The sequence below is a fragment of the Shouchella oshimensis genome (genome assembly GCF_004375095.1).
Lineage (GTDB): Bacteria > Bacillota > Bacilli > Bacillales > Bacillaceae_D > Shouchella > Shouchella oshimensis.
Genome location: NZ_SNUX01000001.1, coordinates 460,059 through 1,137,339 on the forward strand (window position 1 = coordinate 460,059; position 677,281 = coordinate 1,137,339).

Annotated in this window: 709 protein-coding genes, 14 tRNA genes, 1 other RNA gene, 4 pseudogenes, 5 riboswitches and 8 other annotated features (1 of these 741 running past the window's edge); of the genes and pseudogenes, 162 read left to right on the plus strand and 566 right to left on the minus strand. The window is 39.7% G+C overall.

Annotated features, from left to right (window positions below):
* On the plus strand, positions 1-293 hold the 3' end of the coding sequence (locus E2L03_RS02335; protein ID WP_055735816.1) for a nucleotidyltransferase. It extends 928 nt beyond the left edge of the window; 293 of the gene's 1,221 nt are visible here — the last part of the coding sequence; its start codon lies beyond the left edge, outside the window; the stop codon is at positions 291-293.
* A gap of 23 nt (positions 294-316) precedes the next feature.
* On the opposite strand, the gene E2L03_RS02340 is transcribed toward E2L03_RS02335, so the two are convergent.
* Together E2L03_RS02340 and E2L03_RS02345 are read right to left on the minus strand one after the other, a co-directional pair.
* Positions 317-1,339 carry a SepM family pheromone-processing serine protease gene (locus tag E2L03_RS02340; protein WP_038481000.1) on the minus strand — a complete coding sequence of 341 codons (1,023 nt, stop codon included), beginning with the start codon at positions 1,337-1,339 and terminating at the stop codon, positions 317-319.
* Positions 1,340-1,342: 3 nt separating this feature from the next.
* A complete protein-coding gene (locus E2L03_RS02345; RefSeq protein WP_038481003.1) occupies positions 1,343-2,125 on the minus strand; it encodes a patatin-like phospholipase family protein in 783 nt (260 codons plus the stop codon).
* Positions 2,126-2,256: 131 nt separating this feature from the next.
* Between E2L03_RS02345 and ylbJ the strand changes: the two genes are divergently transcribed.
* Complete coding sequence (gene ylbJ / locus E2L03_RS02350) at positions 2,257-3,480, plus strand: dipicolinic acid transporter SpoVV (RefSeq protein WP_124742251.1); 1,224 nt, start codon at positions 2,257-2,259, stop codon at positions 3,478-3,480.
* Here ylbJ and coaD read toward each other — a convergent pair.
* The gene (coaD, locus tag E2L03_RS02355) at positions 3,470-3,955 is read right to left on the minus strand and encodes a pantetheine-phosphate adenylyltransferase (RefSeq protein WP_038481009.1); all 486 of its coding nucleotides are present in this window, start codon (positions 3,953-3,955) and stop codon (positions 3,470-3,472) included. The two genes, ylbJ and coaD, sit on opposite strands and share 11 nt — an antisense overlap.
* On the minus strand, positions 3,939-4,514 hold the full coding sequence (gene rsmD / locus E2L03_RS02360; RefSeq protein ID WP_095150416.1) for a 16S rRNA (guanine(966)-N(2))-methyltransferase RsmD: 576 nt from the start codon (positions 4,512-4,514) through the stop codon (positions 3,939-3,941). Before rsmD ends, coaD begins: the two co-directional genes overlap by 17 nt.
* 270 nt (positions 4,515-4,784) lie before the next feature.
* Here rsmD and E2L03_RS02365 point away from each other — a divergent pair, with 270 nt between their 5' ends.
* A complete protein-coding gene (locus tag E2L03_RS02365) occupies positions 4,785-5,156 on the plus strand; it encodes a DUF7147 family protein (protein WP_038481015.1) in 372 nt (123 codons plus the stop codon).
* Between the two features lie 25 nt (positions 5,157-5,181).
* Here E2L03_RS02365 and E2L03_RS02370 read toward each other — a convergent pair whose 3' ends face one another.
* Both E2L03_RS02370 and E2L03_RS02375 read right to left on the minus strand, forming a co-directional pair.
* The gene (locus E2L03_RS02370) at positions 5,182-5,460 is read right to left on the minus strand and encodes a YlbG family protein (protein WP_038481018.1); all 279 of its coding nucleotides are present in this window, start codon (positions 5,458-5,460) and stop codon (positions 5,182-5,184) included.
* A gap of 82 nt (positions 5,461-5,542) precedes the next feature.
* Entirely contained in the window at positions 5,543-5,983 is a 441-nt protein-coding gene (locus E2L03_RS02375) for a YlbF/YmcA family competence regulator (RefSeq protein ID WP_038481020.1), read from the minus strand.
* Positions 5,984-6,104: 121 nt separating this feature from the next.
* On the opposite strand from E2L03_RS02375, the gene E2L03_RS02380 reads away from it, so the two are divergent.
* A complete protein-coding gene (locus E2L03_RS02380) occupies positions 6,105-6,860 on the plus strand; it encodes an ATP-grasp domain-containing protein (protein ID WP_134258525.1) in 756 nt (251 codons plus the stop codon).
* A 4-nt stretch (positions 6,861-6,864) separates the two neighbouring features.
* Here the strand turns inward: E2L03_RS02380 and E2L03_RS02385 are convergent, their stop codons facing one another.
* Entirely contained in the window at positions 6,865-7,131 is a 267-nt protein-coding gene (locus E2L03_RS02385; RefSeq protein ID WP_038481027.1) for a YlbE-like family protein, read from the minus strand.
* 9 nt (positions 7,132-7,140) lie between these two features.
* Complete coding sequence (locus E2L03_RS02390) at positions 7,141-7,611, minus strand: YlbD family protein (RefSeq protein ID WP_038481030.1); 471 nt, start codon at positions 7,609-7,611, stop codon at positions 7,141-7,143.
* A gap of 134 nt (positions 7,612-7,745) precedes the next feature.
* On the opposite strand from E2L03_RS02390, the gene E2L03_RS02395 reads away from it, so the two are divergent.
* The gene (locus E2L03_RS02395; protein WP_236702366.1) at positions 7,746-8,240 is read left to right on the plus strand and encodes a PaaI family thioesterase; all 495 of its coding nucleotides are present in this window, start codon (positions 7,746-7,748) and stop codon (positions 8,238-8,240) included.
* A 61-nt stretch (positions 8,241-8,301) separates the two neighbouring features.
* Here E2L03_RS02395 and E2L03_RS02400 read toward each other — a convergent pair whose 3' ends face one another.
* On the minus strand, positions 8,302-9,387 hold the full coding sequence (locus tag E2L03_RS02400; protein ID WP_095150417.1) for a CAP domain-containing protein: 1,086 nt from the start codon (positions 9,385-9,387) through the stop codon (positions 8,302-8,304).
* A 178-nt stretch (positions 9,388-9,565) separates the two neighbouring features.
* On the opposite strand from E2L03_RS02400, the gene E2L03_RS02405 reads away from it, so the two are divergent.
* Complete coding sequence (locus E2L03_RS02405) at positions 9,566-9,919, plus strand: YugN family protein (RefSeq protein ID WP_038481033.1); 354 nt, start codon at positions 9,566-9,568, stop codon at positions 9,917-9,919.
* A 54-nt stretch (positions 9,920-9,973) separates the two neighbouring features.
* On the opposite strand, the gene E2L03_RS02410 is transcribed toward E2L03_RS02405, so the two are convergent.
* From E2L03_RS02410 to coxB, 6 genes are all read right to left on the minus strand, one after another.
* Complete coding sequence (locus E2L03_RS02410; protein WP_055735809.1) at positions 9,974-10,453, minus strand: TcaA NTF2-like domain-containing protein; 480 nt, start codon at positions 10,451-10,453, stop codon at positions 9,974-9,976.
* A 64-nt stretch (positions 10,454-10,517) separates the two neighbouring features.
* Positions 10,518-11,063 carry a DUF420 domain-containing protein gene (locus tag E2L03_RS02415; RefSeq protein WP_038481039.1) on the minus strand — a complete coding sequence of 182 codons (546 nt, stop codon included), beginning with the start codon at positions 11,061-11,063 and terminating at the stop codon, positions 10,518-10,520.
* A 224-nt stretch (positions 11,064-11,287) separates the two neighbouring features.
* Positions 11,288-11,635 carry a cytochrome C oxidase subunit IV family protein gene (locus tag E2L03_RS02420; RefSeq protein ID WP_038481042.1) on the minus strand — a complete coding sequence of 116 codons (348 nt, stop codon included), beginning with the start codon at positions 11,633-11,635 and terminating at the stop codon, positions 11,288-11,290.
* 1 nt (position 11,636) lies between these two features.
* Positions 11,637-12,260: a cytochrome c oxidase subunit 3 gene (locus tag E2L03_RS02425; protein ID WP_038481045.1), complete on the minus strand. Its 624-nt coding sequence runs from the start codon at positions 12,258-12,260 to the stop codon at positions 11,637-11,639.
* A 1-nt stretch (position 12,261) separates the two neighbouring features.
* Positions 12,262-14,136 (minus strand): cytochrome c oxidase subunit I, encoded by a 1,875-nt coding sequence (ctaD, locus tag E2L03_RS02430; protein WP_038481047.1) that lies wholly within the window; start codon positions 14,134-14,136, stop codon positions 12,262-12,264.
* A 29-nt stretch (positions 14,137-14,165) separates the two neighbouring features.
* A complete protein-coding gene (gene coxB / locus E2L03_RS02435; RefSeq protein ID WP_038481050.1) occupies positions 14,166-15,200 on the minus strand; it encodes a cytochrome c oxidase subunit II in 1,035 nt (344 codons plus the stop codon).
* A gap of 363 nt (positions 15,201-15,563) precedes the next feature.
* On the opposite strand from coxB, the gene E2L03_RS02440 reads away from it, so the two are divergent.
* Entirely contained in the window at positions 15,564-16,478 is a 915-nt protein-coding gene (locus E2L03_RS02440) for a COX15/CtaA family protein (protein ID WP_309546695.1), read from the plus strand.
* Between the two features lie 37 nt (positions 16,479-16,515).
* Here E2L03_RS02440 and pyc read toward each other — a convergent pair whose 3' ends face one another.
* A complete protein-coding gene (pyc, locus tag E2L03_RS02445) occupies positions 16,516-19,962 on the minus strand; it encodes a pyruvate carboxylase (RefSeq protein ID WP_134258526.1) in 3,447 nt (1,148 codons plus the stop codon).
* Between the two features lie 119 nt (positions 19,963-20,081).
* Positions 20,082-20,360 carry an Fpa/YlaN family protein gene (locus E2L03_RS02450; protein ID WP_035398491.1) on the minus strand — a complete coding sequence of 93 codons (279 nt, stop codon included), beginning with the start codon at positions 20,358-20,360 and terminating at the stop codon, positions 20,082-20,084.
* 161 nt (positions 20,361-20,521) lie between these two features.
* Here E2L03_RS02450 and E2L03_RS02455 point away from each other — a divergent pair, with 161 nt between their 5' ends.
* On the plus strand, positions 20,522-21,034 hold the full coding sequence (locus tag E2L03_RS02455) for a hypothetical protein (RefSeq protein ID WP_055735808.1): 513 nt from the start codon (positions 20,522-20,524) through the stop codon (positions 21,032-21,034).
* Here E2L03_RS02455 and E2L03_RS02460 read toward each other — a convergent pair.
* Positions 21,031-22,350: a PhoH family protein gene (locus E2L03_RS02460; protein ID WP_038485804.1), complete on the minus strand. Its 1,320-nt coding sequence runs from the start codon at positions 22,348-22,350 to the stop codon at positions 21,031-21,033. The genes E2L03_RS02455 and E2L03_RS02460 overlap by 4 nt on opposite strands.
* A gap of 217 nt (positions 22,351-22,567) precedes the next feature.
* On the opposite strand from E2L03_RS02460, the gene E2L03_RS02465 reads away from it, so the two are divergent.
* Positions 22,568-22,771, plus strand: coding sequence for a YlaI family protein (locus E2L03_RS02465; protein WP_060703933.1), 204 nt, complete (start codon positions 22,568-22,570; stop codon positions 22,769-22,771).
* On the opposite strand, the gene E2L03_RS02470 is transcribed toward E2L03_RS02465, so the two are convergent.
* Complete coding sequence (locus E2L03_RS02470; RefSeq protein WP_038481058.1) at positions 22,768-23,118, minus strand: YlaH-like family protein; 351 nt, start codon at positions 23,116-23,118, stop codon at positions 22,768-22,770. The two genes, E2L03_RS02465 and E2L03_RS02470, sit on opposite strands and share 4 nt — an antisense overlap.
* 23 nt (positions 23,119-23,141) lie before the next feature.
* Entirely contained in the window at positions 23,142-24,980 is a 1,839-nt protein-coding gene (gene typA, locus E2L03_RS02475) for a translational GTPase TypA (RefSeq protein WP_038481061.1), read from the minus strand.
* Positions 24,981-25,174: 194 nt separating this feature from the next.
* Between typA and E2L03_RS02480 the strand changes: the two genes are divergently transcribed.
* The gene (locus E2L03_RS02480; protein WP_038481064.1) at positions 25,175-25,357 is read left to right on the plus strand and encodes a DUF5325 family protein; all 183 of its coding nucleotides are present in this window, start codon (positions 25,175-25,177) and stop codon (positions 25,355-25,357) included.
* 20 nt (positions 25,358-25,377) lie between these two features.
* Here the strand turns inward: E2L03_RS02480 and E2L03_RS02485 are convergent, their stop codons facing one another.
* From E2L03_RS02485 to E2L03_RS02495, 3 genes are all read right to left on the minus strand, one after another.
* Positions 25,378-26,277, minus strand: a complete 900-nt coding sequence (locus tag E2L03_RS02485; protein WP_038481067.1) for an NAD(P)-dependent oxidoreductase — start codon at positions 26,275-26,277, stop codon at positions 25,378-25,380.
* On the minus strand, positions 26,274-27,071 hold the full coding sequence (locus E2L03_RS02490) for an inositol monophosphatase family protein (RefSeq protein ID WP_134258527.1): 798 nt from the start codon (positions 27,069-27,071) through the stop codon (positions 26,274-26,276). The genes E2L03_RS02485 and E2L03_RS02490 overlap by 4 nt, the downstream gene beginning before the upstream one ends.
* Positions 27,072-27,180: 109 nt before the next feature.
* Complete coding sequence (locus tag E2L03_RS02495) at positions 27,181-27,369, minus strand: YkzI domain-containing protein (RefSeq protein ID WP_055735805.1); 189 nt, start codon at positions 27,367-27,369, stop codon at positions 27,181-27,183.
* Between the two features lie 161 nt (positions 27,370-27,530).
* Here E2L03_RS02495 and E2L03_RS02500 point away from each other — a divergent pair, with 161 nt between their 5' ends.
* On the plus strand, positions 27,531-28,157 hold the full coding sequence (locus tag E2L03_RS02500; protein ID WP_134258528.1) for a DUF1054 domain-containing protein: 627 nt from the start codon (positions 27,531-27,533) through the stop codon (positions 28,155-28,157).
* A gap of 376 nt (positions 28,158-28,533) precedes the next feature.
* On the opposite strand, the gene E2L03_RS02505 is transcribed toward E2L03_RS02500, so the two are convergent.
* Positions 28,534-28,791, minus strand: coding sequence for a UPF0223 family protein (locus E2L03_RS02505; protein ID WP_038481079.1), 258 nt, complete (start codon positions 28,789-28,791; stop codon positions 28,534-28,536).
* A 118-nt stretch (positions 28,792-28,909) separates the two neighbouring features.
* Between E2L03_RS02505 and E2L03_RS02510 the strand changes: the two genes are divergently transcribed.
* Positions 28,910-30,382, plus strand: coding sequence for an aminotransferase class I/II-fold pyridoxal phosphate-dependent enzyme (locus tag E2L03_RS02510; RefSeq protein ID WP_038485807.1), 1,473 nt, complete (start codon positions 28,910-28,912; stop codon positions 30,380-30,382).
* Between the two features lie 40 nt (positions 30,383-30,422).
* On the opposite strand, the gene E2L03_RS02515 is transcribed toward E2L03_RS02510, so the two are convergent.
* Together E2L03_RS02515 and E2L03_RS02520 are read right to left on the minus strand one after the other, a co-directional pair.
* Entirely contained in the window at positions 30,423-30,560 is a 138-nt protein-coding gene (locus E2L03_RS02515) for a GapA-binding peptide SR1P (protein ID WP_124742257.1), read from the minus strand.
* Between the two features lie 255 nt (positions 30,561-30,815).
* A complete protein-coding gene (locus tag E2L03_RS02520; protein WP_038481083.1) occupies positions 30,816-31,643 on the minus strand; it encodes a polysaccharide deacetylase family protein in 828 nt (275 codons plus the stop codon).
* Positions 31,644-31,913: 270 nt separating this feature from the next.
* Between E2L03_RS02520 and E2L03_RS02525 the strand changes: the two genes are divergently transcribed.
* Positions 31,914-33,563 carry a glycine betaine uptake BCCT transporter gene (locus E2L03_RS02525; protein WP_038481086.1) on the plus strand — a complete coding sequence of 550 codons (1,650 nt, stop codon included), beginning with the start codon at positions 31,914-31,916 and terminating at the stop codon, positions 33,561-33,563.
* Between the two features lie 193 nt (positions 33,564-33,756).
* Positions 33,757-34,143: a hypothetical protein gene (locus tag E2L03_RS02530; RefSeq protein WP_134258529.1), complete on the plus strand. Its 387-nt coding sequence runs from the start codon at positions 33,757-33,759 to the stop codon at positions 34,141-34,143.
* A 39-nt stretch (positions 34,144-34,182) separates the two neighbouring features.
* On the opposite strand, the gene opp4C is transcribed toward E2L03_RS02530, so the two are convergent.
* The 10 genes from opp4C to E2L03_RS02580 form a co-directional block, all read right to left on the minus strand.
* The gene (gene opp4C / locus E2L03_RS02535; protein WP_038481091.1) at positions 34,183-35,094 is read right to left on the minus strand and encodes an oligopeptide ABC transporter permease; all 912 of its coding nucleotides are present in this window, start codon (positions 35,092-35,094) and stop codon (positions 34,183-34,185) included.
* 12 nt (positions 35,095-35,106) lie between these two features.
* Positions 35,107-36,072, minus strand: a complete 966-nt coding sequence (locus E2L03_RS02540; protein WP_038481094.1) for an ABC transporter permease — start codon at positions 36,070-36,072, stop codon at positions 35,107-35,109.
* 72 nt (positions 36,073-36,144) lie between these two features.
* The gene (locus E2L03_RS02545) at positions 36,145-37,893 is read right to left on the minus strand and encodes a peptide-binding protein (protein ID WP_038481097.1); all 1,749 of its coding nucleotides are present in this window, start codon (positions 37,891-37,893) and stop codon (positions 36,145-36,147) included.
* Positions 37,894-37,972: 79 nt separating this feature from the next.
* Complete coding sequence (locus tag E2L03_RS02550) at positions 37,973-38,956, minus strand: ABC transporter ATP-binding protein (RefSeq protein ID WP_134258530.1); 984 nt, start codon at positions 38,954-38,956, stop codon at positions 37,973-37,975.
* Positions 38,953-39,972 (minus strand): ABC transporter ATP-binding protein, encoded by a 1,020-nt coding sequence (locus E2L03_RS02555; protein ID WP_038481103.1) that lies wholly within the window; start codon positions 39,970-39,972, stop codon positions 38,953-38,955. Before E2L03_RS02555 ends, E2L03_RS02550 begins: the two co-directional genes overlap by 4 nt.
* Before the next feature lie 156 nt (positions 39,973-40,128).
* A complete protein-coding gene (gene lpdA / locus E2L03_RS02560; RefSeq protein WP_038481106.1) occupies positions 40,129-41,535 on the minus strand; it encodes a dihydrolipoyl dehydrogenase in 1,407 nt (468 codons plus the stop codon).
* A gap of 3 nt (positions 41,536-41,538) precedes the next feature.
* Entirely contained in the window at positions 41,539-42,825 is a 1,287-nt protein-coding gene (locus E2L03_RS02565) for a dihydrolipoamide acetyltransferase family protein (RefSeq protein ID WP_134258531.1), read from the minus strand.
* A 96-nt stretch (positions 42,826-42,921) separates the two neighbouring features.
* On the minus strand, positions 42,922-43,899 hold the full coding sequence (locus tag E2L03_RS02570) for an alpha-ketoacid dehydrogenase subunit beta (RefSeq protein ID WP_055735799.1): 978 nt from the start codon (positions 43,897-43,899) through the stop codon (positions 42,922-42,924).
* A 3-nt stretch (positions 43,900-43,902) separates the two neighbouring features.
* The gene (gene pdhA / locus E2L03_RS02575; RefSeq protein WP_055735798.1) at positions 43,903-44,988 is read right to left on the minus strand and encodes a pyruvate dehydrogenase (acetyl-transferring) E1 component subunit alpha; all 1,086 of its coding nucleotides are present in this window, start codon (positions 44,986-44,988) and stop codon (positions 43,903-43,905) included.
* Positions 44,989-45,493: 505 nt separating this feature from the next.
* Positions 45,494-46,144: a YkyA family protein gene (locus tag E2L03_RS02580; RefSeq protein ID WP_051667557.1), complete on the minus strand. Its 651-nt coding sequence runs from the start codon at positions 46,142-46,144 to the stop codon at positions 45,494-45,496.
* A gap of 290 nt (positions 46,145-46,434) precedes the next feature.
* Here E2L03_RS02580 and E2L03_RS20950 point away from each other — a divergent pair.
* From E2L03_RS20950 to E2L03_RS02605, 5 genes and pseudogenes are all read left to right on the plus strand, one after another.
* Positions 46,435-46,506, plus strand: a pseudogene (locus tag E2L03_RS20950) (YjcZ family sporulation protein); the annotation flags it as partial.
* Between the two features lie 165 nt (positions 46,507-46,671).
* Positions 46,672-47,223 carry a peptide deformylase gene (def, locus tag E2L03_RS02590; protein WP_124742261.1) on the plus strand — a complete coding sequence of 184 codons (552 nt, stop codon included), beginning with the start codon at positions 46,672-46,674 and terminating at the stop codon, positions 47,221-47,223.
* 285 nt (positions 47,224-47,508) lie between these two features.
* The gene (locus E2L03_RS02595; protein WP_038481124.1) at positions 47,509-47,718 is read left to right on the plus strand and encodes a DNA-directed RNA polymerase subunit epsilon; all 210 of its coding nucleotides are present in this window, start codon (positions 47,509-47,511) and stop codon (positions 47,716-47,718) included.
* Entirely contained in the window at positions 47,719-49,386 is a 1,668-nt protein-coding gene (rnjA, locus tag E2L03_RS02600) for a ribonuclease J1 (protein WP_038481126.1), read from the plus strand.
* A 140-nt stretch (positions 49,387-49,526) separates the two neighbouring features.
* Entirely contained in the window at positions 49,527-50,306 is a 780-nt protein-coding gene (locus E2L03_RS02605; protein WP_055735796.1) for a mechanosensitive ion channel family protein, read from the plus strand.
* Positions 50,307-50,342: 36 nt separating this feature from the next.
* Here E2L03_RS02605 and E2L03_RS02610 read toward each other — a convergent pair whose 3' ends face one another.
* From E2L03_RS02610 to E2L03_RS20190, 8 genes are all read right to left on the minus strand, one after another.
* Entirely contained in the window at positions 50,343-50,594 is a 252-nt protein-coding gene (locus tag E2L03_RS02610) for a YkuS family protein (RefSeq protein WP_095150422.1), read from the minus strand.
* Between the two features lie 63 nt (positions 50,595-50,657).
* On the minus strand, positions 50,658-51,782 hold the full coding sequence (locus E2L03_RS02615; RefSeq protein ID WP_124742262.1) for an N-acetyldiaminopimelate deacetylase: 1,125 nt from the start codon (positions 51,780-51,782) through the stop codon (positions 50,658-50,660).
* Positions 51,779-52,987: an aspartate aminotransferase family protein gene (locus E2L03_RS02620; RefSeq protein WP_134258532.1), complete on the minus strand. Its 1,209-nt coding sequence runs from the start codon at positions 52,985-52,987 to the stop codon at positions 51,779-51,781. The genes E2L03_RS02615 and E2L03_RS02620 overlap by 4 nt, the downstream gene beginning before the upstream one ends.
* 59 nt (positions 52,988-53,046) lie before the next feature.
* Positions 53,047-53,766: a 2,3,4,5-tetrahydropyridine-2,6-dicarboxylate N-acetyltransferase gene (gene dapD, locus E2L03_RS02625; RefSeq protein ID WP_038481171.1), complete on the minus strand. Its 720-nt coding sequence runs from the start codon at positions 53,764-53,766 to the stop codon at positions 53,047-53,049.
* A 63-nt stretch (positions 53,767-53,829) separates the two neighbouring features.
* Positions 53,830-54,726 carry an AEC family transporter gene (locus E2L03_RS02630; RefSeq protein ID WP_134258533.1) on the minus strand — a complete coding sequence of 299 codons (897 nt, stop codon included), beginning with the start codon at positions 54,724-54,726 and terminating at the stop codon, positions 53,830-53,832.
* Between the two features lie 45 nt (positions 54,727-54,771).
* Positions 54,772-55,794, minus strand: a complete 1,023-nt coding sequence (locus E2L03_RS02635) for an HD-GYP domain-containing protein (RefSeq protein ID WP_166740171.1) — start codon at positions 55,792-55,794, stop codon at positions 54,772-54,774.
* A gap of 107 nt (positions 55,795-55,901) precedes the next feature.
* A complete protein-coding gene (locus E2L03_RS02640; RefSeq protein ID WP_124742265.1) occupies positions 55,902-57,002 on the minus strand; it encodes a mechanosensitive ion channel family protein in 1,101 nt (366 codons plus the stop codon).
* A gap of 58 nt (positions 57,003-57,060) precedes the next feature.
* Complete coding sequence (locus E2L03_RS20190; protein WP_158318529.1) at positions 57,061-57,237, minus strand: hypothetical protein; 177 nt, start codon at positions 57,235-57,237, stop codon at positions 57,061-57,063.
* 191 nt (positions 57,238-57,428) lie between these two features.
* On the opposite strand from E2L03_RS20190, the gene E2L03_RS02645 reads away from it, so the two are divergent.
* Both E2L03_RS02645 and ytvI read left to right on the plus strand, forming a co-directional pair.
* Positions 57,429-58,004 (plus strand): copper resistance CopC family protein, encoded by a 576-nt coding sequence (locus E2L03_RS02645; protein ID WP_038481193.1) that lies wholly within the window; start codon positions 57,429-57,431, stop codon positions 58,002-58,004.
* Between the two features lie 321 nt (positions 58,005-58,325).
* Positions 58,326-59,420: a sporulation integral membrane protein YtvI gene (gene ytvI / locus E2L03_RS02650; RefSeq protein ID WP_055735788.1), complete on the plus strand. Its 1,095-nt coding sequence runs from the start codon at positions 58,326-58,328 to the stop codon at positions 59,418-59,420.
* A gap of 41 nt (positions 59,421-59,461) precedes the next feature.
* Here the strand turns inward: ytvI and E2L03_RS02655 are convergent, their stop codons facing one another.
* Positions 59,462-60,106 (minus strand): SDR family oxidoreductase, encoded by a 645-nt coding sequence (locus E2L03_RS02655; protein WP_038485816.1) that lies wholly within the window; start codon positions 60,104-60,106, stop codon positions 59,462-59,464.
* Positions 60,107-60,225: 119 nt separating this feature from the next.
* Positions 60,226-60,297: transfer RNA gene (locus tag E2L03_RS02660), tRNA-Val, on the minus strand.
* A gap of 152 nt (positions 60,298-60,449) precedes the next feature.
* Between E2L03_RS02660 and E2L03_RS02665 the strand changes: the two genes are divergently transcribed.
* A complete protein-coding gene (locus E2L03_RS02665) occupies positions 60,450-61,001 on the plus strand; it encodes a GNAT family N-acetyltransferase (protein ID WP_038481195.1) in 552 nt (183 codons plus the stop codon).
* A gap of 30 nt (positions 61,002-61,031) precedes the next feature.
* On the opposite strand, the gene copZ is transcribed toward E2L03_RS02665, so the two are convergent.
* Positions 61,032-61,241 (minus strand): copper chaperone CopZ, encoded by a 210-nt coding sequence (gene copZ / locus E2L03_RS02670; protein ID WP_055735786.1) that lies wholly within the window; start codon positions 61,239-61,241, stop codon positions 61,032-61,034.
* A gap of 21 nt (positions 61,242-61,262) precedes the next feature.
* Entirely contained in the window at positions 61,263-61,547 is a 285-nt protein-coding gene (locus E2L03_RS02675) for a metal-sensing transcriptional repressor (protein WP_035395847.1), read from the minus strand.
* Positions 61,548-61,715: 168 nt separating this feature from the next.
* Here E2L03_RS02675 and E2L03_RS02680 point away from each other — a divergent pair, with 168 nt between their 5' ends.
* Positions 61,716-62,489, plus strand: a complete 774-nt coding sequence (locus E2L03_RS02680) for a Cof-type HAD-IIB family hydrolase (RefSeq protein WP_095150427.1) — start codon at positions 61,716-61,718, stop codon at positions 62,487-62,489.
* Between the two features lie 95 nt (positions 62,490-62,584).
* Here E2L03_RS02680 and E2L03_RS02685 read toward each other — a convergent pair.
* From E2L03_RS02685 to E2L03_RS02725, 9 genes are all read right to left on the minus strand, one after another.
* Positions 62,585-62,657 (minus strand) — tRNA-Arg (locus E2L03_RS02685).
* Positions 62,658-62,723: 66 nt separating this feature from the next.
* On the minus strand, positions 62,724-63,089 hold the full coding sequence (locus E2L03_RS02690) for a hypothetical protein (RefSeq protein WP_038481207.1): 366 nt from the start codon (positions 63,087-63,089) through the stop codon (positions 62,724-62,726).
* Positions 63,090-63,234: 145 nt separating this feature from the next.
* The gene (locus E2L03_RS02695) at positions 63,235-63,663 is read right to left on the minus strand and encodes a BrxA/BrxB family bacilliredoxin (RefSeq protein WP_038481210.1); all 429 of its coding nucleotides are present in this window, start codon (positions 63,661-63,663) and stop codon (positions 63,235-63,237) included.
* A gap of 65 nt (positions 63,664-63,728) precedes the next feature.
* A complete protein-coding gene (locus E2L03_RS02700) occupies positions 63,729-64,997 on the minus strand; it encodes a dihydrolipoamide acetyltransferase family protein (RefSeq protein WP_437183213.1) in 1,269 nt (422 codons plus the stop codon).
* 10 nt (positions 64,998-65,007) lie between these two features.
* The gene (locus tag E2L03_RS02705; RefSeq protein WP_038481216.1) at positions 65,008-65,991 is read right to left on the minus strand and encodes an alpha-ketoacid dehydrogenase subunit beta; all 984 of its coding nucleotides are present in this window, start codon (positions 65,989-65,991) and stop codon (positions 65,008-65,010) included.
* Positions 65,991-66,992 (minus strand): thiamine pyrophosphate-dependent dehydrogenase E1 component subunit alpha, encoded by a 1,002-nt coding sequence (locus tag E2L03_RS02710; protein ID WP_038481219.1) that lies wholly within the window; start codon positions 66,990-66,992, stop codon positions 65,991-65,993. Before E2L03_RS02710 ends, E2L03_RS02705 begins: the two co-directional genes overlap by 1 nt.
* 16 nt (positions 66,993-67,008) lie before the next feature.
* Positions 67,009-68,430, minus strand: a complete 1,422-nt coding sequence (lpdA, locus tag E2L03_RS02715) for a dihydrolipoyl dehydrogenase (RefSeq protein WP_134258536.1) — start codon at positions 68,428-68,430, stop codon at positions 67,009-67,011.
* 15 nt (positions 68,431-68,445) lie between these two features.
* Positions 68,446-69,543, minus strand: coding sequence for a Glu/Leu/Phe/Val family dehydrogenase (locus tag E2L03_RS02720; protein WP_134258537.1), 1,098 nt, complete (start codon positions 69,541-69,543; stop codon positions 68,446-68,448).
* 154 nt (positions 69,544-69,697) lie between these two features.
* On the minus strand, positions 69,698-71,671 hold the full coding sequence (locus E2L03_RS02725; RefSeq protein ID WP_134258538.1) for a sigma-54 interaction domain-containing protein: 1,974 nt from the start codon (positions 71,669-71,671) through the stop codon (positions 69,698-69,700).
* A gap of 155 nt (positions 71,672-71,826) precedes the next feature.
* On the opposite strand from E2L03_RS02725, the gene E2L03_RS02730 reads away from it, so the two are divergent.
* Entirely contained in the window at positions 71,827-72,078 is a 252-nt protein-coding gene (locus E2L03_RS02730; protein ID WP_038481229.1) for a DUF2627 domain-containing protein, read from the plus strand.
* Positions 72,079-72,108: 30 nt separating this feature from the next.
* Here E2L03_RS02730 and E2L03_RS02735 read toward each other — a convergent pair whose 3' ends face one another.
* The 24 genes from E2L03_RS02735 to E2L03_RS02850 all read right to left on the minus strand — a co-directional run bounded on the left by E2L03_RS02735 (position 72,109) and on the right by E2L03_RS02850 (position 92,252).
* Positions 72,109-72,864 carry a hypothetical protein gene (locus E2L03_RS02735; protein ID WP_038481232.1) on the minus strand — a complete coding sequence of 252 codons (756 nt, stop codon included), beginning with the start codon at positions 72,862-72,864 and terminating at the stop codon, positions 72,109-72,111.
* Positions 72,865-73,041: 177 nt separating this feature from the next.
* Positions 73,042-73,833, minus strand: coding sequence for a sporulation transcription factor Spo0A (spo0A, locus tag E2L03_RS02740; protein ID WP_038481235.1), 792 nt, complete (start codon positions 73,831-73,833; stop codon positions 73,042-73,044).
* A gap of 268 nt (positions 73,834-74,101) precedes the next feature.
* Entirely contained in the window at positions 74,102-75,397 is a 1,296-nt protein-coding gene (gene spoIVB / locus E2L03_RS02745; RefSeq protein ID WP_318270541.1) for a SpoIVB peptidase, read from the minus strand.
* A 116-nt stretch (positions 75,398-75,513) separates the two neighbouring features.
* Positions 75,514-77,193: a DNA repair protein RecN gene (recN, locus tag E2L03_RS02750; RefSeq protein ID WP_055736364.1), complete on the minus strand. Its 1,680-nt coding sequence runs from the start codon at positions 77,191-77,193 to the stop codon at positions 75,514-75,516.
* 18 nt (positions 77,194-77,211) lie between these two features.
* The gene (ahrC, locus tag E2L03_RS02755; RefSeq protein WP_035395786.1) at positions 77,212-77,661 is read right to left on the minus strand and encodes a transcriptional regulator AhrC/ArgR; all 450 of its coding nucleotides are present in this window, start codon (positions 77,659-77,661) and stop codon (positions 77,212-77,214) included.
* 192 nt (positions 77,662-77,853) lie between these two features.
* Complete coding sequence (locus E2L03_RS02760) at positions 77,854-78,663, minus strand: TlyA family RNA methyltransferase (RefSeq protein WP_038481245.1); 810 nt, start codon at positions 78,661-78,663, stop codon at positions 77,854-77,856.
* Between the two features lie 6 nt (positions 78,664-78,669).
* Positions 78,670-80,556, minus strand: coding sequence for a 1-deoxy-D-xylulose-5-phosphate synthase (gene dxs / locus E2L03_RS02765; protein ID WP_134258539.1), 1,887 nt, complete (start codon positions 80,554-80,556; stop codon positions 78,670-78,672).
* Between the two features lie 158 nt (positions 80,557-80,714).
* Positions 80,715-81,599: a polyprenyl synthetase family protein gene (locus E2L03_RS02770; protein WP_038481251.1), complete on the minus strand. Its 885-nt coding sequence runs from the start codon at positions 81,597-81,599 to the stop codon at positions 80,715-80,717.
* Positions 81,596-81,799 (minus strand): exodeoxyribonuclease VII small subunit, encoded by a 204-nt coding sequence (gene xseB / locus E2L03_RS02775; RefSeq protein ID WP_051667748.1) that lies wholly within the window; start codon positions 81,797-81,799, stop codon positions 81,596-81,598. Before xseB ends, E2L03_RS02770 begins: the two co-directional genes overlap by 4 nt.
* Before the next feature lie 19 nt (positions 81,800-81,818).
* Positions 81,819-83,186, minus strand: a complete 1,368-nt coding sequence (xseA, locus tag E2L03_RS02780) for an exodeoxyribonuclease VII large subunit (protein ID WP_051667559.1) — start codon at positions 83,184-83,186, stop codon at positions 81,819-81,821.
* 36 nt (positions 83,187-83,222) lie between these two features.
* The gene (gene nusB, locus E2L03_RS02785) at positions 83,223-83,627 is read right to left on the minus strand and encodes a transcription antitermination factor NusB (protein WP_038481253.1); all 405 of its coding nucleotides are present in this window, start codon (positions 83,625-83,627) and stop codon (positions 83,223-83,225) included.
* Positions 83,628-83,744: 117 nt separating this feature from the next.
* Positions 83,745-84,149 carry a lipid-modulating alkaline shock protein YqhY gene (locus tag E2L03_RS02790; RefSeq protein WP_038481256.1) on the minus strand — a complete coding sequence of 135 codons (405 nt, stop codon included), beginning with the start codon at positions 84,147-84,149 and terminating at the stop codon, positions 83,745-83,747.
* A gap of 14 nt (positions 84,150-84,163) precedes the next feature.
* The gene (gene accC / locus E2L03_RS02795; RefSeq protein ID WP_055736360.1) at positions 84,164-85,525 is read right to left on the minus strand and encodes an acetyl-CoA carboxylase biotin carboxylase subunit; all 1,362 of its coding nucleotides are present in this window, start codon (positions 85,523-85,525) and stop codon (positions 84,164-84,166) included.
* A gap of 19 nt (positions 85,526-85,544) precedes the next feature.
* Positions 85,545-86,024, minus strand: a complete 480-nt coding sequence (gene accB, locus E2L03_RS02800; protein WP_055736359.1) for an acetyl-CoA carboxylase biotin carboxyl carrier protein — start codon at positions 86,022-86,024, stop codon at positions 85,545-85,547.
* A gap of 131 nt (positions 86,025-86,155) precedes the next feature.
* Positions 86,156-86,503 carry a hypothetical protein gene (locus E2L03_RS02805; RefSeq protein WP_038481265.1) on the minus strand — a complete coding sequence of 116 codons (348 nt, stop codon included), beginning with the start codon at positions 86,501-86,503 and terminating at the stop codon, positions 86,156-86,158.
* Positions 86,504-86,614: 111 nt separating this feature from the next.
* A complete protein-coding gene (locus E2L03_RS02810) occupies positions 86,615-87,157 on the minus strand; it encodes a SpoIIIAH-like family protein (RefSeq protein ID WP_134258540.1) in 543 nt (180 codons plus the stop codon).
* A 2-nt stretch (positions 87,158-87,159) separates the two neighbouring features.
* Entirely contained in the window at positions 87,160-87,810 is a 651-nt protein-coding gene (spoIIIAG, locus tag E2L03_RS02815; RefSeq protein ID WP_166740172.1) for a stage III sporulation protein AG, read from the minus strand.
* Complete coding sequence (gene spoIIIAF / locus E2L03_RS02820; protein WP_038481271.1) at positions 87,798-88,415, minus strand: stage III sporulation protein AF; 618 nt, start codon at positions 88,413-88,415, stop codon at positions 87,798-87,800. The genes spoIIIAG and spoIIIAF overlap by 13 nt, the downstream gene beginning before the upstream one ends.
* 13 nt (positions 88,416-88,428) lie before the next feature.
* Complete coding sequence (spoIIIAE, locus tag E2L03_RS02825) at positions 88,429-89,616, minus strand: stage III sporulation protein AE (protein WP_055736356.1); 1,188 nt, start codon at positions 89,614-89,616, stop codon at positions 88,429-88,431.
* A gap of 15 nt (positions 89,617-89,631) precedes the next feature.
* Positions 89,632-90,021, minus strand: a complete 390-nt coding sequence (gene spoIIIAD / locus E2L03_RS02830) for a stage III sporulation protein AD (RefSeq protein WP_038481278.1) — start codon at positions 90,019-90,021, stop codon at positions 89,632-89,634.
* 18 nt (positions 90,022-90,039) lie between these two features.
* A complete protein-coding gene (gene spoIIIAC / locus E2L03_RS02835) occupies positions 90,040-90,246 on the minus strand; it encodes a stage III sporulation protein AC (RefSeq protein ID WP_038481281.1) in 207 nt (68 codons plus the stop codon).
* Positions 90,247-90,272: 26 nt separating this feature from the next.
* A complete protein-coding gene (gene spoIIIAB, locus E2L03_RS02840) occupies positions 90,273-90,785 on the minus strand; it encodes a stage III sporulation protein SpoIIIAB (protein ID WP_038481284.1) in 513 nt (170 codons plus the stop codon).
* Entirely contained in the window at positions 90,782-91,684 is a 903-nt protein-coding gene (gene spoIIIAA, locus E2L03_RS02845; RefSeq protein WP_038481287.1) for a stage III sporulation protein AA, read from the minus strand. Before spoIIIAA ends, spoIIIAB begins: the two co-directional genes overlap by 4 nt.
* A gap of 121 nt (positions 91,685-91,805) precedes the next feature.
* Positions 91,806-92,252 carry a hypothetical protein gene (locus tag E2L03_RS02850; RefSeq protein WP_055736353.1) on the minus strand — a complete coding sequence of 149 codons (447 nt, stop codon included), beginning with the start codon at positions 92,250-92,252 and terminating at the stop codon, positions 91,806-91,808.
* A gap of 175 nt (positions 92,253-92,427) precedes the next feature.
* Between E2L03_RS02850 and E2L03_RS02855 the strand changes: the two genes are divergently transcribed.
* Positions 92,428-92,955, plus strand: coding sequence for a shikimate kinase (locus tag E2L03_RS02855; protein WP_236702398.1), 528 nt, complete (start codon positions 92,428-92,430; stop codon positions 92,953-92,955).
* 49 nt (positions 92,956-93,004) lie between these two features.
* Here the strand turns inward: E2L03_RS02855 and efp are convergent, their stop codons facing one another.
* The 3 genes from efp to E2L03_RS02870 all read right to left on the minus strand — a co-directional run bounded on the left by efp (position 93,005) and on the right by E2L03_RS02870 (position 95,273).
* A complete protein-coding gene (gene efp, locus E2L03_RS02860) occupies positions 93,005-93,562 on the minus strand; it encodes an elongation factor P (protein WP_035395740.1) in 558 nt (185 codons plus the stop codon).
* Positions 93,563-93,650: 88 nt separating this feature from the next.
* The gene (locus E2L03_RS02865) at positions 93,651-94,715 is read right to left on the minus strand and encodes a M24 family metallopeptidase (protein WP_134258541.1); all 1,065 of its coding nucleotides are present in this window, start codon (positions 94,713-94,715) and stop codon (positions 93,651-93,653) included.
* A 48-nt stretch (positions 94,716-94,763) separates the two neighbouring features.
* Complete coding sequence (locus tag E2L03_RS02870) at positions 94,764-95,273, minus strand: YqhR family membrane protein (protein ID WP_134258542.1); 510 nt, start codon at positions 95,271-95,273, stop codon at positions 94,764-94,766.
* 197 nt (positions 95,274-95,470) lie between these two features.
* Between E2L03_RS02870 and E2L03_RS02875 the strand changes: the two genes are divergently transcribed.
* Positions 95,471-95,854, plus strand: coding sequence for a hypothetical protein (locus E2L03_RS02875; RefSeq protein ID WP_038481298.1), 384 nt, complete (start codon positions 95,471-95,473; stop codon positions 95,852-95,854).
* Between the two features lie 18 nt (positions 95,855-95,872).
* On the opposite strand, the gene E2L03_RS02880 is transcribed toward E2L03_RS02875, so the two are convergent.
* From E2L03_RS02880 to splB, 3 genes are all read right to left on the minus strand, one after another.
* Complete coding sequence (locus E2L03_RS02880) at positions 95,873-96,769, minus strand: patatin-like phospholipase family protein (RefSeq protein ID WP_055736350.1); 897 nt, start codon at positions 96,767-96,769, stop codon at positions 95,873-95,875.
* A gap of 119 nt (positions 96,770-96,888) precedes the next feature.
* A complete protein-coding gene (mntR, locus tag E2L03_RS02885; RefSeq protein ID WP_038481304.1) occupies positions 96,889-97,314 on the minus strand; it encodes a transcriptional regulator MntR in 426 nt (141 codons plus the stop codon).
* A 78-nt stretch (positions 97,315-97,392) separates the two neighbouring features.
* Entirely contained in the window at positions 97,393-98,418 is a 1,026-nt protein-coding gene (splB, locus tag E2L03_RS02890) for a spore photoproduct lyase (RefSeq protein WP_038481307.1), read from the minus strand.
* A gap of 67 nt (positions 98,419-98,485) precedes the next feature.
* Here splB and dat point away from each other — a divergent pair, with 67 nt between their 5' ends.
* Positions 98,486-99,415, plus strand: coding sequence for a D-amino-acid transaminase (dat, locus tag E2L03_RS02895; RefSeq protein WP_367613681.1), 930 nt, complete (start codon positions 98,486-98,488; stop codon positions 99,413-99,415).
* Here the strand turns inward: dat and helD are convergent.
* Both helD and E2L03_RS02905 read right to left on the minus strand, forming a co-directional pair.
* Positions 99,412-101,715 (minus strand): RNA polymerase recycling motor HelD, encoded by a 2,304-nt coding sequence (helD, locus tag E2L03_RS02900; RefSeq protein ID WP_134258543.1) that lies wholly within the window; start codon positions 101,713-101,715, stop codon positions 99,412-99,414. The two genes, dat and helD, sit on opposite strands and share 4 nt — an antisense overlap.
* Before the next feature lie 78 nt (positions 101,716-101,793).
* A complete protein-coding gene (locus E2L03_RS02905; RefSeq protein WP_134258720.1) occupies positions 101,794-102,573 on the minus strand; it encodes an octanoyltransferase LipM in 780 nt (259 codons plus the stop codon).
* A 169-nt stretch (positions 102,574-102,742) separates the two neighbouring features.
* Between E2L03_RS02905 and E2L03_RS02910 the strand changes: the two genes are divergently transcribed.
* Entirely contained in the window at positions 102,743-103,129 is a 387-nt protein-coding gene (locus tag E2L03_RS02910; protein WP_035395727.1) for a rhodanese-like domain-containing protein, read from the plus strand.
* Between the two features lie 46 nt (positions 103,130-103,175).
* Here E2L03_RS02910 and gcvPB read toward each other — a convergent pair whose 3' ends face one another.
* From gcvPB to gcvT, 3 genes are read right to left on the minus strand one after another with little or no spacing between them, the layout of a single operon-like run.
* On the minus strand, positions 103,176-104,660 hold the full coding sequence (gcvPB, locus tag E2L03_RS02915; protein WP_124742281.1) for an aminomethyl-transferring glycine dehydrogenase subunit GcvPB: 1,485 nt from the start codon (positions 104,658-104,660) through the stop codon (positions 103,176-103,178).
* The gene (gene gcvPA, locus E2L03_RS02920) at positions 104,657-106,003 is read right to left on the minus strand and encodes an aminomethyl-transferring glycine dehydrogenase subunit GcvPA (protein WP_276324709.1); all 1,347 of its coding nucleotides are present in this window, start codon (positions 106,001-106,003) and stop codon (positions 104,657-104,659) included. The genes gcvPB and gcvPA overlap by 4 nt, the downstream gene beginning before the upstream one ends.
* A gap of 20 nt (positions 106,004-106,023) precedes the next feature.
* A complete protein-coding gene (gene gcvT / locus E2L03_RS02925) occupies positions 106,024-107,118 on the minus strand; it encodes a glycine cleavage system aminomethyltransferase GcvT (RefSeq protein WP_134258544.1) in 1,095 nt (364 codons plus the stop codon).
* 156 nt (positions 107,119-107,274) lie between these two features.
* Positions 107,275-107,370: riboswitch (glycine riboswitch) on the minus strand.
* Between the two features lie 158 nt (positions 107,371-107,528).
* On the opposite strand from gcvT, the gene E2L03_RS02930 reads away from it, so the two are divergent.
* Both E2L03_RS02930 and E2L03_RS02935 read left to right on the plus strand, forming a co-directional pair.
* Complete coding sequence (locus E2L03_RS02930; protein ID WP_038481322.1) at positions 107,529-109,205, plus strand: DEAD/DEAH box helicase; 1,677 nt, start codon at positions 107,529-107,531, stop codon at positions 109,203-109,205.
* Complete coding sequence (locus tag E2L03_RS02935; RefSeq protein WP_038481325.1) at positions 109,192-109,992, plus strand: YqhG family protein; 801 nt, start codon at positions 109,192-109,194, stop codon at positions 109,990-109,992. The genes E2L03_RS02930 and E2L03_RS02935 overlap by 14 nt, the downstream gene beginning before the upstream one ends.
* Before the next feature lie 39 nt (positions 109,993-110,031).
* Here the strand turns inward: E2L03_RS02935 and E2L03_RS02940 are convergent, their stop codons facing one another.
* On the minus strand, positions 110,032-110,217 hold the full coding sequence (locus E2L03_RS02940; protein WP_038481328.1) for a DUF2759 family protein: 186 nt from the start codon (positions 110,215-110,217) through the stop codon (positions 110,032-110,034).
* A 125-nt stretch (positions 110,218-110,342) separates the two neighbouring features.
* Between E2L03_RS02940 and E2L03_RS02945 the strand changes: the two genes are divergently transcribed.
* The gene (locus E2L03_RS02945; protein WP_038481330.1) at positions 110,343-110,975 is read left to right on the plus strand and encodes an MBL fold metallo-hydrolase; all 633 of its coding nucleotides are present in this window, start codon (positions 110,343-110,345) and stop codon (positions 110,973-110,975) included.
* 50 nt (positions 110,976-111,025) lie between these two features.
* Here the strand turns inward: E2L03_RS02945 and E2L03_RS02950 are convergent, their stop codons facing one another.
* From E2L03_RS02950 to comGC, 7 genes are all read right to left on the minus strand, one after another.
* Positions 111,026-111,268, minus strand: coding sequence for a DUF2626 domain-containing protein (locus E2L03_RS02950; RefSeq protein ID WP_038485837.1), 243 nt, complete (start codon positions 111,266-111,268; stop codon positions 111,026-111,028).
* Between the two features lie 72 nt (positions 111,269-111,340).
* Positions 111,341-111,526: a YqzE family protein gene (locus E2L03_RS02955; protein ID WP_134258545.1), complete on the minus strand. Its 186-nt coding sequence runs from the start codon at positions 111,524-111,526 to the stop codon at positions 111,341-111,343.
* Positions 111,527-111,571: 45 nt separating this feature from the next.
* The gene (locus tag E2L03_RS02960; RefSeq protein WP_038481336.1) at positions 111,572-111,934 is read right to left on the minus strand and encodes a hypothetical protein; all 363 of its coding nucleotides are present in this window, start codon (positions 111,932-111,934) and stop codon (positions 111,572-111,574) included.
* The gene (locus E2L03_RS02965; RefSeq protein ID WP_055736345.1) at positions 111,912-112,373 is read right to left on the minus strand and encodes a hypothetical protein; all 462 of its coding nucleotides are present in this window, start codon (positions 112,371-112,373) and stop codon (positions 111,912-111,914) included. Before E2L03_RS02965 ends, E2L03_RS02960 begins: the two co-directional genes overlap by 23 nt.
* Positions 112,354-112,644, minus strand: a complete 291-nt coding sequence (locus E2L03_RS02970) for a hypothetical protein (RefSeq protein WP_134258546.1) — start codon at positions 112,642-112,644, stop codon at positions 112,354-112,356. The genes E2L03_RS02965 and E2L03_RS02970 overlap by 20 nt, the downstream gene beginning before the upstream one ends.
* Positions 112,625-113,050, minus strand: coding sequence for a competence type IV pilus minor pilin ComGD (gene comGD / locus E2L03_RS02975; RefSeq protein WP_160319288.1), 426 nt, complete (start codon positions 113,048-113,050; stop codon positions 112,625-112,627). The genes E2L03_RS02970 and comGD overlap by 20 nt, the downstream gene beginning before the upstream one ends.
* Positions 113,037-113,348: a competence type IV pilus major pilin ComGC gene (gene comGC, locus E2L03_RS02980; protein WP_134258547.1), complete on the minus strand. Its 312-nt coding sequence runs from the start codon at positions 113,346-113,348 to the stop codon at positions 113,037-113,039. Before comGC ends, comGD begins: the two co-directional genes overlap by 14 nt.
* 162 nt (positions 113,349-113,510) lie before the next feature.
* Here comGC and yidD point away from each other — a divergent pair, with 162 nt between their 5' ends.
* Positions 113,511-113,753 (plus strand): membrane protein insertion efficiency factor YidD, encoded by a 243-nt coding sequence (gene yidD / locus E2L03_RS02985; protein WP_038481351.1) that lies wholly within the window; start codon positions 113,511-113,513, stop codon positions 113,751-113,753.
* A gap of 23 nt (positions 113,754-113,776) precedes the next feature.
* Here yidD and E2L03_RS02990 read toward each other — a convergent pair.
* The 12 genes from E2L03_RS02990 to hlpB all read right to left on the minus strand — a co-directional run bounded on the left by E2L03_RS02990 (position 113,777) and on the right by hlpB (position 117,223).
* Positions 113,777-113,859, minus strand: a tRNA-Leu gene (locus E2L03_RS02990).
* A gap of 7 nt (positions 113,860-113,866) precedes the next feature.
* Positions 113,867-113,957, minus strand: a tRNA-Ser gene (locus E2L03_RS02995).
* A 15-nt stretch (positions 113,958-113,972) separates the two neighbouring features.
* A tRNA-Ile gene (locus E2L03_RS03000) sits at positions 113,973-114,046 on the minus strand.
* Positions 114,047-114,067: 21 nt separating this feature from the next.
* Positions 114,068-114,138, minus strand: a tRNA-Gly gene (locus E2L03_RS03005).
* Positions 114,139-114,159: 21 nt separating this feature from the next.
* Positions 114,160-114,231: transfer RNA gene (locus E2L03_RS03010), tRNA-Gly, on the minus strand.
* A gap of 7 nt (positions 114,232-114,238) precedes the next feature.
* Positions 114,239-114,313: transfer RNA gene (locus tag E2L03_RS03015), tRNA-Gln, on the minus strand.
* Between the two features lie 4 nt (positions 114,314-114,317).
* Positions 114,318-114,394: transfer RNA gene (locus E2L03_RS03020), tRNA-Met, on the minus strand.
* A 51-nt stretch (positions 114,395-114,445) separates the two neighbouring features.
* A tRNA-Ser gene (locus tag E2L03_RS03025) sits at positions 114,446-114,538 on the minus strand.
* 8 nt (positions 114,539-114,546) lie between these two features.
* Positions 114,547-114,619: transfer RNA gene (locus E2L03_RS03030), tRNA-Ala, on the minus strand.
* Between the two features lie 158 nt (positions 114,620-114,777).
* On the minus strand, positions 114,778-115,794 hold the full coding sequence (comGB, locus tag E2L03_RS03035; protein ID WP_208394327.1) for a competence type IV pilus assembly protein ComGB: 1,017 nt from the start codon (positions 115,792-115,794) through the stop codon (positions 114,778-114,780).
* A 24-nt stretch (positions 115,795-115,818) separates the two neighbouring features.
* Complete coding sequence (locus E2L03_RS03040) at positions 115,819-116,817, minus strand: ATPase, T2SS/T4P/T4SS family (RefSeq protein WP_095150444.1); 999 nt, start codon at positions 116,815-116,817, stop codon at positions 115,819-115,821.
* Between the two features lie 61 nt (positions 116,818-116,878).
* On the minus strand, positions 116,879-117,223 hold the full coding sequence (hlpB, locus tag E2L03_RS03045) for an HNH nuclease-like protein HlpB (RefSeq protein WP_084167629.1): 345 nt from the start codon (positions 117,221-117,223) through the stop codon (positions 116,879-116,881).
* A gap of 30 nt (positions 117,224-117,253) precedes the next feature.
* Here hlpB and E2L03_RS03050 point away from each other — a divergent pair, with 30 nt between their 5' ends.
* Together E2L03_RS03050 and E2L03_RS03055 are read left to right on the plus strand one after the other, a co-directional pair.
* A complete protein-coding gene (locus tag E2L03_RS03050; protein ID WP_134258549.1) occupies positions 117,254-119,542 on the plus strand; it encodes an ATP-dependent helicase in 2,289 nt (762 codons plus the stop codon).
* Between the two features lie 80 nt (positions 119,543-119,622).
* A complete protein-coding gene (locus E2L03_RS03055; RefSeq protein ID WP_134258550.1) occupies positions 119,623-121,005 on the plus strand; it encodes a glycosyltransferase in 1,383 nt (460 codons plus the stop codon).
* On the opposite strand, the gene E2L03_RS03060 is transcribed toward E2L03_RS03055, so the two are convergent.
* Both E2L03_RS03060 and E2L03_RS03065 read right to left on the minus strand, forming a co-directional pair.
* A complete protein-coding gene (locus E2L03_RS03060) occupies positions 120,979-122,067 on the minus strand; it encodes a glycosyltransferase (protein ID WP_134258551.1) in 1,089 nt (362 codons plus the stop codon). The two genes, E2L03_RS03055 and E2L03_RS03060, sit on opposite strands and share 27 nt — an antisense overlap.
* A 23-nt stretch (positions 122,068-122,090) precedes the next feature.
* The gene (locus E2L03_RS03065) at positions 122,091-123,728 is read right to left on the minus strand and encodes a glycosyltransferase family 2 protein (protein ID WP_134258552.1); all 1,638 of its coding nucleotides are present in this window, start codon (positions 123,726-123,728) and stop codon (positions 122,091-122,093) included.
* A gap of 88 nt (positions 123,729-123,816) precedes the next feature.
* Between E2L03_RS03065 and E2L03_RS03070 the strand changes: the two genes are divergently transcribed.
* Complete coding sequence (locus tag E2L03_RS03070; protein WP_095150448.1) at positions 123,817-124,245, plus strand: hypothetical protein; 429 nt, start codon at positions 123,817-123,819, stop codon at positions 124,243-124,245.
* Here the strand turns inward: E2L03_RS03070 and E2L03_RS03075 are convergent.
* Entirely contained in the window at positions 124,234-125,190 is a 957-nt protein-coding gene (locus E2L03_RS03075; protein WP_134258553.1) for an NAD-dependent epimerase/dehydratase family protein, read from the minus strand. The two genes, E2L03_RS03070 and E2L03_RS03075, sit on opposite strands and share 12 nt — an antisense overlap.
* A gap of 9 nt (positions 125,191-125,199) precedes the next feature.
* A complete protein-coding gene (locus E2L03_RS03080; protein ID WP_124742290.1) occupies positions 125,200-126,453 on the minus strand; it encodes a nucleotide sugar dehydrogenase in 1,254 nt (417 codons plus the stop codon).
* A 513-nt stretch (positions 126,454-126,966) separates the two neighbouring features.
* Between E2L03_RS03080 and E2L03_RS03085 the strand changes: the two genes are divergently transcribed.
* The 3 genes from E2L03_RS03085 to E2L03_RS03095 all read left to right on the plus strand — a co-directional run bounded on the left by E2L03_RS03085 (position 126,967) and on the right by E2L03_RS03095 (position 129,475).
* Positions 126,967-127,668, plus strand: a complete 702-nt coding sequence (locus tag E2L03_RS03085; protein ID WP_134258554.1) for a BMQ_0737 family morphogenetic spore coat protein — start codon at positions 126,967-126,969, stop codon at positions 127,666-127,668.
* A gap of 155 nt (positions 127,669-127,823) precedes the next feature.
* Positions 127,824-128,537: a hypothetical protein gene (locus E2L03_RS03090; protein ID WP_166740173.1), complete on the plus strand. Its 714-nt coding sequence runs from the start codon at positions 127,824-127,826 to the stop codon at positions 128,535-128,537.
* The gene (locus E2L03_RS03095; protein WP_038481383.1) at positions 128,534-129,475 is read left to right on the plus strand and encodes a CgeB family protein; all 942 of its coding nucleotides are present in this window, start codon (positions 128,534-128,536) and stop codon (positions 129,473-129,475) included. Before E2L03_RS03090 ends, E2L03_RS03095 begins: the two co-directional genes overlap by 4 nt.
* Here E2L03_RS03095 and E2L03_RS03100 read toward each other — a convergent pair.
* The 7 genes from E2L03_RS03100 to E2L03_RS03130 form a co-directional block, all read right to left on the minus strand.
* Positions 129,463-130,524, minus strand: a complete 1,062-nt coding sequence (locus E2L03_RS03100; protein ID WP_134258555.1) for a glycosyltransferase — start codon at positions 130,522-130,524, stop codon at positions 129,463-129,465. The two genes, E2L03_RS03095 and E2L03_RS03100, sit on opposite strands and share 13 nt — an antisense overlap.
* A gap of 3 nt (positions 130,525-130,527) precedes the next feature.
* Positions 130,528-130,854, minus strand: a complete 327-nt coding sequence (locus E2L03_RS03105) for a DUF1360 domain-containing protein (RefSeq protein ID WP_038481389.1) — start codon at positions 130,852-130,854, stop codon at positions 130,528-130,530.
* A 106-nt stretch (positions 130,855-130,960) separates the two neighbouring features.
* Positions 130,961-131,740 (minus strand): enoyl-ACP reductase FabI, encoded by a 780-nt coding sequence (fabI, locus tag E2L03_RS03110; RefSeq protein WP_038481392.1) that lies wholly within the window; start codon positions 131,738-131,740, stop codon positions 130,961-130,963.
* A 54-nt stretch (positions 131,741-131,794) separates the two neighbouring features.
* Entirely contained in the window at positions 131,795-132,736 is a 942-nt protein-coding gene (locus tag E2L03_RS03115; RefSeq protein ID WP_078440086.1) for an RluA family pseudouridine synthase, read from the minus strand.
* The gene (locus E2L03_RS03120) at positions 132,729-133,529 is read right to left on the minus strand and encodes an NAD kinase (RefSeq protein WP_038481394.1); all 801 of its coding nucleotides are present in this window, start codon (positions 133,527-133,529) and stop codon (positions 132,729-132,731) included. Before E2L03_RS03120 ends, E2L03_RS03115 begins: the two co-directional genes overlap by 8 nt.
* A 16-nt stretch (positions 133,530-133,545) precedes the next feature.
* The gene (locus E2L03_RS03125; protein WP_038481397.1) at positions 133,546-134,169 is read right to left on the minus strand and encodes a GTP pyrophosphokinase; all 624 of its coding nucleotides are present in this window, start codon (positions 134,167-134,169) and stop codon (positions 133,546-133,548) included.
* A gap of 21 nt (positions 134,170-134,190) precedes the next feature.
* A complete protein-coding gene (locus tag E2L03_RS03130; RefSeq protein WP_055736330.1) occupies positions 134,191-134,568 on the minus strand; it encodes a UPF0738 family protein in 378 nt (125 codons plus the stop codon).
* Positions 134,569-134,667: 99 nt separating this feature from the next.
* Between E2L03_RS03130 and E2L03_RS03135 the strand changes: the two genes are divergently transcribed.
* On the plus strand, positions 134,668-135,246 hold the full coding sequence (locus E2L03_RS03135) for a CYTH domain-containing protein (RefSeq protein ID WP_124742291.1): 579 nt from the start codon (positions 134,668-134,670) through the stop codon (positions 135,244-135,246).
* A 51-nt stretch (positions 135,247-135,297) separates the two neighbouring features.
* Here the strand turns inward: E2L03_RS03135 and E2L03_RS03140 are convergent, their stop codons facing one another.
* A complete protein-coding gene (locus tag E2L03_RS03140; protein ID WP_236702397.1) occupies positions 135,298-135,927 on the minus strand; it encodes a lytic transglycosylase domain-containing protein in 630 nt (209 codons plus the stop codon).
* Between the two features lie 168 nt (positions 135,928-136,095).
* Between E2L03_RS03140 and E2L03_RS03145 the strand changes: the two genes are divergently transcribed.
* The 3 genes from E2L03_RS03145 to E2L03_RS03155 all read left to right on the plus strand — a co-directional run bounded on the left by E2L03_RS03145 (position 136,096) and on the right by E2L03_RS03155 (position 137,743).
* Positions 136,096-136,491 carry a globin domain-containing protein gene (locus tag E2L03_RS03145; protein WP_038481403.1) on the plus strand — a complete coding sequence of 132 codons (396 nt, stop codon included), beginning with the start codon at positions 136,096-136,098 and terminating at the stop codon, positions 136,489-136,491.
* A gap of 17 nt (positions 136,492-136,508) precedes the next feature.
* Positions 136,509-137,402 (plus strand): ClpXP adapter SpxH family protein, encoded by an 894-nt coding sequence (locus E2L03_RS03150; RefSeq protein WP_038481406.1) that lies wholly within the window; start codon positions 136,509-136,511, stop codon positions 137,400-137,402.
* Between the two features lie 155 nt (positions 137,403-137,557).
* Positions 137,558-137,743: a hypothetical protein gene (locus E2L03_RS03155; RefSeq protein WP_124742292.1), complete on the plus strand. Its 186-nt coding sequence runs from the start codon at positions 137,558-137,560 to the stop codon at positions 137,741-137,743.
* Between the two features lie 5 nt (positions 137,744-137,748).
* On the opposite strand, the gene pepF is transcribed toward E2L03_RS03155, so the two are convergent.
* The 9 genes from pepF to trhA form a co-directional block, all read right to left on the minus strand.
* Positions 137,749-139,554, minus strand: coding sequence for an oligoendopeptidase F (pepF, locus tag E2L03_RS03160; protein WP_134258556.1), 1,806 nt, complete (start codon positions 139,552-139,554; stop codon positions 137,749-137,751).
* Between the two features lie 58 nt (positions 139,555-139,612).
* Entirely contained in the window at positions 139,613-140,842 is a 1,230-nt protein-coding gene (locus tag E2L03_RS03165; RefSeq protein ID WP_134258557.1) for a competence protein CoiA, read from the minus strand.
* A gap of 49 nt (positions 140,843-140,891) precedes the next feature.
* Entirely contained in the window at positions 140,892-141,521 is a 630-nt protein-coding gene (gene mecA / locus E2L03_RS03170) for an adaptor protein MecA (RefSeq protein ID WP_038481418.1), read from the minus strand.
* A 192-nt stretch (positions 141,522-141,713) separates the two neighbouring features.
* The gene (spxA, locus tag E2L03_RS03175; RefSeq protein ID WP_035397066.1) at positions 141,714-142,109 is read right to left on the minus strand and encodes a transcriptional regulator SpxA; all 396 of its coding nucleotides are present in this window, start codon (positions 142,107-142,109) and stop codon (positions 141,714-141,716) included.
* 336 nt (positions 142,110-142,445) lie between these two features.
* Positions 142,446-142,583, minus strand: coding sequence for a hypothetical protein (locus E2L03_RS20195; protein ID WP_158318532.1), 138 nt, complete (start codon positions 142,581-142,583; stop codon positions 142,446-142,448).
* A gap of 15 nt (positions 142,584-142,598) precedes the next feature.
* Positions 142,599-143,168, minus strand: coding sequence for a GNAT family N-acetyltransferase (locus tag E2L03_RS03180; RefSeq protein ID WP_038481421.1), 570 nt, complete (start codon positions 143,166-143,168; stop codon positions 142,599-142,601).
* 158 nt (positions 143,169-143,326) lie between these two features.
* Positions 143,327-144,556, minus strand: a complete 1,230-nt coding sequence (locus tag E2L03_RS03185) for a putative glycoside hydrolase (protein WP_241741917.1) — start codon at positions 144,554-144,556, stop codon at positions 143,327-143,329.
* A 25-nt stretch (positions 144,557-144,581) separates the two neighbouring features.
* Positions 144,582-144,806, minus strand: a complete 225-nt coding sequence (locus E2L03_RS03190) for an excisionase family DNA-binding protein (RefSeq protein WP_038481427.1) — start codon at positions 144,804-144,806, stop codon at positions 144,582-144,584.
* Between the two features lie 241 nt (positions 144,807-145,047).
* Positions 145,048-145,701 carry a PAQR family membrane homeostasis protein TrhA gene (trhA, locus tag E2L03_RS03195; RefSeq protein ID WP_038481430.1) on the minus strand — a complete coding sequence of 218 codons (654 nt, stop codon included), beginning with the start codon at positions 145,699-145,701 and terminating at the stop codon, positions 145,048-145,050.
* Positions 145,702-145,782: 81 nt separating this feature from the next.
* Here trhA and E2L03_RS03200 point away from each other — a divergent pair, with 81 nt between their 5' ends.
* Positions 145,783-146,298: an HD domain-containing protein gene (locus E2L03_RS03200; RefSeq protein ID WP_038481433.1), complete on the plus strand. Its 516-nt coding sequence runs from the start codon at positions 145,783-145,785 to the stop codon at positions 146,296-146,298.
* A 6-nt stretch (positions 146,299-146,304) separates the two neighbouring features.
* Here E2L03_RS03200 and E2L03_RS03205 read toward each other — a convergent pair whose 3' ends face one another.
* A complete protein-coding gene (locus tag E2L03_RS03205; RefSeq protein ID WP_134258558.1) occupies positions 146,305-146,820 on the minus strand; it encodes a TlpA disulfide reductase family protein in 516 nt (171 codons plus the stop codon).
* Positions 146,821-146,852: 32 nt separating this feature from the next.
* Here E2L03_RS03205 and E2L03_RS20200 point away from each other — a divergent pair, with 32 nt between their 5' ends.
* Together E2L03_RS20200 and trpS are read left to right on the plus strand one after the other, a co-directional pair.
* Complete coding sequence (locus E2L03_RS20200; protein ID WP_160319287.1) at positions 146,853-147,014, plus strand: hypothetical protein; 162 nt, start codon at positions 146,853-146,855, stop codon at positions 147,012-147,014.
* Between the two features lie 106 nt (positions 147,015-147,120).
* Positions 147,121-148,110: a tryptophan--tRNA ligase gene (gene trpS, locus E2L03_RS03210; protein ID WP_038481436.1), complete on the plus strand. Its 990-nt coding sequence runs from the start codon at positions 147,121-147,123 to the stop codon at positions 148,108-148,110.
* Between the two features lie 99 nt (positions 148,111-148,209).
* Here trpS and E2L03_RS03215 read toward each other — a convergent pair whose 3' ends face one another.
* The 3 genes from E2L03_RS03215 to E2L03_RS03225 form a co-directional block, all read right to left on the minus strand.
* Positions 148,210-148,686, minus strand: coding sequence for a MarR family winged helix-turn-helix transcriptional regulator (locus E2L03_RS03215; RefSeq protein ID WP_038481438.1), 477 nt, complete (start codon positions 148,684-148,686; stop codon positions 148,210-148,212).
* A gap of 275 nt (positions 148,687-148,961) precedes the next feature.
* Positions 148,962-149,708 carry a YjbA family protein gene (locus E2L03_RS03220; protein ID WP_038481441.1) on the minus strand — a complete coding sequence of 249 codons (747 nt, stop codon included), beginning with the start codon at positions 149,706-149,708 and terminating at the stop codon, positions 148,962-148,964.
* Between the two features lie 41 nt (positions 149,709-149,749).
* The gene (locus E2L03_RS03225) at positions 149,750-150,589 is read right to left on the minus strand and encodes a DUF2268 domain-containing putative Zn-dependent protease (protein WP_051667567.1); all 840 of its coding nucleotides are present in this window, start codon (positions 150,587-150,589) and stop codon (positions 149,750-149,752) included.
* Positions 150,590-150,754: 165 nt separating this feature from the next.
* Here E2L03_RS03225 and coaA point away from each other — a divergent pair, with 165 nt between their 5' ends.
* Positions 150,755-151,705: a type I pantothenate kinase gene (gene coaA, locus E2L03_RS03230; protein WP_051667568.1), complete on the plus strand. Its 951-nt coding sequence runs from the start codon at positions 150,755-150,757 to the stop codon at positions 151,703-151,705.
* Positions 151,706-151,748: 43 nt separating this feature from the next.
* On the opposite strand, the gene E2L03_RS03235 is transcribed toward coaA, so the two are convergent.
* Positions 151,749-152,402, minus strand: a complete 654-nt coding sequence (locus E2L03_RS03235; RefSeq protein ID WP_078440085.1) for a YkwD family sporulation-associated protein — start codon at positions 152,400-152,402, stop codon at positions 151,749-151,751.
* Between the two features lie 378 nt (positions 152,403-152,780).
* On the opposite strand from E2L03_RS03235, the gene E2L03_RS03240 reads away from it, so the two are divergent.
* The 3 genes from E2L03_RS03240 to E2L03_RS03250 all read left to right on the plus strand — a co-directional run bounded on the left by E2L03_RS03240 (position 152,781) and on the right by E2L03_RS03250 (position 156,420).
* Positions 152,781-153,374 carry a cell wall hydrolase gene (locus E2L03_RS03240; RefSeq protein ID WP_038481444.1) on the plus strand — a complete coding sequence of 198 codons (594 nt, stop codon included), beginning with the start codon at positions 152,781-152,783 and terminating at the stop codon, positions 153,372-153,374.
* Positions 153,375-153,455: 81 nt separating this feature from the next.
* Positions 153,456-153,878 (plus strand): hypothetical protein, encoded by a 423-nt coding sequence (locus E2L03_RS03245; RefSeq protein ID WP_095150458.1) that lies wholly within the window; start codon positions 153,456-153,458, stop codon positions 153,876-153,878.
* A gap of 79 nt (positions 153,879-153,957) precedes the next feature.
* Complete coding sequence (locus E2L03_RS03250; protein ID WP_134258559.1) at positions 153,958-156,420, plus strand: CBS domain-containing protein; 2,463 nt, start codon at positions 153,958-153,960, stop codon at positions 156,418-156,420.
* 18 nt (positions 156,421-156,438) lie between these two features.
* On the opposite strand, the gene fabF is transcribed toward E2L03_RS03250, so the two are convergent.
* The 4 genes from fabF to E2L03_RS03270 all read right to left on the minus strand — a co-directional run bounded on the left by fabF (position 156,439) and on the right by E2L03_RS03270 (position 159,267).
* Positions 156,439-157,680, minus strand: coding sequence for a beta-ketoacyl-ACP synthase II (gene fabF, locus E2L03_RS03255; protein WP_038481453.1), 1,242 nt, complete (start codon positions 157,678-157,680; stop codon positions 156,439-156,441).
* 44 nt (positions 157,681-157,724) lie between these two features.
* Positions 157,725-158,660 (minus strand): beta-ketoacyl-ACP synthase III, encoded by a 936-nt coding sequence (locus E2L03_RS03260; protein WP_134258560.1) that lies wholly within the window; start codon positions 158,658-158,660, stop codon positions 157,725-157,727.
* 110 nt (positions 158,661-158,770) lie between these two features.
* Entirely contained in the window at positions 158,771-159,082 is a 312-nt protein-coding gene (locus tag E2L03_RS03265; RefSeq protein ID WP_038481460.1) for a hypothetical protein, read from the minus strand.
* The gene (locus E2L03_RS03270) at positions 159,079-159,267 is read right to left on the minus strand and encodes a ComZ family protein (RefSeq protein WP_055736318.1); all 189 of its coding nucleotides are present in this window, start codon (positions 159,265-159,267) and stop codon (positions 159,079-159,081) included. The genes E2L03_RS03265 and E2L03_RS03270 overlap by 4 nt, the downstream gene beginning before the upstream one ends.
* 148 nt (positions 159,268-159,415) lie before the next feature.
* Here E2L03_RS03270 and E2L03_RS03275 point away from each other — a divergent pair, with 148 nt between their 5' ends.
* A complete protein-coding gene (locus E2L03_RS03275) occupies positions 159,416-161,020 on the plus strand; it encodes a peptide chain release factor 3 (RefSeq protein ID WP_084167481.1) in 1,605 nt (534 codons plus the stop codon).
* A 26-nt stretch (positions 161,021-161,046) separates the two neighbouring features.
* Here E2L03_RS03275 and E2L03_RS03280 read toward each other — a convergent pair whose 3' ends face one another.
* The 14 genes from E2L03_RS03280 to ctaG all read right to left on the minus strand — a co-directional run bounded on the left by E2L03_RS03280 (position 161,047) and on the right by ctaG (position 175,520).
* Positions 161,047-161,790 carry an STAS domain-containing protein gene (locus tag E2L03_RS03280; protein WP_134258561.1) on the minus strand — a complete coding sequence of 248 codons (744 nt, stop codon included), beginning with the start codon at positions 161,788-161,790 and terminating at the stop codon, positions 161,047-161,049.
* A complete protein-coding gene (locus E2L03_RS03285; protein ID WP_038481469.1) occupies positions 161,777-162,436 on the minus strand; it encodes a cobalamin B12-binding domain-containing protein in 660 nt (219 codons plus the stop codon). The genes E2L03_RS03280 and E2L03_RS03285 overlap by 14 nt, the downstream gene beginning before the upstream one ends.
* Before the next feature lie 101 nt (positions 162,437-162,537).
* Entirely contained in the window at positions 162,538-163,206 is a 669-nt protein-coding gene (locus E2L03_RS03290) for an NAD-dependent epimerase/dehydratase family protein (RefSeq protein WP_166740174.1), read from the minus strand.
* A 32-nt stretch (positions 163,207-163,238) separates the two neighbouring features.
* A complete protein-coding gene (locus E2L03_RS03295) occupies positions 163,239-163,895 on the minus strand; it encodes an alpha/beta fold hydrolase (protein WP_134258563.1) in 657 nt (218 codons plus the stop codon).
* A 152-nt stretch (positions 163,896-164,047) separates the two neighbouring features.
* Positions 164,048-164,227 (minus strand): YjzC family protein, encoded by a 180-nt coding sequence (locus E2L03_RS03300; RefSeq protein ID WP_035395400.1) that lies wholly within the window; start codon positions 164,225-164,227, stop codon positions 164,048-164,050.
* A 41-nt stretch (positions 164,228-164,268) separates the two neighbouring features.
* Positions 164,269-165,219, minus strand: a complete 951-nt coding sequence (gene argF / locus E2L03_RS03305; protein ID WP_124742303.1) for an ornithine carbamoyltransferase — start codon at positions 165,217-165,219, stop codon at positions 164,269-164,271.
* Positions 165,195-168,356, minus strand: a complete 3,162-nt coding sequence (gene carB, locus E2L03_RS03310; RefSeq protein WP_134258564.1) for a carbamoyl-phosphate synthase (glutamine-hydrolyzing) large subunit — start codon at positions 168,354-168,356, stop codon at positions 165,195-165,197. Before carB ends, argF begins: the two co-directional genes overlap by 25 nt.
* Positions 168,349-169,425, minus strand: coding sequence for a carbamoyl phosphate synthase small subunit (locus E2L03_RS03315; protein ID WP_038481484.1), 1,077 nt, complete (start codon positions 169,423-169,425; stop codon positions 168,349-168,351). The genes carB and E2L03_RS03315 overlap by 8 nt, the downstream gene beginning before the upstream one ends.
* A gap of 75 nt (positions 169,426-169,500) precedes the next feature.
* Entirely contained in the window at positions 169,501-170,652 is a 1,152-nt protein-coding gene (gene argD, locus E2L03_RS03320) for an acetylornithine transaminase (RefSeq protein ID WP_206698894.1), read from the minus strand.
* A 15-nt stretch (positions 170,653-170,667) separates the two neighbouring features.
* A complete protein-coding gene (gene argB / locus E2L03_RS03325; RefSeq protein WP_158318534.1) occupies positions 170,668-171,432 on the minus strand; it encodes an acetylglutamate kinase in 765 nt (254 codons plus the stop codon).
* A gap of 13 nt (positions 171,433-171,445) precedes the next feature.
* Entirely contained in the window at positions 171,446-172,675 is a 1,230-nt protein-coding gene (gene argJ, locus E2L03_RS03330) for a bifunctional glutamate N-acetyltransferase/amino-acid acetyltransferase ArgJ (protein ID WP_124742307.1), read from the minus strand.
* 13 nt (positions 172,676-172,688) lie between these two features.
* Positions 172,689-173,726, minus strand: coding sequence for an N-acetyl-gamma-glutamyl-phosphate reductase (gene argC / locus E2L03_RS03335; protein ID WP_095150463.1), 1,038 nt, complete (start codon positions 173,724-173,726; stop codon positions 172,689-172,691).
* Positions 173,727-174,017: 291 nt separating this feature from the next.
* Positions 174,018-174,614: an SCO family protein gene (locus tag E2L03_RS03340; protein WP_236702396.1), complete on the minus strand. Its 597-nt coding sequence runs from the start codon at positions 174,612-174,614 to the stop codon at positions 174,018-174,020.
* A gap of 18 nt (positions 174,615-174,632) precedes the next feature.
* A complete protein-coding gene (gene ctaG, locus E2L03_RS03345; RefSeq protein ID WP_055736309.1) occupies positions 174,633-175,520 on the minus strand; it encodes a cytochrome c oxidase assembly factor CtaG in 888 nt (295 codons plus the stop codon).
* A 117-nt stretch (positions 175,521-175,637) separates the two neighbouring features.
* Between ctaG and E2L03_RS03350 the strand changes: the two genes are divergently transcribed.
* The 6 genes from E2L03_RS03350 to E2L03_RS20205 all read left to right on the plus strand — a co-directional run bounded on the left by E2L03_RS03350 (position 175,638) and on the right by E2L03_RS20205 (position 182,135).
* The gene (locus tag E2L03_RS03350) at positions 175,638-176,450 is read left to right on the plus strand and encodes a Cof-type HAD-IIB family hydrolase (protein WP_038481497.1); all 813 of its coding nucleotides are present in this window, start codon (positions 175,638-175,640) and stop codon (positions 176,448-176,450) included.
* Positions 176,451-176,472: 22 nt separating this feature from the next.
* Positions 176,473-176,928: a GNAT family N-acetyltransferase gene (locus tag E2L03_RS03355; protein ID WP_038481500.1), complete on the plus strand. Its 456-nt coding sequence runs from the start codon at positions 176,473-176,475 to the stop codon at positions 176,926-176,928.
* Between the two features lie 118 nt (positions 176,929-177,046).
* Positions 177,047-177,652 carry a YkzI domain-containing protein gene (locus E2L03_RS03360; protein ID WP_038481503.1) on the plus strand — a complete coding sequence of 202 codons (606 nt, stop codon included), beginning with the start codon at positions 177,047-177,049 and terminating at the stop codon, positions 177,650-177,652.
* A 135-nt stretch (positions 177,653-177,787) separates the two neighbouring features.
* Entirely contained in the window at positions 177,788-179,041 is a 1,254-nt protein-coding gene (locus tag E2L03_RS03365; protein ID WP_038481506.1) for a hypothetical protein, read from the plus strand.
* The gene (locus tag E2L03_RS03370) at positions 179,013-181,976 is read left to right on the plus strand and encodes a DEAD/DEAH box helicase (protein WP_134258565.1); all 2,964 of its coding nucleotides are present in this window, start codon (positions 179,013-179,015) and stop codon (positions 181,974-181,976) included. The genes E2L03_RS03365 and E2L03_RS03370 overlap by 29 nt, the downstream gene beginning before the upstream one ends.
* Before the next feature lie 15 nt (positions 181,977-181,991).
* Complete coding sequence (locus E2L03_RS20205; protein WP_158318535.1) at positions 181,992-182,135, plus strand: hypothetical protein; 144 nt, start codon at positions 181,992-181,994, stop codon at positions 182,133-182,135.
* A gap of 29 nt (positions 182,136-182,164) precedes the next feature.
* Here E2L03_RS20205 and E2L03_RS03375 read toward each other — a convergent pair whose 3' ends face one another.
* The 9 genes from E2L03_RS03375 to E2L03_RS03415 all read right to left on the minus strand — a co-directional run bounded on the left by E2L03_RS03375 (position 182,165) and on the right by E2L03_RS03415 (position 188,608).
* The gene (locus E2L03_RS03375; protein ID WP_055736306.1) at positions 182,165-182,665 is read right to left on the minus strand and encodes a BsuPI-related putative proteinase inhibitor; all 501 of its coding nucleotides are present in this window, start codon (positions 182,663-182,665) and stop codon (positions 182,165-182,167) included.
* 14 nt (positions 182,666-182,679) lie between these two features.
* The gene (locus tag E2L03_RS03380) at positions 182,680-183,501 is read right to left on the minus strand and encodes a YitT family protein (protein ID WP_055736305.1); all 822 of its coding nucleotides are present in this window, start codon (positions 183,499-183,501) and stop codon (positions 182,680-182,682) included.
* Positions 183,491-184,273: an alpha/beta fold hydrolase gene (locus E2L03_RS03385; protein WP_166740175.1), complete on the minus strand. Its 783-nt coding sequence runs from the start codon at positions 184,271-184,273 to the stop codon at positions 183,491-183,493. Before E2L03_RS03385 ends, E2L03_RS03380 begins: the two co-directional genes overlap by 11 nt.
* A 53-nt stretch (positions 184,274-184,326) precedes the next feature.
* Positions 184,327-184,587 (minus strand): YbyB family protein, encoded by a 261-nt coding sequence (locus tag E2L03_RS03390; protein ID WP_038481518.1) that lies wholly within the window; start codon positions 184,585-184,587, stop codon positions 184,327-184,329.
* Between the two features lie 114 nt (positions 184,588-184,701).
* Positions 184,702-185,079: a rhodanese-like domain-containing protein gene (locus E2L03_RS03395; protein ID WP_038481521.1), complete on the minus strand. Its 378-nt coding sequence runs from the start codon at positions 185,077-185,079 to the stop codon at positions 184,702-184,704.
* Positions 185,080-185,099: 20 nt separating this feature from the next.
* Positions 185,100-185,648 carry a hypothetical protein gene (locus E2L03_RS03400; protein WP_038481524.1) on the minus strand — a complete coding sequence of 183 codons (549 nt, stop codon included), beginning with the start codon at positions 185,646-185,648 and terminating at the stop codon, positions 185,100-185,102.
* 114 nt (positions 185,649-185,762) lie between these two features.
* Positions 185,763-187,205, minus strand: coding sequence for an acyl-CoA carboxylase subunit beta (locus tag E2L03_RS03405; protein WP_176463653.1), 1,443 nt, complete (start codon positions 187,203-187,205; stop codon positions 185,763-185,765).
* Between the two features lie 62 nt (positions 187,206-187,267).
* Positions 187,268-188,110 carry a dimethylarginine dimethylaminohydrolase family protein gene (locus tag E2L03_RS03410; RefSeq protein WP_055736301.1) on the minus strand — a complete coding sequence of 281 codons (843 nt, stop codon included), beginning with the start codon at positions 188,108-188,110 and terminating at the stop codon, positions 187,268-187,270.
* 201 nt (positions 188,111-188,311) lie between these two features.
* Positions 188,312-188,608 carry an IDEAL domain-containing protein gene (locus E2L03_RS03415; RefSeq protein ID WP_038481532.1) on the minus strand — a complete coding sequence of 99 codons (297 nt, stop codon included), beginning with the start codon at positions 188,606-188,608 and terminating at the stop codon, positions 188,312-188,314.
* A 156-nt stretch (positions 188,609-188,764) separates the two neighbouring features.
* Here E2L03_RS03415 and asnB point away from each other — a divergent pair, with 156 nt between their 5' ends.
* Positions 188,765-190,648 carry an asparagine synthase (glutamine-hydrolyzing) gene (gene asnB / locus E2L03_RS03420; protein ID WP_134258567.1) on the plus strand — a complete coding sequence of 628 codons (1,884 nt, stop codon included), beginning with the start codon at positions 188,765-188,767 and terminating at the stop codon, positions 190,646-190,648.
* A gap of 51 nt (positions 190,649-190,699) precedes the next feature.
* Here the strand turns inward: asnB and E2L03_RS03425 are convergent, their stop codons facing one another.
* The 12 genes from E2L03_RS03425 to E2L03_RS03480 form a co-directional block, all read right to left on the minus strand.
* Complete coding sequence (locus E2L03_RS03425; RefSeq protein WP_134258568.1) at positions 190,700-191,146, minus strand: chemotaxis protein CheW; 447 nt, start codon at positions 191,144-191,146, stop codon at positions 190,700-190,702.
* Complete coding sequence (locus E2L03_RS03430) at positions 191,136-193,094, minus strand: chemotaxis protein CheA (RefSeq protein WP_134258569.1); 1,959 nt, start codon at positions 193,092-193,094, stop codon at positions 191,136-191,138. Before E2L03_RS03430 ends, E2L03_RS03425 begins: the two co-directional genes overlap by 11 nt.
* A gap of 168 nt (positions 193,095-193,262) precedes the next feature.
* Complete coding sequence (locus E2L03_RS03435; RefSeq protein ID WP_038481538.1) at positions 193,263-193,631, minus strand: hypothetical protein; 369 nt, start codon at positions 193,629-193,631, stop codon at positions 193,263-193,265.
* 81 nt (positions 193,632-193,712) lie between these two features.
* Positions 193,713-194,360 (minus strand): phosphate signaling complex protein PhoU, encoded by a 648-nt coding sequence (gene phoU, locus E2L03_RS03440; RefSeq protein WP_038481541.1) that lies wholly within the window; start codon positions 194,358-194,360, stop codon positions 193,713-193,715.
* A 12-nt stretch (positions 194,361-194,372) separates the two neighbouring features.
* Positions 194,373-195,149: a phosphate ABC transporter ATP-binding protein PstB gene (gene pstB, locus E2L03_RS03445; protein WP_055736297.1), complete on the minus strand. Its 777-nt coding sequence runs from the start codon at positions 195,147-195,149 to the stop codon at positions 194,373-194,375.
* A 14-nt stretch (positions 195,150-195,163) separates the two neighbouring features.
* A complete protein-coding gene (pstB, locus tag E2L03_RS03450; RefSeq protein WP_038481547.1) occupies positions 195,164-195,967 on the minus strand; it encodes a phosphate ABC transporter ATP-binding protein PstB in 804 nt (267 codons plus the stop codon).
* 10 nt (positions 195,968-195,977) lie between these two features.
* Positions 195,978-196,865 carry a phosphate ABC transporter permease PstA gene (gene pstA / locus E2L03_RS03455; protein WP_055736296.1) on the minus strand — a complete coding sequence of 296 codons (888 nt, stop codon included), beginning with the start codon at positions 196,863-196,865 and terminating at the stop codon, positions 195,978-195,980.
* The gene (gene pstC, locus E2L03_RS03460) at positions 196,862-197,791 is read right to left on the minus strand and encodes a phosphate ABC transporter permease subunit PstC (protein WP_055736295.1); all 930 of its coding nucleotides are present in this window, start codon (positions 197,789-197,791) and stop codon (positions 196,862-196,864) included. Before pstC ends, pstA begins: the two co-directional genes overlap by 4 nt.
* A 91-nt stretch (positions 197,792-197,882) precedes the next feature.
* Positions 197,883-198,809, minus strand: a complete 927-nt coding sequence (locus E2L03_RS03465) for a phosphate ABC transporter substrate-binding protein (protein WP_095150469.1) — start codon at positions 198,807-198,809, stop codon at positions 197,883-197,885.
* 221 nt (positions 198,810-199,030) lie between these two features.
* Positions 199,031-199,504, minus strand: coding sequence for a DinB family protein (locus tag E2L03_RS03470; RefSeq protein ID WP_038481559.1), 474 nt, complete (start codon positions 199,502-199,504; stop codon positions 199,031-199,033).
* Positions 199,505-199,575: 71 nt separating this feature from the next.
* Positions 199,576-201,039, minus strand: coding sequence for an amidase family protein (locus E2L03_RS03475; RefSeq protein WP_134258570.1), 1,464 nt, complete (start codon positions 201,037-201,039; stop codon positions 199,576-199,578).
* Between the two features lie 45 nt (positions 201,040-201,084).
* On the minus strand, positions 201,085-201,777 hold the full coding sequence (locus E2L03_RS03480) for a gamma-glutamyl-gamma-aminobutyrate hydrolase family protein (RefSeq protein WP_038481565.1): 693 nt from the start codon (positions 201,775-201,777) through the stop codon (positions 201,085-201,087).
* Positions 201,778-201,907: 130 nt separating this feature from the next.
* On the opposite strand from E2L03_RS03480, the gene E2L03_RS03485 reads away from it, so the two are divergent.
* Both E2L03_RS03485 and E2L03_RS03490 read left to right on the plus strand, forming a co-directional pair.
* Positions 201,908-203,023 (plus strand): NAD(P)/FAD-dependent oxidoreductase, encoded by a 1,116-nt coding sequence (locus tag E2L03_RS03485; protein WP_134258571.1) that lies wholly within the window; start codon positions 201,908-201,910, stop codon positions 203,021-203,023.
* Between the two features lie 75 nt (positions 203,024-203,098).
* Positions 203,099-203,542, plus strand: coding sequence for a DUF4385 domain-containing protein (locus tag E2L03_RS03490; RefSeq protein ID WP_038481570.1), 444 nt, complete (start codon positions 203,099-203,101; stop codon positions 203,540-203,542).
* Between the two features lies 1 nt (position 203,543).
* Here E2L03_RS03490 and E2L03_RS03495 read toward each other — a convergent pair whose 3' ends face one another.
* The 10 genes from E2L03_RS03495 to E2L03_RS03535 all read right to left on the minus strand — a co-directional run bounded on the left by E2L03_RS03495 (position 203,544) and on the right by E2L03_RS03535 (position 210,221).
* Complete coding sequence (locus E2L03_RS03495; protein WP_134258572.1) at positions 203,544-204,167, minus strand: uracil-DNA glycosylase; 624 nt, start codon at positions 204,165-204,167, stop codon at positions 203,544-203,546.
* Positions 204,168-204,172: 5 nt separating this feature from the next.
* Positions 204,173-204,307 (minus strand): hypothetical protein, encoded by a 135-nt coding sequence (locus E2L03_RS20805; protein ID WP_269083167.1) that lies wholly within the window; start codon positions 204,305-204,307, stop codon positions 204,173-204,175.
* A 26-nt stretch (positions 204,308-204,333) separates the two neighbouring features.
* Positions 204,334-205,482, minus strand: a complete 1,149-nt coding sequence (locus E2L03_RS03500; RefSeq protein WP_134258573.1) for an amidohydrolase — start codon at positions 205,480-205,482, stop codon at positions 204,334-204,336.
* A gap of 57 nt (positions 205,483-205,539) precedes the next feature.
* Positions 205,540-205,827, minus strand: a complete 288-nt coding sequence (locus tag E2L03_RS03505) for an AbrB/MazE/SpoVT family DNA-binding domain-containing protein (protein WP_038481581.1) — start codon at positions 205,825-205,827, stop codon at positions 205,540-205,542.
* Positions 205,828-206,035: 208 nt separating this feature from the next.
* On the minus strand, positions 206,036-206,314 hold the full coding sequence (gene rpmA, locus E2L03_RS03510; protein ID WP_038481584.1) for a 50S ribosomal protein L27: 279 nt from the start codon (positions 206,312-206,314) through the stop codon (positions 206,036-206,038).
* Positions 206,315-206,318: 4 nt separating this feature from the next.
* Positions 206,319-206,660, minus strand: a complete 342-nt coding sequence (locus tag E2L03_RS03515) for a ribosomal-processing cysteine protease Prp (protein ID WP_055736287.1) — start codon at positions 206,658-206,660, stop codon at positions 206,319-206,321.
* Between the two features lie 5 nt (positions 206,661-206,665).
* Positions 206,666-206,974 (minus strand): 50S ribosomal protein L21, encoded by a 309-nt coding sequence (gene rplU, locus E2L03_RS03520; protein ID WP_038481589.1) that lies wholly within the window; start codon positions 206,972-206,974, stop codon positions 206,666-206,668.
* Between the two features lie 12 nt (positions 206,975-206,986).
* Positions 206,987-207,060: a sequence feature (ribosomal protein L21 leader region), on the minus strand.
* Positions 207,061-207,115: 55 nt separating this feature from the next.
* Positions 207,116-208,582, minus strand: coding sequence for an Rne/Rng family ribonuclease (locus E2L03_RS03525; RefSeq protein ID WP_166740176.1), 1,467 nt, complete (start codon positions 208,580-208,582; stop codon positions 207,116-207,118).
* 87 nt (positions 208,583-208,669) lie between these two features.
* Positions 208,670-209,509, minus strand: coding sequence for a M50 family metallopeptidase (locus E2L03_RS03530; protein ID WP_166740177.1), 840 nt, complete (start codon positions 209,507-209,509; stop codon positions 208,670-208,672).
* Positions 209,502-210,221 carry a peptidoglycan DD-metalloendopeptidase family protein gene (locus tag E2L03_RS03535; protein ID WP_055736284.1) on the minus strand — a complete coding sequence of 240 codons (720 nt, stop codon included), beginning with the start codon at positions 210,219-210,221 and terminating at the stop codon, positions 209,502-209,504. The genes E2L03_RS03530 and E2L03_RS03535 overlap by 8 nt, the downstream gene beginning before the upstream one ends.
* A gap of 119 nt (positions 210,222-210,340) precedes the next feature.
* Here E2L03_RS03535 and E2L03_RS03540 point away from each other — a divergent pair, with 119 nt between their 5' ends.
* Positions 210,341-211,258: an aldo/keto reductase gene (locus E2L03_RS03540; protein ID WP_055736283.1), complete on the plus strand. Its 918-nt coding sequence runs from the start codon at positions 210,341-210,343 to the stop codon at positions 211,256-211,258.
* 32 nt (positions 211,259-211,290) lie between these two features.
* Here the strand turns inward: E2L03_RS03540 and E2L03_RS03545 are convergent, their stop codons facing one another.
* Positions 211,291-211,824: a biotin transporter BioY gene (locus tag E2L03_RS03545; protein ID WP_095150475.1), complete on the minus strand. Its 534-nt coding sequence runs from the start codon at positions 211,822-211,824 to the stop codon at positions 211,291-211,293.
* Positions 211,825-211,977: 153 nt separating this feature from the next.
* Between E2L03_RS03545 and E2L03_RS03550 the strand changes: the two genes are divergently transcribed.
* A complete protein-coding gene (locus tag E2L03_RS03550; RefSeq protein WP_051667574.1) occupies positions 211,978-212,433 on the plus strand; it encodes a cyclic pyranopterin monophosphate synthase MoaC in 456 nt (151 codons plus the stop codon).
* Between the two features lie 137 nt (positions 212,434-212,570).
* Here E2L03_RS03550 and minD read toward each other — a convergent pair whose 3' ends face one another.
* From minD to E2L03_RS03610, 12 genes are all read right to left on the minus strand, one after another.
* On the minus strand, positions 212,571-213,368 hold the full coding sequence (gene minD / locus E2L03_RS03555; protein ID WP_038481604.1) for a septum site-determining protein MinD: 798 nt from the start codon (positions 213,366-213,368) through the stop codon (positions 212,571-212,573).
* 32 nt (positions 213,369-213,400) lie between these two features.
* Positions 213,401-214,087 (minus strand): septum site-determining protein MinC, encoded by a 687-nt coding sequence (gene minC / locus E2L03_RS03560; protein WP_038481608.1) that lies wholly within the window; start codon positions 214,085-214,087, stop codon positions 213,401-213,403.
* 66 nt (positions 214,088-214,153) lie between these two features.
* Positions 214,154-214,678 carry a rod shape-determining protein MreD gene (mreD, locus tag E2L03_RS03565; protein WP_038481611.1) on the minus strand — a complete coding sequence of 175 codons (525 nt, stop codon included), beginning with the start codon at positions 214,676-214,678 and terminating at the stop codon, positions 214,154-214,156.
* Entirely contained in the window at positions 214,675-215,577 is a 903-nt protein-coding gene (gene mreC, locus E2L03_RS03570; protein ID WP_038481614.1) for a rod shape-determining protein MreC, read from the minus strand. Before mreC ends, mreD begins: the two co-directional genes overlap by 4 nt.
* Before the next feature lie 11 nt (positions 215,578-215,588).
* Positions 215,589-216,620, minus strand: a complete 1,032-nt coding sequence (locus E2L03_RS03575; RefSeq protein WP_035395468.1) for a rod shape-determining protein — start codon at positions 216,618-216,620, stop codon at positions 215,589-215,591.
* A gap of 242 nt (positions 216,621-216,862) precedes the next feature.
* Positions 216,863-217,552, minus strand: a complete 690-nt coding sequence (gene radC, locus E2L03_RS03580) for a RadC family protein (protein ID WP_038481619.1) — start codon at positions 217,550-217,552, stop codon at positions 216,863-216,865.
* Between the two features lie 17 nt (positions 217,553-217,569).
* Positions 217,570-218,148, minus strand: coding sequence for a Maf family protein (locus E2L03_RS03585; protein WP_124742320.1), 579 nt, complete (start codon positions 218,146-218,148; stop codon positions 217,570-217,572).
* 203 nt (positions 218,149-218,351) lie between these two features.
* Entirely contained in the window at positions 218,352-220,295 is a 1,944-nt protein-coding gene (locus E2L03_RS03590; protein WP_134258577.1) for a S9 family peptidase, read from the minus strand.
* Positions 220,296-220,385: 90 nt separating this feature from the next.
* Complete coding sequence (locus E2L03_RS03595) at positions 220,386-221,456, minus strand: hypothetical protein (protein WP_134258578.1); 1,071 nt, start codon at positions 221,454-221,456, stop codon at positions 220,386-220,388.
* Positions 221,457-221,501: 45 nt separating this feature from the next.
* On the minus strand, positions 221,502-222,239 hold the full coding sequence (locus tag E2L03_RS03600; protein WP_095150479.1) for a prepilin peptidase: 738 nt from the start codon (positions 222,237-222,239) through the stop codon (positions 221,502-221,504).
* A gap of 183 nt (positions 222,240-222,422) precedes the next feature.
* On the minus strand, positions 222,423-223,703 hold the full coding sequence (locus E2L03_RS03605; protein WP_095150480.1) for a bifunctional folylpolyglutamate synthase/dihydrofolate synthase: 1,281 nt from the start codon (positions 223,701-223,703) through the stop codon (positions 222,423-222,425).
* 58 nt (positions 223,704-223,761) lie between these two features.
* Positions 223,762-226,404 carry a valine--tRNA ligase gene (locus tag E2L03_RS03610; RefSeq protein WP_134258579.1) on the minus strand — a complete coding sequence of 881 codons (2,643 nt, stop codon included), beginning with the start codon at positions 226,402-226,404 and terminating at the stop codon, positions 223,762-223,764.
* A 48-nt stretch (positions 226,405-226,452) separates the two neighbouring features.
* Positions 226,453-226,674 (minus strand) — a binding site (T-box leader).
* A gap of 155 nt (positions 226,675-226,829) precedes the next feature.
* Between E2L03_RS03610 and E2L03_RS03615 the strand changes: the two genes are divergently transcribed.
* Positions 226,830-227,042, plus strand: a complete 213-nt coding sequence (locus E2L03_RS03615; RefSeq protein ID WP_038481637.1) for a YszA family small membrane protein — start codon at positions 226,830-226,832, stop codon at positions 227,040-227,042.
* A 12-nt stretch (positions 227,043-227,054) separates the two neighbouring features.
* Here the strand turns inward: E2L03_RS03615 and E2L03_RS03620 are convergent, their stop codons facing one another.
* The 23 genes from E2L03_RS03620 to ilvD form a co-directional block, all read right to left on the minus strand.
* Positions 227,055-227,741 (minus strand): hypothetical protein, encoded by a 687-nt coding sequence (locus E2L03_RS03620; RefSeq protein ID WP_095150482.1) that lies wholly within the window; start codon positions 227,739-227,741, stop codon positions 227,055-227,057.
* A gap of 138 nt (positions 227,742-227,879) precedes the next feature.
* Positions 227,880-228,884 carry a spore coat protein YsxE gene (gene ysxE / locus E2L03_RS03625; protein WP_038481643.1) on the minus strand — a complete coding sequence of 335 codons (1,005 nt, stop codon included), beginning with the start codon at positions 228,882-228,884 and terminating at the stop codon, positions 227,880-227,882.
* The gene (locus E2L03_RS03630) at positions 228,881-229,759 is read right to left on the minus strand and encodes a hypothetical protein (protein ID WP_134258580.1); all 879 of its coding nucleotides are present in this window, start codon (positions 229,757-229,759) and stop codon (positions 228,881-228,883) included. The genes ysxE and E2L03_RS03630 overlap by 4 nt, the downstream gene beginning before the upstream one ends.
* 10 nt (positions 229,760-229,769) lie before the next feature.
* Positions 229,770-230,852, minus strand: coding sequence for a stage VI sporulation protein D (gene spoVID / locus E2L03_RS03635; protein ID WP_051667575.1), 1,083 nt, complete (start codon positions 230,850-230,852; stop codon positions 229,770-229,772).
* A 141-nt stretch (positions 230,853-230,993) separates the two neighbouring features.
* On the minus strand, positions 230,994-232,286 hold the full coding sequence (gene hemL / locus E2L03_RS03640) for a glutamate-1-semialdehyde 2,1-aminomutase (RefSeq protein WP_055736273.1): 1,293 nt from the start codon (positions 232,284-232,286) through the stop codon (positions 230,994-230,996).
* 2 nt (positions 232,287-232,288) lie between these two features.
* Positions 232,289-233,281 carry a porphobilinogen synthase gene (gene hemB / locus E2L03_RS03645; protein WP_055736272.1) on the minus strand — a complete coding sequence of 331 codons (993 nt, stop codon included), beginning with the start codon at positions 233,279-233,281 and terminating at the stop codon, positions 232,289-232,291.
* A complete protein-coding gene (locus tag E2L03_RS03650; RefSeq protein WP_134258581.1) occupies positions 233,265-234,017 on the minus strand; it encodes a uroporphyrinogen-III synthase in 753 nt (250 codons plus the stop codon). Before E2L03_RS03650 ends, hemB begins: the two co-directional genes overlap by 17 nt.
* Positions 234,017-234,946, minus strand: coding sequence for a hydroxymethylbilane synthase (gene hemC, locus E2L03_RS03655; protein WP_055736270.1), 930 nt, complete (start codon positions 234,944-234,946; stop codon positions 234,017-234,019). Before hemC ends, E2L03_RS03650 begins: the two co-directional genes overlap by 1 nt.
* Positions 234,947-235,136: 190 nt before the next feature.
* Positions 235,137-236,510 carry a glutamyl-tRNA reductase gene (hemA, locus tag E2L03_RS03660; protein WP_055736269.1) on the minus strand — a complete coding sequence of 458 codons (1,374 nt, stop codon included), beginning with the start codon at positions 236,508-236,510 and terminating at the stop codon, positions 235,137-235,139.
* Between the two features lie 162 nt (positions 236,511-236,672).
* On the minus strand, positions 236,673-237,272 hold the full coding sequence (gene yihA / locus E2L03_RS03665; RefSeq protein WP_038481663.1) for a ribosome biogenesis GTP-binding protein YihA/YsxC: 600 nt from the start codon (positions 237,270-237,272) through the stop codon (positions 236,673-236,675).
* Entirely contained in the window at positions 237,269-239,602 is a 2,334-nt protein-coding gene (gene lon, locus E2L03_RS03670) for an endopeptidase La (RefSeq protein WP_038481666.1), read from the minus strand. Before lon ends, yihA begins: the two co-directional genes overlap by 4 nt.
* A 198-nt stretch (positions 239,603-239,800) precedes the next feature.
* Entirely contained in the window at positions 239,801-241,471 is a 1,671-nt protein-coding gene (gene lonB, locus E2L03_RS03675; protein WP_055736267.1) for an ATP-dependent protease LonB, read from the minus strand.
* 140 nt (positions 241,472-241,611) lie between these two features.
* Positions 241,612-242,883: an ATP-dependent protease ATP-binding subunit ClpX gene (gene clpX, locus E2L03_RS03680; RefSeq protein ID WP_035395947.1), complete on the minus strand. Its 1,272-nt coding sequence runs from the start codon at positions 242,881-242,883 to the stop codon at positions 241,612-241,614.
* 315 nt (positions 242,884-243,198) lie between these two features.
* Complete coding sequence (gene tig, locus E2L03_RS03685; protein WP_134258582.1) at positions 243,199-244,497, minus strand: trigger factor; 1,299 nt, start codon at positions 244,495-244,497, stop codon at positions 243,199-243,201.
* A 157-nt stretch (positions 244,498-244,654) separates the two neighbouring features.
* Positions 244,655-245,710 (minus strand): hypothetical protein, encoded by a 1,056-nt coding sequence (locus E2L03_RS03690; RefSeq protein ID WP_134258583.1) that lies wholly within the window; start codon positions 245,708-245,710, stop codon positions 244,655-244,657.
* 207 nt (positions 245,711-245,917) lie between these two features.
* Positions 245,918-246,505, minus strand: coding sequence for a 3-isopropylmalate dehydratase small subunit (leuD, locus tag E2L03_RS03695; protein WP_038481679.1), 588 nt, complete (start codon positions 246,503-246,505; stop codon positions 245,918-245,920).
* Positions 246,502-247,917, minus strand: a complete 1,416-nt coding sequence (gene leuC / locus E2L03_RS03700; RefSeq protein WP_038481682.1) for a 3-isopropylmalate dehydratase large subunit — start codon at positions 247,915-247,917, stop codon at positions 246,502-246,504. Before leuC ends, leuD begins: the two co-directional genes overlap by 4 nt.
* An 11-nt stretch (positions 247,918-247,928) precedes the next feature.
* Positions 247,929-249,011: a 3-isopropylmalate dehydrogenase gene (leuB, locus tag E2L03_RS03705; protein ID WP_095150486.1), complete on the minus strand. Its 1,083-nt coding sequence runs from the start codon at positions 249,009-249,011 to the stop codon at positions 247,929-247,931.
* Between the two features lie 11 nt (positions 249,012-249,022).
* Positions 249,023-250,561 carry a 2-isopropylmalate synthase gene (locus E2L03_RS03710; protein ID WP_038481688.1) on the minus strand — a complete coding sequence of 513 codons (1,539 nt, stop codon included), beginning with the start codon at positions 250,559-250,561 and terminating at the stop codon, positions 249,023-249,025.
* Positions 250,548-251,576, minus strand: coding sequence for a ketol-acid reductoisomerase (gene ilvC, locus E2L03_RS03715; protein ID WP_038481691.1), 1,029 nt, complete (start codon positions 251,574-251,576; stop codon positions 250,548-250,550). The genes E2L03_RS03710 and ilvC overlap by 14 nt, the downstream gene beginning before the upstream one ends.
* A gap of 19 nt (positions 251,577-251,595) precedes the next feature.
* Entirely contained in the window at positions 251,596-252,114 is a 519-nt protein-coding gene (ilvN, locus tag E2L03_RS03720) for an acetolactate synthase small subunit (protein WP_038481695.1), read from the minus strand.
* On the minus strand, positions 252,111-253,850 hold the full coding sequence (ilvB, locus tag E2L03_RS03725; protein WP_055736264.1) for a biosynthetic-type acetolactate synthase large subunit: 1,740 nt from the start codon (positions 253,848-253,850) through the stop codon (positions 252,111-252,113). The genes ilvN and ilvB overlap by 4 nt, the downstream gene beginning before the upstream one ends.
* 71 nt (positions 253,851-253,921) lie before the next feature.
* Positions 253,922-254,146 (minus strand) — a binding site (T-box leader).
* A 3-nt stretch (positions 254,147-254,149) separates the two neighbouring features.
* Positions 254,150-255,814 (minus strand): dihydroxy-acid dehydratase, encoded by a 1,665-nt coding sequence (gene ilvD, locus E2L03_RS03730; protein ID WP_134258584.1) that lies wholly within the window; start codon positions 255,812-255,814, stop codon positions 254,150-254,152.
* A 269-nt stretch (positions 255,815-256,083) separates the two neighbouring features.
* Here ilvD and E2L03_RS03735 point away from each other — a divergent pair, with 269 nt between their 5' ends.
* From E2L03_RS03735 to E2L03_RS03745, 3 genes are all read left to right on the plus strand, one after another.
* Complete coding sequence (locus E2L03_RS03735; RefSeq protein WP_124742328.1) at positions 256,084-256,494, plus strand: hypothetical protein; 411 nt, start codon at positions 256,084-256,086, stop codon at positions 256,492-256,494.
* 84 nt (positions 256,495-256,578) lie between these two features.
* Positions 256,579-257,133: a CatB-related O-acetyltransferase gene (locus E2L03_RS20810; RefSeq protein ID WP_038481704.1), complete on the plus strand. Its 555-nt coding sequence runs from the start codon at positions 256,579-256,581 to the stop codon at positions 257,131-257,133.
* Positions 257,134-257,143: 10 nt separating this feature from the next.
* Positions 257,144-257,812 (plus strand): glycosyltransferase family protein, encoded by a 669-nt coding sequence (locus E2L03_RS03745; RefSeq protein ID WP_038485896.1) that lies wholly within the window; start codon positions 257,144-257,146, stop codon positions 257,810-257,812.
* Positions 257,813-257,905: 93 nt separating this feature from the next.
* Here E2L03_RS03745 and E2L03_RS03750 read toward each other — a convergent pair.
* The 12 genes from E2L03_RS03750 to E2L03_RS03805 form a co-directional block, all read right to left on the minus strand.
* A tRNA-Arg gene (locus E2L03_RS03750) sits at positions 257,906-257,979 on the minus strand.
* 2 nt (positions 257,980-257,981) lie between these two features.
* Positions 257,982-258,055: transfer RNA gene (locus E2L03_RS03755), tRNA-Gly, on the minus strand.
* Between the two features lie 150 nt (positions 258,056-258,205).
* Positions 258,206-258,709, minus strand: a complete 504-nt coding sequence (locus E2L03_RS03760; RefSeq protein WP_038481707.1) for a metallophosphoesterase family protein — start codon at positions 258,707-258,709, stop codon at positions 258,206-258,208.
* Between the two features lie 2 nt (positions 258,710-258,711).
* Positions 258,712-259,299 carry an XTP/dITP diphosphatase gene (locus tag E2L03_RS03765; RefSeq protein ID WP_038481710.1) on the minus strand — a complete coding sequence of 196 codons (588 nt, stop codon included), beginning with the start codon at positions 259,297-259,299 and terminating at the stop codon, positions 258,712-258,714.
* Positions 259,300-259,318: 19 nt separating this feature from the next.
* Positions 259,319-260,035 carry a ribonuclease PH gene (rph, locus tag E2L03_RS03770; protein ID WP_038481713.1) on the minus strand — a complete coding sequence of 239 codons (717 nt, stop codon included), beginning with the start codon at positions 260,033-260,035 and terminating at the stop codon, positions 259,319-259,321.
* 97 nt (positions 260,036-260,132) lie between these two features.
* Positions 260,133-261,266 carry a GerMN domain-containing protein gene (locus E2L03_RS03775; protein WP_134258585.1) on the minus strand — a complete coding sequence of 378 codons (1,134 nt, stop codon included), beginning with the start codon at positions 261,264-261,266 and terminating at the stop codon, positions 260,133-260,135.
* Between the two features lie 133 nt (positions 261,267-261,399).
* The gene (gene trhO, locus E2L03_RS03780; protein ID WP_038481719.1) at positions 261,400-262,368 is read right to left on the minus strand and encodes an oxygen-dependent tRNA uridine(34) hydroxylase TrhO; all 969 of its coding nucleotides are present in this window, start codon (positions 262,366-262,368) and stop codon (positions 261,400-261,402) included.
* Between the two features lie 185 nt (positions 262,369-262,553).
* On the minus strand, positions 262,554-262,793 hold the full coding sequence (fdxA, locus tag E2L03_RS03785) for a 4Fe-4S ferredoxin (RefSeq protein ID WP_035398139.1): 240 nt from the start codon (positions 262,791-262,793) through the stop codon (positions 262,554-262,556).
* Between the two features lie 131 nt (positions 262,794-262,924).
* On the minus strand, positions 262,925-263,743 hold the full coding sequence (racE, locus tag E2L03_RS03790; RefSeq protein ID WP_134258586.1) for a glutamate racemase: 819 nt from the start codon (positions 263,741-263,743) through the stop codon (positions 262,925-262,927).
* 38 nt (positions 263,744-263,781) lie between these two features.
* Positions 263,782-264,246: a MarR family winged helix-turn-helix transcriptional regulator gene (locus E2L03_RS03795; RefSeq protein WP_038481725.1), complete on the minus strand. Its 465-nt coding sequence runs from the start codon at positions 264,244-264,246 to the stop codon at positions 263,782-263,784.
* 221 nt (positions 264,247-264,467) lie between these two features.
* Positions 264,468-266,183, minus strand: coding sequence for a phosphoenolpyruvate--protein phosphotransferase (gene ptsP / locus E2L03_RS03800; RefSeq protein WP_038481728.1), 1,716 nt, complete (start codon positions 266,181-266,183; stop codon positions 264,468-264,470).
* On the minus strand, positions 266,183-266,446 hold the full coding sequence (locus E2L03_RS03805) for a phosphocarrier protein HPr (RefSeq protein WP_035398136.1): 264 nt from the start codon (positions 266,444-266,446) through the stop codon (positions 266,183-266,185). Before E2L03_RS03805 ends, ptsP begins: the two co-directional genes overlap by 1 nt.
* Before the next feature lie 371 nt (positions 266,447-266,817).
* On the opposite strand from E2L03_RS03805, the gene E2L03_RS03810 reads away from it, so the two are divergent.
* Positions 266,818-267,042 carry a helix-turn-helix domain-containing protein gene (locus E2L03_RS03810; protein WP_035398135.1) on the plus strand — a complete coding sequence of 75 codons (225 nt, stop codon included), beginning with the start codon at positions 266,818-266,820 and terminating at the stop codon, positions 267,040-267,042.
* Between the two features lie 23 nt (positions 267,043-267,065).
* On the opposite strand, the gene E2L03_RS03815 is transcribed toward E2L03_RS03810, so the two are convergent.
* The 4 genes from E2L03_RS03815 to E2L03_RS03830 are packed head-to-tail and all read right to left on the minus strand — an operon-like array spanning position 267,066 to position 270,715.
* On the minus strand, positions 267,066-267,503 hold the full coding sequence (locus E2L03_RS03815) for an acyl-CoA thioesterase (RefSeq protein ID WP_055736254.1): 438 nt from the start codon (positions 267,501-267,503) through the stop codon (positions 267,066-267,068).
* 57 nt (positions 267,504-267,560) lie between these two features.
* Positions 267,561-268,310, minus strand: coding sequence for a succinate dehydrogenase iron-sulfur subunit (sdhB, locus tag E2L03_RS03820; RefSeq protein ID WP_038481734.1), 750 nt, complete (start codon positions 268,308-268,310; stop codon positions 267,561-267,563).
* Entirely contained in the window at positions 268,307-270,073 is a 1,767-nt protein-coding gene (sdhA, locus tag E2L03_RS03825; RefSeq protein WP_038481737.1) for a succinate dehydrogenase flavoprotein subunit, read from the minus strand. Before sdhA ends, sdhB begins: the two co-directional genes overlap by 4 nt.
* A gap of 33 nt (positions 270,074-270,106) precedes the next feature.
* Positions 270,107-270,715 carry a succinate dehydrogenase cytochrome b558 subunit gene (locus tag E2L03_RS03830; protein ID WP_038481741.1) on the minus strand — a complete coding sequence of 203 codons (609 nt, stop codon included), beginning with the start codon at positions 270,713-270,715 and terminating at the stop codon, positions 270,107-270,109.
* 295 nt (positions 270,716-271,010) lie between these two features.
* Between E2L03_RS03830 and E2L03_RS03835 the strand changes: the two genes are divergently transcribed.
* Entirely contained in the window at positions 271,011-271,433 is a 423-nt protein-coding gene (locus E2L03_RS03835; RefSeq protein WP_236702394.1) for a YslB family protein, read from the plus strand.
* An 18-nt stretch (positions 271,434-271,451) separates the two neighbouring features.
* Here E2L03_RS03835 and uvrC read toward each other — a convergent pair whose 3' ends face one another.
* The 15 genes from uvrC to E2L03_RS03910 all read right to left on the minus strand — a co-directional run bounded on the left by uvrC (position 271,452) and on the right by E2L03_RS03910 (position 289,207).
* Positions 271,452-273,227 (minus strand): excinuclease ABC subunit UvrC, encoded by a 1,776-nt coding sequence (uvrC, locus tag E2L03_RS03840; protein WP_134258587.1) that lies wholly within the window; start codon positions 273,225-273,227, stop codon positions 271,452-271,454.
* A gap of 58 nt (positions 273,228-273,285) precedes the next feature.
* Positions 273,286-273,600, minus strand: a complete 315-nt coding sequence (trxA, locus tag E2L03_RS03845) for a thioredoxin (protein WP_035397723.1) — start codon at positions 273,598-273,600, stop codon at positions 273,286-273,288.
* Positions 273,601-273,762: 162 nt separating this feature from the next.
* Positions 273,763-274,728, minus strand: a complete 966-nt coding sequence (locus tag E2L03_RS03850) for an electron transfer flavoprotein subunit alpha/FixB family protein (RefSeq protein ID WP_124742333.1) — start codon at positions 274,726-274,728, stop codon at positions 273,763-273,765.
* Between the two features lie 14 nt (positions 274,729-274,742).
* On the minus strand, positions 274,743-275,513 hold the full coding sequence (locus E2L03_RS03855) for an electron transfer flavoprotein subunit beta/FixA family protein (RefSeq protein ID WP_095150494.1): 771 nt from the start codon (positions 275,511-275,513) through the stop codon (positions 274,743-274,745).
* 17 nt (positions 275,514-275,530) lie between these two features.
* Positions 275,531-276,301, minus strand: a complete 771-nt coding sequence (locus tag E2L03_RS03860) for an enoyl-CoA hydratase (protein WP_055736251.1) — start codon at positions 276,299-276,301, stop codon at positions 275,531-275,533.
* A 5-nt stretch (positions 276,302-276,306) separates the two neighbouring features.
* Positions 276,307-276,906: a fatty acid metabolism transcriptional regulator FadR gene (gene fadR, locus E2L03_RS03865; RefSeq protein ID WP_038481756.1), complete on the minus strand. Its 600-nt coding sequence runs from the start codon at positions 276,904-276,906 to the stop codon at positions 276,307-276,309.
* A gap of 124 nt (positions 276,907-277,030) precedes the next feature.
* Complete coding sequence (locus tag E2L03_RS03870; protein WP_124742334.1) at positions 277,031-278,731, minus strand: long-chain-fatty-acid--CoA ligase; 1,701 nt, start codon at positions 278,729-278,731, stop codon at positions 277,031-277,033.
* Between the two features lie 310 nt (positions 278,732-279,041).
* On the minus strand, positions 279,042-279,452 hold the full coding sequence (locus tag E2L03_RS03875) for a DUF350 domain-containing protein (RefSeq protein ID WP_038481759.1): 411 nt from the start codon (positions 279,450-279,452) through the stop codon (positions 279,042-279,044).
* Between the two features lie 12 nt (positions 279,453-279,464).
* Positions 279,465-281,828, minus strand: coding sequence for an endonuclease MutS2 (locus tag E2L03_RS03880; protein ID WP_134258588.1), 2,364 nt, complete (start codon positions 281,826-281,828; stop codon positions 279,465-279,467).
* A 2-nt stretch (positions 281,829-281,830) separates the two neighbouring features.
* On the minus strand, positions 281,831-283,558 hold the full coding sequence (gene polX, locus E2L03_RS03885) for a DNA polymerase/3'-5' exonuclease PolX (RefSeq protein WP_134258589.1): 1,728 nt from the start codon (positions 283,556-283,558) through the stop codon (positions 281,831-281,833).
* Positions 283,559-283,606: 48 nt separating this feature from the next.
* Positions 283,607-284,146 (minus strand): CvpA family protein, encoded by a 540-nt coding sequence (locus E2L03_RS03890; protein WP_038481770.1) that lies wholly within the window; start codon positions 284,144-284,146, stop codon positions 283,607-283,609.
* A gap of 1 nt (position 284,147) precedes the next feature.
* Positions 284,148-284,384 carry a cell division protein ZapA gene (zapA, locus tag E2L03_RS03895; RefSeq protein ID WP_038481773.1) on the minus strand — a complete coding sequence of 79 codons (237 nt, stop codon included), beginning with the start codon at positions 284,382-284,384 and terminating at the stop codon, positions 284,148-284,150.
* A gap of 287 nt (positions 284,385-284,671) precedes the next feature.
* A complete protein-coding gene (gene pheT / locus E2L03_RS03900; protein WP_134258590.1) occupies positions 284,672-287,098 on the minus strand; it encodes a phenylalanine--tRNA ligase subunit beta in 2,427 nt (808 codons plus the stop codon).
* Positions 287,099-287,113: 15 nt separating this feature from the next.
* Positions 287,114-288,148: a phenylalanine--tRNA ligase subunit alpha gene (gene pheS, locus E2L03_RS03905; protein WP_095150500.1), complete on the minus strand. Its 1,035-nt coding sequence runs from the start codon at positions 288,146-288,148 to the stop codon at positions 287,114-287,116.
* Positions 288,149-288,202: 54 nt separating this feature from the next.
* Positions 288,203-288,413 (minus strand) — a binding site (T-box leader).
* 50 nt (positions 288,414-288,463) lie between these two features.
* Entirely contained in the window at positions 288,464-289,207 is a 744-nt protein-coding gene (locus E2L03_RS03910; protein ID WP_055736244.1) for a TrmH family RNA methyltransferase, read from the minus strand.
* 115 nt (positions 289,208-289,322) lie between these two features.
* Here E2L03_RS03910 and sspI point away from each other — a divergent pair, with 115 nt between their 5' ends.
* Positions 289,323-289,529, plus strand: a complete 207-nt coding sequence (gene sspI / locus E2L03_RS03915; protein WP_035397702.1) for a small acid-soluble spore protein SspI — start codon at positions 289,323-289,325, stop codon at positions 289,527-289,529.
* 281 nt (positions 289,530-289,810) lie between these two features.
* Here sspI and E2L03_RS03920 read toward each other — a convergent pair whose 3' ends face one another.
* Both E2L03_RS03920 and E2L03_RS03925 read right to left on the minus strand, forming a co-directional pair.
* Complete coding sequence (locus tag E2L03_RS03920) at positions 289,811-290,095, minus strand: hypothetical protein (protein WP_124742340.1); 285 nt, start codon at positions 290,093-290,095, stop codon at positions 289,811-289,813.
* 17 nt (positions 290,096-290,112) lie between these two features.
* Positions 290,113-291,183, minus strand: a complete 1,071-nt coding sequence (locus E2L03_RS03925; protein ID WP_496196925.1) for a M42 family metallopeptidase — start codon at positions 291,181-291,183, stop codon at positions 290,113-290,115.
* Positions 291,184-291,356: 173 nt separating this feature from the next.
* Here E2L03_RS03925 and E2L03_RS03930 point away from each other — a divergent pair, with 173 nt between their 5' ends.
* Entirely contained in the window at positions 291,357-291,764 is a 408-nt protein-coding gene (locus tag E2L03_RS03930; RefSeq protein WP_134258591.1) for a sigma-w pathway protein ysdB, read from the plus strand.
* A 49-nt stretch (positions 291,765-291,813) separates the two neighbouring features.
* On the opposite strand, the gene E2L03_RS03935 is transcribed toward E2L03_RS03930, so the two are convergent.
* The 12 genes from E2L03_RS03935 to E2L03_RS03990 all read right to left on the minus strand — a co-directional run bounded on the left by E2L03_RS03935 (position 291,814) and on the right by E2L03_RS03990 (position 300,710).
* The gene (locus E2L03_RS03935) at positions 291,814-293,340 is read right to left on the minus strand and encodes a solute symporter family protein (protein WP_038481791.1); all 1,527 of its coding nucleotides are present in this window, start codon (positions 293,338-293,340) and stop codon (positions 291,814-291,816) included.
* Entirely contained in the window at positions 293,337-293,663 is a 327-nt protein-coding gene (locus E2L03_RS03940; RefSeq protein WP_038481794.1) for a DUF485 domain-containing protein, read from the minus strand. Before E2L03_RS03940 ends, E2L03_RS03935 begins: the two co-directional genes overlap by 4 nt.
* A 187-nt stretch (positions 293,664-293,850) precedes the next feature.
* On the minus strand, positions 293,851-294,435 hold the full coding sequence (locus tag E2L03_RS03945) for a TVP38/TMEM64 family protein (RefSeq protein ID WP_038481797.1): 585 nt from the start codon (positions 294,433-294,435) through the stop codon (positions 293,851-293,853).
* Positions 294,436-294,464: 29 nt separating this feature from the next.
* Complete coding sequence (locus E2L03_RS03950) at positions 294,465-294,722, minus strand: DUF1294 domain-containing protein (protein ID WP_038481800.1); 258 nt, start codon at positions 294,720-294,722, stop codon at positions 294,465-294,467.
* Positions 294,723-294,778: 56 nt separating this feature from the next.
* A complete protein-coding gene (gene rplT, locus E2L03_RS03955; RefSeq protein ID WP_038481803.1) occupies positions 294,779-295,138 on the minus strand; it encodes a 50S ribosomal protein L20 in 360 nt (119 codons plus the stop codon).
* 32 nt (positions 295,139-295,170) lie between these two features.
* Positions 295,171-295,374: a 50S ribosomal protein L35 gene (gene rpmI, locus E2L03_RS03960; protein WP_035397685.1), complete on the minus strand. Its 204-nt coding sequence runs from the start codon at positions 295,372-295,374 to the stop codon at positions 295,171-295,173.
* A 38-nt stretch (positions 295,375-295,412) separates the two neighbouring features.
* A complete protein-coding gene (gene infC, locus E2L03_RS03965; RefSeq protein WP_038481806.1) occupies positions 295,413-295,916 on the minus strand; it encodes a translation initiation factor IF-3 in 504 nt (167 codons plus the stop codon).
* Positions 295,917-295,982: 66 nt separating this feature from the next.
* Positions 295,983-296,106 (minus strand) — a sequence feature (ribosomal protein L20 leader region).
* Between the two features lie 60 nt (positions 296,107-296,166).
* Entirely contained in the window at positions 296,167-297,360 is a 1,194-nt protein-coding gene (locus E2L03_RS03970) for an ABC transporter permease (RefSeq protein ID WP_038481810.1), read from the minus strand.
* Between the two features lie 24 nt (positions 297,361-297,384).
* The gene (locus tag E2L03_RS03975) at positions 297,385-298,056 is read right to left on the minus strand and encodes an ABC transporter ATP-binding protein (protein ID WP_038481813.1); all 672 of its coding nucleotides are present in this window, start codon (positions 298,054-298,056) and stop codon (positions 297,385-297,387) included.
* A complete protein-coding gene (locus E2L03_RS03980; protein WP_134258592.1) occupies positions 298,053-299,411 on the minus strand; it encodes an efflux RND transporter periplasmic adaptor subunit in 1,359 nt (452 codons plus the stop codon). Before E2L03_RS03980 ends, E2L03_RS03975 begins: the two co-directional genes overlap by 4 nt.
* A 1-nt stretch (position 299,412) precedes the next feature.
* On the minus strand, positions 299,413-300,135 hold the full coding sequence (locus E2L03_RS03985) for a YIP1 family protein (RefSeq protein ID WP_038481818.1): 723 nt from the start codon (positions 300,133-300,135) through the stop codon (positions 299,413-299,415).
* Between the two features lie 191 nt (positions 300,136-300,326).
* Positions 300,327-300,710 carry an OsmC family protein gene (locus E2L03_RS03990; protein ID WP_241741914.1) on the minus strand — a complete coding sequence of 128 codons (384 nt, stop codon included), beginning with the start codon at positions 300,708-300,710 and terminating at the stop codon, positions 300,327-300,329.
* 119 nt (positions 300,711-300,829) lie between these two features.
* Between E2L03_RS03990 and E2L03_RS03995 the strand changes: the two genes are divergently transcribed.
* A complete protein-coding gene (locus E2L03_RS03995) occupies positions 300,830-301,366 on the plus strand; it encodes a GrpB family protein (protein WP_134258593.1) in 537 nt (178 codons plus the stop codon).
* Positions 301,363-301,680 (plus strand): cupin domain-containing protein, encoded by a 318-nt coding sequence (locus E2L03_RS04000; RefSeq protein WP_055736240.1) that lies wholly within the window; start codon positions 301,363-301,365, stop codon positions 301,678-301,680. The genes E2L03_RS03995 and E2L03_RS04000 overlap by 4 nt, the downstream gene beginning before the upstream one ends.
* An 83-nt stretch (positions 301,681-301,763) precedes the next feature.
* On the opposite strand, the gene thrS is transcribed toward E2L03_RS04000, so the two are convergent.
* The 16 genes from thrS to E2L03_RS04080 all read right to left on the minus strand — a co-directional run bounded on the left by thrS (position 301,764) and on the right by E2L03_RS04080 (position 319,732).
* On the minus strand, positions 301,764-303,683 hold the full coding sequence (thrS, locus tag E2L03_RS04005) for a threonine--tRNA ligase (RefSeq protein WP_134258594.1): 1,920 nt from the start codon (positions 303,681-303,683) through the stop codon (positions 301,764-301,766).
* A gap of 59 nt (positions 303,684-303,742) precedes the next feature.
* Positions 303,743-303,947, minus strand: a binding site (T-box leader).
* A 59-nt stretch (positions 303,948-304,006) separates the two neighbouring features.
* A complete protein-coding gene (gene ytxC, locus E2L03_RS04010) occupies positions 304,007-304,867 on the minus strand; it encodes a sporulation protein YtxC (RefSeq protein WP_134258595.1) in 861 nt (286 codons plus the stop codon).
* A 154-nt stretch (positions 304,868-305,021) separates the two neighbouring features.
* Positions 305,022-306,134 (minus strand): cyclic dehypoxanthinyl futalosine synthase, encoded by a 1,113-nt coding sequence (gene mqnC, locus E2L03_RS04015; protein WP_038481833.1) that lies wholly within the window; start codon positions 306,132-306,134, stop codon positions 305,022-305,024.
* A 283-nt stretch (positions 306,135-306,417) separates the two neighbouring features.
* Positions 306,418-307,344: a primosomal protein DnaI gene (gene dnaI, locus E2L03_RS04020; RefSeq protein ID WP_095150510.1), complete on the minus strand. Its 927-nt coding sequence runs from the start codon at positions 307,342-307,344 to the stop codon at positions 306,418-306,420.
* Positions 307,345-308,760, minus strand: coding sequence for a replication initiation and membrane attachment family protein (locus E2L03_RS04025; protein WP_166740178.1), 1,416 nt, complete (start codon positions 308,758-308,760; stop codon positions 307,345-307,347).
* Positions 308,761-308,814: 54 nt separating this feature from the next.
* Positions 308,815-309,270 carry a transcriptional regulator NrdR gene (gene nrdR, locus E2L03_RS04030; protein ID WP_038481841.1) on the minus strand — a complete coding sequence of 152 codons (456 nt, stop codon included), beginning with the start codon at positions 309,268-309,270 and terminating at the stop codon, positions 308,815-308,817.
* A 75-nt stretch (positions 309,271-309,345) separates the two neighbouring features.
* Positions 309,346-309,747: a hypothetical protein gene (locus E2L03_RS04035; RefSeq protein WP_051667754.1), complete on the minus strand. Its 402-nt coding sequence runs from the start codon at positions 309,745-309,747 to the stop codon at positions 309,346-309,348.
* A gap of 145 nt (positions 309,748-309,892) precedes the next feature.
* Positions 309,893-310,285, minus strand: coding sequence for an adenosylmethionine decarboxylase (speD, locus tag E2L03_RS04040; RefSeq protein ID WP_035393973.1), 393 nt, complete (start codon positions 310,283-310,285; stop codon positions 309,893-309,895).
* A 206-nt stretch (positions 310,286-310,491) separates the two neighbouring features.
* On the minus strand, positions 310,492-311,523 hold the full coding sequence (locus E2L03_RS04045) for a glyceraldehyde-3-phosphate dehydrogenase (protein ID WP_038481846.1): 1,032 nt from the start codon (positions 311,521-311,523) through the stop codon (positions 310,492-310,494).
* A 219-nt stretch (positions 311,524-311,742) separates the two neighbouring features.
* Complete coding sequence (coaE, locus tag E2L03_RS04050) at positions 311,743-312,336, minus strand: dephospho-CoA kinase (RefSeq protein WP_134258596.1); 594 nt, start codon at positions 312,334-312,336, stop codon at positions 311,743-311,745.
* A gap of 15 nt (positions 312,337-312,351) precedes the next feature.
* A complete protein-coding gene (gene ytaF, locus E2L03_RS04055; protein WP_078440077.1) occupies positions 312,352-312,975 on the minus strand; it encodes a sporulation membrane protein YtaF in 624 nt (207 codons plus the stop codon).
* A 58-nt stretch (positions 312,976-313,033) separates the two neighbouring features.
* The gene (gene mutM, locus E2L03_RS04060) at positions 313,034-313,858 is read right to left on the minus strand and encodes a DNA-formamidopyrimidine glycosylase (RefSeq protein ID WP_038481853.1); all 825 of its coding nucleotides are present in this window, start codon (positions 313,856-313,858) and stop codon (positions 313,034-313,036) included.
* Positions 313,859-313,873: 15 nt separating this feature from the next.
* A complete protein-coding gene (polA, locus tag E2L03_RS04065; RefSeq protein WP_134258597.1) occupies positions 313,874-316,501 on the minus strand; it encodes a DNA polymerase I in 2,628 nt (875 codons plus the stop codon).
* 218 nt (positions 316,502-316,719) lie between these two features.
* On the minus strand, positions 316,720-318,483 hold the full coding sequence (pnpS, locus tag E2L03_RS04070) for a two-component system histidine kinase PnpS (RefSeq protein ID WP_124742348.1): 1,764 nt from the start codon (positions 318,481-318,483) through the stop codon (positions 316,720-316,722).
* Positions 318,476-319,195 carry a response regulator transcription factor gene (locus E2L03_RS04075; RefSeq protein WP_038481863.1) on the minus strand — a complete coding sequence of 240 codons (720 nt, stop codon included), beginning with the start codon at positions 319,193-319,195 and terminating at the stop codon, positions 318,476-318,478. Before E2L03_RS04075 ends, pnpS begins: the two co-directional genes overlap by 8 nt.
* A gap of 93 nt (positions 319,196-319,288) precedes the next feature.
* On the minus strand, positions 319,289-319,732 hold the full coding sequence (locus E2L03_RS04080) for an Lrp/AsnC family transcriptional regulator (protein WP_134258598.1): 444 nt from the start codon (positions 319,730-319,732) through the stop codon (positions 319,289-319,291).
* Positions 319,733-319,881: 149 nt separating this feature from the next.
* Between E2L03_RS04080 and E2L03_RS04085 the strand changes: the two genes are divergently transcribed.
* Complete coding sequence (locus E2L03_RS04085) at positions 319,882-320,496, plus strand: YitT family protein (RefSeq protein WP_134258599.1); 615 nt, start codon at positions 319,882-319,884, stop codon at positions 320,494-320,496.
* 38 nt (positions 320,497-320,534) lie between these two features.
* Here the strand turns inward: E2L03_RS04085 and mdh are convergent, their stop codons facing one another.
* From mdh to E2L03_RS04140, 11 genes are all read right to left on the minus strand, one after another.
* Entirely contained in the window at positions 320,535-321,479 is a 945-nt protein-coding gene (gene mdh, locus E2L03_RS04090) for a malate dehydrogenase (protein ID WP_038481872.1), read from the minus strand.
* A gap of 42 nt (positions 321,480-321,521) precedes the next feature.
* Positions 321,522-322,787: an NADP-dependent isocitrate dehydrogenase gene (gene icd / locus E2L03_RS04095; protein ID WP_124742349.1), complete on the minus strand. Its 1,266-nt coding sequence runs from the start codon at positions 322,785-322,787 to the stop codon at positions 321,522-321,524.
* Positions 322,788-322,853: 66 nt separating this feature from the next.
* Positions 322,854-323,969 (minus strand): citrate synthase, encoded by a 1,116-nt coding sequence (gene citZ / locus E2L03_RS04100; RefSeq protein WP_055736231.1) that lies wholly within the window; start codon positions 323,967-323,969, stop codon positions 322,854-322,856.
* A gap of 324 nt (positions 323,970-324,293) precedes the next feature.
* On the minus strand, positions 324,294-324,707 hold the full coding sequence (locus E2L03_RS04105) for an FxsA family protein (RefSeq protein WP_243839500.1): 414 nt from the start codon (positions 324,705-324,707) through the stop codon (positions 324,294-324,296).
* A gap of 39 nt (positions 324,708-324,746) precedes the next feature.
* Positions 324,747-326,501 carry a pyruvate kinase gene (pyk, locus tag E2L03_RS04110; RefSeq protein WP_038481882.1) on the minus strand — a complete coding sequence of 585 codons (1,755 nt, stop codon included), beginning with the start codon at positions 326,499-326,501 and terminating at the stop codon, positions 324,747-324,749.
* A gap of 21 nt (positions 326,502-326,522) precedes the next feature.
* Positions 326,523-327,482 carry a 6-phosphofructokinase gene (pfkA, locus tag E2L03_RS04115; RefSeq protein ID WP_038481885.1) on the minus strand — a complete coding sequence of 320 codons (960 nt, stop codon included), beginning with the start codon at positions 327,480-327,482 and terminating at the stop codon, positions 326,523-326,525.
* Positions 327,483-327,624: 142 nt separating this feature from the next.
* On the minus strand, positions 327,625-328,602 hold the full coding sequence (locus E2L03_RS04120; RefSeq protein WP_095150514.1) for an acetyl-CoA carboxylase carboxyltransferase subunit alpha: 978 nt from the start codon (positions 328,600-328,602) through the stop codon (positions 327,625-327,627).
* Between the two features lie 15 nt (positions 328,603-328,617).
* Complete coding sequence (gene accD / locus E2L03_RS04125; protein ID WP_038481891.1) at positions 328,618-329,463, minus strand: acetyl-CoA carboxylase, carboxyltransferase subunit beta; 846 nt, start codon at positions 329,461-329,463, stop codon at positions 328,618-328,620.
* A gap of 23 nt (positions 329,464-329,486) precedes the next feature.
* Positions 329,487-330,146, minus strand: coding sequence for a FadR/GntR family transcriptional regulator (locus tag E2L03_RS04130; RefSeq protein ID WP_038481894.1), 660 nt, complete (start codon positions 330,144-330,146; stop codon positions 329,487-329,489).
* A gap of 9 nt (positions 330,147-330,155) precedes the next feature.
* Positions 330,156-331,358: an NADP-dependent malic enzyme gene (gene ystJ, locus E2L03_RS04135; RefSeq protein WP_095151166.1), complete on the minus strand. Its 1,203-nt coding sequence runs from the start codon at positions 331,356-331,358 to the stop codon at positions 330,156-330,158.
* Between the two features lie 136 nt (positions 331,359-331,494).
* Positions 331,495-334,764, minus strand: coding sequence for a DNA polymerase III subunit alpha (locus tag E2L03_RS04140; RefSeq protein WP_166740179.1), 3,270 nt, complete (start codon positions 334,762-334,764; stop codon positions 331,495-331,497).
* Positions 334,765-334,887: 123 nt separating this feature from the next.
* On the opposite strand from E2L03_RS04140, the gene E2L03_RS04145 reads away from it, so the two are divergent.
* On the plus strand, positions 334,888-335,223 hold the full coding sequence (locus tag E2L03_RS04145; protein WP_038481900.1) for a YtrH family sporulation protein: 336 nt from the start codon (positions 334,888-334,890) through the stop codon (positions 335,221-335,223).
* Entirely contained in the window at positions 335,223-335,741 is a 519-nt protein-coding gene (gene ytrI / locus E2L03_RS04150; protein WP_038481903.1) for a sporulation membrane protein YtrI, read from the plus strand. Before E2L03_RS04145 ends, ytrI begins: the two co-directional genes overlap by 1 nt.
* 4 nt (positions 335,742-335,745) lie before the next feature.
* Here the strand turns inward: ytrI and E2L03_RS04155 are convergent, their stop codons facing one another.
* On the minus strand, positions 335,746-336,675 hold the full coding sequence (locus E2L03_RS04155; RefSeq protein ID WP_038481906.1) for a DHH family phosphoesterase: 930 nt from the start codon (positions 336,673-336,675) through the stop codon (positions 335,746-335,748).
* Positions 336,676-336,762: 87 nt separating this feature from the next.
* Here E2L03_RS04155 and E2L03_RS04160 point away from each other — a divergent pair, with 87 nt between their 5' ends.
* Entirely contained in the window at positions 336,763-337,047 is a 285-nt protein-coding gene (locus E2L03_RS04160) for a YtpI family protein (RefSeq protein WP_038481909.1), read from the plus strand.
* A gap of 27 nt (positions 337,048-337,074) precedes the next feature.
* Here E2L03_RS04160 and E2L03_RS04165 read toward each other — a convergent pair whose 3' ends face one another.
* From E2L03_RS04165 to E2L03_RS04175, 3 genes are all read right to left on the minus strand, one after another.
* Positions 337,075-338,385 (minus strand): DRTGG domain-containing protein, encoded by a 1,311-nt coding sequence (locus E2L03_RS04165; protein ID WP_038481912.1) that lies wholly within the window; start codon positions 338,383-338,385, stop codon positions 337,075-337,077.
* A 69-nt stretch (positions 338,386-338,454) separates the two neighbouring features.
* On the minus strand, positions 338,455-338,694 hold the full coding sequence (locus E2L03_RS04170; protein ID WP_038481915.1) for a hypothetical protein: 240 nt from the start codon (positions 338,692-338,694) through the stop codon (positions 338,455-338,457).
* Between the two features lie 99 nt (positions 338,695-338,793).
* Entirely contained in the window at positions 338,794-339,480 is a 687-nt protein-coding gene (locus E2L03_RS04175; protein WP_038481918.1) for a metal-dependent hydrolase, read from the minus strand.
* Positions 339,481-339,593: 113 nt separating this feature from the next.
* On the opposite strand from E2L03_RS04175, the gene E2L03_RS04180 reads away from it, so the two are divergent.
* Complete coding sequence (locus E2L03_RS04180) at positions 339,594-340,706, plus strand: aminopeptidase P family protein (protein ID WP_134258601.1); 1,113 nt, start codon at positions 339,594-339,596, stop codon at positions 340,704-340,706.
* A 33-nt stretch (positions 340,707-340,739) separates the two neighbouring features.
* Here the strand turns inward: E2L03_RS04180 and E2L03_RS04185 are convergent, their stop codons facing one another.
* The 19 genes from E2L03_RS04185 to ezrA all read right to left on the minus strand — a co-directional run bounded on the left by E2L03_RS04185 (position 340,740) and on the right by ezrA (position 359,352).
* Entirely contained in the window at positions 340,740-341,117 is a 378-nt protein-coding gene (locus E2L03_RS04185; protein WP_038481924.1) for a hypothetical protein, read from the minus strand.
* 47 nt (positions 341,118-341,164) lie between these two features.
* Positions 341,165-341,917: an SDR family oxidoreductase gene (locus E2L03_RS04190; protein ID WP_243839506.1), complete on the minus strand. Its 753-nt coding sequence runs from the start codon at positions 341,915-341,917 to the stop codon at positions 341,165-341,167.
* Positions 341,918-342,088: 171 nt separating this feature from the next.
* Entirely contained in the window at positions 342,089-342,235 is a 147-nt protein-coding gene (locus tag E2L03_RS20210; protein ID WP_158318537.1) for a hypothetical protein, read from the minus strand.
* A 91-nt stretch (positions 342,236-342,326) separates the two neighbouring features.
* On the minus strand, positions 342,327-343,706 hold the full coding sequence (gene argH, locus E2L03_RS04195) for an argininosuccinate lyase (RefSeq protein ID WP_134258602.1): 1,380 nt from the start codon (positions 343,704-343,706) through the stop codon (positions 342,327-342,329).
* Positions 343,703-344,914 (minus strand): argininosuccinate synthase, encoded by a 1,212-nt coding sequence (locus tag E2L03_RS04200; RefSeq protein WP_038481934.1) that lies wholly within the window; start codon positions 344,912-344,914, stop codon positions 343,703-343,705. The genes argH and E2L03_RS04200 overlap by 4 nt, the downstream gene beginning before the upstream one ends.
* Positions 344,915-345,149: 235 nt before the next feature.
* A complete protein-coding gene (locus E2L03_RS04205; RefSeq protein WP_134258603.1) occupies positions 345,150-345,911 on the minus strand; it encodes an EcsC family protein in 762 nt (253 codons plus the stop codon).
* A gap of 5 nt (positions 345,912-345,916) precedes the next feature.
* Positions 345,917-346,822 (minus strand): 3'-5' exoribonuclease YhaM family protein, encoded by a 906-nt coding sequence (locus tag E2L03_RS04210; RefSeq protein ID WP_243839501.1) that lies wholly within the window; start codon positions 346,820-346,822, stop codon positions 345,917-345,919.
* A gap of 181 nt (positions 346,823-347,003) precedes the next feature.
* Complete coding sequence (locus tag E2L03_RS04215) at positions 347,004-348,188, minus strand: acetate kinase (RefSeq protein ID WP_038481943.1); 1,185 nt, start codon at positions 348,186-348,188, stop codon at positions 347,004-347,006.
* A gap of 178 nt (positions 348,189-348,366) precedes the next feature.
* Positions 348,367-349,353, minus strand: coding sequence for a class I SAM-dependent methyltransferase (locus tag E2L03_RS04220; RefSeq protein ID WP_055736220.1), 987 nt, complete (start codon positions 349,351-349,353; stop codon positions 348,367-348,369).
* A gap of 291 nt (positions 349,354-349,644) precedes the next feature.
* Positions 349,645-350,145: a thiol peroxidase gene (gene tpx, locus E2L03_RS04225; protein WP_055736219.1), complete on the minus strand. Its 501-nt coding sequence runs from the start codon at positions 350,143-350,145 to the stop codon at positions 349,645-349,647.
* 118 nt (positions 350,146-350,263) lie between these two features.
* Complete coding sequence (ytfJ, locus tag E2L03_RS04230; RefSeq protein WP_038481952.1) at positions 350,264-350,710, minus strand: GerW family sporulation protein; 447 nt, start codon at positions 350,708-350,710, stop codon at positions 350,264-350,266.
* A gap of 15 nt (positions 350,711-350,725) precedes the next feature.
* On the minus strand, positions 350,726-351,400 hold the full coding sequence (locus E2L03_RS04235; RefSeq protein WP_038481955.1) for a DUF2953 domain-containing protein: 675 nt from the start codon (positions 351,398-351,400) through the stop codon (positions 350,726-350,728).
* A gap of 58 nt (positions 351,401-351,458) precedes the next feature.
* On the minus strand, positions 351,459-352,001 hold the full coding sequence (locus E2L03_RS04240) for an RDD family protein (protein WP_241741910.1): 543 nt from the start codon (positions 351,999-352,001) through the stop codon (positions 351,459-351,461).
* Positions 352,002-352,012: 11 nt separating this feature from the next.
* Entirely contained in the window at positions 352,013-352,975 is a 963-nt protein-coding gene (gene sppA, locus E2L03_RS04245; RefSeq protein ID WP_051667579.1) for a signal peptide peptidase SppA, read from the minus strand.
* A complete protein-coding gene (locus tag E2L03_RS04250) occupies positions 352,972-354,558 on the minus strand; it encodes an amidohydrolase (RefSeq protein WP_134258605.1) in 1,587 nt (528 codons plus the stop codon). The genes sppA and E2L03_RS04250 overlap by 4 nt, the downstream gene beginning before the upstream one ends.
* Before the next feature lie 96 nt (positions 354,559-354,654).
* The gene (locus tag E2L03_RS04255) at positions 354,655-354,855 is read right to left on the minus strand and encodes an alpha/beta-type small acid-soluble spore protein (protein WP_038481964.1); all 201 of its coding nucleotides are present in this window, start codon (positions 354,853-354,855) and stop codon (positions 354,655-354,657) included.
* 76 nt (positions 354,856-354,931) lie between these two features.
* Complete coding sequence (gene thiI / locus E2L03_RS04260) at positions 354,932-356,137, minus strand: tRNA uracil 4-sulfurtransferase ThiI (protein ID WP_134258606.1); 1,206 nt, start codon at positions 356,135-356,137, stop codon at positions 354,932-354,934.
* A complete protein-coding gene (locus E2L03_RS04265) occupies positions 356,137-357,267 on the minus strand; it encodes a cysteine desulfurase family protein (RefSeq protein WP_134258607.1) in 1,131 nt (376 codons plus the stop codon). Before E2L03_RS04265 ends, thiI begins: the two co-directional genes overlap by 1 nt.
* Positions 357,268-357,624: 357 nt before the next feature.
* A complete protein-coding gene (gene ezrA, locus E2L03_RS04270; protein ID WP_084167495.1) occupies positions 357,625-359,352 on the minus strand; it encodes a septation ring formation regulator EzrA in 1,728 nt (575 codons plus the stop codon).
* Positions 359,353-359,512: 160 nt separating this feature from the next.
* Between ezrA and hisJ the strand changes: the two genes are divergently transcribed.
* Complete coding sequence (gene hisJ / locus E2L03_RS04275) at positions 359,513-360,307, plus strand: histidinol-phosphatase HisJ (RefSeq protein WP_134258608.1); 795 nt, start codon at positions 359,513-359,515, stop codon at positions 360,305-360,307.
* Here hisJ and refZ read toward each other — a convergent pair.
* Positions 360,297-360,929, minus strand: coding sequence for a forespore capture DNA-binding protein RefZ (gene refZ / locus E2L03_RS04280; protein ID WP_038481976.1), 633 nt, complete (start codon positions 360,927-360,929; stop codon positions 360,297-360,299). The two genes, hisJ and refZ, sit on opposite strands and share 11 nt — an antisense overlap.
* A 166-nt stretch (positions 360,930-361,095) precedes the next feature.
* On the opposite strand from refZ, the gene E2L03_RS04285 reads away from it, so the two are divergent.
* Positions 361,096-361,593 carry a free L-methionine (R)-S-oxide reductase MsrC gene (locus E2L03_RS04285; protein ID WP_038481979.1) on the plus strand — a complete coding sequence of 166 codons (498 nt, stop codon included), beginning with the start codon at positions 361,096-361,098 and terminating at the stop codon, positions 361,591-361,593.
* A gap of 211 nt (positions 361,594-361,804) precedes the next feature.
* Entirely contained in the window at positions 361,805-362,407 is a 603-nt protein-coding gene (gene rpsD / locus E2L03_RS04290; RefSeq protein ID WP_035393914.1) for a 30S ribosomal protein S4, read from the plus strand.
* Between the two features lie 67 nt (positions 362,408-362,474).
* Here rpsD and tyrS read toward each other — a convergent pair whose 3' ends face one another.
* Positions 362,475-363,719 (minus strand): tyrosine--tRNA ligase, encoded by a 1,245-nt coding sequence (tyrS, locus tag E2L03_RS04295; RefSeq protein ID WP_055736211.1) that lies wholly within the window; start codon positions 363,717-363,719, stop codon positions 362,475-362,477.
* 44 nt (positions 363,720-363,763) lie between these two features.
* Positions 363,764-363,973 (minus strand) — a binding site (T-box leader).
* Between the two features lie 104 nt (positions 363,974-364,077).
* On the opposite strand from tyrS, the gene E2L03_RS04300 reads away from it, so the two are divergent.
* On the plus strand, positions 364,078-366,567 hold the full coding sequence (locus E2L03_RS04300) for a transglycosylase domain-containing protein (RefSeq protein ID WP_197196501.1): 2,490 nt from the start codon (positions 364,078-364,080) through the stop codon (positions 366,565-366,567).
* Positions 366,568-366,610: 43 nt separating this feature from the next.
* Here E2L03_RS04300 and acsA read toward each other — a convergent pair whose 3' ends face one another.
* Complete coding sequence (acsA, locus tag E2L03_RS04305; RefSeq protein WP_134258609.1) at positions 366,611-368,320, minus strand: acetate--CoA ligase; 1,710 nt, start codon at positions 368,318-368,320, stop codon at positions 366,611-366,613.
* Between the two features lie 186 nt (positions 368,321-368,506).
* On the opposite strand from acsA, the gene E2L03_RS04310 reads away from it, so the two are divergent.
* From E2L03_RS04310 to E2L03_RS04320, 3 genes are read left to right on the plus strand one after another with little or no spacing between them, the layout of a single operon-like run.
* Entirely contained in the window at positions 368,507-369,139 is a 633-nt protein-coding gene (locus E2L03_RS04310) for a GNAT family N-acetyltransferase (RefSeq protein WP_055736210.1), read from the plus strand.
* A 47-nt stretch (positions 369,140-369,186) separates the two neighbouring features.
* The gene (locus tag E2L03_RS04315) at positions 369,187-369,840 is read left to right on the plus strand and encodes an acetoin utilization AcuB family protein (protein WP_038481993.1); all 654 of its coding nucleotides are present in this window, start codon (positions 369,187-369,189) and stop codon (positions 369,838-369,840) included.
* On the plus strand, positions 369,837-371,003 hold the full coding sequence (locus E2L03_RS04320) for an acetoin utilization protein AcuC (protein ID WP_134258610.1): 1,167 nt from the start codon (positions 369,837-369,839) through the stop codon (positions 371,001-371,003). The genes E2L03_RS04315 and E2L03_RS04320 overlap by 4 nt, the downstream gene beginning before the upstream one ends.
* A 26-nt stretch (positions 371,004-371,029) precedes the next feature.
* Here the strand turns inward: E2L03_RS04320 and ccpA are convergent, their stop codons facing one another.
* From ccpA to E2L03_RS04370, 10 genes are all read right to left on the minus strand, one after another.
* Positions 371,030-372,028: a catabolite control protein A gene (gene ccpA / locus E2L03_RS04325; RefSeq protein ID WP_095150527.1), complete on the minus strand. Its 999-nt coding sequence runs from the start codon at positions 372,026-372,028 to the stop codon at positions 371,030-371,032.
* Between the two features lie 327 nt (positions 372,029-372,355).
* The gene (locus tag E2L03_RS04330; RefSeq protein ID WP_038482002.1) at positions 372,356-373,447 is read right to left on the minus strand and encodes a bifunctional 3-deoxy-7-phosphoheptulonate synthase/chorismate mutase; all 1,092 of its coding nucleotides are present in this window, start codon (positions 373,445-373,447) and stop codon (positions 372,356-372,358) included.
* Between the two features lie 159 nt (positions 373,448-373,606).
* Positions 373,607-374,050, minus strand: coding sequence for a YtxH domain-containing protein (locus tag E2L03_RS04335; protein WP_038482005.1), 444 nt, complete (start codon positions 374,048-374,050; stop codon positions 373,607-373,609).
* 1 nt (position 374,051) lies between these two features.
* Entirely contained in the window at positions 374,052-374,498 is a 447-nt protein-coding gene (locus tag E2L03_RS04340) for a DUF948 domain-containing protein (RefSeq protein ID WP_134258611.1), read from the minus strand.
* A 203-nt stretch (positions 374,499-374,701) separates the two neighbouring features.
* Positions 374,702-376,009 (minus strand): UDP-N-acetylmuramate--L-alanine ligase, encoded by a 1,308-nt coding sequence (murC, locus tag E2L03_RS04345; protein ID WP_038482009.1) that lies wholly within the window; start codon positions 376,007-376,009, stop codon positions 374,702-374,704.
* Positions 376,010-376,178: 169 nt separating this feature from the next.
* A complete protein-coding gene (locus E2L03_RS04350; RefSeq protein WP_134258612.1) occupies positions 376,179-378,584 on the minus strand; it encodes a DNA translocase FtsK in 2,406 nt (801 codons plus the stop codon).
* A gap of 61 nt (positions 378,585-378,645) precedes the next feature.
* The gene (gene ytpR, locus E2L03_RS04355; protein ID WP_134258613.1) at positions 378,646-379,248 is read right to left on the minus strand and encodes a YtpR family tRNA-binding protein; all 603 of its coding nucleotides are present in this window, start codon (positions 379,246-379,248) and stop codon (positions 378,646-378,648) included.
* A 64-nt stretch (positions 379,249-379,312) separates the two neighbouring features.
* A complete protein-coding gene (locus E2L03_RS04360) occupies positions 379,313-380,113 on the minus strand; it encodes a DUF1444 domain-containing protein (protein ID WP_038482018.1) in 801 nt (266 codons plus the stop codon).
* Between the two features lie 75 nt (positions 380,114-380,188).
* Positions 380,189-380,515 carry a thioredoxin family protein gene (locus E2L03_RS04365; protein WP_038482021.1) on the minus strand — a complete coding sequence of 109 codons (327 nt, stop codon included), beginning with the start codon at positions 380,513-380,515 and terminating at the stop codon, positions 380,189-380,191.
* A 9-nt stretch (positions 380,516-380,524) separates the two neighbouring features.
* Complete coding sequence (locus E2L03_RS04370) at positions 380,525-381,541, minus strand: PTS sugar transporter subunit IIC (RefSeq protein ID WP_038482023.1); 1,017 nt, start codon at positions 381,539-381,541, stop codon at positions 380,525-380,527.
* A gap of 139 nt (positions 381,542-381,680) precedes the next feature.
* Between E2L03_RS04370 and E2L03_RS04375 the strand changes: the two genes are divergently transcribed.
* A complete protein-coding gene (locus E2L03_RS04375; RefSeq protein WP_038482026.1) occupies positions 381,681-382,127 on the plus strand; it encodes a YtoQ family protein in 447 nt (148 codons plus the stop codon).
* Positions 382,128-382,168: 41 nt separating this feature from the next.
* On the opposite strand, the gene E2L03_RS04380 is transcribed toward E2L03_RS04375, so the two are convergent.
* Positions 382,169-382,663: a DUF84 family protein gene (locus E2L03_RS04380; RefSeq protein WP_206698891.1), complete on the minus strand. Its 495-nt coding sequence runs from the start codon at positions 382,661-382,663 to the stop codon at positions 382,169-382,171.
* The gene (locus E2L03_RS04385; RefSeq protein WP_038482030.1) at positions 382,660-383,733 is read right to left on the minus strand and encodes a M42 family metallopeptidase; all 1,074 of its coding nucleotides are present in this window, start codon (positions 383,731-383,733) and stop codon (positions 382,660-382,662) included. The genes E2L03_RS04380 and E2L03_RS04385 overlap by 4 nt, the downstream gene beginning before the upstream one ends.
* A 247-nt stretch (positions 383,734-383,980) precedes the next feature.
* Between E2L03_RS04385 and E2L03_RS04390 the strand changes: the two genes are divergently transcribed.
* Positions 383,981-384,283 (plus strand): hypothetical protein, encoded by a 303-nt coding sequence (locus E2L03_RS04390; protein ID WP_134258614.1) that lies wholly within the window; start codon positions 383,981-383,983, stop codon positions 384,281-384,283.
* Between the two features lie 35 nt (positions 384,284-384,318).
* Here the strand turns inward: E2L03_RS04390 and trmB are convergent, their stop codons facing one another.
* Positions 384,319-384,954, minus strand: a complete 636-nt coding sequence (gene trmB, locus E2L03_RS04395) for a tRNA (guanosine(46)-N7)-methyltransferase TrmB (RefSeq protein ID WP_038482036.1) — start codon at positions 384,952-384,954, stop codon at positions 384,319-384,321.
* A 74-nt stretch (positions 384,955-385,028) separates the two neighbouring features.
* On the opposite strand from trmB, the gene E2L03_RS04400 reads away from it, so the two are divergent.
* Positions 385,029-385,265 carry a YtzH-like family protein gene (locus E2L03_RS04400; RefSeq protein ID WP_038482039.1) on the plus strand — a complete coding sequence of 79 codons (237 nt, stop codon included), beginning with the start codon at positions 385,029-385,031 and terminating at the stop codon, positions 385,263-385,265.
* A 47-nt stretch (positions 385,266-385,312) separates the two neighbouring features.
* Here E2L03_RS04400 and E2L03_RS04405 read toward each other — a convergent pair whose 3' ends face one another.
* Positions 385,313-386,107, minus strand: a complete 795-nt coding sequence (locus tag E2L03_RS04405; RefSeq protein ID WP_038482041.1) for a phosphotransferase family protein — start codon at positions 386,105-386,107, stop codon at positions 385,313-385,315.
* A 364-nt stretch (positions 386,108-386,471) separates the two neighbouring features.
* On the opposite strand from E2L03_RS04405, the gene purU reads away from it, so the two are divergent.
* The gene (purU, locus tag E2L03_RS04410; RefSeq protein WP_095150532.1) at positions 386,472-387,335 is read left to right on the plus strand and encodes a formyltetrahydrofolate deformylase; all 864 of its coding nucleotides are present in this window, start codon (positions 386,472-386,474) and stop codon (positions 387,333-387,335) included.
* Positions 387,336-387,380: 45 nt separating this feature from the next.
* On the opposite strand, the gene E2L03_RS04415 is transcribed toward purU, so the two are convergent.
* Positions 387,381-388,103, minus strand: coding sequence for an SDR family NAD(P)-dependent oxidoreductase (locus tag E2L03_RS04415; protein WP_095150533.1), 723 nt, complete (start codon positions 388,101-388,103; stop codon positions 387,381-387,383).
* A 91-nt stretch (positions 388,104-388,194) separates the two neighbouring features.
* A complete protein-coding gene (locus E2L03_RS04420) occupies positions 388,195-388,479 on the minus strand; it encodes a type II toxin-antitoxin system HicB family antitoxin (protein WP_166740180.1) in 285 nt (94 codons plus the stop codon).
* Between the two features lie 314 nt (positions 388,480-388,793).
* Between E2L03_RS04420 and cysK the strand changes: the two genes are divergently transcribed.
* Both cysK and E2L03_RS04430 read left to right on the plus strand, forming a co-directional pair.
* Positions 388,794-389,729 carry a cysteine synthase A gene (cysK, locus tag E2L03_RS04425; RefSeq protein WP_134258615.1) on the plus strand — a complete coding sequence of 312 codons (936 nt, stop codon included), beginning with the start codon at positions 388,794-388,796 and terminating at the stop codon, positions 389,727-389,729.
* Between the two features lie 334 nt (positions 389,730-390,063).
* A complete protein-coding gene (locus tag E2L03_RS04430) occupies positions 390,064-390,282 on the plus strand; it encodes a DeoR family transcriptional regulator (protein WP_038482055.1) in 219 nt (72 codons plus the stop codon).
* A 15-nt stretch (positions 390,283-390,297) separates the two neighbouring features.
* Here the strand turns inward: E2L03_RS04430 and E2L03_RS04435 are convergent, their stop codons facing one another.
* From E2L03_RS04435 to E2L03_RS04465, 7 genes are all read right to left on the minus strand, one after another.
* Entirely contained in the window at positions 390,298-391,023 is a 726-nt protein-coding gene (locus E2L03_RS04435) for a pseudouridine synthase (RefSeq protein ID WP_134258616.1), read from the minus strand.
* Positions 391,024-391,073: 50 nt separating this feature from the next.
* On the minus strand, positions 391,074-392,234 hold the full coding sequence (gene rodA, locus E2L03_RS04440) for a rod shape-determining protein RodA (RefSeq protein ID WP_134258617.1): 1,161 nt from the start codon (positions 392,232-392,234) through the stop codon (positions 391,074-391,076).
* Positions 392,235-392,254: 20 nt separating this feature from the next.
* Complete coding sequence (gene ftsW / locus E2L03_RS04445) at positions 392,255-393,397, minus strand: putative lipid II flippase FtsW (protein WP_055736194.1); 1,143 nt, start codon at positions 393,395-393,397, stop codon at positions 392,255-392,257.
* 178 nt (positions 393,398-393,575) lie between these two features.
* Complete coding sequence (locus E2L03_RS04450; RefSeq protein ID WP_134258618.1) at positions 393,576-395,189, minus strand: putative polysaccharide biosynthesis protein; 1,614 nt, start codon at positions 395,187-395,189, stop codon at positions 393,576-393,578.
* A 153-nt stretch (positions 395,190-395,342) separates the two neighbouring features.
* A complete protein-coding gene (locus tag E2L03_RS04455; protein WP_134258619.1) occupies positions 395,343-396,212 on the minus strand; it encodes an SMP-30/gluconolactonase/LRE family protein in 870 nt (289 codons plus the stop codon).
* Positions 396,209-396,610, minus strand: coding sequence for a secondary thiamine-phosphate synthase enzyme YjbQ (locus E2L03_RS04460; protein WP_095150539.1), 402 nt, complete (start codon positions 396,608-396,610; stop codon positions 396,209-396,211). The genes E2L03_RS04455 and E2L03_RS04460 overlap by 4 nt, the downstream gene beginning before the upstream one ends.
* Positions 396,611-396,789: 179 nt before the next feature.
* Entirely contained in the window at positions 396,790-397,971 is a 1,182-nt protein-coding gene (locus E2L03_RS04465) for a M20 metallopeptidase family protein (protein WP_134258620.1), read from the minus strand.
* A 136-nt stretch (positions 397,972-398,107) separates the two neighbouring features.
* Between E2L03_RS04465 and E2L03_RS04470 the strand changes: the two genes are divergently transcribed.
* Positions 398,108-399,370: a BaiN/RdsA family NAD(P)/FAD-dependent oxidoreductase gene (locus E2L03_RS04470; protein WP_038482075.1), complete on the plus strand. Its 1,263-nt coding sequence runs from the start codon at positions 398,108-398,110 to the stop codon at positions 399,368-399,370.
* Positions 399,371-399,405: 35 nt separating this feature from the next.
* Here the strand turns inward: E2L03_RS04470 and leuS are convergent, their stop codons facing one another.
* The gene (leuS, locus tag E2L03_RS04475; RefSeq protein ID WP_124742371.1) at positions 399,406-401,820 is read right to left on the minus strand and encodes a leucine--tRNA ligase; all 2,415 of its coding nucleotides are present in this window, start codon (positions 401,818-401,820) and stop codon (positions 399,406-399,408) included.
* 53 nt (positions 401,821-401,873) lie between these two features.
* Positions 401,874-402,091 (minus strand) — a binding site (T-box leader).
* Between the two features lie 73 nt (positions 402,092-402,164).
* Positions 402,165-403,364: an MDR family MFS transporter gene (locus E2L03_RS04480; RefSeq protein ID WP_038482081.1), complete on the minus strand. Its 1,200-nt coding sequence runs from the start codon at positions 403,362-403,364 to the stop codon at positions 402,165-402,167.
* A 153-nt stretch (positions 403,365-403,517) separates the two neighbouring features.
* Here E2L03_RS04480 and mnmL point away from each other — a divergent pair, with 153 nt between their 5' ends.
* The 3 genes from mnmL to E2L03_RS04495 are packed head-to-tail and all read left to right on the plus strand — an operon-like array spanning position 403,518 to position 405,619.
* A complete protein-coding gene (mnmL, locus tag E2L03_RS04485) occupies positions 403,518-404,468 on the plus strand; it encodes a tRNA modification radical SAM protein MnmL/YtqA (protein WP_134258621.1) in 951 nt (316 codons plus the stop codon).
* Entirely contained in the window at positions 404,465-405,037 is a 573-nt protein-coding gene (mnmM, locus tag E2L03_RS04490; protein ID WP_095150544.1) for a tRNA 5-(aminomethyl)-2-thiouridylate-methyltransferase MnmM, read from the plus strand. Before mnmL ends, mnmM begins: the two co-directional genes overlap by 4 nt.
* Before the next feature lie 15 nt (positions 405,038-405,052).
* A complete protein-coding gene (locus E2L03_RS04495; protein ID WP_038482090.1) occupies positions 405,053-405,619 on the plus strand; it encodes a beta-class carbonic anhydrase in 567 nt (188 codons plus the stop codon).
* Here E2L03_RS04495 and brfA read toward each other — a convergent pair.
* Together brfA and E2L03_RS04505 are read right to left on the minus strand one after the other, a co-directional pair.
* Positions 405,584-405,805, minus strand: coding sequence for a ribosome rescue factor BrfA (gene brfA / locus E2L03_RS04500; protein ID WP_038482093.1), 222 nt, complete (start codon positions 405,803-405,805; stop codon positions 405,584-405,586). The genes E2L03_RS04495 and brfA overlap by 36 nt on opposite strands.
* A gap of 52 nt (positions 405,806-405,857) precedes the next feature.
* Positions 405,858-406,640: an alpha/beta hydrolase gene (locus E2L03_RS04505; RefSeq protein ID WP_038482096.1), complete on the minus strand. Its 783-nt coding sequence runs from the start codon at positions 406,638-406,640 to the stop codon at positions 405,858-405,860.
* Between the two features lie 89 nt (positions 406,641-406,729).
* Here E2L03_RS04505 and E2L03_RS04510 point away from each other — a divergent pair, with 89 nt between their 5' ends.
* Positions 406,730-407,242, plus strand: coding sequence for a gamma carbonic anhydrase (locus E2L03_RS04510; RefSeq protein WP_038482099.1), 513 nt, complete (start codon positions 406,730-406,732; stop codon positions 407,240-407,242).
* 69 nt (positions 407,243-407,311) lie between these two features.
* Here the strand turns inward: E2L03_RS04510 and metK are convergent, their stop codons facing one another.
* Positions 407,312-408,511 carry a methionine adenosyltransferase gene (metK, locus tag E2L03_RS04515; protein WP_055736184.1) on the minus strand — a complete coding sequence of 400 codons (1,200 nt, stop codon included), beginning with the start codon at positions 408,509-408,511 and terminating at the stop codon, positions 407,312-407,314.
* A gap of 229 nt (positions 408,512-408,740) precedes the next feature.
* Positions 408,741-408,846: riboswitch (SAM riboswitch) on the minus strand.
* A 352-nt stretch (positions 408,847-409,198) separates the two neighbouring features.
* Between metK and pckA the strand changes: the two genes are divergently transcribed.
* Positions 409,199-410,779, plus strand: coding sequence for a phosphoenolpyruvate carboxykinase (ATP) (pckA, locus tag E2L03_RS04520; RefSeq protein WP_038482105.1), 1,581 nt, complete (start codon positions 409,199-409,201; stop codon positions 410,777-410,779).
* Between the two features lie 16 nt (positions 410,780-410,795).
* On the opposite strand, the gene E2L03_RS04525 is transcribed toward pckA, so the two are convergent.
* On the minus strand, positions 410,796-411,581 hold the full coding sequence (locus E2L03_RS04525; RefSeq protein ID WP_038482108.1) for an alpha/beta hydrolase family protein: 786 nt from the start codon (positions 411,579-411,581) through the stop codon (positions 410,796-410,798).
* 106 nt (positions 411,582-411,687) lie between these two features.
* Between E2L03_RS04525 and E2L03_RS04530 the strand changes: the two genes are divergently transcribed.
* Genes E2L03_RS04530 through E2L03_RS04540 form a run of 3 tightly spaced genes read left to right on the plus strand, consistent with a single transcriptional unit; the run spans position 411,688 to position 414,223 of the window.
* The gene (locus E2L03_RS04530) at positions 411,688-412,674 is read left to right on the plus strand and encodes an ABC transporter substrate-binding protein (protein ID WP_134258622.1); all 987 of its coding nucleotides are present in this window, start codon (positions 411,688-411,690) and stop codon (positions 412,672-412,674) included.
* A 12-nt stretch (positions 412,675-412,686) separates the two neighbouring features.
* Positions 412,687-413,439, plus strand: coding sequence for an ABC transporter ATP-binding protein (locus tag E2L03_RS04535; RefSeq protein ID WP_134258623.1), 753 nt, complete (start codon positions 412,687-412,689; stop codon positions 413,437-413,439).
* A complete protein-coding gene (locus E2L03_RS04540; protein ID WP_055737455.1) occupies positions 413,426-414,223 on the plus strand; it encodes an ABC transporter permease in 798 nt (265 codons plus the stop codon). Before E2L03_RS04535 ends, E2L03_RS04540 begins: the two co-directional genes overlap by 14 nt.
* A 42-nt stretch (positions 414,224-414,265) precedes the next feature.
* Here the strand turns inward: E2L03_RS04540 and ytkD are convergent, their stop codons facing one another.
* The 5 genes from ytkD to E2L03_RS04565 form a co-directional block, all read right to left on the minus strand.
* Entirely contained in the window at positions 414,266-414,745 is a 480-nt protein-coding gene (gene ytkD / locus E2L03_RS04545; RefSeq protein WP_038482120.1) for an RNA deprotection pyrophosphohydrolase, read from the minus strand.
* Between the two features lie 65 nt (positions 414,746-414,810).
* Positions 414,811-416,022, minus strand: coding sequence for an MFS transporter (locus tag E2L03_RS04550; protein ID WP_437183214.1), 1,212 nt, complete (start codon positions 416,020-416,022; stop codon positions 414,811-414,813).
* Positions 416,023-416,131: 109 nt separating this feature from the next.
* A complete protein-coding gene (locus E2L03_RS04555) occupies positions 416,132-416,623 on the minus strand; it encodes a YwpF-like family protein (RefSeq protein ID WP_134258624.1) in 492 nt (163 codons plus the stop codon).
* Positions 416,624-416,643: 20 nt separating this feature from the next.
* A complete protein-coding gene (locus E2L03_RS04560; protein ID WP_134258625.1) occupies positions 416,644-416,823 on the minus strand; it encodes a hypothetical protein in 180 nt (59 codons plus the stop codon).
* Positions 416,824-416,878: 55 nt separating this feature from the next.
* Positions 416,879-418,051, minus strand: coding sequence for a MalY/PatB family protein (locus E2L03_RS04565; protein WP_134258626.1), 1,173 nt, complete (start codon positions 418,049-418,051; stop codon positions 416,879-416,881).
* A 148-nt stretch (positions 418,052-418,199) separates the two neighbouring features.
* Between E2L03_RS04565 and E2L03_RS04570 the strand changes: the two genes are divergently transcribed.
* Positions 418,200-418,832, plus strand: coding sequence for a deoxynucleoside kinase (locus tag E2L03_RS04570; RefSeq protein ID WP_038482128.1), 633 nt, complete (start codon positions 418,200-418,202; stop codon positions 418,830-418,832).
* A complete protein-coding gene (locus tag E2L03_RS04575; protein ID WP_038482131.1) occupies positions 418,825-419,454 on the plus strand; it encodes a deoxynucleoside kinase in 630 nt (209 codons plus the stop codon). Before E2L03_RS04570 ends, E2L03_RS04575 begins: the two co-directional genes overlap by 8 nt.
* Before the next feature lies 1 nt (position 419,455).
* On the opposite strand, the gene E2L03_RS04580 is transcribed toward E2L03_RS04575, so the two are convergent.
* The 6 genes from E2L03_RS04580 to E2L03_RS04605 form a co-directional block, all read right to left on the minus strand.
* Positions 419,456-420,061, minus strand: a complete 606-nt coding sequence (locus E2L03_RS04580; protein ID WP_134258627.1) for a restriction endonuclease — start codon at positions 420,059-420,061, stop codon at positions 419,456-419,458.
* Between the two features lie 116 nt (positions 420,062-420,177).
* Complete coding sequence (locus E2L03_RS04585) at positions 420,178-421,152, minus strand: siderophore ABC transporter substrate-binding protein (RefSeq protein ID WP_134258628.1); 975 nt, start codon at positions 421,150-421,152, stop codon at positions 420,178-420,180.
* Between the two features lie 101 nt (positions 421,153-421,253).
* Positions 421,254-422,069, minus strand: coding sequence for an iron ABC transporter ATP-binding protein (locus E2L03_RS04590; RefSeq protein WP_051667583.1), 816 nt, complete (start codon positions 422,067-422,069; stop codon positions 421,254-421,256).
* Entirely contained in the window at positions 422,066-423,019 is a 954-nt protein-coding gene (locus tag E2L03_RS04595) for an iron chelate uptake ABC transporter family permease subunit (RefSeq protein ID WP_134258629.1), read from the minus strand. Before E2L03_RS04595 ends, E2L03_RS04590 begins: the two co-directional genes overlap by 4 nt.
* The gene (locus tag E2L03_RS04600) at positions 423,009-423,962 is read right to left on the minus strand and encodes an ABC transporter permease (protein WP_055737459.1); all 954 of its coding nucleotides are present in this window, start codon (positions 423,960-423,962) and stop codon (positions 423,009-423,011) included. The genes E2L03_RS04595 and E2L03_RS04600 overlap by 11 nt, the downstream gene beginning before the upstream one ends.
* A gap of 172 nt (positions 423,963-424,134) precedes the next feature.
* Positions 424,135-424,770 (minus strand): phosphatase PAP2 family protein, encoded by a 636-nt coding sequence (locus E2L03_RS04605; RefSeq protein ID WP_124742382.1) that lies wholly within the window; start codon positions 424,768-424,770, stop codon positions 424,135-424,137.
* 132 nt (positions 424,771-424,902) lie between these two features.
* Here E2L03_RS04605 and E2L03_RS04610 point away from each other — a divergent pair, with 132 nt between their 5' ends.
* Entirely contained in the window at positions 424,903-425,049 is a 147-nt protein-coding gene (locus tag E2L03_RS04610; protein WP_078440069.1) for a Fur-regulated basic protein FbpA, read from the plus strand.
* Positions 425,050-425,057: 8 nt separating this feature from the next.
* Here E2L03_RS04610 and E2L03_RS04615 read toward each other — a convergent pair whose 3' ends face one another.
* From E2L03_RS04615 to cyoE, 4 genes are all read right to left on the minus strand, one after another.
* Positions 425,058-425,552 carry a small multi-drug export protein gene (locus tag E2L03_RS04615; protein ID WP_038482145.1) on the minus strand — a complete coding sequence of 165 codons (495 nt, stop codon included), beginning with the start codon at positions 425,550-425,552 and terminating at the stop codon, positions 425,058-425,060.
* A gap of 198 nt (positions 425,553-425,750) precedes the next feature.
* The gene (locus E2L03_RS04620; RefSeq protein WP_038482148.1) at positions 425,751-426,122 is read right to left on the minus strand and encodes a DUF1516 family protein; all 372 of its coding nucleotides are present in this window, start codon (positions 426,120-426,122) and stop codon (positions 425,751-425,753) included.
* Positions 426,123-426,191: 69 nt separating this feature from the next.
* Entirely contained in the window at positions 426,192-426,686 is a 495-nt protein-coding gene (locus tag E2L03_RS04625) for a CcdC family protein (RefSeq protein WP_038482152.1), read from the minus strand.
* Positions 426,687-426,769: 83 nt separating this feature from the next.
* Entirely contained in the window at positions 426,770-427,696 is a 927-nt protein-coding gene (cyoE, locus tag E2L03_RS04630) for a heme o synthase (protein ID WP_236702473.1), read from the minus strand.
* A gap of 309 nt (positions 427,697-428,005) precedes the next feature.
* Between cyoE and E2L03_RS04635 the strand changes: the two genes are divergently transcribed.
* Complete coding sequence (locus E2L03_RS04635) at positions 428,006-428,938, plus strand: manganese-dependent inorganic pyrophosphatase (protein WP_134258630.1); 933 nt, start codon at positions 428,006-428,008, stop codon at positions 428,936-428,938.
* 28 nt (positions 428,939-428,966) lie between these two features.
* Here the strand turns inward: E2L03_RS04635 and E2L03_RS04640 are convergent, their stop codons facing one another.
* The 19 genes from E2L03_RS04640 to E2L03_RS04725 form a co-directional block, all read right to left on the minus strand.
* The gene (locus E2L03_RS04640) at positions 428,967-430,154 is read right to left on the minus strand and encodes a Ger(x)C family spore germination protein (protein ID WP_095150553.1); all 1,188 of its coding nucleotides are present in this window, start codon (positions 430,152-430,154) and stop codon (positions 428,967-428,969) included.
* A gap of 1 nt (position 430,155) precedes the next feature.
* Complete coding sequence (locus E2L03_RS04645; RefSeq protein ID WP_051667585.1) at positions 430,156-431,601, minus strand: spore germination protein; 1,446 nt, start codon at positions 431,599-431,601, stop codon at positions 430,156-430,158.
* Entirely contained in the window at positions 431,585-432,688 is a 1,104-nt protein-coding gene (locus tag E2L03_RS04650; protein WP_051667586.1) for an endospore germination permease, read from the minus strand. Before E2L03_RS04650 ends, E2L03_RS04645 begins: the two co-directional genes overlap by 17 nt.
* Positions 432,689-432,793: 105 nt before the next feature.
* Positions 432,794-434,161, minus strand: a complete 1,368-nt coding sequence (locus tag E2L03_RS04655; RefSeq protein ID WP_038482162.1) for a GntP family permease — start codon at positions 434,159-434,161, stop codon at positions 432,794-432,796.
* Between the two features lie 85 nt (positions 434,162-434,246).
* Positions 434,247-435,245: a 4-hydroxythreonine-4-phosphate dehydrogenase PdxA gene (gene pdxA, locus E2L03_RS04660; protein WP_038482164.1), complete on the minus strand. Its 999-nt coding sequence runs from the start codon at positions 435,243-435,245 to the stop codon at positions 434,247-434,249.
* Entirely contained in the window at positions 435,245-436,543 is a 1,299-nt protein-coding gene (locus E2L03_RS04665) for a four-carbon acid sugar kinase family protein (RefSeq protein ID WP_134258631.1), read from the minus strand. Before E2L03_RS04665 ends, pdxA begins: the two co-directional genes overlap by 1 nt.
* 20 nt (positions 436,544-436,563) lie before the next feature.
* A complete protein-coding gene (locus E2L03_RS04670; protein ID WP_134258632.1) occupies positions 436,564-437,325 on the minus strand; it encodes a DeoR/GlpR family DNA-binding transcription regulator in 762 nt (253 codons plus the stop codon).
* Between the two features lie 460 nt (positions 437,326-437,785).
* Positions 437,786-437,858: transfer RNA gene (locus E2L03_RS04675), tRNA-Ala, on the minus strand.
* A 200-nt stretch (positions 437,859-438,058) separates the two neighbouring features.
* Complete coding sequence (locus tag E2L03_RS04680; protein WP_038482319.1) at positions 438,059-439,363, minus strand: TRAP transporter large permease; 1,305 nt, start codon at positions 439,361-439,363, stop codon at positions 438,059-438,061.
* 13 nt (positions 439,364-439,376) lie between these two features.
* Complete coding sequence (locus E2L03_RS04685; RefSeq protein ID WP_051667598.1) at positions 439,377-439,910, minus strand: TRAP transporter small permease; 534 nt, start codon at positions 439,908-439,910, stop codon at positions 439,377-439,379.
* 29 nt (positions 439,911-439,939) lie between these two features.
* Positions 439,940-440,941 carry a TRAP transporter substrate-binding protein gene (locus E2L03_RS04690; RefSeq protein WP_134258633.1) on the minus strand — a complete coding sequence of 334 codons (1,002 nt, stop codon included), beginning with the start codon at positions 440,939-440,941 and terminating at the stop codon, positions 439,940-439,942.
* A 388-nt stretch (positions 440,942-441,329) separates the two neighbouring features.
* Positions 441,330-442,427 carry a Gfo/Idh/MocA family protein gene (locus E2L03_RS04695; RefSeq protein WP_038482322.1) on the minus strand — a complete coding sequence of 366 codons (1,098 nt, stop codon included), beginning with the start codon at positions 442,425-442,427 and terminating at the stop codon, positions 441,330-441,332.
* Positions 442,428-442,466: 39 nt separating this feature from the next.
* A complete protein-coding gene (locus tag E2L03_RS04700; protein WP_134258634.1) occupies positions 442,467-443,627 on the minus strand; it encodes a Gfo/Idh/MocA family protein in 1,161 nt (386 codons plus the stop codon).
* Positions 443,628-443,786: 159 nt separating this feature from the next.
* Positions 443,787-444,470 carry a GntR family transcriptional regulator gene (locus E2L03_RS04705; protein WP_038482327.1) on the minus strand — a complete coding sequence of 228 codons (684 nt, stop codon included), beginning with the start codon at positions 444,468-444,470 and terminating at the stop codon, positions 443,787-443,789.
* Positions 444,471-444,645: 175 nt separating this feature from the next.
* On the minus strand, positions 444,646-444,807 hold the full coding sequence (locus tag E2L03_RS20215; RefSeq protein ID WP_166740182.1) for a hypothetical protein: 162 nt from the start codon (positions 444,805-444,807) through the stop codon (positions 444,646-444,648).
* Positions 444,808-444,868: 61 nt separating this feature from the next.
* Positions 444,869-445,285: a YugN-like family protein gene (locus E2L03_RS04710; RefSeq protein ID WP_055737470.1), complete on the minus strand. Its 417-nt coding sequence runs from the start codon at positions 445,283-445,285 to the stop codon at positions 444,869-444,871.
* Positions 445,286-445,383: 98 nt separating this feature from the next.
* Positions 445,384-446,730, minus strand: a complete 1,347-nt coding sequence (locus E2L03_RS04715; RefSeq protein ID WP_038482332.1) for a glucose-6-phosphate isomerase — start codon at positions 446,728-446,730, stop codon at positions 445,384-445,386.
* Positions 446,731-446,796: 66 nt separating this feature from the next.
* On the minus strand, positions 446,797-447,900 hold the full coding sequence (gene ddlA / locus E2L03_RS04720) for a D-alanine--D-alanine ligase (protein ID WP_055737472.1): 1,104 nt from the start codon (positions 447,898-447,900) through the stop codon (positions 446,797-446,799).
* 108 nt (positions 447,901-448,008) lie between these two features.
* Positions 448,009-449,172 carry an iron-containing alcohol dehydrogenase gene (locus E2L03_RS04725; RefSeq protein WP_038482338.1) on the minus strand — a complete coding sequence of 388 codons (1,164 nt, stop codon included), beginning with the start codon at positions 449,170-449,172 and terminating at the stop codon, positions 448,009-448,011.
* A gap of 171 nt (positions 449,173-449,343) precedes the next feature.
* On the opposite strand from E2L03_RS04725, the gene E2L03_RS04730 reads away from it, so the two are divergent.
* Entirely contained in the window at positions 449,344-449,577 is a 234-nt protein-coding gene (locus tag E2L03_RS04730; RefSeq protein WP_038482341.1) for a DUF378 domain-containing protein, read from the plus strand.
* A 29-nt stretch (positions 449,578-449,606) separates the two neighbouring features.
* Here the strand turns inward: E2L03_RS04730 and yugI are convergent, their stop codons facing one another.
* The 5 genes from yugI to E2L03_RS04755 form a co-directional block, all read right to left on the minus strand.
* Positions 449,607-450,020, minus strand: coding sequence for a S1 domain-containing post-transcriptional regulator GSP13 (gene yugI, locus E2L03_RS04735; protein WP_035397581.1), 414 nt, complete (start codon positions 450,018-450,020; stop codon positions 449,607-449,609).
* Between the two features lie 79 nt (positions 450,021-450,099).
* Positions 450,100-451,233, minus strand: a complete 1,134-nt coding sequence (locus tag E2L03_RS04740) for a DEAD/DEAH box helicase (protein WP_134258635.1) — start codon at positions 451,231-451,233, stop codon at positions 450,100-450,102.
* A gap of 14 nt (positions 451,234-451,247) precedes the next feature.
* A complete protein-coding gene (gene thiM / locus E2L03_RS04745) occupies positions 451,248-452,027 on the minus strand; it encodes a hydroxyethylthiazole kinase (protein WP_134258636.1) in 780 nt (259 codons plus the stop codon).
* A 27-nt stretch (positions 452,028-452,054) separates the two neighbouring features.
* Positions 452,055-453,248 carry an aminotransferase gene (locus tag E2L03_RS04750; RefSeq protein ID WP_055737474.1) on the minus strand — a complete coding sequence of 398 codons (1,194 nt, stop codon included), beginning with the start codon at positions 453,246-453,248 and terminating at the stop codon, positions 452,055-452,057.
* The gene (locus tag E2L03_RS04755; RefSeq protein WP_038482354.1) at positions 453,248-453,745 is read right to left on the minus strand and encodes an Lrp/AsnC family transcriptional regulator; all 498 of its coding nucleotides are present in this window, start codon (positions 453,743-453,745) and stop codon (positions 453,248-453,250) included. The genes E2L03_RS04750 and E2L03_RS04755 overlap by 1 nt, the downstream gene beginning before the upstream one ends.
* 129 nt (positions 453,746-453,874) lie before the next feature.
* Here E2L03_RS04755 and E2L03_RS04760 point away from each other — a divergent pair, with 129 nt between their 5' ends.
* Complete coding sequence (locus E2L03_RS04760) at positions 453,875-454,423, plus strand: cysteine hydrolase family protein (protein ID WP_038482357.1); 549 nt, start codon at positions 453,875-453,877, stop codon at positions 454,421-454,423.
* A gap of 53 nt (positions 454,424-454,476) precedes the next feature.
* Here the strand turns inward: E2L03_RS04760 and E2L03_RS04765 are convergent, their stop codons facing one another.
* Positions 454,477-454,947, minus strand: coding sequence for an S-ribosylhomocysteine lyase (locus E2L03_RS04765; protein WP_038482360.1), 471 nt, complete (start codon positions 454,945-454,947; stop codon positions 454,477-454,479).
* 121 nt (positions 454,948-455,068) lie between these two features.
* Between E2L03_RS04765 and E2L03_RS04770 the strand changes: the two genes are divergently transcribed.
* Both E2L03_RS04770 and E2L03_RS04775 read left to right on the plus strand, forming a co-directional pair.
* On the plus strand, positions 455,069-455,893 hold the full coding sequence (locus tag E2L03_RS04770) for a YihY/virulence factor BrkB family protein (RefSeq protein WP_055737476.1): 825 nt from the start codon (positions 455,069-455,071) through the stop codon (positions 455,891-455,893).
* 70 nt (positions 455,894-455,963) lie between these two features.
* The gene (locus E2L03_RS04775; protein WP_035397595.1) at positions 455,964-456,236 is read left to right on the plus strand and encodes a non-specific DNA-binding protein Hbs; all 273 of its coding nucleotides are present in this window, start codon (positions 455,964-455,966) and stop codon (positions 456,234-456,236) included.
* A 34-nt stretch (positions 456,237-456,270) separates the two neighbouring features.
* On the opposite strand, the gene E2L03_RS04780 is transcribed toward E2L03_RS04775, so the two are convergent.
* The 3 genes from E2L03_RS04780 to E2L03_RS04790 all read right to left on the minus strand — a co-directional run bounded on the left by E2L03_RS04780 (position 456,271) and on the right by E2L03_RS04790 (position 459,620).
* Positions 456,271-457,596, minus strand: a complete 1,326-nt coding sequence (locus E2L03_RS04780) for a Na+/H+ antiporter family protein (RefSeq protein ID WP_095150565.1) — start codon at positions 457,594-457,596, stop codon at positions 456,271-456,273.
* A gap of 122 nt (positions 457,597-457,718) precedes the next feature.
* On the minus strand, positions 457,719-458,000 hold the full coding sequence (locus E2L03_RS04785; RefSeq protein WP_038482368.1) for a hypothetical protein: 282 nt from the start codon (positions 457,998-458,000) through the stop codon (positions 457,719-457,721).
* 135 nt (positions 458,001-458,135) lie between these two features.
* Positions 458,136-459,620: a leucyl aminopeptidase gene (locus E2L03_RS04790; protein ID WP_134258637.1), complete on the minus strand. Its 1,485-nt coding sequence runs from the start codon at positions 459,618-459,620 to the stop codon at positions 458,136-458,138.
* Positions 459,621-459,759: 139 nt separating this feature from the next.
* On the opposite strand from E2L03_RS04790, the gene E2L03_RS04795 reads away from it, so the two are divergent.
* A complete protein-coding gene (locus E2L03_RS04795) occupies positions 459,760-460,233 on the plus strand; it encodes a divergent PAP2 family protein (protein WP_038482374.1) in 474 nt (157 codons plus the stop codon).
* Positions 460,234-460,264: 31 nt separating this feature from the next.
* Here E2L03_RS04795 and E2L03_RS04800 read toward each other — a convergent pair whose 3' ends face one another.
* The 3 genes from E2L03_RS04800 to E2L03_RS04810 form a co-directional block, all read right to left on the minus strand.
* Positions 460,265-460,888, minus strand: a complete 624-nt coding sequence (locus tag E2L03_RS04800; RefSeq protein WP_038482377.1) for a 3D domain-containing protein — start codon at positions 460,886-460,888, stop codon at positions 460,265-460,267.
* A gap of 87 nt (positions 460,889-460,975) precedes the next feature.
* On the minus strand, positions 460,976-461,302 hold the full coding sequence (locus E2L03_RS04805) for a YuiB family protein (RefSeq protein WP_055737479.1): 327 nt from the start codon (positions 461,300-461,302) through the stop codon (positions 460,976-460,978).
* Positions 461,303-461,423: 121 nt separating this feature from the next.
* A complete protein-coding gene (locus E2L03_RS04810) occupies positions 461,424-462,626 on the minus strand; it encodes an NAD(P)/FAD-dependent oxidoreductase (RefSeq protein WP_038482382.1) in 1,203 nt (400 codons plus the stop codon).
* Positions 462,627-462,876: 250 nt separating this feature from the next.
* Between E2L03_RS04810 and E2L03_RS04815 the strand changes: the two genes are divergently transcribed.
* Positions 462,877-463,872 (plus strand): NAD(P)/FAD-dependent oxidoreductase, encoded by a 996-nt coding sequence (locus E2L03_RS04815; protein WP_038482385.1) that lies wholly within the window; start codon positions 462,877-462,879, stop codon positions 463,870-463,872.
* A gap of 34 nt (positions 463,873-463,906) precedes the next feature.
* On the opposite strand, the gene E2L03_RS04820 is transcribed toward E2L03_RS04815, so the two are convergent.
* The 4 genes from E2L03_RS04820 to E2L03_RS04835 are packed head-to-tail and all read right to left on the minus strand — an operon-like array spanning position 463,907 to position 469,308.
* Positions 463,907-465,037, minus strand: a complete 1,131-nt coding sequence (locus E2L03_RS04820) for a mannitol-1-phosphate 5-dehydrogenase (protein ID WP_038482388.1) — start codon at positions 465,035-465,037, stop codon at positions 463,907-463,909.
* Entirely contained in the window at positions 465,037-465,468 is a 432-nt protein-coding gene (locus E2L03_RS04825; RefSeq protein WP_038482391.1) for a PTS mannitol transporter subunit IIA, read from the minus strand. Before E2L03_RS04825 ends, E2L03_RS04820 begins: the two co-directional genes overlap by 1 nt.
* Positions 465,465-467,531 (minus strand): BglG family transcription antiterminator, encoded by a 2,067-nt coding sequence (locus E2L03_RS04830; RefSeq protein WP_166740183.1) that lies wholly within the window; start codon positions 467,529-467,531, stop codon positions 465,465-465,467. The genes E2L03_RS04825 and E2L03_RS04830 overlap by 4 nt, the downstream gene beginning before the upstream one ends.
* Positions 467,532-467,586: 55 nt before the next feature.
* Positions 467,587-469,308, minus strand: coding sequence for a PTS mannitol transporter subunit IIBC (locus E2L03_RS04835; RefSeq protein WP_038482398.1), 1,722 nt, complete (start codon positions 469,306-469,308; stop codon positions 467,587-467,589).
* 211 nt (positions 469,309-469,519) lie between these two features.
* Here E2L03_RS04835 and E2L03_RS04840 point away from each other — a divergent pair, with 211 nt between their 5' ends.
* Together E2L03_RS04840 and E2L03_RS04845 are read left to right on the plus strand one after the other, a co-directional pair.
* Complete coding sequence (locus E2L03_RS04840) at positions 469,520-470,347, plus strand: transporter substrate-binding domain-containing protein (RefSeq protein ID WP_038482401.1); 828 nt, start codon at positions 469,520-469,522, stop codon at positions 470,345-470,347.
* A gap of 18 nt (positions 470,348-470,365) precedes the next feature.
* Complete coding sequence (locus E2L03_RS04845; RefSeq protein ID WP_124742397.1) at positions 470,366-471,040, plus strand: amino acid ABC transporter permease; 675 nt, start codon at positions 470,366-470,368, stop codon at positions 471,038-471,040.
* 185 nt (positions 471,041-471,225) lie between these two features.
* Here E2L03_RS04845 and E2L03_RS04850 read toward each other — a convergent pair whose 3' ends face one another.
* Both E2L03_RS04850 and E2L03_RS04855 read right to left on the minus strand, forming a co-directional pair.
* Complete coding sequence (locus tag E2L03_RS04850) at positions 471,226-471,579, minus strand: HesB/IscA family protein (protein WP_035398272.1); 354 nt, start codon at positions 471,577-471,579, stop codon at positions 471,226-471,228.
* Between the two features lie 63 nt (positions 471,580-471,642).
* On the minus strand, positions 471,643-471,813 hold the full coding sequence (locus tag E2L03_RS04855) for a Spo0E family sporulation regulatory protein-aspartic acid phosphatase (RefSeq protein WP_078440065.1): 171 nt from the start codon (positions 471,811-471,813) through the stop codon (positions 471,643-471,645).
* Positions 471,814-472,026: 213 nt separating this feature from the next.
* On the opposite strand from E2L03_RS04855, the gene mqnE reads away from it, so the two are divergent.
* Positions 472,027-473,121 carry an aminofutalosine synthase MqnE gene (mqnE, locus tag E2L03_RS04860; protein WP_038482408.1) on the plus strand — a complete coding sequence of 365 codons (1,095 nt, stop codon included), beginning with the start codon at positions 472,027-472,029 and terminating at the stop codon, positions 473,119-473,121.
* Between the two features lie 39 nt (positions 473,122-473,160).
* Here mqnE and dapF read toward each other — a convergent pair whose 3' ends face one another.
* From dapF to E2L03_RS04875, 3 genes are read right to left on the minus strand one after another with little or no spacing between them, the layout of a single operon-like run.
* Positions 473,161-474,012 (minus strand): diaminopimelate epimerase, encoded by an 852-nt coding sequence (gene dapF / locus E2L03_RS04865; RefSeq protein ID WP_038482411.1) that lies wholly within the window; start codon positions 474,010-474,012, stop codon positions 473,161-473,163.
* Between the two features lie 7 nt (positions 474,013-474,019).
* The gene (locus E2L03_RS04870; RefSeq protein ID WP_134258639.1) at positions 474,020-474,259 is read right to left on the minus strand and encodes a hypothetical protein; all 240 of its coding nucleotides are present in this window, start codon (positions 474,257-474,259) and stop codon (positions 474,020-474,022) included.
* 44 nt (positions 474,260-474,303) lie between these two features.
* Positions 474,304-474,528 carry a YuzB family protein gene (locus tag E2L03_RS04875; protein ID WP_038485985.1) on the minus strand — a complete coding sequence of 75 codons (225 nt, stop codon included), beginning with the start codon at positions 474,526-474,528 and terminating at the stop codon, positions 474,304-474,306.
* A 213-nt stretch (positions 474,529-474,741) separates the two neighbouring features.
* On the opposite strand from E2L03_RS04875, the pseudogene E2L03_RS20815 reads away from it, so the two are divergent.
* A pseudogene (locus E2L03_RS20815) lies at positions 474,742-474,906 on the plus strand (TetR/AcrR family transcriptional regulator); the annotation flags it as partial.
* A 393-nt stretch (positions 474,907-475,299) separates the two neighbouring features.
* Positions 475,300-476,367, plus strand: a complete 1,068-nt coding sequence (locus E2L03_RS04880; protein WP_038485988.1) for an NAD(P)/FAD-dependent oxidoreductase — start codon at positions 475,300-475,302, stop codon at positions 476,365-476,367.
* A 40-nt stretch (positions 476,368-476,407) separates the two neighbouring features.
* On the opposite strand, the gene E2L03_RS04885 is transcribed toward E2L03_RS04880, so the two are convergent.
* Complete coding sequence (locus E2L03_RS04885; RefSeq protein ID WP_038482417.1) at positions 476,408-476,740, minus strand: YuzD family protein; 333 nt, start codon at positions 476,738-476,740, stop codon at positions 476,408-476,410.
* 230 nt (positions 476,741-476,970) lie between these two features.
* Here E2L03_RS04885 and E2L03_RS04890 point away from each other — a divergent pair, with 230 nt between their 5' ends.
* Complete coding sequence (locus E2L03_RS04890) at positions 476,971-477,210, plus strand: NifU family protein (protein WP_035398283.1); 240 nt, start codon at positions 476,971-476,973, stop codon at positions 477,208-477,210.
* Positions 477,211-477,312: 102 nt separating this feature from the next.
* Positions 477,313-477,531: a hypothetical protein gene (locus E2L03_RS04895; RefSeq protein ID WP_095150572.1), complete on the plus strand. Its 219-nt coding sequence runs from the start codon at positions 477,313-477,315 to the stop codon at positions 477,529-477,531.
* A gap of 45 nt (positions 477,532-477,576) precedes the next feature.
* Here the strand turns inward: E2L03_RS04895 and E2L03_RS04900 are convergent, their stop codons facing one another.
* The 4 genes from E2L03_RS04900 to yutH form a co-directional block, all read right to left on the minus strand.
* Entirely contained in the window at positions 477,577-477,798 is a 222-nt protein-coding gene (locus E2L03_RS04900; RefSeq protein WP_038482423.1) for a transcriptional regulator SplA domain-containing protein, read from the minus strand.
* Between the two features lie 45 nt (positions 477,799-477,843).
* Positions 477,844-478,734: a homoserine kinase gene (thrB, locus tag E2L03_RS04905; RefSeq protein ID WP_134258640.1), complete on the minus strand. Its 891-nt coding sequence runs from the start codon at positions 478,732-478,734 to the stop codon at positions 477,844-477,846.
* Between the two features lie 2 nt (positions 478,735-478,736).
* On the minus strand, positions 478,737-479,798 hold the full coding sequence (thrC, locus tag E2L03_RS04910) for a threonine synthase (protein ID WP_134258724.1): 1,062 nt from the start codon (positions 479,796-479,798) through the stop codon (positions 478,737-478,739).
* Positions 479,799-479,923: 125 nt separating this feature from the next.
* On the minus strand, positions 479,924-480,970 hold the full coding sequence (gene yutH, locus E2L03_RS04915) for a spore coat putative kinase YutH (RefSeq protein ID WP_166740185.1): 1,047 nt from the start codon (positions 480,968-480,970) through the stop codon (positions 479,924-479,926).
* A 117-nt stretch (positions 480,971-481,087) separates the two neighbouring features.
* Between yutH and E2L03_RS04920 the strand changes: the two genes are divergently transcribed.
* Positions 481,088-481,570 (plus strand): phosphatidylglycerophosphatase A family protein, encoded by a 483-nt coding sequence (locus tag E2L03_RS04920; protein ID WP_095150575.1) that lies wholly within the window; start codon positions 481,088-481,090, stop codon positions 481,568-481,570.
* A gap of 75 nt (positions 481,571-481,645) precedes the next feature.
* On the opposite strand, the gene E2L03_RS04925 is transcribed toward E2L03_RS04920, so the two are convergent.
* Together E2L03_RS04925 and E2L03_RS04930 are read right to left on the minus strand one after the other, a co-directional pair.
* Positions 481,646-482,410, minus strand: coding sequence for a TIGR01457 family HAD-type hydrolase (locus E2L03_RS04925; protein WP_134258641.1), 765 nt, complete (start codon positions 482,408-482,410; stop codon positions 481,646-481,648).
* A gap of 2 nt (positions 482,411-482,412) precedes the next feature.
* Positions 482,413-482,865 carry a DUF86 domain-containing protein gene (locus tag E2L03_RS04930; RefSeq protein WP_206698889.1) on the minus strand — a complete coding sequence of 151 codons (453 nt, stop codon included), beginning with the start codon at positions 482,863-482,865 and terminating at the stop codon, positions 482,413-482,415.
* Between the two features lie 64 nt (positions 482,866-482,929).
* Between E2L03_RS04930 and E2L03_RS04935 the strand changes: the two genes are divergently transcribed.
* Positions 482,930-483,175 carry a hypothetical protein gene (locus E2L03_RS04935; RefSeq protein WP_038482437.1) on the plus strand — a complete coding sequence of 82 codons (246 nt, stop codon included), beginning with the start codon at positions 482,930-482,932 and terminating at the stop codon, positions 483,173-483,175.
* A gap of 38 nt (positions 483,176-483,213) precedes the next feature.
* On the opposite strand, the gene E2L03_RS04940 is transcribed toward E2L03_RS04935, so the two are convergent.
* Positions 483,214-483,489 carry a YutD family protein gene (locus E2L03_RS04940; RefSeq protein ID WP_038482440.1) on the minus strand — a complete coding sequence of 92 codons (276 nt, stop codon included), beginning with the start codon at positions 483,487-483,489 and terminating at the stop codon, positions 483,214-483,216.
* 170 nt (positions 483,490-483,659) lie between these two features.
* Between E2L03_RS04940 and E2L03_RS04945 the strand changes: the two genes are divergently transcribed.
* Positions 483,660-484,265: a YhcN/YlaJ family sporulation lipoprotein gene (locus tag E2L03_RS04945; RefSeq protein ID WP_055737488.1), complete on the plus strand. Its 606-nt coding sequence runs from the start codon at positions 483,660-483,662 to the stop codon at positions 484,263-484,265.
* 39 nt (positions 484,266-484,304) lie between these two features.
* Here the strand turns inward: E2L03_RS04945 and lipA are convergent, their stop codons facing one another.
* Entirely contained in the window at positions 484,305-485,231 is a 927-nt protein-coding gene (gene lipA, locus E2L03_RS04950; protein WP_038482443.1) for a lipoyl synthase, read from the minus strand.
* 174 nt (positions 485,232-485,405) lie between these two features.
* Between lipA and E2L03_RS04955 the strand changes: the two genes are divergently transcribed.
* Positions 485,406-486,401 (plus strand): M23 family metallopeptidase, encoded by a 996-nt coding sequence (locus E2L03_RS04955; RefSeq protein WP_038482446.1) that lies wholly within the window; start codon positions 485,406-485,408, stop codon positions 486,399-486,401.
* Between the two features lie 30 nt (positions 486,402-486,431).
* On the opposite strand, the gene E2L03_RS04960 is transcribed toward E2L03_RS04955, so the two are convergent.
* The 27 genes from E2L03_RS04960 to E2L03_RS05085 form a co-directional block, all read right to left on the minus strand.
* Positions 486,432-488,051 carry a Na+/H+ antiporter NhaC family protein gene (locus E2L03_RS04960; RefSeq protein ID WP_367613683.1) on the minus strand — a complete coding sequence of 540 codons (1,620 nt, stop codon included), beginning with the start codon at positions 488,049-488,051 and terminating at the stop codon, positions 486,432-486,434.
* Between the two features lie 84 nt (positions 488,052-488,135).
* Positions 488,136-488,308: riboswitch (Lysine riboswitch) on the minus strand.
* Positions 488,309-488,391: 83 nt separating this feature from the next.
* Entirely contained in the window at positions 488,392-489,138 is a 747-nt protein-coding gene (gene yunB / locus E2L03_RS04965; RefSeq protein ID WP_166740186.1) for a sporulation protein YunB, read from the minus strand.
* A gap of 61 nt (positions 489,139-489,199) precedes the next feature.
* Complete coding sequence (locus E2L03_RS04970) at positions 489,200-489,682, minus strand: dihydrofolate reductase (protein WP_134258643.1); 483 nt, start codon at positions 489,680-489,682, stop codon at positions 489,200-489,202.
* Positions 489,679-490,473: a thymidylate synthase gene (locus E2L03_RS04975; protein WP_134258726.1), complete on the minus strand. Its 795-nt coding sequence runs from the start codon at positions 490,471-490,473 to the stop codon at positions 489,679-489,681. Before E2L03_RS04975 ends, E2L03_RS04970 begins: the two co-directional genes overlap by 4 nt.
* A 16-nt stretch (positions 490,474-490,489) precedes the next feature.
* Positions 490,490-490,801 (minus strand): YunC family protein, encoded by a 312-nt coding sequence (locus E2L03_RS04980; RefSeq protein ID WP_038482457.1) that lies wholly within the window; start codon positions 490,799-490,801, stop codon positions 490,490-490,492.
* Between the two features lie 38 nt (positions 490,802-490,839).
* Positions 490,840-492,198 carry a bifunctional metallophosphatase/5'-nucleotidase gene (locus E2L03_RS04985; protein ID WP_367613685.1) on the minus strand — a complete coding sequence of 453 codons (1,359 nt, stop codon included), beginning with the start codon at positions 492,196-492,198 and terminating at the stop codon, positions 490,840-490,842.
* A 25-nt stretch (positions 492,199-492,223) separates the two neighbouring features.
* Complete coding sequence (locus tag E2L03_RS04990) at positions 492,224-493,042, minus strand: sulfite exporter TauE/SafE family protein (protein ID WP_038482463.1); 819 nt, start codon at positions 493,040-493,042, stop codon at positions 492,224-492,226.
* Positions 493,043-493,060: 18 nt separating this feature from the next.
* Positions 493,061-493,906: a DUF72 domain-containing protein gene (locus tag E2L03_RS04995; protein ID WP_038482466.1), complete on the minus strand. Its 846-nt coding sequence runs from the start codon at positions 493,904-493,906 to the stop codon at positions 493,061-493,063.
* A 172-nt stretch (positions 493,907-494,078) separates the two neighbouring features.
* The gene (gene sufB, locus E2L03_RS05000) at positions 494,079-495,476 is read right to left on the minus strand and encodes a Fe-S cluster assembly protein SufB (protein ID WP_035398621.1); all 1,398 of its coding nucleotides are present in this window, start codon (positions 495,474-495,476) and stop codon (positions 494,079-494,081) included.
* 19 nt (positions 495,477-495,495) lie between these two features.
* Positions 495,496-495,939 carry a Fe-S cluster assembly sulfur transfer protein SufU gene (sufU, locus tag E2L03_RS05005; RefSeq protein WP_038482469.1) on the minus strand — a complete coding sequence of 148 codons (444 nt, stop codon included), beginning with the start codon at positions 495,937-495,939 and terminating at the stop codon, positions 495,496-495,498.
* Entirely contained in the window at positions 495,926-497,149 is a 1,224-nt protein-coding gene (locus E2L03_RS05010) for a cysteine desulfurase (RefSeq protein WP_134258645.1), read from the minus strand. The genes sufU and E2L03_RS05010 overlap by 14 nt, the downstream gene beginning before the upstream one ends.
* The gene (sufD, locus tag E2L03_RS05015; protein WP_038482475.1) at positions 497,146-498,456 is read right to left on the minus strand and encodes a Fe-S cluster assembly protein SufD; all 1,311 of its coding nucleotides are present in this window, start codon (positions 498,454-498,456) and stop codon (positions 497,146-497,148) included. The genes E2L03_RS05010 and sufD overlap by 4 nt, the downstream gene beginning before the upstream one ends.
* A 50-nt stretch (positions 498,457-498,506) precedes the next feature.
* Positions 498,507-499,298 carry a Fe-S cluster assembly ATPase SufC gene (sufC, locus tag E2L03_RS05020; protein WP_038482479.1) on the minus strand — a complete coding sequence of 264 codons (792 nt, stop codon included), beginning with the start codon at positions 499,296-499,298 and terminating at the stop codon, positions 498,507-498,509.
* A 198-nt stretch (positions 499,299-499,496) separates the two neighbouring features.
* Positions 499,497-499,673 (minus strand): YuzK family famiily protein, encoded by a 177-nt coding sequence (locus tag E2L03_RS20225; RefSeq protein WP_166740187.1) that lies wholly within the window; start codon positions 499,671-499,673, stop codon positions 499,497-499,499.
* 188 nt (positions 499,674-499,861) lie between these two features.
* Positions 499,862-500,227: a carboxymuconolactone decarboxylase family protein gene (locus E2L03_RS05025; RefSeq protein WP_038482481.1), complete on the minus strand. Its 366-nt coding sequence runs from the start codon at positions 500,225-500,227 to the stop codon at positions 499,862-499,864.
* 63 nt (positions 500,228-500,290) lie between these two features.
* Positions 500,291-501,190 (minus strand): ABC transporter substrate-binding protein, encoded by a 900-nt coding sequence (locus E2L03_RS05030; RefSeq protein ID WP_038482484.1) that lies wholly within the window; start codon positions 501,188-501,190, stop codon positions 500,291-500,293.
* A complete protein-coding gene (locus E2L03_RS05035; protein WP_367613684.1) occupies positions 501,187-501,726 on the minus strand; it encodes a cobalamin adenosyltransferase family protein in 540 nt (179 codons plus the stop codon). Before E2L03_RS05035 ends, E2L03_RS05030 begins: the two co-directional genes overlap by 4 nt.
* 252 nt (positions 501,727-501,978) lie before the next feature.
* Entirely contained in the window at positions 501,979-502,824 is an 846-nt protein-coding gene (locus tag E2L03_RS05040; RefSeq protein ID WP_038482488.1) for a MetQ/NlpA family ABC transporter substrate-binding protein, read from the minus strand.
* An 18-nt stretch (positions 502,825-502,842) separates the two neighbouring features.
* Positions 502,843-503,511, minus strand: a complete 669-nt coding sequence (locus E2L03_RS05045; RefSeq protein ID WP_038482491.1) for a methionine ABC transporter permease — start codon at positions 503,509-503,511, stop codon at positions 502,843-502,845.
* Complete coding sequence (locus E2L03_RS05050; RefSeq protein WP_038482494.1) at positions 503,504-504,526, minus strand: methionine ABC transporter ATP-binding protein; 1,023 nt, start codon at positions 504,524-504,526, stop codon at positions 503,504-503,506. Before E2L03_RS05050 ends, E2L03_RS05045 begins: the two co-directional genes overlap by 8 nt.
* A gap of 62 nt (positions 504,527-504,588) precedes the next feature.
* Positions 504,589-504,696, minus strand: a riboswitch (SAM riboswitch).
* Between the two features lie 68 nt (positions 504,697-504,764).
* Positions 504,765-506,039, minus strand: a complete 1,275-nt coding sequence (locus E2L03_RS05055; protein ID WP_134258647.1) for an MFS transporter — start codon at positions 506,037-506,039, stop codon at positions 504,765-504,767.
* 74 nt (positions 506,040-506,113) lie between these two features.
* The gene (locus E2L03_RS05060) at positions 506,114-506,335 is read right to left on the minus strand and encodes a DUF2553 family protein (protein WP_038482497.1); all 222 of its coding nucleotides are present in this window, start codon (positions 506,333-506,335) and stop codon (positions 506,114-506,116) included.
* 105 nt (positions 506,336-506,440) lie between these two features.
* Entirely contained in the window at positions 506,441-506,830 is a 390-nt protein-coding gene (gene gcvH / locus E2L03_RS05065; protein WP_038482500.1) for a glycine cleavage system protein GcvH, read from the minus strand.
* 84 nt (positions 506,831-506,914) lie between these two features.
* Positions 506,915-507,271, minus strand: a complete 357-nt coding sequence (locus E2L03_RS05070) for an arsenate reductase family protein (protein WP_055737502.1) — start codon at positions 507,269-507,271, stop codon at positions 506,915-506,917.
* Positions 507,272-507,431: 160 nt separating this feature from the next.
* The gene (locus E2L03_RS05075; protein WP_134258648.1) at positions 507,432-509,216 is read right to left on the minus strand and encodes an acyl-CoA dehydrogenase FadE; all 1,785 of its coding nucleotides are present in this window, start codon (positions 509,214-509,216) and stop codon (positions 507,432-507,434) included.
* A 21-nt stretch (positions 509,217-509,237) separates the two neighbouring features.
* Positions 509,238-510,416: an acetyl-CoA C-acetyltransferase gene (locus tag E2L03_RS05080; RefSeq protein ID WP_134258649.1), complete on the minus strand. Its 1,179-nt coding sequence runs from the start codon at positions 510,414-510,416 to the stop codon at positions 509,238-509,240.
* Between the two features lie 12 nt (positions 510,417-510,428).
* Positions 510,429-512,798, minus strand: a complete 2,370-nt coding sequence (locus E2L03_RS05085) for a 3-hydroxyacyl-CoA dehydrogenase/enoyl-CoA hydratase family protein (protein WP_134258650.1) — start codon at positions 512,796-512,798, stop codon at positions 510,429-510,431.
* Between the two features lie 214 nt (positions 512,799-513,012).
* Here E2L03_RS05085 and E2L03_RS05090 point away from each other — a divergent pair, with 214 nt between their 5' ends.
* Both E2L03_RS05090 and E2L03_RS05095 read left to right on the plus strand, forming a co-directional pair.
* Positions 513,013-513,288, plus strand: coding sequence for a YvdQ family spore coat protein (locus E2L03_RS05090; RefSeq protein ID WP_055737505.1), 276 nt, complete (start codon positions 513,013-513,015; stop codon positions 513,286-513,288).
* Positions 513,289-513,300: 12 nt separating this feature from the next.
* Positions 513,301-513,624: a spore coat protein gene (locus E2L03_RS05095; protein ID WP_038482518.1), complete on the plus strand. Its 324-nt coding sequence runs from the start codon at positions 513,301-513,303 to the stop codon at positions 513,622-513,624.
* An 86-nt stretch (positions 513,625-513,710) separates the two neighbouring features.
* Here E2L03_RS05095 and E2L03_RS05100 read toward each other — a convergent pair whose 3' ends face one another.
* The 15 genes and pseudogenes from E2L03_RS05100 to E2L03_RS05170 all read right to left on the minus strand — a co-directional run.
* Positions 513,711-515,744: a catalase gene (locus tag E2L03_RS05100; RefSeq protein WP_134258651.1), complete on the minus strand. Its 2,034-nt coding sequence runs from the start codon at positions 515,742-515,744 to the stop codon at positions 513,711-513,713.
* Between the two features lie 88 nt (positions 515,745-515,832).
* Positions 515,833-516,498 carry a glycosyltransferase family protein gene (locus tag E2L03_RS05105; RefSeq protein WP_038482524.1) on the minus strand — a complete coding sequence of 222 codons (666 nt, stop codon included), beginning with the start codon at positions 516,496-516,498 and terminating at the stop codon, positions 515,833-515,835.
* A 73-nt stretch (positions 516,499-516,571) separates the two neighbouring features.
* A complete protein-coding gene (locus E2L03_RS05110) occupies positions 516,572-517,861 on the minus strand; it encodes an aspartate aminotransferase family protein (RefSeq protein WP_134258652.1) in 1,290 nt (429 codons plus the stop codon).
* 15 nt (positions 517,862-517,876) lie between these two features.
* A complete protein-coding gene (locus E2L03_RS05115; protein WP_134258653.1) occupies positions 517,877-519,265 on the minus strand; it encodes a YjiH family protein in 1,389 nt (462 codons plus the stop codon).
* Between the two features lie 74 nt (positions 519,266-519,339).
* The gene (locus E2L03_RS05120; protein WP_134258654.1) at positions 519,340-519,900 is read right to left on the minus strand and encodes a histidine phosphatase family protein; all 561 of its coding nucleotides are present in this window, start codon (positions 519,898-519,900) and stop codon (positions 519,340-519,342) included.
* A gap of 90 nt (positions 519,901-519,990) precedes the next feature.
* Positions 519,991-520,344, minus strand: a transfer-messenger RNA (tmRNA) gene (gene ssrA, locus E2L03_RS05125).
* A 78-nt stretch (positions 520,345-520,422) separates the two neighbouring features.
* The gene (smpB, locus tag E2L03_RS05130) at positions 520,423-520,890 is read right to left on the minus strand and encodes an SsrA-binding protein SmpB (RefSeq protein WP_035394583.1); all 468 of its coding nucleotides are present in this window, start codon (positions 520,888-520,890) and stop codon (positions 520,423-520,425) included.
* A gap of 33 nt (positions 520,891-520,923) precedes the next feature.
* On the minus strand, positions 520,924-521,337 hold the full coding sequence (locus tag E2L03_RS05135) for a DoxX family protein (RefSeq protein ID WP_134258655.1): 414 nt from the start codon (positions 521,335-521,337) through the stop codon (positions 520,924-520,926).
* Between the two features lie 109 nt (positions 521,338-521,446).
* A complete protein-coding gene (rnr, locus tag E2L03_RS05140; RefSeq protein ID WP_038482541.1) occupies positions 521,447-523,786 on the minus strand; it encodes a ribonuclease R in 2,340 nt (779 codons plus the stop codon).
* Positions 523,787-523,811: 25 nt separating this feature from the next.
* On the minus strand, positions 523,812-524,558 hold the full coding sequence (locus E2L03_RS05145; RefSeq protein WP_134258656.1) for an alpha/beta hydrolase: 747 nt from the start codon (positions 524,556-524,558) through the stop codon (positions 523,812-523,814).
* Complete coding sequence (locus E2L03_RS05150) at positions 524,555-525,277, minus strand: alpha/beta hydrolase (RefSeq protein WP_243839502.1); 723 nt, start codon at positions 525,275-525,277, stop codon at positions 524,555-524,557. Before E2L03_RS05150 ends, E2L03_RS05145 begins: the two co-directional genes overlap by 4 nt.
* Before the next feature lie 11 nt (positions 525,278-525,288).
* Positions 525,289-526,245: an LLM class flavin-dependent oxidoreductase gene (locus tag E2L03_RS05155; RefSeq protein ID WP_134258657.1), complete on the minus strand. Its 957-nt coding sequence runs from the start codon at positions 526,243-526,245 to the stop codon at positions 525,289-525,291.
* Positions 526,246-526,342: 97 nt separating this feature from the next.
* Entirely contained in the window at positions 526,343-526,573 is a 231-nt protein-coding gene (gene secG, locus E2L03_RS05160) for a preprotein translocase subunit SecG (protein ID WP_035394589.1), read from the minus strand.
* Positions 526,574-526,639: 66 nt separating this feature from the next.
* Entirely contained in the window at positions 526,640-527,086 is a 447-nt protein-coding gene (locus E2L03_RS05165) for a hypothetical protein (protein WP_208394330.1), read from the minus strand.
* Positions 527,079-527,663, minus strand: a pseudogene (locus tag E2L03_RS05170) (UbiX family flavin prenyltransferase); the annotation flags it as partial. The pseudogene E2L03_RS05170 and the gene E2L03_RS05165, both read right to left, overlap by 8 nt.
* A gap of 67 nt (positions 527,664-527,730) precedes the next feature.
* On the opposite strand from E2L03_RS05170, the gene E2L03_RS20230 reads away from it, so the two are divergent.
* A complete protein-coding gene (locus tag E2L03_RS20230) occupies positions 527,731-527,886 on the plus strand; it encodes a hypothetical protein (RefSeq protein WP_166740188.1) in 156 nt (51 codons plus the stop codon).
* A 14-nt stretch (positions 527,887-527,900) separates the two neighbouring features.
* On the opposite strand, the gene E2L03_RS05175 is transcribed toward E2L03_RS20230, so the two are convergent.
* The 9 genes from E2L03_RS05175 to rpoN form a co-directional block, all read right to left on the minus strand.
* Positions 527,901-529,154, minus strand: a complete 1,254-nt coding sequence (locus E2L03_RS05175) for a phage baseplate protein (RefSeq protein ID WP_134258658.1) — start codon at positions 529,152-529,154, stop codon at positions 527,901-527,903.
* A 183-nt stretch (positions 529,155-529,337) separates the two neighbouring features.
* On the minus strand, positions 529,338-530,627 hold the full coding sequence (gene eno / locus E2L03_RS05180; protein ID WP_134258659.1) for a phosphopyruvate hydratase: 1,290 nt from the start codon (positions 530,625-530,627) through the stop codon (positions 529,338-529,340).
* Positions 530,628-530,655: 28 nt separating this feature from the next.
* Positions 530,656-532,188, minus strand: a complete 1,533-nt coding sequence (gene gpmI / locus E2L03_RS05185) for a 2,3-bisphosphoglycerate-independent phosphoglycerate mutase (protein ID WP_055737517.1) — start codon at positions 532,186-532,188, stop codon at positions 530,656-530,658.
* A complete protein-coding gene (gene tpiA / locus E2L03_RS05190; RefSeq protein WP_055737518.1) occupies positions 532,185-532,940 on the minus strand; it encodes a triose-phosphate isomerase in 756 nt (251 codons plus the stop codon). The genes gpmI and tpiA overlap by 4 nt, the downstream gene beginning before the upstream one ends.
* 24 nt (positions 532,941-532,964) lie before the next feature.
* A complete protein-coding gene (locus E2L03_RS05195; protein WP_038482571.1) occupies positions 532,965-534,149 on the minus strand; it encodes a phosphoglycerate kinase in 1,185 nt (394 codons plus the stop codon).
* Between the two features lie 84 nt (positions 534,150-534,233).
* Positions 534,234-535,241: a type I glyceraldehyde-3-phosphate dehydrogenase gene (gene gap / locus E2L03_RS05200; RefSeq protein ID WP_035394596.1), complete on the minus strand. Its 1,008-nt coding sequence runs from the start codon at positions 535,239-535,241 to the stop codon at positions 534,234-534,236.
* Between the two features lie 46 nt (positions 535,242-535,287).
* Positions 535,288-536,337 carry a sugar-binding transcriptional regulator gene (locus E2L03_RS05205; RefSeq protein WP_206698887.1) on the minus strand — a complete coding sequence of 350 codons (1,050 nt, stop codon included), beginning with the start codon at positions 536,335-536,337 and terminating at the stop codon, positions 535,288-535,290.
* 99 nt (positions 536,338-536,436) lie between these two features.
* Positions 536,437-536,685, minus strand: coding sequence for a glutaredoxin family protein (locus tag E2L03_RS05210; protein ID WP_038482574.1), 249 nt, complete (start codon positions 536,683-536,685; stop codon positions 536,437-536,439).
* Positions 536,685-538,001: an RNA polymerase factor sigma-54 gene (gene rpoN / locus E2L03_RS05215; protein ID WP_134258660.1), complete on the minus strand. Its 1,317-nt coding sequence runs from the start codon at positions 537,999-538,001 to the stop codon at positions 536,685-536,687. The genes E2L03_RS05210 and rpoN overlap by 1 nt, the downstream gene beginning before the upstream one ends.
* 250 nt (positions 538,002-538,251) lie before the next feature.
* Between rpoN and clpP the strand changes: the two are divergent.
* Positions 538,252-538,845 (plus strand): annotated as a pseudogene (gene clpP / locus E2L03_RS05220) (ATP-dependent Clp endopeptidase proteolytic subunit ClpP); the annotation flags it as partial.
* Positions 538,846-538,887: 42 nt separating this feature from the next.
* Here the strand turns inward: clpP and E2L03_RS05225 are convergent.
* The 26 genes from E2L03_RS05225 to uvrB all read right to left on the minus strand — a co-directional run bounded on the left by E2L03_RS05225 (position 538,888) and on the right by uvrB (position 562,572).
* Positions 538,888-539,298 (minus strand): DUF4870 domain-containing protein, encoded by a 411-nt coding sequence (locus E2L03_RS05225; protein ID WP_243839503.1) that lies wholly within the window; start codon positions 539,296-539,298, stop codon positions 538,888-538,890.
* A 32-nt stretch (positions 539,299-539,330) separates the two neighbouring features.
* Positions 539,331-539,588, minus strand: a complete 258-nt coding sequence (locus E2L03_RS05230; RefSeq protein ID WP_038482583.1) for an HPr family phosphocarrier protein — start codon at positions 539,586-539,588, stop codon at positions 539,331-539,333.
* Between the two features lie 31 nt (positions 539,589-539,619).
* On the minus strand, positions 539,620-540,570 hold the full coding sequence (gene whiA, locus E2L03_RS05235; protein ID WP_134258661.1) for a DNA-binding protein WhiA: 951 nt from the start codon (positions 540,568-540,570) through the stop codon (positions 539,620-539,622).
* A gap of 48 nt (positions 540,571-540,618) precedes the next feature.
* The gene (locus tag E2L03_RS05240; RefSeq protein WP_038482589.1) at positions 540,619-541,572 is read right to left on the minus strand and encodes a gluconeogenesis morphogenetic factor MgfK; all 954 of its coding nucleotides are present in this window, start codon (positions 541,570-541,572) and stop codon (positions 540,619-540,621) included.
* Entirely contained in the window at positions 541,569-542,459 is an 891-nt protein-coding gene (rapZ, locus tag E2L03_RS05245) for an RNase adapter RapZ (RefSeq protein ID WP_095150596.1), read from the minus strand. The genes E2L03_RS05240 and rapZ overlap by 4 nt, the downstream gene beginning before the upstream one ends.
* 13 nt (positions 542,460-542,472) lie before the next feature.
* Positions 542,473-542,946, minus strand: a complete 474-nt coding sequence (locus E2L03_RS05250) for an NUDIX hydrolase (protein WP_307188696.1) — start codon at positions 542,944-542,946, stop codon at positions 542,473-542,475.
* Between the two features lie 205 nt (positions 542,947-543,151).
* Positions 543,152-544,105: a thioredoxin-disulfide reductase gene (trxB, locus tag E2L03_RS05255; protein ID WP_134258662.1), complete on the minus strand. Its 954-nt coding sequence runs from the start codon at positions 544,103-544,105 to the stop codon at positions 543,152-543,154.
* 110 nt (positions 544,106-544,215) lie between these two features.
* Positions 544,216-545,295, minus strand: coding sequence for a tetratricopeptide repeat protein (locus E2L03_RS05260; RefSeq protein WP_124742417.1), 1,080 nt, complete (start codon positions 545,293-545,295; stop codon positions 544,216-544,218).
* 130 nt (positions 545,296-545,425) lie between these two features.
* Positions 545,426-546,040 carry a bifunctional phosphoribosyl-AMP cyclohydrolase/phosphoribosyl-ATP diphosphatase HisIE gene (gene hisIE, locus E2L03_RS05265; protein ID WP_134258663.1) on the minus strand — a complete coding sequence of 205 codons (615 nt, stop codon included), beginning with the start codon at positions 546,038-546,040 and terminating at the stop codon, positions 545,426-545,428.
* Positions 546,037-546,795 (minus strand): imidazole glycerol phosphate synthase subunit HisF, encoded by a 759-nt coding sequence (gene hisF / locus E2L03_RS05270; protein ID WP_038482603.1) that lies wholly within the window; start codon positions 546,793-546,795, stop codon positions 546,037-546,039. Before hisF ends, hisIE begins: the two co-directional genes overlap by 4 nt.
* Complete coding sequence (gene hisA / locus E2L03_RS05275) at positions 546,785-547,525, minus strand: 1-(5-phosphoribosyl)-5-[(5-phosphoribosylamino)methylideneamino]imidazole-4-carboxamide isomerase (RefSeq protein ID WP_038482606.1); 741 nt, start codon at positions 547,523-547,525, stop codon at positions 546,785-546,787. Before hisA ends, hisF begins: the two co-directional genes overlap by 11 nt.
* Complete coding sequence (gene hisH / locus E2L03_RS05280) at positions 547,526-548,158, minus strand: imidazole glycerol phosphate synthase subunit HisH (RefSeq protein WP_124742420.1); 633 nt, start codon at positions 548,156-548,158, stop codon at positions 547,526-547,528.
* Complete coding sequence (gene hisB, locus E2L03_RS05285) at positions 548,158-548,745, minus strand: imidazoleglycerol-phosphate dehydratase HisB (RefSeq protein ID WP_038482612.1); 588 nt, start codon at positions 548,743-548,745, stop codon at positions 548,158-548,160. Before hisB ends, hisH begins: the two co-directional genes overlap by 1 nt.
* Positions 548,742-550,025, minus strand: coding sequence for a histidinol dehydrogenase (gene hisD, locus E2L03_RS05290; protein ID WP_124742421.1), 1,284 nt, complete (start codon positions 550,023-550,025; stop codon positions 548,742-548,744). The genes hisB and hisD overlap by 4 nt, the downstream gene beginning before the upstream one ends.
* An 11-nt stretch (positions 550,026-550,036) precedes the next feature.
* Complete coding sequence (gene hisG, locus E2L03_RS05295) at positions 550,037-550,657, minus strand: ATP phosphoribosyltransferase (RefSeq protein WP_038482617.1); 621 nt, start codon at positions 550,655-550,657, stop codon at positions 550,037-550,039.
* A 4-nt stretch (positions 550,658-550,661) separates the two neighbouring features.
* Positions 550,662-551,897: an ATP phosphoribosyltransferase regulatory subunit gene (locus E2L03_RS05300; protein WP_318270567.1), complete on the minus strand. Its 1,236-nt coding sequence runs from the start codon at positions 551,895-551,897 to the stop codon at positions 550,662-550,664.
* 66 nt (positions 551,898-551,963) lie between these two features.
* On the minus strand, positions 551,964-552,452 hold the full coding sequence (locus tag E2L03_RS05305) for an acyltransferase (RefSeq protein WP_134258664.1): 489 nt from the start codon (positions 552,450-552,452) through the stop codon (positions 551,964-551,966).
* On the minus strand, positions 552,449-553,090 hold the full coding sequence (gene ppaX / locus E2L03_RS05310; protein WP_134258665.1) for a pyrophosphatase PpaX: 642 nt from the start codon (positions 553,088-553,090) through the stop codon (positions 552,449-552,451). Before ppaX ends, E2L03_RS05305 begins: the two co-directional genes overlap by 4 nt.
* Entirely contained in the window at positions 553,080-554,036 is a 957-nt protein-coding gene (locus tag E2L03_RS05315) for a nucleoside recognition domain-containing protein (RefSeq protein WP_095150600.1), read from the minus strand. The genes ppaX and E2L03_RS05315 overlap by 11 nt, the downstream gene beginning before the upstream one ends.
* A gap of 14 nt (positions 554,037-554,050) precedes the next feature.
* Positions 554,051-554,884, minus strand: a complete 834-nt coding sequence (gene lgt, locus E2L03_RS05320) for a prolipoprotein diacylglyceryl transferase (protein ID WP_276324715.1) — start codon at positions 554,882-554,884, stop codon at positions 554,051-554,053.
* Between the two features lie 26 nt (positions 554,885-554,910).
* On the minus strand, positions 554,911-555,846 hold the full coding sequence (gene hprK, locus E2L03_RS05325) for an HPr(Ser) kinase/phosphatase (RefSeq protein ID WP_038482632.1): 936 nt from the start codon (positions 555,844-555,846) through the stop codon (positions 554,911-554,913).
* 152 nt (positions 555,847-555,998) lie between these two features.
* Positions 555,999-556,343, minus strand: a complete 345-nt coding sequence (locus E2L03_RS05330) for a phage holin family protein (RefSeq protein ID WP_038482635.1) — start codon at positions 556,341-556,343, stop codon at positions 555,999-556,001.
* A 16-nt stretch (positions 556,344-556,359) separates the two neighbouring features.
* Positions 556,360-556,545: a PspC domain-containing protein gene (locus tag E2L03_RS05335; RefSeq protein ID WP_038482637.1), complete on the minus strand. Its 186-nt coding sequence runs from the start codon at positions 556,543-556,545 to the stop codon at positions 556,360-556,362.
* Positions 556,546-556,574: 29 nt separating this feature from the next.
* Positions 556,575-557,642 carry a DUF4097 family beta strand repeat-containing protein gene (locus tag E2L03_RS05340; RefSeq protein WP_124742425.1) on the minus strand — a complete coding sequence of 356 codons (1,068 nt, stop codon included), beginning with the start codon at positions 557,640-557,642 and terminating at the stop codon, positions 556,575-556,577.
* 81 nt (positions 557,643-557,723) lie between these two features.
* Positions 557,724-560,585, minus strand: a complete 2,862-nt coding sequence (gene uvrA, locus E2L03_RS05345) for an excinuclease ABC subunit UvrA (protein ID WP_124742426.1) — start codon at positions 560,583-560,585, stop codon at positions 557,724-557,726.
* A gap of 4 nt (positions 560,586-560,589) precedes the next feature.
* On the minus strand, positions 560,590-562,572 hold the full coding sequence (gene uvrB / locus E2L03_RS05350) for an excinuclease ABC subunit UvrB (RefSeq protein WP_038482646.1): 1,983 nt from the start codon (positions 562,570-562,572) through the stop codon (positions 560,590-560,592).
* Positions 562,573-562,848: 276 nt separating this feature from the next.
* A riboswitch (FMN riboswitch) is annotated at positions 562,849-562,975 on the plus strand.
* A gap of 112 nt (positions 562,976-563,087) precedes the next feature.
* On the opposite strand from uvrB, the gene E2L03_RS05355 reads away from it, so the two are divergent.
* Entirely contained in the window at positions 563,088-564,068 is a 981-nt protein-coding gene (locus tag E2L03_RS05355; protein WP_236702479.1) for a DMT family transporter, read from the plus strand.
* Between the two features lie 49 nt (positions 564,069-564,117).
* Here the strand turns inward: E2L03_RS05355 and E2L03_RS05360 are convergent, their stop codons facing one another.
* From E2L03_RS05360 to E2L03_RS05405, 10 genes are all read right to left on the minus strand, one after another.
* Positions 564,118-565,287 (minus strand): PDZ domain-containing protein, encoded by a 1,170-nt coding sequence (locus tag E2L03_RS05360; RefSeq protein ID WP_055737533.1) that lies wholly within the window; start codon positions 565,285-565,287, stop codon positions 564,118-564,120.
* A gap of 84 nt (positions 565,288-565,371) precedes the next feature.
* Entirely contained in the window at positions 565,372-566,838 is a 1,467-nt protein-coding gene (locus E2L03_RS05365) for a S41 family peptidase (RefSeq protein WP_134258666.1), read from the minus strand.
* A gap of 151 nt (positions 566,839-566,989) precedes the next feature.
* Complete coding sequence (locus E2L03_RS05370) at positions 566,990-568,402, minus strand: murein hydrolase activator EnvC family protein (protein ID WP_038482655.1); 1,413 nt, start codon at positions 568,400-568,402, stop codon at positions 566,990-566,992.
* 29 nt (positions 568,403-568,431) lie between these two features.
* Positions 568,432-569,322, minus strand: a complete 891-nt coding sequence (gene ftsX, locus E2L03_RS05375) for a permease-like cell division protein FtsX (protein ID WP_134258667.1) — start codon at positions 569,320-569,322, stop codon at positions 568,432-568,434.
* Positions 569,312-570,004 carry a cell division ATP-binding protein FtsE gene (gene ftsE, locus E2L03_RS05380; protein WP_038482661.1) on the minus strand — a complete coding sequence of 231 codons (693 nt, stop codon included), beginning with the start codon at positions 570,002-570,004 and terminating at the stop codon, positions 569,312-569,314. The genes ftsX and ftsE overlap by 11 nt, the downstream gene beginning before the upstream one ends.
* A 275-nt stretch (positions 570,005-570,279) precedes the next feature.
* Positions 570,280-570,603, minus strand: coding sequence for a c-type cytochrome (locus E2L03_RS05385; RefSeq protein WP_134258668.1), 324 nt, complete (start codon positions 570,601-570,603; stop codon positions 570,280-570,282).
* Positions 570,604-570,766: 163 nt separating this feature from the next.
* A protein-coding gene (gene prfB, locus E2L03_RS05390) for a peptide chain release factor 2 (RefSeq protein WP_180316749.1) occupies positions 570,767-571,874 on the minus strand; the annotation gives its coding sequence in 2 pieces (ribosomal slippage) (positions 570,767-571,801 and positions 571,803-571,874; 1,107 coding nt in all).
* Between the two features lie 26 nt (positions 571,875-571,900).
* Complete coding sequence (secA, locus tag E2L03_RS05395; RefSeq protein ID WP_134258670.1) at positions 571,901-574,423, minus strand: preprotein translocase subunit SecA; 2,523 nt, start codon at positions 574,421-574,423, stop codon at positions 571,901-571,903.
* 151 nt (positions 574,424-574,574) lie between these two features.
* Positions 574,575-575,141: a ribosome hibernation-promoting factor, HPF/YfiA family gene (gene hpf, locus E2L03_RS05400; protein ID WP_035394645.1), complete on the minus strand. Its 567-nt coding sequence runs from the start codon at positions 575,139-575,141 to the stop codon at positions 574,575-574,577.
* A gap of 158 nt (positions 575,142-575,299) precedes the next feature.
* Positions 575,300-575,497 carry a cold shock domain-containing protein gene (locus E2L03_RS05405; protein WP_011247912.1) on the minus strand — a complete coding sequence of 66 codons (198 nt, stop codon included), beginning with the start codon at positions 575,495-575,497 and terminating at the stop codon, positions 575,300-575,302.
* 606 nt (positions 575,498-576,103) lie between these two features.
* On the opposite strand from E2L03_RS05405, the gene E2L03_RS05410 reads away from it, so the two are divergent.
* Positions 576,104-576,946 carry a DUF6612 family protein gene (locus E2L03_RS05410; protein WP_038482665.1) on the plus strand — a complete coding sequence of 281 codons (843 nt, stop codon included), beginning with the start codon at positions 576,104-576,106 and terminating at the stop codon, positions 576,944-576,946.
* Positions 576,947-577,014: 68 nt separating this feature from the next.
* Here the strand turns inward: E2L03_RS05410 and E2L03_RS05415 are convergent, their stop codons facing one another.
* The 17 genes from E2L03_RS05415 to E2L03_RS05490 form a co-directional block, all read right to left on the minus strand.
* On the minus strand, positions 577,015-577,359 hold the full coding sequence (locus E2L03_RS05415) for a flagellar protein FliT (RefSeq protein WP_055737537.1): 345 nt from the start codon (positions 577,357-577,359) through the stop codon (positions 577,015-577,017).
* Positions 577,359-577,748, minus strand: coding sequence for a flagellar export chaperone FliS (gene fliS, locus E2L03_RS05420; RefSeq protein ID WP_055737538.1), 390 nt, complete (start codon positions 577,746-577,748; stop codon positions 577,359-577,361). The genes E2L03_RS05415 and fliS overlap by 1 nt, the downstream gene beginning before the upstream one ends.
* 12 nt (positions 577,749-577,760) lie before the next feature.
* Positions 577,761-579,521 carry a flagellar filament capping protein FliD gene (gene fliD / locus E2L03_RS05425; RefSeq protein WP_134258671.1) on the minus strand — a complete coding sequence of 587 codons (1,761 nt, stop codon included), beginning with the start codon at positions 579,519-579,521 and terminating at the stop codon, positions 577,761-577,763.
* A gap of 15 nt (positions 579,522-579,536) precedes the next feature.
* Positions 579,537-579,839: a flagellar protein FlaG gene (locus E2L03_RS05430; protein WP_038482669.1), complete on the minus strand. Its 303-nt coding sequence runs from the start codon at positions 579,837-579,839 to the stop codon at positions 579,537-579,539.
* Positions 579,840-579,875: 36 nt separating this feature from the next.
* The gene (csrA, locus tag E2L03_RS05435; RefSeq protein WP_038482672.1) at positions 579,876-580,109 is read right to left on the minus strand and encodes a carbon storage regulator CsrA; all 234 of its coding nucleotides are present in this window, start codon (positions 580,107-580,109) and stop codon (positions 579,876-579,878) included.
* The gene (gene fliW / locus E2L03_RS05440; RefSeq protein ID WP_055737539.1) at positions 580,110-580,541 is read right to left on the minus strand and encodes a flagellar assembly protein FliW; all 432 of its coding nucleotides are present in this window, start codon (positions 580,539-580,541) and stop codon (positions 580,110-580,112) included.
* Positions 580,542-580,550: 9 nt separating this feature from the next.
* Positions 580,551-581,615: a flagellar hook-associated protein FlgL gene (gene flgL, locus E2L03_RS05445; RefSeq protein WP_078440059.1), complete on the minus strand. Its 1,065-nt coding sequence runs from the start codon at positions 581,613-581,615 to the stop codon at positions 580,551-580,553.
* A gap of 9 nt (positions 581,616-581,624) precedes the next feature.
* Positions 581,625-582,974 (minus strand): flagellar hook-associated protein FlgK, encoded by a 1,350-nt coding sequence (gene flgK, locus E2L03_RS05450; RefSeq protein ID WP_134258672.1) that lies wholly within the window; start codon positions 582,972-582,974, stop codon positions 581,625-581,627.
* Positions 582,975-582,985: 11 nt separating this feature from the next.
* On the minus strand, positions 582,986-583,381 hold the full coding sequence (locus E2L03_RS05455; protein ID WP_038482684.1) for a flagellar protein FlgN: 396 nt from the start codon (positions 583,379-583,381) through the stop codon (positions 582,986-582,988).
* On the minus strand, positions 583,378-583,641 hold the full coding sequence (locus E2L03_RS05460; protein WP_134258673.1) for a flagellar biosynthesis anti-sigma factor FlgM: 264 nt from the start codon (positions 583,639-583,641) through the stop codon (positions 583,378-583,380). The genes E2L03_RS05455 and E2L03_RS05460 overlap by 4 nt, the downstream gene beginning before the upstream one ends.
* Positions 583,642-583,657: 16 nt before the next feature.
* Positions 583,658-584,080 carry a hypothetical protein gene (locus tag E2L03_RS05465; protein WP_038482687.1) on the minus strand — a complete coding sequence of 141 codons (423 nt, stop codon included), beginning with the start codon at positions 584,078-584,080 and terminating at the stop codon, positions 583,658-583,660.
* Between the two features lie 10 nt (positions 584,081-584,090).
* Positions 584,091-584,543 (minus strand): ComF family protein, encoded by a 453-nt coding sequence (locus tag E2L03_RS20235; protein WP_166740189.1) that lies wholly within the window; start codon positions 584,541-584,543, stop codon positions 584,091-584,093.
* Between the two features lie 50 nt (positions 584,544-584,593).
* Entirely contained in the window at positions 584,594-584,716 is a 123-nt protein-coding gene (locus E2L03_RS20820) for a hypothetical protein (RefSeq protein WP_276338627.1), read from the minus strand.
* Positions 584,717-584,797: 81 nt separating this feature from the next.
* Complete coding sequence (locus tag E2L03_RS05475; RefSeq protein ID WP_166740190.1) at positions 584,798-586,153, minus strand: ATP-dependent helicase ComFA; 1,356 nt, start codon at positions 586,151-586,153, stop codon at positions 584,798-584,800.
* A gap of 22 nt (positions 586,154-586,175) precedes the next feature.
* The gene (locus E2L03_RS05480; RefSeq protein ID WP_038486030.1) at positions 586,176-587,015 is read right to left on the minus strand and encodes a fatty acid kinase binding subunit FakB; all 840 of its coding nucleotides are present in this window, start codon (positions 587,013-587,015) and stop codon (positions 586,176-586,178) included.
* Between the two features lie 113 nt (positions 587,016-587,128).
* Complete coding sequence (locus E2L03_RS05485) at positions 587,129-587,836, minus strand: response regulator transcription factor (protein WP_078440058.1); 708 nt, start codon at positions 587,834-587,836, stop codon at positions 587,129-587,131.
* Between the two features lie 31 nt (positions 587,837-587,867).
* Positions 587,868-588,998 carry a sensor histidine kinase gene (locus E2L03_RS05490; RefSeq protein ID WP_038482695.1) on the minus strand — a complete coding sequence of 377 codons (1,131 nt, stop codon included), beginning with the start codon at positions 588,996-588,998 and terminating at the stop codon, positions 587,868-587,870.
* Between the two features lie 248 nt (positions 588,999-589,246).
* Here E2L03_RS05490 and E2L03_RS05495 point away from each other — a divergent pair, with 248 nt between their 5' ends.
* Positions 589,247-589,879, plus strand: coding sequence for a YigZ family protein (locus tag E2L03_RS05495; RefSeq protein WP_038482698.1), 633 nt, complete (start codon positions 589,247-589,249; stop codon positions 589,877-589,879).
* On the opposite strand, the gene E2L03_RS05500 is transcribed toward E2L03_RS05495, so the two are convergent.
* Positions 589,858-590,475, minus strand: coding sequence for a pyroglutamyl-peptidase I (locus E2L03_RS05500; RefSeq protein ID WP_134258675.1), 618 nt, complete (start codon positions 590,473-590,475; stop codon positions 589,858-589,860). The two genes, E2L03_RS05495 and E2L03_RS05500, sit on opposite strands and share 22 nt — an antisense overlap.
* 76 nt (positions 590,476-590,551) lie before the next feature.
* Between E2L03_RS05500 and E2L03_RS05505 the strand changes: the two genes are divergently transcribed.
* Complete coding sequence (locus E2L03_RS05505) at positions 590,552-591,154, plus strand: trimeric intracellular cation channel family protein (protein WP_038482704.1); 603 nt, start codon at positions 590,552-590,554, stop codon at positions 591,152-591,154.
* 45 nt (positions 591,155-591,199) lie between these two features.
* On the opposite strand, the gene E2L03_RS05510 is transcribed toward E2L03_RS05505, so the two are convergent.
* Genes E2L03_RS05510 through E2L03_RS05535 form a run of 6 tightly spaced genes read right to left on the minus strand, consistent with a single transcriptional unit; the run spans position 591,200 to position 597,377 of the window.
* A complete protein-coding gene (locus E2L03_RS05510; protein WP_134258676.1) occupies positions 591,200-593,035 on the minus strand; it encodes an oligopeptide ABC transporter substrate-binding protein in 1,836 nt (611 codons plus the stop codon).
* Between the two features lie 14 nt (positions 593,036-593,049).
* On the minus strand, positions 593,050-593,961 hold the full coding sequence (locus E2L03_RS05515) for an ABC transporter permease (protein ID WP_038482709.1): 912 nt from the start codon (positions 593,959-593,961) through the stop codon (positions 593,050-593,052).
* A gap of 17 nt (positions 593,962-593,978) precedes the next feature.
* Complete coding sequence (opp4B, locus tag E2L03_RS05520) at positions 593,979-594,941, minus strand: oligopeptide ABC transporter permease (protein ID WP_038482711.1); 963 nt, start codon at positions 594,939-594,941, stop codon at positions 593,979-593,981.
* Between the two features lie 2 nt (positions 594,942-594,943).
* Positions 594,944-595,870, minus strand: a complete 927-nt coding sequence (locus tag E2L03_RS05525) for an ABC transporter ATP-binding protein (protein ID WP_038482714.1) — start codon at positions 595,868-595,870, stop codon at positions 594,944-594,946.
* Positions 595,851-596,873, minus strand: coding sequence for an ABC transporter ATP-binding protein (locus E2L03_RS05530; protein WP_038482717.1), 1,023 nt, complete (start codon positions 596,871-596,873; stop codon positions 595,851-595,853). Before E2L03_RS05530 ends, E2L03_RS05525 begins: the two co-directional genes overlap by 20 nt.
* Positions 596,874-596,918: 45 nt before the next feature.
* A complete protein-coding gene (locus E2L03_RS05535) occupies positions 596,919-597,377 on the minus strand; it encodes an Lrp/AsnC family transcriptional regulator (RefSeq protein WP_134258677.1) in 459 nt (152 codons plus the stop codon).
* Positions 597,378-597,823: 446 nt separating this feature from the next.
* Between E2L03_RS05535 and E2L03_RS05540 the strand changes: the two genes are divergently transcribed.
* Positions 597,824-598,846, plus strand: coding sequence for an LCP family protein (locus tag E2L03_RS05540; protein ID WP_134258678.1), 1,023 nt, complete (start codon positions 597,824-597,826; stop codon positions 598,844-598,846).
* Between the two features lie 206 nt (positions 598,847-599,052).
* On the plus strand, positions 599,053-603,150 hold the full coding sequence (locus E2L03_RS05545) for an SH3 domain-containing protein (protein WP_134258679.1): 4,098 nt from the start codon (positions 599,053-599,055) through the stop codon (positions 603,148-603,150).
* A 167-nt stretch (positions 603,151-603,317) separates the two neighbouring features.
* Here the strand turns inward: E2L03_RS05545 and E2L03_RS05550 are convergent, their stop codons facing one another.
* The 7 genes from E2L03_RS05550 to E2L03_RS05580 all read right to left on the minus strand — a co-directional run bounded on the left by E2L03_RS05550 (position 603,318) and on the right by E2L03_RS05580 (position 612,537).
* Positions 603,318-604,859, minus strand: a complete 1,542-nt coding sequence (locus tag E2L03_RS05550) for a glycosyltransferase (RefSeq protein WP_166740191.1) — start codon at positions 604,857-604,859, stop codon at positions 603,318-603,320.
* A 10-nt stretch (positions 604,860-604,869) separates the two neighbouring features.
* Positions 604,870-607,389, minus strand: a complete 2,520-nt coding sequence (locus E2L03_RS05555) for a glycosyltransferase (protein ID WP_166740192.1) — start codon at positions 607,387-607,389, stop codon at positions 604,870-604,872.
* Positions 607,390-607,463: 74 nt separating this feature from the next.
* Positions 607,464-607,853, minus strand: a complete 390-nt coding sequence (tagD, locus tag E2L03_RS05560; protein ID WP_134258682.1) for a glycerol-3-phosphate cytidylyltransferase — start codon at positions 607,851-607,853, stop codon at positions 607,464-607,466.
* Positions 607,854-607,956: 103 nt separating this feature from the next.
* A complete protein-coding gene (locus E2L03_RS05565; RefSeq protein WP_134258683.1) occupies positions 607,957-608,721 on the minus strand; it encodes a CDP-alcohol phosphatidyltransferase family protein in 765 nt (254 codons plus the stop codon).
* A 3-nt stretch (positions 608,722-608,724) separates the two neighbouring features.
* The gene (locus tag E2L03_RS05570; protein ID WP_243839504.1) at positions 608,725-609,894 is read right to left on the minus strand and encodes a CDP-glycerol glycerophosphotransferase family protein; all 1,170 of its coding nucleotides are present in this window, start codon (positions 609,892-609,894) and stop codon (positions 608,725-608,727) included.
* Between the two features lie 80 nt (positions 609,895-609,974).
* On the minus strand, positions 609,975-611,351 hold the full coding sequence (locus E2L03_RS05575) for a sugar transferase (RefSeq protein WP_038482743.1): 1,377 nt from the start codon (positions 611,349-611,351) through the stop codon (positions 609,975-609,977).
* Between the two features lie 160 nt (positions 611,352-611,511).
* Complete coding sequence (locus tag E2L03_RS05580) at positions 611,512-612,537, minus strand: glycosyltransferase family 2 protein (protein ID WP_134258685.1); 1,026 nt, start codon at positions 612,535-612,537, stop codon at positions 611,512-611,514.
* A gap of 129 nt (positions 612,538-612,666) precedes the next feature.
* Between E2L03_RS05580 and E2L03_RS05585 the strand changes: the two genes are divergently transcribed.
* From E2L03_RS05585 to E2L03_RS05620, 8 genes are all read left to right on the plus strand, one after another.
* Complete coding sequence (locus tag E2L03_RS05585) at positions 612,667-613,446, plus strand: SGNH/GDSL hydrolase family protein (protein ID WP_134258686.1); 780 nt, start codon at positions 612,667-612,669, stop codon at positions 613,444-613,446.
* A 259-nt stretch (positions 613,447-613,705) separates the two neighbouring features.
* Positions 613,706-614,098 carry a class Ib ribonucleoside-diphosphate reductase assembly flavoprotein NrdI gene (nrdI, locus tag E2L03_RS05590; RefSeq protein WP_038482752.1) on the plus strand — a complete coding sequence of 131 codons (393 nt, stop codon included), beginning with the start codon at positions 613,706-613,708 and terminating at the stop codon, positions 614,096-614,098.
* On the plus strand, positions 614,019-616,163 hold the full coding sequence (nrdE, locus tag E2L03_RS05595) for a class 1b ribonucleoside-diphosphate reductase subunit alpha (protein ID WP_134258687.1): 2,145 nt from the start codon (positions 614,019-614,021) through the stop codon (positions 616,161-616,163). The genes nrdI and nrdE overlap by 80 nt, the downstream gene beginning before the upstream one ends.
* Positions 616,164-616,200: 37 nt before the next feature.
* Positions 616,201-617,184 (plus strand): class 1b ribonucleoside-diphosphate reductase subunit beta, encoded by a 984-nt coding sequence (nrdF, locus tag E2L03_RS05600; RefSeq protein WP_134258688.1) that lies wholly within the window; start codon positions 616,201-616,203, stop codon positions 617,182-617,184.
* A 115-nt stretch (positions 617,185-617,299) separates the two neighbouring features.
* Entirely contained in the window at positions 617,300-617,923 is a 624-nt protein-coding gene (locus tag E2L03_RS05605; protein ID WP_055736468.1) for a hypothetical protein, read from the plus strand.
* Positions 617,924-617,965: 42 nt separating this feature from the next.
* Complete coding sequence (locus tag E2L03_RS05610; RefSeq protein ID WP_038482763.1) at positions 617,966-618,157, plus strand: SE1832 family protein; 192 nt, start codon at positions 617,966-617,968, stop codon at positions 618,155-618,157.
* 123 nt (positions 618,158-618,280) lie between these two features.
* Positions 618,281-619,573 carry a glycoside hydrolase family 18 protein gene (locus E2L03_RS05615; RefSeq protein ID WP_095150624.1) on the plus strand — a complete coding sequence of 431 codons (1,293 nt, stop codon included), beginning with the start codon at positions 618,281-618,283 and terminating at the stop codon, positions 619,571-619,573.
* A 153-nt stretch (positions 619,574-619,726) separates the two neighbouring features.
* Positions 619,727-620,479: an SDR family oxidoreductase gene (locus E2L03_RS05620; RefSeq protein ID WP_134258689.1), complete on the plus strand. Its 753-nt coding sequence runs from the start codon at positions 619,727-619,729 to the stop codon at positions 620,477-620,479.
* 476 nt (positions 620,480-620,955) lie between these two features.
* Here the strand turns inward: E2L03_RS05620 and E2L03_RS05625 are convergent, their stop codons facing one another.
* Positions 620,956-621,789, minus strand: a complete 834-nt coding sequence (locus E2L03_RS05625; RefSeq protein ID WP_038482775.1) for an NYN domain-containing protein — start codon at positions 621,787-621,789, stop codon at positions 620,956-620,958.
* A 311-nt stretch (positions 621,790-622,100) separates the two neighbouring features.
* Here E2L03_RS05625 and E2L03_RS05630 point away from each other — a divergent pair, with 311 nt between their 5' ends.
* The 4 genes from E2L03_RS05630 to E2L03_RS05645 are packed head-to-tail and all read left to right on the plus strand — an operon-like array spanning position 622,101 to position 625,162.
* A complete protein-coding gene (locus E2L03_RS05630; protein ID WP_038482778.1) occupies positions 622,101-622,925 on the plus strand; it encodes a hypothetical protein in 825 nt (274 codons plus the stop codon).
* A 47-nt stretch (positions 622,926-622,972) separates the two neighbouring features.
* Positions 622,973-624,076: a hypothetical protein gene (locus E2L03_RS05635; RefSeq protein ID WP_166740194.1), complete on the plus strand. Its 1,104-nt coding sequence runs from the start codon at positions 622,973-622,975 to the stop codon at positions 624,074-624,076.
* 17 nt (positions 624,077-624,093) lie between these two features.
* Entirely contained in the window at positions 624,094-624,480 is a 387-nt protein-coding gene (locus tag E2L03_RS05640; protein ID WP_038482784.1) for a GntR family transcriptional regulator, read from the plus strand.
* Positions 624,467-625,162 (plus strand): ATP-binding cassette domain-containing protein, encoded by a 696-nt coding sequence (locus tag E2L03_RS05645; protein WP_038482786.1) that lies wholly within the window; start codon positions 624,467-624,469, stop codon positions 625,160-625,162. Before E2L03_RS05640 ends, E2L03_RS05645 begins: the two co-directional genes overlap by 14 nt.
* A 4-nt stretch (positions 625,163-625,166) precedes the next feature.
* Here the strand turns inward: E2L03_RS05645 and E2L03_RS05650 are convergent, their stop codons facing one another.
* Positions 625,167-625,931 (minus strand): MBL fold metallo-hydrolase, encoded by a 765-nt coding sequence (locus tag E2L03_RS05650; protein WP_134258690.1) that lies wholly within the window; start codon positions 625,929-625,931, stop codon positions 625,167-625,169.
* 100 nt (positions 625,932-626,031) lie between these two features.
* Between E2L03_RS05650 and E2L03_RS05655 the strand changes: the two genes are divergently transcribed.
* Positions 626,032-626,535, plus strand: coding sequence for an Rrf2 family transcriptional regulator (locus E2L03_RS05655; protein ID WP_134258691.1), 504 nt, complete (start codon positions 626,032-626,034; stop codon positions 626,533-626,535).
* Positions 626,536-626,552: 17 nt separating this feature from the next.
* Positions 626,553-627,398, plus strand: a complete 846-nt coding sequence (locus E2L03_RS05660; RefSeq protein ID WP_241741904.1) for a metallophosphoesterase — start codon at positions 626,553-626,555, stop codon at positions 627,396-627,398.
* 44 nt (positions 627,399-627,442) lie between these two features.
* Here the strand turns inward: E2L03_RS05660 and E2L03_RS05665 are convergent, their stop codons facing one another.
* The 5 genes from E2L03_RS05665 to E2L03_RS05685 all read right to left on the minus strand — a co-directional run bounded on the left by E2L03_RS05665 (position 627,443) and on the right by E2L03_RS05685 (position 632,044).
* Positions 627,443-628,084: a type 1 glutamine amidotransferase domain-containing protein gene (locus tag E2L03_RS05665; protein WP_038486041.1), complete on the minus strand. Its 642-nt coding sequence runs from the start codon at positions 628,082-628,084 to the stop codon at positions 627,443-627,445.
* Positions 628,085-628,267: 183 nt separating this feature from the next.
* The gene (yidA, locus tag E2L03_RS05670) at positions 628,268-629,077 is read right to left on the minus strand and encodes a sugar-phosphatase (RefSeq protein WP_095150627.1); all 810 of its coding nucleotides are present in this window, start codon (positions 629,075-629,077) and stop codon (positions 628,268-628,270) included.
* Between the two features lie 32 nt (positions 629,078-629,109).
* On the minus strand, positions 629,110-630,048 hold the full coding sequence (locus E2L03_RS05675) for a ribose-phosphate diphosphokinase (RefSeq protein ID WP_038486043.1): 939 nt from the start codon (positions 630,046-630,048) through the stop codon (positions 629,110-629,112).
* Between the two features lie 125 nt (positions 630,049-630,173).
* Positions 630,174-631,271 carry a Gfo/Idh/MocA family protein gene (locus E2L03_RS05680; RefSeq protein ID WP_134258693.1) on the minus strand — a complete coding sequence of 366 codons (1,098 nt, stop codon included), beginning with the start codon at positions 631,269-631,271 and terminating at the stop codon, positions 630,174-630,176.
* A 143-nt stretch (positions 631,272-631,414) separates the two neighbouring features.
* Positions 631,415-632,044 (minus strand): D-Ala-D-Ala carboxypeptidase family metallohydrolase, encoded by a 630-nt coding sequence (locus E2L03_RS05685; protein WP_134258694.1) that lies wholly within the window; start codon positions 632,042-632,044, stop codon positions 631,415-631,417.
* Positions 632,045-632,196: 152 nt separating this feature from the next.
* On the opposite strand from E2L03_RS05685, the gene E2L03_RS05690 reads away from it, so the two are divergent.
* Positions 632,197-632,526 carry an SCP2 sterol-binding domain-containing protein gene (locus E2L03_RS05690; RefSeq protein ID WP_134258695.1) on the plus strand — a complete coding sequence of 110 codons (330 nt, stop codon included), beginning with the start codon at positions 632,197-632,199 and terminating at the stop codon, positions 632,524-632,526.
* Positions 632,527-632,577: 51 nt separating this feature from the next.
* Here E2L03_RS05690 and E2L03_RS05695 read toward each other — a convergent pair whose 3' ends face one another.
* Together E2L03_RS05695 and E2L03_RS05700 are read right to left on the minus strand one after the other, a co-directional pair.
* Entirely contained in the window at positions 632,578-632,760 is a 183-nt protein-coding gene (locus E2L03_RS05695) for a CsbD family protein (protein ID WP_038482807.1), read from the minus strand.
* Positions 632,761-632,823: 63 nt separating this feature from the next.
* The gene (locus E2L03_RS05700) at positions 632,824-633,786 is read right to left on the minus strand and encodes a Gfo/Idh/MocA family protein (RefSeq protein WP_134258696.1); all 963 of its coding nucleotides are present in this window, start codon (positions 633,784-633,786) and stop codon (positions 632,824-632,826) included.
* A 166-nt stretch (positions 633,787-633,952) separates the two neighbouring features.
* On the opposite strand from E2L03_RS05700, the gene E2L03_RS05705 reads away from it, so the two are divergent.
* The 4 genes from E2L03_RS05705 (at position 633,953) to E2L03_RS05720 (ending at position 638,406) form a co-directional block, all read left to right on the plus strand.
* Positions 633,953-634,201: a YuzB family protein gene (locus E2L03_RS05705; RefSeq protein WP_134258697.1), complete on the plus strand. Its 249-nt coding sequence runs from the start codon at positions 633,953-633,955 to the stop codon at positions 634,199-634,201.
* Between the two features lie 132 nt (positions 634,202-634,333).
* Positions 634,334-636,082: a LytS/YhcK type 5TM receptor domain-containing protein gene (locus E2L03_RS05710; protein WP_095150630.1), complete on the plus strand. Its 1,749-nt coding sequence runs from the start codon at positions 634,334-634,336 to the stop codon at positions 636,080-636,082.
* Complete coding sequence (locus tag E2L03_RS05715; RefSeq protein ID WP_051667610.1) at positions 636,082-636,816, plus strand: LytR/AlgR family response regulator transcription factor; 735 nt, start codon at positions 636,082-636,084, stop codon at positions 636,814-636,816. Before E2L03_RS05710 ends, E2L03_RS05715 begins: the two co-directional genes overlap by 1 nt.
* A gap of 138 nt (positions 636,817-636,954) precedes the next feature.
* Positions 636,955-638,406 carry a carbon starvation CstA family protein gene (locus tag E2L03_RS05720; RefSeq protein ID WP_124742456.1) on the plus strand — a complete coding sequence of 484 codons (1,452 nt, stop codon included), beginning with the start codon at positions 636,955-636,957 and terminating at the stop codon, positions 638,404-638,406.
* A gap of 32 nt (positions 638,407-638,438) precedes the next feature.
* Here the strand turns inward: E2L03_RS05720 and E2L03_RS05725 are convergent, their stop codons facing one another.
* From E2L03_RS05725 to E2L03_RS05750, 6 genes are all read right to left on the minus strand, one after another.
* A complete protein-coding gene (locus E2L03_RS05725; protein ID WP_241741901.1) occupies positions 638,439-640,094 on the minus strand; it encodes an alpha-keto acid decarboxylase family protein in 1,656 nt (551 codons plus the stop codon).
* Positions 640,095-640,946: 852 nt separating this feature from the next.
* Positions 640,947-642,494: a glutamine-hydrolyzing GMP synthase gene (guaA, locus tag E2L03_RS05730; RefSeq protein ID WP_038482826.1), complete on the minus strand. Its 1,548-nt coding sequence runs from the start codon at positions 642,492-642,494 to the stop codon at positions 640,947-640,949.
* 205 nt (positions 642,495-642,699) lie between these two features.
* Positions 642,700-644,880 (minus strand): transglutaminase TgpA family protein, encoded by a 2,181-nt coding sequence (locus E2L03_RS05735; protein WP_166740195.1) that lies wholly within the window; start codon positions 644,878-644,880, stop codon positions 642,700-642,702.
* Entirely contained in the window at positions 644,870-646,054 is a 1,185-nt protein-coding gene (locus E2L03_RS05740; protein WP_038482832.1) for a DUF58 domain-containing protein, read from the minus strand. The genes E2L03_RS05735 and E2L03_RS05740 overlap by 11 nt, the downstream gene beginning before the upstream one ends.
* Positions 646,051-647,019, minus strand: coding sequence for an AAA family ATPase (locus E2L03_RS05745; RefSeq protein ID WP_038482835.1), 969 nt, complete (start codon positions 647,017-647,019; stop codon positions 646,051-646,053). Before E2L03_RS05745 ends, E2L03_RS05740 begins: the two co-directional genes overlap by 4 nt.
* A 240-nt stretch (positions 647,020-647,259) precedes the next feature.
* Complete coding sequence (locus E2L03_RS05750) at positions 647,260-647,817, minus strand: thioredoxin family protein (RefSeq protein WP_038482838.1); 558 nt, start codon at positions 647,815-647,817, stop codon at positions 647,260-647,262.
* A 160-nt stretch (positions 647,818-647,977) separates the two neighbouring features.
* Here E2L03_RS05750 and E2L03_RS05755 point away from each other — a divergent pair, with 160 nt between their 5' ends.
* A complete protein-coding gene (locus E2L03_RS05755) occupies positions 647,978-648,925 on the plus strand; it encodes a metallophosphoesterase (RefSeq protein ID WP_055736486.1) in 948 nt (315 codons plus the stop codon).
* Between the two features lie 83 nt (positions 648,926-649,008).
* On the plus strand, positions 649,009-649,254 hold the full coding sequence (locus E2L03_RS05760; protein ID WP_051667612.1) for a hypothetical protein: 246 nt from the start codon (positions 649,009-649,011) through the stop codon (positions 649,252-649,254).
* A gap of 34 nt (positions 649,255-649,288) precedes the next feature.
* Here the strand turns inward: E2L03_RS05760 and E2L03_RS05765 are convergent, their stop codons facing one another.
* From E2L03_RS05765 to E2L03_RS05800, 8 genes are all read right to left on the minus strand, one after another.
* A complete protein-coding gene (locus tag E2L03_RS05765) occupies positions 649,289-649,540 on the minus strand; it encodes a hypothetical protein (RefSeq protein ID WP_236702404.1) in 252 nt (83 codons plus the stop codon).
* Between the two features lie 71 nt (positions 649,541-649,611).
* Positions 649,612-651,597, minus strand: a complete 1,986-nt coding sequence (locus tag E2L03_RS05770; RefSeq protein WP_134258700.1) for a penicillin-binding transpeptidase domain-containing protein — start codon at positions 651,595-651,597, stop codon at positions 649,612-649,614.
* Positions 651,598-651,781: 184 nt separating this feature from the next.
* Positions 651,782-652,357, minus strand: a complete 576-nt coding sequence (locus E2L03_RS05775) for a nitroreductase family protein (RefSeq protein ID WP_051667614.1) — start codon at positions 652,355-652,357, stop codon at positions 651,782-651,784.
* Between the two features lie 130 nt (positions 652,358-652,487).
* Positions 652,488-653,279 carry an ectoine/hydroxyectoine ABC transporter ATP-binding protein EhuA gene (gene ehuA / locus E2L03_RS05780; RefSeq protein WP_038482848.1) on the minus strand — a complete coding sequence of 264 codons (792 nt, stop codon included), beginning with the start codon at positions 653,277-653,279 and terminating at the stop codon, positions 652,488-652,490.
* Entirely contained in the window at positions 653,276-653,959 is a 684-nt protein-coding gene (ehuD, locus tag E2L03_RS05785; RefSeq protein WP_038482851.1) for an ectoine/hydroxyectoine ABC transporter permease subunit EhuD, read from the minus strand. Before ehuD ends, ehuA begins: the two co-directional genes overlap by 4 nt.
* The gene (gene ehuC, locus E2L03_RS05790) at positions 653,956-654,627 is read right to left on the minus strand and encodes an ectoine/hydroxyectoine ABC transporter permease subunit EhuC (RefSeq protein ID WP_038482854.1); all 672 of its coding nucleotides are present in this window, start codon (positions 654,625-654,627) and stop codon (positions 653,956-653,958) included. Before ehuC ends, ehuD begins: the two co-directional genes overlap by 4 nt.
* Positions 654,628-654,705: 78 nt before the next feature.
* A complete protein-coding gene (gene ehuB, locus E2L03_RS05795) occupies positions 654,706-655,560 on the minus strand; it encodes an ectoine/hydroxyectoine ABC transporter substrate-binding protein EhuB (protein ID WP_038482857.1) in 855 nt (284 codons plus the stop codon).
* 325 nt (positions 655,561-655,885) lie between these two features.
* Entirely contained in the window at positions 655,886-656,683 is a 798-nt protein-coding gene (locus tag E2L03_RS05800; RefSeq protein ID WP_134258701.1) for a DUF6612 family protein, read from the minus strand.
* Positions 656,684-656,918: 235 nt separating this feature from the next.
* Here E2L03_RS05800 and E2L03_RS05805 point away from each other — a divergent pair, with 235 nt between their 5' ends.
* The 6 genes from E2L03_RS05805 (at position 656,919) to E2L03_RS05825 (ending at position 662,051) form a co-directional block, all read left to right on the plus strand.
* On the plus strand, positions 656,919-657,875 hold the full coding sequence (locus E2L03_RS05805; protein WP_134258702.1) for a glycosyltransferase family 2 protein: 957 nt from the start codon (positions 656,919-656,921) through the stop codon (positions 657,873-657,875).
* Positions 657,859-658,278 carry a GtrA family protein gene (locus E2L03_RS05810; RefSeq protein WP_051667615.1) on the plus strand — a complete coding sequence of 140 codons (420 nt, stop codon included), beginning with the start codon at positions 657,859-657,861 and terminating at the stop codon, positions 658,276-658,278. Before E2L03_RS05805 ends, E2L03_RS05810 begins: the two co-directional genes overlap by 17 nt.
* On the plus strand, positions 658,268-660,853 hold the full coding sequence (locus E2L03_RS05815) for a YfhO family protein (protein WP_166740196.1): 2,586 nt from the start codon (positions 658,268-658,270) through the stop codon (positions 660,851-660,853). The genes E2L03_RS05810 and E2L03_RS05815 overlap by 11 nt, the downstream gene beginning before the upstream one ends.
* A 123-nt stretch (positions 660,854-660,976) precedes the next feature.
* On the plus strand, positions 660,977-661,141 hold the full coding sequence (locus E2L03_RS20240) for a hypothetical protein (RefSeq protein ID WP_158318542.1): 165 nt from the start codon (positions 660,977-660,979) through the stop codon (positions 661,139-661,141).
* 91 nt (positions 661,142-661,232) lie between these two features.
* Entirely contained in the window at positions 661,233-661,412 is a 180-nt protein-coding gene (locus tag E2L03_RS05820; protein WP_038482870.1) for a hypothetical protein, read from the plus strand.
* Between the two features lie 99 nt (positions 661,413-661,511).
* Positions 661,512-662,051 carry a ferritin-like domain-containing protein gene (locus E2L03_RS05825; protein ID WP_038482873.1) on the plus strand — a complete coding sequence of 180 codons (540 nt, stop codon included), beginning with the start codon at positions 661,512-661,514 and terminating at the stop codon, positions 662,049-662,051.
* Positions 662,052-662,066: 15 nt separating this feature from the next.
* Here the strand turns inward: E2L03_RS05825 and fdhD are convergent, their stop codons facing one another.
* Genes fdhD through fdhF form a run of 3 tightly spaced genes read right to left on the minus strand, consistent with a single transcriptional unit; the run spans position 662,067 to position 666,470 of the window.
* Positions 662,067-662,873 carry a formate dehydrogenase accessory sulfurtransferase FdhD gene (gene fdhD / locus E2L03_RS05830; RefSeq protein ID WP_055736493.1) on the minus strand — a complete coding sequence of 269 codons (807 nt, stop codon included), beginning with the start codon at positions 662,871-662,873 and terminating at the stop codon, positions 662,067-662,069.
* 2 nt (positions 662,874-662,875) lie between these two features.
* Positions 662,876-663,523 carry a helical membrane plugin domain-containing protein gene (locus E2L03_RS05835; protein ID WP_134258704.1) on the minus strand — a complete coding sequence of 216 codons (648 nt, stop codon included), beginning with the start codon at positions 663,521-663,523 and terminating at the stop codon, positions 662,876-662,878.
* Positions 663,516-666,470, minus strand: a complete 2,955-nt coding sequence (gene fdhF, locus E2L03_RS05840; RefSeq protein WP_124742465.1) for a formate dehydrogenase subunit alpha — start codon at positions 666,468-666,470, stop codon at positions 663,516-663,518. Before fdhF ends, E2L03_RS05835 begins: the two co-directional genes overlap by 8 nt.
* A gap of 161 nt (positions 666,471-666,631) precedes the next feature.
* On the opposite strand from fdhF, the gene E2L03_RS05845 reads away from it, so the two are divergent.
* Entirely contained in the window at positions 666,632-667,441 is an 810-nt protein-coding gene (locus tag E2L03_RS05845) for a formate/nitrite transporter family protein (protein ID WP_038482884.1), read from the plus strand.
* A 16-nt stretch (positions 667,442-667,457) separates the two neighbouring features.
* On the opposite strand, the gene moaD is transcribed toward E2L03_RS05845, so the two are convergent.
* The 5 genes from moaD to moaA are packed head-to-tail and all read right to left on the minus strand — an operon-like array spanning position 667,458 to position 670,910.
* The gene (gene moaD, locus E2L03_RS05850; protein ID WP_134258705.1) at positions 667,458-667,697 is read right to left on the minus strand and encodes a molybdopterin converting factor subunit 1; all 240 of its coding nucleotides are present in this window, start codon (positions 667,695-667,697) and stop codon (positions 667,458-667,460) included.
* Complete coding sequence (locus tag E2L03_RS05855) at positions 667,694-668,140, minus strand: molybdenum cofactor biosynthesis protein MoaE (protein WP_038482890.1); 447 nt, start codon at positions 668,138-668,140, stop codon at positions 667,694-667,696. The genes moaD and E2L03_RS05855 overlap by 4 nt, the downstream gene beginning before the upstream one ends.
* Complete coding sequence (gene mobB, locus E2L03_RS05860; RefSeq protein WP_095150644.1) at positions 668,128-668,646, minus strand: molybdopterin-guanine dinucleotide biosynthesis protein B; 519 nt, start codon at positions 668,644-668,646, stop codon at positions 668,128-668,130. The genes E2L03_RS05855 and mobB overlap by 13 nt, the downstream gene beginning before the upstream one ends.
* Positions 668,622-669,893 (minus strand): molybdopterin molybdotransferase MoeA, encoded by a 1,272-nt coding sequence (locus E2L03_RS05865; RefSeq protein ID WP_134258706.1) that lies wholly within the window; start codon positions 669,891-669,893, stop codon positions 668,622-668,624. The genes mobB and E2L03_RS05865 overlap by 25 nt, the downstream gene beginning before the upstream one ends.
* A gap of 3 nt (positions 669,894-669,896) precedes the next feature.
* A complete protein-coding gene (gene moaA / locus E2L03_RS05870; protein WP_134258707.1) occupies positions 669,897-670,910 on the minus strand; it encodes a GTP 3',8-cyclase MoaA in 1,014 nt (337 codons plus the stop codon).
* Between the two features lie 97 nt (positions 670,911-671,007).
* Here moaA and E2L03_RS05875 point away from each other — a divergent pair, with 97 nt between their 5' ends.
* Genes E2L03_RS05875 through moaC form a run of 3 tightly spaced genes read left to right on the plus strand, consistent with a single transcriptional unit; the run spans position 671,008 to position 672,573 of the window.
* Entirely contained in the window at positions 671,008-671,496 is a 489-nt protein-coding gene (locus E2L03_RS05875) for a MogA/MoaB family molybdenum cofactor biosynthesis protein (protein WP_038482901.1), read from the plus strand.
* Positions 671,493-672,059: a molybdenum cofactor guanylyltransferase gene (locus E2L03_RS05880; RefSeq protein WP_134258708.1), complete on the plus strand. Its 567-nt coding sequence runs from the start codon at positions 671,493-671,495 to the stop codon at positions 672,057-672,059. The genes E2L03_RS05875 and E2L03_RS05880 overlap by 4 nt, the downstream gene beginning before the upstream one ends.
* Position 672,060: 1 nt before the next feature.
* Complete coding sequence (gene moaC, locus E2L03_RS05885) at positions 672,061-672,573, plus strand: cyclic pyranopterin monophosphate synthase MoaC (protein ID WP_038482907.1); 513 nt, start codon at positions 672,061-672,063, stop codon at positions 672,571-672,573.
* On the opposite strand, the gene E2L03_RS05890 is transcribed toward moaC, so the two are convergent.
* Positions 672,574-674,013: a 4-hydroxyphenylacetate 3-hydroxylase family protein gene (locus E2L03_RS05890; RefSeq protein ID WP_038482910.1), complete on the minus strand. Its 1,440-nt coding sequence runs from the start codon at positions 674,011-674,013 to the stop codon at positions 672,574-672,576.
* 156 nt (positions 674,014-674,169) lie between these two features.
* On the opposite strand from E2L03_RS05890, the gene E2L03_RS05895 reads away from it, so the two are divergent.
* Together E2L03_RS05895 and E2L03_RS05900 are read left to right on the plus strand one after the other, a co-directional pair.
* The gene (locus E2L03_RS05895) at positions 674,170-674,988 is read left to right on the plus strand and encodes an alpha/beta fold hydrolase (protein ID WP_038482914.1); all 819 of its coding nucleotides are present in this window, start codon (positions 674,170-674,172) and stop codon (positions 674,986-674,988) included.
* Positions 674,989-675,130: 142 nt separating this feature from the next.
* Positions 675,131-675,805 carry a queuosine precursor transporter gene (locus E2L03_RS05900; RefSeq protein WP_038482917.1) on the plus strand — a complete coding sequence of 225 codons (675 nt, stop codon included), beginning with the start codon at positions 675,131-675,133 and terminating at the stop codon, positions 675,803-675,805.
* Between the two features lie 27 nt (positions 675,806-675,832).
* On the opposite strand, the gene E2L03_RS05905 is transcribed toward E2L03_RS05900, so the two are convergent.
* Positions 675,833-676,186: a hypothetical protein gene (locus E2L03_RS05905; protein ID WP_055736504.1), complete on the minus strand. Its 354-nt coding sequence runs from the start codon at positions 676,184-676,186 to the stop codon at positions 675,833-675,835.
* 256 nt (positions 676,187-676,442) lie between these two features.
* Complete coding sequence (locus E2L03_RS20245) at positions 676,443-676,592, minus strand: hypothetical protein (protein ID WP_166740197.1); 150 nt, start codon at positions 676,590-676,592, stop codon at positions 676,443-676,445.
* Between the last annotated feature and the right edge of the window lie 689 nt (positions 676,593-677,281).

Sequence of the window (677,281 nt, forward strand, 5' to 3'; positions counted from 1 at the left end):
TATTAACAAACACAACGAAAGAAGAAATGGCTACAGTTCGGAGTGGTCAGGAGAATCATTATATTCGTTTGCTCGGTATGAGCGAAACAGGAAAAAGCTATTTGAATCAAAATAAAAAGTCATTCGCCTTTCCAATTGTGACACGAGAATCCGAACTAAAGCAGTTTGGCGCATTAGCCTCATTAGACCAACGAGCAACAGCCTGTTATTGGTTAACAAAACCAGGTGCTCTTCATTCTGAGGCGATGAAGCAAGAATTTCAAGTCACGCCTCTTTTATTAAAAAACAGCTAGCATCTTCATGCTAGCTGTTTTCCTTAATCATTCTGCAACGTCTCAAGAAAGGCTATTGCCTCTTCAAAAGTTTCGATCGGAACGATTTCCATATCTGTATTGATTGACTCAGCCGCTGCTCGTGCCTCTTCGTAGTTGTTTCCATTTTTCGGAACCAAGAAATAATCAGCACCCGCACGATCAGAAGCAACTACTTTCTGATTTGCTCCTCCGATTGCACCGACTTCTCCGTCCTCATTAATCGTACCCGTTCCAGCAATTTGTAATCCACTCGTTAAATCAATTTCTTCTAGCTGACTATAGATTTCTAACGCAAATATTAAACCCGCTGACGGTCCACCAATAGCACCTGCAGCAATGTCTACTTCTGGTGAAAACGTCGCTGTCCGAACAGTCTCCACAGAGACGCCAACGCCAACACGTTCATCACCTAAGTTTAGCTCATCAGGAAAAGTCGAAAAAGCTAAATTTTTCATCAGTATTTCATCATCCCGTTCAAATGTCATCGTAACAATGTCGCCATCAGAGTAAGCAGCTAGTAAGTCTATAAGCGCTTCACTTGTGCCTACTTCTTCCCCATCGACATGGGTAATAACGTCACCTGGTTCTAGTTGATCAGCTGCTGACATCCCCTCTGTTGTGCCAACGACATAGACACCAGAATAGTCAATCTGCACATCTCCCTTGTTCGATGCACGAAACGCAGCAATTTTTGCATCGTCCTGTGAATGTGCCATTAACAGTTGCTGTCTCTGATTGTATTCTTCGTCCGTCATTCCTGAAGGAGCTGGATTTAACGACCGAAATTCACTAAACAACGACCAGAATAGTAATGCCGGAGTCGCTTTTGCACTCCGAACCGTCGTTAACATAAACGTTCCTTCATCGTCTTTTATTCCGCCTTCAACTGTCACCATCTCTTCAACAGGTTCTGCCATTCCAGGTTGACTATAATAGTAAGGAAGCTCAAAACGAACAATCAAGAAGAATACAATAATTAAAACGACCCATTTAATCCATGGAAACGACTTTCGTTTTTGTTCCATTCTTTACCTCCATTGTTTCATTCTTTCTAAGATGTCGGGTAGAAGTTCTCGACATGCTCGTTCACCTTGTTCGATTAATCGTTCGGTTTCCGAAAAATCGAGAGGGGACGAGTGTTTGATAATTGGTCGAACCATAACATCTCCCTGTTCTTTTTGTTTACGTGCTAATTCTCTACCCATTATGTCCATCGTTTGCATGACAATTTCATGAATAGAAGGAGATTGTAAATGTGAACGAAAAAAAGATACATCCACACCAAGAACAATGTCGGCTCCCATTTCACGGACAACGGATACAGGCACTCTTTCTACAACGCCTCCATCTACAAGAAGCTGATCTCCCCATTTTACCGGAACGAAAATGCCTGGAATAGACATACTCGCACGAATCGCTCTTGCCACATCTCCAGTATCGATGACCACTCTATTGCCTGTTAACAAATCTGTGGCAACGACTCGGACTTCTTTATGTAGTTGATGAAAGTGCATCTTTTTTGCTAAGAGTCGCACGAGACTTTCAATTCGATCGCCAGCGATTAAGCCTTGGCGTGATACGGTAAAATCTAAATAAAACTTATTTTTAAATAACCTTGCAAAGCGTTCCATATGTTCAATTGAATGACCAACTCCGTACATAGTAGCAACAAGAGCCCCCATACTGCTTCCTGCCAAGTAGTCCACTTTAATCCCTGCATCTTCCAACGCACGAAGGACGCCGATATGGGCAAACCCACGTGCTCCACCAGAGCCTAAAGCAAGTCCAATTTTAGGGCGTTTTGCTTCCAAAAAAGCTCCTCCTTTACTTGTAAACGAACACGTATATACGTTTTAATCTTATGGTCTAAACCTAAGTGTTATGCGTATATTTAAAAGGACATGCTTTTATCTACTAGTTATTATAAAGGAGTCCTGAACACATGCTTGAAGCGCGACAATCATCTCAACTAAAATCAGCATTATTTGCAATAGCAACCATTGTTTTCGCTTCATCTCTCGTGTTTTTCCCTAAAGAAGCGCTGGAGGCCTCGACAAGAGGGTTAGACATGTGGTGGAATGTTGTCTTTCCTTCTTTATTACCATTTTTTATCGTTTCTGAGCTTTTAATTGGCTTTGGTGTTGTCGCTTTCTTAGGCGTGCTTCTTGAGCCACTCATGCGTCCTCTTTTTAAAGTTCCGGGTATTGGTGGATTTGTTTGGGCTATGGGTCTTGCTAGCGGAAATCCAGCTGGCGCGAAACTAGCTGTTCAGATGCGAAAACTTGGGAAGATCTCACAAATTGAAGGTGAACGTCTAGCTGGCTTTACTAACTCGTCAAATCCATTATTTATTTTCGGCGCAATCGCTGTCGGTTTTTTTCATAACCCAGCTTTAGGCATGATCTTGGCACTCGCTCATTATATTGGCAACATCGTCGTCGGCTTTCTATTTCGTTTTCATGGTAAAAACATGAAAGAAGTGCCCCTCACCCGGGGACCATCATCACTAAAAATCATTGACGCTTTCTCCGCGATGCACCAAGAGCGACTAAAGGATGGTCGTACGTTTGGCAAACTAATTGGTGATGCTGTTCGCTCTTCCATTGAAACCTTACTTTTAATAGGCGGCTTTATTATTTTATTTTCTGTATTAAATCAGCTACTAAGCCTTCTTGGTATACTTTCGCTAATTGCTGCTAGTATTAGTATGTGTTTTGCCTTCATTGGCCTTTCACCAGAACTGGCATATCCATTTATTTCTGGTTTATTTGAAATTACTATAGGTGCTCAAATGATTAGTCAAACAACTGAAGCGAGCTTCTTATCACAACTCATCGTTGTTTCCTTTATTCTCGGATTTGGTGGTTTTTCGATTCAAGCACAGGTAGCAAGCATCTTAGCAGAGTCAGATATTCGCTTTCGTCCTTTTCTCTTGGCTCGTTTTCTTCAAGGATTAACAGCGGCTTGCCTTGTTATTCCTCTGTACTATCTTTTTTATGAGCCGCTAACAGATGAAGTGAGCAGTGGTGGCGTGCGTATCCCAGCCTCCATCGAACAAGGATGGCACTATTTTCTTCATGTCTCACCTTACATCACATTTAGTTTTCTTTGTTTGTTTATTTTACTAAAAACCATGCATCTAAGAAGAAATTCGTTTAGCCGTTAACGGTATACGCTTTTTTTAGTGCTTGTGCAACTGGTTCTGGTACGAGACTCGATACGTCACTACCATAACTTGCAGCTTCTTTCACAATGCTTGAGCTTACATAGCTATATTCCGGCTTTGTCATGAAAAAAAGTGTATCTACTTCTGGAACAATCGTTTTATTCATAGCTGCAATGTTTTCTTCATAATCATAATCCGTACTAGAACGTAATCCTCTTATAATAGCCGAAGCACCATTCGTTTTTGCATATTCAACGAGTAAACCTGTAAATGGTTCCACTACAATATTTGGAATGTGCGCCGTCGCTTGTTTTAAAAGAGCGACTCGCTCTTCTAGTGAAAAAAGCGGACTCTTTTTATTATTGACAGAAACAACAATGATTAACTCATCAAACTGATTAGCAGCTCGCTCAAATAAATCAACATGGCCATTCGTCACCGGATCAAAACTACCTGAGCTAACAGCTCGCCTCATAGTCATTCACCCTTTCATAAATTGTTATTTTCGTCTCTCCATATTGCTCTGTTCGAATGATTTGAAGCGTTGGAAAAGAGGCTAGTTCACTTGATGAAGCTGTTTCACATACAATGAGCCCACCTTCTTCGAGTACCCCACTTGCATCAATTTTTGCCAGCGCTTCTTTTATGTACAACTCCGCTTTTGCGTAAGGCGGATCAATAAGCAATAATTGAAACGTTTCCCCTTTACTTATTAATGCTTGGAGGCCCCTTAAACTATCATTTTTAAACACAGATGCTCGCTCATTTAAGTTTGTATGGCTTAGATTTTGACGTATCGTTTGAATAGCTGGATGTTGAGCTTCAATAAACACACACCGATCCATACCACGACTCAAGGCTTCAATTCCTAAAGCACCGCTTCCGGCAAACAAATCAAGTGCTTGTCCTCCATCAAAATACGGACCAATCATATTAAAGATCGACTCTTTCACTTTATCTGTTGTCGGTCTTGTCTGTTTCCCTGGAACTGGTTTCAACCTTAACCCACCTTGTTGACCAGAAATCACTCTCATATTCTCACCTTACCCTATCAATTAATGAATACATGTATAAAGCACGCAGCTAGCGTACATACTAAGTCTAGCAACACAGTACGTGTTGCGACAACCGCGGAGAAGACTTACATTTCCCCATAAGATCTTCCTCCGGTTTCTCCTCTCCCATTGCCATGTGAGATCATGGCAAGGCATTCTTCTTTATGAAGAATGCCTTTTTTTATCGACACACATCAAAAGTCATGATATGATGCAATCGATTCTTTCAGAAGGAAGTAGGAAAAACAAATGAACCAACGCGTTATAAAATTAGGCAATGGTTACGCGGATTTTTTTGAATTAATGGAACTTGCTGTAACCAATCAATCTCGTTTGATCGCTTGCTTCCAATTAGAAACATTAGATGACAGGATCTCACTTGGCATCGTTTTAAAACCTGCTAAGCACCCTTCTACGTTTATGCCGATCTACCTTTGCCTAGAGGGCTTTAAACGTGATAGTAAAAGAGTACACCAATTTCAAGAGTTTGCAAATCAAGAAGGTCATACGCTACATACTGTTGCGGTGAAGCCTTTGAATCTTTTCTATGATGATGAGCAGTATGCTCGCTATCTAATCGGCTTGCTTCGTTCTCAACGAGTCCTTCCACCGATGGGGTAAAAAATAAACCAGACGAGCGTCTGGTTTAAATGCCTAACTTATAATCGTATTCTTTTGCTTTATCTGGTTTAGCATCTTCAAACTCTGTATTCACAAACGGACGCATGGACGGCTTCACATCGGTTACAAAATGAAACGATTGTAGTTTATTTGTAATGTCATCTACTTTTGCTTGGTCGCAATAGAACACAACATATTTCATTTTTTTTGATACATATTGGACATGACCAAAGCGCCGTAACTGCCTTGCATATTTTAGTGATGTAAGCCAAACAACAATCCCTTGACGACTTGGACTTATCATTTTTTTATACCCCTCTTTTAAAGTTCATCCAACCTTATTTTACCACAATTTTCTTTTTTTATGCAAAAAGAATGTAGCTGCGTTAGCCGCAACTACATCCACCACCAGAACCACAGCCACCACTACAAGACATCGAGTCAAAGAATGGATTTCCAGTTGGTACTTTTATAGATGGCGAAACCATAGACGCTAAGACACCACTTAATTCATTTAGTAAGTCTTCAAGCTCGGTCTCTGCTTTTTTAAATTGAACGACAGATTCGTCCCGATCAAGCTCTCTTTTAGCCATTCGAATATCCGCTGAAACAGTCTTAAAATCAGGGTGGTACTTACCAAACCGCTGTACTTCCTCATGAGAAACTTTCAAGGTTGTAAACCGTTCAATCTTATATTGTGCTTCTTTATCTTGATTAAGGCGATCACGCGCTTCAATATACTGGGAGAACAGTTCTGATTGAAGAATAATAGAAGCCAGTTCATCAGAAGCATTTAAAAGTTCTACCGTATCTAATGTTGCAATCACAGCTGCACCTCCTCCACTTTATTGTATCATGGGTATTTAGTAAATCGAAAGGTTTTTTTCTAATTGACAAGAACGATCAACTTCCCTATAATTCTTTCGACACATACTGGAGGAAGCTTACATGAATCTTATTACTTTCAACCCTTTCCGCACGATAGGGATACCTGGCATCGATTATGTGAAGCCAGAAAATATGTTTAAAGAGCAAAGCCGGATTGAGCAAGCCGACCTATGTTTATTTCCAGAAAATTGGCAAGTGAATAGCCTTGTTTATGGGTTGAAAAAAAGGATTTTTCCAAGCATCGAGAGCATACACCTCGGCTACAACAAAATTGAAATGACAAGGGCTATGTGGACGGTTTGTCCTGACCATGTTCCATATACAGTCATTCTAGGCTCTAGCCCAAAAACCATCCAAGATGTTCTTGAAACATTTCCATTTCCTTTCGTAGCAAAAACAACCCGTTCTTCGATGGGAAGAGGCGTATTCCTCATTCAAAATGAAGTGGACTTCCATGCTTACGCTACCAACCATGACGTTCTGTATGTACAGGAATACATCGAATCACACCGAGATTTACGTCTTTGTTTAATTGGTAATAAAGTTGTAAACAGTTATTGGCGAGAAAGCAGCGGTTTTAAGAACAATGTAGCTCAAGGGGGCGTCATGACTTTTACAGATATTCCGCAAGCAGCCATTACGCTTGTGGAAGAGGTAGCAAGCCGTCTTTCTCTTGATCACGTTGGCTTTGATGTCATTGAACGAAATGGACAGTATTATATACTCGAATTCAATACATTGTTCGGCAATCAAGGCTTTCTTGCACAGGGCATTCGCGTAGAGGATTTCATTTTTGACCACTTAAAAAGTCTGTAACGAATTAATTCGTTACAGACTGTACAGTTTCGGACACCGTATTCGAGCCCATCTTAATCATTTCCATTAACATTACCATCATGCTAACGTTATTCTGCATTCTTTCTACCCGCTGAGGGAATGTTTTCCCATAAAAATAATTCGATTCTTTTTCCATTTCCGCTAAACGCTCTGGATTTCGAGATAAATGCCGATACCATTCTGGATGATACCGCATGAACTCACGGATCTTTTGATCTTGCATCATTTTTGCGCGAATGTCTGCTCTCATAACAACTCCTTAATCTCGTCGAAACGAAAACGGGGAGTCACTTTCTGATCGACGAGTAGGTTCTTGAGGTTTTTGGAACGTTTGCATTAAGTTCTGTACATTCCCAAGTACAGAGCTAAATTGCGTTAAATGGGATTGCAAATCTTGCACATTCATCTTTTTCACTAACCCCATTAGTTGCCCAAGAAATTCTCCTGTCCCCACTGAACTTGCCTCTTCACTTGTATCACTAGTAGATTGATTTGCTTCAACACGCTCTTGTTCTTCTTGCTGACTCTCTGCTACATGCTCTTGCTGAACGTCTTCTGTATACAAGAATGGCTGCCATTGCTCATGCTCTTCTCCTAATATCGACCATTCTTCATAGATGTCTTGCAACGTACGCTTGCCATCCTTCACTTCAGTTACTAAACCAGGATGGTTTTTCACAAAGACTTTAAACTCCCGAACTGAAGGATGCAGATTGGTCGGATTCGTCATCTGTTTCATCCCCTTAATTAGACTTCTGTATGATTAGTGTATACAACAGTCTGGTCCAATGTTCATGTTTTTTTGCTATTTAATCGTGACTTTTGATAAACTAAGACATGTGCGTAATCTAAGGAAGTGAAAAGGTGAAAACAGTGACAGTAGAAGAAAAGATCCAAGCATTTTTGAACGAAGCATCTCCAGAGGAAAAAAACGTTTTTGAACAAGTTGTTGATGGTTTTATTGCCAAACAACAAAAACAACAATTAACTTATCTATCGGGTATCACACAAGCAGAAGCATCGACTCCTTCAAAGGATACATTCTCCATCCGTGTTCCCATCACACCATTAATCCATAACCCTTTATCAATTGTTCACGGCGGTATGACGGCCACACTACTTGACTCTACAATGGGTGGTGCCGCTATGCAATCGTTACCGGATCATTTAACAGCTGTAACGTCCCAATTAAATATTCATTATATGCGACCTGGTGTTGGCGAGTACCTTGAATGTTTTGCAACAGTTGTTCATTCCGGTAAACAATTGATTGTTGTAGAAGGAAACGCCTATAACAATGAGAAGAAACTAATTGCCAAAGCAACGGGGACATTTTTCGTGATCCCGCTAAACAAATAAACGAGCTTTCTACAGATGCAATAAAAAAACGTCTTAGCGAAACCCTAAGACGTTTTTTTCATTAACCTTCAAATAAGAAGTTCTGAGTGTAATAGGCGTGGTGGACACCGACACCGAGATGAGTAAATTTTTCATGAAGCAGTACAATACGATGGCTATCACTGTTTAACCACCCTTCTACTGCTGCTATTCCGTCTACGTAGTTATAGGCGATATTTTCACCAGCATCCGTAAACAAAACGCTTCCTGCATGAAAGCGATCAGATAATGTACCAAATGTGGGTGACACGTGATCAAAATAATCATCCTTATACATATCCTTACTATGATCCAATGCAACTTTTGCTACCTCGTCAGACCAAACAAATGGTTCTAATTCAAACTTTTTGCGAATTGTGTTCGTGAGCTCAAAAATTTGTTTCTCATTCGCCTTGTCTACTGCTGCAAGTTCGGAAGAGTCTAACACTTGTTTTTCCGGTAACTCATTCGTATACCCAAATGAATAAGGTTGTTGGCTTAAAAGCACTTCATTTGATAGAAGACGAACGCTTGAAAGCTGATTTGTATGCACATCCATATAGAACTGTACCCAATAGTCACCAATCTGTGCTAGAGGACGCATCTTCATATCTTGCTCAGATAGTTGAAACGTATACAGTCCTTGCTCCATTTCCAATGGTATCCGATCTTCAAACAAAAACATTCGATTCAATGCTTCATAGCTATGTTGCTGCTCACCTAAAAAGCGCTGGATCGGAGCACCATTAGCTACAACGGTAGTCACGTTTCCATCTTCAACACCAACAGTTAAATACCCATCGTCAATCGAATTATATACCCATGTATGATAGCCAAATGCAGATGGATCAATGCGGTTTGGCTCGCCTAACCACTCTAAAAGATCTTCCTCACTAGCTCCCATAAGTAAACCAATGTGCTGATTAAATGGAAGATCTGTTTCCTCCACGACTTCATCATCCGTTAGTAAAGCAGGTGTTACCCGCGCCGCGTAGTCCATATGCAAGGACGGTTGCTTTGTTGTAAGAAACTGACCAGCTACCGGCTCTGGAGGAATTTGCCTGTAGTAATAAATGAGGATCACCAACATAACCGTTAAAACCATTAAAAGACTAAGACGCTTATTCATATCCACTGCTCCCTCCTATTCTATCGTATGTTCCTATGCTAGCTATGCATTCACCTTATTCAACTAAACCTTTCACTGTTTGAACAGACCTTCTGAAAAAGTCTGTTTAAACGTTGCATAAGAAAGCGTTTCATACTATGATTAAGAAGTGTGAAACAGCAGTTAAGGAGGAATACTTTTGAAATTCACCGAAACAGGACTAGAAAATCATCAAATTAAATTTACACTTGTACATGACTCAGCAGAATCAGTTGGCTTCGTCCACGCCGATCAATGGGATTACGAGCGCGCTATGTTTGACTACAAAATGGTGCATCACGAAGGCACATTTTACTTGCGAGTTCCCGTTTATGCCGTAAAAGGCGATATTCCTGCTCAATCCACTATCGTTCAAATTATGACTCCTATTCTAGGAAAGCATTATTATCCACATGGTGTTGAATACGAAGGGGAAACATACCCAGATGCAATTGTAGAGAAATCGAAGAAAAAGCTAGAACTATTAGCGCAACGAATTGAAAACGAACTATAAAAAGAGCTGTCCATTGTGACGGCTCTTTTATTAATAGAATCGACTTCCTTCGTTTTAATATCTTTCTTCATTTACGTTAATAATGGTGTAAAGTCGGTATGTACCGTCTGAACCTTCAACTGTATGAAAGCGAACCTCCCGCTCTATATCTTCCACCGCATCTCCAGTCACCACACGTACATGCTCATGTGCTTCGACAAAGTAATCGCCTTCTTCTGGGTCATACCATACATCGTGAACATCTAGCGAAATGAGCTCCTTTTGTGCATTGCTTTTTTGTAAATCATCCTTTAATCGATGAAGTGCATGATAGAAAGATGTATTCGGTATCAAAAAATCATTTTCTAGACGCTCTGTTTGATTTTCGTTAATGGCAAGCAGCATCTCCGCTTTATAATCATGCACAAAAGTGGATAGCTTTTCAATCACTTCTTCATCGGTAACTTCTTCCAACTGTTCCGGTTCATTGTATCCACATGCCGCTAATACAATAAATAGAAGGAACATTGGAAGCGTTCGAATAAGTGTCCGCACAACAAACCCTTCCTGTTCGCCTGTCCTTCATTAGTATACAAAAATCCTAAAAAAAGAGGAACCTTTAATAGTAAGGTGAAATCAAGATGTAAACTAATACACCTGTAAAGCTTACGTAAAGCCAAATTGGCATTGTCCATCGTGCAATCTTTTTATGGCGCGCATTTTCGCCATTCCATGCTCTTGCAACACTTGTCAATGCAAGCGGCACAATGACAGCTGCTAACACAATATGTGTAATTAAAATGAAATAATAAAAATACTTAATGAAGCCATCAGCACCAAACGCCGTTGATTCTGCTAAAAAGTGGTGCGCTACATAGGTAAAGAGAAAGAAAGTAGTAGTCACAAATGCTGCATAGATAAACCGTTTATGGATGCGTACCTTTCCTTTTATAATGGCAATCAATGCACCTACTAAAAAAAGAAACGTAAATGTATTAAAAATGGCATTCATAAGCGGAAGAATGGTGACATCAAAAGCATCAAATCCCTCTACACCCGGTAATCCTGCTAGAATGCCAATCGCACCAATAAGCACGACAGAAATAATAATAATAGCAGGCTTGTAATTTCGTTTTTTTATTGGTTTATTAAAACCGTTGTCCATCCTTGTCACTCCTTAAACGTTCATCTGTTTCTACTAGTAGTATACTACATAAGAAACCCATCCTACACTAACCCTAGTATTTACAATCTAGTGAACATTAAACATAGACAAATCTTCTTGTCAAACTGTCACATTTAAAGATACGTTTTCAGGCGCAAAAAGAAAAACGAGTATGGCGTAACCTCCATACCCGCTTTCCTTTAACCGTGCATCCTTTTTACTCTCTAGTATTTTACAACACCAATTAGCAACATTAACGCAACAATGGTCGGCATTGTAACAAATATACCAGTGATCATAAAGACAGTTGCCCAAGCATGATCTTTATCTTTCATATGCATAAAAAACAGTAGCTGTAAAAGCAATTGAACGATCGCAAGAATTAAAATGAACGGCACCGCAAAATTATTTGGTACTAAGTCAGCACCTACAGCAACAAACGCGAGAACTGTTAAAAATAAAAGTAAGATAAACACAACAAATTGTTTCTTAATATCTCGCTTCATCTCACGTTTTTCAGCTTCCGTAAGTGAACTCTTTTCAAACGGTTTGCTTAAGTGGTCATCAGCCATATTAATAACCTCCTGCTCCCATTAAGTAAACGACCGTAAAGATGAATACCCACACGACGTCAATAAAGTGCCAGTAAAGACTTGCCACATAAAATTTAGGCGCATTTGTCAACGTAATCCCTTTGCCCCAATTGCGGATAATAAGCAAAGTGATCCAGCAAAGACCAAATAATACGTGAGCCCCGTGAAGACCAACAAGTGTGTAGAAAGCAGATGAGAAAGCACTTGTAGTAAAGCCAAATTCATAATCATGGACATAGTGCTGGAACTCATAAATCTCTAAACCTAAGAATACTAAACCAAGAAGGACTGTGATAATCATCCACGTCATCATTTTCTTAAATTGGTTTTTCTTCATCGCAAACATTGCCATGACACTGGTCATCGAACTTGTTAAAAGAATCATTGTCATAATAAAAACAAGTGGTAATGTAAAGAGTTCATCAGAAGCTGGACCGCTTCCAACACCGTTTCGTAATCCTAAATACGTTCCAAAAAAAGTGGCAAACATGATGGTTTCTCCACCAAGAAAGAACCAAAAGCCTAAAAATTTATTTTTCCCTTCAAGGGTAGCTCGCTCCGGATGAGACGGTAAGCCTTTTGTTGTATCGACTGCACCAGCCATATTATTTGCCACCTCCTAGCTTTTTAAGATCAGCTTTAACTACGCTCTTTGGAATATGATAGCCATGATCATCTTTCAATGAACGCATTGCCATGCCACCGAATGTTAACAAGCCACCAAGAGCAACAACAATCCATGGACTCACAATCGGCTCAGACATCTCTAGCATAATTAAACCAAAGCCTAGGAAATATAAACCAATTGAAATGATAACAGGTAGAATAGAACCATTCGGCATATGAATGTCATCAACTGGTTCAGCCGGTTTCATTGTGCCATCTCCGTGTACTTTCTCGTAAAACAATGGATCAAGTGAACGGATTTGTGGCGTTTGAGCAAAGTTATATTCTGGAACAGGTGTTGGTGTTGCCCATTCCAACGTACGTGCATCCCATGGATCATTGATCCCAATAACGCGCTCACCTTTAATCGCTGAGTAAACGATGTTAATAACAAGTACAATGACTGCAGCAGACATAAAGAATGTTCCAATTGTACTAATCATGTTGAATTCATCAAGACCTTGACCGCCTAAATAGGTATAAACTCGGCGAGGCATTCCCATTAAGCCAAGGAAATGTTGAACAAAGAATGTTAAATGGAAGCCAATCGTGAAAAGAATAAAGAACACGATTCCTAATTTTTCATTTAACTTATGGTTAAACATCTTCGGATACCAGTAAAATAATCCAGCAAACAGTGCTAACACAATTCCGCCGACAATAATGTAGTGGAAATGCGCTACAACAAAGTACGTATCATGGTACAAGTAATCTACGGGTGCCATTGCTAGCATAACCCCTGTTACTCCTCCAAGAACGAACGTTGGAACAAACGAAGAAGCAAATAACATTGCCGTATTAAACGTAATTTTTCCGCCCCACATTGTAAAAAGCCAGTTAAAGATCTTAATACCTGTTGGTACAGCAATCGTCATTGTCGCAATCGCAAAGATAGAGTTGGCTACTGGGCCAATTCCTACTGTAAACATATGGTGAGCCCATACCATGAATCCAAGAAAGGCAATAATCATTGTGGCAAAGACCATTGCAGTATATCCGAACAAACGCTTTCTTGAGAATGCTGGAATAACCTCTGATATAATTCCAAATGCAGGTAAAACAAGAATATATACTTCTGGGTGACCAAAAATCCAGAAAATATGTTGCCAAATGACCACGTTTCCTCCTGCTGCCGGGTTAAAGAACTGGGCATCGAAAATCCGCTCTAACATAAGAAGCGCAAGTCCTGCCGCAAGTGGCGTAAATGCAAAGAGAATAAGTGTTGAAGTCACAAATGATGTCCACACAAAAAGAGGTAAGCGCATCATCGTCATTCCTGGCGCACGCATATTAATGATTGTCACTAAGAAGTTAATAGCTGAAATTAATGTACCAATACCAGAAACCTGTAAACCAAGTACATAAAAATCAAGACCAAGCTGTTCTTCATTTAACGATAAAGGAACATAAGCAGTCCATCCTGCATCTGGGCCTCCACCAAAAAACCAGCTTGTTGATAGTAATAAACCACCTGATAAGAATATCCAAAACCCTAATGCATTGACGAATGGAAACGCAACATCTCGAGCACCGATTTGAAGCGGAATCACAAAGTTCATAAATGCAAATAAGAGCGGGGTGGCTGCGAGGAACAACATTATCGTTCCGTGCATTGTAATAAATTCGTTAAACGTTTGCCCGGTTAAAAAGCTATTCTCAGGCATGATAAGCTGAATTCGCATAAAAACAGCCATCAAACCGGCTTTTAAGAAGAAAAGCGTCCCGGCAATCAAGTACATGATGCCGAGCTTTTTATGGTCAACCGTTGTTAGCCAGTCCCAAATGACGCCTTTTTCTTTTTTATAACTAGCCAATCAAGACCCTCCTTTACCCAATCTTCCTTTTAATAATCCGAATCTGTTGGACGCACTTGTAATGAACGTAAGTACGCAATTAAATCTTCCATGTCATCATCACTAATGTCATGTGGTGGCATGTTGTTACCTTGTTTTAACTCTTCAGGGTTTCGAATCCAATTCGCAAGTTCTTCATCGTTATCGATGTCGTACACGCCTGCAAATTTTTGACGATCGCCAAAGTTTGTTAAGGTTGGACCCGTTGCCATACCTTCTCCACCGATTGCATGACAATTAATACATGCATTTTCTTGGAATACTTCATAACCCGCTTCAGCGTTTGCAGCTGTTTCTTCAGCTTCAACGGCAAGCATATCGTCTACCCATTGGTCGTACTCATCACGCTCAAGGGCAATAACTTTGAAATCCATAAGCGCGTGGGAAGGTCCACATAATTCTGCACATTTCCCTAAATAGACACCTGGTTCTTCTGCTTGTAGCCATAAAGCATTTGACACACCAGGGATGTTGTCAATTTTGCCGCCTAGCGCAGGCACCCAAAAAGAATGGATAACATCTTCTGCATTAAGCTCAAATACAACACGCTCTCCAACAGGAATATATACTTCTTGGCCTGCTGTAAAGCCTTCCTCGTAATCAAACTGCCACCAGTACTGGTGACCAGTCACGTTTATGTATACTGCATCTTCGTGTTCAGCTGGATCAGCATCAACATGGAATTCAAACGTTCCTGTTACGGTTGGAATAAATAAAATAATGAGCAATAGTACAGGAATAACAGTCCATGTAATTTCCATTGCTGTATTTCCGTGAACTTGCTTCGGTAGTTCATCATCGCCTTCTTTGCGGCGGAACTTCACGACGATAATGAAGAATATGGCAAACACGATCACTGATACAAGTGTCATAATCACTAATGACAAGATCATGTTGTCATAGATCCATTGTGCCGCTTCTCCCTTTGGATCAAGCGCAGTCAAGTTCTCTTCACCAAGACAGCCTGATAAAAAAACAAGCACTAGAGCTGCAGGTGTTAAGCGCCACAGTAGGTTTTTTAACATGTTCGATTCCCTCTCTTTCTATGTAGTTGTCTTGGTCTTTTCAAACAGCGGCGTGAATGATAAAATGGCTAGTCCGTCTATGAAACTCGAAAACGGATACAACCCTTCTTAAGCTTGACGGAATATGAGGATAAGTCATCACACATATTCTTACATTCTCCCACATATTCGATTATAACCGAAAATGTGGGCGGTTTCATCAAATTCCTTTTGTTCACATGATTTTCACATTTACAATCTTCAAAAATTGTTCGCAGCTGAAAAATTGACTTTACCCTGTACGTTTTCTTATCATGGAGAAAGTACATTATAAGACCCAATACTAACTTTATCATACTTTTTAACAAGTTTATAGAAGGAATGGTGAAACGATTGCATAAAGGACTAAAAAGATTTGGCGTATTCACCTCACTAGGTGTTCTCCTTGTTCTCATCCAAGGAGCAGTTGTAACAAATACGGGCTCTGGCGAGGGATGTGGTCAAACGTGGCCGCTTTGTTTTGGTCAAGTTATACCACTTGATCCACCACCAGAAACGGTTATTGAATTCTCTCATCGCCTAATTGCAGGAATTGTAGGGATGCTCGTTATTATCATGGCTATTTGGTCATGGCGGACACTAAAGCATTTATCGGAAACGAAATTTCTAGCAATTATTTCTGTTTTTATGATTATTTTTCAAGGTTTACTTGGAGCAGGCGCTGTTGTATTCGGTCAATCTGACCTCATTATGGCACTGCACTTTGGGTTTTCAGCTCTCTCTTTTGCATCTGTCGTCTTATTAACAAGACTTGCATTTGAAGACAGCAACCCTAAAAGACATTATGTACCAATTGTTTCTAAGTCATACAAATGGTTCGTTATTGGTACAACGATTTATTCGTATCTTGCCATTTATACTGGGGCCTACGTCAAGCACCGAGATGCAACCCTTGCTTGTTCTGGTTTTCCACTTTGTAATGGAGAGCTGATTCCCAGTGTCTTCCACGATGCAATTGCTGTGCAACTGTTACACCGAGCTGCCGCAATGATCCTTGTCACTTTACTTCTTATCTTATTTGTTTGGACATTGAAAGCTTATAAAAAACAATCCGTCCTAGTTTTCTGTTCGGTACTCACGATTATTCTCGTTGCTGGACAAGCCGCTTCCGGGATTGCTGTTGTCTTTACCCAAAATTCAACACTGACGATTGGCATTTTCCATGCGCTTTTAATTTCCCTTCTCTTTACTGTACTTTGTTACATGGTCATGCTTGTCAACCGACATAAGCAGAGCTAAAAAAGCCGCCCTTAGGCGGCTTTTTTGCTTAATAGGATTATTCGATTTCAATTAAAAGATCGCCAGTAGAAATGGCTTCACCATCTCTAGCATGAACCTTTGTTACTACTCCATTTTTAGCAGCTTGAACGGTTGTTTCCATTTTCATTGCTTCGGTAATCATAAGATGATCGCCTTTTTTCACTTCATCCCCTTCAGAAACGAGTGCTTTCACAACGGTGCCAGGCATTGATGCACCAATATGATTTACATTGTTTTTCTCAGCCTTAGGTCGCAATACCGCATCTGACTTAATGTCTAAATCCAGAATGTTGACTTCACGAGGTTGACCATTTAACTCAAAGTAAACAATTCTTGTGCCATCTCGCTGTGGGTCAGAAATAGAGATTAATTTTACGATTAACGTTTTTCCTTGTTCAATTTCAATCTCCACTTCTTCTCCGAGGTGTAACCCGTAGAAGAAGGTTGGCGTATCAAGCACAGACACATCCCCAAACCGTTCACTAAACTCTTCATACTCTTTGAATACTTTTGGATACAGCAAATATGATAGAACGTCATGACTGGTCACTTGACGATCAAGCTCTTTAAACAGCTGCTCGCCTACTTCTTTAAAATCAACAGGCGCAAGTGCTGCACCAGGACGTCCTTCAATCGGGGTTTTACCTTTTAGTATAATTCGTTGAAGTTCCTCTGGGAAGCCTTGATATGGTTTACCAAGCTGGCCTTGGAAGAACTCGACTACTGAATCAGGAAAATCTAAGCTTGCCCCTTTTTCATAAAGATCTTCTTCTGTCAGCTCATTTTGTACCATATAAAGAGCCATGTCCCCTACAACTTTAGAAGAAGGTGTTACTTTCACAATGTCACCGAACATGTCGTTTACTGTGCGGTACATTTTCTTCACTTCATTCCATTTCTCATACAATCCTACCGCTTTTGCTTGCTGCTGTAAATTACTGTATTGACCACCAGGCATTTCATGTTCATACACCTCTGTATGTGGTGCATTCATACCGCTTTCAAACCCTCTATAAAACTTACGTGTATCATACCAAAATTGATCCAGCTTCTCATATGTCTCAATATTCATTTTCGGCTGACGATCCGTTCCAGCAAGGGCATAATAAAGGCTGTTTGCACTTGGTTGAGATGTTAAACCTGCCATTGAACTAACAGCAACGTCAACAATGTCCACACCTGCTTCTACTGCACGGGCATATGAGAATACACCGTTACCGCTTGTATCATGCATATGGAGATGAATTGGAATATCAATGGTCGCTTTTAACTCACTAACAAGCTGGTACGCCGCTTCGGGTTTTAACAACCCTGCCATATCTTTAATCGCCAAGATATGAGCACCTGATGCTTCGAGTTCTTTCGCCATCTTTTTATAGTAAGGTAAATCGTATTTAGTTTTATTTTTGTCTAAAATATCTCCTGTGTAGCACACTGCTACTTCTGCTACTTTCCCACTTTCACGAACCGCTTCTATTGCTGGTTTCATTGCTTCAACCCAGTTCAAGCTATCAAAGATACGGAATACGTCAATTCCTGCTTCAGCTGATTTTTGAACAAAATCATATACTACATTATCTGGGTAGCTCGTGTATCCAACTGCATTGGAAGCACGAAGCAACATTTGAAATAAGATGTTTGGCGCTTTGTCCCTTAACACGAGCAGTCGCTCCCAAGGGTTTTCATGTAAGAAGCGCATTGCTACATCAAAAGTAGCACCGCCCCACATTTCAAGTGAGAATAAATCAGGTAAAAGATGAGCAGTTGGCTCTGCTACTTTCTTCAAGTCATGCGTTCGCACACGAGTAGCCAGTAAAGATTGATGTGCATCTCGGAATGTTGTATCGGTTAATAGAACGTCTTTCTGTTCATTGACCCACTTAATCAATCCTTCAGGTCCTTTTTCATCCAATAGCTGCTTGGTTCCTGGCTTCACTTCGTCAAGACGATTATAGGCAGGCAAGACCGGCGCATCAAACAGCGGCTTTTCTCCTTTTTGTAAGCCTGGATACCCGTTCACAACTGTTTCTCCAATAAAAGACAGCATTTTCGTTCCACGGTCTTTAACCTTTGGAAAGACAAATAATTCTGGTGTTTGGTCGATAAAGCCTGTATTGTATTCCCCGTTTAAAAACTTCTTATGGGTCACAACATTCTCTAAAAAGGCTATATTCGTTTTAATGCCGCGGATACGGAATTCACGAAGATTACGTACCATTTTTAACGCAGCATCTTCAAACGTCAATGCCCACGTAGACACTTTTACAAGTAAGGAATCATAGTGCGGACTGATAACTGCACCTTGGAAGCCATTCCCTGCATCTAAACGTACACCAAAACCACCACTAGAACGATACGCATTAATTCGTCCTGTATCTGGCATAAACCCATTAGCTGGATCTTCTGTTGTTACCCGTGATTGAATTGCATACCCGAATAAATGAATATCCTTTTGTGCCGGGATATTGATCTCTTTTTCATGTAATTTATACCCTGCTGTTATCTTTAGCTGAGATTGGACAATATCGATTCCTGTTACCATTTCCGTAATCGTATGCTCAACTTGTACACGAGGATTTACTTCAATGAAATAAAACGCCCCATCGTCCGTCACAAGGAATTCTACCGTTCCCGCGTTCACGTACTGGATGTTTTCCATCAGCTCAACTGCCGCTTGGCAAATATTCGTTCGTACTTCATCCGTTAACGACACACTCGGTGCGATTTCCACTACTTTTTGATGCCGACGCTGTACGGAGCAATCTCTTTCATGTAAATGAACAATATTGCCATACTTGTCCGCTAAGATTTGAACTTCAATATGTTTAGGACGCTCGACAAACTTCTCTACATACACTTCGTCGTTCCCGAAAGCCGATTTAGCTTCTGATTTTGCCCGATCATATGCTTCTTTTAATTCTTCTTCAGCGCGAACAATTCGCATTCCTCGACCACCGCCGCCTAAAGAGGCTTTAATAATAAACGGATACCCATGGTCTGCTGCAAAAGATTTCACTTCATCTAAGTCATTAACCGGTCCATCACTACCAGGAATAACAGGTAAGCCAGCTTTAAGAGCTTGTTCTCTTGCTTGAATCTTGTCACCAAACATCTCTAAGTGTTCCAGCTCTGGACCCACGAATAAAATACCTTCTTCTTTACAACGTCTGGCGAATTCAATATTCTCTGACAAAAAGCCATAGCCTGGATGAATGGCATCAACATCATTTGCTTTAGCGGTCGCAATAATATCTTCAATATCTAAATATGCATCAATTGGCTTTTTTCCTTTACCAACTAAGTACGCTTCATCTGCTTTATAACGATGAAAAGCTCCTGTGTCTTCTTTCGAATAAATGGCAACCGTGCGAATGTTTAATTCTGAACATGCTCGAAAAATACGAATAGCAATCTCTCCACGGTTCGCTACAAGAACTTTCTTAATTGTATGTAATCCATTCATCTCCTTATTCCCTCTCTCCATTTTTTCTCTTTACTTTGACTGATTTCTCTAAATTTCGCAACTAATATGCACAAATTTGATTTCAGAAAAACCGGGCGCATCTGCGTCCCGGTTTTATGTTACTTTAGAGAAGAATCATGAAGTAAAGCTAGTTTTCGTTCTAACTCACTCAAAATTCCCTTCCCTTTTTCTTCTTCAACAAGCCCAAGTCGAATGGCAAAATCAATTTCCCTTGATAAACCAAACATTCTTGTATCTAAAACCTCTTCGTAGAGGGGGCATTGCGGCATTGTCAAGTTTTCAAGCTGAACCTCAATTAGTTGACGGATTTTTTCCGCATCCTCTTGAAGTAAACTATATGCTTTTTCACTTTGGCTTGTCACAGCATGTAACGTCAAATTATCCCCTCCTCGTCTGAGTTCATATCCTACTTCCCATAGTATAGGTGTTTGACGGAAAATGCAATCATTTTCATTGTACGAGATAAGTTTCCAATCGTGACAAATGTCGAATGAAGGCGTATACTTTTCTCTATCGTACATAGTTTTGGAGGGATTCCATGCAAGAATTTGTGTTTTTCATTTCTGGTAAAGTAAAGAAACCACTTACTATCGATCCTACCGTTTGGATTTTTGATGAACGAAAGATTGATTTAACAACATTCTTTGAATCAAATTTGCAGCTAGAAGAAGAAAATGATTTAATTCATTATACTCAAAAGATCTCTCAACAATTTGATAAGGAAATGCTTGAAGGGTCAGAGCCACCTAATCCAAATCGAGATTCGAACCGCATTAAATATAATCGTCAAGAATTAATAAACGGTTCTTTTGGAATGCCTTTACGTTCATTCATTCGTAATGCCGCTCCTTATGAGGATGCACAATCCATTGTCGTTGAAACTACGGAAAATCAACACGTAACACTTCCAATAGAGAAAGCTGATTATTTAATTGCTGCATTCTCGGATAATGGTAAGCCTCTACATAAAGATGGACCTGTACACCTTTATGTAGCTGACGGCGTTAGTCAAACAGCGATTAAACGCGTAAAGCAGCTATCATTCATTTAAAGTAAATCGGCTGCAAGCTGTGCAAGTGCTGAGCGCTCACCTTTTACTAGCTTTATATGACCGCTCAGCGCTTCATTTTTAAACGTCTCTACTGCGTATGTTAAACCATTTGTATATTCATCAAGATACGGATGATCGATTTGTTGAGGATCTCCCATTAATACAACTTTGCTTCGTTCTCCTACACGAGTCAGTATGGTTTTCACTTCATGCTTTGTTAAATTTTGAGCTTCATCAATAATAATGTATTGATCGGGTATGCTTCTTCCTCTAATATACGTTAATGCTTCCACTTGGATAGAGCCAAGGCCAGCAAGAATGCGATCAAGCTCTCCAGGCTTTTTCGTATCAAACAAAAACTCTAGATTATCATAGATTGGTTGCATCCATGGTTTTAACTTCTCTTCTTTTTCTCCGGGTAAATACCCAATGTCTTTTCCTAGAGGCACGATCGGTCTTGCAACAACCAGCTTTTTATAAAGATGCAAATCTTCCGTTTGTAAGAGCCCAGCCGCTAGTGATAGTAACGTTTTGCCTGTACCCGCTTTTCCTACTAATGTGACAAGTGGCAAGTCATTTCGTAACAACAATTCGAAAGCCATTTTCTGCTGTGCATTTCGTGGCTTTATCCCCCATATGTGTTCATGCTCACCAATTAACGGTTTAATTTTTTTACCAAGTAAATCGACTTTACCAATTGCGGAACTAGAAGCTTGTGAATAATCCTTTAAAATGACAAATTGATTCGGATAAAGATGCTCTACCTCTAATTTGTCCACTGCAATTTCACCGTCTTTATAAAAAGCCGTAATCACAGCTTGATTTGTATAGCAATCCTTGTAGCCGCTATATCCTTCGTCACTTTCGATCACCCGATCATTTAGGAAATCTTCCGTTAACAAATCAAACGAATCTGCTTTTACCCGTACAAGAGCATCTTTGCTTACAAGAACGACATCTCGTCCGTTCGCTTTTTCCTTTTCTTCATTTTGTAAATTAAGTGCAACCGCAATAATACGGTTATCATTAGTCATATCTGCAAAGACATGCTTTAAATGTTGGAAGGAACGATGATTTAGTTCAACTCGAACTGTTCCTCCTTCGTGTAGCTTTACTCCTTTATGAAGCTTACCTCCTTCTCTTAATTGGTCAACTATACGAGCAATCATTCGTGCATTTCGACCAACCTCATCCATATTTTTCTTTTTTGAATCCACTTCTTCTAGCACAATTGCCGGAATAATAACCTCATGAGGCTGAAACTGATAGATCGAATAAGGGTCTTGTAACAATACATTCGTATCAAGAACATACATTTTCTTGGCATTAGTCAAAAAAACGCCTCCTAAGTAAGTGCGTTATATATTTGCCTTTCAGTAGAAGCAAGCTTCCTCTCTACTTAATCGTATGAAAAAAGCGCACAACTTAGACGAAGGATTATTGATTATTGTAGGAGTTTCTTTTTGCTCTATTATTCGATACACTAGATGTACCATATGGGTAAAGTGAGGTGTCTGTCTTTAAGACGACAAAATGAAAGTACAATGCGTAATATGCGACTGTATTGAAGATATTGATGACTATAGTGTCATTGCCAAAAAACTCCGTAACCGACCAATTCATACGTACATGTGTAGCAGCTGCCAACAACGGATTGCAAAACGAACAGATGAACGTAAAGCTACCGGCAGTTTCTCCGTTCCACATACACAAAAAGAAGAGAGCGATTGGCCTTAACCAACGCTCCCTCCATTTTCTTCTGATCTCGCTTTTTCTTTTCGGTGCATAAACAAACGAAATCGATAAATACCAAGCACAAGTGCTGAAATGGCTAAAACCGCCATTATTGGTGCCCCAAAGACAAATTCCAAAAACCATAACCCAAAGCTTCCAATGATCAGCATGACATAAACGACAATCATTTTAAGAACAGGTAGTTTTCGCGCAAACCCTAAATTAAAAACAAGAACTGTGAGCAACGTCGTAGCGATAAATGCGACAAAGCCAATCCACGGTTGCTCATAGGTAGCCTGCATAAGCCAAGATAGGTTTTCAACAGGTACCATCTCTTCACCGTTTCGCATAATCCTGCCCCCCTTCGTTCATCTTAAGATTTCGAAGCTAGCTTACGACGTTTTTCTTCTCTTTCACGCTCTGATTTATTTAAAATTTTCTTCCGCAAGCGAATGGATTCAGGCGTCATTTCACAATACTCATCGTCATTTAAATATTCCAATGCTTCTTCAAGAGTTAATATTCTTGGACGTTTCATTGTAACCGTCTGATCTTTCGTTGCTGAACGAACGTTCGTTTGTTGCTTCATTTTTGTAATATTAACCGTTAAATCATTTTCTCGGGTATGCTCTCCGACGATCATACCTTCATAAATTTCTGTACCAGCGTCAAGGAAAATCGTTCCTCGATCTTCAACACCCATAATACCGTATTGAGTTGCTTTCCCTGTTTCCATTGAGACAAGCACACCTTGACGACGACCACCAACGTGACCAGCAACCATTGGCTGATACGAATCAAAGGAATGGTTAATAATACCATATCCGCGTGTTTGTGTTAAAAATTCCGTTGTATAACCGATTAACCCACGAGCAGGAACTAAGAAGTCCAATCGTACTTGTCCTGTTCCAGTGTTTGTCATGTTAACAAGTTCACCTTTACGCTCACCAATTGATTGCATCACCGCACCTTGGTACTCTTCCGGTACATCAATTTGGACACGTTCAACAGGCTCACTTCGAACCCCATCAATGTCCCGAATGATAACTTCTGGTTTAGACACTTGAAGCTCGTACCCTTCACGACGCATATTTTCAATAAGAATGGACAAGTGAAGTTCGCCACGACCAGAAACCACCCATACATCTGGTGAATCTGTGTCTTCAACACGCAAGCTTACATCTGTTTCTAATTCAGATTTAAGACGCTCTTCTAGCTTACGACTCGTCACGAATTTACCTTCTCTTCCTGCAAAAGGCGAGTTATTGACTAAGAAGGTCATTTGCAATGTTGGTTCATCAATTCTAAGGGTAGGAAGAGCATCTTGATGGTCAATCGGACAAACCGTTTCACCAACGTTAATTTCTTCCATTCCAGAGACAGCAATAAGATCGCCAGCTTTTGCTTCCTCAATTTCCACTCGCTTTAACCCGAGGAAACCAAATAATTTGGTTACACGGAAATGTTTAACCGAACCATCAAGTTTCATTAACGCCACTTGTTCGCCGACTTTCATTGTTCCTCTAAAAATTCGTCCAATTCCGATACGACCTACATAGTCGTTGTAGTCTAGTAACGTAATTTGGAATTGAAGTGGCTCATCGCTATTATCAACCGGCGCAGGAATTGACTCGATAATCGTATTAAACAAGTCTTTCATTGAATCCTCTTGTTTATCAGGCGTTAAAGAAGATGTTCCATTAATGGCTGATGCGTACACCACCGGAAAATCAAGCTGATCTTCATCTGCACCTAAATCAATAAATAAGTCAACCACTTCATCTACCACCTCAGCTGCTCTCGCTGCCGGACGGTCAATTTTGTTTACAACGACAATAGGCGTTAACTTTTGCTCAAGCGCTTTTTTCAGAACAAAGCGAGTTTGAGGCATACAGCCTTCATACGCGTCAACGACGAGCAATACACCGTCAACCATTTTCATAATACGCTCAACTTCACCGCCAAAATCAGCGTGACCAGGCGTATCCATAATATTTATGCGCTTATCCGCGTAGTTGATCGCGGTATTCTTTGCTAAAATGGTAATGCCTCGCTCTTTTTCCAAAGCATTTGAATCCATCGCGCGCTCTTGAACAGTTTCGTGCTGCTGGAATGTGCCAGATTGTTTTAACAATTCGTCAACCAAGGTTGTTTTTCCGTGGTCAACGTGAGCGATAATCGCAATATTTCTTATATCTTCACGTACATTCATTCTATTCTCTCCTTTATTTCCTCCATAGAGATGTTCAACTGTCTAAGTATAGCATAAAGTTGTTTCAGTTCCTATTTTATTTCAAAAACAGCTTCCCACGAAAAAATGTTTCCCATTTTGTCACACGTAACCCTTTCCCTCGTAGTGAGAAAGCGGTACACTATTTAATAGTGAATAGAGGGGGTAAGACGATTTTGAATAAAGAAAATGTGATATTCCTAACACTATCCATTATAACGGTATTGTGTATTATGGGGATTGGCGTCGCTGTTGCGGAACGTAGTCTTCTAATTGCTGTTGTCTCAATCGTTGGAATCGTTGTCTCCATGGGACTTGGATTTGGATTAAGAAAAAAAAACGTGAATAGCCAAAATTAAAATGTAAAAAAGGAGAGCCATTAATGGTTCTCCTTTGTTCGTCTTTTTACAATACTGTTGGTCGCTTCTTCCAAAGGACGAATAATAGCACTCACATCCTGATGGCCGTATTTTTCTTTTGCATGAGCGACTTTTTCCGCTCCTACTTTCACAACATCAAGGGGCATATTAAGCTCTTCAGCTAGTCCTAAAGCTAGTTTAATATCTTTATCTAACAAATTAATGGAGAATCTGGCATCGAAGTTCCGATCCAAAATGGCATCAACGGCCCAATCCATACTTTTTGAAAACCCAGCACTTCGCTTAATAACGTCATACGCAATAGCAGGGTCTACTCCTGCTTTTTCAGCCATTACATAACATTCTGCTAATGCCGACTGGTGCACACCTATTAACATATTGTTTAATAGCTTTACAGTTGTTCCACTTCCGACTTGACCTACCCGAATGATATACTCACCAAACGCTGTTAGAACTTGTTGTACCGCTGGAAACACTTCTTCATCGCACCCACACATAATGGTTAATGTACCAGCTTCGGCTCCCATTGGTCCTCCACTAATTGGTGCATCGACGAAGGCCGTTCCCTTCTTAGCGCTTTCTTGATAGCACCACTCGTTTGTAGCAGGATTGACAGTTGAATGGTCAATAATGACTTTGCCTCTTGAAGCACCAGCAAGCAGACCCATTTCCCCATCGTAAACGTCTTTTATTGAATCAGGTGTTGGTAAACAAGTCATTACAACATCAACGGTTTCTATTAATGCTTTAGGCGTTTCTTTTTCGAACGCTCCAAAAGCAAGAGCTGTTTCAATCGGTCCTCTACTTCGACTAACCACATACGTTTCATAACCTGCTTCAACAAGGTGTCTAGCCATCGGTAGCCCCATCGTACCAAGTCCAATAAACCCTACCTTCATTGCGATCCCTCCTGCAACTGCTGAACGACGATTTCATGTAATTGTTTCTTTGCAGCGATTACCGTACCTTTCTCAAGAAATGAAAGATCTTCATTCGTAAATCGAGTCGCTTTACAGCCAGCTTGTTCTAACAGTACCGCCCCACCTGCATAATCCCAAGGTGATAGATTAAAGCTTATATAAGCGTCCATGCGATCAACTGCAACATACGCCATTTCAAGAGCAGCCGAACCGTAGGATCTTGTGCCACGACATTTTTGTGCTAGCTGCACTAATTCCGGTTGATAGGGTCGATCTTCAAGTAGCCAATTTGAATTTACGCCAAGTATAGCTTCGTGAAGCGGCCTCTCTGTTTGTTTCGTCACTTTCTTCTCATTTACAAACAAACCCTCTTCATCATTTGCGTGAAATAACTCCCCTTTCATCACATCGTAAACGATTCCAATCTTGCCTACACCGTTTTCGTATATACCGATCGAAATGGCAAAATTCTGCTTCTGATGCACGAAATTCATCGTCCCGTCAATGGGGTCGACAATCCAAACGATTCCTTCTAAATCCTCAATACCCTCGCTTACCCCTTCTTCTCCAAGAAAACGATGGTCAGGAAACGTACTTGTAATTTGGTTATACAAAAATGCTTCTGTCGATTTATCAACATCGGTTACAAGATCATCAGGATTTGATTTTGTCTTAATTTGAAAGGATCCTTCTAATGCTTCTTTAATGGACTCTCCAGCTTCTATAACCCACTCTTTTGCGTACTGTTCAATTTCTTTCCACGTTGGTTGCATCTTGACCTCCTACATGCTTCATTCCTCTTTATTATCGCACAAACAAATTTGAATACAAAGTTCTGTACCTTCAAAAAAAGAAAAAGTACAAAAATGTACTTTTTCTTTACTATTCTTGAAGACTTAGCCATTCTTGTCTAAATTCATTTAACAATGCTTTACTATGAGTAATCCTGTCACTATCTTCCGCCACTAGTGCATCATATAAGGTCATTAATTGATAATCAATTTCAAGGCGCAAGACGGACAAACGATTTTCAGGTTCAAATGAATGAAAGGACGGAAGAACTTGTTTCATCTGCGACTCTCCTTTTGTACTCAAGGTACATGTTTTTAATTTTCAGATATTATAACATAAAACAGGGGTATCGACTAGTCATTTCTTAAATCTCTGGCAATTGATCTTTCATAAAAAATTCGCTAAGCTTACGGTAAAGAAAAAAAAAGGAGCTTTTTCTCATGACAAAAGTTGGTTTTTCTACTGAAGATTTTAATACATTTACGATAGAAGGGCTAGAACCACGTATGGAGGCTATTCGCTCTTCAATTCAGCCAAAATTTCAGCTTATCGGCGAAGAACTTCGGTTGTATGTAGAATCGTTGCTTAATCAAGATATGCATCTGCACATCGCTCAACATGCAAGACGGACAACAAATCCACCAAAAGATACTTGGTTAGCTATTGCAGCAAACAAACGTGGCTACAAAAAACACCCTCATTTTCAAGTTGGTTTATTTGACGACCATCTCTTTGTATGGCTGGCTTATATTTATGAACTACCAGGTAAACAGGACATTGCAAAGCTCTTTCTTGAAAACGAACACGACATTAAAGAGACTGTTCCCGATTCATATATGGTGTCTCTTGACCATACAAAGAAACAAGCTGAACCATTTCAAACCCTTGATCTTACCGCTTCACTTGAACGCTTTCGAGACGTAAAAAAAGCAGAGTGGCTCGTGGGACGTCATTTCTCTGCTTCTGACCCCCTTGTTCAAGATGGTGAAGCTCTTATGACTGAATTAAAACGCACTGTTCAAACACTCGTTCCTCTGTACAAGCTATCGTACACTGCTCTTCAATAAGGTATTTGTTCATTTAAAGGATAGCATATTAAAGAGGCTGGGACATAACGAAAAGTAGTATTTGAAAAGACGAATAGTCTAAAATATGCTGAGTAGCACCGCTACAGGAGAATCCTTCGCTTTCCGGGGACACGGCCTCAGCCTCCTCCCTGGAAAACCGCCACTCCAGAGTCTTCAGACACGTGCTGATCCCTCAGGAGTCTTCGGATTCTCCTTTCGCTCATGTTCTTATTTAACAAACGACGAACGTTCCTATTTTCAGGAATGTTCGTCATTTTGGTCTGTCTATCTACTTTTGTCCCAGCCTCTTTCTTCAAAGCTAATTCACACTATATTGTTTTCTAAAAAGTTGTTGTCCACTAATTAGCGGAATCATTTAAGCTTGAATCTTGCCCTCTTGCTCATTTGCCTGCTTAACTACTTTGTAGCAGGACAAGTTTAATTGCTCGTCTACATCTTTAAATAATTGTTTCTCTTCTGCTTTTGATGGGACAACATGCTTGAAAGCTCGATAAGCACTTTTAAGCACACTAGCGTCAACACCCTTTTCTTGCGTTTGTGCAATAAGGTCAAAAAACTCCGCTACTACAACAATCTCTTCTTGACTCCACTCATAACGAATTGGAATATTCATTCTTTCTCACCCTTTCAATTTTTAATAGGCAAATCTGCATTCATTTGCTATACTCTTCTTGTTTGCGTAAATCAAAAACGCATACGTGCATAAGAAATGAGGTGTTCGTTTCATGGAACTGAACCAACAAAAAACGCCATTATTCACAGGGCTTAAACAATATGCAAGCAAAAATCCAACGCCATTTCACATTCCAGGTCATAAAAAGGGTCACGGAATGGATCCTTCTTATCGAGAATTTATAGGGGAAAATGCATTGTCAATTGATTTAATTAATATTGCACCTCTAGATGATCTCCATCATCCACATGGCTTTATCCATGAAGCTCAGCAGCTCGCTGCACATGCTTTCGGTGCAGATTATACCTTTTTTTCTGTCCAAGGCACAAGTGGTGCAATTATGACAATGATCATGAGCGTTTGTAAACCAGGTGACAAAATTATTGTTCCCCGTAACGTTCATAAATCCATCATGTCTGCCATTATTTTCTCTGGAGCGCTTCCAATATTCGTTCACCCAGTAATTGATCGAGCTCATGGAATAGCTCATGGCGTGACGACTACATCCATTCAACGGGCAATTGATGCTCACCCGGACGCTAAAGCCGTTCTTGTTATAAATCCAACCTACTATGGGTTTGCATGTGATTTAAAAGAGATTGTCACTATTGCCCATGCCGCAGCGATCCCTGTTCTTGTCGATGAAGCACATGGGGTTCACACTCATTTCTCTAAAGAACTACCCATTAGTGCTATGGAAGCAGGCGCTGATATGGCAGCAACGAGCGTTCATAAACTTGGGGGATCCTTGACACAAAGTTCGGTTTTAAATGTTAAATCTGGACTTGTCTCTGTCGATCATACCACTGCCATTATGAGCATGTTAACGACCACGTCGACATCGTATATTTTGCTTGCCTCACTCGATGCTGCTCGAAAGCATTTAGCAACAGAAGGGGAAAAAGAACTAAAGCGCGTCATAGCTTTAGCTCATTCTGCTCGTAAACAATTAAATGAAATAAATGGACTTCATTGCATTGGGGAAGAGTGTTTAACCTCTTCCGCTACATTCGCCCATGACCCTACTAAGCTGTTCATTTCGTTAAATGAACTTTCAATTAGTGGTTACGAAGCAGAAGTATGGCTAAGAGACCGTTACGGTATTGAGGTAGAACTATCCGATTTATATAATATTCTCTGCATTATTACCCTAGGCGATGATCAATCGAAAATTGATTTATTACTAACAGCTATGACCGAACTTGCTGCGTCATTTCGACAAACAGACAAACAATCCATTTCGTTGTCTGTAAAAGTTCCAGATATTCCAACGCTCGCCATTTCACCACGAGATGCCTTCTATTCACAAACGGAATTTGTTTCATTTGATCAATCAGCTGGGCGCATTATTGCCGAATTTATTATGGTTTATCCACCTGGAATTCCTATACTGAGTCCAGGAGAATTAATTACGCAAGAAAACTTAGAGTACGTAAAAGAAAATATGGAAGCAGGATTGCCTGTACAAGGTCCAGAAGATCAAACCCTTGCTTTTCTAAAGGTCATTAAGGAGCAGTCTGCTATCCAATAAAAAAACAACGTAGCTTTGAGCTACGTTGTTTTTTGTTGGTTTATTTTTGAGACGAAGAAGGTTTTGCGGATTTTGATTCACAATGCGTACAGTTCGATACAGAATAAAGACGGCTCACTTTCTCTCCCTCAAAGTGCCCTAGTGCCTGACTGCAAACTTGACAAATAAATGTTCCCACAATACATCCTCCTCATGAATTGTAATCGCTTACGTCTTTGTACTTCTATAATAGTATGTATTATTATAGTCGTCAAGGGGTAATTAGTGTGACATAATCATTTTAAAATGTTAACATATTTATAGTTTTAATAGCATACAGTTAACGTTTAAGCATTGTGTTGAACAAGGCATACTTTTTCATTTGGTAAGCAGCTTGTCGTTAGACGTTTAACAAAAAACGATCACTACTTAAAAGTAGTGATCGTCTTTATGTTTATTTCAATTGCGCTGGATTAAGAAGTCCATACCCTTTATCACGTAAGCCATTCACTATCTCTTCAAGACCTTCATTTGTCCACTCACGGTCATGCATTAATAGATTACCCCCATTGCCTAGCTCTGGCGCATTTACCATAATATCTGCAATCGATTCTGCCGTCATATAGTTACTGTCCCAATCATACCCATACGTCCAGTTCATTAAGGTCATGCCTTCTTCTTCAACGATCTCTTTTGTAAAATCAGTATTCACCCCAAATGGCGCTCGGAAAAATCTTGGTCGTTCTCCAATGATTTCTTCTATCCGATCATTTAAGCCAACGATTTCTTCTCTTTGCTGCTCTTCTGAAATCTCACCTAGATTCGGGTGGGACATAGTATGGTTGCCAATTTCAAAGCCCATCTCATGAATTTGTACCAATTGCTCCGCTTTTTCATCTGTATTAATAAAATGGCCATTTACAAAGAAAATTGCGGGAGCATCTAACTCTTTCAACGTTTCCGCCATTTCTACTCCATGTTTATCTGGTGCATCATCAATTGTTAACAAAACAACTTCTGGGTCTGCTTCGGTTCCTTCAATCGGTTCAACCGTCCACATAGCTGGATTAATTTCATAATCAATTTCAACTTCTTCTCTCTCAGGCTCCTCATCTAAAGCCTCGTTTTCTTCTTCATCTTCCTGAACGTCATCAACTGTTTCGTTATCTTCTGTTTGTTCAGGTTCATCTGCATCGGTAGTTTCAGATGAGCCTTCCTCATTTGAACCACAAGCTGAAAGTGCCATTAGACTTACAGCAGGTATCAAAAGCCATTTCTTCATTTCATAGACCCCTCTCAACAATATCTTGTCTCATCGTAACATTTTCTTCCTTATTTCGACAGCATAAAAAGGGGAAAGACCAATATTCATCAAATCGTCAAATGCATAAAATAATTTTCTTCTCCTATACTAAAAAGGCGTTTATGACTTGCTGTGGTAGGGTACTAATAATTGTTGTTACAATCGAGGCGACTGGCACATTGAAAAAATGTATGCTATGATTTTGTCTTGCTTAAAAATGAAATTTCTTTGGAAAGGTAGACAATCACTATGAAGCAAACAACGTCCGTATTTTATATTTCAGTCATTGTTGCACTTGCATTCATTTTTTGGGGTGTTGTTTTTCCAGAAAATATGCTAAATGTAACCGAAAGAATTCAAGGATTTATATCAACCGAACTAGGATGGTTTTACTTACTTTCAGCAACCTTCTACGTAGCTGTCGGTATTTATTTAATCGTAAGCCCATTTGGTAGTATTCGCTTAGGGAAGCCTGATGAGAAACCAGAATATACATATTTAACTTGGTTCGCATTTTTATTTACTGCTGGTATGGGAATCGGTCTTGTCTTCTGGGGTTCCGCAGAGCCATTATCTCATTATTTCACACCTGCCTCTGCCGACCCAGCTACACAGCAAGCCGCAGCAGAAGCGATGCGCTATTCTATATTTCACTGGGGAATTCATCCTTGGGCCATATATGCTGTTGTCGCGTTAACACTTGCTTACTTTCAATATCGAAAAGATGAACCGGCACTCTTTAGCTCAACCTTTCGTCCTTTAATTGGACATCGCGTTACTGGTCCAATCGGAAAAACCATTGACGTATTTGTCGTTTTTGCAACGATCTTTGGAACAGCTACATCTTTAGGGTTTGGAGCTGCACAAATTACTGCTGGTCTTATTTATTTATTCCCATCTTTAGAATCGATCAACTACAATTTGTTTCAAATTGTCGTGATTGTCATAGTTACCATTCTCTTCTCCATTTCAGCTATGACCGGTATTGATAAAGGGATTCGCATCTTAAGTAATCTGAATGTACGTCTTGCCATTCTATTGATGGCTTTTGTACTTCTACTTGGACCAACTAGCTATATTATGGGCGTATTTACACAAGGTATTGGAAGCTACGTGCAAAACTTCTTTGGTATGAGCTTCAGTATGGATGTTTATGATCCAGACTCTTCTTGGGTACAAGACTGGACGCTATTTTACTGGGCTTGGTGGATTTCTTGGTCACCATTTGTTGGAGCGTTTATTGCGCGTGTATCTCGTGGACGAACCATTCGCGAATTCGTTATTGGCGTTATAGCCTTGCCTTCACTGTTTGGGGCATTTTGGTTTAGCGTATTCGGCGGCTCAAGCATCTACTTTGAGAATCGTGGTGGCGGTCTCTATGAACAAATGGACGCAGGCGGAACGGAAATGGCTCTATTTGCTTTACTTGAACAATTTCCACTCACCTTCTTCGTTGCGTTAATTACTGTTTTATTGATTGCATCCTTCTTTATTACATCTGCTGACTCAGCAACGGTTGTACTAGGCATGCAAACAACAGGAGGTAATTTAAATCCTCCAAATGCTGTAAAATTAATTTGGGGTCTTATTATTGCTGGTACAGCTGGCGTACTCCTCGTAACAAGTGAAGAAGGTTTAGATGCTTTACAAACAGCATCCATTATCGGGGCGTTTCCATTTGCAATTATTATCATTCTCATGATTGTTTCGCTCTTTAAGGAACTACGAAATGAAAAAGAAACGTTGAACGTGAACCGAGAACGATTACGCCAAGAACGTCTTGCGCTTCGTAATGATCGTGAGCGAGTTAAACGTGAACAGCAGCTATTAAAAAAAGAACGTCGTCGTCTACAAAAAAACAATGAAGAGATGGAATCAAACAAGAAAAAGAAAAACTAACTTTGGAATTTGGAATCGTGGTCGTCTTACAAGATCTTTCTTGATCTGTAAGGCGGCTTTTTTATGTGTTGAACGTAAGCTTTGCCTCCCCTCCTTAACAAAACCGTAAAAAGATTAATAAATGGACGTTTTTTTCCTATAAATGGTGGGTAAAGAGTACAAATGGAAATTATTGATAAAGGAGTCTGTCAGAATGAAGACACATCACCTCTTATTCGTTGTCTTGTTTAGCGCGATCATCCTTGTATTTATTTTGACATCGACTTCTTTTCTAACAACTGGAAAATCCCATTCCATTGGGCATGATGACATCACCCTTATTTTGTTTTCTGATACAGATGAACTATCTAAAGAACGTACTTATTATCATGCTATTCAATATTCACAAGAAAATGAAGCGTTTTCTTTTCAAGAGCTTATTTTTAAAGAATCTACGGATATGCGCCCTATCTCTTATTACAATATTGAACATTTTCCAAGCTTACTTATTTATAAAGGAGAAGAGGAACTACTCCGAATATCAGGAAAGCAAGAATTTGAACAGCTCGTTCTCACTATTACCAACGCCGTGACAAATTAAAAAGATAAGTGTGGGCACTTATCTTTTTAATACAATGGCTTATGCTTTTGAGTCAAACGCATCCCGTAACCCATCACCAATGAAATTAATGGCAAGTACGGTAAACAAGATACACAAACCCGGAGGTAACCATGCTTCCGGATTATTACGCAACAATCGAACGCTCTGCGCTTCAGTTAACATATTTCCCCACGTTGGTGTTGGTTGTGGTATACCAAATCCAATAAAGCTTAAAGCAGATTCAGCTACGATCATTGTGGCCATAATAATGGTAGCACTCACAATAATTGGACCAACCGCATTTGGCAAGAAATGCTTACGAATAATTCGAGCATCGGAACAACCTATGCTTCTAGCACTTAATACGTATTCTTTCTCTCGAATTGACATAAACGTCCCTCGCAAAATACGACAGATTTGCGGCCAAGAAGTAATAGCGATAACCATTATAAAGATTGGGACTGTTGTTCGCTCAAGAATAGCCACGATCGTCATAAACAATAAAATAAACGGGAAAATCAACACAATATCCGTCATACGCATGATAAGAGAATCTACTTTTCCCCCATAATAACCTGCAATTGATCCTAGCGTTCCCCCAATAAGAACAGTAAATAACATCGCAAAAAATCCTACCGTAAGGGAAATTCTTGCTCCATATACTAGTCTAGAAAAATTATCTCGACCTGACCCGTCGGTTCCCAACCAATTCTCGCTATCCGCTCTTGCTTCAATTTTTGTTAATTGTGAAGCAGTTGGATCATGAGTAGCAATGACATCTGCAAAAATAGCAATGACAATCATTATACTTAAAAACACAATGCCTACGATTGCTAATTTATTTTTTCGGAAACGGCGGAAGGCAAGCCTTGTTGGACTCACACTTTTCTCCTCAGTTACATTCGGTAGTGTAGGGGCAATGTCAGGTGTTTCGTTTAATCTCGGTTCCATTCTTCACTCACCTCAATCAAGTCGAATACGTGGGTCAATGACCGCATAAAAAATATCCGCCAATAAATTTCCTATTAAAACAGATAACCCAATGAGTAAATTCACTGCCATAATAACAGGATAATCTCGATTAGACATACCAGACAGGAACAAGGTCCCTATACCAGGATAATTAAATACGGTTTCAACGATAAACGCACCACTTAGCAGCATGCCAATTTCCATTCCAAGCAAAGTGACAATTGGTATCATCGCATTTCGTAACGTATGCTTGTACAAAACAGAATTTGCCCCAATCCCTTTTGCACGTGCTGTACGGATAAAGTCACTTCCCTTTATATCGAGCATTTCCGATCTCATATACCGCATAAAGATTGCCGTACTTGAGAGTCCAAGTGTAACACCAGGTAAGACAAGGTGTTGAATTCGACTAATAAATGCTTCAAAACCTGTTAAACCTGGTGAACCAATCGATCCTTGGGTTGGAAACCATCCAAGTCCAAATGAAAATACATAGATCGCTAATAACCCTGCAAAAAAGTTTGGCGTTGCTAATCCTACAAACGCAAATGAAGTAGCCGCGTAGTCTAATACAGAGTATTTTTTTCTTGCTGAATAAATTCCGATTGGGACCGAGACGATTAAGGTTACAAATAAGGCAAAAGCGCCTAAATAAAACGTATTTCCCAATCGCTGTGAAATTAATTCGCTAACGGAACGCCCTGTGAAATGGGTTGACATCCCTAAATCACCAGTTACCGCTCTTCTTAGCCAATTCCAGTATTGAATATGTATCGGATCATTTAATCCTAATGCAGCTCGCCGTTCCTCAATTACTTCTCGTGGTGTATTGGGATCAATGGCTTCCCCACTTAAAGCATCTCCAGGCGCCAAATAGGCAAACAAGAAAACAATGACAGTAAGAAAAAAAACCATTGGGATAAATTGTATTATGCGCCTTAAAATATATTTGAGCACGTAGGCCACCTCTTTTTAAACCAAAATGAAAGAAAGTTGAAGCAGCTTAGTAAAGCTGCTTCACTCCATAACCTATTCTGAAAGATACCATTCGTGGGTATCGTCTTTAAATGTGAACGGCTTAATAGTTAGGCCTTGAACACGGTTATTAAAAACATGGATTTCACTTTCAGCGTAAAGTGGCACCGTATATGCGTTATCGATATAAAGCTGAGCCCACTCTCCATATTTTTCACGTCTAAATTCTTGATTATCAAATGCTAATTCAGGATCAACCGCTTCTTCTAATAGTTCTTCCTGTGCTTCATCATAGAAACGAGAATAGTTATAGCCTGCTGTTCCACCATTGATTGGCCATGGATCTGGGTCACCTGATGAGAGAGACCAGCCTGCCAAGAACAAATCTAAGTCATTATCATTTTGTTCAATGAGGTCAAAATGTGCTGGCGCTTCACGTGGTGTATTTAAGTTTACTTGAATACCGACCGCTTCTAATTGTTCCTTAATGACTGGCGCTACCTGTTCCCGAACCGGGTTTCCAACTGGATAATCCACATTAATAACAAGATCGTTTCCATCTGGATCTTCTACAAAACCATCACCGTCTACATCTTCGTAGCCAGCATCAGCTAGTTTTTGTTCTGCTAGCTCTGGGTCATATGCTAGCCCTTCAACAGCATCTGGGTTATACGCCCATGAAGCTTCAGGGAACGGCGCATCTAACACTTCACCATGTCCACGTAAAAATCCATCTACAAAGGATTGACGATCAATAGCATGCACAATCGCTTGTCTAAATTCAACATCTTGAAGCTTTTCATTTGGTTCCCAACTATCACGATCCGTTAAACGATCATTCGGTCCATGATTCACTTTAAATCCAAGGTACTGGTAACCAAGTTGTGGTTGTTCTTCAATTGTTAATGAATCGTTTCCTTCAATTGTTGCAACATCAGCTGCCGGGAAGTCTCTTGGAACGTAATCAAGTTCCCCTTGTTCAAGCATTCCAGCTGCTACAGAAGCTGAAACAATATTCCACGTAATAGAGTCTAGTTTAGGTGCACCTAGGTAGTAATCTTCATTAGCTGTTAATACATACTGCTCATTCTCTAAAGCTTCAGTTAATTGGAATGGACCTGTTCCAATAATTTCACCAGGGTTGATAGAAGCACTATGAGAAGCCATATCTCCAACTTCCACATCGGCAAACACATGCTCAGGAAGAATCGCCATCGCTGTATCTGCTAATGCTTTCACGCTAGGTGTATCGAAGATAAATTTAACAGTGTACTCATCAATTTTCTCTACTCCAGGAAACGTATCTGCATCACCACTTACATACTCCTCGTAGCCAGTAAGTGTATTAACGTAGTTTTGTCTAATTCCTCCAGCACCCGCATAATCTGGATCAGCCATAGCGGTAAAGGTAAACACAACGTCATCTGCAGTAAAATCTTCTCCATCATGCCACTTTACATCTTCGCGTAAATAATAGGTCAATTCTGTATTGTCATCGCTAAATTCCCAGTCTTCCGCTAACTCCGGTATAAATTCAAATTCTTCATTTTGCTGTACAAGGCTTTCATGGGTAATGTCTAATATATGAGCATCGTATAAGGACGTATAAAAAATGGGGTTAAATAAGTTATCAGGTGGTGAAAACATGGCTAAATTAACATTTCCACCCTCGACTTCCCCTGCGTCTCCGCCATCGCTTCCCCCGTCATCTGTACCAGTATCTGTATCTCCCCCATTACAAGCGACGAGTGCTGTGGCAAACACAGCTGTTGCTAAAAATGTGTAAAACGGCTTCTTTTTCATTCATCTTCCCCCTATTTTTTCATTCACCTGCTGGTAAGACATTCATATGTAGAAGCCTCACCCCCTTAAAAAGTTCAATTTATTCGCTTTTTTCTGTATACAAGTGACAAGCAACAAAATGTTCTGGTTTGTATTCAACTAAATCCGGTCTTTCTTGTTTGCAACGATCATGTACGTGTGGACATCTCGTATGAAATGCACAGCCTACAGGCGGATTTGCAGGACTTGGCAATTCACCTGTTAACGTAATTTTTTGCTTCTTTTGCGTAACGTCTGTGGATGGTACAGCTGAAATTAATGCTTCCGTGTACGGATGCAACTTCCCTTCATACAGATCTTTTTTTGTAGCCACTTCAACAATACGACCTAGATACATAACGGCCACTCTCGTACTAATATGCTTTACGACACTTAAGTCATGAGCGATAAATATATATGTAAGCTTAAATTCATCTTGTAAGTCTTTCATTAAATTTAATACTTGCGATTGTATAGATACATCTAAGGCAGAAACAGGTTCATCTCCGATAATGAGGCTAGGTTTTGTACTTAATGCTCTTGCAATTCCAATACGCTGCCGCTGACCCCCAGAAAATTCATGTGGGTATTTATCGTATGACTGTTTTGGAAGACCAACCGTTTCGAGTAATTCTTCTGCTCTTTTTTGTCGCTCCGCTTTTGTTGCAACTGTTTTATGTACTAAAAGCGGTTCCTCAATTAATTCACCTATGCTCATTCTAGGATTTAGTGAAGCATACGGATCTTGAAACACCATTTGCATATCTCGGCGAAACGGTCTTAATTTTCGATTTGAGATACCTGAAATTTTCTCTCCCTTGTAAAAAACATCACCGTTGGTTTGATTTTGAAGTTGTAAAAGGATTCTACCTAATGTTGATTTACCTGAACCTGACTCACCAACAATACCAAGGGATTCACCTTCGTAAATTTTTAGAGAAATTCCATCTACTGCCTTTATATGTCCAACGGTTCGTTTTATGACACCTTGTTTGATCGGAAAGTACATTTGTATGTCTTTCGCTTCTATTAGGACATCCTTCATGAATGAACCTCTCTCTCCTGAAGACGTTGTTCGTTAGGCGTTAATGAACCTTCTTGATACATAAGACAGCGAACTTTACGTGCCCCTTCGGTCTTAACTAATTCCGGCAAAACGTCGTTGCAGACATCGGTTGCATAATCGCACCTTGATGCGAATCGACATCCAGAAGGAAATTGATGAGCTGGTGGAACCATCCCTCTTATCGCCTCTAAACGTTCCTTATCGTCCTCTAAATTTGGCATACTTTTTAACAGACCTTGAGTATAAGGGTGACTTGGGCTTGTAAACAATTCATAAGCAGGAGCCTCTTCCACAATTTGTCCTCCGTACATTACAAGTACCCGATCCGCTGTTTCCGCTACGACTCCTAGATCATGGGTAATTAATAGAATAGAAGATTGAAACTCATTTTTCACTTTAATCATGAGATCTAAAATCTGCTGTTGAATGGTTACATCTAAAGCAGTTGTAGGCTCGTCTGCAATTAATAGCTTTGGGTTACAAGACATAGCCATAGCGATCATGACACGCTGTCTCATTCCCCCAGAAAGTTGATGTGGGAATTCTGTTAAGCTTTCTTCAGCTCTGCTAAAACCAACAAGCTTTAATAATTCAATTGCACGTTTTTTCGCCTGATTCTTCGACACATTCGTATGCTTTCGGATTGTTTCAATAATCTGATTTCCGACTGAGAACACAGGGTTTAATGAGGTCATTGGCTCTTGAAAAATCATCGCAATGTCTTTCCCACGAAACTTGTCTAGTTTTTTAGCAGACAACGTATTTAAGTCAGTACCATTTAACGTAATGGCGCCTGTCACTTTTCCCGGTGAGTCTACTAAACCCATAATGGACATGGACGTCATACTTTTTCCACTACCGGACTCTCCTACTAAAGCGACAACTTCATTCTGGTCAATGTGGAAGCTAACGTCATCTACAGCTTTAACGAGACGATGCTTGTTCACTTGAAAATAGGTCTTAACATTCTTCAGCTCTAGTAACGGCTTTCCCATCTGTACCTCCGTTAATTTAATTTGCTAATTTTTTGATAATTATAGCACATATTAACCGTTTGCCAATCTTTTTTTGAAAGGATTTCTTACATTATTTTTTTGACACGTAAAAAACCCCTTATTATGATCGAAATCACATAAGGGGTAATGAATGTATTACATTGTGTGTATTGGTGTTCCAAGGGCTACTTCCGCTGTTTCCATAGTAATCTCCCCAAGAGAAGGGTGAGCATGAATGGTAAGAGCAATATCTTCAGCAGTCATACCAGCTTCAATCGCAAGACCTACTTCAGCAATCATATCTGAAGCATTTGGACCTGCAATTTGAGCACCGATAACTAAGCCATCTTCTTTACGTGTTACAAGCTTCATGAAGCCTTCTGTGTCATTAAGAGACAACGCACGGCCGTTTGCTGCAAATGGGAATTTCGCCGCTTTTGCATCATAACCAGCTTCTTTTGCTTCTGCTTCTGTATAACCAACTGTTGCAAGCTCTGGTTCAGAAAAACATACTGCTGGAATAGCAAGATAGTCAATTTCAGACGCTTCCCCGCTAATCGCTTCAGCTGCAATTTTTGCTTCATAAGATGCTTTATGTGCAAGCGCTGGACCAGGAACGATATCACCAATCGCATAAATGTTTTTCACATTTGTACGACATTGCTTGTCAATCTTAACAAGTCCACGATCAGTCATTTCAACGCCGATTCCTTCGAGACCAAGTTCGTCTGTATTCGGTGTACGACCAACTGTAACAAGAACATAATCAGCTTCAATAACCGTCTCTTCACCTTTTACTTCTGCTGTTACTTTTACGCCTTTATCTGTTTCTTCCACGCCTTTAGCCATTGCTTCTGTGTGGAATGTTACATGATTGGCTTTTAATTTCTTTTCAACTAGTTTCGCCATTTGTTTTTCAAAGCCAGGCAAGATTTGTTTGGATCCTTCAAGTACAGTAATTTCGGTACCTAGGTTAGCATATGCACCTGTAAGCTCAATACCGATATACCCGCCACCAATGACAACCATTTTCTTTGGTACTTCTTTTAATGCAAGAGCACCAGTTGAATTGATTACACGGTCTGTGTACTTAAATGATGGGATTTCAATTGGACGAGAACCTGTTGCAATAATACAGTTTTTAAACTTGTATGTGCTTGAGTTCTTTTCATCCATAATTTTAACGGAATCTTCTCCAGAAAAATAAGCTTCTCCACGGATGATTTCCACTTTATTACCTTTTAAAAGTCCTTCCACGCCTCCTGTTAATTTCTTAACAACAGAACCTTTCCACTCTTGGACTTTATCGAAGTTCACTGTTACCTTCTCAGCAACAATTCCCATGTCTTCAGAAGATTTTGCTTGGTGTGCACGATGTCCTGCTTGAATTAATGCTTTTGAAGGAATACATCCAACGTTTAAACAAGCGCCACCCATGCTGTCTTTTTCTACAATAGTTACTTTCTGTCCAAGCTGCGCTGCGCGAATTGCCGCAACGTAGCCTCCTGGACCAGAACCGATTACGAGCGTATCTACTTCTTGTGCGAAATCTCCTACAACCATGTCTTACCCCTCCATCAATAGTAATTGTGGGTCATTAAGCAATCGCTTAATCTGATTTAAAGCGCTTTGTGCCGTTACACCATCAATTAAACGGTGATCGTAGCTAATTGATAGTGATAACATTGTACCCACAACAATTTCGCCATCTTTTACAACTGGCTTCTCTTCAATTCGACCAATCCCAAGAATCATTACTTCTGGGTGGTTAATTACTGGTGTGAACCATTGTCCACTTGCAGAACCAAGGTTTGAAATCGTTGCAGATCCACCTTGCATTTCCGCACTTGAAAGCTTTCCATCACGGGCTTTTACTGCTAGCTCATTAATTTCATCTGCCAATTGGAAGATTGATTTACGGTCTGCGTCTTTAACAACTGGAACAACTAAACCTTGCTCAGTGTCTGCCGCGATTCCGATGTTAAAGTACTTTTTGTAAACAATTTCGCCTGCTTCGTCATCAATAGATGCATTAAGTGCAGGGTACTTACGAATGGCTGATGTTAATGCTTTTACAACGTAAGGAAGATACGTTAATTTCGTACCTTGATCTGCTGCAACTTGCTTGTACTGCTTACGATGAGCAACAAGTGCTGTTACATCAATTTCATCAAGGTGCGTTACGTGAGGTGCTGTCTGTTTTGACTTCACCATTGCTTTTGCAATTGCTTTACGGATCCCTTTAAGCGGTACACGTTCTTCAAGTTGTTCGCTAGAAGCAGCAGGTGCAGATGTTGATGGTTTCGCTGATTTTTCTTCACGTTGATCTGCTGATGAAGTTGTTTCATCGCTTTGATCACCAGATAAGAATGCATCAATGTCTTCTTTTACAACACGTCCATTTTTCCCTGAACCTTTAACGCTTGAAATGGAAACACTTTTTTCACGTGCATACTTACGTACCGATGGCATTGCAATAACACGGGCACCATCGCTTGATTCTGAATCAGCTGATTCAGAAGCTTTTTCTTCTGTTTTCTCAGTCGATGCTGCTTCCGATTTTTCTTCTTTAGCAGACTCATCGCTTCCGCTTTCTTCCTCGCCATCATCTTCAGAACCGTCATCAATGACTAAAATAACGTCTCCAACATAGCTGGTTGTACCTTCGTCTACTTTTACCTCAAGTACTTTACCATCAACTGGCGATGGCAGTTCCACTACAGATTTGTCGTTTTGCACTTCAAGAAGAATATCATCCTCTTTAACTTCGTCGCCTTCTTTAACAAACCATTTTACAATTTCGCCTTCATGGATTCCTTCGCCCACTTCTGGCAGTTTATATTTATAAGCCACGGCTAAGCGCCTCCTTCATTATAACTCGAATTTAATCTCTATAAAAGAAAGAACGACCTAGTTTTCGACTAGCTTCGTTTCTTTCTTAAAATTTTCTTAGAAGTTTATTACTTCTTTTGCTTTTTCTACAATAATAGCTGGGTTCGGTAACCAAGCATCTTCAACTGCAGCGAATGGATAAACCGTATCAGGTGATGTTACACGAAGAACAGGTGCTTCTAAAGAAAGAATCGCACGCTCAGTAATTTCAGCAACGATTTGTGACGCGATTCCAGCTTGTTTTTGCGCTTCTTGTATAACAATTGCGCGGTTTGTTTTTTCAACAGAAGCAATAACCGTCTCAACATCGAATGGGGCAACTGTCATTAAGTCAATGACTTCTGCTTCAATGCCTTCTTCAGCAAGCTCTTCAGCAGCTTTCATTGAAGCTTGTACCATTGCGCCGTAAGCGATCATTGTAATATCTTTTCCTTCACGCTTAATGTCTGCTTTTCCAAGCTCAATCGTGTATTCTTCTTCAGGTACGTCTTGACGGAATGAACGATACAATTTCATATGCTCAAGGAATACAACAGGATCGTTATCACGAATCGCTGAAATTAATAACCCTTTTGCATCGTATGGATTAGAAGGAATAACTACTTTTAAACCTGGTGTTTGCGCCATTAATCCTTCTAAAGAATCAGCGTGCATCTCAGGTGTTTTTACGCCTCCACCAAATGGTGAACGTACAGTAACAGGCATGGTTTGCTTGTTACCTGAACGATAGCGCCAACGAGACATTTGACCAGCAATAGAATCAAATACTTCAAACACGAATCCAAAGAATTGAATTTCCATAACCGGACGGTGTCCAGTAAGTGCAAGACCAATTGCTAATCCACCAATACCAGACTCTGCTAATGGTGTATCAAACACACGATCTTCACCGAATTCTTTTTGTAAACCTTCTGTTACACGGAAAACGCCGCCGTTTTGACCGACATCTTCACCAAAAACGAGTACATCTTCATTTTTGTTAAGCTCATTACGCATGGCATCCGTAATCGCTTGTGCCATTGTCCAATTACCCATGGGTTACTTCGACTCCTTTGCCGTATACTCTTCCAATTGTTCACGAATGTTTACTGGAGGGTTTTCAAACATAAAGCCTAGCAAGTCTGTAACGTTTTGCTTAGGTGTTTTATCTGCATCTTTAATTGCTTGTTTGATGTCCTCTTTCGCTTGTTCAACGACTTCGTTTTCTTTCTCTTCACTCCAAAGCTTTTTGCCTTCAAGGAATTTACGGAAACGAATAAGTGGATCTTTTTTCGCCCATTCATCATCTTCTTCTGATGTACGGTAGCGAGTTGGATCATCACCAGCCATTGTATGAGCACCATAACGGTACGTAAGTGTTTCAATAAGTGTCGGACCTTCGCCAGCTAGCGCACGTTTACGAGCATCAAGAGTGGCTTTATAAACAGCCAATACGTCCATTCCGTCAACTTGAATGCCTTCAATTCCAGCTGCTACAGCTTTTTGAGCGATTGTTCTCGCTGCTGATTGCTTTTCAACTGGTACAGAAATAGCAAAACGGTTGTTTTGAACGATGAATACTGCAGGCGCATTGTACGCACCAGCAAAGTTAATTCCTTCATAGAAATCACCTTGAGATGCTCCACCGTCACCTGTATACGTAATCGCAATGTTTTCTTTCTTTTTACGCTTTAGTCCAAGAGCTACACCGGCTGTTTGGATGATTTGTGCACCAATGATGATTTGAGGAACAACAATATTTAATCCGTCAGGGAATTGGCTTCCTCCAAAATGTCCACGAGACCATAGAAACGCTTGATGTAAAGGTAAACCGTGGAATACAATTTGTGGAATATCGCGATAACCAGGTAAAATCCAATCTTCTTGCTCTAAAGCAAAGTGTGAACCAAGTTGAGATGCCTCTTGTCCAGCCGTCGGCGCATAGAATCCTAAGCGTCCTTGTCTGTTAAGGGAAATCGCACGCTGATCCCAAATACGCGTATAAACCATACGGCGCATAATTTCTTGTAGTTGTTCGTCGCTTAAATCAGGCATTTCTGATTCATTTACGACTTCTCCTTCTTCGTTAAGAATCTGGAAGGTCTCAAATTGTTCTTCAACTTGATCAATTGTCTTTGTACTCAATTTGTTCACCAATCCTTTCAATAGTTAAAAGCGGTATGTGAAGTCTTGCTTGTATACGTTTTTCATTTGAAAAATGCACTGTTAGCATGCCCAATCCTAATGAATACATAACCGCAATAAGTCGTTGTTAAACCAGACAACTGTTTTAGCACTAATCACGCGGTCATCTGTTACAATGAATTGTAATTACTAGTAGTACAACTTCTTACTGATTGTTAGTCTACATGAAGAGCATAATGATCGTCAATCCTTTTGCTTACATATTCCTTACGTTATTCACTAACAATCTTTGGAAACGTTTCATATTTAATGTGTTATAGTATACATTTAATCTGGACTAATACAGTTTTAACACTACCTATTTCGGTGGTTGGAGTAGGTCACTACATGTAAACGCCATCATTTTGAAATCACTAGAAAGGCCTTTGTTCTATATAAAAACACCCTCCTCCATTTCCACTTTTTAAAGTGTGTTTTGAGAGAGGGTGTACAAGTAAGCCTACACTTATTCAAACCGTACTTCTAAATCAGACGCTTCATAAAAAGCTCGCTTTGCATCATTATAAGCCGTTGTATGTTCATTGAATTGTTCTGTGGCTTCACGACGCTCTTCATACTTTTGGTTTGTTTCTTCAATATGAGCTGTCAGAGTTTCAGCGTCTAACTCTTCGTCTTTTAACATTTCATAAAGCTGTTCATCCAAGTTCAACGATTCTTCATAAATAGTATGTAGGTCTTGATAACTGGCATAACGATTGTCCATCGCTTCTTGAACATCGTTTGCTAAGTTAAGTAAATTTTCATCTTCAAGCTCTGAAAAATCAGCTACAGCATTCTCAAACACATTGTATCCTTCTTCAATGCTTTCTTGTTCATTTGCAAGTAACTCTCGTCTCTCACCTACAGAAGCAATAGCTTCATCTGCTAAGCGAACGATTTCATCATAAGCATCCATGTCCAAATCAACAATTTGTGAATACAGCTCAGCTTCATGTTCTTCCGCATCCATCATCGGCTGTTGTTGCTCATCAAATCCTTCGTTTTCTATTTCAGCGGCCTCTTCTAATGAACTATGAATCGACTCGGTTGCTGTTTGTCCACAGGCTACTAAAAACAAGCTTGAAAATGCCACGGTCGCTATAAACCTTTTCGACAAAAACTTCTCCTCCTTCGAGCTTTCTCAACTCTTTTTTCTCTTCTCTCACAATATCTAACAATAGATCATTTGGCAAGCTTTTACTATTATAAAAAAAGATATAGGCATTTATCCAAACACTTTTTTCTTTCTTGCATAGGATGTGGATATAAATCGCCTAGTGGCGGTTATTAAAGGAGGAACTTTAAATGAGTTATGGAGAAAAGTACGGATATAACTATGGTTACGATCAATGCTGTGAGCCTTATGGGTATGGTTACGGTTATGGGCACCATTGTGGAGGTGGCGGTGGAAAAGGATTTGCGTTAATCGTTGTTCTTTTCATCCTTCTAATTATTGTTGGCGCATCTTGGTTCTCTGGTGGTATAGAGGAAGGTCCAGACTGTGGCGGTTATCAAGGTCCTGGCCCTGGTCCAAAAAAATAATCAAAAAAAGCGACGCGAGTTGTTCGTGTCGCTTTTTTCTGCTTGCACATCGGATTATTTATCCTTAAACTATTGAAAGATAAGTAAAGGAGTGAGATCCATATGATCACAATGAAAGATGTGGTTCGTGAGGGACATCCTGTGTTAAGGAAAGTGGCAGAGCCTGTAGAAACCCCATTAAGTCAAGAAGATAGAGAAACATTGCTTTCCATGCTTGAGTTTTTAAAAAATAGTCAAGACCCTGAAACCGCAGAAACATACGATTTACGCCCTGGTGTTGGTCTTGCGGCTCCACAAATCGGTGTTTCAAAACGATTATTTGCTGTACATGCAACAGATGAAAACGACAAGCTCTATAGCCTTGGCATCGCCAATCCTAAAGTCATTAGCCATTCTGTAGAACAAAATCAGTTGGATAGCGGTGAAGGGTGCCTCTCTGTTGACCGTGAAGTAGAAGGGGTTGTGCCAAGACATGCTCGATTAACCGTAAAAGGCATCGATCATAATAACGAAGAGGTTACATTACGCTTACGTGGTTATATTGCTATCGTCTTTCAACATGAGCTTGATCACTTAGATGGGATCATGTTCTATGATCGAATTGAAGGGCTTGAAGATAAATACAAGCAGCCGCTTCCTGGCTTCGCTCTTTAATTTCCAATAACCCCCTCGTGTTTATTTTGTTTGGCAACACACACTAGGAACAAAATAACGAGAGAGGGGGTTTTTCTTTTGTTAAAAAAGTGGCGTGAAAAACTCTTAAAACGGTGCAAAGATCTTTTGCCAAAGTCTTTATTTCTTGATGTGTAATCCAACTTAATTGTGGAAAGACTTGAAGCCATCCGGTATTATTTATACGGGTTGGCTTTTTGGCATTTCTAAAAAGCGTTATTTCCGATATAATAGATAAACAATGGTATTAAAAGGAGAGGTTTAATCATGATCTTTAAAGTGTTTTTTCAAGAAAATTATACACAGGCGCCGGTAAGAGAGCGCACAAATTCTCTATATATTGAGGCTGAAAGTGTAAGTGATGTTCGGGCTAAATTAATCGAACACCCTTACAATATCGAATACATTACACCGCTCACAGGCTCGTTTTTAGAATATGAACAGCAACGTGACGGTTATAAGGTTGTGAATGGATAAATGAAACAAGTAAAGAACAATCAAACCGCTGTATTTGCTCTCGGGGGTATGGGTGAGATTGGGAAAAATACATACGGTGTTCAGTTCCAAGATGAAATCATTCTTATTGACGCAGGCATTATGTTTCCAGAAGATGATTTACTTGGCATCGACTATGTCATCCCAGACTATACGTACCTCGTGAAAAACAAAGATAAAATTAAAGGCTTATTTATTACCCATGGTCACGAAGATCATATTGGTGGCATCCCTTATTTATTAAGAGAGCTAAATATTGACGTATATGGTGGAAAGCTTGCACTTGGACTGTTAAAAGGAAAGTTAGAAGAGCATGGTTTACTTCGAAATGCGAAGCTGCATCCAATAGCGGAAGACCAAGTTGTGAAGTTTACGAAAACCGCCGTCTCTTTTTTCCGGACAACCCATAGTATTCCTGAGTCTTATGGAATTGTAGTAAAAACCCCTCCAGGAAATGTTGTTCATACTGGAGACTTTAAGTTTGACTTTACACCTGTAGGAGAACCAGCTAATTTAACTAAGATGGCTAAAATCGGCGAAGAAGGCGTCCTTTGCCTATTGTCCGATAGTACTAATAGTGAAATTCCAGACTTCACCATGTCTGAACGAAAAGTTGGTGATAGCATCAACAATATTTTCCGCAAAGTCGATGGTCGAGTCATTTTTGCTACTTTCGCTTCCAATATCCATCGATTGCAGCAAGTCATCGAGGCGGCAGTTGCGAATAACCGTAAAGTTTGTGTGTTCGGTCGTTCCATGGATTCAGCTATAGCAATTGGACAAGAGCTAGGACATATTGTCGCACCAAAAGGAACATTTATTGAGCACTCTCAATTAAATAAGCTTCCTGATAACCAAGTAACGATTCTATGTACCGGTAGTCAAGGAGAGCCAATGGCTGCTTTGTCTCGTATAGCATTTGGTACTCATCGTCAAATTCAGATTATCCCTGGTGATACGGTTGTCTTTTCAAGCTCTCCAATTCCTGGAAATACATTATCTGTCGGTAAAATTATTAATCAACTTTATCGAGCTGGTGCAAATGTTATTCATGGACCACTTAACGATATTCATACGTCTGGCCACGGTGGACAAGAAGAGCAAAAGTTAATGCTTCGCTTAATGAAGCCGCAATATTTCTTACCGATACATGGCGAATACCGGATGTTAAAAACCCATAATAAGCTGGCGCAAGCTTGTGGAGTACCAGCCGATAATTGCTTTATTATGGACAATGGCGACGTCTTAGCTCTTCATCCAAATGAAGCTGGTGTTGTTGGAAAAATTCCTTCTGGTTCTGTTTATGTGGATGGAAACGGCATTGGTGATATTGGGAACATTGTTTTACGTGACCGCCGAATTTTATCTGAAGAGGGTCTCGTCATTGTAGTCGTTAGTTTGGATATGAAGGAATATAAAGTGACTGCAGGGCCTGACTTAATATCTAGAGGCTTCGTTTATATGCGGGAGTCTGGGGACTTAATTCATGAAGCTCAAAAATTACTTACTGCTCACTTGCATCAAGTAATGGAACGGAAAACAAACCAATGGTCTGAAATTAAAAATGAGATTTCGGACTTACTAGGACCTTTCTTATACGAAAGAACAAAAAGGAAGCCAATGATCCTTCCGATTATTATGGAAGTGTAATAACAAGCTTGTCCCATTAAAGTTTAAAAAACAACTTTAATAGGATGAGCTTTTTTTGTAGTCAGTACAGTACCCTTTTGAGAAATTCCGTCAAATATGATACGCTCTACTTTGCAACGAAAAAGGAAAGGGATGAACGTATGTTTGAAAACCTGAATGATTGGCTTTATCATCCAATCACGCAAACACTATGGCAAGTTCTATTTGCCATTATTATTTATTTTATTGTTCGATCAGTTGGTAAAAACATTATTAAAAAGGTATTTGATAAAAAACAATCGAAACAAGTGTCGAAAGCACGATTGCAAACACTTGAGAAATTGCTTCTAAATGTATTTTCATACGTGCTGTTCTTCATCATCGCTTTTAATATACTTGATACTCTAGGCTTTAACTTAGGACCCGTTCTTGCTGCAGCTGGTGTTGTAGGTCTAGCAATTGGTTTCGGTGCTCAAGGGTTAGTAAGTGACGTGGTAACTGGTTTCTTCTTGCTGTTAGAAAGACAGCTAGAGGTTGGAGACTATGTTACGGCAGGTGGTGTTGATGGAATTGTAGAAGAGCTTGGGTTTCGCACAACGATGATTCGAGGCTTTGACGGCACACTGCATTATTTGCCAAATCGCAACATTACAAATGTAGACAATCATTCACGCGGGAATATGCGTGCCCTTGTTGATTTAACGATTCCATCAGGCGAACAAACCGATACTTCCATAAAAAAAGTTCAAGCAGCCATTCAGTCTTTTGACCACCCTGCTTTAGTGACAAAGCCTGAAGTGATTGGCGTTGAAACAAATGACCTATCTACTACTGTTATACGAGTCATTGCGAAAACGGAGAGTATGCAACAATGGGCTGTTGAACGCGAATTACGTAAAGTCATTCGTGCTTATTTTGAAACACAAGAAAACGATGCTTAAAAAAGAGTCTACCGACATCTACGGTAGACTCTTTTGTTATTTGTTTTGATTTGCTAATACTTGTTCTACCCGCTCGCTTACTTCTTGAGCAGTTAAACCATCTGCTGAAACGATACTTTCTTGCCCTTGAGGACTCACCCCTGCTACATCTGCATCTCGACCGGAAACAATACAACAGTCGCAATCACTTGTCTCCGTATTCTGTTGCATATGAACAACATCATGTCCTCGTGATTGAAGCTCATTTTCAATATCCGTTAATCCAGTTTGAATTCCGATTCTAGCCATTCTCATGACCTCCTTTTATCAATCGTTACGCAATCTAGTTTGCAACGATCAAAAGGAAATTATTCATCCTTCTTGTTTCTGGTTAAAAAACGAACACATATGTTTAACGGCTATTCCAATTGCTTCTTCATGTGGATTTAGCCTGGCATCATGAAGACCAAAAGAGCTATCAACCCCTAGCCAAAACATGAGCCCTGGATAGGCTTTAAGGAAGTAACCAAAGTCCTCTCCAGTCATTGCTTCTTTCGCATGTACAAACTGAATGCCCGGCTGATCTTCACTAAAATCGATAAAAGCTTGTGTTAGCGCTGTATCATTGTTCACTTCACAATAATTCGATCCATAATCAATGGTCGCTTCGCAAGAAAAGCCAACTTCAATACCCTTAACGAGGGCTTCAATGCGTTGTTTTACTTTCTTCATGGCTACCATTGACAATGTTCGAATGGTTCCTTCCACTCTCGCTCCACTAGCTATCACATTTTGCTTTGTTCCACCATTTATTACGCCAATAGTAACAACAGCCGAATCAAGGGGATCAACATTTCTCGAAACAATCGATTGCAATTGCGTCACAAAATGAGCGGCAGCTACAACCATGTCATTTGCTGTATGCGGGTAAGCAGCATGACCCCCTTTTCCTTTAAAGTCAATAAAGAGCTCTGATGTGTTGGCAAACAGTAGACCTGCCTTCGTAGAAATTGTTCCAACTGGTAAGTTCGGATCAATATGAAGAGCGTACATCTCTTCCGGCTTCCACTTATCTAATACTCCTGATTCGAGCATTGGTTTTGCTCCACCCGGGCCTTCTTCAGCTGGTTGAAAGACGAACAGCAGCGAAGTTGGTGGTTCATTTTCACTAAAATAATCGAGCATCCCTAGAGCGATTGTCATGTGAAGATCATGACCACAGGCATGCATGGCTCCCTCATGAAGTGAGCGGTAAGGAAGGTTCGTTTCTTCTTGAACTGGTAATCCATCCATATCTGCTCGATAAGCAATGGTGTAAGGGGACTTTCCGTCGACTTTTACAATAACGCCTGTGCGCCACTTCGTTACAGTTAACCGCTCTTGGTTTAACGTTCCGACTGTGTCTAAAATCAACGCTTGTGTTTTGTATTCTTCAAATCCAATCTCAGGAATTTGGTGGAATTTACGTCTTAGTTGGATAAGTGCTTCATGATTCATACGTTCAGCTCCTGCTCCACCTCTTGCAACACGCTCGTGAAATGCGAAATAAACAGATCGACTTCTTCATTTGTTACGACCAAGGGTGGTAATAAGCGTATAATTGTTCCTTGTGTAAGGTCAACAAGCACACCTTTTTCAATCATACGTTGTTGAATAAACGCTGCTTGCTTCGGTGTTCCTTTAGTTGGCAGACCTATCATCATCCCACGGCCTCGGAAATGGTCTAAAATATCCGGGAATTGTGCTTGTACGTCAGCTAATCCTTTTTGTAATTGCTCCGAGCGAAGACGACTAGTATGAAGTAACCCTTCTTCAAGCAAATCTAATACCGTTAATCCTAACGCACAGCTTAAAGGAGACGGTGCGAAGGTTGTTCCATGATCACCAGGTGCAAATAAGTGGGTTAAGTGTGGGCTGACAATCATTCCACCTAGTGGCAGGCCGCCACCAATCCCTTTTGCAAATAAAATAACGTCCGGCTGAACATCAGCCTGCATGTAGGCAAATAACGTTCCTGTTCGCCCCATCCCTGTTTGAATTTCATCCATACAAAAAAGAACATGATGGTCTGCGCACAACTGCGATACAGTTTGCATATATTCGTGGGATAATGGGACGACACCACCAGAACCCAATACTGGTTCCATTACGACAGCGGCTGGTTTCTTTTGAACAAGAATGTCTTCTAACCCTTTTGCATCTTCAGGCTCCACTTCATACACAGGTAGGTCATGTAACGGAAAATCTTGATAAACACCTTCTTGCCTCGTTAACTTCATCGCCCCGAGAGTCCGTCCATGAAAGCTCCGTTTTAAAACAACAACGCCTTTTCTAGAGAAATTATGCTGTTTGCTCCATTTATGGATGAGCTTAATCACAGCCTCTGTCGCCTCTGCGCCAGAATTTGCAAAAAAGACTTTCCCTCCAATTGTCCTTTCTGCCAATTTCTCGGCCAGCTCTACAGCAGGCTTATTCACGTATAGGTTGGAAATATGTAGAAACTTGCTTCCTTGTGCTTGAAGTGTTTTCAAAATAGCAGGATGTGAATGACCCACTACATTAACCGCTAGACCTGTTATGAAATCTAAGTAGTGACGACCTTCTTCATCAATTAAAAAACTTCCTTTTCCCTCGTTAATGACAAGAGGGAGTCGGCGATACGTTCTCATTAATGCTTGTTCATCTCTTTTTAGCCAATCCATGACAAAGACTCCTTTTTATGAAAACAGCTTTGCCTCAAAGGCAAAGCTGGATTATCTAATTAATCTTCATTTAAACGACGAAGCTCTTGCTTAATTTCTGTTTTTCCTTTTGTTTTTTCGTCGATTTCCTTAATCACTTTTGCTGGTGTACCAGCAACCACTGTATTGGCTGGAACATCCTCTGTTACAATTGCACCTGCAGCAACAACAGCTCCTTCTCCAACACGTACACCTTCAAGAATAACCGCATTTGCACCAACAACGACCCCATCTTCCACAATAACCGGGGAAGCGGATGGTGGTTCAATAACACCAGCTAATACAGAGCCTGCGCCGATGTGACAGTTCTTCCCTACCGTTGCACGTCCACCAAGTACAGCATTCATATCAATCATTGTTCCTTCACCAATAACAGCACCAATATTAATACTTGCGCCCATCATGATGACAGCACCTTTGCCAATCTCTACTTGATCGCGAATAATAGCACCTGGTTCAATACGCGCTTCAATTCCTTTCAAGTCAAGAAGCGGGATCGCTGAGTAACGTCGGTCATTTTCCACAACGTAATCTTCAATACTAGCTTCATTCTCTTTTAAAACTGGCTCAATAGCGGCCCAATCTCCAAAAATAACCCCAGTATTGTCATTAAAGAACGTTTGTACTTCTTCAGCAAATGAAAGTTTTTCAAGCTGTCCCTTAATATGTATTTTTACAGGTGTTTTCTTCTCTGCTTTTGAAATAAATTGAATAATTTCGTTTGCATCCATCATGTTCATCTGTATAACCTCCTTATGTCACTGTTCATTATGATAAAGTGTGTTTCGAAAAAATGCAATGGACTAGCCTAAGATCCATAGAATAAATGTAATGGAAAACAAACTAAATAAGGTAGTAATGAGTGTAATTGTTGATACTAACTTAGGTCTTGCATCAAATCGAACCGCGTACATAACAATTGTCGCCGCACTTGGCATGGCAGCCGCAACAATAAATACATTTCGAAGCATATCATCTATTGGTAAAACTAACGTTATCCCATAAGCGATGACTGGCGAGATTATCATACGTAGAAACACACCAACACCAATTTTTTCCCATTCAAACTGCTTCCACTCAATCATGGCTAGCTGCATTCCAAGTATGAGCATGACAACTGGAATCGCTGCTTCAGCAACTAAATCAATTGATGCAAACAGTTGTGCAGGAAACGGAACCGAAAAAACATTTAAGCTAAGGGCAAGAACTGTCGCATACGTCGCAGGCATTTTTAGGATGGCTTTAATGGCTACTGCGATCGTTGCTTTCCCTCTAGCTGCATAGTAAACACCGAAACTATTCATTATGATAGACTGCAAAACCATGAAGGAAATGGCAAGTTCAAAAGCAGTCTCACCGTAAGCGAATAAAATAATAGGTGTTCCATAGTTACCAACATTCATAAAGGCTGTCGATAATATCATTCCGCTTTCATCTTCAATCGATAATGATCTCGTTTTTGCATACACTTTTGCAAGAATAATTAAGGTAACCATTAAAGTAATCGAAAATATAACCATATAAAAGTAGTCCATATTTAGAGGAGATGTATAAAATGTTCGAAAGACGAGACACGGTGTTAATATGTAAATAGCAACACTTGATACAGAACGTATATCAAGCATAAACGCACGCTGAAGTAAAAACCCTGCTCCAAAAATACAAAATACAGGTAATACGACTTGAAAAAATAGTGTCACTTAGGTCAACCTTTCTTCTTACAAAACAATGAAGCGTTTAGTAAATTAATGAATAAACAACGTATAATCTTTTGCTAAATCCACTTTCTTAACAGCTTGACCGTGCCGCTCAGCGATGCCTTGAGGAATCATCGTCACAATCGGACGGTGGGGTAACCCTTTATTTTGAGCAACTACGACGCCATAATTTCCGTTCGATAAACGTACCTGACTTCCGGTTGGAAAAAACGTCACACACATCATAAAAGCACTTAAACACAATGAGCTGTATCGCTTAGGAGCAAATGCCAGCATAAATTCTAGCGCCTTTGCAAAACTCATTAATGGTTTCTTTTTCCTCTGATTTGTCAATCGATCAAACACATTTGCAATGGCAATTGTCTGTGTTAATTCATGGAGGAAGTTCGCTTTAATTCCCCGTGGATAACCACTACCATCAAGGGATTCATGATGACTAAGAGCAACAATGGAAGCTAAAGGGTCTAGATTTCTTTGCGTTTGCAAATAGTTGTATCCTCGCCAAGTATGATCATTTCCTAATGCTTCATTTTCTTCATTATAATTCTCTGAAACGACTTTTCCAATATCATGAAGCAAGGCTGCTCGAACCACTCGCTTTAATGGCTCCTCATTTAACCCATTTTCCATGCCTATTGCGGTAGAGAGAAAAGCAACTGTTAAAGAGTGCTGATAAAGGCTTTCATCTTTCCTATTTAGCAACGCTAACGAGTCTTGCATTTCGGTTTGCTGAAGTACGAGCGTGAAGATTTCTTTCAGTTTAGCGTTCCAGATAAGTGATTTCTCTTCAACTAGTAGGTTTTGATTCGACATATAGAAACGAGTATGTGCGCAAAAGACTGTCTCCTCTGCACTCTGCTGCGATAGTGGGACCAACAATGGCAATGTATCAATACCAAACTGCTTTAACCGTTTTAAATGAACGGTCGTTAAAGAAACCCCTTTTTTTAAAAGGACTTGTCCATCCAAGGAAAAAATCTCTTCACCTAACAATGATCCTGGCATGACATCTTTTAGACGAACGTATTTCGTTTCTAATCCAACTACCATACACATCCCCCCTTCATTCGTTAACGCTTTCATTAAGTATAACTAAGGAACGATGATTTAGGAAGTACGTTAGTTAGGAAAAACCTTGCACATCTATGCAAGGTTCGTTAACTTTCTGCTTTTTCCAACTGATGTTGTTCATGTTCATGGGCGTCAAAGACAACAATAGGCTTTAGTACCGACACACCTTCTTTTGATAGTATATCGAGTATCTCATAGTTAATCTCTTCTTTCACTTCATGCCATTCTGACCAAGCAACCGTTTTTGTGAAATAGTAAATAAAAATGTTATAGCTTGATTCACCAAATTCATCAAAATAGATCATCACTGTGTCCGTTACAACTCCTGGATGACTAATGACAAGCTTGCGAATTTCTTGAACCGAGTGCTCTAAATCCGTTCGCGTTGTTTCTTGACCAACACCAATTGAATAATTAACTCGTCGCATATTCATTTCGGACCAATTCGTTATCGCCTCATTCGACAATGTTTTATTTGGTACAACCACAACAGCATCTGCAAACGTACGGATCTTCGTACTTCTAAATGTAATATCTTCTACCGTCCCTTCTACAGAAGCAGAAGATATCCAGTCGCCTTTTTTAAACGGCTTTTCCGTAATGATGACAATCCCACCAAAGAAATTGGCAACCGTTTCCTGAGCCGCTAATGCAAATGCTAATCCACCTAACCCAAGACCAGCAACAAAACCATTGACATCGACATCAAAGCTAGAGAGTACGGTAACAAAAGTGAGAGCAATGACGACAAAACGAAGAATATTTGAAATAAAGGGCAGCAACATATGGTCATCGCTTAATTGCAGCTTATTCTTTGTATACGCCATAAACGTGCCGTGAGTCGAAACGTAGTTGTACAACCCCCATCCCCCAAGAATGATTAAACTGGCATTAAAAAAGTTTTGAAGGGCTGTAATTTCAGAAAATTTGACGCCGTAATAGACTAGCGCTACACGGGCACCAATAATAACAAAAAGAAAACGAAGTGGTTTTTCATATGACAGCAACAGTTGAGTAAGAAGTGTTGCGTGTGTTTTACGGGAAAGCCCTAAAATTAATTTAAACAGATACGAAATAAAAATCTTTCGAAATACGAGAAACAAACTAAAAATCCCTATAGTAATTAATAACTTCATCCACGGAAATTCCACAAAAAAACTAACAATTGAATCCCAAATCGTGCTCATGGTCCAACTCCTCTTACAAACAATCTACCCGTATTCTAGCATGGCGAAATGGTTTAGGCTATTGTAAAAGAATGCGAAATAAACGACCCAGTTTGGATTTTTGATTAATGGTGTAAAATGTCGGTCGATTGTTCACATAGGCAACAGGCTTTGATGAAAGTGGAATAATGCGCATCATTACCACTCCTACAAACGCTATAATAAAAATAAAAACATCCACTTTGCGAATAAGCATTCTCGTGTATTCCTCCACTTTTTTTGTTAGTATGCAACAGGATCTGAGCAATTATTTGAGTACCCATGATTTTGATTAATAGAAGCTGTCTATACTAATAATCGTGACAATTTTGTAGACAGGGAAAGACTTCATCAAAAGCACACAATTTATTGATACAATACAAGAGAATATGAATTGGAGGGTTACAAATGAAACGAGGTTTAACAAGTTTTTTGCTTTTCCTTACACTTATGCTCGCATTGCCGAATTTGGCTCACGCTCATTCGCACCAAGAATCGTCTTCACCAGCAGAAAATGAAGAAGTAACAGCACCTTTAGATGAAATAACCGTTACGTTTGATTCAGGTATCGCTAGTGGGAATATGACGGTTACAAACAATACAACAGGTGAAGAAGTGGAGCCTGACTCAATCGACGTAGAATCAACGGTTATGATCGCATCTTTCAATGAACCACTTCCAAACGGGGAATACGTTGTTTATTGGGAAAACATTGGTGATGATACCCACCATATCGATGGCGAGTTCACTTTTGTAGTCAACGTTGAAGAAGAAGCCGAGGAAGAGTCAACTGTAGAAGAAGACATGACTGAGGAAGAATCAACTGAGGAGGCAACTGAGCAAGAAACAGATTTGGAGCAAGATCAAGCTGAAACAGAAACAGCAGAATCAGGATCTGCCGTTTTATGGATTTCCATCATTCTAGCGATTCTATTTATTGGCGGTCTAATTGGATTTGTTGTATCACGAAAGAAAAAGAACTAGAGTAAGGAATGAAAGAAGTCACTGATGTGGCTTCTTTTTTACTTCATTTTACTTCATTGATATGGTTTAAGTGCGCTCCTTATGAGCAACCCCGGTTTATGTTGTCAGAAACTAAAGCAACCGATCACTAGAGCAAGGAAAAAATGTTTAAAATCAAGAAGTTTTCGTTTTGAGATTAGACACTTTCAGCTATAATAGTAGTAAGTGCTTGTTTTTCAACACATTTCATTTGATGACTACAGATAGCCCCTTTACAAATGTTTATGCTCGGCTACATTAAAATAACGTGTTGTGTTGTATTAAAGGAGGTTGTCTTACATTATGCTTAACCGCACCGTTTTAAAGAAGCTCTTCATTGTTATACTCATTGTTGCAGCGGTGCTTTTTGTTTACTTTAATTTCTCGGCTTTTATGCCTATTCTGTTAGCTTTATTAACGGCAATGATTTTCGAACCGTTTGTTAAATTCTTGAAACGTAAGTTGAAAAGTGAGCGTCGACTGCTACCTGTAACGATTGTCTTCCTCTCGTTTCTACTGATTTCAGGTTTAATCTTGTATGTTTCAGTAAGGTATTTAGTGGAATCGATTTATAGCTGGTCATTGCAAGTGCCTCAATACGCATTTGAAGTACAGCAGTTTGCAGATGAAATGATTGAAGGATTTCAAAACACTCTAGAAAGTATCCCTCAGGGAACAGCCATTATTGCTGAATTAGAGCGATTGTCGACTACAATGGTCGATGCTGTTCTTGGAATTACGGCGACTGTTATCACAACGGTTGCTTCGTGGTTGCAATCTATACCTAATTTACTCTTTGTTGCGTTAATTTACGTGATTACCTTGTTTTTATTTAGTCTAGATTTACCTCGTCTACTAAATAACACCTTTAATTTATTTAAAGACGAAACATCACAAAAGCTTCGATTTGTTTTTCAACGAATGGGGAAAGTGTTTTTAGGTTATTGGAAAGCACAGTTTATTTTAAGCGTAGGCGTTTTTATTGTTTGCTACATTAGCTTACTTTTTATTGCCCCTGGACCAGCACTTATTATGTCCATTCTTATCTGGGTTGTCGATATTATCCCCTTATACGTTGGACCAGCACTTATCCTTGTTCCATGGGGACTAGTGGCAATGATACTAGGAAACACAGCTCAAGGTATTCAGCTCATTATCCTTGCACTCGTTCTACTCATTATCCGCAGGATTATTGAACCAAAAGTATTAGGTGACTCCATTGGTTTAAATGCTTTACCAACTGTGTTATCGATGTATTTCGGCTTTGTTTTCTTTAATGTAATTGGTTTGATTCTCGGTCCTTTTGTCTACATAGCGATTCGTTCAGCAAAAGAAGCTGGCTTATTTCAATTAACCGTTGAAAAAGCACCTATACCGAACAACAAACAATCTCCTTAAAAAAAGCGTAACGAATGCACCATTCGTTACGCTTTTTTATACTAAAGATTTGTTAATGCTTCTTCAATGGTTTCATTTCCGCTCGTTAAGTCAAACGATTGATTAATCGTACGCTCATCTTCAAGACAAGCCATAATAACATTGGCAACATCTTCTCGCGGAATATCTCCGCGATCCAATTCAGCGCTTATCTTCACTTTGCCGCTTCCCTCATCATTTGTAAGGCCACCTGGTCTGATAATCGTATAGTGTAAACCACTTTTTCTGAGCCACTCATCTGCATAATGTTTAGCGGCGCTGTAGTATGGGGCTTTCGACATCCAATTATTGCGATCATGTACGCCAATTGCACTGACGATAATATAGCGGTTAACATTGGCTTGTTTCGCCGCTTCCATTGACTTAATAGCGCCATCAAAATCAATCATCATTGTCTTATCGGCCCCTGTATGACCACCAGAGCCAGCTGTAAAAATAACCGTGTCCACATTTTCCATTAAGGAAGCTAACTCCTCTACCGTCCCTTCAAGGTTTCCGATAACAGCATGTATCCCTAAGTCTTGGTAATTTTCCTGCTGTTCCGTTTTTCGGACCATTGCAATTGGCGTGTGTTCTGTATGCTTTTCTACTTTCTGAACGATATGCCGACCAATTTGCCCATTTGCACCTATAATTAGTACATTCATTTTATTCATCCTCTCCTCTTTTTCACTCTTTTCACTATACCCTAGTCTAAAATGAGAAAAACATGGAGGAAACAGAAAGCAAACAAAAAAACACCGCATAGTTAAGCGGTGTTCCAAGATGCGCTGTACAAGATTTGAACTTGTGACCCCTTGCCTGTCAAGCAAGTGCTCTCCCACTGAGCTAACAGCGCATACTATTATGTAGAACCAACAAGATATATCTTAGCAAATATTTCTTAAACCGTCAATCATTTTTTCGTGCATTTACTAGCGCAATTATTGTGCAAATAGGTCGTTTTCATGCTAAAATACGAGTATTATGATAGAGAGATGGTGAACGCTGTTGGAATCCGAAAGTTTTAGTACCCCTCGACTAATATTACGTGAGTTAACGCTAGAAGACGCAGCATCGCTCTTACCAATTTGGTCTGACATTCGTGTCACAAGGTACATGAAAATTGAACGATTAACAACGGAAGAGGAAGCTCAGCAATTAATTCAATTATTAAAAAGCCAAATTAAAGCTGGACAATCCTCGCGATACGCAATTATTTTAAAAGACACTAATGCCATTATTGGTACATGTGGTTTTGAGAGTTTTCAAACAGAACATCATAGCGCTACAATTAGTTATGAATTAGGTAAACGTTACTGGGGAAAAGGATACGCTTCGGAAGCACTATGGGAAATTATTGAAGACGGCTTCCAACGACGTCATATACATCGGATTGAAGCTCGCATTGAACCTGAAAATGACCGTTCTATCCATGCTTTACATAAACTAGGGTTTATGCATGAAGGCCGTTTAAGGGGTGCACTAAAAAAAGGAGATAAATTTGTGGATCAGCTTATTTTCTCCATCTTAGCTGAAGAATTTGAATCATCCTTACGATAATAAAACGTGCGCGAAAAGATCGCGCACGTTTTATTGCTGTTCAATGTCGTATCCCTGATCTTCAATTTCCTGTTCAATCTCTGAGATGCTTACTACGTCGCTATTATAGCGAACAGTCACTTCATGTTTTTCTAACAATACATCTACTTTTTCTACACCGGTTAACCCACCAACAGCTGATTCAATTGCTTGAACACAATGTTGACAAGACATACCGCTTACCTTTACTTTCTGTTCCATGTTGAACAGCTCCTTTGAGATTTACTTTGAAAACCGACTAATCACGTCCATCAGCTCTGAGATCGCTTCATCTCCATTTCCATTTTTAACAGCATCTGCTACACAATGTCTTGAATGATCTTCTAGCATTGTCATACTCACTTTTCTCAACGCTGCTTGAATTGCAGATAACTGGATGAGCACATCCACACAATATCGGTCTTCTTCGACCATTTTTTGAATCCCACGTACTTGTCCTTCTATTCGTTTCAGTCGATTGGTCAACGACGTTTTATCATCATGATGTCTGTGTGTTTTCTGTTCCATTTGCTGCTCGTTCAACCGTGTCACCCCACTTTCTTTTAGTATACAAGAACAACTATTGATTGTAAAAGCAACGACCTCTCTTATTGACACAATGGATCCAATACGATATGTTTTGTTGGTAAATGTCTTACATTAGAGAGATAAAATTTAGATATTGGGAGTGGAAATATGGAGAAGGCAACGGTTTTTTTTGATATTGATGGGACTCTTTTAGATGAAAACAAAGAATTACCTGTATCAACTAAAGAATCGATTAAACAGTTGCAAGGGGATGGACACGATGTGGCGATTGCAACTGGAAGGGCTCCTTATTTTTTCAAAGAGCTAAGAGAAGAGTTACAGATTGATTCTTATATTTGTTTTAACGGCCAATACGTTGTTTATAAAGGTGAGGTCATTTATCAAGACACATTAAACCCAACAACATTTAGTCGCTTTGAGCGCTATGCTACTTCGGTTAATCATCCGCTCATTTTTATGTCAGCTGAAAAATATACAGCAAACCATGCTGAACATCCCTATATACTTGAAAGTATCCATTCATTAAAATTAGACTTACCTTCGTATAACCCGAACTATTACGAGCAAAGCAACCTGCACCAAGCGCTACTCTTTTGTAAACCTACGGAAGAAGAACAGTATCGGGAACGGTTTCCTGACTTTAAATTCGTACGCTGGCATCCTCTTTCAGTAGACGTACTACCTGCTAACGGTTCGAAAGCCCTCGGCATTTCGAAATTTATTGCCCATGCAGGAATTGATTTAAAAGATGTGTATGCATTTGGCGATCAACTAAATGACCTTGAGATGCTGTCTTATGTTGAGCACGGGGTAGCGATGGGTAATGCGCCACAAGAGGTGCAAGCACAAGCACGCTACATTACAAAGCACGTGAATGAAGACGGGATTAAGCACGGTCTTTCTCTTGTGGGATTGTTATAAGCTTTAACGTTCTCCCTACAAAAGAAAAAAGAGCAATCAGCAGATTGCTCTTTTTTTCTTAGTTACAGTATGTATTATCGGCAGTTTACTTTCAACGCGCCTAGCAGGATTCGAACCCACAACGCGAGAACCGGAATCTCGTGTGATATCCCCTTTCACCATAGGCGCCAACGACACGTATAAATATACTTGAATAAGAGGGAGTTGTCAATAAAAATCTCCCTCCACTTATCGTCACGTTGACTGTTGGTTGCTTTCACCTTCAGCAAACATGACTTTAAAGCGCTCATTAATGTCTTCTTCTTTATAACCAGCTTGTCCTAAACGAACACCGAAGTTCTTCGCATAAAGCTGTAATCGCTGAGACATTTTCTTATATTTCTTCGCTTCTTGATTTGAGGCTTCGCTTGCACGACCATCGGCATTTGAAATAATGTTCTCAACAACAAATAACGCCTTCCATAGCGTTTCTTCGTCCATTCCTTGATGAATCGTACTTAATTCATCTACTACTTCTTTATAAAACTGCTGAAACTCTTTAAAGGTAATATCTTCTTCCATATTTAAATAATGTTGGATTTTATCGTATTGCGCTTGCATGTTTTTGACCTCCTTTATTCTCCGTTATTATACCATAGGAGTGATGAGCGTGCGACAGTATGTCGGATCGATTGCCATCGAAAACCCACACAAAAAAAGCTTACTTTAAGAGGAACTTCATCCTCCTAAACTAAGCTTTTCATTTTTATTTACAGTATTCATCAAATGCTTGTTCAAGCTTTTGTACAACTTGTATTGGTTCGTGACCTTCGATTTCGTGGCGTTCCACCATCATTTTAATTTCTCCATCTTTTAAAAGGGCAAACGACGGAGATGAAGGACCATATCCTTTGAAGTATTCTCTCGCTTTAGCCGTTGCTTCCTTATCTTGACCAGCAAATACAGTCACAAAGCGATCTGGTGTTGCTTCATAGTTTTTCATATATGCCGCCGCCGGACGAGCAATCCCGCCAGCACAACCACATACTGAATTAACCATTACAAGTGTTGTCCCTTTTTCAGTAAGCGTCTGGTCAACATCTTCAACAGTTTGGAGCTGCGTGTAGCCAGCTTGTATCATATCATTTCTTGCATCTTGTACGACATCATTCATGAAAAAATTAAATTGTTGCATGAAATCACCCTCCTCCCTATTATTTTAGGGGAAACGAAACGAATGCACAAGTTTAAAAACTTCCGTTAATAAACAGATGTCGTTTCGTTAATAGCTTCAAGCTTTGTTTTAATAGCTTGTAAAAATTTCCCGCAAATCAGTCCGTCAAGAACACGGTGATCAAGAGAAAGACAAAGGTTCACCATGTGACGAATGGCAATGACCTCTCCTACTTCTGTATCCAGAACAACTGGTCGTTTAACAATCGATTCCACTGAAAGTATCGCCGCTTGTGGGGTATTAATGATTGGTTGAGACAGAATGGAACCAAATGACCCTGTATTGTTAATGGTAAATGTTCCACCTGTCATATCATCGCTTTTTAACTGACCTGTTCGGACTTTAGTAGCCAGTTCATTTGTGCGCTTCGCTAATCCTTTAACAGTTAATTCATCTGCATGTTTAATAACAGGAACATACAAAGCATCTTCAGTCGCTACTGCCATCGAAAGATGAATGTCTTTTTTACGAATGATCGCGTCACCTACCCACTGGGCATTGACTTCTGGAAATTCTTTTAGCGCTTCGACACAGGCTTTCATGAAGAATGGCAAGTATGTTAAGCTGAAACCCTCTTTTTCTTTAAAGGAGTCTTTTAACCCTTGTCGGACTTTAACTAGATTCGTCACGTCCACTTCAATCATCGTCCATGCATGAGGCGCTTCTGTTTTGCTTTTTACCATATTTGTTGCGATCGCTTTACGAACACCTGAAACAGGAATGCGCTCATCATCAGCAGATGCTACACTGGACGATGGGGTATCAGTGGATTTTATACCGTGTTTTTCCACAGAAACTTTGCTTCCATCTCCTTGCTGAGGATTTGCCACTCCATTTTGTGTACGGTAAGCTTCAACATCTTTTCTCGTAATACGGCCACCTTTTCCAGAACCGGTTATGTCTGCTAAATCAATACCATAATCTTGTGACAAGCGTAAAACAGCTGGTGAATAACGTTGACGCTGGTCTGTTGTTTTTTCTTCGGTTGTCTCTACGTTTGGTTGAACATCGGCTTCATTCGGTGTTTCAGAAGGCTTCTCTTCTTGGCTACTTCCCTCTTCTTCAATCGAACATATTGCTGTTCCAACGGAGACCGTATCTTCTTCTTTAACAAGTAACGCTTGTATCGTACCTGTATAGGAAGAAGGAATCTCGGCGCTCACTTTATCTGTCATGACTTCAGCTATCGGTTCATATTTCGTTACTTTATCACCAGGCGCTACGAGCCATTTGCTAATCGTTCCTTCTGTTACACTCTCACCTAGCTGAGGCATCGTCATGTTCGTTGCCATCATATTCCTCCTTCTAAAACTCCGCCAGATCGCGGATGGCTTTTTCAACTTTATCAGGATTAATCATAAATTCTTTTTCTAACGTAGGCGCATACGGCATTGCAGGTACATCAGGTCCAGCAAGACGCTTAATAGGTGCATCAAGATCGAATAAGCAATGCTCTGCAATAATTGCACTCACTTCACTAATAATACTGCCTTCTTTATTATCTTCTGTGATTAATAAAACTTTCCCTGTTTTTCTAGCCGCTTCAATAATACCGTCTTGATCAAGTGGATAAACGGTTCTTAAATCAAGAACATGGGTTTGAATGCCTTCTTTCTCCAAGCGCTCCGCTGCTTGTAAAGCAAAGTGGACGGCAAGACCATAGGTAATGACCGTTACATCGTCTCCTTCACGTTTTACATCTGCCTTGCCAATAGGGAGCGTATAGTCTTCATCCGGGACTTCGCCTTTAATTAATCGATACGCTCGTTTATGTTCAAAGAAAAGAACGGGATCATCAGAACGAATGGCCGCTTTTAGAAGGCCTTTCACATCGTATGGCGTTGATGGCATAACAATCTTTAGCCCCGGTGTATTTGCAAACATCGCTTCAACGCTTTGTGAATGATAAAGGGCTCCATGGATACCACCCCCGTAAGGAGCTCGGATCGTAATCGGACACGTCCAATCATTGTTTGTGCGGTAGCGAATTTTAGCAGCCTCAGACACAATTTGATTTACAGCTGGCATAATAAAATCAGCAAACTGCATCTCAGCAACAGGTCGCATCCCATACATAGCAGCACCAATTCCTACGCCTGCAATTGCCGACTCAGCTAGCGGGGTATCAATCACTCTCTCCTCACCGAATTGGTCATACAAGCCTGCTGTTGCACGAAACACGCCGCCTCTCTTACCAACGTCTTCACCTAAAACAAAGACACGTTGATCTCGCTCCATCTCTTCATGTAAAGCCTTCGTTACAGCTTCAATATATGATAATACTGCCATTAGTTGCCCTCCTCACTATAAACATGCAAATACATGGTGCTTGGATCTGCGTATGCTGCTGCTTCTGCATATTCTGTTGCTTCATTTACAAGCTGTTTTACCTCTGCTTCCATTTCCTCAAGCACCTGATCAGTTAACAAACTAGCTTCTTGTAAATAAACGGCATACGTGTGAAGGGGGTCCTTTTCTTTTGCTTCTGCTACTTCTTCCCTTGAGCGATAGGCGCGATCATCATCGTCACTTGAATGAGGAGTAAGACGATAAGAGACTGTCTCAATTAAAGATGGACCAGCCCCAGCTCTTGCACGATCAGCCGCTTCCTTTACAGCTTCGTAAACAGCAAGAGGGTCGTTTCCATCTACCGTTACCCCTGGCATTCCGTAACCAATTGCCCGGTCCGACACTTTCTCACAGGCAAGCTGCTTTTCAATTGGAACACTTATTGCGTATTTATTATTCTCACACATAAAAATAACAGGGAGCTTGTGAACGCCGGCAAAGTTCGCTCCTTCGTGGAAATCACCTTGGTTGGAAGAGCCTTCTCCAAAAGTAGTAAACGTAACAAAATCTTTCTTTTCTAGTCGACCACCTAGTGCTACGCCAACGGCATGTGGCACTTGTGTCGTTACTGGAGAAGAGCCTGTTACAATTCGATTATTTTTTTGTCCAAAATGACCAGGCATTTGACGGCCAGCTGAATTTGGATCTTCTTCTTTTGCGAAACCTGAAAGCATTAAATCTTTTGCAGTCATACCAAATGTTAACACAACCCCCATATCTCGATAATAAGGGAGCACATAGTCTTTGTCTCGGTCAAGTGCAAAGGCCGCGCCTACTTGCGCCGCTTCCTGGCCCTGACAGGAAATAACGAATGGAATTTTCCCTGCTCGATTTAATAACCACATTCGCTCATCAATTCGTCTAGCAAGCAACATAGTGCGATAGATATCAACTGCTTGCGCATCCGTTAACCCTAATTGTTCATGTTTGTTTTTTGTCATTCAAATATCCCTCCCATTACATGTGAATAGCACGTTTATCAATTAATAGAGCCGCCTCACCGATTGCTTCTGACATTGTCGGATGGGGGTGAATCATCTCACCTAATTCGATATGAGCAGCATCAACGTATTTTGCAAGAGCCGCTTCACTAATTAAATCCGTTGCATGCGAGCCAATTATATGAACGCCTAAAACATCATTTGTTTTCTCATCTGAAATGACTTTCACAAACCCTTCTTCTTCTCCTTGAACAAGCGCTTTACCAACTGCGGCAAATGGAAAGGTACCTACTTTCACTGAATGATGTTGTGCTTTTGCTTCCTCTTCTGTCAAGCCTACTTGTGCAGCCTCTGGAAAACTATAAATACAAGATGGGACCATTGTTTTGTTTATAGGGTCTACCTTTTCACGGGTCATGTGAGCTACGGCGATTAACCCTTCGTGTGTTGCAACGTGAGCGAGCTGCAAGCCGCCAATGCAATCGCCAATGGCATAGATATGCGATTCTTTCGTTTGACCGTATTCATTCACCTTTATGTAACCGCTTTCTAAATCAATTTCTGTGTTTTCTAAGCCAATGCCTCGAACATTCGCCGTTCTTCCAATGGATACCATTAACTTGTCAACATGAAATGGAATTGCTTCTTCTTTTGTTTGTACACTCACTTTTACTCCGTGATCCTCCACAGCAATTGAAGATTCATCAATTGTAGCGTTCGTATAAATGGCCACGCCTCTTTTTTGAAGCTGTTTCATCATTTCCTTGGAAATATCACGATCGGCTGTTGGTATAATACGACTTCCTGCTTCGACAATCGTTACTTTTACACCAAAGTCAATGAGCATGGATGCCCATTCTACTCCAATAACGCCCCCACCTACAATGACGATCGAAGAAGGTAATGCGTTAAACTGAAGTGCCTCTTCTGAGCTAATAACCGTTTCCCCATTAAACGGGGTATTCGGTAACGATCGTGGAGAAGAACCTGTTGCTAGTATGACATTTGAGCCTATTAACATTTCATTTTCTCCATCGCCTAAGTCAACTGAGACTGTTCCTGGCGTTGGTGAAAAAATAGACGGTCCTAGCAATGTCCCTCTTCCTTTATATACATCAATTTTTCCTTTTTTCATTAATCCTTTTACACCATTAGCTAAACGGTCAACAATAGTTTGCTTTCGGTTTTGTACTTGTGTGAAATCTAGTTCTGGTTCGCCAATTGACACACCATAGTGACTAGCTTCTTTTGCTAACCGAAAGACTTCTGCACTTCTAAGCAATGCTTTACTTGGAATACACCCTTTATGTAAACAAGTTCCACCTAGGGATTGCTCTTCTACTAGGGCCGTTTTCAACCCTGATTGTGAAGCACGGATGGCGGCAGCATAGCCACCAGTACCGCCACCCACTATTACGAGATCATAATTCTCTGCCATGATAGTCCGCCTCCATTACTTTTTGCGAGAAAGAATATGGTGCTCATTTTGCAAAAATGTTCCTCTTGCGTAACGCATCCGTTCAATTCGTTCTTCTGCCATTTTATCCGCAGCCTGTGAAGTAGGGATTCGCTTTGTATGAGCAATTTCAAATACACGAGAAACATTATCATAAATGCCTTCTACTTTTTTAAATGCTCGATCTCGGTTGTACCCATTTAATTCATCCGCCACATTAATCACGCCACCTGCATTAATAACATAATCAGGGGCATAGGCAATGCCCATATCTTGCAAAATTTGACCATGACGCTCTTCTTTTAATTGATTGTTAGCCGCACCAGCGATCACTTTAGCCGTTAATTTCGCAAGCGTTTCATCATTAATTACGCCACCTAATGCACATGGAGCAAAAATATCACAGTCTTGCTCATAAATATCATCAGGGTCTACTGCTTTTGCCCCAAATTCGGAAACCGCTCGTTTAACAGACGGTTTGTAAATATCTGTAACAATAAGTTGAGCGCCTTCTTCATGCAGATATTTACATAAGTGATAAGCAACATTACCGACACCTTGCACCGCAATCGTTTTACCTGCTAAATCTTCCGAGCCTAGTCCTGCTTTAGCCGCAGCTTTCATCCCAACATAAACACCATAAGCTGTGACTGGTGATGGGTTTCCTGAAGCACCAAAAGCAGGAGAAATACCTGTAACATAATCGGTCTCATCGTGAATAATATCCATATCTTCAACGGTCGTGCCTACGTCTTCTGCAGTAATATAGCGTCCGTTTAATCCTTGAATATAGCGACCAAATGCTCGAAACATTTCTGGATTTTTATCTGTGCGAGCATCACCAATGATTACTGCTTTACCTCCGCCGAGGTTCAAGCCAGCTGCCGCATTTTTATATGTCATCCCTCTTGAAAGACGTAAGACATCTTCAAAGGCATCCTCTTCTGATTGATAATTCCACATTCTTGTACCGCCAAGTGCAGGTCCTAGCGTTGTATCATGAATCGCTATAATTGCTTTTAACCCTGACGTTTGATCTTGACAAACAACAAGTTGTTCGTAATCTTTTTCTACCATTTTTGTAAATAAATTCATTTTAAATCCCCCTATAAGAATTCTGGCTCGTCTTCACTAGTCACATCTATGCTACATGCAAAAACAATGCCAACTGCTAATCTTAAGGAAATAGGCTAATGTCACCCTTCGCTTGCAAAATCTTGCACTCCCCTGAAATATTTTGCATGCAAATTCATTCAATCCCATATTTCTCTAATTTATAGTAAAGCGATCGGACAGAAATACCGAGGCGTTTTGCCGCTTCTGTTTTAACATAATCAACATGAGCTAACGTCTCTAAAAGAAACCCACGCTCTTGCTCCGCTAAAAACTGCTCTAGCTTTTCTGGCTTAGTACGATCTACTTTAGGTGCACTTCCTGGTTTTAGCATACTTATATCTGCATGTGCAACAAAATCGATTTCTGTTTCACCTAAGTTTTTGTATATCATTTCTCTTGCCAATACATTTTCTAACTCCCGAATATTACCAGGCCATGTATACTGTTGAAGCTGAGCCAGTGCATATTCCGACAAGTTTCTAATATTGCGTCCATAATCTTCGTTTATCTTTTCAATAAGCCGCAAAGCAAGTATAGGTATGTCTTCAATTCTTTCCCTCAATGGTGGAATATAAATTGGCAATGTATTTAAACGATAATAAAGATCTTCTCTAAACCGTTTTGTTGACATAAATAATTGTAAGTCCACATTTGTGGCTGCAATGACCCGGGCTTTAATTTTAATTGGTTTTGTTCCACCAACTCGAACCACTTCACTTTCTTGAAGAACACGCAATAATTTTGCTTGTGTTTGTAACGACATTTCGCCTACTTCATCAAGAAAGATACTTCCTTCTCCAGCTTCTTCAAATAACCCCTTTTTTCCTGTACGTAAGGCTCCAGAAAAAGCACCTTGTTCGTAACCGAATAGCTCACTTTCAAGAAGTGTTTCTGTCAACGCTGCGCAGTTCACTCGTACAAACGGTTGGTGACGACGTTCACTTTCATAATGGATCGCATGTGCGAATAATTCTTTTCCAGTACCCGTTTCGCCTAATAGCAAAATAGGTAAGGCCGTATTCGCTCCTAATTTCCCTTGAGCAATGGCGTGCTGGATCCCACTGGATTGCCCTAGTATATCTTGAAACGTGTAATGGGATTCAAGACTGGCAATTTTCTTTTTTGCTTGCTTTAATTCACCCATAAGGGAATTTAATTCAGATACATCATGGATAACGCCTATACTTCCTTTTAATTTCTTGTCTACCATAATAGGTGCAACATTTACTATTACGTCTCGTTTCGCTGGACCTAACTTTAACCGCGCCCCTCGCACGGGTCGCTGAGTTTGCAAGACTTGCATATGAATGCTTTCGCCCTCTGAAATGTCCGTTGTTGCTGGTTTACCAATAACTTGTTCTTCCGTTAAACCAGTAATTTTCTTGTAAGCTGGATTTATAAGAAGACCGACGCCATACTCGTCAACAACCGATATTGCATCATTAGAGGAATTAATGATGGCTTCCAGCATTTCTCTCATTCGATTAAGATCTGTAATTTGCTCAGCCATTTGCCTTGCTTCTGTGACATCTTTAAAGACGGCAATTGCACCTGTAATGTTTCCTTTTGTACTTAACGGCATACGAGTGGTCACGATTTTCGTCCCGTTTGTAAATGTTTGAAGCTGATTGTATTCTGGCTGCTGGCGTTCAATCACACGTGGTAAACCACTTGTTGGCAGTAAGGATTGAATGGCCTGACCAACACTTTCCTGCCGGTTCACATCAGCCATTTCAGCCGCTGCATCGTTTAAATACATGACCCTGTAGTCTGCTTTGACAATAATCACGCCATCATCAATCGAGTCAATTGCTTTTTGCATGAGAGATTGTTTCGAGAACTCAGCACTAATGACTGCCCACACTTCTTCATATGACCAAACATTGTCTTCTGTTTTATCTATCTTTGTATGCCTTTGAATGATTGTAAAATCGTATTGCTTACATGACTGTTCATCCACTAAATCTATATTGTGCTCTGCTGCAAAATCGCTTATTTTAGCTGTTTTGCTATGTATGGCGGCAACAGTAAACATAGGCAGATGCATTAGACATCGTAATAAAGGAAATGCATCAGGACCATCATCAATAAACAGAATCGTATTCATTCTCGCACCTCTGACATTTTTAGTAGTTGGTCATAAATGCTACTGCCATTTATTTTAGTATCGTACAATTAACGATCTTATGCAAGATTAAACTTGTCCATAATGGTTTTTTTGGTCTACAATAGATGTGAAATACGTACAAGAAAGGATGTTCCATGGGCAGAGTAATTGCTTTATTCCTCATTCTCATCCCAATAGTTGGCGCTGGGTATGGTATCAAATTAATGCGTGATGCATTTTTCCTTGTTGAACTATTTCCTTATCCTACTTTATGGATACAATTTTTTGCTGGCTTACTTTTCTTCCTTATTGGATTAGGATTGATGGCAGGATTTATATTCCATAGAGACAAAAAACGTGGCAAAGTAGCAGAAACGTTTTTTAAGAAAGATGATCAACAGCTGTGAGGAGAGCGAATACTTCAGCTGTTGTTTATTTTATTCTGTTGTACCTATTCTTTTAGCCCATTGACAATATGCTCCTTGTAGCACAGGCCAAAAGAAGAATAGAACAATACTTATACAAGCTAATAAAAGGAATAGCAACTGCCCTGATGTTTCTGGAACCGTTACAGTCCATAATGCAAGGGATGCACCAAGAATAAGTGAGCCATTGATACCGTAAACAGCTTGGCCTTCTACTTCTAAAACAATTATGATGTAAAAAATTGTTGTAACATACAAAATGTCTATAAATGTAGGGATCGCCATAAAAAAACAACTAATGATCAGTAACAGTAAATAGTAGATCGTTAATCTAAGCGATACTTTGTTTGCCATATAGCTTGAAAGAGGGAACAACATAAAGCAAGCCGTATTGATACTGAACGCTTTTATATTTCCCATAGACAAAAGATAAGAGAAGAAAACAAGTAAGACGACATAACAGCAAATAATTCCAGTTTGATTCATCATTTGCTTCGTTTTTTTCTGCTGTTTTTTTAACTGGCTTAAATCAAGATAAAAACCAACAGCCCAAGTTAAAAAAATGTACGCAACCGCCAAATATGAAAAATAGAGATGAGTTCCCGTTAATAACGAGCTAAGTGCTACATAACTATATAAAAGAAAGCTCCCGAGACTAAATGGGATGAAAGTATGCTGAGCGTTTTTTTTGCTCCATTGTACATCTTTAAAACCGTACATTAAGGCAACAGCAATAAACGGAAGTGATAAAAATAAGGAAGAAATCATGGAACGATCACTTGCTTCCGATTATTCTCTAAAGGATGTATTGCTTTCTTAAAACGTTTAGTTTCTACATTCATTTCAATCCTCTCCCTTTCCTTTTTCTTAGTATTTGGAGAAGGATTGAATCCATACAAAAAAGCGTGTAAATGATCAGATCATTTCACGCTTTTTTTAAAACAATTAGCTTACTTTATGTTCGATTCGAAGTTTATCCGCAACCATAGCAATAAATTCAGAATTCGTAGGTTTTGCTTTAGTGTGACTAACAGTGTAACCAAACAAGTTTGAAATTGAATCAATATTGCCTCTGCTCCAAGCTACTTCAATGGCATGACGAATGGCTCTTTCAACCCGACTAGCCGTTGTATTAAACTTTTTTGCAATGTCAGGGTAAAGCACTTTCGTAATTGAGCCAAGAAGCTCAATATCTTTATATACCATTGTAATGGCTTCTCTTAAATACATGTATCCTTTAATATGTGCAGGAACACCAATTTCGTGAATAATGCTTGTAATGCTCGCATCTAAATTAATTTGCTTACTTTCTTTCCTAGGTGCTGATGCAAACGACATAGACGTTGTTTTTGGTATACGAACCTGTTGTTTTCCTGCAATTTCACGGATTTTTTCCATTAATGCTTCCATGTCAAATGGCTTGAGTACATAGTAAGCAGCTCCAAAGTCTACAGCTCGCTTCGTCACATCTTCTTGACCAAAAGCCGTTAACATGACAATTTGGGGTCTATTGCTTTTTTGACTAAGGCGCTCTAAAACAGCTAATCCATCTAAGTGGGGCATGATAATATCTAACAGTAATACATCTGGTTCTTTTTCTTCAACCAAGCTTAAGCATTCCTGTCCATTAAATGCCGTTCCAGCTACTTCCATATCTGGTTGCGCACCTATATACTCACTCAATAAATGCACTAATTCTCTGTTATCATCAGCGATACAAACGTTAATTTGACTCATTATGTTTTCCCCCAGTTCCTTTTGTTGTATGTAACCGATTCGACAAAGATGCAGACAATCCTTTTAAATAAATCATTTAGATTTTAATTATAGGAAATCCTACGTTTTTCTTGTAAATCTTCTTCTTTTCGACAGATTTTCAATCGTACTTTCTTTTTAATATACCATATCCTTAAAAGGGATGTGACGATTCTTGAGGATTTCTTCACGGTGATTTGGTCTTATAAATGTAAGTAAGAAAAACAAAAGCACCAAGCTAAGCAGAGAATTAACTCGCTTGCGCTTGGTGTTTTACTAATCCTGTATGAATTCCAGATTCCTCTAGCATCCAGCTAATATGACATCCGTATCCAGAAGTAGGATCGTTTACAAACACATGAGTGACTGCTCCAACAATTTTATCCCCTTGTATAATTGGACTACCGCTCATGCCTTGAACAATGCCACCTGTCTTTTCTAACAACCGTTTGTCTGTAACCTTTATAATCATTCCCTTGGTTGCCGGGCTTTCTTGTGGCGTGCTTGAAACAATTTCTATATCAAATTGTTCAACTTCTTCTCCATCTAATACCGTTAATATTTTTGCAGGGCCTTCCTTTACTTCTGAAGCCGTAGAAATCGGTAATGGTTGGTCATAGACGTTATTTTTTAATTGAACCGTCTCATTTAATGTTCCATAAATTCCTAATGCGCTGTTTTTATGAATGGTTCCTAAAATTTCACGATCTTTCGATATACTAGCAAGCTTTTCACCAGGTTCTCCATTAATACCTCTGGAAATGGAGGTAACCGATGACCGTAATAACTGCCCATTTAATACAGAAACTGGCTTCTTTGTATCAATATCCGATATAACATGACCAAGTGCGCCGTATCGCTTACTCTCTGGTTCATAGAAAGTCATCGTGCCCACACCCGCAGCGGAGTCACGAATGTATAAACCAAGACGATACAGATGATCCCCTTTTGCTTTTTCTGGCTTTAGTACAGTCGTTATTTCTTTTTCCCCACGTAATACTTTCACTTTTAATTCCTGATTTTCTTCTCCTGCATGCTGAACTTGTTTAGACACTTCGCTCATTGTATGCATTTTTTCTCCATTAATGTTTGTAATCATATCCCCGACTTCAATTCCTGCAAATTCCCCTGGGGATCTTTGTCCTGATTTTGTGTCTATTTTATGATGACCAACAACTAAAACGCCTTCTGTGTTTAATTTGACTCCAATGGATTGTCCGCCTGGTACCACTTTTATTTCTGGTAAAACAGATACATCAATTTTTTTTGCAGGCCAATTTCCATTTTGCAAAGTCACATTTGTATGACCTGACTTTATTCCTTGAAGAATCGTTTGACTTTCCATTTGCTCTACTTCTATGTGCGAATTTCCCTCAATAGCAAAGCCGTTCGCTTCAATTGCTGTCTCGCTTCCCTCAAATAGAACAATGGATGTGGGAATGTCTATAAACTGTTTAAATTGTGGATTAAATCCCAAAAAAAGTAGACAAACTAAAAACAAGACCCCAATAACATACCGTACACCCTCTTTTAGCAACCTTTTCACTCCTCACTCCCAACCTACACCTCCATGCTGGCTGTACTATTAATGTTGCCTTCACACGGACGAAATATAACTGTAAATAAAAGAAAAAAGCCACCTAATCAAGGTCGCTTTTCCAGTTATCCTTTTTTGTGGGTTGCCAGTTCAAGCAGTTCTTTAGCATTTTCCTTCGTAATCTCAGTCACTTCAAACCCAGACAACATTCTTGCAAGTTCGTTTGTTTTTTCGTCGTCATTTAATTGAATGACGTCTGTTTTCACTCGTCCTTCAATGGTTTCTTTTCGTATAAATAAGTGGTGATCCGCCATAGCTGCTACTTGAGGTAGGTGCGTAATACATAACACTTGTGAACCCTCTGATATACGGTACATTTTTTCAGCAATCGCTTGCGCCACTCGACCGCTCACACCTGTATCCACTTCATCAAAAATAACAGATGTAATCTGTTGAGAAGCAGAGAAAATGGTCTTAAGGGCAAGCATGATACGTGAGATTTCTCCACCTGATGCCACTTTTACAAGAGACTTTAATGGTTCCCCTTCATTTGTGGAAATTAAAAACTCTGCTTGATCTTGACCATTTTTATAGAATGTTTCGCCTGTTTCAAGCTGAACGTTAAAGGATGCTTTTTCCATATACAACTGGCTTAACTCGATCATCAGTGAAGATTCAAGCTTTTTTGCTAACCGTTTACGAATATCTGTTAATGCTTCACCTTCGATGGTTAAATCTTCAATAATGGCGTTCCTTGTGTCTTGAAGCTCTTCTAAATGAATGTCCTTATTTTCCATTTCTTCCAACTCTTGCTCGATGGCTTCTGCATATGCTAACACATCGGCTATAGACTCACCATATTTACGTTTTACTTTTTCAATTTCTGCCAGGCGATTTTCTACATCCTCTAATACTGTTGGATTAAAATCAACTTGATCCAAAGCTTCTCGAATCGAGTAGGATGCTTCCTCGATGAGGTAATAGCTTGATGACACTTGTTCATAAAGTGGTTGTAAATCTGTATCAATGCTTGCTGCTGTTTCCAAATGACTTAGCATACCACTTAAATAATCAAGACCCTTATCTTCTCCATAAAGATGCTCATAGCTTCTTGTTAGCGCTTCGTACAATTTTTCACTATTAGCAAGCTTATTACGGTTTTTTTGGAGTTGTTCATCTTCGCCAATTTGTGCATTTGTCTTGGAGATTTCACCTAGTTGATACGTATATAAATCGGTCTTTTGTGCAATTTCCTGAGCATTTTGATCAAGCTCGTTAATGCGCTTCATTGTGGTTTGAAGCTTATTGAAAAGCTTACGGTATTCATGTAGCGCTTTTTTTATAGCATCCCCACCAAACTGATCTAATAATCCTAAATGTTCATCAGCTCTCATTAGAGACTGGTGCTCATGCTGACCGTGAATATCAACAAGAGCTTGTCCAATTTCGCGTAGGGTTCCAATCGTCATGAGCTTTCCATTTATGCGGCAAATGCTTTTACCTGTATGAGTAATTTCCCGTCTCATAATGAGCATATCATCTTCAACATCGATGCCTAAGGATTCCAACTTAGCTTCTAGTTGATGCCCTTCTTCCATTACAAACAAGCCTTCAATCTCCGCTTTCTTCTCACCGTGGCGAACAAACTCAGCTGAGCCTCTTCCACCTAAAAGCAAGCCAATAGCATCAATAATAATCGACTTTCCAGCACCAGTCTCTCCCGTGAGAACAGTTAACCCTTTCTCAAATGGAATGGTAAGGGAAGAAATGATTGCAAAATTTTTAACGGTTAATTCCATTAGCATAGTAGATTGCCCACCTCATTAAAGCATATTTAAAAATCGTTCCGTGACGGTTTCGCCATTTTTTTCTGTCCGACAAATAATGAGAATGGTATCATCTCCACATATCGTTCCCATTAGTTCTGGCCAGTCTAAATTATCAATGAGAACAGCAATTGCATTCGCATTACCAGGCATTGCTTTCATCACGACTAAGTTTCCAGACTGATCAATGCTTATAAAGCTATCGGTTAATATACGCTTAAGCTTTTGCTGAGGATTAAACTTTTGATCAGCAGGTAAGCTATATTTATAGCGGCCGTCCTGCATAGGAACCTTCACTAAATGTAGTTCTTTAATATCTCTTGACACAGTTGCTTGCGTCACATTGTAACCATCACTTCTTAATTGATCAACTAAATCATCCTGTGTCTCAATTTCTTTATTTGTAATAATTTCTCTTATTTTTATATGGCGTTGTCCTTTAGTCATGCCATCACCTTACCTTTTAACAAATTGATTATGGTTCAGTCTCATCTATTATCTACGGTTTACTTGTTTTGAGCAAGATTTCAAAGCAGAACAGTTTGATTAAGCTGTAAAAGAACCCTCTTTTGCAAGCAAGAAAAAGGTCATCATTGTGTCCATTTCAACGCTAGTATAAAAGAGGGTATCTCTCGTTATTTACTTTCGAAGAGCTTGCGCTGCTTCTACAATGTGCTCAATTGTTTCTGTAGTCAATTCTACGTGTTCCGTTTGTTTTTTTAGATGAAGTAAAAATTCAATGTTGCCGTCCCCACCTGTAATGGGTGAATAATCAAGTGCAAGAGAACTAAAGCCAAGCTCATGAGCAGCTGTTAGAACGGAATGAATAACATGCTTATGCACAAGAGGATCTCGCACAATGCCCTTCTTTCCGACGTGTTCCCTTCCTGCTTCAAATTGCGGTTTCACTAGCGCTATAACATCGCCACCATCGGCAAGAATGGAGAACAACGGCGGTAAAATCAACCTCAAAGAAATAAACGAAACATCAATTGAAGCAAATTCTGGCTGAGCTTTGGCAAAATCGTCTTTGGTTGCGTAGCGGAAATTCATTCGTTCCATGACTGTTACACGTTCATCCTGCCTAATTTTCCAAGCCAATTGATTGTAACCAACATCCACAGCATACATGGCTTTTGCATGGTTTTGGAGTGCACAGTCTGTGAAACCTCCAGTTGATGAGCCAATATCTAAACCTACCTTGTTTGCTAGCTCTAAGGAAAAGACGTCAATCGCTTTTTCTAATTTTAAGCCTCCGCGGCTAACGTATTTAAGAGTATCTCCTTTAATACGTAAAGGAACGTCTCTGTCTACTTTTAAGCCCGGTTTATCTAAGCGCTCATGCTCACTGTAAACAAGTCCAGCCATAATACTTCGCTTTGCTTTTTCTCTTGTGTCAGCTAAGCCCCGCTCAACTAATAAGACGTCGAGCCTTTCTTTTTTTCCCATTTGTCATTATGCTCTTTTCTTTTTTTGTGGTAGTTCTGACAGAAGAACATCCGCTATCCGCTCAGGCGTCAAACCAATTTCTTCATATAATTCTTTAACACTACCGTGTTCTATAAACCAATCTGGTACACCAAGTCGTTTGATCGATGCTTGAAGGCCATGATCATTATAAAATTCCATTACAGCACTTCCGAAGCCACCTTGAAGGATCGCTTCTTCTACAGTCAAAATCGGTAACTCTTCTTCAGCGATTGTACGGAGCATCTCTTCATCAAGTGGTTTTACTGAATTCGCATTAACCAATCGAACATTATAACCTTGGGCCGTCATGTTTTCAATTGCTTTTTCAGCCACTGGAATCATCGTTCCAAAAGTAAGAATGACCGCATCTGTACCTTCGTTTAACACTTCCCACTTGCCAATTGGGAGCTGCTTTAATTGTGCGTCCATTTTTACGCCAGTTCCATTCCCTCTAGGATAGCGAACGGCGATTGGTCCATCATCATATTTTATCGCTGTATACAGCATATGTTGAAGTTCATTTTCATTTCTAGGATTTAAAATAACCATATTTGGTAACGCTCTTAAGAAGGAGATATCAAACACACCTTGGTGGGTTTCTCCATCTGCTCCAACAAGACCTGCTCGGTCAATTGCTATAAGCACATTCAAATTTTGACGACAAATATCATGAACAACTTGATCATATCCACGTTGCAGGAATGTTGAATAGACAGCAAATACTGGCTTCATGCCTTGTGTAGCAAGACCAGCTGACATTGTTGCTGCATGCTGCTCAGCAATGCCGACATCAATCATTCTTTCTGGAAATTCCTGTGCGAATAAATCAAGTTTTGATCCACCTGGCATTGCTGGAGTAACAGCAACGACACGCTCATCTTCACGAGCAATGGTTTTTAATGTATTTGCAAATACGCTAGGGTAACTTGGAGGCCCGGATTTTTTGACCATTTCACCGTTTTCAATTTTATATGGTCCTGTTCCATGCCAAGCACCTGTTGCGTCATCTTCTGCGGGCTTGTAGCCTTTCCCTTTTTTCGTGACAACATGAACAAGTACCGGTCCACTTACTTTCTTTGCATAATTTAAATTGTTTTTTAAATCGTCTAAATCATGACCGTCAACTGGACCTAAATACGTAAAGCCCATCTCTTCAAAAAAGATTCCTGATACAACCATGTATTTAAGGCTATCCTTTAATCGCTCCGCTGTATCAGCAAGCTTTCCACCAAATGCAGGAATTTTTCTTACTAACCATTCCAAATCGTCCTTCGCTCGCTGATACTTTCCAGCTGTACGTAGTTTTCCGAGAATATGATGCAGCGCACCAACATTTGGTGCAATCGACATCTCATTGTCGTTTAAAATAACAATTAAGTTCTTTTGTTCATGCCCAATGTGGTTCAGCGCTTCTAATGCCATTCCGCCAGTTAGAGCACCATCGCCAATGATGGCAACCACACTTTCATCGGTACCTTTTAGGTCCCTTGCTGTCGCCATACCCATTGCGCCAGATAATGATGTAGAGCTATGTCCTGTTTCCCAAACATCATGTTCGCTTTCATTTCGCTTCGGAAATCCGCAAAGTCCTTTATATTGACGCATTGTGTCAAACTGGCTTGCTCGTCCAGTTAGAATTTTATGAACATACGCCTGGTGTCCTACATCCCACAAGAACTTGTCTCTCGGTGAATCAAATAATTGGTGAAGGACTAGCGTCAATTCAACCACACCTAAATTTGGTCCAATATGACCACCATTTACAGATAGTTTTTCAATCAAAAACTGGCGAATATCTGTTGCTAACTGTTCAAGTTGTTTATTCGTATAATGTTTAAGGAAGCTGGGATCTTGTATTTCTTCAAGGTTCATAAACGAAACCTCCATTTACTCTTCATTTTTTATCTTTATCTCGTTATGACAATGTACGTCTAGTATAACAAAAACAAGCCTACCTAGAACAGTAATACCCTGTATTGTGAACCATACACCATTCTCATAAAAAAAACCAGCCAAACGGTGCTGGTTCCTTAACGATCCCGATTAACAATATACGTTGCCATATCTTCAAGAAGTGTGTTTCTTAATCCAAGTTCATTTAATGACTGTAATGCTTGATCGTAATGACTCGCTAGCATTGCCTTTGCTCCGTCCAGCCCTAAGATACCAGGATACGTACTTTTGTCGTTATGTACATCGCTGCCGACTGGCTTCCCAATCGCTTCTACGCTGCCTTCAAGATCAAGAATGTCATCTTTAATTTGGAACAGCAAACCAATTTCTTTCCCAAAAGCACGTAATTTCCTTTGATCCTCTGGTGTGGTTCCAGCAATAACTGCCCCTGCTTCAACAGCGAAAGCGAGAAGCTCACCAGTTTTACGATTGTGAATAGATGCAAGTTCATTTACACCGAGTAGTTTCCCCTCTGCTAACATATCGGCAAGCTGCCCACCGACCATACCTTTTGCACCAGCGGCTTCACTAAAAAGGGAAATAAGGTGTAACTTTGTTTCAGCGCTAACGTGAGTGATTTGCGAGAGAAGGTAGAAGCTATGTGTTAAGAGGGCATCACCTGCTAATATCGCGGTTGCTTCGCCAAACACTTTATGATTGGTTGGTTTTCCACGTCTGAGATCATCGTCATCCATTGCTGGTAAATCATCATGAATTAGTGAATAAGTATGAATCATTTCTAGCGCACAAGCTACTTCAAGCCCATCCTTTATCGGAAACTTATATGCATCTAACACAGCCATAAGAAGTACTGGACGCACTCGCTTTCCGCCAGCCTCTATGGAGTAGAGCATCGCTTCTTTTAACCGACTTTCTGTATTTATGGTACGAATGAATTCGGGTAACTCACGTTCAATTAATTGCTTGGTTTCGTGAAGGAACAATTCAAATGTGCGGCTCACTCCTGCTCCTCCTTTTGGACGTTCAGCTCTAGTATTTCACCATCTTCAGTCATAATTTGGTCGAGCTGCTCTTCTATTGAAACTAATTTATCGTGACAAGTTTTTGATAAACCAATGCCTTTTTTGTAAAGGTCAATAGCTTTTTCTAGTGCAACATCCCCTTGTTCGAGCCCCTCAACAATTTCCTCTAGCTGTTTCATCGCTTCTTCAAACGGAATATCATTCTTTTGATTGTCCACTTTGATCAACTCCTTCGTGTATGATCTCTTTAATCACGCCTGTTGCTCGTCCATCTTTAAAAAGAAGGCGAACGTCATGGTTCTCTTTTAGCTCATCTACTGATTTTACGAGCTTATTTTCAGCTTCATTATAAACGAGAGAATAACCGCGGTTCATAATTTTTAACGGACTAAGCAATTCAAGTTGCGCAAGAAGAGACGTCAACTGGTTTCGCTTAACCGTCACTTGCTTGTTTAACGCTTGACCTAATCGATGATCCAACACGTTCAACTCTTTCTTCTTTAAAACAGCTGCTGTTTCTGGATGATGGCGTAATAGGCGGTGTTGTATGGATGTATATGAAGATCGTTTTTCTTTTGCAAACCGCTGCATTTCTCGATTCATCCGCTCGACAGCTTGGTCCAACTGCTGTTCCTTTTGCTCAACGAGCTGCCTTGGGTAACGAAAAGCATAAGAGCGCTTCGCATATTGAAGTTGCGCTCGCTTCTTTTCTGCCATTTGCCTCATGGCTCTTACCATCCGTTGCTTGTAATGATCTACTTGCCGTAATTGTTCACGAACATCAGGTACAGCAAACTCTGCTGCTGCTGTAGGTGTAGGCGCCCGTAAATCCGCTACGAAATCACTAATGGTATAATCTGTTTCGTGGCCTACTGCCGAAATAACCGGTATAGTCGATGAACCAATGGCTCTCGCAACCCGTTCTTCATTAAAAGCCCACAGCTCCTCCATTGATCCCCCGCCTCTTCCTACAATAATGAGGTCAAAAAGAGCTGCTTGATTGGCTTGCACTAACGCCCGTTCAATCGAATCAATTGCTAAATGACCTTGAACAGCAACCGGAAAAAGCGTTACGCGAATGTTTGGCATTCTCCGTTTTAACGTCGTCATAATATCACGTATGACGGCACCTGTTTGTGACGTAATCACAGCAATATGCCTTGGATAAGACGGTAAAGGCTTTTTACGCTCAGCAGCAAACAAACCCTCTTGTTCTAGTTGTTTTTTCAAGCGCTCGAAGGCAACGTGCAAGCTTCCTATTCCATCTGGTTGCATTTCTTTAGCGTAGAATTGATATTGCCCGTAAGGTTCATAAACATTGACCTCGCCTCTTATGAGCACTTTCATTCCATTTTCAGGAATAAAACGTAAATGTTGATTATAGCCAGCGAACATGACAGACTGCATTCGCGCATTTGCATCTTTAACGGTAAAATACAGATGTCCTCTAGAATGACGCTTTACGTTCGAAAGCTCGCCACGAATCCACACTTCCATTAATTGTGTATCATTCTCAATTAACCGCTTAATGTAACGAGTCGCTTCACTAACGGACCATGCTTCCATAATAGCCCTCCTTCCGCCTTCACTTCTGCTGAAACATTATCGATCTTTTAAGGCTGTTTCATATGCGCCTGATAGTACGCCATTCATAAAACGGCCTGATTCTTGTCCGCCAAAAGCTTTTGCAAGCTCAATGGCTTCATTTAATGAAATGTTCTTTTCTATGTCATCTATATAAAGCATTTCATATAAAGCCATTCGTACAATTGAACGGTCAACATGGCCAAGTCGATCAATGGTATAGCCTTTTAAATTCTGACTAATAAAGTGATCAAGCTGTTCTTTATATGTTAACGTTCCTTTTACTAGATCTAAAAAGAATTCGTTTGATTCCTCTTCCTCAGTGAGCGTGCTCTCGATTGCTTGATCAACTGTTAGTGTTGACACTAAACTAAGCTGATAAAGAACTTGGACGGCTCGAAGTCTTGCCACACGTCTATTCATAGTAAACTCCTTTATTCTTAATCCTGTTCATTATAACGTAAAATCTTGTCTAGGTAAAAACGCAAAGAAAGAGAATCGACCATGGTCAATTCTCTTCTCCATATCATCGTCTTACGTTTATTCAACTTCTTCTTCAACAGAGGCATTTGGTGTATCAAAATAGACGCCTACTACATGAACATTTATTTCTGTTAATTGAATGGCAGTCATAGTCTCAAGGGCTTGTTGGATATTTAATTGAATCAACTTTGCCACTTCTGGAACAGATGCTCCGTACGAAATAACGATAGATACATCCACAATAATGCCTTGTTCTGTTAAATCAACTTTAACGCCTTTACCGTGATTTTTGCGACCTAATCGCTCGGCCACATCCGCAGCGAAATTACCTCGAAGTGCTGCCACACCTTCAATCTCTTGTGTAGCAATTCCCGCAATGACTTCAATCACTTCTGGTGAAATTTCAACTTTTCCTAAACCACTTTTTTCTTCATCTAATTCAAGTAATTGATGATCTTCCATTATACACAGCTCCTTTACGATTGTTTAGTAGGTATGACTTCATAGTCTTCAATAAATTTCGTATTGAAATCGCCAGAAACAAACTTTTCATGGTTAAACAAATGTAAATGAAATGGAATCGTTGTATCCACGCCATCAATTTCAAATTCTTCAAGCGCCCGCTTCATCTTTGCAATGGCTTCGTCTCTTGTTTCACCGTGTGTAATCACTTTTGCAATCATGGAGTCATAAAATGGGCTAATGCGATAGCCAGGATACGCTGCTGAATCGACTCTTACACCAAAGCCACCAGGAGCAAGATAATCTTGAATCGTACCAGGTGATGGCATGAAGTTTTTAAGCGGATTTTCAGCGTTAATGCGGCATTCAATTGACCAACCGTTAAACGTAACATCTTCTTGTTTAACAGTAAGTTTTTCATTGTTGGCAATTCGAATTTGTTCTTTCACCAAGTCAATCCCTGTCACCATTTCTGTCACAGGGTGCTCTACTTGAATACGCGTATTCATTTCCATGAAATAATAACTACCTGTATGATGATCAAAAATAAATTCAACCGTTCCAGCACCTGAATATTCAACCGCTTTCGCAGCAGCCACTGCTGCCGCTCCCATCTCTGCTCGTTTTTCAGGCGTAATCGCTGGAGATGGTGTTTCCTCAACTAACTTTTGAAGTCTTCTTTGAATCGAGCAATCACGTTCACCTAAGTGAATGGTATTCCCGAAATTATCAGCTAATACTTGAATTTCTACATGTCGGAAATCTTCTATATATTTTTCTAAATAAACGCCTGGATTCCCAAAAGCTGTGGCCGCTTCTTGCTGTGTTACGGCAATCCCCGATTTTAACTCTTTTTCATCACGGGCAACTCGGATACCTTTACCGCCTCCGCCTGCCGTTGCTTTAATAATGACTGGATAGCCTATTTCCTCAACAACTTGTTGTGCATCGTCAAATGACTCAATGAGTCCTTCTGAACCAGGCACGACTGGAACTCCAGCAGCTTTCATTGTCTCTCTTGCTACATCTTTTGTTCCCATTTTGCTAATGGCTGATGGGCTTGGACCGATGAATGTAATGTTACAATCTCCACATATCTCTGCAAAATTGGCATTCTCCGATAAAAAGCCATAACCTGGATGAATGGCGTCTGTTTCAGTTAATGTCGCAACACTCATTAAGTTGGTAAAGTTTAAGTAGCTTTTCGCTGACGCTGTTGGCCCGATACAAAAGGCTTCATCTGCTAACTGAACGTGCAATGCATCCGCATCTGCTTCTGAAAACACTGCTACTGTTTCAATTCCGAGCTCTTTGCAAGCTCGAATAATACGTACCGCTATTTCTCCTCTATTTGCAATCAATACTCGTTTTATCATAACTTGTCCTCGCCCCTAGCTATTGACGTTCAACAACCATTAACGGCTGCCCGTATTCTACTAGTTCTCCATTTTCAGCAACAATCTCGACAATCTTTCCTTTTGCTTCAGACACAATTGGATTCATTAACTTCATTGCTTCAACGATACAAACAACCGTATCTTCATTAACAGTATCGCCTTCTTTTACATATGGATCTGCGTCTGGTGAAGGAGCTGCGTAAAACGTTCCAACCATTGGAGACGTAACGGTAACTAAATTTTTGTTCTCTTGAACAGGCTCGGCAGCTGGCTCTGTTTTTGGAGCTTCTTGCACTTGTGTAGGTGCTTGATTCGTAGTTGTAACTGGCGCAACTGCTTGTACAGCTTGTTCACTTACCTGTGTCGCTACTTGCTTTTTTAATGATAACTTTACATTCTCTTGTTCTAGCTCAAGCTCATTAACGGAAGATTGATGTAAGGCATCTATTAGGGTTTTAATTTCTTCTACTTTTAACACAATAAACAACTCCTTATGATTGACAATTCTTCTTAGAACGTTACATTACTTTATAGACTTCTCGATAAAAGCCTAGATTCCTCTATGTATGCTTCTGTTTAAAAACAAAGAGGAAAGAGGGTTTCCCCTCTTTACTCAGCTGATTCTGTTGGATTTGATACCTCTGTTTTATATTGGCGAAACACAGGAAACTCAGACAGATTATCAGGTATTTTCCCATTTTCTAGCAAAATAATCTTGACGACGTTTTTATTTCTCGCCATATGAAACTTATCACCATACTCATTTTCTTGGGTATACTGCTTTAAGTTTGTATAGTCTTCTTCTTGAATGGAGACACGAAACGAGTCGCCATCCTCGTCTTGAACTTCTTCAGAAAAGCCTACTTCAAATTCAACGATTTGTATATGATCGTTTTTTATGTTTCTTGTTTGCTCAAGGACAGCCTTTGCCCCTTCTGTTAATTCGGACCAATCCATTACAATCTCTCCTTGTTTCATTCTACATTGCTGTATTATACCATGGGTGAGGATGGATTGCATTCTGAATCTAAAAAGAGGACTTGAATTGCTTCAAGCCCTCTGTTCCGATTATTCTCCGTGCTTTACATAAACTTGGTCTTGATCGCTTAAACTTAACTCTTCACGTGCAAGTGACATAATGGCTAACGCTTCCGTTTTTGAAAGAGCGTCTGCTTCAACCAATATTTCAATTTTATTCTCTCCAGTTTGAACAAGTGCATCTGAGTAGCCAATTTCCTTAATTAATTCCTCTAATTGTTCTTCTACATCTGTCACAGCTAGTACTTCTAGTGCACGATCATTTGCGGCAACTTTTTCTTCTGCTGTTGTTTCTGAACTTGCAGCTTCACGACTAACTTCTTCTGCTTCTTTTAGACGAACTTCTTCGCGCTTTAAACGAGCCTCCGTCATTGTATCGCTGCCAGATACTTGGCTTAACAACTCCTCATTTGCATCTTCTTCGTTCATCCCGTCCAATACTTGTTCAGCTTCGTCTAGTATATTGTTTGACGTTGCTTCCTCACCAGAACCATTTAGCACATAGTACGTTCCTAATACGAGCATTAGAGATAACATTGTTAGTAGCCACACTGTTTGTTTTTTCAAGACCATTCTTATTCCTCCTCGATTTTTCTAGGTAATACCGATACGCGATGGGGAGCAACATCCAATAAGCGTGTAACCGCTTCTACAACAAATGCTTTTACTTGAATGTTTTCCACCCCTTCAGCCACAACAAGAACGCCTGCAACGGAAGGTTTCTCGGTTGAACTAACTAAAGGCTCTTCTTTGTCGCCATTACGGATAATGACAACAGACTCTTCTTCTTGAACATCTTCTACTTGGCGTGTCCCACCTTCTCGATCGGTTTCTGAAGTTGTTTGTTTACCTGTGCGCACATTCTTTTCATAAACATGTCGTTCAGATTCCGCTAGATTAACGGTTACGGAAACGGCATTTACGCCAACAATTTCCGTTAATAGATCTCTTAACTCGTTTTCGTAGCGCATTTCATAATCTTCCATTGAATTCCTCTCAGCTTCTTTAGCAAATACTGGTGTTGCGTCCTCTTCTTCTGGGGCAACAGCGGGGAGATCCTCTTGTGCTGGTTGATACAGTTGACCTAAAAGCATGAAGAATACGCCTATACCGCCTAAGAGCAACAGATACCTGGGCGAAATGTTCCGTTTTTTTTTATCCGGCTGCTTCGGTAACCATTTCTTAAACCAGTCTGTATCTTTTGCTTCATTATTCAATTCACCCATCCCCCTTCCTCTTTTAGCGTTATGACTGAACTCGGCACTCCCCAAATATCCGCTAACATCGAAATCACATCTTCTTCCTTATAAGAAACCGCATCTTCCTTAGGTTCGGTTTCACCAATCGTAATAGACACTGGCTTTACCTCATCTGTCTGAGATGTGCTTGTACGTTCTTCTTCTTGATAAGGAACAACAACTACTTCAATTTGTGTGAATTCTCCTTTGTTATCTTGAATGATGGAAAGGTCCGTGACCATGACGTCTTCGTCCTTTTTTAAGTCTTCATTTGCTTGGTCTTTTAATTGGACAGCCACTTGTTCAGATGTATATGCATCAAAGAACCGTTCTATATCTTTTTTTTGCGAATTTATTTCTTCTTCTACATTTATTCCTTCTGAAGTTGTTTGCTGTATGACTTCATTTAGCCATTCATCTGGGTCTTCATAAAATATGTTCAGAACAGGTTGAAGCAAAAAAAGGAGCAACAGCAAGCTCATCGTTATTTTTACGTAATTCTTTAAATTTGTATTCGGTAACACCATTTCCAATACAACAGCGAGAAGAATAATAATAACAATCGATGTTATCCATTCGTTTATATACGTCATGCCATCCCCTCTTTCATCGCATCATAAAGGCAATATTACTGGCGGCCACCATAATTGTGATTGCTAAGAAAAACATAAAGCCGATTAACGCCATTGCAGCGAATATATAGAGAACAGCTTTTCCTATAATCGCTAAACAATCAATGATGGCACCATTTCCTAGAGGCTGTAACACAGCAGCTGATAATTGAAAAATTAATGCAATAGAAAGCACTTTTAAAGCAGGGAATGCACAAATCGCCAACAGCATAACTAAACCGCTCATGCCGATTGTATTTTTTAATAATAAAGAAGCACTCATAACCGTGTCTGTTGCATCTGTAAACATTCGTCCAACAACCGGAATGAAGTTGCCTGCAATAAATTTTGCAGCTCGGAGTGTTAGCCCATCTGCAGCAGCTGCTGTTGTGCCTTGAACAGATACAGCGCCTAAGAAAACCGTCATAAAGACGCCAAGCAAGCCTAGCGACAATATTCGAAAAAGATTTGCTAAGCGCGTCACTTTATAGTCATCTGTAAACGTACTCACGATTCCCAGAACAGCGGAGATAAACAACATTGGTAGCACGAATGTTTTGACTAAAATACCACTCGTATGCACTAAAAAAATGATAACCGGGTGAAATAGAGCTGAACTAGATAGCCCCCCCAAAGATGCCATTAGTGCGAGTAACATCGGTAAGAGCGCAATCGAAAAGTGAATCATTGCGTCAATCGCTTCTATGGCATAGGTCATCGCACTATGAAAGCCATTCATTGCAATCATACACAGTACGAGCAACGTAACTGCGTAAGCGGTTTTGCTTACCGTATGCTGCTCAAAAGCGCTTTGAAACGACTGTAAAATATAAGAGAAGATTGTTAAAAGCAAGATCATACCAAGCAACTTCCCATTTAAAACCAGTTCATGAAGCAAATATTTAATGAAGCCGATAAACCACTCTTTTAAATCAAATGTTTTTTCACCGGTTAAAAAGTCAGTAAGTGAGCCTTTCTGACTCTCTGGTAAAAAACCGCCGTATTCATCAACGATTTCATTCCAGAATACTTGTACCTCATCCATTTTCAAAATAGTGATTTGTTCCTCTACTAAGTCATGGAGGGCTTGTGTTGGATCCTCTTCTTCTGCAGAAACCGTTTCAACATGAAAGGCGATAAATAGCATAAGCAAGGTGGCAACGAAAGCAATCTTACCTTTCATTTATGCTTGTCCTCCTTACGATGGGAGTAGAGCGAGTATCATTTCAATCACCGCTTTAATGATTGGAATCGCAAGGACAAGAATAAAAATTTTCCCTGCTAATTCAATTTTACTCGCTATAGCTGCTTGACCAGCGTCCCTAGAAATTTGAGCACCAAATTCTGCAATATAGGCGATCCCAATTATTTTTAAAATCGTTTGTAAATAGACTGTGTGGATATTCGCTTGTACAGCCAAATCGTTAATTAACTGAATGACACTAGCTATTTCATCGAGTAAAAATAAGAAAATGAGAGAGCCAACAAACAACGTTAGCAAAAAAGCAAAAATTGGCTTTTGCTCTTTCACAATTAAAGCTAAGAACGTGGCGATAAGACCTAAACCAACAATTTGCACAATTTCAATCGCCGATCCCCTCCACTTCTAAGCTTGGAATAAGAAAACACTTCTTATTTTTTGAAATAAATCATCTACAATCGTTGCCACCATATAAAGAACAACCACAAATCCAATTAATGTCACCCAATGGGCCCAGTCTTCTTTCCCCATTTGTTTAAGTACTGTATGCAGCATCGCTACAATAATGCCGATTCCTGCTATTTGAAAAATGGTATTTACATCATAGGCCACGTTACCGTTCCTCCTTTTCCCTTGCCCTACATCATTAAAATGACAATGAATAAACCTGCTAACACCCCTAATGTTTTGTACATTTTTTCATACCTTGCTTGAATGACTCTTGCTTCTTCTTCATCTCTTTCTAAGTGAGTTTGCGTTAATTTCAACTGCTTTTGCTGATGATTTCTATCCATTGTCCCGATGGTCGCACCAAATTGTAGTAAGACTTCCTTCTCTTTTTCTTTCAAAGAAAGAGATTTCCAAGTATCCTCAATGGCCGCTTCCCATGCTTTATTAGCAGTGGCTTTCCGTTCGGTTAACCTTAGTGAAAAGGATTTAAATAACGCGGCAACAGGTCCATTTAGCTGTTTGGAAATATTAATGGATGCCTTTGCCAAAGGTGTTTGTCCATATACAATCTCTGCTTCAAGAGATTGCAGCGCAGACCGCAACTGTCGAATGTGTTGCGGACGCTCTTGAAGAAGCCGTGCCTGATAAAAGCCGTACAAAGTCGTACAGCAGATAATTAGAAGCGCCCCTAGCCATCTCATCGTGGTTCTACCAATGTAGGAATGCGTATTTTGCTAATAACGCCTGGATAGGGTGTTCTGCCAACTTCAATAACTCGATCAAATGCTTGTTCTTTCAGTAGTTGTTTAAAGATTGGTCGTTTCGCTATCTCTTCAAATGAAAATCCATGAGCAGTTGCCATAATCACAACACCAGCATGTCTCGCTTCAAGAATGGCTTGAGCATCTTCTTCTCTTCCGATTTCATCGACGATCATCACTTGAGGAGACATCGAGCGAATCATCATCATCATGCCTTCTGCTTTGGGGCATCCATCTAATACATCTGTTCGAGTACCTAAGTCATGTTGGGGCGTACCGTTCATGCAACCAGCTATTTCGGATCGTTCATCAACAACTGCTACTTTACTCGCTGGAATGGATGGTGTTCCTGTACTCACGTTTCTCGCCAGATCACGTAACAATGTAGTTTTTCCTGTTTGCGGTGCGCCAATAATTAATGTATTGCGCCAGCCATTTTTTCCGTCATAAAGCTCGGAAACAAGCTTATTTGAAACACCTATCTTTTGTTTCGCAACTCGAATATTAAATGATCGAATGGGACGAATCGTTTTGACTTTTCCATTCTCTAAAATCGTTTTTCCAGCTAACCCTACTCGATGCCCACCTTCAATTGTGATATAGCCTTTTTGAAGTTCCTCTTCAAATGCGTATAAAGAGTAAGAACTAAGTTGATTAAGGAACATGCTTGCATCATCTTCTGTGAAAGAAGTGGGGGAAAATAAGGTGATATTGGAAAACAAGCATTCAACTGGCTGGTTAATACGTAAGCGAATCTCTTCTATACTTTTGTTTGTTTTTATCGCTTTTGTTACATAAGCCTCCACGTGTTGAGGCAGCAAGTTCAGAATTGGCTGCATTTGCTTCTACCTCTCTTACTTGGATTTTCTAGACATAGAACGCTTAGCACGTTTTGTATTACGTTATGTAAAAGTAGACAAGTTCAGAACCAACTACACAACAAAAAAACGATCTCCTACATTAGGAAACCGTTTTTTCATCTAGCTCTGTATACAGCATTTGCTGAAGTGGAAGCAAACGCTTGAGTAATTTACGCTGCTGAATAACTTGACCGTCACCTCTTAGGTGAACGAGGTGTTCAGGAAGCTGAATATGGGTACAGTAGCGAACATGATCTCTTACGAACATTTGAATGATCGAATGGTGAGCGTCTGTTCCTTCTGTTGTAATAAGCGTAATTGAAGGTTGATGATCGCTCTTTAGCCCACGAAACAGGCGTTTCAAATGTAAATAAGGGGACTTTTTAGCGGGAATGATAAACACTAAATGCGTCCCATTGTTTTGATTAAGATCATGAACAGACATCGTTTCAAGAGAATAAACACTGATAAAGGGATAGGTCATTTGTAAATAAGCTGTTAAACCATCTGCTTTTTTAGATTGACCGTTAATAATGGCTACCTTCATTTAAACACCCCTTATTCTTATTAATTTAATCGGAATTAAGATACTACTAGTGTACGCCATTCAAACAGAGATTGCAACATTGTTTTCAAATAATTTGTTCAGCACTACTCTTTATTTCTTGCTATACTGAGACATAATGTATAAAAGTGAGTGTTGATTAGTGAAAAATTTGCCTTTGATTGAAAGAAATATCGTCCTCGTTGGATTTATGGGTGTAGGAAAAACAACGGTTGGACGCTTACTTGCTCAAAAGCTTTATCGTGATTTCATTGATATTGATGCAGAAATTGAACATGCACAAGGTATGTCTATCCCCAATTTGTTTCGGAAGCACGGAGAGCCCTTTTTTCGAGAAATTGAAAAAGAACACGTACTTCAAGCTAGTGCATCAAGAATGAAAGTCATTTCCCTAGGCGGCGGTGCCTTTACACAAAAAGCCATTCGCGACTACTGTTTACAACATTGCCTAGTTATCTTTTTAGATATTCGTTTTGATTCTTGGAAAGAGCGTATTCATATGCTCACTGGTAATCGCCCCATTTTAAAAGGAAAGTCAGTAGAAGAATTAGAAGAGCTTTACACATCAAGACAACAAGCCTATGCGTTAAACCATTCACAAATGACAACAGATTCATTAACAGCTGATGAAATTGCAAGCTATTTAAAAGAGTCATTAATTACTGCATATGAGTTAGAAAAGTAAAAGCCGCCGCAATCATGACGATTGCGATGGCTTTTCTTTTTCAACCCTACTACGCTCTAGATACGTAAGAAGAGTTTCTCGTATCGATAATCAGTTTATCTCCTTGGTTTACAAAGAAAGGTACTTGAACGGTTAGGCCCGTTTCCACTGTAGCAGGCTTTGTTCCACCTGAAGCTGTATCACCTTTAATTCCCGGTTCTGTTTCAGTCACTTCTAACGTCACAGTGTTAGGCACTTCCACGCCTAGAGTTTCACTTGCAAATGTAATCACATGCACTTCCATATTTTCTTTTAAGAACTTCAGTTCATGCTCAATTTGTTTCGTCGGAAGCTCTAATTGCTCATACGTTTCATTATCCATAAACGTATGCATGTCGCCACTTTCATACAAGTACTGCATACGACGATTTTCAATGTGCGCTTTCGCTACTTTTTCTCCTGCGCGAAACGTTCGTTCTTGAACAGCACCAGTACGTAAGTTACGTAATTTCGAACGTACAAACGCAGCTCCTTTACCTGGTTTTACGTGTTGAAACTCCATTACTTGCCAGATGCCATTATCTACTTCAATCGTTAAACCCGTTTTAAAATCATTAACTGATATCATTCTATGTCCTCCATTTATACACTCTTATTCCCACTAGTTACTATACCACAGCTTCACGAGTGTGTCTTCGCCTTTTCAGATTCCTTTTTTATAGGATAATCAGTTCTTTTGAGGAATAATTCAACCGTTCATTTCCTGTTTCTGTAATTAAAATATCATCTTCAATTCGTGTACCACCAACGCCAGGAATATAAATTCCAGGTTCTACCGTAACGACCATACCTGGCTTTAATGTCACATCTGATGCCATTGATAAACCAGGCGCTTCATGCACTTCCATTCCTAAACCATGTCCTGTAGAATGCCCGAAATAGTCTCCATAGCCTTTTTCCTTAATATAATCACGAGTGAGCGCATCAGCTTCTTTGCCAGTCATTCCTGGTTTGATGCCATCAATCCCAAGTTGCTGTGCCACACGAACCGTTTCGTAAATGGTTTTCAACTCATCGGATATCGTACCAACGGCGAGGGTACGTGTAATATCAGAACAGTATCCTTCATAATAAGCGCCAAAATCCAACGTAACCAGTTCGCCACTCTCAATCGTTTTTTCAGAGGCAACACCATGTGGTAAAGCAGATCGTACACCTGAAGCGACAATAATATCAAAAGATGACGAGACAGCACCTTGTTTGCGCATAAAAAACTCGAGTTCGTTCGAAACGTCTATTTCTTTAACACCTGGTTTAATAAATGTTTGAATATGCGCGTACGCTTTTTCAGCAATATCAGCTGCTTTTTTCATCGTTTGAATCTCTTCAGGTGTTTTAATAAGGCGGAGGGGCTCTACCATTTGATTTATTGCAACAAGAGTTGTTCCTGTTAACGTTTGCTCCAATTGTTCGTATTCTGCATATGTAAGTTTTGTTTTTTCAAATCCTAATTTTTTGATGCCTAAAGAACGAACTTGATCGGCAATTTCGTTCATGAGCGAGCCAGCTTGTTTTACAATTTGAAAGCCGTGCACTTGTTCTTCCGCTTGTTCCACATATCGAAAATCAGTGATGAATTGTGCATCTGATTCAGTGAATAGCACCGCACCTGCTGTACCTGTAAATCCAGTAACATAACGACGATTAATCGGACTCATGATTAAAAACCCATCCAGGTCATGGTTCCGTAATTTTTTTTGCAAGGACTGAATAATAGTCATGCGATTCCCTCATTTCTAAATGGTTAATAAGAGAATTGTAGCACAACTTCATTCAGCTTTAAATGAATCTTCCTTTGACATCGGTTCATTTTGTTCAGCGTACTCATAAGAAATCGAATAGCCAATGAATAATCCATACAAAATAAAGAGGCAGAGCGTTGTCACGATCGTATTCAACGAATAGCTTTGAACAGGTTTAAGATCAACAATAAACGGGTTAAGTATATAAAATACAATGACCCAAAGCAACATACCAAATCCTACACCAGGCCACATACTGTTCAATTTTTGTAACGTCCACTTGTAGAAAAAGGCAATGCCAATCGAGAGAATGGCAATAACAGCAATGCCAACGAGTTGACCAGTGTGTCCTAATTTCCAGTCTCCTAAAGCCCACGGTAACAAGACAAAAGACGGTCCTACTTCTGTTAAATGAAAATAGTAGCTACTATAGCCTATGAACGACCATATTAAACCGCCAAAAAAACCAATAAGGATAACCTTCACTGGAAAGCCCATTTGTTTCGTATCAATGATTTCGTGATCTATTTTATTCATACAATCCACACCTCCACTAGTAGGGTGTCCTAAAAAAACCAAAAACATGACTTTTTTTAACAGGATCTCTTCTAATTTTTAAAAAAACTGTCGAAATAGAAATTCATCATGCACTTGATTGCGTTGTGTCATTCACTTTATACTAGATATAGAAGAACGTGATCGATTGTTCATGTCCATTTAGGAAGGGGATTGTTATGAAGAAACTCTTTATGATTTTAGTGCCGATTATTTGTTTACTGGCTTTTATTCAAATTCTTTCAAACATTCCTTACTTTTTAAGCGCCATTGGGGGTATGGCTCTTTTTGCTGGTATCATTTATCTAGGTTACCGATTCTACTTATCTAAACGCTATGGCGTTCCTTTTAAAGGTCGTACATCAAAAGGACCGAACCGATCACAAATACGAAAAGCACAGCGAACAAGCACCGTAAAACCTCAAACAAAAAAACCATTCTCTCCTTCTGTTAAACAAAGAGAATTAAATCAGAAGCAATTAAAAAAGGTTCCAAAGCGTCGATCTTCTCCTCATTTAACAGTTATCGAAGGAAAGAATACGAAAAAAAAGAAAAAAGCATAAGGATGCTTTTTTCTTTTTTTATCCGCTCCAGCTAGTTAAAAATTGTGCCGTTTTCTCCTTCCCTAATAAAATCATCTTCTGTTTTTCGTCATCAGTTAAATCAAAATCTGTTGCTTTAATGTGTTCTACCGGTATAAATACAATATTACGTGCATGATCCTGACTTATGTGACGTGCATCATGCGCATGGGTCATTGTTTCAAAAATCGCTTTATACAAATCAAAAGCATTGTGCACTTGATTAACAGGTCGTTCCCCTTCTTTAGGAGCTAATTGAAAGCCAATAACTGGTCTTCTATAACCACCTCGAACACCATCTTTAAAGATCCATATCGGAAAATTACTTAATAAACCACCATCTACAATATAGGACGGCTTGTTCCCTACGGCTTGATTTTTTAATTTAACTGGTTCAAAAAAATAAGGAATACTACAACTCATTCGTACGGCTGTTGCCACACTAAACCGGTTAGGGTCTAAACCGTACTTTGGTAAATCATCTGGAATGACAACCATTTGACCTCTCGTCACATCTGACACAACGATTCGTAATGAACTTGGGGCAAGGTCATTAAACGTTCTGACTCCTTTTTGTTCTAAGCGTTCTCTAATCCACTCTTCTAATTTATCCCCTTTATAGAGACCCATCCGGAAATAAAGGTTTACCCATTTTGTAAGTTTGAATGGTATTAACCGAAATCGCTCATCTCGGAATGTTGCTACATCTAATGAATTTAACATTGTAAAAATATCTTTACTAGAAAAACCTGCCATTAAAAAAGCCGCAACAATTGAACCAGCACTTGTACCAGCTATACGCTCAAACAAGAGTCCTCTTCTTTCCGCTTCCTCAATGGCGCCAACGAAGGAAAAAGCTTTTACCCCACCACCAGCAAAGACAGCATCGACCTTCAATACGATCCCCCCTCTTACTTTAACTGTATGAACAAAAGGGGTTGACTCATTTCTTATCAACGAAAAAACAAAAAAGATGCATGGGTCTTGTTACCCCTTGCATCTATTTAAAAACCGTATTAATCAGCTTGATCGTTTCGCTTCTGAATATCCCTTAATGTCTCCAGTCTACTTTCCTTTTCTTGAAAGTATTGAACTAAATCACCGATTCGATCAATGGCATCCCAGCTAATATGATGTTCAATCCCTTCAACATCTTGATAAATATGATCTTCATTCACACCAATTATTTTCATAAAATCTTCTAGCAATTCATGTCGGTATACTAACCGCTTTCCGATTTTATTACCTTTTGCTGTTAGTATCAAACCTCTATATCGTTCATAAACAAGATAGTCGCTTTTGTCTAGCTTTTGTACCATTTTCGTTACCGAAGAAGGGTGGACTTCAAGTGCTTCTGCAATATCAGATACACGGGCATAGCCTTTTTCTTCAATCAACATATAAATACGTTCTAAATAATCTTCCATGCTCGGTGTTGGCATAGAATCCCCCCAATCCAAAGCGGACATAAATCCATTCAATCTTATCTTACTATAAAATGGGAGGAAGAACCAAGGAGATTACGTGAAGTATTCAATTTTTGCTTGTGGGAAAAAGCGATCAATGTAGTCGGTTAGCGTATTGCGCAGCTCTCCAGCTTGCTCATCTTGGTAAACATACTTCCCTCTACCGTAGCGTCCCCACTTGTATTTACGCTCTTCCTCTTCCATTTCAAGCTTTGATTTTGGGTAGCGTTTCTGAATAATACGCTTGGCTGTTTTTGTAAATCGATGCTGGATCATTTCGAACGTTAAATCTTTTTTTGCATAAGCAGGTAAAATCGCTTCTAGTCGCTCAAACAATTCAAGATAACCTTCTTCCCATCCTTCATGCCAAATAATTGGCGCAACGATAAACCCTAATGGGTAGTCAGCTTTCGCTACTTTTCCAGCTGCTTCAATACGTTCTAGGAAAGAAGACGTTCCCGGCTCGAAGTATTTAATGACATGTGCCGCATTAACGCTAAAACGAAATCGAGTATTTCCATTATGCTTGGCGTCAAGTAAATGGTCGACATGATGATATTTTGTAACAAACCGTAAACGAGCGTGATCGCGCTCACCCATAAATTCAATCGTCTTCTTTAGAGAATGGGTTAAATGATCGATCCCAACAATATCCGATGTACAAGCCGCTTCAAACCGAGTTGCTTCAGGCGCTCGTTCTTTAATATATCGATCGGCGGATTCATATATATCTTCAAGGTTTACATATGTGCGAATGTATGGCTTATCCCCAAGAGTTGTCTGTAAATAACAGTAATGACAGTGTCCCATACAGCCAGTTGCTAAAGGAATCGCATATTCCGCTGATGGCTTCGATGTATCAAATTTTAACGTTTTACGAACACCAATAACGAGTGTTGATTTCGCGTTTCGGTATTTTTGATTATCATTTTTACCTGGAATGTTCCGCACTTGATTGTGAGAGGTGGTTTCTCTAATTTCAACTCCCTCATTTTTAAACTTTTCATATAGCTGTTTTCCTAACGGATAGTCAAGAGCACGTGGCTCAATATATACTAGCTGAGGATAAAAGGGTCTCACGCTCAACTTCCTTTCCTTCTTTGATACTACTATCGTGCTTAAAAATAAAGATTTCATACAAAGCTTTTTGAACGTTATTGACAAATTGTTAAGGATTACGGAAAATAATAAGGAAAATACGATAAAAAGCGAGGGCATCTTAATGACATACGTTCTCTATAACGATTCAATTCTTGATGAAAATGACGTGGCAATTTCTTATAAAGATCGCGGCTATCATTTTGGGGATGGCGTCTATGAAGTCATTCGCGTTTATAATGGCCACTACTTCACTCTTGATGAACATCTAACTCGACTATACGAAAGTGCAAAAAAGATCGAATTAGAGATTCCTCATTCGTTTGAAGGGTTCAAAACGCTGCTACACGATTATAAAGAAACAGTAAAAACGGAAAACGGCTCGATTTATGTGCAAATTACCCGAGGCGCTAGTGACCGCAATCATTTGTATACGAAAGAAGAAAAGCCGGTCATACTTGGCTTTGAGGTAAAAGGAAAAAGTGTGGAAACTAAGCAAGAAGAAGGTGTTGCTGCTTATGTAACAGAGGATGTACGCTGGCTTCGATGTGATATTAAGTCTTTGAATTTACTTGGAAATGTTATGGCTAAACGAAAAGCATTTGATCATGATTGTGAGGAAGCTATTCTTTATCGTGAATCGGGTGTAACAGAGGGATCATCATCCAATTTATTTTTAATTAATAATGAGACTATATATACCCATCCAGCTAACAATCTTATTTTAAATGGCATTACACGACAAGAGATTTTAACGATTGCAAAAGAACTCGGCATTGGGGTTATTGAAGAACCATTCCCTAAAGAAGTCCTCCTTCACGCAGATGAAGCGTTTATTTCAAGCACTTCACTTGAAATCGTGCCTGTCCATACGTTTAAAGGCGATATTGAAGCAACGATGTCTGTGGGAACGGTAACGAAAAAACTTCAGCAAGCATTCAAAGAACGTGTACAAAAGAAAACAAACGCATCCGTTTAGGATAGCGTTTGTTTGGTGTAGGCAGACTCGTGAATTTTCTGCAAAAAACGGGAAGGCGCTCCAACAGTGAACAGTGCAAGCTCATGCATCGCTCGTGTACATGCTGTGTATAAATGAAATCGTTCTTGCTCCGTATGAAATCGCTGGTCCGACGCATTAAAAACAAGGACTGAATCAAATTCTATTCCTTTTGCTAAATAAATTGGTAACACAACAATTCCCGTATCATATTCGTGATGATCCTCTGTCACAAGCTGAATCGTTAGCCATTCACTTAACGTTGCATGGGCTTTTTTCGCTTCTTCAGCTGTTTTTGTTAAGATAGCAATCGTTTGATACCCTTCGTCTTGATACGCCTCAATAAACTCTACCATTGGTTTAATCACCGTAACTTGATTGGCTGCCTCGATGATGGTCGGCTGTTTTCCGTCTCGGTCGAACGGCTCCACTTTCTTCGGTTCAGGCAAAAGCTCACGGCTAAACGACATAATTGGCTTTGTTGATCGATAACTTTTTTTAAATTCGATGTACGTTGATTCTTTAGGCAGACCTACTCCAGCTAATAATTCCGCGGCGGTACCGGTCTGATGATTTAAGGATTGGGAATAGTCACCAACAATTGTAAAACGGGCACGAGGATATAACATTTGCAAATACATTAATTGAAATGACGAATAATCTTGCGCTTCATCAATAAATACATGTTTAATTGATCGATCTACTTGCAAGCCTTTTAATTGGTCTAACAAGTATAAATAAGGGGTGGCGTCCTCATATGGCATTCGTCCCTTGCTTAACTCGTGAACGGTGAACAAAGCTACTTGCGAAAACCCCTCAACCTTCCCATGGCGGCTTGATAGAAGAAATTGTTGATACATTCCATCAATATCTAAAAACGAAAACGACCGCACTAATCGCTGTAATGGCTTAAAGGCTGCTTTAGTAATCCGCTTTGCTAGCAGCTTCTCTTGTTGCTCCTCAAGATCAAACGTATCACTATTTAATTGCTTTCCGTCTACTTGATGGTACGTCTGCATTAAAGTCTCATTATCGGCAAGCTCTCGTTCTTGTTCCACCCAATCACTTGATCGTTCTTTTCCTTCTTGCTTAGCAAGCTCCTTTAACAACCATTCAGCCGTAAGCTTTAAGCGGTTTTGAAGTGTAATAGAATGGTCTAAGCAGTAAAAATACGTTTGAATATCTGTTTTTTTCACAATCGTACTGCCTTTAAAGCGTAGGTCTTTAAACAAAACACCGTCGATTTCAAGTTCAGCTAAATAATCGTCTAGACAATGTTTAAACAAAGGGCTCGATTTCAACTCAATACTACGCTTCCGTGTACGATAGCGTTCCGTTTGTTCATTTGAAAGCATATACTCCAACTGTTCAAAGTGGTTCTCCACATCAAATTTTTTCCCTAACCGTTTGTATAAATAGCCTTTTAACGTTTGCTGAGTCATGTTCTCTTCACCTAGTTCAGGAAGCACAGTTGAAACATAGTTTGAAAACAACTCATTTGGAGAAAACAATATCAATTGTTGCGCATCCAACTGCTCTCGGTGTCGAAACAATAAATAAGCTGCTCGCTGCATAGCAACAGACGTTTTCCCACTACCCGCTACTCCTTGCACAATTAAAAAGCGATTTCTTTCATTTCGAATCGCTTTATTTTGTTCTTTTTGAATCGTAGATACAATGGTTTTCATGGAAGTGGATGCCTGATCACTTAGCGCTTCTTTGAGTCGTTCATCTCCAATCGCTAGAGAGGTATCAAACATTGCCTTTAACTGCCCCCTGCGAAACACATATTGACGCTTCCCAACTAATTCAGCCTCTATTTCACCTTCAGGCGCATTGTAGGAAATCGGCCCAATTTCTGCGTCATAATACACGCTTGAGATGGGGGCTCGCCAGTCATAGATCAGAAACTCTTCTTCCGCTTCATCCATTAATGAAGCTAACCCTATATAGATAGGCTCCTCTTGCTTCTGTCCCTCCTCCTTTAAATCAATTCGTCCAAAATAAGGAGCATTAGCGAGTCTACGTAGCGTTTTCATTTGCTTTTTCATGACATCGCTACTACGCTCTCGCTCATGTAAAAGCTCTGCTTGCTGACGGATACTCGAAATGGTTTCTTCTGCATCCTCCGTATTGGAAAAATTCATTGTTACGTTATCCCAAAAGGTTTCTTTTATTTCTTTTTCATCTTCGTGCACACCTTCAAGCTGTTGCTTTAATAGCGTTTGTTTTGTACGAATAAAGGCATGAATAAATGCCGCACGTTCATATTCATAATGCAAAAAAACACGTCCCTCCAGCGAACTCCATTTAACCGTATCGTTTATAGTAGCACAAACGATTTTTCCACATCAAGGTTTTCATCTCCTATAGTTCCACTCATCGCTTTCATATCGTTCTTTTGCAAGCTGTTGGACTTCCTTTTCTTCCTTCGCTGTTAACGTATAAGGTTCAAGGATTATGTCTAGCCCTTTTTCAAATCCATTTTTAAATGCATGAACGGCTTCTTGCATAGAAACAGGTTTTTCCCTTAACTCATTAATGGCTACAGCTTTCTTTAAGAACTGCTGCTGCATTCGTTCTCGCAATCGCTCCGAGCGATAATGAAACAAATCGAACAGCTTGTCGACGTCAAAATCGAATACGATTGAGCCATGCTGTAAAATGACCCCTTTTTGTCTCGTTTGTGCGCTTCCTGCAATTTTTCTACCTTCTACAACAAGTTCATACCAAGAGGGTGCATCAAAACAAACAGAAGAACGAGGTTTTTTTAACGCGTCTTTTTCTTGCTTACTTTCAGGAACAGAAAAGTAAGCAGAGAGACCCAACTCTTTAAATCCCTCAAGTAAACCGGTAGAAATAACACGGTACGCTTCTGTTACAGATGCAGGCATAGCAGGATGATGCTCTGAGACAATAACACTATACGTTAATTCATGTTCGTGAAGAACGCCTCTTCCTCCAGTCGGACGACGTACAAATCCTAACTTGTTTTCTTTTACTTTTTCCAGGTTAATTTCTTTTTCTACCTGTTGAAAGTAGCCAACAGATAAAGTCGCTGGATTCCAACCATAGAAACGAATGGTTGGAGGAATGGTACCATTACTATGCCAATTTAATAACGCTTCATCTAACGCCATATTGTATGAGGGTGCTTTGTTTCCGGAATAAATGAATCTCCAAATTTCAGTCAACTAAATCGCTTCCTTCTTGTTGTTGAATTCGTTTTGCATACTTACGATTGAAAAACCTACGTCCTATCGATATAATAAAGACAGATGAAACATTGAAGGGGAGTTCGCTAGAATTATGGAATTACAGACGATTATTCTTATTGTGCTTACAGTTGCATTACTTACATTTATCGTTGTTCGGTTACGTACACCAAACTATTTAAAAACACTATCTCAAGATGAGTTTATTAAAGGCTACCGAAAAGCGCAACTTATAGATGTTCGTGAGACACGTGAATTTGACGGAGGTCATATCTTAGGCGCACGAAATATTCCAATGTCTCAGCTTCGTCAGCGTCAAAATGAAATTCGCAAAGATCAACCGGTATATATTTACTGTCAATCAGGTGCACGAAGCAAACAAGCAGCAAAACTGATTAAAAAGAAACGTGGAGCCGAAGATATATCTCATCTAAAAGGCGGCTTTCGAAAGTGGACAGGTAAAGTAAAAAAGAAAAAATAAAGCGAAAAGCAGCTGTTATGCACAGCTGCTTTTTCTTCATTTCTTACTACGAATGCACCGTTTCTCCATGACGTTCATATTTTAAAATCGGTTTTCTCGCTGCCAACGTTTCATCTAGTCGGCTCACTACTGTATGGTGTGGCGCTTCTTGAACCACTTCTGGTGTTTTTTCAGCTTCCACTGCAATTTGAATCATGGCGTCTATAAATGCATCAAGAGTTTCTTTTGACTCTGTCTCTGTCGGCTCAATCATCATACACTCTTCAACATTTAACGGGAAGTAAATAGTTGGAGGATGGTAGCCAAAATCAAGCAATCGTTTCGCTATATCAAGCGTACGAACACCCAGCTTCTTTTGACGTCTTCCAGAGAGCACAAACTCATGTTTACAGTGCTGTGTATATGGTAAATCGTAATAAGGTGCCAATCGTCTCATCATATAGTTCGCGTTTAATACTGCGTATTCAGATACGAGTCTTAATCCTTCTGCCCCCATTGTGCGAATATACGTATATGCACGTAAATTAATGCCGTAGTTTCCATAGTAAGGCTTCACACGGCCAATAGACTGTGGACGTTGGTAATCGAATTCATATTGATCTGCTTTTTTCACTAAAACTGGTTTTGGTAAAAATGGCAACAAGTCTTTCTTTACACCAACAGGGCCTGAACCTGGTCCGCCGCCTCCATGAGGACCAGTAAATGTTTTATGCAAATTTAAGTGAACAACGTCAAAACCCATATCCCCTGGACGAGTAATGCCTAAAATCGCATTTGAATTAGCACCATCATAATAAAGCTTCCCACCCGCTTCATGAATAATGGAAGCCATTTCAACGATATCAGCTTCAAACAATCCAAGTGTATTTGGGTTTGTAAGCATTAACGCTGCCGTTTCTTCATTGACAACTTCACGTAAATGATCTAAATCAACAAGACCAATCTCATTTGTTCGAACTGTTACCGAATCAAATCCTGCTACTGTTGCTGATGCCGGATTTGTACCGTGAGCAGAGTCAGGTACAATCACTTTCGTCCGCTTAAAGTCTCCATTTGCTTCATGATATGCACGAATCATCATGAGTCCTGTCCACTCACCATGAGCACCAGCTGCTGGTTGAAGGGTGACTTCATCCATACCTGTAATTTCTGCAAGTGATGTTTGTAGCTGATACAACATCTTAAGAGAACCTTGGACTTGATACGCAGGCTGGTAAGGGTGTACGTTGCTTAGTCCTGATATTCTCGCTACATCTTCGTTCACTTTTGGATTGTATTTCATGGTGCATGAGCCTAGTGGGTAGAAACCTGAATCTACACCATGGTTTCGTCTTGATAAAGCAGTATAGTGCCTCATAATTTGTAATTCAGATACTTGAGGTAACTCTGGCTCCCGCTCACGCAAAAACTCTTCAGGAATAAGGGAACTTATGTCTTCTTCTATAATATCGAGTTCTGGTAAACTATGTCCGAGTCGCCCTTCTTTGCTTTCTTCAAAGATTAGCGCCATTCCTCCGTTTTGTACTGTCATGCGAACGCCCCCAGTTCTTTTGCAAAGTGATCCAACTCTTCTTTTGAACGTAACTCTGTCACACAAATGAGCATTTGGTTTTCACGGCTTTCATCAACTTCTGCTAAATTAAATCCACCAATAATTCCTTTTTTAAAAAGCGCTTTGTTAACGAGTTCAACTGATTGATTCAGTTCAACGACAAATTCATTGAATGTTGCTCCATACGCTTGAATAGTGACTCCTTGTTGCTGGAGCTGTTTCTTTAAATAGTTTGTTTTTTGTACATTTTGTGTGGCCATTTCTTTTACGCCTTTTTTCCCAATAGCCGTCATTGCTACAGAGGCAGCTAACGCATTTAATGCTTGATTCGAACAAATATTTGACGTTGCTTTATCACGACGAATGTGCTGTTCACGGGCTTGCAACGTTAACACAAAGCCTCGATGGCCGTTTTCATCAACCGTTTGACCAACTAGACGTCCTGGCACTTTACGCATTAATTTTTTTGTTGTAGCAAAATAACCACAATGCGGACCACCAAATTGAGTCGGAATACCAAATGGTTGGGCATCTCCAATGACAATATCTGCCCCGAATTCACCAGGAGGTCTTAATAAACCAAGGGCAAGAGGGTTACTTGAAACAACAAATTGGGCTTTTGTTGAATGAGTGATTTCCTCAATAGCGGCTAGCGGCTCTAAGCTTCCAAAGAAATTCGGGTGTTGAACAATGACACAAGCAACATCATGATCATGAAGCTGTTTTAACGCTTCTACATCCGTTACACCGTCTTTTGTTTCAATTTCTTTCACTTCTAAGTTTTGTCCATACGCGTTTGTTCGTAGTACGTCTCTTGCTTCTGGGTGAACCGATTTTGATACAAGAATCGTTTTCTTTTTTGTATGCCCTGCTGATAACATCGCCGCTTCTGCTAAAGCGGTTGGCCCATCATACATAGATGAATTGGCTAAATCCATACCTGTTAGCTCACAAATCATCGTTTGAAATTCAAAAATTGCTTGTAGTTCACCTTGCGAAATTTCTGGTTGATAAGGCGTATACGCTGTGTAAAATTCTGATCGAGAAATCACATGATCAACAATTGAAGGAATATAATGTTCATAAACACCTGCACCTAAGTACGAAGGAAATTCTTTAATGGATGTATTCTCTTTAGCCAGTTGCTGAAAAAATGATAGCAACTCTGGCTCTTTTAATGCTCGTTCAATTGCTAATGTTCGATTAAAACGTGTATCCCCAGGTATGTCTGATAACAATTCTTCAATTGATTGAACACCAATTGCTTGTAGCATATCTTGTTTATCTTCTTCAGTCATTGGTAGATAACGATGTACTTCCACTCAAAATTCCTCCCTTTATCTTAAACACTGCGTTTATAAAATGGCGTTTTCACTACTTTAGCTAGAATGTTTTTACCACGAATATGAACGGTTACTTCAGTATCTAATGCGGAAAAGTCGGCATCTAGTAAGACGAGTCCAACATTTTTTCCTAAAGTCGGTGATTGTGTTCCAGACGTTACAACCCCGATCTTCTTATCCTCTTTATAGACCTCATAACCATGTCTAGGTATACCTCTTCCAATCATTTCAATTCCAACTAGTTTCCGAGTTGGGCCTTCCGTTTTTTGCGCTTTTAATGCCTTTTGACCGATAAACGGAGTCGCTTTATCTACTTTAACTGCAAAACCGATGCCAGCTTCAATTGGGGAAATTTCACGATTCAGTTCTTGACCGTATAGTGCCAATTTCGCTTCAAATCGTAAAGTATCTCTTGCCCCTAATCCACACGGAAGCAGACCGAACGGTTCTCCTGCTTTTAAAATCTTGTTCCAAAGCCCAGGTGCATCAGTGTGAGAAACATACAGTTCAAAACCGTCTTCTCCTGTATAGCCTGTTCTTGAAAGAAAGGTCGGTACCCCTCCAAGGGATACACCTTCTCGGAAACGAAATGGTTTGATGTTCGTAATCGTCGTTTCTGTGAGTGTTTGTAAAATGTTCACCGCTTTAGGCCCTTGAACAGCGAGTAGCGCCGTTTCTTTCGACACGTTGTTCAAGCTTACATCCCCTTGAATGTGCTCTTGAATCCAAGCAATATCCGACTCAATATTAGCAGCATTCAGAACAAGTACATACGCATCCTCCGAGCGACGATAAACGATTAAATCATCTACCGTCCCCCCGCTTTCTGTGCACATTGCATGGTACTGGGCCTGACCATCTTCCATCTTTGAAAGATCATTTGTCAAAAGTCTTTGTAAATTACTTAGCGCATCTGGTCCCTCTACTTCTAATTCACCCATGTGTGATACATCAAATAGTCCAGCTGACCCGCGAACCGCAAAGTGCTCTGCTTTAATTCCACTAAACGAAACGGGCATTTCCCAACCACCAAAATCAACTGTTTTTGCAAGATTTTGATATTCTTCAAATAAAGGTGTTCGTTGTAACGTCATATGTACCCCTCCTCTAAGTTCTTGACCGATAAAAAAAGGACAAAGCAAACACAACGGTGTTTGCTCTGTCCTTTGAACCAGAAAGTTTCATTCAGATGGTTCTTAGTCTGAATTGTCTTCGTAGGTGGCTTGCTCATCAAGCGCTCTCCAGAGATGCGTCCAGTAAAAGTCTTTTTTGCCTGAGAGATTCACATATGTTTGCTCCTTCGGCGCTATGCTTATGAATCACATAGTCTCTCCCTTTACTATCATCCGCTTTATTCAATTCGCTTATCGTTTAAAAAGCTGGAATTCGTCCATACTAAAAAGAGTCTGTTAACACTTTTAATCCTACCAACGGACAAATAAATAAGCAACAGATTTTTCGCAAATTCAGCATATTTTTTCTTAATATAAAGGATGTGAACCCGTTGGATATTAACATTAATTTCGATAAAGACTGGAATGTTCGGTTTTTAGAGAAGATCGATCAAGATGGTCCTTGGTCAGACTTTGAAACCTATAAACTTGCTTTTGAAGCGCAGCAACATTTACAAATACCAGAATTTAGCGGACTTGTGGCACCACGATACCTCCCGCAGCTTGAGCCTTATCAACACCAAATTGAAGCGGCAGAAACCGTTATTGAAGAGATGCATGGAAAAGCCATTCTTGCTGACGAAGTAGGATTAGGTAAGACTATTGAAGCAGGCCTTGTTTTAAAGGAATACATGATCCGTGGTCTAGTGAAGAAAGCCCTTATTTTAGTACCTGCTTCCCTTGTTTCTCAGTGGGCAAATGAGCTTAATTCAAAGTTCTTTATTCCAGCTATTCCACAAAAAAAAGCATATGTGTGGGAACAATGCGATGTAGTTGTTGCCTCCATTGATACAGCTAAACGGGCACCCCACCGTGACATTGTCTTAGATCAACCATATGACATGGTCATTATTGATGAAGCACATAAATTAAAAAATCCTAAAACAAAAAACTATGAATTTATCCGATTGCTAAAAAAGAAGTACTGTTTGCTTTTAACAGCGACTCCTGTTCAAAACAAGCTTGAGGAAATCTTTAATTTAGTTTCCTTGCTTAAGCCTGGACATCTAGGGAACATTGAAAGTTTTGATAAAGCCTTTCGCTCTGATAAACGGTCAGCTAAAAATGATGAACAACTGCGTTCCCTTGTTCAAAAAGTAATGGTACGTAACAGACGCGAGGATACAGGTATTGAATGGACAAAGCGCGTTGTTCAAACAATCCCTATTGATTTTAGTGCGAGTGAACGCCAGTTCTATGAAAAACTAGAACAAAGTAAAGGGGCACTGAATCACTTTACTTTACTAACCTTAAAGCGAGAATTGTGCTCAAGTCGAGAAGCGGTGTTTATGACGTTAAAAAATACGATTGAAAAAGCCCAAGAAAATGGAAATGACCCTAGTTATGCAGTCAACCTTCTAAACGAAGCGGCTACAATTGAGGGCCATGCGAAAGCAGAAAAAGCGTTAGAGCTAATTAAAACAATAAAGGATAAAGTCATCATTTTTACAGAGTATCGTGCAACACAACTCTATTTGCAATGGTTTTTTAAACAACATCACATTACATCTGTACCATTTCGAGGGGGATTTAAACGTGGAAAAAAAGATTGGATGCGTGAGCTCTTTAAAAACCATGCTCAAGTATTAATTGCAACTGAAGCAGGTGGGGAAGGGATTAACTTGCAATTTTGTCACCACATTATTAACTATGACCTTCCATGGAATCCGATGCGTATTGAACAACGAATTGGACGCTTGCATCGCTTAGGGCAGCAACATGATGTACAAATTTATAATTTCGCTGTTCAAGATACTGTTGAACAGAAAATATTAGACTTGTTATACGATAAAATTCATTTATTTGAATCTGTTATCGGTCAACTAGATGATATTCTTGCCAAGATTGAACTACCGAATTTAGATGAACATGTCAATAATATTATTGAACACTCTTCCTCAGACGGTGAAATGAAAATCAAATTCGATCACCTCGCTGCCGTGATTAACGAAGCTCAAGAAGAATTAAAGTCAGAAAACGAGGAGAAAGAGGACCATGAATCAGCTTGATATTCACAGCTATTTGAAGCGCTATTTTCTTACACATGATAGTACGCTAGTGGAAGAATCCCCGGCTCATTTAACGGTTAAACTATCCATTAAACTCGATAAAGCTCTAATGAACCGTCCTTTTTATTGGCATTACCAAGAGAAAATCGGTTCTGAACCGAATCCGATGACAATCACGCTCATTACAGATCAAAATCGTTGTCCAGAAGACCTTCAAGGAGAAGTTATTCATTTCGGTTCCCCCCGTTTATCTCAGATTTTTGATTCGGCTAATGAGCTCGGTTCTTTTATACGCATGTACGAAACGAAGTCAAACGTTACAGCAGGCTCGCACCCTCTGCACCCTTGGCTTTCCATCAATGCTAAGCTGTCGTTTCAGTGTGATCGAAAAAAGGACATTCTTCTGTCACTCGGTCTAAATTTAATTCACGGACAAATCGTTCCTCAATTTTTTGAAAAGGTGCAGCAGCTTACTTTAACGCCTAAAATTCCTGATTATTGCTTTACTCTTTCTCCCCTTATTAAGGTAGAGTCTGGCATCACGCGACTTCAAAAAGTGATGAAAACGTATATTGAAAACGAACCAACGGAGTGGGCATTAGCGGCTAAGAAGCGTTGGACTTATGACGAAGCCTTATTGGAATCCTTTTATGAAGGCATAGAAGATAAGCCAGACAGTTACTTTGCTGAAAAAGAAGCATTACGGGAGCGGTATGAGCCTCATATTAACATTTCGATTGTAAATGGAGGCATTTTTTACCTCCATCAACAACTGTTCCAACATTAAAAACCAAGCTACTTATGCAGCTTGGTTTTTATTTTCACCCTATTCTAATGGAACTCCTCCACCACGAACAATATAGGCATAGATTGTTGCGATTGAAAAGAAACCAAAAACAAGTACAGATACTCCACTAAAGCCTACCGCAAAAAAGTTTTTTCGCTTTAAACTAACGATGGCACCTGCAAAAGAAAAAATTGCTACTAATAATGCTAAACCTGCAAAAACCATGTGCTTTTCCTCCAGTATGTATTTGATTTTATTGTACTCGTTTTCATAGCGTTTGTCGAGGGCTCTTCTTTTCCTAATAAGGAGTGCTATGATACACTTTACTTCATAAGTAAAGGAGGTTTCATATGTTTAAACAAATCCCATTAGGTCCCATTCAAACGAATGCTTACGTACTGTATAACGACGATAAAGAAGCCGTCATCTTCGACCCAGGCGGGGATGCTGAAGCACTTATAACTTGGTTGAAACGTGAACAGCTTACGCCACTTGCGATCTTACTCACACATGCACACTTTGACCACATTGGTGCGGTAGATGCGGTTCGAGACACCTTTTCCATACCTGTATACTTACATACGAAAGAACGCCATTGGTTAGAGGACCCTGCCCTAAATGGTTCCTCACGCCTGACAGGACGGCCAATAACAACTGCGAAGCCTGCAGATCATTTACTTACAAACGAGAAGTCATTAACAATAGGCACCTTTACGTTTTCTGTTTTCCACACACCTGGACACTCACCTGGAAGTGTCTCCTATTATTATCAAAAAGAAGCCGTTTTATTTTCAGGTGATGTTTTATTCCAGCAAAGTATCGGTCGTACAGATCTTCGTGGAGGCGACCACACTTTATTATTAGCAAGCATTCATAATAAGATACTACCTTTACCCGAACGAACAATTGTTGCATCTGGGCATGGCCCTCTTACGACAATCGGTCAAGAAATGGATCACAACCCGTTTCTCACAGGGTATTAAAAGAAACCGCTGCTTACTCACGTTAAGCGGCGGTTTACTGTATGTATATATTAGTGCCCAAAGCTCGGTACATTGATAAAAAGAGCGTAGTATGTAAAACCTACAAAAAACACCGTACAATAGCCTGCAAAAATATACACATATACACGTTCAGACAGCTTTAGGTAGCCAAGCGCAATTAAAATAAATGTTTGCGCAAAAAACAGGAGAGACATATTATACATATTGCCAATGTAAAATAAAACTGCAAAAATTCCTGTCCAAAAACCTAGGCCTCGATACATGCGATCCATCATGTCTACCCCTCCTCTTCTTAAACGGCTGTCCTACCCATTATATACGAGAATATGATTTTTTGTAAATGCTTACTTCCGTTTAAGCTGCCTTTTCAAGACTGAAAGTGCAAATGGGGCCATGCCAAATGCCCAATGAGAAAGAGGATCTCGTTCCTTCTTCTTTTGCTCACGTTTTTCCGTACGCTCCGATTTCGGTTGATCGATTTTTTTTACGGCTTCCTGGGTTGCAAATTTTAATAAATCTTGGAAAGACATATTCTCACCTCCCCTTTAGTCTTCCCAAGATCCTTTAATCGTATGCTAGTCCCCTTCTTTATAATGAAGCATCTCACCTGATGGACTTACTGTAAAGGTAGCGACTCGTTCTTTCCCATTACGAAGCGTTGCTTTGAGCTTATACGTACCTTCACTGTCTTCTAAGCGCTCTCCTAAAACATCTCCAATTGGAAGTCGTATAAAAAAATCATGTTCATGGTTCGTCACCGCTTTTTGAACGCCGATGTGCAGTAAATTTTCAAGGTGCATAAGATTTTTTTGGTTGTGTAAATAAGCTTGTTCACGGTGATAATAGTCCACTTGCCATAAAAGATAAAGTGTTAGCAGAAGCAGAAAAAAGAGGGTTGGCAAAAAGACCATCCCCTCATCTGAATGTTTGATAAGCATGCACCCACTCTTTCGTCGAAACAAACAGCCTTTCAAACTGTTGACCCGTTTCAAGTGTAATGGAACAATGTAGCTGCCCATAAAACTGGTGATCAGATAACGGCGGTGCGCAATGAAAAGTGGCTACATCGTCTAATAAGATCACTAAACCTTTTTTATCTTTAAAGCGCTGTATTCTTGACTCCATCCTTAACTCATACGAAATGACTGCACCATCAATAATGATTTCTAATGCTTGATTCTGCCACCTTATCATGTCCGCTTCTTTAACGTCTTGATTAATATGATTTAAAAAGCGAATCACATCACCATTGCTATAGTGAACATCCGTCTGGATGAGCAGAAAAAGGTTGGTGAATAGCAAAATGATAAAGCTAACGATACTTAAACCAATTAACTGTTCAACGTACGTAAATCCTTCATGGTTGTGCCAACGCATAGACACATAGCCATTCTTGTTTTTTTACATAGCCTTTTGCACACCTCTCTACAATGGCCTTATCTTCAGTTGGGAGCCAACCTTCTGTATGCGGTAATTGTAAGCGTTTCTCTTCTAGCTCGTATAGGAGCGTTAATTCCTCGACAACAGCTTGCCGCTTCTCCATTATCCATAAACAAGTTGGCAACAGCGTAAGACCCATTATACTTACGAGCAGGAGTGCAGCAATAGCATCCATCAAGATAAATCCTTCATTGTTGCCGATAAACAATATGCCCCTTTCCGATTTGGACTGTAAATCGTACGTGAAAATGTTCCGTACGTACATCCCAAGAGCCTGACTTACGCGGATGTCCATTCGCCAAAAAAGAGACATCCTCTAGCTTGATCGTCACAGGTTCAATTTCTACATTAGTTGGATAGACAACACGACGCTTTTCTTTTTGATCGACAAATAAAATGAGGGTATTGTCTTCAAAACGTACAGTTGCCACTTTCCCTTCTGTCATTGCTACATGTTGTGCATACACTAGATCATGCTTAAATTGTTCAATGGTTTGTTTTTGGATCGTCTTGTCTTGTGATTGGAAATAGAATATAGGAAGGGATAGAAATAGTGAAAGTAAAAGGAGTGTAAAAAGTAATTCGATGAGCGTGAAACCTTCATTCGTTTTCAATAACAACTTGTCTTCCATTTAAAACTAGTTTTTTGCCAGATGCACAGGTAATGTGATCAACATACTTTTCAGCTACTAACACATCTAGAGAAGCAGGAAGGTTTCCATGCTCCACTTCATATGCACCAACTTGAGTTTGGACGAGCTTCTTCGTGGCATCACAGCTTTTTCCACCAGCCATATCTGTGTTCTTACTCATATTCGGAAGTGCGATAAGTAGCAATACAGAAATAATCATTAAGACAACAAGCATTTCAATTAATGTAAATCCTTCGTCTTTCTTCATTGCTTTTTTCATAGATCACCTCATCATTCGTGTACGTATGAATCCTTTTCCTCCTTTCTTTTAAACTTATGAACTTAATTAGACAAAAACTTCCATACTCCTGCTAAATTTTCAACTTTTTTTATTCAGGAATTTGTTATACTAAAAGGGAGCTTGTACGAGAGGATTTTCTATGTGAAATTTATTTTATTACGTTTAATTCGATTTTATCGCAACTATATCTCTGTTGCACTGCCACCTAGATGTCGATTTTATCCTACCTGTTCTCAATATGGGTTAACTGCTATTGAACAACATGGTGCAATCAAAGGAAGCTACTTAACCATTAAACGGTTATTAAAATGCCATCCTTTTCATCCAGGTGGATTTGATGAAGTACCGGTTCCTAAAATCAAGAAAAAAGACAACGACAGTTAGCTGTCGTTGTCTTTTTTCTTATATGCGGGTGAAGGGACTTGAACCCCCACGTCATAAAGACACTAGATCCTAAGTCTAGCGCGTCTGCCAATTCCGCCACACCCGCGCATTAATGGCGGAGAAGGAGGGATTTGAACCCTCGCGCCGCTTACACGACCTACACCCTTAGCAGGGGCGCCCCTTCAGCCACTTGGGTACTTCTCCGTAATCTATAAGGGATGGGCCTGAGTGGACTCGAACCACCGACCTCACGCTTATCAGGCGTGCGCTCTAACCAGCTGAGCTACAGGCCCCTTTTGTTCACAAAATAAAAAAGCGGGTGATGAGAATCGAACTCACATCATCAGCTTGGAAGGCTGAGGTTTTACCACTAAACTACACCCGCATGGTAATATTATTATAAAAGAGCGGAAGACGAGATTCGAACTCGCGACCCCCACCTTGGCAAGGTGGTGTTCTACCACTGAACTACTTCCGCATATAAATGGCTGGGCTACCTGGGATCGAACCAGGGAATGACGGAATCAAAATCCGTTGCCTTACCGCTTGGCTATAGCCCAAAATTGGTTGCGGGGGGCGGATTTGAACCACCGACCTTCGGGTTATGAGCCCGACGAGCTACCAGACTGCTCCACCCCGCGTCGTTATCATGCATTTGGACAATGCTTATTCAGAAAGGAATAAACTAAATATGGCGGAGGAAGAGGGATTCGAACCCCCGCGGGCTTTAACACCCCTGTCGGTTTTCAAGACCGATCCCTTCAGCCGGACTTGGGTATTCCTCCGTATAAAGTGGAGCCTAGCGGGATCGAACCGCTGACCTCCTGCGTGCAAAGCAGGCGCTCTCCCAGCTGAGCTAAGGCCCCATAAAGTTAATCTTATGTAAGTCGTACGCAATTACCTTAGCGACATTTAATAATATAGCATATTAAAATGATGAGCACAAGACTTTATTAAAAAATTTTTTTGGAAACTCTTTCGTCTCTTTATTTTACCTATTAAAGAAACCTCATGCAAGTTTCTCCTACATGAGATTAAACATTTCATACATTGGCAGCATGATAATTAAAAATAAAAAGAATATAAAACTACCGATAAAAAGAAATAATAGCGGCTGTATAGCCTGCAATCCTCTTTCTATTTTTTGGTCAAGTTCTTCAAGTATCCAATTACTAAAAAATTGCAAATCAGACGCTAATGTACCTGTTCGACTTCCATTCTCAACGATAATGCGTAGTTCGTGCAAATAATATGGCTGTGTTTCTAAATAAGCGGAAAGGCTATAGCCTTCCTTTAAATAATGATTCATTTGATTCGCTTCATCTTTGAAAAAAGGCATGTATGATTGTTTCTCAAAAATAAAAATGGCTTCATGAATTGACATCCCAGTTTGTAACAGTTTTCCTAGTTGCAATGAGAAGTAAAATGTAATGATTTGTTTGAGCATTGCGTTAGTTGGCTTCCATTTTAATAACAAACGTACTTTTTCATGTGGCGTTTTATTTTGCAGATGTCTTCTAACAACAGCGTACACCATCATGGTAAAAATAAGGAGGCCAGCTAAAAAAATTGGAAGGTTTGATAAGAAAGCAAAGAAATAATTAATAAATGGTGGAATTGTTTGATTCATCGTTAAAAACAGTGACTGAAAATGAGGGACAATATAGAGATTTAATAAAACGAGGGCGACGATAGCTCCAAATAGTAAAATGAGGGGATAACGTATTAATTTCTGAAGTTGTAGACTCGTTTTTAACCGTTTTTGATAAAGCTTACTTGCTTCTATTAACCCTTCTGCAACCTTCCCCTGCTCTTCATAAAAGAAAATATACGATTGAACATCAATAGGAAGGTCCATATCGTTTAAGCTTGAAGAAAGAGGTTCTCCATTTGTTAACTTTTGCTCTATGAGTTGAATGATGCGTTGTGTTTCTGTTGTTGACTGAACAGATAAAAAAGTTAGAGCCTGTTCGGTACTATATCCACATTGCAATAGTTCTCCTAATTTCTTAATAAAGGAGATTTTCATTAATTTTGTCATACGTTTACGTTTTTTTATCATCAGCTACCTCATCCGACTTAAACGAACGCATGTCTCATCATCAATCATACCTATCGCCCAAGCTTTTTTTGTGACGGTTAAAAACGGAGCTTGAAGCTGCACTCCATCCATGGCATCCTTTAACTCCTTTCCTATTAGCCAGTCAAACATAGCGATTCGATTGCCTCCCTCCTTTTGTGTAACAAGCTTTTGATAAAGAATCGCTTGGATACAAGAAAGACTACTCTCAATCCCTAAATCCTTTAATCTTTCCAACGTTGAAAATGAATTTGTCACATGAAGGCTAGCAATCACAACATGACCAGTATTGGCTGCTTGGACAGCTATAGCGGCAGTTATTGGATCTCGAATCTCACCAATAACAATAATATCTGGATCATGCCTTAAAATAGCCCGTAACGCATGTTCAAAAGATAGGCCACCCCTTGTCTGAATTTCTACTTGGGTCATGCCTTCGATCCGATGTTCAATAGGATCTTCTACAGAAATAATTCGATAGCGTTGTTTTTCAATAAGTTGCTTGATGATGGAATAGATGGTTGTGGTTTTCCCTGAACCTGTTGAACCGGTTATTAGAACTAAGCCAGGTGTCGCATGTAATAGCTGTTTAAAATAATGTTTGTCTTTTTTGAAAGGAGAAAGCGTTTGTAGTGGTTGGAGGCTCGCGCTGTTCAAAATCCGAATGGCGATACTTTCAAGAGGGGCTGTAGGAAGAGTTGAAATTCTCATTGCAATAGACGTTTTGTTCCATTTGTATTCAAATGCCTTACTCTGTGAGTGCCGTCGTTCACTAATGTCCATTCCAACAACGTATTTAAGATGATTCGAAAGTTTTTGAGATTCTTCAATATGAATACGTTGAACAAATGTCAATTTGCCTGTTAATCGATAATAGACGTAATAGCCGTCGTTGCTAGGACTAAGGTGAACATCCGACGCTCCTGCTTTTAGTGCCTGTATAAGTAGCGCATCACTAATAAACATATTTGTCTGTATATCCATTCTAAACTCCTTTCTGCTGTAGTGCTTTATTTATTCAACAGTTCTTTCTTCAATCCCTGCTTCACCTTCTTTTTTTTCGATGTCTTGCTGTTTTTGTTTTTGGGATGGTTTCTGCTGGTTGTTTTCGAATCCACTTTAGGAACTTTCTTAGTTTCTCATCTTGTTTTAAATGAAGAATCGTTGTTAAGCGTGAAGCGAGTTCTTTATTTGTATAAAGCGCATGGATTTGTTTATGGCAAGGAATACAAAGATTCGCTGTTTCTGCAAACGTCCCTCCTTCATCCTTTGGTAGTAAATGGTGAATGGTTGTAGCGACATTTTCTCGCTCACACAATTCACAGCAGCCGCGTTTCTTAATCACCCTTATCTCCTCCTTTATCTTTATATTGAAGTCTACCCTTTTCATTGGTACGATAAAAGCTTGAAAGGAGCTCTCATGCATACGGCACGATATATGAATCAAACCATTACTATAAACACACTTGAACGATCTGAGTGGAATAAACTGTACTTAGCTAGTAAGCAAGGTAAACTGACTTGCATTCACTGTGAAGTTCCTTTACGCATGGCATTATCCATTCACGAAAAACCGAGCTTTATTCACCCTGATCCAATAGATGAAGCTTGTTATACAGAGACTAATTCAACGATGTCTGTTCAGAAAGTCCAATCACAACCAAGAGAGTTTTCAGGCTTTCGTTTACCAACAAATAGTCAGATTGAAAAGGAACCAACAAAAGAAACTAAGTGGAAAGAGCCAGAACCTTTAGTGGTCCGTCATCGCTTTCAGGAGCCGAAACCATTGAATAGTCAGTTCGATCCTTACCGCCGCTCTCTTGAAGGTACATCGCTCTCGTTTAATGAAGAGCAGTGGCGTAGCATAAAAAAAACAGACGGTCCTTTGCTTATTCTTGCAGGAGCAGGTAGCGGAAAAACACGTGTCATAACAGCAAGAGCTGCGTATATGATAACAGAGCTTGGCATTCCGCTTAACCGCATAGCTCTTGTTACCTTTACATCGAAAGCAGCACAAGAAATGAAAGAACGAATGCTGCTTTATCCTGGTATTACGAAGGAAATGGGTGAACGACTGCTTATTCGGACGTTTCATAGCTTGTTTTTACAAATGCTTAAACACCATCAAAGCGAGCAATGGCACCACTCACGATTAATTCAATCTCCTCATTATCTTGTGAAACAAATAGGCATGACACTTGGACTTGATGAAAATGAATTTGCATACGATTCAGCAGTGACACAAATTAGTTTTTGGAAGAATCATATGATCGCTCCTGAACAGGTAAAAACGAAAACCGCTTTTGAGGAAAAAGTCAAAACGCTTTACCAAGAATACGAACAACAAAAGCAGGTTCAGCACTATTATGATTTTGACGACATTTTATTAGGTTGTTTAGCCCTTTTACAAGAGAACCCAGCGTTACTAGAAAAATACCAAGAACGATTTTCTTACCTATCTGTTGACGAATTTCAAGATATTAATTTACTTCAATTTGAAATCGTACGTTTGCTTTCTCAAAAGAACGATAACCTTTGTGTCGTTGGTGATGACGACCAATCCATCTATGCCTTTCGTGGAAGTGATCCATCCTTTATCCAGTCGTTTCAATCGTATTATCCATCAGCAATGATTGTGACGCTAGAAGATAATTACCGTTCAACTCATGAAATTATTGGGACCGCCAATACCGTTATACAAAAAAACCAACAACGATTATCCAAAACCTTACGAGCTCAAGTTACAAAGGTGGACAACACACCAACAATCTTTTATCCCTATAATGAGGAAGAAGAAGCATCCATCATTGTTGAAGAGATTACCTCTACTTTGGCAACTGGTCAATCTATTGAGCAAATTGCCGTTCTTTTTCGCACTAGCGCTGGTGCTCGTGCGCTAACAGAGCGTCTCATTGAAGCTGATATTCCCTTTCAGTTAGATCAAACTGCAGGGACGTTTTATGATAAGCCCATTGTTCAGAAAGCACTTGCTTTTTTAAGACTTGCTCTTTATGAGGATCATGATGAAGCGGCTCCTTATGCTTTACAAGCTTTATTCTTAAAACAAGACAAGCACCTTGAATTAATCGCTATTAAACAAAAACGAGCTTGTACATTATTAGAAGCATTCCCTTTTTTAACAGGTACCCAACCGTTCCAAAGAAAAAAATTGCAACAGCTACCAAGGTTATGTAAAAACTTAACGACTCTCTCTCCTATTCAAGCGCTTGAAAGTATTGAGCAAGACATTGGTTTCAAAGATACACTAAAGAAACAAGCCCAAGAAGGAAATCAGCTCGACAAAGGAAGCGATTCATTCCGACAATTAAAAGCATTGGCAAGGCAACACGACACTGTAGCTTCCTTTCTCCATTATATTGACTGTATGACGGTTAAGATAAAAGATCACAAATACCGCCCCCGCTCTCCCGGTGTCCAATTATTAACAATTCATCGCGCAAAAGGGTTAGAGTTTGAACATGTCTTTATAATCGGCTGTGTGGATCGTTCTCTTCCTCACGATTACGCCTTAGATGCTTTGAAAGAAGGAGATGAAGCACCTTTACAAGAAGAACGCCGCTTGTTGTATGTAGCAATGACACGAGCAAAATCACGTCTCTATCTTTCTTCTCCTCTTTATTATTTCGAGAATAGAAGCTTTACGTCTCGTTTTCTGCTTCCTGTATTAAAAAACCGCTCACAATCGTGAGCGGTTTTTTCCTTTGGACTAGTACAACCTTCCCTCCTCATAAATTGATAAAGGAGAAAAAATGAAGGGTAGGGAATAAGATGAAGCGACAAACTAGCATTATTATATTAACGTACAATCAGTGGTCTTTAACGAAGCTGTGCTTAGATAGTTTGTTTGAGCACACTGATCAGTCTATGATTGAAATAATCGTAATTGATAATGGATCCACTGACGAAACGAAAAGCCATTTAGAAAAAGAAGAACGAATTACATTTATTGCAAATGACCATAATAAAGGATTTGCAGGAGCATGCAACCAAGGTGCCGCCCTAGCAAAAGGAAACGAGCTACTCTTTCTAAACAATGATACTATTGTTACCTCACAATGGCTCACTCGTATGCAACAAACACTTGACTCGGACCGCCATATTGATTTAGTTGGACCGGTTAGCAACTACGTGAGTGGAGAACAGCTAATTCAAGATCCATATCATTCTCTTGAAGACATTGATGCGTACGCTAAGAAAAGACACGACCTATACGATAATCAAAAGAAATACGTCATGCGGCTAGTTGGCTTTTGTCTACTTGTCCGCAAAGCAGTATTTGATCAAATTGGTGGATTTGATGAACAGTTTGCCATTGGCTCCTTCGAAGATGATGATTTTTGTTTACGCGCTATTCAATCTGGATCTCGTTTAGCGATTGCCCTTGATGCCCATGTGCATCACCACGGTCATGCTACGTTTACTGGTAGCCCAGAAATTAATTTTAATCAAACTTACGCAGAAAATTACGCACGCTATGTAAAAAAATGGGGCACCGACCTCTCTTATTTTATGCATGGCAGACCAGAACTTGTTCAAGTTGTTCCTCAAGACGCAAAGCGTATTTTAGATATTGGATGCGGTGCAGGCGCAACAGGGCTGCAGTTACTAAATCGTCAGCAATGTCAACTCGTTGGCGTAGAAGGAAATGAAAAGATGGCACAGATTGCTCGTAGTTACTATGAGTCAGTCTATACCATCAACATTGATGAAACAATCCCGCCACTGAAAGCAGAATCCTTTGACGTACTTCTATTTGCCGACGTTTTAGAACATTTAAAGGACCCTTGGAAAACGGTTCAAGCATACAGCAAGTTTCTAAAGAAAGACGGAGCTATTATTGCGAGTATCCCAAATATTGCACATGCTGAAGCATTAGTCCCACTTTTAACAGGTCGATTTGATTATCGTGATGCTGGTATATTAGATCGCACTCATTTACGCTTCTTCACACCACAAACATTATACACACTGTTTCCGACTGACCAATTCTCGATCCGTCAACAATTTTCCACACACATTCCTGTCGATGCTAAAATAAGTACATTTTTTCACGAGGTTAGTTTACTAGGTAAAAAATTTGATTTAGAGTTAAATGGTTTGTCAGACTTAATCAAAACCTATCAATCAGTCGTTTTGTTTAAGAAGCTGTAGTTGTTCTTTAAAATAAGAACGGTTGTATTCGATTCGACTGTCATTTGGAAGAAACGTTGCTGCCTGTTCATTGTGCTCATTTGCTTTTTCTGTAAACCCAAGCTTGTCGTAACATACCGCTAATTGAAGATTTGGTATCCATGTTTCACATGCGACATTTTGGAAGTAAGCATTCTCTTCTTTATTGCGTATCGCCATTTCATACCAAAATACAGCCTCTGAAAATGCTTGCTTCTCCATAAAGGAGTGACCAATACGACAGCACGTTTCTGGTTTTGGTTTACCATATTCTAATGCTCGAAATGTCCAATCCTTTGCTACTTTCGGCAAGCCTAGGTTGATATAGCAATCAGCTAATTTGTTACAGGAACGAATGAGGTCTTCTGACCACCCTTTATCCGTTTTAATGAACTTCAAATAATACTCAACAGCATCTTCAAACCGACGATGATCTGTTAACTCATTCGCGTAATACAGCAAGTCTCTTGGCGTAAACGCTTGCCCTGATGCTTTCATTCCTTCATATATATCGAGGTTGCGCGTTAAATCATGACCATCATCAGCAGATAAATGGGTGACAGCAATATCACTATGATGCAATTCTCCGAACACTTCTAAATATTCATGAACAGCACCATGCCAAACGAAGCCCCGTTCTTTCTTTACAATTCGAAATCGTCTTATGCTTGATGTAACGCCACCATTCCCATCAAAAGCTAAATGATAATCCATTGATACAGCGTCAACCTTTTCGTCCAGTGTAGACTTTAACTCCTTAAGCTTGTGACGATCCTCTTCTTTTAAAATGTCATCTGCATCTAGCCACATAATGTATGGTTTCGTGGCATAAGAGAACGCTTTGTTTCGAGCTTTAGCAAAGTGGTTTACCCAAGTAAAGTCATACACTTTATCTGTAAACGAAGCAGCAATCTCTTTCGTACGATCAGTAGAACCTGTATCAAGAATAATCACTTCATCTACAACCTCTTTCACACTCGTTAAACAGCGCTCTAACACAGCCTCTTCATTCTTTACAATTAAACATAAACTGATTTCAATCATCCGAAACACCTCCACAGCCCATTTTATGTGTCAGCGTGTTGTGATGTGCCTGTATACACATAAGCTAAAGATGGCTCCCATCGGTCTATCTTAAGGCCACTTTTTTCAACAGTTAAATTTGGGAGGAGCTCGCGCCTTCTCCCCTCATCACTAAAGCCACCTCGAACGGTAGTTTTTGAAAATAAGTAACGAAAGCCAAGAAGCAAATCATGCATTAGTTCATCCTCACATTTATCAAGAAATGGCTGTACATTTACCGCTGGTCCAGCAACCATTGGTATGTTTTCAAGTAAGAGATCCATTTGCATCGTTTCAGGTGTACCAATTTGTTTTGCCTTATTTTTCGGCAAAAGAAACGGCGGCAGTAGTAAGCTCGCTAGCTCTACACTTGCTGTTTGATTTAACATGGTCACTAACCGCTGTCCAGAAAAAAATACCGGCATATCTTCGAGTGACGTAAACAACTTCTCTTGGTCATTGTAAATAAGCGCACTTGGGTGAGCAATTGCTTGTTCAACAAACTGAGCAACATGGTAAATGGTCAAAGGGATAAAACCGTGGTGAAAGAGACAATAATCCCCTCTCGAAAGTCGCTGACCCAGTTCAAATGCTGGTCCCAATTTTTTTATTTGTCGGAGTCGGAGATAAGGTTGTTTCATTTGCTCTAACTGCCAGCATAGTACCGAGCATTCTCCTGCAACGACTGGAATAACTTCTACCGTTTCGTTGCGCTGTAATTGAGCAATCGTCGTAATGAGTGAAGCGTCGTAATGATCATCAATATAGACGACAAAAGAGACGGGCTTTTTCGGTTGGTCTTCCCACCACGCCTCTCTACATTGTTCAAGCTCTTGCTCATCCCACACTACTTGTGTGTCTACAAGATCAAGATCACCGTGATGAACAATGTAATGAAGGGCTTCTAACGTATCCCCTTGCATGCGTTGCATCGCAGTAGAAAGCTGACTGTTTCCTTGTGCTACATGATTCTTTCGAGGTTTATTCATTTTCAAAACATCAATGGTACAAGGGACCGTTATGTTCTTTGTTTTTTGTAACGCCATACTGTTGGCAAGCATTGGATTCACAAGTGCGGAAACGCCTATCTCTTGAAGTACATGATGGCTCATTGCATGTGGGATGGTTAATAGATTTTCTGCTCGAAGGTCTTCTCTTCCTTGAATATGATTTAAAAAGTAACGTCCTGCTGAGATCGTATCTGCTTTATCGAAATGGGTAATCCAATCTATGGAATTGAGACTCACATCTTCCCCATTTTCAATTGCCACGATAAAGGGGACATATTGCTCCGCCTTTATAACAATATCTGCATCTGTAAACAAATAAATATCTGCATTTGCTGCTTCTGCCCCAATTGCTCGACCTACATCATTCCCTAATGGATAATGAAATTGGATGACGGTAGCCCCTTTTTCACTGGCAACAGAAGCCGTCTGATCCTTTGAGCCATTAACAATGACAATCAGTTCATCAGGGTTGAGCCGATTAATTTCATCAAGCACTGCACCTAACGTATCTTCTTCATTCATAGCCGGTACAATAACGGCTAATCGATACTCATGATTCCGCTGCACTGGCAGTTTTTGTTGGGAAGACTTTTTCTTAATACGGTTTTGATTTTTGCGTTGAAAATATTGCATTTCCCTTCTCCCTTTCTCTTTTTTGCATCATGAATCGCCTCTTTCGTACATAGGATGGTAGAAATGCCAGCTGAGAGGACTGAGTAAAATGACACAATCCACTTCACGGCTAACACCCGTACAGCTTCATCAACGCCTCATTCATGCAGAATCAGAAATTGTCCGCTTAAATAAAGAACTCGAACGTTATAAAAATGATTATCACTACAACATGATTGATGAATTGCTTGCAGAAAATAAAGAGCTTCTTGACGAGTGTTCACGATTAAAGGAACAAGCGCCAATGAACGAGAATCAGTCGCAAAAAACAAGCAGTCAAACGGAAAGCATGGAATCGACAGCAACAGTAGAAAAGAAACAGGATGAGCAAAAGGATGAACAACAGCCGTCTCAATCACATGATGAATCCGTCTTCTTTTCAAGCAAAGCCAATTTACCTAATCAACCAGACTCCCTTGAAGACAACAGTCAAGCTAGTTGGTTCACTCGAAGTATAAAAGCGAGATCAAAGAAATAAGCGATAATAATGAATGGTTTCTTTTAGCCCATCCACTAAAGAAACAGAGGCAAAATGACGAAGTATCTTTTCCATCTTATCTGTATAAGGTACACGTTTTTTCATATCTTCAAAGCCACTTTGATATACCTTCTCATATGGAACAAGCTGAATATCTGATTGGCTATTAGTAAGTTGAACGATAGACTGTGCAAGTTGTAAAATCGATATTTCTTTGGAAGACCCTATGTTAATCACTTCACCATTACAATAATCGTCTATTGCACGGCTAGTTGCCTCCACTGTATCTTTCACATATGTGAAACATCTTGTTTGCTTTCCATCGCCATGAACATAAAGGGGCTCATTTCGTAAAGCAGCCGAAATAAAAATGGGAATGACCCCTCCATATAAACCAGACTTTGCCCTCGGACCATACGCATTAAAGTAACGCAAAATCGTTACCGGCAATCCTTTCTTTCCAGCAGCCAAAAACATGTGCTCCTCTAACGCTTTAACTGTTGCATAACACCAACGATGAGTACTTGTTGCTCCTACTAACCGATCTCCATCTTCCCTATAGGGTAGGTCCTCACTTTTTCCGTACACTTCAGAAGTTGATGCAAACACCACTTTCGTTTTCGATTTGATCGCTTTCTCTAGCACGACTTGTGCAGGTATTAAATTTCCTGTGATGATTTCATCTGGTTCCTCTACACAGCGTCGCACACTTAGTGAAGCAGCCAAATGAAACACCACGTCAGCCCACTTCACCCAGTGCTCAGTAACATCAGCATCTTCTACCCGGCTATTTATAAAAAAAAACCGTGTTGAGCGTGCAAATTCCTCTACTAAATCATCATCTCGCACTTGGTCCATGGCGCATACTGTGTGTCCTTCCTGAAGTAGTTTTTCTGTTAAATGAGAACCAATAAACCCCAGTCCTCCTGTGACCAATATGTTCATACGCCCCTCCTATAATTTGTGAATATGTGGCCCTTCGACATTCAGACATTGTTTTGTATCAAAAATGGATTTACTATGCTGAACAATCATGTCGTAGTCAAGATCATCGTGATCGGTCAGGAAAATAACTAGATCAAAGGCAGATAACGTGTCTTTCGCGATCGTAATAGATTGATACGGTTGATCACATAAAGTGTAAACTGGTATGAACGGATCGTGGTAAGCCAAATGAGCGCCTGCTTGAATAAGCCGCTCCGCCACTACAATTGATTTAGACTCTCTCGTATCCCTTATATTCTTTTTGTAAGAAAGACCAATTAATAAGATAGACGCGTCTTCCACAGAGTGAAGCAAGGAGCGAATCCGCTTGATAATATAATCCGGCTGTTCATCATTAACTACTTTAGCTAAATCAATAAACCGTGTTGTTGCTCCAGCTTGATTGACTTTCCATTTAAAATAAAGGGGATCAACTGGGATACAATGCCCCCCTATACCTGGGCCCGGGCGGTACGCGGAAGACCCATATGGCTTCGTATCAGCAGCAACTAAGACTTCTTCAACGTCGATATCTAATTCATAACAGGCCCGTGCCATTTCATTAACAAACGATAGATTAATAAACCGCTGAGTATTTTCAAACATTTTTACTGCCTCTGCCACTCTTGTTGAACTAACAGGAACGAGCTCTTTAAATACGGTTTCATAAACACGTTTCACTTTCTGCAAGCATTCAGAAGTCATTCCACTAATTATTTTTGGGACATCTGTTAAATGAAATTGTTTATTACCTGGATCGATTCGCTCTGGTGAATAACCAACAAAAAACGTTTTTCCAACAAGAAATCCTTCTCTTTCAATAATAGGAACGATAATTTCTTCTGTTGTTCCCGGGAACGTAGAACTTTCTAATATAAGAAGCTGTCCTTGTTGCAAATGTGGCGCTAATTGTTTTAAAGCGGTTTGTACATAACACAAATTAGGGGTTCCCGTACTTGCTAATGGTGTAGGAACACATAATACAATTACCGTCGCCTGTTGTGCCTCTTCACACCGAACTGTTGCGGTAAAGGAGCGGTTCATTAATGCCGTAATGGTTTCATCTTCAATTTCGTTTATATACGAGCGATGTTGGTGTAAGTCATCTACTTTCCCTTGATCATGATCAATTCCAATGACGTGATGCCCTCTCAGACTACATTCAATCGCTAAAGGTAGCCCAACATACCCTAAGCCAACAATGGCTATCTTCTGTTTCTCCATGTCACACAAACCTCTCTTATTTGTCTTTCTGTACATTTGCCTAATGCGTTACACTATTCACCGTAAAAGCAAAATGTTCAGTAAAGCCGTTTTTTCAGCAAAAAAACTTTTATGAAAGAGCACGAACAAACCGGTGAACGGAGAGCTTACAACCTAAATAAGAAGCAAAAAACCGTTTATCTCTATAGAATAGAAACAAACGGTTTTTCTCATTAAGGTCTTTTTTTACCACAACAGCCGGTATTATGTTTTTTATCGGTAGCCGGCTTCGCAACTGGTTTCTTTGTCACGAAATAACCATGAGGATTCTTTTTGTACTGCATTGCAACCTCTCCTTATATAGAAATGAACGCCTTCTATTCTATGCAAAGATAAGAAAGTTTGTTTAAGGTTTAAAAATAAGCGCACATATTTAGACAACAGTCATACTATACAGTAGTCCGAACGCCTTTAGTTGCTTTGTTAGTATTAACAATTGCCTACTAACGGTTAAAATTAAAAGGAGGTCCCTCCATGAGTCACGATCATGAAAAACACAATGTTTGCATTAGTGTCCCTAAGGTCTTCGATTGGGTGACACGTCAAGTTGATTTACCAACACTTAGCTTTAGAGAGCCTGAACTTTCAACGCTCTTCCCTGATTGCACAGGTCCAACACCGGGACCAGGCTCGCTATGCGCTTTACTACAGGCATTCCCGAATTATCAAACGGTTTGCCGTGTGTTAGAAAATTCTCTTCTAACAAACGAAGTAACAAATCCATTTGGCCGCACAGAAGTTGAGGTTATATTACCGAATGGTGAAGAAGTTTGCTTAGAGAAAGTAAAAGTATTAGCAAAAGGATTAATTGAGGTTGATCTTTTAGATGAGCTTGGGAACCTAATCTGTACCTCAGATCCAATTGATTTTGCAACGATTCAAACGTTCTATCTTTGTGCTCCTGAAGGCACATCTGTAGATGCATTTATTTCTGCAGGTCAGTGTGACGCGGAAGTTGTTTGTGATGCAAACTTCTCCCAACTCGATATTTCATTCTCATTCTGCTTAGATGTTCATGTTTTTGCTGATGTTCGCTTAGAAATTGAAGCAGCTTACTGTAAGCCAAGACATGAATTCCCAGTATCTGATGTCATTTGCAGCGAGAACAAATTTCCACCTCAATGCCCAGTTGTTTTCCCTGGTAAAGGGTTCGGAAAGAAAACGTCTGTTAACTAAACAAGCGTAGGTCGCACTCGTATAGTGCGGCTTTTTTCTGTTTTTTACGTTCTAAGAGTAGATGCACAGCTTTTTCTTCTTATTTTCGAAACTGTCTCATAGACTGTACCAAGGGAAATCAAAAAAGTGAGGCGGTTTACGTGACGGAAGAACGAATGAATACGTTAGATAAAAAAATCATTCAACTGAATCAAAAAATTCTTCACTACCGTTCTGAGGTAGTAAAACAAGATCGATTATTAACAGATCAACGTAAACGGATCCATGATCAAGATACGGTCATTGAAGAATTAACACTTCGTCTAGAGGAATTAGCAAATGACCCGGCTGTTTCGGAAGTAGATTCTGCATCAAAAGTAGAAATCACTCCTTCTTTAGAGGAAAAGGACATTCAAGTAGACTCGTTTTTTACGTATGCAATAATGGCTCCATATGAAACAAATGAAGAGGAGCCCTTCGTCATTAAAGGGCACATGATTATTGAAAACCGTGGAGCATCAGCTTTAAATAACCCCGTCATTTGTTTAAGCTTTAATAAACCCGAGCTCGCAAATTTATCTGGTAGAATTGAACGTTCAAAGAACAATCTACAGCACTACTCAGTATCTCGTGAAGGCGTAACCGATACATGGAAATTTGTTGAGGAGCAAGCAGATAGGCATGCAAAACAAACAGGGCAATTCTGGCTCAGCCCTCCTATTGACACTATTCCAGCACGGTCATCTATCACATTTTCTGACTTTGAAGTGGTCATACCAGCAGTTAAAAAAAACACTTCCCTTTCTTTACAAATTACCGGCTTTGTATATGGAGCCGATTTGACTGAAGGGAAAGCATCTTTAAATACGATTGCTTTAACGGTATCATGAATGTTTTATTACTTACATCTCCTTCGGGAGGAGTCTATCATTTTTTTGAACATGCACTAAAAAAAGGGTTAACGGCATTTGCTACTGTTTACACCCAATCATACATTGCCTGTAATAGTCAGTCGTTGGTTCGGTATTGTCGACAAAACCAGATCAATTGGATCATCACATTTAATGGTTATTTTTTTTCAGCTAAAGATAAAGCGCTTTTTCATGCAAATAAGCTCCCTCCGTTAGCAGTTTGGTTAACAGAAGAGCCTTACCACACCACTTCATCACTAGATGTTCTCACATTCGCTACAGTAGCGTGGTCTGTTGAATCTGGGTCCACTGCATTTTACAAGGAACGTTCTACACCTATTTCTGTCAGCTATGTGCCTCTTGGCTACGATGATCAATCGTTTTATCCTGCAAAGGGTAACGACACTCCACAATATGACCTTGCGTTTGTCGGCTATCCATATGAAAGTCGAATAATGTGGTTAAAGCAAATTGAAGAGCACTTTTCTTTAAAGGTAGCCGTTGTCGGTCCTTGGCAGAAAGATGACCTGCCCTCAAAATTCGACCACATTGCCACTTGGTTACCACCTGAAAAGGTAGGCACCCTCTATCGTCAATCGCGTATTGTTTTAAATAGTTATCGAAGTGGGAGCAAAGAAATCGAAGCGAAAAGTATAAACAATCGTACATTTGAAATTGCTGCTACTGCAACCTGCCAGCTTAGTGAATATCGAAGCGGGATTCGAGATTTCTTTTCAGCAGCGGAAATTGCTACGTTTACAAATCAAGAAACCTTACGGACACAACTTCAAGAACTGGTAGAAAACGATGACGTTCGTAATCAGTACGCTCTTTTAAGTTATAAAAGGGTATCAGAGCATACGTTTTCACACCGAGCTCAGCAACTTTATAAAGAGCTTAACTCTTACTCTTCGTAAGAATTAAGCTCTTCTTTTGATAAGCATTGTTTTTTTAACTGATCATAAAGTGCGACTCCTGAGATTTCATCTACGAGCCACCCTCTCCCCATGGTTTTAACCGCTTCGGCTTGTGCACCTAAATTGAAAGTAAGAACTGGATAACCTAACGTCATTGCCTCATGTGTAGTAAAGGAAAAGGTTTCTGGAACGACAGACGGAATACAGATTACATCAATTTGATCTTTTCGTAACATTTCTTCTAAATTGTCGCCATTATAAGGGCCACGCTCTACTATTTTTCTTCGTTGCTTTAATGTTAAAGCGAGATCCCCATAAGAATAGAGCGCTAACGGAAGGGGAGCTTGCTCAAGATGATCTAATAGTTGAGCTACTACAACCTCTCCCTTATGTAAGAAGACGTTACCAAGAAAACCAAGCCTGAGTTCCTTATGGTTCTGCTGATTATGCTTTCGAATCACGCTTTGTTTCAAATGGGATAGTGAGTGAGGAGTAACGGTAATGTGTATATCAGGAAAATAGGCTAGATACATCTCTTTTGTAGAGACGCTTGGTGCAACAATGGCAGCTGCTTCTTTATAGAGGGTGTAGTAAAAATTTCTCCATTTATCGACTGTAAAAGAAGCACCTCCTGCTTTAATCAAAATAGGCCTGTTTGATGTTTCTGTTACGCAGCCCTCGCAGACCGAACTATCTTTTTCCATCTCACAATAGCGCTGTTTATGATTGATAAAAAAAACATTTGGACAAACCCCAAAAAAATCATGAAGATAGACGGTATATGGACAATCAAGGGTACGCAACAGTAGCTTCATGTCGCCAAGTGAAAACCCCCATAAATGGTGTAGCTCAATTTTTTTAATGGTCAGCTTTTTTAATCGGTTCATAAGCGCATAAATGGATGAATAGATCTCCTTTTTTCTATTGTTCCATACAAGCCAGAACTGGCGTGCCGTTGTAAAGCATTCAATCGTCTTGCCATTCAATCGTGTTTGGATATACTGACTGACGCCCCCGCCACCGTTATGATGTACAAGAAGAGTGTACATGAATTACATCCTTCTTGAGACGGACTCAACGAAAGCAGCTCCATATGCAATGCTGAGACAAAGGAAAATCGGAAAAAAGACGCTTGGTAGGAACCAAAAACCAATAAAAAAGAATACGGCTACCCATACACTCGTGCACCAATAACACGATAGCAAAGAGCCAATAAATTTACGTACACCTTTCCCTTTCGGATAGGCGTACAAGGTTCCATCTTCTTCTTTTAACTGAATAAAAGGGTTGCGAAACCATTCCATAATGTCGTCCGTTACGAAGAGTCTTGTCATTCTTGCTGTTGCTAATATTAAAATCAACCATTCAAACCACGTCATTTCCCACTCCTCCTCTTCTTTATGCATATGAATAAAGAAAAGAAGATATGAAAACAGGGCTTGTGTAAAAGAAAAAAGCGACCAATCACTTCGGTCGCTTTAAAGATTAAACAAGAGATAGTGTGCTATAACCGCCATCTACGTGAATGATTTCCCCTGTAATGCCACGAGATAGATCGCTAGCAAGAAACAGAGCTGTGTCTCCAACCTCTTCCTGTGTCGTCGTTTTACGTAATGGTGCTTTTTCTTCAATTTCTCTTAAAACATCATTAAAACCGCCAATTCCTTTTGCAGCAAGAGTACGAATCGGTCCAGCTGAAATAGCATTCACACGAATACCGTCTTTTCCTAAATCATTTGCTAAATATTTTACACTTGCATCAAGTGCCGCTTTCGCTACGCCCATCACATTGTAATTTTTCACAACACGCTCGCCACCTAAGTACGTTAACGTCATGACGCTTCCACCTTCTGTCATAAGCGGACGCGCAGCCTTACAAACAGCCGTTAATGAATATGCACTAATATTTTGAGCCAATAGATAGCCATCACGGGTAACGTTTAAATACTCCCCTTCTAATTCTTCTTTATTGGCGAAAGCAATACAGTGCGCAACACCAGAAATGGTTCCAACTTGTTCTTTAATGTCGTTAAACGTTGCATCAATTTCTTCGTCACTTGAAATATCACAAGGAAGAACAAGATGCTCTCCTTCAAGGGATTCAGCTAATGTCTTTACATTTTTTTCTAATCGTTCCCCTGCGTATGTAAATACGAGCTTTGCTCCTGCTTCATCTAGCGATCGCGCAATTGCCCATGCAATGCTTCGCTTATTCGCCACACCCATTACTACATATGTACGTCCAGTCAAATCAATTGATTTCATCTGTAAATCCTCCATTTTTTATTATCAGGTACTAATAGTTTATCACATTATTTATCAGTCAACTAGCATAGAAGGTAAAAAATCTTGATTCGCATCGTCTATCGTCATATCAGCGCAACGGTTCTTCCAATCTTTAGGGAGGGCACTTTTTATCACATACCTTTCTCCAGTTAGAGGTTGTGTAAATGCTAGCTGATAGCAATGCAACGCTTGATGAGTAAAAAACTGCTGATCACCACCATATAAGCCATCTCCTAGAAGGGGCAAGCCAATCGACTGAAGGTGCACACGTATTTGATGTGTTCTTCCTGTTTGCAATTCAAGCTGAAGGAGGCTTTCTTTCCCATTGCTGGCCAATCGTCTGTAATAGGTAAGAGCTGGCTTGCCATCAGCCCTTACTTCTCTTTCGATAATGCTTGAGGCTTTGCGACCTATTGGTGCGTTTATCAGCCCTTCTAATGTCGATACACCCGTGACTAATGCTGTATAATAGCGCTTTAATTCGCCTTGTTGCTGTGCTTTAGAAAGAAGATCGTGAGCATAGCGATGTTTCGCAATCATTAGTAAACCACTCGTTCCACGATCTAATCGATTAACCGCATGAAAAGTTGCAGCAATGTCTTGTTCTTGATAATAGTTCAACACCGCATTCGCTAATGTATGATCTGGATGATCATGGGAAGGAATCGTTGCCACCAGAGCCGGTTTTTCTACTACGAGAAGGTCTGTATCTTCATAGTGAATGGTGAGAGCCATTTTCTGTGGCTTTAAAGATGAACTTACTTGCTCAATAGGAAGACGTATTCGCACGTGATCCCCTTCGTTCACATTTGCTCTAACGGTGACTGGCTCATCGTTCAGATAGATCTCACCACCTTGAAATTTTATCGCAGACAGTAACCGTTTGGAGAGCTGCTTTTCTTCACGTAAAAAAGCGCGCAGTGAGAGATTTGCCTCACTTTGACTAACGCGCCAGTTTAATTCCTTTTTATTCACTGATGAACGACTCCTTCACTCGCTTCCAAAACGGAAACGGACGAAAGCGTGCAAAACGGACTTTTTCTTCCGCTACTCGACATTGAACAGTGTCAACGTTTTCTTCATAATTTGGCACATTAAAATGATCAATCGTTACTTGAACAGATACATCATTTAACAATTTCAATAAGCACGTATGGTGCTGAGGCAACACAAGTGGGGAACCTAACGTACGATAAACGCGATTGTTAATTGAAGCCATTTCAGATAGCTGAATCGATGCTAAGGATGGATGCAAAATAGCACCACCTAACGCTTTATTATATGCTGTGCTTCCTGAAGGCGTTGACATACAGAGGCCGTCTCCTCTAAATGTTTCAAATACCTCGCCTTTTATTTCGACGTTACATACTAGAGATCCTTCTGAACTTTTAATCGTTGATTCATTTAACGCTAAGTAGCGCCTTGAAGCTCGTCCATCTCGATATCGTATCACCACTTCTAATAAAGGGTACTCAACAATTTGATAAGGCGTTTTAATAATATGTGTGACTAGGTGGTCAGCCTCTTCTGGTACCCAGTCTGCATAAAAACCAAGATGCCCTGTATGTATACCTACAAAAGCAGTTTCTTCTAATCGGTGTGCATATAAATGAAACGCTTCAAGTAATGTGCCATCTCCACCTACAGTAATAACAATATCCGGTTCTTCATGATCAAGAAGTAAATCTGCTTTAAGTAACTTTTTTTTCATTGACTCACATAATTCATTCGAAAGGTTATCCCCCCTCGAAGCAACTGAGAACTTCACGCCATTAGCCTCCTGCCTATCCTCTATTTTGGCGTTGTTTTGCGGTAATGATCCGCTGCGCCTCTTGAACTTCATCCCGTATAATTGACATTTCCTCATCTAGCCAAAATGCAGCTTCAGACGCTCGTTGCAATCGCATGTTAATATCATCAGGGATCTCTCCACTGTATTTATAGCGTAATGAGTGCTCAATCGTTGCCCAAAAGTTCATCGACATTGTTCGAATTTGCAATTCGACAATGACATTTTCTCTACCCTTAATCGTATGAACAGGATACTGGAGCATCATGTGGTAGGAACGATACCCACTTGGTTTCTTTTCTTTTATATAATCACGTTCAGAGACGATGACAAAATCCGTTCGAGATCGGATTAAATCAATCACCTTATCAATATCTTCTACAAATTGGGTGACAATTCGAACACCGCCAATATCTTGCATCTCCCCTAAACGGTTAAGAGGGATTTGCTTTCGCTCTGCTTTATTTAAGATGCTAGAAATTGGTTTTACTCGGCCAGTAACAAATTCAATCGGTGTATGGAGAGATGTTTTTTGATATTGCTCGCGAATTCCCTTTAGTTTCACTTTTAACTCGTCTACCGCTTGTTTATAAGGAGTTAAGAAAGAATCCCAATCCATTTTTCATCACCTGCTTTTTCGCTATTCAAACACTGACTTCACTGCCAGTTCAAATGCTTCTCCATAATTTCCATTCCCTTGTATATTTTCTAACAAAAAAGCCATTTCATCATTGAACTGTGCTAATGTCAAACGAGTACTTTCATTCAGTTTCAAATAAAAGGTTGTGTCGCTTTCATAACCTCTCTTCAAATCAGGCCAAACATGTTCATCAAACCGTATACCATGGAAGCCTGTATGATCTTCAATAATATACAAAAATGCAAATTCATCAGAGTCCACTAAAATCCGCTCGCCATCCTTTAAGTCATTGGCACTACGATCGCTTACCTCCTGATCTAAATAGACCGTTGTTACGTCGTCCCCTACCTCAATTGATTGTACATGTAAATATTCCATATGACCCCTCCAACTTGCCTCTTTTTCCGATTATATCTTATCATAAATAAGAGCTAAAACACACATGATGAGTGTAAGCAACGAAAGGAGAGGTGAATAATGACAACAGAAATGGAATATGAAGCAAAATCTCTTCTGACAAAAGAAGAATACGAGCAATTCCAATACGTACTCGGCGAGAAAAAACCAATTACTCAGCAGAACGAGTATTTCGATACAGATTCATTTCATTTAAAACATGAAAAAGCTGCATTACGCATTCGAACGAAAGAAGGAAAAGTTGTTTTAACGTTAAAACAACAAACAGATGAAGGAATGGTGGAAACCCATCAACAATTAAAAGAAGCGGATCATGCTTTATTACGTTCAGGGACATTGCCTGAAGGGTCTGTAAAAAAAGCTATACAATCTCTCCTTCCAAATCAGACCTCTTTTTATCCATATGGTCAGTTGATCACACACCGAATTACGTATCCATATAAAGACGGGTTGCTTTGTCTTGATCACAGTGAGTACAATCATCAAGAAGATTATGAAATTGAATATGAAGGTACCTCGATGACTCAAGCAGTTGAAGTACTAACAGAACTGTTAACGCAACAGCAAATAACGTGTAAACCTGCCGCTAATAAAGTTGCTCGCTTCTTTTCAACCTCTCCGCACTTCACCGATAACTGAATCGTACGTAACAAAAGGAACCAAGCGCACGAAACGTTTGGTTCCTTGTTGTTAGGCTTGCTGGTACGTATTCATTACTTTCGGTACATACGCTTGGGTTTCTTTAAATGGCGGTATTCCGTTGTATTTATCAACGTTCCCTGGACCCGCATTATAGGCAGCTAGCGCCAGAGATACATTCCCGTTGTAACGGTTAAGCATGTCTTTTATATAACGGACGCCGCCTCGAATATTTTGTTCCGGATCAAATATAGATGTCACACCAAGCCCTCTTGCAGTTCCAGGCATAAGCTGCATCAATCCACTCGCGCCAGCAGAACTTACCGCTTTTTCATTAAAATTTGACTCGTGCTTGATGATCGCCATTGTCAGTTTTGGATCTACTTGATATTCATTCGAAATCCGTTCAATGAGAGGCATATAGGCTTGCGCGTTTGCAGAAAAAGAAGTACCGTTTGTCGATGAAGAGGAAGCACTTTGTGTAGGCACCTGCTCTAACTGTTGATTAAATAATGGCATTAAAAAAGGTAACGATAAAGAAGAAGATTGCGCAGAAGATGTTTGCTGCATCGCCGTCGCCAAAAACGTGCTAAAATCAGTTTGATCCGTGGTTACGGTTGGAACTGTGCTCGTATTTATGCGATCATAGCCTTGTGCTAGCGGCCAAAAATGAATAGTCAATCTTGTTCACCTACTTTTCACGAACATTTTCTTCTATTGTACAGGGAACTCCAAAATTAGACAATATGATTACCCTTTTTACTCGTTCTAAAACACATGATTTGCCCAACTGGATAAACGTTGCTACAATAGATATATGGTATTGATTTAAAAGGAGCGAGGGTAACCGTGCCTGACCAAAACAAAACTAGCCCTTATGCTTTAATGGGTGGAGACGCAACACTAGATCCTCTCGTTGAAGCTTTTTATGGCTACGTAAAAAACCATAGTGATTTAACTCATTTATTTCCTGACGATTTAACAGAAACAAAAGATAAGCAGAAAAAATTCTTAACGCAATTTTTTGGTGGTCCACAAGCATATACAGAGGAATACGGTCATCCGCGACTGAGGGCCCGTCACATGCCTTTTGTCATTAGTCCTGTACAAGCGGACGCATGGCTTGCTTGCATGGAAAAAGCGATGGACGACGTGCATTTATCAGGTGAAATTCGTGAATTTATGATGCAGCGACTTACATTAACCGCCCATCATATGGTGAATCACGCATCCGCACCAAGGTAAAAGAAAGGAGTTGTACCATGAACCTTAAACGTCATTCCTTTGAAGAGTGTAATCAAGAAATGGGTATTTGTGGCATCTCCGATTCACGTGAGCAATTGCCATTAAAAAAGCCGATTGAAATTTATTTCTTCATCGATCCACTTTGCCATGATTGTTGGACAATTGAACCGATTATAAAAAAGTTTCAAATTGAATATGGTCATTACTTTAAAGTAAGAATTCTTTTAGCAGGGAAATTATCGTATTGGAACGCTTTTAATCGCTCTTTAAAAAAGAAAAACAAACAAGAAACACAACTGGATCCAACGATGTGTTGTGCAGGTAAAGTCGAATTAAACAAAATGGATATTAATCCATACAATGCCTATATCGCAGTAAAAGCAGCAGAACTTCAAGGACCTCATGCTGGTCTTCGCTTCCTAAGAAAACTACGAGAAGCATTGTTTCTACGAAAATGCAACGTGACAGATGAAGCTATTTTAAAGCAATGTTCTAAAGAAGCTGGACTTGATGTCGATATCTTTTTAGATGACCTGCATTCTAAGACTGCTACAAAAGCCTTGCAATGTGATATTCAGACCACATCAGAAATGGATGTTGAATCTGTACCAAGTCTCGTTTTTTTTAACGGCAACTCTGAAGAAGCCGGTATAAAAATTTCTGGTCATTACCCTTATCACATATATGTGCAGCTATTAGAAGACATGTTAGGTTTTACCCCTGAGCGAGCATCCCATCCAAACTTGGAGGCATTCCTTTGTCATTATGGATTTTTAGCAACCTCAGAAATTGCTACTGTTCTTGATAAATCGCCTGAAGAGGTCGAACGTTCATTAAAGTCGTTAATGCTTCAGCAAAAAGTAGAGGCGGTCCCGTTCAAATATGGAACTTTTTGGAAATGGATTGCATAAGAAAAGCTACGTATCTTTGACTAGATACGTAGCTTTTTTATATTGCAAAGAGAATGTGACATGCAAAGTCTATCTTAACGTATAATGAAAGTAGAATGCAAGTATTTCTTTATGAACTTTTGCTATTTCTCGTTTCACAAAGGAGCGTCGATCCATTGAAAAAAAGCATGTTCTTCCTTCGTTTGTTGCTGTTGTTTGGTGCATTTGGGCTATACTTAATGAGTTTGTTGCATTTATTTCCCATCTGGATTGCCACACCGTTATTGTTTGGCGCCAGCTACTTTCTCTTTAGGCCAAATCAAAAGAAACACCGGTTTAAAGGCTATCGATCACGGGGTTAAGATGATTATTCGGCAAGCAATTCCTCAAGCTCATTCAACGTGTCTTCAAATCGTTTCATCGTTACCTGTACAGGTTCTTTTGATGTCATATCAACACCAGCTTTTTTCAGAAGCTCAATCGGAAAATCGGTCATGCCAGATTGTAAAAACGTAATAAAACGGTCAGCTGCAGGCTTTCCTTCTTTGTGAATGGCATCTGATAAAGCGACAGCAGCACTATAACCGGTTGCATATTGATACACATAATAGTTCATAAAGAAGTGAGGGATTCGTGCCCATTCATAGGCGATGGCGTCATCTGTAATCACATCAGGCCCATAATACTTCTCATTTAACTCTTTATACGCTTTTGCTAGTGCGTCTTTTGTAATGGCCTGACCTTTTTCATGATGCTTATGAAGAAAATGCTCAAATTCAGCAAACATTGTTTGACGAAAAACAGTTGTTCTCATCCCATCTAATAATTGATTCAGTAGGTAGATTCTCTTCTGCTTTGTTGTTTCCTTTTTCATTAAATAATCGTGTAGCATCAGCTCATTTAGCGTTGATGCTACTTCTGCTAGAAAAATAGTGTAACGACCATACACCGGAGGCTGATTCTCTCGAGTAAAATAGCTGTGAACACTATGACCAAACTCATGTGTAAGAGTCGACAAACTCGTATACGTGTCCTGCCAATTCATTAAGATGAACGGCTTTGTTCCATAGCTGCCTCCACTATAAGCACCACTATCTTTCCCTTTATTTTCATATAAATCAACCCATCGCTCGTTAAGCCCTTTTTGGACTATGTCTACATATTCATCTCCAAGAGGTGCAAGGGATGAAAGCATCGTTTCTTTTGCCTCTTCATAGGTGAAAGGTAATTGAACATCTTGTACAATTGGTGTGTATAAATCGTACATATGTAATGTTTCTAGCTTTAATAAGCGTTTTCTAAGGCGCATATAACGGTGTAAAAGAGGCAAGTTCTTTTCAACCTTTTCAACTAGCTGGTCATACACACGTTCTGGGATATACGTTTCATCGAGGGCTGCTGCCCTTGCTGAATCATAGCCTCTCATCGTCGCTTCAAACTGTTTTGCTTTTACTTCCCCACTTAAAATGGACGCAATTGTATGACTAAATTGCTCATATGAAGCATAGTAAGACTCGTATACTTGTTTTCGGATAAATCGATTTGGCTGCGCCATAAGCGTTATAAATCTACCTGGTGTTACCGTGATGTCTTCTCCCTTTTCATCTTTGACCGTCTTAAACGTCATATCTGCATTTGTTAGGAGGGAGTAGGTTTTTCTAGAAGCTGCAAAGGGTTCTTGTAATCGGGATAGTAACGCTTCTTCTTTCTCCGACAAAATATGATCTTTTCGATGATGGATGAATGCAATGTACTGCTTGTATTTCTGCAACGGCTTGTATGATTGTAAAAACTGCGCTAATTCCGATTCACTCATTTGTAAGATCTCTGGTTGCACAAAAGCCGTTTTATCATTGAAATCTACGTACAGCTGTGATCCTTTTTCGCTGCGCTCTTGTAAAACCGAGTTTGTTGTGTCAACATCACTACTATGACGAGCATAGACTAAGATCTTTGTAGCCTCTACTTCCAAATCATAGTACGCTTCTAAAACTTGAAACACTGTGCTTGCTGAAGATACTACTTTCCCTTTATACTTTTGAAACCCCTCCACTTGTGTACGCAACTCTCTACAAGCGTCTTCCCATTGTTCGGGTGTACTATAAATTGATTCCAAGTCCCAAGTTGACTCTTCCGGAACTTCTTCTCGTCTTACTACTTTTTCTTCTGCCATTCCGCGTACCTCCTTCTGTATCGTTTTTTCATTATAACAAGTATTTAGAACAATAGCATCACGACAAATACATCTCTCTTTTTTTATTTTGTTCTGACCATTTTTGTACTAAAATCGTTTCACTATCAGGCGTTTCTTTTGCCGAATAGACTCGTTTACATACGAGAGGTGAATCAGGTAGTTTTTCCAAATAACGAAAGGAAATGAGAAGCTCCAAGTATTGTACAACTAACGTTGGAACAACCCTTTTGTAGGAGCATTGAGCACGCAGCCCCCATTGAAAGTGTTTACCTAAGGTAGTCAATCGTTGGTTGATAGTCGTAAAGGAGAAAGGCTTCTGGAGGGGAAAATGTTCTAAAAGATCAAATATGAAGAAGGTTTGCCATACGTGAGGAGGCGCTGCCACATATACTTGAGCCGGTAATGTCCATCCAATTAATGAAGGGATGCGATCTAACCGCATTTGTTGGTAATAAGGAAGAAGGAAGGGATAACTGAGCATCATTTGTGTAGCTGCTTTTTGACGGTATCGTACGTATTCACTATTTAATGAGGTTGCAGGTCGCCAGGGAGGTGAGAATAAGCGTTGAGGAGTTAGTTGATTTATTCTGATAAAATCACAATTAGCAAGGATAAGATTCCCATGTAAACTGAACACATTGGATAGAAAGCAAAACACCTTTTGAATGGGGTCAAAATAATAGAGGTATCGACTGTGGTTGTATAGATAAATGGCATAAAATTCAAATTCCTGCAGTAGAAATTGAGCAGCATGTTTTCGCTTTAATCGCTGTGCACCAAGTATCCAGAGCGGCACAATATTTAACGATCGGTAGGCATTGTTACGAGTAATCATATCTTCTGTACTTATAGTAGAACATTGATATTCAATTGCAATACCTTTTTTGGCTGTTTGGACGTGAATATCTGGACGTTGTTTTGTTTGCGGTAAGTAATGTTCCATTGATGTTTTTGGGAAGGTGTGCAAGAAGAAAGCGTGGAGGATTTCTTTTCCTTTTTGGTGAAGAAGGGATTCATTCGTCGAGCTCCCCTTAGATGTGGATAATGTACGATGAGCAAAGTGCCATCGACGTTTTGCTCCTAGCCGCAAGACAACTTCTTGCTTACAGCTTTGACAAAAGAACGCCTCTTCTAGCCTTTTTTTTACCCAGTATTGTCTTGAATGCGAATCATGAATGTGCACTAGAACACCTTTTTGATTTTTCGCCGTATACAAACTACCTCTCCTTTCTTTCTTAATAAAAGATATTCTCGTTATCGTTTTCATAATCCTCCTTTCATCACAAAAAAAAAGAAACGTCTGTTGACGTTCCTTTTTAAAACGCTTGCTTTATGATACTCAATCCATTTGTCACAGCAATTTCTTTTCCGTACTCTTTTAGCCTATGAATCGTCAATTCTGACTCGTAGCCAAACTCTAACATACGACTTAATAAATTGTCTTGTTCATCTTCTGTATAATGATCGTTATTAAAGTGGATGTGCAAATAGTAACGACCTTCGTAATGATATAGGCTATTCGCCAAAAACTCAGGCTGCACGGAATGACTTAGAGAAATAACATCTTCGAATTCTCTAAAACCGATAATAATCTCAAGTTGATCGTATTGTGAGTCCACTTGCTTATTTAATTCGTCTAGCTCCGTGTTCTCTTCCTCGATCTCTTCTTCTTTAACCGGAATCTCGAGCTTCATATTTCCATCAGAAATTTGGCCACGTGTCACGAGAATTTCTAAGCCTTTATCGTGTGCATGGACTTGAATCCATAGAGGACCATCAAGCTCAAAGTCATCACGATCACTTGCTTCATTCATCATGTCATAAAAGAGTTCTTCTCCTCGTTCACGATTATACCAGATCTCTTCACGCTCGAAACCACGTTCCTCAATATCTTTATAGGTAATAAAAAATCGAATTGTTGTATCGTTTACGCGTTCAATCTCCATTCTCGCTCCCCCTCCTAACGGATTATGGTTGTCACACTCAAGAAGTGAGCAGATCCTCTATTTCTATTGTATGATAGATCAGAAAAAAATGAAATGAATCTGCATGCTTTCGGCGAGATTATTGATTTATAATTCTCTCTTATTGAGAGAAGAAAGTCAAGAAAAAAACCTTCTGTATCCAACAGAAGGTCATTAATTTACAAGACGTTGTGCTTCTTGAAGTTGGAATGTACGAACTTTTCGTGGCAAAAAGCGACGAATTTCCGCATCATTATACCCTACTTGAAGACGCTTCTCATCAAATATAATCGGTCTACGTAATAATCCAGGATTATCACTAATAATTGTAAATAACTTTTGTAGCGGCAAAGATTCCAGTTCAACATCAAGCTCTTGAAAAACTTTCGAGCGTGTTGAAATGATCTCATCTGTACCGTCTTCAGTCATACGAACGACATGTTTTACTTCTTCTACAGAGAGTGGTGCTGCAAAAATATTCCGCTCTTCAAATGGAATATCATGCTCTTCTAACCATGCTTTTGCTTTTCTACAAGATGTACAACTAGGGGATGTTAGTAGTGTGACCATCTTATTGAATCTCTCCTTTACATCATTATCAATTGGACTTCTATTTGCATTCGTTCACTTAATCACATTCTTATTATACAATTTTGTCTAATAGTTGTATAGTGTTGAACCGTAAAACTTATACAAAGATTAAACAAAAAGTATGTGAAAGACTACAACTAATTATATAATTACCCCGATTTGTTTTTGTTTAAACCTATTTTTTCTTTTATTTATTGCTTTCACGCATAAAAGTAGGAGGGTTTTTAATTCTAATCGTTACAGTTTAATCTAAAAACAACATAACGCTCTCTATATGACAACTGTCATATAAAGAGCGTTACTCGCTTACCTATTTTAAGCACTACATTTTTTCGATTGTGGATACGGGTGGTCATTTAGACGACGTTTTCGAAACTTGCCAAAACGCTTCCGCAATAAATCTTCCCAAATTCGTCGTTTCTTTTTATTTTTTTGCTTTTTTTTCTTTTGCACACAAACACCACCTTTTCAAGAAGGTTTCACAGGTTTGCTTTCTTCCTCATACGTTAATACTTTGTTAACGGGCTCATAGGATTCACCATATAAATGTTTATCTTTATACGTATGAATCGTTTCGTACGTGTGTTTCATTTGTTCATAAATTGTATTCTCATCGTCGTTCTCTGGTGACCAAAAAAGAATTTCTAATTCATTGACTTCATTCGTCGCTAGAGAACGCCGACGATAGCCGATTGATTTAGCATGAGTAAAACCTTCTCGTTTATAGAACCGCTGTCTTTTTTTTGTATCTGTGTCTTCATAATCAACAGGTTCTACTTCTAGTATAATCGGCTTTTTCTTATTTTTCAATTGGTCCAATAATTTTTTCCCTAAACCTGCTCCTCTCGCATTGCTTGAAACAAACAGATAATCGACAAACACAAATTCGTCTGTTTCCACGTACATGAGTACATGTTGATCACTCTCGTCTTTGTGATAAATATCACCTTTCTCTTTTAACAAAAGTTTCATATGCTCTTCCGATTTCATTTCCTCAATAGGAAAATACTCTGCAAGTTTATCATACCAAGTTTTCATGACACATTTCCTCCTTTTTATTGCTACTATACCGTCATTTCACCAATTACAAACCTACTCTCTTGTAGTATTTCCTGACGAGTCGATCTTATGAATACGTTCCCCCTTTTAAAAAAGGTTGTTTAACTCGGTCTACACCAAGTTAAACAACCTCTTCTTTATGGATTCACGTAATTAACGCCTTCTGTATACGAGTTACTTGCATTCCAAAGTAAAAATTCATGAATATCATTGTCATGAAGTGCTTTAATCTGTGCTTCAACTTCATTTACACCATAATTTATATAGTTTCCAGACCCTAAATAACTGGCTGTAAAATCTTGTAGCCAAGGTCTTTGAACAGGCTTTTCATCACCTAACTCAGCTAGCACATCGTTTTCTAATTGAGAGTACTCATCCATTACTTCATATGGATACAAATCTGGCTTATCAATATCACCAATGGAAAACGGTCCCCAGTGGCTCGGGTACGGCATTGATGAAATAACGTCAACATTCTTAGAGATTTTCACGAAATCTTGTCCTACATTTTCTTCAAAACCACGCGCTGCAGCACCGAAGATATCAACAGATACATCTACACCAAAAGGCTGTAATTCTTCTCGGGCATAGCCAACAAAATCTGCAACTGCGTCAATTCGACTTTCAACAGTAGCTCCATCACCTTCATCATAGTTCCCTAAACCATACTCTAAACTGTCAGAACGGCCTAAGAAACCTTCTGGGAAGCGAACATAGTCAAACTGAATGTCTTTAAAGCCCATTTTCGCAGCTTCTTTTGCCACTTCTACATTGTAATCCCATACTTCTTCTAAAAATGGATTGACAAACGCATCACCATTTCGGTTTTTCCATAACTGACCATTGCTTTCTCTAAAAGAAAGCTCAGGCTTTAAGTCAGCAAGAACTGAGTCTTTAAACACAACAATTCGCGCAATAGGATATATATCATTCTCTTCTAAAACCGACATCATTGCAGCAGGATCATCAATATAGTTTTTTGCAATATCGTAAAATGGAGAATCCTCTTCAGGCATATACGTAATGTTTCCAGTATCATCCTTTATGTCAATGACCATTGAATTAATATCTGTCTCATTTACAAAATCAACAAGTGTATTTAATCTTGAGCCTCCTGCAGAATGAGCAGTTAAAAAGATCCCTCTTACGCCGTCTTCAGGATAATCAAACTGATAGCCAGATTGATAGACAAATCGAGCAGATGACGAAGGAATTTCGAACGTTTTGCTTTCACTTGTTACCTTTTGCGAATGCATTAATGCCACACCTGAATCTGCTTTTGCCTCTGTCGTTGCCATTAAAAACAATGCAGACCCAAGTGCACCTGCACCGATCGTAAAACAAGTTCGTTTTAAAAAATTATTCATACCTACACTCCTTAGTTTTTAAAAGCTAATCTTCATCTTTAGCATCCCAATCTTCTTCTAACTCTAGTTCTTTCAAAAGCTGCTTTCGTTTCTGCTCTAACCGATCTTTATGCAGCGCAAATTGTTCCTTGTTAAAAAGCCAGCGATTTCCGTCGTAAACACCTTTTATGTTTCCTAAATGAAGCTGTTCTTTTATGTACGATTCAGTAAGTCCTAAATAGGTGGATAACTGCTCTAACGTAATATACAAATTACGAGCCTCCTCGACATAAAGTATAACGTTCTTAGTTGATTTATGCCATCAAAAAGGCAGAAAAAATTCTAATTTTTTTCAAGAACCTTCCTTTTTTCCCAACATGAACTTTTCAAAATAAAGCATAGCTCATGATCTTAAATACCGCCGCTTTTCGCAACTTATTTTTCATTGTTTCCATTAAAAAAAGCGCGTTTGACAATAAAGCAATACGTCAATAGCGCTTTTAAATTTTCTTCTATTCTAATCCCACTGGCAAAACATGATGAAGAATTAAAAAGAAATGGAAGACGGAACCGGCTATCACAAATAGGTGCCATACCGCGTGGTGATAAGGAAACCCTCTCCACATATAAAAGACAGTACCAACTGAATAAAAAATACCGCCGATGAGTAAATACCAAATACCTGTAGTTGAAAGTGAGTGAAAAATCGGACCGATTGCAAGCAATGCAAGCCATCCCATCAGTAAATAAATCATTGTTGAAATGAACAAGAATTTTTTAACAAAAAAGATTTTAAAAATCACGCCACCAATTGCAAAGCCCCATGCAATTCCAAATAACGTCCATCCTAAGCCGCCGCCTACTAAAATAAGGGCAATGGGCGTATATGTTCCTGCAATGAACACATAAATGGCTGCATGATCCATTATTTCAAAGACATCTTTTGCTTTGCCAGGTGGAAAGCTATGAACCATTGTTGAAGAACTATATAGGAGCAACATACTTGCCCCGTAAATGGTAAATGTCACAACATGCCAAGCATTTCCATACAAGCTCGAATAGACAATGAGCAATGTGAGGGCAGCAATACTAAGCAGTGTACCAACACCATGTGTAATGGCATTTGCAATTTCTTCTCGTTTTGTAAAAATATGCGTCTCCGCCAACTAAACCTCTCCTTTACAAACGCTTTAAACCATTATAGCATAGGTAATTAAAACTGCATATTGCTTGGAAGGAGTGAAAAGATGAGAGATGTTACATTAACTCAAGTCTTTGACCATCGTATTACACAAAAATACATTAATCGTTCAGGTATGGCTCATGCTATTCGTGTCGCGTATCACGCGTATGCCTTAGCCATTAATCATAAAGTAGACGTTGATTTAGCTACTAAAGCAGCATTCTTGCATGATATTGGCCATTACACCTGGTATAAAAATGGTAAATGGGACTATTCACTTTATAAAGCGTACGACATCCATCCTATTAAAGGTGCTGAACGTGCCCATAAATTATTAATTCGACTTGGTGAACATCCTAAAAAAGCAAAAGAAATTGCCATTGCTATCCTGCTTCACACCGATTCACATTTACCTCCAAGTCAATTATCGTTAACTCCGCTGCAACAAATAGTGGCCCAAGCAGATACCCTTGACGAAGAACCAGGAGGCGATCATCATTATCGTTCTATTACGATGGAACGCGCCCGTAGCCTTCTTCAAGACCTTGATGTGCAAATTGATGCTTTACTGAACGAGTAGATATTCCTACTGTTCACTTATAGATAAAAATTCTTCTTTAGTAATTGGACCATTTATCCGTTGAGTAATGACTCCATTTTGGTTAATAACAATGGTTGTAGGTACACCAAAAATTTGAAATTCCTTTTGCAAGGAACCGTTATGGTCCAAAAGCGGATCAAAAGTAGCGCCATACTGTTGCAAAAATGGCGTTAACTCTTTTACGCTTTTTTCCGAGCTAGTTAAATTTATAGGGATAAATTGGCTCTTTGATTGCTCCTTTATCTGATTACTTAAGCTAACAATTGCAGGCATTTCTTCTTGACATGGATAACACCAAGTCGCAAAAAAATGAATCACCGTTTTATTGTTTGCACCAATTTCATAGTGGATTGTCTCTCCATTCAGTGTCGTTCCACTAAAGGGTGCCAACACTTGGTCCATATGAGGACCTTGTTCCTGAGCCTTTACAGTTCCACCTGAACCTGTAACAAGAAGTAGACCAATTAGCCATAGTACACCAACCCATTTTCCTTGCTTCATTCTATCCCTCTTTCTCTTAAGGAGCTTTTTTTATGAATATCTTACATGTGTATCAGTTAGTCGCTGTTCTTGCTTTCTTACTATTTGTTTTCTTTTTTCAAGATATACCTTTTTCTCTACTTTGGTTTTCGCTGTTACTTGCACTAAACATTTGCCTCTTTATTTTGCGCAAGAAAAAGAATAAGCATGATTAATGGAAATCAGCCATCACAAACCTGGAGCAATCAGAGTAGGTCCAGTTGCAATTATAGAAAATCTGAATTAGGATAATTTAGGAGTAGACGAACAGGAGTGAACGTTATGCAAACAGTGTTTTCAGGAATTCAGCCGAGCGGTATTTTAACTCTCGGAAATTATTTAGGTGCATTAAAGCACTTTTCTTCTATGCAACATGACTATGACAGTTATTTTTGCATCGTAGACCAACATGCCATTACAGTCCCACAAGAGCGGTTAAAGTTAAGACAACAAATTAGAAGTCTTGCGGCCCTCTATCTTGCATCAGGAATTGATCCTACAAAAGCGACGTTGTTCATTCAATCAGAAGTACCTGCCCACGCTCAGCTTGGCTGGATGATGCAATGTTTATCTTACATTGGTGAACTTGAACGAATGACACAATTTAAAGACAAATCAGCAGGAAAAGATGGTGTTTCATCTGCATTACTTACATATCCACCTTTAATGGCTGCAGACATTTTACTTTATCAAACAACAATTGTTCCTGTTGGAGAAGATCAAAAACAGCACCTAGAGCTTGCTCGTAACTTAGCAGAACGTTTTAATAACAAATATGGAGAAGTATTTACAATTCCAGAGGTTCAGATCCCTAAAGTCGGTGCGCGTATTATGTCACTAAATGATCCGACTAAGAAGATGAGTAAATCAAACCCACAGCCCAAAAGCTATATTTCTTTATTAGATGAACCTAAAACGATTGAAAAGAAGCTAAAGAGTGCTGTTACCGATTCAGATGGAACGATTCGTTTCGATCCAGAAAACAAACCTGCAGTATCAAATCTGCTCTCCATTTTTTCTTTATGTACAGACGAAAGTATTCCATCACTTGAAGAACGTTACCGCGACTCAGGCTACGGTCCATTTAAATCAGACCTTGCTGAAGCAGTTATTCACACCCTAGAACCAGTTCAAAAACGCTATTATGATTTAATTAACTCTAGTGAGTTGGATGACATTCTTGATGCTGGTGCAGAGAAAGCTGCAAAAAAAGCCAACAAGACTTTAAAAAAAGCGGAAAACGCAATCGGCCTTGGGCGAAAAAAAAGGTAAGTAACTATCCCCTCAAAAATCAGTTGAGGGGGTGTTTTTGTGATGGTTAAAAAACACATAAAAACGCCTTCTAATCGAAAGCGTTCTGTGTCGTTCTATCTATTTTTCAAGCGAGCGTTTATGTTCGCTAATTTTAACCGAAGTATATTGGCGTAATCTTTCTCGAATTTTGTTCATTAATTGATAAAACTGTGCCACTTCTTGTGCCTCAAAATCTGAAAATAATGCAGTAAAGTAAGTATGTACCTCTTCCTGATACGCCTTCATTTTCGCTTTTCCCTCTTCTGAGAAATGAACATATTTTAAGCGGCTATCTTTGTCACTCTCTTTAAATTGAATTAAATTTTTTTGTTGTAACTTTTTTAATCGATTGGATACTGCGCTTTTATGAGTCCGTTGGTATTCTGCAATTTCTTTTGATGTTAGTGGTCCTGTTAAATCAATGATAATAAGTACAGCAAGCTGTTCAGGAGAAAGATCCCTGAATTCATGGGTAAGCTCTTCTTCAATTATTTGATGGCCATAAAAAAATACATCTTTAAAGACATCCATAGCTTCTAAAAGCGTATTTTTCAAGTCACCACATCCTTTTATGTCTCCATTTTTAACACGATGAAAAAAAGGCTTCCGACTATGGAACCCTTCTTTTTCGTTTAATAACCGTTTTGCTTTTTTAATACTTTACCAACGAAAAATGATAATCCGAGTGTACCGACTAATAAAACAACTGAAAAGATTTGCATGACTAAATAGGCCATATCGTTTGTATCCAACCGACTTCCCCTCCTTCTTACTTATTATTATTATAAGAGAAAGCCGATTTGATGTAAATAAAACGCTTTAGAAAAGATTTACTTTACTCGTTCTGGATGCTCAAGTTCCCACAGTTTTTCAAAAAACGTATGGCCCTTCACCATGCCCTTACATAACTGATAGTGTTCATTAGACCAACCAGCACCTACACCATCTAATAAATAGGCCCAGACTTCTTCCCGTTCCTTATTTTTCAATTGTTCATAGGCATTTGGGTCCCATTCTGTACACCAATAAATTAATTCAGCATCAGAAGCAGTCGTATATAGTTGATCCAATACCATAAACAATAACTGTTTTAATTGACGTTCACTTCTTGTTAAGCCTTGTAGGTCATTTGGACTTAAAGAGAGTAAGTGATATTCTTTTTCAGGCAGAGGGACCGATAATTCATAATATTGAACTTCTTGATCGTTTAGTGCATCGTAGACAAGTTGTTCCTGCCTTGGTGTTAATCGGCTCTTTCGTATCGGTGTTTTATAACCCATTGTATCAACTGCTAAAATCCTTGTTCCATCCGTTACAATAAAACAATAGTCTAACTGAATACGAGACATGTTTTTTCTTAAATAGCTTTTTTGATGTACAGCATCTAACAAGTTCTGTGGTAAATCGAGCAATTGATTTTCGATATAAGTAAAAAGATCCTTACTTGCACGAATTAATTTCACTTGATCCAATACTTCCACACGATCTTCACTTCGCCACTCATGGAACTCGCACACATTATAGCCATTTTCTTCACCTTCGAACCAGTTAACCCAGACATCACGCATCATCACCATACTTCTTCCTCCTCGCTAGTATGTTCTTGATCTCAGTATGGTCAGGGCTTATTGTTCTTAAACCCATCTTCTATAGATCCGTAGCGATAGATTTTTTCTGCAGGTGTTGTAAGAAGCGCGGTTGTTTCTTCGTTTAAAAGAGAGGCGGCTTGATGACACAATTGATAGCCAAGATAGTAACCGAGCATATGAGGTATATTCTTTTTGGCATTTCCGTATAAAAGGTCTTTATACCGTCTTCTACCCATTAATTGGAGCTTTTTAGGACTAATGATGTCTGCCCATTTATCGTTCCACGTCTTATCATATAATGACGTCCACGGTGCCAAATACCCTTCTCCTAACCACTCCTTTACAGCTAGCTCTGCCAACCCTTCCATTACCATCGATTCCAATAATGTAATCGTTTCTTCATTCTCTTTTGTATGAGACAACCTGCAAACATGATGATATTCATGGATTAAAAGGGCAAAAAGATCGTTTGCTTCTATGGTTTCAGACACGATTAAAACAATTCCATTTTCAAAACTAAGACCCATCATACCTTTCACATCGGTCTGCCTATTCTTTAAATGCTCATTGGCAAGTAAAAGATATATCGGAACATTTGGTCCTTTCCAAGCCTCTTTTAGTTCTAAAAACTTCTCTTGCAAAAATACCCAATAGTTTTTTGTGATAAATAGAGAAAGCGCATCTGTGTCACCTAGTGTAAATAACCCTACTTTTTCCAAATACGTAGCCAACTCCGTATCCGTTCCAAACTGAAAAAGCGGCTGTAACGGCTGAATAAATAATCGTTGAAACGCTAATTCTTCATCTTTTTGATTATGAACATGCTTTAAAAACAATTCACCCCACTTATTTGTGCGAATAACAGCCATCTTCTCCCCCTTATGCTTTCTTACGACTCTCGGTGAATAACTCTCCTGTATAAAAAAGACGCTTTCATTTACACTATGCAAGAAAGACTCCGATCTTGATTATCCGATCTGACCATGCTACGCTTCTGATACACATGTTAAGAATTGGCCTTAAAGGAGATCCATATGACAACGGATGAGCTGACAAAAACACTAGATGCTTTTACACGGTTAACTCGAAAAGAGTGGGCCAGCTTGAATAAAGGATTGCGTTCAAATCTAACGGAACAAGAGCGAAAAGAAATAGAAGGAATTTATGAAACGATATCTGCTTCTGAAGTAAACGATGTGTATATGCCATTATCTGAATTACTTTATAAACGGATGTATCATAATGTAAAACTACATCAAGATATGAATGAATTTTTACAAAGAAGCCGCAAACGGGTTCCCTTTATAATTGGAATTGCTGGAAGCGTCTCTGTTGGGAAGAGCACCACGGCTCGTTTAATTCAAGCACTTGCGAAAAGGTGGCCAAATCAACCAACTGTCTCGCTTGTGACAACCGATGGCTTTTTATATCCAAATGAGGTTCTAGAAGAAAGAGGTTTGATGAAGCGAAAAGGGTTTCCTGAAAGTTACGATATTCGACGCCTCATCTCATTCTTAACTGAACTTAAATCTGGGGTCAATGAAGTTGAAGCGCCTGTCTATTCCCACCTAACATACAATATAGAAGCAGCTCAAACGCAGAAAATTGTACAACCTGATGTTGTCATTGTTGAAGGAATTAATGTGTTGCAAGTAAACCGCAAAGGAAAACGAATGCCACCTTTATTCGTCTCTGATTTTTTTGATTACAGTATTTATGTAGATGCTGATGAGGAAGACATCATTTCTTGGTATGTGGAACGATTTCATTTATTAAGAAATACAGCGTTTCAAGACCCAAGCTCATATTTTCATCGCTATAAAAACTTAGACGATAAAGAAGCAACCGAAATGGCCAAATCGATCTGGCATTCCATTAACGGTGTAAACCTTGAGAAGAATATTAAGCCAACTCGATTGCGCGCAGACTTAATCTTAACAAAAGGGAAGCAGCATCGGGTCGAACACATACAACTTCGAAAATAAAAAATACCTTGTTCCGATAAAACGGAACAAGGTATTTTTGTCGTTAACCTTTAAACAATTGAACGAACATTTTCCCATAAGGACCGCCATCAACAATGCCGATTCCAACTTCTGAATAATTGCTACTTAAAATGTTTTCTCTGTGACCTTGAGAGTTCATTAATGCTGTATGAGCTTGCTCAACCGTTTGGTTCCCTGCCAAGTTCTCACCAGCTGTTTGGTATGTAATACCAAAGTGGTCCATCATTTGAAAAGGAGAACCATAAGTAGGTGATTCATGAGCAAAATAATTGTTGTCAATCATATCTTGAGCTTTCACACGAGCCACTTCTGTTAACTCTTGATCTATTTCAAGTGGAGCTAAGCCACTTTCAGCGCGTGCTGAATTAACTAGATCAACCATTTGCTGTTCTTCTTCACTAACATCGCTTGCTTCAGCAGCCTCTTCGCTTGCATCTGACTCTTCTTCTACTACATCCGTCTCTGACTCTGGCGTCTCTTCTTCTACTTCAGGTTGTTGCCAATCTTCTGTAGACCAATTGATTTCACCATATGCTGGAGCTGATGAAAAACAATCACCATTCCATTGTATTGGTGCCGTGTTATATTGATGACCTGTTGACGCCTCTGCACGGTCAACGTGGTTCAATCCTAAAGTAAGTGTTGCTACGAATGTTGCAATCGCAAGTTTCTTCATCCCAGTATCCTCCTAAAATAGATCAAATTGCGTTGCCCAATCTCTTGAGCACATGGCAATCCTAGCATAGCTTTTTTTTTTAGACGATGGAAAAATGTTCATGTGTATCCATGTTAAAATGCTTTGTAATAGTGGATTGGATGCGATTATACAAGTCATGTTGGCTAACAACTTTTCTATTTCAAACTGGAAATTACGTCTATAATGTTATGAAGCTGTAATCTTTGTTTTATCTGTTACATACTTGTCATATTTAGTGCAGCCTTATTGCAAACGTGTTTCCAAACTTTTGGAAAACATTCCTAGGTGCAACGGCTTGTTTTTTTGATAAAGTGATTACGTGCGTTTTTACTAAACATTTTAGGAGTGAACCATGTTATGTTTAAAAAAGTAACTCTTTCATTCATAGCCTTTTTTGGCATTAGTCTGTTTTCTTCTGCTTCAATAGAAGGAAAAACTGTTAAGCATCCTGTACAAAATGGAGAATCTCTCTATACAATAAGTGAACGATATGGCGTATCACAAGCTTCTATCCAACGAATAAATCAGTTGAAAACGAATCAGCTTGAAGCCGGAACGACGTTAACCATTCCTACAGCCATCACTGCTTCCGATCGTGAGTGGATGGCAAAACTTGTTTATGCTGAAGCAAGAGGAGAATCTTATGAAGGAAAAGTGGCGGTCGCTACCGTCTTACTCAACCGCCTTGACCATCCAGAATATCCTGATTCCATGTATAATGTCATTCATCAAGTAACACCATCAGGTCACTATGCGTTTTCTCCGGTATTAGATGGTGCCATTCATAACGATGCCGATGAAGAATCACGTCAAGCAGTAAATGAAGCCATTGCTTATCGTGGGCTAGGTCAACAATCTCTTTATTTCTATAATCCAACTACCGCAACTAGTGGTTGGGTCGCTACTAGAGAGCAAACAATTGTTATTGGTAATCATGTCTTTGCTAAATAAATAGATAAAAACACATTGTTTGCAAAAACAATGTGTTTTTTTCATAGATATGGGTATGGATAATTAAGAGAGGTGATGACATTGAAGACCATTACACGTTATGATCGAATGGTGACAGGTGCCCTAAGTAGCCGCTTTGAACCACAAGGGGTTGAAACCGTTAAGCGTATCCCAAAATCAAGCCCTACATTACCAACAGCAAGGTCCGTTTCTGAAAACGATATTTATAGTTATGGCTTTGCTTTTTATAGAAAAGAAGCAAAAAGCCCTTCGACTCGAACCAATTCGCTGCCAAATGAATCCCTTCATATTTTAAAAAATCACTACACCTTTAACACGCTTTATCATAAAATCAAACCGCTCATCCACTCCTTATCAACAAGCACATTGGAGAGCCATCAACGTGACATAGAAGTTCTTACAGCTCATTTTCACCGTTTCAATAAAACATCAAACTTGACACCCTATATTCAAGATGGTTTTATTATCGACTCTTACCGATAAGAACGGCGGCTAAAACCGCTGTTTTTTTGTTATACTAATAGGACAAGTGACTCGCCTATGGCATGAAAGGAGTGCTAATATGAAGCTCATCGTTAGCCATATGAATCTCGATTTTGACGGGCTCGCCTCGTTGGTTGCTGCACATAAATTAGATCCTAAAGCTGTTGTAGCGCTCCCTCCTAGTCTAGGAGAGCGAGTAAAGCAATTTTTACATTTGTACACTCGTTCCTTTGAGTGGTTCACGTATAAACAGATTGACTGGAATAACGTCAGGGCCATTACATACGTCGACTGCTCAACAGATGAGCGAGCTGGGATTGCCTCTTTTTTATCTCTAAATGAGATTGAGCGTTCTTATATTGACCACCATCAAACCGAAGCTACTGGTGCAAATATTACATTGTTACTCCAACCAATTATTCAGAACGGAATAAAGATCACGCCTGTAGAAGCAACGTTATTTGGTTTAGGCTTATATAGTGATACAAATCGACTTACAAATGAAACTGTTACGATTGCCGATTTAGAAGCGGCAGCTTTTTTACATGTAAATGGAATGAATTTAAAGGTCATTCATGAATTTTTGCAGGCACACGTCGGTGAACATCCTTTGTTTGAGACCCTTTTTAACGCTGTGGATATTCAAACGATTGCAGAAAAGCGTATTGTCTTTTCCACTTGTATAGCCGATCAGTATATCGGCGATATCGCAGCAGTAGTAGAAGAAATTCATAGCTTGTATGCACCAGACGCAACCATTGTTCTTTGCCAACTGCATCATCACACGTATATGATTGCGCGAGCTACGAGTGCAGATGTACCCATTCAAATTGTTGCGCAACAGTTAGGTGGAAATGGACATGACTATGCCGCTTCTGCCATTTGTCGGAATGAGCCACTCGCTAAAGCATATGCAACTGTACACCGTATGCTCACAACGTGCATACAAGTAAAAATCCCTATCCGTTCTATTATGCATTGGCCAGTTCTAGCCTTTTCCGCTACTTCTACTGCAGCCGAAGTATTTCGTAGCAGCAAGGACTCATCGTATAAAGGATTTCCTGTTGTGAATGATAACAATCAAGTTATTGGAATGCTGACAGCTGCAAAGCTAAAACAGGCGATCGATTTAAACGGTGGCATTGAATTAGTGTCATCCATCATGTCTAAAAAAGTGCATACATTAAAAGCAACAGACTCAATTGAACAAGGCAAAAAAATGATGGTAGAAAATGTAATTGGTCGCATTCCCATTTGTAAGAACGACGGAACATTAGAAGGAATCATAACTCGTAGCTCGATTATTTCGAACCAATTTAACCATTCGGCTCACTACAGCGCTAGTGAACTCACTCGCTATTTCGGGGTGAAACCCTTTGCTTTTTTGCAGAAAATAGGGGAGCTCGCTGATGAAAGAAATGTACAGGTGTTTATCGTTGGAGGTATTGTGCGTGATCTTATTCTAAACCGTCCTTCAAAGGATATTGATTTAGTTGTAGAAGGAGATGCCATTTCGTTTGCCACTACTTTGGCCACACATTTTGGAGGAGAGGTACAACAGCACAATCATTTTTTAACTGCCACATGGATTTTTCAAAACGTTTCAATTGATTTTGTAACAGCAAGAAAGGAACACTATCGTAAACCTGGTGCCCTTCCAGACGTGCAACCAGCTCGTATAAATGATGATTTAGCTCGTCGTGATTTCGCCATTAACGCAATTGCTATTTCACTTAATGCGTCTCGTTTTGGTGATATTTTAGATCCGTTTCAAGGACGTCAACAGATTCAAACAAAGACTATTTCCATTTTGCACCCATTAAGCTTTATAGAAGATCCCACACGCTTGTTTCGAGCACTTCGCTTTGCAAAAAGACTTGACTTTCAGTTAAGCAACGAAACAAAAGAACAGGCAAAATCAATGGGAAATGCTCTTAAGACGATTAGTAAGCAACGGGTTTATCATGAACTGGAGCTAAGTCAACGAGAAAGCCAGCTTCCTTGGTTGTTTCATGCACTTTCTGAATACCCAGTTTGGGAGACTTTAATTGGTGCAGAGATGAGTGAATACGCGTATACACATATTCAACAGTTGTTTCGCGCAAATGTAAGCGAGTCAATTTTTTTGGCTATTGCCGCCATTGCTTACCAGCGCCATTCGTTAACGGCACTGCACGCATTCGCATTAACCAAATTATCGAAGAAGCTTCTAGCCGATATTCAACTTATTGAGCAACACCAAGATGAAACCTCTCTTGACGACTTACATGGCTACCTTTATTCAGTAAAAAGAGATGCCCTTTTATTTTTTACGACCCTGCCAAATAAAGAAAATGAGCTGTTGTTACGCTATCGAAAAGCGCGAGAGCAGCTAACACCTCTTGTGACTGGAAGAGATTTAATTGCTCTCGGTTTTAAACCGAGTCCGCACTTCTCAACATGGCTGCTAGCTATTGAAAAACGACAGTTACGTGGAGAAATAAGAACGAAAACAGATGCATTAGCGTGGATTTCAAACAAAATAAACAAGCATGAGCGTTAACGCTCATGCTTGTATTCTTTACGCTTCAAAACGTTTAAAGACAAGGGAAGTATTATGCCCTCCAAACCCTAATGAATTGCTTAGAACAGCCTCTACATTCATTTTGCGTGCTTCATTTGGTACATAATCTAAATCACACGCTGGGTCTGGTTCTTCTAAGTTTATAGTTGGTGGCACAATTCCTTCTTCAATCGCTTTCACTGAAAAGATCGCTTCTACTGCTCCAGCAGCACCTAGCAAGTGACCTGTCATCGATTTTGTCGAGCTAACAGCCACTTGATATGCGTACTCACCTAATACCGTTTTAATCGCGTTTGTTTCATAAGGATCGTTTAAATCTGTACTCGTTCCATGTGCATTAATGTAGCTAATTTGCTCATTTTTTAGACCCGAATCAGCAATTGCGGCTGCCATTGCACGAGCTCCACCTTCACCATCTGGTGCTGGCGCAGTCATATGATGTGCGTCACCAGTTGATCCGTAACCGACGATCTCAGCATAAATTTTCGCTCCACGGGCTTTTGCAGATTCTAGGCTTTCTAAAATAAGAATTCCTGCGCCTTCCCCCATAACAAAGCCACTTCGATTTACATCAAACGGTCGTGATGCTTTATCTGGATTATCAGATGTTGTGATGGCTTTTGCAGATGAGAAGCCAGCTACCGCCATATTGGTAATTGGCGCTTCACTCCCCCCTGCAATCATGGCATCTGCATCGCCACGCTGAATGGTTTTGAACGCATCACCAATTGAGTTTGCCCCTGAAGCACATGCTGTTACAGAGCAAGAGTTAGGACCTTTTGCTCCAGTAAAAATAGATACTTGACCACTTGCCATGTCAGGGATCATCATTGGCACAAAGAATGGACTTACACGCCTTGGTCCTTTTTCAATCAATGTCCGAAACTGGGTTTCATAGGTCTCCATTCCACCTATACCAGAACCAATCCATACACCGACACGGGCAGCATTTTCATCGGTTATTTCTAATCCTGAGTCGGCAAGCGCCTGTTTGGCCGAGGCAACGGCAAATTGTGTAAAGCGATCCATTCGCCTTGCTTCTTTTTTATCAATAAAATCCTCTGGATTGAAGTCATTAATTTCTGCAGCTACTTTCATTGGATAAGATTCCGCATCAATCCTTGTTAAATGGCCAATTCCTGACTTACCAGCAATAGCGGCTTCCCAAGAGCTTGCTGCATTTAGTCCCAATGGTGTAACAGCACCAATACCTGTAACAACTACTCGTCGTTTCTCCACTATAGTTCGCTCCTTTATTTACTTAATCATAATCGAACTTTTCATTAACGTCCCCAGCGCAAGGCAACAGAGCCCCATACAAGACCTGCTCCAAAGCCTACTAGTACTAGTACATCACCGTCTTTAATTTTTCCAGCCTCAAGTTCTTCTACCATCGCCATAGGAATGGATGCAGATGAGGTATTACCAAATTTATTTACGGTGACCGACATTTTTTCTTTCGGTAACTCTAATCGTTCCCGAGAGGCTTCCATAATTCGGATATTCGCTTGGTGTGGTACAAGAAAATCAACATCTTCCTTTGTTAAGCCAGCCTTCGTTAATGCGCGAATGGATGAATCCCCCATTTGACGAACGGCAAACTTAAATACTTCCCGACCATTCATTTCAATAAATTTATTCTTCTTATTAATATGCATGCCGCCGGATCCATCTGAACCTAAGTCAAATGCTAGGATACCACGATCTTCTGAAACTGGTCCAACGACACATGCACCTGCTCCATCACCAAATAAAACAGCTGTGTTTCGATCATTCATATCCGTCACTTTGGTTAACTTCTCTACACCTATAACAAGAACATGTTGATAGGCACCTGTTTCAATAAACTGTTGTGCTGTAGCAATTCCGTATATAAAACCAGCGCAAGCAGCACTAATATCCATTGCCGCCGCTTTTGTCGCCCCTAAGCGATTTTGTACAATGGACGATACACTAGGAAACGGCATGTCAGGTGTCACTGTTGCCACTAAAATTAAATCAATGTCTTCTGCCTTTACTTCTGCCGATTCAAGGGCTTTTAATGCTGAATGATAAGCCATTTCTGACGTTTCAACGTTTTCAGCGAATCGTCTCTCTTCAATGCCAGTTCTTGTACGAATCCATTCATCCGACGTTTCTAAAAAGGATTCAAAATCTTTATTTGTGACTACTTTTTCAGGAACAAAGCGTCCTATACCGAGTAAGCCTGCTTTAGCCATGGATATTCCCCTTCCATATCGAACAGAAATTAGTACCTGATACTAATATTAGCAAACAATTTAAGAAACTGTCTAGTACTAATTCTATTCAAGTGGAATGGTTCCCTTTTTTAAACGTCATTTAGACCCTGTAAAAGCGCCTCAAACCATTTATCTAAATCGGTTTTCATCTTTTCTTCCGCTTCATTGGCCGCCGTTTGCTGTTTTATTTTTTCATATGAAGACATAAAGGGTTCTATTTGGCCAGTTTTAAACTGGGCGACTGCATAATAATAGAAGATCTGAATCGGTAAGTGATTTGCTTGCTCCATCATGCCAATAAATGGTGCCATTGCCTCTAGCCCTTTTTCATATTCACCTTTCTTTATAAGTGAAATCCCTTCCTGAACCGGCTGCATAAAACGTTGCAACGGCTGTGTCATTCTTCTTCGCTATCTTTCTGACCTAACTCATACGCTTCATTCATTACTTTGGTAAACAATGCTAGCATTGGCTGCAAATCGTCAAATCCTAGTTCAATCCCTTTTGCTTCTATCAATTCTTTAGCCTCTGGAACATATTTCATCGCAATCTGCATAAATGCCATATTTTTTTCTTGATCAGTCATTATGTGCACAGCCTCCTTTTTATCTTTATTAACGTAACTGATTGTATTTTGATTCGCAAGTGAATTGCCCCAATCTAAAAAAGGAAAGTGAAACGGATAGAAAAACTTGTTATAATAGGTGAATCGACGTTTGGAAATGAGGATGAACATGAACGGAACATTAACGAATAAAATTAACTCAAGACGCACATTTGCGATTATTTCTCACCCAGATGCAGGAAAAACAACGCTTACGGAAAAACTATTGCTCTTTGGTGGTGCGATTCGTGAAGCTGGTACTGTAAAAGGAAGAAAGAACGCAAAACACGCAACAAGTGATTGGATGGAAATAGAAAAGCAACGTGGGATTTCTGTCACAAGCTCTGTCCTCGAATTTTTGTACAATGGCTACCATGTAAATATTTTGGATACACCTGGTCACGAGGACTTTTCGGAAGATACGTATCGGACATTAACTGCTGCTGATTCAGCAACCATGTTAATTGATGCTGCTAAAGGGGTGGAAGCCCAAACAAAGAAATTATTTAAAGTATGTAAGCTTCGCGGTATCCCTATTTTTACCTTTATCAATAAACTGGATCGACAAGGGAGAGACCCGTTTGAACTAATGGAAGAGCTTGAAAACCTTCTAGGAATTCGTTCTTTCCCAATGGGATGGCCAATTGGAATGGGTCAGTCATTTAAAGCCGTCTACGATCGTGTAAATAAACGTTTAGAGCTATACAACCCAAACAATCCAAAAGATATTGATATTATTAGCGTGACTGGTCCAGATGATCCAAAAATTGACGAAGTCGTTAATGACGAAGGGCTTGTACAGCAATTTCGTGAGGAGTTAGAGCTCCTTGATGTAGCTGGAGATGAATACGATTTAGAGCGAATTAACAATGGTGAACTTACACCTATTTTCTTCGGATCAGCTATTTCTAGTTTTGGTGTACAGACTTTTCTTGAACATTTTCTAAGTTTATCACCTGCGCCAAGCCCACGCGATAGCTCCATTGGAACGATTGATCCAATGGAACGTGAACAGTTCTCTGGCTTTATATTTAAAGTTCAAGCGAATATGAATGCGAAGCATCGTGACCGGGTAGCATTTTTGCGCATTACATCAGGTACATTTAAACGAGGAATGTCTGTTAAGCATGTCCGGACGAACAAACCGTTAAAACTCGCACAACCTACGCAATTTTTAGCGCAGAGTCGGAGTATTGTAGACGAGGCTTATGCCGGTGATATAATTGGCTTATTTGATCCAGGTCATTTTCGTATTGGGGACACACTGGTTGAAGGCGAATCATTTGAGTTTAGCGAGATGCCACACTTTTCGCCTGAGCATTTTTCTGCTATTACAGTAAAAGAAGCGCTTAAGCATAAATCGTATGAAAAAGGCCTTCAGCAACTGACTGAAGAAGGGGCTATCCAGCTATTCCGTACGTATAACAAATACGTTGAACAACAAATTGTTGGCGTTGTTGGCGTCCTTCAATTTGAAGTGCTCGAACATCGATTGAAAAGCGAATATCATGTAGATATTCAAATGAGCCGACAACCATTTTCATTTGCACGATGGATTGATGGTGATGAAAAAGAGTTGAGCGTATTTAAAGAAAAACAACGGAATTTAGTTACGGATCGTGAAGACCGGATTGTCGCTTTGTTTGAAAATGAATTTCAAATGCGGACAGCCCAGGAAAAATACCCTAATCTACAGTTTTATGAAAACTCGTTTTATAAGAAAACGGTTGAATAAGAAAAACCAGCCATTGGCTGGTTTTTTTACATATGCTTACGAATCAATTCAGCTAAACTACCGTTAAATTCCGCTCGTTTCTGAATATCGTTTCCACGTAATAACTGTGCGTGCTCTGGTCTTAAACCAATAACTCGTGTTTCAATTCCCATAATCTGTAGAGCTTGGACTAAACGGAGCAACTCTCTCAACCCTAGATTAGTAATAGTACCAACTCCACTAAAGTCAAAGAAAAGATAGTCATAATCAGCTTGATATACATTTTTTGAGATGACTCCTTGATTTTGCTTAATTAAGTGGTCATCTAAGTCACCAAAAAACGGAACAAATGCAAGCTCGGCTGATATGGAAATAAATGGAGCCGACAGTTGTTTAATCATACTTAAAGATTCTTCAAGCTCTTCTTTTTTCTCAAGCAGTTCAAAGTCTGTCTGCGCCAAGCGTCTGCTTTGCTTTTGGACCTTTTCAATCAGCTCTGTTAAGTTTCCATCTTGTTTAATACAAATAATATGGAAACATTCTTCATCCCAATTTGCAAACAATGTATGCAATACATAGGGAGCTTCTATCGTATCCATATTTAACTCGATCTTCCCATTTTCTTGTTTGCCAAGAAAACGTGTTACCTTATCCACACTCCCTATATCTAAAAGATCAATAAACGAATCGGCTTGTTTAAACGCTTGTTTAGCAACAATCGAGCGATTCAAGATTTGATACGTTTCGTCTAACTCAAAATAGGGAACTGGTAAACGATTAATGGCGGACATCCGCATTCACCTCTAACTGTCTTTCCTGCCATTTAGCTAATTCTGCTAAGTTTCCAATTAATACGGTTTGTTCATTACAAAGCGGACTTAAATCGTACATTGACACAAGTCGTCCACCAATAACGATCGTTGGTTTATGAGGTAAATTTTCTAACGTATCAACATACAAACTTAAACTGCGGGCATGATACGGAATAGAAACTGAAATGGCAATGGCATCAGGCTGCCATTTCTTCGCCATCATTTCCGCTTGCTCAAGGGGCACACTGGCTCCTAATAACCGTGTCGTCCAGCCCAGCTCTTCCAATAAACAGGCGCACATTTTGATCCCAAGATCATGTTGCTCTTGATCTAAACATAAAAACATCAAGCTTTTGCCGTTTTTGGGCATGCGCCATTTTCGTATATAATGGTGATAGCGTGTTAGTACAAAATCACATGTTGATGTAGCTAAATGTTCATCAGCGATTGTTATCTCATTCTGTTCCCATAGCCACCCAGTATGCGCCATAGCTTTCGTTAACAATTTTTCATATATCCAAATACTATCATATCCCGCATCAGATAGGCGACGGACACAATCCCAAGCACGATCTTCATCTCCGTCAAGTAAGGCGTCTACTAACACTTCCCATGACTGCTCCATTACACGTTCCGCCTCCTCCCAACCGTTTTCCTTCTTTACCTAGTTTAAGAGTAAAGGTTTTGCCCTACGAACGCAAGTACGAACAGCTGCTGGAAAACGAGTTATTTTAAGTCATTTTGTCGTATCCACTTTTTTTCTGCCTCCCTGTATGCTCTTAGGCCCTCTTCAAGGGTCCATTTTGGCGAAAAAGGTAGACTGTCCCCATTCTCTTGTTCACTTCCTTCTAACGAATACATTCCATTCTCTTTTTCCATAACCGCATACACATAATCGACTAAATCGTTAATGTAAATCAAATCTGAATTGCCTTGTTTCACCTGTTCATCAATATGAGTAAGCGCAAGATTGCTGTGCAATCCATATGCTTGTGGGCTACGCAGAATAAGAAGCCCAAATGGTTTGGAACGAGCCAATGCCTGTAACTCTTCTTCAAGTGAGGTACGTAGCTCACTACCTCTGGTTGTCGATAAATAAAGCAAACGATCATGATGATTTAAGCTAGAAGCAAATGCAAGAACTTCTTCTTTCTTTTCATTATCTGCCACATACACATACACTGCATTCTCGTTTGACAGCCTTACCTCATTTACGTTTTTATGAATAAATGTAAAGTGCGCATTTCTACCCATATTCATTTCGATCATTTGTTTTTCTTGTGTTTTTTCAGCCATATGGTCAACAGCGTTTACTTCCCAACCTTCATCAAGGAACTTGGCGCAAACATGGCTTCCAATAAAACCTAATCCACCAATAACCGTTAGTTTCTTCACTCTAATGACTCCTTTCCTTTGTCAGAACACTTTTACGTTGCTGGAATAAATTTTTCAAAAAAATCACTCACTTCGTTCGCTAACAAACGTGTCTCAAGTGGGTTTACTTTCACTAGTTCTTCTACGTTGTCTTTTTTTACGTGCCGTAAAAACGATTGAACTGGTAAATGATAGTCGGTAAACAATTTCTCGTCTACATTGGCTACGCTCTCCCTATCACAATGGCTCAACCCATGTTGTCTACTCATTTCTTTTTTAAACCGTTTTAACGTGACCTCGTCTTCTTGATAATGAATGAGACAGTCTTGCAAAGACAAAAGTGGATTAATAAAGGCTGCAGCTCGTATATGAATGTCTTCTGAGCAACATAACTGCTGCGCTATAAGTGCTCCTGTGCCTTCAGCACATAAGAAGATTTTTTCGTTAATAATTTCTTGACGCAATAAAAGTTGAATTAAATGTTCAGCATGCTTCACCGCTGTTTTTGAACCCCATTCAGCAATTAAAAGCCCTGAAGAAAAGACGATATATCCTTTTTTTACAAATGTCTCAATAAAATACTCAGCATGGTCAGAATGAAAGGTTTGGTAATCAAGTAACATAAACAAGGCATAGCCATTTGGCTTTTCTGGAATACAATAGCTATTTTTACAGCCATTTAAGTCGATATAGCGGACATAAACAGGCATAGTGTCCATCTCTCCTGAATGATTTAGATTCGTAATAGCTTATGTTTTTCCTGTAAAATGTGAAAGCAAATTAGAAAAGAAATTCATTCATTTATAAAAAAAAGCTATACACACCTATTAAAAGGGTTGTATAGCTTGGTCATAGTAGATGGTTATGGTTTCCGCTTCTGCGTCCATTTACGGTCATCGTTTGTCAGTTCTGGAAAAACATCTCCAGCTTGTAAATGCACAGATTTTGGACGAGTGACCATACTTCCGGTTTCACCAATTTCAACGTAAATTCCATTATTAGGCGCTTTTTGTCCAGCAGTAAATTGTTTATTTTGGCCCATTACTCCACCACCTTTAACAATAAGGATTCCCTAGATTATCATCAATTATGTGAGATAACAGAAGCCAAAATGGCTTTTTGAACGTGAAGTCGATTTTCAGCTTGATCGTATACAACAGATTGTGCTCCATCAATGACGCCACTAGTCACTTCCTCATCACGGTGCGCAGGGAGACAATGCATAAATAGCGCCTTTGAATCAGCTACAGCCATTAATTCTTCGTTTACTTGATACGGCTTCAAATCTTGACTATGTTTGCTTTGCTCGTTTTCATAGCCCATACTCGTCCATACGTCAGTATAGATGATATCTGCCCCTTTTGCTGCAACGAATGGATCCTCCTCCACTTGAATGATTGCGCCTGTTCCCTTTGCTTGTTCTTTTGCTCGAGCGAATACATCACTATCTACCTCGTAGCCTTTAGGACTAGAAATCGTAACATTCATTCCGGTCTTAGCACCAACAGCCATTAAAGAGTGGGCTACGTTGTTTCCATCACCCACATAAACAAGGGTTAAGCCTTTCAAGTCGCCTTTTTTCTCTTTAATCGTCAGGGCATCCGCAAGTGCTTGACAAGGATGATAGGCGTCTGTTAACGCGTTAATGACAGGAACCGTTGCATGGGTTGCAAATTCCTCTACAGTTTGATGTGAATTCGTTCGAATCATAATGGCATCAACATAGCGAGAGAGTACATTTGCTGTATCTTTAATTGGCTCCCCTCGACCAATTTGTAAGTCTTTTGGGCTTAGAAATAACGCATGCCCTCCTAGTTGTGTCATGCCTACCTCAAAAGACACTCGGGTTCTTGTTGACGCATTTTCAAAAATCATACCGAGCGATTTCCCCCGTAGGCCTTCATTGACCTCTCCCTTCTGAGTCTCTTGCTTTAATTCACTTGCTTTCGTTAATAAAAAATCAATTTCCTCTACGGTATAGTCAAGCAGGGTTAACATATGTTTTCCAGTTAAATTGATGGCTGTGCTTTGCATAATGTCGACTCCTTTTTCACATTTGATAGGTCTCGCCACTCCGCTATTGACTTTAATGGGAAGGACGGGTGTTGATAATAAGTAAGGCTGGCAGCTACAGTAGCTTGTTCTGTAAAGACTGATAGTTGCTGTGCAAGCGCTTGATGACGATACGTTTCATTGCCTGGTTGCCCTGGTAATGTAAGATCAATATAAGCCTTCGCTCCAGCTGTTTCGATCCAGTCTTCAAATTGATCCGTTTCAATTGTAAAGCCAGCTTCTTGAAGTAATTCAGAGACGTATTCTTCTATGCCGGCATCTACCTGTAAGAAAACGGATTTGTTAGGGCGATCTTCAAACAGAGTTGGCAATGTCTCAAACGGCGCACTTACTTTTGCTAAAGCCTCTTCCGGCGTTTCACCAATCATCAATAATTCTCCTGTTGATTTCATTTCTGCTCCTAATTTTGGATCAAGACCAGACAACTTTCCATATGAGAATACAGGTGCTTTAGCGGCAAAGAAAGACGGCTCCTTTTTTTCTAGAGGAAGTTGATCAATCGTTTCCCCTAGCATTAACCTTGTAGCATAGGCAACAAATGGTTCACCTGTTAGTTTTGCTAGGAGCGGTACCGTACGAGAAGCACGAGGATTTACTTCAATCACGTAAATTGCATCACCTTGTACAACAAATTGAATGTTAAAAATCCCCTTAAAGTCTATTGCATCGGCTAGTTTTTTGGCGATGAGCTCTAAACGATTTTGAACCGCACTTCTTAAACGATAAGGTGGTGTAATAGCCAAACTATCACCTGAATGAACGCCTGCTTGTTCTACATGTTCAAACATACCGGCTATATAAATCTCTTTTCCATCTGTTAATACATCTACATCTACTTCAATCCCTTGTACATACGTATCCATAAGGAGCGGAAATAAACCTTTATAGGGATGATTTCTCAAATAATCTTCCACTTGTTCTTTTGATTGTAAGATTGCCATCCCTTGACCTCCAATTACAAATGAAGGTCGCACTAGTATTGGAAATGTTGCTTGATCACAATAGTTGAACGCTTCCTCTATTGATGAAACGGCCACACCGGGAATTGGTTCAACACCGATTGTTGAAAGTAATGTATAAAAAGCTTCACGCTCCTCAAGCTCATCTACACAAGCAGAGGAAACACCAAATACATGAATTCCTGCTTGTTCCAGCTCCTTGGTCAGCTTTATACCAGTCTGACCACCTAACGTGACAACAACGCCCTCAACTTGTTCATGATGGACAATCGCCACTACATCTTCAAGAGCAAGAGGTTCAAAGTAAAGACGGTCTGCTGTCATATAGTCTGTACTGACCGTTTCAGGGTTGTTATTAATAATGATTGCTTCATAACCAAGCTCACGAATCGTCTTAGCACCATGAACGGAGCAATAATCAAATTCAATTCCTTGACCAATTCGAATAGGACCAGAGCCGATGATGACGATTTTTTTGTTAGGTGAAGGAAGGCTTTCGTTTTCGCCAAAGTAACTTGAATAAAAATATGGAGTCTGAGCTTCAAATTCTCCAGCGCATGTATCAACCATTTTATAAACAGGTCGAATCCCCATTTCTTGGCGCGTGTTTCTTACTTCCTCTTCGGTAACGTTCCATTGATTGGCTAAATTTTGATCGGAAAAGCCAGCTTTTTTGTACACTTCCATCTGGCTTTTTGTTACAGATGATAACGAGTTTGCCTTCAAATCGTTTTCCATCTTAATAAGACTTGCAAAACGTTGTAAGAAAAAGCGATCTATTTTCGTTTCTTGATGAAGCTCTTCGACACTTATTCCACGGCGAAGAAGCTCGAACAGAATAAAGAGACGACGATCATCTGCTTGACAAATCATTTTCCGTAGGTGAGATGTCTCTTCTTTAACGAACTCACCTCTTGCTAAATCTTCAATGCCAATTTCCAGTGATCGAATGGCCTTTTGCAGCGCGGCACCAAAGGAGCGTTCGATTGCCATCACTTCACCTGTAGCTTTCATTTGTGTACCGAGGGTACGATCAGCTTGATAAAATTTATCAAACGGCCAGCGTGGAAATTTTACAATACAATAATCCAAGGCTGGTTCAAAGCTTGCGTACGTATGACCTGTAACAGGATTTAACAATTCATGTAGATGATAACCAATGGCTAGCTTGGCAGCTATACGAGCAATGGGGTAACCAGTTGCCTTTGATGCGAGAGCCGATGAACGTGATACCCTTGGGTTCACTTCAATTAAGTAATATTGGTCACTATGCGGATCAAGTGCAAATTGAATATTACAACCACCGATAATACCTAAGGCACGAATGATTTTCGTTGAAGCAGAACGAAGCATTTGATAGTCTCGGTCAGTTAACGTTTGTGATGGAGCCACAACAATGGAATCACCTGTATGAATACCAACCGGATCAATATTTTCCATATTACAGATTGTAATACACGTATCATTCGCATCCCGCATCACTTCGTATTCAATTTCCTTGAAACCGGCAATACTTTTTTCTATTAGACATTGATTAATGGGACTCTGTCTAATTCCATTGGCGACGATCGTACGCAACTGATTTACATTATGGGCGATTCCACCGCCGGAACCACCAAGGGTATAGGCAGGTCTCACAATGATAGGAAAATCAATTTTCTTAGAGAAAGCAACGGCCTCTTCAACCGTATGGATAATATCACTTTCAGGGACAGGTTCTTGTAATTCATTCATTAAATTACGAAATAGCTCTCGATCCTCTCCCTTTTTTATAGACTCAATGGGTGTGCCTAACAAGCTGACGCCATAGTGCTCAAGAATCCCATCATCATGAAGTTTTAACGCTAAATTTAATCCTGTTTGACCACCAAGTGTAGCCAATAGACCATCTGGTTTTTCTTTTTTTATTATATTTTCTACTGTCGCTGCCGTCAGTCGTTCAAAATAAACAACATCAGCACAGTGCTCATCTGTCATAACTGTTGCTGGGTTAGGGTTTAGTAAAATTACGCGAATGCCTTCTTCTTTTAGTGCCAAGCATCCTTGCGTACCGGCATAATCAAATTCTGCTGCCTGGCCAATAACAATTGGTCCTGATCCGATGACTAACACGCTTTTTATGGAAGATTGGTTATGCATATAGATGATCTCTCTCCTTTAGCGCCACAGTTTGAATAAATTCATCAAAAATGGCGTTTGAATCCATTGGTCCAGGGCTTGCTTCTGGATGAAATTGTACCGTCATAACTGGTAAATGCTTATGCATCAGCCCTTCAACGCTTTTATCGTTCACATTCATATAGCGAACGTCAAAATCAGTCTTTTGAATCGATGCCTCGTTTACAACGTAACTATGATTTTGACTTGTCATATAGACTCGATTCGTTTGATAGTCCAAAACGGGCTGATTTGCTCCTCGATGACCGAACGTTAGTTTTTCTGTTTCACCGCCAAAGGCTAGAGCTAGCAGCTGATGACCTAGGCAAATCCCTAATGATGGATAGGTAGTTGCGAGCTCATGGATAGTCGTTAAACACGAATCTAGTTTTTTGGGATTTCCGGGACCATTTGAAAAGATTAGTCCATCTGGTTTCAACTCATCAATGGTTTCTTTTTTTGTCTCATAAGGTACAACGGTTACTTTCATGCCTTTTGCAACAAGTTCATCAACAATAGACTGTTTATAACCGTAATCAATCAGAACAATGTGTTTGATCCCACCCTCGTTGTAGACCTTTCGATCTTTCGTGCTGACAAACGGGACAACATCTTTATGTTCAAGTCCTTCGGCTTCTATAACAGATTGATTAGCATCAGTTGTCATTGTCGCTTTCATATCTCCATGTTTACGAATACGTTTCACGATTGCTCTTGTATCTACTTGCGTCATATATGGAATGCCATGTTTTTCTAAATACATACAAAAGCTCTCTACTTGACTATAATGGGAAGGGTTTTCCTCTACTTCTGCTAAAATAACGCCTTCTACTTTTGGACCTTCGCTTTCAAAGTCCCTTTCGTTTACGCCATAGTTCCCAATCATTGGATACGTAAAGACAACAATTTGTCCTTTAAATGATGGATCACTTACTACCTCTTGATACCCTGTCATCCCTGTAAAGAAGACTATTTCTCCGTTAACTGGGTCCTGCCCATGCCATGTTCCTTCAAATTGCTCTCCACTCTCTAATAAAACGTACCCTTTCACACTCAATCACCTCATAAAGAATAAATATTCTTTTTATCGGATAAAAATACATTTATGCGTAAAAAAAATGCTCGTTTATCCGTTTTGTTCAATGTCTGTTAAAACAGTCTTTATTATTGTTTGAGCTTCTTCCCACTCTTGCCTCGTTAAAGTAAGAGGCGGTAACAATCGTGTTACATGAGTACCGGCAGGCAATAGTAACAATTTCTTTTCTTCACATCTATGGATGACTTGTTGTGCTTCTACAGTCGTTTCAAGTCCAATAAGGAAGCCACTCCCACGAATGTCTTTCACAATAGAACATGTAGATAGCTCTTGTTTTAGTTCCTGGACCCATTCATTGGATTGCGTACGAATGGTTGCCAAAAATGACGGTTCATAAACGTCTAAAACAGCTTTTACAATTGCCATACCTAATGGATTACCGCCGAAGGTTGAACCATGTGAGCCTGTTTGAAACGATTGGATTAATGCTTTCTTCCCTAACATTGCGCCAACTGGAAACCCGTTACCTAGTCCTTTCGCAACTGTCACGATATCTGGATCCAACCGATAGTGTTCATAGGCGAAGAATGTACCTGTTCGCCCGATTCCTGTTTGGATTTCGTCAATGATTAGCAAGAGATTGTGTTTTTGTTTAAGGGTGTTGATGGCTTCGACATACATTTCGTTGATAACATGTACGCCACCCTCTCCCTGCACAACTTCAATTAGAATCGCAGCTGTATCTTCTTGGACAGCTGCTTCAAGTGCGTCTACATTGTTAAATTCAACATAGGTAAACGAAGATAATAAAGGGCCGTAACCTTCGTGAACAGCAGCTTGACCTGTTGCAGCCATAGAACCAAGTGTTCTCCCGTGAAATGATTGTTTCATTGAAATAATATGCGATTTGCCAGTTGCTTTTCGCGCAAGTTTAATCGCTGCCTCATTGGCTTCAGCCCCACTATTGCAGAAAAACACAGCGTCACAGTTGCTTTTTTCAACAAGCTGTTTTGCTGCTTGTTCTTGAACTTCATAATGAAATAAGTTGGAGCCATGCCATAATAGATCTGCTTGTTTGTGCAAGGCCTGCACGATACTTGGATGATTGTGTCCTAAATTCGTAACGGCAATGCCAGACATAAAATCTAGGTATCGTTTACCATCTTGACTATATAAAAATGCTCCCTTGCCTTGAGTTAACTGGATCTCTTTCTTCTTATAAGTAGGAAATAAATAGCTCATAATCGACTCCATTCTTTATGGAACGAGGGTTCCTTTCTCAATAACCGTGCCACTTTCTACAGTTAATCGCTGTTTTCCACTTACAATACGTACTCGCTGTAAATGATCAGAAAGACTGTTTAATGCACCTGTTACTTTAGGAATCATTCCGCCTGTAATGTCACCTTGCTCAATAAACTTTTTAATATCTTTTTCATTTAGTTTTGCTTGCTTTTCAGCTTGAATATAAACACCATCTACATCCGTCACCACAATAAACTCTTCTGCCGTTAATGCTTTTGCAACCGCTGAAGCAACTGTATCTGCATTAATATTTACTTGCTTCCCACACTCCGTTAAACCTAATGGAGAAACAACTGGAACCATTTGTTCTCGAAGTGCCGTCTCTAGTACGTCGGTATGAACCGCCTTCACATCACCAACTAAACCTAAACGTTGCTCATCTAATAGGGTTGCATGAACAAAACGGTGATCATATCCATTTAACGATATCGCGTTCATTCCTAAAGCCTGAAGTTGACTAACAATGGATTGATTCACCTGATGAAACAAGACGTCCTTTACAATGGTTAGCACCTGTGCCGTTGTCTTTCGTAATCCGTTATCAAATTCGACTTCAATATTAGCCCTTTCCAATTGTTCATTAATGGCTGGGCCACCGCCGTGAACAATAATGAGTTCCTCACCAGAGCGCTGACGTTCAATTAGCCCTTTGTAAAATTCTTCACTAAGTTCAGCTAGCATGCTCCCACCAATTTTTATAACCGTTCGTTTGCTCACGTATAATGACCTCCTAAGTACGATACCCTGCATTTATACGAACATAGTCGTAAGATAAGTCACAGCCCCACGCTTTTCCTACTCCAGTTCCAACATGAAGATTAACTGAGATAACAATGGTTTCCTCTTCTGTCATATACGCCGTTATCTCTTTATCATTCGTTCCGCATGGTTCACTTTCCTTTAGTGTTGCATATGGACCGATGGCAATATCAATCAGATCGGGAGAAATGGTGCATCCACTATATCCAATTGCACAAATAATCCTACCCCAGTTGCCGTCTTTACCAAATACTGCTGTTTTCACTAAATCAGAACCGACGATCGTTTTCGCTATTTTCCCTGCATCGTCATTGGATTTTGCCCCAACTACCTGTACTTCAATAAGCTTCGTTGCACCTTCTCCATCTCGAGCAATCATTTTAGCAAGCTCGGTTGCACATAGCTGAAATGCCTCTTGAAAAACTCCCCATTGCGGATGATTTTGGTTAAGCTGCTTGTGCTGCACTTTGTTAGATGCTAAGGCAAGTACCATATCATTTGTAGAGGAGTCACCATCTACAGTTATTCGATTGAATGTTTCATTTGTTGTATCTCTTAGTAATTGTTGCAACTCGCTGCCTTTCATTGTAGCGTCAGTAGCTAAAAAACTAAGCATCGTTGCCATGTTTGGATGGATCATCCCCGATCCTTTAGCAACACCAGCAATACGAACAGGCTGCTCATCGATAAGAATTTCTACGCAAATTTCCTTCGTTGTCGTATCTGTCGTTAAAATGGCTTCAGCAAAGCTTCCTTTGCTTTCTGCTACTGATAACGTATTGATTCCTGCTCTAACCTTATCCATTGGTAACTGTTCGCCAATTACACCTGTCGAAGAAACAGCAACATCGGTTTCATTCAAATTGAATTTTTCTGCTACACATTTTTGCATTTCTTTCGCATCAATCATTCCTTGTTTACCTGTACAGGCGTTAGCATTGCCGCTATTTACAACGACTGCTTGTAGCGTACCTGTCGTTTCAATAAGAGATTTCGTAAGACGAAGCGGAGCTGCTTGGATTTGATTTGTCGTAAATACCCCAGCCGCCTCTGCTACGTTCTCGCAGTAGATCAGTCCAAGATCGGGTTTTTTTCGTTTTAATCCGCAATGAGTACCTGTTGTATAGAACCCTTGTACATCATCAATGCAGCCATTTTCAATTACATTTATCTGCTTAAATCGTTGTTCACTTAGAATCACGTCTTTCCCTCCATTACGGATAAACAGGAAGCACCATTAAACCTGTATGCTCCTCCCATTCATTCATTAAATTCATATTTTGAATGGCTTGCCCTGCAGCGCCTTTAACAAGGTTATCAATAACGGATGCGAGAATAACCCGGTTCGTCCGCTCATCATAAGCGACACCAATATCACAATAATTACTTCCATACACATGTTTAGTTTGTGGAAAATCACCAATGTCACGAATACGAATAAATGAATGATGCTCATATGCCTGTTTCAAACAATCATAGAGTTTCTTACTCGTGACACCCTCCACTCCTGACGCATAGATTGTTGCCATAATCCCTCTTACCATTGGAACAAGATGCGGCTGGAAGCTTACTTTAATTTCTTCATTTGTAAAGGCCCTCAGTTCTTGTTCAATTTCTGGTGTATGCTTGTGGGTAGCAACACCATAAATTTTGAAGTTCTCGTTCATTTCACTAAAATGCGTCGTTTGTGATGGGCTCTTTCCAGCTCCAGATGTGCCTGTCTTTGCATCAATAATAATGGATGCTGGATCAATCAATCCTGCTTGTAACACCGGAGCTAGCGCAAGCAATATTGCCGTTGGAAAACACCCCGGGTTCGCAATGAGTTGTGCCGATTGAATAGTATCTTTATTCCATTCACTTAATCCATAAGTTGCCTGTTTTATCAATGAAAGAGATGCCGCTTCTCGTTTGTACCATGTTTCATAGATTGATTGCGAATGTAACCGTAAGTCTCCTGACAAATCAATGACTCGAATGCCTTGATCTAGTAGCCATTGACTCCACTTACTTGAGACGCCTGGTGGTGTCGCTAAAAAGACCGTATCCACTTGACCACTCAGCTCTGCTTCGACTAGTGGCCGAAGTGTATATGTATCGCCATTTAATAAATGAGGATAGTGATTGGTTAACAGCACTCCTTCTTCACTCGATGTATAAAGATTAATGGATTCAATTTTTGGATGCTGGTTCAAAAAACGGATTAACTCCACCCCTCCGTATCCACTAGCACCGATAATACCAACATTCATCGTCTCACTCCCGATTCATTTTCTCTTGATATTTACCTATTATAAATATGAATAAAAATAAATTCAACTGTATTTTTATTTTATTTATCCTCTTTTTAAGATACAATAGAATCGATTTAAACCGTCATGCACTGTACTTGTTCATTCCTTATGCAAGGAGCATCTCTCATTTTGCTTTTTTAGTAGAATTAGATTGTGTATACAACATAAAAAAGCACAATCAATAATCGCTTTTAGTGCGATCATCAATTGTGCTTATCCATTTAAAAACGATGAGCAATAGGATTTGCATTACTCCTCATTGGAAACATACGTAATAATATCTGCTAAAATATCATCTTGATTCATTTCAAGTCCATTGTATTTCCTTACCACCTGTCCCTCTTTATTGACTAAAAAGAAACTTGTGGAGTGGATAATATCTTCTGGTGTATCACCATACGCATAAGGAACACGAAAAGCTTCATTTGAAAAGGTTTCAAGTTCATCGATGGCATAACCCGTAAGAAAATCCCAACTTCTAGAACCAATTCCGATGTTTTCTGCATATTGCCTTAATTGCGAGGGTGTGTCGTCAATTGGATCAGCTGTAAAAGTAACAAATTGAAGTGGGTAGCCCTCTGCAAGTAAATCTTGTTGCAATTGATTCATATTTGGCATCATTGTCAAACAGACAGTCGTACAATTAGTAAATGCGAAATTAGCAAGCCAATGCTCTCCATCTACATCACCCGAACCAAATGATTCATCATTCTGATTGGTAAACGTAAATTCTGGAACATGAATGTTTGCTTCCGTTAAATCAAATTGGGATGATTGGCCCATCCCATACATCCAACCGCAACCAGATAATAAAACTAAAGTGAGTATACTTATCAATGTTTTCAATGTAACCATCCTTCGTCTTTAAGATCGAGGAATATCGCTAATGGTTAATTCACCGTCTTGAAGCTTTTCATTTCTTAACCATTGTTTAAAGACGTAACCAATCGAAATTCCATACACTATTTCTTGGAATACCTTCATTAAAACACCTGCCAATTGCTGATCTGTTCGTGCATCCAAAAATTGCAAGGATTCAGGACTTCCGAATGCTGCCAACAACGCTCCTGGACCTGTTCCTCCAGGTAAGCAATAGGCCATAACATTCGCCCAAATGATCGGGTCCGTATAAACAGCATACATTGCTTGAGGAGCGAATATAATCAATGCACATGCAGGCGTAATTAATAAGCCATTAGCAAAAATATAAAAAATGCGTCGTAATTCTCTAAGCTTGTACGAGCTTGGTACAGGCGCTAAAATAAACCACCACATTAACGCCGCCGCAAAAAGTAGCACCCATTGATAGAGACTATGTAAAAATGGTGCTTGCATGAGCGTGTCAAACATGAGCGGAACATGATAAAATGAAAAAAGACCATTAAACAGAAGTAGCGCAACAATGGGATTCCATACATATCGCAATGGCCGAAATGCCCATTTGCTATTAAGAAAGGCTTCATACCATTTTATTGGAATACCAAGTAGTAGCAATGGCACTGCAACAAAATAGGCAAAGACCATTTGCATCATATGAATCGTCATCATGACATGACCAAAGACGTAAAGTGGACTCCCCCAACCTAAATAAAGTGCCAACAAGCCGCTCATAAAAAAGAAACCCTTTTTAACAGAGCCTGTTTTTGTTTTTCGGATCAGCCAACAATAAAAAATAGCAACAATGACTATGGATACAAGCAATTCCGGTGTCCATAATGCACGGAATCCTAAGCTTGAAGCAAACGTTTCCATCTGCGTCCTCCTTCCAAGCAGGAACTTCTAATACGTACCTATCATAGCACATCAAGTCCTTATTCCATATGTGCATCCGTGTATTTTTTGTTACTAATTAAAATTAAAGGAGAACGTATGTTACCAAGACATTTAATCGCATTAGACTTAGACGGCACATTACTGCCAGGCAACCAGACAATTTCAACACGTACAAAAGCTGCCTTGTTAAGCGCTAAAAAGGCTGGGCACCTCGTTGCTATTGCAACAGGAAGGCCATATCGAGCCAGTAAACGTTATTATCAAGAACTTAATTTAACAACACCTATTATTAACTTTAATGGGGCAAGCGTTCATCACCCACTTGATCAACAGTATCCGAGAACAAAAGCAACAATTGATTTAGACACAAGTCGACACCTCATTAGAACGTGCCAGCAAGTCGGCATTGAGAACATGATGGTCGAAATTGATGATGCGTTTTATATGGCTAAAAATGAAGGATTCTTTGCGAACTTTCTTACAGAAGGAATTGAGCCAATTGCGTCCGGTACATTAGACGACTTACTTACCGACCCTCCAACAGCCATTCTAGTTGAACCACTCCCAGATAAAACGTTAGAGCTACGAGCTGCATTAGAAGGCACCAAAAGTGAAACAACTTTGCAGCGCTGGTGGAAAGGCAAAGTATCGGTATTAGAAATCGCCCCTAATCATGTGACGAAGGCGACTGCTTTACAAGAATTAGCTACCCACTATAATGTGTCAACTGAACATATTATCGCTTTTGGGGACGAAGAAAATGATTTAGAAATGATCGAATTTGCTGGACAAGGTATTGCCATGGGGAACGCCATTCCAGAATTAAAAGAGATTGCGCACGCAGTTACTGATACAAATGAAGATGATGGAATTGCAAAATATATTGAACAAGCACTTCAACTGAGGTAATCATTTATGGGAGGGGACAATCATGATTGACATTGTTGAACTTTCAGCAGATACAACGGCTGAAACGAAAAGAGAGCTCACCTCTCTCTTTGAAAAACAACTGCATAACATTGCGGGGAAACAAGCGATTACACAAATTGAAACGCTTTTGAACGAAGCCCTTCTTCCCCAATCTCAAACGTATTTCTTTATTGCACGCTATGAAGGCACTGCTGTTGCTTTTGCCTTCTTTAATACAATGACAAGTTTCCAAAAAGGCGGTCAATACATTTGGTTAAATGAAATTTATGTAGACGAAGCGTATCGGAACCAAGGAATTGCTAAAAAACTGTTACTGCGCATTATTTACTGGGCAGAGAATCGAAAAATTAAAGGAATTGAATTGGAAACAGGTTTACATAATGAAGCGACAAAGGCATTGTACAATTCACTTGGATTTTATGACGTTGTTTCAAAACGGTACTCCTTTCGTTTTTAACAATAAGCTATACGCCTATTTTCTTGCGAACTAGGCGTATAGCTTCTTTTTTTTTACGATTTTACATAGACTAAAGCAATCTCTTATTTAGTGCCTTCTGCAAAAGGAGTGTAAGAACATGTCTGCAATTCCTTGGCCGACAGAATTTCAAGAACTTTCAATCAAAATCACAAAACGCACATTGCATCAGTTTATCAAAAACATGATGGCAAATGAATACGCTCTTTACTGGCGCTATGATTCAAGCTTTATCTATCTCATTATTGAGTTGGAAGACTTGGTTCATGAACTTCCTTTCATTCGTAATGAACAGTTTTTAACCCTAAAAGCAAAAAAGCTATATATTTATGATTCCATTCTTTCTGATGTGATTGAAGAACTCTTACAATCTGAAAAAGGAACAGGTGTCGTGAAAAGAATGACGGAAGGGCCACAGTATGTGACAACATACGAGCATGGAGACATTGCCTCTACAGTTGAAATTGAAGGGAGTGAGCAAGGTATGGCGAATAAAAATGTACCGATGATTCAATATAAAGAGAATGGAAAATCCCTTGGTCCAAAAACAATGATCAATGTCATGAATTTAGAAATTAATTATATTTTAATGGAGCTTTTTGAAGCAATGGAAGAAAACAACGAGGAAGCGATCGCTGAACACAAGCACCGTTTGAAAAAATTAGTAAACCGTCGCTCACAAGTAGAAAAACTTCTTAAACTTTAATTGCATTTCACCCTTAGCACATCATGTGCTTTTTTTTTGAGTTTACACCATTTATAGCAAATCATTGGCTAGGCTTTTTTTTCATCGCTAAAACAGGTAAAATAGAGAGATACTGTTTTATCATGAGGTGAAAAATTGACGAACACCTATCGCCGGTTGCGTACTGAAATGGAACCGTTTCTAAAAGGAATGAACCGAAAACTAAAATCATCTCGGTACCTCTCCCCTAATCAAATTGAAACATTTGGGCTAGAGGTGCAATCTGAGTTAAACGTTTATAAAGAAGACGAACAACTACACGGCTTCTTTGTTATCATTGATTTTATTTATGAACAAGCTCAACAAGACGGAAAATGGTCTTCTCTTGAACGGAGGCTTAATCCTTTTTTTGATACAGTCACTCATTATGTATATACAGCTTCCTTTTCTAAATCAAAGAAGCTAAAAGCACGCTTTGCAAAAATGTTAGGTACGTATGTGGTACAGTCTATGCGCGATAATGACGCCCCTTATGCTCGACTTTTCTCTGCTTATATGAAAACTTTCTCAGCCGATCAAATCGACAAGCTGGACCATTACTTTATTGGGCAAGATATGCACAATGCTTCACGAAGTTTTTGCATAGCTATTAGTTACTTTTATTTATACATCGGTAAAGAATCTCAAGCAATGGTCTTACTGAAGCAAGCAAGCCCAGTATTAGCAAGCGAAGCCGAGGCCCATATTGCATTATTAACACAGCGAGAGCGTTATGAACAGGTGTTACGTTGGTTTGATACATTCTTTCCAAATAAATCGGACAAGCTCGGTACGCTACAAGAGTATTACGATGAGTCAACGTCCTTACATGACTCATCGTCCATTCAGTATGAAACATGGGACCGATGGTTAAAAGCCCCTTCATTTAAACGCTTCAAGACGCTAATGAGTCATTATTCGACTAAACAGAAGGAGCTAGTGCTTGATTATTTATTGCCGCATCTAGAGGAACGACTTTTTAACGAAGCAAATAAACTGGTCTATATTCAGATACTACTTGAAAAGGAAGACTTTGAACGTATTCAGCGCTATTTCCTTTTGAATGAAGCCAATCCATTAGAGTTACATGAGCAGAAGCAGCTGTTATTGCAGCGACTTGCTGAAGCGCGACCTGAGCTCTCGCTTCCTGTTTATCACCAGTTTATTATCCGCTTAGCAGAGAAACGCTCACGAAAATATTATGTCGAAGCAGCTGAGTATGTTGACAAGCTCGCATTCATTTATCGGCGGTTAAATGAACCACATCGATACAATCAATTTAAGCAAATTTTACTGAAACGATATCAATCGTATCGTGCGTTTATTGAGGAGTTGAAACGTCGTGAACCAAACATCAATATGGATTCATAGTGGCTGGGTAGATCAGTCCTTTTTCATATGGGCAGAATCAAAGGGACAACCAACTCAAGGAAAAAGTGGATTTATTTACCCTTTTCTCTACTCTCCTTTTGAATTAAAGCTCCGACTCTTTCAAACCGATCCCATATCGTTTTACGGTACGTTCTTAACGTTATCAAGAGCCATTATTCATGTTCCTCTCGCTTCACGTGAGTTTCAATCTTATGTTGGCTCAACCATTATTTATCAATCGGCTGATTCATGGAAAACACACTTTTTTCCCATTGAAGGGATTGAGCTATCGCTACAAGAATTTGTTCAGTTTTATCCATTATTCCGCACTTGGAAACAGGATTTTCAACTAGCGGATGACTTTCACGTTTGGCTTCGTTTTATGGATGACGTATATAGACTTATTGGAGAAGGTTTTTTTGAGCCAAATCAACATGGTCAGTGGATGTTAAAGGTAAAGGATAGCTGGTATACAAACTGGATAAGCGCCATGCCAAAATCAACTTTTGCTATAGCGGCAACTCAAGAGGGTCAGCAATTTGCTCACGAAGAAGATGAAGACTATGTTTTAGCACGAAAAGCCATTATGGAAGCGATTGTTGATGCCACCATTCGAAGTATTGTTCTTGAAGAGGACGTCGCTCTTATTTACGATCAATGGCAACAGTCGGTTGATGAATCGATCCAGCCTTTTCTGAAGTCTTTAAAAAATAGAGAAACCACAACGATGCTGAAACAATGGCACACGCATTCGTTTCAGCACCAACTCGGATTAAAACAAGAAGAACCATTTAAAACAGCTATTGTGTTAAATGAACCACAAGACAACCAAGACTGGACCTTGTCTCTTGCTTTAATTGATCGAACGAATCAAGAACAACTTGTACCGGTGCAGCAGTTAGCAACTGGAGAACATCCATGGTTAACAAATCCCATCCCGCAGTTAAAGAAAGATTTAACCTATATACAAGATGCGTTCACAGTACTTTCAGGCTTAAATTTATCTTCACCAACTGTTCATGTTAGCAGTGAAGAAGCGTACGAGCTCTTTATGCAGCACGAACAGTTTGAACAAGTAGGCATTACGTTGATTGTTCCAAATCAATTAAAACAAACGCCGTCTATTCAGGTGAAGCTTAAAGATTTACAACAAGAGACGTTTAATAGCGTCGATCCACTATTGAATTGGCAAAGTTTATCGCAATTTGATTATTCTATTATGATCGGATCTGTAGAGATGAGCCAAGCCGATTTTCAAGCTTATGTAAATGAGCAAAAATCGCTGCTGAATATTAATAACCAATGGCTCGTTTGGGACCCTAATCTCGCCGAACGGTTAAAACAGTTCCTTGATAAATTGCAGCATGACTATACGTATCTAGATGCATGGCGCCTCGATCAGGAAGAAGAATTTGAGGAATTAGAAGATATTGATGTATCCATTGAATGGTCGCAAAAAATACAGGAAAAGCTACCTCACTTATATCGAAACGAGCCTAGCCTTGTCTCCATTCCTTCTACACTAGTTGGAGATTTACGCTCTTATCAACAGCAAGGATTCAGTTGGTTAGTTCATTTAAGACAAATTGGCTTTGGTGGCTGCCTTGCTGATGATATGGGGCTTGGAAAATCAATTCAGACGATAACGTATATTCTATATGTTCTCGAACAGCAAGCGGAAAAAATGGAGCCTTTTCTTCTTATATGCCCAACCTCGTTACTTTATAATTGGGAAGCCGAATGTCAAAAGTTTGCTCCAGATTTAAATGTGTTTATTCACCATGGAAATGACCGTCTTCTTGAACAAGATAAGCGACTTTACGAGTACGATTTGATTATTACGTCTTACACACTTGCCTTACGAGATGAGAGCTTGCTTCACACTCATTATTGGAATGGCTTGATCCTCGATGAAGCGCAGCATATAAAAAATAAAGAAACGAAACAGCGTAAATCCATTCGTAAGCTGAACGCGACCCATCGAATTGCTTTGACTGGAACACCTATTGAGAATCGCTTAACTGAACTTTGGTCTTTAATGGATTTACTAAACCCTTCTCTACTAGGAACGTATAAACAGTTTTATTCAAACTACATTAAACCGATTGAAAAAGATCGGGACGAAGATCGTCAGCACCAATTACGAACGGTTATCCAGCCCTTCTTGCTTAGACGTACCAAAGAAACAACAGAAGCTGAATTAAACTTACCTGCTAAGCACGAACGATTAACACACGTTCCTCTTTCTATGGAACAAATTAGTTTATATCAAGCGATTGTAAACGACATTGAAGATCAGATTCATACCGTTTCAACAATGGAACGTCGTGCGCTTATATTGCGGACAATCACCAGGTTAAAGCAAGTGTGTAATCATCCAGCTCAGTTTCTGAAATCGTCTTTAGATGAGCATACATCTGGCAAATGGCAAGCTTTTCAATCGTTGATACAAGATATCTACGAACGCAGTGAAAGCACACTAATCTTCACACAATACAAGGAGATGGGTAAGCTTATTCGAACGTATTTAGAAGAAACTTATGACGTTTCTACTTCTTTTCTTCATGGTGGTTTAACGAAAAAACAAAGACTTGAAGCGGTTCAAACGTTCCAAGAAAGTAAACAGCCTTCTTTCTTTGTTCTATCTTTAAAAGCAGGTGGGGTCGGTTTGAATTTAACAAAAGCTACAAATGTAATTCATTATGATCGCTGGTGGAATCCTGCTGTTGAAAATCAAGCTACTGACCGAGCATATCGTATTGGTCAAACCGATGATGTGCATGTCTACAAACTGTTAACAGAAGGTACAATAGAAGAGAAAATAGATCGGATGATAGTTGGTAAACAGCATTTAGCCGATGGAATCTTAGCATCTTCTTCACAAGTGACAGAACTTAGTGATGATGAATTACTAGCGTTGCTACGTTTATCTTAAAAAGGTGGTAGTACTGTGAGAGAAGAATTTGAAGAGTATTGGAAAGCAAAAATGATAGAGCAGGAGAACAAAGACACTCTCCCTCAAACACCGGCAGGCTCATCGGAATGGAAAGCATTAAAAGAAGCCATTCAACAAAAAGCAAAAGAAAAAAGGTAGGCACCTTATCGGTGCACTACCTTTTTTCTTTATTCAGATTCACTTATTTCAACTTCGATTGACTTTGTAAACGTTCCTGGATCACTTAATGATTCTACAACACTGTCGTCAACTAATAGCTCTACAGTCATCATATACGAACCGGCTGGGATATTCTCTGTTGGAATCTCTTCTCTTAGATCTTGTGTCTCACCTGGTTCATACGTCTTTTCAGTCACACTTTGTGCAAACATATGCTCATTTGAATAACGGAACACTTCTTCTTCTTGTGCGTTCACTAACGTAATTTCATAGAGCTGTTGGGAAGGAAAAGTTAATGTCTGAGCTTCCTCTGAATCGTTTTCAATATACATTTCTACATATAGCATGTCGTCTGCAAGTTGTTGATCCACTGTAAATAACCACTCACCACTCATTGTTGAATCTCCTCCGGCAGGTATATCTTGATTTTCTTCTTCATCAGCCTGTCCTCCACATGCGGCTAACGTAAAGGCAAGTGATATCCCTACTAATACATTCCACGTCTTCAACGCAATCCCTCCTATTAATCTTTCCGAAACAAACCGAAGATACTAGCCGTTTCTACAATATTGGTAAATGCCTCCGGGTCAACTTCCTCTACAATATTTTTTAGCTCATACAATTCATAACGTGTTAACACAATCACAAGCATTTCTTTTTCTTCAAATGTATAGCCACCTTTTGCAGGTATTCGAGTGATGCCTCGCGTTAGGCGTTGATGGATAGCCTTATTCAACACGTCTGCATTTTTCGTTACAATCATAGCTGTTAGCTTGACATACCTTGTATGGATCGCATCAATAAAGCGCGATGTCACATAAATGGAAATAAGGGTAAATAACGCTTTCTCTGGGTCAAGCATGACACCTGAAGCGATGACAATGATTGAATTTAAAATAAAGAAAAAGCTCCCAACAGGTCGGTCAGAAATACGGGCCAACACGAGCACGATAATATCAAGTCCGCCAGAAGAAGCCCCCCATTTAAGCAGTAGTCCTGCACCTGCTGCAGCAATTACACCTCCAAAAACGGCATTCAGCATGATGTCTTCAGAAAACGCGTAGACAGGCAAGACTTCTAAGAAAATGGTTGTTAACACAACACTTGCGAAACTATAGATGGTAAAACTCTTCCCTACTTTTAACCACCCCAAAATGGCAACGGGTATGTTTAATAAAAGTAATAATATCCCTGTTGATAAAGGGACGATATATGATAAAAGCTGTGCAACACCTGTAAAACCACTCGCAAAAACATCCGCTGGGATGAAGAAAAAGTTTAACGAACTGGCTAACAGAAATGAACCAATGACAACGATAAAGATTTTACCGATTTCACGATTCATACGACAAGGTCACCTTAATCTGATTCGTGCGTTGCTGTTCAAACCAAGCAGCTGCATCAAGCATCGCCTTTCTCGTAATTTTATGATCTGCTCCTTTTTCAGCGAAAAACGTAATGTCTGCATTGTTCACATCAGGAGAATTCTGTAGCTGTTTTACGAAGCGTTCTGCAAAGGAGTAAGGAACCGTCTTATCCTCAGTGCCATGCCAAATATAAAGCTGTCGTCCCTTTAGTACACTGACGTCTTTTGAAAGATCATCGGCACTAATCTCCTCGAAGACTTGTTTCTTTTGCTCTTCTGTTAGATGAATACCTCGCTGAGCTGCTAGTTCAAACATGAGTTTAGAGAATTCCTCATATTGCGGTGCACCCATAAATATGCATGCCTTTTTAATCCACTCGTATCGCTTTAATAAACCATATGACGTAATTGCTCCCATTGACGTTCCACCAATATAAAGTTCCTCTTCTTGTGAAGGGTATCGCTGGAGAACCTCTTCTACTAAGTCAGGAAATTCTGTAATTGATTGTTGCACAACTGTCCAGAAATGGCGGTATGGGTCATGAGTCCCTTCTCCTCGGGCTCCGTGATAAAGCGCATCAGGTAAAATCACTCGAAACCCTTGTTTTGCAATCGTGTAGGCAATGTGCAAATTGTGTTCTTTCGCACTGGTTACACCGTGAAAGAAAAACAGCGTTGGTTTCTCATCGGATCCTTCTTCTTCTACGATTAGTAATGGCACAGTATGTATCCTATCTTCTTGTATAATCATGTTTTCACTCCTACGTTCAAAAAAGCTACCTGAATAGGCAGCCCTAACATTCATTATTGGTATCGCTCATTGTAACGCTGAACGCTGTACAAAGAACCCTCATCCACCATTTTACTATCTTCTGAATAAGGTCTTGGATTGCCTAATTGGAACGCTTTAATTTTATCTTCTTTTGTTTTGCCTGTTACTTTGTTAAGAAAATCGGTTCCTTTTTCTTTTAACTCCGCTCGCTTGTCCCCATCTACTAGGTAAACGGTTAATGCTCCTGCCACAGCAGCTGATGCTACTGCAACAACGGTTTTTTTTGCGTCCATTATGAAAAACCCCTCTCTAACATAATCAGCTTTCGTCTCTTATAATATGTTCCCAAGTAGGGTGCTTCATAAACCTAATAAGGCACTCTTCCAACAGAGTCCCTTATTTTTTGCTTATTTTTCATAGAGTTCTTCGGATTCTTTTACAATCCATTCTTGACCGAATGCTTGCTCGCCATCCCACTCTAACATACCGCCTTCATAATTACGAACATTTAAAAACCCTTGCTCTTTCATGTATTTAGCCGTATGTTGACTTCTTCTACCGCTTCGACAAATGAGGATGTAACTTTTTGCTTCATCCATCGTTGGAAGCATTGCAGGCATCTCGTTCATTGGAATTAACGGAACACCTGGAATATGACCGTCTTCGTATTCTGTCACTTCTCTTACATCAATAACAATCGGTTCCTGATGTGGCTGTTTGTTTGTTAATGCATCTTTTAATTCTGTTGTTGATAGTTGGATAACTCCATCTTCTACTTTACTCATCGTAGCCTCCTGCTTTTTTCTTATTCGATTGACATTTCAATATGTGGAAATGATTCACGCACTTGTGTTAACGTCACTTCTTCAGCTTGTAACTGCTCAAAAGCAGATAACACCTCGTTATCAATATAAGCAGATACGTTAATCGTGCCATCTGAGCGCACATAAGCTTCATCCTTTTCGGCTAGCTCATAAAGAGGTTGAAAAGATTGAATCCGAAAATCGACTGTTCTTCCTTGTATATCGCGTGTGTAGTCTCTTGTATCAATAGCATGTACACGAAAAGCCGAAGAAAGATGAATATAGCGCACTTGTTCATTTTCTACGCGTTGTTCTCGATCACGAGCGATTAGTACATCCCCACCGTATGCAGAAGGAGTAAACACAGACATAACAAAATAAAGGGTTAAGACCGTTATAAAGACTAGAAAAGAGCTCGTCCGTTCTCTTGCCTTTGTATAAACACCTTTTTTTTGGATACTACGATGGACAATTACAAGCGTTACCGCAAGTAAAGCGATGCTGATCCCAATGATAATAAATTGAAACCATCCTTCTGATAAAATAACCATTTAAAACGACTCTCTTTCTCGTACAATAATGTTGTTTAGCCATTTTAATCGTACCATAAGAGTGGTCATTAACAAACGAAAAAGGATAAAAACAATTAATTCTATTATCTTCTATTACATAGGCATGTTACCGCTATGTCGTTTATCTTCTAAACACTTATGTTGTAAACAAGCAAAGCGATCTATGACATACGTTCGTGTATCCGTAGGGCAAATGACATCATCAATGTAGCCTTGTTCTGCTGCTTCATAAGGAGAATGAGAATCCGTCGTATTCATCTCAGCTAAAATGGATTTTGTACTTTGACGACCCATTACCGCAATAGAAGCACCAGGCCAAGCCGCGACAAAATCAGCACCAATTCCTTTGCTATTTAACGCGACAAAAGCTCCTCCATACGCTTTTCGAAGAATAACAGTAATTTTTGGAACAGTTGCTTCTGCAAACGCATAGATGAGCTTCGCCCCATGACGCAACAGCCCTTTACGTTCTTGGTCCTTTCCCGGTATAAATCCACTCACGTCTTCTAAAACGAGAATCGGGATGGAAAAACAATGACAGAAACGAACAAACCTTGCACCTTTATCGCTCGCATCAATATCGATACACCCCGCTAAATGTAACGGATTATTTGCCACTACTCCTACCGTTTCGCCATTTAATCGAATAAAGGCAGTCACCATATTTTTTGCATAGCCTTTTGAAAGTTCGAATAATTGCTGCTCGTCCGCTATACATGAAATGATGTCTTTTACATTGTAAACATCGCACTCACTTTTCGGAAGGCACGCCTCAATCTCTTGAGGTTTTTCCCCTTGTCTTACTTTTATAGTCTTTTCTTGTAAATACGATAAAAATGTACGCACTTGTTCAAATGCTTCCTCTTCTGTTTCAGCAACAAAATGAGCTAATCCGCTCTTCGTTTCATGTACATTCGTGCCACCTAGCTCTTCACTTGTCATCGTCTCACCACTAATTGCCTGCAATACCTTTGGTCCTGTAATAAACATTTGGCTAATTCGTTTTACCATAAAAATTGCATCACTTAGTGCTGGAGAATATGCGGCACCTCCTGCACAAGGACCGAGCATAATTGAAAGTTGAGGAACTTTTCCAGAATAGTGTACATTTCGTTTGAAAATTTCTCCATAACCGTGAAGAGCTTCAATGCCCTCTTGAATGCGTGCACCACCTGAATCAATTAAGCCAATGATTGGCATTTGTTGTTCGTAGGCAAAATCCATTAATGAACAGATTTTTTTTGCATGCATCGAGCCTAATGTTCCCCCAGCTACCGTGAAATCTTGGGCATACAAACAAACATACCTGTCATTTATTTTGCCGATTCCAGTAACTACACCATCACCTGGTAGACGATCTTTTCCAGTAGCAAATCGGAAAAGTTCTGAGAAGCTGTTTTCATCAAGAAGTTGATCAATCCGTTCCCGCGCTAACAACTTTCCACGTTGACGTTGTGCTTTTTGTTTTTCCTCTCCACCACCAAGCCTAATGGACTCCAGACGCCCTTCAAACTCGGTTTGTTCATTAAGGTCCATTTCCATCCGCCCTTTTTTTTGGATCTGGTTGTAATGTAACCAGAATGAACAAACCTATTCGTTTAGCTCTTCCGCAATACAGGTAAAGTGACACAGCGAAACGAGCCGCCTGATTTAATAATTTCTGAAAAATCGATTTCAATAATGGTATATCCTCTTGCTCTCAACGCATCATTGGTTTTCTTATTTTGCGGCAAAGCAATGACTCGCTTGTGTCCAATTGATAACACATTGACACTCAAATAAAACTGCTCTTCTTTTGTAACCTCAATACAGTCATACCGATCCGTTAACTTCTTTAAAGACGTAGCTTCAATAGCATCAGGGTATAGTAACGCTTCATGATCAGACACTGGCTGAAACACACAGTCAAGGTGAAGAAATTTATGATCAAACGTAATCCATTCAAATTGTTTTTCTTTGTGATTCGCTTTTAATTCGTCAATACTATTTTGTGACGTACGACCGCTTGCACCAACAAAAACAACGTCTTTTGTAACGATCACGTCGCCACCTTCAATCGTTCCTTCATGCAAGGAATAGAACGGGCGTTCAATTGAATCTAAAAAGGCTGTTAATTTCTTTTCTTCGCCTTGCCTAACCGAACTTTCCATTCGCCCGACATAAAGTGTATTTTCAATTGTAAACCCACTATCTCGCATAAAGATTTGTTCAGGGAATGCTTCATTAGGCGGCAATACTTTTACATCGATTCCCTCTTTTCTCATGGTATCCACAAGTGACTGATGCTGCTTGCAAGCTAGCGCTTGGTCAATATTTTCATTCATATACTTTCGCTGTGTTTCGTTAATTGGTTCTTTAATGGCCATAAACTTTGGCTCACACACGAGAACTTCTTTTAATGGATCAAATTCAGTAGTACAATACACTTTTTCATTTCCCATAAGTAAAAAGCTCCTTCTTTTGATACAATCCTTTATTAAGATTTGCATAAGCCATTGAAAAAATCAATTTTTTCCATTATATTTTTATATATTCGTACATCAACAACTAGGTGTATAATAAAGAAGGTATTCTTACCTAATTTATACAGTAGATCCGATATTAAAATGAAAAGAATCAGACCAAATGGATTGGTCTGATCGCTAGTGAAAAGTCAGAAATAAATTATAGCCATTTTCTGAAATGGTTTTACCGTATTTATGGCGCTCGATGTGAGAGGAGAGCTCTGAAGAAAGAATGTGAAATTGTTCTTTATCACGGTGTTCCAAAGCAAGATCAATTTGTTTTCTTAAGTATTGTTCTTTAAAATAGTAACTAGAATAAGCAAGTACAGCACGTGCATAGAGTGATTGAACCGTCAAATCGGTACGAACCTCTAAACTATTAATAATTTGTAACTGCTTTAGGACATTCTTATCAATGGCAAATGGCTCTTTCATTATTCTCCCTCCATCTGTTATGATGATATCGTTTGATTTACGTAGTATTTACCCTTAATAGTATGGTCATAAACCTTAGGGCTATGGATGTTCCAGCCCGTTTTTTATTGATGATCATCAATTTTATATTCAAATTTATGCGGAGGTGCCTCACTTATGTGTGGTTTTATAGGAGAACTGTTACACAAACATAATGAAAATAATCATGCAAACGATCAAACCTGGAATCAAGCCTTAGAAGTTATTCATCATCGTGGTCCAGATTCAACGGGTGAATATAAAGATGATTTCGTTCGACTAGGTTTTAAACGTCTGAGTATTATTGATTTAGAAAATGGCTCTCAGCCCTTCTCTTACGAAGATGGTCGCTACCAGATGGTCTTTAATGGAGAGATTTATAACTATATTGAGCTTCGTGAAGCATTGCAAGAACAAGGTGTCACTTTTCAAACTCATTCAGACACGGAAGTGTTAATCGCTCTTTTTGCCCATGAAGGAAAAGACATGATAAAAAAATTGCGTGGTATGTTTGCGTTTGCGATTTGGGATACAGAAGAAAAAACGCTTTTCTGTGGTCGTGATCGGTTTGGTATTAAGCCATTTTACTACATGCGCGACAATGGTCGAATTCACTTTGGTTCAGAGCAAAAATCATTGATGCCCTACATTCAAGAAATTGAAGTAAACATGGAATCGCTGCAACACTACGCTACTTTTCAATATGTACCAGAGCCAAATACATTAACAACAACAGTTGAGAAATTGTTGCCTGGGCATTATTTAACGATCGATCAGCATTTGTCTATTGAGGTAACAAGCTATAGTGATCGCTCCTTTTATCGACAAACGCGCAACCAGTCTTTGGAATCATTAGTAACTGAAACAAAAGAGGTGCTTAAAAACTCTGTTGAAAAACATATGCGCTCGGATGTTCCAGTTGGTTCGTTTCTTTCTAGTGGGATCGACTCTACAGCGATTGTCGCTATGGCAAAAGAGCAACACCCTGAATTGTTAACATTTACAGTTGGCTTTGAGACACAAGGGTACAGTGAAATAGATATTGCTCAAGACTCTGCAGACAAATTAGGTGTCCGTAATATTTCTAAAATTATTACACCAGAGGAATTTTTACATGAACTTCCGAAAATTATGTGGCATATGGACGAGCCAGTTGCTGACCCAGCAGCAGTTCCGCTCTATTTTGTAGCAAAAGAAGCAAGTAAGCATGTAAAAGTGGTTTTATCTGGCGAAGGGGCAGATGAGCTATTTGGTGGCTATCGAATTTATCGTGAGCCATTAGACTTGAAGTTCTTTGATAAAGTACCTAAGAGCCTTCACCCTGCATTGAATCGTCTTGCACACCGTCTTCCATCTTCTGTAAAAGGACGTGGGTTCTTATTAAGAGGCACAACGCCGATAGAAGAGCGTTATGTCGGAAATGCCTTCATCTTTAATGAAGAGGAAAAAAGAGAGTTATTCCACTCTTACAATTCGGCTCATCCATACACAAATGTCACACGCCCACTTTATGATGCCGTTCGTGACTATGATGATTCTACGAAGATGCAGTATGTTGATATGCATACGTGGCTTGCAAGCGACATCCTTGTTAAAGCAGACCGTATGACAATGGCTCATTCTCTTGAATTACGAGTACCGTTTCTTGATAAAGAAGTATTTGAATTTGCCCGTTCCCTTCAAACCGACTTTAAACTTGCGAACAAAACAACGAAATTTGTTTTACGTGAAGCCATGAAGGAGATTGTTCCTGAATCCATTGTATCGCGTAAAAAGCTAGGCTTTCCAGTTCCAATTCGCGTTTGGTTAAAAGACGAGCTTTACAGTTGGGCTGAGCAAACCATTAAAACAAGCGCGGCCGACGAATATTTTAACAAAGAATATTTGTTAAGAATGCTTGAAGATCACCGTCAAGGAAAAGCAGACTACAGCAGGAAGCTATGGACGGTACTTTGCTACATGATGTGGCATGATCTACATCTTGCTCCGACGAATGAGACAGCCATTACGAACGTCATGTAATATCAAAAAACAGCTCATGGAAAGAGTCCCATGAGCTGTTTTGTATATCCATTAGGATGCTAGACATTCTGTTTCTAGAAAAGCTATAAAAGCTTTTAAATCAACCATTGTTACAAAGCGATCCCCCATTTGTACGAGCTGCTTTGAGAAAGAACGATCAATACTTTGTTCCTGTAGATCTTGAAAAGCATCGCCTTCTACTTGAACAATGTCGCTTGCTTCTTCTACCAACAGAGCTACGCTTTTATCTTCCCATTTACAGACTAGTAAACGTGTATGTATATTATCTTCTGTCTTGATCTGCTCGAATACATTTTTCATATCGACTACTGCAATAAGCTCGCCTCTTACAAGGATAACGCCTTCAATAACCGCTGGCGTATTTGGGACAGTCGCTATGTTCTTTACCCTTTCAATTGAAAGGAGCTGACTAAGTGGTAAACCATATTGCTGCTCTCCACTAGTAAAAACAATGAGTTTCTCCAGATTATTGCTCATGAAAAGCCCTCCATTGATTCGTGAAAAATAAAGATGTGTCTACAACCATCGCAATATTACCATCGCCAAGAATCGTTGCCCCTAGTAACCCTTTGGTTGTTTTCAATAAATGACCGAGCGTTTTAAGGACAATCTCACTATGACCAATAAAATGATCTACACGAAGGGCTACGAGCTTGTCTTTCTGATATAAAACCACCACAGACCATTCCTCTTCCTCTAAAGGGATTGGTGCGCCAACAAATGTTTGAAGAGAATAAAGGGGAATAAACTGTCCACGAACATGGATCATAGCTTGATCTTGTGAATAGTGAATCGCCTCTTGTCGAACCGTTGCTGTTTCCAATACAGCAGATACTGGAATGGCGTATGGACGATTGTCTACTTGAACTAGTAAAGCTTCCATAATTGACACGGTAAGCGGCAAGGAAATAGAAAAAGTAGATCCTTTACCTGGTGTTGAATAGACATCAATTGTACCGCCAATTTTACTTAAATTTGTTTTGACAACGTCTAGGCCAACACCTCGACCAGACAGATCCGTCACGGCTTCGGCTGTACTAAATCCTGATTGGAACAACAATTGATAAATGTCTTCATCCGCTCGCTCCATAGCTTCTTCTTCAGAAAGGAGGTTTAGTTTAAGAGCTTTTTGCAGTACTTTCTCACGATTAATTCCGCCACCATCATCTTCAATTTCAATTGCTACTCGACTGCCTTTGTAAAATGCCCTTAATGTAATCGTACCTTTTTCCTTTTTTTGTTGTGCTAGCCGCTGCTCTTTTTGTTCAATTCCATGATCAATGGAGTTTCGTAATAAATGCAAGAGTGGATCGCTTAATTCATCAATTAACGCTTTATCTATTTCTGTTTCTCCACCCTCAATAACAAAATCGATGTCTTTGTTTACCTCTTTAGCTATTTTGCGAACCATCTTTGGAAAACGAGAGAAAATGGTATCAAGTGACATCATTCGAATGGATAACATAACCGATTGAAGGTGACTAATGCTCCGATTAATCTTTTCTGTTGTTGTGGTCAAGTCTGTGTCGTCCACTTTTCTTGATAATTCTTCTAAACGACTTTTTTCAACAACCAGTTCCTCAAATAAATACATGAGTTCATCAAGCTTACCTAACTGGACACGAATTGATTTTTGTGTTTTTTCCTCTCTGGCTTCCTGCTGACGTCGCTCAGGGGCAGCTATAGGTGTCAGCTGCTGTGTCTGTTGCTGAATCGTAAAATCTTTAACGTCTACTTGAGTAATTTCTGTTAACGATCCAATTGATTGGACAATTTCATCCGCCTCTATACCTGTAGCCACGATTACTTGAAAGCTCTTTTCAAATAACCCTTCTTCTAGCGCTTCTGTGTAAGGGTTTGTGTACAGAATTTCACCTAGCTTCGTGATTTCAGTGATAACCATATAAGCACGAACACCTTTTAACATCGCTTGGTCATCTACACTAACGGTAATGGTTTTAACCGGAATCCCTTCTTGCACAGCCTGTTCAATGATGCGTAACGTATGTTCATCCATCGTCTGATTCGTAGATGTTTGTTTGCCTGCACCTTCGTTCATCTCATTTAATTGTTGTTTTAACTCTGGTGTATGTGCGAGTTCGATACCTTGTTCCGAAACAGATTCAATTGAACTATCTAGAAAATCAACGATGGCGTAAAAAAAATCGACATGTTGATCAGTTAAGCGTACTTTTTCCGATCGTAAATCATCTAAAACATTCTCAAATTGATGGGTGAGGTCTGCCATGACGGTAAAGTTCATTGAAGCAGCCATCCCTTTTATTGTGTGAGCCGATCGGAAAATGTCATCAAGAATCTTTCCTTGATGTTCTTCTTGTGCTAATTTAGGTAAATGCTCATTTATAAGTGACAGGTGTTCAAGACTTTCATCAATGAACATGGATACATAACGGTTTTGACTCAATGGATTCTCCACCTTAAAAAAAAGAATACGAGGAGATTTACCCTCGTACTCTTTATCGGATTCGTTTCGTTAGAAGTTTAGTATTGTGTATGTCAGCATGAGACTTCCTTTTAGTGGGATGTGAGACAAGCTTTAACCTAGTCCCAACGTTTCCTTCATTAAATAGCATCAGCGCCCATTCACGCCAAGTAACCATACCGTTAAAGAAGCAAACACAACAATACCCATATGTATGGAAAATCCTGCATAGTCACGCCGCTTTAAAGCCATTCTGCTCGTTTCAAAAAAGGAAAACAATAATAAAGCAATGGCGCCTTTTACAGCATAATAAGGCATAAATTGATACATATATAGAATGACACTACCTGTTAGAAGCAAAAGGATTTGCGTTACACGAACAAATAGAGCAATTAATGTACGCCCAGTTCGAATATCTCTCCAAGTCAGTAGTAACCAAATAGCAGCCCCGACAAAAAAAAGTGGCCAAACGTGATTATGAAATGATAAATACGGTAAAAAGGTTTGGGCAGGAATCACGCAATGCCCTCCTTCAGCTGTAGAATAAGAATACCTACTCAGTATAGCATAAAACAAAAAAACGAGAGTACACAACCCTCGTTAGTTTAAATCAAAATGATGTCCGTTCGCTTCATAAATAATCCATTCCGATAAATTAGTTGCATAATCAGCAATTCGCTCTACATACCGAGCGATAAAAGCTAACTGAGTTGTAGCTTCCACATTTTGCTCATTCACATCTTGTCTAAACAAGCGTTTAATAAATTTTCCAAACTGCTCGTCAATAAGGTCATCTTCTTTTGCCAGTTGTTGTGCAGATACGACATCTTTTTCTTTATAGGCAATAAGTGCCTTTGCAACCATTGCCCGGGCATCCTTCGCTAATACTGTTAACTCTGTTAGCGTTGACTCATCGACATCTGAGAGTCGTCTTGATACTTTAGCTATATCGACTGCTAAATCCGCTACACGTTCTAAGTCACCACTAATTTTCATGACAACAATCAGTTTACGTAAATCACCTGCAACTGGTTGTTGTCTAGCAATGATATCAAATACTTGTTCATTTAATTCAAGCTCTCGCTTATTAATTTTTTTATCATTTGCGATAATCGCTTCTACTTTTGTCGTATCGCGGTACTCAAACGATTGAATGGCCTCGTCTAGTTGTATGAGCGTACGTTCACCTAATTCTTGAATATGCGACACCGTTTCTTCTAGCTGTTGAACAAACATGCTTCGTAACATTCGATTCGCTCCTTATCCAAATTGACCTGAAATATAAGCCTCTGTCCGCTTATGTTCAGGATTTGCGAAAATTTTACGTGTATCGTCCATTTCAATTAGTTCACCCATATAGAAAAAAGCGGTTTTGTCAGAGATACGAGCGGCTTGCTGCATATTATGTGTGACAATGACAACGGTATAGGTACCTTTTAAATTGGAAATAAGTTCTTCAATCTTTGTTGTTGAAAGCGGATCTAATGCACTTGTCGGCTCATCCATTAACAAGACTTCAGGTTTCGTCGCAAGTGCTCGTGCAATACATAGACGTTGTTGTTGTCCTCCAGACAACCCCATTGCATTTTTGTTTAATCGATCTTTTACTTCATCCCATAAAAAGGCACCTTTTAAGCTAGATTCAACCAGTTCATCAAGCTCTTTTTTCTTTCGCACACCATGCACTCTTGGTCCATAGGCTACGTTTTCGTAAATCGATTTTGGAAATGGATTAGGCTTTTGAAACACCATGCCGACATGCTTTCGTAACTCTGCTAAGTCCATTGAAGCGTTCAATAGGTTTTCATACCGATAAGTTAATTCGCCTGACATTCGGATCGTTGGATTTAAACGTGACATTAAGTTTAGTGTTTTAATAAATGTTGATTTACCACAGCCTGAAGGGCCGATAATGGCTGTCACTTCTTTTTCATTTAAATCAAGATTAATATTTTTTAAAGCATGGTTTTGTCCGTACCATAAATTAAAGTCTCTCACACTATAGACTGATTTTGTTTCCTCTATTGTCGCAACCATAGCAAATGTCCTCCTTATCCAAATCGACCAGAAATATAGGCCTCTGTTTGTTTATGATCAGGGTTACTAAACAACTTTTCTGTTGGATTCGTTTCAATCAGTTCACCATTGTAGAAAAACGCTGTTCGATCAGACACTCGTGATGCTTGCTGCATATTGTGTGTCACCACAACAACTGTATATTGCTTTTTAAGGTCAATCATTAATTCTTCTACTTTAGCAGTAGCAATTGGGTCAAGTGCTGATGCGGGTTCATCGAGTAAAATAACCTCAGGCTTTAATGCTAGCGTTCTTGCAATACATAAGCGCTGTTGCTGTCCACCTGAGAGTTCAAGTGCTGAATCATGCAAGCGATCTTTTACTTCATCCCATAGCGCAGCTTTTGTAAGAGATTCCTCAACAATGTCTTTCCATTGCTTTTTTGGTACACCGTGAAACCGTAACCCATGTGTTAAGTTATCGTAAATGGACTTAGGAAATGGATTCGCTTTTTGAAATACCATTCCAATTTCCTTCCGCAACGCTACAACGTTGACAGCGTCACTTAATAAATTTACTTCCTCATACATCATATTCCCAGTCACTCTAGCTGATGGAATTAAGTCGTTCATTCGATTAATACTTCGCAAAAATGTCGATTTCCCACAGCCTGAAGGGCCTATCAATGCAAGTATCTCATTTCGATGAACGGTTAAATTCAAGTTTTTCACAGCATGGTTTTCACCATAATAAATATTAATATCTTCTGCTTTTAGTAACGTTGGTGCAGTCAACATTTCTGTTTGTTCCATTTCTTTTTGAACGGTCAACGTCGACATCGAATCCCTCCTATTTTGCAGACGTTAATTTTTTGTGTACATAGCGTCCAAGTAATCGTGCTAATAAGTTAAATAAGAGTACTGCGATGATAAGAACGAGAGCCGCCCCATCAGCAATATCTCTTGCATCAGGAACAAGCCCTTGCGTATTTACTTTCCAAATGTGTACAGCAAGAGTCTCTGCTGGTCGAAACACATTAAGTGGTGAGGTTTCGGAAAACGGGTTGAAATTTGCCCAATCTAATCTTGGTGTTGTCACGCCTGACGTGAAAAGTAACGCAGCAGCTTCACCGAACACACGGCCCGCAGATAAGATAACCCCTGTCAATATGCCAGGAAATGCTGCTGGTAAAATAATCGTTCGAATCGTATCCCAATGCGTAATGCCTAATGCTAGACTGGCTTCTTTTTGCTCCCTTGGTACGCTCGTAATAGAATCTTCTACAACACGAACCATTACGGGCAAGTTAAAGACAGTTAATGCAAGTGCCCCACCTAAGATTGAGTAGCTCCATCCTGTTAACTGAACAAAAACAAGTAGCCCAAACAAACCAACTACAATGGAAGGCAATGATGCCAACACTTCAATACAAGTACGAATAAAATCTGTCACTTTTCCTGGTTTAGCATATTCAGCCATATAAATACCGCCGCCTAAACCAAGTGGTACTGTAAATAACATGGTTAATACTAGAATGTAAAATGAATTAAATAATTGTGGTCCAATCCCTCCACCTTCTCGGAAAGAACTAGGTGGGCTTGTTAAAAAGTCCAAATCAAGCTGGCTAAAACCACGTACCACTATATAACTAATCAAACCGGCTAATACGGCAACAATTACAAGTGCAATTATCGTAAATACTGACGTTGCTAATCGATCTGTCCATCGTTTATTCATGAAAAACGCCTCCTAGATGACAAGAAACGGACGATGATAATGAACAAATAAGACATGACAAGCAAGATTAATCCGAGCGACCAAAGCACATTGTTTTCTGTACTTCCAGGTACCGTATGCCCCATGTTTAATGTAATAATCGTCGTTAATGTTGCAGTTGGATCAAGTAAAGATTCAGCAATTGTGCGAGAGTTTCCAATAACCATCTGAACGGCAAGGGCTTCACCAAATGCTCGAGCCATCCCTAGCACTACAGCGGTTAATAACATAGGTGTTGCTGCTGGTACAATAACACGCCGAATCGTTTGCCATCTCGTCGCACCGAGTGCCAATGACGATTCTCTCATTCCATTTGGTATGGAGCGAAGAGCGTCTGTTGCGATGCTTGTCACAGTTGGTAAAATCATGATCGATAATACGATCATTCCGGCAAAAAGCCCAAATCCTTGCCCACCGACATTTTCCCGTATAAAAGGAACAATGAGAGTTAAACCGATAAACCCATATACTACGGAAGGAATTCCAACTAATAACTCTACCGCTGGTTGAAGAATTTTCCGCCCCCAGCTTGGTGCTATTTCTGTCATATAGATTGCGGCTCCAATTCCTAAAGGAGCGGCTACGAGTGCAGCTAAAATGGTAACGGCAAATGAACCTACAATAAAAGGTAAGGCGCCGTATACCGGACCACCTTGCTCAGCACTTCTAGATGGATTCCATTCTAAGCCTGTAAGAAATTGAATAGGGCTAACTCCATCCGCTACAAATGCTTGTATTCCACGTAAAACGAGAAAGAGTGTAATGGCTAATGTTGTTAAAATAATAATGGCCGCACATGTATAAACAACAAGTTTACCAGTGCGTTCTTTTTTTATTGTTTTTTTCTTGTCTAGCAAACGGTCTGCTACAGATTGGGTAGCTGGCATGAACTTCTTCCTCCTTGATCTTCTCCTCAATGAAAATCAATGTTTAAAAAAGAGACTCGACTTATGAAAGCAAAGTCTCTTTTATCTATCATTATTTCGCTGTTTCGTTTCCTTCAGCATCTCGCTCTACTTGCATACCGGTTTCAGGAATATAACCCATTTCAGGAATGACGCCATCTTGAACCGTTTCGCTGAATAAGAAGTCGATAAACGCTTTTGTTAATCCTTCCGGTTCACCATTTGTATAAGAGTGCATATAAGCCCAAATCGGGAAGTCACCAGACATCACATTTTCGTCTGTTTGTTCGACTCCATCTACCGACAATGGAAGCACAGAACCTTGGTCATCGTAATACGAGAATGCAAGGTACCCAATAGCTCCTGGTGTTTCGCTAATAATTTGACGGACGGTACTTGATGAGTCTTCTGTAATCGCATCGGAAGAAGGTTCATTTCCTTCTAAACCATACTTCACAAACGTGTCTCTCGTTCCTGATGAATCTGGACGGTTTACAAGGACGATGTCTTGATCAACACCACCAATTTCACTCCAATTGGTTACTTCCCCAGTGAATATATCAATCATTTCTTCTGTTGAAAGATCGTCTACTCCTACTTCAGGATGAGCTGCTGGACCCATTCCGACAACGGCAATGCGGTGGTCAATCAAGTTAGAAGCATCAATATCATCTTTTTCTTCTGCAAACACGTCAGAGTTACCAATTTCAACCTGTCCACTTGCAATAGAAGAAAGGCCTTGACCAGAACCTCCAGCTTGTACAGAAATGCTTGCTTCTAAATTTTCTTCCATGAAGACTTCACTTGCTGCCGCCACTAACGGTTCCATTGCACTAGAGCCAGCGACGAGAATGCTCCCTGAAACTTCTTCGCTGTTATTCTCATCCGATCCACCGGTTGATGCATTGTCTCCTCCAGTATTTGCTTCATCATCTGATCCACATGCAGCTGCTGTTAATAGAAAGGCTGCGAAAACGGCTCCAAGGTTTAGCTTCTTCATCTGTTTTATTTCCCCCTATTTATTAAGCGGTATCGTTCTTACAAGCCCAAGTATAGTTGGAAAGTATTAAGTTCATTTATGGCTCATGTAAAGCTTTTGTAAAAAGCATGAAGAAGGCATTTACAAACAGTTGTACATGAAAAGTCAGTGATCAAGATTATTTCAACACACAAAAAAAGCACATGGCGTTTGACTTTTCCATGTGCTTTCATCTCATTTATTTATCTTGATTGTTCTTTTGTTGGACCATATAAACCAGGAACCGTTAACCCTGCTTGGCGAAGCAGTACGATCATCTGGCCACGATGGTGCGCTTGGTGATTTAGAAGTAAACGTAACATTGCTCCCTTCGTTAAGGTGGCTCCCAATGCTTCTAGTTCTTCCTCCATAAATGCATCAGAATTCACCTGCTCCACAGCATTGAGTAACGCTTTGCTTACACGATCGTAAGAATCTTTGATTACACTTGCACTACTAGGTTGTTTGTTGGCTAAATCAACATTTAAGTTAAGACCCAGTTGCCCAACAAAAAAGACAGGGGATGTCGTTAAATGCCAGCCTAGCCACCCCAACGTATTATGCCCCTCTTCAATAGCTTGTCCCAGTTTCTCGTCTGTTAATGATTGTAATACAGATAGCGTTAATTGAGACTCCTGTTTCCACTCTTGAATAAAATCCTCAACTTTACGATACATCATATCCAACTCCTTTTTTCATCATGTACTAGTATAGTAAAAAGCATCTCTTCCATTCAAGTCAGGCGAACTCACCCTTGCCAACGTTCACTTTGCTCAAACAAATTCCCTAGGCAAAGTAATAGCGATTCATTCCCTTTCGCCGCTATTGCTTGAACGCCAATTGGCATTCCTGCTTCTGTTTTGTAAACAGGTAGACTAATGGCTGGTTGACCTGTTAGATTAGCTAATTGTGTAAACGGTGTATATGTCAAACTTGGTAAAAACATCTCGTACACAAACGCTAATTGATCTTTAACCCCCAACTGCTGAATTCGGTCTTTCATCTCTAATTCATCATCAGGAGAAGGCGTTAATTCACCAATCTTTGGTGCGATGGACGCGGCACTTGGTGTTAAGTAAAGGTCGTACGTTTCGTGGAATTCCATAGCTGTTGCAGCATGCTGATCCCAAGATGTTAAGCTATTGGCATAATCAGCTGCTCCCACATTTTTTCCCGTTTCCGCCAACACAAAGGCTTCTGTCTCAAAATCGTCTCCGGTTAATACACGATTAAGCGATTGCTCTAGTCGCTGACGCACATTCGCCATCTCTCCTGCATTCATTAAATAATACTGTTCCATTAATAAACGGCCATTAATCGCTGGCGTCGCCTCTTCAACAAAATGACCTAAAGAATCAAGATAGCGAATGGTTGTCATAAGTGCTTGTTTCGCATCGTTAGAAACAGGGGTGCCCACTGGTGAAGTGTAAGAATAAGCAATTCGTAAAGGAGGAAGTTCCTTAGATAACGTTCGCTCAAAGCCTGCTTGGAAAAGCGGCGTATGAAAAGCGACTTCTGGTTGATGAATTTGCAAAACATCTAATGCACGAGCACTATCTCGAACAGAACGACTAAGCACAAAATCAATTGCCGCTCCCTGCCACTGCCTTCCAGCTCCTGGTCCAACTGGCGTTCGTCCTCTCGTCGGTTTTAAACCGACAAGACCACTAAAAGAAGCAGGAATGCGAATGGAACCACCACCATCACTGGCACCTGCAATTGGTACGATTCCACTTTGCACTGCAGCTGCAGCTCCACCGCTCGACCCACCTGGAGAATAAGATTCATTTAATGGATTTTTGGTTGCACCGTATAACTTCGGTTCCGTAATATTCTTCAACCCAAATTCCGGAGAATTGGAATAGCCCATCATACAAAAGCCTGCTTGTTGAAGTCGTTTAGTGTAGTGGCTCGTCGTTGTCGCAATGGAACCTTTTAATAATCTACTTCCGCCATTCATTTCTTCTCCTTCAAGGGCTTGCGATGAATTTTTCAATAAAAAAGGAACGGGATAAAACGGTTCATTGTGATTCACTGTTTCCAATTCGTTAAAAACCTTTTCTTCTCGAGTTGAGATGACGGCATTTAATTGTTGATTCACTGCAATTCCTTCCAAGCAAGCTTCCAACACCTCAGTCGGCTTTACTTTTCGTTCTTTTACTAATGAGCTTAGCCCTACACCATCGTACTGCTTGTATTCATTAAAGTTCATGTTAGCCTCCTTTTTTTCAGTATAAAAGAACGCACATCATTTCGCTTATGATGTGCATGCATGAATAAAAGCTTGAAACAACTTTTTCGATTGCTTATCTGTCATATTTTCCGGATGCCACTGGACACCAATTTGAAACGGATGGGAGTGATGTTCGATTGCTTCAATTACACGGTCATTCGTCCAAGCAACTGCTTGAAAAGGAAATGATACATTGCGAACAGCTTGATGATGAAAACTATTCACGTACATAGTGGTGCAGGTAACAATTGATTCTAATTTCGACGATGGCTTCAGTTGAATTTGGTGACTCCTATATCCCCTAGGTGCGCGTTGACGATGTTGCACGAGATCTCCTTCATATTGTGTAGGTAAGTCCTGATACATATCGCCTCCTGCTGCAATGGATAAGATTTGCATGCCACGACAGATCCCCAATATTGGCTTCCCCTCAGCTAAAGCTGCTTTTGCTAGTTCATACTCAAACAAATCCCGCTCGGGTGTAATATCGCCTAAATGCGGGTGTGGATCTTCATTAAATAACATCGGATTAATGTCGCCGCCTCCCGTTAATAATACACCGTCAACTGTTTTTATGTAGTGCCATGCTTTATCAGGCTCAATATTTGGCAAGATAACAGGAAGTACGGATTCATCATTGATTGCCGAAATATTGTCGATTGCTGTACTTAGTCTTCCGCCTTCAACAATAGATGAAGTAATCCCAATTAGAATCATTTGCTAGCCTCCTTTTTACTTACACTATGCGTAGCCTTACAAATGATGTCAAGAGCATAATTGACATTTCCCACTGAATTCGCTACGCTTTTCTAATGATCGTTTGAACAGAAGTGAGGCATTTATATTTATGAAACGAATTGTGATTCTTGGTGGTGGAATTGTTGGAAGTTCCACAGCTTTCCATTTAGCAAAACAAGGCTACGACGTTATTCTTATAGATAGTCGTCATCCCCATCGTGCTACAAATGCTGCAGCTGGTATTGTGTGTCCTTGGCTTTCGAAAAGAAGAAATCAGGCCTGGTATCAATTGGTAAGAAGAAGTGCGGCCTATTACCCGTCGTTTGTGAAATCATTAACGGCACTTGGTGGGGATGAGACTGGATTTAAGCGTACTGGGGCCTTATGGATACATGAAAAAAAAGAGAATGTGTTAGAAACCATTGAGCGTGCAACTGAGAAACGTCAAGAAGCACCGGAAATTGGCTCGCTCACTTATCTTGAAGGAGAAGAGCTACAAGAGCACTTTCCACTCCTTCACTCAAACTATTACGGCGTATTAGTAGAAGGGGCAGGCCGTGTAGATGGTCAGCTATTAACAAACTCTATTCAGCAAGCTGCTCAAACCCTTGGTGCCTCGATTCTTCACGATGAAGCATCTGTAAAAGAACATGAGAATGGGCGAATAGCCGTCGTTACAAGTGCCGGTGAAGTAGACTACGATGAACTGATTATTACGAATGGTGCCTGGGTAAAACCACTTTTCGAATCAACATCGATGTCAATTGATATTCGGGATCAAAAAGCGCAAATTGTTCATATGCAAATTGATGCCGACACATCTCATTGGCCCGTTGTCATTCCGCCTGGTAATCAATATCTTCTTGCTTTTGAAGATGGAAAAATTATTGCAGGTTCTACTTACGAAAATCATACAAACTTTGAATCGTCCATCACCGTTGACGCCATTCATACTATACTCCACGAAGCATTATCTGTAGCTCCTGGTTTAAAAGCGGCTACATACATTGATACGAAAGTAGGCTTTCGTCCAGTTGCCCCACACCATATGCCATTGTTCGGAAGACTACCGAATCATAAAACGGTCTGGATAGCAAACGGACTTGGCTCTACTGGTCTCACTGCTGGACCTTATATCGGCTTTGCACTCGCTGAATCTCTCGCTAATCGAGAGGTACCGCTCTCACCATCCCTGTATGATGTAGCTTCGATTATAAAGCACTAAGTCCAGTCTATTCGCTGGGCTTTTTTTCGCTTACAGATGGCTACATACGGGTATGGTATGAGTGGAGGTGTAAAGATGAGCTACTATAAACAAATGGACAAACATGCGAATCACCGCAAATCCCCAGAAAAATACCTTGTAGGCCGAGGCGAGCAAGGAGTCTTAATGGTTGAACCTTATAAAAGTGAGATTTTACCCCATTGGCGCTTTAAAACACCTGATATTGCTAAAGCTTCTGCAGAAAAGATATACACACAATTTCTCCAGTATCAAGAAGAGGAAGACTTTGTTGGGATGGATATGGCAAGAAAGTTTTTGCAGATGGGTTATACGAGGGCAAGACGATACGCTAATTATCCAGGTGGCAAAAAATACGATCAAGATGGTCATTTAAATGAACGAGATATTGACGAAGAAAAGGCAACAGCAGCGCGTTATTTTGAAGAAAAATGGAAAATTGTTCGAGAGGACCAAGACTATTTAAACATGAAAAAACAGCATCAAGACCGTTATGGTTAATTTACAAGATGGTCAAGAGCTGTTTTAATTCTTTCATGTCAGCTAGTATCGATTCTTTAATGGCTGGTCGATAAAAAATGGCAGAAGGATGATACGTTGGAAAGACGATCGACCAATTCTTTCGTGTATACGTCCCCTCTGACCCATAAGATCGTAATTTGGTGCAAAAGGGTTTTCCATGTTGCACGCTAACCTTAAACTGAGAACCAGCTAAGCGTTCTAGTGCAATTCTGCCTAACGTTACAATGATTTCAGGTTGAATTGAAGCAATCGTTTCATCTAGAAGAACCGCATGTGCCGCAATTTCCCTTTTTGTTGGCGTACGATTGCCACGCTCTTGAACCGGCTTGTTTATGCTTTTACTATCGGTTTTATAGGGCCTACTACGAACAGTACTTGTCACATAAATATCCTCACGACTTAGTCCGATTAGCTGTAAATATGCTTCAAAGCTTTTTTCAGACTGTCCAGAAAAAGGTTTCCCGGTCACAATTTCCGTTCGTCCCGGCGCTTCACCGACGAATAAAACACGCGCCCTTTCATTGCCTTCACCGTGTAGAAATCCTTCACAAGGGAAAGGCTGCATTCGTCTTTTTGCGTCTTGTATAACTTCTGATTTCAGCATTTTCCTTAGCCTCGTTTAGCCTTTAATTGAGCTTGCAAGAGCGCTAACTTCGTAATACATCGTTTGCGCTCTCCATCACTTGTAGCGCACCAGATCATTTGATGCAAGGTGTAAAGCTGGTGTTGATCTCGGCTTTTCATAGAAACCTACTTCCTCTTTTCGTTTATTACCTAGTATAGACCGCTTCACCATTTATAATCGTCTGTTCGACCACTGTGTCAATCGCTAAGGGATGGCCACTCCAAATCACAACATCGGCATCTTTACCACTTTCAATACTTCCTACTCGGTGTTCTAAATGAAGATGTTCTGCTGCGTACACCGTTATCGCCTTTAGAAGTGTATGTTCATCAATTCCGTGTTTTCGTGCATACCCAGCAGTTGTGACTAAATGTTCTATTGGAATAACAGGGTGATCTGTGGTGATAGTAAAGGGTACACCTGCATTTGCAAAGCCTTTCACCGTATCCCAACTTTTATTGGCAAGTTCTTGCTTAGACCTTGCAGAGAATGTAGGGCCAATCGTAAAACGAAAATCACTTTCAAGCAGTTCTTTTTCAACGAGATGTCCTTCTGTTACATGCTCAATGGTTATTTCAATTGAAAATTCCTTTGCGATCCGAATCGCTGTCAAGATATCATCTGCCCGGTGAGCATGGATACGCATTGGTAGTTCCCCCTTGAGAACTGGCAACAGTTGTTCCATTCCTAAATCTCTCATGGAAACCTCACCCTTTGCTTTTCGATCTCCATAATCCTGCGCATGCATTAACTCTTGACGAAGAACTGCAGCAACCCCCATTCTCGTGACAGGCATTTTTCCTTTTGCCCCGTGAACAGATTTTGGATTTTCACCTAAAGCGGCTTTCATTGCCGATGGTGCTTTAACAATCATTTCATCTACAGAGCGACCCGTTGTTTTAATGACACATGTTTCACCACCAATTACATTTGCACTCCCTGGAAGAACTTGAACAGTCGTCACACCGGCTTTTCGCGCATCGAAAAAGCCACTATCACTTGGATCAATTCCATCAATCGCTCGTACCTCTGGTGTACATGGTTTAGTAATCTCATTAAAATCATGTCCTGCTTTTCCAACATCTTGTGCGTAAACACCTAAATGAGTGTGAACATCTATGATCCCAGGAGTCACCCAACTTCCATTTGCATCAATAATAATGCTATCTTCTCTGCGATTTACCTTCTTGGCAACATCAATTATTTGATGCCCTTCTATTAAAATTTCAACTGATTCTACTTCTGTTTTAACACCTGACCAGACTTTACCGTTCGTTATAACCGTTTGTTTCATTCCATCAACTCCTATCTATACTAGTTCGACGCAAAAAAACCGCTGCCTTCTTTTTGGCTAACGGTGGGGATCGTTCATTTTTTCTTGTAACTCTTTAATGAGTTGTTCGGCACCTTCTTTACTTAAACAAATACTGCCATTTGCGAGTTTAATATTTTCATCCGAACTCTCCCCAGTAATCAAACACGCACTGTAGGGCTGATATTTCTCTAGCACAATTTGATCGCCATCAATTAAAATAGCGAGAGGTGTTTTAATCTCAATATTTAACATGCTTCTTAACTCTTTGGGAATCACAATGCGACCTAACTGATCTAACTTTCTAACAATACCTGTTGATTTCACTTTTTTAACTCCTCCTTGACGAATTCCTAATTTTACCTATTTATTCACCATTCTAGTTTACTTCATCTTTTCCTGTTTTAACAGTGTGTTTCGACAAAATTAGTGTTAAGTCGCATCTGAATTCCAAAAGCTGCTAGCTTACCTAGTACTTTTTAATCATTTTCAAAACGATTTTTTTCATAAAAAAAAACCTTGCGTATGCAAGGTTTTATGCTGGATATACACTAACTTGTTTACGATCACGACCAACGCGCTCGTATTTAACAACACCGTCTACTTTCGCAAAAAGAGTGTCGTCTCCACCTTTACCAACGTTTGTTCCAGGGTAAACGCGTGTACCTCTTTGACGAACAAGGATTGATCCTCCCGTTACCGTTTGACCATCAGCACGCTTTGCGCCTAGGCGTTTAGAACGAGAATCACGACCGTTTTTCGTACTACCTACTCCCTTTTTCGATGCGAAAAATTGAAGGTCCATTCTTAACATATCGTCACCTCCTGTCGGTTTCAATACTCATAAATGAGCGATATGATTGTTCCATTGAATGAAGAGAAAGTTCCATCCCTTTCAAAAGCAATTGAACTTGATCATATGTTTTTGTATCCAGATTTTCTGGAACTTCACAGTGTAAATAGCCACCTTCTGAACCAGCCAAATCAACAACAAGATCAACACCACATAACGCATGAACTGCATTAATTGCTCCAATGGAAACAGCAGAAGCACCTGCACAAACAATATCTTGTCCGTGAGGACCGGCTTCAGCATGTCCGCTCATCGTGAACATTGTAATATTCTCTTCTTGATCATGGTGAAATTGAATACGTATCATCGGGCTTAGCCGTTAATTTTACCAATTACAACTTTTGTATACGGTTGACGATGACCTTGCTTACGACGGTAGTTTTTCTTCGCTTTCATTTTGTAAACGATGATTTTCTTATTACGTCCGTGTTTTTCAACCGTTCCCGTAACAGAAGCACCTTCTACGAATGGAGCGCCGACTTTTGCTGAATCGCCACCTACAAATAGGACTTTATCAAAGCTTACTTCTGCTCCAGCCTCAGCATCTAGTTTCTCAACGTAGATCTCTTGACCTTCTTCAACTTTGATTTGTTTACCACCAGTTTCAATAATTGCGTACATTTCTGCACCTCCTCATAACATAAGACTCGCCATTTTAGGCAGGAACGTGTCCGTTTAACACCTAATCCGCGCGGTTGTAAGTTCATTGGGTGCTACCAAATCACTAACACACATCATCATAGCACAGTTTCGAATTCGCTGTCAATCATTGTTCGTAAGGGTTTTGAGTCGATTTTTTGCTGCCTGTTCGGTACCTTGAAACAGAATCTCATATGGTTTTTCCACTGGTAGTTGGTTGGTGCTTACCAAAAGAACACTTGCATTCAACCAAGACTCTAACCGCTTTAACACAGACGCTTCGTTTTCATGAAATAAGTGCACTAGCTCCGGTCGAGCTTGAACAAGCATACATTCAACACCACGTAGCTGGGCTAATTCATTTTCCAATTGAAAAGCAAAACCATGATTCGTTAAAATCCGTCCACTACCTTCGCATGTTGGACAAGTCTGCTGCACCATTTCTGCCATTGGTAAAGAAGCTTTTCGCCGTGTCAACTCTAGCATGCCTAGCTTCGTAAAGCCCTTTACACTCGTTTTGATATGATCCTGCAGTAACTCTTCTTCAACTTGTTTCAAAATGTCTCGTTGTGCTTTTTCGCTTTCCATTTCAATAAAATCGATTAAAATCATTCCGCTATAATTTCGTAAGCGCAGTTGTCGACAAATTTCCACGGCTGCTTGTTGGTTCACTTCAAAAGCCATTTGAGATTTTGTTGCTTTCTTTGTGTATCTACCTGAGTTTACATCTACAACAGTAAGTGCCTCAGTTTCATCAAAGATTAAATAGCCACCATTCTTCAACCATAGATGACGTCGCATCGCCTTCTGAAGCTGCCCTGAAACAGACAAGAAAACATCTTCACTTCCGGCTGTCAGTCGAACCCTTTCTTTCAATGAAGCCGGTAGTAATTGCTTCAACATTAGAAAGTCATCATACTCATCCACAAACCATTCGTGAAGCTCCTCGTTACAATGGCGTTTTATCAGCTGCTCAATTAAAGAAGAACCTTGGAACAGTTGTGACGGAACTTGAGCTTGATCTGTCTGTGTTTTCTTCCAAAGTGCTCTTAAAAACCGGATTTCTTCTTCAATATCCGCACGGGTAGCTTTTTCACCCTGGGTTCTTACGATCACACCCTCATCACCTTGTAGTAAAGAAGTAAGGTAATCAGCTAAAGATTGGCGTTTCTCCTCTTCACGTATCTTTTTTGATAGTGACACACCATGCCCTTCTGGTAAATAAACAATCGCATGTCCTGGTAAAGAGATGATTTCCGTTAGTCGCGGTCCCTTCGTTCCATCACTTTCTTTCGTAACTTGCACAGTCATCTCGGAACCAGCTTTTACATATTGGTTAATCGATCGCTCCTCATTCCCATTACGAGCATCCCTTTGATAGGCTACTAACTCATCTCGATGAAGAAAACCGTTCTTTTCGCCTCCAATTGACACAAAAGCAGCCTGCATATTTGGCATTACTTTTTCAACTTTCGCTTTAAAAACAGATCCTATTAGATTAGGAATAAATTCGCTTTCGACATACCATTCTACTGCTTTTCCATGTTCATCAATAACGACCGCTTCTCGTTTTAATGATGTTTTTTTCATTCTTATTGTTTTGGTCATTTGTATACTGCTCCTTTTTCCTTCCTTTTTATTGTAAAGGATGCAAAAAGAAGACACAAACTTGTCTCGTTACCTTTTATCTAATTCGTCTATCTTCACGTGTGAACCTTTTTGAAAGTAGGCGTCTAACACTGCTTCTAACGAATAAGTGTACCGAGCGTTATTCTCTACTACAATGGTGTGTAAGTGATTTTTTCTAATCTGTTCACTTACTACTTTAAGGGTCGTTTCTCTCTCAACATAAAGAGCTGACTGCTTTGTTGAGGTTTGATCGTTTATTTTAGCCATTAAAAAACGAATAAACCGATAATTTCGTTGGCGATAATCTAAGATAAGTGTAAGGAGCAGGAAAGAAAAAATCATCATGAGATTTAGCTTGAGCATAAGAACAAGTACAACAAAGAAGCCAAGGGTAAGCAGGATAAGGGACGTTAACCATGTCGCCTTCATTGCTAGTTTATAAGGCAGGAAAGCGCTGTAAAGAAGATGGACAAGCCTTCCACCATCAAGGGGATGAATAGGAATGAAATTGAAGAGTAGGATGGCTATGTTATGGCTAATAAATAATTGATGATCTTGTATCATCCAAACGTCTGTCGTGTGTAAAAGAATATAGGAGAGCCCAATCATCCAACTATGTTGAAAGGGTCCCCAACAGACAATCCATGCCTCTTCTCTAGCAGGTCGAATGCCTTTAGGTTCTAAAACAGCGGCTCCACCGAAAGGCAATAGTTCAATCTTAATCACGTCCCAATGAAACCGCCGCGCCATCCATACATGACCCATCTCATGGACAAAAACGATGAATAAAAGCATGAGCACTTCTTTAAAACGCCCACTTAGCACACCCATTGCTATAATGACCCAAAAAAAAGGATGGATGTGTATTTTCTTTAAAAAATTAATCAAAGTTCATCACAGTGCTAGGGTCAATGTACTCACCATTTTCTTTTAATGCGAAGTAGAACAATCCAGCCTGTTCTTCATCGGTTTCAAGGATCGTACCAATTGCCGCTCCTCTTGATAGAATATCATAAGGGCGTACGTGCACATCATCTAACATTCCATAGACGGATACAGTCCCGTCTTGATGCTGAAGCTCAACCACTTGCCCAAGCGATTCTTCATCTTCATACAAATTAATAACATGACCGCCCTTTACTGCTTTTACCACTTCTTCCACACCCGTTTCAAGTAGGATGCCCTTCCGGTCTTCAGAAAAGCTTTCTTTAATACTACCTGAAGCGGGCAATGCATAATTGACAATGTCGTCACTACCTTCTTGTGCCCTTTGATCAGGTAACAATTCTAATGGTGAGCCGAACACACTTTCAAAATAAGAGGAAACAGCTGCAAATTGAAAATGTTCTTCAAATGAATGATTGACGAATGCTTGAACACTTTCCGCTTGCTTATGATTGGCATCATAGGCAATTCCAATTGCAAAGAACAAACAACCTGAGAGAATTGATTGCAGCGCTAATTTATGAAAGCGAGAAGAGGTTGGCTCCTTGTCTTCTGTTCGTGGAAATGGCGAGCGGTCCTCCAGTTGGGTAGGATTGCCTTCTTTTTGTTTCTGCTTTAAAGCAATTTGTTTTTCAATTTGTTTTCGTCGATCCACCTTAAGCCCTCCTTAACTTGCGAAACACACTTTCTTTCATCGTATGACTTGTCCTGTTCATCTATTCAGATTAATACTAAAATAAATAGGGAATAGATTTTTCTAGAAGGAGTGATTGGATGGAAAAAAGAAAACTTGGGCAATCGTCCCTTTCTGTCAGCACGATGGGATTAGGTGGAATGTCTCTTGGTACAAACATAGAAACCGCAAAATCGATTATCGATGAAGCGCTAGAATTAGGCATTAATTATTTGGATACTGCAGATTTATATGATTATGGGCAAAACGAAGAGATTATAGGAAAAGCAATTAAAGGAAAACGGGATCAAGTCATTCTTGCAACAAAGGCTGGCAATCGTTTTACACCAGGAAAAGAGGGCTGGGAATGGGACCCTTCTAAAGCTCATATTAAAAGTGCCGTTAAAAATAGCCTGTCACGTTTGAGCATTGATTATATTGATTTATACCAATTACACGGTGGAACAATTGATGACCCTATCGACGAGACAATCTCCGCTTTCGAAGAATTGAAAAGGGAAGGGTATATTCGTGAGTATGGTCTTTCTTCCATCCGTCCAAATGTTATTAAAGAATATGCGGAGCGTTCAGGAATCGTCTCCATTATGATGCAGTACAGCATCCTTGATCGTCGTCCAGAAGAATTGTTTCCTTATTTAGAGGAAAAACAGATTAGTGTTGTTACTAGAGGCTCATTAGCAAAAGGCATCTTAACCAATCGAGCATTGCACCAAGTAAAAGCAGCTAAAGACGGTTATTTATCCTACTCTTCAAAAGAGCTAGCTCAATTAAGAGATATTCTGCAGCAAAATTATGGGCATACCAATTCATTAAATGGACTGGCCTATCACTACTGTTTATCCCACTCACCTGTAGCAAGTGTCGTAGCGGGCGCAAGCAGCATAGAGCAAATTCGACAGAATGTAAAAGCCATTACAGACGAATCATTAGCTGAAAAAGAGTTGGAGAACATCGCACGTATTACAAAGAACGATGTTTATGAACAGCATCGTATGTAGTAGAAAAAGACCGGCGTCCCGGTCTTTTTCTATTAAATCGTTGGTACTGCTCGTAGCACACGAAGCGTTATAAACGTTGCAAGAATGGCTTTTAAGACATCTCCAGGTATAAAAGCAAGAGTCATTCCGAATGCTTCTTTTATTGAAACACCAGTAGTAGCAGCTAAATAACTAGCACCACATATGTAAAGTAAACCTAATCCAAATAGAAGATTCACACAAAATACGTTCAAAAACGTTCTCTTTTTCATTTTTTGCACAACGTACCCAACGCTTAGTGCAACAAGCATCCAGCCAATGATATATCCTCCAGAAGGACCGAAAAGGACCCCTACTCCACCTCTCCCTCCAGCCAATAAAGGAAGGGAACACGCAACAAGGAAAACAAATAACACTACAGCTAAAAACCCACGTTTTGCGCCAAGCAATCCACCAATAATCATTGGTGCAATGGATTGTGCTGTAATTGGCACAGGTGAGATCGGTAGTGGAATGGGAGGTATCGCTCCAAGCACTGCCATAACTGCTGTCATCATTGAAATTTTAGTTAAATCTCGAATCCCCATTTGATTTACCCCACTCTTTTTTCTTAACATTAGCTGATGAAAACTTCATTGTCAACCTATTACATAAATAGTTAACAATCATGACAATCTTGACGTAGACCGGCTCTGTCGATTATGATTACGGTAACAATCTGTCGAGAAAAGAGGGGTAGGATGAGGCGAAGGCAAGAAGTTGATCATAGCGGCTTTATTGATATTTCTTCAATGAATGCAATAAAACAGCATGCTTATGCAAAATCAAGCGTTCAAATTGATAAAGAGCTTTATGAAAACCTTCAAAATGGCGACTTGCGTCATAAGCAGATTTTAGAAAACGCGCGTTTCGCTGGAATCATGGCTGCTAAAAACACATCAATCCTTCTGCCAAATAGCCACCCAAAAGAACTAACGTACATAGCGATACAGTTTAACTGGGAAGTCAATTCAGGCAGCTGGGATTTAATTATAGAGGTAGAGGTAAAAGCAAAGCATCCTTTACCAATTCACACAGAAGCGATGGCGGCAGCTTCTATTGCCGCATTAACCGTTTATGATTTATGTCAGCACGATGCGCTATCGATTGTGCTAGGACCTACTTACCTTTCTCGAAAAGGCAATCAAAGAGCGTGAGTCGCTCTTTTTTCTTTTTTGTTCAATCTAGTAATAATCACTAGCTAATAACCCTCTTCCATTAAGAAGTCTAAAAAAACAAGCCCATTAAAGTCTTATACATGACTTAATGGGCTTAGCTTCGTTTCAGCTCTTCCTTATCGAACACCAAACAACCGTTTAATCTTTGTAAACATGGTTGTCGTTTCTTCAATAGACATTAATGGAATGGTTTCTCCGAGAATTCTCCGTGCTATATTGCGATAAGCAATAGAGGCTTTACTCGTTGAGTGTAGAGCGATTGGTTCACCTTTATTGGAATGTTTTATTACTTGATCATCATCAAGCACGATGCCAATTAAATCTATTGCAAGGATTTTCGTAATTTCGTCTACATCAAGCATCTCACCATTTTTCACTAAATGGGTTCGAATTCGATTAATCACTAAACGAGGACGTTCAACGTTCTCTTGTTCAAGAAGACCGATTATTCGATCTGCGTCTCTTACAGACGAGACTTCAGGTGTGGTAACAACAATGGCTTTATCTGCACCAGCAACTGCATTGCGAAACCCGTGCTCTATTCCAGCTGGACAATCAATAAGAACAAAGTCGTATTCTTGTTTTAATTCATCTACAAGCTGCTTCATTTGCTCTGGCAAAATGTCTGTTTTATCTTTCGTTTGTGCTGCAGGAAGTAAGTACAGATTTCCGTCGAAACGTTTATCTTTAATTAGTGCTTGATGTAAGTCACAGTTCCCTTCCACGACATCGACTAAGTCAAAGATGATTCGATTTTCTAAACCCATCACCACATCTAAATTCCGTAAGCCAATGTCCGCATCAATTAAGCATACTTTTTTTCCTTCTAGAGCAAGCGCAGTTCCAATGTTTGCAGATGTAGTTGTTTTTCCTACACCGCCCTTACCACTTGTAATTACAATTGCATCGCCCACGCTCATATCCCCTTTCTTTCGTACGATCCAAATTAAGAAACCGCCTCGGCCTCTTTTAATCCTCTACTCTCTACATCAAATAAACGTTGCACTTTTGTCAAGGTCATTTCGCCGCTCGTGCTGTCGATAAATACCGCTTGCATCTCAGCATCTTCAATTGTTTCATCAGCGAAATGAAGCATATGTTCATGAATATGTAAGCTTGTTGGAGACATATGGCTCGCACAAATAAAGGCACTAGTATCCCCGTTATAACCGGCGTGAGCCTTTCCTTTTAATGCCCCCATTATATAGATGTTGCCAGTAGCCATTAAACAGCCACCCGGATTCACATCACCAATTAGAAGGACATTTCCTTTCATTTTAACGATTTGGCCAGAACGAATCATTCTCGTTAAGGTTGCCGTTTGTACTTCTTCTTGCATCGCTTTTGCCTTTTCCACTGTCACAACATTCGAATGATAGTGGTGGACGCGCAAATGGCTATTCGATGTAATAATGGATTCAATCGTTTCTTGATCGGATATAGTTAATAATCGATTACCTAAATCAATCTGTACGTAAACAATTGGATCATTCTTCTCACTTTTATAGTAATCAGATGATAATTTCTCACGAAGATCTTCTATTAACTGATCAAATGAACAGCGATCATCTAATAAAAAGATCAAACCATCTTTTGTTCCTTTTATTGTAACGAGTGATTTCACTTGTGACATTCCTATTTCACCTCTACTAACTCCCATTGTAACAATACATTCCACGTTTAATGCATAATTCCTGCTTTAACGATTGCGAAAGCTTGCTTGCTCATTTACATGGTTCGCTAATTTTCTAAACGGCAACACTAGTAATATGGCTAGTGCACTATTTAAAACGAGTGTGGGTAGCAAACGGTCGAGAAGGAAATCTCCACCCGTCATCGTCGTTACACTAAGAATATAAAACAAACCATACTGAAAATATTCAAAGAGAAAAACAGCTATGGTACAAAGCAGAACTGCCCAAAGTGCCGATTCTTTTACCGCTTTTAACGGTACTGCTGAAAGGTAGCCCAAACAGGCAAACCCAAACATATAGATCCCTAAATAATTGGTGAACACAACATCGTACAGAAAACCAAAAGCAAGTCCATAAATTAGCGCAACTTGCTTGCCCGAGTATAAACCAATTAGAACAATGGTCATTATGACTAACCTTGGGACCACATATTGTGTCGCTTCTGTATAATTAGCCAGCATATAGGGAAGGAGGGAGCCCTCTAGAATGAAAAGAAAAACGAGTACAATGGAAAAGTATGTCCGACTCATTCTTCCTCACCCTCTTCATCACCTAGCTCCTCTTCACCTGAATCCATGCTAGGTAAATGTCTTTGAACAACGAACACATAGTCGAGTTTTGAAAAATCAGCAGTTGGATGAATATAGATATTCTGAGATAAGCCGAATTCATCTACTTCCACTCTCTCCACTTCACCGATTAATAAGCCTGAAGGGTAAACATCTCCCAAACCAGATGTTGTGACCGTTTCTCCTTCTGTTATCGGTACATCGATATCCACTTTTCTCATAATCAATAAATCTTCTGCGCTATCGTACCCTTCAATAAAGCCCATTGCTGGATCCTCATCTTCGTCCTCAATTAGCACTTGTGCTGACACTAAATTAGTTGGATCATTATCACTTAATAACTGCACAAAAGAAGTAAACTTACTAGCATCCGTTACTTTTCCAACTAGGCCACCTTGTGAATCAATAACAGCCATATCACCTGTCACTTCATCTCTCTCGCCGCGATTAATACCAATATACTGCTCCCATGCATCTGGTGAACGATTTATAACAACAGCCGATATACGAGAGTAGTCGCTAAGGGTCTCGTCAATATCCAACATCCCTCTTAGTCGCTCATTTTCTTCATCCAACAAGTCTTTTTGAACAGATAATTGTGCGTATTCCTCTAATCGTGTACGAAGTAGCCGATTCTCATCATATACATGTATAATCTCACTTACATTTTCATAAATCCCACCAACGAAATGCGCTGGTGCAGAAACTAAATTCTGAACCCAGCCAATAGCGTCACGCATAATTTGTTCTGGTTGAGATAAATTCCGGTCGTCTCTCATTGTGTAGCCAATTAACGCCATTAAAATGATAATACTTACTAATAAAACAATGAGCTTCTTGTTAGAGAAAAAAGATCGCATTCTCTATCCCTCTATTTCCAATTTGATCGAGCTGAACCTGCTTTTGTACGGAATAAATGAATATTTTCCAACGCGCGACCTGTGCCAATCGCTACACAATCAAGTGGATCTTCAGCCACGATAACAGGCATATTTGTTTCTTCACTTAACACTTTGTCCAAGTTTTTCAGCAATGCTCCCCCACCTGTTAAGACAATACCACGATCCATTATATCAGCTGCTAACTCAGGTGGCGATTGCTCAAGTGTATCTTTAACCGCTTCAATAATCGTTTCCACTGTATCTGAAAGCGCATTGGATATTTCACCTGACGTTACCGTAATTGTCTTCGGAAGTCCAGTTAAAAGATCTCGACCACGAATATCCATATCTTGACTCTCTTCATCGTCAGCGCTTGCTGAACCAATTTCAAGCTTTAAGGTTTCAGCAGTACGTTCCCCAATCATTAGATTGTACGTTTTTTTCACATATTGAATAATCGCATCGTCCATCTCATCACCAGCTACGCGAATGGATTGACTTGTCACAATGCCACCTAATGAAATAATGGCAACTTCTGTCGTGCCGCCACCAATATCAACGACCATACTACCAGTTGGTTCCCAAACTGGTAAGTTCGCACCAATTGCAGCAGCAAAAGGTTCTTCCAGCGTATAGGCTTCTTTCGCACCTGCTTGTTTTGTCGCATCCTCTACCGCACGTTTTTCAACTGCTGTTATACCAGACGGAACACACACCATCACAGCTGGTTTACGGCTAAACATGGAACTATTTTTCATTGCCTGTTGAATAAAATGCTTAAGCATCGTCGCAGTCGTATCAAAGTCAGCAATAACGCCATCTTTCATTGGTCGAACAGCCACAATATTGCCAGGCGTACGACCAATCATTTTCTTTGCATCATTTCCCACCGCTTGGATTGAATTCGTATCCGTACGTAGTGCCACAACTGATGGCTCTCTAAGCACAATTCCTTTTCCCTTTGTGTAAACGAGTGTGTTAGCTGTCCCTAAATCAATTCCAATGTCTCTATTTCCAAACATGTATGTATACTGTCTCTTTCGCTTTCACTAAAAGCGACCTAATAAATAGACAGATTCCTCCCTTTGCATTCACGTAGGTTCGTGGTTTTTCATTCTATTTATAATGGATGTGCATGCTTTCGCTACGTTTCGACATCACTATAACGCAAACTCATACCCTTTATTATATCGAATTGTAAGCAAAAAAAATAGCCTTAAAGTTCCCTAGGCAAAAAAAAGTGATTCCACGTTTATCGATAATTTTACATAGTTATAAATCCACGTTCTTTTAAACTTACATAATGCGTCTCATCACCAATGATAATATGATCCAAAAGTGAGATGCCTAGTATTCTTCCAGCTTCATTCAGTCTTTTTGTCACATTAATGTCTTCTGGACTAGGAGAAGGATCACCACTCGGATGATTGTGAAGGCATATAACAGCAGCAGATGATGTACGTAGTGCTTCTTTAAATACCTCCCGCGGGTGGACAATGCTTGCATTTAAACTTCCAATAAAGACTGTTTTTTGCTTTATTACATAATTTTTGGTATTTAAGTAAAGTACGACAAAATGCTCTTGATGAATGCCGATTAGATCATCGGCCACGATCTGGACCGCATCATCTGGAGAAGCGATAACGCTTTTTTGCCCTTTGCCTTCTCGGTTTATTCGTTTACCAAGTTCCATTGCCGCTGCAAGCTCAATTGCTTTTGTTACTCCAATTCCTTTAATGAGCCTCATTTCTTCAAGGGATGATTCACTTAAAGCCGTTAATGTTTTATAAGTGGAAAGCAATTCAGAAGCAACTTGTAGTGCCGAGTATTGCTTTGTACCTGAACGGAGCATAATGGCAAGGATTTCTTGATTCGATAGGGCTTTCGCCCCTTCACGGATAAATCGTTCACGGGGACGCTCTTGGGGAGGAACATCGCGGATAATAATGGACACGTACACAACTCCTTTATCTAAGAAATTTTAGGAAAGATGTGAAAGGTAGCGAGAGCTTGAATCGTTCTAACAAGGGGTAAACCAACAACTGTGTAATAATCACCTTTTATCTCCGAAACAAACATGGCACCTAAACTTTGAATCCCATATCCACCGGCTTTATCACGCCATTCATCTGTTTCTACATACTTCTGAAGAAGCTCGTCTGAAATAGACGTCATTGTTACGTTAGTTGTCTGAGAGAAAAGAAGGGATTTATCACGCTGAAGAAGAGCAACTCCAGTAGAAACACTGTGAGTCGAAGCCGACAATGAACGTAACATGTTTTTTGCCTCTTGCTTTGATTGTGGCTTACCTAGATGGCAACCATTGTGAGATACAATAGTATCAGCAGCTAGCACAACCTGATCAGGAAATTGGTTCGCAACAGCAACAGCTTTCCGTTTTGCAAGGGTACAGACCGCTTCTTCTATTGAATGGTCTCCATTTAGTGACTCGTCTACATCACTTGCATAAACTGAAAATGGAATGTGGCATTGTTTAAGGAGTTCACTTCGCCTTGGGGAACTAGAAGCTAAAAGAAGGGATTGGTTCATGGAGCACCTCTACTTTTTCTTTTTATTGTACAGGTGTTAGAAATAGTTTACCAATAATAAAGAGGAAAAAACAATAACAATTTAAAAGAAGACGAAAAACCTTACAACAAAGATTTTCCGTCTTACAAACCGCTTCTGTTCGTTGAACTACCGATCCTATCTTTTCATCATTCGATAAGAAAAGCTCAAGCAAGGAAACGGAATTACGTTAGATACTTTTCGAACCAGCCGAAAATGGCTTCTAATCGCTTGACACGCAAGCTCGGCTTTCCACTTCTAGACAATTCATGATTGGCTTCTGGAAAACGAATAAATCGTGTTTGTTTCCCTAATCGTTTTAAAGCGATAAATAATTGCTCTGCTTGTTCAATAGGACAACGAAGGTCATTCTCTCCGTGCAAAATAAGCAAAGGTGTTTCCACATCGGCAACATATTTTATAGGCGAATGTTTCCAAAGCGTCTCCATTTCATCAAGTTCAGCTTTAATTTGCCACTCAGAAAAATAATACCCTATGTCACTTACGCCGTAAAAGCTAATCCAGTTCGAAATCGATCGTTGTGTGACAGCTGCTTTAAATCGATTTGTATGACCAACCGCCCAATTCGTCATAAACCCACCGTAGCTACCACCGGTCAAACCAAGCCTAGACTCATCAACCCAATTAGTTGTTTTCACGACATCATCAAGAATGTCCATCAGATCCTGAAAATCGCCTCCGCCATAATCGCCTCGAACAGCATCAACAAAGGCTTGTCCATAACCATGACTTCCTCTCGGATTTGTATAGAGCACACCATATCCTTTTGCCGTTAACAGTTGAAATTCATGGAAGTATGTATGTGCGTACATCGCGTGGGGTCCACCATGCACCTCTAAAATTAACGGGTACTGTTGTCCTTCTTTGTAAAATGCCGGCTTCATTAACCAGCCCTCTACAAATGAGCCATCATCCCGATTTAGCTTTACTTTTTCAGGAACGCTGACGTGGAATGATTCCTCAAATGCTGCGTTAAAGGATGTTAAACGGCTTAACGTCTTTTCTGTGTGGTTAACACGATAGCACTCACTTGGTTCTACTACAGAACTATGAGTAACAATAAATTCATCTTGATGAAAATCAAAACCATTTATATGTGCATCTGTGTTCGTCAATTGCTGGTGATCACCATTTAACGAAAATTTCCAAATATTAACTGAACCTTTACTGGAAACTAATGTGTATAGTGACTGACCATCGTCTGAGAAACGCAATCGATTTGATCCAGTGTGTTGTAAAAAATCTCCAATTGCGATGTCACCAATAAAGGCATCGACATTTGCAGTTAAATCTGTTTCCTCTGTACCGCTACGATGCAAGATTACCTTTGGAAGCGTTGCGTTTTCATATTCTCGTCGATGGCTCAATAAAGCGATTGTCTGTCCATCTGGAGACACAGCACCACCAGTAATAACGCAAGCTTCTTTCGTCACTTGCCGCTCTTGCTTTGAATCTATATTGATAAGGTAGGCGTGTGCGCTAAATGAGAAATCACGATTTTCTGTTCGATCACTGGCAAACAAAACGTGGCGAGAGTCTCCCGAAAAGTCTAATAGCTGGCTATCATAGTAATCAGTCGTTAACCACTGCTGGTTGTCTGTTGCTAAATCAATACTTCCAATTCGCATAACTCGATCATCATGAAGGCCTCGCTGATCAGACTTATATTTCATTTGATCAATCACGAGCGGCTCTGGTTTTCGATCTGGTTCATTTTCTTCTGACTCTTTAAAAAACGCTGAATACGCAATTCTCGTTCCATCTGGAGATAACACGTAAGAAAGCACACCATGCTCCTCATTCGTTACTTGCTTTGCGTCGGCCATGCCTTGTTTTAAAAATACTTGATTTTTTCCTTTGCGATTGGATAAATAGGTAAAGCCATCCCCACTCGGTAACCACTGAGGCGCAATATGCTTACCTTTTGCATGGGTTAATTTTGTTTGTTTACCTGTCTTTATATCGATTACATATAAATGTGCTTGATAGGTATCCTCTTGCTCATCTAAGTTTGTTACTACAATGATTGCTTCCGTTCCATTAGGAGAAACAACTGGATTCGTTACCGTGCTTAATTGAAATAGGGTTTGTGCCGTTAACTCTTTCACTCGATAGACCTCCTTTTTTGTAAAGTATACCGAATTAGTTCGGAAGACGAAAGAAAAAAGATGCCGTATGACATCTTTTTAAGGAAAATGCTATTCTTCATTTATGATTGTTAACACGTCTTCATATTGGACAATCATCTGAAGTAATTGTTGTTGTATCTGATAAAGTGCATCGTTCTCGTTAGACTCATGATAGGTATTCAGCGCTTTTACAGCCGAAAACAACGTGTCTGCATACTGCAAACTTCTTTCACGAGCTTGTTCATTCATTTGTGAAAAAGCCCTATCACGAGAATCACGCAATTGCTCAACAGACTGATTTAATTGCGCTATATTCTCCTCGCTAATAGAACCACGCTCATTTGCTACAATGAATTGGGAAGATACATTATTCAAAAACTGATAGATTGCATTTGCGCTCGTGTACCAACTTGCAGCATCTTCTCCACCGACTGATACCTCACCACCTTCTACTGTATATGTCTTCACATATGTCTCCTGTCCCTGTTCACCGTAATGCACGCTTAACTCTGTACCCCTAGCTTGATCATTGGCTACTCCTAAAAACATATATTGTGTTTCCTCGCCTGGTATGAGTACGGCAGGCAGCCCTTTTTCTTTTATCTCTGATACAACTTTTTCAGCTGTTTCCATATCTGTGAATGCCGCGCCTTGAACAACGTCAACATGTAAGCTAGGAAAGGCGACATCTGTATAGACCGTTGCTTGAGCCGGTATAGCTGCCTCGCTATACGCCGTGTCATCGTTTAAAAAGAATTGGAAGACAACAATACCAAGTCCTAGTCCGACCACAATAGCAGACATAACAGCCCCAACAATCGGCCAAGGTATCGATAGCTGAATTTTATTTTTTCGATTTTTAGGAGGAAGCTTTGGCCCTTTAGAGCGGTCACCATCATCCCAAAAAGGTTCATTCCCAGATTTTTTCACATTTACTTTTTCAGTGAAGTCCACAACTTTATCTTCTTCTGGATGTGAATCGTCATTATCTTGTGGCGTTGAATGATTTTTTTGAAATAGGGAACGATCCCAGCTAATTACTTCAATCGGTTCTGAGTCTTCACTTTTGGGTGCAGGACGACTGTTTTTTTTCATTGATTGCGGGAACTTAAAATTCATCGAATGCTTTTGATCACTCATAAGTAAACACCCCTTTCCCTCTATACATATGAGGCTTGTCTTTATTTAGACCACATTAGGTAAAAAATAGACAATTAGTGCGGCGATGCTAATAAATGGAGCAAACGGGATCTTCTTTTGCTTACCGTTTTCAAATTTTTCTTTAAACGAGGGGTGGATAAAAACGAATATAAGTGCAATGAAGGAAGCCATTGCAATAATAAGCAAAGTTGATTGGGTACCAAATAACAGCATAAACAGAAGAAATAATTTAACATCGCCACCACCGAGCTGTTCTTTTTGACAAGCATAAAATAAGATAACCAAAAGTACAAGGCTAATAGCCACTGAAAAAACGTCAAACACAATAGGGTGGTTAAAGAAACGTAGGACAAGAAGCGGAATGGAAAATAAGAGTAAAATACGGTTTGGTATGCGAAAGGAACGAATATCTGTGAGTGTAAGGAGGAGTAACATTGAAATGAGTAAGAATGACATCATCATGTCTATGAAGTGATGAGCGTGGAACCAAGAGAGAAAAAACAAACCACCAGTGATCACTTCAATAAGAGGAAAATAAAAAGGAATCTTGTGATGACAAAAGCGACATTTTCCTTTCAAAAACAAATAAGAGAGAAGAGGAATCAAGTCGATTACTTGTATTGCCTGTTTACAGTGTTCACATGTTGACCGCCCATTTATCGTTTGCATAAACGATCCACGGGATAAGAATGAAAGAAAGTATGAGCCTATAACCATGCCTACCATGCCAGAATAAATACCAATAAAGAAAGAGTCAGCCAACCGCTTTATTCCTCCTTTTCATTTATGTGTCTTTACTCATTCCACACTATTCATGCCTTTCCCTGCTGCTGTAGAAAAAGAATCCCTTAAACAAGATGGTGCAACTTGGGACGATCAAAAAATCACTGTCCTACAGAGCTTTGGTAGGACAGCATGTCTTTATCAATTTATCCACACATCCCTTTATTTCGCTTCCTTATTTTTTAAGAAATGACGAACTTCCGAGATGAAATAGAGGGACCCTGTTACCATTATGACTTCATCTGTTCCTGCTGTTCCTATTTTTTCTACTATTTTTGTCTTCCAATCAATCACTTCTTCTTTTTGTTGAACCTTCCCAAATTGTTGGAACAATTCTGTTGCAGGCAACCCACGAAAAAAAGAAAAAGAACAGCAATAATAAGAAACATTCATCGTTTCAAGCTCATCAATTAAAGGAGTAACGTCTTTTCCTTCTGTAACGCCAATAAATAGATTTATTTTTTTGGCGGCAAATTGTTGCTTCAACGTCTGTGCAAGTGCATGAAAGCCTTCTTGATTATGTGCGCCATCAATTAATAAAGCAGGAGACTGATGTAACCACTCCATCCTCCCTGGCCACGTTGTTTTTCGTATCCCTTCTATTTTTGCGTCATTGGATATAGGTCGATCTAAATGCTTTTCGATTTCTTCACATGCTTTTAATGCAAGAGTAGCATTATGGTGCTGATGCTCTCCAAGCATCGACACCGTGTATTGATTATGTTGATACGTAAATTGACCTGCATCCATTGTCTCGTAAGTAAAATCATCCTTTAGAATCGAAATAGCTGCCTTCTTTTGATGCGCTTGCTCTTCCATAACGACTCGTGCATCTCCTTGAATATCGCCAAGAATAATTGGCGTGTTCGGTTTAATAATCCCCGCTTTTTCAAACGCAATCTCTTCAAGAGTCTCCCCAAGAATATGCATGTGGTCATGTCCAATCATTGTAATAATCGATACGATCGGTTGAATGACATTAGTCGAATCAAACCGACCGCCTAAACCAACTTCAATTAAACAAATGTCTGGTTTTGCTCGTTCTGCGAAATAAAGAAACATAATGGTCGTAATGACTTCAAATTCTGTTGGCGAACCAAGATCCGTTTCCGCTACCTGTTCAACCAAAGGTCTTACTTTGTTTGCTCCCCACACTAAATCTTCACTGGAAATTGGAGTACCGTTAATGGAAATCCGTTCCTCAAATCGTTCGATGTAGGGAGACGTGAATGTTCCTACTTGAACCTGTTCTTCTTCTAATATATGTCGTAAAAAACTTACAGTTGACCCTTTCCCATTTGTTCCGCCAATATGAACAGACGTTATCTGTTTTTCTGGGTGATTTAATTTTTTAAGCATCCATTCCATTCGCTTTAAACCTGGTTTAATACCAAAAGGTAGCAAGGAATGAATCCATGCAATTGCTTCTTCACTCGTTTTCACTGCACGTCTCTCCTTAAAAAAGGAGCTCAGGCGTTCTTAACGCTTGAGCTCGCTCATGCTATGCACTTAATTCTGCAATTCGTTCCATAACAATGGTTCGTTTTGACTCATAATCTGCTTTTTTCTTCTTTTCTTCCTCTACAACTTGTGCAGGCGCTTTGGCAACAAACCCTTGGTTACTGAGCTTCTTTTCAATACGCTCCACTTCTTTTGTTAATTTTTCTTTTTCTTTTTCCAACCGTGCAATTTCTGCGTCTAAATCAAGAAGTCCTGCTAACGGCATGAAAATCTCCATTCCAGTTAAAGCATGAGACATTGCTTTTTCTGGCGTTTCTAAATCATTGGCAATGACAAGCTTACTCGGATTGGCAAACTTTTCGATGTAAGCAGAGCCGGTTTCTAAACAAGCTTTCGTTTCGTCATTTGCTGGGCGAATAAACAATTCAATTTGTTTACTCATTGGTACATTTAGCTCCGAGCGTGTATTACGAATAGAACGAATGAGTGTTTTTAATGTTTCCATATCCTGAAGTGCCTTTAGATCATAGAATTCACTTGTAAAGAGCGGCCATTCTGCAACCGTAATGGACTCTCCTTGATGCGGCAAGTACTGCCAAATTTCCTCAGTGATAAACGGCATAAATGGATGAAGCATACGCATCGTATGATCAAGCACATAAGCGAGAACGGAACGAGTCGTCGCTTTTGCCTCTTCATCTTCCCCGTATAGAGTTAGTTTCGCCATTTCAATGTACCAGTCACAAACGTCATCCCAAATAAACGAATAAAGCGTACGTCCAGCTTCACCAAATTCGTAACTATCCAGCAACCGCGTAACCGTCTCTGCTGTTTGACCTAAGCGTGTTAAAATCCATTTATCTGCTATCGTTTTTTCTTTCGTTATATCAATTTCGTCGTAACTTAGCCCCTCCATATTCATTAAAGCAAATCGAGAAGCATTCCATATCTTGTTACCGAAATTCCAAGTAGACTCGACTTTCTCCCAATAAAAACGAAGGTCGTTCCCTGGAGTACTTCCAGTCGCTAGGAAAAAGCGCAATGAATCGGCTCCGTATTTATCAATTACCTCTTGCGGATCAACGCCGTTTCCTAGGGATTTACTCATTTTCTTCCCATCCGCATCACGAATGAGTCCGTGAATAAGTACATCTTTGAACGGTCTTTTGTTCGTAAACGCTTTTCCTTGGAAAATCATACGAGATACCCAGAAATAAATTATGTCGTAGCCTGTTACAAGCACATCCGTTGGGTAATAGCGCTTTAAATCCTCTGCATCCTCATTTGGCCAGCCCATTGTTGAAAAAGGCCATAATGCTGAAGAAAACCACGTATCTAATACATCTTCATCTTGTACCCAGTTTTCTGGATCTTGAGGTGCTTCTTTTCCGACATAAAGCTCATTCGTCTCTTTATGATACCAAGCTGGAATTCGATGACCCCACCAAAGCTGTCTAGATATACACCAGTCGCGAATGTTTTCCATCCAGCGTGTGTAGGTACCTTCAAAACGTTCAGGCACAAAGGTGACTTTTGTGTCTTCATGCTCCTGCATTTTGAGAGACTCTTCTGCAAGGGGCTGCATTTTCACAAACCACTGCATTGATAAATACGGTTCAACCACAACGCCACTACGCTCAGAGTGACCAACCGAGTGTAGGTGCTCTTCAATTTCAAATAATACACCTGACTCCTGTAAGTCTTTAACGATCTGCTTACGACAATCAAAACGATCTAGCCCTTGATACTTGCCAGCATTTTCATTCATGGTTCCATCTTCATTCATAACGAGAATACGCGGTAGATCGTGACGGTTTCCAATCTCAAAGTCATTCGGATCATGAGCTGGTGTAATTTTCACTGCACCCGAACCAAATTCACGATCAACGTACTCGTCTGCTACAATCGGAATTTCGCGTCCAGTAATCGGTAGCTTCACCATTTTGCCAACAAGGTGACTGTAGCGTTCATCTTTAGGATGAACAGCTACAGCTGTATCACCAAGCATTGTTTCCGGTCGTGTGGTTGCGATTTTAATTGAACCAGTACCGTCTACTAATGGGTACTCCATATGATAGAACGCCCCTTGAACATCTTGGTGAATAACTTCTATGTCAGAGAGAGCTGTTTTCGTATGAGGATCCCAATTAATAATATATTCCCCACGATAGATAAGACCTTGCTCATAAAGCGATACAAATACTTCCGTAACAGCATCTGATAAACCCGAATCCAATGTAAATCGTTCACGTGAATAATCAACGGAAATACCGACTTTTGCCCATTGCTTCCGAATAAAACTAGCATATTCTTCTTTCCATTCCCAAGACTTCTCAATAAAGCCTTCACGCCCAAGATCATGTTTTGACATCCCTTGTTCTTTTAAGCGTGCTTCTACTTTAGCTTGAGTGGCAATTCCTGCATGATCCATGCCTGGAAGCCACAGTGTGTCGTAACCTTGCATCCGTTTGGTTCGTGCAAGTATATCTTGCAAGGTTGCGTCCCATGCGTGACCAAGGTGGAGCTTTCCGGTTACGTTTGGCGGTGGAATGACAATGGAATATGGTTCTTTTGATGGATCGTCTGTCGGTTTAAAGAACTCGCCTTTTTTCCAATAGTCGTACCATTTCTTTTCTGTTTCATTTGGATCATATTTTGTTGGCATTGTATGCTGCTCCGTCATCGGGCAGGCCTCCTTTAGCTTAAAAAAATACAAAAAAACCCTTCCGTCTCAAAGGACGAAGGGATTGTTCGCGGTGCCACCTTTGTTCACAGACTTAGCCTGTGCAACTCAAATCGACTAACGGCTCGAAACCGTTTCTGTTTACTAAATGGTTCAACAGAAAAGCTTACAGGCGACTTTCAAGTACTTGCTTTCTAGAAAGACTTTCAGCCAAGGTCCTTCCTCTCTACTAGAAGCAGTTTCTTTACTCCTCCTGATCATAGCTTGTATATAGGATCTAACCGTATTTTATCGCTTGCTTACAAGTACGTCAATATTAGCTTTGGTCATTTTTATATAGTCTATACATTTAGAACTGCTTTTGCAACAGTTTTAGGCTACTTGCATACAATACGGTAACGATCATCGAAAGGAGGAAGGTTGCTATGACTAAGCGATTTCAAGGCTTTCCGCCACCATGTCCGCCACCCGGTCCACCTAAAAAGTGTGGACGCTTTAAATTTATTTGTATTCAATGTCTACCGCCCATTTTGGTGTTTCAGCTTATTCGTACATTACTTCTTCCAACAGCTGTAGATTTATTTTTATTAACGCTTATTATTGTCTTTTTCATTTGCTTGTTTTTCGGTATCGTGTAATGTCTGCCCTCTTTAAGAAAACAGAATCACATCATTTTGATCTTTTTCCAGTTCTTTTTCTTCTAACTGATCTTTCCATTTACCTGCAACAAGAAAAAAGACGACCATAAAAATCGCGATAACTGTTGAATTGATAAGGGTTAAGCGAATTGTTAAAATACCGTCCCACAACCGCATGCTCGCAAAAAACAGAAGAAATGCCGTTAATTGCGTTACAATGCCAATCCCTCTCCACATAACGGCTTTTTCTTTTGTCGAAGCTTTGTCATATAAATAAAAACCGAACAAGCCCACACTTCCTAAAAGAATAATAGGTAAAAAGGAAAAAGAGGATGCCTGAATATTTGAATCTAACAAGCCTGCCATTTGAATAATGAACTGTAACACAAAATAGACAACTAGGATAAGTAAACCCACTCTTAGCAACAGTGCCATTTTTAATGAGGTCGACATTTTTGGAACGTTTTTTGTTCGCTTTTCGCAGTATGTGTAAATATTCTTTTGATTCAGCTCTAAATCAATTGCATTTTTTTCAGCGTACAGCCATTCATCTAGTATTTGGTGAAGAATCTGATTTCGTTTCCGATGTGAAAAGCTAGCAGCTTCCATATAGTCAATGGCTTCTTCGAATAAAACTTGCTTTTCATTTGTAAGCTTTTTCCTTTTTTCTTCAAGTGCTTCAGAGCCATTTTTCTCCATCTTATACACCTACTCTCTTTTATCTACCATTACTTTAAGCATACCCGAATCGTCCCGAACTAAGCGTATACCTCTTTATTTAATGCCATATTTTTCTTTTTATCAAGTGTAAAATCCTAAAAAAAAGCAAGCATCAGCTTAAGACTGATTACTTGCTTCCTCTTCTTCTTGAGGAACAATTTTCGGAACAAATCGCTGCACTTTACGCAGCGCATAAATACGTTTTTCAAGTTTTTGCGTTAGTTCTAACTCATTTCCACCTTTTCGATAATCCATCATCGTATAGTAGACCGGTTCAGGAAAGAGCAGATACGCACTTACTAAATATTTTTCCGCCGTAACAAGGGGCAAATGCTGTTCGTATCTAGCGAACCAGCGTAAGACTTCATTTTCATCCCATAAGGAGTGCGGGAAACCGTGTCTACACAATGTCGCTAAATCCCGAGCTGGTGTGTCTAAACTTGCACGCTCAAAATTAATCAATAAAGGTTGCCCACTCGTCGCGTGCAACAAATGATGTCGAGATAAACGACCATGGGTTAACACACTACGGTAACTCCCTTTATCAATGGTAGTCTTGTACCATTTCTCAAGATAAGTTGTTGCTTCATCTGCTAATTGCTCAAACATTTTAAAATGTGTAAGAAATGACAGTTCAAATGGTGATAAATACGCTTTTACTTCTGCTTCATCCGCAAAGCGAGATAATTCGAGCGAGTGCATCTCCCATCGGGACAGAAGGCGTTCACACGATTGATCAATCACTTCTTTCGAAGCTGGTTGGGATTTAACTGTCATTCGATGAATTGTTCCAATTGAATCAGCCATTAACTCTTCGATTGATTGCCTTCCTTGGTATTCCTGCGTCTCAATCCAAGGCATTAAATAATACGTCTTCCCAGATACAAATAACGAATATTCCCCAAATTTAGTCGGAATAATCGGAACGAATGATGGATAGTTTAAACGTGATAGCTTCCTTATCGCATGAATACATTCTTCAGCTTGAACAGGGTCCATTGACGATTGTTTTAATGCAAAGTTTCCATGTTCAGTTTCAATTCTATAAATATTCCCTTGTTGCTCAACCGTTAAGGCTGTTAAATCGTAATAATAAAGCAAGGCCTCTATAAATGGATTCATGTTGTCACCTTCTTTGCATCAAGCCATTTTGCTAATGCCGAAGCAAACGACTGCGTTTTATCCCATTCTCTTTTTAGGTGATCAATTAAGTCAGAAAAGGGTTGGTCATTAGAAGTCGTTCTCTCTTGCAATAGTGTATCTAGCTCATCAGGAATAAGAACAGTAGCCATAATGGCTTTTCGTTCGTTGCTTGTCAACGTTGCCTTCTCATCCAATTCATTCATCAACGCATGTAATGATGCTTCCCCTTTGCGTTCATACCACGATTTAAGGAATGTCTTAAACGACTGATACCCGTACTCCGGGGTCGTTTCACTTCCTTGTACGATTAGCATATGCCCGCGAAATGAGCCTGTTAATTCTGTAAATGAATCCATTTTAGGTACTGATATTTCTCCTGACTTAGCTAGCTTCTTAGCCATCGTTAGACGACGATTCCCTTCTTGAAAAAGTGTCTGAAAAAACAGCCTTTGTTCCCGATTGGCTTGTTCCAAAATGGGATCATTACCCATTACCTCTTTTGGTAATGAGAACGTCGATTGATCTCTTCGACCCGCCTGAATCATTAAACCAAGAACTTCTCCCCACCGCTTTTCTTCTTGATCTTCACGCTGTTCAATAGGGACTTTATCATGCAGGCTAATGAATTGGTTATCCTTCTCTATATAAGCAGCGCCTTTATTGGTTCTTAGCATCCGGTTCATCATGACATAAGGCGCGACACTACAGTTGTCACGCCACTCGATATGCCACTTTAAACAAGCTTCATCTTCCCAATAGCAGATTTGCTTTACACCTTTTTCTGTGTTCAGTTGATGCTTTGATTCTAAAGATGCCTGTTTAAATCCATACTCTTCTTTAATGCGCTCAATCATTGGTCACCACCTACTTACCTTTCGAAGGTATATAAATGATTTGCCCCTCTTCAACTTTTTCACTATCAAGGTTGTTGTAACGCGTTAGTTGACTAGTGGAAAGTTCATAGCGATCGGCAATAACCTGTAGCGTTTCTTCTTCTTGAATAATACACATTTTCCATCTAGAAAACTGTTCATCCTCGTTTCGGAGCATGCTTGTTAAGTATGAAGCGCTGTCACGTTCACTCTTTCCTACTTGCTCAGTCACTTCTTCGACTTCATCAATTTGATCTTCAAGCTCGTTCATTTCACTGGTTTCCGTTAAATATCGATAAGCAGGAGATGCATCGTCATTTAGATCACTAACAGTAGCGATATCTTCTGCATCTGTCTCTTCTTCTTGCCAATTGGACTGTGTAAACGTCTCTACTATGTCTTGCTCCATGCTCCTTTGATGATAAGCAAGTTCTTGTTCTGATCTTTCTTCTGTCCCCTGCTCTTCATATGAATGACTTTCTTCAACCGCTTCATCCGATTGATACGCTTCAAATTGAAAAGCCGTTTCCTCTGTGTGTTCAGGTTCCTCTGGATTATTTTCATCTTCAACAACATCGTACTTATACTCAGAATCAACTAACTCAATTTCTCGCTGTTGCTCGTCTGACTTCACGCCACTAATCGACACATCTGCTGTTAATTGAATGCAGCTTTTTTCTGGTAAATCATAATCAAAGCTTGATACTTCTACATAAATATCATCAACATGTTGGATTCGTGTCATCGGAATCGTAATATCAATTGGAAACACGTGTTCAATCTGACCAGCTCCAGCTTCCGTTTCAGTCTGGATATCACCCGAATGACGAAAATCACTTAACGCAGTAAAAGATGCGTCTTCCTCTTCTTCCACTTCTTCCTGTCTTTCTTCTACCATTTTGTATTCGCCAATAAAACGAAGACCACCTTGAATAGTTACATGATCGTCCATTTGTTTGACTGAAATCTCCGGTGTGAGGGACATGCCAATAATTTCATCAATTTGTTGTCCTTTATTAAGCCAAACAGAGTCTTCAATTGAAAACGTTAAGGCTGACGACTGTTCTTGAGACAATTTAATTCCTCCTTCTTCACCATCATCCGTTATACACGTACACTATTACGTCTATGAGCTAAGCTAGTCGATTATGCGTACAATAGACGAAAAAAACAAGCCCTTCTAGTTTTGCACTAGCAAAGGGCTTGTGTTTGATGGTTAAGCATGAGAAAGCGTAGCAAATACACGGTTTGCAGCTTCAATGGTTTTTTCGATGTCTTCGTCTGAGTGAGTCGTAGATAGGAAGAGCCCTTCAAATTGGGAAGGAGCAATCGATATTCCTTCTTCTAACATCCCTCTAAAGTAACGTGCAAATAACTCTAAATCAGCAGTTTTCGCCAAATCAAAATTTGTAACATGTTCATTAGTGAAGAAAAGACCAATCATCGATCCTGCACGGTTAATTGTATGTGGGATGCCATGTGCTTTCGCTGCCTCTGAGAGACCTTGTTCTAAACGCTCTCCTTGCTTTTGAAACACATCGTAGTCTTCTCTCGTTAATTGAGAAAGAGTATAATAGCCTGCTGTCATTGCAAGTGGGTTTCCAGACAATGTACCAGCTTGATAAATAGGTCCGCTAGGTGCAATTTGCTCCATAATTTCTCGTTTTCCACCAAACGCACCAACAGGCAGTCCTCCACCGATTACTTTTCCTAAACATGTTAAATCAGGTGTAACACCAAGCACTCCTTGCGCACACTCATAGCCAACACGGAAACCTGTCATCACTTCATCAAAAATCAACACCGTTCCATTTGCTGATGTTAATTCTCTAAGCGTCTCTAAAAATCCAGGTTCAGGACGAACAACCCCCATGTTTCCAGCTACTGGTTCTACAATAACTGCCGCAAGGTCGTCACCAAACTGTTCAAATACATACTGAACGCTCTCTATATCATTGTAATGAACAGTTAACGTGTTCTGCGCAACTGATTCAGGAACACCAGGACTATCTGGTAATCCCAGCGTTGCAACACCAGAACCTGCTTTAATTAATAACGAATCCCCATGTCCGTGATAACAACCAACAAATTTCAAGATTTTGTTACGTCCAGTATAGCCTCTTGCTAATCGAAGTGCACTCATTGTAGCTTCTGTACCTGAATTAACCATACGAACCACTTCAATTGATGGCACACGTTCAATCACTAGTTCCGCCAACTTCGTTTCTAACTCATGAGGGGCACCAAAGCTTGTCCCAAGTTCCGTTGCCTTTTTTAATTCTTCCACTACGATTTCATCTGCATGCCCGCGAATGAGTGGTCCCCATGATAGAACATAATCAATATATTGGTTCCCATCAATGTCTGTAATCTTTGATCCTTTTCCTTGTTTCATATAGACAGGATTCATACCAACCGATTTAAAGGCGCGAACTGGACTGTTTACGCCACCCGGCATTAGCGGCTTTGCTTGTTCAAACGCTTGTTTTGATTTTTCATAATGAGCCATCTTTAGTAACCTCCTCGTGTTTCTTCATACAGCCATTGTGCAGCATCTTTTGCAAAGTACGTTAGAATGAGGGTTGCTCCAGCACGTTTCATACTGACAAGTTTTTCTAATACAATTGCTCTCTCGTTCACCCAGCCATTTTGTGCTGCTGCTTTAACCATCGCGTACTCTCCACTAACGTTATAAGCCACTATCGGCACATTTGACATTTCTTTGACATCACGAACAATGTCTAAGTACGACAAAGCTGGTTTAACAATGAGAAAGTCTGCTCCTTCTTCTAAATCAGACGTCGCCTCTCGCACTGCTTCTTCACGATTAGCTGGATCCATCTGATACGTTTTACGATCACCAAACGCAGGCGCACTATTTGCTGCATCACGAAACGGACCGTAAAAAGCTGAAGCATATTTCACAGCATATGACATGATTGGAACATCCACATAGCCTGCTTCGTCTAAGCCCTTACGAATGGCAGCTACAAATCCGTCCATCATATTTGAAGGTGCAATGATATCAGCGCCGGCTTCCGCTTGTGAAACAGCTGTTTTCACTAAAAGGGTAAGGCTCTCGTCATTCACAACATCCCCTTCACGGATAATGCCACAATGTCCATGATCTGTAAATTCGCATAAACACGTATCTGCAATGACAAGCATATTAGGAAACGCTTCTTTTATCTGTCTTGTTGCTTGTTGAATGATGCCATGACTCGCAAATGCCTCAGACCCAATTTCATCTTTATGATGGGGCAAACCAAATAAGATAATGGCACGAATCCCTAATTTTTGCACTTCAGCCACTTCATCATTTAAACGATCTAACGAATATTGAAACACCCCTGGCATTGATGGAACTTCTGTCTTTTTATTTGTTTCTTCCGTTACAAATAAGGGATAAATAAAATCATTTGCTGAAAGCGTCGTTTCCCTCACCATTTCGCGAATAGCCGCTGTTTTTCTTAGTCTTCTATGTCGCTTAAATGTTACGTTCATGTTTGTGTGCCTCCTCTATAAGCATGGCCTTTACTAGTCCATTTGTTGAATAAGAATCTGCTGTCACCGTTGGGGTTAGCCCTAATTGAATAGCACGCTCATTTGTTCTCGGTCCAATACACGCGACTTTTCGATAAGAAATCGTACATGCTTCCATAACAGCTCGCAAATGAGTTGCTGTAGATGGACTTGTTAACGTTACATAATCAAAAACTAGATTTGGCAAAGCTTTCGCTTCCCTAATGGCTTCCTTAGGCATAATCGTATCATAGGTAGTTAGAGCTTCAACGTTAATGCCCTTGTTCTTTAATCCATAAATAATGGTTGGCTTTGCCAATTGACCTCGCACCACTAGCACACGTTCTTCTTGTCCAACCACCATCTGTAACAAACGCGCCAACGCTTCACCATCTTGAATCTTCGGAACAACAGACGTGTGATAGCCGTATCGCTCAATTTCATGAGCCGTTTGTACACCAACTGCTGCCATTTTCGCCTTTAAGGGTTCACCTTGATAGGTAGAAAAAAACGAACGTACACCATTGACACTTGTGAAAACAAGCCAGTCAGCACGAGCTGCTTTTTTAGTAGATTCAACACCTACCGGTCGAAAGACAATTTTAATTAAAGGTAAGAAATAAGGAGTTCCACCGTACGCTGTAATTAAATCAGCAAACTGTTTTGCATCCTTTTCCTCTCGCGTTAGCAGAATGTGCTTGTTTCGCAGAGCGAGCATCACTCTAAACTCTCTCTCACTTTATTTAGAATGTCTTCAGCCCCTTGTGCAGATAACTGTTTTGCCAAGTCCGTTCCTAACTTTACTGGATCGTCTCCTGATGCCGTTTCTTTTAATAAAACCTCTCCATCTGGAGAACCTACTAAGCCGGTTAAAGTAATCGTACCGCCTTTTTCCACTGTGGCATAGCCACCGATTGGGACTTGGCACCCGCCATTTAATGTATGAAGAAAAGCACGCTCTGCTTGAACGGCAGATGCTGTTTCTTCATGATTTAACAATTGTAAGAGACGATTCACCTCAGCATCCTCTTTACGCCCTTCAAGCCCTAACGCCCCTTGACCAATTGCAGGAACACATTCATCTGTTTCTAAATAATGTGTGACAGCCGATTTGGCATAGCCTAATCGATTTAGTCCAGCAGCAGCAAGAACAATCGCAGAAAACGATTCTTCTTTAAGTTTTCGCAGCCTTGTCTCAACATTGCCTCGAATCCATTGAACGGAGAGGTGCGGATAACGGTGCAAAATTTGGGCTGATCGACGCAAACTACTCGTCCCAATAATAGCACCAGCTGGTAGCTCACTTAATGGCACGTGATTTTCACTGATAATGGCGTCTCTTGGATCTTCTCGATCGGTAATGGCTCCAAGCACAAATTCAGGCAACATTTCTGATGGGACATCTTTCATTGAATGAACGGCAATATCAATTTCTCCAGTGCGTAACGCCTCTTCAATTTCCTTTACAAAAAGGCCCTTACCGCCAACTTTTGAAAGGGTAACGTCTAGTATTCGATCTCCTTTTGTTACAATTTCTTTTATTTCAAATTGATACGGGACATTTAATTTCTTAAATTGCTCAATAACCCATCTTGTTTGGGTCATCGCTAAATTACTTCTTCTTGTACCAAGTACAATTGTTCTCATGCTCTTCCTCCTAAAATCATAAAACCATTATGTACAGTTTCGTTCTAAAAAGAAAAAGCGCAATCGATTGACGCCTTTGTGGAAAACGTTCACTAGCTCAAGACCTTCAGCTAGTAACATTCCCACTGGAGTCGTCGCCTGATGCGCTTTTAACTCTCCTTATTCGCTCATATGGAAATACAACAGTCGGTTACGAGCGCATAGCAACAGTGCCTTCAATCTCGCTATAGGACTCACTTTCTTGTTTCCATAGTGCCTTCATATCATTTTGGCGTTCGCGTTCTTTCTGTTCTTCTAGCGTCTCTTCTAACGCAAAGATATCCGTAAACAGCTGTAGCGATAATTGGGCATCAGGCTCAGCTGCTAATTCTTTTACCTTCGTTAGCGGATCACGAAGTAGTTGATTCACTATACTTTTTGTATGTTTACGAAGAACCTTTAATTCTCGATCGGTTAAATGAGGTAATTTCCGTTCAATACTAGACATGGTATCACCTTGAATTTGCAATGCTTTTCCACGTAAAGCTGTAATGATAGGAACAACGCCTAATGTGTTTACCCACATATTGAACTCAACAATCTCTTCCTCAATCATTAAAGAGATTTTTTCAGCTTCGCGTTCTCGTTCTTGCTTGTTCGATTCAACGATATGTTGCAAATGATCAATGTCGTATAAGTGAACATTTTCCCATTCGTTTAAGGTTGGCTCGACATCACGTGGAACCGCAATATCAATAATGAATAACGGTCGCTCCTCTCGGGAACGTAAAGCATTTTCCGTGTTCTCTTTTGTTAATACAAATTCTCTTGCTCCTGTAGAGCTTATGACAACGTCTGCACGCTTCAACTCTTCTTCTAAATGATGAAATGAAACGGCTTCACCACTAAATCGACCGGCAAGATTCTCAGCTTTATCAACACTTCGATTCATTACCACAATGGAAGCGGCTCCATTCGCGTGTATATGCTTTGCTGTCAGCTCACTCATTTCACCTGCGCCAACAATAAGGACACGTTTGCCTTCAAAACTACCAAAAATCTTTTTACCAAGTTCTACGCCAGCATAACTAACCGAGACGGCTTGAGAAGAAATGGCCGTCGAACTATGCGCGCGTTTTCCTAAAGTAATCGCTTGTTTAAATAGCTGATTAAAGACAGTACCTGTTACTTGTAAAGATTGGGCGAGTTGAAACGCTTGCTTAGCTTGACCTAAAATTTGCGTTTCACCAATAACCATTGAGTCTAGGCCACAGGCTACTCGAAATAAATGTTCAACTGCATGATCATTTTCTTTTATTGTTAAATAAGCTGTTAATTCATCTTTATGAATGGAAAACCAGTTTGCTAAAAACGTTTTTGTGAAATGCCTTCCGGTATGAATTTGATCTGCTACAACATAAAGCTCAGTGCGATTGCAAGTTGATAGAATCACACACTCCATAATGCTCTTTGATGAGCGCAGTTGGGCAAGAGCCGCCGGCAACTGGTCTTCATCAAAAGCTAGCTTTTCGCGAATTTCCACCGGGGCAGACTTATAGTTCACTCCTACGACAATCGTATGCATTTAAAAAGCCCCCTAAAGCTACGTTTCCAATCTCTTACTTCTACTTTATCCAATTCTCATTATATCATGCCTAAATTATAACATGTCTAAATAAGGACTCAAAATTTTTTTGTGAACAATCCTAGACAATCCAGACAGTGAAAAAAATAAGCAGTGCAAGCACTACTTATTTTTCGTTAATTGGAGATGGGATTGAATCGTCTTCCAGGCTTCTTCTTTTCCATACCCGGTTTCAGAGGAAAACAGTAACAAAGGATCTGTTTCCTCCCGATCAAGCTCTTTACTAATGATACTTAAATGCTTTTGCCATTTTGATCTAGAGATTTTATCCGCTTTTGTAGCAACTAAAATGACGGGAATTCCGAAATGCTTCATCCAATTGTACATTAGCTTATCGTCCTCTGAAGGCTTATGGCGTGCATCAATTAATTGTAACACCGCTTTAAGCTCTTCTCGCTCTGATAAGTAGGTTTCAATCATTTTTCCCCAAGCTGCACGTTCGGTCTTCGACACTTTCGCATAACCATAGCCTGGTACATCTACAAAATAAAGGATTTCATTAATCTCGTAAAAGTTTAATGTTTGCGTTTTACCAGGTTGACCTGATGTTCTGGCTAATCCTTTTCGATTAAGCATCTTGTTAATAAACGATGATTTCCCTACGTTTGAGCGACCTGCAAGGGCAAGTTCTGGTAACCGATTTACTGGATATTGTTCAGGTTTGACAGCTACATGTTCTAGTTCAGCTTTTACTACTTTCATTTTTTATCTTCACTCTCATTTAATGCGACTTTCAAGACTTGATCAAGATGTTCCACTAAGACAATTGTCAAATCATCACGAACACTAGCTGGAATATCGTCAATATCTTTTTCATTCTCTTTTGGAATAATAATGGTTGTTAACCCAGCACGGTGTGCACTCATCGCTTTTTCTTTTAGACCACCAATTGGTAATACTCGACCTCTTAGCGTAATCTCTCCTGTCATACCTACTTCACGCTTCACTTTTCGACCAGTAAGAGCAGAAATTAACGCTGTTGCCATTGTAATTCCTGCTGATGGCCCATCCTTAGGGGTCGCCCCTTCTGGAACGTGAATGTGGATGTCTGTTTTATCGTTAAAGTCGGTTGCTATAGAAAGCTCTTCTGACCGAGATCGAATATAACTAAACGCTGCTTGTGCAGACTCTTTCATGACGTCTCCTAACTTTCCAGTCAAGGTTAATTTCCCTTTCCCTTTAACAGCGGAAACTTCAATCGAAAGCGTTGTACCACCTGCGGCTGTGTAGGCTAGACCAGTTGCTGCACCAATTTGATCTTCTTGCTCTGCCATGCCATAGCGAAACCTTGGCTTTCCAAGCATCTCTTCTACTAACTTTTCCGTTACCGTTACACGTTTTCGATCTTCCATAACGACCATTTTAGCAGCTTTACGACATGTTGAGGCTAATTGACGCTCTAAGTTTCGAACCCCAGCTTCACGGGTGTAATGTCGTATAATTTTCGTTAGAGCCTCATCTTTTACAGGTAGCTGGCTTTTGGTTAAGCCGTGCTCTTTTACTTGCTTAGGAAGCAAATAATTTCGTGCGATTTGTTTCTTTTCAAGCTCTGTGTAACCAGGTATAGAGATAATTTCCATTCGATCCAATAGTGGCCCTGGAATTGTACCAATATTATTTGCCGTTGTGATAAACATAACGTTTGATAAGTCATATGCCTCTTCAAGATAGTGATCGCTAAACGTATTGTTTTGTTCTGGATCTAATACTTCAAGTAAGGCAGAGGCTGGGTCTCCTCGAAAATCATTTGCCATTTTATCAATTTCATCTAATAAAAAGACCGGATTAATCGTTTCTGCCCGTTTCATCCCTTGAATCAGTCGCCCTGGCATAGCTCCAACATAAGTTCGACGATGACCTCGAATCTCCGCTTCATCACGCACCCCACCTAAAGACATCCGCACGAATTTTCGATTTAACGATCGTGCAATAGACCGTGCAAGGGATGTCTTTCCGACTCCTGGAGGTCCTGCGAGGCAGAGTATCGGGCCTTTCATTGAATTCGTTAACTTTCTAACAGCCAAATATTCAAGTACTCGCTCTTTTACTTTTTCTAAGCCGTAATGATCTTCATCCAGGATTTTACTCGCTTTTTTCACATCAAGCTGATCCTCTGTCTGTTTCGTCCATGGTAATTGAATTAGCCAGTCAAGGTAGTTTCGCAGGATGGAGCTTTCTCCAGCATTAGCTGGCATTTTCTCATAGCGACTTAGCTCTTTTATCGCTTTTTCATACACGTGTTCAGGCATTTCCGCTGATTCTATTTTTTCTTTCAACTCAGCAATTTCGCCTGTTTTCCCTTCACGATCCCCTAACTCTTTTTGGATGGCCTTCATTTGCTCGCGTAAGTAATACTCTTTTTGTGTTTTTTCCATTGATTTTTTTACACGTTGGCCAATCTTCTTTTCAAGACCTAATACTTCTTGTTCATTACCAAGAAATTCAATCAGCTTTTGCAATCGTTCTTTTACATCAATAAACTCAAGTAACGTTTGTTTTTGAGATAATTTTAACGTTAAATTCGCTGCTATTAAATCAGCAAATTGCTCTGGCGCTGTTGTTTCCTTCAAAGTCGCAAGGGTTTCTTGTGAAGCGCGTTTTGATTGTTTGGAGAACTGATCATACATGGAAAGGAGCGTACGCATTAATGCTTCTGTTTCTGTATCAGCTTTACCATCTTGCTCAAATAATTGAATGTCAGCAACAAGAACATCTCCATGGTCATGAAAACCAGTAAGTGAAGCTCGTTGTAATCCCTCAACTTGAACACGCACCGTTCCATTCGCTAATTTCGTTGATTGAACAATTTTAGCAAAGGTACCAATTCTATATAAATCTTCTTCCGTCGGATCTTCTTTTGTTGTTTGTTTTTGTGTAGCTAAAAATAAAAATTGATCGTTTTGCTTGGCTTCTTCTAATGCTTTTACCGATTTTTCACGACCTACGTCTAAGTGCATAATTGCCCCTGGGAAGATTAATACACCACGCAAAGGAAGGAGCGGAACTCGGCGTTCTTGATATTGGTCAACCATCCGCATGACACCTCCGCCTTTATCTTTATAAAAAATTCATTATGTCTAATCATCTTATTTCTATGCTAAAAAACAAAAACGATGATACACACAATGGAGAAAGCGTCATTCTCAGTAGAGTGACGCTTTCAATCATTCATTTCCGGTTTGTTAACCATCTACTCATTTTAGCTCACGAAGTGGTTTGTTGTCCATTATTTAGATTGGTACAGCTCCTCCTGTAGAGAAGGTTTGGGCAGGTATAACATTTTCTGTGCTTTCTTCCTGAATTAACGCAAGTTGAAACACTTCGTCAAGGGTTGTTACTGCAATGACGTCAATGCCATCGATTTCTTTTAAAATCGCTTGTTCATTTTCTTTTGGAATAATAACGGTTTTTGCACCAGCTAATTTAGCTGCTTTCACTTTTGCAATCACTCCACCAATGGGCTTTACTTTTGCATGAATACTTAACTCACCAGTCATCGCCACTTCGTTGGAAACAGCCATTTGCTTTATGCCAGAATAAATACCAGTAGCAATAGCAATCCCAGCTGATGGACCATCTACTGGCGTTCCTCCTGGAAAATTCACATGAATATCATAGTCATTTGTCGGTATACCTTTTCTTTTTAAAACCGATATAACATTTTCAACAGATGAACGAGCCATGCTTTTTCGTTTAATCGAACGAACTTGCGATCCAGATTGTTCTTCTTCTGCAATACCTGTTATCGTTAATTTACCATGCTGCGCATTTTCATGCACAAGCACTTCAATTTCAAGCAATGCTCCGCTTGTTGGTCCAGTTACCGCTAAACCATTTACTAAACCAACAACTGGCTTTTCATGGATTTGTCGCTCTGGACGAGGAGCCATCTGACTAGAATGGGCTACCCATTCAATATCTTTAAGCTGTACTTCTTGCCTTCCATCAGCTCGAGCAGCGCCAACAGCGATTTGCAACATATTCACCGTTTCTCTTCCGTTTGTTGCATATGAAGCCATTTTCTTCGATGCCTCATCGGTTAACGTCATTGCAGCTTTTTTAGCAGCCCGCTTAGCAATTTCTTCGATTTCACCCGGGTCTAAACCGCGAAAAAAGACTTCTAAACAGCGAGAGCGAATCGCTGGCGGCATCTCTTCCGGCTGTCGTGTTGTAGCAGCTATTAAACGAAAATCAGCAGGCAAACCACGCTTGAATATATCATGTATATGAGTAGGAATTTGATCGTTTTCTGAACTGTAATAGGCACTTTCAAGAAACACTTTACGGTCTTCTAACACTTTCAATAATTTATTCTGTTGAATCGTGTGTAGTTCGCCAATTTCATCAATAAATAGGATACCACCATGAGCCTTTGTGACTGCTCCTGGTTTCGGTTGTGGCACACCAGCTTGCCCCATTGCACCGGCCCCTTGGTAAATAGGATCGTGTACAGAACCAATTAGAGGGTCTGCAATTCCTCTTTCGTCAAATCGTGAGGTAGCACCATCTACCTCTACAAATACAGCTGTTGATTGAAATGGAGAGTGATTGCTTTTTTTTGCTTCATCTAACACTAAACGTGCTGCTGCTGTTTTTCCAACACCAGGTGGTCCGTAAATGATAACGTGTTGCGGATTAGCTCCACACAATGCCATACGCAATGTTTTCAAACCGTCTTCTTGCCCAACGACTTCTGATAATGATTTTGGACGTACTTTTTCAGCTAACGGTTCAGATAATCGAATGGAGCGAAGTTTTTTCATTTTATCTAATTCCACTTTTGATTCTCGATCAATATACGTTTTTTGACTCCGCTGGTTTTTTAATAAGTTCCAAAAATAAACACCAATAATAACACCAAAAAATAATTGGACAAATAATGCAATTGTCGTAAAACCCATCTGTTTGCCTCCTAATTGTTCTATTGACGTTAGTATGACCTTGAGACAAGACGTTAGTCGAAAACGGTCAAGCGCATTATTTCCAATTCTAAACACGATGCAAAAAACCACGTTGGTTAAAGACCAACGTGGTTTCTACTTTATGCACTTTCTTTCGGCTTATTAAGGGTTAACTCTGTGCCATCTGCTGATTTAATAATCGGCTCTGCACCGTCCGTTATACAACCTTCATGGATAATACATTTCACTGCATCTTCTCTAGATGGAAGGTCGAACATAACATCAAGCATAATGCTCTCAATAATTGAACGGAGTCCACGAGCACCTGTCTTACGTTCGATTGCTTTTTTGGCAATTTCTTTTAACGCTTCATCTGTAAACTCTAATTCAACATCATCAAGTTCAAGCAGTTTTTGATATTGTTTTACGAGAGCATTTTTAGGTTGCGTTAAAATTTCAACTAGCGCATCTGTATCAAGTGGCGCTAGACTCGAAATAATTGGGAGACGACCGATAAATTCCGGAATCAATCCAAATTTCAAAAGATCTTCAGGAAGTACTTTTGATAGGTACTCACCTGGTTTTAACTCTTCTTGTTTTGAATCGTCGGAACCAAATCCAATAATTTTCTTTCCTAAACGGCTTTTAATAATTTGTTCGATTCCATCAAATGCGCCCCCACAAATAAACAGCACGTTTGTTGTATCAATTTGTATAAATTCTTGATGAGGGTGTTTTCTACCACCTTGTGGTGGCACGCTAGCAGTTGTACCTTCAAGAATCTTCAGCAACGCTTGCTGAACACCTTCCCCTGAAACATCACGGGTAATAGATGGATTCTCAGATTTTCGAGCTACTTTATCAATTTCATCAATATAGATAATACCTTTTTCAGCTTTTTCCACATCATAGTCAGCTGCTTGAATGAGTTTTAGTAGGATGTTTTCTACGTCTTCACCAACATAACCAGCTTCCGTTAACGATGTAGCGTCAGCAATCGCAAAAGGTACATTTAAAATACGTGCAAGAGTTTGTGCAAGAAGGGTTTTTCCGCTCCCTGTAGGTCCAATTAACGTTATATTACTCTTTGCTAATTCAACATCCTCGGAACGTGCCATTGAATTAATGCGCTTGTAATGGTTGTAGACGGCGACGGCAAGAGATTTCTTTGCATCTCGCTGGCCGATAACATAATCATCAAGAATGACGCAAATTTCACTAGGTTTTGGAATTTCTTCTAATTCAACCTCTTCTTCAGTCCCTAGTTCTTCCTCAACGATCTCTGTGCAAAGCTCAATACACTCATCACATATATAGACTCCAGGCCCAGCTACAAGCTTTCTGACTTGATCTTGAGTTTTACCGCAAAAAGAACACTTAAGCTGTCCTTTCTCCTCGTTAAATTTAAACATAACCTCACCCCTTACAGGATTTCTTTTTTTCCATGATTTGCTCATAAAAGCTTAATGTCAAATCATTTTAGCATAGACTAATTCAACAAACTAGAGATATGCATTTTATGTATGAGCTAGAGCAATCACTACCCTTACTCTTCCCTCTCAGAGTACAATTCAAGCTTGATTGTAAAAACCCTTCTTTTTCAGCTACTATCATTTTGTTCAAATTAGCAAACAATCATACTATACTTATGAATAAAAGCGGACATTCATGTTACGTATCGCCGTATAAGGGAAAAAGGTACGGGTGTTATGCCCGCACCTTTTACATTAAGCTGTTGCTTCTTTACTGTGATCAACGAGTACGTCAATCGCTTTACGCATTTTCAAATCGCCTTTAACTGTGTCAAGACCACCTTGCGCAGAAAGTAGTGCTTTGATTTCATCAGCAGAACGCTGGTACATCTCAGCCATTTTTGAAATTTCTTCTTCTACCTCTTCATCAGAAACTTGTACATCTTCTACTTCAGAAATAGCTTCAAGTGTTAAATTCACACGAACACGCTTCTCAGCATCTTCTTTGAATTGATTACGCATATCTTCTTCTGTTTGCCCTGAGAATTGGAAATACATATCCAAATTCATACCTTGAGCTTGTAAACGTTGACCGAATTCTTGAAGCATACGATCCACTTCAGTATTAACCATTGCATCAGGAACAGTAATATCAGCTTGATCCGCTGCTTTTTCTAATAACGCATCACGGACAGCATTTTCTGATTCTGTTTTTCTTTGCTCTTCAAGCGTCTTACGCAACTCAGCTTTAAGCTCATCCAGTGATTCAACATTTTCGTTCGCATCTTTTGCAAACTCATCATCAAGTTCTGGAAGCTCTTTACGTTTTACATCATGAATTTTCACTTTGAACGTTGCTGGCTTTCCAGCTAGATTCTCTGCATGATACTCTTCTGGGAAAGTTACTTCTACTTCTTTTTCATCTCCTGTTTTAAGACCAACTAGTTGTTCTTCAAAACCAGGAATGAACGAATTAGAGCCAATTTCAAGTGAATAGTTTTCAGACGTTCCACCTTCAAAGGCTTCACCATCTGCATAGCCTGCGAAGTCAATAACAGCTGTATCGCCGTTTTGGATTTCGCCATCTTCAACAACAACAAGTTCAGCGTGACGCTCTTGAAGTTTTGTTACTTCTTCTTGAACATCTTCATCCGTAACTTCTGCACTTGGCACCTTGACTTCTAAACCTTTATAGTCACCAAGTTTCACTTCTGGTTTAACCGTTACAGTTGCTTTAAATACAGCTTTTTCGTTTTTACCAATTGATTCAACATCTACTTCCGGACGATCAACAGGGAAAATTCCTGTTTCTTCAACGGCATTTGAGTATGCCTCTGGTAACATTAAATCAATAGCATCTTGATAAAGCGATTCAACGCCAAATTGCTTTTCAAAAAGACCTCTTGGCATTTTTCCTTTACGGAAGCCAGGTACGTTTACTTTTTGCACAACTTTTTTAAATGCTTTATCTAAAGCGTCGTTGACTTTATCTGCTTCAACTTCAAACGTTAAGACGCCTGTATTTTGTTCTGTCTTTTCCCAATTTGCAGACATAATATTTCCCTCCAACATGTAATTTCTACACTACTTTATCACGTTTTTGACAACCATTCCATTATAACATATCGAATGAATCTTTCAATGTCTTCCTTCTTATAAAATAAGGTTAGATGTATTTATGTTGTTTCTACTATAATAAAAACCCTCAAGCCTATGTATGAAACCACTCGTTTTGATTTTGAGCTTCTAGTAAAATATCCTGCTCCAACGCTTCAATTTCATCTGAAGCAGAAAGAACATCAAATCGCTCACATTCATAACATTCCATCATTGTCGTTTCATCTGTTTCAAGGCCAAGTTGTTCCGCAGCAACTAAATGAAATGCACAAGCCCAAGCCTTTGGATTTTCTGGATTAAGTTCAAATGGATAGGTCATAAGCAAGTATGTATGGTGTAGTTGTTTTGCCATATGTAATAAAGTTGGATCTTCTTGTTCGAGCTGGTCTTCTAAAGCTTTTCTTATCGCCTGATCTACCTGTCTTTCACCTGGCTCTTCAAGCTCACTAGGGGTTACAATAACCACTTGATGATCTCGTTCATATCGTAATGGCTTACGGTCGCCCCATTCATGTAACAACTGTAACGCATATGTACGCATAAGAGGGTTCGTTTGTTTATTTAGTACGAAGCTCCTAATCTCATCCGTTAAATCGGTTAGTCCAAGCTTACGAACGGTTTGCAATGCATTCCATTTAGCTGGTTCGTTTGCTGCGTGAAGCCCTGCTTTTAATTCTAACATTGTTTCTTCTTGATTTTGTTTAGACAAAGATGCTTCACTATACTCATTTGATTCACTCATTTGCCGACTGAAATGAAGCAGTTCATAGAAGGTTTCTGCATCCTTTGCAGGAATTTTATCTTCACTTAGTACAGCTTCTAGTAAGTGAACGACTTGATCGTAACGAGATAGTTGAACAAGTAATGACACATGTACTTGTAAGATTTCAAAGTAATGACCAATTCCTTCATTTAATAACTTTTCTGTCTCCATAACAGCTTCCTGCTGACGATTTAATTCAATTAAGCTTAGTACAGTCCCGAATCTCGCTTGCGGATCCCCTTGATCATAAGAAGAAGCTTCTGCAAAAAGCTGGTATGCCTTTTCTGCATGCTTTTGCTTTAATTCATTCATTCCTTCTTCGACCAAACGCTTTACCAAGCCAGGAAATAAAATGATCTTATCTTCTCCTTGCTTTTTATCTTTCAATTGTTATCGCCTGCCTTCTCTATATGCCTACTTTAACACGCCTTCACTCTCTAACAAAAGTTCCCCATGTTTTTATTCGTTATTCCTTCCCTAATCCCTTTCATTCAAAACATTAAAGAAGCTCCTTAGTGTATGACTAAGGAGCTTAAATGAAAGAATTTCTAAAAAAACGACTGTTTTCAAGTAAATATTGAATGGCTTTGGCTACTACTGACTCGTGTAGGAAGCTTCAAAATTTGTAATGTGCTCTTCTAGCTTCAGCGTTAAGTCAATTTCATCCCATCCATTAATAAGCATCTTTTTCCAATGAGGATCAATTTCGAATGAAGATTCGATACGATCACCGATAACTTTTTGCTCAAGCAGATCAACTGTTATGTGACTCTTCCCTTCATTCACTAGTGTCATCCATGTTTTTACTTCTTCATCAGATAGACGAATAGGTAGTAAGCCATTTTTCACGCAATTGTTGTAAAAAATATCGGCAAAGCTTGAAGCAATTACTACTTTAAAGCCGTAATCATATAACGCCCAAGGTGCGTGTTCTCTTGATGAACCACAGCCAAAGTTATCACCACTAATTAAGATACTTGCGCCTTTAGCAGATGGGTGATTTAATTCAAAATCTGGATTCTCTTTTCCTTCTGCTTCATAACGCCAATCATAAAACAAAAATTGTCCAAATCCAGTTCGTTCAATTCTTTTAAGAAACTGTTTCGGAATAATTTGATCGGTATCAACATTTACACGATCTAATACCGCTGCCTTGCCTCTATGAATGCGGATCGGGTTCACTTCGCATCACTCCTAACATCAAATGTTCGCACGTCGACAAAATGCCCGCTCACTGCAGCCGCAGCTGCCATTGCTGGACTCACTAGGTGTGTACGAGACCCTTTTCCTTGTCGCCCTTCAAAGTTACGGTTTGACGTTGATGCACACCGTTCCCCTTCCGGTACCCTGTCTGGATTCATACTAAGACACATACTACAGCCAGAACTGCGCCAATCAAAGCCTGCGTCTTTAAAGATTTGATCAAGTCCTTCTGCTTCAGCACGACGCTTTACTTTTTCCGACCCTGGTACAACAATCGCCGTTACATCTTGATGAACATGTCTGCCTTTTACGATGCGAGCAGCTGCTTCAAGATCGCTAAAACGGGAGTTCGTACAAGATCCGATAAAAACATGTTGGATGGAAATATCTGTTAGAGCCGTATTCGGCTCTAGCTCCATATAAGCAAGTGCCTGTGCAATGGCACGCTTTTCATTTTCTGAAGAAGCATATTGTGGATCTGGAACAAAAGAAGAAATAGGAGCTCCTTGGCCAGGATTTGTTCCCCACGTCACCATTGGCTCTATTTCACTTGCATCAATCGTAACCGTTCGATCGTATGTTGCATCAGCATCTGTGACTAGTGAGGACCAATATTCAACCAGCTCTTCAAATGCCTCACCCTCAGGAACACGACTTCTGCCTTTTAAATAGTCAAACGTTACGAGATCCGGGCTAATTAAACCTGCCTTTGCCCCTGCTTCGATAGACATATTGCATATCGTCATTCGCTCTTCCATAGTCATCCCACGAATAGCTTCACCAGTAAATTCAATGACGGAACCAGTGCCTACATTCACACCAAACTTTGAAATGATCGCAAGGATCACATCTTTTGCAGCAATGCCAGTACCTAATCTCCCTGTAATATGAACTTGTAACGTTTTCGGTTTTGACTGCCACACCGTTTGAGTAGCCAATACATGCTCGACTTCACTCGTGCCAATTCCAAATGCCAACGCTCCAAATGCACCATGAGTCGAGGTATGGCTATCTCCACAAACAATGACATGTCCAGGCTGCGTTAAACCAAGTTCTGGTCCAATTACGTGGACAATTCCGTTATCTGGATGCTCCAAATCAGCAATTTCAATACCAAATTCACGGCAATTATCTGCTAATGTTTCCATTTGTAAACGGGCAATTTGATCTTGTATATCGTAACGATTAAAAGTCGGTACATTATGGTCCATTGTTGCAAATGTACGCTCTGGTCTTCGCACCTTTCTATTTGCGATTCTTAAGCCTTCAAATGCCTGTGGTGACGTCACTTCATGAACCATATGCAAATCAACATAGAGCAAATCCGGCTGATTCGATTCTGATACGATCGTATGTTTCTCCCATATTTTTTCGATAATTGTTTTTCCCATACATGCTCCTCCTAAGAGTGAATTGCTACTTTTATTTCCTTAATGACTGCTTTCGTCATTTCTTCCGTCGAGATTGCATTGGCATTCGTTAAATCAGCTGTACGATATCCTTTTAACAACACTTGATTGATTGCTTGTTCAATACAATCTGCTTCTTCTAACAAACCGAAGCTATATCGTAGTAGCATCGCAGTCGATGCAATTGTCGCTAAGGGATTGGCTTGATTTAACCCAGCGATGTCTGGCGCTGATCCATGTACTGGCTCATATAAGCCAAAGGCCGTTCCGTTTAAACTAGCAGAAGGGAGCATTCCTAGCGAACCAGTAATCATTGACGCTTCATCACTTAAAATATCACCGAATAAATTTTCTGTTACAAGAACGTCAAATTGCTTTGGCTGGCGTATAAGCTGCATAGCAGCATTGTCTACAAGCATATGTTCCAGTGTTACCGACGGATAGTGAGTGGCTACTTCGTTTGCACATTCTCGCCACATTCTGCTGGACTCAAGAACATTCGCTTTGTCGACTGACGTTACGTGCTTTCCTCTAATTTCAGCAAACTGGAAAGCCCGATGTAATAAACGTTCAATCTCACTTTTTTTGTACACAAGCGTGTCAACAACACCCTCTTCACCATCAATGGTGCGACGCTCTCTTGGCTCTCCGAAATAAATACCACCTGTTAACTCTCGGACGATGAGAACGTCAACACCACTTACTACTTCTGGTTTTAAAGTGGATTCTTCTATTAAGGCATCAAGGGCTTGCACTGGTCGCAAATTAGCATAGAGATTTAATGCTTGTCGAATGGCAAGCAATCCTTTCTCCGGTCGCAGATGAGGTGGGTGCTGATCCCATTTCGGTCCCCCTACTGCGCCCAGTAAACAAGCATCAGATGATTGACAACGTTCAATTGTTTCGTCTGGGAGTGGAACACCCGTTGCATCAATGGCGGCTCCGCCTATTAAGCCCTCTTGGAATTCAAATTGGTGTCCATATAAATCCGCAATGACTTGGAGTACTGCTTTACCTGACTCGACAATTTCAGGACCAATACCATCACCAGGTAGTGTTGTAATTTTTTTTATCATTTTGTATCCTCCTACCCAACCGTTGATGGTTCTTTTTTTCGTTTTTCCTCATTTAACATACGATTTACAGCATGCAAATAGGCTTTAGCTGATGCTTCTAAAACGTCATGTGCGACACCTCGGCCGGACTGGGACTGCTCCTCTTTAGACAGTTTTACGTGTACTTCAGCTAACGAATCCTCTCCTTCTGTTATGGATTGAATACGGTAGTCTGTTAAACGATATTCATAGTCTGTTAGCTTTGCTAGCGTATTATAAATCGCTTCTACACTTCCAGATCCTGTGCTCGCTTCAGTTATTTCTTTATCTCCTGATTTAACTAGCTTTATTGTCGCTGTTGGTGTTTGATTTGTCCCATATGATACTTGTAACGCTTGGAGGCTGTATGTCTGAACTTGTTCGTCTTCCCCTTGGTCAATCATGAGTGCGTAGAGATCGTCTTCTGTAACAGTTTTCTTTTTGTCCGCCAGTGTTTTAAACGACTGAAACAACTGATTCAATTCATCTGCAGTGCCTTTAAAACCTAATTCTTTCATTTTTTCTTGAAACGCATGCCTTCCAGAATGCTTCCCTAAAGGATTTGAAGACGTTGCTCCAACAAGCTCTGGCGTAATAATCTCATATGTTTCTTTATGTTTTAACATTCCATCTTGGTGAATACCTGATTCATGCGCAAATGCATTTGAGCCGACAACTGCTTTATTTTTTGGAATTGGCATGGAAGTGTAGCGACTAACTAACGCACTCGTTCGTTTTAGTTCATTAAGCTGAATATTTGTACCCGTCTTATAGAAGTCTGAACGGATATGCAAACCAACCGCAATCTCTTCAAGGGAAGCATTACCTGCTCGTTCACCGATACCATTAATTGTACATTCTACCTGTCTTGCTCCTCCCTGAACGGCCGCAAGAGAATTCGCTACACCCATTCCAAGGTCATCATGATTATGAGTAGACAATATAGCCCGATCAATATTCGGAACGTTTTTAGTCATATATTCAAATAATTCGGATATTTCCTTTGGCATCCCATAGCCAACTGTGTCTGGTAGGTTAATCACAGACGCACCAGCATCGATGGTTGCTTCAATTATTCTAGCAAGAAATGTCCAATCAGACCGACTTGCATCTTCAGCAGAAAATTGAACGTAGGGGAATTTTTTTGCTGCATACTTTACACTCTCAACTGCTCGCTCCACAACCTGTTCTGGTGTAAGTTTTAATTTATATTGCATATGAATTGGTGATGTTGCTAGAAATACATGAATACGCGGTTCAGCACTTTGTTTTAGCGCTTCCCAACAAGCATCAATATCTTCTTTCTTTGATCGTGCTAACCCTGTTATAGACGAATTCTTTATTTGGGTAGCTATATCTTTTACAGATTGAAAATCACCTTGTGAGGAGGCTGGAAATCCAGCCTCAATGATATCTACTCCCAAACGCTCTAGTTGGAATGCAATGTCTAACTTTTCTTTATGGTTAAGGTTTATTCCTGGAGATTGTTCTCCATCCCGCAATGTTGTATCAAAAATTTTAACCTTGCCCATGGTTAACGGCTCCTTTTTTTTGTTTTGATTGCTTAACAAATGGCATCATTTCGCGAAGTTCACGACCAACAACTTCCAATGGGTGATTTGCTTCAGCAGTATTAATAGCGTTATATTCTGGACGGTTTAACTTATTTTCAAGAATCCATCCTTTAGCAAACTTCCCTTTTTGAATGTCATCTAGGATCGCTTTCATTTCTTTTTTCGTCTCATCTGTTACAATACGCGGACCTGCTTGGAAGTCACCCCATTGAGCTGTATCCGAAATAGAATAACGCATGTACTCTAATCCGCCTTCATACATTAAATCAACAATTAATTTAAGTTCGTGGAGACATTCAAAATAGGCAATTTCTGGTTGATAGCCTGCTTCGACTAACGTTTCGAAACCAGCTTTCACTAGCGCCGATGTCCCACCGCACAATACAGCTTGCTCTCCAAAAAGATCTGTTTCCGTTTCTTCTTTAAACGTCGTTTCCAACACACCTGCTCGGGCAGCTCCGATTTGTTTCGCGTATGCAAGAGCAATGTCTTTAGCTTCTCCAGTTGCATCCTGATAAACAGCGATTAAACCTGGTACACCAGCACCTTCTGTGAAAGTACGACGTACGAGATGCCCTGGTCCTTTTGGTGCAACAAGAAATACGTCTACATCACTTGGAGGCACGATTTGATTAAAGTGAATGTTAAATCCGTGTGCAAATACTAGTGCTTTTCCAGGTGTAAGTTCACTTTCAATAGAAGCTTTGTAAACTTCCGGTTGTTGTTCATCTGGAAGGAGAACCATGATTACTTCTGCTTTCTCCGCCGCTTCTTGAACAGGAAACACATTGAAACCATCTTCTTTTGCTTTTTCCCAAGATTTCCCTTGACGTAAACCAACAATTACATCGACGCCTGATTCTTTCAAATTTAAAGCATGCGCATGACCTTGTGATCCGTATCCAATAATTGCTACTGTCTTTCCAGTTAAAAATCCTTCGTTAACATCACCATTGTAATAAACTTTTGCCATCGTCAATCTCTCCCTTTTTTTAATAAATAAGTGTTAAACGCGACGTATCATGTTGTGATTTTACGCTGCGATTTATGGCTGTAACGCCTGTTCTTGCAATTTCTTGTATGCCATAGGACTTAATCAATTCAATAAATGCTTCGACCTTATCCGTGTGACCCGTTACTTGAAGGGTTAATGAATCTCTCCCTACATCGATGATTTGTGCTCGAAATGTCTCAGCAAGTGATCCAATTTCTGCCCGTTGTTCAGGTGTTGCGGCTATTTTGATTAAGGCTAGCTCTCTGGATACGGTTGCTTCTTCAGTAACATCTTTCACCTTTAAAACATCGACTTGCTTATGGAGCTGTTTCATTACTTGTTCAACATTTTCCATCGCATCAGCAACAACAACAAATGTCATTCTTGAAACAGTGGGGTTATCGGTGACACCAACAGTGATGCTATCAATATTGTATTGGCGTCTCGCAAATAAACCTGTAATTCGATTTAGTACCCCAGAACGATTCTGAACAAGGACGGTGATGGTTCGTTTCACAATGGCTCAACCCCTTCCATACAGTGATGACCTTGACCTGGACAAATCATGGGATAGACATTTTCTTCTTTTGCAACACAAACTTCCAGTAATACGGGACCTTGATGGTCAAATGTTTCTTTAATTGCATCTGATAAATCTGAACGCTTTTCAACCTTAATGGCTTTAATATCATAAGCTTCTGCCAATTTAGAGAAGTTAGGTTGAATAGGGAACAAAGAATGCGAATAACGTTCACCATGAAATAATTGTTGCCATTGTCGTACCATTCCGAGGGAAGCGTTATTCACAATGACTATTTTTACTGGGAGCTGCAATTCTTGCAGGATGGACATCTCTTGTAAGGTCATTTGAAATCCTGCATCACCTGTAATCGCGATAACTGGAAGTTTAGGCTCAGCGATTTGTGCACCGATTGCTGCTGGAAATCCAAACCCCATCGTGCCTAGTCCGCCACTAGTAATCCATCGATTCGGTTTATTGAATGAGAAATATTGAGCTGCCCACATTTGGTGCTGTCCCACATCGGTGGTAACAATAGCTTCTCCGCCTGTATGTTCATAAAGTCGCTCTATTAATTCTTGTGGTTTAATCACTTCTTTATCGAGCTTATACCATAATGGAAATTCTTTTTTCCAATGCTGCGTTTGTTCTCGCCATTGATCATGATGTGCATATGGATGAACATCGCCTTCCAATAAAAGTGTTAAGGCAGCTTTTGCGTCACCTACTACTGGAATTTCAGCAGGAATATTCTTTCCAATTTCAGCTGGGTCGATATCAATATGTGCAATTTTTGCATTGGGGGCAAAATGTTCTAATACACCCGTTAAACGATCATCAAAACGTGACCCAATATTCAAAAGAAAGTCTGCTTCATGCAAGGCCATATTTGCCGCATACGTGCCGTGCATGCCTCCCATTCCAAGATGATTTTCATTATTTCCCGGGTAAGACCCTAAACCAAGCAACGTTGATACAAGAGGAATGTTTGTTTTTTCAACAAAGGAAGTCAATTCCTCAGATGCTTGCGCGTGAAGCACTCCAGCTCCAGCAAGTAGAACCGGTTTCTTAGCTTCTTGGAACGATTCCAGAACCTTTCGAATTTGCTGCTTATTCGGTCTTGCATTCGGTTGATACCCTGGTAAATAAACTGGCTTGTCGTAGGTAAAAACCCCCATTTGCTGTGATATATCTTTTGGTAAGTCGATTAATACTGGGCCCGGTCGACCACTTTGAGCAATATGAAACGCTTCTTTAACCGTTTGTGACAATTCTTCAATGGAGCGAATTTGATAATTATGCTTTGTTATCGGCATGGTAATACCTAGCATATCTGCTTCTTGAAAAGCATCTGTACCAATTACTTTCGTTCCAACTTGACCAGTAATGACAACAAGAGGAAGTGAATCAATCATTGCATCCGCAATGCCCGTCACTACATTTGTTGCACCAGGCCCTGAAGTAACAATGCATACACCGGGCTTCCCTGTTACCCTTGCATAACCTTCTGCTGCGTGAATGGCACCTTGTTCATGCCTTGCTAAAATGTGATTGATCCCGAGCTTATAAATTTCGTCGTACGTTGGAAGAATTGCCCCCCCTGGGTAGCCAAAAATGACATCTACTTCTTCCTTCGCCAAAGACCTTAATAAAATTTCTGCTCCAGTACAAGGCGCATTCGTTTCTTTAGTCGTTTTGTTCTCATCTTCTGTTTGTTCACTCGCATGTAGCATGCATTCTCTCTCCCTTCCCTCTTTTATATAAAAAAAGAAAGACCTTCTCAAACCCCATGTATGATTATCATACAAGGGGCGAGAAAGTCTCTCGCGGTACCACCCTTATTCACTAATATTAGAATTAGCCTCATTTTTTTGTTAACGAATGGTGGTTCAACCATCCGACAACTCCTACTTATTGTTCAGAGTCGTACTCAAAGGTGAGTTTCACATTTCCTTTACCACCGTTTTCCACCAACCAACGGCTCTCTGTAGATAAAATCAAATGCTACTTTCCTTCTCAACGTGTTGTGCTATTAAATTTTCATAATGCCGCCAGTATTTGCGGATGTCACAAGCTTTGAATAGCGAGCGAGGTATCCTTTTTTCACTTTTGGTTCTGGCTCTACCCAACCTTCTCGTCTTCGGGCTAATTCTTCTTCCGTTATATCCCAATCAATGGTTCGATCAATTAAATTAATTGTAATTCGATCTCCATCCTCTACAAAAGCAATTGGTCCACCCTCAGCAGCCTCTGGTGAGATATGTCCAATTGAAATGCCTCTCGAAGCACCTGAAAAACGGCCATCTGTCATTAAAGCGACTTTTGTGCCTAAGCCTCTTCCTTGTATCGCTGAAGTGGGTGCAAGCATTTCTGGCATTCCAGGACCACCTTTAGGACCTTCGTAACGAATGACGACAACGTGGCCCTCTCGTACTTTCCCTTTGTTGATTTGCTCCTGAGCTTCTTCTTGTGAGTTAAAACAAATCGCTTCCCCATCAAAAATTCTAATGGATGGGTCAACAGCACCTACTTTTATAACGGCCCCATCTGGAGCAATATTACCATAAAGAATTGATAAGCCACCTACAGGACTATATGCTGTTTCTTTCGTTCGAATGACATCGGTATTCGTAATTTCGGCATGAGCCACTGTGTCATAAAGAGACCTTCCTGTTATCGTTAGTCGATCTCCTTTGATAGCACCCATGTGAATTAATTCTTTGATAATGGAGGCGACACCTCCAGCTTTATGCACATCATCCATCGAGTAATCAGAAGCAGGACTAATTTTGCACAAATACGGAACTCGTTCCGCCACCTCGTTAATTCGAGTTAAGTCATATTCTATTTCTGCTTCATTGGCAATTGCCAATGTGTGTAACACAGTATTCGTCGATCCACCCATTGCCATATCGAGGGCAAATGCATCGTCAATGGTTTCTTCTGTGACAATATCTCGTGGTCGAATATCCTTTTCAATTAAATTCATTAGATGCTTCGCTGCATCTTTTATTAAATCATGTCTCCCTTGCGATGTAGCAACAAGTGTACCATTTCCTGGTAACGCAAGACCAAGCATTTCCATTAACGAATTCATGGAATTGGCTGTAAACATTCCAGAACAAGAGCCACACGTTGGGCAAGCTTGTTGTTCGATTTCTAGTAACTCTTCCCTTGTCATTTTTCCTGACGCAAATGCGCCCACGCCTTCAAATACGGAAACAAGAGATAAACTTTGTCCATCCTTTGTTCTTCCTGCCTCCATTGGGCCACCAGAAACAAAAACCGATGGAACATTCGTCCGTACAGATGCCATTAACATACCTGGCGTTATTTTGTCGCAATTTGGAATATAGAAAACACCGTCAAACCAATGTGCGTTAATTACTGTTTCTGCTGCGTCGCAAATAATTTCTCGACTTGGGAGTGAATACCTCATCCCAATATGCCCCATTGCGATTCCATCATCTACACCTATTGTATTAAATTCAAACGGAATCCCTCCGGCATCAATAATCGCTTGCTTCGCTACTTCTGCAAACTTATTTAGATGCATGTGCCCAGGAATGATATCAATATAGGAATTACAAACACCGATAAACGGCTTATCCATATCTTCCTCACTTACACCTGCTGCACGAAGAAGACTCCTATGAGGTGCGCGATCAATTCCTTTCTTGATCATGTCGCTTCTCACATCAATCTCCCCTTATTAAATAGTTATTTCTTGTGAATAAGAACATCCACCTGAGAAATACATCTGTTTTTTGTTTAACTATTATTGAAACTTACTATACGCGTCTTCAATTTTAAGGTCAACCTTTTTTTGAAAAGAAATTTAATCTTTCTGTCATTTGAATACGCTTACAGTCTCAAGGGATTAAGGATTCAACCCTAAAAAAATCTTTTTTGAAAAAGGCTATAAATTTCTGAAAAACGGGGATAGTAAAAAAAGGTGGTGATTTGATGCAAGCAAACTATAATAAGAGAAAAAACAAATTTGCTCCCTTATCCTTTCTAGTCAATCTATTTAAACCTGTAAACCGTCCTTCTCTCATTCTCGTTACCAATCATTGGAACGAATGCAAAAACGAGTCCCAACGACTACTTTGCCGCACGTTAAGAGAAAACGGCTTGTACGCTTCACCCGATTTTTTTGTAGGCAACATTCTTATTCATGTTGCATTGGTACCTTACCGAATTGCATTCTTGAAAAAACAAGATACCATCCAAAGAAAGAAAATAATTCGCTCGTTACAGCGTAAAGGATGGACCGTTTATTTCATTTCTGATGAAAAACTTAAAGAAGATGTAAACACTTTTTTATACACGTTTACTAAAGAGACTCAAAGCCTTAAAAACGCCTCCCCCCAATAAATATAGGCGTTTTTTTGTTTTGTCTTTCTCATAGTTCTCTACTCAAAGGAATACATTGTAAGAAGCTTTTGAAAGGAGCGTGCTATGCTATTTTTAAAAGATCATCCGAGCTTACAAGGATTTGAGATTGGCGCATTTTCGTATGGATCAACACTTGATATATTACATTTAGTTCCAGATGTGACATTAAAAATCGGGAATTACTGCTCATTTGCTGCAGGTGTAAGGATTCTTCTAGGTGCGGACCATCAAGTAGACTGGATTACCACTTACCCATTTAACGTTTTCTATCCTACTATATCAACAACAACTGAACACCCAACGAGTAAAGGTGATATTGTTGTTGGTAATGATGTTTGGGTAGCGAGCGGAGCTGTCCTTTTATCAGGCATTACGATCGGTGATGGCGCGATTATTGCTGCCAATGCCGTTGTCAGCAAAGATGTCCCACCCTACTGCATTGTAGGTGGAAACCCAGCAAAACCTATTAAATACAGGTTTACAGAGGAACAGCGAGATCAACTTTTACAAATAAAGTGGTGGAATTGGCCAGAGGATGAGGTCATTCAACTATCGCCTGTTTTGCAATCTGGTGATATCGACCAATTAGTCACTTATGCAAAAAAGCGATCGACGTGAAATGAGTGATATGAATCTAAAAAAAACAATTAGTTTTATTTGTTGTGTTACTAATGAGGCGTTGTTTAAGCGATGCTGCGCACATATCGAACAACTCTATATGCCTTCTGGTTATCAGAGTGAGATTGTACCCGTTCGTGGTGCTGTCAGTATGACCGCTGGTTACAATTCTGGTATGAACCAAGCAGTAGGACAATACAAAGTGTATTTACATCAAGATAGTTTTATTTTGAACCAATCTTTTCTATACGACCTGCTTTTTATATTTCAGAATAATAAAAACCTCGGCTTATTTGGTGTCATCGGCACTCGGAAATTGCCATTTCATGGGATGTGGTGGCTAAGTGACTATAAGTTTAAAGTCGGAAAAATTATCGAAGTTCGTGATACATTTAAGCAAACCATCTTTGTGGACACAACGTATATGTATGAAAAAGTTGCTTGTATCGATGGTCTTTTAATGGTGACACAGTATGACCTAACTTGGCCAGAGGAAGCCATTACAGGCTGGCATTTTTATGACACTGCCCAATCCTTGCAATATGCAAAAGAAGGATATGATGTTGGCGTAGCACATCAGTCAAGTCCTTGGGTCATTCACTATTGCGAATCCTCAACAATGAAAGGCTATTATGAAGCGTTACCAGCTTTTCAGCAGTGGCGGAAACAATTAACATAATCGTTGCAGTCGTTCATCAGCAGTTGATTCTACGTTTTATACTAAAAAAACCCTCTTACTTGGAAGAGGGTTTTCATTATGTACACATATAAGCGTCCCAGGAGAGATTCGAACTCCCGACCGACGGCTTAGAAGGCCGTTGCTCTATCCTGCTGAGCTACTGGGACAATGGAGCGGGTGATGGGAATCGAACCCACATCATCAGCTTGGAAGGCTGAGGTTTTACCACTAAACTACACCCGCATGGTTTCATTACTATCGCATGTCTCTAATCGTTCCAGACTATTATGTAATGCTTCTAAACAGCGCCGCAAGAACTAATTGCGACGCTTATAAATATACACGATTAAAGTTAAAGTGTCAACTAGTAAACAGAAATTTGTCTAGCTATATTTAGAAACGAGCTTGTAACTCTTCAATGGGACTTCCATTCATTGTGAAGTAGTCAATGCTTATTTTGTCTTCGGATAATTCAATCATGCAATACGAGCCTTCAAATGGACCTTTAGGTAATCGAAGACTACCTGGGTTAATGGTAATCACGTTATCAACTCTCTGTACTTTCGGAATGTGGGTATGACCATAAATCGCAATAGAGGCACCATTGTCTTGGGCTTTACGCACAAGCTCGCTCAAGGAGCTTTTTACACCTTCGTAATGTCCATGGGTCAATTGAATGCGATGCTTACCTAGATCAAGGATCTCTTCTGATGGAAAAGAAGCGAATACATCACAATTTCCTGCTACCGTTTTAACATCCATTAGGGCATTCGTATCCTCTGCTAATTCAGAATCTCCTGCATGAAGAATGAGGTCAACTTGACTTCTGAGAGGGTTTAAAAAGGAAACTAGTTCTTCTTTCCACCCATGTGTATCACTTAAAACAAGGATCTTCATGTTTATTCTCCTATCAAATAGTTGTTTAACTGCTCTATCGCTCTTGCACGATGACTGATTTCATTTTTTTCCTCAAGAGATAACTGCGCCATCGTTTTAGTGGTTTGACCAACATAAAAAATAGGATCGTAGCCAAATCCATTCTCTCCTATTTGTTTATGGGAGATAAAGCCTTCGCACTGCCCTTCAAAGAAAATGGTTTTCTTATCGGGACTGGCTAGAGCGATAGTACACACAAACCGGGCTGTTCGGTCTTGTTCAGCCACTCCTCTTAAATCTTCAAGTACTTTTTTCATATTAGCTTGATCGTTTTTCTCTTCGCCTGCATAACGAGCAGAAAATACCCCGGGTCTTCCATTTAGCGCGTCAATGACTAATCCAGAGTCATCGGCAACAACGGTTTCATTCAGCGCCTTTGACAGCACTTCAGCTTTTTTCTGTGCATTATCTTGAAATGTTTGGCCATCTTCTATAATGTCAGGAATGTGAGGATAATCTAAAAGTGATTTTACTTCATACATACCCTGAAATAGCTTTTTAAAATCTTCTACTTTCCCTTTATTCGCCGTTGCAATTAGTAGTTCTTTCATGGTCAGTTCCCTCTTTTCCTTAAGTAAGCTCACCAATAATGCTTTTCTGTGCTTCTATTAGCTGTTTTATGCCTTCTTCTGCGAGATCTAGCAACTCATTTAATTGTTCTCTACTAAAGACAGCTTCCTCTCCACTACCTTGTATCTCAACGAACGCTCCGTTACCAGTTTGTACAACGTTCATATCGACATCTGCCGTAGAATCTTCGCTGTAATCTAAGTCACACAAAGCTCCTTTACCTTGCACTATTCCAACAGACACAGCAGCAAGGTAGTCTTTAACAAGACGCTTTTCAGCACCCTCCGTCTTCTGTAACGCAAGTACCATTGCAACAAATGCACCCGTTATTGCAGCTGTCCGAGTACCTCCATCAGCTTGAATTACGTCACAATCAATCCAGATTGTTTTTTCACCAAGCTTGTCCAAATCAACAACTGCTCGCAAACACCTACCAATTAAACGCTGAATTTCCATTGTTCGTCCGCTAAGCTTTCCTTTAGCTGCTTCTCGGATCGTTCGTTGTTCAGTCGCTCTTGGTAACATCGCATATTCAGCTGTGAGCCATCCCTTTTTTTGTCCTCGTAAAAAAGGAGGCACTTTATTTTCTATCGTTGCTGTACAAATCACCTTCGTTTCACCGACTGTAATAAGAACGGATCCTTCTGCGTGCTTTGTAAAATTCGGGACAATCTCAATTGGTCGAATTTGCTTATGGTTTCTGTCATTGTGTCTCATGTATGTTTACCCCTCTTCTTATCAAGAAGATTTTCTCTTTATCGTCGTATAGTATAACATAATAAAAAGAGCACCTGTAAGGACAGGTGCTCAATTCTTATAATGGATTTTTATTAATATGTGCGGGTCTTTGAATTGTCTCTACAGCTTCACCAGATTCAGAAAAGACATTCTCTTTACCATTGACGAGAATTGAAATTTTTTCTACATCGTTTCGTTCTGTTAAAGAGAGCGCAATAGACTCAATGATGGACTGCTCAATATAGGATTGGTCGCCAACCATCGTTTGAATGGCTTCATTAAAATCTAGAACGAGTTCTCCATCTTTAATTTCTGGATCGTTTAGCAACATCATATCGTCATTCATTTCTGTAAGCAGTGTTCGCATTTGTAAAGACGGACCGTCAATTAACTCATTTACAACAGTAGCAATCTCATTATCCGCATCTGCAACTCTTCGTGTCACCGGAACATAATAGGTTTCGTTTTCATGAGACCCTAAGAAATAAACGGTTACATCTTGACTATTTGTAAAGTCCACGACATTGCTATAGTCTAAATTTATACCGTCTTCACGACTGAAATTCCCAACGATAGGTGTTTCACTCATCGGTAACTGTTCTAACTCTACCCCATTGACTTCAATTTTCACTTCATCAACATCGTCAAATTGTGTTAATGTCCATGTTACAGCTTCAAACATGCCCTTCTCATCTGCCACATTGTATTCTTCGAACTCATTCGAAAAATTAGCAACAGCAATTTTATCTTCTTTTAAATGATTCACATCTACAGTAGTTCCAGCAGGTAAGACAGCTCTAAATCCACTTGGTAATACATCTTGAAGTGGGCCATCAGCAACAAGATATTCTAACGATTGTTTCATTGTGCTATCTGTTTTAGGAAGTTCAATTGTTTGTGGTACGACCATACCATTACTATCGAACAAATAAAGTTGGCGCAGGTTTTGTGCTTCTGGATCTTGATCAGGAGTTGGCTCAGCATCTGCATCCTCGTCTTCATCTGTATTCTTATTTTCTTCCGCACCCTTTTCCTCTTCCGAACCTTCTTCATCTGCTTCACTCAAGGAAGGATCCGTTTCTTCCGTTTCGTTTGTGTATGTGATTTCTGGATCATCTAAACTTACAGGTTCATCTGCTCCAGTTGAACACCCTACCGCTAATGTAAGTGTGACAATAAGTGGCGCACTGATTCCAATTAATTTCCGCATTGCTTTCCCTCCCAGAATGGTTGTACTTCCATGTATACGAGCCTACTATTTGGTTTAGACCAGCTTGTTCAAAGAAAATAAAAAAACGCTCTTTAAAAGAGCGTTTTTTTTCAACCAATTTTTTAAAAAGCATCTACGAACGTACCGGAAGCTTCTCCCCTAATACGTCTAGGCGTTCTTGATGCTGTTCTGGTGAGAGCTGCTGTTCCTTAACATATAAATTTCTCGGATGCACACGACATTCAGGTGTACAGCCACGCAAATATTTATGTTCATTTGCTTCTGAAGCAAGAATCTGTTTATTGCATTCTGGGTTTGCACAATTTACATAGCGTTCACAGGGCTCTCCATCAAAATAATCTTTTCCAATTACCTTCGGATCAACTTGATTAATCGGAACCGTTAATCGTTCATCAAAAACGTAGCACTGTCCATCCCATAATTCACCTTGTACTTCTGGATCTTTTCCGTATGTCACAATTCCACCATGAAGTTGAGATACATCCTCAAAGCCCTCTTGTTTTAACCATCCAGAAAATTTTTCACAGCGAATGCCGCCAGTACAGTATGTTAAAATCTTTTTGTCTTCAAATTGCTCTTTGTTTTCACGAATCCATTCTGGGAGATCTCTAAATGTTTTAATATCTGGTCGAACCGCACCTCGAAAATGACCGACATCGTATTCATAATCATTTCGAGCATCAATAACTACCGTATTCTCCTGCTGCATCGCTTCTTTCCACTCAGCAGGGGAAAGATACTTCCCTGTTACTTCAAGGGGATTAACGTCATCTTCATGCAATCGCAACGTTACAAGTTCTTCTCGTGGTCGTACGTGCATTTTCTTAAAGACATGTTTTTCTTCAAGATCCTCTTTAAACACAATACCTTTAAAGATCGGATTGGATTCAAGGGCTTGTTTGTACTGGTCGGTTTGCTCTTTTAAGCCAGATACCGTTCCATTAATTCCTTCAGTCGCAACAAGAATGCGCCCTTTCAAATCTAAGCTTTTACAAAACGCTAAATGATCAATCGCGAATTGCTCTGGGTCTTCAATTGTTGTGTAATGATAGTACAACAATACGCGGTATTCTTTTTCCATGTTCACCTATCTCCTTATATTTGCAAGATACAATTTGCAGGTGGCATACCTCAATAATTACATCTGTGCTACTTTTATTCCACTCCATATTATACAAAAATATCATCAAATGTCTAGCGTGCAAAAAAAAGCTGTCCCGTCAAGGTTTAGAAGAAACCTTACAGGACAGCATCTACTGAATTTATTTATTCAACGCCGAAAAACGCTTCTGCTTTCTTTAAGTACTTTTCGTCTTCAGGTGCCATTTCATATTCCTCAACAATCGCATCTACAGGGCAGACACCTTGGCAAGCACCACAATCGATGCAAATGTCAGGGTTAATATAGTATTGATCTTCCCCTTCTTCAATACAATCTACAGGACAAACATCAACACATTCGCCCGCTTTTTCACCAATACATGGACTTAAAATTACAAAAGCCATTCTTTGTTACACTCCTTTGTATAAAACCGAAGCTTGTTTACTTCAAATTTTGTAGTTCATTATAGTACTAGCATACACTCGATTCCAAAAAACTTAAAGTATTTCACTCAAAATCTTTCCTTATTTATACCCTAACGCTCTAGTTTTAAACGGTGGTCAAGTGTAATGGACTCGATTTTAGCAGACAACAGGTTAAACCGATCCTGGGCAAACGCTTTAAAAGTCTTTGCTTCACCTGTAGTAAAGAACCTGTGCTGAGGCATTTGGCCTGCTTTTCGGTTTAACGAGTGGTGAAACAGCACGCTACTTACTTCTCTAGCTGTTTCTTCTCCGGAAGAAATAACTGTTACATGAGAGGGTAGGTAGTGTTCAATGATAGGCTTTAGCAACGGATAGTGTGTACACCCTAAGATTAGTGTGTCATAAGTTCCATTTTGTAGCGGCTCAAGGGATTCTTTTACGATTAATTCTGCCTCTTCGCCTGCGATGATCCCCTGTTCTACGAGTGGAACGAATAGTGGACAGGCTAGACTTTCCACCTGAACGTCTTCACTTATGGATGAAAGAGCTAAAGAGTACGCTTGACTCTTTATTGTTCCAGTTGTTCCAATAACAGCAATCTGTTGATTATTTGTCACTTTCATAGCAGTAATCGCCCCTGGTTGAATAACACCAACTACAGGGATAGCTAACGTTTGTCTTGCTTCATGCAACACAACAGCCGTAGCAGTATTACAGGCAATAACAATCATTTTCACTTCAAATGTCAATAAATGGTCAATCATTTCCCACGTATAGCGTCGGACTTCTTCAACGGATCTCGGACCATAGGGGCAACGTTTTGAGTCGCCTACATAATAAATGGCCTCCTTTGGTAATTGACGCATCAATTCCGTAGCAACCGTTAATCCACCGTACCCCGAGTCGATAACACCGATCGGTTTATCCATAACGTTCTCTCCTCAATAAAACTAGCACTTTTACAAGATTATGATCGAATTTCTCGTTTTGTTTTCATTGTTTCTAACAACATGCTCAAATTTTCTTCGAGTATGTTAACTTGTTCACATGAGAAATCTTCAAGCATCTCAGCTAAATAGTGTTGACGCTTTTTTATCACTTCTAAAATAATCTCTTGCCCTTTAGTCTTTAAATGTATTCGTACCACACGTCGGTCGGATTCATCTTTAACCCTTGATACGAGCTCATTCTTTTCCATACGATCAATTAAATCAGTTGTGGTACTACAAGCGAGGTGCATGCGATCAGAAAGTTCACCTATGGTCATATCACCATATTCATTGAGCCATTGGAGTGCGACAAATTGTGGTGGAGTAATAGGAAAATGCGTTAAAATCTCCCTTCCTTTTTGTCTCACTAAATCTGCTACTTTTCGTAGAGACTTTTCAATATCCTCAAACTGGCGATAAGATACCTCATACGTTTTTTCCAACCAAAACACCTCCGCATTTAATCAAAACCGTGCCTCTTTTGTTCTTATTGTACCTAACTATTTCCTATTCCTGCAACCGATACTTCTAACAATTTGAAGGCAGTTTTTGCTACATTCTCTAACTAGACTGGGCAACAACGTGTAACCAAAAAAATTGAGAGAATGCGTTATCATTCTCTCAACCTTTTTAAGCCTATAGCGCCGCTTACCGAATAATTTTTTTATTGGTAATGCTTCTTAACTAAGTTTTCTACTGCTTCAGATGTACTCTCAAGCAAGGCACTCTGAGCAAAAGCACTTAACTCTTCTTTAGAAAGCTTACTTAGCTGACTACGGGCTGGTAATACAGACGTCGCACTCATACTAAATTCATCTAATCCAAGACCTAGCAACAACGGAATGGCAATTTCATCCCCTGCCATTTCACCACACATACCAACCCATTTTCCTTCTGCATGGGCTGCCTTAATAACCATATCAATGAGCCTTAGCACAGCAGGGTGATAAGGTTGATAGAGATAGGACACACGTTCATTCATGCGATCCGCAGCCATTGTGTACTGAATTAAGTCATTTGTTCCAATACTAAAGAAATCAACTTCTTTCGCGAATTGTGGTGATGCTACAGCAGTGGAAGGGATTTCTACCATAATTCCTACTTCCAGTTCTTCTGATACTGTTACACCCTCTGCTTTTAGCTTTTCTTTCTCATCAGCTAAAATTTCTTTCGCTTCACGAAGCTCTTCGATTGTCGCAATCATCGGGAACATGATCTTTAAATTTCCGTATGCGCTAGCTCTTAAAAGCGCACGCAATTGATCACGAAACATGTCTTGTTTTTCTAAACAAAGACGAATCGCACGGAATCCTAAAAACGGATTCATTTCTTCTGGTAAATCAAGATACGGGAGCTCTTTGTCGCCACCAATGTCGAGTGTGCGAATAACAACAGGCTTTCCTTCCATTCGTTCAACCACTTCTTTATACGCTTCAAACTGCTCTTCTTCACTAGGAAGCTCTGTTCGTCCCATATAAAGAAACTCTGTACGATAAAGACCAATGCCTTCTGCCCCATTTGCAAGTACACCGTCTAAGTCTTGAGGAGTACCAATATTGGCTGCTAATTCAACATGTACACCGTCTTTTGTAACGGTTTTTTCGTTAACAAGCTTAGCCCACTCAGCTTTCTGCGCAGCAAATTGTTGTTGTTTTTGCTTATAAGTAGCGAGTTCCTCTTCTGATGGGTTAATTAAAACATCACCATCAATCCCATCAACGATAATCATATCGCCATTGGCAATGGTTTTCGTCGCTTGTTTTGTTCCAACCACTGCTGGAATTTCTAAAGAACGAGACATAATCGCAGAATGGGACGTACGGCCACCAATATCAGTTGCAAATCCTTTAATGACAGCTGGGTTTAATTGCGCCGTATCTGATGGCGTTAAATCATGGGCAATAATAACAGTATCTTCGGCGATTGCCGCTAATGATACCACTTGTATCCCCATTAAATGACCTAATACACGACGAGATACGTCGCGAATATCCGCAGCACGTTCTTGCATATATGCATTATCCATGTTTTCGAACATTGTAATAAACATATCCGCAACTTCGTTTAATGCATATTCAGCTGTAACACCATCGTCATTAATTTTTCCTTTTACAGAATCAATTAATTCAGGGTCGCTTAATACAAGTAAGTGGGCAGAAAAAATCTCAGCTTTGTCTTCGCCAAGTTCTTTTAATGCCTTTTGTTTGATTTCTTCTAGTTCTTTTGTAGATTGTGCTAACGCTTCCGTTAAACGTTCTACTTCTTTCTCTTTGTTCGATGCTTCTTTTTGCTTAACCGTAAAGTCTGGTTCTTCATGAACAAAAGCTTTAGCAATCGCGATTCCTGCAGAAGCAGCGATTCCTGTTAGTGTGTTACTCATTATTCTCCTAATCCCTCTTTTACAACTTCTTCAATTGCTGCTAGTGCTTCATCAGCGTCTGAACCTTCAGCTTTAATTGTTACATCAGCACCTTGGCCAACACCTAAAGACATTACGCCCATGATGGATTTTAAGTTAACAGACTTTCCTTTGTACTCTAATGTAATATCAGAAGAGAATTGACCTGCTTTGTTCACTAACTGTGTTGCTGGACGAGCGTGAATTCCTGTTTCCGCTGTAATTTTAAATGTTTTTTCTGGCATAATAAGTTCCTCTTTTCTATAGAATAATTTAGTTGTGTCCGATTTTTGATCTTTCTCAACCATACCCGGTATGAGAAATAACTAACATCTTGTTTCATTAAAAAATCTAAAACCTCATTCAAGCTAGATCTTTGTTTAAAACATCGTCATTATAGCATGCCCCATTTCCCCTTTCAACACAAAAGAATCCTTATTTCTTTGTATTTAGACCAAATCCGACAACAAATGCTCACAAGCATATTTCGACATCTTGTTTTAGAAGTTTTTTCATGAACGCTCACATCTTCCATTCTTCATACATATACTGTTTTGACTAAAGCCTTTCTGGTTACGATAGCCATCTCTTAGCCCGGCATGAAGGAGTGAACATATTGAAAGGAGCAGACTTCGGACCTAAACCCTTGCTTACAAAAAGGGAACGCGAAGTATTCGAACTACTTGTCCAAGATCAAACGACAAAAGAAATAGCGAATCATCTTTTTATTAGCGAAAAAACCGTTCGTAATCACATTTCGAACACAATGCAGAAATTGGGAGTAAAGGGGCGCTCTCAAGCAGTAATTGAGCTTATTCGACTTGGAGAAATTCAAATATAAAAAAAGCCTGCAAAGGGCTTTTTTTATGTGCGCATTTTTTCCTCAATAGATTTCTGAAAAGGTGATGCCTTCCCTGTCTTTCCATCAATTTGGACAAGTGAACCACGACCAAGCAAAACCGGTCGATCGTTTACTACACCCAGATAATGTAGATCCATTGACGATGTCCCCAGTCTATGTACTTTTACACCGACCTTCACTTGATCTCCATATTGGATTTGCGCAACATAATCACACTGCAAGTCTGCAGTAACAATCATTAACCCATTGTTTAACCATTCTTTCATTAGCCCCTTGTTTTCAAAAAAAGCTAAACGTGCTTGCTCAAAATAAATAAAGGCAACCGTATTATTAACATGGCCAAATGCATCTGTTTCCGAAAAACGGACGGAGATGTCTGTAAAGAAAGCAAATTCTTTTTTCCAGTCTTCTAAATTCTCAATATATCCTGGTAACCGCAAAAGTATCGCTCCTTTTGATAAAAAAAAGACTGCCTAAAAGACAGCCTTTTTCGAGTTTTAATAACTACCGAAGAAATTTTTAAACGATTGAAGCGCCGTTGCACGGTTCAATGAAGCAATAGATGTTGTCAACGGAATACCTTTTGGACATGACTGCACACAGTTTTGTGAGTTTCCACAGTTTAAAAGTCCCCCTTCATCCATTAATGCTTCAAGTCTTTCTTCTTTATTCATTTCGCCCGTTGGGTGGGCATTAAATAAACGAACTTGCGACAATGCTGCTGGCCCGATAAACTCTGACTTTGAGTTTACATTTGGACAAGACTCTAAGCAAACACCACACGTCATACATTTTGAAAGTTCATACGCCCACTGACGACGTTTTTCAGGCATTCTCGGCCCTGGACCTAAATCGTACGTCCCATCGACTGGAATCCACGCTTTTACTTTCTTTAGAGAGTCAAACATGCGGCTACGATCGACCATTAAATCTCGCACGATTGGGAAAGTACGCATTGGCTCTAGGCGTATCGGCTGTTCTAGTTTATCTATTAAAGCTGTACACGATTGTTGAGGCTTGCCGTTAATGACCATCGAACAGGCTCCACACACTTCTTCTAAACAGTTCATATCCCACGCTACAGGAGTTGTACGCTCACCTTTCGCGTTAACTGGGTTACGTCGAATTTCCATTAAGCAAGAGATGACATTAAGGTTTGGGCGATAAGGAAGTTTAAATTCTTCATCGTAAACACTACCGTCTGGACCGTCTTGTCTCGAAATAATTATCGAAATCATGTCACTCATTTCGCTTCAGCTCCTTTACTTTTTTGTGTATAGTCACGTTTCCGCGGTTTAATAAGTGACGTATCAACTTCTTCATATTCAAAATCAGGAGCTCCTGTTGCTGGATTATACCAAGCTTTTGTTGTTTTCAAGAACTCTTCATCGTTACGCTCAGGGAAATCTGGTTTGTAGTGAGCACCGCGACTTTCATTACGATTGTAAGCCCCAATTGTAATAACTCTTGCCAGATTTAACATTCCTTCTAACTGACGTGTAAAGGATGCTCCTTGATTTGACCAGCGAGATGTGTCGTTAATGTTAATGTTTTTAAAGCGCTCCATTAGTTCTTGAATCTTTTCATCGGTTTTTAAAAGCTTATCGTTGTAACGAACAACAGTTACGTTATCCGTCATCCATTCGCCCAACTCTTTATGAAGAACGTAAGCATTTTCTTTTCCGTCCATCTTTAGAATCGAATCAAACTTATCTTGTTCTTTTTTCACTTCTCCTTCAAATAATGAAGAAGATAAGTCTTCTGCTGCTTGATCTAATCCGTTAATATAGTCAAGTGCTTTTGGTCCTGCCACCATACCACCGTAAATAGCAGATAGTAAGGAGTTTGCGCCTAAACGGTTTGCACCGTGCTGAGAGTAGTCACACTCACCAGCTGCGAATAGTCCAGGAATATTTGTCATTTGATCATAATCAACCCACATACCACCCATTGAATAGTGAACAGCAGGGAAAATTTTCATTGGTACTTTACGAGGATCATCACCCATGAATTTTTCATAGATTTCAATGATGCCACCTAATTTAATATCAAGTTCTTTTGGATCTTTGTGGGAAAGATCAAGGTACACCATGTTTTCCCCATTAATGCCAAGACCTTCATCAACACATACATGGAAGATCTCACGTGTCGCTATATCACGAGGAACAAGGTTGCCATAAGCCGGATATTTTTCTTCTAAGAAATACCATGGCTTTCCATCTTTATACGTCCAAACTCGTCCACCCTCACCACGTGCTGACTCACTCATCAGACGTAATTTGTCGTCTCCTGGAATCGCTGTTGGATGGATTTGAATAAATTCACCATTTGCGTAGGCTACGCCTTGCTCATACAACTTCGCTGCTGCATAGCCTGTATTGATCATGGAATTCGTCGATTTTCCGAAGATAATTCCCGGTCCACCTGTTGCCATAATGACAGCATCAGCTGGAAAACTTCTAATCTCGGCAGAATTTAATTCTTGTGCTGTTAAGCCACGACAAACACCGTCATCAATAATGGCCGATAAAAACTCCCAACCTTCGTATTTCGTTACGAGACCTTGTACTTCATAACGTCGAACTTGTTCATCTAATGCATATAGTAACTGCTGACCAGTTGTTGCACCAGCAAAGGCTGTTCGATGATGCTGTGTTCCACCAAAACGACGAAAATCAAGCAATCCTTCTGGCGTTCTGTTAAACATGACGCCCATTCGGTCCATTAAATGGATAATCGATGGTGCTGCGTCTGCCATCGCTTGTACTGGAGGTTGGTTTGCTAAGAAATCCCCACCATAGACTGTATCATCGAAATGTAGTGCTGGAGAATCGCCTTCTCCTTTTGTATTTACCGCTCCGTTAATACCACCTTGGGCACAAACAGAGTGAGAACGTTTTACCGGTACAATCGAAAAAAGATCAACTGGAACCCCTTTTTCAGCGATTTTTATAGCAGCCATCAAGCCAGCTAAACCGCCGCCGACTACAGCTATTCTTCCTTTACTCATTTTCGTCCACTCCCTATACGTTGCAAGTCTTATTTACACAAATGCCAGAGCTGAAGCAACACCTACATATGTAAGTGCTATAAATACAACGATCGATACATACGTCATAATTTTTTGCGACTTAGGTGTTACGGTAATTCCCCACGATACCGCGAACGACCACAATCCATTTGCAAAATGAAAAGTTGCTGCGACGATACCCACTATATAAAATGCAAACATCCAATTGTTTTGCAAGATATTTGCCATCATTTCGTAATTTACTTCTTGACCTAACATAGCTTGGACTCTTGTATCCCAGACATGCCAAGCGATAAAGATTACTAAGAAAACGCCTGATACACGTTGTAACAAGAACATCCAGTTTCTAAAAAATCCATAACGGCTTGTGTTGCTCTTGCCTTTAAAAGCAATAAAAATGCCATAAACTGCGTGGAACATAATTGGTAAAAAGATAATAAAAATTTCAAGTGCATAGCGAAATGGAAGGCTTTCCATAAAGTGTGCAGCTTGGTTAAAAGCTTCTGGACCTCTTGTTGCAAAATGATTAATAACAAAGTGTTGAATTAAAAAAATACCAATAGGAATAACTCCTAATAACGAATGCAGTCTTCGATTAAAGTACTCTAAATTACTCGGCATACACGTTCCCTCCACATATGTTTTCCAGTTCCTTACCCCTTTTAGAAATGAATGACAATTTCTATCTCTTTCGTATACATGTACCTCCCGCTCCATTTCTTGCCTATTCACAAAAATTCAACAAAACTATGAAACAAACAGAACACTTTCATTTTACTCCTAGGGGTTTTTTGAGTCAAGAAAACGGATTCAATTCTTATTGATTTAAAAGGGTTTAGAATCTTCTGTCTGATCGATCTTTTAAAAAGGCTGACAAATGATTCAAAGAACTGTACTATAGAAGGAGCAATTTTTTTTGAAACAATGGGGTGCTGTAATGAGTGAAACGAACCATCAATTAAAAGGCTACGAATTAATCCGAAACGACGTGCTTCAACTTGTTTTAGGCAAGGAGCATGATCACTTATTGTATTGGGTTGGAAAATCGTTAGCGCGAAAGTATAAGCTAGAACAAATAGAAGAACTACATACGTTTTTTAAACAAGTGTATTGGGGAGACCTCTCCTTAATTAAGCAAAAGAAAAATGAGTGGCACTATGAGTTAAGCGGAGAATGGATGACGAAAGACGATGAACGGTCGTACCAATTAGAAGCAGGATTTCTAGCTGAGACGCTTGAAACCCAGTTTGCGGTTGCAACAGCTGCCACCTACACAAAAAAAGGCAAGGCAATTCGTCTTACCGTTCACTTTGATCATAAAGACTCCGTAGCCATATAACTAGAAAAAAACTGCAGTTTACTTCTCTGACTGCAGTTTTTCATATAGTTGCTTTGCCACGTTTCTAGGCACATATTCTGCTAATTGGTCCACACTCGCTTCCCGCATTTTTTTCATTGAACCAAATGCCTTTAAAAGTGTGCGCTTTCGTTTCTCCCCTACACCCGTTATGTCGTCAAGTGCAGATTGGAAAAAACTCTTTGAACGGGTTTGGCGATGGAATGTGATTGCAAATCGATGTACTTCATCTTGGATTCGCTGTAGTAAATAGAACTCATGGCTATCTCGCTTTAAAGTCACTACTTGAGGCGGGCTACCAACAAGGAGCTGTGACGTTTTGTGCGTCGCGTCTTTTGCTAGACCACAAACAGGGATCGACAGCCCTAACTCATCTTCTACAACTTCTTTTGCTGCTGTAATTTGACCACTGCCTCCATCAATTACGATTAAATCGGGTAATGGGGCTTCTTCCTTTAGTAGCCGTACATAACGCCTCCGCACTACTTCTCGCATAGAACCATAATCATCAGGTCCTGCTACTGTCTTAATTTTATACTTTCGATAATGCTTTCGTGCCGGTTTGCCATCAATAAAAATCACCATTGCAGATACCGGGTCTACTCCTTGAATATTGGAGTTATCAAACGCTTCAATACGGTAAGGTGTTGAAATACCCATTGCTTCTCCTAGACGTTCAACGGCTTTAATCGTTCGTTCTTCGTCTCGCTCAATTAACGAAAACTTCTCCTTTAGTGCAATTGCCGCATTTTCTTCCGCTAGATCAAGAAGAGATTTCTTCTGTCCTCTTTTCGGTTGGCTAACTTTTACTTTTAAGAGTTCTGTTAATAATTCTGCATCCACATGCTCAGAAACAAATAGTTCTTTCGGTTTAATATGGTTCTTTTCTAAATAAAACTGTGCAATGAAGGAGAGCAGCTCCTCAGATGCTTCTTGATAAATCGGAAACATGGCAACATCTCGCTCAATTAATCGCCCTTGTCGCACAAAAAAGACTTGGACACACATCCAGCCCTTATCATAAGAAAACCCAAATACATCTCGATCGGTTTGATCTGAAAAGGACATTTTTTGCTTTTCCATCACTTTATCCATTTGAATCAGCGTATCTCTCAATTCTTGCGCACGTTCAAAGTCCAATTTTTCAGCCGCTTCTGTCATTTTTGCTTGAAGACTTTCTTTTATCTCAGTGTGACCGTATTTTAAAAAGCGGGTTATTTCTTGAACCATTTCTTGATTCTGTTTATCAGTTACGTCATACACACATGGAGCTAAACATTGGCCGATGTGATAGTACAAGCAAACGCTATCTGGCATCTTTCGGCACTTACGTAAAGGATACAAACGATCTAACAGCTTTTTAGTATCAGAAGCAGCCCCTGCATTTGGATAGGGTCCAAAGTACTTTCCGCCATCCTTTTTTACTTGGCGAGTAATCACAAGGCGTGGATGTTTTTCATTGGTAATTTTAATATAAGGAAAGCTTTTGTCATCTTTTAAAAGGACATTGTATTTAGGGTCATGCTTTTTTATTAATGTTAATTCAAGGATTAACGCTTCAATATTGCTCGAAGTAACGATGTATTCAAAATCATGAATCTCCGTAACTAAGCGCTGTGTCTTTGTATCATGACTGCCAGTAAAATAAGAGCGCACACGGTTCTTAAGTACTTTCGCTTTTCCTACATAGATTATCGTTCCTTGCTTATCTTTCATTAAGTAACAACCAGGCTTATCAGGAAGTAGCGGAAGTTTATTTTGAATGGCATCATTCATAAATTGGCCTCCTATGTGTAAAAAAACCGCCTTCCTTTTAAAAAGAAGGCGGATCGTCTTACATTTGTTTGTTAAGAAGTTCAGCTAGCGCTTCTTTTGGTTGGAAGCCAACAGCTTTATCAACGACTTCTCCATCTTTCAGAACAAGTAAAGTCGGGATACTCATAACACCAAATTTACCAGCTGTTTCTTGGTTTTCATCAACGTCAACTTTAACGATTTTTGCTTTGTCGCCAAGGTCTCCATCTAACTCTTCAAGAACTGGTGCAATCATTTTACAAGGTCCACACCAAGGTGCCCAAAAATCAACGAGTACAACACCGTCTTTTGTTTCTTCAGTAAAGTTTTGATCAGTTGCATTTACAATTGCCATTTTTAAAAATCCCCTTTCCATTACAACGTACTTTAAGTATAACACTTCCATTTGAAGCAAGAAAATAATTTGCTCTACCATGTAGAGTGCCCACTGTTGATTTATGATAAACGATAAAGTTATAAAAGAAAAGCCACTTGCTCAAGCAAATGGCTTTCAAACTTAATTGGTCACTAATACATTACGTAATTCTTCTGTTAGTAGCGGTACAATCTCAAACAAGTCTCCAACGATCCCATAGTCAGCCACTTCAAAAATAGGTGCTTCCGGATCTTTATTAATGGCAACAATGACTTTTGAGTTTGACATGCCGGCCAAATGTTGAATCGCTCCAGATAGACCAATAGCAAAGTACAAATCAGGTGTTACCACTTTGCCTGTTTGCCCAATTTGCAGTGAATAATCACAGTATTCCGCATCACATGCACCTCGTGAAGCTCCAATTGCACCACCAAGGAGTTCAGCTAATTCTTCTAACGGTTTAAAGCCATCAGCACTTTTAACCCCTCGTCCTCCTGCTACAATGACATTTGCTTCAGATAGATCGACCCCACCTGTCGCTTTCTTAACAACTTCTTTCACAATGGTGCGTAAGTCACGAATATCAACCGCTACTGTCTCCACATCACCTGTTTTCGTTTCATCTTTTTCCGGTGCCACAATATTGTTCGGACGGATTGTCACAATCATTTTCTCGCTTTGCGTTGTTCGTTTTTCAAATGCTTTACCGGAATATATCGGTCTTGTGAAGTGTAAGCCCTCAATGGCAACAACATCTGAGAATAAGGCAGCGTCCATTTTCACAGCCAATCGTGGTGATACGTCTTTCCCGATAGACGTATGACCAAGAACCACTGCGTCAGGGTTTTCTTTATCGAACACTTGTAAAAATGCTTGTTTAAACCCATCCGTTGTGTAATGCTTCAGTGCGTCATTCTCTACTGCGATTACGCGGTCTGCTCCATATGCAAACAACGTTTTCGCCAGATCGCTCACAGTATCGCCAGCTAAAACAGCTACGATTTCCCCTCCATCAGCAATTTGCTTTGCTGCTCCAATGGATTCAAACGATACATTTCTTAACTCACCATTTTTCGCCTCTGCAAGAACAAGTGTTTTTCTACTCATGATGAAGCCTCCTTTTATATCACTTTCGCTTCTGATCGTAATAATGAAACAAGTTCTTTTACTTGTTCGCTTGGTTCACCTTCTAATTTCTTACCAGCTTGTTTCTCAGGTGGTAAATACACTTCACTAACAGACGTTTTTGCTTCAACATCCTCTTCTTCCACCTCTAAATCATCAAGGTCAAGTGTTTCTAAAGGCTTCTTCTTCGCTTTCATAATCCCTGGCAAAGAAGGGTAGCGAGGCTCATTCAGGCCTTGCTGAGCCGTTACGAGCAAAGGCAGCTGTGCTTCTACTTTTTCTTCGTCTCCTTCCACATCACGAACAATAGATGCGGTTTGACCATCAATAGAAAGACTTGTAATCGTTGTCACTTGTGAAATATCTAATAGTTCTGCAAGTCTTGGACCAACTTGACCCGATCCACCATCAACGGCTACATTTCCAGCTAGTATAATATCAAAATCCTGCTCTTTGAAATACGCATGCAGCAACGATGCTGTTGTATAAGGGTCACTCTCTTCAACCTCTTCCCGGTCTAAGAGCACCGCTTTATCTGCCCCCATTGCTAGCGCAGTGCGAAGCTGTTTCTCCGCATCTTCTTCGCCAACGGTTACGACGGTTACCTCACCACCATGGGCTTCTCGTAGAACGAGCGCTTCTTCTACAGCGTATTCATCGTATGGATTAATAATAAATTCTGCACCATCTTCTTGAACTTTTCCATTTGTTATTGAAATTTTTTCCTCTGTGTCAAACGTACGCTTTAAAATAACAAAAATATTCATCTATGAACCCTCCTCTATTAATTCCCTTTAAATACAGGCTTTCTCTTTTCTAAAAATGCTTGAACGCCTTCATGTCGATCTTCTTGTTTAAACACATCTCCAAAAGCGGCACGTTCTTTCTCTAATCCTACTTCTAGCTTGCTGTCGCTAAACTCCACTAATTCTAACGTTTTTTGAACGGTGAGAGGGCTTTTTCCTGCAATGACCGTTGCCATTGAACGCGCTGCTGAAAGAACGTCTTCTTCAGGTAAGACATGATTAATTAGCCCAACTAAATACCCTTCTTCTGCTGTCATTGGTTCACTTGTAAGCATCAGTTCTATTGCCTTAGCTTTTCCTATGAGTTTAGGCAATCGCTGTGTTCCACCAAACCCAGGTATGAGGCCAAGATTTAGTTCGGGTAATCCGAGCTTTGTTCCTTTTGCAGCCAGTCGTATATGACAAGCTAATGCAAGCTCTAAGCCACCACCTAACGCCGCACCATGAATAGCAGCAATAACTGGTTTAGGGGATTGCTCAATTTTCGTAAACGTTTCTTGTCCAATTTGACCTAGTTGTGCAAACTCCTGTTCATTTTTCACTTCTGTAAATTCTTTAATATCCGCACCAGCGGCGAAGAAGCGTCCTTCACCATGAAGAACCACTGCCTTAATCTCATTGTCTTTGTATACGTTTTCAAAAATCTCGTTTAACTCAGCCATTACGCCACGTGAAAGCGCATTGGCTGGTGGTCGAGTTAGTGTCACAATGGCTACACCTTCTTCAACCTGCCACATAACATGCTCCATTCTCTCTAACCCCTCTCCTTTTTACCGGTTAAGCCATGAAGTAACATTTCTTGTACCGTGTTTGTTTGGTTTGTTAACGAAAATTTTCCTTCGGACATGACCCAGTTTGAAACCACTTCATCAAGCGTTCCAAAAATCATTTGCCTCGCCAATAAAGGATCCAAATCGACATGAAACGTGCCACTTTTTTTCCCCTCTTGTACTATTTCGTCTATTAAGAGAAGATATCCTTTTAAAACTTGATTTATTCTTTGCCTCAATTCTACTTTAGACTGACGTAACTCTAATTGAGTAACAACAGCAAGGTGATAATCCCTCTCCAATTGAGCAAAATGAGACGAAATTAACACGTTTAATTTATCTTCAATGGTTTTCTCTTGTTTAATTTTCAGGTTGCTTGTTTCAACGAAAGAACCCATTTTTTCTTGAAATAAGGAGATTAATATATCTTCTTTGTTTTTAAAATATAAGTAAATGGTTCCATCTGCCACTCCAGCTTCTTTTGCAATCTTAGACACTTGAGCTTGATGAAACCCATGCTTCGCTATGACTAATACTGCTGCATCAATTATTTTATCGAATTTTTGACCTTTACGTTTACTCACTACAATCTCTCCTTACCACAATCATGAATGAGTATTCATTCATATTGATATTATAGTAAATGGGAGGATAATTGTCAAATAAGAAACTGGTTTCTTTGCCTGCATAGCAAAGAAACCTTTTGTTCTAAGCTTGCTTTTTTTCGTGGGCATCTCTCTTTGTTCGTTCTTCATCTAATAATACTCTTTTCAATATTTTACCTGTTAATGTAGCAGGCAATTCCTCTCTAAATTCATAGTACTTAGGAAGTTTAAAGGCAGCCATTCGTTTTGCGCAATAGCTCTTTAACTCTTCTTCCGTAACGGAAGCACCCTCTTTTAATACAACAAATGCTTTTACAGTTTCACCACGATATTCGTCTGGTACACCGATTACAGCAGCTTGCACGATTGCTTCGTGCTCATATAATACTTCTTCAATTTCACGAGGGTAAATATTATAGCCACTTGCAATAATTAATTCTTTTTTCCGATCCACTATATAGACGTAGCCTTCCTCATCCATTCGGCCCATGTCACCACTTTTAAACCAGTCACCATGAAACGTTTGACTCGTATCTTCAGGACGGTTCCAATAGCCTGACATCACTTGGGGACCTTTAATAAACACTTCCCCAATTTCTCCTATTTCTGCAGGTCCGTCACGTTCTAATGAGAAAATCATCACATCTGTATCTGGCCAAGGAATGCCTACACTTCCTGGCTTCCGCTTATCCCATATAGGATTGGCACATGCCACTGGAGAAGTTTCCGTTAAACCGTATCCTTCTACAATTCGACCATTTGTCAACTTTTCAAACTTCTGCTGAACTTCTAATGGAAGAGCAGCCGCGCCACTAATACATGCATTAACAGACGTTAAATCATATTCAGTAATATCTTCTTGCTTACAGAGCGCAATATACATCGTTGGTGCACCTGGAAATAGCGTTATTTTCTGCTTTTCAATTGTTTTTAGTACGTCTTTCGGGTTAAATCGTGGCAAAAGAACCATTGTTTGTGCCTTCAATACGGCGACATTCATAACGGTTGTCATACCATACACGTGAAAAAATGGCATCACACCGAGTACACGTTCTTTCGCGGGTTTAGCTTTATAGAGCCATGCATCACACTGTTGAGCATTCACAACAAGATTATAATGGGTGAGGATAACGCCTTTCGCTAGTCCGGTAGTTCCCCCAGTATATTGCAATAAAGCAACATCTGTGCTAGTGACTTCAACATCCGGCTGCTGAAGACTTCCCTCTTTAACGAGTTTCGTAAACCGTAATATCCGATCTGAGTATTCCACTTTCACTTTAGGAATACCTTGCTTTTTCTGTACAAGTGGAAAAAGCATGCCTTTTGGAAATGGTAAGTAATCGGGAATACTTGTAACGATAATCAGTTCAAGTGGTGTTTGCTCCATTACCTTTTGTACTCGAGGTAAGACTGAGTCCAGACAAACAATTAGTTTCGCTCCTGAATCAGATAACTGATGCTGGAGTTCTCGTTCCACATACAGAGGGTTTGTTTGAACAACAATTCCACCTGTCATTAAAATGCCGTAATAACTGATGATTGACTGTGGAGAGTTTGGCAACATAATTGCTACTCGATCCCCTTTTTTCACCCCCAATTTAATCAGCTGATTTGCAAAAGAAACGGCTTGATTATGCAAATCCTCATATGTGATTGATTTTCCTAAAAAATGAACAGCCTCGTGTTCAGGATACGCCTTGGCAGATTCAGTGAAAAAATGTTGCAACGGAAGCTCATCATAATGCATGGATCCCTCTACAGTTTTCGGATAGTGCTTCGTCCATCTTTTTTCAACGATCTCCATCGTTCCCCTCCTCATTCAGGCTCCTCACAATAGAAATGTATTCTCCTCATTTCCATTGTATTGTAATCGCTTACAGTTTCCAATTGTTTTTTCTTATTTTTTCAAAAAAATATGTGTTCTAAAAGAATTTCACTCTAGAAATCAGCCTTTACCCTAGCTTCGCTTGTCCATTAAAAAAGAAACGAACAATGTCCGTTTCTTTACGCTTTTGAGCACGTTACGCATATATGAACAAGAATAGAATTCCTGCTAGCGCAAAAATAGCACAGCAAATATACAATATGCGAATTAACAGTTTCATGGTTTTCCCCTACCCTTTTATTCCTGCTGAAATAACGAAAGACAATCCAATTGACAGAAGGAGAGATACTAGACCAACCGCTCGATTATCATTGCCTATTTCTTCGTCTACGTTAAAACCCGGTGTTAAAAATTCAAAAATAAAATAGCTAAATAATAGAAGTACAAAGCCAAAGCTCCCCCACATGAGCATCATAAGCAACGATTCAGATTGATGAATGACGTTGGCAAATATATTCGCCACGCCAAACATCTTCCCACCAGTAGCCATTGCTACAGCGACGTTGCCTTGCTTAATCTCTTCCCAGTTATTGTACTTTGTGACTGTTTCAAAAATGGCCAGAAAAACAATGAGCATTAATATCGTTACACTATAATTTGCGATTGTTTGAATCCATTCGTTTGATAATAAGCGCTCCATCTCTATAGCCTCCTATTTCAATTCCACAACCGTATTGCCAAGTCCACCTTCATTCATTCCACCATCACGAGAAGATTTAATTCGTGGATGACTAGCAACAAATTGTTTTACACCTTTTCTTAGTGCCCCAGTGCCTTTTCCATGTATGATGGAGACTTGGTGGTAACCAGCAAGAAGCGCATCATCAATATATTTTTCAATTCGATTCATCGCATCATCATAGCGGACACCACGTAGGTCTAGCTCCGCCTTTACATGAGCATCATTCCCACGAATGGTTGTAATTGCTTTTTGAGGCTCTAAAGACTTTGCTTGTTCCAGCACTTGTATATCATCAATGGCAACGGTCATTTTCATAATACCAAGTTGAACTTGATATTCCTTGTCCGTAACCTTTTTTACAACAGTACCTTTTTGATTAAAGCTGATGACTTTTACCTCATCGCCAGCTTTTGGAATACGTTTCGCTTTTTCCGCCGTTTTCTTCACTTGTTTTTGCTTTTTATTGAGCTTTGGCACAGCTTGATCCAGTTGTTTTCGTGCATCAATAAGCTGGTGTTCCTTAACTTGATAGCCGGCTTTTTGCAAATCTCTTAGCTCAGAGATGATCACTTCAGCTTCTTCTTTCGCATCAGCTACTGCTTTTGCTGCTTTTGCCTCTGCTTCTTCCATTATTTTTTCTTTCATTCGTTCAACTTCGTCGAGTTTTGCTTCTAATTCAGTTCGAAGCTTGTCTGCTTCAAGCCGTACTTGCTGTGCTTGACTCCATTCTTGTTCAGTCGATTTACGACTATCTTCTAAAGAAGAAATCATATTTTCCACTTGTGTCGAATCGCTATCAATCTGTAGTTTCGCGTCCGCAATAATGTCTTCTGCAAGGCCTAAACGTCTCGAAATCGCAAAGGCGTTGCTTCGTCCAGGTACACCAACGAGCAATCGGTAAGTCGGTCGAAGGGTTTCTACATCAAATTCAACGCTAGCGTTAATCGCACCATCCCGGTTAAACGCGTACCCTTTTAATTCACTATAATGCGTTGTTGCTGCTGCCAAAGCTCCTTTCTTGTAAACAAAATCAAGAATGGCAATGGCAAGTGCTGCGCCTTCCGTTGGATCGGTTCCTGCTCCTAACTCATCAAAAAGCACAAGACTATTTGCATTCATTTTCTCTAAAATCGAAACAATGTTCTTCATATGAGATGAAAAGGTACTTAAGCTTTGCTCAATAGACTGCTCATCCCCAATATCTGCAAATACATGCTCGAATACAGCTAATTCTGTTTTTTCATCAGCAGGCACATGGAGTCCTGATTGAGCCATAACCGTTAGCAGACCAATTGTTTTAAGGGTAACCGTTTTACCACCTGTATTCGGTCCTGTTATAACGAGAGAACGAACTTGATTTCCCATAGCGATATCACTTGGAACAACGTCTTCACTTGGCAATAAAGGGTGTCTCGCTTGTTTTAAATCAATGACCCCTTGATTGTTTAAAATGGGTTTTACCCCTTTAATCGACTTTGCATAATAGCCTTTCGCCGCAATAAAATCTATATCTGCTAATGTCTCTACATTGACTAGTAATTGCGCTTCTTCTTCAGCTACTTTTGATGACAGTTCAGTCAAAATACGTTCGATCTCTCTTCTTTCTTTCGCTTTCGCTTCTGTTAACTGATTATTTAACGTTACGATTGATGCAGGTTCAATAAACAGCGTCGCTCCCGATGAAGATTGATCATGAACAATTCCGCCAAAACTTCCTCGATATTCTTGCTTAACCGGAACAACATAGCGGTCGCTACGAATCGTTACAATAGCGTCAGATAACATTTTTCTCGTAGTGCTTCCTCTAGTGAGGGATTCGAGTTTAGACTTAATTGTCGATTCATAACTACGCATTTGATGACGAATCGTACGTAATGCTTGACTCGCTTGATCTAAAACAGTCCCATAATCGTCAATACAGCTTTTGATCTCCCTTTCAAGTGATGACAATGGTTCGAGGACTTGTATTCGTTCTTGCAACAACGGAATATCAATATTCCCCTCATCAATGATCTCTTCAAAAAAATACTTAAGTTGTTTACTTCCGTAAAGAGTTGAAGCAATTTCTGTGAGTTCACTTGCAGAAAGTACCCCTCCAATTGCTGCTCGCTTTACATGGGCTTTTATATCACTAATTCCACCTAATGGAACATGGCCTTTTAGGCGAATAATATCACTTATTTCAGCAGTTTCGTTTTGTTCTAATTGTACGTCCTCTAAATCGATCAAAGGCTTCAATGCTTGTACACGTTGTTTTCCTAAGCTTGATGCCACAAACCCAATCAACTGCGCTTTCATTTTATCGTATTCTAACACTCGGAGTACGTGCTCCATTATTAAAGCCTCCTGTCCTGCTTGTTCGTATTTAACCATGCAGTCAATTTTTCCGTTGACCATGTATTCATAATTGTATCATGAGGTACTTTCGCTTTTGTTGCTTGTCCATACCCATAAACAACATCATCTAGCATCTCTATCCGATGAGCATCGGAATTGATTGCAAGAGGTGCCCCAACTTCAACGGCCCGCTTTAGCCACATTAATTCTAAGTCGAGACGGTTTGGATTCGCATTTAGTTCCAAGACAGTGCCTGTCTCTTTTGCCCATTGAATAAGCTGTTCCACATCTACTTGATAACCTGCACGCTTTCCGATTAAACGTCCGGTAGGATGAGCAATCATGTCGACGTGAGGATTAAACATCGCTTGCTTCAATCGTTTCATAATAGCGGCTTTACTCTGTGAAAAAGAAGAGTGAATAGACGCAATGGCAAAATCAATGGATGCTAGCACGTCATCTTCATAGTCGAGACTGCCATCTGGCAAAATGTCCATCTCAATCCCAGTAAAAATTAAAAAATCCGTATGGCGTTCATTCCAATCCCGAATCGCTTGATGCTGTGCTTTTAACCGTTCAACTGAAAGTCCATTTGCCACTTTTAAATAGTGTGAATGATCCGTAATGGCAATATGACGGTAGCCCTTTTCTTTTGCAGCTTCGACCATTTCTTCAATTGACTGAGCTCCATCACTCCATGTCGTATGCATGTGTAGGTCGGACTGCACTACATAGGGCTTATATGGTTTTTCAATTGGATATCTATCAACCTCTGTACCATCTTCTCGTGCTTCAGGAGGAATATAGGCAGTATGAAAATGGTGAAAAAAAGCAGTCTCGTTAGGAAATGTGAGGATTTCGCCGGTTTCAAGTACCTCTACACCATACTCATTTATTTTTTCACCTTGTTGCTTTGCTAACTGCCTCATCCGAACATTATGGTCTTTAGAGCCTGTAAAGTGGTGCAAAGCAGTGGCGAAAGCCTCATCTGTCACAATGCGGAAATCGACAGACACAGTATGAGGGTTTCCTTTTATGTTCAACGAAACTTTCGTATCACCTTTTGAAATAATATCGGTTCGATCCTGTAAATCAAGAAGGCGCTGTTTCACTCCAGCCGGTTGATCGGTGGCAATAATGTAATCTAAATCTTTTACGCTTTCACTTAACCGTCTTAAACTCCCTGCTCTTGAAAAACGGATGACTTCTGACCATTCGCTTAATTGACTTTCTACCTTTTTGGCTATAGGCAAAACAGCCGCTAGGGGAAATCTGTCAGGTCGTTCATTCCACGACTCAATCGCTTGAATCATTTTCTCTTCAGATTTAGCTCCAAACCCTTCAAGTGATTGAATCGTCTTCGATTTAGCTGCTTCTAGCAACCCCTCTTTACTTTCAATCCCTAACTCTCGATACAAGCGCCCTACTTTTTTGCCACCTAAACCTGGAATTTCGATAAGTTCTATTAAGCTGGCAGGTAGACTTTCTTGTAGCTCGCGCAACACTGTTGACTGCCCTGTCTCCTTTAACTCTAAAATAACTTCTGAAGTAGCTTTCCCAATTCCAGCAAGTTGCTGTGGTTTATCAATCTCTTGCAAAGGTCGTTCATCCTTCTCCAAAGCTTGTGCCGCTTTTCGATAGGCAGAAATTTTGAATGTATTTTCCCCTTTAATTTCTAAATAACGTGCAATTTCTTCAATGGTTTGAATGACTTGTTTTTTATCCAACTTCTAACACTCCTTTACAAAAAAAAGCTCGCTATGCGCGAGCAATCATTAAAATGAAGGTCTTACCCATAATTCACTTAACCAGTCTGATAAATAAGGTGTATGATTAATCATTAGATCGGCCAAAACGGATGATTGAAGCGCCCCTTGAACGCTCCCTACTGGGATAACGGTTGCGACGAATAACAAAACAAATAGGAGCAAATAAATCTCTAGAAAACCTAATACGCCTCCTAAAAGTCTGTTTACCGTTTTTAATATCGGCAAATGAGAAACAAAATCTAACATCGATCCGATAATATGCAGAATAATTTTTGTCACAAAAAAGAGAATCGCAAACGCGATGGCTGAATAATACACGCTTTCTGCATCGAACGATTGAATAATCATGCCAATGGCGCCATCACCAGAAAAATCCGGATACGGAATGTATAGTCGTATCGTATTTGCTAATGGCTCATAATACCGCCATGCAATAAAGATTGCTACAAAAAAGCTTACTAAATGAATGAGTTGCAAAATAAACCCTCGGCGTCTTCCAATAAAGAAACCAAAGAGCAATAATACAAGGATGATTAAACTGAGCATCTTACTCTCCTTCAATGTCCCGTTTTAATTTTAAATAGTCATCCGCAATATTTAATGCAGTAAGTACGGACAATTTCGTTGTATCTAAATATGGATTTCTTTTTTTTAGTTCGTCCATTTTATCGTCTATATATTTGGCAACCGTTTTGACATGGGCAGCATGTTCTTCACTTACCACATTGTACGTTTGACCTTGAATACGGACTGTCGTCCTCGTTTTATTATCGTCATTTTCCACGAGAGAACCTCCATACCGTTAAGGCATTAGTTGAAACTAATCTTCATCATACCATGTTAGACTTAAATTGGAAACTGCTAAATAGCTGACTCCCAACGCTGGCGCAGTTTTTCCATTCTTTCACATAAATTCGCCTTTCAGTAGATGCGCTGTTCCTTTTCTTTGTCCAGTACAAGAGAATTTTTACACATGCAATAGTGTCAAATCCAAAAAGAGCTTTTCCATTTATCACTAAAAGTGACTTATTGGAAAAGCTCATCATTTAAGCAAACAAGGGGGGATTTTTCTTACGAACGTAATGTCGCTTGATACGTATCTGTTAAAGCTTCCAACACTTGTTCATGCTGCTCTTGCACTTCTTCATCAGTTAACGTGCGTTCGTTATGACGATACGTTAACGAGAAAGCAACTGACTTTTTACCGTCTTCTAAATGCTCACCTTCATATAAATCAAATAGGTTAACTTGCTTAAGTAAACTACCACCTGCTTCTTCAATAACGGTTGTTAGGTCGGCAACAGGGATGTGCTGATCTACTACAAGAGCAATGTCCCGTCCAATTGATGGAAATTTAGGTACACCTTGGTACAGAACCATTTGATTAGCCTGGTTAAAAAGCGGCTCTATTGTTAATTCAAACGCATATGATTCATCAAGGTGCCATTCATCCTCAAGGGCAGGGTGTACTTGTCCTATTATTCCAATTGGCTCACCCTTTAACAGGATCGTTGCGGTACGACCAGGATGAAAATCCGCTTGTTCTGTTTGCTTGAAAGTCACGTCTGCTGTTAAACCAAGTGAAGCAAATAGTTGCTCAACCATGCCTTTCAACAAGAAGAAATCACTTTGTTTTTTCTCGCCTTGCCACATGTGATTTAAATAGGTACCACTAATAAGACCTGCAACGCGTTCTTCTTCTCGAGGTAATACCGTTAATCTTTCTTCCGTTGTTAAAAAGACGGAACCTAGTTCATAAATAAATAGGTCTTGATTACGATGATTACGGTTATGGGCGGCGATATCATATAAATGTGGCAACAAACTCGTCCGCATAACACTGCGTTCTTCACTCATCGGCTTGTCAATTCGTATCGGTCGATAGACATCCTCTACAAAACGTGTTGCTTTTGCCGGACTTGTTAAAGAGTAGCTGATGACATCTGCCAATCCAGTTGCGCTTAGAACCCTACGAATTTGAGAGCGAACAAGCTGTTTTGGTGACCGTTTCCCTTGAGTTGTTGTACCAATGGGTAAAGTAGAAGGAATGTTATCATACCCGTGTATGCGAGCGACTTCTTCATAGAGGTCTTGTTTTATCACAAGATCCTTTCGACGCTCAGGGATGGTGACAACGAGATCATGGTCTACTTTTTCACATGGAAGCTGTAAGCGTCCCATGATGTTAGCCACCTCTGATATAGATAAACTTGTTCCTAAACGATGATTCATTTGCTCCAAGTTAAGAGAGATCGTTGTTTCTTTTTTCACACGATGATCAACGGTTACATCACCATTTAACACTTGACCGCCAGCTAAGTCTTGAATCAAGTATGCAGCTCTTCTCGCTGCTTCTCCAATCCTGCTCTCATTGACTCCCTTTTCAAATCGAGCACTTGCATCGCTTCTAAGATTCATTAATTTAGATGACTTCCGAACAAGTGCAGGCGCAAACGATGCTGCTTCAAGAACAATCGTAGTTGTCGAATCCGTTACTTCTGAATCCAATCCACCCATTACCCCTGCTAAAGCAACAGGCTCTTTACCATTCGTAATAACGAGTTGCTCTTCACTTAATGTCCGCTCAATTCCATCTAATGTGGTGAATGATTCGTCGTTGTAAGCGCGTCGAACGTGAATTTCCCCTGTTCCTAGAGCATGAAAATCAAAAGCATGTAATGGTTGACCATATTCAAGTAATACATAGTTTGTCACGTCAACAACATTGCTTATCGGACGTATTCCTGCTGCCATTAGTCGATTTTGCAACCAAGCAGGGGAAGGTCCAACTTGAACATTTTTTATGACTAATGCTTGATAAAATGGCGTATCTTTAGCATGATCGACTTGAACGCTTATATGTTCTTCAGCCATTTCCTTAATTTCTCTCACTTTTGCTTTTGGCAATTTAACAGGACGATCATACAAAGCCGCTAATTCATAGGCGACACCAATCATATGCATACAGTCTGAGCGATTTGCTGTAAGGTCTAGTTCGAGCACTCGGTCATTCAATGCCATAATGGTAAGCACATCATCTCCAGGGTTTACTGCTGCATCTTCAGAAAAAACATAAATCCCTTCTGCATAGCGCTTTGGAACAAGCTTCCCCTCAATTCCAAGTTCTTGTAAAGAGCAAATCATTCCTTGAGAAAGTTGCCCTCGTAATTTTGCCTTTTTGATCTTTACATTACCAGGTAAGCGTGCTCCAACTTTCGCAACAGCTACATATTGACCAGCATCAACGTTTGGGGCCCCGCACACAATTTGAACCGGTTCTTCTTCACCAATATCTACTTGACAGACATTTAATTTATCTGCGTCTGGATGTTGTTCTATTGCTTTTACATAACCAACAACGATGTTGGTTGCACCACTGTTTCGATTATGAATAAAATCAATTTCGATTCCACTTCGCGTCATCTTCTCCGCAATTTCTTCTGGTGTAATATCGTCTATTTCAATGTAATCTTGTATCCATTCGTATGAAACTAACATTTATTTTTTCTCCCCTCACTTTGTATGAAACTGTTGTAGGAACCGGTGATCATTTGTATAAAACTGACGAATATCATCAATGTCATACTTTAACATTGCTAAGCGCTCAACACCCATTCCAAAAGCAAATCCACTGTATTCATTTGGATCAAACCCACTCATCTCAAGTACACGCGGATGAACCATCCCTGCGCCTAATACTTCAATCCACCCAGATTGCTTACACACTCGACAGCCCTGTCCTTTACAAATCCCGCAAGACACATCAATTTCCACTGACGGCTCTGTAAAAGGGAAAAAGCTTGGTCGTAAACGAATATCGCGGTCTTGTCCAAAAAATTGTTTAGCAAAGAGTTCAAGTACACCTTTTAAATCACTCATACGAACGTCTTTATCTACATAAAGCCCTTCAGCTTGCATAAATTGATGAGAGTGCGTGGCGTCATCATCATCACGTCTAAAAACTTTCCCTGGTGCAATTACTTTAACTGGCCCTTTCCCTTTATGGGCTTCCATTGTTCGTGCTTGTACGGGAGATGTCTGCGTTCGAAGTAGTGTGTCCTCTGTTATATAGAAAGAGTCTTGCATGTCACGGGCTGGATGATCTTTCGGTAAGTTTAATGCTTCAAAATTGTAATAGTCCGTTTCAATCTCAGGACCTTCACCAACTGAAAAGCCCATTCCCAAAAAGATTTCTTCAATTTCGCGAACGACTTGATTTAGTGGATGCGTTGTTCCTTGTTTCGGTTTGCGTCCAGGCAGCGTCACGTCAATTGTCTCTGCTTTTAACTTCTGTTCAAGAGCAGATGCAGCCATTACCTCCATTTTTTCATCAATAGCTGCTTTAATATCGTCACGAACGACATTAGCCAGTGCGCCAATAACTGGACGCTCTTCAGCAGATAGCTTACCCATCCCACGTAACACTTCCGTAATTGGACCTTTTTTTCCTAAATAAGCGACGCGTACGTCTTGTAATTCTTTCTCTGATTGAGCTGCTGTTACTTTAGCTAGCGCTTCTTGCTTTAATCCTTCTAATTGTTCTCGCATCTTATAGCCTCCCTTAGCATTCAAGAAAACAACAAAAAGAGCCTCCATCCCCTGGAAAGGGACGAAAGCTCGCGGTACCACCCTTAGTTCACATACGTAAAAACGTTGACTTCATTCACTATAACGGCTCTTAACCGGTATCCTCTTTTAAGAGGACAGCTCCAGAGTGAATTCAGCCCTGCCGTTCCTTAAAGTTGCTTCCAGTCTAGACAACTTCTCCCTATAAGGTGGTCATGAACGTACTACTCTCTATCATTGCTTTTATTATTATTTTATTGTCTTCTATTATAATCAACTTATCTTTAATGTGCAAGGCTACCCTTGTAAAGAAAAAAGCAAAATGCCTGTTGCAATTCCTACGTTAAGTGACTCCGAATCATGATTGATTGGAATATAGACGTTTTCGGTGGTTTGAGCAAGTAAAGAGGGCTGTACGCCTTCTCCTTCATTCCCTACAAGTAGTGCAAAAGCTGGATAGGTTTGACCTCTGTTTATTGGAGAAGCGTTTGTTAAAGCGGTGCCTATGACAGGTACAGCTTCCTCCTTAAACATTTCTACCCATTGATGAAGATCACCTGTGTAAATGGGCAAGTGAAACAAAGCACCTTGGGTCGAGCGAATGACTTTATCGTTATATAAATCCACTGTTCCTTTTCCTAGAATGACGCCTGACGCATGTAGGGCAAGTGCCGTACGTATAATCGTACCAACATTTCCTGGATCTTGAACGCCATCAAGCAATACGTATATTCCGTCTAAAGACGTCGGTTGCTTCATTATTCTTTTTTGGCAAACAGCGATGATACCTGGCGGTGTTTCGGTCATTGATAATTCGGCCATAACCGCTTGTGTAACATAGTAAATTGAACCAGAGAAATTCGCCACATACTCTTTGCGAGTTGTAATAATTGTCTCAATCACAACAGATGCGGCAAGTGCCTCGTCAACTAAATGATCACCTTCTATAAGGAAGGAACCAGTCTGCTCTCTCCCTTTTTTCGTGTGTAACTTTTTCCATGCTTTTACCCGTTCATTTTTCGTTGATTCAATTGTCTTCAACTGTCTAGCCTCTCTTTTTTACTGTTCTTCCTAAAAGAATAGCTTGTTTTATACATAATTTCTACCCTTTTAAAGCCATACTATAGAGGATTCATTTAACCTAGGGGGTAATCGCATGGGATTTAACTTACGTGGTGCTATTATGTCTAATATTCAAGGATCAAGTCAAGAAGACGTTGAAGCAACGATTTTAGACGCTATACAAAGCGGAGAAGAAAAGATGCTTCCTGGTCTCGGCGTTCTCTTTGAAGTGTACTGGCAGCAAGCAGATGAATCAACAAAAGATCAACTTTGCGCTGATATTAGCAAAGGCTTAAACTAAAAAAAGCGAGCGATTCCGCTCGCTTTTTTTGTGTATAAGACTACTTGTCTTTTTCACGACATAGACATAAAGCATGTCTATTTTATTGAGGTGTACCTTTTGCTATTTCGATGGTTCTTTTCCATACTTGCAATTCTATTATTGTGCTACGGTATATCGTTTATGTTTCACCACCCGATGGAAACATATGGGTTCCGCGGATTTCGCTTTTTCTTATTTATTCTCCATCTTTGCATCTTCTTATATGGCATTGATTTAATTCGTAATCATCCCAAGTGACGTTACTGGATATAAACAACATTAATTAGAATAAATAACACAACAACGCTTAACCCGATTAGAACCCACGGCGCCAATTTCCACTTTTCCTTTTCTCCTTTTCCAAGGGAAGCCAAACTAAAGCCAACACTTGCAAATAAGACGAGTAAGGCAATGGAGCCGAGGGCATTGGTTACCCATGAAGGAAAAGCTGTCGCAAATCCGGTTAGCAGAAACACTGCAAATACGCCTAGCATCATTGAAGAAATGACCGTTAACACAAAAGACCACTTTCCGTATCGATTCATTTGCTAACCCCTTTTACTTATGAACCAAACGTTAACTGTTTTACTGTGTCTGCGTCTAATTTTTTTATCACTTCCACTAACAGCTTCACTGTGTTTTCATAGTCATCTCGATGTAAAATACCTGCATGAGTGTGGATGTATCGCGTCGCAACCGTAATAGACAGTGCTGGTACACCATTCGCTGTTAAGTGAATAGAGCCAGAATCGGTACCTCCACCCGCGATAGAATCATATTGATACGGTATTTGATTTTCATCTGCTGTTTGTATAACAAGATCTCGAAGGTCTTTATGAGGAATCATCGATGCATCAAACAAAATAATTTGTGGACCTTTACCTAGGGTACCTTCGCCTTTCGTTCCAGGTGTATCAGCTCCTATCCCTACATCAACACCAAATCCAATGTCAGGTTGAACAGCATGAGCGCTTGTCTTTGCTCCTCGTAATCCTACTTCCTCTTGAACGGTACCCACACCATAAACAACATTAGGATGCTCTTGACCTTGTAACTGCTTTAAGACGTCAATCGCGATTGCGCAGCCGATGCGGTTATCCCAAGCCTTTGCCATTAATAGCTTTTCATTTTTCATAACAGTAAATTCACAAACAGGTACAACAGCATCTCCAGGCATAATTCCAAATTCAGCTGCTTCTTCTTTGGAGCTTGCCCCAACGTCTATAAACATGTCTTTTATATCAACAGGTTTTTTTCGAGCCTCTGGTGACAAAACATGAGGTGGTTTAGAGCCAATGACACCTGCAACATTTCCTTTTTTCGTCATAATGGTCACTCGTTGCGCAAGCATAACTTGCCCCCACCAGCCACCAATCGTTTGAAAACGGAGGAAACCTTTATCGTCAATTGTCGTCACCATAAAGCCAATTTCATCTAAATGGCCAGCAATCATAATTTTTGGACCTGCTTCATTGCCCACTTTCTTCGCAATCAAACTTCCTATGTGATCTGTTTCGATTGAATCCGCATATGGAGAGATGTATGATTTCATTACATCCCTAGCTTCTTTCTCAAAGCCAGAAATTCCGTTAGCATCTGTTAAATCTTTTAGCATTTGTAATTGTTGATCCAAATTAAGCACTCCCTCTTTGCGCAATACCGTTAGTATAACGAAATTTCTTTTTTTCAACAAACGTTTAGTAGACAAGTTGTTCGGGAAACTTTATAACTAATTATTGAAACCTTCCTTTTCCATCTTACGTAGTATGACTAGTAAGGGATCTATTTTGAAAGGAGCTGTCCTCCATGCTTGTTATTCTATTCCGCATTCTCATTATTTTAACCATAATTGTCATTGCTTATAGCCTCGTTAAATATATAGTAAAGCCTGAGAGGAAGCTGACAAAGGCACAGGAAAAGAGAGAATTTTATTTCCTTGATGAAGAAGAAAATGTCCGAAAAAATTTTTTTATTACGTATAAGGGCTTATTGTTTGAAGGGGAGAAATATTTAGAGGCTACAGCTGATTCCTTTGACATTACACGTATTCATATGAACTTGGATCAGCATTCTTTAAAGGGATTTCGCTATGAAGATTTTCATTTTTTAGAAGAAGAAATTCGAATTCGCTATCCGAAAGCTACAATAGAATGGTCAAAACCAGTTAAAGAGTTCATGAAATCATCATCAACTAGCGCTCAACCTACTACGTAAGCAACAAGAAAGCCAGCATACTCTTTTTTGAGTAAGCTGGCGTTTATTATTACTCGGCTTTCTTCAATCCAATGTTAGCGCGAACCTTTACTTCAGAATATTTTTGTTCATTTCGCTCTTTAGATAAATAGGTTCCAATAATGCCTCCTAAGAAGCCAATTGGGACTGATATAATTGCCGGATTCGTTAAATCAATTAACGGATCACCGACTATAAACGCAGTGCCATCAGCTTTTATGACGTTCGGACTAACAGCAACTAAGAACAACGCAGACAGTAGACCTGATAGCATAGCCGTAATAGCTCCTGCTGTGTTAAAGCGCTTCCAATAGATTGTGTATACAATGACTGGGAGATTCGCACTTGCCGCCACACAGAATGCTAGCGCAACTAAAAAAGCAACATTCATATTTTGCGCGAATAGGGCAAGTATAATTGACAAGATCGCAACTGTGACAGAAGCTAGTCGTGCTGCTACTACTTCTTGTTTTGGTGTTGCTTTACCCTTTTTAATAATCTGTCCATACACATCATGGGCAAATGCAGATGCTCCTGACAAAACCAGACCAGCAACAACGGCAAGAATGGTCGCAAATGCAACAGCTGCTACAAACGACATGAATAGTTCTCCACCAAGTTCCTCAGCTAATAATGGGGCAGCCATATTCCCAGCTGGATTTGCTTCCATAATAGCATCCGAACCAACAAAAGCAGCCGCACCAAAGCCTAAGAAGATCGTCAATAAATAGAAAATCCCAACAATCCACGTCGCTGTTACAACAGAACTTCTTGCTGTCTTCGCATCTCTTACTGTAAAGAAACGCATGAGAATATGTGGAAGCCCTGCTGTACCGAGCACTAATGCAAGCATTAAGGAAATGGAATCAATTGGTGCTCTTCCTTGGCCACCTGGATTTAAGAACCCTTCTCCTTCCATTGAACTGACCGTTGAGAACATCTCAGCAATATTAAAGTTAAATTGAAACAGCACCATAATAGAAATAAGAACTGTAGCAATCATAAGCAATGCAGCTTTGACAATTTGAACCCAGCTCGTTGCCGTCATTCCTCCAAAAAGTACATACGTTGTCATCATCACGCCGACTAATAAAACAGCCCATGTATAAGGGATATTGAAAAGAAGTTGTATAAGTGCACCGGCCCCTACAAGTTGCGCAATCATATAAAAAATGACAATGGTAATCGTACTTCCAGCGGCGACACCTCGAACTTTTCGAGCATCGAATCGAGAATGAATCATATCCGCTAGCGTATATTTTCCTAGGTTACGCAACGGCTCAGCAACAATAAACATAACGACGAGGTACGCAACTAGATAACCAATACTATAAAAGAAACCATCAAATCCAAAAAGGGCTATTGCGCCTGCTATCCCTAGAAAGGAAGCCGCAGATAAATAATCCCCAGCAATGGCTAAGCCATTTTGCCAACCTGTAAGCCCGCCTCCTGCTGTATAAAATTCACTTGCTGTTTTTGTCCGCTTTGCAGCAAAATACGTAATAACAAGAGTTAAGGCAACGATAGCTAAAAACAGTGTAATGACGGCTGGGTTCATAGACTAGCCCTCTCTTTCCGCTCACTTTCTTCAATTACCTCTTCAGCGAGTTTATCGAATTTAGCCGCTTTTCTTACGTAGAGGGTACACAAAGTCCAAGTCATGATAAATTGTGCTATAGCTAACACCCAAGCCCACGTAATATCGCCATAGACCTGTCCATTTAATACGTCTGTATAAACGGCAAGTATTGGTAACGAAAAGTAAAACATCATAAAAAAGATGATGGAAGGAACTAAAAAGCCTTTTTTCTCTTTCATCAGACGTTTAAATGACGGGCTCTTCTCCATTTTCTCATAGTATGAATCCTGATTTTTTCTCACGCCGACTCCTCCTTTATGAATCACTATTCATTAGTAAATCGATTTTCCTCCTTAAACAAATCAGAATATATTTAGTTTATGTAAACGCTATCAATAAGTCAATTATTAATTTTCTAAAAATAACAATTACGTTCTCTCATTCCACGCTTTCTATCCATCTATCGACCTCTAAAAAAAGAAAATCCCTTTACTTTTGAGGTAAAGGGGCGTCAATGTCATTTGGCTGATACGCGTCGGTAGGCTTTTTAGGACGAATAATAAACATAAATAAAGCTAGGAATAAAGAAAACACGATTAAGCCAGGTAGTGGTAACTCATGGATTAATCCACCGAATGCAGTATAGACAATAGCTGGTGAAATATTCATCACTGCTGATTGTTTAACATAATCACGATAATGCTTAGACTCTTCCATTACATAAAAGGAAAGAGCATGGAAGTGAACAAATGGCATAATACGCAAAAGAAGTAGTTGCCAAATCGTTAAACTTGCTTTCGAGCCGAGCAATTTTTCTTTAACCATTTTTAGCTTGTTATACACTTTTGGAAAACGCTCAATGAGCCAATAAAACGTTAGGCTCACTCCCATTAATCCAACATATGAAAAAATCATTCCGTAGAAAAGTCCAAATACATAACCACCAGCTAGCGTTACAAGCAAAACAGGTAGAAACAACACTGGACGTAAAATATGAAGAACAATAAATAATACCGGTGCCAACCAGCCAGCAGCTTCAATATAGGCGAGTGCGTCTGTAAGTAAGCCGTCCATCGTCATGCCTCCTTATTACCATGTATATGCTACAACGATGTGTAAATGAACAACCCTACAGCTAGTTGCAAAACAACAATTGCCGGTATTCCATATTTAAATGAGGGCTTCCTTGTCTTATGGCGAAAACTATACATACCTGCTAGTAAGCCGACACTACCACCAATTATAGCAAATAAAAATAGACTCTTTTCCGGTATTCTACTTCTTTGATGGCGTGCATTGTGCTTATCCATACCCATTACAATAAAAGTAAAAACCGAAAGCAAACTAAGATAAACAAGCATTGATTATCTTCTCCTATATACTTTAAAAAAGTACAGCCAAATGGCTGTACTTTATATTAGTTATTTAAGCTAGCTTTTGCTTGGTCAGCTAATTGAGCAAATGCTTTTTCATCATTTACAGCAAGTTCTGCAAGCATTTTACGGTTTACGTTAATTTCAGCAAGCTTTAATCCGTGCATTAAACGGCTGTAAGAAAGACCATTTATACGAGCAGCTGCATTAATACGTGTAATCCAAAGCTTACGGAAATCACGCTTTTTCTGACGACGGTCACGGTAAGCATACTGAAGTGATTTCATTACTTGTCCTTGAGCGGACTTGAATAACGTATGTTTAGAACCGTAATATCCTTTAGCTAGTTTTAAAATCTTTTTACGACGACGACGAGCGACATATCCACCTTTTACTCTTGGCATCGCAAATCCCTCCTTCTATCTGAACGAACAGTTTATTTTTTCTTGTATGTTAGCATTTGACGAATACGTTTGAAGTCTCCAGAATGAACAATTGCAGACTTACGTAATTTACGCTTTTGTTTCTGAGATTTGTTACGGAACATGTGGCTAGTATACGCGTGTGAACGCTTTAGCTTGCCAGTCCCAGTTTTCTTGAAACGCTTTGCAGCGCCACGGTGAGTTTTCATCTTAGGCATAATAACGTCCTCCTTTTAACTAATCCTAAAAACTAAAATTATTTCTCCGCTTTTGGAGCCATAATGAGAAACATGCTACGTCCTTCCATCTTCGGACGCGATTCAATAGTGGCAATATCTTCACATTCTTTTGCAAGTCGCTCTAGTACATCACGCCCGATTTGAGAGTGTGTAATCGCACGACCGCGAAAACGAATAGAAGCTTTTACCTTATCGCCTTTTTCAAGGAATTTACGTGCATTTCGTAATTTCGTATTAAAATCATTGTCTTCAATCGTTGGACTAAGACGAACTTCTTTAACAGTAATTACTTTCTGCTTTTTACGTGCTTCCTTATCTTTTTTCTGCTGCTCATAGCGATATTTTCCGTAATCCATGATACGGCAGACAGGCGGTTTCGCATTTGGTGCCACGCAGACAAGGTCAAGATTTACTCTCTGTGCCATTTCCAGTGCTTCATGCTTTGATTTCACGCCAATTTGATCGCCATTAGCGCCAATTAAACGTACTTCTCGAGCTCGAATCCCTTCATTGACCAACATGTCCTTGCTAATAATGAGCCACCTCCAGTGGTTTTTGTGATGCAGCTAAAGCAATATAAAACGTCGATACGCAAAAAAATGCAGGTACACACGGCACCCACATTTAATCAGCTCATTAAATAAAAACTGACGATTTCTAACCTGACAACCGTTGTCAACAGGTGAGAAGCGGGTGCTTCTTCTTGCTTTATTTGACTAACACAAGTGCTAATATACCATTATTTATTACCCTTGTCAACGTATGATTGCTTTATTCATAGCGCAACGCATCAACAGGATCCAACTTAGCAGCTTTATTAGCCGGTAGTAAACCAAAAACGACTCCAACAACAATAGAGAACGTTGTGGCAATGGTAATAACAGGAATGGAAAGTGCTACGTCTAAATCAAACCCATTTCCGATTAACACAACAAGTAGGCTTCCAATTAAGATCCCAATTAGTCCACCTAAAAATGTGAGGACGACCGATTCAACGAGAAATTGTAGCATAATTTGTCCAGTTGTCGCACCCATTGATTTACGAATGCCAATTTCTCTAGTTCGTTCTGTAACGGAGACAAGCATAATATTCATTACGCCAATCCCTCCAACGAGTAAAGAAATACCCGCAATACCCCCAATGATGACCGTCAAAATTTGCGTTATCCCTGCATCCGCTTCTAAAAATTGGCTGGCATCATGGCTTTGATACGCATCAATTGTATCGTGGTTCGTATTTAACGTATACATCACATCGGCAACGGCCCATTCCGCTTGTTCAACAGACTCTGCAGAAATACTCAAACCTGAGTATCCTTCTCTGAAGAAAATTTGTTTCCACGTTTCATATGGCATAATCACTTGTTCATATTCATAACTAAGGATACTCTCTGAAGGAGCTAGTACCCCGATAATCTCCATTGGATAAGCGCCAATTTTCATCGTTTGACCTACAGGAGATTCATATGGGAACAACATCTCTGCTAATGATGTGCTTATGACTACTTTTCTCGTACCTGCTAAAAAATCAATAGGCGTTAACAACTCACCATCCATCGCATTATATTGGTAAAGATCAAAGTAATGCATATTCGTGCCAATAATATCGGCTTCGCTTTCCATTTCTCCAACACTTAACGTCCGGTAGTCAGAGGCTGTAGCAACTACTGACTGCACATCTGGTAATGCTTGAATATCTTCTAGGTCTTGTTCGGTATATTGCTGTCCAAACCATATATTTGGGTTCTGTGCTTGATCTTCCTCTGATGGTTCAAAATAGACGGTGCGAATGTTTTCCACACCAATCATTTGCTCTTTCAGCTTTTGTTCAGCTCCTTGTCCGATAGCAACAACGATAATAACAGCAGCAACACCGATAATGATTCCTAATGTCGTTAAAATAGCGCGCATCTTTTGGGCAACAATTGAACTAAAGGCCATTTTTATATTCTCAATAATGTTCACGTTTTCAGTCCTCTCCCTAACACGTTACGATGCGGCATCGTTAATTTTACCGTCACGTACATATACAACTCGATCCGTCTGAGCTGCTACTTCGTTTTCGTGGGTAATAATAACAACCGTCGTACCTGCTTGATTGAGCTCTCGTAGTAAGCGAATAATGGCTTCACTAGTTTTTGTATCAAGTGCTCCTGTAGGCTCGTCAGCAAGAATTAAGGATGGTGAATTGACTATTGCCCGGGCAATAGCGACACGCTGTTTTTGTCCACCTGAAAGGGAGGTTGGCTTGTAATGGACACGATCTGCTAAGCCAACTTTGGCAAGGGCCGCAAATGCTCTTTCCTTACGTTCTTTTTTCTTCATTCCACTATAGATTAATGGTAGCTCAACATTTCTCCAAGCAGATTGTCGTGGAAGTAAGTGGAACTGTTGAAACACAAAGCCAATCTTTTTATTTCGAATTTGCGCAAGCTGTCGCGGTGTCTGCCGATCAATTTTTTCGCCATCGAGTACATACTGACCTGTTGTTGGCTTATCAAGACAGCCCAAGATGTTCATAAGCGTTGATTTACCAGAACCCGAAGGGCCCATAATCGACATAAAACTCCCTTTCTCAATCTGTAAGTCTATTGGAGAGAGCACTTGCGACCAAGAAGGCCCTAAGCGAAATGATTTCGTCACTTGATTTAACGTAATCACAACTCATCATCTCCTTCTTGCTCCTCTAATTCTTCAGTCTCATCTTCTTGTTCCACGTCATCGAATTCATTTTCGTCAAATTCACCTTCATCGAATTCGCCTTCTTCAAATTCGCCTTCTTCAAATTCACCTTCAATAAATCCTTCTTCATAAAACCCTTCTTCATTAAATTCGCTTACCGTAATCGACATTCCCTCTGTAACCATTTGCATATAGTCTGCAATTACAAAATCTTCCTCTGTTAGACCATCTAGAATTTTTACTGAGTAATCATTCGCGTAATCAATTTCTATTTCACGACGAACGGCAACCCCATCTTCATAAACAAAAACAAAGCTACCCATCTCATCATATTGAACCAACTCCATGTCCAGCGTCAGACCCATCTCTTCACTTGTCACAATTTCCGCCATCACTTGATAACCAGGACGTAAATTTTCCGTTTCTCCCTCGGTTATTTTAATGGTAACAGGGTATTGCGAACCAGAAGAATCTCCATACCAATCGTCACCCTCTGTTGGAAAATAAGATACATCAATCACTTCACCAGACCAAAATCCTTCTTCAATTGTATCGGAATAAATAGACGCCACATGGCCAAGCTCCACATCTAGCGATTGTCGTTCCGAAACATTCCCTGTAATTGTAAATTGAGTCGTATCGGCGATTTCCATTAAAGGCAACGAGTTCCCTAAATCGTCAGTATTTCCACCTTGATCGTTGACGCTCAGCACTCTTCCATTAATTGTACTCGTTAGCGTCAGCTCTCCTTTTTGCTTTTTCGCGGTTTCCAATTGATTTTGCAGACGTGAGATGGCATAGCTTTCTGCTTTCTTTTGATCTGCTAATTCTGCCAGTTCAGCATCTAATTCCGCAATGGTCACAAGAGGTTCTATTTCCGTCCGATCTCCTGTTTCTTCATCTTCAAGATAAGTGGGTTTAACGTCAGGTCCATTTTTTCTTTTTGTCAATTCTGCCTCTGAAGCAGTTAAATTACGGACCGTCGTTTGTCCTTGTTCAATTTGTAATTCAAGATCTTGGATTTCAAAATCAATTTCTGTTGTGCTATATTGTAAGATTGGCGTGCCTTCTTCTACTTCATCTCCCACCTCAACAAGCACTTGATAGGAACCTTGTTCAGCAGAAGGTTGTACGATTTGTCGATTCACTAGCTCAAGTGACCCAGGCACCATGACAACTGTACTTAAATCTTCATACATAGGAGAAATTAATTCAAATGTTTCCTCATAACCACTTACCGCTAAGTCTTTTCCTTTTGTCATCCCATAAACCGTAAATGTTGCAACAGATGCCACAACTAAACTAGCAATGATTCCTTTTTTCCAAGCTTTCACGTTACATCATTCCTCCTACTACTTGAAAAATAAACACTACGGCGAACATCCCTACACCAATTGCAATGGCAACAAAACGTTCAAATGCTGCAGTTCGAATTAAACCGATCACAATTAATAGGATAAAGAGCAACGTCGACACTTCTAAACTTGCTAAAAAGGGATAGAGTAAGTGCTCTTGATTAACAAACACTGCTGGTGCTGTGTACATGTAGCCATATGTACCTGCAATCGTGTTCATAATCATGACGTACAAAAAGCCTACACCTACGACAAGTGTAGCGAACACCGTCATCGAATAGAGAGTCCCGTAGGTCGTATCACGATTGTGCATCTTCGCAAACGCAAAGAAAAGAAGCGAAAGAAGAGGTGGCACAGCAGCAAAAACCCCTAAGACAGAAAGCCATACTATCGCGTTCGTCACAAATGAATCTATATTCATACTTGAAAGTGGGTCGGGCTCATAGTAATAGTCATCCATATACATGTCCTCACCATAAAACTCGCCAGTTTGAGATGGAACAAGACCACCTTGTCCTGCTAAAACAGGAATGAGTAAGCCAATAAGCACGATAGCTAAAATTAAAAACATTGGTCCTAGCGCTTTAGGTTCATAGCGAATTCGATCGAATTGCTTTATAGGGCTTATGATAAATGAAAAAATATTTGGTTTTTTATAATAATTAGCTTCCTCCGTATGGTGTAGCTCACTTCGTTGCTCCATTACACGATCCCCTTTTTTCTTTTTATTTCCTTAATTATACAAGCATTTCATAAAAAAAGGGGCGACTTTAGAAAAACTTTAGAATTTTTTTGTTTAAATGAGCCCTTTTTAGGGAATAATGTTTGATTAAACCTAATGAAGATAGAATTGTTAAAAACGCCGTCTCCTAAAGGAGACGGCGTTTGATTTATCTATATTATTTTTATCGTTTCTGTAATGTTTATACTTTTGTTCACCGACTGGACAATTGGGCAATTTTTCGTAGCTAATTGCAACGCTTTTTCCAATTTCTCAACATTCGCTTGAGCACCCTCAATGACGAAGGTTAGATATACTGCCGTCACTTCATTTACGTTGGCTTCATTTCGAACAACGTCAGCTTCTATATTAATCGATTTGTATGAAATACGTTTCTTATCCAAAATGTTTCTAAACACGCCTCCACTACACACGGCAATAGACGAGACAAGTAGTTGGAATGGTCTAAATCCAGCGGATTCATCTCCACTTATATCGAGTTTTCCATATGGTAAATCGATTGTGTACCCGATATCTTTCATTTTATAGTTAAGCAATCTAAATCACTCCTATTCTCTCCTTCTAGTATACGTTACTTTTAAAAGAAAAAACAGTCTATTCATTGCTGAGAAATAGACGTATCATCGTACCTATACTGTTTATATGGAGTGATGATATGTTTGGTCTGGAACAAAACCGCGTTTCCCTTTCCCTACACAATGATCTTTGGACAGAAGGTTTTCAAAAGGAGAAGCATCGATTAAGGACGATTCTTCATGCGTTTACTCCGTCGATTGAACACATTGGTTCTACAGCCATTCCTGGTTTAAAAGCAAAGCCTATCCTTGATATTTGTATTGGTATCGACAACCTATCCCTCTTTCATCAATTTCCATTTGAAACACTTCAACACGAACAGTATCACCGTTTAAAAAATGTTCAGCTTGACGACCGCTTTGTTTTAGCTAAGTTCACCGATCAAACGTATACGAACAAATCGGTTGTTCTACACATTGTTGAAAGAGATTCAACTACACGCAGCACACTTCTCTTATTTCGCGATTATTTGACAAACCATCAGGAAAGCGCACGTCTGTACGAACAACTTAAACGCTCGTTAGCAAAACAATTCCCCACAGATCCAAAAGCATATACAGATGGAAAAAAAGCATTTGTTCAGGAGATCTTACAAAAAGCTGGTGATCACAAATGAACATTTTTAAACTTACTGGAAAACACATTACCCATTACCATTCAAATGTGCATTCCTTCCCCCTTGCACTTACAAGAGACGCTGCACATATTCAACTAATGACCCTGCAAAAAGGCAATAAAATCGGCTTGCATCGAGCGACAACACCCCAACGACTATACTGTGTAAGTGGCTTGTTAGAAGTACGGAATGAATCAAGTATTGAATTAGTCAAGCCTTATCACTGTGTTCAATGGGAACAAGGTGAACTTCATGAAACGATTGCACTAGAAGACGCACAACTTATTGTTATAGAAACCAATTCTTTTCATTAGTTGTAAAGATGAGACCATTCGTTTTCATTTGCTAAATCATAAAAAAGGCTAGCATCGAGAGATCTCCATGCCAGCCTTTCGTTTTACTTACGTGCTTCTGCTTTAATCGTATCGACAAACTGTTGCAACAACTGTGATTCTGATTGATTTTCACCATACTTACGAATGTTAACAGTACCTGCTTCTACTTCTTTATCACCTAAAACAAGCATATAAGGAATTTTTTGCATTTGTGACTCACGAATCTTATAGCCGAGCTTTTCGTCTCGGTCATCAATTTCTACGCGAACACCAACGGCTTGCAACGCATCTTGTACTTGTTTTGTGTAGTTTAAATGTACTTCATTTGAAACTGGAATGAGTTGAACTTGAACAGGTGCCAACCATGTTGGTAAAGCCCCTTTGTATTCCTCTAATAAAAAGGCAACAAACCGTTCCATTGTGGAAACAACCCCACGGTGAACGACAACAGGTCGATGCTGCTTTCCATCTTCTCCTACATACGTTAAATCAAAACGCTCAGGGAGCAAAAAATCAAGTTGTACGGTTGATAACGTTTCTTCTTTACCAAGTGCCGTTTTCACCTGAACATCTAGCTTCGGACCATAAAAGGCTGCTTCACCAATTGCTTCATAATAAGTAGCACCAAGAGCATCCATTGCTTCTTTTAACATGGATTGGGCTTTAGTCCACATCTCATCATCATCAAAATACTTCTCTTTATCTTCAGGATCACGATAAGATAAACGGAAGGAATAATTTTCTAAACCAAAATCTTTATACACTTCTTGAACAAGACGAACAACACGAATAAATTCATCTTTAATTTGATCAGGACGACAGAAAATATGTGCATCATTTAGCGTCATCCCTCTTACACGCTGTAATCCTGAAACTGCTCCTGACATTTCATAGCGATGCTGCATTCCAAGCTCCGCGATGCGTAATGGAAGTTGTCGGTAACTTCTCATATCTTGTTTATAAACCATCATATGATGTGGACAGTTCATTGGACGGAGCACGAGGGTTTCGTTATCCATTTCCATTGGTGGAAACATATCATCGCTGTAATGCTCCCAATGTCCAGATGTTTTGTATAATTCAGATGAACCTAATATTGGTGTATATACATGTTGGTAACCAAGACGCTCTTCTTTATCAACAATATAGCGTTCAATAATACGGCGAATTGTCGCGCCTTTAGGAAGCCATAGTGGCAATCCTTGTCCTACTTTTTGAGATAACGCGAAAATACCGAGTTCTTTTCCTAATTTACGATGATCACGCTCTTTTGCTTCTTCAAGCATTTGTAAGTGAGCTTTTAAGTCTTCTTTCGTAAAGAAGGCCGTTCCATAAATTCGCTGTAGCATCTTATTTTTAGAATCCCCACGCCAATAAGCACCTGCTGTTGACAACAGTTTAAACTCTTTTATTTTGTTTGTTGAAGGCACATGAATGCCTCGGCATAAATCAAAAAACTCACCTTGCTTATAAATCGTAACCTTCTCACCTTCTGGAATGGCTTCAATTAATTCAAGCTTATACGGATCATTTATTTCTTTAAAGCGAGCAATCGCCTCTTCTCGACTAACTACTTCGCGAATGATTTCTAAATTCTCACCAACAATCTTCTTCATTTCTTTTTCAATTTTTGGTAAGTCTTCGGCAGTTATAGACTCATCTGCATCGATGTCATAGTAGAAGCCGCCTTCAATAACTGGTCCAACACCGAGCTGCACGTTCGGGAACAAACGCTTTACTGCTTGGGCTAGTAAGTGGGCTGTACTATGGCGCATAATTTCCAGTGCTTCATCTGAAGGGGCCGTAACGATTTCAATGTTACCATCGTGTGGTAATGGCGTTTTCAAGTCAACGAACTCCCCATTCAATTTTCCTGCTAACGCTTTTTTCTTAAGTCCTGGGCTAATAGAAGCTGCAATTGCTTCTGTTGATGTACCACTTGGAAATTCCTTTTTAGCTCCATCTGGAAATACAAACTCCATCTGTATTCATCCTTTCTTCTTCGCTTTTTTTAAAAATAAAAAAACACTCGTTCCTCTAAAAAAGGGACGAGTGTGGTTTCGTGGTTCCACCCTATTACAATACTCTACATACAGATAACGGTTGCGGGCCGGCTTCGATTACTTGTTTTCACCGAAACAGTTCAAAGGTGGTAATGATTCAATCAAACTTAGGAGCTTTCAGCCTAGACTCCATTCTCTAATAAGTCATAATTTGAAACATCTTGTCCTTCTCATCACTTTTTGCTTTCCATCTTCACATTATACATAGACACATGTGCAGAATGCAAGTCTATTTTCCTCTTTTACTTACCTGATGTTGTCGCATAGCGTTCAAAAGGATACACTTTTAAGCGCTCTTGGTAAATCGATTGAATCAGTAAAATAGTATGATGGTCCGGCTGTTTTGTAAATAAGTAGATGTATTCTGGGGACATTTCAATGAGGGTAAGAATGAGGTACTCCATTTTCCCTACAACCGTATGATCGGCTGTTTTTTCAGACATATAGAAGTGACATTCATCCTTTGTTAGTTCTCGAAACGCATCATCATAAAACCGGAACGTTTCATCGTGCACGAGATAAATTAGACGTCGTTTTGTTTTTTGCTGTTCAACGGTCTGACGAATGGCATCAAAGGTTGTTTGATGTTCTTGTTCTAACCAATATTCGTCTACTGCTAATTCCAAACAATCCAACACAATTTCCGTGTACGCTTTCATTCTAAACGTTAAAAAAGGTTCATAGAATAGGTTTTTTTGTGCCTTCATTTGGTGAAAAAAAGCTTGATAGAGCGCTGTGCATCGACTGCTTGCCAATCTTTTACTCACACCATCTTCTCGATCTTCGTTGAATATTGCCTGCGCAATGGAAACCACTTGCCTTTGTTCCTCTTCTACTAAATGAAAATCTGTATACGCATATTGTTTTAACAGTAGATGTTCCTTCGTTTTTATAAGATCTTCCGTTAATAGCGCGGCTAAAAAACTATAGTAAGGGTCATCTGATTGATCTGTTTCATCGGTAAGAAGGAATCGTAGTTCATTCCCTTCCCTTTGTTCCATTGTGGCGTTTATGCCGAGTTTATGAAATTGTTTAATGGCTATCGCTATTTTTTTAGCTAGTCTAGTGCAATTGTCTTGATCCTCAAAATAAATCGCAAGCAAACTCAAGTCCCCCTAACATTCCGCATACTCTTCCTTTTGCACACTTTACTTTTAACGTATGTATAAAAGAGAAGAAACATGCCTTCCGAATGAAGAGGCTGTTATAAAAAATAAATGCCCTTAAGCGCCAAGCACTCTAGGGCATTTACTTTATTTAATTTTGCATCACGAAATCTTTATCAACCGTTTCATCGCCTTCAAAACGGTGAAGGATGTCATACTTTGTATTTCGCTGAGCCGGAATCTTACCAGCTTCGCGAATAAGTTTTAGGGTTAAGTTAGAATTGACCTTATGTGTTGTGTTCGCAGCTGATACAACATTTTCCTCCATCATCGTACTGCCAAAGTCATTACAGCCGAAATGCAATGATTTCTTCCCAACTTCAGGGCCCATTGTTACCCAGGAAGACTGGAAATTGGCAATGTTATCAAGGAAAATACGAGAGATCGCCACATTTTTTAAATAGTCTTCAGGGGTTAATTTTTCTAAACGTCTCAAGCCTGTATTTTCAGGCTGCAACAGCCATGAAATAAACGCAGTAAAGCAACCTGTTTCATCTTGAGCATCCCGAACGCGTTGTAAGTGAAGCGCTCGCTCCTCGAATGATTCGCCGAACCCAATAACCATTGTTGCTGATCCGAACATCCCAACTTTTTTAGATGCCTTCATGGCTTCTAACCATTGATCAGCTGTTACTTTTAAGCGGCTAACACGCATTCTTGTTTCTTCTGTTAGAATCTCTGCGCCACCACCTGGCATTGAATCCAGTCCAGCCTCATGAAGTTCACGCAATACGTCTTCAACAGTCATATCCATTACTTCCGCTATCTTCCAAATTTCAGCTGGTGAAAACGAGTGCATCCAAATGTTAGGAAACCTCTTTTTAATTCCTTTTAAGAGATCTGTATAATAATCAAGTTTTAAATTCGGGTTTGTTCCACCTTGCATTAAAATTTCTGTCCCACCAACATCTTCTGTCTCTTTTATTTTTTGAAAAATCACTTCATCATCAAGAACATAGCCGTCTTTATGATTTGGCGGACGATAAAATGCGCAAAACGAACAATACGTATCACAGAAGTTTGTATAATTGACATTACGACCAATTACAAAAGTTGTCACTGGCTCAGGGTGCCATTGCTTCATTATTGCGTCTGCCGCTCGTCCTAATTTATCTAAGTCATCACATTTATAAAGTTCCACAGCATCTTCCATGGAAATACGTTCGCCGTTAACGGCTCTTTCTAGAATCGCATCTACGCTCATCTCTTGTACCCCCAAGCACAAATAAATAGTCTAGTAGTCTTCTTAATCGTATCATAGTTATTCTTAAACTTCCAATTCAATCGGCTCTAACACTTTATATAAAAAGAAGAGGCTGGGACATAACGAAAAGTAGTATTTGAAAAGACGAATAGTCTAAAATATGCTGAGTAGCACCGCTACAGGTGAATCCTTCCGCTAATGTTCATATAAAACAAACGACGAACGTTCCTATTTTCAGGAATGTTCGTCATTTTGGTCTGTCTATCTACTTTTGTCCCAGCCTCTAACTTCGTCGATTTTTCCCTTTCACTTCAACAAGAGTTGTAAAGTGCTTAATTCGTTCCATGATCCGCTTTGCTTTTAATTCCTCAGTTCCACCTTTATCCGAATAAGCGAGCTGAACCTCCAATTCATCATAATCATAGTTTGACGTAAAAACAGTAGGCAATCGCTCTGACATACGGTACTGCATAATAGGACCAAGAATTTCGTCTCTCGTCCACGCTGTTGTTGTTTCTGCTCCAATGTCATCTAACATTAAAACCGGCACTCGACGAACTGCCTCTAATTTCTCTTGAAAGGTACCGTCTCCAATAGCTGCCTTCATCTCACGAAAGAAATCGGGTGTATAAATTAAGGCACTTTGAATACGACTTTCTTTTAAATCGTTGGCAATTGCACCTAATAAATAGGATTTTCCAACACCAAACTTCCCATATAAATACAAACCGTGGCCATTCTCTCCTGGCTGTGCAGTTGAAGCAAATTTAATCGCTTCCGTTATCGCTTTTGTTCGATCGGAATCTTGCTCAATAAGGTCAAAAGTAGCTTCTAACACATCTTTTGGAATATAAAAAGATTGAATCATGCCTTGCTGAAGCTTCTTTTCTTCATCGTCTACTTTAAGTGGGCATTTAGAATACGTTAGCTCCAAACTGCCTCTTTCCACATAAACACTTGGACGATACCCTTGCATCATATTCGGACAATTTTCTAGTCCAGGACAAGTCTCACAATGCTCTCGTTCCTTTTTGAACTCATAAAGCTTGCTTAGGCCACGATCAATCATATCTTCGGTCACTTCATTTGCTTCCCGTAAAAATGATTGAACTGGTTTCGACAGGACGACTCGTTTTTTTTGTTCTGCAATTTGTTTTTGAAGTCGTCCACCTTTATCCATGGCAGCAAACGATTTTTGAATGGAATCCATTTAATGATCTCCCTTCTGCGCACGACGACGGTTTCGTTCCGCCATCAATTGAGCGAGTTCTTGAGTATCCGTATTTCCTTTCGATTCGCTTGTTTTCACAGCTGGTTGTTGAGATGATTGCTGTTGATTCTTCTCTTCATCTTTCTCTTGAACTAGCCATTTCGGCAGCGCATCCTGTCGCTTATTCCGTTTACCAGAAGAACGGTTTGCCTGTCCTTCTTTTTTCTTTTGCTTATCCGTTTTTACGAGCTGAATAGCTTCTGGAACCGTTCCAATCTTTTTTCGCTTCCAATGACCAGCCATTTTCTGCATAAATAGTTTTGATAGCTTCATATCATTCTGAAATAAATTGTAATCTATCAGTACATTAATGACTCCAGGGTTTAATAAATAATCCACCATTAACTCTTCAATAATTTTTATGTCAGGAGGCGATACAACTGCCCCTTCTTGCCTTAATTCCAGTAACGTTAACGGAGCTGTTTCTTCATAAAATTGAATAACCCGCTCTTCCTCTGACTTCGGCTCCTTTTGAACCGTCCGTTTTGATTGTGGTTGTGTTTTTAATCCAAGGGCCGGTGCCACTGCACTACTTTCAAGCTTATACCACGTTTGCACTGTTTTCCGCAGTTTTTTATCCTCTAATTCACCGTTTACGATGGCACGCTCAATTAAATTTGCCATTGTTAGTGGTTCAACTTGATAAACAAAGGCTAATTTTTTCACTAATTCTAGTAACTCATCTGTTAGCACATCTTTAGGCACCACATAACTTGATAATGATTGAATCATGAGTTCACTATCAAAGGTCTGAAACGATAGTCCTTGTTTTTCTTTTCCGAGAACGTTCGAGCGATCATCTATTGTAGAACCTTGGCGATCCATTAAAGCAGACTGCATTTCTGAGTGTTGCAACGATGCAAAGACATCCGAAAACGATACCGTAACTTCTTCATAAGCTTCTTGATCAATTTCTTTTAAACTAAATCGTTCCTTAATAGCGAGGTAGCCTTTTTTTCCTAATTTATTAAACAAAAAAACGCTAAGCACATCATCAGTAAAAAATTGAACTGGTTTCATTGGCGGCTGAATCTCATAGATAAACGATCGCTTATCCTGTGATTTATGTTGATATGTCCGCATTAAATCAATCGCTTCTAGCTTTTTTCGAGCTTCTAGCAAATCTGGCATTGTTAAGCCAACCATTAAACGTAAGTGCTGGTGAGTATGAACATCCCCCTCAAAAACGTCTTTTGGTAGCTGAGCAAGAAGGCTTTTGTAAAGCCCAACAGCGTCCGCTCCAATTAACGGTTGATAAAGCAATGTGAGGACGTGTGTATCAATTTCGGTAATAAAGTCCGCTAGCCTAATTCTATATGAGTCAACTGGCAACACTTCTTTCCAGTGTGTAGACATCATTCTCCTCCTAGCGTAAAAAAGAGCTCAAGCGCAGCTTCGCTTTAGCTCCTTTTATCCTTTGTTCATTAAATCCGTTAGTTCTTTTATAAAAACATTAATATCTTTAAACTGCCTATAAACAGAAGCAAATCGAACATAGGCAACGTCATCGACTTCTGCTAAATACCCCATAACGAGTTCACCTACGTCTTCACTTTGAACTTCTTTCTTCCCATCATCACGCAATTGGCGTTCGATGTTCAGAACAATGTCTTCAAGGGTTTCAATAGGGACAGGACGTTTTTCGCACGCACGAACGAGCCCTCTAAGCATCTTCTCTTTGCTGAACTCTTCCCGCATTCCGTCTTTCTTTATGACCAGTAACGGTGTTTCTTCGACCGTTTCAAAGGTTGTGAAACGCTGCATGCACTGTTCACATTCGCGTCTTCGTTTAATTGAACGACTTTCATCGCTTGGTCTAGAATCTAATACCCGTGTACCATTATGGTGACATTTGGGACAGCGCATCTCATCATCTCCATTTGTGACCTATACACTTCATTTTAGTCTATCATAGTAAAAAAAACACGTTCTGGCAAGCAATTATAATAATTCACTCCCAAGTGCTGAGCCTATGTATGGAAGGGCATCGTCTAGTTCCTTATATAAAGAAACAGTCAATTTACGGCTGCTTCCAAAATCACTTGGCAAAGACGTTTCCGTTGCACAGGAAAAATCGACTGCTGTGCGGAACGGTTTTACCGTTATGACCGATACAACGATGAGTACTTTTTTTCCTTTTGTGGACTGTCCAACAATCTCTCCACGCTCTTCTTCACTGCGCTTAATTGCAAATCCTCGTTTTTTTAATACATCTTCCACTGCTTTCATAGCCTTGTCTTTTGACGTTTTATAGTAACGTGTTTGCAGTTCTTTACTAGGATGCACTTCCCCTGTTTCAGTTCTTGTACTAAACACTCGATTAAATGTATCGCGAACGCCCAAAGCATCCAACTCCCTTTATCACCTTTTTTCTTATCATACCATAAGATTGTAAGCGGTACAGAAGGGTTTTATGCATGTACTTTCTTTAAACTTCAGCCACACAAAAAAAGTACCGCATCATGTTGTATGCGATACTTTTTATTCATTAACGAGCTGTTTCGCTCATTTCCATTTTCTTATCCATTTTTATCGGTCCCATGCCTCGAGGAATTTCAACTACTTCACTCGTTTTCGCGCCTAACTCTTCTGCAATAAAGGATGCAGCTACGTTAGGATCAATAATTGGACCACACGTATAAACGTCAATGCTTGCGTATCCATGCTCTGGAAAGCTATGAATCGTTAAATGTGATTCAGAAATAATCACAACTCCACTTACACCTTGTGGTGCAAATTTATGAAAAGCAACCTCTCTTACTTCGGCTCCTGCTTTTAACGCTGCATTAACAAATACTTTTTCAATAAACTCCATGTTATTCAGTTTCTCTGTGTCACAACCCCAAAGCTCGGAAATGACATGACGACCCATTGTATCCATATCGATATCCCCCTTAATCGTTATTCGCCATGCACCTATCTGCATGTAGGATCGCATCCGTACAGGGGGGAAAGTTAGTCCAAAGAGGTCCTAACCCATGCTGTAAGAAAAAACGAATCCCGTAGTTAAACGAACTCACGGGATTCAGTATACTTGTTTTAAATCGTTATTGCAACTGAAAATTAAAGAATGGGTTTAATTCACTCTTACGATGCTGAATACGCTTCTTTCTTGTTTTTCATTCGTTCAGCAACAAAGTTCATCAGGTCAACAACTCGACAGGAATAACCCCATTCATTGTCGTACCAAGCTAATAGTTTGACTTGACGACGGTTTAATACAGTTGTTGATTGCCCATCAATCACTGCAGATTGCTCTTCGCCATTAAAATCGATTGAGACGAGAGGCTCGCTTGTATAGCCTATGATCCCTTTCATGGCGTGATTCGCAGCGTGAACAAAAGTTTGATTCACTTCATCAACCGTCACATCCGTTTTCAGTTGCACAACAAGATCGACAAGGGATACATTTGGTGTTGGCACACGTAAAGCCATACCAGTTAATTTCCCTTCTAACTCAGGTAGTACTTTCGAGATGGCTTTCGCTGCGCCTGTTGAAGTTGGAATAATTGATTGACCACACGCACGGGCACGACGCAAATCTTTATGTGGATTATCAATGTTTTTTTGGTCATTCGTATAAGAATGAACCGTTGTCATCATTCCACTCTCGATTCCATATGTTTCTTCCAGAACTTTGACTACAGGAGCTAGACAATTTGTTGTGCATGAAGCATTTGATAGAATGTGATGATCGTCTTTGTAATCGCTTTCGTTTACGCCCATTACAATTGTCACATCTTCCCCTTTAGCAGGTGCTGTAATAATCACTTTCTGTGCCCCAGCTTCAAGATGGTAACCAGCTGTTTCTCTTGTTTTAAATTTACCAGTAGCTTCAATAACGATATCTACATTAAGTTCTTTCCAAGGAAGCTGTTTAGGGTCTCTTTCGGACAATAAAATTACTTCCTGTCCATTTACAAATAGTTTACCATCTTTCGCAAATACTTCACCGATAAACGGACCGTGAACCGTATCATATTTTATAAGATGCGCCAACGTCTCTGCCGGATAGGAGGCGTTAATCGCTTTAATGGTTACATCACCTTCTATAAATGCTTTACGGAATACCATTCTTCCAATTCTTCCAAAACCATTAATCGCTATGTTTGTTTTCATCGGGATTTCATCCTCTCGGTCTGAAATGTGTTATATTTTTTAGTATCATTCTATGAAATAGTATAACATAAATGAACAAAATAGCGCCATTATTTTTCTTCAACAGGAAATTTTTCGTTTTGAGGATCATTTTTACTTTAAAAAGGATAAAACCAATGTACATGAACGCGAAAAAGCTTTCATCATTTTATTCATGATGAAAGCTTTTTTCTTCCACAATTACGTGGTCGTCACGGTTGTCAAAATAGCATCGATTTGATCGTACGTTTCTTGCTTTGTCCCGGAATTTTTAATGACTTGATCTGCATACTGTACTTTTTGCTCTAAAGGAATTTGTGCACGTATTCTCTGTAATGCCTCATCTTTCGTTGATTGGTCTCGCTGCATCAAACGCGTTAATTGCGTTTCTTCATCCACGTAAACAACCCAAACTTGATCAACTAAATGAAATAAATGACTTTCTACTAAAAGTGGAATATCAAAAATGATAAGCGTGTGCCCGTTTCTTTCAAAAGTGTCAGCTTCCTTAAGCATTTGTTTTCTTACTGCCGGGTGGACAATTTTGTTAAGTTGCTGACGTTTTTCTTCACTTGCGAAAACAATCGATCCCAGCGCTTTTCGATTTAACTGACCATCTTCGTGCACTACAGCTTTACCGAATGTGTTCCGAATTGCTTCAAGCGCTGGTGTACCAGGTTCAACAACCTGTCTCGCAATTTTATCTGCGTCAATAATAGGGTAGCCTTTTTCATAAAGATAGGTTGAAGCTAAAGATTTTCCACTTGCAATTCCACCTGTTAAACCAATTTTCAAGACGGTTTCCCTCCACTACAGCTTCAAAAGCCCAATAAGTATAAGTAATAAGCCTGGGAGAAAAGACAATCGTTTAACCCATTTCACATGAGCGAGGCGATATCCCCCTACCATCCCTAATGATACAAATAGAGCGCTTAGAAAAGCAACCATTAGGGCCAAACCAATTGGGGAAAAGCCCATTAAGGCAGCGGCAATTCCTGCTCCAAACGCATCAAGTGAAAGCGCTAAGCCAAGTAAGAGAGCTTCACGTCCTGTTACGGTTCCAGATGAATCCATATCTGCTTTGGCTGGGTCACGCAAGATATGAATGACGTACCCGAACATTTTTATGGTAAAGTCAATATCTTGTTTTTGAAGCCGTTGAACAGGCTCCTTTCTTGGGCGATACGTTTCAATTAGAGCCCATGCACCAATAATAATTAAAATTAGAGCACCGATGGTTTCAGCTACAGAGACGGAAATGACTTGCGCAATCGTCGCTCCAACGCTCATGGCAATCAAAATGGAGAGCCCAGAACATAAACCAATAAAGGCAAGTGAAAGCCACGGAATTTTAATTTTTCGCATTCCGTATGTTAGTCCGACACCAAAGCTATCAAGACTCAAAGCCATAGCTAAAATGATTAAGGAAAACAAAAGACCCCTCCTTACTAATTCATCATTGAACTAGTATATGGAGAGGACAGATTGTGTGTTAATGCTGACATTGAGGACAATAATGTGTGCCTCGTCCTCCTACAACCGTCTTTGTAATAAGCGTTCCACATTCATGACAAGGTTCGCCTTTTCTACCATAGACCTGCAAGTTTTGTTGAAACATACCCATTTCACCTTGACCGTTTACATAGGATTTAATTGAACTTCCTCCAGCATCTACTGCTTCCTGCAATGTTTCGACGATAGCTGTATGCAAAACCGTCATTTCTTCTTCTCCAATAGATGAGGCTAAACGCTCAGGTTGAATACGCGCCCGGTATAACGCTTCATCCACATAGATATTTCCAAGACCTACAACGGTCTTTTGATCTAGCAGAGCCGTTTTAATCGTGCGCTTTGATTGTTTGTAGGCATCTTTTAATTGTTCAACCGTAAATTGCTCAGAGAATGGCTCCACCCCTAGTTGTACAAGTGGCAAGACCAATTCTTCTGTACCTTTCGTAAATAAGTGCATCGTTCCAAACTTTCGTACGTCTGCATAGCGCAGTTCTGTTCCATCTGTTAAATGAAAAATGACGTGCGTATGCTTATCTGGAGACTCTTCAGGCGCATATACCCCATAACGTCCTTCCATCCTTAAATGGGAGACAAGTACAAAATCAGTTAGTTCAAATAAAAGAAACTTTCCTCTACGTCTGATATCAAAAATGGTTTGACCAGCAATCTTTTGCATGAACGCATGCGCATCGTCTGGTTCTTTAATCATTTTTGGCCAATGAATCGTCACACGATGAACCGTTTTGCCTTTTACGAGTTCAAGTAATGTTCTTCTGACCGTTTCCACTTCAGGTAACTCTGGCATTTCATCTTCTCCCCTTTATTTTGCGTCATACCAAGAAGAACCACTTAACACGTCTACTTGTAGGGGCACATCTAATGATAATGCGTTTTCCATTACATTTGTCACAAGTTCCTTCAAAGCTTGTTCGTCTTCTGGCGCTACTTCAAAAATTAATTCATCGTGCACTTGTAGGAGCATCGTGGCTTTCAATGATGAATTCGCCAGCTCTTCGCTCATAATGACCATCGCTTGCTTAATAATGTCTGCAGCCGTCCCTTGGATAGGCGTATTCATTGCCGTTCGCTCAGCAAAGCTACGTTGATTAAAATTGCTACTAGCTAACTCAGGCAAATAACGACGCCTTGCTAATAGAGTCTGCACATAACCTGTTTTTTTCGCTTCTTTTACGACATTTTCCATATATGCCTTTACATCGGGATAGCTTGCTAAGTAACGGTCAATAAATTCTTTTGCTTCTTTTCGAGTGATGTTTAAATTTTGCGAGAGACCGTAATCGCTAATTCCGTACACAATACCGAAGTTTACTGCTTTTGCGCTACGTCTCATTTGATCCGTCACTTCATCTTCTTCAACATGAAACACGTCCATAGCCGTTTTTGTATGAATATCCATATTCTTCAAAAATGCTTCTTTCATTCTTTCGTCGCCTGATATGTGTGCAAGTACTCGTAATTCAATTTGTGAATAGTCAGCAGACACCATCAGCCAATCATCGTGAGAAGGGACAAATGCTTTACGAATCTTCCTTCCTTCTTCCAATCGAATAGGAATATTTTGCAAGTTCGGATCTGTTGAAGAAAGCCGTCCAGTTTGTGTAAGCGCCTGATTAAATCGGGTATGCACTTTTCCTGTTTCCTCATTCGCTACTTTTAAAAGCCCTTCAATGTAAGTCGAATACAGCTTCCCTAGCTGACGATAGAGTAAGATATGTTCAATAATCGGGTGTGATCCTGCTAATTTTTCTAGAACGTCTGCACTTGTAGAATAGCCTGTTTTTGTTTTCTTTACGGGTGGAAGCTCTAACGTTTCAAATAATACTTGGCCTAATTGCTTCGGAGAATTAATATTAAACGTCTCTCCAGCTTCTTTATGAATTTCTTTCTCTAAATCTGCTAACCGCGTCGATAAATCGCCACCCATAGTCTGAAGCTGCCCTCGATCGACCTTAATGCCTTCTTTTTCCATTCGCCCTAATATAACAGACAAAGGCATCTCTAATTCTGCAAAAAGCGAGTATTGTTCATTTTCCTTTAGCTCATTTGCCAAAATTTCTTTTAAGACATGCATCGCATATGCTTTTCTAGATAAATGCTCAGCAAGCTGTTGCTCAGCAGGAATCCCTTGCTTTGCCCCTTTTCCATAAACAGTCTCATCTTCTAATACACGAACGGATCCTTTTCGCGACGCAATATCGCTCATTTCATGGGAAGAAAGTGATGGATCAAGTAAGTACGATGCCATTTGTAAATCAAACGCAACGCCATTTAATTCAATATCTTGCCATGCGAGAGCAACAACTGCTCGTTTGGCATCAAATAAATATTTTTCTTTCTTTTCATCAGCCATAAACGTTTGAAAAAGAGTTGATTCTACAGCAACCTTTGTCGGTATAAAATAATTACCATTCTTATTTGCCAACCCAACTCCAATTATATCGGCATGATGATAATTGTCGCCAAGCATTTCAATTACTAAGGCAGAAGGGCTTATAAGATGATCTTCTTTTATCTCTGAAACGATTTCAAATGCCACTTCCTCTAATGCCTCTTCTTGTTGATCTTCATCTTCACCAATTCGATTTAACAAAGAATTGAAGGCATATGCTTTAAACAATTCCTTGACAGCTTGATAATCAAATCCGTTATAGGCTAAGTCGTTAAGTGCTGTTTCTAACGGTACTTCCGTCATAATGGTTGCAAGTTGTTTACTTAAAATAGCAAGTTCTTTATTTTCTTCTAAACGCTCTTTAAGTTTCTTCCCTGACACCTCATTAATGGAGGCGAGCACGGTTTCCACATCTGAGAATTGGGTTAACAATTTAATCGCCGTTTTCTCACCAACACCAGGAACACCAGGGATGTTGTCAGATGTATCCCCCATAAGCCCTTTTAAATCAATAATTTGTTTTGGTGTTAATCCATATCGCTCTTCTATTTTTGCTTCATTATAACGATCAACTTCGGTTATACCTTTTCGAGTAAGTACGACTTCAATGCGGTCATCAACAAGCTGAAGTAAATCTTTATCTCCTGTAATGACAACCACTTCATAACCTTTTTTCGCTGCCTCTACAGCCTGTGTTCCAATGATGTCATCTGCTTCGTACTCTTTCGCTTCATATCGTTTAATCGAGAAAGCATCTAAAAGCTTGTGAATCATAGGAATTTGACCGGATAATTCTGAAGGTGTTTTTTGACGTGTTCCTTTATATGCAGCATACGTTTTATGTCGAAATGTCGATTTGCCTGCATCAAATGCAACGAGCAAATGAGTGGGCTTTTCTTCCTCAAGCACTTTCAAAAGCATGGTTGTAAAGCCATAAACAGCGTTCGTATAGTCACCTTTTTCATTGCTTAATAGCGGTAAAGCGAAAAAGGCTCGATAGGCAATACTATTTCCGTCAATTAATACTAATTTTTTCAATCGGGATCTTCCCTTCTAGCATAACTTGTATCGGTATTGTACCATACTCGCAATTGAAAAAGAAAACAGATGGGAACGAGCGTACGCAAAAAAAGACAAGAGACATAGCTCTTGCCATCAAAATCGACCGACAGAGGAATATCGATCAGGATAAGACCGTTCTTCCTAAGTGTAGGCGACAATTGTGTTGAGGATATAAACAAACTGTAAAGATCTTGTTAAGCTTGTTTTTTCGGGAACAAAATTTTGAAGATTGATCCCTTTCCTTCTTCACTTTCTACTTCTAGTTTTCCATGATGTGCTTCAGCCAAATGTTTTACAATCGCGAGACCTAAGCCTGTTCCTCCAGAATTTCGACTTCTCGCCCGATCTACCCGATAAAAACGTTCAAAAATCCGAAGCCTTTCTGGCACACTAATACCAATTCCTGTGTCTTTCACTTGAAGCTCCACATCATGTTCTTTTTCAATTAACTTTATGTGTACGGTACCATCCGCAGGTGTGTAGGCAATCGCATTCGTAACAAGGTTTAAAATAATTTGTTTTAAGCGCTGAGCGTCACCCTCAATTGTAGTTTGACCTGTTTCTGTTACATGAATGGTCATTTTCTTTTCTTCTGCTTTGCTTGATAGCAGTGTGACAACTTCATCAGAGATTCCTTTTAAGGATACTTCTTCTAAATGAAGTAAAAACTGAGCATTCTCGATTTTAGACAGTTCAAGTAAATCCATAATTAGCGTTTGTAACCGATCACTTTCTTTCCAAATAATTTCCGTAAATTGATTTGCCAATTCAGGCTCTTGGAGAGCCCCATCGATTAATGTTTCTGCAAATCCTTTAATGGACGTTACAGGTGTCTTTAATTCATGAGAGACATTTGCGACGAAATCTTTTCGGATTTGTTCAAGTTTCTTTTGCTCTGTTATATCATGGAGTACAATCGTTACCCCTCGCAAACGACCCGAATCTGTCACAACTGGAGCTCCATAGACGTCATAGACTTTCGTGACAAAATGCTCTGTCCATTCAATCTGCCCACGCTGTTTTGTTTCAGTCATATAAACCGACTGGACGAACTTACTAAGGTTGTCACTTGGGATGACTTCATAATAAGGCTTACCTGTTATTTTCTGGGCTTCAACAAAAAAAAGTTGTTCCGTTGTACGATTCACCAGCTCTACATCACCACGAACATTAATAAATAATAACGCACTTCCCATATGGTCGATCAATGCTGCCATTTGCTCTTGCTGCACTTTATGGCGTCTTGAAAGCTGTTCTAGATTGTAGGCGAGTATATTGATTGACCGACCTAAACGTCCCAGTTCTTTATGCTGGTCTTCAAAGGTCCGTGTTTTATAGTCCCCTTCTGCTAGACGAATTGCTGCATCTGTCGCGTGATCAATCGGTTTAATAATTTGCTTAGTAATGCGCGAAACAAGAATAAACAGAATAAAGAATGCAATGAAGAAGCTTGCAGCTATGACGAACCAAACGGTTTGATTAATTTGATTTAGTGATTCCACCGACAAACCTACACGAATATAGCCTAACAGCACTTCATCTTCATAAAGAGGTAAAGCATAATAAAGTAAGTCTTCCCCGATTGTCTCACTATACCTTAGTTCAACGTTATTATCAGCGAGGGCACGCTTAATCTCAGGTCGATCAAGGTGATTTTCCATTGCTTCTGGCTCAGCCCAAGAGTCTCCTAAAACCGTTCCGTTATCATCAATAATGGTTAAACGTCCCTCAAATAATTCTCCAGCTTTAGCAGCAATTCGTTGTGCCTCCTCCTGTTCAGGAAAGCCATTTTCTGTAACGGTCCATGTTGCTAATGCTGTTTCATTCTTCATACGCTCTTCAATAAAATTTAAGTATTGCTCATTTGACCAAGCGCCAATCGTTAGTCCTAGCGCTAGCAAAACAAAGGTCACCACAAGCATAATGCTTACAACGAACCGATTTTTTACATTATTCATTTGAAATTGGTTCTTCCAACTTATAGCCAAGCCCACGGATCGTTTTAATGTACACTGGCTTTTTCGGATTTGGTTCGATCTTTTCTCTCAGGTGGCTGATATGCACATCGACTATCCGTGTATCGCCAACAAATTCATAGTTCCATACAGCATTAAGTAGCTGGTCCCTCGTCAACACCCGTCCTTTATTCTCTGATAAGTAGACAAGGAGCTCAAACTCTTTTGGCGTTAAAGTGAGTAATTCCTGCTTTACATATACTTCATAATTGTCTGGGTAAATGGTTAAGTCTTTAATGACGCGTCCCTTCCCTTTTACTGCTACATCTTCTTTAGTAGCCTGTGTCTGGTCGACCCGACGTAAAATGGCACGCACTCTTGCGGATACTTCTCGAGGTGAAAATGGTTTTGTCATATAGTCATCGGCACCTAATTCTAAACCGAGTACTTTATCAAACTCATCATCTTTTGCCGTTAGCATTAAAATTGGTACAAAAATATGTTCTTGCCTTAAATTACGACACACGTCCATTCCATCCATACTTGGTAACATGAGATCAAGTATAATTAAATCAAAAGGAACTTCTTTTGCTCGCTCAAACCCAGCTAGTCCATCTAACCTCGTTTCCACTTCAAAGCCAGCCTGTTCTAAGTTGTACTTAAGTAAGGTGGAAATGGATGGTTCATCATCGACTACTAAAATGCGCTTTGCCATATAGGTAGTTGCACTCCTTTTTCTTGTGTTTGAACGGTCTTATCTTTTCTTCTCTCTATTCTCTCTTAAGTATAGCAAAAATATGAGAATGTGCTATTCCTTTATATCAGGAAGGATGGTTCGGTAAGGGACAGGAGAATTTAATACAGTTGATGTATTAATCGTTCCATACGGTATTAATCGATCAATTAGTGAACGCATGCTATTCACATCGGACACAGCAGCTTTTAAAAAGTAGCTTACTTCACCGGTTACACGGTGACACTCTATAATTTCTGCTTCATCTTTTATAACCTCTTCAAAATCCGATAATGTTACCTTTAACCCGCTCACTTGTATTAAAAGCAAGATATCCTTGCCAATTTCTTTTAACGAAACACGTGCTGTAAAGCCTTCAATAACACCTTTTTCTTGTAAACGTACGAGACGTTCTGACATACTCGGTCGGCTTAATGCTAGTTCCTTTGATAATTCACTAATTGTCATTCTGCCATTGTCTTGAAGCAGCTTTAGGATATCACAATCCATTTTATCCATTAAAAAGATCACCTTTTTTCATTTTGTACAAATAATTTATCATTTCCCTTCATTTATTAAACCACATTTTAGAAGATCCTACTAGTTGTTATACAAAACTCCTTCATTGTTATATAAACTTATAGTAACAATAACATGTAGGTGATTGAATGAATGTTTTTCGAAAGGCCATTGCGATTTTAACAGGTTGTTTTATCGTTTCAATTGGCGTTTTATTACTTCGTCATGCTGGTCTAATCACTGGTGGAACGGCTGGTTTGACCTTGACCATATCGTATGTAGTTAACCTTCCTTTTTCCTTACTCTTTTTCCTAGTAAACATACCGTTTTACGTATTTTCTTTTATAAGAATGGGCTTACGCTTCACAATTGTGACGATACTATCCGTTACTTTTTTATCCTTACTAACCGCTGTTGACACGTTTTTACCTTCTTTTACAGTCTCCATGTTTTTTGGAGCAGTCTTAGGTGGCGTTAGCATTGGTGTAGGATTAACGCTTCTCTTCAATCATCAAGCCTCCTTAGGTGGAGCCAATATTCTTGCATTGTATTTACAAAGAAAAATGGGAATAGATCCAGGTAAAACAAACTTTCTTTTTGATGGGATTGTTGTTCTTCTCAGTTTTCTAGTCGTTGGTATGATCCCTGGGCTTTTTTCCATTCTGTCTATTGTCCTTACCTCTAAAATTATTAGCCTTTACAAACATCGCTTTGTCAAACCAGTTAAACTCCAAAAAGCCTCTGTCTCTGGCGCTGGAGCGTAAAAAACCCCTCATGCGTCAAGGCATGAGGGGTTTTTTACTTATGCTGTTGGTAAAGCATCCATCACATGACGAACAGAATCAGCAGACTTATTTAACTGGTCTTGTTCCTCATCAGTTAAGTCAAGCTCAATTACTTTTTCAATACCGTCTCCACCTAAAATAGTAGGAACGCCTAGATACAAGTCGTGATGTCCATACTCGCCTTCTAAGTAAGCAATTGTTGGGATCACTCTTTTCTTATCTTTAACAATCGCTTCAACCATTTGCGTTAAGGATGCTGCCGGTGCATAGTAGGCACTACCGTTTCCAAGTAGTCCAACAATTTCACCGCCACCTTTTCGTGTCCGTTCAACAATTTCCTCTAAACGCTCAGGTGAGATTAATGTTGAAAGTGGAACGCCCCCAGCTGCTGAATAGCGAATAAGTGGAACCATATCATCACCGTGACCACCGAGAACAAATCCCGTAACATCTTCAACAGATAGATTTAATTCCTCGGCAATAAACGTTCTAAATCGAGCTGTATCCAATACACCAGACTGACCAATGACCCGGTTTTTCGGTAAACCCGATTCTTTGAATACTGTATACGTCATCGCATCTGCTGGATTCGTTAACACGATAATATAGCAATCTGGAGAATGTTTGACAATTTCTTTGGTTACAGACTTCATAATTTTCGCGTTCGTGGAAACTAGGTCATCACGACTCATACCTGGCTTACGCGCAATTCCAGCTGTGATGACGACAACATCGGAGTCTTTCGTATCTTCATAACTCGATGTGCCAATAATTCGGGAATCAACACCTTGTACAGGTGTTGATTCCATCATATCTAACGCTTTTCCTTTTGTCGGTCCTTCCATATCTGGAATATCAACAAGAACAACGTCTCCTAGTTCTTTTTGTGCAACCATAAGAGCTGTTGTTGCACCTGTAAAGCCACTACCGATAATTGAAATTTTTCTACGTTTAATCGCCATGCTAACATCTCCTCGTTCCCATTATGATTCACATTTGTTTGATTAGAGGTTTTTGATTAGTTCATCAGCAAAACCAGAACAAGAAACTTCTGTTGCACCATCCATCAAACGTGCGAAATCATACGTCACGACTTTGCTTTCAATGGTTTTATCCATTGATGACATAATCATATCAGCTGCTTCGACCCAGCCAAGGTGACGAAGAAGTAGTTCACCAGACAATAGAACAGAAGATGGGTTAACTTTATCTAATCCAGCGTACTTAGGAGCAGTACCATGAGTAGCTTCAAAGATTGCATGCCCTGTATCGTAGTTGATATTCGCTCCTGGAGCAATACCAATTCCACCAACTTGAGCTGCCAATGCATCGGAAATATAATCTCCATTTAAGTTCATTGTAACAACTACATCAAACTCTTTTGGACGTGTAAGGATTTGTTGCAAGAAGATGTCTGCAATTGAATCTTTTACAATAATCTTTCCAGCAGCTTCTGCTTCACTTTGTGCTTGATCAGCAGCTTCTCTTCCTTTTTCCTCAACAATTTTATCGTATGTTGCCCACGTAAACACTTTATCACCGAACTCGCGCTCAGCTAAATCGTAGCCCCAGTTTTTAAATGAACCTTCTGTATATTTCATGATGTTTCCTTTATGAACAAGCGTTACACTCTTTCTACCTTCATCCAAAGCGTATTGAATAGAAGCACGAACAATTCGTTCTGTTCCTTCTTTTGAAACTGGCTTGATACCAATTCCAGACGTTTCAGGGAAACGAATTTTATTAATGCCCATTTCATCTTGTAAGAACGCGATGACTTTTTTCACTTCATCAGAACCTTCTTGGAATTCAATTCCTGCATAAATATCTTCTGTGTTCTCACGGAAAATTGCCATATTTGTGTCTTCTGGACGTTTTACTGGTGAAGGAACACCAGTGAAATAACGAACTGGACGTAAGCATGTATAAAGATCAAGCTCTTGACGAAGCGCAACGTTTAACGAGCGAATTCCTCCACCAATTGGTGTTGTTAAAGGCCCTTTAATCGCAATTAAATATTCACGTACAGCGTCTAATGTTTCTGCTGGAAGCCATTCACCTGTTTGGTTGTACGCTTTTTCACCAGCTAAGATTTCTTTCCAGTGAATTTTGCGCTCTCCACTGTATGCTTTTTCTACTGCTGCGTCTAATACGCGAGATGCTGCTGCCCAAATATCAGGACCTGTGCCGTCTCCTTCAATAAAAGGTACAATTGGTTCGTTTGGTACATTAAGAACTCCGTTAGTTGTTTGAATTTTTTCTGCTGCCATGTGTATTCCCTCCATCCAAATATGTAGAACGGATAACTCCGTTCAATTTTTACATTAAACTAGTTGCTATCGTGATTCAATGGAAACATATGAGCGTTTATCAGGACCAATATATTCTGCACGTGGTCGAATTAAACGATTGTTTGCATATTGCTCTAAAATGTGCGCAAGCCATCCTGACGTACGACTAACTGCAAAGATTGGTGTAAACAAGTCATGCTTTATTCCCAGACTGTGATAAACCGTTGCAGAGTAAAAATCGACGTTTGGCAATAAGCCTTTTTCTTTTGTAATCATCTCTTCAATTTGAATCGACATGTCATACCATTTCGTTTCATTTACAACAGTAGTTAGCTGTTTAGACATATCACGTAAATGCTTAGCACGTGGATCTCCATTTTTATAGACACGATGTCCAAATCCCATGATCTTTTCTTTGTTGTCTAAAGCTTTTCTAAGGTACGGTTCTACTTCTTCTGGCTCATTAATATCTAAAAGCATGTTCATAACAGCTTCATTCGCTCCACCATGTAAAGGTCCCTTTAATGCACCAATAGCAGCTGTTATCCCTGAATAAATGTCTGACAGTGTTGCTACACATACCCGAGCAGTAAATGTTGAAGCATTCAACTCATGATCAGCATGCAAAACAAGCGCTTTATTAAACGCCTCTACAGATAAATCATCCGGGGTTTCACCATTTAGCATGTATAAGAAATTCGCGGCAAATGATAGATCTTTATTCGGTTTAATTGGCTCTTTTCCAGAGCGAATTCGTTCAAAACCTGTCACTATTGTCGGAATTTTCGCTTGAAGTCGAACTGCTTTGTTATAATTTTCTTCTTCGTCCATCTTTTCTGCATCTAAGTCAAACAAGCCAAGCGCTGAAATAGCCGAGCGCAACGCCGCCATTGGATGTACGTCATTAATTGGATAGGCTTTCATTTGAGTGAAAATTTCTTCAGGAACTTCGGCTTCAACAGCCAATTTCTCTGTAAACGATTTCAATTCTTCTTTGGTCGGAAGTTCACCATTCCAAAGTAAATAAATAACCTCTTCAAAGCTTGCATTTTCTGCTAACTCATCAATGCCATAGCCTTGATAGGTTAATTCATCGTCAATAATTGAACTTACGCTTGACTGTGTTGCTACAATACCTTCTAATCCACGAGTAGTAGTCACCTATATCTCTCCTTTTCTCTAATAAATCCTTCACAAGACGTAACGATACCAAGTGAAGCGTTTTCGCAAAAGGATGCGAACTCTCCTATCTCCTTCAAAAGTGAAAGAATACGATTCAAGCCGAATCGAGAGCGGGTTCATAGTCTAATAGACGAGCTATAAACCAAGCTTGTTAAGCAACTTAAATGATGTCGAATGACAAAACACCTATCGTTCTACCATAACTGAAAGAAGGTAAGATATAAAGTGTTTTGCGACAACCTAAGCACTTCATATCATACCATAATTTTAAAAATACGGCTATAACCAGCATTTTTCGACATGCTATCTTCTTTTAATGACAACAAACTTACCGTTTGCAATACCAGAATGAATGGCTTTTAGTAAGCCTGCTTTTATAATGGTTCTTGTCCAGGGTATTAGAAACAATGCTCCAACAACATCTGTAAAAAAACCAGGTACCGTTAAGAGTGCGCCACCAATAAAGATACAAGCACCATCTATCATTGCTTGACTAGGAACTTGTTGCTTTTGCATTTGCAATTGAGCTAATCGTATGACCTGCATCCCTTGACGGCGTGCCACTAAAAAGCCAATAATGCTAGTTAAAAGCATAGCAAGAATGGTGTACCATACGCCAATCCACTGTACTGATAAAACAATGAACAAGAGTTCAACTAATGGAATCCCAATCGCAACAGGTAATAGAAACCGTTTAAACATAAATGACCACCTCATTTATAAGAAAAAGAAGAGCGAACGCTCTTCTTTTCTACATTATAATACACGCGCTTTGCCGCTGTAAATATTTCCGGTTTTTGCATCAACTGTTACTTCTTCACCATCAGTAAAAAGTGCTAATGCATCGTCAACACCTACAACAACAGGTGTGCTTAAATTCAAGCCAACTACTGCTGCGTGAGACGTTAGCCCACCTTCTTCTGTAATAACAGCAACAGCTTTTTCAAAGGAATCAATCATATCTTTATCCGTCGATTTAGTAACAAGAACGGCACCCTGTGTCATTTTTGCACTTGCTTCCGCTGCATTCTCTGCTAACACGACTTTACCTGAGCCAGAACGCTGACCAATACCTTGGCCTTTTGCTTTCACTTCGCCTAGTACATGTACTTTAAGAAGATTTGTTGTTCCCGTTTCTCCTACTGGTACACCAGCTGTAATCACGACGAGATCGCCTTGAGCAACATGCCCTGATTCCATAGCTGCTTCAACAGTTAAATCAAGCATTTCATCTGTCGTGCTTGCTTGCTTACCAAATAGTGGTGTTACTCCCCATACAAGGGCCATTTTACGGAATGCTCTTTCATTGCTTGTAATCGCCAAAATAGGTGATTTAGGACGGAAACGAGAAGTCATACGTGCCGTGTAACCACTTTCTGTTGCTGTTAAAATAGCAGTTGCATCTAAATTAGAGGCAGTATGCGCTACAGACTGACCGATTGCGCTTGTGATCGTTTGCTTTGATTCTTCACTTTTCTTCCGTAGCAATTGATCGTAATTCAAGGCTTGCTCGGTACGACTAGCAATATTGTGCATTGTTTGTACAGATTCTACAGGATAATCACCTGCTGCTGTTTCACCTGATAGCATAATAGCATCTGTTCCGTCAAAGATAGCGTTAGCGACGTCACTTGCTTCGGCACGAGTTGGGCGTGGATTTCTTTGCATTGAATCAAGCATTTGTGTTGCCGTAATGACAGGCTTTGCTTGTTCATTACATTTCTTAATTAACTGTTTTTGTACAAGTGGTACTTCTTCGGCAGGAATTTCAACGCCTAAGTCCCCACGAGCGACCATTAATCCATCCGATACTTCAAGAATTTCATCGATATTATCGACGCCTTCTTGGTTTTCAATCTTAGGGATAATGGCAATGTCAGCTGCGCCGTTTTTCTCAAGTAATTCGCGAATTTCTAACACATCAGAAGCACGACGCACAAATGACGCTGCAATGAAATCAACATTTTGCTCAACACCGAACAGGATGTCTGCTGCGTCTTTATCCGTCATACCTGGTAGGTTGACGCTAACATTAGGCACATTTACCCCTTTTTTATTCTTTAAAGTACCGCTGTTTTTTACTGTAGTCACGATTTCATTCGCACGAACATCTGTAATCTCAAGACCAATTAAACCATCATCAAGTAATAACGTACTACCTACACTACAATCATTAACAAGGCCCGGATACGTAATCGAAATCTTCTCTGTAGAACCTACTACTTCTTCCATCGATACAATAAGTTGTTGTCCTTTTACAAGGTCAATTGCACCGTCTACAACCGTTTGTGTACGAATTTCAGGACCTTTTGTATCTAGTAAGATTGCAACTGTTTTTCCAGTTTTCTCCGATGCTTCGCGGATATTACGAATACGCGCTCCATGTTCCTCGAAGTCTCCATGGGAAAAATTAAGACGTGCTACGTTCATGCCAGCGTCTATTAATGAAACCAGTTGATCCACCGTTTCACTTGCTGGTCCTATTGTACATACGATTTTTGTTTTACGCATTTTGTTCCTCCTACTATTTTCTTAAATCGACAGTTCTTGCGAAAGCTTGTACATATCTGTGTCAATTTTATGTGGTTGATCTAAAATATCATTAATGGAATGATAAACAATTTCATTACGTTGTATGCCTACAGTCATGCCCGCTTTTCCTTCTAATAATAAGTCAACAGCTTTTGCAGCTAAACGGCTAGCAAGCACTCGGTCTGCTCCAGTTGGTGAACCACCGCGCTGAATATGTCCTAGTACCGTTACACGTGTCTCCACATTCATTTCAGCACTGATTTTTTCACCAAAGTCAAAGCCTGACCCAACACCTTCAGCAACAATAATAATACTATGCTTTTTGCCTCGCTCAACACCCCGTTTAATGTTAGCAAGAATCAGATTCATGTCATGTTCTTCCTCGGGAATGACGATTGTCTCAGCACCATCTGCAAGCCCTGCCCAAAGCGCAAGATCTCCTGCGTGTCGACCCATTACTTCAATAACGTACGTACGCTCATGAGATGTAGCAGTGTCACGAATTTTATCAATGGCATCAATAATAGTGTTTAATGCTGTATCGAACCCAATTGTAAAGTCTGTTCCTGGTATATCGTTGTCAATCGTTCCTGGGACACCGACTGTTGGGAATCCATGCTCGCTTAATTTTTGCGCGCCACGATAAGACCCATCTCCACCAATGACGACAAGTCCTTCAATCCCGTGTTTTTTAAGTTGTTCAATCCCCTTTTTTTGTCCTTCAAGGGTTTTGAATTCTTCACATCGTGCTGTATATAACATTGTGCCACCACGGTGGATAATGTCTCCAACTGAGCCGAGCTCCATTTTCTTAATATCGCCTTCAATTAAGCCTTGATAGCCATAAGAAATTCCATACACTTCAATTCCATGATAAATTGCTTTTCGAACAACTGCGCGAATCGCTGCATTCATACCAGGTGAATCGCCACCACTTGTTAATACACCAATACGTTTCAATTATGTTCCTCCTCACGAACAATAAGACAGACGAAGCTTGTCTTAACTAGTCTCTGCAAGTAAAGATACCACTTTGATTTACTGAACACAAGTGTTTCCATACTACAAAAAATGCTTTCATATCAATGAAAGCACTTCCAAATCATTTAGATTCTGCTTTAACTCGTTTGTCAGCTATTTGTCCCATTTTCATATACTTTTCATATCGTTCCTCTAAAAGCGTCTCTACAGACTTTGCTTTTAAGTCACTTAAAGCATCACGTAGCACACGTCTCATACTAACAGCCTGCTCCTCAATGTTACGTTGCGCGCCGCCTTTAGGTTCTTCAATAATTGAATCGATTACACCAAGCTCATATAAATCAGGTGCAGTAATTTTCATTGTCTCTGCCGCTCTCTTCGCTTGCGTAGAGTCTTTCCATAATAATGCTGCTGCACCTTCTGGTGAAATAACCGAATACGTTGAGTTCTCTAACATATAAATTCGATCAGCAACGCCTAGAGCAAGTGCCCCACCGCTTCCACCTTCTCCTATCACTATGCTTATCGTTGGAACATTTAACCCAGCCATCATAAGTAGATTTTTTGCAATGGCCTCACTTTGACCGCGCTCTTCTGCCGACTTACCTGGATAAGCACCTTTTGTGTCAATAAAACAAACGATCGGGCGATTGAATTTTTCTGCCTGTTTCATTAAACGTAACGCTTTTCGATAACCCTCAGGATGAGGCGAACCAAAAAAGCGCATAATATTTTCTTTTGTATCTTTTCCTCGTTGGTGACCAATCACGGTAATAGGCTGATCTTCAAACGTTGCAATTCCAGCAACAATCGCTTTATCATCGCCAAAAAGTCGATCACCGTGAAGCTCCAGAAAATCGGAAAACAAAAGAGAAATATAATCAAGACTCGTTGGCCGCTCATGATCTCGAGCAATTTGCACCCGTTCCCATGGTTGTATATTCGTATAGACCGATTCCTCTAGTTCTTGCAGACGAACTTCCATTTTATGAATCTCAGAACTTAAGTCTAAGTCTTTTTCTTTTGCAAATTTACGAAGCTCTTCTATTTTAGTTCGAAGCTCCAGTACAGGTTTTTCAAAATTTCGTTCAGTAGTCATGTTTACTCCCCCTACCTACTGGTGAATTGCCAACACTGTTGTCAGCGTATCTTTCATTTCTAGTCGCGGGATAACTCGATCTAATTGCCCATGCTCTAACAGAAATTCCGCAGTTTGGAAGTCTTCCGGAAGTTCCTCACGAATCGTTTGTTCAATAATGCGTCTACCAGCAAAGCCGACAAGTGCTTTCGGTTCTGCAAAATTGTAATCACCTAACGATGCGAAACTTGCGGAAACACCACCTGTAGTCGGGTGTGTCATGACTGAAATAAACAAGCCACCGGTACGATCTAATTTCTCAAGCGCCGCGCTTGTTTTCGCCATTTGCATTAAACTAATCATCCCCTCTTGCATTCGCGCACCGCCAGAGGCAGCCACAATAATGAGAGGATGCTTCAATTCAATCGCTTTTTCAATTGCGCGTGTAAGCTTTTCACCGACAGCTGCCCCCATACTCGCCATTCGGAATTGAGGGTCCATAACAGCTAAAACAACAGGATGACCATTTAATTCCCCTACACCTGACACGCATGCTTCGTTTAAGCCTGTTTTCTTACGGTCTGCTTCAAGTTTCTTTTCGTAATCAGGGAATGCTAACGGATTACCACCAATCACATCGGCATCTATTTCCTGAAACGTTCCTTCGTCAATTAACGCTTCAATTCGTTCCCAAGCGCCCATCCGGTGATGATGTCCACATGTTCGACATACACTCAAATTCTTTTTCAGATCCTTTGTGTACATAATGGTTCGACAAGATGGACATTTTGTCATAAGTCCTTCAGGTACTTCTATCTTTGCTCGCTCAGATGGAATTGTTGCATATCGTTTCTTTTTCTTAGAAAACATATCCTTTAACATGGGATCGCTCCTTGCTATATCCTTTAAAAACGGCTGTTTTTCAAGTGATGACTCATCGCATCTAACGCCTTCTCTACTTCTCCATGCTTTATTGCTTCGACAACTAGCTCGTGTTCTTTAATCGACTCAGGCGGTCTTCCCTTACGTTCAAGAGATTCTTTAATCGCTTCTTTATTAAACGCCACCAACGATTTCCAGATATTATAAAGTAAAACATTTCCACAAGCTTTAACAATGGTTTCATGGAACTGGTAATCAGCTTCTACAGGAAAATCCCCATGACTCCATTTCACTTTTGAATGGGAAATAAGCTCGTCTAACTGTTTTACTTCATCTTCTGAAATTCGAAAGACAGCTAATTTTAACGCCTCTATCTCTACAATTCGCCTCGTCTCACTTAAATCCTTCCTTGCTTGGTCGTCTTTTAAGATAAAAGATAAAAGCAAATCCACTAGTCTATAGCTGGAGGGGGCTTTCATGAAAGTCCCTTCGCCTCTTTTAGTCTCAATGATGTCAAGAAGTTCTAAGCCTCGTAAAGCTTCACGAATGGATGAGCGACCAACATGAAGTCGGTCGCTCAGTTCCCTTTCTGATGGTAGCTTGTCGCCACTTTTTAAGTCATCTTTCTGAATCATCTCGCTAAGGGCACGAATAATTTCAATGTAGCGTTTGTCCGTAGCCATAGCGCCTCCTTAGTCGATGATCGTTAATTGTCTCGTTTTCTCCGCAACCTCTTCAGGATCGACCTTCACTCTTGAAACCCCTGTTTCCATTGCTTTTTTCGCTACTGCCGCTGCAACAGCTGGCGCAACACGAGGATCGAATGGTGCAGGAATAACATAATCTGCAGTTAAGTCTTTCTCATCTACTAAGTTCGCAATGGCATAAACGGCAGCCACTTTCATTTCTTCATTTATATGCGTAGCTCGTACATCTAATGCTCCTCTGAAAATGCCAGGGAAAGCAAGTACGTTATTTACTTGGTTAGGGAAATCAGAACGACCTGTTCCGATAACAGATGCACCTGCTGCTTTTGCATCTTCAGGCATAATCTCAGGAATTGGATTCGCCATAGCAAAAATAATTGGATCAACGTTCATGCTTTCAACCATTTCTTTTGTAACGGCTCCAGCAACAGACACGCCAATAAAGACATCTGCGCCTTTCATAACGTCTGCCAGTTGACCTTCTTGTCTGTTAGGGTTTGTCCGCTTTGCCACTTGTTCTTTAACAGCGTTCATTCCATAAGGACGACCTTCATAAATTGCGCCTTTCGTGTCGCACATAACGATATCACGAACACCCATGCGAAGCATTAATTTAATAATCGCAATACCAGCAGCACCGGCACCATTCGCCACTACTTTAATTTCTGATAGTTTTTTACCGCTTAGCTTAAGCGCGTTAATTAAACCAGCTAATGTCACAATGGCTGTTCCGTGCTGATCATCATGGAAAATAGGAATATTCGTTTCTTTTTTCAAACGTTCTTCTATAACAAAACAATCTGGTGCAGCTATATCTTCTAAATTCACTCCACCAAATGTCGGCTCAAGCATTTTAACAGTATTCACAATTTCGTCCACGTCATTCGAGCGTAGACATATTGGGAACGCGTCTACTCCAGCAAATGATTTAAATAACACTGCTTTCCCTTCCATAACAGGTAATGATGCTTCTGGACCAATATTCCCTAGCCCAAGTACAGCCGTCCCGTTACTCACAACCGCAACCATATTACCTTTCATCGTATATTCATAAACCGATTCAACATCTTCAAAAATTTCTTTACATGGCTCCGCTACTCCTGGTGAATAAGCTAAGCTTAAATCCCTCGCATCTTTAACGGGCACTTTCGCTTTTGACTCTAGTTTTCCTTGATTGACACGATGCATGTGAAGCGCTTCTTCTCTCGTAGTAGACACAATTTTCTCTCCTTTATATAAAACCTGACTGGTCAGACCACCTATTGTTCGCCTTCTATTATAAACACGTTCGTTCCATCTGCCAATAGGTTGATGGAAACTTCTTTTATTCTTGCTCATCCTCACGTTCTTCTAAGCGGATATTCGTTTCCCCAAATAACCGTTTTAAAAGCTGAATCGTTCGCTTTGACGGCTGTACGGCATATTTATCTGGCAGCTTTATTTTTGTATGATTTTTTTTACGATGTAAGATAACAGGTGCTGTGCCTCTGTCTTGACTTAAAATGTACTTTAAGTCACTTAATTTGGTTGGCACATCTTGTTCTTTTTCAATATGAACGTGGAGAAATTGCTTGCTTTCAGTGGACGGCAGTTGATTCAGATCAATGGCTTTTTGAACAATGAATTGTTTTTTTCCTTCTCTTTCTTCTACAACTCCACTTAAAAGCACGAGACTTCCTTCAGTCAAGACTGTTTCCACATCTTTCCACACAGTAGGAAAAACAACACATTCACACTCTTCCGTTTCATCGCTACCAATAAAAAAAGCCATTGCTTTCCCTTTTTTTGTTGTGATTTTTTTTAGTGCTTTCACTAAAACACCAACTCGAATAGCTTTTCTAGAAGGTTCTGCTTGAATAAGTGTCGTTCGGTGAAAAGGCGCAAGACGCTCCTTGACATTTTCAATAGGATGACCAGAAAAATAAAACCCCAGCACCTCTCGCTCCCAACCTAGTTCTTCCATCTTTGTTGACGGTTCAATATCAATATAGGCGGGTGTAACAGGATTAATGGTAAACAAACTGCCTGCTGACTGTTTAAAATCATCAATTTGTTTAGCAAATGCAATGGCTTTGTCTACATTTGCTAATAAAACTGCTCGTGAATAGCCCCAATGATCACAAGCACCAGCTTTAATAAATGCCGTTATAACTGGTTGAGTAATCGTTGAAGAATACACCTTTGCAACAAAGGTAAAGAAATCTTGAAACGGTGTCGTTCGTGCTTTTTTAATCTGATCGACAATACGACGATTGACCATTGTAATTGGAAGTAGACCAAATCGAATACTCTTGTTCTCAACAGTAAATAAAGCATGACTCTCTTGAATAGAGGGCGGAAGCACTTCAACCCCTGCTTTTCTAGCTTCATAAATATAGTTATACAGCTTCTGATGATCTTGCCAATTAGCTGAACAGAGGGCTGCAAAAAACGCTTCTTGATAGTGCACGCGCAAATAAGCCAGCCAGTAACTGATCATACTGTAAGCCGTTGCGTGAGACTTTGGAAAACCGTAATTCGAAAATTTTTCAATTAACGCAAATAATGTCTCCGCTTCCTCTTTTGTATAGCCTCTTGCGATTGAACGCTCGACAAAAGCATCTTTATTCATTAACTCTCGCTGTTTTTTACTAATGGCTCGTCGAAAGACATCTGCTTCAGCAAGACTATATCCAGCACTAATTTGAATCAATTGAATAATTTGTTCTTGGTAGACAATTACCCCAAAAGTCGGTTGTAAAATGCGATTGATCTCAACATGATGAGAAAATGTTTTTTTCTGCTCATGTTTGCTCTGAATGTAGTCCTTAATAAATGTCATGGGACCTGGTCGATACAACGAAGTCGTTGCAACAATATCATTGAAACTGGACGGTTTTAACTGCTTTAACACCCGTCTCATTCCGTCAGATTCTAATTGGAAAATACCCGTTGATTCTCCTTGTTGTAATAAGCGAAACGTTTTCTCGTCATGAAACGGAATGTCGCGTAAGTTAAGTTTCTGACTGGTTGCTCCTTCAATTAAACGAAGCATCCGTTCGAGCAACGTTAAATTTTTCAAGCCAAGAAAATCAAATTTCACATAGCCTAGAGCGTCGAGGCTATTCATATCAGCTTGTGTAAGGACCCTTTCATCACTTCCATATTGGAGAGCTACTTTTTCTTTAAGGGGACGATCGCTAATAATAACTCCAGCAGCGTGAGTTGATTCATGTCTAAGCATGCCTTCTAACTGCTTTGCAAAGAAAAGAAGTGTATCAAGCTCAGTTGATTGAAACGATGAAAATACCCCCTGCTGTTCAGCTTCTTCCAGTGTAAGCCCAGAATTCATCGCCTTTGCAACACGATCAACAAAGCCGCTGTTCAGACCAGATGCTTTTCCTGCATCACGAATCGCTGCTTTTCCTGCAAACGTACCGAATGTCAATACTTGCGCCACATGCTCTTTTCCAAACCGTTCTCGAACGTAATGAATAACATCGTCTCGGCGGTAATCAGGAAAATCAATATCAATATCCGGTAGCGAAATACGCTCTGGATTTAAAAAACGTTCAAACAGTAAGCCATGCTTAAGAGGATCAACATCTGTAATACGTAATGCATAAGCAACAATAGAGCTCGCCGAGGAGCCCCTTCCTGGACCTGTCAGGATATTAGATCGATGTGCATAATCCATAAAGTCAGCCACAATTAAAAAGTACGAAGCAAAACCAAGCTGCTTTATCACCGCCAATTCCTTTTTCAACCGCTCCATTGCTTCTTCGGACGGGTTTGACTGATAACGTTGCTGAAACCCTTTCAATGCGCTTTTCTGCAGTCGTTCCTGTGCCTCGTTTTCTTCTAAACCGTCAAAACGCGGGATTGTCGGCTTTTGAAAAAGGGTGAACGTCTCGATCTCGTCAGCAAGCGCATCTGTTTCGTTCAGAAGGGCTTCTGAGAACCGTTCCCTTCGTTCCGTTAACGACAATAGGTACGCCTTTTCCGTTTCTTCTTCTAGCACAACATGGTCCACTGTAGTCCCTGCACCGATTGCAGTGAGCAGACGATAGAAATCGTAGTTTTCTTTCCTTAAAAATCGTATAGGCGGAGCTGCCACACATACAATGTTATGAGCTTCTGCAAACTCGATTAGCGTATAATCGCTTGCACCATGAATCTCTAACCTTCCTTCACTATGTGCAGTAAGTGCTAGCCACCTTTTATACCAGTCCTTTGCTTGAATAAATGACTGGCGCGACAATAAAACCATGCATGCCGTTGTCTGCTGTTGAAAAACTTCATATGAAATTCCGTTTTCCTTGCTCATCCGCATCACAGAGCTTAGTTCAACTAATTGTTGATAACCTTGCTTGTTTTTAGCAAGCAAACGTACGGTAAGTCGAACGTCTTTAACAAGGACTGTACACTCTAGCCCGACCAATGGTTTCATATCAACTTTCTCACATTCTCTTAAGAAATCATACACGCCACTCAATGTATGTTTGTCTGTCAATGCAAGGTTTTTATATCCTAATTGTTTGGCTTGTTGTACATAGGCTTTTATCGTTAACCCAGACTGAAGTAGACTATGCTCACTATAAATATTTGAAAGCAAGGTGCTCAACACCATCACTCTCCTTTATCTTCTTCTACTAACGAATCTTCGTTTTTTATTGTCATAATCGTATTGGTTTGTCCTTATATATAATTAATACGTAAAAACTAGGTGGTGAATGCAATGCTTCTAACGAAAGAAATGCTTGCTCATTTAGTCATGAACTTCTTCATTGCTTTTGGCGTAATGATTGGTGGTGCATTAATTGGTGGAATTGGTGCTTTTCTTATTGGAAAACCAGTCCTTAGTGAAATTTTCAGCTTATCAAACAGCTTAAAAATCTGGGCCATTGTCGCGGCCATTGGTGGTTCTTTTGATGCGATTACGAAAATAGAAAGCGGCTTATTTAGCGGTGTACATGAAGATGTTTATCGAACGCTTGCCATGCTGCTGGTTGCTTTTTGTGGAGCACAATCTGGCTCGATTTTGCTAAGGTGGATTGTAGGTGACCCAGTCTAATGTTCGTTCCAAATTACTCAAAGCACCGAGGATGGCTGCGTTTTTTTGCTGGCATCATGATTGGCGCCTTAATCGGCTGGTCTTTTTTCATTGCCGAATACGGTCAAAAACACGACCGTCTTCATGGAGAAATTGGTAAAAAAGACATCATCATTGAAGAGTTACAAGCAAAGAACGCGCAATTTATTCATGACTTATCACTACAAAATGAAGAAAATGCCCGACAGCTCCTTGTTCAAACGGTGTCGGTCACAATTCTAAATGCTGAACGCTACCACCTAAGCCAACTAAATGTATATGAGCTAAGACAACAAATGTTAAAAGAGCTACAGCATCTTCAAGGGACAAGTATCGAAACCATCGCAAGTTTAACCGAAGTCATGGAGAGCGCAGTTGAAAATAAAGTCTACAAAATTAATGATAACCACTATACTGTAAAAATTACGAGAACGTACGCTCTACCAGATTTCCGAATTGATGTTGAAATCATTCACGAAGAGCAAAGGAGCAGCCCTTAAATACTTAAACACTCACTGCTTGTCGTAACTTCTGAATGATTTCTTCCACTTCCTCCCAAGAATACGCCGTTGCACCAGCAGCTACAGGATGACCACCACCATGGTGTTCTTTCGCAATCCCATTAATGACAACAGCCTTCGATCTTAGTCGTACTCGAATACGATCGTCCTCTTCTACAAAAAAGACCCAAATTTGAATATTCTCTACACCAGAGAAACAATTGACAAGTAAAGAAGATTCGTTGGATGTAACATCAAACGATTGTAGCGTCGCTTTTGGCAGTTTCATTACCCCAACACGCCCATCAAACAACTCAAAATGCTGTAGAATATAGCCTTCTAAACGGACTAGCGGTAATTCTCGCTTGTAAAGTTGATTAAATAATGTTTGAGTATCAATTCCTTGATCTAGCAGTAAAGCTGTTCTTCTTAACGTCTCTCCTGTTGTATTGCGGAATCGAAAACGACCTGTGTCTCCTACAATTCCTGAATAAAGAAGAAATGATGCTTCTTCAGTCAGAGATAAAACAGAAGAATGCTCTTGTAGTGCAACAATTAATTCAGACGTTGAACTTACTGTAGTATCCACAAGCACAATGTCTCCATAAGGCTCTTCATTCGGGTGATGATCAAGTTTAATCAGCATTTTTCCGCTATTAAAACGATCGTCACTAATTCTCTCTGTGTTTGCCGTATCACAAACGATGACTAAGGCACCGTCATACATGTCGTCGTCAATCGTATCCATTCTTCCTAAGAACAGAAGAGATGGTTCTTCTTCTCCAACAGCATAAACATGTTTATTCGGAAAGCTTTGTTTAATGATCGCTTTTAAGCCAAGTTGTGATCCTAATGCATCAGGATCTGGACGTACGTGTCGATGAATAATGACTGTTTCAAACTGTTCAATTTTCTCAATAATATGGGTAAACATTTGATAACCTCTTTCAATCAGAACTAGTCTTTTCTTTTTTTACACTGTACAATAAAAACAGCTTGTCTATATAGGAGGACCTGTGTAATGAATCAAATTCTTATTATTGTAGCCATTGCTGCTTTTCTTTTATATCTATTTAGTCGAATAAAAGCGTTCCGTCTAAAAGACTCTTTAGAAAAGAAAATTTTAGAATCTCGAGCGCAATTGGCCCTAGGCGCAACGTTAATTGCTATTAGTGTTATTTTACTACTGTTGTCAAACTACACTGCCATTCAATTACTTATTGGCGGCGTCTTTTTACTGTTTGGTATTGCCAATGCTACTCACGGGGCACGCGCCCATAAACATTATACCGCTCAACTTGACTAAACTTCCCTAGGCTACTAGGGAAGTTCTTTAAGCTTCGATCAACTGTGCTGTTAATAATGCTTTCCCAACAATCTCTCCTTCTCTGTATACCTCCACATCAAACTTGCCATGCTTCCTCCCGACTTCTAGCAATCGAGGTATTACCTTTACTTCTGTGTCAATTTGAATGGGCTTTAAAAAATATAGCGTTAAATTTTCGACAACGATATCACCACGCTTGTGCATACGCAATGTCCGTCTTGCACCTTCAATCATAATCGTTGTCATTACCCCATAAGAAACCGTCCCAAGTTGATCAGTCATTTGTGGGCTCACAACAATACGATAAACAGGCTCTTGTTTCGTTTCTGTTACTTGCTCCATCCTGCTTGTTACAATTTCTTCTAAGGTCTCTCCTACATGCGGCTGACGTTGTGTTGTTTGCATAGCTTTTAACACATCTTGTCTACTCACAACACCAATCAACCTTTTTTGTCCATCTGTAACAGGGAGTAATTCAATACCTTGCCACACCATAATATGGGCCACAGCAGCGATTGATGTTTTTTCATTCACAGTAATAGGGTTTTGCGTCATCACTTTTTCTATCGGCTGTTGTTTTAATTGATCAAATACGTCTTTAGCAGCTATCATCCCTTGGACTTTAAGGGTATTGTCTACAACCGGATAGCGACTATGACCTGTACGCTCATTTAATGCTTGCCAGTGCTGAACCGATTCACCTATCGTTAAATAGTACGTTTTTTCTAATGGGATTAAAATATCATCTACTACAACAATCTCTTTTTTAATAAGTTGATCGTATATCGCACGGTTAATCATTGCAGCAACTGTAAATGTGTCGTAAGACGTCGAAATAACCGGTAAATCAAGTTCATCTGCAAGCTTAATCACATCTGAACTCGTATCGAACCCTCCTGTAATTAACACTGCTGCTCCTGTTTCAAGGGCAATCTTATGGACTTGATAACGATTTCCAACAATGAGTAAGTTTCCTGCCGTTACATAGCGCATCATAGCTTCTGTTTTCATCGCTCCTATGACAAAGCGACTTAGCGTTTTATGTAAACCAGATCTCCCTCCAAGAACTTGTCCATCAACAATATTTACAACTTCTGCAAAGGTTAGCTTCTCGATGTTTTCTTTTTTCTTTTTCTCAATGCGAATCGTTCCTACTCGTTCAATCGTCGATACAAGCCCCTGCGATTCAGCTTCTTTAATTGCCCGATAAGCTGTCCCTTCACTTACAGACATTGCTTTGGCAATTTGACGAACGGATATCTTGCCTCCAATGGGAAGCTGAGTAATATAGTCAATTATTTGCTCGTGTTTAGTCACCTTGGCACCACGCTTTCACCATTTCACTTCTTTTTAGTATACGACTTGACGTAGTGCCCTAGCAACTTCTTAACCGTACTGTCTTAACTTTTTTCGATTCGCTGCTTTAGAAGCAAGTTTTTCCTTCTGTTCCAAACGCTGGGCTTTTAAAACGGCAAGTCCATTTCCTAAGACGACTAGCAAGCAAAAACCGACCCAAGAATAAGCAAAAACTTGGCTTAAACCAGCTTCCTTGAATGGTAAATTTTCAAAAGCATACGCCCCCATAATGCAGGCGAGTAGTATACAAATTACGCCACGTTGTTTCATCGAATCCCTCCTTGTCTACTACTTTATGTACAAACAAGAAGAACATGACTAAAAAAAGCTGAATACAAAGGAGTTTGTCCTTGCATTCAGCTCTATGCCTTAAAGGCGAATCGTTTCACCCGCTTCTAAAAATTTTCCTTTTCCGTGAGGCAGTCGCTCCACAAAAGCCTTAGCATCTTGCTTAATAGGTGGGAAGGTATTGAAATGAATTGGAACTGCTACTTTTGGATTGATCCATTCAACAGCTGTCTCTGCATCTTCAGGGCCCATCGTGAAATTATCCCCCATTGGGACAAAGGCAACGTCAATATCATTTCGTTCACCAATCATTTTTAAGTCACTAAATAACGCGGTGTCACCCATATGATAAATGGTTTTTCCTTCTGCCTTAAACAAAATTCCACCAGGCATTCCTGTATACACAATTCTTTGATTTTCTTCTTCTGTATACGAAGAACCATGAAATGCCTGTGTATACTTTACAATACCAAAATCAAATTCATACGCACCACCAATGGACATCGGATGAACAGACTCTACACCTTGAAAACTCATATAAGTAGCAAGTTCAGCTACCGCAACCACAAGTGCACCAGAGCGTTTAGCTATCTCCACAGTGTCTCCAACATGATCATTATGACCGTGGGTAAGTAAGATGACATCAGGATTTTCGTCTTGTGCTGTTAGATCTGTTTGGCTATTTCCAGTAATAAACGGATCAATTAAGATCGTTTTCCCCCTTGTTTTCATTTTAACAACTGAATGTCCATGAAAACTTACTTCCATTTTCTATCCCTCCAATTCAGACTCATTCATTTCTTTATTAGCCTGTTTAGAATTAACCTAAACATTCCTACTTTTATGTTTTATAATAGTAGAGAAGAGGAGGCAGGTAAAGAATGAACCTAGAGCGACTGCAACTATTACAGCAACATACGAAACAAGAAGAAGCGGACTTTGCTTTTATTACGAACAAAGACTCTTTATTTTACTTAACTGGATTGCTTGCCAATCCACATGAACGATTAATGGCACTTTTTATCTTACAAGATTCCTATGTGTTTGTTATTCCAAGAATGGAACAAGAGCTTGTTCGTCAAGCAGGATATCAAGGCGATATTCTTCCTTATAGTGACCATGAAGACGTATGGCAACTGATAAAAGAGAAGCTTCAGGAAAATCAGCTAACGAACATAACGTCGGTTTTAATAGAAGAAAGCACACTAACATTCGCCCGTATGAAGGCGTTGGAATCACTGGGCCAATCGATTCGCTTCTCCAATTGTGAACACGTTTTAATGAATCAGCGTTTAGTAAAATCTGATGATGAATTGGAAATTTTACAACAAGCGGCTGCTTTTGCTGATGCTGGTGTTGAGTTCGGCATTAAAGCATTGTACACAGGAGTAACCGAATTAGAAGTTATTGCTGAAATTGAATACGAGTTAAAAAAGCAAGGTATTTCGGAAATGGCATTTCAAACCACCGTTTTGTTTGGTGATCATGCTGCCTCCCCACATGGTAAACCTGGGACACGCGCGTTAAAGGAAGGCGAATTTGTTTTGTTTGATTTAGGAGTTGTAGTAAATGGCTACTGTTCCGACATTACACGCACAGTGGCATATGGTGAAGTCGCTGAACAGCACCAGCTCGTTTACAATACAGTCTTAGAAGCAGAGGAAACAGCGGTTGCAGCGGTTAAACCAGATGTCGTTATTGGACAATTAGACTCGATCGCTCGAACCGTAATTGAAAACGCTGGGTTTGGCGATTATTTTACTCATCGTTTAGGACACGGTCTCGGTATAAATGTACACGAATTTCCTTCTATGAGTCAGAACAACGTCGATGTACTTGTGGAGGGCATGACGTTTACTATTGAACCAGGTATTTATATCCCTGGGGTAGTAGGGGTACGAATTGAAGATGATGTTGTTGTCACAAATAGTGGAGTCGAGACACTAACCATCTTTCCTAAAAACCTTATTAATGTCCCACCAAGAGCGCACTAATATAAAAAAAAGGGGCTATGGACGCCCCTTGTTTTACTTTTCCCAGCTCCATATATAACGCTCACTGTGAGCATCCATCCATCGTATCTCAAAGCTAGACATCTCCGGATAATATGGCTTCAATACTTTTTTATACTGCTCTGCTGTTTTATCTTGATCTAATTGGAGCAAAGAAGTCATTTTTATTACTTGGATCTTTGCATGGTCACCTTTCAACACTTTAGTGCCTTTCTCGTACTCATAATGGTTTGGATTATCAAACTCCCATTGATATTCTACATCCTCTTCCACAACAGTAATTCGTATCGAAAAAGCATCCATCAATTCATTTCCAGATACCGCTACTGCTTTCTCTGACACTTGAGAAAAGCTAAGCAATATAAGTAGCAACATACCGATCACACGCTTCATATCACACCTCTTTTTTTCTTAACGTGTGTGGTTTTTGCTGTATTTATTCATCGGTATCGGTGGATAACATCGACTCCGCCAGTTACTTCAATTACAGTGCCTGTGACCATATCGGCATTATCTTCACATAGAAACATAACGGTTCGAGCAATATCCTCTCCTGTACCTGATCGACCTATTGGTGTATTTTGATCCTTATGATGACGTGCTTCTTCAATCGTTGCTTCCTTCATCTCACCCATTATATTCCCTGGACATACCATATTTGCCGTTATGCCGTACTCAGCCTCTTCAATTGAAATGGTCTTCATTAACGAAACAAGCCCCACTTTAGCAGCTGCATAAGCAGACCGGTAAATCCAACCAGGCGCATTGTTAGCACCTTGAAAGCCATAAAATACGATACGCCCAAACTTTTGTTTTCTCATAATCGGCACAACTTCTTTCATGAGATGAAAAGAAGACGTTAAATTGCCATCAATCATAGCATTCCACTCAGATTCTTCATAATCCACCAGCTTCTTCTTTTCAAATACATAGGGGCCTGCATTGTGAATACATACATCAATCCGGCCTGCGAATGCTTGAGCACGTGTGACAAGCTCTTTACAATCGTCTCCCTTTGTGACATCTGTTCGAACAATTTGCACATACTCTATTCCCCATTTTTCTTGCAGCGCTTTCGCACGTTCGTGGTCATTTAAGTATGTAACCGTTACTTGATAGCCTGACTTCAGAAGCGATTCAGTTACTTTCAAACCTAGCCCTTTTGTTCCAGCCGTTACCATTGCATGTCGCAACTCATTCACCACCATCGTTCGTTCTCTCTTTTTAAGATACACTACCTTTATGGTTGTAGGCAAAAAAAAAGACGACCGGACTCGTAAGGATGGGAGCGTGGTCGTCACAAGGTACTTTTCTAAATGGAAAATTGTCCTTCTGTCGGAATTAGAATAGACATAGACATGACCTTATTTAGCGTCGTCTTTATGATCCTCTTTCGTTTGGCTTACTGCTTTTCCTTGATCTTCTACTGTACCTTGTTGATAAGATGCCATCAATTGATCGTGTACAAGCGTTTCTTCTGATTGTTGTTTTCTTTCTTCGTGTTTGTCCATTTTATGACCTCCTTTTAGTATAGAATGCCTTAAAGAACAAAAACTTATGAGAAAAACAAAAGGGCTTGGATTTACAATCCAACCCCTTCTACTATCCTTTGTTTACCAATTCTTTTGCTTTTTCTATAGCGATTTCAACTTGATCGAAGCCAGTACCACCTGCGCTATTTCGACGAGCTACTACTGTCTTTGGTTGTAAGACTTCATAAATATCTTCATCAAATAAGGCACTTGCCTCTGTATAATCTGTCATTGCTAGATCAAGTAAGTATACGTTTTTTTGAATTGCTATTAACACAAGTTTCCCTACTACTTCATGAGCTTCACGAAACGGCATTCCTTTTGTCGCTAAGTAATCGGCTAATTCAGTTGCATTTGAGAAATCTTGACTTACTGCTGCTTCCATCTGCTCGGTTTTTACCGACATACTCGAAATCATACCCGAAAAGATCCGCAATGACCCTTTCACTGTTACAACCGTATCAAACATGCCTTCTTTATCTTCTTGCATGTCTTTGTTGTAAGCAAGAGGAAGTCCTTTTAGCGTTGTTAATAAAGAAAATAAATTCCCATACACTCGACCTGTTTTTCCGCGAATGAGTTCTGCCATATCAGGGTTCTTCTTTTGTGGCATAATACTTGAACCTGTAGCAAACGCATCATCCAATTCTATAAACTGGCATTCTTGAGAGGACCAAAAAATCATTTCCTCACACAAACGAGACAAATGCATCATGAGTGTAGATGAAGCTGATAGAAATTCGAGAATAAAATCTCGATCACTAACCGCATCTAAGCTATTCTCATATATACCATCAAACCCCAACAGTTCTGCTGTCAGATGTCGATCAATTGGGAACGTTGTCCCTGCTAAAGCACCCGCACCTAAAGGCGACACATTTACACGTTTTAAACTGTCTTTGAAACGGCTGTAGTCACGCTCAAGCATCCAGAAGTAAGCAAGTAAATGATGTGCAAATGAAACTGGCTGAGCACGCTGTAAATGTGTATATCCAGGAATAAGTGTTTCAACATGCTCTTGCGCCTTGTGAATAAGCGACTCTTGCATGGCACGAATGGCTTCCATAATGGTCTTTGTCTCATGATACAAGTAAAGATGCATATCTGTAGCCACTTGATCATTACGGCTACGCCCTGTGTGTAGCTTGCCTCCCACAGGACCAATCTCATCAATTAGTTGCTTTTCAATATTTAAATGAATATCTTCCTGAGCAACTTCATAGGCAAGGGTTCCTTCTTCGGCTTTTTTCTTCAACGTTTGTAAGCCAGCTACAATCGTATTCTTTTCTTCTTCCGTGACGATTTCACAAGCGGCAAGCATCGTCACATGTGCGATGCTGCCTTGAATGTCTTCGAATACTAATTGTTTATCAAATCCAATAGAGGCGCCAAATTCATCGACCCATTCTTCAGCTGATTTGGTGAATCTTCCGCCCCACAGTTTACTCACGATGTTACCTCCTCTTTTTCTTTTGTTACCATACTGTGTACTTTCGTTGGCAAGCCCCATAAGGAAATAAATCCAACTGCTGCATTGTGATCAAACTCATCATCTGGTGTATACGTTGCTAATTTCTCATTGTAAAGAGAATAAGGTGATTTTCTTCCTTCTACAATCGCATGCCCCTTAAAGAGTTTCACTCGTACAATACCTGTTACGTGCTGCTGAGACTCTTTCAAGAAAGCTTGAAGGGCTGGCTGAAGGCTAGAAAACCATAAACCTTCATAAATTAATTCCGTTAATTTCTTTTCAATAACAGGCTTAAAGTGAGCTAATTCCTTCGGCAACGTTAAGTCTTCAAGCTCTTTATGGGCTTTAATTAGGGTCATTGCACCTGGACACTCGTAGACTTCACGGGACTTAATCCCAACGAGACGATTCTCGACATGATCAATACGTCCAACGCCATGTTTACCAGCAAGGTTATTTAAAGAAAGAATCAGTTCATCTAATGGCATCGCTTGACCATCGATGGCCACGGGTACCCCTTTCTCAAAATGAATCTCAATTGTATCGGCTGTATCAGGTGTTTTTTCTAATGGCGCTGTTAATTCATAGGCGCCTTCTGGTGGTGTCGCCCAAGGGTCTTCTAAAATGCCGCACTCGTTGCTTCTCCCCCATAAGTTCTGATCAACAGAATAGGGGTTATCTAAATCAATTGGAATTGGAATATTGTTTGCTTTAGCATATTCAATTTCCTCATCACGAGACCATGCCCACTCACGAACAGGTGCAAGTACTTTTAAATCTGGATTAAGTGCTTGAATCGACACTTCAAAACGGACTTGATCATTCCCTTTTCCAGTGCATCCATGGGCCACTGCAGAAGCACCTGTTTGTTCTGCGACTTCAACAAGCTTTTTCGAGATTAACGGGCGAGAAAGAGCAGATACTAGCGGATATTTTTGTTCATAGAGTGCATGAGATTGGAGAGCTGGAAGAACAAATTCCTCAGCAAACTCTTTTTTTGCATCAATAGTATAGGATTGAATAGCCCCAACGGTCAGTGCTTTTTGTTTCACAAATTCTAAGTCTTTTCCTTCACCTACATCAAGACCAACAGCAATCACATCATATCCTTTATCGGTTAACCATTTTACTGCTACTGATGTATCTAAACCACCTGAATATGCAAGTACTACTTTTTCTTTCGCCACAAAAATCTCCTCCAGTTTTTATGAATAAAAATTCTCATTATATTATTTTTATACAATAAAAGGTGAAAAATGAACCGGGGGTATGTGCCCCAGTTGTATAAAACCAAACAATTAACTTATGAATATACATTACTTTACCAGTCATAGATTGTTTTGACAAGAGGTTTTTGGGATTTTTTGTTCTAAGTTTTAATTCCTTTTCTTAAACCATTCGTTTCTGTAAATCTACAGGCTGTTAGTACTCTGAAAAGCGATGAAGCCAACGCTTTTTGTAAAAGCACTGTGCATCCATTGTTAATGATTGCATAGATTTATAAGAGACAGAAGCTTGGTATGCTCCAAGTAAGAGACGCTTAAACGGAACACGTCTATGCCCAATTTGTTTATACAGTGACATGCGTATAATCTGTTTTAACAACTGCTTCACAACAGCTTCTGACACCATGTCTTCTTTGCCAAGATACATAGGCTCGTTTTGGTCACAAGCAATGCCATCCTTTGTTAACGATCGCCACTCCTCGTACTTTACCTGCTTTGGTAAAAAACTGTATATGAAAAGCCGCAGTGATAAAATGGTTTCTGCAGTCCCACCTGTTTGAGTGAATTGATAGAAATGACCGACTTTATCAAGTGCTTTTTTTGATACATACAGACTGAGAGGAAGGTGTGTTAGTAAAGCTGTGTTCGAATGGGTACTCATCCCCCCTTGAACAAGGGCAAGTAGTCGAGTGCGAGCTAATTCTTTATGTAAGAGATGTTGCTTTTCATTCCTAACAGCAATCGAATCATCAGGCTCTAATTGCAAAGTGGACTGGAATGTTGACTGTAAGAAATCGGATTGAATCCATTGGTACAATTGAATGGCTATTGGATCCATGTAGTGAGTCCAACTTTCATCAATTACCTGTCTACCACTGGGGCTCTTTTTCTTCGCTTGAAAGAACAACTGCTTTTCATACTCTTCAATTTCTTTTTGCCACTGCTCAACACTAGACATGATTGTTATTCTCCTTCCTCTTCAAAGTGGGTAAACATTTTTCGTTTAAACAAAGGGATATATGGAAACCCTTCTTCATTCACTTGTTCCAAAGCTCGTAATTCTGTATTCATGCGCTTTAAGTAAAAATACAAAATGGCTTCCGCTGTTTTTGGCTTTACGGATGTTTCTTCTGTTTGATCATACTGACCAAGAATGGTGTGTTTTAATTGTACAACCTCTTTATTAAGCACATCTATTTTTTGTTGCTGTGCTGCTTGGTTGATCATTTCAATACTTAATACGACTTGGCCAATCAGCTCACCTACGGTTGTGTATTCAGGGGTGAGTGGATCATTTAATGCTTGGATTTTTCCAATGTCCCCTAATAAACAGGCCGCTAAAACAATGTCTCCGTTAATCGTCTTATACAACGGAAGGAGCTGCAACGCTGCCGTCATAAGTTCAACAATTTGCTCTAATAACCCTGCATAATAAGCATGATGATACGTCTTACCAGCCGGATATGTTGTTAATTTCTCACGAATTCCGCGATTACTGTATATTTCTTTAACGAGCTGTTGTAAAGTAGGCGACTCAATGTCATCCATCATCATCCGTAGCTCATGCCATAGATCTTCCCGAGATAACCCCGGCTTTGAGATTAGTTCAGTTCGATTTATTTGATCATCCTCTGTTGCTAATCGAATTTTCTTTATGGTTAACATTTGCTTTGAGCGAAAGGTTTCAAGGGCACCTTCCACTTTCACAACCGATTTTGGAACAAACTTTTGCTGCTGGTCATCTGTTATATCCCACAGCCGAGCAGAGAGGAGGTTATGCTGTTGTTGCAACGTGAAATTTGCGTAAAGCGATCCATTTGCTGCCTGTTTAATTTCACGTTCTCGAATCATATAAAAATCAGCTTCCATCATCAACACCTCCATCCATTATCTTAGCTGAGAAGTGTGTAAAAGGCAAAAGAAGTTCTTACCCTATTCTTGCTGCCTCCCCAGAGCTATTTTCTATTATTCATACTGGCATTCTTAAAATAAAAAAAGCTATCCCCATTAGGTTTAGCAACACAACCTAATGGGAAAGCCTTTTTTCTTATTACGTTAATCGAACAGTATCACGAGCAATCATAACTTCTTCATTTGTAGGAACAATCAAGACTTTTACTTTTGAATCCGCAGTTTGTAAGAACGTCTCTTTTCCACGTACATTATTTTTGGACAAATCGACTTCGATTCCCATGAATTCTAAACCTTTTAGAACACGTTCGCGAACAACGGTACTATTTTCACCGATTCCCGCTGTGAAAATAAGAACGTCAATGCCGCCCATACGTGTTGCGTAAGAACCAACATAATCCTGAATCCTTGAAGTAAAGACATCAAGAGCTACCTTTGCACGCTCATTACCCTTTGCTTCTTCACTTTCAATATCTCGTAAATCACTTGAAAAACCTGTAAGACCAAGTAGTCCACTTTCCTTGTTTAACGTAGAAATCACTTCTGCCACCGTTTGATTTGTCTTATCCATAATAAACGGAATAAGAGCCGGATCAATATCACCAGAACGTGTGCCCATTGTTACGCCTGCAAGGGGGGTAAAACCCATTGACGTGTCAATTGATTTACCACCATCAATAGCTGCAATACTTGCTCCATTTCCTAAGTGACAAGAAACCATTTTTAAGTTTTCAAGTGGCTCACCAAGCATTTCAGCAGCTCGCTCAGACACATACTTATGAGAGGTGCCATGGAATCCATATTTACGAATACCGTACTCTGTATAGTATTCATATGGAAGGCTGTACAAGTATGCGTGTTCTGGCATCGTTTGATGGAAAGCCGTATCGAATACTGCAACTGCCGGTACATTTGGAAGCACTTCTTTAAAGGCTTTTATTCCTGTAATATTTGCTGGGTTGTGAAGTGGAGCTAACTCCGACACTTCTATGATCCCTGCCAAAACATCGTCTGATATAAGAACTGAATCATTAAATTTCTCGCCGCCATGAACAACACGGTGACCAATCCCCTCAATATCATCTAGAGAGGAAATGATATTCAAGCTTGTTAGTTTATCAAGTAATATTTTCACAGCTTCGGAATGATCCGCAATATCTGCTGTGGTTTCGTGCTTTTCTCCATTTTTCTCGATTGCAAAAACAGAGTCTTTCAATCCAATTCGCTCAACAAGACCTTTTGTAATAATTGTCTCTTCCGGCATTGAGAGTAGTTGAAACTTTAGGGATGAGCTCCCTGCATTAATTGCCATAATCGTAGCCATAATTTTTACTGCACTCCTTTAGTCTAAAGCCATCTCTACCATTTAAGCATTCTCCATACGTCATTTCAAGCGGACAAAATCGGTTAAGCGCATACATGGAAATAATTAAAATTTACTGTGAATTCGCATAGTTTTTTTACAAAAAAAAGGTACCATGCTCACATGATACCTAGCGCTCTTAGCGACCAAGTTGCTCCTTAAACCACTTATTAATACTACTCATCATTTCCTGCATCGCAGTTACGTTCGAAAACGATGGTAGCTCTGCAAGAAGGGCTTGCTGTGGCTTCTTCATTTTTTCCGCTTTCTTTTGAATCATTAAGATGCTTTTTTGCTGTTGCTTATTGGAAAACATTGACGCTGGTAACTGCAGTAAGCCTAAAACCACCGCGTGCTCTTTTAAATAAGCATGAAGTTTGTCGGCTTGGTCACTTTCAAAAATAAAATTTGGTACGAGTAACAAGCCAAAACCTCCTGGTTGAAGAGCACGAATACCTTGTTCAATCATTAAATGATGAATATACGAATGCCCTGATTCCGCTTTTAGATCATAGGTACGTGCGATATCATCTTTTGGATAATAACCTACAGGCAAATCTGCTACGACAAGATGAACATCAGGCATGTTGACAAGCAAACTATCTTGGTGAAACAGCTGTATTTCATGCTGTTGCAAATTAGCACTTGCAAAAGCGTTCTTTAACAACGTCTCATCCACTTCAAAGCCATAGGCCTTATCAATTCGACCTTCTGCATGGTTGCAAATTGAGAAAAGCAAGTTTCCAGATCCAACCGCTAAATCGAGGACATCCCCTTTTGAATCTGTCTTCTGTAGCTTATTCACCAAATAGCTCATGAACAAGCTAACTGCATCAGGGGTCATGGAATGATTAGGCTGAACAACCCCTTTCATTCCTTTCATTACAGCAAGTTGAAATGCTTTTCGAACGTCTTCTTTCGTAAACGTCATAGAACTTACTCGCTCCATTAACGGAAGAAGCTGTTCCTTACGTTCACTAGCAAGGTCTTGAATAATGGCTTGTTCAAATAAATTGTCTCCTGCTTCTGCTAACGCGTCTAAATAGGTTACATCCAGTACGTGCTCTAGTACCTTAGCAGATTCGTCTAAATACTCATATAGCGCTGTTACATTGGTTTGTTCCATACAACGTTCACCCTTTTGTTCTCATTTTCACATTTAGCAAATGAAAAAGCGCTATCGACGGCAAATGTTCTTGGACAACGCTTTAGCTTTTTTCACATAGATCGCTCTTATGTTTCTAAGCTGCCGTTCTCCTACCATGATCACCGTCGAATGCGCTCCGCCACTCTAGTTCTTACGTTTCAATCTAGTCAATTAGATGTACTTCCATGATGGAGATCTTCCATTTTCTATCTCTATTCATGTGTTTATGTTTATCTGACTACTATGAACGTTTTTAAGACACGTTACCCTTTATGACCGATCTTTTATTGCTGTTAATGCTGCATCATAGTCTGGATGCTCACTCACTTCGTTCACATATTGCGCATAAATCACTTCGTCTTCTTCATTTACGACGAATACAGAGCGTGCTAGTAAACGCAACTCATCAATTAACACACCATACGCTTGGCCAAAATCAACCTCTTTATGGTCAGATAATGTTTTCACTTCATCAATTCCTTCTGCAGCACACCATCTTCTTTGAGCAAAAGGTAAATCGACACTAATTGTTAATACAACCGTATTATTTAAAGTTGCTGCTTCTTCATTGAAACGGCGGGTTTGCGCATCACACACACCTGTATCAATAGAAGGAATAACACTTATTAGCTTTACTTTTCCTTTAAAATCAGCTAGAGTCACTTCCGTTAAATCATTTGCTAGCACACGGAAGTCAGGTGCCTTATCACCAACTTGTACTTGTTTACCTACTAATGTAACTGGCTTTTGCTTAAACGTTACTTGCGTCATATGTAATCCACTCCTTTATCTTCTTATCATACCGTCTCTTCCTTGATTAATGCAAAAATGACGCACCTCACTAGTAAGTAAAAAAGCATAAAGACAGAGGTCTTTACACTTTTATTGGTTATACAATTGGATCTTCATAAGGGTCATCATCGTGTGAAGCGTGATGGTTGTCATGATGGACATGTCCGTCGTGCTTCATAAGATGTTGAATTTTTTCAAATGCTTGAGGCGCTAAGTCTAATAAGCGTTCGTATAAGTGAGTTGAACTGTCAAGGTGTACCATATTAACGCCTTTGTGATTCACTACAAGAAAAGCGATAGGCGTAATAGACACGCCACCTCCACTCCCTCCGCCAAAAGGATGCCCTTGTTCAGCATAAGTTTGCGAATGCTCTGTGTAAAACTCACTTCCTCCAGCAGCAAAGCCAAAACCCACTTTAGACACAGGCATAATAACACTGCCATCAGGTGTTTCGACTGGATCACCGACAATGGTGTTGACGTCTGCCATCGCTTTAATGTTTTCCATAGCAGTTTTCATTAAACCTTGAATAGGATGTTCCATTTCATGTATGCTCCTTTATGAATGAAAATAACGTTCACCACTTGAAGCTGGTTTAAAACGCTTTTCAATTTTTTTGTAACTGATTACTAACAACAGCAATGTAGTTATAGCGTGCCACAATGTAAAGGTGACTATGCACGATACAAACATGCGATAGCCCTTTACTTGAAAATGTGGCGTTACTTCTAGTCTTTTTTCACCTTTCCAATTTACTTTCGCTTGGATCCATCCTATACAAAATGATTTTATCGTCCAGATTAGTCCAGCTAGCTGTGCAGTTATCGCAGCATCTCCTGTTCCGAACTCTGTTTTCCATGTCACATGTTTGCATGTAACTTTTGCTAAAAAACGATACACCCTTTGTTTTAGTTTCGGAAAATGAGCCGCAAATCGTTTTGCCGTTTTGACATAGTTTTTAAGACTTTCTATTCCCCACTTTTTGTTCTTTTTCTTATCTTTAAAGAGCGATTCTTCTTTTTCTTCGGCTGTGACCGTTTGGGTTAAAGTATTTACATGAATGACAGGCACTTCCAGTTTATATACTTTCAAGCCTAAAAAAGATACGGACAGGGTTAGCAAATCATCTTCCTGATGATGAGCATAGCGGATATGTATTTTAATTGGTATGAATAACATAATTAGTAAAATGACAAGTAGAATGATCAATGGGAGTACAATCCATACAAGCATAAAAATACCTCCTTCTCTTTACTATGCTCAACTAAATAAAAAAAAACCAGCTAATCATTTAGCTGGTTTCATCAATATGGACAACATACGTTTCAGCAAATAAGTCATGTATGCCTTGTTTTTTTGGTGTACATGCGACAACAAGGTAAGCAAGCCCATTAAGATTTCCTAACAGAGGGGCATGTTGTAAAAAACGTCCTACCCCTTCTCGGAAAAACAATTGACTCCATGTTAAATTTGCACCATTCGTTGAGATGACGCGAATGCCAAAAATCATCTTTCCTAACGTTTGTTGAAAATAGCGGGTCATTAAAGCAAAGTAAAGAAAGAAAACAATAGCGTAAAGAACACTAGGTAGCAAGAAGACTGTCGCAAAAAATCCCCACCGTGAATCTCCGTCTGCAATAAGCGGAACCCATGTACTAACAAGCACACCATTTAAGCCTGCAACAATTAACAAATCAACTATAAATGCCCAAAATCGCATCCAAAATCCAGCATAACGATAGGTATGGGGATGTGCCTCTTCTACATTGATCTCGGTGGCATCTGCTGTTCTAAGGTGTCGTTTTAATCGTACTGATCCTGTTGTATACTCCATTTGTTCACACCTCATTCATGATTGTACATGTAGTATGGCTTTGGTTGATTAAAATCAATTTTGATCGGGCTATCGTTCCCAAATAATTGCTGCAACGTTAATCCAAATAAGTTTCCGAAATTCAAAAATTCATCGTTTGATACGACTTGATAATTACTTCCTAACTCTTCACGCATAGCGGAAATCGCATCTTCTAACGAGCCTAAGTCATCGACTAGTCCTTCTTCTAACGCCTGTCGTCCCGTATAAATACGGCCGTCACCAAGTTCACGTACACGGTCTTCTTCCATATCGCGACCTTGAGCAATGACATCTACAAATTCATCATAGTACTCATCGACAATCGCTTGAATGATTTCATCTTCCTCTTCAAGTGGCTCTCTCGTTGGAGATAGAATATCTTTATAAGGACCACTTTTGTATACTTGCTCTTCTATTCCAATGTTGTCAAGAAGTTCAGCTACATTATAGGAACTCATAATAACCCCTATGGAGCCTGTTAGTGTTTGTGGGGTTGCAAATATTCGATCGGTTGGTGCAGCTATATAATAGCCTCCTGAAGCAGCCATACCGCCCATAGCAACATACACAGGCTTATCTGTTAATTCTTTCGTTTCGACAATGGCGCGGTGAATTTCTGCAGATTCTAATATACCACCACCAGGTGTGTCTACTGACAAAATAATCCCTTGTACATTACGATCTGTCATTGCCGTATCAAGCTCTGTTAAAAAAGCAGCGTGGTCATAACCACCTGTGTCAAATAAACCAGGCTCTCCTGTATCAATAATTGGACCAGTCACATCAAGTAACGCGATCTGTCCACTAGGATCACCATCACTTATAATCGTTTGGTCAGACCCTCCAAGAACTGGTGCTGAATATGTATTAAATGCCACTGAAATGGTCGTAATCAGTGTAAACAATAGCACAAAGGCGCTAATTCCTAATGCAATCCATCTTCTTGCTTTCATTCTGTTACTCCTCCTTTTTCATAAACCGTATACCCATTTACAATCGTTTCCAAAACCCTCGCTTGGCTAAATGCCTCTTCTCCACCTCTAAATAGGTCTCGATCAAGTATCGTAAGATCTGCGTCATAGCCGATCTTAACTTTTCCTCGTGTAGCTTCTTTTTCAATGGCATAGGCGCTTCCTGTCGTAAATAACGCTACTGCTTCATAGGGGGTTAATGCTTCCTTAACATTATAAGTACCTTGGTCGTTTTTACGAAAAATTGCTGCATGCATCCCTTTCAAAGGCTCGATTGGTTCTATCGGTGCGTCAGACCCCCCTGCACAATGAATGCCAGTCTCTAGCAGCGTTTTCCATGCAAAAGAAAACGACATTCTCTCTTTTCCAAGCCGTTCTTCTACCCAAGGAAAATCAGACACAACAAAATGTGGCTGCACGTCGATGACGATTGGCAATTTTGCCATACGTTGCACTAAATCCTCTCTCGCTACTTGAACATGAATAAGTCGATCACGCTGATTTACTGTTTCATTTTGTTCAATGGCTGTTAACGCTAACTCCAATGCTTGATCGCCAATAACGTGAATCGCTACCGCTAACTGTCGTTTCCTTGCTTGGTAAACCAAATCGTAAAGAGCAGTCTGATTATGAATTAACAATCCAGATGTACTCGGATCATCTTCATAAGGTTCACTTAAAGCGGCTGTTCTGCCACCAAGAGCACCATCTGCAAAAATCTTTAAAGCGCCAAACTCTACATAGGGGCTTAATGCTTGTTGTTGTGTATAAGGTGATGCGTCATATGCAGAAAGTTCTTCATGATGAATGAGTAAATGAGCACGGAACGGCTTTTTTTCATTCACAACTTCTTGGTAGATGTCTACTGTTTCAGCAAGACCGTTGTAATAATGAAGATCTTCACTATGACCTCCTGTTAGCCCTTTTGCATGGCAATCATTAATAGCCGTCTGAAGCGCTTTTTTTACCGACGCTTTTGACAGAGGGGGCATGACAGCTTGGACGTACTGTATAGCGGCATCATGCAAAATGCCATTAGGGTTTCCATGTTCATCGCGTTCAATTTTCCCACCTTTCGGGTCAGGTGTAAACCGATCAATTCCGGCTAAATCAAGAACGTTTTGATTGACAATTGCTGCATGACGACAAATACGCATAACAAATATAGGCTGGTTTATGCTAATCTTGTTTAAATCAGTCACTGTTAATAACGCATGATCTGGATCATTGTGCTCGTTCCAACCTAACGCTTCGATCCATTCCCCATCCTGCACAGATTGTGCTTCCAATTTCGCTAACGCGTCTTTCTTAGTAGACTGTGATAAATCCAATCGCAGTAGCTTTTGTCCGTGAGCAATTAAATGAAGATGACTATCTACGAAACCAGGATAAATAAAAGCGCCATTTAGATTTCTCGCTCTCGAAGCTTGCCTAGACCATTTTTCCAATAAGCGCTTCGATGAACCACAATCGACAATTTTTCCTTCTTCTATGTAAAGTGCCTCTAACTGCTCCCCTTCTAATTCCATCGTATAAATGACTGCGTTATAAAGAAGTGTTCCCATGCTCCCCCTCCTTTTTGTACTAAGTATAGCATTAGACATCAAATGAGAACATGAAAAAGGAGCAGGGAAACCCTGCTCCTAGCCATGAATATGAAATTATTTTTGATATCCACCCATTTGTTGTTCAGCTTGAGCTACTAGACGTTTAGTGATTTCACCACCTACAGATCCGTTAGCACGAGCAGTTGTATCAGGACCAAGGTTTACTCCGAATTCGCTAGCGATTTCGTATTTCATTTGATCAAGAGCTTGTTGTACACCAGGTACTACTAAGTTGTTTGAGTTTGAGTTTGCCATGTTGTTTCACCTCCTTCGGTACTTCTAGAATGTGCGAAAGAGGAAATAACATACATAGAAAATCACTGGAAATTTTTTAAAATAACGATTCAACGGAAGAACTGCCTTCAAAAGCGTTGATATGAACTGTCTCAACCCTATTTAAGGCGTCTTCACATTTTTTTTCAATCTCCACATATTGCTCAAATTTTAAGGCGCCTTCTCGTTTTGGCTTCGTCTTGGAGTCTGTTGGTAAGAAAATGGTACAACAATCTTCGTATGGCAAGATGGATGTTTCATATGTCCCAATTCGTTTTGCATAGGCAATCGTTGTTTCCTTATCAATCGCGATTAACGGTCGAATAACAGGCAACGTCGTAACTTCATTAATCGTATTCATACTCTGCAACGTTTGCGAAGCCACTTGTCCGAGACTTTCTCCATTCGAAATCGCTAAAATACCGTTGTTCTTAGCAAATGCATCTGCAATTCGTAACATCATTCTGCGCATAATCGTCATCTCATAATTAGAGGGAACCTCTTTATGAATATGGGTTTGAATCTCTGTAAATGGAACAAGGTGCACCTTAATGCTTGTCCCGTATTTTGTTAGTTCCTTTGTTAAATCAAGAACCTTTTGTTTAGCTCGTTCGTTCGTATATGGTGGGCTATGAAAGTGAAGCATTTCGATCTGGGCGCCACGTCCCATTAACATATGGGCCGCAACAGGCGAATCAATTCCTCCAGACAACATGTGCAACACTTTTCCACTTGCTCCGACTGGAAGCCCCTTCGCTGCTTCTATTGCACCACCTGTTATATACGTGCCTGCATCACGCACATCAATGGATAGCTCAAGTTCAGGATGATGAACATCTACTTTTATGGATCCATCCAAAGAACGTAAGATGTGTCCTCCGATTAAATGGTTAAGTTGTTGAGATTGAATCGGAAATCCTTTATTCGCCCGTCTAGCTGAGACTTTAAACGTTTTAACATTCGGATGAAGTTTTTCAATAAAAAAAAGAGCACCTTCTTTTATTGCATCTACGTCATTCTCCACCTGCATGGCTAAACTAAAAGAATAAATACCGAAAACGTTTTTTAATGCTTCTTGAATGGGTGTTTCGTCCGCACCGTGTAAGTGAACAATGATTCTCCCTTGAATTCGTTTTGCCGTTACACCTGGAAACGGCTTTAATACTTTACGTATATTAGCAAGGAGAAGCTTTTCAAAATGACTCCGATTTTTTCCTTTTAATGCTAGTTCTCCGTAACGTACTACAATGTGATCGATATTCATTATGTTACCTCCTGAAGTTTTGGAACGAGTCGTTTTAGTGCCTCTATACAAGTGGTGACCTCTTTTTCCGTTGTTAAAAAAGACATACTAATTCGTATTGCCGTTTCTGCACGCTCACGATCATGTCCTGCACCTAGTAAAATCCGGCTTGGCGCACCTGTTTTGGTTGAACATGCTGATTGAGTTGAAACGTATATTTTTTCTTGAGACAGAGATTGTACCAGTACTTCTGCTTTAATCTTTGATATAGAGATATTACAAATGTGTGGCGCACTAGTGTCGATAGCTGAATTGATGAACACCCCTGGTAGTTGCTCCAGTTCGTGTACCAATAGATTTCGCAGTGACAAAAGACGTCCTTGCTCTTTCTCCGCAACCGTTGCTCCCATTTCGAGGGCTTTTGCAAAACATGCAATTCCTGCTACATGTTCTGAACCTGGCCGAAGGGATTGTTCTTGACCACCGCCATGTAGGAGAGACTTAACTAGAGATAGGTTTTTCACATACAACAACCCTGTTCCATTTGTTCCATGAATTTTATGAGAAGATAACGTCATTAAATCTATTTTTGCTAGCGAACCAATCGATACTTTTAACAAACTTTGCACAGCATCAACATGGAACTGTATTCTCGGATAAGCTGATAGCATCTCCGCTAGTTCCTGAATGGGCTGGATCGTTCCTAATTCTCCTTGCACATGACCGATGCTAACAAGCACTGTGTTTTTCTTGATAGCTCCTTTCACTTGCTCCACCGTTACTCTCCCAAAAGCATCGCCTTGAAGATAGGTCACTTCATGACCGACCTCTTCTAAATGTCGAATTGTTTCGTACACAGAAGCGTGCTCAACGGTGGTCGTAATAATATGTGCAGCCTTTTCTTTTGTCACAATGCCTTTTATGGCGAAAACATTTGCTTCTGTACCGCCACTTGTAAAGATTAGCTGTTCTTTTTGACAAGACAGAAAGTGTGCTATTTTCTTTCTTGCGTGGTTCAATATCTGCTCCGCTTCCATTCCTAATGAATGTAGGGATGAGGGATTTCCAAAATACTGCGAAGAAATCGTTGTATATAATGTTAAGACCTCTGGATAAGGTTTTGTTGTTGCACTATTGTCAAGATAAATCATATAACGAACTCCTTTAACCTATAAACACTGTACAATCACAGCTAATCTTAGCATAGATACGTTGTTTGTGCAGACAAAAAAAGAGGCTGGGACATAACGAAAAGTAGTATTTGAAAAGACGAATAGTCTAAAATATGCTGAGTAGCACCGCTACAGGTGAATCCTTCGCTTTCCGGGGACACGGCCTCAGCCTCCTCCGTGGAAAACCGCCACTCCGAGTCTTCAGACACGTGCTGATCCCCCAGGAGTCTTCGGATTCTCCTTCCGCTAATGTTCATATAAAACAAACGACGAACGTTCCTATTTTCAGGAATGTTCGTCATTTTGGTCTGTCTATCTACTTTTGTCCCAGCCTCTTTAAGCTGAAAGATGTTTTGTCACTTTATTAAGTAAATCTGGCTCATAGCGTTGAACAGCTTCTTGAACAATGGCGAGGGCTTTTTCGTAATCATATTCTAGAAAAGCTTGCTCCGCTTCATCAAGCTCTTTTCGAACAGCATCATCCTGCCCACGATAACGATTACTATATTGAATGGCAAGCTCTGCCATTTGTGCGGTTTCGACCATTTCTTTAATCGCAGCACTGTTTCCTTCAACAACTCTTACGGCATCTTGAACAAGAGCTTCTACCTCTGTCATTTCGAGAGGAAAGGATTCAAGTCCTTCAATTGCTCTATTGATATTTCCTTCTGCTTCATCTAAAGCTTCTAAATAGGTAACAGGAACCCCTGGTAAATTACTTTTATAAAGCAGTCGCTTTGATTCAAGCACTAGTTCGCGCAATTGACTAACTGTCTCTTGTGCTTGTATTTCGTCTTTTCGCAGTCTTTTTAAACGGTCAATGCTTTCTTCAATTCCACTAGAAAGCTCTTCCATTTGCTTTCGCCATTCTTCAGTCATTTCAAAAATAGAAGAAAACGATTGTTTACGATTTTCGAATACATCCATAATAAGCGTGAGCTGGCTCTGTACATTTCGCAAGTTTTTTTGCAACGTTTGTTGGAGCTGAATTTCCTCCTCTGCAATCATATAGCTTTTTTCCACTTGCGTTGTTTCATCAATAAGCTGTTTCATATTTTGATAGGCTTTTTCCACTTGAGCTTTTAAAGCAGGAACTTGCGCTAACAGTTTGCTTTTGTAATTTGCTTCCTTTTCAAGAGTTTCGTACATCTCATCAATTTCTGTTTGAAGTGATTCAAGTGCTGATGCCGCTTCATCCACATTTAATTCTTTTAATGCTATGTACGCCTGATCAATCTCTTCTTTTTGCATGGAGATTTTTGATCCAAAAGAGAATGTTTCAAGATGATAACCGTCTTCTTCCATTTCTTTAATGCCTAACTGTAAGTTTGATAGTTCACCAGGAAGTGTAGAGCGGACTTGCATAAGAAGGTGAGGGATGCGCTCCATCTTCTCATTTAAAATATAGAGAGAATCTTTAATTTGCAAAAGCTGCTTTCTTGCTTGCAGATAACTTCCATTTTGTGTCGACTCTTCAAAAGCAAGTAACGCTTGTTTAGCATGACTCATCTCTTCATCGAGGGCTTTAATGGATTCCCCAAACGAGCCTCGTTTCTTTAACAATTCAGCAGAGAGCGTTTGGTATAGCTCCTTTATTACAGCGATTTCACTGCGATTCTTTTCTTCTGCAGAAACGAGCTTATCAATGTCTTCTACCATTAAATCGAGCTGCTGTTCAACAGAAAGAAGTCGATTTTCAACCCATTTCAGCTGATCTTTCGCCTTCGTGATTCTGTATTTACCAGCTAATTCTTCAACTTCAATAAGTTGCTCTTCAACGCTAGGTAAAATAGACTCGAGAATTTCGTCCCAATCTTTTCGCCAGCTTTCAAATTTCTGTTCAGTTTCTCCAGACATTTTCAGCTTTTTCACTTTTGAAATTTCCTCTGAAATATTCCGATTAAGTATTTGATTTTTTCGATTATCTAATTCATCGACTGATTTATGTATTGTTCGCCTAATTAACATTCCAGCAACTGTACCAATTACAACCACAATTAATAAGACGACAACGATACCAACAATAATATCCACTGGAGACTCCCTTCCGACAAGCTCTTTCATCCTCTGCTAAATTTCTAGTTTATCCGTTTTCTAATACGTATTATAATATCATGAAAGCGACAGTTTGTGTGTAGATTCAACAGATCACTTCAAGACAATTTTCGCATTACCTAAAACCGATTCAATTGTTATTCACAGACTAAGGAGGTTTTTAATAGAAATGGTAGATGGTCACGTCCACACACCTTATTGTCCGCATGGATCGGCAGACGCAATGGCCTCTTATTGTGAAGAAGCCATCAAACAAGGGATTACTCAGCTTTCATTTACAGAGCACGCCCCTCTTCCCGAGGGTTTTAAAGACCCTACCCCAGCTCAAGACAGTGCGATGCGTTGGGACGATGTTCCTGCTTATTTTGCCACAATAAAACAGTTAAAAAGCGACTACGCCAAATCTTTACGCATACTCGCTGGTTTGGAAGTTGATTATATTGTCGGTTTTGAAAAAGAAACGACTGCTATGCTAAATGAGCTTGGACCGTGTTTAGAAGACAGTATTTTATCAGTACACTTCTTACAAACAGCCAACGGTTATCATTGCTTAGACTACAGCGCCGATGGCTTCTGGTCCCTTGCAGAAAAAATTGGAGGTGTGGACGCTTTATATCGTCTTTATTATCAAACTGTGCAATTGTCCATCGATTCTTCACTAGGCTCTTTTAAGCCAAAACGGATTGGGCATATGACACTTTGTAGAAAATATCAACTACGCTACCCAGCCAGTCAGTCTTTTACAACAGAGTGGATGCGCATATTAAAAGAAGTTCGAGCGCAAAATCTAGAATTGGATTATAACGGTGCAGGCGTCATAAAGCCTGACTGTCAAGAAACGTATCCACCTCTTTTTATGGCGAAGAAGGCTAGAGAGATGGGCATTCCGCTTATTTACGGATCAGATGCCCACACTGTATCCGGTTTAAAAAGCGGATATGATGCTTTGCTTCCTAACTTCTAACTAAATGAAGTCGTTTAACATCCTTTGTTTCTAATAACGATCGCATCCACTGCTCGGCATGTGTCACGTATCGTCTCATAAACAGATGGTCATCTGGCGCAACTAAAAACAGTTCTTTTAAATATTGCGGAGATGAAAAAGGTAGTGTTAACATATTTCGTAAATGAAGAACAGTTAAATCAATTGGTACTCGTTTCATTTGCTTTGCACTAAGATGAACCTGAATAACTTGCTCTAGAAGAAATTGCTCTTTTCTCAAATACGTACTCATCACTTCACGTACGAGTGTAGAGTCCATTGTCATTTCACGATGCGCCATCCGTGCAAGTAAATGGCACGATTGTTGATACGTAAAGACTCGTTTAAATAATTGGGATAATACTTGATGTAAGTCGCCATCTGATGTGCGCATAGCTTCTTCTATAGAATGAATGTAGCCTTCGAAAAATTCAATGAGTAGCGTTTCAAATAAGACGTGTTTCCCACCAAAGTAATAAGAAATTAAAGCAGAATTAACCGAAGCTTCCTTGGCAATATCTCGGACAGATGTACCATGATAACCATTCGTATAAAAGAGCCGCGTTGCAGCAAGCTTAATAGAATCTTTTGTTTGATCACTCATTTGGATCCCCTCCGATAAGAGTCGATTGCGCACGATCTTTTCACTTACTTCTGTATTCGACTTGCTCTTACAAGCTCCTGTTAAAGAATCCAATTCTAGACCAAATATTTTTAGACAAATACCGAGATAAAAAGGCGATTATTGTATCATAAAAGGAGAATCTGTCATGTTTTCAACAAGCTCATATTCAAATGATAAACAAGAAGCATATGAATTGCTTCTAAAACAAGCAAAAGCGCTACTAGAGGATGAACCAAGCACGATAGCAAATTATGCGAATGCAAGTGCTTTGCTTGGTCAATTTTTAACGGATATTAACTGGGTTGGCTTTTACGTATTAAATAAAAACGAACTTGTTTTAGGTCCTTTTCAAGGATTACCTGCTTGTACGCGCATAGCTATTGGAAAAGGGGTTTGTGGTACGGCGGTCTCTGAGAATAAAACGATGAGGGTTGCAGATGTTCACACCTTCCCTGGTCATATTGCCTGTGATGCAGCTTCAAATTCGGAACTAGTTGTTCCAGTGCGGTATGATGGAAAGGTCATTGCTGTGTTGGATATCGATAGTCCACTAAAAAATCGCTTTACGGAGGAAGATCAGCACTATTTAGAGCAATTCGTTGCAACAATAGAGCCCTATTTAAAAGCAAACCTTGACTTTTAAGCAAATGTTAAGTATGATTATTCGGTGTGAAAGACAGCCGAGACAAGCTGTTGTTTGTTTTATTCCATTCCTCGCGGCTGCAAGGTATGAGGTGCACTGTGTAACTTCTAGCTGTCGAAGCGAAGGTGCATGAAAATGGAATAACTTACATTCAGAGATTGTCAGACAGGTTGTTATTTTGCAAATCAAAATAACAAGGAGGAGACTACTTATGTCTCGTTATACAGGTCCATCTTGGAAATTATCTCGTCGTCTTGGTGTTTCACTAAGCGGCACTGGAAAAGAACTTGCGAAGCGTCCTTACGCTCCAGGTCAACACGGTCCAAACCAACGTAAAAAACTTTCTGAATATGCGCTTCAGCTTCAAGAAAAGCAGAAGCTTCGTCATATGTACGGCGTTAATGAGCGTCAATTCGTTCGTATCTTTAATGATGCTGGCAAAATGTCTGGTATCCACGGCGAAAACTTCATGATTCTTCTTGAGTCTCGTTTAGACAATCTTGTTTACCGTTTAGGTCTTGCTCGCACACGTCGTGCAGCTCGTCAACTTGTTAACCACGGTCACGTAATGGTAGATGGCTCTCGTGTAGATATCCCATCTTACCGCGTAAAGCCTGGTCAAGCGATCTCTCTTCGTGAGCGTTCTCGCAACCTTACTGCAGTGAAAGAGTCTTTAGAAGTAAATGACTTCACTCCAGCATATGTATCATTTGACGAAGAAAAGCTTGAAGGAACGTACACGCGTCTTCCTGAGCGTTCTGAACTTCCTGCTGAAATCACAGAAGCACTTATCGTTGAGTGGTATTCTCGTTAATAAGCACGTAAAAAACGTCTGCCTGATAAAGGTAGACGTTTTTTTTTGCTTGCATCGCCGCAAGTCCTTATACTAAACGTAATTTCGCGAATTTCCGCTTTCCAACTTGCACAATCATATCGTTTTCCACTGTTACGATCGTCTTTATATCATCTTGCTTTTCTTCATTAATCTTGACGCCGCCACCTTGAATCATGCGTCGGGCTTCCCCTTTTGAGTTTTGAAGTTTCAACTCAACAAGTAAATCAATGATGGATACGTCCGTATCTCCAGTCCAATCTACAACAGGTAGATCCGTTGGTAACGTTCGTTTTTGAAAGACTGTCTCAAAATATTGTTGCGCTTCTTTTGCTGCTTCTTCACCATGGTACATTTCAACTAACTTACGACCGAGGCGCATTTTCGCATCACGAGGATGAACAGAACCATCTTTTAACCCTGCTTCAATGGCTTCTACTTCTTCCATCGGTACATCTGTTGCAAGCTTAAAGTATTTCGCCATTAACTCATCTGGAATGGACATAGATTTACCAAAAATTTCATTTGGGGCTTCATCAATACCAATATAGTTATTTAATGACTTAGACATTTTACGAACACCGTCTAACCCTTCAATTAGAGGAAGTGTCATCATGACTTGCTTTTCTTTACCGTACGCATCTTGTAACTGTCTGCCCATCAAGAGATTAAACGTCTGATCTGTACCACCCACTTCAATATCTGTATCCATTGCCACAGAATCATATCCTTGCATAAGTGGGTAGAAAAATTCATGAACAGAAATCGCTTGACCAGACTTATAACGTTTATTAAAGTCTTCTCGCTCTAACATACGGGCAACTGTCATTTGGCCAGCTAAATTTAATACATCTTCAAACTTCAATTCTGATAACCAGTGGGAATTATACAGAATTTCGGTTTTATTCATATCTAAAATTTTGCCGTATTGCTCTACATAGGTTTGTGCGTTTTGTTTTACTTGCTCGTCTGTTAACACTTTACGTGTTTCTGATTTTCCAGTTGGATCTCCAATCTTTCCTGTGAAATCACCAATGAGCAATTGAATATGATGACCATATTCCTGAAACTGACGGAGCTTTTGAAGCACAACGGTATGACCAATATGCACGTCAGGCGCAGATGGATCCATTCCTAATTTGATGTTAAGGGGCTTACCTGTGCGCACACTTTTTTCAATTTTTTTGCGAAAGGCTTCTTCTGGCACAATTTCTACAACCCCACGCATTAGCGTTTCAACTTGCTCATTTACTCGATTTATTTGTTCAGCAGTTAACTGATTTTCTTCTGACATCTCTCTTCCTCCTCTATTTTTGAACACAAAAAAAGCTCCTCCCAAAAAGGGACGAACATTCGTCGCGGTACCACCCTTGTTGAAGGCAGAATAAGCCTTCCACTCTAACGATAACGGTTTTCCCGTCTTTGTGCTAAACACAAAGAAAGCTCCCAGCTGTAATTCTGCTTATGACGCGTGCTAGCTTTCACCGTCCGCTAACTCTCTACTGTCTACAACATCATAGGCATACTTCGGCTTTTCAACGCTTGTATACTAAATATAAACTTAGTTTTATCATACCTCGTTTTTAAAGTCAACAGAACGTGTATGCCCGTATTCTCATTTATGGTATACTCACCTTTATAGGGGGGAAACAATGAAATCTTTTCTATTACATGTAAGAAAATCCTTTGAGCAAGTGAATCAAAAGCTTGCCGACATTCATTTTTTTCGTAAGGTAGGCATCACCTACCAAGTACTTTGGAATTTACTACTTGTTGCACTTATTGTCGGGTTTTTACTCGTTCTTTTAGCTGGTGGGACAGCTGCCGGTTATTTTGCATCTCTTGTCCATGATGAGCAGTCTTACTCAGAAGAAGAATTACGTACCCATGTAGGGTCTTTAACAGAAACGAGTGAAATCTATTTAGCTAATGACGTCTATTTAGGAAAAATACGAAGTGATGTTGAGCGAGACATTGTGACACTAGATGACATAGCAGATGAAGTAAAATGGGCAATTGTTGCAACAGAAGATGAACATTTTTACGAGCACGAAGGCATTGTTCCAAAAGCTCTGCTTCGCGCAACGATGCAAGAAATCGCCAATTCATCTGTTCAAACAGGTGGAAGTACACTTACCCAGCAATTAATTAAACAACAAGTCCTTTCTAACGAGGTGTCGTTTGATCGGAAAGCAACTGAAATTATGCTTGCCATGCGCCTAGAACATTTCATGTCAAAAGACGAAATCTTAGAAGCTTACTTAAATGTGGTTCCATTTGGACGAAATGCTTCAGGTCGAAATGTAGAAGGCATACAAGCGGCTTCAATGGGCATTTTTGGCGTAGCTGCGTCTGAGTTAAATTTAGCTCAATCAGCCTATTTGGCTGGGATGCCACAAAGCCCATTCGGCTACACACCGTTTACGGGTGATGCGGACTTGAAAGATGAAGATGGCTTACGTCCAGGATTTAATCGCTTTCGCACAGTTCTTAATCGTATGTATGAGAGTGGGTACATTGACCAAGAGCAGCGTGATGAAGCCCTTGACTACGACCTTGCCGCTGATTTTATCGAGTATGCTCCAGATCCAATGGCCAGACACCCCAGACTAACATCTGAAATTCTCCAGCGTGCAACAGAAGTATTGCTTACAATAGAGAAAGAGTCTTTTGAAGGTTGGGATCAGCTTAGTGCTAGCGCACAAAGTTTAGAGGAAGAGGAAATGCGCGGGATTGTGCAAAATCGAATTGAAAACGGCGGATACAAAATTACTACAACCATTGATGAAGAATTATATAGCGTAATGAATGATGCTGCTAGCCATTCTGATTATTATTTCGGTCCGAATAATGGCAATGGGGACTCAGAAGAAGTCGGTGCCGTTTTAATTGATAACCGTACAGGAGCGATACTTAGTTTCGTTGGTGGAAGGGAAGAAAATTTAGATAATCAGTTAAATTATACGACTCGTTTACGTTCACCTGGTTCAACGATTAAGCCAATCCTACCTTTTGCCGGTGCTTTGGAAGCAGGCGTGACCCAGCCAGGGCTTGTCATTCCAGATACACCGACTAATCGTAGAGTAGATGGAGAACCAATTGACAACTGGGATAATAGTCATGATGGGAATATTACGCTACGTGAATCTTTAAAGCGTTCCCGCAACGTACCTGCTGTTAAAGCATGGTGGCACGTACCAGAGGAATTAAAACAGCAGTTAATTGAATCATCAGGTGTTACCAGCATGTCAACTGTTGAATCAGCGGCAATTGGCGGTGGAGGCGCAACGGTAGAACAAATTGTCTCTGCATACTCTGCCTTTGCGAACGATGGAAAACGGCCTGAAGCATACATGATTGAGAAAATTGAAACATACGATGGGGAAATTGTGTACGAACACGAAAAGAAAGAATTCGACTACATTAGCCCACAATCAAATTACTTACTCGTCGATATGATGCGGGATGTTGTTAATACTAGTGGCGGAACAGCTAGTCGAGTTCCAGGTTTACTAAATTTTAGCGCCGACTGGGCAGGTAAAACAGGTACATCTAATGAGAATATTGATTCATGGTTTGTTGCGTCAAACCCCTATGTCTCCCTTGGAGTTTGGAACGGGTATACAGGCAGCAAACAATCACCATTGTTAGAGCGCTACAACGGAATGGGTACTGGTGAGCGTACGCAAAATATATGGGCCAACATTGCCAATGCAGCGTATAGTGTGAAACCAAGCCTGATGACGGCTGAAGGAACGAGATTTCAGCGACCAAGTGGGCTAACCGAGCGCCGAGTATGCGGATTAACAGGCGGTTCTTCAAACGCCATTTGTGACGAAGAAGATTTAGTTACAACGGATCTTTATAATAACAATCTATTGTCTCGAATCGATGGCTTGTCACCTTTCCAAAGTGAATTAAAAAGCACGGTTCAAAAGCAACTGGATGAATTACGCAAACAAGAAAGAGACGAACGTCGTGAAGATAATGATGATGAAGACTCTGATGACGAAGAAGAAGACGAAGAGAACGATCGTGCTGATGAAGAGGAAGACGATGAAAATGAAGACTCTGATGATGAAGACACAGACGAGGTAACAACAGACGAAGACGACGATTCAAACGATGATGATGAAGAATAAACAAGTAAGCAAAAACCATCCAACTAGTTGGATGGTTTTTTGATTAATCTTCCATTGTCGATAGATCACCAGTTGGTAAATCAAGTTCCCATGCTTTTAAAACACGACGCATAATTTTACCACTGCGCGTCTTAGGTAAAGAAGAACGGAACTCCATTTCCCTCGGTGCCGCATGGGCGGCTAAACCATTTTTCACAAACTGACGAATTTCTTCTTTTAAATCATCTGTTACTTCATAACCATCACGTAATGCGATGAATGCTTTAATGATCTCACCACGGACAGGGTCTGGTTTACCAATTACTCCCGCTTCAGCAACTGCTGGATGTTCCACAAGTTTGCTTTCAACTTCAAATGGACCAACACGTTCACCTGCTGTCATAATGACATCGTCAATTCTTCCTTGGAACCAGAAATAACCATCTTCATCCATATAAGCGGAATCTCCAGAAATGTACCAACCTGCTACTTCAAAATAACTCTTAAACTTTGGTTCGTTATTCCAAATTGAGCGCATCATGGATGGCCAGCCGGCTTTAATGGCTAAATTCCCCATTCGATTTGGAGGTAGTTCATTTCCTCGATCATCAACAATGGCCGCATAAACACCTGGAATAGGTTTCCCCATTGAACCTGGACGAATTTCCATTGCTGGATAGTTGCAAATCATTTGAGCGCCTGTTTCTGTCATCCACCATGTATCGTGGATACGAAGATCGAAGACATTTTTCCCCCAACGGACAACCTCTGGATTGAGAGGCTCGCCAACACTTAGTACATGGCGTAATGAAGAAAGATCGTATTTCTTCACAAGTTCATCCCCTGCACTCATAAGCATTCTAAATGCAGTAGGTGCACTATACCAAACGGTTACATGATAACGTTGAATCGTCTCATACCAATCATCAGGAGAAAAACGTCCGCCGCGAACGACATTCGTGACTCCAGCAAGCCAAGGACCAAAAATTCCGTAGGATGTACCTGTTACCCAACCTGGGTCCGCTGTACACCAATAAATATCATCATCCTTTAAGTCAAGAACGATCTTAGCTGTATGATAATGTTGAACCATTGCTTCATGAACATGTAAAACACCTTTTGGTTTTCCTGTTGAACCAGATGTGTAATGAAGAATAAGTCCGTTTTCTTTATCCACCCATTCTACTTCTAATTCATCAGAAGCTTCGTCTAACCGTTTATTGAATTGAAGAAACGCGCCGTTATCTTCATAATTTTTATCCTCAACAAGAACCGTTTCAAGCTGCGGTAAATCGTTAAACGGCACACGCTCTAGTAATGTAGGCGTTGTTACAAGTACTTTAGCGCCACTGTCTTCAAGGCGATCCTTAACAGCTCCCTCCATAAACGCTTCAAATAGTGGTCCTACAATCGCACCTAATTTGACTGCACCAAGAAGCGCAAAATAAAGCTCAGGAGATCTTGGCATAAAGATAAATACACGGTCTCCTTTTTCTACACCCGCTTCTTTCAATACATTTGCAGCTTTATTAGAATAGGCTTTTAACTCTTTAAATGTATAGCGTTCATCTCGACGTGCGTCACTATAGTAAAGCGCGATTTGATCCGCTTTCCCGTTTTCAACGTGGCGATCAATGGCTTCATAGGCTATATTCATTTTTCCTGTTTCATTCCAAGAGAATGCTTGTTTTACTTGATCCCAATTAAATTGTTCTTTTGCTTCTTCGTAATTTTTTAAGTTATATTGTCCAGTAACAACAGGAAGCGCTTTCATAATAGCTTCACACCTCTCCTTCTCTAATTGAGTTTATTATATACAAGAAACGTCTCGATTTCAATTGATTCATCTTAATAACTTTCAGAAGTGCTCGTCAATTTCTTGTCCTTTAATGATATGAAAAGACGTTAGACTTGATCTGTAGTATACTAGGTTTGAAGAATGTTTAATTGAGGTGAAGCTATGGACCATCCAAAAAAGTTTGTTAGAGAACCTTTCTCTTTTCAGTCGAAAACGCTTTATTTAGAAGGCCCATTACAACCAAATGAAATTGAAGCATTAGACTATCATGAAGCACTCGTTTCTTTCCGCCCTGCTGAAGCGCAAAAAAAAGCGCTAATCGAAATAGCTGAACTTCCCGAAGGAAGAATTAATGTCATTCGTGACGATCAGAAAATTGTCGGTTACGTCACCTTCGTTTATCCTGACCCACTTGAGCGCTGGTCAGAAGGGAAAATGGAAAACCTAATTGAACTTGGTGCGATTGAAATTGCACCTGAATATCGCGCAAATGGTTTAGGAAAACAGTTGCTCCAGTTATCAATGAAAGACCCTGCAATGGAAAACTATATTATTATAACAACAGAGTACTATTGGCACTGGGATTTAAAAGGAAGCGGTCTCGATGTTTGGGAATATCGCAAAGTAATGGAAAAAATGATGAATGCAGGCGGACTCATTTGGTTTGCTACAGATGATCCAGAAATTAGTTCACATCCTGCCAATTGTTTAATGGCACGTATTGGTGCGAATATTGATCAAGCATCTATGGAACAGTTTGATCAGCTTCGTTTTGTTAACCGCTTTATGTATTAACGAACGAGAGGAGGTTACGCTTTGCTTAGTAAGCAGGGTAAAAACAAATGAAACTACAACTTATTATGCGTACAAACGTTTATACACTTTCTCCAACCGATTCAATACAAGACGCTATTGATTTAATGGAGCAGAAATCCATTCGTCATATTCCCATTGTAGACGAGGATGAAAAACTCGTCGGTATCGTATCTGATCGAGATATACGCGATAGTAGACCTTCTATCCTTATGCCATTAAATGAAAAAGACCTTTTTTTGAAACCGATTTCATCTATAATGGCATATCCTGTTTTAACAGCACATGAAGACGACGATGTACAAGAAACAGCTAAGATATTCTATCAACATCGGATTGGCTGCTTACCAATAACCGCTAATGAACGCTTGGTAGGAATTATTTCAGAGTCAGATATTCTGTCCAGCTTGACAGCACTCCTTGGTGCAGACCGCCCAACGTCTGTGATTGAAGTATGTGTGCAAAATTATCCTGGAATGCTTGCAGATGTGGCAACGATTTTCAAAGATGTTGGTGTGAACATTGTTAGTGCTGTGGCGTACCCAAGTCAAAAAGCAAACTACCATATGCTTTCTTTTCGTGTTCAAACGATTGATCCAAGAAAAGTTATTCAGAAGCTTGCCGACAGTGGCTATGACGTATACGGACCATCCCTCCCATCCATTGGAGGTGAACGTTCATGACGAAAGAGCGTTCTGCTTTTATTTATGGGGCAGATGCGTATCCATACAAGTTTAGTGATACACATCCATTTCATCCTCTTAGGCTTCAACTGACCCACTCTTTACTTGAGTCAATAGGTGCTTTAAAAGGCGTAGACATCATTTCACCAGAGCGGGCAACTGATGAGCAGTTAGCCTATATTCATGATACTAACTTTATTGAAGCTGTTAAAGAAGGCGGAAAAGGATCACTTGATACAGTTAAAGCTCAAACATTTGGATTAGGAACCGAAGACACGCCTGTATTTCCTCATATGCATGAAGCATCTTCTTATTTAGTCGGAGGGACGATTGCTGCCTGTGACGCAGTATTACGAGATGGATACGAGCATGCATTCCATCTTGGAGGAGGCTTACATCACGGCTTTAGAGGACGAGCATCTGGTTTTTGTGTCTACAATGATTCTTCTATTGCCATTGAATATATGCGGCGTAAATACGGCGCTCGCGTACTATATGTTGATACAGACGCCCATCATGGAGATGGTGTTCAATGGGCTTTTTATGAAGACTCTGATGTCTGTACACTAAGTATTCACGAGACTGGGCGTTATTTATTTCCAGGAACAGGGCATGTGACAGAGAAAGGGTCTGGAGAAGGCTACGGTTATTCCATTAATATTCCGCTAGATGCTTTCACAGAAGATGACTCCTTTCTTTATGCTTACCGCAAAGCACTAAAAGAGGCCGTAACATTTTTTCGTCCGGATATCATTTTAACGCAAAATGGAGCAGATGCGCATTATTATGATCCATTGTCTCACCTCCACCTCTCTATTCAATCATTTCGTGAAATTCCAACCATTGTGCATGAGTTGGCTCATGAATATTGTGATGGTCGCTGGGTAGCAATTGGCGGGGGTGGCTATGACAAGTGGCGCGTGGTTCCGAGAGCTTGGTCTTACATTTGGCTAGCAATGACTGATCAGCTTCACCTGGCTAAAGAACGTATTCCAGCATCTTGGTTACAGCAGTGGCAAAAAGAAGCGGCGGAGATCCTTCCTGCTACTTGGTCAGATCCATCATTTCCGGTTATCCCACGTAAAACCGAAATTACTGAAAAAAACCGACTTACTGTTGATAAAGCTCTTTACCATATTCGACGTGAACAAGAAAAAAAATGATTGGCCGGAGCCAATCATTTTTTTCTTTATTTTGTTGAATCTCTGCTTTCAATACGATGAGGCAATGTAACAGTTGACTCTGAAACTTCTTCTTTGTTCATCAATTTCGTTAACAGACGCATGGATACAGCCCCTATATCATACAAAGGCTGAACAACCGTTGATAGTGTAGGGCGAACCATTGTCGCTAAACGTGTGTTATCAAACCCAACTACTTCATAATCTTCAGGAACGTGCAACCCTTTATCTTGAATACCGTGAATAACTCCGAGTGCCATTTCGTCATTTGAAGCAAAAATGGCTGTAGGCTTTTTCTCAAGTTCTACAAAAGAATCCATTGCTTCAATGCCTGAATCGTATGAGTAATCACCAATAACAATTAAATCCTCATCAAATTCAATCTGATTCTTCTCTAGCGCATTTCGATAGCCAGCAAATTTTTGGTAGCCGTTAATTGGATCTTCCAGTGATCCACTTAACATACCGATGCGCTCATGACCTTTATCAATTAAAAATTGAATAACGTCTTCTGCCGCTTTCGTGTAGTCAATATTAACAGATGGGAATGACTTCTCGCTGTCTAACGTTGCAGCTAACACAACTGGTACTGGTGACCGTTTAAATTGTTCTGCATGTTCATCTGTAATCTCTCCACCCATAAACACAATACCATCCACTTGCTTCTCAAGTAATGTGTTGATAAGATGAATTTCTTTATCTTTATTTTGATCAGAGTTACATAAAATAATATTATATTTGTACATCGTGGCGATATCTTCAATACCACGTGCTAGTTCTGAAAAGAAAATACTTGAAATATCTGGAATGATCACACCAACTGTTGTTGTACGTTTACTTGCTAATCCTCGTGCTACAGCATTAGGTCGATAGCCTAAACGTTCGATTGCCTCGAGAACTTTCTTTCTTGTTGTTGGTTTTACATTTGGGTTTCCGTTAACAACCCTTGATACGGTTGCCATAGACACGCCTGCTTCTCTTGCTACATCATAAATGGTTGTATTCATATGTTTTACCTGCTAAACTTCAGCAGTTATCCTCCTTTTTATGATTTCTCAAATGTGTATTATTAAGTTCATTAAACTCTGTTTTTCAAACTTATTTCTTTTAAGAATACGATATACAAAGATTTAGTGCAATAAAAAAGCTCATTATCACAAACATTTTCATAAATGAAAAACAGTTTTCTTTTTTATGGAAAACAGTTGAAGCGCTATCATTACTAATGTGCCCGTTTTTAGTAAACTTTAAACAAACGATTTAAATAAGTGGAACGAAGTAAACAGAACAAAAAAAGAAAAAAGCGCAAATGCGCTTTTTTCTTTCGACCATGATTAAGATTGAGTCACTGCTTGTTTAATTAACCCTGATGATTCTAACGCAGTCATAAATGTATTAAACTCATCAAAGTTCATTTGTTGAGCAGAATCAGATAACGCAACAGCTGGGTCTGGGTGCACTTCAGCCATTACCGCGTCTGCGCCAATAGCAAGTGCTGCTTTTGCAGTAGGAAGCAATAGGTCTTTTCTTCCTGTTGAATGGGTAACATCAACCATTACAGGCAAATGAGTTTCTTGTTTTAAAATTGGAACGGCAGAGATATCAAGCGTATTTCTTGTTGCTTTTTCATACGTTCGAATACCTCTTTCACATAGCATCAATTGGTCGTTTCCTTTCGACACCACGTATTCTGCTGCATGAATAAATTCTTCTATCGTCGCCGATAGTCCACGTTTTAATAAGACTGGTTTTTTAACAGAACCCGCTGTTTTTAAGAGCTCAAAGTTTTGCATGTTGCGTGCTCCAATTTGAATCACATCTACGTAATCCAATGCCAGTTCAATATCTTTTGGTGTAACAATTTCACTGACAACGGCCATATCAAGCTCATCAGCAACACGCTTTAAAATTTTCAGCCCTTCTAAACCAAGCCCTTGGAAATCATAAGGTGATGTTCTTGGTTTAAAGGCACCGCCTCTTAATAGACGCTGGCCATGTTTTTTCATTTCTTTTGCAACAGCTAATACTTGCTCATAGCTTTCTACTGCACATGGGCCAAAAACAAAACGTTGTTTGCCATCACCGATTGTTTCACCCTTTACATTAACGGTTGTATTTTCAGGGTGCCTTTTTCGAGAAACGAGAAGTGCTTTACTATTATCTTCTTCTTGAAGCTCTAAGCTTGCTTTAAAAATTTGCTTAAATAAATGTTGAAGGGTTCCTGTTTCAAATGGACCGCTATTGTGCTCTGCAATATGATCAAGCATTTTTCTTTCACGTACTGGATCAAATCGAGCAATGCCCTGCTGTCTTTTTACTTCACCAATTTCTTTAACAAGACGAGCCCGCTTGTTAATTTGTTCAAGTAAATCTAAATTCACCTTATCTAACTGATCTCTTAGTTCGTCTAGCTGATCGTGACTCATTTCTCTCCACCTCTCCAATGTTCTTTGTTTTATTCTGTTTATTATAACGAAGACATCGCAAAAAGTCACGACTTTTTTCTTTATTACTTAAACGCTTTTATGTACTAAAGTAAATAAACGATAAAAAGAGTGGGCTTTACCCACTCTTTTTATCGTTTATTATTTTTTTGCCGCTTGCTTTGCTTTCTTTTCAGCATCTTTTACTTCACTTTTAACAGTTTCGGAAATGTTTTTACCAGCTTCTTCAGCATCTTCTTTTAAATCTTTTGCTAAACTCTTAGCCTCTTCTACTTGGTTTTCCGCTTCTTCTTTTGCTGTAGCACTTAAATCTTTCACTTTATCTACTACTTGCTGTGACTGATCTGTTACCGCTTTTGCTAAATTCGATGATTTCTCTTTAGCAATGTCAGCCCACTCATTTCCTTTTTCATACACATCGCTTGTTAGCTGCGCTGTTCTTTCTTTTGCGTTATACGCTTGCTCACTAATATCGCTGCGAAGTTCTTTTCCTGACTTCGGCGCTAGAAAAAGTGCTGTAGTTGCTCCTACAATTCCACCTACTAATGTACCAATTAAAAAGTCTTTTGTATTCATGTCACCCATTTTAAAGTTCCTCCCTAGAATGTTTTTGTTCTAATTGTTGTTTGCGTTGCTTAAACTTTGTATAGAAATCTAAAACAGCCTGCCCCCATTGAATGGCTTGAGAAACTGTTTCAGCATTTCGACTAGTTTCTGCGTTCACTTTCGTTGTTACTTGTCTAACCGATTGGTTAACTGACTTTAATGATTCTCCTAAGTCTTTCGATGAGTCGAATAGTACTTGAAGTGAATCAGACTTGCGTTGAACATCATCGGCTAAAGCGTTTGTTTTCTTTAAAAGCTGTTCTGACTCGGTTGTAATACCTTTCATCTGCACTTCAAGTGATTTAATCGTTGCTGAAATTTGTTCTAATGTCTTCGTTGTCGATTTCAGCGTTATGATTATGTAAATAACAAAAAGTGCAATTGCTATCGCAATAATGAATACACTTATGTATAGCAAAGCTTCCAATTAGCATACCCCCTCCTCTTGTTCTTTACCCAATTTTACTATCTTAAAACAAAAGATTCAAATTAGGGGTTGGAAAAAGTAATTCGACACCTTCAGTTAAATTCCTTCTTACTTGCATGATGAATTGGTTAAAAAACAAAGCAAAAAAGGTAACCAATATTCTCGGTTACCTCTCTATACCCTCAATAAACAGAAACTATGCATTAGCCGCTTTTTTTCTGACTAATCTCATACGCTTTTTGATATTTTTGTATATCCCCGGCTCCCATGAATAAAAGTACTTCATGCTCATGAGCTTGCAAACCGTCAATATCCCCTTCATTCATAAGGTGACTTCCATTAATGAGCTGTTGCAACTGCTCTATCGTAAGGGAGCCTTGGTCTTCTCTTGCTGAGCCAAAAATATCACACAAATACACCGTATCCGCTTGGCTAAGAGCATCAGCAAATTCTTGCAAAAAAGCTTTAGTACGTGTAAAGGTGTGCGGTTGAAAAATCGCTGTTACTTTTCGATTTTTATATTTTTTCTTTGTCGCTTCAATCGTTGCAGCAATTTCAGTTGGATGATGAGCATAATCGTCAATCAATACTTGCGAGCCGAATACTTTCTCACTAAACCTTCTTTTTACACCTGCAAATGTTTTCAAGTGCTTGGCTACATCCTCATACTGAAGACCTTCATAATGACATAGCGCAATAATTGCTAGCGCGTTCTTCACATTATGGTCGCCAAAACCAGGAATTAAGAACGTGCCGTATAGGTCACCACGAATATAAACATCGAATACAGTGCCTTCATCTGTGCTTTTAATCTCTCTTGCCTGAAAATCATTGTCTTCATTTAGCCCATAATACAATATAGGTACATTGGCTTTGAGTTCTTGTAAATGTTCATCATCACCACAAGCAATGATTGCTTTCTTTACTTGACTTGCCATTTCCTGAAAGGCATTAATTACGTCTGCTACACTTGAAAAATAATCTGGGTGATCAAAGTCAATATTCGTCATAATGCAGTAATCAGGAGAGTAATTTAGAAAATGACGACGATATTCACATGCTTCAAAAACGAAATAGTCAGAGTTACTCGTACCTTTCCCAGTTCCGTCACCTATCAAATAAGAGGTAGGTTTTATTGAGCCTAATACGTGAGCAAGTAAACCAGTAGTCGATGTTTTACCATGAGAGCCTGTAATGGCTACACTAGTGAATTGCGAAATAAATGTTCCTAAAAACTGTGGATATACATCTACTTTTAAACCTAACTCACGAGCACGAACAATTTCTTCATGTGTCTCCCCATAGGCTGCTGACATAATGACGTGCTGTTGTTCTTTAATATTCTCTGCTGAAAAAGGGAGTAAAGGAATCCCTTTTTGTTCTAATGGTTTCTGGGTGAAAATCGTTTCTGTAATGTCCGATCCTTGAACGTCTTCTTCCATATCATCTAATATTTGTGCCAAAGCACTCATACCAGAGCCTTTAATTCCGGTAAAATGGTATGTTGTCAATGATAAAGCCTCCAATCTAAGCCCTAGGTTTCTCTAGGTGCAGATCCAATCACTAAATTTCCGCTAATAATGGTTAGTATATGCCGTAACCGTTAAAAGGTCCGATCAATCATACTAATCCATCGCTTTCCAATACATATCATATATAAATTTTGTGTATTTCTCAAGTTCAAGCTAAATCTGATTCCTTTAACTGATCCTCTGTTGCAAGTACCGTTCTTGGCTTACTACCCATAGCACCTGATATAACCCCTCTTTGTTCCATCATATCGATAAGCCTTGCTGCTCGGTTATAGCCTACACGAAAACGACGCTGAATACTCGAAGCTGAAGCAGAACCTTGCTCGACAACAAAGTAGCAAGCATCTTCAAACAGTTCATCAGCCTGTTCCGTTTGCTCAAACACCTTTTCAATCGTCTCACTCTCAAATGCATAGTTAGGTGTTCCTTGCTTTTTCACATACTCAATGACGGCTTCAATTTCATCGTCGGAAACGAATGTACCTTGAACTCGTACAGGTTTGGAAGCACCATTTTCATGAAACAGCATATCTCCTCTGCCAAGTAAACGTTCAGCGCCCCCCATATCTAAAATGGTTCTTGAATCGGTTTGAGACGAGACAGAAAACGCAATTCGAGTAGGAATGTTCGCCTTGATGAGTCCTGTTATAACATCAACTGAAGGTCTTTGCGTAGCTAAAAGCAAATGAATTCCACATGCCCTCGCCTTTTGAGCAATACGGCATATTGCATCTTCGACATCTTGAGGTGATACCATCATAAGGTCAGCTAGCTCATCGATTACAACAAGGATATATGGAAGCTTGTCATAACGTTCGTTGTACTTCTCGATGTCCCGAACCCGCATTTGACTAAAGAGCTCGTACCTTCTTTCCATTTCTTGAACAACCCATTTTAATGACGCTGTAGCTTGCTTCGGATCTGTAATGACAGGTGCAAGCAAATGGGGTATATCGTGATATGGAGCCAGTTCAACCATTTTCGGATCAACTAAAAGAAGCTTTAATTCTTCTGGAGAAGCTTTATACAATAGGCTAATCAAAATTGAGTTTATACATACACTTTTTCCCGAACCAGTAGCTCCTGCCACAAGCCCATGAGGCATTTTATTAAGATCTGTCACAACAGGGTTACCAGATATATCAAGACCTAATGCTGCAGTTAAGGGAGAAGTTGGGTTTCGAAATACATCTCTTCGCAAAATTTCCCTTAACATAACCGGGTTTGAAGTTCGATTAGGCACTTCAATGCCGATAGCGTTCTTACCAGGAATTGGTGCTTCAATTCGTATATCTTTAGCAGCAAGTGACAACTTGATGTCATCTGTTAGATTTGTAATTTTATTTACTTTTACGCCTCGTGCAGGTTGAATTTCAAAGCGAGTCACAGCTGGACCTTTAGTACGATTGACCACTTTTGCATCTACATGAAAACTTTGAAGGGTTTCCTCTAGTAAAGTAGCTTGTTCATCGAGCCAAGCACCATCATCATCTGTCGTTCGCTCCGGATATAAAAGCAGTTTGAGCGGTGGCGGTTCATAAGCACTCGTTCTTTTTTGCTCTTGATACTCTTTTTTCTTCCTGCGATCAGAAGGTAACATTAGCACATTAAATGGGATTTCTTTTCGATGCTCTTTCGCGTCGCTCCCCTGAGAAGGTGCCTCCACAGCTTCAGCTTGTTTTAGCTCTTCCTTTTCTTGAACAACGATTTCTGCATCAGCTAGTTTCGATTCTGTGTCTTCTTGTTCCACAGCTTCAACTTGTTTTGGCTCTTCCTTTTCTTGAACAGCGATTTCTGCATCAGCTTGTTTCGATTCTGTGTCTTCTTGTTCCACAGCTTCAGCTCGCTTAGACGCTATCTCTTTTGACACAACCGTTCTGCTCGATTTCAGTATAGGCAAAACAGTTTGATCCGTTGTATGAAAACGTGTTGATTCTTTCTTGTCATCTGAACCGTATGTAGTCTGCTTTTCAGCCTTTAAACCTTCTTTCCCAGCCAACTGCTCTGACGTCTTTCTCACTATCGCAACATCTTCAAAATGTTCCGCATGCTCGGCATCTACTTTCGGCTGAAGAGACTGATGAACATCTTCTTGGTCACTCTCTTGACTAAGATGATGATCCTTTTCATTTATACGCTCCATAAATGTCTGTTGCGACTGTCGCGTAGTTCGTAATAACCAATTGTAATCACTATTATCTCGTATCGGATCTTTAGGTAGTCCATGTATAGGAGATGGCGTAGCTGTCGGTTTAAAATTGCCTTGAAAGAAAGTTGAATTCCCTACATTCGTCACACGGTTTTTCAAACTTTTTTTTGAGTGCTTTCCACTACTTTGCTCATTTTTATTAACTGCTTCTTTCGTACCTTTATCATTGTGATGGGCATACCCATAATAAAACGTCATCCGCGCTTCTTCTAATTCTTCTTCTTTAGTGTTCTTGCTACGCATTTGTTCATTACGTTCGTCATGGATGAGGGGTTGTTCTAGTTCCGAGTCTCTTTCCTCGTCGTCCCCTTTAAAAAAACGTGCCCACTTATTCCAAATACTCATCTTTTCACCACCTGATGTCAAAGAGCTGGCAGTCGTAAGAAAGCCAGCCCCCCATTTACAATTATAGAAATGCAGAACCTACAACACTATCCTCAGGTAAAACAAGTATGCCTTTTTCTGAAGGGGCATCTTGTAGGCCTAACTCTTTTGCGGAGCAAATCATACCGTAAGACTCTTCTCCTCGCAATTTTGCCTCTTTAATGACCATCCCACTCGGCATAACTGCACCAACTTTTGCAACAACAACTTTTTGACCTGCTTTTACGTTTGGAGCACCACATACGATTTGCACGGTTTCGTCTCCAATATTTACACGACACACAGATAACTTGTCGGCGTTCGTATGTTGTTCACAGGCATCGATATAGCCTACAACAAATAAAGGCTTCTGCTCTAAATCAAGTTTAATCACTTGACCATTTTCTTTTGCCGCCTTTTTAAGAAGAGTTTGAAGCTCTTCTGTTAAGTCAATCGCACCTTCACCATCAATCGTTCCGTAATTTGAAGCATTTAACACATTTATTCCTACTACTTCTCCAGATTCACGTTTACTAATTTGTACAAAATCACCATGTTGCTCAACGAATCGATCGTCGATGCCTACTTGCTCTTTCACAAGTAATAAAACATCGCCAATTCCTTTTTTGTTATAAAAAGCGTTCATCTTCTTCTCCTCTTGCTACAATTATGTGTAGCGTTTCTAGTATACTGAATCCTGTTCGGATGTACTATCGGTCTTTAGGCTTTTTTTGTGCCAAAATAAACACAGGCTCAAGTTCGCCATTTTCGACAGCGAAAGGCAATGCCGTTACTGGAATGCGACCTGTCCTAAAAAATTGCAAGGCCATTTGTCCTAACACATCGTAGCCAGTATGATTTTGAATGTCTGCAATAATTAAAGAATCTTGGTGTGGAATTGCCATAGCAAGTTCCCCTTGTACCTGTTGTTCCATTTTTTCAATGAATGATTGATCAAGCACTCTACTGGCATCATAACCATCGTTCGCACTCACAAAGTAAAACGTATTTCCAGCTACCTCATCCTTTTTTAATGGGCAATCAAGTGACCGCACGTTAAACAGCGCAATTTCTTTTAATTCTTTTATGCTTATTGGACTATTAGCTAGGAGCTGTTCGTCAAGTAAAGTGTAGGTTTCACCTAAGTCAAGTGCATAATAAATTCTTGTCTCTGCCGTGTGCTCATCAAAAATTAATTTTTTACCGTCTTTCGTTTCTTCTGGGAATGACGCCGCACGAATAACTGGGAAAATTTGTTTCTCTTTCCCTTCAAGCGAGATTTTTTCTTTCATTGATTCTAAACCAACTCGTACATGACGAATGGCTTCATCAATCGCATCATATTCTTTTCGCTCCCACCTTGCTAATAATGGTTTAAGCGCTAATGTCACACCTTTATTAATAGACGGATCCTCAACTCGTAACGTGCTTTCTTTATGATCATAACGGATGGTCCAGCCATCTCGTTGCAGTTTGTTTTCAATCTGTTTCCTAAAGGTTTGAAGATTCAACGTTAACCCTCCTTCTCTTTCTAAGTTTAACATGAATGTGGTCAAACGAAAAAGCTAGGAGGTGGTTTCACCTTCCTAGCCGACTTTTGTTTCCGCTTCTGTTAAGAATGTTTGAATTTCTTCTTCTGTTTTACGATCTTTTGAAACAAATCGTGCTACCTCTTTTCCTTCTGAAAAAGCAAGAAAGCTTGGAATACCAAAGATATCATGAGCAATGCATACATCTAACAATTGATCTCGATCAACGTAATAAAAAGTAAATGTCGGATAATCTACTTCTAATCGCGGTAAAAATGGTTCAATTACTCGGCAGTCTGGACACCAGTCAGCAGAAAATAAAAAGACAGCTGTTTCCGTTTCTTTAATTTTATTAAATTCCTCCACACTTGCTACATGTTCCATTTTAGCACCTCATTTTTCTTTTTGCATGATATTCATGTCATTTACGTTTATCCAGCCTTTTGTTCTCATCCATTCGGATAGAAGAAGAGCAACAATAGCTGGTATCACTACATAGCATACTACAACTTGGGCGAAAAGCAACCAGCTAAACCCCATTTCTGTAAAAGTCATAATTGGTCCAACTAGACCACTCGTTCCCATTCCTGCTCCTGCAGCATTGTTTACTAAACCAAATCCAATTGTCCCGATTGGTGCAGCTACAAAGCTTGCCACAGTAGGTGGAATAAGTATCTTTGGATTTTTTATAATATGAGGAATGAGGAGCATCGATGTCCCAATTCCGATAGAAAATAACCCGCTTACACGATTATCACGGTAGCTTGCTACTGCAAATCCGACCATTTGACCTGCACAACCGATTGCGGCAGCCGCGGCAGTCATTCCCGTTAAATCTAGCATAATTGCTATAGCCGCACTCGATATCGGTGCCGTCAGTGCCAACCCCATTAATACAGCAACAATGCCACTCATCACAAAAGGAGATTGAGTTGTTGCCCACGTGATTGCTTCTCCTATAGAAAGCATCACAAATTGTATTGGCGCACCAAGTAGGAATGCTATTGTATAGCCACTAACAATTGTTACAATAGGAGTAACAAGGATGTCTATTTTTGTTTCACCTGCAACCAGCTTTCCTATTTCAGCACCTACAACCGCAGCTAGAAAACTACCGGCAGGTCCTCCAAATAATGCACCAGCAGCGCCACAAACGACTGTCGCAAGCACAACAAAGTTTGGTGCTCCTAATGCTAAAGCCACGGCAGCACCTATAGCCGCACCATACAAGTCCATTGTAAATTGACCGAGCTCAATTACGTGCTCAAGCTGAAGCTGTTCTCCAATCGTTCGAATCATAATGCCAATAATTAATGTCGCAAATAAACCAAACGTCATTTGCCCCATCGCTTTTATAAAATAGGTACGAAGAGAAGGATTTACACCTTTTTTAGTTAAAAACGCTCGCATCGCTCACACTCCAGAAGTTATTCTTACCCTATTTAGAATACGACATGTCTTTTCATGTGACAAGACATTTAAAAAGGTTTTATTTTCTTTTTTTAGGATATCCATTACTATAGAGAAATAAGTAAAAAGGAGCATCTATATGGAACTGACTGTTTATTTAGCTGGAGAAATCCATTCTAATTGGCGTAAAGAAATAAAGGATTTAGCAACCAAGCAAAACTTGCCGTTACAGTTTAAAGGGCCAATGGAAAATCATGACAAAAGTGATAAGATTGGCGAAATGATTTTAGGAAAACAGCCTTCGAACATGTTGACGGACGAAGCTGCTTCTTCCATTAATAACTTAAGAACCCAACTACTGATGAAGAAATCAGACGTAGTTATCGCTTTATTTGGAGAAGAGTATAAGCAATGGAACACGGCTATGGATGCTTCAAGAGCAATAGAAGCCGGTATTCCTGTTATCTTAATTCGTCCCGAAAAATTACACCATGCTTTAAAAGAGTTAGCAAATAAAGCTCAAGTCGTTGTTGAAACGCCTGAGCAAGCTATTGACATCTTAGCTTATGTGTTTGCAGAAGAATAACCTTTATTATAAAAAAGCAATCGCTTAAAGCGATTGCTTTTTTACTGATTGAATTGATACATTCCATAACAACTCTCTACAATATGAGCAAACATTTGTTTGCGTGTTATACGCCCATTTGTTAATAGGCCAACTGCACCGTCTTTTTTGCCGATATCATTTCCTATGATATGTGACAGTTCTTTCCCAGCTTCAAGTCCAGTCGTATATTCCCTCGGTAAAGGAAGACTTAAACCAGATGCAGCGTACACTTGTCCATCTTTCGTCACCATGACTCCCCAATTACATAAGTAGTAAACACCTTCATGTAAATAAACGCCGCCCTCTAGACCAATTCCAACATCAGCGTCAATCTTCTCTCTCGCATATTGTGCTCGATTTAACGCCCCTAACTTTGTTTCATTATTTGAAAATGGCTGGTCTGAAACACCTGACGGTGCAGAGACCGTTTCCATTTTAATCGGTTCCTTAAGCAACGTTTCTTTTACTGCAAAAACTTTTGCTGGGTTTTTTGTACCTATTGCTAACGTAATCATTCGTATGACGTTAAGCTTTCGTATGTTGATTGATCTGTTGAGCGAACAAGTTTGACCAGTAGCTCTTTTGCTGCAGCGTAGTCATCAACATGTAAGATGGATGAAGAAGTGTGAATATAACGTGCGCAAACCCCAATTACAGCCGACGGTACTCCATCACCTGATGTATGGATGCGGCCAGCATCTGTTCCACCTGGAGAAATAAAGTATTGGTAAGGAATGTTATTGGATTCAGCTGTATCTAAAACAAAATCACGCATTCCTTTATGAGTAATCATTGTACGATCGTGAATTCGAACAAGCGCACCTTTTCCTAACTGACCAAATGCGTCTTTTCCACCAGTAGCATCGTTGGCAGGACTAGCATCAAGCACATAGCTTAAATCAGGCTCAATTAAATGTGCTGCTGTTGCTGCGCCTCTAAGCCCAACTTCCTCTTGAACTGTCGCTCCTGAGAATAACGTATTTGGAAGAGATTCCCCTTTTAATTCTTCTAATAATTCAATTGCAAGGCCAACACCATAACGGTTATCCCACGCTTTTGCCATGATTTTCTTCGGGTTTGCCATTGGCGTAAACGGGCACTCTAGCGCAATCGGTTGTCCTGGTTTTATTCCTAAAGCCAAGCAATCTTCTCGATCGTCAGCACCAATATCAATATACATTTCTTCAATTGGCATTGGCTTTGAGCGCTGCGCATCTTGAAGAAGATGAGGTGGTGTTGACCCTATAACACCGACAATTGGTCCTTTGTCTGTGATAATCTGCACTCGTTGGGCAAGAAGAACTTGTGACCACCAACCGCCTAATGTTTGAAATTTAATTAAGCCCTTTTCATTTATCGATGTCACTAAAAATCCAACTTCATCCATATGACCTGCCACCATTACCTTTGGACCAGCTGAATTCCCTCTTAATACACCAAAAATACTGCCTAATTTATCTTGGACAATTTCGTCGGTATGCTTTAATAATTCTTGTTTCACGTATGCCCTTACATCGTGTTCAAAACCTGGAGGACCTACAAGCTCCGTTAGTGTTTTAAACATTTGTTTTGTTTTATCGTTCATTTTGAACCTCCTACAAGCTAGTATCTTTACTATTTTACAAAACTTCATATTGATAAGCTAGCAAATGATTTTATTCCTTATAAAGGCTTATGAAAGAAAAGTTACTTTTCTTACAAAAAATGTGGTATCGTAATGTTGCGTACATAAGAGATGGTTTTTAATTTCTAGTTTTAGGGGATAGCAATACTTGTCTACTATTCCTGTGCAATTGGTTCCCATTTACTTTTTATACAAGGAGAGGTTACATTTGAAACGTTTTTCGATCGGCATTGGTGTAGGTGTGTTAATTGGTGTGCTTGCTTCAAAAGCTTGTCAAACAACAGAATTAAAGCCTGAACAAGTTCTTAAAAAAGTGAAAGCGGTTGTGAAGCAAGAATATATCATCAATGGATCTTGGATTCATATGCAATCTGAAACCGTCGAACATCTTGGCTTAACCTATCGAGTCTATCGCGGTGGGCTTACAAGCTCAACCGTGGACGGCCCAGTACAATATGAATTTGTTGCAGATGTAGAAAGTGGCGTACTTTTAAAGCTCGATCAAATTTAATAAATAAAAAAACAAGCCTATGTAGGCTTGTTTTTTTAATAGGTTGCTTCTAAACGGTATATGCGATCGCCTTTTGCTGAGAATTTCTCTTCATACTCTGTCATCATATTGCCCTCCATGTTGCTTTTATGCAAATCAAGACTTACATTTTTGAATGCCATACCATAGCTGGACATGCTATGAAGTGAATACTCGAATAAGCCTTGATTATCAGTTTTAAAATGAATTTCTCCATTGTTTGTTAACATACGGCGATACTTCTCTAAATAATAAGGATGCGTTAAACGCCTTTTAGCGTGGCGAGTTTTCGGCCAAGGATCTGTAAAGTTTATAAATACTCGTTCCACTTCACTTTCACCAAAAAATTCCTCTATATCACCAACATCTTCACTTAATAGCTTCACATTCATTAGCCCTGCTTGTTCTACATTTTCCATCGCTGTTAATAGTACACTTTCGTAGCGTTCAACACCAATGAAATTAATGCCAGGGTGAGCCATCCCCATTTTTGTTAGAAACTGACCTTTCCCAGTCCCTACTTCAACGTAGATCGGGTTGTCGTTGTTAAACAGATCGTTCCAATTTCCTTTTTGAGTCGTCGGATCTTGAACTACAATAGCCGGACGCTTGCTTAATTCTTCCCTTGCCCAGGGCTTATGTCTTAAACGCATTGCAACTAACTCCTTTTCGTTAATACATGTATAATTTTCATTTTTTTACTCACGCTATAAAAAGGAGGGATCGTATGCCTTTATCAACGAACGATAAACTTTCATTAATAAAAGATCTATTACGAAGCCACCAATCTGAACATTTTCTGACTCGAAATGAACGTGAGCAGCTTACGCAACTCTTGTCTAATCTTGCAGATGAAACAACACTGGATTCGCGTATTTCTGATACTATTTCGCAAATCTCAAGTGCAAACTATACAGATACGCTGGATGCACAAGCAGTGAATATGTGGATAGAACAATTATAATTGGCTTATTTCCTAGGAAATAAGCCAATTTCTCTCAAACAAATAGCTCATCTTTTAATAGATGAGCTATCGATTAAATAAGACAAATTCTTTTCATAGCTACGTACTTGTTCTTCATTATGTCGACTATGATGCCATAGTAATTCTGATATCGAATGTGCGATCATATACCAATACATTCGTAATCGTAACGAATCTGTTAGCTCTTCTCCATAGGAATGGAGCCAAATCTCCCACTCCTCCTCTGGGATATACGTATAAAGTAATAACCCTAAATCAAGGGCCGGATCGGCAACTGTAGCACCGTCCCAATCAATTAAATATAAGTTGTCATGTTCATCACGCATCCAATTATTATGGTTTATATCGCCATGACAAACAGCATATTTTGTATCATCAAGTTTCCCAAGAAGCCTTTCTAATTCGCTTAACCCTCTATCAACGACTTCATTTTGAAGACAATAAAGCGATACTTGTAGGTGCATATTCTCAATCATAACTGACGGGATCAATGGTTTATTCCCCATCCGTGTAAACATATCAAGCAAGTCTGCAGACTCATGAATATTGGCTAACAGTTTAGCCGTACGAGCATGCCTCATTTCCTTTGCTTTTAGTTCTCTTCCTTGAATCCAACGCTGTGCGGTAATCACATCACCGCTCTCCAACCTCTTTGTCCACAATAATTTTGGGACAATTCCTTCAGCAGAAAGAACCGCAAGAAAAGGAGATGAATTTCGCTTTATGAATAATTGATAGTCGCCTTGTCTAGCAACATATGCTTCACCAGTTGCGCCTCCAGCGGGTAAGACATCCCAGCCTTCTCCTAAAAACAATTCCACCAGGTTCACCCTCAATTTCCTTTTCTTTTCTTCCGCTTCCTTACTGCCTTCGTTTAGTATACCTTAAATAAGACTGGAAAAAAAACCATTAAAAAAGCAGAGCACAGCAAAGTCTCTGCCATTAATCATGTAAGCTATAAAAATGGTTACAATTGAAGCGGCATCATGCATACTTGCATTTAATAGATAGGTCTTATGGTACCAAAAAGGTATAACGATCGTCAATGTGAGATTTCAAAAAACAGTCGACTTCGCAGATAAAAATACCCTTTTAGATTGACAGCAGTTGAATAAGTTTGCTTCAATAGGGGAGTTATAAAACGACATACTTGTTAAGAAGGCCTTTAGAACGGAGGAACAAATCGTGCATCATCAGGAAAATCGAGCTATTTTACTTGTTACATGTCAAGATAAGCCAGGTATTGTATCAGCTATTTCGACTTTATTATTCCATCACCATGCAAATATCGTTCAATCGGATCAGTATTCAACAGATCCAGAACACGGGCGATTTTTTATGAGAGTTGAATTTGAATGGGAAGAATCAAAGGCAAACTTTCAATCCATACAAGAGGCATTAAAACAAATTGCTCAAGAATATGCTTTCACATATAAAATAGAAAAAGCCAATCGAAAAAAACAAATGGCTATTTTCGTTTCTAAAGAAAATCATTGCTTATCAGAAATTTTATGGAAATGGAAAGCAGGTGAGTTGTATGCAGATATACCACTTGTTATTAGCAACCACAAAGACGCTCAAGAAGAAGTGGAATCGTATGGCATCCCGTTTTACCATATCCCTGCCACAAAAGAAAACAGAAAAGAAGCAGAAGAACAAGCTATTCAACTGTTAAAGGATCATCAGATTGAACTTGTGGTTCTCGCTCGTTACATGCAAATTTTATCGTCATCTTTTGTTTCTCAATTTCCAGAGAGGATTATTAATATCCACCACTCTTTCTTACCAGCCTTTATTGGGGCTAACCCTTACGTAAAAGCATTTGAACGTGGTGTTAAGCTTATTGGTGCTACCGCTCATTATGTAACAGACGATTTAGACGAAGGGCCGATTATTGAGCAAGATGTTATGCGCGTTGATCATCGCCACTCAGCTAAAGATTTAAAAATCGTCGGTCGAAACATTGAACGCATTGCACTTGCAAGAGCCGTTCAGTGGCATTTAGATGACCGCTGCATCGTTCATCAAAACAAGACGATTGTTTTCTAATGAATAAAGAGCTTACCGCCTTCCTGGCGATAAGCTCTTTTTCTGCTATTCATCATGTGCATAGATCATTTTTCTAGTCATACCACCATCAATGGTAAGTGTTTCTCCATTTATAAAATTATTATTTGGGTGGGCTAGAAATAAACAGGCTTCCGCAATATCTCTCGGTGTACCTACGCGGTTTGAAGGGTGTTGAGTATGGTCAATATCTCTTAATTGCTTGATATCTCCTGTGTGAATCCAACCTGGCGCAATGGCATTGACCGTTATCTGAGTATCTTGAAGGGACATTGCCATGGCATGGGTTAAGGCAGTTATTCCACCTTTAGATGCTGCATAGGCTTCTGAATTAGCCTCAGACATAAAAGCCCTAGTCGACGATATGTTTATGATAGAGCAGGACTCTTTTCTTTGTTTCATCGTTTTAGCAAAACCTTGGGAAAGCAAAAATGCGCTTGTTAGGTTAGTCTTTAGCACGTGGTTCCAGTCATCGAGAGTAAGGTCAAAAAAAGGTTTAAAGGTAGACACACCTGCATTGTTAATGAGAACAGATGGCGAACCATACTGTTGATGAATACCGTCTATAGCTGATTGAAGTTGCTCATGATCCGTTACATCTACTTGTATTGCATGGACTTGGTCATGTTCCCAATCTTGTTTTTCTTTGTCCATCGTGATGACGATGTAACGATTGTGGGCAAATGCTTTTGCTACTTCCTTCCCAATGCCATTTGCACCACCTGAAATAACCATTAATCGCTTATCCATACTTCATCTCCTTTTTGTTCATTGTCCTTACTATTCCCCCCTTTAACCAAATGAAAAACGCTCTCGTTAATAGAGAGCGCTGTTTAACACGTTAACCTTGTTCTAAAGCAAGTAATTCATGATTGATAAAAGTAAATTCCGCTTTTTCCATCGGAGCATCGATGAAAATCAGTTGTGGTCGATTATTAGGGGGTGGCAAACGATCCAATCCAAATGTTTGCTCCCATCGTTGTATACTCTCAGAAAGGTTTTTTTTCGCTTCTAAAAATGTATCACCAAATCCAACACATTCTTCCAATCCATATAGCTCTATCATAAGCTCAGTTGAACCAAGCCAATTATATACTTTTCTTACACGTAAATCATAGGTAGACATGAAGCTGCTCTGACGCATCAAATACCTCCTTTATTCCTGAACAGCCTTAAGCAATTTAACGGTCTATATACAATAATGTTTTTAACGTATTACGGACATAATTTTTAACACGACCTTTTTATTATAGCTTCTTCGACGGGTTGTTTCAATGCTGTTTACCATTAAATTTTCCAAATATCTATTATGATTTAATGATAATTGTCCTATACAGAGGGAAACTATAAGCAGAGTAAATAATCATTTTTGTTCGCATGTCGCAATCATTCCCTTTATAATGTGAAGCGTAGAGAAAGACATTACAATGAGGTGAAAACATGAAAGTTGTAAATAACGTTGCTGAATTAATTGGCGAAACACCATTAATTCGTTTAAACAAACTAGGAGATCCAAATGGTGCAGCCGTCTATTTAAAATTAGAGATGTTTAACCCAAGTGGCAGTGTAAAAGATCGTGCTGCTTATTCCATGATTGTACAAGCTGAGAAAGATGGATTCTTAAAAAAAGGTTCCACCATCATTGAACCAACATCTGGTAATACTGGAATTGGTCTTGCAATGAATGCTGCCGCTCGTGGCTACAGAGCTATATTGGTGATGCCTGATACAATGAGTCAAGAGCGTATCAATTTATTAAAAGCATACGGAGCAGAAGTTGTCTTAACAGAAGGCGACAAAAAAATGCCAGGCGCCATAGATAAAGCAAAACAATTAGTCAATGAAATTCCTGGAGCCTATATGCCCATGCAATTTGAAAATGAAGCAAATCCTGACGCACATCGAAAAACAACGGCATTTGAAATTAAAAAGAGCTTAGATTCTATTGGTGCCCATCTAGATGGCTTTGTTGCTGCATCAGGGACGGGAGGAACCATTACTGGAACCGGGGAATCCTTAAAGGAATTGTATCCGGAAGCCATTATTCATGTTGTTGAGCCAGCGGGTTCACCTGTCTTATCTGGTGGTAAACCAGGTCCTCACAAACTTGTTGGTACGAGCCCAGGCTTTATCCCTCCAATTTTAAACCAAACGGTTTATGACAAGATCAGACGAATAGACGATGAAAATGCCTATAAGACGACAAGAGATCTTGCACGATTAGAAGGGATCCTTGTTGGTCCTTCGTCTGGAGCAGCCTGTTTTGCGGCATTAGAATTAGCGAAGACAATGAGCACAGACCAGCACGTTGTTGCCATTGCCTGTGACACAGGGGAACGCTATTTATCAACAGACTTATTTCAGTTTGAAGACTAATACACAGGGAATGCATCTTCTTCATTCCCTTACATAATCTTTACAATTCAACCCGTAAAAGTATAATCGTTCGGCTTTAACATTACTTTTTGCTTACTTTCCAAGATTCTATCCAACAATTTACATGATTTCTTCTTTGCGCTTTTTATTGTTTTGGTGTAAACTATAAGTGTCTATATAAAGAGTACGTTTTTATATAGTCGATGCACGAAAATCAAGACCATCACCTCACCTTACCTAGCAATTTTTGACGACACTTTTTACTAAATGGTTTTCAACTTGCATAGGATTGGGTATAGGGATTTGAATTCATGTATAAAGAAGGAGTGGTTTTTTGCAAACTTCAACTGATCGTATGCTGACTCGAATTAAGTCCATCTACCTGTACATCAAACAGAAGGGAACTGTCACGACGAATGAATTAGTTGAAGAGTTCGGCATCACTCAACGAACCGTGCAGCGAGACTTAAATGTACTTGAATATAATAATCTTGTCGTTAGCTCAGCACGAGGTAAGTGGAAAGCAACGAGCAAAAAAACAAAGGTTTCATAATAAAAAAGACCATCCTTAATGGTCTTTTTTTTGGTTTCTCAGCGCTAATTCACGTTCTTCTATGGACATTTCTCGGTATTCACCACGAGAAAGTCCTTCGTCCAACCACAGTTCTCCAATACGCAATCGTTCAAGTTTCATTACTTGTTTCCCTACTGCTTCAAACATACGCTTTACTTGATGATACTTCCCTTCTGACACCTCTACTTGAACGAGGGAATGGTCACCTGCTTTTAAAATCTCTAAATGTGCTGGTTTTGTCTTATAGCCGTCTTTAAGCTCTAGCCCATTATGAAAAGCCTCTACATCTTCTTCAGTTACACAACCTCTTACTTCTGCCTGGTACAGTTTACCAACATGTTTTTTTGGAGCCATTAATTGATGTGAATACTGACCATCGTTTGTAAGCAACAACAGCCCTTCTGTATCAAGATCTAGACGCCCGATGGGGAAAAGCTCATAGTGACCATACTCGTGTGCTACTAAATCTACCACTGTTTGATGGATTCGATCTTCAGTTGCAGATATCACATCTTTTGGTTTGTTTAACATGATATATACAAACTCTCGGTAGTGAACCTCAACACCTTTTACTTGTATGAGATCACGTTCACCATTAACCTGTGTTTTTGGATCTTTTACTTTCACTTCATTAACAGTTACAATGCCTTGCTTTAAAAGCTTCTTCACTTCTGCTCTTGAGCCAAAACCTGCATTCGCCAACAGTTTATCAATTCGCATGCGTACACCCCTTTCTTCATGAAAAATAGCTGAAGGAGGTTCCCCTATCTTCAGCTATACGCTTCTTTACTTTTAAACATATATTCTCTCGTTCGGTAATGGACGTTCAGCACAATCCCTACCGCTAACATATTGGTTAATAAGGCACTACCACCATAACTAATAAACGGCAGTGCTAAGCCAGTAATAGGCATTAAACCAATGGTCATCGCAATGTTTTGAAACACTTGGAAGACTAGTAAGCCAATCACACCTGAAACAAGATACGTTCCAAACAAATTATTGCAAGTTAGCGCAATCATGATCATACGGTAAAAAAGCAAGAAATACACGATAAGTAAAACCATAGCTCCTAAAAAGCCAAACTCTTCTCCAATTACCGTAAAAATGAAATCAGTATGAATTTCAGGGATAACATCACTTTGGGTTTGAAGTCCTTCCATAAATCCACTTCCAAACAACTGCCCAGAACCAATTCCTAGAATCGCTTGGTTTAATTGATAGCCAATTCCGCTTGTATCATCGTCTGGCATAAGCCAACCGTAAATCCTCGCTAATTGATGGGGTTCAATTAAATATTCACTAAAAAATTCAAAATGTGCTTGATGTAAATACACCATTACTGCAAGAAATCCCACCCCTAGGCCAGCAAGAGTAAAAAGAATCCTCCAACGAATGCCTGACATTAAAACCATCGTTGCAATAACCGCAGCTATAACTAGAGCAGTTCCTAAGTCTGGTTGCTTAAGAATGAGTAAAAATGGTGGCAAACCAACTGCTAGCACTTTACCGAGAAGAATTAAATCTGCCTTCACACTAAAATCGTTACGTTCACTCGTTAACCGATAAAGTAAATGAGCCAAAGCAAGAATGAGAAAGATCTTCATAAACTCAGACGGCTGAATGCCAAAGATCCAGCGTTGCGCTCCATTTCGCTCAGTTCCAAAAAATTCGACTGCTAATAGCATCATCATTCCAAACCCGTAAAAAGGGATTGTCAAAAATTTAAAATGATCAAAGTCAACCAACATCACACCTGCGATCATAATGGCCCCAATTCCATACCATATGACTTGTCTCACGACAAAATACGTTGGGTCTTCATTAAAATACTGACCTGCACCACTATAAATAGCGAGTAGGCTAATACACATTAACAAAAAAACAAGGAACAAAAGCGTATAATCCAACCCATGTTGTTTTCGTTCCATCTTAAGCCTCCAAACTCCAATTAAGCACTTAGTGATTCTCCTTCATCCATTTGCTTTCGTTTTTGCCGTTCGTTGTTTTGATGAATATTAGCGAGAATAGCAACACTCATTAATGTCACGAGCAAGGAAGTTCCACCATAAGAAACAAGCGGAAGCGTAACCCCTGTAATAGGCAACATCCCTGAAACAGCACCAACGTTAAAAATAATTTGGATGGCTAGGGAAAAGACAATCCCAAATGCTAACAAGCTCCCAAAAGGATTTTTACATTTGGTTCCAATTGAGACACCACGAAATAGAATGATGCCATAGCACAGAAATACAATGGCAATGCCAAGAAAGCCTAATTCCTCAGAAATAATCGTTAAAATAAAATCCGTATGGCCTTCTGGAAGGTTTCGTAACTTCTGCATGCTCTCACCTAACCCCAGACCTGTAAAACCACCATTTGAAATCGCTAAGTACCCGTGAATAAGCTGAAATCCATCTCCATCTGGATTTGCAAAAGGATCTGCAAAAGAAACTAAACGCCTTAAACGATATGGTTCAAATATAGCTAAAGCTGCAAAAACCAGCCCACCTACCATGACTAAACCGATCAGATGGCGCCATTTCGCACCTGAAATGACAACTAACAATATGGCTGTCAGCATAATTGATGTAGCTGTACCGAGGTCTGGCTGTAACATAATCAATCCAAACATGACACCGACAATAATTAACGGTGGCATGACACCATTCACAAAATCATCAATATAGGCTTGCTTTCGTGAATACACATGCGCTAAGTAAATAATTAACCCTAATTTCACAAATTCAGATGGCTGTAATCCGACTGGACCAATTCGAATCCAACGACTAGAACCAACATCTTCTCCTAGTCCTATGAGCTTAACAAGGATTAATAACACAATGGACATAAAAATAATCAACGGTGTGATCTTCTGAAAATGCCGGTACTGAAAATGCATCAGTACAATGAATGCTACCGATGATAAACCTAGCCACATTCCTTGCCTAATGACATAGTAGTAGGGGTTTTCGAAGCGTAAATACCCCTCAACATAACTCGCGCTATATACCATCAGTAATCCAAATAGTGATAAAATAATCGTTGCACCAATTAAAAGCCAATCATTGTCTTTACGAAAGGAATAATTCATTCGTCCTCCTAATTGACTTGTTACGTACGATCAAGTCTCCTTACTCTCTCTTCAAACTGGCTTCATTATACCAAAGCTTGTCCGCAGGAAAAAGAGGCTTAACGATGAAACAAATGTCGAAAATCATCTACATTATGGGAAAGCTGTGAGAAAAAAGAGAGACACCTATACAGCGCCTCTACCTTAACTTAAATCGATCACCTAATACCTTCCCTGCTAAGTGAGAGCGAATGCTTAAATAAAAGTAAACCACGACACCTGCGCCAACGCTAATAAACAACGGTACTGCTACCCCTATTCGACTAACATCTCCAAGCCAAACCTTCATGCCTCCCCAAATTAATCCTACTGCCATCATCATCATTCCTGTAAAAATCGTAATAAGAATCGTCCTTCTAAAAATAATCGTATAATCAAAGTTCGCATGCCTTCCGATGGCATAAATATTAAGGGCTAAGGCTACACCAAATCCGATGTAGGTTGTCCAAATAGCACCATACGCACCAAACCATAAAATAAAGACATAGGTTAATCCTAATTTTAAAAGCAAGCCAATTACAAGGCTTAACACAGCATTTTTTTGGCGATTCATTCCTTGTAAGATAGAGCCCGTCACTGCATAAATCGCAAATAAAATGGTAACAGGTGCATAATAGCGCAACGTTTCCACACCAAGTACGAAGCTTTCGTTTGCACCAAATAAGAAATAGTAAATCGGCTCAGCTAACACAAACATCCCAAATGATGCTGGAATGGTAATAAATAAAATCACTTGATACGTTTGGGTAATATAGGTTTGTAGGATCGTATGATCACCAGAAACATAAGCTCTTGTTATTATAGGTACGAGCGTAATTGATAACGCTGTGGCAAGTGCCATTGGGATAAGTACAATCTTATGCGCCATACCAGTTAGCACTCCAATAAAGGGCTTCCCTAAGTGTCCTAATCCCGCTGCGGCCATTGCCCCATCAATCGTGTACACATCGATCATTTGAAAAAGTGGGATCGATAAGCCAACAAAGGATAGTGGAAGAGCATAAGAAATAAGCTCTTTATACATTTTCGGCAACGGTTGACGGGTCTCGGCTGGTTGCTTTGTTTCCGAAACTTTTTTTAAAATATACATTCGTTGCATTCGATAGTAATAGATTAATACAGCTAATCCACCAAAAGCGCCTACTAGTGCACCTAATGTAGCAAACCCAATTGCTAGAGGCATATTACCGCTTCCCAGATTCATAATGACAAAGGCGGCAGCTAAAATAAACACAATTCGAATAATCTGTTCGATTACTTGGGAGACAGATGTTGGCACCATCTGTTGAAATCCTTGCATATACCCTCTAATCAAAGACATAACAGGAATGACAAGTAATGCAAAGCTGACCATGCGAATGACGAACACTACATCATCAAATCCATACTGATCTCCAGCATTTGCTGTATAAACTATTGACGCTAATAAAGGGGCTCCTAAAAATAAAATCCAAAATGAAAGAAAGCCCATAAAGAGCATAAGTGGAATGCCCGATTTAAACAAACGATGGGCGGTATCGTAATCTCCTAATGCGTGATATTTTGATACAAATTTTGATAAAGCGACTGGTACGCCCATTGTCGCAAGTGCAATCATAATCCCATAAGGCATATAGCCAGCTTGATAAAGAGCAACCCCTTGTTCGCCTACTAACGGGAAAAAGGGAATAATATAAAGAAATCCTATAATTTTAGAAATGAGTGTTGCAAGGGTTAGTGCCTTTGTTCCTTGCATTAATTTTGACCCAGCCATGACTTCCCCCGTTCAAGCAAAAAAAAGACTTCTTTCGCATTTTAGCATAGTTTGTCATGGATTGCCTTAACTATCCAATCCGACAAAAAGAATTCACTTTTAAGGCATGAAAAACTCGCTTATTCCATGTGAATAAACGAGTAAATAGTTCCATTATAAACCATTCCTTTGCCCTTTATAAGAGATGGATGCCGTTCCTTTACAGTCTAGTTTTGCACAAAACAAACCTCCACTTTTCTCTTCTCCATCTTTTGAAGCGGTTGTGATAAAGAGGGTTTTGTAGTCTGCACCGCCAAACACACAGGAGGTCGTATTTGAAGCAGGGACAGTAATTCTTTCTGATACGTACCCTGTTTCAGGATCAACTCGAATTACAGCACCTGCTCCCCACAAGGCAATCCATAGCTTCCCTTCACTATCAATGGTCATCCCATCTGGCGCCCCACCGTATTCTTGGTAATCAATCGGTACAGTGCCAACTCTTGTTATCGTTCTCGTATCGTCTGGGTCGTAGCTAAAAATAGCCGTCTTACTCGTCACCGTTTCATTATGATAGAATAAATGCTTTTGCTCATCCCAAGCCATCCCATTAGAAATCGTTAAGTCAGAACGTTTTTCTTCAATCGCTTCATTCTCATCGAAAACAACTAATTTCCCGATTGTAGACTGTCCATCAAATGCCATTGTTCCCGCCCAAAGACGCCCACTTGGGTCACATTTTGCATCGTTAAACCGAACGGCTTCTTCATTCAGCCTCATATGAAGAGTCAGGCGATCTCGATAGTAACTGTAAAGCCCATCCCTCATCGCCAGTAATAAGCCACCCTGCTCTTTTTTTACAACAGCAGTGACATGCTGGGCAAAAGGCAATGTTTCAGTAGTGTCTTGTTTAGTGTCATAGGCATGTAATTTATAGCCTTCAATATCAACCCATAATAATCGCTGCTCTTGTTCATCCCAAAAAGGACCTTCTCCTAAAAGCGCTTTGCCGCTCCATACTCGTTTCGCTTCATTGATTTTCATGTTTGAACTCCTTTCACAACAAATGATCGATTGCGCCTTGGCCCATCGAACTCGCAGAAATAAATCCCTTGCCACGTTCCTAACACAAGTTTACCGCCTGATACGAGTATGGTTTGAGAAGAACCCACTGTTGACGTTTTTAAGTGCGCCGCTGTATTACCTTCCATATGTAGGTCTTTTTGATGCTCCCATGGGTACACTTCGTCAAGACGTCGTAAAAAATCAGTCACCACATCAGGATCAGCATTTTCATTTACAGTAATCCCTGCAGTTGTATGAAGGGATTGAACAATAACGTATCCTTCTTCTATTTCATTCTCTTGAATTACCTGTGTAACATGAGACGTAATATCAATCATAGCACTGTGTGTTTTCGTCTGAATCGTAAATGTCTTCAATGATTAGCCCCTCCTATTGCTGTTCTTCTACCCTTTTGGAAGTAAGTATAACCGTTACGTGTGTGGAATTTATAAAAAATGCACCTCTTCCCTGAAACGATTCTGGCAACCATAGTCACTTATTCTGACTTTGTATGATCCCAAAAACGTCTGGAAGCGGTGCACCTTGCCCTATCTATTTATTTTTCAATTAAATAATGATTTGTTAGTGCTAAGAACAAAGATGCAATATGGTTTAATGCATGCTCATCAAAATCAAAACGGGGGTGATGATGAGGGAATTGGGTGTAAGCCTCCTCTGTACGCGCCCCAACATGAAAGAAAGCACCTGGCTTTTCTGTTAAATAATACGCAAAATCCTCTCCTCCTAAAATAGGTGGAGCCATCATAGCACTATTTTCTCCTAAAACATCTGTTACAAGCTTACGAACGAGTTCGCTTTCCTGTTCACTATTAACAAGTGTCGGATAGCCATTTAGATAATCAATAGTTGTCGTAACGTGAGCACTTTGTTCTTTTCCCTTCACAATTGCTCGAAGCTCGTCTTCAACCTTTTGGCGAACCCCGGCATCAAACGTACGAACCGTTCCTTCAATTGTTGCTGTATCTGCAATGACATTAAAGGCTGTACCCGCTTGGAAAACGCCTACTGTGACAACTGCTGGAGCCATTGGATCAACTCTTCTACTCACAATTGTCTGCAAGTCGTTTACAAGCTGACTACCGACAACAATAGAATCGAGAGTCGTATGAGGTTGCGCCCCATGCCCACCTTTTCCTTGTAAATGTATACGAAATTTATCTACTGCTGCCATGACCGCTCCAGGGGTACAGCTTACTTTCCCAAGAGGTAAGTGACTAGATACATGCGCACCAAAGATAACATCCACATCGTCTAAACAGCCATCTGCAATCATTTCTTTCGCTCCACCAGGAGGAAGTTCTTCTGCATGTTGAAAAATAAGGACAATGGTACCCGCTAATTGTTCCACTTGCTCGCTCATAATCGCTGCAAAACCTAGTAATGCAGCCGTATGTCCATCGTGTCCACAAGCATGCATCTTTCCAGGTACTTTAGAGGCGTACGGCACATCGTTTTCCTCATCAATAGGAAGTGCATCAAAATCAGCGCGAAACGCAATTGTTTTTCCTGGTTTGGCTCCTTTCAAACGCGCAACAATTCCCCGTCCACCTACACCAGTCTTTATATCTGTAATACCTACTTTTCGTAACTGCTTTTCTATGTACAAGGGTGTTTCTACTTCTTCGAACGATAATTCCGGATTCTCGTGTAGATGTCTACGCCACATGACCATTTGCTCGTGGATGTGTTCTACTTTCTGTTCTGTTTCTAACGCCATATTTATCATCCTCTCTTCGTACTAACAGAAACGTTCGCTATTTTTCTTCTTTTTCCTGCAAGATTTTCATGCTTTTGTTTTGCAGTAGAATGTGTACAATAGAAAGAGATCGTTAAAATGTTAGGTGGAAAAATAGATGTACGAAGTTGTAATTATTGGTGGAGGACCTTCCGGCTTAATGGCAGCCGTTGCAGCTGCTGAAAATGGGGCGAAGGTGCTTTTACTTGATAAAGGCACGAAACTAGGAAGAAAGCTAGCTATATCAGGTGGAGGACGTTGTAATGTCACGAACCGAATGGAACGCAAGCAATTAATTGAACATATCCCTGGTAATGGACGATTTATGCATAGTCCTTTTTCTGTTTTTGATAACGAAAATATTATCACATTCTTTGAAGACCTAGGCATTCAATTAAAAGAAGAAGATCGTGGCCGTATGTTTCCTGTAAGTGATAAGGCACAAACGGTTGTTGATACATTATTAAATCGAATACGAGCATTAAACGTGGACATTCGCACAAATACGGAAGTAAAAGACATTCATTTTGGAAATGAACAACCGCATGTCGTTCTTTTAAAAGATGAAACGACGATTTCCACAAAAGCCATCATTATTGCTACTGGTGGAAAGTCCGTTCCTCACACAGGGAGCAATGGGAGCGGCTACCCATGGGCGAAAAAAGCAGGACATACAATCACTGAGCTTTACCCTACGGAAGTTCCCATTACGATTGATCAACCGTTCATTACCAATAAAGATTTACAAGGGTTGTCCCTACGAGAAATTGAACTAACGGTGACCGCACCAAACGGTAAGAAAATAAAAACCCATGAAGGGGATATGATTTTTACACATTTTGGTATTTCCGGCCCAGCTGCTTTACGTTGTAGCCAATATGTTGTAAAAGCATTAAAAAAGTTTCATGCACAGTGGATTCCAATGCACATTCAATTATTTCCTGGTTCTACCCATGAAGATCTTTTTCAACAGTTGGTGAAACTAGTCAAAGCCGAGCCAAAAAAAGCGTTAAAAACGGTTTTAAAAGGATTTGCTCCTGAACGTTTATTGACATTTCTATATAAAGACTTACACATTGACGAGCACGAAGTATGTGCCAATACATCTCACGAAACGTTGCGTAAGCTTGCCCAGACGTTAACAGCGTTTCCGTTAAAGGCAAATGGAACCCTCTCCATTGAAAAAGCATTTGTTACAGGTGGTGGCGTAAGCGTTAAAGAAATCGAGCCGAAAACGATGCAATCACGCAAAACAAAAGGGCTTTATTTTTGCGGTGAAGTTCTTGATATTCATGGTTATACAGGTGGATACAATATTACGTGTGCCTTTTCTACTGGCTACACTGCCGGTGCTGGGGCTGCGCTCCAAACGAAAGATTAAAAAACAGGATGCCGATTTGGCATCCTGTTTTTTTATTATCCGACAACAATGTTTACTAGCTTTCCAGGAACAGCAATAATTTTACGAATCGTTTTGTCTCCGATCGCTTCTTGCACTTTAGCGTCTGCTTTCGCAGCTGCCTCTAGTTCATCTTTTGTTGCAGTCTTCGCGACAATTAACTTTGCTTTCACTTTTCCATTAATCTGGACGACCACTTCAATCTCATTTTCAACTAGAAGTGACTCATCATACGTTGGCCATGCAGCGTAAGCGATAGATTCATCATACCCTAGCTTCTGCCAAATTTCTTCTGCGATATGAGGAGCAATCGGTGACAGTAATTTCACGAATCCTTCTGCCATTTCTTTCGGCAAAACCTCTTGCTTGTTTGCTTCGTTAACGAATACCATAAGCTGTGAAATGCCTGTGTTAAACCGAATTTCCGTAAAGTCCTCCGTTACCTTCTTCACTGTTTGATGATACGTTCGTGTAAGCACATCTGTTGCCTCTGCTTCTTGAACTTTTTCGTTTAACTGGCCTGTTTCTTCGTTTACAATTAGTCGCCACACACGCTCTAGGAAGCGTCTTGATCCATCAAGGCCATTTGTTGACCAAGCAACCGACGCATCAAGTGGTCCCATAAACATTTCATACAAACGAAGGGTATCAGCACCGTGACTGGCAAGAATATCGTCAGGATTAACAACGTTACCTTTTGATTTACTCATCTTCTCATTGTTGTCACCTAGAATCATGCCTTGATTAAACAGTTTCTGGAATGGCTCTTTCGTCGGCACCACACCGATATCATATAGAAATTTATGCCAAAAGCGAGCATAAAGGAGATGAAGGACTGCATGCTCCACACCACCGATATATATGTCAACTGGCAGCCACGACTTTGCTTTCTCTGGATCAACAAGCACGTCTTCATTAGTAGGGTCAATATAGCGTAAGTAATACCAGCAGCTACCTGCCCATTGCGGCATCGTATTTGTCTCACGACGACCTTTCATCCCTGTTTTTGGATCAGTTACCTCTAACCACTCTGTTGCATTGGCAAGCGGTGATTCTCCTGTACCGGATGGTTTGATTTCATCAAGTTCTGGCAACATGAGCGGTAGCTCACTTTCATCCACCGTTGACATTGATCCATCTTCCCAATGGATAACAGGAATCGGTTCACCCCAATAACGTTGTCTGCTAAAAAGCCAATCTCGTAAGCGATACGTAATTTTCTTCGTACCTGATCCTTTTTCTTCTAGCCAATCGATCATCTTCGCAATCCCATCGGCTTTATTTAGACCATTTAAGAAATCAGAGTTTACATGTTCTCCATCACCTGTGTACGCTTCTTTCGACACGTCTCCACCAGCAACCACTTCTTTAATCGGTAGATCAAACGTTGCCGCAAATTCATAATCACGCTCATCGTGACCAGGAACCGCCATAACAGCACCGGTACCATAGCTTATTAGAACGTAGTCTGCAATCCATACAGGAATTTCTTCTCCATTAACTGGATTAATCGCAAAAGCACCAGTGAATGCACCTGTCTTTTCTTTGGCTAAATCGGTACGTTCTAAATCACTCTTCAATGAGACTTGTTTCTTGTAGGCCTCTACTGCATCCTTTTGTTCATCCGTTGTAATCTGATCAACAAGTTTATGCTCCGGTGCAAGTACCATGTATGTTGCACCAAAAAGTGTATCAGGTCGCGTAGTAAACACACGCACTTCTTCGCCTTTAATCTTAAACGCTACTTCTGCACCTTCTGATTTTCCAATCCAGTTACGCTGCATATCTTTCAAACTTTCAGGCCAATCAAGTTCTTCTAAATCCTCAAGCAAGCGATCGGCATATTCCGTAATCCGAAGCACCCACTGCTTCATTGGACGTCGCTCGACTGGGTGCCCGCCACGTTCACTTACACCATCAACAATTTCTTCGTTTGCTAGAACTGTCCCAAGAGCAGGGCACCAGTTTACAGCAACTTCATCCACATAAGCGAGGCCTTTTTCATACAATTTAATAAAGATCCACTGGGTCCATTTATAGTAGTCTGCGTCTGTCGTGCTAATTTCCCGATCCCAATCATAGGAAAACCCAAGTTCTTGGATTTGTCGCTTAAAGGTTTCAATGTTTTCTTTTGTGAAAATCGCTGGGTGATTCCCTGTATCAAGTGCATATTGCTCTGCTGGCAAACCAAATGCGTCCCATCCCATTGGGTGTAAAACGTTATACCCTTGCATTCTTTTCATACGTGCCAAGATATCTGTTGCCGTGTATCCTTCTGGATGACCAACGTGCAAGCCTGACCCTGAAGGATATGGAAACATATCAAGTGCATAGAAGTTTGGTTTATTTGGGTCTTCTGTTGTTTTAAACGTTTTATGGTCGTGCCAAAACGTTCGCCATTTTTTTTCGATTTGTTGATGTGAAAATGACATTTGTCTTCCTCCTTTTTCAAAGTCGATAAAACACAAAAAGCCCCCATCCCTGTTAAAGGGACGAGAGCTCGTATATCCCGCGGTACCACCCAGTTTATTAAGCCCATTAGCTTAATCACCTTACACATAACGGTGTGTACCGTTAAGAACTACTTTATGTTCATTCTTAATCACTAAAAGGCGAGTTCGCTACGCTATCAGACTGACTTGCACCTACCGTCAGTTCTCTTCTTTCCAAGCGTTCGCTACTACTCCTTTATGACTGTGTTATCATTATCGATTATTATCGTCATTGTATGCAAAGTTATGCCCAATGTCAAGCAGGCATATACCTATTTTCCCTATTATGAAGCGGATTGCTCTACTTTCTCTTCTTTTTGTAAAGGTCGATCATATAACCGAACAAGTGGTAACGATAGCAATAAGAGTCCACTAATGATTAAAAATAAAAGTTCAATTGAATAAAAGTCAACGATTAAGCCGCCTAGAAGAGGACCAATCATTCTTCCACCTGTTGAAATACTGTTGACAATGCCTTGATAAGATCCTTCTCTCCCCTTTGGAGCAAGTTGATTGGCGATGGTTGGTACCGCTGGCCAAACAAACATTTCCCCAACCGTTAGGATCAACATCGCCACTAAGAACATGGAAAAGACACTTGCTTGTGTTAACACAATATACGATAAGGCAAAGATAATAATGCCTGCTGTCATTTGCCCTTTAATACTTAAATGGAATCGTCGAATAATAAAAGCAATAAGAGGTTGAGCAAAGACAATAAGTAAGCCATTTATTGTCCACAATACACTGTAAAGCGGGAGTCCAATGCCTAAATCTTGAATGTGAACCGACACGTTGGCTTGCCACTGTGTATACCCTAGCCAAGAAATAAAGAATGCTCCACAGATAATAATGAGTGCATGAAGACGGTATTGTTGTTTAAATGGAATTTTAGGAGAAATAGAGAGACTAGAGTCAGCGGTGCGACCAAGCTGTCCACTCCAATGCCGAAAGAAATAGACAATAAATCCAAGCATAAAGACATGCACTGCCGCATTAGCAATAAACACGTCTGTTAAACGAACAAGTGTAACAATTCCAATTAAAGCTGTCCCTATGGAGACGCCAACATTCTGTGCCACATAGATGGCGTTAAACGGCCTTCTACCTCCGTCAGGCCATAAACTTCCTGCTAATGCATACATAGCAGGCGCCATCATTCCAGAACCAAATCCCATACACGCTAAAAATAAGCCATATAGCGTATACGTTTCAAAAAAGAACGCTAGTAAAACAGAAGCACTTGCGGACGTCGAAGCCCCTATTAAAATCGTTCGATATGCACCTAATTTATCGAAAAGTCTTCCACCGATTAAACTGCCTAACACCCCGGCACCAGCATTAATCATTAAAACAATACCCGATGCCGTTAAGGTTTGTCCGAGCACTTGCGTCATAATAATAGCGTTTAAAGGCCATAAAAAAGATGCACCTGTAATATTAATTGCCGTTGCAATAATTAAAATCCATATGGATTTAGGCATAAACCTGCCTCCTTTAACGTTAAAAAACCCTCATTAGTTTAGAAGAAATCTGCATAATTAGCAATAGCATTTACTCTGTAAGAAGAAGAAGAAGACTTCTAATGAAAGAGATGATACACTAATCTTATTCTTTAAAAGGCAATGGTGGTTAACATGTTCAATAGGTTACACAATAACCAAAACGCAAAACCTTATTATACGTGGAATGATCATTTGAAAGATCATTTTGGCTCAAAAGTGATGAAGATATCTCTTGATGCTGGTTTTGATTGTCCAAATCGTGATGGACAAGTTGCTTATGGAGGCTGTACGTTTTGTAGTCAGCGAGGGTCCGGCGATTTTGCTGGTGATCGAAAAGATGATTTAGTGACGCAATTTCACTCTCAAAAAGAGAAAATGGAACGAAAATGGAAAACAGACAAATACATTGGCTATTTTCAAGCCTATTCCAATACATACGCCCCTGTGGAAACGCTCCGTTCGTACTTTGAAACGATTCTCGAGCAAGAAGGAGTCGTAGGATTATCCATCGCGACTAGACCAGACTGCTTACCAGATGAAGTCGTTAACTATTTAGCTGAGCTAAATGAACGCACCTACTTATGGGTTGAATTAGGGCTTCAAACCGTACACGAAAGAACGGCAAACCTGATTAATCGCGCTCATGATTATGACTGCTATAAAGAAGGAGTGGCCAAACTTCGAGCACATGGCATTCGTGTTTGTGCTCATATTATTAATGGTTTACCTCTTGAAACAGAGAACATGATGCTAGAAACAGCGAAAGAAGTAGCTAAACTCGATGTACAAGGAATTAAAATTCATCTGCTTCATCTTCTCAAAAAAACACCGATGGTCAAACAATTTGAAAAGGGTTATGTTGAACTATTAGATCAAGAACGCTATACAAAGATTGTTGTGGATCAACTTGAAGTACTCCCGCCAACAATGATGATCCACCGGTTAACAGGTGATGGACCTGCAGATATTCTTATAGGTCCTATGTGGAGCACGAATAAATGGTCTGTTTTAAACGGTATTGAAGCAGAGTTTCAAAAGCGTTCTAGTTGGCAAGGAAAGCATTATGAAGGAGTTTCACCATGAAATTAAAAGGGGTCTTACCGTTTGCACGTACACTTTTACAAGAAGTCGTCCAACCTGGAGATACGGTCGTTGACGCAACTGCTGGGAATGGCCATGACACGCTTTTTCTCGCTACACTTGTAGGAGACACAGGCATGGTCATCAGCTGTGACATACAAGCAGATGCGATTCAAGCAACAGCTGAACGATTATCCCAAGCGAACATGGTTGAAAGAGTTGAACTTCATCAAATCGGTCATGAGCAACTTCGTCACGTGTCTGCATTTAAATCTACCGCCATAAAAGCGGCTGTCTTTAATTTAGGCTACTTGCCTAAGGGGGACAAACGTATCACCACTAAAGGAGATACAACCATCGAAGCGATTAAGCAAATCTATTGCCAGCTTACAAACGAAGGCCGCATTGTTCTTGTTATTTATCATGGGCACCCTGAAGGCAAAGTAGAAAAGGATGCAGTATTAGATTTTACACGTTCATTCCCTCAAGAAGAAGCGCATGTCGCAATGTATCAATTCGTAAACCAACGCAACAATCCACCTTTTGTGGTTGTTATAGAAAAACGAAAATAAAAGGAGCATTTAATCATGAGTAAACTAGATACCATTCTTGCATTTAATCAATCCTTTGTAGAAAATAAGCAGTATGAACAATTTTATGTTGGCAAATTTCCTCAAAAGAAGATTGTCATTCTTACGTGTATGGATACAAGACTTACCGAACTTCTTCATTCTGCAATGGATTTACGTAACGGCGATGCAAAAATTGTAAAAAATGCCGGTGCTGTTATTTCTCATCCATTTGGAAGTATTATGCGGAGTATTCTTGTTGCCATTTATGAGTTAGGTGCAGAAGAAGTTTATGTAATCGGGCATTATGGTTGTGGTATGACAGGTCTTTCTTCAGAAGGCGTACTTCAAAAAGCAAAAGATCGTGGTATAAAAATGGATCATATTGATTCCTTGCGCTATGCAGGTGTGGACATTGACACCTTTTTAACAGGATTTGAAGACGTGACAGATAGCGTAAAACATAGTGTGGATTTAATTGTGAACCATCCATTATTACCGAAGGATGTCAGTGTTCACGGACTTGTTATCAGTCCAGAAACTGGTAAATTAGACGTTGTGCAGCGAGACCTTCGTCCAAACTAAAAAAAACTCGTCGCTTTCATCAAAGCGACGAGTTTTTTGTCTTTGTTGCTCCATATATTCTTGTTTTGTTTTTGTTTTTCTCGTCGCTAAATCAGTCATTGCATAAACGCCTCGATTGAGTGCTGGATTACGCTTCCCCTCACGTATGCGTTTTTCTCGCTGCTTTTTTGCTTTTGATTTACTCACAGTGTATCACTCCTCTACCTTCATTATAACAAAGGAGAGAAGAGGAAGAAAGTCATCGAATAAGCATGTTTACAAATCCAATCGTATAGCGAAAAACCTCTTCTTTTTCCGGCTCGTTGTAAAGCTCGTGATAGAGACCGTTCCATTCTTTTACCATTTTATGACTAACATCTAGGTGATTAAACCACGTGAAAGCGGCACTACTATCAACAACCTGATCATCACCTGCAACCAATAATAAGATAGGAATATTCGGCACCTTTTCCGGATAACGTCTCGTTTGGAGCATCGCTTTTGATAGTTCATGATACCAACGCGCCGATACTTTTGTAACACGTAAAGGATCTTTGGCATATTCCTCACGAACGATCTCACTGCGAGTCGTAAGCTCTGGTTTTAAACCTGATTGCATACTAAACGTTGGTGCCACATGGTTCAATACTTTCGCAGCTGCCTTTTTTGGTGGAGAGACAGGCATATGTAACTGTAAGCATGGCGCAGACAACACAACGGCCTCAATAAATGAATTATCCCTTTCAATTAACGTGCGAATGGCAATTAATCCACCCATACTGTGACCAACAAGGACAATCGGCAATTGTTTCGAACGTGCTTGCTTTAACCAACGATCAACTGTTTTTATGTATTGTTTAAATGAATCAATATGCCCTCGTTTTCCTCTTGATTCTCCTTGACCTGGTAAATCACCAATTAAGCAGTCAAAGCCGTGTAAGTTCCATTTTTCAATTAACCAATGATAGCGCCCACTATGCTCACCTGCACCATGGACAATGACAGCTACTCCTCGGGGTTCTGGCACTTCAAAATAACGCACGACATTTCCTCCTTATCTAGCTATTCTGTCTTACGTACGATAAAATTAGTATAGCTGATTTTATCCCTTTTAGGAAAGGACAGGTTTCGATGATTTTACCATATCACACTAAAAAACCGCTTATTGATTCAACGGTTTATGTGGCAAGTAATGCGGTTATTACCGGAGACGTTGAAATTGGTGCGTATTCAAGCATTTGGTTTCATTCCGTTATCCGTGGCGATGTGGCACCCACTCGCATTGGAAAACGTGTAAACATTCAAGATCAATCCATGCTTCATCAGAGCCCCAATCGAACGCTTCTTATTGAAGATGATGTAACCATTGGTCATCAAGTGACACTACATAGTGCGATTGTTCGTAAACGCGCGCTCATAGGCATGGGGTCTATTGTTCTTGATGGCGCAGAAATTGGTGAAGATGCTTTTATTGGTGCTGGGAGTTTAGTTCCACCAGGAAAAACCATCCCCCCAAACACCCTTGCACTAGGGAGACCGGCAAAAGTCGTACGAGAGCTAACTGAAGCGGATCGAAAAGATATGGAACGAATTCGCACCGAATATGTAGAAAAAGGTCAATATTATAAACAAGTCGATCATTAACATTCATCCTTACATACAACTTAAAAAACCAGCTCCTCAATGATGGTTGAGGAGCTGGTTTTTTTGGTTTTAGGCTTCTGCTTTTAGTACTTCTGCTTTATCTGTTCTTTCCCATGGAAGTTGCACGTCTTCACGGCCAAAGTGACCATAAGCAGCTGTTTGCTTGTAAATTGGACGGCGCAGATCAAGCATTTTAATAATGCCAGCTGGACGCAAATCAAAATGTTTTCTTACAAGTGATACAAGGGTTTCTTCATCAGCTTTACCAGTGCCAAATGTATTAATGGAAATCGAAACTGGCTGTGCTACACCAATTGCATATGCAAGCTGTACTTCACAAGATTCTGCAAGGCCTGCAGCAACAAGGTTTTTTGCCACATAACGAGCAGCATAAGCGCCTGAACGATCGACTTTTGTTGCGTCTTTACCTGAAAACGCACCACCACCATGACGAGCAAAACCGCCATAAGTATCAACTATAATTTTTCTTCCTGTTAAGCCAGCATCCCCTTGAGGTCCACCAATAACGAATCGCCCTGTTGGATTAATAAAGAATTTCGTTTTCTCATCCATTAATTCAGCAGGAACAACAGCTTTAATAACGTGCTCTTTAATATCTGCTTGAATTTGTTCCAATGTTATTTCTGGTGCGTGCTGTGTAGAAATAACAATTGTATCTACACGAACCGCTTTATCATTTTCATCATATTCAACCGTTACTTGTGTTTTACCATCTGGTCGTAAATAATCTAAGGTTTCGTTTTTACGTACTTCACTTAGACGAAATGCTAATTTATGGCTGAGTGAAATTGGAAGCGGCATAAGCTCCTTCGTCTCGTTTGACGCAAAACCGAACATTAACCCTTGGTCTCCTGCACCAATAGCTTCAATTTCTTCATCTGTCATTTGCCCTTCTCGTGCTTCTAACGCTTGATCCACACCTTGAGCAATATCTGCAGATTGTTCATCAATTGACGTAATAACCGCACAAGTCTCTGCATCAAAACCATACTTTGCACGCGTATAGCCAATCCCTTTAATCGTTTCGCGCACTACACTTGGAATATCAACGTAAGTGCTCGTTGTAATTTCTCCTGCAACAAGAACCATGCCCGTTGTTACTGATGTCTCACACGCAACACGCGCATTCGGATCTCTCTTTAAGATTTCATCAAGGATCGCATCAGAAATTTGGTCACAAATTTTATCTGGGTGCCCCTCCGTAACTGACTCTGATGTAAATAAGTGCTTTCCTCTTTTTTCAGACATTTAAAGTCCTCCCTTTATTCCGAACTCTCGCTCGGAAGCATCTAGTATTCTAAAAACTAAAAACGAACAAATCAGATCTGATTTTAGTAAGTAGGCTAAAGGCATCTTATGCCCCCGGACACATAATCGCAACTTATCCGTATCGTTTTTATCTTATTGTGCACGTATGTTTACAAAAAGAAAAAGCTCTTTTCTACATGAGAAAAGAGCTGACTTATCTATCGATCGCCTCTTATCTCCCAGAACAAAGATGTTCTGCAGGTTAGCACCTTTTCACGGAAGTGATGGTTGCTGGGTTTCAAAGGGCCTGTCCCTCCACCTTCTCTTGATAAAAGCGTGATGTTATCTGTTTTAAAAAGCAGTATAACTTTACCTATAAACATCCTTCACCATACCATCCTGTTCAACGCACATGGTTATAGAACAAAGTGACGTTTAATGGAATAATGTAAATCAATTAATAGGCTTCGCTTTGTTCGTTTTCGGACATTAGCATAACATAGTTTACCTGACTTTAAAAGAGGAAAGGCAGTAGAGCAGATTTCTTTTTTTATTGCCAATCCATTACTACACTTGCCGACAATAAATTACGTATCATTTTTTAAAAACATCTCTCACTTTAGTATGGATTAATTAATATAATGTGTTATACTAATACCACGAACACTGACCTAAAAGGAGCCGATTATGAAAATAGTAAATGGATCAAAACAATTAGAACAGTTGCTTTCTAGCCCTAAAACGATTCATCAGCTACCTGTTCCAGCTTTAGTAGAGCGAGCACTAATGAATCATGAAGGTGAACTGACAAACACTGGTGCGCTATCTGTTCAAACGGGTACGTACACGGGTCGCTCTCCAAAAGATAAGTTCATCGTCGATGAGCCGAGTGTTCGTACGACAATCGATTGGGGTTCAGTCAATCAACCCATCTCTCAAAGCACATTTAAAGCGCTTTACGAGAAAGTGTTATACTATTTACAACAAAAGGATGTTCGATACGCTTCTAATGGATTTGTAGGAGCAGATCCAGCTTATCAACTTCCCATCACATACGTTAATGAATTTGCTTGGCATCACCTGTTTGCACGTCAGCTTTTTATTCGTGAAGGTCAACCTGGAAAAAGTAATCAAGAGCCGTTCACCATTGTAAGCGCACCTACTTTTAAGGCAAATCCAACGATTGATGGCACCAATTCAGAAGCATTTGTTATCATTTCCTTTGAAGAGCGCGTTGTTTTAATTGGTGGAACCGAATACGCTGGCGAAATGAAAAAATCGATGTTTTCCGTAATGAATTATTTAATGCCAGATGAAGATGTGCTACCAATGCACTGCTCAGCTAACACAAATGAAAATGGAGAAACAGCCCTTTTCTTTGGCTTATCCGGAACTGGTAAAACAACGTTATCCGCTTCTACTCACCGTTCACTTATTGGCGATGATGAGCACGGGTGGACAGAAGCAGGTATCTTCAATATTGAAGGCGGCTGCTACGCTAAGTGCATACATTTATCACAGGAGCAAGAACCACAAATTTGGAATGCGATTTCGTTTGGTGCTGTACTCGAAAATGTTGCAGTAAGTGAAGGAAAGCCTAATTACGATGACGCACATTTAACAGAAAATACAAGAGCCGCGTATCCAATTGAAGCCATACCGAATGCATTAAAACCTAGTGTTGCCGGTAGTCCGACTACAATTATATTTTTAACTGCCGATGCGTTTGGGGTATTGCCTCCCATCAGTAAACTAACAAAAGAGCAAGCTATGTATCACTTTTTGTCTGGATACACAAGTAAATTAGCAGGAACCGAAAGAGGCATCACTCAACCAGAAGCCACATTCTCTACTTGTTTTGGTGCACCCTTCTTACCAAGGAAGCCTGAAACGTATGCGTCTATGCTTGGAGAAAAAATCGAAGCAAACGATGTTGACGTATTTTTAGTAAACACTGGCTGGACTGGGGGAAGTTATGGTACAGGGAGCAGAATGAAGCTACGCTACACTAGAGCGATGGTTGAAGCGGCACTTCAAGGAGAACTTAACCAAGTTGAAACGGAGACAGACCCTATTTTTGGACTCCGCCTACCATCTCGTTGCCCTGGTGTCCCAGATGAATTGTTAAATCCTCGAAATGCTTGGGTCGACAAAGCTGCATACGACAAAACAGCTAACGCTTTAGCAAGCAAATTCGCAGACAATTTCGTTCGTTTTTCTTCGGCTAAAGCAAGTATCCAACAAGCAGGGCCAACGGTACCAAATTAAATAATAAAAGAGTAGATTACGGTCTACTCTTTTTTTGCATCCAAATTGCAGCTTTTTTTAGTATTGCAGCCTGTGCTCTCGCAGGGAAATGGTGTTCATAATTTGGAAAAAGCCATGTTTCGACTTGCTGCTGTCTGGCTTCTGGAATGGAATCTAATAGTTGATAGACGTGCTCATTCGAGACATGTTGATCCTTTTCACCATGTATTAATAAGAGTTCTGGTGAAAAGGAGTGAAGGTGTTTTAATGGTGTTCTTGCTTCATAACGATCTGGATACTTCCATGGTGTTCCACCGATTACACGTTTCATCATTTTCCTTAAATCAATCCGCTCCTCATAAGTAAGCACCATATCCGTAATACCGTTCCAAGACGTGACCGTTTTGGTTTGTGGGCGATATAAGCCTGTCCAAAGAGCCATAATGCCACCCCGTGAGAAACCGACAACATGAATGCCCTTTTCACTCGCAACAAAAGGATGTTGCTCAAGTAAATCAAATCCATTGATGGCATCAAATCGATCGTCCCCACAGAAATCTTCTCGTCCTTCACCACCACGATTTCCTCGATAATAAGGAGCGAATACAACAAAGCCCTCACTCGCCCATTGAATAATTCTCTGATGTCTTACCATTCCAACCGTTTTAATCCCACCTCTTAAGTAGAGTAACCCAGGTAGCTCTGTTTCATTGATTGGCTCAGCCATTAAACCGATAACGTTAAGGTCATTGCTTTTATACGTTACTTCAAACAAATGGATCTTCCTACTAGGTGAGGGTACTCTTATTTTCTCAATGATCATAACACCCTCCTTTTAGGCATACACCCTTTTCCTTCTTAGCGCATAGTGTAACAATAAAATCTTTTTCCCGTTCTCGTTCTAACCATAACATGTAAGGAGTGATTCGATGAAACGATTGCTTGCTTTTCTATCTGTCGCTTGTTCACTCGTCTTCATAGCAGGCTGTCAGTCAGATGGCCCAACAAAAACGCTTGAAGTCGCAGAAGTCACACGTTCTGTCTTCTATGCACCATTATACGTGGCCCTCTCAGAAGGATTTTTTGAGGAAGAAGACCTTTCCATCGAATTAACCACAACTTGGGGCGGCGACAAAACGATGACAGCTTTATTATCTGGGGGTGCTGACATCGCACTTGTTGGGTCTGAAACCTCTATCTATGTTGCTGGTCAAGAAGCAACTGACCCTGCTATTAATTTCGCTGCATTAACGCAAACCGACGGCACTTTTCTCGTTGCCCGTGACCAAGTGGATTCATTTCAATGGAGCGACTTAAAAGGAACCACTTTTTTAGGTCAACGCAAAGGTGGAATGCCGCAAATGGTAGGGGAATTTGTTTTAAAGCAACATGATATAAATCCTCGAAACGATTTAACACTTTTGCAAAATGTGGATTTTGGCAACATTCCTAGTGCCTTTGCTTCTGGCACAGGTGACTATGTTCAATTGTTTGAACCTCAAGCCTCTACATTTGAGAAAGAGGGTCTCGGTCATGTCATCGCTTCGTTTGGCGCAGAATCTGGTCGTGTTCCCTATACGTCTTTTATGGCAAAACAAAGCATGATTGAAAAAGATGAAGATGCACTGATACGCTTTGCCAGTGCTATTTACAAAGGCCAACAGTATGTAGAAAAAGAAGACTCTACCACTATAGCCATGTCCATTCAAACCTATTTTGAAGATACAGAACTAGACATTCTCACTAGCGCGGTAGAGCGATACAAAGACCAGGGCTCATATGCGACAGATCCTTTATTAACTGAGGAAGCATGGGCTACATTACTCGCTATTATGGATGAAGCAGGCGAACTCCCACTTCATGTTCCATTTGATGAACTTGTTAATACAGCCATTGCTTCGAAGTCAATGGAATAGAGGAGGGAAATCATGTCAGATGTCTCAATTGATTCAGTCTCCTTAACCTATGTAAATGAGTCTGGCGCATTTCCCGCCCTGGAAAATGTCTCATTAACGATTAAAGAAGGAGAATTTGTTTCCTTTATTGGCCCAAGCGGATGTGGGAAAACGACTCTGCTATCGATTATTGCTGGCTTACTTGAGCAAACTAGTGGTTCCCTTCATATAAAGAATAAGGATTCAATTGGCTATATGTTGCAACACGACTATCTATTCCCATGGTTAACAATTGAACAAAACATGACCCTTGGGCAACGGATTCAACGAACCCATAATGAAGTCTCTCACCGGAAAGCGCTCCGGTGGCTTGAACGATTCGGTCTGTCCGATAAGAAATCCGATCTTCCTAAAGCTTTATCTGGAGGGATGAGACAACGTGTCGCATTAATTCGTACACTAGCAACCGATCCTTCTCTCATTCTTCTTGATGAGCCTTTTTCAGCATTAGATCAACAAACAAAATTAAAATTAGAGGATTTAGTTTCAAACACATTAAAAGCAGAAAAGAAAACCGCTATCCTCGTTACTCATGATATTAGTGAAGCCATAGCGATGAGCGATCGTGTCATTCTCTTTTCACCTCGTCCGGGTAAAGTTGCTCAAGTCTTTACGATTCCTCAAGACATTCGGGCATGTACGCCATTTGAAAGTAGACAGCATAAAGATTTTCAAGACCAGTTCCAATTAATATGGAAGGAGCTGGATCGGTTTGAATCCAACTAAATTACATGAGCAATTTGTTCTGGAAAAGAAAAAAGAAAAGCGCTTTGTGAGGGTAACCCAAGTTACCATTATTGTTGCTCTTATTGCCTTATGGGAGCTTGCCTCACGCATCGCATGGATCGATCCTTTATTATTCAGTATGCCGTCACGCATTGTTACATTGCTTTATGAACACATAACAGCTGGAACTTTATGGATTCATGCGTCTGTTACAATGTTTGAAACGATCGTTGGCTTTTTACTTGGAACGATTGTCGGCACCTGTTTGGCTGCTTTACTCTGGTGGTCAAGACGATTATCCACCATTCTTGATCCGTTTCTAGTCATTCTTAATTCTATGCCGAAAGTAGCAATTGGACCGATCTTGATCGTTGGTATTGGTCCTAACATCGGTTCCATTATTGCTATGGGCATGCTTGTGTCTGTTATTATTACCACTATGGTTGTGCATACAGCATTTAAAGAGGTTGACGAAAACTATATAAAAGTTCTTCAAACGTTCTCTGCCTCAAAAAAACAAATCTTTTTCAATGTCGTTTACCCTGCATCGATCCCTGTCATTATTTCCACCTTAAAGATGAATGTTGGTCTCGCATGGGTCGGCGTCATTGTCGGCGAATTTCTTGTCTCAAAACAAGGGTTAGGCTATTTAATCATCTATGGCTTCCAAGTATTTAACTTTAACCTTGTATTCATGAGTTTACTTGTTATCGCTATATTAGCCACCATTATGTATATCTTCGTTGAATACATTGAGAAAAAGATGACAAAATACAACATTTAGCGCCCTTAAATGAGGGCGTTATTTGCTTGTATAGAAAGATTTTCAAGTAAACAAGCCAATTGAAATGGCGTATTGAATTGCTTGGGGTACAACCTCATCTTGCATAATTGGACTGAATCGATTATCAGCTTTCATTCCAATAGGAAATTCGTCGATCAGCTTTACTCCATTTGTTTCGAATCCAGAAGGGGTTTCATCAAACCGTTTTACCTGAACAGCGTAAATAGATTTATAAAATACCTCTTGTGGATCTTGAACTTCATATTGACCTATATAGGAGATCCACTGGGCATAACCACCTGTTTCTTCCCATAGTTCACGCCTGACCGCTGCCTCAATCTCTTCATTGGCTTCCACTTTACCACCTGGACATTCATATCCTCTTGCTTTATGATCCGTTAAAACCCATGAACCTTGATACCGTGCAATAATAAGCACATGTTTTGGAGACGAAGTAAACGGTACTTCCTCCCCAAGTACAAGGTTTACTATATAGCCTTTCTTGTCCTGAAACGTTTGCATGGTACCCTCCTACTTTTACAGTGTGTCTCGTAAATTATAGAGGAAAAGCCAATTGAATTCTAACCTTACCATGTTTGCTTTTCTTTTTTCTCCGGTCGTATCCCCCATAAAACAAGCAAAATGGTAAGCAAAATCACAAATGCATTACCTGTGAATGTTATGAAATGATTCCCCTTCATGAAGATTGCAAACAATGGTGGGCCTGCCGCAACCCCAATAAATCGTGTACTATTGTAAAAAGAAGAAATAGACCCTCTCTGCTCTGCAGGTATTCCTTCTGTCACAAAGGCATCTAAACTAGGTAACGTAGCACCTATACCAATACCAGCTGCAAATAATGCTGTTAACATCATATATAATTCCTTATTGAACGAAATGACAAACACAGCTAGAGTGAGAAGAGATAGCCCACCAACCGTTAACCACTTCATCTTTAGCTGATCTTGTCCAATTCCTTTTCCAGCTACATAAGAAGTTAAACACAACGCAAGTAAAGGGAATGCAAGCATTACCCCCTTTTTCACACCATGAATGTGATGCGTCTCTTCTAAAAAAGTTGATAAGTAAAAGAGAATTCCAAAGAGAATGTACATAAGAATGCCACCAGTAATAAAGACAGTGTATAACCAACGACCTTCACGTTTAAAAATTTGCTTGACTGATTTCAGGAATTGCTTAAATTTCTTAGGTTTTTCTTTTTGCGGAGGCGTCTCAATAAAAAACCACACCATTATAATGGAAATCGCACAAAAAACAGGAAAAGCAAAAAATGGCAAATACCAAATTATTGAAGCAAGTATAGCTCCAAATATCGGGCTAAGTACTTTTCCAAACGTATTAGAAGTCTCAATAATGCCTAAGCCTTCACTCACTTCTTGTTTCTTTTTAAACAAATCCCCAACAAATGGCATAACAATTGGTGCTGCCCCTGCGGCACCAATGCCTTGCAACAATCGGCCAATAAAAATAATCCAATACGAATGGTCTATTTTCCACGCAGCTAATCCTGCTACAAGACCTCCAATTCCTGCTAAAAACAAACTCGGAATGATCACTTGTTTACGCCCGATATGATCTGATAAATAACCTGCAATTGGAATAAAAATGATTGCTACTACTGAGTAAGCGGTTATTAAAAGGCTTACCATAAAAGAACTGACATCTAACTCATTTCCTATTTTTGGGAGAACAGGGATAAGCATTGAATTACCTAATGTCATGACGAGGGGTACAGATGATAATGACAACAATCCCCACATCTTTTTTGAATTTTCCACGTTGTTCTTAGACCCCTTTTTTCCATGAGATACATGTAGTATGAGCAAACAGGAACAACGTATACACAATAGAAAAAGCCTGCTATCATAAATGACAGCAGAGCTATTATTAGTGGAGATGGTATTTTTCACTTTTCTTTAGTTGATCGTATACTTCTGCAATCGTTTTGTCTGAGTATGCATCTAGCTTTTCAACACGACTTTTATATTCGGATAAAAGTGATTCACGCTGAATGCCTTCTTCTAAAATATCCTCAAATACGTCTTCTAGAACATCATCCCGTCCTGAAACGATTCTTCCTTTCAAGATAATGCTTTTTCCTTCTTTTAAATCCGTAATCGATTCAATAGACGTAATCATAACTGCTGGATGATTGTCTTTGCTCGTAATGACGACACTCACCAGAATATGATGCTCCGCTTCTTGCTCTCGTTCAAATAAACGAGCATCCTCTTTGGAAATAACAGCATCAATAAACCACGTATGCTCTTCATTCTCCATATTAATAATAAGTCCCTCATAAAGCGGAATGGGTTCCTGAGTTACCTTCCCTTCCTGCCCATCAATTACTTGCATTGCGTATAGCTTGAACGTCTTCATAAAACGCCCCTCTTTCTACATTATGAGCTTTTTATTTCCTTAAACACTTGCTGAAGATGGTTTGACACAACCCATTTAAGCAACTCGTGTTCTTTTTCCACTAACTCTCGTTGCAGCTGATCTACACATTCCTTTTCAAGTTCGTCAAGCAAATAATAAGAAGGGTTTATCATTTTACTAACCGACTCCTCTTCACTCATTCATCCTGCAAGCTTGTCCATTCATGTATTTCGCTAAAAGATCGCACTTTCCTGCTTAAAACTGCTTTTGATTGTAGGCTCTATGAAGTTGATCGAGTGCCTTCATTAAGGTTTCTCTTGATGTAGCAAGATTCATTCGCTCGTAGTGTTCGGCTTCCTCACCAAAGATCGGTCCATGATTTAAGGCCACTTTTGCCTCTTCAAGTAACCATTTTTTTCGTTCTTCTGCTGTGAAACCAAGCTCTTTGAAATTCATCCATAATAAATACGTTCCTTGAGGTTTCATTAATTGGATCTTTGGCATATGCGTACCGATATAATCGTCCACCAATGAATAATTCTCTTGAATATAGCGCATTAATTCCTTTAACCACGGCAATCCATGATCGTAGGCAGCTTTCGTAGCAACTTGTGAAAACATATTCGCACCAACAAAGGTATTTGCTAGTACTTGACGGTATTTAAGTCGAAGAGCTGGATCCTGTATTACAACATAAGCACCTTGTACACCAGCCAAATTAAACGTTTTTGTTGGTGCTAACGCTGTAAAAACACGATTTTCAAACGCTTCATTTACAGATGCAAACGGTGTATGGCTGTAACCATCAAACAATAAATCTGCATGAATTTCATCAGAAATAACATATACATTATGCTTTTGACAAATGGATGAAAGCTTACTTAATTCCTCTTTCGTCCATACTCGACCACCTGGATTGTGGGGGTGACATAAAATCAACATTTTTGTTTTTTCTGTTATCATTGATTCAAGACCATCAAAATCCATTTTATACAATCCATCTTCTAAAAGCAGAGGATTTTTGACAACGTTGCGATTATTCTTTTCAATCACATCATAAAACGGATAATAGACAGGCGTCTGAATAATAATATCGTCTTCTTCTTCACTAAATGTTCGAATTAAGTTGCTAATGGCTGGAACAACGCCAGTTACATGAACGATATCAGATTCTTGAATCGTCCAGTTGTACCTGTTTGTAAGCCAGTTAACAATGGATTGATTTACAGCAGGAGAAGCTGCAGTATATCCATAGACCCCATGTTCTACTTTTTCTTTTAATGCATCAATAACAGGTTGAGGTGCTTTAAAGTCCATATCTGCTACCCATAGTGGTAGCAAGCCCTCTTGACCAAACCGATCTTTGGCACCATCCCATTTCATTGAATCCGTTCCAACTCGGTTAATGGTTTCATTAAAATGACTCATCTACATGCTGCTAACGCAGACTCCCTCCTACTCACTCTATATTATATATACAGTGTAACATAAACAGCGATAACGGTCGGTGTTCAGGTTTCTTAAAAAATGATACACTATCAAAGTCGTTTAGAACAAAAGAAAGGAGTGATGGTAAATGGATGGGACATTCATCTGTGTTGAAGGTGTAATTGGCGTCGGAAAAACCACACTCGTAACAAAACTTTCCGCACAATTTCAAACAGAGCCATTGTACGAGATTGTAGCTGAGAATCCGTATTTGGAGAAATTTTATGATGACATGGACGCGTGGAGCTTTCAAACAGAGATGTTTTTTCTCTGCAATCGAGTGAAGCAATTAGAGGATATTGGAAAAATACTTACAGAAGGACAACCTGTATTATCCGATTACTATATAGGAAAAAATCTTATTTTTGCTCATCAGACGCTAGATGAACAAAAGTATGATCAATATAAACGTATATACAACATCGTAAGCGAACACTTACCTAAACCAAAAGGAATTCTTTATTTAAAGGCTGATTTTGATACAATTATGCATAGAATCAAACAAAGAGATCGCTCGTTTGAACGAAAAATGGACCCATTTTATATTCAATCTTTAATGCAAGACTACGATCAAGCAATGACCGCAATAAGCGACGTCATTCCTGTGTTAACCATTGATACGACTCATCTTGATTTTGTCACGAATCAAGACGATCTTAATTTAATCATCCAACAGATTACCTCTACATTCGGTTCATTAAAGGAGAATAAACATGACTAGTATTCCATCTAACGCGATTATTACAGTTGCTGGAACTGTCGGTGTTGGTAAAACAACTATGACGAAAAAGCTTGCTCAAGCATTACAATTCAAAACATCCTTTGAAAAAGTCGACAACAACCCATACTTAGATAAATTTTATGCAGATTTTGAGCGATGGAGCTTTCATCTTCAAATCTATTTTTTAGCAGAACGATTTAAAGAACAAAAAGCAATGGTAGAAGACGGAGGAGGCTATGTACAAGATCGCTCTATCTACGAAGATACGGGGATTTTCGCTAAAATGCATGCTGATAAAGGTACGATGACGAAAGTCGACTACGAAACGTATACAAGCCTATTTGAAGCCATGGTGTTAAATCCTTATTTCCCTACTCCAGATGTTCTCATTTATATAGATGGTGATTTAGATGCCATCATTAACCGTATTCAAAGTCGTGGCAGAGAAATGGAAAAACAAACCTCAACAACCTATTGGGAAGAAATGCACGGCCGTTATCAAGATTGGATTTCATCTTTCACTGCTTGCCCTGTTTTAAAGCTTAATATCCAAGACTATGATTTAATTAACGATGAAACGTGTATTCAAGACATTGTAAAAAAAGTTGAACAGTACTTTTAATTTACTTAAGGAAATAATCACCGACTTGTATTTTTCTACCATTAGTGGCAACCTCGTCTAACTGGTTGCCACGGTTTTTCTTTTCCGGTATATGCGGTGTTGCTAGTAGCCAGTAAACATCGTCCCACTTATCTTTTTTTATAAGCTTAATCATTTCCACGATATCGTCACGAACTAAGAAATGCACGTCAGTCGCCGCTGCTAATTGCCAACAAGAGTCTGTTACGCTTTCAGCCGTTGTCAGAACAACACTTTTTGATGCTTGATAATACGCTTTTGCTGCATAAATCTCTTGAACACTACTTAATCCCAGATTTGCGCCATAGCGCTTTAGTTGAATAACTATCGTCTCATTATCATCATCTATTAAGACTAAATCTGCACCGTAATCTCTGCTTTTCTTCGTCTGCCACGTCTTAAATCCGCTCGCAGCATAGACTACAGCCATATAGTCTTCAAAGGCATGTCCATCCATTCGATCAATCTGCCGAAGTGTCACTTTTTTAACATCTGTTTGATTGCGACGGGAGGCTTTCTGCCAAATCCATATAGTCAATAGTATGATAAGACTGACGCCAATAATGCCAATAAGTTGATTAAATTCCATTTTCACTCTATCCTTTATGTTCGTCTCTTTGGAAGCATACACAAATTGTACGTACACGTCAAAAAAAGTAAGCAACAGCCAATAAGCTGTGCTCACTTTTTCTTCTTTATGCTTTTTTATTGCTCATATGCTGCATTGATTTCATCAACTATCATTTTGACAGATTCTAGACCACTACCACTTAAATACCATACTTCACTATTTAACTGATAAATATTGTCGTCTTGATACGCATTTGTGCGTTGAACTTCTTCATTTCCTAATACTTGATCAGCTGTTGCAGAATTTCCAATTGACGCACCTCGGTCAATCGCAAAAATGTAGTCAGGATTTGTTTTAGAAAAATATTCGTTTGAGACATTGCTGCCATGACCTTCAGCTGGAATATCTTCGTCTGCTGCCGGAATGTTCATGACATCATGAATAATTCCAAAGCGGGAGCCGATTCCATATGCGCTTGCAGAGCCTTCATCAATTGAAACAATTAATGCATTTGCTTCACTTTCAGCTGCTCGGCCTTGAACGTTTTCAATAACATTGTTAATCTCGGCTAATTGGCTATCTACTTCCTCAGAAGCATCAAAGATTTCGCCGATAACACTCATGTTTCTTTCAAATGTCTCCATAAAATTTTGATTATCTACTTGTAAAAAGACAGTTGGTGCAATTTCGCTTAACTCTTCGTAATTGTCCGATGCACGTCCTGAAATAAAGATAACGTCAGGGTCCATTTCGTAAATCTTTTCAAAGTCTGGCTCGAATAAAGAGCCAATGTTCTCAACATCACCATTTTCTAATTCTTGCAAATATTCAGGAACATTACTCCCCATTGGAATACCAGAAATATCTCCTCCAATAGCTCTGATAGAATCTGTTACACCGTGGTCAAATGAAATGACTTTTTCTGGATTAACCGGAACCTCTATCATATCACCATTCATTGTCTCGACTTCAACAGTTTGTTGCTCTTCTGTATCGTTTCCTTCACCTGAAGAGACGTCATTCGTATTCTCTTCGCTCTCTCCATTCCCACATGCTGCTAGAAATAATGCTGCTCCTGCTGTTACAAACCACTTACTTGATGTTTTCATTTATATAATCCTCCTAAGAAATGTTGGTTTATCTTTGTCATCCTTTTTACGTGCTATGTAGTAAATACGTTCAAACTCACCTCCCTCGATTACTAGAGCCTTTAATTAAAGTACACACAAATTTTATTGCAATTGACTTCTTGTATGGCGATTTCCATATCATAAATATTGCGCAGTGAATCTGAATTGATGATGTCGTGACAATGACCTTCTTCAACAATCTCCCCATTTTTCATGGCCACAATATTATCAGAGTAACAAGAGGCAAAATTAATGTCATGAACGACTATAAGAATGGTCTTATTGCGCTCATCAACTAAGCGCCGTAGTGTTTTCATAATTGAAACAGAGTGCTTCATGTCCAAATTGTTTAAAGGCTCATCAAGAATAATGTACTCTGTATCTTGTGCCAGAACCATTGCAATATAGGCTCGCTGACGCTGTCCACCGCTTAACTGATCTAAATATTTATCTTGAATATCTCGCAGAGACATAAAATCAATTGCATCTTCTACAAATGCCCAGTCTTCCTTTGTTAACCGATTTTGTGAATAAGGAAATCGTCCAAAGCTCACTAATTCGCGAATCGTCAATCGAATGTTAATGTTATTCGCTTGTTTTAAGATTGAGATCTTTTTTGCTAGATCTTTGCTTTTATAGGATTCAATTTCTTTACCATCAATTAAGACTTCCCCATTATCTTTTTTGGCAATACGGCTAATAAGAGAAATTAAGGTACTTTTCCCAGCACCATTTGGCCCAATAAAAGAAGTAATGGTGCCTTTTTTTACGTCAACACTGACGTTATCTAGCACTTTTTTTCCGTCATAATGCTTACTTACTCCGTTTACTTGTATCGCCACTGGTAACGTTTTCCGATCAATCCGTATTTCGCGATCAATTAATGCTGTTGTCATGTCGTTTTCGTCCCCCTTAATAATAAGTAAATGAAGTAAATTCCACCGACGAAGTTAATGAATACACTCAGTGGTGCAGAATATGAAAATACTCGTTCCACTAATAATGTTCCTCCTACTAAAGCGATGATGCTGACTAGTGCGCTTACTGCAGCCATATGAGTGTGTCTAAAAGTCGGCAACATCTCTCTAGCTACGTTTACAACGAGTAATCCTAGGAACAAAATGGGCCCAACTAGCGCTGTGGAAATGGCTACGAAAATGGCTATCATAATGAGAAATTTTCGAATCGCTTTATCATAGGGAACACCTAGATTAATCGCTTGGTCTCTTCCTAATGAAATAGCATCCAAATATTTCAGGTATGGCCATATGTAAAGCATTGTACACCCAATTAACACCGCTGATAGCCACAGTAGGTCTACGTGGATATTACTAAAACTAGCAAACATGCGGTTTTGGATTGTCAAAAAGTCATTTGGATCAATGATCACTTGCATAAACGTTGAAAGACTAGAAAATAGCGTTCCAAAAACAATTCCTACTAGTAATAAAAAGTAAAGATTTTGTTGTTCACGTCTAAAAAGCATGACGTAAAGTAAGAGTGCAAATAATACCATAAAAACAATGGATAAGCCGTAATTTACGTAGCGGCTTACTGCCACTATTCCTGCTGTGCCAAATACAAACACCAGAATGGTTTGAATGAGCACATAGAGCGAATCAAGCCCAATAATACTTGGTGTTAAGATACGATTGTTCGTAATGGTTTGGAAGACCAATGTTGAAAAAGCGATTACCGCGCCTACTATAATAATAGCTATTACACTTTTCGCTCGTCGTGGAAGTGCATAACCCCATACCCCAGGCGATATTCCTGAGAATAAATAAAGGAGAACTAACACAAGCGCCCCGAGGCCGAAGCCAATATAAATCCATTTAGCTCGCATACTTTGGCCTCCTTAAGAGCAAATAAAGGAAAATCCCGCTCCCAATGACGCCTACCATTAAACCAATTGGTATTTCGTATGGATAAATAAGGACTCGACCTAAAATATCACATGCCAGGAGGAAAATAGCTCCAAATAACGCCGTATGCGGTAAACTGTTTTTTAAATTGTCTCCACGCATAATAGATACAATATTCGGTATAATCAACCCTAAAAAAGGAACTGATCCAATCGTAACGACAATTGTAGCTGTGACCATCGCGACAATGAGTAAACCAATATTCATAATGCGGTTATAATTCATTCCCAAGTTTGTTGCGAAATCTTTCCCTAAACCAGCAACCGTGAAACGATTGGCAAACAGGAATGCAATAAACATTAAAGGAATACCTATGTAAAGCAATTCAAAATTCCCACGAATGACAAGGGCAAAATTTCCTTGCATCCAAGAGGAAAGAGATTGTATTAAATCGTTTTGATACGCAATGAACGTTGTAATAGAATTTACAACACTTCCAAGCATTAAGCCTACCAATGGTACAAAAATGACATTTTTAAAACGAATTCGTTCTAAAATTTTCATGAATAATAGCGTGCCACCTAGCGCAAAAGCAAATGCGACAAGCATACGCTCCATTGTACTTGCCTGCGTAAATACAAGCATGGCTACTAAGATACCTAAGCGAGCCCAATCCATGGTTCCAGCCGTTGTAGGCGATACAAATTTGTTCTGCGTTAATTGCTGCATAATCAACCCACATACACTTAGGCTAACGCCAACAATGAGAATGCTCAAAAGTCTTGGAACTCGGTTTATTACAATTGTTTGGACTTCATCATCAGTTAAACGAAAAAGATCAAGTGGTGAAATGTCGTGTGCACCAATAAAAAGTGAACTAATCGATAACACAATGAGAATCGGCAAGAGAATCTTTATTTTCATGCTGTTCTGTACATGATTAAACCATGCATGTACCTCCCTCTCTTTAATAGTGATACTCATTATCAATTACATTCCCATTCTACCACCTCACACGTGAGAGTCAAGAGTAAATGAGAAAGAATATCATTATTAATTAGAAAGACCGTTACATGTGCATACAAAAAAACATAGCTCATAAGGAGCTATGTTTATCCCGTTTATAGTAAAACCAATAAAAGAACGTTAGAATGGCGCCACTAAGGAAGAACCCCCCCAGTACATCTGTCGGGAAATGCACCCCCAAGTAAACTCTTGATAGTCCCATTAATACAATCATCATTATTGAAAAACTACAAATAGCAAAACGAATAGATCGACGTTCACTTCGTTTCCAAATAAGAAAAGCGACTACGCTATAAAAGGATACAGCCCCCATTGTATGTCCGCTAGGAAAACTATAAGTCGACAGTTCAATAATCATAAATTCTTCTGGTCTAACCCGAGCCACGCTGTATTTTGCAGCAGTATTTAAAATACCTGTTGTAAGCAATACCGATGCTGAGAAAGAGACGTCTTTAAGTGGAGAACGGCTGACCAACAAAAACGTTATGAGCAAAATTCCTAAGATGACAACCATTTTTGTTGAGCCAACAAAAGCCAGGCCATCCATTAGCATAAGCAAACCATCTGTACGATTTTGTTCAAACCATGATAGAATGGCACGATCAAAGGCGGTTACAACGGTGGTTCGGTAAGTTAAGAAAACTACGAAAAAAGCCACAACAAGTAGCACACTTACGCGCAGTGGCGTTTTTTGAATACTGTTCATCCTACTCTCCTCGTAAACTTATCCTGTTACGTCCACGCTACAAACTTAGACGAACAGATCTTTTGAAATCATTTCCATAATCGCGTTTTAGTTTCCACAGATAGTGGAATAACTAAACTGGGAGTGATCATCATGATAGAAAAGCAACTAAACCAGACCGATCAATTAATTGACAAACTGATACAACAAGGGATCTATAAAATAAATGATCGACACTTATTCGAGTTAAGTGAAGAAGAAATTAAAGGGTTTTACTCAGTATGGGGGAAAGAAGAGTAGTGACAACTTTACACTACTCTTCCTCCAGCTTGAGGCCCAAAGAATGGTTCAAACCAGTGACTCGCATAAACAGAAACAATTCCAAACACAATTGCCCAAATGACAACCCCTACTAACGTCCAAAAAATAGCCAAACCTTTTGGTACACCTAACGCTACAGCCGTAGCAGCCGATAAATGACTACTTAGCAAAAAAGACCCTAAGATACCAACTCCAGGCATACCATACTTCTCTAAGTACTTCTGCGTTTTTTCTTTTCGTCTATTTGGCTTTTCTTCTCCTTTTTCTTTTGCTCGCTTCACCATAAGTGAACGAATTTTGTCACCTAAAAGAACAATAGCAACTACACCAAAGCTATTCCCGATAATGGAAACAATGACTACAGGGATAACAGGCTCTCCCATCAAAATGACACCTACCGGGACTGCAATCATGTATTCCACTAATGGAATAAACGACCCAATTAATAAAACGAGCATGAGTGATAAATCGACTTCAGCCATATTCTTTTTCTCCTTTATTTACACTAGAATCAACCAATTAACAAAAAAAGCGCATGAGCAGCGTCTTCTTTATGAGCTCATTACAGCTAAACGATGTGTACTAACTGAATGGCATCTTTGACTAAGCAACTAGAATAGCAGCTTAATCATAAAAGAAGAACGTCCAACTCAAAGCGCTTCAAAACCGTATTTCAGTAATTAGAAATTAATGACACCAAATCCCATTAATACCACAACTAGTACTAACACAAGAACGATAAACAGCGAACCAAGACTATTTTCATTCCGCTTTGCCTTTCCAGCCGCCATTTCCATAAATCCAATCACTAATACAGCTAGAAGACCTTTTACAACGTAGAAGAGATTAAAGTTAAGCGCAACCAACATCCCTATTCCAGATACAAGCATAAAGAGATAGAATAGTCTTGTAATCATATGTAAGATTGTAGCTGCTTTCAATTTTCTACTTCTATATAAAACAAACGCAACAATAAAAAGGACAACTAGAAATGCCCAAGAACCTTCGTGTATACCTCTGAAAATGTTATAGTACTCCGTAAAAAAGTCCATTTTTGTTCATCCTCCTTTCCATTATTTCTCTGTTAATAGTATACCGTCTCTGTTTGCAAAATGCGAATGTTACGAAGTAGGATACTGATTCAGATTTTGCTTAAGCTTCGCGTAACGTCTTAGCATCGCAATTCTCCAAGGCAAGAGCATGGAAAATGCCAAAATAAAAAACATACCTGATAGCTCGGCTGGATCAATGTTCTGGCCGACAACTAACCGAAAAACAATACGAACAAGTAGCAGGATAACAAGAATATAAGCAAATGCCTTTGAGCGCTTTAAATAAATATCGCCATCACGAATTTCAAATTTAGACGTGTAAATCAATATGAGAGAGAAAATAAATCCAACAACCACTGCTTCAATGACGTAAAATAATGGAGGTCGAGTTGGTTCATAAAGGAACATGAGTGCTCCTGTAGACATAGCGAGAGGGGGAATCATAATTCGTCTTGCTGAAGTCGGCCTTTTGGCAGCTTTCATTCGAATAATAAGAGCCGCACTTCCCATTAAAGCCGCAATGACAATGGGGATGACAACTAAAACCCAATTTGTTTCTTCCATAATAATCACCCTAACATTAGGCATTCATTTGATATGTACTGAATAAAAGGTGCCTTGCGATTATACAAGGCACCTCTTTTTTATTAGAACAATGGAGCTAGCATAGAGAAGCCGATGATGACGGCAAATAAAAGAACCAAATGGTTTAATGAGAAAACAAACATAAACGTCGCCCACTTCTTAGGTTCCATTCGCTTATGCCCAACAATGCTCATAATAAGCCAAGCGAATGCTAAAAGAAATGCAACAACTGTAATCACCCAACTTACTGACACAAATAAAAAACTTGCAGCTATAAGGGCAACTAAATAAATGTTCGTTTGCACGTACGTACGTCTAAACCCTTTTACAACTGGTAGCATTGGTACGTTTGCTGCTTTATACTCATCATGTCTACGTATCGCAATCGCATAAAAATGCGGCATTTGCCAAATAACCATGACAACAAAAAGTCCTAAAATAGCTGGGTGTAATAAATCTGGAGAAATGGCAGCCCAACCAATTAATGGCGGAACGGCTCCACCAATACTCCCAATTTCCGTGTTGTAGATCGTCCGTCTCTTTGACCACATTGTATAAGGAACAACATACAAAAACAGACCTAAGAAACCAAACAAAGCAGCAAGTGGTGTCGCTAACAGCAGCAAAAGAATTCCAACTAGCGATAATGAAATCCCTAGAATTAGCGCATTTAATGGCTGCATTCTCCCTGTAACCGTCGGTCTATTTTTCGTTCGATCCATAATGGCGTCAATATCTCTGTCATATAAGTTATTAAAAGCTCCTGCAGCTCCTATAACCAGTGCTGAACCAATGACAGCAAATAGTATTTCCATAAAACGCTCGTTAAGTGTTGTCCCACTTACATAGAGCGCCAGACTTAGACCAGCAATCATTGCTAATAAGTTTGATTTTATAATCCCCGTCTTTAATGTTTCTGATAATACTTGTGAGAATGCCTGCTTAGGCGCAGCAAGAGAGGCTTTCTTTTCTATTTTTATTGACCGCAATCCTCTCTTCCCCCCCATCTGTTAGTATGATTCGTTAAAAGAATACCTTCATTTTATCATAAACTTTGAACGTAGAAAGAAGCTGACAAAACTGTCGTTTGCTTGTCAAGAAGTTATGGCTAATTCTTGAACAACCCTTGTCCTTTTCACATCTCTTCTATTATACGCTTTTTAAATAGTAATGCAAAGCAAATCACGAACAAATATGAATTTTTGTCAGTAAACGTTGAAGCATGTCTTAACCTAGCCCATTTGAACATGATATGATAGGGTAGATTATAACTTATGGACAAAAGGAGTCATAAACCAATGTCAAACCTGTTAATTTTCGGTCACAAAAATCCAGACACAGACACGATTTGTTCTGCTATTGCATATGCAGATCTTAAATCCCAATTAGGCTATCAAGTAGAAGCCGTTCGCTTAGGAGAAATAAGTAGCGAAACTGCTTATGCCCTTGAAACGTTTCAAGTAGAGGCACCGCGTTTCATTCAATCTGCCTCAAATGAGACAAAAGAAGTCATTTTAGTCGATCATAACGAGCGTCAGCAAAGTGTTGATGATATAGATAGCGTTCATGTTCGTGAAGTGATTGACCATCACCGCATTGCTAATTTTGAAACAGCAGACCCAGTTTATTATCGTGCAGAACCTGTTGGTTGCACAGCAACAATTATTTACAAAATTTATCAAGAAAAAGGATTGTCCATTCCTAAACATATAGCGGGACTGATGCTTTCTGCTATTATTTCAGACTCTCTTCTCTTTAAATCCCCAACGTGTACGGAGGAAGACGTAGCAGTTGCAAAAGAATTAGAGCGTATTGCCGAAATTGAAGCTGCAACCTATGGCTTAAATATGTTAAAAGCAGGAGCAGATGTTTCTAGTAAAACATCAAAAGAACTGTTGACAATTGATGCAAAAGAATTCTCAATGAATGATTTTTCAGTAGAAATTGCACAAGTGAACACCGTTGATATTCAAGAGATTTTAACAAGAAAACAAGAGCTTGAGACGGAAATAAACAGTACGATTAAAGCAAAAAACTTGGATCTTTACGTGTTAATTATCACGGACATCTTAGAAAACAATTCCACAGCTTTCGTAATTGGAGAAAAAACGGCTGTTTTTGAAGAAGCATTCAACACTTCTTTAATTCAACATATAGCGTCACTTCCTGGCGTTGTATCACGAAAAAAACAAGTGGTTCCTCCGTTAACCGAAAGCTTTTTAAACAAATAGAGTAGGCATTCGCCTACTCTATTTCTTATTAACGCTTTTGCTCTTCCTTTGGTACACGGTCCCGATAGAACTCATATTCACCAGTATGCTCAATAACCGCGCTCACCGTAATGTTTCTAAGTGAGGATTCATTTAATTGAAACGATTGTTCTAACCGTTGATACGAGCGAATGTCACTTCGATAAAAATGGTTTTCTAAACTGTATACATCTTTTCCTTCTTCCAAACTAAGCCGATACGTGTCTCTTATTTGTTTTTCGATTGCTTCTTTAATAAGTTCAAGAAGTTCATTTATCGTTTTAGAAGCACCTAAGGTTTCGTCTGGTGGAAAATCTAAAAGCGATGCATTGATGTCAATATACAAGTCAAAATACACTTCTTCATTAATCACTTCTATATCCACTATACTTTTTGGACGAATGATATTTAAAGCTGCAACTGTTTTCCCCTCTTCTTCAATTTGGAGTGGGCTAATGTCGGTTTGATAAGTAAGCCAACGTAAGCCAGCAAGCTGAAGATCGGTAAACGCGCTTATTTCTGACCCACCCTTTAACAAAATGGCACCATCTGAAGACAAGGAATCTTTTTTCTGTCCATTGTTATTTTTTAATTCTTTTTTGTTAACGCCAATTCTCGGTAACACAACGGTACGGCCTTTTTCTGGGAAATTGCGCATAAGTTGGTGCAATGTAAGTGGTTCAATAAATGCTCGTTCTTTGTAAACCGAATTTGGGTTAAACAGCTCGGTATGAACAATGTCGCCAAACATGTTCGTCAAAAGGAGAATATCTTCCAAGTTTTCTTGAGTGCCAAACACCCAAGGGGTAGTGCGAATTTGTTGAAAGCGATACAGTCCCTCATTGATATCGATAAGCGGCTCGTGTTTAAGCGCGTTCATATTATAAACGATAACATTAACGTGACCCCAGTGAAGAACTTGGTTGGATCTTGAGCTAAAATTCTCTAAAGCCATTAAGATTGTTTCCCCTCTCGCTTTACCTACCCAAGCACCTGATTTTTCTTGATTCATACCTTCTTGATTCACAGAAAGCTGACCAAAATCCACTGACTGTCCGTATATGACATAATCCTTTTCGTCCTCATCATAGTCAATGCCAAGGGCGGTAATGTACTGAATATCTTGAAGATCAGTCGAATCCCAACAGGCACTTAAACAGATTGCGCCTAAAACGAACATGAGCACCAATTTTTTCACATTACCTCCTCCTTGTTGAGTCAATCGTCTTTAATGTTTCTGCTCTTCGCTTACGCCATTTCCATGGTTTTACTAGGACAGATGACAAAAAGTCCTTTTTATTAAAAGGGGATAAAGGCGATAGATAAGGCATACCAAAAGATTCTAAACTAGCTAAATGAACAATAATCGAAATGAGCGCAATACAAAAGCCAAACATCCCTAAAAAGGCTGATAAACTAAGCACGTATATACGAATGATGGAGACGGTTCCTGATAAAACTTGGCTTGTAATGGCAAATGTGGAGACAACCGTTAACCCAACAACAACGAGCATAGTAGGTGACGTTAGACCTGCACGAATGGCTGCATCTCCAATAATAAGACCTCCTACCACAGCTAACGTTTGTCCTACGGATTTCGGTAATGTCGTGCCTGCTTCTCTAAATAATTCGAACAACACAATCATGAGAAAGATTTCCATAACTGAGGAGAGAGGTAAACCAAGTCTTGATACATAAATTGTTGCTAAGAAAGGAAGCGGAAGCTGATCAACGTGAAACGTGTTTAATGCGATCCAAAATCCTGGTAGAAGGAGTGAAAGTATTAAACCCGTCATTCGTAACAAGCGTTGAAATGCAACAGAAAGATAGGAATTATGAAGGTCTTCTGCTGTTTTTAGAAGAAACATTAAATTTACAGGTGCAATAACAGCTCCTGGTGAACCGTCAACAAGGACTGCAAAGCGACCATTCTCTAAACAAGAAGACACAAAATCAGGCCTACTTGAAAAAACGGTAAGAGGAAAAAACGTAAACTTTGTATTGCTTAACCTTTCTTCTATTTCAGCTAAACTTAGAACAGAATCCGTATCAATTGACTGAATTTGAGATCGGACGTCTTTTAATACTTCTTTACGTGCAATATCTTCCATATAAAGAAGCGATAGTTGGACTTGCCCTCTTTTTCCCACTATAAACGTTTCATTTACTAAGGCACTTGTACGTAGTCGCTTTCGAACAAGGGCTATATTCTCTTCAACATCTTCTGTAAAACCATCCCTTGGACCACGAAATGAAATCTCTGTATTTGATTCTTCTGGCTTTCTTTTAGGAAACTGAGGCAATTCTATTTGCGTGAGCAAATTATTCTTCTGATCGTAAAAAAGGACAAAGCCAGAAAATATGTTCCTTATAATCTCTTCTTCACTAGCGTCCTCACTGATTTTACTTGCTTGAAGGCGATGAAGTGATGATGAATGATTAAAAAAGGATGAGTTGCTTTGATGATACAATTCATACATTAGAGGAATGGTCACGGTGTTTAATGTTTTCACATCAACGATTGAATGGCAATACACCATCTCCACCGTTTCTTCTTTAAATGGGAGTTGCTCACTAACAATATCATCGCTTGTCTCAATCTTCTTTAGAATGGACTGATAAATGTGCTTAGAAGGATACGCCATCTGGATTTCTCCTTTTCTTAGGTTTTTTCACTTTTTTAAAGCTGACTAACCAAAGCCAAAGCAGCGTTAGAAACGTAAATAAGAGGGAGAAAGGCATATAAAATCGACTGAGATAGACAGAAAATATCGGTTCATCTAAAGGAATAAATAAGGCTAACCACAATAAGAGGCAAAGTGTCATAATGGTAATAAATCGAGCCTTTGGAGATGACTTTCCTAATAAGTCTGCAGCTACGTACAAGCCTATCGCTTGTCTCGTAAATGCACCTGCTAACCATTGAAAAATCGAAAAAAAGTCAAGTCTTGTTAAGTATTTCCCTAACTCTAATATTCTCCATTGTGAAAAGGCTGGGTACTTCATGCGCTGTGCCTCTTCAATTCCAAAGATTGTTATGGCTCCTACTAGTGGACCTAGTGCAAGCCCAAACAATAAAAAAGCAACTATATATAAATGAGATTTCTTTAACTTCGTACGAGCGTGATGTTGAATAAACAGTATAAAGATTAGTTCAGCAAAACCACATGTGGCTAAAAAAGCACTTGCTAACATTTCCCAATACCCATTTTCAAAAACAGGTAGTAAGAGTGTATAATCTTTTTCTTTTATGTTTCCGATCCCAACTAAAAATCCAAAAGAAACAACAATCGGTAGCAGGATCCCTGCTGTAAATGCAATAGTGCGAATGCCATAAAAAGCAGCAATGCCACAAAGTAATAGGTAAGGAAGTGCTAAAACAGGATTCGGTGTTAACAGTAAGTATGTACTTGTTGTCCAACTAATCGTTGAATAAAGGGTTGCATAACTAAAAACGGTTAAATAAAGAAATAACCAAGATCTAAATAAAAGAGCGTATACACTAGAAGAGCGAGCGCTCACAAAGTCGACAATATGCTCTTGCTTTGTTCGTTTATTAATAAAAACAATAACCGGTACCCAAATTAATAAGAATATCGCTGAGAAGAGTACACCTACCCACGAATCTTTTTCACCAAACTGCAAAAGAATGGGCATCATGATAACGTGATTCATTAATCCACTTGAGAGCAATATGACTGGGAACAGCTGAAACATCGTAACAGATCGCAATTCTTTCACCTCATTTTTGGCGTGTACCGTTATCATTCCAGAGTTGAATGAATTTATTCAACTACAAAAAAGCCCGCATTCATAAAAGAATGCGAGCTTTTCCTTCTAAAAGAAGAAGTCAGCAATGATAAGCATAATTAGTGAAACAAACCAAGCGATTGTTGTTGGAACAGACCAGACAAGAATTTGTTCTTTTGCTTGCTTAATGCCAATTGTTCGGTTTACCACCCAGAATAGACTATCATTAAAATAAGAGAAAAACAGCGAGCCTAACGCGGCTGCTTGAGCCGCCAATATCATATTAACATCCATTCCCGCTAAAATAGGGGCTGTTATCGATGCCGCTGTAATCATTGCAACGGTTCCACTACCCTGAATAAAACGAACGAGTGTTGCCACTACGAAAGGTAATAAAATCGCCGGAATTCCTGTATTTACGACAATTTCTGCAATATGGTCGCCAACGCCCGTTGAACGAAGGACAAAGCCTAATGCGCCACCTGCTCCAGTCACAAGTAACACGATACCTGCTTGCTTAATCCCTTCCTCCATACGATCGAGTGCTTCCGAACGCTGAACGTGTCCAAACAATCCATAAATGGCTAGTAATACACCAATTCCTACTGCAATAACAGGTGACCCAAAGAACTGTACATATTCAACCCACATGCCACTTACATCCATTGCGGCAGTCGTTGTGTTTAAAAAGATTAAGAACACAGGAACAAAAATCGGTAAAGCCGACCGTAACAATGACGGTAAGTCTTTGTTTTCTTTTTCGTCAATCCAATCTTCAATTGTTACTTCTTTTTCAGGACGAATCCAATCCATTCCATCTTCACTTGGAATTTGGTAAATGCGTTTTCCTAACCATTTCGCGTAGAGCACCATTGCAATAACAATTGGAATGGCAAACAGCATACCTGTAATAATCATCCAACCAATATCAATATCAAAGATTCCAGCTACGCCTAATGGACCGGGTGTCGGAGGAACCGCACTGTGAATAACAACCGCACCACCAGCTAATGCAACCGCAAGCGTTACGATAGAGCGCCCTGTTTTCTTTGATAACGCTTTCGCAAGTGGACTTAAAATGATGAATGCCGAGTCTACAAAAATGGGGATAGACACAATATAGCCAGTCAGAGCCATAGCCCATTCTTCTTTTCGTCTTCCTAGCCACTTTACGACAGTATAAGCTAACCGTTCAGCAGCTCCTGAAACTTCTAAAATACGTCCCATCATAACACCAAAACCGATGACAATCGCGATGGAGCCTAACGTATTTCCAAAACCTTGTGTGATGGCGTCTACAACGGCAGTTGGTGTCATGCCGCCAACTAATCCAGTGATCGATGCCGCAATAATGAGTGCTAAAAACACGTGAACCTTTGTTTTTACGACTAAAAAGATTAAAACGATAATTGCAATGACAAGACCTAGTATCATTTGTGTACCAGATACGTCCATTTTTCTGTCCTCCAATACGCGTAAGCGCTTTAATTGTTCCTAAACTATGTGAAGGGCTTTTATAGCCCTTCACGATTACTCTTCTTTATTTCCCTACAAAATGTGGTGCGTATTTAGCAGCTAATTTAATGGATTCTTCCATAGAAACTGAGCTTGCGATACCTTGTCCTGCAATATCAAAAGCTGTTCCATGATCAACCGATGTTCTTAGGAACGGTAGACCGTTTGTAATGGAGATTGTACGGTGGAAGTCTGTCATTTTTGCTGCAATGTGCCCTTGATCATGATAAAGAGAAAGAACTGCATCATAACGTCCATTTAAGGCTTGGAAGAATACAGAGTCAGCCGGTACCGGTCCAACCGCATCAATACCGCTTTCTTTCGCAAGCTCAATTCCAGGTTTAATCTCATCCATTTCTTCAGTTCCGAAAAGACCATTTTCTCCGCTATGTGGGTTCAATCCCGCTACAGCAAACTTTCGGTTCTCAACACCTAACTGCTGAAGCGCAGCATCACAACGAACAAGATAATCGTGTACGCGTTCCTTTGTCATTTGCCCAATTGCATCTTTCAAAGATAAGTGACGAGTTAAGAAAAAGATTCGCATATTACGTACTTCGAACATCGTTAACGGGTCATCAATGTTCGCAATACCAGCTAACATTTCAGTATGCCCAATGTAAGGAACCTTTGCTGCTTTTAACGATTCTTTGTTAATAGGCGCTGTTGCCATTGCTTGGGCTTCATTAGATTGGCACAATTCAGCAGCATGCTTAATGTATTGAAAAGCAGCCTCTCCATTCGCTGCATTCACTTGACCAAACTCATATTCCGGTAAGTCAGGAAAGTCAATAATATCCACTGTACCGAACTCGCCTTTTGCTTCACTCGGCTTTTCAATCTTATTTAATGTGAAATCAACTTCTTTTACCGAAAATAAGTTTTCTAAGACTCTAGCATTCCCTATAACAACTGGCGTGCATAGATCATAAATCTCTTTTTTATTTAAAGAACCAAGAGTAATCTCTGGTCCAATTCCTGCTGGGTCTCCCATTGTAATGGCAATAACTGGTTTCATTCTCATCATCCTCCTATTTTTGTTGCTGCTTGATCAATAAACTTTACACATTCATAAATGGCTTTTTTATCGCCAATTAATCCACCTTTAGTCACGACAGGCAATCCATCGAAATAGCCACCATCAAAAGTGCCATATGCAGCTAACGGCATCACTTCATCTTTCAAAGCAATCCCATTTGCGCGTCCTAGAGCACAAACCGAAGCCGTTACATCTCCGCCACTTGTAAAGCAACCTGCGTATGACATCTGCTCTTGAGTAAGCAATTTTCGGCTAATTGTTGCTAGCCCATCAGTAATACGCTTAGCGAGGGCATCTGCACTTTTTCCTTCTACAAGTGCCTTTTCTTTTAAAGGAACAAGCTTTTGCCCGCTTTTGTGAGTTGTTACAATCAGAATTCGGTCTACCTTCGATTGCTCTAGTGCCGCATGTGTTGCGCGTTCTACTTCTTCATCCCAAGTCTCGGTGTAACTCGCAAGCTTTTCTGGATCAACATAAACAGGTGTTGATCCTGTTTTGTCGATTAAATAGGCCAACTGTTCTCCAGTTAAACTTGTAGCGCTCCCTACGGAAACGAGAATTGTGCCATTTTGCTGTTCTTTTTGAACCATTGCCCGCGCGTAATTCGCCGTTAACGGTCCCGGGTCTGCACAAAGAATGGTTCTTTTTAATAACGTCAATGCGTTAGCCACTTTTTCAACCTGCTCGGTCGTCATCGCATCAACAACCATCACTCGTTTACCTTTGTCTATTTCCAATTGTAAGCTGTTACAAATGTCTGATTCCGCTTTCATTACTGTACTTAAAGGTACGAAACCAACTTGATGCATCGTTTGTTCAGCAAGCAAATCTGGTATAAAAGATTCGGTAATGGGAGCAATTGGATCTTTTGACACATAGGTTTCTTGCAACGGCACACCGTCTAATAAGAGATACCCACCTGCCATTGTCCTACCTGATTCCGGAAATGACGGCATCACGATACTAATTGCATCTTTCGGCATTAATGCAAGCATTTCATCAATCTCGATACCAATGTTTCCACGAAATGTGCTATCAATTCGCTTCGTAAAAATATCCGCTCCCCATGCTAGCAACTCGTTCATTGCTCGACTCACACGTTGTTTTGCGATTGGTTGATCAATATAACGACTATCGGTATCCATTACCACAGCATCAAAATAACTATTAGCTGGCAAGCTTGCACTATGAACAATCGTCGTCGCTTGAAAACCTTGCTTTACTAGCTTGACGCCAGATGCATTAGCCCCGGTTAAATCATCTGCGATTACGCCAACCTTCATCTCGCTCAAACCCCTTTCTTCTACTCTACTAAGTCAACTTGAATGACAGTTTCATGATAGTACTCCAGCCCGTTCAATGACTGATCTTTATCTGTGATAATGCCTTCTACTTTATTAAGCTCACTCACATGTGCAAATGACTTCTGTTCAAACTTACTTGAATCACAAAGCAACCACGTCTCTCGTGCCGCTTCAATCATTAATTGCTTCATTCTTGCTTTTTCTAGCGTCGGTGCCATAATGCCTGACACTGCATGTACCGCATGAGCACCGAGTAAGAACAAATCAACGTGGATGGATTCGATTAACGCTTGTGCTTGACTACCGTAAAGAGCGCCAACATCAGGCTGTACTTCACCACCGGTCACAATGCACGTTACGGAAGAATGAACGAGTTCAGCCGCAATCTTAATATCATTTGTCACCACCGTTAAATCCGCTCGGTCTTTTATTAATCGCGCTACTTCAAGTGTAGTCGTACCTGAATCCAAAAGAATGGTTGAGTTTGGTGCGATTAGTGCAATTGCTTTTTGGGCTATTTTTCTTTTTGCTTGCAGTTGTTCTACTTCTTTTCTGGCATATGGTGTTTCTCGAATTAACGCTTTTTGAGGTACCGCTCCACCAGGTGTACGAATAACTTGATTCTCCGCCTCTAACTGTGTTAAATCTCTCCGAATCGTCATTTGCGACACTTGAAGCTGTTCTGCAAGCTCGTCTATTTCTACTTTTCCTTGTTCATCAACAAATTGTTTTATAAATGCTTTTCTTTCTTTTGCTTTCATGTTTATTTATAACACCTTTCATTGTTAATTTAAAACATATTTCGACATATGTCAACATAATTATGTTTATTTTTATCAATATCATGTGATTTATTTTCAAATAAGTCGTTACAATGTTTATTTTTATCAATTTAAGTATAGCAGAGAACAGAACGAATATCATAAGTGCATACAAAAAAGTACTTTCCATTAAGAAAGTACTTTTTTAACATGGGGCCTAGGAGGCTCGAACCTCGCCATATTATTTTTTTAGGAATAATTGGTGTCAAAGTATACGAATTACTTCCACTAGGACTGACTATAAATCCCAGTCTGTTTTCCCAACACTTACATTGTTACGAGTATGATACGTAAATCTTCTCTACTAGTGTTAATAGTAAAGGGATGCTAAATTTCTCCTATCTTTCTTTAGACAAAAAAACACCTATATCAGTGCTTTTCTTGTCTATCTTCAATTCGATGGAGCCTAGGGGGCTCGAACCCCTGACCTCTTCGCTGCCAGCGAAGCGCTCTCCCAGCTGAGCTAAGGCCCCTTGTTTAGTATGTTAAAGTCTCTCATTTTATTCCTTAGCGATTATAGCATGCTGTAACCTGTTGTTGCAATAGATTAAAAACAAGAAAGGCAGTCTAACACTTTCAAAAAGCGCTTGCTGCCTATGTCTTGTCCATACCAACTCTATTAAGTAAGTAAGCTTTTATTTTCTGTATTCCTCCTGCTATCTATTTTGTCCCGTTATAATAAGTTAAAGAGCTTAGGTATCACTAGCGTAATAGAGGGAATATAAACGACTAAAAATAGTGCGGCCACGAGCGCAACGAAGAAGTAGCTCAATGGTTTGATCACTTCTTCAATTGAGACTTTTCCCACGCTACAGCCTATAAATAAAACACTCCCTACTGGAGGTGTCATAGCGCCTATAGCCAAATTAAAAACCATCATAATGCCAAAATGAACAGGGTCCACCCCTAATTGCACGACAATCGGTAAGAAAATTGGTGTAAAAATTAATATAGCTGGTGTGAGATCCATGAAAATACCGACAATTAACAACAGAATCATCATGATAAACAACACTATATAGCGATTATCAGACACACTTAATAAACCACTGCTAATCGCATCTGGCATGCCTGTTAATGCCATTGCCCATGACATAATAGATGATACCGCAACTAAAAATAAAACTATTCCTGTCATTACGATTGTTTCGCCAAAGATCTTTGGAAGATGCGCCCACGTTAAGGAGCGATAGATGAGTGATAGAATAAGAGAGTAGAAAACGGCTACTGCTGCACCTTCTGTAGCAGTAAATATACCACCTACAATGCCTCCAATTACGATTATAATTAAAAGTAAGCTAGGGATAGATTGTAAAACAATCCGGTTTGCTTCTTTCAACCCAATTTTTTCGGAAATGGTATATTGATTCTTCTTAGAAATGAAGTATGCTACGATCATAACAGTTAATCCCATTAAAATTCCTGGTAGATATCCAGCCATAAATAATGCTGAAACCGAGGTTCCACCACTAACAAGCGAATAAAGAATTAAAACGCCACTAGGTGGAATGAGAATACCTACTGGTGAAGATGTTATGTTAACAGCTGCGGAGAACCCTTTATGATACCCCTCTTTCGCTTGTAAAGGAGCCATCACGCTTCCGATAGCTGCCGCAGAAGCGACTGCAGACCCAGAAATAGAGCCAAATAATATATTTCCAACGACATTTGTATGCGCAAGTGAGCCAGGCAGCCTTCCTGCTATTAACTTCGCTAAATTAATTAATCTCAATGCGATACCACCGTTATTCATAATACTCCCAGACATAATAAAAAAGACAATTGCTAAAAGCGCAAAACTGTTCATCCCTGAGAATAGACGTTGCGCACTCGTATAGAGTATAACGTCTAGTGGTGTCGCTACCATAACAGATATAACAGATGAAAGACCAATGCTTATGGAAATGGGAACACCTAAAGCAAGAAACAAGAAAAATGTTCCAAAAAGAAGTATGACTGCTACTACTGCTATATCCATTTATAGATGCCCCCTACGATTTACTTATCCGTGTCTGTTTAGGCGTATTTATCTCTTCACCTGACGAATGATGCTGCCCATGCCTTTCCAATACGTTTAATAATTGATAGACAATGATTAACACACCTGTTAGTGGAAGAATGGCATAAACATAACCCATTGGAATCTCAAGAATGGCAGAAGTTTGAGTAATGGTTTGAGTAACAAGGCTATAGCCACCTTTAACTAAAACCGCTCCAGCAAAAATAATGACACTAAAGTCAATGAATACATCGACTGCTTTTCTCTTAACTCCAGTTAGTTTCGATTTTAAGAATACAATTGCTAATTGTTCTTTTGAACCGAATGCATAGGCAGCACCTAACATGGCTGCCCATATAAGAAGAAAGCGAGAAAGTTCTTCTGTTATAATACTTGGAGAACCTAACACATATCTGCTAACAATTTGCCATAATGCACTACAAACTAAAATCACGATGAACAGTGAAGCAACCATCATAATGGAACGGTTTAAACATACTTTAATCGTTTTGACCGTTGAAAGCATCTATATTCACACCTCTCTTCTTCTCACCTTCAGCGACTATCATTAAACGCATCTAATAGTGTTGCAAGATCTTTATCTTTACGATATTCTTCGTATAATGGGCTAGCCGCTTCGCGAAATGGCTCTTTTTCTGGGTAATAAAATTCGACTCCTGCATTCTTTGCTTCTTCGATCGCAACTTCTACCGCTTCAGCCCAAATCTCTTTTTGATAGTCAGTTGACTCTTCAGCAGCATCTTTTAATAGGTTCTGTTCTTCTTCTGTTAAATCGTTCCACACATGGCTGCCCATCACAACAACATCTGGAATACGAGTATGTTCATCAAATGAAAATGCTTTCGCTACCTCACCATGTTTTCCCGTAGTTAATGCAGTTGGATTACTTTCAGCACCGTCAATGACGCCAGATTGCAAAGCAGTGTAAATTTCACCGTACGGCATTGGTGTAGCTGCTCCGCCTAATGCTCTTAACATCTCGATTTGAGTACGACTATCTATGACACGAATTTTTAGTCCTTTTAAATCATCCGGATGCAAAATTGGTTTGTCTGCTGTATAAAAATTACGCGAGCCCGAATCAAACCACGTTAGTCCAATAAACCCTTTGTCTTTAGTTGACATGAATAAATCATTCACTGCCTCTGAATCCATTGATTGAAAATAATGTGCCTCATCATCGAATAAATACGGTAAACTAAAGATCGAATACTGTGGCGCAAAACTTTCAAGAGAGGCTGCGCTAACTTTTGTAATGTCCAATCCTCCACCCTGAATTTGCTCCAACATTTCACGTTCATTGCCTAAAACACCGTTAGAAAACATGTCTACTACAACCTTACCACCCGAACGTTCTTTTACTATGTCTGCAAATTTTGTTAATGCTAGGTGAACCGGATGATCCTTTCCTAAATCATGACCTAACTTTAATACTTTCACATCGTCTGCTGTCTGTATTTCATCTGATGTGCCTTTTCCTTGTTCACACGCAGCTAACGTGAGAAGCAAACAGCCAATCATTAAAATCTTTTTCAATCATCTTCCTCCTTAGCCGTCATTTTTGCAGTAATGATCCTTTTTACCTTGATCCAATCGCATCGCTCCTTTGTGAACGACTAGAACGAAGTATGGAGAGATGAACCATACAAGTAACACAGAGACGTTCGATAAGCTCATTTTCAACACTTCTTACACATACAGGGGCTTGGGTCAATATACTGTTTTCCATTTATAGGACCACAAGAAATTGTTAAAGTGGCTCAGCCGAATTCGAACATGTCTGCTTCAACTTTTTTGCTAGTTTCGGGATCAGTATGAACTTACAACTTGTCCTTAATGAAAACACTGCTCCCATCTTTATTAGTGCAATTTTTTCATCAATCGATAACACTTCATTCACCGCAAGACCTTTATCTTTCCTTCTTTATTTGGAAGTGATGCGACTCGCTTCTTCCACTCGGATCGCCATATCTTGCGCTTCAATACAAAGTTCCGCAGCTTTAAAAGCATGCTCCTGCGTCATCGCCTTTTCCGTTCCGTTCAAACAATCCAGAATAAATTCTCCGAAAAACGGATACCCAACTTTTCCATGACAGGCGTAATGCTTTTCCCCTTCATGATTAACTAAATAGACATGATCACCACTATCCTGTTGAGCAATATTAATATACTTACGGACCTCGATATAACCATCCGTTCCTAGTATCGTGACCCGTCCATCTCCCCAAGTTCCTAAACCATCAGGTGTTAACCAGTCCACTCTAAAATAGAAAGTAGCACCATTGTCAGCAAGAAGCGTTGCATCTCCAAAATCCTCGAAGCTCGGATAATCTTTGAAACGATAGTTCGCTACCTTACTATGAAGTACTTTCGCATCCTTTGCCCCTGTATAATGAAGGAACTGTTCAATTTGATGACTGCCAATATCACATAGAATGCCTCCTACATGCTCTCGTTCAAAGAACCAATCTGGTCTGATCGATGGGTTTGCACGATGTGGTCCTGTTCCAATAACCTGTACAACTCTGCCTATCGCACCTTCTTCGATTAACTGACCCGCAAAAACAGCACCTTCTACATGAAGACGTTCACTATAGTAAATTCCCCAACGTAAACCCGTTTCTTCTGTTTTTGCTTTTGCTTTCTCTACTTGTTCTTTAGTGGTAAAGGCTGGTTTATCAACAAAATAATGCTTTCCATGATCAAGCACTTTTAACCCTAACTCACAACGCATTGACGGGATACTCGCACCTGCAATTAATTTAATAGAGGGGTTGGTTAATAGATCTTCTTCTGATTTTGAGACTTCAGCTTGAGGAAACGTCTCAATAAAAGCTTTTACTTTTTCCATATCTGGATCATAAACAGCTACAAGCTCTCCCCCTGCTTCTAACAAGCCATTGCACATCGCATAAATATGCCCATGGTCTAAACCAATGGCCGCAAAAGTAAATTCTCCTTCATTGACGACCCGATTGACTTTGCCTTTCGGCGCATAATTCATTCCGTCCTTTTTATCCATGTCTAACGCCTCCCATTTATCAAAAATACAAAAAAATAGTTACGACGATTCGTAGTTTCCACCAGTCGTGATTTCATTCACTTCAAAGTTTTCAATACTCGCTTTTTTCTCATAAAAATGAGTCGCCTTTTCAACGATACCTTCTCTTGAATAAAACGGGCTTGTATTATCTAAAGGAAGTTTAACTGTTTTTCCTAAGCTTGCTGATTCAAAAATAGCCGTAATTAACTCAAGGGTTTGCCTACCATCATATCCATTTACTAGCACGTCCTTTTTCCCTTCAATCGCTTGCAATACGTCCTCTATTTGTCCTGCATGGCCTTCATGTATTAAATCCTCTTTTGAATCGTAAGCTGCTTGTAATTGTTGCTCTAACACTGGATCTTCCAAAGGAAATCCATTATCAAGAGAAGTTGATGCCTTTAGTCTCCACGGAACGGAAACACGCGCATGCTTTCCTTGAAAAATAAGCTGCTGTTCTTCTCCGTGGTGCACAACTGAACTTGTAATTTGTGCTAAACTTCCACTTTCATAACGTGCAATCGCGATAGATAGATCCTCTACTTCAGCGTTATCGTGGGCAACATTGCTCATCATAGCGGTAATTTCCGTAGGCAGACCATTCATCCATCGAAAAATATCAATATGATGGACAGCGTGGTTTAATGTACAACCACCCCCTTCTTTCTCCCAAGTTCCTCTCCACCACAAATCATAATAACTATGGCCTCTCCACCAAAAGGAATCTACTTGTGTATGTAAAATCGGACCCATTAACTTCGTCTCTAATACATGCTTTAATTTCATCATTGGTGAGGTGAAACGATTTTGGGCAACAACTGATAAAATTTTACCTGATCTGCTAGCAGCTTCATTCATCACATCACATTCTTTTAAAGAAGAAGCCATTGGTTTTTCAACGATTACATGTTTGCCTTCGTTGAGCGCTTTAACTGCAATATCCGCATGTGTATATGGTGGAGTGCAGATCGAAACAAGGTCAACATTCTCTTGTCTAAGCAATTCTTTATAGTCACTGTAAATGGCTACATCTAGATTCCAGTCGTTCGCAGTCTGTTTCGCTTTTTCTGGATATATATCGCAAAAAGCTACAATCTTACATCTGTCATTAAATTCTAAATAGCCATTTATATGAGATGGACATATAGCCCCAGTTCCTATAATCGCAACGTTGATCATACTCATCTTCCTTTCGCATTTAAGATTCAACCTTTATAACCGATTCCATAGTTTCGCTCTTTCTAAATTGAATAAAACCAGCATGATCAATCATTTGAAACAAACGAATGTTATAAACAACATATGTTAGCGCTTTCAAATGACTTTAAAATAGAAATTCTAATAAAAATATTCAGGATTTTTCATTTTTAATTCTTTTGATTCGATAAAAACAAGCTTCATGTGTTTTTCCATAATCACTTCCGCTTGATCTGGTTTTTGCTCAACAATGCATTGATAAATATCCTTATGTTGTCCGAGAATTACTTTGAAATCATGGATTTTCACTAGCCTAAGCATTCTCAGCCTATCGAAATGACTGTTCATTTTCCTAATATGATTCCATGTTCTTTTCTTATTACAGACTTCAAACAACAATTCATGAAATGCTTCATCTAATTGAAAGAATTGATTATGTGAGCCTTTCTTTAAGCATAGCTCTTGCATCATTAAATTGCTTTCTAGCTTAAATAACTGACTGTCATCAATTGTTGTACATACCTCTCTAACAATAGCTTTTTCAATTTGTTCTCTAACAAAACGACCTTCTTCAACTAAATCTAAATCAACTTTCGAAACAATCGTTCCTTTTTGCGGAATAATAATTAGCAATTCTTCCTGTGCAAGCTGCAAGAAAGCTTCTCTAACAGGTGTACGACTTACGCTAATCTCTTCAGCAACTTCTTTTTCAGATATTTTTGTGCCTGGTTTTAAGTCCCAATCAATGATTCGTTCTTTTAAATAGTGATAGGCAAAATCGCGAGTAGATCCCTTTACCTCTAAGTCGATGCGAATATGAGTCACCTCCTACACTCTACTTATACTAGTATGGTAGTTCTACAAGAATTGTAGAACTACCACACGATTGTTGTCAAGAGATTATGTTTAATTTTTTCAACTAATCTCATTACACTATTTTTTACGACAATTCTTTAACTTGTAGCACCACTCTATGTATAGCCCATTCAGCTAAAATTATTTATGATAATAATACCCCGATTCCATACCATAATATACCTGCCACTATGCCGACAAATCCCGCTTGGATGACGACTTCTCCTGTTAATTTCTTTGTTTTTACAACATCCAAAATCATCCAACCGAAAAAAACTGCTATTGCAAGAACGATAGCATCTACCATAATAATCCCTCCAACTTCTGATTTTACTTTAGCAAGAAGCTAGAGGGACTGCAACAGCTATCTAGATGTGAAACGTCTGCTCGACTTCCTCCAGTAAATTTTTTGCGGTGTTTACGTACTTTTCATCCACTTCTCCGTCTTTATCAATAGGACGTTGGAATTGATTAATGAGCCCGTCTACCGCTGGAGGTACATAGCCACCAATGCCTTCATCCGTATTTCCATCTTGATAAACATGATTTAACAAATAAGGTTTTCCTAATTTAAAGACTGCACCACTTGATCCCACTTCTCCTTCTACAGCAGTAAATGGGAGTCGTAAAAACGTATATCCGCCTTCTTCAGAAAGCTTGTAATCATAATAACCATGGTCATAATCCCAATTTCCACCTAGATCATAGCCAAGGGGAGTTAGTAGCGACTCTAATTCTTTTGCCTTTACGACTTTTCCTTCAATTTTTGATGAAAGCTCAATCATTCTTATCGCCCCTAAACGTTTTATTGATAGTGTGTGAGGCTACGTGGAACTTATACATAAAAAAAAGTACGGATGACAATTCATCCGTACTTCACCTTTTAAAGACGCTTTTCAAGCTCTTCTTTTTCTTTTTCAAATCCTGGTTTGCCAAGTAACGCAAACATATTCTTCTTGTATGCTTCTACGCCTGGTTGATCAAATGGATTAACTCCCATCAAATATCCACTCACTGCAACTGCCTTTTCAAAGAAATACACGAGGTAACCAAACGTATATTCATCTAGTTTTGGAATGGACACAATTAGATTTGGTACTCCACCATCTGTATGGGCGAGCATCGTACCTTTAAACGCTTGCTTGTTCACAAAATCCATCGTTTCTCCAGCAAGATAATTTAATCCATCCAAGTCTTGATCTGCTTTTTCAATTTCAATATGCTTGTCCACTTGCTCCACATGAAGAACCGTTTCAAACAAGTCTCTGCGTCCATCTTGTACGTATTGACCCATTGAATGAAGATCTGTGGAGAAGTCTACTGATGCAGGATAAATTCCTTTTTGATCCTTGCCTTCACTTTCGCCAAATAGTTGCTTCCACCATTCGGAAACAAAGTGAAGCTGGGGCTCATAGTTCACCATTAGCTCAATGGTTTTGCCTTTATTGTAAAGAACATTACGAACGGCTGCGTATTGATATGCTTCATTTTCTTCTAATGTCGGTGACGCATACGCATCTCTAGCTTCTTGAGCACCTTTCATCATTTGCTCAATATCTAGACCAGATACAGCAATAGGCAATAAACCCACTGCTGTTAAAACAGAGAAACGTCCGCCAACATCGTCTGGAATAACAAACGACTCGTAGCCTTCTTCATTTGCAAGCGTCTTAAGCGCACCTTTCTCTTTATCTGTTGTAGCATAAATACGCGTGCGCGCTTCTTCTTTTCCGTATTTCTTTTCTAAGAAGTCTCGGAAGATACGAAAGGCAATGGCTGGCTCCGTCGTTGTTCCTGATTTAGAAATAACATTAACGGAAACATCCTTGCCTTCAAGTAAGTCGAACAAGTCGCGAATATACGTTGAACTAATATTTTGACCAACAAAAATGACTTGTGGTGCGTTCCGTTGTTCGTTGGATAACACATTAAAAAACGAATGGTTTAATGCTTCAATTGCTGCTCGTGCACCTAAGTATGAGCCGCCGATTCCTGCCACAATGAGCACATCTGAATCTTGGCGAATTTTCTTTGCTGCTGTTTGTATACGTGCAAATTCCTCTTTATCATAATCGACCGGTAAGTCAATCCATCCCAAAAAGTCATTTCCTGCTCCTGTTTTTTCGTGAAGGGCTTGATGTGCTGTTGTTACTTGGTCTTGCAATTGCTTCATCTCATGCTCTCCGAAAAAGGAAAGTGCCTTACTGTAATCAAATTGAATATGTGCCATAAAAAAGAGCCTCCTTCTATTCGGTACTTCATTAATGTACCGAAAGGAGGCCAAAAACACAAGTCATCAGCGCTCAAATACTGAACTCTTCAGTAGTTTGTCTTGCTCGTGTCGTTCAATGGCTAAATCAATTAACGTTGAAATTAAATCTTGATAGGATAAACCGCTCTCTTCCCAAAGCTTTGGATACATACTGATTTTTGTAAATCCTGGTAATGTATTAATTTCGTTAATAATTACGTCGTTTTGGTTTGTTAAAAAGACATCCACTCTTGCTAATCCTTCACAATTTAGTGCTTGGTATGCACGTATGGCGATGTCTTTAATGGTTTTACTTACTTCATCGCTTAAATCAGCAGGAATAGCTAATTTGGCGCCGTCTTCGTTAATGTATTTTGCATCGTATGAATAAAAGCCATCTTGAGGTAAAATTTCACCACAAACACTTGCTTTAGGGTAATGATTCCCTAAAACGGCACATTCAATTTCTCGACCAACAACAGCCGCTTCAATTAAAATCTTGTGATCATAGGAATAAGCCAATTCAATTGCCTCGTTAAATTCTTTTTCATTCGATGCTTTACTTACACCAACTGAAGACCCTTGATTGGCCGGTTTAATAAAAACAGGCATTCCAAGGTTTTTTTCAATGGTTTTAAAGTCAATTTGATCTTTTGTAGCGCGTGTAAAGCTAACACCATTAGCAACATGTAAACCTGCTACTTGAAGCAGTTTTTTTGCAACGTCCTTATCCATACTAACAGCAGAGCCTAATACATTTGAACCAACAAAGGGTAAATTTGCTAATCGCATCATGCCTTGTAAGGATCCGTCTTCTCCAAGAGTACCATGGACGATTGGGAAAATAACATCTAGTTGTCCTAAGGCTGTATTTTGATCAACTGGCTGAAGTTGATTGGACTCTTTACCAGGCATAAAGGATATGCCTTGATTAGATTTATTAAGCTCGATTAGAGCGGGATTATGTTCATTCAGTAAAAAGTTCGTGGCTTCATTTAAATGCCATTGCCCTTGTTTATCAATACCAATAAGTGTTACATCAAAACGCTCTTTATCAATGGCGTCTACGATGTTTTTTGCTGACTGAAGCGATACTTCATGCTCAGCTGATTTTCCACCGAATATAATTCCTACACGTGTTTTTGCCAAACCCTTCACTCTCCTTCCCGTTTATTATACACGGAAAAGGCTTGTTACAGAATGAGAAAAACGTAATGAAAAAAGACAGTCCCTTTTGGACTGTCTTTGCAACATACATTAAAGTGCTTGTTTTAAAATTTCTAGTGCTTCCGGGCGACCAATTTTATGATAGTTCCCAAAAATACCGTTCGCACTTGCAATATCCGCCATTTCATCAAGTTGATCTTCTGTAATATTGTACTCGCTTAATGTCGTAGGTGCACCTAAAGCTGTCCAGAAAGAAGCAAGTTTATTAATGCCTTCTAAAGCGACATCACGATCTTCTTTTCCAGAACGATCAACACCAAATACCCGTTGTGCTAATTGAGCACCTCTTTCTGGGTTTACATCAACACTATGTCTCATCCAGTGAGGGAATAGTATAGCTAGACCGCCAGCATGTGGAATATCCGAAACGGCTGAAACGGCATGTTCTAAGTTATGAGATCCCCAGTCACCCCGAGCACCCATTTGCGTAATTCCATTAAGTGCCATCGTACCACTGTAAAGAATGGTTTCCCTTAAATCAACATCGTCAAGATTGTCTAGTAAATCTGGCGCTGCCTCTATAACAGTGGTCAAAATTGATTCACAAATACGATCCTGTAACGGTGTGTTTTCTGCAGGGTGAAAATACGCTTCTAGAACGTGCGTCATCATATCGACTATACCGTATACCGTTTGATCTTTTGGAACCGACACTGTGTTTTCCGGATCTAGAATAGAGAAGTTCGGAAATGTAAAAATACAGCCCCAGCCGATCTTTTGGTGGGTTTCCCAATTTGTAATAACAGAACCAGAGTTCATTTCAGATCCTGTAGCTGCCAACGTTAAGATCGTTCCAAAAGGCAAAGCATCTTCAGCAAGCTCTTTTTTGGTAATAATGTCCCAAATGTCTCCATCATAACGAGCACCTACTGCAATCGCCTTCGTGGCATCAATGACACTTCCACCACCTACAGCTAAAATAAAGCCAATAGCGTGTTCTTTGCATAAATCAATTCCTTTTTGCACCGTTGTTAAACGAGGATTTGGTTCAACACCTGCTAGCTCCGTTACATTGCAGCCTGCATATTCCAACTGCTGTCTTACCTTGTCATACAAGCCATTATTTTTAATGCTGCCACCACCGTAAACAAGTAGCACATTTCGATCATAGACAACAAGCTCATCTGCTAAGCTTTCTGTTTTTCCTTGTCCAAAAATTAATTTTGTTGGGTTATAAAACGTAAAAGCGTCCATTAAGGAGCCTCCTTTTTCATTTATCCATATCTATGGTAGCGTGTTTTTATCATTTCCGCAAAGACAATGCTTCATTATTGGCAGACATCACCTAACATAAACACGCCCATTCTATCCCATTCTAAGAGGAGCACATCATTACTGTGCACAATCATTAGGAGGTGAAATCGAATGAGCGGGATTCAAAAAACAGCTTTAGTATTAGCCATTATTGGTGCCATTAACTGGGGACTAATTGGATTCTTCCGTTTTGACCTTGTAGCTTTTATTTTCAATGGTCAAGCATCAATCATTTCTCGACTTATTTACGCTTTAGTTGGATTAGCAGGTCTTTACGCTATTTCCATTTTATTAAAGCCTAAAGAAGAATTAGGCAGAGACCATGAAGTCGAGCCACAACGATAAAAACAGCTAGTTTTCACTAGCTGTTTTTTTTATTTCTTCGCGCGCTTATTTAAATCTGCTTGAATTTCATTAGACTGCTTTAACCATTCTTTTAACTTATCTTCTAATGTATTAAAGCCTTGCTGTTTCTGTTGAGGAGCTTGAGGTTTACGCGCTCCACCGCCAGTATTAGCACGTGGTTTCGCTTGTGGACGAGCAGGCGCCTCTTGCGTTGCACGGATTGATAAAGAAATCTTTCCAGATTCTTGATCTACTGACATCACTTTGACTTTAACTTCGTCTCCTACTGTTAATACATCTGCAATATCTTTCACATAACCGTGAGCAACTTCAGATATATGAACAAGTCCTTGTTTTTTTTCATCGATCGCAACAAAGGCACCGAACGGCTTGATTCCCGTTACTTTCCCTTCGATAATGCTACCTTCTTCGTAATTAGACATTAAACACAACTCCTAAACAATGATTTAACCTTTTAATTTTACCATAGGTTTCGCTATAGCGCAAAGTCTGATCAAGTGTTTATTGTGTGATCAAGGCCCCATTTTGTAAAATAGCGTCTGTAATCGTAATCGCTAACCGTTTTTCATATTTCTCTTTTAAATACAGTTCTTGCTCATTAAACAAAGAAATCACTTTCCCTGCTTCATTCACTCTACCTGTTCGACCTGCCCGATGAAGATAGCTTTCAACAGAACGAGTGGCATTTAATTGGATAATGTGGGTAACTTTTTCAACGTCAATTCCTCTTGCCGCCACATCTGTTGCTACTAACAGTGTGGCTGTACCGTTTTTAAATTGAGAAATGGCTTGTTCCCGCTCTATTTTTGTCTGTTCAGACGATAGACCGACAGCTTGAATTTTGCGGTACCGTAGTTTATCGACGGTTTCCACTAAACGTTCTAACTGATTCACAAACACAATGCCTTTTGTCACTTGTTCAGCATGAATAATTTTTCGAACTGTATCAACTCGATCACGCTCTTCAATCGTAAGCGCTACATGTTCGATTTGTTCTGGTAATGTAGACGTATTCTCTTCAATCTTTTCCACTTTAGGAGAAAATACTTTTAGTCGATCTTCTAAGCCTTTCGGAATCGTTGCTGATGCAAATAACCCTTGTACATCGTAACCAAGACGCTTCCCTAACTCTTCTACATCTTTCCACGATTCTTGTTCTTCCACTAATCGATCGACTTCATCAAGCACATATAGGCGCACATTGGTTAGTTTCAGTTTCTTTAAACGAACAAGCTCCATTAATCTTCCTGGTGTTCCAACAGCAATATGCGGCTTACTTTTCTTTAGTTTTTCAACTTGACGATTTATATTCGCTCCACCTATAAACGCCATTGATGTGATGTCTGTATTGGTTGTTACTTCTTTAATAACCGTTTCAATCTGGACAGCAAGTTCTTGAGATGGAGCGACAATTATCCCTTGTATCGTTTGTTCTTTTGCAGCGATCGCAGAAAGTAATGGCAGTACGTAAGCCAGCGTTTTTCCTGAGCCTGTCTGCGACCGAAACATTAAGCTATCGCCTTGAATGGCTCGAGGGATAACAATATCCTGTATAGGTGTTGGTTCCTCAATTCCTTTCTTTACTAAATTGGCTCCTATTTCTTCTGGTAGATCTATCGTTAATTGTTTAATCATACTTAACTCCTCTTTTATAGCCATTCCATTCGGTAAAACGATTCTGCTTCTTCTTCTGATAACGTGCTTAAAGCATCTAAAAATTCCAACTGAAAAGAAGCAACGCCTCGATCACTTGCTTTTGCATAGGCACGTTCTGCGGCGACCCCATAATAAGCAAGACCTTCTGCTGCCGCTTTAATCTTGTCGTCCCTATTTATAGCTAAATAAGCCGCCAGGACACCACCTAATAAACATCCGGTTCCGACTACACGTGTTAACCACTCATGCCCGTTTTTTATCGTAACCGTACGGGACCCATCCGTCACAACATCTTGCTCACCTGTTACAACGATCAGTGTCTTTAATTCCTTTGCTGCACGTTTTGCGAGGACAACCGGGTCTGTTTTAATTTGTGCATCGACCCCTTTAACAGTCCCCACCTCTCCTAAAATCGCTGCTATTTCTCCTGCATTTCCCCTAATAAGAGTAATATCCACGTGCTGTAAAATCCGAGCAATCATTTCATTTCGAAACGATGTCGCTCCAGCACCAACAGGATCAAGAATAACATGTGTACCTTTTTTATTCGCTGCTTGACCAGCATGAATCATTGATTCAACAACAGTTTCAGACGGCGTGCCAATATTTAACAGAAGTGCATCTGCCGCTTCTGCCATTTCATGTGTCTCTTCTTTTGCGTAAGCCATTACTGGAGAAGCACCGATAGCAAGAAGTCCATTGGCAGTGAAATTTGTTACAACTAGGTTTGTCATACAATGTATTAATGGGTTTTGTTGTCGAAGTGTACTCATATATTACGATCCTTTCTAAAAAAAACTTTATGTTCTCTTTTGCCAGTCATGTTTTTTCAGAAAACGTCCAATCCGATTAAGAGCCTCTTCTAAATTCTTTAGCGATGTAGCGTATGAACAGCGAATATGCCCTTCACCACCTTCACCAAATACAGCACCAGGAACCACAGCTACCCGTTCTTCTAAAAGTAGCTTTTCCGCAAACGCTTCAGAAGATAAGCCAGTATGTTTTATGGATGGAAATGCATAAAAAGCACCACTCGGTTTATGACACGGCAAGCCAATCTCATTAGCGGTTTTCACAAAATAGTTCCGTCTCTGTTGATAGGACAATTTCATTTTCTCTACATCTTCCATACCGTGTAGTAATGCCTCTAACGCTCCATACTGTGCCATCGTCGGCGCGCACATTAAGCTATATTGGTGAATTTTGAGCATAGCTTGCAGTAGATCAGGAGGCGCAAGAACAAAACCAAGTCTCCATCCTGTCATTGCGAATGCTTTTGAAAACCCATTGATCACAATCGTTTGCTCTTTCATACCTGGTAATTCTGAAAAGCATGTGTGCTCATCGTCGTATGATAGTTCAGAGTAAATCTCATCTGAAAATACAAGTAAGTTATGCTTCTGAATGATTGCAGCAATTTGTTCTAACTTTCTTCTATTTAAGGAAGCACCAGTCGGGTTATTCGGGTAACAAATCATAATGGCCTTCGTTTTTTCGGTGATTACTTTTTCAATATCAGCAGGATTCACTTCAAAATGATTTTCTGCGTTCGTTCCTACCGGGATAGGAACTCCACCAGCAAGGGTTACGAGCGGCGCATAAGAGACAAACGTCGGTTCCACAATAATGACTTCATCACCAGGGTCTAAAATCGCTCTCATCCCAATATCAATGGCTTCACTTGCACCAACCGTTACAAGAATTTCTTCTTCTGGGTTATAGTGAACACGATAACGCTGTTCCATATAATGCGAAATCGCCTGTCGAAGTTCCGGTAGGCCAGCGTTTGCTGTATAAGCGGTAAATCCTCTTTCCAAGGAGGAAATGCTTGCTTCACGTACATTCCATGGCGTGACAAAATCAGGTTCACCAACGCCTAGGGAAATAATATTGTCCATTTTAGATGCCAAATCAAAAAAACGTCGAATGCCTGAAGGCTGGATACTTGATGCCTTTTGTGATAAGCGCTCTTTTTTTATAACAGTATGTTTCATTACGGTGTCACCACAATTCTACGGTCTTCTTCAGGTTCTTTAAAGATGACGCCATCATGTTTGTAGGTTTTCAACTGAAAGTGCGTTGTGGTTGATAAAACCGAATCAATTGTAGACAAGCGTTCTGAAACAAAACGAGCCGTTTCTTGCATAGTCTTTCCTTCCACAACGACTGATAAGTCATAGGCTCCTGACATTAAATAAAGGGCCTTCACTTCTGGAAAGCGATAAATTCGCTCAGCAACTTCATCAAATCCGACGCCTCGTTTAGGCGCGACTTTCACATCAATCATCGCTGTGACTGCTTCTTGGACAGGAAGCTTTGCCCAATTTACAACTGCCGAGTAACTTAAAATTACGTTATTGTTTTCTAATTCTTCAATGTACGAATCGACTTCTTTCGCAGTCAAATCAACCATCTTTGCGATTTTCTCTGAATCGATTCGACCATTTGCTTCTATAATTTGCAAAATCTCAATTGATTTTTTATCAAACATAGCCATCTCTCCTCGCCAAATCCTTCTCCTAAAGAGTAATTATACATTGTTTGTTTATCCTAATCATAACACAGGAATTTCCCAATCTCTTGTTTAAAATTAAGGGATCCTTTAGGAGTGTACACAACAATGGATAAACAGACTGCCTTACTTATTATTGATATGATTAATCCGCTCTCTTTTGAGCATGGAGAAGATATCTATCCACAGACAAAAGAGATCGCTGACAAGATCGCCTTACTAAAAGATGCAATGAAAGCTCGGGGTTGCCCAATACTGTACGTTAATGACAACTACGGTAAATGGCAATCTGACTTTAACCAACTTGTTTACGACATTAAAACAAGCAATGAGTTGGGCGCTTCCATTGCCGCTCGCCTCGAACCAACTGAAGAGGATTATTCTATCATTAAGCCGAAGTACTCTGGTTTTTTTAACACACCACTTCACTTATTATTAGAACATCTTGAGGTCCACACCCTCGTCTTAACAGGCATTGTCGGTAATATGTGTGTACAATTTACAGCGAATGATGCCTACACACTTGAGTATACCCTCGTTATTCCTCAAGATGGCATTGCTAGCTTTACACAAAAAGACACCCATGTTGCCCTCCATCATTTTGAACACATTTTAAAAGCAGACGTACGACCCATTCAAATTTGGTTAGAGAAATAGAAAAAAAGCGCAAACTAAACGTTAGCGCTTTTCGAATACTTTCTGAACGGCAGTTAAAAAACCTGCTTCAGCTTTTCTTTATCTTCTGCAAGCCATTTCCGCATTCTTTCTTTTGTTCCTTCTAGATCATGCAGAACTGCCTGACCACACTCTTTTTCAGTTGCAGCAGGAACTTGTTCTGTTTGAAGAGAATAAGTCATAGTCTTTTCGAGAACATCAATAATCTCAGCTACAGTTGGTGTTCCACTCATAATGAGGTAATAGCCAGTTTGGCAGCCCATCGGAGAAATATCAATTACATCAAAATGATGATAGTCCTCAGAGAATCGACGAATGTTAATGGCTAGTAAGTGTTCCAAAGTATGAATGACGTCAGGTTTAAGTGCGTCTTTGTTTGGCTGACAAAATCGAATATCGAATTTATTCACTTCCCCATCCGTTCCGATTTTGTGTGTTCCGCAATGTCGAACGTATGGCGCCTTTACGATTGTATGATCGAGCTCAAAGCTTTCTACTGATGGCATTTGCTACACTCTCCTTTCGTATTCGTTTATAGTATAAAGGATAGCAGTCTGTCCTGTCGAAGCTTTGATGGATTTTATCTAAAATAAATTTATTAGGGGATTGACCTTTTAGGAGGAACGAATGAATGTTAAGCTTTTTTTAAAAAAATTAATGGAACAAATTAAAAAGGATCCGATTCCCGACTTAGCCGCCACTCTGTCTTTTTATTTCTTACTCGCCATATTTCCTTTAATGATTTTTGTATTAGCTGGCGTATCTTTTTTTGACATTGACAATGATCAAGTTTCCGAAATGATCACGGAATTCTTTCCTGGTGAAATTGGCATTACCTTTAGTGAGATTGTGTTGAACACCATTGGCGAGCCACAAGTTGGTTTGTTTTCTATCGGCATCATTGGCACACTTTGGTCTGCATCAAATGCCATTAATTCTTTTATTCGCTCTGTTAATCGGGCGTACAATATCGAGGAAACGCGCCATTTCTTACGCTTAAGAGGAACCGCGATCATCCTTACAGTCGCAATGGTTATCGTTATCATTATTACCCTTGCGCTACCTGTATTTGGCAGCCTTATTCTAGATTTCTTGGAGAATTTTTTATCTGTTCCATCTGAATTAATCGCTATCTTGAATAACCTTCGTTGGGTTGTCGCTGTTATTGTGATGATTTTTTCCCTTATGGTACTCTACCGTATTGCACCGAATAAAAGGCTGCAATTAAAAGATGGTCTTCCAGGCGCTGTTGTTGCCACAATAGCGTGGCTGCTTATCTCGTTTTTCTTTTCTCTTTATGTAAATGATTTCACCAACTTTGAGAGTACATACGGACCATTAGCTGGTGTGATCATTTTAATGTTTTGGTTCTTTTTAACAGGGGTTATTTTAATTATTGGTGCTGAAATTAATGCCACTCTCCATCAAATGAAGAAAAAAAACGAGGGATAATGTATAAACTTATGTCAGCTGGGCATGATGGTACCAGTAATTAACTTATACGTTTTAAGGAGTGTTCGTTATGAATAAAACAGAATTAATTAACTCACTTGCGGAGCGAGCAGAGCTCTCTAAAAAAGATGCAACAACAGCGGTGAACAGTATGTTCGATTTAATTGCCGAGTCATTAGGAAAAGGCGAAACCGTTCAGCTAATTGGGTTTGGAAACTTCGAGGTTCGTGAACGTGCCGCTCGAAAAGGACGTAATCCACAAACAGGTGAAGAAATTGATATCTCTGCAACGAAAACACCTGCTTTTAAAGCCGGTAAACAGCTTAAAGACGCTGTAAAATAAAACAAAACGCAGTCGCTGACTGCGTTTTGTTTTTTTATAAAATTAAAGCTGCAATCCAGCCAACAAAGAAGAGAGGCACCGTTAAATGGAGAAAAGTAGGTACACATGTATCCCATATATGATCATGTTGTCCATCTGCATTTAACCCTGCAGTCGGTCCTAACGTCGAGTCGGAAGCAGGTGCCCCAGCATCGCCAATGGCTCCAGCTGATCCAATTATAGAAATAATAGCTAGTGTCGATAACCCCACCTCTAAGCCGAGAGGCACAAAAAGCGTTGTAATAATGGGGATGGTCGAAAAGGAAGAACCGATACCTAACGTAATGATTAAACCTACTACCATCATAAGAAGAACGGCAATCACTTGGTTCCCATTAATCATACCTGCTACATTCGTCACTAAACTTTCCACATGCCCAGTTTCACGAATAACAGCTGCAAACCCAGCTGCGGCTAACATAACAAACCCAATAAACCCCATCATTTTAATGCCTTCAGACATTACTTCATCGGTTTTTTTCACTTTAACAGCACCAGAAACAAATAGTACGAGTAAGCCAGCTAAAGCAGCTGGAATCATTGAGTCGCGATAGAAGCTCTGAACGATGACTGTCACCACAACAGCAAAAACGGCCAATGATAGTGACGTTACGCTATAGCTTTTGGTTTCGTCATGGTTTTCTTCCGATAATGGTACATCTTTATAGATACGTCGCTGGCGGTACGTAATAAATACAGCCACAAGTAAACCAATGAATGTACTGATTGTTGGTAAAAGCATGGCTTCAGGAATTAAATCAATATTAATTGAGAGTCCACTTGCTTCCATATTATCTGCTATTGTCTTATGAAAAATCTGACCGAACCCATAAGGCAATAACATGTATGGAGCTGTTAACCCAAAGGTTAAGATGCAAGCAATTAACCGGCGATCCACCTCTAAACGATTGAGAATAAGTAAGATAGGTGGTATTAGAATAGGAATAAATGCAATGTGAACTGGCACGGCGTTTTGGGACATACAAGCTACTACAAGTAGCATAAGAAACAATAACATTCTTGTTAATGTATCTCGATCACGGTCCCCTTTACGCTTCATCCATAATTGCAAACGATCTACTAGGAAGTCTGGCAAACCAGTTCTAGATAGTCCAATTGCAAATGCGCCAAGTAGTACATAGCTAAAAGCAATCTCGGCGTTTCCGCCAAGTCCACTTCCATATATTTCAACTGTATCTGAAAATCCTAATCCACCTATAAGCCCCCCAATTAAAGCTGAAAGTGTAATAGCTAGGACAACATGCACCCGGGCTAAACTGAGTATAATCATTAAAAGTACTGCAATAATCACTGCATTCATAACCATCATCCTTTAGTCTGATAAATCACTAAAACATTTGTCTAATTTATCACCCTTTCCATTCTTTTGTCAAGACGAAAAAAACCGAAAGACTTATTTAGCCTCTCGGTTTTCTATACTGTTTATATTGCTAGGATTTTTGTAAAAGATAATGATTTATCGCGACACCCTTTTAACTGATAAGAGACTTTGTCACCTTCTTGAATGGATAATTCAAGGGTCTCCGTAAAAGATGCGTCATTTGTTGCGAAAAGTTTATGGGTTCCTGCTGGTACTTCAATCGTCATTTTTTGCCTACGTTTTAACGACCCTACAAAGTGATCATTAATAAAGACTCGATATTTTCGACTTGCGGCATAAAGCTCACGTGCACACTTTATTTCCACATAAGCAGTATCAATCATTTTGTTCCCCTTCCTCATACAGAAACGTTCTGCTTGAATAGGTTCCACTCATTAATACCCTTCATTATAACGATATGCTTCTGACGGTACAAGTATTAATCTCTATTTATCTGTTTACGATTTGTTAATCGCTTTTTATGAATGAGCCACAAACCATGCAAGTGTTCGTGCCATAATACCCGTCGCCCCAGCTGGTCCAAGAGATGATCCTTTGTCTTTAGAAGCTGTGCCAGCAACATCTAAATGGACCCAAGGTGTAGTGCCAACAAACTCTCCAATAAATAAGCCAGCTGTAATGCTTCCACCAGCTCGACCAGGAGCGTTATTCAAATCGGCTACATCACTTGTTTTAAGCATATCCTTGTAAGGTTGGCTGTTTGGAAACGCCCAGACAAGTTCACCTGTTTCTTCACCAGCACGTCTTACACGTTCCATCAGCTCGGTGTCATTTGTAACTGCTCCTGTTGTCTCATGACCAAGGGCAACCACACATGCGCCTGTCAATGTTGCCACATCAATTAGACGCGTTGCACCAAGCTGTACAGCATAAGCTACGCCATCTGCAAGAATGAGTCGACCTTCTGCATCTGTATTTCGTACTTCTATTGTTTTCCCATTCATTGCTCTTAATACATCGCCAGGCTTCATTGCTGAACCATTGATTAGGTTCTCACTAGAAGGAATGACACAAAGAACATTATGCTTCGGCTTTGTTTGACCAATGATATCCATAGCGCCAAGGACAGCACCAGCTCCACCCATATCTGTTTTCATTGTATGCATATTGGCAGCAGGCTTAAGAGAATATCCACCTGCATCAAACGTTAATCCTTTTCCAACAAGTGCCGTTACTTCTTTGCTGTCTTTATTACCGTTATAGCGCATGACAATCATTTTCGCTTCTTGATCACTTCCTTGCGAAACAGCTAGAAGCGCACCCATGCCAAGAGATTCCATTTCATCTTCTTCAAGCACATGAAAGTCGAATCCATGCTTTTCAGCAAGAACTTTCGCTTCGTGAGCAAGATCTGTCGGCGTTAACAAATTTCCAGGAATATTAACTAATCGGCGAGCAGTGTTTGCGCCCTCTCCATATGTATATCCAAGCTCTGCCTGTTTTGTGAAACCTTCTTCGTCTACGTAAAAGCTAACGGCTGAAAGGTTTTTCTTCACTTCATTGCTTTTTTCTTTATACGTCACTTTATCGTAAGAACTTAACGCAAGGGCTTCTCCAAAGGTAAATGCAACCTCATCCGTTGATAATCCTCCTTGTAAGAAGCTATCGACAACAAACCCAACTTGTCCTACTTTTTCTTTCTTCAATTTCAATCCAACGTTACCAAGCGCATGACGCAATTCGTCTCTATGTAGCTCCCCTTGCTTGCCTAAATAAACCGCATAGATTTTTTTTGCTCCTACCGTCCCTAGTGTGAAAAAGTCTATACATTCTCCTTTTTTTATAGGAAACGCTTTCTGCTTTGACAATTCGGTTAACTGTTCATTCATTTCACGATCAATCGCTTGAACCCCTTGTGTAAACTCACCTTTACTCCAAACGGCTAATACGAGCACTTCCTCGTCTAGTTGCCCAACATTCCATTGTGCTTTTTCTTTAAACATCCTTACAACTCCTCTCTTTAAAAACTAGTATAGCATGTAAAAAAAATGTCTCAAACAAATCGTACTGTCAGGCAATCACCGTTTCGGTATGCTATAATAGCCTCATCATGATTAACGAGAAGAGCGAAAGGAAGACACTATGGAAATCTTTCAGAACTATCCGCTTTGGACAGCATTAATTGCGATCGTATTAGCTCAGGCGATTAAGATTCCTCTCGCATTTATTGCTACCCGTAAGCTAGACTTATCGCTTCTAACGAGTACAGGCGGTATGCCGAGTTCCCATTCGGCTGCAGTAACAGGGGTATCAACAGCTATTGCAATCGAACATGGTTTAGACTCTTCTCTCTTTGCCATTTCAGCCGTATTTGCTGTTATTGTCATGTTTGATGCCACTGGTGTCAGAAGACACGCTGGGTATCACGCAACCGTGTTAAATCAACTCGTATTAGACTTTAATCGCCTTGTTGAAGAAGTCAAAACATGGCCGAAAAAGGAAAACGAACAAAAATTAAAAGAACTGCTTGGACACCAACCAATTGAAGTTTTCTTTGGGGCGGTACTAGGGATTATTCTCGCCTTTGTTCTTTATCCACTTTTAGGCTCTATATAAAAAAACAAGCTCTGTCAGTGAGCTTGTTTTTTTAGGTTTCACGGGTACGCTTAAAATCATGAATAGTAGTCCGCTCATTTAATTGGTTTAATTCCTCTTGTGTAATGTTTCCAGTTCCTTCTTTTATTACAAAAACATCTAAATCTTTCTTTCCCCACTCATTAAAGACATCTTCAATGGAATCATAGTACAAGTCAATTTTGGTTCCTTTTATAGCCGATCCTGTATCAGCTACAACGCCATAACCATATCCAGGTATAAACAATACGGTTCCCAAAGGAAATACCGTGGGATCAGCCGCCACTGTTGAATAAGAATCTCTTAAAACTGGCAATCCAGAATACGTAATGCCGTAAGCGGGGTCTCCTGGATTTTTCCCAGTCGATTCTTCACCAGCAGTATAGCCTGTCGCTGTCACATGAACACGATGGTAGTCACTTGTCTCTAATTCTTGTTCCATTAACGTATAAGTAGGCACGGTTAACCCTGGTATCGATCGATCATGTTCATGAAGCGTCTTTTCTCCCACGTCTTGCACATAAAGTTTAGAAAAAGGTACATTAGTAAAAACAAAAATTGTCATAAACACTGCGCCTATAAACAATGCACTCATTAGTAGGCGAAATGCCCATTTAAACGTTGAATTACCATACATGCTTCATTTCACACTCCTCTACTACAGCTTTTCCAGTAGAGAGAACATTATGCAAAAAAAAAAACAGACCATTTGTGTTAGTCTGTTTTAAAACATTTGATAGCCTGCTTTTCTTAGTAATTTCATTATTATCCCAGCGGCAATAGCACCTAAAAAACCACTCGTTAACACAATGATGTCTGCAACATATAGAGACGATAATCGCTCGAATAGCTGTGTAAATGCCTCCCCAGGCTGTTGAATAAATGCTCCATAAGGTGCTCTGTTCACAATGAGCAGTACAACGATTGGGTATACAAATGCCATAATCCATGTTAATCGTAATACCATATTTAATAGAAAGCCAATTCCGGCAAATAAAATAAAAAACAGTATAATTGATACAATTAATTGTAATATATGTAAACCTTCCATTGTCCATCCTCCCCTCTCAGTGTACGAAAAAGCGCTTCCCAAAGTCAATATGAATCTATACTCATGAAAAAACAGTAAGGCTTATTCGCCATACTGTTTTTTTATAATCCTCAATTCCATTTTATAGAGGGAACTTTCCTTTTTTAAGGGTAAGCATTGGTCCACCAAGAATGAATAAGGCACGGTTATCAATCATTTTTTTCATGAAGTTCGCTGTTCCACCGTAAATTTTCTTCGAACCAACAACACCAATTGCTTCTTTTCCACCAAGAGAAGCTACAGTACCTTTTATATCTGGCTTAAAGCTCTCAAGGTTTGAACCACCTTTGTTAAGTGTTACGATGTTATTCGCACATGTTTTAGCCATTTGCATGGCAATTTGTGCTGTCGGCGGGTAAGGGCGGTTTATTTCTTCATTAATAATCAGCGCACAGTCACCGATTACGAAGACATCATCAAAGCCTGGTGCACGTAAATCCGGCTCCACTTTAATACGTCCGCGATTCGCTTCAAAACCTGATTGATCAATAACTGGATTCCCGCGAACTCCTGTCGCCCATACGATTGTCTCAGATTTAATCTCTTCGCCTTCTCCAACGATAACACCTGATGCTGTAACTTCTTTAATAGGTGTGTTAATTTTGAACTCAACGCCACGACTTTCAAGCAAGTTCATTCCGTATTCAACAAGCTCTGGATCAAAACCAGGAAGGGCACTTGGAGCTGCTTCCACTACGAATAAACGAACTTTTTCACGTGGTACATCATATTTTTTACACAGCTCTGGAATACGCTCAGATAATTCACCGATAAATTCAATACCTGTAAAGCCAGCGCCAGCTACTACAAATGTTAACATGCCTTCATGAGGATCAGCTGTGTTGTTATAGTTAGCGAACTGGGCATCAATGTGATCCTTCACTTGACGCGCGCCGTTTAACGTCCATTTTGTAAAGGCATGCTCATGAACACCTGGAATTCCAAATGTTTCTGATACTGCACCTAACGATACAACTAAATAGTCGTAATCTAGCTCACCATCTTTAAGCATCACTTTTTTGTTGTCTGTTTTAATTTCTAGTACTTCATCTTGAACGAAATTCACTTTGTTTGTATTTAAGACATCGGAAATCTTAACTCGAGTACGGTCTGGGTCCATTGTTCCCGCTGCCGGTTCATGCAACCACGTTGTTTGATAATGGTAGTCGTGCTTATTAACAAGTGTAATGGATGCTTCGTTGTGCCCTAATTTTTTAGACAACGCTACAGCGGTATTCATTCCACCATATCCAGCACCTGCGATAACGATCTTTGCTTTGTTCACTTCAAATCACTTCCAATTTAGTATTTTAATTCTTATGGCGTTAATGTTTGTGAGAAATTTCACGTTCTTATTCACAACAAAGGAATTTCATAGAATCGTCATATAATCCAACACTCTAATAATATTCGTTTTTTCTTCAAAATTCAACTCCATTATACAAAAAAATTATCTTTCATTCCTGTCCTTTGTATTTGTTTCTTCCTCCATGTATAATGAGAAAGGATCTCAATTCAGTCGGGGGTGTAACACATTGGAAGAAAGAGAAGATTTGTATGATTTAACGATTATCGGCGGTGGTCCAGCCGGACTATTTGCTGCCTTCTACGCAGGTATGCGTCAAATGAAAGTAAAAGTTGTTGAAAGTATGCCTCAACTAGGTGGTCAACTTTCAGCACTGTATCCAGATAAATATATTTATGATGTGGCAGGTTTTCCAAATGTAAAAGCGCAGGACCTTGTTGATCAGTTAACTGCTCAAGCCCAACAATTCAATCCTACACTTGCATTAGAGGAAGCTGTTCAAACATTGGTAAAGGAACAGGACGATACATTTACATTAACCACAAATAAGCAATCTCATGCAACTAAAGCAGTGTTAATTACAGCTGGTGCTGGTGCTTTTGCTCCAAGGAAACTAAAAGTAGCAGATGCTGAGCAATATGAAGATAAAAATATTCATTATTTCATACGTGATTTAAGCGCGTTTACTGGAAAACGCGTTGTTGTAATTGGCGGTGGCGACTCTGCTGTTGACTGGGCACTCATGCTTGAGCCAATTGCAAAAGAGGTCACCCTTGTACACCGACGTGATGAGTTCCGCGCTCACGAACATAGCGTCGAATTACTGAAGAAGTCGAAAGTGCGTTTGTTAACTCCATTTGAAACAACAGCACTTCATGGTAACGGTGAACGCGTTGAATCACTTACATTCACGAAAGTAAAAGGAGAGGAAACTGAAACCATTCATGTAGACGATGTTGTTGTCACATTCGGCTTTGTTTCTAGCCTAGGCCCAATTAAAGAATGGGGTTTAGACATTCATAAAAATGCAATTAAAGTGAATTCCAAAATGGAAACAACGATTGAAGGGGTTTACGCTGCTGGTGATGTGAGTACGTACGACGGAAAAGTAAAACTCATTGCTACTGGTTTTGGTGAAGCCCCAACAGCTGTAAACAACGCAAAAGTTTATATTGATCCAAAAGCCCGTGTCTTCCCTGGTCACTCAACAAGCCTTTTTGAATAAGAAGGAGCTCGCTACTAGTGTAGCGAGCTTCTCTTTATTCATGTCGTTTACGTAGTAATTCAACAAGAGGATGTGAGTCTTCGATGCCCGTTATACTTGTAAATGCCCCGATTTTCCCTTTTTCCTCAATGAGCTGTTTAAGCTTTACACTTTCCTCATCTGTTTCATCATAAAAGTGTAGAGCGTCATCAATCGTTTCTACAAGTGATTCAGGATGCAAGCCTTTTTCCGCTAATGCCTTTGCTGGTTTGACTAAACGATCCTTTACTCCTAATTTACGAATAGGACCTCGACCGACGCGCTGAACTTTATCCTCTAAATAAGGATTTTCAAATCGCGTAATAATTTTATCAATATATGCTTCCTGTTCATCAGGATCAAATCCATGATCGTCAACAAGAATGGCTTTTGTTTCATTCAAAGCCCCGCGTACACGATGTTTAATATAATCACTCGCTAATGCCTCTTTAATCGTTTCAATCCCTGCTCGGAATCCTGCATAAGAAGCTACAGCATGTCCTGTGTTGACTGTAAACAGTTTTCGTTCGATAAAAGGAGCTAAATCTTCAACCAGTTTCGCTTCACCTAGTGATACAGGATCACCTATTAATGACGGCTCCTCCACCACCCATTCAAAAAATGGTTCCACTGTGACAGCTAAAAGGTCGTCAGACTGTACATTTGGTACAATACGATCTACAGCAGCATCCGCAAAGCCTGTGTATTCTTGAATCGTTTCCCATTCAGCTTGACCTAGCTTTTCGATGACCGCTTCTTTCAGCTGCGACGTAGCGCGAATCGCATTTTCACAAGCAATAATATTAACCGGCTTTACCCCTTTACGCGCAAGCAACCCTTTAGCAATTGTGCTAGCAAGCATTGGCAAAATATGCGGTCCTACAGCCGTTGTAATCACATCAGCATCTTGAATCGCTTCTATTACAGCACCTTCGTTTTCTTTACTGTTGATTCCGGACACATTGTCCACAGTAAACGTCGTATGCTCTTCTCCAACAACATGAACAGTATAACTACCACGCTCATTTAATGCTTGAATAACGGTATCATTCACATCAACAAATTGTACGTGGTAGCCAGCATCAGCTAACAAAGCACCAATAAAGCCTCTACCAATGTTTCCTGCCCCGAAATGAACAGCCTTCATTATTCAGCAACCTCAGAGAAAAAATCAAGTACGTCTTTTTCAGATTTCGCTTTAAGTAGTTCTCGAACATTTTCTTCTTCCGAGCAAGCAATGGCGATCTGAGAAAGAATAGCTAAATGCTCGTCTCCTTTTCCAGCAATACCGATTACTAACTGTACAGGATTTCCGTTCCAATCCATTTCTTCCTCTAATAGCTGAATGGATAACCCAGAAGAACGAACTTCATCTCGAGCATCTTCTGTCCCGTGAGGTATTGCAAGTAAATTTCCCATGTACGTAGACGTTACCTCTTCACGTTCAAACATTTTATCAATGTATGTTTCACTAATGTAACCTTGTTCAGCTAAAATTTCTCCAGCTTGACGAATGGCCTCTTCTTTAGAGCTTACGTTCACGTGTAAACGGATGTTTTCTTCTTTTAAAATACTCATAGTGTATCGACTCCTTCGTTAATATATCGAATTAAGAATGATTTACTTTTTTCTTCAAGCAACCATTGGATACTTGAAATGGTTTCTTCTTTAAAGATTTTCGTTTGTTCCTCGGATTCAATTAACAAGATACTTAAGTAACTCATGTAAGCAAGCTGTTGCTCAGTTAAATCAAGAGGCGCCAGCATCAAAATCACTCTAGCAATGTCTTCTTTTTCTCCTGCCATTGATAACACAGATGTGGATCGGTTTAATGTTAGTATCCCAAAAACAGGCGCAAGTATATCTTCTGTACGTGTGTGATATAAAGCCATACCCGCATTTGGAATTGCTAATCCTCCAAGTTCCTCTCGCTCCCTTAAAGCCTTAAGCACCTCGTCATGTCTTTTTAGTTTATCTTTTTTTTCAAGATCCTTAATGACGTTATCAAGACCGCCCTCAATGATGTCAATTTGACAATGAAACACAGAATCAAGAACTTGCTCCATAAACAAGCTCATTGTTGTAATGTCTTTCATCGTTACAGGTGTCTGTAGTTCTCTTACTGAAGGAACGGTTACCATTGGCGGTTGTTCATGTTGTCGATCTAAATACGTTCGAATCATCTTCACTTCATTGTCTGTTAAAACAGGACTTACATGGATGGCTTGACGCTTCCGCTCATTAATACGAACCGTAGACAAAAATAGATCAAAGGAATGAGGATCATATTGGTTTAAATCTAATAGTGAGGCTAACGTAATTGATTGCACTTCAGGAAATTCATCCCGAATTCGACTAGAAAGCATACGTGCTGATCCTATTCCGCTTGAACAGACAACAAGTGCACGAATGGGTCCACGGTTACGATTTCTTGTAATGACTGCACCGAAATGTAACGTTAAAAAACCAATTTCTTCATCTGGTAGCTCAATTGGTGAAAACACTTTTCCTGCTTTTTCTTTTGTTACATTGAAAAGGGGTCCGTAGTCTGCTTTAATTTTGTCGAGAAGCGGATTGTGTATTTTCATATGCTGCTCAACTCGATAAATGGTTGGTCTTAAATGTGCAAGAAGACCTTGAAAAAACGAAGGATCGCTAAAAGAAATACGCAATGCCTCTTCCATTTCTCTTATAAGCGCTTTTACCCGATAAGACAGCTCAGGGTTCCCTTTAATAAATGTTTCTTCAATTGGTTGAGATGTTCTTGTTCCTCGTAAATGCATAACTAAATAGCCGACTTCTTCTTTTGGAATATGAATGTGAAACGTCTTCTCAAGTGCTTTTGCCAAGCTCTGCGCTAACGGCAACACGTCTTTTTCTCGTTCAAGCACTTCTAGCTGGGTAGCGTCCATTTGAATCTTTTCACCTTGACGGATACGCTCGATTGCTAACGTAATATGGACAACAAGAGCAATATACGATTGGTCGGTTAGTCGCTCTAAAGCTTCGGCATGAAGTTGTGTTAATGTTTTCTGGACGTTTCGTATTGTCACTAGATCAACGAAATGAAGCAAGCGATTCGCTACTTCTTGCTGTAACTCTTCAGAGAAAACAGCGTGGTAAAACGTTTCTTCCGTTAAATGCTCTGAAAGAACAGCCGACATTGCTCGTCGAATAGACGTTTCGGTTCCAATTGCTTCAACCCCAAACCCTCTTTTTCGCACAAGATCAATCCCAAAATGTTCAAGCCATTCACTCGCCTTATATAAGTCAGAACTGACAGTTGCTACGGCAACGTCTAACTCTTTTGCAAGGGCATAAAGCTTTACTGGTCCTTTTGCATCCAATAAGGTCGCAATGAGTAGACTCACTCGCTCTTCTGCCGTTAAATGCTCTTGTTTATTATCCGCTAATTTATGTGCAAGCTTTTGTTTCGCATCTAATTTGCCAAGTATCCTGACATGCGGCTTTCGTTGTAACGTCAATTCATTTGTTCTAAGCGTATTTTCTACGTCCTTTAAATCACGTTGAACGGTACGGAGACTAACCGAAGCTATATCCGCTAGTTCTTTTATACTCAATCCCAGTTCATGATCCAGAAGCGTTTTTATGAGAATACGCTCTCTCGCCGTTAAGAACACAATAAAAACCTCCAATTACAGCAGGAAGCACCCCTAGAGTTAGGGATGCTATTTTTTATTTCAAGCGTTCAATTAACTCATCATACTTCGGACTGTTCATGAAGTTTTCCACGGAAATGTGTTCAGCGTTTGGCTGTTTTTGTTTTGCACGCTCCGTTAAGTCTTTATGGGTAATCACAATGTCAGCATCCGACGGAATAGAATTAATTGCTGTATTAGATATATGAATACCCTCAATATTCGCCTTCTTAAACTTATTTTTTAATAAAGAGGCACCCATTGCACTTGACCCCATTCCGGCATCACACGCAAAGATAATTTTATCAACTTCTTCTTTTGTCGCTTCTGATGAAACAGGCTCCTCTATCGATTGACCACCTTTTAAATCTTCAATAATTTCATTATAGCGTGGGCTATTCATAAAATTATCCACAGATACGTGTATAGCAGATGGATTCTTTTGCTTAGCACGCTCGGTAAGATCCTTATGGGTAATCACAAGATCGGCACTATCTGGAATATTGCTAATGGACGTATTCGAAACCGACACGCCTTCAATTCCTGCTTTCTTCACGCGATCTTTCATAATGGACGCACCCATTGCACTCGAACCCATACCAGCATCACATGCGAAGATGATGGATGAAACGTTTTCGTATCCATTTCCTGTTTTTGAACCGCTCGTTGAAACAACAGAAGATTTCTTACCTTTCATATCTTGCATCTTTGCTTGTGCTTCCTCAATATTGTCTTCCTCGCCTTTTTTATCGAAGCGGAGGATAAGAGAAGCAATTACAAAGGAAACAACCGTCGCCACTAAGACTCCTAAAATAACACCTAGATAATCTCCCTGTGCTGTTAAAGCCATGATTGGAATAATACTTCCTGGTGAAGCTGGAGCAACTAAACCAACTTGGAAGAGGTTAAATACAAATACTCCAGATGCACCACCAAAGATGACGGCGAGAAACATTAATGGTTTCATTAATACATAAGGGAAGTAAATTTCATGAATACCACCAATAAAATGAATGATTCCAGCTCCATATGCAGAGCCTCGAGCAACACCTTTACCAAATATCATAAACGCTAGTAAAATACCTAAACCTGGACCAGGGTTAGCTTCTAATAAGTAAAAAATTGATTTACCAAGAGTTTCAAATTGTGTTGCTGCTAAAGGTACGAGCACGCCATGATTGATGGCATTGTTTAAGAACAAGATTTTTGCTGGCTCAATAATAATACTTACAAGCGGTAATAAGCCAGTAGAGATAAGAAAATCTGCCCCTGCTCCTAGCGCACTTGTCAGTCCTTTTACAATTGGCGCTACAAGGAGTGAGCCTATTACTGCTAAAGCAGCACCAATTAATCCAGCCGAGAAGTTGTTAACAAGCATTTCAAACCCTTGTCTAATCTTCCCATCAACCAATTGGTCAAACTTTTTAATGGCATAACCACCAAGTGGCCCCATAATCATTGCTCCAATAAACATTGGTGCGTCTGGTACAGCGGCAATGACACCCATTACTGCGGTTGCCCCTACTACACCCCCGCGCATATCATGGACTAACTTACCACCTGTATAAGCAATTAGTAGTGGTAGCAAGTAGTAGATCATTGGTACAACCATGTTATCTAAAATTTGTATAAAGAAGAATGCATTAATAGCTGTGATAGTACCAAAAGCAATAAACGCGCCAATGTTTGGCATGATCATGCTGCTTAAATTACTTCCGAATCGTTGTACACGGGATCGGATGCTTTTTTTCTCGGTCATATTCGTTCCTCCTATTCAAGTAAGTACTTTACTTGCATTGTATCCACGAATAGCTTGCCCTTCAAGAAAAGGAAAATACAATTTCGTCGCACTCGTTGCGACAAAACTGTTAAAAGTGCTTTCTTTTATAATAGAAGAAACTGTTTTCAACTTGATTGTTTTATACTTTCGTTGCATACTTACAAAGGACATAGAATTAGGGGGAATTACGATGATTAAAAAACTTATTTTTCCTTCTTTGATTGCGACGGTTTTCCTTACCGCTTGCGGATCAAATGAAGACAATATAGCATCTGAAAACACAGCTTGGAATGCCATTCAAGAATCGGGAACGATGACAGTTGCTACGGCTGGTACTTTGTTTCCGACTTCTTACCATTCGGAAGATGATCAATTGACTGGTTATGAAGTGGAACTGGTTAAGGAAATTGCTTCCATCCTTGATGTTGAAGTTGAATTTGAGGAAATTGGAGTAGATACAATGACACAGGCCTTAAATAGTGGCCGTGTTCATATTGCAGCCAATAGTCTTACAAAAACAGATGAGCGTGAACAAAACTTTGATTTTTCTACTCCGTATAAATACTCGTTCGGAAGTGCCATTGTTCGTGAAGAAGATCTGTCTGGAATTGAAACGTTGGAAGACTTAGATGGAAAAATTGCGCTAGGAGCAATGAATACGACCTATATGCAAAAAGCTGAAGAATACGGCGCAACGCCAAAGTTCTTTGATAATGTCACAAATGACGTCTATTTAAGAGCCGTTGAGAATGGTCAAGGAGACGTTATTCTAAACGATTATTACCTTCAATCCATTACAGTTAATCATCTAACAGATATAGATGTTCAAGTACATCCGACGCTCTTTTACGATCCAAGCGAGCAAGGTATTATGCTTGCTAAAAACGAGCCTCTTTTACTTGAAGCGATAAACGATGCCATTACGCAGCTAATCGAGGATGGAACAGCTACATCACTGTCTGAAGAGTTTTTTGATGGCTATGATGTCACTCAACTTCCTGATATTGATTTTGAATAATGTAAAGGGTGTTTAAGAATGAGTTCTTTTGATCTGACACTTGCCATTGAATCATTTCCCTATATTTTAAAGGGACTTCAATATACCATGCTCGTCGCAGTTGTAAGCATGATTATTGCTTTAGTACTTGGCTTCTTTCTAGCTTTAGGTAGGATGTCCCAGCATGTTTATTTTCGCTGGCCAAGTATGCTTTTCATTTCCTTTAATCGCGGTGTACCGATCCTTGTTCTACTTTTTCTTCTTTACGCCGCACTACCCGAACTTGGGTTTAGTTTAAGCACTGTCACTGCAGCAATCGTCGCCTTTAGTTTAAATACTTCCGCTTATATCGCGGAAGTAAACCGCTCAGCACTTTCTTCCGTACCTGCAGGACAGCATGAAGCTGGTTCTGTATTAGGGTTAAGAAAATGGCAGACAATGCGCTATATTATTTTGCCACAAGCGATTCGTATTGCGCTGCCTCCATTAAGCAACGTCTTTTTAACACTCATTAAATCCACTTCGATTGCCTCTACCATTGCGTTGCCCGAACTCATGTATCAAGCACGCATAATCGGTGGTCGTGAATTCAATTATTTAACCGTTATTGTTGTTGCAGCGCTTATCTACTGGGGTGTATGCTCGTTGCTCTCTTGGCTACAACGGTATTTAGAAAAACGCTACAATCATTACTTGGAACCAGAACAAAAATAAGAAGAGGCTGGGACATAACGAAAAGTAGTATTTGAAAAGACGAATAGTCTAAAATATGCTGAGTAGCACCGCTACAGGAGGATCCTTCCGCTCATTTTCATAGAAAACAAAAGACGAACGTTCCTATTTTCAGGAATGTTCGTCTTTTTGGTCTGTCTATCTACTTTTGTCCCAGCCTCTTTGTTTTAACAATTTTCTGGTGTACCGGCATTTGTTGCGGTTCTGAATGAAGAGCCACATCCACAATTGGCAATCGCATTAGGATTATCAATCGTAAAGCCGCCACCCATCATATTTTGTTTATAATCAATGACTAGTCCTTTAATAATTGGTTCACTTTCCTGATCAACAATAACATCAATTCCATTCACTTGGAATGCTGTATCGTCCTCTGTCTTCTCATCATCAAAGCCCATGCCATAGGAAAGACCAGAACAGCCTCCGCCCTGTACACCGATTCGGAGCTTTAATGACTCGTCGCCTTCCTCTTTCTTCATGGAAAGAATTTGTGCTGCCGCTGCATCTGTAAGAGTAATCATGTTCGTGCCTCCCTTATTTCTTTCCTATAGTATAGACCCTTTTGTTTTTATACTCAAGTTTTTCTACTCTAAGGGTGATTGGTCTTTACGCATTAATCGATTATGTATATCGTCAATTTGTTCGCTGTATGTCAGTACAAGAGGATGATTTAAACCATGACGCTTAGCCGCTTGCAGCATTTGATTCCGCAACAACTCTAGCCTTTCCAAACATAGGTCATTCCGTACGTTCATTTTACCTCACACCTCAATTTTATAAGTATTCACCAACCTGTATATTACATCGGACACCTATCGTCTTTCAATAAGTCATTCTACTTATTTTCTTCCTTGTGTCTGTTTCACGTTCCTTTCTTTCTTAAAAGTGTAGTAGTATAATAGAATGTGAAATCAACAAAAAGACTTCGTTAGGTGCATCAAGCGATGTTTTAAAGGAGGATTCCGAAGATGAGTGTGCTTTTGACAGACACAAACCTTCAAAACGTAAAAGAGAAAGTTTTGAACGGTGAACGCTTATCCATAGAAGATGGTCTAACATTATACGAAACACCAGATTTGCTTGGTGTTGCTCAATTAGCTAATCTTGTAAACGAAAGAAAGAATGGTCAAAACGTTTATTTTATTGAAAACCTCTATATCAATCCAACAAATGTATGTGAGGCAAACTGTGGCTTTTGCGGGTTTAAACGGAAGCCAGGTGAAGAAGGTGCCTACACTATGGATGAAGAAGCGTTGTTAAAATACGTTTCTGACCGTTGGAACGATAATATTCGAGAATTTCATATTGTTGGTGGTCATAACAATGAAGTCGGCTTTGACTATTATGTTAATATCGTTAAAACATTAAAGAAACATTATCCACATGTAACAGTAAAAGCATATACTGGCGCTGAGATCGAATTTTTCTCCCGTCTCGCAGGCATTTCTATGAAAGAAGTAATTCAAACATTAATGGATGCTGGTCTTTCAACACTTACAGGTGGCGGTGCCGAGATCCTAACGGAGCGCTATCGTGCCATTATGAGCCCTGAGAAAGCTTCTACTGACCAATGGCTTGAAGCACATGAAACAGCCCACAATCTTGGTTTACGTACGCACTCCACTATGCTTTATGGCTCAGTTGAATCAAAAGAAGAACGCTTGATTCATATGCAGCGGGTACGTGAGCTTCAAGACCGTACAAATGGGTTTATGGTATTTATCCCACTAGCGATGCAGCCAAGAAACGTGAAAGCTGGGTTAAATAGACGAACGTCTGCTTACGACGATATGAGAACCATTGCAGTTAGTCGCTTAATGCTTGATAACTTCCCTCATATTAAAGCCTATTGGATTAATATTGGTGTTCAACTTACACAAATGGCATTAACATTTGGTTCAAGCGATATCCATGGTACATTAATTGAAGAACGAATTTCTCATTCTGTCGGTGCATTAACATCTGCCGGTATTACGAGAAAAGAATTGATTCATATGATTAAAAGTGCCGGAAAAAATCCGGTTGAGCGGGATACGTTCTACAACATTATTAAAGAATACTAAACAAAAAAGCTTGTGGCGACAAGGCCACAAGCTTTCTTTCTATACGTACACATCACCACTGCATATATATTCAGCAGGGCCCTTCATCCAGACATCTCCATTTTCTTTCCACGTAATCTGTAAATCGCCACCTAATAAGTGCACGGTAACCTCAGATTCTTTCTCTAAATAGCCATTTAAAACGCTTGCCACTACGGCTGCACAAGCACCCGTTCCGCACGCCTGGGTTATACCGGAACCTCTTTCCCACACCCGAAAGTGAATTTCTTTCGGGCTAACAACTTCGACCCATTCAACGTTTACCCATTCAGGGAATCGTTCATGCTTTTCAAGCAGGGGACCGATTTCTTCAACTGGAGCCTTTTCAATGGAGTCAATAAATTGAACGGCATGTGGATTTCCCATAGAGATGGCGGTTACTAAGATGTCTTGATGGTTTACTGAAATCGCTTCGTTAATAACCATTGCTTCACTCTGCTTATGTTGCATAGGAATGTCTTTTGCCACTAAGCGTGGTTGTCCCATATTAATCGTTATAGATTGAACACAATTTTCATGATCAACTGAAACAGTTGCTTCAACATTCCCACCTAAAGTTTCAATAGTAAAAGAAGTCGTTGTTACAAGTCCATGTTCATAGCTATATTTCGCTACACAGCGCAAACCATTGCCACAGTTCTTTGCTTCTGAACCATCATTGTTAAACACCCTCATTTTAACTGCTGCTGTGTGTGATGGATAGATCAAGATCATCCCATCACTTCCGATACCTGTATTCTTATCTGCTAACTGTACAGCGGTTTCACTTAATTTGTTTTCGGGTAAATCTTCATTAAACATATTGATGTAAATATAGCTATTTCCTAACCCATGCATTTTTGTAAATTTCATTTTTGTTTCACCCTCTTAATGGTTGATCTGCCCAGAAATAATCATCATCTGCCTCTACTATCGTCATAACCGTATGACAGCAAGGCATATTTACACGGACTTTAAACTGTTCTTTTGCTCGTTTCACGTCTTTTTGCTTCATATTCGTTAACACATGTTCCTGCTGACAAAAAGGACATTCTTCAATATAAATATCTTTGCCTTGTACTTCATAAGGCCATGTGTGACTAAATGGTAAAGGGTGCAACGGGTTTCCTCCTCTATTGCTAGTTCAATACTCATTCAAATGCGTTATGTTAAAGTAAAGCACATCTTATTTATCTTTTCTAGTAATTGATCTGGGGTCTCTCCAGCAACAAATGTACCATTTATGAACAAAAAATTCTCTTGGCGACATATGCCACATTGTGTTAAACAACCATATTCCACTATCTCAACGTGGGGAAGTGAATGGAAAGCTTTCAAGACTTCACCTGTTCCATTATGAATATTGTTCATACAGCACTCAATCAACATCTTCACTTCATTCACCTCTTTTTTTATGCTACTTTGTCACTACTGTAAAGTCAATCTGAATCAATTGCATTAGTAAAAGAAGAAAGTGTCCATTTTGGGTTGTCGAATGAAAGCACAATCGGTATAATCAAAACTGACCAGAGTCATTTTCAGCATCAACCACTCGTAACCGAGGTGAAAAAACAAACCGTAATTTTAGGCGGTTTTTTAAAAATGAATCAATCGAAAAAAAACAAAACACGTTCTGCCATACTTCATTCTGCACATACCTTATTTTATGAAAACGGCTTTGAAGAAACAACCGTTGCAGAAATTACAAAAGGCGCACATGTAGCGAAAGGTACATTTTTTAACCACTTTCCTACAAAAGAATCCATTCTACATGCTCTATTTGAGAAACAATTGTTAGAACTATTGAATCAACAACATGAGAACCTTTCTTCTGACACAATCTTAACGCACATTCGTTCATGCTTACTCTTTTTACTAAAGGATTATGATATTCATCCTAGCTTAACAATTCAAACGTTGAAACATGTAATTGAAAATGAAAAGCGCTTGCACACCTATTGGGTTGAGCTGTTAGAACGAGCCTACGAAACACTATCACTAAAAGAAAGAGAGCATTACGCTCATATTATTAACAGTCATATTACCTATACGATGAGTGCTTTCCATCAAGAATCCACAAGAATAGGACTTGTCCATCGAGCTATGTCCTTAATAGAAACTAGTTTTAACGCAATTTCGCTTAAAAGGAGATCTCTACTTATGAAGAAACTTGTTGTACTTGGAGCAGGTTATGGTGGTATGCGTGTCTTACAACGACTGCTACCTAATGACTTACCAAAAGACTGGGAAATTATTCTCGTTGATGAAATGCCTTATCATTGTTTAAAAACCGAATACTATGCACTTGCAGCTGGAACTGCATCAGATCATCATTTACGAGTGACATTCCCAGAAGATGCTCGCCTACACATTAAATACGCAACTGTCACTGCTATCCACGCTGAAGATCACGCGATTGAGTTGAACAACGGCGAAACACTTCCTTTCGATAAACTTGTTATCGGTTTAGGGTGCACTGATAAATATCACGGTGTGCCTGGTGCAGATACGTATACGTACAGTATTCAAACTATGAGTGCAACTCGTCGAACGTATGAAGCGCTAAATAATGTTAGACCAGAAGGTGTTGTTTCCATTGTTGGTGCTGGCTTGAGCGGCGTAGAATTGGCAAGTGAATTACGTGAAAGCCGACCTGACCTTTCAATTAAATTATTTGATCGTGGCGAATCCGTTATGAGTCAGTTTCCTAAGAAATTAAGCGCATATGTTCAAAATTGGTTTGTTGAGCATGGTGTTGATGTCAGCAACAATTCAAACATTACGAAAGTAGAACCAGGTGCACTCTACAATCATGATGAAAGAATAGAAAGTGACGCAGTTATTTGGACTGCTGGTGTTCAACCTGTTCAGGTCGTTCGCGATTTAGATGTAGAAAAGGATCGATCTGGACGCATCAAATTAACACCACAACATTTTATCCCAAATCACCCTGATATCTTCGTCGTCGGAGATTGTGCGAGCTTACCTCATGCACCAAGTGCACAGCTTGCAGAGGGGCAAGCAGAACAAATCGTAACCATCTTAAAGCATCAATGGAAAGAAGAACCTCTACCTGAAGAAATGCCTCGCATTAAGCTTAAAGGGGTTTTAGGCTCATTAGGCAAGAAACATGGTTTTGGTATGATGGGCGAACGTCCACTTACTGGCCGTGTAGCGCGGATTTTAAAAAGTGGCGTGCTTTGGATGTATAAGTACCACAGCGGTTGATACTAAAAAGCGTTAAAGGAACTTACTCCTTTAGCGCTTTTTACTGATGGGAAGAGGCAGAAAGAATGGCTTCTACTCGTTGTGTAACCACTTTTAAACTAGGATTTCCTTCTGCAAGAATGTCTCCGTTGACTACCAGCAATGGATAGAAATACTCTTCATTTAAAATGGCTTCTGCTAGCTCTTTTTCTTGTTCAGTTTGTGGGGCCTCGATATCGACATAGTGAAACGATAAATTCTCATGTGGGAATTTCCGGGTTAATGCTGCTTCTAACCAATCTTTTGTCTCTAAGGCACTTGGCAAATGTACGCAAGAAGCACACTTTTGCTCTGCTCCATAAACCGTAAACTCAATTTTTTGCACCCACCTCATCCTTTCAATACTCTTTCCTATTAGCTTACATGAGATACGTACTAGAAGCTATTAAAAAGGTCATAATTCCTTCTCTCTCCTTTAATAAGTTCACCTGTACAAGTAAGAAGAGCTATTTTAGCTTAACTTACAACTAAACGTTGGTACGAATCTAAAATAATTGAGCAGATGCATGGATTTTTTTCATTTAGGCGATTATAATGAGAATATGATGAAAGGAGTGATTCCTAATGGAAACAAGCACAGATATGATGGAGCAAGTGCAAGAGGTATTGGATAAGCTTCGTCCGTTTTTGCTACGTGATGGCGGAGACGTTGAACTTGTTGATGTGGAAGACGGGATCGTAAAAGTACGTCTACTTGGTGCTTGCGGATCTTGCCCAAGCTCTACAATTACGTTAAAAGCTGGGATTGAGCGTGCCCTTTTAGAGGAAGTTCCAGGGGTAGTTGAAATCGAGCAAGTATTCTAATCACCAGTCTATTCAGCAGTAAAGCAGACGCTTTACTGCTTTTTTGTGTACATAGTTTTCTTCTTTTGTAGAACACTTCTACTAAAGGAAGGTGACAACACGATGACGAATAACGACAATCGTAGCGACAACGCAAGAAAAATTCAATCCGTTATTGAAGACACGAAAAGACGGATGCACGAGGCTGAATTGTACAAGACCGAACATGCTGCAGAATTGCATCCTGACGAAAAACGAGCGTTGATTGAAAAGAAGCGTAATCGAGAATTGAGTATTGACGCGCTTGAAAAGGAAAGAGAAGAAGAAGAGAGAGAACGTTAATGCGGGCAAAGGAGAAGGGCTTAAACAACCCTTCTCCTTTTTTCTCTACATGATATATTGGTTATAAACTTGCTCTGCATCCTCATAAGAAGCAAAAACCGCATCATCTTCTTCTAATGTATGATAATAGTCGTACACAACAACCGATGTTCCGAGGGCGTCAACCGATATATACCCTTCCTGTATTGTTGCAACAGTGGGGGTGTGGGGATTACTATAAATAACAAAAACCGATTGACCATCTTTCAATTCATTTACTTGTAGCATAGCATTCGCCTCCTTTTCACAGTAGTATGCCTACTGTTAGGAAAGCTATGCTTGCACAACAGATAGCGCTGTTCCAACTGTAGCTGGTCTTGCAACTTCTGCTTGATAATATGGAAAACGACGTTGAACTTCTTTGGCGAAGCGTTTTCCACTACCTTGCTCCACAAAACACAATACCGTTGGACCTGCCCCACTTAAAGCAGCGCCATACGAAAAACGATGGTCCTTTACAAAGTTCATGATGTCAGACCAGTGGGGGATAAGGTGTTTGCGATAGGGTTGATGATACAAATCTTCCATCATTAATTCACCGGCTAGACTCCAATTATCCGCTAGAATAGCAGCTGTCATAACATTTGATAATGCGCTTGTCTGGATAGCTTGTTTAAATTGAAGTTGCTTCGGTAAAATCCCTCGTGCTTTTTTCGTCTCTAGAATTTCAGGAGGAATGAGTGCGACTAACTCAACTTTCGGCTCTGAGACGTGAATAATGTCTGTACGATGATCTCGGTGAGCCCCTACAATTAAGCCGCCATATATGGAAGGTGCCACATTATCTGGATGCCCTTCAAATAGAGAACCAATGCGCACTTTTTCTTTTTGAGACACAGTTCGATCCGCACAATAGCAAGCAATCTCGATACCAGCAACAATCGCTGCTGCACTTGACCCAAACCCTTTTGAGAGCGGAATATCATTTTTCATGGAAACACGACAAGGAAGAAGCGACGTCTCCAAATGTTTCGCTGTAAATGCTGCTGCTTGATAAATTAAATTGTTTGGTCCTAAGTTTTCAAGCCCTGGATTATCGCAATGGAAGGACCATGAGTCGCCTCGTTCTACATCTACGTGAAGATAGCGGTCTAACGCCATTCCAATTGAGTCAAAGCCTGGTCCTAAGTTTGCTGTGCTTGCTGGAATTGTCATTGCTAACATTGTTACACCACCATTTCTTTTCCATGCAGATACGCTTTAAATGCTTCACTTGTTTGATCCAGTACCACTCGCTCAGACGGTGATACATCCATTGCTGTGACAGGATCTTTTAACCCATTTCCAGTTAATACAGCAACCACTTTTGATCCTTTAGAAAGTTGACCATTTGCAACAGCTTTTTTGATTCCGGCAATTGAAGCACATGACCCTGGCTCCGCAAAAATGCCTTCATTTTTCGCCAGTTCTTGGTATGCTTCAATAATTTCTTCATCCGACACCATATCAATCAACCCTAGTGATTCTTTCGCTGCGAGTGTTGCTGTTGACCAACTTGCTGGATTGCCGATACGAATCGCAGTCGCAATCGTCTCAGGATTGTTGATGATTTTATTTCGAACAATCGGCGCTGCCCCTTCTGCTTGAAAGCCAAATAGTTTAGGTAAGCCAGTTTGAAATCGTTGATGGTATTCTTTAAACCCTAACCAATAAGCAGAAATATTTCCTGCATTTCCTACTGGGATAGCCAGCACATCTGGAGCTGAACCTAATTGATCACAAATTTCAAAAGCACTTGTTTTTTGACCTTGCAATCGATATGGATTAACAGAGTTTACAAGTTCAATGGACGAATCCTCGGTTACTTCTCTTACAGTTTTTAATGCTTGATCAAAGTTCCCATCCACTTCAATTACTTCCGCACCTAACATCACCGCTTGAGCTAGTTTACCTTGAGCAATTTTCCCTTTAGGAATAACAACAAATACCTTTAGTCCTGCTTTCGCTCCATATGCTGCAGCCGATGCAGCAGTATTTCCTGTTGAAGCACACATAATAGCGGTCTTGCCTTTTTCAACGGCTTTTGCGACTGCCATCACCATGCCTCTATCTTTAAACGAGCCTGTTGGATTAACACCTTCATGCTTTCCGTACAAATCAATGCCCAATCGCTCAGATAAACGTTCAAAATGAACGAGTGGTGTATTTCCCTCTCCAAGAGAAAGCTTAGGTGTTTGATCTTGCACAGGTAAATAAGCCTTATATTCTTGCAATAAACCCTTCCACATCAACAACTACCCCACTCCTTATCCCTCTGGTCTTGGCTAAAACCAATTAGTCTTTTCCAGAAGAACTATTGTCTTTATATAATGGACATTATATCGTCAGTTGGGATGCTTTTCAAGTGGAAAATTCAAATTTTTTGACCAATGATCCAATCTAATTCTGGAATAGACTGGTAGCGATGAAGTTTGGCTTCTTCTGCTAGCTCATTTAAGAAAGCGCCATTTTCTTTTTCTTTGTCGAGAAATGACTCAATATCGGAAGCAAATTGAAGCTGCTCTTGTGGCATTTGCGCTCTGTAATATTGTTCGATTAATTCAAAATAGTAAAGTGGAAAAAGCAAACGAGCATACATTAACTGCCAGGAATAGCGAGATAACACCTGTGTTTCTTCGTATCCTCTTAAAAAAAGAGAAATCTCTTGTTTCATCTGTGAATGTCTTTCCTCAGGCTGTACACGCCGATCGCGAATCCATTCAGCTAAATCACGAGCTGGATGATCAAACAAAAACGTTGTTGGAAGCTTAATAATTTGGCCACTCTCTGATACTTTTAACCACGATGTGTCTTTAAAACGGCTATGACAGATCGTGCCACTATCCCTTGGTTCCATTGGAATATCTAGCTCTGTGTCTACAGCGTACTGGATGGCGTTTTCCGTTACGCCCATAAAGTAAGGATACGTATATAAAAAAACTTCATCTGTTGTTGAGGTCGGTCCAGTTGCTCGTTTTTGCGCATACCAATTTTCAAGTTGTTCTAGACGCTGTTCCCAAATGGTTGGCCAACGACCAGCTGTCAATGTTGTCCAGTTCACAGCACCTTGCTGACCTTTTACATGCCAATCACGAAGTTGTCCTCCTAAATCTTGCGTGGAACGAATGCGTACACTCCGGTCCTCTCGAACATTGGGAATTTTAAATACATACACTTCAGAACCATCAATCAGAGTGGAGGGCTGATTCGAACGATTTTGAACCAGTTCAAGTACTGAATCATCACCAACACTTCTCATATATTCAGAGAAGGCAAGCATTTGCGACTCCTCCATCTGCAGTTCGTCCTTTGGAATAATTAAATAGGATTCTTGATTTGCCTGAAACCCTTCAAACTCTCCAATTGAAAATCGTTCCGTACAGTACAATTTATAATGATCATACAAATTGCGTTCAAGCATGAACATGCCTCCTCTCTTATGTAGTCTTTACTAGTCTATGACCTAATCGCATAAAATGTGTATGACAACGTAAACTATAAGGAACGACTTACTCACGCAAGAGAGATGGGGGATCATATGGATTCTGTCGAAAGAACGGCGCGGGATCTTTTAGTGGAACGTGGCGTTTCAATAGAGGAAATCGCAGAACTTGTTTATGAGTTACAAAGCTATTACCACCCTTCTTTAACAATGGAAGCATGTATTGAAAATATTGATCGAGTATTATCAAAAAGAGAAGTTCAGAATGCGATTATCACTGGTATTCAACTTGATAAATTAACAGAGAAGAAGCTCCTGGATGAACCACTCCAATCCATTTTAGCAAGAGATGAAGGTTTATACGGAATTGATGAAATCATTGCTTTATCCATCGTGAATGTTTATGGGTCAATTGGGTTTACTAACTATGGTTACGTGGATAAAATGAAACCTGGCATTATTAAAAAGTTAAACAATAAGCATTCGCCTTTATGTCACACGTTTTTAGATGACATTGTTGGTGCCATTGCCGCTGCAGCATCAAGCCGTTTAGCTCACCGAGAAGCCAACACAGAATAAAACAAACCTCACATACGCCCGATAAGTGAAAAAAAGACGATTTCCCATCTAGTGGAGAAAATCGTCTTTTCTTTACTAAACTTCTTCCAATTGCCAGCGATCTAATGAGGAAATTGAAAAAGTTGGTTGTTTTTCAAAGTTGGAACAATCGAGGGTCACGCCTGTCTTTACGTGCAAAGTAGACATACCTGCATGAATACCTGTCATAATGTCTGTTTCATAATTGTCGCCAACTAAAATAGTTTTATCTTTTTGAAACTGGAGCTGCTCTAATGCCAATGTAATAATTTCTTTATTTGGCTTTCCAATTGTTATCGGCTCTTTCTGCGCAGCATAGGAAATGGCAGCAACGATTGCGCCATTTCCACAGACAAGCCCATTTGCAGACGGCAGCATGCGATCTGGATTTGTGGCAATGAAAAGAGCTCCTTCTCTTACTAATCGAGCGGCTTGACTCATCTTCTCGTAAGTGATATGTCGATCAAGGCCAATAATAACGGCATCTGGCTTCATGTCATCTTTATTAAATGACGAAAAAGCCGTTTCTAACCCTATTTCTCCAATAATAAACACGCGGGCTTCTTTTACATTTTTCTTTACATAGAGAGCCGTTGCTAAAGCAGATGTTACAACTTGATTTGCTTCCACATGAAGACCAAACTTGCGAAGCTTATCGGCTACTTGTTCTGGTGTTTTTGTTGAATTATTTGTAATAAAGCCATACGGAATTCCCTTTTGATTCAGTTTAGTAATAAACGAAATGGCGCTATCGATTGGTTTTTCGCCATTGTAAACAGTGCCATCTAAATCAAACAAATAACTTTCATACTGGTTGAACATCTTTATTGTTCCTCCGGAAGAAAGGCTGTAATGACGCCTAATTCATTTTTTAAATACACTCGGACAGCTTGTGGAAAATGCTTTACCCCTTTTAGCTGCTCAGTTACCGTTTGATAAAGCTGATGATGATCAATTGTCGTGTATTCGTACGCAAGTGTTTTTCGTAACTGGATGATTCTTTTCAATTCAACACACTCTTGGCCAGTAATAACGGTTTCATCCTCGAGGATATCAATAATATCTTCGTACCCTCCAGGATCACGCATAATAAAGCCATCTATGAGCTGATTCCCTACATCAATGATGGATTCAATTAAAACGGCTACGGCACGCTCAAGAGCAAGTCCACTTTTTTTATCCGTTAGTAACGGTTCAGACTCTATATATTGCGTTACCTCTTCCATGTATGTAAGAACTTGTTCAATCCGTTTTCTGTCAACAAAATACACAATCATTCCTCCTGATCGTTTTATGTTTTCTCTCGCTTCTGGGCATAATGTTCTTAAAGGAGGAGATCGAATGGCAAAAAAAGACGACTACCATGACTTCAAAAATGTAGAAGCTTCTCATCAATATATTGTTCCAGAAGCAACTCCTGAAGGGCCTTATGGTTCACCCATTCATAAAGATACTCCAGTTGAAAATAAATCAACACCGTGGGAAAAGGATCAGCGAGAATATAGTGCTTTTAATTATAATGACAAAGATCAACACGCTCATCAGCCACGAAAGTATCCAAGCCACCACCCAACTCATGATGAGTAACCTATATAGCTTGTCGGCTTAGTCGATGAGCTTTTTTCTTAATTATTAACTCGTTTCACAACAAAATAGGCACAGCCAAAATTACAGTATTCATACAAATAATCAGGTAGCGTACTTATTTTTTTATCAAACGTTGATTTTTTATTTTTGTCTTCGAAAAAACCACGAAGACGAAGTTGATTGTAACCCCAATCACCGACAATGTAATCGTATTTTGTTAAGACATCGCTGTAACGTGCTTTAAAAGCTTCTTCGTCCCAGCCTTCTTTTTCGTCTTGAACAACTTCATAATGTTGGCCACAAATGGTTAACATCGAAACCACCTCAATTCACTTCTTCAAAAAGTTCTAGCCTTAGTTTAACATATTTGCTCACATTTCTCTGTAGTCTTTCCTCTTTCTCAACCCATTATTTGTTACCACTAGTTTAATGACCCATGTGGAATAGTAAAAGAGCAAGACTATTTATAAAATGGGGGATGATCATGAGGATTGTCATGACGCTACTTGTTGCCGTCAGTATGTTAACAGCATGTAATCAAACGTCACAACAAGGAATGTATCAAACAAATGAAGCACAGCAAACCGCACGTGGGACAGAATATGATTCAAATCTAATGGAACGTGGCTACGGTTTTTCTCGCCACACTTACGAGGAGATGCAGCATAATAACGACCAAGCAGGCGCTTTAGTCGTGAACCGTGATATGTTAGCGGAAGGCATCTCACGAATGATTGTTGACAATCCTGCCATTGAGGAAGCAGCCGTCCTTGTTACTGATAAATACGTGCTTGCCGTTTATGATCAGCAGGATAACGAAAAAGATAACATGGTTGCGGATCAGGTGAAACGTACTGCGCTGTCAGTCGTTCCTAGCTTTTACGATGTGTATGTGTCTAATGATCCTTCGCATATAAAGGATATTGAACGATATCAGAATATGACTGCCGGAAATGCTGATTATGCTTCTTTATTAGAAGATACCATTGAAGAACTTAAGCAAGACCCTCAAGGTGATGTTGATCTAGGTATGGATGAAGATATGGATATTATGCGAGACAAACAAAAAGCCTTACGGGAACAACAGTAAGAAAGAACCATGCTTTCCGCATGGTTCTTTCTTAGCAATTTAATTGTGAATATGTGTTTCATTTTGAACTTTTTTTGCTTCCATGTTAACTTGCGCTTGGTTTACTTGCTCATCGGCATGATAAGAAGAACGCACTAGTGGACCAGCTTCACAATGACTAAATCCCTTACTTAACGCAATTTCTTTTAGTTCAGCAAACTCATCAGGATGGTAATACTTTATTACTTTAAGGTGTTTTTTAGTTGGTTGCAAATATTGACCAATTGTTAAAATATCAACATCATTTGCACGCAAATCATCCATCGTTTCAATAATTTCTTCTTTTGTTTCACCAAGACCGATCATAAGGCTTGACTTCGTTGGGATATCTGCATGCATCGCTTTTGCTCGACTTAAAAATTCTAATGTGCGATCATATTTTGCTCGCGCACGTACTTTTGGCGTTAGACGGCGAACCGTTTCAATATTGTGATTCATAATGTTCGGTCTAGCGTCCATTAACGTTTGTAAACTTTGTTCATTTCCAAGCATATCCGACGGTAATACTTCTATTGTGCAGAATGGATTTTTGCGACGAATCGCACGTACAGTCTCTGCAAATACAAAAGCCCCACCATCCTTTAGATCATCACGAGCAACTGCAGTGATAACAACATGTTTAAGGCCCATCGTTTCCACTGAATCTGCTACACGTTCCGGCTCTTCAAGATCTAATTCTGTCGGTAAACCCGTTTTAACAGCACAAAAACGGCAACCTCGTGTGCAGATATCTCCTAATATCATGAATGTCGCTGTTTTTCGTACAGCCCAACACTCATGAATGTTAGGACAACGCGCTTCTTCACAAACCGTATGTAGCTTTTTTTCTCGCATCATCTTTTTTAATCCTGTATACGATTCATTAGTATTGAGTTTAATTTTTAACCAATCTGGTTTACGAACATGTGTATCATTTTTCTCTGCCATTCAAAAACGTCCCTTCTTTGGGAAAATTCTTTTTTTCTAATTAATCGTAACATGCTTTTCCATCATTGACCAATGGCGATTAGCAAAATTTCTACACAAAATGGCAAGTTTTTGTTGTAATTTTTTTTCTTCGACAGTAGGAAACTAAGCAAAAGCCTACGAAGGAGGATACAAATGGCTACGTTCCGATCTACAATAAGTATAATACTCGTATTTATCTTTTGTTTTCATACAATATGTTCAAATGCACATGCGGAAGAGACCGTCAATCCATACACAGAACGTGAAGCGTTATATCATAAAATGGAAACCATTACAAATGTACCTTGGTATTATTTAGCTGCAGTTGACTCATATGAACGAGGTTTACGAAAAGCGAGGCGAGACCGAGCAGATGCAGACGGCTTTATTTCCATTTATTATGCAAAAGAAGATTGGGTTGGTCCTTTAAACCCTAATCAAGATGACGAAAGCCCAGACACAATAAGCCTATTTGAAGGCATCGGTTTAGATGGAAACGGAGATGGAAAGGCACTTTTAACAGACGATGAAGATGTTCTATATACACTTGCTCGTTATTTAGAATCCTACGGTTTAACTGAAGAAGATTTCCGCATAGCATTATGGCATTTTTATCAACGGGAACAGAGCGTTAATATTGTAGCTGGTCATGCAAAAGTATATCAGCATTATCAAACGTTAGACCTTCATAAACATGCGTTCGTTATGCCTCTCCATCACAATTATAGTTATCGAAGTACTTGGGGAGATAGAAGAGGTTGGGGTGGTAGACGCATCCATGAAGGAACAGACATCTTTGCTAATTACCAAGTTCCCATTCAATCTTCATCTTATGGCATTGTTGAAACAATTGGCTGGAACCCTTATGGGGGTTGGCGTGTCGGAATTCGCGATTTAGATAATATTTATCATTACTACGCTCATCTAAGTGGATTCGAAAAAGGAATCGAAAAAGGAACCATCATAGAGGCTGGTCAACTAATCGGTTATTGCGGTTCATCCGGTTATGGAAAACCTGGTACACAAGGAAAATTTCCACCACACTTGCATTATGGCATGTATCGAGATAATGGCATTACTGAATGGTCGTTTGATCCGTTCCCATCATTAAAACAATGGGAGCGAGCGGCTAAACAAGCCAAAAAATAAAAGCAAAGCGCAACATGCGCTTTGCTTTTATTATGAGGCCGCAGTTTCTTTTTTGCTTACACGTTGTAGTATAAAGACAGTAATAGTAAGCAATATACCGACTACGATCCAGGCAATAACTGCTCCAAGAAAACCAAGAATAAAGAAAGCAATCGTTGCAAGAACAGCTGTAAGAATGGCATAAGGCAGCTGAGTGATCACATGATCCATATGATGGGCACCTGAACCTGCCGCTGACAGAATTGTCGTGTCCGAAATAGGCGAAATATGATCTCCAAAAATAGAACCAGCTAATACTGCCGCAAGCATAGGGATCAGCATCGTAGGCTCCACAACAACCGCAATTTGAGCTGCAATGGGAAGTAGCATTCCAAATGTTCCCCATGAAGTACCTGTGGCTAATCCTGAAAAGGCAGCAACTAAGAATAGTAAAACAGGTAAAAATCCTGGATGAATTGATTGGTCAATTAAGGAAGCTAGATAATTGCCTGTACCTAATAAACCAATCATCTCGATGGTTGTCCAAGCAAGCACTAAAATGCCAATTGCAGGTAGCATTGATTGAATGCCAGCCATTACAGCTTTACCGAAATCACTCTTATTCGGTCGCGCCATAAGCGTCATTCCCATTGTTACGACTAATCCAATGGCGCTTCCAATAAGTAAAGATAGTCCAATATCCGTATACTCCATAACCGTTAAAACAGTAACATCTACACCATCATTACTAGCCCCTTGTGCTCCTGTATAAAGCATCATTCCAACTGTTGCAACTACGAGCACTAAAATAGGAATAAACAATTGAGAGACACGTCCGTGAGCCATTGTTAAATCTTCTGATAAGCTGCCAGGCACCTCACCTTTAGCAGGATCTGTTAACTGATTCTCTTTTTTTGCTCGGTCTTCATGTTGTTTCATTGCACCTACATCAATATTAAAGACAATGACTAGTACGATAAAAATAAGAGCAATCAACGCATAAAAATTAATAGGAATTGTGTAAATAAAAGCTTGTAAAGGACTAAATTCAATAATTTGATTCGCCGCAAAAATAGAAGCAAAAATGCCGATAATATATGCACCCCAACTAGACATTGGCGCAATGACACAAATGGGAGCAGAAGTGGAATCAACAATATAAGACAGCTTCGCCCGAGAAACACGGTAACGATCGGTTAAAGGTCGACTCGTGTTTCCTACTGTTAACGCATTAAAATAGTCGTCAATAAAAATAACAAGACCTAAAACAAATGGGAGAAACAGCGAACCCTTTCTCGTTGTAATTCGCTTTTCTGCCCAGTGGCTAAAAGCTTGTCCACCACCTGAAAAGGTAATTAGACTTGCAACAATTCCTAAAAAGACGAGGAACAACATAATATACAATTCCCAATCATTAATGGATATGCCGTTTTCTGTCATCGATTCAACAACCCCAGCAAAGCTTGGTTGATCGAGTGTTTCAAATGAAACAAAGAAAGAAATAACCGTTTGAAAAATACCCGCGATTGCTTGCATCAAGCCATCATATGCAATAAAAGCACCCAATAAGATGGCAATCCCTAAGGATATAAATACCTTCCTTGTTATAATCACTAATGTTAACGCCACAACTGGCGGGACAAGTGATAACCAACCAATATGTTCCATCATTTATCTCTCCTTAAGAGACTGTATTCAATAAAAAAAGACAATCATGGCATACATCCATTATTGTCTCAAACAATTAACAGTCCCATCCATAGTAGTCCTCCACAGTTTCCTGTGACAGTCCGTCATTTATTCAATGACGACCCAGCTAAAAAGAACTGAACATTTCTTTTCGCTTCGGCAAAAAAACCTTTCCACACCGCTCATTGCTGTTCTAGCTCCTAATGTGTACTGATTTTTTTTGCGCCTCTACCCCATCAAGCAGATGAGGTGTTCTATTCAATTCGTACTCTATCTTACCACACGATTCTTTAACAAACAATGACAAATTACGACATTTTTACTAATCCTGCTTTATTTCTTCTTCTCCAATAACTGGATAACCAAAACCACCCTGACCACCATAGAATTGAGGCACTGGTCCAGCTACATAAGCAAAACCAGCTGGTAGTTCAACCGAAATCGTCTCTGATATCTCTGAGAATGGCAAGATCACATCCATATTGACGTCGATGTTGACATAGAATGATAAACGCGTGTTGTTAATCCCAAGGGTTTCTGCTTCGTCCCGCATTTGCACTTTTGCATCGCCCATTAATGCAAACCGGATTGGAATACCCGGTCCTACGTCGGTTAAAAGCGCATTATTTAGTGCTCTACCTAGAGGAATGGTCGCAACGATCGGGTTATCATCGCCATAACTATTCACTTCTCCACGCTGTACATGATTAATGACTTCATGAACACGCGTTTGTACTCTCCCCATTAGCTCATTATATTTTTGAGTATTGACATCAAGAAAAACGACAAGTCCATCATTATTCGTTTCTTTAATAAAAATCTCACTCATGTCCATTTGAGATAACTCTTCTGCCATCGCTTGTTCGATCGTATACGTAGCAACTCGCTCCATCTCTCTTTGAGCGATTTGGGATATTATCGGTCTTAATTGAGAGTCTACAAACCACAGACCTTGTATGGAAAGGATCGCAAACAAGACGAATGATAATAGAAGTACATAGCGAAAAGGTAACGGAGCTTGTGATTGCTTTGAGCCTTTAATTGGTTGAAATCGGTAACGTTTACGCAAAATTAGCTCACCCCCTCTTATTGATTCCTATGCAAGAGGGACTAGGCTTCGAACTAAAAATTTAAGTCTTTCTTACGTACGTACGGTATTCATGGGGATAGCGGTTTTTTTCGTCCATTGTACCAGCGACAGCTTCAACGAGCTCCCACTCGTCATCCTTCAATGCAGGCACAAACGTATCTGCATCAAAAGTGTCTTCAATAACGGTCACAATTTGTTTATCACAATGATTCCAAAACAAGTTAAAGATTTCTGTACCACCGATGACAAAGATCTCTTGTTCTTTACTGAGCGCTAATACGTCATCCACAGAATACACAACGTCTGTATCTGCTGCAGTAAACGATCGATTTCTCGTTAACACGATGTTGCGACGATTCGGCAACGGTCCATTCATGGAATCAAATGTTTTCCTTCCCATCACAATCGTCTTTCCCGTTGTCGTTTGTTTAAAATGCTTTAAATCAGCCGGAAGATGCCAAGGCATGTCATTGTTCTTTCCAATACCATACGCCTGATCACGTGCATATACGAATGTAATCATACAGACACCTCTGCTTTTATATGCGGATGAGCTTCATAGCCAACAAGTTCGAAATCATCAAATGTAAACGAGAAGATATCGTTTACTTCTGGGTTTAATTTCATCGTTGGCAATGGATGTGGCTCTCTTGAAAGTTGTAGTTTTGCTTGTTCAATATGATTTGAGTAAAGGTGTGCATCACCAAATGTATGAACAAATTCACCTGGCTCTAAATCACATACTTGGGCAATCATCATTGTTAACAACGCGTAAGAGGCAATATTAAATGGAACTCCTAAAAAGATGTCGGCGCTCCGCTGATAAAGCTGGCAGGAAAGTTTCCCATCTTGAACATAAAATTGGAAGAGACAATGGCAAGGCGCCAGTGCCATATCATCTATTTCTGCAACGTTCCATGCATTTACAATGAGGCGTCGTGAATCAGGATTTGTTTTTATTTGTTCCACCACTTCTATTATTTGATCAACTGTCTTTCCGTTTGCTCCTTCCCACGAACGCCATTGCTTTCCATAAACAGGGCCTAAATCGCCGGTTTCATCTGCCCATTCATTCCAAATGCGCACACCATTATCTTGTAAATACTTTATATTCGTATCACCTTGTAAAAACCACAGGAGCTCATGGATAATGGAGCGCAGATGCACTTTTTTCGTTGTTACAACTGGAAAACCCTCTTTTAAATTAAATCTCATTTGATATCCAAACGTACTAATTGTTCCAGTGCCTGTCCGATCTGATTTTTGCGAGCCGTGTGTTAGCACATGCTCGCATAACTGTAAATACTGCTTCATTGTTTGCTTCATCCCTTCACTCTGCTTGTTTCATTTTTAGAAGTGCTTCTTTACCAATTGTCCCTTTTGTTATGCCTAATTCTTCGCATTTAAACGTGACCGATTCAAGGGGCGCATCTAACAATTGATCAATTGTACGGACACCTACCGCTCTAGCAGCAAGAATGCCACGTTCTTTTAGTTTTTCATTTAACAGCGCAACATCCAATGCTCCGCACATAATATAACCAGCATCACATGTTACAGCCATAAAGTTGGTTTTTGGCAATTTAACGGTGATCGCCAAAAACGTTTCCCCTTCAATGCTAATTGGATCAACATTAATCATGGAACAATCGCTCCTTTTTCATCTCATTTCTTCACACATTATGAAAAAGTAAGCTTGTTTGTTCCTGTCTGCAATAATTTTGCCAGGATATCACGTAAAAACTCGGGTAGTAAATAATGCTTCCTTTCTGCATTGGCAATATGAGGAAACAAAAAACCAAACGTGTACATATCCAGTGTAGCTAAACGGTAAAGCTTCGTTTCAATAATGGGTTTTTCGTTTACAAGAATCCCTGTTGTTGTAATCGTAATTCCAGTAAACAGCATTAAACCTAATACTTTGCCACGAAATCCAAAGCCTTTTAACTCTAATTTCACAATATCATCTGTCTGTGCACGACGTATCGTCTCAATTAGCTGCTTCCCTGTTAACTCAACAATACATGGGTTAATGGGATGGGGGCAAATACGGTGAACATCCCCATACGTCACATCGCCTTTTGGCAAACTCTCCATTAGTACACCGGCATTCATCATTCCAATTTCTTCGTCGCACCACTCTGTTAATGCATCACATAATGCCTGTGTTGCAACCGATGGCTCAAACCATTTTACATCAAAAGGTTTAACAAGCGAAACAATTGGTTGTGATAGTGCCTCCTTAGCTTCTAAATTTAATGATTCTAATAGCTGTTTACTTCCTTTGTCTTCTATACGATTGGTAGGATCAATTAAAGTGGGTTGAACGCTTATGACATCCTTATTTTCAAATACTAACGTTAGCTCTCCAAACACATTCCCATGCTTTCCTGCTTGGGTTATCCATGTATCTTTTACTTTTAATCCATCTTGTAAACTATGATGGGTGTGTGCGCCAATAATGGCGGTAATTCCTTCCACCTCATTCGCAATCTGTTCGTCTTTAGGGAGTCCTAAATGAGATAGAAGGATCACTGCGTCTACTTTTTCTTTTAATTGGTCTACATGTGCTTGGATTCCTTCAATGGTATATGATACATCCCAACCAAGTTGTTCATAAAAATGCGTCATGGCAGATGTGTAGCCAATATAAGCTATTTGTAACCCTGCAATGGTATCGATATGGTGTGGAACTGCCCAGCTCGGGCGCAAACCAGTTTTTCGGTCAATCAAGTTTGCAACAATAACGTTAAAGTCCGCTTCACTATACATGTCATCTAACATTTTTTGCGAGAACGTAACCCCTTCATTATTCCCAATGGTCGCAAAGTCTACATTCGCTTCATTTAGTAATTGAATGTTTCCGATGCCCCCAGTTGCTTCTGTCATTGGATTTGCTCGATCCGCATGATCTCCTAAATCAACGTAGCGAACGTGCTCTTTTTGGCTATTTTTTATATGACCAACAATATTCGCCCAATGGTTAAAACCACTGTGAATGTCATTCGTATGATAAATGGATATAGTCGTTGTAATGATGGTTTCCTCCTTGAAGCAAGCTGGTTTACATGATGCCTTGAATGATTAGTTGAATGGCAAGAGCAATAAAGACAATTCTCATCACAATCATTAGTACAGTTGATTGTAAACGGCGATTTAGCCAAGCGCCACACTTTGCTCCGAAATAAGCGCCTGGAATAAGGGCAAGAACGAGTAACCACTCAACATGTCCACTCACTGCGTAGGCACCAGTACCAACAATTGCTGAGAATAAGACAAGCAACATGGCAGTGGCAGTCGCAATCTTTATCGGAAAACCGAATAAAAGCATCATCACAGGCACCATAATTGCCCCACCACCAACACCAAATAAACTCGATAAGAAACCGACCACAACGCTAATAAGAATGGCAGTAGGGTAAGAAAATCCATAAGCATACGGCTTTCCAGTGTCATCAATACCTGTTCGCCAGTATGCTTTCTCTACCTTTTTTTCTTTATGCTGTTGAGGTCTAAAAAACAAGCTTAACGCAATAAGCAGCATAAAAAAGCCGAAATAAATAAGAAATGCATCAGTGGGTAGGAGTCGACTTACAAAAGTTCCTAGTATCGCTCCAGGTGCTATACCAATGAGAAAGATAAACCCGCTTTTCACATCAATTGTATGCTGTTTCCCATAAGCGATCACAGAAGAAATGCCAGTAACAATCATTGTAGCGAGGGACGTTCCCGCAGCCGCCTGAGACGATAGTATTGGTACATCTACTAACACTAATGGTAATAGTAGCAATGCAGGAACGACAATAACGCCGCCACCAAGACCGAGCAGACTTCCAAAAGCACCTGCTATAAATCCTACAATAAGAAAAAGGATAATAAACACAAGTCATTCTCCTAGCTTTTAAAATAAATCAAGTTGTCGCGATGCTAAGTCTTTGTATGCGATATTCATATTTTGGATAAGCGACCGGGCATTGCCTGCCGCATGACCGCCAGAATTGTTATTGAATACAACAAACACATCATCCACTTTTTGCGACAAGCGTTGCAAGTTTTCTTCCCATTCCTTTAATTCTTGCTGATTGTAATCGTAGAGATAACGAACATCACGCCAGTTCTCTCCGTTACGAGGACCATTCCAACCGTGACGATTGCGACCATGGAATCGCACAAGCGTTTTTTCTTTTGTCGTCGGTTCTAAAATTGTAGGAATCGAGCCCGGGCCAGCTTGAGGTTCATCACAAATACTATGTATCCAATCATCTTCTCGCATATACTGTAACGTTTTCTCTTTATATGGAGCATCAAACCATGATTGATGACGAAACTCGAGGGCTGTCGGAAAATCTCTAAGCTTTTCACGAACAAACCGTAGCGCATGAACATGTTTTGTCGTTACATCAAACCACGGTGGAAATTGACATAAAACCATTGCTAATTTATTTGCCTGTATTAGTGGCTCTAACGAATCTTTAAACGCTTCATACATTTGATCTCTAGATGAAAAAGGCGATTCACCGCGCTGGTGCCCCGTAATGTCTTGATAAGCTTTCACAATAAATTTAAACGAATTGGGTGTTTCCCGAATCCATTTCTCCATTGATGCTCTCGATTGCACAGCATAAAAGCTAGAATCTAGTTCCACAATAGGAAAATAACCAGCATACGTCTCTAATTTCTGATGAGACTTAACCCCTTCATATAATGAATAATGGTCGCCCCACCCGGTTAAACCAATGTATATCACATTCTGTTCCTCCAGAGATGTTTTTTTCTATTTTAACGTAAAAAAGAGAGAAATGCGATTCTCTCGTCTACTTAAAACAAACCAGTTAATTGCAAAAGCTCATCAATTGTCTTTTCCCATAAAAAAGAGAAGAACGGCATTCGCTCTTCTCTTTCTATCAAAAGGGTCTAGATTACCCGATTGAGCCTTCCATCTCAAACTTGATAAGACGGTTCATTTCAACGGCATATTCCATTGGAAGTTCTTTTGTGAATGGTTCAATGAAGCCCATAACGATCATTTCTGTCGCTTCTTCTTCACCAAGACCACGGCTCATAAGATAGAACAATTGATCCTCAGACACTTTTGATACCGTTGCTTCATGTTCAAGAGTGATGTTATTGTTCAAAATCTCATTGTACGGGATTGTATCAGAAGTGGACTCATTATCCATGATGAGCGTATCACACTCAATCTTAGATTTTGATCCATCTGATTTACGTCCAAAGTGACAAATTCCACGGTACGTTACTTTACCACCTTGTTTTGAAATGGATTTCGATACAATGGTAGACGAACAATTTGGCGCAAGATGCGTTACTTTTGCACCAGCATCTTGATGTTGGCCTTTTCCTGCAATCGCAATGGAAAGAACTGTACCTTTCGCGCCTTCTCCACGCATAATAACAGCTGGGTATTTCATCGTTAATTTAGAACCGATGTTTCCATCTACCCATTCCATTGTTGCACCTTTGTCAGCAACCGCACGCTTTGTTACAAGATTAAATACGTTTGGCGCCCAGTTTTGAATCGTTGTATAACGGCAATATGCGTTATCCTTTACAATGATTTCAACCACTGCACTGTGAAGTGAGTTTGTTGTATAAACAGGTGCTGTACAACCCTCAACGTAATGAACAGAGCTGTCTTCATCGGCAATAATTAACGTACGCTCAAACTGCCCCATATTCTCTGAGTTAATTCGGAAATACGCTTGAAGTGGCGTTTCAACTTTTACACCTTTAGGGACATAGATAAATGAACCACCAGACCATACAGCTGAATTTAGTGCAGAGAACTTGTTATCAGCAGCAGGAATAACAGAAGCAAAATGTTCTCTAAAGATGTCTTCGTTTTCTTTTAATGCAGAATCTGTATCTTTAAAAACAACGCCCAACTTTTCTAGATCTTCCTGCATGTTGTGATAAACAACTTCAGATTCATACTGAGCCGACACACCTGCTAGATACTTTTGCTCTGCTTCAGGAATACCAAGCTTATCAAACGTGTTTTTAATTTCTTCCGGTACTTCATCCCAAGAACGCTCTGTTTTATCTGATGCTTTAACGTAATACGTAATGTCATCAAAGTTTAGTTCCGAAAGGTCGCCACCCCATTGAGGCATTGGCATTTTATAAAATTGTTCAAGAGATTTTAAACGGAAGTCTAGCATCCATTTAGGTTCGCTTTTCATACGCGAGATTTCTTCAACGATCTCTTTTGTTAATCCACGTCCAGAACGGAAAATGGATACGTCACGATCCGAAAACCCGTATTTGTATTCACCGATATCAGGCATTTTTTTAGCCATTCGGAATCCCTCCTATTAGTTATGATGATGGTTTATCGTTCAAGCCTTGTTCAAGTGCTTTCCAGGCTAAGGTGGCACATTTGATACGTGCCGGAAATTTCGTTACACCAGATAAAGCCTCAATGTCTCCTAAATCAAACATGTCTTCATCATAGTCTTTTCCTTGCATCATATCTGAAAAAATTTGTGATAATGTTAATGCTTGTTCAACTGGTAGTCCTTTAATAGCTTGCGTCATCATGGAAGCTGAAGCAAGACTAATGGAACAGCCTTCACCAGTAAAAACCGCTTCTGAAACCTTACCATTTTTGACTTTCATTTGTACTTGAACACGGTCGCCACACGTAGGGTTGTTCAAGTTGACTGTTAGTGAATCACCGTCAAGTTCACCACGATTTCGTGGGTTTTTGTAGTGATCCATGATCACTTGGCGATACAGTGTATCTAAATCACGAGAAGACATCGCTAAAGTACTCCTTTGCCTTGACTAAACCGTTTACCAGAGCGTCAATATCTTCTTTTGTGTTATAAACATAATAACTTGCTCTCGCTGTCGCAACAACATTTAACCATTTCATTAGTGGCTGTGCACAGTGATGACCAGCACGAACAGCAATACCTTGTGCATCTAATACCGTTGCCACGTCATGGGGGTGTACGTCACCAAGCTGGAATGTAATCACACCAGCACGGTCACGAGGTCCAAAAATCGTTAAATCTGGAAGATCCTTTAACCGCTCAAACGAATAATCAACTAGTTCTTTTTCATGCTGTTCAATTTCATTAAAACCTATATCCGTAATAAAATCAATGGCTGCACCCATACCAATCGCTCCAGCAATAATAGGAGTTCCGCCTTCAAATTTCCAAGGAAGCTCTTTCCATGTGGATTCTTGTAAGCCTACAAAATCAATCATTTCACCGCCAAATTCAATCGGCTCCATGTTTTCTAGTAAGGCCTTTTTACCATATAAAGCACCGATACCCGTAGGACCACCTAATTTGTGACCGGAGAAAGCGAAGAAGTCGCAATTTAAGTCTTGTACATCCACTTTAATATGCGGTGCACTTTGTGCGCCATCAACGACCATAATAGCACCGTTCTTGTGGGCAATCGTTGCAATCTCCTTTATAGGGTTTACCGTTCCTAACACATTTGATACGTGCATAACCGAGACGATTTTTGTTTTTTCTGTAACAACATCTTCAACATCCGCTAAGGCAATTGTGCCGTCATGTTGAAGCGGAATGTATTTCAATATTGCACCTGTTCGCTTGGCTAATTGTTGCCATGGAATAATGTTTGAGTGGTGCTCCATTGGCGTAATGACAATTTCGTCCCCTTCTCGAACGTTTTCATCACCATAGCTTTGTGCAACTAAGTTCAGTGCTGTTGTTGTGCCTCTTGTAAAAATGACTTCTGCCGTTTCGTTCGCGTTGAGGAAGGCTCGTACTTTATCACGAGCGCCCTCATATTCGTCTGTTGCCATCGTCCCTAGTGTATGAACACCTCGGTGAACATTCGAGTTGTAGCGACGGTAATAGTCATCTAACTTTTCTATAACTTGAATCGGCTTCTGTGATGTAGCCGCACTATCGAGATAGACGAGCGGATTTCCATTCACATGCTGATCAAGGATTGGAAAAAGCTTCTTTATCTCCTTTGCGTTCATCGCTGTGCCTTTCTCTCGATAACAGAACGCATTTGTTTACGAACAGATTCCACTGGTAACTGAGAAACAACTGGCTCTAAGAAACCGTGGATAACAAGACGCTCTGCTTCAATACGAGAAATACCGCGACTCATTAGATAGAACATTTGCAGAGGATCAATTCGACCAACTGAAGCTGCGTGACCAGCTGTTACATCATCTTCATCAATAAGAAGAATTGGGTTTGCATCACCACGTGCACGTTCGCCTAGCATTAACACACGCTCTGTTTGCTCACCGTGAGACTTCGTCGCTGCTTTTTCGATTTTAGAAATACCATTAAAAATACCAAGAGCACGACCAGTCATAACACCATGCTTTAGAATGTATCCTTCAGAATGTTTACCGTAATGTTTAATAAGCGTTGTGAAGTTTTGTTTCTGCTGACCTGTACCAATTGTTACAAGCTTTGCATCCGCAAATGATCCGTCGCCAACTAAATACGTGGTGTTGTCAGCAACTGTATCGCCATCGTTCATTTGACCAAGTGCCCATTCAATACGACCATCCCGTTCTACATGACCACGACGAACAACATATGTTGTCGTACCTGTCGCAAGGGTATCAACCCCACCGAAAGAAACGCGGGCACCAGCGCCTACATATACTTCAGCGACTACGTTTGCTACTTTGATTCCCTCTCCATATGCTGCATAGTTCTCAACATAAGTAACAGAGCTATTGTCTTCAGCAACAAGAAGTACGTGGTTAAAAAGCCCACCATTTTCTTTTGATGATGCATAAAGTGCTTGTAGCGGTACTTCAACGTGTACATTTTTTGGTACATAGATGAATACGCCACCAGTCATTAATGCTGCATTCATCGCCGTTAATTTGTTCTCATCTTGTCCAACTGCCTCAGAGAAAAGATACTTTTTAACAAGGTCCCCATTTTCAACAAATGCTGTTGCAAGATCTTTAAAGATAACACCTTTTTCACTTAATTCTGGTGCACTTGTCTGATACACCGTTGATGCATTATCCTGAACAATTAAACTGTTCCCAGTTGCTTCTTCATCAAGATATTCACGGATTTCTGCTGATAGTTCATCTACAGCAGTGACAACTTTCGATTGTCCTAAGTCTTGCGTGAAGTTAACAAAATCCCAATTATGGATTTTCGTTTTATCTGGTTTAGGCAGCTCCAATGCCTCAACTTTTTCAAGAGCCGCTATACGTAGGTCACTGACCCATTTTGGTTCATTATTTAATTCAGAGCGCTTTATAACGTCTTCCGCTCCAATTATTGGATTTGTCTCAACTGACATATAATACCATCCTTTGCTGTTTTATCGTTAAAAGCAGTTTTGTCACTGAATTACGCTTCTTGACCAGCGTCCACTCGCTCATCTTCAATTCCAAGCTCTTCTTTAATCCAGTCATATCCTTCTGCTTCAAGACGCTCAGCAAGCTCTGCTCCCCCAGATTTCACGATACGACCTTGCATCATAACGTGTACTTTATCTGGTGTAATATAGTCAAGCAAACGTTGATAGTGAGTAATAATTAAGCATCCAAAGTTTTCGCCACGCATTTGGTTTACACCTTCAGATACAACTTTTAATGCATCAATATCTAAACCAGAATCAATTTCATCCAAGATCGCGATACGTGGTTCTAACATAAGCAATTGCAGGATTTCATTACGCTTTTTCTCACCGCCTGAGAAACCTTCATTTAAATAACGTTGCGCAAACGATTGATCCATATCAAGAACATCCATTTTTTCATCCATTTTACGAATGAATTTCATAAGAGATAATTCGTTGCCTTCTTCACGGTTTGCATTAATCGCTGAACGCATGAAGTCTGCATTCGTAATCCCACTAATTTCACTTGGGTATTGCATGGCTAAAAACATTCCCGCACGAGCACGCTCGTCCACTTCCATTTCAAGGACGTCTTCACCGTCCATTGTGACAGATCCGCTCGTAATTTCGTATTTAGGGTGACCCATAATAGCAGAAGCAAGTGTTGATTTACCTGTTCCGTTTGGCCCCATAATGGCGTGAATTTCTCCACCGTTTATTTCTAAATTAAAATCCTTTAAGATTTCCTTATCGTCAATAGAGACGTGTAAATTCTCAATCTTTAAGTTAGGTACAGACATGTGTATTCCCTCCATGAATTAAGCAAGCCTGCTTGTTCAAACAGACTTGCATGCTTTTTTTAATGATTATCAATCTATTCTCATTCTAATTTTATAACAAATACTCCTATACTTCAAGAAGACCGAGTTAGAAAAATCAACCTCATTTAAAACAGAGCCTTACGCAGAAGCATAAGGCTCTTTAAATTCGAGTTATGATTATGAACTTGTGTGTGACTGGATCGACTGAACAAGCTGATTACACGCATCATGCTCTTTTGTTCGCTCTCGTTCGATTTGCAAGCGTTTGTCTAAGCTGCTTTCATATTCGGCGTAGCTCACACCATGTCTTTGTTGTAATCCTTTTTCCATTTCACTTGTGTAGGAAAGTCGCATGTTCGTAATTGTCTCTCATCCTCTCTTGTTTTTAAAAGGGCTTCTTTTTTTACCCAGTATATCTAGTATAGCAATCAAAGTCTTCTTCCTCAAAAGAAAGAGAGCAGCAAAATCGCTACTCTCTCCTCGTATTCCCGGTTCCATTTAATTCAAACGTCCCCATCTTAAAAATGCTACTGTTTGCTTCCTTATTGTACGTGATTATCAAGTTCACGGTAGGCTTCTTGAACGAGTGTCGCTCCTTGACTTAACGCTGCCCCACTACCAAATGCCGTTGCAACAGATACGGCTTCCAGTAACTCTTCTTCACTACAGCCGTGATCGATGCATCCTTTTGTATGATAAATAATGCAATACTCATCTTGAGCATGAATACTCATTGCAAGAGCCATTAGCTGCTTATGTTTTTTTGAAATAGCCCCTTCTTTAAAACACTGTTCTGTAAAGTTATTATACTTTTCAGCAAAAATTGGCATCTTCTCTTCAAATGATCCTACACCTTTTTTGTAAACCATCATATGATGTTCCGTTGATGTATGTCCTTGTCGGTTCACGTCATTCGCTCCTTTATTTGTTATAAAGGTAGTATGAGCGGATTCATAAAAGGCATACACATTTTATTGAAACGCTTCTGGATAAGCGGTTTCGGCTAAAATTCTTGTTGCTTCTGCGATTCTCGGCCCTGGACGATCCATGATATCTGGTGGCATCTGCTCTAATTGATCTTGTTGAATGGCTTCGATTGTACTCCAACCATCCCGCTGGCGAATATCTTCAAGCGGATCTTCGATATAATTGACAGATGTATAAATGAGTTCTGGGTTTCGTGCAACCACTTCTTCATCACTAATACTCGCCCACCCTTCAACGTCCGAAAACACATTTTCTAACCCAGCGATTTCAATCATCTCATGTTGAAATGTACCTGCACCTAGCGTCCAAATATCTGGAGATGGACTTATTTCAAAATAGACGGAACGCTTCTCAACATCTGCAACGGCTTCAGCGATTTTATCAAATTCTGCTTTCATTTCTGTAATTAATCGTTCTCCTTCTTCAGGAACAGCAAGCACATCAGCAATAGTTTGAATATCTTCAAAAATGTCATCCATCGTTTGTGCAGAGTCAATGGCAAAGGCAGGCAAGCCGACATCATTCAGCTGTGCCATCTCATTCGAACCATAGTCATACCCAATAATAAGATCAGGGTCCAGTTCAAGCATCCGTTCAACATATGGATTTTCATATTCAGCAACAACTTCTATTTCAGTCACTTCTTCCGGATAAACATCTGTATCCGATACACCAATCACTTTATCGCCTTGTCCTAAAGCGAAGATAATTTCCGTGTTACTAGGTAGAATAGAAATAATGGTTTCAGGAGGCTCGTCAAACGTTAGTTCCATTCCACGTGCATCTTCCACTGTATAACCTGTCTCATTTTCTTCGTTTGCAGCATCATTACAAGCTGTTAAGACAAAACTAAAAGCAACTGTCGTATAAAGCCATTTTTTCATTCTTTTCGTCCCCTTTTTTTTGGATAAGATTGACTCTTAAACGGTATTTCGTTTACGCCTTCTTGTTTGTTTATGTATACAGCTAAAAGAAATAAGACATTTGCTAGCAGGTGTATATAATCCATTAATATCTTTGGTACATCTCTTTCTAAACGAACAAAGTGGAGTGCCCGGACAGACTTCTTGGCTTCACTTCTTGCGATGTGAAGCGCACTTGCCGCATAAGATCCTTGTGGTAGTAAAAATTGTTGAATGTCTTCTCGAACCTCAACTTCATATTGATCATAAACATCACTTAACCACTGTAACGCTTCTTGTCCAATGGCTTGCTCGCCACGAACAGATCCATTTAAATGATAGGCATATTCAGTTAATTGCAGAAGGAGCGCTTTTTCTCTAGGATACGAATCAACTAACCCTGCTGCTTGTCCAATTCGCACAGCTAGCGAATCGGTGCGTATTTCGAAATCAACTACACTACCTTCTTCACGCATGTACGGATAACATAAAAAACGCATATCTCTCTTTTTGGTCACTGGTTTTCCTCCTCTTCCCCCGCTAATCATACAAATAATTAGACGGCTAAAGCAATAAAAAAGAAAGCGGCTGGGACATAACTAAAAGTAGTATTTGAAAAAGACGAATAGTCTAAACTATGCTGAGTAGCACCGCTACAGGAGAATCCTTCCGTTACTTTTCATATAAAATAAACGACGAACGTTCCTATTTTCAGGAATGTTCGTCATTTTGGTCTGTCTATCTACTTTTGTCCCAGCCTCTTTACTTTATTATTCAGCAGGAATCACCGCTCCGTTATATGTCTCTTCAATAAATGACTTAATGTCATCTGATCGTAAAACCTCAACAAGGGCTTGAATCGCTTCATCGTTCTCATTTCCACTTTGAACAACAATTAAGTTTACATAAGGATTATCTTCGCCTTCAATAGCAATGGAGTCTTCTGTTGGCGAAATGTCAGCACCTAAAGCATAGTTTGAATTAATTGCCACCACTTCTGCTTCATTTGTTTGGTACGCTTGAGGCAAGAATTCTGCATCTGGACTCATATCAAACACTAGATTTTTTGGATTTTCTACAATATCTGCTTCAGTTGCATCTACAGAAACCCCTTCTTCAAGTGTGAGTAACCCGTTTTCTTGAAGCAAAGAAAGGATTCTTCCTTGATCAGCGACTGAATTACTCATCATCACCGTCGCGCCATCTGGAATGTCATTTAAGTTATCGTAGTCTTGCGAATAAAGTCCAATAGGTTCTACATGAATCGCACCAGCTTCAGCAAAATCAAAATTTTCATTTTCAGCCATTTGATCTTCTAAATATGGGCGGTGTTGAAAGTAATTCGCATCAAATTCGCCATCTGCCAACCCCATATTCGGTAAAATATAATCTTGAGCAACTTGAATATCAAGAATGATTCCTTGCTCTTCTAAAATTGGCGCTGCTTCTTCCAAAATTTCAGCGTGAGGAATATTGGATGCACTAATGCGGATCGTTGTTTCTTCTTCGTCTCCACCATTCTCTCCTGTGTTTGTATTGTCTTCATCCCCTGATCCACAAGCTACTAAAGCAAATGATACACCTGCAATCCCTACGGTTTTTAAAAATGTCTTCATTCTAAATCTCTCCTTTTTTTATCTTTTATCTAAACGATTGACCAAGAAATCGCCGATCATTTGGAATATAAATACAATCGCTAAAATGACAATCGTTGCCATAATCATGACATCCGTATTTGTCCGTTGAAACCCTTGTTGAAACGCTAAGGTACCAAGACCACCGGCACCAATAGTACCAGCCATTGCGGTATACCCAATTAAAGCTACCGTTGTTACAGTAATACCTGAAATTAATGCAGGCATGGATTCTGGCAACAACACTTTAAAAATAATATGTCCATTTGATGAACCCATTGCTTGGGATGCTTCCACAACTCCTTTATCAACTTCACGAAGCGCAATTTCTACCATTCGCGCATAGAAAGGTGCTGCACCAATGATTAGCGCTGGTAGAGCGGCACTAGGACCAAACATGGTTCCTACTACAGCACGAGTAAATGGGATAAGCAATATAATTAAGATAATAAATGGAATCGAACGGGAGATATTAACAACTGCACCGACAAAGGTATAAAAGAAGCGATTTTCCCAAGGATTTCCTTTTGCTGTTAAATAAAGAAATAAACCGAGAATAATGCCTAAAAAGAATGTGGCGACAGCCGCAATAACAGTCATATAAACCGTTTCATAGGTGGCTAGCCAGAGATTTTCCCAAACAACATTTGGAAAGAGTCGATCAAGCATGCTTCAACACCTCCACTTCCACTTGCTTACTGCGTATCCATTCTAGTGCTGCCACGATTGTTTCCTGTTCTCCTGCAACTCGTAAATATAACTTACCGTAAGAGCCTTGCTGTAACTTTGATATATTTCCTTGTAATATTGAAATGTCGATCGGAAAAGAGCGAATTAGCTCCGTCACAAGTTGATCTTCTGCTGGATTGCCGATAAACGTCAAGGCAAAGATTTGCTCACCTTCTGAAAGGGTGACATCGTCTAGCATAAGCTCATCCGATTGAACATGTGCAACTTGCTTAACAAATTCCTTTGTCATTGCTTCTTTCGGACGACGAAATACATCAATAACAGGTCCTTGCTCGACAATCTTTCCATCACTCATTACAGCCACTTCATGGCAAATTTTTTGAATAACGTGCATTTCATGAGTTATAAGCACAATGGTTAAATTAAGCTTCTTATTTATATCCGTTAACAAATCTAAAATGGAATCCGTTGTTTTTGGATCAAGTGCCGACGTTGCTTCATCACACAACAACACTTTTGGGTTATTAGCTAATGCCCGTGCAATGCCAACTCGTTGCTTTTGACCACCACTTAGTTGTGCTGGATAGTTATTTTCTCGTCCACGTAACCCAACAAGATCAATCAGTTCTTCAATTCGTTTTTTTCGCTCAGCCGCAGGTACTTTCGCGACTTCTAACGGGAACGAAATGTTTTCCTTCACTGTTCGTGACCACAGTAAATTAAAGTGTTGAAAGATCATACCGATCTTTTGACGTTCTTCACGTAACGCTTGTTTTCCAAGTGTTGCTAAGTTAACACCGTCTAACAGAACCTCTCCAGTAGTGGGTCTTTCTAATAAATTTAATAATCGTACGAGTGTACTTTTTCCTGCGCCACTATAACCAATGATACCAAAGACATTCCCTTTGCTAATATGCAAATCTACTTGATCTACAGCATGCACAGTGGTTGTTTTTGTCGCATATGTTTTACTGATTCCTGTTAACGAAATCAAGTCATTCCCTCCAATTATAAAAAAACCTTCCTGTAAGATGTCAGGAAGGTTTACCTATGATCATCTCATCTTTCAAAGCTTATGGCTTTGCAGGATTTAGCACCTTCAAACATTACGTTTGCGGTTGCCGGGTTTCAACGGGCCAGTCCCTCCACCACTCTGGATAAGAATTATTCTTTTAATATAATAAGGGCATCATAGCACGATGGGTATCAGCCGTCAATCCCTTTCTCCATCGTTATAAGTCCAGTTGCTTTTTCGTATCCAGCGTATTCAATTGTTCATGTTCTGCTACCTTTTTTTGAAACACAAGTAAAAAATAGATAGACCCAATCACATAAAGCGTTGCAGTAATACAGAAAACGATCGCATAGCCTTTGTACGCCCCGTATAATGCTACGATTCCCATTGAAACTGGTCCCATTAACGCCCAACCTAGCTGAAACACCATTTGTGTGACTGAGTTAGCCGTTCCTCTCATCTGAGGATGAATTAATCTCATAACAAGGGCTGCTTGAATTGGATTACCAGCATTCATTAGTGCTTGCCTAAAAAGAAAACCAATAATGGCGAACCAAATGACATTTGTAAATGCTGTCATGAGTAAGAACGGAATTGAACCCATTTGTAGTAAAAAAACGGCACGAACCTCTCCTACCCGGTCAACGACTTTTGGTCCAATAAGCATAGCAAAAACGGTCATAGCCTGGCCTAACGATAACACAAGACCGATTGTTGAATAGTTTAAATGGAATCGATCGTTGAAATAGAGATTCAAATACGGAATAACGAGCCCTGAGCCAAACCCAATTAGTAAGCTGGAGAAAGCAAATAAACCAATGAGTTTCCATTCTCTTTTTTTTGGTATGTACGATGACGCACTAGCTAATTTTTGTACACTGTTTATTTTTTGTGATTCTCGTACCTTAAATAAAGGGAAACATGCGACAACTGCTACTAAACAAGCACTAAATAATGTCACTTGAATCGATTGAAGCATTGTTAACGAGGTCCAAGCAAATAAACTATCTGTCATCATGCCACCAAATAAATGCCCAAAAACATTTGCTGCCATCATTAACGCAGCATGGAGAGAAAACAACTTCACTCGTTGTTTTTCCTTTGAGTGCTCTGCTAATAAAGGAATAGCAGACACTTGTAGAAAAGCGAAGAAAAATCCAGTTACACCTGCTCCTGCTACTAACACCCATTCAGCAGAACCTACTGATCGAATAAAAAAACTGACTGCTAGCATACTCGCTCCGATTAACAACATGTTCTTACGTCCAAAGCGGTCACCAATAATACCAGCTGGTAACAACGCTATTGCTGTTGCCGCTGCTTGGAAAGCGATAATGGAGCCGTTTACTTGATCACCATAACCCAGTTCTCGAACAAAAAATGGGTACATGACAATAAAGATACCCATAGCTGTATTAAAGCAAAGTGACGACAGAAAAAAAGAACGAACAGTCTGATTATAAGGATGAAACAACTTTGTTATTATGTTCACAGCAACGTCCCCATTTAGCGGTTATTTCGTCTCTCTAAGTAATTATACGAAATCACCGCTAATAAGGGTAGCGTTTAATGCCAACTATCCTCAATAAACGAAGTTACTTCATTCCAACCTTCATTCTGTGCTTGAAAGATTTGCTCATTATTAAAGATATAGCCAGAATTCATATGATGTTGAAGGCCTTGACTTGTCTCAATGACTTCCCCAATCATTGCACCGTCGACATATAACTTTAGTCGACCTCCGTCATACTTTGCGACAACTTTTTGAGTGATATTTACGTTTTCCATAAATTCCTCCTTGGGCCTCTCCGCCTACCTTTATCGTATGTGCGAGAGCTAGCTCCTATCCGAGGGAAGATCAGCCAAATAAAAAAAAGCCTGTTAAACAGGCTTTTACTCTTCTTCATTAATCATGCTACTATATTCACTTGGAGACATGAGCTTGTCCAGTTCACTTGAATCTGCTGGCTCTACAACAATCATCCATGCTTTTTCGTAAGGTGACTCATTCACATACTCTGGTGAGTCATCTAAGTCTTCATTCACTTCAATGACTTTACCGCTTACTGGCGCATATAATTCTGACACAGTTTTTACTGATTCTACACTACCAAACGGTTCATTTGCTTCAATTTCATCCCCTACTTCAGGTAATTCAACAAACACAATATCACCTAGTTCTGATTGCGCAAAGTCCGTAATTCCAATTCGTACGTTTCCATCTTCCGTTTTTACCCATTCGTGTTCCTCAGAATACTTTAGCTCTTGTGGTAATTTACTCATGTCGTCCCCTCCATCGTTACGGTCTCCCCATCATCATACATGAAAATAACTGTTCCGAAAAGGAGAACTTATTTGAACGTAATCTTAAGCCCAATTTGTTTCAAATTGTTCTTCTTTAAATCCCAATGTAACTTTCGCTCCATCTGTTACAATTGGTCGCTTAATCAACATTCCGTCGGACGCCAACAATTCATATTGCTCTTGCTCTGACATATGCGCTCGCTTATTTTTCAAGTCCAGCTCACGATATTTTTTCCCACTTGTATTAAAAAATGCCTTTAGCTCTAAACCACTTTTTTGATGTAACTTTTTTAGCTCCTCAGCACTAGGGGGGTTGTCTATAATATGAATGGCTTCATATGAAACACTTTGTTCATCCAACCACTTCTTCGCATTACGGCATGTACCACATTTCGGGTATTCATAGAATGTTACGCTCATTTTTTGTCCTCCTTATGTATCCTTCGTTACTCACGGACATTTTACCATAATTGAAAAGGAAACAGCGAATCGCTGCTTCCTTCTCTCTGAGGAGAACACTCCTTGCGAGAGGAGCATTTATTTTTTTTTTGAGGAATTACCCTCAAAAGTGTTACTATTTTTACACTACGAATTTCTTTTCAGCAATGACTGCTTTGGCAATCTCTCGCTTCTTTCCAACGACGTTAATCGGTGTATGTCTTGTTAATTTCTTTAACATTGACAGCATCGTGCGAAGTGTATCACCCTCTTCAACGTGAACGAGTGCTTTTTTCGCATTTGCTTCAATACGATTAATGGCTTCTTGTGCAAATACTTGAGTCATTAATAATTTTTGATTTTGTGCGTCAATTGAAGACTTCTGAATGGCTTTCTCAGTACGTAAGATGACAGATTCTAGTGAGTAAATATCGTTCACAATATCAGCAACAACCGCTAGAATTTCTTGTTCCTTGTCGAGTTCAGGCCCATATTTTTGCGCACCTGTTCCAGCAATCATCAAGAAAATTTTCTTTGCCATTCCTAATAAATACTTTTCTTGTTCAAGGGGCTCATCGCCTACTTCTTGCGGCATTAACATCATTAATTCTTCTTGAAGCGCTGTAGCCTTTTCAAGAAACGGTAGCTCCCCTTTCATTGCTTTACGCAAGAGGGTACCAGGAACAAGCATACGGTTAATTTCATTTGTCCCCTCGAAAATTCGATTGATACGAGAATCACGATAAATACGCTCTACTTGATACTCAGCCATAAATCCATAACCACCATGAATTTGAACCGCTTCATCAGCGACAAAATCAAGGGTTTCAGAGCCATCAAATTTATTTAAAGAACATTCAATAGCATATTCTGCAATGGCATTTGCTACTGCACGACCATCTTTTTGTTCTTCTTCAGTAAGACTTGCAAACCGATCTTCAATCAAGCCGCCTGTTCGATAAATGGCACTCTCTGATGCGAAAATTTCGGTCGCCATTGACGCTAGCTTTTCTTGGATTAAACGAAACGATGCGATCGGTGTTTTAAATTGTTTACGCTCGGTTGCATAAGTCGCTGCAAGTTCAAGCGCTACTTTTGCACCGCCAATACATCCTACACCTAGCTTATAACGTCCAATATTTAAGATGTTAAACGCGATGATATGACCTCGACCAATTTCACCTAATACATTTTCTACAGGAACGGTTGCATCCTCTAATACTAGTGTACGTGTTGATGATCCTTTAATACCCATTTTCTTTTCTTCAGGGCCAGTCGATACGCCATCAAATTCTTTTTCAACAATAAAAGCTGTAAATTTCTCACCATCAATTTTTGCATACACTACAAACACATCTGCAAAGGCAGAGTTTGTTATCCACTGCTTCTCTCCATTTAGTACATAATGTGTTCCTTCTTCGTTTAAAACCGCTGTTGTTTTGGCGCCTAAAGCATCTGAGCCTGAGCTTGGCTCCGTTAGAGCGTAGGCAGCAAATTTTTCACCTGTTGCAAGAGCGGGTAAATATTTTTTCTTCTGCTCGTGAGAACCAAAGAACACAATCGGTAGTGTACCAATCCCTACGTGTGCACCATGGCTTAAACCAAATGCCCCTACTCGACTAAAGCGTTCGGATATAAGAGAAGAGCTAATCTTATCTAGACCAATACCACCATATTCTTCAGGAACATCCGCTCCGAGTAAGCCAAGCTCACCAGCTTTTTTAAGTAAACGTGTTGTGTGCTGGAATTCATGATTTTCAATTGCGTCAACATACGGTTTAACATCTTTCTCAATAAAATCCTCTGTAGTCCGTGCAATCATTAATTGCTCTTCTGTAAAATCTTCCGGTGCAAAATAGTGTGTTGCATCAATATCTTCTAGTAAAAAGCTACCACCTTTTAATAAATTCCCTGTTGCTTCACTCATCTCTATTTCCTCCTCAAGCGTTTAAATAAGTTCAAATACCCCTGCAGCACCCATTCCTCCACCAATACACATGGTTACAACACCAAATTGTTGGCCTCTTCGCTTCATTTCGTGGGCTAACGATAAAGTTAGTTTCGTACCTGTACACCCAAGTGGATGACCAAGTGCAATCGCGCCACCATTTACATTTACTTTGTTATGGTCGAGACCAAGTGTACGGATAATGGCTAATGACTGGGAAGCAAATGCCTCATTTAGTTCAAACAAACCAATGTCCTCTAACTGTAAACCAGCTTGGCGAACGGCTTTTGGAATTGCTTCAATCGGTCCAATACCCATAACTTCTGGAGCTACACCTGCAACTGCAAAGCTTCGAAATGCAAGAAGTGGTGATAGTCCACGTTCATGAGCTTCTTCTTTTTCCATTAACAAAACGGCCGCAGCTCCATCACTCATTTGTGATGAGTTTCCTGCTGTAACTGTCCCTTTCAACTGAAACGCTGGTTTTAGCTTTCCAAGTCCTTCAATGGTTGTATCTGCTCTTACACCTTCATCTAAAGCAACCATTCGATCGAGTATACTTACTTTTCCATCTTCACCCAGTACATGCTCTTCCACATGGACGGGTACTATTTCGTCGTCAAAATGCCCATTTTTCATCGCCATTGCTGCTCGCCGGTGGCTTTCCATGGCAAATGCGTCTTGGTCCGAACGACTAATATCATATTGCCGAGCAACCTCTTCGGCTGTATAGCCCATCGACATATAGTATTCAGGTGCTTCATCAATAAGTTTCGGGTTTGGCTTTACTACGTGACCACCAATTGGAATCATACTCATTGATTCAGCCCCACCAGCTACAATTACTTTACTTTGTCCGAGCATAATACGCTCTGCACCGTACGCAATCGTTTGAAGACCTGATGCGCAGTAGCGATTAATGGTCACAGCAGGTACCGACTGCGGAATGCCTGCTAGCACACTTAAGTTACGCGCCATATTCATTCCTTGTTCTGCTTCAGGCATGGCACAACCAATAATGACATCTTCTATTTCATTCAGTTCTACGTTGCCAGCTCTGCGTATTGTCTCCTTTACTGCGGTAGCTCCTAAATCATCTGAACGTACATGGGCGAATGCACCTCGCTTCGCTTTTCCAACAGGCGTTCGCGCACCTGACACAATGACAGCTTCTTTCACGAACGATCCCTCCTAATTACGTAATGGCTTTCCTTTAGTAAGCATATACTGCATACGTTGCTGCGATTTCGGCTCTCCTATCAAGCTAAGAAAAGCCTCTCGTTCTAAATCAAGTAAGTATTGCTCATCCACAAGTGTTCCTTCTTTTAAGCGACCACCAGAAAGGACGAAAGCAAGCTTCTTCGCAATCTTTAAATCATGTTCTGATGCATAGCCGCCCCACTTCATCATTTCTGCCCCTAGCATTAACGTTGCGTAACCAGCTTCTCCTGTAACAGGAATTTTCTTTTTTACTGGTGCTTTATAGCCACTGTTATAAAGGGAAATCACTTTCTGCTTCGCTTCTTCATTTACAAAAAGATCATTCATCACAATGCCGTCCCGATGATTCATGAACCCGTTTTCCCTTGCTTCAGCAGCAGATGTGGATACTTTTGCTGTTGCAATCGTTTCAAAGGTTTCGCGTACAGCTTTTTGTAGTTGAGCAGGCGTTTCCCCAAAGCGCTCTATGTTTCTCAGATACAATTCTTTGTTACCGCCGCCTCCTGGGATGAGACCTACGCCAACTTCCACAAGTCCCATATAAGTTTCATGGCTTGCTTGTATACTTGCAGCTGGTAAGCTAATTTCAGCGCCTCCTCCAAGAGTCATTTGGAAAGGTGCTGTCACAACAGGTACATTGGCATAACGAATATTCGCTGTTGCTTGCTGGAACTGTTTCACGACTAAATCCAGTTCAAAGAAGTTATCATCTTGTGCTTCCATTAGCATCATCATTAAATTGGCGCCAACGCAAAAGTTCTTGCTTTCATTTCCAATTACAAGGCCTTTAAAATTCTTTTCCACTTCTACGATGGATTTATTAATCATTTGAATGACATCAAGACCAATGGAATTATTAGGAGATGTGAACTTCAATAAGGCTACATCGTCTCCAACATCAATTAAAGAAGCACCTGTATTTTTTAAAACTGTATTCGTTTTCACTAAATGATGAAGGGACAAATATTTTTCGTGCTGACGAATTGGTGTGTACTGCCCTTCATGAAGAAATTGACCATCTTCGTAAAAGCCTTCTTTGCCATTGTTATAAAGGTCTTCAACCCAACTCGGAATCGAGCGGTTTTCCTTCTTCATTTTTTCAACTGTTTGTCTAAAACCTAGGGCATCCCAAAGTTCGTACGGCCCCATACTCCAGCCAAATCCCCAGCGCATGGCTTCATCTACTGCTAGAACGTCATTGGCAATCTCATACGTTTTTTCGGCTGTGTAAAGTAATACTGGGCTAATAATATTCCAAAGCAATTCGCCTGCTCGATCATTAGCAAAAACAACGGTTTGAATTTTTTGATTCTTAGACGTCAACGTTTTCGTTTTTTCAATTGAAGGTGCTTTTAGTTTCTTTCGCTCTTGATACTCCATTGTTTCAGGATTTAGCTCATAAATAACACCGTCTTTTTTTTGAAAGAAGCCTTGCCCTGCCTTTGCACCAATCCAACCTTTAGTTGCCATTTCCTGCATAAAACCAGGAGGATCGAACATCCTCTGCTCATCCCCTGTTGCAACATCGTGAACATTTTTTGCTACATGTAAAAATGTATCTAAACCAACAACATCTAACGTCCGAAACGTCGCACTTTTAGGACGACCTATTAGCGTCCCCGTAACAGAATCTACTTCACCGACTGAATAACCACCACGAAGCATTTCATGAACCGTTACAAGTAAACCATACGTGCCAATACGATTTGCAATAAAATTCGGTGTGTCTTTGGCTTCAACTACTCCTTTTCCTAAAGACTGTTCAGCAAAGGAACGTACAAACTCTACTACTTCCTGTTTTGTTTCCTCTAGCGGGATTACTTCAAGAAGTTTTAAGTAACGTGGCGGGTTAAAGAAGTGTGTCCCAAGAAAATGCGCTTTGAAGTCCCCACTACGTTCCTCTGCCATTGCTTTAATTGAAATCCCAGATGTATTTGATGACACAATGGAACCTTCTTTTCTTACACGATCAATTTTTGCAAATAATTCTTTTTTCGCTCCTAGATTTTCAACGATGACTTCAATAATCCAATCGACTTCCTTTAAGCGATGCAAGTCATCTTCCACATTACCGGTTTCAATTAAATCAACATTCTTTTTTGAAGCAAGTGGTGCTGGCTTTTGTTTTAACAGCTTTTTAACCGCCGTATCAGCTAAGTGATTACGGGCTCGTTTTTTCTCAGCGGTTGCAACACTCGCTGATGCCCCTCCTGCTTCCTTTTCTTTTGGAACAATATCAAGAAGTAAAACAGGAATTCCTGCATTTGTTAAATGAGCGGCGATACTTGCCCCCATAACACCTGATCCAATGACAGCTGTTTTTTTTATGTGACGTGACATCGTTCGTGTCATCCTCCTCTCATACTAAAACGAATGAATACTCATTCATTTTTTGAGCTAAAAAAAACGCTCGTGACATAAGCTTTCTTTCACTATACCGAATAATGATAGCGTTTGCAATACCATTTTTCTACAGTTTTATCTTTATTTTTTGTATAAAACAAGCTCATTACAAAATACTAACAGTGATTGTCATTTCTTAAGGAGGTATAAGATGGACCAACAACAACAGCATTTTCAACAACAACCAACAGCTCAAACAAGAATGCAAGAAGCTCCAGCTGTCATTACAGGTAAAGATTTAAATTATATTAACGATATGATGGCCTGGAATTTAACAGCATCTAAAAAAGCTCATGCATTTGCACAAAGCTGCCAAGATCAAGAGATTAAGCAAGCGATTGATCAAGCTGGCCAAATGCATCAACGTCATTATGAGCAATTTTTACAATTGTTGCAAAGTCAAAATCAACCACCCACTTATCAATAAGGAGGCTATTTTATGAGTCAACAGCAAAACCTTCAGAATCCAAAAATCCAAATTCCGACTACATCGGCAATGACGGATCAAGATTATATTACCGATATGCTCTCAACAGAGAAATACATCACCGTGTCTTATTCGATTGCAGAGCATGAAGCAAGTCATGAAGCTTATTATCAAACAATACATCAAGCAAATAATGAGGCTTCGCAAATGCAACGCTCTCTTTACGAGACAATGTTCCGTAAAGGACTTTACGGCTTAACACCAACGCAAGATACCCAAATCCAGCAAAGTGTTCAACAGCACACAACGGATAAAGCACAGTTACCGTATCAATAATGTGATAACGGGAAATATACAAAAGCTAGGCGTACTGTTTATTCGGGTTCGCCTAGCTTTTTTTGTTACTAAACAGAACCCACCTCTTATATTCGCGCAAAAAAACGTTGCTTCCCTAAAGCTCTAAGATAATGTTGGAAAAAGTCTTCGTTCTGATTAACCAACACACCTTCTTTTCCTACAATACCTAGTTTTCGCAAGATGGGCTCTACACTTTTTGCAACTCCTATTGGCTTATAATGGATAAATTGTTCTCTTATAAAATAGTCCATTTGACCAACTGAATACGCATCAGGGTTCTTTCCTCCTGCAACATAAATGGAATCATATAGCAACGGTGAACCAGTGAGAAAGCTCGCATCTGGAATAAACGAGACTTGATCCGTACCGTCTACTTTTGCCTGTTTTTCACTTAGATATTCTATTTGAACACCCTCACTTTTTAATCGATCCACAACACGTTTTGTCTCTGGTCCGTCGAATCCCTCTGTCAACAATACTCCTACTTTTAACCATTGAACCGATTCTGGTTGGTGTGCCATACTTAAAGCCGGAGAAGACCTTCTTTCTTTAGACTCTGTTGTCGTTGGTGGTTGAACCCCAATTTGTTTGGCTACAACTGTAGCAAGTTCTGTACTTACGCGACCGATTTGATTAATCATTTGCTTCCGAACAGATTTACTCATCACTTTTCCTAATTCAAAGCTAAATGCGTTTGCTATATGGTCTCTTTCCCAGCTGCTCATACTATTCCAAAACAATCGGGCCTGTGAATAATGATTTACGAAGCTTTTCGCTGTCTTGCGAATCTTTACTCCATTCACTTTTTCTGGATACGTTACGAAGCCACCCTTCTTTGGATTCACTTCATAAGGTGTGTTGTTCCACAATGAATTTTTATGGTAATTTACTTTCCCTTTATCGACGATATAACGCATAGCCCCATCACGTTGATTATTGTGGAAAGGACAAATAGGGCGATTAATTGGCAAGTCTTGATGATTCGTACCAACACGGTACAACTGTGTGTCGGTATAAGAGAACAGCCTCGTTTGTAAAAGCGGATCATCTGTAAAATCAATCCCTGGAACAATATTTCCTGGATGCAAGGCCACTTGTTCTGTTTCAGCGAATACATTTTCCACATTACGATTCAAACGCATTTCACCAATGATACGCACGGCTACCTCTTCTTCGGGCCACAGTTTTGTTGAATCCAAAATGTCAAAGTCAAAAGAAAACTCATCCTTCTCCTCTATCACTTGAATACCTAGTTCCCAAACGGCTTCTCCACCTGCTTCAATGATATTCCACAAGTCCCGCCGATGAAAATCAGGATCAATGCCACTTAATTTTTGCGATTCATCCCAAACCAGAGAGTGAATACCTGCTTTTGGCTTCCAATGGAATTTCACAAAATGTGCTTTTCCCGCCTCGTTCACAAGACGAAAGGTATGTACCCCAAACCCTTCCATTGTTCGAAAACTGCGTGGAATGGTTCGATCGCTCATAATCCACATCATCATGTGAGCAGATTCTTCGTTATTTGCGATAAAATCCCAAAAATTATCATGTGCAGTGGATGCTTGTGGAATTTCATTATTCGGCTCTGGTTTGACCGCATGGATTAAGTCTGGGAATTTAACGCCATCTTGAATAAAAAAAACAGGAATATTATTGCCAACTAAGTCGAAATTTCCTTCTTCCGTGTAAAATTTCAATGCAAAACCACGCACATCTCGCACGGTTTCTGCAGCTCCTTTTGAACCAGCCACTTCAGAAAACCGAAGAAAAACAGGCGTTTCTAAGCTAGGATCTTGCAAGAAATGAGCTTTTGTCAGTGCTTTTTGGGATTCATACACACGAAACGTACCATATGCGCCGTAGCCCCTTGCATGAACAACCCTCTCCGGTATCCGTTCGCGATCAAAATGAGATAACTTTTCCCGCATCATAAAGTCTTCAAGTAAACTAGGTCCCCGCTCACCTGCTTTCAATGTATTCTCATCATTTGCAATGCTAATGCCCTGGTTTGTTGTTAATGGTTTATTGTAATTATTTCGAGAAAACTGTTCGACTTGCTCTGCTTTACGATTTGGTCTTTTCGGCTTCCGTTCCACCTGCAACACCTCCACTGACTATCGTATTCATCTTGTATTTCATATATGTTTATTGAAAAACTCAACACAAAAACACACTTTCGCCCATTTAATTCGAAAGTGTGTTTTTCCATAAATGAAATTGATGAACATAGGTGGTATAAGCAAAAGTGTCGAATTCTTCTCCACATTCGTGCATAATCCATGGGTGTGGTTGGTGTGCAATGCCTACTTCATAACCATTGTGCTCAAAAAGCACACTTTGGCTAACATCGTAAAAATGCCAGCCATCGAACTGCTCTTGCCATGGCAGGTCATATTGAGTTGCCATCATCACTCCATCAATAACTGCTGCGCTTTGAAATGCATAATCAGCCTCAATAAATGATAAATAACCATACGTATCACGTTTTTCTAAGATTTTGCCTGCTTTCTGTTCACTTTCCCACCAGACGCTATTTTCCGGTAATTCTTTCGCGCCAATCACGCCAAACATTCCTAAATTCGGGTGGTTTTCAAACAGAAACAGTAAATCATGAAGAAACATCCGATTAATAATCATTGTATCTTGGTGAAGATACACTTTGTACTTTGCATTCGACTGTTGAAGGGCCTCATTATAGCCACTGGTCATGCTTTTCGCATTCCGAATGGCAATTTTTTCAACTGTATAGCCTCTAGGTAAATACAACATGTCAATGTGGCTAACAGAACGCTGGTAAAGCACTTCATCATTGACGCACGTTATAAAGCAAATCTTCTTTTTATTCGTCATAGTAGGCCACTCTCCTAACTACCCTATCTGGAGCAGTATATTCAAGATGGCCTGAGGCGTGCCTATGATTTTATTATCCTATTTCCTTTAAACGTTGAAGTGCATTTTTTAATTTCGTTAAGCCCTCATCAATCTGTTCTTTCGTGATCGTAAGCGGAGGAATCATTCGAAGAACCTCGCCTTCATTTCCACAAAAATAAAACAACACACCTTCTTCAAGAGCGAGATCAAGAATCTGAGCTGCTAGCTCGCCATCTTTTCTCCCTGTCTCAGGATGAACAATTTCAATACCAAACATCATACCGAGATGGCGAATTGAACCTATGCAAGGATATGCCTGTTGAAGTTTAGTCAGTTCCTCGGCAGCGTAACTTCCTACTTCTTTTACATTCGAAAGCACGTTTTCTTCTTTAATAATCTGAAGTGTTGCTCGAGCGGCGGCACAGGCTATTGGATTACCGCCAAATGTCGTTGCATGGCTTCCTAATGGCCACTGTTGCATCAGTGTGTGGTTCGCTACAGTTGCACTAAGTGGTAACCCCGAAGCAATTCCTTTTGCCACTGCCATTATATCAGGAATAACGTCAAAGGATTGTGCTGCAAACCACTCACCAGTGCGTCCGAATCCCGTTTGAACTTCATCAAAAATAAGTAAAATTCCATGCTTCGTGCAAATCTCACGAATATGCTGAAGCCACTTAGCTGGTGGCACAATGTAGCCGCCTTCACCAAGCACTGGCTCAATGATAAAACAAGCCACTTCTTCTGGTAACGTATAGTGAGCAAACATCGTCTCACAAGCCTTTTCCAGTTTTGCGATTGCTTCGTCTACACTTTGTCCTGGCTGATAATAAGGAAGTTGATAGACTTGATTCTGAGCAGGTTGGTAGGCTCTATATTTTGCTTTTGATGTACTAACACTCATTGCGCCAAGGGTCCGTCCATGAAAGCACCCCGTAAACGAGACTACATTTGGACGTTTTGTCACATGGCGTGCAAGTTTTAAAGCACCTTCAATGGCCTCAGTACCACTATTTCCAAAGAAAAAGCAGTCCAAGTCACCTGGCATGACGTCAGCTAATTCATTGGCCAGTTTTAGAATAGATTCATATTGAATAACGCCAATAGGGCCATGAGTGAATGAATCCGCTTCTTTTTTTATTGCCTCAACAACTTTTGGATGACGATGACCAACATTCGTCACGGCTATACCAGATGTGAAATCTAAATATGTTTTCCCATCAACACCATAGTAATAGCACCCTTCTTCTTTCACAACAGGCAGGTTCGGATGGTCTTTTGCCATACTTGGTGCAAGACGATATGGAATGGTTTCTTGTAGCTCGTTCCAACTTTGTGACATTCTAGATGACTCCTTTTAGAAAATAATAACGTGGGCAATCAACACAACAACAGGGATTGCAATGACCGTTCGTTGAATAAAAATAACAAATAGTTGCCAGAATGAAATTGGAATACTAGAACGCATAAGCATAACACCAATTTCAGACATATAGACGAGTTGAATTAACGATACTGCTCCAATGACAAAACGAGTAAGCTCACTCTCAATCCCTGCACCTAAAATAGCTGGCAGGAACATGTCTGCAAACCCAACGAGTAGCGCAGGTGCCGCTTGTGCCGCTTCAGGAATATTCATCCATTCTAATACAGGTACAAGAGGATAAGACAAATACGTAAAGATCGGTGTAAACTCAGCAATGACAAGGGCAATGGTCCCAATTGCCATAACAAGCGGTAACATACCAAACCAAATATCAAGGGCATTAAACGCTCCTTTTTTTAACACAGAAGTCGTTTTAGGGGCATGTGCCGCTTTCTCAACACCTCTTCGAAATGCTTGTCTCCACAATGACCCTCTAGCAGCCGTTTCGTTAATGGCTCCAGACTCGTCTCCAGCATACGTATGATGCATCTTTGATAACGGTGGAATACGTGGACAAATAAAGGCCGCAATAAACACACCAACAAGCACGGTTAAATAAAATGGAACAAAGCGTTCACTTAATTCTAAGATTTCCGCAATGATTAAACTAAACCCGATTGATGTAATGGTAAAGTTCGTGACAATAATAGCTGATTCACGTTTTGTATAATAGCCATTCTCATATTGATTAATCGTAATCAAGATACTCATCATGTTATTTCCCATCCAAGATGCCAACGAATCTACGGAAGCTCGTCCCGGTAAGTTAAACAACGGTCTCATTATTTTTTTTGCAAGTGTACCCAACCACTCCATTAAACCATATTCAAGCAATAGGGGCATCAATAAACCCATTACTACTGACCACACCGCAAGCACCGGAAGCAAATCACTGAAAATTGTCCCACCTGTTGCAGGACTATAGATAATAGCAAAGCCAGATTGGGTCATGACCATAAGTGCAAAGAGTGCACCGAGCACACGTATCATCGTCCAAGGAAGACTTGTGTAGAATAATGCTTTTAAAGCTGGTCTTTCCATAATAAGGGCAGGCTTTACTACCCAAGCAAGTAACGTGAGTACACCAGATAATAGAATAATAGCTAGTAAAAACATCGGTAACATTGCTGAAAGAGAACGTTCAATCGTTCCAGCTGCAAAACCAATAAGTACAGTCCAAGTATCGTTTATTTTAAAGGGAACAAGAAACAAAAGTGCTCCTAATAGAGAGGGTATAAGAAAAGTAAAAATAGACTTTTTTGATGGTGCTTTTTCAGAATAAGTGTTTGTATCTTGTTGTTGTTCGTTTAATTGCTCCATGATGTTCTCCTTCTAATGCATAATAAAACTAATTCATTTATAATTATACATATAGGAGGGCTTGTTGACTAGCTTTATTTTTTCTCCCAAACGTTTGTACATGAGAGCATTGTTTGTTTCTCTATTAGCATTTGGTACACATCTGGCATCTCAAGCTGTTGCCAGAACGTAAAATCATAACGAGAATGGAAGTAACCTAACAACAGTGCTAGTATATTCCCATGTGTAGAGATGACAATGGATTCAGAGTCATTCCCTTGATCTAGAATTCTCCAAAGTCCATTAACAGCCCTTCTTCTTGCGGTTTTATTGGACTCTCCTCCTAAGTGAGCAAACGTTTCATCCTCCCAAACTGCTTTGATTGCTGAATCAAAATGAGGCATAGACGTTGCCGCCAGCACCCTCTCCTTAAATGCTTCTTCAATCTTAATAGGTAGCTTTTTTCGTTTCGCAGCCGTCTCTATTGTCTGTATAGCGCGCTTATAAGGACTTGAGATAAACCGATCAACGTGCACAGTATCAAAATATTCTGCTACACGCTCCGCATCCTCAAGACCGTTCTCTGTAAGAGGACGTCCCCATTCATCTGGCGTGTAAGAAGAATGGGCATGCCGTACGAGATAAATGGTATGCATGAAAGAGTAGCTCCTTTTTAAAAATAATCTGACTAAAATGCGTATAAAAAAACTCGAAGCTACATAGTGCTACTTCGAGTTTTTGTCCCAATATGGAGACGGTGGGAATTGAACCCACGTCCAGAGATAACGACACTTACGCTTCTACGAGCGTAGTCTTTGTATTAGCATTTCGCTAACACATCGGCCCAAAGACAGGCTTCCGTGTAGCTAGCCTGATTAATCTCTTCCAACTCCCTCAGGCGGAGGGAGTAAGGCGTATCCCACTATAAGTGAGTCTCAACCACTCCACATGGGCGATGGAGAGGAGAGACCGCTTAGCTTATGCAGCTAAAGCGAAGTTATTGTTTTCTTTGCCAGTTATAGGCTAATGCGTTTTAACGAGGCCGCACCTCGACTCGCAACGTAAGCTCGACCTATCCCTGTCGAATCCAGAACGTCCCCGTATAAAAAAATTATACAAGGCTTAACGCCTAGATATATCATTATACTAAATCTGTGCTAAAAAGCAAGTGAAGCGACTTAGCCCTTCATTCGCTCCCTTATCGCTCGATCCATTTCTCGCTTGGCATCTTTTTGTTTCAAGGTTTCTCGTTTGTCATAATTCTTTTTCCCTTTTGCTAATCCAATTAATACTTTTGCAAAACCGTTTTTAATATACACTTTTAACGGGACAACTGAATACCCTTGTTGCTGCGTCTCACCAATGAGCTTATCAATTTGCTTTTTATGCAACAACAATTTCCTCGCTCTAGTTGGCTCATGATTATAGCGATTGCCTTGTTCATATTCACTAATGTGCGCGTTATGCAAATAAGCTTCACCGTTTTTTATTCGAGCGAATGAATCTTTTAAATTCATTCGTCCCGCACGAATTGATTTAATTTCTGTACCGGTAAGAACGATTCCTGCTTCATAGGTTTCTTCAATAAAATAATCGTGACGGGCTTTTTTATTCTGTGCCATTACTTTACTTTCTGTTTCAGCCACACATACACCTACTTCCTCACATGTAATGGATGATTATCTTCTCCCAAATCGCTGTCGCTTCTTCTTCTTTGTTAAAAACCCATCTAGAGCCATAAAAAGAGAGCCATTTATAACAAATAAAAGCAATACAACAAACAATAATAGATCGAATTCAAAGCCTCCAATAAAGCCTTGATCGAGCTTCACCATATAGACGGCACCAATCATCACAATCATTAGAATAGCACTCATCAAGCGTGTCAGCAAACCTAAGAGTAGCGCAAGACCTGCAACGATTTCAACTAAAGCCACGACCACGGCCATTAGATCAGGTGATGGGATTGATAGGCTCTCGAAAAAAGCTACTGTCCCTTCAATACCACCGTTAAATTTATCTAAGCCGTGGGCGATAAAGATTACCCCTACAACAAGTCTTACGAGTGCAATACCAACTTCTGTTTTCATCATTTTGTTCCTCCTTCACCTTATTAGTGTAAAGAGGAACAAAATAAGACTCAAGCAGGCACCTTTAGGAAACCGACGGATGTCTTCAGCCAAAAGGGCTACAAAATCGTCATTATGAACGCTTTTTTCTGCGGCCTTTTTTTCGCTTAACGCTCGGTGCATTTTCGTAAAATGGCTTCTTTTTGCGCTTCCCGCTTTTCGGTTGTCCATCTTTTTTAGGGTCCCCCGTTAAACGTGGACGATCTTTTTTCTGCTGTTTATTGACACGTTTACCACCATCAATGACTTTTGGACGATCTTTCCCTCTTTGAGGTTTTCTTTTCTTCATCCCGACAATCTCAAAATCAACAGACGCTTCCTCAGTATTAACGGACACCACTCGAATCTCGAGCTCGTCCCCAATACGAAAGACATTTCCACTTCGTTCTCCAATCATAGCGTAATGCTTTTGATCATAACGGTAATAATCATCTGTTAAATAGCTTACATGCACAAGACCTTCTACCGTATTTTCCAACTCAACAAAGAGGCCAAAATTGGTAACACCACTAATCATGCCCGTATAGACTTCCCCAATTTTATCTTCCATATATTGTGCTTTTTTCACATTATCTGTGTCACGTTCAGCATCAACTGCACGTCGTTCCATATCCGATGCATGTGCTGTTAAGCCTGGTAACTTTTCTTGCCAGTGACCAGTCGTTTTCGCATCTGTTTTCCCTTGAATGAGATACGTTCGAATTAATCGGTGGACAAGTAAATCTGGGTACCGACGAATAGGTGATGTGAAATGTGTATAAAATTCTGCAGATAAGCCAAAGTGACCGACTGAATGTACATCATATTTTGCTTGCTTCATGGAACGTAGCATGATTCGGCTAATGATGGTTTCCTCAGGCTCACCTTGAATTTCTTTTAATAACGATTGCAGTGCCCTTGGATGAATAGTGTTCGCTGTCCCTCTAACAACGTAACCAAAGCCGGTAATGAACTCAAGAAATGAATTTAATTTCTCTGCATCTGGATCTTCGTGGATTCTATATACAAAAGGTAGCTTCATCCAATGGAAGTGTTCTGCTACTGTTTCATTTGCTGCTAACATAAATTCTTCAATCAACTTCTCTGCAACGGATCGTTCCCGTAACACAACATCTTCAGGGGTACCTTCACTGTTGACTAATACTTTTGCTTCTTTAAAGTCAAAGTCAATGGCACCACGACCAAAACGCTTGTCTCTTAAAACTTGTGCAAGTTTTTCCATTTCTTCAAACATCGGTACGAGTGTGCTGTATCGTTCTCGCAATGATTCGTCTTTGTTTACTAAGATGTCATTAACATCGCTATACGTCATTCGTTCCGTTGTATTGATCACACTTTGGAAAATGTCATGCTTCACAACACCACCATTTTGATCAATCTCCATTTCACAAGACAACGTTAAACGGTCCACTTGTGGATTTAAACTACAAATACCATTGGACAATCGGTGCGGAATCATTGGAATGACACGATCAACTAAGTAAACACTCGTCGCTCGTTCAGACGCCTCTTTATCTATCGGGCTACCTTCTTTCACATAGTGAGAAACATCAGCAATATGCACACCAAGAAGATAATGTCCATTTGGTAACTTTTTCACTTGAACCGCATCATCTAAGTCTTTCGCGTCGGCTCCATCAATAGTTACAATTTGCTCGTCACGTAAATCTCGACGTCCCTTTAAATCGTTTGAATCAATGGCATCTGGCACGTTTTCTGCTTGTTCCAATGTGTCGTCTGAAAAACTTTGTGGGATGCTGTATTTATAAATAATCGACAGAATGTCCATACCAGGGTCATTTTTATGACCGAGAACTTCTTTAATTTCAACTTCTCCACCGAAGCGTCCTTCTGGGTACTGAGTAATCGTTGCAATGACCTTATGACCATCAACTGCACCCTTTTCCTTGCCTTTTATAACAAGAAAGTCAGCGCTAATTCGCTTATCGTCTGCTACAACGAGGGCATACGATTTAAACTCTTTGTATTCCCCGACAATTTCTGTCACTTTGCGCTCGATAATTCGGATAACCTTTCCTTCTGCTCTTGAACCGTTTGCACGTTCATCAATTCGCACAAACACAATATCACCGTTCATAGCGCCAGACAGTGATCCTTGAGGTACATAGACATCTTCATCACCATCATCTGGAATAATGAAAGCAAACCCTTTCGAATGACCTTGCACACGGCCACGAATTAAATTTAGTTTTTCTGGAATTCCATAGCGATTCGTTCGAGTACGAATCACTTCCCCTTCTCCTTCAAGCTCATTCAGCAATGTAATTAACTCTTTAAATGCTTCACTTGATGTTATTTGAAACCGTTCCTCTAGCTCTTCTACAGAAACAGGTTTTGTTGCTTCTTCTTTAAAGTACTGTATTAGTTCTTTTTTATTTATTTGGTCAGACATTGTTTCACTCCTTTTCGTTCTAGTATTAGTTTGACCATTCTAATTCATTTAAAAACGACAGAATATCTTGGTGAAGTGTTTCTTTTTCATCACCTAATGTGATGACATGAGTAGACTCTTCATACCATTTTAATTCTTTGTCGTCTGTTTCAATTTCTTCGTAAATCATGTTTGCACTTTCAATATCGATCATCTCATCGTGCCTTGCTTGTACAATAAAAGCTGGAGAATAAATGAGATCTAACTCTTTTCGTACGTCGTCCATCAATCCACGTAATTGATACAACGTATTCATGGACGTCTCCTTTAGGGCAAGAAGGTCTTTATCGATTTCTTCTTTCGGCTTTTTCTCTAATTGTTTATATTCTTTGGCGTATTTTAGAAACCCTTCTTTAATCGCTTCTTCTGTTCTTGGTCGAACAGGTGCGCACATCGAAACAATTCCTTTTACAGGTTTAGAGTAACCCAGTTTTAATGTAAATACGCCACCTAAGGATAGCCCGCAAACCGCAATTTCGTCGTAGCCTTCAGTTTGGAGATGCTCATATGCGGCTTCAACATCCTCCCACCAATCTGCTGGACTATATTGGACAAGCTCTTCAGGAGGAACGCCGTGGCCTCGGTAGAGTGGCGCATGGCACGTATAGCCTTCATTTTGCAAAAAACGGCCAAGCATCCGCACATCAGCCGTCGTACCTGTAAAGCCATGCAACAGCAAAACAGCTCGCTTTCCTCCTTTAAAAGTAAATGGTTTCGGTGCAACAATCTTCATGTTGTTTTCTTCCTCTCTTGACTACTTTCCAATAGAAAGTCTTTAATTTGATTAATGACTTCTTCTGCTTCATAACCGTGAAAGATCATATGTCTTGACCGCTTCATGGCAATTAATTCTTTCTCATCCGACTCTATAATATCATAAAGGTGGTAGGCTGATTTCATCGGAACAAGCCCATCCATTTCTCCTTGAATAATTAACGTAGGTACACGAATTTTACTCGCATAAGGCTTTGTTTTTTGCACAAGTTGTAAAAATTGGGCTAAAGCAGCAAAAGGAGTTTCTCTAAACTTTTTCTCGTAAAGATCGATGAGCTGGTCCTCTTCTTGATTTCCTGTAAAGTGATAGCGTACTGCCGCAATCATATCTTTTAAAAACTGTTTCGGGTTAAAATAGTAGGCTGCAGCATTTAACAGAACTAATTTTTTCACTGAGTACCGTGCAGCAATGTAGGTCGCAAGCATTCCCCCCATAGAAAAACCAATGACATAAACGTCAGTACAGCGCTTCTGTAATTCTTCAAAGGCTACTTCTACCGTGTAAACCCATTCTTCATAAGTTGCACCTTTAAGAGCACTTAATTCTTTGCCGTGACCTGGAAGCACAGGGCTGTAAACAAGCCATCCATCTAACTTTTGTAACTCCTGACAAATCGGCTCTACTTCCCAAGGGTCACCAGTGAAACCATGAATACATAAACAGCCAATCAAATCCATCGCCTCTTTCATTAAGATGACATTATCGTAGCTAAGCGTTCAAAGGATTTTCGTTTTTCTTGATAATTATAGATATTCGTTAGCACAAGAAATTGATCCGTTTGTGTCAGTTCCGCCATTTGCTCTAATTTAGATTGAACCGTTTCTTTCGATCCAATAATCATACGCGAACGGTTTTGCTGAATGGTTTCTTTTTCTCGAACGGTCAAAGCCCTTTCCAAGTTAACTGGAATTCGACTGTCGATCCCCTTCTCCGTTTGCAACAACCACAAATCTTGTTGCTCTGCAAGGAGCTGGGCATGCTCATTATCCTCGCCACAAATGACAAAGGCCGCTGTTAAAGCATTCTCGTTGTCTTTCGCTACACGTCGATATGCTCGATGCGCTTCTTTTACGCGATTAGGCTGAATGAAATAACCATGAACAAACCCTAGATGCTTCTCTCCAGCAATTTGTGCGCTTCTTTCCCCTAATCCCAATATATAAAGAGAAGGACTTGTAAGAGGTAACGGCGATGCTGTCATACCTCGATAATTCCGATTTGTCGTCCACTCAATCACTTCATCTACTTTATCCCAAAAGCGATGTATTTCACTCTCTTTTCCATTCGCAAGTGCCTCTCGAATCCGCTCATTCCCGCCTGGAGAGCGCCCCATTCCCCCATCAATTCGATTAGGAAACATCACTTCGAGTTGATTAAATAAACTCGCCACTTTGTAGGAGCTATATTGAGGCAGTAACACACCACCCGATCCTATTCGAATGTGTGACGTTCGTGCAGCAGCTGCTGCCATCCATATTTCTGGAGAGCTTGAGACCATCCCCTTTGTACCATGATGCTCTGCAAACCAGTAACGTTCATAACCTAATGCCTCCGCCAGCTCTACTAGATTAATCGTTTGACTTGCCGTTTTTTCCGCTGTAGTTCCAATTGATAAAGGGACTTGATCTAAAATACTAAGCCGCACGTAACGATCACCTCTTCATGCCCAGTTTTCCTCTTTTTGCCCTTTTTCAAACACAAAAAACGTCTGGAATGAATCATGTCCAGACGTTTCGTACTACTTATAGGAAATACGCATTTGCTGCTGTTAATATGAAAAACAATACAGCTAGCACAATAGTCGCTCGATGCAAAACCGCCTCAAGACCCCGCGCTTTCTGTTTTCCAAGTAACTGCTCTGCTCCACCAGATATCGCGCCGGCTAAACCAGAACTACGACCTGGTTGTAATAAAACGACCGTTACAAGTAAAACAGATACAATAATTAACGCAATCATTAAAAACAGTTGCATCCCTACACCTCCGTAAACACATTCAGTGCTTCTATCTTAACATAGTGGATAGGTGTAGACAAGGGGTCATTTTTTCAATAGCTTATGTTTCATAGACCACTGTTGTACTGTTTGCTGTTCCTCTTTAAAGCGACATTGTACACTTGATACAATCGTTGCATAAGGTGCTTCATCGACCTTTACCTGTTTAAGTGCGCCTTCAAAAATCACCTGTCCTGCTTCAGTTCTCACATACGTTACGGTCAACTGAAGGTCGTACGCAGTTGGCGGCAAAACAAGAAAGAGTGTTGCTTTTTTTGCTTGTTTTGTAAACGATGCCGATTTAGAATGCTCCCAAAGTGCAATGCGGAGAGTGGTCTCATCCAAAGCGATTACTTCACCAACACTTATCATCGCTTTATAAGGAAAACCTTCATCATCTACTGTCACAAAGTACATCGCCAGTTCTTTTTTTTGATCAAAATCTTGCCCATTCAAGAACGCTTGCACCTGTTTAGGTAAAGATTTATTCACCATTCAAGCCCTCCCAGCGTTTGTTCCATTGATGATCAATTCCAAATTGATCAAGAGCACGGTAAACAAGATGGTCAATGATGTCATCAATGGACTTCGGTTGGTTGTAAAAAGCAGGCATTGGTGGAAAAATGGTTACACCCATCCTTGAAAGTTCTGTCATATTTTCTAAGTGGATCGTATTGAATGGTGTTTCTCTCGTCATTAATAGTAACGGTTTTCGTTCCTTTAACATCACATCTGCTGCTCTAGCAACAAGATTGTCTGCTAGTCCTACTCGTATAGCTGCCAACGTTTTCATAGAACAAGGTACAATCATCATTCCATCCATTCGCTTAGAGCCACTCGATATCGCCGCTGCTTGATCTTCACTACTATAGGTATAATCAGCTAACGCTTTCACATCCTGAACACTATAGGATGTCTCTTGAGAAATAGTCACTGCTGCCCATTTGGACAGAACGAGATGCGTTTCGATTTTTAATTCTTTTAATGTCTCAAGTAATCTAATTGCAATTGGTGCCCCTGTCGCCCCTGTTACGCCAATAATTAATTTCATTTTTCTTCTCCTATATGGTTCAGCTTCTTCTCTTTATTATAACGTGAGCTAGAAGGAAGAAAAAGCGAGACACATTACGAACGGAATGAATTTTATCATGCTATGTTTAATGAATAGTATCCCTTTCACCATTGACATTAGTCATACAAAAGTATACTTTATCATTCTCAAACGCATGTTTAGCAGAAGTGAACGAGCGTTATCTGCTACTTGTAATGACCCACCGTTTTTAAACTTTTAAAATAGCATTGACTTTTATTTAAACTCCATTTCTTTCCATGCGGATGGGTTACCTGTACTTGGAACAACCCGACTATACACCTCCGCATAAACAACAGAATTCCTAACGAGCAATTGATGACATCCATAGTTTATTCCTGAGCCACTGTCTCCACCAGAGACATATAACCACCAGCCTGCAACATTTTTCTTTGGATGGTCAGATAAGGTATTGCCTTCAACAGTAGTCATATAATATGAACCCGGTTCTCTTATTTGGGAGATTGAAGTAATTCGATTCATATCAAAACGTTTCGCTTTGTTATCGTTTCTGGTTAAAGGTACTCTTTGTACACTTTCTCCAGCAAGTCCAAGAAATTTCTGTACACCAATATTACTCGACAGTGCAAATAAACGTTGTCTTCTTCGACCTGCTAAATCACCAACAATCACCGTTAAGAGTGTTTTATATTGAGTAAATGGATCCGTATACAGGTAAAGGCCTTCAGGTTCTCCAAATCCTCTTACATATTCTCCATCTGGTGAGTGACCAATCGCGTGATCGAATTCTTCCATGATCGTACCGTTACTTAAGTTAATACGATACAAATGAAAATCATGTGCGCTTTGTCCAAACGTTACATAAAATTGATTATTATCAATTGCTAGACCTTGTAAAACTTGGCTGTTCATTTCAGGTGTAAAGGAGAATGAATGTAGTAGATTCCCCCATCGTTGATTCTTTGCATCATTTATTTTGTAAACTTCAATTCTCGTAGCTAACTTACCTGAAATTCGCTCAGTAATACGTAACGCCAACAAATTATTTTTTGAATCAGAAAATGGTGTTTGATAAATATTAGAATTTGGGAACTCTTTTATTTTCTGTACGCTTGAGTGATGAATGTCTACAGTTGTATTTGCAACATAAGGCACTCTACAGAGCCACTGTGTTCTTATATTATCATTGCGATCAACTTCTATCATATTTGACCATAAAAAAGTTCTTCCACTCTCTTTCTCTATACCAATTGAAGTCCCATGCCCACCATTACGAACAATCATTTGATCTTTTAACTTTCCACCTAAAGAAGTTCTACTTACAATAAAACTCTCTTGCTTCCCATCAAATCCATTATAAACTTGAGTGGCAAACATAATCCCAAATTCCTCATCAATTGTTAGACCTTGATTGACTGTTACATCGGCTAACTCTAAATCATATAAATATAGCTCTTGCGCATCCTCTACTGAAAAATTTTTTTGGACTACATTTTTTGCTTCATTCATTACATACACCTCATCTTATTGTATTAAGCCTGTGCTTAGTGTAAGAATAATGCTTCACTTAAGAAACCAACCTGCCCATAGATTGCCAAGATTCCACCATTCAAGTGTGTTACTACTTTTGCAGACGCAAAAAAACCTCTTAACTCCATTTAGGGAGCCAAGAGGTTCATAAGAACAAAACTCTTACTTGCTTAAGTTATAGAAAGACTTAAGACCATTGTACTGTGCTAAATCAGCAAGCTCGTCTTCGATGCGAAGAAGTTGATTGTACTTCGCAACACGGTCTGTACGTGAAGGTGCACCTGTTTTGATTTGACCTGCGTTTGTTGCAACAGCGATGTCCGCAATTGTAGCATCTTCTGTTTCACCAGAACGGTGAGAGATAACAGCAGTGTAACCAGCACGTTTCGCCATTTCAATCGCATCAAATGTTTCTGTAAGTGTACCAATTTGGTTTACTTTGATAAGAATTGAGTTACTAATTCCTTTTTCAATTCCTTCAGCAAGCTTCTTCGTGTTTGTTACAAACAAGTCATCTCCCACAAGTTGTACTTTATCACCAAGGCGCTCTGTAAGAAGTTTGTGGCCATCCCAATCGTTTTCATCTAAGCCATCTTCAATCGAGATGATTGGGTATTTTTCACAAAGCTCAGCGTAGAAATCAACCATTTCTGCTGAAGAAAGAACTTTTCCTTCACCAGATAAGTGGTATTTGCCATCTTCTTTGTTGAACAACTCAGAAGAAGCAACGTCCATTGCCAATTGTACTTGCTCTCCAGGCTTGTAACCTGCTTTTTCAATAGCTTCAATAATTGTTGATAAAGCTTCTTCGTTTGAAGAAAGGTTTGGTGCAAATCCGCCTTCGTCACCTACAGCAGTGTTGTAGCCTTTAGACTTAAGAACAGATTTTAAGTTATGGAAAATCTCTGTGCCCATACGTAATGCTTCTTTAAAGCTTTCAGCACCTACTGGCATAACCATAAATTCTTGAATATCTACGTTATTATCAGCGTGCTCACCACCGTTGATGATGTTCATCATTGGTACCGGAAGTTGCTTCGCATTAAATCCGCCAAGGTAAACATATAGTGGAAGGTCAAGTGCTTCAGCCGCAGCATGCGCACAAGCCATAGATACGCCAAGAATTGCGTTCGCGCCTAGATTACCTTTGTTTTCTGTTCCATCAAGCTCAATCATCAAGCGATCAATGCCAATTTGGTCAAGAACGTTCTCACCAATTAATTCTGGTGCGATGGTTTCGTTTACGTTTGCTACAGCTTTCTCTACACCTTTGCCCATGTAACGCTCGCCACCGTCACGTAATTCAACAGCTTCGTATTCCCCAGTTGATGCGCCACTTGGAACTAGCGCGCGTCCCATAACGCCTGATTCAAGATGTACTTCTACTTCTACTGTTGGGTTACCGCGAGAATCTAGTACTTCGCGTGCATAAATATCAGAGATAATTGTCATGTTAAAAGTCACTCCTATTAATAATAGTTTATTTTCTTAGTGTTGTTCCTGTCATTTCTTTTGGCTTTGTAGCCCCTAGTAAATCAAGAACCGTTGGTGCAAGATCAGCTAAAATCCCATCTTCTCGTAACGTTGCATGCTTATCCGTCACGATAACCGGAACTTTGTTTGTTGTATGAGCTGTCATTGGATTGCCTTCAAGCGTAATCACTTCATCAGCATTACCGTGATCAGCAGTAATGATAGCTTTTCCGCCTTTTTGATGAAGGGCTTCAACGACTCGTCCTAAACACTCATCAACCGCTTCAATTGCCTTTACCGTTGGCTCTAATTTACCAGAGTGACCGACCATATCAGGATTAGCAAAGTTTAAGATAATCACGTCATGCTTGTCCGCTTCAATATCTGCTACCAATGCTTTCGTTACTTCGTACGCACTCATTTCTGGTTTTAAATCGTACGTGGCAACTTTAGGAGAATCAATAAGGATTCGCTCTTCTCCCTCAAACGGCTGTTCTCTTCCTCCACTAAAGAAGAACGTAACATGTGGGTACTTTTCTGTCTCCGCAATACGGAGCTGCTTATATTGTTGCTGGGCCAACACTTCCCCTAAGGTATTGTCTAAGTTTGTCGGCTTGAATGCAACATACCCGTCCACTGTTTCACTAAATTTCGTTAAACAAACAAAATGCAATTGATGTGGATGTTCTGATCCACGATCAAATCCTCGGAAATCTTCGTTCGTGAACACTTGTGATAATTGAATTGCACGGTCAGGACGGAAATTACAGAAAATAACAGCATCGTTGTCCTTCACAGTTGCAACAGGTGAACCATCTTCGTTCGTAATGACAGAAGGAATAACAAACTCATCATGAATATCATTTTTATAGCTGTCTTCAACTACTTCAATTCCTGATTTGTATGTTGGACCTTCTCCATATACCATTGCTCGGTACGATTTTTCCACTCGATCCCAACGTTTATCTCGATCCATTGCATAGTAACGTCCGTGCACAGACGCCAACTGGCCAGTACCAAGTTCGTCAAGTTTTGCTTGTAACCCTTGTAAATACACTTCGGCTGATGTCGGGCCTACGTCTCTTCCATCAAGAAAGCCGTGTACATAGACTCGTTTCACACCTTTTTGTTTTGCTAGGTCAAGTACTGCATAAATGTGCTCAATATGACTGTGAATTCCACCATCAGATAGTAACCCATAAATGTGTAACGCAGAATCCTTTTCATTTACATGATCCATTGCCTGTTGAAATGTCTCATTTTCAAAGAACTCTCCTGTGCGAATCGACAAGTTTACCCGCGTTAGACTTTGATAAACGACTCGTCCTGCACCAATGTTTAGGTGACCCACTTCCGAATTACCCATCTGACCTTCGGGTAAACCAACGTATTCTCCATCTGCACGTAATGTAGCATGAGGGTATTCGCTCCAATAGCGGTCAAAGTTAGGTTTGTTTGCATGCGCAACGGCATTGCCTTTTGCCTCATCTCGTAGACCAAAGCCATCGAGAATAATTAGCGCAACTGGCTGTTTACTCATTTTGCAGCACCAGCTAATTCTTTAAATGAATCTGCTTCAAGACTTGCTCCACCAACAAGGGCACCATCAATATCGCTTTGCGCCATATAGTCTTTAATGTTTGCTGGTTTTACACTTCCACCGTACTGAATTCGAACCGCATCAGCAGCTTCTGGAGAAAACGCCTCTGCCACAACTTTTCGTACAAATGCACATGCTGCATTTGCATCTTTTTCCGTTGCAGACTTGCCAGTGCCAATCGCCCAAATAGGCTCATAAGCGATAACAGTCTGCTTCACTTGCTCTTCGCTTAATCCCGCAAGACCTTTTTCAACTTGCTCTTTAACGACAGCTTCCATTTTTCCAGATTCGCGCTCTTCATCCGTTTCCCCACAGCACATAATTGGTACTAAATTGTGAGCGAATGCAGCGTGAACTTTTTTATTAACCGTTTCATCCGTTTCCGCAAACATCTCGCGACGCTCTGAATGACCGATAATGACATAAGAAACATTTAAATCTTGAAGAGCAACAGGGCTAATTTCGCCAGTAAATGCGCCATTCTCTTCAAAGTGCATCGTTTGTGCACCAATTCGTAAGTCTGTTCCTTTTGCAGCATCAACGAGACGCTCTAAGAAAAGTGCAGGTGCACAAACAACAGTATCCACACCTGATTGACTTGGGATATCGTTTTTAACTGCTTCTGCGAAAGATGTTGCTTCGCTTAATGTTTTGTTCATTTTCCAGTTACCTGCAATAATAGGCTTACGCATACGTTCTTTCACCTCTTCTTTAAATTACTTATCTGTTAAAGCAATAACGCCTGGAAGGTCTTTTCCTTCCATAAACTCTAGGCTTGCACCTCCGCCAGTAGAAATATGGCTCATTTTTTCAGCTAAACCAAATTTCTCAACTGCAGCAGCAGAGTCTCCACCACCAATAACAGAATAAGTGCCTTCTGCTTCAGCTAAAGCATGTGCAATGGCTTTTGTTCCATTTGCGAATGAATCAAGCTCAAATACTCCCATTGGCCCGTTCCAAATCACAAGCTTTGATTCTTTTAACACATTTGCATATGTGTTGGCTGTTTTTGATCCAATATCGAGTGCTTCCCAGTCTGCTGGAATCTCAGAAATCGCTACTTCTTTCTTGTTTGCATCATCTGAGAAATCATCGGCAACGATAACATCTTCTGGCATGTAGAAGTGAACACCTTTGTCTTTTGCTTTCTGCATAAATTGCTTCGCTAAGTCAATTTTGTCTTCTTCTAATAGTGATTTCCCGACTTCGTGACCTTGTGCTTTTACAAAGGTATAAGCAAGTCCGCCACCAATAATTAGGTTGTCAACTTTATCTAATAAGTGATCAATTACACCAATTTTGTCTTTCACTTTTGCTCCACCAATAACAGCTGTAAAAGGACGCTCTGGTGTTTCAAGGGCTTTCCCTAAAACATCAAGCTCTTTCTCCATTAAAAACCCAGCTGCTGATGGTAAGTATTGTGCAATGCCTTCAGTAGAAGCATGCGCGCGATGAGCCGCACCAAATGCATCATTTACATAAAGGTCTGCTAGACTTGCAAATGCTTTCGCTAGTTCTGCATCATTCTTCTCTTCGCCTGGATAAAAACGGACATTTTCAAGCACTGTAATATCGCCATCGTTCATCGATGCCACCGCATGCTCTACTTCTGAGCCGTAAGCTTCTTTCACTGCTTTTACGTCTTGTCCTAATAAATCACCTAAGCGTTTTGCCACTGGCGCTAAACGTAATTCTTCAACCACTTCACCTTTAGGACGACCGAGGTGACTCGCAAGAAGAACTTTTGCCCCTTGCTCTTTTAAGTATTGAATCGTTGGAATAGCCGCTTTAATTCTTGTTTCATCTGTAATGGCTCCGTCTTTCATTGGTACGTTGAAATCAACGCGACAAAAAACGACTTTTCCCTGTAATTCATAATCATGAAGGGTTTTTTTATTCATGGGATAAACCTCCTAGTAAATCTTACAGACAGCGCAAAGGAGGGAGGCAACGAGCCTTCCTCCTCTCACTTGTCTATTTTAAACTTAAAGCCCTTTGCTTGCAATGTAGTCTACTAAGTCAACGACACGGTTAGAGTAACCAGACTCGTTATCGTACCAAGAAATGACTTTAACCATGTTCCCTTCCATTACCATTGTTGATAATGCATCAATAGTAGAAGAATGTGGGTTACCATTATAGTCTTGAGACACAAGTGGATCTTCTGAATAAGCAAGGATTCCTTTAAGATCACCTTCAGCAGCTTCTTTAAGCGCTGCGTTTACTTCTTCAGCTGTTACTTCTGTATCAAGTTCAGCAACAAGATCAACTAAAGATACGTTTGGTGTAGGAACACGCATAGCCGCACCATTTAATTTCCCTTTAAGTTCAGGAAGAACAAGCGCTACTGCTTTTGCTGCACCAGTAGAAGTTGGAATAATGTTCTCAGCTGCTGCACGAGCACGACGGTAGTCTTTGTGTGGCAAGTCTAAGATTTGCTGATCATTTGTATAAGAGTGAACCGTGTTCATTAAACCACGGCGAATACCGAACTTATCATTCAACACTTTTGCGAATGGAGATAGACAGTTTGTTGTACAAGATGCATTTGAAATAACGTGGTGGTTCGCTGCATCGTACTTATCTTCGTTTACACCCATTACAACAGTAATGTCTTCATCAGAAGCTGGTGCAGAAATAATTACTTTTTTCGCTCCTGCTTCAATGTGTTTAGCCGCATCTGCACGCTTTGTAAAGAAGCCAGTTGATTCAACTACAACCTCTACACCACGCTCGCCCCAACCGATTTCAGCAGGGTTACGCTCAGCAGATACATAAATTTCTTTTCCGTCAACAACTAGCGTGTTGTCTTTTGCTTCTACCTGCACGTCAAGAACACCATGTACAGTATCATATTTAAGTAGGTGTGCAAGCATGTTTGCATCTGTTAAATCGTTAATTGCTACAACCTCTACATTCGGGTTGTTTAAAGCTGCGCGAAATACGTTACGTCCAATACGTCCAAAACCATTAATACCAATTTTAGTTGCCATTATTTATTTCCTCCTAGTCATTTATGAAAAAGGGAGTCCCTTTTTTTCAAGCTTTGTGTTGCAAAAGTTCCCTAGCAGCTGCTTCATCAGTAACAAGAACATCACTCGGTCGATGCTTCATAAAGGCATGTATCGCATTCGCCTTTGACTTGCCACCAGCAACGGATATGACATGCTTCCCTTCTAACTCGTTCAGCTGAAGACCTATTGTTCGCTGTTTGTAGATGATTTTGCCAGCAGCATCAAAGTAGTAACCAAAAGCTTCTGCTACCGCTTCTTCCCGCTCAAGCGTTTCAATAAACAAGTCTTTTGAATGACGCCTTGTAGCCATTCGTTGCGCATCCCCAATACCGTGAATAACAACCGCTGAAGATTTTATCACTTCTAGAATATCCTTTACGGTTGGTTCTAATACAAGAGAGTGGTATGCATCTTCACTGAGCTGATCCGGAACATGTAACAAACGATAGGCTGCGCCAGTTCGTCTGGCGAATTCAGCACTAATGGTATTTGCCTGTATTTCCACTTTCTCACCAAGCCCACCTCTAGCAGGAACAAAGATTGTAGAAGCAAGGGTTTCATTTCGCTCTGCCATGTTTGCTACCGCAGCGAGAGTCGTCCCGCCCATAACAGCAAGTACATCGTTTGCGTTTGCAATAGCTTGTATTTCTTTCATACAGGCTCTACCAAGCTCTTGTTTCACCCATTCTTCTTCATCACTGTTACCAGCTACAACAATGACATTCGCTACGCCAAGATGAGCAGATAACCGATCTCCTAACTGACTTAAACCGAGTAATTCAGAAACGACTTCCTCTAATTCAAGAAAAACCGCTTCTCCGTGAGTTGTTAGCGTCATACCAGCTGTGCTAAGGTCAATCAGCCCTTGATCTTTCAAGAAGGTAACCTCACCTCGTACAATTCGCTCTGACAGCTGCATGTTCGTCGCTAATCCACGTCTTCCGATCGGCTGCATTAACCGAATGGATTGCAAGAAACGATATCGTTTTAACATCGTTTGCATGAGATCAGGTACTAAATGTTGCTGTAATTTTAATAACGAACGAATGAAATCACCTCCAACACCGGGACTCATTTAGTCCACCTGTGACATATTATGTCCCGACAAGGGTAAAAAAATATCACTTACGCTGTTATTTTAACAAGGAAGTGATAATTAAACAAGTTAAAGTACTTATTTTTCTTTTTCTATTTGATTAAAACGGTCTACCAGTTCATCTGCATTTAGCTGACCAAAGCCTAGTTCATGGCTTCGGTAATAGACTACCGGAATCATTAGTTGAAATTTCTCCAATAACGTATCATCTGAATAAATATCAATCTTATTTATGGAAAGCCTCTTTTCCCTAGCAAAAGCGCTTACCTCTTTATAGCCTTTCTCGCATAGAGGACAATTCTCTTTTGTGTAAAACGTTACTATCATTAGCCAATCCTTTCGTGATCGTCATATCGCTTTCGTTTAACAGATGATAAGATACCAAGTTCATCACGATATTTTGCTATTACTCTTCTTGAAAGCGAAATTCCTTCATTGTTTTTTAACAACTCCACAATTTGTTGATCAGATAAAGGTTTCTCTTTGTTCTCTGATTCAATCATTTGTTTGAGCAATGCTTTCACAGATGCATTTGATATTCCGTCATTTACCGCAGAAGCACGTGCCGTAAATAATGATTTTAATTCAAGTAAGCCACGCGGAGTCTGTGCATATTTATTAGCTGTTGCTCGACTTACAGTTGATTCATGAATATCAAGCTCAGTGGCGATCATTTGTAAAGTCATTGGTTGAAGCTGCCCTTTCTTTGATAAAAAATAAGGCGCTTGAATAAAACTAATGACTTCAGCTACTTGCAGTATTGTTTTTTCTCGTTGTTTTAAACTCGTTAACAACCATTCAATCTGTTGTTCCTTCTCGATGCAATAACGACGTGTCTGTTGGTCAAACTGGAGAAGCTCTTTGTATTCGTTATTTATTTCAACAGTAGGAACAATTGTTGAACTAGCAGAGACAAGGATTTCACCATTGAATAGCGTAAAATGAACGTCAGGTTCAATATAGACGGTTGGGTTCGTATAAAACGATGCACCTGGCCGAGGCTGAAGCGTGCGAATCACATCATAAATTTCTTGAATGTCAAGCATTGTAACACCATATGTTTTCGCTAGTTGTTTCCATTTTCTTGCTGCTACTTTCTCTAAGTCATTCAGTATAACGGCTCTTGTGACTGGATGATCTAGGTGCTGCCTTATTACTTGAAGGTACAGGCATTCTGCTAATGAAAAGGCTCCTACTCCTGCAGGCTCTAACGATTGTAGAATTTGAACCACTTCTTGCAACTCTTCTTCTGAACATCCTAACCAGTTACAATAAAAAACAGTCGATTCTGGTAAATAGCCATCTTCGTTCAAGCTTTCAATTAAAAAAGCAAGTCGCTTCGTTTGTGACGGTGTAAGAGACAAATCAACAAGTTGTTGGTTAACATATTCTTTTAACGTACCGTTTGCATTCGGTGTATTTTCTAATGCTTGGTGCTTTTCATCACTCGTCTTACTGCTTAATTTAGGATGATTATCTTTTTGATACGTATTCTTCAACTCTAATAGTGGATTTTCTAATGCTAATTCCTCTAGATAAGAGCGAACATCTAACGTTGAATATTGTAATAAATGTATGGCTTGACGCAGTTCATGTGTCATGACTAAATTTAATGTTTGTTTTTGAAAAAGACCTAGCTCCATATCGGATCTCCTCCTATACTGATCATATCACAAATTCCGTCTTCTTTTATTGTAAACGCTTACTTTTTGACCTTCTTTTTTCTTTAGGTTTATAACAGCGTAGATTAGGCTATGATGAAAGCAGACTCATACTTTGTTTCCACGGCTCTTTACATACGTCAAACAATTAATTTGACCTTAATTGACCATTAGGTTAGAATGGACTTAGAGTAGTGAAGTACTACTATACTATGACGAAAACGAGGAGGAATCACACGTGAACTTAATTCCTACTGTAATTGAACAAACAAACCGCGGTGAACGAGCATACGATATTTATTCTCGCCTTTTGAAAGACAGAATTATTATGCTTGGGAGCGCTATTGATGACAACGTAGCAAATTCAATTGTGGCACAATTACTCTTCCTACAAGCGGAAGACCCTGAGAAAGATATTTCGATTTACATTAACTCTCCTGGTGGCTCCATTACTGCGGGAATGGCGATTTATGATACGATGCAGTTTATAAAACCTGACGTATCTACAATCTGTACAGGAATGGCAGCATCTATGGGTGCATTCCTTCTAACAGCAGGTGCAAAAGGAAAGCGAATGGCTCTACCTAATAGTGAAGTGATGATTCACCAACCACTAGGCGGTATGCAAGGTCAAGCTTCCGATATGGAAATCCACGCTAGAAGAATTATTGAAATGCGCCAGAAGCTTAATGAAATCATGGCTGAGCGCACTGGTCAACCGTACGAGCAAATTGCAAAAGATACTGATCGTGATAACTTTATGACGGCAGATCAAGCAAAAGAATACGGTTTGATTGATAAGGTATTCGAAACGAACAAAAAATAATGACAAAAACCTCAATTATTGCTAAGCAATAATTGAGGTTTTTTATGGCTTAAAGAATTGAATGCTTAGCGGTATCACATAGTATTCACCGTAATAACTCTTCACCGCAGCAACGATGGTAAATATAATTCCCAATAACCATACGATTGGTAAAATGATAAAGCCAATTACTACGAATATAAGAATGCTACCGATAAGGGAATAGATCGTGTACGAAAGAAAGAAGTTAAAATATTGTTTACCGTGAAAGTCAACAAAATCAGATTCTCTTTTTAACAAAAGCCATATAAGCAGTGGTGCAAGAATCGGTGCAAAAAAACTCAAGACATAAAGCAATGTAACTGCAACTCTTCCATCTGGCTCTTTCTCTTCTCTATAATCAATGATATCATTATCACGCATAGGCTCAACCCCTTTTGATTGTATACGATCAACTACTTTCTTCGGTTTCAAAAAGAACATAGTCTCTAAACTATGTTCAATTATTACTCCTTGTCTTGAACGTACCCAACAAGAGCATCTAGCGCTTCGTCTTCATCATGCCCCTCCGTTATGATGGTAATAACGGTTCCTTTTCCAAGAGCAAGGCTCATTAACCCCATAATGCTTTTTGCATTTACTTTAGAATGATCTTTTACAATATAGACATCTGCTGCAAAACGATTTGCCTCTTGTACAAACAGTGCCGCAGGACGTGCTTGCAAGCCCGTTTTCAACTCGATTGTTACTTCTTTTTGCGCCATAATCCTTCTCCTTTATACTTTATAGTTACCATTATTTCTGATTATACGTACCGTTTCTAAGCTTGTCTGCAAATTCGTCAATTTTTCTTAAACGATGATTCACTCCAGATTTGCTTACTTTACCACCTTCAACCATTTCCCCAAGTTCCTTTAACGTTACATCTTGGTGGGTCACTCGTAGCTTAGCCATTTCTTGTAGTTTTGGAGGAAGCTGTTCCAAGCCAATTTCTTTTTCAATGAAGCGAATATTTTCGACCTGGCGAAGGGCAGCACCAACCGTTTTATTTAAGTTTGCTGTTTCGCAATTAACGAGTCGATTTACCGAGTTTCTCATATCTTTTAAAATGCGCACGTCTTCAAAATAAAGCAAGGCTTGATGTGCTCCAATGATGTTAAGGAATTCTGTAATTTTCTCGCTTTCCTTTAGATACGTAATAAACCCTTTTTTCCTCTCAAGTGTTTTAGCTGACAAGGAAAATTCGTTCATTAATTCACATACTGCTTGATTATGCTCCTCATAGAGAGAAAAAATTTCAAGATGGTAAGAAGAGGTCTCTGGATGGTTAATGGACCCCCCTGCCAAAAACGCCCCTCTTAAATAGGCTCGTTTACAGCACGCATTTTTCACAATAGAAGGAGAGATTGTACGTATAAATTCAAATGGTTCTTTTAGAATGTGTAAATCCCCTAAAAGCTCTCGCGCTTCTTTTGTAATGCGTACAAGGTAAACATTGTTTTTCTTTAGCCTCATTTTTTTTCTGACAAGCAACTCAATGTGTATATGAGGGTATAATCGTTTAATTAATGTATACATCCTTCTTGCAATGGCTGCATTTTCCGTTGTAACATCTAGGCTGACCTGCTGATTTGCTAACGATAATGAACCATTCATGCGAATCAACGCAGAAAGTTCAGCTCTAGCACAACAGAACTTCACGTCAAGCTGTGTTAACTCCTTTTTGGCGCTTGCTGCAAAAGACACGCCGACCACCCTTTCTAACTGAACGGATCCAACATGCGTTCTTACTCTTTATTTCTCTAAATCCAATAAACTTAATAATGCTTCAGACACTCTTTTTGCATCGTGCCTAAGCTTATAATCTGATTCTACCACAAACTGATCTTTTATAATCGAAACACCTAATTCTTTTAACTTTTGTTCGTCAATAACAACCTGCTCAGCTTTTTCCATGCGGTAACGGGAAAGAGCTGTTTCTGTCAACTGTTGATGATTGACTAACACATGCTGCACAATTTGGCTTTGGCAATGGGTAAGAATAGCTTGAACATGATCTGAGACTGCATAATGATCCGTTTCACCAGCTTGAGTCATAACGTTACAAATATAAGCTCTTTTTGCATTTGAAGTCATAATAGCTTCAACAATTCCTGGTACTAATAAATTCGGCAAAATACTCGTATAAAGAGAACCAGGACCTAAAACAATCAAGTCTGCTGTTTTTAGTGCATGTAATGTTTCTGCTAATGGAGAGATTTCCTCTGGTGTTAAATAAACACGCTTAATTTTCTTTTCAGCAAGGGGAATTTTTGATTCACCACTTACATGAGTACCGTCTTCCATTTCAGCATGTAAAATAATACTCTTATTCGCTGCAGGTAAAACATTTCCTCGAACGTTTAATACCCGACTTAATGTGGCAATCCCCTTCTGAAAGTCACCAGTTATAGAGGTCATGCCTGCCAATAATAAGTTTCCAAGTGAGTGACCATTTAATCCGTCACCACTCGCAAATCGATGTTGAAATAACTCTTCCACTAATGGCTCTACTTCAGCTAGCGCCACTAGAACATTTCGAACATCTCCTGGAGGAGGAATATCTAATTCTTTTCTTAGTATGCCAGAGCTACCACCGTCATCGGCAACCGTTACTATGGCTGTAATATCCACAGGGTATGTCTTTAATCCTTTTAAGATGACAGATAGCCCTGTTCCGCCGCCAATTACGACAACTTTTTTTCTCATAAGGAGTTAGCCTTCCTCTTATCGATGTCACGATGGGATGCATATACATTATAGTGTGGGTTGTAATGGTCTGCTAAATATTCAGCAAGTGTTACGGAACGATGTTGACCCCCTGTACACCCTATGCCTATAACGACTTGACTTTTCCCTTCTCGTTTATAGTGTGGAAGCGTAAAATCAAACAAATCCGTTAATTTATCTAAAAATTGCTTCGTTTCTTTCCACTTTAATACGTAAGATGAAACTTCGGATTGAAGACCGGTTTTTGGCCGTAGTTCATCTAAATAGTGCGGATTAGGTAAAAAGCGAACATCAAACACAACATCTGCATCAATTGGAATCCCATACTTGAACCCAAACGAGACAAAATGAATCGTAAATGACTCACTGACATTAGATGAAAAGCGCTCCATAATTTTTGAACGTAGCTGAACAGGCTTTAATTCAGTTGTATCAATAATTTGCTGTGCTCTTCCCTTCATTTCTTCAAGAAGTTCACGCTCTTTCTTTATTCCTTCTAATGGTAATCCACTCTTAGCTAATGGGTGCGTCCGCCTTGTCTCTTTATAACGCTGCACGAGCTTAGCATCTTTGGCATCTAAGTACAAAATTTGAATGTGTATCCGCTCTGCCGGTTCCTCACGAAGTGAATCTATTGCTTGAAAAAATTCATCAAAAAATGATTGTCCTCTTAAGTCCATCACTAAAGCCACTTTTGTTACTTTATCAACGCCGCCTTCAATTAGATCAATGAACTTAGGCAACAGTGCTGGAGGAAGGTTGTCAACGCAATAATAGCCTAAATCTTCAAAGCTTTGTACAGCTACCGTTTTCCCTGCACCAGACATTCCAGTTATAACGACAACCTCTACATCTGCACTTTTCAACGTCGAGCCCTCCTTACGTAGAAGCCGAACTTCTTCTTTCTTTTAATAAATTATGGGATGTATCATAATAAAACGTGCTATATAAAATTCCCTCACCGTGAAAGACATGATCGAATATAAGCCGATCCCCTTCAGCCATTGGCAAGGTTTGATATGCTTGATTAGGTTGCCACTGCAACTTTCCTTCAGGAGAATGTTTAAACAGTTGACCTGAAGCTTCAACAGCTTTAAAGGTAAACATCATCCACTCATTCTGAATGCTATCGTCTTCATTTACAATCACCATTGTTGTAACGGCTTGAAGTTCTGGCTGCATCACAAGAAGACCTGTTTCTTCTTTCAATTCTCTAATCGCTGCTTCTTGAATCGTCTCTGTTGGTTCCATTTTCCCACCTGGAGCGACCCACCAGCCTTTACTTGGCTTTTGCAACAAAAGGCATTGTTCTTTAGAAGTTAAAATACAATTGGTTATCCGTTGCAACTTCATCACCCCACGTTCCTAATTCTATAGTATACAGTTAAATGAGAAAAGCGACAATGATTCTCCCTTCTTTGAAAAGACAAAAAAAGAGCACGGATTCCATCCGCGCTCATCAAGAAAACTCTATAATAAAAAAGGGGGTCAATTACAATTCTTATTGTAGCACCCCTCTGTTTCAAATAGGTTACAGATACTTTAAAAGAAAATATCTTTATTCTGAAATGACTTTTTTCTGGTCATCTAAATGCTCAAGGTAGTGTTGAACATTTTGCGCGGCTATAGACCCATCACCTGTAGCTGTTACAATTTGTCGAAGTGATTTTTCTCGAACGTCCCCAGCAGCGAATACGCCAGGAATCTTTGTTTCCATTTCCTCATTCGTTTCAATATAGCCTTCTTCGTTCGTAATAGAAAGATTTTTAACACTCTCGTTAAGTGGCAACATCCCAATATAGACAAACACTCCATCTGCACTCATAGTAGATGTTTCTCCTGTTTCTGTATCTTCAAGGGTAACGCCACCGACTTTTCCGTCTTTCTCATTAATCTCGGTTACGACTTTATTCCAAACAAATTCCACTTTATCGTTGGCAAAAGCTCGATCTTGCAATATCTTCTGAGCACGAAGCTGATTACGACGATGCACAATCGTTACTTTTGATGCAAAGCGCGTCAAGTAAACAGCTTCTTCCACTGCAGAATCTCCACCACCAACAACAATTAGCTCTCGCTCTTTAAAAAATGCCCCATCACATACTGCACAATACGAGACGCCACGACCGCCTAATTCTTGCTCACCTGGAATGCCTAGCTTCTTGTATTCTGCCCCTGTTGATACGATAACCGCACGGGCTCTATATTCTTTTGAACCAGCGATGATTTTCTTCGTATCGCCTTCATCAATGATTTCTTTTATATCTCCATACCCATATTCTGCACCGAATTTCTTGGCATGCTCAAACATTTTATTTGATAAATCAGGTCCAAGAATGTGGTCAAATCCTGGATAGTTCTCTACTTCCTCTGTATTGGCCATCTGACCACCTGGCATGCCTCTTTCCAGCATTAAGGTTTTTAAATTCGCTCGTGATGTATAAACAGCAGCTGTCATTCCTGCTGGACCTGCACCTGCTATAATGACATCATAAATTGTTTCAGTTGACATGTTTAACACTCCTTACGCGCCAGTCATCTCTCTTATCCATGCGCCTCATCTAAAGAAGACCCACTCTTCTTGTAGTCTTTTCTATTTCGAATATCTTATCCGTTTCATTCTTATCCTAGCGGAGTCTCTGGCTGATTGTCTACTAACATGCTCAAGCCTGCCTCACGTTCCATCATTGAGAAAAAAACAGAGTCGCTTTCGCCACGTTCCATTTTCGTCATACAAGTTTCCGCTTTTTTATCACCGTTACTAATCGCTTCTTTCATCAAGTCAATTGCTGACTCAACATTTCCAACATGATAGTCTGCTACAGCAAAACAGTGAAAAAGCGAATGCTCTTTTAGCAGTGTATGATCTTTTTTGCGTACAGCTACTTCCTCATACGCACCAATGTGGCAAAGAACATGTAAAAGACGAATTTTAGAATCATGGTGAATTGGTTGGATCTTTTTTAAGATCTCTCCAAATTGGTTTGCCTTTGTTGTATAGCCTAGTTGATAATGAAATACGGCTATATTACAAAGTGCCAGTAAATTACCATGATCGGATTCCAAAATCTCTTCACATTTATCGAAAGCCAATTGTTCTTGTCCCGTCCGAAAAAAGGCCTCTGCTAAATGGTTTTGAGCTGCCCAATTTTCAGGCTGTATATCAAGAACCTTTTTAAGCAGTGGAATAGCCTCTCTTACATTTCCTTCAGTTAAGAGAATCCATGCATTCTCATGGTTATTTAATGACTCTTCTTCCTTCTCTTCTTCATCAAGAGGATCCTCTTCAAATAGCTCAGCTAATTCTTTTGCATCGTCAACAAATGCTCCTTCTGGTTCCAATGCTAAATAACGGGTAACATGCTTTTCCGCTTGAAAGAAATGGCCAAGAAACACTTCATTGTTCGCAATAAAGAAATGACATACCGGATGCTCATCGTTGTTCGTCTCTATAATTTGATGAAGCAACTCATTGGAACGCTCATATTCACCAAGCTCTGTTAATACTGCAGCTAATTGTATTTTAAAAATCGGTTCTGTTTCCGTTAGTTTAACAGCTCGTTCAAATAGCTTCGCTGCACGGGATAAACGCTTATCTTGAAATGCAGCCAATCCTTTATGAAAGAAATAATCGCCACTTCGATAAAAAGGGATGACGACATTTGAATGAATTTTATTACTTGCTTGCTTTTTACGCATCATCCGTTGTTACCTCCAAGCAAATCTAATCTATGCTCAAGTATTTATTATAGCTTATTCCAGCTCTCGTTCCGACTACATTTTTGCTAAAAAAAAGAAAAAAGTCAACGGATCGTTGACTTTTTTCGGAATTCTAGACTTTATGACGCTGCTCTAGCGTTTTCATAATAGCTGCTAATGGGATCTTTTTTTCTTCTAATAGGACAAGGAGGTGATAGAATAGATCAGCGACTTCCCAATGCATCTCTGTTTGATCGTCATTCTTCGCTGCAATAATAACCTCACTAGCCTCTTCACCAACCTTTTTAAGGATTTTATCAATCCCTTCTGTAAAGAGGTACGTTGTGTAAGCACCTTCTGGCATATGTTCTTTCCGATTAGCAATTGTTTTTTCAAGTGATTTAAGTATGGCAAATGGGTCACGATCATTTCTATCGCTTTCACCGTCGCCTTGAAAGCAACTTAATGCTCCGGTATGGCAAGCAGGACCTTCGGGATGAACGAGAAGCAAAATAGCATCTTGATCACAATCATAACGGATGTCAATCACTTTCTGCTTATTCCCTGACGTTGCGCCTTTATTCCAAAGTTCATTTCTAGAACGACTATAAAACCACGATTCTTTCGTTTTAATCGTTAAGTCGAGTGCTTCTTGGTTCATGTACGCTAACGTCAACACTTCCTTTGTTTGGGCATCTTGGACAATGGCTGGTACAAGGCCATTTTCGTTAAATTGAACGTTCGTCATCGTACATGCACTCCTTTTTCTTTTAATACCCTTTTCACGGCACGAATCGTTGTTTCTTTATAATGAAAAATCGATGCTGCCAGAGCCGCATCCACAGCTGCTTCTTGAAAGACATCAACAAAATGAATCGCTTCTCCTGCACCTCCTGAAGCAATAATAGGTACATTTACACAATTAGTTAACTTTTGCAAAAGAGCTACATCAAAGCCCGATTTCTCACCATCTTTATCCATACTTGTGACAAGCAGTTCTCCTGCTCCTAATTGAACCGCTTCCTTAGCCCAAGCTTCAGCTGTCCAATCAGTCTCTTTACGACCACCATGCGTATAGACTTTCCAAGTATCGGTTATAGAGTCATACTTAGCATCAATGGCAACAACAATACATTGTGAACCAAAGAAACGAGCTGCTTCTTCAATAAATTCGGGTCTTATGAGTGCTGCTGTATTTAACGAAACTTTATCCGCACCCGCTTGTAAAATGTTCCGAATGTTTTCGTTTGTATTAATACCCCCACCAACTGTAAATGGGATAGAAATAGACGCAGCTACTTGTTCCACAACATCTAACATCGTTTTTCTACCTTCATGAGATGCCGAAATATCTAAGAAAACAAGTTCGTCAGCACCTTGCTCATCATAATAGCGAGCAAGCTCTACTGGATCGCCAGCATCTCGTAGTGAGAGAAATTGTGTTCCTTTTACGACTCTTCCTTCTTTCACATCTAAACATGGGATAATACGTTTAGTTAGCATTCGTTTCCTCGCCTACTTTCACCGCTTCTTCCAGGGAAAAACGATTGGCATAAAGTGCCTTACCAACAATGACTCCGGAAATCGTCGTGTGACGAATGGATTCTAAGTCTTGAAGCTGACTCACGCCACCTGAAGCAATGATTTGCGCTCTGTCCCCAGCTACGTTCGCCAGTTTTTCGCAAGCGGCAATATTTGGTCCTTCAAGCATACCATCCTTTGAAATGTCCGTATAAACAATTGTTTTTACACCTGAATCAAGTAGGGTTCCAGCTAACTCTTCTGCTTGAACACTTGATGTTTCAATCCAACCCTCTGTTGCTACTAATCCATCTCGTGCATCTAAGCCAATTACGATTGCCTCACCATACTTTTTTACCATCTCTTTCGTAAACGCCAAGTTATTGACCGCTACACTTCCTAAAATCACTCGTTTTACACCAAGATTTAAATAGTAAGCAATGTCTTCCTCTGTACGAATGCCACCACCAACTTGTACTGGAATCGTCAATTTGGCTGCAATTTCTGCTATAAGTTGATTGTTAACAGGCTTTTTCTTTTTTGCTCCATCTAAATCAACAATGTGAACCCATTTGGCACCCGCATCTTGAAAGGATTGCGCAGTTTGTAGCGGTGAATGACTATACACCGTGTTTTTTTCATAATCGCCTTGCTCTAAGCGAACACACTGTCCATTTAAAATATCGATTGCTGGATAAATCGTCATCCCCATTCATTCCACTCCCTTTTCTGCCAGTTCACAAAATCGTTTTAACAATGCCGTACCTACTTGTCCACTCTTTTCAGGATGAAATTGCATTCCGAAAACGAGGTCTTTCTCAACGATTGCAGGCACATCACACCCATAGTCTGCTTTTGCAGCCATTAGCTCATCAGGCGCTTCTACAACGTAGGAATGAACGAAATAGACATAGCCCTCTTCAATGCCTCCTGTGCTTGCTTTTTCATTTAAAAAAGCAAGTCGATTCCAGCCCATATGAGGAATTTTTAATGATGAATGTGCATGTTGTTGTTTTTCAGAAAAATGGATCACATTTCCTTTTAAATAAGCGAGTCCTTCTGTTTCTCCATATTCTGTGCTTCTTTCAAATAAGAGCTGCATGCCTAAGCAAATACCTAATAGTGGTTTTAGCTGATATACATGCTGGTCGAGAAACGTGCGTAAACCGGTTCCCTCTAAATTTTTCATAGCATCAGGAAAGGCCCCTACTCCTGGCAAAATAAATGCATCGCATTCTATTAATTCATCTGGCTTACCGCTAATAAGATAGGGAAATTGTAGTCGTTCTAACGCTTTCGAAACAGAATGAAGGTTGCCCATGCCATAATCAATAATACCAATCATTAGAGCATCCCCTTCGTCGACATAAGCCCTCTCTGATTTGGATCAATACTTGCGGCTTCCCGAAGGGCTCTGGCACATGCTTTAAAAATGGCTTCAATAATATGGTGGGTATTGTGTCCATAGTGAACAACAATGTGTACGTTCATTCTAGCTTCTAAAGCGAGCTTCCAAAAAAATTCTCGAACTAATTCTGTATCAAACGTTCCCACAGTTTCACTCGGAAGCTCCACACGATATTCTAAGTGAGGGCGATTGCTTAAATCGACTACAACTTGAGCAAGAGCGTCATCCATTGGGACAATCGCCGATCCATAACGTCGTATTCCCTCTTTTGAACCAAGTGCACGTTTAAACGCTTCCCCTAAACAGATCGCTATGTCTTCCGTTGTATGGTGGGCATCGACTTCTATATCCCCCTCAGCTTGGACAGTTAGATCAAATTGTCCATGCTTTGCAAATAAATGCAGCATGTGTTCGAGAAAAGGAACACCTGTGTTTAACTCAATTTGTCCTTCACCATCTAATTGGACGCTTAATTGAATATCTGTTTCTCCGGTCTTTCGCTTAATAGAAGCCTCTCGACTCATTTGGTCTCCTCCTTTAATCGAATTTCGATCGCTCTTGCATGGGCTTCTAGCCCTTCCATTCGAGCTAACGTCATAATCGCTTGAGCATCTCCTTGAAACGCTGCTTTACTGTATGAAATAACGCTTGTTTTTTTGATGAAATCATCTACTGACAATGGACTTGAAAAACGAGCTGTCCCATTTGTAGGCAAGACGTGACTCGGTCCTGCCATATAATCACCAACAACCTCTGCACTGTAGGGACCGATAAATATAGCACCTGCATGCTTTATTTTCCCTACCATCTCCATCGGGTCTTCTGTCATAATTTCAACATGTTCACATGCCAATTCATTGACTACATCAATGGCTTGATTAGCAGAAGAACAGATGAAAACCTGCCCATAGTCCGAAATTGCTTGCCTTGCAATCTCAGAATTAGGTAGTTCATTAAGCTGGTTTATTACTTCATCTCGAACCGCTTCAGCTAATGAATTGGACGTCGTCACAAGTATAGCCGATGCCATTTCGTCGTGCTCAGCTTGCGACAGTAAGTCAGCTGCAATGTATGATGGGTTTGCACCTTCATCCGCTAACACACAAATTTCACTAGGACCAGCGATCATATCAATATCAACTTCTCCAAACACTGCTCGTTTTGCTAACGCCACATACTGGTTTCCAGGGCCAGTAATTTTGTCGACTTTGGCAATAGATTCTGTACCAAAAGCAAAAGCAGCAATCGCTTGAGCACCACCAACTTTATAGATAGATTGGATGCCTAATTCATTTGCAGCAACGAGAACACCTGCTGGAAGATGGCCGAATGGATCTGGTGGGGATGCGATAGCGATCCTTTCAACGCCTGCAACAAGAGCGGGAACTGCATTCATAATAACAGAAGAAGGATACGCGGCTTTACCACCAGGGACATAGAGCCCGACGGCTTCCAGAGGCGTTACTTTTTGGCCTAGCAAGGACCCATCCTTTCTAGTTTTCATCCACGATGTTTTAATTTGTTCTTCATGATAATCTGTGACATTTTTAATTGCCTGCTTAATCGCGTCAAGCTCCTCATTACGAATGGTTCCATAGGCAGTCTCAATCTCTTCTTTTGTTACAAGAAATGAGGAAACAGTTGCCTTGTCAAATTGCTTCGTTAGCGCAACTAACGCTTTATCGCCTTCTACTTTTACTTGTTCAAGAATCGTTGCAACGCTTTGAACAGCTCTTTCATTCTCTTGTAAACGAAGATTCTTAGGCACGACAGTATCTTCTTTCTCTAGACGTATAAACTGCATCTAGTAGCCTCCTACACTACAGCTTGAAGCTGTTTAATCATTCTCTGAATCTCTTTGCCTTTTAAACGATAGCTCGACGCGTTGACAATAAATCGCGAGGTGATTTCTTGAATTTTTTCTAACTCAACTAGTCCATTATCTTTTAAAGTTTGACCAGTTGAAACAATATCAACAATACGATTCGCGAGACCCATTATAGGCGCGAGTTCAATAGAACCATTCAGTTTAATGACTTCTACTTGCTCCCCTTGTTCCTTAAAATATTGAATAGCCAAATTCGGATATTTCGAGGCTACTTTAGGGTGCAATTCGCCTTTTTGATAGTTTGGCAAACTTGCTACCGCTAAATAGCAAGAGCTAATTTTTAAATCAAGCATCTCATAAACATCACGCTTTTCTTCAAGCATGACATCCTTTCCAGCAACACCTACGTCGGCTACGCCTTGCTCTACATAAGTAGGAACATCCATTGGCTTCGCTAAAACAAAACGCAAATGTTCTTCAGGTACATCTATAATTAATTTTCGCGATTCTTCAAAAGTCTCAGGAAGACGATAGCCTGCAGCGCGTAACAATTTTACAGCTTCATCAAAGATTCGACCTTTTGGCATCGCAATCGTCAGCGGTCTCATGTACTTACTCCTCTTCTAAATGAATATACGCCAGTTCTACTTGTTCGTTCATCCAATTTTCTGATAGACCGGCTTGATCTTGTACAATAACAGCTTTTCCACTTTGACGTAATTCAGCGGCTTTGCTGTACGCTTCTTTCCTTCTGGAATGATGATACAACACACACCACTTTTGGTCGGGCTCATTTTCTCGTGAATACACTTCACTAAGTAAATCAACTCGTAAACCAAACCCTGTCGCTGGAGCTGTACGTCCAAACTTTTTCAATAGTTCATCGTATCGTCCCCCACCACCTAAAGCTTGTGCAACATCTTCATGAAAAGCTTCAAATACAAAACCTGTATAATAGCTCATATGAAGAACCGTGCTTAAATCAAATTGTACAAACGATTCAATCCCTTCTTCTTGTAAAACGTCCCAGATGCCTCGCAGTTCGTCAATCGCTTTCTTACCTTCATCTGAAGTTACCAACTGCTCTGCTTCATCCAACACATGGGCATCACCTCGTAACTCAAGCAATTGAATCAAGCGATTTTCAATATCCAAGGGAAGCTCATACGTATGGACTGCTTCGCGATAACCAACGTCATTTTTTTCAAATAAAGAACGTTGAAGTTGTTCAGCTTGTTCTCCAGGCACCAACTCATTTAATAACGCTCGAATAAAACCGATATGCCCTAAAACAAGCTGATACTTCTCTAAGCCAATCGTTTGCATTGCTTCTTGAAAAAGAACAACGATCTCACTATCACCGCTTGTTGTCGCATCACCAATTAGTTCCACACCAACTTGTTCAAATTCTGCTGGTCTACCTCCCTCTAATTGCTGAGCCCTGTATAAATTCGAATGGTAAGATAAGCGTAATGGGAACGATTCCTTTTTCATTGTAGAGGAAACAAGACGTGCAATAGGCGCAGTCATATCAGGGCGTAACACAAGTGTGTTCCCTGACAAGTCAAAGCATTTAAACAGCTGCTGATCTGGAATAGCCGAGAGCTTTCCCACTGTTTCAAAATATTCTAATGCAGGTGTTTGAACTTTTTCGTATCCCCATTCCCCGATGGTTTTCAATAACTGTGTTGAAATTTTATTTTGCAAATGGTGTTGATGAGGTAACCGGTCTCTCATCCCCAAAGGCTTCTCAAATAAAAATAGCTGTGACAAGGAAAACACCTCAAATGCTTTAGTTTGGTAAATCACTAATGAATTAAAGTTTTTTAATAGTTTACATTTGTTCACTTAGAAAGTCAACTAGCTCAAGGTTTAAAAAAAAGACTTGGTTTGATTTCCAAGCCTTTCGTTCTACTAAACATTTCTCTTTATCAAACGCATCGGACTTCCAGCGACAAATGTATCACGTTCAACATCCTTATGTACCACAGTGCCTGCACCAATTACGGCTCGATCACCAATAGTAACTCCAGGTAGAATGGTGCAATTTGCACCGATCATCACATGGTCCCCAATGATGACATCGCCTAGGCGGTATTCATGAATGAGATATTCATGGGCCAAAATGGTCGTATTGTATCCAATGATGGTGTTTGAGCCAACCTTTATACGCTCTGGAAACATGGCATCGACCATGACCATTAAAGCAAAGGCTGTGTAGTCGCCAATCTTCATATTCAAAAACGTGCGATAGAGCCAGTTTTTCATACGAAATGAAGGCGTAATTCGTGCAGTTTGACTGATAATAAAAATCTTTAATACTTTCCAGAAAGAGACTGTCTTATAAAGCTGCCAAAGTGAATTCGTTTTCGACACCGGGTATCGCTTTGTTCGTCTACTCATCTTTCTTCTACAATTGCAAGAAGATGATCCATGGATTGTATAATATAATCAGGTTCAAATGACTTTAAAAATGCCTCTCCTTTAAGCGCCCAGCCAACACCCACGCTAATGATTCCTGCATTTTTTGCTGCCAAGATATCATGAGAATTATCTCCCACCATAATCGCTTCTTCTGCTTTAGCATGTAATTGTTCAAGCGCTTTATAGATAGGCTCAGGATTAGGCTTTTCTTTCGTTACATCATCTAGACCTATAATGACATCAAAATAGTCGTCCAAGCCTGTAAGCTTTAGACCCATCATTGCCGTTTCCTTAATTTTCGTAGTGACGATAGCCAGCTTATAGCCTTCATCATGTAATCGTTTCACACCTTCTTTTACCCCAGGGTAGATGGTCACAAGAGAATCATGATGGTGATGATTATGTGTTCGATAAGTCTCAATATACGTTGCTGCTTTCTCTTTGTTTATGGATGAAAAGGTTTCTTGAAGAGATGGACCAATAAATGGAAGAACAGTCTCTCTTGTATACTGACCTGGATAATCGAGCTCAAGTGTATGCAAAAACGATTGAATAATAAGCTCATTTGTGTCAATGAGGGTTCCGTCTAAATCAAATAAAATGGTGTTAATGGTCATATGCGGTTTCCTTTCTATACGACGATTCTTTTCTTTTTTCTAGTCGTGTCCACACTCTTGAAATAACAATGGTTAATAACAATGCCGTAATGACACGAATAACGAGAAGGGGCCAAACTGGAATTCCTAGTACAACAAAGACAAGAGTATCCTCTACAACCGCATGACAAGCGACAAGGAAAATAAACACGATATAAAGATCTTTCTTCTTCACTTTGTCTTCTTTAACAGCATCAATCATGACCCCCGCTCCATAAGCAAGACCAATCGTTAAACCAGAAGCCAAAGTCACCGAGGTATTTCGATCGACACCGATTAAACGAGTTAGAGGAGAAAGCCACTGAGAGATTACTTTTAACCAGCCACGCTCCCGCATAACTTGCACCACCAGCATAAGTGGAATAACGACTAATGCCAATTGAGCTACACCCCAAAAAGCAGTTTGTAACCCTACAGCGATCATGCCTAGTAGTGTTGTTGGTTCAGCTGCTTGTGTAGCAGAAGCAAGACCGTAAACCGCCTGTTCACTTCCACCATCCCATACTAGATTGATCACAAATGCTGAAAATAGTGCAAGAAAGATTCGAACAGCTACAATTGGGAACACTTTTATGCCAACCTTTGTAGCGACTGCCGACTCCACAATGAGATTATGGGAAAAAGATAACATAATGGCAAGAATGAATACTTCTTTAATCGTCAAGTCAAGGGAAAGAATAGCACCAATTCCCGCAAATAGATTCAATACATTTCCGATCACTAATGGAATGGCCGCTTCGCCTGGCAAGCCAATCAAATTCATAATAGGCGCTATACCTGAAGCGATCCAACCAAGCACCGGCGTGTAGCCGAGCAACGTAACAAACAATGTAATGGGAAAAATAATTTTCCCTAACGTCCATGTTGTCTGTAAACCTGATAACAGCCCTCGTTTCACCACTCCCATGGTATCCCTTCTTTCTAGTTTTTCTTTTTGCTTTCTCTATCTGTATCTAAATATCTTGGTGGCTTTACGACGATGCGTCGATACATCCAAAGAATAATGGATAAGCCGATTAGAATAAGTGATAACAACTGAGCCGTTCTAAGGGTCTCTCCAATTAGTAAATAGTCCAAACGGATACCTTCAATGAAGAATCGTCCTACTGAATACCAAATGACGTAAGAAAAGAACAGTTCCCCTTGGCGTAAATTCACTTTTCGCAACAAAATAAGGAGGACGACACCGAGAATACTCCATAAAGATTCATATAAAAATGTTGGGTGATAATAAGCCCCATTAATATACATTTGGTTAATGATCCAATCAGGTAAAAACAAACTTTCTAAAAAGGAGCGTGATACTTCGCCTCCATACACTTCTTGGTTAACAAAATTTCCCCAACGACCGATCGCTTGACCAATTAAAATAGCCGGTGCTGCAACGTCAGCAATTTTCCAGAAAGACAGCTTCTTGACACGTGCAAAAATAATAGCTGTAACGACTGCTCCAATTAAGGCGCCGTGAATGGCAATTCCACCTTCACGAATGTTAAACACACTCATTGGACTATCAGCGAATTGATCCCATCTAAAAATGACATAATAGGCTCTTGCGGAAATAATGGATATTGGTAACGCCCACACAAGTAAGTCTGCAAACGTTTCTTTTGGTAACCCCCGCTTTTCTCCTTCATAGCGAGCCCATAAATAACCAACCCCTACACCTAAAAGAATTAAAACGGCATACCAATAAATATCAATTGGACCAAGAGAAATAAACACTCGATCCATCGGTTCAAATTGTGTATTCACTTCAGTTCACCTCACACATGTTCATTTTAAAATTCTTCATTGTCACCTTGTTCAATCACTTGTGTTAAACGTTCAGAGAACTCCTGGGCTGCATTAAACCCTAGACGTTTTAGACGGAAATTCATCGCAGCAACCTCAATGATAACAGCTAAGTTTCGTCCTGGTCTTACAGGCACCGTTAGTTTCGTAATTTCTGTATCAAAAATTTTCATTTTATCTTCTTCGAGTCCAAGTCGATCATAGGCTTTCTTTTGATCCCATGTCTCTAAGTTCATACATAAACTAATTCGTTTAAAAGGGCGAACGGCTCCGGCTCCAAAGAGTGTCATAACATTGATAATGCCTAACCCACGAATTTCTAGTAAATGCTGGAGTAACGGAGGAGGATGCCCAACTAATGTATCCTCGTTTTGTTGTCGAATTTCTACAGAATCATCAGCAACAAGTCGATGCCCTCTTCGTACAAGATCAAGTGCCGTTTCACTCTTACCTACACCACTACCACCTGTGATTAATACGCCAATACCATAAATATCAACAAGTACACCATGAACAGCAGTTACTGGCGCAAGCTCGCTCTCTAAATAGTTTGTAACACGACTACTTAACTGTGTTGTCGTTAAAGTCGATCGTAAAACAGGTACATTTTTTTTATTGGCTGCCGCAATTAATTGAGAGGGAGCCTCAAGTCCACGAGATAAAATAATACCAGGTGTATCATATGTACATAATTTTGTTAATCGTTCTTCTTTTTCCTCATCAGATAGCGATTTAATAAACGATAGCTCCGTTCTACCAATAAGCTGCAGTCTTCTTGCTGGATAATACGTAAAAAAACCAGCCATCTCTATACCTGGACGAGAAATATCGCTCGTTGTAATAGGGCGATAAATGCCTTCTTCTCCAGCTAGCAACTCAAAGTGGAACTTCTCTAATATATCGTTTGCTGTCACTTTTATCATTTTGTGCACCTCTTTTACATTGCTTTTCACTAGCCATATTGTAGCACGATTTTCTCTAGAGTCATAAAACTTATAAAAGATCATCTCATTGAACAAAAAGAAAGACGTGGAAATGATGCATCCACGTCTGTTCCCCTTTATTAAATTGACCATTAACTCCTTTTAACTGGATTAATAAGCAAAGTCTGAAACAATGCAATGATGATCGCTGCAAGCAGCGCAATGCCAAAACCATCAATTACAAAATAACTTCCCATTAACCAAGCTGTTAGCATTAACGTTAACGCACTAATGACGAATAAAAACAGTCCTAGTGTTAAAATGGTAATCGGTAACGTTAAAATGGTTAGCACCGGTTTCACTGTCCAATTTAAAACAGATAAAATAAGTGCCGCGATCAACGCTGCTCCAAAGCCACTTAGCGTAAACCCAGAGAATAGCGCTGATAGAAGTAATAACACGAGTGCATTCAGCACCAGGCCAAGTAACCATCTCATCAAAAGCCCTCCTTACTTACTCTGCCGGCATAAGAAATGTAGCAATAATATAGGCAAGTACGACGGGCCAAACCGTTGTGACCAATGCCAAAACCACAGCAATTAAACGAATGATGGTCGGATCAATTGAAAAATACTCTCCAATTCCCCCACATACGCCTGTTATAAAACGCTTCGTTGTCGATCGTTTTAATTGTTTCAATGTTGTAACGTCCTTTCAAATCAAACTGTTTATTGATTTCTTAGCGTAATACTACCTGTATTTGCAACAGCACGGACTTTCATTTTCCCAGGAAGCGTATCGTTTGCCGTCACATGCATATAGCGTTGTGCCAATTCTTTTTTCTCATCATGAATCTCTGAAGACTCCAGATGATTGTGAATGGAACCAACATTAGATCGCAGCTTCCCTTCGAATCGAACATCGTCTGCTACAAAGAGCTTCACGCTTCCTGTCGTTGTTTTCACATCTAAATAACCAGCGGATTCGTTGTTTTTATTCACATAATAGGTAATGGATCCATTTACTGTTTCAACGTCAGCATCCTCAATTTTTCCTGTTACTTTAATGGTTCCATTAAAAGTTTTTGCAAATAATGATCCTATCGTATTTTCGTCAATAGTAATAGATCCGTTCATTGTCTCGATTGTAGCTTTAGAAGCTTGAAGGTGACTCGTTTTAATGGAACCGTTTGTTGTATTGGCTTCAAACTCTTTTGTCTTTAGCGATTCACCAGTTAGAGAACCATTAAATGTATAGAGCTTGATGCTATCATATGTTGAAGTAGGTACATAGAGCGTTCCGTTAACTTTCATTGTTTTTGATTTCGTTTCAAAAAGCAGGACACCTTCTTCTACAGAAAAAGACGATTCCTTCAAGAGAAAATCATGCGCTTGTTCCGCATTGTTTGTACGGTAGACTTTTGCATCTAACTCCAGTCGTACCCCTTCCTTCTCCCACGGAACAATCGTAAAGGAGCCATTTTCTAAAGACACCTTTACTTTGTTTAGATCAACGTGATCCTCTTCAAACGTATGTTGAATGTCCATGCCATTCCCAAAATTAAAGTCAAAGTCGCCATCTCTTACTTTTTGGAATGCCGATTCAAAAAAACTTGTAAACTTTGTGAAAGGAGACTCTTCACGGTCGGTGCCTTCTTCACGTGCCTTACTTGATACTGATTGAGAAGTCGGTATTTCTTGCTCATCTTTTCCAACCGCTTCAAGTAATTTTAGTCCTTCTTCAGCAGAAACTTTACCGTCTTCAATCATCTTAAGAATCATTTTACGTTCTTCCATCACGATCGCTCCTTTTTACTTAATAGCCTTTATAATCTTATTACGAAGAAGCAAGGTCACATGTTTCATTTTCCCTAAAATTTATGATGAAAACTCGAATTTTTCTGCGTAACGCGCTTTATCTCTTTCCAAAATTGGTTTTAAATACCTTCCAGTATAAGAACCTTCAACTTCAGCCACTGCTTCAGGAGTGCCTTGAGCAACAAGCTGTCCGCCACCCGTCCCACCTTCTGGTCCAAGGTCAATAATATGATCTACAGTTTTAATAACATCAAGATTATGCTCAATGACAAGTACCGAATCGCCATTATCAACAAGTCGTTGAAGAACGTGCAATAACCGGTCAATATCATCTACATGCAAGCCCGTTGTTGGTTCATCTAATATATAGAGGGTTCTTCCAGTTGGGCGTTTATGAAGCTGCGATGCTAGCTTGACTCGTTGGGCTTCTCCACCAGATAACGTTGTTGCTGGTTGACCAAGGCGGACATAACCTAAACCAACATCAATAAGCGTTTGGATTTTGCGCTTAATTTTCGGGATGCTACCAAAGAATTCAACGCCTTCCTCAACTGTCATTTCTAGCACATCAGCAATCGTTTTGTTTTTGTAGGTCACTTCTAGCGTTTCTCGGTTATAGCGTTTTCCATGGCATACTTCACATGGAACGTACACGTCAGGCAAAAAGTGCATTTCAATTTTAATAATCCCATCACCTTTACACGCTTCGCATCTTCCACCTTTTACGTTGAAGCTAAACCGACCTTTTTTATACCCTCTCACTTTTGCTTCATTTGTTAAGGCAAATACATCACGAATATCATCAAAGACACTCGTATACGTTGCCGGGTTTGATCTAGGCGTTCGTCCTATTGGTGATTGATCAATATCAATGACCTTGTCCATCTCTTCGATACCGACAATTTCTTTGTGCTTTCCTGGCTTTTCTTTCGCACGATGAATTTTTTGCGCTAACGATTTATGAACAATTTCATTAACAAGCGTACTTTTACCAGATCCCGAAACACCAGTAATCGCAGTAAACACACCTAAAGGAAACGTAACATTGATATTCTTTAAGTTGTTCTCTGTTGCACTTTTGACCACAAACTGTCTTCCTGTAAGTGGTCTTCGTTCGCTAGGCACTTGAATAAACTTTTCCCCAGCCAAATATTGACCTGTTAACGAATTCGGATCATCGATCAGCTCTTGCGGTGTACCTTGTGCGGTTACATAGCCTCCATGTACGCCTGCCCCTGGACCAATATCAATAATGTGGTCTGCCGCTAACATCGTGTCTTCATCGTGTTCAACGACAATTAATGTATTGCCTAAATCACGCATCCGCTTTAACGTCTCAATTAAGCGGTCATTATCTCTTTGATGCAATCCGATAGAAGGCTCATCAAGAATGTACAATACCCCCATGAGGGAAGAACCGATTTGAGTGGCTAGCCGAATCCGCTGCGCTTCCCCACCTGATAACGTGCCGGCAGCGCGTGATAACGTTAAATAATCTAGCCCAACATTAATCAGAAAGCCGATTCTGTCTTCAATTTCTTTTAAAATTAATCTAGAGATGGAACGATCTTTTTCAGATAGCTCTAATGATTGCATAAATTGTAGTGCTTCTGTACATGAGTATTGATTCACTTCCCCTAAATGCTTTCCACCGACAAATACAGCTAATGCTTCTTTCTTTAAGCGATACCCTTTACACGTCGGACAGTTTTTTTGCGACATATACGCTTCCATCTGTTCACGAATATAATCTGAGCTCGTCTCTCTATAACGGCGACCAACATTTGCTAGTACACCTTCAAATACAATCATATGCTCGCGCACGCGACCAAAGTCGTTTTCATAATGGAAGAAAATCTTTTCTTTTCCGCTTCCGTTTAGAATAATCGATTGATGCTTTTCAGGAAGCTGATTAAACGGCACATCCATATCAATCGAAAAATGCTCACATACAGCCTCAAGTAATTGTGGATAATAATTCGAACTTGTTGGCTCCCACGGTGCAACAGCATGATCTCGCAACGTCCGGTCAGAATCCGGTATGACAAGCTCAGCATCTACTTCCTGCTTCACACCTAAACCGTCACAAGAAGTACAGGCACCATAGGGGCTATTAAACGAGAAAAATCTCGGCTCTAGCTCAGGAATGGAAAAGCCACATTCCGGACAAGCGTGATGTTGACTAAAAAGTAGTTCTTCTCCATCAATTACATCAATTAATACTCGTCCTTCTGCCAAATTTAAAGCCGTTTCTAGAGAGTCAGCCATTCTTGTTTGAATGCCTTCTTTTACAACGATCCTGTCAATGACGACTTCGATGCTATGTTTTTTATTTTTATCAAGCTGAATATCGTCTGTCGCTTCTCTCATTTCACCATTAACACGCACACGTACAAATCCATCTTTTTTAATTTGATCAAATACTTTTGCATGCGTTCCTTTTCGCCCCGATACCATTGGAGCAAGAATTTGCATTTTTGTACGTTCAGGGAACTGCAACAATTGATCGACCATTTGCTGAATTGTTTGCGACGTAATTTCTATACCGTGCTTAGGACAGATCGGTTTTCCAATTCGAGCATAAAGGAGCCGAAGGTAGTCGTGAATTTCTGTTACAGTTCCAACCGTTGATCGTGGATTTCGACTCGTCGTTTTTTGGTCAATTGAAATGGCTGGAGATAGCCCCTCAATGGCATCAACATCAGGCTTATCCATTTGTCCTAGAAATTGACGAGCATAAGCGGACAGTGATTCTACATAGCGTCTTTGACCTTCCGCATAAATGGTATCAAAGGCTAAGGAAGACTTTCCAGACCCAGACAAGCCTGTCAAAACGACTAGCTTTCCTCTAGGAATGGATACGTCCATATTTTTTAAATTATTTGATCGTGCACCTTTAACGATAATCTCTTCTTGTGCCATACCGTCATCCTTCCGCTTTAAGCTCTAACAGCATATCTCGAAGCTCTGCTGCCCGCTCGAAGTTTAGATCTTTTGCCGCTTGCTTCATTTCTACTTCTATTTGCGCAATTGTTTTTTCGCGTTCTTTTTTCGTCATTTTTTGTTGAGGTTTCTTCGTTACGTCATATTCTCCGTCTTCTTCAGCGGCATAAGTCGCTTGTACTACATCTGGAATTTTCTTTTGAATGGTTTGTGGCGTAATGCCGTGTTTTCTATTAAACGCTTCTTGAATTTCTCGACGACGTTTTGTTTCACTAATCGCGACTTCCATAGAACCAGTTATCTTATCTGCATACATAATGACCCGGCCGTTTTCATTTCGCGCAGCACGACCAATGGTTTGAATTAGAGACCGCTCTGCACGTAAGAATCCTTCTTTATCAGCATCTAAAATCGCTACTAATGATACCTCAGGTATATCTAAGCCTTCTCTTAGTAAATTGATTCCGATCAGAACATCGAACGTTCCCAATCGGAGCTGACGTATGATTTCTAAACGATCTAACGTTTTTACTTCTGAATGCAAATAGCGAACTTTAATACCAATTTCTTTTAAATAGTCCGTTAAGTCTTCAGACATTTTTTTCGTTAAAGTTGTTACTAAAACACGTTCGTTACGCTCAATTTGCTCATGAATTTCACCAATTAAATCATCAATTTGGCCTTCAATTGGTCGAACCTCAATTGGCGGATCAAGCAAGCCAGTTGGTCGAATAATTTGTTCGACCATTTCAGGTGTGTGCTCTAGCTCATACGGGCCAGGCGTAGCCGATACGTATACGGCTTGACTTATTTTTTCTTCAAATTCGGGGAACTTTAATGGTCTGTTATCAAGAGCAGAAGGTAAACGAAACCCATGATTAACGAGTACTTCTTTTCGGGCGCGGTCACCGTTATACATCCCTCTTACTTGTGGTAACGAGACGTGAGATTCGTCCATAATTAATAGAAAGTCTTTTGGAAAGAAATCAATTAACGTGTACGGCGTTGCCCCTGACTCACGTAAGGTTAAATGCCTAGAATAGTTTTCAATTCCTGAACAAAAACCCATTTCCGCCATCATCTCAAGGTCATAGCGTGTTCGTTGTTCAAGTCTTTGTGCTTCAAGCAACTTTCCATCTGCGTGAAGTGATTTTAATCGCTCTTCTAATTCTGCTTCTATATTTTCAATTGCTTTTTTCATTTTTTCTTCGCGGGTAACAAAGTGAGAAGCCGGAAAAATGGACACGTGGTTTCGCTCTCCCTTAATCTCTCCAGTTAGTGCGTCTACTTCGGTCATACGATCAACTTCATCACCGAAAAATTCCACACGAATACATTGCTCATCTCTGGAGGCCGGAAAGATTTCAACCACATCGCCTCTTACTCGAAAGGTTCCACGTATAAAATTCAAATCGTTCCGATCATACTGAATATCGACAAGGCGTCGTAACAATTCATTCCGATCCATCTCCATTCCAGTACGAATGGACAAGACAAGATCCCGGTATTCTTCCGGGTTCCCTAAACCATATATACACGATACACTCGCTACAATAATGACATCTCGTCTCTCAAATAACGCACTAGTAGCTGAGTGGCGTAATTTATCAATTTCATCATTTATACTTGCATCTTTTTCAATAAATGTATCAGAAGAAGGTACATATGCTTCCGGTTGATAATAATCATAATAACTCACAAAGTACTCAACTGCATTATGAGGGAAAAATTGTTTAAATTCACTATAAAGCTGACCTGCTAGCGTTTTATTATGGGCCATAATGAGCGTTGGCTTATTCACTGCTTGAATGACGTTGGACATCGTAAACGTTTTTCCAGTACCTGTTGCACCTAATAACGTTTGATGTCGATCTCCATTTTCAATTGCACGTACAATTTTTTCTATTGCATTTGGTTGATCACCTTGCGGCGAGTAGTCTGATACTAATTGAAACGTTTGATCCATCGTCTTTAGAACTTATCAAAGAACGATCTTTCTTTTGATAAGTTCACCCCTCCTTTGCAAAAGAACATGATCCTACTGTTATTCCCATTTTAGCGTCGTTAAAAACCCAATCAATTCATTTCCTGTAAACACACGTTCGCTTAAGTATACCATAAAAATGAATACTTGCACCAACTTTTACGAACGCACGTGCGTAACCAAAAATTGCTAGCAAACAAACTTCTAGACGACTCAAAAAAAATCCAGTATGATAACGATAGATTATATAAATTGAATAGGTATCTTCGGGGCAGGTGAAATTCCTGACCGGCGGTTAAAGCCCGCGACTCTGCATAGTTTTTATGTGGACTGATTTGGTGAAAATCCAAAGCCGACGGTATAGTCCGGATGGGAGAAGATCAAATAGAAAGAACATAGTCTTTGCTATGTTTATTTCTCCAGCCCTGAACACACTCGTCGTCCAGGGCTTTTTGATTTCTACAGAAGACCTTTTCATTGAAAAGGAGCTCACAGCTGTGAATGAACAACCGCAATCAAATAAGACGTTTTGGTTTATCGTGATTGGTGCCGCTTTTTGGGGGATTAATCCACTTTTTCGTATTTTGTTACTTGATACGATGACGTCTTTACAAATTGTTTTTATTGAACACATTATTTTAGCTTTTATTGCGATTCCCATTCTTTTAAAGTTTAAAGGAGATTTAAAGAAACTTAGCTTTAAAGATTTAGGAGCGTTATTATTTATTTCTTGGGGAGGCTCTGCTTTTGCCACTCTTTTATTTACACAAGGGTTAACCATTGCTGCATCTAGTGGTGAGATAAATTCCGTACTGCTCTTACAAAAATTACAGCCACTATTCGCCATTACCCTCGCTCACTTTCTTTTAAAAGAAAAGTTGCCGCAGCATTTTGGCGTTTACGTACCGATTGCGTTAATTGGGACATACCTTTTGACATTTGGTTTTTATTTCCCGATCAACAATCCAGGGGAAATATTCCAACTAGGAAGTTTGTACGCCATCGGAGCAGCAGCACTTTGGGGTGGCTCGACGGTAATGGGACGTATCTTATTAAAAAAATGTCGTCATGAGACTGTCACAGCACTACGCTTTTTACTTGCACTCCCATTACTCGGTGTCTTAATAAGTGTATCTCCTGATATATGGGCAAGCCCTGAATCAACCATTGCATTAACGTTCATTGCCCTTAATTTGCTTGCTTCAGCATTATTACCTGGTCTTGTGTCCATGCTGTTATACTATCGTGGATTACAGTCTGTTAAGGCCTCCGTTGCTACAATCGCTGAACTAAGCTTTCCAATGACAGGGTTGCTTGTATCATGGATAACTCTTCAAGAAACCGTAACAATTGCACAGCTAATTGGTTTTGCTCTTATTTGGTTCGTTCTATTTAGAATCTCTAAGCAACAAGATACGATTTCTCAGCTGCCACCTGTAAAAAAGCGTAAGAAAAACGCGCTTCAGCCATTAAAGTAATTGGCATCAGTAAAAGACCTTCCCCAAATGGGGAAGGTCTTTTACGTCGTTAAATAATCGAGTTACTTAATTTTTCTTGTTTGCGAACAAGCAAGACACCAAGCTGGTAGTGCTCACCACTGTAAAGGGGTCCTTGTACAAAACGTTTTTCTCCGTTCTTATCTTTTACTTCAATTTTACAGTAAACAGGATTTTTTTGGAGCGCCTGGTAAAGCGTCATCTCATCATGAACCGTCTGGCCATTTACCTTTGAAATTTGTTCTCCTAATAAAATTTTCATTTTATCAGCTGGACTGTTTGGTAAAACCCCAACCACTCGACAACTTTCTTCCTCCTCCGTAAAGAACACAGTATCCTTCTTTTCTTTGTTCCTAATGGTCATTTGGCTTATAGCATGAAGTAAGGCGATAAAACCAAGTATACTTACGAATAACCATTCATTAGGAAAATAGAGAAGAATCATCGTTGAGACAGCAGCTATTCCTGCGAGCAATAAATAGACGCGTGTATAGTGATAAAATCGTGTTTCTAAGTGATTATGAGATTGTTGTTTAAACCCTAGAAGAATTGGAAATAGAATCGGCTGAATCGACTCAGATCCTATTGAAAAAGTTGGCCATGGCCAAGGGAGGATAAAGGCACTCTCTGGAATAAAAAAGACAACAGGAACGATCCATAAACGATTGATTTTATGCACCCCTATAAATCTTCCTCTTTTTCCTTTTTTTAGCTGTGGTGAAATGAGCTTTCTCCCATCCTTTTTTACGAGGATCCCTTGAGAAAACAGTAACACCGCTACACTAAACATAATGGCAGCGTAAAGGTAAGGTTGCTCTCCAATTTCTAAAAAAGTAAATTCGATGAACTGTGGAAAGACGACTAGATAAAGTGCAACCAGGAAAAAAACATATGTAGGCGTGAGCCAATGCATTTGGCCGGTAAGTAAAAGAAGCAACGTCGCTAGTGTAATGGCCACAAGTATATCGGTCGGCAACACAACTCCTGCCGCAATGGTTACTATACTGACAAGCACACCTGTTACAATAGAAGGGATCGTACTTAACAAAAAATCAGCTCGCCGAGCATAAACTCGTGTATGAAACGATGACCGTTCTTGCTTCACACGCCAATGAGCAATTATAAAAAGGGTAATGAAGCCGATACAAACAATTGGATTCAAAAAAAAGCTAGCGAATGCAGTTAGAATGGTTTCTACCATGAACTTGTCCTCCAACACTTACTTAAAAAGGGATATCTGTGCAATTGAATACAGATATCCCTTTTTTACTCTCAACAATAATTCTTAAGATGCTTGTTCTACCGCAAGCTCAATCGCTCGATTCAATTGTGCATCATTCTCAACGTCTCTAATGTGCGCTTGTATTTCTTCTTGAATCTTTTGTGCGGTTTCTTCATCTAATTGACCGGTTTCATCTAAATCGTGCTCTTCTTGAAATTCTCTTATTGCCGATTCTGTTTGTTCATCAAAGTACCCATCAGTACGATCAATCGAATAATCAAGGCCTTCTAGCATACTTTGTGCACGTGCTATTTGATCAGATACCTGATCTCTTTCGTAAGGTTCTTCAATGGAAAGAGCTACAGCATAAAAGTACTCAGGCTGATCTACCTCTACAGTAGGCTCAACTCCCTCATGATCAATGGTGTTGCCTCCAGCTGTCAACCAGCGATCGGTAGTAATCTTTAAAGCACTGCCATCCGTCATACGAATTGACTTTTGAACAGTTCCTTTACCAAACGTCGTTTTCCCAACAAGATCATAGTCCCCAGATTCTTTTAAAGCAGCAGCTAAAATTTCAGAAGCCGATGCACTACTTTCATTAATTAATCCGACAATCGGGTAAGGCTTTCGTTCATCTAAACTTGATTCATAACTTTCAATACTTCCGTTACTATGCTCAATTTGAACAATTGGCTTATTATCTGGAATAAGTAAATTACCAATATTTTGCGCTCCATCTAAATATCCACCTGGATTACGACGAACATCTACAATGAGTCCATCAATCCCATCTTCTTCTAATTCCTGTAGCAATTCTTCAAATTGAATTCCTACATCTTCAGAAAATGACGTAATCTCAAGACGCCCGATCAGTTGACCATCCACTTCAAAGGTATCCGCTCGAACTGCATCCACTTGAATACGATCACGCTCAATGGTTACATCAAATGGCTCATTTTGTTCTCCACGTTGAATGGTTAATGTAACTTCTGTACCGCCTTCTCCACGAATTAATTGAACCGCTTCATTAACTGAATAACCTTCTATTGATTCGCCATCAATTTCTAAGATCGCATCGTTTGGCAATAAGCCCGCTCGTTCAGCTGGAGATTCTCTCATCGGGCTAATAATAGAAACATAGCCATCCACCATACCTACTTCTGCACCAATACCCTCAAAATGAGAGCTTAACGATTCTTGAAAGCTTGCCGCAGATTGAACGTCCATATAGTCTGAAAAGGGATCCTCTAACGTTTCCACCATACCATTAATAGCGCCTTCGATAAGCTTTGTTCGTTCTACTTCAGACACATAATTATTTTCAATTGTTGTTAGTGCTGTCTCAAATTTTTCAATCAACTCATCGTCATCTAAAATGACATCTGGCACATCAGAATCATCTGCATTTGTCGCAGGCGGTGATTCATTCGCCCCGCCTAATTGGATTCCATCATTTATAAAAAAGATAGCAGCCACAGCAATAATCACCATTACCGATAACGTAAAAAACAACTGCTTTAATTTCAAAACACTTCACCACTCCCAATGAGTTAGACATCCAGTTCTCAACTAATACTTTTATTCTAAGTTGTTCAATCATTATTGTCAAAACACGTTTGTCTTAATTTTGTCAAAACATTTAAAAATAGCGTCCATCGAAACGGACGCTATTTGTGTTTTATATATAATTCAGTGGATCAACTGCATTTGTTCGTGACCAGTTGAACGCTCCTTTATGCACTTCAAAATGTAAATGAGCGCCAAATGAATTCCCTGTATTCCCCATTGTTCCAAGTTGTGTACCTTGTCCAACACGTTGTCCTGCACTTACGTCAATTCGATCTAAGTGTGCATACACAGTAGTGTATTGTTGGCCATTCATTTGATGAGTCACAAGAACCCAGTTTCCAAAGCCGCCACTATGGTAGCCAGCTTCAACAACAGTTCCGTCTAGAACAGAAACAATTGGTACATCTCCACTCCGACCGTTTTTACCAATATCAATACCCCAGTGCATTCTTCCGCCACGCATACCGTATTGAGATGTTACCGAACCTGTCGCTGGACGAATAAACGATGAAGAGTTATTCGACGCTGGAGCAGCATTCTGAACGTTATTGCTTCCGCTAGATGAAGGAGTTGCTTCTCTGCTACTTGGCTCACTTGCTGCTGAAGTCGCAGCTTTTGCTGGCTCTGAAGCCGTCTCTACCTGTGCTGCTTCAGCTGCTTGTTTTGCTTCGCGTTCTTGTTTTGCTTCACGTTCTTGTCTTTCTTTCTCTTCTTGCTTACGACGTTCTTCTTCTTCTCGTGCTTTTTTCTGCTCTTCTTCCCATGCTGCTAGTTCTGCTTCAAGGGCATTTTCTTGTCCTTTAAGTAACTCTTCGTCAGAAATAATCGCATTCAGTTCTTCCTGAAGCTGTGTTTCTTTTTCGTTTAAATCATCTTGAAGACTATTTAATTCGTTCTTTTGAGCATCAAGCTCGTCTTTAATGGTTACTAAAGCCGCTTTGTTCTCTTCTACTTTCGCTTTCTTCTCTTCTACCTCTTGCTTTGCTTTATGTAGACGCTCTTCATCAGCAATATGTTCATCTAGTAACTCTTGGTCACTTTGAGCAATTGTTGTAATAGCACTTAACCGTTCAATAAAGTCACCAAAGCTTTGAGCACCTAGAAGCACCTCTAAATAGCTTACTTCTCCATCAGACTCATACGTCGCAACGGCACGTTCCTGTAAAATCGCTCTTCGCTCTTCAATACGTTCTTCAATAATGACTATTTCTTCTTCCAAAGCTTTAATCTCTGTTCCAAGCTGAACAAGCTCTTCTTCTGTTTCTTTTAATTTTTGCTCGTTTTCTTGTTGCTTCGCAGTTAATGCTTCGATTTCTGTTGAAAGAGCACTTAGCTCGCTTTCAAGCTCGGTAATTTCAGAGCGTGTTTCATTTGCAGAATCTTGCTTTGATACTTGTTGTTCACGAACTTGATCTAATTTTGTCTGAATTTCAGTGTTTGCCATCGCTGGCTGCATTCCTGTAAATAGGAGAGCTACTGCCGCAGTAACTGCAACAGTTGCTCGAATTGTACGCTTTTTCAACCTTATTTCCCCCTTGAATTCTAAACCAATTATACTTTTAAGAATTTACGAACAGACATGACGCTTCCCCATATACCAACGCCAAGTCCTAAAATAACTAATAGACTGGAAAGCTGTATGATTAATAGATTAGGTGCTAGCAGTTCATACGGTACACCTTGTAAAAAGCTTGCTGACTCATTATACAGATACGTGTATCCAAAACTAATGAGGAGGATTGGAATGATGCTTCCTAATAGTCCAAGTAGCATCCCTTCAATTAGAAACGGCCAACGTACGAAGCTATCCTTCGCACCTACTAACTTCATAATTTGTATTTCATTCTTTCTTGCTAAAATGGTCAATTTAATTGTATTTGATATTAAGAACATCGCTGTGAATAATAAGGCACCAATTACAATGGCTCCGGCTATTCTACCTGTATTGGTGATGGTAAACAGATCGGATATAATTTCTTCTCCATACGAGACGCGACCAATATAAGGGTGGTCACCTATAGATTCAGCAATCTCTTCTGTATACTGTGGTGTTGTTGCAATTATACGTAATGCATCTCGCAGCGGATTGTCATCCCGTAAACTTCCCCAGTAATCTTCTCCACCAGTGGAGGCAATTAAATTCTCAAGTCCTTCTTCTTTATCAATAAACTCTACTTCGGCTACATCGTATTCTGTTTCTACTTCTTCCATTAGCTCCGTTATTTCCGCTTCATCAGTGCCTCGTTCAATGAAGGCCCTGATCTCGACATTTTCTTCAATCGTTGACGCAATATGATTTCCGTTTAAAAAAACGATCATAAAGAATCCAACAATAACAAGCATAACGGTAACAGCGCTAATAGAAGCAAATGTCATCCAGCCACTTCGTCCAATATTTTTGAAGCCTTCACGGAGGTGGCGTTTTGGTGCATTAAACTTCATATCCGTAATTCCCCCTAGCTTCATCTCGAACGACACGACCTGCTTCAATCGCAATGACTCGACGCTTCAAAGTATTCACGATTTCTTTATTATGAGTAGCCATGATAACCGTCGTTCCTAACGCATTAACATTTTCAAGAATATCCATAATGCTCCACGCTGTATCAGGATCAAGGTTACCAGTCGGTTCATCTGCAATTAAGATGTCAGGACGATTCACAACGGCTCGCGCAATGGCAACGCGTTGTTGCTCTCCTCCTGATAGCTCACTTGGATAAAATTTGGCTTTACTTTTTATTTTCACTAAGTCTAGTACATCCATTACTTTTTGCTTTATCTTTGCTGGATCTTCTTCAATAACTTCTAAGGCAAAAGCAATATTTTCATAGACTGTCAACGATTGTAGAAGCTTGAAGTCTTGGAAAACAACACCGACTCGTCTTCTTAGGTGAGGAACTTCTTTTTGCTTTAATTGGGATAAATTCACATTGTCAATGTAAATCTCACCTTTAGAAGCCTTCTCTTCTCTGTATAACAAGCGTATAAACGTCGATTTACCAGCACCACTTGGACCAACAATGTAAACAAATTCGCCTTTATTAAACTCTATAGACATACCATTTATCGCTTTAACGCTATTTGGATACACTTTCCAAACATCGTTTAACTTAATTAAACTCACTTCATCACAACCTTTAATAAAAAATGCCAAGGTCAATTTGTATTATCAAACATTTATTGTACATATTCAGACATGCTTCGCGGTAATTATATCATTAGATCAATCTAGTAAATATTACATTTTTATTTCAGTTTGATGTTTCATGTCAAAAATGATCGGGTATACAATATGACTTTGTTGAAAAAAGGGGGTTTTTCAGGCTCAGACAACAAAAAAAGCGCTCTATTCGGAGTAACCTTACTTAACCATCCTCCGATAGCACTTTTTCAATTTCCCTACCGTTCACTTAGCCATTCAACTAGCGCTGTGCGATCTTCGTCATCCAACTTCTGAGGCGGCATAAACCCTACCCCGTTTACGATAATCGTTTCTATTTCATCAGCCGTTAAAGCAATATCTAGAAGTGGCGGACCTGATGCGCCTTGTAGGCGATCGCCATGACAGCTTATACAGCTATTTTCTTTATAAACTTCGTAGCCATCGTCGCTAAAGATCACTTCGTCGTCACCTCTGCTATCATCTTGCTTCGTGTTGTCGACTTCTGGACTACAAGCAGCTAAGAGGATGAGGCAAAGAAGAATACAGCGTACATAGTTCAAGCCCGGTCACTCCTTTCTATCACAAATAAAAAGCGCATAGACGGTGTTTGTTAGATAAGTAGTAGCAACAAGATAACAAGTGTGAGACACCTTTGTTAGCAGAAGCATTACTTTTTAAACATCCGTCCGTAGCGCTACATGACGTTTATACATTACGTGTTCGTTAATCAATTCGAATGGTTTGCCTTAAATATGCATCAATGAATGGGTCAAGTTCACCATCCATTACTGCATTCGAATTCCCATTTTCGTGATTTGTACGATGATCTTTCACCATTGAATAAGGGTGAAAAACGTATGATCGAATTTGACTTCCCCAGCCAATGTCTTTTTGCTCACCACGAATTTCTGCTAATTCACGTTCCTGTTCTTCAATCTTTAATTGATATAACTTAGCTTTCATCATTTTCATGGCTTGCTCACGGTTTTTAATCTGTGAACGTTCGCTTTGACAAGTCACTACCGTGTTTGTTGGCAAATGCGTAATACGAACTGCAGAATCTGTCGTATTGATATGCTGTCCACCGGCTCCACTTGCACGGTATGTGTCAATTTTCAAATCTTCTGTATTGAGCTCAATGTCCACTGTATCATCAAGCTCTGGCATTACTTCACACGAAACAAAGGATGTGTGTCTTCTTCCAGAAGAATCAAATGGTGAAATACGGACGAGACGATGAACACCCTTTTCTGCTTTTAAATAGCCATAAGCATTATGACCTTTAATCAATAACGTTACGCTTTTAACACCAGCTTCTTCACCAGGTAAATAATCAAGTGTTTCAACAGAATAACCCCGTTTATCTGCCCAACGTGTATACATTCGCAATAACATAGATGCCCAGTCTTGCGATTCTGTTCCACCAGCTCCTGGGTGGAGCTCCAAAATGGCATTATTTTTATCGTAAGGCTCGCTTAGTAGCAGCTGTAATTCAAACTGGTTCATCTTTTCAATTAATGCACGCACACCTTCTTCTAATTCAACAGCTAGCTCAGAGTCGCCTTCTTCTCGCACCAGTTCTAAACTAACTTCTAAATCCTCATAGGCGTCAGACATATCTTTAAACGTATGCACCTGTTCTTTTAACCCGTTTGTTTCTGAAATCACTTTCTGTGCTTCTTCTTGGCTATTCCAAAAATCAGGGTCCGTCATCTTCTCTTCTAACTCCGCAATCCGCTCTTCCTTATCTGCGACGTCAAAGAGACCCCCTAAACTCGGCTAACCGTTTCTCTAGTGCCGCTAAGTCTTGCTTAATTTCTACTAAATCCAACTCTTTCACCTCATTAGTTAATAACCTTAGCCATTCGCCCCACAGCAATTTTTATATTTCTTGCCGCTTCCACAAATACAAGGATCGTTTCGGCCAATATCTTCGCCTTTACGAACTGGTCTCTTTTTGGCTTGCTTTTGTTCATTGTTTACTGATGGTTGAACCGCCTTACCTTGAGCGACTTCTTGTCTTTGTAAGTTTTGTTGAACTTCTGCTTTCATTACGTACATAGATACTTCTTCTTCAATTTCAACGATCATGGCTTCAAACATATTAAACCCTTCAAAACGATATTCACGCAAAGGATCATTTTGACCATATGCTCGCAAATGGATACCTTGACGAAGCTGGTCCATTTGATCAATATGATTCATCCACTTACGATCAACCGTTCTCAACATAATCACTTTCTCAAATTCACGCATTTGTTCAGGCGAAACCTCAGACTCTTTTTCGTGATAAGAAGCAAGTACTCTTTCCGTTACAAGTTCAATCACTTCTTCTTGCTCAAGTCCAGTGATTTCTTTTTCAGTTAACGCACCTTCACTTAGCAATTGTCCGTTAATGTACGTCACAATGGCAGTTAAATCCCATTCTTCTTGTACGAGTGAATCTGGCGTATGCGTTTGAACAACATGAGTGACCGTTGCTTTTAACATGTTTTTCACAATCGACTGTAAGTTTTCTGATTCCAATACTTCCATACGTTGCTTGTAAATAATTTCACGCTGTTCCCGCATCACATCGTCAAACTGCAAGATTTGCTTTCGTGCGTCATAGTTATTACCTTCAACACGCTTTTGCGCAGTTTCTACCGCTCGGGAAACAAGCTTTGATTCAATTGGTTGATCCTCTTCCATTCCAAGCCGTTCCATCATATTACGCATATTATCTGAACCAAACCGCCTCATCAATTCATCTTCCATTGACAGATAGAATTGTGAAGAACCTACATCTCCTTGTCGACCTGAACGACCTCGAAGCTGATTATCAATTCGACGTGATTCGTGTCGCTCGGTTCCTAATACGTGTAAACCACCTAAATCTTTTACACCAGGCCCTAATTTAATATCCGTTCCACGACCAGCCATATTTGTTGCAATTGTTACAGCACCTTTGTGCCCTGCATTTTCTATGATTTCTGCTTCTCGCTCATGGTTTTTCGCATTTAATACATGGTGAGGAATACGTTTCTTTGTTAACATTTTAGAAACAATTTCACTTGTATCAACGTTTACTGTACCAACTAGTACAGGCTGTCCTTTTTTGTGTAATTCTGCAATTTCATTAACAACTGCATGAAACTTCGCCTGCATCGATTTGTAAATTAAATCAGAGCGATCATCACGTGCTACATCTTTATTTGTTGGAATGACCATTACATCCATCCCATAAATATTACGGAATTCTTCTTCTTCAGTTTTAGCTGTACCAGTCATCCCCGCTAGCTTTTGGTACATTCTAAAATAGTTCTGGAATGTAATAGACGCTAGGGTAATGCTTTCTTTTTGTACTTGCAAGTTTTCTTTTGCTTCTAGCGCTTGGTGAAGACCATCGCTATAACGACGCCCTTTCATTAAACGACCTGTAAACTGATCGACAATGACTACCTCGCCATCTTCAACAACGTAATCCGCATCACGATGCATTGCCACATGCGCTTTTAATGATTGATTAATGTGATGATTTAACGAAACATGTTTTTGATCATAAAGGTTGTCAATATTAAATGCACGTTCTGCTTTATTCACACCTTCATCTGTTAATTGTACGGCTTTTGTTTTTTCATCATACGTATAATCTTCATCAACTTTTAGAACTCGTACAAACGTATTTGCTTGTCCATATAGCTTAGTTTTCCGTTCGACAGAACCAGAAATAATGAGCGGCGTTCGTGCTTCATCAATTAAAATGGAGTCCACTTCATCAATTAGGGCAAAATGGAGCGGGCGCTGAACCATTTGATCTTTATATAGAACCATATTATCGCGTAGGTAATCGAATCCTAGCTCATTATTTGTACTATACGTAATATCAGCTGCATACGCCTTTTGCTTTTCTTCTCTAGAGAGACCATTTTCATTCAAGCCTACTGTTAGTCCTAAAAATTGGAATACGCGACCATAGTTTCCAAGGTCACGGCTTGCTAAGTAATTATTTACTGTCACAATATGAACACCCTTGCCAAGCAACGCTTGAACATAACAGGCAATTGTTCCTACAAGTGTTTTACCTTCACCTGTTTTCATTTCGGAGATGTTTCCCTGGTGAAGGGCAAGCGCACCAAGAAGCTGAACACGATACGGATATTCATTTAAGACTCGTTTAGCGGCCTCTCTTACTGTTGCAAGTGCAGGAACAACGACTTCATCAATGGAAATACCTTCTTCAATTTGTCGTTTGAATTCTTGTGTTTTATCTCTTAATTGTTCATCGGAAAGCTTTGCCATTTCATCCGCTAAAGCTTCGACTTGATCAATAACTTTTTCATTTTTCTTTAATTGCTTTTGAGCAGGATCGCCTACTACTTTTCGAAGTAAACCGAGCATATTCATCTTCCTCTCTTAACGGCAATACACACTACATGACTTTTTTTGGGTTTATCATACTTATATTAGCAGTTTAGACCCTGGCTTACAAGACTGCCTACTTATGTACAGCATGAAAAAGTGCCAGCACGCAGCTGACACTTTATTATTATTATGCTTCAGATTCAATTAAACCATATTTGCCGTCTTTTCGACGATAAACAACATTTGTACTACCGCTATCTGCATCTGAGAAGACAAAGAAATTATGACCAAGCAGATCCATTTGTAAAATAGCTTCTTCAGCATCCATTGGCTTTAAGTTAAAGCGCTTCGTTCGAACAACCTGCAGATCATCTTCTTCGTACTCTTCTTCAATGATCTCCTCACGAAGTGGCTCTAGTTCATTTTTGAACATATGCTTGAGGCTACCCTCTTGTCTGAACTTACGATTTACCTTTGTTTTATGCTTTCGAATTTGGCGTTCCAACTTTTCAACGACTACGTCGATTGCTGCATACATATCCGCATTTGTTTCCTCGCCTCTTAATAATAGCCTAGGCATCGGAATGGTAACCTCTATACTTGATTCGCTACTATTAATAAGTTGTAGCTTTACATTTACATCAGCCACGGGAGTTGTGTCGAAATAGCGTTCAAGCTTACCGACCTTCTTCTCTACATACTCCCTAATTGCTGGTGTTACTTCAATGTTCTCACCACGAATATTATAATGCATCGTTGAACTCCTCCTTTTCCCTTGCTTACTTCTACATTTCCCTCTAAAATCCTTCTTAAACATTAAAAATATGACAAAAAAAACAACAAAAAACTCACCCTACTACTTGTAGAGTGAGTTGAGATTAGCTATTATTCATATCCTTACAGGAATGTGAATTAAAGCTTTACTACGTTTGCAGCTTGCGGTCCGCGAGCACCTTCAACGATTTCGAATTCTACGTCTTGACCTTCATCAAGAGTTTTGAATCCATCAGAATTGATTGCAGAGAAATGTACGAATACGTCATCTCCGTCTTCACGCTCGATAAAACCAAAACCTTTTTCTGCATTAAACCATTTAACTTTTCCTTGCATGTTTCACATTCCCTTCGTTACATAAAATTCAATGTATGGTGTTATACCACAGTTTCAATATACCAGTACGATTCTTATAAGTCAAACTCTTTCTTCAAATGGCACAATAGGCATTTGTCTAATTCTGTCGATACAAAACACTCTTTTTGTTAACGCTTTCTTAAAACAGCTACTAGAATAAAAGGTTCGAGTATTTTGTGAAAATAAGAGAGAATATGAAATTTGTCGAAAATTTTTTAGAAATTTTTTAAAAGATTGCTCTAGCTGAATTAAAAATGAGTATTAACTTATTTCATTGTTAAAGAACAACAACACAAATTTCCGCAAACTTTAGAAGCAACGTTAAAAAAACGCCTTAAACCTTTACTCCAGTCAGTGAATGGAAAAGTTAACTATATAAAGCTATTTGAATTTCAAAAGTAAAACCTAGTTTCTTCATTTAACTATGAAACCTACATACACGTAGTCGATAGTAGTCTGACGAAACACCATGGTTCTATTTTCCTATTTGCATTCACGGTCAGGTTTGTTACAATATCACAAGCGCTTGTAACACAAATGTAACATTCTGTAGCGCCAACTTAAACCAACCAGGAGTAGATGACTATGTTACACAGAAACTGGCTCTATTCAAGTGTGACCTTATCAATCCTTCTTGGAGCATGTTCTATAACGGATGTTGAACAAGAGGAAACGCTCATTTTATCTGATGAGATCGAGGATAAAGAGGATCTGTTCGTTAATCAAAGTCAATCGATCATTAAAAACACGATTGACGTAGAGAAAGAACTTAAAAATTACGAAGCTACTATAAAGATAACAGACTTTATTTCTTCTCAAACAAAGCAAGTAGAGAAAGTAACAGAAGGCGCATTAGCGTACCAAAAAGAACCTGAAATTACGTATACTACCTTTTCTCGCTATGGCTTAGACCAAGAAGGAAATGAAGAAAAAGTAGAGGAATCTCTTAGTGTTTTAGCTACAGAGGCAGCCTTTTTTTCTAATTACAATGGTGAAGGCTGGGAAGAATCGAATAGCGATGTCGAGTTCAGTTCACTTTTATCGTTACATTATTCTCCTAAAGCCCAATTATCTCTTTTGCAAGGCATTTCCGAGTTTGTAAGTGTTCGTGAATACGATGATCTTTATATACTTTCTATTGAAGCAAACGGTGACGACCTTGATGACATGGCTTTACATATGGAGCTATTTGATCAGTCATTACTCGGTATTGAAGATATTCCTCAACATGAGGGCACCTTCGAAGTGTCACAGTTAGACTTCTTGCTGTTTATAAATAAAGATAGCTTTCAACTTGAAAAGTCTACGACTGTGTTTGAATTTGTTATACATGCTCCTAATGAAGAATACGCTATTCGTAAAAATGTAACGGTAACACGTCCATCTGTGAACAACCCAGAAGGCATTCAATACCCTTCTGTTCATTAGCAGATATCTAAAAAAGCCCTCACTTGATTGGTGAGAGGCTTTATTTTTTATAGATTGAAGCAAAGGTATTACGTAGAAGTCTTATCTAAAAACACACCAGCTTGTGTTGATGCATAGGTACGCTGATATTTATGCCGTCCGTCTTTCTGTTTCGTAAATCGTTGAATATCTTGTTTAATTTCTGTTCTCTGTGTACCAAGGAATTCATTTATCTGTTTTTCTTCATCTTGCAGAAATCCACTTTTTATCTCATCAATAGAAAGATGCTCAATCAGTTGCTGTCGCTCATTCAATAACTGCATTACTTGATCAATATAGGCATCTCTTTGATCGTCTTCAGACGGTAGTCCTGTCTCAAGGTGAGTAAGAAGAGTCTTTGTTATAAGAGACAAAGGATTTGGCGTGACTGTCATTACGTCGCAACCCCACCAAAACGATTCTGACGATCCAATTTAATGACTTCTTTCCACGTATCTCTAAATTCCACAACGTAACCTTGTGCCTCTTGTAAGGCTGTAAGGTCACTTTTGATGTTGGCTTCAATTAATTGATAATGAATGTATTCGTACATTCTCATCATATTTTCACCAACTTCGGTATCGGTCTTCAACGTAATCATTAACTCTTTTATAATGGCCTCTGCTTTTGTTAACGCTTCGTTTTTTTGTTGAAAATGACTCTCCTTAATGGCATTTTCTGCAACTCGTAGCTGCTTAAGGCAACCATTGTACAACATAAGTGTTAACTCGCCAGGCGAGGCTGTTTGTACAGATTGCTGTTTATAGGCTGCTTGCTTGAGCATGTGCTGCCTCCCTTAATTATATAATAGATTAAATAAAGATTCACTTTGCTGGTTAGCCATTTGCATCGCTCGTTCCATTGCAGTAAATTGTCTCCAATACCTCGCCTCTTTTTGTTCAAGCCTCCGCTCAAAGTTACTGAGCTGCTGGTCAATGGTACGTGTCTGTTGGCCGATTGTAAATTGATGAAGCTCATGAAACCCTTCTGACCCTCCAGCTCTTCTTGCAATGGAGGACATTGAGCGTTGTAAATCCCGACGCATGGATTGTGCTAACCCTTCCGTTTCTTGATTTCCGTTGAACAATGTAAAGATAGCTTCTGGATCCGTTTCAATCGCTTTCCTTAACTTATCTTCATCAATTTCTAGCTTCCCACCGTCAGCATAATCTCTAGTAGTTGTAATGCCAATTTGCGATAGATGAGTGAATGCGCCTCCTGTTAAAATCGGTTTATACAGGCTACTTCTTAATTGATTTAAACTCGTTTGAACGAGTGAATCATTCCGTAATAAACCACTTTGTGCTCGTTCATCCCATCGTTTTGCTTCTGCCTCTGACAATCCATCTCTCTCTTCGTCCGTTAATGGATCGTAATCACGGTAATAGCGCTCATTTACTTTACCATTCATAAAATCAATTAACTCATTATACTCATTAACAAACGACGTAATGGTTTTATAGATTGAATCTACATCCGTAGAAGCTGCCAGCGTGATTGCTTGATTCGTTGTATCTTTTAACGTAATTGTCATACCACTAACTGAAAAGGTGTTCTCTCTTCTTTCTGTTTCAAGTCCGTTAATGGTAAATTGAGCATTTTGCCCATTTTTGACTTCATTCAAACCAAAAGTAGACGTAAACAAGCTACCTTCAAACGTAAATTCCTTCTCTTCTCGATTAAATGTTCCAGTACTTTTATTCGTCAGTACAAATGTCTTCTGGTGTTCATCAAAAAAAGCAGTAACATTCGCTTTAGACTGATTCATTGCCGTTACAACAGATTGAATAGAATCATTCTCACTAAAATAAAAAGACGTGGTTTGATAGTCTCCGCTCTCATTGGTCATAAGGGATAGAGAGTTAAATGTGAAGCGCTGAGCCTTTTCTTCATCTTCCACCCCAGCTATATACTCTACTTGCACTTGGGATGAGAGTGTTACATCTTCATGAAAGGTAAGCCTTCCAGCATCGTCCATTGCTACTTGGTTTCGTGCCAATTCACCAGCTTGATCACTGACAATTTCATATGCCTGTCCTTGAATCAGAATGTGCTTTACACCTTCTGCTAATGGTTCTTTAAGCTTAATGGAATGGTTTTTGTCAACTTGTACGGCTTCTCTCGTCCGCTTACCAACTACCCATTCCATCTCGTTTGTTGCAATATCTTTTAATAACGTTCTACTCGTTACTGAATCAGATTGTCCATTTGTTTTTGAGATGGTGCTACCAATAGCGGTAGTTGCTGTTGCCAATTGTTTTACTTCATTAATGGTAAAACTCGTATTTCCTACATTTGAAGAAGCTGTCGCTGATATAATCGACTCATTGGAAGATACCACAGATCTTCTCTGCATAGAAGACGCACGCATAATAGAATCGAACATGGACGTATGGAGGGCACGAAGTTTTAAATTCATTTCCCGATATTGATCCATTTTCCAGCCTAGTTCTGTTTTTTTCTTTTCTAATTTATTTACTGGCATTCGTTCTGCCTTCATGAGATCTTTCATCATCTGATCAATATCAAGACCAGAAGATAACCCTGATAATCGCATATGGTTCACCTCTTTTTATACTTGCCGATCAATAATTAACCCAGCAGATTTCATCATTGACGCGAGTAAATCTAGTAGTTGCTCTGGAGGAACCTCTCTAACAACTTCATCTGTATCCGAATCAATTACTTTCACATAGACTCGATCTAAATCAGTATGAACATGAAAAGATAATGCTCGTTTGATTGGTTTGTTACTCACAACCATGTGTTTTTCATCATGGAAGGGTTCTTGTTGCCTTGGTTCTTGTATAGTCTGCTTAAACGTATTGCTTTCTAAAAAACGATTTACACTAGCTGGTTGGATCTCCATTGACATGACCACGCCACCTTAAAAAAGAAATGTAAAAAGCTACTACGAATCTTTCTCATGCTCAAACAATGACTTTATTGTATCAACTGTTACAGATTGAACAGCTTGCTTATTCTCGTTTTCAATGACCTCAACTATTTCTTTCCGAAATATGTCAATTGACTTCGGTGCTTGGATACCGATTTTGACCTGATCCCCGTTTACCTCTAAGATCGTCAACTCAATTTGATCCCCAATACAAATGGATTCCGTTACCTTTCTTGATAACACAAGCATTTAAGCGCCCCCCTTTGTGGAGAGTAATGCTTTCGAAGAATACGGTTGTCCTTCTTGGACAAGTTGTTTTCCTTTATTATTCCGTGTATTAATGATAATTGGTGCGTTTAGATTCGCCGTTGATTGTGAAAACGGTTGTTGGATTGTAATGATAACAAAAAGCGCAACATCTGTAGGCTGTGTTACCTCTAGCAGTTGAACCGTATTTGCATCAAGATCGATGTGATAATCTTTCCAAATTGAAAAAGGGTTCAAGCAAACAAAAGCAACATGCTTATGCACAATCGATTGTAGAAGATAAAATTCGCTTTCTGGAAAAGGAAGTAGCGCAAATTCTTTTTCTTCTGGAAATCCTGGAATACCTAAAGAAAACTGAAGTTTGTTTCCATCCTCTACTTCAATTGTTCCTAAATAATTTGTTTCAAGTTGCATAAAAACCACCTATCTTAAAAAGTCTAATAATGATGGCTGCAACACTCTGGCACTTGCAGCTAGAGCAGCGGAATGAATTGTTTCAGCCACAAGCAACTTCATTACAGTCTCTTCAAAATCAACATCTTCATTCTCAGACTTAATTTTCTCTAACAAAAATTGCTGTGTATTCAAACGATCTTCTATTAAATCAACGCGATTCATTCTGGCACCCAATTGACCATTTACATCAGCAGTCACTCGTAAATGATTGTCTGCTTTCCCTACAAACGTATCTAAGTCTTCTGCTGTTATGTTTGGATCAAGCAACGCTTTTTGAAACTCAAATAAATCACTAAAAAAATCAGTTGTAAACAAGCGGTGGGCATCTGCCCCAACTGTTATGTGGATTCCTTGCTGCAATTCAAGTTCATATGCAGAAGTGGCGAATTGATTGTTCATCATACGGACATCTTCAGGTTGAATAACCTCGTCTCCAGCAAACAGTTGACCATCGTTAAAGGTTACCTGCTGTCCATTTTCATTTTCAAACAAGCCATTTCCTTCATAGCTGTACGTTTCACCATTGTAAAAAAGGACCGTATGCTCGTTAAAATCTTGCTCTGTTACTTGCGCTGGATTTAATGTTTTTATAGGTGGAACATTGCTTAACTCACCGTTAAAGATGTATTTTCCTGCGGTGTTTGTATTGGCAATCGTGACTAAATGGTTTGTTAATTGCTCTACTTCTTGAGCAATGCTTTTCCGCTCATCAGCACCGAAAGTATCTGTTGATGCTTTCACAGCTAATTCGCGTATTCTTGTAATGATTTGACTCGTCTCTCGTAACGATGCATCACTCTGATCCAATCGATTGTGTGCTTCACTTAAGTTACGTTGATATTGATTTAATTGACCAATTGATTCTCGATACTGCATTGATTTTCCAGCTATTACTGGATCTTGAGAGAAACGAGAGATTTTCTTTTGTGTGCTCATTTGTTCTTGTAAAGTGGATAAACGTTGATAACTCGCTTGTGAATAGTGTAATGTATTTGCCGTTAACATTGATTGAGTTACTCTCATGAACTCCATTCCTTTCTTTTATCGTCCGACGATTCCCATTCCATTAATGACCGTGTTTAGCATTTCATCCATGGCAGTCATCACACGAGCAGCTGCGTTATAAGAGTGCTGGAACTGTACCAACATCGTCAATTCTTCATCTAATGATACTCCACTAATTGACATTCGGTTTCCATCAATATTACGCAACCTTGTAAGAGCAGCGTCAGTTTTCCGCTGCATGCTTTGCGCTTCTACCCCTAGCTGTCCCATCATTTGCTGATACTCTTTTGTAACAGATCCATCTTTTTGACTAAGGTTTGCTACAGCTTGTGCCGTTTCTTTGCTTACAGTGAACTGGCTTGGGTCTGCTTTAATAGACTCTGATACCCTACCAGTAGAAACATCAAAGAAATTAGGTACTAGCTCATTTACTTCACTCATTAATTGTTGTTTAAGTTGGCCTACTTGATTTATAGCTTTTGCAACATGAGACATCGAAGCATCAATTCCGATTAGTTTCCCGCTCATCACTTCACTATAAGACTGGTCATTAACAAGTAAGTGGCTTACGCCATCTTCTTGTTCAACCGTAAAACTCATTGGTGAAAACGATTCATCACTACTATCTACTAGAACAATGTCGCTGTTTAACATTTTAATGTTATAACTACCTTCTTGACCTTTATGTGCACTTGTACGTTCTACTTCAATAGGTAATAGAATGGCTAGTTCATCTATTAAACGATCCTGTTGATCATATAATTCATTCGCCGCTTGACCACTCTCTTCAATTTTTTGAATTGCTCGGTTATTAATAGCAATTTGTTCAAGCAAATCATTAATTGTAGCTTCTGTTCCTTCACGCTCTTTTTCAAGCAGGCTCATTTCAGACTGAAACGCTTTTTCAAGAGACTCTAGAGTATCCATAACCGCTTCAGACTGTTCAATTAAAACAGCTTGATTGTCTTGACCAGCTGCCAGTTCCCTCCAACCATTAAAGAAATCATTGAATTGACTAGAGAGGCCACCTAAGTCACCGTCATTAAGAGGACCTTCATTAAATAGATCTTCTAAGCGTGCAAACGTACGACTTTGAACAGCTGTATAACCTGATACATGAGCTTCTAGTTGAAATTGTTTGTCTAAAAATTGATCACGAACTCTTTGAATACGATCAATTCCAACTCCTGTACCAACCCTTCCTTCCATAACTGGTCGACCAAAAGGACCCGTCCCGGGGTAGCCAGGGGTTGATTGCATACTTACTCGCTGTCTTGTATAACCATCTGTACCTGCGTTTGCAATGTTATTTCCGACCGTTTGCAAAGCTGCTTGATTAGCGGCAACTGCTCGCCTCATCGTTTCCATACCTAAAAAAGTTGACAACGTTACACCTCCTATACTTGTGAATCAAAAATGGATAATTTTCCAGACTTTGATTTTGCTTCTTTTGTGTAAACTGAACGATCTGTTTGAAATAATTGTAGTGACCCTTTTACAAATGAAAGTGAATCCTTTATCAACAAGGTATTTCGTTCATTTCTGTGCTTCAGTTCCATAACGGATCGTAACAATTGTTCTTTTAATGAGGAAAGATGATCAGCTGAAAAATCAATGCTTCCCTTCATTTTGTTCTCCAAACCATTTGCTTTGGAAACGAGAGCCGATTCTTTTCGAACAATCCCTTGTAGATCTTCAAGGTGGTTTTCGATTAGAGCATTCTCCTTTTGTTTCGCTAGTTCAATTAATGCCTCTTGTACTTCAATCATCTGGTGGATTAACGCTTCGCTCATTTAATGACTCCGCTTTCTTTCCATGCAGCCATAATGGCTTGTGCTGTTTTTTCTGGTTGAAACACATAGGTACCTTCTTCAATTTGTTGCTTCAACTCTTGTAATCGCTCTTCTTTCACTTTGCTAGTCTGAGCATTTAACTCTAGAGCCTCTTTTGATATTTCGACTTTATCTTTTTTATCTTCTTGTACAATTGGTGATTGTACTTGAGTCTTATACAACTTGTTTGCTTGAATGTATTGAGAAGAATGAATTTTCATTGTTGAAGAGCCTCCTTTATCGATTCTTCTTTAGAGTATATGTGAGCGATTGATTGTCATCCTGTTCTCTTACTAATGTAACCTTATCATTCTTTCCTTCTTCATAATGAGATAATTCTCCATTTAACTCGTTTACACACGAATGACAAAAGCGAGTCTCTTGTGTTGGCTTTTGACATCTTTCGCAAAAGTGTTCTAAGTGAGGGAACTGAGACAGTTTAAGCCTTCCAGAACGGATAAGTGATTGTAAAAACTTAAATGGTATCTTTGTGTTGTCCATTAACATTTGTTGTGTAACCATAGTGTCCTCGTATTCTTTCAAATACGTACGAATCGTTTTTAACCATTGCTCTTCTTCCATTTGACATTTCTTACACGTTGGTTGATGCACCTTAACAAACAATCCTCCACAATGTCGACAATTCGCAAGCTGTTGCACGTTTAATCCCCTACCCTTTTATCGCTCTAGCAACTGTTAATGACGAAACACGTTCTGCTCCTGCTTCGAGCAATGTCTTTGCAGCCATTCGCACAGTTACGCCTGTAGTATATATATCGTCTATTATTAAATATTTTTTACCCTTAATAAACGACTTTTCTTCTTCTACAAGATTAAACGGATTTTGCTTCACTAAACTAATTCTCTCATACCGGGTCTTTTTGCTCTGTTTTCGATCATCTTTTCCTATATTACGGGTTAAACACTGATGAATTCCCATACCCTTTATAAGTTCATCAGCCTGATTAAATCCCCGTTCTTCCACCCTTTTCTCTGAAAGAGGAATGGTCGTAACAACATAATCGTTGAAGTGATCGCAAATAACTGCTTGCAACGAAAATGTGAAGATATGCCCAATTGCTACGTCTCCCCGATATTTATAGTGCGAAAGCAAGGTTTTCAAAAAATCATTATATTCATATAGGGAAATATTTTTATCGAGGTAATCCACAGCTAAAAGCTTTCTCCACCTGATGCAATCTCCACACTCTTGTTCAATAAAAGGACCAAATCGCTTTGGCTTACGGCATCGTTTACATCCATTACAATGAATAAGCTGTTTTCTACACGCTTCACAAACACTCTTTTTCTTAAGCGTAAAAAGAGAATGAACAGATATTTCCTGAAAAAAAGTCCGCTGACAAACAACGCAGTTGCTCATAGCATTCCTTCTTTATTCATTTTATCAATATGGTACTTTGCTTTTAACATGGAAGCAGTTATTCCGTAATGCCAGTAAAGAATATCACCATCTGGAAACTCTTGTTTCCTACCGACTCTTCCTGCTATTTGCACAAGGCACGCCTCATCAAATATTGGTTGCTCAGCACCAAGTACGGCTACTTGCAAATTTTCAACGGTAACCCCTCTTTCTAATATTGTCGTTGTTAATAGCAAAGAAAGACGCTTTTGTTTAAATGCTTGAATGACTGGATGTCGATTTGGTGCTTCAGAGTAAACGGAACCATGATCAAGCTCAAGCTCATTTAATATCATGGAACATGTCTTCAATGTTTGAATAGAAGGGAAAAAGATTAATCGTGGCTTGTCTGTATGGAGTTGGATCCACCGCATCATTTTTTCCGGTAGTGTTCCTTTTTGAAGATGTCGATTCCAGTTTCCAATCCATTGAAAAGCTGGCAAAGGAATGGGCTTCCCATGAAATCGTCGTGGAATTTTCGTTACTATAAGATTGGGCGTGTTTCTCAACTTTACGGAAGGTGTTGCACTTAAAAAAATCGTGGTAGCTTGAGGTTTTTTTGCTCGCATACTTGCGTATTGTAAGGAAGCATCATACGTGTAGGGAAATGCATCCACTTCATCAATGACGAGAACATCAAAAGCATGAGAATAGCGAATAAGCTGATGAGTTGTTGCCAGCACTAGCTGGGCAAGTGAGTTCTTATCACGACTACCGCCATAGAGACTGGCTTGGCTAACTGTAGGAAACGCATATTTTAAACGAGGACTTAATTCTTTCACAACATCTGTTCTAGGCGTGGCAATACCTATTCGAAAACCTAATTCAATGCTTTTTTCAATCATTGGAAAGAGAATTTCCGTTTTACCAGCACCACAGACTGCCCAAATAAGATGCGCTTGATTTCTTTGTTCAACTGCTACTACAAGCTGATTGCTGGCTTTTTTTTGGTAAAGAGAAAGTTCTCCTTCCCATTGACAAGTGGTTTCTTTTCGTTTGTATTGAAGAGAATCTCCAGTCCAAACAAGAAACTGTTTACAGGAAGAAGCCTTTCCCATTTGAATACAGTGTCGACAATACGTACAGGTAGTTTCACAATGATAACAAAAATGACTATAAAAAAGGGACGGCTTATCATTTCCACACCGTACACATTTCCAGATACCCTTCTTATATACTAAAACAGGTTCTGAATGCACGAGCTGCTTCTGTTTTGATTGAAGCAATAATTCAGCCGAAAAAGGCCATTCACTAGACAGCATACAACGATGATGCAACCAATGCTGGATCTTTTTAACGTCTTTCTTGTTCAACAACATACCTCCCTGTATTGAATTAACACCAACCAATCCCTAAACTACTCGGTCCTAAATGAGTCCCAATGACTGGACCAAAATAGCTAATTTCTACATTCGCTTCAGGATAAGCGTCTTGAATTTTTACTTTTAGGTTTTCCGCTCCTTCTGGGCGATTAGCATGAATAACTGCGATTTCATTCACATGACCATTCTTCAAGTCATCGAATAATAGATCAAGCATGCGGTTAAGCGCTTTTTTCTCTGTTCTCACTTTTTCAAACGGCATAATTTGACCTTCTTCAAAATGAAGAATCGGCTTTATTTGTAACAAACTTCCAAAAACGGCTTGAGCTCCGCTTAAACGCCCTCCACGTCTCAAATGGTTTAAATCATGAACCATAAAGTAGGCACGAACTTGTTGTTTTTGCTTTTCTAAATATGTAAGTATATCTGCACCACTACTTCCTTCAAGAGCTAATTTAGCTGCAGAGCGAACATAAAACCCTTGTGGAGAACAGCTTATTTCCGAGTCAAATCCATATACGTTTAACTTCTCTTTCATTTCCCCTGCAGATAAAGCGGTTTGAAGCGTTCCACTTATTTTCGCTGAGAGATGAATACAAACGACGTCTGTATAACCTTCTTGCTCAAGACGATCAAATAACTCAACAAACTCTCCTATCGCTGGCTGAGAAGTTGTTGGTAACGCTTCCTCTTCCTCAAGCTTTTGATAGAAAGCCTCCGTCGTTAGATCCATTCCTTCTCTATAAGTGCCATCTGAAAAATTAACACTTAAAGGAATTGTATTGATCTTCAGTTCTTCAATCGTCTTTTTTGCTAGGTAGGCTGTTGTATCAGTAATTACCGCGGTTTTTATCATTCGTTATTCCTCGCTTCTTTTCTACAATCAGTCACTTCCCTTAAATTTAGCGGAAATAGTCCTGACATTCAAGAAATAATAAAGAATTTCCCGAGAAATAATATCGTTTCTTATCGAACAATGACATAACCTTTTTTAATCGCTTCAACAACCGCCTGAGTTCGATCATTTACATTCATTTTTTGCAAAATATTACTAACGTGATTTTTTACGGTTTTTTCGCTAATGTAGAGAGATTCACCAATTGCTCTATTATTCTGGCCATCCGTCATTAACTGAAGCACTTCACACTCTCGTCTCGTTAAAATATGAAGCGGCTTACGATATTCAACTTCTCTATAACCAACAGAATCTTGATGCTTTTCATCTTGCTTTGCTAAACGACGATACTCTTTAATTAAGTTTGACGTTACTTTTGGATGAATATACGCTCCACCAGTAGCTACCACTTTCACTGCTTCTACTAGTGATTCCGCATCCATCTCTTTTAATAAATAACCTGATGCTCCTGTACGCAATACGTGGGATACATAAGATTCATCATCATGAATAGACAGGATTAATACTTTTACTTTTGGAAACACTTTTACAAGTTCCTTAGTTGCCTCAACGCCATTAAGCTTGGGCATATTTATATCCATTAAAATAACATCTGGACGATGGTTACGGACAAGATCAATTACTTGGGAACCGTCCTCTCCATCTGCTACTACATTGAAGTTCTGTTCCATTGAAAGAATTCGTTTAACTCCTTCTCTAAACAATGGGTGGTCATCTATTATGACAATTCTAATTTCATCTGTCTCTTGTAAAATCACTGTTTATCACCTCTCGTAAACGACTACATTATTAAACTGTTGTTATAGGCAGCTGTATTAAAATACTTGTCCCTTGCTGTATTTCCGAATGAATCGTTATCGATCCGTTCAACATGTTCACTCTTTCTTTCATGCCAATTAAGCCAAAGGATGCTTCTTTTTTCTGGGATGGGTTAAAGCCAATGCCATCATCTTTCACGACAACCATCACTTGATTCGGTTTCATTTCAATTTTCACAAGAATCTCTGAAGGCTTGGCATGCTTTAATGCATTTTGAACGGCTTCTTGCACAAGCCTGAAAAGAGCAATCTCAAAATGCTGCTCTAACCTGTTATCAATGCCAAAATGTTTAAAATGAATGGTTAAATCATGGCGTTCTTCGCTATTTTCCAAATATTTCCTTAAAGTCGGTACTAAACCAAGATCTTCCAGTGCCATCGGTCGCAAATCATAGATAATTCTTCGTACTTCTGCTAAGGAGGACCGAACCATTATTCGCAATCCACGAATTTCTTTTAATGCCTCTTGAATTCCTTTTTCATTGTAAATGCGTTCAATTAATTCTGAATGCAACATTACATTTGCCATCATTTGAGCTGGTCCATCATGAATTTCGCGAGATAATCGACCTCTCTCTTCCTCTTGAGCTTCTATTATCTTCAACCCAAAAGATTGCTTTTCCTTCGCATCTTCAATAATTTCTCCAACTTTTTTCAAATCGCTAGCTAAAAAATCAAACACCACTGACATTTGTACGGAAAGTTGTTCAGCACGACTTATTGTATCTTGTAAGTTTCTTAATCGTCTTTCAATATCGTCTCTTCTCGTCCGTAATAGTTTTTCTTCCTGTTGTAAAACGGCCATTTCGACTTGAAATTCACTAGCTTGTTCATATGCCGCTCGAACTTCATCATTCGTATAGTTATTAAATTCTTTACTAACTTTTGCTAAACGGTTTCTTGCATGCCTTGCATTGAGAGACGATTTATCCACTTTTTCAATGACTTCTAACACTTTTTGTTTGGTTTGCTCAAGTTCCTTACTTAAATAAACATGCTCAGTTCTTGATCGTTCTCCAATTTCAAAAATCTTTTCTCTACTTGTTGAAACCGTATCTATTGTTTGAGAAATAATCTGATTTAAAACTTTTACTTCTTCCATTTATATCCCCACTTTATTAAAACAATGGTTTCGTTGCTACAACTGGGCTTAAAGCCTTATACTTTAAAATTAAGCCACTATCCGTTATTCTTATCTTACACTATCCGATGGAGAAAGAAAGACGTATATAGTAAAAGAGTATGATTTTTATCTCAGTAGTAGAGAATACCGCCAATACTATCAGACCAGTGTTACATCACGGTTTCGTGAATATGTAAAAATATAAAAATTATTATAGGAGGAAACCATTGTTAGCGAACTATAAAACGGTCAAACAATCAGGTAGTCATGAAATTGTAATTCAAAAATCACGATTTATTTCCCACTTTAAACGCACACCTACAGAGCAAGAAGCCCTTCATTTTATTCAAGAAATCAAAAAAAATCATTGGAATGCGACCCACAATTGTTCCGCCTATTTAATTGGTGAAACCGACCATATACAAAAGGCGAACGATGATGGTGAACCGAGCGGAACAGCTGGTGTACCGATGCTTGAAGTCTTAAAGAAACGGGGATTAAAAGACACTACCGTTGTTGTCACCCGCTATTTTGGTGGCATTAAACTAGGTGCAGGTGGGTTGATTCGTGCTTATGGTGGTTCTGTAAGTGAAGGCTTAAATCAAATTGGCATGGTAAATCGTACTCTCTGTTATACAATGGCCACGGCTATTGATTACACATGGCTCGGAAAAATTGAAAATGAAATTCGCCAATCTTCTTATCCTTTAAAGGAAATCACCTATGCTGATTCTGTCACGGTGCACGTATTTGTTCAATCCGATCAGATCAATGCATACAAAGACTGGATAACAGAACTGACAAATGGACAAGCTGAAACAACACAAGGAAAAAGCGTCTATTTAGAGACAGACGCTTGAATCGAAAGAGACAATCTATCAAGTAATACGGTTACAGCATGATGAAGATTTTCTTGTGTGAGTGGGTTTTCTTCCTTTAATTCTTTCGTAAAGGGGATATGAATAAATCCGCTCGGGACACGCTTGTCCCAATGCTTTAGCTCATGCAACGTTTCATACATAAGGGCATTGCAAACATACGTACCAGCTGTATTTGACACATAAACATGTGGATCGTATTCCTTCACCGCTGTCTCTATCTCTCGAAGTGGGAGCGTTGAGAAATAAGCAGCTGGTCCTTTTTCGTTTATTCGTTGATCGTTCATAACGACCCCGTCATTATCTTCTGGACCATCCATTACATTAATTGCTACTCGCTCTAACGAGATAGCCGTTCGTTTTCCTGCAAGACCTAACATCACAATAGCTGCTGGGTTCTCTTCCTTTATTAGCGTTTTCATTTTTTCTGTTGCTCGTTGAAAGGAGACCGGTAGCACAACGCTTTTTACCTGTAGCCCATTTATCACTTTTTCATCTAATGCTGACACAATTAACTCACTTGGATTCGCATCATGATCGAGGAATGGTTCAAATCCAGTTACAATCATTTTTTTCATTAGAAGTATCCCCCTTTACTTTCCATCTTGTTATCACTATCATATCATATGACAACATAAGAATGAGGGACGCTACGTGGACACTTGGGAAATCTTTACGATAATTGGCACAATTGCTTTTGCTCTATCTGGCGCAATCGTTGCCTTTGAAGAAAAATATGATTTATTTGGCGTGTATACACTCGCTTTCATTACGGCCTTTGGTGGTGGAATGATTCGAAACATCGTTGTAGGCATCCCTGTTTCCGCTTTTTGGAGTCAAACATCTTTGTTTATCATTACCTTCTGCCTCATTACCGTTCTATTCTTTCTACCTGCATTTTTATTTAAACTATGGGATCGATGGGGCGTCTTTTTTGACGCAGTCGGCTTATCTGCCTTTGCCATTCAAGGTGCACTCTTTGCTAAAACGGCGAACGAATCTATATTTGCTATGATGCTCGCTGCCGTGTTAACCGGTGTAGGTGGAGGCATTCTTCGTGATGTTCTCGCCGGTAGAAAACCGATGGTGCTTCATAGCGACATTTACGCTGGCTGGGCGTTGATGGGCGGTATCGTAATCGGACTTGGTTTAGACCACCCCATTATGCAATATAGCTTATTTGTCTTAATTATTGTCATGCGTATGCTAACTGTTCATTACAAATGGCGATTGCCACAAGTGGATAAGAGGATTTAGAAAAGAGCTAGGCAGAAATTCTACCTAGCTCTTTCGCTATAACTATTAATCAACTGCTGCGTTTTCATCATTTAACTGAACTGTATGCCAGCCATAATCGTTATTTCCAACTTCATATGAAATCCCGCTTACACGGTTATTAATTGGGAATGTATCAATTTGATAAAGTGTTGGTGCAAGTGGTAGTACTTCATTAATATGAGCTTGGAATTGATTGTATACATCTTGTCGATAAGATTGTTCAAATGCATCTTCAGAAAGTCCATCAGCTAATATTTCCTCTAATGTATCATCTGTATAACGTGGGTAGTTAAACATTGATTGTGATCCAAATATTCCAGAAGGATCAACGTCAGAGCCTACATTCCATCCAGCAGAATACATGTCAATCGCTGGATCATCTTCTTCAATGCGATCATAGAATGCATTTGGCTCAGTGAGAGATCCTTCCAATAGCTCAATATTTAGTCCAATATCTCTCCATGCCTGCATTTCATAATTGGATACAGCCTCAGCAGTTGCATCACCTTGACGAGCGGCATACGTGATAACGAATTCTTCACCATTTGGATCCTCAACAAACCCATCGCCATCTAAATCTTCATAGCCAGCTTCTGCTAATAGCTCTTTCGCTCTCTCTGGATCATAGTCAAATCCTGGGTTTGCATCATCATGGTACAAAGCATGGTATGGCGGAATAACCGTTGTTGCTGGAAAGCGCAATCCATTATACATCCGGTTTCCTAATTCTTCATAATTAACAGCTAGTCGAACCGCTTCACGTAATGACTCATTAGCCATTTTTGAATCAGGATCATACGAAACTTCGCCTGCGTCAGCATCCCATGTACCGAGTTTAAATCCTGTATACTGATAGCCTCTTGACACTCTTCCCAACCAATCCACATTACTCATATCTGCATTATCTGCGAATTGCGTTGCCGGGAATGTTGTAACGATATCAATTTGGCCTGTTTTTAACGATTCGACTACAACATCTGGGTTTACAACTGTCAACACAACTTCATCAACGAGAGGTGCACCTTGCCAATAGTCTTCATTTTTAGAGAGGGTCACAGACTCACCTGGAACGATGTTTTCTACAACGAATGGTCCGTATCCTAATGGTTCTCTACGTACTTGATCAGACGAAGACATATCTGCTACTTCAACGCCTTCAAAATAATGCTTAGGCATCGCATAGTACCAAATACCACCGCTCATTAATGAAGGGGTTGCTTCTTTAAACGTCAATTCGACTGTTTTTTCATCAATAATATTAAACCCTGAAATGTCGTCCGCTTCTTCATTGTGGTATTCTTCCATACCAACAATATTTCTAAAAGAAGCATCGTAGCGGACACCGTCATAATCTTTATGACCAATAACTTCATGCGCAAAGACAAAGTCTTCTGCTTTTACAGGCTCTCCATCGTGCCAGTTGACATTATCTTTAATCGTAATCGTATATGTTAAATTATCTTCAGAAACGTCAATAGTTGCCGCACCCTCATCTGTAATGTTAAAGGCTTCATCCATTGTGAATAATGATTCACTAAAGAATTGTATTATGTCATTATCAGTTGAAATGGAGTAATGTTGCCAATCAAGTGTGCCTTCAAACGGAGAGCTAGCTACAACACCAACGTTTAATGTGCCACCTTCAATGGCTTCTCCATCTGCTGTTTTTGTCGGTTCAAAATCATCTAAAGAATAAATACCATCTTCATTTTCAATGGTTTCTTCTGAGCCCTCTTCTTCTCCAGTACCACTTGGTTCAGACGATCCTCCCCCATCACCATTATCACTACAAGCCGCAAGTGCTAGAACGGCAACAAGCGTAGGTGCTAAATAAAATTTAGGCTTTAAAAGCTTTTTCATAATTGCTCCTCCTTTTAACCTCTTCTTTGTTTTGCATCAGTCGCGCGTTTTAATGCTTGACCAACATTATTTATACACAGCATCAACACTAAAACTAAAATCGATGCAGGTAACCATACCCATGGGCGTAGCTCAAAAATCTGTGGATTTGTCGCATGACTCATTAATGTCCCTAAACTTGGTGTGGACTCTGGAAAGCCAAATCCTAAAAACGATAATCCTGTTTCAATTCCAATATTCGCAGCCAAACTAAGCGTTAAGTTTACGATAATAATAGAATTTAAATTTGGTAGTAAATGACTAAAAATAATCTTGTAATGCGGTGTCCCTAATGTACGAGCTGCTTGTATATATTCAAGTTCACTCTGTTGTAGAGCTTTTGAACGTATTAACCTTGCCATTGATATCCATATAAAAGCAGACATAATTAATGTAAATTGAAGAAGTGAATAATTAGGCACAACCGCTACAAACGCAATGATAATCATTGTAGTTGGCAGTACTAAGAAGAAATCAACAATTCGCATAACTACGTTGTCAGTGTGACCGCCAAAATAGCCTGCAATTAAGCCCATTCCTAATCCAACAATTCCAGACAACACCGTGACCGCGATCCCTATTAATAAAGAATTACGTGTACCAATGATTAATTGACCAAACACATCACGTCCACCATGATCGGTACCTAACCAAAATTCAGATGACGGAGGTTCAAAAATAGCTAGTAAATCAACCGTGACAATTTGATCTTGATCTAGAATAATTGAAACACTGAACACAAACGCAGCAATTAACAATAAGAAGATTGCTGAAATTAACGCAACTTTATCTTTTAAAATTTCAACAAGTATAACTTTGGCTCCTGATGGTGTTTTGATAAGAGCATCTTTACTTGGATCGATTTGTATCTTTTTTTGTGCTTCCATTTTTAATCCTCACCCTCTTACTTAATACGAATTCGTGGGTCTACCATGCTTAAAATAATGTCTGACAACATTGTTCCAATTACAGCTAAACAACCAGATAGTAATAAGAGCGCAGTGACGACACTATAATCTCTATTATTAATTGAAGATATTAGCAAATCCCCAATTCCCGGAAAGCTAAAAACCCTTTCAATAAAAACAGAACCACCTAATATCCCTGTAATTTCGTATCCGAAGAAGGCAGCGATAGGAAGTAGGGAATTTCTGAAAATATGCTTATTGTAAACTCTATTTTCACTTGCTCCCTTTGCCTTAGCTGTTAAGATAAATTCTTTATGTTTAATATCAATAATCTCGCTTCTTAAATACTGCACAGTTCCAACAGTCGTTATGAGAGCAAGAGATAGTGCCGGTAACGTCATATGATAGATTTTACTTATATAGTATTCAAACGTCCCTGTTACAAGACCAGGAGAAACACTTCCGCTAACAGGAAACCAGTTTAAACGGAAACCAAAAATAAATAGTGCGATAAGCCCAAAAATAAAGCTTGGAACTGCGAAACCAACGTATGTATAACCTGCAATGGCCCGGTCTGCCCATGTATCATTAAAGCGTCCACTTACAATGCCTAGAGGAATGGCAATCAAATAAGAAAAGAGTAAGGTAAGTACCCCTAAACCTGCTGTATTTAATAAGCGATCACCAATAAGTTCTGTAACATCCATTTTGTAGCGAAATGACTGACCAAAGTCTCCTGTTATAGCATTCCCTATCCATCGCCCATACTGTTGATACCAAGGATCGTTTAACCCATGTATTTCACGTAATTCTGCTAAACGCTCTGCAGTAATACTAGGATCTATCATCCCTGTAAACGGATCACCTGGCATTTGACTAGCTAAAATAAACACAAGTATACTTAGAAAGAACAACTGTGGAACTGCAATTAACATACGTCTAACAATAAATTTCCACATCGTTAACTCCCTTCCGGCATTGCAACTCTATGAGTTGGAGACAAACTTTTTAAAGGGTATGCAAGTCCTTCGTTATCAAAATAATCTTGTGTATTCGTTTCATACTCTTGATTTATTTTCTTCCGAATCAATTGAATATCTCCTCTTTTAGTTGGATCAATATCTGGAATAGAGGATATTAACCTTCGCGTATAGATGTGCTGCGGGTTAGTAAAGATGTCATCAGGTGTTCCTTCCTCTACAAATCGACCTTTATACATAATACCGATATGATCGCATATATGGCGTATGATGCCTAAATCATGACTTATAAAAAAGTAAGTTAAATTTAGATCTTTTTGAATATCTTGCATAAAGTTTAATACTTGAGCTTGAACAGATACGTCTAATGCAGAAACTGGTTCATCCGCTATTATTAATTTTGGCTTTAAGGCTATGGCCCTAGCAATACCAATACGTTGACGCTGCCCTCCTGAGAATTCATGTGGATATTTAAAAATACTATCAGGACTTATACCTACTCGTTCTAGCAATTCTTGTACAGCTCGTTGTTCTTCTTGCTTTGTCATTTTTTCGAAATTCCTAAATGGTTCTGCAACAATGTCTATGATTCTTTTTTTAGGATTTAATGAAGAATAGGGGTCTTGAAAAACCATTTGTACATCTCTTCTAAACTCTTTTATATTTCGCTTCGTTACTTCTTTATTATTAATAAAGATCTGACCAGACGTAATATCATTTAATCCAATAATGCCTCTTCCAGTTGTTGTCTTTCCAGAACCGGATTCACCAACTAGACCATATGTTTTTCCTTCCTCTAATGAAATGTTTAATCCATCAACAGCCTTTACATACCCAACGGTTCTTTTTAAAATACCTGCTTTAATAGGAAAATGTATTTTTAAATCTTTAATTTGCAGAAATCCCATCCGCTACTTCCTCCTTAGGTGCAAATTCAAATGTCTTGTAGCAACTACAACGAACATAATGATTTGGTGATATTTCATGAAGTTGAGGGTTTTCTTCATGCGCTGCATCACCAATCCATGGAATGCGTTCTGCAAATCGACAACCCGTTCTAGGTAAATTCACTAAAGAAGGCACTACCCCTTGAATAACATGTAACTTGGTTTTAGCTGTATTATTAGTTGGGTTTGATTGTAATAGCGATCTCGTGTATGGATGCTTTGGATTAGCAAATAACTCTTCAACTGGAGCTAATTCAACAATTTGACCAGCATACATAACAGCCACTTTATCTGCCATTTCCGCGACAACACCTAGATCATGGGTAATTAAGATAACACCACTGTTTAATTCATTTTTAAGTTTGCTTATAAGTCCTAATATTTGCGCTTGTATCGTTACATCAAGTGCAGTCGTTGGTTCATCCGCTATTAAAAAAGCAGGATTACAAGAAATGGCGATTCCAATTACCACTCTTTGCCTCATTCCACCAGAAAGTTCGTGTGGATATTGACTATAAACCACATCTGGTCTTGAAATACCAACTTGTTGTAAAAGTTCTAATACTCTATTTTTCCTCTCCGTTTTTGATAAATTTGTATGTAAAATAAGCGATTCTTCAAGTTGTTTCCCAATTATCATGAGTGGGTTTAGCGCTGACATTGGGTCTTGAAAAATCATCCCTAACTCTCCACCTCTTAACTTTTGCAACCTTGCTTCAGATACTTTAGCAATATCTTCACCTTTATAATTGATTTCACCTTCAATTTTCGATTTATCTTTTGGATGTAATCCTAGAATGGAAAACCCTAATGCACTTTTCCCTGAACCGGATTCTCCTACAATGCCAAGAATTTCATTCTTATTTACAGTGAGCGTGACATCGTCAACAGCTGCATAATATTCATTATTAATTCGAAAAGATGTTTTTAAATTCTGAATCTGAAGAAGTGTATTGTCCGACATCTTATCCCACCTAACTAATTAAATGTTTCGTTCACATACGTTATCTCATTTATCTGTCAATGAATAACCTAAAACATTCTTGTACGCTTTTAGCTGTATACTGACGTCCAGTTGTTGAATAAACGGTGATTGCGTCAGTGTTTCATTCACAAACTTTATAAGTCGCTCATTGTCGTTGAAATAGGCTTGAACAATGAAGTGATGATAGCCAGAGACCGAGTCGACGCAAATGATTTCTTTAAAAGAAGCTAGCCATTTCCCAACCTCATCTTGTTTTCCAACCTTGACATTTATGCCGATAATCGCTTTTACACTTAAGCCCAATTTGGTTGGATCAATCTTAATAATGAAGTCGAAAACACCACTGTTGACCATTCTTTTTGAGCGTTGCCTGATAGTTCCTTCACTTACATGCAATTGTCTTGCAATTTGGCTATACGTAAATTTACCGTTTTTTTGGTATAAATCCAATATTTTAAAATCTAGCGAGTCAAGTTTCTCCATCTCGTATCACTCTCTATTTCCCAACTTCGATTTAAACTTCCGCTACGAATTCATGATAAAATAATCAGATTTATTCATTTTTTCGTAAAAGTTATTGTCAGTATATAAGAACTATTTGAAGAAAGCAACAAATTTTTTAGACAAATGTGACTATAATTTATAGTTTTACAAACTTTTTGATAGTCACGTTTTTCCAGTATACCATATCTTAAAATAATGTATATTATTATTTTTTCACATTATTCTAACCTTTAGTACGCTAAAAACAAGCTCATTTATTATACTGTCAAATTATTCTTGCTTGTTGTGACATGTTGTCAAGTAATCTAACTTAATTTCTATTATTTTACGTGCTATTCTCACGACAGATTATGCTATAATTTGACTTTGACATGTAGACAAGCTTTTTATTTATAAATTAGTGGGTGAAATGAGGGATTAATAAGATGGATGATACGCGTAAATATCGTCGGAAACAAAAGAAAAGACGGTTACTATTAAAGACGATATTAGCTACAGCGTTAATTGCTATTTTAGCAGTCGGCACTGGGGCCTGGTATATTGTCAATCAGTTAAACGATACAGCCTCTAGTGCGTATCAAGGATTAAATCGTGGTGAAATGTCCGAACTACGGGTCGAGCCTGTAGACATCGGCAAAGATAATTTTTCCATGCTTATACTCGGTAGTGACTTCCGTGAAGGCGATAGCGGCGGTGAACGAACAGATACCATGTTAGTCGCTACTTTTAATAAAGGAGATCGCTCCATTAAACTAACGAGCATTCCTCGAGATACGTATACGGAAATTATTGGTTATACAGAGGGACCTTTTTACGATAAAATTAACCATGCAAACGCCTTTGGCGGCATTGATATGGCAATTGATACGGTTGAAAATCTTCTAGACATACCAATTGATCATTATGCATTAGCCCGCTTTGACGGATTAGTTGATATTATTGATGCGTTAGAAGGAATTGATATTGATGTAACGTATGAATTTGATTTTAAAGAAAAAAGCCGCAATGTTGATTTTACATTCACAAAAGGACCGACTCATATGGACGGCGAGAAAGCTCTTGCCTATGCCCGAGAAAGAAAATCGGCTGAGAGTGGTGGAGACAAAGGACGAGGCATTCGTCAGCAACAAGTTATTGAAGCCATCATTGATCGAGCAGCATCTCTTTCTAGCATCACACGATTTAACGATCTATTTGATGCTGTTGGAAATAACCTTCAAATGGATTTAACATTCGGAAATATTGTGTCTCTACATGGCTACGCTTCTTCTATTGATACCATTGAAACACTTCAAGTTCATACAAATGGTCAAATGCGTCCAGATATTTATGGAAACAACATTTGGTATGAAGATGCAGTTGAAGAAGACTTATATGCATTGCAACAAACATTAAGAGAGCACTTAGAACTCCCTTCAGATACTGAAAATGAACTTTATACGCAATAAAAAGTGAAGACTAGACATTGATCTAGTCTTTTATTATTAAAAAAAGCAAAAAATGAGTCATTCTAACTAGGTTTTATTCTTTATAATAAGAGGTATAGTGACAGAATCTCTCATTATTTGCGAGATGACTAAAAAAATTACCTTGACTCTATTAATATATGAAACAATCGTTTCGATAGTATAGTTGAGGAAGAAAAAATTCGGAGGTGTTTATCATAAAAACGAAAATATTAGTAACAAGTGGATCAGCCTCCGCGCTCACTTTAATCGCAACGGCTTTCCCTCTTCAAGCAACGTTTGCAAATTCTTTTAACGTTGTTGAGAATCATTACCCCATCTCATTTAATGATGCAGTTGACCGTCAAATGGGGTTGTCCGCTCCTCCACAAACTGATCGGAACGGACGCTGGCAAAATGCGTCTAGGAACGATGTAGCCTACTACATGAATCCAAATAATTTTAATCAAGGAACATCTGCTTATTTACAGTTTCTTGACTTAAGCTCTAGTGCTGGTTTAAGTGCACAGTCCATTAACTCCCAACTTTTATCTAATAAAGGGACTTTATCTGGACATGGTCAAACCTTTATCAATGCGAGTAAACTACATGGTGTAAATGAAATTTACCTTATCTCTCACGCTTTATTGGAAACAGGTAATGGCGGCTCTCAGTTAGCAAGAGGGGTTCAATATAACGGTCGTACCGTTTACAACATGTATGGAATTGGTGCTTTCGATGGAAATGCAGTTCAAGCAGGTGCTCGTTATGCTTATAACCAAGGCTGGTTTACACCTGAAGATGCGATCATTGGTGGTGCACGTTTCGTTTCCAATAATTATTTTGCCAGAGGTCAGACTACACTTTATAAAATGCGTTGGAATCCGGCTTCTCCTGGAACTTACCAGTATGCCACTGATGTAGGATGGGCTGTCAAGCAAACCCATCAAATGGCAAATTTATACGGATTAGTCGACAACTATAATTTGCAATTTTCCGTTCCTGTCTATACGAATCAGCCGGTAGGAAATCAACCAGGTGACAATGAACTTGAGCCATTACCACCGAATACATACGGTACTACTACCGCAAGATTAAATGTACGAACAGGTCCAGGTACAAATCACTCTGTTTTAACTACATTAAATAAAGACGAACGAGTTGAATTAATCGCTAAAACGGGACAATGGTACCAAATAAAAGTTGGGAATGTAGAAGGTTACGTTTCAGGACAATTTTTAACGTTTTCGCAAGAAAGTGAAGACCAAATTGAAGAAGTAGATGAAGAAATAATTGCGGAAGGTAAAACAACGGCCCGTTTAAACCTTCGTGCTCAGCCAAATACGAATAGTTCTATTCGCACAACTCTTTCCAAGGACCAAACTGTGCAAATTGTAAAAAAAGAAGGCAACTGGTATTTTGTCAGAGTTGGCTTTCAAACTGGGTGGGTTTCTTCTGATTTTGTCTCAATTACAAGCGACAATGTGGAAGACAATAAGCCTTCTCTTGGCTCTGCGACGACTACGGCTCGCTTAAACCTTCGTTCTGGTGCAGGCACGTCTCATCGTGTTTTAACGACGCTTCCTGTTGGACAGAAGCTTGAGCTTCTTCAAAAACAAGGTAATTGGTATCAAGTCAAAGCCGGCAACCAGACTGGGTGGGTTTCTTCTGATTTCATTAAAACTGACGGGAACAATGTCGAAGACAACAAGCCTTCTCTTGGCTCTGCGACGACTACGGCTCGCTTAAACCTTCGGTCGGGTGCAGGCACATCTCATCGTGTTTTAACGACTCTTCCGGTTGGACAGAAGCTTGAGCTTCTTCAAAAACAAGGCAATTGGTATCAAGTTAAAGCCGGTAACCAAACTGGCTGGGTCTCCGCTGACTTCATTAAAACCGATGGAAACAATGTCGGAGACAGTAAGCCTTCTCTTGGCTCTGCGACGACTACGGCTCGCTTAAACCTTCGTTCTGGTGCAGGTACGTCTCATCGCGTTTTAACGACCCTTCCGGTTGGACAGAAGCTTGAGCTTCTTCAAAAACAAGGCAATTGGTATCAAGTTAAAGCTGGTAACCAAACTGGCTGGGTCTCTTCTGACTTCATTAAAACTGACGGAAACAATGTCGAAGACAACAAGCCTTCTCTTGGCTCTGCGACGACTACGGCTCGCTTAAACCTTCGTTCTGGTGCAGGTACGTCTCATCGCGTTTTAACGACTCTTCCGGTTGGACAGAAGGTAGAGCTTCTTCAAAAACAAGGCAATTGGTATCAAGTTAAAGCCGGTAACCAAACTGGCTGGGTTTCTTCTGACTTCATTAAAACTGGCGGGAACAATGTCGAAGACAGTAAACCTTCTCTTGGCTCTGCGACGACTACAGCTCGCTTAAACCTTCGTTCTGGTGCGGGCACGTCTCACCGGGTCTTAACAACACTTACGGTTGGACAGAAGCTTGAACTTCTTCAAAAACAAGGCAATTGGTATCAAGTTAAAGCTGGTAACCAAACTGGGTGGGTCTCCGCTGACTTCATTAAAACTGGCGGGAACAATGTCGAAGACAGTAAACCTTCTCTTGGCTCTGCGACGACTACAGCTCGCTTAAACCTTCGTTCTGGTGCAGGTACGTCTCATCGCGTTTTAACGACCCTTCCTGTTGGACAGAAGGTAGAGCTTCTTCAAAAACAAGGCAATTGGTATCAAGTTAAAGCTGGTAACCAAACTGGGTGGGTTTCTTCTGATTTCATTAAAACTGACGGGAACAATGTCGAAGACAACAAGGCTTCTCTTGGCTCTGCGACGACTACGGCTCGCTTAAACCTTCGTTCTGGTGCAGGCACGTCTCATCGTATTTTAACGACGCTTCCTGTTGGACAGAAGCTTGAGCTTCTTCAAAAACAAGGCAACTGGTATCAAGTCAAAGCCGGCAACCAGACTGGGTGGGTTTCTTCTGATTTCATTAAAACTGACGGGAACAATGTCGAAGACAACAAGCCTTCTCTTGGGTCGACTACCACCACCGCTCGCTTAAACCTTCGTTCTGGCGCTGGCACGTCTCATCGAATTTTAACGACGCTTCCTGTTGGACAAAAGGTAGAACTTCTTCAAAAACAAGGCAACTGGTATCAAGTCAAAGCCGGTAACCAAACTGGCTGGGTTTCTGCTGACTTTCTTTCCACTAAGTCAGAGGTGAAAGAAACAAGCGTAACAAAAGCTGGTGAAACAACAGCACGATTAAATTTACGTGAAGGCGCTGGAACCTCCTACAAAGTTCTCACCACTTTAAATAAAGGCCAAGCCGTTGAGATTTTAAACACGAAAAATGGTTGGCATCAAATAAAGGTTGGTACACAAACTGGATGGGTTTCTGCACAATATGTTCAAGAAAAGACTGCTGAGCCTAGTATTCAAGCCATGTCAAGATCATTAATGGGTCCAATATTTGTAGACGAACAAGAGATTGTGAGTGAAGAACCTCTACAAACAGAGAATCCTTCAGCTAAGCAAGAAAAACCTGAGAAAAAACTAGACTCCGACAAGCAAGATACTGAAACTGTTTTAAATATGGAAGATGAAATAGTAAACTTGGAAACCGATATTAAAAACAAACAAGATTCTACTGTCGAGGTTGTAGAGAACGATTTAGACGCTGACAGTGTCAATGATTCTTCCTCTGATGACGTTGACAGTGACTTAGATGCTGACAACGATGGTTCTTCTTCTGATGACGTTGAGAACGACTCAGACGCTGACAGTGACGATGATTCTTCTTCTAATGACGTTGACAGTGACAATGATTCTTCCTCTGATAACGTTGAGAACGACTCAGGTGCTGACAGTGTCAATGATTCTTCCTCTGATGACGTTGACAGTGACTTAGATGCTGACAACGATGGTTCTTCTTCTGATGACGTTGAGAACGACTCAGACGCTGACAGTGACGATGATTCTTCTTCTAATGACGTTGAGGTCGACTCAGACGTTGACAGTGACAATGATTCTTCTTCTGATAACGTTGAGAACGACTCAGATGCTGACAGTGAAAATGATTCTTTTTCTGATGAAGAGGTAGCCAATGGCGAAGAAAACACCTCTCCTGCTGAAAGTGCACCGATAACAGAGCAAAGTGAAGAAGGCAACTTTATTACGTTAACGATTGACACCGATCTGTTGGTTTCAGCCGCTGATGATAGTGCCATTTGGCTTCAATTGGTAAAAGGACAATCTGTTGAGGTTCTAGATACTAACTCGGGCTTTATCAAGGTTAAGATTAATGGCCAAGAAGGTTGGATAAAAGCTAACACTATTTAGTTTTCTTTTATTAGGGATACTGAACTGATTCTAGCTAAAAAGGGTATTAGTAATCAAAATTGATTACTAATACCCTTCAATTTTTATAAAAGACAAAACCATTCTAACGTAAATTTTTCCATCTTTTTAAATAGATATTTTTTCAAAAGCGTTACGTACTCCCTGTCTTAACTAGTAACCTTTCTAAACAAATCCAGCCACTGCTCTCTTACTTTATCTTCTGAATAGTTAGCAATAACACTTTGCTTTGCTTTTTCCCCCATACTTTTTGCTAGTTCTGGGTTATCTAATAAGTACATCATCTTCTTTTTGAGCTCGTTAACTGATTTATCTTCTACAATATACCCAGTTATTGAATCTTTAATTATATCACTTGGACCATAAAGATAATCATAGCTTATAACCGTTGTTCCAACCACCATGGCTTCTCTCAAAACCATTGGTGATCCTTCAAATTCAGAGGTCATGACTGTGAATAAAGATTCACCTAGAATATCGCTTGCTTTATTTGTATAACCACAAAACTCTATATTTCTTTCTAACTTTAATTGGTGCACAAGTTTCTTTAATTTTTCTTCCTCAGAACCTTTTCCATAAATGAATAGTGTTGCATCTGAATGTTTTTTTAATACATTTGAGAAAGCATAAATTAAATCTTGTAAATTTTTTTGATAATCAAGTCTCGTGATTACTGCTATAACTTTGGTTTTTTTCCTTCCGTTAAATTCTGGTACACGAGACAAAGCATTTGGGACATAATAAATATTTGGAACAGTTGGGTATTCCTTTTGTACATGATTTTTCTGTGTTTCAGTTAACATGACAATTGCACTTAAATGATTATAATTCATAAATAGATTGTGAAAGTGTTTTTTTATAGGTGACCCAACTTTATATGGTTTTTCAAAGTGATTATTATGGGTTGTTGCTATTTTATAATATTGCTCATCATTTAATTTTACAAATAGATTTGTTAATTCAATGGAATCATTAATGATAATACTTTTTGTTCCTATATCCTTTGCGATCATATCAAAAAATAACAATTGAAGACTTCTCAATGGATCTTTATTAAGAAAAGTCACTTCTTGATTAGTTATGCTAAAGAAAAAAATCTTCTCGAGCTTATAACTGTCTAGATTATAATCCATTGCCATATAAACATGTCCGTCTTTAGTATGGTACGTTTCATATATAACTTTACCTGAAGCAACCTGATAAAATCGAGATCTTTTTAGTATACCCTGCTCATCAAATTCTTCGGTTTTAGTTTTACGTCTCTCTAAATCAAAATGGGTAGTATTTTTAAGATACCCATTTCCATCCCATTTTTTAAATGTAGTGTAATGACCCTCATGATTAAAATGACGAGTATGTTGATAAGCGTCATACTCTTCTAAATGTGCAAACTCACATGATTCATCAGATATGTGAGTTTGCTCCTCTGTATAATCATCATTTCTTGTATAAATCTCTCTAAAATAGTCGAATAAATTTACTCTTTTTACCGCTGATGAAAGCCTCCCTTGTTTTAGAAGTTCTTCATAAATTACTTCTTTTCGATGTTTATAAGTAAGAGATAAGATAGAAGTGTTGTAACCTGCATCAGCAAAGTAAGAGGCCCTATCTAAAAAAACTCTAGTAATACCGCCTCGATTAAGGTCTAAATCATTTATTAACATGGAAATATTCATCATCGATTCACCCAATCAAATCAATTTAGGAATTAAGTGTAACTTCCTTATAAAATAATTCTAGCGCCTGATTATTATATAAATCGTAATCAAACCTTCTTGATTCTATTCCTTCCAAAATAAATTCTTCTAAACCAAATGCGATATTGTCTATGTCATACTTTACAAGCTTTCCATATCCACCTTCTAATACACTTCGTACTCCAGTTACATCAGTACCAATTACAGGCTTTCCAACTACCATTGCTTCCATTAAAACGAGACCCTGTCCTTCATATTGGGAAGATAATACAAAACAATCACAGTTATTTAATAGTACAAATGGGTTACTTAATTGCCCTGTAAGGATAACAACATGTTCTAATTGTAGTTCCTTAATTAACAGCATCAAATCTTTACGTAAAGGTCCTTCGCCAACAATATATAACCTTGTATTAGCATACTTCTTATTAACTTTAGCGAATGCATGTAATAACTCTTTTTGTCCTTTTTCAGGGGATAATCTGCCTACATTAATAAAATTAACATTTTTATGGTCTGGTTTAAGAACTCCATAAATATCAAGTAATTCATTATTAGTCTCTTGATTATCTTTAAGAATTAAGTATTCAAGCCCATTTCTCTCAATAATTTCTTTTTCATTTTTTTGTTGATTGATTCTATCTGAATGTATTACATTATCGACATAAACCATTTTTTTCTCTACATCTTTAACATAATCCTTTAAAGAAACTTTATTTTGATCATTTGTAGATTTTGCTACACTTACAATTTTATCGAAATATTGATATAAAGAAAATATCACTTTCAAATTATGTTTGTGTTTATATTTACCATCAATTTTCTTATTGTACTCTTCCATCATATCGTTGTGTAGGAAGATACATTTTTTCTTAACATCTGCGAAAGCAAAGATAAGTGTCCAAAACTTATTATACCCACCAAAATCAATTGCAACATCAATATTTGTATTACCTATAACTCTTTTAAATTCTCTTTGATAAGCACTAACCTGAATATTTTTCCTTACAAATTCAGTGTGGGCACCTCTCCTCATAACTAGTTCATGCCAATATGTTTCTTTAATTGTTCGATTAAAGGCGCCTGGTCTAAACAAGATATGCACATTCTTGTTTAACTTTTCCATATTTCTCCACTTATCTCTATGCGCATTATCATTATCGATAAGTATTACTTCATACTTGTCATAATCAATGTAATCAAATAAATTTGTTAAAGAGACTGTTATTCCGTTGTTATAAAAACCTCCACCATAAAAAAGCAATTTTTCTTTTGGGCTTTCTGTCCGTATCAGTTTATCGCTGGATTTTCCTTTAAATACTATGTCAATAAGCCTTTGCGTAGCTTGACCATCATCATTATAACAATATTTGTCAGTAAAAGCATTATAGTTGTTTTGATATTTCTCTTTCAGATTTTCGTGTTGCTTTACTAAACTCAATAATTCTTGTCTTGTATAGGCGACTGGACCAGGCAATTCATCTGTAGGTATATAAAAGCCTCTCTCTGAATCATACTGATCAAAATCATGCATGTAAAAGATTACCGATTTTTGTAGAGGTAACAATTCAAAAAATATACTTGAGTAATCTGTTATTAAAATGTCAACTGCAGCTAATAACATGTTAGAATCAAAATCATCTGGAACGCATAAATTTTCTAATCCATTTTTCACAAAATATTGATATGTGAAGTAGTGAGATTTAAGCAAAACATGATAAGATTCGCCTAAAGTATCTTGAACCATTTTTACTTCATCCAATAAGGAAACGGTAGTATCTTCCTCCTTCCCTACAGTACCTCTCCATGTAGGTGCGTATAAGACTACTTTTTTATGTTTTTCAATTCCCAATGATTCCTTAACTTGCATAGAATCCTGCTCCAATGTTAAATCAACCCTAGGATATCCGATGTCAGCTACAACTCCGGAAAAGATTTCATAAATATCATGTGACTTTAGTAATTTTTTGTACGTGAACTCATTTGGGCTAACTAAATAATCTGTGTGTAATAAATTTCTTTGAATATTTTTGTGCCCCGCAAATGATCGTTGTTTTATATCTATTCCAAGTGTTTTTAAGGGCGTACCATGCCACGTATTAATATATATCTGTTCTTTACGTTTAACAAAATAATATGGAAAAGAAGTATCATTTATTAAATATTTGGCTGTCGCTAGATATTTTAAATACCCTTTACTATCCACTGAAACAAATTCAACGTTTTTAGATGTATTTTTTAGTGTAGTCATTATTTTATTTTCAGTATCATTAATTACCCATACATGCTTAAAGTGATTAAACTCAGCGTCTTCACTAATTTTTTTGAAAATAGCATAAGCATTTCCTGTTATACTCTTGCCATGATAGGCTTCATACAGAATCGTATTTTCCTCTATATCTAGTCGATTTAAGAAGTCCGTATATGAGGTCCTAACTCTAGAACGATCTTTTTTCACATATTCAACAATAGGGGAAGTTAAAAACTTTAGTCTTCTTTTTAATACCTTTCTCTTTGTAGCCAAAATTCTCGTCGCCTCCATTATTACTACTTTAAAAAACCCACTCTCTAAACGAAGGCAGGTTTTCGCATGTTAAGTTAGTTTTGTAGCAATTCGGTTTTAATTTTTGTCGTTGAAATGCCTTCTGTGCGAGGAAGATAAACAACTTCACAATACTCTTTTAAAAAGTCGAATTTACCTTCCCAGTCATCGCCCATTACGAAAACATCTACATCATGTGCTTGTACGTCAGTCACTTTTTGTTCCCAATTATCTTCAGCAATGACTTCATCCACATAACGAATTGCCTCTAATATCATTTTACGGTTTTCAAAGCTATGATACGCTTCTTTTTCTTTTAATGCATTAAATTCATCAGAAGATATCGCAACAATTAAATAATCACCTAAATCTTTTGCGCGTTGTAGTAAGTTAATATGACCCCAGTGTAATAAATCAAATGTTCCATACGTAATGACTTTTTTCAATGTGATCTCCTCCTATCAAAATTCTGTCTATATGATTCTTTTCATTTGTGTAGTTTACAATAGGCACATTATAACATAGAATGCGTTCTCTCAACTTGTAATATCATGGTTCTTTAGGAAAACTCTTAACGGTTATAAAAAAGCGAGCGATCACTTTTAAAATAAAAACAAATAGAAATAAAATCATGTACCACTCTTGCCATAATACAGTCTGAAAACCAGATACAAGGGTTACAAGCAATAGTGTTGCAAAAAAACCAGGTAATCCTAATAAGACACCAGCAAACTCAAATACAACGGATTTCGTGCGAATTTTATTAACTGGATCACGCTCATCTTGCGCTGAACTGCGCGTTAGTTGATATGCAATTGGTACAAAAAGAGCCATAATAATGAATAAGATCACGCTATACAATCCAATAAGCTCTAAGCCTTTTAATTGGAGCGATCCATTTATAACAAGAAGCCCTAGTGGTATGGACAAGAACACAGGTAGCGTAGCGCCCTGGATTAATAAATCAATAAAATACCCCTTTTTCGATGTGTTCTTCGTAAGCCTTGCCACTTCTCCGTCTACACAATCAAATAAATAACCAAGGTTATAAAAAACAAATGCCATTATAAATCCTAATGGCGTTGCTTGTATTAGCCAGCCGCCTGAGGAAACAACAAATAGTGCACTCAGCCAACTAATGGCATTGGGGGTTAACTTTAGCTTTATGAAAAGAATGGTTACAAAGATTGATATTCTTCTTAGTACATACCACGACCATAAGTCTTCTTTCGCACTATACGATTGTGATTGTTCGCGTAGCTCTCTAATACGTTTTGTATCAAACCAGGTTGAAGCAATCATTTCGTGTTTCATCTTTTACTCCCCTGCCTTAAAAACGTTCTGCACGACACGACTTGTTGCTTTTCCATCATCCAACAAACAAAATTTATTGTAAAATGCTTCATATTTTCTTTCATCGTTCTCTTTAAACGCCCGTTCAATTGCCTGTATACATTCATCTGTTGTTTTTACAATTGGCCCTGGAGCGTGTTTCTCTAAAGAAAAATAAAATCCTCTAATATCGTCTCGATACTCTTCTAAATCGTATGTGAAAAAAATAATTGGTCGTTTTAATATAGCAAAATCAAAAAATACGGAAGAGTAATCAGTAACGAGAAGATCTGATATTAAATAAAGCTCATTAATGTCTTGATTCTTTGTGACATCAAATACAAAGCCATTATGCTCGCTAAAATCTGGTGCTTTCGTTATAAAGGAATGCAAACGCATTAAAACGACATAGTCATCCCCTAATTGCTCTTTGCAACGTTCCAGATCCAGCTTTAGATCAAAATGATACGATCCTGGTCCTGCATTATGATGGTCTCGCCACGTTGGTGCATATAAAATTACTTTTTTATCAAGGGGAATCTCAAGTTCTTTTTTTATCCTCACAATTGTTTGTTCTGTATTTCCATTAACCAGTTGATCATTTCGTGGGTAACCTGTTTCGAGCATTTCTTTATGAAATTGAAACGCTCTTTTAAAGATCTCTGTTGAGTAAGGGTTTGGTGAAATTAAATAGTCCCAGTTTGCCGTTTCTTCATGAAAATTTCTGACATACTGTTCACGATTGGTACCAGGCATTCGGACATCCTCCATGTCAGCAGCAAGCTTTTTTAGCGGAGTGCCATGCCAAGTTTGCAAATAAATCGTGTGAGATGGCTTGTTTAGCCAGTTCGGCATACGACTGTTGGTGACCCAATAACGTGAACGAGCCAACTCGAAAAACCAGCGTAAGCTTAATCGCTTTATATAAGGAATGTTTCTTTCTTGAAACTCTTTCACATAGTCTCTGTTTACACTCCAAATGAGTTCATAATCTGTTTCTTCCGCTTTCAAGTACTCATATATAGCTCGCGGATTGCAGCTATATTGTTTGCCAGAATAGCTTTCAAACATTACTTGTTTCTTTTTCACTGGTAATGTGGCCGATGCTTGAAAAAAAAGTCGTGTCAACCGTCGAACGATTTTTAACCGCTTCATCTGCTTTAACATAAATAAAACCCTTTCCGTTACATACAGATTCCCCACATACCGTGTGTAATGTGGGGAATCCCATTTCTTTAATGGCTCTGTTGTTTCTTTGTGAAATAAGAGACCTTTTTATTTTTTGTTGAATTCGTTTCTCCTTCTGATTTCGCCTTATTAATCACCACGAGTATGGTCTTCATTAAGATGGTTAAGTCTAACCAGAAAGAATAATTTCGGATATAGTGTAAATCAAATTTTAGTTTTTTATCCGCGTCTGTTGTATATTTACCCATTACTTGCGCATAGCCAGTAATTCCTGGTTTTACAGCATGGCGATAATTAAACCATTTATTTTCACGTTGAAACTGTTTCGTAAAGAATTCACGCTCTGGTCGTGGTCCGACAAGAGACATGTCTCCTTTCAATACATTAATCAACTGCGGTAATTCATCAATTCTTGTTTTACGAATGAATTTACCCATTTTCGTAATCCGGTCATCATTTGCTTTTGCTAGTACAGGGCCAGTTTTTGATTCGGCATCAATGACCATGGAACGGAATTTTAAAATGTTAAACGGCTTATGGTTTTTGCCAACCCGTTCTTGTTTAAAAAATACGGGTCCACGATCTTCAATCTTAATCCCAATTGCCGTAACAACCATTACAGGTAATGTAGCCACAATCATTGCTACAGCAGCAGCAATGTCAACCCCTCGTTTAATGAGGAGCTGTGTTAATGAAAGCGTAAATGGTCTAACTTGCATCACCATCGTGTCATCCATTGTTGTCACAGATGTGTTCATAAGCAGCATGTCATTCACTTTAGGAACAACATAGACGAGCTTTTTGTTTTTCATCGCATGGAACATTAAACGATCTTTCTTTTCTTCTTCTAACTCTGAACCAATGAAGACGACGTTAAATTGGTTAATTTGTGTGCGCAGTTGGGCTAGCGACTCTTTTTTATCGTACCATCTAACATAGCTACTCTTTGAAAGGAAAGAGGCTAAGCTATCTTCCATTTCTTCAAATTCTTTTTCTGTTCCGATAAACATTACTTTGCCTTTTCTCGATAGCTGGCTATATTTCGTGAAAGCCGATTTCCATACTAATAAAGCAATAAAGGCAATGCCATGTGCGGATAATAGAACTGAACGTGGCATGGCGAACTCACGGAAAAAGAAGGAAACCGTCATCGTAATTAACAAAATGAACGTTACCGCTATAGCTAATTTCCTAACAATATCCCATACATCGTATTGAACTAAACGATCAAGCTCATAAATACCCAAAAAAAGGATGCTAATCACAATAATCCAAGGTAAAATCCCTAAAAACGCGTCATAGTTCTTAGGTGTCATTTGCTCATTAAAAAGAAGAAAGGCAAGACCATATGATAATACAATTAATACTAAATCGACGACCATTGTAAGCGCGCGTGTCGCTCGGTTTGGAATCATATTTGGCATCGTCTTAACTCCTAGTTTCATAGAATTTTAAACTAAGGTTCATTTTAGCATAAGTGTGATCGAATGTCTTTTATCAAAAAGAGGTTTGATAAAATACCATACAGATTGTTTTCTTCACATATTCTTTCATAACTAAACCATTCCAATCATTTATGAATTCTCACGTATTTGTACGTCTTATACGCCAATAGCTACGGGAGAAAAACGCTTGAAATGATGCATAGCCTCGTACGAAATGGAGCACGAAAAAAGTTGCTGCACATGGAAGCCAAGCGCCCATTCCGTTTTCTTTTGCACATGGATACGACACGGTTAAATTAAGAATCGCGTATACGAGAACAACAATACTAAACAAGATGAGTGCACTTGTACTTAAAAACGAGGCAATCAGTAAGATTAAACCAGCTAAAAACGCCAGCAAAGGAATTCGGTGACGCAACCCTAGGGCTCCAGGTGTTGCTGCATTCGCAATGATGTTCCATTTGCCGTCACCGAGAGATTTTTCAATCAACCCTTTTACTGTCGGTCTTACAAAATAGGTTGATTGGATACTAGTAGATAAGAAAAAAGTCTTGCCTGCATCTCGCATCCGTTTATGAAATTCAATATCTTCGTTTCGTTTTAATCGCTCATCAAACAAACCTACGTCAGTAAAAACGGCTCGTTTATAAGCCCCATACGGTACAGTATCTACAAAACCTTCCCATTCCTTCCCTTCAAGTGTTCGGAATTTTGAATTCCCTACTCCAAATGGATGTGAATAGACATATTCATTAATCTTCCCTTGTTTCCCTAGACCACGAGATTGGATAATCCCTCCAACTACATCAGCACTGGGCTGCCGCTTTATACAGTTGACATAGCGCTGCAAGAAATCACTTGGAACAGTTGTGTGGCCATCAATTCTCAAAATATACGACCCACTAGCACCTTTAATTCCAATATTCCAACCGATTGGTAGTGTTTTTTTCGGGTTATCGAATAGACGTATTCGGTGCCCTTGCTCAACAAACCCTTGAATTATTTCCAATGTACGGTCCGTAGAGCGACCGTCAACAACGATTATTTCAAAATCAAATCCATTTTTCTCTTGCTTTAACAAGTTTTCCATTAACGTCGCAATATACCGTTCTTCATTTCGTATAACGAGTAACACACTTAATAAGATTGTTTTATTCGTAGACATGTCTTCTCCTTATTAATCGGCTTCGTGATGGTGACAATGACATTCTTTGGATCAAATAAACTCTTTCTATGTTCGCCAACCATGACTATAATAGATTGTAGATAATTGTCAAGAAAGGGCGTAATGATGTTGAAAAAAATAGGTTTCCCTCTTGTTATTCTGTTTAGTATAACAGGAATTATTTTAAGCTATATGTATGATCAACAGCAAATTGCAGAGATTGCCGATGAAGCTACATCATCCATTCCTGTTGAAGAAACCAAGCCAAGCGAAGAAATAGAGGATGAATCAGTCGTAGACGAAACCGTTTCTTTAGGTTGGCTAGGAAGCCACATAGACAATGATCCTTCTCTTAGTCAAAAAGTGGTTTTTGTCGGATCTTCGTCGTTTACGAGTACTGAAAGTGATCACGGATGGCCAAACCTTGTTATGGAGGAAACCGCTCATGCGATTGACACTACAACCATTGATTACGAAGTATTAACTTATTCAGGGGAAACAGTCTCTTCTTCTCTGATTGCCGATACAGCAAGGGACATTACCGCAGCGGATCCTACCGTTCTTATAATTGAATCGTTCTCACTAAACGATAACCAGTATTACTTACCATTTACTGAACAAGAATCCTTTGATAATCTTTCTCTTTTTCTAACGCATATGGAAAGCGAGTTACCCGATACTGAAATCATTGTCGTTCCTTCAAACCCTTTTCCTAATGCCTTACACTATTTAGAAAGAAAAAACGTGCTTGATGAACAAGCGTCTACACTTCCAGGTACATATGTTGATCATTGGGGAGCGTGGCCTACAGGCGAAGGGCTAGAATCCGTTACTCAAAATCTACGTCCTAATGATGAGGGTCATGAAATTTGGTCAGAGGCATTTCTAGAATTTTTTATCGATTCATAAGCTTATGTGTTTCTTTTTTTGCATGTTAAACAAAAATATTTCCGTTATAATGGACAGCGTTCTACAAAAAGTAGGGCGTTTTTTCTTTGTCGAAAAAACGTTAAATTACGCTTATCCACAAAGAAAGAGTTGAAACAACCGTGTTTTTCTCACTTTCCCACAGGCTGGGGATAAAATCAATATGTTGATTTATTTATGTTTATCGTCTACCATATGTGGTATTAAAGATATAGATCATTTATATTGGAGATGTTCACTAATGAAGATACTTTTCGATTCTAGAACTGGTAATGTGAAGCGATTTACTGAAAAATTACCATTCGAATGTGAACAAATTACTGAGTCGTCATGTGTGGACGAGCCCTATGTTCTTCTCACATATACGACGGGATTTGGTGACTTGTCTCCTAGAACACGCCAGTTTCTAGAAAGCAACCATAGATGGCTAGTAGCTGTTGCAGCAAGTGGAAATCGCATTTGGGGCGATCGTTTTGCAAGGAGTGCAGACTTAATTGCAACGATGTATCACGTACCAATTCTTCATAAATTTGAATTAAGTGGCACAGCAACAGATGTTGCACACTTTATACAGGAGGTTCATTCTATTGACAACACTAACGCAAAACTCAGTACCAAAGTGGGTTCAGCTTAACAATGAGCTCATGATCGCAAAAGACGGCTCGTATCAATTTGAAAAAGATAAAGAGGCTGTACATAGTTATTTTGTCGATTATGTGAATCAAAATACGGTCTTCTTCCATGACTTAGAAGAGAAAATGGAGTACCTGGTAAAAAACGATTACTATGAGGAAGAGCTTTTAGACTTATATACAATGGATGAAATAAAAGAAGTCATGAATGTTGCTTACAATAAAAAGTTTCGCTTTCCTTCTTTTATGTCAGCATTCAAATTTTATAACGATTACGCATTAAAAACGAATGACAAAACAAAAATCCTTGAGCGGTACGAAGATCGCGTTGCTATCGTCGCGCTTTTCTTTGGTAAAGGCGACGTTAATAAAGCAAAAGACCTTGTGAAAGCCATGATCTCACAAGAGTTCCAACCAGCAACACCGACCTTTTTAAATGCAGGTAGAAAACGACGTGGAGAGCTTGTCTCTTGTTTCTTACTGGAAGTCAATGACTCGTTAAACGATATTAGTCGTGCCGTTGATATTTCCATGCAACTATCTAAGCTTGGCGGGGGGGTTGCGTTAAACCTCTCTAAGTTACGTGCAAAAGGTGAAGCGATTAAAGACGTTGCCAACGCTACTAAAGGGGTTGTTGGCGTTATGAAACTGTTGGATAATGCCTTTCGTTATGCAGATCAAATGGGACAACGTCAAGGTTCTGGTGCGGCTTATTTAAACATTTTCCATGCTGATATTAATGATTTCCTTGATACACGAAAGATTTCTGCTGATGAAGATGTTCGTGTAAAAACATTATCTATTGGCGTTGTCATTCCAGACAAATTTATCGAACTTATGCGTGAAGATAAAGATGCGTACCTTTTCTATCCTCATACGGTCTACAAGGCGTATGGTGAGCACTTAGATGAAATGAATATGGAAGATATGTATGAGACATTAGTAGATGACCCAAGGGTGCGTAAAGAAAAAATTAACCCTAGACGCTTGTTTCAAAAGCTTGCGATTCTTCGCTCCGAGTCTGGGTACCCGTACATTATGTTTGCAGATAATGTGAACAAAGCCCATGCAAACAACCATATTAGCAATGTGAAATTCTCGAACCTTTGCTCAGAAATTCTACAAGCTTCACAAGTTTCAACGTATAATGATTATGATCAAGAAGATGACATCGGATTAGACATTTCTTGTAACCTAGGTTCTATTAACATAATGAACGTAATGAAAAATCGTTCACTTGAACAAACCGTTTCGCTAGCAACAGATGCCCTTACAAGAGTATCCGAATCAACCAATATTACAAATGCACCAGCAGTTCGCCATGCCAATGAGAAGATGAAATCTATCGGCCTTGGTGCAATGAACCTTCATGGTTATCTTGCTGAACAGCATATCGCTTATGAAAGTCCTGAAGCACGTGACTTTGCTAACACATTCTTTATGGCAATGAACTTTTATTCCATCAAACGTTCAGCAGAGATTGCCCGTGATCGTGGCGAAACGTATTATCGTTACGATGAGAGTACGTACGCTACAGGAGACTATTTTACGCCTTATCTTACGACAAACTTCACACCTCAATACAACAAAGTCGCTACTCTATTTGAAGGTATGCACATTCCTACAATAGACGACTGGAAAGAACTACAAGCTTTTGTTCAAGAGCATGGTCTTTTCCACAGCTATCGATTGGCTATTGCACCTACTGGTTCCATTTCTTATGTCCAGTCAGCTACGGCAAGTGTTATGCCCATTATGGAGCGTATTGAAGAACGAACATATGGAAACTCAAAAACGTACTATCCAATGCCAGGCTTAACAGCCAATAACTGGTTCTTCTTTAAAGAAGCATATGACATGGACATGTTTAAAGTCGTCGATATGATTGGGACTATTCAGCAGCATATCGATCAAGGCATTAGCTTTACATTATTCTTAAAAGACACCATGACAACAAGAGATCTAAACCGAATTGATCTCTATGCACACCATAAAGGAGTTAAAACGATTTACTATGCACGAACGAAAGATACAGGCCAAGATGACTGCCTATCTTGTGTCGTTTAAAGCTTATATCGTCTAACATCAAAAAGGAGCGCACCCTATGACACACGTTTACGACGCAGCAAATTGGTCAAAGCACGAAGATGATTTTACACAAATGTTTTATAACCAAAACGTTAAACAGTTTTGGCTTCCTGAAGAAGTCGCTTTAAATGGCGACCTTCTTACATGGAAGTACTTATCTGCTAACGAAAAGGATACGTATATGAAAGTGTTAGCTGGGCTAACCTTACTTGATACGGAGCAAGGCAATACAGGAATGCCTATTGTTGCTGAACATGTGAACGGCCATCAGCGAAAAGCGGTTCTTAATTTCATGGCGATGATGGAAAATGCTGTTCATGCAAAATCCTATTCAAACATCTTTATGACTCTTGCCACAACCGAGCAAATTAATGATGTATTTGAATGGGTAAAAGAAAATCCACGTTTGCAGAAAAAAGCAGATACGATTGTTTCTCTCTATAAAGCGATTCAAACAGGAGATGACATCTCACTATTTAAAGCGATGGTCGCATCGGTTTACTTGGAAAGTTTCTTGTTTTACAGTGGATTTTATTACCCGCTTTATTTCTATGGACAAGGTAAGCTTATGCAAAGTGGAGAAATTATTAATTTGATTCTCCGTGACGAGGCTATTCATGGCGTATACGTCGGCTTACTGGCACAAGAAATTTTCAATAAACAAACACTAGATACGCAAACAGGGTTAAAAGAGTTTTCAATTGATCTCTTAAAAGAACTTTACAAGAATGAGCTTGCCTACACAGAAGAATTGTATGATCCAGTTGGCTTGTCACACGATGTGAAGAAGTTTATTCGTTACAACGCGAACAAAGCGCTGATGAACCTTGGATTTGATCCTTACTTTGAAGATGAAGAAATTAACCCAATCGTTTTGAACGGTTTAAATACAAAGACAAAATCACATGATTTCTTCTCAATGAAAGGAAACGGTTATAAAAAAGCAACTGTTGAACCATTACGAGACGATGATTTCTTTTTTGCCGACCAAACATCATAATGTACGGATTAAAGAAAAAAGAGCAGGATCATCTTGCTCTTTTTTCTTCTTGCGTCTTAAGATACAGTGTAAGATAATGTAGAAGTTAATCGTTTTTTGACAAGGAGGTACTATGATGGGCAAGATGGATGAAATGATTGTTGTTGCACCACGTAAACACGTTTTCCATGATGAGTCTCTTGCATTTCAAGGCGTTGTTAGCAACCATGAGCAAGTTGCGACCATTATGAATCGGATTAATCGCCATTTTAGCGAGATGAGACGAGGAAACGCAGAGGAAGACGAGTTATACAAGCAACCAATCCCATATGTCGTCATTCGTAAAGGATCAGCTATTTACGCATATGAACGGTTAAAAGGTGGCGGCGAAGCGAGACTACATCAAAAGTTATCCATTGGGTTTGGTGGTCATATGAACGCTACATCGTCTTCAGATTTTAAAGATATGCTTGAGGCGAATACAGAAAGAGAACTACATGAAGAACTTCAATTCGATCCTACACATATAAAAGGTATGAAAACCATTGGACTTATTAACGATGATGAAAATGATGTCGGACGTGTTCATATTGGTATTTTGTCTGTATTGGACCTAGCGGAAGAAGCAACCGTTACAGTAAAAGAAACCAATCAACTTGCAGGTATGTGGCTGACAGTTGACCAACTTAGCGAAGAAGAGACATTCGGCCGCCTTGAAACATGGTCACAATTCGTTATTGAGATTTTAAAAAAGGGGTAATTCCCTTCTTTTTTCTTTAGTCCATTCTAAGGAGTGAAACGAATGAAAACCGTTCAACAATTAGAAAGTGAGCTTGCAGAACTAAAGAGTGATTTTATTCGTATCCAAGGAGACGTCGAAAAAATAGAAACAATTGGCGGTAATGTAACTAAAGCCGTTGAACAGTTAGACGCTCTCGAAAAAGAAATTGCTAACGTTAGACATCAGCTCCGTGAAGCACGAATCGAAGACTAAATTGTACCAAGCCTGTCGAAAAAATCGACAGGCTTTTTTTTGGGCTTCCCTTCACTCTCTTCTTTTTTATACCTTTCACGCATATCTTTAAACCATTACGAGTACTTACAGAGGTGATAAATCATGCAAATTCATGTTGTGCAACAAGGAGAATCACTTTACGGCATTTCACAAGCGTACAATACCACAGCTGAAGCGCTTATTACCGCCAATGAGTTAGATGCACCTAATGAGCTCGTTGTTGGGCAGGCACTCGTTATTCCGATAAACGGTCGCTACTACTTCGTTCAGCCAGGGGACACACTCACTCTCCTTTCTTATCGTTATGGTCTGCCTGTTCAAGAGATTGTTCAATTAAATCAGCTTAACCTTAACCAAGACCTTTATCCTGGTCAACGCCTTTACTTTCCCCCTGCACCAAAAAGCCCGATCGAGACGAACGCCTATATTGAGCCGATTAATAACGTACTCAGCGAGAACCTCATAATGGCTGCTCAAAGTGTTGTAGCCTCTCTTACGTACTTAGCACCTTTTAGCTATCAAATTCAACGAGATGGCAGCCTAAGCGATTTGAACCTTGGTTCTCTGCCTGACATAGCCGGTGAAGCGGGAGCATCCTTAATGATGGTCATTACAAATTTAGAAGATGGCGCCTTTAGTGGCGATCTCGGTCAAACTGTGCTAGAGAATGAATCCCTCCAAGATGCTTTGTTGAACTCCATCATTGCTGAAGCAAATCGTGTCGGACGTTTTTCAGACGTACATTTCGATTTCGAATTTCTTCCAGCCACTATGCGCGAGCCATATAATCAATTTTTACGAAAAGCAGTTGAACGATTGCATCCACAAGGGTTACTCGTTTCCACTGCACTTGCACCGAAAACAAGCGCAACCCAAACTGGTCAATGGTATGAAGCCCATGATTACAGTGCACATGGCACCATTGTTGATTTCGTTGTATTAATGACATATGAATGGGGTTACTCAGGCGGACCTCCCCTCGCTGTTTCACCCATTGGCCCCGTTACCGATGTTGTCAATTATGCTCTGTCTGAGATGCCGTCTGAAAAAATAATGCTCGGGCAAAATTTGTACGGTTATGATTGGACATTGCCCTATGAACCAGGTGGTGAGTATGCGCGTGCTGTAAGCCCACAACAAGCCATTACCAATGCACGTGAAAACAATGCCGTAATTCAATACGATGAAAACGCACAGGCTCCTTATTACTTTTATGTAGATGAAGATGGTGCCACTCATGAGGTTTGGTTTGAAGATGCTCGCTCCATCAATGCTAAATTTAACCTTATTCGTGAAAAGGACTTGCGCGGTATTAGCTATTGGAAATTAGGGCTGTCTTTCCCCCAAAACTGGCTACTATTAAATGATCAATTTACTATTACTAAGCGTAGCTAAGTTTCACAATGTAAGAGGCTCTTGTCTGTTACAGGCTGGGACATTATGTACGTGATGAATGTGTAGTTGTTGCGCTTTCATCACTCTTTTTTTCTGTTTAAAAAAGTGAAAACAGGGAACTACATGCGAATAAAGGAAACGAGGTGAATAGACATGAAACATTTTGCCGTTATTACAGGTGCAGCTTCTGGAATCGGTCGGGCTACAGCAGATATCTTTATTCATCATCATGTACCAGTAGCTCTAATCGACACAAATGAAGAACAGTTGAATGAACTTAAACAAGCAAACCCCCACCGCACTATTCTTGTATACAAAGGAGATGTGTCAAATCATAAGGAGATGGAGCGTATTTTTTCATCTATCCGTACTTATACCTCGTCCATTTCAACATTATTTGCAAATGCCGGTATAAATGGGAAAGTAACTTCCATTGAAGCATTTCATCCTGATGAGTGGGACCAAACAATTCAAACGAACTTACGAGGTACGTTTTTAACCGTGAAACATGCCATTCCTTTTATGAAAAACCACGGAGGCAGTATTATTTTAACAAGTTCCGTGAATGGAACAAGAACCTTTTCCAATATCGGAATGAGCGCCTACAGCGCTTCTAAAGCAGGAATTGCTGCTTTTGGAAAAATGGCTGCACTAGAACTTTCTTCTTATCACATCCGAGTAAATACACTATGTCCTGGAGCTATTAATACGAGTATTGATGAACGGACATATCGTGATGACGCTGCTTTAGAGAACCTTACATTTAAAAAAGAAACAAGCCCTTTTCCTGTACCTGCAGCAGATCCAAGTGAAGTGGCTAATACCGTCTATTTTCTTTCATCTCCAGAAGCAAAACATATTAGTGGTACTGAAATTGTCATAGACGCTGCACAAACATTAGTATAAACGCCATTTTGTGCATCTATCTGTTTTATCGGAGTATAAACAAAAGGGTCACAATAATAATGAACCACATGGGAATGCTTAATAACACGCCCCAAAACAAGCCAACTAAAAAACGAGTTCCGTACATAGGTCATCCCTCATTTGGATACGTTTTTATTTTAGTTTTGACGAAAAAATGGACAGCTATGCATGTGAATGTCCTTTTTTTCTTTCTACTATATGCGGAGCTTGTTTTTTATGAACCAAAAAAATTTTTAGATCGGTGTTTGAATAACATATAAACGGGGAAGAGAAAAATAGAAGACAGGTTCTAACGCATACAAAAAGAGACAGGGTATATCCCTGCCTCTCCTAACGAATTTGTCTAACGCATAAATGTTTTATCGAATTGTAACGAATCATTTGTCTATCCCTATAATATGAGAGACTTATCTACAAGTCAACCCTTAAGATTCGACAAACATATCATACGATCATTACATTTTCGTTAAGGGCGCTAACCAATTGCGTCCTTCTTCTGTTAACGCAATACTTGGCTTGACATCTCCGTTTTTCAGCTCTTTATTTTCCGACCCAATTAACTTTTCTATTTTTAATAAATCAATCAGTTCACTTGCAGAATTAGCTGGCATCCCGAATTTAACCGAAAATTGATTGCGCAACCACGGTGCGCCAAGGTACAGTTCGTTTTCCGTTCCGAACCTTGCTTCCCACTCTTCAATAAACCGTAAAGCATCTACTTTATAAGATTCTAAATGATATTCTTTCACTTCTAACTGTAAAAATTCTCTTAAATCCTCACTATAATGAGAGTAATTTGTTATATCTGTATGCTTTGGTGCAGCTTCCGATAAATAATAGAGCTCGACTCGCTTTCCTTTGTACATTAAACGGCTCATAATCGGTACCATGTCACTATCTGCGGTAACAAATACATAGCACGAAATATTTTCATCTTTATACGTCATTTCGATTGCATCTATACAAAGCTCAATATCAGAAGAATTCTTTCGAGAATCCCCCTCTTTATCATTTGAATACACATGGCGAATTTGAACGCGTTGTTTCTGCAAATCCGTTAAGCTAGATCGGATTCGTTGAAAATCTGCATACGCTCGAAACGTCCGCACTTGATCCTGACCATAACGTTCCCATAAAGAATTGAATAGATTTTTTTCTTCACTCTCATGATTTGGATTATGATTATAGCGATTCATTAATGTCCAATAGACATTATCATAATCAACAAAAATCGCAATGTTGTCGTGATCTCCTGTATGAAATGCACTTTCTATCTGTCCTCTACTCATTCTATCAACCGCCTATGAACGATCGTACGTTGCCCTCAATTGACGGTCTTCCTCCTATTCATTTCCATGAGGCACATGGCTTATCACGTATATGCTCAAATTCTTTAAGAATATCCTTAGTGTACGACAAAAATGAATTGTTGCCTACACGAATTTCGTAATTTTACATTGGGCAATATGACAGCCCTCTTCTCATTAAATACAAGAAAAAAGTGTAAAAAAACAGGAAATTGATTTGACATCCAACTGTATGAATCATATAATACACACATAAAGTGTATGAACTAGATAATACATACAGGAGGCTTGTTATGTCGATTATTAAGCTTATGATGTTTGAGTACAAACGCATTTGGAAGCTCTACCTTGCTTTGGTAATAGCTGTTACCTGCGTTCAATTGTTCTCTATATGGTACGGCTCCTATACCTATGCGGAGATGTATAAAGAACTGGCAAGAGAAAGTGGCCGTACATACTATCAAATTGCCCAGCAAGATGGAATATCCTTTATCCATGTCTTTCACAGCTTCCCTACCATTGCTTCTATCATGGTGTCCATTGCTGCTCTGTTGCTTTATAGCTGCTTCATTTGGTACAGAGATTGGGTTGGGAAATATCCGATGGCACAGCGACTTTTAACACTCCCTATTCACCGATCGGCTCTTTACTTTTCAAAATTAGGTACGATTTTCAGTCTTGTCTTAGGTATGATTGCACTTCAATATCTTATTATTCTTGGTGGAATTGGACTCGTTCACTTAACTGTACCTAGCGAATTTTTACAAAACAACGGACTTGCACTTTCATCAATTGCTACATTTGCACAAGTCTATCCGGTTATTTTACCTCTTTCATTTAAAGCCTTTTTGTTAATGTATGGAACTGGCCTCACGTTCTTAACCGTATTATTTACTGCTATCGTCATTGAACGATCGTTTCGGATAAAAGGATGGTTTATTGGTGCAGCTTATATGGCTTTAGCAGTGGGAATAAATGGACTTGGTACCTATACATCAATGAAATTCCATTTGTTTGAAAGAGAAGTCTATCTTGTATTCGGCTGCACATTAGTAGCCACAAGCATTCTTTCTAGTCTGTTATGTATCTATCTCTTACAACGAAAGGTGACGGTTTAATGAGGCAGAGACGGTATTTTTTTCTTAGTTTCTTTCTGTTTTTTATTATGGCTACATTCATAACGGTTTTTACCGTTAACGCATATGAAAAACGATTTGTTCAGCATCCTCTTGAATGGGAGCTTGTTGAGGGGGATCGCCATTTTCTAGACCAGCTTTCATTTGAAGGCTATGGAATAGGAGATTCTTCTCGTTCATACCTATTCCAAAAAGAATCTGATTCAATTACTTATAGCCCTATTCATCAATCACTTGATGGCCACATGGGCTATAGCGCGCAAGCTGAACACATTTTACACGAGGATCGAAGATTTTTCAGGCTTCCACCTATGGAACGAAACCTTGTACTAGAAAGCGAGGACTACTTGGTTGCTGTTGGATCAAAGGATTCCTACGATGATGGGTACAAACAATTTCTAACGATTCATTCTAAGGAAAAACTAGGGAAAGAAAAAGAACCACTATTTATCCCTATTGATCAACTTTACTTTTCAAACCTTAATGGCATCATTCAAGGAGATCGACTCCTTCTTTTAGCTGGAGACTATACGTACCTAGAAGAAGAAGGCTTTCTTAATGCATACGAAATTGATTTAGCAACAAATACAGTGGTTCATTCAGATACCATAGTGGGTCCACAATTTATCGAGGGACTAGGAGCAGAATTTGAGGATTTCCTATATACATATGAACCTCATACTGTTACATTCCATCCAGATCAGCCTATAGCCATTTACATCCATAAGCGTTCAGACGGAAGAATGGGATACAGCATTTATCACTTTCAATCACAAAACCTCTTTACACTTGAGACAAGTCAAACCTATCAAGATACATTGATTACGCCTTCACCTGACGGTTTTCACCTTTTAGAAAAACGAAATTCGAAAGGACATTTACTAACCGTCGCATTAAATGATGATGGCATCGTTTCTGAAGAACTGCTTGAATTAGATTTACCTGCTTTGCGTCTTACAAGTACCTTTGCTTATCAGAACCATCAGCTTGCGTTGCTTCGTCAGGAAGATGGATCAGAATATCAATTAGAACTCTTTCATGTTTCGGATAACAATTCATTACTATCAGCAAAACTACCAATTGAAAAAGAGCATGGAATTGTTCAGATTACATCTATGCAGTTAGAAGAATAAGGGGGACCGAAAAAGACATGAACATATTGTTTAACAACCGTGAACCCGTCTACATTCAAGTCATTCGACATTTTAAAGAACAAATTGCACTCGGTCATTTAGTTGCTGGCCAAGAGATCCCCTCTCGTCGCGAGCTTGGCTCAACGTTAAAGATTAATCCGAACACCGCCCAACGTGCTTATAAAGAAATGGAGGAACAACAATTGATTGAAACGGAACGGAATAAACCAAGTCGTATTACGCAAGATCAACAGGTTCTAAATCAAATACGAGCGGAGCTGATTCACGAATCCGTCGACCTCTTTCTTGATTCGATGAAGACAATTAATGTCTCTGTTGATGAGCTCATTTCAATCATTCGGAAGCGTTATGAAGACGGAGGCACATCCTATGATTCGCGTTGATAAGCTCTCCAAATCATTTGGTCGTAAGGTGATTTTTGATCAAGTTAGTTTCACTGCTGAAAAAGGAGAAATTACCTGTTTAATCGGCATTAACGGAGTAGGAAAAACAACGTTACTAAAAGCGATTGCGCACTTAACGCCTGTTAACAGTGGCAAGGTTACAATAAACGGTGAGCCGCTACGAGCACAACAGTATCGTGACATTGTCTTTATTCCAGATGTACTTCCTATGGCACCTAGTTTTTCCATCCAAGAAGCCATTGACTTTATGAAAGACTTTTATCCAAATTGGAATGATGCGCGATGTAGCGACCTACTTACATTTTTTAAACTTGATCAGCTTCAAAAGCTTAGTCATTTATCAAAAGGAAATGTTGCAAAAGTCAATCTCGTTCTCGGTTTATCCGTAGACGCCCATTACATTTTAATGGATGAGCCTTTCTCTGGAATTGACATTTTTAGTCGAGAAGAAATCGCTTCGCTCTTTTCAAGTGGGTTTCTTGAAGACAAAGGCATCTTAGTAACGACTCACGAAATACGTGATATTGAACATCTAATTGATAAGGCCATATTATTAAAGGATGGGACAGTAGCGAAAGAGTTCTATACAGAGGATTTACGCTTTGAAGAAGGCAAATCGATTGAAGATGCGATGAGGGAAATCTATGTAAACCATGGCTAGAGGGTTACCCTCTAGCCACTTCTTTTACTTGATAATCTGTTGCAACATGAAAGCCTTTCTCTTTGACCTCTTCGATTGGAAAGGTCTCATCTAAATGCATGCAGCATATTGAACGACGCTTTTCTGTTGGAATTAGGCTTTCTAGCTTTGTTAGCGAAAGATGCACGTTCCCAGGATAATCTAAAAAGGATGTATCTTGATAAACCATCTGATAATAATCTTCCTTTATTCGGTTTAAAACAGATTGAGGTATATCTTTTGCATCTCCACTATAATAAAAATGTTCGTTTTTCGTTTCGTGTACACATTCATAGCTATAACATTCCAAATGCGGAGCGTGTTCAGCAGGAAGTGCCGTTACATTATATGGTCCAAAAGTAGAACCTTCCTCTAATGGTTGCCATATCGCCTGTCCTTCTTCAACTCCCATACGCATCACTAAGTCTTTTGCATGCATCAACAAGGTTCGTGGTGCTTTAATGCAAAGTTTCGCCTTAAATGCAGGTGCCATTTTTATATACGAATAAAAAATCAAGTCTCCTAATGAACCAATATGGTCGGGATGGGTATGGGTTAATAAGATCGTTATTTTTTCAACATTTTCTAAGACACCAAAGCGAAGAAGCCGTTCAAATGTCGCACTTCCACAGTCGAACATACCTAACTCACCTTGATGATAAAAATACCCGCCGTTGTTTCCTAACGCTGTATGAAAAGCACTACCGCATCCTATAAACGTTAGTGGGTATGTGAATCCTTCATTTGACAATGGCTATCCATCCTCTCTTTTTTAAAAAGCATTTGCGTTGCTGTCTTGTTCACTTTATAGTAAAACAAAGAGCAATTTATTAAAAGGGTGCGATTCAACAATGAAAGTAAAAAGTGGTGTGGAGCAAGCGGTCTGTATACTTGTTATGCTTGCAACGCAATCAAATCAACAATATGTTAAAAGCGATACCATCTCGACACGATTGAATGTTTCACCTTCTTATTTAAAGAAAGTGATGCGCAAGCTTGTCGTTCACGAATTAATTAAATCGACACCAGGGAATAGCGGTGGATTTTCATTAGCTCGACCAGCCGAGTCGATTACAATGCTTGATATTGTGGGGGCTATTGAAGGAGAAGGCTCTTTTATGAGATCAGAAGGTTTAATTGAACGAGTCTTTCCAGAAACTGATGCTGCTAAAATTGGATCTCTACAGCTTGAAGCCATTTTTTCTGATGCACAAGATGCTTATTTTCATTCATTAAAAAAAGTCACATTAAAAGATGCTCTGCTGTCAACATTGAATCGAGAAAGCATTCACCTTGTGGATTGGAACGATTCTTTTGGACAAACAGATATTAAAAAACTTCAGAAAGAACGTTAAGAAAAGGAGCTATCCTGTTGTTTAGTCGCAAAACCATTCTTGTTTTACTCCTTCTTTTCGTCGTAGCCATCTTTTTTTTCTACACACAAAACCACAGAATCGTATTATCCAGTCATACGATTGAAGTGCCACAAATGGATTCTACTCACAATGGGATCACCATCGTCCATTTATCTGATCTACATTCAGCAGAATTCGGTGAAAAAAATGAACGGCTCCTACAAAACGTAGAGCAACAAGAGCCAAGCTTCATTTTCATGACCGGAGATTTAATTGATTCCTATACGTCGAACAATGGAGAAGGCGTTGATTTAATGAGGGAATTGGTGTCTATTGCTCCAACCTATTATGTAACCGGTAACCATGAATGGCGCTTAGGTATTGTTGAGGAGTTAGAAGAGACACTTGTTGAGATCGGCGTAACGGTTTTAAGAAACGAAGCATTCACAATAGAGCATGAAGGGTTTTCTTTTCAACTAGTCGGTATCGATGATCCTGATTCTAGAGGAACGGCATCTCCAGAAGAGATTGTAAAGGACTTGTTGAATGAAGCGATTCCATCTAGTGCAACAGATTCATTCACAATACTCTTATCCCACCGACCTGAAGTATTTTCTATCTATCAAGATACACATGCTGATTTGGTGTTTTCAGGTCATGCTCATGGAGGACAAGTTCGACTTCCACTTATCGGTGGTATCCTTGCTCCTGGGCAGGGGCTATTCCCTGACTATAGTGAAGGAATATATGAAGAAAAGAATACAAAAATGATTGTAAGTAGAGGCTTAGGAAACAGCCTTTTCCCCCTTCGTTTATTTAACCGACCTGAAGTCATTCGAATTGATTTACAGCCACTTTCTTAGGTAATCAAAAACACACTCCGATGTTTAACGGAGTGTGTTTTCAGTTAGATAGCTTTGATAAACTGTTTTGCAGTCTCAATGGATGATTGTGGATTTTGACCTGTTACAAGCTTCCCATCAGTATATACATTTTCTTCCCAATCACCTTTCCCTACGAATTGTGCGCCTTCTTTTCTCAGACGGGTTTCTAATAGGAATGGCATTTGATTGACTAATTCAACGCCTTCTTCTTCTGTGTTTGTGAAGGAAGTTACTTTTCGGTTTTCAACAAGGAATTGTCCATTTTCGAGCAATACACCTGTTAAAGCTGCCGGTCCGTGACAGACAGCGCCAATCACTTTATCTGCTTCATAAAAGTCACGTAGTAACTGCTGGAGTTTTGGATTGTCCGCTAAATCAAACATCGCCCCATGCCCACCAGGCATAAAGATACCATCATAATCAGCTGATTGAATGTCATCTAATGAGACGGTTCGTTTCAGCATTTCTGCTAATTCATGCCATTGTTCAGGAATAGTGCCATTCTCTAAGCTGGCATCGTCAATTGGTGACTCGCCACCCTTTGGACTTGCAACTGTTACATGGTAACCGGCTTTAGTAAATTCTTCATACGGCTCTGTAAACTCCGATAACCAAATTCCTGCAAACTGTTCATTATTCATTTTAGCGCCGTTTGTTACGACCATTAGTAGTTGTTTTGTACTCAAGATGACCTCTCCCTTTTCTTATGCTACTCTTCTCTTCCCTTACCGTTTCTTCATTAAACAATAAAAAGAATTCATGCTAAATGTTAAGCCTCTCCTCACCTGCAATTACATAAAAAAAGAGATGCTATTAAGGTTAGAAACCTTAACGAACACCTCTCTCCGTTAATTTAACACGTTCATTCGGATGGCATGTGCAACGCCATCTTCGTTATTTGACTTTGTAATAAAGTCAGCAGCTTCCTTTAATTCGGGGATGGCATTTTCCATTGCTACGCCACAGCCTGCGAATTGTATCATCGACAAGTCATTTCCATTGTCACCAATGCACATCACTTCTTCTCGGGTGATGCCAAGCTTCCTTGCCAGGTGTTTGACTGCATTCCCTTTACTTGCCTCTGGATGGAGAATTTCCAAGAAAAAAGGAGCGCTTTGCACCATTTCATAACGTTCTTTTAACGAATCTGGAATTGCCGCTTTTGTTTCCTCGAGTCGAGATGGTTCATCAATGAACATGACCTTTGGTATGACAATATCGTTATCCAGTTCTTCCTTTGTTCGAAAACTTAAAGGCACTTGTGTAACGTACGATTCGTAAATGGTATAAGGTGAAACATCCTTATCAAATGTGTATAACTTAGCTTGATCAAAGAAATGCATCGGTGTTTGAAGAGCTCTCGCTGTAGCAGACAATTCAAGTAAATCTTCATAATCTAATGTTAGGGAGACAACATTTTCATTTGTATGCGTGTTTTGTACAAGTGAACCGTTGTAGGCAATCACATAATCATCTTCATCCGTCAATTCTAATTCTTTTAAATAACGTGTAACTCCCCCAATAGGTCTCCCTGTACATAAAACAACCGTTACTCCTGCTGCTTTAGCCTCTTGTAACGCAGCTTTTACTCCTGGTGTTACGTGATGTTGATCATTTAACAATGTTCCATCCATATCAATGGCAATTAATTTATACATCTCTCTACTCCACTCCTTATTTACGAGCGAACTTATTGAAACAACGTGCTAACAGATTGTTCCTTATAAATTCGATAGATCGCATCAGCTAGCAAACCGGCCATTGATAAAATGGTCATATTATCAAGCTGTTTTTCTATAGGTAATTCAATCGTATTCGTCACAACAATTTCTTTTATTGGTGCAATGGCTAGCCGCTCGATTGCTGGTCCTGTCAATACTGGATGGGTACAACACGTGTACACATCTTTCGCACCGTTTTCCACCAAAGAATGGGCAGCTAATGTTACCGTTGCTGCTGTATCAATGAGATCATCAATAATAATGGCATCCATTCCTTTTACTTCACCTACGATGTCAATTGCTTGAGCAAACCCTGGTTCAGGTTGACGCTTATCGACAAAAGCAATTGGTGCATCAATATATTCGGCTAGCTTTCTTGCTCTTCCTAAACCCGATGTATTTGGAGCAACGACAACAGGATTCACAAGATTTTTCTTGATATAATGCTGTGCCAGCAGCGGTATTCCTTGCAGTGGATCCACAGGAATATTAAAGAAACCTTGAATTTGTGGAGCATGTAAATCGACTGTAACAACTCGGTCTGCTCCCGCAGTTTCAAGCAGATTCGCAATAAGCTTTGCAGCTATTGGCTCCCGAGAACGGGCTTTTCGATCCTGTCTAGCATACCCAAAGTAAGGGATCACAACATTAATTTCCCCTGCTGAAGCTCGTTTTAATGCATCAATCATAATGAGTAATTCAATAACATGCTCATTTCCGGGCTGAGAAGTTGATTGTAAAATAAATACCTTAGCCCCACGTACACTTTCTTGAATATGAATTTGCACTTCTCCGTCACTAAAGCGATTCACTGTGCATTCCCCTATTGTACAACCAAGTTGATCGGCAACTTCTTGCGTTAACAATGGGTTTGATTGAATGGTAAACAGTTTAAATTTATCGTTCATCACATAACTCACGAGACCGCCTCCTACTCGTCCTAAAATCGTCTTAATTGTAGCTTACTTTCGAACGGAATACAAAGTGTTGCACTAAAAAAAGCGTTCCTCTAATAAGAAGAACACTTTCACTCTTAAAAACCTCTTGTCGTCATAGACAATGGCAATATTTCAGGGATGTTGCATGTACTCATCATTTGATAATGCTTTTCTTCTCTCGACGAACGTAAAATGCCATGCATCGCTTCAAGCACATGATAAGCTAGTGCATCACTCGCACGATGCGCACGCTTTTCCTTAATTGCCGCAACCATATCGACCACACCCAGACCCCGACTATTTTCTTGAAAACCATACGTAAGCGGTACTTCTTGAAACGCAACCTCCCCTTGTTTCTTGAAGAAGAGAGGCCCTCCAAATGTATTTGGATCTGGCAATATGAGAGAACCTCTTGTGCCGTGTATTTCTAAATTGGGTGTCTGTGATCCCCATACATCAAAGCTCGTAATGAGCGTTCCGATTGTTCCATTCTCAAAGTCTACTATACTAGACAAATGTGTCTCTACCTCTACTTGCATTGTTTCACCAAAACGAGGAAGGGACGTAATTTTACGTTCCTCAAATGCCTTTCCTGTAGAGGATGTAAGTCGCTTGATCGGACCTAGTATGGATACAAGTGCTGTTAAGTAATAAGGACCCATATCGAATAAAGGACCCGCCCCTTCTTTATAAAAGAAGTCCGGGTTCGGATGCCAGCTCTCAGGTCCATGACTCATCATAAATCCATTAGCAGATACTGGTTTACCAATCCACCCATCTTCTATGAGTTTTTTTGCAGTCTGAAGCCCGCCCCCTAAAAAGGTATCTGGAGCAGCACCTAAATAAAGATTTTTTTCTCGAGCTAGTTTTCTAATCTCATCAGCTTCTTCTAAAGATAAGGCTAACGGCTTTTCACCATATGCATGTTTTCCAGCTTCTAATGCTCGTTTATGAACGGCGTAATGCGCAGATGGAATCGTTAAGTTAATAACAAGCTCAATTCGCTCATCTTGAAAGAAATCATCCATTGATAAAGCTTCTATTCCTTCGTAATCAGCTGCTTTTTGAGTTGCTTGAGCAAAATTTAAATCGGTACAGGCAATAATTTGTATATCATCAAACCGATTATTTAATTGAAAATAGATATCGCTAATATTCCCACAACCAACTACTCCAGCTTTTATAACGCTCACGTAAAATCCACTCCCTTAAAATGCTAACGTTTATTATAGCGCTTTCAAGAACAAACAACAATAACACATATCGTATACACAAAAAAGCACTAGGAGACGCCTGTCCATTAGACATACGTCTCTCTAGTACTTTTCTTCATTGCTTACGGCCAGTAGTAGCCTCCACCCGTTGTTTCTGCTCGACTGTCAACGTGAGTAAACGTCTGATAAATAATAATGCCGCTAAACCCACAAGTCCGTGCAGTATTCGCTTTTCTTGTTGGTGTTGTTGACGATGAGACATCTGCTGCTGACCCATATAGATGTTGACTGTTACTAGCTCCACCTACGCTTGAATTATGACTCCGACTACGAAAGCCCGAATTAATCGTTAATGGAATGTTCCCTAACTTACGCCTCTTTGCCTCAAGTTTGTACATCAACCGACGAACATTTTCTTGTACTTGAGTAGCTGATACCGCGCCTCCTGAAAACCTTGATCCATCTCGTGAATGAAACTCACTCCAATTAAAATGTCTAGTTGATCCATCAGCTGCTTCAAGGTTGTTTAACGCAGTATGCGTTTGTGGACCTGCCACCCCATCAGCAGATAAATTGTAGCTTGCTTGAAACCGGCGAACAGCTCCTTCTGTTGCTGGTCCAAATTGACCATCAACAGTAATATGAGTTCGGCTTGATGTTGCAGCTGCATAGCCAGCTACCCGAATTTGTAATTCTCGAACGTCATTACCACTCATGCCATTTCTTAATGTTCTCGTCCATTGATACGCCATTTCTTTACCCCTCTTCTTTTGTTTTCGCAAGCGCCTGCTGTTTTTTAAAGAGAAGTAAATAGAGAAAAATAAAACGATGTAAAAAACTTTTCACCTTCCTTTCTTTACGATATAATGAATGAATAATCATTCATATAAAAGGGGGTTTTTGCATGACGACAGAAGAAAAGTTATATGCCCTTGCAGATCAAATAAACAATGACCCTGTGCACATTCGTGATCTTAATCGCACGTATCAATTTGAACTAAAACCCGAAGCTTGTTATAGTGTGTTATTTTCCAATGGGACGGTAACGGTTGAGAAAGAACCTATAAAAAAGGAGGAAGCTTGTACGTTGAAATTGAGCGAAGCGAATTTGCACAAGCTATTAGAGGGAAATTGGAATCCTACTGTCGCTTATATGACTGGACAATTAAAAGTAGAAGGCGACGTCCGACACGCTCTAAAACTCCATGAGATCGTCAAACAGTACACAGCGTGAACAAATAAAAACCGACCTCGCTTTATCGAGAGTCGGTTTTTACAAGAAAACTTATTCGTTTGACTTGTTTTTTATTTCACCTTTAGTATCTTGTACTTCGCCTTTAACTTTATCTTTTTTTCCTTCTGCTTGCATTTTTTTATTATTCGTAAGGTTTCCTACTGCATCTTTTACAGCACCTTTTGCTTTATTCCCAACACCTTTTGCTTTGTCTCCAGTTCCGTTATCACTCATGAAAAACGCCTCCTTTTTATCTATTACTCTATATAGACGTTTTTCAAGGTTTCTAAACATGGGTCAAGAAGTCCTCTGTAGACTCCACTGTTGACGCACTTCATCCATTAATGTCATCACGTCCTTTGAAATGCTTATATAGGATTGATCTATTCCACTAACACTCGATTCCATTGCTTTGATTTCATTCATTAAAGCTTCAGCTGAGTGTCCTGCTTTTATAACTTCCGTATTCCCATCATGCCACGTTAATGTAGCTTGTTCAGCACGTGGAAAATCGTCTACTGTGATAAAACCGTTCTCACACGCAATGATTCCTCGCTTTGGCATTTTTCCTCGAAAGGCAAGGGAAATCGTAACAATTTCATCTGTTGATGTCTTTAATACAATGGCTGATTGTTCATCTACGTTTGTTTCAGCTGCTTTCATCGTTGTTAGTACTTGCGTAGGCTGCTCTGAAAGAAAAAAACGAGCAAATGATAACGCGTATGTGCCAATATCTAAAAGCGCACCTCCAGCTAATTCTGGATTATAAAATCGATTACTCGGATCAAAAGGCTTTCGACTTCCAAAAGTTACATTAATCATTTTAACTGGACCTAAACGGTTGCTTGTAATGACATCCCTTAATGCATGATACAAAGGCATATGATAGATGGTCATTGCTTCCATTAAAATAAGGTTGTTCTTTTCAGCAAGCTCAATAAGTTCGTTTAACTCGTCACCATTAATAGTAATCGCTTTTTCACATAATACATGCTTTCCATTCTGAAGAGCTTCTCTTATGTATTCGTGATGACTCGCATGTGGTGTAGCCACATAGATAATATCGACTTTCGGATCTGTCATCAATGATGTATAGTGACCGTACGCTTTCGTAGCACCGTGTTCACTTGCAAACGCCTCGGCTTTTTCAGCTGAACGAGAAGCCACAGCGTATAATTCTCCATGATAGGCGGTTATTGCATGGGCAAAATCTGCTGCAATTGAACCGAGACCAAGAATTCCCCAGTTGTATGTAGTCATAAACAATCACTCCTTCTTTCAATACAATCATTGTACAGAAGACAATAGAGAACGACTACTAAAACGTATTGATTTCCATACCAAGCTACTAGAATTCTATCTTGTCATCCTATATAATGAACTATTGACTTCTTCATTCAGCATACTAGTCGAAAGGGTGGAACACATGGGCATAATTGTCGTAGAAGTCTGTGATGGAAACCTGATGAATCGAGTAGATCTAGAAAATCTATTGGAGTCAGAGTATCCAGAAGTTGCCGTCATGGATAATGAATGCCTTTCTTTTTGCGGGCTTTGTGCAGTTAGACCGTACGCCATTGTAAATGGTACCCGTATTTTCGGTGCCACCGCAGAAGAGTGCATAAAAAAAATAAAACATCGTATTGAGTTAGAGCTCGCAATGTACGAGCTTTGATTTATAAATAAACGTCACGATCCGTGGCGTTTTTTCACTGCTTTTACGTGATAACCACTTACATAGTTGACTACATTTTTCTTTATAGGCAACACTAAAATGATTTTTACCGAATAAATAGGAGTTAAATTAATGTTTGAATTACTTCTTCTTATGCTGGAGAGACTGGGCCTTATCGTTATGCTTGCTTTTATAGCAACGCGACTTCGCTTTTTTCGAAAGATGGCCTCTTCCATTGAGCTAACTATTAAACAAAAAACAACAGCCATTTTTTTCTTCGGTGTGTTTGGCATTATCGGAACCTATTCTGGCGTAACGTTTCAACCAGAATCTCTTGCCTTAGAACGTATCACTTTCGCCATTCCAGATGACGCAGCCATCGCTAATTTTCGTGTGATTGGCGTTATGCTCGCTGGTTTATTTGGAGGTATGAAGGTCGGTTTAGGTGCAGGCTTGATCGCTGGCATTCATCGAATGATGCTTGGAGGGTTTACAGCGGTAGCATGTGGCGTTGCTTCCATTTTAGCTGGTGTATTAGCTGCTTATTATCGCAAAAAAAATCCCCAAGTGATTTATCAGCCATTTCACATTATGATTCTTGGTGGTTTAGCAGAAGCCATGCAAATGGGACTAATTGCCCTTCTCGCTACACCAACAACAAGAGCCATTGAGCTCGTACAGCTTATTGGGATACCAATGATTATTGCAAATGGAATTGGCTGTGTGTTGTTCTTTCTTATTATTCAAAGTGTGTCAAAAGAAGAACAAAAGGCTGGGGCGCTGCAAGCACAGAAAAGTTTACGAATTGCTGAACAAACACTTTCTTATTTAAAGCATGGCCTTAGTGACCGATCTGCTTATAATGTGTGCGCTATTCTGTTTAAGGAATTAAATGCTTGTGCAGTCGCTATAACGGACCGTAACCTTATTTTGTCCCATATTGGTATAGGTGCCGATCACCACAAAGCAAATATGGTGATTCAAACACAGTTAACATCAGAAGTTATTAAGCAAAAAAGAATGATCATTGCTAGTGACGACGAAATTCATTGCAAAGAGCCTCACTGCCCGTTAGGCGCAGCGGTTATTGCACCGCTTATCATTCGAGATAACGTTGTTGGAACGTTAAAATTTTATTATCATTCCAAAAAAGACATTACATCCCTTGAGACTGAAATGCTTTCTGGCCTAACAAAATTGCTAAGCAGTCAGCTTGAATTAGCCGAAGCAGATCGAGCATACCAGCTGGCAAAAGATGCTGAGGTAAACGCACTTCAAGCGCAAATCAGCCCGCATTTTCTCTTTAATACACTCAATACGGTTATTTCACTTATTCGACTCGACCCTACAAAAGCGAGGACGATGCTACACGCTTTGTCGCAATTTTTACGTCATAACGTTTCTGCTACAACCGTGTCTTTACATTCATTAAAAGAAGAATTACAGCATATACAAGCTTATTTATCAATTGAAGAAGTTCGCTTTGAAGATCGTTTATCCGTTACGTATAACATTGAGGATGAACTACAAGCCGTCGCTATCCCCCCATTAACGCTGCAACCTTTAGTGGAAAACGCTGTCAAACATGGCTTTCGCAATAAGCGTTTCAACTGTGAACTTATGATTCACGTATTTCATCATGGTGAACAGGTTGGACTACGTGTACGTGATAATGGTGAAGGCTTCGACAAAACCATGTTAAACCTACAGGAACATGGACAAAAGACTGATTCAAGCACAGGAATTGGTATCTACAATAGTAACAAACGCTTGCAAATGATGTTCGGAGAATCCGCTTCCCTCCAATTCAGCACGGAACAAGGAAAAGGGACCACAGTTGAATGTTATATTCCTAAATCAATTAGAAAGGAGAGGGGATAATGACAATTGCAAAGATACGAACCATCATTGTTGATGATGAAAAGTATGGGCGTGAGGAACTCCATTATTTACTCCAAGTTTTTCCGAACATTGTTATTGTTGGTGAAGCTCAATCCGGTACAGAAGCAATTGCCAAGGTGATGGAATTACAGCCAGATCTGCTCTTTCTTGATATTGAGATGCCAGAGATGAACGGAAAAGAGGTTGCGTCCATCATTAAGCAGATGAAGCAACCACCTTATATTGTATTTGCCACAGCTTATCCTCAGTTCGCTGTTGATGCCTTTCAACTACAAGCAAAAGGCTATCTTGTTAAACCCATTGATGAGGTCCAGCTTGCTGAAACCATTTCACAAGTTGAAAATGCATTCGCTATAAAAAGCACACAGGAAAAAACAAACCCAGCAGCAAAGCTCGCTGTTGATAAAGAGGATACCATTCATTTTCTTGATCCCGAGTCCATTCTTTACGCATATCGAGACGAGAAAAATACAAAAGTCCAAACAAATGTCGCCGCATACGAAAGCAAGTTCACATTAAAAGAATTGGAGCACCGACTCGCTCCTTACGCTTTTTTCCGAGTTCACAAAAGCTATTTAGTGAACACCGCTTACATTTCAGAAATGAATGCATGGTTTAATGGCGCATATCAATTAACGTTAACAGGTGTTTCAGAACAAATACCAGTAAGTCGTAATTATGTTAAACCATTACGAAAAATGATTGAATTGTAGAGCCGACACTTTGGCTCTATTTTTCTGCATGTTAAGCGCTGATTTTGACATGTCACGACAAAATCCGCCATCCTCGTGGGCAATCCCTTACAATACTATTATGAAAACGCATTCACTCATGGTGAAGGGAGAACCTGTATGATTACTTTTTTACTAGCTTTAGTCCTTTTGTTTGTCGGTTATTTTACGTACGGCAAATTCGTAGAACGAGTTTTTCAACCTAAAGCAGATCGTCCAACTCCAGCTTATACACAAGCTGATGGCGTTGATTATTTGCCGATGGGTAAAAATAAAAATGCTTTAATCCAATTAATTAGTATTGCCGGTGTTGGACCTATCTTTGGCCCCATTATGGGAGCACTTTATGGGCCTGTAGCATTCATTTGGATTGTACTAGGCTGTATTTTCGCTGGTGCCGTTCACGATTACTTAACGGGTATGATTTCCATCCGAAACGGTGGTGCTCATTTACCTGAACTGGCAGGTCGCTTCTTAGGAAAAGCGATGAAGCATGTGGTAAACGCTTTCTCTATCTTACTATTACTACTAGTTGGTACTGTGTTCGTTGCATCACCAGCGGACTTACTTTACGATCTTGTAAACGGTTCAGTACCTGTTCTGATTTTTGTTATTTTCATTTTTATTTACTTCTTATTAGCAACGATCTTACCAATTAATAAAATTATCGGAAGTATTTATCCATATATTGGTGCCTTGTTATTATTTAGTACAGTTGGTATTGGGATTGCCCTCGTTTGGCATCAAGCTCCCATCCCAGAGCTATCGTTTGAAAACACACACCCAGCTGGTACGGCTATTTTTCCACTCTTATTCTTAACCATTTCATGTGGAGCTTTATCCGGTTTTCACGCAACACAGTCACCAATTATTTCGCGGACAACCCAGAATGAGAGTCAGGGTCGCAGAATTTTTTACGGAATGATGATTGCAGAAGGCATGATTGCGATGATATGGGCTGCTGCTGCAATGAGCTTATTTGATGGTCCAATTACACTTAATGAGTTAATTAACACAATCGGTACAGGTGGTATTGTGTCTGAAATTTCAACAGCTATGTTAGGACCAATTGTCGGTACACTGGCTATATTAGGTGTTATTATTCTGCCAATTACTTCTGGCGATACGGCTTTCCGTAGTGCAAGAATGATTATCGCCGACTATATAAAAGTGCCGCAAAAGAAGATGATGAACCGAATTTGGATTGCCTTGCCTTTATTCATCATGTCTATTTTCTTAACAACCGTTGATTTCACCATGCTTTGGCAATACTTTAACTGGGCAAATCAATCAACAGCCGTTATTGCACTCTGGATCGGCGCTATGTTCCTATATATTTCTCGTCGAAATTACTGGATTGCTATTTTTCCAGCATGGTTTATGAGCGTAACAGCAACAACATACATTATGAATGCACCAATTGGGTTAAACCTATCCATGCAAACATCTGTCATTATCGGCATCGTGTTCACTATCTTTTTAACGGTCTTGTTCTTCAAGGCTGCAAGCAATCGCCGTGGGAATAATCATCCGTTAGAAGATGATGTATCGGATTGGAAGCAAAGCGCATAATTCAAAAAAAGAGGAATAAGGGTGGTGTACCCTTACTCCTCTTTTTTAAATGCTCTTATTTGTTTTACATAGTCCGGTGCATCCATAGGATCGTCGACGATAATCTCCACTACACATAAACAGTCATCCTTTTCAACTTGACGAAGCACATGTTGTAGTTCCGCTGTCGTTTTCGCTTTAACATGTTTAGCACCACCACCGAAGCCTTCAAGTAAAGAGCTGTAGTTCCATGTTGGGATATCGTTATAAACTTGTTCCTTTGTTTCTGTGTTTAAATACCTCTCAATCGTATAACCAGCATTATTTAACACGAAAATAATTGGTTTACAGTCATAGTAGAGCATAGAACTTATTTCTTGAACTGTAAGTTGCATTGACCCATCACCTGTAAATAACAACGTTCTACGATTAGGTTCTGCAATCGAAGCACCAAACGTAGCCGCTGTTGCAAATCCTATTGATTGCCACCCGCCTTGCTTTAAATAACTAACCCCTTTTTTCATTCGAGCTTGGGACATACCATAGAAAAACGTTCCTGTCTCCACAATAACGATATCTTCTTCCTGGATAAAATCTTGCAAGATTGGATAATAATTAGACGCACGCAAAGCTTTGTCTTCTGTTTCCAACGCTGTAGCATAAGGAAAGGTTATCGGAGAAGCTGCAGTATCGATTGAGGTTTCTAGCGTCCCCACTTCTTTCAATACGTCAGAGGCTTTCACATTCTCATACGTAGCGTTTTCCACCCTTACATAGTGTGGTTGTATATCAATTAACTGCTCTTTCTTTAAAGAAGCTGTATAATTAGCTGTATTTGTATCCGCCCAAACAAGTCCAACACCGATGACGCAATCTGCATGTTCTACTCGATCCCTTACTTCATGGCTCCCAAAATCGCCTGCATACATACCGATGTACTGATCTGAGCTTTCATCCACTGAGCCTTTTCCATATACCATGCTCGCTACAGGAATACGAAGTGATTCTGTTACTTCCTGAATTAGCTTTTCCAATTCAAAACTTTTCACTTTCGTATCAACTAACAAAATAGGCTTTTTACTGTCACTTACTTTTTTTTCAATGTGGCGCATTGCTTGTGCAAACGTTTCTTTGTCTGTTTCAAAGGGTACAATGCCTTCCCCATCTTTCTCAGTTACTAATTCATTCACATGATCATCAGCCACCATTATGTAAACAGGCTTTTGATAATCTTTAGCCATTTGAATCGCTTTTGCCACTTCCGTTTTAGCATTGGAAGGCGTAACCACTGTACTATAAGCTGAAATTTCAGTAAACATCCGTTTGAATACATGAAAGTCACCATTCATTAACGTATGGTGTACGTGTGACCCTTTTTCTTGTTTGTCATAGTCAGGCGCTCCGACAATATGGATGATTGGAATGTTCTCGCAATTCGCACCTGCTATCGCATTTGCAGCACTTAATTCCCCAACGCCAAACGTTGTGATAAGAGCTGAAATTCCATGCAGACGTGCATATCCATCAGCTGCATACCCAGCATTTAATTCATTTCGGTTGTGAATAAATCGTAAGCCATCTGTTCTTTCAAGGGTATCGAGTAAAGCAAAGTTGTAATCACCTGGAACACCGAACACATCTCGAATACCTTCTTTATACAAAGATTTATACAAGTAGTCTCCAACAGTTTGTTGGTTAGCTCTATCCATGATTTGTCTCCCTCCAGTCATCTTACAGAACGTATACCCTAATCTCGCATTTGCACACCTGTTATTCCATTCGCAAAACAGTTCCTATGACCTAATAAAAAATAGTTATTTTCTCCTTTTTATAGAAGGAATTTAACAATTTATGCAGAATTATCTATATGCAAAACCATTTTTCGACGAAAATACTGCACGCTCTACTTCTTTAGACATACACATCTTCTCGTATTGCCCTGTTCCTCTACCTTCCTTGGTCTTGTATCCCTTACCCTTTAGTCTTTGTTTGTTTGTAATCAATAGGAAAGGAGGTGAGTGCTTATGTAAGAGCACATCCCCCCGCACTAAAATCGCAGTCTGTAGAATTATTTCTACCCTCCTCCTGCTTCACAAACGATGTATGGTGCCAGCCCTCTTCCAGCATTTTCTTACTCGTAATGGTCTCTTCCTCCATGACCAATTCGTAACCTTATTCGATACGTTTTATAAAAAAAGAGCTCTACTAACCACAATACAGCGGTTCTTAGAGCTCTTTTTCATATAATCATTCTGGTTTTCCGTTTAACGAAATCATGACGGCTAGCGAACATAAGCACATAAGATTGAGCTTAGGGTAAGAACAAAAACCCTAAAGGCATGAAGATAGTGAAACGACATGAGGCACCTATGGGCATCCAAACAGTAACGTTGGAGTTGCTCATAGATTGAAAGGTGTGATAGGGTACAGTTCTCCAACAGAGAATAAAAACACTTACTTAATTCATTGTTAGCTTCTGTTTGAAAAACTACAATAAAAGTGCAGTAAAATAAGAAGAGCCAGAAATCCTTGATTGAAAAGGATTTCTAGCTCTCCTGCGATTATTCCCACTCAATTGTGGATGGTGGCTTGCTCGTTACATCGTAGACGATGCGGTTGACGTGTGCAACTTCATTAACAATACGTGTTGAAATGATCTCTAATACATCCCATGGAATACGTGCCCAATCAGATGTCATCCCATCAATTGAAGTAACCGCACGAATGCCGACTGTATAGTCATACGTACGTGCGTCACCCATAACACCAACACTTCTCATGTTCGGTAGTGCAGTGAAATACTGCCAAATTTCGCGCTCAAGACCAGCTTTTTTAATCTCCTCACGAAGAATTGCATCACTTTCGCGAACAATCGTCAGCTTTTCATCTGTAATTTCACCAAGAACACGAATTCCTAAACCTGGTCCTGGGAATGGCTGACGCCAAACGATTTCGTCTGCAATGCCTAGCTCTGAACCTAGTGCACGCACTTCGTCTTTAAATAAAGCATTTAAAGGCTCAATTAACTCAAACTTCATATCTTCTGGTAATCCACCTACATTATGGTGTGATTTTATCGTTTGAGCTGTATCTGTACCAGATTCAATAATATCTGTGTAAAGAGTACCTTGTGCTAAGAAATCCATTTTCTTATCTTTAAGCTTAGCTGCTTCCTCATCAAAAACATAAATAAATTCATTTCCAATAATTTTACGTTTTTGCTCTGGATCCGTTACGCCTCTCAATTTCCCTAAGAAACGGTCTGCTGCATCGATTTTGACAACGTTCATGTTAAAGCCTTCACTAAAGGTTTCCATAACGCTTTCTGCTTCGCCTTTACGTAGCAAGCCGTGGTCAATAAACATACACGTTAATTGATCCCCAATTGCTTTATGAAGAAGCACTGCAACAACAGAAGAATCGACACCACCGCTTAATGCACAAAGCACATGACGGTCGCCTACTTGCTCACGAATCTTCTTAATTTCTTCTTCAATAAAATTCTCCATTGACCATTCGCCTTTTGCTTTACAAATTTCAAAAGCAAAATTCTTTAATAAGTCATTTCCAAATTCAGAGTGACGTACTTCTGGGTGAAACTGTACACCATAGAAGTGTCTTGATTCATCGCTCATTGCGGCTACTGGACAAGAAGGGTTCGATCCATCAACTGTGAATCCTTCTGGAGGCGCAATGATTTTATCACCATGACTCATCCAAACCGTTTGTTCAATTGGCAGACCTTTAAATAAATCCGATTGATTTTCCACTTTTAATACAGCTTTTCCATACTCACGATGAGATGCTTTTTCAACTTTTCCACCAAAGTGATGAGTCATAAGCTGAACACCATAACAAATACCTAAGATTGGAATACCTAACTCATAAATGGCAGGATCACAAGAAGGTGCTCCTTCTACGTATGCACTATTAGGTCCGCCAGAGAAAATAATTCCAATTGGATTCATAGCCTTAATTTCTTCGGCAGTAATTTTGTGTGAATGTAGCTCACTATAAACCCCTAAATCACGAATTCGTCGTGTAATAAGTTGATTGTACTGCCCTCCAAAATCAAGGACAACAATCGTTTCATGATTCGTCACTTGCATCTTATCCACCCTTTACCATATAATCTATCTTTTATTTAAAAAGTTAAGAAGCTTCCCATGCAAACAAAACGGCTACAAAAACAATGAATGATGCTCCATTGAATTGCAGCCCTAACGTTGCGCTAGCTTTCAAACTTTTTTTAGTATGTGCATTCTTTCATACAGTTCATTCAAATTTAATCATAACAAGCAAGTAAACAATCGGTCAAGAAGTGATTTGGTTCAGCATCTTTTTCCAATTTTCATCAAATTTCTTTTTATCAAATCGCTGTGCATTACGGCTATACATATGGCGTTCATACACCTCTACTAAACGAATCATGGTTTGGTTCTCTAACCCTAGCTCACTCTCCACGTAGTAGGCATATTCCTTCAACGTTTGATGAGGTTTTCTATTAATTCCGTATAAACGCAACACCCACATTAAGCGTTCAAATGACGTGGCATAATCGTCCACCGTTTTAGCCGTATGTTGTTTTGCCTTAATATAGCGTATCGCAAACGTCTTTCTAAAAAGAAACACGGCAATTGCTGCTATCAATACAAATGCTATACTACCAAAAACAAGGAAACCCGTTGGGCCAGTCTCTGTTGTCGTTGCTATGTCTGCCACTTCATCTTCTTGAACGTCTTCTTCTGGTCTTTCCTCCTGCTGTTCTTCAGAGTCATTTTGATTTTCTGGGACTGGAATCTCTTCTGTTTCATCTACATTCGAATCCACTTGTTCTTGTTCAAATTCAAATCCAGAAAAACTGGGTGTTGGTTCAAATGAAACCCATCCAGCACTTGGAAAATATACTTCAACCCAAGAATGCGCATTGTTATTGGAAATTAAATATTCCTCGTACTCATCATTTACTTCAACTTGTTGTCCCTCAGTAAACCCTTTTACCCATCGAGTAGGTATATCGAGGGTACGAAGCATAACAGCCATTGCTGTTGAAAAATTATCACAATACCCTCTTTGGGTCTCAAATAAAAATTGATCAACATAATCTTGATTTCCATTCGGTACTGGTACATCTTCTGTTTCATAAGAGAATGATGGGCCACGTAAATAATTCTCAATCGCAATCACTTGATCATAAACGGTGTCTCTACCTTCAGTCAGTTCTTCAGCAAGCTCCCTCACTCTGTCAGGAAGGTCATCTGGTACTTCCGTGTAAAGTTCCCAATTAAGATCTGAGGTTTGATTATCCTCTCGTAAGCCACCGACTTGGAACGTCTGATCATAATACGTTACCTCATATTGATTTGGAGGGGCTTGTCCGTCTACTAACGTTGCTTGGTTGGAAATTGAATGAATAACAATCGGTTCTGTTTCACCTGTGTTCATCAGTTCAAGTTCGCTTGACACTAGCTCGCCAGGATAAAAAAGATGGTTAAACCGTTGCTCCCCTTCACCATAGAATCGTAGCTGCGCTTCTCTTTCTTCACGAATAACAGCCGTTCGCTCTCCCTCTTGTAATGGAGGTGTTTGTAGAGTTTCATTTGCATCGTTAAGAGAGAGTTCCCAACCTGAGCCTGTATACACATTCTTCGTTTCCCCTTTCCAATAAGAGCCTTCCTCTATCCTCGCATAAAAGACCGGGGTATCGTCGTCTACAAAACCTCCACCTAATCTACTATCATCTTCACTATAGCCGATGCGCTGAGTAGGTGGACCACCGCTTGAAAAACCGAGGATCGATTCAAGATACGGTACAGGATCAGACCATTGTGGCTCAGGTTTTGGCATCACAAAGCTAATTGCCGCAGCTGTTAGAATAAAAACGCTGCTCAATGCCATTACCTTACCCAATCGGGCAAAAGAAAAAGCCGTATTCCCTTCACCATTTTTCAATACTCTCAATGTCACAAATAGGATTAGCCCAACAACAAACATTCGCACAATCGATGCATTTCCGTCATAGTCAGTAAATGAGTCAATCGCACCTACATAAATTATACTTAGAATAAGAAACAGCAAGATTTTGCGCGCTTGAATAATCCAATAATGGAGCAAGTAGCTTAATATTGACAATAAGACAATAAATAGAAACGTTCTAAAAAGAGCAGATAATTCGACAACATTTCCTGAAAGAACGAGAATACTGTTTTCAAACAAGTGTCGTGCTAATAAAGTAAACCAAGAATCAGGCGAGCCTGGCTCAGGTGGAAACAACCAAAACAAGGCACCGATAATGATGACGACTCTAAGAAGAAGCGATACGATCATTGGTAAACGTACTAATGTAACAAGAAAAAAGAGGCCTGCAATGGTAATAAAAGCAGGAATATCGCTACCATTCGTTATATAAGGAACTGGGTATAGCCATTCTAGTAGCAATATAAAACCGAGTGCATACAAAAAAACATCTCGTATTAAAAAGCTTTTAGGCCCCATAAAATTCACCCCTTTTGTGATCCTCAGAATGTTGATATTGGGGGATAAAGACATGCCCACCTGCCTTGCTCACCTCAGCAATTTCTTCTTGTGCTAAGGCTACTGAGGTAACGATAAATACGCGTCGTTGGTGAGAAACATGTTTTCTAATAAGGTCTATCGCCATTTTTGAAAAGCGAGGAGTCACGATAAAACAAATCCCTTGATCGTTTTTTAAAAGAGGGAGCGTTGTCTCATGGTCAGGAACTGGATGAATGAGGGCAAATAAGCGTAAGGAATGCCTCCAATCGTTGAACGTAACAACCGTACGAATCCATTCTTCATTGTACACAGACAACGTAGTATGAATATGATCTTGGATGAAAGCTGCATGAATGGATACAGCTTCTTTTATGCTTTCCTCATATTGAATAGGGTCCCTTAACGCGTCCATCTCTTGTGCCGCATGTACAATTTCCACGTGCTGGTCTTCCTCTGTTTCAAATTCTTTTGTTAACAGTCCATTCACGCCTGCGGACCGCTTCCAATCAATTTTACTTAAACGATCTCCAGAAACATATGGTCGAATACTCGAGAGAACATCATCTTGTAAACCTTTATGGAAATGATCAGCTTTACTCGCATAGGCAAATAACGCTCTTTTATTTGTAATGGCGTAAAAAGTAGGAGATATGACAACTTCTCTATCGGAATGTAACGTTCGTTTAATCGTTATTAATCCAAATAGATCGCTGGCATGCACAATCGCTTCGTTAAAATGATAAACCCCTCTTTGTAAAGCCTTTGCTTCATAAGAGAGTACGAATTGTCTATCGAACGAAAAAGAAAACAGTTGATGGTTTCTTTCCGATATAAATGTTTCAGGTGTGGTGTCAGACAAATGGTAATAAATAAATGGCATCCAGGCAGGCTTTTCTATTATCACTTCAATAGTTAAAGCTTCTCCAACTTCACTATTGTTTTTTGAAACCGTTCGTTTAAGTTTTAGTCCGACAATGGATAAGAATGGTATGATGCTCGAAAAAAGAAAAACGACAACAAGTCCGTAAAATAAAAACCAACTTACAAATCCACCTTGAAACATTGCAAAGCTAAACGACAATAAGAAAATGGCCATTGCAAGAATCCATCTAAAAAGAAAACGGCTCGTTTTGTTTAACGAGGATGTCTTCATTTTACTTTTTCCTTCTTACTAGCTAATGGGACACGAATATGAGCGATGACATCTTCCAGCACTGCTTCTACCTTTTTCTCTTTTAGTAGTGATTCATTGGTTAAACGTAAACGATGTCCAAGTACGGATAGAGCAATATCCTTTATATCATCAGGGCTTACATAATCTCGGCCATTAATAAGGGCATTGGCTTGACTTGCTTTCATAAGCGCAATGGTTGCTCTTGGACTAGCACCTAGCTCAATGTCTCGATTCATTCTCGTAGCATGAATAAGATTAACGATATACGTTTTAACACTTTCATGAATAAAAATATCACGAGCAACCTGTTGCAGCTCAATAACTTGATCTAAATTAATAACATTGGTTATAGCGTCAATCGGATGCTCTCTTTCAACTCGATTAAGCAACTCCAATTCTTCTTCCACAGTGGGATACCCAAGTTGAATTTTGACTAAAAATCGATCAAGCTGTGCCTCCGGTAAAGGAAAGGTTCCTGCATACTCAATTGGGTTTTGTGTTGCAAGTACGAAAAAAGGAGCATGGATATGCATCGTTTCACCATCAACTGTTACATTTCCCTCTTCCAATGCTTCGAGCAAAGCTGATTGTGTTTTAGGTGAAGTTCGATTTATTTCATCGGCAAGTACGACATTCGCCATAATAGGTCCAGGTTTAAATTCAAATAATTGAGTCTTTTGATTGTAAATGGCAGCACCTGTTACGTCGGAAGGTAATAAATCTGGTGTAAATTGAATTCTTTTAAATTCTCCACCGATTGTTTTTGCCATTGCTCGTACAAATACAGTCTTTCCTACACCTGGTACGTCTTCCAGCAGCACGTGACCACCTGCAAGTAAGGCAACTAGTGAAAGTTTAATTTCTTTACGCTTACCAATAATGACTTTTTCAACGTTATCAATAATGGTGTCTATCGTGTTAATATACGAATGGAAAGTGGTCATGAATCCTGTAGTCCCCCTAATACTGCGCTTTTTCATATTGTACCATCTTCATCTTATAGAATAATAGTAGCAGCCTTTCAACAGATTGATTACATGCTAAAAAGAATGTCATCCAGTAGTAGGAAGGCTTTTCTTTTAACAAGTCAAAAAGGAGCAGCAGCGCCTAAAGGGTAAGGCGCCCGCCAAAGGAAAGATTAGGATGGTTAACTTACTCCCCCTCCTATACGTTTTTTCGCACGGTTATAATTGGCGAAAAACTTTCACAAAGTCGTTTTCAATCGTTGTCCACGTAGTCTCCTGTTTAAACAATTGATGCATCTTTGGAATAAATGTCTCCTTAAACGCATGTTCATATTGAGGAGAATTTTTTTCAGGTAACTCCGCCTTATACTTTGAAACGATTTCCTCTACCGTCTCAGCTCTTGGACCCCATTTCGCTACTTCTTCTCCTTTTTCATTTATAAAGATGACAATTGGTATTGAACGTGCAGTTCCATTCGTTAAATAACGATCCATTAATTCTAAATTCTCATCACGAATTAAAAAGCGGCACTCCATGAAGCTATTGTTCGCTAACTTTAGTAAAATTGGGATATTCACCATCGCATCCCCACACCAGTCAGCAGTTAGCACGATAGCTTTTAGTCCTTTCCCTGTAATAGCTTGTGTTACCTTTTCAGCTTCTTGACTTAGGTGAAACGCATGGTAAATCGATACGAACGTCTCTTGATTTACTTTCATTGATTCAACGTATTCTTGAGCAGTCATTCCTGTTTTAAACCATTCTAATAAGTTCACTGTGCATACTCCTTTACCATTCATTATTTGGCTATAGTTTACCACAGATTCAATACGTAGACCGTAAGAATGAACCTAGACAGTTTTTTCTTACAGAATTCGTTATAATTCCTTTTCTTTTCAGACACACTACTGAAAAAAGAGAGGGAGTGGTTACAGAATGGTTCACTTAAAGAAAACGATTGTTATCTTATCCTTTGTTATGCTACTTATTGGGCTTTTCATTCAATCGTCTCACCCCGTTGATGCCAAAAATGATCGCCCTTTTTCCTTTGTATGGATGTCTGATACACAATACTACTCACAAAAGTACCCTTATATCTATGATCAAATGACATCTTGGATTGTTGAGAATTCAAAAGAAGAGAATCTTAAGTATGTTATACATACTGGGGATATTATTGATCGAATGAACAATGAGTTTGAATGGATACAGGCTGATGTTGCCATGAAGAAACTAGATCAAGCAAATATGCCTTACGGAGTGCTAGCTGGCAACCATGATATCGGGCATAATGATCGCAATTATAAGATGTTCAAAACCTATTTTGGTGAAGAACGATTTAAATCCATGAAAGCTTTTAAAGAATCGTACAAAAACAATGAAGCTCATTACGATATAGTAGAAGTAAATCGGCATAAAATTCTTATTTTATATATTGGATTTGGTTGGAATCAGCAGACTATTTCCTGGGCGGATGATGTGTTACAGAAGCACCCTGATCACGCAGTCATCCTAGCGACACACCGATACTTACAAGTGGATGGCCAACGCTCGAAAGATGGAGAAACACTCTTTAAAAAACTTGTCATTCCTAATGAAAATGTCCAGCTTGTCCTTAGCGGACATTACCATGGACATGCTCAACGATTTGACCGATTAGATCAAGATGGTGATGGTATAAACGAACGAATGGTTGTTCAACTATTATCCGATTATCAAAGCTATGATAAAGGGGGTAACGGATTTATGAGAATCTTAACGTTCCACCCTGCTACGTCTTCAGTAGCGATTCGTACGTACTCGCCATTTACAGACGAGCATTTACTTGAAGATGAAGAATTCCAAAAAATCCCTATGAGCTTTCATTTTCCATTCACGTTTTAACGGATCGCCCAAATTCCAATCCACGTTCACCTTTTTAAGTGTACAGCCATATTGTGTACTAACCAAGAAAGGTGGTGCTTAATATGAGCTATTATCAAGCTGGTTACGGAAATCCTTGTTGTCCTCCACCACCTTGTGGAGGATATGGTTACGGTCCTGGTCCAGGCGGTTACGGACCTGGATACGGTGGTGGGTACGGTGGCGGCTGGGCTATTGGCATTGTCGTCGTACTATTCATCCTTATCATCATCATTGGTGGGGCTGGCTTCTGGGGTGGCGGCTTTGGTGCTGGTGGTTATGGCCCAGGTCCAGGTGGTAAACCTTGCTAAAAAAAAGACATCAGCACATGTGCTGATGTTTTTTTTAGTAATAGTATCCTCCTCCATACGGTGGATACCCATAAGGTGGATAACCGCCGTAACCATACCCATATCCTGGTCCGCCGCCAAAAAGATAAGGTGCAACAAGTGCTCCCCCTAAACCACCAACAAAACCACCTAACAGTGCATTTCCCCCTCCATAAAAGGGCCTTCTACCATAGCCACCGTATCCATAGGGTCTGCGAAAATCCTGAGGCGTTTGCCTCGTATATCTATATGGTGGATGCATGTGCATGAAACCTCCTAGCCAGTTATGAGGTATACTATGCGGAGACAACCAGGCATGTGCTGAGCAAAATGAAAATTTTAGTCAAGAAACGTGTTATACATGTGATCAACTATTGGAAGCACCTCACCGCTTCCAACTCCCTCTTGCATGATCGCTAACAGTAAATTTGATTCATCACTCTCATAACTCACTACCCAACCGAGTGTATCTTCACCTACCTCAGCTGTTCCTGTTTTTGCCGCAATGGCATAATCGTCTCGCTCCAAAGAATGCGCTGTTCCATTGCTGCTAGATACAACATACTTCAATGCTTCATCCACCAATGTCGCAGCCTCAGCCGATACAGGCTCTACCATTACTTGTCCAGTCTCTTCTCCTTGCTCCAAGATAGGCTGAATGAGTTGACCTTCATGTATGAATGTTGTAAACATCGCCGCCAGATGAACAGGGTTTGTTAAGATTTCTCCTTGGCCATAACCCGTATCGGCAAGCTGAATCTCTGATTTAAACCCTTCCTCTCCTGTAAGCAGTGATTGTTGAAGAGAATAGGTAAATGCAAACGTTTCGTTAAACCCAAACGCCTCTGCTCCAGCTAGTAGTTCCTCCTCGCCTATTGCAAGCGCCGCTTGGGCAAAATAAATATTATCTGAGTACGCCATTGCATCAAATAAGTCGACTGCTCCATTTGGATCTGTCACACGTCGAACGTGATAACCGCCCCAATCTGAATCTTCTGGCTGCCATTCGTGTCCAGGTTCATCAACCGTTTCATTCGGATCTAACGTACCTGAATCTACACCAATTGCGGCAGTAATAGCTTTCATTGTAGAACCAGGTGAAAAACGATTTGAAAACCGGTTCAACAATGGCTGGTCTTCGTTTTCATCCAGCTCCTCACGCTGAGCACTAGGCAAACCTAAAGACATTTGGTTTGGATCATAACTAGGTGAACTTACTAACGCTAGCGTTTCTCCTGTTTCAGAATCAAGGGCAACAGCAGTACCCGGCTCCCCGTCTAATTCATTCATTAGTTCTTCTTGTACATCCATTCGTATTGTTAGATAAACATTTTCACCGTCTTCCGCTTCCTGTTCCGCTATCGTTTCTTTTCGTTCACCATCAGGATCAATGATAACGATTTCGCCACCAGGAGTACCGCGTAGCTGTTCTTCCTTTATTAGTTCTAAACCTGTTTGACCTACGAGAGATTGTTCTGTGTATCCTTCCTCTCTTCGCTCTTCAAGCTGTTCTGCTGTAATAGGACGTATGTAGCCTATCAGGTGCGCTGCTGCTTCACCGAAAGGATAGACCCGTCCTTCACTCATTTGATACGTGAATCCAGGCACGTCCTCATATAACGCTTCAATTGCATCCAATTCAGAGGCTGGCATTTGACCAATTAAGACAAGACTACCTTCTTCCACCCAGCTTTGACTCAACGCTTGCTCAATTGACTCCTCTGAACGTCCTAATCGATCTGCAATTTCTGCTATTTCAGACTCTTCCTCTTCAAAACGATTCGGTACAACCGCTAAATCAATGACTTCACCATTGATTGCTAAGCCTTGCCCCTCATGATCAAAGATTTCTCCACGTTTCTGTTTCGAAGGGTTGTACCTAACTGAATCTTCATCGCTCAAATTAGGAAAGATGAGTTGAGAACCCCACTCTAGTTTCCAATTAGGCTCATCTTCTTGTTCATCCCAAACAAAAGAAAGCTGCTCTTCAAACTCGTACTCGCCAGCAACTGTGGTCATAGAAACGTTCACAGGAATTTGTTCTTCATTTTCTCCTGTAAACTCCTCAGGAACAGTCGCTTCTATAGTAAAGTCATTTATTAGTCCATCATAAATATTTTCATAACGCGCTACAAAATCCTCTTCCGATATAGATTCTTGAACGTCGCTTGTTACCATCTGATACATAGAAGCGTAATCACGATTCTCCCAATGGTCGACAAATGACTGAACGGAATCTTCTGGCGTTTCTGTTGAACATGCTGCTAAAAATATGCTAATAATTGAAAAAGTGCTAAATACGGCTGCTTTCTTCAATCCATTCATTCCCCTTTTTTACATTTCAATTTCCTTTTCATTACATTCACTTTACCATACTCCAAATCCGGTTTGAACCGTTTCAATTTGATAAACTTAAAGAGTACGTAAAAAACACGCTAGGCAGACAGATCATTCCGAGCGCATCTTGTCTCGTCTATCATGTCCTACCTCGCGTGCTTTTTATCGTTGCTTAATTTGTCGTTACAATTGTTAGTTTATCTTTGATACTGGTACGCTCTTTTGCTTCCGGTACAAAATCCGCATACCCTATCATCAACGTCCCAATAATTTTTTCACCACTTTCCACTCCAATTGCTTCTCGAAATACAGGGTCATAAATCCAATCATTTGTTCTCCAAATCATGCCAATTCCTCTAGCCCATGCTGCTAATTGAAAGTTTTGTATCATGGCACTTACAGCTCCGTAATCTTCATCCCATGTTTTTTGACGTGGATGCTCAGGCATGACAACAACGAGATGAAGCGGAATTTGGTTGAAATAAGCTGCTTTCTTTTTCGCTTTTTCAGGTAAAGTTTGATCCGCACCCAATTGTGATTTTTTATAAGCGTCTATGAACGCTTCTTTGCCTTCTTCAGCAAATAAAATAAACCGCCATGGCTCTGTTAATTTGTGATTTGGTGCCCATTTTGCCACTTCTAGCAGTGAAACGATTTCATCTATTGATACAGCATCAGATTTAAATTTTTTAATGGAACGTCTACCTTTTATAATAGAATCAATAGTTGTTAGGCGATTCGTCATCATGTATTAACCATCCTTTATATCTAGCATTATACGTTTAGTGTAGCGAATGCTTGAATCGAAAGCAAGGAATGATTCTCATTTTCAATTAGAAAATTGTACCGACCACTTACCTATAGAAATGGCGCTAAGCTTACGAATGGAAACGACCTAAAAACGATTTTAACCGTTCGGTTTGTGGATTTTGAATGACTTCATAAGGTGTACCTTGTTCAGCTATCCTTCCTGCATCTAAAAAGAATACCCTATCTGCTACATCAAGTGCGAAATCCATCTCATGGGTAATGAGCATCATTGTTGTTTCTCCTTCAGCTGCAATATCACGGATGACTTCTAATACTTCCCCTACAAGTTCGGGGTCGAGGGCAGCTGTTACCTCATCAAATAACAAAACCTTTGGCTGCATTACAAGTGAACGAGCGATGGCCACACGCTGCTGTTGACCACCAGATAGCTGGGAGGGATACATGTCTATTTTATCTTCAAGCCCTACTTTCATTAACATTTCTCGTGCTCTAGCTTGTGCTTCCTCCTTACTCAACCCTAGCACATGAATGGGCGCCTCTGTGCAGTTTCTCATAATCGTCATATGAGGAAATAGATTGTACTGTTGAAAGACCATTCCAATATTGCCTCTTACTCTACGCAAATGCTTTTCATCTGCAGGAATTAGTTTTCCATCAACCTCTTTATGCCAAAGCATTTCACCATCTACTTCAATCGTACCTTCTGTCGGTTGCTCAAGTGTCATCAACATTCGAATAATCGTTGTTTTCCCAGAGCCTGAAGGACCAATTAAAGCAATTTTTTCTCCTTTTTTCACATCAATATTCAGTTCATTTAAGACAACAGTATCACCAAATGCTTTTTTAATGTTTCGGTAACGCACAATAATATCATGATTTGTTTGTTCATCTGAACTCACGTTTTCATCCCCCTTGTGTCTACTTTATGATTCCCATGTAACTTGCCTACCTTCCGCTCCAAGTACCGAATAAACAAAGCAGATGGATAACTTAAAATAAGAAATAAAAAACCAACAATGGTTATTGGCTCCACAAAGCTATACGTTTGAGAACCGATTGCACGAGCTGTTGACATCATCTCCATCACAAATACACCCAATAATAAAGGGGTCTCTTTAAACAAGACGATTAAATAATTCCCTAGCATCGGAATGACTGGAGGCACAGCTTGAGGGAGAATGATTTTCTTCCACATTTGCGCCTTTGAAAAATTAAGCGCTTTTCCTGCTTCCCATTGACTGTTCGGCACAGCGTTGATGCCAGATCGATAAATTTCTGAAACATATGTAGCATAGTGGATGCCGAGAACAAGGACACCAGTTTGAAAACCAGTTAAAGGAGTTGTATAGAACACAAAAAATAATTGAACAAGAGGCGGTGTGGCGCGAATAAATTCAATGATGCCAGCAATCATTAACGCTAACGGTTTAAACGTCGAGCGCCTTAGTAAAGCAAATACTAAGCCCACTGTTAACGACAAAAAGTATGCAAGAACGGTCACAGAAATCGTGACGGTAATGGCTGATAAGATATCAGGAAATATTTCCCACGCAAAAGTCCAATCCCATACATCACTCATGAAAGTGTCACCCCTTTAGAAGCACGTTTTTCTAAATACCGAGCGAGTATAATAAGCGGCAACGCAAGTAAGAAATAAGCAACTAATAAATACGTATAAATTTCTACTTGGCTACTAATAGCCGTGTTGCTACCTCTCAACACGTTTGCATTAAAGGTTAGATCGGCAAGTCCAATAAAATAAACGAGGGAAGTCCCTTTTAACAATTCAATTGCATTATTGCCAAAGCCAGGTAACATTAAGCGAAAGGCCTGAGGCAATATAACAAGGCGCAAACGTTGAAAACGCGACATATTAAGGGAGATAGCCGCTTCAGTTTGACCAATATGTATCGAGTTTATTGCGCTTCTTACCACTTCAGAAGCATAAGCTCCGTAATTTAACCCTACCGCTAATGAACCGGCTAGCATTAAGCTCATTGAGATTCCATCAATCAGTTGGGGTAACGCATAATACAAAAAAAACATTTGCACGAGTAGCGACGTACCTCGAAACAGCTCAACAAAGACAGCAGCTACCGTACGAATGGTGGCATATTGAGACGTCCTCATTAACCCTGCAACAATGGCAATAGAATAAGCAATGAGCGCACCATAAAGAAACACCATAACAGTTGTTGTTAGCCCTTGCAGAATGAAGGGAGCAAACGTCATAAAATTTGAAAACATCCATCACACCTCTTTTTCTACGAAAAAAAGCATGGGTAACGGTTATGCATCACCATGCTTCCCTCGTACTATTTCCTATTAGCCATTCATCCCACAACGGTCTTCAGTCGTTAGATCATCTGGAGGCAAATTCGCTTCTGTAAATCCAAATTCTTCAATAATAGCTAAAAGCTCGCCTGATTCAATTAATTCTTGTAATCCCTCATTGTAGGCTTCTCTTAATTCATCATCTGCAAATACCGCAGCTCCATAAGCTGTTACAGGCTCACCGTCAATAATGGGTTGTTCAAAATCATCAACAAATTCCACTCCACCCGAAGTATTGTTTTGAGCGGCTGAATTTGCTGTGGCATCGGTGGCAACCATAACATCAGCCATCCCACCTTCAACTGCCGCGATATTGTCAGCAATACTTGACCCCTGCATAAACTGACTCGAATCAATACCTAAATCTTCAAGCATCCCGATTTGATTTGCACCTGACATCACGGCTACTGTTACATCGGGATTCGCTACAATATCTTCATAACTATGCAGATTAAGGGGATTTCCAGTTTGAACAACAATTCCTTCTCCATATTGAATTTCAATATCCCCAAAATTCCCCATTTCACAGCGCTGAGGTTGTACATCCATCGCAGCAGTTGCCATATCAAAGGATCCAGAGTTTACCCCTTCAATTAAAGCGCCAAAATCATTAACAGTTCCTTCGATATCGTCGTAACCAATCCGTTGTAGGACAGCACGAGCAATCTCCGGAGCAGCTCCAGTTACTTCATTATTTTCAATGTCGATGTATCCGTAAGGCTCTTCGTTCGCTACACCAACAGAAATAATCCCCTCACCGTTTCCATCCGTCTCATCACTACTTCCACAAGCAACAAGGGCTACAGATGCCACAGTTAATAAACCGAACATTCCTACTTTTCTCAATATAAATCCCCCTTAAGAACGTTTAACAAAAAACAAGTTGTTTTGGTAAGCTTTTTTATTTCCCAACAACCTCTTTTTCGTTGAACAAGTCTACTATGTTTATCATCATAGCACATTCACAAGTTTGTTAAAAATCAGTTATCCCGCATATTTCTTCTTCTTTTTGCTTATTCTCCCTCTAGCCTCTTTCTCATTAAAATAAATCCGAATAACTTGAAAATAAACGATTTTTCAAAAAATAACGAGGTGTTTTCGTTAAATTTTACCGTATAAGAGTGTGTATGAAACAGAAAAGAGCAAGGAATCTCCCTGCTCTTTTACAGTATTACTCTTCTTGTTCTTCCATTTCTTGTTCTAAATCTGCTTGCATTTCTTCCATTTTTTCTTGTGCCTCTTCTAGAGTGATCGCTTGCTCAATAGCCTCTTCATCATAATCAACATCTTCCAGCTGATCAAACTGACTGAATTCGTACACAATCTCTTCGGATATCAGTTGACCGACCTCGGCAATTTCACCTTCCATGGATAATTCACTTCGTTCTTGTGTGAAGTCGTCTTTCTGAATAAGTAATTCAAAATTGAAGTCTTGAAGGTCAACTTCTAACTCTTCCGGGCTTTCACCCATAAAAGCTAATGCAAGGTCTTTTACACCATCATCTGTACCTGAGGCAGATAGACGGTAATGGTCTTCTGTTTCTTCTAAATTAAGCACATCTGTGTGGTTCGCTAAAGTCGTTAATTGATCTTCAGCTGGCTGAAAAGACTCTGGTCCAGAAATGCCACTTTCTTCTGCAGAAAGTTCGATCCATTCCTCTAGCATAGGCTCTTCAGTATAAAACGATCCATCATGCATAAAGGTCATTGGCTGTTGACCTTCTTCCTCGCTTTCTGCTTGTTGCTCCACGATTGAAAAGGTAAACGGGTCGCGCAGAATCTTCGTTGTTGTTACATACTCTTGTCCCTCTTCTCCACTAACCATCGTATCCATTTGGTAGCTCGTTTTTTCAGCCATCTGTTCTTGTGCATTTTGTACGATTGTATCGATTTCCCCTTGATCTGCTTGATCATCTTGACATCCAGCTAGCGCGATCGCTGCAATCAATACAAATGGTGTTTTTTTCACGCTTAGCACCTCGTTTTATTTGACTTCCTCGTCACTCTAACATACGAACAAAGCAGATAACGACGACTTCATCAAATTCCCCTATTTTTATAGACTTTACGTTATTTCAACAGCGCGCCACCTATTTTTTTAGAATCAACCATAATTTACAATATTTCTTTAAACGAACCGTAAGATTCATTTTTAGTCGCGAAGGGTATAATAGTCCATATTACTCATTATGGAGGATTTTAATATGAATAAACCACTTCTTTCTGTTGTTGTTCCTTCATTTAACGAAGAACAAAATGTTGAGCCTTTTTACTTCGCTTTAAAAGAAGTGCTTGACCAAAGCCATTATCGCTTTGAGGTGATTTATATTGATGATGGTAGTTCTGATTCTACTCTTTCTTTACTCCAACGTCTCTCTACTTGGCATCCCCAAGTAAATTATATTTCATTCACACGAAATTTCGGTAAAGAAGCAGCCATTTTAGCCGGATTTCAACATTCAAAAGGGGATTGCGTGATTGTGATTGATGCTGATCTTCAGCATCCAGTCGAAATGATTCACGAGCTTCTTGATGGATACGAAGAAGGGTACGACCAAGTGATTGCGTGTCGAAATCGAAAAGGAGACAATTTCGTTAAAACGGCGCTATCAAAAGTTTATTATAAACTCATTAACAAAGTCGTCGATGTTCAGCTCGAAGATGGGGCTGGCGATTTTCGCTTGTTAAGTCGAAGAGCTGTTGATGCCTTGCTGATTCTAAGTGAAGGGAATCGTTTTTCAAAAGGATTGTTCTCATGGATTGGCTTTGATCAAAAAGTGGTTCATTACGAAAATGTCAGTCGACAAAATGGTGAATCAAAGTGGTCTATACAGAAACTGATTAATTACGGAATTGACGGGATTGTCTCATTTAATTTAAAGCCGCTTCGGTTATGTTTCTATATGGGTGGAATGATCTTGTTAGCTGCACTGGCTTACATTTTTGTTATGCTCACACAAATCGTCCGAACAGGTATCGATGTCCCAGGGTATTTCACCATTATTTCAGCAGTCTTATTTCTTGGGGGCATTCAACTATTATCACTTGGCATTATTGGCGAATATATCGGCCGAATTTACAATGAAACTAAAAAAAGACCGCATTATCTAGTGAAGGAATCTAATGCTACAAAAGGAAAACGATATGAGCGCATTCAGTAATTTTTGTCAGAAAATCTACCGAAATCAATTTATGCGCTTCGCTTTTGTTGGAGGGATTAATACACTTGTATTTTATTCCCTCTTCTTGTTATTTCACCAAGTTTTCTCCTTGTTTTACTTAGCTGCTCATATTCTAGCCTTTATTCTTTCAATGGTCGCTTCTTATTTTTTAAATGTCTTTTTTACATTTGGCGTTAAACCATCTATAAAAACGTTCTTACAATTTCCGTTAACGCAAGTTGTGAATTTTTCCGTATCAACGAGTCTCGTCTTTGTATTCGTTGAATTAGTTAAGTTATCTCCTGTCATTGCGCCAATACTTGCGGTATTTTTAACAGTACCTATTACGTTCGTCATTACAGCGAAAATTTTAAAACGAGATGGAGTTTCACATGAATCTTAAAAAAGTCCTCATTCTTGTTAGTCTAAGCTTAGGGGTTGCATTTCTTGCCCACGGGTTCTTTCTATATCAACTAGTGAATGGGCAATTTATGGTTGGACCGAATGACGGTACAGCTCAAATGCTTCCTTTTAAGCAATTTTTATATAGCCAATTCAGTCAAGGCAACTTCTTTTACTCGCACCAATTTGGTCTTGGCGGAGGGATCTTTAGTCAACTAGCGTATTACTTTTCCACAAGTACCGTTTTTTTCCTCACTTTTTTAGTGGTCTTCATTGGCGAATGGGTTCATTTAGTTCAGAATCCAGATGATATTCTTTTCTGGGCGAATGCCGCAGTTCTTGTAAATAGTCTTCGATTAACACTTGTTATTGTGATTACGACTTTTGTACTGCGCTACTTTAAAATTGCCTTTCCGTTCGCTTTTCTTGGCGCCGTTTTATATGGTGCAAGTGTTATGTACTTTCGCCACGCCTCATTTTGGGAGTTTTTTGCCGATGCCTATTTGTGGTTACCTTTACTCGTTTTTGGGGTAGAGAAGATTATACGAGAGAAAAAACCATGGTGGTTTATTTTTGCGGTTGCCCTTTCCATTATTAATAACTTTTATTTTGCCTATATGAATTTCATTTTCATTGGCATTTATGCGATTTTGCGCTTTTTTATTAAGTTTTCTAAAGAAGAAATTTCTATTAAACACCAGCTGTATACATACATTCCTGCAACTACGCTCGGTTTTTTTATTGGCTCATTTGCTTTTGTACCAGCTGTATACGGTTTTTTAAACAATCAGAGGCCACCATTTGAGCAGTCAATCGAGTGGTTTGATTTTCACGACGAAATCTTTTTTACAAGTCGCTACCTTCTTATTCCGGCTTTGTTTATTTTATTTATCTGTTGTAAAAGTTTATTCCGGTATAAGCCTTTTCTTTTGTTTTCTTTGCTCTCATGCTTATTTATTCTTTTCCATTATAGCCCTATGATTGGAAGTATATTTAACGGATTTTCTGCTCCTCAATATCGCTTTCAATATATGGGATCTTTTGCTCTAGCTGCTACTGTCGCTATTGGTTTGAGTAGATTTTGGCATATCCCTAAAAAAGAAAAAGTACTTGCAATTGGTGTAACGGCTACTGTTTACATAGGCTTGTTCATTAGTGGTTTGATTACGGATCGAAACGCTTTTCTCTCAATCCAAGCGCTAACACTTTTTGGAACGGCTATGGTAACGGTTCTCATAATCGCTCTTCTATTAAATAGTCGACGAAAGTCCTTATTGTATGGGCTGGTAGGCATCATGTTAGTCTTACATATCGCCTTAACAAACGCGTATCAGAAAGAATGGTTATACGAACGAGGCGACTTACAAGCCACATCAGCTGAATTCCTACAAAGTCATGCATACGACCATCCATTGCAAATGGACTTACTTACTCACGTTGAGGAAGATGCACCTTTATCTAGAATTGAATGGGTTGCTGATTTTCGGAATAACACGCCTCTTGTTCAAGACTTTAACGGTGTTAGTGCGTATTCCAGCGTTTTAAACAGTCAATTGTTATTCTTTTATTACACTGATTTGGAGATTGATATGAATCGGGAAAGCGTCAGCAGATATTCAGGATTCGGTGATCGTGCAAACCTCCATAGCTTGTATCAAGTTTCACATAAACTGATTGATAAAGAAGATCCAGACCCTGTTCCCTATGGATTTACTGAAGTAAGCGAAAATGAACGCTACCATTTGTTTGAAAATGAACAATTGCTGCCTTTTGCACGAACAACTTCCACTCTTTATGGAAGAGAGCAACTGTCTTCATATAGTGTGCTAGATAAAGAACACGCTATGCTTACTGGTGCCATTGTAGATGAAGAACTCGCTAACGAAGCGTTTCGTTCAACGGTACAAAATCGTATCGACGACACATCGATCACCGCGATTGGCGGGGCGTATCTTGATGGTCAATTAACAGTAACAGATGAAATAGGTGGAATTGACATTGAAGTAGGGGAACGACAAGACGACGAAGTTGATGATTATTTATCCTTTTACTTGCTAAATAACTCAGAAACAGCTCCTCTATTCCCATTAACGGTGAATGAGTTTGAAACAGATCGAAAGTCTCGTAAATCAATCTACAAAACGGATATAAATCATCTGACAGTTAGAGTTGAAGCAAGTGAAACGATTTCATTAAGAGTGCCACAAGGGGAATACACATTAACAGAACTAGCACTGTACACAGAGAATTACGATATTCTTCAAGCACAACAACGAGAGTCAACTGACATGCAAATCGATCTTGATGGAAGACATATCAAGATTGATATGAATAACGAGGAAAACGACCAACTATTGATGTTACCTGTCCCCCACGAGAAGGGCTGGGAAGTGAAAAGAAACGGTCAAACAGTTGATGTTGAAAAAGTCAATTATGCATTTCTAGGGGTCAAACTTGAAGAAGGTGAGAATGAAATAAGGTTTTCTTATTTACCACCTTACTTTAAACCAACGTTACTATTAGCAATAGCAGGGTTTCTTCTAACCTTTATTTGGATGTATGCAAGAAGAAAGTGAATTTTCTTCTTGCATTCAAATTAAGTACATGATAATATGGAGTTTAAACCAACGGAAATCGACCAATTTCGAATTATTCATAGGATTTTAAAAATTAATACATTATGGAGGTGATACACAATTATGAAACGACTTTATATTAGTTATGTTACGTTGCTTTTAGCTCTCGGTATTGTGCTAATTGCGTTTGGTGTCTTAGATAGCGTTGCACCAACCATTGTTTTCACATTGCTTATTCTTGGTTCAGTCCTCTCTTTACTATTCAAACCTCGTAAAGCGCATAGCTAAAGCCTTTCCCGAGCCTGTTATTTCAACTTTTTGACCTAACTCATTTCGTTCGCTACAATACTCTTAGTAGTTATTACGGCGGAGGTCTAACATGTCCAAAAAATCAAACGAAAACCCACCAAATGAAGCACTCGGAATGATCATCGGATTACTCATTGCAGTCGGCGCTAGCATTATTTTTGATAGTATTCCCATTGGGATTATTGTGGGAATTGTTGTTGGTTCAATGATAAGTTTCTATAGTAGGAAACCAAATAAGAAAAATCAATAGCCGGCTCATGTAAGAGTCGGTTATTTTCATATTTTTTCTTTTGTTGCATAGTATAAGTATGTACCTTATTGAAGACAAATAAATTAGGGAGGTATTCTTTTGTTGTTCAAAAAAAAGAAAGCTCCGTCCTTTGATCAACCTCAGCCGTCCCAGCCATCGTTTCGCCAGTCATCACCGCAAACAACTAGCAGCCCACCTCAAGGTCCTCAAATAAGCCAGCCAAAGCCTTTAAACTCAGACCAACTGCAGCACCTTCAACAGTTCATACAACGTGCCTATCAAGCCGTAACAGACTATGAATACTTATATGAAAAAGTCCCAACAGAACACACTGCCCATACCATCCGAGGCATTATTGAGGATAATAAAAAACACTATCAGACCCTTCTCCACTTGTATCGCAAACAAGCGAATAAAGATCCTGAAGTCACAGAAGCCACATTGAATCGAAATGCTTATACACCAGCTTTAAAAAAAGCATTTGAACAGGAACAGCAGTACACGCATTTATTTGAAGAAGCGGCGCGTTTATCAGACAATCGGCAGCTACGTGACATTTATACATCTATAGCCAGAGATCATCAGCGGCATGCACTATGGTTCCTTTCTTACTTAACCATTTATTCAAGTAAAACCTAAAAGAAGCTCAGGTTGTTAGCCTAAGCTTCTATTTATCCGTTCAGGAACCGTATAGACGTTCATGGATTGATGTCGAATAAACCCCACTGTTGTAATTTCGAGCTCTTCTGCAATTTCAAGAGCTCGGTTGGTGGGTGCTGATTTAGATAAAATCACTTCACATCCAATTTTTGCTACTTTAAGGACGATCTCAGATGATAGCCTACCGCTAAAGATGATAACCTTATCTTCTAGGCTAAGCTTATGACGCAAACAGTAACCATACAATTTATCAAGTGCGTTATGACGACCAATATCGGATCGCATTAATACAATGCCACTTGGCGTCGCTAGTGCTGCATTGTGAACACCACCTGTTTCTTTAAATGTCATCGCCCCTTCTTGAAGTTCATTCATAAGCGCTAGACAATCAGTCGGCGAGAGAACGACATGGCGAGTCTTCATTGTTTTTGTTGTCTTGGCATCTGCTGCAAATATAAAACTTTGACGACTCATGCCACAACAAGATGTTAAATACCGCTTTGTTTGTAGGTGATGATGAAGCGGATTTAACGCTTGCTTCAATGTCACATGAACAAACCCTCTTTTTGCTTCATATCGAAGATCGGTTAGTTCACTGACTGATAAAATAACCCCTTCTGAGACGAGATACCCTACGACCATATCCTCAATGTGATCTGGAGAAGAAATCATCGTCACCACTTCTTCCCCATTGATCTTAACAGTAATCGGTATTTCCGTTGCCACAACGTCTTCTACAACGGATTCTTCACCATCTACAAAGCGAAAAATTGTCCGCTTTGTTTGATTTGAATTCGTCATCTCTATTTCCGTTTCAATAAAAGTGGTAAAGCGAAGGCGAGAGCTCCGGCAGCGATCACATACCATTTTGTTCCTGATGATGATTCAGTTGACTCTTGCATTTGTGGCTGCTGATACGACTCATTTGCAATCGTGGACAATTCCGCTTGCGGTTGGTTTGTTTCGTTTGCTGATTGATCTTCTCCCATTCCTTTTAAAAGGGCTAACAGTGTATTCATACCGTCTAACGTTTTCGGATCTTTTAATGATTTTAACAAGTAGCCAGCGCTAGATTGGTTCTGCTGATGGGTATGTTCGTACTCAGACACATGATTTAGAGCAGAATTGATTTTAAACAGCATGGGCTCTAAATCTGCTAGTTTGATTGATCCAAGGGACTGCACAATAACAAGCATGTTTTTTAATGCTTGTGTAATATGGGGATCATCTAGCTTCGTTACAAGTTGATGTAATAAAGGGTTCTTTTGATCTAAAAGAGAATGAGCAATATTGAGCGCTTCTGTTTGTTCAAGTTTATGAAGAAGAGATAGGACGCTTGTTAAAGCATCCTTATTCTCTAGCAAAGCATTCTCTAGTTCGCGTAGCTCCTTTTCTCGTTCTGCATTAGGATCGACAGGCATTTTTCGAATAACCGTTGCTGCTTTAGCCATTTTTCGCCTTCCTCCTTGCTTCAACTAAATCGCCTGGGAAAATATAATCCCGTCTTGCCCATTTTGCCTCAACGTTAACACCCATTTGCGGTTGTGGATTTCCATTACGGTAATTAATGCGTGGCACCGGACTTTCACCTTTAGGTTCAAGAATCTCCATCTTCGCGGATATTTCTTTATACGCTGGTGTATCTGTATCTTTATCTGAATGAGAGCTTGTTAAATAGTTGATTGCTCCCTCTCCACTTGTATTCATAGGTAAATAAACTTCTTTGCCTTTTACTCGATCCGTTACAAGACAGCGAACAATGACATGCCCGTATGGTGATGTGAGCTTCACTTTCGTACCATCCTCAAGCCCTCGTTCTTGAGCTAACTCAGGAGACACTTCAAGGAATTCTTTTGGGGTTTTTCGACTAATCGCTTTTGATTTATAGGTCATATTGCCTTCATGGAAATGCTCAAGTAACCGACCGTTATTAACGTGCAAATCATATTCATCATCAAACGCTAACGGCTTCGTCCACTCTACTGGCCATAATCTTGCCTTGCCACCTGGAAGAGCAAACCCATCTGTGAACAATAGTGGTGTATCCGTTCCATCTTCTTTTACTGGCCATTGCAAACTGTTATACCCTTCTAAACGCTCGTAGCTAACGCCTGCGAATAGAGGTGTTAACGAAGCTGCTTCGGCCATTATTTCACTTGGATGAGTATACGTCCAATTCGCTTCCATTCGATTGGCAACCTCTTGAATAATCTCCCAATCTGGTTTTGAATCACCTAATGGTTCAAGTACCTGATATAAACGTTGAAAACGACGTTCCGTATTTGTGAACGTTCCTTCTTTTTCCAAACTAGGGCTTGCTGGTAAAATAACATCAGCATATTGAGCGGTTTTCGTGAAAAAGATATCTTGGACAACAAAGAATGAAAGCTTCTCAAACCCAGCTTGTACATAGTTAAGATTGGAATCAACAATTCCCATGTCTTCTCCTTTTAAATAGAGAACATTAAGGTTTCCTTCATGCATGGCATCGACCATTTCATGATTGTTTAAGCCAGGTTCAGCAGGCAAATCTACACCCCAACGCTTTTCAAAGCGCGCACGCACATCATCATCTGTTACATACTGATAACCAGGAAAGCGATCAGGCATGCTTCCAAAATCACTTGCTCCTTGAACGTTATTATGACCTCTTAACGGATAAGAACCAGCACCCGGTTTCATATAATTTCCTGTAACAAGCAATAAATTCGAAATGGCTGTACTTGTATCAGATCCTCCACCGTGTTGTGTTACTCCCATTGCCCATAAAACAGACGTTGTGTTGGCTTCATAGATCGACGTTGCAACGCCAATAAGCTCTTCTTTGGTGAGATTTGTTACTTCGGCTGCGTAATCCAATGTATAGGAGTCCAAACTTTTTAGATAGTCTTCAACATCTGTCACGTGCTGCTCTAAAAAGGAGACATCGTGCCAACCTTGATCAACAATATATTTTGTCACAGCCGATAACCAGACAAGGTCACTTCCTGGGGCAGGTTGAACGAACAAATCAGCACGGTCCGCTAAATCATGCTTTCGAATATCAGCTACAATTACTTTTTGTCCATGTAACTTCTGCGAACGCTTTACTCTTGTTGCTAGTACAGGGTGAGATTCAGCTGTATTAGAGCCAATCGAGATAATTAATTCTGCATTGGCAATATCCTCTATGCTACCAGAATCGCCACCATAGCCAACTGTACGCCAAAGACCCATTGTTGCTGGCGATTGACAGTAACGAGAACAGTTATCCACATTATTTGTGCCAATAACTCCTCGGGCTAATTTTTGCATTAAGTAGGACTCTTCATTTGTACATTTAGAGGAAGAAATAAAGGCGAGTGCGTCTGGACCTTTCGCTTTAAGTGTTTCATTAAATTTAGACGCTATAAGATCAAGTACTTCTTCCCACTCTGCTTCACGGAATTCATTACCATCACGGATTAATGGTTTTGTAATTCGTTCTTCGCTATTAACAAAATCCCAGCCAAATTTCCCTTTAATACATGTAGAAATTCCATTTGCTGGGGCTTCAGCTTGAGGTTCTATCTTTAATATTTGGCGATCCTTTGTCCACACATCAAACGAGCAACCAACTCCACAGTATGTACAGACGGTTTTTGTCTTCTTAATTCTTGATTCTCGCATTTGTGCTTCTAGATCGGAAATCGTCATTAACGATTGATAACCTGTTTCAACATTTTTTGTAATATTAATCATTGGTCGCATCGACTCATCTTGAATACCTGTTAAAAATCCTGCCTCCCCTTCCATGCCTACTTCCATCATGGCATTACATGGACAGACAGTCGAACAATGACCACAGTTCACGCAAGAAGATTCATCAATTGGTGAATCCTTATCCCAAATGACTCTTGGTCTTTCCAGATTCCAATCAATCGAAAGGGTTTCTGTTACTTGTAAATCTTGACAAGCCTCTACACATCGACCACATAAGATACATTGATCAGGATCATAACGATAAAATTGATTGCGCTGCACTTCAGATTGTTTCGAGCTGTGCTCAGTCTCTTGATGTGTTACTTTCATTTCTTTAACAGCATTATGTATCTCACAACCGCCGTTATTGTAATCACAGACTGTGCAATAGAGTTCGTGATTGCCTAAGATCCGATCCATTGCAATAAGTTGTGCTTCATGCACATCATCTGTCCGTGTTTCCACTACATCACCAGGTTTCACTTCTGTTGAACACGAACGCACATACTCGCCATTTACTTTTACAATACACGTGTCACACGTTTCAATTGGCCCTAGGCTAGGATGATAACAGAGACTTGGAATATCTACTGATTCACGATTCAAAGTCTGTAGAACTGAATCGGATTGAACCGTTTTCTTTTTTCCATTTAACGTAACCTCGAAAAATTCAGCCAATTATATACCCTCCCTTTTGACAATAAACAATCCATTCGTTTCAAATGGATTCATTATGTTCACCTTTCCCTTATTCCATATCCAATAAACCTGACTGTTTTCATAGTTTAACGGATTGAAAGGTTGGGTATATTCGGTAACAGATAAAAAGGAGGGGTACGATGTACAAAGACACCTTACATACATTAAATTCACAGGCGAAAAAAAAGTATGGGTTGCTCCAGCATTCACCGATCCGTTATTTATTTGGCGCCATTCTAGCAGGTGCTTATGTCGGAATCGGATCGCTCGTTCTGTTTGCAGTTGGTCAACCTCTTTATGATGCAGGTTCCCCGTTTGTTAGCATCATGACAGGCGCAACATTTGGTGTGGCTCTTGCTCTCGTTTTGTGGGCTGGATCAGAACTCTTCACTGGAAATAACATGATTTTCACCGTATCTTCCTTATCAAAAATCACTAGCTGGCGGCAAACGCTTCTTATTTGGGGTTGGAGTTATATTGGGAATCTTATCGGTGCTCTCGCTTTATCACTTCTCGTGTTAGTATCAGGAATTTTCGCATCTGTCGGGCCCGATGATTACATGATGTCCCTTGCTTCAGATAAAATGAACGCACCAATGATGGAATTGTTTTTTCGAGGAATTCTGTGCAACTGGATCGTCTGTTTAGCCATATGGACATCGTTACGAGCAGAAGGGGATATCGCTAAGCTATTTTTAATTTTTATTTTAATCTTTGCCTTCATCGCAGCTGGTTTTGAGCATAGTGTAGCAAATATGTCGTTACTCGGAATGGCTCTTATGCACGGTGGATCTGAAACCGTTACATTAAATGGCTTTTTCCACAATTTAATTCCTGTATCATTAGGGAACATTATCGGCGGAGGGGTGTTTGTAGCAAGTATTTACTATTTTATCAGTTATACGAAAAAAGAATATCAAGAAGAACATTTCGATAAAAAAAGTAGTTGATACACAACTACTTTTTTTATCCTCCACTCACTGGCGGGATAAACGCAACGGTATCCTGTTCGACTAGCACCGTATCATCGGTTGCAAATTCCTCATTTACAGCCACCATCATCCCTTGAAGAGTGTCGTTTTCAAGCTCATACACTTCTTCTATATGTGCCTTGAGCTGAAAAATCGCTTTACCTGCGATTGGTAATGCCAATCGTTGTTGACCAATTTGTTCTTCTAAACCAGCAAAGAATAAAACGGTAATCATAGCGTCGGTCCTCCTTTTGGATAAGCTTGCTGTTCTAATTGATCACCAACCCACTCTGTTCCGTCCTCCCAATGCTCTTTTTTCCAGATTGGCACTAACTCTTTAATTCGTTCTATCGCGTATTCGTTGCCTTCATATGCTGCTTTACGATGAGGTGAGCTAACGGCAATCACGATAGCGATATCACTAATGTCTAATACACCTAGTCGATGAGTAATGGCAATCGTTGTACCTGGCCATCTCTCTTCCACTTCTTTTCCTATCTTATGTAACATTTTGATTGCCATCGATTCATAAGCATGATATTCGAGCCGTATTGTTTTTTTCCCATGGGTAAGCTCTCTGACCGTCCCAATAAACGTCGTTATAGCGCCACAATTCCTATCAAGAACCTGATCAATGGCTGCTTGTACTTGAATTGGTTCTTTTGTTAGTTCATACATGAATGAACCTCCTTCTCTCGATCCAGTAACTCTTTGATAAACAGCAATGCAGCAGGGTCATCACGTTGAAAAAGAGGGTAAGGTACTGCTTCTCCTCTAAGTGAAGAAGCAGTAAGCACACAACAAATTGAGTCAAGGGATAAAAGATCTTGATCCTGATCATCACGTAAGCAGACAACTTTTGGAAAAGAAGCTTGCTTCCATCCCTCTATAAGAATAAGATCTGGCTGACAAAGGACCTCTTGCATCTGTACGAGCTGTTTTAAAGAACCATCTCCTACAGTTGTGGCTAGATGGATGGTGCCATCCCCTTCAACTAAGGAAGACGTCGCTCCTTTCTCTAAAAACCGCCGGCTATCTGTCATCCCATCAGGTTCTCCTCCATGACCATGATGTTTTATTGTCGCTATGTTATAAGAATCACGCTGCAAATAGACAAGCAATGATTCTATAAATGTCGTTTTACCTGCATTCTTATACCCTACAATTTGAAGAACGTTTCCCATGTAGCATCACTTCCTGTATGACTATTAAGGAGCAAAATATGCACATCTGCTCCTTTTTCATACCCTCTTGTACCACCAGGTAATAAAATAAGGACATCAGCTTCTGCTAATGACACTACTGAACCAGATTTATCAAGTCCGGAAGGATACACAATATGCTGTCCTGACTGCTCATTTAATTTACCACGAACTAACCGTGTAAAAGGGTTCGGCTTTGGAAAATCTACTCCTAATTTCCCTTTACTGATCGGTAAATGGGCTGGCGCTCGCATTGAACGCCTTAAGAGCGGACGTACAAACAATTCAAAACCAACAAAACAAGCCCCAGGGTTTCCAGAAAGGCCAAAAAATAATTTGCCATCTTTAACAGCTGCGGTAGTGACGCTTCCCGGTCTCATTGCGACTTTATTAAACAATGTCTCCGCTTCTAATCGTTTTACTATACCTGGTACCAAATCAAAATCACCAACAGATGCGCCTCCAGTTGTAATGAGACAGTCCACTTCATTGAAATGGTTATGAATCCTTTCCATACATGCATCCATTTCATCTGGTACTTGACCAAGCATAAGTGGCACCCCTCCTGCCCGTAAAACTTGAGCAGCAACCATGTAGGCATTACTGTTCCGAATCTTGCCTGCTTCAAGGGGTTCATTTACTTCCAAAAGCTCACTCCCTGTTGCTAGTATCCCAACCACTGGTCGAGAGGCTACAGAAACTTCAGCTTGTCCAAACGTTGCAAGTTGAGCCACCACACCTGGGTGAATGACCGTACCGGCTTTCGCAATCAAATCAAGTTCCTTTGTATCTTCACCGATGAAGGAAATATTATCGTGTTGCTCGACTTTTCGAACAATCTCTATTTCAGTTTTGCTCCGCTCATGAACAAGTTCTAACATGATGACTGCGTCACACCCACTTGGAATCATAGCACCGGTCATAATTCGGACAGCTTCATTTGGACCAACCTCTTCTTTAAATACTTGTCCTGCCCCAATCTCTCCAATAACAGTAAATAAAGCAGGAGTATCTCTTGAAGCGGTTGCTGTATCAATGGATCGAATGGCGTAACCGTCGTAAGGAGAACGATTAAATGACGGAACTGGATGTGTCGCTCTTAGATCTTTCATTAACACTCTTTCATAACTTTCCAAAATGGGGACCGATTCTACTTTTTCCTTCAGTGGATACGCCATTATTCGTTGGACTGCTTCATGTATCGGTATCGGTTTTCTTCTTTCAACCATGCGCTATCCTCCTATATAGGACATTTCAATTTTCTTTCTATTTTTGGAAGACTCAGCTGTCCTTAGTTCGGAATAGCGATCGGATCGCTTTTCCCATACTTCTTTTATCTTAGTAAATAAAAATTCATCGGTTTTACCTACTCGTAAATCCTGTTTTAAATCAATGCCTTCTTCAGAAAATAAACAAGTAAATATCTTACCGTCAGCAGATAAACGCGCTCTTGTACACGTGCCACAAAACGTTTCTGTAACAGACGAAATAAAGCCAACTTGCACATCGGAATCTTCATAACGATAACGACTTGCCACCTCACCAAAGTAATAAGGATCTATAGGCTGTAATGTACCGATCTCAGATACAGCGTCATAGAGCTCTTTTTTAGAGACTACTTTTGAATAATCCCATCCATTCGTTTGACCAACATCCATAAATTCAATAAAACGAAGCATCACACCTCGTTCTTTACAGTACCTAGCCATGGGAATAACTTCCTGCTCATTTAAGCCTCTTTTGACCACCATATTCACCTTTACGCCTAACCCAGCTTCTAGAGCAGCGTCAATACCTCGCAATACAATCTCTGCTTTTGTTTTGCGACCGCTCATTTCTTGAAAAACGGCTGTGTCTAGGGCATCTAAACTTACATTTACGCGCTTTAATCCCGCTTTCTTTAAGTCCATTGCGAATTTAGGCAATAGAACCCCGTTAGTAGTTAACGCGATATCGTCAATTCCTGGAATATCATGTAGTTCACGGATGAGCAGGGATGCATTCTTTCTTAAAAGCGGCTCCCCGCCTGTAATTCTAAGTTTATTCACGCCTAATCGAGCAAATTGTTCTGCTGTTCGGACAATCTCTGAAAACGATAATAATTCTTCTTCTTTCATAAAGACATAGTCTTTTCCGAATACTTCTTTCGGCATGCAGTATGTACACCTAAAATTGCATTGATCCATAATCGATATACGTAAGTCTTTCAACGGTCTCGATAATTGATCCGTAATCTTCATGCTCATACTTTACGACTCCTTTCTACTCACTTACTATAGGAGATAAGCAATTGCTAACTAGTCTAACTGGATATGTATATGGAAAGGAAAGGATAACCCTATGATGCACCATTCAAACGACGTTGTTCATGCTACTATTGCCATCGTAACACTTTCAGATACGCGCACAGTGGCAGAAGATAAAAGCGGGCAATTAATTCGTCAATTAATTGATGATCGCCATAAAGTTGGTTCTTATACACTTATACCCGATGATCCTCAGCTCCTAACATCGAATCTCCTTGAATTAGTAGCAGATCCCGAGATTGATGTTATTCTATGTAATGGCGGAACCGGTATGAGTAAACGTGATTATACTTATGCTACCATAAAACCACTCTTAGATAAGGAATTAGTAGGCTTTGGAGAACAATTTCGACAGCAAAGCTATAAAGAGATCGGTGTAAAAGGGCTTTTTAGCAACGCTATTGCAGGCACAATAAACGAGACAGCTCTTTTTGCTTTACCTGGTTCATCTAACGCAGTCAAGCTAGGTATGGAAACCTTTATTCTTCCTATGCTTCCTCATTTACTAGGTGAGCTTCGCAAATGACTGGTGCTGGATTGATTTTGGCTGGCGGCCAATCTAAACGCTATGGCAAGCAAAAATTATTTGAAAACTACCATAACCAACCACTTGTGAATCAGAGTATTCAAGCCTTCAAACAATCAAATATGCCTTACTTCATTGTAACAAACGATGAACTAGCAAACGATTTTGAAGGCGAAGGGCCAATTATTGTAGAACAAACAGCTCACTTAGGACCACTTTCAGCCTTATGTACTGGACTCGAACAAATCCAGTCACTTGGGTATTCCTATGGACATGTTTTAGCTGGCGACCTTCCCTTTATAGAGGCTTCGTTTATTTTAGCAATGAAACGATACGCCGAGACCTTCCCAGAGCCGACGATTTTATTGCCTGTACAGAATGAACGTGAACAACCTTTACACGCTATCTATCGTTTAGCTTGCTTACCAACGATCCAAGCCTTACTACCTGAACAAACGAGTATGCGTGCCCTCTACAAATCTCAACACACAAAGCGATTGTCGTTTCCAAATGACGTCCGTTTTTTTAAAAATATTAATAGGCCAACCGATTGGAGAGATTAACATGAATTCCTTTTCCCATTTTAATGAGGAAGGTCGAGCAAAAATGGTAAACGTGTCTCAAAAAGCTGAAACCGAAAGAACAGCAACTGCTCGTACAAAAGTAAGGCTTTCTGCCGCTCTTTACGACGCCATCCATAATCAAGGCCTAAAGAAAGGTGACCCTTTAGCAGTTGCACAAATAGCCGGCATTATGGCGGCAAAGAAAACAGCCGATTGGATCCCCATGTGCCACCCTATTACGATACAAGGAACGGACTTACAGTTTTCTTTTACGAAAGACAACCAAACGAGTGATTATGTGTTAGTCATCTATGCGACAGTAACGGTCAAAAGTAACACTGGCGTTGAAATGGAGGCTCTTACTGCGGTTAGTGCTGCCGCTTTAACCTTTTATGATATGTGTAAAGCAATTGATAAAGGATTAATAATCGAAGAAACCTTGCTTGTTAAAAAAACAGGAGGGAAGAATGGTGATTTCTACCATCCTTTAGTACAAAAAGAGAGAAGCATTTAATTACTTCTCTCTTTCAAAAAAATCGCTTATCCGCATTTGTAACTCTTCTTTTTTCTTACTATACAGTCCGTTTAAAGAGGATAGTACGCGAACCGGATCTCCATAGAAATAACGCTCATAAAGTAACTGCCTTGTGCCGAACTCTGTCATCGTCATATCCCGAGCGAGCTGAATAAGCTGAAATTTGTCATAGGCGCTTACATATTCTCCTTTTACAAATCGCTCTAAATACGGCGCAATAGAAGAAGCAAAATCTTTTTCACTAGGTGCCGCAATAAAATGACTCGCTCCTAACAGCTGAATGATTTCAATTAAGCGCGGGTAAGTCATTTGGTAGTAAGAGGCACACGCTTTTAAGGATTCTAATTTCGGTACCATGATGCCATAGTCATTGACCTCTGCCTGGGCTTCGGAAGAATAAACGAAACCTACCATCGCCTCCAAAGCAATAATCATTTCGCCAAGTTTTCCTTGGATATGTTGATGACGCTCAATATCCAGCGTCGTTACAAGCGCTTGAGCAATACCGAGTAACCACTCTGTTTTGACAATTTGTCTATTGATTGCTTGATATAACAGAAACGATTCCATTCCTGTTTTCATAAATAGATCGTTCATTAACCATTCATTCCTGTATAAAAAAACCCGGTTCCAAGGGATCAGAACATGATCAAACACAACGATCGCATCACCTTCTTCAAACTGTGAGCTAAGGGGCGAATCAAATGTGCTTTCCTTTTTGTAAGGAGGACGGTTAATAAAAGTTAAACCTTCTGTGTCGGAAGGAATGGTACAACCAAATAAGTAATCACTATCAATAAACGCCGCTGAAGGAATCACAAGTAGCTCATCCGTCATGCCCCCTTGTGTCGCTAACAATCTTGCCCCATCAACTATAATCCCCTCTTCGGTCTCTTCAATGATTTTAGTCGCAATCGGTTGCTCATTACCTTGACCATCAGGGAAAAAGGGCTTTCTGCTAATAGAAGGGTTCACAAACGTATGTGTAAACGTTAAATCTTCTTCCTTTGCACGCTTATAAATCGCGTCAATATTTTCCCCGAACTGGGGGTCTGCTTCAGAAAAAAACTTCTTTGCACCTGCCATAACGGTGATCATCGTATTCACATAATCAGGAGATCGCCCTAACACTCCTAACGTTTCATTCGCCCATAATTGCGTTGCTTTTCTCCGCTTCACTAGATCGTCTTTTGTGCGAGGAATGTCGTATGAAAAGTTTATTTTTTGATCTTTACCTTGAAGAGTAGAGGCATATTGCTCATCATGAACCATGTCATAAAGCTTCCCTTTTGCTTTAAGTACTGATCGGAATGGTTCCACATCCGTTAAAGGACATTCAACTCGTTTGCCTTCCATCCACACATTGCTTTTAAGACGTGCCATTCTTTTTAAATACTCCGCACCTGTAACGATACCCATCCTTCACACTCCTTCTTCGTCGCTATAGCCTATGCACATTCGCCTATGACCGTGATTTGTCCTGTTGAACATTCACATCTGTTTTAAAACAAAATAAGCGGGTAAACAAACAACACAATAAACTGGTTGTTTTATAAAAAAGGAGCGAATGTTTACATGGCACATCGAATTGAAGTCGAGCACGGAACCACTCTTTTTGTAGAGGATATTGGTAGCGGTCAACCCGTTATTTTTTTACATGGCTGGCCAGTCAACCATAGAATGTTTGAACACCAGATGGCAACATTACCAGAAAAAGGTTTCCGCTTTATTGGTGTAGATTTAAGAGGCTACGGGCAATCGGATAAACCAGCTTATGGCTATGATTATGACCGTATGGCCGATGACCTTCGTGTCGTCATTGATACACTCGAAATTAAAGATGCCGTATTATGTGGATTCTCAATGGGAGGAGCTATTGCGATACGTTATATGGCAAAGCACGGCGAAAAAGGCATTTCTCGTCTCGCCTTATTAGGCGCAGCAGCACCAGTATTTACGCAACGAGATGATTTTGAATTTGGTTTACCTAAGGAAAATGTGGATGACTTAATTTTAGGTGCTTATGCGGATCGCGCTGATATGTTAAAAGACTTTGGTGGGCTATTCTTTGGAAAAGAACCAAGCACTCATTTTAATAGCTGGTTTCATTCACTTGGTATGCAAGCCGGACCGCACGCAACAATTGAATCTGCTCGAACCCTTCGAGACGCCGATTTGCGCGGTGACTTACAAGTTATTTCAGTACCAACTGCCATTTTACACGGTCGAAACGACGAAATTTGCCCGTTTGATTTAGCAGAACAAATGGAAGCAGGTATTGCTAATGCCACCATCATTCCTTTTGAAGAGAGTGGTCATAGCTTGTTCCATGATGAAAGAGAGAAATTCAACGAAACCATCATTCAATTTATTTCAGAACCAGTTAAATCATAAGAACCAAATAAAACCAGTACTGTTGATGTACTGGTTTTTTCGTCTGTACAAATAAGTGGACTTGTGGTAAAGTGTCTTTCGTTCCTATGAAAACACGCAGTTCGTAACCTTCCTGCGTTATCAAAACTAAAGGAGTTAAATTATGTCCACAGAACTATTAGGGCTATTGTTTGCCCTTGCAAATTTTTCGTTCCTGCTCTTATTTTATAAGTTGTTTGGAAAAACAGGTATTATTGCTTGGATTGGCTTTGCAGCCATCTTAGCTAATTTACAAGTCTTGAAGACGATTGAACTGTTCGGCTTTATCGTAACAATGGGGAATGTCATGTATGCGACAACCTTTCTCGCAACAGATCTTCTAAATGAAAAGTACGGAAAAGCCCTCGCCAAAAAAGCGGTTTGGCTCGGTTTTTCAACCTTACTCGTTTCAACAATGATCATGCAATTTGTGCTGTTATTCCCACCTCACGGCGAAGATTTAGCACATCCGCACCTTGCTTTTATTTTTGACTTCGCTTTACGCGTTGCTTTAGGAAGCTTAACTGCTTTTATCATTAGCAATCATATTAATATCTATATCTTTGCTTTCTTTAAAAAGCTTCTACCCAAAATGCTCTGGCTCCGAAATATCGTCTCAAGTATTTTTGGACAAGCGTTGGATACATTGATTTTCTGCGCAATTGCGTTTCTAGGTGTGTATTCGATGGACATCTGGTTTGAAATTGCCCTAACGACGTATCTAATGAAATTTATCGTTTCCGTGCTTGCCATGCCATTTATCTACTGGGCTCGAAGCATCAAGCCATTGCAAGATTAAAAAAACGACCTGTGATCCAGGTCGTTTTTACATTTCTTTTTGAAAGGCATTTATCATAATCTTGATGTTCACAATGTCTGCCTCGTTTTTTTCTTCAATTTCTTCTTTCAATTCAAGTAAAAACGTTTTTTTCGCACGTAACTGATCTAGAGCGGACTGATACTGGTGATACACTTCCCCTTCTTGTTGATCACTCTGTTCAATACTCGCATAAACGGCCTCCATAAAACGATATTCTGATAGTTTATCATTTACATTAATGGTCGATTCATCCTGATCATTTAACACTTCTGGTGTTTCAATTGTATAAATGTCTTTTAATTGTTTTTGTAATGCAACCATATGCTCTTCGCAAAATTTTTGTACTAACTCATCGTTCATATAACCGACTCCTTTCTTTTTACCCTATTCCCAATAAGTATACAGGAAAAACCGTAAAGTAAAGCGGTCTTTAGAAGAAAAAACAACCACTCCTTAAAAGGAAAGTGGTTGTTAAAAAAAGTGTGCAGGCACATTACGATACCTTAAACCGCATCACCTGTTTTTATAGATCCTATGTATCTTTGTTCATTGCTCTTTCCTTTTAATCCTCTACTACATAATTCAATTTTCCTGATTCATAAACCAATACATCGGCTTATGTCCCGGGACGCGTTGGACCATCTGTTAATTCAGCAACTGAACTTGCAGGTCCAGTACCTGGTCTTGTAGGACCACTTAAATCAATAACAGAAGTTGTTGATAAAACAATCCCCATTGCAACTAGCATTGACACTATCTGTTTCACACCTTCACCCCCTTTTCATCAGTTCCTCTTTCCTGAATCTTTCGTAACGTTGCAAAGAAAATACATACTCTACTTCTTAACATATCAAGCAGCGTCTAGTACTAGGCTATTTCTTTTGAACAGTAAAACAACGTTCATTCTTTAGTATAATGGTTTAGCGAAACACTCTACGGGGTAATTAAATGAGTAGTTACATACGATGCAACCCTGTTACCCCAAGCAGGATCGTGTAATGACCCATCGGCTTTATTAGCCCCCTTGAGACCTCGCTGAAAAGCGGGGTTTTGTTTATTCTCTTTTTAAAAGTATTTACTTTACCAAGCTCCTTGGTCAAAAACACAACTTAATACTTGCCAAGATTATAGTATTATTGATGAAACTGAATACTACCTAACAAAATGAAAAAAGATGCCCTTTGATGCCCTTACAAAATTTACAAACCTCTAGAGGAACATCATCGGGAAATTCTTGTAAAATTCGTGACATTCACGTGATAGTTTGGACGAATACACCGTCACGGATTCTTCAATCCTTAGAAAAACTAGGCTTTAAGAGGCATGTTACATCATGCCGCCCATCACCGAACATTAAGAATTAGCTTATAAAGGGTAGTCATTAGACAAAGGAGAGCTTATATTCTTATATAATTTCAACCTAAGTGTACGTGGAGTTATATTGAGTTATGTAAA

Excerpts from the sequence above, each read along its gene's own strand:
- E2L03_RS02340 (WP_038481000.1), bottom strand. The coding sequence starts at position 1,339 with ATGGAACAAAAACGAAAGTCGTTTCCATGGATTAAATGGGTCGTTTTA.
- ylbJ (WP_124742251.1), top strand. The coding sequence starts at position 2,257 with ATGCTTGAAGCGCGACAATCATCTCAACTAAAATCAGCATTATTTGCA.
- coaD (WP_038481009.1), bottom strand. The coding sequence starts at position 3,955 with ATGAGGCGAGCTGTTAGCTCAGGTAGTTTTGATCCGGTGACGAATGGC.
- rsmD (WP_095150416.1), bottom strand. The coding sequence starts at position 4,514 with ATGAGAGTGATTTCTGGTCAACAAGGTGGGTTAAGGTTGAAACCAGTT.
- E2L03_RS02365 (WP_038481015.1), top strand. The coding sequence starts at position 4,785 with ATGAACCAACGCGTTATAAAATTAGGCAATGGTTACGCGGATTTTTTT.
- E2L03_RS02370 (WP_038481018.1), bottom strand. The coding sequence starts at position 5,460 with ATGATAAGTCCAAGTCGTCAAGGGATTGTTGTTTGGCTTACATCACTA.
- E2L03_RS02380 (WP_134258525.1), top strand. The coding sequence starts at position 6,105 with ATGAATCTTATTACTTTCAACCCTTTCCGCACGATAGGGATACCTGGC.
- E2L03_RS02385 (WP_038481027.1), bottom strand. The coding sequence starts at position 7,131 with ATGAGAGCAGACATTCGCGCAAAAATGATGCAAGATCAAAAGATCCGT.
- E2L03_RS02390 (WP_038481030.1), bottom strand. The coding sequence starts at position 7,611 with ATGACGAATCCGACCAATCTGCATCCTTCAGTTCGGGAGTTTAAAGTC.
- E2L03_RS02400 (WP_095150417.1), bottom strand. The coding sequence starts at position 9,387 with ATGAATAAGCGTCTTAGTCTTTTAATGGTTTTAACGGTTATGTTGGTG.
- E2L03_RS02415 (WP_038481039.1), bottom strand. The coding sequence starts at position 11,063 with ATGGACAACGGTTTTAATAAACCAATAAAAAAACGAAATTACAAGCCT.
- E2L03_RS02420 (WP_038481042.1), bottom strand. The coding sequence starts at position 11,635 with ATGGCTGATGACCACTTAAGCAAACCGTTTGAAAAGAGTTCACTTACG.
- E2L03_RS02425 (WP_038481045.1), bottom strand. The coding sequence starts at position 12,260 with ATGGCTGGTGCAGTCGATACAACAAAAGGCTTACCGTCTCATCCGGAG.
- coxB (WP_038481050.1), bottom strand. The coding sequence starts at position 15,200 with ATGTTAAAAAACCTACTGTGGCGCTTAACACCTGCAGCTCTAGTGCTT.
- pyc (WP_134258526.1), bottom strand. The coding sequence starts at position 19,962 with ATGAATGGATTACATACAATTAAGAAAGTTCTTGTAGCGAACCGTGGA.
- E2L03_RS02455 (WP_055735808.1), top strand. The coding sequence starts at position 20,522 with ATGCAAGAATTTGTGTTTTTCATTTCTGGTAAAGTAAAGAAACCACTT.
- E2L03_RS02460 (WP_038485804.1), bottom strand. The coding sequence starts at position 22,350 with ATGTATGTTCTTGATACGAATGTATTGTTACAAGACCCTTATTCGATC.
- E2L03_RS02465 (WP_060703933.1), top strand. The coding sequence starts at position 22,568 with ATGAAAGTACAATGCGTAATATGCGACTGTATTGAAGATATTGATGAC.
- E2L03_RS02470 (WP_038481058.1), bottom strand. The coding sequence starts at position 23,118 with ATGCGAAACGGTGAAGAGATGGTACCTGTTGAAAACCTATCTTGGCTT.
- typA (WP_038481061.1), bottom strand. The coding sequence starts at position 24,980 with ATGAATGTACGTGAAGATATAAGAAATATTGCGATTATCGCTCACGTT.
- E2L03_RS02485 (WP_038481067.1), bottom strand. The coding sequence starts at position 26,277 with ATGAAGGTAGGGTTTATTGGACTTGGTACGATGGGGCTACCGATGGCT.
- E2L03_RS02490 (WP_134258527.1), bottom strand. The coding sequence starts at position 27,071 with ATGCAACCAACGTGGAAAGAAATTGAACAGTACGCAAAAGAGTGGGTT.
- E2L03_RS02495 (WP_055735805.1), bottom strand. The coding sequence starts at position 27,369 with ATGAAACAAGTTCTTCCGTCCTTTCATTCATTTGAACCTGAAAATCGT.
- E2L03_RS02500 (WP_134258528.1), top strand. The coding sequence starts at position 27,531 with ATGACAAAAGTTGGTTTTTCTACTGAAGATTTTAATACATTTACGATA.
- E2L03_RS02505 (WP_038481079.1), bottom strand. The coding sequence starts at position 28,791 with ATGAATATTCCAATTCGTTATGAGTGGAGTCAAGAAGAGATTGTTGTA.
- E2L03_RS02520 (WP_038481083.1), bottom strand. The coding sequence starts at position 31,643 with ATGAAGAAATGGCTTTTGATACCTGCTGTAAGTCTAATGGCACTTTCA.
- E2L03_RS02525 (WP_038481086.1), top strand. The coding sequence starts at position 31,914 with ATGAAGCAAACAACGTCCGTATTTTATATTTCAGTCATTGTTGCACTT.
- E2L03_RS02530 (WP_134258529.1), top strand. The coding sequence starts at position 33,757 with ATGAAGACACATCACCTCTTATTCGTTGTCTTGTTTAGCGCGATCATC.
- opp4C (WP_038481091.1), bottom strand. The coding sequence starts at position 35,094 with ATGGAACCGAGATTAAACGAAACACCTGACATTGCCCCTACACTACCG.
- E2L03_RS02545 (WP_038481097.1), bottom strand. The coding sequence starts at position 37,893 with ATGAAAAAGAAGCCGTTTTACACATTTTTAGCAACAGCTGTGTTTGCC.
- E2L03_RS02550 (WP_134258530.1), bottom strand. The coding sequence starts at position 38,956 with ATGAAGGATGTCCTAATAGAAGCGAAAGACATACAAATGTACTTTCCG.
- E2L03_RS02555 (WP_038481103.1), bottom strand. The coding sequence starts at position 39,972 with ATGGGAAAGCCGTTACTAGAGCTGAAGAATGTTAAGACCTATTTTCAA.
- lpdA (WP_038481106.1), bottom strand. The coding sequence starts at position 41,535 with ATGGTTGTAGGAGATTTCGCACAAGAAGTAGATACGCTCGTAATCGGT.
- E2L03_RS02570 (WP_055735799.1), bottom strand. The coding sequence starts at position 43,899 with ATGGGTAATTGGACAATGGCACAAGCGATTACGGATGCCATGCGTAAT.
- def (WP_124742261.1), top strand. The coding sequence starts at position 46,672 with ATGATCACAATGAAAGATGTGGTTCGTGAGGGACATCCTGTGTTAAGG.
- E2L03_RS02595 (WP_038481124.1), top strand. The coding sequence starts at position 47,509 with ATGATCTTTAAAGTGTTTTTTCAAGAAAATTATACACAGGCGCCGGTA.
- rnjA (WP_038481126.1), top strand. The coding sequence starts at position 47,719 with ATGAAACAAGTAAAGAACAATCAAACCGCTGTATTTGCTCTCGGGGGT.
- E2L03_RS02605 (WP_055735796.1), top strand. The coding sequence starts at position 49,527 with ATGTTTGAAAACCTGAATGATTGGCTTTATCATCCAATCACGCAAACA.
- E2L03_RS02610 (WP_095150422.1), bottom strand. The coding sequence starts at position 50,594 with ATGGCTAGAATCGGAATTCAAACTGGATTAACGGATATTGAAAATGAG.
- E2L03_RS02615 (WP_124742262.1), bottom strand. The coding sequence starts at position 51,782 with ATGAATCATGAAGCACTTATCCAACTAAGACGTAAATTCCACCAAATT.
- E2L03_RS02620 (WP_134258532.1), bottom strand. The coding sequence starts at position 52,987 with ATGGATTGGCTAAAAAGAGATGAACAAGCATTAATGAGAACGTATCGC.
- dapD (WP_038481171.1), bottom strand. The coding sequence starts at position 53,766 with ATGAACATGATGGATGCAAACGAAATTATTCAATTTATTTCAAAAGCA.
- E2L03_RS02635 (WP_166740171.1), bottom strand. The coding sequence starts at position 55,794 with ATGGTAGTTGGATTAGAAACGAAATACGTTCGTCTAAAAGATGTCATG.
- E2L03_RS02640 (WP_124742265.1), bottom strand. The coding sequence starts at position 57,002 with ATGAGCACGATTTGGGATTCAATTGTTAGTTTTTTTGTGGAATTTCCG.
- E2L03_RS20190 (WP_158318529.1), bottom strand. The coding sequence starts at position 57,237 with ATGCTTATTCGCAAAGTGGATGTTTTTATTTTTATTATAGCGTTTGTA.
- E2L03_RS02645 (WP_038481193.1), top strand. The coding sequence starts at position 57,429 with ATGAAACGAGGTTTAACAAGTTTTTTGCTTTTCCTTACACTTATGCTC.
- ytvI (WP_055735788.1), top strand. The coding sequence starts at position 58,326 with ATGCTTAACCGCACCGTTTTAAAGAAGCTCTTCATTGTTATACTCATT.
- E2L03_RS02655 (WP_038485816.1), bottom strand. The coding sequence starts at position 60,106 with ATGAATGTACTAATTATAGGTGCAAATGGGCAAATTGGTCGGCATATC.
- copZ (WP_055735786.1), bottom strand. The coding sequence starts at position 61,241 with ATGGAACAGAAAGTAAAGGTAAGCGGTATGTCTTGTCAACATTGTGTT.
- E2L03_RS02675 (WP_035395847.1), bottom strand. The coding sequence starts at position 61,547 with ATGGAACAGAAAACACACAGACATCATGATGATAAAACGTCGTTGACC.
- E2L03_RS02680 (WP_095150427.1), top strand. The coding sequence starts at position 61,716 with ATGGAGAAGGCAACGGTTTTTTTTGATATTGATGGGACTCTTTTAGAT.
- E2L03_RS02690 (WP_038481207.1), bottom strand. The coding sequence starts at position 63,089 with ATGCAAGCGCAATACGATAAAATCCAACATTATTTAAATATGGAAGAA.
- E2L03_RS02695 (WP_038481210.1), bottom strand. The coding sequence starts at position 63,663 with ATGCAACAATTTAATTTTTTCATGAATGATGTCGTACAAGATGCAAGA.
- E2L03_RS02700 (WP_437183213.1), bottom strand. The coding sequence starts at position 64,997 with ATGATGGCAACGAACATGACGATGCCTCAGCTAGGTGAGAGTGTAACA.
- E2L03_RS02705 (WP_038481216.1), bottom strand. The coding sequence starts at position 65,991 with ATGGCAGTATTATCATATATTGAAGCTGTAACGAAGGCTTTACATGAA.
- E2L03_RS02710 (WP_038481219.1), bottom strand. The coding sequence starts at position 66,992 with ATGACAAAAAACAAACATGAACAATTAGGGTTAACGGATGCGCAAGCA.
- lpdA (WP_134258536.1), bottom strand. The coding sequence starts at position 68,430 with ATGGCAGAGAATTATGATCTCGTAATAGTGGGTGGCGGTACTGGTGGC.
- E2L03_RS02720 (WP_134258537.1), bottom strand. The coding sequence starts at position 69,543 with ATGAATTTATTTACAAAAATGGTAGAAAAAGATTACGAACAACTTGTT.
- E2L03_RS02725 (WP_134258538.1), bottom strand. The coding sequence starts at position 71,671 with ATGAATACGATTCTGTTTATTGATGATGGTCCTGATGCATTTCCTTTA.
- E2L03_RS02730 (WP_038481229.1), top strand. The coding sequence starts at position 71,827 with ATGGGCAGAGTAATTGCTTTATTCCTCATTCTCATCCCAATAGTTGGC.
- E2L03_RS02735 (WP_038481232.1), bottom strand. The coding sequence starts at position 72,864 with ATGATTTCTTCCTTATTTTTATCACTTCCGTTTATTGCTGTTGCCTTA.
- spo0A (WP_038481235.1), bottom strand. The coding sequence starts at position 73,833 with ATGAGTCAAATTAACGTTTGTATCGCTGATGATAACAGAGAATTAGTG.
- recN (WP_055736364.1), bottom strand. The coding sequence starts at position 77,193 with ATGCTAATGGAATTAACCGTTAAAAATTTTGCAATCATTTCTTCCCTT.
- ahrC (WP_035395786.1), bottom strand. The coding sequence starts at position 77,661 with ATGACTAAAGGACAACGCCATATAAAAATAAGAGAAATTATTACAAAT.
- E2L03_RS02760 (WP_038481245.1), bottom strand. The coding sequence starts at position 78,663 with ATGGGAAAAAAAGAAAGGCTCGACGTCTTATTAGTTGAGCGGGGCTTA.
- dxs (WP_134258539.1), bottom strand. The coding sequence starts at position 80,556 with ATGAACCTTGAAGAAATACAAGATCCCAGCTTCCTTAAACATTATACG.
- xseB (WP_051667748.1), bottom strand. The coding sequence starts at position 81,799 with ATGAAACAGCTAGAGGAAATTGTTGAGGGGCTCGAACAAGGGGATGTT.
- xseA (WP_051667559.1), bottom strand. The coding sequence starts at position 83,186 with ATGGAAGCATGGTCCGTTAGTGAAGCGACTCGTTACATTAAGCGGTTA.
- nusB (WP_038481253.1), bottom strand. The coding sequence starts at position 83,627 with ATGAATAGACGTGTGGCAAGACTTCGAGCCGTCCAAGTTCTTTATCAG.
- E2L03_RS02790 (WP_038481256.1), bottom strand. The coding sequence starts at position 84,149 with ATGGAAGATCATCAATTACTTGAATTAGATGAAGAAAAAAGTGGTTTA.
- accC (WP_055736360.1), bottom strand. The coding sequence starts at position 85,525 with ATGATAAAACGAGTATTGATTGCAAATAGAGGAGAAATAGCGGTACGT.
- E2L03_RS02805 (WP_038481265.1), bottom strand. The coding sequence starts at position 86,503 with ATGGATTGGTCCGAATTAACAGAAGGGGCAAAGGCTGTCCTTGAGCAA.
- E2L03_RS02810 (WP_134258540.1), bottom strand. The coding sequence starts at position 87,157 with ATGGTCTTGAAAAAACAAACAGTGTGGCTACTAACAATGTTATCTCTA.
- spoIIIAG (WP_166740172.1), bottom strand. The coding sequence starts at position 87,810 with ATGGGTGAATTGAATAATGAAGCAAAAGATACAGACTGGTTTAAGAAA.
- spoIIIAF (WP_038481271.1), bottom strand. The coding sequence starts at position 88,415 with ATGACGTATATAAACGAATGGATAACATCGATTGTTATTATTATTCTT.
- spoIIIAE (WP_055736356.1), bottom strand. The coding sequence starts at position 89,616 with ATGAAAGGTAAGATTGCTTTCGTTGCCACCTTGCTTATGCTATTTATC.
- spoIIIAB (WP_038481284.1), bottom strand. The coding sequence starts at position 90,785 with ATGAGATGGCTAGGGGCGCTTCTAATTATCTGCTGTACGACTTTGTAC.
- spoIIIAA (WP_038481287.1), bottom strand. The coding sequence starts at position 91,684 with ATGCAGCCAATTCTGAACTTGCTGCCTCAACACGTGGAGGCTTATGTA.
- E2L03_RS02850 (WP_055736353.1), bottom strand. The coding sequence starts at position 92,252 with ATGAAGGTAGCCATTATTAACGGTCAATCTAAAAAAGCAGATGGTTTA.
- efp (WP_035395740.1), bottom strand. The coding sequence starts at position 93,562 with ATGATATCAGTTAATGATTTTAAAACGGGTTTAACGATTGAAGTAGAT.
- E2L03_RS02865 (WP_134258541.1), bottom strand. The coding sequence starts at position 94,715 with ATGACTATTATTCAGTCCTTGCAAAAAAAATTACGGAACCATGACCTG.
- E2L03_RS02870 (WP_134258542.1), bottom strand. The coding sequence starts at position 95,273 with ATGAATAAAATAGATCACGAAATCATTGATACGAAACAAATGGGCTTT.
- E2L03_RS02875 (WP_038481298.1), top strand. The coding sequence starts at position 95,471 with ATGAAGAAACTCTTTATGATTTTAGTGCCGATTATTTGTTTACTGGCT.
- mntR (WP_038481304.1), bottom strand. The coding sequence starts at position 97,314 with ATGCCAACACCGAGCATGGAAGATTATTTAGAACGTATTTATATGTTG.
- E2L03_RS02905 (WP_134258720.1), bottom strand. The coding sequence starts at position 102,573 with ATGGCGTTAGATGAAGCGTTATTAAATTGGCATAGTAATGGTACCATT.
- E2L03_RS02910 (WP_035395727.1), top strand. The coding sequence starts at position 102,743 with ATGGAATTACAGACGATTATTCTTATTGTGCTTACAGTTGCATTACTT.
- gcvPB (WP_124742281.1), bottom strand. The coding sequence starts at position 104,660 with ATGACAGTACAAAACGGAGGAATGGCGCTAATCTTTGAAGAAAGCAAA.
- gcvT (WP_134258544.1), bottom strand. The coding sequence starts at position 107,118 with ATGACGTTACAACGAACACCTTTATTTGAAGAATATCAAAATCTTGCA.
- E2L03_RS02935 (WP_038481325.1), top strand. The coding sequence starts at position 109,192 with ATGAATCAGCTTGATATTCACAGCTATTTGAAGCGCTATTTTCTTACA.
- E2L03_RS02940 (WP_038481328.1), bottom strand. The coding sequence starts at position 110,217 with ATGGTTTTTGCAGGTTTAGCATTATTAGTAGCAATTTTTTCTTTTGCA.
- E2L03_RS02945 (WP_038481330.1), top strand. The coding sequence starts at position 110,343 with ATGTTTAAACAAATCCCATTAGGTCCCATTCAAACGAATGCTTACGTA.
- E2L03_RS02950 (WP_038485837.1), bottom strand. The coding sequence starts at position 111,268 with ATGGATCGCATGTATCGAGGCCTAGGTTTTTGGACAGGAATTTTTGCA.
- E2L03_RS02955 (WP_134258545.1), bottom strand. The coding sequence starts at position 111,526 with ATGTCTTTCCAAGATTTATTAAAATTTGCAACCCAGGAAGCCGTAAAA.
- E2L03_RS02960 (WP_038481336.1), bottom strand. The coding sequence starts at position 111,934 with ATGCTTATCAAACATTCAGATGAGGGGATGGTCTTTTTGCCAACCCTC.
- E2L03_RS02965 (WP_055736345.1), bottom strand. The coding sequence starts at position 112,373 with ATGCGTTGGCACAACCATGAAGGATTTACGTACGTTGAACAGTTAATT.
- comGC (WP_134258547.1), bottom strand. The coding sequence starts at position 113,348 with ATGAAAAAAGCAATGAAGAAAGACGAAGGATTTACATTAATTGAAATG.
- comGB (WP_208394327.1), bottom strand. The coding sequence starts at position 115,794 with ATGACAAAATTAATGAAAATCTCCTTTATTAAGAAATTAGGAGAACTA.
- E2L03_RS03040 (WP_095150444.1), bottom strand. The coding sequence starts at position 116,817 with ATGGATATACAGACAAATATGTTTATTAGTGATGCGCTACTTATACAG.
- hlpB (WP_084167629.1), bottom strand. The coding sequence starts at position 117,223 with ATGAAAAGGGTAGACTTCAATATAAAGATAAAGGAGGAGATAAGGGTG.
- E2L03_RS03050 (WP_134258549.1), top strand. The coding sequence starts at position 117,254 with ATGCATACGGCACGATATATGAATCAAACCATTACTATAAACACACTT.
- E2L03_RS03055 (WP_134258550.1), top strand. The coding sequence starts at position 119,623 with ATGAAGCGACAAACTAGCATTATTATATTAACGTACAATCAGTGGTCT.
- E2L03_RS03060 (WP_134258551.1), bottom strand. The coding sequence starts at position 122,067 with ATGATTGAAATCAGTTTATGTTTAATTGTAAAGAATGAAGAGGCTGTG.
- E2L03_RS03065 (WP_134258552.1), bottom strand. The coding sequence starts at position 123,728 with ATGCAATATTTTCAACGCAAAAATCAAAACCGTATTAAGAAAAAGTCT.
- E2L03_RS03070 (WP_095150448.1), top strand. The coding sequence starts at position 123,817 with ATGACACAATCCACTTCACGGCTAACACCCGTACAGCTTCATCAACGC.
- E2L03_RS03075 (WP_134258553.1), bottom strand. The coding sequence starts at position 125,190 with ATGAACATATTGGTCACAGGAGGACTGGGGTTTATTGGTTCTCATTTA.
- E2L03_RS03080 (WP_124742290.1), bottom strand. The coding sequence starts at position 126,453 with ATGGAGAAACAGAAGATAGCCATTGTTGGCTTAGGGTATGTTGGGCTA.
- E2L03_RS03085 (WP_134258554.1), top strand. The coding sequence starts at position 126,967 with ATGAGTCACGATCATGAAAAACACAATGTTTGCATTAGTGTCCCTAAG.
- E2L03_RS03090 (WP_166740173.1), top strand. The coding sequence starts at position 127,824 with ATGAATACGTTAGATAAAAAAATCATTCAACTGAATCAAAAAATTCTT.
- E2L03_RS03095 (WP_038481383.1), top strand. The coding sequence starts at position 128,534 with ATGAATGTTTTATTACTTACATCTCCTTCGGGAGGAGTCTATCATTTT.
- E2L03_RS03100 (WP_134258555.1), bottom strand. The coding sequence starts at position 130,524 with ATGTACACTCTTCTTGTACATCATAACGGTGGCGGGGGCGTCAGTCAG.
- E2L03_RS03105 (WP_038481389.1), bottom strand. The coding sequence starts at position 130,854 with ATGACGTGGTTTGAATGGTTGATTTTAATATTAGCAACAGCAAGAATG.
- fabI (WP_038481392.1), bottom strand. The coding sequence starts at position 131,740 with ATGAAATCAATTGATTTGACTGGACGTACATATGTAGTAATGGGTGTG.
- E2L03_RS03125 (WP_038481397.1), bottom strand. The coding sequence starts at position 134,169 with ATGGATTGGGATTCTTTCTTAACTCCTTATAAACAAGCGGTAGACGAG.
- E2L03_RS03130 (WP_055736330.1), bottom strand. The coding sequence starts at position 134,568 with ATGGAATATTTACATGTACAATCAATTGAGGTAGGGGACGACGTAACA.
- E2L03_RS03135 (WP_124742291.1), top strand. The coding sequence starts at position 134,668 with ATGACAACAGAAATGGAATATGAAGCAAAATCTCTTCTGACAAAAGAA.
- E2L03_RS03150 (WP_038481406.1), top strand. The coding sequence starts at position 136,509 with ATGAACCTTAAACGTCATTCCTTTGAAGAGTGTAATCAAGAAATGGGT.
- pepF (WP_134258556.1), bottom strand. The coding sequence starts at position 139,554 with ATGGCAGAAGAAAAAGTAGTAAGACGAGAAGAAGTTCCGGAAGAGTCA.
- E2L03_RS03165 (WP_134258557.1), bottom strand. The coding sequence starts at position 140,842 with ATGAAAACGATAACGAGAATATCTTTTATTAAGAAAGAAAGGAGAGGT.
- mecA (WP_038481418.1), bottom strand. The coding sequence starts at position 141,521 with ATGGAGATTGAACGCGTAAACGATACAACAATTCGATTTTTTATTACC.
- spxA (WP_035397066.1), bottom strand. The coding sequence starts at position 142,109 with ATGGTCACACTACTAACATCCCCTAGTTGTACATCTTGTAGAAAAGCA.
- E2L03_RS03180 (WP_038481421.1), bottom strand. The coding sequence starts at position 143,168 with ATGAAAACTTGGTATGATAAACTTGCAGAGTATTTTCCTATTGAGGAA.
- E2L03_RS03185 (WP_241741917.1), bottom strand. The coding sequence starts at position 144,556 with ATGAATAATTTTTTAAAACGAACTTGTTTTACGATCGGTGCAGGTGCA.
- E2L03_RS03200 (WP_038481433.1), top strand. The coding sequence starts at position 145,783 with ATGAGAGATGTTACATTAACTCAAGTCTTTGACCATCGTATTACACAA.
- E2L03_RS03205 (WP_134258558.1), bottom strand. The coding sequence starts at position 146,820 with ATGAAGCAAGGAAAATGGGTTGGTGTACTATGGCTAATTGGTCTACTT.
- E2L03_RS20200 (WP_160319287.1), top strand. The coding sequence starts at position 146,853 with ATGAATATCTTACATGTGTATCAGTTAGTCGCTGTTCTTGCTTTCTTA.
- trpS (WP_038481436.1), top strand. The coding sequence starts at position 147,121 with ATGCAAACAGTGTTTTCAGGAATTCAGCCGAGCGGTATTTTAACTCTC.
- E2L03_RS03220 (WP_038481441.1), bottom strand. The coding sequence starts at position 149,708 with ATGGTGATGATGCGTGATGTCTGGGTTAACTGGTTCGAAGGTGAAGAA.
- E2L03_RS03225 (WP_051667567.1), bottom strand. The coding sequence starts at position 150,589 with ATGGCTGTTATTCGCACAAATAAGTGGGGTGAATTGTTTTTAAAGCAT.
- coaA (WP_051667568.1), top strand. The coding sequence starts at position 150,755 with ATGACAACGGATGAGCTGACAAAAACACTAGATGCTTTTACACGGTTA.
- E2L03_RS03235 (WP_078440085.1), bottom strand. The coding sequence starts at position 152,402 with ATGAAGAAACTTGCGATTGCAACATTCGTAGCAACACTTACTTTAGGA.
- E2L03_RS03240 (WP_038481444.1), top strand. The coding sequence starts at position 152,781 with ATGTTTAAAAAAGTAACTCTTTCATTCATAGCCTTTTTTGGCATTAGT.
- E2L03_RS03250 (WP_134258559.1), top strand. The coding sequence starts at position 153,958 with ATGAAGCTCATCGTTAGCCATATGAATCTCGATTTTGACGGGCTCGCC.
- E2L03_RS03260 (WP_134258560.1), bottom strand. The coding sequence starts at position 158,660 with ATGGCTAAAGCAGGCTTACTCGGTATAGGACGCTTTGTTCCTGAAAAA.
- E2L03_RS03265 (WP_038481460.1), bottom strand. The coding sequence starts at position 159,082 with ATGACACAGCCGTTGCAACGTTTTATGCAGCCGGTTCAGGAAGGGATT.
- E2L03_RS03270 (WP_055736318.1), bottom strand. The coding sequence starts at position 159,267 with ATGACTGATCAAGAAAAAAATATGGCATTTATGCAGATTGCGATGAAA.
- E2L03_RS03275 (WP_084167481.1), top strand. The coding sequence starts at position 159,416 with ATGAACGGAACATTAACGAATAAAATTAACTCAAGACGCACATTTGCG.
- E2L03_RS03280 (WP_134258561.1), bottom strand. The coding sequence starts at position 161,790 with ATGTCCGCCATTAATCGTTTACCAGTTCCCTATTTTGAGTTAGACGAA.
- E2L03_RS03285 (WP_038481469.1), bottom strand. The coding sequence starts at position 162,436 with ATGGAGCAGTCATGGGAAGTGTTAGTAGACGCCTTACTTGACGGAGAT.
- E2L03_RS03295 (WP_134258563.1), bottom strand. The coding sequence starts at position 163,895 with ATGCCTGTTTATGTCCGCTATATCGACTTAAATGGCTGTAAAAATAGC.
- E2L03_RS03300 (WP_035395400.1), bottom strand. The coding sequence starts at position 164,227 with ATGGGCCAAAATAAACAATTTACTGCTGGACAAAAAGCGCCTAATAAT.
- argF (WP_124742303.1), bottom strand. The coding sequence starts at position 165,219 with ATGCAAAGCACAGCCATCAATTTAACTGGAAAACATATGTTAACCCTG.
- carB (WP_134258564.1), bottom strand. The coding sequence starts at position 168,356 with ATGCATAACCAATCTTCCATAAAAAGCGTGTTAGTCATCGGATCAGGA.
- argD (WP_206698894.1), bottom strand. The coding sequence starts at position 170,652 with ATGAGCTATTTATTTCCTACTTATAAGAAGAAAGAGATCCAGTTAACT.
- argC (WP_095150463.1), bottom strand. The coding sequence starts at position 173,726 with ATGAATGTTGGTATTATCGGTGCTAGTGGATACGGAGGGGTGGAGTTA.
- ctaG (WP_055736309.1), bottom strand. The coding sequence starts at position 175,520 with ATGGAAACGTTTGCTTCAAGCTTAGGATTCCGTGCATTATGGACACCG.
- E2L03_RS03350 (WP_038481497.1), top strand. The coding sequence starts at position 175,638 with ATGTTACCAAGACATTTAATCGCATTAGACTTAGACGGCACATTACTG.
- E2L03_RS03355 (WP_038481500.1), top strand. The coding sequence starts at position 176,473 with ATGATTGACATTGTTGAACTTTCAGCAGATACAACGGCTGAAACGAAA.
- E2L03_RS03360 (WP_038481503.1), top strand. The coding sequence starts at position 177,047 with ATGTCTGCAATTCCTTGGCCGACAGAATTTCAAGAACTTTCAATCAAA.
- E2L03_RS03380 (WP_055736305.1), bottom strand. The coding sequence starts at position 183,501 with ATGAATCGTGAAATCGGTAAAATCTTTATCGTTGTCATTGGTTCATTT.
- E2L03_RS03385 (WP_166740175.1), bottom strand. The coding sequence starts at position 184,273 with ATGATTATACAAGAAGATAGGATACATACTGTGCCATTACTAATCGTA.
- E2L03_RS03390 (WP_038481518.1), bottom strand. The coding sequence starts at position 184,587 with ATGGACGCAAAAAAAACCGTTGTTGCAGTAGCATCAGCTGCTGTGGCA.
- E2L03_RS03395 (WP_038481521.1), bottom strand. The coding sequence starts at position 185,079 with ATGAGTAAAGTAGAAGATGGAGTTATCCAACTATCAACAACAGAATTA.
- E2L03_RS03400 (WP_038481524.1), bottom strand. The coding sequence starts at position 185,648 with ATGGTTATTTTATCAGAAGGATGGTTTCAATTTATTATCATTGGGATC.
- E2L03_RS03405 (WP_176463653.1), bottom strand. The coding sequence starts at position 187,205 with ATGGACCTTAATGAACAAACCGAGTTTGAAGGGCGTCTGGAGTCCATT.
- E2L03_RS03410 (WP_055736301.1), bottom strand. The coding sequence starts at position 188,110 with ATGGGAAATGAAAAAGTGTATTGTACTACTGAATTTGATCCATTAAAA.
- E2L03_RS03415 (WP_038481532.1), bottom strand. The coding sequence starts at position 188,608 with ATGAAAGAGCCATTTGCCATTGATAAGAATGTCCTAAAGCAGTTACAA.
- asnB (WP_134258567.1), top strand. The coding sequence starts at position 188,765 with ATGTGTGGTTTTATAGGAGAACTGTTACACAAACATAATGAAAATAAT.
- E2L03_RS03425 (WP_134258568.1), bottom strand. The coding sequence starts at position 191,146 with ATGAGCAATAATCTGGAGAAACTCATTGTTTTTACTAGTGGAGAGCAG.
- phoU (WP_038481541.1), bottom strand. The coding sequence starts at position 194,360 with ATGTTACGAAGCATGTTTGTTCAACAGCTAGAAGAAACGGTGTCGCAT.
- pstB (WP_055736297.1), bottom strand. The coding sequence starts at position 195,149 with ATGGTTGCGACAATAGAGGAAACAAAATCAGTCTATAGTGTGAGAGAC.
- pstB (WP_038481547.1), bottom strand. The coding sequence starts at position 195,967 with ATGTCGACGTTGACCGTTCAAAAAGAAATGGAACAAACAGAAATGTTG.
- pstA (WP_055736296.1), bottom strand. The coding sequence starts at position 196,865 with ATGAATAAACGATGGACAGATCGATTAGCAACGTCAGTATTTACGATA.
- pstC (WP_055736295.1), bottom strand. The coding sequence starts at position 197,791 with ATGCCAGCTACCCAATCTGTAGCAGACCGTTTGCTAGACAAGAAAAAA.
- E2L03_RS03465 (WP_095150469.1), bottom strand. The coding sequence starts at position 198,809 with ATGAAGAAGCTAAACCTTGGAGCCGTTTTCGCAGCCTTTCTATTAACA.
- E2L03_RS03470 (WP_038481559.1), bottom strand. The coding sequence starts at position 199,504 with ATGTATCGTAAAGTTGAGGATTTTATTCAAGAGTGGAAACAGGAGTCT.
- E2L03_RS03475 (WP_134258570.1), bottom strand. The coding sequence starts at position 201,039 with ATGAACTTTAATGAATACAAGCAGTACGATGGTGTAGGGCTAAGCTCA.
- E2L03_RS03480 (WP_038481565.1), bottom strand. The coding sequence starts at position 201,777 with ATGATTCTAATTGGGATTACTTCATCTATTGTTGAAGGCGGAAGACTA.
- E2L03_RS03485 (WP_134258571.1), top strand. The coding sequence starts at position 201,908 with ATGAAACGAATTGTGATTCTTGGTGGTGGAATTGTTGGAAGTTCCACA.
- E2L03_RS03490 (WP_038481570.1), top strand. The coding sequence starts at position 203,099 with ATGAGCTACTATAAACAAATGGACAAACATGCGAATCACCGCAAATCC.
- E2L03_RS03495 (WP_134258572.1), bottom strand. The coding sequence starts at position 204,167 with ATGCTGAAATCAGAAGTTATACAAGACGCAAAAAGACGAATGCAGCCT.
- E2L03_RS20805 (WP_269083167.1), bottom strand. The coding sequence starts at position 204,307 with ATGAAAAGCCGAGATCAACACCAGCTTTACACCTTGCATCAAATGATC.
- E2L03_RS03500 (WP_134258573.1), bottom strand. The coding sequence starts at position 205,482 with ATGAAACAAACGGTTATAACGAACGGTAAAGTCTGGTCAGGTGTTAAA.
- rpmA (WP_038481584.1), bottom strand. The coding sequence starts at position 206,314 with ATGTTAAGAATGGACCTTCAATTTTTCGCATCGAAAAAGGGAGTAGGT.
- E2L03_RS03515 (WP_055736287.1), bottom strand. The coding sequence starts at position 206,660 with ATGATACGTATTCAATTTCACCATGATCAAGAAGAGAATATTACAATG.
- rplU (WP_038481589.1), bottom strand. The coding sequence starts at position 206,974 with ATGTACGCAATTATTGAAACTGGTGGTAAACAAATCAAAGTTGAAGAA.
- E2L03_RS03525 (WP_166740176.1), bottom strand. The coding sequence starts at position 208,582 with ATGAAAAAAACATCATTAAAACGAGAAGCGGTCGTTATTGATGAACAT.
- E2L03_RS03540 (WP_055736283.1), top strand. The coding sequence starts at position 210,341 with ATGGAAAAAAGAAAACTTGGGCAATCGTCCCTTTCTGTCAGCACGATG.
- E2L03_RS03545 (WP_095150475.1), bottom strand. The coding sequence starts at position 211,824 with ATGGGGATTCGAGATTTAACTAAAATTTCAATGATGACAGCAGTTATG.
- E2L03_RS03550 (WP_051667574.1), top strand. The coding sequence starts at position 211,978 with ATGAGGCGAAGGCAAGAAGTTGATCATAGCGGCTTTATTGATATTTCT.
- minC (WP_038481608.1), bottom strand. The coding sequence starts at position 214,087 with ATGTCACAAGTGAAATCACTCGTTACAATAAAAGGAACAAAAGATGGT.
- mreD (WP_038481611.1), bottom strand. The coding sequence starts at position 214,678 with ATGAGTCGGACATACTTTTCCATTGTACTCGTTTTTCTTTTCATTCTA.
- mreC (WP_038481614.1), bottom strand. The coding sequence starts at position 215,577 with ATGCGATCTTTTTTCTCTAACAAGAAGCTCATTGTTTTATTAGTAAGT.
- E2L03_RS03575 (WP_035395468.1), bottom strand. The coding sequence starts at position 216,620 with ATGTTTGGAAATAGAGACATTGGAATTGATTTAGGGACAGCTAACACA.
- E2L03_RS03585 (WP_124742320.1), bottom strand. The coding sequence starts at position 218,148 with ATGAACCAATCCCTTCTTTTAGCTTCTAGTTCCCCAAGGCGAAGTGAA.
- E2L03_RS03595 (WP_134258578.1), bottom strand. The coding sequence starts at position 221,456 with ATGAGTGATCAAAAGCATTCGATGAATTTTAAGTTCCCGCAATCAATG.
- E2L03_RS03610 (WP_134258579.1), bottom strand. The coding sequence starts at position 226,404 with ATGACGGAGCAGCATACAATGCCAACAAAATATGATCCAAATGAAACA.
- E2L03_RS03615 (WP_038481637.1), top strand. The coding sequence starts at position 226,830 with ATGACTAAGCGATTTCAAGGCTTTCCGCCACCATGTCCGCCACCCGGT.
- E2L03_RS03620 (WP_095150482.1), bottom strand. The coding sequence starts at position 227,741 with ATGGAGAAAAATGGCTCTGAAGCACTTGAAGAAAAAAGGAAAAAGCTT.
- ysxE (WP_038481643.1), bottom strand. The coding sequence starts at position 228,884 with ATGAATCCATTTATAGAGGCCTTGCTTTATTATTACGATTTAACAGCC.
- E2L03_RS03630 (WP_134258580.1), bottom strand. The coding sequence starts at position 229,759 with ATGATTGAGCGCATTAAAGAAGAGTATGGATTTAAACAGGCATCTTTA.
- hemL (WP_055736273.1), bottom strand. The coding sequence starts at position 232,286 with ATGGCTCATTATGAAAAATCAAAACAAGCGTTTGAACAAGCAAAGCCG.
- hemB (WP_055736272.1), bottom strand. The coding sequence starts at position 233,281 with ATGAACGTAACATTTAAGCGACATAGAAGACTAAGAAAAACAGCGGCT.
- E2L03_RS03650 (WP_134258581.1), bottom strand. The coding sequence starts at position 234,017 with ATGCTCGCTCTGCGAAACAAGCACATTCTGCTAACGCGAGAGGAAAAG.
- hemC (WP_055736270.1), bottom strand. The coding sequence starts at position 234,946 with ATGAGAACAATTGTACTTGGTACAAGAAGAAGTAATTTAGCGATGACC.
- hemA (WP_055736269.1), bottom strand. The coding sequence starts at position 236,510 with ATGCATACGATTGTCGTAGGAGTGAACTATAAGTCTGCCCCGGTGGAA.
- yihA (WP_038481663.1), bottom strand. The coding sequence starts at position 237,272 with ATGAAAGTAGTAAAAGCTGAACTAGAACATGTAGCTGTCAAACCTGAA.
- lon (WP_038481666.1), bottom strand. The coding sequence starts at position 239,602 with ATGGTTGACCAATATCAAGAACGCCGAGTTCCGCTCCTTCCTTTGCGT.
- lonB (WP_055736267.1), bottom strand. The coding sequence starts at position 241,471 with ATGGGTTTTACGACAATTGCATTATTTGTCCAATTATTTTTTGGTGTT.
- clpX (WP_035395947.1), bottom strand. The coding sequence starts at position 242,883 with ATGTTTAAATTTAACGAGGAGAAAGGACAGCTTAAGTGTTCTTTTTGC.
- tig (WP_134258582.1), bottom strand. The coding sequence starts at position 244,497 with ATGTCTGCAAATTGGGAAAAGACAGAACAAAATACAGGCGTCTTAACG.
- leuC (WP_038481682.1), bottom strand. The coding sequence starts at position 247,917 with ATGGGAAAAACAATTATCGAAAAAATATGGGAGAAACATACGATCGTA.
- leuB (WP_095150486.1), bottom strand. The coding sequence starts at position 249,011 with ATGATAAAAAAAATTACAACACTACCTGGTGATGGTATTGGTCCTGAA.
- E2L03_RS03710 (WP_038481688.1), bottom strand. The coding sequence starts at position 250,561 with ATGGGCAAGGTTAAAATTTTTGATACAACATTGCGGGATGGAGAACAA.
- ilvC (WP_038481691.1), bottom strand. The coding sequence starts at position 251,576 with ATGGCAAAAGTTTATTACAATGGTGATGTTAACGAAGGATTTTTAACT.
- ilvB (WP_055736264.1), bottom strand. The coding sequence starts at position 253,850 with ATGCTACATGCGAGTGAACAAACAGAAGATGAGAACAAAACGACTAAA.
- E2L03_RS03735 (WP_124742328.1), top strand. The coding sequence starts at position 256,084 with ATGCAAGCAAACTATAATAAGAGAAAAAACAAATTTGCTCCCTTATCC.
- E2L03_RS20810 (WP_038481704.1), top strand. The coding sequence starts at position 256,579 with ATGCTATTTTTAAAAGATCATCCGAGCTTACAAGGATTTGAGATTGGC.
- E2L03_RS03745 (WP_038485896.1), top strand. The coding sequence starts at position 257,144 with ATGAATCTAAAAAAAACAATTAGTTTTATTTGTTGTGTTACTAATGAG.
- E2L03_RS03760 (WP_038481707.1), bottom strand. The coding sequence starts at position 258,709 with ATGAAGATCCTTGTTTTAAGTGATACACATGGGTGGAAAGAAGAACTA.
- E2L03_RS03765 (WP_038481710.1), bottom strand. The coding sequence starts at position 259,299 with ATGAAAGAACTACTAATTGCAACGGCGAATAAAGGGAAAGTAGAAGAT.
- rph (WP_038481713.1), bottom strand. The coding sequence starts at position 260,035 with ATGAGACACAATGACAGAAACCATAAGCAAATTCGACCAATTGAGATT.
- E2L03_RS03775 (WP_134258585.1), bottom strand. The coding sequence starts at position 261,266 with ATGCGGAAATTAATTGGAATCAGTGCGCCACTTATTGTCACACTTACA.
- trhO (WP_038481719.1), bottom strand. The coding sequence starts at position 262,368 with ATGGAAAAAGAATACCGCGTATTGTTGTACTATCATTACACAACAATT.
- fdxA (WP_035398139.1), bottom strand. The coding sequence starts at position 262,793 with ATGGCTTTTGTAATTTTAAGTCCATGTATTGGTGAAAAAGCGGGCGAA.
- racE (WP_134258586.1), bottom strand. The coding sequence starts at position 263,743 with ATGGATAAACCGATCGGTGTTATCGACTCGGGGTACGGTGGATTAACG.
- ptsP (WP_038481728.1), bottom strand. The coding sequence starts at position 266,183 with ATGAGTAACACACTAACAGGAATCGCTGCTTCTGCAGGAATCGCGATT.
- E2L03_RS03805 (WP_035398136.1), bottom strand. The coding sequence starts at position 266,446 with ATGCCAGAAAAAACATTTAAAATTACAGCGGAAACAGGAATTCACGCT.
- sdhB (WP_038481734.1), bottom strand. The coding sequence starts at position 268,310 with ATGAGTGACATGATTTCGATAATTATTTCGAGACAAGACGGTCCAGAC.
- sdhA (WP_038481737.1), bottom strand. The coding sequence starts at position 270,073 with ATGAGTAAAGGAAGAATAGCTGTAGTCGGCGGCGGTTTAGCTGGCTTG.
- E2L03_RS03830 (WP_038481741.1), bottom strand. The coding sequence starts at position 270,715 with ATGCCGAGTAATTTAGAGTACTTTAATCGAAGACTGCATTCGTTATTA.
- uvrC (WP_134258587.1), bottom strand. The coding sequence starts at position 273,227 with ATGAATGATGCCATTCAAAATAAACTTCCGCTACTTCCTGATAAGCCT.
- trxA (WP_035397723.1), bottom strand. The coding sequence starts at position 273,600 with ATGGCAATTGTAAATGCAACTGATCAAAACTTTACTGAAGAAACAAAA.
- E2L03_RS03850 (WP_124742333.1), bottom strand. The coding sequence starts at position 274,728 with ATGAGTAGAAAAACACTTGTTCTTGCAGAGGCGAAAAATGGTGAGTTA.
- E2L03_RS03855 (WP_095150494.1), bottom strand. The coding sequence starts at position 275,513 with ATGAATATTTTTGTTATTTTAAAGCGTACGTTTGACACAGAGGAAAAA.
- E2L03_RS03860 (WP_055736251.1), bottom strand. The coding sequence starts at position 276,301 with ATGGAGCATGTTATGTGGCAGGTTGAAGAAGGTGTAGCCATTGTGACA.
- E2L03_RS03870 (WP_124742334.1), bottom strand. The coding sequence starts at position 278,731 with ATGGAGATCGTTGAAAAAAGATGGACGAAGCACTATCCGAAAACTGTA.
- E2L03_RS03875 (WP_038481759.1), bottom strand. The coding sequence starts at position 279,452 with ATGGAGCGCTTATTATCAAACGAATGGATTCAAACAATCGCAAATTAT.
- E2L03_RS03880 (WP_134258588.1), bottom strand. The coding sequence starts at position 281,828 with ATGGAGCACGTACTCCGAGTGTTAGAATACGATAAAATGAAAGCGCAG.
- E2L03_RS03890 (WP_038481770.1), bottom strand. The coding sequence starts at position 284,146 with ATGCTCAGTTTAATCATCCTTGTATTATTGCTCTTTGGTTTCTTTATT.
- pheT (WP_134258590.1), bottom strand. The coding sequence starts at position 287,098 with ATGTTAGTTTCATACGAATGGATACAAGATTACATTGAAATAGACGAT.
- pheS (WP_095150500.1), bottom strand. The coding sequence starts at position 288,148 with ATGCGAGAACAATTAGAAGGATTAAAGCAAGAAGCGCTAGCTAAAGTA.
- sspI (WP_035397702.1), top strand. The coding sequence starts at position 289,323 with ATGGGATTTAACTTACGTGGTGCTATTATGTCTAATATTCAAGGATCA.
- E2L03_RS03920 (WP_124742340.1), bottom strand. The coding sequence starts at position 290,095 with ATGAATCGATACGGAAAGTGGTCTTTTGTGTTAACGGTCATTTCTTCA.
- E2L03_RS03930 (WP_134258591.1), top strand. The coding sequence starts at position 291,357 with ATGCTTGTTATTCTATTCCGCATTCTCATTATTTTAACCATAATTGTC.
- E2L03_RS03935 (WP_038481791.1), bottom strand. The coding sequence starts at position 293,340 with ATGAACCCAGCCGTCATTACACTGTTTTTAGCTATCGTTGCCTTAACT.
- E2L03_RS03945 (WP_038481797.1), bottom strand. The coding sequence starts at position 294,435 with ATGGACGGCTTACTTACAGACGCACTCGCCTATATTGAAGCTGCTGGC.
- E2L03_RS03950 (WP_038481800.1), bottom strand. The coding sequence starts at position 294,722 with ATGCTTGTTTATCTTAGTTTGCTTTCGGTTTTTACTTTTATTGTAATG.
- rplT (WP_038481803.1), bottom strand. The coding sequence starts at position 295,138 with ATGCCAAGAGTAAAAGGTGGATATGTCGCTCGTCGTCGTCGTAAAAAG.
- rpmI (WP_035397685.1), bottom strand. The coding sequence starts at position 295,374 with ATGCCTAAGATGAAAACTCACCGTGGCGCTGCAAAGCGTTTCAAGAAA.
- infC (WP_038481806.1), bottom strand. The coding sequence starts at position 295,916 with ATGTTGGTCAATGAAGGGATTCGAGCTCGAGAAGTACGTTTAATTGGC.
- E2L03_RS03985 (WP_038481818.1), bottom strand. The coding sequence starts at position 300,135 with ATGGAGCAACGAAGTGAGCTACACCATACGGAGGAAGCTAATTATTAT.
- E2L03_RS03995 (WP_134258593.1), top strand. The coding sequence starts at position 300,830 with ATGTTTGGTCTGGAACAAAACCGCGTTTCCCTTTCCCTACACAATGAT.
- E2L03_RS04000 (WP_055736240.1), top strand. The coding sequence starts at position 301,363 with ATGAACATTTTTAAACTTACTGGAAAACACATTACCCATTACCATTCA.
- thrS (WP_134258594.1), bottom strand. The coding sequence starts at position 303,683 with ATGGAGTTTGTATTTCCAGATGGAGCTAAAAAGGAATTTCCAAGTGGT.
- mqnC (WP_038481833.1), bottom strand. The coding sequence starts at position 306,134 with ATGAGCGTAGATGCGATTCTAGAAAGAGCCGTTAACGGCGAACGTATT.
- dnaI (WP_095150510.1), bottom strand. The coding sequence starts at position 307,344 with ATGGATTCCATTCAAAAATCGTTTGCTGCCATGGATAAAGGTGGACGA.
- E2L03_RS04025 (WP_166740178.1), bottom strand. The coding sequence starts at position 308,760 with ATGTCTACACACTGGAAAGAAGTGTTGCCAGTTGACTCATATAGAATT.
- nrdR (WP_038481841.1), bottom strand. The coding sequence starts at position 309,270 with ATGCGCTGTCCCAAATGTCACCATAATGGTACACGGGTATTAGATTCT.
- speD (WP_035393973.1), bottom strand. The coding sequence starts at position 310,285 with ATGGATACAATGGGTCGTCATGTCATTTCCGAGCTTTGGGGTTGTGAC.
- E2L03_RS04045 (WP_038481846.1), bottom strand. The coding sequence starts at position 311,523 with ATGAAAACAAACATAGCGATTAATGGTTTTGGAAGAATTGGAAGAATG.
- mutM (WP_038481853.1), bottom strand. The coding sequence starts at position 313,858 with ATGCCAGAGTTACCTGAAGTGGAAACGGTCAGAAGAACATTACTTGAA.
- pnpS (WP_124742348.1), bottom strand. The coding sequence starts at position 318,483 with ATGAATAATGTAAAAAATCGGTTCGTTGTAAGCATTATGCTTGTGGTG.
- E2L03_RS04075 (WP_038481863.1), bottom strand. The coding sequence starts at position 319,195 with ATGGCAAAGCGCATTTTAGTAGTCGATGATGAACCATCCATTTCCACC.
- E2L03_RS04080 (WP_134258598.1), bottom strand. The coding sequence starts at position 319,732 with ATGGATAAAATGGATTGTGATATCCTAAAGCTGCTTCAAGACAATGGC.
- E2L03_RS04085 (WP_134258599.1), top strand. The coding sequence starts at position 319,882 with ATGAATGTTTTTCGAAAGGCCATTGCGATTTTAACAGGTTGTTTTATC.
- mdh (WP_038481872.1), bottom strand. The coding sequence starts at position 321,479 with ATGGCGATTAAACGTAGAAAAATTTCAATTATCGGTAGTGGCTTTACA.
- icd (WP_124742349.1), bottom strand. The coding sequence starts at position 322,787 with ATGGCAGCAGAAAAAATTCAAACAACTAACGGAGTTCTTAATGTACCA.
- E2L03_RS04105 (WP_243839500.1), bottom strand. The coding sequence starts at position 324,707 with ATGAGGTGGTCATTTATGTTTAAACGGTTTCTATTACCTGTTGCGATT.
- pyk (WP_038481882.1), bottom strand. The coding sequence starts at position 326,501 with ATGCGTAAAACAAAAATCGTATGTACAATAGGACCAGCAAGTGAAACG.
- E2L03_RS04120 (WP_095150514.1), bottom strand. The coding sequence starts at position 328,602 with ATGACTACTGAACGAAATTTTGAAAAACCTGTACTGGAGCTTCGAACT.
- accD (WP_038481891.1), bottom strand. The coding sequence starts at position 329,463 with ATGTTAAAGGATATGTTTTCTAAGAAAAAGAAACGATATGCAACAATT.
- E2L03_RS04130 (WP_038481894.1), bottom strand. The coding sequence starts at position 330,146 with ATGGCTACGGACAAACGCTACATTGAAATTATTCGTGCCCTTAGCGAG.
- ystJ (WP_095151166.1), bottom strand. The coding sequence starts at position 331,358 with ATGCATCGTGTCAATCAAGGAAAACTAGAGTCAAAAGCGAAAGTGCCC.
- E2L03_RS04145 (WP_038481900.1), top strand. The coding sequence starts at position 334,888 with ATGCTTCTAACGAAAGAAATGCTTGCTCATTTAGTCATGAACTTCTTC.
- ytrI (WP_038481903.1), top strand. The coding sequence starts at position 335,223 with ATGTTCGTTCCAAATTACTCAAAGCACCGAGGATGGCTGCGTTTTTTT.
- E2L03_RS04155 (WP_038481906.1), bottom strand. The coding sequence starts at position 336,675 with ATGTTTACCCATATTATTGAGAAAATTGAACAGTTTGAAACAGTCATT.
- E2L03_RS04160 (WP_038481909.1), top strand. The coding sequence starts at position 336,763 with ATGAATCAAATTCTTATTATTGTAGCCATTGCTGCTTTTCTTTTATAT.
- E2L03_RS04170 (WP_038481915.1), bottom strand. The coding sequence starts at position 338,694 with ATGAAACAACGTGGCGTAATTTGTATACTACTCGCCTGCATTATGGGG.
- E2L03_RS04175 (WP_038481918.1), bottom strand. The coding sequence starts at position 339,480 with ATGGAAGTAAGTTTTCATGGACATTCAGTTGTTAAAATGAAAACAAGG.
- E2L03_RS04180 (WP_134258601.1), top strand. The coding sequence starts at position 339,594 with ATGAACCTAGAGCGACTGCAACTATTACAGCAACATACGAAACAAGAA.
- E2L03_RS04185 (WP_038481924.1), bottom strand. The coding sequence starts at position 341,117 with ATGAAGCGTGTGATCGGTATGTTGCTACTTATATTGCTTAGCTTTTCT.
- E2L03_RS20210 (WP_158318537.1), bottom strand. The coding sequence starts at position 342,235 with ATGGACAAACACGAAGAAAGAAAACAACAATCAGAAGAAACGCTTGTA.
- E2L03_RS04205 (WP_134258603.1), bottom strand. The coding sequence starts at position 345,911 with ATGTCTAGTGTTGAGCAGTGGCAAAAAGAAATTGAAGAGTATGAAAAG.
- E2L03_RS04210 (WP_243839501.1), bottom strand. The coding sequence starts at position 346,822 with ATGGAAGCTGATTTTTATATGATTCGAGAACGTGAAATTAAACAGGCA.
- E2L03_RS04215 (WP_038481943.1), bottom strand. The coding sequence starts at position 348,188 with ATGGCTACGATTATGGCAATTAATGCAGGGAGCTCATCCCTAAAGTTT.
- E2L03_RS04220 (WP_055736220.1), bottom strand. The coding sequence starts at position 349,353 with ATGGAACAAACCAATGTAACAGCGCTATATGAGTATTTAGACGAATCT.
- tpx (WP_055736219.1), bottom strand. The coding sequence starts at position 350,145 with ATGACGCAAGTAACGTTTAAGCAAAAGCCAGTTACATTAGTAGGTAAA.
- ytfJ (WP_038481952.1), bottom strand. The coding sequence starts at position 350,710 with ATGGAACATCCTATTCAAGGTTTAATGAAAACTGCTATGGAAAACATT.
- E2L03_RS04235 (WP_038481955.1), bottom strand. The coding sequence starts at position 351,400 with ATGCTTGTATGGATTGTACTCCCATTGATCATTCTACTTGTCATTTTA.
- E2L03_RS04240 (WP_241741910.1), bottom strand. The coding sequence starts at position 352,001 with ATGGAGTATACAACAGGATCAGTACGATTAAAACGACACCTTAGAACA.
- sppA (WP_051667579.1), bottom strand. The coding sequence starts at position 352,975 with ATGAAAGCAAGAAGATGGATTGCATTAGGAATTAGCGCCTTTGTGCTA.
- E2L03_RS04250 (WP_134258605.1), bottom strand. The coding sequence starts at position 354,558 with ATGGGAACACTTCTTTATAACGCAGTCATTTATACGATGGAATTAGAA.
- E2L03_RS04255 (WP_038481964.1), bottom strand. The coding sequence starts at position 354,855 with ATGGCAAACTCAAACTCAAACAACTTAGTAGTACCTGGTGTACAACAA.
- thiI (WP_134258606.1), bottom strand. The coding sequence starts at position 356,137 with ATGAATATCGATCACATTGTAGTACGTTACGGAGAACTAGCATTAAAA.
- E2L03_RS04265 (WP_134258607.1), bottom strand. The coding sequence starts at position 357,267 with ATGATTTATCTTGACAATAGTGCAACAACAAAACCTTATCCAGAGGTC.
- ezrA (WP_084167495.1), bottom strand. The coding sequence starts at position 359,352 with ATGAAAGAGCTTGTCGGAAGGGAGTCTCCAGTGGATATTATTGTTGGT.
- hisJ (WP_134258608.1), top strand. The coding sequence starts at position 359,513 with ATGGTAGATGGTCACGTCCACACACCTTATTGTCCGCATGGATCGGCA.
- refZ (WP_038481976.1), bottom strand. The coding sequence starts at position 360,929 with ATGAGTGATCAAACAAAAGATTCTATTAAGCTTGCTGCAACGCGGCTC.
- E2L03_RS04285 (WP_038481979.1), top strand. The coding sequence starts at position 361,096 with ATGTTTTCAACAAGCTCATATTCAAATGATAAACAAGAAGCATATGAA.
- rpsD (WP_035393914.1), top strand. The coding sequence starts at position 361,805 with ATGTCTCGTTATACAGGTCCATCTTGGAAATTATCTCGTCGTCTTGGT.
- tyrS (WP_055736211.1), bottom strand. The coding sequence starts at position 363,719 with ATGTCAGAAGAAAATCAGTTAACTGCTGAACAAATAAATCGAGTAAAT.
- E2L03_RS04300 (WP_197196501.1), top strand. The coding sequence starts at position 364,078 with ATGAAATCTTTTCTATTACATGTAAGAAAATCCTTTGAGCAAGTGAAT.
- acsA (WP_134258609.1), bottom strand. The coding sequence starts at position 368,320 with ATGAAAGCGCTTCCTGTTGTTACTGGACAATATAACTTAAAAAATTAC.
- E2L03_RS04310 (WP_055736210.1), top strand. The coding sequence starts at position 368,507 with ATGGACCATCCAAAAAAGTTTGTTAGAGAACCTTTCTCTTTTCAGTCG.
- E2L03_RS04315 (WP_038481993.1), top strand. The coding sequence starts at position 369,187 with ATGAAACTACAACTTATTATGCGTACAAACGTTTATACACTTTCTCCA.
- E2L03_RS04320 (WP_134258610.1), top strand. The coding sequence starts at position 369,837 with ATGACGAAAGAGCGTTCTGCTTTTATTTATGGGGCAGATGCGTATCCA.
- ccpA (WP_095150527.1), bottom strand. The coding sequence starts at position 372,028 with ATGAATACAACCATTTATGATGTAGCAAGAGAAGCAGGCGTGTCTATG.
- E2L03_RS04330 (WP_038482002.1), bottom strand. The coding sequence starts at position 373,447 with ATGAGTCACGATCAGCTAGACGAACTAAGAGATCAGTTAGATAAGGTG.
- E2L03_RS04335 (WP_038482005.1), bottom strand. The coding sequence starts at position 374,050 with ATGGGTGACATGAATACAAAAGACTTTTTAATTGGTACATTAGTAGGT.
- E2L03_RS04350 (WP_134258612.1), bottom strand. The coding sequence starts at position 378,584 with ATGAGTATTTGGAATAAGTGGGCACGTTTTTTTAAAGGGGACGACGAG.
- ytpR (WP_134258613.1), bottom strand. The coding sequence starts at position 379,248 with ATGAACGCTTTTTATAACAAAAAAGGAATTGGCGATGTTTTATTACTT.
- E2L03_RS04365 (WP_038482021.1), bottom strand. The coding sequence starts at position 380,515 with ATGGAACATGTAGCAAGTGTGGAGGAATTTAATAAAATTAAAGAAACG.
- E2L03_RS04370 (WP_038482023.1), bottom strand. The coding sequence starts at position 381,541 with ATGCGAGCGTTTTTAACTAAAAAAGGTGTAAATCCTTCTCTTCGTACC.
- E2L03_RS04375 (WP_038482026.1), top strand. The coding sequence starts at position 381,681 with ATGGAACTGACTGTTTATTTAGCTGGAGAAATCCATTCTAATTGGCGT.
- E2L03_RS04380 (WP_206698891.1), bottom strand. The coding sequence starts at position 382,663 with ATGATTACGTTAGCAATAGGTACAAAAAACCCAGCAAAAGTTTTTGCA.
- E2L03_RS04385 (WP_038482030.1), bottom strand. The coding sequence starts at position 383,733 with ATGAACGATAAAACAAAACAAATGTTTAAAACACTAACGGAGCTTGTA.
- trmB (WP_038482036.1), bottom strand. The coding sequence starts at position 384,954 with ATGCGTTTAAGACATAAGCCCTGGGCAAGGGAAGAATTAAGCAAGCGT.
- E2L03_RS04400 (WP_038482039.1), top strand. The coding sequence starts at position 385,029 with ATGCCTTTATCAACGAACGATAAACTTTCATTAATAAAAGATCTATTA.
- E2L03_RS04415 (WP_095150533.1), bottom strand. The coding sequence starts at position 388,103 with ATGGATAAGCGATTAATGGTTATTTCAGGTGGTGCAAATGGCATTGGG.
- E2L03_RS04420 (WP_166740180.1), bottom strand. The coding sequence starts at position 388,479 with ATGTCTACCTATGATTTACGTGTAAGAAAAGTATATAATTGGCTTGGT.
- cysK (WP_134258615.1), top strand. The coding sequence starts at position 388,794 with ATGAAAGTTGTAAATAACGTTGCTGAATTAATTGGCGAAACACCATTA.
- E2L03_RS04435 (WP_134258616.1), bottom strand. The coding sequence starts at position 391,023 with ATGCGAATTGATAAACTGTTGGCGAATGCAGGTTTTGGCTCAAGAGCA.
- rodA (WP_134258617.1), bottom strand. The coding sequence starts at position 392,234 with ATGGAACGAAAACAACATGGGTTGGATTATACGCTTTTGTTCCTTGTT.
- ftsW (WP_055736194.1), bottom strand. The coding sequence starts at position 393,397 with ATGAATTATTCCTTTCGTAAAGACAATGATTGGCTTTTAATTGGTGCA.
- E2L03_RS04450 (WP_134258618.1), bottom strand. The coding sequence starts at position 395,189 with ATGGCTGGGTCAAAATTAATGCAAGGAACAAAGGCACTAACCCTTGCA.
- E2L03_RS04455 (WP_134258619.1), bottom strand. The coding sequence starts at position 396,212 with ATGAAAATCAATGAAGCGAAACGAGTATGGAGCGGCAAAGCGCTTTTA.
- E2L03_RS04465 (WP_134258620.1), bottom strand. The coding sequence starts at position 397,971 with ATGGCGTTAGAAACAGAACAGAAAGTAGAACACATCCACGAGCAAATG.
- E2L03_RS04470 (WP_038482075.1), top strand. The coding sequence starts at position 398,108 with ATGTACGAAGTTGTAATTATTGGTGGAGGACCTTCCGGCTTAATGGCA.
- leuS (WP_124742371.1), bottom strand. The coding sequence starts at position 401,820 with ATGTCATTTTCACATCAACAAATCGAAAAAAAATGGCGAACGTTTTGG.
- E2L03_RS04480 (WP_038482081.1), bottom strand. The coding sequence starts at position 403,364 with ATGCCTAAATCCATATGGATTTTAATTATTGCAACGGCAATTAATATT.
- mnmL (WP_134258621.1), top strand. The coding sequence starts at position 403,518 with ATGTTCAATAGGTTACACAATAACCAAAACGCAAAACCTTATTATACG.
- mnmM (WP_095150544.1), top strand. The coding sequence starts at position 404,465 with ATGAAATTAAAAGGGGTCTTACCGTTTGCACGTACACTTTTACAAGAA.
- E2L03_RS04495 (WP_038482090.1), top strand. The coding sequence starts at position 405,053 with ATGAGTAAACTAGATACCATTCTTGCATTTAATCAATCCTTTGTAGAA.
- E2L03_RS04510 (WP_038482099.1), top strand. The coding sequence starts at position 406,730 with ATGATTTTACCATATCACACTAAAAAACCGCTTATTGATTCAACGGTT.
- metK (WP_055736184.1), bottom strand. The coding sequence starts at position 408,511 with ATGTCTGAAAAAAGAGGAAAGCACTTATTTACATCAGAGTCAGTTACG.
- pckA (WP_038482105.1), top strand. The coding sequence starts at position 409,199 with ATGAAAATAGTAAATGGATCAAAACAATTAGAACAGTTGCTTTCTAGC.
- E2L03_RS04525 (WP_038482108.1), bottom strand. The coding sequence starts at position 411,581 with ATGATCATTGAGAAAATAAGAGTACCCTCACCTAGTAGGAAGATCCAT.
- E2L03_RS04530 (WP_134258622.1), top strand. The coding sequence starts at position 411,688 with ATGAAACGATTGCTTGCTTTTCTATCTGTCGCTTGTTCACTCGTCTTC.
- E2L03_RS04535 (WP_134258623.1), top strand. The coding sequence starts at position 412,687 with ATGTCAGATGTCTCAATTGATTCAGTCTCCTTAACCTATGTAAATGAG.
- ytkD (WP_038482120.1), bottom strand. The coding sequence starts at position 414,745 with ATGCAAACGTTTCAGGACAAGAAAGGCTATATAGTAAACCTTGTACTT.
- E2L03_RS04555 (WP_134258624.1), bottom strand. The coding sequence starts at position 416,623 with ATGAAGACGTTCAAGCTATACGCAATGCAAGTAATTGATGGGCAGGAA.
- E2L03_RS04560 (WP_134258625.1), bottom strand. The coding sequence starts at position 416,823 with ATGAGTGAAGAGGAGTCGGTTAGTAAAATGATAAACCCTTCTTATTAT.
- E2L03_RS04565 (WP_134258626.1), bottom strand. The coding sequence starts at position 418,051 with ATGAGTCATTTTAATGAAACCATTAACCGAGTTGGAACGGATTCAATG.
- E2L03_RS04570 (WP_038482128.1), top strand. The coding sequence starts at position 418,200 with ATGGATGGGACATTCATCTGTGTTGAAGGTGTAATTGGCGTCGGAAAA.
- E2L03_RS04575 (WP_038482131.1), top strand. The coding sequence starts at position 418,825 with ATGACTAGTATTCCATCTAACGCGATTATTACAGTTGCTGGAACTGTC.
- E2L03_RS04580 (WP_134258627.1), bottom strand. The coding sequence starts at position 420,061 with ATGGAATTTAATCAACTTATTGGCATTATTGGCGTCAGTCTTATCATA.
- E2L03_RS04585 (WP_134258628.1), bottom strand. The coding sequence starts at position 421,152 with ATGAAAACATCAAGTAAGTGGTTTGTAACAGCAGGAGCAGCATTATTT.
- E2L03_RS04590 (WP_051667583.1), bottom strand. The coding sequence starts at position 422,069 with ATGACAACAGCATTAATTGATCGCGAAATACGGATTGATCGGAAAACG.
- E2L03_RS04595 (WP_134258629.1), bottom strand. The coding sequence starts at position 423,019 with ATGCGAGCTAAATGGATTTATATTGGCTTCGGCCTCGGGGCGCTTGTG.
- E2L03_RS04600 (WP_055737459.1), bottom strand. The coding sequence starts at position 423,962 with ATGAAAATAAAGATTCTCTTGCCGATTCTCATTGTGTTATCGATTAGT.
- E2L03_RS04605 (WP_124742382.1), bottom strand. The coding sequence starts at position 424,770 with ATGAACAGTATTCAAAAAACGCCACTGCGCGTAAGTGTGCTACTTGTT.
- E2L03_RS04610 (WP_078440069.1), top strand. The coding sequence starts at position 424,903 with ATGATAGAAAAGCAACTAAACCAGACCGATCAATTAATTGACAAACTG.
- E2L03_RS04615 (WP_038482145.1), bottom strand. The coding sequence starts at position 425,552 with ATGGCTGAAGTCGATTTATCACTCATGCTCGTTTTATTAATTGGGTCG.
- E2L03_RS04620 (WP_038482148.1), bottom strand. The coding sequence starts at position 426,122 with ATGGACTTTTTTACGGAGTACTATAACATTTTCAGAGGTATACACGAA.
- E2L03_RS04625 (WP_038482152.1), bottom strand. The coding sequence starts at position 426,686 with ATGGAAGAAACAAATTGGGTTTTAGTTGTCATCCCCATTGTCATTGCG.
- E2L03_RS04635 (WP_134258630.1), top strand. The coding sequence starts at position 428,006 with ATGTCAAACCTGTTAATTTTCGGTCACAAAAATCCAGACACAGACACG.
- E2L03_RS04645 (WP_051667585.1), bottom strand. The coding sequence starts at position 431,601 with ATGGCGTATCCTTCTAAGCACATTTATCAGTCCATTCTAAAGAAGATT.
- E2L03_RS04655 (WP_038482162.1), bottom strand. The coding sequence starts at position 434,161 with ATGGACGTATCTGGTACACAAATGATACTAGGTCTTGTCATTGCAATT.
- pdxA (WP_038482164.1), bottom strand. The coding sequence starts at position 435,245 with ATGAGAATGAAACCAGTTATTGCCATTACAATGGGAGACCCAGCAGGA.
- E2L03_RS04665 (WP_134258631.1), bottom strand. The coding sequence starts at position 436,543 with ATGAAGGTTGGCGTAATCGCAGATGATTTAACCGGGGCTAATGCATCT.
- E2L03_RS04670 (WP_134258632.1), bottom strand. The coding sequence starts at position 437,325 with ATGAAAGCAAAAGAAAGAAAAGCATTTATAAAACAATTTGTTGATGAA.
- E2L03_RS04680 (WP_038482319.1), bottom strand. The coding sequence starts at position 439,363 with ATGGATATAGCAGTAGTAGCAGTCATACTTCTTTTTGGAACATTTTTC.
- E2L03_RS04685 (WP_051667598.1), bottom strand. The coding sequence starts at position 439,910 with ATGCTTTCAACGGTCAAAACGATTAAAGTATGTTTAAACCGTTCCATT.
- E2L03_RS04695 (WP_038482322.1), bottom strand. The coding sequence starts at position 442,427 with ATGGATAAAAAGGACGGAATGAATTATGCGCCGAAAGGCAAAGTCAAT.
- E2L03_RS04700 (WP_134258634.1), bottom strand. The coding sequence starts at position 443,627 with ATGATCAACGTTGCGATTATAGGAACTGGGGCTATATGTCCATCTCAT.
- E2L03_RS20215 (WP_166740182.1), bottom strand. The coding sequence starts at position 444,807 with ATGGTAGATGCTATCGTTCTTGCAATAGCAGTTTTTTTCGGTTGGATG.
- E2L03_RS04710 (WP_055737470.1), bottom strand. The coding sequence starts at position 445,285 with ATGATTGAGCTTTCATCAAAAATTGAAGGAAAAGTCGTAAAGGCAAAA.
- E2L03_RS04715 (WP_038482332.1), bottom strand. The coding sequence starts at position 446,730 with ATGGCACATATTCAATTTGATTACAGTAAGGCACTTTCCTTTTTCGGA.
- E2L03_RS04725 (WP_038482338.1), bottom strand. The coding sequence starts at position 449,172 with ATGGACGCTTTTACGTTTTATAACCCAACAAAATTAATTTTTGGACAA.
- E2L03_RS04730 (WP_038482341.1), top strand. The coding sequence starts at position 449,344 with ATGAGCGGGATTCAAAAAACAGCTTTAGTATTAGCCATTATTGGTGCC.
- yugI (WP_035397581.1), bottom strand. The coding sequence starts at position 450,020 with ATGTCTAATTACGAAGAAGGTAGCATTATCGAAGGGAAAGTAACGGGA.
- E2L03_RS04740 (WP_134258635.1), bottom strand. The coding sequence starts at position 451,233 with ATGATTAAACAATTAACGATAGATCTACCAGAAGAAATAGGAGCCAAT.
- thiM (WP_134258636.1), bottom strand. The coding sequence starts at position 452,027 with ATGAGTACACTTCGACAACAAAACCCATTAATACATTGTATGACAAAC.
- E2L03_RS04750 (WP_055737474.1), bottom strand. The coding sequence starts at position 453,248 with ATGAAACATACTGTTATAAAAAAAGAGCGCTTATCACAAAAGGCATCA.
- E2L03_RS04755 (WP_038482354.1), bottom strand. The coding sequence starts at position 453,745 with ATGTTTGATAAAAAATCAATTGAGATTTTGCAAATTATAGAAGCAAAT.
- E2L03_RS04760 (WP_038482357.1), top strand. The coding sequence starts at position 453,875 with ATGGATAAACAGACTGCCTTACTTATTATTGATATGATTAATCCGCTC.
- E2L03_RS04765 (WP_038482360.1), bottom strand. The coding sequence starts at position 454,947 with ATGCCATCAGTAGAAAGCTTTGAGCTCGATCATACAATCGTAAAGGCG.
- E2L03_RS04770 (WP_055737476.1), top strand. The coding sequence starts at position 455,069 with ATGAATGTTAAGCTTTTTTTAAAAAAATTAATGGAACAAATTAAAAAG.
- E2L03_RS04775 (WP_035397595.1), top strand. The coding sequence starts at position 455,964 with ATGAATAAAACAGAATTAATTAACTCACTTGCGGAGCGAGCAGAGCTC.
- E2L03_RS04780 (WP_095150565.1), bottom strand. The coding sequence starts at position 457,596 with ATGAATGCAGTGATTATTGCAGTACTTTTAATGATTATACTCAGTTTA.
- E2L03_RS04785 (WP_038482368.1), bottom strand. The coding sequence starts at position 458,000 with ATGATTGATACTGCTTATGTGGAAATAAAGTGTGCACGTGAGCTTTAT.
- E2L03_RS04790 (WP_134258637.1), bottom strand. The coding sequence starts at position 459,620 with ATGTTTAAAGAAAAAGCACAATGGAATGTTGGGCAACTAGACGAGGAA.
- E2L03_RS04795 (WP_038482374.1), top strand. The coding sequence starts at position 459,760 with ATGGAAATCTTTCAGAACTATCCGCTTTGGACAGCATTAATTGCGATC.
- E2L03_RS04800 (WP_038482377.1), bottom strand. The coding sequence starts at position 460,888 with ATGTATGGTAATTCAACGTTTAAATGGGCATTTCGCCTACTAATGAGT.
- E2L03_RS04805 (WP_055737479.1), bottom strand. The coding sequence starts at position 461,302 with ATGGAAGGTTTACATATATTACAATTAATTGTATCAATTATACTGTTT.
- E2L03_RS04820 (WP_038482388.1), bottom strand. The coding sequence starts at position 465,037 with ATGAAGGCTGTTCATTTCGGGGCAGGAAACATTGGTAGAGGCTTTATT.
- E2L03_RS04825 (WP_038482391.1), bottom strand. The coding sequence starts at position 465,468 with ATGAGTATTTTAAAAGAAGAAAACATCCGTTTACACGTGAACGTAAGC.
- E2L03_RS04835 (WP_038482398.1), bottom strand. The coding sequence starts at position 469,308 with ATGACCGAGAAAAAAAGCATCCGATCCCGTGTACAACGATTCGGAAGT.
- E2L03_RS04840 (WP_038482401.1), top strand. The coding sequence starts at position 469,520 with ATGATTAAAAAACTTATTTTTCCTTCTTTGATTGCGACGGTTTTCCTT.
- E2L03_RS04845 (WP_124742397.1), top strand. The coding sequence starts at position 470,366 with ATGAGTTCTTTTGATCTGACACTTGCCATTGAATCATTTCCCTATATT.
- E2L03_RS04850 (WP_035398272.1), bottom strand. The coding sequence starts at position 471,579 with ATGATTACTCTTACAGATGCAGCGGCAGCACAAATTCTTTCCATGAAG.
- E2L03_RS04855 (WP_078440065.1), bottom strand. The coding sequence starts at position 471,813 with ATGAACGTACGGAATGACCTATGTTTGGAAAGGCTAGAGTTGTTGCGG.
- mqnE (WP_038482408.1), top strand. The coding sequence starts at position 472,027 with ATGAGTGTGCTTTTGACAGACACAAACCTTCAAAACGTAAAAGAGAAA.
- dapF (WP_038482411.1), bottom strand. The coding sequence starts at position 474,012 with ATGAAATTTACAAAAATGCATGGGTTAGGAAATAGCTATATTTACATC.
- E2L03_RS04875 (WP_038485985.1), bottom strand. The coding sequence starts at position 474,528 with ATGTTGATTGAGTGCTGTATGAACAATATTCATAATGGAACAGGTGAA.
- E2L03_RS04880 (WP_038485988.1), top strand. The coding sequence starts at position 475,300 with ATGAAGAAACTTGTTGTACTTGGAGCAGGTTATGGTGGTATGCGTGTC.
- E2L03_RS04885 (WP_038482417.1), bottom strand. The coding sequence starts at position 476,740 with ATGAGGTGGGTGCAAAAAATTGAGTTTACGGTTTATGGAGCAGAGCAA.
- E2L03_RS04890 (WP_035398283.1), top strand. The coding sequence starts at position 476,971 with ATGGAAACAAGCACAGATATGATGGAGCAAGTGCAAGAGGTATTGGAT.
- E2L03_RS04895 (WP_095150572.1), top strand. The coding sequence starts at position 477,313 with ATGACGAATAACGACAATCGTAGCGACAACGCAAGAAAAATTCAATCC.
- E2L03_RS04900 (WP_038482423.1), bottom strand. The coding sequence starts at position 477,798 with ATGCTACAAGTAAATGAATTGAAAGATGGTCAATCGGTTTTTGTTATT.
- thrB (WP_134258640.1), bottom strand. The coding sequence starts at position 478,734 with ATGTTAGCAATGACAATTCCAGCAAGCACAGCAAACTTAGGACCAGGC.
- thrC (WP_134258724.1), bottom strand. The coding sequence starts at position 479,798 with ATGTGGAAGGGTTTATTGCAAGAATATAAGGCTTATTTACCTGTGCAA.
- yutH (WP_166740185.1), bottom strand. The coding sequence starts at position 480,970 with ATGCTTGAACGCAATTTGTATGATCATTATAAATTGTACTGTACGGAA.
- E2L03_RS04920 (WP_095150575.1), top strand. The coding sequence starts at position 481,088 with ATGGATTCTGTCGAAAGAACGGCGCGGGATCTTTTAGTGGAACGTGGC.
- E2L03_RS04925 (WP_134258641.1), bottom strand. The coding sequence starts at position 482,410 with ATGTTCAACCAGTATGAAAGTTATTTGTTTGATTTAGATGGCACTGTT.
- E2L03_RS04930 (WP_206698889.1), bottom strand. The coding sequence starts at position 482,865 with ATGATTGTGTATTTTGTTGACAGAAAACGGATTGAACAAGTTCTTACA.
- E2L03_RS04935 (WP_038482437.1), top strand. The coding sequence starts at position 482,930 with ATGGCAAAAAAAGACGACTACCATGACTTCAAAAATGTAGAAGCTTCT.
- E2L03_RS04940 (WP_038482440.1), bottom strand. The coding sequence starts at position 483,489 with ATGTTAACCATTTGTGGCCAACATTATGAAGTTGTTCAAGACGAAAAA.
- E2L03_RS04945 (WP_055737488.1), top strand. The coding sequence starts at position 483,660 with ATGAGGATTGTCATGACGCTACTTGTTGCCGTCAGTATGTTAACAGCA.
- lipA (WP_038482443.1), bottom strand. The coding sequence starts at position 485,231 with ATGGCAGAGAAAAATGATACACATGTTCGTAAACCAGATTGGTTAAAA.
- E2L03_RS04955 (WP_038482446.1), top strand. The coding sequence starts at position 485,406 with ATGGCTACGTTCCGATCTACAATAAGTATAATACTCGTATTTATCTTT.
- E2L03_RS04960 (WP_367613683.1), bottom strand. The coding sequence starts at position 488,051 with ATGATGGAACATATTGGTTGGTTATCACTTGTCCCGCCAGTTGTGGCG.
- E2L03_RS04970 (WP_134258643.1), bottom strand. The coding sequence starts at position 489,682 with ATGATTACATTCGTATATGCACGTGATCAGGCGTATGGTATTGGAAAG.
- E2L03_RS04975 (WP_134258726.1), bottom strand. The coding sequence starts at position 490,473 with ATGAAGCAGTATTTACAGTTATGCGAGCATGTGCTAACACACGGCTCG.
- E2L03_RS04980 (WP_038482457.1), bottom strand. The coding sequence starts at position 490,801 with ATGATTAATGTTGATCCAATTAGCATTGAAGGGGAAACGTTTTTGGCG.
- sufB (WP_035398621.1), bottom strand. The coding sequence starts at position 495,476 with ATGGCTAAAAAAATGCCTGATATCGGTGAATACAAATACGGGTTTTCG.
- sufU (WP_038482469.1), bottom strand. The coding sequence starts at position 495,939 with ATGTCTTCTCGTGATTTAGATACACTGTATCGCCAAGTGATCATGGAT.
- E2L03_RS05010 (WP_134258645.1), bottom strand. The coding sequence starts at position 497,149 with ATGAACGCAAAGGAGATAAAGAAGCTTTTTCCAATCCTTGATCAGCAT.
- sufD (WP_038482475.1), bottom strand. The coding sequence starts at position 498,456 with ATGTCAGTTGAGACAAATCCAATAATTGGAGCGGAAGACGTTATAAAG.
- sufC (WP_038482479.1), bottom strand. The coding sequence starts at position 499,298 with ATGTCTGTACCTAACTTAAAGATTGAGAATTTACACGTCTCTATTGAC.
- E2L03_RS20225 (WP_166740187.1), bottom strand. The coding sequence starts at position 499,673 with ATGCGACTTTCCTACACAAGTGAAATGGAAAAAGGATTACAACAAAGA.
- E2L03_RS05030 (WP_038482484.1), bottom strand. The coding sequence starts at position 501,190 with ATGAAAAAATGGCTTTATACGACAGTTGCTTTTAGTTTTGTCTTAACA.
- E2L03_RS05040 (WP_038482488.1), bottom strand. The coding sequence starts at position 502,824 with ATGAAGACATTTTTAAAAACCGTAGGGATTGCAGGTGTATCATTTGCT.
- E2L03_RS05045 (WP_038482491.1), bottom strand. The coding sequence starts at position 503,511 with ATGCTTGATCGACTCTTTCCAAATGTTGTTTGGGAAAATCTCTGGCTA.
- E2L03_RS05060 (WP_038482497.1), bottom strand. The coding sequence starts at position 506,335 with ATGGAAAACGTAAATATCACTCAAAAAGTTGTCGCAAAGTATGACGGA.
- gcvH (WP_038482500.1), bottom strand. The coding sequence starts at position 506,830 with ATGAGTAAATTACCACAAGAGCTAAAGTATTCTGAGGAACACGAATGG.
- E2L03_RS05070 (WP_055737502.1), bottom strand. The coding sequence starts at position 507,271 with ATGAGCGTAACATTCTATGAATACCCGAAATGTGGTACATGCCGTAAT.
- E2L03_RS05075 (WP_134258648.1), bottom strand. The coding sequence starts at position 509,216 with ATGAGTGAAGCAACAGGGAATTTATTAAAAGGTGGTAGCTTTTTACTA.
- E2L03_RS05085 (WP_134258650.1), bottom strand. The coding sequence starts at position 512,798 with ATGTCACGTCACATAAAAAAAACAGCTGTCATTGGATCAGGTGTTATG.
- E2L03_RS05090 (WP_055737505.1), top strand. The coding sequence starts at position 513,013 with ATGGACCAACAACAACAGCATTTTCAACAACAACCAACAGCTCAAACA.
- E2L03_RS05095 (WP_038482518.1), top strand. The coding sequence starts at position 513,301 with ATGAGTCAACAGCAAAACCTTCAGAATCCAAAAATCCAAATTCCGACT.
- E2L03_RS05105 (WP_038482524.1), bottom strand. The coding sequence starts at position 516,498 with ATGACGAATAAAAAGAAGATTTGCTTTATAACGTGCGTCAATGATGAA.
- E2L03_RS05110 (WP_134258652.1), bottom strand. The coding sequence starts at position 517,861 with ATGTCACAAAGTTGGAACGAGCTACAAGAAACCATTCCATATCGTCTT.
- E2L03_RS05115 (WP_134258653.1), bottom strand. The coding sequence starts at position 519,265 with ATGGAGCAATTAAACGAACAACAACAAGATACAAACACTTATTCTGAA.
- E2L03_RS05120 (WP_134258654.1), bottom strand. The coding sequence starts at position 519,900 with ATGCATACCATTTATCTCGTACGGCATGCCCATTCTTCTTACACGCCA.
- E2L03_RS05135 (WP_134258655.1), bottom strand. The coding sequence starts at position 521,337 with ATGATGAAAACAGAAGTTGGTATTGCACTCGTAAGACTTGTTGTAGGG.
- rnr (WP_038482541.1), bottom strand. The coding sequence starts at position 523,786 with ATGTCTGACCAAATAAATAAAAAAGAACTAATACAGTACTTTAAAGAA.
- E2L03_RS05145 (WP_134258656.1), bottom strand. The coding sequence starts at position 524,558 with ATGAAGATTGTTGCACCGAAACCATTTACTTTTAAAGGAGGAAAGCGA.
- E2L03_RS05150 (WP_243839502.1), bottom strand. The coding sequence starts at position 525,277 with ATGGATTTGATTGGCTGTTTATGTATTCATGGTTTCACTGGTGACCCT.
- secG (WP_035394589.1), bottom strand. The coding sequence starts at position 526,573 with ATGCAACTGTTTTTAATGATTGCGTTAATTATTGTATCTGTTTTACTT.
- E2L03_RS20230 (WP_166740188.1), top strand. The coding sequence starts at position 527,731 with ATGAATTTTATCATGCTATGTTTAATGAATAGTATCCCTTTCACCATT.
- E2L03_RS05175 (WP_134258658.1), bottom strand. The coding sequence starts at position 529,154 with ATGAATGAAGCAAAAAATGTAGTCCAAAAAAATTTTTCAGTAGAGGAT.
- eno (WP_134258659.1), bottom strand. The coding sequence starts at position 530,627 with ATGACAATTATCTCTGATATTTATGCACGCGAAGTACTAGATTCTCGC.
- gpmI (WP_055737517.1), bottom strand. The coding sequence starts at position 532,188 with ATGAGTAAACAGCCAGTTGCGCTAATTATTCTCGATGGCTTTGGTCTA.
- tpiA (WP_055737518.1), bottom strand. The coding sequence starts at position 532,940 with ATGCGTAAGCCTATTATTGCAGGTAACTGGAAAATGAACAAAACATTA.
- E2L03_RS05195 (WP_038482571.1), bottom strand. The coding sequence starts at position 534,149 with ATGAATAAAAAAACCCTTCATGATTATGAATTACAGGGAAAAGTCGTT.
- gap (WP_035394596.1), bottom strand. The coding sequence starts at position 535,241 with ATGGCAACTAAAATTGGTATTAATGGTTTTGGACGTATTGGACGTAAC.
- E2L03_RS05205 (WP_206698887.1), bottom strand. The coding sequence starts at position 536,337 with ATGAGTCCCGGTGTTGGAGGTGATTTCATTCGTTCGTTATTAAAATTA.
- E2L03_RS05210 (WP_038482574.1), bottom strand. The coding sequence starts at position 536,685 with ATGATAGTAACGTTTTACACAAAAGAGAATTGTCCTCTATGCGAGAAA.
- rpoN (WP_134258660.1), bottom strand. The coding sequence starts at position 538,001 with ATGGAGCTAGGTCTTTTTCAAAAACAAACATTAAATTTAGTCATGACA.
- E2L03_RS05230 (WP_038482583.1), bottom strand. The coding sequence starts at position 539,588 with ATGGCGCAAAAAGAAGTAACAATCGAGTTGAAAACGGGCTTGCAAGCA.
- E2L03_RS05240 (WP_038482589.1), bottom strand. The coding sequence starts at position 541,572 with ATGAGAAAAAAAGTTGTCGTAATTGGCGGCGGAACAGGGCTATCTGTC.
- E2L03_RS05250 (WP_307188696.1), bottom strand. The coding sequence starts at position 542,946 with ATGAAGTTGCAACGGATAACCAATTGTATTTTAACTTCTAAAGAACAA.
- trxB (WP_134258662.1), bottom strand. The coding sequence starts at position 544,105 with ATGTCAACTGAAACAATTTATGATGTCATTATAGCAGGTGCAGGTCCA.
- E2L03_RS05260 (WP_124742417.1), bottom strand. The coding sequence starts at position 545,295 with ATGATGCGTAAAAAGCAAGCAAGTAATAAAATTCATTCAAATGTCGTC.
- hisIE (WP_134258663.1), bottom strand. The coding sequence starts at position 546,040 with ATGACGAACGTTCAATTTAACGAAAATGGCCTTGTACCAGCCATTGTC.
- hisF (WP_038482603.1), bottom strand. The coding sequence starts at position 546,795 with ATGCTAACTAAACGTATTATCCCATGTTTAGATGTGAAAGAAGGAAGA.
- hisA (WP_038482606.1), bottom strand. The coding sequence starts at position 547,525 with ATGGGGATGACGATTTATCCAGCAATCGATATTTTAAATGGACAGTGT.
- hisH (WP_124742420.1), bottom strand. The coding sequence starts at position 548,158 with ATGATTGGTATTATTGATTATGGCATGGGCAACCTTCATTCTGTTTCG.
- hisB (WP_038482612.1), bottom strand. The coding sequence starts at position 548,745 with ATGAGTCGAGAGGCTTCTATTAAGCGAAAGACCGGAGAAACAGATATT.
- hisD (WP_124742421.1), bottom strand. The coding sequence starts at position 550,025 with ATGCAGTTTATACGTCTAGAGAAAGAAGATACTGTCGTGCCTAAGAAT.
- hisG (WP_038482617.1), bottom strand. The coding sequence starts at position 550,657 with ATGAGACCGCTGACGATTGCGATGCCAAAAGGTCGAATCTTTGATGAA.
- E2L03_RS05305 (WP_134258664.1), bottom strand. The coding sequence starts at position 552,452 with ATGAGTAGACGAACAAAGCGATACCCGGTGTCGAAAACGAATTCACTT.
- ppaX (WP_134258665.1), bottom strand. The coding sequence starts at position 553,090 with ATGACCATTAACACCATTTTATTTGATTTAGACGGAACCCTCATTGAC.
- E2L03_RS05315 (WP_095150600.1), bottom strand. The coding sequence starts at position 554,036 with ATGGGAGTGGTGAAACGAGGGCTGTTATCAGGTTTACAGACAACATGG.
- hprK (WP_038482632.1), bottom strand. The coding sequence starts at position 555,846 with ATGATAAAAGTGACAGCAAACGATATATTAGAGAAGTTCCACTTTGAG.
- E2L03_RS05330 (WP_038482635.1), bottom strand. The coding sequence starts at position 556,343 with ATGAGATGGTTACTTGGCCTGGTGCTGAATGCACTCGTGTTATTACTT.
- E2L03_RS05340 (WP_124742425.1), bottom strand. The coding sequence starts at position 557,642 with ATGGAAGAACGTAAAATGATTCTTAAGATGATTGAAGACGGTAAAGTT.
- uvrA (WP_124742426.1), bottom strand. The coding sequence starts at position 560,585 with ATGGCACAAGAAGAGATTATCGTTAAAGGTGCACGATCAAATAATTTA.
- uvrB (WP_038482646.1), bottom strand. The coding sequence starts at position 562,572 with ATGGATCAAACGTTTCAATTAGTATCAGACTACTCGCCGCAAGGTGAT.
- E2L03_RS05360 (WP_055737533.1), bottom strand. The coding sequence starts at position 565,287 with ATGGTAGAAACCATTCTAACTGCATTCGCTAGCTTTTTTTTGAATCCA.
- ftsX (WP_134258667.1), bottom strand. The coding sequence starts at position 569,322 with ATGAAGTTTAATGCACCAAAACGCCACCTCCGTGAAGGCTTCAAAAAT.
- secA (WP_134258670.1), bottom strand. The coding sequence starts at position 574,423 with ATGCTCGGTTTACTTCGAAAAGTAGTAGGCGATCCTGCTCAAAAGCAA.
- hpf (WP_035394645.1), bottom strand. The coding sequence starts at position 575,141 with ATGCATTATAATATTCGTGGTGAGAACATTGAAGTAACACCAGCAATT.
- E2L03_RS05405 (WP_011247912.1), bottom strand. The coding sequence starts at position 575,497 with ATGCAAGGAAAAGTTAAATGGTTTAATGCAGAAAAAGGTTTTGGTTTT.
- E2L03_RS05410 (WP_038482665.1), top strand. The coding sequence starts at position 576,104 with ATGTTACACAGAAACTGGCTCTATTCAAGTGTGACCTTATCAATCCTT.
- E2L03_RS05415 (WP_055737537.1), bottom strand. The coding sequence starts at position 577,359 with ATGACAGTCACGCCAAATCCTTTGTCTCTTATAACAAAGACTCTTCTT.
- fliS (WP_055737538.1), bottom strand. The coding sequence starts at position 577,748 with ATGCTCAAGCAAGCAGCCTATAAACAGCAATCTGTACAAACAGCCTCG.
- fliD (WP_134258671.1), bottom strand. The coding sequence starts at position 579,521 with ATGCGATTATCAGGGTTATCTTCTGGTCTTGATATTGATCAGATGATG.
- E2L03_RS05430 (WP_038482669.1), bottom strand. The coding sequence starts at position 579,839 with ATGTCAATGGAGATCCAACCAGCTAGTGTAAATCGTTTTTTAGAAAGC.
- csrA (WP_038482672.1), bottom strand. The coding sequence starts at position 580,109 with ATGCTTGTGTTATCAAGAAAGGTAACGGAATCCATTTGTATTGGGGAT.
- fliW (WP_055737539.1), bottom strand. The coding sequence starts at position 580,541 with ATGCAACTTGAAACAAATTATTTAGGAACAATTGAAGTAGAGGATGGA.
- flgL (WP_078440059.1), bottom strand. The coding sequence starts at position 581,615 with ATGGAGTTCATGAGAGTAACTCAATCAATGTTAACGGCAAATACATTA.
- E2L03_RS05455 (WP_038482684.1), bottom strand. The coding sequence starts at position 583,381 with ATGAGCGAAGCGTTAATCCACCAGATGATTGAAGTACAAGAGGCATTA.
- E2L03_RS05460 (WP_134258673.1), bottom strand. The coding sequence starts at position 583,641 with ATGAAAATTCATTCTTCTCAATACATTCAAGCAAACAAGTTGTATAAG.
- E2L03_RS05490 (WP_038482695.1), bottom strand. The coding sequence starts at position 588,998 with ATGGAAGAAGTAAAAGTTTTAAATCAGATTATTTCTCAAACAATAGAT.
- E2L03_RS05500 (WP_134258675.1), bottom strand. The coding sequence starts at position 590,475 with ATGAAAAAAATGATTGTAACTGGATTTGAACCATTCCTCGATCATGAT.
- E2L03_RS05510 (WP_134258676.1), bottom strand. The coding sequence starts at position 593,035 with ATGAAAAAGCTTTTAAAGCCTAAATTTTATTTAGCACCTACGCTTGTT.
- E2L03_RS05515 (WP_038482709.1), bottom strand. The coding sequence starts at position 593,961 with ATGGAAGCACAAAAAAAGATACAAATCGATCCAAGTAAAGATGCTCTT.
- opp4B (WP_038482711.1), bottom strand. The coding sequence starts at position 594,941 with ATGTGGAAATTTATTGTTAGACGTATGTTAATTGCAGTTCCACAGTTG.
- E2L03_RS05525 (WP_038482714.1), bottom strand. The coding sequence starts at position 595,870 with ATGGGATTTCTGCAAATTAAAGATTTAAAAATACATTTTCCTATTAAA.
- E2L03_RS05530 (WP_038482717.1), bottom strand. The coding sequence starts at position 596,873 with ATGTCGGACAATACACTTCTTCAGATTCAGAATTTAAAAACATCTTTT.
- E2L03_RS05535 (WP_134258677.1), bottom strand. The coding sequence starts at position 597,377 with ATGGAGAAACTTGACTCGCTAGATTTTAAAATATTGGATTTATACCAA.
- E2L03_RS05540 (WP_134258678.1), top strand. The coding sequence starts at position 597,824 with ATGGATGATACGCGTAAATATCGTCGGAAACAAAAGAAAAGACGGTTA.
- E2L03_RS05565 (WP_134258683.1), bottom strand. The coding sequence starts at position 608,721 with ATGAAACACGAAATGATTGCTTCAACCTGGTTTGATACAAAACGTATT.
- E2L03_RS05570 (WP_243839504.1), bottom strand. The coding sequence starts at position 609,894 with ATGAAGCGGTTAAAAATCGTTCGACGGTTGACACGACTTTTTTTTCAA.
- E2L03_RS05575 (WP_038482743.1), bottom strand. The coding sequence starts at position 611,351 with ATGCCAAATATGATTCCAAACCGAGCGACACGCGCGCTTACAATGGTC.
- E2L03_RS05580 (WP_134258685.1), bottom strand. The coding sequence starts at position 612,537 with ATGTCTACGAATAAAACAATCTTATTAAGTGTGTTACTCGTTATACGA.
- nrdI (WP_038482752.1), top strand. The coding sequence starts at position 613,706 with ATGAAGATACTTTTCGATTCTAGAACTGGTAATGTGAAGCGATTTACT.
- nrdE (WP_134258687.1), top strand. The coding sequence starts at position 614,019 with ATGTTGCACACTTTATACAGGAGGTTCATTCTATTGACAACACTAACG.
- nrdF (WP_134258688.1), top strand. The coding sequence starts at position 616,201 with ATGACACACGTTTACGACGCAGCAAATTGGTCAAAGCACGAAGATGAT.
- E2L03_RS05605 (WP_055736468.1), top strand. The coding sequence starts at position 617,300 with ATGGGCAAGATGGATGAAATGATTGTTGTTGCACCACGTAAACACGTT.
- E2L03_RS05610 (WP_038482763.1), top strand. The coding sequence starts at position 617,966 with ATGAAAACCGTTCAACAATTAGAAAGTGAGCTTGCAGAACTAAAGAGT.
- E2L03_RS05615 (WP_095150624.1), top strand. The coding sequence starts at position 618,281 with ATGCAAATTCATGTTGTGCAACAAGGAGAATCACTTTACGGCATTTCA.
- E2L03_RS05620 (WP_134258689.1), top strand. The coding sequence starts at position 619,727 with ATGAAACATTTTGCCGTTATTACAGGTGCAGCTTCTGGAATCGGTCGG.
- E2L03_RS05625 (WP_038482775.1), bottom strand. The coding sequence starts at position 621,789 with ATGAGTAGAGGACAGATAGAAAGTGCATTTCATACAGGAGATCACGAC.
- E2L03_RS05630 (WP_038482778.1), top strand. The coding sequence starts at position 622,101 with ATGTCGATTATTAAGCTTATGATGTTTGAGTACAAACGCATTTGGAAG.
- E2L03_RS05635 (WP_166740194.1), top strand. The coding sequence starts at position 622,973 with ATGGCTACATTCATAACGGTTTTTACCGTTAACGCATATGAAAAACGA.
- E2L03_RS05640 (WP_038482784.1), top strand. The coding sequence starts at position 624,094 with ATGAACATATTGTTTAACAACCGTGAACCCGTCTACATTCAAGTCATT.
- E2L03_RS05645 (WP_038482786.1), top strand. The coding sequence starts at position 624,467 with ATGATTCGCGTTGATAAGCTCTCCAAATCATTTGGTCGTAAGGTGATT.
- E2L03_RS05655 (WP_134258691.1), top strand. The coding sequence starts at position 626,032 with ATGAAAGTAAAAAGTGGTGTGGAGCAAGCGGTCTGTATACTTGTTATG.
- E2L03_RS05665 (WP_038486041.1), bottom strand. The coding sequence starts at position 628,084 with ATGGTCGTAACAAACGGCGCTAAAATGAATAATGAACAGTTTGCAGGA.
- yidA (WP_095150627.1), bottom strand. The coding sequence starts at position 629,077 with ATGTATAAATTAATTGCCATTGATATGGATGGAACATTGTTAAATGAT.
- E2L03_RS05675 (WP_038486043.1), bottom strand. The coding sequence starts at position 630,048 with ATGAACGATAAATTTAAACTGTTTACCATTCAATCAAACCCATTGTTA.
- E2L03_RS05685 (WP_134258694.1), bottom strand. The coding sequence starts at position 632,044 with ATGGCGTATCAATGGACGAGAACATTAAGAAATGGCATGAGTGGTAAT.
- E2L03_RS05690 (WP_134258695.1), top strand. The coding sequence starts at position 632,197 with ATGACGACAGAAGAAAAGTTATATGCCCTTGCAGATCAAATAAACAAT.
- E2L03_RS05695 (WP_038482807.1), bottom strand. The coding sequence starts at position 632,760 with ATGAGTGATAACGGAACTGGAGACAAAGCAAAAGGTGTTGGGAATAAA.
- E2L03_RS05700 (WP_134258696.1), bottom strand. The coding sequence starts at position 633,786 with ATGACTACATACAACTGGGGAATTCTTGGTCTCGGTTCAATTGCAGCA.
- E2L03_RS05705 (WP_134258697.1), top strand. The coding sequence starts at position 633,953 with ATGGGCATAATTGTCGTAGAAGTCTGTGATGGAAACCTGATGAATCGA.
- E2L03_RS05710 (WP_095150630.1), top strand. The coding sequence starts at position 634,334 with ATGTTTGAATTACTTCTTCTTATGCTGGAGAGACTGGGCCTTATCGTT.
- E2L03_RS05715 (WP_051667610.1), top strand. The coding sequence starts at position 636,082 with ATGACAATTGCAAAGATACGAACCATCATTGTTGATGATGAAAAGTAT.
- E2L03_RS05720 (WP_124742456.1), top strand. The coding sequence starts at position 636,955 with ATGATTACTTTTTTACTAGCTTTAGTCCTTTTGTTTGTCGGTTATTTT.
- E2L03_RS05725 (WP_241741901.1), bottom strand. The coding sequence starts at position 640,094 with ATGGATAGAGCTAACCAACAAACTGTTGGAGACTACTTGTATAAATCT.
- guaA (WP_038482826.1), bottom strand. The coding sequence starts at position 642,494 with ATGCAAGTGACGAATCATGAAACGATTGTTGTCCTTGATTTTGGAGGG.
- E2L03_RS05735 (WP_166740195.1), bottom strand. The coding sequence starts at position 644,880 with ATGGGGCCTAAAAGCTTTTTAATACGAGATGTTTTTTTGTATGCACTC.
- E2L03_RS05740 (WP_038482832.1), bottom strand. The coding sequence starts at position 646,054 with ATGAAGACATCCTCGTTAAACAAAACGAGCCGTTTTCTTTTTAGATGG.
- E2L03_RS05745 (WP_038482835.1), bottom strand. The coding sequence starts at position 647,019 with ATGACCACTTTCCATTCGTATATTAACACGATAGACACCATTATTGAT.
- E2L03_RS05755 (WP_055736486.1), top strand. The coding sequence starts at position 647,978 with ATGGTTCACTTAAAGAAAACGATTGTTATCTTATCCTTTGTTATGCTA.
- E2L03_RS05760 (WP_051667612.1), top strand. The coding sequence starts at position 649,009 with ATGAGCTATTATCAAGCTGGTTACGGAAATCCTTGTTGTCCTCCACCA.
- E2L03_RS05765 (WP_236702404.1), bottom strand. The coding sequence starts at position 649,540 with ATGCACATGCATCCACCATATAGATATACGAGGCAAACGCCTCAGGAT.
- E2L03_RS05770 (WP_134258700.1), bottom strand. The coding sequence starts at position 651,597 with ATGAATGGATTGAAGAAAGCAGCCGTATTTAGCACTTTTTCAATTATT.
- E2L03_RS05775 (WP_051667614.1), bottom strand. The coding sequence starts at position 652,357 with ATGATGACGAATCGCCTAACAACTATTGATTCTATTATAAAAGGTAGA.
- ehuD (WP_038482851.1), bottom strand. The coding sequence starts at position 653,959 with ATGAGTGATGTATGGGATTGGACTTTTGCGTGGGAAATATTTCCTGAT.
- ehuC (WP_038482854.1), bottom strand. The coding sequence starts at position 654,627 with ATGTTTTCAAATTTTATGACGTTTGCTCCCTTCATTCTGCAAGGGCTA.
- E2L03_RS05805 (WP_134258702.1), top strand. The coding sequence starts at position 656,919 with ATGAATAAACCACTTCTTTCTGTTGTTGTTCCTTCATTTAACGAAGAA.
- E2L03_RS05810 (WP_051667615.1), top strand. The coding sequence starts at position 657,859 with ATGAGCGCATTCAGTAATTTTTGTCAGAAAATCTACCGAAATCAATTT.
- E2L03_RS05815 (WP_166740196.1), top strand. The coding sequence starts at position 658,268 with ATGAATCTTAAAAAAGTCCTCATTCTTGTTAGTCTAAGCTTAGGGGTT.
- E2L03_RS20240 (WP_158318542.1), top strand. The coding sequence starts at position 660,977 with ATGAAACGACTTTATATTAGTTATGTTACGTTGCTTTTAGCTCTCGGT.
- E2L03_RS05820 (WP_038482870.1), top strand. The coding sequence starts at position 661,233 with ATGTCCAAAAAATCAAACGAAAACCCACCAAATGAAGCACTCGGAATG.
- fdhD (WP_055736493.1), bottom strand. The coding sequence starts at position 662,873 with ATGACGAATTCAAATCAAACAAAGCGGACAATTTTTCGCTTTGTAGAT.
- E2L03_RS05835 (WP_134258704.1), bottom strand. The coding sequence starts at position 663,523 with ATGGCTAAAGCAGCAACGGTTATTCGAAAAATGCCTGTCGATCCTAAT.
- E2L03_RS05845 (WP_038482884.1), top strand. The coding sequence starts at position 666,632 with ATGTACAAAGACACCTTACATACATTAAATTCACAGGCGAAAAAAAAG.
- moaD (WP_134258705.1), bottom strand. The coding sequence starts at position 667,697 with ATGATTACCGTTTTATTCTTTGCTGGTTTAGAAGAACAAATTGGTCAA.
- E2L03_RS05855 (WP_038482890.1), bottom strand. The coding sequence starts at position 668,140 with ATGTATGAACTAACAAAAGAACCAATTCAAGTACAAGCAGCCATTGAT.
- mobB (WP_095150644.1), bottom strand. The coding sequence starts at position 668,646 with ATGGGAAACGTTCTTCAAATTGTAGGGTATAAGAATGCAGGTAAAACG.
- E2L03_RS05865 (WP_134258706.1), bottom strand. The coding sequence starts at position 669,893 with ATGGTTGAAAGAAGAAAACCGATACCGATACATGAAGCAGTCCAACGA.
- moaA (WP_134258707.1), bottom strand. The coding sequence starts at position 670,910 with ATGAGCATGAAGATTACGGATCAATTATCGAGACCGTTGAAAGACTTA.
- E2L03_RS05875 (WP_038482901.1), top strand. The coding sequence starts at position 671,008 with ATGCACCATTCAAACGACGTTGTTCATGCTACTATTGCCATCGTAACA.
- E2L03_RS05880 (WP_134258708.1), top strand. The coding sequence starts at position 671,493 with ATGACTGGTGCTGGATTGATTTTGGCTGGCGGCCAATCTAAACGCTAT.
- moaC (WP_038482907.1), top strand. The coding sequence starts at position 672,061 with ATGAATTCCTTTTCCCATTTTAATGAGGAAGGTCGAGCAAAAATGGTA.
- E2L03_RS05890 (WP_038482910.1), bottom strand. The coding sequence starts at position 674,013 with ATGGGTATCGTTACAGGTGCGGAGTATTTAAAAAGAATGGCACGTCTT.
- E2L03_RS05895 (WP_038482914.1), top strand. The coding sequence starts at position 674,170 with ATGGCACATCGAATTGAAGTCGAGCACGGAACCACTCTTTTTGTAGAG.
- E2L03_RS05900 (WP_038482917.1), top strand. The coding sequence starts at position 675,131 with ATGTCCACAGAACTATTAGGGCTATTGTTTGCCCTTGCAAATTTTTCG.
- E2L03_RS05905 (WP_055736504.1), bottom strand. The coding sequence starts at position 676,186 with ATGAACGATGAGTTAGTACAAAAATTTTGCGAAGAGCATATGGTTGCA.